Genomic DNA, 922746 nt, shown 5'->3' on the forward strand with positions numbered 1-922746 from the left:
CGAATCTGGAAGCGGGCAATATCGGCTACAAGCTGGCGGAGCGGATCGGCAAGGCCGATGCGATCGGTCCGATCCTGCAGGGCCTGGCCAAGCCGGCCAACGACCTGTCGCGCGGTTGCAGTGCCAACGACGTCGTTAACGTGATCGCGATTACGGTCGTTCAGTCACAGACGTTATAAAAAGCACAGTCACAGACGCTTAATCGCTCTCGAACAGTCAGCCTTCAGCGCAGCAGTTACGGATTTCGAGGGCGCCAACACAGGGACAGCAGATGATCGCAGGATTGGATTGGTCGGTGCTACTGGTATGTCTGCCGGTGGTGTTTGTGGCCGCACTAGTACGGGGCTACTCCGGTTTTGGCTTCTCGGCGTTGACGATTGCCAGTCTGTCGATCGTGATTCCGCCGGTGCAGATCGTGCCGGCCATTCTATTGGTGGAGATCGTCGCCGGTATCGGCATGCTGCCGTCGATCTGGAAAGATATCGATTGGCGCCAGCTACGCTTGATCGGGTTTGGCGCCCTGTTTGCTACCCCGTTGGGGCTGGCGCTTCTAGCAGGATTACCCAGTCAATGGATGCGGATCCTGATCTCGGTGTTGATACTGATCTGTGCGGTGCTGATCTGGCGTGGTTTCGGCATTCGCGGTGGTGATCGTGCCTCGGTGATCGGCTCGGCTGGGGTGGTTTCCGGGGCTTTGAATGGTGCCGCCGGTGTCGGAGGGTTGCCGTTGGTGGTGTTCTTCCTATCCAAGGAAGAAAGTGCGGCGACCGTGCGTGGTACCCTGATCACCTACCTGATCTTGCTGGATATCTACACCTGCCTACTGGCCACGGGAAGTGGCATGATCGATTGGCAGGTGGTGCAATTGGCCGCGCTGTTCCTGATTCCGGTCGGTCTAGGAACCCTGCTGGGCAATCGTCATTTCCTCAAGAGTCCACCGGAGTCGTTCCGTCGCATCGCCCTGGCGATGCTGATGTTGATATCCGGTGGTAGTCTGGGACGCTCGCTGGTTAATCTCTAACCCTCTTCTCCATGCCGTCCAGACCAAAGTCTGGCTGGCAATGTTTGGTGTTTCATGCATCCCTTTTTGCTGTGTGGGATTGGCTCCAACTGCAGTTTCTCGCTGGCCCTAACTTCTGCCAAAACCGCGGGCTTTAATGAGGGTTAATAACAACAACGACTTGGAGATTCGATATGGCCCTGCAGCGCTACGGCTTTATTGTTAAATCGGCTGATCTTGAAGTGATCAAGCACCACGCCTTTATCAAGAGCGAGCAGTTCGAGATGATGGTCGCCGGCGTGAACTCGGTCGAGATGGCGATCATGGCGGTTCAGGAGATGCTGACCCGCGAAGTCCAGCTGGTTGAGCTGTGCGGTGGTTTCAGCGCCGAAGACAGCGCGACCATCAGCGAAGCCATCAACGATCTGATTCCCATTGGTCGTGTGCAGTATTCCGACGAGGAGCGGGCGCGGTTGGCCCAGGCCTTGGCCTAACAGCTTCTTCGCCATCGTATCGTCTGAGCTCGGCGATCTAGATGAAGCCGAGCTGCCAGCACCAACCTAACGGCGGGAGAGTCACCATGTCCAGCACACTCAATATCCTATCTACCAATGCGAAGGAATCCGGCATCAAGCAGACTGCCGGTCAGACCATGCAGTCATTACGATTGCTGGCGCACCTGGGTCCGCGGATCCAGTGCATCACCAATCCGGTAGCGATGGACTTCTCTGCCGACATCCTGTTGGCGGTGGGTGCGCAGACCTCGATGACCATGGGAATGGACGAGATCGCCGAATTCGTCACCAGTGCCGATTGCCTGTCGGTCAATACCGGTACCCTGGACAGCACCCGTCGCGCTGCCATCGATACCGCCGTACAGACCGCGATTGACTTTAATAAGCCATGGGTACTGGACCCTGTCTCAGTGCACGCCTCCTCGACCCGTCGTAGCTATGCTCAGGGGCTGCTGGAGTTCCGCCCTTCGGTGATCCGTGGCAACTATGCCGAGATTCATGCACTGGCCAACGACGAATCGGCCAATGCGCCGCAGAAGCTGGCGCGTCAGACCGGTGCTGTGGTGGTCCAGTCGGGTGAAACGGACCTGATCACCGATGGCCGCCGAACCCTGCTGATGACCAATGGTTCAGTACTGCAGACCCGGGTCGCCGCAATGGGCTGCGCCTCATCGGCGCTGATCGGTGGCTTCCTGGCGGTTAACCCCGATCCCTTTGAGGCAGCCGTTCATGCGTTGCTAACCATCGGCGTCGCCGCGGAAGAGTCGGTCAAACTGGGTACCGGTCCGGGCAGTTTCAAGATGCACCTGCTGGACTGCATCTACAACCTGAACGAAGACCTGCTGGTACAGCGAGGTCGTATCGTTCAGTGCGAAGAGGTTGCTGGCAGCTAGCCGTCACTGCTGTTCAGACCCTTCCATCGACTACAAAAAAGCCCTGATACATCAGGGCTTTTTTATTATTGGCGGGTGGAAAGCTGTTGCAGCTGCCGATCGTGGGGCTTGGCCAGCAACAGCACCGAACAGATCGCTCCCATCAACGCCCCTTTTGTTATTTTGTTGTTGAATGATCGGCGCCTTGTCTAGGGAGTCGTTTCAGGCGACTTGGGCTGCTATGAGGTTGCTGGCTAAGCGGATCGATAGCAGCTCCTGCCATGTTGGGCCATCTTGTATAGCGCAAAGAACCTCTGCCACCCTAGTGATGTTGGGTACGGCAGCTCACAATAATTCATTTAATCACGTATCGAGAGCTTACTTAGTCTGGTCTTTGCCTTTGAGTGGGGCTCTTGTTGACTGGAATGGGGCGCGATAATCGCTCATTATCACTGGCTTAGGATAGCGCTTGGTCAAGATGCTGGGCCAGAGCAGCAGGATAGATCAACCGTCTCGTGTTAATCGGAGTAGAATGGCAGGTGATCTAACAGTTGCTGTAACGTAAGCCTTTTAAGTCGCCTTTGTCTATTAAATTAGTACGACATAAGAGTTAACCCTAGTATTTAAGCTTTTTAAGTTAAAAGGTCACAAATATAGCTATAGCTGGAGATTGATTCTTCTTATAAATAACCCAATACGATATAAAGTTTTTAATTAACTACCATTAATGCAATTTTTTCCTGAAATCATCGTTTGGATTTTTCTCTTTATCGCGATCCTAACCATTGCGATGGAAAGAAAGGTTTGGCTGGTTTTCTTTTTCCTATCGATAGCATCAGCACTCTTGCTTGAAATACTTGAGATAACAGGAGTGATGATAGTTCTTGCTGGTATCTCAATCGCTTACTATGCAACAAAACAAGTGGGATGGCGGTTATATCTTGTTCATTCGCTGCTGATCATCTGGGCGATCTTGCTGGCGACCCATCAGCTCCCCGGCTTTAATAACCTAAATGTCATCGAACAAGCTGTAACTGGAGCTAATAGCGTACCTTTCAGCATGAGTCTCAACATCGATAAACCGATGTTGATTTTTGCTTTTATCCTTCTTTTACCGGGTATGCTTGTAAAACCACCGAGTGGTAACAGGAACATATACGTAGTTCTTTCGGTTGTCAGCTTAATATCACTACCCTTGCTTGGTTGTTTGATGGGGTTGATTAAACCGGAAATAAGCGTGCCATCATGGATTATTCTGTTCGGATTGAATAACCTGCTGATTACCTGTGTGTCCGAGGAGGTTTTTTTTCGGGGCTACTTGCAGACTATATTTAGCCGGTATGGACAGGCTGTAGCCCTTGCGGGAAGCAGTTTGTTGTTTGGTCTTGCGCACTTTGCTGGCGGTATCGAGCTGATTATTCTGGCTACAGTTGCCGGTGCTTGTTATGGACTGATTTATCTAGCCACGGGCCGCTTATACATGGCGGTAGCCGCCCATTTCTCCTTTAATCTTTACCATTTAATTTTCTATACATTCCCTTTCGCAAGCAGCACTTAAGGAATCTGCGAAGAAGACCTTGCGAGCTTCTGGCTTACAGCTTGGTTCGCAATCAAGGCGTCGCTTTGCAGTAATGTCTAGACCTTGCAAAAAGCGACAACACAGAGTGCGGATCAAGCTGTAAGCCCCGTAGGGCAAGGCCTGAGAAAGAGCACTCCGTTGTTGTAACCTTTGCTAAGGGCTACGGCCATTAACTGCAAATTACGCCTAGGATTTGCACTTTTCAGTCGCTTGCAGAAGCCGCAGAGACTTGTTCGCAGGTTCCCTAGCTAGCGTGCCAGACCTTGCAGTTGCCGATCGTGGGGCTTGGCCAGCAACAGCACCGAACTGATCGCTCCCATCAACGCCCAGCCCATATCGGATTGGGTATCCCAGACATAGCCCTGGGTCCCCAGGAATGCTTCGGCATCTTCGCCGGTGGCCAGGGCCACCCACCACTCAATCAGCTCGTAGAAGGCGCTGAAGGCCAGGCAGATCGAGACGATGATAATCCCCATCCAGTAGCGGCCATTGACGACCTGCTTGCGGATCAGAATCTCGCGTGCGAGCAGTGCCGGGACGAAGCCTTGGAAGAAGTGGCCCACCTTGTCGTAGTTATTCCGTTCGGCGCCAAAGAGGCCGTCGAATAACGGCACCTCGGCATAGGTGTAGTGGCCGCCGACCATCAATACCACGCAGTGGGCCAAGATGAAGAAATAAAGAACTGGCGTCAGTCTGAAGCTATTGAAGGTCGCAGCCATCAGAACACCGCCAATCATGGCGGGCAGGACCTCGAGAAACCAGGTGAACTGGTCCTTGGGCTCGATACCGGACCAGATGAGGGTAGCGCTGAAGATCAGTATCCAGAGGGCTTTGATGGTGGTGCTCCTTGAGGTTGTCTAGTCGAGGATGGCTAAGCCGTTGATCACCAAATATAAAACACCGCCACCGAAGGCGGCTATAGAGAACCACTGACAACAGTAAAAAAGGTACCAGTAGATGGTTTTGCTGCCGCTTTCTCCTCGCTGTTCTCTACGTTGGGCGTGATGGGAGTGATGATAGCGTAAGAAGGGAATGGCCAGCGCGGCAGTCAGTCCCAAGGCGAGCAAGGCAATGCCGCAGAGAGTGATCCGTGCCAGTTCCGGGCTGGTGGCCCAGATGGCTTGCAAGAAACCGAGTAGGGCAACGATGCCGCCGCCATTGACGATTAACAGTCCCTTGTAGGCTTCGGTCAACAGCCCGGCTCTCGATAGTGCGTACTCGGTGCCGCTGGGGCGTTGGTCGTTGCTCATTGTGCAGTACTGATCGTGGAGAGTTTGGCCCGTCTGAGATCAGTATAGTGTGGGGATAGAGGAAGCAGCTTTGCTATAACGCAAGCCGCTGCGGTAACACGTGGCGGCTCGGGCGCAGGATATGATGATTTGCCAGGTTTATTGCTGAGCCGCTTGTCTGAACAACTCCTGCCCGAACCCTTTGGCGCTAGAAATCGCACGCGATCCCATGATGGACCAGCTATGGATAATGGCCTCGTGCAGGAACAGCAATTCATCTCGGTGACTTGTCAGACCGGTTGCTCGGACCAGTCCATCGCAGACCTCGAGCTTGTGCCTTTCCAGCATTTGATGCAGTAGTTCGCTGTCGGGGTGGGCGGCAACGGCGCTCTTGAACAGACAGCCCTGGGGGGCATTCTCCAGCATCCAGTTGCCGATACGCTCAAAGGCTTCATCCAGTGCTTGCGTTGGCGTGGTTGGCAGCCCATCGAGCAGGTGAGCAAGGTAGCGTTGATGGCGATGTTCCAACGCGGTGACCACCATTGCCTCCCGCGACGGGCAGTACTTGTAGAGGGTCCTTAAACTAACCTGGGTCGCCTCGCGAAGGCCATCGACGCCGATCTGAGCAAAGCCATGCTGAGCAAAGGCGCGTTCCAAGCCGGCGGCAATTTTCATCTGGGTCTCATTCATCGTTGACAAGGTAGAACGATCACTCTACTTTGGCAAGTAGAACGTTTGCTCTACTTGAGGAATAACTATGAGTGCGATGCCCGCCAACATGCATGCCGTCTACCTGACTGGACACGGTGGCTTTGACAAGCTCAGCTATGTGAGCGATGCGCCGATGCCGCAAGCTGGGACCGGAGAGGTGTTGATCCGTGTGGGGGCTGCCGGTATCAACAACACGGACATCAATACCCGAATCGGTTGGTACTCGAAAACGGGAACCACTCAGCAAGGTAGTGAGCAGGGATTGGATGAAGCCGATGCTGACGACGGTGGTTGGGGTGGGGCGATCCAGTTTCCACGGATTCAGGGGGCGGATGTCTGCGGCCGGATCATTGCCGTGGGTGATGGGGTTTCCAGCGATCGTGTTGGCAAGCGGGTCCTGGTTGAGCCCTGTTTTCGTCAAGGTGAAGCCGATTTCTCCTATTTCGGTTCCGAGCATGATGGCGGCTTTGCCCAATACACCAAGGCACCAGCGCGCTTTTGCCATCGGGTGGAATGCGATTGGTCCGATGCTGAGCTGGCGACTATCCCTTGTTCCTATTCTACGGCCGAGAACCTGCTGACCCGTGCTGGGGTTGGCGACTCAGATACTGTGTTGGTCACCGGTGCATCTGGTGGTGTGGGTTCGGCGGCGGTACAGCTGGCTAAGCGGCGGGGAGTTCGTGTCCTCGCCATTGCGGGCGCCTCAAAGGCCGCCGATGTGCTCGCATTGGGGGCAGATGAAGTGATCCCTCGCGGTACGGACTTACTGGAGGTTTTGGGCGAGAACAGCGTTGATGTGGTCGTAGATCTGGTGGCTGGCGAGCAGTGGCCGATGCTTCTTCAGGTGCTGAAACCGAGAGGGCGATACGCAGTGTCAGGTGCGATCGGCGGGCCGATGGTGCAGTTAGACGTTCGCACGCTCTATCTGAAAGACCTGAGCTTCTTTGGCTGCACCCTGTTGGAAAGCCAAGTCTTCCCCAATCTTATTGGCTATATCGAGCGCGGTGAAATTAGACCAGCCCTGGCAAAAAGTTACCCTCTGCAAGCGATCGTTGATGCGCAGCAAGAGTTTCTGGCCAAGGCACATACTGGCAAGCTGGTTTTAATTCCTGAACCCTGAAATACAGAGCCGGGTTTTAAGTGCCCTGAAAGGGGCGCGCTCTAGTCTGGAAACCTTGCTGAAATTACCTCATGATCAGGCACTCAATGGACGCCGGTGCGCTCCAAACCAGCCGCACTTTTTGGCAGTGATGCCTATCTGATTAGAAATGAAGATGTACAGAATTCGTCAAGCAGAACAACACGATATATCCCGGATGGCAGAGCTTGAAGCGATCTGTTTTCCTGAGGCGGAAGCCGCCTCTTTAGACTCTTTTCAACAACGCTTTTCGGTATTTGCCGAGTGTTTCTTTGTTCTGGAAGTTGAGGGTGTTGTCGTTGGTCATATCAATGGCTGTATCTACGATAAGCCGGAGCTACCCGATGAGCTATATTCGGACACCCGTCTGCATAATCCTGTAGGCGCCTACCAGACCGTGTTTGGGTTGGCGGTTGATCCGCATTATCAACGACGCGGTTATGCCTCGGCATTGATTACACACTTTATCGACTTTAGCCGAGCTAACGGGCGCAAAGGCATGGTGCTGACCTGTAAGGATAAACTGGTCGGCTTCTATCAAAGCCTGGGTTTCATCCATCAAGGTGTTTCCGCTTCGAGTCATGGAGGCTCGAGCTGGAATGACATGCTGCTGACCTTCTGAGGTCTGAGTTTCGATCACCCAAAAAAAACCAGCACCGAGGTGCTGGTTTGGTTATTAGGGCGCTCACAGCGAAAGCGTTGGTTTTACTGTACGCTTTGGCCTCTAAGCTCTTTTAAAGTTTCTTCGGCAAACTTCTCGTACAGCCACCCCATTCGGGCGTCATCTTGCCCACCGCCGATACCGCCAAGCGCATACGAAACAGAGACTTCGAATCGATCCAGTTCCTGACCATTCGGGTTCTTTAAAACCACGTCTCCAGTGATAGAGTCAGATCCGGCCATAAAGCCTAGCATCACCGCAGAAAGGTTTGAGCGGACACGGAAATCTTTGACTTGGAGCTCTAGGCTTGGCATGACACCGTCTGGTTGGCTCAACAACATAGCCCTTGAGTCTAGAGCGCGTTTTACATGAGAAAGAAGCTTGTGTTGATCGAATTTAAGATTTTCTGCGACCTTTTCTTTGGCTTCAGCCGTCAATGAAACGGACACATTTGATACCTTCTCAACCTCTACGGCAGCAGAGGTACCTGCTTGATCATATTGGGCGCGCTTGACGCCCGACGAGCAGCCGTACATGAATGATACGCTAAGGGCTATTAAAAGGATCTTCTTGATCATTGATTTCTCCATAGATGTATAGCTTCAAATTGAATACAACCAGTCGTGATTTGTACCAGTTGAGTCAGGGAAGTTTCTGCAGAGAAAGTGCGATGATCGATTAGATATCCGCGAATTAATGTGCTTCGAATTGTAAATTCGAAGCAACGATATACGGAGAAAAGAGATCCGATTCAGTGGCTGACTTTCCCTGTCATATCAAGCAAATAACAAACATCCTTTAGGCGATGTCGCTGTTTGATAAAGCAAACTATACCCTAACATAAGACTATGTTTCTACGAATAATATGGGGTAAGCAGATCGGAAAATTGCTTTTGATTAGTAGAGAATACAGTTTGGCGATGTTAGCTGAAAAACAAAAAAAACCAGCACCGAGGTGCTGGTAACAAGAGACAGCTTTGCGCTGTTGAGGATCGTGCTCGGTTCAGGCGGAGCGTTGTTGCTCCGGCCGGGATTCTTCACTGGTGCTGTTTAACGTCTGCAGTTGGGTCTGTAGCCGGCGAACCCACCAGTCGGTCTGCGATAGCAGCAGCGACAGATGGGGGGTTTCCGGTTGCTGCTTTGGCAGTGGTTGGCTGGCCAACAGTGGCAGGTTCAGAGCCATTTGATTGCGGCACTGCTGGTGGTATTCACGGTAGTCAAACTGCTCAGTTAACTGCGATTCGGTGACGGCAAAGATCGGCAGTTGTGGGCAGAGGAACAGCAGCAGCTGGCTGGCGAAGACATAGTTCTTCTGGCTACCGAACAGCGCGTCGCAGGCAAGCTCGACCAATTCAACGCTGAGCTCGTGACGGGCTTCGTGTTCCAGGTCATCCAACTCAGACCAGATTGGCGCCAGATGCTCGCGGATAAAGTTGTCCAAGTTGGCAGCGACCTTGTCATTGCCGATCCAGGGGGCGTCCAGCTCCAGGGCGGCCCACAGCATGGCCAGGTAGGTTTTGTCGATCAGGGTGCGACCGCCGTTGAGCCATTGGAAGTGGCTGGCGCGCTCCATATTGCCGTACAGGGATTGCAGCAATCCTGCATCGCTGGTGCGTGGGTCGGTGCCGGAGCCAAAGCCTTGGTGGGGGCGGTTCCAGCGTCGGCGCAGGGTGCGGTTGGCTTGTTCGATCTGACGTAGGGTAGTGCTCATAGAACCTCTCCTGCTGCAGGTGGCTGGGCTAGTAAAGCCGTGGATGAAGTTACTATAAAGACTTCAGTATCAGCAGGTAGAGCCAAGAATAGGGCGCAGTTAGAGCCAAGCATCGGTCGCTTATTCGAACCAATCGCTGGCCTACAGCCGTTGTTGTCGCGATGGGTTCCGGAGCGGAAAAAGAAACCCCGGCGATAGCCGGGGCTTGAGAAGGCAGGTGGTTGATATCAGCCTTTGTTCTGTTTCTTACGTTGCTCTTTCTGGCGCTTCAGCTCCTCTTTCTCCGGGATTGGAACGACCATGGTCGGGATCCGAGAGTGGCGCAGCACGTTCTTGGCCACGGACCCGAGGAAGGTATGCATGATCCCTTTCTCGTGGGCGCCCATGACGATCAGGTCGACATTCAACTCCTTGGAGCGGCGCAGAATGGTTTCGGCCGGGTAGTGTTCGACCACATCGACGGAAGCGACTTGCTCGCGCAGCTCTTTATGGCTGGGGGCCAGAACATCCCAGAAGTAATCCTGGCGATGCTTGAGCAGATCCTTAGCGTGGTCGATCCGGTGGTTGAGGAAGTCGTCCCGGCTGGTGGAGTCCATCACGTAGGTTTTCAGAGTGATGCGGGCGTCGTTGGACAGCTTTTCGACCACGTGCAGGATATGCACTTTAGCGCCGGTTTTTCCGGATAGGTAAGCGGCGTACTTGAACGCGTAGGAGGCGTTCTTGGACAGGTCGGTACAGTAGAGAATCTGTTTGATTTCAGGAAATAGCATCGGCAGTCATCCTTAGCTGACGACCGGGGTTAGCTTAGTGGCAACCCCGGCCGGGATGGTTCGAAAATCATGGTGCGAAAGTGTTGATCTATCCAGCCAGTAACCTGGGCAGGAACAGGGCGATCTCTGGGAAGAAGGCGATGATGAAGACACCAACCACCGAGATGAAGGCGAAGGGCAGCGCCTTGGCGGTGATATCTTCCAACGCCGTATCCGATATCCCCGAGGCAACGAACAGGTTCTCGCCCAGTGGTGGGGTGGCAAAGCCGATCGACAGACAGCAGATCATCACGACACCGAAGTGGATCGGATCGATACCCAGGTTATAGGCCACCGGCAGCAGTACTGGTACCAGGATCATGATCGCGGCCAGGGTCTCCATGAACATACCGACGAACAGCAGGAAGCCGATGATCATGGTCCAGATCAGGTAGACGTTATCGGTCATGCTCAGCATCGAGGCGGCGACAGTGTCCGGAATCTCGTTCTCAACCAGTACCCGGCCGAACACGGTGGCGGTGAACAGGATCAGCAATACCCGCCCGGACAACCAGGTGGTGGTCTCCAGTGAGTGGACCAGGTCCTTCCACTTCAATTCCTTGTGCACAAACCAACCGATCACCAGGGTGTAGAAGATCGCCACGATGGCCGACTCGGTCGGGGTAAAGAAGCCTGAGTAGATACCGCCCAGGATAACCAGCGGTGCCAGTACCGACCAGAAGCCCTTACGGAAAGAATCAATGATGTGATCCAGCGCCCAGCCGTCGGTGGAGCCTTTGTAACCGGCTTTCTTACAGCGAATGTAGTTCAGGATCATCAGGTTGATCGAGATAACCAGCGCAGGGAAGAAACCGGCGATAAACAGGGTGGAGATCGACACGGTCTGGAAGCTGCCGAATTTCTCGATCGCAGCATCGGGAACGGTCAGACCAATTGCAGAGATACCGAAGATAACCATCGGGATCGACGGCGGGATGATAATCCCCAGACCACCGGAGGAGGCGGTTACGGCGGCGGCGTAGCCCCGGTCATAGCCGCGGGCGGCCATTGCCGGAATCATCAGCATACCCACCGCAGCGGTGGTTGCCGGGCCGGAGCCGGAGATGGCACCGAAGAACATACAAGCCAGAACGGTGGCGGCGGACATACCACCGGTAAAGGGGCCGGCAAAGCTCTCGGCCAGGTTAACCAGTCGTTTCGATATGCCGGCGGCTTCCATCAGCGCCCCGGCCAGGATGAAGGCGGGCAGCGCCATCAGCGGGAACGAGCCCACCGAGGTGAAAGCGATCTGGACGAATTTAATTGGGTTCTCATCCAGGTAAATGAATGAGGCGAGGGCGGATACACCCAGTGAAACAGTGATCGGAGCCCCTATCAGCAACAGCAGCAGGAAGGTTCCGAAGAGAATTAGGACAATACTTGATTCAGCCATGGTTCGACTCCTGTTTAGGCCGGCTTATTGTTGTTGTCGGCGTCATCGGAGAATGCATCTCCGGCCATCAGTTTGTCGTTTTCCACAGATTCGGGATCACGGACATCGATGCCCTTGACCAGCTTGTAGTAGTTAACCTGAATGACTCGGATCGTCATCAGGGTGAAGGCGATCGGCAGAATCAAATAGATATATTTCATCGGTACGCCCAGGGTCTGGGATTTCCAGAACAGGTTCATCCGATTGAAGACGAAATCGTAGGCGAGATAAACGAAGTAGCAGTTGAAAGCGATCCAGATCAGGTCGGCCAGGGCTTCAAGGCCGATGGCGGCTTTTTCCGGCATCCATTTGAAGTGGAAGGTTACACGGTTGTGGGCGGAGAGTTTGGCGGCGTAGCTGGCGCCAAAAAATACGAACCAGACAAACATGTATACGGCTAGCTCTTCGGTCCAGGACAGCGAGTGTGAAAAGATTTCTCGCGAAACGATCTGGGCGAACAGCAAGACTACAAACAGTGCCAGGAGAGTCCGGCAGATATAGCTCTCGATATTATCGAGAAACTTAAAGAAAAGGCCGGTTTTGGACATGATCAGGAGCTCCAGTGGGAATGGTCAAAGCGGGTGCTTAGAGTCAAGCGACCGCCGCTAGGGCGGCCGCTTGGTTCTGCTGCTATCAGCGAGGCATCTAATCGCGAGTGCGATTAGTGAATGCGGGTGCTGAGCTTAGACGCCCTCACGACCCAGAGACTTCAGGACGCTGTTGAGCTTGTCCTTGCCGCCGATGCTGTCGATGTACTTCGGCCAAACAGCAGTCTTAGCCTTTTCGATCCACTCTTTCTCACCATTGGCCGGATCGGAGATCTCCATGCCACGGCTAGCCAGTTCTTTCTTGATGTTGGCTTCTTGATCCTTCAGCCAGGCAGCGCTGTGCTGAGTGGCCGCTTCACCGGCTTCAAGAATGGCCTTCTGTACCGCAGGCTTCTGGTCCTGGAAAACAGCTTCAGAAACGATCAGCGGCTCAATGGAGAACAGGTAACGGATGTTGGTGATGTACTTCTGTACCTCATCAAACTTCATTGCGTAGTTGGTGATGTACGGGTTGTCCTGACCATCAACTACACGCTGCTGCAGAGCAGTGAAGGTTTCGGACCAAGCCATCGGAGTCGGGTTGATGCCCCAAGCCTTGTAGGTGTCGATCATGATCTCGTTCTTCGGTACACGAACAACAACACCCTGCAGGTCTTCCAGTGTAGTGATCGGACGCTTGGAGTTAGTCAGTACTCGGAAACCTGAGTAAGCCCAACCGATGATCCGTACACCGGCATCGCGGATAGTGTTTTCAACCAGCTCTTTACCGACCTCACCCTGAGTCAGCGCAACGGCGTCGTCGAGGCTCTGGATCATGTAAGGAAGGGTCAGGATGCCAACACTTGGCGAGAAGGGGGTGACGTTGTTGATAGCGAGGATGGAGAAATCGAGGGTGCCGATGGCGGCGTCGTTGACGGTATCTTGCTCACTGCCCAACTGGCCGTTGAGGAACAGTTTGGCTTTGTGCTTGTTACCGGTGCGTTCTTTCAACTCTGCGGAGAATTTCTTACCCAGTTCGTGCTGGGTTCCTCCAGCGCCGTCTCCCACGGCGACTTTAAAGGTTTTTGCCTGAGCGTTCAGAGCAGTTGCCGAAAACGCCAGCGCCAGGGTGAGGGATAGAACTTTAGTAAGCTTATTCTTATGGTACATAAGTTGCTCCGTTGTGGGTGCTCATTGGCTCTGGGGAGTCATGAGCTAATTTTTTTTATTCTAAGACAGCCAGCACCACTGATTAGTGGGATTTCTGTCAGGACCATCGCTTGGTATTACCCAGAGTGACAGCCTTACGATCAATTGTTATCAACCGTGAGCTTATCTTTATCTTTGGAGGTTGGGTTTTTTAGAACCACATTGCCAACGACCTTGGGGCCAACTCTGGGTACTGGACCCAGTGGTTGGACCAAACCACCTAGGTAATTTAGCAAATGATTGTTTCATCAGCTGATTTTCTTTGTGCAGGCTGCTATTGAGCTTCTGCACAGCGGTAGTTCCCTGAGCCGCGCCAATACTTGGATTGGTGCCAAACATGGCTTTGTTATGCCGCAACTGCAACACGCTAATATATAAGCTCGTCTGTAGTGTAGACCGTTAAAAGATCGAGAATGGCTCCAGTGATCAGGCATCAAGAGCGACTGGATCCGGAGAAAGAAGAAATCGAAATTATTTCAATCTTCTAAGCTGGCAGCCTGGTAGTGGCTCAAAAACATGGCGGTGGTTTGTTCGGCCAGCTCAAGCTGCTGCTCGGGCTTCAGGATCGGTTCTATCTGCAGCAGTTGGGGCCAGAAGCAGCGTCCTTTGACCAGATGGTGCACCTGCTCGCCGGCTGTGGCCGCATCCAGATCAATCAATCGTCCATCCGCACAGGCAGCTTTGATCCAGCGAACCAGCGAGGATTCGTGGGCGGAGAGTTTAGCGATCTCCTGTTTCAGGGCGTCGGGGTGGTAGAAGAAGTGGCCGAAAGCGACCCGGTTTAATTCGATATGCTCGGTGCTACTGATCACCTCGACCTCTGCCACGATGATCGAGCGAAGCTGACCATGCAGCGGGACGTCAGGGTCGTATTCTCCACCTTGTTGATGCTTGGCCTGCTGCCACAGCTTGCCGATCAGGCACATCACCAGGGCTTCCTTGCTTTCGAAGTGGTTGTAGACCGTCCGCTTTGAGACTTCCGCCAGGGTTGCGACCCTATCCATGCTGGTTCCCTGGACGCCTTGCTCAAGAAAAGCCTGCTTGGCGGCGTCCAGAATTGCCTGTCGCTTGATTTCACTGCGTGAACGTTTTGGTTCCACCTGGTTTTCCCCGGTACTGACTGAGTCAGGGCAAATTTACACTAATCGGTTTACTTTTTTAAATCCATAAGTAAACTGCACCGTATAGTTTACTTTATGGTGTCTATATGAAGCCTCGTTGGTTGATCTTATCTGGAGTGGTTCTTATGTCAGCAACCCTGTTCTCTGCCGCCAAGCATCAGTCGCAACAATCCCTGGAAAGCGGCAAGTTTCAAAATAGCGAACAGCCCTATAAATCCGGGCTGAGTGATCTGGTGAAGATCTCCAAGGCCTATTTCACCGCTGAACGCCAGTCGCCGACGCCAACCACGGAGCCGCCGTTACGAACCATCACCGCGCAGGAGCTGGTGTCGGATCGGGAAACCGCGGTGATCTACCGGTTGGGACATTCGTCGATGCTGATCCGTTTGGACGCTGAGTATTTGCTCATCGATCCGGTGTTCAGCGATCGGGCTTCACCGGTACAGTGGATGGGCCCCAAACGTTTCCATCCGGTACCGGTTGAGCTGGAATCGCTACCGAATATCAAAGCCGTGATCATCAGCCACGATCATTATGATCACCTGGACAAGGCCAGCATTCAGGCGTTGGCGGCTCGGGTGGAGCACTTTTTTACGCCGCTGGGAGTAGGGCAGTACCTGCGGGACTGGGGGATCGATTCAAGCCGGATTACCGAACTGGACTGGTGGCAGCAAAGCAGCATCGGCAGTCTGACTTTCACGGCGACCCCGGCGCAGCACTTCTCAGGGCGGGGCCTGATGGATCGTGACAAGACGTTGTGGGCCAGTTGGGTGATCGAGGGCCGCCAAGCCAGGCTGTTCTTCAGCGGCGATTCCGGTTACTTCGGTGGTTTCAAGGAAATTGGTGAACGCCTGGGGCCGTTTGATCTGACGATGATCGAAACCGGGGCCTATAGCGAGCTGTGGAGCAAAATCCATATGCTGCCGGAACAGAGTGTCCAGGCTCATATCGATTTGAAGGGCAAAGCGATGCTGCCGATCCACAACAGTACCTTCGATCTGGCCCTGCACGACTGGCACGAACCGCTGGAACTGGCCTATGAAATATCCCAGAGCCGAGCAGTAAAGCTACTGACCCCGATCATGGGAGAACCGGTATCGATTCTGAATCCTGCCGCGCAAACGGCCTGGTGGCGCGATGAACTCGTCCAGGAGTCTGCGCAATTGGCGATGGAGTAATTTGCGGTTGGGGGTCTCTTAGTTGGATGTCCGTAGTTGGCGAACACCTATACTTGATTCAGAGTTTGGCTTGCCAGCGCTTGGCCAGCCAGGTTTTCGCAGAGGACCTTTTATCGTGACTTCCAGCCGCTCATCCACGTTGACTTTCGCACCGGAGATCAATGCAGCCCGCTGGTTCAATACCGATCAGCCGCTAAGGCTGCAAGATCTTCGTGGCCAGGTGGTGATGCTGCATGCGTTTCAGATGCTCTGTCCCGGCTGCGTGACTTACGGTATTCCTCAGGCCAGCAAGGTGGCAACCCTCTATCGTGATCAACCGCTACAGGTGATCGGACTGCACACGGTGTTTGAGCATCACCAGGTGATGAATGCCGATGCCTTGCAGGTGTTTCTGCGCGAATACCGTATCGGGTTTCCGGTTGCGATCGATCAGCCGGTCGAGATCGGCCCCATTCCAGCCACGATGCAACGCTACCAGCTTCAGGGAACACCCTCGGTGGTGCTGATCGATAAACAGGGGTATCTGCGCTTGCACCATTTCGGCCCGATGGAGGATCTTCAACTCGGCGATCAGTTGGGGCGCTTGTTGGCGGAAGCCTAGAGCGTTACTTTCAGGCCCACTTTCGATAAGACTAACTATCTGATGGAAAAGGAATTGGCGTCCATAACCGCGCTATGAAAAGAGCGCGTTGATTTTTATTTACGGCCAATTTGAGCTGTATCAGTTTCAGCACATATTAATCGCGCTCCTTACGAATCTTTTGCTCAGCTTCTCTCTTAAACTCGTTTGCGCGGATCTATTGCCCGATACCGGCAACATGTAGTGCTGTGCCTGTTAAAGACGATATCCCGCCTGGTTGTATCCGTGCCGAGAAAAGGAAGATGTAGGAGGGGACTCTGATGGCTCATTTAGCCGATAGATTGGAATCGTTGATGCGTTTCAATCGGTTGAGTGTGGGAAAGAAGTTACTGGGATTGTCGCTGATGTTCGTGGTGGTGCTCAGTGCTACGGTGGGCTACACGCTGCTGACGCTCAGTGCTCAGAAAAGCGACGGTTCGGTCATCAATATCGCCGGTCGTCAGCGCATGCTGACCCAGAAATTCACCAAAGAGTTCTTTGTCGCGCTCCAGCAGGCCCAAGTACAGAACATCGCCTTTGATCCGGTCCCGATGCAACGCACGGCCAGCCTGTTTGAGCAGTCACTATCGGCGCTGCGGGATGGCGGAACGACCTATCTGGATCCCGGTATGAATCAGCCGATTGGATTGCCGGGTACCGACACCGAAAAGATCAGTGCGCAGCTCGATGAAGTGGAGCAGCTGTGGCTGCAACTTCAGCAACTGATCACCAATGCGATAGCTTCCCAGCCCGATAGCACTCAACTAGAGAAAATCGATCAGCTCAGTGTCGAGGTACTGACATCGATGAATCGGGCTGTGGTGATGCTGGCTCAGCAGTCCGACCGCAAGGTCCAGATGATGCTCGATACCTTGGTCTGGACCTGGGCGGGTGCCTTGCTGGCCTCCTTGTTAATTGCGTGGCTGTTGGCTCGCAATATCACCTCGCCGCTGTATCAGGTGGTCAGCACCACCCAGCGGATCGGCAGCGGTAACCTCTGCGCAGAAACCATCAGCAACGATCAACGCGATGAGCTGGGATTGTTGATGGATAACGTCGAGCGGATGCGTTCGATGCTTAGCGACGTGATTCATACGGTGCAGCAGAACAGCAAGCAGATGTCCCATTCTTCGATGCAGATCGTCACCATCTCCGATGAGATTTCCGGTATCAGTGAGCAGGAGAAGCAGAGCACCGAACTGGTCTTACGTGCGATTGGTTCGCTGCAGCAGGTCGCCAGCGATGTCAGCTCACATATCGACGAGGCTCATCTGAGTGCTCAACAGACCCGTGAAGTCGCCCTTCAGGGGGTTGGGGTGATGGAGCAGAGTATCGGTGAGCTGAGCAGCGCTGTTGATAGCGTCAATGTGACAGCCAATCAGCTGGGTTCGGTCAAGCTTGCCACCGAGAAGATTCACTCGATCATTGAGGCGATCGATACCCTGGCTGCACAGACCAACCTGTTGGCACTGAATGCGGCGATTGAAGCGGCCCGCGCCGGTGAGCAGGGGCGGGGCTTTGCGGTTGTGGCCGACGAAGTGCGTGGATTGGCGACCCGTACCGCCGATTCCACCACGGAGATCACAACGCTGATCCATGAGTTGACCACCCAGGTTGATAGTTCGGTGGATTCGATGAATCGGGTGACCGACCAGGTGAATCGATCGCAGCAGAAATCGGAGCAAACGCTGGAGACCCTGGCGTCAATGCGGGCCGATGTCGAGCGAAATTCGGAGAACTCCACCCAGATTGCTGAACTGAACCAGCAGCAGGTGGAACAATTGACCTCCTTGCAGCAGGAGCTCAATGACTTGTTTGATGTGCTGGAGGTTAGCTCCGAGAAAGCGGGTTCAACCTCGTTGGTGGCAGGTGATCTGCATCAGGTCTCCGATGAGCTTGATACCTTGCTGGCACGGTTTAAAACCGACCAGGTCAGCGCCCCGGTCCGTCACGCCGATGACAAGCGCCAATCGCCGAGGATCAATAATCAACTCAAGGTCACCCTTTGTCAGTCGGGGTTGTCGGTGGTCGGCTTGACCCAGAATCTGAGCATGACCGGTGCCGAGATCAAATTGCTGCAGCCGCTGAATGAACGCGAGCCACTGCAGCTGAATATCCAGCTGCCAGAGGGACAGACTCAGTCCTTGAAACTGGACGGTCGAATCATCCGTTGCAGCCGGTCCGACGACAGCCATTATCTCTACGGCATCCGTTTCGACTCTCTGGAGGTGCAGCAACAACAGCTGCTCAGGCTGGCGTTCGACTATTTCCGAAAAGCCCACAGTTACGCCTAAGTCCGCAGGGGACTGTTTCGGCGGGCCCCTTTCCCCATTGCTGGCCTTATCTTCATCGCCATCGAACTAGCCAGCGTCTCCTCGCTCGGGCTGGCTTCAGTGGCGCGGTTGCTGTAAGCTGCACCGCCTTCCGTGTCGGCCCGCAGTGCCGACCCTTCCTACCGTTGTATGAGATCACAGCATGACATTTGCTTCCCTCGGCCTGTGCGCCGAGATTCTTGATGCCGTTGCCGAACAGGGCTACGACTCGCCGTCACCGATTCAGGCCGAGGCGATTCCTGCGGTGTTGGCCGGACGTGATCTAATGGCGGCAGCGCAGACCGGTACCGGTAAAACGGCCGGCTTCACGCTGCCGTTGCTGCAGGGTTTGATGGGTGGCCCCCGGGTTAAATCGAACCAGTGCCGGGCATTGGTACTGACCCCGACACGCGAGCTGGCGGCCCAGGTGGCCGACAGTGTCTCGACCTACGGTAAGAACCTGCCGTTGCGCTCCAATGTGGTGTTCGGCGGGGTCAAGATCAATCCGCAGATGCAGCGTCTTCGCGGCGGTAGCGATATCCTGGTGGCGACGCCGGGACGGTTATTGGATCTGCATAGCCAGAACGCGGTGCGGTTCGATCAACTCGAAGTGCTGGTGCTCGACGAAGCCGACCGGATGCTGGACATGGGCTTTATCCATGACATCAAACGGATTCTGAAGCTGCTGCCCAGCCAGCGTCAGAATTTGCTGTTCTCGGCCACGTTCTCGAGCGAGATCCGTTCCCTGGCCAAGGGGTTGATCAACGACCCGGTTGAGGTGTCGGTGACGCCGCGTAACAGTACTGCTGAAACCGTCGAGCAGCAGCTCTATTCGGTCGATAAAAATCGCAAGTCGGCGCTGCTGACCCAACTGATCAAAGATAATGACTGGCAACAGGTGCTGGTCTTTACCCGCACCAAACACGGTGCCAATCGCCTTAGCCGCCACCTGGAAGGCAAGGGGATCAAGGCCGCAGCGATCCACGGCAACAAAAGCCAGGGCGCCCGCACCAAGGCGCTGGCTCAGTTCAAGAGTGGCGAGCTGCGTACCCTGGTCGCTACCGATATTGCCGCCCGCGGGTTGGATATCGATCAGCTGCCGCAGGTGGTGAATTTCGATCTGCCCAACGTGGCCGAAGATTATGTCCACCGTATCGGTCGCACCGGCCGGGCCGGCGCTTCTGGGCATGCGGTATCGCTGGTCTGCGCCGATGAGACCAAGCAACTGGTCGGAATTGAGCGGCTGATCAGCCAGCAGATTCCTCGGGTTGTGGTTGAGGGCTTTGAGGCGACCCATGAATTGCCGGAAACCGATCTGAGCCGCAAGCCGAAGAAGCCCAAGAAGCCCAAGAAGCCCAAGGAAGGTCATCGCGATGGCCAACGCTCGGGTGAAAATGCCCGCGGCCATAAGCCGCCGGGCAATCAACCGCGACGTCGTCGCAGCCGAGCCGGCGGCAACAAAGGGGCCAGTGGCAACAAGGCCGTCAGCGGCAACCGCTAACGCTTTGAACAAGCTCCGTTAGAACCGGCGCGCCTGCAGCAGTTCGCGCAGCGCGCCGGGTAACAGTGACTGCAACCCCTGGCTGATGCGCTGCTCGTGGCGCTGCCAAACAATCCCCAGATAGATGATCAGCAGTCCGATCAGCGACAGCGCGATCGGGAACAACCAGCTGTCTTCGAACAGGTCAAATGCCAGATGGCCCAGGTAAGCGCAGCAGCCAAGTCCGCCGAACACTACGAATACCCGCCGCACCAGTAGCGCTCCCAGACCGATCAGCAGCAGATTGATTCCGAAATACCCCAGTTTGGCCAATTCGCTGTTGGAGTCCTGCATCGTCAGTCCGCCCCAGAAGGTCAGCACCCCGAACAGGTAGAGCCAGAAGGCGTAATCCAGACTGTGGCGGCTACGGATATCGACCCAGAACGCGCCGAATATCACCAGTAGACCGAAGTAGATCGACACCAGCGAGCGCAGCTCAATGTTGTAATTGCCATCGTTGATCATCGCTACCAGGTCCATCGACAGATACCAGAGGGTGACGGCGATCGGCATCAGCAGGAACGGGTAGCGGTAACGCCAGGCGACCATCGCACCGACGGCCAGGGTCGCCAGCTCCATCATTAGCCAGTGCCACTCGATATAGCGGTGGTAGTCGCGATAGTGCTCGTCGTCGGGCCAGAATCCCAGCGCCTGTTGCAGGCCGAACACCGCCAGCGGGGTCAGGCAGACCGCGAAGGTGGCGCAGATTCCCGCCGGGATCGGGTGCTGAAGTCGTTCAAATCGCGATGCCAATCCCAGGCCGCAGGCCAGATAGATCAGGGCGATAGCGAACACACCCCAGCCACCAAAGGACTCCCAGCCCAGATTCATAAACAGGGTCATAGCACCAATCGCCACCAACCCGCCGAGGTAGTAGAGCAGGTGGGTGAAATCGAAGCGGGCGCCGGGGGCGGGATTATCGCGCAGGAACTCGAGCAGCCGTTGGGCCTGCTCCGAATCGAGGATCTGCTGCTCGACTGCAAGGTCGAGTTGCTGGCGGGTCAGTTTCATGGTCGGTACATCGTCTAGGTGTAAGGCCTTTGCAGGCAGCTTAAGCGATCGAACCCTGAATCCGCCACGTTAATAGGACCTTGTGGCTACGGTCTTCATCTTATCGACCCATGACGCTATCGATCTCGGCCGGTGTCAACGGGCGGTATTGGCCTGGGGCTAAGTCAGGGTCGAGCCGGATTGCGCCGATCTGTTCCCGATGCAGGGCCAGGACCGGATTGCGAAAACGGCCGAACATCCGCTTGATCTGGTGGTAACGCCCCTCGGTCAGGGTCAGGCGAACGCAGCGCTCACCCAGCTGCTCCAGCTTGACCGGCTTGGTGGTGATCCCTTCGTAGGCGAAATAGATCCCCTCGGCAAAACTGGCCTGGGTTTGCGGATCGATCGGGTTGGCGGTCTCGACCCGGTAGATCTTCTTTATCGCCTTGTCCGGTTCGGTCAGCACTCGGGTCCAGCTGCCGTCATCGCTGAGCAGCAACAAGCCGGTGCTGGCGCGATCCAGCCGTCCGGCGATATGCAGACCGTCGCGCTCACGCGACTCGATCAGTTCGGTGGCGCAGCGGTGCTGATCGTCCCGGGTGGCGCTGAGGATGCCGGCCGGTTTATTGAGCATGAAGTAGCGCGCTTGGCGTTGCTGCAGTAGTCGACCATCCACGGCGATACGGCTGAACCGATCTACCTCGAGGGTGCCGTCGCGGACCGGCTGATCATCCAGCTCGACCCGACCAGCGGCCAGTAGTTCGTTGGCACGGCGGCGACTGTATTGGGGTTGATTGGCGAGAAAACGATCCAGGCGCATCAGCCGGTTCCGGCAAGTTCGGCAGCAGCGCGCTGGAACAGCTTCGGCAGCTGGGCTTTCTGGGTCTTACCCAGTTGACGCAGCAACGACAGCGGCAGCTGTTGCGATTTGGTGTCGAGTCGTTGTGCCAGATCGTCCAGCAGCCGTACCCAGAGGTGAGCGGTCATTTCTGCATCGGCCAATGCGCGGTGGTAGGTACCGTCGGTGGGGAGCTGTTTCCAGCGCACCAGGGTACCGAGTTTGTGGTTAGGTGCCTCCGGGTAGACCCGGCGAGCGCAGAGCATCGAACAGGCAAACTGGCCTGTTTGCCGATGGCGAACACGGTTGAATTCGGCTTCAAGAAAACGCTGATCGAAGCTGGCGTTGTGGGCCACCAGGTTATCGTCGCCGAGAAACTCGGCGAAAGTACTCATCACCTGCTCCGCCATCGGGGCCTGGGCCAGCATGCTGTTGCTGATACCGGTGTAGGACTCGATAAAGCCGCTAACCCTTCGGCCCGGGTTCATCAGAGATTGAAACCGATCGGTGATCTGGCCGTTGACCAGCCGTACCGCGCCGATCTCGATTGCTCGGTCGTCATTGTCGATCGATAAACCGGTGGTCTCGAAATCCAGAACCACCAGTGTATCGGCACGTCGTTGCCCGTTATCGCTCACCCGTATCTTTCCTGTTGTTATCAGCGTTGAGTGCTGAACGCTAATGTCAGACCGGCACCGATAAAGGTGCCGCCGAAGGCACGGGAGAGTTTCTGCCCGGTGGTTTCGGCCATGCCTCCCAGCAGACGTTTGGCCAGCAGGGCATAACCCAGCAGGCAGAGCAGCGAGAACAGCATAAAGGTCCCCACCAGCAGGCTGAACTGGGGCAGCAGGGCGCTGTGGATATCGATGAACTGCGGAAACAGGGCGGTGGTGAACACTATCGCCTTGGGGTTGGTCAGCGAGACCAGCAGACCCTGGGTGTAGGTGTTGAACCCAGCAGCTGTTTGTCGACCTGACTGATTTGAGGGGCTATCCGTTATTTTTGCCGGCGGTTGCAGTTTGATGCCATGGCGCCATAGCTTGACCCCCATATAGATCAGGTAAGCGGCACCGAGAGTCTTGATCAGCGTAAACGCCAATGACGAGTGCAGCACCAGCGCGCTCAGACCCAGCACCGAGCAGGAGGACATCAAAAACAGGCCACTGACGTTCCCCGCCATCGCATAACAGGCGCGGCCGATACCGCTGCGTAAGCTATGGGTCATGACCAGCAGAATGGCGGGTCCGGGGGTCAGGGTCGCGATCAGCGCAATGCTGCTGAAGGCGAGCCAGCTTTCAAAACTCATGATGGTTCCTGTGTGGCAGGGTTGGTAAAACCCAACGGTAGATCGGCTGGTTGAGCCCTGTCAACGTGACTATGCTTACTTCGCCACGTTTTCGATTCCATCGCCGTCTTCGGGGGCTGAGATCAACATTGAAGGTTGATCCAACAGATCTATCGGCCCTGTTTAGTACCGCGGTGAGAGACCTGAATAGCGACATCACAAGGAAAAGCGTTATGAGCGCGAGTCTATATGAACGTCTGGGTGGCACCGAAGCCATCGCCCGTATTGCCAGCGATATCGTCGATCTACACCGCCAGAATCCGCTGATCTCCACCCGCTTTGGGGCCTCCGATCCCGCCAAGTTGAAAGCCGCCGTGACCGACTTCTTTGTTACCGGATCCGGTGGCCCAGAGTGCTACAAGGGGCGGGATATGAAGAGCGCCCATGCCCATATGAATACCGACCACGCCGAGTTTATGGCGGTACTGGACGATGTGCTTAAAGCGATGCAGCACAATAAAGTCGGTCGGCGGGAGATGGAGGAGGTGTTATTTATCCTATACAGCATGCGTGACGACATCATCCGGACCTAACTGGAAAGATCATGTTTTGTCCCGCCTGCGGAGCACAATGCGACCAGGGAGGGGTTGAATGTAGCGCTTGTAAGACACGCTTACCGGCGAGCTGTATGGCATGCGGGCAAGCGTTGAGTGGTGATGGCGCGCTTTACTGTTGCGGTTGTGGTTCGGTGTTGTCTGGCCAAGCTTCGACAGTACCAACTCAACCCAAGCCTTCGAAAGCTTCCTACGTGGAGCGTCGGCAACTGACGGTGATGTTCTGCGATCTGGTTGGTTCCACGGCATTGTCGCAGGCCAGTGACCCGGAAGACTTTCGCGATCTTATCCATCGATTTCAGCACTGCTGCACCGAGGTTATCGAGCAGTTCGACGGTTATATTGCCCGCTATATGGGGGATGGGATGCTGGTTTACTTCGGCTACCCCCGGGCGGCCGAGCTGGATGCCGAGCGAGCGGTGCGTGCCGGGTTGGAGTTGGTACGCCGGGTGGAGCAGTTACCTCATCCGGACGGTCAGCCGCTGCGAGCCCGTGTCGGCGTCGAAACCGGACTGGTGGTGGCCGGAGACGTCATTGGCCAGGGGGCCGCCGCTGAGCATGAGGTATTGGGCGATACCCCGAACATAGCGGCCCGTCTGCAAGCCGTGGCGAATCCTGGGTGGGTGGTTATTGGCCCAGGGTGTCAGGGGGTTGTCGCCAAGCGCTTTCGGGTTCTTTCATTGGGTCAGCAACAACTCAAAGGAATTCGTGAACCGGTACCGACCTACCGGGTTCTGTCGGTCGCCAGTGCCTCCACCAGCAGTCGGCAAGCACCGTTACTGGGTCGATCCCAGGAGATCGCCAAGATCGAGCAGTATCTGGACCGGCCTTCCAAGGGCGGGCTGCTGATCATCGAAGGAGGTTCCGGGCTGGGTAAGAGCCGGATGTTGGATGATCTGCTTGGGCAGACATCGGGGCAGTACGAGCGAGTCTTGTTGCGATGTTCGCCGTTCTTTAAAGATCGTCCGCTGTACCCGGTGATACGTCACTGGCAAATGCTATTGGAATTGGATCGGGTCGAGCAGCCATCGGAGGTCGACAGCAGGCGTTTTCTGGCAGATTTTTTGCTCCGTCATGGGGTTGAGGATCCAGCGCTTCATCGGCTCATGGGCGAAATGGCATTGGGTGATGCCCAGCAGATTCCGCTTCCTAATGAGCAAGGGGGCGGGCTGTCGCCGGAGCAGCGACGGAGGGCCAAGCTTAGTGCTTTGTTGCGGGTGTTGAAGCAGTGTAGTCGCAAGCGACCATTGCTGATCGCCATAGAAGATGCCCACTGGATCGATTCATCCACCGCCGAATTTCTCAATCAGTTGGCAGCAAGGCTGGAGCGCTGGCCGATCCTGCTCTGTATCACCAGTCGTACGCCGCTGACCTGGCTCGCCGGGCAATATCCCCAGGCATTACGTTTACAGCTGACACCATTGCCGGACAGTGAAGCCATGAGGTTGATTCGGGCGCTGGATCCTCGTGACCAGGTGCCGTATGAGGTTCAACAGCAGATTCTGCAGCGTTGTGAGGGCTCACCCCTGTTCGTGGAAGAGCTGACCCGATCGGTATTGGAGCAGGGTGACGCTGTGAATCAGCAGGTACAGGTACCCCGTACCTTACAGGATTCGCTACGGGCAAGGATCGACCGGCTGGGGCAGCACCGAGATATGGTTCAGTTCGTGGCCGTTCTGGGGCGACGCTTCAGTCAGAAATTGGTGGATAAAAGCTCACCGTTTGAACCCGGGCGGACTCGCGAGGCGATGGCCGCGCTGGTCGACGCCGGTTTACTGCACTGCAGTGGCGAAGGCGGGCGTAAACAGTACCATTTCCACCATATGATGGTGCGTGAAGTCGCCTACGATGCGCTCTTAAAGCGTGATCGGCGGACCCATCACCTTAGGGTCGCCGAAACCCTGTGTCGAGACTTTCCCAAGTTGGTGCAGAGTGCTCCCGAATTGGCGGCGGGGCACTTTGAGTCGGCAGAAAGGTTTACCGAGGCGATCGACTATTGGCATCTGGCGGGACAGCATGCGCGCGATGCCTGGGCCCACCGTGAAGCAGCCAACCATCTGCTGCAGGCGATTCGGTTGCTGGAGGCCGAGCCGACGACCATCGAACTGGCGAAGCGGGAACTGAGTATTCGAATCGAATTGGTGCAGTCGTTGCGGATTCTAGAGCTGGGCGAGCAGGGGCTGGAACAGCTTGCGAAGGCGAGTCAGCTCGCCGAGCGGTTAAATGATTCGGAGGCGTTGGCACAGGTGCATAACCTCTGGGGTAATCTGCTGTTTTCGGCCGGCGAGATCACCGGTTGTCTGAGCCATCATCGTCGTGCCCTTCACTATGCCGATCGGGCCGACTCGGCGGTTAGTCAAATTCAGGCCCACAGTGGCCTGGGGGATGCCAGCTTGCTGGATGGTCAGCTACTGACGGCCGAGCATGCCTACGATCGTTGCTTAACCCTGAGTCGTCAGGCGCAGTTACAGCGTTTTGTTGCCCCGAATCTATCGCTTCGCGGGCATATGCGACTCTATCTGAACCGATTAGATGAGTCGGTTGAAGATATCTCTGAAGCGATAAAACTGGCGGTTGATGCGCAGGATCGGCGTACCGAAATGGTGGGGCGGGGGAGTTGTCTGGCTAAGACGCTGTGTGAAATGGGACAGTACCGGCTTGCAAGGGAGTCGTTGGAACATGCCTTGGAAACCGCCCGTAGTTTGAAGGCGCAGCGATTCGAGGCGCTGTATCTACTGACGCTGGCGAGAGTTTGCCGGTGGTCGGAAGCTAGCCATGGAGGTAACAGATCGACACCGCTGAGCTATGCCGAGCAAGCGATCAAGGTCGCCGAACAGACCCATTTCAATTATGTCGGCGCCATCGCGTTCGGGGCGCTGGCGCTAGTCACTGAGGATCCGTCCCGCTGCCGGAGCGCGCTTGAGCAAGGTGAGCGACTGTTAAGACCGGGGACGCCGAGTCAGAACTATTTCTGGTTCCTACGTGATGCCATCGAGACTTGCCTGCTAAGAGGCTGGTGGGATCAGGCGCAAGACTATGGCAACAAGTTTAAAAAATTTACCCGGCATCAGCCGATCCCCTGGAGTCAGTTCTATATCCAGCTGGCTGACACCCTGTCTACGATCGGGCGGCAGCCAGAACAAAGCCAGGCCATCAGTCAGTTGAATCAGCTACAGCAGCAAGCTAAACAAGCAGGATTGCAAGCAGCGGAGGCTTTGATTCAGCGCTGCCTGCAGGATCGGATGCATCTGGTTGCCGATAAAAGCGCTAGCCTTTAAAACTCTACCGGAGGCTTGGGCTGGCGGTCGATGTTCAGGCTGAACAGGTCCGGACGATTGTAATGCCCGGCTACATCCAGCGGCTTACGTGCCCGTCGGGCGGCCTCGACTTCGATATCGGCATACAGAATTGATTTCTGTTGGTGGAGCGGCCCACTATGAATTCCGCCGAACGGTTTGATGATCACCGCATCACCGGGATTGATCCATTCATCATCGCCGAACAGCGTTTCACGGCTGGGAAAGTCGGCGGGAATATCGCTGCCTTCCATCGCAGTAGCCGTGCTAAGTACCCAGCACCCTCCCTCACGGGCAATATGATTCATCGATGCCAGCCAGACATCGCCGCTGTCCCAGGTTGGGGCGATATAGATATCCAGGTTTTGCGCATAGAGGGCAAACCGCGCCAGCGGCATGTAATTCTCCCAGCAGATCAGACAGCCAATCCGGCCGACGGGGGTGTCTACAACCTGCAAGCCAGACGCATCCCCGGCCCCCCAGACCATCCGCTCCGGGTTGGTCGGCATTAATTTGCGATGCCGGTTCAGGATCTCACCGTCTGATCCGATAACCACCACGCTGTTGTACAGCGTTGAGCCACTGTAGCGTTGATCGCGTTCATTCATACCGATGACCACGAGCTGTTGCTGGCGCGCGGCGGCCTCGCAGATCGGATCCAGATCACCGCCATCGATATCGACCGAGTTGGCTACCAGTCTCTCGTGCAGTTGGTTACCCAGGGCCATATCGCCGCCGGGACGCAGGCGCCATATCCAGGTTGGGTAGCCGGGCAGGTAGGTTTCGGGAAAGACCAGAAGCTGGGCTCCATTTTCTGCCGCCTCATGGATATCCGACACGGCCCGTGCCAGTGATTCAGGCAGATTCAGTAGCGCGGGTGGTTTCTGTGAGATTGCAACCTGAATCGACATGACGAACTTTCCAGAGGTGGGATGGGGGTGTATTCAGCCTAGTTGTGTATAGCGGCTCCGGTATGAAGGGTATTCATAGTGATCGGGAGCGGAACCAAGACAATATTGGTTGAACAGGCTAATGAGTGGGTTGAGCCAGGAAGGAAAGAGCCCTAACGGATGGGTCGGGCTCGTCGAGACCGATGCAGGTCGTAAATGGGAAGGCGATCAGATATTCAGCACCTTGGTTTTGAACTCTTCCACACAGTGGTCGGCGGCCAATTGCAGCTCGCTTTTCAAACGCTTAGCGCTGTTGGCGACCAGTTCGGCATAGCTGGGAGAGTTTTCGTCTTGCTCCGGATTACGGATACAAAACCCCTCGGCGACCAGCTTGCTGTTACGGGTATCGATCAGGCGAAGCTTGGCGCTGTAGATAACGTGGTAAGTGTCCCAAGATGTGGGGAAATAGAGAAAGCTCCAATTGTAGGTTTGAATGTCCAGTACCAGATCTGCGGCCGGGTAGTGTTTGGCGATCTCTTCTGTCTTTTCGCTATCCAGCACTAATTCGGACTGATCGATCGGGGTCAGACTCATCTGTTGTTGCAATGATTCTTTCAGGGACTGGCGGATATACACCGCCGGATCCTCAATTTGGTTTTCTTCTACCAGCTCGTTGCCGGCACTGATGGCAGCGAAGGCACCGATCAGCGCAAAGGCTCCCTTGGTAGACGTCATCGCGGCGAAATCAGGTTTTTCACGATTAGTCGTTGCGAGGGTTTCAGGCGGATTGACGGCAAAGGCGTCTGCCTGAAGAGGGATGTTGTGGGTATTGGCACAGCCTGCGAGGATGAGCGTGGCAATGATAAGGATGAGTTTGTTGAACATCGATAAAATCCTTTTTGTGGTTTTCCCGTTTGGATTAGTCAAAGTCAGGCAGCATGTTCATTCCGAGAACAGCCTGTCAGGTGATGGCAGTAGGAATGGGGTGACCAGATAACTATGTTGTCTGGATTATTATGCCCTAAGATTCTGAAATTACCGGCATTTCTGTTGGGCTTTGGTGCCAGAATTCGTGCGCTCCGACATAATCAGGAGGTCAATCACCTGATCTATCTGATACCGGATCCAGAACTGCCTTTGGGGGGCACCTGACCCGCATGATCGACGGGGCGGTGAGGTTCGGGCCGAATGCGGTGCAGGGGTGGCACGCTGGCTCATCATTTTGGTTCGCCGAGAGTCCCCATTCGGTGCATGTCTGCAATGTCCCCCTTACCTGCCGCGACTTCGGCGATTCCAATCGGCAAAGTTCTCAAGGAAAACGATGTTCTGAGCATCTGCTTTGTGCGGTAAAAACGAAGTCTTTCTGCTGTCAGATCGGCTAAATCTTATGGTTAAAAACCATCTCAAATTTCTAATAGTTCGAAAAAAACGATCCATCACTTCTTTAAATTCGTTTTTTTAGTTTTCCTATTGCACCTATAACTATCCCTACTTCTTCTTGGAATCGTTGGGATGGTGGCTATGGTGCAGGGGATTATCAGCAAGTCGATATCCGGTCAGTGCAGACTTCGATTGAGGCTGTATGGCATTGCACTGGCGATGATCTGGCTGTTATTGACCGGCTTGGATGTTTCCAGTCTGTTGATTGGCATCCCAATGATCGGGCTGGCGCTTTGGTATTGCCGTTATCTCATCACCTCTGAGGGAGCGCCGCTTTCGGTCAGGGGGATGGTCAGACTCGGAATCTACTTTATCCAACAGAGTTTTATCGGTGGTTGGGATCTGGCGCTGAGAAGCTGCGGCAAACAGGTCAGGATCGATCCGGGAATGTTGTGGTTCGCAAGGCCGTTCAATCCCCCTCAGGCTCATCCGTTATTCATCCGTTGTTTGAATCTGCTACCCGGCACCCTGTCGGTGGAAGAGCGGCAGGGGGCGCTTCTGCTGCATGTGATCGATAAAAATGTTGATCACACTACTGAATTGGAACGCCTGGGCCGATTGACCGAGGCGGTCTGGTCTAGCCGCGTGGTGGAGGACAGCGCATGAGCCCGCTACTGATCAATTGGCTGCTGGGGGCATTGCTGCTGCTGGTCGGTGTTATCGCCGTGGCTTTGCTGAGGTTGATGCTGTGCCGCAGCCTTACCGATCAAATTCTCTGTATTCAGCTACTGGGAATCGGGGGTACAGCGATGCTGCTGTTGATGGCCACGTTGTTACAACAGCCGGCGCTGATTGATGTCGCGTTGTTGTTGGTGTTGCTGGCTGCCGTCATGGTGCTGGTTATCACTCGGAGGGAGTGCCGAGATGAATAGCTTGTCCGAACTTTTATCAGTCGCGATTGTGCTGTTGGCGGTGTTGGTTTTCGTTGCCGGCACGGTGGCACTAATTCGACTGCCCGATGTGCTGTCGCGGCTGCATGCCATCAGCAAAATCGACAATCTCGGTTTCGGGTTACTGGTTCTCGGTCTGATATTGATCCAACCCGCCTGGATTGATGGGGTAAAGCTGTTTGGGATCTGGATATTGGTGCTGGTCTCCAGTGCCGCAACCGGGCAACTGATCGCGCGTCATGCCGTCAGGGAGGAACCCCGATGATGATCTGGTCGGTGATCGACATACTTATCTGCGCCCTGGTTGTAGCGTTGGCTATGGCTGCTCTCTACGCCCCGGCGCTAAGACAGCGGGTGATGTTCTTTATCGCGTTTGGATTGGTGGTGGCGATCACTTGGGCGCGTCTTCATGCCCCGGACCTTGCGCTGGCTGAAGCCATTATTGGTGCTGGATTGACCGGAGCTATGCTGCTGATGTCATTAGATCACACCAGCGACATGCCGCGGGAGCCTGCTTCATACGGGCTGAGGATCGGTTCTGCAGCCATGGGGGGCGTGCTGATACTGGGGTTGATGATGATCGTCTCCTCGCTGTACCCCATCCACGATGGCGCCCCGACCCTGGCGGTGAGCCAGCGTCAAGTCGAATCCGGTGTCAGTCATCCGGTGACCGCCGTGTTGTTGAATTTCCGTGCCTGGGACACGCTGCTGGAACTCGCGGTACTGCTGAGTGCGGCGCTGGGAATACTGAATCTGGGACCGGCACGAAGGAGCTGTGGGCATGCCGCATCATTGACCGATGGGTTGGCGCGCGTGTTGGTACCACTGTTGATCCTTAGCGCCGGTTACCTGCTGTGGAAAGGGGCCTTTGCGCCGGGAGGTGCATTCCAGGCCGGAGCGGTGCTGGCATCGGCGGCTGTGGTCATTCATCTGACGGGCTGGGAAAAACTGCCGCGAGTGGGACTGCGATCCCTGCGTCTATTGCTACTGGTCGGACCGACGCTGTTCGTGGCGGTAGGGTTGCTGCCGCTGTTGAACGGGCAGGCTTTTCTGCAGTACCCCGTGGAGTTGGCCGGGTTGCTGATTCTACTGATCGAGTCGGCGGCTATGGTTTCGATCGCCGGCATGCTGACTCTGGTCTATCTCGGCGGTCACCCGCACGCAAACTGGCCAATTGAGTTGGTGAATCCGAAGGAGCCGATGTGATGGGCAGTTCCCCGTTACTTTACGCCGTCACTGGTGCCCTGATTTTCGGGATAGGGCTGCTGGCCTCGTTGCGTGATGAGGCGTTATTGGCACGCATCATCGCAATCAACATCAGTGGGGTCGGGGTGTTTCTGATGCTGGTTTCGTTCGCCTACCGGGGCTTCGAGTTGGCGCCTGATCCGATCCCCCATGCGCTGGTGCTGACCGGTATTGTGGTCGCCGTGGCGGCTTCGGGACTGGCACTGGCCTTGGAAAAGCGCTTGGCGGAGTTACCTAAATCGAAAACACACAAGGAGGACAGCCCGTGAGCACGATACTGATCGTTGTAGTCATCGTGCCGTTGTTGGCTTCGTTGACCTGCCTGATGCTGCCCCGGTTATCGGATCGGCTGTCCCTGGGTACGGGACTGGTTCAACTGATTACCGGGGGGCTGTTGATCCAATCGCTGGCTTCGGGAATCAGTCACTTTCATGAGTTGGGTGGTTGGTCACCGGGCTTGGGAATCGCATTGAGGGCCGATGCGCTGGCCGGGGCGCTGGTGTTGCTATGTGCCATCGTTAGCCTGGCGGCGACCGTTTATGCACGGCGTTATTTCACCTGCGTAGAAACACGCTATCGTTTCTGGCCCCTCTGGTGGCTGCTGAGTACCGCTATTTACGCGCTGCTGCTCTCAGCCGACCTGTTCAATCTGTACGTGACCCTTGAGTTGCTGGGGCTATCTGCTGCGGCACTTTGTACCATTGGCGCTGCCAAGACTGAGGCGCTACGGTCGGCGCTGCGCTATCTGATGTTGGGGTTGGTCGGCTCCTTGCTGTTCCTGGCAGGTGTCAGCATGGTCTATGCCGAATACGGGACCCTGAGTCTGATGGCCCTGGCCGGGCAGATCGCGCAGACGCCGGCAACGCTGGTGGCGTTGCTGTTGTTGAGCAGCGGGCTGTTGGTCAAGTGTGCCTTAGTGCCGCTGCACTTCTGGTTGCCGGCCGCCCATGGCAGCGCTCCGGCCCCGGTTAGCGCGGTATTGTCCGCCTTGGTGGTGAAGGTCGCATTCTACTTGTTGCTGAGGCTGTGGTTTGAGCTCTTCAGCCCGGTGATGACGTCCTTATTTGCCACCCTGATTGGCGGTTTGGGAGCTATCGCGGTGATCTGGGGTTCGTTGCGTGCCTTGACGGCGGCAAGACTGAAGTTGCTGGCTGCCTATTCGACCCTGTCACAAATGGGCTATCTATTTGTTTTTATTCCGGTACTGGCCGCGCTGCCCGATGAAGAGACTCGACAGTTAGGGTTCGGCGCGTTGGTGCTGTTTGCACTGTCTCATGGCATCGCTAAGGCGGCCTTGTTCTTGGGCATCGGGGTGATTCAACTGCAGGTTGGCCACGACCGGATCGATCAGCTGGCCGGATCCGCCCAACGGTTTCCGATCGCTTTTTTCGCGATCGGACTGGCGGGTGTGGCGCTGGTTGGTTTGCCGCCCAGCGGCGCGTTTCTGGCCAAGTGGAGCCTGATCAGCAACAGCTTGTTGACCGGACAGTGGTGGTGGATGGTCGTCACATTGACTGGCACATTACTGGCGGCCGCCTATTTCATTCGGGTGCTTGGGGCCGGGTTTGTCACCCTGGGACCCGAGGCACCGGTGAAGGGCGTCGGTGTCTCATTGCAGGCACCGGCTCTGGTTCTTGCCTGCCTGGCGACCTTCGGCCTGGGCTTGGGAGCCGCCTCATTGTGGGATGTTCTGGCGATGGGATCTGCAGGAGGTCAGTTATGAGTATGGGCGAATTACTTCCCCTGATGATCCTGTGCAGCTCATTGATTCCCGGGCTGATTATTTTTGCGTTGAGCGAAGAACAGCATCGGCTACGTAGTGGCTTGAACATGGTGGGAGCGGTGGCAAAGCTGCTGTTGGTTGCCGGTTTGATTTGGGGGGTGTATCAGGAGCAGGTCTTTGAAGCGCGTTGGACCCTGGCGCCGGGGCTGGACTTTGTGCTGCATGTCGACGCGCTATCGGTGTTGTTTGTCAGCCTTTCTACGCTGCTATGGCTGGTGACCACGGTTTATGCCATCGGTTATCTGGAGGACTCCCCTGACCGTAGCCGCTTCTTTGGCTTCTTCAGCCTCTGCGTGACCGCCACCGTCGGCCTTGCCATGGCCGGTAATCTGTTCACTTTCGTGGTTTTTTATGAAGCCCTGACCCTGGCGACCTATCCGCTGGTCGCCCATAAAGGCACCCCGGAGGCGGTTCGCGGCGCACGGATCTATCTTGGCTATACCCTGGCGGGCGGCTTGCTGCTGTTGATCGGGGCGGTCTGGCTAAGAACCCTGGCCGGTCCGCTGGAGTTTTCCGAGGGTGGCATTCTGGGGGATATCCCCGGACTTGATCCAGACAATCTGCGCTGGATTTTCCTGCTGTTGATGGCTGGCTTGGGCGTTAAAGCGGCGCTGTTTCCCCTGCATGGCTGGCTTCCCCGGGCGATGGTTGCACCGGCACCGGTCAGCGCCTTGCTGCATGCGGTGGCGGTGGTCAAGGCCGGTGCGTTCGGGATCGTCCGCGTCGTCTACGATGTTTACGGAGTGGAGTTTTCCGCCCATCTGGGTGTGCTGGTTCCACTGGGGATGTTGGCCGCGTTTACCATCGTGTACGGCTCGGTGCGTGCGCTATCTCAGGATCATCTGAAGAAGCGTTTGGCCTACTCCACGGTTAGCCAGGTGTCGTATATCGCATTGGGTGCCAGCATTCTGGGGCCGCTGGCGACCATCGGCGGGGTAGTGCATCTGGTCCACCAGGGGATCATGAAAATCACCCTTTTTTTCGCCGCCGGCAATTACGCCGAAACCCTAGGCGTTCATCGTGTCAGTGAAATGGACGGTATCGGTCGGCGAATGCCGGCGACAACTCTGGCCTTTACCGTGGCAGCCCTGGGAATGATCGGATTGCCGCCGGTGGCTGGTTTTATCAGCAAATGGTATCTCGGCTTGGGGGCGCTGGAAGCTTCTCAGGGCATTTGGGTCATTCCGGTGTTGGTAGCCAGCAGCCTGCTCAATGCCGCCTATTTTCTTCCCATTCTCTATCGCGCCTGGTTTATGCCTCAAAGGGATTGGCCGCGTCAGATGCATATCGGGTATCGCGGAGAAACGCTGCCCAGTCTTCAATGGCCGCCGGTCATCACGGCGACGTTGGCCTTGTTGGTTGGGGGCTTAGCCGCAGCACCCTTTAGTCCGCTGGAGTGGGTTGAGTTGATCGCGTTGAGGGAGTATCGACTATGAATGGGCTACTGCTGCTTAGCTGGTTGCTGCCGTTGCTGCTGATTCCAGCGATGTTGTCCCCCACGCAAGGGCGTCGGTTGCTGTTGCTTGCTCCGGTGCCGGCGTTGCTGGCGGTGTTACTGCTGCCTTCCGGCAGTACCCTGTCGCTAACCTGGTTGCTGTTGGGGACGCAGCTGCAGCTCGACCCGGTGCGACAGCTGTTTCTGGCGCTGACCGCGATTCTGTGGCTATTTGCCTACCTGCATACGGTCGGCAATGATCGGGGAGACACCCAGGCCGCCCGGTTGCGGGTTTTCATGCTGCTGTGCATGGCGGGCAATATCGGCCTGATCGTCAGTGCCGATCTGGTCGGCTTCTATGTCGGCTTTACCACCATGGGGCTGGCCAGTTATGGATTGATCGTACACTCGGGCACCGTCAAGGCCGGCTTTGCGGCCAGGGTCTACCTGGTGATGACCTTGCTGGCGGAGTTTGCCTTGCTGGCGGCGTTTATGCTGATCTACCAGCGAACCGGCCAACTGGCCCCCTCCTCTGAACAGTTGGTCGGTAGTGGTGACCTGGAGCTGGGGCTCTTGTTTATCGCCTTTGCCATCAAAGCCGGTCTGCTGGGGTTTCATGTCTGGTTGCCGTTGGCGCACCCGGCCGCACCACCGGCTGCCAGTGCGGTGTTGAGCGGGGCGATGATCAAAACGGCGCTGCTAGGGTGGATTACTTTCATGCCGCTGGGGGAGCAGGCATTACCGGCTTGGGGGGGGTTGTTTATTGGCCTCGGATCGTCGGGGGCCATCGCTGCCATTGCTGTCGGCCTGACCCAGTCCGACCCCAAGGTGATGCTGGCCTATTCGAGCATTAGCAAGATGAATCTGCTGGCGGCCGCTCTCGGGGTGGCCCTGATTAGTCCGCCGATTGCCGAGCCGCTGATCGGCGTTATCGCCGCCTATGCGTTTTTCCATGGATTGAACAAGGGTGCGCTGTTTATCGGTGTCGGGATCCTCAAGCGTTACGCAGCGCCTTGGATACTGGCTCTGGTGGCTGTTCCCGCGGCGATCTTGAGTGGCATCCCCTTTGGTGCCGGGGCGACGGCCAAAACCGCCCTGAGCGAGGTGCTGTTGGTCGAGTCGAGTGAAGCGATCTGGGTACTGACGCTGTTGACCATTCTCGCTGCACTAACGCCGTTACTGATGGTTAGGTTTCTGTGGTGTGCGTCTTCCCAATCTGGACAGGAGGCCGTTGATCTAAGGATTGTTCCCTGGATCGTGCTGATTGTTCTGGCCGCCATCTTGCCGCTGGGTATGTTCCCCGCACTTTCATCGGGTTCTGCACTGTTATGGAGTGCCGCTGTGGTCATCGCCTTGGGGGGGCTCTATTTTGGCCACAAGCTGTTTACCGCCAGAGTTAGCGCCATTCCACCGGGTGACCTGATTGCGCTGTTACCACGAGGGAGCGGGTTCAGGTGGGCGCTAAGCTGGAATCCAGAACATACCGCGATGGCCAACGTGGGGCAGCGCTTGACGCGGTCGGTGGGTCGATCCCGATGGCCGTCCATCAAGGGAGATGCTGTGCTGTCCATCAGCTTTCCGCTGTTATTGCTAGTCTTACTTTCAGCATTGCTAATAAGTCCCTGAGTGCCGGGATGGAGGTTGCTATGAATGGGTTTACCAATATTTTGTACTTTGCCGATGGTGAGCTGAGCATGACGCCGGCGCTGCAGCGTGCAATACGGCTGGCATATCATAACCAGGCAACGCTGACACTGATGGATGTTGCCGATCGATTGAGCCCAAACGGGTCACTCAAGAATCGTCTGAAGCTCGATATCAATGAGATCGTACAGCGGTTTCATCAGCAGTCCTTGAGCGATCTGATCAGCGGGGTGAGTCAATTAAAGCATCCGATTGGGGTTAAGGTGGCTTCGGGTTGGGGCTTTATCGAGGTGATCCGTGAAGTGATGAGAGGGTCTTACGATCTGCTGATCAAATCGGCGCGCTACGGTTGTCATCAAGGATTAAGTAGCAGCGATATGCATCTGCTGCGCAAATGTCCGTGCCCAGTCTGGATCGACCGAGCAGAAGCCGCGACGCCCTATCGAAGGATTTTGGTGGCGGTCGACCCCAACAGTGAACATCAAGATGACTGTGCTGATCGCGCCCTCGAACTGGGTTCGTGGGTAGCGGGTGATGATGGCTCCCGCCTGGTATTGGTCCATGCCTGGGAGCTACCGGGTGAGTCGATGATGAGAAGCGGGCTGCTGGAGTTTGAAAACCACCAGCTTGAATCCTTACTGGCTGAGGCACGCTTAAAGCAGGAGCTGGCTATCCATGGATTGCTGGAACGCCATCAGCTGACCCCGGCGGAGGTGGATGTTCAGCTACGAAAGGGGCCGCCTGCCGAGGTGATTCATGATGTCAGTGAGGAACTGAGCGCCGATCTGGTGGTGATGGGAACCGTCGGTCGAACCGGGATACCGGGATTTATTATTGGCAACACGGCCGAGGATGTCCTTCAAAGCAGCGGTTGCTCGGTACTGGCGGTTAAACCGAGCGGTTTTGTTTCCCCCGTTGAACCTGAATAATCCTTGGCACCCTAAAAGAAATGACAGACTATGATCGTGGGAGAGGCAAACACTCCAGTCGCTATCGAGCAGCAGTCAGTCGTTTTTTCGTACGGGGGCGCATGAATAACTTACGGTTCAACCTGAAGCACTTACGTTACTTCTGGACAGTGGCGGGTTGCGGCACCATCACCGAGGCGGCGGAAATTCTCTGTCTGACACCGCAGACCATTAGTGGCCAGTTGCGTGAACTGGAACAGCAGATCGGCACCCGGCTGTTTCGCAAGGAGGGCCGGAACCTGGTGCTGACCGATACGGGGCAGACGGTCTTCAGCTATGCCGATGAGATGTTTTCGATCGGATTGGAGTTGCAGGACCTGCTGGCCGGCAACCACGGCACGATCGAGAATCTGAAGGTAGGAGTTGCGATGGTGGTTCCCAAGCTGCTGGCTTACCGGGTGTTGGAACCGGTGTTTCAATACAGCCAACCGGTGCAGTTACTTTGCCATGAAGCACCACTGGTCGACCTGCTAGCTGAACTGGCGGTTCACAAACTGGATATGGTGATCGCTGATAGCCCCATCAACCCAACCCTCAATGTTAAGGCCTATAATCACCTGCTGGGTGAGTCCAGCATCAGTTTCTTTGCAACGCCTGAACTGGCCAGCCAGCTAAAAGAGGATTTTCCCAACAGTCTGGATCAATCGCCGATGTTGATGCCCAGCAATGGCAGTAACCTGCGGCGAGAACTGGATCGATGGTTTGATCGGCAGCAGATCCGACCGGTAATGGCGGCCGAGTTTGACGATCGTGCGTTGATGAAGGCCTTCGGAGAGCGTGGAACCGGCGTCTTCAGCTCACCGACGGCGGTTGAGCAGGATGTGTTGGACAAGTACGGTGTTGAGGTAATCGGACGGACAGATGAGGTGATGGAGCGCTTCTACGTCATCTCTGCCGAGCGCAAAATCAAGCACCCCGCGGTAAGCCTGATTACCGAGAATGCTCGAAATGCCCTGTTTGCGTAATACCGGTGGTTCAGGCCCATAGGTTCAATTTGGGCTCTTCCGACAGCACCCGAAGAATATCCCCGCGTGTAACCACACCAACCAGCTTGTCCCGATCGTCGATGACCGGCATGGCATGCTGATTATGATCGACCATCACCCGTGCAATCCGGCGTACCGAAGAGACCGGTTCGGTGGTGATCACCTCGGGGGACATGATGCTGCTGACCCGCTTTGCAGCCAGCTCTTCGACATCCCAGTTTGCATCAAAGATCTGTCTTTCGATGTCGCGCCGCGACAGCATCGAGATGATGCCCACCCCTTTTTGCAACACCGGAAGCTGTTTAATCTCGTAGAGGTGTAGCCAGCGCCAGGCATCCGATAGCCAGTCGTCGGGCGAAACCGTATAAACGTGGGTCGACATAACCTGGTGGGCATGTACCACCGGTTCATTGACGCGCAGTTTCAACGCCCGCTTGTAGAGCTCTTCCGCCTTCAGGTATCGCGGCGTATTGCTGGGCTGCTGAGTAAAGGCAACCACGGTGCCTCGAGGATCGGGCTCATCCCAGAATGACTTATTTCGATTGAGCCGAACCGGTGCCGGCTTCTTGTGCTTGTTGATCAGTTCAAGCGTGCCGCGAAGTTTCAGTCCGTGTTGATCATGAATAGCAAACATTGCACTGTCCTCTGGATGAAAACCTAGTGCAATAGTAGGTTATTGGGTGCGCTGATAAATTTCGCTTTGTGGCGCTAATAGTTCGATTTTTTCGAGCTGTTTGAGATTTGGCTCGGCGTAGCACGGTGGGATAGTTCTGGTGGAACTTTATCGACAGGGGACTAGGAAAATACTGGCCAGGATAGGCGTTGATACGTAAACCCCGGTTAAGGGGAGTTGAGGGCGATCAGAAGATCGCTTCATTTCACCTATGGACAGGCTATGAGGGGCGTAAAATCAGCACGTCCCGCACGATCGATTCACTCATCCGGTGCGCAGCGCTGAAGTCGGTGGCACGGTAGCCCTGGCTTTCAAAGGCCTCGATCATCGCCGCCCGTTTGGGGTTGTTGCTGTTGAACGCCAAGACCAGTGCCGATTGCTGCTTCAGGCAGTGGCGCCAGACCGGTGCGCACTGGCGAATGACGTCCAGCGGATTACGGGTTTTATCGGTGGTAAAGTGCTGAACGCCGTAGGGTAGGTCGCACACCAGCAGGTCGAACTTATCTTTTTTCAGTAGCTGGTCGGCGTCACGGGCATCGCCGCTGATCACTCGCAGGCTGGTTTGTTCGGCACTGAAATCGAGAAACTTACCGGCACTCTTACGTTTCTGGCCGGTTATGGTGCCTTGGCTGAGCTTGTGTTTCTGGCGGTGCAGTTTGGTCCATTTTTTAAGGTTGCGCTGAATATCGTCCAGCGCCTTGGCATCCTGTTCCAAGCCCTTGCTGTTGAGACCGTAACGCATTGCCCACAACAGTGTGGTGGCGCGCCCACACATGGGGTCGAGCAGTTTGATGCCGCTCGGGTTGGTCGGGTCGATGCCAAGCTCGGCCAAGCCCACATTGATCAGCAGCTGGGTCAGGTGTTCGTTGGTCTTGCCCTTGAACTTGCTGCCGAAGACGAAATCCGGATGCAGGTGGAAGTCGGCCTGCTGTGCTAGCGGCTGCAGTCGGTCACCGTCGATCCGGAAAAGCCCCTGCACAAATGACAGACGCAGCAGGACTTGTTGCTCCGATTCCTCGGCTTCGAGTTCAAAGAACTCCAACGGCCCCACATCTCGATACACCAGCTCACGATCCCCAAACAGTTGCTGAAATTCGCTGCGGGCAACGATCAGGTAATCGGCGAAATAGGCAGAGCGGGCTTGAGGGGAGATTAACAGAGCGAGTTTGTTCATAGCGCGGGTCGACTGTCTCGAAAGCAGGGGGTTCGGGCTGGGTCTTGATGATCGCGGCAGTATACGGCTGCCTTCTCGATCAAGAAAGCCCCGTCAACCAACAGCGTTGTGATAGCCACAAAAAAGGGCTGCGCGAGCAGCCCTTTGCGATACACATGCGTTATTGGATCAGTTATCCCAGCCTTCGACACCCGACATGTCAGGCAGCTGGTGAGCAATACCCTTGTGGCAATCGATACAGGTCTTCTCGCCACTGGCCAGCGCCGTTTCATGCTCGTTGAAGGCACGCTTGCCTTGCTCGGAGTAGTCCATGGATTCGAAGTCGTGGCAGTTACGACACTCGCGGGAGTCGTTTGCCTTCATCCGAGCCCACTCGCGGGCTGCCATCTCGAAGCGGTGCGCTTCGAACTTCTCACGGGTATCGATCTTACCGGTGATCTTGCCCCAGACCTCTTTACTGGCCTGAATCTTCCGGATGATCTTATAAACCCACTCACGCGGTACGTGGCAGTCCGGGCAGGTCGCGCGAACCCCTGAACGGTTGGTGTAGTGGATGGTTTCTTTGAGTTCCATGTACACGTTGTCACGCATTTCGTGACAGCTGATGCAGAACTCTTCTTCGTTGGTCTTTTCTAGAGCGGTGTTAAAACCACCCCAGAAGATGACCCCCGCGATGAAACCACCCAGCAGCAACACACCCAGGGCGGCCTTTGCTGGACTGGTTAAGGCGGACCACATTCCGCCCTTTTTATTTTCACTCATTCCAAACCCCTTCTTCAGTCGTTAGAAAATCCTGAGCGTTGGCTTACTTAGCCAGGTCGCTCGTGGACTGATAGGTGTTGTCGATCAACGGCTCAGCGGTAGCCTGTGGCACGTGGCACTGCATGCAGAAGTAGCGACGTGGTGAGATATCCGCCAGAGCGTGACCGCCACGGGTCTCGAAGTGAGTCAGGCTGACCTTGGTCGCACCGGACTCCTTGTAGCGCTCCCAGCTGTGACAGGACAAGCACTTGTTGCTGCGCAGATCGACCCGATAGTTGCGGATCTCGTGCGGGATCACCGGCGGCTGCTGGATATAGTTACGCTCGACCAGAACATCTGAGTCGTTGTTCTTGGCCATATCCGGCGCTTTGTTGGTGCTCTCTAGCTGCTTAGCGCCGCGTAGTGACTCCATGCCACCGGTGTCGGCTAAGGATGCGTTGGACAGTGCCAGACTGCCCAGTGCTAAGGCCGCAGACAGGACCACGGTTGTTTTTTTCATGGTTGTTTCTCCATCTGGTTGGCAAAGCGACTGCCAAATTCAAATACGTTGACGGAACAGATATCGATACAGCGACCACAGTTGGTGCAATCGGGTGATTGAATCACCGGCCCATTGCCCTTGGCTTTCCCCTTCAGAGCGGGCTTGATCACATGGGGTTCCGGGCAGACGGCGTAGCAGTCCATGCAGTCGTAACAGTCGTCACGCTTGCTGGCCTTCACCTTCAACGGGCTGCCAGTGCCGATCAGGCGATAGCAGGCGCCCATCGGGCAGACATGGCCACACCAGCCCCGGGGCAGTACAAACAGATCGAACAGGAACACAGCAACCACCAGCATCCAACCCATCCCCATGCCGAAGATCAGACCGCGGTGCAGCAGAGAGACCGGATTAACCAGTTCCCAGACCACCACGCCGGTGATCGCCGGCAGGATCAGCGTTAGCGCCAGCATCCAGTAACGCAACTTGCGCGAAACTGAAAAGCGACGTCGGATTCCCAACTTACGGGCGCACCAGCCGGCCAGGTCGGTGACCGGATTAACCGGACAGACCCAGCTGCAGAACACCCGACCGCCAACCAGCCAATAGAAGCCGGTGACGATCGCCACGCCGATCAACAGCGTGCTGATCGGAGCATGGCCGCTGGCCAAGGTTTGCAGAAAGACAAACGGATCGCTCAGTGGTATCGCTTGCAGTAGCTCAGAGCTGGTCAGGTTTCCCTTGAGCAGCCAGTAACCCGCTACCGGGCTGACGATAAACAGGGCCAATGCAGCGATCTGGCTGATCCGGCGTAGTACCAGGAAACGGTACGAAGCCAGGTAGCCTTTCACCTTGATGGCGTCTGTTCCAACCTGCAGGGTCATGATTCACCCTCCGGACGGCGGATCGGCATTTTCAGCTGCTCCGGTATCAAAGACTCGCCTTGGTTGGCGGCCTTCTCTTCCCAGCCCAGCCGGTAATGTTGTCCGATTTCGCCTTTGGCCAATGAGCGCGGAACCACCTTGATGGCCGCTTCCTCCAGCACACAGCCCTGCTCGCACTTGCCGCATCCGGTACAGTGGTCCGAATGAACAGTCGGCAGGAAGCGGGCGTGATGGCCGGTGCGGACGTTTCGCTCTCTCTCCAACGTGATCGCCTCTTCCTGAACCGGGCAGACGTCGTAGCAGACGTCGCACCGTAGTCCGAGGAAATTGAGGCAGGTTTCCTGATCGATCAGCACCGCCAATCCCATGCGGGCGTCATCGATATTGTCCAAAGCTTGATCCAGGGCTCCACTGGGGCAGGCTGCCACACAGGGAATATCGTCACACATCTCACAGGGCACCTCGCGGGCGATAAAGTAAGGTGTGCCGTTGGCCACAGGATCGGTGATTTGGGCCAGCTTCAAGGTGTCGAACGGACAATCCCGAACGCAGAGTCCGCAACGCAGACAGGCGGCGAGAAAATCGTCCTCGGGCAGGGCACCCGGCGGCCGCAGCATTTCGGGTGCATGGGAACTGGCGTTGGTGGCGATTAGCCCCAAGCCCACTCCAACAGCCCCAACACCGCATAGGCCGCGCGCAGTGTCGGCAAAGAACTGGCGACGAGCGCGTCCTTCCTTACCTAGCTGCTTTGGGTTTCCCTGACTCATGGTCGTGTCCTATGTCTCTACCTTGTTACCGGCATTCAGTGGTTTTGCCTTTATCAGGCCTTCATTACCTTGACCGCACACTTCTTGAAGTCGGTCTCTTTCGACAACGGATCGGTGGCATCAAGGGTGAGCTTGTTGACCAGGCGACCGGCGTCGAAGAATGGAATGAATACGAGACCTTCTGGCGGGCGGTTACGGCCGCGGGTTTCAACCCGTAGCTTGATTTCACCCCGACGGGAGGCCACGACGGCTTCTTGGCCGCGACGCAGACCGCGCTTCTTGGCGTCTTCCGGGTGCATGTACATCAATGCATCCGGGGCGGCGCGATAAAGCTCAGGTACACGACGGGTCATGGTACCGGTGTGCCAGTGCTCCAGTACTCGACCGGTGGATAGCCACAGGTCGTATTCGTTGTCCGGAGACTCGGCCGGTGGCTCGTACGGAACCGCGAACATGACTGCCTTGCCATCCTTCTTACCGTAGAACTGGAAGTCAGACCCTTTCTTGACGTAAGGATCGTAGCCTTCCTTGAAGCGCCACAGGGTTTCCTTACCGTCAACCACCGGCCAACGCAGACCGCGAGCCTGGTGGTAGGTGTCGAAGTCAGCCAGGTCGTGAGCTTTACCGCGACCGAAGGCGGCGTACTCTTCGAACAGGCCTTTCTGGATGTAGAAGCCGAAGTCGTTGGCTTCCTGGTTGGCGAAGCCTTCCGCCGTTTCAGACAGCGGGTACTTATCAACCTGACCGTTGGCGTACAGGATGTCGTACAGGGTCTTGCCGCGGTATTCCGGCATCTTGGCGAGCAGCTCTTCAGGCCAAACTTCTTCAACCTTGAAGCGCTTGGAGAACTCAACTACCTGCCACAGATCCGACTTGGCTTCACCCGGGGCATCTACCTGCTGGCGCCAGAACTGAGTCCGACGCTCGGCGTTACCGTAGGCACCTTCCTTCTCGACCCACATGGCGGTCGGCAGCACTAGGTCAGCAGCCTGGGCGGTGACGGTCGGGTAGGGGTCGGATACGACGATGAAGTTATCCGGGTTACGGTAGCCCGGGTAGGCTTCTTCGTTGAAGTTAGGACCGGCCTGCATGTTGTTGTTGCACTGGACCCAGTAAGCGTTCAGCTTACCGTCCTTGAGCATCCGGTTCTGCAGAACCGCGTGGTAGCCCGGCTTCGGCGGAATGGTGCCTTCCGGCAGTTTCCACAGCTTCTCGGACAGTGCACGGTGCTTCGGATTCTTAACGACCATGTCGGCCGGCAGACGGTGAGCGAAGGTACCGACTTCACGGGCAGTACCACAGGCAGACGGTTGACCGGTCAGGGAGAACGGACCGTTACCCGGCTGAGAGATCTTACCGGTCAGCAGGTGGACGTTGTACATTAGGTTGTTGGCCCAGACACCACGGGTGTGCTGGTTGAAGCCCATGGTCCAGTAGGACACGACCTTCTTGTTCGGATCGGCGTACAGTTCGGCCAGCTTCAGCAGCTTGTGCTCCGGTACACCGGACATCTTGGAGGCCTTCTCCAGGGTGTACTCGCTGACGAACTCCTTGTACTCCTCGAAGGTCATCGGGGTGGAGCTGCCCTTACCCGGGTTCTTGGCTTTCTGCTCAAGCGGGTGGGTCGGGCGCAGGCCGTAACCGATGTCGGTGGTGCCCTTGCGGATGTTGACGTGCTTGTCCAGGAAGTCCTGGTTGACGCTGCCGCTTTCGATGATGTGGTGGGCGATATAGTTCAGGATCGCCAGGTCGGTCTGCGGGGTGAAGATCATGTCGTTGTCGGCCAGCTCGAAAGAGCGGTGCTTGAAGGTCGACAGAACATGTACCTGCACATCTGGCTTGCTCAGACGGCGGTCGGTCAGACGCGACCACAGGATCGGGTGCATCTCGGCCATGTTGGAACCCCAGAGCACGAACGCATCGGCCATCTCGAGGTCGTCGTAACAGCCCATCGGCTCATCGATACCGAAGGTCCGCATAAAGCCACCTACCGCAGACGCCATACAGTGACGAGCGTTGGGGTCGATGTTGTTGGAGCGGAAGCCGGCCTTGTACAGTTTGGCAGCGGCGTAGCCTTCCCAGACGGTCCATTGACCGGAACCGAACATACCGACAGCGGTCGGCCCTTTCTCTTTCAGTGCCGCCTTGAACTTCTCGGCCATGACGTCGAACGCCTTGTCCCAGGAGACCGGGGTGAACTCACCGAACTTGTCGTACTCACCGTCGGTCATCCGCAGCATCGGCGAGGTCAGACGGTCTTCACCGTACATGATCTTCGACAGGAAGTAGCCCTTGATACAGTTCAAGCCCTTGTTAACCGGCGCATCGGGGTCACCCTGAGTCGCCACCACGCGACCTTTCTGGGTACCGACCAGTACGCTACAACCGGTACCGCAGAAACGGCAGGGGGCTTTATCCCAGCGAATCTCCGCGTCACTCGATTTAGCGAGCAAGTTGGTGGCTGAGGCGGGCACGGCCACCCCAGCAGCTGCTGCAGTTGCAGCCACCGCATTGCTCTTAACGAAATCTCGTCTGCTTAATTTCATTGCATCGTCTCCTGCTTTTGCGTGCTTTCATCTTCGGTGTGGTGGTAGACCAGCGAAGTCGAAAGTACACCTGGCATGTTGTTGATATCTTCGATGGTTTTTAAGGCGAACTTCTCGCCGTCGAGCTCTTCGACGGTGACAACGAGGTTGCCCTCATCACCGACGGCGTGAACTTCAACGCCTTTCATTTCCGTCAGCCGTTCGGCTACCGCCTTTGACTGGTCCGGAGCGGTACGTACCACCACACCGGTGATATCGAACAGCTCTTCGGATTGCTCTGACTGCATTACTGCTCAGCCTCCTTATCGTTGTTGGCTGTCATGGGTTGGGCGTCCTGGACCAGTGGCTGGTGGACATTAATGGCCTTGGTCGGACAGACGGCAACGCAGGCGCCGCAGCCGGTACAGGCGGAAAGATCTAGTTTCGGGGTGGCGATGCCACCCAGTTGCGGTTTCAGCGTGATCGCCTCGGGTTCGCACTGTTCAGCGCAGCTGCGGCAGACCACCTGCTTGTAGGTCACGCAGGATTGGCTGATGTGAGCTTTGACATTCCAGGGATCGCTGTCAGTGGATTGGAAGACCGGCGCTTTACAGACTCGGACACAGTCTTCGCAGAAGGTGCATTCACCGCGGGAAAAGTCGACTTCCGGAAAACCGCCGGAGCCTTTGAAAAGAATTTGTTCGGGACAGGATTGGATACAGTCGCCGCAGCGACTGCAGTCGTTGATGAAAGCAAGCTCTTCCACACTCCAGGGCGGACGCAGAGGGAGGCGCTTTGATCCGGTATCACCCCTCAATAGTTGCCGCCTCGAGGGGTTGAAAGCGGCTTGGGCCATGTTGCTTAAAAATTCCTGACTAAGAGCAATCCTGCTCAGGGTCCAGACCAATAACGCGGGTTACAAAATGATCGGCTTGGTCTGAATGTCAATAAATGCTGCAAAAGCAGCGATCATTTGAGTCAATCTATTCCTCCCACACAGGGCTGTACTTGATGTACATCAAAAAATATAACAACACGTTTTTAAAGGGTTTTAGCTGAAATGAGGTATTTCATCAGGACTGATGAATGAAACATTTTTTTCTTTAAAATCAGTTATTTATCTAATCTCAATACCCGATAAAAACAGTCTGATTTAAAGTTGTGGTAATGAGAACTGATTCGATTCTCGACTAGTTTTTCAACTAGGCGAAGTTACTCCGTTTCAGGCGGCGTAACCATGAAACGGAGTAATGGATGGAGCGTTTGTTGAGGTCATTATTGGTTAGAAGGAAGGGCTGCCTTTCTCAGCTAGCCGGTATTTCGCATACCTGCAGCGATACCGGTCATGGTTACCATCAGCGCCTGCTCTACGACCTGGTTTGATCCCTGCCGATCCCGACGCAGCAGTTCGGCCTGCAGGTAGTGCAGGGGGTCGATATAGGGATTGCGTACCTGGATCGATTGGCGAATAACTTCGTTGTCGGCTAGAAGCTGGTCATTCTGCTTCAGTTGGGGAATCAACTGCTGAGTCTGGCGAAGCTGTTTTCGCAGCCGGCTACCCAGCTCGCGAAGTTCCGGCTCCACCAGACAGTGCTCGTAATAGCGGGCAATGGCTGGCTCGGCCTTGGCCAGCACCATCTCCAGCATCCCGATATAGGCGTTGAAGAAAGGCCACTGGCCGATCAGCTCGCGCAGTTTATCCTGCTGCTGTTGCTCGCAGGCTTCGGTCAGGGCTCGGCCGCTGCCCAGCCAGGCCGGCAGCAGCAGGCGGGTCTGGGTCCAGGCGAAGATCCACGGGATCGCGCGCAGGCTTTCGACGCCTCCATCCTGCTTGCGCTTGGCTGGGCGGCTTCCCAACGGCAGTTTGGCCAGCTCCTGCTCCGGCGTCAGCTGGCGGAAGTAGGGCACAAACTGCGGGTTGTTGCGCACCAGTGAGACATATTCCTGATGAGCCCGTTCGGCCAACTGATCCATCAGCTCGCACCACTCAGGCTTGGGGGTGACCGGCGGCACCAGACTGGCCTCAAGTACTGCGCCGGCGTACAGCTCCAGATTCCGCACCGCCAGATCGGGTATGCCGAATTTGTAACGGATCATCTCCCCTTGTTCGGTCACCCGCAGGCTGCCATCGACCGAACCAGGGGGCTGCGACAGGATCGCGGTGTGGCTCGGGCCGCCACCTCGGCCGACGGTACCGCCGCGACCATGGAACAGGGTCAGATCGACACCGTGGTTGCGACAGGTCTCGGTTAGCCCTTGTTGGGCACGGTACTGGCCCCAGCTGGCGGCCAGCGCGCCGGCGTCCTTGGAGGAGTCGGAGTAGCCGATCATCACTTCCTGATGCCCGGCACAATAATCACGGTACCAGTCGACCTTTAACAGGGTGTCGATGGCGGCAGGAGCACGGTCCAGATCGGCCAGGGTTTCAAACAGTGGTGCGATCGGAATATTGAACTCGATGCCGCTCTCTTTCAGCAGCAATGCCACGGCCAGCACATCCGAAGGTGACGATGCCATCGAGATGACGTAGCTGCCCAGCGACTGGGGGTCCTGGCGGGCGACCACTGCGCAGGTGTCAAGCACTTCCTGGACATTTACGCTGGGGGTCCAGCCCCGTTGCGGCAGCAGCGGCCGCTTACTGTTCAGTTCGCTCAGCAGGTAGGCCTGCTTCTCGGTTTCATCCCAGTCGCTGTAGCGTCCCAGATCGTAGTACTCGGTCAGCTCGTCGAACACCTCGGCATGACGCTCGGCATTCTGGCGGATATCGAGCCGGACCAGACTCAAACCGAAACAGGCGATGCGGCGTAGGGTGTCGCGCAGGCAACCATCGGCGATCAGTTCCATGCCGCATTCGCGCAGTGATCGGTCGCACAACAACAACGGCTCGAGCAGCTGGTTATCCTGTAGCAGGATATCTTCACCGGGCTGCCAGCCCTGATCGAGACAGCTCTTGGCCCAGTCGCGGGTATTAATCAGCTGCTGTCGTACCCGGCGCAGCAGTACGCGGTAGGGCTCATTGCAGTCGCCGACCACCTGGCGTAGCTCATCGCTGGCACGCCCCATCGACAGCTCATGGCGTAGCTTGGAGATATCCCCCAGCAGCAGGTCGGCCGCCATCCAGCGGGCCAGCAGCAGCACCTGTTCGGTGACAGTGGCTGTAACATTGGGGTTGCCGTCCCGGTCGCCACCCATCCAGGAGCAGAATCGGATCGGCGCGGCGTCGTAGGGCAATGTTGTTCCGCTGACCCGCTGCAGTTCACGATCAAAGTGGCGTAGGAAAGTCGGTACCGCCTCCCACAAGGAGTTTTCGATCACCGCAAAGCCCCATTTGGCCTCATCGACGGGGGAGGGGCGTTCGCTGCGAATTTCGTTGGTGTGCCAGGCTTCGGTGATCAGTTGTTGAAGCCGTTCGGTCAGATCGTGAGTGCGGGGGCTCAGCGGATGTTCACGGTCGAGCTTTTCCAGCAGCTCGGCCATGGTTTCGTATTTCTGGATAAAGGTTCGGCGGTTAACTTCGGTAGGGTGGGCGGTTAAGACGAGATCGATACGCAGCGCTGCGGCTTTGTCGGCCAGTTGTTGCGGACTGACCCCCGCCTCGACGATTTCATCGAACACCCGGTCCAACGCCTGCGGATCGGGGCGGGTGACCACCAGTGAATTTCGTCGTCGTATCCGGTGGTACTCTTCGGCCAGATTGGCCAGATTCAGGAACTGGCCGAAGGAGCGGGCCATCGGTACCAGCTCGTGTTCGTCTAGTTGTTGCAGCGCCTGGACCAGCTCGTCGGTATCGGCTTCGCCTCGTCGAGCCGCCTTGGATAATTTACGGATCCGTTCCAGTTTGGCGAGAAAAGCCTCGCCCTGATCGCGGGCGATGGTCTGCCCGAGTAGTTTGCCCATCAAGCGGACATCGTCTCTGAGGGGGGCTTGCAGGTCTTCCATCGGCTTGTCTCCAAACACTGGGGTTGGCTTGTATCGTCGCTGAGGTCAAAGTGAGGGGCAATGGTTCCTTGGTGGTGGTTGGTTGGCCGTTTTACTTTAATTGACGACTATTCTGCTGCCGTAAGATGAGGCTGGAATTGATCCTGATAGCCTTGACGCACCTCGTCACAAATCACGTCAAACAGTGGGTGGAGTGCCGGGTTCATCTGTGAAATCACCTCATCAATGACCATCTTATAGGGTATCCGAGTCCCTAAGTGCTCGACCGGGTCGCCGATCCGTTCGAGTTTTCCGCCTAATCTGCACAAATGTCGAGCAAGGCTTGGATCTGTCAGTATATATAGCGTCTTTACATTGTGTAGCCTCGCCATCTCCAACACGCCCATATAGAGGCCGATGGGGATATAAGGAAAGCGAGGTTGTTTAGCGGTGCCGAAGTCTGCATCTGTGAGAGAAACCGCCTTGAACTGTTCCTGGGGACGGTGGCGATATTGCCGAAGTACGGCCAAGCGCGAAACTTCGCCGACTAAGCCCTGCATCAGTTGTTCTTGGTCAGGTTCGCTCTCTTTAAGTTGCTTGCAAGTGAGCTGAAAAGGCATTGATGCCTGAGGTTCTGACGGGATGGCCAGCACCATTCTGATGCAGCCAATAAATTCATTGTTGGTGACGTTCTGTAATAAGCAGTGATGGGAAACCTGGTCGTAAGGGTCTGTCTCTAGGAAGTTGTTATGGCTGGGTAACCATTCCAACTCTTCGCAGTAGACTTGGTGTCGGATGCTATAAGCCTGGTTCTTCAACTCTGCGGTTGTGGCAGGGACAATGCGACAATATCGTTGAAATTGTTCATGGATCTTGTTGGTGTTAAACAGCATTGTGGTTTTCAGGCCTATGTTGCTGATCCCTGACCACATTGTTGTGGCGGCATTGTGAGAAGATTGAGTCCAGCAGTCTGCGCTATGTTGCTAACATTGCAAGCTTTTTAAACGTCAGTTTGATTATTGTCATGGTTTGATCGTATTTGGCACCAAAGCTTCCTTTCGCTGTTGCTTCAAACGGATCTCGGCAATGGCGGCCTGCATTCTGACATAGCGTTCGGCATTACCGGGATGGGTACTGCCGGTTTCCGACAGGATATGACTGGGACGGCTGTTCGAGAGTCGGCGCCAGAATTCGGCACGCCCTTCCAGGTCATAGCCGGCACGAGCCAGCAGGTAGAGGGCGAGGTAGTCCGCCTCGGATTCGAAGGCCTTGGAGAAATGCACCGAACCACCGAGGCTGAAGGCACCAGGAGAGAGGATGCCTTGGCTGATCAGCAGCAAATCCAGCGCGCCACCGAGCAGGGTATTGCGGGCGGTGGCAGGAATGTGATCAAGCAGGTTATGAGCCAGTTCATGGGCGATCACCAGGGCCAGATCGTCCTCGTTGGTGGCGAAGGCCAGCATGCCGTCGGTAATGGCAACGCTGTAATGGTCGGCGTACGCGTTGATCTGTTCGCTGGGCAGCCGCTTGACCGGGTAGTCGCACAGGGTTTGGGGTTTCAACGGTCGGGTTAATGTTTGGCCATTCCGGTAGAGGGTCACCTCGATCGTCTGATCGGGTTTGAGATCGGCCAATTGCTGACGCAATATCTCGGGCGCCTCCAGCAGCGCGGTCCGCCCCGTGGGTAGCGATTGTTCACCCAGTTTGATCAATTTGTCGCCGGTCTTAATGCCTGCCAGGTCGGCCCCGGATCCCGGAACCACCGCCATTACCTGCAACACCTCCCCCAGTTTGAACTCCCTAATGGCGGCATCACGTTCAGAAGCGGGTTGCTTGGTGTCCGTTTGTTGGGCGTCGGACGGGGCAAAACTATGACTGTTGGCGTATTGAAAGCCCAGTGCCGGCCGGATTTTATCCGGACATAGATCAGTCGATGCCTTCAGTAGCGGCCAACTGACCCGGTTCAGCCGCTGCTGTTGGGCGAGGCGGTAGTGCAGCGCTTTGCCCTGCTGCCGCTCGGCTTCACTGAGGGTGAGGGCCGGAGCTGGTTTTGGCGATTGGTAGGTCGGGGTTGCGCAGCCGCTCGATAGCGTAGCCATCATGACCAGCAGAATCCCTCCTGCGGTTAGCTTCATGATGGTATTCAGCCCAGTTTCTGGGCTAGCTCGTAGCCGTTTTGCACACAGTCGGCGACGGAAATCCCATCACGCCAGTTGGCGCGCAGGTGTAGACCGGAGTAACCGCTGAGCTTGGCTTCAACCGCTTCCAGCCTTTGCAGGTGCCCCATCTGGTATTGCGGAATCGCGGCTGGCCAGCGGCTGACCTCCACCAGGCTGGGCTCTCCGCAAACCCCCAGTAGCGGGCGGATATCATCGAGTACCCGTTGTACGACCCGTTCGTCATCGACGCTATCGATCTCGGGATTGAGACTACCGCCGATAAAACAGGTCAATAGGTGGCTGTTATCCGGTGCCCGATTCGGGAATATGCTGGACGGAAAAAGCACCCCGAGGGTTTCAACCCCGGTACAGCGCGGAATCAGGAAGCCAAAACCGTCCAGCGGGTGGTCGATCTGATCCTTGTTGAAGCCCAGCGATACCGATGCCACATGGGGGTATTCGATCGTTGCCAGTTGATCGTCGAGTCCGCCGGTCAGAGGAGTCAGCAGTTGTTCACAGACCGCAGCCGGCAGGGTCATGATCAACTCGTCCCCCTGCCAACTGCGCTCACCAGCACCGGCCTGCCAGCGACCGTCGTCGAGGCGTTCGATCCGATCCACCGAAACACCGGTGTGTAGCGATTCGCCGAAGGCGTCTGCCAAGCAGTCCGCCAGCTGTTGCATGCCCCGGTCGAACGAAATCATGCTGCCGCTGGGGCCGGCACCGCCGCTGTGCTTGCCGGCCAGGGTCTTGGCGATCATGCCGATAAACATGGAGCGGTACTGCTCCTCCAGCGCGTAGACCTTGGCGGTGGCGGCGCGAACCGACAGACGGTCAGGATCGCCGGCGTAGACCCCGGACACGAACGGATTGATGGCGTAGTCGAGGAACTCGCGACCGAGACGGCGTTGGACAAATTCCGCTACGCTCTCTTCGTGATCGGCACGACCGATAAAGGGTTCCAGCAGCAGACGCCATTTTCCGGCGGCCTTGAATAGCGGGGTGCTGATAAAGGCACCGGGGCCCATCGGCAGCGGGTGGATCTGACCGTCGCGCAGCACAAAACGCTTCTTACTGGTCTTGTTGGCTTCAATTGGATTAATCCCCAGGCTCTGGAACAGCAGATCCAGCGCCGGGCGGTTATTCAGGGTTGAGTTGGGCCCCCGCTCGATCAGGAAACCGTCGCGGTGCAGTGTTCGCAGATTGCCACCGGCCTGATCCCTCGCTTCCAGCAGCGTGACCTGGTGGCCTTGCTGTTTCAGGAACCAGGCGGTGGTCAGGCCAGAGATGCCTGCACCGAGGATCACGAAGGAACGGCTCATGGGGGTTTCCTTAGGCTGTCAAATTTCAGCCCCCACTATAGCCAGCACGCCATTGAATTCAATGATTTCCTTGTGCCTTCTAAGCCGATAAGGATCGCGTCGCCACTGTGGATAGATAGTGTCAGGTTCCCTAAGCCGCTACTGGGGGGCTATAGTTGAGCGATACTTGGATAGGCACGATCAGAGGATATGAGCATCAAAAACGCCCCCACGTTCAGCACTGAGGATATTGAACTGCTCCAGACCGAGCGGGTATACGACGGTTTTTTCAAACTGGATCGAGTGCAGCTTCGACATCGATTGTTTGATGGCGGCTGGTCCGATCCGCTGACGCGAGAGCTGTTCGTTCGCGACGATGCGGTCTGTTTGCTCCCTTATGATCCGGTGCGGGATCAGGTACTGCTGATCGAGCAATTCCGGGTCGGTGCGCTGCAGGATCCGAGCAGTCCTTGGTTGCTGGAGCTGGTGGCCGGGATCGTCGAGCCCGGAGAGACGGTCGAGCAGGTCGCCCTGCGTGAAGCAGAAGAGGAAGCTGGACTGTCGGTGCAGCGGCTAGAGCCGATCTGCTGTTATCATGTCAGCCCCGGAGGAAGTCAGGAGCAGATTCACCTGCTCTGTGGTCAGATCGACAGTCGAGACCAGGGTGGCATTTTCGGGCTGGCCCACGAAGGTGAAGATATCCGGGCGCTGGTGGTCAGTCGTAAGGAGGCTTTTGCGGCGGTCACCGAGGGTCGCATCAACAATGCGGCTACCCTGATCGCGCTGCAGTGGTTGCAAATGAATCATCAACGACTGCAACAGCTGTGGGACTCCGATAAGAGTGGGGAAAGTGAGAACAGCGCAGACAACCAGGAGACAGCGCAATGAGCTTGGCGGTACGCAAGCGATATGTTCCAGACCTTGGCGCACAGATGGCCTGTTGCGAAGGTAACTATCTGAAGCTGATGCGGCTGATGCCGGATCTGGACGACTGCGACCTGCGTGAATTCCATGTTAGTTGGCACCATCACCGGGCCCGGGTGCAGATCCGGGTTGAAGAACGCTTCACCTACACCACCACCTTACGGGTCGAGCAGCGTTACGAAGACAATCAGTGGATTCAGATGCCGGCACTGATGGTGCGGCTCTACCATGATGCGCGTATGGCCGAGGTGATCTGCCGGAAGCAACGGCGCCAGTTGGCCGGACGGTACAGCTACCCTAATGCCCAGATGCACCAGCCGGACGAGAAAGCCCAGCTCAACCGTTATTTGGGCGAATGGCTGAGCCAGTGCTTAGCCCATGGCCATAACAGCGACCGACCGGTCGAAGCCTGATTCTTTCCATGTCTAATCTCCAGATGAGCCCCGAGGTGCGGCTGCATAGCCACAGCGATCAATTGCAGCTGATCCAACTCAGCGACCTGCATTTGCCTCAGCTTCGATCCCAGGGTTATCGTGGTCTTGATGTCGATCGACAGTTCCAGAACGTACTGGCGGATGTTGGCACTCGCTTTCCAAAGGCTGATGCGCTGCTGCTTAGCGGCGATCTGGTTCACCATGGCAGTGAGGACGGCTATCAGCGTCTGCTGGGTTATCTGAAGGATTTAGGGCTGCCCTGGTACTGGATTCCCGGCAACCACGACGATGCTCGAATGATGTCGGTCTTGGTGCCGCAGCAACCGAAAGTGCTTTGCTGGGAGGGTTGGCGGCTGGTGTTGCTCGATAGCACTGCCGAACCGGATGGACGGGGTGCGGGGTCTCTGCCTCCCTCGGAATTGGCGTTTTTATCCCAGCAGCTGGATCTGGCAATGGAACAGCAGCAACGCTTGCTAGTGGTGCTGCATCATAATCCGGTCGAGGTCGACAGCCCCTGGCAGAACCAGATCATGCTTGGAAATGTCGAGGCATTCTGGGCTAGGCTGGCGCCGGCCGATGCCGCTGGATGGCCGATTGCCATGCTGTTTGGCCATATTCATCAAGGGCGTCAATTCGAGCGCGGAATCCACCGCCTCTTCAGCTGCCCGGCCACGTCGGTGGAGTTTGCTGTTGGCACCGAACAGATGGAGCTGGTCGAACGCGGCCCGCAGGCCAAACCGGGCTATCGTTGGTTGCAGCTGCAACGGTTTGATAGCGGCGCAACGTCAAACCAGAGCCTGGAAGCATGGCTTAGATCAGGTATCGTGCGGGTCGATCTTGCCTAAGCGTTTGTCGATAGGGTATTTTCCGGATAGATTAGCGCCGAACTCAGAGCCGTCGACATCAAGACGGTAACGGCTGCTCCCGTCCAGTACCTGACACTTAAGGCCATCATGAATACGCCGCTGTATTTATATATCCACGGCTTCAACAGCTCACCTCAGTCCTATAAAGCGCGTCATCTGGGTAACTGGATGAAGGAGCAGGGGCAAGGGAAACGGCTGCTGGTGCCGGCGCTGCCCTATCAGCCAGCCGATGCGATAGTGCTGCTGGAGGAGTTGCTGGCCGAACAGCGTCGTCATCACCAGCAACCGATCGTGCTGTTGGGAAGCTCGCTGGGGGGCTACTACGCCACCTATCTGGTCGAAACCCAGGGCCGCGAGTCCAATCTCAGTGCGGTTCTGATCAACCCGTCGGTGCGACCCTTTGAATTGCTGGATGTCTGGCTGGGAGAGAATGAAAACATCTATACCCACGAGCGCTACCTGTTGACCCGCGGCCATCTGGATCAGCTGCTGACGCTGAACCGGCAGAGTTTGCACGACCCGTCGCGCTACCTGTTGCTGACCCAGACCGGTGATGAAGTGCTCGATTATCGCGAAGGGGTGGAAAAGTTCGCCCAGTCACGTCAGGTGGTGACCGAAGGGGGTGACCATGGTTTCCAACAATTCGATACCTATTGGCCGACACTGTTTGAGTTTGCCAACGACGACACTTTAAAACAGCAGGCTGAAGCCTATCTCAAGGCCACGACTAGTCCGGCGGACAACGCGACTAATCCGGCGGATAAATAGCAGAGAACAACGCAGTAACGATGAGTAATAACTACAACGCCGATGCCATTGAAGTCCTTAGTGGCCTCGACCCGGTCAAGAAACGACCGGGTATGTATACCGAAACCGACCGCCCCAACCATTTGGCCCAGGAAGTTATCGATAACTCCGTCGATGAGGCGTTGGCCGGTCACGCGACCCAGATTGAAGTCTCGCTGCACCCGGATAACTCGCTGTCGATCAGCGATAACGGTCGCGGTATGCCGGTGGATATCCACCCGGAACACGGTATCAGCGGGGTGGAGCTGATCCTGACCCGACTCCATGCCGGCGGCAAATTCTCCAACGACAATTACCAGTTCTCCGGCGGTCTGCACGGGGTTGGGGTGTCGGTGGTGAATGCGCTGTCGAAACTGCTGGAAGTGCAGATCAAGCGGGATGGGAAACTGTATCGGATCGGCTTTGCCGACGGTGAGAAAGTCTCCGACCTGGAAGTGATCGATACGGTGGGTAAGCGCAACACCGGCACCGAGGTCCGGTTTCTGGCCGATCCGCAGTATTTCGACTCACCCAAGTATTCGGTGGCCAAGCTTCGCCATATGCTTCGGGCCAAGGCGGTACTCTGTCCGGGCCTGAAGGTGGTCTTCAATGACCTGTCCGGCAAGGAGAAGGACAAGCAGAGTTGGTACTACGAAGATGGTCTGACCGACTATCTCAAAGGGGCCAACCAACTGTTCGAAACGCTGCCGCAGGAGCCCTTCGTCGGCTCATTGACCGGTGATATTGAAGCTTGCGAGTGGGCGGTGCAGTGGTTGCCGGAAGGCGGTGATCTGGTGGCCGAGAGTTACGTTAACCTGATTCCGACCGCTCAGGGCGGCACCCATGTGAACGGTTTTCGGACCGGTCTGCTCGAAGCCATTCGTGAGTTCTGCGAGTTCCGTAACCTGCTGCCGCGGGGGGTCAAACTGACCGCCGAAGATATCTGGGACCGCTGCTGCTATGTGTTGTCGGTAAAAATGCAGGACCCGCAGTTCTCCGGTCAGACCAAGGAGCGACTGTCATCCCGGCAGGTTGCGGCCTTTGTCAGCGGCACGGTCAAGGACGCGTTCAGCCTGTGGTTGAACAAGCATACCGATCAGGGTGAATTGTTGGCGGAGCTGGCGATCAATAACGCCCAGAAACGGATGCGTTCGCGTAAGAAGGTGACCCGCAAGCGGGTGACCCAGGGGCCGGCTCTGCCGGGCAAACTGGCCGATTGTTCCGGCGGTGAGGCGCTCAATTCCGAACTGTTCCTGGTTGAAGGGGACTCGGCCGGCGGTTCTGCCAAGCAGGCCCGTGATCGTGAGTTCCAGGCGGTGATGCCGCTGCGCGGTAAGATTCTGAACACTTGGGAGGTCGAGTCGGGCGATATCCTGGCTTCCCAGGAAGTGCATGACATCTCGGTGGCGATCGGGGTGGACCCGGGCTCGGATAACCTGGATGGGCTACGCTACGGTAAGGTCTGTATCCTGGCGGATGCCGATTCCGACGGGCTGCATATCGCGACCCTGCTGTGCGCGTTGTTCGTGCGTCACTTCAAACCGCTGGTGATGGCCGGCCATGTCTATGTGGCGATGCCGCCGCTCTATCGGATCGATGTCGGTAAAGAGGTGTTCTACGCGCTGGACGAGGAGGAGAAGTCCGGTACGTTGGATCGGATTCACGCCGAGAAAAAACGTGGCAAGATCAATGTTCAGCGCTTCAAGGGCTTGGGTGAGATGAACCCGATGCAGCTACGGGAAACGACCATGTCGCGCGATACCCGTCGGCTGGTGCAGTTGAGCATTGAACCGGGTGATGGAACCCACGAAATGATGGATATGTTGCTGGCGAAAAAGCGCGCCGGTGATCGCAAGGAATGGCTACAACAGAAAGGAAATCTGGCACAGGTGTAACCGCCGAAGTTTGCTGCAAGCTCCGGCCGGAGCTTGCAGCGGCCCGGGTCAGGATAGGCCGCGCTAGAGCAATACAAGGAAATCATCAATGCTCGACTACTCAAAATTGCGGTTTCTGATTATTGAAGACCTGGCCCATTTCAGCTCGGCGTTGCGGAGCATGGTGATGTTCTATGGAGTCCCCCATGAACATATCCAGGTTGCCAAGGACGCCGAGCAGGCGTTGCCGCTGATCAAGAAGACCCGGTATGACGTGGTGCTGTCCGATTACAACCTTGGCGAAGGGCGTAACGGTAACGATATCCTCGAAGAGGTCAAACATCACAAGCTGCTCAAGAGTGCCTGTATCTACATCATGCTGACGGCGGAAAATTCGACCGATATGGTGATGGGCGCACTGGAGTATCAGCCCGATGAGTATCTGACCAAACCGTTCACCAAGGAAGTGCTCAACGCCCGGTTGGAACGCCTGATTGCTCGCCGTGACGCACTGTTGCCGATCTACACCCGGATTGACAAAGGCCAGCCACTTGAGGCGATCAAGCTCTGCACCGAGTTGGCCGATCAGCATCCGCGCTATAAGGGCTATCTGCTGAAACTGCGGTCGGAGTTGTTGATGGAACAGCAGGCTTTTGATCAGTGCACCGAGATCTATCGGTCGCTGTTGCAGAACAAGTTTGTGCCCTGGGCCGAACTGGGGTTGGGCAAGTGCTGCTATCATCGCGACGACTACAGTGGCGCCGAGGAGCATTTTCGTAAAATCCTCAACCAGAATGAACGCTATGTGCAGGCCTACGACTGGTTGGCGCGGACCCAACGGGCCCAGGGCGATAACGAAGCGGCCCAGCAGACCCTGGTTAACGGCACCGAGATCTCGCCGCGCAATGTGCGGCGTCAGGCCTTGCTGGGGGAACTGTCGATGGCCAACGGCGATATGGCGGTGGCCGAGAAAGCTTTTAATCAGAGTATCAAAGTGGGCAAAACCTCGGTGTTCCGCGACCCGAACCACTACTTCAATCTGTCCAAGGTGATCGGCGAGCGGATCAAGGAAGCGGACTCGCGTACCGCCAAGCGGATGCGCTCCAAGGTCACCACCCTGATGGACGAGGTCCGTAGCGACTACAAGCGCGACCCGACGGTGACGGTGCAGGCCCATCTGGCCGAGAGCGAATTTCACCTGCGGCTGGGTGAGGCCGAGGTGTCCGACAAGGCGCTGCAGCAGGCCTATGAAGCCTGCATTAAAGAGGGCAGCGACGTCAGCAACGACATTAAGGAACAGTTGATCAGCACGCTGCAGCAGACCGGCAAAGAGGATGTGGCCGACAAGCTGGTGCAGCATATGCAGCGCGAAGAGTCGATCTACAACCATGAGGCGGTGGAGCTTTATGCCCAGGGCGAGATCGGCCGTGCGCTGGTGCTGCTGAAGAAGGCGCGGGCTGAGAAACCGCGCAGCTTTGCGATCAACCTGAATTTTGCCCAGGTGGCGTTGCGGCAGATGAAACAGAACGGGGTCGAGCCGCGCCTGATGGTGCAGGTGGGGCAGTGCTTTAAGCAGATCGCTGTGCTACCGCAGAACGACAAGCGCTATCCGCTCAGTCAGCAGCTCAAGGCGATGTATCACAAGATGGGGGGCAAATAAGCGTGAGTGCGGAAGCGAAGCTGGACTTTGCCGTGCTGCTGGCGTCCAGCGTCCATGATATGAAAAATTCGATTGCGCTGATAATGCATCAGATCAATCAGCTGCCGCCGCAGAGCAGCGATTCCGGGGTTGATGTGGGGCACCTCCAGCTGGAAGCAAACCGGCTGAATAATTCGCTGATCCAGCTGATGATGCTTTATAAGGTCGAGAATCAGCAGTATCAGTCGTTGCCTGATGAGCACTATCTGGATGAGTTTATCGAGGATGTGGTGCTGATGAACCAACCGACCCTCGAGCCCTGGGGCATCGAGATCGAGCAACAGGTGGATCCGGAACTTTGCTGGACCTTCGACAAGAATCTGGTGGTGGGGGTGTTGGGCAATATCGTCACCAATGTGATCCGCTATGCTCGCTCCAAGGTGCTGATTCAGGTTCGCGAGCGTGACGGCAACCTGAGTCTGGTGGTGGAAGACGATGGTCCCGGCTATCCAGAGCAGATGCTCGGAGAGTTGCAGAAGTGCCGGATGGGAGTGGATTTCGGCAGCGGCAGCACCGGCTTCGGACTCTATTTCTCGGTACTGGTAGCTGAACATCATCGCCAGGGGGATCGCTACGGTCAGGTGCGGTTGAGTAATGGCGGCCAACTGGGCGGCGGTTGCTTCGAGTTGATTCTGCCCTAATTTATCGTATTGAATGGTCTGCGCTTGGTTTGCCGAGCGGGGGCCGAGTCTTATCTGCGGTTATTGAAAACCGTACTGTATTTTGTAGTAAGGGTGACTGCCGACTATGTCAGCCAGTGTTGAGATCGACGAAGGCGTTGAACGCCAATCCTTGAAAACCTATACCGAGAAGGCCTACCTCGATTATTCGATGTACGTCATTCTCGACCGGGCCTTGCCCCATATCGGTGACGGCTTGAAGCCGGTACAGCGGCGAATCGTTTATGCGATGTCGGAGCTGGGCCTGAGAGCTGGCGCCAAATTCAAGAAATCGGCCCGTACCGTCGGTGACGTACTGGGTAAGTTCCACCCGCACGGTGACAGCGCCTGTTACGAGGCGATGGTGCTGATGGCGCAGCCGTTCAGCTACCGTTATCCGCTGGTTGACGGTCAGGGAAACTGGGGTTCGCCGGACGATCCCAAGTCGTTTGCGGCGATGCGTTATACCGAGTCTCGTCTGACACCCTACAGCGCGCTGCTGCTGAACGAGCTGGGTCAGGGCACGGTTGACTGGGGGCCGAACTTCGACGGTACCCTGACCGAACCGCTGACACTGCCGGCCCAGGTACCGAATGTGCTGCTTAACGGCAGTACCGGGATCGCGGTCGGTATGGCCACCGACATCCCTCCCCACAACCTGCGTGAGACGATCAACGCCTGTCTGCACCTGCTGGATAATCCGCAGGCCGATCTCGATGAGCTTTGCGAGCACCTGCCCGGCCCGGACTTCCCGACCGAAGCCGAGATCATCTCGCCGCCGCAGGAGTTGCGAAAACTCTACCAGACCGGACGGGGTTCGGTTCGAATGCGAGCGGTGTATCGTAAAGAAGACGGCGAGGTAGTGATCACCGCGCTGCCGCACCAGGTCTCCGGTGCCAAAATACTGGAGCAGATCGCTGCCCAGATGCAGGCCAAGAAGTTGCCGATGGTGACCGACCTGCGGGACGAATCGGATCATGAGAATCCGACCCGCCTGGTGATCGTGCCGCGCTCGAATCGGGTCGATGTCGAGCAGATGATGGCGCACCTGTTCGCTTCCACCGATCTGGAGCGGACCTACCGGGTCAACTTCAACATGATCGGCATCGACGGCCGTCCGCAGGTTAAGAACCTGCGAATGATCCTGGGCGAGTGGCTGCAATATCGAACCGACACCGTCACTCGCAGACTCGAACATCGACTCGAGAAAGTGCTCGATCGACTGCATATTCTCGATGGCCTGTTGGTCGCGTTCCTCAATATCGACGAGGTGATCGAGATCATCCGTACCGAGGACAAGCCCAAACCGGTATTGATGGAGCGTTTCGGTATCACCGATGTTCAGGCCGAAGCGATTCTGGAGCTGAAACTGCGCCACCTGGCCAAGCTCGAAGAGATGAAGATCCGCGGTGAGCAGGATGAACTGAGCAAAGAGCGTCAGAAGTTGGAAAAACTACTGGGCTCCAAGGCCGCGCTGCGCAAATTGATCAAGCAGGAGCTGACGGCGGCGGCTGAACAATACGGCGATGAGCGTCGTTCACCGATCGCCCAGCGCGAAGAGGCCAAAGCGTTCAGCGAGGTCGACCTGCTCGGTTCCGATCCGATGACCGTGGTGCTGTCGAAGCAGGGCTGGGTCCGGGCCGCCAAAGGGTTTGATGTCGACGCCAAGGCGTTGAACTACAAATCCGGTGACGATTACAAACTGTCGGCCAAGGGGCGGATGAACCAATCGGCGGTGTTCCTAGATTCGACCGGACGGGCTTATTCGCTGCCGGTGCATACCCTGCCTTCGGCACGGGGACAGGGCGAGCCGTTGACCGGGCGCTTGTCGATCCCCAGCGAAGCCAATGTGGATGCGCTGCTGGTCGGTGCGCCGGAACAGCGCTATCTGCTCGCCTCGGACAGCGGTTACGGCTTTGTCTGCAGTTACGAAGACCTGCTGGGTAAGAACAAAGCCGGTAAAGCAGTTCTGAGCCTGCCCAAAGGTGCCAAGGTGTTGGCGCCACAATCGGTGACCAACCAGGACGAGCAACTGCTGGCGGCGGTTAGTAATGAGGGTAGGTTGCTGCTGTTCCCGGTCAAGGACCTGCCCCAGCTAAGCAAGGGCAAGGGCAACAAGATCATCAATATCCCGTCGGGTCGGGTCGCCAACCGCGAAGAGTTCGTCGTTGCGCTGCAGGTGCTCGAGCCTGGGGCGTCGTTGCGCATCCATGCCGGCAAGCGTCATCTGACCTTGAAGGCCGCCGATCTGGAGCATTACCGAGGTGAGCGGGGTCGTCGAGGCAACAAGTTGCCGCGCGGCTTCCAGCGGGTCGATGCACTCGATAGCCCGAGTGCTCAAAGTGACGGCGCCGATGAGGAAAGCGGCAACGGTGACAGCTGAGGCTGAGCACCATGCCCAGAGCTTTGCGCCGGTCATCGACGTCGGCGCAAAGTTGTTGATACTCGGCTCGATGCCGGGACAGCGGTCGCTGCAGCAACAGCAGTACTACGCCCATCCGCGTAATGCCTTCTGGCCGATTATGGCTGAGCTGTTGGGCTTTGATGCTGAGTTGCCTTACGCCGAGCGACTAGCGCGGCTACAGCGTCATGGCATCGCGCTCTGGGATGTGCTGGCCGAGTGCCGGCGTCCCGGCAGTCTTGATTCATCAATCGTCGAGCAGAGTATCCGGCCCAACGATTTTGCTGCGTTGTTGGATTTGCATCCGACCATCGAAGCGATCTTCTTCAACGGAGCCAAAGCGGAGCAGGCGTTTAACCGCTATGTGCTCAAAGGGCTCCCCGATCACCTGCAGCAGCTGCCCAGGCAGCGATTACCCTCTACCAGCCCGGCCCACGCGGCCATGAAATTAGCACAGAAGAGTCACTGTTGGCGGCAGCAGCTGGACGCTATCTTGCGGATCGGTTGATCCCGGTGGCGGCTGCTACCGTAACGAAACAGTTGGCAGAGGTTAACCGCTCTGCTTGAGGAAGTGTTCGGCCTGCCGGTCGATCAGGGTTTGGTAGTCACGGTTCAGACTGGCGATCAGCAGGGTATCCTGATCGAATTTGCGGTAGCTGGCACTATCGAGCAGTCGTTGTTGCAGCTCGTCGATCTGGTACAGCTCGGTATGAGTGATCAGATCGTTCTCTTGGATCTGGTCGCTCAACAGCAGTGCATCTTCGGCCATTCGGTCGAAATCTCGAATCGGACCACAGAGCAACACCAGCTTCATATTCAGAGCCGGGGAGAAGTTGTGGATCGCCTGACTGTTGATGCCCCGGTAGAGTGCGTTGAACAGCTGGGCGGCGCATAGGGCGTTGATGCCGTGGCTCTGATCATCGGACAAGGGAGCGAATCTCACACACCAGTTACCCAGAGCATCATCTTCCAGCAGACCTTTGTAGAGCCGGGCGACCTGTTGCAGCGAGTTGTAATAGCGGGTCAGCAGCTGCTCACGCTCGGCGCTGGTCAGAGTATCGCTGCCGCCGACATGGTGGTTGACGTAAAACAGGTAGCCGCGGGGACCGGAGTCCTCATCAGCGGATTGATCGGTTTCAGGAGATTCAGGCTCAGACTCTTCAGGCTCCGCCGTTGGTGTCTGGCACTTATCCTCTGGATGAGGGGCGGGGACTTCGGTTTCAGGGGTATCCAAAGGATCCTGGCCGCCGGGCGAGTCCGTTGCTGGTGGCTGTTGCTGCTGCTCGGCCTGAACCATTGCCGTTTCGGTGAGAGTTTCCTTGGCGGCTGCAGTTTCGTTATCTGGCTTATGAGGAGCAACGACCTCGGGTTCGCAGAAGTGCTGGTTTAACAGCTGCATCATCGGTGCCAGCTCATCATGGCGTTGATGCCCAAGCGCTGGCGGGCGGTGGCCATGGTTGATCTGCACGATGGTGTGGACCAGCGCCTTGGCCGGGCGTCCCAGGTGGTGCCCGAGCCAGACCAGGGCCAGCAGCAGAAAAATCAGGCCAGTGCCCAGTGCCGCCAGTGTCAGCGGTAATAGCTCGCTGATCTGGTAGACGGAGCTATCGGGGTTGAGATGCAGCCGCAAGCTGCCCAGTTGAGTTTGCTCGGCTCGAATCGGCTGGCTCAGGTTCATCTCGCTGGGCTTGCCGACTTGGGACAGATAGTCGCCGTCACCGTTGAGGATTTCTACTCCCTGAATCTGTTCCAGGGTGATCAACTGCTGCAGCACGATCGACAGGCTTAACTCATCACCGGCCAGAATCAGCGGTGCGGCGCTCTGACTGGTTTGTTCGGCCAGTGCCTGTCCCAGCGTCATCAGTTGGTGCCTGCTGAAACTGCGCTGTTCGTGGCTCAGAGCGATACTGAACACGAGCACGCCAGCAAGTAGCGCAGTGCCGATGGCTAACCAGATTTTGCGGCTCAGGCTCAGGTGTTGTAGCAGCGGGGCGAGCAGTGTAGAGGGTGAAAATTTCATGCGCGAAGGCGGCATCCTGGTAACGGGCGGCAAAAGCGTAGCGGGCATCATAACAATTCGTTGCCGGAGGGTGTAGCGCGACCGGCGCCAGTTGTCGTTCGTGCTGGGATTGGGAGGCTTTCGAGCGTGAAATAGCCACCTCGGCTCGCTATAATGGTCCGTTTTCCACCGGCAAGAGAGAAACCATGGACGTCAAACACTATATGGCGCAACTGGGCGCCCAGGCGCGCGAAGCGGCTGGACTGCTGTCGCGTGCCGATACCGGCGCCAAGAACGCCGCGCTGCTGGCGATGGCGCGGGCGATCGACAGCTCACGCGAGGCGCTGATCGAAGCGAATCAGTTGGATCTGGAAAACGGTCGCAACAACGGCCTGGATGCGGCGATGCTGGACCGCCTGGAACTGACGCCAGAGCGGATCGGTACCATGGTCGAAGGCCTGAAGCAGGTGGCGGGACTGCCGGATCCGGTGGGTGGCATCACCGATATGAACTTTATGCCGTCCGGTATCCAGGTCGGCAAGATGCGAGTACCGCTGGGAGTGATCGGTATCATCTACGAATCACGCCCGAACGTCACCGCCGAAGCGGCCAGCCTGTGCCTGAAGTCCGGTAACGCAACGATCTTGCGTGGTGGCTCCGAAGCGATCCACTCCAATCAGGCGGTGGCAGCCTGCATCCGTGCCGGCCTGGTGGAGGCCGGGTTGCCGGAAGCGGCGGTCCAGGTAGTCGAGACCACCGACCGTGCCGCCGTGGGTGAGCTGATCACGATGCCGGAGTTTGTCGATGTGATCGTACCTCGGGGTGGTAAGGGCCTGATCGAGCGGATCAGCAACGACGCCAAGGTCACTGTGATCAAGCATCTGGATGGCATTTGCCACGTCTACATTGATGCCGAAGCCGATCCGAAGAAGGCGCTGGACATCGCCCTTAATGCCAAGACTCACCGTTATGGCACCTGCAACACCATGGAAACGTTGCTGGTGAACTCGGTGGTGGCCGATCTGATGCTGCCGGAGCTGGCCAAGGCGTACGCTGAAAAGGGCGTCGAACTGCGTGGCTGCGAGCGTACCCGTGGAGTCCTGAGCGATGCTGTGGCCGCCACCGAAGAGGATTGGTCGACCGAATACCTGGCGCCGGTACTGGCGATCAAGGTGGTCGATTCGATCGACGAGGCGATCACCCACATCAACCGCTATGGTTCCCACCATACCGATGCGATCGTGACCGAGAACTATACTCTCAGTCGTCGTTTCCTGACCGAGGTGGATTCCAGCTCGGTGATGGTGAATGCGTCGACCCGTTTTGCCGATGGCTTCGAGTATGGCCTGGGTGCCGAGATCGGCATCTCCACCGATAAGATCCATGCTCGAGGCCCGGTTGGGCTGGAAGGGCTGACGTCGCAAAAATACGTGGTGCTCGGTGACGGACATATCCGCCAATAATTCGCCTGAACAGGTATCGCCATCGAGATCGGTGGCGATGCTGGGCGGAACCTTCGATCCGGTCCATCACGGTCATCTACGGATGGCGTTGGAGCTGCGTGACCGGTTGGGCTTTGCCCAGGTTCGGTTGGTTCCCTGTGCCCTGCCGGTGCACCGGGAGTCCCCCGGTTGCAGTGCCGAACAGCGTCTGGCGATGGTGCAGCTGGCCGCGGAAGAAGAGGTCGATTTGCTGATCGACGATCGCGAGCTGCGTTCAAACCGCCCCTCGTACAGCTATGACACCCTTAGTTCACTACGAGCCGAGCTTGGGGATGAGGTCAGTCTGACGATGGTGATCGGCACCGATTCGTTGCGTTCGCTCGATAGCTGGTATCGCTGGCAGGAGCTGCTCGGGCTTTGCCATATTCTGGTGATTGCCCGCCCCGGATGGCACTTGGAGCCAGAACACCCGGTGGCGCGCTGGCTGCTACCCTATCAGGCAGAGTCGGTAGACCAGCTGCATGCAACTCCTTGCGGTTCGGTATTGCTACTGACCCTGGCCGGACTGGAGATCTCCGCCAGCGAGATCCGCCGTCAGATCGGGATCGGCCATTCGCCGCGCTATCTGTTGCCCGATTCGGTCTGGAACCATATTCGTCAACAACAGCTCTACCGGAAGGTGGAGTCAAAACCAAACCCTGAACTGCCGACGGCAGACTCTATCACTGAGAAGTAACCCCAATTTATGCAAACCCAAACCATGACTACCGAACAACTGCTCCAACTGGTCGAAACCGCGCTGGAAGATAACAAGGCGCGCGACCTAGTCCGCCTCGATGTGCGCGGGAAAAGCAGCGTCACCGATTTTATGGTGATCGCCAGTGGTTCATCCAACCGCCACGTCAAAGCTTCGGCCGACAGCGTCGTACAGGCGGCCAAGCAGGCGGGCCTGCAGCCTTTGGGTGTCGAGGGGATGGACAGTGCCGAGTGGGCGCTGGTCGACCTGGGTGATGTGGTCGTGCACGTGATGCAGGTTCACGCCCGTGATTTCTATGACCTGGAGCGTCTCTGGGGACCGGATGCGGTCTCTGATGCTGAGTCGGATGCCGAGCAGGATGCTGCCCGGACCGGCGAACCTCGCCGCAATTAAGCTGCGGAACTTTCACTATGCGGATTCGTCTGATCTGTGTCGGCACCAAGATGCCTGCCTGGGTGGAAGCCGGTTATCAGGAATATGCCAAGCGGATGCCGCCGGAGATGGCGCTGGAGCTGCGTGAGCTGTCATTGGGTCATCGCGGTAAAGGGGCCGACCTGAAGCGAGCGATCACCAGTGAAGGCGATGCGATGCTGGCGGCCATCGGCAAGGGTGACCGGGTGATCGCTCTGGACGTACTGGGCAAACCGATCAGTACCGAGCAACTGGCCGGTCAACTGGCGGACTTTCAGATGGAAGGCGGTAACCTGTCGTTGTTGATCGGCGGCCCGGACGGACTGGATCCCCGTTGCCTGGCACTGGCGGAGCGCAAGTGGTCATTGTCGAAATTGACCCTGCCGCATCCGTTGGTCAGGGTACTGCTGGCCGAGCAACTTTACCGTGGCTGGACCGTGCTTCAGGGACACCCTTATCACAAGTGAGCAACATAACTTTGAACTGCCCGACTATTTTGTGCCCGAGCATCGATGCGTAAACCGGTTGCCCTGAAAGACCACCAGCGTGAGCGTCGAACGTTCCGATTCCGCTCGGTGCTGGCGTTTGCCGTGGTGGTGTTGATGATGTTCGGCCTGGTCAGTCGGCTGATCTATCTGCAGGTGGTTGAGCATGAACGCTACCGCTCGTTGTCGGATCAGAACCGGATTCAGTTGCAACCGGTGCCGCCCAACCGGGGGTTGATCTACGACACCAATGGGGTGCTGCTGGCCGATAACCGTCCCAGCCATAACCTTTCACTGGTCAAAGAGCGGGTCCCCGATCTTGAGGCCACCATCGCCGAACTGTCGACGCTGGTTCAGATCAGCGAACGGGATATTGAAGGTTTTCAGCGCCGACTCAACCAACGCCGTCGCCCCTTTGAAGCGGTACCGCTGCGGTTTCGACTCAGCGATGAGGATATCGCCCGGGTGGCGGTCAATTTCCATCGCCTGCCCGGGGTTCAGATCGATGCAGAGCTGATCCGCTATTACCCCTATGGTCAATCGTTGGTCCATGCCTTGGGTTATGTCGGTCGCATCAACCAGCGTGAACTGGGCGAGGTTGACCAGCAGAATTACTCCGGCACCCACCATATCGGCAAACTTGGGGTTGAGCGTTTTTACGAAGATCAGCTCCATGGCCGGGTCGGGGTGCAGCAGGTTGAGACCAACGCCCGCGGCCAGGTGTTGCAGGTGGTCGAGCGCGATGACCCGACCCCGGGGCGTGATCTGACCCTGTATCTGGATCTCGAACTGCAGCAGACCGCCGAGCAGCTGCTGGGTGATCGGCGAGGTGCCGTGGTGGCACTGGATCCGGAAACCGGCGGCATCCTGGCGTTGGTCAGTACCCCCGGCTATGACCCCAATCCGTTTGTGACCGGTATCAGTGGTCGCGATTATCGTGGGCTGCAACAGCACGAAGATCTGCCGCTGTTCAACCGGGCGTTACGTGGGCGCTACCCGCCGGCATCGACGATCAAGCCGATCATCGGACTGGCGGCGATCGACTCCGGAACCGTGGGTCTGGGCCATAAGGTCTGGGATCCGGGTTGGTATCAGATCACCAAAGAGGGGCGCTTCTATCGCGACTGGAAGCGTCAGGGTCACGGCATGGTGAACCTGCGGGACGCGATCGCCGAATCCTGCGATGTGTTTTTCTACGATATCGGACACCGTATGGGGATCGACCCGATGTCGGACTATCTGGGTCGGTTCGGTTTCGGCAAGATCACCACGTTGGATCTGCCCGAAGCCCATGGCGCCCTGTTGCCGTCGCGGGACTGGAAGAAAGCGGTGCGGGGGCGTTCCTGGTATCCGGGGGATTCGCTCAACCTGAGTATCGGTCAAGGCTTTATGATCTCGACGCCGATGCAGCTGGCCACCGCCACCATGGTAATCGCCAACCGCGGCAAGTGGATCAACCCGCGGATGCTCAAGGCGATGTCCGGTGAGGATGAGCAGGGCAATCCGTTTGTGCTCGACGTACCCGATCGTAAGCTGATGCCGGATATCGAACTCAATCGCGACAGCTATTGGGATTATCTGCGTCGCTCGATGGTCGAGGTGATGCATGGCAAGAAGGGCACCGCAAGGCGCAGTGCCAAGGACAGCCCCTACAGGATCGCCGGCAAAACCGGTACCGCCCAGGTGGTACGGATCAAGCAGGATGAAGAGTACGATGCCGAGAAGCTGGCTGAGCGGCACCGAGACCATGGCCTGTTTGTCGGCTTCGCACCGGCGAATAAACCCGAGATCGTGGTGGCGGTGATCGTCGAGAACGGCGGTGGCGGCAGTAGTGCGGCGGCCCCGGTGGCTCGGGAACTGTTCGATAACTATCTGCTGCGTGAATCGCAGCTCCAGTCTCAGGAACAGTTGGCCGACAACGGAGGGGCGTCCTGATGGGCGGGCAGGATTTTCAGCGCACCATGCCCGGTGCCCAGGTTCATTTCAGTCGCCGCCGTACCTGGTGGTCTTATACCCATCTGGATCCGATTCTGACCCTGCTGCTGCTGATCCTGGCCGGTTACGGCCTGTTCGTGTTCTACAGCGCCTCAGGCCAGAGCGAAGCGGCGGTTCAGCGGCAACTGATCCGCTACGCCGTGGCTTTCGGCGCGATGCTGGTGATCGCCTGTACCTCACCCAGACTGCTGCGGCGCTGGGCACCCTGGATATTCGGGCTCGGAGTACTGATGCTGGTCGGCGTGTTGCTGTTTGGCGTCGGTGCGAAAGGGGCGCAGCGTTGGCTGCAACTGCCGGGGCTGCCACGCTTTCAGCCTTCGGAAATAATGAAGCTGGTGGTGCCGATGACGTTGGCTTGGTATTTCGCCGATCGGCCGTTGCCACCGCGGCTCAAACATACCTTTACGGTGTTGGCGATACTGATGCTGCCAACCCTGCTGATCGCCAAGCAACCGGATCTGGGAACCTCGTTGTTGATCGCTGCCAGCGGTATTTTTGTGCTGCTGTTGTCCGGGGTACTGTGGCGTTATGTGTTCAGTGCGATCGTACTCGCCGGCGCCTGTGTTCCGTTGTTGTGGATGCTGATGCGTGACTACCAGAAACAGCGGGTGCTGACCTTCTTGAATCCGGAAAGCGATCCGCTCGGGGCTGGTTGGAACATTATCCAGTCCAAGACCGCGATCGGCTCCGGAGGCATTCACGGCAAGGGTTGGCTCAACGGTAGTCAATCGCAACTCGACTTCCTGCCCGAGAGTCATACCGACTTTATTATCGCGGTGATGGCCGAAGAGCTTGGGCTGGTTGGGGTACTGCTGTTACTGGCTATCTACCTGTGCATCATCGCCCGGGGACTATGGATTGCCAGCCAAGCCCAGGATACCTTTGGGCGCCTGTTGGCGGGCAGTTTGACACTGACATTTTTTGTCTATGTGTTCGTCAATATCGGTATGGTCAGCGGTATCCTGCCGGTGGTTGGGGTGCCGTTGCCGCTGGTCAGTTACGGGGGAACCTCGATTCTGACCTTGATGGCCGGCTTCGGGATGATCATGTCGATCCACAGTCACCGAACCATGGTGACCCGTTGATGCTGATCACGAATAGGGTAAAGTTGCAGGCAGGTACTGAACCCTTGGCTGCGGTTAAGGACTAAGTCGGATAACGCAGTTTTATATCAGCAACAAAAGCAACAAGAGCAAAATGCCGATGATGGATGCAATTCCGGGGATTACCAAGGCGCGTAAAGCGCTACTGAGCGCATGTTTGATCGGGGTCGGCTTCGGCGCGACGCAACAGGTACTGGCTGCCGCCACCGATTACAAGGACCACCCTAAGGCCAAGGCCTTTATCGAGGAGATGGTCGAGAAAGGACTGGATCGAGACTTTGTTACCGGGCTGATCCATGACGCCAAACACCAGAAGTCGATTATCAAGGCGATCTCCCGACCTGCGGAAAAGCGCCTGACCTGGGGCGAGTACCGGAAGATATTTCTGGGCCAGAGCCGTATCGATCAGGGCGTTGAATTCTGGAATCAGCACCGTGATACCTTGCGTCGTGCCAGCCAGCAGTACGGTGTCCCGGAAGAGATTATCGTCGCGATCATCGGTGTCGAAACCCGCTATGGCCGTCATGCTGGCAGCTATCGGGTCATCGATTCGCTGGCGACACTGGCATTCGACTACCCACCGCGCAGTAAGTTCTTTACCGGCCAACTGGGCGAGCTAATGCTGTTACTACAGGAGCAACCGCTGGATCCGAAGGCGATCAAGGGCTCCTACGCCGGCGCCATGGGGTTCGGACAGTTTATCCCCAGCAGCTACCGTCACTACGCGGTGGATTTCGATGCTGACGGCAGCATCGATCTGCTCAACAATCCGGTTGATGCGATCGGCAGTGTGGCCAACTATTTCAAGCGCCATGGTTGGCGCAGTGGTCAGCCGGTGACCTTAAGCGCCGCGCTGGATAAGCCGATCGAATCCGATAAGCTGAGCAAAAAGCTGAAGCCGATTGAGACACTAGCCCATTGGCGCAACCTGGGATTGACGTTTGATCCGCAGCTGGCCAACGAGCTCAAAGCCACTGCGATGCGATTGCAGGCAGTCGATGGAGAGCAGCATTGGATCGGACTGCATAACTTTTATGTAATCACCCGTTATAACCATTCGCGACTTTATGCGATGGCGGTTTACCAGCTGAGTCAGGAGATTGCCGCGTTGAAGGCGAAACAGCAGCAGGTTGCCAACGGATGATCGGATTGCACCGGGTCGGATTGGCGTTGCTGGTGCTGGCCCTGGTCGGCTGCTCCGGCAGCGGATCGTCACGCTACAGCATCAAGCAGGATCATGGCCCCAGCGGTCATATCGACCTGTCCCATGTGCCCGATGCGGTTCCCCGCGATGAGCCCAAGAGTCGCGGCGGCAACAAATCTCCCTATACCGTATTGGGCAAAAAATACTATGTGATGGACAGCGCACTGGGCTACAAGCAGCGTGGTACGGCGTCCTGGTACGGGAAGAAGTTCCACGGCCATAAGACCTCCAATGGCGAGGTCTACGATATGTACGGGATGAGCGCGGCCCATAAGTCGCTGCCGCTGCCGACCTACGTGCGGGTCACCAACCTGGCCAATGGTCGCCATGTGATTGTCAGAGTCAATGATCGGGGGCCATTCCATGGCGCAAGGTTGATCGATCTATCCTACGCGGCCGCCTATAAGCTGGATATGCTCCGTCAGGGCACGGCACGGGTTGAGATCGAAGCGATCAGCAACGCCAATTATCGACCGGCAACCCAGGCGTTGCACACTGCGCCGGTCAGTAGTGTGTCTCAGCCGGCCGCGGCCAGCCGCTATATCCAGGTGGGAGCCTATTCGAGCTGGAGCGCCGCCCAGAGCGTCAAGACCCGGGTTGAACTGTTGCTACAAGGTCAGAAGGTGGATATCAGTAAGCGCGAAGGGGTGCCGGTGTTGTACCGGGTGCGCCTGGGACCATTGGGAATCGCTGCCAACCCCAGCGGGCTGTTAGGTCAGTTGGCACAGGAGGGGTTCGCCGATGCCCAGGTATTGGACTTGCCCTGATCCATTCGCTAACCTTCATCGGCTTTAGAGCGCCACAATTTTTCAGTTATTGTTTGTTTCCAAAGTAGAGTCATTATGAGAGTTTTTGTCACCATTCCCCGCTTGATCCGTGCCGCCGTTTGCCTGCTGGTGCTGGGATCAGCATCCACTACTGTTTCTGCCGCCGTCCTGATACCCGCGCCACCGTCCTTGGCGGCCAGCGCCTATGTGCTGATGGATGCCAATACCGGCAAGGTGATCATTTCTCAGAACGCCGACCAGCGACTGCCGCCGGCCAGTCTGACCAAGCTGATGACCAGCTATATCGCCGATTATGAGATCGCCCAAGGCAATATCTCCAAACAGGACCGGGTATTGGTCAGTGAGAAAGCCTGGCGTACGCCGGGCTCGCGGATGTTTATCCGTGAAGGGACTCAGGTGCTGGTGGGGGATCTGCTGAAAGGGATCATAATCCAGTCCGGTAACGATGCCAGTGTGGCGATGGCCGAGCATATCGCAGGTAGCGAGGATGCCTTCGCCGACCTGATGAACCAGCATGCCCGTCAGCTGGGGATGAACAACAGCCAGTTCCAGAATGCGACCGGCCTGCCGAAAGAGGGCCACTTTACTACCGCCAATGATCTGGCGTTGCTGGCTCGCTCCATTATTCGCGACTTTCCCGATGATTATCCGATCTACGCCGAGAAGTATTTCACCTACAACAAGATTCGTCAGCCCAACCGGAATAAATTGCTGTGGCGTGACAGCCGGGTCGACGGCCTGAAAACCGGCCATACTGAGGAGGCGGGTTACTGCCTGGTTGCCTCTGCCAAAGACAAAGGCATGCGCCTGATCTCGGTGGTGCTGGGAACCAACTCTGAGGAAGCCCGGGCGCAGGAGAGTCAAAAGCTGTTGTCTTATGGCTTCCGTTATTACGAGTCGGCGGATCTTTATCAGGCCGGTGAAGTTCTTAACGAAGCCAAGGTCTGGGCCGGGACCCGTGATAGCCTCAAGCTGGGTACCGCTGAATCGATCTCGATCACCATTCCGCGCGGCCAGAGCGATGCCCTGGGCGTTACGCTGGATCTGGATAAGGTGATCCAGGCTCCGGTCACCGAGGGGGCCAGTTATGGCACCCTGAACATCACTCTAGGTGACGAGCTGTTACAGCAGGTACCGGTGGTGGCACTGGAATCGGTTGAACCGGCCGGCTTGGTGAAGCGGATCTGGCACAGTATTGTACTGTTCTTCCTGTCGCTGATTGGATAACGCCTCAGTGACATGATCAGGCGCCGAAAGGCGCCTTTTGTGTTTCTGGCATGACTGTATGACCGAAGAAGAAACAACAACTTACGCTTATCTAAACGGGCAGTACACGCCCTTGGAGGAAGCTCGGGTTCCGGCCATGGACCGCGGCTTTCTGCTCGGGGATGCCGTGTATGAAGTGATCCCGTTCTATCATGGTGTCGGATTTCGCTTACCGCAGCATTTGACCCGGCTGCAACGTAGCCTTGATGCGGTGGGTATCGAGCTCGATCCGTCGATCGATCTGGGGGCTGTGTTTGAGCAGCTGGTGGCGCGTAATCCGGGGCGGCATCAGGCGATCTATTTGCAGATCAGCCGGGGCGTTGCTCCACAACGTAAGTTGCGTTATCCGGCCGAGTTACGCCCCACGGTCTTTGCCTACAGCTACCCGATCCAGCTGGCGCTTGAAGGCCCATTAGATCAGGTCCAAGGGATCCGGGCCGTGACCGTGGAAGATCAGCGTTGGCTGCGTTGTGATATTAAAGCCACCGGTCTGTTGGCCAATATCCTGGCGATCCAGGAAGCCGATTCCCATGGCGCCGAGGAGCCGTTGCTTGTCAGCGAAGGCCGGGTCACCGAAGGAACCTCCTGCAATCTGTTTCTGGTTGAGGACGGAGCCATTGTAACCCCGCAGCTCGAACCCCATATTCTGGGAGGGACTACCCGAGGCTTAATTCTGGAACTCGCCCAACAGGCGGGGCTTCCGGTTAAGCAAGAACAGGTTGCGCAGTCCCGTTTGGTCCATGCAGATGAGCTTTGGATCAGCAGTTCGACCCGTGGTGTGCTACCGGTGATACAGGTTAACGGCCAACCCGTCGGCAAAGGTGTACCGGGACCGTTGTGGTTTAAGGTGGCCGCGTTGTACCAGCAGTATGAACAGCAACTACTGGGCTGAGCCTCAGGCGCCCGGTGAGATGAGATGTGTTAATGACCCAGCAAGAACCCCCGAAGATTGAATTTCCCTGTCCCAACTATCCGATCAAGGTGATTGGCCAGGCCGGCGAGGGCTTTGTCGATCTCGTTATTGAGATCATCCAGAAGCATGCGCCGGATCTGGATACCTCTATCATCACGACCCAGCCGAGTCGAAACGGCCGGTTTTTGTCGGTGCGGTTGAAAATCACCGCAACCGGTGCCGATCAGCTGGCCGCCATCCATCAGGACCTGAAAGATACTGGCAAGGTCCAGATGGTGATCTGATGGCCGAAATGGAGCGCACCTTAAAGATCCGCATGCTCGGGCAGCAGCCCTATGAGCCGATGCTGGAGGCTATGCAGTCGTTCACCGCTGAGCGGACCTCTGACAGTGATGACGAGATCTGGTTTTTAGAACACCCACCGGTCTTTACTCAGGGCCAGTCCGGCAAGGCCGAGCACCTGCTGGCCCCGGGCGATATTCCGGTCGTGCAGGTGGATCGGGGTGGACAAGTGACCTACCACGGTCCGGGGCAGCAGGTGATCTACCTGTTGCTGGACCTGAAACGGCTGGGAATGGGGGTGCGGGAACTGGTGACTCTGATCGAGCAGACCGTGGCCGAGGTGCTCGAGTCTTACGCGATCAACGCTTACCCCAAGTCAGATGCCCCCGGAGTCTACGTCAGTGATACGCTACCGGCCGAGTCCAAGATCGCCTCGCTGGGATTGAGGGTACGCCGGGGTTGCACCTTTCATGGTGTTGCGCTGAATGTGGCGATGGACCTGACTCCTTTCGATCGGATCAATCCCTGCGGCTATGCCGGGCTGGCGATGACACAGATCAGCGACCTATGCCGCCAACAAGGGCAGAATCCTCCCTCCTTGGCCGAGGTTGGCCAGCGGCTGCAGCAGGTTCTGGTGCGCCGCTTGGGTTATACTCACACATCCACCACAGAGCAGTTAGGTTAGACCAATACCGATGTCGCAGAACAACTCAGACTCCGCCCCGCAAACAGCAAAAAAGAATCCGGTCAAAGTCGAGCAGGGGGTCAAACTCCGGGGTGCCGACAAGCTGTCGCGGATTCCGGTTAAGGTGGTCCCGACCGAACGGGAAGATATGCTGAAAAAGCCTAGCTGGCTGAAGGTTAAACTGCCGTCATCGAATCAAGTCAACAAGATCAAAAACCGGCTGCGCAAGGGCAAGTTGGCATCGGTGTGTGAAGAAGCCAGCTGTCCGAATCTTGGTGAGTGCTTCAGTCACGGTACTGCGACCTTCATGATCATGGGGGATATCTGTACCCGTCGCTGTCCGTTCTGTGACGTGGCCCACGGTCGTCCCAATGCGTTGAATGATAACGAGCCGGCTGAGCTGGCCGAGGCGATCGCCGATATGCAGCTCAAGTATGTGGTGATTACCTCAGTGGATCGTGATGATCTGCGCGATGGTGGTGCTGCTCACTTTGCCAGCTGTGTAACCGAAACCCGTGCCCGGATTCCCAGCATTGAGGTGGAAATTCTGGTGCCGGATTTCCGGGGCCGGATGGAGATCGCGCTGGATGCATTGGAGCAATCGCCGCCGGACGTTTTCAATCATAACCTCGAAACCGTGCCGCGCCTGTACAAGCAGGTTCGTCCGGGCTCCGATTACCAATGGTCGCTCGACCTGCTGAAAGCCTACAAACAGCGCTGTCCGGATGTCACTACCAAGTCGGGGCTGATGGTTGGGCTAGGCGAGTCGATGGAGGAGATCGAAGCGGTGATGCAGGATCTGCGCGCCCATGATGTCGATATGATCACCATCGGTCAGTACTTGCAGCCGAGCCGTGACCACCTGCCGGTGGATCGCTATGTCCACCCGGACGAGTTTGCCGCATTGGCGGATAAAGCGACCGAACTTGGCTTCAAACACGTCGCCAGCGGTCCATTGGTTCGCTCCTCCTATCACGCAGATCTGCAGGCTCATGGTGGCGTAGTACGCTAATCGGCCTGAATTGCGTTAACAAAATAGCTGCTTCTTGCGGCCATTTTTTGTGGCTTTGTATCTGACCCACAACCGATTAAGGGGTGGTGCTACCCAGTACCCGATCGATTTCCCCGGCTGCCCGTAGTTGTCCAATAGCAGAATTGATCTGTGGAATAAGCAGGTGAGCATCGGTCTTTTTTGAAAAACCGATGTAGAAGGGCTTTTCGTAAAGACTCTGGCTACTGGCCCTAAAGCTGCTACTGACGCCTAGCTGCTTCAGGTACTCCTGACCGACGATTTCATTGGTAGCAACCAGATCGACTCGACCGTGGATGAGCAACCGAAAACAGTCCTCGTCACTGTTCATCTTTTCAACCTTTAAAGGCACGCCCTGGTCGATCTGTTGATCAAAGGTCTCAGCAATGCTGAAGGAATGTTGTACCGCGATGTTGAAGCGGCTTAAGTCCTGATAGTTCTTCCACCGAATGCCGTTCGGATATTTTTCAATGCTGTAGAAAAAGACGGTCCTGGCTGGGAACAGGGGCTCCGAAAAGAGCATGTAGGATTCTCGTTCCGGGGTTTTGAACAACAGCGGAATGCCATCGTAGTGTCCTTTCTTGACTCCATTGAGCGCTTTTCGCCATGGAATCAGTAGGATCTGGGCATCGTGATTCTGCAGCTGTTGGAAGATCAACTCTACCAGCTCAACGGCAATACCTGCCTTCGCCGGGGAGCCATCTGCTTCGTTACCAACAACATAGGGTGGCCAAGGGTCATTGGCCATGGTGATCGTCTCTGTCGCCAAAGATGGCATTGAAAAGCTCAACAGAGCTAGAAAAGCCAAGCTACGTAACATCAGAACTGCCTATCTCATGAGTCTAGGGATAATCATAGTTTGGCCTGAGTGGGCTACGTGGGTTATGCCTCTGTGAGTAATTCAAAGGGTCTCTTGAATATCTTCCCGCTTCGAAAATTTAGAGTCAGAGATACTAGTCTGTCCAGGTCGCCTCGCCAGCGCCTATCGCACCGTTGTCGTCTCTGTCCCAGCTCTTGATACCGGTATTGGCAAGTTCAAGATAACCATCTCCATCTTGGATAGTCCCGGCGATTGGAGTGGCCCGTAAGGTATAACCGTTGTTATCGGCGGTCTGGATGGTCAGATTGTAATGCTTATCGCCGCTGTCGATTGGAGATTGGGACGGATAGATGGTACTCAGAGGTGGGTTGGGGTAGCTGGTACCGCCGGCCTGGGCGTTGTCGTAACTATTGGTGTCGGTACGATGCCTTTCCATTGCGGTGGAGAAGGCCAGTAGCGCGTTCTGCGCATCGGTACGGTTACTGTCGATCAAGTATTGCTGAAAATTGGGATAGGCAATGGCCGCGATGATGGCGAAGATCGCCACCGCGACCATCAGTTCGACCAATGTCATCCCCCGCTGGCGCTGGTCTTGACCGGCGCTGCGAGGATTATGAGCGAGGACGAGAGGGCTCATTCATTCACCTCGATCCAGTAGGTCCGCACCGATTCGACGTCAGTATTGACCTGATCCAAACGCTCCGGACCTACCCAAACGGTGGGCTTGCTCTCGAGCGTGTCGATGACGGTGGGGGTGGCAGGGATCGAACCGATCTGCAGCTGAATCACCCGGTCGGCGGCATTGGTGTTGCCGTCACCATTAATGTCCAGCATCGGGGTCGCATCAAACAGACTGACCAGATAGGCTCGGCTGGTACCCTGAGCCGGATTACAGGAGCCGGAGCTCGGCGCTGTCGGTTCGTAGGTGGTGAATACGATCTGGTTCTGGATTGTCGCGCTACCCGCCAGAACTTTCTCGCCGCTATTAGTCATTCGGATCATCCAGCCGTCTTTGCGGGCGACATCACTGTTCGAAAGTGCGACCGCCGCTTCATTTTTCTGGGCATCGTCACCTTCGCTGATGTAGTTGTTGGTGGTGTCGTACAGATCTGCTTCGGTCAGGGTGGTCCAACTGCTCGGAGGCGCATGGGTGTCGAACAGCTTGATCATATAGAAGCGGTCTTCGATCGCGGTATTGAGCGGGTGTGCCCGGTAGCCCGAACCGATCGCCAGCGACAGGTAGCGATCGCTGCCCTCGACGGCCAGTGCCAAATCCGGAGGGTAGTAGAAACGGCGGTTATCGGCCGATTGGGCAGCAATCGCGCTGCCATTGCTGTCATAGCTGCCGGCCAAATCAGCGATTTTGGTGATGGTGCCGAAAAGATTTAGCTGACTCTCACTAACGGTATTATCCAGATCGATTCTCCAGATCTGACCGCCCATGTCGCCGACATAGAGCTGGTCGGCCATGCCGTCACGGTTCATATCGATCACGTTGATCTTGGATGGGATGCTGTAATCCATATCGGCGTGGGTTTCGTCGTGGGCGCTATGATTACCGGCAGACCAGATCAGCGCGCCGGTGTTGGCATCAACAATATAGATAGCATTACCGACCCCGTCGGCAGTGCGGACCGTGACATTGTCCTGGTTGGTGTCATAGCCACCGCCAAAGATCAGCACGTCGTAAACGGTAGAGCCTAGCTTGATTTTACTCTTAACCGGCTGAGACCAGGTTTGGCCAAGATCGACAAAGTCGCCACTGCCGCCGCTGATCTGCCACTTGAACGTCGGGGCGTTGAGGTTGGTAACGTCCAGAGCGTAGTAGTTGCGCCCCCCTCGGCGCATACCTGCGTACAGGTAGGCGAAGTCGCCGGTATCTTTCAGGTCTCCGTCTTTATTGTGATCTTTAGTCCACAGGGTGATGCCGCCGTCCATACCGTAGGGGCGGGGATCGACACTGAGATTGGTGTAGTAGGTATCGAGATTACCCAGTAGCTCCTGCGGAATAAAGGCAAACTGCTCGATACCGGTGTTGATATCGACCGCGTGAATAAAACCTTCATTGGTACCGAAGAAGATGGTGGATTCGATCGGATTACTCAGGCCTGCGTAGGTAACCAGTTCAGGACGCGAATGCAATGGATCCCCAAGCTCGTAGCGTGGGGCGTCATTCTCATCTAGACCTCGAGTCCACTTGAGCAGATTTGTGCGGTAGGTGGCGTCCTGACTGGCGATGTCGAGCATGCTCAAGGTGATTAAGCTGTTGCTTTCGTGAACCTTGTTTTCGTCGGCGGTCAGCGCCTTAGTAGTGTCGATCAGACTATAGATCTTGCGGGTCGTCGGCAGCTTACTGGCCGCGCCGCCTTTCTCTACCTGATTACCGTCCTCATCCTGCGACCAGAAACTCTGGGAGTCGATCGAGAAGAAACCGGTGGTCGGATCGATCGCCGGTTGCTGTGGGTTCTGGCTATCGTAGAGTGTCGCCGGGTTGCCCTTAAGCTGATACTTCTTCAGGTTACCGAACCATTTGGCGGTCTCCATCGGCTTAAACAGAGCGAAGTAGACGTCGTCACGATGGGCAAAGCGGTTGAACTGGTTGATGGTTACACTCGGTTCCACGAAGGTGGTGTTGGCCGCCTTGACCGTTTTAATAATAGTATCGAATGCGTTGGTCAACTCGGCTGCCGAGTCGGCTTCGTAGAAGCCGCCGCCACCGGTGTTAGCCAGATTGCGCAGCCACTGCTCTGAGAAGTTGAATCCGATGGTATGCGTAGTGATGTGCTGGTCATTGGCCAACGAGTGTTGATCGGAGTTTTTCAGATAGCTGATCAGCTCTGGACCACAGGCCTTAGAACCCGAATCGATACAGCTGCTGTCGCCGGTCAGAGTTCTGACCTTGGCAGCAGAGGTATTGACGCTGGCATAGCCGTCGGTGAGTAAGACGATATGGTTGGATTGGCACGATTCGGTGATCGGACTGGTATACATGGGTGAGCCGGTGATCTCTTCATCGGCACAGACGGTGTTGCCCAGATCGTCTTCATTACAGCCAGTCGGTCGAACCAGGGTGCCGCCGGTGTAGGAGTTCGGGTGGGAAACGCGGGTCTTGGATTGGGCTGAGTCATCCCCGCCACCTCGAACTTTACCGTAATCCACAGCGTCGCCGCGGTAGTAGAGTGCGGCTTCGTAAAGCGCATCGACGATGGGGGTTCCGCTCTTATGCTCCAGGTTGTTGACCTGTTCAATCAGTTTGCTTCGAACCGTATTGCTGCTTACCGGAACCGTGCTTGGATCGGCATAGTAGACCAGTCTCGGTGCAAGGTTACTGCCATCGTAGGATTCGGCGACGCGCTCCCCAGAGCCGCTGATAATAAAGGCCATGCTGTTGCCCGGAACCCAGTCACCCCGCGCTAGAACGGCATTGACTAGCGATGAGATATCGGGGCTGCGGATAATCTCGTGCTCCGTCGACCAAGGATCGGTGATGGTCCAGCCTACGTTGCCGGTCGTGCTGCGGCTGCCGATGTTGTTGGCGGCGGTGGTAAAGGTTGCCGGGTTGGAATCATCTTGAACCTTGATGGTCAAGCTGGTGGCTTCTGTCGGGCCGGTCTCATCGACGGCAAATTCCAAGTAGGCACTCCCTACGGTGCTGCCTTGATTGAGCTGAACATTGTTGAACCGGATGCCGATGGTTTGGGATGAGCCGTCGGTGACCAGTTCAAGGTCGGTGCTGCTGAGATTGACGTTGCCACTGCTGCTCTGCTCAGCATCATCGCTACTGCTGTCGACCCGAACGCCGAACTCTTGGTTCATACAGCCGGTAGGGGCACTGGCAGGATCGTAGGTGATGTTCAGTTGGGCCGCCTGGCTGGGACTGTTTTCGTAGGATTTGGCGGTGCGAAGTCCTGTGCCACTGATGATCAACGACATGCTGTTGCCGCCGCACCAGCCGCTGCGATCGACGATCTCTTGAATAATGCTGGTCAGGTCGGGCGCCTGATATTCGGTGCCGTCACTCCAGGCGCTGAGCGTGCCGGCAGCGTTCCAGCCGACGTTGGCGGTGGTGCGAGGGCGGTTCGTACTATCCAAATCGTTCGCGCTGGTGCTGAACTGGGCGCTGTTGTCTGCACCTTCACCATGGAAGACCAGATTGGTACTGAGGCTATTGGAGGCGCCGGCGGTCAGCGACAAGCTGGCCGAGCTGATGGTTGCGCCTTGGGGGATGTTGATGCTGTTGAAGCGAAGCCCCAGAGTTTGGTTCTCTGTAGTACTGCTACCGAGACTGTAGGTGATCAACAGTTGAGCCGCAGAGCTGCTGTCGCCCTTGTGGGATTCGATGGTTCGGTAGCCTGAGCCGCTGCTGTGCTCGACAATAAATGCCATCGAATTGCCGGAACTCCAGCTGCTGCGGTTGACGATCTCCTGCACGATACCGCTGAGGTTGGGGCTATAAAGATTATTACCTTCGGCCGGGTTGGTGTTGATCGCCCAGCTGCTGTTGGCGCTGGTTTTGGTTCGGCTGGTGACATTGTTTGAGTTGGTGAAGGTGGTCGGTGAATCCGCATCTTCACCCGAAATCAACAAGGTGACGTCATTTGGGTTCTCGTCATCGATCTCAAAGACCAGCCGTGCGTCGGTAATGGTGGCTCCGCTTGGAACGTTTACGCCGGTAAAGCGGAAGCCGACTGGGTTGCCGCTCTCGGAGATATTGATCTTCTGAATATTGGTGCCGACGTTGCCATTACTGGCCTGGACGGCGTTGTCGGTGTCGCTGTTAATGCGATTGTTGATCTGAGTAGTGTTCAGGGTGGTGTAGGTTACATTGAGCTTAGGTGCGATCAGGGCACCGCCGTCGTAGCTTTCCGGCCAGCGGACACCGGTGCCGCTGACGTGTTCGATGATAAAGGCGATTGCATTGTTGTCGGACCAACCACCACGATCCACCAGTTCTTGAATTACTGCGCTCAAGTTGGGGGTCGTCAGGGTGGCGCCGACGGCCGGGTTGTCGGTGATGGCCCAGGTGACGTTGGCGGTGGTTTTGCTACGACTGCTGATATTGTAGGAGCTGCTGGTGAAACCGGGAGGATCATCGTGTGCCTGTGCCGATACCAGCACTGTGACTGGATCGGCGGACACGGCTTGTTGTTCATCGATGGTGAACTCGATGCTGGCACTGGTAATGGTTGCGCCAGAAGGAACGTTAACATCGGCAAACCGAATGCCGACCAGCTGTGGCGTGCTGCCGTTGGCTTTGGTCAGCTCCAGATCTCCACTGGTGAGATACATCATGGTGCCGGTTGAAGAGTTCTCTTCAGCATCATCGGCACTGGTTTGTACTCGGGTGGAAATGGTGGTTGTGGCAGGGATGGTGGTTCGGGTCATCTCCAGAAGCAACGAACTTCGGTCCATCACACCGCTGGTGGACATCTCGACATCGTCGTTGCCGCTGCTGATCCGGGAGCTGGTAGAGCCGTTCAGTGCATCCTGCTGAACCGTGCTGGTCAGCGTGGCATCAATATCGGTGACCGGGTAGAGAATCGGGCCACCGGGGTTGGAGAAACGCATCAGCCCCACGTTGACATCCTGGATATTGTTGAGGATATCGATCAGTGAACTCTTCATTCGATCAAGGCGGGTGGTGCTACCGCCATCGGTACTGGTCATCGATCCCGAGGTGTCGAGAACAAACAGGACGTTGGGCTTGACGGTGACATTGGTGCTACCGCCGAAGTAGATCTCAGTGTCGTCGGCCCAAACCGGTGTGGCTATCAGCCAGCTGCAAAGGAAGCTGCCGAGTACTGTCCGTAGGTTGTGATCGAAGACTTTCATAACATCTCTCCAACCGGGCGTTCCCGGTTATTGGTCATCCGTGGAAGCGACAAAGCTGACGCGGTAGTAGCCCTGCCGGATCAATGTGCTGGCATTCATGTCGGTCATTTCGCCGGTACCATGCACTTCGTACATATAGGTTGAGGCGGTACCTATCGAGTTGCCTGGGGCAATACCCTCACCAACAAACTCGGTCTGAGCAGTGGCAGTAACCCCCGAAGTGCTCATCGATACCGTGACGCTCGAAGACAGGTTGTTACTGTTGTCGATCGCGTCGAACATCATCTGGTCTTCATTGATGGCAAATTCGACCGCACTTTCAGCTGCCTGGAAGGTTCGGTTATAGGTCTGCGCATTGGCCGCCATCTTCTCTTCGAAACTTGAGGTTTTGGTTGAGGTGGCGGCAATCAGGGTCACCACCACGATAACCAGCAGGCAAACCACCAACACCACGCCTTTCTGGCGCTGTCGGTTGGGTCGATGGTTGGGGATCTGACTCATTGCCGGTTCCTCAAAACGATGGTGCTGGTGAAAGCCAACCGCAGCCGTCGGTCCACCGTGTGGGTTGCGATTGCACTGGTTGTGCCTAAGGGTTCGATATCGTTCCCGGGAAGGCGGTATGTGTCGTTGTCCGGATCGGTCAGAATCTCCTCAGATGAGCTGACCAGCAGGCCGATTCGCACTGCATCTACCTCAGCAAAGTCCAGATTTCCGTCGGTGGCGTCGACAAAGCGCAGGTTGCCGTCAGCCAGCCGTTGACCGTAGAGAATCTGCAACTGCTCGATCCCTTCGACCAGCTCCACTTCTCTTCCAGTGACATAACTGCCGGTACCGGTGCCATCATGGAAGGTGCTGTCGAACTGATACAACGAGTAGATCGGGTTACCACGGTTGGTATTGCGACCGGTGTCCTTGGTGTAAAACGCCAGCGCCTCGAAGCTCATCACTTCGGAGTCCTCTCCGTAGGGTTTACTAAGGAAATTGCTAGTATTGTGTGAACTGGAGTGTGTAATGGTGGTTTTGTTGTCGGTATCCTTGGGCAAATTGACGATTCGGAACATATCGGCATTTTCACAGTCGGAGACTACTGCGATGTCGTACTTATTCAGGCCGATGCTGTTATCGTCGATTTTGATTTCTGCGCTCACAGAACTGCAGGAGTTGCCGCCACCGGGGCAGATTACGTTAACTCCGGTAGGGGAAACGTACTGTACATAGATGACGTCGCTCCCTACATGAACGCCGTTGATCGGTGCAAGATAGTTGTCGCGGTTCACTGTATTCCAGCCGCTGTGCTGGGTCTCATAGCCCAAAATGGCTCGGCCTGTGAGATCGCCGGTCGGGGCGTTATTGGCGATGATATTCATATCGACGATCTCAAAGTCGATACAGCCCTGATAGCCAGCCATCCGAATATGGCGGGTCAGGATATCCATTGCCAGGCGACCGTTCTCCTGTACCCGGGCATAAGCATGAGCGATACGGTCGGTGCCGCTGGAACCGACGAAAACTTCGAACACACCCAGCATCAATAGCGAGCTGACCACTAGCGCGATCATCAGCTCGACCAGTGACAAGCCTTTTTGTTGCTTGCGGGTCCGATCATTTTTTGGCTGGAGTCTTTGCATAGCTACCTCGTGGCGTTGAAGTCCAGCGTAAAGGTTTTGGTGCTGTCCGCTTTGTTGCTGTCGGTGCTGACGTTCCAGTCCAGCTCCTGCCAACTGACCGAGACGGAAAAGCTTGAACCGCTGGCGGTTACAACCCCAGCGCCACCGGGTATTAGACTGCGGTAATTACTGCCATCCTGGCCAACCCCGGTGATATCAACAAAGTTCTCTGCCCATTCGCGAAGGTCGATATCTCGAAGTTGTTCGGCTGTGCAGCCGGAATTATTGGTTGCGCAGCTGCTGCTGGATGGCGTTGCCATGCTGCTGGTGCTGATACTGTAGCGGTCGCTGTCACCGGTGGCATAAACCGCGTTGAGGCGGATACGGTCGGCGATATCGTAGGCCAGCAGGCTGGCCTGGGTTCGGTAGTAGGCGCTGCGGTTGGTCTGTAGTCCGGTGATCTGCAGAGCGGTGGCGCCAAGAAGGGTGGTGACCAGCAGTACCAGCGCAATCAGCACCTCCATCATGCTGACGCCGCGCTGTTGGTTGATGCGATTGAATCTCTTCAGACGTTGTAGTGGTGGACGGGTTGATATCAGCATGAGATCTCCCCGGTCGCGCCTTGGTGGTTGTTGAGGGTGTTGTCGCCATCTTCATCGACTGCTAGGCGGGAGACGCCGGAAATATTGACCACGATAGCACGGGCTTCGGAGACTCCCCGATCGTCACAAAGCGTAAAAGTGCCAGCGCTGGAGTCTGTGTCGAGCAAAAAACCGGTGGAGGCAAACTGAAGTCGGCCAAGATTGGTGCCGCCGAAGCCCGAAGCGCGCAGGTTGTTGCCGCCAATCAACGGCTCCTGATAATGAAGCAGTTGATCGTCGCCATCGATCACGGCATTACCGCCGTTGTTGCTGTCGGTAAACAGGATCCAGCCGGCTTCCCAGTTAGTGGTGTTGCAGTTGCTGCCGTTGTCGCTGGCACAAAGGGTAACGATACCGCGGCGATTGGCGGCTTCGCCACGAGCCATATGGATGACACCGATCAGGGTGTTGATCTGGCTGGTTAAGCGGTTGTCCTGAATAAAACTACTAAAGCCGGGTGCGACCAGGCCTGCCAGGATGGCAATCAGAGATACGGTGATCAGCAGCTCTATCAGTGTGAAGCCTTTTTGCACGGTCTTATTCCAGGGTTTGGGCACAGTTGGGGCTATACAAGCTAAAGGGTAGCGGCTAAGTCGTTTTCAAACGTTGATCTGGCGCACTGTCTACCGACTAGGCCGTTGAGATAGATCAATAAAACGTTTGTTTGAAAGCGTTGAGGATAGTGCTGAGGTTAGTCGATCAGGTCGGCTAGGCAGGGCTGGCCACAGAGCTGCAGGCTCAATTCGGCCAGTTGTTGCCAAGGGTCTTGATTACACATTCCCTTGATCGACTGGTCGATGGCCGCGCAAAGCTGGAGCATTCGATTGAGCTGTAGAGGTTGCAGGCGTTTCAGGGCCTGACCAACCAGCGCTTGGCGCTTGCCGAAGATTCGCTGCTTTTTGAACAGCGCATCGTTCAGAGGGCCCGGGTGCTGTTTGAGTTCACTCAGTTTACGAACTTCCCAGCTAAGGCTACCGAGAATTTGGATCGGCTCAACGCCTTCGCCGCGTAGTCCCTGCAGTACCCTGAGGCAGCGACTGCTGTTACCCGCCAATGCTGCATCGACGAGCGCAAAGGTATCGTATCGGGCGTTGTTGGCAACGCCTCCGCCGACCAGCTGTTCGCTAAGGCTGTTGTCGGGGCTGAGTAGTTTGAGCTTCTCGATCTCCTGCACCGCCGCGAGCAGGTTGCCTTCGACGCGATCGGCCAGAAGTTGAGCGGCATCCGGATCGATGGATAGTCCCAGACCACGACAGCGCTGCTGGATCCAGCCTGGCAGTCGATTGGCCTCCACCGGCCAGAATTGCAGGATCGCCCCGGCTTTATCGATCGCTTTGAACCAGCTGCTGCGTTGTGCGCTGGCATCGAGTCGAGGGCAGTAGATCAGGATCAGAGTGTCTTCGGGAGCTGGCGCCAACAACCGGTTGAGGGTTTCGGCACCTTTGGTACCGGGCTTTCCGTTGGGAATATGCAGCTCGATAAGTCGTCGCTCTGCAAACAGCGATAGGCTCTGACTGCTCTCGAGCAGACTGTCCCAGCTGAAACCGGGTTCGGCATGAAACACCTCGCGCTCGCTGAACCCCTGCTGACGGGCGGCGGCGCGAAGTTGATCTCCCGCCTCCTGAACCAGCAGGGGTTCATCACCGGTCAGCAGGTACACCGGTTGCAACGGTTGCTTCAGGTGGCTGCCGAGCTGCTCCGGTTTGAGTTTCATGGTGCGTTATCAGCGGCTCTGCTGTTCGGCCAGGCTCAGATAGCGCCGAACCAGCTGGCCAGCCAGAGTCTGACGCATCTCTTTGCGTAACAGCGCCTCTTCGGCCTCTTTGGCGTTAACGCTGTTTTCGTCGTAGTCGTAGGTACGCTCGGTATAGAGTTCGGTTTCCGGAATCGCCACCTCGCCGTCACTGTCCAGAATCTGGTAGCGAAGCCGGGCGCGCAGTTCGTACTCTTCCACTTTAGCGCGAGTATTGAGCGAGGCTGAACGGCGGTCGAGGCTGTCGGAGATCAGCTCGATCGTGTAGGGCGCTTGCTGGGCCGAGTCGACCAGGCTAACCCCACTACTCTTCAGGGTCCGTTCGACGGTCTGATACATCGCGCTGCGCTCATTACCTTGCAGATGCAGGGTTCTGAGCTCGTCTGGGATCGGAGTCACACCACGCAGCTGGAAGCCGCAGCCGCTGAGCATCCCCAGCAGCGTCAGAGCAAACAGCGTTTTTACGGCGATTTTGAGCATGCTTAGCCTACAACGATGTTGACCAGTTTTCCGGGCACCACGATAACCTTACGGATGGTGGCATCCTGGGTGAAACGCTGAACATTTTCATCGGCCAGCGCGGCATGTTGGACCAGATCCCGGTCGGCATCGGCGGCAACCTGGATCTTGCTACGCAGTTTGCCGTTGACCTGAACTACGATCTCGATGCTGGAGCGAACCAGCGCGCCTTTATCGACCTGTGGCCAGGCGCTGTCCAGCAGCTCCGATTCATGACCCAGTTCGCTCCAGAGCTGGTGGGCAACATGGGGAACGATCGGTGACAGCAACTGAACGGCCGCTTCCAGCGCTTCCTGGACGACTGCTCGACCCTGCGGGCTGACGTCGATAAAGCGACTGACGGTGTTGGACAGTTCCATCACCGCAGCGATGGCGGTGTTGAACGTCTGACGGCGCTCGATATCGTCGGAAACCTTCTGAATAGTCTCGTGGGTCTTGAGCCGCACTTCGCGCTGCTTGTCGTTGAGGCTGTCCAGATCCAGCGATTCTACCGGGCCGCGGCTGACATGATCGAACACCAGCTTCCACAGTCGCTTCAGGTAGCGGTGTGCACCTTCGACGCCGGAGTCGGACCACTCCAGCGACTGCTCGGGCGGTGCCGCGAACATCATGAACAGACGGACGGTGTCGGCGCCGAAGCGATCGATCATTACCTGCGGGTCGATGCCGTTGTTTTTCGACTTCGACATCTTGGTGATGCCGCCGAACTGGACCGGCTGGCCGTCGCTGCTCAGGGTTGCGCTGGTCAGTTGACCTTTGTCGTCCCGTTGCACGCTGACTTCTTGAGGTGAGAACCAGCTCTGGCCACCTTTCTCGTCCTCACGATAGTAGGTCTCGGCCAGTACCATGCCCTGAGTTAGCAGGCGCTCAAACGGTTCGTCGGAATTGACCAGGCCCAGGTCGCGCATCAGTTTATGGAAGAAGCGCGAGTAGAGCAGGTGCAGGATAGCGTGTTCGATACCGCCGATATATTGATCGACCGGCGCCCAGTAGTTGGCCGCATCGTCGAGCATTGCGTTATCGCAGCTGCGTGAGGCGTAGCGGGCGTAATACCAGGACGATTCCATAAAGGTGTCGAAGGTATCGGTCTCACGGGTTGCCGGCTTGCCACACTTCGGACAGCTGGTTTCGTAGAACTCGGGCATCGACTTGATCGGGGAGCCGGAACCGTCGAAATCGACGTCGGTGGGCAGTACCACCGGCAGGTCTTTCTCCGGAACCGGAACCGAGCCGCAGCTGTCGCAGTTGATCACTGGAATCGGGGCGCCCCAGTAACGCTGACGGGAAACACCCCAGTCGCGCAGGCGGAAGTTGACCTGAACTTCGCCGCGACCGGCGGATTTGAGGTGGAAAGCGATCGCCTTGAAGGCATCTTCGGAGGTCAGGCCGTCGAATTCACCGGAGTTGACCAGTTCACCCTTGTCGGTGAAGGCCTCTTTGCTCAGGTCATACTCGACGCTCGGGTCGATCGGCTGGATCACCTGTTTGATCGGCAGGTCGTACTTGGTGGCGAACTCCCAGTCGCGCTGGTCATGGCCCGGTACTGCCATTACGGCGCCGGAGCCGTATTCCATCAGGACGAAGTTGGCCACGAAGACGGGGACGGGTTCGCCGGAGATCGGGTGGATCGCCTTGAAGCCGGTATCCATGCCTTTCTTTTCCATCGTCGCCATGTCGGCTTCGGCGGTCTTCATGTGGCTGCACTCTTCCAGGAAGGCGGCCATCTCGGCATTGTTCTCGGCGGCTTTGAGCGCCAGCGGATGTTGCGGCGCGACACCGACGTAGGTAACGCCCATCAGGGTGTCAGGGCGGGTGGTGAAGACGGTCAGGTCGCCATCGCCCTCAACGTGGAATGACAGCTCAACCCCTTCGGAGCGACCGATCCAATTGCGCTGCATGGTGCGCACCTGCTCGGGCCAGTGTTCCAGCTTGTCAAGGTCGGCCAACAGCTCGTCGGCGTAGTCGGTGATCTTCAGGAACCACTGCGGAATCTCTTTGCGCTCAACCAGTGCGCCGGAGCGCCAGCCGCGACCGTCGATCACCTGCTCGTTGGCCAGCACGGTCTGGTCGACCGGATCCCAGTTGACGATGGCGTTCTTCTTGTAGACCAGGCCCTTTTCCATCAGCTTGGTGAAGAACCACTGCTCCCAGCGGTAATACTCGGGGTGACAGGTCGCCACCTCGCGGCTCCAGTCGTAGCCAAAGCCCAGCGACTTGAGCTGGTCTTTCATGTACTCGATGTTTTCGTAAGTCCACTTTGCCGGTGCGACCTTGTTTTTGATCGCGGCATTTTCGGCCGGCAGACCAAAGGCGTCCCAGCCCATCGGTTGCAACACGTTTTTGCCCTGCATCCGCTGGTAGCGGGTGATCACATCGCCGATGGTGTAGTTGCGCACGTGGCCCATGTGCAGACGTCCGCTGGGGTAGGGGAACATCGACAGGCAGTAGAACTTCTCTTTGTCCGGTTGCTCGGTGACCTCGAAGCTCTTGTTTTGGTCCCAGTGTTGCTGGGCGTTGGCTTCGATCGACTGCGGGTGATACTGTTCTTTCATGTGCCTTAAATAACCGTGGTTTACGACTGTTACGCGCCGCTTGGATCGGGCGTAGAGAAAAGCGGCTAGGATACAATAGATAGGCTGTGGCAGATAGGTTTTTTGCCCGTTGGAGGAGAGGATATGACTGATAAAGATCCGCAAAAGTCCGGGCCGAAGTTGCCCGATAGCGCTCCTGAGGTTTATAACCGCCTGTTGGAGCGGGTGTACTTGTCGATCGGCAAGGTAGAAGAGCGTTCCTGGCCCTATATCAAGGATCAGATTGAGGAAGCTGCACGGATCGAACTGGCCGCTGAAGAGATGACCCGCGAAGAGCTGGACCTGCTGCAGGCCTACCTGCAACGAGACCTTCGTGAGGCAGGTACAGCGTTGCATAAAACCGGCGAAGGGCTCGCCAATTGGCTCAATTTTGATCTACAGGCGTTGGAGTACACCCTGGTGGAGCGCTTGTTTGGTCTGGCTGATCAGACCCGGATCGATCAGACCGAGCTGCAGTTGCGGTTGGATCATGGTCCGGAGGATTACCTGGCCGGCGAGGTAGCGGCGGCTGGGCAGTTACGCTGTCTTGAGTGCGGCGCCCTGGTCAAACTACCGCAGACGACACTGATCGAGCCTTGTCACCAATGCAATAATCGTTTTTTCCACCGAGATAGTGGTGTCTGGGATAAGTAATTGGGTTCGGGGTCGACCTAGGGTTGGCCGTTCAAATCCATAGAACAAAAAAGGCAGCCGAGTAGGCTGCCTTTTTTGTTTGAAGTGCAATTTTTTAACGCACCGGCCGAGCGCTGATCAGAGTTTGGTGTGCAGACCGCACTCACGGTTGGCTAGGGCCTTGGTGGGGTCAAAATACTTGATCACGTTGGGTAGATTGTTCTCTTCCAGATAGCGCTGCATATCGGCCTCTTTCCAATGCAGCAGCGGAGCCACCTTGAGCACGCCGTTGGGGCCGGTACCGAAAATTTCCATATCCTGACGGAAGGCGGTCTGTTCGCTGCGTACGGCAGTAAACCAGACGTCGGGCTGGTGCTCTTTCATGGCCCGGGCAAACGGTTCCAGTTTGAACTGCTCGGTGAACTCGGCGTGGCGTTCGTCATCAACGCTGGGAATGCCACCCAGAGCGGCATCGCAGCGAGCTGCGCTGACCTTGGGAGTGTACACATCGATATTCAGGTTCAGTGCTTCGATCAGCTGTTGAGCGACCTTGTAGGTCTCCCGCGTGTTATAGCCAGAGTCGATCCAAACCACGGGAATATCGGCTTTCACCTGAACTGCCATATGCAGAATCACCGCTTCGAAAGGCCCGAAGTTGGTCGTGGTGATTGGATTCTTGGCCTGTGCAAGCGCTGATTCGATGATCTTTTGAGGCGAGGCATCTCGTAGCTCTTGGTTGGCCTTTGCAATATCTAGCATTATTAATTACCGATGGCTGAACAGAATGGATTCGAAATACTAAGATTCCAAACGGTAAAAATCAATTGCCAGTAGTTGTCGAGTGTGCCTTATATGACTATTGGATAGGTAGTGTTCGAAATCTTTTAAAGTTATTCCGATATGTTATATCTGCCGGCCGGGGCGCTTTCCGGATCCAAAATCAGCTCAAGTCAGACTTTGTCATGGATAAATAGAAAAGTATTGTAGGTGATTAATAATAGTTATTTTATAACTAAATCTATCAAGAGATTAATGTTAGATTTTGCGTTATGGCTGAGATTTAAATCTGACCTTCACGATAAATATAATATCGATTTCGACCCATCTCTTTGGCTTTGTACATCGCCAGATCCGCATAACGAAGCAGCAAGTCACCGTCTTGAGGATAATCGGGATGGAGGCAGATACCGATACTGGCGGACACGGCTACCTGTTGTTGGTTGGGTAGTTTGAAGGGCTGAGTGATGGATGACAAAATCCTTTTAACGATCTGTTCCAGGTCGGAATCAGACTGTAGTTGGGTTAACACCAAAGCAAATTCATCACCGCCCAGGCGTGCAACGGTGTCATGTTCACGGATGCACTCGGTGATTCTATTGGCAACCTCAACCAGCAATAGGTCTCCAGCCCTGTGGCCATATTGATCATTGACCGGTTTGAAATTATCCAGATCCAAAAAACAGATGGCGATCGTATTTTGGTTTCGTTTGCCATTGGCCAAGGCTTGAGCCAGCCTGTCCGACAACAGGGTTCGGTTCGGCAGCCTTGTTAGGGTGTCATAGTAGGCCATCTGCTCCACCTCTTCGTGGTGGCGCAGTAAGGCGGTGATGTCGGTCATTACGCCGATATATTGGCTGACAGTGCCGTCCGGGCCGGTGACCGCTTTAATCGTGGTTCGGCAGGCAAACAGTTGTCCATCCTTGCGGCGGTTCCAGGTTTCCCCTTTCCAAGCCCCTTCTGTTTTCAGCGAATGCCACATCTGTGCGAAAAAATTGTCATCGTGGTAGCCGGATTTCAGAAACCGGGGGTTTGTATTGATAACTTCCTCTCTGGAGTAGCCGGATAAACTGCAGAAAGCGTTATTTGTTTCAATAATAATGCCATTGGTATCGGTTACGATGATTCCTTCGCTGACGTTTTGAAAAACGCTGGCGGCAATTCTTAACTGTTCTTCTGAGTTCTGTTTAGCCGTAACATCTCTGCTTATTCCAAAAATCCCATCGATACCTCCTTGGCTATTTAATACGGGCCATTTACTGGTGCTGACCCAGCCTTTTTCACCTTTTTCGTTAAGGAAGGGTTCAATACGATCCAGTATTGGCTCGGCTTTTTTAAATAGTTCAGGCTCTTCTGATAAATAATTTGTTGCCAGCTCTTCGGGGAAGATATCGCGTTCAGTTTTTCCAATGATTTCCTTCCAATTGTTATGACCGGTTAATTTAGCCAGTCGTTGGCTACAGAATCTGAAACGTCGGTCTTTATCTTTGTAGAAAACAAAATCAGAGGTGTTCTCCAGCAGCGTAATAAAGTCCTGATTCAGGGATTTAAGCTGTTGTTCGGCGGTGTGTCGGTCGGTGATGTCATGGATGATGGAGAAGAGGTAGTCTCGGTTGTCGATTTCGACCTTGCCCGAATGAACTTCGACGTGTCGGAGGCTGCCATCGCTCAGTTGGTGGACAAAAAAGAAGTGATTTCGTTTTTCGGCCATCGCTCGGCGCATCTCAAGGTCCACCTCTTCGGCGGTGTACTGATTGATCTGGCTGATCTTCAGGGCGGTGAGCTGCCGGTGGTCGTAACCGTAGTAGCGACAGGCACAATCATTGGCATCAATGATCGATCCGGTTGATGGATCGATCAGCAACATCGGGACCTTGGAATCGGTGAACAGCACCCGATAGCGGTTACTTAGCCGCTCATCCAACTGCTCAGCGTTCACAGTTGGCTCTTGAATGGGTTTAGTTCGGTTCATCGGTGTGCCCGTTGCTGGTTCTCTGTTAGCTTCTCCAAGCTGGCAGATAGTACAGTCTTATTTGATAACGGGAAACTGGACGCAGAGCAGGCCAGTTCTCCCCGGCAAGAAGCCGGGGAGGGGCGTCGGAAAGTTATGCCGCGCTGACCTCAAAGCGAGTCGTCATCTGCTTCAGCTCGATAGCCCGTTGGGCTACCTGCTGGCTGGCCTCGACGATCGAGTTGGACTCGGTTGAGCTCTGATCCAAAGAGCCTGAAACCTGTTCCATATTTTCGGCGATCTCTTTGACGGTGCTGGCCAACTGCTCGATGGCGACGGCGATCTGCTGGGTCTGATCCGAAGCGGTCTCTACCTGGCCTTCGATCGCGCGGACAGCATCAGCCGCTTCGACACCGTACTGGTTGCCGCGCTCGACGTTCTCCCGGCCGGTCTCGATAGAGGCGATAGCATTCCGAGTGCCGGCCTGTAGCTCGTGGACGATTTCGGTAATCTCGTTCGAGGCACCGACGGTTTTTTCGGCCAGGGTTCGAACCTCATCGGCGACTACGGCAAACCCCCGACCCGCTTCGCCGGCCCGAGCTGCTTCGATGGCGGCATTCAGGGCCAGCAGGTTGGTTTGTTCGGCGACGTTCTTGATTACCTCGATCACCACATCGATCTTTTCTGAGCGGCGCCCCAGCTCGTGCATCTGTTCGACGTTACGGTTGACCACTTCGGCAACATCGCTGAGCGCGTCCAGAGCACGAGAGATAATCTGTCCCCCTTCGCTGGCAGCCTGGTGCGCCATCTTGGCGCCGTCATTAACCTTGACTGTGGTCTGCGCAACCTCGGCTACGGTGGCGTTCATCTGCTCGGTGGCCGCCGCCATTGAGGTGGTTTGCTCTGAGGTGAAGCTGTTGCTGGTTGCGATCGTTTCAACTGCCGACGACAGTGAGCCGGACATGCCGCTGAGTTCGTTGCTGGTGCTGGTGACGTGGCTGACGATGCCATGCAGGTCGTCGGTCATCTGGTTAACGGCATCGGCCAGCTGACCGAACTCATCGTCCGCCTGCTTGTCGACCTTGACAGTCAGGTTGCCCCCGGCGATCTGGTTCAGGGCGTTGATGGTCCGGTTCAGCCCGCGAATGGCGCCGATACCGGTCCAGGCCAGCAGTGTGATCACCAGTATCAAGACCAGCAGGCCGACACCGATCATGGTGGCTTGGGCGCGTTCCACGGTTTGGTTGGACTCGGCTCTGGCGGCGACGATCACCTGATCTTCAAGGTAGTGTTCGGCGTCACCGGAGCGTTGGATGATGTCGCCGACCTGTTGGGTCAATTGTTGTTGCAGAGTCAGTACTTCGCCATAGCGAGCGGTAACCTCGTTGAGGGCGGCTTCATACTGCTTAGCCACCTCGACGTAGTTCTCAAATCCAAATTCGGTCAAATTGGTGATCAGATCGTTCAGTGCTTCGAGCGCCAGCTTGGACTTGGCCGGGTCGGCTTCGATCAGGAAGTCTTTCTCGTATTGGCGGACCTCCTGCATGATTCCCGACAGGCCGGAGAAGCTGGAGACCAGACCGCTGAGCTGTCCGCCCAGGTGATTGAGCTCGCCATGCAGGCCGAGTTCGGCATTCAAACCGAATTCGGTTTTCATCCGGGTCCATTCGCTCAGCGTCTGGATATGCTCGCGCACCAGTCCGGGGATATCGGCGGTGTAGCCCTGAATGCTGCTGTCTGTATTGGCAGTGGCTTGCTCCAACGCCGGCACAAACTCCGACAGGATCAGTTGTTGACCCTGCTGGAAGGCTTCGATTTTGTCAGGGGTTAGCTCGGCCCGCTGTTCCACCAGCGCGTAGAGCTCAATCTGCAGCTCCATCAGGGCATCGGCTGCCCCACCCAGCTCGCTGACATGTTCAGAGGAGTTGAGTACCGACTTGAGTGATAGTAACGCCGTCAAGCACAACGCGATGGTGCCGGCGGCGGTGAGAGCGATCGCCAAGGCGATCTTGCGACGAAAAGTTAAGTTCAGGCCCATTGTCCTTAATCTCCAAACTGCGGGACTAGGTTTATTATTCTTTAGTAGGGGGCTAACACTATCTTGGCGGACCTGATAAAACCAGTGCGAATAAGGGTTATACCTAAGCTTTTTTGATCTCGGTCTAGTTTTTGGCTTAGAGGCTGAGCAGCTGATCTCACCGCAGGGTTGTACAAAACAGGATAAATCTCTGTTTGATGGCGGTGATCTAGAAAGAGTTTTCGATGCCGTCAGGGGGCTTAAACGGCATCCTTGAGCCGCTGCTTTGGCAGCACTCTTCCCAGATGGAGTAGTCCCAATAGCGCCAGGCTAAGGCATAGAACCGGGGTAGATCCCAGCCGGGTGAAGGGGGTTTGGCCGGTCATCGGCCTGGCTTCCAGCGACAGCACATCGACGACGAACTGTGGGCCCTGTGAGAGCAGCTCACCGTCGGGGCCGATCAGTGCCGAGATTCCATTGTTGGTGGCCCGCAGCAGATAACGACCGTTTTCCAGTGCACGCATTCGGGCCATCTGCAGATGCTGGTGGGGCGCCAAGCTGTCACCGAACCAGCTGTCGTTGCTGATGGTTAACAGTAACTCGGCCTGTTCGGCTCCCGATGCGATCAGATCCGGATAGACGATCTCGTAACAGATCGAAGCGGACAGATTGAGCGCCTTGCCACGGTGATGCAGTTGCAATGGCGGCTGCTGCTCAGGACCCAGCGAGAAACTCGACATCGGTAGATCGAAGAAATCGATCAGGCCGCGCAACCATTGCTCCAGCGGGACATACTCGCCAAACGGGACCAGTCGCTGTTTATGGTACAGGCCGTCGGCGCTTCCCAGTGCCATGATGGAGTTGTGATAGGTAGGTTCCGAGCTAGGTTGGGGTGCCGAGCGGTAGGGGATACCGCTGATCAGCCCGGTATCGTGGCGGCTCAGTTGGGAATTGAACGGCGCCAAGCGCTGTTGAGCCTGGTGAAACAGCAGCGGGATGGCGGTTTCCGGCCAGATGATTAGATCTGCTTTGCGAGAGCCTTCTTCCAGTAGAGGTTCGCTCAAGGAGAGGTAGTGGTCGATGATCTGGTCGCGGTAGTCCGGGTGCCATTTCAGCTCCTGTGGAATATTTCCCTGAATCAGTGCCACTCGCAAGGCCGAGGCATCTTTCGGCTGAGTCCAGCTTTGCTGTTGCAGCAGAGCGCCCAATACAAAAGGCAACAGGCTCAGTCCCAGTCGTACCAGGCTATTTCGACCCGGATGGCGGAACAGCAGGTAGAGTGCCGCGGCCAGCAGGGCGCTGAATCCGCTGAGACCGTAGATACCGGTGAGCGGTGCCCAGCCGGCCAGCCAGGTGTCGATGCTGGCATAGCCCAGCAGCAGCCAGGGAAATCCGGTCAGGAACCAGCTACGGAACCACTCGGCCAGTATCCAGAGCGCGGCGAAACCGAGCCAGAGGCTCCAGGGTGCTTGTCTGATCAGACGTCGATAGAGGTAGCCGTGCAGGGCAAAAAACAACGCCATCGCCAGCCCGAACGCGGCGGTTAGAAAGCCGGCCAGCCAGGGTGGAGCATTTCCGAACTGGTTGATGCTGACGTAGACCCAGGAGACGCCAACCCCATAGAATCCCACGCCGTATAGCCAGCCGATCCATGCTGCCCGGCGTGGCTTGGGGCTAGCTTGCAAGCAGGCCAGCAGGATAGTGCAGGAGAGGATGCTGAGCGGCCAGATGTCGAACGGCGCGAAACCGAGCGGTGCCATAGCACCGGCCAACAGCGCAACCAGGCCACCTGCTGGGCCGCTTAGCAGTTGCGCTGGAAACCAGCGAGGGGGGCGGAGCTTATCCAAGCTGGATGAGCCCGTTAGCTTGGGACTTGCAGACGCGACACCTGTAGCAACCGGATTCGACGGTTGTCGGCGTTGAGTACCTTGAAGCGGAATCCTTCAAAGTCTACCTGTTCGTCTCGCTGTGGCAGGTGCCCGAAGCAGTGGGTGACGATGCCGCCGACGGTGTCGAACTCGTCATCATCGAGGTGGGCGTTGAAGTAGTCGTTGAAGTCTTCGATCTCGGTCAGCGCCTTGACGATATAGGCGTTGTCCTCGATCTGCTTGATCGGGGTATCTTCCTCTTCGGCATCGTATTCGTCTTCGATCTCGCCGACGATCTGCTCCAGCACATCCTCGATGGTGATCAGACCGGCGATGCCGCCGTATTCGTCGACGACCACGGCCATATGACTGCGGGTGGCACGGAACTCGCCCAGCAGGGTGTTGAGGCGTTTGCTCTCCGGCACGAAAGTGGCCGGGCGAAGCAGGTCCTGAATATTGATGCTGTCGATGCTTTCGCGCAGCAGGAACGGCAGCAGGTCTTTGGCCAGTAGGATGCCGATCACTTCGTCCGGGGATTCACCGATCACCGGGAAGCGGGAGTGAGAGGCGTCGATCATCTCGGGTAGAAACTGTTGCGGGGTCAGAGTGGAGTCGATGACGACCATCTGGGGGCGCGGGATCATGATGTCGCGAACCTGCATGTCCGAGACGGCCATGGCGCCTTCGATGATGCCAAGCGCTTCGCTGTCCAGGACCTGGCTGTCTTCGGCACTTTTCAGCAGTACCAGCAGATCATCACGGTCGCGGGGTTCATCGGAGAAGGCTTGGGTGATTCTATCCAGCCAGGACTTGCCGCCCTGACCGTTGGTCGATCGATCTTCGCTCATGCAGTTGATGCCTCACTTTGCATCGTCAGTTTGCCTCGTCGAATCCCTCGGGCTTCTGCCCGCGGGGGTCACTGGGGCGCGTAGGGGTCTTCGATTCCCAAGGCGGCCAGTAGTTCGGTTTCCAGCGGCTCCATCTCGGCGGCCTGTTCATCACTGATATGGTCGTAACCGAGCAGGTGCAGAATACCGTGGATCAACATATGTGCCCAGTGGTGCGACAGCGCTTTGTGCTGCTCATCGGCTTCCCGTGCGACCACGGGAGCACAGATCACCAGATCACCGAGCAAGTCTAATTCGATTCCGGGCGGCGCTTCAAAAGGGAAGGATAAGACATTGGTCGGCTTGTCCTTGCCGCGATATTCGCGGTTCAGTTGCTGGCTTTCCGTTTCGTCGACGATACGAATGGTCAGCTCCGCCTGCTCTCGGCGCCCCTTGAGTGCGTGCTCGGCCCATTGCTGGAACTGTTCGTCAGACGGCAATCCGGCCGCATCGCTGGCCAGTTGCAGATCCAATTCGATGCTCAAGATTCGGTCTCGCTCTGGTGCTTGTCGTAGGCACGGACGATCCGCTGCACCAGCGGGTGGCGAACCACATCCTTGGCCTGAAACTGGGTGAAGCCGATGCCGTCGACATTGTCGAGCACCCGCATGGCGTGCTTGAGGCCCGATTCGGTACCGCGGGGCAGGTCGATCTGGGTGATGTCGCCGGTGATCACCGCGCTGGAGCCGAAGCCGATCCGGGTCAGGAACATTTTCATCTGCTCGCGGGTGGTGTTCTGGCTCTCATCCAGGATCACGAAGGCATGGTTGAGGGTGCGGCCACGCATATAAGCCAGCGGCGCGACCTCGATCACGTTGCGCTCGATCAGCCTGGTGACGGTATCGAACCCCAGCATCTCGTAGAGGGCATCGTAGAGCGGGCGCAGGTAAGGGTCGATCTTCTGGGACAGGTCGCCCGGTAGAAAACCGAGCTTTTCGCCCGCCTCGACCGCCGGACGAACCAGCAGGATCCGGCGAACTTCGTCGCGCTCCAGCGCATCGACGGCGCAGGCCACGGCCAGGAAGGTCTTGCCGGTACCGGCCGGGCCGATGCCGAAGTTGATATCCAGCTCGCGGATGCTGCGAACATAACTGTTCTGGTTCTCACCGCGGGGTTTGATCAGCGCCTTGCGGGTCTTGATCTGAACCTGATCGCGGGCTTTGGCGGCGGCCTTGGTTTCCAGGTCGGCCTGCTGTAACGACAGATGCACCAGGTCCGGGGTCAGCTGGATGCCTTTACCGGCTTCGCGGTAGAGGTCGCGCAGTACTTCGGTGACGGCCTGGGTGGTCAGGTGGTCGCCGACCAGTTGAAAGTCGTTGCCGCGGTTGCGGATCTGGATGCCCAGACGCTGCTCGATCAGTTTAAGGTGTTCGTCGAGTTGGCCGCAGAGATTGGCCAGGTCGGAAGGGTTGTCCGGTTCGAGGGTGAAGCGGACGGCGGTGTCGGTAGTCAAGGGGGTTACTGACCTCTGGTTGCTATCGACTGCTGCCCGATAGGGCAGCAGTCGGAAAATAAATCACGAATAGTCGGTTTAAGTATGATCCAAAAGCCGAATCGTGGTTATGAATTCTGATCCAGTTCGCTGCTGATCAGCTCGCCGGCTAGGCTGTTCGGGAACGCCTGCAGGATTCGAACGGTGGCGAAGCGACCGATCAGCTCTGGGTCGTCGCATTGGAAGTTGACCACCCGGTTGTTCTCGGTACGTCCCTGCAGTTTGCCCGGATCACGCTTGGAGAAGCCGCTGACCAGGATACGCTGCTCGGTATCGACCATCGCGGTGGAGATGTCCATCGCCTGGGAGACGATCCGGCGCTGCAGAATCTGCAGGCGCTGCTTTTTGATCTCTTCGTCGGTGTCATCGGGCAGCTCGGCCGCCGGAGTGCCGGGGCGAGGGCTATAGATAAAACTGAACGAATTGTCGAAGCCGATCTCGTGGATCAGGTTCATGGTGGCCTCGAAGTCCGCTTCGGTCTCGCCGGGGAAGCCGATAATAAAGTCGGACGACAGCGAGATATCCGGGCGGGCCTTGCGCAGGCGTCGAATCTTGGACTTGTATTCCAGTGCGGTGTGGCCACGCTTCATCGCCATCAGAATCCGATCCGAGCCGCTCTGAACCGGCAGGTGGACATGGCTGACCAGCTCCGGGATCTCGGCGAAGGCCTGGATCAGGCTGTCGCTGAACTCAACCGGGTGGGAGGTGGTAAAGCGGATCCGGTCGATACCGTCGATGGCGGCGACGTAGCCTATCAGTTCGGCCAGGTCGACCGTCTCGCCGTCACCGCTTTGACCGCGGTAGGCGTTGACGTTCTGGCCCAGCAGGTTGATCTCGCGAACGCCTTGTTCGGCCAGTTGCTCAACTTCCAGCAGGATATCGCCGACCGGTCGGCTGACCTCTTCACCCCGGGTGTAGGGCACCACGCAGAAGGTGCAGTACTTGCTGCAGCCTTCCATCACCGACACATAGGCTTCGACTCCTTCGACGGTGGGAGCGGGCAGGCGGTCGAACTTTTCGATCTCGGGGAAGCTGACATCCACGTGACCGCTTTTACCCTGTTCGGTCAGATCGACCATTTCGGGAACCCGGTGCAGGGTCTGGGGGCCGAACACCATGTCGACGTAAGGGGCGCGCTCGCGGATGGCGGTGCCTTCCTGGCTGGCGACACAGCCGCCGACGCCGATCATCACCTCGGGGCGATCCTGCTTCAGTTTTTTCCAGCGACCCAGCTGATGGAACACCTTCTCCTGCGCCTTTTCGCGAATCGAGCAGGTGTTGAGCAGCAGCACATCGGCTTCATCGGGGTTCTCGGTGAGTTCCATCTCATGGCTCTCGCCCAGCAGGTCGGAGATCCGCGACGAGTCGTACTCGTTCATCTGACAACCGTGGGTCTTGATATACAGCTTTTTGGCCATGAAGGTAGTACCTTTAAACAATGCGCCGGGCGAACTCGAGATTCAGCGCTAAGAGCTGGCCCGGTGGTGAACACAAAACGCGCAATTATACCGTCTCGGCTAGCCGGACCGCCAGCGTTTAACTCCCTTGCATTCGCTGTCGATTGCCCCTATTTTTGCCGCCGATCAAGTTTGCCGGATTGAAGTGATGAAGGAATCCAGTGCCATCTACCGCGTCCTGTTTGTCAACCAGGACGAATTGTTTGAGGTTTATGCCCGTCAGGTCTATCAGGCTGACATGTATGGCTTTATCGAAATTGAAGAATTTGTGTTTGGCAGTCGTTCGCAGATGCTGGTCGATCCCGGTGAAGAGCGGCTCAAAAGCCTGTTTGGTGATGTGCGCCGAAGCTTTATCCCGATGCACGCGATCGTGCGGATCGACGAGGTCGAAAAAGAGGGGGTCAGCAAGGTCAGCGAGGCCAAAGGGCAGGTCACCCCGTTTCCGCTGACACCCGGTCCGCGCAAGGAATAAATTCCTCTCCGAGCCGTGGTTGGCGGTGCTGGCGGCGACATCAGTCTTTATTTTTGGCCATCGATCGTCGAAGATGATGGTTTATCGAAGCTGATGCAGGAGCGCTACATGCCCAGCCTTGCCCGGATGCAGCGGATTGTTCAGGACGTCAATACGGCCGCTTCCCTCGACGAAAAACTGCGGATGATCTCGTCCCAGGTCAAAGAGGTGATGGAGGTCGATGTCTGTAGTATCTATCTGTTCGACACCGACCAATCCGAGCTGGTGTTGATGCATACGCTGGGGCTTGATTCCTCCTGCGTTGGTACCATCCGGATGCCGCTGGGTGACGGCTTGGTGGGGAAGGTCGGCGAGGAGCAGCAGCTGCTCAATATCGAGGATGCCCCCAAGCACCCACAGTTTCACTATTTTCCCCAGGCCCAGGAGGAGGCGTTCCATGCTTTTCTGGGCGCGCCGGTTATTCACTATCGCAAACTGGTCGGCGTGCTGGTGGTTCAACAGAAGGCAACCCGTCGCTTCAACGACGAAGATGAAGCCTTTCTGGTCACCATCGCGGCTCACCTGTCCGGAACCCTCAAAGACGCTATCAACAGCGGTAAGATCGCCGAGCTGATCAAAACCAGCAAGAAAAGCAATAGCTTCGTCAACGGTATTATTGGTGCCACCGGTATTGGCATCGGTCGCCTGGTGGCCGCTGGCAGTACCCTGAGCTTCAAGGATGTCGAGGATGTCTGTGCACTGGATCCGGTTGCCGAATTAGAGCGTTTTGAGCATGCGGTCAAGCTGGTGCACGAAGAGCTGGATAAGGGCCATGAGCAGATGGCTGGTACCCCCGGCGATGTGCAGGCCATTTTCGATGCCTACCGGTTGATCTTGGATTCGCCCGATCTACAGGATGCGATCCGACAGCGAATCAGCGATGGCGCCGATTCGGCGGCGGCGCTGAAGGTGGTGATCGAAGAGCACGCCGCGATCTTCGAGGCGATGGAAGATCCCTATTTCAAAGCCCGTAGTGAGGATATTCGAAGTATTGGTCTGCGGTTATTGAAGTATCTGGTCGAGCCGGAAGTCCAGACCGTCAGCTATGATCGGCCGATTCTGCTGGTCGGTAATGTGGTCGGCGTGTCCGATATCGCCGAGGTGCCCCGCGACAAACTGGTGGGAATCATCTGTCAGCAGGGCTCGGCGTTATCCCATACCGCCATTCTGGCCAGTGCCCTGGGCATACCGGCGGTGATGGGGGTGGGGGAGTTGCCGCTTCGGCGTCTGACCGGTAAGTCCGCCATCGTCGACGGCTATCAGGGGCGGGTGCATTTTCAGCCGTCCTCGGCGCTGCGTGCTGAATTCACCCGCCTGGCTCGACGAGACAATGAATTTGACCGCTCGCTGGAAAAACTGAAGGAGTTGCCGGCTGAAACCCTGGACCAGCATCGGGTAACGCTGATGGTGAACACCGGGCTGCTATCGGATATCTCGCCGGGGTTGGAGAAGGGGGCCGAAGGTGTCGGACTCTACCGCACCGAAATTCCGTTCATCATCCATGAGAGCTTCCCCACCGAAGAGGAGCAGTTTCGCATCTACCGTAAGGTGCTGAAAGAGTTTCACCCTCGACCGGTAACGATGCGGACTCTGGATATCGGTGGTGATAAGCCGCTGCCGTACTTCCCGGTGGAAGAGGACAATCCTTACCTGGGCTGGCGTGGTATCCGTTTTACCCTCGATCATCCGGAAATTTTCCTGGGTCAGATTCGGGCGATGCTGCGGGCCAACGAGGGGCTGGGCAACCTGAAGATGCTGCTGCCGATGGTCAGTTCGGTGGATGAGGTAGATAGCTTCTTTGAGCTGTTGCGTAAGGCGTTCAAGAGTTTGCAGTCCGAAGGGGTGGTGGTCGAGAAGCCACCGGTGGGGATCATGGTCGAAGTGCCTTCAACCCTGTTCCTGCTTGACTACATGGCCTGGCGACTGGATTTCATCTCCATCGGTACCAATGACCTGACCCAGTATCTGTTGGCGGTGGATCGCAATAATCAGAGTGTCGCCAACCTGTTCTCCCGCTTACATCCAAGCGTGGTTCGGGCGTTGAATTATGTCTCCGAACAAGCCTATAAGCATGGTCTGGATGTCAGTCTGTGCGGTGAGCTGGCTGCCGATCCGGCTGCGGTGCTGTTGTTGATGGGGATGGGGGTGAAGTCGTTCAGTATGAACGCCCACAGCCTGCCGCGAATCAAGCATGTGATCCGCTCGGTCAGTCATGAACAGGCAGTCGGGCTGGTGGAAAATGCCCTGCGGATGCAGAGTGAAACCGAAATCCGTCAGATGCTGAACCGGACGTTGGAAAATGCTGGTTTGGAGGCCCATCTGCCGCGTTCTAACCCGGTTAGAACCTGAACCAACCGATAAGTTTTGCTCTGCTCGGTCGGAGTGACAACAAAAAAAAGGCGCATAGATATGCGCCTTTTTTATTACCAGCAAGGATTGCTGATTACTCTTGCAGAGCCTGCTCGGCCGGAACGTAGTCGTAACCCAGCACATCGGCGACGGCCTTGTAGGTCACCATGCCTTTGTGAACGTTTAGACCGTTCAGCAGGTGCTTGTCGCTCAGCAGAGCCTGCTTGGGGTTCTCAGCCAGGGCCAGCGCGTACGGCAGAGTAGCGTTGTTCAGGGCCATGGTAGAGGTACGAGCTACGCCGCCAGGCATGTTGGCTACACAGTAGTGAACCACGTCGTCAACCACGTAGGTCGGCTCCTGGTGAGTGGTAGCCTTGGAGGTTTCGAAGCAACCGCCTTGGTCGATAGCAACGTCAACAACAACGGCGCCTTTCTTCATGCGGCTGATGATGTCGCGAGTCAACAGCTTAGGAGCTGCTGCGCCCGGGATCAGAACCGCACCGATGACCAGGTCTGCTTCCAGCGCGTACTCTTCGATCGCATTGCCGGTGGAGTAAACGCACTTGGCGCGACCTTCGTAGTCGGCATCCAGTTGACGCAGACGGGGCAGGGAGCGGTCAAGGATCGTGACGTCAGCGCCCATACCAACAGCCATCGCGGCTGCGTTGTCACCAACAACACCACCACCGATAACCAGTACTTTAGCCGGAGCAACACCCGGTACGCCGCCCAGCAGGACGCCGCGGCCGCCTTCGGCCTTCTCCAGGTGGTGAGCACCTGCTTGGATAGACATACGGCCGGCAACTTCGGACATCGGTGCCAGCAGCGGCAGGCCGCCACGCTCGTCGGTTACAGTCTCGTAAGCAACGCAGGTTGCGCCGGACTTAACCAGCAGCTCGGTCTGCTTGGGGTCTGGAGCCAGGTGCAGGTATGTGTACAGCAGCTGGCCTTCACGCAGCATTTCGCACTCTTGCGGCTGGGGCTCTTTAACCTTAACGATCATCTCAGCGCGCTCGAATACCTCGGCAGCGGTTTCAATGATCTCGGCACCTGCAGCTACGTACTCCTCGTTGGAGAAATCGATGCCAGCGCCAGCGTTGGTTTCAACAATGACCTGATGGCCACGGTTGATCAGCTCCTGTACAGAAGCCGGAGTCAGGCCAACACGGTATTCGTGGTTTTTTATTTCTTTAGGTACACCGATCAGCATGTTGTTTATCCTCTGATTTGTCTTGCGTTGTTATGTTGCGTGATCAGGAGAAATTCTAGGATAAAAGCCTCGATAGATAGTCTCGAAGTTTTGTTTTTTTCGATAAAAAATACTGTTTTATTGCTATTAAGCCAGTTGTAAAAATTGGTGCGCCGCAGAAATGGCAATAATATGATCTGCATTTAGGATGCTTTTTTGGGGCCACTTTTTGACCCGAAATGGGGCCAGCATGGCTTGTCGATATCCCTTAGAAATAAGGGCGCTAGCGTTTTTATCTGTATATGTATACAGTATCTAGTGTTTGCTATTTCCCAGTTTTAGGTGCGTTTGCGCTATGCAACGAAAAATCATTCATGCCGATTGCGACTGTTTCTTTGCCGCGGTTGAGATGCGTGATGATCCCTCGCTGCGGGATATTCCTTTTGCCATCGGTGGGGATCCTGGTCGGCGAGGAGTGATTTCAACCTGCAACTATCCGGCTCGAGAATTTGGTATCCATTCGGCGATGGCATCGGGATTGGCGGTGAAGCGCTGTCCTCAGCTACGGATCTTGCCGGGCAATATGGATAAATACCGCGAGGCATCGGCGCAGATCGATAAGATCTTTCGTCAATACACCGATCTGGTGGAGCCGTTATCACTCGATGAAGCCTTTCTGGATGTTAGCCACAGTGAACAGTGCCATGGCAGCGCAACTCGCATGGCGGAGCAGATTAGACGACAGGTCGCTCAGGAGGTAGGGATCACCATCTCTGCCGGTGTTGCACCGAATAAGTTTCTCGCCAAGGTAGCCAGTGATTGGCAAAAACCGGACGGGTTGACGGTCATAAGACCCGAACAGGTCGATGATTTTGTTCGTCAGTTGCCGGTGAAGAAGATACCCGGGGTCGGGCCGGTGACCGCCGCTAAGCTTGCCGAAAAAGGGGTCAGTCGGTGTGAAGAGCTGCAACGCTATTCGCTTGAGGAGCTGCAGGAATGGATGGGGCGGATGGGTGAGCGGCTTTATCAACGCTGCCGTGGGATCGACCACCGCGAAGTTCAGCCGGTTCGAGAACGCAAGAGTCTCAGTGTTGAGCATACCTTCGCCACCGACCTACCCGATCTTGATGCCTGCCATGAACCGTTGGTGGAGCTGTTTAAAAAGCTGCAGCTACGGCTTGCGCGTAAAGGTGAAAACAAACCGATTGCCGGGGTGTTGCTGAAGCTGAAGTTCGATGACTTCTCCAGTACCACGGTAGAAACCCGTATCGATAGCTGCGGTTATGATCGGATCCATCTGGCCCTTTATCGTCCTTTGTTAAGCCAGGGATTTGAGCGTGGTCGACGTCCAGTGCGGCTATTGGGTGTCGGTGTTCGCTTTACCGACGATCTCCCGGTTGCTGCCACGCAGCTGGCACTGCCCTTTTAAACCGGATCTAATCTGACCGGGCTGTCGGGGTTTGATGTCTTGCGGTCTTTTGCTACTGCTACCCTGTGTTATGTTTGCTACAACCATCGCCGGTCGGCCGGCAGCAAAGGAGGGCGAGTATGCGTACCGAGAGTTTTCTGTCACTGAATCCGCAGGGCTTCCACCGGGTGGTCTATCACGAGTGGGGAGCGGTCGAAAATCAGCGGGTGTTGGTCTGTGTGCACGGACTGGCCCGTAACAGTCGGGATTTTGATGAGCTGGCACTGGCGCTGTCGAGGGATTTTCGGGTGGTTTGCCCGGATATTGTCGGCCGTGGCCAGAGCGATTGGTTGCCATCCGGCAGCCCCTACGAATTGGGGCAGTACATTAATGATATGGTGGCGTTGCTGGCTCGGCTTAAGGTTGAGCGGGTAGACTGGCTCGGTACCTCCATGGGTGGGCTGATCGGCATGTTGATGGCGGCAATGCCAAACTCACCGATACAGCGGTTGGTGCTCAACGATATCGGCCCTTTTATCAGTCAGGCCTGTCTACAGCGAATCGGAGACTATGTCGGCCTGGATCAGCGCTTTGGCTCGCTGGAAGCGGTTGAGAATTATCTGCGTGACATCTATGCCGATTTCGGCCAGCTTGAGGATCGGCAATGGCAGCATCTGGCTCAGCACAGTGCCCGTCAGTGTGTTGAACAGGGCGCTGAAGAGGGAACCGAGCAGTGGGCATTGCACTACGACCCGGTGATCGGCGACTACAGCCGCCAGGCAGCAGGCGAGGATGTCGACCTCTGGGCCTTGTGGCAGCAGATCCAATGCCGTCAGCTGTTGATCTGGGGCGAGCGCTCCGACGTGCTGGAGCGTCAGACCGTGGAGCGTATGCAGCAGAACCCGGCGCTGAGCCTGTTGAGTTACCCCCAGTTGGGGCATGCTCCATCTTTGATGGAGACTGGCCAGATTCAGTCGGTGATCGATTGGTTCCGCAACCACCCGGCGGAGAGCTGAACCCATCGTTGTAACAATGAAAACCTGTTAACTATCTTCGGAGTGTGAAGTGACCCTGTTGACCCGTTGGCCTGAAGATCAGCTGTTTCGAGACCCTGCGGACCGACGTCGTGCCGTCGAAGCGGTCGAAGCTGAGTTCTCTACCACCCTTAAGAGCCTCAAGGTTGATATTGGCCTGGTTGAGATGCTTGAGCGCATCTACGTTCCATTGGCTGCCTGGCTGATGGAGATCAAGCGGCGTCGACCGGGGCCGCTGGTGATCGGTATCAACGGGGCCCAGGGCTCGGGTAAGTCGACTCTGTTCAACCTGCTGGAGGTCACCCTGTCGTCGGGCTTTGGTCAGCGGGTGGTCGGCTTTTCGCTGGACGATATCTACAAAACCCGGGCCGAGCGTCAGCGTTTGGCTGCGGAGGTTCACCCGCTGCTGGCCACCCGAGGGGTTCCGGGTACCCATGATGTTCGACTGGGGATTGAGCTGATCGAGCAGCTGCGTCTGGCCCACGGCGGCAGCGTGGTAAAAATTCCGGTGTTCGATAAGTCGATCGATGACCGCTGCCCGATGTCGGTATGGCAGGAGTGGCTGGGGGCGGTTGACGTGGTGGTGCTGGACGGCTGGTGCCTTGGTGCGGAAGCCCAGAGTGATGAGGATCTGCGTGAGCCGGTCAACGAGCTTGAAGCGAAGGAGGATCCGAACGCGATCTGGCGGACCTACGTCAATGACCAGTTGAAAGGGCCCTATCAGGAGCTATTCGGAATGCTGGACCTGCTGGTGATGCTAAAGGTTCCAAGTATGGCGCAGGTGTTCGAGTGGCGAACGCTGCAGGAGAAAAAACTGGCCGAACGGATACGGCATCTGCATGAAGCGGGGCAGCCCGATGGTTTACGGATCATGAGTGAAGCTGAAATTCGCCGCTTTATCATGCATTACGAGCGTTTGACCCGGTTGATGTTGGATCAGATGCCGGACCAGGCTGATGTCACTCTGTTTTTGAATGAGAATCACGCCTGCGATCAGATCCGGGTCAACAAGCCGATTCGCTAGCGCCTGTTGCTATCGATCTGGTGAACTAGAACGGTATCGGCATCAACGCGGTGGAAGCAACGCTATGGACCACCGTGTTGATGGTGCGGTTGTTTCGGTCGGCGACCACCTTGGCCATCATGTCCTGGATCAGAATCATCTTGCCAAAAAGCCGCTCAAAACTCAGATTGGCGATCCCGTTTTGGTAGCCATTGCTTAATAGGTACAGCTCGTTATTCGGGTCTCGGAAGTTGTTCAAACGCCAGTTGATGATTTCGAGGTTGCGGGCGCTGTTATACAGCAGCTGATGGTTCAGCTCGTCGAGCAGAAATAGCTCGGTTTTCATGCTGTAGGCGGCGTGCAGCATGCTCTTCATGCCGACCACTAACGCGAAAACCCTATCCCCGCTAAAGTCAGGATCAAAAGCCAGACGCAGGGCTTGATTGCCGACGCGATTGCCCAGTTCGGCGAACCGGTAGTTTGGCTGTTGCTCCGGAGGAGGAAGTTGTAGCTGCCGTAGCCGCGATTCGATCGAATGCTTGGGGTTTTTGCGCAATTCGCGGGGGTTGCGTTTGTACAGTTTGATCAACAGTTGGCGGTTGAGTTGATCGAGCTCTGCAAGATGCAGGTCCACGATCATATCGACATCGCTTTTTGCCAGATTGCGGACATTAAAATCGTTGCAGCCAGACAGGAACAAAGTGATCCCGATAAGCAGCAGTGGCGTCAATAGCCTTTGATATAACATCCTGATATGCATGGCCTGATTGTAGTCAGGCCAGGGCTTGCATGAAAGCCCCGAGTGCCGCCTTTTGGTGGAACTAAAGGCTGAAGCCAGGCTGCTAAGAAGGGGGTAGCCCGGCTTCAGTGGCACTTAACTTTCCAGCATCGTCTGCAGTTCGTCGGCGCCGCCGATATGTTCACCGTTGATAAAGACCTGTGGCACGGTCAGTTGACCGGATACCGCCTTCAGGCCAGCGTGGTTGATGTCACGCCCCAACACGACCTCTTCATAATTCAGGCTCCGTTCTCCCAGCAGCGACTTGGCGCGCAGGCAGTGACCGCAACCAGGACGGGTGAACAGGATGATGCTGTCCGATTCCTGCTGGTCCGGATTGAGGTATTTCATCATGGTATCGGCGTCAGATACTTCGAAGGGGTCGCCGGGAACGTCGCGCTCGATAAACATCTTTTCGATCACGCCGTCGTTGACCAGCATCGAGTAGCGCCAGGAGCGCTTGCCGAAACCGAGGTTGTTCTTGTCCACCAGCATGCCCAGTCCGTCGCTGAATTCACCGTTACCATCCGGGAGAACGTCGATGTTGTCGGCCTTCTGGTCGTCCTTCCAGGCATTCATTACGAAGGTATCGTTGACCGATAGACAGTAGATCGCGTCGACCCCCTGCTCGGCAAACTGACCCGCTAGCTGGTTGTAACGCGGCAGATGGCTGGATGAACAGGTGGGGGTGAAGGCTCCCGGCAGTGCAAATACGATCACCTTTTTGCCGGCAAACAGATCATCGCTGGTGCGGTCGACCCACTGGTCTTCAACGCGGGTGTGAAAGGTAACCTGTGGAACTCGTTGTCCTTCGCTATTCTGTAACATGTTGTGTTTCCTGTATTGGTTGCGGTATGGAGACTAGAATAGTTACCTGGTCTTTTTTAATAAAATTAAATATATATTTCGTTGCGATAGTCTTTGGCTATTGATTGGGTGTGAAGGTTAATTATGAGCAGTATCGATTCGAATCAGGATCTGACCCGGATCAGGCGCGAGTATCTGGCGGAGAGTTTTGATGAACAGGATCTGCAGGAGCAGCCCCATCAGCAGTTTCATCGCTGGTTCGAGCAGCATCGGCAGCTGGACCCGGCCAACGCTACGGCGATGGTGCTGGCGACCGCGTCGGAGCAGGGGCTGCCTTCGGCACGCATTGTGCTGTTAAAGCACTTCGATCAGGGCGGCTATTGCTGGTACACCGATTACCGAAGCTTGAAAGGGCAGCAGTTGGCCGCGAACCCTCAGGCAGAATTATTGTTCTACTGGCCCGAATTGGATCGGCAGGTGCGGATCTCGGGCCAAGTGGAAAAGTTGGAGCGTGCCAGTGCCGAGCAGTACTTTTCTGAGCGTCCTCGGGGAAGTCAGCTCAGTGCGGCCATCTCCCACCAAAGTCATCCGGTCGCTGATCGTCAGCAACTGGAACGGCAGGTGGAATCGCTAGAACGCAAGCTCGATGGTGACGCTGTTTGTTGTCCGCAACAGTGGGGTGGCTATCGGTTGGTACCGCAGCGCTACGAATTCTGGCAGGGTCGGGAGAACAGGCTGCATGACCGGTTGGTCTACAGCCTTGATCAGGATATTGAAGGGCAGGAGCGGGACGCCTGGCGGATTCAACGCCTGGCGCCCTGAGGTCGGAAGGTTCAGCGCGGCGCGGCTTGCAACAGGTCGTTGAGGCCGCCGCCATTGTGCAGGGCGGTGTAGCCGGCTTGGCTGAGCATCTTGTAGGCGATGCCGGAACGATTACCGCTGCGACAGTAAAGCACTATCGGCAGATCTTTGCGGATCTCCATCTGGCTGAAGCGCGCGACAATTTCCGGGTAGGGGATATGGACCGAGCTCTTCAGGTGGGCCTGGGCATACTCCTCGGTAGTTCGAACATCGATGACCAAAGCGCCTTGTTCGATCAGTTGCCAGGCTTTGGCTTCACGGCTGTCAGCAATGGCGCCATTACTCAGTAGGCTAAGGGCAATCAGGGGTAACAGTAGACGCAGTAATGACATTGTCTTTCCTTAGATGGTAGCGATTGGAGGACCAACAGGTTTTCGTCGAATTAGGCAACCAGCAGACGTACAAGTTCCTAGCCGTAGTCTGTAGTCCAGAACGGGCAATACGAACTATCGACGCAGTTGGTAACGGGCTGTTACAACAGCGTCAATACGGTGGGATCTACTGCCCGCAGTCAGCGGCCTTCAAAGGATGCTGTTGGGCTGATAGATCAAGAAGTAAACCAGCCCGGGGTTGGCCGGGCTTGGTGATTCAGAGCGAAGCGACGTCTTCGGCCTGAAGTCCTTTCGGCGTTGTGATCACGCAGTATTCGACCTGCTGACCTTCAGCCAGGCTGCGGTGGCCTTCACCACGAATCTGGCGGTAATGGACGAACACATCCTCGCCACCATCGCGAACAATAAAGCCAAAACCCTTGGCGTCGTTGAACCACTTTACAGTGCCTGTTTCCCTCTGAGACATCATTTACACCTTGCTGTTGTACAGAATAAAGCCACTCGATCATAGTGGGTATTCGCGGGGGTGTGAAGCGATCTGAGGCAAAATATCGACTAACGAATAACATCTAAGCGGTTGTTTTAAAAGAATATGCTGACTTATCTCATCGATTGATATAAGTCTTTTTTCGGAGTGGTGATTAAAGGCTCCTGATCGAACAAAACAAGTTCGCCGGGTCGAATGGAGAGAGCAGACAGATAAAGCCAGTGGCGATCCTGCCCCTGTTAACCGGTGCGGTTACTCAGAAGGAGATTTCAGCTGCAGTTGGAACTGTGCCAGCTGTTCCGGTGAGTTCAGGTTAATAAAGCTATCCGGTTGGTCGCTGAAATCGACAATCGACGGGTTTTGCTGGTGCAACCATTGCCCAAGCTTTCGGCCGCCAGCATTGAGATAGGCCTGCAGGCTGGGCTGCAGCTCACGGTGCAGCAGGCTGAATGCCGGTTGCAGGTAGCGGCCATCGTGGGCGATGGCGGCGCGGCTTTGTTGTTGCTCAATGGCCTGGCCCAGGCGCGATGCTAAATCAGTGGGTAGTGCCGGGCTGTCACAGGGGGCGACCAGTAGCCAGTCGGTGGTGCAATGCTTGAGCCCTTCATTGATCCCCGACAACGGTCCCTGAAACCCTTCCAACTGATCCTGTAAAACCGGGTAGCCGTAATCCTGATATTGGGTTAAAGAGCGATTGGCGCTGATGATGATCTGATCGACCTGAGGGCGGACTCGGGTTAGGACATGCTCAACCAGTCGCTGGTGTTGCAGCGCTACCAGGCCTTTGTCGACGCCACCCATGCGCATACCGCGCCCACCGGCGAGAATCAAAGCGGTCAGTTGCAGTTGCTTGGTCATGGGTTGCCAGCCGGATATAACGAAGTCAGCCAAGTGAGGTGGGGCACTCTAACCAAACCTCGGGGTGGGAGAAATAACCTGAATCAATAGGAGTTCAGATTGCTTCGTCCGGCATCGAATCGTACACCTCGGCAAAGCGATGATGGTGCTCGCGGAATAGGTTCAGTAGTTTCGGATCAAAATGGTTGGGGTCGGTCCGGCCATCCCCCTGGGTAATGATCTTGACTGCCTCGAGGTGGCTGAAAGCCGGCTTGTAGCGCCTTTTGCTGCGCAGTGCATCGTAGACGTCGGCAATCGTCACCAGGCGACCAAAGATCGGTGTTTCCTCCTGGTATAGACCGTCGTTGTAGCCGGTGCCGTCCCAGCGCTCGTGGTGGGTTTTGGCGATGCAGGCGGCGGTATCGATCAGCTCGGTACCGCTGCCGGTCAACATCGAATAGCCGATATCGGTATGCCGCTTCATGATTTCGAATTCTTCGAAGCTCAGCGGTCCTTCCTTGAACAGGATGTTATCGGGAATGCCTATCTTGCCGATGTCATGGAGTACCCCGGCCAGTCTGACCAGATGTTGGGTGTGCAGATCCAAGCCGGCCAGTCGAGCCAGCAGTTCGGCGTTAAGGCCGACCCGGACGCAGTGTTCGGCGGTTTCGACATCACGGTATTGGGCGATAACGGCGAGTCGATCGATCAGTTGTTCGTCGGCTTCGTCCAGGAAACGAGCCTGCTGCAGGTTGGCAACCTCCAGCTTGCGCATCTTGGCTTGTTCCTGATCACTCTGTTGAAGGCGTTCCTGGGCGCTTTGTATCGCCTGTTCCAGATCGGCCCGATCGATCGGCTTGTCGAGAAACTCCCTGGCCCCCATGCGCATGGCCTGAACCGCATCGTGCTTCTCCCCGTCGCCGGTCAGTACGATGAATTCGAACTCTCGCTTGTATTTCTGTAAGGCTCGCTGCATAAACTCGAGGCCGTTACAGTGCGGCATTCGCAGGTCCGACAGCACCAGCCGAATATCGGGATTGGCGTCCAGTACACTGAGTGCGTCCAGTCCGTCGCAGGCCTGTTGAACGTCATAACCCCAGCGGCTGATCATACGGTCCAGCAGATTTCGGATTGAAGGCTCGTCATCGACGATAAGAATGGTTTTATCCATATCGGCAAGAACTAGGTTGATAACAGTGAGTTGAAAGTCAGCGTAACGGTGACCGGTCTGATCCGGATGGTATCAGATGGCTCCGGCAGCGAATACTGAAAAGCATAGATTAATCAGGGTTATATTCGACCATATCACCCGGGAATATGTTGCCATTAGAGTTGGTTGCGCTAGTCTAGGGGCATTTCTGCTGATCAATAACGCCGCTGGAGTTGTACGACAGTGAGTCCGATGAATCGATTATTCCCCGAGCGCATATCTTTCAAGCTAGGGGTTGCTACCTTTGTTGTTGGGGCCTTGCTGGGGGCACTGGCGTTACTGCTGATCACCTATTTTGACCTGCGCTCAGAAACCCATGATGTAGATGAGCAGCTCGATACCATCATGACGGTGTCTTTACCTTCCGCCCGGCGAGCGGTGCATCTATACGATGAAGCCTTGGCCGAAGAGGTGGTGGTCGGCTTACTTAACTATCCATTTGTTTCCGATGTGGCGATCTACGACGAATTTGGCGCTGAGCTGGTGCGCCGACGTCAGGATGTCGACGGTAATCCGCATGTGTTGCAACAGTGGTTGTTCGGCTCCAACGAGCTCAAGGTTAGTCGGGATATTCAATTGCAGCATGTCACCGAAGATATCGCCTTGCAGCCGGGACGATTGGTGCTGCGGGTCGACCAATCGGTCATCTATGCTCCATTCTGGGATCGTACCCTGCGCCACCTGCTGCAGATCACCCTGTTGGCGGTGTTGCTGTCGGTGGTGTTGATGCTGGTTTTCTACCTGATGGTGGCCAAGCCGCTGTCTCAGTTTGCCGCCAGCTTTGCCAAGATAGATCCATCCAACCCTGGAGCCGCCGGTTTGGATATCCCTTCACGGCATCGCAAGGATGAATTGGGCCTGGTGGTTCACACCACCACCGAGCTATTGCAACAGATCGGCGAGCATATAGACGCCCGTGATCGGGCTGCTCAGGAACTGCGCAATAAGGATCTCTACGTGCGCCAGATTCTGAACGACAGTCCGATCGGGATTACCGTGGTAAACCGTCAACACCGTCCGGTGTTTGTTAACCGCCGAGTTGTCGAGATGATGGGGGCAGGGACGGAACAGCAGCTGATCGAATCCGATATCTCCGACAGCTATGTCTACCCTGAAGACGCCTCGAAGGTTCTGGCCTTGGAAGGGCTGGGCAGAGTAACCCGGGAAAGTCTGCAGATGGAACGGCGCCGACTCGACGGCAGCTCCTGGTGGTGCTTGATGGATATCAGCCGGATGGAGTTTGACGGTGAGGATGTGTCGGTCAACTACCACTACGACATCACCGAACGGGTCAAGGCCGAAGAGGAGAACAAACGGCTGGAGCATCGCTTGGAGCAATCGAAGCGCCTGGAGATGGTCGGAACCTTAGCCGGTGGTATCGCCCATGACTTCAACAATATATTGACCCCCATTCTTGGCTACGCCCAGATGGCGATGGATGATCTGAAGGCTACTGATCCGCTCTACGGTGATCTGCAGGAGATCGAAAAGGCAGCTAAACGCGCTAAGAAACTGATCCAGCAAGTGTTGAATTTCAGCCGCAAGCGTTCCGGAACCCATTCGGAGGTGGTGCTTGAAGAGCTGATTATGGACGGTGTCAGTTTGATTCGTGCTTCGATGCCGAAAACCATTGAGCTGGATCTGCAGCTGTTGACCCCGGGACTGAAGGTCTGGGGAGACCCATCCCAGCTCGATCAGGTGCTGATGAACCTGCTGACCAATGCGGTAGACGCCATCGGCGAGACACCGGGGCAGCTGACAGTGGCGTTGGAAGATTATGTCGTCGATCGTGATTTCGCCGCTACCCACCCGCAGATCAAGCCCGGCTTGTTCGCCAAAATTTCGATCACCGATAACGGCTGCGGCATTGATCCGGCCACCCAGGAGCGCATTTTCGACCCCTTCTTTACCACCAAAGAGCCGGGTAAGGGTTCAGGGATCGGATTGGCCACCTGTCATCGTATCACCACGGACCACGAAGGTTTGGTAACGGTCTACAGTGAAGCGGGTCAGGGCTCGACCTTTAGTGTGCTGCTGCCGACCTACGATCCCAGTCAGCGGGGTGAGACGGGGCGTTTAAATACCTCCGAGGCGATTGCGGCCATACAGGCCGAAGCTCAGGGGCGGGGACGAATCGTTTATGTTGACGACGACGACAAGAATGCTCGTTTTGCTGAGCGTCTGCTGTTCCGGCTCGGGTATGATGTCACGGTATATACCTCACCGCGTTTTGCGCTTGAAAAAATCCGCAGCCAGCCCCAATCACTGGATCTTTTGATCAGTGACCGTTCGATGCCTGATCTGTCCGGCTATAAACTGATTGAGCAGGTCCGCCAACTCAGGCCGGAATTGCCGGTGATTCTGGTTTCAGGCTTCGCCGTTGATGATAACGAGCAGCCGCAGGATCTGAACATTTCCGGCTTTATCAGTAAGCCGTTCGAAAAGGATGAAGTGGCCGAAATGCTGGAACGGCTGTTAAATCCGGCCGAAGAGGCTTAGCGGTTGAGCGCTGTCGCTCTGTTGGGTTTGCTGCGGTGCGGTAGAGTTTTCCACTTTCCCCCGAGAGCTTTAGCGGTCGGCTGTTAGGGCCATTATCCCCAGCAGGTTGTGCATAACTATGTGGGTTGTTTTTTGACCACTGTGGCTTGGCTGGGGCTGTGGTCTGTATTAAACCCGAGCTTTATGCTCGGATTAATTGATTTAAAAACAGCAAGATAGATGCCAGGCCGGGATCGTTTGCGCGGACGGCGGCAGTGCCTGTAAGTCCCGGATTGACTGATTTTTGATCTGTGCATAATTCTTGCCAAGCTTGAAACTAATCAAACAATTGGTTGCTGAATCCGCAGGGTGGCAGGGTCTGGCGGGTGATCCGGTCTATGTTAACAGGATGACAGTCGCCCCTATCCGGGCTTGTTCCTAATATCGGATCGGTTTCGCTTGCTGGCGATTTGGTTGAGGTAATAGACGATGTATTGGTTGGGTTTTGTTGGAGACCGGCTGTTGGTCGATGGACAGCGTTCGCCGCTGCTGAGGCAACCTCCGGAGCAGTGGGAGCCGATGATTGAGCTTCAGGTTGGAGAACATCGGGGCCGGTCGGTCCAGCTGTTGTGCTTCGATGCCAAGGAGCTACCGACTGGCTGGGACGATGCCGGGCTACGTTCGCTGATGCTGGAAGCGGAGCCTGAACTGGCACCCATACTGGGACGGGCCGCTCAGCTCAACAGTTGGTATCGGAACCATCGCTTCTGCAGCCGTTGTGGTGAGCCAACCCGGGCAGATCTGGGGGACTTTTCGGCATGCTGCGATCGTTGCGGATACCACCAGTATCCCAGGATTTCGCCCTGTATCATCGTGTTGGTCACCCGCCCGGGAGAGCATGGAGAACCGGAGCAGTGTCTGCTGGCCCATGCCGCGCATTTTCAGACTGAACGTTACAGTACCCTGGCCGGCTTTATCGAAGCTGGGGAAACGGCGGAGCAGGCGGTAGCCCGCGAAGTTATGGAGGAGGTCGGGATCGAGGTGAAGAACATCCGCTACTGGCAGAGTCAATCCTGGCCGTTTCCACACTCGCTGATGCTGGGGTTCTATGCCGAATACGCCGGGGGCGAGATCCAACCCGATGGGGTGGAGATTGTTAAGGCGGCTTGGTTTGATGCCCAGTCAATGCCTGAATTGCCGCCAAAGCTGGCTATCTCAACGACCCTGATTGAAGGCTTTCTGGCCGGTGTGCACCACCAGTTGTGATCCGTTTCAGAGCCTCAGTTGTGGCGTTTAGCGTTTGAACAGTTTGCTCAGTTGGGTGGCCAGCATCACATTACCTTCGGCCCGCAGGCGTCCGCTCATATAGGCACTGGTGCCGCCCAGCTCACCGCTGATGATGTCGACAAAGGTTTCTCCGTCCATCAGCAGGGTGACGTTCGGGTCATCGTGTTCACGCTCTTCCACCTGGCATTGCTGATCCTCGATCGTCAGGCAGTAGTGGGCTTCATCATCGATGACAAACTGAAACACCACCTCCATCCCTTCGGCGGCTTCGGGTTGGAATTTTTTGGGAAGTTTAAACATCACTTCACGGACGGACTGCATAGTAATTCCCGTTAGCGGTAACCAAAACAGCGTCGATGGTAGCAGCTCAACCGAGGTGGGCCAAACCTGGGCTGGTAAGTTGCAATCAGGCGACGATGGGTCAAGGCAAACCGACAGAAAAAGCTGACCGGACAGGGAGTTGTTTTTGTTACAATCGCGCTTTTAAATAATCCGAACGGGCAACTCCCGTCGATTGAGGAATCTGACCGCAGATTCCCGAACCGAGCTATTGGAGAGCATGGTGCTGGAGTTTTTTTACGAATACGGCCTGTTTCTGGCCAAGGCTGCCACGCTGGTAGCCGCTATTTTGGTAGTGATTGGCGCGGCGGCCCAACTGGCGGTGCGCAACAAGCGTGATACCGAGGGGCATATCGAGGTCCATAACCTCAACGAAACCCTGGAAAATATGAGCCATGCCCTGCGTGAGCAGGTGCTGGATAAGGCGCTGTACAAGCAGCAGCTCAAACAGGAGCAGAAGCAGCGTAAAGCGGAGCATAAGCAGAAAACCAAGCAGATTAAGAAGGGCGAAGATATCGAGAAGGAGCACAAGAAGCGCCTGTTCGTGCTCGACTTTGATGGCGATATCAAAGCCTCCGATGTGGAACCGCTACGTGAAGAGATCAGTTCGATCCTGACCCTGGCGACCGAGCGGGATGAAGTCCTGCTCCGTCTTGAAAGCGCCGGCGGTATGGTGCACTCCTACGGCTTGGCCGCCTCCCAGCTGCAGCGGATTCGGGACCGTAAAATACCCTTGGTGGTATCGGTGGACCGGGTGGCGGCAAGCGGCGGTTATATGATGGCTTGTATTGCCGATAAACTGATTGCAGCGCCTTTCGCGATTCTGGGATCGATCGGTGTGGTGGCGCAGATCCCCAATTTCCATCGATTGTTGAAGAAGAACGAAATCGATGTTGAAGTGCTGACCGCCGGTGAATACAAACGCACCCTGACCATGTTCGGGGAGAATACTGAAAAAGGGCGGCAGAAGTTTATCGAGGATCTGGAGGATACCCACGAGTTGTTCAAGGAGTTTGTGGCCGAACACCGTCCCCAGCTTGATATGAATGAGGTCGCCAACGGTGATGTCTGGTTCGGTCGACGGGCGCTGGAAAAGCAGTTGATCGACGAGATCTCCACCAGCGATGAATACCTGATTAGTGCCTGCGATGAGGCAGAGGTATTCCAAGTGCGCTACGTTGAGAAGAAGAGTATCAGCGAGCGGCTAGGAACCGTGGTTAGCGGCTCGCTGGATCGAGTGCTGCTGACCTGGTGGGAGCGACTTCAGCGAAGCCGATATTTTTCGTAAGCTACTGCATCTGACCAACCCCTAGAAACAGGAGTCAAGCTTGGCTAAGTCGACCGTCAAACGCATTCTGGATACCGCCGTGGAGCTTTTTGCCCAGAATGGTTTCGACCAGACCTCGGTTCGAGATATCACCCAGGCGGCCAATGTCAATCTGGCCGCCATCAACTACCACTTCGGCTCTCGAGATGCGTTGATCCAGGCCGTTGCCGAACGCTACTTGACCCCGATGTGCCAGTTGCTGGAGCGGCAGTTGGATGACCATGACAGCCTGGATTCTGAACTCAGCCTGGAAGACCTGCTCGAGCTGCTGATCGCAGCGATGCTCAGTGCGGTTGAGAAAGACCGCCAGGGGGTCAGCCTGTTTATGCGTTTGGTGGGGCAGGCCTATCTCAGCTCCGACAACAATCTGCGCACCTTCCTGCAGCGCCGTTATGGTCCGCTGTTCGGTCGCTTCCTGACGCAGATGAGTCAACGGGTCCCACAGATGAGCCAAAGTGAATTCTATTGGCGCTGCCATTTTATGATCGGCACGGCGGTACTCTCGATGGCTCGCCACGGTATGCTGGCAGAGCAGGAGCGGTTCTTCTTCGGAAGTAACGCATCCGAACCGGAAGTCTTCCATCGTTTGGTCAGCTTTCTGGCTGCCGGACTGCGAGCCGAACCCGATATGGTCACCGAGCAACCGCTGTTGGATCTACCTGAGGCTTTCCCGAAGGAGGCCGGTACCAGCCAACTACCCGAGTCTCAGGCTGGACTGCCCGATCAGACCGAACTGCCCCCGGGGGGGAAAGGGTGAATCCGGGGCGCCCCCGAATCCTAATCTCCATCAGTCAGCAGCGCCTCACGCTGTTACAGGAGCAGCACGCGCTGCAGCACTATCCGATCTCTACGGCGGCCAACGGCACCGGGCAGCAACAGAACAGCGGTTGCACTCCGCTGGGACGGCATCGGATCCGTGCCATGATCGGTGGCGAGTGTCCGCTTAACTCGGTGTTTGTCGGTCGACGCCCGACCGGTGAAATCTATAGCCCAGAATTGGCCAAGCGCTACCCCGAGCGGGATTGGATCCTTAGCCGTATTCTGTGGCTGTGCGGTTGTGAGCCGGGTTTTAACCGTCTCGGATCCGTCGACAGCATGCGACGCTATATCTACATCCACGGCACCCCGGATACGGAACCGATGGGCATACCCCGCTCCCACGGTTGTATTCGGATGCGCAACCAGGATCTGGTGGCTCTGTACGAGCAGCTGACACCGGGTACCGAGGTGCTTATCAAGGCTTAATCTTCGATCGGAATCTTTGTCATGACGCCTTCCTTTCCTCCGCTTCCCGCCGGGCCGCTGATGCTCGACCTAGCCGGTTTCCAACTCTCTGATGATGAAGCCGAGCTGCTACGTCGGCCCGCTGTCGGAGGCGTAATCCTGTTCAGCCGCAACTATCGCGACCCGCAACAGTTGATCTTCCTGACCGACCAGATCCGTCGGATACGTCCGGAGTTGCTGATCGCGGTTGATCACGAAGGGGGCCGGGTGCAGCGCTTTCGTGCCGGCTTTACCCGGATTCCCGCGATGGCCAGTTTGACCCGGCTGTGGCAACGGGACCCGGCTGCCGGATTAGCTCTGGCACGGGACTGCGGCTGGCTGTATGCCTCCGAATTGTTGGCCCATGGCCTGGATATCAGCTTTGCGCCGGTATTGGATATGGATCGGGGGATCAGTGAAGTGATCGGCGATCGCAGTTTCGGAGCCGATGCCGACACGGTGATCGCCCTGGCCGCAGAGCTGATGCAAGGCATGCACGAGGCCGGTATGGCGACCACCGGGAAGCATTTTCCCGGCCATGGCGCCGTTGCCGCCGACTCCCATCTGGAGATGCCGGTGGATGAGCGGTCGTACGATCGGATTGAGGGCGAGGATCTTCTCCCGTTCGCACGCTTCGCCCGCGCTGAGTCCTCGCCGAAGGGCGATCGGGCATTGATGGATGCGGTGATGCCGGCCCATGTGGTTTACTCCAACTGCGATCCGCAGCCGGCGGGCTTCTCCGACTTCTGGCTGCAGCAGGTCCTACGCCGAGATCTGGGTTTCGACGGGATGATCTTCAGCGATGACCTGAGCATGGCCGGGGCCGAAATCGCCGGTGGCTATGCCGAGCGTGCCGATGCCGCGCTGCAGGCCGGTTGCGATATGGTGCTGGTGTGTAATCAGCCCAAGGCAGCGCGTCTGGTGCTGAACTGGTTGGAACAACAGGGCCGGTTGGAGGCGCCCAGAGTGTTGCAGATGAAGGCGCAGGCTCGGCTGACACTGGAACAGCTCCAGGCCGAGCCCCGTTGGCGGGCGTGTTGCGAGCAGTTGCAGAGATTGGAAGAATAATACCCTGGCCGGATTGCTCCGTGGCTGCAAGAAATAGTGTTGCTTGACGGGGCGATGTCGTCTAGACCGCGTGACCCGGTTACGTCAATCCGGTGTAGAAACGCAGATATGGCCATGAGCCGGAAGGTCTACAAGTTGAGTAAGGAGTCGGAATGAAGATGGAACTGCAGACGTTATGGGATCAGCTCGGGCTGCATACCCCGGAGCGTTTCTGGATTATCGAAGTCTTTATTGTTGTTTTTATCACCCTGCTGGCCAGCTTCTTTTTGAGCCGGCTATTCGCCCGTTTGGCGGCCAAGCTGGAGCAGACCCGAAACATCTGGGATGACGTCCTGCTCAACGCGGTCCGGCGTCCGGCGACTTTCATGATCTGGGTCGTCGGGTTGGGATGGGCTGCCCAGATTATCGATGAACGCACCCAGACCAGCCTGCTGGTGATGCTGGAGCCGGCCCAGGATGTGATCGTGATCGCGTTGCTGGCCTGGTTTATGTTGCGGCTGGTTCGCGGCTTTGAAGAGGGCCTGATCGACCCCGAGCGGTCGAAAAAACCGATGGATCAGACCACCGCCCATGCCGTCAGCAAACTGTTGCGGGCTTCGGTGATCATCACCGCGGTATTGGTGGTACTGCAGTCGCTGGGGTATAGCATCTCCGGGGTACTGGCCTTCGGTGGTATCGGCGGTATCGCGGTAGGTTTCGCCGCCAAGGATCTGCTGGCTAACTTTTTTGGTGGCTTGATGATCTATCTGGATCGTCCCTTTGCGGTGGGGGATTGGGTTCGTTCACCAGATCAGGAAATAGAAGGTACGGTGGAGTACATCGGTTGGCGCCAGACCCGTATCCGCACCTTCGATAAACGTCCGCTCTATGTGCCTAACTCCACCTTCGCGAGCATTTCGGTGGAGAACCCGTCCCGGATGACCAACCGGCGTATCTACGAAACCATCGGGATCCGCTACGACGATGCGGCTCAGGTAAAACAGGTGGTTGATGCGGTTCGGCAGATGCTGCGGGAGCATCCGGATATCGATACCAGGCAGACTCTGATCGTCAATCTGAACGCGTTTGCTCCCAGCTCATTGGATTTCTTTATCTATTGCTTTACCAAAACCACCGACTGGGTTCAGTACCACGGGATTAAAGAGGATGTGATGCTGCGAATCATCGAGCTGGTCGAACAGCATCGCGCCGAGATGGCCTACCCGACCCAGACGCTGCATCTGGTCTCGCCCCAGATGGCCGGGTTGAATACTGAGATACCGGCTCCGGTGACGGCTGGAGTTCAGTCGATAAGCGAGCCCGGATAAGCAGCGGATAACGGAGAGGTCGGCTCAGGCACCGACCTCTTCGCGTAGGATTACCTCCGATTCTGCCTGACCGGCGGCTATCCACTCCTGCAGTAACGGGTTGGACAGGTGCAGTTTGATGTACTCGTGGCTGTTGTGTGCCAGCCCCAACTGGTAGCCGTTAAAACGGATGGCCACCGGAGCGAAGAAGGCATCAATGATACCGAAGCGGCCGAACAGCCAAGGGCCTTCCTCGGCATGATGTTCGATGCACTGCTGCCAGATCTGTTCGATCCGGGCGATATCCGCCAAGGCCGCCTGACTGGGTTCTACCCGGCGCTGCTGTGCACGGCAGTTCATCGGTAACTCCGCGCGTAACGCGGCAAAACCGCTGTGCATCTCACACACATAGGCCCGAGCCATCGCTCTCTGGTAGGGCTCATCCGGCCACAGTAACGGGTGGCGCTCGGCCAGGAATTCGCAGATCGCCAGGCTGTCCCAGATACTGCCTAGATCATCCTGAAACACCGGAACCCGGCCGGCTTGGCTGTAGCGTTTCAGTTCGGTATGAAAATCCGGGCTGCCCAGTGACAGGCGCACCTCTTCAAATTCCAGCCCCAGATGGCGCAGCACCAGCCAGGGGCGCAGCGACCAGGAAGAGTAGTTCTTATTGCCGATGATCAGCGTGGGCATAACATCATCCTCGTTCCGCTACGCAGTCTCTGATCAATCCTGCAGCAGCGGATGGTTATCGGGCAGGTTACGGGAGATCCATAGTGCCAGCTTGTGGCGCATATGGGGCAGGTCGACCTGATCCTTGGCCAGCGGTTGGATCAGGTTGTCATGGACCAACAGTTTGTAGATCGCGGTAACTTTCAGGTCAGCGCCGTCGGTGGCTTCGAATTCGCCGGCGCCGCGCTTCTTCAGATAGAGGCCGCCGACCCGGATCGCCTCTTTAAGTAACTCGTTCTCATGCTTGAGTTTTTTCATCTGAAATCTTTATCCCTATGCGATTGGTCGACCCTGAGTATAGAACGGGCCAGGGGCTAGAGTCATGACCACTCGGTAGGGTTTTTCGTAGAGCGATGCGTAGTTATTCGGCCGGCTGGTAGATTCTGACCGGCTGACGCTGGGCCCCCCAATGTCCGGGGCTGGCTTCAAAGCGACCGGCAATGGCTTTGCCGCAGTGACCGCAGCCACCCCGGTCGTTCAGGCCCCAGTGGCCGAGCTGGTACCAATCCCGCTCGATCAGCATCGAACCGCAATCGGGACAGAAGGTGCTGCCGCCCCGGCGATCGTGAACATTGCCGGTGTAAACGTAATGGAGACCGCAGGCCAAGCCGATCTCGCGCGCCCGAGTCAGGGTAGCTGCTGGTGTCGGAGGGGTGGTCATCATTTTAAAATCTGGATGGAAGGCACTGAAATGCAACGGCACGTCCGGCCCAAGCTGGTCGACAATCCAACGGCACTGAGCTTCGATCTCGGCATCACTATCATTCTGATCGGGAATCAACAGCGTAGTGATCTCGAACCAGACGTCGGTCTCCCAGCGCAGGTATTGCAGTGTCTCCAGTACCGGCTGTAACTCGGCACCGCAGAGTTTGCGGTAGAAGCGCTCGCTGAAGCCCTTCAGGTCGATATTGGCTGCGTCCATCGCTTGGTAGAACTCAACCCGGGGGGCGGGGCAGATATAGCCGGCACTGACGGCCACGGTGCGGATGTCACGCTCATGACAGGCAGCGGCCACGTCCAGCGCATATTCCATAAAGATCACCGGATCGTTATAGGTGAATGCGATCGAGCGGCAGCCGTAACGTTGGGCGGTGTCGGCCAGCGTTTCAGGATCGGCCCGGTCCGCCAGAGTATCCATCTGCCGTGATTTGCTCATATCCCAGTTCTGGCAAAACTTGCAGGTCAGGTTGCAGCCGGCGGTGCCGAATGAGAGAACCGGAGTGCCGGGCAGGAAGTGGTTGAGTGGTTTTTTCTCGATTGGATCGATGCAGAAGCCGCTGGAGCGTCCCCAGGTGTAGAGCTTGATCTGCTGCTGTTCACAGCCGCGGACAAAACAGAGGCCGCGCTGACCTTCGCGCAGTTTACAGTAGCGGGGACAGAGGTCGCACTGCACTCGACCGTCTTCAAGTCGGTGCCAGTAGCGGGTCGGATAGCTGTCTGTTTCGGTGGCCATCGCAGTGCTCCATGGGTTCACTGCAAGTATAGGCCGGTTGGATTTGAAGGCCCTCAACCGCCTCTTATCGAGGGATGCCACCCATCAGCATCACGAACCTTTCGAACAGCTCTTTGTTGAAGTGATCGGCCATCTGCGCCTTCATCAACTTCAAGGCCTCGAAGGGCTGCAACGCTTTCTTATAGGAGCGTTCGGCCGTCAATGCATCGTAAACATCGGCGATACAACAGATCTTTCCGTAGATATGAATTTCGCGATCATGCAACTGTTTCGGGTAACCGCTGCCATCGGCGCGCTCGTGATGCTGGAGGATGATAATCCGACTCTCTTCGCTCAATTGACCGGATTTTTCCAGCAGTTTGAAGCCCTTGTAGGGATGGGTGCGCATATGGCGCATCTCGGTGTCGTCCAGTCGGCCGGGTTTGTTGATCACCTCTTGGCGGATATTGACTTTGCCCAGGTCGTGAAGGAAGAAACCGGCACCCAGCTCGTGCATATCGTGGCGATCGGACTGACCGAACAGGGCCTTGGCTACCATGATGCTGGTGACACCGACATTGACCGAGTGGGTGTAGGTGTAAAAATCGTGGTCGGTGATCCGCAGCATGTTGATGGCGGTGGCGTCATCGCTGAGGATCAGGTCGGTTACCGAGCTGATCGCCTGCTTGGACGCTTTCAGGTTTTCAGCGGTGGGCGATTCCAGCAGACGGTTCATCAACTCACGGGAGTGGCTATAGACCGCCTTGGATCGCTGCTCGGGCGGGATCTTTTTGTCATGGAGCGATTCCAGCAACTGCTCGGGTACCAGATTATCCGGGTTCCACTGGGGGAGGTCGTCGCACAATTTAGGATCCAGCACGGCGGCTTCGTTGGCACTTTCGGTGGGGGCGTCTTCCGCGGGTCGCTTGGGTAACTTGCTGCGCTTCAGGTCTACCCGGACGTTTTCAAAGCCGCAATCTTGCAATTTTTTCAGCTGATCCGGGTCTTTGATCTGGAATTGATTTCGCAGAAACGGGTGGTCCAACCAACCGCTGGGTAGTACCACATACATCCCCACTTGCAGATTGCCGGGGGTGATGCTGGTCAAATCACGGGTCTGAGTCATGAGCGTCCTTGCTACTCGGGGCTAAACAGCGACTTCGGCGCGCCGCATTCCGGACAGACCCAGTCGTCGGGAATATCCTCCCAGAGGGTGCCGGGAGGGATGCCTTCCTCTGGGCAGCCCACTGCGGGGTCATAGACGTAGTCGCATATATCGCACTGATATTTCTGTTCCATATTATAGGTGCTGAATCTCTAATTAATTATGACAAGCATCATTTTTGCCGGGGTTGCGACCATGGTGTTACTCGGCGCACATCGACCTACTACATTGTCGAGTTGATATGCTTGAGGTTGGAAGTCGATGTTCCATTATAGTTCTTTATCGCGACCCAAAATCAATCGTTGCGGATGGTTAAGGTTCACATTGCGGCAGCTGCTAGAGCCGTATCTTCGCTGCTGCGATAGGCTACGCTTTAAGCAGCAATCATCAGTGCTCTTTAGTTGTCCAAAGAGTAGACGTCCGGCTTACAGGAGGCTTCACCATGGGCGGCGAACCTTCCGATACTCGATTCCATCAAAACCGGTCCGACCGTACCCGTGCGGCGGCGGTGGCGGGACTGTTTTACCCCGACGAGCCCGACCAGCTGCAACATCAACTGCTCGGTTTTCTGCGCCAGAATCCGGTGCCCGACGACATCCCTGCACGCTCGGGGGGGGAGTTGAAGGCGTTGATAGTGCCCCATGCCGGGTTTGTGTATTCGGGACCGGTGGCGGCTACGGCCTACAACCTGCTGGCTCCCTTGGCTGACAACATTCAACGTATCGTGCTACTTGGGCCGGCTCACCGGGTGCCGCTGCAGGGGGTGGCATTGAGTGGCGCCGATCATTTTGAAACGCCGTTGGGCAAGGTTGAGGTTGACGGGGAGGTGGTGGCGCAACTGGCACGGGTGCCCGGTGTTAGCGTTAACGACGAGGCCCACCGTCTGGAGCACTGCCTGGAGGTACAGCTGCCGTTCCTGCAGCAGCTTCTGGCTCAGTTTCGTATCGTCCCACTTGTGGTTGGACGGACCCCGGCGTCGTTGGTAGCGGATCTACTCGAGCAGTTGTGGGACCTGCCCAACACGCTGGTGCTATTCAGTTCCGACCTGAGTCACTACCTGGATTATCCAGAGGCACAACGGCGCGACCATGCCACCAGTAATCAGATCTGCCAACTCGAAGGCGAGCTCAGCGGCGAGCAGGCATGCGGTTGTCATGGACTCAATGGATTGCTGCAGCTGGGGCGGCGCCGACATCTGCAGATCGACCTGCTGGATCTGCGGAATTCCGGAGATACGGCCGGTGATCGGCAACGGGTGGTGGGTTATGGCGCCTTCGCCGTCCATTGATTGGAGTTCTGAGCTGAGTGAGCGACAGCAGCGTCAGCTGCTGTCGTTAGCGCGCGCCGCTATAAAAGCCCGATGGTCGCCCCCGCAGCGTGTCGGGGGTGACCAGACAGGTACGGCTCGAAATGACACTGAGAGTCTGTTGGAACCGGGCGACCTGACTACTTCTCCCTGGAATCAGCCGGCGGCCTGCTTTGTGACGTTGCACCGGCGCAGTGATCAACAGCTGCGCGGTTGTATCGGAACGCTCGAGGATGATCGAACCTTGGCGGATGCGGTGGTCTATTTTGCCGAGCAGGCGGCCTTCCATGATCCGCGTTTCCCTCCGATGCAGTCCGATGAACTGGCGGAAACGGCTATCGAGATCTCGCTGCTATCGCCTCAGCAACCGCTGCGGGTCGAATCCGAAGCAGACCTGCTGCAACAGCTGCGCCCAGGAGTCGACGGCCTGAAGCTGGAGTCTGAGCTTCACCGGGCCACCTTTCTGCCGCAGGTGTGGCAGCAGTTGCCACAGCCGAATAGCTTCGTTGCCAAATTGAAAGCCAAGGCGGGCTTGGCGCCCGACTACTGGAGTGATACCTTGCGCTGGTCGGTTTATCAGGTTTGGCATTTTAACGACGACAATGAGCCCTGAACTCCGCATATCACCCTTGTTCCCAGTTTGAGTTTTTCCATGCAACAATCATTGGCGGGCGCCTCGACTTCTTCCTCGGCGTCGTCTTCTCGTTCCTCACAAACGGCTGGCTCTCGAGCCTCCGGTAGTGGCCGTCCGGGCCCCGACTATGCCCAGGATCCGAAAGCGCGTTGGTTGGCGCTGATCAGTGTCTGTCTGTCGCTGATGGTGACCTCGCTGACGTTGTCGGCGGCCAGTATTGCGATTCCATCGATCGCCGATCAGTTGCAAGCTAATGCGGTGATGGTGAGCTGGATCCCGACCGCGTTGTTGTGGGGCAGTATCGTGCTGATGCTGCCGGCTGGCCGGGTGGCCGATATCGTTGGCCGCAAGCGGGTTTATCTGGTGGGGGTGACCCTGTTCTCGATCTCCTCGCTGCTGATTTTTGCGGTGGGTAGTATCGAGGCGCTGCTGGGGTTGCGGGTGATGCAGGGGCTGAGCAGTTCGATGGTGTTCGGCAGTGGTTTGGCGGTGGTCGGTTCGGTATTCCCCCCCAAGGCCAGGGGGCAGGCGCTGGGTTTTGCCGCCTCGTCGGTCTATCTGGGGCTCACCGCCGGGCCGTTGATTGGCGGTTGGCTGACCGAGCATTACGGCTGGCGCAGTGTCTTCTGGATGCCGATTCCGCTGACCCTGTTGGCGCTGCTGTTGGTGGCGCTGTTTCTTAAGGGGGAGTGGAAGAGCGAGACGCCCGAACGGCTCGACTGGAGCGGCAGCCTACTGTTTGCCGCCTGGGTCAGCGCAACCTTCCTTGGAATCTCAGGCCTGCCGGAACCGGAGTCGATCGCCTTGGTGGTATTGGGCGGGGGGCTGCTGTGGTGGTTTATCCGACACCAGAACCGGGTCGAGTTTCCGCTGATTCGATTACAGGTATTGCGCCAGAACCGATTGTTGCGACGCTCGATCAAGGCCAGCTTGTTCATGTACGGCGCCAACTTTCCGATCGTATTTCTGCTCAGCCTCTATCTGCAGTATATCCAGGGCATGTCACCCAGCGAGGCGGGGCAGCTGATCTTGATCGAAACCCTGGTGATGATGGTGCTGGCCCCGTTGGCCGGCCGGTTGTCGGATCGTTTTGAGGCACGGCTGATCTCGACCGCCGGGTGCCTGTGCTTCGCGTTCGGATTCGGATTGTTGATCTGGTTGCAGATGGATACCAGCAAGCTGTTTATCATTGTTGCCTTGGCAGTGCTGGGATTGGGATTCGGGCTGTTTTCAACGCCAAACAACAGTGCCGTGATGGGGGCGGTACCCCGGAGCCGGATGGGGATCGCCTCGGCGATGCTGAGCCTGGCACGCACCTTGGGGAATCTGGTCGGCACCGCGTTGGTGATGATGCTGATCTCCTGGTCGATCGGCGAGGCTGCCATCGAACCGGATCAGTATCCGCAGCTGCTCTGGGTGGTGAAAACCTCGTTGGCGTTGTCCGGGCTGGCAGCGCTGGTGGCCTGCTATTACTCCTATACCCGCGGCTCGGTACACCAGCAGCCTCTAGCGTCAGCAACAGCCGCGGTGACGCCGCCGGATGCCGATCGGCGCGAGCAATCCTCCGAGGGTTGAGCTACTGGCTTAGCAGGTGGCTGATCAGGGCCCGGAGTTTACCGGGTTTGATCGGCTTGTTGAGACGTTGCAGGCCTCGCTGCTGCAGCAGTTGGCGTAACTGGACACTGCGGTCGGCGGTGATCATCAGTGCCGCCGGACGTGGTCGTTGCTGGCTATCGCACCAGCGGTAGAGAGCATCCAGAACCGCCAGGCCGGTCAGCTCGTTGTCCAGGTGGTAGTCGGCCAGAATCACCGCCGGCGATTGCTGCTGTAGACATACCAGAGCCTGCTGCTGGTCGGCCGCACAACTGACCCGGCAGCCCCACTGCTCCAACAGGGCGACCATCCCCATCTGAATCGATTCTTCATTTTCGATCACCAACACCGACAACTGCTGCAGATCGGCACCGGAACCGATGGCGGGCGCCAATGTATCTAGCGGCTGTGGTTCGCAGGCCTGTCCAAGCGGTACCTGGACGGAAAAGCAGGAGCCGCGGCCCGGTTGCGATTGCACCCGGATCGGATGGTCCAGAATGCGGGCGATTCGATCCACGATTGCCAGGCCCAAGCCGACGCCCTGTCCGCTGGTGGCGTTGTCGAGCTGGTGGAACTCCTGATAGATCTCATCGAGCCGGTCGGCCGGAATGCCGGGGCCGGTATCGCAAACCAGAAACTCAATCGCATCGTTGGGGGTGTCTTGAGATCGACGCCGGCAGCCAAGCAAAACGGCGCCGCTGTCGGTATAGCGGATCGCATTGCTGAGGAAGTTTCTCAATATCCGGCTCAACAGCCGGGCGTCAGAGTGGATCCAGCTTCGACAGGGCACTAATCGCAGTTGCAGTCCGGCATCACGGGCGACCGGCTCAAATTCGGTGTGCAGTTGCTGCAGCAACTGGTCGGCGCAGAAACTGCTCGGTTCGGCACTGACCGCGTTGGCGTCGAGGCGGGCGATATCGAGCAGGTCCCCGAGTAGCGATTCGGCCCCTTCGAGGGCGATGTGGGCGCGCTCGACCAGTTGTCGGTTGGCTGCATCTTGCTCGCGGTCCTGCAGGGTGGAGACCAGCAGCCGTGCTGCGTTAAGGGGTTGCAGTAGATCGTGGCTGGCGGCGGCGAGGTATTTGTCTTTGGAGCGGTTGGCCGCCTCAGCCTCGGCTTTGGCCTGCTGCAGCTGCCGCTCAATCTGGGTGCGCTCGTCGATCTCCAGGCGCAGGTGCCGGTTCAGTTCGCTCAGTTCGCGGGTGCGATCACTGACCCGCTGCTCCAGCTCCAGATTGAGTCGGCTGAGTTCGGCCTGGGCCCGCTTGCGTTCAGTGATATCCTGCACGAAGGCCTCGATCAACCCTCGCTCCGGGTCCTTGAGCAGCACGTTGGTGGAGATGTGGACCCTGTTGCCGTCGGCGGTCAGCAGCTGGGTTTCAAAACCGACCCGCTGGCCGTGACGGCGAAGTAGTTTGAGCAGGTTGAGGTAGTCTTGCGGCACCGCGAACAGCTGGCTGCCGATATCGCCGATCCGTTCAAATTCATCCACCGAGGCGTAACCGCAGATTCGAGCGATGGCCGGGTTGGCCGCGGTTACCGGGCCGTCGATACGGGCCTGGAAAATACCGTGCAGGGCGTTCTCGAATAACCATTCGTAACGCTCTTTCTCCTGCTCTATCTCGTCGATCTTACCCAGTAGTTCGGGGTAGTAGCTCTTGCGCGCCGAGAAGTCACCCAGGCCGATCAGGTTTTGCAGCAGCGCTTCGTCGCCGTGGCTGGTTTCACCGTCGGCGTCACGTTCGGCAGCGGTATTGGGGCGCTCTAATTCGGTGGGATTGAAGCCGTCCTGGGGCGGAGGGGGGCAGTTAGAGCGCTTCCTCATACACCACCTCGACATCGCGCTTATTGGACTTGCGGGGATTGGTCAGGATGCAGGGATCCTTGATCGCCTTGTGGGACAGCATCGGTATATCGCTGGTGCTGACGCCCGCCTCCTTGAGCCGCTGGGTTAACCCCACATCTGCTTTCAGGGTGCTGACCCGCTGGATCAGCTCGCGTCGGATCCGCGGCGACTGCATGCCCCGGGTATCGATCCCAAGCGTATCGGCCACCACCTTGAACTTGTCTTCGGCCGAGTTGTAATTGAAGTCGATCACGTGCTCGAGCAGGATCGAATTGCACAACCCGTGGGGAAGGTCGAGGTAGCCGCCCAGGCTATGGGACATGGCGTGTACAGCCCCGAGAATCGCATTGGAGAAAGCTAGCCCCGCCTTCATGCTGCCCAGCATTACCTGCTCGCGCAGCACGAGATTGTTGGGATCGGCCACCAGGGCCGGTAGGTTGTCCGATACCAGTTTGATCGCCTCCAGTGCGTGCATATCGGTCAGCGGCCCGCTGGCGGTGGAGACGAAGGCCTCGACCGCGTGGACCAGAGCATCAACACCGGTGCAGGCGGTCAGGAATGGGTCCATTGTGACCGTGGTTTCCGGATCGATCAGCGATACGTCGGGTACCACCGCCTTACTGATAATGGAGATCTTATTGCGGCTCTGCTGATCGGAGATGATGGCGAACTGGGAGACATCGGCAGAGGTGCCGGCGGTGGTCGGTATAAAGATCAATGGCGGGATCGGGTGATGGATCTGATCGACGCCTTCGAAGCTGAGAATATGGCCGCGGTTGGCGCTGACGATACCGATCCCCTTGGCGCAGTCCATCGGGCTACCGCCGCCGATCGCTACGATCACGTTGCAGTTCTCGCTCAGGTAGCGCTCGGCGCCGCGCATCACCTCTTCGCTGCGGGGGTTGGGGCTGACATCGGTGAACAGTCGATAGTCGATATCGAGTTCGCGCAGGCTGGCCTCGACGTCGTCAACCCAGCCGGCCGCCTTGACGCCGGGATCGGAGACGATCAGGACACGGTTGGCACCGAAGGTGCGGGCGAAATTGCCGACGGTTTTGCGGGCTCCAGCGCCGAATATGATCTCCGGCGATACGAATTTACGCAGGTTGGATATGGGACTGCTCATCCGGGCTCTCGTGAATTGTTATCGTTATTCTGAATGTGCTCCGGGCACTATAACAATTCTGACCAGGACTGTTGCGCCGGATTCCCGGCTCTACTACCAATTAGGGTGGGGCGCGGCCGGTTGCTACCGACCGCGTCTCGATGGCGCTAGCGCCGGATGAACTCGATCAGGCGGGGGTCGTTGAATAACCGGGTCAGGGTCTCAGACATAATCTGATTGATGATCTCGGCATTGGTGGCTTCGTTCGGTGCCTTGAAGAACTTATGCACTTTGGTGGATTCGTAACGTGAGGCCTGCTGGCTGTCGTTCTTGTCGGCTACGGCGGCGATCTGCGAGCGCAGAGTGATCTCCAGCGGCAGGCTCTGGTTGTCGGCGACGGTGTAGCTCAGCTCTTCGAGGATCAGATTCAACTTGATCGGCTGTGGGCTGGGTTGATCGACGCGAATCCCCATCTCGGTCAAGGCTGCTTCGGCAGCAGGGCGGAGGCTGTGATTGATGCTCCGTGCCAGGGTGATGTGGTTGGAGCCGCGATAGACGCCGCCGCGGGTGCCCAGGCTTTGGCTGGGGCGTTTATCGGTAACGCTCAAGTGAACCGTGGGCTGGTTATCAACGAGGCTGTTGACGCTGATGACCGGATCCAGGCGGACTTGTTGAGGGCTCTGAGCACAACCGGCCAGGGTTAACACGGCGGCGAGTCCGAGCAGGAGTTTTGTCGCGGGCTTCAGCGTGAGCATAGGCGGGCTTCCATTCGGTGATTAAAAAGTTGGTACTATCTCTCAGGTTACGACTTCAACAGAGTTTAGGGGAGCGGTCAGCAGCTGACCAGCCCATCCCCGTTATTCGAACTGGGCCGGTTTCAGTTGCTGGATAAACTCCGCCAAAGAGTCGGCGATCCGCTCGCTGGTCTTGCGGCCCGGTTGTTCCAGCAATACCGCGCCGGTGCGATTGTCTACCGCCAGCACATACTCCTCTGGTTTGGTGCAGCCGAAGAACAGGCTCAGAGGCTGTTTCAGACGTCGCCGTCCCATCGCATGACCGATCAGGTTGGCTCTGAGTCGTTCCAGGTCCTCTTCGCTCCAGGCGAACAGCAGATCCAGTTCGCCCTGGGCTGATCGGGCCGGCAATGGATCGGACCAGTAACTCAGATAATACGACTTGATCGATGGATGGATAGTTTCCTCCAGCGCCTTCTCCAGGCGCTCGAACATATCGCTGCGCTGTTGTTGGCGTACGGGCCGCCATGGAATCTGCCCCTGGTTGTCGGCCTGCTCCTGATAGCAGGGAGAGGGCCACAGGGGATCAAACTCCACCAGGGGCAATGCTGGCCAGTGTGCAAGGCTGTCGTCGATAAACCTTTGCAGCGCTTGCTCCAAGTTTTGATCGGAGGCTGATACGGGTTGTGACTGTTGTGATATTGGCGTTGTCAAAGAGAAACCTGAACCGTTGATAGAAAACCTCTTTATTATAGAAAGCGCTGTCGAATCGGAAAATCCCCGATTACCGATTTATCGCATCGCGTTAGCGCGCTCGCGATGTTGGTTTTTTGATCAAAAAGTCGTTGATTTGATCGCTTTTTATCCGTTTTCAAATCGTTTTCAAAAAAGCTTAAATTTTTTGGAAATTAGGTTTGACAGCCGGTCCAAAACCCGTAGAATTCGCAGCTCCTGATTCGGGGCGTGTAGCTCAGTTGGGAGAGCGCCACCCTTACAAGGTGGATGTCGGCAGTTCGAGCCTGTCCACGCCCACCACGAATCGGAAGCTTATCGAAGCACAACGGAGCGGTAGTTCAGTTGGTTAGAATACCGGCCTGTCACGCCGGGGGTCGCGGGTTCGAGTCCCGTCCGTTCCGCCACTTCGATTGGCATGGTGCTCCTACCATAGGGAGTACTCCTGACTCGGGAGTCTAAATTTGAGTGGTTGCAGGGCGTGTAGCTCAGTTGGGAGAGCGCCACCCTTACAAGGTGGATGTCGGCAGTTCGAGCCTGTCCACGCCCACCACAACTTCGGTTGTGGCTGCAATCAAAGCTGACGGCTTAGTCGTCGGTGGTTGTTATCGCTGCGGAGCGGTAGTTCAGTTGGTTAGAATACCGGCCTGTCACGCCGGGGGTCGCGGGTTCGAGTCCCGTCCGTTCCGCCACTTTATCAAAGCCTGGCTTTGGTAATACAAGCGATCAGAGATACCACGTTAGTGGGCGTGTAGCTCAGTTGGGAGAGCGCCACCCTTACAAGGTGGATGTCGGCAGTTCGAGCCTGTCCACGCCCACCACTTTATTGACCAAGTCAGTTATGGCTGGAGTCAATTCCGCTGCGGAGCGGTAGTTCAGTTGGTTAGAATACCGGCCTGTCACGCCGGGGGTCGCGGGTTCGAGTCCCGTCCGTTCCGCCATTTCTTCTCTTTCTTGTTCTTTGTTGGTAACTGCTTCCGACTTGCTGGTCGTAGCGGCATATCTGACATCCTGTTTTTCCCTCAGATATCCTGATTTTCATCCTCACAAGAGTCGCAGTATCGACTTGTTCGGCCCTATAATGCCGCATCGGCCTCTATCGATTGTAGGTGGAGCAGTAGAGCCAAAGAGAAAAGTTAACCTGATGGAAAACTTCAGAAATATCGGCCTGGTCGGACGCCAGGGGAGTACCCCGGTGATCCAGTCGTTGGAGCATCTTGTGCCGTTCCTGCAATCGCGGGGACTGAATGTGTTTGTCGACGATCGGATTGCCGATCTGGTCCCTGCCCGGGAGATGCAGCACAGCACCGTCAAAATGATGGGGCAGCATTGTGATCTGGTTATCGTGGTCGGGGGTGACGGCAGTTTGTTGGGGGCCGCCCGCCAGCTGGCCCACTCCGGAGTTCCGGTGCTGGGGATCAACCGCGGTAATCTGGGCTTTCTGACCGACATTGCGCCGGATGAGATCGAACAGAAAGTGGGCGAGGTGCTGGATGGCCATTATCACAGCGAGCAGCGCTTTCTGATCGAAGCGGAGGTGTTCCGTGATGGTGAAAAGATCGGCTTCGGTGAAGCGCTCAACGATATCATCCTGCACCCCAATCAGGCCGCCCGGATGATCCGGTTTGAGCTCTATATCGACGATCAGTTTGTTTACTCGCAGCGCTCGGACGGGCTGATTGTTTCGACCCCGACCGGCTCGACGGCCTATGCGCTGTCCGGTGGTGGTCCGATTATGCACCCCAAGCTGGACGCCTTGGTGCTGGTGCCGATCTTCCCGCACACCTTGAGCAGTCGACCGATCGTGATCGACGGCAATGCGGAGTTGAGGATCGTGGTCGCCGAGCGCAACGATACCCATCCGTTTATCAGCTGCGACGGTCAGCACCAGATTCCCTGCCTGCCCGGCGACGAGATCAGTGTGCGGAAGAAACCCCATCCGCTGCATCTGATCCATCCGCTCTGTTACAACTACTACGAGTCCTGTCGCTCCAAACTGGGTTGGGGCTCTAAGTTGGGTGAATAGCTGGGTGAGTAACGAAGACTGGGACGCGGCAGAAGACGGTGGAATTTAGCGGATACGATCTGATAGGCGACGTACACGGTTGTGCTCGGACGTTGCAACAGCTGCTGCAGCGGTTGGGGTATCAGCGCCGAGGGGGCTGCTACCGCCATCCGCAGCGCCAGGCAATCTTTATCGGTGATATCGTCGACCGAGGTACCGGCGTCAGGGAGGCGTTGGAACTCGTGCGCGAGATGGTAGAGCAGGGCGCGGCCCAGATCGTTCTGGGTAATCATGAGTATAACTGTATCGCTTATAACGAACCGGCTAGACCGGGTTCCCAGCATCAGTATCTGCGTGATCACAGCCCCCGCAACCAGCGGATGTTGCGCGAAACCCTGGAGCAGATGGAACCCTATGCCGACGAGTGGCGCGACCATCTGCGCTGGTTCCGGCAGATCCCGCTGTTCTTGGATTTGGAGGGCTTCAGGGTTGTTCATGCCTGCTGGGACGAGGAGCTGATTCAGCGGCTCAAACAACAGCAAATACAGGATCTCAGTGATGATGATTTCCTGCACCGGACTGTGGAGCGGGGCAGTTTCGGGTGGTTGGTTGCGGATCGTCTACTGCGGGGAACCTACTTGCGGTTGCCCAACGAGGCGGTGATGGAGAGTGCCGAAGGTTTTCGCCGATACGTGTATCGGACCAAATTCTGGAGTCGCAATCCGCAGCGTCATGGGGATGTGGTATTCCAGCCCGACCCGTTGCCCGAGCACTTGGCGCGGTTGCCGTTGACCGAGGGGGAGCGTGAGAAGCTGCTGCACTATGGGTCGGAACTGCCGCCGCTATTTATCGGCCACTACTGGCGCCAGGGGATTCCGGCGCCGATTACCAACAATATCGCCTGCCTGGACTACAGCGCTGTTAAGGCGGGGCGCTTGGTGGCTTATCGTATGGATGCAGAGACCGTCCTGAGTGCGGACAAGTTTGTCTGGGTCGATGTCGACGCCAGAGACCTGGCGGATTAATCGGACGAAGAGTTAATGATACAACTGTTTGAGCTGCCTGCTGATCTTGACCTGGGCCCCTTCGCTGCTTACCTGTGGCGTCAGCGTATCCATCACCGGATTACCCATCTACAGGGGCAGCAGCAACTGTGGCTGGCCGATCCTGCTGATGCCGATTTTGTGATGGAGCAGTTCAACCGCTGGCAGCGGGGCGAGGCGCTTGAGAACTCGTCCGGCGGGGCCTCAAAGCAGGTCGCCTTCCCTTGGTGGCGGCTACCGGTAACGCTGGTGTTGATCGGGTTTAGTCTGGCGCTGACGCTGCTGACCGGGTTTGGCAATCGGCTGGGCTGGCTGCATTGGTTCAGTTTCGTCGACTTCGACTTTCAGGGTGGTTACCTGATATTTCAAAGTTTCCCGACGCTGTTGAGTGGCGGGCAGTGGTGGCGGTTGCTGACGCCGATATTCCTGCACTACAGTTTGCTGCATCTGGTCTTTAATCTGTTGTGGACCTGGGAGTTGGGACGGCGGATTGAATTGACCCGAGGTTCGTCTTCGTTGCTGTGGTTGGTCCTGTTTATTGGTATCAGCTCCAACGCCGCCCAGTTTTTGATGACCGGCCCGCTGTTCGGCGGTTTGTCCGGGGTGATCTTCGGCTTGATGGGTTATACCTGGCTAAGCGATCGGTTGAAGCTGGGGCCGGGGTTCGGCATGCCGCCGGCGTTGATGACCTTCATGATGATCTGGCTGGTGTTGGGTGTCAGCGGCTTGATCGAGAAGATGGGGTTTGGCGCCATCGCCAATACGGCCCATCTGGTCGGTTTGTTGGCTGGTCTGGTATGTGTGTTGCCGGTCTGGTTGCGGCGAAACCGGCCCCAATAGGTCGTCGATAATCTTTCTGTTCGGCTCCGGGCCTGTCTAGGCCGGAGCTTCGATCCTTGTCTGGAGTAATTCATGCTGGCTTTTTTTGAGCGTCTGACCCAGCCGTTCCCCCCCGAGGAACCCGGTCAGCCGCCGCGGGGTATCTATGCCTTCTGTCGCCATTATACCCGGGGGATGGAGCGTTCGTTGCTGTGGATGACGTTGCTGACCTCGATCCTGGCGATCCTTGAGGTGTTGTTGTTCGGCTTTATGGGTCAGTTGGTCGATTGGCTGGGTGAACGCGACCCGCAGACGCTGTTCGAGCAGGAGGGCTTGAAGCTGTTGGGAATGGCGCTGCTGGTGTTGCTGATTATCCCGTTGCTGGTATTTCTGCATTCGGCCATCGTTCACCAGGCGTTGCTGGGCAACTATCCGATGGCGGTACGTTGGTTGGCCCATCGCTACCTGCTCGGTCAGAGCCTGTCGTTCTACCAGGATGATTTTGCCGGGCGCTTGGCCACCAAGGTGATGCAGACGGCACTGTCGGTACGCGAAGCGGTAATGAAGTTGCTTAACGTGATGGTGTATGTTCTGGTCTATTTTCTGACCATGCTGGTACTGCTGGCGCAGGCGGATTATCGGTTGATGCTGCCGATGCTGGCCTGGTTGGTTGGCTATGTCGGGCTGCAGCTGTACTACATCCCGAAGTTGAAACGGGTCGCCACCGAACAGGCGGATGCCCGTTCGACCATGACCGGCCGGGTGGTGGATAGCTACACCAATATCGCCACGGTCAAACTCTTTGCTCATACCCGTCAGGAGGCCGATTATGCGCAGCAGGGGATGGGCGGGTTTATGGAGACTGTCTATCGCCAGATGCGTCTGGCCACCGGCATCAACGTTGGGGTGCAGATCAGCAACTACCTGTTGGCGTTTGTGATCTCGGCGACCTCCATCTGGTTATGGTCGATCGAAGCGGTCACTATCGGGGCGATCGCGATTGCCGTCAGTCTGGCCTTGCGGCTGAACGGCATGTCGCAGTGGATCATGTGGGAAGTCAGTACGCTGTTCGAGCACATCGGTACCGTGGCCGACGGCATGAGCACTCTGGCTCAGCCGCGTGAGGTGCAAGATCGTCCCGGTGCGCCGCCGTTGAAGGTCTGTGCCGGCAAGATCGAATTCGATCAAATCCGTTTTCATTACGGCAAGGGCGAGGGGGTGATCGAGCAGCTTGATTTGAAAATCCGTCCGGGGGAGAAGGTCGGACTGGTCGGACGCTCGGGTGCCGGTAAATCGACGCTGGTGAACCTGCTGCTCAGGTTCTATGACCTCGAAGGCGGAAAAATCCGAATCGACGATCAGGATATCAGCGCGGTTCAGCAGGAAACACTACGCGAACAGATCGGGATGGTGACCCAGGATACGGCGCTGCTGCACCGTTCGGTGAGGGAAAATATTCTCTATGGTCGGCCCGATGCCACCGAAGCGGAGCTGGTCGACGCGGCGACTAAGGCCGAGGCCCATGAGTTTATTCAGCAGCTGGCCGACCCCAAGGGTAATGTCGGCTACGACGCCCAGGTCGGGGAGCGTGGGGTCAAGCTGTCCGGCGGTCAGCGGCAGCGAATCGCCATCGCTCGGGCGCTGCTCAAGGATGCGCCGATTCTGGTGCTGGATGAGGCGACTTCGGCGCTGGACTCCGAGGTTGAGGCGGCGATCCAGCATAGTCTGCAGCAGTTGATGCAGGGTAAGACGGTGATTGCGATCGCGCACCGGCTGTCGACGATCGCCGCGATGGATCGGCTGATCGTGCTGGATCAGGGGAGGATCGTCGAACAGGGGACTCATCGGGAGCTGGTCCAAAATAATGGGATCTATGCTCAACTTTGGTCCCATCAGACCGGCGGTTTTTTGGGTACGGACCCTCAGCAGGACTAAACTCTGCAGATTCACCGTACTTAAGGCCTTTTTAGTAGTGACAAGTGCTTACTTGTAATTTAGCCTAGTGTTTCTTTAAAACGGCTGCAGTGCCGATATTTATGTGCCTGTTCCAGTCGTTTAAAACGGTGGTTTGAAATTCGCCGAGTAGTACCTGATCAGGGCTGCCGACCTTAGCTGTCGGCGTGGTCCAAAGGGAGTCATATCATCGCTAGGGACTTGCAGAGAATGCCTAGACCACACCTGATTTCTCGACCGATGGGTCAGTTGGGTACCTGGTTGTGCTGTCTATTGCTTTGCTGTGTAGCGAGCCTTACTGTCGCTGCGGAGAAACCGGCGGGGCCTTCCATCGCTGTTTACACCAACACCGATGTGCCGCCGGTGAAGCTGTCGAGTGATCTGCTGCGTTCAATCTTCGGTATGCGTTCTACGGTCTGGCCGAACGGTCAGCGAATTCAAGTCTTTGTTCTTCCCGATAAGCATCCTTTGCACCGTCGTTTCAGTAAGTCGGTGTTGGGACTGTTTCCCTATCAGTTGCGGCAGGTCTGGGATCGTGCGGTCTTTTCCGGTACCGGTGAGGCGCCGGTACAGGTGGCCGACGAGCTAGAAATGCTGCAGCGCTTACAGACAACGGCCGGCGCGATCGGTTACTTGCCCCTTGAATCGGATCCAGAGGGGGTGTCACTTGTACAACAGCCATAATACAGATCGAGGACGATTAGCGATGGCAGGTGGTTTGGTAGCGCAACGACTGCGCCGAGGCTGCAACAACTTTACGGTGATGGGCCTGCTTCAGCTGCTGCTGTTGTCGCTCTCGAATACGGCGCAGGCCGAAATTCGCTGGGATGTGGGGGGCTTTCTGTCACAGGGATGGGTAACCAGCGATCATAACTCGTTCTACGGTGATTCCAGTGGTTCGGGCGGTTCGTTCGACTTTCGTGAGCTGGGCGTTAACGGTTTTGTCCAGCTCGACCCGCGCTTGAAAATCAGCGGTCAGTTGTTGTCGCGCCGCGCCGGTGAAATCAGTGACGGTGATCCTCAGGTTGATTACCTATTTGCCGATATCTTTCTAGTACAGCAGATGCAAAGGCAGGCCGGGCTGCGTCTGGGGCGGATTAAGAATGCACTGGGTTTCTTCAACGAGACCCGGGATATGGCCTTCACTCGACCGGGACTGATTCTGCCGCAGTCGATCTACTTCGATCAGGTTCGGGAGTTACAACACTCTTCTGACGGTTTGGCGTTTTACTACCGTCAGGGAAACAGTCTGGGTGATTGGCAGCTGGATCTGCAGTACGGGCGTCTACAAACCGGTGAGAACACCGAAGCGCTGTTCCTTGGGAATGTGATGAACGGAGAGTTCGGAAACAGCATGATGGCGTTGGCCAGATTGCAATTCGAACCCCAGGAGAGTCGTTGGCGGATGGGCTTGACCCGTGCCCACCTCGACTTGCCGTTTAATCCTGCCGCCGGTGACCCGCTTACCAAAGGCAAACTGGATGTCGAGATGACGGTGCTGTCGCTGCAGCACAACCGCGAGCGATTGAGTTTCACTGCCGAGGCGATGCAGGTCGACACCCGCTGGAAGAACCTGGGGATTTTGCCCGACCATAAGACCCTGCAGGCTTATTATTTGCAGATGGACTATCGCTTCACCGACCAATGGCAGGCGATGGTGCGATACGACGATCTGGTGCTGGATAAGGATGATCGCGATGGTAGCACCTTCAATATGATTCATGGCCTGCCAGCCCATCTACAGTTTGCCAAAGACTGGAGCCTGGGGCTGCGCTATCAGCCCAGTCAGAGTTGGGACCTGCGAGCCGAAGTGCACCGGGTTGATGGAACCGCCTGGTTGTCGAAGAAGGATAATCCTGACGGATCAAAGATGCGTCGACGCTGGAATATGCTGTTGGTTCAGGCTGCGTATCGATTTTAGAGGGACTGCCGGTCGTAAGCCCGTTAAGGCGCTGACCCGAGCGCTAACGGGCTTTGCCGTGAGGTTAAAGCCGGCCAATGTAGGGACGTCATGCATAGACGCTTTTTCAGCTTAAAGTGGAAGTTGTTACTGTTGATGACCGGGGTGCTGTTTACCCTGGGGTTGGCGGTATCCGGTATCTCTTATCTACACGAAGAGAATCTGCTTGAGAGCGAGCGTCAAAAACAGCACCGGGAAAATGTCGCGGAGCTCGAGCGACAGATCCGGGCGGTGCAGCAGCAGCTGATCAAGCGGCTCGAGTATCTCACCCTGCTGATCCAGCCCGATGATAAAACCCTGACCCCCAGCCAGCTACAGCAGAAACTGGCTCGACACTACTCCTTTGTCGAGGTGTTGTGGGGCTTGGAGGCGTTGCAGGCCAACAGCGTCAGCCAGGGTGTCATTCTGGCCCGAGGCAACGACACTTCGGTGCTGCAGGATCAGAATCTACAGGCGATTCAGGGCGAACAACCGATGGTTGGTCTGAGCTGTGATGAGGGCTGTCGGGCTCTGGCATCGGTGCCGCTGATGTTGTCCGACGGCGAAACCGGCAGCCTGGGAGTAGCGACCTCGTTGGCCGAGGTGGTGCTGCAATCGCAGCAGCGTACCGGGTGGGACACCGGGGTGCTGATCAAAAATGAGATGGTAGAGCCTGCCACCCTACCAGATTGGCAATTGAATATAGTCGCGATGAGTAATATCTCGCGGGTGCTGCCGCAGCTTCGTGCTTTGACCGAGCAGCAGAACTTCCGTGGTTCCGGTTCCTACCTGCTCCAGCAGGAGGGGCGTAGTATCGAGGTATCATTGACCCCGCTGCAGGGACTCGACGACCGCCAGCAGGCGTACTGGGTCCAGATCGCCGATGTCAGCAGCGGCTACGCGGATATCCAGAAAACCTTCATCATCCAGCTGGGCATCACCCTCGGCTCACTGTTCGCCAGTGGTTTTCTGATCGTCAGCTTGCTGAATGCACCGATGCGAAAACTTGGGCAGGTGGCGGCGACCCTGCCGTCGCTGGCGCTTCGAGACTTCGATCATGTCCGGAATCAATTTGAAAATCAGAAAGGGTTCGGTAAAGAGTCCGATGACGAGTTATCCCTGCTGATCCGCAGCACCGTGCAGCTGGCGGACGAGCTGGAGCGGCTCGATCGCGAGATGCGGATGCGAAATTTGAAGCTCGAGCGCAGCAGTCAGCAGCTGTCACGGCAGAAGGATTTCGCCTCCGGATTGCTGGATAATGCCCAGGCGGTAATCCTGGTGCAGGATACTCAGGGACGATGCAAGAGCCTCAATCGCTTTGGCCGACAACTGCTGGGCCACAGTGAATGGCAGTCGCAGACCCGTGACTTCCATGAGCTGTTTGGTGAGCTTAACAAGGACAGCGTGTCGCAGATGGAAGAGCTGTATACCGGCATGCGGCATCACTTCCGCCATGAGACCCGCTGTTTCGACGTCTACGGCAACCTGCGAACCCTGTCGTGGATACACTCCTCGCTGACCCAGAACGACCGATCCCACAGCATTCTGAGTATTGGGATGGATGTGACCGAACAGGTCAAGGTTCAGCGCCAACTGCGCTGGCTTGCCAATCACGATTCGCTGACCAACCTGCCTAATCGCAGTAGTCTGCAGCAGCAGTTACACCGCCGTATCGAGCAGGCCCGGGATCGGCAGTCCCAGCTGGCGGTTATGTTCTGTGATCTGGATAACTTCAAGCAGATCAACGATACCCTCGGACACCCGGTCGGCGATGAACTGCTTATCCAGGTGGCCGAACGACTTAAGCGGGTAGTCCGGCATCAGGATACGGTGGCACGGATCGGGGGTGACGAATTTGTCATTCTGATCGATGACCACAGCCATGGCGAGGAAGTGCTGAAGACCGCCGACAGCATGCTCGAATGTCTGGAGGCGACCTACAATATCCAGGGCCAGGAGCTCTATATCTCGGCCAGTATCGGAATCGCCTTCTATCCGGAACATGGTGGTGATGCCACCGCGCTGATCAAGAACGCCGATATTGCCATGTACCAGTCCAAATCGGACGGCCGCAAGCAGTATTCAGTTTACAGCCATGCTCAATCGCAGGGGATGGAGGAGCGCCTCAACCTGACCGCCGACCTGCGCCATGGTCTGCAGCGGAACGAGTTTGAACTCTACTACCAGCCGCAGGTGAGCATCGATGAGGCCCGGATCGTTGGGGTCGAAGCTCTGATTCGCTGGCATCACCCGGAGCAGGGGATGGTGCCGCCGGATAAGTTTATCGGTATCGCCGAAGAGACCGGTCAGATCATCGACATGGGGCGCTGGATCATTCGCGAAGCCTGCCAACAGCTGCAGAGCTGGTCCCGTGACGGGATGTCTGATGTGCGGATGTCGATCAACCTGGCCGGGCCGCAGATCATGTCGGACAGCCTGCTGGATGATATTCGACGGGTGCTGGAGGAAACCGGCGTGGATCCGAATTCGTTGGAGTTCGAGATCACCGAGAGCTTTATCATGAGCCAGCCGGAAAACACCATCGCCAGGCTCAATCAGATCAAGTCGTTGGGGATCAAACTGTCGATCGATGACTTTGGTACCGGCTATTCGTCCCTGGGATACCTGAAGCGGCTACCGATCGATAAGCTCAAGATCGACAAGTCGTTCGTGTTCGATATCGGTCGCTGTTCCGATGATGAAGCGATCGCCGTAGCCGTTATCGGTCTGGGACAGAGCCTGAACCTGCAGGTGATTGCTGAAGGGGTGGAAGAGGCGCAGCATGTCGAATTCCTTCGCGACCATGGCTGTGACGAACTCCAGGGCTTCTACTACAGCAAGCCGTTGCCGGCCGATGACTGCGCAGACTTTATCCGCCACTATCGTGTCGAAAAGCAGATCCCGCAGTAAGACGCTGAACGCCTAACCCCGACCGCAGCAACGTTTGAACTTGGTGCCCGAGCCGCAGGGGCAGGCCGCGTTTCGCTCGGGTTTGAAGGACTTTACCTCGAGTTCGCCGTCAAGGTAGTACCAGCGGCCATCCAACTGTTCGAAACGCGAGTTTTCCTCCAGGCGCCCGAATCCCTCCGCGTCGGCGTAGGTAGCGATGAAATGCACCCTGCCGTATCGGTCCGTTGGTTGGCCAGCTTCGGTCGAGAGGATCTGGAGTTGTAGCCAGCGGGTCTGTTGATCGAGCGGCTGGTCGGGGCTCAGGCCATTGCGAAAATCTGGGTGGCTTGTTTCGAACAGATAGGTCGGTTGAGCGGTGGCAAAGGCACTGAATCGGGATCGCATCAACGCCTCGGCGGTTGTCACCGGTCGGTTGCCATCGATGGCCGGACCGCAGCAGTCGCCATAAGCCTGCTGGGAGCCGCAGGGGCAGGGGTTTTGCTGCGGAAACCGCGGTGTGGGTGCTTGAACTTTAGCCATGCCGGCCGATAACCTCTTTAGCTTTGTGTCTGTTGTGATCCCCGCTCGACCAATGAGCAGGGGCGGGGGACAATGGACGCTGTTTTTTCTACAGAGCGCTGCTTAGCATCGCTGTTCAACGCGTTTTTTGTCCAGGCCTGCAGGGGGCCTTCATGGGATTAGGGGTTAATGAGCGGATCCAATTTTAGTTTTTACTGGCACGATTATGAAACCTTCGGCGCCAATCCGATGGTCGATCGACCGGTGCAGTTCGCCGGGATCAGAACCGATGCCGAGCTGAACATCTTGGGCGAACCGTTGATGATCTTCTGCAAACCGGCCGACGATTACCTACCCCATCCTGAGGCCTGCCTGATTACCGGTATTACCCCGCAGCAGGCTATTCGCGAGGGGGTGCCCGAGGCGAAGTTTATCGAGCGTATCCATCAGGAACTGGCGCTGCCCGGCACCTGTGGGGTGGGTTATAACAGCCTGAGATTCGATGACGAGGTGACCCGTTACACCCTTTACCGGAATTTCTTTGACCCCTACGCCCGGGAGTGGCAGAACGGCAACTCCCGCTGGGATGTTATCGATATGCTGCGGCTGGCGCGGGCGCTTCGCCCTGAAGGTATCAATTGGCCCGAATATGAGAATGGTCGTCCCAGCCTGCGATTGGAGGATCTGACCGCGGCCAACGGCCTGGCCCACGAAGCGGCCCACGATGCGCTGTCCGATGTCCACGCCACCATCGCGATCGCTCGACTGGTCAAACAGGCCCAGCCGAAACTGTTCGCCTATGCCCTTAAGCTGCGGGATAAACGGGTGGCGGCTCAGATGCTGGACGTGGCAAGGATGAAGCCGGTCCTGCACGTGTCTTCGAAAATACCGTCAGAGCGCTTCAACACGGCACTGGTGGCTCCCCTGGCGGTGCATCCGGTCAACAAGAATGCGGTGATCGTTTACGATCTGAGTATTGACCCGACCCCGCTGCTGGAGCTGACCGCGGCCCAGATCGCCGAGCGCCTCTACACCCCGAGTTCGGAGCTGGCCGAAGGGGAGGAGCGGATACCGTTGAAACTGGTTCACCTGAATAAATCACCGATGTTGGCACCGGCCAACATGATCAACGCCGAAGAAGCCGAACGTTTGTCGATCTCCGGTGACCGTTGCCGCACCCACCTGGGCATGCTTCGCGGCGCCGATGGGCTGGTGGCCAAAGTACAGCAGGTCTTTGAGCAGTCTTCGCTGGAACCCTTATCGGATCCGGACCAGATGCTCTATAGCGGCGGCTTTTTTGGTGACAGCGACAAGCAGGCGATGACCCAGATACGTAAGGCGGCTCCCGAACTGCTGGGCGAGCTGGAACCGATGTTCCAGGATGGACGACTGGAGGAGATGCTGTTCCGTTACCGGGCCCGTAACTACCCCGATACGCTCAGCGGTGATGAACAGCAGCGCTGGAGCGAATTCTGTCGCCAGCGGCTGCTGCAACCGCTGCCCAAGACCCTGGGGTTCGAACAGTTTTATCAACGCCTCAACGAGCTCGGAAGTGATCCGCAGTTGGCGCCGGAAAAGATGCATATCTTGCAGGAGTTGGCGGCCTATGCCGAATCGATCTATCCGGTTTGACGCTAAAGAGGTTGTCTCAAGTCATGGCGGCGTTGTGTCAGAAAGGCAAAGATAAGTCGATGCGAAAGACTCGATACAAGTCCTACCAACAATGGGTTGCTCAAACGACCCTGATACTGGCGCCGTTGCTGTCGGGTTTCGGCGTCAGCAATGCGGTGGGTGCCGATGAGGTGTTGCCGACTTTGCCGGTGGCTCCGCAGCTGCCACCCACCGAGATCGGGTTGAACTATCTCGAGATTAAAGCCGACCCCTACCCGGAACCGCCGATGGTCGAGGTGGTGCCGGATCGCTTCAGTATGACCTATCGCAACGGCCGCGAGGTGTACAAGGAGATGGCCGAACACAGCTTCGATGACGAGCCGATGGTCGAAGTCGCACCGATGGCCGACCCAGCCCTGGCGCTGCCGGAAGTAGTGGTTGTTGCCAGCCATTCGGAACCACTCTATACCCATATCACCGTCGGCGAGCGGGTTGTCGATGCAGTTCCGACCGGTGAGGATAAGATCTTCCTGCAGATCAGCGCCGTCGAAGTGTCGCCGGAAACGGCCCGCCGTGAAGCGCTACGCCGTTTTCAAAGTCGTCGCTTCTTCAGTAAGCCTGGGGTGAGGGCGATCGAAACCCAGTGATTCGTCGCCCTATGGTGGCCGTTCTGGTGGCCATGCTGAGGATAGAGCGGCGGCAGATTGCCAGACCGCGTTATCCGGCCGCTGGCGGTTGAATGCCGCCACCGGTGGATTGCAGGATCAGCCGCCGGGTTCCCAACTGGTCAAAGGTCTGCAGTAGCTGCTCGGCGGTGACCGCTTCGATCGCCGCAGCCAACTGCTCACGACCGTCAAAACCGTACTTTTCTTGATCCATTTCACGCCAGTAGCGATTGGTCCGCTGTTTGAGCGTCTGTTCCTGCTTCAGAATCTCGTTAATCAAGCCCTGCTTGAAACTGGCCAGCTGCTGCGGATCCAGGTCTTCGATCAAGCTACGAGCCCTTGGCAGGAAACTATCGATATCGGCCAGCAGTATGTCGGGCGTCTGCTGCGGGGATTGAATCACAAAGGCCAGCCCCGGATGCTGCTGGATCGGAACCGGGGTGGTGTAGACCACATAGCCTCGCTGCTTTTCGGTGCGAACCTCGGTATAGAACGGCGCCCGGAGGATACGGGCCAGCAGTCCGAAGCGAGCCCGCAACGGCAGCGATTTTTCGTCCCCCTGTAGATACAGCAGCAACGCTGAATCGTTATGGTCGACCTCCAGTTCCTGCAGCTCGTCACCGTTGGCCAGCAAGCGTGCGTGGGGTTGGGGCACCGTTTCAGGATTGAGCCCGTCAAGCAGGCGCTGTTGTAGCAGTCGGGCCATCTCCAACGCCTGCTCGGCGGCGATATTACCGTGCGCCAGCGCCACAACTTCGCCGCGTGCCAGTAGCTGCTGCTTGAAGGCCAGCAGTTGCTGGGCGTCGATGGTTTCGATCTGCTGCAGTTGCTGTTGGGTCGACCAACGCGGTATCAGCACCCGCAGATAGAGCGCGTCGAAGGCCTGGTTTACCGGATTCTGCTTGAGCCGGTTCTCCAGATCCCGTTGCAGATTCTGCTTTTGGATCGCCAGCCGCTGCGGGTCGATCTGCAGTGTAGCCAGCCGATCGAGCAGCATCTCCAACAACACCTGCTGACGCTCACCGTAGCCGGAGATGCGGGTACTGAAACCACGCACGTGGGGATAGATCTCCGCCCCCAAGCCTGCCTCGTAGGCGGGATACAGTTCCGGGTTGAGGTAGTCGTTGAGCAGCTTGATCAGCAGTGACGTCATCACATGGTGGCGAGGGCTGTCATTGGCTACCGGAGAGCGGAAACTGAAGTAGAAGTTGGCCTTCGGTACCTTGAAGCCGCCGTCCTGCTGGTGCCAGAGCTGGATACCGGGCTGTTTCAGCAGTAACTCCGGTTTGCTCTGGCTGGATCCCGGCAGCAGCGCCAGCTGTTCAGGGATATAGGGATTTGGGTTGGGTAGCCCCAGGGCTTCCTGTGGCGGAGTTTGCTGCAGGCGCTGCAGCAGTGCTGGTGTCAGCGGATTAAAACTGTACTCGGTGCCGAAGTAGGGCTCGGTCAGATCGGTGTCCAGATCCGGTGCTGTCAGGGTCAACAGCAGGTTGTCGGGGCGCAGGTAGCTGAGGTAGGCCCGCAGCAACACCGGGTCGAACTCGGCCCACAGGTAATCGCCGTGCAGCAGTTCGCGGGTCGGGAGCTCGCGCAGTTTGTGGGCCAGTCGCAGCGCTTCCGACATCGGCCGTGACGGCTCGCGGAAGCGGAATCCGATCTCGCTGAGCTGCTGTTGCTCCTGATAGCGCCAATCACTAATGCCCTGTTGGCGGATCCGTTCGATCTGAGCGAACACCAGCTCGGCGATCTCCTGATAGTGTTGCTGGCCATCACGGGTCAGGCCGATATTGATGTCGACGGTGGCATTATCGCGGTAGTTGAACCCCGGCCCAGCACTGAGGCTGTTGGCCCAGCCCCGACGTTTCAGCTCCGCCAGCAGGCTCTCATCGCCTTCGTGTCCCAGTAGGCCGCTCAGGTAGTGCAGCGGTTTACGGTCGTAATAGTCTTTCGCCGGCGGGACTGGGAAGCTCAGGCTGAGCTGGCGCAGCTCCTTCAGGCTCTTGATCTGGAGTTCGGCCGGCAGCACGCCGGGCTTGAACAATGGTACCGGTGCCGCGCGTTGCGGCTGGCGACCGGAGGGAATATCGGCGAAACGTTGTTCGACCATGGCCCGCAGTTGCGTCACCGGTTCGCGACCGTAGACCACCAGCGCCATGTTGCCGGCTCGGTAGTGGCGCTGATAGAAATCGTGCAGATGTTCGGTCAACTTACCCTGATCGTTATCGCGCAAGGTCTCCAGGCTGCCGACGGCGAAGGTGGCCAGCGGATGGTCCGGGTTGATGACCTGCTTCAGGGCGGCGTAGCCGCGGCGGGAATCTTCCTTGAGCTTGGACTGGTACTCCGAGTGCACCGCATGTCGCTCACGGTCGACGTACGCCGGGGTCAGCAGCGGAGCGACGAAGAAGCGGGAGAAACGATCCAGTGCCGGACCCAGCTTGCTCTGCTCGATATCGAAGAAGTAGTTGGTCCGGTCGTGGGCGGTAAAGGCGTTGTGGTTGCCGCCGTGGCGACTGATATAGGCCTGGTAGTCGCCCGCTTCGGGATAACGGTCGGTACCCAGAAACAGCATATGCTCGAGGAAGTGGGCCAGCCCCTGACTGTGCTCCGGGTCATCTCCGCTGCCGACGCCGACTTCCAGGCTGGCGGCAGCCTTGTCGGCCTTGGGATCAGAGATCACCAAGACTTTCAGGCCATTGTCGAGATTGAAGGCCAGATAATCTCGAGGATCGTTGGGGCTTTGGATGATCTGCGCTGCCGGCAGCGTTCGAGATAGCAGCAACATCAGCAGCAGAATCGGTAGCAACAGGGAGCGCGCGAAGCGGGGTGCAGACATAAAACGGATTCCGGTTGTTGTTCGTTGGGGCGAACAGCTGTCTGCTGTCGTCCCGGATAGAAGACTAATGACAGCTTAGACAGAGGAACGCCTCCGGGTTCCCGTTTTTTCAGCGACTTGTTAATCGTTGGCTCAATGTCTGGCGGGCAATTGCTGCGCGGCCAGCTCGATCGCCTGCTCCAGCTCATGCTGTTGAGGGTCCATGGACGCGATGGTCTGCAGGGTGCTATAGCACTGATCCAGCGCCTGCTGCTGGTGCTTGTAGATATCGCCGATAGCGGCATCGATGGCATCGTACAGTTCCTGGATCTGGGCGCTGCGATCGGCGGCAGGATTGACGTTGTTCAACACCTGCAGGCAGGCGCGGGCGATCTGGGCGTATTGTTGGTCGCGGGTTTTGGACATGATGAAAAGGGTGTCTCTACTGGTTCAGAAGTGCGCATGATACTGATCAAGCAACAGACTGCCCAGCTTTTCGAGGGTTCCGTTGGGGCTGAAAAGCCCTCGCTTTGGCACCAATCCCAGCCAATATTCTGTTTCGCTGTTTTATCAATGGCTTAGTCTATGCAACAGGGGTAAGCTCTGGTTTGGATGGATTGGCCGCTTTTTGGGCGACCGGCGGGCCTCCATCGCGCTGTTTGTGTTTACCCATTCCCAGTCGAGCGCTGACTAGCTCGATAGCGGAGTGTCGATCTGAGGGTGCAAAGGGAATGAATCGGGAAAAGGTCATATTCGCTTTTTTTATCGTACTGGCATTGACGCTTAACTTTGGTTTTTTCATCGGTGAGATCGACAACCCGGATCACCACAATGTGTTCGAGTTCTTTGCCGCGCTGGTGGTCAGTCTGATCGCCACGGTGATGAAGTTCGGCGACCGCACCCATATCGGTGCGGTGCTGCTGGCCACCAGTCTGGTGGCCGACCTGCAATTGGTCGTGGCGGCCTTTACCTGGGGGTATGCCGAGCACGTCAGTGGCGTTGGGATGACGCCGTCGGTGATGTCCAGCGTGGTGTCGCTGTCCGCCGGGGCGCTGTTGGCCAACCTGACCTCGGTGATCCTGCTGATGGTCGAGACGATTCTGCTGCGGCGCTGAGTCGGCACGGCGTCTGTTGCCATGAATCATATCTTCTTTACCGTGTTCCGGCGGCTGCGCAAGCCGCTGATCACGCTGATCGTGGTCTACGCGGTCAGTATTCTTGGACTGGTATTGATTCCGGGGGTGGATGACCAGGGTCGCCCCTGGCAGATGAGCTTCTTCCACGCCTTCTACTTCGTCAGCTTTATGGGCTCCACTATCGGCTTTGGTGAGGTCCCCTATGCCTTTACCGACGCCCAGCGAATGTGGACGCTGGTGTGTATCTACGCCACCGTGGTGGCCTGGTTGTACGGTATCGGTAAGGTGCTGGGGCTGTTTCAGGATCAGGCCTTCATCCGCCTGCTGCGCCGGTTCAGCTTTGTCCGTCGGGTCGAGCGGATGCACGAACCCTTCTACCTGGTCTGCGGCTACGGGATTACCGGCCGGCTGGTGGTCAGCCAACTGATCCGGCGGGGGATTGCGGTGGTGGTGGTCGATATCGAGCGAGACCGGATCGACGAGCTGGAGTCCGACCCCTTGCCGCTGAGCGTGCCGGGTCTGTGCGCCGATGCTTCCGACCCGGAAGTACTGCGAGATGCGGGCCTGCAGAGTCGCCACTGTCTGGGGGTGTTGGCACTGACCAACCATGATTCGGCCAATCTGGCGATCGCGATCGCCACCAAGCTGCTGGGCCGGGAGAATACGCTGCCGGTGATCTGTCGCAGCGAAGCCGAAACCACCACCAATAACCTGGCCTCGTTCGGCACCGACCGGATCATCGATCCCTTCGTTACCTACGCCAACTATCTGGGGATGGCGATCCACTCGCCCTACAAGCACCTGATCTACGATTGGTTGACCAACCCCGAGCACCGCTCCCGCAAGAGCGCCTACCAGAAGACCCAGGGACGCTGGGTGATCTGCGGTTATGGCCGGCTGGGGCGGGCGCTGGAGAAGAGCTTCGAGGGGAAGCCGGTGTCGTTGACGATGGTCGACGACAACCCCAAGCCGGCCGGGCTTGAGTTGGACTTTGTCCAGGGTCTGGGCACCGAGGCGGTCACCCTGAAAGAGGCGCGCATCGAGGGCGCGGTGGGGCTGGTGGCCGGGACCGGCAACGATGCCAACAACCTGTCGATCATCATGACCGCACTGGAGTTGAATCCGAAGCTGATGACCGTGGCACGCCAGAACAGTAACAGCAACGCCTCGGTGTTCCATGCCGCCCAGACCGACCTGGTGATGGAGCCGGCCCGGATTATCGCCAACCATATCCTGGCCCTGATCAAGACGCCGCTGTTGCCGGAGTTTGTCGAACAGTTAACGGCCCAGGAGGAGCGTTGGTGCCGCAAACTGTTGAACCAGATGAACGCCCTGGTGGGACAGAATGAACTCGACAGCTGGGATTTCGATATCGATACCGAGGATGCTCCGGCGGTGCTGGAGGATCTACTGCAGGGGCAGTCGATCAGCCTGCGGGATATCTCCCGTGACCCACGCGAGCGCGGCCGTTTGCTAACGGTTATGCCGCTGATGCTCAAGCGGGACAACGAGTACCTGCTGCTGCCGGAGCCCCAGACGCCGCTGATGCCCGGCGATCGGGTGTTGTTCTGCGGTGACAGCCGTGCCTACCGGCAGATGGGCTGGACCCTGGCCAACGGCAATGTGTTGGATCATGTGCTGGGTAAACCGCTGCAGGGCGGCTGGATTGCAAGACAGATTCGCCAATGGCGCGCCGAGCGCAATCAGGCTGCCGGTTCCGACAGCGGTGTCGACCCATCTTGATGGAACGTTATCTACCGCAGCTGTTGCTGGTGCTGACCACGCTGTTCTGGTCCGGCAACTTTGTCGTCGCCCGGCTGATGCACCAGTCGATGCCGCCGTTGTCCCTGTCGTTCTGGCGCTGGATGCTGGCGCTGTTGATCCTGCTGCCCTGGGTATGGCCGAAAATGCGTACGCAGAGGGCCCAATTGATCCAGCACTGGCGCTGGTTGTTATTGCTGGCGGTGCTCGGGGTCGCTAATTTCAACTCCTTTGTTTATATCGGGCTGCAGAGCACGACCGCCACCAACGCCACGTTGCTGCAATCGGTGCTGCCGGCGACCGTCGTGGCGCTGTCGGTGCTGCTGCTCGGGGTCAGAATCCGACCGGTGCAACTGCTCGGTTTGCTGCTGTCGTTGAGCGGGGTGGTTTGTGTTGTGCTGCAGGGGCGGTTCGAGCAGCTGGCGACGTTGCAGTTCAATCAGGGAGATCTGTGGATTCTGGCGGCGATGTTGAGCTGGGCCATCTACACAGTGGCATTGCGATGGCGGCCGGAGACGATCAGTGCGATGGCGCTGCTCGGTTCGACGGTGATGATCGGAGCCGTGGTGATCTTACCGTTCTATCTGTGGGAATTGCTGGTTCAGGGACGAGGATTCGAGCTGGTGCCCGGAAACCTGGCGACGCTGGGTTATGTGGCGCTGTTTCCGTCGGTGCTGGCCTACTTTTTCTGGAATTACGGCGTCGCCCGACTCGGCGCGGCACGCGCCGGGCTCTACATCAACCTGCTGCCAATCTTCGGAATGGGGCTGTCGATCCTGTTTCTGGACGAACAGCCCGAGGGCTTTCACCTGGTCGGGCTGATACTGGTGCTGGGAGGAATCGTGCTGGCCAGTCGTCGAGGTTCAGCATAGCTGACTCAGCATCATTTTATGTCGCTCAAGAGGCGCTGAGGCGTCGTTGAAAGCGATCTCAAAAAGCTCATTTACACAGGGTAAACTGCGCTTTTTCGTCCGCTTTCGCCTAACCCTGAAATGCTGATCCAGGCTATGTATCGATTTATTACTGTTCTTCGCGCTTGAACACCAACTGGTCACCATCGGACTCGCTGGCGCAGAAATAGTAGCCCTGGGAGTCGAACGCTTTGAGTTGCTCGAGTTCGGTCAAGCGGTTCTCGATGATGTAGCGGCTCATCAGGCCGCGCGCTTTCTTGGCGTAGAAGCTGATCACCTTGTACTGGCCGTTCTTGCAATCCTTGAAGACCGGGGTGATGACCCGGCCCTTGAGGCGTTTGGGTTGCACGGATTTGTAGTACTCGTTGGAGGCCAGGTTGATCAGCAGTTCATCGCCTTGGTCGGCCAGCGCTTCATTGACGGCATCGGTAATGATATCGCCCCAGAACTGGTAGAGGTTGGCGCCGCGCTCGTTGGCCAATTTGGTGCCCATCTCGAGCCGATAGGGCTGCATCAGATCCAGCGGTTTCAACAGTCCGTAAAGACCAGACAGCATCCGCAGGTGCTGCTGAGCGAACTGCAGATCCTCCTCGGAGAGCGTCTGGGCGTCCAGCCCGGTATAGACGTCGCCCTTGAACGCCAGCAGCGCCTGTTTGGCGTTGCCGGTATCGAACGGTTGTGACCAGGTCTCGTAGCGGGCCGCGTTGAGACTGGCCAGCTTATCGCTGAGTTTCATCAACGCACCGATCTCCTGCGGAGCCAGCGTCCGTAGTTGGTCGACCAGTACCTGAGCATGGGCCAGCAGGGTCGGCTGGGTATGGCTGTCGGTTGTCGGGGCCGTGTCGAAGTCGAGGGTTTTCGCGGGGGAGATCAGAATCAGCATCGTAGGTTCACGTAGCGCTTTGATAAATCGAAAGGCCGCAGTATAGCGGAAAACTTGCCAAGCATACTGTTGTAAAAAATAGGGTTATGCGCCTTCATCCGGACGATAAGGTGCCAAACTATCGATAACCTTGTCGCTTACCGAAAATCCGGAGATTAGGATGCTGACATTGACGGAGCTAACGTCCGTATTCGGCTGGATGCTGGTCATTAACCTGGCTTTGTTTACCCTCGCAATGGTAGGGATTCTGTGGCTTAAGGGCTGGATTCGTGGTTTCCATGCTCGCCTGTTCCAGCTTTCCGAGTCGCAATTGGAGGCGCAGTACTTCCGCTATCTGGCTAACTACAAGTTGGCGATCCTGGTGTTTAACCTGGTCCCTTATCTGGCGCTGCTGCTGGTTGGTTAAACCGCATCGATTTCAGGTCGGAGCGCCGCGGTAGTAGTGCCACAGCAGCAGCGAGCCGACGCTGCGCCAGGGTGACCAGTGGGCGGTCAGTTCGCGGCACTGCTTCGGGGTCGGCTTGTCGAGCCCTTTCATCCGGCCCAGGGCGATCCGCAGCGCCAGGTCGTCGGCCGGGAAGATATCGACCCGTTGCAACGAGAACATCAGGTAGATTTCGGCACTCCAGCGCCCGAAGCCGCGCAGTTGGGTGATCGCGGCGATCGCGCTTTCATCGTCCATAGTGCCCAAGGATTCGATATCGAGATCCTTGTTGCAGATCGCCGCTGCCAAACCCTGGGCGTACTCGACCTTTCGCGCCGACAGGCCGGCCTGGCGTAACGATTCGGTATCAAACTCCAGCAACTGCTGCGGTGTCAGCGGATCGACCAGGGTCCGCAACCGCCCCATGATGGCCCGGGCCGCTTCGACCGAGATCTGCTGGCTGACGATGGTGTGTAGCAGGGTTTCGAACCCGGCGGGCCGGATGCGCGGCGGCGGATGACCGACCTGCGCCAACGCACGAGCGACATCGGTGTCGGCCTGGCTTAAGCTGGCAAGGGCTTCGGCGATAAAGTTTTCGTTCATGTTCGTTGGACCAAGATACGGCTTGGGTTTGCTGTCGGTGAATACACGGGTTAAGTTGCTGTAATAACTGAACCTATCGCGCCCGGTCCATTCTAACGCTGGAGTTTGATTGTTTGGTACAGGTTAAGTCTATGGGAGCGAATCCCAAAAATCATTCTGAGGACATGACTGACATATCTCCCCTGCCAAAATTGCTGGCCGGACCGATCCTTAGGCGTTTAACTCCCGACCGGATCTGCCTTTGGCTGGTGACCAGCGCACCGGCCGAGCTGGAGCTGGAGCTGCTGCCCCAGGGGCATCCTGCTCAATCCCACCGGCTAATCGACCCCTCGTCGGGACTGCGCCGGCTCAACGCCTCGGCGTCCTTGCACTATCTGTTGGTGGACCTGCCGCTGCAGCAACCGCTGCCGCAGGATTGCTGGATCGATTACCAGCTGTCGTTGCGTTTCATCGACTCGGGTCCGGCAGCCGACTGGCAACCGCTGACCGAGCTGGCCGAAGGCATCTGCTACCCGGGTCGTCAGTTGCCGGGGTTCTACCTGCCGTCGCAGGTCGGGGCTGTGCTGCACGGCTCTTGCCGTAAACCCCATCATCCGGGGGCCGACGGCCTAGTGGAAGCCGACCGGCTGCTTGAGCGCTGTATCGGTGCTCCAGAATCTGATGCTGAACGCTCCGATGCTGAGAGCTCCGACGCCCGCGGTTTACCCGAATGGCCGTCGCTGCTGATGCTGTCCGGCGACCAGATCTACGCCGACGATGTGGCCGGGCCGATGCTGCGGGCGCTGCACCAACTGGCCGAACGGCTGGAGTTGCCGGCAGAGTCGCTACAGGGGTTGGGATTATCGACCATCGACAGCTGCCAGGGGCTCTACCAGCACCACGACAGCTACTATCGCCGCGAGCGGATATTGCCCCAGACCGAACGGGGCCAGGCGTTGCTGGAGCAGCTGTTTCGCGGGGCGCGCAAACCGGTGTTTACCAGCGACAGTGCCCACAATCACCTGATCACGCTGGCGGAATGCTTGCTGATCTACCTGCTGGTCTGGTCGCCGGAGCCCTGGCGGCTGGTCCGCCCCCGAATGCCGGCGGAACTGTCCGACGCTGAACAGCAGCGTTATCGCGCCGAGCAGTTGGCGATCGAGCAGTTTGTGGCTGGACTGGGCGCGGTGCGTCGGCTGTTGGCCCACCTGCCGGTGGCGATGCAGTTTGACGATCACGATATCACCGACGACTGGAACCTTAACCGCGAATGGGAGGAGGCCGCCTACGGCCATCCGTTATCGCGGCGGATGATCGGCAATGGCCTGCTGGCCTACCTGCTTAACCAGGGTTGGGGAAACCGGCCCGAGGCGTTCGAGCAGGGGTTGCTCGAGGCGCTGCAACGGGTGTTGGATCAACCCGGCGGGAAGTCCCATGATGAACTTATCGATGAGCTGCTGCGGTTCGAGGGCTGGGACTACGACTGGCAGACCCAACCGCCGCTGATTGTGCTCGACACCCGTACCCGCCGGTGGCGCTCCGAGTCACGCCCCCACAAACCCTCGGGGCTGATCGACTGGGAGGCGCTGACCGACCTGCAGCGCCGGCTGCGCGGCCATGATGCGGTGCTGTTGGTCTCGCCGGCACCGGTCTTCGGGGTCAAGTTGATCGAGGTGATCCAGCGGATCTTCACCTTCTTCGGCCAACCGCTGCTGGTCGACGCCGAGAACTGGATGGGCCACCCGGGAACCGCCCACGGTATTCTGAACGTGTTCCGGCACCCGAAAACACCGCGGCATTTCGTGGTGCTGTCCGGCGATGTTCACTACTCCTTTGTCTACGATATCCATCTGCGGGGCCGCCGCGAAGGCCCCCATATCTGGCAGATCTGCAGCAGCGGGCTAAGAAACAATTTCCCCGATAAGCTGTTGGCGCTGTTCGATCATCTGAACCGTTGGCTCTACTCGCCCCGGTCACCGCTGAACTGGTTCACCCGCCGACGCCGGATGACCATCACCCCGCGCAAACCGAAGGGAACACCCTCGGGTAGACGATTACTGAACGCCAACGGCATCGGCTTGGTCGAGCTCGATCCGCAGGGGCGACCCTGGCGAATCCGCCAGCTGGTGGCCGACGGTGAGATGGTGGCCTTTGTCCGCAAGGAAGAGGAAGCCCATTGGGACTGATGGGACGGGCTTGAATATCGGCGTCGCGCTGTGGCGGCTTGCCATCATCAACAAAGCGGACCGTCGTGTAGCCCGCTGTCGGCCAATCTGATCTATAAGTAAGGTCTGGCATTCGCTGTATTCATCCGGGCCATTAGCGCCTGCGTATTGGTGTGATTGATGCTCTATCGTTATCGGCTGGCAAGTTGGAACTTGTGATCCGGTTGTGCTCTGAATGGTGCGAATTATCTATGTCTCAGTCCGGCATCAACGCCTTGTTTGTACAACCCAGACCGATGACCTTCATCTTTATCAAGCGAGGAGAATGATCATGGGTAATCCTGTCGGTTGGTTTGAAATTTACGTTGACGATATGGACCGGGCACGGGGCTTTTATCAGGCGGTGCTCAAGGTCGAGCTGGAGAAGCTCGACAACCCTACGGATACACCGATGGAGATGTGGGCGTTTGGATCGGATATGGAAGCCTACGGTGCCAGTGGGGCCTTGGTTAAAATGGACGACTGCAAAGCGGGGGGGAACAGTACGGTGGTGTACTTTTCCTGCCAGGATTGCGCTGAAGAGGCTTCAAGGGTTGAGTCAGCCGGTGGCACACTGTTGTGCGACAAGATGCCGATTGGCGAGTACGGCTTTATCGCCTTGGCGCGGGATAGCGAGGGTAATCAGTTTGGGTTGCACTCCCATAGCTGAAGCCTCATTGCTGCGGAACCGCTGGCATCAAAATCCAGCAAGCCATCCATGCCTACCCCACCTGACGTCTTTATAATCAACACTCATCGGATCCGTAAAGCACTATCAAGGAAGCACGAGGTAAACATGGAAGGAAGTTGTAACTGCGGCAGCATCAGTTTCAGCATCAGCGGTCGTTTGCCGGCGATGTATCAGTGCCACTGTTCGCTGTGCCGGAGGCAGAGCGGCGCCGGCTCCAACGCCGCCACCATCGTGGCGCAGGATGTCTTCCGCTGGAACCGGGGGCAGGAGTCGATCAAGCAGTGGCAAAAGGCGAGTGGTTTCAGCGCCCATTTCTGCTCGAATTGCGGCTCACCGGTGCCGAATCCGTTGGGCGATCGTTACATGTGGATTCCGGTGGGTCTGCTGGACGAAGCCGACAGGGGGGGCACCCGGATTGTGGCGCAGTTATGGCTGGACTCTAAAGCCCACTGGGATCAACCGCCCGAATCGATTAGAAATTATCCGGCGATGCCGGAGGATCTGGCCGAGTTTATCCGCTTCCTCCACCAGCCTCAGGATTGATCGATCCGGATCAGCCGCGCTTGGCCCGCATCAAGCCCCGCTGCGGGTCGAAGGCGATCACCGCCAGAGCGACAAACAACAGCAGGCAGCCGCCGACCACCAGCGCGGCGTCGACGTTGAAGCGCTCGTACAGGGCAAAGCGGATCAGCTCGACACAGTGGCTGAACGGGTTATAGCGGCACAGGGCGTAGAGCAACTCGCTGGCTTCCTGCATCTTCCACAGTGGATACAGGGCCGAGGAGATAAAGAACATCGGGAAGATGACGAAGTTCATCACCCCGGCAAAGTTCTCCAGCTGCTTGATAAAGGTGGAGATAAACAGCCCAAGCGCACCCAACAGCAGTGCGCTGCTCAGGATTGCCGGCAGCAGCCACAGGTAGCCCATCGGCGGCGGTTCGACCCCGAACCACCAGGCCACGGCCAGGAAGGCATAGACCTGGGGTACCGATACCAGCGCGCTGGCCAGCAGCTTGCACAGCAACAGGTAGCTGCGTGGTAACGGGCTCATCAACAGCACCCGCATTCCACCCATTTCGCGGTCGTAGACCATCGACAGCGAGCTCTGCATCGCGTTGAACAGCAGCACCATCGCCACCAGCCCTGGGGCGATGTAGACCTCGTAGGTGATATAGGTCTGGTAGGGCTCGATGATCGAAATCCCCAGTGCCGCCCGAAATCCGGCCGCGAACACCGCCAACCATACCAGGGGCCGGATCAGGGAGCTGAAAAAGCGCGAACGCTGGTGCACAAACCGCAACAGCTCGCGGTACAGGATTCCACGGAACGCCTGCAGGTAAGCGCTGGCGGGGAGCCGCTCCAGCGGGAGAACCTGGGCGCAGTTGCTTGCGGCGGATCGAAGTGGCGAGCTGTTCATGGCTGCAGTCCCTGGGGGCGAACCAGTCCCTGATCCAGCGGAGATTCGCTGGTTAAGGTTTCGAAGGCCTGCAGCAGCGTGCCACAGCGTGTTTCACGGCAGATCTGCTCGGCGTCGGCATTGGCGATCACCCGGCCCCGATGAAGCAGGGTGACCGGGTCCCCGGATTGGATCTCCTCGATCAGGTGGGTGGCCCAGAGCACCCCGACCCCCTGGTCCCGACAGAGCCTACGGATATGGCGGTTAATCTGGGTGCGGGTATGGCTGTCCAGACCGACACTGGCCTCATCCAGCAGTAGTAGTTGCGGTTGGTGCAGCAGCGCGCGGGCGATCTCGACCCGGCGTCGATGGCCGCCGTTGAGTTTGCGCACCTTGTCGCCGCGCCGATTGAGCAGTTCAACCCGGGACAGTTCGGTCTCGATCCGTGCGATGCGGTGTTTGCCGCCCAGGCCGTGGAGGCTGGCGTGGTAGTGCAGGTTGTCTTCCACCGACAGGTCCAGGTCCAGGGTGCTCTGCTGGAACACCATGCCGATGCCTTGCAGCACTCGGGCCGGCGCCTGTTTAAGGCTCAAACCGTTGAGCCGGATATCGCCCTGCTGGATCCGTAGCAGGCGGCTGATCAAACCGAACAGGGTGCTCTTGCCGGCGCCGTTGGGGCCGAGCAGAGCGTGGAACCGACCCGCATGGAGCGAAAAGTCGACGCTTCCTAGCGCATCGGTGGGGGTATCGGGGCCGTAGCGAAAGCTCAGCCCGTCAACCCTTAACAACGGGGGATCGTTGACCATCGCAGACGGGTCGAAGGCGTTCATGGCTTGACCGCGACGCCCCAGGGGTAGCGACCGACCTTGATCGACTTGGTGACTTTCAGGTCGTCCACATCGATCACCGATACATCACCGCTGATGCCGTTGGTGGTCAGCAACAATTGCTGCTTGGAGTCGAACTCCATATGCCAGACCCGGCGCCCGACCAGCAGGTAGTCCAGCACCTCAAAGCTCTGGGCGTCGACCACCGCCACATGGTTGGCCGGGCCGAGGGCGACAAAGGCGTACTTGCCGTCATCGGTCAGTTTGACCCCGACCGGCTGGACCTTGTCCGGGTGTACCCCTTTGATCTCGAAGCGCAGGGTCTTGATGATCTCTTTGCTGTCGACGTCGATTACCGCCACGGTACCGCCGATTTCGGAACTGGCCCAGAAGCGGCTACCGTCCTGGTTAAATTCGACGTGGCGCGGGCGCTGCTCGACTCGAGTGTTGTGGATCAACTCGTGGGTTTCGGTGTCGATCCAGTGAAGCATGCTGGTGGTTTCGGAGGTGTTGATCGCCAGATCGCCACGGGGGCTGACCGCCATCCCTTCAGGCTCTACCCCAACATCGATCTGGGCCAGTACGGTGGCGTCCTGGGCGTCGACCACGGTCACCAGGGCGTCATCCTCGTTGGAGATATAGAGGCGGCGGTTGTCCGGGTGCAGCGAAAACTGCTCAGGGTCCTCCCCCGACGGCAACTCGCCGATGATCTGGTGGGTGGTGGTGTCCATGATCTGCACGGTGTCGTCATCGCTGGCGCAGATATAGAGCTTGGAAAAGTCCTTGCTGAAGGTGATACCGCGCGGGCGTTGGCCCACGTCGATGGTTTCGATCACTTCCAGTGAGTCCAGGTCGATCAGCGACAGGCTGTCATCCTTCTCGTTGGAGACATAGGCGATCGAGGCCTGGGCTGTACCCATCTGGGCCAGGCAGGCGCTCAGCAGCAACGGTGCCAGGGTGCGGGTGGTTATTTTTTTCATGGCGTACCTCGTTCAGGAAGCGTTGAGTGGTTAAACGGGGTTAATGATTGGCGGCGGCCAGCAGGTCACGGCACTGACTCTCCTGGTGATCGAAGCCGAGGGTATCGAGCTCGGTCACCGGATGCAGGAAGCCCTCTTGCGGGGACTGGGATACCAGTGCGCGGGGTTGAACCAGAGCGATCGGTTGGCGTAGCTGGCCGTTCCAGCTGCGATAGCTGAGCTTGCGCCCCTTGAAACCGGCCAGTTGGAACTGCTCGCTGAGTAACTGCCGGCGTACACTCAGAGCATCCGCCGTGCCGCTGCTGGCGACCGCTTCGCCGATGCTGCGGGTGGCAGCCCAGGCGGCGTAGTCGTGGCTGTTCATCCAGCGTCCGGCCAGCTTGTCGAAGCGCTTTTGCAGCTGCGCGGCGCCCCATTGCTCGACCACCCGGTGCCAGGCCACCGGTTTTAGGCCCTGGGTGCCGGCGACCGGTCGCGGCAGCCAGGTGTTGTAGAGCAGGAACTCGCCGAAGTCGCCCAGCTCGTCGGCCACCAGCACAGCGTCGTAGTCTTCACCCTGGGTAAACAGCGGCACTTCGCGCTGGGCGCTACGGCGCAGGTCGGTATCGAAGCTCCACTGCTTCTGCTCGACGATCTTGGCACCGAAGCGCTTGGCTGAACGGCGCAAGGAGTCGGCATAGGCCTTGTCCTCGGGTCGAGCCCCTTCGATCAACATCCAGTCGGTGAGTCGTTTGGCCTTCATCCACTGGGCCAGGGCGTCGGTGAGCATGGCCCGGCTGGGTAACGTATGGAGCAGGTTGGGGAGGCACTGTCCGCGGCGAAGTGCGTTTTCGGCGCTGCCGACGTTGAACAGCAATACCTGATCGGGACTGAACTGCCCCGCCAGCTCCAGCAACGCCTCGGCGTCCATGTTCAGTAGCAACAGCTCAACTCCTTCGTTCTGCCAATCTCGGGCCTGCTCGATCAGTTCGGTCAGTTGCTGGCTACGGGTTTCGAGCAGTTCGAAGTTCTGCCCCAGGAATCGGCCGCCGGCGTTGTTGTCTTTCAGTCCCAGTCGGGCGCCCTGCAGGCCGCTGTCTTCGGGTTCGGGTAGCACGTTCGACAGCAGCGGCGGGCGCTCCTTAATCAGTTCGAGGTAGCCGATGCGTATCTGCAGATCGGCGCTGAAGGCCTGGCTGCTCAAGCCAGCCATCAATAGCAGGCTTAGCCAGAACAGGGCGAAGCGAAGGGCAGCGGGGGTGGAACCACGTAAGGAGTGGGTGACCCTACGATGATGAGCGGTATAACTGTTCATGATGCACCCCGTGTTGTTGTCGTTTTGGGCAGGCTCACCGTTATTGTTGTCGTTTTGGGCAGGCTCACCGTTATTGTTGCGCCCAGACTGGCCACGAGGAATATGTAAAAAGTACCGATAAATTACTTCTCTAGTACTATTTCTGGCGATTGAGCCCAGCCCTAGCATGGATAGTGAAACGACGTTGTATGCCAGCTGGCGTACGTCCATCACTGCCAATAAGAGGGCTTTATCATGCTCCGTTCCGCTTCTACTCCATCATTGCGTTCACTACGTCACGCCTTTGCGAACACTTCCAAAACCCTGGCCATCACCACCCTGGCTGCCGGCCTGACCCTTGGTGCCGTTGAGGCACAAGCCAAGGGCGATCTGACCCGCAAGCCGATCGGGCTACCCGATCTGGTACTCGGCTCCGAGCAGTCCGACTACTCCATGTCGCATAAAACCTACCAGCTGGAAACCGGCAAGGCTTACAAGCTCAACATCGTCTCTTCCGGGCTGAAGGAGTATGCCGTCGAAGCGCCGGAATTCTTCGCGGCGATCTACCTGCGCAAGGTGGAAGCCGGCGGAATGGAGATCAAGGCATCGATGCTGACTCAGTTGGAGTTCGAGGATGAGGGTGAAGCCGAAATCTACTTCGTTCCGATCAAACCGGGCAGCTACCGCTTCTTCGCCGAAGGCCTGGAAAACAAAGGCATGGAAGGCACCTTCGAGGTTAAGTGAACTCGACAAGCTGGCCGGCTTTGACGAAGGGGCGTACTACCAACGAAGGAGCCCTATGGGATGAGCCGGCGAGCACCAAAGGAGTCTGGGGGAGCAGGGGACGCTGTCAGACAATGAGACCAGTGTTCAATAACAAGATCTTGGGTGAGTGAGATGAAAAAGACTGTCTTGGCCGGTGCGGCCGCTCTGCTGATCAGTGGTCAGGTAATGGCTCACGGTGATGTAACTCCGCAAAATGTCGACGTCTCCGGGTTGGAGCAACTCGGTGAAGAGTGGCTGGAGGAGAATCCCTATCGCGGCAACGACCGGGCGATCGAGATTGGCAAGTCAGCCTACGCCCAGAACTGCGCCCGTTGTCACGGCTTGGACGCGATCTCCGGTGGCATCGCGCCGGACCTTCGTGAATTGGAACCGGGGATGGACGGTGACGAATGGTACGCCTACCGGGTCGTCAACGGTGCGGTTCGAAACGGGGTGCCCTACATGCCCAAGATGGCGGAATTTTTGAGTCAGGAAGCGCTCTGGTCGATCAGATCCTGGTTGGAGACACTGTATGAAGAATAAGCTGATTTTAGCGATAGCTTCAGCGCCTTATTCGATTGCAACCCGGCTTATGCCGGGTTTGCTGCTTTCTGTGGCGCTGTTGGTGGGGCTGCAACTGGCGCTGATCAATCCGGCCCAGGCGCGTAGCTACGATGACATCCTGGCGGCAGGGAGGATCAGTGTGGCGGTTTACCGCGACTTTCCCCCCTATGCCTACGAGGTCGACGGCAAAGCGACCGGATTGGATGTGGAGCTGGCCCGGGAGATCGCCGCCGGGCTCGGCGTGGAGCTGGACTTGCACTGGATGATTGCCGACGAGAATCTCGACGATGATCTGCGCAACCATGTCTGGAAAGGCCACTACCTGGCCCGGATCGAAGATGAGCCGATGCTCAGGCGTGAGGTGGCGGATGTGATGCTGCGGGTGCCCTACGATCGCGAGTTCGCCTACAAGGTCGACCCGGACGGCCGGGTGATCAATGATCTGGTGCACTTCTTCGGCCCCTACCAACGCGAGCACTGGGGGCTGGTGTACGACAGTCAACGGATGGAGTCGTTCGAGAACCTGGCGGTGTTCCAGTACGAGCGGGTCGGGGTGGAGATCGACTCGCTGCCGGACTTTTACTTGAGCAGTGCGTTCCGCGGCCGGCTACGCAACAACGTCGAACACTACAGTTCGACCGCGTTGGCGCTGGATGCGATGGCGCAGGGACGGGTCCCGGCGGTGATGGGGATGCGCTCGCAGCTGCAGTGGGGTGTGGGTGGTCTTGCCGGTAGCGAGCGGATCAAGACGGCGGATATTCCGTTTCCGAATCTGACCAAGCGCCACTGGGACGTGGGCATGGCGGTGAAAGATGCCCACCGACAGCTGGCGTACCGGATCGAAGATGTGATCGATCAACTGGTGGCCAACGGCCAGATGAAGGCGCTGTTTGGCCGTTTTGGGGTCGACTACTCGCGCCCGGATCGTTACCGGGTGCAGTAAGGATTGGTTGGCATAAGGCTGCGGCTAGAGGCCGCTCAGGCGCTGACCTGCTGCAGAGGCACGGGCTGCGCCTGCAGCAGCTCCAGGATGCCGTCGGCGGGTCGGGGCGGGCTGAACAGGTAGCCCTGCACCAGATCACAATTATGGTCGCTGAGGAAACGCATCTGGGACTCCAGCTCAACTCCTTCGGCCACCACTTCCAGCCCCATCGCATGGGCCATGGTGATAATCGCCGATAGAATCGCCGGGTTGCTGTCATTTTCGAGCTGATTGATAAAGGAACGGTCGATCTTGAGCAGGTCGATCGGCAGCCGCTTCAGGTAGCTCAGCGACGAGTAGCCGGTACCGAAATCGTCCATCGCGATCTGGATCCCCAGTCGGGACAGTTTGCTGAGATTACGCACGGTCTGTTTTTGACCCTTCATGACCGAGGTTTCGGTCAACTCCAGATAGATATCGGAGGGTTTAAGGCGGTAGCGGTCCAGCGTGTTGATCACCTCGGAGGCGAATTGAGGCCGGGTCAACTGGCGGGTCGATAGGTTGATCCCCATTTTGATCGAGCCATAACCCTGCTGGTGCAGCTGACAGAGTTGCTCGCAAGCCTGGTTCAGCACCTGTTGGCCGATCTCGACGATCAAACCGTTCTGCTCCGCCAGCGGAATGAACTTGTCCGGCGGAATACGGCCGAGTTGCTCGTCGTTCCAGCGGATCAGCGCTTCGAATGAGCGGATCTGGCCGCTGCTGGTTTCCAGGATTGGCTGATAGTGAAGCTCGAAGGCCTGGTTTTCGGTGGCCAGGTGCAGCCGCTGCTCGATGGTCGCCATCTCGCGGCTTCGTTGACCGATGTTGGGGGAGAAGTACTTAAAGCAGTTCTTACCTCGATTTTTGGCTTCGTACATCGCTTGGTCGGCGTGGCTGATCAGCTGTTCGGTGGAGCGTGCGTCTTCGGGCCAGAGTGCGATACCGATGCTGGCACCGATATAGATGGTCTGGTCGTCGAGTTCGAACGGTTGGGTTACCGCGCCGATGATCCGCTCCGCGACGATACCGGCCTGGTGAGCAGCATCCAGTCGCGGCAGCAGCACGGTGAATTCATCGCCACCGAGGCGGGAGAAGTTGGAGTCCGGGTGCTCGTGGTCGATCAACCCGGCCAGATCGGAACTGCGCAGGTTCAGCAACAGTCGTTGGGCGATCATCCGCAGTAGTTTGTCGCCGGCCTGGTGGCCCATGTTGTCGTTGATCGGTTTGAAGTTATCCAGATCGATAAACAGCAGCGCCAGGGTGTGGTTGTCGCGCTCGCTCTGGGCCACGGCCTGGTCAAGATTGCGCTGGAACAGGGCTCGGTTAGGCAGTCCGGTCAATGTGTCGATATAGGCCAGGTTCTGGATTCGCTGCTGCGACTGATACAGCTCCTGACTCATGCGGTTGAAGGCGCTATAGAGTTCGCCGATCTCATCATCGCCGTGGCTGCGCAGCTTCACCTGGTCACTGTTCTGCCCCATGTTGCCCAGGTTATCCAGAGCCAGGTTGAGGGTTTGGATTGGCGACAGGAACTGCCGGTGCAACAGCACCAGCAGTACCGGGATCACCACCACCAGCGTGGCCAACATCATTAGCAGCACAATACCGCCGACTTTGCGTCCGGTACTGTTGATCAGCATCTGCGGCAGTAGGATCTGGAGGTACAGGTTGGGGCCGATCTGGCGGCTGTGGTGGGCCATCAACGCGCCAAACAGGGTGTACTCCTCCCAGTCTGATTGGTTGACGGGTTTGAGGTTGATCGGCATCCAGTCCGGTCGATGCAGCTGTTGGCCGACACCTTCGAGAACGTTACCGCTGCTGTCGGTTAACAGCGCTCGGCCCTGGTCCCAGGGCTTGGGCAGCGCGTGGGTGGCAAACTCATCGATATTGAGGGTGATACTGATAACGGCACGCAGCTCGGGCATGGCGTTGAACCCTTCTTGGCCGATGTCGGCCAGCCAGAGTTGGCGTGATACGTACAGCGCCAGTTCTCCGTTATCCGAATTGACGGCGATATGGTGGCTCAAGGGATCCGGGTTGTCGGCGGCCACGATAAAGGGATCGCTGAGCTGTTCGTACTCGGTATGGTTCGGCAGGTCGCGGTTAACCACGCGCAGCTCTTCGAATCCATCGGGCAGGATCAGGCGAATTTCGTACAATGATGGGTTGGCTTTCTGTAGCGAGACCAGTCGACGCAGCACCGGGCTTTCCATCAGGCCATATCTGACATCGGGATCCTCGGTCAGTAGATAATCCTGGATCAGGTCGTCGTTGGCCAAACTGCTTAATGCCATTTCGGCGATCTTAATCCGGTTGTTGTACTCGGTATCCAGCCCTTTGGCGTAACCGCTGATCTGTTCCTGACTGTAGTTGACGTTGTGGCTCCAGAGTTCCAGGTAGGCCAGGATACCGACCAGTAGCAGCGGCACGATGATCATGGGGATGATGGTTAGGGTGATTTTGGATTGCAGTCTCATGATCGGTCGTTAATGTTCATGGCAGGATCTTGGCGCCGATGGCATTGCGTTGACGCAATGATTCGGCACTGATGGGCTGTAGAAACTCGGAGTTTTCGAGTGGTACCGACGTGGGGAAGATGGTCGGATTGCTGAGGTACTCGGGCGGCAACAGTTTCAGCGCGGCGCGGTTTGGAGAGGCGTAGTGAACATGGTTGGCCTGTTCAGCTGCGATCTCGGGCCGGTTGATAAAGTTGATAAACTGATGGGCCAGCTCGGTATTGGAGGCCTGGGCACCGATGCTGAAGTAATCGACCCACAGGTAGCTGCCCTCGTCCGGTAATGTGTAGATCAGATCGTCGCTGTAGCGTTGCAGCATCAAGGCGTCGCCGTTGTAGACCACGGCGGCATGGATATCGCCGCGAATTATCGCCGAATCAGGCTTCAGGGACAGGTAGCGATAGCTCTTTACCATCGGCACCTGTTCCAGCAGCAGTTGTTCTACCTGGGCCAGCTGTGCAGGATCGGTGCTGTTGATGGAGTAGCCCAGGCTTTTTAAGCCGATGCTGATCAGTTCGCGGCCATCGTGGATCATGTTGATTCGCCCGGCCAGATTGGCCGAGGGTTTGAAGAGTTGGCGCCACTGGGTGATCGGTTGATCAACCAGATCACCCCGGTAGAGGATCCCGACACTGCCCCAGAAGTAGGGTACTCCGTAGCCGACACTGGAGGGGAAGGCTTGCTGCCATTTGGGATCGAGGTGTTTAAGGTTGGGAATCTGTTGTGGATCGTAACGACTGATCCAACCCTTGCGGGCGTAGGCTGCTAGATCGCTATTGGATACCAGGATCAGGTCATAGCCTTTGGATTTTTTCAGCAGGGCCTGGGTCCGGTGCTCGTCGGAATCGAAATGGACCTCCACCACTTCGGCGTTGAACTCTTTTTCGAAGCGGGATATGACCGACGGTGCCAGGTAATCCGGCCAATTGAGAATTACCAATTGGCGAGCAGCAACGTCGGCGGTGCCGAGCTGCAGCGTCAGGCATAGTGTCAGTAACAGAAGCCCGGCTATTATCCGGACTCCCCGCGGGTTACTGCGTGGCATTTGTCTTCCTTATTATTCTGACGGGCCAACCCCCGTGGGAATCTTTAAACAAGCAATTTCTAATGCTTGTTTGTCAATTCCATAGCCCCCGACCGTAGCATAGCCAGCGATCCCTGCACAGTAATAGGGTCTTAGTAATACGTCTGAGTCAGCACCACGAAGGGGGCTTGGCTTTGGGCCGTTACTACTTCCGGAGACGGGGAGTAGTACTAAGTGAGTAGCAAACCTCCCTCCCAAGTTGGATTGTTGGCTGGACCGGCTGGATCAAGAATGACATTCATCATCTTCTGCCTGGGGTTTTCTTTAGAGAGAGTGGGGGAGCGGGTGATCAACAATTATTCGAATAAGAAGATCCTCAAAGGAGAATGCGATGAAAGATCAAGCTTCTGGTCTCCGGGGTTTGGCGTTAACTTCGCTGGTGGCGGCGATGACGCTGGCCGGTGCGGCGCAGGCCAAGGTGACAGACCAAGATATTCTCAAAGACCAGGCAACCGCGCAGGACGTGGTCTCCAACGGCTTGGGTCCGCGCGCCCAGCGCTACAGCCCGCTGGCTCGCGTCAACGGTGATACGGTGCAAGACCTGCGTGCGGTCTGGGCGTTTTCATTCGGCGGCGAAAAGCAGCGGGGTCAGGAATCGCAGCCGATGGTTAAGGACGGTGTCATGTACGTGACCGGCTCCTACTCCCGTGTTTTTGCCATCGACGTCAACACCGGCGACGAGCTGTGGCAGTACGATGCCCGTCTGCCCGAAAACATCATGCCCTGTTGTGACGTAATCAACCGGGGGGTGGCGCTGTACGACGACCTGGTGATCTTCGGCACCCTGGACGCGAAGCTGGTGGCGTTGAACAAAGATACCGGTAAGACCGTGTGGAAGAAGAAGGTCGCCGACTACAAGGCCGGTTACTCCATCTCGGCCGCTCCGATGGTCGTCAAAGGCAAGGTGATCACCGGGGTTTCCGGTGGTGAGTTCGGGATTGTCGGTAAGGTGGAAGCCTACGACGCCAAGACCGGCAAGAAGGTCTGGACCCGTCCGACCGTTGAAGGTCATATGGGTTATCTGAACGGCAAGGAGAACGGTATCACCGGCGGTGAAGCCGGTAAGTCCTGGCCGGGCGATCTGTGGAAATCGGGCGGTGCGGCTACCTGGCTGGGCGGCACCTACGATCCGGATACCGATCTGCTGTTCTTCGGCACCGGTAACCCGGCCCCTTGGAACTCGCACCTGCGCCCGGGTGACAACCTCTATAGCTCGTCGCGACTGGCGATCGATCCGGATACCGGCAAGATCGTCTGGCACTTCCAGACCACACCCCATGACGGTTGGGATTACGACGGCGTTAACGAACTGATCGCGTTCGATTACAAGGATGGTGACAAGACCGTCAAAGCGGCGGCCACCGCCGACCGTAATGGTTTCTTCTACGTCCTGAACCGGACCAACGGTGACTTTATCCGCGGCTTCCCGTTTGTCGATAAGATCAACTGGGCCAAGGGGCTGGACGAGAGCGGCCGTCCAATCCTGTCCGAAGCCAACCGTCCGGGTAATCCGAGCGAATCGACCGACGGTAAAAAGGGCAAGACCGTTGTTGCGGCACCCTCTTTCCTAGGCGGCAAGAACTGGATGCCGATGGCGTACTCGCAGGACACCGGTTACTTCTACGTGCCCTCCAACGAGTGGGAGATGGATATCTGGAACGAGCCGACCGCCTATAAAAAAGGCGCCGCGTACCTGGGGGCCGGTTTCACCATCAAGCCGATCAACGAAGAGTACATCGGTGTACTGCGGGCGATCGATCCGAAAACCGGTAAAGAGGTATGGCGCTACAAGAACAACGCTCCGCTCTGGGGTGGCGTTCTGGCAACCGCCGGCGGGCTGGTGTTCACCGGGAACCCGGAAGGTTATTTGATGGCCTTTGATGCCAAGACCGGTGAGATGAAGTACCGCTTCAATACCGGCTCGGGCATCGTCGGTTCGCCGATCACCTGGGAGCAGGACGGCGAGCAGTATCTGTCGATCGTCTCCGGCTGGGGTGGTGCGGTACCCCTTTGGGGCGGTGAAGTGGCCAAGCGGGTTAAACACCTGAACCAGGGTGGCACCGTCTGGACCTTCAAACTGCCGGCCAAGGACGAGATGGCGGCGCGCTAAGCCGTATCGGACGTCTACGTTCCGACAGGCTACCAAGCCGGGCCCCGTGCCCGGCTTTTTTACAAACGGTGAGAAGACCAGGCTGGTGAGAGGGCCTGTTTGCGGTACGCCTGAATCGAAGCGGAGGGAGTTACCATGGTCTATCGAATCCAGATGTGCGTGCTGTTGGTACTGGGATTACTGATCAGCTATCAGCTGCAGGCCCAAAACCTGCCGCTGGGGGAGCGAACCCTGAGTCTGATCGATAACAAAGGCCGCGCTCACCCGGTGGCGACGCTGCACTTTGAGCGGGCCGATAAAGATCAGGTTCGCTACACACTGGATCTTGATCATCACCGGTTTACCGATCATTTCCTGTCGATGAAGGAGATGAAGTGTGTCCAGGGTGACGAACTCTGGTGTTTTGTGCCTTATCCCTATTCAAACCCTCACTCGATCAGCGCCACCGATCTGCGTTGGCTGGAGCATGACCTGCTGTTTCTGTTCAAGCGCAACGGTGAATTCGGCGCCAATTTCTGGAACGGGATCTATTACAAGCTGGAGCTTCGTAACGGCCTGCTCGAAGGCGAGGCCCGGGCGCTGGATCTGAACCTGCTGGCCTCACCGCCGCAGGACCTGCAGCGGCCGCCGATCGGCGAGTTCGATCTGGAGGAGGCGGATCTGGAGCAGCGTTGGATTCCGCGGATTCGAATCCATCCCTGAGCCCGATCAGGGCGTTCAAAACCCTCAACCGTAGCCTGAACAACTATTTTGTCACGTTCAGCGTTCTGATCAGTCAGTAGATTAAATCTTGAATCGCGATCAGCGTTTGATCGCCAGACTGGGAGCTTATTCTCAGTCTTTATAGGGCCTTAGGGAGGTTCAAAGCGTGATTGGGGCTGGGCAGAACGGCAATATCTCGGTATCTTTCACCACTCCAGACCCCGTGGCTAAGGGGGACAGCAACAGGTCGTTATCAGGATCGCGATTCGACATCATGGAAACCTCCGAACGCCAGCAACAGCTGGCCAAATGCCTGCAACAGTGCGCCCGAGGAGAGCATGCCGGACTAAAGCGGCTGTATAATTTAACTTCGGCGAATCTATTTAGCGTGGCGCTGCGTATATTAAATGACCGGCAGCTGGCAGAGGACTGTCTACAGCAGGTGTTTTTGAATATTTGGCACCATGCGGAGCGCTACGACAGTAGCAAAGCACAGGCGCTGACATGGCTTAACACCATCACCAGAAACCAGGCTCTCGACCTGCTCCGGCGTAATAAACACAGCCGCCTGCACGACGGCGACGAGGCGCTCAACGAACAGGCCGATGAGAGTCCGGACCAGGAACAGCAGGTGACCCTGTGGCAGCAGAGTAAGCAGCTACACCAGTGCCTGGAGCAGATTCCTGAGAATCAGCGCCGCTGCCTGGAGATGGCGTACTTTGAGGGGTTGACCCATCAGAGCCTATCGGAGCGTATCGACACTTCGTTGGGCACCGTAAAAACCTGGATTCGTCGAGGCTTGGCGAGGTTACAGACATGCATGAATTCGATCTGACCGATCCTGACCAGCGTAATGAGGCGGCGGCCGAGTACGTGCTGGGTACGATGGAGCGGGATGAGAAAGCCCGCTTCGAGTCCCTGCTGGCGGTCAGCCGTGACCTGCAGCAGGAAGTGGAGCAGTGGCGCGAACACCTGGATGTGTTTAACCGCAACCTGGAGCCGGTTGAACCGCCGAAGGAACTGTGGAAAGCGATTGAGCAGCAGACCGCACCAAAAAAAACTGGATTCCTAGGCCTTAACTGGGGCTGGGCCGCGGCCTTTTGCCTGATGTTGGCGTTGTCCGGTGGCCTGCTGACGACGCAATGGCAGCAGTTCCAGCAACCGCAGGATCACTATGTTTACCTGATCAAGAACGACCAGCAAAAGCCCGGTTGGATGGTCAACACCTCGATGGAGAGCAACCAGATCGTGGTGCAGAACCTGCGACCGGTGGCGATGCCGGCGGATCAGTTCTACGAGCTTTGGTTGATGCCCGAAGGGGAAGAGCCGATCTCACTCGGCTTCCTGCCCAGCGAGGGCGAGTTGCGGATTCCGGTGAAAGCCGAATGGCGTGACCGGCTGTTGAACTGCGAGCTGGTAGTGACCATGGAGGGACCGGAAGGCGCGCCGAATGGCTACGACATGGGCCCGGTATCGGATAAAGCCAACTGGTTACAGTTCTAAATCAAACCCCAGGATCCAACCGCTGCAGCGCTAGGTCGCTGCGGCCGGTTGGGTAAAGCATCGGCCTCGCCGGGTTTCGGTTGGCCGCCAATGTAGCCACGCCGATGAAAACAGCCCTCTACACCCTGATCGCGCTGCTGGCATTTGCCGGTAATTCGATCTTGTGCCGGTTGGCGCTGGGTGATGAGGCGATCGATGCGGCCAGTTTTACCATCATTCGATTGCTGGCCGGTATCGTCACGCTGTTGGTTATTCTCAAGCTGACCCGCGGCGGCGATCCATCGCCCTCCAAGGGCAGTTGGAAAGCGGCCGGCTACCTGTTTCTCTACGCGATCACCTTCTCCTATGCCTACGTCAGCATCGAGACCGGCGTCGGTGCGCTGATCCTGTTCTGCGCGGTTCAGATCACCATGATTCTGGTGCAGTTGATCAACGGCAAGCGCTTGATCGCGTTGGAGTGGTTGGGGGTGTTGGTGGCCTTTGGCGGGTTGGTCTATCTGCTGCTGCCCGGGGCTCAGGCGCCATCTTTCAGCGGTTTTGTTTTGATGGCGATTGCCGGTGTGGCCTGGGGGGGTTACACCCTGGCGGGCAGGGGGTCGGCCAACCCGTTGGCCGATACCAGCTATAACTTTCTGCGCACGCTGCCGTTGGTTGTGGCGCTGCTGTTGGTCAGCCTGCAGCAGGCCGAGTTGTCTCAACGTGGGATTTTGCTGGCGGTGATGTCCGGTGCGGTAGCGTCGGGGATCGGCTACACCATCTGGTATATGGCGCTGGGCGGGCTAAGCGCCGTACAGGCGGCGGTACTGCAGCTGATCGTGCCGGTGATCGCCGCCATCGGCGGGGTGATCTTCGCCGATGAACCACTGTCGTTGCGGTTGGTACTGTCAGGCTTGCTGATTCTGGGAGGGATTCTGGTGGTTATCCTGGGCCGCTATCACCACGATCAGCAGGCGCTGTCACGTAGCTGACCAGGCTCCGGGCCGCGCTGGTTCCAACCAATCCTTATCCAGCCTGTTTGCCGGGCACCGGCCTGACGAGTTAATCCCGACGCCCCTGGGTATCACCGAGCTACCTCACGCTCTTGCTGTGGCTGTGGCTGTGGCTGTGGCTGTGGCGAGGCCGATGGTCGATGGTCGCTTTGCCGGACCACCGCGGCGGCGCTGAACAGGGTGAAGCTGACGATCAGGGCGAACAGGCTCTGCAACCAGAATGCACTGTCGGCTAACATCAGGCTACTCTCGGCACGGCTGAAACCGGTCAAGTTGGCGATCATGCCGGCCACCGAGGCGCCGAAGGCCGAAGCGAACATGGTGATGCTGGTCATCGAGGATGATGCCAGGTGGTGATCTTCATCGGCGGTGAGTTTGAACACCAGCGTCGCCAGATGGGGCCAGCAGAACCCGATTCCGAAACCCACCAGGATCAACGATCCGCAGATCAATACCAGCGTCGGTGACAGACCACTGCTGCCCAGCGGCACCAAAAACACCAGACCGATCAAACCGGTGACGCTGAAGCAGGGCCCGAGTCGTATGGCCCGATCTGCCCTGCGGCCGTGGTAACGGGCGCTGAGCAGTTCGGCAGCGGTCCAGCCGACCGCGGTGAGTGCCGCCAGATAGCCGGCAATCAGCGGCGTCTGACCGTGCAGGTGCTGCAGGAAGTAGGGCATAAACACGCCGCTGCTGGTACCGAACAGCAACAACGCCATCGTGGCGAAGGTGGCGAACAAACGCGAGCTGGGGATCAGGGCCGCGCGGGGTAGCAACCTTATGCTGGCACGATGCTCGACCCGGATCAGTAGCGCGATCAGGCCGCAGGCCATCAACAATGCCAGCGCGTTGAGGGTCAGGTCGGCAAAGATACTGGCGGTGGCGATGGCCATGATGGCGCCGGACAACAACACCAGCTGCGGCAACGCCAGCCGGTCGGCATCTTCGGTGGTCTGCGTCTGCGGCAGCAGCTTAACCACGGCGATGGCGTAGACGATGATGACCGGCAGCATCACCCCGAAGGCAAAGCGCCAGATGCCCAGCTCGGCAAAGATGCCGCCGATCGCCGGACCAAACAGGGTGGCCACACCCCACATCCCCGAGACCAAGGCAAAGGCCCGTTGCCAGAGCCGCTCCTCAAACACCAGCGCCACGACCCCGTAGCCCAGCGACACCATGATGCCGCCACCGAGCCCTTGAACCGTGCGACCCAGCAGCATCTGACCGATGTTCGGTGATAGAGCCGCGATCAGGCTGCCGGCAAAGAGTAGTGCAGCGGCACTGAGGTAGGCGGTTCGGGCGCCGAATCCATGCAGAAGCTTGGACGACAGCGCGGCGCCGATAATCGAGGCGACCACAAACAGGGTGGTGTTCCAGGCATAGAACTCTCGGCCGCCGATATCGGCCACCACCGTCGGCAGAATCGTGGTCGACAGGTAGATATTGATCGCGTGCAGGGCAACACCACCGGACAGCACCAGGGCCAACGCGGCATTGCGACCGCTGAACAGGTCGTGCCAGCTAGCCTGAGCGTAGTTGTTCTGACTCATGATCGGAGCACCTGTTGTGGCTGGACGATTAACGGCGAAATTGCGGGCGCGAATGACAGCATGAAATACCTCCAGGCAAAAGAGGTTGTCGATCTTACAACTTAAACTTAACTTTAAGTCAAGGTGGGATTTCAAAAATTAGCCGAGCGGAGGAGTAATGAAAAAAAACGAGAAGTTGCTGACCATCGGCGAGGCGGCCGAGCGTGCCGACCTGAACCAGTCGGCGCTGCGATTCTACGAGAAACGGGGATTGATCAGCTCGATCCGAACCGAAGGCAATCAGCGCCGTTATCCGTTGTCGATGTTGCGTCGGATCTCGGTGATTCGGGCGGCGCAGCGGCTAGGTTTGACCCTGGAGGAGATCGAGCAGGCGCTGGCCAGCCTACCCGACAACCGAACCCCGACCAAGCGCGATTGGGAGCGACTGTCGGCACGTTGGGGTGAACAGCTGGATCAGCGCATCCTGCAGATGCAGCGGCTGCGAAACAGCCTGTCCGGCTGTATCGGTTGCGGCTGTCTGTCGTTACAGAGCTGCGAGCTTTTCAATGCCGAAGACCATATCGCGTCCCACGGTAATGGGCCCCGTTATCTGATCGAAGGGACGCCGGAGGAAAAGGGGGGAACTTGATCAGGATGTCGGACTATGCCGTGCTAAAAAACGGAAACACCCAACGGCTGAGTCATTGCGGATGCAAAATAAGTCGTAAATTTACATCTATGTAAGATGCTGAAAAATAACATAAAAAAAATAAATTTAAAAAAAGTCACTTTTTTTTGAGTCTTGCTGAATCCAGCCAAAGATTGCCGGCGTATAGGTTATTGAACGCAGCGTACAAGCGCAGCGAAATCGAAAAAACAACGATTAGAACCTCAAGGTGATCAACATGAAAAAGACTCAAAACAACATCGCAGTAGCTACCGCTGTTTCTGGCATCATCGCACTGGGTGCAACTCTGGCTGCAACTCCGGCTCTGGCTGGCGACAAAGAGAAGTGTTACGGCGTGGCTAAGGCGGGTCAGAACGACTGTGCAACCAAGAGCAGTTCTTGCGCCGGTACCTCCAAGACTGACAACCAAGGCGACGCTTTCCTGGCTCTGCCGAAGGGTCTGTGCGGCAAGCTGGCCGGTGGTAGCCTGAACCCGAAAATGTAAGCTACCCACCCCGCACCCGGGGCGAGCAACCGCCGCCCCCCTCTCTTAATTCGCACCACCCAATAACTTCAGACAACGGCCCTCCCATGAACGGATTACAACCTTACAGTACCGGCGTTGGCCTGCGGGCTCCCCATATCGATCAATGGTTGGAGCGGGTCCGCCAAGGTGACAGCGACGGCATCGACTGGCTGGAAATTCACAGTGAGAATTTCTTCGATCCGGCCAGCCGCGAGTGGGCCTGCCTGGAGCAGATCGCCGACGCCTATGCCCTGAGCTTCCACAGCATCGGCATGTCGCTGGGATCGGTGGACCCGTTGTCCGAGAGCAACCTGGCGCAACTCAAGCGCCTGGTTGACCACTTTAATCCGGCGCTGGTGTCGGATCACCTGAGCTGGAGCTCGGTCAACGGTCGTTACTTCAATGACCTGTTGCCGCTGCCCTACACCGAGGAGGCGTTGAGCCACTTCAGTGAGCGGGTCGATCAGGTGCAGCAACTGTTGGGGCGTCAGATTCTGATCGAGAATCCAACCGCCTACATGGCTTTCGCCGAAAGCACGATTTCAGAGTGGCAGTTTTTGAATCGGCTGGTCGAGAAGACCGGCTGCGGACTGCTGCTCGACCTGAACAACATCTACGTCAATTCGGTCAATCTGGGACTGCAACTGGAGCCCTATCTGGCCGAGATCAACTGGTCCGCGGTGACCGAAATTCATCTGGCCGGGTTCACTCGCAAGCAGCTCGATGACGGTGAGATTCTGATAGACACCCACGGTTCGCGGGTTTCCGATCCGGTCTGGGATCTGTACCGCCGGGTCAGCGCCCACTGCGATGCGGCGGCGCTGATCGAGTGGGATACCGATATTCCCGAGCTGGAAGTGCTGTTGGAGGAGGCGGCCAAAGCCCGCGCCATTCAACCCCAGCAGCTCGAAACGGAAAATGTCGCAAGGGGGGCTGCCTGATGTTGGCCGAACTTCAACAGCAATTTGCCGACCAGTTGCTGGCCGCGCAAAAGCCGGCCGACGCGGCGGCCAACGGGGGCGACAGCAGTCCGCTGGCGATCAGCGGGCCGGCACCGGCCGCCCAGCTGTTCCAGCTCTATCGCAACAACTTCTACGTCAGCCTGCGTGAACGGCTCGAAGCGGTTTTTCCGGTGACCACGGCGTTGGTGGGGGAGGAGTTCTTCGCCCAGATCAGCAATCGCTACGTGCGTGAATTCCCACTGACCCAAGCGCCGCTGGCCGATTACGGTGATCAATACGGCGGCCATATCGCCCAACTGATCGAAACCAACGAAGCCGTAGCCAGCGTGCCCTATCTGGCCGACGTGGCCCGGCTGGAATGGTTGCTGGAACTGGCCGAACAACGGCCGTTGCAGCCCAACGCGTTTCCTTTCGAGCGCCTGTCCGCTTTGTCGCCCGAACAGCAGGCCGGTGTCCGGCTGCGCCTGGCACCGGGTGTCGGCCTGCTGAAAACGGACTATGCCGCGGCGGTGATCCATCAGGGCGTCACCACAGGTGAGCTGGATGGGCTCGACCCCAACCAGAGCGAATACCTGCTGGTGTTACCCGCCGGAACCGCCTGGCCCGAGCCATTGCCACGACCACAGATTCAACCGCTGGATGAGGCCGCGTTTGGATTGCTCGAAGCGATCGAAGCGGGGAAAGAACTGGCATCACTGCCGCTGCAGGATACCGACTGGACTCCGGCGCTGCTGATTCAGCGCGGGCTGATCAGCGATTTTGAAATCGGTGAGTGACCTGCGCCGATAGAGATGAACATCCCGAATTAAGCGTTAAAGCGTTATCAAGACACTGAAGGAGAGACCCATGCGCCAACTTATCGATAAATACGATCAACTGGTCGCCCAAAGCCAAAACCTGCTGACCCCATTGATGCTGCTCGGCGTGCGTTTCTGGGCCGCCGAAGCTTTCTTCCGCGCCGGTCAGGTCAAAATCGCCAACTGGGACAGCACCCTGTTCCTGTTCGAATACGAATATCAGGTGCCACTGCTTCCGTTTGAAACCGCTGCGGTGATGGCCTCCATCGTCGAGCTCTGCCTGCCGCCGCTGCTGGCGCTGGGTCTGTTCAGCCGCCCGGTGGCACTGGTGCTGTTCGGCTTCAACGCGATGGCGGTTATCTCCTACCCGGTGCTCTGGGAGCAGGGTTTCCTAGATCACCAACTCTGGGGGCTGATGCTGCTGATGACCGTGCTGCTTGGCCCGGGTCGCTGGTCGGTGGATCAGTTCCTGCGCAACCGCTGGCTGCCGTCTCCGCAACCACAGCAACAGCAGCAGGCTTAATATGAACGCCTCGGTCCGCAGCAAAAACACAGCGGCCGAGGCATCCTCGGTACCGCCATCGACGGACCAGCTCTGGTACCGGCGCTGGTACGCCGAGGCCGCCGGTGAATTCAAGGCCAATCACGGCCTTTACTGGAGCCACCTCGGCCACCTTAACAACCTGCTGGCGATCCTCAATATCAGCCTGTTCTTTATGACCGGGTTGATCGCCCAGGGTTACTACTTCACCTACATCTCGCTGAGCGCCATCATCCTGGTGGCACTCATCACCCTGCTGCCATTGCCCTGTGCCCGACGACTCGGTTTCTACCTTGGTTGCCTGGCGCTGGAAGGCATCGCCCTCTACCTGCTGGTAGCCAGCGCGATCCACTGGGTCCAGATGGGTGGGCAACTCTGACGTCGCCAAAAATCTTACGATCCTATCCCCGCCGACTTGAGATTCATGCATAGAGCCAATCGTTGGTGTTGCAGCGATTATACTCAGGGTGACTCCTATCCCTTCGGAGGGCCTGATCATGTCTATTGCAACCCGGGTCCGGGCATACCTGAATACCCACAATATCGGTTACGAAACCATCATTCACAACCACAGCCACTGCTCCATGGAAACGGCCCGCGCTGCCGGCATCAAGCCGGAACAGACCGCCAAAGCCGTAATGCTGGAAGATCACCAGGGTCATCATCTTATGGCGGTGCTGCCGGCCAGCCATAAGATCAGCCTTGATCGGCTGGGGCAGCAGTTCCAAGCCGAATGGCATCTGCTCGAAGAGGAGCGCCTGACGCCGATGTTCGACGACTGCGAACCCGGTGCGGTGCCATCGCTGGGCGCGGCCTACAACCTGAACACCATCTACGATGACTCTCTGGCTAACCAGTCGGAGGTCTATCTGGAATCCGGTGACCACAGCACTCTGATCCGACTACGGGCCGAACAGTTCGCCGAACTGATGCGCCGTGGTCAGCACGGCCAGTTCAGCAACAAGGCCTATCACTAACCGAGATGACGGAGCGGCGATCACCGCCGCTTCGCTCGTAAGTTGAATTTTTTGCCTGGAAGGGTAGAAGAAATCTCGCACTGCATTGTGGAGAGAATGAAGTAGAAAAAATCAAGGGGGAAGTTAATAGAAGTAGATCCAATTGATTGGTTTAGTATTAATTTAATTCAAGAAATTCCATTTGATTTCAGAATATGGCGTACTAGGCTAAAACACGTAAGCAAGGAGTAAAGCTTACGCAAATGCCGGACAGTCGTACGCTCGGCGAAGGATTGCAAACAAGAGTGAACGACGATGCAGGCAACCTTTCTATACGCCACCTCGGCGACACCGTCCAAAATTATGATTCTTACTCACTTCCATTTCAGCTTATTGGATAGAAATATTTTTGCAAATATTAAAATAATGTTATCTCAATAGACGGATTAATAAAGATTCTAGAAGAGATGTGGCTATTGTGTGAGACGATGAAAATCCAGGTTTAAGGGCAATGAAACTAATATATATATCAGCTTTTATTCTAATTGTATTTTCTGCAATCGGTTATACATTTATACAAAAAACTACGGTATCGATAGATGATGGAGAGTCTATTCCACGTTTAATAGGTACAAATAAGGATGTTACAAATATAATAGTGGTTCATGGCATTGGGTATCATTGTATTGGATATGCTGATCCTTTAATCGACAGCATTATGGACGAAGTTTCAGATCATGATTGGAGTAATGCAAAATTAAATTATGTGTCGTACTTGAACGATGCAATTAAAATAGCTGGCGATAATAATACTAAAAATGAGAAAGAGAACCTGTACACGGGTAATGATAAAGTATATTTTCCAAGAGATGGTGGTTGTAGAATAGATCAAAGTTCAAAAGAATCCATAAATTTACTATTAGATACTTATAAATCAACACCAGCGCTGATAGAAAAAAAAGAAGTGAAGGAAGTTAGCACAAATATAGATGGCTTATATAAGACAGATACTGAAGTGATAGTAAATGGGCAGGACGATCTGTGCGAGTATATATACAAGAAATCTATTATCAATTCAGGAAAAAAGAATAACGAAATTTGTTACAAACTATCGGTGGATTATGTTAACAAATATGGGAAAAACAATTACACCGTAGGGTTTGTAAGAAAAATATCTAGTGAGCCAGCTGTTTCAAAAAAGGTGAATATATACGAGCTAACATGGAATCCTGCGACGAGGTGGTTAAAGGAGTCTTTTAATTCTTCTGAAGGAATAAGTGAAAAATCGGGAGCGTACATATTAAATCAAGAGCTGAAATCAACAGTTGTTAACACGGCAATAGCTGATGCAATTGCATATTTAAGTGATAGCGGTGTTCTAGTTAATTATGATTTGCTACAGGCATTTTGTTTGGCTTATTTGGGGAGTCACTCTTCATCATTTGAATATAATTTTCATTGTTCTTCTGACTTGCTTAACAGGAAGGTAGCAGATTTTCATCTAAATAACGAAGTCATTCTAATATCACATAGTCTTGGAACAAGAATTGTTTTAGATACCTTGGGTCTATTATCAAAAGATATTTCTGAAGAATCGTCGTTCGGGTTAATATCTCATATTCATAAGAAGTTTGAAATTATTGGGGCTGAAGTGCCAGATGGATATTTGAGTAAAACAGATGCAAATGGAATAGGTTTTTATGAATCGCTAATCGAGAGTATACCTGACTTTATTAATTCCATCGGTACATTGTATGTATTTACGAATCAAATACCTTTATTAGCTGCGAATATATCATCGCCATTTAAAGAAAAAAATCACGAGATAGGTGCAGAATTTTCTAATTTTCTAGAGATGCGTGATAGAAGATTAAGAATTGTTTCATTTCATGACCCCGATGATTTACTTAGTTATGATTTAAAATGTTGGTATAAGAATAATATTTTAAAGGAGCTTGAAACAACAAAGGAATTAATTGAGTTGCAGGCGATAGCCAATGTGGCTGATAATGGTTCAGAGATTGGAGATGAAAGAAAAAAGATTAGAGATGCGATATTCGGTGTCTGCAAAGAAGAAGAGTTAAAAACAAAGACAGATAAAACTCTTTATGGGAGTATTTGGGAGAAATCAGAGGAAAAGCTGGAGCTTATTAATGTGGGAGTTAGGTTGGAATCAGACTGGAATATTCCATGGACATTTAGTGATCCTTATGGAATTCATTCTAACTATTTCACTGATAAAAGCATCCATGATTCATTCATTAAATAGAAGAGCATGAGGAATGTAGAATGAAAATAAGTGAGATTAAGGCTGTTTTTTTTGTTTTTATTATCGCTGGTGCATTAGTACCAAATATTTCTTGGTCACACGATGGTCCTGTAGATAGAGATGGTTGCCATCAAGATAGTAAAGGACGATGGCATTGTCACTAGAATAGTTACAATGAAGCTCGCTATTTATGATCTAGAATTTAGGCTGGCAAAGTATACAGCTGATGCTATTGAATAGCTCTTTAATCTGCCTACAGCTATAAGCCAAATGACACTACCCTATATAGAAACTGCAAAATTTATTCTGGAAGTTGTTAAGGTAATGATTCCAGTATTAACAGGCCTTTTGGCAATTTCTGCCTCTGGAATAGGTAGGGCTTGGGTCCAAAAGAGGTCTATATCAACGATAGATCTAATTTGTGTTTCAATCGTAGCATTGCTCGGTATTTTTTCATTTGTATCATGGGCCACTGCTCTTGCAGGAGCAATGATATATACAACTAATAAAGCATCAAATTTAGTGTTACTTGGTGAAATAACGGCGCTAGAAGCTTTAGATATTGCACGACTTGCAGTTCGGTGGGGGTATACATTTTTAGTTAGTACGGCATTTATCTCAGGTTTTTACTATCTCTTTCTTTTATCGCAACAAAAAATACCAGTCAGTGACAGCTAAAAAGTAGCTGTGTAGCATGTGTGCAAGCTGTGTACTATGTCCACTCTTTTGGTGCTTCAGTGCTCAATTAAGCCGGCGTTTCCATAGTCAAGGATTGTTTAATTAGGGAAAAACAATGACCGAGTTTCGACTATCCAGGGAAGAAACCGACCGCATCGTCGACAAGATCAAAACCTATTTCAACGATGAGCTTGACCAGGATATCGGCGGTTTTGAGGCCGAGTTTCTGATCGAATTCTTCGCCAAGGCGATCGGTGCACACTTTTATAACCAGGGGCTGGCCGATGCCAGAGCGCTGTTTGCCGAGAAGGCGGAAGAGGTGGGGTATCTGGTTGAGGAACTGGAAAAGCCGACGCTGTAGGCAGCATGGTGCCCTACAACAGATGACAAAGTGAACTAATGCCAAAGAGAACTAGGGAAGGGAAAGGCGATGATTAACGGTAGTTGTTTGTGTAGAAAGGTCAGTTACAACATTACGGGGGCGGTGGGTGAGATTGTGCATTGCCACTGCCAGACCTGCCGTAAAGCCCATGGTTCGGCGTTTTCGAGTGTCGCGGCCGTAGCCGATAATGTCTTTAAACTGCATGGGGCAGAGCACCTGAAATCGTTCGAATCCTCACCCGGCAAGCAGCGTTACTTTTGCTCCCGCTGTGGTACCCAGGTGTACGCCAAGCGGGATAACACCGAGCATGTCATTCTTCGTTTGGGATCTCTGGACGATGATCCTCAGGCGCCCGAGCAGAAACATATCTGGGTTTCTGAAAAAGCCAGTTGGTACAAGATCAACAGTGACCTGTCACAGCAGTTGGAGTTTTAATCACTGTACGCTTAAGTTCAGGCGAGTCGCTATTTTGGGGCTTCAAGGCATTAGCCTGCGCTGTATTCCATCGCTGTCTAATCAGGTTTTAGGCAGCTTGTCTGGTGAATCAAGATTGAATGATCTGCCGAAAGGTCAGATTGATCCGCGGCTGGTTCAGTCGGGTGCGTTTGGGCAGGGCATGTTGCCAGTGGTGTTGGGTCGAACCGGCCATCAGCAGCAGGGAACCGTGCTCGAGCAGCAGCTCGTAGCGCTGGGTCGGGTCGTCACGGCGGCGCAGCTGGAACGGGCGTGGCTGGCCCAGGCTCAGCGAGGCGATCACCGGATTGGGACCGAGTTCGGGTTCGTCGTCGGCGTGCCAGCCCATGCTGTCGACGCCGTTGCGGTAGAGATTGGCCAGCACGGCGTTGAAGCGCTGGCCGGTCTGCTGTTCGAGTTGTTGCTTCAACGCCAGTAGTGGATCGGGCCAGCCCTGGGCGTACAGACTCAGGCCGGAATAGCGGTAGTGCAACCCCGGGTCGCCATACCAGGCCTGCAGTCGGGGGATCGGGGTTTCACGACCGAACAGCCGGATACGATCCTGACGCCAGTCCAGCTGCTGTTGCAGCTGGGCGAGGTAATGGTCAGCCTCGACGGCGGACAGAAACTGGGCCTGGTAGTGCAGCTCTGCGTCGGCCAGCCCGGCGGCTGGCAGCGGCTGGGTCAGGATTCGGGAGCGGCTTGCAGCCATGCGCGCAGCGGTTCGGCCAGGGCAGAGGCGATCTCGATCTGATTGGACGGGTGGGGGATGCAGTTGGTGGTGATCACCTCGGCCTGCTCACTCAACTCCCGGTAGGCGTCATCGGCAAAGATGCCGTGCACCCCGATACATATCGGCTGTCCCAGGCCCTGCCCGGCCAGCTTGGACAGGGTGCTGAGCATGGTGCGACCGCTGGAGATGATGTCGTCCAGCAACACCGGTCGGTAGCCCTGCCAGCGCTCGACCTGGGGCAGGGAGACGTCGACATCACGGTCGCCGCGACGGGTCTTCTCCAGCACCACGAAGGGGGCGCCGGAGAGTCGGGAGACTTCGCTGACCCACTGCTCGCTCTCACTGTCCGGGCCGATCAGCAATACCGACTGATCCTGGCTCTTGAGCCATTCTGCGATCAGCGGTGCGGCGGCCACGACCCGGGTGGGGATTTGGTAGACCTGATCCAAGCTGGTGATCCGATGCAGGTGTGGGTCGATGGTTATAAGAAAATCAAAATAGTTGGAGATCAGCTTGGCGAACGGAATCGCATTGACGCACTCCCCGGGTTGGAAGCGTTTGTCCTGGCGCATGTAGCACAGGTACGGGGTGATCAGGGCGATCCGTTTCACGCCGAGATCACGTAGGGTCTCGGCCAGAAACAGCAGCGGCATGATCTTCGGATCGGGATCGAACAGGTTGCACAGGATCAGCGCGGTCTTGTCCTGGCAATCGCTGTCGACGCGCAGGTAGGTTTCCCGGTCCGGGAATTGGCGGCTGTTGAGTTGACCGAGTTCGATGTCGAGCTGCTCGGCCAGTTGGCGTGCTAACGCCGGGTCACTGCCGAGATTGAAAAGGATGGCGTTTCGATTCAAGGGCGGTCTCGTTGTTTGCTGGGTTGTCGCTATGGAATTGGATCGGGTTGGAGCTGAATCAGTTCCGGATGAGCATTAAGGAATTCGACCGCGTAATCAAGTTCTCCTGGGCTTTCAGCGTGCAGGGTCAGCAGGGTCTCTCCCGACTTGACGCTGTCGCCCAGGTGCTTGTAGATCACGATGCCGGCGGCTTTGTCGACCGGAGCGCCGGCCAGCTTGGCGGCCTGGGATAGCAGGCGGTTGTCAATCGCCGCAACCCTGCCGGCGCAGTCGGCCAGCAGGTTGTAGCGGTAGTTGGCCACCGGGGGTTGGCGCAAGCCGCCCTGAGCTTGGCAGATCGCCTGGAAGCACTGCCAGGCATGTCCCTGTTCAAGGGCTTGGCGGGCTTGCTGCTGTCCTTTTCCGGCGGCGGCCGCCTCGCTCATCTCCAACAGTTCGCCGGCCAGCAGGATGGCGCGCTCCTTCAAGTCCTGGGGCGCTTGCGGACTGTTCTCCAGCACGGCCAGGATATCCAGGGCTTCCAGCGCAGGGCCGATACCGCGACCGACCGGCTGGCTGCCGTCGCTGAACAGAACCCGAAGTTGCAGCCCCAGGGCTTGGGCGACGGTCCGTAGTTGCTCGGCCAGGCGCTTGGCCGATTGCTGATCCCGCACCTTGGCGGTGGGGCCGACCGGGATATCGATCAGCACATGGGTGGCACCGGCAGCGATCTTTTTCGACAGCACCGAGGCGATCAGCTGTCCTTCGCTGTCGATATCCAGTGCCCGCTCTACCCGGATCAGCAGGTCGTCGGCCGGACTGAGTTGGACCGAACCGCCCCAGGCCAGGCAGCCACCGTGCTGGCGGACCACCTCCTGCATCTGGCTCAGGCTCAGGCTGACTTCGGTCAGGGTCTCCATGGTATCGGCGGTACCGGCCGGAGAGGTGATCGCCCGGGAAGAGGTCTTGGGCATGGTCAGGCCGAGCGAGGCCAAAATCGAGACTACGATCGGGGTGGTGCGGTTGCCGGGCAGGCCGCCGACGCAATGTTTGTCGACGATGATATCGCGCTGCCAGTTCAGACGGCTGCCGCTGTCCACCATGGCCCGGGTCAGGGCGATAATCTCGTCGGTATCCAGCTTGCGATCGCCGCAAGCGGTGATAAAGGCGGCCAGGTGAACATCGGCGTAGCGGCCGGCCACCACGTCGTTGACGATGGTGCGGATCTGATCCTCGTTGAGTTTGTGTCCGAACACCTTGGCACGCAGGTAGGAGAGGGACTCCAGCGGCTTAGGGTGACTGACCCAGACCTGATCGCCATCGGTCAGCTGCATATGCTGCCAGGCCGAGTCGGAGAAGCCGATCTCATAAGGGGTTAACTGGCTGCCGCGGACAATATGCAGGGTGGCGATAATCGAGTGATCGTCGCTGTTGACCCGCACCCGCGATAGCGCGGAGAACCCCTCGGAGTGACAGACGTAGCTATCCTGATGCAGGTAGATGGTGAGTTCCTGGTGGGTGTCGATATCCAGTTTGCGTGCGGTCAGGGTGAGCAGACGCTGCTGAGAGTTTTTCGTCATTCCAGGTTGAGGTCCCGTCAAAGTTGGTCTTTAGTGAGTATAACAAGCGATCTGCTGCGGCAGTGGGAGGAAACGATGAGCGATTTAACCAAGCAGCATTGCGAGGCTTGCCGAGCCGATGCGCCGCGTGTGAGCGAGCAGGAGGCGCAGCAGCTGTTGTTGCAGATTCCGCAGTGGAACATTATCGAGCGTGATGGGGTGCCCAGGTTGGTGCGCCGTTTCGAGTTCAAGAATTTTGTCGATGCGCTGGCGTTCACCAATGTGGTGGGAGAGCTGGCCGAGAACCAGGGCCATCATCCGGATCTACTGACCCGCTGGGGGAGTGTCGAAGTGCAGTGGTGGACCCATAAAATTAAGGGACTGCACCGTAACGATTTTATCTGCGCGGCCCTGACCGATAGCCTGTAAGTGGGGTTGTATCGGTGTCATTTGTGCCTTTTGGGGGATAACAATAAACGGATAAGTTGCTAGAATGCCGACGGAATTCAGCCGCCATGATCTATTTTATCCGGCGGCAGCGCTTGGAGGTTGAGCAAGAGGTTTATGGAACCGCGTTACCGTTTGGTTATCTCATGCCCGGATCGGGTTGGCATCGTGGCGATGGTCAGTAATTTTCTGTCGAGTCACGGTGGCTCGATTGCCGAGGCCAGCCAGCACTCGGACAGCTCAACCGGCTGGTTCTTCATGCGCTATGAGATCAGTACCCGCAATCTGTCCTATTCGATCGAAGAGCTGCGCGAGTCCTTCGCCCCCATCGCTCAGTCTTTCAATATGACCTGGTCGTTGACCGATTCGGCCAAGCCCAAGCGGGTGGCATTGCTGGCCAGTAAGCAGGCCCACTGTCTGTCGGATCTGTTGTACCGTTATCACAGCAACGAGCTGGATTGCGAAATTCCCTGCGTCATTTCGAATCATGACGATCTGCGCAGCATGGTCGAGTGGCACGATATTCCCTACCACCATGTGCCGGTCGATAAGGACGATAAAGAACCCGCTTTTCGGGCGATGGAACAACTGATCGAGGAGCATCAGATCGATACCATCGTGCTGGCGCGTTATATGCAGATTCTGCCGCCGGCGCTGTGCGAACAGTATGCTTCGCGGGTGATCAATATCCATCACAGCTTCCTACCATCCTTTGTCGGCGCCCGGCCCTATCACCAGGCCCACGAGCGCGGTGTTAAGCTGATCGGTGCCACTTGCCACTATGTGACCGAAGAGCTCGACGCCGGGCCGATCATCGATCAGGATGTGATTCGGATCACCCATAACGACAGTGCCGAGGATATGGTGCGCCAAGGGCGTGATGTAGAGAAAACTGTGCTGGCGCGAGGGCTGCGCTGGCATCTGGAGGACCGGGTTCTGGTCCACGGCAACAAGACGGTCGTCTTTGCCTGAGTTTTGACTCTGAAGGTCAACCAGGAAGGCGATCCCACTCTGCCCCGGCAGAACTAGAAGGAGCAGTTACATGCTAAAAAGTGTCAAGGTTGAAGATTACATGACCACTCAGCTGGTTACCTTTAAACCGGAAACCGAGCTGTTCGATGCGATCAATATCTTCTCCGAGTCCAACATCTCCGGTGCACCGGTAGTGAACGACCGCGGTGAGATGATCGGTATGCTTTCTGAAGTGGACTGCCTGAAGGCGATTTTGCAGCACACTTACCATGAGGAGGAGCACGGCGGCTGTGTCGGCGACTTCATGACGGCTGAAGTTGATACCGTGGCCAGCGATGCCGATATCATCTCGTTGTCGGAGCTGTTTATCGAAGGGCGCCGCCGCCGGATGCCGGTACTGCGCGAAGGTAAACTGGTCGGACAGATCAGCCGCAAGGATATCTTGCGCGCTGTCAGCGACTTCGTTTCCAAGCAGAACTAATCACCATTGAACGCCCGGTGCCGGTGTTTTTAAGCGGCGCCGAACCGGGTGGCTTGTGTTATCATCGACGCTTTGATCAACAGGGTGGCTCAGGCCTGTCAGCGTAGCGTTGCTGTGTGGGGCTAGGGTGCTGTGCCGCCTGGTGGCGTAGTCGATGAGTTCTCTGTTTCCTGAATCTCCCATTCTGTTTTACCCCTCCCTGGGGCAGCGCTTTGGTGCTGAGCCTGCGCTGTTGTTGGCGATCTATCACCAGTACCTGCAGCATCATGGGGCTCCTGATAGCGAGGAGCGCCTGGTGGTCCGTTTGCGTCGGCGCGAATGGTTGCAGCTGGCACCGTTCTGGGATGAGGATCGCCTGGCTCAACTGACCAGCGAGTTGGTCGGGTTCGATGTGTTGGAGGCCCAGTTCCTGGCCAATGGCGCGATTCAGTTAATGTTGCCCTCCACGGGTGATCCGCAGCCCGAGTGCCAATCTGAGACAGGGCATGAGGTTGATCCGGTCGCCTATCCGGCGCCCGTCGAAGAGTCTGAGGTGGCGATCGCACCGCCGAGCGCGACTTCGAATCCGATGCCGCCAGTGGCAGTTGATCCAAGGCCGTCAACGGCGTTGGAGTCCGTGGTCAGCCGCGGGCCGGCGCCCAGCTTCGGTGGTAGTACCGGTTGGGCCAGGCCTAAAGATGACCTGGAGCGATTGTTCGAGCAGCAGGAGCGGCAGAAGCAGCAGTTGAGCGAGATTGCCCATGACTGGCAGCCTGGTGCTGATACCTTGCGACGGTTGGTTAAGAACAATATTTCCGAGGCCTTTGCGCTGGCCTGTGTTGATCAGTTCATCACGTATTATCTGGGTCAGGGAAAACGGAAGACATCCTGGGAGCAGCCCTTTATGAAATGGGTTTCACGGGAGTGGATCAGCGCTCAACAGCAACAATATCGTCAGCAGAGTCGAGATAAACAACAGGGGGCCAGCGGTGAAAGAGATCAAACACGTACTCGACAGGATAAGCGTGAACGAATCACCCGGGCGGCCATGGACATCCACAACACCGACTGGTGATCAGCAGGCCCAAGCCTCGGACCCGATTCCGGTAGAAACCAAACAGCTGGTCAATATGCTGTTTGTGCGGCTGATGACCATCTACGGCCACAAGTTCAAGAGCCTGTTCCAAGACGAGTCCGAGTTGCGAGTCGCCAAGCGTGAATGGGCGCTGAGTCTACGGGGTTATACCGAGCGCGATATCGTCGAGGCGATAGATCGTTGTAAAGAGAGCTTTGTCTGGCCGCCGACTATTGCCGAGTTCCTGCAGCTGTTGAAGCGTGATCTGGCCGAGTATGGTTTACCGGAAGTGCTGCGGGCCTATGTCGAAGCCTGCCGTTTTGCGGATAAGCCTCGGCAGCACGACTGGAGCCACCCAGCTGTCTACTATGCTGGCCGTGCCACCGATTGGTTCCGTTTGCGTACCGAAGACAAGCCGGAGGTATTTCCCGATTTCGAACACCACTACCGCCAGCTCTGCCGTCGGGTGATTGAGGGTGAATCCCTTGAAGTTCCTTTACCGCAGGCGCTGCCTGATCTGACCAGTAACAGCTTGGCGCTCTATGTTCAGCAGTGGGGAGAAAAGCAGGGTATCAGCCAGGAGCAGGCGGCAACGCTGCTCTATTACCTGCAAAAGCCCGAGGGTAGTCCGGTAAGGGAACACTTCCGGCAGCAGGCACAGTCGCGTGCCAAGGGTTGGGGATTAACGCTGAGTTTACCGGCCAAGATCGGTGAGGGTGTATAGCGAACCGATGGATTCGTTGGCGCCAATGCGAGCTCTTCAACAAAAAAAGCCGGGCTAATCCCCGGCTTTTTTGTTTCAGATGGCCTTAGGCCAGCTTGAACTCGAAACGGCGAGTGCCGTACCAGCGTGTCTGTCCCTGATCGTTCTCGATTAATACCGAGTTGCTTCCCATTTTGACGATTGTGTATTCGTAGCTGGAAGTCAGCTGATCTTCAAAACCGTCATTGCAGATGCATTCGATGATCATTACAGGCTCCTTACATCATCGTGTTTATTATTATTGGCCTGCAGTGCAAAAAAGATGAGGCCAAAAGGGCGACTGTGCCCAGTATTCACAAAACGGTAGCGTTGTTGTGCTACGCGGAATGCAGATCTGAATATACGGGTTTTCCCGAAGGGGTAAAGGGGTTTTTTACCCAACCTTGACCTTCATCTAGTTTTTTCGATTTTAAATATTTATACGTCAGATAAGTATTTGATATGCAAGGATAAAGATTGTTGCTATGTGCTTGATTTGAATGCGTTTTAGGGGTTGCTGGTAACCAGCTCTGATTTTTTGGGGGCTTCGTTGCTGGGGAGCGGGCAGGGGTCTGAGAAGAATCGCTCGATGCTGTCCCGCTCCCACATGGTGTCTTTGTATCCCAAATCAATCAGCTCCTGGCAGAAGGGTTGGGCAAACAGCAGATAACTGGCTGCCGTAGCACCGCCGCCTTTGGCCGTCGCACCGACGGCGCGCATAAAGAAGCGTAGTGTTCGAGGCAGATAACGGATTTTGCGGCCGGCAATTTTATCCAGTTCCTTAGTCGGAGAGATGATCAGGCTGTCCACCTTTTTCAGCGGCAGTCCCTGCTCAGCCCGTTTGTCGGGTTCGACCAAATCGATCAGTTCATTGATACGTTCCAGTCGTTCGATATCGCCTTCCAGTGAGTCGATAAAGGCACTGGCAAGCAGGTGGCCCATGATCTGAGCCATCGAGGGAGAATGGCGGGTGCGCCGTCGCCTGATCCAGTGCTGCGGGTTGCGGTTGCCACTGACACCGATGACGAAGACTCGCTCTGCTCCCAGGTGAAGTGCCGGGCTGATGGGGGCCAGTTGACGTAGCGCACCGTCGCCGAAATACTCGCGGTTGATATGAACCGTTGGGAAGATGGTGGGTATCGCTGACGAGGCCATCAGGTGATCGGCTCTGAGTTTGCATGCACAGCCGTTACGGCGATGCCGTTTCCAAGAGTCGATTTGAGTGCTGCCCTGATAGAAACTGACCGACTCGCCGCTGCTGTATCCCATGGCGGTCACGCTGACCGCTTCGAGTTGCCCCTGAGCAATACCGATATCGATCTGATTGAATTGGATCCGATCCTCTATCAACTGACGTAGCGGACGGTTATCCAGCAGCGCTAGTGGTTGGTGACGGCCGACGCCTTCGTTGAACAGTGAGGCTGCTAGGCGGGTTCCACCCCGAATCAAAGACCAAAGATCGGCGCGATAGATTTGAGAGGGGGTAAGGTTTTGCCAGATCTGTTCCAGATCGGAAACAGCCTCACTGAAATTCCCCGTATGGCAAGCCAGAGACAGTGCGTTGATGGCCCCGGCAGAGGTCCCGCAGATGATCGGAAAAGGGTTGGGTGCATCGGCCGGTAGAATCTGCGCCAGTGCTTTGAGGACACCGACCTGATAGGCCGCTCGGGCACCACCGCCTGACAGGATCAGCGCCCGCTTGACCGGCTCGCAGGGTTGCTCGATTTGGGTACCCCTTACTCGCCGAAAGAGTACATCAATCTTCTCTCGCATACTTTCAGTATAGCGATGCTCTGACAAATGTTAGAAAAGCCTGTTCGAACAGCTTGTTGCACAATAATACGGACTTGATGTTCCTAAAAAAATTGAGTTGAATCGGTAAAGTCCGAGGATTCTAGGTCGATACTCAAAAGTATGAATTTTGAACTATGCTTAGATGACTATGTCTGTTGCATAGAACTACGTTAGAGATGCGGTGTTTTTTCTATTGATTCTCTTGATGTTATTGACTCTTATTCAATCTGGGCACAAGATGGAATGGATCAATTTCAAGGCGCTGCATCGACTAAGGACGGTCATAGACATATCAAGTTTGTTTGGCGGGAAGCTGAGCAGAATTAGTTAATCGATCGTAGTTAACATAAGAGCCGTATTTACGATCTGTCCTGTGAGAGTCGAGCGATGGACAAGGACTTAAAATCTCTTTCTGATGTTTGGTTAGAGTTGCAACTGGTCACGATGAGTGCCGATCTATCTCCTGATGACCGTCAGCGGTTAGAGCAGTTGATGGAGCATTTGAAAGAGCACGTCAACCATAATCAGGAGGATCAGCGTAAGATGATTCTGCGCTGGTTTACTTCCCGTTTGGGCAATCGATTGTTCTCCAACCATTATCGTCAGCTGCTATTGGAACTGGCTAACCTGATGTCATCGATCTGGGTAGGCTCGCCCAACTTCAGAAGCAGTGAAGAAGTTTTGAATTGGCTTCAGGAAACCTCGGTACCCAGCAATGTTGCTCACTTGGATGAGCATCGAAAAGAGCAGGCCTAACCATCTCGATTTAAGGCTCGATGCTGGAAGTTAATGACTGAATCCTAAAAAGCCCCGCTTAGGCGAGGCTTTTTGTTATCGGCGCAGCGCAGGCTTTGGGCGCTTAGTTCGGGGGACGGTCATTAGTTCCTGATCTGGGTAACATCCACATATAGGGTCAACATCTGTCCCGGTTTCAGGTATTTGGCCTTGGCTGCCTTGCTGTTCCAACGCTTGATGTCATTTAGGCTGACATTAAACTTTCCGGCAATACGTGCAAAGGAATCCCCGGAGCGAACCCGGTAACCGATTTTCCTAACCACCTTGCGGCTGTCGTTGGAGGCAACGCTTCGGTTGGAGACAGTGCCAGCCGGTTGCCAGATCACCAGCTTCTGGCCGATCCGAAGCGGATCGCCCGGAGCCATCTGATTCCAGGCTGCCAGCTGCCGAACGCCAACCCCATGGGCTCGAGCAATTTTCCAGAAACTATCGCCAGAGCGTACTTTATAGTTGAGTTTGGCTTTGCCCGAGCGTAAAGCAATCCGCTGGTTCTTCTGCTGCTGTCGCTGTCCCTGGCTGTAGGCGTACACTCCGGCCTTGGCGGAGGCTTTGGGGATCAGTAGCATCTGACCAATTCGAATAGTATTGCCGCGCAGCTTATTGCTGGTGCGGATGGTTTCGACCGTGGTGTTATTGCGCTTGGCAATAGCGATCAGGCTGTCTCCGGAGCGGACCTTGTAGCGGGCCCAGCTGACCCGTTTTTCCGGCGGGTAGCTGTCCAGTGCATGACGGAACCCATCGGCTTTTTCGACCGGTACCAACAGTTGGTGAGGGCCTTGCGGATCGGTGGCCCACTGGTTGAAGCCAGGGTTCAGCAGGTAGAGCTCTTCGATGCTGATGTCGGCCAGCTCGGCGGCTTTGGCCAGGTCAATCTGGGAGCCGGTGTCTACGGCGGCAAAGTAGGGCCGGTTAGGTAGCGGCTTCAGGCTGAGGCCGTAGGCTTGTGGATTGTCGAACAGTTTCGCCAGCGCCAGTAGTTTGGGTACGTAGGCACTGGTCTCTTTGGGCAGCTTCAATGACCAGAAGTCGGTCGGTTTATTGCGTTCACGGTTCTTGCGGATCGCCTTGGAGACATTGCCGCCACCGGCATTATAGGCCGCCAGGGCTAGCAGCCAATCGCCATCGAAACGCTTGTTCAGCAGTTCCAGATAATCCAGTGCGGCCTTGGTTGAGGCCTGAATGTCACGTCGTCCGTCGTACCACCAGCTGTGCTTGAGTTTAAAGCGCTTGGCGGTCATCGGGATGAATTGCCAGGGTCCGGCCGCGCGGCCATGGGAGTAGGCAAAGGGGTCGTAAGCGCTCTCTACAATGGGTAACAGCGCCAGCTCAGCGGGCATACCCCGGCTGATGACCTGTTCCAATACATAGTAGTAGTAACGGCTGGCACGATCGGCCATGCGGTCGAGATACTTGGGATGACGGCTGTACCACTTCAGCTGCGATTGGATTCGTGGCTGATCGATGTTGTGGTCGAGGGCGAAGTGCTCCCGGGTGCGCTGCCAGAGATCATCACTAACCGGCTCCGTTTCAACGGATACCGACTCGGTGGTCGGCTGCTGAGCTGCGGGCTCGGCATCATTAAACTGTTGGTAGGCCGGTGTTATAACGGGTACGGCCAGCTGCTGTTCCAGCGTTGGCTTGGTGGAGGCTACGCTCGTTGAGGCTATCGATTTGGCTTCTGGCTCTGCGGTCGGTTGCGATTCTGAACCGAGCTGTGTCAGCGTCTGGCAACCATTCAGTAGCAGGCTTGAGATCAATAAGGCTAAGTATTTTGGCTGTAAATTCACCGTCCACCCCGGAGTCTTGGTTCGGGCGGATCGGGTCAGTTCCCAGCGGCCCCCTGTTTAACGTCTACAAGCAATTTGATGCAGTGCGCAGTTTAGGGAGCCGAGGGTCACCGGGTCAAGAGCGGGGCGGGGTTATCCCGGCCTGATTTGATCTGGATTGGAAAGCCTCAGATGAAATTAAAAATTGTCTTTCCAGCGCCGGATCGTGGCAAGCACCCGGGCTTCGTTGTTGCTGCAGTCAGGCTCACGCTGCTGGGCGGCGGCCATCACGCTGGGTTGATCGTAGCGCATGAACGGGTTGATACGCTTTTCTTCGGCGAGCTTGCCGGGAAGGGTTGGCAGGGACTGATCACGTAATTGTTGGCAACGCTGGATGCAGGATTGAATATCAGGGTTGTTAGGCTCAACCGCAATTGCGAAGTTGAGGTTGCTGAGGGTGTATTCATGGGCGCAGCAGATCTGGGTACTGTCGGGTAGGCCGCGGAAGAACTGCATCGCCTGATGCATCTGCTCGGCACTGCCTTCAAACAGGCGTCCGCAGCCAGCGACAAATAAGGTGTCACCACAGAACAACTGGGCTTGATCCCGCGGCCCCGTAAACGGGGTGTAGTAGGCGATATGATCCAGGGTATGGGCCGGTACACGCTTGACGTTGAGTCGCTGCCCGAGAATTTCAATCCGATCACCGTCGTTGAGAGGCTTGGTGATTGCTTGGAAAGGCGACTCGGCCGGGCCGTAGACGGTGATGTCCGGCTGCGCAGCGGTCAGTTCGGCAACGCCTCCGGTATGATCCGGATGGTGGTGGGTAATCAGAATCGCTGCCAGTTGGAGTTGATTTTGTTTCAACCACTGTTTGACCGGTTCGCTTTGCCCCGGATCGACAGCCACGGCAAGCCCCGGAGCATCTGGGCTTTGGAGCATCCAGATATAGTTGTCCTGAAAAGCAGGCAGCGGGTGCAGTTGAAACATGAATAGACTCCTGACATTTTGGATCGGTATTCTATAATTAGACGCACTTTTTAGCTTGTCCGCTACCCTGCCGAACCACTTTGTCGGTCAGTAGGTGTTGACGGGTAGTACCCATGATCAGCGACAGGTTGTAGTTGATATGTTAGTAAGCACAACCAATCCATCATCTCCCTCACTGGCGAAGTTGCGCCAGCCCATCAAGCAATGGTTTGAAACTGAGCTGGGTCAGCAGTTGCTGGCGACCGAGCAGCAATTGCTCGATCAGGTCACTCCGCGGTTATTTGGCTATCACCTGCTACAGATCAGCGTGCTGGATCTGCCCGATTTGACCCGGGGGTCTCCGGCTGGGCATCGCTTTATGTTGGCCGCCGAGATGGATGGGGAGCTGGCTCCGAATACGCTGGTCGGGGATATGGAGAGCCTCCCGCTTGCCAACGAATGCATTGATGCGGTGGTTCTACATCATGCTCTCGATTTTGCCCAAAGCCCACATGATGCGCTGCGTGAAGCGATCAGAGTGTTGCGTCCCGGTGGCCGGTTGATCATTATCGGCTTCAATCCCCATAGCTTCTGGGGCTTGCACCGGTTGTGGAAACGAAAGTCCAAGCAGGTACCCTGGGTTGGCCATTTTATGGCACGGCGGCGAATGCATGACTGGCTCAAATTATTGGAGATGAAATCTGAACGGGCTGACTCCGGATTCTTTCGTCCGCCCTGGCATAGTTCCCGGTGGATGGACCGGATGCAGTTCTGCGAGCGCTGGGGGCAGCGTTCCCATTCACTGAATGGTGCCTTCTGGATGCTGACGGCTTGCAAGGAGACCGGTGCGGCGGCTACGGTTGGGCAAAGCTGGAAACGGCGCTTTGTCTTCCCGCTGCCCGTGGCGCAGTCGAGTCGAGTTGGTCGAGGTGGCGTAGCCGATAAAGCCGGAACTGCTCGTATCTATCCCTTCCCAAGGCTTTCGAGCTCCGGTACCCCATCGAAAGATCGCTAAGCCAGCACAAATCAGGATAAGTTTTTATTTATTCTCGATATCAATATTATTAATTATATTTTATGATCCTGAGTCGCTATCTTATTCGACCACTATAACAACCGGCAAAGCTTCTAGGCTTGGCTGAACCTAACTCGATCGATGCAGGAGATAACGATGGAAGCGAACAACCTGATTAACGAAGGTCTGACGCTGATGGTATTTGGCATGGGCTTCGTTTTCGTATTCCTGACCCTGTTGGTTTTTGCCACTGGATTTATGTCCAAGATGGTTGGGAAGTATCTTCCTGAACCGGTTCCTGCTGCTCCCAAGGCAGCACCGCAAGCCGCACCCGCTGCGGCAGTGGATAATGCGCAATTGATCGCGGTGATCTCGGCGGCTATCCGTCAACATCGTGAGCGCCACCCTCGCAAGTGATGCGTTTAAATTTACGCTCTTCAGATTGTAAACCTTCGAAAGACTCGGAATTAAAAGGCCTGTGACCATGACCGATACTAAGAAACCACTGGGTATTACCGATGTTGTGCTGCGTGATGCGCACCAATCTCTGTTTGCAACGCGTATGCGTATCGAAGATATGCTGCCGATTGCTGAGAAGCTGGATCAGGTTGGCTATTGGTCCCTGGAAAGCTGGGGTGGTGCAACCTTCGATTCCTGCATCCGCTTTATCGGTGAAGATCCGTGGGAGCGTATCCGCGAACTGAAAAAAGTAATGCCGAACACCAAGCAGCAGATGCTGTTCCGGGCGCAGAACATTCTGGGTTACCGCCACTACGCCGATGACGTTGTGACCAAGTTCGTCGAGCGTGCGCACACCAACGGTGTTGACGTATTCCGTGTGTTCGATGCGATGAACGACGCTCGCAACATGGGCACTGCGCTGCAGGCGGTTAAGAAGGTTGGTGGACATGCTCAGGGCACTATCTCCTACACCAAGAGTCGTGTTCACACCACCGAGATGTGGGTCGACTTTGCCCGTCAGCTTGAAGATATGGGCGCTGACTCCATCGCGATCAAGGATATGTCCGGTATCCTGACGCCATATGATGCCTACGATCTGGTTACTCGACTGAAGTCCCAGACCGACCTGGAAGTGCATCTGCACGCCCACGCGACTTCCGGTCTGTCCGATATGACCATCCTGAAAGCGGCTGAAGCCGGTATCGATCGCGTCGATACTGCTATCTCCTCCATGTCGATGACCTACGGCCACAGCGCCACCGAGTCTATCGTCGCTGCGCTGGCCGGTACCGACCGTGACACTGGTCTGGATCTGGAGAAGATCGAAGAGATTGCGGCTTACTTCCGTGAAGTTCGGAAGAAGTACGCCAAGTTCGAAGGTTCTCTGAAGGGCACCGATTCTCGCATTCTGGTTGCTCAGGTGCCGGGTGGCATGCTGACCAACATGGAAAACCAGCTCAAAGAGCAGGGCGCAGCCGACAAGTTCGACGACGTTCTGGCAGAAATTCCGCGTGTTCGTGAAGATCTGGGTCTGATTCCGCTGGTAACTCCGACCTCTCAGATCGTTGGTACCCAGGCGGTAATCAACGTGCTGACCGGCGAGCGTTACAAGAGCATCTCCAAAGAGACCGCCGGTATCCTCAAGGGTGAGTACGGTGCTGCACCGGCTGAATTCAATAAAGAACTTCAAGCCCGTGTTCTGGACGGTGCCGAGCCGGTCACCTGTCGCCCGGCAGACCTGCTGGAACCTGAACTGGAGAAGCTGACCGAAGAGCTGCGTGAGCTGTCTAAGAAGAACGGCTTCCGCCTCGAGTCCGGTGAACGTGAGATCGACGACGTGCTGACTTACGCACTGTTCCCGCAGATCGGCCTGAAGTTCCTTGAAAATCGTGGCAATGCCGACGCCTTTGAGCCGGCACCGACTCTGGAAGACGCGACTGCGGCTCCGGCTGCTGCTGTTCCGGCGGGCCAGGAAGATGTCTACACCGTCAACGTCAACGGCCAGAGCTATGTCGTTCAGGTTACCGAAGGTGGTGACGTTGCTGCTCTGGCGGCGACTGGCGCCGCACCTGCTGCTGCTCCGGCTGCTGCACCTGCCGCTGCTCCGGCTCCGACCGGTGGCGAGCCGGTTGCCGCGCCGCTGGCCGGTAACATCTGGAAGGTGGAAGTCTCTGCCGGTCAGGTCGTCGAAGAAGGTGATGTGCTGATCATCTTGGAAGCGATGAAGATGGAAACCGAAGTCCGTGCCGCCAAGTCCGGCACTGTCGGTAGCATCTCCGTCAAAGAAGGTGATTCAGTGGCAGTAGGGGACACCCTGCTGACTCTGGCGTAAGGGTAGGCGCGGTCTCATGGAAAAACTGATCCTGCTGTTCACCAGCTCTGGTCTGTTCAATATTCAGATCGGCCAGGCGGTGATGATCATCGTCGGCCTATTGCTTCTGTTCCTGGCCATCAAGAAGAACTTTGAGCCGCTGCTGCTGGTCCCGATCGGGTTTGGCGGCATCATGGCCAACATCCCGGAAGCGGGTCTGGCTTTCTCAGCGGTGGAAAACGCCCTGAACCTGGGTGGTCCTGAGGTGGTCTCATCGATCGCCCAGGCGCTGGGTCTGGACGCGGGCGCCGAGCCTAAGGCGATCAAAGAAGCTTACGCTAATGCCAGCGCAGCTCCTCATCTGTTGGCGGTGCAGACCGCGGCTGATTCGGGCTACAACAACGGCATGCTGTATAACTTCTACACCGTGGCCATTGCCAGTGGCGCTGCGCCGCTGCTGATCTTCATGGGTGTGGGCGCGATGACCGATTTCGGTCCGCTGCTGGCCAATCCGAAGACGCTGTTCCTCGGTGCGGCCGCTCAGTTCGGTATCTTTGCGACCGTATTGGGTGCGGTAGGTCTGACTTCGCTGGGTCTGATGGACTTCAGCATTCAGGACGCAGCCGCAATCGGCATCATCGGTGGTGCCGATGGTCCGACAGCGATCTACGTGGCCAGTTTGCTGGCACCGCATCTGCTGGGTGCGATCGCGGTAGCTGCCTACTCTTACATGGCTCTGGTTCCGATGATTCAGCCGCCTATCATGCGTGCGCTGACCAACCCGGAAGAGCGTAAGCTGCAGATGACTCAGCTGCGTCACGTCAGCAAGACCGAGAAGATCTTCTTCCCGCTGGTTTTGCTGCTGCTGGTTGCGATGCTGCTGCCGGATGCGGCACCGCTACTGGGTATGTTCTGCTTCGGTAACCTGATGCGTGAGTGTGGTGTGGTCGAGCGTCTGAGCGATACCGCCCAGAATGCACTGATCAACATCGTTACCATCTTCCTGGGTCTGTCGGTCGGCTCCAAGCTGAGCGCGGAGAAGTTCCTGGACCTGAACACGCTGGGTATTCTGTTGCTGGGTATGGTTGCCTTCGGTATCGGTACCGCGGCGGGTATTCTGATGGCTAAACTGATGAATAAGCTCAGCAGTACGCCGATCAACCCGCTGATTGGTTCTGCCGGTGTATCGGCTGTACCGATGGCGGCGCGAGTGTCGAACAAGCTGGGTCTGGAAGCGAACCCGCAGAACTTCCTGCTGATGCACGCAATGGGCCCCAACGTGGCTGGTGTTATCGGTTCAGCGGTTGCTGCCGGTGTGATGATCAAGTTTGTCGGCTAGTATCGCCACAAGCGTAAATCTGCGAACAGGGGCCTCTTGGCCCCTGTTTTGTCTTTGATACCGATGACAGTGAGACTGCGATGAAAATGACCCTGCGCCAGCTGTCGCTGTTTGAGTGTGTGGCTCGACACATGAGTTACACCAAGGCGGCAGAGGAGAAGCACCTGACCCAGCCAGCGGTCAGTATCCAGATCAAGCAGCTGGAAGAGCACGTCGGGCTGCCGCTATTCGAATATATCGGCAAGAAACTGTACCTGACCGATGCCGGTCGTGAATTGCAGCAGGCTTGCCATGATGTATTCCAGCGGATGGAAAATCTGGAGATGGCGCTGACCCAGATGAAGGGTGGGATGCACGGTAATCTGCGGATTGCGACGGTAACCAGTGCTAAGTATTTTGCCCCCCACCTGATCGGTGAGTTCAATCGTCACTATCCGGATGTTGATTTGAGTCTGGTGGTCACCAACCGGAACAATGTGGTCCAGCGATTGGCCAATAACGAAGATGATCTGGTGCTGATGGCCCAGGTACCGCGCGATATGAAACTGAAAGTGTATCCGATTCTGGATAACCCGATGTTTCCCGTCGTGGCTCCGGGGCATCCGCTGGCCGGCCAGAAGAGTGTTCCGATCGAGGCGTTGACCCAAGAGCGTTTTCTGACGCGAGAACAGGGCTCCGGCTCACGCAAGGCGATTGAGGATCACTTTAAGGAGCATGGTCTCAAGCTGGAGCAGACCATGGAACTGGGGAGTTCTGAGACGATCAAGCAGGGCGTCATGGCCGGTCTAGGTATCTCGGTGCTGTCGCGCTTCAGTATGGCGCTGGAGCTTGCTACTGGATGCCTGGTTGATGTGGATGTGGATTCCTTCCCGATCGTGCGGACCTGGTGTCTGGTTCATCCTGCCGAGAAGCGACTGTCACCGGCTGCGCAGGCGTTCGTTGACTATTTCCTCAGCAATGAGGGGCAGGTTAAAGAGGCGATCAGTAATCGCTTTATGGGGGCTGAGCTACCCCATAGCTGATTATGGCTTCGGCGGGTTCAGCCGTTGAAGCCTTTATCTTCCAGATGAGGGCCGTTTTCTGCGGCTTCGCGCGCTAGATCATCGACGCGCTCGTTTTCCGGGTGGCCGCTATGGCCCTTGACCCAGCGCCAGTTGACCTCGTGCTTATTGCACTCCTCGTCCAGTCGCTGCCACAGGTCTTTATTCTTGACCGGCTTCTTGTCGGCGGTTTTCCAACCTTTGCGTTTCCAGCCGTGAATCCATTGGGTGATCCCTTGGCGGACGTACTGGCTGTCGGTGGTCAGCGTGACCTGGCAAGGTTCGGTGAGTACGGCCAGCGCTTCGATAGCGGCCAGTAGCTCCATCCGGTTGTTGGTGGTCAGGCGGAAACCTTGACTCAGTTCTTTATTGTGGTCTTTGTAGATCAGCAACGCACCGTAGCCTCCGGGGCCGGGATTGCCCAGGCAGGAGCCATCGGTAAAGGCTTGAATGTGTTTGGTTTCGCTCAACATGGTTCTCCCTTATAGAGCAGCGCATTGTAGCCAGTTGGGCTGTGATAAGATAGCGCCCGAAGTCGCCGATATCGGGCGGCCTTCAATACAGATTTGGAAGATGAGAAACGCGATGCGGCAGATAGTACTGGATACGGAAACCACTGGCATAGAACCACGAGAAGGCCACCGGATTATCGAGATCGGTGGGGTCGAGATGATTGACCGAAAACTAACCGGTAAAACCTATCACCGCTATATCAACCCGCAGCGGGATGTACCCGAAGATGCGATTGCCGTTCACGGTATCACCAACGAGTTTCTCGAAGATAAACCATTTTTTGCCGATGTGATGCATGAGTTCCAGGAGTTTATCCGTGGTGCCGAACTGGTGATCCATAACGCGCCCTTCGATGTCGGCTTTCTGAACCACGAGTTTATGCTGGTGGATCCGCAGGCTCAGCGGGTTGAGGACCTGGCAGGCGTGCTGGATACCCTGGCGATGGCGCGCAAAATGCGTCCTGGCCAGCGCAACACTCTGGATGCGCTCTGTAAGCATTACATGATCGATAACTCCCAGCGGACCCTGCACGGCGCCTTGCTCGACTCCGAGATCCTTGCCGATGTTTATCTGATGATGACCGGTGGCCAGACCAGTCTGATGTTGGGGCATAGCGGAGACAGTGATGGCGTGGCCACCGCCATTCAGCGGGTGGAGGCCGGACGGTATAACCTGATGGTGGCCGGGCTCTCAGATCAGGAGCAGTTAGCCCATGAGCAGATGCTCGACCGGGTAGATAAAAAGAGTGGTGGGTCGATCTGGCGTCAGCTGGAGCAAGAAGGCGTCCACTGACTGGGCGTTTGAATGTGAACGATCAATGAAGAGGGGGCCTGTTGGGCCCCCTCTTCATTGGGTCTGCTTCGCGTAGATCAGCCGTCTTAATTGTCCAGTTCGGCGATCTTTTGCTTAAGCTTTTTATCGAGGGTACGGATCATGTCGATCTTCTCCTCCAGGGTTTCGCTCAGATAGCCGTTAATCGAAGCGATCTTGTGGTGGATCTCCTGCAGTTGATCCAAATCGACTTCGGCAACCGGGGTTGGAGAGGTTGCTGAGGGGGGCGAGGGAGCGGCTGAAGGAGCCATAGGTTGGCTCGGGCTCGGGACTACAGCCGTTCGCATCGGTGCCACCTGGGGACTGAGTTCTTCTGCCAACTCTTCCGCCACGGTATTGACCGCATCAACATTGATCAGGTTGATCTCTTCAAGAAAGCAGAACAGCAGCAGTCGGTCGCAGAAGATATTGATTCGACGGGGGACGCCACCGGTGTGCTTGTGGATGGTGGCAAAGCTGAGGTCCGAGAATTTCGGATTCTGGGCCCAGCCGGCGACCGAAAGGCGCCAGAGGATATATTCCTTCACCTCTGCCGGCGCCAGGGGTTTGAGATGGCACGAAGCGATGATCCGTTGTCGGAACTGTTCCATGCTGGGCTGTTGAATAATCGCCCGCAGCTCCGGTTGCCCGAGCAGGAAACTCTGGAGCAGGGGGCCATCGGTGATCTGAAAATTGGACAGCATCCGAAGCTCTTCGATCGCGCCAGCCGGGAGGTTCTGCGCTTCGTCGACCACCAGTAATACCCGTTTACCGGCCTGATAGGCCGATTGCAGGAAGTCATGGAACTGCTGTAACAGGACCGCTTTGGCTTTGTTTTCCGCCGGTAAGCCGAACGAGCTGCAGATCATCCGCAGCAGGTCATCCGCTTCCAGCTTGGTGGTGACCAGTTGGGCGGCAATCACGTTGTGATTATCGATATTCTTCAGCAGATTACGCATCAGTGTGGTCTTACCGGTACCGACTTCGCCGGTGATCACGATAAAACCTTCTCCCTGGCCAAGGCCGTACTGAAGGTAGGACAGCGCCCGCTTATGGCCGCTGCTGGAGAAGAAAAAATCGGGGTCCGGACTAAGCTGGAAAGGCTTCGTGATTAGTCCGAAATGGGATTCATACATATTAAGTCCCGTCAGAAACTGTGGTTGAAGTTGATACCGCCGCCAAACTCCTTGTACTCGCGGCTGGCATCATCCGAGTTTCGGTTTTGGTAACTTACAACGGTACTCAGCCTGGACTTGCTGCTGAGTCGGTAAGTCCACCCGAGGGTTACCTGGTTTAGATAATCACGCACCTGGCCGCTGGCATTGGTGTCCGGTTCCAGTGATGACCAGGTGTAGCCCAACCGGACATCACTGCGACCGGAAAGCCGCAGCCCTAAATTACTGTTAAACCCAAGGTCTTTCTCTTCACGGCCGCTACCATCTTGAAATTCGCGTTCGGTTACAAAAGCTCCTACTGATAGGGTGGTCTTGCTTTTTCGGTAGGTCATGTCGGCGCTAAGTGAGTTTGAAATAAAGCGCCCTTCAACCAGAGAGGGGACTTGGGCTCCAATACCAAAAACCTGTTCATTAGGTCCGGGTACAGGATTTTCACCGGGAGCGACAAAGCGACAGTCAGAGAGGCTAATAGAGGCACCGCTAGGGCAGACCAGTGAACCAACAGTGGTAATCTGGAGTATCTGACTTCGAACGTCGGTTAATGATTGTTGGTACGATACGCTCCAAGCTGTTGATTTTCTACGGTGACTCAAGGCTATGCTGCGGCTGTTGCCTGTCTGAATTCGACTGCTGTAGTAACCATTTAAACTGGTGCGGGCCGTTGGGGTCCAGGTTAAGCCTGTAGACCAGAAGGATCCTTTCTCTGCATCGTCATTTGTTGGATTAGCTTGCTTATTGTCGACGTACCCGCCACCTAGACGAACGTCCACTTGCGGGCTATAACGATAGCCTAGTTGTCCCTCGACCAACTCTTCCTGAGTTTCACTGTTGCTCCCTTCTGCTTTGGTTGTATTCTGTCTCAGCTCGAGGTTCCAATACAGTTTATTGGGATTGTTCTTTGTATCGACAAAGATATTGTATTTAAACCCTTCGCTATCTTCTGCGCCTTTTTCGAAAACAACCGAATCGTAAGTGCCGGAAATGCCGATATTGGTATATTCGCCAATGCGTTGAGTCCAAGTCGGCGTGATAGCTATTGCCAGAGTGTTGGTAAAGTTATCAGGAGCGATGCCACCGCCTCCGGAGTCGCGATTGTCGATCAACTGTTGGCGGGCTGTTGCACGTGTGTCGAGTGTAAGTCGATTTTCGACTAACTCCATGTTGGCAAAGGCATTAAGATTATGATCGTGACTATCATTTTCTCGGCTGGTGGAGTAACTGCGTAAATTAACTCGGTAATTCACCCCCAGGTCCAGGCCCTTACCGCTTCGACTGATTGCCACGCCAGGGCTGGCGCGGTAGATAAAGGTATCGACCTTGTCAGTGTCATCCAGATTCAGGTTGTCGGTATACTCCAGTCCCAATCCGAGAGTCGGGTTGATGCTCCAGTCTTTCGTCTCTTCCGCTAGCGCTGGCAGTACAACGACAGTAAGACTCAGCAGCGACAGCTTAGCTGCTGCTTGCGTAATAGTAGCCATAGTACTCCCTTCTTCGACTCTTGGACTTATTCAGTACTAGACCGATCGCCATATTGGGATCGAGTAGACTCAGTGCCTGTTGCAGTTGCGCATGGGTAGTGCGCTCTTCTTCAACGACTACGACAGCCTGACCGGTCATTTGAGCCAGGACGTTAGTCTCGCTGGCGCCTAGTAATGGTGACGTATCGAAAATAACTATCCGGTCTGGATAGCGGTCTGACAACTCATCCATAAACCGCTTCATCTTTTCACTGGCAATAAATTCGTTGGAGTGGTGATGACGTCGACCAGCGGTGATCAGCTTCAGGTTGGGGATATTGGTGTTGAACATAATATCCTCAACTTCTGCATTTCCGGTGAGGTAATCCATCAGCCCCAGCTGGCCATCCGGTATGCCAAGGCGCTCGCAGATATGGGGTTTGATGACATCGGCATCTACTAACAGAACTTTTCTGTCTTCTTCCAGTGCCATGCTGATGGCAAGGTTGACCGTGGTGTAAGTTTTACCTTCGCCCGAAAAACTACTAGTAACCAACACTAGGTTCGGTCGGGTCAGGGTTGTTGAGCCTGCACCGAAGGCATTGTTCAGCAGAGGACGCTTGATGTAACGATACTCTTCTTTGATGTGGGTGAAGGTTTCGTTGGGTGTCACCATACCGAGGCTTTCGAGCCGTTCAATGTCGATCTCGACTAATTGGTCGGGCCTGCTGGCAGGCGCCTCCATGGCGTCTTGTCTGTTGGGTTGCTCCTCTTGGCTGCCGTTATTGGATAACAGATCAGCAGGTACCTCAGGCGCAGTCATCGGTTGCAACGGTGGTGGACCGGAACGATGGGTCTTAAGTTTTGGTTTTAGCGGTGCTTCGGCGACGGGCCCATCAAGATCGACCTTCTCTTCTCCGATCAATGGTGCTGTCTGCTGATCCTGCTGGAGTGACTTTTCCCGTTCCAGCTGGCGCTGTTTCTCCAGGGCTTTCTCAATCGTACTCATGTCGCCCCCTAAAACTTGTTGACGAAATTGATCAACAGCTGCTTCGCCTTCAAGTAATAGGCGTTGACGTGGGTCGGCATGTCCGGTAACAGGGACGCGACCTTGCTGTTGAGGTCCGGGAATAGCTGTAACAGCAATATGCCGGCGTAGGAACCGACCAGGGCGATGGTCAGCACGACAAATAACAGGGTTCTTTTACGGTGGTGACGAGCCGCTTCAACATCGCTATAGACCGCCACCGAGCCGAGAACCGGAATTCCGGTCACCGCATTGAGTTGCTTGCTGGAGAAGAAAACCGGTCGAACTTGGCTAATCAGGAAGGCAACCCCTAGTCCTATTGCCAGTCCTGTCGCCAACACCGCTGAAAGCAGTAAGGGGCGATTCGGACCGGTGGGGGTGGTTGGGGTACGGGGGGGGTCGATAATCCGGAACTGGAAGCTGTCGGCGCTGACTTCGGCTTGCTGGGAAAGTCGGGCGGACTCGCGACGATTCAACAGCTCGTTGTACTTCTCCTGGGTGATAGAGTAGCCCCGCTCTAAGGCTTTGAGCTCAGCTTCGATATCAGGAATGCTGTTGATTTTTGATTCGAGTGCTTTCAGCTGTGCGCCATAAGTGTTCCGGCGCACCTGCAGCGAACTGACATTGGACTCCTCGCGGGCCAGTGCCAGCTTCAATTCCTGATAAACCGGGTTTTCATTGAGTCCGCCACCGCGCTGGGCATTGATGGTTTCGAGCTCCTCTCGACGCTCCTCCAGCTCCTTCTCACGCTTTTGTTGAAGGTCGTCAAGGATCCGCTGGGTCTCTTTAATATCCGGATGGATATTGGTGTACTTGAGGCGTAACTCGTCGAGGTTGTTTTCCAGTGTCTCAATTCGTCGATCAAAACTGGAAGTCATATTAAAGGAACCCAGGCTGTCCTGCATGATGCCGAAAGTGGGTTGCTCCCCGGCTAGCTGCTTGGCAAGCGACTTGCGCCGGGTTTGGGCTTCGCGGAGTTCCAAGTCAACACTCGAGATGGTTCCTTTGAGATGTTCAACGCGGGAGTAATAGCCCCCACCGGCGCTCATTAGCTCAAAATTGACTTTTTTGAACTCTTTGAGTTTATTGTCCGCCTCATTGAGTCGGGATTCATACTCCTGGATCTGGCGGTCCAGGAAATTTGTTGCGACATCCGTATCCTCGCGTTTGTCCCCCAGAGTATTCTCCACCAGAGTGGTCAACGTGGCCTGTACGACGCTCTTAGCTTCGTCGGCTGAGCTGCTGTGGTAGCCGATCACATAAATATTATCGCGACCGGCTGTACTCAGCTTCAGCCCTGACTGCAACTCGGTTATGACTAGGTCGAACTCCTCGTCGTTCTGGGTCTTAATATCCAAGTCGGAAAGGCGGGCGATTTTTTCCAGATTAGGGCGCGTAAACAGCGTCTTTACAATCAGTTGTATCTGTTGTGTCGGATTGGTTTGAATCGTGAGCCCCCTTAGCAGGGGAGAAAGCAATGATTGGGTATCGACGTAGACTTTTGCTTGAGACTGAAACTGATCCGGGTATTTCAGCACGAAGGGCCAGCCAACAACGCAGACCATCCACGCGATCAGCACCGCAATCCAGCGGTGCAACCATACGCCATAAACCAGTTGCTTAAGCTGCTCTAGAAGCTCCTGCATAACAGCCTAATCTCTCTTAAAACCAGGATTCTGGGATGATTACGATATCTCCCGGCAACAGGTTGACGTTGGCGCTGATGTCACCGCCTTGGATCAGATCCTTGATACGGATGCCGTACTGTTTTTGTTCACCATCGACGATACGTACCACGCTGGCGCCGTTACCGTCGGCAAATTCGGTCAATCCTCCGACGGAGATCATAACGTCAAGGAGGGTCATATCTTCACGGTAGGCCAGTGCCTGAGGTTCGCTGGCTTCGCCGATAATGCGAACCTGCTCGGAGTAGGGGCCGACAAAGCCACCGACCAATACTGTGACAATCGGTTCTTTGATATAGACACTCAGTTGTTCTTCTATCTTGCGGGCGATCTCGGTCGAGGTCAGACCGCTGACTGGGATATCTTCAACCAGAGGGGTGGTAATCTTACCGTCAGGACGGACGGTTACACCCTGTGATACTTCAGGGTTACGCCAGACAAAAATATTCAGGCTGTCGCCAGGACCGACCCGATAATCGTATTGGTCTGGGTCGGTGGTCAGGGGCTGTTTGGCGATGGAACTTTCAAGGGGAGGATAAGAGTTACTGGAGCATCCGGCCATTACCAGCGCAAGGCCAACGGCGGCGATCCGAGTTGACCACTGCTTGCATATTCCATTCATAGTCAGGTTTCTCCTGCATCTTATTGGCGTCTAGGTTTCCGTACCCGCAAAGAATAGCATCAAATATCTTGAGTGAAACTCTTTGCCCGCCACTATTTAGGCGTATATTAATCAAAGTGCTAACGTGTACCAGCAAAAGTAATTCACTATCGACTAAGGGGCAACTGACAGCCGTGGCTAGTCAACTTACCGATCAGAATTCTCAGTTTCGTCAGGGTAGTGTGCAGGTTCAGATTGCACTGTTGCTGCTGTTAGTCGTAGCAGTCGGGTTGTATTTTTATCTGCAGGGCCAGATTACTCAGATATTGCTGGATATCCAGTTGATGCTCTATAGCGACCCGCAGCAAGCCTTGCGAATCATTAGCCGATTGCTGTTGTGGCTGGTTGTCACCAGCGGTCTGATTTCGCTGGCTGTAGCGTTCTATCTTTGCTTGATGGCGGCCCGGATCGGCCGTTGTGGAGAGTATCCGCCGCCGCAGATGCCGGTGGCCTTTCGAACTCGTATACGTCGGGGTACACCGGCGATGCGAATGAAGCGAAGCTGCCTGCTGTTAGGCGCGCTGTTGTTCTGTCAGCCGTTGGGTGGGGTGTTGTTGTGGTATGGCATTACCGGCGGCGTGATCTAATCGGAAAATTATGCAGTTGGAGAATTAACGGGCGATAGAGGCCATCACCCGTTATCTGTAGCACTATTGCTAGAGTTAGAGTTAGAGCTAGAGCTGTGGCGGATCAGCAGACCCGCATGCCCGGTTGAGCGCCGTCGTGGGGTTCCAGAATCCATAGATCCTCACCCCCGGGGCCTGCTGCCAGCACCATGCCCTCGGACATGCCGAACTTCATCTTGCGAGGTGCCAGATTGGCCACCATAACGGTCAGCTTGCCCTCCAGTTGCTCCGGCGAGTAGGCAGACTTGATCCCAGCGAACACATTTCGCTGCTCGCCGCCCAGATCCAGCGTGAGACGTAACAGCTTGTCGGCCCCCTCAACATGTTCTGCCTTGGCAATGCGGGCAATCCGCAGATCTACCTTGGCAAAGTCCGGGTATTGAATCTGTTCGGCGATCGGCTCATCGGCCAGCGGTCCTTGTGCCACAGGCTGGGCTTGCTGTTCCTGGGCCAGCACCTCTTTGGAGGCTTCGATCATGGCGTCGATCTTGTCCTGTTCGACCCGGGTCATCAGCGGCTTGAACTTGTTGATCTGGTGATCGGTCAGGACTCGATCAAGCGCCGACCAATCCAAGCGGTCATCAAGGAAACGCTCGGCTTCGGCGGTCATCTTCGGCAGTACCGGCTTCAGATAGACCATCAGGATCCGGAATAGGTTGATGCCCACCGAGCAGACCGCCTGAACTTCGGCTTCTTTTCCTGCCTGCTTGGCCAGCACCCAGGGCTCTTTGTGGTGGATATACTCGTTGGCCTGATCAGCCAGCTGCATGATCAGTTTGACCGCCTTGCCGAATTCACGATTTTCGTAGAGGGTGGCGATATCGGCACCGGCATCGATAAATTGTTGGATCAGCTCGGGTTCGCTGCACTGATCGGCCAGTCGGCCATCGAACTTCTTGGTAATGAAACCGGCGCTACGACTGGCGATATTGACCACCTTGCCGATCAGGTCGGAATTGACCCGCAGCAGGAAGTCATCCAGATTCAGATCTAGATCCTCGACCCGGTTGTTCAGTTTGGCGGCAAAGTAATAGCGCAGATACTCCGGATCCAGATGCTCCAGATAAGTGCGGGCCTTGATAAAGGTGCCGCGAGATTTTGACATCTTCTTGCCGTTCACGGTCAGGAAACCGTGGGCGTGCACCGCGGAGGGGGTACGGAAGCCTGAGCAGCTCAGCATCGCCGGCCAGAACAGTGCATGGAAGTTGATAATGTCCTTGCCGATAAAATGGTACAGCTCTGCTCGAGAACCGGATCCCCAGTAGTCATCAAACTCCAGCCCCGGCGTTCGATCGCACAGGTTCTTGAAGCTGGCCATATAGCCGATCGGCGCATCGAGCCAGACGTAGAAGTACTTGCCGGGCTCCCCTGGGATTTCAAAACCAAAGTAGGGTGCGTCGCGGCTGATATCCCACTCCTGCAGACCGGAATCCAGCCATTCGGACAGTTTATTGGCGATCTCATCCTGCAGGGTGCCGCAACGGGTCCACTGCTTCAGCATCTCAGTGAAATCGGGCAGCTTGAAGAAAAAGTGCTCCGACTCTTTGTCGACAGGGGTTGCCCCGGAGATGGCCGAACGAGGGTCGATCAGCTCCGATGGAGAATAGGTCGCGCCACAGGCTTCACAGTTGTCACCGTACTGGTCTTCGGCCTTACATTTTGGACAGGTGCCTTTGATAAAGCGGTCAGCCAGGAACAGCTGTTTTTCAGGATCGTAAGCCTGGGTGATGGTGCGGCTGGCAATATGCCCGGCTTCCTTGCAGCGCTGATAAATCAGCGCAGACAGCTCGCGGTTCTCTTCCGAGTGGGTCGAGTGGTAGTTGTCAAAACCGACAAAGAACTCGGCGAAGTCTGCCTGGTGCTCGGCACTGACCTGGGCGATCAGCTCCTCCGGTGTGATCCCCTGTTGCTCAGCTTTGAGCATAATCGCAGTGCCGTGGGCGTCGTCGGCGCAGACATAGGTACACTGCTCACCGCGGCTTTTCTGGAATCTTACCCAGATGTCGGTCTGGATATACTCAAGTAGATGGCCCAGGTGAATCGAGCCGTTGGCGTAGGGCAGGGCGCTGGTGACGAGAATTTTACGGGGTGAGCTGGACATAGAAAAACGCTGTAATTAAGGACCTGAATTGGACGCGGCAGATGGCACCCACTGCCGCTATAGTGGGCGAATTGTATACTGTTCGTCGGGAGTTACAAATCCGCTCCGGTTAGGGTAGGCTCAGCGCAAGTCTTTGCCGACCAATGGGTGTTTCGAGACTCGAAATGCTAACGAGCAGAGGTGGTTAACGGGATGAATATCGACAAGGAAGTTCAGCAGCGCAGCTGCAATCCCTTGCAGCAGACAGGGAGCCTGTGATGGCCGAAAGACAACCAATCTCAGAAACGCCCAGAAGGCGGGTGTTGTTCGTTGATGACGACACCAATGTTTTGGACGGTTACCGTCGCTTGTTTCGTCAGCAGCGGGATCATTGGGATATGACGTTCTGTGATTCCGGGGCGCAGGCGCTGGAAAAGCTCGAAGCCGAGTCTTTTGATGTACTGGTCACCGACATGCAGATGCCGGGGATGAATGGCGCTGAGCTGATGTCGCATGCGGTCAATGTGGCCCCCGGTGTCGCCCGCATCGTACTGACCGGATATGCCAGTATGAGCTCCTCGGTAGAAGCTACAGACCTGGCCCACCAGCTACTGAATAAGCCTTGTGATATCGATACTCTGAAGGAGGCGATAGAGCACAGCTGCAAGGTTCAGTCGATCATTACCTCGGACCGGGTCAAGCAGGCGATCGGTCGGATAGGTCGATTGCCCTCCCCGCCGACGGTCTACCATGAATTGAGTCGGGCGCTGCGTCAGGAAGATAGTGATGCGGCCACGGTCACGGCGATTATAGAGCAGGACATGGCGATCGCCGCGAAACTCCTGCATCTGGTGAATTCGGCCTTCTTCGGGTTGCGACGTCGCGTTGCCAGTCTGGAGCAGGCGGTCACGCTGTTGGGGCTTAGGCAGATCAGGGATGTGGTGCTGGCAACCCATGTGTTCGGAGCCGATCTGGAAGCGAGCCCGGGTGGTGAACTCAGCCTGGAAAAGGTGCGTGATCATTCGGTGGCGGTCGCCAGACTAGCGCGGGAGATCATGCTTGAAGAGGGCGAGGGACGTGAATTGGCGGACCAGGCCTTTATCGGAGGTCTGCTGCATAGCTTCGGCATTCTGGTGCTGGCCAACACCGGCTTTCAAAAGTACGACAAGGCGATCGATTACTGCCGTCGGAAGGGGCGTACGTTACCGGAAGTGGAGCGGGTGCTGTTCGGGGCAACCCATGCCGAGGCGGGGGCGTATATTTTAGGGCTCTGGAAGATACCGCCGGTTATCGTCGAGGCGGTACTGATGCATCAGACACCGGGACAGCTTGTATCTGCCAAATGGAGCCCGGTTACGGCGGTTCATGTGGCCAATGCGCTGGTTCATGAAATGCGCGATGGCGCTAAACTCTACCCGGTTCAGCCATTGGATAAGACCTATCTGCAGCAACTAGGGCTGCTGGATCGGGTCGAGCGGTGGCGGGAGCTGGCTGGGCTCCAGTTCGAGGAACTTGAGTCACCCTCTTCGTGACCCTAGACCCATGCAGCTGTTAGAATGCGCGTTTTTTGCCGAATTCCTGCTGCATGAACATAGACGCTGTCGCCCCCGAGCAATACCAACAACAGCTGGCGGAAAAAGCCGAGCAGATGAAGAGTCTGTTTGGCCCGTTTTCACCACCTGAGCTGGAAGTCTTTCCATCTCCACCCAGTCATTATCGTCAACGGGCCGAGTTTCGAGTTTGGCACGAAGGCGATGATATCTTTTATGCCATGTTCGAACCCGGTGATAAGCGTCGGCCGATCCGCCTGGATAGCTGTCCGATGGTGTCGGAACGGATCGAGCAGACCATGTTCGAGCTGCTGGAACTCATCAAGCCTCAACCTTGTTTGCGCAAGCGATTATTTCAAATCGATTTCCTTTCGACTCTCAGCGGTGAGCTGCTGGTTACGCTGCTGTATCACCGGCCCTTAGAGCAGGATTGGATTGATGCGGCAACCGAGCTGCAGCAACAGTTGTCGGTCGAAATTATCGGCCGCTCGCGGAAACAGAAGCTGGTATTGGATCACGACTGGGTCGTTGAAAGGCTGCCTTTAGACGGTGTCGCTTTGGAGTACCAGCAGGTAGAAAACAGCTTTACCCAGCCCAATGCGGCGATCAACATTGAGATGCTGAACTGGGCTCGCGATGTCACGCAACAGGCCGGTGGTGATCTGTTGGAGCTGTATTGCGGCAATGGCAACTTCACGTTGGCGTTGAGCGATCGTTTCGACCGGGTTTTGGCTACCGAAATCGCCAAGGTGTCGGTCAATTCGGCGCATTTCAATCTGGAGCGTAATGGCATCGACAATGTCACGATCGCACGGCTTTCCAGCGAAGAGTTCACCCAGGCGATAAACAAGGTAAGGCCGTTCCGGCGTCTGCGTGAGGTTGACCTGGATAGCTACGATTTCTCCACGGTGTTGGTCGATCCTCCCCGGGCAGGGCTGGATGATGGAACCCGCACTCTGGTACAGGGGTATCAAGCCATTCTCTATATCTCCTGTAACCCGGAAACCCTGGTGCGTGATCTGAAGCAGCTGACCCAGACCCATCGAATCGCTAGGCTGGCGCTGTTTGATCAGTTCCCGTACACCCATCATAAAGAGAGCGGCGTATTTCTGGTCAGGCGGTGATCTGAATCAAATTGGCCGTCGTGGCGTAGATGACGTCATCGGGTTGATTCGTTATAGTTGACTTTTTTGGTTGGTTTTTGCCGGGGTATACCCCGGTCTGTGAGGATACAGATGAGTGCAACACTGCAGGCGCAGCTTCAAACCGTATTTTCTGACTATGTTCCGCCCTTCAGCCAGCAGACCCTGAAACAGGCCCGGGCGATCAAATCGCTTGAGGTCGACGGATCGGTCTGCAAGCTGTTGCTGGAGTTGGGGTATCCGGTTAAGTCGATCTGCGATGAGATGGTGCCGCAACTCAGAGATCTGGCGCTGTCGGTCAACGGAATCGAAAAGCTGGAGTTGGAACTCGATAGTAAGGTTGTCGCTCACCGGGCTCAGAATAACCTCAAGAGCCTGGAAAATGTCCGCAACATTATCGCCGTTGCTTCAGGCAAGGGTGGAGTAGGCAAGTCCACTACAACCGTCAACCTGGCCTTGGCGATGGCGGCTGAAGGGGCACGAGTCGGTATTCTGGATGCCGATATCTATGGCCCGAGTCAGGGGCGGATGCTGGGTATCGAGCCGGGAACCAAGCCTCAACCAGCCGATAATGCGATGTATCCGGTGCAGGCTCTGGGGCTACAGGCGATGTCGATGAGCCTGCTGGTTGACGAGGACCAACCGATGGTCTGGCGGGGCCCGATGGTCAGCGGCGCACTGCAGCAGATGTTGACTCAGACGCTCTGGAATGACCTCGACTACCTGTTTGTCGATATGCCCCCGGGAACCGGTGATATCCAACTGACTTTGTCTCAAAAAGCCCCGCTGACCGGTGCGGTTATCGTCACTACGCCGCAGGATATCGCGCTGCTCGATGCCAAGAAGGGAATCGAGATGTTCCGCAAGGTCGATGTTCCGGTACTGGGGATTGTTGAAAACATGAGCCTGCATACCTGTAGTCAGTGTGGCCATAGCGAGCCGATATTCGGCGAGGGCGGCGGTGAGCAGATTGCTGAGAAATATCAGGTTGATCTGCTGGGGCGTCTGCCTTTGAAGCTGTCAATCCGTGAGCAGGCCGATGCCGGACATCCGACCGTCGTCAATGAGCCGGAATCCGCCGAGGCAGGGTTCTATCGTGAGATCGCGCTGAAACTGGCGGCGTCGTTGGCGGCTCGGGCCAAGAATTACGCCAATGTATTCCCGGAGATCGTGGTCCAGAACGACTAACCTCTGGCCTGACACCGACCTGGCTGCCGATGCGGCAGCCCTATAAAACCGCACCGCTTCGGAAAAGTGCGGTTTTTTTGTTGCATTGCAGGTATCATAGCCCGGTTTGTCCGGGTCTTTATCAAATACAGTTGGGATTGAATTAGCATTATGGGTATCAAATCAGACACTTGGATCCGAAAAGCGGCGCTGGAACAGGACATGATTGCGCCCTTTGAACCGGGCCAGGTTCGGAGCCGTGATGGTGAGCGTATCGTATCCTTCGGCACCTCCAGCTATGGTTACGATGTCCGCTGTGCCAACGAGTTCAAGATCTTCACCAACATCAACTCCTCAATGGTGGATCCTAAAGACTTCGATCATCAGAGCTTTGTCGATGTGGTTTCTGACGTCTGTATCATTCCGCCAAACTCCTTTGCGTTGGCGCGTACCGTGGAATACTTCAAGATTCCGCGCGATGTACTGACGATCTGCCTGGGTAAGAGCACCTATGCTCGCTGCGGTATCATCGTCAACGTCACTCCGCTGGAACCGGAGTGGGAAGGTCATGTGACGTTGGAGTTCTCCAATACGACGCCGCTGCCGGCAAAGATCTATGCCAACGAAGGAGTCGCTCAGATGCTGTTCCTGGGGGCTGATGAGGTCTGCGAAACCTCGTATAAGGATCGCAACGGCAAGTATATGGGCCAGACCGGCGTTGTCGTTCCACGCACCTAAGCCGCGATGATTCCGAATTACGAAAAAATCACCGAATTCTGGTGTGAAGTTGTCAGTACCATCGAAGCCTTGCTGCAGGAGACCGATGAGAGTCGTGCACACGGGTTGCTGAATCACTATGAGAAGCAACTGAAACGGATCGACGGCAATCTGACCTTCCATTTTGAGCGGAACGAGTCCAATAACCGAATCGAGATGATTATCGGTTGCGATGGATATGCCCAGTCGATCGCTGCTGTGCTCAGTCTGGTTGATGCCGCACCGTTGATGGATGGTGTGCAGGTGATAGCGTTCAATAATCGTCACGACCCCCTGCCGGAATGTATTCGGGTGGGTGATGACGACTACGCTATCGAGCAGTTCTGGTTCAGTCATCGGCTAGAGGCCGGAGAGTTTCATCTGTCGATCTATCTTGACGAGCTGGACACTATGGACGGTAACCCGGCCGTTGAAGCCGTGATGATCTATCTGGATGCGCTGCTGGGAGAGTTCGATCTGATGACCCGGGTTGCGACGCTGTGTTGGTACGATAAGCCGCAGGATCCGCTCGATTATGGATTGCGGCCACTGAGCGACGTTCGGGATCTATTCGATAGTCTCAGGGATCAGATTCGCCTGATCGGGGTGACATTGCACTGACAAGGCTCGCCAGGATTCAGGTTAGTCAGGTCGACAAAAACGGCGTTGGGTTTACAGCCTCAACGCCGTTTTTGGTTTTAGTTGTTGGACAGAACGCAGACTTTCTCGTCGTCCTGATCCTCATAATAGCTGTTCATGGATTCTACTCCCCCCTCTCCAGCTCAGTCCGTTGAACCCGTTCCAACGCAGGCGCGTTATCGGTTTGGCCTCATTAAACTTCATCGGCGCCACCTACTAGGACTTTAGTAGAGGATTTTTAAAATTGTCAATTTTTGCTGTTGCTGTTTGTTGGCAGCTCGGCCGAGTCAATACGACAGCAGCGTTGATTCAGTCGATTGCTGTTTGATCTGATCCATAATCAGAGCGGGAGTCCCGGTTCCTGCACATCTGAGATGGGGGCGGTTAACGGTAGGGTCAGGATCATGCGGGTACCGCACCCGACCTGGCTATCGAGCTCTATGCTGCCGCCCAACACCTGGTTGGTCAGGTTGTGGACGATGTTGAGTCCGAGTCCGGAGCCACCTTTGCCCAGTTTTGAGGTGAAGAAGGGGTCAAATACTTTGCCGATATCATCCGGAGCAATCCCGCAGCCGTTGTCGCTGACACTAAGTTCGACTTGTGACTCACCCTGTGCTCGGGCAGTAACCTCGATGCGCCCCTGGCTGCGTCCGTCGAAGCCGTGTAACAGTGAGTTGTTGATCAGGTTGGTCAAAATTTGGCCCAGGGGTCCCGGATAGCTGTCGAGCTGTAGGTTGTCCGGGATGTTGCAGTGAAGCTCAAAGGGGGTCTTCTTCAGCGTCGGTGCCAGGGTCACAGCGATCTCATTGACCACCTCATGCAGCTTGAACTGACGTCGTTGGGAGCTGGTCTGGTCGATCGCCACCTGTTTGAAACTGCTGACCAGTTCAGAGGCTTTATGCAGGTTATGTTCAACAATGGTGCAGCCAGCACGGGCATCATCGACAAAGCGCTCCAGGCTCGAGCGTTTTAACGAGCCCTGTTCAAAATCCTGCTCCAGCGAGCGGGTGTGTTCTTCCAGCGTGGTGGCGGCCATCAGCGAGTTGCCGATCGGGGTGTTGAGTTCGTGAGCGATGCCTGCCACCAGCGACCCCAGTGCTGCCAGCTTTTCGGAACGAACCAGCTCGTCTTGAGCCAGCTCCAGACTTCGGAGCGCGCTCTGCAGCTCCTCATTGATTTGAGCCAGTTCGCTGGTGCGCTCCAGAACCCGGGTTTCCAGTGATTGATTGAGCTCGTGAATTTCGCGCTGTGCCTGCAGTTTATGGGTTATATCCTGGTAGGACCGGAGTACCAGGTGCTCACCTCCTACCTGTAGGACCCGGGCCGAGATATTGCAGCTGATGATGCTGCCGTCCTGTTTCATCATCTCGATTTCAAAGTCGTCGACCTGCCCTTGAGCAAGCAGTGTTTCGGCGATCTGTTGGCGTTTGATCGGGTCCGGCCAGATACCCAGATCATCGCTGGTGTGGCCGATGGCGCTGCTGCGGCTGATCCCCAGCAGTCGGCACCAGGCGTCGTTGCAGTTGAGGAACCGGGGGGTATTGGAGAAATAGGAAACCGACATCGCCACTGGGGATGAATCGAAAAACGAGATAAATTTCTGCTCGCTGCTGCGCAGCTTGGCTTCCATCCGCTTGCGTTCACTGACATCGTCGATCGAGCTCATGATCGCGATGACATCGCCCTTGTTGTCCTCAATGGGCTGGTTGTACCACTGGCAGGTAATGATTCGACCGCTGGCGGTAATATTGTTGATCTCGCTGCGATAACCGCCGATGTTGGCGAGCAGGGTTGCCATCACGCCTTCCATCCGGTCTTGTTCCTCCGGCGGTACGATGAACATCATCGGCTTGCCTAGGGCGAGCTCGCGCGGGTAGCCGAAGATCTCCTCGGCAGATTCGTTCCACTCCCGTACATTGCCGTTGAGGTCCCATTCGATGACTGCCACGGGACTCTGCTGGATCAGGGCTCGGTAACGCTGCTCCCGCTCGCGGAGTGTTCGCTCGACTAGGCGTAGCTCCGATAGATCGATATCCATTACCGCAGTGCGCGGTGGCGAATCCTCCAGCCCCGGAATCAGAAACAGGGTCGAGAGTACATTGACCACTGAGCCGTCCTTGCAGGTGATTTCGCATTCCTTGGGACCGATGGTCCCACCGTTTTGATACAGCGCCTGCTGATCGCGAAAGAACGCCAGCTGCTGTTGCTGGCTGTAGCGCAGATGGTTCAGGTCTTTACCGATCACGTCGTCTCGGTCGAACTTGTAGAGCCGTTCAGAAGCGGTGTTCCAGTACAGGACCCTCCCTTTGTCATCAAACCATTGGATTGCGACATTGGGTGTTTGCTCCATGGTGGCTCGCAGGCTGATTTCGCTGTTGCTCAGCTCACGCTCACGCTGTTGAATCGCCGCTGCCATCGCCTGTAGGTGCCGGCTTAAGTCGGTGAATTCGGCAACATGGATTTCAGGCCAGCGCAGTTCATAATTGCCGCTGGCCAGTTGGTGGGCGTTATCAGAGTAGTGCTTGATCCGTCGGCTCAGCCCCCGTGCCAGCAGTACGCCGCTGATCAGGGCTGCCAGCAAGGCCAGTACGCAGGCAGCGATAGCAGCTTCGGTGGCCAGCCAGACAAAGCGATAGGCGTGTTGTTTTGCCTGGGACACCAGCACCAACCAACCGAGCTTGGGGACGACGACCGAGGATCCGATCAGCTGTTGATTCTGGAACCTGAACTCTTCGGTCGAGAGACCGTCCTTCAGACCCTGGGTGACGATGTTGAGGTTTCGCAGGCTCAGTTGCTGACCGGTAAGGTTGGGATCTGGGTGGGAGATCAGCTGCGCATTGCGATCGATGAGCATGGTGCTCAGGTGCGAGTTGTTACTCTGATGGGATGAGATCTCGGATAGTTCGCTAAGCGAAAGTTCGGCTACCAGAGAAAAGTCGGCATCGATCGGGATGGCGATGGCGACAGCCAGATCTCCGGAGGTTGCTGACAGATAGGTGTTTGACCACACACGACTGTGAAGACCGCGTGAGCGTCGATAGAACGCCTTGCGGGATATATCGACACCCAGATAGGTATCCCGTTCGGCTTGGCGCTTTGGGGGTAGGCCGATCTCCAATGTGATGCCGCGGTTGTCGATGATGGAGATCGACTCGTAGATATCGCTGTCGCCGATATGGGCATCCAGCAGCGGCTGCCATGTGCCAGCGCGGCGTGGCAGTCGTCCCTTCAGGTAATTAGCGATCGAGGTGAGTTCGTGTTCGGCACCGCCAAGACGCCCCTCGAGATTGGCAGCCACTGCGTGGGCGATATCCTGGTGCCCCGATTCGACATCGGCCCGAATCTGCGGGATTACCCATAAGTACGATATCAGCGCCAGTGCGATCAACGGAAAGGCGGTAATCAGTGCGATCTGCAAAGACAGCACCTGGCTCATTCGCCACTGAATCATGGGTTACTCTACCACCCGGAATCGACCGTTGATTACCTGGGTGATGTAGGTGCGGTTTGTGGTATCACCGTAATCATCGAAGCGGATAGGTTTCTGCACCCCTTCGAAGGAGCGGATACGCAGCAAGGTTTGCTTCAGGCTTTCACCTTGGCGTTGGCGTCGTATCGCTTCGAATAGAATCTGGGTTGCGTTGTAGCTCACCAGCGCCGGGAATCCCGGCTCCTGCCCAAAGCGGTTCAGAAAGGCATCTCGAAAGTTCAGGTATTTGCTCGCCTTGCTACTTCTATCCAGGTATTGGGATACAAAGATCCCCTCGGTCGCCTGTCCGCCCAACTCGATCAGGCGTTCGGTGCCGGCCCATTCCGATGTCAGGATCTGTACTTGGCTGTCATTTTTACGGATATGTTGGATCAGCAAGGCGGCATCGACCGAGTTGCTGACCAGCCCGATGCCTTGGGCCTGGGTGTCGACTAGTTGCCGTGCCAGTTCCGGGAAGGGGGCGTGGGTGGAGGAGACGAAAGGGATGACCTTGATGATGGTGCCGCCTCCGGCTTTGAAGGCATCGGAGAAGTCATCCACCCAGCTCTGGGTGTAGGCACGGTTGCGGGTGTCCATTATTAACGAGAAGCTGCGGATGCCCTGGTTGAGTTGGTAACGGGCATGGTGTGACGCATTGTGGCGGGTGGCGGCCAGGGTTCGGAAGAACAGGTCGTCGCGTCCTGTCAGGTTATTGGTGGTGACCGTTGTCCCCATCACCAGTGTTCCTGAGGCCGTCGCAATGGGCTCGACCACCATGGCCATGGCGCTGGTCATCGGACCGATAATCGCGGTGACGGGTAACCGGGTCAGTTCACTGGCATGTTTGGCGGCGAGCTTCGGGTTCTGCTGATCATCACGGATCAATAGCTCGATTGGATGACCGTTGATACCGCCGGAAGCATTGACCTGCTCGGTGGCTAAGATAGCTGCATTTCTACCATTAACGCCCAAGTCGGCGACACGACCCGAAGTGCCGCCGATAAAACCGATTTTAATCGGCTCGGGTTCGCCACAGCCTTGCAGTAGCATCAAACTGACTGTGCTGATCGTTAACAGAGCCTGTCGTATCGTTAATCTCATGCTGACGTATTCCGTTGGGTGTTACCCGGCTCTTGATTCATCAACCAGCGCAGCAGTGCATCGGCTTCCATCGGCTTGGCATAGAAGTAGCCTTGAGCTTCATGGCAGCCGAGCTCGGCTAGCCGCTCAGCCTGCTGTTGTTCTTCGACCCCTTCGGCGATCACCTGCAGGTTGAGACTGTGGCTCAGCTCGATCACCATTTCTGCAATGCTGCGCGAATCTTGGGACTCGCACAGCTGATCAACGAAAGCGCGGTCGATCTTCAGGCGATCGATGCTCAAACGTTGCAGGTAGGATAGCGATGAAAAACCGGTGCCGAAGTCATCTATCGCCACCTGCACACCGCGAGATTTGATCTGTTTCAGCATGTCCAGTAGATAGTCAGCTTCGAGCATGGCGACAGATTCGGTGATCTCTAGCTCGATCAACTCCGGGTTGACGCCGCTGTCGAGCAGCGCTCGGTCGAGTGTTTCGAGAAAACCTCCGGAGCGGAACTGAATCACGGATACGTTGACGGCCATTCGTAGCCGGGTAAAACCTGATCGGTGCAACAGGTGAGCCTGTGAGAAGGCAGTGCGCATCACCCACTCGCCGATGGTGGCAATAATGCCGGACCGCTCAGCCAGCGGTATAAAAACATCCGGAGGGATATACCGCCCCTGGTCATCACGCCAGCGTATCAAGGCCTCGCAACCGACCGGCTTGCCATCCGGTAGTGATACCTGAGGCTGGTAATGAAGGTAGAGACGCTGGTGCTCGAAGCTGAGTCTGAGATCCTGAAGCATTTTGACCCGGGACTGAATCTCCAGCCCCATTTGACGGGTGTAGACACCAAGCTGTCCTCGCTGGGTCTGTTTGGCCTGATTTAAAGCCGTGCTGGCCGCCTTTAGCGCGCCTTGGCCGCCGCCATCGACCTCACTGATCTGGGCCAGGCCGAAGGTAGCGGAAAGGGTTTGTTCGTTACCTTCGATGGTGAAATGTTTGCTGAATAGTCGCTGGATTTTTTCTGCAGGCATCTCCGCAGAGGGGCCGAAAATGGCGAAGATATCGCTGGTTATTCGAGCCAGAAACAGAGAGGGGCGGCAGAATTTCTGCAGTCGTTGGCTGACCTGGCGCAGCAATTGATCGCCGTATTGGTGGCCGAGGGCGTGGTTTAGCTCGGAGAAGTGGTCGATATCGACCAGCATCATGGCCAGCGAGCCTGCGCCCTTATCGGCGACAACCCGGTCGACCTGTTCGAGCAGGTGGTGTCTGTTGGGCAACAGCAGCAGTTGGTCATAATAGGCCTGGTGTTTGAGGTTGCCGAATAAAGACAGGTTGTTCAGGCATACCGAAATGTTGCTGCAGAATACCTCCAGCAGGGCTCGAAAATGGCTATCCGGCAGTTTTGTCGTCCGTAAGTAGACGCACATATCTCGACCGGTGCTGCAGGGGAAAAATAGTGTGATCCGCTCTTCAGTGTACTGGCTGCGACGCTGCTCAAAACAGTGGATCATAGAATCACGCATGACGTCTTGGGGTAACTCTTCGATCGACTGGTCGATACTTTGCCGGTATTGGCTGGTGGCCGTGACGACGCGATAGCTAGGGGACGTATCACCGAGTTTGGTTGTGCGAGCGCTGACTACTCCATCGGCCTCACAGCCGAGCAGCGTAGCTAACTGGGCAATCACGCTGTTGGCGAAGTCTTGTAGGCTGTGGGTGGCTATTAACGCCGAGCTACTGCTGACAATCAGGTCAAGGCCTTTGCGATTGGCGTTGATGGTGCGTATCTGAAGATAGGAGCGTAGCGCCGCCGTCAAGGTGGTATAGAGTTTGGTGCGGGTGAGCTCGGCCTTGGTCTTGTAATCATTGATGTCGTAATCACGGATGACATCGATTTCAGGTGCGTATCCGGGCTGGCCGGTTCGTAGAATCAGTCGGACATCTTCCAGTTTCAGCTCTTGACGAATCTGCTGCACCAGTTTTAAGCCGGCATCGTCACGCTCCATCACCACGTCCAGTAAGACCGCGGCTATGTCGGAGTGCTGTTCTAGCAGTTGGCGGGCTTCTGCCGCTGAGTAAGCGTGGAGGAATTCGAGTCGACGGTTGAGAATCGTAACGTTGCCAAGGGCGTAAAGAGTCGAGCTATGAACAGTCTCGTCGTCGTCGGCGATCAGTATTCGCCAGGTAGCAGACTGCTCGGCAGATACTTCAGTGGGGTCTTCTTCCATAAAAACCAGCTCATCGTCAGCGTCGCCTGACCTGGTGATTTCCGTCATAAATTCTGCCTGGATAGTGATAACGGGATCTTCTTGATTCTAGCCAACATATTGAATAATTCGCCAATCACGAGCCCGGATATATTAGTTAACTGTTAACGAATAGAAGGTTGGGGCTCGGCTTTGTGGAATGTAACTGTCCGCAATTCAATGCTGAACCGGCTGTTTACGGTTGTCAGGAGGAGCAACTGACGCAGATCGATTTGGCCCAGTCGGGACTGGGGGCGGCGTATTGTTCAAATCTTGGGTGTTCGTCAAACGGTCGCTGCAGCAGGTGAGTCATACGTTCTAGCTCGGTGTTATCACCTTGTTCAGCCTTTTCGATTGCCTGTTGGGCCAGGTGATTACGTAAGATAAATTTGGGATTGGTGGCGGCCATGTTGTCCGCACGCTCGGCTGCTAGGTTGGGTTGTTCGTAGTGCGATAAGTGTTGCTGGTAATGGGATAACCATCGTTTTACCGCCTCGGGGTCGGCTGTTTGTATCAACCAGTCGTCAAGGTCTGTGGGTGGTTCAGGTTGGTGCAGATAACTCAGGCCGCGGAAGAATCGACTGTAGTCTAGCGGCTGGTCGGTTAATAGATCGAGTAGCGAGCGGATCAGTTGATTATCGGCGTCGACCTTGTCCGTATCGGTGCTATCGCTGAGTCCTAGCTTGGCCCGCATCAAGCTCAGGTAGCTCGATTGCAACTCGGCTTCATATTGCGCTAGGGCGTTCTCAATCTGCGTGCTGTCTAGCAAGGGTGACAACGCTTGGGCTAGACAGAGGCAGTTCCAATAACCGATGCCGGGCTGACGTTGATAGGCATAGCGACCTTCGCCATCGGAGTGATTGCAAATATGCTCCGGGTCGTACTGATCAAGAAAACCGTAAGGTCCGTAGTCGAGAGTGAGCCCGAGAATGGAAAAGTTATCGGTGTTCATGACGCCATGACAGAAGCCTACGGCTTGCCACTGGGCCATCAGCCGGGCGGTACGCTGAACAACCGCTTCGAACCAGGCCGCATAGGGGGCGGCCTCGGTTCGGCACTCGGGAAAGTAGTGATCGATGCAAAAGTCGCTTAAGCGGCGCAAATGATCAAGCATGCCGCGGCTGTAAAAGTGCTCAAAACTGCCAAAGCGCAGATGGCTGGGGGCGGTTCGAATCATAATCGCCGCCTGCTCGGGTTGTTCGCGAAAAACCGGTGTGTCGCTAATCGCGATTGCCAGGGCTCGAGTTGTTGGGATGTCCAAGCCCTCCATCGCCTCACTGGCCAGATACTCGCGGACAACCGAGCGGATAACCGCGCGACCGTCAAAGCCTCGGGAGAAGGGTGTAGGGCCGCTGCCCTTAAGCTGCAGTTCGTGAGAAACGCCGTTGAGGTCGTGGATCTCGCCGACAAACATCGCCCGCCCGTCGCCAAGGGTGGGATTGAATTGGCCGAATTGGTGACCGGAGTAAGCGCTGGCAAAACCTTGGATCGGTTCAGGAAGTGATGGAGTGGCAAGGTGGTCGGCGAAGTTGATCCCGTCGAAGTCTCGCTCTGAGAGCCCGAGTTGTTGGGCCAGTGGTTGGTTTAACTGCAGTAAGCGAGGATTGTTCAACGGCCGCGGTTGAACGCGGGACAGAAACTCTGGCTCCGGCAGTTGTAGATAGCGGCAAGGCTGAAGGCGGTCAGAATGAAACACAGGCAGGCCCGATCATTTTTTGAATAGTTAACCAATTTACTCAAGTATTATCAATGAGGTGGCTGACACGGTGGATCTTTCTTCAATAGGATCTTCCGCTTGAGTGCTGACTCTCTAATATTGGTGGGTTTTGCGGTTGGCTTTGGCTGGTATTGTTCTGGGTGGAATCACAGGAGCTGAAGAAGAGGTCAATGATCAGCCTATCCTGGTTATTGGGTGGAGAAATCAGATGGAAGAGATCATCGCTTACGCCACGACTACCTGCATGCTGCTTGATAAGCATGTCGCTAAAACTAGGTAAAAAAACGCCCTCGTTGACGAGGGCGCAGGCCGGGCAGCTGGAGTGAGCGGGTTCCAGAGAAGGGGAGTTCGAGCCCGGTAAAAAATGGGATTAACGGGGCTGGATCAAGATGGCGTGACTTTTTCCCTGTTTAGCCGCCTGCTCCAGCAGTTTGAGTTCTTCGTTTTGCAGTTGGCCTGGCCAACTGATCACCGCGTGACAGGTGCCAGTGGTCAGCGCTTTACGAGCAAGTTCCAAGGTATTGTTGTCTCCCTTGGGTTGCAGCATCATGATCTTATTGATGTCGATGCCCGCTTCTAAAAGCCAGCCCTTGGGTAGTTTCAACGGCGGAGCGATCCAGGCGAACCAGCGATCATCGCGGCTCAGTTGAGCTAGCAATGGCATCAGGAGTTGAAAGTTATACTCGTCCTCGTCGGGCATGATGATCTGGGTGATCTTACCTGCCATGCCATGATTGAGGTTGTTTGATCCCGGGTGGCTGGTGCCTAAGGATTGCTGTTGGTAGGCAGTGATCGGATAAGCTGTACGCTGTGAGTGCAATGACATCATGGTTAGCTACCTTTTCTGAGTACGCCGACGGCTAAGCCTTCAATCGTCAGTTCCTGACGCTTCAGATCAACCTCGATCGGATCAAAATCTTGATTCTCGGCGATGAGCTGCACCTTTGATCCCTGTTTTTGGAACCGTTTGACGGTAACTTCATCGTCCAGCCGGGCGACAACAATCTGTCCATTTCTGGCTTCTCGGGTCTGATGAACAGCCAGAAGGTCGCCCTCAAGAATCCCTGCATCAATCATGCTCAAGCCCTGAACTCGCAGAAAGTAGTCTGCCTTCGGGGAGAAGAAATCCGCTGGTACGGCGCAGTGCGCATCGATATTTTCCTGCGCCAGCACCGGGTGGCCGGCAGCTACACGGCCGACGATGGGCAGTCCGGCGTCGTTGTCCGCGGAGTCCATATCGGGGATACGAATTCCTCGGGACGTGCCGGGAATCATTTCAATGGCACCTTTTCGTGCCAGTGCCTTGAGATGTTCTTCAGCGGCGTTGGCGGAGCGGAATCCCAGTTCGCGGGCGATGTCAGCCCGCGTTGGCGGATATCCGGTGGTTTCTATATAGTGCCGGATGCAATCGAGTACTTCGGTTTGGCGCTGGGTTAGCTTGATCATGGTTGGTTCCGCTAACTGTTTTTTTGTACAGTATATGTGTTTTTATACAGTTGTCTAGCCAGTGTTGGAAATTAGTTCCCCTATGGCGGCGGCTGACCAATGGGTCTCGAGTGCGTGAGTGACATCCCTGAACATCTGAAAACTGAAATCCAACAGGCCTACAGTGCTTACCTTGAAAGCCGCGGTTTGAAACCTCGCTACGGTCAGAAGCTGATGATTGCCGAGATCGTTAAAGGGTTGCTCGACACGGAGCAGAGTTCTCCGACCTGTGTGGTCGAAGCCGGAACCGGTACCGGCAAAACGGTGGCTTATCTGTTGGCAGTGTTGCCGTTGGCTAAGCACCTGGGTAAGAAACTGGTGCTGTCCACTGCCACGGTGGCGCTTCAGGAGCAGATCGTCCTGAAGGATCTGCCAGAACTGCGAGAGCACAGTGGCTTGTCGTTCGATTATGCGCTGGCCAAAGGGCGTGGGCGCTATCTGTGCCTGAGCAAACTCGACCAGTGGCTCTCTAGCGATGCTCAGAATCCTACCCTGGCTCTCTACGAAGATGAGCTGGCGCTTCGGCTGCCCAGTGAAACGCTAGAGCTTTATCAGGAATTGGCGGACCGCTATATCAAAGGGTATTGGGACGGCGAGCGCGACAGCTGGCCGGAGGAGATCGCCCAGGATGTCTGGAGTGGGGTGACCACCGATCATCGTCAGTGTACTAACCGCCGTTGTTCTAATTTCAGCTCCTGCTGTTTTTACAAGGCAAGAAATGAATTGGATCAAGCCGATTGCATCGTGGCTAACCATGACCTGGTGATGTCGGATCTGTCCCTGGGTGGTGGCGCGATCTTGCCCGACCCTGAGGAGACTCTCTATGTGTTCGACGAAGGTCATCATCTGGCTGATAAGGCACTGAATCATTTCTACTGCCAGTTGCGACTCAATAGTTGGCGAAGTTGGCTCAAGCAGCTGCCCAAGACGCTGAAGCGTATGCTCAAGGAGATGAAGGAGCCGGATAGCTTGATTCGGGGGCAGGCGGGGCTGGAAACGCTGATCAGTGATAGCCTGGAGTTGCTACAACGACTCGATACACCGCTGCAGCAACTGGTTGCACAGTTACCCGAGGATGATCGGCGTGACGATAGTCGTCATTTTCGCTTTCCTCAGGGGCGTGTGCCGAATGACATTCTGGAGCTCGCCCGACAGCTGGAGCCCCGTGCCCGGGATCTGCAACTGCAGTTGGATAGCTTGACCGAAAAGCTCAAAGAGGCGATCTCAGAACCGATCAGTGGTATCGATAAAGAGCTGGCTGAGCGTTGGTATCCTACCATCGGGCGGCTATTCGCCCGTGCTGAAGGTGCCCGGGCCCTTTGGCGCTCATTGATTGCTGAAGATAGCCCAGCTCAACCGCCGGCTGCCCGTTGGTTGAGCTTTCACCAGAGCCCTGAGGGTGACGAGCTGGAGCTGTGCTGCAGCCCTATCCTGGCGGCGCAGACGCTTGATCAGCAACTCTGGCAACGTTGTGGAGCTGCGGTGGTGACCTCGGCGACGTTGACCGCGCTGGGACGGTTCGATCAGCTGCAGCTACGTAGCGGGGTGCCTCAGGAGTCACGTTTTGCCGTGGTTCCCAGTCCCTTCAATCATCAGCAAGCCGCCGCGTTGCGGATTCCCAAACTCAGTGCCTCACCGGCGGACCCCCAGGCCCACGATGAAGCGATCGCCGAAGAGTTGGAGACCTGTCTGGCCGATGATGAGGCTGCGCTGGTGCTGTTCAGCTCCTGGCGCCAGATGTTGCAGGTACGAGATCGACTAGGGGCCGCTCTGGCTGATCGGGTTATAGCCCAAGGTGATCATTCCAAGCAGGCGCTGCTGAAATTGCATAAGCAACGGGTTGATGAGGGGATGGGGTCTGTGCTGTTCGGGTTGAACTCTTTTGCCGAAGGGGTTGATCTTCCCGGAGATTATCTTCGCCATGTGGTGATCGCCAAGATCCCGTTTGCGGTACCCGGTCAGCCGGTGGAAAAGGCTCTGGACGAATGGATCAGGGAGCAGGGCCGAGACCCTTTCATGGAGGTGGCGGTGCCCGATGCCTCGGTAAAACTGATTCAGGCCTGTGGGCGGTTACTGCGTTCTGAAGCAGATAGCGGCAAGATTTCGATTCTTGATAATCGCTTGACCACACGTCGGTATGGGCGGGCGTTGCTCGAAGCTCTGCCGCCTTACCGGCGTGAGCCGGGATAACCTGATTGCTTCTATGTCTAATTCCGATGGGAACGGCCGCGAATATGCTCTAAAATAGCGCGCTTCCAAGGGTTGTGCTCGGCCGCCCTTTTGTTCAGATGATGAGGTGTTGCATTGTTTAAGTGGTTATCAAAGTCTAAGTCTACCGCCGAAGTCCCCTCATCATCGTCGAAAAACGAGTCTGCATCCCGCCAACGCCCCAACCCAAAGGCGTCAAAGGCCGGCCGTACTCAGCCTGCCGACAAAAAAACCAAACCCACAAAACAACGTTCCAAAGCCACCTCGGCCAAGCCGAAATCTAACTGGAATCCGGACCAGTTTGTGGTTGCGCCGCAAGCGGACAAGGTTCGCTTCCATGACTTGGATCTGCCCGACACCGTGATGCATGCAATTGCTGACCTGGGCTTTCAATATTGCACCCCGATTCAAGCCCAGACCCTGGTCCACACTCTGGAAGGCAAGGATCTTATCGGTAAAGCCCAGACCGGTACCGGCAAGACCGCTGCGTTCCTGATCAGTATCATCACCGATCTGATCGATTATCCCATTGGTGGTCGCCGTCCCAACGGCAAGCCTCGCGCGTTGGTGGTCGCTCCGACCCGGGAGCTGGTGATGCAGATCGCCAGCGATGCCGAAGGCTTGATCCAGCATAGCGGCATGAAGGTCGTCACTCTGGTAGGCGGCATGGACTATGAGAAACAACAGCGTCAATTGCGTCAGAATCAGATCGATATCCTGGTGGCGACCCCAGGTCGACTGCTCGACTTTAACCAGAAGGGTGAGGTAGATCTGAGCGGCGTCGAAGTGCTGGTGCTTGATGAAGCCGATCGCATGCTGAGCATGGGCTTCATCCCAGACGTGCGTGCGATTATTCGCAGCACCCCGCACAAGAAAGATCGTCAGACATTGCTGTTCAGTGCCACCTTCTCGGATCAGATCATGCATTTGGCTTCGCTATGGACGCTGGATGCGGTAACCGTTGAGATCGAGTCGGAGCAGTTGACCGCCGATACCGTTGAGCAGATCGTCTACTTGGTCGGTGAGCAGGATAAATTCAATCTGCTCTACAACCTGGTACGTCAGCAGGAGTTGGAGCGGGTGATGGTATTCGCCAACCGGCGTGATCAGACGCGTCGCCTGACCGAGCGCCTGAAACGCAGTGGGGTGGAAACCGCGATGCTATCCGGCGAGGTCAGCCAGGGGCAGCGGGTCAAAACGCTCGAGGCGTTCCGCAGCGGCCGGATCAAAGTGCTGGTAGCCACCGATGTGGCTGGGCGTGGGATCCACGTTGACGGTGTCAGCCACGTGATCAACTACAATCTGCCTGAGGATCCGGAAGATTATGTCCACCGAATAGGTCGTACCGGCCGCGCCGGGGCAGAGGGTATCTCCTACAGTTTCGCCTGCGAAACCGATGCATTTATGTTGCCGGATATCGAGGAGCTGATCGGGCGCCGCTTGCCTTGCCAGCATCCTGAAGAGAAGCTGCTTGAGTCGCCACGATAACGTTCATGGATAGCGAATCGTCGATGTCTAAACCGAGTATTGATGCCAACACCATCAGTGTGCTGGGAGGCGGAAGCTTCGGCACCGCACTGGCCAATATCGCCGCCTTGAACGGATACCGTGTCTACCAATGGATGCGCAATGCCGAACAGGCCGAGCAGATGAACCTCGAGCGGGAGAATAAACGCTACCTGCCCGGTTTTGAGCTTGCTCCTGGGCACAAGGCTGTTACCACACTGGATGCGGTAAGTCGTAGCCAGGTGGTATTTGTCTCCATCCCGAGTCGTAACTTCAGGGAAGTGGTGCAACAGGTCGTTCCATTGCTGCAACCCGGACAGATGCTGATTAGCACTACCAAGGGGATCGAGCCGGGCAGTTTTCGGCTGATGAGCCAGATCCTAGCCGAGGAAGCACCCCATTGTCGTGTTGGTGTTCTCAGTGGCCCCAACCTGGCAAAGGAGATTGGAACTCGGCAGCTTACGGCGACAGTGATTGCCAGCGAGCACACAGGACTGTGCAACCAGATCCAGACCATCCTGCACTGCGACTTCTTCCGGGTCTATGCCGGCTCTGACATGTATGGCGTTGAGCTGGGCGGAGCCCTGAAGAATATCTATGCGATAGCTGCCGGCATGAGTTCAGCGCTGGGAATGGGAGAGAACACCCGCAGCATGCTGATGACCCGTTCATTGGCCGAGATGAGTCGTTTTGCCGTTAGGATGGGAGCAGACCCGCTGACTTTCCTTGGACTGGCGGGAGTTGGCGATCTGATCGTGACCTGCATGTCACCGCTGAGTCGCAATTACCGGGTCGGCTTTGCTTTGGGGCAGGGGCGAAATCTAGATGATGCGGTCGAGGAGCTCGGCGAGGTGGCCGAAGGGGTTAACACGCTCAAATACGTCAAAGCCAAGGCGGATGAGCTGGAGGTCTATATGCCGCTGGTTCAAGGTCTTTATAAAGTGGTGTTCGAGGGTCAGCCGGTTGATCGTGTTATCGGTGGTATGATGATGGCCGCCCAGGGCGACGATGTGGCTTTCGAGCTACTGGATCGTTCCGGCGAGGCTTGAATTCCGATGTCGCTGCAGTTGCTGTTGATGCGTCATGGTGAGGCGGCGTTCAGCTCACCGGATGAGATGCGTGAACTTACCCAGCGAGGTCGCGAACACACGTTGCAGGTGAGCCGTGAATGCCTGGATTCTTTGGCTGGGATTGACCGGGTTTATGTGTCGCCGTATCTGCGTGCGAAACAAACGCTGCAGTTAATCGGTTCTCTAGCTGAGTTGCCTGCTGCCGAAACCTATGCTGGTTTGACTCCCGACAGCGATATCGATGCTCTTATCGAGTGGTTGCAGCCGCAGCAGGGAAAGGTTCTGTTGGTGGCCCACAATCCCTTGCTGAGCAGACTGCTTAGCCAGTTGCTGGGCGATTCAGGACACTACGGATTTGATACCAGTACGATGGCACAATTGACGATGCCGCTTGCCGCTAGCGGTTGTGCCGAGCTGGACTGGATTAAATATCCTCGCTGACACGCCCTTCGTTTAGTCACTTTGAGGTCGCTACTCCACAGGAACGCCGACCGGCAAGTCTTTCTCTTGATCAAGTTTTTGCAGCATTTTTTGTGCCGACAGCATCAGTGTGGTTGTCGGGTAGATGCTGAGGCCGCGACGCATCATTTGATAGCTACGCTGGTACTCCCCTTGATGATGAAGTGCGAACGACAGACCGGAGAACAACGCCGCATCGGGCATCTGGAGCAGGCGCTGCTCGGCCCAACGGATATACTCTTCGATTATCTCGGTGTTATCGGTCTTGATTGCGTAGTTCAGCAGGGTCTGCATCCTAATAAAATCGGCGGTATTGGCGAAGTAGATATTGCGCGAGGGAATGTCGAGTAGCTCGAAGCTTTTCGTTTTGGCGATGTTGAACTGAAAGATCACTCGATTCGCCAGCAGGCTATGGCTGAAAAAAATAGATGCCAGCACCGGCAGACTGATGCCCAGTCCCAGCATACAGGCGCGGGCGTAACGGCTGGGTTGAAAGACTTTGGTGGTGACGCGGTGGGTGGCCACGATTGCGATCAGGCTGACAAACAGCAGCCAATGCAGTTGAGAGATATAGAACGGAAGCTCTACCTGCGTGTGGAGGGTGATTGGCAGTAGCAGGGCTAAATAAGACCCGCCGCGCTGCCAGCCCAATCCGAAGCTGACCTTTAAAAAGGCCAATGCCAGTACCGCAATCCCGCTCAGGGCGACCAGACCGCCTTCAACCCCCCAGTAGAGCAGCTCATTATGGGGATGGCTGAGGCGGGGGGCGAGTATCGCGGCGTCACGGTGCTCGGTAAGGTACTGGGCTTTCTTATCATGCCAGACCGGCTGAAAGCGGCCGATGCCATGACCGAAAACAGGCTTTTCCAGCATCAGCTCAACACTGGAGTCGTACATCATTCGCCGTACATCGTTGCGGGTCGGGTCTTGGGATGTCTGAGAGGCTTTGCTTAGCTTTTCCAGTCCCTGTGTCAGGCCTCCAGTCTTGCTGTCAATCTGGCTCCCGCCCAGAATACCCAATCCCAACATGACCGAAACCAGTAACAAGCTCCTGCCGCGATGACGTAACAGCTGCTGATGGCGGCTCACACAGATCAACAAGATGCCGCCAAAGGCCGCTAAGATGCCGGTACGCGAGCCGCTGGTAACAACGACGAGGCTGCTGAGCAGGATGCACAGTAACACGCTGGTTTTTAAGAACAGGTTTCGATGCCGGAATGACGGTACGGTGGTTAAGAAAATAGCGATCAATAGGCCGGTGGCCAGATAGCTGGCGGCCAGGTTTTGTTGTTGAAATATCCCCCGGGGTATCCCGGGGGACTGGCTCATCCAGCCTGGGGGCGAATCTAATGCTAGTAGGTGGACCAGGCAGTAGATTGCCTGTAGCAAGGCTGACCCCATCAGAATATAGAGTAGGTTGTCACGTTGGCGACGGTTCAATCGAAATTGCGCCAAGCTAAAGAACAGTAGCATCCCACCCCAGATGGACAGGCTGCGGAACATCCAGGATGTGGGTTCGGAAACGGTTCCTATCGCACCAACTAGAGTCGTAACGGTCAAAAAAAACAGGATCGCCGCTGTCATTTTGGGAATGCGGACCAGGCCGCTATAGCCCAGCTTCAACAAGCCCATTGCAATCACAAAGACTGCAGCGATCCACACGGTATTGTTGAACGGTAGGAATAGCCCTTCGCCACCTAGATTGTGTTGGTAATAGAGCGGTGCGAGCAGAAAAAGAATGCTGAAGAGAACAAACAGGGCGCGATTAAACCGCTGTTCTGAAACGGGATCTGCTAAGCTGATCATGGATATCTGCCCTTGTTGTTAAGGCGATGATAATAGCGGACTTTAACGCATTAACCTACCGGTTCTCAGTATAGAGTCCAGTTGTGAACAGTCCGGTGACAACCGGTTTTCTCGGGTTTTTGAGTGGTGCTGATAGCAATGAAAAAAAGTGGTTGCCATAGCCGAATGAATCGGCAACTGGTGTGCTCATTATTGTTTCTGTGCGGTTGCCTCCTTGCTGTTTCGGCAAAGGCGGCTACCGATGTTACCGGTTCAAACGATCTGGGCGAGCTGCAGCGCTACCCTAATTCCTGGATTGTCGACTACAGCCAGGCGACCGTACCCGAGTACCGCCTGGCAACGGGTAAGATGAAAAAGATCAACGGGGTGGTCTCGCCGCAATCAGCGCAGTATTTATCTGGCCACTTAACCCGGGTTACCTACCGTTTGCCTTCGGGCCGTAGTAGCCATGAGGCGTTTAACCACTTTGCTGCTCAGTTTGAAACCTTGGGGGCGCAGGTGTTGTACCGTTGTGAGGGACGAAACTGTGGAGACAGTGATCAATGGGCCAATTACCAGTTCGGTATCCAGCGGCTCTACGGAATTGATCGGGAGCAGTATTACCAGGCGTTGAGCTTTGAAGGGGGACAAGGGCCTCTTTATCTGGCGTTCTATACGGTCAAGCGGGGTAATAAGCGGGTGTATGTCCAGTTAGATCTTGTTGATCCTACGGCATCACAAACATCGCGTCAGCCCCAGACAGAAGTTGCGGATGTATTGCTGGAGCAGTTGCAGCAGCGGCAGCGTGCGTATCTGGTCAGTTCTGAAGATGCCGGCTTTGAGAGGCTGCTCACATTGTTGCAGCAGCGCCAAGATTTACGGTTACAGTTGGTTGGTCATAGTGATCAGGGCTTGAGTGCCATGCAACAGAGGCAGCATTCGATAGAGCTGGCGTTGAGACTGCAACAACGACTTTTGGATTCCGGAGTCGAAGCGGGCCGTGTCGAGGTTTTCGGAGTCGGGGCCCTGGCGCCAGCCTATCTGAATGATATTCCGTCACAGCGTATCGAGCTGTTACTGCTGGATTCCAACTAGTCCTCTGTTACAGGCGGCAGCGGTGTAGGCTCTGCGCAGAGGCTTTCTATATCGATGGTTGAATTGATCGCTGGCCGGGTTTTCCGATATAGATAACGGATTATTTGGTTGCTTGATATCAGGGAAAGACATGCCCCATTTAGTGGTCGACTATGCCGTATCATTGGAGTCACAGCTAGAGATCTCAACATTGCTGCTGTCGCTTGATCAGGCTGCGATTGAATCCGGTCTGTTTGAGTCGGCTGCGGTTAAGACCCGGGCTCAGGGGTTTATGCACTATACCGTGGCGGGTAAGCCGCAGGCTTTCGTTCATGTCTGCGCCAGAATTCTGTCCGGCAGGAGCAGCGAGCAGAAGCTGCTGCTGAGCCAGCAGCTGTTGGGGGTGCTGGCATCCCAGGTGCCGGGGCAGGTCAGTCGTACGGTCGAGGTCGTGGAGAAGGAGCGTAGTTGCTATCTCAAGGGCTGAATTAGAACAACAATGATCCCTGCTTGGCGGTCTATCTATGGATATAGAGCTAGCACCAGCCGAGGGTAATCGAACTGAATCAATGGTCATGACATGTCGGAGGGGGCTTATGTCGGACGCTGTATACGTAAAACCAGTTAATTGGGTTCTATTCTCTTTACTGCTACTTGGTGCTGCGCCTGCCATGGCTGCAGTAGGTCCGATCGATCTGACCGATAGCGGGATCGGCTACATTGCACTGATTGTTTTTTGTATCGCCTATGTGGTGGTGATGCTGGAAGAGAAGCTGCATCTGAGGAAGTCGAAACCGGTGCTGGTGGCGGCCGGGGTGATCTGGGCACTGATCGGTTGGTTTTATATTCAGCAGGGGGTGGAGCATGTGGTCGAGGAGGCCTATAAGCACACCCTGCTGGAGTTCTCCGAGCTGATGCTGTTTCTGCTGGTGGCGATGACCTACATAAACGCGCTGGAGGAGCGGCGTGTGTTTGATGCGCTCCGAAGTTGGATGGTGCGCAAAGGCTTCAATTACCGGACCCTGTTCTGGCTTACTGGCTTCTTGGCGTTCTTTATTTCACCGATCGCAGATAACCTGACCACCGCATTGTTGATGTGTGCCGTGGTGATGAAAGTAGCCGAAGGTGATCGGCGGTTCATTAATCTGAGCTGCATTAATATCGTGGTGGCGGCCAACGCTGGTGGGGCGTTCAGTCCGTTTGGTGATATCACTACGCTGATGGTCTGGCAGGCTGGGTTGGTGGAATTCCAAGAATTCTTCGTGCTCTTTTTCCCGTCGTTGGTCAACTTTGTCGTGCCGGCTGTCGTGATGAGTTTCTTTGTCGAAGACCGAAGCCCAGAGCCCAGCAATGAGGTGGTCGAGCTCAAGCGCGGTGCGCACCGAATTCTAGGTTTGTTCCTGCTTACAATTGCCACGGCGGTTTCTTGTCACCTGTTCTTGCATCTACCGCCGGTACTGGGAATGATGGCGGGGCTGGGTTATCTGCAGTTTTTTGGCTATTTCCTGCGGATGACTCTGGCTGGTTCGCTGGCGAAGAAACGTAAGATGGCCGAAGAGGCTGGCGACAGCGAGCGCTTGAAACGTCTGGGTAGTGTGGTGCCTTTCGATGTGTTCAACCGGGTTGCTCGCGCCGAGTGGGATACACTGTTGTTCTTCTATGGCGTTATCGTTTGTGTCGGCGGTCTGGGCTTTATGGGCTACTTGGCGATGATGTCGGATCTGATGTATACCCAATGGGATGCCAGTAGCGCCAATATCGCCCTCGGTATTATTTCTGCAGTCGTCGATAATATTCCGGTGATGTTTGCGGTGTTGACGATGGAGCCGGCCATGTCGCAAGGGCATTGGCTACTAATCACTTTGACTGCAGGGGTCGGTGGTAGCCTCTTGTCGATCGGCTCTGCTGCCGGTGTGGCCTTGATGGGGCAGGCCCGAGGTTATTACACCTTCTTCGGCCACTTGAAATGGGCTCCCGTCATTATGCTGGGCTACGCCGCCAGTATCTGGGTTCACTTTTGGCTAAATGCCGGCCAATTCGAGGTATTTAAGAACCTCTGACAGATTCATTCAGCCAAAAAAAACGCCGCTATCAGCGGCGTTTTTTTTGGATCAAAGATAGCTGCGATTGCTCAGAGCTTGGGCAGTGCGGTTACCTGATTGCGGCCGTTGCGTTTAGAGGCAAACAAGCCTCTGTCGGCCCGCTCCATCATCTCTTCGATCGTTTCGTCTGGATGTAGCTCCGCGACGCCTACCGAAGCTGACAAAGTCCCGAGAACCTCGCGGCTGCTACGGCGTTTGATGGTGTTGGACTGGAACCGTTTGAGGATGTTGAAAGCCACTGTTTTGGCTTCGTGGGTGTTGGTGTCGGGTAGTATGACCGCAAATTCGTCGCCGCCGTAGCGCGAGATCAGGTCAGATCCGCGGGTCGCATTTTTTAGGATCTTGGCGGCGAAGCAGAGAACCTGGTCACCGACCAGGTGGCCATGCTTGTCATTGAACGGCTTGAAGTTGTCCAGGTCGATCATCAGTACGGACAGATGCGGCTGCTGGGTGCCATCGGCGGTGAGCTTGCGTAGCGCGCTGTCGAGCCCGCGACGGTTTGATACCCCGGTCAGTGGATCGGTAAAGACCTCGGAGCGGACTTGGTCATACTGTTCTTTCAAAAGCGAAACTTCGTCGTTAGTCTGGCGAAGCTCGGTCTCCATCGCGCAGATCGAATCATCCATGCGTTGGGTTTCAATGACCAGGTGCTGGATGACGCCAAGGACGCCATCAAGGTCGGTGGACTCGTCGCTGAGTATTTCTTTTGACTGGACCAGGGTTTGATGGAAATGCTGGGTTTCCGCCTGGGGGCGTTCGGTAAGACTGAGCACCTGTTGCAGGATCTGCTGCAGGCCGGCGCGGAACTCTTCTAATCGTTCGTCGGTGTGACTCCCGAAATGCTCCTGGTACAGCTTATCAAGTTCGACTTCCAGTCTGTCGCCATGGGAGTTGAATTGAGATAAGCGAAAACTCAGGCCCGGGTTTTGTCCGCTGAGATGCTCGTAACCAACGCTGTAATGGGACGGTACTGCTTTGACCTTATTGGATTTGAGCCAATCGAGGGTTTGCTTGGCCAGTTCCTGGCTTTGTTCCAAATCTTTATTGTTGCTCATCAGGGTTCCTGTGGGAGCGGTGATTGATCGGCACTTTGGCGTGCCTGAGCAGTTCAGTAGTGGCTGAATTGCTGAGCCCCGAAATCAATCGAATACAACACTAAGCCTTTTATTCTAAGCCAGTTTTATGAATAAACTGCGAAGAAATAGCCATCATCGCGTCTGCTGACTGAAAGTCAAGCTGGTTCAGCGAACGAGTTAATCCAGATCAGTTATTGGGCTCTCTGATAGCAGATTCTTTGCAATAAGCAGCGCTCGTCAGGAACGGGGGGGTAGCCTACTGCCTGTCGGTTTAAAAGACAGTGGTCGCCCCGGGATTGATGATGCTCAGCACTTCAAAGGCCTCCATATTGGCTTCCATGGCGATCGTTTCAACCTCGGCTGCAGTGAGCTCAATGTTGCCTAACTGTAGCTGATCCAGTTGTTTCAGCTGTTCGCTGAGATCGCTGCTTTTGAGCTCGGGCTCGACGCAATTGGTAATCTTGATCGCCAGGCCCAGTAGCTGGCACTCGGGCAATAAGCGGTCGGATTGCTGTGGGGCGTGTTGAAATTTGACCGGTACCCACAGCACAGAAGGGAGATGCCAGCGTTCCAACAGTGTTGCGCCAATCTCGGCGGCATCGAAGCCAAGCCAGCGGCGTTCGAGCTCGTGCAGGGGCTCGTGACTGTCCTTGGCCTGCTGTAGCAGTTGGGCGTAATCGTTTGACATGGTGGTTAATAAAACAAGACGACCGATATCATGGAGTAGCCCCATGAGAAACTGGGATTCGCCGTTGCCTTTGTGTGTCAAACGATAAAGTTTTTTGGCGATCAGTCCGCAGTACACACTGCGGTGCCAGAAGCTGTCCATGTCGATCAGCTCGGTGGAAACATTGCCAAAAACGCTGGCAGTACTGGAGGCTAACACCAGAGAGCGGATCTCGTCGGTTCCGATCAGATTGGTGGCACGGCTCATCGAATCGATCTGGGCCGGGAAGCCGTAGAAGGCACTGTTGACCAGTTTCAAAAGCTGGGCGGATAGCGCCGGATCATGGCTTATCACGTCGGCAATCTCTTCGATCAATGAGGTGTCGGATTCGATCAATTCATTAATCCGTACCACGACATCGGGCAATGAAAGCAGCTGGTCAATACCGTCAATAATCTCATTGGGAGTCATAGGGGGCCCCATTTGTTGTTATTTGCATGTTGTACCGATTGGATCTGCGTTGAAATTATTGCACAGCTTTTGGTGATGATGGGGCTAAAACGGAGCGACGCTTCTATACCATTAGTCGAAACTGATAAATGCTGTTAGCTGGCTGTTTGCGAGTCGAGGGGTGGAATATCGAAGCAAATCAGCTGCCGATCACCGTTAGGCTCGCAGCGCAGGTACCAGCCTCGTTCTCCCCAGTCCCCCAATACAATACGTTCGGCCGCTTGTTGGTCGATTTTTAATTGGTGCGTCGCGGGCCGATGGGTATGGCCGTGGATCATCAGTCGAACCTTATGAGCCCCAAGTTGTTTTTTCACCTCGCTCGGTGTGACATCCATGATCATCAGGCTTTTGCCGGCTTTGGCTTGTTGGCTTTGTTGTTGGATGCGATTGGCAATTCGCTGCTTGACTCTAAGCGGTACGATGTATTGCAGTGCGAAGATAAACCGGCTGCGGATGATGCGTCGGTACTTTTGGTAGCCGGCATCGTCCAGGCAGAGGCTATCGCCGTGCATCAACAGGGTGGGTTGGCCGTAGAGGTCGATCAGGCTTGGGTCGGTCAGCAGGGTTGCGCCGGCTTTGTCGCAGTAACGCTGCCCGAACAGGAAGTCCCGATTGCCATGCATCAGGTAGATGCGGGTTCCTTGCTGACTAAACCGCTTCAGCTTGTCGGCCACCTCGAGGGTGAAGGGGTCTTCGTATAACCAAAGATGAAAAAAATCACCGAGGATATAGAGTGCGTCAGCCCCTTGAGCGGTGGTGTCGAGAAAATCGAAAAACGCCCGCGTTAGGTGCGGGCGTCGGGGATCCAGATGTAGATCCGAGATGAACAGGGTAGTCACAGTGGTGGGTGGCTCCGGTGTTTAGTCAGATACCTCGGCAGAGGTAATGACTACGTCATCAACCGGTACATCCTGATGGCCGGCACGGCTGGTGGTCTTCACGGCCTTGATCTGGTTGACGATATCCATGCCCTCAACCACTTTGCCGAACACGGCGTAACCCCAGCCCTCGGTGGACTTGGAGCGATGATCGAGGAAGTTGTTGTCATTAACGTTGATAAAGAACTGCGCAGTGGCGCTGTGCGGGTCCATGGTCCGGGCCATGGCCAGAGTGCCGGTCTCGTTGCTCAGGCCGTTGTCAGCTTCATTCTCGATCGGCGCTTCGGTGGGCTTTTGTACCATGCCCGGCTCGAAGCCGCCGCCCTGAATCATGAAGCCATCGATGACGCGGTGAAAAATCGTACCGTCAAAGAAGCCGTTGCGCACATACTCTCGGAAGTTGGCACAGGTCTTCGGTGCCTTATCGTCGTTGAGCTCGATCTTGATTTCACCGAGATTGGTTTGAAGCGTGATCATGACGGTTATCCTTCTCTAATAACATATACCGATAACGCCGATTAGGCGTCGGCCGATTATAGGTGGCCGACGCCCGCTTGGCGAATATCATTGCCTGGCTCTAGCTGCGTGGTTTAACGGAGGCTGGCCTTGTTGATGACGATAGGTTCGGCCGGAACATCCCGGTAGCCCCATTTACTGGTGGTTGAGACCTGCTTGATCTGATTGACCACGCCCATCCCTTCAACGACTTTGCCAAACACGGCGTATCCCCAGCCTTGGTTGGTCTTGGATTGATGATCAAGGAAGACATTGTCATTCACGTTGATAAAGAATTGAGCTGTAGCGCTGTGGGGATCGCCGGTGCGGGCCAGGGCGACGGAGCCGGTCACGTTGCTAAGTCCGTTATCGGCTTCGTTCTCGATCGGTGCTTGGGTGGGCTTGCGCGACATGCTGGGAGTGAAACCACCGCCTTGTATCATAAAGCCGTTGATGACCCGATGAAAAATGACACCGTCGTAATAGCCGCTTTTTACATAGGCGCTAAAATTCGCCACGCTTTTGGGGGCTTTTTCAGGGTTCAATTCGATGACTATATTACCCATGTTGGTTTCAAGCAGGACCTGTTTAGCCTGATCGGGCACGGTGGCAGAAGCAGAAGGTGCCGTCGCCGAAGCTTCATCTTGGGCAGATGAAGCCTGGCTGCTCAGGGCAATCAGGAAGGCAGCAGAGGTTAGGGCTTTAAACAGCTTTTTCACGATAGATTTCCATTAGCAGAACTGAAGCGGCTTTGATGCCATGGGGACCCGTTCGCTGTCAACTGATCGGATCAAGTCCGAGTGTTAACCGCTGTGCTTCTATCAGGGTGATGGCATCAACTCCGCTGTGGAACTCCTTTTAGTAAGCAGCGCCGATTAACAATGGATTAATTACGAAAGGCTGCTTTTTTCCAGGGATCGAGATCGGAATGCCGACGGCCGGGGTTTTGTCGTCGATCGGGGTTGCCCGGTTGGAAGCGGATATGAGCACGTCGATCCGGAATCTTGCGGCGCACCCTGACGCGGCGGTTGGATGGGGCCGGCTTGGTTTCCGTGGATGGAGTCTGTTTGGATTTGGCGAAAAGTTTGAAAAACATCAGGCGTCTCCTTGCCCTTGAATTGAGATAGGTCCTTATAAGTTTCCGAGCGTCACTAGCGGATTCAGTATAGAGCATGCTCAGCAGAAGTCGGCCTGCTAGCCTCTTTTCTGATCGGCAGGGTTAACAAGGCATCTGGAAGAGGCGGTTTTGAAGTTCTGACCCTCCCCAGTATGGCTGCGTAGGGGTATAATCCTTCGCTTTGCCCGTCCATTGTGTGGCGGATGTTGCTCCTTTTTATTGTGGGAATAACCAGACAGCCTTATGAGCTCTCAATCAAACCAGTCGAAAGTCTCCAACTTTATCGCCCAGATCATCGAAGATGATTTGAAAGCCGGTAAGCACACCAAGATTGTTACCCGCTTCCCGCCCGAGCCTAACGGCTACCTGCATATCGGCCACGCCATGTCGATCAGTGTTAACTTCGGATTGGCCGAGCGTTTCGGTGGGGTCTGTAACCTGCGCTTTGACGACACCAATCCGTCCAAAGAAGAGCAGGAATACGTCGATTCGATCCAAGAAGACGTCAAGTGGCTGGGCTTCAGCTGGGATGGTGAAGTGCGTTACGCCTCTGACTACTTCGATCAGTTCTACGCCTGGGCTCAGCACCTGGTGCGTGAAGGCAAGGCGTATGTCTGCGACCTGTCGGCGGAAGAGGCCAGTGAGTACCGTGGTTGGGCCAAGGAGCCGGGCAAGAACAGCCCTTACCGTGACCGTAGTGTCGAAGAAAGCCTCGACCTGCTGGAGCGAATGAAAAACGGCGAGTTCGACGAAGGCGCCAAGGTGCTGCGCGCTAAGATCGATATGGCGTCACCGAACATGTCGATGCGCGACCCGATCATGTACCGGATTCGCAAGCAGTCGCACCACCAGACCGGCGACAAGTGGTGTATCTACCCGAACTACGATTTTGCCCACGGTCAGGAAGACGCGATCGAAGGGATCACCCACTCGATCTGTACCCTGGAGTTCGCCAACAACCGCGAGCTGTACGACTGGTTCCTCGATAATCTGCCGGTGCCGAACCGTCCACACCAGTACGAGTTTGGCCGCCTGAACCTGAATTACACCGTCACCAGTAAGCGCAAGCTTAAGCAGTTGGTTGATGACAAGGTCGTATCTGGTTGGGACGACCCTCGGATGCCGACTATTTCTGGTCTGCGTCGTCGAGGTTTCACCGCCCAGTCGCTGCGTAATTTCTGCTTCGGCCTGCCGGTTTCCAAGTCCGACGGTGTGGTCGATATCGCCCAGCTAGAATTTGCCGTCCGTGATGATCTTAATCACAACGCTCCTCGTGCCATGGCGGTTCTGAATCCTTTAAAGGTGGTGATTACCGATTATCCCGAAGGTGAAGTCGAGTGGTTAAAAGCGCCTGCGCATCCAGAGCAAGACCTGGGCGAAAGAAGTTTGCCGTTTAGCCGTGAGATTTATATCGATCAAGCGGATTTTAAAGAGGAATACAGCAAGAAATTTAAGAAAAAGCTGACGCCAGGAAAGCGTATCCGATTGCGTAATGCTTATGTGATTGAAGCTGATGGTTTTGAAAAAAATGAAGCAGATGAAGTCGTTCAAGTTAATGCGCGTTTAATTCCAAACACTGTGGGTACTGATCCGGAAGATGGAGTGAACCCTAAGGGGGTTGTGCATTGGGTATCCGCTAGTCATGGCAAGCAAGCAACGATTCGCATCTATGATCGCTTATTTAGCCATGAGGCCCCGGATCGTGGTGAAGAAGACTTCCTAAGCCATGTGAATCCAGAGTCATTAAAGATCATTGAAGGTTGCTGGGTTGAGCCTGACTTGGTTTCAGCTGCGCCTGAGCAGTGTTTCCAGTTCGAACGCGAAGGCTACTTTGTGGCCGATCGTTACGACCACAACAGCGAAGCGCCGGTATTCAATAAAACCATCGGATTACGAGACACCTGGGCTAACAAATAAGGCGAGCCACCGAGTCAGCTGAGATAGTAGGGAGCAGCATGAGTTTACAGATTTACAACACGATGACCCGTCAGAAAGAGGTCTTCACGCCAATTGAGCCAGGAAAGATCCGCATGTATGTCTGCGGTATGACGGTTTACGACTACTGTCACCTGGGTCATGCGCGAGTGTTGGTGGCGTTTGATGTGATTACCCGTTATATGCGTGCCAGTGGTTACGATGTGCACTATGTGCGCAACATCACCGATGTCGATGACAAGATTATCAAGCGGGCCAATGAAAACGATGAAAGCTGTGATGCGCTAACCGAGCGTTTTATTGCTGCGATGCATGAAGATGAGGCTCGCCTCGGTGTGCTGTCGCCGACCGAAGAGCCGCGTGCCACCGCTCATATCGACGGGATCGTCGAGCTGGTCGAAACCTTGATTGACAAGGGTTTTGCCTATGTGGCGGACAATGGTGATGTCTATTATCGGGTCACTAAGTTTGCCGATTACGGTAAATTGAACAACCGGAATCTGGAAGAGATGCAGGCTGGGGCTCGGATCGATGTCAATGACGTCAAAGAGCATCCAGGGGATTTTGTACTCTGGAAGTCGGCTAAGCCCGGCGAAGTGAGCTGGGAATCGCCCTGGGGGCCGGGGCGGCCGGGCTGGCATATCGAATGCTCGGCCATGACCAAATGCTGTCTGGGTAGCAGTTTTGATATCCACGGCGGTGGTCCGGACCTGAAATTCCCTCACCATGAGAACGAGATTGCCCAGAGCGAAGCGGCCAATGGCGTCAAGTACGTCAATACCTGGATGCACGCTGGCGCGATCCGGGTCAACAACGAGAAAATGTCCAAGTCGTTGGGCAACTTCTTCACGATCCGGGAGATTCTCGAAACCTATCACCCTGAAGTGGTGCGTTATTTCCTGACAGCGGGACATTACCGCAGTCAGGTCGATTACTCTGAGGCTAGCTTGAAAGAGGCCAAGGGGGCGCTGGATCGCTTCTACCATGCGCTACGAGGCATTGAGCCGGTAGAAGAGGGGCAGTTGGATAACGACTATGATGCGCGCTTTACAGCCGCGATGGATGATGACTTCAATACCGCAGGCGCGCTGTCGGTGTTGTTCGAGTTGACTCGTGAAATCAATCGGGTCAAAGAGGATGCGCAGCAGGCGGGTCGTCTTGTTTCTCAGTTGAAGCGTTTGGCGGGAATTCTGGGCTTGTTGCAGCTGGATGCGGAAGTCTATCTCCAGGGCGGTCAAGATGATGCGGGTGATGGGCCGAGTGCCGAGCAGATCGAGGCGTTGATCGTCGAGCGGGCGGAGGCGAAGAAGGCTCGTAACTTTGCTCGAGCTGATGAGATTCGTGATAGCCTGAAGTCGCAGGGAATCATCCTGGATGACAGTCGCGAAGGTACCAGCTGGCGTCGTGAGAGCTAAACGGCGGCAACAATGATCGAATAAAAAAGGCGCCTTGGGGCGCCTTTTTTAATGGTTTGGGTTCTTTAGAGATCAGGCGTCATGAAGCACATCGGCAGCGTAGAGGGTGCTTTCCATCAGGGTTGCGACCGTCATTGGCCCAACGCCGCCCGGTACCGGGGTGATCCAGCCGGCCCGCTCGGCCGCAGGAGCATACTCGACATCACCCACCAGTTTGCCGTTATCCAGGCGGTTGATGCCTACATCGATAACGATGGCGCCGGGCTTGATCCATTCGCCTTTGACCAGGCCGGGTTTGCCTACGCCGACCACAACAATGTCGGCCTGGGCAACCTTACCAGCCAAGTCTTGGGTGAAGCGGTGGCAGGTGGTGGTGGTGACACCTGCCAGTAGCAGCTCCAAGGTCATCGGGCGTCCGACGATGTTGGATGCGCCGACGATGCAGGCATCTTTGCCGCGAATGGTCTGGCCGGTGGATTCCAGTAGCGTCATCACCCCTTTGGGGGTGCAGGGGCGAAGTACCGGCATGCGCTGAGCCAGACGTCCTAGGTTGTAAGGGTGGAAACCATCCACATCTTTGTCGGGGCGAATGCGCTCCAGGATCTGGTTGGAATCCAGGTGCTCGGGTAGGGGTAGTTGGACTAGGATGCCGTCGATGTGATCGGTTTCGTTAAGCTCATCGACCAGATCCAATAGCTCCTGTTGGCTGGTTTCGGCGGGCAGGTCGTAGGCGGTGGATTGAATACCGACCTCTTCGCAGGCCCGGCGTTTGTGGCTGACATAGACCTGTGAGGCGGGATCGCTGCCGATCAAGATGACGGCGAGTCCTGGTGCGCGCTTGCCGGCTTCCAGGCGGGCTTGTACGCCAGCTTTAACTTTCTGTTTTACGTCGCTGGCGACCTGTTTGCCGTCGATGATCTTTGCGCTCATGAAGCTGCCTTTCTACCCTGTTGCTAAAGCCGGAAACACCGGCGGTAAAAATGAGGCTGCGATTTTCGCATGGAAAACCGCTTAGGCAAAGTAAGGGGTGTTGATTAGCGCCAGTATTTGTTGTGGATCGGGTAGGACCAAAAAACCTAAAAAAGAGGTTGACCTGAGTCTCCGCAGTTGTAGAATACGCACCTCTTTCAACGCGGCCATTCAGTCGCGGATCTGTCGGGGTATAGCGCAGTCTGGTAGCGCGCCTGCTTTGGGAGCAGGATGTCGGGAGTTCGAATCTCTCTACCCCGACCACTTTTCTCTTTGATCTCATTTGCTTGCATCTTTCTGATGTGGTTTTTTTCGATGGCCGAATTTCGCGTTAGGGATATTGCATTTCGTCGCGGTGGCTCTACAATTCGCACCACCTGAGCAGACGCTGGTTGAATGTCTGCTTGGAGATTGAATGCGTTATCTGTGTGCGCCCTTAGCTCAGCTGGATAGAGCAACGGCCTTCTAAGCCGTAGGTCACAGGTTCGAATCCTGTAGGGCGTGCCATTCTGTTTAGTTCGGCTAGGCGGTCTGGTTAAGTGCTCGAATGCGAAACTATTTTTTGAAGAAAAAGAGGGTTGCATTTCACGCTGTGCACGCTAAGATACGCGCCACCTCGACAAGCGGGGTATCTAGAGTGGCTTAGATCACTCATCGCAGAAGCTATTCTGCGGATCGATCGAAAGGTCGAAATTTGCATAATGGTGGGCGTAGCTCAGTTGGTAGAGCCCCGGATTGTGATTCCGGTGGTCGTGGGTTCGAGCCCCATCGCCCACCCCATTATGCAACCTGTCATTGCGGACGTGGTGAAATTGGTAGACACGCCAGATTTAGGTTCTGGTGCCGAGAGGTGTGAGAGTTCGAGTCTCTCCGTCCGCACCATGACAGCTTAAGAGATGGTGGGCGTAGCTCAGTTGGTAGAGCCCCGGATTGTGATTCCGGTGGTCGTGGGTTCGAGCCCCATCGCCCACCCCATCTCTGACACTCTCTTCTTACTCTCTCCATTCTATAGATTCACTATCTTTCGATGCCGGTTAGGTTGTGGCCGAATTGTGTCGGTTACGCTTGACTCCGTAGCAGTGATGGCAGAAAATTTCGCCCCTTTAGTTTTAGCTGTGGCGGCGAATGGTTCGGCCGCGAGTAATTACATTTGTGAGGAAAATCCATGCAAGTTTCTGTTGAGGCGACTTCTTCCCTTGAGCGCCAGATGACGGTAACCGTTCCTGCCGAGCGGATCGAGGATGATGTCAATAGTCGGTTAAAACAGACTGCGCGTACTGCTCGTATCGACGGCTTCCGTCCTGGCAAAGTGCCGATGAAGGTGCTCAAGCGCCGTTACGGTGCTGGTGTTCGCCAAGAAGTGCTGGGTGAAGTGATCCAGCAGTCTTTCTACGAAGCGGTCACCCAGGAAAAACTGAAGCCGGCTGGCGGCCCGAACATCGAGCCGAAGCAGAGCGAAGAAGGTCAGGATTTCCAATACGTGGCGACTTTCGAAGTTTATCCGGAAATCGCCCTGGCTGATTACTCCGCTGCTGAAATCGTCAAGGAAACTTCTGAAGTTGCCGATGCCGACGTTGAAGAGATGGTTGAGACTCTGCGCAAGCAGCACTCCACCTTCAGCGATGTAGAACGCGCGTCCGAAGACGGTGATCAGCTGAATATTGACTTTGAAGGCTTCAAAGATGGTGAAGCGTTCGAGGGTGGCAAGGCTGAAGGGCACGATCTGGTGATCGGTTCAAGCACCATGATCCCGGGTTTCGAAGATGGTCTGGTTGGCAAGTCCGCCGGCGAAGAGCTTGAGCTGGAGCTGACTTTCCCGGAGCAGTATCACTCTGAAGAGCTGGCCGGTCAGGCAGTTGTGTTCAAAGTTAAGGTCAACAAGGTTTCTGCGCCAGAGCTGCCGGAGCTGGATGCCGAATTCTTCAACAAGTTCGGTATTGAAGAGAGCGACCTGGACGGCTTCAAAGGCGAAATTCGCAACAACATGGAGCGCGAAGTCAAGCAGGCGCTGCATGCCAAGCTGAAAAACAAGGTTCTGAACGAACTGGTTAACCTGAATGACATCGACGTGCCTCAGGCGCTGATCGACGGTGAAGTGGATCGTCTGCGTCAGCAGGCGGTACAGCAGTTTGGTGGTGGTGCCAACATCGACGCCAGCGCATTGCCGGCTGAGCTGTTTGCCGATCAGGCCAAGCGTCGTGTTTCCATCGGCCTACTGGTCGGTGAGCTGATTCAAGCCAACGAACTGAAGGCCGATGCTGACCGTGTTCGTTCCACCATCGAAGAGATGGCTCAAACTTACCAGCAGCCGCAGGAAGTGATCGACTACTACTACGGCAACCAAGAGCAGTTGGCTCAGGTTGAGGCGTTGGTTCTGGAAGATCAGGTTGTTGATCTGCTGGCTTCTCAGGCCAAGGTAACCGAAGAAGCGGTTTCTTATCAGGATGCGATCAAGCCGGCTCAGCCGGAAGAGGCTGAAGAAGCTCCTGAGGCGGAAGAAGAGAAGGCGGAAGCCGCTGAATAAGCGCGTTTTCGTTGACCGGGCGCGGCTCGGTTGATATCTATACAAACGGCAGTCGGCGATAACGCCGCCTGCCGTTTTTTATCGCTATGCGACTGGTGTATTTTAGGTCGCTAGCGTGCATCGGACCGGGAGGGTCCGGATGCAATCTCCAATCAAGAAACAGAATAAGGGTTTGCTATGCAGAACGAGATTCCCGGCGCCAGCATTATCACTTCATCCGGTCTGGTGCCGATGGTGGTCGAGCAGACTGCGCGCGGTGAGCGTTCCTACGACATCTATTCGCGGCTGCTGAAAGAGCGGGTTATCTTCCTGGTTGGTCAGGTTGAAGACCATATGGCCAACCTGGTGGTGGCGCAGCTGCTGTTTTTGGAGTCAGAGAACCCGGACAAGGATATCCATCTGTACATTAACTCGCCAGGAGGCTCGGTGACTGCAGGTTTGTCGATCTACGACACCATGCAGTTTATCAAGCCGGATGTCAGCACCATGTGCCTGGGCCAGGCGGCCAGTATGGGAGCGCTGTTGCTGGCCGGTGGTGCCAAGGGTAAGCGTTACTGTCTGCCTCATTCGCGGATGATGATCCACCAGCCGCTGGGTGGCTACCAGGGTCAGGCAACCGATATCGAGATCCACACCCGTGAGATTCTGACGATCCGCGAGAAGCTGAATCGAATTCTGGCTGGCCATACTGGCCAAAGCATCGAGACTATTGCGCAGGATACCGAGCGAGACAATTTCATGGATGCTCAGGCTGCGGTTGATTACGGATTGATCGACCAGATGGTCGAACAGCGTATGAGCGAATGACGCGCTAATATTATTCGATAGCAAGCTTGAAAAACCGGGTGCTTGTCTGCATTAATGAACAGATGAGTACCGTGTTGTAATTGAGGGAGTTGAATGTCCGACGATATCAACGGAAAAGGTGGTGACGGGAAGCTGCTTTACTGCTCTTTCTGCGGCAAGAGCCAGGACGAAGTACGCAAGCTGATTGCCGGCCCATCCGTCTTTATCTGCGACGAGTGCGTTGATCTGTGCAATGACATCATCAGCGAGGAAGTGCAGGAACCTGGTGCGGAAGAAACCAGCGATCAGCTGCCGGCACCCCAGGAGATCAAACTGACCCTGGATGAGTACGTTATTGGTCAGGAGAAGGCCAAGCGTGTGCTCTCGGTGGCGGTTTATAACCACTACAAGCGGTTGCGTTACCAAAGTGGTCAGGACGAGGTTGAGCTGGGTAAGAGTAATATCCTGCTGATCGGTCCGACCGGTAGTGGCAAGACGTTGCTGGCCCAAACGCTGGCTCGGCTGTTGAATGTGCCTTTTACCATCGCTGACGCCACCACGCTGACCGAAGCGGGTTATGTGGGTGAAGATGTAGAAAACATCATTCAAAAGTTGCTGCAAAAGTGCGACTACGATGTCGATAAGGCCCAGATGGGTATTGTTTACATCGATGAGATCGACAAGATTTCGCGTAAGTCGGACAACCCGTCGATCACTCGTGACGTATCCGGTGAGGGGGTGCAGCAGGCGCTGTTGAAGCTGATTGAAGGTACCGTGGCCTCGGTGCCGCCGCAGGGCGGTCGTAAGCATCCGCAGCAGGAGTTCCTGCAGGTCGATACCTCTAATATCCTGTTTATCTGTGGCGGCGCTTTTGCCGGGCTGGAGAAGGTGATTCAGGATCGCTCTGAGAAGAGCAGTATCGGTTTTGCTGCCTCGGTAAGCTCCAAGGATAATGGCAAGAGTGTGGGTGAAACCCTGCTCGATGTAGAAGCTGAAGATCTGGTCAAATATGGTCTGATCCCCGAGTTTGTCGGTCGTCTGCCGATGGTGGCGACGCTGGCGGAACTGGATGAAGAAGCGCTGATGCGGATTCTGACAGAGCCGAAGAATGCGCTGACCCGTCAGTATCAGAAGCTGTTCGAGATGGAAGGTGCTGATGTCGACTTCCGTGAGGATGCGCTCAAGGCCGTAGCTCAAAAAGCGATGGAGCGGAAAACCGGTGCCCGAGGATTGCGCTCTATTCTGGAAGCAGCGTTGCTGGATATCATGTTCAACCTGCCGTCGCTGGAGAATGTCAGTAAAGTCGTGATCGACGAAGGGGTGATCCGAGAGGAATCCGAGCCTTTGATGATCTATGATACTGCTGAGCCTGCTAAGGCGGCACCTGACGAGTAAGTCGTTACCATTCGAAAAAAGGGCCTTGGTGGCCCTTTTTTGTTTGTCCAATCAAGCCGGGGCTTGTAATTGCGTCGTTCGCCCCAATCATCATTAGCGTTACCACGGCCCAATGCCGAGCGTTCCACTCTAGCGGGCAGTCTATCGCCCGTGTGTCATCATTCTAGAGGCGTTTGTTATGGATCTTGATCAGAATTCAGCTACCTCATCATCGCAGCTTCCGTTGCTACCGCTGCGCGATGTGGTTGTTTATCCCCATATGGTTATCCCGTTGTTTGTCGGTCGCGATAAGTCGATCAATGCGCTTGAGCTGGCGATGGAGGGGGACAAGGAGATTCTGCTGGTTGCCCAGAAGAATGCTTCAGTGGACGAGCCGACCGAGGAGGATATTTTCTCCGTCGGTACCGTGGCTAATATTTTGCAGCTGCTGAAACTGCCGGACGGCACCGTCAAAGTGCTGGTAGAGGGGGCCTATCGGGCCAAGATCGATAACGTTATCGATACCGAGCAGCATTGGGTGGCGGATTACACCGAGCTGGAAGTGTCCGAGCTCGATGCCGAAGGCGATGTGTTTGTCCGCACCGTGCTGTCACAGTTCGAGCGTTATGTGCAGCTGAACAAGAAGATACCTTCCGAGGTGTTGTCTTCACTGTCGTCGATCGACAACCCGCTGCGCCTGGGCGATACCATCGCGGCCCATGTCACTGCCAAGCTGGATGAGAAGCAGCATCTGTTGGAGATGACCGACACCCGTGAGCGCCTTGAGCGGCTGATGGCGTTGATGGAGTCTGAGATCGATCTGGTCAATGTCGAGAAGCGGATTCGTGGCCGGGTCAAGAAGCAGATGGAGAAGAGTCAGCGCGAGTACTATCTGAACGAGCAGATGAAGGCGATCCAGAAGGAGCTGGGTGACCTGGATGAAGCGGGGCCGAATGAGATCGAGCAGCTTCGTCAGAAGATTGATGACGTCGGAATGCCGAAAGAAGCGAAGGACAAGGCGATCAACGAGTACAACAAGCTGAAGATGATGTCGCCGATGTCGGCTGAGGCGACCGTGGTACGCTCCTATATCGACTGGATGGTCAGTCTGCCTTGGAAGAAGCGCTCCAAGGTGCGTCATGATCTGACTCGTGCTGAAGAGGTGCTGGAAGCCGATCACTATGGCCTGGATGAGGTCAAGGAGCGGATTCTTGAGTACTTGGCCGTCCAGCAGCGGGTGCGCAAGCTCAAGGGGCCTGTGCTGTGCCTGGTAGGTCCTCCGGGGGTCGGTAAGACTTCTCTGGGGCAGTCGATTGCCCGTGCGACCAACCGTAAATATGTTCGTATGGCGCTCGGTGGGGTGCGGGATGAAGCGGAGATCCGTGGTCATCGACGTACCTATATCGGCTCCATGCCCGGTAAGCTGCTGCAGAAGATCTCCAAGGTTGGGGTGAAAAATCCGCTGTTCCTGCTCGATGAGATCGACAAAATGGGTATGGATCAGCGTGGAGACCCCGCCTCGGCGCTGCTGGAGGTGCTGGATCCGGAGCAGAATCATACCTTTAACGACCATTACCTGGAGGTCGATTATGATCTGTCCGACGTGATGTTCGTCTGTACTTCAAACTCGATGAACATCCCTGGTCCACTGCTGGACCGGATGGAGATCATTCGTATCCCAGGCTACACCGAGGATGAAAAGGTCAAGATCGCCGAGCGCTATTTGATTCCCAAGCAGCTCAAAACCAATGGCTTGAAAGAGGGTGAAGCGAGTCTGTCCGAAGATTCGGTTCGCGACCTGATCCGCTACTACACCCGCGAGGCCGGGGTTCGTGGGCTTGAGCGTGAAATTGCCAAGATTCTGCGTAAGGTGGTCAAGGAGAAGTCGCTGAAGCAGCTGGGTGCCGAGCCCAAAGCGATTGAGCCGGATGATCTTGAGCATTACAGCGGGGTTCGCAAGCACAACTTCGGCGTGGCGGAAGAGAAGGATGTGGTAGGTCGCGTTACCGGGCTGGCCTGGACGCAGGTCGGTGGTGATATTCTGACCATCGAGTCGGCGGTTGTGCCGGGTAAGGGACGTCAGATCCATACCGGCTCCCTAGGTGATGTGATGAAGGAGTCGATTCAAGCGGCGTTGACCGTCGTGCGCAGTCGAGCGGACAGCCTGGGAATCGAGGCCGACTTCCATGAAAAGCAGGATGTCCATATCCATGTTCCTGAGGGGGCTACGCCTAAGGATGGCCCGAGCGCAGGTATCGGAATGTGCACCGCGCTGGTGTCGGCGTTGACCGATATTCCGGTCCGTTCCGATGTAGCGATGACCGGTGAAATTACCCTTCGGGGACAGGTTTTGCCAATCGGTGGGCTGAAGGAAAAACTGCTTGCTGCTCACCGAGGTGGTATTAAAACGGTGTTGATACCCGATGAAAATTTGCGGGATTTGAAAGAAATTCCGGACAACATCAAGCAAGAACTTGAAATTATCCCGGTGAAATGGATTGATGAGGTCCTGGCAATCGCTTTGGCGTATCAACCAAAACCGGCAAAAAGTCAATCGGAAAAAGCGGTCGCGGATAAGAAAAAAACGACTAAATCCGGTCCGGATCAAATCAGCACCCATTAGGCTGTAGCCCGCATCTTTTCTTGGCTGTAGCGCTTGACACTCGTTTTGAGCAGTTGGTATAAAGTGCGTCGAGCTAGTCCTGTTGGGTATGGGTAAAGAAGAAAAAATTATACTTTCTTAGAAGGGGAATATAAGTGAATAAGTCTGAGTTGATTGATGCGATTGCGGCTTCAGCTGATCTGTCAAAAGCGTCTGCCGGTCGTGCTCTGGATGCAGCATTGGACGCTGTAACTGGTGCGCTGAAAGACGGCGACAGCGTTGCTCTGGTTGGTTTCGGTACTTTCTCTGTTAAAGAGCGTGCAGCGCGCACCGGCCGTAACCCGCAAACCGGTAAGCCGATCGAAATCGCAGCAGCCAACGTTCCGACTTTCAAAGCCGGTAAGGCGCTGAAGGACGCGGTTAACTGATTGAGCTGTTGATGAGTCGCAGCCTGGTACCGGTTGCGACTGTTACGGAGCGGTAGTTCAGTTGGTTAGAATACCGGCCTGTCACGCCGGGGGTCGCGGGTTCGAGTCCCGTCCGTTCCGCCAATGAAAAAGGCGCATCAGTTTGGATGCGCTTTTTTTATGAGTTTCAAACCAGGCCGGGAGTCGCTCTCCCGACCGGTTCATGCCAATAATGGTTTTGCCAGATAGAGGGCAACATGCTTCAGAATCTCAGAGAGAGTTCCCAGGGAATCATCGCCAAGATAATCGTTGGTTTTATTATCATCACCTTTGCACTTTGGGGGGTGGACTCTCTGGTCGGCTTGGCGTCAGATCCCGGCGCTCCGATCACCGTCAATGATGTGGATATCACTGAAGGTGAGATCATGAACGGAGTCGAGCTGCAGCGTCGCCAGCTGATTGCCCAGATGGGCTCCAGCATTGACCCGAGCCTGCTGGAAGATAATCTGTTGCGTGCCGGCGTGATCGAGCGTTTGATTGAGCAATCGTTGTTGCTGCAGTCGGCTGATCGTAAAGGCTTGGCTGTGGGTAAGCAGCAGCTGGATCAGATCATCGTCAACACTCCGGACTTTCAAGTTGACGGTCGTTTCGATCAGGACCAGTTCCGCGCCATTTTGCGTAATGCCGGCCTGACGCCGATGATGTACCAGGACCTGCTCAGAAAAGAGATTCTGATGGGGCAGGAGCGCCAGGCGATTGCGATGACTGCCTTTGCGCTGGAGAACGAAGCCCAGGCCGTGGCGGCAATTGATCGTCAGAGCCGGGACACCTATTACCGGATTTTGTCTCAGCAGGAGGCACTGTCCGAAGTGTCGGTCGATGAAACCGAGATCGAGACCTATTACCGCGATAACCAAGCCGGTTTTATGGCGGCTGAGCAGGTATCGCTGGAATATCTAGAGCTGGATCGTGCATCGTTGGAAGCCGATGTCGCACTCGATGAGGCGGCACTGCAGACCCAGTATGATCAACTGCTGGCTAACTACGAAGCCAGTGAAGCCCGTGATGCGGCCCATATCCTGATCACTATCAGCGACGAGCGCACTGCGGAGCAGGCGCGTGAGCTGGCCGAGCAATTGAAGGCTGAGATCGATGCCGGTTCAGACTTTGCCGAGTTGGCAGCTGCCAACTCCGATGATGCCGGTTCTGCAGCCGACGGCGGTGAGTTGGGCTTGGTCGAGCAGGGCGTGATGGTGGGTGCCTTTGAAGATGCCTTGTTCGCGCTTCAGGCGGGCGAAGTCTCCGCACCGGTGGAAACCGAGTTCGGCTACCATCTGATCAAACTCAATGGGATCGAAACAGGCGAAGCGCCCAGCTTTGAAGAGGTCCGTGCTGAGCTTGAAGCCGAGCAACGCGCCAGTAAGTCCGAAGCACGCTTTGTTGAGCTGTCCGAACAGCTGGCGGATATCAGCTTTTCGGCCCCGGATCTGCTTGATCCGGCCGACCAGCTGAGTCTGAATATCAAAACCACCGCGCCGTTCAGTCGTGATGGTGGCAGCGACCCGGTCGCTCAACATCCGCGTGTCCTGCAGCAGGCGTTTTCTGATGAGGTCCTGAACAGTGGCCACAACTCCGAACTGATCGAGCTGGGCAACGATCGTGTCGTGGTGATTCGTGTGAAGGAACACCTGCCGGAGCGAGCTCAGGATCTGTCTGAGGTGAAAGAGCAGATCGCCGCCACCCTGAAGCAGCAAAAAGCCGATGCATTGCTGATGGAGCAGGCTGATCAGCAGTTGGCTGATGCTAAGGGCCTGACCCTTGGGCAGTTGGGTGAAGCCCCGTGGCAGCACATGGACGGAGTAACCCGTTCGGAGGTCGCCTTGGATGCACAATTGATCGACACCCTGTTTAATATGCCTAAGCCTCAGGATGGGCAGCTTAGTTGGGCAACTGCCAAGCTGAGCGACGGGGATGTCGCGGTGATCGGTGTTGCTGGAGTGACTCCTGGAGAAAGCCTCAGCGGTGATGATCTGAATGGCCTGCGAGGATTCCTGAGCAACCGTAAGGGCCAGTCCGACTATGTGGACCTGCTTAGCAGTTTGAAGAGTAGTGCCGAGATTGAGCGGCGCTGAGTCGCGCTGGTAACACCTTGGGAGCCGTAAGGCTCCCTTTTTGATTGTCCTGACAGATGAGCAAAACAACATGAGTGTGATCCTGGGTATCGATCCCGGCTCCCGCATAACCGGCTATGGACTGATCAACGTGATCGGCGCTAAGCAGGAATATGTCGCTAGCGGTTGCATCCGTATCAAGGGGGATCATCTGCCCGACCGGCTGCAGCAGGTGTTTGAAGGGGTAAGCGAATTGATCACCCTATACAGCCCGCAGGAGATGGCGATCGAACAGGTCTTTATGGCCAAGAATGCGGATTCGGCATTAAAGCTTGGGCAGGCCAGGGGAGCGGCAATTGTGGCCGGTGTTAACCAGGGGCTGGAGGTCTCAGAGTACGCTGCCCGGGCGGTTAAACAGGCGGTGGTCGGCAAGGGTTCTGCCGAGAAGGTTCAGGTCCAGCATATGGTCAGCTCGATCCTGAAGTTGCCCGGCTTGCCCCAGGCCGATGCCGCCGATGCCTTGGCGATTGCGCTCTGTCATGCCTATACCCGTCAAGGGCAGGTACGCTATGCCGGAGCGGTGGGCCGTCAACGTATTCGCGCCCTCAAGTCTTAACTGGAGATTCTGAACAATGATTGGACGCCTTCGCGGTACCCTGTTGGAGAAAACCCCGCCCCAGATTCTGGTGGATGTTCAGGGGGTTGGCTACGAAGTAGAAGCACCGATGAGCACTATCTTCGAACTGCCCGAGCTGGGTCAGCCGGTGGAGCTGCATACGCACTTTGTGGTGCGTGAAGATGCGCAACTACTTTACGGCTTTGCCACGAAGCAGGAACGGACACTGTTTCGTACCCTGATCAAGGTTAATGGGGTGGGGCCGAAAATGGGGATTGCGATCCTGTCTGGAATCGGTGCCGATGACTTTGCCCGTTGCGTCAATCATGACGATACCGCCGCGTTGGTCAAAATACCGGGGGTAGGAAAGAAAACCGCCGAGCGCCTGATTGTCGAAATGCGCGATAAGATGAAGGACTGGCTACCGGTGGCTGAGGGCTTTGCTCTGGTTGGCGATACCACTCCGATCCAAAACAATGAGAGTGCCCTGGTCGAGGCGGAAAGTGCCCTGATCGCACTGGGCTACAAGCCGGCTCAGGCCAGCAAAGCCGTCGCTCAAGCCCAAAAACAACTTGGCGATGCCGATGCTGAGGCGCTGATCCGACAGTCGTTGAAGGCCATGCTGTAACCTCAATTTGTCTGTCGGATCGATGACCAGAACAGTAGGGTTTGCGCTCTCAATCCTTTATGATTCGGACTGAAATTTCTCCTGCATCGAGTGATCAATGATTGAAGCTGATCGATTTATCGCCCCCCAACCGCAATCCCGAAATGAAGAGGTTCAGGATCGGGCGATCCGTCCCCGTGCGCTGAGCGACTATGTCGGCCAGCCGCGAGTGCGAGAGCAGATGGAGATCTTTATTCCGGCGGCCCGTAACCGCTCGGAAGCGCTGGATCACACGTTGATTTTCGGTCCGCCCGGCCTAGGTAAGACCACCTTGGCCCATATTATTGCCAATGAGATGGGGGTGGATATCAAGTCTACCTCCGGGCCGGTATTGGAGAAGGCTGGAGATCTGGCCGCGATGCTGACCAATCTGGAACAGGGTGATGTGCTCTTTATCGATGAAATTCATCGGCTCAGCCCGGCGGTGGAGGAGGTTCTCTACCCGGCGATGGAGGACTATCAGCTCGACATCATGATTGGTGAAGGGCCGGCAGCCCGTTCGATCAAGCTCGAATTGCCACCTTTCACGCTGGTCGGGGCAACCACCAGGGCCGGTCTGCTGACATCGCCACTGCGCGATCGATTTGGGATCGTTCAGCGGCTCGAATTTTATAGCGTCGACGATCTGGTCAGTATCGTGACGCGTTCGGCCAAGTTATTGGGGGTCGATATCGACGAGGCCGGCGCCCGTGAGATTGCCCAGCGTTCCCGAGGCACCCCACGAATCGCCAACCGGCTACTGCGTCGGGCGCGTGATTTTGCCGAGGTGAAGGCCGACGGCATGATCAACGGTAAGTCGGCCGATCAGGCGTTGGACATGCTCAATGTCGATAGTCACGGTTTTGATCACATGGACCGGCGTCTGCTGTTGGCGATGATTGAAAAATTCGATGGCGGGCCGGTAGGGGTCGATAGTCTTGCGGCGGCAATCTCTGAAGAACGCGATACCATCGAAGACGTGTTGGAACCCTACCTGATTCAGCAGGGCTATATCATGCGGACTCCTCGCGGTCGGGTGTTAACCCGAATGGCGTACCAGCACTTCGGGATGGAGTCGCTGCACCGGGGGCAGGATGACTGAGTCCAACCGGCATCAGTGCTCTGTCAGGGTTTATATCGAAGACACCGATACCGGTGGGATTGTCTATTACGTCAACTACTTGAAGTTTATGGAGCGGGCTCGTACCGAGCTGTTACGGGAGCTGGGCTTTGAGCAGCGGCAGTTAAAACAGCAGGGTTGGCTATTCGTGGTTCACAGTCTGGATAGTCGTTATCGTCAACCGGCACGACTTGACGATGAACTTCTGATCCAAACCGGTATCCAACGCCAATCAAGAGCCAGTCTGGTGTTCGGGCAACAGCTGTTTCGGCAGGCTGATCGGCAACTTTTATGCGAGGCCCAGGTCAAGGTTGCGATCGTCGACGCCCAGACGATGAAACCGGTACCGATACCTCCGCCCCTGGCAGCAATGCTGGGGCGATACCAACTAGCAACGGACTAAGCCGCTTTGGCTGGCCAATGAGGAGAGCGTTTACGTGGTAGAAAAAATGTCACTGTGGAGCCTGGTCTGGAATGCCAGTCTGGTGGTACAGCTGGTGATGCTGGTGTTGGTGCTGGCTTCGGTGCTGTCCTGGGTGATGATTTTCCAGCGTCGGGCAGTACTGGCAGAGGCTCGGCGTTCAATTCGTGATTTTGAAGAGAAGTTCTGGTCCGGGGTCGATCTGAGTGTGCTGTTCCGGGAGGTGAATAATAATCCCAACCCCAACAGCGCACTGGAGAACATTTTCCGAGCCGGGATCAAGGAGTTTACCCGTCTGCGACAGCAGACCGATGCCGACCCGGATGCGGTGATGGACGGGGTTCAGCGCTCGATGCGAGTGGCTCTGTCCCGCGAAGAGGAAAAGCTGGAAACCCACCTGCCGTTTCTGGCGACGGTCGGATCGACCAGCCCCTATATCGGTCTATTCGGAACCGTTTGGGGCATCATGAACTCGTTTCGCGGCCTGGCCAATGTACATCAAGCCACGCTGGCCAGTGTGGCGCCGGGTATCTCCGAAGCCTTGATCGCCACCGCCATTGGGCTGTTCGCGGCGATTCCGGCGGTAATTGCCTACAACCGATACTCGTCACGGGTCGAGACGCTGATGAACAGTTACGAGACCTTTGCCGAGGAGTTCTCCAGTATTCTGCACCGTCGTGTGCATGCCGGCGGCTGAGGCGGTAGCGATGATTCGACGTCAAAAGCCCAAGCGAAAACTCAACGCCGAGATCAATGTGGTGCCCTACATCGACGTGGTGATGGTACTGCTGGTGGTGTTTATGATCACCGCACCGATGCTGACCCAAGGGGTTGATGTGGAACTGCCCAAGGTCGGTGGCGAGCCGGTGGATAGCCAGGATAAGGAGCCGCTGATCGTAACGGTGACCGCTGAGGGTGAATATTACATCGATGTCGGTGGTGATCCGCTTAAGTCCGTTTCCATGGATGTTGTGGTCGAACGGGTCGGTAAGATCCTGGCCAGCAACCCTGCCAAAATGATTCTGGTTCGCGGCGATAAGAAGGTCTCCTACGAGAAAGTTATGGCGTTGATGGCTGGCCTGCAAGCGGCTGGAGCCCCAGGCGTCGGACTGGTTACCGAATAAACGATGAAAGCCGGTTTGAATTCGCTCTCAAGTTACGTGGTGCCGACTCTGTTGGCACTGCTGCTGCACGTTGGCATCGTCGCGCTGACGGCGAGCACCTGGTTCGAAACCAGTGCGGATACCCAACGTCTGGTTCCTCGTCATATCAAAGCCGAACTGGTTGACCTGCGCAGTCAACAGCAGGCCGAAGAGGCGCGCAAGAAAGCGGAAGCCAAACGCCGGGCCGAGGCCAAGAAAAAAGCCGACGCGAAGAAGCGGGCTGAAGCGAAGAAAAAGGCTGACGCAAAGAAGAAGGCGGAGGATAAGAAAAAAGCCGACGCGAAGAAGCGTGCCGATGCGAAGCGTAAAGCCGAGGCCAAGAAGAAGGCAGAGGCCAAAAAACAGGCCGATGCCAAGCGTAAAGCTGAGGCCAAGCGTAAAGCCGATGAGGCTAAGAAAGCCGAGGCTGACCGGATCGCATTGAAGAAAAAACGCGAAGCAGAAAAAAAAGCGGAACAAAAACGCCAAGCCGAAGCCAAACGCAAAGCTGAACAAAAGCGTCGTGCAGAACAGGCGGAACGACAGCGACAGCTGGAAGAGCAGGCTCGGCGTGAGCAACAGGCTCAAGAGGCTGCCGAGCGTGAAGCCAAGGCCCGGGCCGACGCTGAACGTGCTTTTATTGCCAAAGCAGAGCAGCAGTGGGCGTCGGCACAGGCCGTTATTCGGGATGGCGTCCAATCGCAGTGGCGCAGGCCTCCGTCGGCACGAAACGGCATGGTAGCGTTGGTTCGTATCCATCTGTTGCCGACCGGTGAGGTGGACGACGCCTATGTCACTAAATCCAGTGGCGATGAGGCCTTCGATCGAAGTGTGGTGCAGGCGGTACTGAAGGCCGAGCGGTTCCCGGAGTTGCAGCAGATCGATCCGGTTGTGTTTGATCGATACCTGCGTCGCATAACGCTTGAATTCAGGCCTGAAGATCTACGGCTGTAGTCAATAAGAGGTATTAGCACAGGTGAAACAGTTACTTCGTTATGGTGCCCTGATCGGGCTGCTGCTTGCATCCCTTGCGAGAGCCGAATTGACGATCGAGATCACCCAGGGGGTGGATAAGCCGACCCCGATCGCGGTGGCACCGTTCGGATGGCAGCAACCCCAGGCGATGCCCGAGGATATTGCCTCGATTGTCGAAGCGGATCTACACCGTAGCGGTCTGTTTGAGCCGATGGCGCGGCAGAATATGCTCAGCTTCCCGAGTACCGCCGGCGAGGTTTATTTCCGGGACTGGCGCCAGGGTGGGCAGGAATACTTGCTGATCGGCAACATCGAGCCCCAGGCCGGCGATCGCTATCTGATCTCGTTTGAATTATTCGATGTGCTGAAGGAGCAGCGCCTAATCGGAGAAACCCTGTCCGGCAACCGCCGCCAGCTACGGCGTATGGCCCACACGATAGCCGATAAGGTTTACGAGAAGTTGACCGGAATACCGGGGGCATTCTCGACCCAGATTGTCTATGTCACCGCCCAGCGCTTCAGTAAGGACAACTACCGTTATCAGCTGCAGCTGGCCGATGCCGACGGCGCCAACCCCCGGCAGATTCTCGACTCTCGTGAGCCGATTCTGTCGCCGTCCTGGTCCCGCGACGGCAAGAAACTGGCCTATGTGTCGTTCGAGACCGGTCGTCCGGCCATCTATATCCAGAACCTGGCAACTGGGGCGCGAGAGAAAGTCACCGGCTTCCGTGGCCTCAATGGTGCCCCCTCCTGGTCGCCCGATGGCCGTACCCTGGCATTGACGCTGTCAAAGGATGGTAATCCGGAGATCTATACACTGGATATTGCGACCCGCAAGCTGACCCGGATCACCAAGCACTACGGTATCGATACCGAGCCCACCTGGTCGGCCGATGGCCGCTCGATCATCTTCACTTCCAATCGGGGTGGACAGCCGCAGATCTATCAGAAAGAGCTGGCTACCGGTTGGATCGAGCGTCTGAGCTTCGATGGTGACTACAACGCCAAGGCTCACCTGACCCAGGATGGCCGCCATCTGGTGATGGTCCATCGTGAGCGGGGGGTGTTCAATATCGCGGTGCAGGATCTGAAGACCGGCCGTCTTGATGTTCTCAGCCAAACGTCATTGGATGAATCACCCAGTATTGCCCCCAATGGCAGCATGGTGATCTATGCCACAAAACAGGCCGGCAAAGAGGTCTTGTCGGTGGTGTCGCTCGACGGACAGGTGAAATACAAACTGCCTTCAAAACAAGGCAATGTGCGCGAACCTTCGTGGTCGCCGTACTTGCAGTAGCCTGGAATTGACAGCTTGCAATAGTCGGGTTGAAGCAGTAACTTACCCCAAACCTTCCTGTACAAAGAATTTAGGAGCATACACATGCGCGTTGGAAACTTCACAAAAGCTGTTGCGGTAGCCGCTACTGTTGCCTGGATGGCGGGTTGTAGCACCACGGATACCACCTCCGACAGCGGTGAAATGATGGACAAGGGCAGCCAGCAACAGGACTCTGCCAGCTCCTCTGGTACAGGCTCAGATGGCCAGATGCACAGCGGTCACATGGCCGACAAGATGGGCAAAGACGCCATCGCTGATCTGCAGACCGTGTTCTACTTCGATTTCGACAAGGCTGTAGTTCGCCCGGTGGGTTTTGAAGACCTGAGCGCCCACGCCAAGTACCTGGCCGACAACCCCAATGCCCGAGTGGTTCTGGAAGGCCATGCCGATGAACGCGGTACTCGCGAATACAACATCGCTCTGGGCGAGCGTCGTGCCAAGGCCGTTAGCCGTTTCCTGACCGTTCAAGGTGCTGCCAGCGAACAGATCGAAGTGGTTAGCTACGGCGAAGAGCGTCCGGCTGTTACCGGTAGCAACGAAGCTGCTTGGAGCAAAAACCGCCGCGTTGAACTGAAGTACGGCCGCTAATCACGACTGAACTTTATGATGCGATCCTCTATTGCGCCGGCAGCTTTGCTGCTGGCGTTTGTGCCGATGCTGCCACAGGCCGCCGATGGTGTGCCGGTCGAAGATCGAAATGGCTCCGGGCCCGGTTCTGCGGCCCCGGCCATGGCACAAACCCAGGCTCAGGCTCAAACTCAAACCCCGACCGCCGCCTCACCGACGGCGACTCCCGCCAGCTCCGTCTCAGCCAATGCTCAATTGCTGATGATGCTCGAGCAGTTGCAGGAGGAGGTTCAATTTCTTCGTGGTCAGGTTGAGCAACAGCAGCACCAGCTAAGGCGGATGCAGACCGATCAGCGCGATCGATATCGCGATCTTGATCGTCGCATTACGCGGTTGAATCAGCAGCCTGCTGTGACACCGGGTAGCTCATTACCGCCAGCGCTGCCTTCGACATTGCCGTCAGCCGGCAGTGAACCGAGTTCACTCCCTAAGGCTTCCGACACCGCAACCCCTGCCGGATCCAGTCCTTCGGGTGTTTCTGATGCCCAGGCTTACAAAGAGGCATTTGCCTTGGTGCGCGGTAACAGTTTCGATGCCGCGCTGGGGGCTTTTGAACGCTTCTTGCAGCAATACCCTCAGAGTTCGCTGGTTGCCAACGTGCTTTATTGGACCGGAGAGGTGCATCGTGCCAAGCCACGTCCTGAACCACAGCTGGCCAGTGAGGCGTACCAACAGCTAGTTGAACGTTTCCCACAGCACTCCAAGGCCTCCGATGCGCTCTATAAACTCGGCCTGTCACAGCAGGATCTGGGACGGAACGAGGATGCCAAGGCCAGCATGCAGCAGGTCGTTGAGCGGTTTCCCAACAGCGCCTCGGCCAACCTTGCGCAGGAATTCCTGAAGCAGCAGCGTTAAGCCATAACCTGTTACCTCCTTTCCAGGCCCTGATCCTCTCAGGGCTCTGTTCACAGTCAATTGTTAGCGGACAGACCGATGTCAGAGCAAGCTAAAAAAGCCGTTGTGCTGCTTTCGGGCGGCCTCGATTCCTCCACTGTGTTGGCCATCGCCAAGCAACAGGGTTATCAGTGTTATGCATTGAGTTTTGACTACGGCCAGCGTTCCCTGGCAGAGCTGAATGCCGCCTCGGCAGTAGCTAAACAGCTGGGAGCCGTTGAGCACAAGCTGGTTCGATTCGATATGGGGGAGATTGGCGGGTCGGCGTTAACCGATCACAGTATTTCGGTGCCGGAGCAGATGGAAGAGGGGGTGCCGGTGACCTATGTGCCGGCACGTAATACCGTGTTCCTATCGATGGCGTTGGGACTGGCTGAGGTAGTTGAGGCCGAGGCGATCTTTATCGGCGTTAACGCGGTCGATTATTCCGGCTATCCTGATTGCCGTCCCGCATTTATCGAAGCGTTTCAGGCGATGGCCAATCTGGCAACCAAAGCCGGTGTCGAAGGTCGCCAGATCCGGATCGAGACCCCGCTGATGTCGTTGACTAAGGCTCAGATTATCGACCATGGCATAACGGCCGGGCTGGATTACGGTCTGACGGTCTCCTGCTACCAGGCTGACGAGCAAGGGCGGGCTTGTCGCGTCTGTGACAGCTGCCGTCTACGGGCGCAGGGGTTCGTCGATGCCGGGGTTGAAGATCCGACCCGTTATCAGGACTGATCGAATCCGCTTGCCGGGACTTGTTTTTTAGCATTTGGGCGGTATGATAGCGCCCGCGTTGGGTCGTTAGCTCAGTTGGTAGAGCAGTTGGCTTTTAACCAATTGGTCACAGGTTCGAATCCTGTACGACCCACCAACTTTCTCAAGGCTGTACTGATACAGCCTTTTTTGTGCCGTTCGGCAGCTTCAACGACTTCCCGTTTAGCGTCTAGCGTGACTGGGCAGAAAACCCTAAGGGATTTTGCTCGGGTAATGGGCCGGTCAAGCTCTCCAGAAAAGCAACGATATCGCGGACCTGGCTATCACTGATGGCGACATTGTTTAGGTTGGCAAAACGCAGCTGAGCTTTAGACCAGTGGATGCTTTGCTGGCTTGCGGGGTCGTTGCTGATGCTGCGCTTAAGCTGTGTTGACGCCATCACCCGCACCGCTTCATCCAGAGTATCGACACTGCCGTTGTGGAAGTAGGGCGCAGTTTTGCTGACATTTCTCAGTGAGGGTACCCGCCAGACACCAACTTTCGCATCTTCATCATCCGCAACGGCGCCTCTGTCTTCGATCAGGCGGTATTTACTTTGATATTCGGTGTCGGGATTGGCAGGGAAAAGCCGTAGGCCGTTGTCGTTATCGAACAGGCTGGCGCTGCTGAAGTTGGGGCCGGAGTGGCAAAGCACGCAACCGATTGATTCGAACAGCGCCATGCCGCGAAGTTGTTGCGGCGTCAGGGCTGATTCCTCACCACCGACAAAACGATCGTAGGCTGTGTTTGGGGTGATCAGGGTGCGTTCGTAGCTGGCGATAGCTTTGGCGATATTATCGCTGCTTATTTGCGGTTGCTGCGGGAAGGCGGTACGAAACTGCGCGGCATATTCAGGAGTATCGCGGACACGATTGACTACGGCCTCCAGGCTCGGCATCCCCATCTCCAGCGGGTTGGTCAAGGGTCCCAGTGCTTGTTGCTCCAGCGATTCTGCGCGGCCATCCCAGAACAGACGGCGTTGAAACGCGGCGTTCAATACCGTGGGTGCATTTCTGCTACCGCGCTGTTCATCAATGCCGGTCGAAACCGTTTGGCGATCGGCGCCATAGGCACTGCCGGTGAGCTGATGACAGGATCCGCAAGCAACCGTACCGTCGATCGACAGACGTTTGTCGAAGAACAGCTGGCGCCCCAGGTTGATCTTCGCGACCGTGTTCCTGTTATCGAGCGGCTCGGGGGCAATCTTTGGCAAAGCTTGCCAGCGGTAGCGTTCAGTAGTTGTCGATGCAGCAGGGGCGCGGCTGGGAGGTTTCGGGTGTGGTAGCAGGTAGGGGGAAGCGATCTTAGTGGCTGGAGGTGTAATAAGACCGGGTTTGGGGAGCAGGGCGTCTAACCACAGCAGCGTTATCAGCTTAACGACAATGACAACAGCCGCAATCCCGACCAGCATCCAGGTCAGGGCTGGGTTTAGTTGACCGGGAAGTGGTTGTTTGACCCGACAGCAAAAGCGTCGAACTAAGGGCAGGCTCAGTGGCAAAGTAAATAGTAGCGACATGGTTCGATGGGCTCTGGTTGTAGCTAAAACTGCAGGGCCTGAGTCTCAAGCCCTGCGTGCTATCGGATCAGGGGTCGATCAGTTCAATCGCATCGGCCGTACTGATCACGGAGTTGGCGATCATGCCGTAGTTGGTCAATGCGGCCTGATAAGCCGCTTCTCCGGGAGCACCGACGGCATCCTTGATCATGATGACCTCGAATCCATTCTCCACCAGCTCGCGCATATGGGAGTCAGTACAGAGGTTTGCCGCCATCCCGCCGATCAGTACGGTCTGGATGCCGCGCTTTCTTAGTTGCAGTACCAGGTCGTTGGAGTCTGGGCCGTAAACCTTGTGGGGGCTGCTGATCACAGTTTTACCGTCGTAGATGTACTTCTTGTAGGGCTCGTAGAAGTCGGCGCCGGAGTTTGTGAGGTCGCCGGCGTCGGTAACAGAGGCGCGTTTGAACATACCGATATCGTTGATGGTTTGCTGTAGTGCGCCGCGATACTGCCAGTGGTCATCATGGGGGAAATACCAGTGCGGGCTGACGAAAACGGCTAGGTCTACATCTTTGGCTGCTTGGAAAAGGCTACCGATATTGTCGATGGTGCCCAGTTGCTTAAGGTTGTCTTTCACCAGTTCGTAGGCGGCCCCTCCTTCCCTCAGAAAATCATTTTGGGGGTCGGTGATCAGCAAGGCGGTGCTGGAATGATCAAGTTCCAGCGGTTCCATTTGATCTGCCAGCGTTGCAGTGGACAGAGTGCAGCCCAGGGCCAGGGCGGCCAGTAGCGATAGTGGTTTCATAGTGTTCTCCTGTTATCTGGAGAATCGACTATAAAAAGCGATGCCATGGCTGTATGTGAGTCAGGTCACAGAGGTTTTTACTGTTGATCAGGAGTCGATTTGCGCCAGTTTTACCGGATCTAGTAGTTCGATTTTAAGTCGGGACAGCTTTACCTGACCTTCTTTCTCCAGCTTTTTCAGATGCCTGGAGACCACCTCGCGGGCGGTACCGACTCGGGCGGCAATCTCCTGATGGCTGATCCGAAGCACACCGCTCTGTGGACAGGAGCGGACCAGATAGCTGTTGATACGCTGATCGACGTCATGAACAGCGGCTTCTTCCAAGTTACCCATCAGGCCGAAAATACACTCCGACAGTTCGGCCAACACAAAGTCTCTGACCGTGGCGTCACGGTTGTAAAGCTCGCGGAAGGTTGAGGCTGGAATCGCGCGCACTACCACCTGGTCGGTCTCGACCGAGACCCAGGCTGGGTAAACCGATTGCTTCAACACCGCGTTGATGGAAAGAATGCAGATCTCGCCGGCATCGAGTTGATAGATGGGCTTTTCATTACCGTTGCCATCCATGGTGAAGATTCGCAACTGCCCCGATTCAACCAGATAGGCACCGGCGGTTTTCTGGCCTTTATGGATGATCACTTCGCCTTTACTGAATCGATGCTTGCCTGCGTGTCTGGCAATCTCAGCGATAGCTTCACCGGAGAGCTGCTTCAAAAAATCATGGCTATGTAACATGGTGCTAACCGTCCTTGGTTGTCATTGGGTGATCCGCAGCTGAGGAGAGGCCGGGCTGGGTTGAAGATCAGTCCTGCATAGATGCTATCAGAGCGAAACAGGAAAGCCACCTGGTGCGAGTCTCATCGGTAAGCGGACGTTGCGATGATATGGGTGTGCTTTTCGGCCCGGTCTGCTACGATGGCCGACTTTACTGTTCCGGCAGGGCTCTTGAAGCGGAGATAATGGCTTCTATCCCGATCCGTTGCAGCGAACTGACACCCTGCTCGCCGCTCTCTACCCGGCAAATGGAATCGATCCTGGCTGTGGTATAATCGACGGTGTACCAATACCTATCGCGTTAACTTCCTACAATTATGCTGACAGACCAACAGATAGCTGAGCGTGTTCTGGTTCAGGAACATTTGGCCCATAGTTACAAACATGCTGACCTGAGCGTTGACCAGGTTGTCGATTATAAAAACCGTATTAAGCGGCTGCTTAAAGAACAGGATGCCTGCTTAGTCGCGCACTATTACTGCGATCCACTATTGCAGGAGCTGGCAGAAGAAACCGGTGGTTGCGTTTCGGACTCGCTGGAGATGGCGCGTTTCGGCAATGAGCATCCAGCCAGCACCCTGGTGGTCGCCGGGGTTCGCTTCATGGGAGAAACGGCCAAGATCCTGAACCCCGAGAAGCGCGTGTTGATGCCGACGTTGGAAGCAACCTGTTCACTCGATATCGGTTGTCCGATCGAAGAGTTTTCCGCTTTTTGTGATGCCCACCCTGACCATAAGGTGGTGGTTTACGCCAACACCTCCACCGCCGTGAAGGCGCGTGCGGATTGGGTGGTGACCTCCAGCTGTGCTTTGGAAATTGTTGAACACCTGGTCGATCAGGGCGAGAAGATTATCTGGGCGCCGGATAAGCACCTGGGTGGCTATATTCAGAACCAAACCGGCGCCGAGATGCTGATGTGGGACGGCTCCTGCATCGTTCATGAAGAGTTCAAGGCCAAGGGGCTGAAAGACTTGCTGAATGTTTATCCGGACGCGGCCATTCTGGTGCATCCGGAATCACCGGCATCGATGGTGGAAATGGCCGACTGTGTTGGTTCAACCAGCCAGTTGATCGCCGCAGCGAAGAATATGCCCAACCCGGATTTCATCGTCGCCACCGACCGCGGTATCTTTTACAAGATGAAGCAGGCTGCTCCGGATAAGAACTTTATCGAAGCTCCCACAGCCGGTAGCGGAGCCACCTGTCGCAGCTGTGCCCACTGCCCCTGGATGGCGATGAACGAGCTGGACAATCTGGCTGAGGTGTTAGAGACCGGAGCCCAGGAAGTTCATGTCGATAGCCAGTTACGCGAGCGGGCGCTGGTGCCTTTGCGGCGGATGTTGGATTTCTCCGCCAGTCTGAAGGCAGCCCAGGCCGGCCGCTGATCTGGTATCGATAGAAAAAACCGATGTCTGACGACATCGGTTTTTTTATGCGCGATTAAAACTCCATATCCTTTTTGAGCTGCTCGGCTTCCTTGACCCGTTGTTCGACCCGCAACCGTTCGTGTTCGCTCAGGTCGGGTTGTTTGAGTGCCAGCTCCAGATGCTTGGTGGCTTTCGGTAGTGCCCCCTTGAGCAGGAAGTATTCTGCCCTGGCCAGGTGTACGCCTTTGATGTTGTTGTTCAGACCGTAGGCTTCTGCCAGCTCGTACCAGAGCTGTATATCATTCGGTTCTACCCGGCTTTGGTTCTCCAGCAGGGCGATTACTTCCGCCTGCCGATCCAGCTGATGCAGCGCCTGGGCCAGCTGCATGGTGATCGGGTGGTTCTGCGGATACACATCCAGTAGCTGCTGTAGAGTTTCGACTGCCTGTTCGGCCTGCTGTTGTTCGATCCAGAGTTCGGTCTGCAGCAGTCGCAGGATCAGCTCGTTGGGGTGTTGTTCAAGCAATAAGTCGATCTGCTGCCGGGCTTCCTCGTAGCGCTGACTCCGAAGGGCGCTCAGGGCGATACCGTATCGGACCGATTCGGTCTCCTGGCCGGCGTCCAGGGCGTCCAGGTAGCGTTTATAGGCAGCGTTGTTATCGCCGATCGACATAACCTGTACCCGGGTGCGAATCAACTGGTAGCGCAGGCTGTTGACCCGTCCGCCGCGGGGCAGTTGTGAAGAGCGGTTCAGGGCATCGGCGATTCGGGATTCGGTGACCGGGTGGGTGAGCAGAAACTCGGGCGGTTTGCGACCCAAGTTGGCGATCGAGCGTTGCAGTTGGGAGAACATCCGCGGCATGGATTCGGGTTCGTAACCGGCGTCGACCAGTACCTGCATCCCGACCCGGTCGGCCTCCTGTTCATTGCTGCGGCTGTAGGCCAGTCGGCGTTCCATGGCGGCGGCCTGTCCACCGATGATCGCGGCAGCACCGGCCTGGCCGTTGGTAGTGGCCAGTAGCAGGATGCCCGCCATAGTGGTGGCCAGGCGAGCGGGTAGACTGCGCTTGTCCTCGGCCAGCCCCTGGGCGTAATGACGTTGACTCAGATGCGAGAGCTCATGGGCCAGCACCGAGGCGAATTCGCTTTCGGTGCCGGCATACAGGAACAAGCCCGAGTTTACCCCGATGATGCCGCCGGGCACGGCAAAGGCGTTCAGGTTGTTATTGGCGACCACCACCAGAGTCAGCCGGCGATCCTGAAGCGGGCTGTAGATCGCCAGTTGTTGCAGCAATTCCTGCACGAAGCTGATCGTTATCGGATCGTCCAGCAGGGGGGCCTGAGCGCGTAGCACTCGAACCCAGGCATTGCCCAACCGGCGCTCCTCTTCCAGGGTGACGATGGCTGAGCTGGTATCGCCCAGCAGCGGCAGCTGGTTGGCAAGCAGGCGGTTAAACGGCAGGCTCAGCAGCGCACAGAGTGCCAGTATAGGTAGAGTCTGTTGGCGTGGTCTGACGCTGGACGATAACGGAATGCGGCTCATGGCTGGGCGGAAATGTCCTTTTGAACTTCGTTGCTACGGGGATCTTTTTGTCTTGTGGAGTCTTTACACAAGCTCTGGTGGTGCCAATGTAGGGTATGTCACTTAGGACATATGTTATATAGTCGCTTGGTTTTGCAATAAGTTTCCAGCCGGATTCGGATTCCGGCAACTATACCTTCGGGAGTTGGTCCATGTCAGGTGAAGTCGGTCAACCAGATCAAACAGTTCAGGTGTTGGATGCCAGTGGGCTGAGCTGTCCGTTACCGTTGTTGAAAGCGAAGCAGGCCTTGAATCGTCTTAATAGCGGTGAGCGGTTGCGGGTGATCGCCACCGATGCCGGTTCGGTACGAGATTTTAAGGCATTTACCGACCAATCCGGCGACAAGCTGCTTGAATCGCTGGAACAGGACGGCAGCTTTATCTATCTGATTCAGAAGGCTTGAGGTTGGTTGTGTCGATAAATTATAGGGGAGAGTCCGGATGCTGAAGGTGCTAAACAGCTGGGTTGAGCGTTACTTCAGTGATGAGGAAGCGATCCTGCTGTTTGTGTTTCTGGTTGGGGCTCTGCTGATTATCCTGACCTTCGGCGGCATGCTGGCGCCGGTGTTTGCTGGTCTGATCATCGCCTTTCTGATGCAGGGACTGGTACAGCAGTGTAAGCAGAAGCTATCGATGTCCCACAAACTGGCGGTCACCTTGGTGTTTATCGCCTTTATCAGTGCCTTTATGGCACTGCTGTTGGTGGTGATTCCCCACACCTGGCGTCAATTGGCCAGTCTGCTCAATGAGTTGCCGGGGATGCTGCAGAAAGGTCAGGCGTTGCTGATGCTGTTGCCGGAAAAGTATCCGGACCTTATTTCCGTAAGTCATATTTCCGTACTAACCGAGCAGGTTGGAGCCGAGATCGGCAAGATGGGGCAGGCGGTACTGAGCTCATCGGTCAACTCGATCGCTAACGTGGTGCAGATACTGATCTACCTGGTACTGGTGCCGATTCTGGTGTTCTTCTTCATGAAAGACGGTGGCCTAATTCTGCACTGGCTCACCTCTTTTTTACCCAAGAAGCGTAAGATTCTGGATCAGGTGGGTAGCGAGATGGATATCCAGATCGCGAACTATGTTCGCGGTAAAGTGGTGGAGATCATCGTCGTCGGCGCGGTGAGCTACGTCGCCTTTATCCTCCTGGGACTCAACTATGCGGCGCTGCTGGCGTTGATGGTGGGGTTGTCGGTGGTGATCCCCTATATCGGAGCGGCGGTGGTGACCATTCCCGTAGCGATGATCGCGTTCTTCCAATGGGGCTGGACCAACGAGTTTTTCTACCTGATGCTTGCCTACGGAATTATCCAGGCGCTAGATGGCAACGTGCTGGTACCGCTGCTGTTTTCTGAGGCGGTCAATCTACACCCGGTAGCGATCATCGTGGCGGTGCTGGTCTTTGGTGGTCTCTGGGGGCTTTGGGGAGTGTTCTTTGCGATTCCTTTGGCGACCTTGATCAAGGCGGTGATGAATGCCTGGCCGCAACAGCATGAGCAGCTGCATGGCCAGGTCGCCGATGGTGATGCTGACGACTAGGTCGTCGCTTCGATTTCAGCAGGAACTATGCCGACCCGTCAGGACACCAGCCCGAACCAGAGGGGGCGGGCTGGGTTCTAGTCGTATCGCTAGTCACCTAGAATCTGGGCGCTGTGGTCCTTGGTTTTGACTTTGTTGATGATCTCGGCAATGTTGCCTGCTTCGTCGATGATAAAAGTGGTTCTCACGGTTCCCATGTATTCACGCCCCATAAACTTTTTCAGCTGCCAGGTGTCGTAGAGTTCGTGAACTTTTTTGTCCTCATCGGCAATCAGTGTGAACGGCAGCTCGTTCTTGTTGATGAAGTTCTGGTGGCGCTTGGGTGAATCGGTGCTGACGCCGAGGACTACGTAACCGGCCTCGAGCAGTTGCGAATGATGATCGCGAAGGTTGCAGGCCTGGGCAGTACAGCCTGGAGTGGAATCTTTGGGGTAGAAGTAGAGAACGACTTTTTTACCTTGAAACTGGGAGAGGCTGACCGGCTCCCCATTCTGATCGATGGCATTGAAATCCGGGGCAGGTTGTCCTACGGCAACGGCCATGTCGGGTCTCCTATAACTGAGGACGGATGTCGAGGTCAGGGGCAGAAAAATGTTGCGTTTATTTGTTCCACCGGTGGTTACGCTGACCGGGTTGCTTGGTTAGAATAGCAGGCTTGTTGTCTCCCCTGAACCACATAAATAATAGGTTTTTCAGGGGGCATGAACGATTTTGAGATGGAGGCATTTAATGATTAAGGGCAGTTTGGTTGCTTTGGTTACCCCGATGGATTCCTCAGGTGAGGTGGATTGGGAAGGCCTGGATAAACTGATCGATCTCCATATCAATTCCGGTACCCACGGTATCGTTGCGGTAGGCACAACCGGTGAGTCAGCAACCTTGGATTGTGACGAGCACTGCAAGGTGATCAAGCATGTGGTTGATCGCGTTGCCGGACGTATTGCCGTGATCGCCGGTACTGGTGCTAACGCTACCAAGGAGGCGATCGAGCTGACCCAGGCCGCTAAGGATGCTGGTGCCGATGCTTGTCTGCTGGTTACGCCGTACTACAACAAGCCAACCCAGGAAGGTCTGTACCAGCACTTCAAGGCGATTGCCGAAGCGGTCGATGTTGACCAGATTCTCTACAACGTGCCGGGCCGTACCGCCTGCGATATGCTGCCTGAAACCGTACTGCGGTTGGCAGAGATCTCGAACATTATCGGTATCAAAGAAGCTACCGGTGATCTGGAGCGCGCCAAGCAGCTGGCAGAGAAGTTGCCGGCCGATTTTGCGCTCTATTCCGGTGACGACGCGACGGCGTTGGAACTGATCTTGCTGGGTGGCCATGGCGATATTTCGGTGACCGCTAATGTCGCGCCGGCAGCGATGGCGCAGATGTGCGAGCTGGCTCTGAACGGCGAGGCCGAGCAGGCAAGGGCGATCAACCGACGGATCGATCACCTGCATCGCGATCTGTTTGTTGAAGCGAACCCGATTCCGGTTAAGTGGGCGCTACACGAGATGGCGTTGATTCAAGACGGTATCCGATTGCCGCTAACGCCGCTATCGGAAAAGTACCGCGGCTTTATTCGTGAAAGCCTGAAAGCCGCCGAGTTGGTGTGATCGGTTTATGCATAGCCTCAATCGAGTAGTCTTGGCGGCCTCCTTTGTTGCCTTAAGCGGTTGTGAAACTCTGACCAATAACTTCCTCTATGGGGGTGAAGATGCGGTAATCCGTGATCGTGGTCAGGACTACGAAAAGTCGGAGATCGCGGCACCGCTGGTCGTTCCGTCCCATCTGGATTCGGAGCGGATCCAGAATACGCTGGAGATTCCGGATATAGGTACAGCGGCGGTCGCGACCGATGATGAGTTTGAGATCCCGAGACCTGACTTCTTTATCGCCGAGGCGGGCAACGAGAAAGTTAACCTGGCCCGCGAGGGGCAGCAGCGATTAATCGTGGTTAACGAGCCGATCGGCCAGGTCTGGACCAAAGTGCAGGATTTCTGGGGCTACAATGATCAAGCGATCGCAATCTCCGACCCTCGACAGGGAATGATGGAGACCGCCTGGATCGACAGCGGGGGTGAGGAGCCGGGCTTTTTCTCGCGGATGGTGGCGCGACTGACGTTTAGTGATGTTGAAGAAGGCCCCACCCGTGACAAGCTTCGGGTCTATCTGCGTCCGGATCTAGAGGATCAAAACAAGACTTCGATTCGGTTGGATCATTTGCGCACAAGTACCCGTGAAGCTGAAGAGCCGGCGGATTGGTCCGGCAAGAGTAAGAGTGTCAGCTATCAGTCCGAGGTGATGTACGATCTGCTCCATTACCTTAGCAAGAACACTATCGAGGCTACGGCTAGTGCCGAACGAGCGCGCCGGGCTCAGCAGGGACGGGTTTTTATCGGGCGTGATTCCCGAGGTAAGCCGGTTCTGAAGATGACGGTACCGGTCGACCAGGCCTGGGATATGCTGGAAAGCTCGCTGTTATCGGCCGATGTGGATGTCGGCTCGTTCGACCGCAGTCTGGGTAAGTACTACATCACCTATAGCTCCTCGGCAGCGCTGCTGGACGAGAGCGAAGACGATGTCGGCTTTTTGGACTGGCTGCATGGTAACCGCGAAGATATCAAGATCAGTTCTGAAGTATTGGCTACTGCCCTGGGGGCAGAAGAGGACCCCAACGAAGGGCCTCGCTACAGCTCCAAGCCGGAGGTCGAGCTTGCCGATAACCCGGATCTGGAGCAGCAACGCTTAGCGGCCCAAGATGGCTACAAGATCTGGCTGGGTGATCGGATTATCTACGTATTCGGTAACGGCGACCAGGGCGGTGATGTCGACCCGGAGACCGGTGAGTTGGTATATACCGGTCGCTATCAGGTAGCGATGACGCGCCGAAGCAGTGGGGTTTATGTGTCGCTGCTGACTGATAAGGGGATTCCGGCACCGGTGGGTGTGGCTGAAGAGTTGTTCTGGAAACTACGGGACCAGATGCAACCGAACTGATCCCGTTGGGAATCTGGTCAATAAACGCCCGCGTCTGTCATGGCTGCGGGCTTTTTTTTGAGTGTCTGAAAGTGGAGGGGTGCAGGTGTTGAAGCGAGCGGTATTTTTGGATCAGGGGAGTCTGGATCGAAACGATCTGGATCTGTCCTCGATCGCCTCTCAGGTTGATGAGTTGGTGCTGTTTGATAAAACCGCACCGACCGAGGTTGCCCAACGGCTTGCCGGGGCGCAGGTTGCCATCGTCAATAAGGTGGTGCTGGATGCCGAATTGATCGCAGCGCTGCCGGAGTTAAAGCTGATCTGCATCGCGGCCACCGGGACCAATAATGTCGAGTTGCAGGCGGCGGCGGATCAGGGGATTGTGGTCAGCAACTGTCAGGGGTACGGAACCGCGTCCGTGGTACAGCACACGCTGTGTCTGATGCTGGCATTGGCCACGCGGTTGTCAGACTATTCGGCGGCGGTACAGCGCGGAGACTGGGGCCGGAGCGAACAGTTCTGTCTGCTTGATTACCCGATTATGGAGCTGGCGGGTAAAACCCTGGGGATCGTTGGTTACGGTGAGTTGGGTCAGGGGGTTGCGCGGCTGGCCGAGGCATTGGGTATGCGGGTGTTGATCGCCGCGCGCCCGGGTACGACCCCTACCGATGGCCGGCTGGCGTTGGATGAGCTGTTACCTCAGGTGGACCTGTTGAGTCTGCACTGCCCTTTGACGGCTGAAAGCCGCAACCTGATCGATAGTCGGGCGCTGGCGCTGATGAAGCCCGGAGCGCTGCTGATCAACGCGGCCCGAGGCGGGATCGTCGACGAATCTGCGTTGGCGCAGGTCTTGAAATCTGGCCATCTGGGCGGTGCGGCGATGGACGTGCTCTCGCAGGAGCCGCCTCGCGAAGGCAATGTGTTGCTGGACTCCGACATTCCCAACCTGATCTTAACCCCGCATAGCGCCTGGGGCAGCCGAGAGGCGCGGCAGCGGATAGTGCTTCAGATCGGTGAGAACATAGCGGCTTTTTCGAAGTCGGCGCCGATACGTACCGTCTGAGATATTGACCGTTACTTAATCTGACAAGGGGGCGATATGGCGATCAAAATCTATCTGGCCGGGCCGCTGGGTTTTTCCGAAGTTGGCAGGATGTTCCATTATGAATGCCTGATTCCGGCATTGGAGCAGCTAGGACTGGAGCCGCTTGATCCCTGGCAACTGGGTGATACGGAAGAGCTTCGTTCCGCCTTGGCGCTGTCTGATCTGAATGAGCAGCGAACACAGTTGGCTGAGATTAACCGCAGTATTGGGCGGACCAACGTCGAAGCTATCGATCGTTGCGATTGGATCTTGGCAAATCTGGATGGGGTCGATGTGGATTCCGGTACCGCAGCTGAGATCGGCTACGGATTTGCCACCGGTAAGCTGATCTTTGGCTACCGAGGTGACTTTCGCCTGAGTTGCGATAATCTGGGTGGACAGGTCAATCTGCAGGTCGAGTACTTTATTCGCGCCAGCGGCGGCCTGATTGCATCCGATCTGGAATCGTTGTTACAAGCGTTGCAGAGCGCTGGGCAGTAGAAACGATTGGTCCAGGCGAAAAAAAGCCCGGTAAGTACCGGGCTTTTTTATTATTGATCCTGATCGATCAGAGCTTTGGGCCTGCTTCAACCAGGGCTTTACCCTCGTCGTTGTCGGTGAAGCGTTCGAAGTTATCAACGAACATAGCAGCCAGGTTCTTGGCCTTGTCATCCCAGATGGAGGCATCGCTGTAGGTGTCCTGCGGATTCAGGATACCGCTGTCGGCACCCGGCAGGGCCTGGGGAACGGCAAGGTTGAAGTAGGGCAGGCTAACAAACTCCTGATCTTCGATGGAACCGTCCAGAATCGCGTCGATGATGGCGCGGGTGTCCTTGATCGAGATCCGTTTGCCGGTACCGTTCCAGCCGGTGTTGACCAGGTAGGCCTGGGCGCCGGAGGCGTTCATGCGCTCGGTCAGTACCTTGGCATAAGTGGTCGGGTGCAGGCTTAGGAAGGCGGCGCCAAAACAGGAGCTGAAGGTCGGCGTCGGTTCGGTGATGCCGCGTTCGGTACCAGCCAGCTTTGAGGTGAAGCCGGACAGGAAGTAGTAGCGGGTCTGTTCCGGGGTCAGCTTGGATACCGGCGGCAGCACACCGAAGGCGTCGGCAGTCAGGAAGATCACCTTGGTGGCGTGACCCGCCTTGGAGACCGGCTTGACGATGTTGTCGATATGGTAGATCGGGTAGGAAACCCGGGTGTTCTCGGTCTTGGAGCCGTCATCGTAGTCGATCTTGCCGTCAGCATCGACGGTAACGTTTTCCAGTAGGGCGTCGCGACGGATAGCGTTGTAGATATCCGGCTCGTTTTCTTTGCTCAGGTTGATGGTCTTGGCGTAGCAGCCACCTTCAAAGTTGAACACGCCGTTGTCGTCCCAGCCGTGCTCATCGTCGCCGATCAGTTCGCGCTTTGGATCGGTAGACAGGGTGGTCTTGCCGGTGCCAGACAGGCCGAAGAATACAGCTACATCGCCTTCTTTGCCGACGTTGGCAGAGCAGTGCATGGACGCGATGCCCTTCAGAGGCAGCAGGTAGTTCATCATCGAGAACATACCTTTCTTCATTTCGCCACCGTACCAGGTGCCGCCGATCAGCTGCATCTTTTCGGTCAGGTTGAAGGCGACGAAGTTTTCAGAGTTCAGACCCTGCTCCTGCCAGTTCGGGTTGGTGGTCTTAGCGCCGTTCATGACCACGAAGTCCGGCTCGTAGTCGGCCAGTTCGGCTTCACTCGGACGGATAAACATGTTGGTAACGAAGTGGGCCTGCCAGGCTACTTCGGTGATGAAACGTACGTTCAGTCGAGTGTCTTCGTTGGCGCCACAGTAGGTATCAACAACAAAAAGACGCTTGCCAGATAGTTGCTTGGTAACCAGTTGCTTCAGTTCGCCCCAAACTTCGGTTGTGATCGGCTTGTTGTCGTTCTTGCCTTGATCGGACCACCAGACGGTGTCACGGGTGGTATCGTCTTTAACGATGAACTTGTCCTTGGGAGAGCGGCCGGTAAAGATGCCGGTGTCTACCGCAACGGCGCCAGACTCGGTCACAACGCCCTTTTCAAAACCTGACAAGGAGGCTTTGGTCTCTTCTTCAAACAGCAGTTCGTAGGAGGGGTTGTAAACAATCTCTTGTGCGTCTTCGATACCGTATTTGGCAAGATCAATCGTAGGACGGGCCTCTGACATCAGTTTCTCCCAGGTGTTCATCATCAGGTCTAAGCAGTACGCACAAGCCGCAGGGCACGGCAATGAGCAGTTTATAACGTCAGGTGGATTCTTGTTTGAGACAGGCTCAACTTGTCATTATCAACCACCCGCAACGCAAGCTGTGCATTATAGGGTCTATTGAGAATCAATCAATCGAAATAGACGAATTACGGGCATTTGTTAGCAGAATGTAGGGGCCTAAATCATCGCAGTGCGACAAACGTTTATGGCTAGCATAAAGGTGGCTAAATCGTTGCTTGTCTTATACCTCAATGATGGATGCCATCGGCCCGTTTTGGTGATGCCTGGCCCGGCTTTTTCGGTGGCCGACTGGAGCCGGTTTTGCAGCCGTTTGCTCGAGGCCTGCATGTTATCGGGGCTGTAGCGATTTGCTCACAGTTTCTGTGCATAACTCTGTGGAATAAAGAGGAGTAGAGCGGGCCAGGCCGCTATACTCGGCTAGTTGTTTAAAATTGGTTAAAATTTGCACAGCCCAAAAAAGACCAATCAAAACAGATGGTTAGCAAAGTCAATAGTCTGCTGATAAAAAAACAACTGTGTTTATGACTTTTTTATTTCGCTGTTCAGCGCTGTTTTGGATTTGTGAATAATACAAGCGTTTCTTGATCCTTCGGTGCCTTTTCGAACGTTATCTGACCCGGCTATGTACCGGGTTCTATTCTTCTACTCGGGTCGTCATGGTAAGCTGCCCGGCCTTTTGTGTTAGACCTCCTGAAGTATGCATATCTATTTGGCGCCGATGGAAGGGCTGGTGGACCCGGTGATGCGGGATATTATCAGCCGAATCGGTGGAATCGATCGCTGCGTGACCGAGTTCGTCCGCATCTCGGAGCAGGTGCTGCCGCGCCGGGTTTATTTGCGCCTCTGTCCGGAACTGCTACATCAGGGCGTGACCCGTTCCGGCACGCCGGTTTATGTACAACTTCTGGGGTCCGATCCCCAGCTATTGGCGGGCACTGCAGCTAAGCTGGCCGAGCTTGGGGCGCCGGGGATTGACCTGAACTTCGGCTGCCCGGCTAAAACGGTCAATCGAAACCGTGGCGGGGCTATCCTGCTTAAAGAGCCGGAGTTGGTCGGTTGTATCGTCGAGCGGGTCCGTTCTCAGCTGCCGTCAGAGGTTCCGCTGACGGCCAAGATGCGACTGGGTTATGAGGATACCTCTGTGGCGTTGCGCAATGCGGTGGCCATTGCAGAGGCGGGCGCCGATGAGCTCTGTGTCCATGCCCGAACCAAAGTTGAGGGCTATCGACCGCCGGCGCACTGGCACTGGCTGGCGCGGATACGCGAGGCGGTGGCTATCCCGGTGGTGGCAAATGGCGAGGTTTGGTCGCTGGAAGACTTTGGGCGTTGTATCGAGGTCAGCGGTTGTCAACGACTGATGTTGGGTCGTGGCCTGGTGTCCCGGCCGGATTTGGCGCTGCAGATCCGGCAGCAGCTTGAGGGGCGACCGGTACAGGCGCTGGATTGGGCAGCGCTGGTTCCCTGGGTCGAGGACTATTATCAGCAACTGCACTTGATCGCCCCCCGCTATGCCGATGGACGGCTGAAACAGTGGTTGGGGCTGCTGCGACGTAACTATGCTCAGGCAGGGAAGCTATTGCAGCAGTTAAGGCGTGATAGCGGCGAGCAAGCCATGCGTCAGGGCTTGGCCCAGTCTCAACAGTGGATCGACGACAGCGGCCAAGCTGCTTGAGGCCTAGCCCGGTCCACCGAGGTTGAAGGTCAGCGTTTGATCGCGCTCAGGACCACAAACTTGGGGTTGCTGGCGACCAGCTCGCAATTTCCAAACAGTCGCCTCAGCTGTTGGTGGTAACCCAGATGGCGATTGCCGATGACGCGCAGTTCACCTCCCTGCTTTAGCACCCGACGTGCATCCCGAAACATCTGCCGGGCGATATGATCGCCGACACTTTGCTGTTGGTGAAACGGCGGGTTGTTGAGCACCAGGGCGGCACTGTTGTCCGGTTGCTGCTCCAGGCAGTTATCGGCGATAAATTCGGCTGGGCGCTGATCGCCAAATGTCGCTTCGAAAGTCTGTTTGGCGCTCGCCAGAGCGCGGAAGGATTCATCGGTAAACAGCAGTTGTGCGTCCGGGTTCCGTTCGGCGGCGATCAAACCAACCAGGCCGTTGCCGCAACCCAGATCAATGATCCTACCGGTTTCGACCCCTGAAGGGATATGCTGAAGAAACAGCCGTGTCCCGATATCCAATTTTTCACGGGAGAATACCCCGGCCTGGTTGTAGACCTGGTGGCCACTACCTTCGAGCCGATAGCTGCTGGGGTAGGGCGAGTCGATGATCGGTTTGGTCGGATCCAGCTCGGCGAACAGCAGTCGGGCCTTTTTCTTTGCCAATGAGCAGCGGCTGGGGCCGATCAGGCGCTCGAACAGCTGTACTGTGGAGCGTTGAATATGCTTCGCCATCGCGGCTCCGATGATGCGGCAGTCCGGGGCCAGGTAGGGGCGTATCCGGCAGAGTTGATCCTCCAGCAGGCTCAGGGTCTTGGGCAGTTTGATCAGCAACAACTTCACCGTTGTGGGCGGTGGGTCGAAGGGGGCCAGCAAGTGAACCTGGTCCGGATCGATGCCGTTACCCTTTAGGTTCAGTCCAACGGCCTCTTGGGCTAGAAAGGAATCCCCGCAGCTGTAGGGCCCCAGCTGGTGCAAGCCCAGCGCAAGGGCACCGAAAGCGTCATTGAGAATCAGCGGGGAGGGCAGCGCTAGGCCCTGCTGGCGAAGTTCGTCAAGGTGTTGCAGCAGCAACTCATCGGCGGCGTCCCAAGCCCTTAAGGGCAGCCTGGGCTGATGGGGGTAACGATGCAGGCGATAGGTACCCTCTGGGCGTTTGAATAGCTGGTCAGCACTCATGGAAAACAGGTCAGTTAACGGGTTGGATTCATTGGGGTGAGGGCGGTTGGTCCATCAGATAGATTCAATCGTAGTCGTAACCGTCATGCCACGCTCATGATCCGCAGAGCCGGTAACGCTGTGATCAGAATCAATTGTCGAGCTCGCTTGGAACGCGACTCCTCAAAGGCCGAGTCAATATAGGCTCCCAGTGTCTGGGGGCGGAGAATACCGAGGATCGCGGTTTTGCGCAAAAACAGCTCTGAAGGCGTCGCAAGCCTGCACGCAGACAAGCGATCCTGGCAGTAACTAATACGTTAGTCGAAAGCGCAAAAAAATAAGACTTTTTCCTAGAGCCAGAATCCACCGGATTGGCGATACTCTGTGCAGTGCAACAAGGAAACAGAAGGATCTGGCCACATAAAAGGATGCCGTGGCGAGTTGCCGCAAGGATTTCCAAAAGCCGTTGGTAATGATTACCAACGGCTTTTTTCATATTTAGCCCCCATGGACCGAGCCTGAAACCCGTTGCCGAGGCGGCAGGGAGTCGGTTCTGAGCCCATCATAAAAGTGTCATATCACTGCCACCCCAGCTCTGATCGGGGCTGTGGCACCCTGTCCACAGAAGCTGTGGATAATTCGGTGGACAGTAAGAATAAAAAACCATAAGTGCCACAAAGGATGCCGTCTAGAGACGAATTGATCAAAAAATAACCAGTCCGTCTTGTGTTTAATAGAATCAATTGGTTAGGTGGTTTTTTGATAATTGTCATCCGTTGTTTGGATCGAACCTCGATCTGTAGCAGAGTCTTCTCTGTCGATGTTAATAACCTTTTCCGATGAGCCAGATCGGGTCTGGCATGCCCGCATTTTGTCAAGCAATAAATCAGCTTTTTGAGGTTGTCTGATATTTGGGCCGCTCAACTGGATTGATGGCCTAAATTTGGTCCATCATGGATGCCTCAGAATGGTTTATTGTTCGCCGAACCGCTAGGTATGGGTGATCGCGCAACAAGGCCCAGGCTATGGCCGCTGGTTCAGCGACGAGCAAGGAACCAACCGATTCAATAGAGTAACGAGTCAGATAACCCTTAGGGAGAGAGTGATGTCGAAGAGCTGGTTAGTCATGATTTTGTGCACTGCGTTAGTGTCCACCCCAAGCTTGGCCCAAACACCGCCCAATACGGGACTGTCGGTGCGTGGTGAGGCCGTGGTATCGGCCCCGGCTGATAGAGCCAGCCTGATGCTGGGGGTGCAGAACAGCGCTGAGGATGCCGACAGCGCGGTGAAGGAGAACAACCGCCTGATGCAGCAGTTAAATAAGGCTCTACTGAAGGCAGGCGTGGCTGAGAAGGAGCTGAGCACCGCCAACTTCAGCGTTCAACCCCAGTGGCAGCCGCGACCGCGTAATGCCGGGCAGGACTGGAAGCCGCAAATTGTCGGTTACCAGGCACGGGCACAACTGCAGCTAAAAACCACACAGCTGACTAAGGTGGCCAGCTTTATCCAGGCCGCCATCGAAGCCGGGGCTAACCTGGTCGGTCAGCTGAGCTTTGGTCTGGAGGATAACGAAGCGGTTTACCAGCAGGCGTTGCAGCAGGCTACCGAGCGTGCGCGTCAGCATGCTCTGGTTGCGGCCCAGGCTGCCGGTGTCAACTTGGGCGCGATACAACACATTGAGGTCGAGCCGGGAAATCCGGGGCGCTTCGAGATGGCTCTAGCGGCCAAACCGATGGCGCGGATGTCGTCGGATGCGTCGATGCCGGTAGTGGCTCCTGGAAAAATTGACGTCCGGGCCGGAGTGCAGCTTCAGTTCAAGATCAACCCTTAGGGTTGTATGGCGCAGGACGCCGGTTCCCTTAAGGGGAGTTCAAGCTAGAATAGGCGTCCTTAGTTGCGTTGGAGTTTGCGGTGAGTCTTGACCCCTTAGCGTCGTTTATCGAGACGTTGTGCGCCCGAGCCTTTAGTGTGCGTCATCGTTATCTGGTGGCTGTTCAGGGGCCCGATGGCTGGATAGCTAGCCGGTTGGCGGCGCTATGGTCTCCGCAGGGTAATCTGCAAGGTTGTTGGATCTCACAGACTCCTCCGTCGGAGACGGCCTACGCATCTGATTGGCTACGGACCGATCGAAGCCGGCAGGTGCTGGGGCAGGAGTTCGATCGGGTCTTGATCGATGCTCGATCCGGATTGGAGCCGGATGCACTGGGCGCATTGAGCGGTACGGTACGTGCGGGCGGTTGTCTGCTGTTGCTGTTACCCCCATATGAAGCCGCGGCCGCCACCCCTTTTCAGCGCTGGTTGCAGCACTGCCTCGAGCAACCATCCGGTACCGACCGGGCGGCCTGGTTGCTGACCCCGGAGACGGATCCGACCCAACTGCGGCAACTGCTCAAACAGTTGCCGCTGAATGAGTCCGCAGCGGTTCCTAAACCTGAAGATCCTGACTGCCTGAGCGATGATCAGGCCCTGGCCGTGGCAAAGATCTGTCGGGTGCTGCAGGGGCATCGGCGGCGCCCGCTGGTGATCAGCGCCGACCGCGGGCGTGGCAAGAGTGCTGCGCTGGGCATTGCTGCCGCCCGCCTGATGCAGCAGCAACCCTGCCGAATCCGATTGACGGCGCCATCAAAAGCGGCCGTTGCGTCTCTGTTGGAGCGTTTGTATGCCCTGTTACCCGACGCCGAGATTCAACGGCAGGGAAACCGGGTGGTCTGTGGCGCATCAGAGCTTGAATTTGTCGCCCTGGACCGATTGCTGAGTCCGGCATTCGATCCGCAGCTTGAAGCCCAGGCAGGCGTTGCCGAACTGCTGCTGGTCGATGAAGCCGCGGCGATTCCCGCACCGATGCTGGAACAGTTGCTGCGGCGCCATGCCCGGGTTGTCTTCGCGACCACGACCCACGGTTACGAGGGTACGGGCCGTGGCTTTCTGATCCGCTTTAGCGCCGCACTACAGCAGTTGACCCCGCAATGGCGTCGTTTCGAACTGCAGCAACCGATCCGTTGGAATTGCGCTGATCCGTTGGAGAACTGGGTGTTTTCGGCGCTGATGCTCGATGCGGAACCGGCTCAGTTTCAAGAGTCGGAGTTCAAACCGTCGGATCTAGATGGCGGAGCGCTAAGTTTTCGCTGCTGGGAGTCAGCACAGCTGCTGGCCAACCCCTCGGTACTCAAGCAATTGTTCGGTCTACTGGTGCTGGCCCATTACCGCACCTCGCCGTCGGACCTGCGCGATCTACTCGATGATCCGGCACGCCAGGTCTGGCTGCTCAGCGAGAGTGATCGATCTGGAGTATCAGTACGGGTGCTGGGGGTGGTGCTGGTGGCCACTGAGGGTGGTTTCGATGCATCGTTAAGCCGGCAGATCTGGCTCGGCAAGCGCCGCCTCCACGGCCATCTGCTGCCGCAGGTTCTCTGCGCCCAGGCTGGCTGGTCCCAGGCCGCTGAGTTGAGCTATTGGCGGGTCGTCAGGATCGCGGTGAGCGAACCGCTGCGTCGCTGCGGTTTCGGCCGAGTGATGTTGCAGCGGCTGTTGGTCGAGGCGCGGCAGCAGCCGTCTATCGATGTGCTGGGTACCAGTTTCGGTGCCAGTGTCGAGTTGCTACCGTTCTGGTCCTCGCAGGGATTGCAACCGTTGAGGTTGGGGCTCAAACCCGATGGCCGTAGCGGTTCCGTGTCGCTGCTTTACGCCAGGGGCTGTTCCGACCGTGCCGAGAGCCTGTTACGACAGATCCAGCGTCAGTTCAGTCGCGATCTGCCGTTACGGTTGCAACGTGATGCAGCGATGCTGGAGCCGGAGCTGGTGTGCGCGCTGCTGGCCGACAGTCTGACGGCCGCGCACTACCCCCTCGAACCCCAGGACAGACAGGATATTGAAAGCTTTCTGTTAGGGAATCGTGGGCTGCAGCTGGTGGAGGCCGCACTGCAACGCTGGATGTGGCAGCTGCTGCCGACCAGGCCTGGACCGGCCGATCAATCGTCACCGGTCCTGAACCCGGACCTGGATCTAGAGCTAAGGGCGCTGTTGGTCCGCTATCTGTTACAGCAGTGGCCACTGGAGCGACTGTTGAGTGAATACGGTTTGAGCGGTGAGCGGCAGCTGCAACAGCGGCTCAAACCGCAGCTGCTGCCGCTTTGGAACGGAAGTCGTTCATTGGCTATAACCGACGGCGAGGACTGAATTTCGGTCCAGCCGCTGATCTTCGGCCATACTCAGAGAAATTCTGACCGAGGTCGTTATGGTAGAGATCGAACTGATCGCCCATCGCGGTTACCCGAGCCGTTACCCGGAAAACACGCTACCGGGGTTTGAGCGTTCAATTGCTGTCGGGGCTCGCTACCTTGAAGCGGACCTGCAGTTCAGTGCCCAGGCAACCCCCTACCTGTTCCATGACCGTCAACTTGACCGGCTCTGCGGTCGAGCGGGGCAGATCCATCGGCTCAGTGATTCGCAGCTCAGCCAGTGCCACCCCTCACACCCGGAACGCTTTGGTGAGCGCTACAGTCAGATCGAGCTAATGAGCTTGGAATCGCTGGTTGAGCTGGTACGTCGTCATCCCCAGATCTGCCTTTTTCTGGAGCTCAAGCGGACTCTGACCCAGGTGTTGTCACCCTCGAGGGCGGTAGCGAGGATACTGCCGTTGCTTGAGGATATACGGCCACAGGTGGTGCTGATCAGCTTCTCGATCAAACTGTTGCAGCAGGCGCGGCGGCAGGGGTGGGAAAGGGTCGCGCCGGTGCTGACCCGCTGGTACCAGTTACGGCACCGCGAAGTGATGGCACTGGAGCCGGAGTGGTTGTTTTTGAATCGGCTGCGGGTACCGCTGGGGCTCGGCCCGGATCCGAACCAGGCGGTACCGATCGTGCTCTATGAAAGCTCGGATATCGAGCAGGCTAGGCAGTTGGCTGGCCGTGGTTTTCGCTGGCTTGAAACCGACAGCATCGGAGAGATGCTGGAGGCACAGCGGGGGATGCTATGAGCGGTATCTTGGACCGACGCAGTAATCTGGATCAGAACCAAGGGGTCGACCTGTTGGTCGTTGGTGGCGGCATCCAAGGCTGCGGTATCGCCCAGGCGGCTGCGGCTGCGGGCTACAGCACTTTGTTGATCGAGCAGCGGGACTGGGGTAGCGGTACATCGAGTCGTTCCAGCAAGCTGATACATGGTGGGCTGCGTTATCTGGAGTCGGGGCAGTTTTCGCTGGTTCGGCGTGCCCTGCGCGAGCGTCAGCTGCTGCTGAAGATCGCACCGAAGCTGGTGCGTCCGGTGCCGTTTCTGATTCCGTTGTACCAACATAGCAAACGCTCGGATATGGCGTTGTATTCCGGCTTGCACCTGTATCGCTGGTTCGGTCGTGGATTGGACCACAACGATTTTGATCGCTTTGAGCCGGACCAACCCGAGTTTGAACAGGTGCTGCATGACGGGTTGGAGCAGCAGGGGCTGAGGGCAATTTACCGCTACTGGGATGCCCAGACCGATGATCAGCTGTTGACCCGGGCGGTGGCCTATTCGGCCCAAACCCTGGGAGCCCAATTAAAACGCAACTGCGAGCTGATCCATGCCCAACCCAGCGATTACGGCTGGCGGGTCGATCTGGCCGAGGGCGGTAGAAGCTATCGGATTGAAGCCAGCACCATCATCAATGCCACCGGTCCCTGGGTCGGTCGTGTACAGCAACGGATTCACGGCGCCCCAGAGCCGCTACCGATCAGCCTGGTTCAGGGGGCGCATATTCTGGTCGAGGGAAGTCTGGGCGGGTCGGTTTACTACCTGGAAACCGACGATGGTCGGGGCGTGTTTGCGATGCCTTGGCAGGGCGATACTCTGGTCGGAACCACCGAAACCCACTATAGCGGCGATCCGGCTGAGAGCGCGCCGACGGCCGCGGAACTGGACTATCTACGCGACACGCTCAGACGTTATTTCCCCCAGCTCAGGGTTCAGATCAAACAGCAATTCGCCGGGTTACGGGTGTTGGATAACGGCGATGGCGGTTTCTTTCACCGTGCCCGCGACAGCCGTATCCAGCAACACTGGTTTGAGGGACGGGGGCTGATCTCGATCTATGGCGGCAAGTTGACCACCTATCGGACCACAGCCCTGAAGGTGGTTGAATGTTTGCCAGAACACCTGGGCAGGCGCCCGCCATTGGCCGATACGGCCGAATTGATGCTGGAACCAGCCTGAGCAATGGCCTCAGCCAGCAGGGGGGCTAATTGCCGTTCTGAGCCTTCAGTGCCTGTCTTACCAGCTGTTGCCAGCGTTGATAGCGCTGTTGCAGCGGCGCTGATGCGCAAGGCTGCAGGCGCTGCTGCGCACTGGGTTTCCAACTGTCGGGCCGTCTCGCCAGGATAAATGCCAGTCCCCGGGCGGTCGCCTCGGGCTGCTCGATCAGGTTGACCGGCAATTGAGTCAGATCCGCCAGCCGTTGCGCCAGACCAGGTAGTTGCGACAGACCGCCGCTGAGGTTGATCTGCTCCGGCCTGGCTAACGTAGCGGGGATCGCCTGCAGGTTCTCCCCGATCAGAAACAGGATGCTTTCGATTACGGCGCCGTAGCGGTCGGCATCGTTGTCACAATCGATAAAGCGACTCAGCACTCGGCTGTCCCAGAAGGGGGATCCAAGTCCGCAAACCGCATTTAGAAACAGCCCCGGATTTAGCGGTAGGGGCCGCTGTTGCAGCGTCGCCAGATCAATTTTCGGCTGCTCACGTTGCAGCCATTGCAAAGCGCTGGCGGCACCATTGACGGTGCCTTCCAGCATCCAGTGAGTCTGTTGTCGACTGCTGCTGGCCAGGCTTGTCAGCAGGCGATGCTGATGCGGTGGCAGCTCTTCCAAAGCCAGGCTGATAAAGGCACCGGTGCCGAGATTGAGGTTCAGGTGCTGTGGTTTGGGCCGACCCTGCCCGAACAGAGCGCAACCCTGATCACCGCCGACAAACCGGCCCGGGATGGTCAGCTCACGCCAGCGTAGCAGCCCCCAGTCGTCTTCACAGTGGGCTAGGCTGGGCAGGATCTGCCGGGGGATACCAAACTGCTGCAGCAGCTGATGGTCCCAGTCCAGCGTCTGACGGTTCCAGAGTAGTGTTCGTTGGGCGCAGCTATGGTCGAGCCGCAATGGTCCCAAGGGATTGGACTGAGTCGAGCAGAGGCCGGCGGCCAGGTAAGCCGATAACGGACTGAACAGCAGTTCTGCCCGTTCGGCGGCTGCCCGAAGCCCGGGCTGCTGCAGGCACCAGCGGATTTTAGAGACGCCGTGGTGATCGGATGGAAACAGGCCAGTACGCTGGTTGACCAGTCGGGTCAAAGACGGAGTCCAGACAATTGATCGCTTGGCGCGCAGATCCTGCCAGCTGAGTACCGGGGTCAGGGGTTGGCCGCTGTGGCGTTCCAACCCCAGCAGGTTGGAACGCTGGCAGGCCAGCCCCCATGATCGGACACGCCGACGCTGTGGTTCAGTCAGCGATGACAGCAGGCGATCGACACAGTGCTGCAGGCTGTGGAGCAGTTCGTGCGGTGATTGTTCAACCTGGTCCGGCCCCGGATACTGGGTTTGCACCGGCTGCTGGGCTCGCCCCCGCTCATTGCCGGAATGGTCAAACAGCAGCGCTCGACTGGAACCTCCGCCCTGATCCAGCACCAGATACAGCGGAGCATCCTGCCAATCCGCGTCGGTGGCGGTGTGGTTAGCGTCCGGGCTTGGATGTGGCGAGTCCTGGTTCATAGCCCAAAGCTTAGGCGATAACCGTATCACCGGGCTGTTTCAGCGGCTCAGTACTGGGATTGGACAGGTTGGACGCGTTTGAAGACCGAACAGATACCACTGGGGCGCGCCGCACGAAAGCGGCAGCGCGGGCCCTGATCGGTTCGGTGGTAGTAGCGGCAGTCGCGACAGCTGCGTCGCCCCGAGGACCTTTTCGTCGTGGGTTGTCGGACGGCCATTGAGGCGATTAGAGGGTCAGATTGAGCAGCCGATGGAGTTCGGCACGGTGGCTATCAATCCAATCCTGATCGAGTGCGCCCCAATCGTTGAGTTGGTAATAGCCGTCGTTGTTGCGATGGCCGTCCTGCACGAATACCACCTCCACTCCTAACCCGGGTAGGGCTTTGATGATGTCTTGCAGAGTACGGCGGGGCCAGCCGGTCAAGCGCATCAGCTCCGGTACGCTGGGGCGTTCTTCATAGGCGATCAGGTCGGCGGTGATCAGGCGACGGGCGAAGGTGGGGTTGAAATCGGGGCTAAGGCTCATCGTTTACCCTCGCTATCGGAGTGGTCTGACTCGTCATCGCTGTCGGACTTGTCATCGGCGTACATCGCATCATGGCGTTCCTGATCGGTCATGCCGCGGATATCGAAGCGCTGGTGCAGCCAGCGCAGGTAGTACTTCCAAATCAGTAGGGCCGGCAGCATCCACAGCATAATGGCGATCAGATTAAAGGTGCCGGTGTGGGTTTCGGGGCCCAGGCGGGCAAACCATTCGATCAGCTCAAGCTGGCGTAACAGGTAGAACCAGCCGACCAGTGCGGCAACACCGATGGCCAGACCCAGATGGTAGCCGGTTTTACGGGGGGCTTTGTCGTTCATGGATGGACGTCTTGTATCGAAAACTGCCGCACACCATAGCAGTGCCGGCAATCGAATGCACATGCAGCGTGATCGAACCGGTGACCGTTAAACGCGGGTAGTGGCACCGGTGTCAGCAGTAACGGTGAATCCGCAGGCTGGGCAGGAAGGGCTCGGTTTCGATCAGGCAGTCACTGCGTTGGCGCCGGCTGCGTTCGGTCTTCGGCACCAACGAGGGATCGTTGTGCTCAGGGAACGGCAGGCTGTCATCGTGGGCAAACAGCAGCGGCAGCGATAGGTTCAAGGCCTGTCTCATGGGTGGCTGGGCAAAGCGCAGGTTGGCCCGCATCAACGGTGCCTGGGTCTGCACCTGCGCCAGTCGGGTGTTGGCGTCCAGGGTCGCCAGTTTGTCCAGCTGCAGCTGAATATGGGGTTTATCGATGCCCATGCGGGCCAGTTTTTGCTGGGCCTGCTCGGCGCTGATCCGCTTGATACTGCGGCCGCTGGTGTACCAGTTGAATCCGACCCAGTCGGGCTGGCGAGTACAGGTAGGGATCAGACGGTAGCACTGTTTCAGGTGCAGGCGGGCTAAACCCTTGTGATCCAGCGCCTGGCGCAGACTGTTGGGGCGTTGATTGAGCGGCTCCAGCAACTCGCCGGGTTGCTGTTTGAAACCCTGTAAACAGCGTTGCAAGGCCTGCTTGTGCTGGTTGACGCTTTCGGCCTGCTGCAGCAGCGTCGGATCGGCGGCGACCAGCCCGTGGCAGCTGCGGGTGCGGCGACCGTCGCCATCTCCCTGATGCCACAGGTCACAATAGAGCTCGATCGCTTTACGGCGAGGATCTATCGTTAGCTCACGTTCGGCCTCGGTCAGGGGTACCCAAAGGGGTAGCTCGGAGACCTGCAGCTGCTGAGCTAACTGGCTCAGGGCATCGCAAAGCCGTTCGAACTGCTCCACCAGTTCAGCGTGGGTGTAGCTGGGCTCCGGGCTCATTTGAGTCATGGGGTATCCGGTCGGTTGGCGTTGGGCGGGTTATCGAGCTCCAGTTGCTGGCGCAACTGACGCCGCAACTGGGCCTGGTGAGCGAGAATATGGCGGGCGATCAGATCCCGCTGACTGTCGGGCAGCTCGATAAAACTCAGCCCGATACGATAGCTCTGATCGCTATCGGGGTGTGAATAGACGACTCGGGCCAGGCTCTGGAGAACATAACCGCCGGGTAGCAACAGCAGTCGCAGGGCACAACGGCTGTCCAGCGGCAGTGCTTCGGAGTAGCTCAGGGATAGCCCTCCTTCGCTAAGGGTGATCGGACTCGGCTGCGAGCCGGTATCGGAGCGGCGCCCCAGGTGCAACGCCAATTGCTCAATCTTGCGGTTAATCAATCCCAGTGCGCTGGCAAGGACGCTGTTGGTTTCGCTGAGTTTGAACAGTTGCTGTTGCAGCTGCTGGTCCAGCTGTTGCAGCTCCACCAGCAGCTCAAATTCTTGCGACGGTTGCAGAATCTGATCCAGCGGCAGGGCCTCCTGAGCAGGGGTCAGCGGAACAAATTCGACCCGGGCCCGGTCTTCTATTCTGAAACTGTGGCGACGGTCGGGCTCGTTGGGTAGCGGCATGGTGCAGATTCCATTGCGGTTGCTGGGTGATGGGTTACGATGGCTCTGAATCATTGGTGCATCGATCGCTATTGAAAATATATCAGAAAGCCAAAACTTCGCTGTTCCTTCGACAGCAAAAAAAGCTGTAGATTCAAGTATTCCCGTTCCGGAGGTTGTGGTTTAATTCGAGCCCATGTTCAGACCTGTTCCCCTATTTATCGGCTGGCGCTATACCGGTGCCAAACGCCGTAATCATTTCATCTCGTTTATCTCGCTGGTGTCGACCCTGGGTCTGACGCTGGGGGTGGCGGTGCTGATTCTGGTGCTGTCGGTGATGAACGGCTTTGACCGTGAGCTGCGCCAACGAATCCTCGGCATGGTACCCCATGCCACGCTGTCCGGTTATCGAGATACCATCGATGACTGGCCCGAACTGATCGAACGGGTTCAGCAGCAACCCAAGGTAGAAGGGGCTGCCCCCTATATCGAAGCCCAGGGGATGTTGACCAACCGCGGTCGAGTCCAGGGCGCGCTGGTCTTCGGGGTTGATCCGGCATACGAGCAGCGGGTTTCGATCATCGGCAACCATATGCTGTACGGTGATCTGGAGGCGTTGAAGCCGGGCGAGTTCGGAATCGTGTTGGGCGATATTCTGGCCAGAATCTTGGGGGCAAAACTCGGGGACAAGGTCACCCTGGTGCTGCCGGAAGCCTCGATCTCGGTGGCCGGGGTTTTCCCCAGGCTGAAGCGCTTTACCGTGGTCGGGGTGTTTAAGGTCGGGGCCGAGCTGGACGCCTCGATGGCATATGTGCATCTCAACGATGCCGCCAAGATCAAGCGGATAGCCAACGGGATCGAAGGGGTCCGGCTGAAACTGGATAACCTGTTCGATGCACCCGTCGAAGTTCGGCGGATCGCCCGCACCGAAACGGTTCAATTGCAGACCAGCGACTGGACCCGTACCCATGGGAATCTGTTCCAGGCGATCCAGCTGGAAAAGAAGATGATCGGCCTGTTGCTGTTCATTATCGTCGCGGTGGCGGCATTCAATATCGTCTCAACCCTGATCATGGTGGTTACCGATAAGCGGGCCGATATCGCGATCTTGCGCACCATGGGGGCGTCATCCGGCACCATCATGCGGACCTTCATGGTCCAGGGTGGGGTGATCGGCTGCTTCGGTACCCTGGTCGGTACCGCGCTGGGGGTGGTGTTGGCGTTAACGGTCAGCGATCTGGTGGCCTGGGTCGAGGAGCTGTTCAACTTCCAGATCCTCAGCGCCGAGGTCTATTTCATCAGTTATCTCCCGTCGCAGCTGAAGTGGGAAGACGTGGCGTTGATCTGCGGCAGTTCGCTGCTGATCAGCCTGCTGGCGACCGTCTACCCGGCTTGGCGCGCTGCTCAGACTCATCCGGCGGAGGCGTTGCGTTATGAGTGATCAAGCATCGGTTACGCGTAATTCGAGTGCCGAGGTTGTTCTTAGCGCCCGCTCAATCCGCAAGAGCTACGCCGAAGCGGCCCACGAACTGGTGGTGCTGGATCAACTGGATTTTGAAGTCTGTGCCGGTGAGCGGATCGCCATCGTCGGTAGCTCCGGCTCCGGTAAGAGCACGTTGCTGAATATCCTCAGCGGCCTCGATGATCCCACCGACGGTCGGGTAGAGCTTACCGGTGAAGCCCTGGCCGGTCTGAATGAAAACAAGCGGGCGGCGTTGCGAAACCGCTGCATGGGTTTCGTGTATCAGTTTCACCACCTGTTAGCCGAATTCAGCGCGCTGGAAAACGTGGCGATGCCGCTGCTGTTGTCCAAGCAGCCGTTGAAAGAGATCGAGGCTAAAGCCCGTACCATACTAGAGCGGGTAGGGCTGGGGCAGCGGCTGGAGCATAAACCGGCTCAACTTAGCGGGGGGGAGCGCCAGCGGGTGGCGATCGCCCGGGCATTGGTGACGACACCGGCAATGGTGCTGATGGATGAGCCGACCGGTAACCTGGACCGCCACACCGCCGAAGAGATTCAGGCGCTGATGCTGGAGTTGAACCGGGATCTGGGGATCGCCTTCGTGGTGGTGACCCATGATCTGGAGCTGGCCCAGCGGATGGATCGGGTGCTGAAGCTTGAAGATGGCTGTCTGCGACCGTTCTGAGGGTTACAGGTCGGTGCTGTCTCAAAGCCTGTTGAACAGCATGGACAGGATCAGGTAGGCCGCCAGTAGCATCAGGCTTGTTCCCATCAAACGATTGAGCCAGCGTAGCCGGCTGGCGCTTCCCAGTAGCTGCCCCAGTCGTGCGCCAGTCCAGGCCCAGCTGGCGATTGAAACATAGCAGATGACGAAATAGAGACCGGCAAACTGCAGCAATAGCGCGGTGTCTCCTGCCAGTCGAAAGGCCGATACGCCGGTGACACAGGCGATCCAGGCTTTGGGGTTGAGCCATTGCAGCGCTGCACCCTGAATAAACGAAGGGCTAACCTGCTCCGAGCGGTTCGGGCTGGCGTCGCTGCTGGCGATTTTCCAGCCCAGATAGGCCAGGTAACCCGCTCCCAGATATCCCATCCATACCAGCCCGGCTGCAGCCGTATTCTGCGCTGCCAGTTCGACGCCGGCTCCCAGTAGCCATCCAATCAGCAATAGCAACAGGGTAAAACCGAAGGTGGCGCCACTGACGAAGCCGAAGGCGCCCTTGAAACCGGCGTTAGCGCCTGTGTTCAGACTGATCAGATTGACCGGGCCGGGACTGATCGACATCGACAGTGAAAACAGAGACATGGCGATAATGAGTGACATGGCTTTTGACTCCAGCGGTTTACGGATAAGCGTGGCTCCACTGTAGCCTTAGCTTTATTGATTTATAATCCTGCATAATTTGATTTCACTGTTCTAACAATTGCATCAATATGATCGATGATCTTCGTGCGTTGGCGATCTTCGCCGAGCTGTCGCGGCAGGGGTCGTTTCGAGCGACCGCAGAGCGCTTGGGACTGTCGCCCTCGGTGGTCAGCTACCATCTGTCTCAGCTGGAAAAGCGCCTGGGTACCGCACTGCTGTACCGCTCGACTCGAAAAATTTCCCTGACGGCGGAGGGGCGGCAGCTGCAGCAGCATGCGCTGGCGATGCTAGAGGCCGCGCAGCAGGGCCTGGAGGCGTTGGATACCGACCGTGACAAGGTTGGTGGTGTTCTGCGTATTACCCTGCCGACAGCGCTGGCGAGGGCGCCTGTCAGTGCAGGGTTAGCACGGTTTCATCGACGTTATCCCGGCATCGAGATGCACCTGAGTTATACCGACCAGCGTCAGGACCTGCTGGCCGACGGCATCGACCTGGCGATCCGAGCCGGCTCCTTACCGGACAGCTCGCTGAAGGCAAAACGGATCGGCCAGATCGATCGCAAACTAGTTTGCAGTCCGGCATTGATTGAGGCATTCGGAGCGGTCCAGAAGCCCGAGCTGTTAAGCCACTGGCCCTGGATTCGGTTGGCGATGATGCCGCCACGGCGCACCCTGATCGGGCCGGACGGCAGTCGTCATGAGCTGTCGTTTGACGCCTCCATCGTGGTCGACAGTGTGGAGGCGTTGGCCGAGTTGTGCTGGCAGGGGGCGGGGCTGGCGACCCCATCGACACATCTGATTGAGAGCTCATTGGCCAGCGGTGAATTGATCGAACCCTTACCTCAGTGGCGGATTGAGCCGATCGCACTGCATGCAGTCTGGCCCGCCAATGCCGGGCCTCACAGTAACAGTCGTAGGCTGCTGGAGTTTTTGGCTCAGCAGCCGGAGATCCTCAGCTGCTGATCAGATTGAGCAGGCCGTTACTCGTCGTTAGGCGGCAACTGCTCGCGGGCTTGCTTACGGCGGCGCCAGTTGCGGCCGACCTGCCAGGCCCAGAGCCAGCGAATAATAAAATAGCTGGCGATTGAGAACACCACCCCGCACACCAGCGAACCGAACAGCAGCGGCCACCAAATGTGGGACAGCTGCTCGCTGATCCACTCCATTGTCAGCGTGAACTCCTGATCGTTCACCGGGTGACCCAACAACCAACTGCCGACCAGGTAAGCGAAATAGAAAATCGGCGGGATGGTCAGCGGGTTGGTGATCCAGACCAGCCCCACCGAGATCGGCAGGTTCGAATGGATCAGAATCGCCAATATGGCGGCAACGACCATCTGCATCGGAATCGGTAGAAAGGCGCAGAAGATGCCGACCAGAAAGGCCAGCGATACCGAATTACGGTTCAGGTGCCAAAGATTAGGGTTGTGGAGCGCGCCGCCGAGCTTGCTAAGGTGGGGGTGATCCTTGATGGTTGCCTCATCGGGCATGAATCGCTTGATAATTCGGCGCGGCATGCAGGTCGATCCGGTTCTTTTTAGGGTCGCAGGACGGTTGGAAGTCGCTCAGACTGAAGGCTGAGTGTGACATTCGTATGACCGGCGTTGGAGTGGAATTGACCGAGCTCTGAGAGCTTCGGCTAGAATGGGATTATGCCCCCGACAGGGAATTAAGGGAACAGGCCTTTTGGCTTGTTTCTAATGGAGATCAAGGATGATCGCATTCTTTCTGGGCCAGGCCTCGGTGGCGTTCTGGCCGGTAATGCCTGCTTGGATGCTATGGCCCTGGGGTCCGCTGGGGATAGGCCTTACCGGACTGCTGTGCGGGTATGCATGGACCAGAATCGGACTTCCATCCTCGCGAGCGAAGCTCTCCTACGGTATGGGGCTGTGCGGCCTAATCTGTGGGCTTGGCGCGGCATCCTGGTGGCAACAGCATCAACTACCGTCCCACTGGCAAGGAGTCGACCTCCAGGCTCAGGGGACCGTAATCGGTTTGGTGCAGCATCAGGGCGGCCGTTGCCGCTTCGATTTTCAACTGGCTCGAATCCAGCATCCGGGTGAGCAACGACAGCACGCTATAACCCCTCGTCGGCTGCGGCTCAGTTGGTACAACTGCTCGACCACTCCGACTGCCGGAGAACGCTGGGCGTTGACGGTGCGGTTGAAGCGCCTTCACGGCTACAGCAATCCGGCCGGGTTCGATTACCCGCTTTACCTGATTGGCCGTGGCATCGACGCCACCGGTTATGTGCGCGATGCCGACGCCCGCCGTTTGGGGCAGGCAGCCTGGCTAGGGCGAGTGGATCGGCTGCGCCAGCGGCTGGTCGACCAGATACTGGCCGTACCCCTGCCTGAACCGGCACCGGCACTGCTGTCGGCGCTGTTGCTCGGTGATCGGCGTGGACTCGATGATCCGGCCTGGGCGTTGCTGCGTGAGACCGGCACCGCCCATCTGGTGGTAGTCAGCGGCCTGCATATCGGGATGCTGGCGGCGGTCGGGTTCGGATTCATCACCTTTATTGGGCGCTGGTTTCCCCACTATCCCTATCAATCTCGACGAACCTGGGCGGCCCTGACGGCGATCATACTCAGCGGCGTCTATGCGATGCTGGCTGGGTTTACACTGCCGACTCAACGGGCCTGGGTGATGGTCTGTGCCTGGATGCTGAGTTTGATCTGGCTACGACAGATTGGACCTTGGCACCGATTGCTGTTGGCGGCGGTGGTGGTTCAGCTGTTGGAACCGCTGGCCCTGCGCCAGAGTAGCTTTTGGCTCTCCTTTGGCGCCTGTGCGGTGCTGATCTGGCTCGGTTACGGCCGGCTGCGACCATTGCCCTGGTGGCGACAGGCGCTGCAGGCGCAGTGGGCGGTGTCGATCGGTCTGTTGCCCTGGCTGTTGTTCTATTTTCAGCAGGGCGCATTACAGGCGCCGCTGATCAATCTGGTGGCGGTTCCGTTGGTGATGCTGTTGTTGCCGTTGGCGCTGGCCGGGCTGCTGCTGGCGTGGCTTTGGCCGACAGCACCAGGGTTGCTGCAGCTCTGTGGCTGGTTGCTGGAGCTGGGCTGGTATGGGCTGAGTGAAGCCCGGCAGTGGCTGGCGCCCTGGCCGTTGGCCGGGCCGATCTCGGTGTGGGTGGTGGCGTTGGCGCTGGTTGGCAGCGCACTGCTATTGCAGCCACTCAATCGGATCCGTTGGCTGGGGTTGGTCTGCTGGCTGCCACTGCTGTTCCCCCCAGCGGATCAGCCTGAGCCTGGCGCTCTGAAGATCACCATGATCGATGTGGGACAAGGGCTTTCGATGCTGCTGCAAACCCATCAACACCGGTTGCTGTACGATACCGGCCCGCGCTATCGATCCGGCTTCAGCGCCGCCGAAGCGGCGATCATCCCTTATCTGTATAGCCGCGGAATCCGCCAGTTGGATCGCTTGATCATCAGCCATCAAGACAGCGACCATGCCGGGGGGCAGGCGCTGATCAAGCAGCGCCTGCAGATTGGTCAAACCTGGTCGGGTGAACCACGGGATCCTGGAGAGAGCCCCTGCCGCGCCGGTTCAAGCTGGTATTGGGACGGGGTCGAGTTCGAGGTGCTCTATCCGTTTGTCGAGACGGTGCTGGATCAGCAGGTCTCGAACAATCGCTCTTGCGTACTCAGAGTCTCGACACCGGCGGTACAGATACTCCTGACCGGGGATATCGACCATCAGGTCGAACAGCAGCTGATCGAACGCTACGCCGATCGTCTGCGTTCCAGCGAGTTGTTGATCGCGCATCACGGTAGCGGCAGCTCTACGTCGAGCGCATTTATCCAAGCGGTTAACCCACAGCGAGGGTGGATCAGCAGTGGCTGGCGTAACCGCTTCGGACACCCGCATCCACAGGTGATTGAGCGCCTTTCGGCTGCCGGAGTGGAGCTATTCAATACCGCCGAAGATGGTGCGGTGACGCTGCAGCTGGGGGCTGATGGAGAGGTTCGTCTTGAGCGCAATCGCCAAGCGAACTGGCGTTATTGGGAGTCGAATTGAAGGTCACAGGAGGGAAGTTCCGGCCAGGAGGCTTGTCCTGGCCGGAGTCAGGCTGATCAGTCGATCAAGCCGTACTGGTCACGCAGGATTTCGATGATTTCGGCCTTGGGATTATCCGATAGCTCGATCTTCTCGCCGGTGATCTTTTCGGCGATACCGGTGTAGGTTTTGGAAACCTCCATCAGCACCGATTCGGGTAGGGCGTTGTCGCGGGCCAACGCGCTGCGCTCCTCCATCCGATCTTTGTTCAGCAGGATGTCTGGATCCGGGAAATGGCTCAGCAGCAGCTGACGGAAGCCTTCCTTGGAGTTTTCCACCACGTTGCCGTTGCGGTATTGGGGACCGTCCCAGATCCGGGAGGAGTCGGGGGTGCCCACCTCATCCATGTAGATCAGCTTCTCGTTGCCCTGGGCATCGGTGACGTAGCCGAACTCGAACTTGGTATCGACGAACACCTGATCCAGCTTGGCCAGCTCGTTGCTGATCAGGTTGAAGCCTTCCTTCAGCAGTTTTTCGTACTGGTCGATATCGTCAGCGCTGCGGAAATTGAACGCGGCGAAATTATCGGCGATGTTGGCGCGGGTGATGTTGACGTCATCTTGCTCAGGAACCCCCGGAATACCGGTCAGGATACCCTTGGTGGACGGCGTGATCAGCAGCTCCGGCAGCTTCTGGTCTTTGTTCAGGCCATCGGCGATTTCGATGCCGCAGAATTCACGCTCACCCTTGGCATAGGCACGCCACATCGACCCGGTGATGTATTGGCGGCAGATCGCCTCGATCATCACCGGTTTGGCTTTCTGCACGATCCAGACAAACGGGTGGGGGATATCGAGGATATGGCTGTCGGCCAGACCCTGCTCGCGGAACAGCTTGAACCAGTGGTTGGAGATCGCATTCAGCGCGGCACCTTTGCCGGGAACCCCGTTCATGCCGCCCTCGCCATGCCAGATGCAGTCGAACGCGGAGATGCGGTCGGAAATCACCATAATCGCCAGCGGCGCATCGGAGGTGACGTCGTAACCTTTCTCTTTGATCAGGCGGGCGCTGTCGGCTTCGGTTAGCCAGTAGACGGAACGTACTTTGCCACTGTGAACGGGCTTGTCGGTGCGAATCGGCAGGTCGTTATTAACCGCCAAAACCTTATCAGCAAGACTCATTGAGCTGTCCTGTATCGCGTCGGTGGGATGGGGCTGGTGTGGTGCGCTAACAGGTGCGCTTACCAGAGCGGCGATTCTACCAGAACTGGGCCGACTGGCCAGTGCCGTACGGCAATGATGCTCGGCAGAGCAGGGGTAATAAGGGGTAGGATTGGGTTAATCCGACATCGCTTCACCAAAGCTGAGCATATGGCCGTCGGGGTCTTGCAGGCTGAACTCTCTCATCCCATAGATCGTTTCGATCAGTGCGGTAGGGTGATAGCCAAGGGTTGTCAGGTGTTGGTGTAACGACTCTACATTGTCGGGGTAGAAGTAGAAGATGGTTGGCCAGCAGGTACTTTGTTGTGGGTCGACAGGCTGTTGCAGGCCTAATGGATAGCTGGTCTCCGACAGCATCAGTTCAGTCTCTCCGGAGCGGATGGTCGCCCAACGCCACTCGTCAACCGCCGTCGGATCGCTGACCACCTCGAAGCCAAGCGCGGCTTTATAGAATTCCAGACTCGTTTCGATCTGGCTGATATTCAGCATTGGGATCATGTTGGTCAGTTTCATTGTGAGTGTCTCGCTCGATAGTTAACAATTTAAGGACCGGCTCAGGACTCCTCAGCTTTGAATTCCCTTATCTGTTCAAGCTCTGTGATGAAACTCTCGGCTTCTTGATACAGCAGATGATTCTCGGTTCTTGCTGCTTCGATATAGGGGCTGAGACGTTTATAAAAATTGATAAAGGCGCTACCGGAAAGGTCGCATAACACCTCCGTGTCATAGATCTTGTGCTTAACGCCTACGCCGAATCGCTGAATGTAGCTCAGCAAGGTGACCACCTTGTCACGATGGACGGGTTCGCTGAGGATCCGAGTGAGGATGTCTTTGGAGATCGGCGACGCTTGATTTTTTTCGATCGAAAGCGCCGAACAGATCTCGTTGTTAAGCTGCCTGAAGCTATCCCTGATGGTGTTATAAGCGTTGAGGGTAGATTCTTTCTTCCGTCGGTCGTGATCCGCCATAAAGATAGTTTGAGTCTGTCGAATCCTGATGATGACTAAGGCAAACCCCACCACTAAGCCGGTGAGTTTGATACCTTCAAAAAAGAGTTCTAAGCCACTCATCTGAAGCTCCTGGGTTGGTTTGACGGGGTGCTGGTAAAGTTAAATTCTGAATCAGGGGAGCTGTTTAGGAAGATCGACCCATAGCTCAATCACACCCTGCCTTGGCTTTTTCTTTTTGTAGGCGACGTAAGGCACCACCTTGATTTGTGGCAGGGTCGTTTCCGAGTAGTCCAATTGGCGCAGAATACGGGTGGTGTCGTAGGCCAGTTCGATGGCGGCCTGCTCATCGTCGTCGTGGAAATAACGCACCTCGTGCTTGCGAGCCGCCGCCGCTTCTCGATCTTCGCCAGGGACGATATAGCCCCGTTGTTGTAATGCGCTGGAAAGCTCCTCTGCTTGACCGCGAGGGGCTCCGGCGAATTGAAAGAACACGGTAACGCGGCTGCGATCTTTGTAGAGTTGCTCCACTTTGGCGGTTTTTGAGATCACTTCGGATATGGCGCTGCCGCGAACCTGTTGGGCCATCTCCATCATGGTTTCATCGTTGTTGGGTTCATGATTGGCGATTTGGTTGATCTCGCTAACCTGCTCAGCCAGCTCTTTGAGCTGTTGAGAGAGGACTTCGAAGTTATCTGCTAGGGGTTTCACCTCAGTGGAATAGAGTGCGACGATATTCTTGGCGTCGACGTTGAGCGAATTAACTTTAGCGATGGTTTCGTCGAGTTGCTCAGCCTGGGGTTGAAACTGCTGGATCTGCTCCTCCAGCGTAATAACGATTTCGTTGGCCTGCTTAGCCAGATAGCGGGTTTCGGCAATCAGTTCGATAATTTCGGTGCGCTTTTCCTTGATATCGGCAACGATCGATTCTTCGATCTCTTTTTGTATTTCGGCTTTGATTTCGGATTTGATATCGGAAACGATATCCCAGCCGACAAAACCGAGGATGGCAATCACAGTGGCGCCCATCACCGCGTAGAGTCTAAACAGCGCCGGGCGGACCCGTTCGGCGACATTCTCCGACAGGCGGCGTTCTAATAGTTCGAGTTGGTCGTCATCCATAGAACGTATCCGATTGGTTGCGGTGTAACTTGAGCAAGTGATGGGGGGCAATGGAGAGTAAGGAAGCGGCGTTGAGTGCTGTAGAGGCCGTGACGGGGGCGATTAGTACATGGGGGCCCGGAGCAGAGCTTTGACTCTGACTGAAGCGCTGCTGGGGTAGGTTTAGCTCGTTCATCTCTTCCCGTTAAACCCTTGGATTCAGGAAGATGGATTACAGCTGACAGACCGGTTTTCGTGTCAGATCCATCGAGGCTCCGTGCAATGGAACGCAACACCAGGGAACAGGCACACAACACCGAGGCTGAGTTTATAGTAGACGAGATTGACTGGCTTAACCTGCCGGCAACGCCGGTCTGAACGGCCTGATCGCCAGCTCAGTCGAGGGCTGAGATTGGGACAGCCGGGAGGATTAGAACGGGCAGGGAGCGGTGAACTCCATCCTCTCACCGGAGACGGGATGGCGGATCCCGAGCTGTTCGGCGTGCAGGTTCAGCCGGTCGGCTTTGGCCAGTGCGCTGGGGGTGGCATAAAACCGATCGCCGAGGATGGGGTGACCCAGGGCCTGCATATGGACTCGAAGTTGGTGGGAGCGTCCGGTGATCGGAATCAGCTCAACCCGGCTGCGGTCATCCGCTTGATCGAGTAGCCGGTACTCGGTGAGCGCCGGCTTGCCCTGATCGTGATCGACCATCTGCTTGGGACGATTCGGCCAGTCGCAGCGAAGCGGAAGCTCAACTCGCCCCTGGTGTTGCTTGAGAGTGCCATCGACGACGGCGATGTAACGTTTTCGGGTTTCCCGGTCATGGAACTGTCGACTCAGTTCCCGATGACTGTCGGCATCAAGTGCCAGCACCATTACGCCGGAGGTAGCGCAATCGAGCCGATGAACGATACGTGCGGTGGGGAACTCCGACTGTAGCCGGTGCAGCAGGCAGTCCTGATTTTCCGGCCCGCGCCCGGGAACCGACAGCAGGTCGGCGGGTTTGACGGCGATGACGAGCGAATCGTCTTGATACAGTACTTCTATCACGGCAGGCTTCAGGATTGCTGGTTGTAATGAGGCTGGGTTGAAAACGATGCGCCAGCATGCCCGAACCGGACCGGCCAGGCAAGCGATGCCAGGGAGGCTTCACACTGGGCGTGCTTTGGCTGTTGAACAGGCCAAGGGATACGTTGGGCGATAGTTTGATTTACCCTGATGGATCAAATGGATATAACTGTCTGATCAAAAAACAACCGCGCAAGGCGGTTGCTAGCTGTCTGATCTCTTAGCCGGACGAGTCGCTATGGCATGGTTCCACGGGCTGCACTTCAATAACCTGCGCGGTGACCTGTTTGGCGGGATCACGGCGGCGGTGGTGGCGTTGCCGTTGGCGTTGGCGTTCGGTGTCTCCTCCGGCGCGGGTGCCATTGCTGGGCTTTACGGGGCAATTTTCGTTGGCCTGTTTGCGGCGCTGTTTGGCGGTACCTCTGCCCAGGTGTCGGGCCCGACCGGCCCGATGACGGTGGTGATGGCCACGGTTTACACTCAGTTGATCGCGGCGGATCCCCAGGCCGGTCCGGCTATGGCCTTTACCGTGGTTATGCTCAGTGGGTTGTTTCAGATACTGTTCGGCCTGATGCGGCTGGGGCGCTATGTCACGCTGGTGCCGTTTCCGGTGATCTCCGGGTTTATGACCGGGATCGGGTTGATCATTATCCTGTTGCAGTTGGGGCCGCTATTGGGCTTTGCTGCAGGCGCCGATGTGCTGCTGGCGTTTAAGGCATTGCCGACCCAACTGGCGACCCTCGATCCGGCGTCCTTGAGTCTCGGGGTGATGGCGCTGGTCATTCTGTTCTTCTGGCCATCGACGTTGGCGTTGTGGCTGCCCGCACCGTTGGCGGCATTGATCCTAGGCACCTTGATGGCGCTCTGGGGATTTGCCGATAGCGATCTGGCGGTGATCGGCGCGATACCAACCGGAATGCCCGGCTGGCATCTTCCCAGCTTCAGCGCCGAGCACCTGCAGCTGATGTTGACGTCGGCCTTGATGCTGGCCGCGCTGGGGGCCATCGATTCGCTGCTGACCTCGTTGGTGGCCGATAATATGCTCAAAACCCAACACCGCTCCAACCGTGAGCTGATCGGTCAGGGGCTTGGCAATCTGGTATCCGGACTGTTTGGTGGCCTGCCGGGAGCCGGCGCTACGATGCGTACGGTGGTCAACGTCCGGGCCGGTGGTCGAACGCCGCTGTCGGGGGCGGTACATGCACTGCTGTTGCTGGCCGTGGTCCTGGGTGCCGGGCCGTTGGCCGAGAAGATTCCGTTGGCGGTTCTGGCCGGGATTTTGATCAAGGTCGGGCTGGATATTATCGATTGGAACTTTCTACGCCGGGCCTATCTGGCACCGCCGTTTGTGTTGTTCTTGATGGTGCTGGTGTTGCTGCTGACGGTCTTCGTCGATCTGATCGTAGCGGTTGGGACCGGGGTTTTTCTGGCCAATCTGTATACAGTGAAGCGGTTGTCGGACCTGCAGCTGGGTGAGCTGCGTCTGGTACAGGCCGATGATGCCGGGCTCGATCAGATCGAGCGGCGGATGCTGCAGCACTGCGGTGATCGTTTAGCAATTTACCGGATCAACGGCCCGATCAGTTTCGGAGCGGCGAAAGGTATCCATGCCCGGCTGCGCAGCGACCAAGGGCATGAAGCGCTGGTGCTTGACCTGCACGGCGTCTCCTATATCGATGTCTCGACCGCCCTGACGTTGGAAGAGATCATTCTGGAGATCAAAGCCGGCCAGCGACTGATCTATCTGGTGGGAATGAAGCCGGATGTCGAGCAGGTGTTGAAGCGGATGCGGGTGCTGCAGCACCTACGTACGGACCAGGTTTGCGAGGATCGAGAACAGGCGTTGGGGCGGGCTTGCCGGGTTTTGGCCGTGGATGTGGCGGTGGGCGGCGATCCGGCCTCAGATTCGGATGGTATGGCGATCGCGGCAGCCGAAACCACCGCTGCGCGGTTCAAAGAGAGGCCGCCTAGTTAGCTCAGCCCGCGCTCCACAGGGTTAACTTACGGAACCAGCTGTGGCTGCTCAATTGTTGGTTGAGCTGGTCAGTCAGTTGGTGATGGATTTCGATGTCCCTGACCAGGTGGCCGCCGTCGCCACCATCGATAAACAGGTCGATCTCGATCTGGCCACTCAGATAATGCAGATTGATCCGTGAACGCTGCAACTCCGGGGCGATCTGATTCAGGGTACTATCGACCACCGATTTCACCTCGGAGCGCAAGGGTAGGACAGCACAGAAATTGGGGTCGTCGTCGTCTTCGGTATCGATATGGAAGACCACATGCCCGATCGACGGGAACTTGACCTTCAAACGCTGCACTGCCGAATCACCGATATAGTGGCTCTCGGACGAGCTGATATAGGGCGCCACCTGGATATGCATCTCCAGCAGTGACTTGGAGCCCATCCGGCGGGATTTAAAACTGTGTACCGCGATGACCCCTTCGACCTGCATCACCTCGTCGGTCAGCTCTTTGAGCTCATCGGCGGGCAGGGCGGTATCGACCAACTCGCGCAGGCTGTCAAAGCACAGGTCCCAGCCGATCTTGGCAACAAAGATCGCCACTGCCACCGCAGCCAGTGAATCGAACCAGGGGAAACCCAGCATCGCGCCGCCGACACCGATCAGTACCACCAGCGAGGAGTAGGCATCGGTACGAGAGTGCCAGGCGTTGGCGATCAGCAGGTCGGAACCAAGCTTTTTACCGGCGGCCAGGGTGAAGCGGAACACCCACTCCTTGGCGATCAGCGAGGCAAGAGCCACCACCAGGGCCGGCCAACCGGGAATCCGAGCTTCGGTGTTGGTAAACAGGTTCAGAATACTGTCGTAGGCCATGGCACCCGCCACGGCGACCAGCAAGAAACCCAGCGCAACGGTGCCTAGGGTTTCGAATCGCTCATGCCCATAAGGGTGGTCTTCGTCCGGCTCGGCATGGGAGATATTGACGATGAAGACCACCATAAAATCGGTGACCAGGTCGGACAACGAGTGGATTCCGTCGGCGATCAGCGCGTGGGATGCGAACAGCCAGCCAACCACCACTTTGGCGACCCCGAGGATGCCGTTGATGATGGCCCCCAACCAGGTGATTCGAACCGCATACTTGCGTTTATCGTCCGGCAGATCGAAGTCATCGGCAGAGAAACCGTGTTCATGGCCGTGGTGACCGTGGCCATGGCTATGACTTTGGGAATGACTGTGGGTAGGGTCAGCGCTCATTCGGTTCGAACCGTTGGATCGTTAGTTTTAGCCTAGCAGGCGGAGGTTGTTAGGATTGAAAGTCGGTTAATCGCCTTCGTAAACGCAGCCGCTGGTGCAGGTTTCTTTGATCAGGATTTTGCTCAGCTGTGGCAGCGAAGGCTTCAGCTCTTTCCAGATCCATTTCGCCAGCACTTCGCTGGTGGGATTCTCAAGCCCTTCGATATCGTTCAGGTAGTAGTGATCTAGGCGGTCATAGATCGGTTTGAACGCCGCCTTGATATCGGCAAAGTCGACGATCCAGCCGGTATGGCTATCCACTTCGCCGCTGACGTAGATCCGCACAAAGAAAGAGTGGCCATGCAGGCGCCCGCATTTGTGCCCTTCCGGAACATGGGGCAGCAGGTGGGCCGCTTCGAAGGTGAACTCTTTGTAAATTTCCATACGTATCCAGTAATGTCAGAGGGGATCAGGCAGGCGGCCCAAAGGGGCGCTATTTTAACCAGTTGATCCGGGGGTTGAAACTGCTAAACAAAAACCGCTAAACGAAAACCCTGGCAGGCTTATTGGGCTGTGATCTATCGGCTTTGGTGGATCAGGTTTGCACTGGGATCAACTGATAAGCCGGTGTTTCGTAGGGGTGGCTCTGTTTCAATGCGGCGATAACGGCGCTACGGACCTGTTCGTCCAATACCAACTCGACCTTGTACTCTGGTTCCTGTTCCACCTGACCGACCTGGCCCAAATAGGGGTTTGCGCCGTCCAGGGCGCGGAACTGGCCACGACCTTCGGTCACCCAGCAGCAGCTGTCGTAGTTACCAATCCGGCCCGCGCCGGCGGCGAAAATGGCTTGCTGAGTGGCTTCCAGGTGGCTGGCCGGGACGTAGTATTCGAGCTTCAACATGATCGGGCTCCAACAGCGTTGGTTTGACTCAGGGGATATCGACCAGTTTATGGACCTGCAGGCTCAGTCGCCAGCGCGGATGCTCGTGGCAGTAGCTCAGGCAGGCGTTCAGATTGGCGTTGTTATCTCCACCGTCGAGAGGTTGTAGATAGAAATTGTCGAAATCCAGGCTGGCGAAGTCAGCCGGGTCGACCCCCGACTGGGGATGAACCAGCTTCAGTTCGTGGCCGCGAAGCTGGACCAGTTCGCTGCTGCCCTTGGGGCTGACACAGATCCAGTCCAGCCCGGCCGGTGCCGGTAGGGTGCCGTTGGTTTCCACGGCGACCTCAAAGCCGCGGGCTTGAAATGCCTGAATCAGCGTTTCATCCAACTGCAGTAGCGGCTCGCCGCCGGTACAGATCACATAAGGGGTGCCGCCCTGGGCCTGATTGCTGCGCCGGCGCCACAGGGCTGCCACGGTATCGGCCAGTTGTTCGGCGGTCGGGTACTTTCCGCCCAGCTCGCCATCGGTACCGACGAAATCGGTATCGCAGAAATCACACTGGGCCTTGGCACGATCCTGTTCACGGCCGGACCAGAGATTGCAGCCGCTGAATCGACAGAAGATCGAAGCGCGCCCGGCTTGAGCGCCTTCTCCCTGGAGGCTGTAGAAAATCTCTTTAACGCTGTACATCAGAGTGGTCCGTTAATTCGATGGCTCAATTATAGAGCCGCTGCCGTAGTTGTTTCAGCGCTGCTGGAAACGATGGCCGATTGGTAGGCGTCCTGATTCTCACCGCCCAGCGCATCGAGCAGTTCGGGAAGCAATGTTCCGAGGGTTTCGGTCAGTAGGTAGAAATCGGCGTCGAATCGGGCCGCGGCGTCTTCGGCGCCCATGTCGGCGGCCTGATCGAGCAGCGCATCGGCAAATTTAAGACGACGCAGGATCAGATCTTCACCGAGTATGAAGCTGGTTTGATCACGCCAGCCCAGCGCCAGCTTGACCGCTTGCTTGCCGGCTTTCAGGTGCGGCTCGATCTCGACACCCAGCAGGTCCTGCTGTTTGCAACGCAGTACAGCTCCGTTCTCGCTGGGATCCTTCAGTTCGGCTTCTTCGCCCAGTTCCAGGCCGCCCGGCAGGCTTTCATCTTTGTCCAACCAGCTGGTCATGATGGAGGCCGGTGCATTATTTAACGCGGGGATACTGACCGGCAGCGAACCCAGGGTGTGGCGCAGGTGCGAGCACAGCTCTTCGGCACGCTTGGCGCTGCTGGCGTCGACCACCAGCAGTCCCAGTTTCGGGTCGATATAGGCCAGGGTGCGCTGGTAGCGGCTGAAGGCCTTGGGAAGCAGCGTCATGATGACCTCGTCTTTGAGTTCATCGCGCTCCTTCTTACGAACCTTTCGATCCTGTTCGGTTTCGATCTGCTCGACCTTTTCGCTCAGCTGATCCTTGACCACAGAGGCGGGTAGGATCTTTTCCTCTTTCTGGGCGCAGATCAGCAACGAACCGTTGGCGCTGTGGACCAGCTGCTCACTCAACTTGGCCATCGGTGCTGCCCAGCCGTAGCGGCTCAGTTCCTGGGAGCGACAAGGGCTGAAGGTTTGCTCGGCCAGCTGTTGTTCCAGCGCCTCGGCGCTCAGTTCAAAAGGACGGGTGAAACGATAAAAAACTAGGTTTTTGAACCACATACAGGAACCTGTAAAGAATCTCGAATAAACAGAAGCGAGTGGACCTCGCCGAGGGCGAGCGATCATAGCATGATCGAGTGGAATGCCCCAGTAATGCCAGTTGGCAACCCAAGGCGGCGCAGGTTATCGACGGATAACCTGCGCAGGCATGATCAGTAGGCGATCAGGGTGTGGACCGGAATCCCAGCTTCCTGAATTTTGCTGGATCCATGCAGGAATGGCAGGTCGATGATGGCGGCCGCTTCGGTGATTTCGGCACCCAGTTTGCGCAGCAAGGTGCTGGCGGCCAGCAGGCTGCCACCGGTGGCGATCAGGTCGTCGATCAGCAGCACCTTGTCGCCCTCTTTACAGGCGTCGGTGTGAACTTCAACACAGGCACTGCCGTATTCGAGTTGGTACTCCTCGGTGAGGGTGTCACCGGGAAGCTTGCCTTTCTTGCGGATCAGAATCAGCGGCAGGTTCAGTTTGTAGGACAGGATCGAGCCGAGCAGGAAACCACGGGCATCAAGGGCGGCGATATGGCTGATATCCGCATCGATGTAACGTTGGGAGAACGCGTCGATTACACAATGAAGCGCTTTGGGATCCTGAAACAGCGGTGCAATGTCCCGGAACATGACACCGGGCTCGGGCCAGTCGGGTACGGCACGGATGACTGAACGGATATAGCACTCGTCGTAGGACATGATAGCTCCTGTGTTTCTTACTCTCCGGCTCGGTGGCCGCTTAATCGATAAATTGGCAGCCGCGAATCATAGCAGCTATTGCGGCCATTGCGCAGTCGGGTAGGAAGGATGTTCGCTTAGGGGATCAGCGGCTCGTCGTGACGGGCTTCACCCGAGACAATCCGCAGTTCGTCCAGATCGAGGAGCTCGACCTCTTTGCCTTCAACCTGGATCAGTTGCTGTTTTTGGAAACGGCTGAAGATTCGGCTGACGGTTTCGACCGCAAGCCCCAAGTAGTTGCCGATCTCGTTACGGGACATCGACAGGCGGAAAAGCGAGGCGGAGTAGCCGCGGCGTTTGAACCGGTCGGAAAGCTTCAGCAGGAAGGTAGCGACCCGCTCTTCAGCGGTTTTTTTACTCAGCAGCAGCATCATCTGCTGTTCTTCGCGTAGCTCTTTGCCCATGCATTTGATCAGTTCGGCTTTTAATGAGGGCAGGCGATTGGAGAGTTGTTCGAAGCTGTCGTAGGGAATTTCGCAGACGGTGGTGGTTTCCAGGACTTTGGCGGAGATGGGGTAGTCGTCGGTATCGATGGCGCTCAATCCGATCATCTCGCCGGGAAAGTAGAAACCGGTGATCTGTTCTTCGCCCGCATTGGTGACGGTATAGGTTTTGATAGAGCCGGCGCGTACCGCATAGATAGCAGTGAAGGGTTCGCCCTGATGGAACAAGTGCCCGCCTTTTTTCAGTGGCGGACTCTGTTCGATGATTCGTTCCAGTTGAGCCGCATCCTGGCTTTCCAGCGTGAAGGGCAGGCACAGACTCACAAGACCGCTATTTTGTGACTGTACGTCGCTGAAAGTACGAGACTTATCCTGAGTGCTCGGCTTCACAGCCATAGAGTGAGCTTCCTGCGCTGGATTGTTTTTCAAATGCTTATCCGACGCATTATGGCCCATCTATCGGCGTGGGTGAACCCTCAAACAGCCCGGTTTGCAGAAAAGCTTGCCAGCAGCGAGCAACCTCGCTGCTGGCGGCTGTTTAGATGATGCGAGAGAAGGTACGTCCAGCCTGCAGTTTCGGCATATAAGCGTCGAAAGTCATGCAGATACGGCGGATCAGCAGGCGTCCGGCTGGGGTGACCTCGATGCGGCGACCGTCGATTTCCACCAGGCCGTCGGCGGCAAACTGCTGGATCAGTTCCAGCTCGTCTTTGAAATAACTGTCGAAGTCGATCTCAAATTCGCGCTCGATAACGCTGGGGTCCAGCTCGAAATGGCAGATCAGCTGGGTGATAACCCGACGGCGGATGCTGTCATCACGGGTCAGGATCACGCCTCGCTTGATCGCTTGGGCTTTGTCGGCCACCGCTTTCTGGTACAGCTTCAGGTCGTGCTCGTTCTGGTAATAGACGTCGCCGATCTGGCTGATAGCGGAGACCCCCATGGCAACCAGGTCACAGTCGCTGTGGGTGGTGTAACCCTGGAAGTTACGGTGCAGGTGGCCTTCGCGTTGAGCAACGGCAAGCTCATCGTCGGGCTTGGCGAAGTGGTCCATGCCGATGTACTGGTAACCGGCATCGATCAGCTGATTGATGGTGTTCTCCAGAATCACCAGCTTGTCGCTGGGCGCGGGTAGGTCTTCACCGTTGATATGCATCTGGGAGCGGAATCGGTCCGGCATATGGGCGTAGTTGAACACTGACAGGCGATCCGGGCTCAGTTCGATCATGGTTTCAACGGTTTTGGCGAAGCCGTCGATGGTTTGATGGGGCAGGCCGTAGATCAGGTCGACGTTGACCGACTTGAAACCGAGCTCGCGTGCGCTGGTGATGATCTCCTCGGACATCGAGGTGGGTTGAATCCGATTGACCGCTTCCTGCACCTTGGGGTCGATATCCTGAACCCCCAGGCTGACCCGGTTGAAGCCAAGTTCGCGAATCACCTCCATGCGCTGGGCGTTCGCCTCGCGCGGATCGATCTCGATGGAGTAGTCACCCTGATCGTCGTCGCGTAGGTGGAAGTGCTGACGGGTCTTATCCATCAGTTCGCGCATTTCATCGTCGCTGATAAAGGTCGGAGTGCCGCCGCCCCAGTGCAGCTGATTAACGATGCGGTCGTTGGAATACCAGTTCGATAGCGTGGCCATCTCTTTATAGAGCTCATCCAGATAAGGCGCGGCCCGCTTTTTGTTCCGGGTGATCATCTTGTTACAGGCGCAGTAGTAACAGACATGGGTACAGAACGGGATATGGAAGTACAGCGAAAGCGGTGCGCTGGAGTCAGCGGTGCTTTGGCCGGTCTGTACCAGTTGCTCGGCGCTCAGTTCCGGATCGAACTGGATAGCGGTTGGATAGGAGGTATAGCGTGGGCCGGATAGGTCGTAACGCTTGATCAGCTCCAGGTTCCACTGGATTTGGGAGTTTTTTACCACGTCAGATACACCAACAAAAAAGACTGAAAGATGCCGCAATGACCCAAAATGAGCCTCGGGTTGATGGGGAATTATTAGAACACACTGCGAGTTGGGTTGCAGTAGCTATTGAACAGGGGTTTGAGGTATGTAGACCAAAATTTACATATGTCAAGTTTCTGCATGAAGGGGTGGCTGTGGTGATAGGTAACAATGAGCTCGTTGTTATGGGTAGTGGGAGAAGTGGAAAGGGGCCAGTATTGACGCCGGGTTGATCTCAATCTTTGAGTGAATAGGTCGGGTTTTTGGGACCCGTTTTGATTATGTTGTCAGTGCTAAAAAAGTAGGAATTCCGTACTCTTTTAGTCGGTTTCTGCTGCGTTGCAATGTGTTTTTTTGCAAGCCAGAACTGCGTCGAAAAAATGCCAAGTTGGAACCGATTATGCATTGATAAGAAACGGCTTAATCTCAAGTAGTTGAGCGGTTTTGCGGGGTATTTGAGGCGTTAAAAAAGCCATAGATATGTTTGACAATTGTCACAAAAAACGGTCTTATAAAGCCCGCAAAAATCCTGCGTGTTAGTGGGGTTATTGCACCACAACAAATTTGTCTGACCCAAGAAGGGGGGGTTCATGGACGCCAGAGCAGAGCAGAAGTACAGCCTCGGGGTTGTGCGCTGGTTCGCCGTTATGGCTGTTGTCTACCTGGTGGTAGGCGCATCCGTCGGGGTGTATATCGCCTCGGAACTGGCATGGCCGGTACTTAATTTCGATATTCCACAATTGACCTTTGGGCGCTTGCGTCCGTTACACACCAACGCGGTAATCTTTGCGTTCGGTGGCTGTGCCTTGATGGCAACGGCATTCTACTCGGTCCAGCGCACCTGCGGTGTTCGCCTTTGGAGCGAGAAGTTGGCGTGGTTCACCTTCTGGGGATGGAACCTGATTATCGTTAGCGCAGTTATCACGCTGCCGCTGGGCTTCACTCAAGGCAAGGAATATGCCGAGCTTGAGTGGCCGATCGATGTTGCCATCGCTGTGGTCTGGTTGGCCTACAGCTTCAACTTCATCATGACTATCGCTATCCGTAAGAGCTCGCACATCTATGTGTCGAACTGGTTCTTCCTGGCGATGATGATCATGATCACCTACCTGCACGTCGTAAACAGCCTGTCGATCCCGGTTGGTCTGTTCAAGTCCTACTCCATTTTCTCTGGTGTACAGGATGCGATGATTCAGTGGTGGTGGGGCCATAACGCGGTTGGTTTCTACCTGACTGCTGGCTTCCTGGGCATTATGTACTACTTCGTACCGAAGCAGGCTGGTCGTCCGGTTTACTCTTACCGTCTGTCTGTTATCCACTTCTGGGCGCTGACCTTCGGTTACGTCTGGCTGGGTGCTCACCACCTCCAGTACACCGCACTGCCGGACTGGACTGGTTCTCTGGGTGCCGCGGTATCTCTGGCGATGATCATCCCGTCCTGGGGTGGTGCTATCAACGGTATGATGACCCTGTCCGGTGCTTGGGATAAGCTGCGTACCGACTACACGCTGCGCTTCCTGATCATGTCGCTGGCGTTCTACGCGATGTCGACCTTCGAAGGTCCGGTCATGTCTATCAAGACCGTTAACGCCCTGTCTCACTACACCGACTGGACCGTTGGTCACGTACACTCTGGTGCGTTGGGCTGGGTTGCCATGGTTGGTGCCGGTGCGATCTACCACCTGATCACCCGTTGCTTCCACACTGAAATGTGGTCCGCCAAGCTGATCAACGTTCACTTCTGGCTGTTCACCATCGGTACTGTGGTCTACATCGTTGCGATGTGGGTGTCCGGTATCATGCAGGGTCTGATGTGGCGTGCCTATGACGAATACGGCACCCTGGTTTACACCTTTGCCGAGTCCGTCGAAGCGATGCATCCGTACTACGCGATGCGTGCGATTGGTGGTGCGATCTTCCTGTCCGGTGCAGTCCTCATGCTGATCAACGTAGTGATGACTGTTCGTAAGTCTGCCGCAGAAGGCAAAGTTGACCAGGCGCGTACTGCTGCCTTGGCCAGCGCTTAAGGGAGAAACGGAAAATGGCAGATAATCAAAAGCCGAAGAACCTCCAGGAGAAGATGGAGGTTAATATCTGGGCGCTGGTATTGATGACCGCAATCGCCGTATCGGTGGGTGGTATCGTCGAGATCGTTCCGCTGTTCACCATCGATAAGACGATGGAGCACAAGAGCACCGCACCCGAGATCGTCTGGGATCGTCCCGCAGACGCCACCATGAAGGATTGGAAAGCCGGCGACGGCATCCGTCCTTACACTCCGCTGGAGCTGGCTGGTCGTGACGTTTACCTGCGTGAAGGTTGCTACCTGTGTCACTCACAGATGATCCGTCCGTTCCGTGACGAGAAAGAGCGTTACGGTCACTACTCACTGGCTTCGGAGTCGATGTACGACCACCCGTTCCAGTGGGGTTCCAAGCGTACCGGTCCTGACCTGGCTCGCGTAGGTGGTAAGTACTCCGATGACTGGCAGCGTAAGCACTTGCGTGCACCGCGCTCCGTTGTGCCCGAGTCCGTCATGCCTAACTACCCATGGCTGCAGCATGCCGAAGTTGATGGTGAGCAGATTGCTCGTCACATGAGCGGCCTGCAAACCATCGGCGTTCCTTACACCGATGCCGACATCGCCGAAGCTCCGGCTGCGGTGAAGGGTAAGAGCGAAGAAGATGCGATGGTCGCCTACCTGCAGGTGCTGGGTACGATGGCCAAGCTGGACGATAACAAGGTTTACCGTGAGTAGTCTGAAAGAATATTTCAGTACTGATTGGGCGGCGATGACCGCGACCGATTGGGTCGGAACGATCCTGACCGTGGTCATCTTTGTCCTCATGGTTGTAGCTTACGTCTACGCCTACCGTCCGAAGAACAAGGAGAAACTTGAAGATCGCAAGTTTCAACTTGACGACGGTGAGCGGTTAGATAGCGGAGAGAAAAATGGCGGATGAAAAAAACCCATTTCCCGGTGAAAACAACACTGGGCATATCTGGGACGACAATATTCGGGAGCTGGATAACCCGGTTCCGCGTTGGTGGATGGTAGGCTTCTGGGCCTCAGTCCTCTGGTGGGTGGCTTACGGCATCCTGTACCCGATGATCCCGCTGGGTGAAGACAGCACCAAAGGTGTGCTGGGTTGGACCCAGATCGGCGAGTACAACGACGGCGTGGCAGAAGTTCAGGCGGTTCGTGCCAAGTTTGAAGATCAGATCGCGGGTATGACCCCGGCTGAGATTCTGGCTGACGATGGTTTGAGCGGTTACGCAACGGCTTCGGCCCGCGTTCTGTTCGGTGACAACTGTCAGGCCTGTCACGGTGCTGGTGGTCAGGGCGGTCCGGGCTACCCGGTACTGGCTGATGATAACTGGTTGTATGGTGGCACTATTGAAGCCATCACCCAGACCATCACCAGCGGTCGTCAGGGCATCATGGTTGCCCATGGTGCAACACTGTCGGATCAGGAGATCGATACCCTGGCACAGTACACCGTGGACTTGAGCCAAGGTCAGGCCAACGAGGCTGGCGCCGAGCTGTATCAGACCAAGGGCTGTTTTGCCTGTCACGGTCCTGATGCCAAAGGCCTTCAGATCATGGGTTCAGCTAACCTGACCGATGCCATCTGGCGTTTCAACGAAGACGACAAGCTGGCCAGCGCCAAGTACACCATCAAGCATGGTGTTAACGCTGCCAATGACCCGATGACCCGCGAAGCGGTGATGCCGGCGTTCAGTGCTCGTCTGAGTGACAACGATATCAAGAAACTGGCGGTATACGTCCACAAGCTGGGCGGCGGTCAGTAACGATGTGATCCTCCTGGGGGGTGGCTAGCTGCCCCCCAACATTCACCCACGGATAAGGGGAGAATACTATGGGTGTAGATGCTGTAGTTATTGGATCGGTGTTGTGTGTGGTTGGTGCGACTGCGATCGTGGTTTATTGCTGCGTTAAGGCAGTCAAACTGATCAATGAAACCAAGAGCCAGGAATAGGTTCTAAGGTTCCAGCAACAGTAATAAAAGGGGGCTACGGTTGCCCCCTTTTTTGCTACTCAAGCTTTTACTGTGGGTTTTGCCGGGGGCAAAATTCAGACTAAAAGCTTGTTGTCCAGACAGTAGAGTTATTCGCTGTTTGGGGTTACGAGCTTATATATTAATAATTACTAATATAGAATAGCGGCAGTGAGTGTGAATATCAGGGACGGGGTGTCATTGACGTAGCCAGAGCAGAGCTACGGCACCTTAAGTCAGCAAAGGAGAATTCGGGTGAACGATCTGAACAACCAGATTCCTACCAGTACGGTAGATGATATCTACGCCGAGTCTGGCCATTGGCACGTTAATACTGGTGAGGAGAAGATCCACGCCAAGCGTATGGGTGGTAAGTGGCGCAATTTGAAGTGGTGGTCCAACAGCTTCTGGCTGCTATTTTTCCTGGGGCCCTATCTACGCTGGGATGACCGCCAAGCGGTGCTATTCGACATCCCTAATCGTCAATTTCATATTTTTGGCGCAACCATCCTGCCTCAGGATTTCTGGATGCTGGCGCTGCTGTTGCTGTTCTTTGCCATCCTGCTGGCCGTCGTAACGGCTGTTGCCGGCCGGGTTTGGTGTGGTTTTTTCTGTTTCCAGACTGTCTGGACCGATATCTACACCTGGCTCGAAGAGAAGTTTGAGGGTGGGCCGCAGAAACGTCGTAAATTGGATGCGGCTCCCTGGACCTTCCAGAAGATTAAAGTCAAAACCCAGAAGCATGCGCTTTGGCTGCTTGTTGCTTTCCTGACCGGGGTTAGTTTCGTGGCCTGGTTCCAGGACTCCTTCACCCTGTGGGGTGAGCTGGTTCGTTTCGAAGCGGGGATGGCCTCGACGGTCTTTATCGGGATGTTTATCGCCGGTACCTATGTGTTGGCAGGTTTTCTACGCGAGCAAGCTTGTCTGTGGTTGTGCCCCTATGCGCGTATTCAAGGGGTCATGATCGATAAGAGCACGATTCTGCCGACTTACGATTTTGTTCGCGGTGAGCCTCGTGGCCGGATCAAGAAAAATCAGAAAGAAGAGGATCGCACTACCGGCGACTGTGTCGACTGTAATCAGTGTGTTGCGGTATGTCCGACCGGTGTCGATATCCGTCACGGTCAACAGGAAGGCTGTATTACCTGTGCGCTCTGTATTGACGCCTGCGATGCGGTTATGGAGAAGGTAGGCCGTCCGACCGGCTTGATTCGCTACGAGTCGTTGGAGGGCTTGGAAACTGGCCACAGTGTCCCGTTGCATAAGCGTGGCCGGGTTTGGGTCTACTCGGCAATTCTGACCTTCGCTCTGAGCGGTATCGTCTACGGCCTGAGCACGTTGGGTGCAATCGATCTGAAGGTACTTCATGATCGTCAGCCGCTGTTCGTGATGCAGAGCGATGGCTCTATCCAGAACAAGTACACCCTCAAGGTGCTCAACAAGCTTAGCGATGACGTTAAGATCATGGTGATCGCTGAAGGCCCGGAAGGGCTGAAGATGACGGGCTCTGAGGACGGCTTTAATGCTCGTCACGGCAATGTCACGCCGCGCACCGTGTTTGTACGGGTGCCCCAGTCATCGCTGACGGCTGAATCGATGCCGATCAAGTTCACCATCACGACTTCAAAAGGTACCGAAGTCTTCAGCAGTAGTCGTGAGAGTGTATTTATCGGCCCGGCCCGATAAAATAAACCGGCCCGGCGGCTTGGCCGTCGGGCTTTGTTGTTTTTTTAGAACTAGTGTTACTTATGACTAAGTCTTCTCCCTGGCGCAGCCCTGTGTTCCTCATCTGGAGTGGCCTGCTGCTGATGTTTTTTATCGCCAACGGCGTCTTTATCTATCTGGCTCAAACCAACGATCCGGGACTCGTAGTGGATAATTATTACGAGCGAGGTCAGGATTACGAGAAGAACATGCTTAAGCGCATGGCGCAGGATCCAGGCTGGAATATGCGTATCGAACCGGCCCCGAAGCTGATTCAGAATACCGATGGCGAGGTTCGCTTCTTCCTCAGTGATAAAGAGGGTGAGCTGCTGGTTCCTGACAGCGTAAGGTTGTTCGCCTATCGCCCGACCCATAAAGAGGGTGATTTCGACGTACCGATGGAAGAGCTGCAGAACGGTGTCTACCGCGCTATGGTCGCCTTCCCGCTCCCGGGTATCTGGGATGTGTTGGTGGTGGTCACCAAAGCCGACGCCGAGTACAGCGAAGCGTTGCGCATCAACGTCGCCAAGCCTGAATAACCGTTAAATGACGGAGTCGTCGACCCTGTCCCGCCAGGCCGAATCGTCTGCTGACGCAGTCGAGCCCTGTTATCACTGCCAGTTGCCACTGCCGGCCAACGAAATCGTTGACGGCTTGATCGATGGTCAGCGTCAGCAGTTCTGCTGTCAGGGCTGTCGCTCGGTCGCCGAGACGATCCATGGCGCCGGCTTGGGCGGCTTCTATGATCGTATTCTCGAAGGCGAGCAACTGGCGCCGCCGCCAGAGCTGACCGATGCGTTGGCGATGTACGACCTCGAAGAGGTGCAGCAGGAGTTTGTCGCCACCGGGCAGGACGCATCTGAGGTGCATCTGCTGGTCGAGGGGGTCCATTGTGCCGCCTGCGTCTGGCTGATCGAGAACAGCCTGCGACGTCAGCCGGGCATCGAAGAAGCTCGGGTCAATCTGTCGGGCCGTAAACTCAAGGTGCTTTGGGACCGCAGCCGGCTGCCGCTGTCCCGGATGTTGGAACTGCTGGGAACGCTTGGCTACAAGGCGGTTCCCTATGATCCCAACAGCGCCGAAGACAGTTTCAAGAAACAGAATCGTCACCTGCTGTTCCGGATGGGGTTCGCCGCCTTTGCGATGATGAACCTGATGTGGATCTCGATCGCGCTCTATACCGGCGCGGATCAGGGTGAGTTCCGCGGATTGTTCCACTGGGTCGGATTGGCACTGGCTACTCCGACACTAATCTATTCCGGTTACCCGTTCTTCCGTGGAGCCTGGTTCAGCATACGTAATCTGAGCCCCAATATGGATCTGCCGATCGCCATCGGCGTCACCATCACCTATCTCTATTCGACCTATGTCACCTTCACCGGCTCGGTGGTCGGGGAGGTCTATTTCGACACGGTGGTGAATTTTCTGTTCGTGATCTTGGTTGGTCGCTACCTGGAAGCGATGTCCAAGCGCAAGGCGCTGGCGTCGACCCAGCGTCTGCTTGATCTGCAGCCGAAGGTGGCTACTCGGCTGACCGCCGGTCCCGACGGTGACGAATCCGAGCTGGTGGCGATTCGGGCGATCAAGAAAGGTGATCGGGTGCTGGTCAAACCGGGTGAGCGAATTCCGGTCGACGGGATCGTACTGGAAGGTAGTAGCCAGCTCGATGAAGCCATGCTGACCGGCGAGTCGATCCCGGTGACTAAGGGCGTCGGGGCGCAGGTGAATACCGGCACCTTGAACGGCAGCGGTACGCTGGTGATCCAAGTAACAGGCCTGCTGGGCGAGAGTGCGCTGGGCCAGATTATTCATCTGGTGGAAGATGCCCAGAGCAGCCGGGCACCTATTCAACGTCTAGCTGATCGGGTTGTGCCCTGGTTTGTAATGGTGACGCTGTCGTTGGCGTTAGCCAGCTTCATCTGGTGGTGGGGGGCAGGCATTGAGCAGGCCTTGATGGTGGCGACATCGGTGCTGATCATCACTTGTCCCTGTGCGCTGGGGATGGCCACGCCGATGTCGATTGCGGTGGCCTCGGGGCTTGGCGCGCGCCACGGTATCTTGGTGAAAAACGGCGAGGTGCTGGAGCGACTGTCGGCGATTCGACACTTTGTGTTCGACAAGACCGGAACCCTGACCGAAGGTCGGATGCAGCTCAGCGCGCTGGTGACCTCGAATCAATACTGGCAACCGGATCAGAAGGTTGCCATGGACACGGAGACGGCGGCACTGTTGCGGCAGGTCGCCGAGATAGAGAAGCTTTCTGAGCACCCGATTGCGGCTGCGATCGTAAGCTGCGCTGAGCAGCAGGAGTTGAAGCCAAGGGCGATCTCTGCCGAACAGTTCAGCAGCTTTCCTGGTCAGGGCGTTGTCGGGGTGGTCGATGGCCACCGTTGGCTGATCGGAACACCGGATTGGTTACGCCAGCAGCAGGTCGAGTCGAATGCTCGGCTGGAGCAGGCCGCCACCGAGATGGATCGACGTGGCATCAGCTCGATACGAGTGGCCTGCGATGGCCGGGAGCTGGCGCTGATCGCGTTGGAAGACCGGATCCGTGAAGGTGCCAAGGAACTGATCGATCGGCTTAAGGCCCAGGGGGCCGAAATAACCTTGCTCAGCGGGGATCGCCGCCAGACAGCCGAAGCGGTGGCCGAGCAGCTGGGCGGTATGGAAGTGATCGCCGAAGTATTGCCGCAGGATAAGGATCGAACGATCGCCGAGATCCAGGCCCGTGGGCATGAGGTGGTGATGGTGGGTGACGGCGTCAACGATGCTCCATCACTGGTCCGGGCTGATGTTGGGATCGCGCTGGGCTCGGGTACCGATGTTTCGATCGCCAGTGCCGATATCGTGCTGCTAAGTAATGATCTGGCTCGAGTGGATCAGGCGGCTCAGTTGTCGCAGCGAACCCTACGCACAGTACGACAAAATATTGGCCTGTCGTTAGCCTACAACAGTATCATGGTGCCATTGGCAATGATGGGGCTGGTCACGCCCTTGGTGGCAGCGATTTTTATGCCGATCAGTTCGTTAACGGTGATCGGTAATGCCGCGCGAATTTCGACGCTGTTCCGTCGTAAGAAAGCGTGATTGGCGACGGCAAACAGTTGAGAGTTGGAGGTCTACGATGGAAGTGATTTATGGTTTGATCCCGGGCATGATTGCGATGGGGTTGATCGCGGTTGTCGTATTCTTCTGGGCTGCCAAGAGCGGTCAGTTTGACGATCTGCAGGGCGAAGCGCATCGTATTCTGATGGATGACGATCTGGATGATCTGGAAGAGGTTGATCCAAAGTCCGAGGCTGCGCAAACCCAGCAAAAGGTGGCAGAGGTTGATGTCGACTCCCCGGATGAGGAGTCGAATCAGTCAGAGACGCGTAATGGCTAGAGCGATCAGCTTTCTGGTTGTTGAGCCTGAAGCGGCTGGATCAGCGCGTCGAAGCGCTGCGGGTGGATATACTGGAAAACCTCTTTGCTTTCCGGATTAACGGCAATATCGAGGCCTTTGGCCGGGTATAGCCAGTGCTGTGGACCCTCAGGATCATCGAGCTTCTGTGCCGGTTCACCGAACTGGCGGCTGATCAATTCGGGCTCAAGATCGGCGCTCGGAATGTAGGTGATCAGATCGATGGTTGAAGCCATCGCCTGTTGGATGTCGGTATCGGCCAGTTCGACCTTTTTAGTGCCGCTGCCGAGCTGACTGATTCGCAGACCACGATCGAACATCTGCGCCGCTTTATTCTGGTCAACGGCCAGGGTCATGACAAAGTCGGCCCGGAGGCCACTGAGGGAGGCGCGCTGGAAGTAGGCCTCCACGGCGTATTCGCCGGCAGGAGAGCGGAACAGACTCAAGGTCGGATCCTGTTGCAGCAGTTGGCTGGCCTGACTTAACGGGCTTTGGCCGAGGACCAGCCCGAACACTTCGGTGGCACCGTCGTCACGAAGATTGATCTGCCAGGGCAGCTTTGGATTGACGTCGGCTTGGCGGCCTCCCGGAGTGAGGATGGCCAGGGCGGAGACAACGATAACGACGGCCAGGATAACGAGTGGTATTTTGCGGTCCATAGGGGTTCCGGGTTGAAAATATATGGTGCAGATCCGTTCCGCACATGAAGAATTAATAGGGTTGCGATTGTAGCAATCTGCACGAAATAAAACAGTTAAGTGATTGATGGAGACCGTCGATGCAATTTGAGATCACCGCTGAAGAGATGGCCAAGGCCAAAGTGCCCCATGAGCTTTTTCTGACCAACCTGATCGGTAACCACATCCTGTGGTTTGTCGCTTCACTGGGAATTGTCAATTCCATGTGGCAACCGCTGGCGCTTGTGCCGGTGGTGTCCTGTGTGGTGCTGCTCTTTACCATCATGCGGGCCAAGAAGGAGCGTGATCGGGGCGCCAGCTGGTATGTGATGTGTCATTGGCAGATGGCGGCTCGCCGCTCGATGGTTTTCTTAGGCGTGCTATGTCTGTTGCTGGTTATTTCCGGACTGGGCTGGGTTGGCTATACCTACCTCGGGATGATGAAGGTGGCGGTGCTGGCCATTATTGGCGGTATCGGTTTGCTGCCGACCTTGGTTTCCGTGCTGGTTCTGATCGTGATGGAATCTGATGCGATGCATCAGGCGGCCCAGGGCAAGTTATCCAAAGGCACCTTCGAGCGTTTTCCCAACTCCGACGTGGTGGTGTTGGACGAAAATTAATCCGATCGGTAGGGCTAGGGCTCGATAGCAATCTAGCCCAACAGCAGGGCACGATAGAGTGTCCAGACTCCGAATCCCAGTACCAGCAGGCCGGACAGCTGCTTGACCCGTTTCGATTGCAGAAGATGCGCGGCGGCTCCAGTGAGAACTCCCATCAACAGCAGATTCGGTAGCGTTCCTAAGGCGAATGCCAGCATCAGCAAGGCACCGTTGATCAGGCCACCACTAGCCGTGGCGTTGATTAACATGCTGTAGACCAGTCCACAGGGCAGCCAGCCCCACAGGGTGCCCAGTAGCAGGGCTTGAGAGGGAGTCTTGACGGGGAGTAACCGACGTCCCAGCGGTTCGATTTGCACCCATAATCCCCGCCCCAACTGCTCAACCCGGTTTAGCAGCATCCACCAACCACCCAGATAGAGCCCCAGCAGCATCATAAAGATGCCGGCAAACCCCAGTAGCACCCGCTGGGCGGTTTGTAGTGGCAGCCACTGGACCAACAGGATGCCAAGCCCTCCCATCAACGCACCGGCCAGGGTGTAACTGAAAATTCGGCCCAGGTTATAGCTGAGCTGGAACAGCAGTAGAGTGGCGGCATTTTCCCGCTGTTTAGGTTCCAGTCCGAGGTTCAGGGTGCCGGTGATCCCGCCGCACATCCCCAGGCAGTGGACGCCGCCCAGCAGTCCCACCATAAAGGCGCTTAGATAGGAGAGGGTTTCCATGGTTCTCCGCTGTAAAAAAAAGAGTCCCTTGGGGACTCTAAGTGGTTCTCAACGTAGAACGCTAGGGTATCAGATTTGCTGCGGCAATCCTGAAGAATCCTGCAGTAATTGCTTGTCCAGAATACGAATATGCTTGCCGCGAACGGCAATGGCGCCGGATTGATGCAGCTTGGTGAACAGCCGGCTCAGGGTCTCTTTGCGCAGACCCAGGAAGTTGGCGATATCGTCACGCGACATCGGCAGTTGGAACTGCTCGCTGGCCAGGTTGCGCTCGTTCAGACGCAGCGACAGGTTCATCAGGAAGGCGGACAGTCGCTGTTCGGCATTTTTACGCGCCATCAGCATCGCAAACTGGCGGTGCAGGTCGTAATTTTCCTTATTCAGCATGTCCTGCAGGTTTTGCTGCATCGACGGCACCTGATTCAGGGTGTTGTTGACGCAGTGCATCGGCAGTTGGCAGACATGACTGTCTTCCAGCGCAATAGCGCTGAAAGGGTAGCGTTTCGGGTAGATGGCGCTCTGACCGACGGTTTCGCCGGAAAGTGCAAAGCCAACGACCAGTTCTTGAGCGCTTGGGTCCTGGTTGACCAGCTTGAAGGCGCCAGAAGTAACGGCAAAAATGGCATGGAAGCCGTCGCCTTCATGGAACAGGTACTCGCCGCAACGGATCGGCTGCCGACGCTCGACAAACTCGTCCGCCATGCTCAGTTCGCGACCGCCGATATCGATCGGCTTGCAGAGCGGGAAGAGGCCGCAATCATCACACTCGATGTGTTGAACGCTGTCCGTACGGCTATCAGTAATGATGGTATCGGTCATGTTGCTATCTAAATCCCCAGATCGCCGTGGCTGTAGCTGACGGCAGCTTGCTGTCTCAATCGTTGCGCAAAGGATCGCATTTTGCCGTGATAATGGAATTGAGTTTTATCAAGTAGTGCGTATGGCGGTAAAAAATAGTTGGAATTGCGCTCCCTGGAGCGGCTTCGTGCGTATAATGCCGCCCCATGGATCATCTTGTACTCTATTGTCGCCCGGGGTTCGAACCCGAGTGTGCGGCTGAAATAACTGAACTGGCCAACAGCCTTGGGGTTGCCGGCTACGCCCGTACCGACCGAGGTCAAGGCTATGTGGTCTACCACTGCCTGGTTGAGCAGGGCGCATTGCAACTGGTAACCGAACTGCCTTTTCGGCAGCTTATCTTTGCGCGTCAGTGGTTTGCCGCGCAGCCGCTGATCGAAGGATTACCGGCCCATGATCGCATTGGACCGTTGTTGCAGCAGCTGGATACGTTACCTCAGTGCGGCGAGTTGATGATCGAGACTGCCGATACCAATGAAGCCAAAGAACTGGCCGGTTTCTGTCGTAAGTTCACCGCCCCCTGTGCCGCCGCGATGCGCCGCCATGGGCTGCTCAGTGCCAAGCGTACTCAGCGGTTGCCGCGGCTACATCTGTTCTTTCTTGACTCGTCTCGAGTCTATGCCGGGATCAGCAATCCGGGGAACCATGCGCCGCAGCCGATGGGCATACCGCGATTGAAATTCCCGGCGGCGGCACCGAGTCGCTCAACTCTGAAGCTGGATGAAGCCTTTCTGCATTTTCTAAGCGCGAACGAGCGTGAAACCTTACTCTGTCCGGGGCTGCGGGCGGTCGATCTTGGCGCCGCACCGGGCGGTTGGACCTGGCAACTGGTCAAGCGCCACATCCGAGTCACCGCCGTTGATAATGGACCGATGGCCGAGTCATTGATGGAATCGGGGTTGGTTCAACATGCGATGGAAGACGGCTTTCAGTATGAGCCGCGTAAGCCGGTCGACTGGATGGTTTGCGATATGGCCGATCAGCCCACCAAGGTGGCCAAGCGGATGGCGTTGTGGCTGGAGCGTGGTTGGTGCCGTCGGATTATCTTCAACCTGAAACTGCCGATGAAGAAGCGCTATGCGTCGGTGGTGGAGTGCTGCGAGCTGATCAGCCAGCAGCTGGATCAGGCCGGTGTTGGATTTGCCTTGGATATGAAGCAGTTATATCACGACCGTGAAGAGGTTACCGGCTACTTGCGTGTAGCCTGAGTCCGGTGAGTGTTCTCCGGTCTCAGGCGCTGAGGTATCGCCGGTACCTAGATGTGAGTCATGATGGTGATCTTCTCATCCTCGAGCAGCATCGGTCTTAGTTGTTCCATGATCTCTTTGCGCGCTTCACTGTGATACCAGTTTTCCCAATCCCGCAGATTTCGGTAGTTGGCAAAAATTATCCGATGGTTAGGGTTGCTGGCGTTCTTAAGCGACTCGCCGCTGATAAATCCCGGTGTGCTCATGGCGGTTTGCAGCGTGCTGCTGGCGCGCTGTTGATAGTGATCGGCCAGGTCTTCGGCGATTATCCGCTCGATCATAACCTTGATCATTGAAGGCCTCCTATACTGACGGCTTGCTGATGGGTATTGGGCTGCCCGGCAAGGGACAGATAATCTTCTATATACCTGAAGTATAAAGCTAATTGTCTAATTCGTAGATGGATGTGAAAAAAAACCTGAGGTCTCTTTTTCCCGCCGCCAGCTTTTGCGACAATAGCCCTTCGGAAATTAGGGCGGCAGTATGTCTGAAATAAAAGCTGATCATCAGATGGACGCGGTGGGACTGTATTGTCCCGAGCCGGTGATGATGCTGCATAACAAAGTTCGTGATATCGCCATCGGCGAAGTGCTTGAGGTTGTGGCGACGGATCCGTCGACCCAGCGCGATATTCCCAAATTTTGTGCCTTTCTTGGCCATGAGCTGCTCAGTGAGCGGGCCGAGGCCGATCGTTTCTATTACCTGATTCGTAAGGGCGAGGGTTAACCCGCCAGACGGATCTCTTTTCCAGTTCCCGATTACGCTAGTGCTATGACTGAAACCCAGACTGCTAAACCTGCAAATGCTTCCCGCAATAAAAACCGTGCTGCCAACCAGGCGGCGGTGACTCAGATCTCTGAGCTCTACCCGGAAACCTTCAACCGTGAAGCGGTCAAGCCGCTGAAGATCGGTATTCAGGAAGATCTGCTGGCCGATGCCAAACTCTCCAAGGGCAAGATCAAGCGGGCGCTGGCCTCCTATGTCCGCTCACCGCTCTATTACAAGTCGCTGGTTGAAGGGGCGGATCGGGTTGATCTGACCGGCCAGTCTGCCGGCAAGGTGACCGAGCAGGAAGCAGAGCATGCTAAGGCGATGCTGAAAAAAGCCCGTGAGCAGCGTCAGCAGCGTGCTCAAGAGCAGAAAAAGCAAGCCAAGCAGACTCGTATCAACGACAAGCTGGCGCAGCTGGTTAACAAGCACAGCTAACTGCGACGATTCTGTCCGAGGTAAATAAGCGGCTGCATCGATGATGCGGCCGTTTTTTGTTGTTCAGCTGCCGGGCATCAGGCCGCAGCTGCTCAATACCTGTCTCCAGCTGCGTGTGTGCCGTTGAATGGCTTGCTCGAACTGTTGCCAGAGCCCATTCTCGGCGACCGGATCTAGCATCTGCCGGTGATATCGATCCCAATCGCTAGATGGTCGGGCTTGTTGCGCCAGCTGGTCCATCAGCTCTAACCAGGAGCGACCGTTGCGGTAGGTTCTTGACAGGTAGGGTTGAACACCGCCGCCGTAATAGCGATCAAAGACGTTCCTCAGGTACTCAGCCTGGGTGCTTGAGCGGCCGTTGAGGCAGAGTGGTCGTTGGCGGGTGGCTCGATCCAGGGTCAGCGAGGTTCGATTCAGAATGTCGATCAACAGCTGGATCGAGCTGAACAGTTGGCTGCCGTATTCACCGTTGTACAGGCTTTCATGGCCACTCTCGAGTCGCTCCAATTGCTTGGGAAGTGGGAAAGGGTCGGCCGGCGGGCTCAGTGGCCCAGCCAGCGAAACCATCACTTCCAGCGCGCGCAAACTATCCCCGTAGCCCGGATGCCCTTCGAGTGGAATCGGCGGTCGTGACAGGGACAGGTTACGTTCCATCGCTTCTGAGGCGAACACGCTGTTCCACCATACTGGGATCAGGTTGGTGCTTTTGATCTGGTAAATCTGGCGCAGTTGCTCACTGAATGCAGCATCGGAAATAGATTGCTGTTGATCGCGCCTAAGACAGGGTTGGAGTTTGGCGAAAAACTGTAGCTCGTAATTGAGCTGTATGGAGGGTTTCATCACCTTCCCCAGCGAGCTGTTACGCTCAGCGATCAGCGGTAACAGCCCGCAATGGCGCAGCTCCAGGCTGTCCAGCAGGCCGCTGCGTAGCTCTTGTGTGGCCAGCCGCCGGTCCCGTCGAGAAGGAAGCGGTAACACCTTGGCTTGGGTTTGTGAGCTTCCCGCCTGGGGTTCGACTTCCAGTACATTCGCAACCCGTTGCAGATAATCCTCCAGCATCGCCGGTGGGCTCGATACGCCACAGCCGCTCAGGCTGAGTATGAGGCTGAGTACGAGGCCGAGTGGCACCCAGCAGGATCTGACTTGGAACAATTGCGGCGATGACAAAGCCTTCCCCTTGGTCGCTAGTTACCTCAAGTGTAGGTGCTTTGCCGCTAAGTCCGTCGCAGGCGGGTCGGGCCTGTACTTTTGAGGCGCTGGCAGATTGCCGTATCGGGCACAAAAAAGGGGCTGATAAATCAGCCCCTTGTCGATGGTCTAATAGGATGGTGGGATCAGTCGATCCGAACGGCGACGTAGCGGCCCGGAGCCGGCTCGATCGGCGCGTGGTCTTTGCTGCCCAGTTCCTTAGGTGCTTCGATCTGCTTACCGGCGCGTTTCTTCAGCCAGGCGCTCCAGTGGCTCCACCAGCTACCTTCCTGCTTCTCTGCGCTATCGAGCCACTGATCCGGGGTTCCGCCAAGTTCACCGTTGATCCAGAAGTGACGACGGTTGCGGCTGGCCGGGTTGATAACGCCGGCGATGTGGCCGCTGGCACCCAGAACAAATTCGCAGTTCTTCAGCATCTCGGTGCCCTTGTAGGTGGATTTCCAAGGCGCGATATGATCTTCGATGCAGGATAGGAAGTAAGACGGTGTCTTGATCTTGGCCAGATCGATCGGGGTGTTGCAGATGGTAACGCCACCCGGCTTGGATAGGTTGTTCTCCAGGTACATGTTGCGGATGTAGAAGCTGTAGAAATCCGCCGGCAGGTTGGTCGGATCGCTGTTCCAGTACAGCAGGTCGAACGGTACCGGATTTTGGCCCTTGAGGTAGTTGTTGACCACGTAGGACCAGATCAGGTCGTTGGAGCGCAGCATATTGAAGGCGGTAGCCAGATTCTTACCGTTCAGAACGCCTTCCTGCTCAACTTTCTGCAGCAGTGAGCCGACTTCGTCGTCTCCCAAGAAGACGCCGATGTCGCCCGGTTCTTCAAAGTCGGTCATGGTGGTCAGGAAGGTGGCGGAAGAGACAGTGTTGTCCTTGCGCTCGGTCAGAACCGCCAGGGCGGTGGACAGGATAGTACCGCCGATACACCAACCGGCGGTGTTAACCTTCTTGCTGCCGGTGATCTTCTTGACCACTTCCAGGGCTTCCAGTACACCGGACTCGATGTAGTCGTCCCAGTTCAGGTGGCTCTGCTCGGGGGTGGCGTTGACCCAGGAAACCATAAAGGTGTTGTTACCCTGGTCGACGTTGTACTTGGCAAAAGAGTTACCCGGCTGCAGGTCCATGATATAGAACTTGTTGATGCACGGCGGCACGATCAGCAGCGGACGCTCGGCGACCTTTTCCTGGGTCGGGGTGTACTGGATCAGCTGGAACAGCTCGTTTTCATAGACCACCTGACCTTCGGTGGTGGCGACGTTCTCGCCCAGTACGAAGGCTTCTTCGTCGGTCATGGTGATGCGACCCTTGTCCAGGTCACCCAGCAGGTTTTGCAGACCGCTGATCAGGCTTTGGCCTTTGGTCTCAACGGCTTGCTGCAGCACTTCCGGGTTGGTGGCTGCGAAGTTGCTCGGAGACATGGCGTCGATGTATTGCTGGGTGAAGAACTCCAGCTTCTTTTGGCTCTTGTCGTCCAGGTTGACGTTCTCGACCGCTTTATTAAGCAGCTTGGAGGCGATCAGGTAGGACTCTTTGATGTAGTTGAAGACCGGGTTTTCGCTCCACTCATCGGCTTTAAAGCGGGAGTCCCGGTTGGTTGCGGCGGCATCGCTACCGGTCAGTAGGGTGGACCAGAACTGCAGCGAGCTGCGCTGATATTCATTAATTGCCTCAACCCAGCCCTGGGGGTCGGTGGGGCGGCTAAGCAGTTGTGACCAGGCGCTGTTCAGGTTGTCGAGGTACTGCTCTCCAACTTGGCCGCCGAACATTTCCACCAGCTTGTGGGTTTCGGCGTTCATCGCGGTGAAGAAGTTTGTGGCGTCGGTGTTGCTGCTGCGATCCATACTAATTTACTCTTTCCTGATGGCTGTAGAGATGCGTTGGCCCGGCGCTTGGGCTCCTGCAGGAGTGGTAAACTACCACATCTGGAAAAAACTCGCCCTAGCAGTTAGTGGTATATCGCAAATAATCCCTGCAAGTTTGGAGCTATTCATGCCTCGATTGGTGTTGTACGGAACTTTAGGCTGTCATCTGTGTGAGGTAGCTGAAAGCTTGCTTGCCAGTGAATTGAACCCTCAACAAAATCCAGTAGAAGTTGTTGATATTGCTAATGAAGATCGCCTGGTTGAGCACTACGGTGTACGTATTCCTGTGCTGCAGGATCAGCTCAGTGGTCGTGAACTTGGGTGGCCATTTGACGCGGCTCAGCTACAGCGGTTTGTCGCTTCGTTACAAGCGCAATAATTGTTATATCGCAACGGACTTTGCTAGTGGCTGGGCTGGATATTGAAGAACTCCAGGCTGGTGCGGCGGGTTTGCTGGGCCAGTTGCTCAAAACTGATGCCCATATGCTGGGCGGCTACCCGGCCGATATGGGCCAGATGGCAAGGTTCATTGCGGCGTGACTTAGGCTTGGGGCGAAGATCCCGGGGCAGCAGGTAAGGAGCGTCGGTCTCCAGCATCAACCGGTTGGTTGGTATTTCCTTTAGTAATGGTGGTAGGTGGGCGCCGCGCCGCTCGTCGCATAGCCAGCCGGTAACGCCGATATGCAGGTCAAGATCCAGCAGCCGGTAGAGCTGCTCTTTATCACCGGTGAAACAGTGCAGCAGGGCCTTGTCGAGACTGTCACGATAGTGGCCGACGATCTCGATAAAGCGATCGTGGGCATCACGCTCGTGCATCAGTACCGGCATCTTTAATTCACAAGCTAGCTCAAGCTGTTGTTCGAAGGCCCGGATCTGGTCGGGACGGGGAGAAAAATCACGGTTGAAATCCAGCCCGGTTTCTCCCACGGCCTTGACGCACTCTTGTTGGCTCAGCTGGCGTAGTTGCTCCAGGCTGTCGGCATCAAAGTCGCGACTGTAATGGGGATGCACACCGGCGGTACTGAACAGCATTTGAGGGTGCTGTTGACACAGCTCTACCGCTTGCCGACTCTCGTCCAGAGTTGATCCGGTGACGATGATTTCGGTAACGCCGGCGGCGGCTGAGCGCTCGAGAACCTGATCAAGATCAGCTTGGAAGCTTTTGTCGGTCAGATTGACCGCGATATCGGTAAGTGGGGCGTTGCTGAAGGCCATGATTTTCGGTAGTTTCGGTGCAGGTTCAATATCCCCGGAGGGCCAAAGTTGACTATTCTAACTCAGATAGGCGAGCTGGCCTGTAATAACTACTGATAGGGTGCCCCAAGATGTCAGGGATTTTAGATTCGGTTGACCAGCGTACGCAGCTGGTGGGCCAGAACCGTTTCGAGCTGCTGTTGTTCCGGCTTGGACGTCATCAGCTGTTTGCCATCAACGTCTTCAAGGTCAAAGAAGTACTTAAGCTTCCGCGACTGAATGCGATCCCAAACTCCCATCCGGTCGTGATCGGTGTCGCCAATATGCGTGGGCAGACAGTACCGGTGATCGATCTGAGCGCGGCGATCGGCATGCGCCCAACCGAGATCACCGAAACCGCCCATATGATCGTGACCGAGTACAATGGCACGGTGCAGGGGTTCCTGGTCAGCGATGTCGAGCGAATCCTGAATCTGGATTGGAGTGATGTGATGCCGCCGCCGGTCACCGCTGGACGGGCTCACTACCTGACCGCGATCACCCGATTGGAAGATAATCGCCTGGTCGAGATCGTCGATGTGGAGAAGGTATTGGCGGAAGTCAGCCCCTATACCACCGAGATTACCCCGGGATTGATAGAAGATGAGGTTCTGGCGATCGCCCAGAGCTGCGAAGTGATGGTTGTCGATGACTCGCAGACCGCCCGTGACCAGGTGCACAGCACCCTTAGCAATCTAGGTATCCAGATCTACGAAGCGGTTAATGGAACCGATGCGCTGCAGCAGTTGCGCGCCTTCGCCGAGCATACCGACGGTAGCCTCAGCGATCGTTTCTTGATGGTGATCACCGATGCCGAGATGCCGGAGATGGATGGTTATCGTCTGACTACCGAGATCCGCGCTGATGACCGGCTCAAAGATCTCTATATCGTGTTGCACACCTCTCTATCTGGCTCGTTTAACCATGCCATGGTTGAGAAGGTGGGCTGTAACGACTTCCTGCCCAAGTTCGAATCGGACCGGCTGGCGAAACTGGTTAAGGATCGGATCAAGGTGGTTTATAACCTCTAAACCCGGGTTTGTCTCAGCCATTAAAAAAGGCCAAGCATTGCTTGGCCTTTTTTGTTCGGTGCGATGAGCTTTACTCGGTTTTAAGCTGCGCCAGACGTTTTTTTGATGCCGCTTCGGCAATTTTGGGATCGAGAATTTCCGTGCCGGATTGGCCCAGTATGACCCGACTGGAAAGTTCCAGGGCATAGCCGTTGGAGCCCTGTTCAAATTGGCTGTTTAGCGGCATCCCGGCGTTGCTCATCGTTGTTTCAAGCTCTTCAAGCATCTCTTCCGGAGTGAAGCTATCGGCCAGTTCGATGACCCGGTGCTGACTTTCTTTATGGAGATGCAGCTGCACGATCAGCGCCGAGCCGTGGGCGCTTTTGATCTGATAGTCCGCCTCCTTTTGGGGGTCGATAAAGAAATGGACGATCAAAAAGGCCAGCAATCCGAGAATGACAACCTCGGCCAGGAAGGTGGGGCGAGGGCTTTTGTTGGATCCGATCATGCAGCATGTTTTCCGTCAGTGGCAAGTCAGTTGCTTGAGGGGCCCTCAAGCTTGGTCATGAAGTATAACAACCGGGATTGCGTCAACAGATTGAGCCTTATCAAGCCAGAGGATCAACGGCGCGTTAATCCACTGGCTTGTGCGTGCGGATCTAGCCGCGAATCCGGTACGAGGGAGCGCTGCAGCCTGATGATGCCGACCGGTCAAAGGATCGTTCCTTCCATCCAGAACGGCGATCGCAACGCTATCCGCTTGAGCCTAACGGCTGCTATTCCGATCTTTGGGATCGGGAACGACGGCCATGCGCTCATGGGGGTGTAGCAGCTGTTTAGGCTGGCCGAGAATGTCGCTGTAGATCAGCGAAAAACTCAACACATTCTGCACGTAGTTCCGGGTCTCATCGAATGGAATGGTTTCGATCCAGATATCGGTGGGAAGGTCGTTTCGTTGTGCCAGCCAGCGTTTCACCCGATGGGGGCCAGCGTTATAGGCGGCGGTGGCCAGCACTCGGTGACCTTCGTAACGACGACCCAGCCCGGCCAGGTAGTGACTGCCGAGCTTGATATTAAAGCCGGGTTCGGCCAACTGGCTACGACTGCGGTAACGGATCTTGGCCTTTTTAGCGGTCTCTTTGGCTGTGGCCGGCATCAGCTGCATCAACCCCATGGCTCCGGCATGGGAGCGGGCGTCGGGGGTGAAGGCACTCTCCTGGCGGGCGACCGCCAGAATCCAGGTTGGTGCGATGGCGTGTTTGCTGGCCGCTTGGTGGATCGGATCGCTGTAGGCCACCGGGAAACGCAGCAGAATATCATCCCATTGGCGAGCGGCGATGGCTCCCCGGATCGACTGTTCGTACCATCCCCACTGGCGGGCAAGCTGGGCTGCCTGGTAACGCTGCTCGCGACTCAGTTGGCGGGTACTGGCGTACCACTCCCGTCTGGCATCGCGAAGCTGGTTGTGCAGGTACAGCTCGCGGGCTCGGATCAGTCCGGGCTTACGGGCCAACTGGCCGATATAGTCCGGGTCCTGAGCCAGGGTGCGATTGTTGAGCTGGTAGCCGCCTCCCAGTTTGTCGGCCGCCATAAAGCCGTAGAAACTGCGTTCGAACGTCAGCTCGTTATAGATTGACGCCGCAGTGGCGATCGCTTTATCGCCTCCCTCGGCTTCCAGTGCCCGGGCTTGCCAGTAGCGCCAACGATCGCGTTCGCGTTCCGACTCGGGCAGCTGCTCCAGTAGTTTGGTGACCGCACTCCAGTCCTGGCGCAGGATCAGATTACGAAGCTGCCATTCAAGGATCTGCGGGTCTTGGTGCTGTGGATCGAGACGTTGGCTTAACTCGCCGATGCTGTCGGGATAACGGCGCAGCTGCCGAACCGCGAAGCTACGGTAGAGCTGTTGTTGGACTTCCGGCTCAAGCTGCAGAGCTGCGGCCAGGCGCTCGAGCTGGTCCAACCCCATCAGCGGCTCCAGGCGACCGAGGCGCTTGAGGGTAATCAACAGTAAACGCTGCTGCTCAGCGGATAAGGGCTGATCCGAAACCAGCTGAAAGCGGCTCAGCTGCTTAGGCCTGCGATGCCATGACAGTGCCTGTTCAGCCTGACGCTTCCACTCGGGGTTGTTGAGGCGTTTACGAACATAGCCGGCCAGCTTGGTATTACCCTTCTCCAGAGCCAGCCAGAAACGGTCCCAGGCGTGTTGTTCGGTATATTGATTGCTCTCAAGCCAGACCTTGAACGGCTTGTCGCAGGCTTTGGGTCGTGAGCTGCCGTGGACCCAGATGCTACCGACTTCGCGCAGCATCTTGTCGGTTTGGCCCTGCTGGTGCAGTGCCCACAGATATTGGCACTGCAGGCTGATACCGGCCGATTCGGGGCGGTAGTTGTCGGTTAGCACCTGCCAGCGCTTACGTTTGGCCTGCTCGCTGATCCAGCTCTGGTACAGCCGTCTGGCCAGCGGCGAATCGCTGTAGTTCTTTTCGAACTGTTGTAGCTGTTCGGCGCTAAGTTTATCCAGCTGCTGCCGATGGCGTTGATACAGCAGGTAAGGATAGAGCGGGTAGTCGCTCAGTTTCGGTAATAACCGCTCATAGGTTTTGTAGTCCCGCTGGTTCAGGGCCTTCACTCCCTGCCGGTACTGTTGCCGTTGCTGCTCCAGCTTGGAGCGGTCCTGTTCGATAATAGATGCCTGGCTCTGCAGCGTTAATCCGGGCAGCGGCAGGCTGAGCACCGACAGGCCGAGCAGGTAGACGGCGGGTCGAAAGAAGCGTGAAAGAGGGCGGGCGGAAGTGGTGTGGCGGCGACGGGATACGCGGTCGATTTGCAAAACCTGAGCCTCTTGGTTTCAATGGCCACCCTTCAGAGGGTTTGGCAGTAGAATAGTTCAAACTGCTGAGCTTTCCGAGTGCATTCACTGCCAAAGCGGCAGGCGGATTGCCCCCTTACCTGAATAGAATGGCGTTACTTATATGGCCCTGTTGAGACTGAATCAAGCGTCGCTGGCATTTGGCGATAAACCGTTGTTGGATCACGTGGACTGGGTGGTTCATCCGGGTGAGCGGATCGCGCTGATCGGTCGAAACGGCGAGGGTAAGTCGACCCTGTTGAAGGTCATTACCGGCTCGCTGTCGCTGGATTCCGGCGAGCTTTGGAAGGCGCCTGAGACGGTGATCGGAGTGTTGGAGCAAGAGCTTCCCGCCGCGGATGAGCGTCAGGTGTTTGAGGTGGTGGCCGAAGGGTTGGCCCATGTTCAGCAGCTGCGCAACGAGTACGACGAGCTGGCCGTGCAGGCCCATGACGAGGCCGGATTGCAGCGCTTGGAGCGCCTGCAGCAGCAGCTCGAAGCGGTCGACGGCTGGCATCTGGAACAGAAGGTCGAGCGGGTGTTGCTGCGTCTGGGACTGCCGGGACAGGTACAGATGCAGGAGTTGTCAGGCGGATGGCGGCGTCGGGTGGCGCTGGCCCGTGCGCTGGTGACCGAGCCCGATATCCTGTTGCTGGACGAGCCGACCAACCATCTGGATATCCATACCATCGGCTGGTTGGAGCAGCAGTTGCTCGAGTTTCGCGGCACCCTGATCTTTATCACTCACGATCGTAGCTTCCTGCAGCGCTTGGCGAACCGAATCGTCGAGCTGGATCGGGGCCGGTTATTCCCGTGGGAAGGCGATTACAGCAGTTTCCTCAAATACCGCGATCAGGTGCTGGCCGACGAGGCGCGTCAGAATGCGCTGTTCGATAAAAAGCTGGCTCAGGAGGAGGTCTGGATCCGTCAAGGGATCAAAGCCCGTCGAACCCGCAACGAAGGCCGGGTTCGGGCGTTGAAGGCGATGCGGAATGAGCGCGCCGAGCGACGCGAAAAGCAGGGCAAGGCCAGCTTCAGCGTCGAGCAGGCCCAACGAAGCGGAAAGTTGGTGGTCGATGCCGAAGCGATCCACTACAGCTACGATCGGCAGCGCATTATTAACGATTTCTCGGTACGTATCCTTCGCGGTGACCGGATCGGTCTGATCGGCCCCAACGGTGTGGGCAAGACCACCTTGCTGCGTTTGTTGTTGGGGCAGCTGCAGCCCGACGGCGGCAAATTGGATATCGGCACCAACCTGCAGGTGGCTTACTTCGATCAGCTGCGTGAACAGCTGGATCCGGAAAAAACCGTTCTCGACAATATCGCCGAGGGGCGGGAATTCATCGAGATCAACGGCAAGCGCAAGCATCTGATCGGCTATCTGAGTGAATTTCTGTTCCCGCCGGCCCGTACCCGGGCCAAGGTGAAGTCGCTGTCCGGGGGGGAGCGTAACCGCCTGCTGCTGGCGCGTCTGTTCAGCAAGCCGGCCAATGTGCTGGTTCTCGACGAACCCACCAATGATTTGGATCTTGAAACCCTGGAGCTGCTGGAGGAGATCCTGTCCGATTTCCAAGGTACGGTGCTGCTGGTCAGCCACGACCGGGAGTTTCTCGACAATGTGGTCACCAGTACCCTGGTCTTCAGCGGTGGTGGCAAAATTCGCGAATATATCGGTGGTTATCAGGACTGGTTGCGGCAGGGCGGTGAGCTGATTCAGACCGAACTTCCCCAGGCTGCTCAGCAGAAACTCGAACAAAGTACCGGCCAGGCCGAACAGGATGGCGCGAACACGGCAGCCGAACCGACAAAAACCGAAGCCAAGCCGGCACCGGCCAAGAAGAAACTCAGTTATAAGTTGCAGCGGGAGCTGGATCAGTTGCCGGGTCAGATGGAGCAACTGGAGGCGGAACTTGAGGCCTTGCAGGAAGAGACCGGCGCGGCCGATTTCTACCAGCAGCCCCATGATAAGGTGGCGCAGCGATTGGAAGCGCTGCAAAACTGCGAGCAGGCGCTGGAGCAGGCGATGGAGCGCTGGGTCGAACTGGAATCGATGTAGTAACGCCAACGCGCCGGGACGGCTTGTCGCTGCCGGTCCTGGCGCTTTAGCAACAGGCTTGGAATCCCAATGCCTGTTCTTGATTATCGCTTGCCGTTCCGATGGCCGGAGGCGGGCTCGTTATCAGGCCGATGATTCCTGTACCCGCACTGCCAGCACATCGCACTTGGCGCCATGGAGGACGCCATTGGCGGTCGATCCCAACAGCAGCGACAGGCCATGCCGACCATGACTGCCGACGATGATCAGATCGGCACCGATCTCTTTGGCGACCCGATGGATCTCACTCTCGGTATGTCCGGATACCACGTGCAGTTGTGCGACCGGAACGCCCAGGTTGTCGGCGAAGGTTTCCAGCCGCTGTTGGGCATGCTCGTCGAGCTGTTCCTGGATGGTCGAAAGATCCATCGGTACATCGCCACCGTAAGCGAAGCTTAACGGCTCGATTACGTGGATCATGCTGAGTTGAGTCTCGCCCTGTTGGGCCATCGCCACCGCTTTGTCAGCCACCTGCCCGGATTCTTCGGTCAGATCGATCGCCAGCAGGATATGTTGATAGGCCATGGTTGATCTCCCATTGCTTTTCTCTCCCCTTAGCTTAACCCGGATTTTTGACGAAGGCGCTGAAAATCTTGATGAATTTCCTGATTTTTCTGTTCGAATCAGGACACTTTGAGAGTGGCATGGCAGCCGTTGGGGCTGAGGTTTCAAATTATCCCTTTTACACGGAATATGAGAGCAATCTGCGAACCTTTCCGGCTTAATCCGGGTTAACATAGCCGCTTCCAAATAAGAGGCGCCACCTGGATGAACTGGATTGTTATCACACTGATTTTTTTGGCAATCATCGGCTCAATGATGTGGATGAAGCCGTCACCACGCCAACGCATGCAAGCGGACTTGCGGCAGCAGGCGATGCGGCTGGGCTTTCAGGTTCAGATCAGTCGCCTGACGCTACCACGGGCGTTGGGTGAGGCGTTTGGCGAGGAGCGTAACTGTGTCGCCTATCGGTTGCCACGCTTGGCCAGGGAGCAGGGCAAACCACCCGAGTGGCAGGTGTTCAGGTTGGAATCCCATGCCAATGTCGGACTGCCCGAGGGCTGGAGTTGGGCCAAGGGGGAGGGCTACCAGAGTGATCAGGAGCTGGCTCGTATTGCGGACCTGATCGGTTCGTTGCCGGAGACCGTCTACGGCATCGAGTCGACCCCGGTATCGGTATCGATCTATTGGGACGAGCTGGGCACGCTGGAAACCATCGAGCAGTTGAAGCTGCAGATGGACCAGCTATTGACCCCGTCGAATTAACAGAGAGCAATTATGAGCACAGTTTCCGCCCCGTTGCCGGGGCTTTATCGACACTATAAGGGCAACGAATACCGGGTGATAGGTACCGCAATCCATTCAGAAACCGAAGAGCTGTTGGTGGTCTACCAACCCCAGTACGGTGAGGGTAAGCTTTGGGTCAGACCGCTGGAGATGTTTGTCGGGACGGTCATCAACAACGGAGCCGAGCAGCCCCGCTTCGAGCTGATCGAGGCCGACCAAAACGGAGCCGAACTCTAACCGGCAACTACTCGTTCTTATCCTGCTGACGTGCCTGGGTGCCGAACGGTAATGCTTGCGCAATCAGCTCGTTGACCTGTTCCAGCAACTCGCGGCGCTGTGGATTCTGATGGTGCAGCCGGGAGATAAAACTCTTGGCCTGCTTGAAGTGGGTAGTAGCCACCGCGGGTTTATCGGATTCCAGTAGCCGTTTGCCAATTCCCAGGTGGGTATCGATTTCGATCTGGTAATCAAACCGTTGCAGTTCGCCACTGAGCTCATCACACTGCAGTGAAGACAGGGCGCCGATACTGCGGCGATGGTTGGCAAAGCGGATCGCGAAGCGGATGGCAGCGTGAGCCTGCTTCATCGCCCGTTCATTCTCAAGATTGAGGCTGCCGCTGTCGCCGACGATGGTATCGGACTGGCTGCGCAGTTGCTCCAGCATTCCTGCCTCGGGTTTGATGCGACTGATCTGTTCCAGCAGGCGAACCACTTCCTGATTCAGCAGTTCCCGGGCGGGCTTGGGGCAGTCGATCTGGTTCAAGACCGCCAGTGCTTCCAGTACTTTCTCGGCTTCCAAACGAAGCTGCTTCAGCTTAAGTGCGCGCTGTAAGGCACGCTCTTGACGCCGATACACCAGATAATTTGCCAGCAGAGCCACCAATAAAATGGCGACCAGGACAACAACCAGCAGTGGTGCATTTTCCAACAAAATAACCTTCCGTTATCGACAGCTGAAGAAAGAGCGCTCATGGTACTGAAAATGCCTGAGCAGCACTACGAAAAACCGAGTTATCGGGGCTGAGAAGGTTCGCCTAAGGGGTCTGAATGGCTTGAATTCTTTGGTTCAGAACCAATGGATGCTTGACCGGCGTCGGTGCAAGCCTTATATATGACGCTCCTCAGACCCGGCTAGGGTTGTCGGAACCGGCTCGGCGGCGTTAGCGCCATTGATTTTTCATTACCGCCCCCGGTAACCGACTCAAAAATATAGGTATCAGGCTTTTATTGTTCATGGGTAAGTCGTTAGTAATCGTCGAGTCACCGGCCAAGGCCAAGACAATCAACAAGTATCTGGGCAAGGATTTCGTCGTTAAATCCAGTGTCGGTCATATTCGTGATCTCCCCACCAGTGGAGGGGGACGTTCGACAGTTGACCCGAAAGCCCGGGCCAAGGCGGCAGCCGAAACCCGCAAACTGTCACCCGAGCAGCGAGTTATCCATAAAAAGAAGAAGGCCCGCGAGCAGTTGGTGGGCCGTATGGGCGTCGACCCGGAAAAGGGTTGGAATCCCCGTTACGAAGTCCTGCCCGGCAAAGAGAAGGTGGTCGATGAGCTGAAGCGGCTGGCCAAGAATTCTGATCAGATCTATCTCGCAACCGATTTGGACCGCGAGGGGGAAGCGATCGCCTGGCACCTGCTGGAAGCGATTGGCGGCGATCACGATCGTTACAAGCGGGTGGTGTTCAACGAAATTACCAAGAAAGCGATTACCGAGGCGTTCGAGACTCCCGGTGAGCTGGATATGGACCGGGTTAATGCCCAGCAGGCCCGTCGTTTCCTCGATCGCGTGGTTGGTTACATGGTGTCGCCGCTGCTGTGGGCCAAAGTGGCCAGGGGGCTGTCGGCGGGTCGGGTACAGTCGGTCGCGGTCCGTCTGGTGGTTGAGCGCGAGCAGGAGATTCGCGCCTTCGTGCCGGAGGAGTACTGGGAAGTCGATGCGCTGGTCAACACCGCTGACAAACAGCCGGTTGCCCTAGAGGTCAGTAAGCACCGCGGTGCCAACTTCCGTCCCGGTAATAAGGCGGACACCGATGCCGCGTTGGCGGAACTGACTGCCGGCAGCTACCAGGTCAGCGCTCGCGAAGACAAGCCGACCCAGAGCAAGCCTTCGGCTCCCTATATTACCTCGACCCTGCAGCAAGCCGCCAGTACGCGCCTGGGCTTTGGGGTCAAGAAGACCATGATGCTGGCCCAGCGACTCTATGAAGCCGGTCACATCACCTATATGCGTACCGACTCGACCAACCTGAGTGCCGAAGCGGTACAGAGCTGTCGCGATTTCATTCTTGATCGCTACGGCAAAGATTATCTGCCCGAAGCCCCTCGCTCCTACAGCTCCAAAGAGGGGGCCCAGGAGGCTCACGAAGCGATCCGTCCGTCTGATGTGAATATCAGTGGTTCGACCCTGAAGGACATGGAGCGCGATGCTCAGCGTCTTTATGAGTTGATCTGGCGCCAGTTTGTCGCCTGTCAGATGCCCAATGCACGTTTTATCAGCACCCGGATCAAGGTCAGCTGCGGTGATTACGAACTGCGTACCCGCGGTCGGATCATGCAGTTTGACGGTTTCCTGAAAGCCCAGCCTTCGGCCGGTAAGAAGGATGAGGATGTGATCCTGCCGGATCTGCAGCAAGGCGATCCGCTGACGTTGGAAAAACTCGAGCCGGCCCAGCACTTTACCAAGCCGGCGCCGCGCTTTAGCGAAGCCGCGTTGGTCAAAGAGCTGGAGAAGCGGGGTATCGGCCGTCCGTCGACCTACGCATCGATCATCTCGACGATTCAGGATCGTGGTTACGTCAAACTGGAAAACCGTCGCTTCTACGCCGAGAAGATGGGCGATATCGTTACCGATCGACTGGTCGGCAGTTTCTCCGATCTGATGGACTACGGCTTTACCGCCAAAATGGAGGAGGCGCTGGACGACGTGGCCAATGGCCATGCCGACTGGAAGAACCTGCTCGACGACTTCTACCGGGATTTCAACGGCAAGTTGGAGAAGGCCGAGTCGGACGAAGGCGGAATGGCGCCGAACAGTCCCACCGAGACCGACATCCCGTGCCCGAAGTGCGAACGCCCGATGATGATTCGTACCGCCAGCACCGGCGTTTTTCTGGGCTGTTCCGGCTACAGCCTGCCGCCTAAGGAACGTTGCAAGGGTACCCTGAATCTGGTCCATGGGGACGAGGTGATCAGCGTCGACGCCGACGATGAAGCCGAATCGCGTCAGCTGCTGAAGAAGCACCGCTGCAGCAAGTGCGGCACCGCCATGGACAGCTACCTGATCGACGAAACCCGCAAGTTGCACGTGTGCGGTAACAACCCGGCCTGTTCCGGCTTTGAAGTCGAACAAGGACAGTACAAGATCAAGGGCTACGACGGCCCGGTGATCGAGTGCGATAAGTGCGGCGCCGACATGCAGCTTAAGACCGGCCGGTTCGGTAAATACTTCGGCTGTACTTCCGAGAGCTGCAAGAACACCCGCAAGCTGCTGCGTAATGGTGAAGCCGCTCCGCCCAAGATGGATCCGGTCCCGATGCCGGAGCTGCCCTGCGCCAAGGTCGAGGATCACTACATTCTGCGCGATGGGGCCTCGGGTCTGTTCCTGGCCGCGAGCCAGTTCCCACGTAACCGCGAGACCCGGGCGCCGCTGATCAGCGAGCTGATTCCGCATCAGAAGGCGATTGATCCGAAGTACCACTACCTGATGCAGGCGCCTCAGGCTGATCCGGATGGTGAACCGGCGGTGGTGCGCTACAGTCGCAAGACCAAAGAACAGTATGTGATGTCAGAGGTAAACGGCAAGGCCACCGGCTGGCGTGCCTATTACCGTGACGGGCGCTGGGTCGAAGAAGACAAGCGCAAAAAGAAAAAGTAAGCCAGGACGGCAGGAGTCCACCATGTCCAATATCTACATCGCGCGCACCAATCAGAAGCTACTGTTTGCCAAGGTGCATCTGGACCAACTCAAGCAGTCGGCAGAATCCACCGGCTGGAACAAGCATGCACAGATCGAGTCCTACGAGGAGTCGATTCTGTTCCATCTGGTGTCGGCCTATAGCGCCTACCTGCGCGAGATCGCCGAAGTTTACCGTCTTGACCCGCTGAAGATCTCCACCCGTGACGAGCTGCTGGAGCAACTGGAACAGAACGGTATGGAAGCGCCTGAAGCGAAAGAGCTGACCGAGCTGGCCGGACGTGACAGCTGGCTGTCGCAAACCCTCAAGGCCTACCGCGCCTGTTGGGTGGCGCAGGACCGGGAGCAGGCCAACCAGTCTGACCATGCCAGCCTGTCCGAAATACAGGTGGTTCAGGTCAATCCGGACCATTCAAAGGATGGCGAAGTGATCGAGCAGCTGGAAGGTTGGCTCAACAGCCTACGCGAGCTGATTGACCGCCAGCGCGAAAGCCTGAAGGAGTGGTAACCGCGCCCTGGTAACCCCGACTCTATCCAAGCCCGCCCCGTGCGGGCTTTTTTGTGTCTGTCACACGGCAGGTGTTCTGCCGGTACAAATAGGGTCTGCAGTCCCTGGCTGTCGTCAGGAGCTGCGCTAAGAGTGGGTTTGCACAGAGAAACAAAAAAGCCCCGCAGGTGCGGGGCTTTGTGATTCTGGCGCCGACTCGATGAGCCTGCGTTCAGAGGCTTAGACGAAAGCCATCACCGTCAGCAGGCCGACGACGCTCAGTACGATGGTGTACGGCAGGGCCATGATCACCATCCGCATGTAGGACAGGCGTACCAGCGGGGCAATCGCCGAGGTCAGCAGGAACAGGAAGGCAGCTTGACCGTTCGGAGTCGCAACAGACGGCAGGTTGGTACCGGTGTTGATCGCGATCGCCAGGGCTTCGAAGTGCTCCCGGGTGATGGTGCCCGCAGCGTGGGCAGCGGCGACTTCGTTGATGTAGACGGTGGCAACGAACACGTTATCACTGATCGCAGACAGGATACCGTTGGCAATGAAGAACATCGCCGGCTGTACGCCTATATCCATTGCCAGTACCGACTCGATGATTGGCTGGAACAGATGCTGGTCGTGGATAACCGAGACCACGGCGAAGAATACAACCAGCAGTGCGGTAAAGGGCAGCGCCTCTTCAAACGCTTTGCCGATCTGGTGCTCTTCGGTGATGCCGTTAAAGCTGGTGGCCAGGATGATAACCGCCAGGCCGATAAAGCCCACTTCGGCCAGGTGGAAGGCTAGGCCGATCACCAGTATTGCGGCACAGAAGAACTGGACGTAAAGCTGTGCGCGGTCACGCTTGGTCAGCTTGGCTTCCTGCGCTTCATCGAAGTCTTTCAGGATATTGAACACGTTTTCCGGAATCTGGGCGCCGTAGCCGAACAGCTTTTTCTTTTCAACGACGACCACGGTGAGCAGGCCACAGATCAGTACCGGGATGGAGATCGGTGCCACGTTGACGAAGAAGTCGATGAAGTTCCAGCCCATTTTGGCGCCGATCAACAGGTTTTGTGGCTCACCGACCAGGGTGGCTACACCACCCAGCGCGGTACCGACGGCACCGTGCATCAGCAGGCTGCGCAGGAAGGCGCGGAAATCATCCAGTTCCTGACGGTGATCGGCGTGCAGGTGATCATCCTTGGAGTGGTCATGCTTGTGGCTCTTGTCGTGGTCTTGGCCGTGGGAAGCGACCTTGTGGTAGACCGCATAGAAGCCAACACCGGCACTGATCAGTACCGCAGTAACGGTCAGGGCGTCGAGGAAGGCAGACAGGATCGCCGCCATAAAGGAGAACAGCAGTGACAGTTTGATCTTGTCGCGCACCTTGATCAGGATCTTGGTGAAGACGTAAAGCAGCATCCCTTTCAGGAAGTAGATACCGGCGACCATGAACATCAGCAGCAGGATAACCGGCAGGTTCTGCTCCACTTCATGTAGCAGGGTATGGGGATTGGTCAATCCGATCAGCAGTGCTTCGATCGCTAACAGACCACCGGGTTGCAGCGGGTAGCACTTGAGTGCCATCGCCAGGGTGAAAATGAATTCGAAGATCAGGATCCAGCCGGTCGCAACAGGACCAACGACCAGTAGCAGAATCGGGTTGATAACCAAGAAGGCGAGAATAGCCTGCTTGTACCACATCGGCGAATTTCCAAGGAAATTTCGCACGAAGGCTTGTAAATAAGTGCCTTTCATTCTTGCTTCCTACACCATTGTGAGTGAGAGGGTAGCGACGACCAAACGGCCAACACGAGGGCGCAGACGATGATTCGCATCCGGGATCATCGGTGCGTCAGGCGACGTTCAGAGGTTGCTGCGTTGTTGTCGTAGGCCGACCATTCAGGGTGGGCGCAGGCCGGCATCCAAGTTGCCGAAGCGCCCAATTTGGCGGCGCCACATCATAACAATTTTCGCAACTGCGAAGGAACTTAAAAACCTGATTTAGGTCCAGAAATACGACTAATTCAGGGGTGAATTTTTGCCGTTGCGCTGAGGGTTGTTGCGTTATCACAATCGATGACTAATCTTACCCATAGAGGCCGTTATTGCGGGAGATTCGGATGCAGATAGAGGTGGTGGAAGCTGACATTACCCGACTCGATGTGGATGCGATCGTTAATGCAGCCAACAACAGTTTGCTCGGTGGTGGTGGTGTTGATGGGACGATCCATCGAGCGGCGGGACCTGAACTGTTGACCGAATGTCGAACCCTCGGTGGCTGTCCTACCGGAGAGGCGAAAATCAGCGCCGGTTATCGTCTCCCTGCCAAGTATGTGATCCATACCGTCGGACCGGTTTGGCACGGCGGCCGGCAGAGCGAACCCGAACTGCTGGCGCGTTGTTATCAGAACAGCTTGGCATTGGCGGCTGAGCATGGGATCGGATCGGTGGCATTTCCGGCGATCAGTTGCGGCGTTTACGGCTATCCGCTGGAGCAGGCAGTGAGCATCGCCGTCAAAACTGTCAGGCGTGCCGCACCGGCTTCGTTGGAACGGGTGATTTTTTGTTGCTTCAACGATGAGTTGGCTCAGCTGTACCGTCGGGCGCTGGAGCAAGATTAACCTTGGACGTTGGTTGAGCCTCGGCGGCAATGCTCGATGCAACGTTGCCGATAGGCTTCGCTCTGCATCTCGATCAGGCGGCTGCGGGTACGCTCGAACGGTTCACTCAGTGCGCCGCTTGGATACAGCTGGCCAATAGTCACTTCGGCGGCAGCCAACAATAGTACCGACTGGTCGTATAGCTCATCGATCAGAGCGATAAAGCGCCGGGTCCGGTCATCGTTACTGCCGAGAAAGCGTCGGCGATTGGTCGCACTGGCTGGCATATCCTCGGTACCCTGAACCACCCAGTTAGCGTCGCTGCTGCCTTTCAGATCGGGGATACCGCTGAGCAGGATAATGCCGAACCGCTCGGCCAGAGCCATATAGTCGTTGGCACTGCGTGGTCCTTCACAGAGGGCATCGAAATCGAACCAGGCGGCGTGATCGTTGTATTGCTCGCAACTTACCGATCGGCCTTCAAGCGCAATCGGCTGCCCTTGCACGAGGGCCGGGCCGGCCAGCTGTTCGAATCGCAGCTGAAGTCGTGAACGGTCCGGATTGAGCAGGAACAGATCGGCGTGATTCAGTTGCCGACGGCGATGATCCAGGCCACCATCGAGGTGGATGATCCGGCAGTGCTGTTTCAGCAAGTCGATCGCCGGCACAAAGCGCTGTCGCTGCAGTCCATCGGCATAAAGCTGGTCCGGATGCTGATTGGAGGTGGCCACCAGTACCGTACCCCGTTGAAACAGTTGCGCCATTAAGCGCCCTAGCAGCATCGCATCACCGATATCACTGACAAAAAACTCGTCGAAGCAGAGTATGTCGATATCGGCGCTGATCTGTTCGGCAATTCTGACCAATGGATCCGGTTGGCCGGATAGCGCGGTCAGTTGCTGATGGACCCGGCGCATAAAGTGATGGAAGTGAAGCCGCTGAGATCGGTGGGCCGGCAGTTGTTGGCAGAACAGATCCATCAACAGGGTTTTGCCGCGACCAACCGGGCCATAGAGCCAGATACCCTGCAGCGCGGCGGACTGGGAATGGCGAGATCTGAAGCTGAGCCGCCGAGGAGGCCGCTCGATGCTGTCGATCAGCGCCTGTAACGGCTCAAGGCAGGCAAGTTGAGCCGGGTCAGTATCGAACTGCTGCTGCCGGCTCAAAGCCCGATATCGGGCGTAAAGATCGCCCATGATGGCGCGTAATCAGCTCGGCTTGAAGTCGTCGACACTTTGTACCGTGCGGGTTTCGACATCTTCCTCTTCCGGGATGTCGAAGTCCTCGACCTCCTGCCAGGCTTCTCCCGGTACCCGCTCCCAGACCGACCCCGGCTTGCTCTTGAGCAGTTCTTCCAGTGATGGGTCCATCTTGATCAGCGTCTCAACCGGGTAGGGCTGCATGTTCTTCTTATCCGCCAGCTCTTCCGGCGTTTCGTAGCCGGAATACATCCGCCAGCCGGTGTCACGCAGATCGGCTGGAACGGTTTTGTACATAAAGCGGACCGGGCAGGGCTTCTCACCCACCAGCAGTTTGGAAACCAGTGCCAGAAAAGGCTTGGGAGCATCGGTCAGGATCGAATCGGTCATAGTTGCAAGTTCTGTAAGGTTGAATGTTCTGTACGGTTGAAGTGATTGTCTGTGCGCTAATGATACCGGATGCAGGGTTTCGGGTGCTATGGGTGGAAAGTCGTGGGTGCGGGGCTCTGACAGCGGCCAGGGGGAGGTCGGCAAGCGGTTGCCGCTATCCGGCGGATTCCTGCTGCCTTTGCAGCTGTTATCAGCGCTGGTTGCTGAGCTTTCCTAGAACCGTCGGGGGTTCAACAGCATAGAGCTGTACTGGCGTTAAACTTGCTATGTTTTCAGGGATAAACGAAAACTCGGAGCCGAGCATGTCACTATCCAGTCAGTTGTTACCCGCCGGTGCTGCTCGCACTGGGTTGAGCCAGGAGTCGATCGGTTTGCTGCATCGACGGGGGCTGTCAGAAGAGCAGGTCGATCAGTTTGAAGCCCTGCTGATGTCGGCAACCGAGAAGCTCAGCGCCGATCAGACCGCGAAGCAGGTGTTGGCCGGGCTCTCAGCCGCTGACATGCAACTGCTACAGCGAGCGACCAGTTTGGCCGATCCGATTCATATCGAGTCTTTGAGCGATGAGGGTGCGATCAACCTGTTGGCCCAGCCGGACAAGACCGGCATGGTGGATCTCAATAACGACGGTGTGGTGGAGATCGGCAAAGCCAAGACGCTGGCCTATCCGCCACTGAATGCACCGGTAGGTGTGCACGAGGCTTGGGAGCGCGCTACCGCGAATCTTTCCGAAGCCGATGTGATGATGCTGCAATTCCATATGGCCACCGCCAACGGTATCGAGCTGGGCACCCACCTTCCCAAACCATCAGGATTGAGCCCGGAACAGGAGTGGTCAACCGCGGGTTGGCAGGCACTGTTGGAAAAGATGCGTTCGGCGCTGGATTTCTCGGTGTCGATGGACGGCTGGACAAGGACCAATCGAATTCAACAGGATTTTTACAACCGCTTTGAGCACGAATTGGCGTCAATGAGCCCGCAGGAATCGAATTCGCGACCGGCCTGAACGCTTGCAGGGAGGCGATCGGGCGATCCTACGTCACAGCCTCCGGTTATTTCTTTTCCCATTTGGACCAGGGGTTGAAGGACTGCTCGCTGCTTTGAGGCTTGGTTTTTGGTTTTGGTTTTGAGTCGCTCGCGTTGCCGGAGGGTTTGTTCTTGGCATCCTTGCTGAAGGGGCTGCGGCGCTGTTGTTGCGGCTTTTTACGGCTGTGATAGCCCGAGTTCTGCTTCCAACTGGCGGCCTTGTCACGCTTTTTTTGATTCAGGCGAGCGGCGTCTTCCAGGCTCAACTCGGCCGGCTCGCCTGGTAGCTGGCCATCCGGAATGATCCGTTCTCTCGGCGGGAGCTTGAACTGAGTCGAGCTGGCTTTGGGCAGGTTCTTGAATTGGTAGAGATAGAAAGTTTCCACCTTTTCCCGCGCCCAGTCGGTCTTTTTCAGAAATTTAACGCTGGAGTCGACGCTGGGGTTGGTGCGGAAACAGTTGATATTGAGATAGGCGTAGAGGATCTCAAATCCATAGTGTTCAACGAGTTCGGTGACCAGGGCTTTCAGTCCGAGGCCGTGGAGCGGGTTGTTGCGGTAGTTGATCTCGTCGTTCATGGGATGCCTGTTCAGTGATGGAGTGGTGCTAAAAAAAAACCGGGCCTTGGCCCGGTTTTCTGTGGCTGGATCCGATTAGCCCTGCAGGGCGTTCTTGATCCGGCTGATCGCTTCTTCCAGTACTTTCATGCTGGTAGCGAAGGACAGACGCATCTGGCCGGGAGAGCCGAAGGCCGAGCCCGGTACCAGGGCAACGCCGGCTTCGTTCAACAGGAACTCGGCCAGGGCGATGTCGTCTTCGAACTCCGGACGGGAATCGATCACCTGCTGGAAGCTCGGGAACGCATAGAAGGTGCCGTCGGCCGGGATGCAGTCGACCCCGTCGATTTCGTTCAGCGCATCAACGACGAAGTCGTGGCGCTGCTTGAAGGCAACCAGCATCTCTTTGACGCAATCCTGTGAGCCTTCCAGGGCAGTCTGGGCCGCAACCTGAGAGATCGAGGTCGGGTTGGAGGTGGACTGGGACTGAACCTTCTTCATCGCCTTGATCAGGGTTTCCGGTCCAGCCGCGTAGCCGATCCGCCAGCCGGTCATCGAGTAGGCTTTGGAAACACCGTTCAGCACGATGGTGCGGTCGTACAGTTCCGGGCAGGCCATCAGGATGTTGCAGAACGGCTCGTCGCTCCACAGGATGTGCTCGTACATGTCATCGGTGGCAACCAGAACGTTGGGGTGCTTCTTCAGCACTTCACCCAGCGCTTCCAGCTCGGTACGGGAGTAGGCCACACCGGTGGGGTTGGACGGGCTGTTCAGTACCACTAGCTTGGTCTTCGGCGTGATCGCCATCTCCAGCTGCTCCGGAGTCAGCTTGAAACGCTGCTCCTGGGAGGTACGAACGATAACCGGAACACCGTCGGAAACGGCGACCATATCCGGGTAGGAAACCCAGTAAGGAGCCGGAATAATCACTTCGTCGCCTGGGTTGATCAGCGCCAGAGACAGGTTGAAGAAGCTCTGCTTACCACCGCAGGAAACCAGAATCTGGGTCGGCTGGTACTCCAGGCCGTTGTCATTCTTCAGCTTGTTGATAATGGCATGCTTGAGCGCCGGGGTGCCGTCAACGGCGGTGTACTTGGTGAAGCCTTCGTTGAGGGCTTCAATAGCTGCGTTTTTAATGTGATCCGGGGTGTCGAAATCGGGCTCGCCCGCGCCCAAGCCAATAATGTCTTTACCGGCTGCGCGCAGTTCAGCGGCACGGTTGGTGACCGCCAGCGTGGGTGAAGGCTTGATGTTGTTAACCCGATCGGAAAGTTGCAGGTCCAAGTTGGTGTCCTCTCAAATGAGCTGATCATAAATGTCGGTTTTCTCGACATTGTGCTCCGAAAACTCAACCATTCCGGAGCGCCGAAAAAAAGCCGTATAATTGTACAGATTCACCCCGGCTCAGGAAACCGTATGCCCAGTTTATTTGAGGTCAATTCGCGCTTTGACCCCGCCGGCGATCAGCCGGTCGCCATCGCCCAGCTTTCTGACGGTATCAATGCCGGTCTGGCCGCCCAAACCCTGTTGGGTGTGACCGGCTCCGGCAAGACCTTCACCATCGCCAACCTGGTAGCGCAACAACAGCGGCCGACGATCGTGCTGGCACCGAACAAGACCCTGGCAGCCCAGCTGTACGGTGAGTTTCGCGAGTTCTTTCCCAAGAATGCGGTGGAGTATTTCGTTTCCTACTACGACTACTACCAGCCTGAAGCCTATGTGCCGGCCTCGGACACCTATATCGAGAAGGACTCGTCGGTTAACGAGCATATCGAGCAGATGCGGCTGTCGGCCACCAAGGCGTTGCTGGAACGCCCCGATGCGATCATCGTCGCCACGGTCTCGTCGATCTACGGCCTGGGCGATCCGAAGTCCTACCTGAAGATGATGATGCACCTGGATCGGGGCGATCGGGTTGATCAACGCACGATTCTGCGACGCCTGGCCGAATTGCAGTACACCCGCAACGACGTTGAGCTGCATCGCGCCACCTACCGGGCCCGCGGTGACGTGATCGATATCTTCCCGGCCGAGTCCGAGCGCGATGCGATTCGGGTCGAACTGTTCGACGATGAAATCGAACAGCTCAGTTACTTCGATCCGCTGACCGGCGAGACGCTGCGCAAGGTGCCCCGGGTGACCGTCTATCCCAAGTCACACTATGTCACCCCGCGTGAAGTGCTGCTGGAGGCGGTCGAGAAGATCAAGGTTGAGCTCAAGGAGCGGCTGGAGCGGCTGCGCGAGAACAACAAGCTGCTGGAGGCCCAGCGCCTGGAGCAGCGGACCCAGTTTGATATCGAGATGATTCTGGAGCTGGGATATTGCACCGGGATCGAAAACTACTCCCGCTACCTGTCCGGCCGCGAAGCCGGACAGCCACCGCCCACGTTGTTCGAATACCTACCCGAAGGGGCCTTGCTGGTGATCGATGAATCCCACGTCACCATTCCGCAGCTGGGGGCGATGTACAAGGGCGACCGCTCCCGTAAGGAGACGCTGGTGGAGTACGGCTTCCGGTTGCCGTCGGCGCTGGACAACCGACCGCTACGGTTCGAAGAGTGGGAGCAATTGGCGCCCCAGGCGGTGTATGTCTCGGCCACGCCGGGTAAGTACGAAGGGGAACATGCCGGTCAGGTGGTCGAGCAGGTGGTACGCCCGACCGGCTTGGTGGATCCGGAGATCGAGGTGCGCCCGGCCACCACTCAGGTTGATGACCTGCTCAGTCAGATTAACCAACGCACCGAGCGGGGCGAGCGGATTCTGGTCACCACGCTGACCAAGCGGATGGCCGAAGATCTGACCGAGTATCTCGATGAGCACGGCGTTCGGGTGCGCTACCTGCACTCGGATATCGACACGGTGGAGCGGGTCGAGATTATCCGGGATCTGCGGATCGGCGAGTTTGATGTGCTGATCGGTATCAACCTGTTGCGAGAAGGGCTGGATATGCCCGAGGTGTCGCTGGTGGCGATTCTGGATGCCGACAAAGAGGGCTTTCTGCGCTCGGACCGTTCGCTGATCCAGACCATCGGTCGGGCGGCACGGAATCTGAACGGTAAGGCGATCCTGTACGCCGACCGGGTCACCGGCTCGATGCAACGGGCGATCGATGAGACCGAACGCCGACGGGCCAAGCAGTTGGCCTTCAATGAAGCCAACGGAATCGTCCCCAAGAGCGTCAGCAAGTCGATCGCCGACATCATGGAAGGCGCCCGGGTACCCGGCAAGAAGGCGGCCAAGAGCAGCCGCAAGGTGGCCGAGCCCAAAGCCGATTACAGCACCGATCCGCAGGCGATGTCGCCGAAGGAGCTCAGCCGGGCGATCACCAAGCTGGAAGATCAGATGTACGAGGCTTCCAAGAATCTGGAGTTCGAACAGGCCGCCTACTACCGTGACGAGCTGCAGAAATTGAAACAGCATGCGCTGGTGGGTTGAATCGTTACGACAAAAGGCAGATTGTTAGGGTTTCGCCGCCGCTGCTACCCTAAGAGCCCGCTCTCTAGGTGGTCTCGGTTGGGACCGGATAAACCGGATTCGATCTCCCGCAGTCGGAGTCGAATGGATAAAGCCAGAGCTATTGAAACGCCTGCTGTGGGACCGCAAGGGCCGGGCAGCAGGAAGCAGGGATTCGATGTTTGATGATGCTGATGACTTTTCGTTTATCCACGATCAGATGGCGGATGCCGTCTATCTGATCGACCCGGCCAGTTCGAATATTATCTGGGTCAACCGAGCCGGTCATGAAGATCTGCTGATGCAAAGGCATGAGGTGCTGAATCATTCGGTGCTTAGCCTGCAGAAACACGTGACCGAAAATGGTCAGTGGCAGGCGATCGCCGACGTGATCCGTGCCGAGAAACGCTATACCTTCAATGGCCATCACTGCCGCAAGGATGGTTCTGAATTTCCGGTAGAAGTGAACACCACCGTCTTTGTCCATCAGGACAAAGAACTGTTCCTGTCCGTTGCCCGGGATATCAGCAGCCGACGAGCTTACGAGTCCAAGGACAAGGGGCGTGAAGCGCAGATTCTGACCGCGATCGATGCCAGCAGCGATGGTCTCTGGGATTGGGAGATCGAGGCCGGCGCGGTCTATTTCAGCCCGTCGCTCAAACGCATGCTGGGCTATGGCCCCGACGAGATGCCGCCGGTGGTCGAAACCTGGAAAGATAATATTCACCCCAGCGACCAACAACGGGTGCTGAGGATCATGGGCGAACACCTGAACGGGCAGCGGGAGCGCTACGCGGCGACCTATCGTCTGCGTAACCGTAACGGCCATTATCTTTGGGTCCACGATACCGGCTGTGTCTCCGAATACGATGAGGAACTCAAACCGGTGCGTGCTACCGGAATAGTCACCGATGTGACCCGTCAGAAGTTGCTGGAGCAGCGCCTGCAGGAGCTGGCCGCTTACGATGAGCTGACGGGGTTGCGGAATCGTCGCGAGAGTCGTCGCGTGTTCGATAGCCAGCTGCATCTGGCAGAACGTCACCATCAGCCACTGGGCATGGCCCTGATCGATCTGGACTTTTTCAAATCCGTTAACGATCAACTCGGCCACGTGGGCGGCGACTACGTACTGAAAACGGTGGCCCGGGTGTTGGAAGAGCGGGTCCGTCGGTCGGACTTTCTATTTCGCTGGGGCGGTGAGGAGTTTTTGCTGTTGAGCCCGCAGACCGAGCTGCAGGCGATGATCGAACTCTGTGAACAGCTTCGACATGCGTTGGAAACGTACGAGATGTGCTACGAGCAGCAGTGCCTGTGGTTAACGGCGAGCTTCGGTATCGCGACCTATCCAGACAGCGGGTCCGAGCCGAGCGAATTGATGTTGGCGATGGATACTGAGCTCTACCGGGCCAAATCCCAGGGACGAAATCAGGTCTGCTACCCGGATAAGTGCCGGCACAGCTAAACACCGTCTGCTCCGTTGTGGCCCATCGTTAGGCCGAGCGTTATGAACCCCTCGATCGCGCTGCAAAAAAAGCCCTGCCAGCCGCTCCTCAAGGCTGACAGGGAAGGCCTACGATAGGAATCTATTGCGGCACTCAGGCCGCGCCTTGACCATCCAGCTCATCCACGGCCCGCTGACGCAGCAGGAAGCGTTGCAGCTTGCCGCTGGGCGTTTTCGGCAATTCGGTGACGAACTCGATCTCGCGCGGGAAAGAGTGGGTCGACAGACGGTTACGAACGTACTGCTGCAGCTCTTCCACCAGCGCGTCATTGGGCTCATCCTGTTCCCGGATCACCGCGTAGGCCTTGACGATCGAGCCACGCTTTTCGCAGGGCTTGGCGACCACGGCGCTTTCGATAACCGCCGGATGTTCCAGCAGGGTGCTTTCGACGTCGGCCGGACCGATCCGATAACCGGCGGAGGTGATGATGTCATCGTCACGACCGGTGTAGGAATGGGAACCGTCGGCGTTGCGGATCACCATATCGCCGGTCAGGTAGTAGTTACCGTGGTACGGCTTCTTGTCGGAGAAGCTGTAACCCATAAAGAAGAACTGCGGCGACTGACTGACGTCGACCGCCAGCTGACCGGTCTGTCCCGGTTCGACCTCGTTGAACTCGTCATCCAGTGCTACCAGGCGGTAGCCGGGCATCGGGAAGCCCATGCAGGCGACATGCTCTTCGTGATCCAGGGCGTGGTAGTTACATGCGGTCATGCCGGTTTCGGTCTGACCGTAGTGGTCACGAACCGGGCAGCTGAACACACGATCCATCCAGTTGGCGACTTCCGGGTTCAGTGGTTCGCCGGCGCTGCTGGCGACGCGCAGGTTGATGTTGTAGTCGGCGCGCTGGGCTTCATTGGCCATCAACAGGCGGTAGGCGGTGGGTGCCGCGGCCAGGTTGGTGATCTCGAACTCCTGCATGAAGGCGTAGGTGTTGTCGGCGGTGAAACCATGCTCGTTGAAGTGGGTGGTACAACCCAGCAGCAGCGGGCCGACAACGGCATAGTAGAGACCGTAGGCCCAACCCGGATCGGCCACGTTCCAGTAGTTGTCTTCATCACGCAGGCCGATCGCCAGCTCCATATAGGTCCAGAACGAGACCAGTGCCTTGGCTGGAACCACAACGCCCTTGGATTTGCCGGTGGTGCCGGAGGTGAACATCTGCAGGAACGGCTCGTCCTGACCGATCAGGACCGGTTCGAACTGATCGTCCTGGCTGTCGACGGCCTGCTGCCACAGCAGGTCGGATTCAGAGGCGCAGGCTTCGCTGCTGTCGGCCACCAGCATGGTTTTGGGCAGGTTTTTAACATCGGCCAGCTTGGGCCACTGCTCGGGGTTGGTGATGATCAGCTTGGAGCCGGCACAGTTGAGTCGGTATTCGATCGCACCGGAACCGAAAGCGGTGAACAGCGGCTGATAAACACCACCGGCACGCAAGGTTCCCAGTACCGCGATCAGCAGCTCCGGGGTCCGGGGCAGCAGGCAGGCAACCCGGTCGCCTTTGCCGATACCCTGACTCTTGAGCATGTTGGCGAACTGGGCCGAGCGGCGTTGCAGTTCGGCGAAGCTGAGCTCGCCCTTGCTGCCGTCGATGCGCTGGTAGCGCAGCGCGGCTTTGTCCGGGTTCTGTTGGACGTGGCGATCGCAGCTCTCGACGCAGACGTTGATGCCCGGTGCTTCGCTCAGCTGGCCGCTGAACTGCGACTCGATCATCTGCGGGGTAAATTTGGCGATATAGTCCTGATAAGTTTGCTCAGTCATAACCTTACCTATTGTTTTAATTTTGTAATTCGAGAATGAATCGAGTCGATCAGCTATCCAGCCCCAGCTCGTCGATGGTGATTTCGCGCATCTTGAACTTCTGGATCTTGCCGGTCACGGTCATCGGGAAGGCGTCGGTGAACTTGATGTAACGCGGCACCTTGAAATGGGAGATCTTGTCCTTGCAGTAGTCACGCAGCTCCTGCTCGGTCAGATCCGCCTCGGGTTTGAGAATGATCCAGGCCACCAGCTCTTCACCGAACTTCTTGTCCGGTACGCCGGTAACCTGGGCATCGGAGATCGCCGGGTGGGTGTAGAGGAACTCCTCGATCTCACGGGGATAGATGTTTTCCCCGCCGCGAATAACCATGTCCTTGCTGCGGCCGATGATGCTGATGTAACCCTCGTCGTCCATGGTCGCCAGGTCGCCGGTATGCATCCAGCCGGCACTGTCGATCGCATTCAAGGTCGCTTCCTCGTTGTTCCAGTAACCCAGCATGACGCTGTAGCCACGGGTGCAGAGCTCGCCAATCTCGCCACGGGGGACGATCTTGCCCAGAGAGTCGATGATCTTGGATTCCAGGTGCGGTTGAGTTCGGCCAACGGTGCTGACGCGCTTGTCGATCGGATCCTCGGCGCCGGTTTGGGTGCTGACCGGGCTGGTTTCGGTCATGCCGTAAGCGATCTGCACCTCTTTCATGTGCAGCTGCTCGATCACCTGCTTCATCACCTCCACCGGGCAGGTGGCGCCGGCCATGACGCCGGTACGCAGTGAGTCGAGGTTGTAATCGGCAAATGTCGGGTGCTCCAGCACCGCGATAAACATCGTCGGTACACCATAGAGTGCAGTGGCGCGCTCTTCGGCGACGGCCTTGAGCACTGAATCGGGCTCGAACGCTTCGCTCGGGTAGATCATGGTGGCGCCGTGGCTGACGCACCCCAGGTTACCCATCACCATGCCAAAGCAGTGGTACAGCGGCACCGGAATCACCAGGCGGTCCTGGTCGGTGAAACGCTGGCTCTCGGTAACGAAGAAACCGTTATTGAGGATGTTGTGATGGCTCAGGGTGGCGCCTTTCGGGAAACCGGTGGTGCCGGAGGTGTACTGGATATTGATCGGGTCGTCGAACTGCAGTTCGCTCTGGCGCTCCTGCAATGCATCAACGGAGCTGTTATCAGCCTGATCCAGCATCTGCTGCCAGCTCATGAAGCCGGCGGCCGGGGTGTCGGACAGGGTAATCACGCCGTTCAGGTGCGGCAGCGCCGGGGTGATCAGCTTGCCGGGTGCAGACTGGGCCAGTTCCGGTACCAGCTTGTTCAGCATGGCGGTGTAGTCGGAGCTTTTGAACTGATCGGCGGCGATCAGAAAACGGCATTCGGACTGGTTCAGGGCGTATTCCAGCTCGTGCAGGCGATAGGCCGGGTTGATGTTCACCAGCACGGCGCCGATCTTGGCGGTGGCGAACTGGGTTACACACCATTGGGCGTTGTTGGGTGACCAGATACCGACACGATCACCTTTTTCGACGCCGATCGCCATCAGCGCACGGGCGCAGCGCTCGACCTGTTGCTGCAGTTCACGGTAGCTCCAGCGAATGCCCTGATGCATCGACACCAGGGCGTCGTTGGTGGCGTACTCGCTGGCGATCCGGTCGAACAGATCGCCGATGGTTTCACCGATCAGCGGGGTGCTGCTGGTGGCGCTAGTGTAACTGGCAGCGGCTGCTTTTACAGAGCTAGGGTTAGGAGCAGAAGGGGAAGTAGGCGCGTTCATTCGCAGGACCTCCGAAATATTATGGTTATTTTGTTATTTGGGACTGCCGGGCCTCGGCTCGAGGAGCCGCTGGCAGGTCGCGGTACTGGCTGTGATACTCGGGGTTGGGGACCATTTCGGTGGCGCCGGCCAACCGATTGGTCATGTTGTAAAAACCGGTGAGGGAGGCGATATCCCAGATCTCGGTATCGCTGAAACCGGCATCGCGCAGCGCCTGGCGGTCGGCTTCGGTGGTTTGATCCGGATGACGGGTCAGCCGATCGGCAAAATCGAGCATCGCCCGATGACGGGGGCTCAGGTCGGCGGCGCGGTAGTTCATCACCAGCTGCTCGCCCAGAATCGGGTCTTCGCTGTACTGTCGAACCGCCGCACCATGGGCAGTCAGGCAGTAGTAGCAGTGGTTGGCGGAGGAGACGACCACGGCGATCATCTCCCGTTCCAGCGCACTCAGGCCGGACTCGCCCAACATCAGGCAGTTGTAGAGTTGGGCGAAGGCATCGAACTGCGGCAGGTTATGGCTGTAGGCGGCCAGTACGTTCGGCACCATTCCGAGCTTTTCCTGACATATCCCCAGATAGCGTGCGGTGGTATCGGGCAGCTGTTCCAGGGTTGGAACCGGCAGGTCCAGGGCGGTAGGTTTCGGGTTAATCATACTGACCTCGTTTAGCCGTTTTCTAACGTGGATTAGAAGTTACGCTTGACCAGCTTCTGCAGTTCGCCGACCAGACCGTTACGGAAGGCCAGTACGCAGATCACGAACACCACACCCATGATCACGTGGATGTAGTTGCCCAGCGGTCCCGCGGCCAGGGCGTTCTGCAGGGTAACGATGGTGCCTGCGCCCAGTACCGGCCCCCAGATGGTGCCCATACCGCCCAGCAGGGTCATCAGTACCACCTCACCGGACATGAACCAGTGGACGTCGGTCAGCGAGGCCAGTTGGAACACCAGCGCTTTGGTGGAGCCGGCCAGACCAGCCAGGGTGGCGGAGATCACGAAGCAGAGCAGTTTGTACTGATTGACCTTGTAACCCAGCGAGATGGCACGGGGCTCGTTCTCACGGATCGCCTTCATCACCTGGCCGAACGGGCTGTGGATGGTGCGGTAGATCAGCGCAAAGCCACCGATAAAGACTGCCAGCACGAAGTAGTACATCACCAGGTTGTCGGACAGGTCGATCACACCGAACAGCTTGCCGCGGGGAATCCCCTGGATACCGTCCTCACCGCCGGTGAAGGGGGCCTGCAGGTAGAAGAAGAAGGCCAGCTGGGCCAGCGCCAGGGTGACCATGGCGAAGTAGATCCCTTCACGCTTAACCGCCAGCTTGCCGTAGACAAAACCGATGGCGGCGGAGACCGCGACACCGGCCAGGATGGCGACTTCCGGGGTCAGGCCCTCGACGGACAGCATCAGGTAACCGGTGATGTAGGAGCCGCTTCCCAAGAACACGGCGTGGCCGAAGGAGAGCAGCCCGGAGAAGCCCAGCAGCAGGTTGAATGCACAGGCAAACAGGGCGAAACAGAGGACTTTCATCAGAAAGACCGGGTAGAGGACCAGCGGCGCAACCAACGCCAGTCCCAGCAGAATCAGATTGAGTTTTTTATTGTTCATTTTCGATACCACCAATTGTTCAATATCGTGACGACTGGATAATCAGAGTCGGTTCGGATAATGGCTGGGCGGGCTTTCAACGGGGTTGAGGTTGCTACCCAGCCTGTCTCTCGCAGATTTCGGCCCTGATTGATCAGGCCTCTTTGCCGAACAGTCCGGCCGGCTTGGTCAACAGCACCAGTACCATGACCAGGAAGATCACCGTGTTGGAGGCTTCCGGGTAGAAGTACTTGGTCAGGCCTTCGACCACACCCATGCCCAGACCGGTGGCGATAGCGCCGCCGATGGAGCCCATGCCGCCGATGACCACGATGGCGAACACGACGATCAGGATATTGGAGCCCATCTCCGGGGACACCGAGTAGACCGGGGCGGCCAGGACACCGGCGAAACCAGCCAGCGCAACACCGAAGCCGTAGGTCAGGGTCACGATCAGCGGGACGTTGATACCGAAGGCCTGCATCAGTTGCGGGTTCTCGGTGCCGGCACGCAGGTAGGCGCCCAGCTTGGTTTTTTCAATCAGCAACCAGGTACCCAGGCAGACCGCCAGTGAGACGACGATGATCCAGGCGCGGTAGGTCGGCAGGTACATGAAGGGCAGGCGGAAGCCGCCTTTGAGCTCGTCCGGGATGGCGTAGGGCAGACCGGATGAACCGTACCAGTGGGTGAACAGGCCCTGCAGCACCAGCGCGACACCGAAGGTCAGCAGCAGGCTGTAGAGGTGGTCTTCGTTGGCGATCGGACGAATCAGGAAACGTTCGCACAGGATACCGATGGCGCCGACGGCCAGCGGGACCAGGAACAGTGCCCACCAGTAGCTGATGCCGAGATAGTTGAGGCCCATCCAGGCGCCGAAGGCACCCAGCATGTAGAGCGCGCCCTGGGAAAAGTTGATGACCTTCAGTAGTCCGAAGATTATCGCCAGACCCAAGGCGAGCAGGGCGTAGAAGGAGCCGTTAATCAGCCCGATCAGCAGCTGGCCGAACAGGGCGAACAGGTTGATATCAAACATAAACTCACCTGACCTGATTGCAGAGGCCGATCCTCGGCCGCTGTCTCCGACGGGTTGGGTGCTGGCGCAAACTGTCGAGCTTGCGCAGCGGGTCCCGTCTGTTGTTATTACCAGCCGTTATGCAAACGACTGTGGGAAATTCGGTGGCGGCGCCGGCCGGTTAGACCGACGCCGCGGTACTACTGAGGGTGCTTAGCTCTCCAGAGCGAACTTGCAGCCACCCTCTTCGAGCTTCAGGAAGGCATCTTTGCCCGGGATGATCTGTTCGATGGCGAAGATATCGTTGCCATCGCGACGCTCGTCGGCGTTCTTGATCCGAACCTGCAGCATGTCGTGAACCATGCGGCCGTCCTTACGCAGGTAACCGTTGCGAGAGAAGAAGTCCTCGACCGGCATCTCCTTCATCTTGGCCATAACGGCTTTCGACTCGTCGGTACCGGCAGCTTCGACCGCCTTCAGGTAGTGCATGGTGGAGGAGTAGGCGCCGGCATGCGGCATCGCCGGGATCTTGCCGTCCATACGGGCCATGTAGCGCTTGGACCACTCGCGGGTCTGGTCATCCATATCCCAGTAGAAACCGGTGGTCAGCTTCATGCCGCCGGCAACGGCCGGATCCAGCGCCTGGGCGTTGGGGGTGAATACCAGCAGACCAGCCACATCGACCATGTCGGTGACACCGAACTCGGCGGCGGTCTTCAGCGCGTTAACCATATCGGTACCGGCGTTGGCCAGTGCGATTACGTCAGCACCGGAAGACTGTGCCTGCAGGATGTAGGAAGAGAAATCGGTGGTGCCCAGCGGAGCGCGAACGCCGCCGACCACTTCACCACCGTTGTTGCTGATAACGCCGGTGGCGACTTTTTCCAGCGCGTGACCGAAGGCGTAGTCAGCGGTAACGAAGAACCACTTCTTCTTGCCGCTCTGTACCATCGGCTTCACGGTACCGTTGGCCAGAGAGACCACGTCGTAGGTCCAGTGAGCGTTGAACGGGGAGCAAGCCTTGGTAGTGAAAGCGTGGCTGGCGGAGGCGGCGATCAGGGTGATCTTCTCCTTGGAGCTCATGAACTTGGTCACCGCACCGGTAACCGAGCTGGCGACCGCACCGTTGATAACGTCGACATTCTCTTCTTCGACCCACTTACGGGCGATAACAGAGCCGACGTCCGGCTTGTTCTGGTCGTCCGCGTGAACTACTTCAATTTTCTTACCCAGTACGGTGCCGCCGAAATCTTCGACTGCCATCTTGACCGCTTCAACACTGCCCTGGCCGGAGATGTCGGCGTAGACGCCGCTCATGTCGCCCAGTACACCGATCTTGACCACATCATCGGATACATTGGCGGCCTGGGCGGTGGTGCCGGCGGCAACCATGGCACTGATCAGTAGAGTTTTACGCATTACGTTCATGGATTTCTCCCATCTTCTTGTTGTAGTACGACGTCGTACGATTTTTGTACTGCGGTTGTTTTCAGGTGGATTGTCGCCGTAGGCGGCTTACTGCCTGAGGATTCAACCCTATTCGAGAGCTCAGTCCGGTGGACTCAGACCCCGAGATAGGTGTTAAGCAGTTCGGTTTTGGCTTCCAGTTCGTCAGCCTTGATCTCTTCCACGATATGGCCGTGCTCCATCAGGTAGTGACGGTCGGCGATCGGGGCGGCGAAGCGGAAGTTTTGCTCCACCAGGATGATGGTCAGGCCGCGCTCCTTAAGCTGAAGCAGCACTTCGGCCAGCTTCTGGACGATAACCGGGGCCAGGCCTTCGGTGATTTCGTCGAGCAGCAGGATGTTGGCGCCGGTCCGTAGAATTCGTGCCATCGCCAGCATCTGTTGCTCACCACCGGAGAGGCGGGTGCCCTGGCTCTTTCGACGTTCGGCCAGGTTCGGGAACATGTCGTAGATCTCTTCCACCGACATGCCATCGGAGCGAACTTCCGGCGGCAGCATCAGGTTCTCTTCCACGTTGAGGCTGGCGAAAATGCCGCGCTCTTCCGGGCAGAACCCCATCCCCAGATGGGCGATGCGGTGGCTGGGCATGTTGATGGTCTCTTCACCGTTGACCACGATTGAGCCGGTGCGGCGATCAACCATGTTCATGATCGCCCGCAGAGTGGTGCTGCGGCCGGAGCCATTACGCCCCAGCAGGGTGATCAGCTCGCCCTGATTCAGGGTCAGGTCGATACCGTGAAGGATGTGGGACTCGCCGTAGTAGGCGTGCAGATCGGCGACGCGCAGTTTTTCGCGGCTGGACTGAATATTCATCATGGCGGTCATGCGGAAGCCTCCATCGTGTCGGAATCGGTGTCGGTTTTGTCGACGGCGTGCAGCTTGGTCGGTTGCTCGTCGGCTTCGACTCCCATATAGGCTTCACGGACGCGAGGATCGGCGGAGACTTCGGCGTAGTCGCCTTCGGTCAGCACCGCGCCGCGCTGGAGTACGGTGATACGGTCGGACAGGTCGGCAACCACGTTGAGGTTGTGCTCAACCATCAGAATGGTGCGGTCCTGGCCGACCTTCTTGATCAGCTCGGCTACGACGCCCACGTCCTCGTGACCCATACCCTGGGTCGGCTCATCGAGCAGCAGCAATTCCGGATCCAGTGCCAGGGTGGTGGCGATCTCCAGTGAACGCTTGCGACCGTAGGGCAGGTCGACGGCGCGGGCATTGGCGAACGGGGCCAAACCGACCGACTCGAGCAGTTCGACAGCGCGGTCGTTCAGCTCGTCCAGGCACTTCTCCGAGCGCCAGAAGAAAAGCGAATCGTTGCGCTTGCGCTGCAGCGCGACCCGGACATTCTCCAGCACGGTCAGATGGGCAAACACGGCCGAGATCTGAAACGATCGGACGATCCCCATGCGGGCGATGGCGTCGGAGCTTTTCTTGGTGATGTCCTGGCCGTTGAACAGCAGCTGACCCCGGGTCGGGGTGAGGAACTTGGTGAGTAGATTGAAGACGGTGGTCTTACCGGCGCCGTTCGGGCCGATCAGAGCGTGGATAGTGCCGCGTTCGACCTGAAGGTTGACGTCATCAACCGCGGTGAACCCTTTGAACTCTTTTACGAGATTGCGACTCTCGAGGATGATATCTCGACTCATTGGGCAACCTTCCTGACTTTGTAGGCTGTGCCGCGAGCGCCTTGGCGATGGCGGCGTGATTGTTCTTGTTGTTGCCTTGGCCGGTCCTAGGACATGGCCGTTTGCAGGATCAATTAGAAAGGATGACTATTGCCCAATTAGGTCTGAATTCTATCCAAATGTAACAGCGGGGCTGTTTTGTTAACGCTGGGCTTTTCGACTGCCCATAAACCCGTAGAATGAGAATCAGACCATTCTAATAATAAAAGCTTAGGTTTCACGGCTAAGTCGTTGTTTAGCAACGCTCGGGGCTTGGGTTGGAGTAGGAACGATATGCTTTTGGGCTCCCGCTTGGTGCAGCGTTTTTTTCTGGCGATGGTGTTTATCATCGTGCTGTTCGCGCTGGCGATCTATTTCTATTCGGTGCCGCTGATTAAAGATACCGTCTACGGTATCGAGCAAAATGCCAGCCGGACGGTGCTTAACAACGTCTATCAGTTGGCGGAGAAAATTCACTTCGGGCTGGAGGGTTACCGCCAGCAGGCGTTGGAATCCCGCAAGCAGCAGTTGAAGACCGTGGTGGGGTTTGCCGGTTCCTATGCCGATGACCTGTTTGAGCAAGTCGCTGCCGGTGAGCTAACCGAAGCGCAAGCCCGCCGTCAGCTCTATGAAGGCCTGCGAAGCTATACCTACGGCAACAACGACTATATCTGGATCGCCAGTTACGAAGCCGTGCTGCTGTCCCATCCCGATGTCCGCTTCCACGGCACCGAAGCTGCCCGATTGGAGGGTGCCAGCGGAGAACCGATCATTCCCACCGTTGTCGCCCAGGCTCGGGAGCAGGGCGAAGCCTTTGTGCAGTACCAATGGCAGCGGCTCGATCAACCCGAGCCGTTGGACAAACTCTCCTACGTCAAAGACTTTCCCCAGTGGGGCTTTGTAATCGGATCGGGCCTTTACCTGGACGATATCGAGGCCGAGGTTCAAAAGCGTCTGCAGTTGGCGATGGTCGAACTGCGGCATTCGCTGCAGGAGATCAAGATCGCCAAGACCGGCTACATGTATATCTTCGATGCCGATGCCAACATGCTGATCCATCCCAACGATAACCTGGATGGGATCAACTTTATCGGCCATAAGAACCCGGTCACCGGCGAGTCGATCGCCGAGGAGTTGATCGAAGTGGCCGATACCGGGCGTGAGTGGACCTACCTGTGGGATAAGCCCGACGATGCGGGCAACTATGTCCATCAGAAACAATCATTGGTGCGGTTTCTGGAAGGGTTGGAATGGTATATCGGCTCTTCGGTTTACGAGGATGAACTGCAGCGTAGTTCCGAGGTGCTGACCGAACGGATCATGACGATTACCACGGTGGTCCTGGTGATCTCACTGTTTGTGGCGTTGCTGTTTGTGTCGCAGATATCGGCACCGCTGCGGCGCCTGGCCGACACTGCTAGAAAGGTCAGTGGTGGTGACCTGAGTGCCCAGAGCGGTATCGACAGCGATGATGAACTGGGGGTGCTGGGGCGAACCTTTGATTCGATGGTTAAGCGCCTGAGCGACAATATCCATAATCTCGATTATCAGGTTCAGAGCCGTACCCAGGCGCTGGTCGAAACCGAGCGGCGGCAACGGACCATTCTCGATGAGTTACCGGCCCAACTGGCGCTGGTGGATAGCGATCTTCGCTACCACTTCGTTAACCGCCGTTACGCCGAGATGTTCGAGTGCCCGAAGGAATCCCTGGTCGGTAAGACCATCCAGGAAGTGATGCCGACGGCGATGTACGAGCTGTTTATGCCCTACGTCGAACAGACGCTGGATGGTCGGGAATGTGAATTCGAATACAGCTTCGAGCATCACGGACGTGAGGTGATCACCCGTCGCAAGCTGATACCGGAGTTTGATGAGAACGGCCGGGTGCAGGCTATCCTGACCCTCAGTTTCGATATGACGGCGGCCAAAGAGGCCGAGCGCAAGTTGACCGAAGCGCAACGGATGAGTGCGGTGGGACAGTTGGCCGGTGGGTTGGCGCACGACTTCAACAACCTACTGACGGTGGTGATCGGCAATCTAGTCAGTGCCAACGACCGTTATGCCGAGGTTGATGGCCTTGCTACCTACCTGACACCGGCGATCCGGGCCGGTCGGCGCGGTGCCGATATCACCAACCGGTTGCTGTCGTTCTCGAGAAACCAGCCGCTGAGCCCCTCCTGTATAGATGTTGGGGCATTGATCAACGACTCCCTGGCCCTGCTGCAGGGGTCGTTGCCGAGCAATATTGCCATCGGGTTCGAGGCCGATGAAGGGCCGGAGCTGGTGGCCTTCGTTGACCAGAGCCAGCTGGAAAATGCGCTGTTCAACTTGGCCTTGAATGCCCGTGATGCGATGCCCAAGGGTGGCCAGTTGCGCTTTATGGTGAACAACCTGAAGGTGACGACCGGCGATCTGGGGCGCAACGCCGGTTATGACGAGCCGGTCCTGCCGGGTGAGTATCTGCGGATCTCGGTCACGGATAGTGGTCAGGGTTTCGATCAAGACAGCCTTAACCGGGCTTTCGAACCCTTCTATACCACCAAAAAAGGGACCGGCTCGGGCTTGGGCCTGAGTATGGTGTACGGATTTGTGAAGCAGTCCCGAGGCTATATCCGGATCGATAGCAAGCCGGGTCAAGGGGCCAAGATCAATCTGTTGCTGCCGGCCCGATCGGTGGACCCCGACGCGGAAACTCCGCTACCCGAGAGGCTGGAGGGCAAGAGCGGCGAAGGACGGTTGATCCTGTTGGCCGAGGACAATGCCGATGTGCGCGCAGTGATCGTGGAGCAACTGGTCGATAGTGGTTTCGGCGTGGTCGAGGCCAGCGACGGGGATGAGGCGTTGATGCTGCTGGACAGCCTAGATGAGCTCTACGCTCTGGTGTCCGATATCATGATGCCCGGCGAGATCGACGGTTACGAGCTGGCCGATCGTGTCAGCCTGCGCCGCCCCGAGGCTCGAATTGTGCTGATAACCGGTTATGCTCACGATCAGAGCGAACGGGAAGGGGGGCGGCATTACCGTACCCTGCGCAAACCGTTCCAGGCTAATGAGTTGCGTCGGGCTCTGTTAGGTTAATGAAACCGAAAAACTGCTACCGTAGGTGGCCAAAGCGGCACCAAGTTGGAGGATGACAACCAAGGTGACTAGCCAGAAGTTGATCTATGTGATCGAGGATGAACGGGATATCGCCGAAATGGTGTGCAACGAACTGCACAGTTTCGGTTTCACAACCGAGATCTTCCGTACCGGAGCGCAGGCCAGCCAGGCGATTCGTCGTCGGCCGCCGATGCTTTGCATCGTCGATCTGGGTTTGCCGGATATGGATGGCATGGCGCTGGTTCGTGAACTCTGTGAACAGAAACGGATCGGGGTGATGATTGTGACCGGGCGCGGAAGCCTGCCGGACCGGGTGCTGGGCTTGGAGTTGGGGGCTGATGATTACCTGATCAAACCGTTCGACCCGCGCGAACTGGTAGCCCGGGTCAATAGTCTGATCCGACGGTTGGACCAGATCGGCCAACCCGAAGCCACCGCCACTCCCAAGGTCGCCGAGTTTGGTGACTGGCGCTTTGATCCGGCTACCCTGACCCTGGTTCGTCGCGATGGCCATATCGAGCGCCTCAGCTCGGCCGAGTCGGAGTTGCTGATGGTGCTGTTGAAGGCGCCGCAGCAGATTCTCAATCGGGACCGGTTGATGGGGGATCTGCTAGGTCGGGATTCGATTCCCTACGAGCGCAGTATCGATGTGCGGATGTCCAGAATTCGCAAAAAACTCGAGGATGATCCCAAGCGACCGAAGCTGATCAAAACCGTTTATGGCGTGGGTTATCTATTATCGGTGCCGGTCGACTGGCAAGTGGCTTGATTCGATACGGGCGAATCGGGCAACACAAGGGTAGATCTAGACTCTACAAAGCCGTGCAGCAGAGAGCTGGCGATAAACAGGGTGACTATTTAGTTGCACCCGCAAGGCACTGTCGCTGATAGGAGACAGTGTTCAAAGATCGACTATCACCGAAGAGAAAGGTGACGTCCCTGTCAGTAAGGGTGGGTATAGATTGCGTTGGAAGGCTTCCGTTCCTTAAGCAACGCGGGGAATGTCCAGCTGCTGCTCGCTAGCGCTGGTCAGATCGCAGATGGAAAGCAGGTGAGGAAGGCCTTTGAAACCGGGCTCTTCCGGGACTTCAATCTGCTCCATAATGCGGTAGTCGTAGCCGAGATTGTTGTACAGGCGCTTGTAAAGTCGAGCCTGGGAGCGTCCGGAAACACAGAAACTGTATTGATAACCCTTTACAAGAGCAATCTCTAACATCGTTTTGGCGGTTTCAGCCATCAACTGAGGAGTTCGCTTGCTTGGATGGACGGCCAGACGGGTCCACTGGCAATAGGGGGTATCGGTGCCGCTGATATTCGGAAACAGTTGCTGGATATTCAGCCCTTCATGCTCCAGTGGTAGAGGTACCGGATCCAGGCTGCCGGACAGGCGAGCACCGCCTATACATTGATTGCCTTCCATAATCAGTAAAATCTCGCCTTCCCTGTCATACTGATCTTCAGAACCGTCAAACGAATACAGTCCTAGGTCGTTACGAAAGCAAAACTGCCGGATATTGAAGTACTGCAATCGCTTGGCAGGCTCGGTGGCCAGCTGAAAATGAATCGACATGTTCCGCCTCCTATCTACAATGGGTAATTAGATATAGCGATAATCATGCCAGGTTTGTAATATTCTGATATTTAAGCTTTTATTGCTTTTTTTGTGATGGTTTCGGGACAGAGAAATTCAGAAACGTCTGCTTATTGCGACAGTATTGGTGGGTTCTTCTAAAAGGGTTTTAAAACAGTCGTTTACGATGTCTCTGAATTGCGACAGCGTAGTGGCAGAGAAAGGGATTTCAAGCGTCGGCGGCAGATTGCCGCCCGAAGGCAAGGCCGAATTATTCCTCTCCCTTGAACTGCTCGGCTTTGAGATCATGGCGTTGCAGCAACTTATAGAAGTCGGTGCGGTTACGCTGGGCCAGTCGAGCGGCCTGGGTCACGTTGCCGCTGGTCAGGCGCAGCAGTTTCGACAGATAGTCATGCTCAAACTGACGGCGGGCTTCGCTGTAGGAGGGCAGATAGGCGATCTCGTTAGAGAGGGTCTGTCGCACCCGGTTGGCGCCGATCACACGGCCGGGAGTCAGCGCCATCAATTCCTGGACGGTGTTTTCCAGTTGGCGTACGTTACCCGGCCACCTTGCGCCGATCAGCAGCTCCAGGGCGTTGGGGGAAAACTGCTTCTGTTCGGTGCTGGCTTGTTCGCAGGCCTTGATCAAGAAGTGGTTGGCCAGCAGAGCGATATCCTCCGGGCGCTGATTCAGCGGCGGTATTTCAAGCTTGACCACATTGATCCGGTAGTAGAGGTCCTGACGAAATTCGTGGTCCTCCATCATCTGATCCAGGTCACGGTGGGTGGCGGAAACCAGGCGTACGTTGACCGGATACAGACGGGTGCTGCCGACCGGCCGTACCTGTCGATCCTGCAGTACCCGCAGTAGCTTGGCTTGCAGCGACAACGGCATATCGCCAATCTCATCCAGGAACAGGGTGCCGCCATCGGCGGCCCGGAACAGCCCTTGGTGATCGGCTACCGCGCCAGAAAACGCCCCTTTAACATGACCGAAAAGTTCGGACTCGAGCAGAGGTTCGGGCAGCGCGCTGCAGTTAATTGGGATGAAGGGTTTCTTGGAGCGAGAGCTTGCCTGGTGCAGCGCCTGGGCTAACAGTTCTTTACCGGTGCCGCTCTGACCGTTGATCAGCACGCTGACGTCGGTGCCGGCGATCTGGGCGGTGGTGGTCAGCAGCTGTTCCATAACCCCGCTGCGCGACTTGAGATGTTCACGCCACTGGGTTTCGGCCTGCTGACTCGGCTTCATCGGGCTGACCCCCAAGGCACGGTCGATCAGCAATAGCAGTTCTTTGATGTTAACCGGCTTGGTCAGAAAGCCGAACACCCCCTTCTGGGTGGCGGCGACAGCATCCTGAATCGAGCCCTGGGCGGTGATGATAATGACGGGTAGGCCGGTATGCTGTTGTTGAATCATCTCGAACAGTTCGATACCGTCGATATCGCCCATGCGCAGGTCGCTGACCACCACATCGACCGCAGTTTTTTCAAGCAGTTGCAGTGCCTGATTGCCGTTCTCAGCGGTCTCAACCTGATAACCGCTACCCTGCAACCTGATTTTCAACAGCCGCAGCAGACTCTTGTCGTCATCGACCAGCAGAAGTCGAGGTGCGGTTTTGCTCATGGGGCGTCTTTCCTGGTGGGTAGCTCTTTGGGTGGTTGGCTTGGGCTTGCGACCGGTTGCGAAGCTGTCGCAGCGGGACCGTTGGTCGCGTCCTTGCTACGGCGGATATTGAGTTGCCGCTCCAAATTGGTGAGGGCTTCGATCTTGGCGTTTAGCTGCTCGGTTTCAGCGATCGACTCATCATAGCGGCGAATCACGGTTTCGTAGGCTTCGATCAGGTCGCTCAACTGCTGGTTCAGGCGTTGCTCCCGCTGATCGCGGTTGATCAGGGCCTGGTTGTGGGCCAGCAGCATCGACAGCAACGGCTCGACCTCGTGGCCGCGGTAGTTTTCCAGCAGCTCACGCAACCGGTCCCGGGCCACGACCCATCCACCGCGCTGCTGTAACTGCTGGCGGAACAGCAGCTGTTTGAAACGTTGGGTATCGTTGACCGGCGGCTCGCTGGTACGTATCCCCTCGCTGGCCTGCTCGGGGGTGAGTTTGAGCTGCTGGTCCAGAATCAGCAGCCACTCGGAAGTCAACGCCGCGGGGGTATAGACAATCACCGGGCGAGAATCGGCAGGTGCCAGCGCGTCCTCCAGGCCGAGTTTTGGCAGTGGCTGGCAGCCGCCGATCAGCAGCATCAACGGCACGAGGTAGCGGAGTAACCGGGTCATAGTGTGCTCTCCTCGAGCGGCAGGCTGAGTCGGAAGCAACAGTTCCAGCCGCCATATTCAATGACCGCGAGTTGTCCTCCGAGGGCTTCGACACATTCCCGGGCTACGCTCAGGCCGACCCCCGAGCCTTTGATCGGGCCGCCACGATCGGCGCCACCCTGGAAGAATGGCCTGAATATCTGTTCCCGTTCGGTTGCGGGGATGACAGGGCCGCTATTGGCCACGTCGATGATCAGGTTGTTGTCTACCTTATCGCAATGGATCAGGATCTGCCCCCGTTCGTTGCAGTAGTTAATGGCGTTGGAAAACAGATTGTCCAGTGCACCCTTGAGTTTGATTGGATCGCATCGGTACTGGGGATGATTAACCTCAATGGTGATATCCAATTGACGACGTCTGCTCAGCATCTGATAAGGAATCAGCAGTTCCTGAACGTATGGTTCCAGCTCCAATGGCTCACTTGCCAGTGTGGCCGGCTGCTCCAGCTGACTCATGTCGAGCAGGTTTTCAATCAAGCGCTGCAGCTCCCAGCTGTTCTGTTGAATGATTTCGATAACTTCGCGCTGGTTTGGTTCCAAGGGACCGACCACTTCTTCAGCCATCAGGTCTGCCCCTTCGCGCAGGCTGGCCAACGGTGTCTTCAATTCGTGCGACATATGCCTTAGAAACTGTTGCTTCTGCTCTTCAAGCTGCTCCAGGCGCTGTTTCAACCAATCCAACTGACTACCAAGCTCACGCACTTCCAGGGGGCCGCCGACGGGCCTGACAGAGTCACTCTCCTTGTTACCCAGTGCTCGAATTTTGCGTTTGAGCTGGCGCATCGGTTTGTTGATCCAGTAACTGAACAGCAGTGCCGAGAACAGCGTGAACAGGGCCAATAGCAGGGTTCGATTACGCAGCGTTTGCTCTACGTGCTCCAATCTTTGCACCTGCTGCATCAACAGCAGGTCCATTCGTTCGGTCACTTTGGTCTGTAGCTGGTTGTTGTCTTCGTTCAGTTGATCGAACTGCACCAGGACCTCAAAACTTTGCGGACGCTCGGCGTTCATCAACGGCACGCCAGCTTTGATCAGCGCCAGTTGTTGTTCAATCGAGTCCAGATAACTCAGCAATGTAGGCGCGGCATCGTTTGAGGGTTGATCTTCCGTCAGGGTTGGCTTTTGTTTCAGGCGATCTAGTTCGTCGTCGAGCTGCTTCACAATCTCATCAAACAGGGGCAGCAGGCTACTATCGCCGAGGGTGGCGTATTGGCGTGACAGTCTTTCAAGGTCGACCAGTTGCGCTTGTACCGATTGGCTCAAGCGGGTTGTTTCCAGCAACTCCCGACTCAACTGTTGGCCATGGACGGATTGCTCGCTCAGGGTTTGCAGCGATGTGAAAATAGCCAGGCACAGCGGAGCCAAGGCGAAGGTAAAGCCAAGTAATGCCAGTTGGTATATGGAGCGGGGACGCCAGAGCATAACGAGAGGGCACGAGCCAGATGAACGGATGACGCAAAGGGCCAAGTGTACTTGGCCCGTGCACTCGACTCAAACCGGATCGCGGGGATTTCGTGGCAGAACGGCGCCGAATTAGGGATTTTCGTGATCGTGCCGAGTGCTCGTACAACGACTATGCTTTGCGGTAACCGATTGATCTGCTGACTGTTAACGCGAGGGATCCATGACTGCCGAGCAGTATCAGATTAGCGCGATTGTGCTGCTGACCCTGGGTTTATTTATCTGGGGAAAAATCCGCCATGACCTGGTGGCAGGTATCGCGTTGGGCCTTTGTGTCCTGACCGGGCTGACCCCGGCTGAACAGGCGTTTCTGGGGGCGGGGCATCCGGCGGTGGTAACCGTCGCTGCGGTGCTGATCCTCAGTGAAGGCTTAAAACGCTCCGGGGTGGTGGACGTGATGACTCAGCATCTGCTGGGGTTTACCGAACATCCACTGCTGCATGTGTTTTCGTTGACCGCCATGGTCGCGGTGGCGTCGGCCTTTATGAACAATGTCGGCGCGTTGGCGTTAATGCTGCCGGTAGCGCTGGCCACGGCAAGAAAACAGGGCCGGCCTCCGGCGATGCTGCTGATGCCGTTGGCGTTCGGCAGCATCCTCGGCGGCATGATGACCTCCATCGGTACGCCGCCCAATATCATTATCGCCTCCTACCGCAACGACAGTGTCGGGCAGGCTTTTGGGATGTTCGACTTTACCTGGGTGGGCGGCAGCATTGCACTGTTGGGGGTGTCGTTTGTGGCGTTGATCGGCTGGCGACTGATCCCCAAGGCACGGATGCAGCAGAGTCCGGCGGAGCAGCTGTTCGAAATTGAGAGTTATCTGACCGAGGTGATCATTCCCAAAGATTCGGGCTTGATTGGTCAGGCGATCGAGTCGATCGAGCCGCTCGAACTGGGGGAGATCGAGCTTGTTGGTTTGGCCCAGCGCAGTGGCCGAGCGATGGACCTGCCACCGGGGCATCAGTTGCAAGAGGGGGATATCCTGATTCTGCAGGCCGATCCCAGCCAGACCGAAGCCTTGCTGGAAGCCTATGAGCTGGAGCTGATCACCAGCGCTGACGGTAAGTTCGAGCGCATTACCGGCGGTGATCTGGCCCTGGCTGAGGGCATTATTCAGCGCGGCTCGATGCTGGAGGGGCGCGATGTCAGTTTCTTGCGCCGGATCAGCGGCAGCTCTTTGGCCCTGGTCGGCTTGGCGCGAGAGGGGCAGCGGATCCAACGACGCCTGCGGCGACAGAGCTTTCAGGTCGGCGATATTCTGCTGCTGCAGGGGCGGGCTGCCAGCCTGAACACCCAGTTGTCGGAACTGGGGATGCTGCCGCTGGCGGAGCGCAGTCTGTCGCTCGGCTTTCCGAAACAGGTGGCGTTGGCGTTGCTGGTGTTTGCGGCCGCGATTGGGCTTGGGGTCGCCGGAGTGCTACCGCTGACGGCGGCCTTCTGTTTGGCGATTCTGGTCTATCTGCTGTTCAAGATCCTGACTCCGCAGCAGCTGTATGAACCGGTCGACTGGCCGGTTATCGTACTGCTGATGGCGATGATTCCGGTGGGGCAGGCGTTGGAGAACACCGGCCTGACCGATCTGCTGGCGACGCAACTGCTGGGGCTGACCGCCGATTTTCCGCTCTGGGTGGCGCTGGGACTCATCCTGGTCGTGACGATGTTTCTATCGGATGTGATAAACAACGCCACCACGGCGATCGTGATGGCGCCGATTGCGATGGGGGTGGCGACAGGGTTGGGGATCAATCCGGAGCCGTTGCTGATGGCCGTTGCCGTTGGAGCCTCCTGCGCATTCTTGACCCCAATCGGCCACCAGTCCAATACCCTGGTGATGGGGCCTGGGGGGTATGCGTTCAGTGACTACTGGCGGATGGGGTTACCGCTGGAGATCCTGATCGTGCTGGTGGCGGTACCGATGATTCTTTGGGTCTGGCCGCCCTGATCAGAGGGGTTGGCATGAGGTTGCGGTGCTAGAGCGGAGTATCTGGGCGGTGGGCTGGATTTGACTGGCGATAGTGAAAAGAGGGTTGTTTAATCACTCGGATTATCACGAACACTGATCGCCAGCTGCTTGATCTGATCCAGTTGCTTCTCGTTCATTAGACTGAGTAGTTCGTAGATCTCGGCACGCTTCAGATCCGCGGAACTCCCATTGATACCATTACCGTTGGCACCATTTCCCGGACTGGGTTCGGTACCGAACTGAATCCAGCTGGGGGTAACTTGAAGTAGTTCCGCCAACTTGCCGATACGGTTACCACGGGGGCTGGTCAGGCCCTCTTCCCACTGTTGGACGGCTTGGGGGGTGACGCCCATTGCTCGGGCGAGTTCTGATTGATTCAGCTTTACTTTTGCACGAGCCTCGGCGATACGTCTGCCGGTTCCTTTTGCCATTCCTTTGTACTCCAGCTTGAACTGCATTAGTAATTCTACAAGCAACATTTGCCAAGATTCATTGCAAGAAATACTTCAATTCAATGGTTTAGCAGCTATATCGGTTGAAAATAATTGAACAGACAGCTTAGAAATTTACAAAATGATGTAATTTCAACCGCTTGAGTACGATCGACTAATTTTAGACTTAGACCAAATGATGTGAGCTCGGAGAGCGGCAGAATCGGGTTAGCGGGGGCTTTGAGGCCGGGAAAAGAGGTAAAGGCTGGTTTCGGCGGGAAAGCGAGCCGGAAAAGTTGAGATCAACTGGTACCCGCTGACGCCGCCGGTTTCGGGCGCTGTGGCGCTCAGGCGCATGCCCCCTCGGGCCAGAACGCGGTCGCTGCTGCCGGGCAGAAAACTGTCATTGACGGCGAACTTGGGGAGCTGTTGGCGTAACAGGTTGACCGCGCGGTTACTGCTCAGCAGTGGCGTTGACGGCTCCGATAGAGGCTGCTGTTGTAACTGCGTTATCGCCTGTTGAGCCGGAGGTAGCATTGGGACCAGGGTTATCTGTTGCAAGCTCAGCAGGGCGCTGGCGCAGAACAGCAGCGCCAAGGTGATTTGTCTGGGACGAGGCTTAAGATCGCCCGTCCATAGACAGAGTAACAGCAGACTCAGTACAACCGGGGCGGCGAGGTGGCGCAGGTTGTCGGGGTTCTGGAACGGCAGGGTCCAGGCCAGTGCGGCCAACAGCGTGGCGATCAGCAGACCGCTGGGTTGGCGCCGCTGGCGCCAGCACCAGGGCAGCGCGGCACCTAACAGCAGAGGCCAATACAATGGTAGCCAGGGTGACGGTTGAAACAGGCGGATCCCGGCATCGATCCAGCTGTTTGATCGGTCGTTCAGCGCCGTATTGCCCCAGATCTGAAAGTGCCCCTGAATAAAACGCAGTCCCTCGGCAAAGTAGGCGTTGCCGTCATGCCAGTAGACAAATCCCAGCGCCGCCGCTGCAATACCAAACAGCGGCAGTAGCAGCAATTGGATCGCCCCGCGGCGATAGAACCACAGCCAGAGTAGCGGGCCGATCAACAAAGGCGCGTAACCGGGTCGGATACAAAGTGTCAGGGCCAGTAACAGCCCCGCCAGCCGATCGCGCTGGTGTAACCAACACAGCAGCGTAGTCATCAACGCGAGCAGGCCGGGACCATCGGATAAACCGATGGCGCCAAGCCCCAGCAGCAGGGGTTGCAGGGCGCAGAGCAACCCTCCCACCAGCGCCAGGGAAACGTTGCCTCTGAGGCGATAGACTAGCGCCGCCGCGACCAGCGGTAGCAGCAGTACCGATAGGCGGCTGACCAACAGCAGGGCTTCAACCGGGCTATCACAGAGAGGCTGAACCAGCCGTCCCAGCAGGATCAGCCCCGGGTAGCCGGGAAAATGGGGAGAAAATTCCAGCACGCTGAAGCGCTCGATACCGCGGGCGAAAAACAGGGCATCATCGTGGCCCAGTAGTGCCGGTTGGCTGAACAACCAGACAGTTTCGAGGCCAAGCAGAAGCAACAGTAGCCCGGCCAGGATCCGGGTTACTGTGAAGATGGGGTGCAGCCGCTGAGGCATCGGCGTTAGCCGGTTAATTCTGGTATCGCGCCAGAATTTCGATCAGCCGTGCGTGAGCCTGTTCGAAGAGTTCGGGATTGGCTGGAGTTTTACCGCTGCCGAACAGGCCGGGTTTGCCCAGGGCTTCGAGACAACGGTCCAGCGCCTGGCGGGCATCGAGTTTATCCTGCGGTTTTATCTGTTGACCCAGCAGATCGGGATCGTTCATCAGGGTATCCAGGAACAGACCACTCTTGACCACCTTGACCTTGGCCAGCTGATAGTTGTCCAGCTCGACGGCAGCATCGCTCAGACGCAGGTCGATCAGGCTGATAAAGGCATCGGTGAAGGTGGCTGCAGCCAGCTGCAAATCCTGCTCGCGAATCGCCTGGTCCAGCGGCCATACCAGCGGCGCATTTCGCTCGGATTCCATCCAGGTCAGCTCGTCGCGCAGATCCTCCATCGCCTGTTCGGCAGAATCGGTGGTGCCGTTGCTCAGAGCCTGGCTGATCGCCAGCCAGCCTTCCATCACCGGCTCCCGCCCTTTGGCGGCATAGGAATAGGCCTGGGCGGTATCGACCAACAACGGTTGAATGCACAGCAGAGTCAGGCAGGCGAACAACAGTGGGCGAAAAGAGAGTTTCATTAGTCTTGCTCCTGTCACGGATCAAGCTGGCTAAGATAGGGCCGGCTTATCAGGCGACGCTTTGGGTTTCTATCACGGTCGGTTCGTTGCGAAAATCGAAGATCTCTGCGCGGCGGTCCTGGCCTTCGATCAGGCTGCGGGCGGCCAGTTGGCCCATCTCCATGGCGGTGTCGGTGAAGATGTAGCGGAAGGTCCCCTGGCGACCGGTCATGATCAGGTTGGGGATCTGGTTCAGCGCGCCGACCACCCGCTGACGTTCCTGCTGATAGCCGCAGCGTAGTAGCGGGTAGGCATACCGGGCCCGGGTGCTGGCGTATTCGCCGGTGGCCAGACTCGGATCAACTCCGAGCCGGGAGAGATCGCTCTGAATCCGTGGCAGTAGTTCAGCATCGGAACAGCGCCAGGTGGAGTCATCTTCAAAGCAGGGGATCTCCAGCATCACCGAGCTATAGCCTTCTGGCGACATAAACGGAGAGCGTCGTCTGGGTTCCTGCAACCGGGTCGCCAGGATGTCCGGATCCGACAGATACTGCCAGGTATTGTCGGAGATGTTGTCGGTTGCCATCGGCATATTGAAGAAGCGCAGCGCCCTGAATCCCAACTGGTTGTCGATACCGACGAAGTCGGCCATCACCGGCAGCGGCAGGGTCGAGATCACCTGGTCGCAGTCGATCCGTTGGCCGGCGGCGGTTTCGATCGCTTTGATGCGGCCTGCTTCCCGAACCACTCCACTCACCGGTTGGTTGAGCAGGATATCGACCCCTTGGTCGCGTAGATTGTCGGCCAGGCGTTCAAAGATCCGACCGAAACCGTACTTGGGATAGCGATAGCTGCGGGCGTAGGTGCGCGGGGTGGCATCACGCTTGGGCAGCAATCGTCGCGCCACATCCTTGAGGTCGAGCAGGCTGATCCGCTGGGCGGCCCAGTCCGCCGAGAGCTGCGACGGGGGGATACCCCAGAGCTTTTCGGTGTAGCCCTCGAAGAAGTTGCGGTACAGGGTGGTGCCGAAGCGGCTTTCGATCCAGTCCTCGAAGCTCGCATTCTGGCGGTCGGTAACCGGGGTGGTGAACGGCAGCTTGAACAGCAGATCGCTTGCAGCACCGGCCAGTAGCGAGAAGGGGGCGTTCTTGAGCAGATCGCCAATCGCCAACGGGTAGTCGTAGGTCCGGCCCTGGAAGCGGATCACGCTTTTGCGCAGCGAGTGCAGCAGCTCGTCGCCCATCAGCTGCTCGACAAACTCCAGCAGCTCCGGGTTGCGGGTGATAAAGCGGTGCCCACCGAAGTCGAAACGGAAGGTACCGGCCTGGGCCTCCAGGCTGTGGGTGGCGCACAGACCGCCCACCTTGTCATCCGCCTCGATCACCACCACCGACAGGCCGGCTTTTTGCAGTTCCCAGGCCGCCATCAGTCCGGCGGGGCCGGCACCCAGTACGGCAACAGTCTGGGAGGGAGAGGCGCAGTTCATGGTCGTTCCTTAGGCACTGTCGGCCACTGGTGGATCAGCAAAATCGAGTTGGTCAGTAGCAATTACTAGCCGTCAAAGCGTTCTTCAAGCCGGTTTAGCTCGACGATCGGCGGCTCCGGCAGGTCGGGCACCTTCTGGCGTACCGCATCGGTGACCCACTGCGGGTAGATCCGGTACAGCAGTCGGGTCCTGATGGTCAGCGGGCCTTTGGCATCGGGCAGCTCGAAGCGTTCGGTTCGCGAGCCGTCGGCCGGAATCCGGGTGTCGCTGAGCATCTTCTCGAAGCGCCAGAAATGCAGCTTGACCGGGTTACCCTCGGCATCCCCGAACACCTTCATAAACAGGCGGCTGTCGTCGGGCAGGTTACCTTTGTCATCGGCAACACCGCTGCGGTAGATCTCGTTACCCTCGGCGTCGCTAACCCGGACTTCGAGCCAGAATTGACGGAAGTCGGCCACCCCGGTCGGCAGCGCATGGCCGGCACCGCGGTTATGCACCACGACCTCGAGCACGCCGTCGACCAGCTGCTGTTCGATCTCGGCCGAGGTCCGCAGCAGTTCCAGGCTCATCCGCTCCTGTTCCTTGTTGCGTAGCCCGACCAGGTGATGGTTGGCGCCGGTGAACTGGTGGGTGACCAGATTCTCCTGAATCGCGCCACCATCGGTGGCCAGCCCCGGCTGCTTCTGACCGATCTTGCTGATATCACCGACCAGATGGCAGTCGATACAGCCACGGTGCTTGCTGGGGTCGTCCGGATTATTGAATGAGGATTCGGCCCATTCGCCCCAGGTATCGACGATCAGGGCACCGGAGCCGGGGGCAAATTCGTTATGGCAGCCCTTGCAGTAGCGCTCGTCTTTGTAGAACGGCTGCAGGTACGATTCAGCGTGGACCTCGGGTTTGGCGTTGATCTGCTTGTCGCCGAGCCAGCGGGCCGCCTCGATCGAGCTCTCCTCAAACACGTACTGCTCGCGGTTTTTCAGATCGACGGTGTAGGGCGCGTTGCCGCCCGGATCTTCCATCTCGGTGATGCGGTGGCAGAACAGGCAGCCGGTGCCTTCGTCGAGGTCGGTCTTGCCCTGCTCGTAGGCCAGTTTGATCGAGGTGCCGCCTTTTTCAAACATATGGTTTTCTTCGCCGCGGAACGGCAGGCCGGCGGTCAGGCGTTGGGGTGAGTGGCAAGCCACGCACCAGCGTCGGAAACCTTCTCCTTCGGCGGCAGCGGCGACATCTTCCATCACCCGGTAGTAGGGGTTCGACTCGCCCATCAGGCGGTGGTTGGAGTCGACCCACTGGTCGAACAGGTCGCTGTGGCAGCGGCTGCAGGCGACCGAGCTGGTCCACTCTTTCGGATGCACCAGTTTGCGATTGGGGTTATCAAAATTGACCCGCAACCAGGTCGACAGATAGGGCAGGTTGTGGGGGCGCATGATAAAGCGCTTGAGCTGTTTGGCCATCAGCACCGCCTGCTCGGGCAGGTCGTCGGCTTTGGCGTCGGGATCGATATCGATGGCGCCGTCACGGTCGTCGTGGCCCAGGCCGCCCTGGGTATCGCGGATCAGTCGCATCAGGTCGGATTCGGTGGCGCTGGCGAGCATGGTCTTCAGGTTTGCATGGCCGGATACGGCGTTGTCCTTCTTGTCCTGGAAATGGCCTTCGACCAGGAACCGGTTGGTGAAGTTGAAACCGTCCAGATGACAGCTGCTGCAGCTCATCCAGAAATCGCCGGCGATCGGGGTCTGCGGTGACTCGCTGGTGTTGGCGCTGTGGAACAGCCGGGTGCCGTTGCGCAGGTTGCGATCGTACGGATCCTTGGCCACGGTGCGGAACAGCGGGTGGGTGTCGAGCTTGACCCGGGCGAAGCTGGAGCTGCCACCGGCATCCAGGCTGGTGACATCCTGACTCATGGCGTTCTGCACATAGAGGGTGCGCTCATCGACCAGCAGGCCGCGGGGGTTATCGCCGGGCAGGTGCCGCAGGATCTGGGTGACCTGGGCGCCGCCTTGGGATTGCTTGCCTTTACGGCGCTTGCTGCGCTTCTTGTTCTTCTTGGCCCGTCGCGACAGGTCGACCACCATCAGGTCTTCACTGGCGGCCAGGGTCACGAACAGTTTTTTGCCGTCGGCGGAAAACTCGGCGTCGGCTGGGTTGCTGACGATGCGGGTCCGGTTGGCGTTATCGATAATGTTGATCTGCCGGAACAGCTCTTTACGGTTGTCGATTCTCTCCTGCTCGGCACCCGGGGTCAGGTCGATCACCGACACCGCCGGGAACACGGTGGACTGGAACTGGAACGGGTGGTCGAAGTTCCACAATACATGGGGCAGCCAGGCTTCTGAACCATCCGGGCTGATGGCGATATCATCCAGCAGCCGCGGCAATCCCTGGGAGACGAACTGGTCCGGATCCTGTTTCACCGCCAGATCGATCCGCTTCAGCAACGGCAGCGATTCGGCCTTGAGATCATAGATCGACAGTTGGCCCGTCATCGCATGGGTGACCAGCAGGCGCTGATCGGCGGTGATGGCCAGCCCGCGCGGGGTTTCGGCGGTCTCCAGCTGTTTGACGATTGCACCGTCGTGGTCGATGGCGATCAGCTTGGCTTCTTCGAACTCGGTAACCCAGAACCAGCGGTTGTGGCCGTCGTAGATCACCGCAAACGGGCGCCGACCGGTTGCCACCCGCTGCTGCAGCTCCAACGAGTCCGGATCGAGCAGTAGCACCTGTTTGTCGAGGTAAGAGGTCACGGCCAGCACCGATCCATCATCACTTAGGGCAACCCGACGCAGATCCCGCCCCAGACTGACCTCTTGCTGGAGCTTGGGATCGGCAATAGCGGTACGGGTCAGACTGCCGCCGTCAAAATTGGCGGTAAACAGGAACTGCTTGTCGGCGGATTGGACGATCGATGAACTCGAGATCGGCTTCGCGGTATCGCCGGTTTGAGCCGCCTGACTGGGCAGGGTGGTTACGGATAGCGCGGCCAGGCCCAGGACGACGGCCCGCATGGCATTAGAGAAACGGTCAATCATCGGTGGATCAGTTCGACTTATTGAAAAGGGATTTTGATGAAGTGCTGAATAGGCTGAATAGCGGGCCAAACAGGGAGCGCAGTACCGACCAGCGTAGAGCGTGGACAAACAGCAGCAGGGCGATCGGGATCGCGGTGATCAGGTGGGTGTAATGGTTGACCCAACCGAGCCATTCGCCGCGATTGCCCAGCAGCAACAGATAAACACCGCTGAGGGTGCTGAGCAGTAGCAGGATCTCGATCACCTGGCCGGTTTTACGTAGCTTTTTCTTACGTGGATTGTGGCGCGGATTGCCATTGGCGGTACCGAGCAGGCGACGGTGGCTGAGCCAGAACGGCACCACCGCCAACGGAAACAGAATCAGGCCGGCCAGCACATGGACGAACAGCAGCGTGCGTTCACCGACCCAGGGTAGGCTGAAGATATTCCATAGTGGCAGCCCGGTGGCGAACAGCAGGTATAGGGTGCTTTCGGCCAGCCGGTGATGGTAGGCCAGTTTGAGCCAGTATTGTTTGATCAGCGACTGACCGGACGGGGTGTCCGACAGAGTTGCCTCAACGGCCGTATGGGACATCGAAATACTCGTGGCTGGATTCAATAACTAAGAATGTGAATGGTAATGGTTATCTTTTGTTGCAAATAAGTCCAGCCTTTTTATCCGGAAATTCAACGGACTGGATCTGGATCAAGAATGGAGAGGGAATAAACAAAAACGGCTACCCGGAGGTAGCCGTTTGCGGTTGATTGTTGAGTCGAATCGACGCTTACTTGGCGCTGACCCGAACCTTGGCGGCCATCACCATGGCGGTGTTATTGCTGGTCACCTTGGGAACATTGTCGGCGTCGATATCTTCACCTTCGCCATCGACGTACTGCTCACCGGAGTCGCCCAGCCATTCGGCCAGCTGCATGCCCTGGTCGGTGCTGGAGCCGTTGATCACGCCCTTGAACCAGCTAACGTAGCGCTGGGCCAGGGTTTCCAGTTCCAGTGCAGCGGCGTTTTCACCCTCTTCGTTCTTCAGGTGCAGCATCGCTTCACGCAGACCGGCGGAGATCGCCGCTGCGGTCCAAGGCGTGTGCTCGGTGGCTTGACCCGGCTTCTGTGCCCAGGTGTCGATTGCCTTGTCGAACAGCTGCTCGTCGACGGCCAGGTACAGCTTGCGGGCAGCATCGCGGTATTGGCTGTCTTCGGTCGCCAGGAAGGCGGCGGTCAGGCCACGAACCACGGCGAACTGCGCATCCAGTGACTGGCCTTGGTCGGCCTTGCCACCCAGGGTAGTGCCGTCGATCGCCAGACCGTTATCGCCGATCAGGTTGGCCAGGATAAAGTTGGCCTGAGCGCGGATCATCTCCAGCGCACGCTTACCCTGAGCAGATTTCAGGTCAACATCGCCACCCTCGGCGGAGGCGTAACCGACCGGCAGTGCGTCCTGCGAGCGTTGGAAGATCGACAGGGCAACCAGGCTGTAGGCCGCGTCGTAGGTGGTAACGTGCTGGCTCTGCTTACCGTTGTAGCTGTCCACCAGGGTGCCGACGCTACGGTTGAAGTGCAGCGCATCCAGATTCTTAAACAGCATCCCGGCCAGGTTTGACGCCACCGAGAAGGCATCGTCGGCTTTGACATCGTTGCTGATGTCGGCATCGACGTTGGCCTTGGGTGCGGCTGCGAAAGGCGCGCCGTCAAATACCGCGGCGAAAGCCGGGTTCTGACCGCTGTTGGCTTCACGCTGATCGGAGAAAGCGAAATATTCGCTGACCGGCCACAGCAGCAGCCAGGTGTCGCGCAGGCTGGAGCTGGCATCGGTCACTTTGAGTCCATCGATCGCCTTAACACCGTTGGCCGTGCCTTCGCTGACCGCGACCTGATGGGGGAACCAGACCACACCCTTGGACGGATCGTAGTCCGGGGTGATGGCGGCGCCCAGTTTGTTGCCGTCAAAGCCCAGCTGGTCTTGTAGGATCAGCAGCTTGTCCAGCGACATTTCGGTCAGGATCACGCCGTTCATGCCGTCAACGGCGGAAACGCCCAGCGCGTGAACACCGTCCTGATCTTGGGTGGATGCCGAGGCTTCGACCTCCTCATCGCTGTCGATCACGTGCATGCCGCCGAGGAAGTCCTGGGACCACATCACTTCTTTCAGCAGGATACCGCCGATAGCGGCCGGGTTGATCACCTTCTCGGTCTGGCTGTCGGTCCATGCCAGGCTGGCGTAATCGCGGTAGTAGGCCGGAATCTTAGTGTTCAGGGTACGGGCCTTACCGTTTGAGTCCAGGTGCTCGACCTCATCGCCGTTGACGACGCTGGTATCCACCGGACCGGCAAACTCCGGCAGGGCTGCCTGGTAGGGCAGGGAGATCGGGTACAGGTTCAGCGGAATCTCTTCGGCCGGGTACTTGACCGAGTCAGCCAGCTCCATAAAACGCTGGCCCAGTGCACCCAGATCACCACCGCGCTGCTTGTTCAGCGGGCCGTTGGCCAGGTGGGGGCCGCTCTGGGACTGGTAGTTGAGGGCGTACATCGCCTCTTCGGAATACTCGTAGCTTTCGATACCGGCGCTGTAGTCGAACGCGGTCGGTTGGTTAACCTGATCCGGATCCAGTACGTCCAGGTCCAGGCCCAGGCTTTCAGCCAGCGGTTCGCCGGACAGTTCGAATTCGGTGTAAGCCAGGAAAGAGCCTGCCGGCAGTGCGCGCTTGTCGAGCACCTCAACCTGCGGGCCGGCTTGTGCGGCGGTGGCACTGAGCAGCATGGCTGCGCTAATCGCCAACGAAAGCTTCTGCTTCTTCAACGGTATTCCCCTTCAACAGTAATGATTTATCAGCTTGCGAATGATAAACCGATGCTATTGGTAATGGGAATACCTATCATTAATAATTTTCTTCTTGTCCGGATTATCTCCGTTGATTCTTGATATGGCTCAGTTTTGTCGGCAATCACCAGCTCACATAGAACATCGCCTTGGCAAGAATGACGATGACAAACATCTGGATCAGCAGCTCGCGGTGGCCCAGCTTAAAGCGACCGGAGTCCAGCGTGCCTTTGATCGAACGACGCAGGGTCATGACCAGCTGCACCAGCACTGCTACCACCAGCAGCAGCTTGATGGACAGCAGGGTGCCGAAACTGCTCGATAACGGTGACATCAGCACGGCGCGATGGTGATAGCCCAGCGTTAATCCGCTGAGAACCAGGGCGATCACCACAAAAGGCATGATGCGGCGACCGCGCTTCTGGATTAACAACTCCAGCTGCCCCATGGTTTGGGGTGCAATTTGCGGGCGGATGCCTTCGATAATCAAAACCTCAAAGGCCACGACCCCGATAAACAGGATGGCGCAGATCAGATGAATGGTATGAGCCAGTCCGTAACCCATGTAACTCTCCCTGGATGAACGTGAAAACCTGGAAACTGCGATCAATGCTCGGCCTAATTCCGGTCAAGCTGAATGATCTGAATCAAGCAGGGAGTTGGCGATTGAACGGATTGATATATGACAAAAAAGGGACGTTTTCGTACCCAAAAGGGTTGAATCGAATATACGATTTTGACTCGTCCGAGGGCGTGCAATGCCTTCCTGAAGGGGCGCAGAGCGGCAATCCGGGGTTATCAATCCCGCTATCAAGGCTGAGCGAGCCAAACTTGAGCAACAACAAGTCGAACAGGCGCAGAACGACGCGAGCTAAGGCTACAGGCGTCTCGACTCAAAAGCCCCGGAATGCCGGGGCTTTTTTCTGAAGGGGTAACGGTCAGTGATGGTGATGATGGTGGTGATGGTGCTCACTGTAGAACCAGCCAACCGACAGGCACAGCGCACCAAATGCCAGTAACGCTGATGCAGCCAGGGTCTGGCTGCCCGGAGTGGCGGCGATTAGAAACAGGAAGCCCATCATCAGGCAAAACAGGGCAAAGGCGGTTACCAGGTTCACCTTTTTGCCGTTGCCAAATTCGCTATTCAGCATCTCGGTTCTCCTGTAGTTACAACCTCTTATTATACCGCTCCTGCTGCCATGACTGGCTGAAACCGGTTAATCCAGACCGCCGTCTTGCTTGAACTTAACAGCAACGCCCGGGTCTACTGGAAACTACCGAGGAAGGGGATTTATCAGTCATTTTCCGGAGGATAAGCCAATGGATGTTCAAGCCTTTGAGCGCCAGGCCCGTAGCGGTACGGTCGACGCCGTCAATATTCTTTCACACGAGGGCGATATCTACACCGCCGAAGTAGTCATCCACGGTCGCAGTCATACCCTGGAATCGACCGATCGCCACCAACCGTTGGTGTTTCACAGTTACCGTGAAGCTAAACGCTCCTTTGCTTCCTATTCGGTACCGATCCGGCTCGAAGCCAGCCAGGTCTACGACGAGATGATCAGCCACTGATAGCTGGCCAACTTGCGACTAAAGCACTGAAAATTAGTTTTGACTTCATAACCCGATCGACGCCATGATCGGGTTATGAATATTTTCAACGCCATCTTTTTTGTATCCCGACGACCGCAGGTCAGCAAACGCTGGCACCTGCGAGTGCTCGCGTGTCGGTCGGGATGGCGTGGTTCGATGATGAAGTGATCTGATTTACTGAATTGAACAAAGTATTCCCGGCCGCGGCTTTCACCGCGGCTTTTTTTTGCCTCGGTGTTGGAGCGGCTTTTTTAGTCCTGCGGAAATAACTGCGCAGCAACATGGAGGTCATCATGTCCACCCCTATCGCCTATGCGACCGTGATTGTTATCTGGTCGACCACACCTCTGGCTATCATCTGGAGCAGCGAAACCGTCACCCCAGTGATGGCAGCGATGCTGCGTATGATGCTGGCTGCCGTGGTGGGCCTGGGGTTGCTACGCTGGCTGCGTATCCCGTTGCCTTGGCATGGCCCGGCGCTGAAAAGCTACCTCTACGCCACGCTGGGAGTCTACGGCGCCATGTTCACCACCTACATGGCGGCCAGCCAGCTCAGTTCGGGGCTAATCTCGCTGATCTTCGGCATGTCGCCGATCGTGTCTGGCCTGCTGGCCCAGTTCTGGTTGGGTGAGAAGGCGTTTAGCCCGCTGCGCTGGTTGGCATTGCTGCTGGCGCTGTCTGGCCTTGGCTGGGTACTTAGCGATGGTTTGGTGATTGAAACCTCGGCGTTAGCGGCCGTTGGCCTGATGCTGTTGGCGGTACTGCTGTTTAGCATCAGCGGGGTTCTGGTCAAGGGGGTTAGCGTTCAGATCCACCCGTTGGCGCAGACAGTAGGTGCCTTGTGCTGCTCGATACCGTTCTATGCGCTGAGCTGGTTGCTGATGGATGGCCAGTTGCCTGACCTGAATGGAGGAGGACGCTCGCTGGCGGCGATCATCTACCTGGGACTGTTCGGTTCGCTGGTGGGCTTTGTCGCCTACTACTACATCCTCCAGCAGCTGGCGGCCAGCACGGTGGCGTTGATCACCCTGATCACCCCGGTGCTGGCGATCTCGCTGGGCAGTCTGCTGAATCAGGAGCCGCTGACGTTGCGGTTGATTCAGGGTAGTGGCCTGATCTGCCTGGGATTGGCGCTGTACCAGTGGAGTGGCCGCAGGCTAGGCAGGGAGGTTAGTCAGCCTCAAGCGGCTGATTAGGGGACCAGTGGGCACTGGGCGACGGTCGAACGCCTATTCGGAGACGACCTCGGGTGGTCATCTCCGGGTGGGTGAAGCAAAGCCCTGTTGGCGGTTTAGCCGAGTTCGTTCTGGGTGATCGGGAAGCCCATCTTTTCGACCATGCTGATCCAGGGGTTGCGCCAACCGCCTTTGGCATCGACGGTATCCAGCGCGTACATGGTGATCTTGGCGCCCAGCCAGCGGAATGGCTCCGGCGGGATATAGCCGGGCAGACTGGTGGCGAACTGCATCCGGGTTTCCGGGATATCGTCGCCGTCCAGAATCGCCAGTCCGACGCGGGAGCCGAAGCGGGTCGCGGTGACACCGAAGCCGGAGTAGCCGCCGGCATAGATCATGTCGCCGTCGTAGTAGTGCTGGAAATGAACGGCCATCCGGGTGGTCAGCCCGATCGGACCGCTCCAGGCATGGGAGAAGCGGATGTCGCGCAGGCTGGGGAAGGTTTTGTAGAAGTTCTCCACCAGCGGCAGGAAGTTCTCCGCGCTACGATCGGCCTTGGGGTCGGTATCGTTATTGAAGAAATAGCCCAGCCGGCCACCGAACAGGATCCGGTTGTCGGCGGTCAGGCGCATGTAATTGAGCTGGGTACGGGTATCGTAGATGCCCTGGCGGTTCTTCCAGCCGATCGTCGCCATTTGCTCGTCGGTCAGTGGTTCGGTCACCACGATGCGATCGCGGATTGCCGCGACCCGGGTCTTGATCTTTTTATTGCCGGCGGCAAAGGCGTTGGTCGCCAACAGCACCTTATTGGCATTGATCGTGCCTTCCGGGGTGGTCACCCGAACGCCGGGTTTGAGGTGCTCGCTTGATTGCAGCGGGGTGTACTCGTAGATGCGTACGCCCAGCGACATAGCGGCGCGTTTCAGGCCCCAGGCCAGCTTGGCCGGGTGGACGGTGCCGCTGCGGCTTTTGGACCAGAGGCCGCCGTTGAACAGCGGTGAGTCCATCTGTTCGCGGACCTCGTCTTTATCGAGCAGGTAGGCGTCGTGGCCATAACGTTTGTAGAGTTCGTACTCTTTCTCGATATCGGCCAAGCCCTCTTCGCCGACGGCGACGGTCAGCTCGCCACCCCATTCGATATCGCAATCGATGTCGTAGCGTTCGATGGTGTCGCGAAAGCCGTCCAGGTTCTCCTTACCCAGCTCTTCCAGCGCATCGATATCCTGCGGGAACAGGCGGGCCGCATTCTCTAGTCCGTGCATTACCGAGGTCGACAAAATCGCCGCGGGGCGACCGGAAGCACCGATGGCGATGCACTGGGCCTCGATGATCACCACCTCGCGATCCGGGTTCTGTTCTTTGGCATGAATCGCCGCCCACAAGCCGGTAAAACCCGCACCGACGATCAACAGATCGCAGCTGATACTGTCTTTAAGGGAAGGCTCGGGATCGGGAGCCTGGGCATTGTCGAGCCAGTAAGGGAAGAATTTGGTTTTAAGCAGCGCTTTACGCGCCTGGGCATGCTCGGATGTAGCTTGGTAAGTCATGACGAAAACCCGGTCTGGAAACCATAGTGGTTGTTGTTATCGATGGTGGCTTCATGATGCCGTTCGTTGATAACCGGCGGTATACCCTCAACAGGGGGCGATTACCCTGAAACGGGTAGGTTGGTGACGGGTGAAAATGTGGTGGTGTTGTCGCTTGGCTTAACCATTGATTATTGCGTGTACAGTCGCTGAAACCAGCATCAGTGCTGAGAATTGCGGGTTTTTTGAACGATTAAAAATTGATTAAATTTTTGTGTCATCAGACTGTTGACCGCCCTCCGGGACTCTGTATAATGCCCGCCGTACATGAGGAGCGACACACACCGCACCGGAATGTAATAGGACTATAGCTCAGTTGGTTAGAGCGCTACCTTGACATGGTAGAGGTCGGCAGTTCGAATCTGCCTAGTCCTACCAAATTTAGAAAAGCCCGCATTTACTGCGGGCTTTTTGCATTCTGCGATGTGAGTATTGTTTGGCAGATGAGAACTGCCGAAGGCAGTCGAGCCGAGCGAAGCGAGACCACATCGGAGCCTGCGACGATAGCCCCGAAGGGGAAGGCGCGTAGCGACGTATAATCTGCCTAGTCCTACCAAATTCAGACTGTTTGATCAGTCGCTTAGAAGCCGAGTCTAGCTCGGCTTTTTTGGTTTGTGATTGATCCGGGTAACAAATGGTCAGTTGAAGTGTTTTGATCTCAACTGTTTACAAACACCGTCTAACCCAGGAAACAGCCCTCCCCAAGATAGTCCCATGCGGGATAGGTCTCTCATCACTTCTTTTCTCTCTGTCGATGGGATTGCGAACGCTCTGATGTACTCATCTGATTCACCAGAGTTATTAGCGATGATTCCCTCAATATCGTCTGCGCTACTGAACATGGTTACTGATTGTTGAGGCAATACACGAGTATTGCCGTAGCTCGGAAGCTCTAGTGTTTTGAGAAGCAATGCTGGCGATCGTAGTAGAGCCTGGTTACCGGCCATCTGTGACCACTTGCGTTCGTTGAAAACAAAAATTGTTACTTCTTTTTGTTTATCAAGAGCACTTGCATTTTCATATGCAAAGAAGGCTGCTACAAATGGGCTTCTTGTCCAGTCAAGAAGAGGGGTGGGATAACCGTGGTGTTGGGCTAGATTAAGCAATGCGCCTAAAGATCGATCATTTCTTATATCGTAGATATGGTCTGAGTCGGCATTTAAGAACCGCTCCACTTCAACAATCTCATGATCCAGATAAGCTTCTAAGTCGGCACGGCCTGTTCTATGGAAAGATGTTTGTAGCTTCCAGTGCCGTGCCTGACCTCTGTATACCAACCCTTCCTCAGCTTCGAGCGCTTTAGTTCTGAAGTCGGCCCAGGATATGCTCTCGCGCTTAATGCTAGAGCCGCCCGCTATGCGCCTTTCTAGAGTTGTAGAGCCTCTTTTTTCTTGCGTTGGATATTTGCTTACCCAGCTAACTTCCATTTCTGAGGGGCTTATGAGTTTTGCAGTGAATGTTGTGGTTAGCGGCCACTCAAAACCTGGATAATGGTCATTAATTAGTTTTATATCGGTTTCACTTAGAGGGAGGCCTTGTTGGGTATGGAACGTGGAATGCCCAGTCTCGCCAGTAAACTCGTGCTGGCCTACTTCTTTAGCAGTGAACTTTGACCAGTTCCAAATGTGTTCATCTTTACCGTTTATCTTTAAGGTCTCAAGTAGAGATATCCGTCCTTGATAAACTCCGTTGCGGCAATCAATGCTAGCAACCGTATAATTGCCTTCGGTTGATGTGCCATACCATTGTCCTTGTATGTGCCAGGCCATTACGACTCCTTGTAATCAGAACACAATCAGTGATTCTTGCACTCTTGGCCATGTTTGATCAATGACAACTTTCCTAGGTTGTCATTGGTTCAATGGAGGCTCTGGTAATCTAATTATGTTTTATAACAAGGTGTTATTTTATATACCTCAAGTGAAAATAGTTTGACCAAGGAAGGGAAGCACTGACTGAAAAATTTGGAAAATAGTGAGCTCCCGGCAGATTACATACCCGTAGGCTTTACAGCCAGAAAGTACCTTAATATGTCAGCTTGTTAGTTGAGGTTGTGGACCGCTAGGGCAGGATTTACCAGCTGTCTTGATTTTGGCTTGAGGTATGTCTTTTACTGAGTCGTAGAGGTCGAGGTTCGATTGATACAACATGTCCTCGCTGCTCGCCCCCTGTTGAAAGCACCAGTTCACCTCTGGGTTCCATGTTCCTTAATGCACTGATCCGCAATTACATGGTTTGCCTCCCTCTACAAACAACTAAGCCGAATGAATCGACCTACCTTTCGCAGCTACCTTTCAGCATTGCACTGAGTGCTTAGTGTTCGCGTAGTTTATCTAGCGCAACCGCTTGTAATTATTATTCTTGGTATCTTGGTATCTTGGTGATAGTTGATTCTTGCTCGTAGAGGCCTGACTGTATCAATAACTGCAGCAGTCAGATTCAACACCGCCTGAAATAACAAAAATTACGAATAGCAAGGCAGGCCAAACCCAGATGGGTAGGCTCCGCAGGTACTCAACAATTTTCCAGAATAGGTTCATAGGCTGAGTCTCAATCCCATGATTGCATCTTCAAAGCTGCCGGAAGTGCGCACAAACTTGAGTGGTGCCTTACCACCAGCGTCATAAGCCCACCAACTTCTTGATTCTGTCTGAACTGATCTTTGGATTCCAGAGGGTTATCAGCCCCAAATCGCGCTGTGATGCTGGCGGTAGTCAGGCCCTTCGACTGATGCAGATTGGCTGTTGAACGGCTTAGTTCAGGATCGAGAGGATCTGCTCGGGAGCCTGGAAGAACGGTTCTAACGAAATGACCTGGTGTTGACCGTTAACCGTGCAGACCAGAGTGGGGACGCCGCTGCTGCCAACCCGCTGCATCAGGGCTTCGGCCCGTTGTGCGATTGCCGTGGCCTCGACCGAAAGGCTTTCAGACGCTAGTGCCGCGCGGATCTGTTGCTCGGTCATGCTGCCATCCAGCAAGGGTTGCAGCGCTGCGATAATGGGTTCCGGATCGCTAGCAGAAAGCCCGTCGACATAGCGGGCCTTTTGGAGTCGGTGGGCGAGTGCCATTTCAGTGGCCGCACCCTGTGGGTGGACCAGAACGGCGGCCCGGGCGGTCAGTTCTGAGTTCAGCTCTTCGGTTTTCGAGCGCAGTATTTGCGTGACATAGGTTTGGCTGAATGGCTGGCCGGTCTGTTGAGCAATTCGCTGGTCTGCCCGTTCAGCGAATTGGCCGAAGCCGTTGCTCATTTTTAACTGAGCTCCGCCCTGAAACAGGCGGCGGTGCAGGGCGGTGATGTGGATGTCTGCCTGGACAAGCACGTCGAAAATCGGCGCGGCGCCATAACACCAGCCGCAGTAGGTGTCATAGATCAGGGTGAACTGCTGGTCGGACATTCAGAGGGCCTCGCTCACTCAGAAAACGGTAATCGACAACGAACGGGGGCGCAGCTTGGTGGTTTCGGCAAGCAAAATCAAGTTTGGAGCGACGGCAGGCGGGCGGCTGTAAAGGTTTTGTAGTCGGATCGCCGGCCAGGTTAATTCGATTCGACGCCCAGGGCCCGGAGGTAGACGGCTTGCAGTTGGGAACCCAGGTGCTTGGCCTGCCTTGTTCAACCGAAAACACATGGAATGAAGACTTCTACACCCTGTTTGTATTCCGAGTGGCGCATGCTTAAAGCTATCAAGTCCCTCTGTACTTAACAGGGCCTAAAGGGGCTAACACAGCTCCAGCTGCTCTTGACTGCCCATCTTGGCACTCCAGCGGACTCTGCATTGCTGTAGCGAGAACCCCGACTAGCTCCACCGCGATGAAGGCAACGGCTAGCCGTGAAAAGTCGCCGTGGCGATGCCCACATTTAGCCTCGCTTGAAGGATACGTGTGGGTGCGACTGTACAGCGGACCTCTTCGTGGTGTTGGGCGTGACGCTATTGGATAGAGAGCCGGGCTTGATTCTGAGAGGCGTTTTATAAGCAGGTACAGAGAGACGGTTTTTGGCATGTAGGGGGTAGAGGATGGCAGAGCGGGCAAAGCGATTGATTGGAAGGATCGGTTAAATTGCTGTTTTCGATCGTGACAGCGCAGGGATGGGTCAGCAATTGCCCGCACCCGCTAGGAGGACCATCCATGAATACAGTGCGTCTATTGCTCAAGGCGTTTTTGATCGTCGTTTATCTGCTTGGTTTGTGGCAGTTGGTTGAGCCCAACAGCTTCGGTATCCCGTTCTGGACGCTGTGGGTCGCCGTCGCGCTATGGATCGCCCATCTCGGTGAGTATCTATTCTTGCGCAGGCGTTTTGCGGGCTTGGCCGGGAGCGCTTTGCACCATTTCTGTCAGACGCTGCTGTTCGGATTTCTGCATTGGCTGCCGCTGCTACGCCGCCCGAACTCTAACTAACCGGCAATAAAACCGCGGGATTAATAGCGCATCACAAAGAAGTGCTGCCGCACTGTAAGCCTCGCGAGACGAGGGCGAAACGGTACCGTTCTTGTCAATTTCAACGTGCTACAAGGCGCGGTATTTTGATGCCAGGTTAATCGTTTCTCAGATCTCCTTATTACACTGCAAAAATGTTTTGGCAGGGTGGCGTAGTGCGCCTCCACAAAAAAAACTTTGGAACAGGCAACGGTGCAAGGCGGTGATTCGGATGTCCTCTTGGGCAAGCACATCGAGGATAGGCGCGGCGCCGCTTGGTGGTTTAAACGATTAAATTCAAGCTTGGACCGGCACAATACGGGCGGAGGTTGTGGCTGGCTTGTCGGATCGCCGGCCAGGTTAGTTCGATTCGGTTCCCAGGGCCCGGAGGCAGACGGCTTGCAGCTGGGGGACCAGGTGTTCGGCCTGCGGTGTCGACCGGCTGTCGTGCCAGTTCAAAGGCCCCACCAGGGTTTCGGCGATGATGCCCACCAGGGCGGAGGCGCTGATACCGGCATCCTGAGCGGCGAATTCACCGCGATCGATCCCTTCTTGAATCAAGCTCTGGAATAGGGTGGCGTAGCTGCGCCGGTAGTGGAGCCGTTCGGCCTCCACCAGGGCCCCGACCGGTTCGGCGATCAAGGCATAGGCAAGTCGCTGTCCCCGTAGGGCGCGAGCGGCAAAGTTGCTGATCACCGCGCGCAGCCGTTCGGCCGCCGATCCATCCTGGGTCACGAGGCTGCGTACCTGCTCCACTTCGACTTCGGTCGCGCAGCGAAACAGCTCGGCGCAGAGTTCCCCTTTATTGGTGAAATGCTTGTAGACGGTACCGGTCGCGACCCCCGCACGCTCTGCCGTGGCCGCGATGGTCATGGCATTGAAGCCGCCTTCTGCGACCAGGGCAGTGGCGGCATCGAGCAGTCTTTGTCGCTGGGCGGCCTGCTGGGCCTGTACCTTGGGTGTTTTTCTGTAAGCCATAGACGATTCGCCGATTGAGGACGGCAGTGTAGCGGTCGCGGTGGGGTGTGACAACGATCAGAAGTTAATAAATGAACCTACATTCACTTTATTGACAATGGTGTGAATTAGGGTTCATATTATTGGCGTTGTGTGATGGGCGCAGGCGCCCCCTTCGCCCCTTTGATAGCTGTTTGGAGCTTGCAATGAGTCAATTTGAACCCGATCGTCATGGTGCAAAAACCCACCAGGTGGAGAATCAACCGCCGCCGCTGTTGGACTACAACTCCTACACCATGGACCGGGCCTTATCCGAAGCGGTCGAGAGAGAGGGGGCGGCGGCGCAGATCGACAGCTTGAAAGCCTTTGGGGAGTTGACCGGTTCGGCGAAGGTGATCGAGTGGGGCGAGCAGGCCAACGCGAATCCGCCGCAACTGTTTACCCATGATCGTTACGGCAACCGCATCGATGAGGTGCGCTTCCACCCCAGTTACCACCAGCTGATGGCGATGTCGATCGAACATGGTCTGCATGCCTCTCACTGGCTGGCGCCGGGACCCGGTGCCCAGGTGGCGCGGGCGGCAAGGTTTTATCTGCAGACCCAGGTGGAAGCGTCGCACCTGTGTCCAGTGTGCATGACGTCGGCGGTGATTCCGGCACTGGCTCGGCAGCCGGAGGTGGCCGCCCAGTGGGCGCCCAGGATTCAGTCGCTCGCCTATGATCCCGGCAATCGCCAAAGCACCGATAAATCGGGCCTCACCATCGGCATGGCGATGACCGAAAAGCAGGGTGGCTCCGATGTGCAGGCCAACAGTACCCGGGCTTATCCGTTGGGGGCCGGCGGGCCGGGGCAGGCTTACGAGCTGGTGGGGCATAAGTACTTCGTGTCGGCGCCGATGAGCGATGCCTTTATGGTCTTGGCCCAGGCACCGGGGGGGCTGTCTTGCTTCCTGTTGCCGCGCTGGCGCCCTGACGGTAGCCGTAACCCGATTCAAATTCAGCGCCTGAAGCCCAAGATGGGCAATGTCGCCAACGCCTCCTGTGAAACCGAACTGCGCGGTGCCTGGGCTCAGATGATCGGTGATGAGGGGCGAGGGGTGGCCACCATTCTGCAGATGGTGAGCATGACCCGCTTCGATTGCATGATCGGCTCCAGCGCCGGCATGCGCCAAGCTGTGGTACAAGCGTTGCACCATGCCCATCATCGTCGAGCGTTCGGCAATCGACTGGTGGAGCAGCCGCTGATGCAGAATGTGCTGGCCGATCTGGTGGTCGAACAGGAAGCGGCATTGATGCTGACCATGCGGATCGCCAGGGCATTGGATGCCAGTGCCGATGACAGCTCAGAGAGGGACCTGGTGCGAATCGGTACTGCGCTGGGTAAGTACTGGATCTGCAAACGTACTCCCGGTCATGCCTACGAAGCGATGGAGTGTATCGGGGGCAGCGGGGTGATGGAGGATACCCCGATGCCGCGGTTGTACCGCGAAGCGCCGGTTAATGCTATTTGGGAGGGCAGCGGCAATGTGCAGTGTCTGGACCTGTTGAGGGTGCTGGCTAACAAGCCCCATACCCTGGAAACCTTGCTGCGGGAGATCGACCAGGCGGCCGGCATAGATCCGCAGCTCGATCGGTTTGTTGCCGATCTGACGCTTGAGTTGGGGGATCAGCACGAGCTGGAATACCGCTCTCGCGCGTTGGTGGAGCGGCTGGCGTTGGCGCTGCAGGGTTCGCTACTGGTGCGCTTCGGGGATGCGACGATCAGCGATGCCTTCTGCCGCTCACGCTTGGCTAACGGCAGCTCGGGTTACCTGTACGGTAATCTGCCCCGCGGTATCGACTGCAGCGCGATCATCGCGCGCGCCTGGCCGGGGTTCATTGCAGCCTAGGGCAAATGGCAATCGATAGAAGTGCAGGAAGTCTTTAACAGACTTCCTGCAGTACGTTTCTTAAGAGCTTGGATTGTCTCATGCTGAGGGACTTATTCGCAGTTACCCTTACCGGTCGCTGGTACGTAAGAATTCGCAACCTCTCCGAATCCATCAGGTTTCTCAGAAGCGGCCACTGGCCTTTTGAACACGGGGCATCCCTTGAGGGCACTTAGCAGCTGGTACAAAAAACACACTGAGGTTCAGCAAAGATCGCTGTGTGAATATGGCGAGGGGAAGTGTTGTATAAGAAAGTGAAAGCAACGGGCTTTCGTTCTTTGGGCAACGTCGCTTCCTTACGGGAATGGGATTATGGAAGAGCATGTAATTTAAGGTAGGTTTCGCTCATGGTTTTTTCGAGTTTACTCACAAGTTTCTTCCCATCGGCCACCTTGCTTGAGAGGACCAAGTAGACCTCTTTCTTCTGCAGAAGGTTGCTTTCGATGCCCTGCAGCCCCATTTCAGTGATGATCTGCTTACCTGGTTCTAGGTAATCGAGCACATAATCTACCTGCTTCGATTCCAATAACTTGAATGCGTCCTTGTGGTCCTCGGCGATATGTATCTTGAGAGCGCTGCTGGGCGCCAGCAACTGGCTAAGCAGTCCGCCATAGCCGTATCCACGCAGCAGCGCGACACGCTTACCGCGAAGGTCTTTGAGGCTTGCAACATCTGCAGTCTGCCGTTGGTGGTAGGCCAGTAGGCTCATGGTCATTATGGGTTTTTGGCCATACACGACTCGCCCTTCAACCAACGGATGGCGGATGATCATCAGTACATCGATGTTACCGCTGACAACCTCCTTCAGCGCCTCGGGAACCTCCATGAAATGGGGTTGCCATTGATATCCGATATCGGCCAAGGCCTCGTCGAGGATATCTATCAATATCCCCTCTGGTTTTCCCGATGAGGACTGGCTGTAATAGGGCGGCATATTAAATAGCCCAACCCGAAGCTGGCGTTGTTCTGCGTGGACTGGAGCGATGAGGTTAGGCACCAATAGACAAAACACTATCAGTGGCCGCATTTGGGTGATTATCCTTTTCATGACTTTGCCCCTCCCTTGATGGTTAATTATGGCCTAACTGTGCCAAACTGTTGATGTTTTCTTGAGCTTCCGTTGGTCAGAGTGGTCTTCTTTGACTTGGAACAAGCAGCAGATCATTAGGGCAGACAGACGAGCTAGGGGGAAAGCTGAAGATCGTTAGGTGCCCCATAGTTTATGTACAAATCTCCCTAGCACAGGGGAAAGACAATCGATATATATTCAGGACAACAGGGCTCGCCTGTTGGGCCACACAAGGAGAGTGTATGGATATCATCACACAGCTGGCGCTAAAAAACCGGTTGCTACATTTTCTGTTAATCGGCATCAGCCTCTGCTTTGTCAGCCTGGCGGCATTCTTCTCCTATTCCCAGAGGGAATATTATCATGAGGAGCTTCACCAGGATCTGGCGAAGATCGCCCAATTGACCGAGACCAGTCTGGGCGGAGCGCTGATAGCCCGCGCCGACTGGGTTTCCCAGGACATACTGGAACAACTCTTGGAATACGATTCCTTTCTGGAGATTGCTGTGCTGTTTTACCCTGATGGTTCCATTCAGAGCTCAGTGCTAAAAGAGCACCTTAGCCACCCTGAGCTCCCCCCGTTTAAGGCAGCAAGTGATGAGCATCTCCATCATGCCCATGAGGCTCATTTCCCCATTCGTATCGGCGATAATGAGGAGATCGCTGGCGTATTGTTTCTAAGGGCAAACCTAAGCCAAATTGACGCTGAAATGAAGCGATTCTATGCAACCCAGTTGTTGGCGCTGCTGGTGGTGTTAACCATGACATACGCTTTTGGTCGCAAGTTGCAGACGGTGATCACCACACCTTATAAACAGCAACAACAAATGCTGGAAAAACAGGTGGCGGAACGTACCGCCCAATTGGTAGAGGAGGTCCATGAGCGCAAACAGGCCGAGGAGGAACTGCAGGCCGAAAAGCAGATACATCTGGAGCTGATCGACAAGCTGGAACAAGCCCAGAATCAGCTGCTGCAATCTGAGAAAATGGCCTCGATCGGCCAATTAGCCGCCGGGGTTGCTCATGAGATAAATAACCCGGTGGGCTACATCAGCTCCAATCTCAATACCGTGCACGACTATATCGATGGCCTACTCAGACTGGTCAATGCCTATGAACGAGAAGGTAAGATTTCGAAGTATTTACCGGCTCTGGCCGAAGAGGTTGCTGCAATCAAGGAGGAGATCGATTTTAGTTTCCTAAAGGAGGATTCTACTGCTCTGGTAGACGAGTCAAAGGATGGAATCGAACGGGTTAAAATGATTATCCAGGATTTAAAGGATTTCTCTCGCTCGGATTCCAAGGAGTATCAGCTGTACGACCTGCATCACGGGATTGAGAGCACGCTCAACATCGTCAGCAACGAGATTAAGTACAAGGCGCTTGTGGTCAAGGAGTTTGGCGATCTGCCACAAGTATTTTGCTGCCTGCCACAAATTAATCAGGTGGTACTCAATCTGGTGATCAATGCAGCCCAGGCGATCGAAGACCGAGGTACGATCACCCTGCGTACTGGAGTGGAAGGCGATAAAGCCTGGTTTGAAGTGGAGGACACCGGCAAGGGAATCGCCGATGTAGATCGCAAGTGGATATTCGACCCTTTTTTCACCACCAAACCGGTGGGCGTAGGGACGGGGTTGGGCTTATCGCTGTCCTACGGTATCGTCCGGGATCACGAAGGTGAGATTGAGGTACACAGTGAGCTGGGGGTGGGAACACGATTCAGGGTTTGGTTGCCTCTCAAAAAAAATGCGCAGGATGACCGAACCGCCTGACCTAGGGTAACTACGATTAAGTCCCGTTTTTTGGACCACTCTGCCTATCAAGCCGAAAAGGCGGCCTAGTCGTCCAAACATTGCTCGTTTCTGCCCATCTGCATGCCGGTTTTCCGGCAAGCAGACGGATTTATCCTACGCTCGCAGTATCTGATCCACCCTGGCGATGTTCGCCAACATAAAGAGCATCGCCAGCTTGCTGTCATTCTTCATCAGCCCACGATAGCGGGTTTTGATGAAATCAAACTGACACTTTATGATCCGAAACGGATGTTCAACCTTGGCTCGGATGCTGGCCTTCATGTATTCGATGCTCAGCAAGGTTTTATTGATTTGTGGGTGCTTTCTCGGTTCCTTGACCTTGCTAGGGCCCTCGGCGATATGCCAATCGACCGGCTCATCTTTGAGTTCGTCGCGTTTCTCAACCCCTCGATAGCCATTGTCAGCAAAGACGAACTCTTCTTCACCATGCAATAGATTTGCTGCCTGGTTTAGGTCGTGCTCGTTGGCGGCTGTCGTCGTAAAACTATGCGTAAGGCCAGATCCGGCGTCTACGCCAATATGGGCCTTCATCCCGAAATGCCACTGATTGCCTTTCTTTGTTTGGTGCATTTCAGGATCACGCTTACCCGCTTTGTTGTCGATGGAACTAGGGGCTTCAATGATAGTGGCATCCATCAACGTGCCTTCTTTAATTAACGGATAAGGGCGACGACCATTGCCTGCCTTTGGATAGTGAGGCTCTATCACCGCTATCAAGCGAGACCAGGGAATCAGATTTTCCATGCGACCAAGAAACTTCTCTTTGCGAGCTTGACGAGTTTGTTGGTGAACTCGCTATCAGCGAAGGAGAGTTGTTGGTCCATGAAAAGCCCTCAGTACATCAGAGCTTGGATTGTCTCATGCTGAGGGACTTATTCGCAGTTACCCTAATCAGTCCCGGCAGCCGGGCTTAGGAAGCGGATGCCGGGACTAAGAAGTTACTCTTTAACCAGGTCGCGCGAAATCACCTCTTTCATAATCTCGGAAGTGCCGGCGTAGATCGTTTGAATCCGGGCGTCGACATAGAAGCGTGAAATCGGGTATTCGCTGGTATAGCCGTAGCCGCCGAACAGTTGCAGGCATTGATCGACCACTCGCTTTTGCATCTCGGTGACGCTGAGCTTGAGGGTTGCCGCCTCCACGGTGGTCATCGTCTTGGCTTCGTATTTGGCCATGCAATGATTCAGGTAGGCATTGCTGAGCTCGATATCGGTGTGGATCTCTGCCAGTTGGAAGCGGGTATTCTGGAAGTCGGCGATGCGCTGGCGGAAGGCGCGGCGCTCTTTGACGTAGTCGATGGTCAGCTCCAACGCGCCTTCGGCCGATCCCACCGCCTGGGTAGCACAGCCCAGACGCTCCCGCGGCAGTTCCTGCATCAGGTAGAAGAATCCGTGGTTTTCCTCACCCAGCAGGGCGTCGGCGGGGACGCGTAGGTTGTCGAAGAACAGCTCGGCGGTATCGCTGCTGTGCTGACCGATCTTCTCGATCTGCTTACCGCGAGAGAATCCGGGCAGGCTGGCATCGACCAGGAACAGCGAGATTCCCTTGGCGCCGGCATCGGGGTCGGTCTTGGCGCAGACGATCACCAGGTCGGCGTGGATGCCGTTGGTGATAAAGGTCTTGCTACCGTTGAGGATCCAGTCGTCGCCGTCACGAACCGCGCTGGTCCGAATCGCCGCCAGGTCGCTGCCCGCGCCCGGCTCGGTCATGGCGATGGCGCCGACACAGTCACCGGTCACCATCGGCGGCAGCCACTGCTGTTTCTGGCTGTCCGAACCGATATGCCAGATGTAGGGCGCGACGATGTTGGAGTGGATGTTGTAAGCCGAGGCCAGGCCGCCGAAGCAGAGGCGGGACATCTCTCGGAGTATTAGCTGGCAGACTTCGAAGGATGCGCCGGCGGCGCCATACTGCTCGTCGAGATCGGGGCACAGCATGCCGGCCTGGCCCAGGGTGTGCCAGATCTCGCGGGGCATGATGCCCGCTTTTTCCCAGGCCTCGTAGTGGGGGGCCACCTCCTGTTCCAGTGCGCGAAGGGTCATATCTCGAAATAGTTGCAGTTCTTCGGCATTACCGGTCATAGGTCGAATTCCTTGGCTGAAATGGTGATGGCGGTGGCTGGCAATCAAGCGTGACAATGGCGTTACACAGCTACCGATGATAGCCCCAGTTTGCTCAACCTCTTAGTTTCAGACAATGATCAAAGATGACAGTCTAAATAGACAAAAAGTTACATGCATTGGTCTTTGAGTTCAGTTATTAGGCTGTTTGGCTGAGTTGTTGTTTTATAAGTAAAAGACAAAACCGATCACACCAAGCGCTTGATAGGCTTGCTGCCTTTGTGTAGGGTGATTTGCATTGCAAGAGCTGTCGCTCTGTCATAAAGAGAATGAATCCACAGGTTAAGTAGAGGAGAGCAGAATGGCGAATCAAGGGGTTAATATCCGCGAAGAGGGCGCTGTACGGGTGCTCGAGCTGGATAATCCGGCACGTCGTAATGCCTTGTCATTGGCGATGTACACCGAGCTGAGGCTGCAACTGGAGGCGGCTGAGCGTGAAGCGTCGGTTCGAGCGCTGGTGATCAGCGGCAGTCAGGAGGTGTTCTGCAGCGGCAATGATCTTGATGATTTTATCTCCGGACCGCGGATGAATCAGAACCACCCCACCATCCGTTTTATGGAGGCGTTGCGGGCCTTCAGTAAACCGGTGGTTGCTGCCGTCGAAGGGCCTGCGGTAGGGATTGGGACCACGCTGCTGCTCCACTGTGATCTGGTCTACGCCGGTAAGTCGGCGTTTTTGCAGATGCCGTTCGTGCAGTTGGGAATCTGTCCCGAGTACGGCTCCAGCTACCTGCTGCCTCGGATGATGGGGTATCAGCGGGCGGCGGAGCTGCTGATGCTAGGCGAGCGCATCACCGCTGAGCAGGGACAGGCGATGGGGCTGATCAATCAGGTGGTGGCTGACGCAGAGGCACTGCAGCAGGCCATGAGCGCGGCGCAACGGTTGGCAGCGGCGCCGCCGAGGGCGATGCGTGAATGCAAGCGGCTGCTGGTGGAAGGTCAGCGCGAACGGATTTCGGCTGCGATGGATGATGAACTGAAAGTCTTAGCTGTTGCGCTCGGGTACGGCGAGATGGAAGAAGCGGTTACCGCGTTTAAGGAGAAGCGGGCGCCGGATTTCAGCCGGTTCAGCTAGTCCCCGTAGCAAACGCTTCAAGGGCCCGCTGTTCTGCCGGGCCCTATCACATACTACCGCTGCCTTCGTTGTTCTGATTAGCTATTAGCGAGGGCCCGCTGCAATGCGGGACGACACTTCAGGCGTGCCAGGTACTCCCGGGTTTGGGGGGTATAGTCCTTGCTCGTATCGGTTCCCAATTCCCCTAGTAGCAACGCATAGCCGACTGCAATATCGGCAATAGTGAAGCGATCGTCGCAGAGGAAATCGTGCTGTTCCAGATGGGCATCGAGCTTGCGCAGCCGAGCCAGATACCATTGGCGGTAATCCTCCGCCACCTGGGGTTGCTTCCGCTCATCCGGTTCAAACTGGCCGTAACGCAGCACCAGGGTTTGCGGGAAGGTCAGGGTCGCGTCACTGTGGTAGAGCCAGTTCAGGTAGGCGCCATATTCGGGATGCTCGGGAGGCAGTCCGAAATCGTAACGCTGATATTTTTCCACCAGATAATGGCCGATGGCGCTTGATTCGGTCATCTCGGTGTCACCGTCGCGGAAAAAGGGGACGGTCCCCAGCGGATTGATCTCCAGGTAGTCCTTGTGGAAGACACGGGGCGGAAATTGCAGTGTCTCCAGGCGGTAATCCAGCCCCATCTCCTCCAACGCCCACAGCGGTCGCAGTGAGCGGGAGTCCTTACAGTGCCAAAGCGTGATTGTCATTCATTGCTCCTCGGTAGCGTTGTCTGCCGGTTTCGGGTGGCTGGCGTCAGGGATCGACGAACAGGTCGATCTGCAACTCGACGCAGTCGGGGGCGTGGTTGTAGTGCTCGAAATCCTGGTAGCCCCTGTCTCGGAGCAGATCCTCATCGATAAAGGTTTCGCCGCTGACAGCCCGGCTGTCGCTGGTCAAGATCTCGTAGGCCGCATCGGCCATGATCGCCGGTTTGCGGGAGGCATTGAGCAGATCCTTGTCGATGGCAAATTCCACCGCCGCTGTCGCGATGGTGGTCTTTGGCCACAGCGCGTTGGAGGCGATGCCGTGGTCTCGCAGCTCCTCCGCCAGTCCGAGCGCAATCAGGCTCATGCTGTACTTGGTCAGGGTGTAGGGAATATGGGCCCCCAACCAGTGCTTGCCGAGATTGAGGGGCGGCGACAGGGTGATGATGTGCGGATTGTCAGATCGCTTCAGGTAGGGGATGGCGGCTTGAGAACAGGCCAGGGTCCCCCGGGTATTGATCGAATGGATCAAGTCGAAGCGCTTCAGCGGTGTGTTCTGGCTGTTCTCCAGAAAGATGGCGCTGGCGTTGTTGATCAACGCATCGATACCGCCGAAGGTGTCCGCCGCCAGTTCCATGGCCTGCTGCACCTGCTGCTCGTCGCGGACATCCAGCTTGATGGCCAGCGCCTTACCGCCGGCTGCCTCAACTTCCTTGGCGACGCTGTGAATGGTGCCGGCCAGTTTCGGGTGCGGCTGGCCGGACTTGGCGGCGATCACAATATTGGCGCCATCCCGGGCACAGCGCAGGGCGATCTCGCGACCGATTCCGCGGCTGGCGCCGGTGATAAAGATCGTTCGATTGGACAAACTTGCCATGGGCAGTCTCCTTGCTGATTAGTCCGTCGCCGAGGCTGTTACGCTGGCCAGCAGTTGGCGGATTTTGACCTGGTCGCCGGCTTGGATGCTCAGGCTCTCGACCACGCCATCGACGTCGGCCTTGAGTTGGTGCTCCATCTTCATCGCTTCGAGTATCACCAGGGTTTGGCCCTTGCTGACCTCGTCGCCCAGTTGGACCAGCACGTCGACGATGACGCCATCCATCGATGCGAGCACCCGACCGCTGCCGCTGTCCTTGCTCTCTTTCGGAGCATGGGTGACGTTGCTGAAGGCGGCGTTACCGAACTCGCTGTTCAGGTGCAGGGTATCGGCGTCGAAGTGGTAGGCGATCGTTTCACGGACACCGTTTTCGAGATAGACGCACTCTCGGCTGTCGATCCGGAGCACTTCAAAGCGGTGGCTTTGATCGGCGTGGGTCACCTGATAGCTGGGGTAGCGCCCGTGGCTGTCGACACTCAACTGTAGCTGGTAGATCTCGCCCTCATGCTCCAGACGATAGTGCCAAGGGGCCGGGGCACAGTTGCGCCAGCTCAGCAGGTCGGGATTGTGGGCGCTGTTGCGACCCTGGTGGGTATACATCAGCAGGGCGGCCAGTCCGAGGGTGCGCTCCGATGGCGGTGCGGCCTGGATGCTGGGGTCGGCCTCAAAATGCTGTTCGATAAAGGCGGTGGTGGCCTGACCTTCGGTGAACACCGGATGGCGCAGGATATTGGCCAGAAAACGCTGGTTATTGTTGACCCCCAGCAACAGGGTGTCTTCTACCGCACAGGCCAGGCGTCGGCGGGCTTCTTCACGATTGCTGCCGTAGGCGATGATCTTGGCCAGCAGCGGATCGTAATGGGGGCTGACCGGCTGACCTTCGCGGATACCGTGATCGATCCGTACCCCTTCGCTTTGGGGCAGCTCCCAGCGCAGCACATCGCCGGTCTGGGGCATAAAGTTGTTGCGCGGATCCTCGGCGTAGAGACGAACCTCCATCGCATGGCCCTGGAGCTGAATCTGCTCCTGGGTCAGCGGCAGCGGTTCACCGGCCGCTACCCGGATCTGCCAGGCGACCAGATCCTGTCCGGTGATCAGTTCGGTGACCGGATGCTCCACCTGCAGACGGGTGTTCATCTCCAGAAAGTAAAAGTTACCCTGATGATCGACCAGGAACTCGACCGTGCCAGCGCCCTGGTAGTGACAGGCCTTGGCCGCATTGACGGCGGCTTCGCCCATGCGTCGACGCAGGGCCTCGTCGACAAAGGGGGAGGGCGCTTCTTCGACCACTTTTTGGTGACGGCGCTGAATGGAACAGTCGCGCTCGCCCAGATAGACACAGTTACCCTGCTGGTCGGCGAACACCTGAATCTCGATGTGGCGCGGCTCGATCACCGCCCGCTCCAGAATCATCTCATCGCTACCAAAGGCGCTGGCCGCTTCCGAGCGGGCGGTCTTGATGCTGGCTTCCAACTCTCTCTGTTCGAATACCAGCCGCATGCCTCGGCCACCGCCGCCGGAGCTGGCCTTCACCATCAATGGGAAACCGATCCGTTGAGCCTCTTCTAGCAGACGCTCGAGCCGTTGGTCACTGTCCTGATAGCCGGGAATGCAGGGGACGTCGGCCTCGATCATCGCCACTTTGGATAACCGCTTGCTGCCCATCAGCTCGATGGCGTCGGCTTTGGGGCCGATAAAGGTGATGCCCGCCGCTTCACAGGCGCGGGCAAAGTCGGCGTTTTCAGACAGGAAACCGTAGCCGGGATGGATGGCGTCGGCCTGGCTTCGCTTGGCGGCGTCGAGCAGTTTGTCGGCCTGCAGATAGGATTCGCCGACCGGCGACGGGCCGATATGGACCGCCTGATCGGCGGCCTGAACGTGCAGGGCGTCGGCGTCGGCATCGCTGTAGACGGCCACGGTACGGTAACCCAGTTGTTTGGCCGTGCGGATGACCCTGACCGCAATCTCGCCTCGGTTGGCGATCAAAATCTTATGGATACTGTTCATCAATGGATCCCTAATTTGTTGTTCTGACTTCAGGCCGATTGTGCCCATCGGGCCGCCCGCTTCTCGACGAAGGCTTGGGTACCTTCGACTCCCTCTTCGCCCATCACGGCGGCAGAAAATTGTGCTGCTGCCTGGTCCAGTAGGGCTTCATGCTCGATTTTTCCGACGCTGAGCAGCAGCGCCTTGGTGATTCGGTTGGCTTCCGGGGCGCAGCATCGGATCTGCTGAAGTTGCTGCTCGAGCAGCGCATCCATCTTTTCGGGAGAGTCGCTGACAAAGTGCACCAAGCCGAGCTCCCTGGCTTCGTAACCGTTGAAGCGGGCGCCGGTCAGCACCAGGCGACGCGCCTGGGTCAGCCCGATTCGATCGACCACGAAGGGGGCGATCTGGGCCGGCGGCAGACCGAGGCTGGTTTCCGGCAGGCCGAACTGGGCGTTGATATCGGCGATGGCGATATCGGCGATGCAGGCCAGACCTAAGCCGCCACCCAGGACTGCACCCTCGAGCAGCGTGATGACGACCTGAGGCGCGTTGTTGACCTGGGTGATCATGCGACCGAAGGCGCGGTTCAGCTCGAATAGCGGATCGACCTGGCCCTGCTGGTAGGCTTGACGGGCGCTGGCCATATCCTTGATGTCACCGCCGGCACAGAAGTTACCCTCGCTGCCGCGCAGCACCACGGCGCGGATGTCACGGCGCTCGGCGATGGCATCGAACACGCTCATCACCTCCTGCACCAGCGCCAGGTTCATGGCGTTTCGGGCCTGAGGGCGGTTCAGAGTCAGGTGCAGGACACTGCCTTGCAGCTGTAATTCGATTTCCTGGCAAATTGGTAATTGCATCGGTTAGCCTCCGCTGTTGCTCGGGTGGATCGACAGCTGCTTGGCGATGATTTCGATCATCACTTCATCGGCGCCACCGCCGATCGGAATGACCCGGCAGTCGCGGTAGAAGCGGTTGATGATCGACTCCTCGACATAGCCCATGCCGCCCCAGTACTGCAGACATTGATCCGGGATCGTGCGGCTCAGGCGTCCGACCTTGAGTTTGGCCATCGAAGCCAGTTTGGTGACGTTCTCACCGCTGACGTAGGCTTCGGTGGCACGGTAGATCAGGGCACGCAGGGCTTCGCATTCGGCCTGCATCTCCGCCAGACCGAAATAGATGCTCTGGTTGTGGAGCAGGGGTTGGCCGAAGGCTTGGCGTTCGCGGGTGTAATCGATGGTGGCACTGATACAGGTCTCCAGTTGGCTCAATGCCATCGCCGTGCCGAACAGCCGCTCCTCCTGGAACTGCTGCATCTGATAGATAAAGCCCTTGCCCTCTTCACCGATGCGGTATCGCTGCGGGACGCGCACGTTGTCAAAAAATATCGGCGCCGTATCCGAGGATCGCATTCCCAACTTGGTCAGTTTCCCGGCCACGCTCACGCCGGGGGTGTTGGCCGGTACGATGATCAGGGATTTGTTGGCGTGGCGGGGTTCATCACCGGTATTGGCCAGCACACAGAAGTAATCGGCCTGGGTGGCGTTGGTGATCCACATCTTGCTGCCGTTGATGATGTAATCGTCACCGTCTTTCTTTGCCGTGGTGCTGATATTGGCAACGTCGGAGCCGGCATCGGGTTCGGATACCGCAATGGCGGCCACCATGTCACCGGCCAGGGCCGGGGTCAGGAACTGACGCCGCAGTTCATCACTGCCGAACTGGGCCAGCGCCGGGGTGGCCATGTTGGTCTGGACACCAATCGCCAAAGGGACGCCGCCGCAAAGTGCGGCGCCCAGCGCTTCGGCAAAAACTACCTCGTAGCTGTAATCCAGCGCCATACCGCCGTAGGCCTCGGGTTTGGTGATCCCGAGCAGTCCCAGCTCGCCCAGTTTTTTAAACAGGCGCTGGGCGGGGAATTGGCCCTGTTCTTCCCAGCTGTCGACGTGTGGATTGATTTCGTTTTCGACAAACGCCCGTACGGTGCGTCGTAGCTCGTGATGTTGTTCGCTAAACAGCATGTGGAATTCCTCCTGGTTAGAAGCGGGCAATGCCGAAGGTGTTGGTACGCAACGGGCGTTGGTCGGCTTCGCGGCAGATATCCAGCAGCAGACCAAGCACCTTACGGGTGTCGCGCGGGTCGATCAGACCGTCATCCTCCATTCGTGCGCTACAGGCCAGCACGGTGGTTTGACGGTCCATCGCTTCGGCCGTGCTGAGTTCCAGGGCGTCAAGCTTGTCGGTGTCGACGGCGTTGGTCTTGCGCATCTTGGCCTCGGTCACGATCCGCAACACCATTCCGGCCTGAGCGCCCCCCATCACCGCGGTGCGGCTGTTGGGCCAGGAAAACAGGAATCGCGGGTCGAAGCCGCGCCCGCACATCGCATAGTTGCCGGCGCCGTAGGAGCCACCGATGTTAATGCTCAATTTCGGCACGGTCGCATTCGCTACCGCCTGAATCATTTTCGATCCATGTTTGATAATGCCGTTGCGTTCCGGGTCGGTGCCGACCAGGAAACCGGTGATGTTGTGCAGGAACAGAATCGGGGTGTTGCTCTGTTCGCAGAGCTGGATGAACTGCCCGCCTTTGGCGGCGCCGGGGGCGGTGATCGGGCCGTTATTGGCGATTACCCCGCAGGCGTTGCCTTCGATCTTGATATGGCCGCAAACCAGTTGGTTGTCGTACTCGGGTTTGAAATCCAGAAACTCGGAGCCGTCGGCGATACGGGCGATGATCTCGCGGCAGTCGTAGGGCATCTTCGGGTCTTCCGGTACCACGCCGATCAGCTCGTCGACGGGATAGAGCGGCTCCTTGAAGGCGGGGCGGCTGTGCTGCGGCAGTTGTTCGTTCCAGGGCAGTTGCGCCAGGATTTCGCGGGCTATGCGGATGCCGTCAGCGTCATCTTCGGCCAGGTAGTCGCCGACACCGGACTGGCCGGTATGCATCTCGGCTCCGCCCAGCTCCTCATCGGTGGCAATCTCACCGGTCGCGGCCTTAAGCAGCGGGGGACCGGCCAGGTACATGGTGGCCTGCTGACGGACCATGATGAGGTAATCCGACAGCCCCGGTTGATAAGCGCCACCGGCGGTGGCGCTGCCGTGTACCACGGTGATTTGTGGAATACCGGCGGCGGAAAGGCGTGCCTGATTGGCGAAGGTACGACCGCCCGGGACGAACATCTCGGCGGCGTGGGAGAGGTTGGCACCGCCACTTTGGGCCAGCGCCACCACCGGCAGCCGGTTCTGCAGTGCGATCTCCTGCAGGCGCAGCTTTTTCTGCAGCCCGATCGGCGAGACGGTACCGCCTTTGACCGCGAAATTATCGACGATAACCAGGCAGCGAACCCCGGAAACGTAGCCGATCCCGGCGATGGCGCCGGCACCTGCGCCGGTACCGTCCTTGTCATCGAACATCTTGTAACCGGCCAGGGAGGAGAGCTCAAGGAACGGCGCACCCTGGTCGAGCAACAGGTTAAGGCGCTCACGGGGCATCAGTTGGCCGCGCTTGCTGTAGCGCTCGCGTACCGCTTCGGCAGCTTCGATAACCTGGGTTTCGATCGACCGAAATTCGGCCAGTTGCTGCTGCATCCTATCCCGGTTAGCGGCGAAGCCGGTGGATTGGGGATCAATCTGAGATTGCAGTAATGGCATGGTATCTATCCTTTCTGATCTAACGTGCAGTGCGGACCGGCGGGTTAAAGAAACAGCTCGCGGGCTTCGGCGGGGCTGGCGATGGTGCGACCGGACTCTTCGGCGATCTTGACCAGGGCTTCGATCAGTTGGCCGTTGCCGCTGGTTCGCTCGCCGTTGGGCAGATAGAAGGTGTCCTCAACGCCGGTGCGAAGGTGACCGCCCAGCTCGGCGGTACGGCGGTGGACCGGCCAGATCTCCTGGCGGCCGATCAGGGTGGTCTGCCAGGCGCTGCCGGGCTTGAGGTATTTGAGGATGGTCGGTAACAGCTCGGCGTCGCAGGGCATCCCGGAGGCCACGCCCATCACTAGGTTGTAATCGAGCTTATCGACCATGCCCACATCCTGGAACATGCCCACCGAACGAACGATGCCGAGATCGAAACATTCAAATTCGGGCCGGGTTCCGACCTCGTTCATCACGCCAAGCAGCTCTTCGATTTTTTCAACCGGATTCTGAAACAGCATTGGCTTCCAGGCCCAGCGGCCGTCTGCGCGGGTTTTGAGGTAGTTGAGGCTGCCGGCATTGCAGGCGGCGATCTCCGGCTTGCCGGCGAGGATGCAGTCGATCGGACCTTGCTGATTGCGATCGATGGTGCCGGTGGTGAAGTTGAGAATGACATCGGGGCAGGCATCGCGGATCGCATCGGCCATCTCGAGCGCGATCGCCGGATCCCAGCTCATCAGGTGCCCTTTGCCTTCGCCCTGCTGGCGAAAGTGAATGTGCATGCAGCTGGCGCCGGCATCGTAGGCTTCCTTGGCCGAAACGGCCATCTGCTCGGGGGTGACGGGCACCGGGTGCTGGTTGGGATCGGTCAGTACGCCGGTCAGCGAACAGGTAACGACGGCTTTATCGGACATGGTGGCCTCCGTGAGTTTTGTTGTAGTTGGACGGCTAGTCGTTAGTCGGCAAATAGCCAGGGCTACTGGCCTTGGTGCATTTACTATAACGACAAAACTTGAAAACAAGCAAGCGCTTGGTTAGTTTGTTTTGGCGGATCGAAAATCCTTCGGCTGCAAAATCGGAAAACAACCAGGGAGCTGCTTATGAGCGCATTGAGTTATTTCGGAGAAACCCATCAGCTGATTCGTGCTACGGCGTCGGCCTTCGTTGATCAGCAGGTTCGGCCCAATATCGATGAGTGGGAAGAGCAGGGCAGTTTCCCCCGGGAGCTCTACCGCCAGGCGGGCGAGGCCGGGTTGCTGGGGATCAACTACCCGGAATCGTTGGGCGGTACGGGAGGGGATCTGTTCCAGAAGGTGGTTTGGTTAGAGGAGTTGATGCGTGCCGGATCGGGGGGACTGACCGCCAGCCTCTGCTCCTTGGATATCGGTTTGCCGCCGTTGGTCAAGTACGGCAGTGCCGAACTCAAGGAGCGGGTGGTGCCCCAGGTACTCTGTGGCGAGAAGGTCTATGCCCTTGCCATCACCGAACCCAGCGGCGGCTCTGACGTAGCCAACCTGAAAACCCGGGCGCGGCGAGAAACCATTGACGGCCAAGCGTTTTACCGCGTCAACGGCGGCAAGACGTTTATCACCAGCGCGACTCGGGCCGATTACTTTACCGTGGCGGTCAGGACCGGCGAAGCCGGCTACGGCGGAGTCAGTCTGCTGATGGTCGAGAAGGGCTGTCCGGGGTTCAGTGTCGGTCAACCGCTGAAGAAGATGGGGTGGTGGGCGTCCGATACCGCCGAGCTGTTTTTTGACGACTGCCTGGTGCCGGAACAGAATCTGATCGGCGAGGAAAACAGCGGCTTTCGGATGATCACCGCCAATTTCCAATCCGAGCGCCTGACCCTGGCGGTGATGGCCAACATGACGGCGCAATTGGCTTTGGAGGCTTGCCAGGATTATGTCCGCGAACGCCAGGCCTTCGGTCGTCCTCTGGCAGGGCTGCAGACGATTCGGCACCGGCTTGCGGATATGGCCACCCAGCTGGAGGCCAGTCGCGAATTTACCTACCGCTGCGCGGCGCGGATGGACAATGGTGAGCAGATCGTTAAAGAGATCTCCATGGCCAAGAACTTCGCCACCGATGTCAGCGACAAGCTTACCCACGATGCGGTGCAGATCTTCGGAGGCATGGGGTATATGCGTGAAAGCCTGGTGGCGCGGTTGTATCGCGATAACCGGATCCTGTCGATCGGCGGCGGAACCCGCGAAATCATGAATGAGATCATCAGCAAACAGCTGCTGGGTTGAGCATTTGGCCTGTATGTATCGGCTGGGTACAATGCGGCCTCTTGCTCTGGAAGGTCAGAGTGTAGCCTGGGGGTGGAAGTGTGAGAGTAGGAACCTTATTACGACGTTTGATTGCCGAGGGGCAGGTTACGGACCCGGACAGTCCCAAGGGACGGTTGTTGGGGGCGGCTGCGCGTCTGTTTCGGCAAAAGGGCTACAGCCGTACGACCGTGCGGGATCTGGCCGCCGAAGTCGGCATCCTTTCCGGTAGTATCTTCCACCATTTCGCCAACAAGGATGAGATCCTGTTCGGGGTGATGATCGAAGTCGTGACGGCCATGGAGGAGATGCTGAAGGTGTCGCTGGCCGAGGCGACAACCACCCGCGAAAAGGTTCGTGTGCTGATCGACAACGAGCTGCTGTTTATCCATGGTAAGACCGGCGACGCGGCGGCCGTGCTGATTTACGAATGGCGGGCGCTGTCCGAGGAGCGTCAGCGCCAGGTACTCGAGCGACGCGACAACTACTATCGTCTGTGGAATGAGTGCCTGCAGCAGGCCCACGATGAGGGCCTGATCACGGTTGATCCCGATTGCCTGCGCCAGCTGCTGCACGGCGCCATTGTCTGGACCGTGCATTGGTACGAGGCCGATGGGGAGATGTCGCTGGAGCAGCTCGGTGAGCAGGTCCTCAATATGGCCCTCAAAGGCGAGCCCTGACCCGGCCAAGGTTCTGCTAGAGTTTAGTCACCGTTGATGCTGGGGACTACCAGGATGCGTGGCACTCTATTGGCACTGTTGCTGTGCTGGCCTGCGATGCTGTCGGCCGCCGAATCGATCACCATCGGCGTCACCGATTATCCCCCGTTCTCCAATACCGATGGTGACGGCTTAATGAGCGATATCTACCGGGCCGCGTTTGCCGAGGTCGATATTGCCGTGACGATCGAGGTTGTACCGATTCCACGGGGCCGACTGCTGTTCCTCAATCACAACATCGATGCCCTGTCGGCGGGCAATCTGTTTGTCCGCCCCGATGAGCGTGACCAGTTGCTGTCGGTGCCGGTGATCAAGGCACTGCCCAGCCTGTTCTTCTACATGCCTCACTTTGACGCGCCGGAGAAGATCGTGGAGGTGAAGGATCTGCGCGGCTTTCAGGTCGGTATTATCGTCAACTCGCCGTTACTGCCCGATTATATCGAGCAGGGCTTGAACGTGGTCGAGATACAGACCCCGGAGCAGTTGCTGATGATGGTGAAGAAACAACGAATCGATTTTTTCGAATCGGCGTTGCTGACCGGCTTACACCTGATCCAGCAGCAGTTACCCGAAGAGCGACTCCATTTTGATTACCTGCGCTGGGGTGTGCTGGAGAGTGCGCTGGCATTTCATCATCGGCATCCCCGCGCTGCTCGGCTACATCAACAGTTCCAACAGGGCTTGCAACGGATTCGCCAGAGCGGCGAGCTGTTGGCGATCCTGGAAAACTATTGGGGCAAGGGTAATGTGCCGCAGGCGGTCTTTATCCAGCAGCATCCGGTTCAGGGTACCGAGCAGTTCAAAATGAACAACTACTGGTTGAACGCCCACGGACGCAGCGGTCGGATTCAACAATCCAGGCCCTGACCTCTGCCTCCATAACGCCCTTAGCTAGGGCCTAGTCGCGATCGAGCCGTTTTATCTGGCGTCCAAGACGTTTCAGGGCCGTGCGGCCCTCGGGTAGGCCGACTGCGGCCAGGTGCCAGCAACTGGGTACGTCGGCCCACTCATCGTGCCAGACTTTACCTCCGACCGACTTGATCGCCTCGGCTAACCGCCGCGAGTCGTCGCGCAGCATCTCGCTACCGGAGGCCTGCAGTAGCACGGGCGGCAGCCCATCTAGGGGCTGCAGCAGTGGTGATACCCGGGCGGGACTGATATCCAGATCATCCGGCAAGAACTGCGCAATGCCCCGGTGAAACACATCTGGTGTGTTGCAGCAGTCATGCTCGAGGTTGCTCTGGTGCGACGGGGAGGCTAGCGTCAGGTCATAGATCCCGGACAGGCCCACCATCAGCTCCGGCATCGCCACACCCTCATCCCGTAAACGCTGCAGCAGCAGTAATGCCAGACAGGCGCCGGCCTGATCGCCGCCGATATACAGGCGCTCGATATTGTCGCGCAGGGTTCGATAGACCGCGTCGGCATCGTCCAACGCTGCCGGGTACGGGTGCTCCGGGGCCAGCCGGTAGTCCAGTACGATCACTTCCAGCCCGAGCTCCTTGGCCAATTCGGTGGTCACGCCGCGGTGACTCAGTGACGAGCCCAGGCAGAACATCCCGCCATGGAGGTAGATAAAGCTGGCCCAGGGGGCTTTATCGCGGGGCCGGATCACTTCGCAGGGCACCCCGGCGATCGTTCCGCTGTTGATCTCCAGGGAGTCGCAGGGGGGCGGCATAAAGTCGTTGATGATGGAGTCCAGCTCCTGCCGGGCTTGGTCAAGATCCAGCTCGGCGTTGAACCTCGGCTTGTACTTGTGGCGTAAAAACTTTTTGAGAATGTAGTTCTGCAGGCTCATCGGTATAACTCTGAACGGCGCTCGGTCACGCTGACACTTAGATAACCGCTTTAAAAGGGGCGCACAACCCGTAGGCGATGCTGGCGGCCCCTTGATAACGGAACGGCTGCCAAGTATCCCGGGGTTGGGCGAGGCGGTTGGCGACCGTCGAAAAGACCAGCGCATTGTGGGTCAGACCGGAGTGGCTTCCCGGCACGTGTATATTCTCCGCCTGCTCATGATCCAGAGGGTCCCGGGTCGCCTGCCAGTGCACGGCACCATCGGTACGGGTATAGATGGCGGTGGTGGGGACCGGTGGGGTCCGGTGCCAGTGCTGGATACTGGAGTCGTCGATCAGGTCCGCCATGTTGTGGGCGACGATGCCGTCGAGGATGACCGACAACGCCGGACTGAGCACATTGATATCGCGGCGAAAGGCGATCGGGCTTCCAAGAGTGATGACTGTCCGCACCAGCTCGGGCACCTGATGGGCGACGTAGCGGGCGAACAGCCCCCCGAGGCTCCAGCCCACCAGCGATACACGGGTACCGTATTCCTCTTCCAACGCGCGGACCTTCTCGACGGCGCGCTTTTCCAAACCGGCCATCGGGCCGACATTGCGGCCCAGGTTCCAGCCGTGGACCCGGTAGCCGAGTGACTCTAGAAAGCGTCGCAACAGGTAGGTCTCCTTGTCACTGGCGGTGAAACCGGGAAGTACCAGCACCGGATGGCCATCACCCCTGGGGCAGTCGCTCAGCAGCGGGGCAAGCGCCACTAGGCTGAGAGGCTCGATCAGGGCGCGGGTTTCCATCGCCGAGTGGAGAATCGACGGGGTGTGTTTGCCTTCAATCAGGCGAACCAGGTTAGTCAGCATCGCTACTCTCCAAGTCGGGGTTGTCGTCAACGGCCTGCAACAACTGGTTGAAACTGTGCTGGATGCACTTACGGTAGTGTTCCGGATCGGGCAGCATCTCGCGGCAGGAGGTGAAGGTGAGCACCAGTTTGTCGCCGTGTCGGCTGGCCAGGTGGACCAGGCCCAGACCGTCGGTGATCTCCGGTACCCCGGAGCAATACACCAGCGGTGCGCCCAGCAGGCTGTGTTCGCTGGAGCCGGTATTGAAACCGATCAGGGCGGTGTTATAGAGCGGTGCGCCGGCCGCCTCGGTGCGCTGATGACGATGCAGTTCGCGATTGGCGAAGGACATGTTCTGCAGTGGCGACAGGGTCGACAGGGGCGCTTCACGGAGGGGTTGTTGCGCAGCTGGAGCGCAACGCTCTCGCCGCCAGTGACTGATCGAAGCCAGCCGGGCTAGTGGATCTGCCTGGTCGGTAGCCAGTTGGCTGATGGTGTATGTCGGCTCCGTATGGCCCGTTGATTCCCCGATCTGGCCCTCCAGTGGAGCCAGCGACCAGAGCATTCGGTTTCGCAATTCTCCCTGAGCGCAGAGGTAGTCGCGCATGGCGGAGCCGATCACGGTCAGCAGCAGGTCGTTCTCGGTCACCTGCGGTAGTCGGTTTAGCAGATCGTTGAACGCATCCAACGGTAAAAAGCAGCCTTCCCAGACCCGAAAACTGGAGACGTTGGTGTTGAAGCGCGAGTAGGGTACCCGTCGATGCCCGGTTACCCCTCGGCCAACGAGCCGCACCAGTGGGCGCAGTTCGGACCATTGCCGACCGGCAAACGCACCGGCCTGTCCCAGCGGCTCGGTGAGGGGGCGCAGGGCCAGATCGCAACTGTGCCTGGTGATCCCCAGCAGGGTATCGATCATCGTCAGCGGCGAGGCCGGCTTCGGCGACGATAGCGCGGGGTCGGTCTGGGCCTGGTCCTGCAGATTCCACAGCAGGTCCGGAATCTCCGGCGTCATCAGGCTGTTATGGATTTTGCACACCAGCGCGAAATGACCCGGGGCCAGGCCGGGGACCTGATCAAGGCCCTCGATCACATTGATCTCCCACAGCGGTCGGGTGCTATCCAGGTCGCGCGAGTGAAGTCGTGCGACCTGAATACAGAACTGGCGCCAGTCACCGGGCTTGGGCAGGGCGATATGACGCACATGGTATTCGGCGTTGAAGTTCTCATCCAGGCTCCAGCTCGGCGCACTGAAGGGAGTCAGCGGCGCCCGATAGATCTGTTGAAAACGTGGGTGATATCGGACCTGTTGACGAATGCGAGAAAGAATCTGTTTGAATCGAACCGGGGCTTCTAACGGACCCTGGTCGTACAGCAGTACAAAGGTGTCGACATGCTGATGCTTCAAAGGAGGCGTTAGCGTTTTCCAGATCGATAGGGGTTCCAGTGACTTGAGCAGGGGCAGCCGTAACATCGTAGCGTCTCTTGTTGTTATTCAACTCGGGAGTTCCCTGGCTCGATGAGCCGAGGGAATCCTGTCACTAAGGCAAAGGGTTCGGGGCCTGCCTTAGGGCCTGGGTCGGCGTGGGGGCCGATCATGATTCTTCCTTGAGTCGAGATCTGCCGGTCCGGTTTGAGCGCCTGTTGGGTGAGCTAGCTGGGGCTTGCGCAGTCTGTCCTGCGCGTTTCAAACCGGGAGGCAGTGAACCGCGGGTTAGACAATTACCCCTTGTCGGATAGGGGCGCGCTTGGAGCCGGGCTGTCTGTTGCTGCCGTTGGTTGGGCTTGCGGCGTTGATGGTTTTACCGGTTCCGCGGCTTTTACCTTGGCGGTACGTTTGGGTGCCTCGGTTTTTGGCTTAGCGGTGGTAGCCGCAGCTTTGGCCGCACGCTTGGGCTTGGCCGCCGCTTTCGGCTTTGCTGCCGCGCGGGGCTTGGCCGGCGCTTTGGCCTTGGTCGCCGGCTTCGGTTTGGTCGGGCTTGCAGCCGCCGTCGGTGTGAGGGTGCTGTCGGTGTTACCGCTGTCTTCGGTGCTGTTGGCAGCGGTTTTCACCAGTTTGTTCGGGACCTCGGTCAGTTGTTCGTTGACCTTGGAAACCAATTGAATAGCGGGCTGGCTGACATTATCGACGCCATCCAGCAGTGAGCTCTTAGCGGCCTCGGCAACCGGTTGGGCGGGATTGCCGATCCGTTCAAACAGCTCGTCGATCCGTTCCAGCGATCGGTCACTGAGGTCGTCGAGGGTCTGGGTGGCGCGATCTTCCACTCTACGGCTCTGTTCCATCAGTTGATCAACCAGCACCTGCGCTTCATTGCGGGCGGAACCGAGCGCGTTGACGCCGGATTTAATGACGGCGTATTTGTAGTCGATACCACTGAGGAGGATATCTTTGGCTGTACTCATCGCGGTATCGACAGCTTTGATATCTCTATCCAGTAGCTGTCGCGTGATGTTGGTAAGCTCAGTCGTCTTCAAAGCATCAAAAATCATGGGACTTGTCCTGGTTAAGCCTGGTCGTCGCCAACCGGTAAAGCGGCTGATTGATGCCGGAACCGGCGCCGATCTGCTGGGTTGGGTTGACAGGTGAAGCAGCGCCGGCAGGACCGGCGCGTTAGGCGTGCTTACTTCTTTTCTGCGCGGGCGGCAGTTTCCAGCAGCTTGCTGGGAACGTCGGTTACCTGTTCGCTGACTTTCTTCAGCATCTCGACGGAGGGCTGGCTGATGCTCTCAACGGAGTCGATGACGCTGTCCTTGGCCGCAGTACCGACGGTATCGACCGGGTTGCCGACGCGATCAAACAGCTCTTCGACACGTTCAACAGCCTTGTCGCTGACCTCGTCTACGGTTTCCAGAGCGCGGTCTTCGATCTTACGGCTTTGGTCCAGGACCTCGTTGACCAGACGGCCCGCTTCCTCACGGGAGGAGGCGATGGCGTTGATGCCAGCCTGAATTACGGTGCGGTTGTAGTTGACGCCTTTCTTAACCACGTCTTGGCTGGTGTTCAGCGTGGTGTCGATCAGCTCTTTGTTGGTGTCCAGCAGCTGACGGCCAATGGAGGTCAGTTCGGTCGTTTTGAAGAAGTCCAGAATCATGGGTTTACCCTCGGCTAGTTTTATCAAATTTAAGCGCCCTCAATGGGCTGCAATCTCTAGGTTGAGAGTGATGCTACGGAAAAGATTTTGAGTAAAAAAACTAACCGTAAAAAAATATTCTGCGTGTCTTCGCCCGTAGTCAGGCCACCGGCTCGATGCCCGAAAAAGCCTCCACCGCTTCGGCGTTCAGGTAGGGCAGCAGCAGCGTGGTTAGTTGCAGTACCCCGCCGGTGATCTGCCGGCTCTGCTGTTGCGCACAGCTATCCTCTTGGCCGGACAAGGTTTCGGCGTAGCTGATCCACTGGGTAAAAACCAGATGAACGTTAACGACCAGTTCGTCAACGCGGTGGGGGGGAACCTGCATAACGTCCATGCTGATCAGCTCCTGGCAGAACTGTTCGGCGGCGCTGCGGGTTTCGCCCAACAGGGTTTGAAAGGGTTTTCGCAGCTCTGGGAATTTCAACAGCACGCTGTTGGCATCGCGGAAGATAAAGCGATATTTGTACGACAGTTGGAAACACAGACTAAGGACCAGCCAGATCTCGCCCGGTGTGCCGTTATGCTTGGTGGCTTGCAGGAAGCCGGTGAAATCCTTGGAAAACCAGCGGTACAGCTCGGCGATGATCTCGCGCTTGCTTTTGAAGTAGTAGTACACGTTGCCGGGGCTGATCTCGAGGATATCAGCGATATCATTGGTGCTGACCTGACCGGTTCCTTCGCTGCCGAACGCTTCCAGGGCGGTGATCAGGATGGCGTCGCGGGTCTTGTTAGCCATGGTTCCCTCCGCTAACAGTGGCTCTGATTAAGGTGCCGGCCAACGAACCGCTCAATCCGTTGCAGGGCCAGCTCTGCTTCGGGCAGAAAATGAAACAGCGGGTGCACATGGGGCATCTGGTCCCAAAGGTTGAGATCCACCTCGGCACCTGAGAGGTCGGCCTTTTGGGCTGCAGCCAGTACGCCGCCGAGCAGAATCTCGGTGCTGCCAACGTGATACTGCATCGGCGGTAGGCCGCTGAAGTCACCATGGATCGGCATCGCCAGCGGATCGTTTTTCTGTTCCGGCTTGCTCAGATAAAGGCGGGCGAAGTGGGCGATCGATTCGGGGCAGAACATCGGATCGCTGACAACCTGTCGGGCCAGTAGGTTATCGTCCTGAGGCAGTTGGATCCCGGGAGACAATAGCACCGCACATCGGGGCGGCTCGAGCCCGGCATCACGGATCTGCATCAACAGGCCGAGGCTGAGGTTACCGCCGGCCGAATCACCGGCAATCACAATCTGTCGGCCGGAGTAACCCTGTGCCAGAAGGTACTGGTAGCAGTTCAACACGTCCTGGGGCGCAGCCGGGAAGGGGTGCTCGGGGGCCAGGCGGTAGTCCGGCAGTAGCGCTTGGACTCCCAGCCGTCGGCTTAGGCGTGAGACGAAACCGTTGTAGACCTTGGGTAGATGAACACAAAACCCGCCACCGTGAAGATAGAGCAGCACGCTATCGCCGCGGCAGGTCTCCGGCTTATACCAGCGGCAGGGAACACCATTGGCGTGCTGTTCCTGGACGTCAACCTGGGTTGCCGTGGCACTCGACAGCAGGCTGTCGATCGGGCCCAGGTACTGTCGCAATTGGTGGATATCGTCGATCTGCCCCAGCCGCTGCTTGATCAGTTTGCGTAGCGCGGTATTAAACAGCTGCGCCCGGAAACTGACCCGAGGGTTGGCAAAGCCGTGCTGGACCCGGGCACGGGTGAGTAGTGAGAAACTGTCAGTCATGGAATCGTTCCGGCCCCGTTACGGAAGTGAGTACGTTGGATGACTCGCATTTCGCTCCGGGGCTGTTTTGGGTTAGCTGTTCTGCGTGGTCGCCTTGGCGCTCTTCGAGCTCCGTTTACTGGGGGCGGCCGACGATCCGGTTGTTTCCTTCGGCTTGGTGGTACGGGTTCGACTACTGGCCGCTTTTTTCGTCGTCTTCGCGGCTGATTTGGCCGTCTTACGCGGAGCCGCCGCTCGTTTGGCGCGGGGCTTGGCAGGTTCGGTAGCTGCTTCGATTGGCTCAGCAGATACATCGGCCGGTTCAGTGGCTGCCGCCTGTTCAGGCAGAAGTGCCTGCTTTAGTTCGGCGAAACTGGCCCGCATGCACTCGGCGTAGAATTCCGGATCGGGCATCATTTCCGGGGTCGAGGTCCAGGCGATATTGAACCGTCCGGCGTAGCTGTTGATGGCGTGCAGCAGTCCCAGGTGATCGGAAGTGATGGCGATGCCGGTCATCTGGACCAGTTTGGCACCGGCCAGGTGCAGGGTACTGCTGGGACCGGGGACATTGGTCACAATGGTGTGGCCGGCGTGGTTGAGCAGGGCGCCGGCGTTGGTTTGGAAACTGCCCAGCTTGGTCAGGTAGGTGACATAGGCCGGCGGTAACTGCTTGGCCATGTCCGACAGGTCTTCGGCGCCGATATCATCGGCAATCTTGCGAGCCAGCGTGGCTGCGACCGACACCGCTTTAAAACGTTCGACTGGATCGGCAATCTGAATCGGCAGGTCGGGAAAAAACAGCGCGATCTCATTACCCCCCTGGTCGAATTGTTGCGGTTTTCTAACGTTGATCGGGGCGATGGCGCGCAGAACCTGATCGGTGGCTTCGCCTTTGCTCTGCAGGTAGCTACGCAGAGCGCCGGCGATGGTGGCCAGTACCACATGGTTGATGGTGGCGTTGGGCAGCGCCTTGCTGACGGACTTGAATTCGGCCAGGTCGAAGCTGGCATAATCCCAAACCTTTTTATCGCTAATCGGTTGATTAAAACGGGTCCGCACCACCCCGTCGGGGGAGGTGTTGTCGCGCAGCAGGTGGTCGATCAACTTCATCCCGACTTTGGGGCCCTGCTTGACCAGTGGTTTGACCATTCGGATGGTGCCCAGCAGATTATTGCTCAGAATCCGGGTCAATTTGCCCAACAGCTCCGGTGCCTGGTAACCCTCTTCCTGCTTGATCCCGGAGTGAGCGCGCCGGCTCAGACCTTCGTCGTGAAGCCGTTCGGTCATCTCCATCACGGTATGGCCATCGACAATCACGTGATGAATTTTGAGCGCCATCAGAATGCAATTATCGGGTAACTGCTCGATCCCATTGATGCCGTGGACGATCATGATCTCCCAGGGCGGGCGCTTCAGGTCGAGCTGGTGCTCCTGAAATTTGGCCACCACCTCACAGAGTGTTTTCCAGTCGGCGCCGCTGGGCATCTCGATCTGATGGAGGTGGTTTCGGATATCGAAATAGCTGTCTTCCACCAGGTAGGGGTTATCCAGGTTCAGCAGCGGGCGTTCCAGCCGGCTGCGCAGTATCGGCAGCGTGGCGATGGAACGGTTCAGATGCTGCTCAATCTGTTCCGGTGTGACGACCCCGTCCGCTGCGGTAGAGGGGTCGTAGAAATACATCGGGGTCACGTCCATCTGCGAGTGCTTGGAGTCCAGATGAAGAAAAAGGCTATCGACGCTGTGAAGCTGCCTTAACATGGGGCACATCCTTGCCGGTATCGGCGTAATCATAAAGAGGCTCGGATCCGGCCGAGGCCGGATCGAGTGGAGCTTATGCGCTGCGGCCACCCTTTGCGTGAGGGGGGCGCAAGTTTCGGCTTAGGTTTCCGGCGGCAGGACCAGTAGGTCCGTGGTCAGCCGTTTGGCAACCTGTTCGGCGGTGTTGCCCAACAGCACGCCTTTCAAACCGGAGCGAGCGACAGTGCCCAGCACCACCAGCTTGGCGTCCAACTGTTGCGCCAGCTCGGGGATGACCAGCTCCGCCGGACCCGGTCCAATATGGAGTTGTTGGTCGGGAACTCGGTCGGCATCGATCAGAGATCGGCAGACGCGACGGTAGTCTGCCGCGATGCTGGCATCGGTCGGCTGCGAGCTGGCCACGTCCTGCATGGTTGAGGGGTGGGCACTGAACAGGTGGGTCTGCGACTGACCCACTTCGCCGATCAGCTTGCCGGCCTTGATGATCCTTTCGTTTAGCTGGGCATGTTCCTGATCTCTCGGGTTACCGTCGACGCACAGCAGCATGGCGCTGTTGTTCCACTCGTTATCCGCGTGTACCAGCAACACCGGGTGCTGGGTACTGCGCAGCAGCTTCCAGTCGTCCGGCAGGAATACATGGTCGGCCAGGGTCGGTTTGTGGGCTTCCTTGATCACCAGGCCGAACGGCTGCTCGGCTAGGGTACGGTGGATGGCGCGGAACCAGTTGTTGTCGTCGCTGATCTTGACCGACACTTCGATCCCTTCGGCGGCAGCGGCTTCCAGCTTTCGGTCCAGTATCTCCAGCAGGCCGGGGACCTGGGCGTGCTTATCGCGCACCAGGGCGGTGATGGTTGCACCCAGCCGTCGGCACATGCGGATCGCTTTATCCAGTGCCACCTGCTGGTCTTTTCTCGGGTTGACGAGCACTAAGATGTTTTTGTTAAACCGCATGACGCTGTTCCTCGAACTGGCTGGATTCCTGGTGGTCGGCTGGTTGCGGTGCGCTGCTGCTCACCGGGGCCGGATTACTGGCAGGCTTTTTGATCAGAATGCTGGCCAACGCCGGCAGGAAGACCAGGGCGCCGATCATGTTCCAGACGAACATGAAGGTCAGCAGAATGCCCATATCGGCCTGGAACTTGATCGGTGACAGTACCCAGGTGCCGACGCCGATACCCAGGGTCAGACCGGTGAAGGCGACCGCCTTGCCGGTGGTTTTGAGGGTGTTGAAGTAGGCGGCTTTCAGCGACATCCCTTCGTTGAGATAGGTCTGCAGCTTGCTGTAGATATAGATCCCGTAGTCGACCCCGATGCCGACACCCAGCGCGATCACCGGCAGGGTGGCGACCTTGACGCCGATGCCGAGCTTGGCCATTAACGCCTGGCACAGCAGTGACGTCAGCGCCAGCGGCAGCAGAATACACAGCACAATCCGAACCGAGCGGAAGGTGGCCAGGCACAGCAGGCCGACCACCGCGTAGACCCAGATCAGCATCTCGTACTGGGCTTTCTCGATCACGATATTGGTGGCGGCTTCGATACCGGCGTTACCGGCGGCCAGCTTGAAGGTGATGCTGTCGCTATTGAATTCGGCGGCAAAGGCTTCGACCTCGGCAACCACCGACTCCAGTGTCGCGGCCTTGTGGTCATTGAGGTAGACAAATACCGGCATCAGGCTGCAGTCGGCATTGAAACTGCCGGGAGTCGAGCGGATCGAGGCCTGGTCCAGCAGGGCCTGGTTCCGGTTCAGTCCCATCCACTTGATATTGCCTTCATTGAAGCCGGCCATGGTCTGCTTGGTGTGATTGACCAGAGAACGGGCCGACTGAACTCCGGGTAGCTGCTGCAGGCGCCACTGTAACTGGTCCACCACATCGAGGGTGTGATAGGCGGAACACTTGTCCTTGGGGGTTTGCACCATCACCACAAAAATGTCGGTGCTGGTGGAGTAGTTGGCGCTGATAAAGGCATTGTCGAGGTTATAGCGCGAATCCGGGCGCAGCTCTGGTGCACCGGCATCCAGATCGCCGATTTTCAACCCCTGACTCTGGTGCAGGCCCAGGGCACTCAAGCCCAGCGCGATGACGATCAGCACTAACGCCTGGGGACGCTGGGTAAAGCCGGAGAGAAACCGCCAGACCGGGTGCTTGCCGTGCTCTTCGGCGTACTGCTGTTTACGCACCGAGGCGCCGCTGACTCCGGTGTAGGACATCAACACCGGCAGCAAAATCAGGTTGGTCAGGATGATCACCGCGACACCCATGCTGGCGGCCACCGCCAGATCCTGAATGACCTCGATCTTGATCACCATCAGGGTCGCGAAGCCGACGCCGTCGCTGACCAACGCGATGATGCCGGGGATATAGAGGGTGCGGAAGGCACGACGGGCAGCCAGCTCTTTACCGGCGCCGGTGGCGCTTTCATGGGCGATGGCATTGATGATCTGAACGCCGTGGCTGACCCCGATGGCGAACACCAAAAAGGGCACCAACATGGAGTAGGGATCCAGGCCAAAGCCCAGAGTTTTCAGCAAGCCCAGTTGCCAGATCACCGCGATCACCGAACAGACCAGCGGCACCACCGAGCTGCGCAGGCAACGGGAATAGGCGTACAGCAGGACCAGGGTGATTCCCAGAGCGACGGCAAAGAAGATCGCCACCTGACTGGCACCGTCGATCAGATCGCCCACCACCTTGGCAAAGCCGGTGATATGGATCTTGATCGTCTCGGTCTGGTACTTGTCGCGGATCAGTTGCTCCAACTGGTCGGAAAAGACCTGGTAATCGATCGGTTCGCCGGTTTCTGGGTTCAGTGCCATTAACGGCGCATAGATCACCGCCGATTTGAAGTTGTTGGCCACCAGCGCGCCCACCTGACCGGACTTGAGCACGTTGGCACGGAGTCTCTCCAGCTCCCGGGGCGAGCCGTCATAGCTATCGGCGATAACGGGCCCGCCGGCCAGCCCCTCTTCGGTGACCTCACGCCAGCGTACGGCCGACGCCCAGATCGACTTCAACGCCGAGCGGTTGACGCCGGGTATGTAGAACACCTCGTCATGGACTTGGCGCAGGGTGTCCTGGAACTCTGCCGTGAAGATATCGCCCTCGGTCGCCTCCACAGAGATCCGAATCGCGTTACCCACGCCCTGGAGGTCGTCCTTATGGTCGAGATAATTGGCGATATAGGGGTGGAAGGTGGGGATCATCTTCTCGAAGCTGGCGTCGGGCTTGATCTTGCTGGCCTGGAAGGCGAAGAACAGCGTAGCGAGCAGCATCAGGACGATCACGACCGGACGGTTGCGGAAGAAAAAACGTTCCAGTAACGGCTCAGTGCGGGCCGCCGACCGGGTGGCATTGAATGAAGGTGTTACAGCGTTGTTCATCAGTCAGATCCTCCGACGAGGGGAGCGGATTGGACACCGGTCAGGCCAACGGTGAGCAGTTCCTTGTTATCACCGGCAATGACGCTGCTCAGCGGTAGTCGCTGACGGGTCTGGCGGTTACCAATACGGTTGCCGTCGGCATCCAGGAACACCGACATTCCGGCATCACCGACCAGTACGACGGTACCGTTGTCGAGCATCGTGGCGCCGTACAGACCGGTATCGACGCCGGTATCGAGGGCCGCCCATTGATCACCCCAGTCATTGGATTGGTAGGCGTTACCGCGTAGGCCATAGGCGATCACCCGGCCATCGTCGGAACCGACGACGCCGAAGAAGGAGCCCTCGTAAGGGCTGTCGAGCAGCTCCCAGCTCTGGCCCCAGTCATCGGAGCGGTAGAGGGTGCCGGCTTCGGCGGCCAGATAGAGACGATCGCCGACCTGACGGATCGCGTTCAGATGGAAATTGTCGGGGTTGTCCAGATGGTCGAACCAGGCTTCCCAGCTGTTGCCGCCATCGCGGGTATGCAGGATCAGACCGAAGGCGCCGACAATGAAGCCTTCGTTGCGATCTTTAAACCAGAGATCAAGAAAGGGGCGGCTGGGTCCTTCGGTGACAAAGCTCTCGGCGTCTTCCCACAGAAAGGTCAGACTCTCCAGCTCCAACTCGAGATCGCCTTGCTCCTGCTCGGTAGCGTCGGCGATACGCCGCTCCAGTGCCTCCATGAGCTGTTTGGCACGCTCTAAACCGATCTGATTGGCCTGATTACCATCGAGCAGCTTCTGCCAACTGCGACCGCCGTCCAGGGTTCGCAACACCACACCGTCATGGCCGACGGCCCAGCCGTACTGATCATCGACAAAGTAGCTGGCGGTGAGGGTGACACGAACCGGCACGGGGACTTGCTGCCAGCTCTGCGTCTGATCGCCCGATAGCAGGATATGGCCGCGTTCACCGACCGCGATCAGGTTACTGCCGACCCGGTCCAGATCCATCAGTAGTGAAGTGGAGGCGCGTTCGGAGGCCACGGCGTTTTCGTTCAGAGCGTCCTGGGCCATCACCGGGGTGTGGGCCAGAAGTAACGCCAGCGAGAGAGATGCCGCCTTGAAGCCGGATCGTCCTTGAGTTGGGATTTTCTTAATGTGTTTCATACAGACTGTTCTTCTTGATCTTAGGGTGTCGGTATCGCAGCGGTAACTGCGTAGAAGAGGCCGCCAACAGCTGGCGTTGGTGAGCGGCCCTTTCGTTAGCGAACAGCGTGGATGCGCTAACGAAAGGACGGCGGGGAGGGTGCCGACCGGGGAAGGAGCCGGCCCCTCAAGTCAACTTAGCGGCGACTCATCTTGCGTACCTGGGTCGGCGTGTAGAATTTGTCGTTTTTCACCGCACTGAAATCCAGCGGCTTAATGTCCAGCTCGTTGAAGGCGTAAGCGTCATTCTGCAGATCGGCATGCCAGTAGCCGCGGATGACGGTAGCCGGAACGTCGTAGGCGTTAACCATGCCGGCAAAGCCCGCGCGCCAGAGGTTATCGCGACCGTCATAGATATCGGTGGCCGCAACCGCCCAGCTGTCCTCGTCGAGGAAGAAGGTTCGCTTGCCGTAGACATGTCGGCTGCCATCTTTAAGGGTGGCTTCTACGACCCAGACCCGATGCAGCTCCCAGCGCATGTAATCGGGGTTGGGGAATTTGGGCGTGGCCAGGGTATCGGCAACGGTATCGATCCCTTTCTTGGCTTCAGCCAGCATCTTGTTGTTGTTGTAGGGGATGAACATCTCCTTCTTGCCCACCAGCTTCCAGTCGTAGCGTTCCGGTGAGCCGTTGTACATAAAGGAGTCGTCGTAGGTGGCCTGGCCGGCGAACTGGGCGTTGGGCGTGTCAAACGCAATGGTCGGGGCCCGACGTACGCGGCGCTGGCCCGGAATATACTGCCAGGCCTGACGCGGCTCTTTGGCCTGGTTGACCGGATCGATCGCCAGGATTACCTCGCCCTTGCGGCGTACCGGCAGCGAGTACTGAACCAGCACTTGAAAGATATTGCCGTTGAAGCTGTCCAGCGAACCCTGCTGATCGTAGTAGGGGTAGGTCTCCCACAGTCGGCCTTGGCCGATGGTCTTTTCACCGTTGGAGTAGACCACCAGATTGGCGTAGTTCTTCTCAACGCCGGAGCCCAACCAGCGTAGGTTATGGTTCCAGATCGCTTCCTTGCCGTTTTTCGGAATCGGGAAGGGGTATCCGCCGAAGGCTTTTTCGACACCATTGCCGTCCGCGGTCAGATCGGTGCGGGTGGCGTTGGTCTTGGTGTTGTCGTAGACCCATTGCGGCGCTGCGAAGGTACGGTGGGTCTTATACACTGGCATCTTGAAGTCGGCGTGCTTGGCGAACAGCGCTTTCTGGCCTTCGGTCAGCTTATCGGCATACTGCTGGTAATTGCTGGCATCGATGGTGAACAACGGCTGTTCATCGGCAAAGGGGTCGATACGGGTGCCGCCGGCCTGATAGTCCGACGGCGGGGTGGTCATACCGCCGTTCCATTCGGGGATGCTGCCGTCGGCGTTACCGGCGCGCTCGGCGCCGGTGGGGGTCAATTCGGTGCCCAGTTTGGCGGCATCCTGGGCCGAGATTGCAGCCAGGGTGGTCCCTGCCTGGGTCATCAGCGCTGCGGTGGTGATCGCTAAGAGGGTTTTATGAAATCTCATTGTTATTCTCCTATCAGGCATTGGCCTGATCATTCTCCTCGGAAGGCTTAGAAGCGGTACTTGTAGTACAGCGCGAAGTTGTCGCGGTCTGCGGTCAGGTGACCGATCTGCAGTGACCCCTGGTCATCGATGATGTCCTGCGGTTCATGCATAAAGCGGGTGTAAGAAGCACCGAACGAGTGCCCGCCGGTGTAGGTGAAGTCCGCTTTCAGACCCAGTACCTCAACGCCTTCGGTGAAACCGCCGATCATCGGCGAGATGCCGTCAAAGTCGTTGCGGTAGGTGGCGGTGACTTTCAGGTCCAGACCGTTGGCGATGGTGAAGTAGTCAGCACTGGCGCGGACCACAAAGCCGGACGAGTTCGGCGAGTTGCCATGAAGGGCGGACTTTTTATCTTTCAGGTTGACACCCAGCGCGGTGGCGCGGGCATCGTCTTTCAGGTCCAGGACCCGGAAGTGGCCGATTTCGCCCATGACGACCAGGTTGTCCCAGAGTGCGCTCTCACCAAAGATATGCATCAGAGATAGCTGGGCCTGCACGGTTTCGGCTTCGCTGTAGTAGAACAGGCCGGGGGTGTTGAGTCGTACCGGCTGGCCGTCGCGGTAGTTGAATTCACCACTGACGTTGGTGTCGCCCAGCACGGTACCGAAGCTGGCACCATAGACCTCGATATCCTCGAAGTGGGTTACGTGGACGTTATCGTCGCCCAGGTTCACCCCGGGAGTCGGCACCAGGGTGCTGGGGACCAGATTGACAGTCGGAGCAAAGTCATTGAAACGCAGCGCATAAAAGCCGAACTCGGTATTGTTCAGATCCTCGGCCAGATAGCGCAGGGCGACACCGAACTGGCCCTCGTCGGGCTCTTCGCGATCGACAGTCGAAGTCAGGCCCAGACCGCCAAGTACCGGAACGCTGTCGCCGTCAGCCTCCTGGCCCAAGACTTCCAAGGCGTTGAAATAGGTGCCGGGGGCGTCGAGGCGGGTCTTCTCCCACTCCCACTGGTAGTAGGCGCCGACGGAAAGTACGTCGGTCAGGTCCATCTCGGCGTACACCTGGCCGATCGGTAGGAAGATATCCTTCAGTTCTACCCCGGGAGAGTTGGCCTTGGTGGCGTCCAACGGACCCTGGGCGGAGGAGATGCCGCCGTTGATAAACAGGCTTTCCCCCCAGTTGACTACCTGGCGTCCAACCCGCAGGTTCAGCGAGCGCTCATCCAGATCGAAGGTGTGGTAAACAAAGGCGTCCAGCAGTTCGATATCGTCCTTGTGGATATCGATACCATCGTTCTGATAGGGCTTATCAAAGGATCCCAGGGCCTTTTCTTGGGACAGGCTGTCGTCGTTATAGACGTCGTCATACCAGCCGCGGGCACGTAGGAACACCCCGCCGTCACCGTAGTTGACATCCAGGTCGGTGCTGAAACTTAAGCGGTTCTGGGTCTTATCGTACTTGTCGAAGTTGCGGTTGCCGTCATCGGTCGCCAGGCCGTTTAACGGGGCCTGGGTCAGAATCGCATTGTCGGGTTCTTCCATCCGCCACTGAACGTCGTAGGTCAGGGTGGTGTCCCAGTCGATCGTGACTCCATTTTCAAGCTCGAAAGAGAGCGCCATGGCTTGGGGTGCGGTGGCGGCTCCGAGAGCTAGCGCCAAACAGGACCGGGCCACGCTGTGGCTCAGTTTGTTGCGTTGCCAGTGGCCAGGAGCGCTTCTGGATAGAGGAATTTTCATCGCCGTATTCCTTGTTGTCATTGTTTTTATTGGTTGTTAACGCCGCACGCTGAAAAGCGTCCCCCGGCGTTCGAAGGGGTGATAAGCGAGTTTCAAAGTCAGAGCCGTTGGGAATCCTAGCTTGAGAGGGATTCCGGGCTTTGTTGTCGAATGGAGATTGGACGCTGGGTCTGGGTCATGCTGTGGCTTCCTTCTATTGTTTTGTTATTTGAGGATGCGATGCTGTGTTGTCGTCGACACGGGGACTGCGTTTTGTTCTGTTACCACCGGCTCCTTGGGTGATATCGGTAACTAAACCCTGTGTGTATTTGGGTGGCTGTGTTGTCGGCCGGTCCCTATCCGTGCGAGTAAAATCAGTATGTGGGAATGGTCGGGTTGAAGAGAATGGCCGTGGGTGCCAATGAGTTGTCCGGTTATGCCATTTCGGGGGCCGGTTAAGGGTTTTTTAGACCATTGGTGTACATTCAGGCAGGCCACGATTTCACAGTGATAAAAGTGGTCACAGCAGGGAAAACTCCTTATTGTTGAAGCTATTGCCGGTATCGGCATCAGCTGTTTTGGATGTGGGGGAATAAGAGTGGGCAGACGATGAAGCAGATGGTTACCTCCTCGTCGGGTTGGATCGTAGCGGTTTCACGGGCGTTGACGGCGGCCGGTTGTGATGTCGAGTCAATGTTTGCTGCGGCTGAGCTGGATCTGGCCCAGGCGACGGACCCCAATAGCCGGTTTCCGGTAGAGCAGATGGCCAGGGTGTGGCGGGCTGCCGTGGTGGAAACCGGCGATGAAGCGTTGGGGTTGCGGGTAGCCGACTACGTTAAGCCAACCACCTTTCATGCGTTAGGTTATGCGATGCTGGCCAGCGGTACGCTGCGCGAGGCGTTTAAGCGGTTGGAGAGTTATTTCACCATCGTTTCCGACGCCGGTACTCTGGTATTTGAGGAAGGTGAACCGGAGTGTCGGTTGCTGCTGCAGCGTTCCAGCAATGAGGCGGGACGCCCGGTTGCCTCGGATCAAGCCCTCGATGCGTTTGTGGCTTCGATATTGGGCATCTGTCGAGATCTGCATCAGCCGGATTTTGCACCGCTGCGGGTAGAGCTGGGCCGCGCGCAACCGGCAAAGATCGCGCCTTATGAATCGCTGTTCGATTGCCCGGTTACCTTTGGGATGCCTGCCACCAATCTTTATTTCTCTACTTCGGAACTCGATCAGCCGTTACCGACAGCCAATGCGGAGCTGGCGGTGCAGAGTGATAAGGTGGTTCGGGATTACCTGTCGCGCCTGCAGCTGGAGGATGTGGTTGGTCTGGTGAAAGCCAAGGTGATCGATATGCTGCCCGATAGTGAGCCGTCCCAGGAGCGGGTGGCCGATGCGCTGCATCTGAGTTTGCGCAGTCTGCAACGCAAGCTGAGCCAGGCGGGTACCAGCTATACCCAGGTGTTGGAAGGGGTTCGGCATGAGTTGGCCGAACAGTATCTGCAGCAGTCGCACCTGTCGGTCAGTGAGATCTGCTTTATGCTGGGCTTCGCCAGTCTGAGCTCCTTTTCTCGCGCCTTTAAGCGCTGGACCGGTGTCTCTCCGGCCCATTATCGCGCCGATCGGTTGGGGCTCTCATAACGTACTTTGATTGAAGAACGGGTCGGTTTCGGAGTCGCTCGGGTCGTTCTTTCGCTATGTTGATTCTTCTCTTTTTATTGTTGGTGCCTGTCCGAAACGCTGTCGCAATCGGTTAATCGTTTGGCGTGAGCGGGCATGGGCGGGTCTTTCGTGAGCCCCTAGAATGGATCTACTCCGTCCTGTCGGGCTCAGATCCGGCGGTCAACAATAACAAAGATAAGGACACGGATATGCGCAAGCTTGCCCCTCCTTCAGCTGTTTTTTACCCATTCTCACGCTTTCGTCTCCCGCTCTGGGGGCTGCTTCTATTGCTCTGGGGTAGCGCCGCTCATGCGGCCTCGGAGCGTCCCAATATCCTGGTGATCTGGGGGGACGATGTCGGTTGGTTCAACATCAGTGCCTATAACCGCGGCATGATGGGGTATAAGACGCCGAATATCGACCGGATCGCCAACGAAGGTATGTTGTTCACCGATGCCTACGGGGAGCAGAGCTGCACCGCCGGTCGGTCGGCCTTCATCACCGGGCAGCATCCGGTGCGTACCGGCTTGACCAAGGTGGGTATGCCCGGGTCGAAGATCGGTCTTCGTGCCGAAGATCCGACCCTGGCCGAACTGCTTAAGCCGCTGGGCTATGTCACCGGTCAGTTCGGCAAGAACCATCTCGGGGATCGCGACGAGTTTCTGCCCACCAACCATGGTTTTGACGAGTTTTACGGCAACCTCTACCACCTTAACGCCGAGGAGGAGCCGGAGCACCCGGATTACCCGCAAGACGAAGCTTTCCGCAAGCGTTTCTCTCCCCGTGGGGTGATTCACTCCTACGCCGATGGTCGGGTCGAAGATACCGGTCCGCTGACCAAGAAGCGGATGGAGACTGTCGACGAGGAGTTTCTGGAAGGTGCGCTCGGGTTTATGGATAAAGCGCATCAGGCCGACAAGCCGTTTTTCCTGTGGTTCAACTCCACCCGGATGCATATCTGGACCCGTCTGAGTGAGAAGTGGGAAGGTAAGACCGGCCAGGGCATCTATGCCGATGGGATGGCCGAACACGATGATCAGGTGGGGCAGTTGCTGTCCAAACTGGACCAACTGGGGATTGCCGACAACACGATCGTGTTCTATTCCACCGACAATGGCGCTGAGGTCTTTTCCTGGCCGGACGGCGGTACGATTCCGTTCCGAGGTGAAAAGAACACCACCTGGGAAGGGGGCTTCCGGGTCCCGGCGATGGTTCGCTGGCCGGGCCATGTGGCTGAAGGCAGCGTCTCCAACGAGATCGTGTCCCATCAGGACTGGTTGCCGACGCTGATGGCGGCGGTGGGCGAGCCGGATATCAAGAGCAAGCTCAAAGCGGGCCATAGCGTTGGCGATAAGCAGTTCAAGGTGCACCTGGACGGCTATAACCAGTTGGCCCATATCAAGGGTGAGGCGCCGGGAGCGCGACAGGAGTTCTTCTACTTTACCGACGACGGCAAGCTGTCCGCGCTGCGGATGGGAGACTGGAAGGTGCAGTTCTCGGAGCAGCGCGCCCAGGGTCTGGATGTCTGGCGTGATCCGCTGGTGCCGTTGCGTCTGCCGAAGGTCTTCAATCTGCGTCGGGATCCGTTCGAGCGTGCCGATCTGGAATCCTGCTGCTATGACCGCTGGTTCGCCGATCGCCTGCCTTACCTCTATAAAGCCCAGGCAACTACGGCCCAGTTCCTGAGTACCTTCAAGGCGTTCCCGCCACGCCAGCGACCGGCCAGCTTCTCGATCGATCAGATCGTTGAGCAGTTCATGCAGTACCAGTCGCCCTGACGGCGAATTGGGTCAGCAACGGCTGGAGGTAGCTGAGATGGTTGAGATGACTGAACTTAGTGCACAAGAAGCTCGTGAAGCGCTGACCCGGTTGCGTGGTCAGTTGGCCGATCAGCTGCTGGGGCAGGCCCGGGTCGTCGACCGCTTACTGATCGCTCTGCTGTGCAACGGCAACCTGCTGTTGGAGGGGTTGCCGGGTACCGCCAAGACCCGTTCCGTCCGCGCCTTGGCGCGAATGATGGACGCGCGTCTGGGACGGATCCAGTTTACCCCTGACCTGCTGCCGGCCGATGTGACCGGTACCGAGGTCTACCACCACGAGGCCCGGGGCGAGCAGTTGGTGTTCGAACCGGGACCGATCTTCAACAATCTGGTGCTGGCGGATGAGATCAACCGGGCCCCGGCCAAGGTGCAGTCGGCCTTGTTGGAAGCGATGGAAGAGTGCCAGGTGACGGTAGCCGGCAAAAGTCATCCGCTGCCACCGTTGTTTATGGTGCTGGCAACCCAGAATCCGCTGGAGCAGGAGGGGACCTATCCGTTACCTGAGGCACAGTTGGATCGGTTTGTGATGAAGTTGCGGCTGGACTATCCCGATGAGGCTACCGAACGCGAGGTGATCCGACTGGTGCGTACGGAAGAGCTGCAGCCGCTGGTCGATCTGCCGGTCATCCCGCAGGACGCGGTGTTTGCCGCACGGGAGGCGGTGAGCCGGCTGGAGGTGGCCCCGGCACTGGATGACTATCTGGTGTCGCTGGTGATGGCTACCCGGGATCCTGAGCGTTATTCAGGACCTCTGGCTGACTGGCTGGAGGTGGGGGTCAGTCCCCGTGCCGGGATAGCCCTAGATCGCTGCGCCCGGGCCCATGCCTGGCTGAGGGGCAGTGACTTCGTCGAGCCGGACGATGTCCGGGCGGTGGCGCACGATGTGCTGCGGCATCGATTGTTGCTGACCTACGAGGCGGTTGCCGACGGGGTCGACGCCGACCGGGTGATCGATGAACTGCTGCGCCAAGTGGCCGTAGTCTAGAGCCGGTGTCGCCATGAAACCTGAAGATCGAGCGGTTGACGGGGTCTATTCCGACCTGTCGCAGCTGTTGGCGCTTCGCCGATCGGTTTCGGCGGCAACGTCGGCGGCACGGGTCAAGCAGGGGCGCACTGAAGGCATGCGTCTGTCCCGCCAACGGGGGCGGGGGCTGAGCTTCGAAGAGCTGCGTCACTATCGTCCCGGAGATGATTGCCGCCTGCTGGATTGGAAGGCCACGCGACGAACCGGGCAACCGCTGGTGCGGGTGTTTACCGAGGAACGCGAGCGGCCGGTCTGGCTGCTGGTTGATCAGCGCAGCGGCATGTTTTTTGGCAGCCAACGGCGAATGAAGTCGGTGTTTGCCGCCGAACTGGCTGCACTGATCGGCTGGGAGGCGCACCAGCAGGGGGATCGGGTCGGCTCGGTGATAATCACCAACGACGCAATACGACCCTGGCGACCGCAACGTACCCAGGCGCAGTTGTTGGACTGGCTCAAGCAACTGGTGGCCTGTAACCATCGACTTCGCGCCGGCGCTGCACCGGCGCCGCAGCGCCTGCCTGATGCGCTGGCGGAGGCCAAGGCACTGATTGCCCATGATGCGCGGATCTACCTGCTGTCGGATCTCGATGGCTGGAGCGATGACTGCCTGGCATTGGTTGGCGCCCTGCGCCGTCATAACGAAGTGGCGGTGCTGGCTATTGCCGATCCGCTGGAGCAACAACTGCCACCGGGTTGCTGGCACTTTGCCGATCACCGGGGGGAGTTGAGCGTCGATCTTGGTCGCTCTGGCGTGGCCCAACGCTACCGGGAGAATGCCGAACAGCGTCGGCAGTCGATCCGAACAGGGTTGCGACGACGCCAGGTCGACTATATCGAGCTCGATTGCCAGAGCGATCCTGCCATCCAGTGGCGTCAAGTTCGCGTTCGTTCTGGCGGCGGTGTCTGATCATGGATCTGCCGACCTCCAATACCTGGTTGACCAACCTGCATCCACCAGTCATGCCGCCGGAACCCTCGCTATGGCCCCCGGCCCCCGGTTGGTGGCTGCTGGCGGTGCTGCTATCGGGCTTGGTGCTGATCTGGGCAGTTCGCAGCTGGCGGTTGTGGCGTCGCGATGGCTACCGGCGTGCCGCTTTGAAGGAGCTGGGGCGAATCCGTTTCCAGCTCCGGAGTGATGAGCACCGGACGCAGGCGCTCAGAGCCTTGCCGCAACTCTTGCGTCGCACCGCGTTGGCAGCCAGTCGGCAGTCCGGTGCGGCTGATGCGCCAACCGTGCAACCGCAATCCCTATCCGGATCCGATTGGTGGGGATGGCTGGATCGGCACTGGCCTGAGGGTCGCTTTAGCGCCGGTAGCGGAGAGCGGTTGCACCGTCTCGCCTACGCCTCTGAGGCGGCGCTCGACGAGCTTAGCGAGAGCTTGGTGTCCGAACTCTGTGACCGGGTTGAGGGCTGGATTCGACAGCATCGCCGACCGGAGCTGATGCCATGCTGATCGAGAACCCCTGGGCGTTGCTGCTGGCGCCGTTGCCGTTGCTGGTTCGTTGGCTCTCGCCCCGATTGGTGCTGCCTGAGCTGGCGCTATGGGTGCCGTTTCTGGCACCGCTGGCTGAGGCTGCCGGAGAGCGGCCCGACGTTGACCCGGTAGCCCGGCGAACGCTGTCGCAGCGGTTGATTTTGGTGGCTTTGTGGTTGTTGATCCTGGCGGCTCTCTGCCGCCCTCAGTGGCTGGGCGAGCCGATCCGAGAGCCGCTGCTGATTCGCGACACCCTGGTGGCGGTGGATATCTCGGGCTCCATGGAGACCGCCGATATGCGCGCAGCGTCCGGCGGGCTGGAAACGCGACTGGCTGCGGTGAAACAGCTGCTAACTCAGCTGATCCATGAGCGTCAGGGCGACCGCTTCGGACTGATTCTGTTTGGCAGCGCACCCTATCTGCAGGCTCCTTTTACCCGTGATGCCGTGCTGTTTGAACAGTTGTTGGCCGAAGCCGAGGTGGGGATGGCCGGACCCAAGACGATGCTGGGTGATGCCATCGGCCTGGCGATTAAGCACTTTGAGTACAGCGGTGAGCGTCAGCGGGTGCTGCTGCTGGTGACCGACGGCAATGACAGCGGCAGCCGCATGCCTCCGCTGGAGGCGGCTCGTATCGCCGCTGCTGAGGGGGTGAAGATTCATACCCTGGCGGTGGGTGATCCCGACACGGAAGGCGACAGGGCATTGGATCTTGACGCCCTGGCGGCGATCAGTGCCACCACCGACGCGAAGTTGATCCAGGCAAGCACGGCTGATCAGCTCAACGGGGTCCGCCAGTTGTTGGCGCGATTGCACCCCAGCGGCAAGGCTGAACAGCAGCACCGCCCCCGTCAGGAACTCTATCCCTGGCCGCTGGCGGCGGCCCTGCTGTTGATGTTGATCAGTCAGACCTGGCTGTACCGGATCAATCGGAGGGCTACCCATGGGCATTGAGCTGGCATCGATATCACTCTGTGCCGGCCCGCTCTGTTTGGGGCGTCCCGGTTGGTTGTTGGCGCTGCTGCCCGGATTCTGGTTGCTGTTGCGCTATTGGCGTCAGCAGCGCCGGGCCGATGCCTGGCGCGAGCTGATTTCGGCGCGACTGCTGCCGCATCTGTTACGAACCGACAGCCGTCGTTCAAGGCGCCCGTTGTTATTGGCGCTGGCCAGTTTGCTCAGTGTGGTGCTGGCGTTAGCGGGTCCGCGTTGGATGCCGGCCAGTGATCATACGGAGGCTGAGTTGCCGCCGCTGGTTATTCTGCTCGACCTCAGCGCAGCTATGCAGTCGGGGGACAACCCAAACACCCCGCTGGCACGCGCACGTTTGAAATTGCGAGATCTGCTGCAGTCCCGTGCCGGGGCGGCGACGGCGTTGCTGGTGTTCGCCGGTAGCGCCCATACCGTGGTGCCGCTGACCGAAGATGTCGAGACGCTCGACTGGTATCTGCAGGAGTTGGGGCCGTCGCTGATGCCGCGCCCCGGTTACGACCCTAGTCAGGCATTAACCCTGGTGGAGCAACTTGGGGTGCCGCCTGAAACCGCTCTGTTGCTGGTGAGCGATCAGTTGCAGGCAGATGAGGCCTTGCGGACTCAACTGCAGCGCGCCGGTCGTTCGCTGGTGGTGTTGCGACTCGATGCGATGCAGGCTGTATCCAGAGCGATGCCCTGGTCACGAGTCAAAGAGGTGGCGGCCACCCTGGATAACCGTGATCTGGAACAGGTCCAGGGTTATCTCAATCAGTATCAATGGCGTCATAGCGCGGTCGACCCCTCGGCGTCGGGCTATGACTTGGGCTACCCGTTGGTGTTCCTGGTGGCGCTGGTGATGTTGGGCTGGTTCCGCCCGGGGATGGTGATGCGATGGCGCTGAATCCGAGTCGGACAAGGGCCTGGTTGCGGGCCTGCCGTTGGGGGGTGGCAGTACTCTTGGCGGTCGGATTGCTGTGGGAATCCCACAGCCAGCCGTTGTGGGCCTGGTGGATGAGTCCGGATCAGCGCGCCCAGCAGTTGCTGGAACTTGGCGATGCGGCCGCCGCCGCGCGCCTGTTCAGTACTGCGGAGCGACAAGCCTACGCCTACTACCGAGCCGGCGATTACGCCCAAGCAGCCCGTCTTTGGGCCCAGCAGCCAGGCCCTGTGGGGGCGTTCAACCGCGGCGCTGCTTTGGCCCAGTTGGAGCGTTACGAGCAGGCTGCGGCGCAGTACCGCCTGGCGCTGGCGGCCCGTCCGGATTGGTCCGAGGCCGAGCGAAACCTGGCTCTGGTCAGCTCTTTGGCCCGTCGGTCCAGAGAGATCGAGCGTGAGGATCGCGGAGGCTCCCTGAGCGCCGATGATGTGCAGTTCAATGAGGACCCGGATGACAGTCAGATCCGTGCCCGCGATCAACTGGAGGGTGGGGGAGATCAGGGGCTGAGTACGGAGCAGCGTAAAGCGCTATGGCTGCGGCGCCTCGATGCGAGCCCGGCGCGTTTTTTACGCCTCAAGTTTGCCCGCCAGTTGCAACGCCGGCAGGAGGCAGGTTGATGAAGGCCCGCGGTTGGATCGGTTTAATTCTATTGGCGTTGGTGGCCGTTGATGCCGGGGCGGAAACCCGGCTGGCGATGTTTTTTGATCGTCCGTCGGGCTATCTCGGTGAGCCGCGGCAGCTGGTGATCGAGTTGCGCACCGACCGGTGGTTTCGTCAGGCTGTCAGTCTTCCGCAGCTGTCCATCGCGGGGGCTGTGGTGCTCGATCTGCAGGGATCTTCCCATAGCTATACCGAACGGCAGTCCGGGACCACCTGGGCGGTAATCCGCCGTGAGTTGCTGGTGATCCCCCAGCGTCTCGGCAAGTTGCTGACGCCGTCGCTCAGTCTCGAGGTCTGGGAGGGGCGGGCGCAGAAAGCGCTAGCGTTAGAGGCCCCGTCGATCGGTTTGGAGGTTGAGCCGCTTCCGCAAATGACCGACAGCCGCCTCGCCGTCGGTACCGCACTACGGCTTAGCGAACAGGTATCCCAGACCGAGTCGGAGGTGGCTCAAGGTGACGGCATCAGTCGTCAGATCAAGATCGAATTGGCGGGGAATGTCGGTATGTTTATCGAACCCTTGTCGATGTCGTTACCCGAGGGCGTTCGGCTCTACGCAGACCGGCCGAAAGTGCAGGATCACAGCCAGCGCGGCCAGCTTTTGGGGCAGCGTATCGAGACCTTTACCTACCTGTTTGAGCAACCGGGGGAGGTGGTTCTGCCGCCGATTCGAGTTTGGTGGTGGAACCTGACCAGGCAACGGTTGGAACTGGCGCAGTTGCCGGAGCGCCGGATACAGGTTCGGCCGCTGGCTGAACCGTCGGATGCGGAGGTATCACCAATGGCTTGGTGGTGGCTATTGGTGCCGATGTTGTTGGTTGGCCTAGTCTTGCTGAAGGGATTGAACGCAGAACAGCGCTGTTTTGTCGCGTTGTTGCGGGCTGCTCGATGCGATGACGCGGCGGTACGGGTGCGTGTCCTCTACGTTTGGATGGACCGCCTCCATGGGCGACCGCTGCCGTTGCGAGCAGCGCTGCGCGATGACGCGTCGCTGGCTGAGGAGGCGGGCAGTGTACTGGCTCCGCTGTATCGGCATACCCCGAAGACGGCGGTTTGCCGAACCCTCTCGAGCTGGCGCTGGTGCTGCTGGCGGCGCCGCAAGTTGGCGGCTGCGACCACATCGGCCCCGGGCTTGCCGCCATTAAATGGCCGATCCGATCCGGCACCCGGTGCTGAACCAAGGAGAACATCATGAACCAGCTGCTGCTGATGATGAGTTTGCTGCTGATCACAGCGATGGCTCAAAGTGCCGAGTATGTCGGTGATCAGGCCTGCTCGTCCTGTCATCCACAACAGCTCGAACGCTGGCGCAACTCCCATCACGCCCAGGCGATGGCGCTGCCGACGCCTGAGACCGTGCTGGGCGACTTTGAGAATGCCGAATTTGACTACTTTGGTCAGATCAGCCGTTTCTTCCGTGACGGAGATCGCTACCTGGTGGAAACCGACGGCGCCGATGGCCAGCGGCAACGTTTTGAAGTGGCCTACACCTTCGGGGTCTACCCGTTGCAGCAGTACCTGCTGGCGTTGCCGAACGGGCGCTACCAGGCTTTTAGCATTGCCTGGGACAGTCGAACCCTGGAGGAGGGCGGGCAGCGCTGGTACCACCTGAACCCGGATGAGCCGGTGCGGGCCGGCGATCCGCTGCACTGGACCGGCCCCTATCTGAACTGGAACAGCCGTTGTGCCCACTGTCACTCCACCGCGGTGGAGAAAGGCTATGACCCCGAACACGACCGTTACGATACCCGCTGGGCGCTGATCAATGTCTCCTGCGAGTCCTGCCATGGCCCTGCCTCTACGCACCTGCAATGGGCGCAGCAGCCGGTAGCCGAGCGGGGCGCGGACAGTGGCTTACTACCCTGGCCGAGCCAAACCGGCACCGAACTGGCGCCCTGCGCCGGTTGTCACTCCCGTCGTGGACTGCTGGCCGAAGACCAGGCTGCCGGGCGCGATTTTTACGATCACTACCAATTACGCCTGCCCAAGGCGCCGCTGTATCACCCCGATGGCCAGATCCGCGATGAGGTGTTCGTGTACGGCTCGTTCCTGCAGAGTGAGCTGCATCGTCGCGGGGTTCGCTGTGCCGACTGTCACGACCCCCATAGTCTGCAGTTACGGGATGAGGGCAACCGGCTCTGTAGCCGCTGCCATGACGCGGGACACTTTGACAGCAGCCGCCACCACCATCACCAGGACGGTCCCGGGGCGCAGTGTGTTGACTGTCATATGCCGGCCACCACCTACATGGGGGTGGATGCCCGACGGGACCACAGTTTCCGGGTGCCAAGGCCCACCAAGGCTGATTCGAGCCGAGTGCCCGACCTCTGCCAAGACTGCCATGCCGATCGGCCGGCAGGTTGGTCCAACAAGATACTGACCGGCTGGCAGCAAGGGACGGCCGAAGCATCGCGGAGTGCGCCGCACTACGGTGAGATTTTGAGTGATGGTGACCCTGTGGAACTGCAGCAATTGGCGGTCGATCCTGATCAAGCCGCGATCGTACGTGCCACAGCGTTCAGTTTGCAGGCCGACGATCTTGATGCCGTCGGACTGACGCTGGCCAGTGAGGCGCTGGATGATTCGGAGCCGCTGGTGCGTCAGGGGGCGGTGCAGGTGCTGTCAGGGATACCACTGCCGCAGCGGGTGCGCTTGTTGTTGCCGCTGCTGGATGACCCCTTGCGCAGCATCCGACTACTGGTGTTCGAGGCCTTGTTGGAACTGCCCGAGAACGGCTTGCCGCCGGCGCTAAGAAGCCGACTGCAACGGGTTGAACAGGAGTATGTCGACTCCCTGTGGTTGAACGCGGATACCCCGGAGGGGCGGTTGAAACTGGGTGGATATTACCGTTCTCGTGGTGACGGGGCCCAGGCTGAGACGCACTACCGCAAGGCGCTCGAGATGAATTCGCAACTGCTGACCGGACTGATCAATCTGGCCGACCTCTATCGCCAGCAGGATCGTGACGAGGACGCTCAGCTGTTGCTCAAGCAGGCGATAGCACTGGCACCGCAGGAAGCCGGACCCCATTACGCGCTGGGCTTATTGCGGGTACGGCAGAAGGCGTACCTTGAGGCCGCCGGCCATCTGCAGCGAGCTGCACAGCTGGAACCCCAGCACTGGCGTTACGGCTACACCCAGGCATTGGCGCTGGACGCCGGAGGGCGGACGGCCGACGCCGAGGCGCGATTGGAGCAGTTGTGGGCTCGCTTCCCCCAGGCCTTACCGATCTTGGAAGCGTTGTTGGAATTTGCTCGCCGACAGGGGCATCGGCAGAGGACTCTGGAGTATGCCGAGCAGTTGCTGCAGCGGCAGCCGGACAATCAGGCTTTGCGCCGCTGGGTCGAGTCATTACGGGCGCAGTAATAGAATTCTGATGGTGCGTCGCAACATCCTGAATTCAGGCTAGGTTGGCGCTTAAGGGCTAACAGGTTGGCGTGTGAAGAAAAGCGGCTGCACAGGGGCAGTCATATAGTAGGGCTAAGACGTACCATCGAATTCGGGGCTCAGATCCCGCGACCATAATAACAAGAGGTGCTTCATGTACTGTACGCAGCCTATCAGGCGTTCTGCTCAAATCCAGCCCAATGCGATTGCTACAATCCACGGTGATCGTCAGCGGACCTTTGCTGAGTTGGAAAATCGTATCGCTCGCTTTGCCGACGCCCTGCAGCAAAAAATCGGCGTCAATCCCGGTGACCGGGTGGCGATTCTGGCGCTCAACTCCGATCGTTATTACGAATACCTGTTCGCGGTCCCCTGGGCCGGTGCGGTGGTGGTGCCGCTGAATATCCGCTGGTCAACCGCCGAGAATGTCTACTCACTTGAGGACTCGGGCTCCTCGGTACTGTTGGTTGACGACACGTTCTTGCCGGTCGCTGAGGGGATTCGTGAAACTTCCAATGTCGTCCGCACCTATATCTATATGGGTGACGGTGAAACCCCGGCGGGGATGCTGAACTATGAAACCCTGATAGCCGATGCGCAACCGGCCGAGGATGCTGACCGGGGCTACGACGATCTGCTGGGTATTTTCTATACCGGCGGCACCACCGGTTTCCCCAAGGGGGTGATGATCTCCCACCTTAACTACTACAGCAGCTCGGTTTTCGCGATGGCGGACCTGGATTTTAATCGTCCAGGGGTGCGTTACCTGCATGCCGCGCCGATGTTCCATATGGCGGATCTGGCCATGGGGATGGGCAATACCATCGCCGGCAACACCCACGTCTTTATTCCCGCATTCCAGCCCCAGACGGTCGCTCAAGCGATCGAACAGCAGCGTGTCACCGCGACTCTGTTGGTGCCGACGATGGTGGCGATGATGCTGGAACAGCAGGCGTTCGCGTCGGCTGATATCAGTACATTGGATCAGATCGTCTACGGCGCCTCGCCGATGCCGGAGGGTACGCTACGGCAGGCAATGGATGCGCTGCCGAACGTGGCCTTCTATCAGGGCTACGGCCAGACCGAGATGGCGCCGCTGGTCAGCATCCTGCGTCCTGAATACCACGTATTTGAAGGCCCCAATGCCGGTAAGCTGCGCTCCGCCGGTCAGGTCGGCATGGTGGTCGATGTCAAGATCCTCGATGAGGAGGGTAACCCTCTGCCGGTGGGCGGGGTCGGGGAGGTGGTCTCCCGTGGGCCGAACGCGATGCGGGGCTATTGGAATAAGCCGGAACAGACCGCCAAGGCGCTGGTTGATGGTTGGGTCCACACCGGCGATGCGGGCTATCTGGATGAGGATGGTTTCCTGTTCCTGGTCGACCGGATGAAGGACATGATCGTATCCGGCGGCGAAAACGTGTTCTCCGCCGAAGTCGAGAGCGCCCTGACCCGTCACCCAGCGGTCCATGAGGTCGCCGTTATCGGCATTCCTAGCGAGGAGTGGGGTGAGGCGGTGCATGCCATCGTACGCCTGAAGCCCGGCGAGGAGGTGTCCGAGCAGGAGCTGATCGCCAGCTGCAAGGAGCATATCGCCGGCTACAAATGCCCCCGCTCAATCGAATTCCGTGAGACGCCGTTCCCGGTCACTGGTGCAGGCAAGCTGCGCAAGATGGATCTTCGTGATCCGTACTGGGAAGGGCGCGACCGCGCGATCAACTAGATCAGAACCCTGGGAATGCCGTCCTGAAGTTGCGGGCGGCAGTCCCGATCCATCACTCAGACTGAAAACGGACATCAACGGTCGGCGCTCCGTTGGCGCGCCCGCTGTGGCCGGTACGGTCTACAACGATAATAACTAACCGGAAGATACGACCATGTCAGAGACCAACGCCCCTCGCTTCCCGCTATTGATCAACGGACAACGTTGTGAACCCAGCAATGGGCATTATGCGGATGTTATCAATCCCGCCACCGGCCAGCCCTGCGCTCAGATCGCCCATGCCAATGCCGATGATGTCGACCGCGCGGTTGCGGCCGCCCGTGCCGCGTTTAACGATGACGGTTGGCGTGATATGCATCCACAAGAGCGCTCCAAGGTACTGTACGCGATCGCCAACAAGATCATCGCCAATGCGATGGAACTGGCCGAGTTGGAAGTGACCTGCTCGGGCGGCACCATCAGCCGAGTGACCAGCCTGGACATCCCTGCGGTGGCCGATCTGTTTATGACCCTGGCTGAGGAGGTCAAATCCTATCCGTTCGTGCAGAACCTGCCGCCGCGTCCTCTGCCAGAGCCCTGGCACAGCCAGGTGGTTAAGGAACCGATCGGGGTCTGCGGTCTGATCACCGCCTGGAACTTCCCCATTCTGCTGTTTTGCATGAAGGTGGCTCCGGCGCTGGCCGCCGGTAATACCGTGGTGATCAAGGCCGCCGAGTCTACCCCGACCTCAACCCTGCGACTGGCTGAGCTTATTGCCGAAGTGGTACCCAACGGCGTGATCAACGTGGTTTCCGGTCGTGGCTCGGTGGTGGGCGAGGCGATGAGCCTGCACCCGGATGTCGATAAGATCTCCTTCACCGGTTCCACCTCGATGGGTAAGCACGTGCAGCGGAATGCGGCCGGTACCCTGAAGCGCGTTACCGTCGAGCTGGGCGGTAAAGGGCCTGCGATTGTGATGCCGGATGCCAATCTGGATCTGGTGGCCTACGGCGCCCTGTTCGGGGTTTATCTGAACGCCGGTCAGGCTTGTGAGTCGGGCACCCGACTGCTCGTTCATGACAGCGTCTACGATCAGTTGGTCGAGCGTCTGGTGGCCGTTTCCGGTCAGATCGTGGTGGGTAACCCGATGGACCCGGCCACCAGCATGGGACCGATGACCGACAGTGCCCACGGCGAAAGTGTACTGGGCTATGTGCAGTCGGCGTTGGATGAAGGCGCTCGGGTTGCCTGTGGCGGCAAGCGCCTGGAGGTTGCGGGCTGCGAAGGCGGCTTCTTCGTCGAGCCCACGGTGCTGGTGGATATGACCAACCAGATGAAGGCTGCGCGGGAGGAGATCTTCGGACCGGTGCTCTCGGTGATCCGTTTCAGCGATGCCGACGAGGCGATCGCAATGGCCAACGATAGCGATTACGGCCTCAGCGCCGGTATCTGGACCGAGGATCTGGTCAATGCCCAGCTGATGGCGAGAAAGCTACGCGCCGGTTCGGTATGGATCAACGACTGGCACATGATGCGCACCGATGCGCCGTTCGGCGGCTACAAGCAGAGCGGTTATGGCCGCGAGTTCGGTAAATACAGTATCGACTCCTATGTCGAAACTAAGGCGATCAATACGGCGTTCCAGCGCAATCCACGCCTTAAGCCGCTGTATCCGATTCTGCACAAGTGTTTTGACGCTTGATTTTGGTGATCTTTGAGTAGCGATCCCATTGACCGACTAACTTTTCCTGGATTAAGCGTCATCGTCATCCAGGGGCAGCCTTGAGGCCCGAACTATGTCAACCACAGGTTATTTCAACTTCAACATGCGCACCGTCGTGCACTGTGCACCCGGCGCCATCATCCGTCTACCCGCCCTGTTCGAAGGACTGGGTGCCAAACGTGTCGTACTGCTCAGTGATGCCGGCCTGAAACAGGCCGGTATTGTCGACCAGGTGGCGCGAGTTTTCGAAGCCAACTCCGGTGGCAGCGTCAGCCTGGTCGGGGTCTTTGCCGAGGTGGCGCCGGATGCCGCCTGCAACACCGTAAACGACGCCCTACGTTACTGCCGTGAAAACGCCGCCGACGCCATCCTGGCGTTGGGTGGCGGCAGCGTGCTGGATGCCGCGAAAGGGGTGAAGTACGCCTTGCATCACAATCTCACCGATATCAAAGAGGCGATTCAGGCCGGGATCAAGCTGGAGACCTGGCCCAAGGCGCAGCCGATGGGGATTCCCCATATCGCGGTGCCTACCACTGCAGGTACCGGAGCCGAAGTGACCACCGGTGCGGTTCTGTATAACGAGGAGGCGGGCATCAAGGGCAACCTGGTGGTTCCCTTTATCGAAGCCGATATCGCGGTGCTAGATGCCCAGCTTACCGTTGGCTTACCGCCCCATATCACCGCCCAGACCGGTATGGACGCGATGACCCACGCGCTGGAGAGCCTGGCGATCCCCCATGCCAATCACTTCACCGATGCCCATGCGCTGCTGGCGGCGCAGGTGATCGAGAAAAATCTGGTCAAGGCGGTGGAGAACGGTGCCGACATCGACGCACGTTCCTCGCTGCTGCAGTCCAGTACGATGGCCTGTAACGCGATGGTTAATGCGATGGGACCGATGCCGGTGCACAACTGCTCCCATGCGTTCGGGGCGCTGTACCATATCCCCCACGGCGAGGCCAACGGGGTACTGCTGCCGATCGTCATCGATGAGCTGCGCGACTTCTATCGTCCCAATGCCGCCCGTCTGGCGGTCGGTTTGAATCTCCATGCCGTGGCGGATGCCGACGCCGATGCGCAGCTGGATGCGGTGGTGGAGCGGCTCAACCAGATGTTGGATGAGACCGGTCAGTCCCGGACCTTCAGCCGGTTCGCCATCGACCCGAGCGAGATCGAACGTATCGTGATGGCGATCGCCACCGATCCGGTGGCGGCATTCATGCCGATTAATCCGCAGAAGATTGCGGCGATCACCGCTCGCGCCATCGGCGTATAAGTCGGATTGAGCGATGAGGGGAGGGTTACTCCTCCCCGTTCGGTCCTCGATCTCGATAGTCGGCCGGCGGTAGGCCGGTCCAGCGTTTGAATACGCGGGAAAAGCTGCTGACCTGGGAGAAGCCCAGCATGTAACTGATCTCGCTGATATTGAGGTGGCGCTGTTGGATGTACTGCAACGCCAGATCGTGTCGTAGTTCATCCAGCAGCCGTTTGTAACTGGTGCCCTGATCGCTCAGTTTGCGTTGCAGGGTCCGCAGGCTGATATGCAGTGATTCTGCGATCTGCTCCATCGGGGGTTCGCCCTGGGGCAGCTCCAGCATCAGACGGTAATAGACTTGGGCGACGATGTCGCTGCGATCAAAGCGGGCGATATATTCGGCGCAAACTTGATCATTGGTCCGGGCCAACTCCGGATTGGCGGTCGGCAGGGGCGCATCGATCTCCTGCAAATCCATCACGATGTAAAGTTCCTGTTGGCCAAAGCGTACCGGACAACGAAACAGGCGCTCAAATGGGGTGGTGTCAATCTCTGCGGCGGGACGGGGGAGTCCGACTTCCACCGGGTTCCACTGCTCGGGCATGAGGTGGCGTGCGGTCAGCACAACCAGCGCGGCAAAGGCTTCGTACTCTTCATAATGGAGGATTGGCTGGTAGGCGGGGAGGACTTTCGCTCTCAGGGTAAGGTGTTGATCATCCTCGATTAGCTCCAATGATCCGCAGGTCGTAAATATCTTGAAATAGCGCACCATGCGTTCGAACGCTTCGCGCAGGGTGCTACTGGCCCAGACCGAAAACCCCAGCGCATGCCAGGAGGTCGGACGCATCATCTTGCCGATTGACAGACCAAACGCCGGATCGCCGCTGGCATCGGTGGCCAGCCGAGTCAGGTTCGAGGAGATAGTAACCGGGAGGCGGCCGTTGGGGTCCAAGGATTGTTGCGGATCAATACCGGATGCGATCAAGATCTGATCGCCATCGACTCCGTACTCTTGAAGAGCGCGTTTGATGGCTACTGCCCAACCTGTCGCAGTGGTAGCAATATCGAGCATGGTTTACGCCTAAGTAATTATTTTTGGGAAACAGCTTATCCCAATGGCAACAGCATAGCGGCATAGCCTTGATAAATGAACCCGTTTGGGTTGCTGGCGAGACTAACGATACTGTCTATAAGACGCTCGTACTAAACTGTTTTTGTTGGTTTTTTCGCCATGTCTGGGATGTTTTCTGGCCTGAGCCCAACGCGCTGCCAGGCTGATGGGATGATGCGGATATCTCCCGCCGACCTCGCTATCGATCGAAAAATCCGGCAGGCACTTAAAGAATGTCATTTTTTGTCTGTTTTCTGCATCTCTGCTGTCATTGTTCGGCTCCCCCTGCTGGGCCAGACTTGCTGGTAAGTAGAATCTGAACAAGTGAGGTTGAGTATGGCCAAGGGCCCCCTGGAAGGCGTTAAGGTTGTTGAGATTGCCGGGATAGGTCCGGCCCCCTGTGCCGGTATGATGCTGGCCGATATGGGGGCAGAGGTCGTCCTGGTCGAGCGCAAGGTAGCCAGCGCCAATGCGGCAGGAGTGCTGCCGGATGGCGAGGGGCAGGCGATCTACAATCGGGGTAAGCGTTCTATCGCGGTGGACCTGAAGGCAGCGGCCGGGGTGGCGGTGGTGCTCGATCTGATCGCCGACGCCGACATTCTTATCGAGGGTTTCCGACCCGGCGTGATGGAGCGTCTGGGGTTGGGGCCGCAGGTCGCACTGCAACGTAACCCTAAGCTGGTGTACGGGCGACTCACCGGTTGGGGCCAGACCGGTCCGCTGGCACAGGCGGCTGGCCATGACCCCAACTATATCGCCCTGTCCGGCGCGCTTTGGTACGGCGGCAGTGCGCAGCGGGAACCGACCGCACCGCTGACACTGGTGGGTGATCTGGGGGGCGGCACCATGATGTTGCTCTGGGGCGTGATGTGCGCCCTGCACCAAGCCCGTGCCGGTGGCGAGGGGCAGGTGGTTGATGCGGCGATTACCGACGGCTCGGCCTACCTGTCGTCGTTGTTATGGATGATGTACAACACCGGCCAGATCCGGGATCAGCTCGGGGCGGGTTGGGCCGATGGTGCGGCACCCTGGAACGGGACCTACCGCTGCGCGGATGGCGAATTCATCACCCTCTGTGCGTTGGAGCCGCAGTTTTATCAGGAGTTGTTGCAACGTCTGGAGCTGGACCGGGAACCGCTGTTTGAGAAACAGTGGGATCGCAAGGCCTGGCCCGAAGCGCGGGCAAGGCTGGAGCAGCGGTTGGCGACCCAAACCCGCGATCAGTGGTGCGAACTGCTGGAGGGAACCGATGCCTGCTTTGCCCCGGTATTGAGTTTTGCCGAGGCGCCGCTGCATCCCCATAACGTCGCGCGCCAGACCTTCAGCTCGGTGAACGGTGTAACCCAGCCCAACCCAGCACCCAAACTGGGCTCCCATCAGCCGCAACTGGGAGTGCCTCCCCGTTGTGGTGAGCATTCCAAACAGGTGCTGGAAAACGCCGGTTACGCTGCCGATCAGGTGGCAGCCCTGCTGACCGAAGGTGTGATCTAAGCCTTCTTTCGGTACTCGAATTTGGTGCTCGAATTTAGTGCCCTTGGGCGCAAAGATCGCTTCATGGGAGGCTAAATGCCGGCTGAGGATCTTGCGCTCTAATCGGATGGGCTCTCATTGATCCGAGATCAGTACTTGGACTCCAACCCCTTGCGGAACTGCAACGGCGTAAACCCGGTCCAGCTTTTGAATGCACGGATAAAGGCACTCGGCTCCGAATAGCCGGCTTTCTCGGCAATTGCCTCGATACTGAGTTCGGCATTGCCCAGGTGGTGTATAGCGATATCTCGCCGCAGCTGGGCTTTGATGGTGTGAAAACTGGTGCCTTCGCACTTGAGTCGGCGTCGCAGGGTTTGGGGCGTCAGTTCCAAGGCTGAAGCTATCTCGTCCAGGCTAGGTACGCCGCTGGTGTCCTTGAAAATCTGCTGGGCCAGCAACCGGATCGCTTCGGTGGTTTCACCGCCGGCGTCGACCGGCAGGTACAGGTCCAGCGGCGCCCGTCGAATATAACTCTCCACCGCAGCTTCATTTTGAACCACCGGGTGCTTCAGATAGCCCTCGTCGAAACTCAAGCCGTTGAGGGGCTGGTTGAAAAGCACCGGAGCACCGTAGTAGGTGTACTGGTACTCCTTCAGGTATTCCGGCGGTGGGAAAGCCATCTTGACCTGGTTCAGTACGATCCGATGGTTGCCCAGCCAGCCGATAAAACGGTGAAACACCGATAGCAGAAAATCGACCGCAAAAGGGTCTTGAATCGGTTGGTCGGGGATCGGTTCCAACCACAGCCTGGCCTGTCCTTTTTGCCGCTCGAAACGGTAGTAAAAGCTGTTCTCGAACAGGTTGTAAAAGGCGATGCAGCGCTCCAGCGCCTCTTCGAGCGACGCGGCATTGACCGCACAGAGCGCCATCATCCGGAAGTGACCCAGCCGCAACGGTTTGGCAAGCAACCCGGTGACCTCGTCATTGAGTTTCCCGTTGCAGTAACGCTGCATCGCCACCACCTTTTCAACCGCGATCCGTCCCTCGGGTTGGTGCAACAGCGCCGGATCCAGCTCTTGTTTACGCAGCACCTGGTCTATATCAATACCGGCAGCCTGGGCGCCGAGAAGCTGATGGCGAACCAGTGGGGCCGAGATGGTGAAACTTTTGGTGTCGGTCATCGTGGGCGGTTCTCGAACGAAGGTGCTTTTTTGGTGATTTAGCCGGTGGCTGTTGTTACTTAATGTCTATTTTTAGTGATTATTCCGTCATTGTCCAGGCGCTTCTCGAAGGCCAGAATGGAACGAAACCGATAACCCCGATGAGGGCTTTTGACAGAGGTGAACATGGCTAATCAGGCTTATATCTACGAGGCGGTAAGAACGCCCCGCAGCAAAGGGAAGAAAGACGGTTCGTTGCATGAGGTCAAGCCGGTAACGCTGGCGGCCGGTTTGCTGCGTGAAATCCAGGCGCGTCATGATCTGGATACCAGCTATGTCGATGATGTGCTGTTGGGTTGTGTCACTCCGGTCGGCGAGCAGGGTAGCGATGTGGCCAAGGCTGCCGTGATGATGGCCGATTGGGACGAGAGCGTTGCCGGGGTCCAACTGGACCGCTTTTGTGCCTCCGGGCTGGAAGCGGTCAATACCGCGGCCCAGAAAATTGCATCCGGATGGGATCAGCTGGTGGTGGCCGGTGGGGTCGAGTGTATGTCGCGGGTCACCATGGGGACCAACGGCGGGGCACTGTTTCAGGACCCCGAGTTCATCATGGGCAAGCGTTCGGTGCCCCAGGGTGTCGGCGCCGACCTGATCGCCACCCTGGGCGGCTGGAGCCGTGAAGACGTTGACCGCTACGCGCTGGAATCCCAACGCCGTGCCACCCATGCCCGCGATAACGGCTATTTCGACCGCTCGGTCGTGCCGGTGCGTGATCGCAATGGGCTGGTCATCTTGGAAAAAGACGACTTTATCAAGCCTAACACCACCCTGGAGGGGCTGGGCGGACTGCGTGCGTCCTTTGAGAAGCTCGGTGCCATGGGCGTCGACGAGCTGATTCTGGGTAAATACCCGGAAGTGGAGCGGATCAACCATGTCCATACCCCAGGCAACTCTTCCGGCATCGTCGATGGTTCCAGTGCGGTACTGATCGGTAGCGAAAAAGCCGGTAAGGATCTGGGACTGACCCCGCGCGGTCGCATTGTGGCCGGTGCGGTACTGGCATCCGAACCCTCGATCATGCTGACCGGCCCGGGACCGGCTGCAGAGAAATGTCTCAAAACCGCCGGTCTGCGCAAAGAAGATATCGACCTGTGGGAGATCAACGAAGCCTTCGCTTCGGTCGCGCTGCGCTATATGCAGGACCTGGGCATCGACCACGAGGTAACCAATGTGTGCGGCGGCGCGATCGCGATGGGCCACCCGCTGGGGGCCACCGGCGCGATGTTGGTCAGCACCATGCTGGATGAGCTGGAACGCCGCGGCTTGAAGCGTGCGATGTTATCGCTCTGTGTGGGCGGCGGCATGGGCATCTCCACCATTATCGAGCGGGTGTAACCGGGCAGCAGGATTAGGTGACAAGACAATGAGCGTATTTAACTACCAGAAAGACAATGACGGCATCGTGACTATCACCATGGACATGACCGGACCGGTTAATGCCATGAATGCCGAGTATAGCGATGCGATGGGTGCGACGCTGGAGCGCCTGGAAGCGGAACAGGGGCTGAGCGGGGTTATCTTCGCATCAGCCAAGAAAACCTTCTTTGCCGGCGGCGATCTGAAAGAACTGTTGAAGGTGGAGCCGGGCAGCGAGGCGGAGTATTTCGCCAAGATCGAAACCGAGAAAGGTTGGCTGCGCCGGCTGGAAAAACTGCCGGTACCGGTGGTGGCAGCGATCAATGGGGCGGCGCTGGGCGGCGGATTTGAGATCTGCTTGGGCTGTAACCATCGAATCGCGCTGAATTCTCCGGCGGTTCAGATCGGGCTGCCGGAAGTTACCCTGGGGCTGTTGCCGGGGGCCGGTGGCGTGGTGCGTTTAACCAGCCTGCTGGGGCTGGAGAAGGCGCTGCCGCTGTTGCTGGAAGGTAAAAAACTGAAAGCGAACAAGGCGCTCAGCAGCGGCCTGGTTCACGAGCTGGTTGATAGTGATGAGCAACTGCTGACCCGTGCGCGCAGTTGGATTCTGGAAAACAAAGACAATGAAGAGGCCGCGGTACAGCCTTGGGATCGGAAAGGCTTCAAGATTCCCGGTGGAAATCTGAACTCACCGGCGGTAGCCCAGGCGGCCCAGTTCGCGCCCTACATGCTGATGCAGAAGACCCGGGGGCTGCTGCCGGCACCGGAGCGGATTCTGGAGACCGCGGTTGAGGCGGTCAAACTCGACTTCGACGCAGCCCTGAGGGTTGAGACCCGCAACTTTGTGTCGCTGGTGGTTTCCCCCGAAGCCAAGAACATGATCAGTGCGTTCTTCTTCCAGATGAACCAGGTCAACGGCGGTGCCAATCGGCCGTCGCAGATCGCCCCCACCCAGGTTAACAAAGTGGGCGTTATTGGCGCCGGCATGATGGGACAGGGGATCGCCAATGTGTCGGCCATGGCCGGTATCGAGGTGGTGCTCAAGGACGTTTCCCTGGCGGCCGCTGAGAAAGGCAAGTCTTACACCGAAAAACTGTTGGATAAGGCGATCGCGCGAGGTCGAGCCGATGAGGCCAAGAAAGCGGCGGTTCTGGGACTGATCACGGCGACCGACCAGGATGAGGATCTGGCCGGTTGTGACCTGATCGTCGAGGCGGTATTCGAGAAGGTCGAGCTTAAGCACCAGATTATCCGGGATAGCGAGAGCCAGCTGGCTGCGGGCGGTGTCTGGGGCTCCAACACCTCGACCCTGCCGATCACCCGCCTGGCAGAAGCCTGCGATAAACCGGAAAACTTTATCGGCATCCACTTCTTCTCACCGGTCGACAAGATGCCGCTGGTGGAGCTGATCTGTGGCGAGCAGACCAGCGATGAGACCCTGGCCAAGGCCTTCGATTACGTCCGTCAGATCCGCAAGACCCCAATCGTGGTCAACGATCACCTGGGTTTCTTCACTTCCCGTACCTTTGGCTCGCAGCTGTTCGAAGCCGCGCAGATGGTGGCCGAGGGGCTGCATCCGGTGCGGATCGACAACCTGGGCAAGGCGATCGGCATGCCGGTGGGGCCGCTGACGGTTCACGATGAGGTAAGCCAGCAGCTGACTGTGCAGATCGACGCTACCCAGACCGCGATGGGTAAGCGCCAGACCAATGCGGTCGAGCGCCCGGAAGGGATCGCGCTGCTGAACCAGATGGTTGGCGAACTGGACCGCAAGGGCCGTCATCACGGTGGTGGCTACTTCGAGTACAGCGATAACGGCAAGGCGCTTTGGCAGCCGTTGCTGGAGCGGTTCCATCGTCCGGAGCTGTCGGTCAGCGATCAGGATATCAAGGATCGACTGCTGTTCAGCAGCGTGATCGAGAGCCTTCGCTGCCTGGAAGAGGGCGTACTTCGCTCGGTGGCCGACGGCAATATCGGCTCGATCCTGGGTATCGGCGCGCCGGTCTGGACCGGCGGCTATCTGCAGTTCATCAACACCTATGGTTTGCAGGCGTTTATCGATCGCTGTGACGAACTGGCTTCACTCTATGGTGAGCGCTTCAAGGCACCCGCCATCGTCGGCGAGAAGCTGGAAGCGGGTCAAACCTTCCAGTAACACAACAATAAGAATGAGACAGGATTAACAGCATGATTCCAAGAACCGTTTACGACAGCGATCACGAGCTGTTCCGCGATAGTGTGCGCAAGTTCTTCGAAAGTGAGGCGCTGCCGTTCCACGAGCAGTGGGAGAAAGAAGGTCAGATCGACCGTGAGTTGTGGCGCAAAGCCGGCGAGCTGGGGCTGCTGGCTCCCACCGTGCCGGAGGCTTATGGCGGATTGGAACTGGATTTTCGCTACAACGCCATCGTGGGTGAGGAGTTTTCGCGTCTGGGGCTGATGGGGGTCGGTTTCGGCCTTCATTCGGATATTGCGGTGCCCTATATCGTTAACTTCGGTACCGAGGCGCAGAAACAGAAGTATCTGCCGGGTTGCGTGTCCGGCGACATCGTGACCGCCATCGCGATGACCGAGCCGGGCACCGGCTCCGACCTGCAGGGGGTTAAGACCACCGCGATACTGGATGGCGACGAGTACGTTATCAACGGCTCCAAGACCTTTATTACCAACGGTCAGCATGCGGATCTGGTGGTCGTGGTCTGCAAAACCGACCCCGGCGCCGGTGCCAAGGGCACCAGCCTGATCCTGGTGGAGGCGGGTACTCCCGGCTTCCAGAAGGGCAGCAACCTGGAAAAGGTGGGAATGAAGGCCCAGGACACCTCCGAGCTGTTCTTCCAGGACGTTCGGGTGCCGAAGGAGAACCTGCTCGGGGCCGAAGGCCAGGGCTTTGCTTACCTGATGCGGGAGCTGCCACAGGAGCGTCTGAGTATCGCCGTGTTGGCGGTTTCCCACGCCCGTTCGATCGTCGATCAGACGGTGGAATACGTCAAAGAGCGCAAGGCGTTCGGCAAATCGGTCGCCACCTTCCAAAACACCCAGTTCGAACTGGCGGAGATGGATGCCGAACTAACGGCGATGCGGGTGTTTGTCGACCGCTGTCTGGAACTGCACGTGGACGGCAATCTGGATACGGTAACCGCTTCCAAGGCCAAGCTGTTGGCTACCGAGTTGCAATTCAAGACCATCAATCGCTGCCTACAGCTGCACGGCGGTTACGGTTACATGTGGGAGTATCCGGTGGCCCGTGCCTTCGCCGACTCCCGGGTACAGTGTATCTATGGCGGTACCAGCGAAATCATGAAATTGATTATCGGCCGTGCGCTGTTGACCGAGTAAGGCCAGGGGAGACGAGTTATGGATATCAAAGGAAAAGTCGCCATCGTTACCGGTGGCGCGTCGGGCCTGGGTGAAGCGACGGTGCGCGCTTATGTCGGTAAGGGTGCCCAGGTTGCCCTGTTCGATATGAACGACACCCGCGGTGAGGCGTTGGTGGCGGAGCTTGGCGATGCGGTACGTTACTTCAACGTCAATGTTGCCGACGAAGCTTCGGTTGAAGGTGCAGTTGCAGGTGTTGTCGATGCCTTCGGCGCGGTGCATATCTGCTGTAACTTTGCCGGCATCTCGCAGAGTGCCAAAACCGTCGGCCGTGACGGCCCCTTCCCGTTGGATAGCTTTAAGCGGGTGATCGATGTCAACCTGGTTGGCACCTTCAACGTGTTGCGGCTGGCCGCAGCGCAGATGGCCATGAACGAACCGGTCAATGAAGACGGTGGCCGGGGGGTGATTATCAATACTGCGTCCATCGCCGCCTATGAAGGCCAGATGGGCCAGGCGGCCTACAGCGCGTCCAAAGGAGGGGTGGTGGGCATGACCTTGCCTATCGCCCGGGATCTGGCGTCGCTGGGGGTGCGGGTGAACACCATCGTTCCCGGTCTGATCCACACGCCGATGTTTGATTCCCTTCCCCAGGAAGTGGTCGAATCGCTGTCAGCCAGTGTGCTGAATCCGAAACGCTTGGGACGGGCCGATGAGATCGCCAAGCTGGCGGAGTTTATCGTCGAGAACGACTACCTCAACGGCGAGTGCATCCGTTTGGATGGCGGTATCCGTATGCAACCGCGCTGAGTGAAGCCGGTTTTTATCGCGCCCCGCCGTTTGGTGGGGCGTTTTTGTTTGGGACAGAGGCAGTTGGTCCCCCCTGGCGTTCGCCACATTTTCGTCGGCTATCTGTATGGCCAGGGCGGTTTGGCGGACTCCAGGGTTGTTGAGCAGCCCTATCTCAATCAGCTCATTCAGCGCTTCTGACTGGATCAGGTCCGTCAAACTGGCAGCTTGGGTAGCGCCGGTTTGTTGTTGACGCCAGGCTTCGAGGCTGTTGATAGGCTCAATCGGGCGGTTTGCGAAATCGGTTCTGCCAATTGTTGAGCAGCCCGACAGGGCCAGGGTAATACCGACGAGTCGGAGTGTTGTTGCAAGTCGCTTCATCGTTTCAGTCGCTGCAAAGGCTTTCCAGTCGTTACAGGCGTTGAAGGATAAAGACGAGGGTATTAAAGAGGCGTTAAGGCGTTGCTGATGCTGTGCCGGGAAGTGTTGGAGCCATTAGCGGCGAATATCGAGCAACAATCACGTAGGGCGTAGGGCATGGACACGGATAGCAGATAGCAGCGATGACGGGCGTCGAAACGGGCTCTGCGTCGAAGTCGGCTGCGGATAGTTTTCCGCCAGGGGGAGCGATAGATGCAAAAACGCCAACTGGTAGCTGGCGTTTGACGGGGCTAAAGGCTTAAGACGTAGACCAAGGGCTTAGTGAGAACCCTTGGGCAGCGTTAATCTTGATCGGTACTGGAGGGGCTGTACCTGTTGTAGATTGCCCGGCTTACCGGCACAAAGATAAAGAACATCACCGCGAAACTGATCAGGGGGCTTGCTTCAATGGCCAGAAGTGCTAGGTAGAGCAGGATGCCCAGAGAGCCGAGTCCGATCATGAGAATCAGGCGCAGGGCAGGGTTGGCGTTTTGTTTTGAAGCTGCTAGTTGGGCTAGTTCAGGGTTCGACGTGTTGATCATCTCTGTTATCACCTTGGGCCAGTTTGCTGTCCGGGCGTAGGGTACGGCGGGCCCGTTGTTTTACGAGTGTTCATACTCTAATGGAATAACAGCTCTTATACATAGTCTAAGTTGTCATATACATATTACGTTGCCGATGGGGTAAGCGACGATTAGTTCGTTGCCAGGCAACCTATGAATAAGGTCTAGCGAGCTGCCTTAATCCAAAAAGCGGTAAGGTCCGAGAAGTGCAATGCTTTTGGACAAGGGCCGGGGCGGGGTCGAATGCTGTCAGGGGGAAGAAGGCCGCCGTTTGGCGGCCTTTGAAGTCTTAATCAGTCGTTTTCAGGATTGATCAGCTGTAGTTTCGCAGAGACGGCACGCTGGGCTAGAAGTCGTTAGATCGATCTGGGTGGGTGACCTGGGTAGGGTAATTTTATCGATCTCGTCTGCCTGCCGCCGGGGGAGTCGCATCTTGTCCTTGATTACGACCCAGAAGGATCCCCGGCGGCTGAGGACTGGCTTAGTCGGTAGCGCCGTCAGCACCGAATTAGCTGATCTCGCTGTACTCGGCTTCGCTCAGCTTGCCGTCTTTGTCCATGTCAGACTGTACGAATACTTCGCTCAGACCGGGCACGGTTGCCGCTTCTTCGGCGCTGATAAAGCCGTCGGCGTCGGCGTCAACGGTGGTGAACTCAGGCTTCTCGGCAGCATAGGCGGCCAAGGAAGTGGTGGCAAAAGCGATGGCACATAACGTTTTAATCTTCATAAAGAATTCCTTATCAATGGGTTCTAAGTTTGTAATACACCCGAGCAGAAGTCTGACGGATAGGTATGCCTTATCAAGCATCGTGCCAACGAGTTAATATTCTTATAAATCAAAGTGTTATATTGGATTAATGATTGGGCACAGGACTGTTTCCTGTCGCTGTTTACCGACAGTGCCTAAGTGTAAATGGCTAACCTATTGTTAATTAAGCAAATTGCTCTGTTGCCGATGGCAGACACTAGGATCGGCGACGACAAGGATTGGACTGGATCGGTGGCTAGAACAGCGCCCCCAAAGGGTTGAAAGATCTCGGAGGGTTGTCTTGGAATTGTCACAAAATTGCGACATCAAGATCATCTAGTAGATTAAATCAATTAATGATCATCGTTTGAGCCCGATTCATGCCCGCTATCTAGGGCTGGGAGGAAGCAACGCGAGCCTGGTTATCTAGACACAGGAGTACCCGGCAATTCGGTGAAAACGCTGCCACTGCCACTGCCACTGCTGCAGGTCTTCTTCACTATGATTTCTAACGATTCGGCGGCATAGGTTGCAGGAGCTTCTCGATATAGGCTTTCTTAGGTTGAGTACATCGCTCCAAGCCTATTCGGTGCTCAAGAAAGCATTTTCGATAGGTGGGATTAATATCACGTAATTTAATTAGATCAATTTAGAAAAAATGATTGCAATACCGGTTCTGTGTTGGTTATCGTGTAAGTAACTTACATTTATTGAAGATGGCGAAAGCCTCTGATTGGCACCAAACTCAGGGGGACCTGAGAGGAGATAGAGCATGAATTCCAGTATTGAGTCGGTCACCGCGCGGATTATCGAGCGCAGTCGTGATTCACGTAGTGCCTACTTGGCGCGTATGGAGCAGGCGAGATCTCAGCGTCCTCATCGTTCTGTGCTTTCCTGCGGCAATCTGGCCCATGGCTTCGCTGCCTGTGGTGAGCAGGATAAATCCGAACTTAAACTGATGAACAAGGCCAACATCGCCATCGTTTCAGCTTACAACGATATGCTGTCAGCTCATCAACCATTGGAACAGTTCCCGGCGTTGATCAAGGATGCGGTTCGCGGGATGGGATCAGTGGCGCAGTTTGCTGGTGGGGTACCGGCGATGTGTGATGGTGTGACTCAGGGGCAGGACGGGATGGAGTTGAGCCTGTTCAGCCGCGATACGATCGCGATGTCTACCGCGGTGGCGCTATCGCACAATATGTTCGACGGGGTTCTCTGTCTTGGGGTGTGCGACAAGATCGTTCCCGGTCTGTTATTGGGAGCGTTGAGCTTTGGTCATCTGCCGACGGTGTTTGTCCCAGCCGGCCCCATGACGTCGGGGTTATCGAATCCGGAGAAGGCCCGTATTCGGCAGCTCTATGCCGAAGGCAAGGCCGATCGAGCCGCGCTGCTGGAGTGCGAATCCCAATCCTATCATGGGCCGGGTACCTGTACGTTTTATGGCACCGCCAATAGCAATCAGCTTTTGATGGAGTCGATGGGATTGCATCTTCCCGGCGCTTCCTTTGTTAATCCCAATACCCCGTTGCGCGATGCGCTGACCAAGGCGGCGGCTGAGCAGGTCTGCAGAATTACCGAGCAGGGCGGCGACTACCGGCCACTGGCCCAGGTGATCGACGAGAAGGCAATCGTCAACGGCATTGTGGCGCTGCTGGCCACCGGCGGTTCCACCAACCACACCATGCATCTGGTGGCGATTGCCCGCGCGGCCGGGGTGATGATTAATTGGGACGACTTTTCCGACCTGTCGGCGGCGGTTCCTTCATTAACCAAGATCTATCCCAACGGCACCGCCGATATCAACCATTTCCACGCTGCCGGCGGCATGGCGCTACTGTTCCGTCAGTTGCTGGACCTGGGGCTGTTGCATGAGGATGTGCTGACCGTGACCGGTCGGGGATTGCAGCAATATACCGAGGAGCCGTTCCTGGACGAGGATAAGCTGACCTGGCGCCCCGGCCCCGATACGTCGCTGGACCGGGAGGTGATCGCCGATATTGAGGCGCCCTTCGCTGCGGATGGCGGGGTTAAGTTAATGAGCGGCAACCTCGGTCGCGGGGTGATCAAGACCTCGGCGGTCAAGCCGCAGCATCGGGTGGTGGAAGCACCGGCGGTGATTCTGCATGATCAGAATGAGTTGGAGCCGATGTTCCAGCGGGGTGAGCTGGATCGGGACTGCGTGGTAGTCGTCCGTTTCCAGGGGCCCCGTGCCAACGGGATGCCGGAGCTGCACAAGTTGACCCCGTTTCTCGGGGTGCTGCAGGACCGGGGCTATCAGGTGGCGCTTGTGACCGACGGTCGGATGTCGGGGGCCTCCGGCAAGGTGCCGGCGGCGATCCATGTGACGCCGGAAGCCTGCCAGGGCGGCGCTTTGGCCAGGGTCCGCGAAGGTGATCTGGTCCGGCTCGATTCCCTCACCGGCGAGCTTAGTCTGCTGGTCGAGGCCGATGAGCTGGAAGCTCGCGAACCGGTTCAGGCCGACCTGTCCGCCAATCAATACGGCATGGGGCGGGAGCTGTTTGCCGGAATGCGCCGGCAGGCGACCGGTGCAGAACAGGGGGCTAGTGTGCTGTTTCAGGCGGAAGCCGCGCTGGAGGGAGTCCAGTGATCGATACCCGCTCAAGGTCCTCTCTGGTCGCCGATATCGGCGGCACCAATGCCCGTTTCGCTCTGGTGGAGCCCGGCGGACTGAATCCTACCCGGGTGCTGACGCTGGCGGTCGATGATCACTCGTCGATCGAAGCGGCGATTCGTGCCTATCTGGAGCGAGTCGGTGCCCAGCTGATGCCCCGTCAGGTCTGTCTGGCGATCGCCTGCCCCACCACCCGCGATCGAATTTCCATGACTAACAACGGCTGGTCCTTCTCCCGGATCGAATTACAAAGCGCCTTGGGGCTGGAGCGGCTGGAGATCATCAACGATTACGCCGCCCAGGCCCATGCGATTCCCAATCTGGACACCGACGGGCTGGTGCAGGTGGGTGGGGGTGACGCGTTTGCGGGGCAACCTCTGGCCATGCTCGGTCCCGGCACGGGCTTAGGTGTGGGCGGATTGGTGCTGTCAGAACAGGGCGCGGTAGCGGTCGTAACCGAAGGTGGTCACGTGGACTTCGCCCCCGCCAATGAGCTTGAGGTCGATATTCTTCGATACCTCTGGCGTCATCATGAGCACGTATCGGTGGAGCGCCTGTTATCGGGCATGGGGTTGGTCAACCTTCATCAGGCATTGGCGGAGATACGAGGACAATCCGCCGATGAATTGACCCCGGCCCAGATCAGTTCGAACGCATTGGATTGTGGCGATAGTTTGTGCCTGGAGGTACTGGAGTGCTTCTGCGCCATGCTGGGCAGTGTTGCGGGTAATACCGCCCTGACCCTGGGGGCCCAAGGTGGAGTGTATATAACCGGAGGCATTATCCCGCGCATGCTGGACTTTTTTACCAACAGTCAGTTTAGAGCCCGATTTGAATCGAAGGGACGGTTCAGGGATTACATGGCTGCAATTCCCACCTACGTGGTGACTGCCGAACATCCCGGCCTGATCGGATCGGCAGCCGTGTTGAAGAACAACGGCCTCATGGCAGGCCAAAGCGAGGAGTAGTGATGAGTACCGATGTCGATGTAATTTTGAATACCTCGCCGGTGATGCCGGTTCTGGTTATCGAACGGGTTGAAGACGCAGTTCCCTTGGCCAAAGCGCTGGTCGCGGGCGGTTTGAAAGTATTGGAAGTGACATTGCGAACGGAGGCTGCTCTTGATGCAATTCAGGCGATCTCCGTCGAGGTGGAAGGCGCTATTGTTGGGGCTGGAACCGTGACCAAGCCCGAGCAGTTGCAGGCGGTCGAAGACGCCGGTGGTGTTTTCGCCATCAGCCCCGGGGCAACGCCGGCGTTGCTGAAAGCCGGTATTGAATCCCAGCTTCCCTATCTGCCAGCCATCAGCACCGTGTCGGAGCTGATGGTGGCTATGGAATCGGGATATCGGGCCTTTAAGTTTTTCCCCGCTGAGACCAACGGCGGTGCGCCTGCGTTGAAATCCATTGCTGGTCCTTTTCCTGGGGTTCGCTTTTGTCCTACCGGCGGGATTGGGCCGGACAACTTCCTGGACTATCTGGCACTGCCCAATGTCTGTTGTGTGGGTGGATCCTGGATTGTGCCCGCCGAATTGATCCGCAACCGCGATTGGGAGGGGATTACCGCCCTGGCTGCCGGGGCGGTGGCTTTGGCCCAGGGGGGCGCTGATTGATTGGGGTAGCTCCCGCGATTTTTCATCGGAGGTCTCATCAGGTCGGCATCCGATGAAATCCAAGGTGTTGAGACAGACACCGGCTCCTTGGCCGCCACTTGTGGCGGCCTTTTTTGTGCCGGCGGTTAGTTATCCGGGTCAGCCGGATCCGTAGAAAGGAGGCGCTGAGTTTGCGCCGTATCGATCTATTCGGGGCGGTGGTTGGGGCTGTCTACGCGGGCGGCGCAAACATCTGTCCGGTTCTGCTGCTGATTTCGGCGGCTTCAATAATTCGCATCACCGCCAGTGCTTCTTCCGCCGGTACAGGGTTGGGTGCGCAGCCCATAATCGCTCCTGCCAGCTGGTGGTAGTAATGCTGGTAACCTCCGCAATTGGTGACAATGGTTTCACTACCTTCTTCTGTGTGCAGTGTGCCGTAGGCATCGGCAGTTTCTTGGGCCCAGTCATCCTCGATGGGATTCAGGCCGGCAATTAAGCGGGATTCCTGGGGATCAAGGCCAAACTTGCGGTAGCTGCCGCAGCTACCCTGCAGCTCGAATCGCAGGTTGGGGCCGGCGCAGAAGGGACTGCTTCGCAGCACGGCTTCGAGTTGGGGGTAGTGAAGCTGAACGTGAAAATAGTCGGTCACTTCGCCCCCGGCTCTTAGCGCTGGGCAACGGGCGCTAACGGCTTCGGGCATCCCAAAAAGCTGCAATGCCTGGTCGACGAGATGGGGGCCGAGATCGAACCAGATGCCGGTACCGCTGCCCGGGAGCTCACGCCAACGCTGCCGGACCACGGGGCGAAAACGGTCGAACTGGGTGTTGAAAACTCGGATGTCACCCAGGCGGCCGCTGGCAATCAGGTGTTTGAGAGTGAGGAAGTCGCCGTCCCAGCGGCGATTGTGGAACACCGATAGCAAAATCCCTTGTTGCTTGGCGAGTTCAATCAGCGTCATTCCCTCTTGCGATCGAACCACGAAGGGTTTGTCGACCACCACGTGCTTTCCTCGCTCGAGTGCTCTTTTGGCTAGGGGGAAGTGGGCGTCGTTGGGGGCCGTAATGATGACCAGCTCGGCATCGCAACGGTCGATCATTGCCTCGGCGGCTTGGTAAGCCTTGGCGTCGGGTGCGGCCTCATCCAACCCTTGCGGTTTGCTTGTGCTGACGGCCGTGACCTTGAATTGCTCCAGGGTTTGTAGAAAAGGCAGGTGGAAGGTTTTAGCTGAAAAACCATATCCAACTAAAGCCGTTTTGATGGTTTTCATGGTGCCTCGTTGGAGTTCCTGTTTGGTTCTTTGTAGGGGATTGATTCGAGTCGGGTTGTCAGCGAATGAGTTCCGCCGGGGGGAATCTGCAGTGTGTTATCCAATGCATTGGCCGACTCGACGCACAGCATCCTGGCGTAGCCATCGTCTGTCATATCGGTCATAGCGGCGGATTTAGCTTGCCAAGGGTTCCAGATTACCGTCGTTCGGCTTCTTTGTTTCTGTATTTCAATGCGGCGGCGATTGCCCGGGTCGTCAATGGTCAAGGGCGACTCGTGGTTCAGATAAACTCGGTCGGTCTCGGCGCGTATACGGACCGCCCCCTGCTGATTGACTGGCATGCCGTGACGGAGCTTGTCCTGATAACGGCTGCCCTCAAGGCCAGAAATTTGCGTGTGATGGATATCGTCGATGGCAAAGTAACTGTGCAGCGCTTCGCTGACCTGAATGTCTGTTCTGTTGCTGTTGTGGGTGGTGAGGGTCAGGGTCAGGGCCTGGCTGAGTCGGACGTTCAGCTCCAGCTTGAACCCAAAAGGCCAAAGTGCGCGCGTCGATTCGTTGTCCTCAAGGCCGAGTGTCAGGTTGGTTGAGTGATCATCGGCTTGGGATGCCAGCACCGTCCAGGCGCTGTTGCGGGCGAATCCGTGGGCCGGAAGTGTCGGGTCCGTGGGGTGGTCGCCAAACCAGGGCCAGCAGATCGGGATTCCGCCTCGGATCGCTTTACCGGTCTCGAAGCGACTGTTGTTACTCAACCACAGCACCGGCGGCTGGTTGGCAGGGGTAAATTCGATAACCTGTGCCCCCTGCAGGCAGATTTGCGCTTGGCCCTTTGAATGGTTCAGCTGAATCATGCGTAGTCCAGACCGGTCGGTAGTTGGCTCTACTCGGCCTGGGATAATAAGCGATGGATCCATGGGGAAGGCTCCTGGGTTGATAGCTGGTCTGTTGGGGGAGGTTGTCCCTCTGGCGACCCGAGCTATTCCGGTCTAGGGTTTGATCGACGACCTGGGCTGTCGGCGGTTGATATGCAATCATTGTAATTAAATTACTTCAGCTTGGGTGTTTATGTAAATTGCCCCGGCGTAATTGTTTTGCCTATTATGGATAGAATTTTCTACCCTAATGAACAGGTAAACGGCAAAAATCTTTGTTTTTAAATGATTTGTTCGTATTTGTTGGAAATAATGAAGGGTCTTTGTACCAGTCGCTAAGGGTGTTAAATAACATAATAAAGTTACCTAAAGGCTTTTTTTAGTGCTTTTTGTTGGGTAGTATGTTGCTAAGTTACGAAAAGGCCTGCTTATTAGGAGTCCGACAATGAACGCCATTCTTAAGGATCAACCCTGCGACTTTGTTCTGTTCGGGGCCAAGGGTGATCTGTCCATGCGCAAGCTCTTTCCTGCGCTCTATTACCTCTATCGAGAACAGTTGCTGCACCCGGGGACTCGCTTGGTCGGCGTAGCTCGGGGGGAGGAAAGCCGGGATGAGTTCGTTGAATCCATTAAGGCAACCCTCGTTCGCTTTGTTCCGCAGCAGGATTTTGATAATGCGGTCTGGGAGGGGGTTGCCGAACGGTTGCACTATGTGCAGGTGGATTTCGCCCAGGCCAAGGATTTTCTACGACTGGCCAAGTTCGTCGATCAGAGTGAACGGGTGATGGTGAACTACCTGGCGACACCACCGGCGCTCTACGGAGATATCTGCAAGCACCTGCATGGCGCCAATGCGCTGACCGATACCACCCGGATTATTCTGGAAAAGCCTATCGGCCATGATTTGGAGAGCTCCAAGCTTATCAATGACACCGTGAGCGAGTATTTCAATGAGGATCGCATCTACCGGATCGACCACTACCTCGGTAAGGAAACGGTACAGAATCTGATCGCTCTGCGCTTTGCCAACAACCTGTTCGGCGCCCAGTGGAATCAGAATTTTATCGACCACGTTCAGATCACTGTTTCAGAGACCGTCGGTATCGAAGGGCGTTGGAGCTACTACGACAAGGTGGGGCAGATGCGCGATATGGTGCAGAACCACCTGCTTCAACTGCTTTGCATGGTGGCGATGGACCCGCCGAGCCAGCTGTCGGCCGATGGAATCCGGGACGAGAAGCTAAAGGTGTTGCGAGCGTTGCGTCCCATCACTCAGGAAAATGTGGGTAAGCGGGCGGTACGGGGGCAGTACACCTCGGGGGCGGTCGAGGGACAGGCCTGTCCCGGCTACCATGAAGAGGAGGGTAGCCAGGGAGCGAGCAATACCGAAACCTTTGTTGCTCTGCGAGCCAGTATCGACAACTGGCGCTGGGCGGGTGTGCCGTTCTATCTGCGGACCGGTAAACGGATGCCGACGAAGATGTCTGAAATCGTCATCTTCTACAGGAACCAGCCGCACTATATTTTTGATCCCAAACAGAAGGCGATGGTCAGCAACAAGCTGATTATCCGGCTGCAACCCGATGAAGGGATTCGTTTGCAGGTGGTGACCAAGGAGCAGAGTCTGGACAAGGGTATGGCGCTACAGTCTCGAGCCCTGAATCTGAATTTTTCCGACCAGGAAGACAATCGACGTATACCCGATGCCTACGAGCGGTTGCTACTCGAGGCGATGCGTGGCAACCAGTCGCTGTTCGTCCGTCGTGATGAGGTCGAGGCTTCCTGGAGCTGGTGCGATGCCTTGATTCAAGCCTGGGAAGAGTCTCACGACGAGGTGAAACCCTATTCGGCGGGAACCTGGGGGCCGATCGGTTCCATTGCGCTGATTGAGCGTGATGGACGGTCCTGGCACGAATAGGGGGATCGAATGAGCGAAAATGTATCTACTCAACACACCCCGATTCGGTTTCAAGATCGGGACGCCTTGAATCTTCAGCTCGGTCGAGAGATCGCTGAGCGACTGCGAATTGCCTTGGATCAGCGAGGTCATGCGGCGCTGGTCGTGTCCGGCGGTCGTACACCGATCGGCCTGTTCGAGGCGCTGTCACGGGAGTCGCTGGATTGGTCAAGGGTGGTCATCACGCTGGCCGATGAGCGCTGGGTTGCACCTGATTCAAAGGACAGCAACGAGCGCTTGGTGCGCGAACACCTGCTACAAAACCAGGCCGGATCTGCCCGGTTTATCGGGCTTAAAACGTCGGCGGAGCTGGCCGAAGATGGCGCCGAGGCATGCCGGGCTCGTCTTGGTGAGCTGCCGGATCGGTTGGATGTGGTCATTCTTGGGATGGGAGAAGACGGCCATACCGCATCCTTTTTCCCCGGTGCCGAGGCTCTGTTCGAGGCGCTCGACCCATCGACCGCATCGGCCTGTCTTTCCTTGACGCCGCCCGCTGCGCCCCACGCTCGGATGACGTTGACCCTGGCGCGGCTGTTACGCAGCGAACAGATCTACCTTCACCTGTGCGGCGAATCCAAGCTTCCGGTACTGGGCCAAGCCCTGCAGTCGGGTCCGGTCGAACAGATGCCGGTCCGTGCAGTGCTTAGACAACATCAGGTGCCGTTGGCCATCTACTGGGCGCCCTGAGATAGTTGGCTGTAGATTGGCTAGGCATCGGTAGGGACTGGTGTAAGCTTTTCAAAGGTGGATGGTTAATTTCGGCGGAGAGTTCATGACCTCAGCAGAACAAAGCAAGCAGATCCTGATCGTCGATGACGACCGGGAGATTCGTGAGCTGTTGGAATCTTATCTGCAAAAAAACGGTTATCGGGTGGTGGCGCTGGAGGATGGGACTCGAGTCAGTGAGTACCTGCAGGCCGATCCTTGCATCGATCTGATTGTCCTCGATGTGATGATGCCCGGAGAAGATGGCTTCAGCGTCTGTCGCCGTGTGCGAGCCGAGTCGGAAACGCCAATCATCATGCTGACCGCGTCCGCCGAGGAAACCGATCGAATCGTCGGCCTCGAGATCGGCGCGGATGACTATGTCGCCAAGCCATTCAACCCCCGGGAGCTGTTGGCCCGAATCAAGGCGGTTTTACGCCGTAGCAGCCCAACGTCAGCCGGTCCGGCGAAAGGTCGTTTCCTGTGCTTCGCCAACTGGCGGTTGGATACTGTCAATCGAGATTTGATCGATCCGCAAGGCGTGGTGATGCCGCTGAGTGGCGCGGACTACAGCCTGCTGTTGCTGTTTCTTCAGCATCCCAATCAGGTGCTCAGCCGCGATGATCTGCTCGGTTTGACCCGGGGGCGGGAGGCCAGCCCATACGATCGCAGTATCGATGTGCAGCTCAGCCGCTTGCGCCAGCGACTCGGGGAGGATGCCAAAGATCCCCATATCATCAAGACCGTCCGGGGCGCCGGCTATGTACTGGCCGCCGAGGTGGAGCCCGGCCAATGAGTCTGTTGGGCCGGATGCTGCCTCGGTCGTTTGTCGGTCGTTTGTCGGTCGGATGCTGGCCGTGATGGTGCTGGGCGTATTGCTTGCCCAAGTCGTCAGCAATCTGGTGTGGGTCCAGCAGATCGATAGGGACAAGGAGCAGGTAGCGGCGCGTATGGCTCAGGACTTGGCCGAGAGTGTCTCGTCGACGGTCAATTTCTTCAAGGCGCTGCCGAGCGAATACCGCCATATTGTCTTGTCCCAGTTACGGGATATGGGGGGGACGAGATTCTTCGTGTCGCTGAACAAAGAGCTGATCCAAATCGAGGATATCGAAGACTCAAAGCTCAAAGGCATTGTGGTGGACAATTTTGTCGAGGGGTTACGCAAGCGCTTGGGCAACGAGTTGAACATCATCGTCCGTTTTTCCCGACCTGACACACTTCACGTGTTCAACAACGAAACCCTGTTGCTGGATCTACCGCCGCGATGGTCGCAGCAGAGCCTGATATACGACCCCCTGTCACCGCCGATACTGGTGGCCCAGGTCGATATGGGGGAAGGCGAATGGTTATACCTGGCGGCACTGCTGCCCAAGTCGGATCTGTTGGTCGAGTCCGAATATCTGCCCACCGACCGGTTGTTGTTCCTCGGCCTTTTACTGATCATCCTGTTGTTTTTCGGGGCGATGATTGTGCGCTGGTTGACCCGTCCGCTGGGGCGGCTGGCTCAGGCCGCCGAGATGCTGGGTCGCGACATTGACCGACCGCCGCTCGAGGAGCAGGGGCCGCTTGAAGTGCGAGCCACCGCCGAGGCTTTCAACCGGATGCAGGAGCGGATTCAGCGCTTTATCGCCGACCGCGAACGGCTGTTTTCCGCCATCTCCCACGACCTGAAAACGCCCATCACCCGCCTGCGGTTGAGAGCCGAATTACTGGAGAAGGAGGATAACCGTGACAGCTTCGGGCGAGACCTGGAAGAGCTAGAGCGCATGGTGGCGGGGGCGCTGGAGTGTGCCCGGGGGACCGATATTCACGAGAAGGTTCAGCCGATCGATATCATGGCACTGCTCGAATCGTTACAGGATGACGCCGAAGTGCTCGGTCATCGAGTCGAGATCAGTGGTGAAGTGGGACCCGCTTACTGGGGAAAACCGATCGCCCTCAAGCGCTGCATCAGCAACCTGATCGACAACGCTATCTTCTATGGTCAGCAGGCGGAGGTTAATGTTCATAACAGCCCGCAGAATTTGTTAATTCGTATTCGTGACCGGGGGCCGGGCATCCCGGATTCGCAGATCGATCAGGTGTTTGAACCCTATTACCGACTGGAGGTTTCGCGTAACCGTAATACCGGCGGAACCGGGCTCGGGTTAGGGATCGCCCGCAATATTGTCCATGCCCACGGTGGAGAAATGAGCCTTAGAAATCGTGATGGAGGGGGGCTCGAGGTAGAGCTGCGTCTGCCGAGGCACTGATGCAGTCAGACTTGTCTAACTCTTCACCAGACAAATCCATGAATCCATCTATTGAACCCGTACGCAGCTGAATCCTGTGGCGATCATCAAAACTAAACCAAGGATTTGATCACCAGGCTAGGGTTGGCCAAACAAACCTGCGAGGCATTTCATGTACGATCTCAGTTCTTCAGTCAGCTGGAAAAAGCTTGAGCGACTGGCCGATGAAACCCGCGATGACCGGATCGCCGATTATTTTGCCAAGGACCCGGAGCGTTTTGGCAAGATGAGTCTCCGCTTGGGCGAGCTGTTTCTCGACTATTCGAAAAACAACGTCTCCGAGGCGGTCATGGAGTCCCTGTTACAGCTGGCTGAACACTCGCCGCTACGTCAACGTCGTGCGCAGATGTTTTCCGGCGACATTATCAACGTCACCGAAAAGCGGCCGGTGTTGCACACGGCACTAAGGAGTCGGGGCGGTGAGTCGGTCGTGGTTAACGGACAGGATGTGATGCCCGATATTCAGGCCGGTTTGAAGAAGCTCGAAGCGTTCAGTGACAAGGTTCGTGAAGGGGAGTGGCGGGGCTATACTGGCAAGCGGATTCGAAACGTCGTCAATATCGGCATCGGTGGATCGGACCTGGGGCCGAATATGGTGTGTCGCGCCCTGCTGCATTACAAGCATTCAGAGCTCAGTTTTCATTTCATCTCCAATGTCGATGGCCAGCACATCAAGAAGGTACTGAAAAACCTGGATCCGGAGACGACCCTCTTCATTGTCTCGACCAAAACTTTCTCGACCCAGGAAACCCTCCTTAACGCCAACAGTGCCAAACGCTGGTTCCTCGACAAGTCCGGGGCATCGGACTCAGATCTCGGACAGCACTTTGTGGCAGTCTCCACCAACAAGGCGGCGGCGATGAAGTTTGGCATCAACGAAGACGCCATCTTCGAGTTCTGGGCCTGGGTAGGGGGACGCTATTCATTGTGGTCGAGCATCGGCCTGCCGATCGCCCTTTGTATCGGGTATCAACAGTTTGTCGAGCTGTTGGAAGGGGCTTATGAGATGGACCGCCATTTTATGGAGGCGCCGCTCGAGGCCAATATGCCAGTGATTCTGGCGCTGATCGGAATCTGGTACATCAACTTTCTCGGTGCCGAAACCCAGGCGGTCATTCCCTACGATCAAGCTCTGCACCAGTTGCCTGCGTTTCTGCAGCAGCTGGATATGGAGAGCAACGGCAAATCGGTCGACATCGAGGGCAACCCCGTGGACTACGCCACCGGTCCCATTGTCTGGGGGCAGACAGGCTCCAACGGTCAGCATGCGTTTTTTCAGTTGCTGCACCAGGGAACCCGCTTCGTTCCCATCGATTTTATTGCCTCACTACGGGCCGATGAAGAAACCGAGGAGCATCACTTCGCGTTATTGACCAATATGCTGGCCCAGGCCAACGCCTTTATGAACGGCGATGTCACCGATGGGCGGCAGGACTACGCCAGCTGTCCGGGAAATCGGCCCAGCAACGTGTTGCTACTGGACCAACTGAGTCCGCGAAACCTCGGTGCGCTGATCGCTCTCTATGAACACAAAGTGTTCGTGCAGGGAGCGGTCTGGAACATCAATTCTTTCGATCAATGGGGGGTGCAGTTGGGCAAGCGCCTGGCCACCGAAATCAGTCGTAATATAGAGCGTAAGAGTGCCGAATATGACGCGTCAACCCAGGGCCTAATGGCCATCGTCAAGGACCGCCTTGGCAGTACCGGTGGGCCTGCTTAGAGGTGATAAGTCTACTTGCAGGGAAAGGCGTAAAAGAGAAGGTTGCTGATCGCTGTATAGGGCTGGACCCTTTGGGATTAATGAGTCAGTTGGGAGCCAATAGGGCTTGCTGTAACACCCGGGGAGGTTATGTAACACTTTGTTACACTTCCTTTCCTGACGTAACCCAACGCCGCAGTGCTGCGTGGTTAAATCGACTTACCTCCTCCGGAAAAGGTTGAGGGAAACCTTCAAAACCTGGATAAAAACAAATAAAGGTAAAGGTCGATGAGTATAAAACTCGCAAAGAAATCCGTATTGGGCGTCGCGCTTTCCGGTCTAATCAGCCTGGGAGCTCAGGCGGGAAACGTTGAAGTATTGCACTACTGGACTTCCGGAGGGGAGGCTAAGTCCGCCGCTGTTCTCAAGCAATTGCTGGAGAAAGAAGGACACCAGTGGAAAGATTTTGCCGTTGCCGGCGGTGGCGGTGAGAGTGCCATGACGGTGCTGAAATCCCGCGCCGTTTCCGGCAACCCGCCAAGTGCCGCCCAAATCAAAGGGCTCGACATTAAGGAGTGGGCCGATCTGGGCTTTCTGACCCAGTTGGACGCTGTCGCCGAGAGCGCTGGTTGGGATCAGTTGCTGCCTGGTGTGGTCAGCGACGTGATGAAGTACGATGGCCATTACGTGGCGGTTCCGGTCAACGTGCATCGAGTCAACTGGCTCTGGGCTAATCCGGAGATCTTCCAGTCCGTGGGTGTGGATATTCCCAAGACTTGGGGCGAGTTCATTGAAGTCGCCGACAAGATCAAGGATGCCGGTTATGTCCCTCTGGCTCACGGTGGTCAGGCCTGGCAGGATGCGACTGTCTTCGAGGCCGTCGTGCTGGGTGAGGGCGGTGCCGAGTTCTACCACAAGGCATTCGTCGAACATGATCAGGCGACCCTGACCAGCCCTAAAATGGTCGAGATTCTGGCTACCTTCAAGAAGCTTCGCAACTATATTGACAGCGATTCCGCCGGTCGTGACTGGAACATCGCCACCTCGATGGTGATCAACGGCAAAGCCGCTATGCAGATCATGGGCGATTGGGCCAAGGGTGAATTTACCGCTGCGGGCAAGAAGCCCGGCACCGATTATCTGTGCGTCGCCGCACCGGGGACGTCGAATGCCTTTACCTTCAATATCGACAGCTTCGCCATGTTTGATGTGAAGGGAAGCGGCAGTAAAGAAGCCCAGGCTGATCTTGCCCGGCTGATCATGGAGCCGCAGTTCCAGGAAACCTTCAACCTCAACAAGGGTTCCATCCCTGCACGCCTCGGAATGCCGCGAGCTAACTTCGACAGCTGCGCGCATACCTCTATGGATGATTTCGTCGCCACCTCCAAATCCGGTGGGCTGGTGCCAAGCATGGCACACGGCATGTCGACCACCTCTGCCGTGCAGGGGGCCATCTACGACGTTGTCACCAACTACTTCAACAGCGATTCACTTTCGGCCGAACAAGCCGCTGACAAGCTGGCCCGCGCCATCAAGGCCGCGATCTAACTTCGACCTCTAACTTCAGCTCCTAAGGGAGCATCGACAGGGGACTGCCGACTGGCAGTTCCCCTCTCCAAACTCGCAAAGAGGTTTCTCCCATGAGTATGAGTAACGTAAGCGAAGCTGTTGCCAAGCCCTCTTCTAAGGGAACAGAGGCTGCGGTCAGAGCCACGTCATCCAGTCCGCTGGATTGGTTGCAGCGCTGGCTGCCGAAGATGGTGCTGGGGCCCACCATCATCTCCACCCTGATTTTTATCTATGGTTATGTGATCTGGACCGGGGTGCTTTCCCTGACCAAGTCGCGTTTTCTGCCCAAGTACGACTTTGTCGGTTTTCTTCAATATGAGAAGTTGCTCGATAACGACCGCTGGATGGTGGCGTCCTGGAATATCCTGGTCTTTGGCGGGTTGTTTATCCTGGTCTGCTTGGCGCTCGGGGTGCTGATGGCGATCCTGCTGGATCAGCGTATCCGTGCCGAAGGCGCAATCCGTACCGTTTTTCTCTATCCGATGGCGCTCTCCTTTATCGTTACCGGGACCGCTTGGAAGTGGATTCTGAATCCGGGTCTGGGTCTTGAGAAGCTGATGCAGGACTGGGGCTTCGACAACTTCCAGTTCGATTGGCTGGTCAATCCGGACATGGCGGTCTACACCCTGGTGATTGCGGCGGTCTGGCAGTCTTCGGGCTTCGTGATGGCGCTGTTTCTGGCCGGTCTTCGCGGTGTTGATGGTTCCATCGTTAAGGCAGCGCAGCTTGACGGTGCCAGTATGCCGACGATTTATCGACGCATCATTCTGCCTCACTTGCGGCCGGTTTTTTTCAGCGCCTTTATCATTCTGTCCCACATCGCGATCAAAAGCTTTGACCTGGTGATGGCGTTGACCGGTGGCGGTCCGGGCTATTCAACCGATCTTCCGGCCACCTTTATGTATGTCACCTCATTCAGCCGCGGCCAGATGGGACTGGGCTCTGCCAGCGCGATGATGATGCTCGCCGTGGTGCTGGCCATTCTGATCCCCTATCTCTACTCCGAACTGCGAGGTAAGCACCATGGCTAATCCGTCTCGAATCGATCCCCGATCCGCGCTGATAGGCCGGTTCGTTCTTTACGCGGTGCTGATCGCCGCCGTGCTGTTCTACCTGATGCCGCTGGTGGTGATGCTGCTCACCTCGTTGAAGAGCATGGATGATATCCGTGCCGGCAACCTGATCTCTTGGCCGCAGGAGGTCCTATTTGGCGCCTGGGGCAAGGCGTGGTCCAGTGCCTGTACCGGCGTCAGCTGTGATGGTATCGGCACCTATTTCTGGAACTCGTTCCAGATCACTATCCCGGCGGTGTTGATCTCCACCTTCCTGGGGGCGCTGAACGGGTACGTGCTGACCAAGTGGAAGTTCCGTGGCAGCGATCTGTTCTTCGGGATGATGCTGTTCGGCTGCTTTATTCCGTTCCAAGTGGTCATTCTGCCGATGGCTCAGACCCTGGGGTGGCTGGGCCTGGCCAACACCACTACCGGCCTGGTGTTCGTTCATATTGTTTACGGCATGGCGTTCACGACGCTGTTCTTCCGTAACTTCTATATTGCGGTTCCGACCGAGCTGGTGAGTGCGGCCAAGATCGATGGCGCCGGTTTCTTCACCATCTTCTGGCGGATCATCCTGCCGCTGTCGGGCCCCATCTTTGTGGTGTGCATCATCTGGCAGTTTACCCAGGTGTGGAACGACTTCCTGTTCGGAGTGGTGTTCTCCGGTGGCGACACCCAGCCTATCACCGTGGCCCTCAACAACCTGGTCAACAGCTCCACCGGTGTGAAGGAGTACAACGTTGATATGGCTTCGGCAATGATCGCCGCGCTGCCCACACTGGTGGTGTATGTACTGGCCGGCAAGTACTTCGTAAGAGGGCTGACCGCCGGCGCGGTCAAGGGTTAAACGTTCATCTTAAAGCCAACGCGCTGCATAAAATAACAAAGGCAAGGTATTGATTATGGCTACGTTAGAGATTCAAAGTGTCAAGAAAACCTTCGGTACCGTGGACGTGCTCAAGGGTATCGATCTGAGCATCGAAGCGGGTGAGTTCCTGATTCTGGTGGGTCCCTCTGGGTGCGGTAAGTCCACCCTGATGAACAGCATCGCTGGTCTGGAGGATGTCACCTCGGGTGATATTCATATCGGGGGCACAAATGTGACCGGGCTGGCACCCAAGGACCGTGATATCGCCATGGTGTTTCAATCCTACGCGCTCTATCCCAGTATGAGTGTGCGGCAAAACATCGCCTTCGCCCTGGAGATCCGCAAGGTGCCCAAAGAGGAGCGTAACCGAGAGGTTGAGCGGGTGGCGGAGTTGTTGCAGATCGGTCATCTGCTGGACCGCAAACCCTCACAGCTTTCCGGTGGTCAGCGCCAACGTGTCGCCATGGGACGGGCCCTGGCCCGTCATCCCAAGATCTATCTGTTCGACGAGCCGCTTTCCAACCTTGATGCCAAGTTGCGGGTAGAGATGCGCACGGAGATCAAGAAGCTGCACCAGCGGCTCAAGACCACCATCGTCTACGTTACCCACGACCAGATCGAGGCGATGACCCTGGCCGACAGGATTGCAGTGATGAAGGACGGCGAGGTGCAGCAGTTTGGTACCCCGCAGCAGATTTACGATGATCCCGCCAACATGTTCGTAGCCGGCTTTATGGGCTCCCCGGCGATGAACTTCTTGCGTTGCGAGTTGCAATGCGTCGATGGCGGTTACGCGGTGGGCGTGACCACCTCTGAGGGTTCCAGCTACCGTTTGCCCCTGGTGCACGGTGACAACTCGTTGCAGTCCTGGATCGGAAAAGAGGTGATTCTGGGAATCCGCCCCGAACAGATCACCCATGTCATCCCCCACAAGGATAACCTGGACCACGTGGCGCGCTTCTCGGCCAAGGTCAGTGTGGCCGAACCCACGGGACCCGACACCCTGGTGCTGATCTCTCTCAACGGGCAGGAGGTTGACTGTCGGGTCGATCCCCGGGAGGAAAAACCGGTCGGGTCGGACATGGAGTTCATGGTGGATATGTCCAAAGCGGTGTTGTTCAATCCGGAAACCGAAGGACGCTTGCTGTAGCGCCGAAAACGCATAGATCACAGCGGCGGGTTGGTCGCGAGTGGCTGGCCTGCGCCGGTGGTTTGCATGGCGACTAAGCTCTAACAAAGGGCTCTTTTCAAGAGCCGGGAGCGTAGCCAATGTACCTTTACCGTCGATGGTTGCTGTTGCTTGTGCTGCTGAGTTTGCCTGCTCAAGGGCTTGCAGCACCGTCTCGGGTAGCGCTGTTTCTACCCCATAGTCCGACCGCTTTCTGGCAACAGCTGGTGAGGGTGATGGCGGACGCTGGTGATGATTTCGGTATGGAGCTGGAGGTTCATTACGGAGAGGATGATCACCAGCGCTACGTGAGGCAGATTCAACTTCGTCTGCAGCAACCCAGCAAGCCGGATTTCATGGTCTTCAAACCCTACAAGAAGACCACCCGGGCGATACTGGATCTCGCCGAAGCGGCCCGGGTACCTACGATCACGTTCAACACGCTGCCGTTCGATTCGGAACGCCTGCTGCTGGGTCAGCCCAGGGAGCGTTACCGATACTGGCTAGCGGAGTTCGCGCCCGACGATGAGGAGGGTGGGTACGATCTTGCCAGGTACCTGATTCAGGTTGCCAAGCAGCGACAGCCCAGCGGTGTTGAGCAGCAGATCACCGTGTTGGGAATCAACGGTCCAGTGGCCGAGATGCCGGCCCGGTTGAGGTATGAAGGCTTAAAGAGGGCGGTGGAGGAAGATCCGCTGGTCGAGCTGCTTCAGGTCGTCAATGTCGACTGGCGGCGTAGCGAAGCGCACCGGGTTGTTGGCAAGCTGTTGCGGCGCCATCAGCAGATATCCGTGATCTGGACCGCTGCCGACGTCTTGGCGTTGGGCGGGGCAGACCTGCTTGCCGAAAGGGGGGCTGGTCCGGCGTTTCCGGTTATTGGAGGCTTCGACTGGGTGCCTGAGGTGCGATCCCATATCAGGGCCGGTAGGGTACAGGCGTCGGTCGGTGGTCATTTCTTTGAGGGGGCTTGGGTGATGGTGGTGATCCACGATTATCTGATGAGTGGTGAGCTGGATGATCTCGACGTTCGCTACCTGTCTGGTATGGGGTTGCTTGTCCCGGAAAACATCGACCAGTTTTCGGCTCTGTTCAACGACGAGGATCTTGGGGTGGATTTCCGTCGATTTTCACGGGTTATGAACCCGCTTCTGATGCAATACGATTTCAGTATCTCCACGCTGGTTGAGTCGCCGTGATGCTGGATAGGGTAAGCGTTCTGCTCGATCCAGGTAGTTGGCTTATCTCTCCTTATTCGCATTGAAACCCCTGTGTCTGCTGGGTGAGCGAGGTTTATTCGCTCACAGCCTGGGCGGTTGGTTTCTGGGCGCGTTCATGTCGTGAAAAGTGTTGCAGGAGTTTGATGGTGGATGCGCTTCTTGAACAACCGGGCGATGGGGCTGCGGGTCCGGTTGAAATCGGTATCGAAGGGGACTTTCGTGTCTGTGCCCAGAGTGCGATCCGCCAATCCGGCCAATGGCATTTTCACCGGCGCTTTGAGTTGCATCTGGTTGGGGAGTCAGCGGGATCCCTGATCGTCGGTGATCATCGAGACCAGTACGCTGAGGGGGATCTTGTCTTAATCGGTCCTGGGCTCCCTCACGCTTGGCACCTTCATCCGCAACAGAGCGAAACCGCAGCTCGTCACATTCAGGTGCACTTTTCCGAAACGCTGTTACGTAGCGGCAACCAACTAGCCCCTGATCTGTTAGGACTGGAGGCGTTCATGGAGGGCGCGCGAGCCGGGTTGGCGTTTGGTGGAAAGACGCGACAGCAGGCCGCAGAGATGATGCATCAACTGCTCGACGCGCAAGGTTGCAAACGGCTGGCGATATTCTATCTGTTACTCGATTTGCTGGCTGGATGCTCACAGTCAACCCGACTGGTCTCCGCGGCCTACCCGCGGGTCGCTAGTTCCGGTATCAGTCCTCGGATCAAGTCGGTGATGGATTATCTGTGCCGTCACTACAGCGAGCCCGTGATTCAGGACAGGATTGCCGAGGAATTCGGTATGAGTGCAGGTCACCTTTGTAGGCGATTCAAGAAGGAGACCGGGGTTGGATTTGTCGAGTTCATCAATCACCTGCGTGTCCAAAAATCATGCGAATTGCTGGCAAATTCTGGCCTACCGATAACGCAGATCTGCTTTGAAGTGGGTTTTCGGAACATATCCAACTTCAATCGCCGCTTTGTGGCGCTGAAAAAGATGACCCCCTCAGCATACCGATGTTCTTATCGCGCTGATTCTTCCTCCCGCTGAGTAGCCTGCGTATCCACTTTTTGCGCTTTTGTGTTGGTAAATAAACCACGCTTTGGTGGTGATGTTTTGCATCATAACTATCGTCGACACGCAATCAGTTGGCTTAACTAATTGTAAAAAAGCTACTTGTTTGGGCTGCCACTCCTGGTGTCTGATTGGGTTGGATGTTGAGATAAAGACAATTAGTTTGTTAAAGAACGTAATAAAAGCAAAATAATACAGATATATTGCTGAGAAAGTATTTTTTGTGGGCAATTGGTCCCGTCAAACTTGTTGTGTAGTTACGCGATAGTGGTTGTGTGAACGATTTATCCAGCCGAGCTTAATCGCATGTAATAAAAATAACAGAGTACAGGGGTGCCAGGGATGGGGCTCTGTGTACACAACGAGTTGAGAACGAAGATGAAAAAGTCTGTAAGTCATGCCTTGCCAGCCCTGGTTGCGATGGGGGCAATGTCCGTTTCTGGAAGTGTGTTGGCCGAAGCGGGTCCGTTCACGATTTACGGTACCGTCGAGGTGCGGTCGGTAGACCGGGACGATACTGATCTGGATACCTTTGTTGACGCCGCCCGTTTGGGGGCAAAGCAGAGCATCAAGTTGGATAAATTCGACGATCTGGAAGCTCGCTGGCAGATTGAGTTCGATCTGGCCAACAATGCCGGTCTCGGCACCGATGATCGAGACGTCGGTGACGTTGGGGTCCGTAAGGCGCAGATTAATCTGAAAAACGGCTTTGGAGAGGCGATTTTCGGGCGCCAGAACAACTTGATGGCCGCGGCCAAGAAGATCGATCAATTCAAGAATGACTCGGGTGTCTTCACCCAGGGGCCCGATCGGGTGGGTAACGCCTTGAGTTACGTGACCCCCAGCTTTGGTCCGGTCAACGGATTTGTTCAGGTCATCAGTGATGTCGATGCCGATGATTCTACGCCGGCAGAGGATGCGGATGGTTACACGCTGGGCTTGAGTGTAGTGGGTGATAGCTACGATGTTCAGGCGTCGTACTACGAAGTCGACGAGGACTTTGATTCTGGTGAAGTCGAGCTCACCTCTCTGGGCGGGTCCGTCAGTCTGGGGCTTCTAGGCGTGTTTGCGACTTATCAGAATGAAGAAGTGACAGGCAACGAGTTGATGGGGCTGGGAGCTTCGTACAAGGTCGAGGATGTGACCTTTAAAGCCGGTTATCGGGCATTTGACAACGATGCCAGCCAGGAAGGCAGCGCGGTGCATCTACTGGCTGACTATGACTTGGGAGAGGGCGTCTCGGCCTTTGTTCAATACGTCGAGTACGATTCGGATGCTGAAACCAACTTCGGCCATGGCGATGCGCTGTCGGTCGGGGTGGCCTACAACTTCAGCGCCGGTATCTAACGTCCAGCACTTTGCCTTCCGGGTGTATGTCGGTTAGCCCGACTGCACTTGGAGCTTTCCAACGCGCCGAGTCCATTGCGGTGTTGTTGGTCGTGTCACGGAATGACCGGCGTCGGTCGGGTGTGCGTCCTCCCCCCCCCCCCCCCTTCAGCGGATGCCCGACCGCGTTTTTCTAGCGTCGGCAATCAATCCCTTTGGTTGCCCGTATCCTGCTGATCGATTACCCCTATATCGCAGTAATTATTTGGCCAAATCAGAGTGTGGGCGGTCTTAACTGCTGGCCTGCAATAAGGGTGTTTCGTTGCTTCAAGAGTCTGGGGGTGCACCGATACTCTCGTTCGTCTGCCCATCTTCGCGGTGGCCAGACTGCTACCTCCCTTGTGTTAGTTTCTCAGCCGCGACTTGATCGAATTCGAACGGTAGGGGTGAGGCAAAAAACGTGAAGATTCGTCGTGGTCAAAGGCGAGATCCGATGCCTGAATCTTCAGCGGTTTTCCTTGGATACGCAGTGTTGCTATGCCGATGGGTGGAGGATTTGGTTGGTGATGATGAGTCTTAGCCGCTGGGGCATATGTTTGATAAAGAAGCGCACTACCCCGTGAGTGATTGGGTTGTAGATTAGGAGAAAATCATTCAACACCAGGGGCAGCGGTGTATCGTCTAAGCCCGTCTCGGAAAACAGATAGCTAAGCAGTTAGCCCAGGCTATCGGAATCGTTGTTAAGGGCGACTTTGAAAGTGTTCGAGCTGTGACTCTGCTCGTGCTGATTAAGGTTGGCGAGCAGGTAGTGGGCAAGGGGGGGGTTATTGACTCGGTCACGGGTAAGTCCCTGGGCATACCTTGCTGACAATCCAATCACAAGCCTCCCCTAGGTGCGCAAAGGTTCTGGTCGCCTGCGCTAATTGGTGCTCGGGGGTGTAGCCATTTCTAACGGCCAGGCAGGGCAGGTTTGCAGCCCGGGCGGCTTGAATGCCGGTGCGGGTGTCTTCCACGGCTATGCTGTCCATCGGGGTGAGGTCGAGTCGCTTCAGTGCTGCAAGGTAACAGTCAGGGTTCGGCTTGGCACGATCGATATCATCCCCGGTGATGAGGGTGTCGAACACGTCAGCGAAAGCGTGGGCATCAAGAACGCGATCTATCTCCCTGCGGCCGGAGGCGCTGACTAGTGCCAACGCCAGGCCCTGCTGCTTTAGCCGCACCAGCGTTTGTTGAGCGTAAGGCATCAACGGGGGAGAGGACTCTGACAATCGTGCATGTAGAATCGCGGCACGCTGTTGCTGCAGCTCTTTGGCGGAGAGGTCTAATTGAAATCTGTCGATCAGCAGGCGCGTGCTTTGATGGCTGGGCACGCCCAGCAACAGCTGTTTATAGTCTTGTTCGCTGAATTCGATGGAATGGGTGCTAAGCAGCTGCTGCCAGACGCGGAAGTGTAGCGGCTCGGAATCGACCAGTGTGCCGTCGAAATCAAACAGGACTGCATTGAGCGCCATGGTATTAGTCCGTGCGCTTCATATTGGATAGAGTGCGGCGTATCCGCTCCTTGAGGGTCAGGCCGAGCACCGACAGGGTTAGCACTAGGGTAACAGCATTGGCCAGTAATACCGGCATATCGCTCCGGGCAAAGCCGTAGATGACCCAGAGGCTGACGCCGAAGGTAAAGGTGACATACATTCCCAAGGATATGCCCGAGGTCTCCCGGTTGCGCAAAATATGAATCACCTGAGGGATAAACGAAAGGGTTGTGCATAGTGCGGCTGCCATACCGATATAGTGGATCAGGTCATCCATTGCTGGTGCGTCGCTTTAGGTAGTTTTCATAATTTGGAACGCTTTGGTCGTAGCGGCTATCAATCAGGTTAGAGGAAAACAGGAAGTCTGCGGTTGCCAGGTTGCAGGCGACGGGGATGTTCCAGACGGCTGCGATGCGAAGCAGCGCCTTGACGTCGGGGTCGTGGGGTTGCTGTTCCAATGGATCCCAGAAGAACACCAGTAGTTCGATCTTCCCCTCGGCAATCTTTGCACCCAGCTGCTGATCTCCTCCCATGGGGCCGCTGAGCAGTGCGTTAACCTCCAGTCCCAAGCGGTTTGAGAGTAGGGATCCGGTGGTGCCGGTGGCAAACAGCTGGTGTCGGGACAATGCATCCCGATGACGCTCGGCCCAGTTGAGCAGGCTCTCTTTCCGGTTGTCGTGGGCCACCAGTGCTATCGATTTACTGGCTGCCATGGTGCGGTTCAGCTGTTGCATCGGTTCGAGTCTCGAAAGTTGGGATGTTTAAAAAGCCTGTGCCCTGGAGTGCCCGGGACACAGGAAAGATCGGCGTACTGTTGCTCTTTTCATGGGGTTGTTGGTTACGATGGCTGCCCTTTGATTTCGGAAAGTCCGTTGTAGCGCGCTTTGTCTGCCAGCTCGCCTTCGATCCGCAATAGGCGATTGTACTTGGCGACACGATCGGAACGGCACAAGGAGCCTGTCTTGATCTGGCCGGCCTTTGTGGCCACGGCCAGGTCGGCGATGGTAGTGTCCTCAGTTTCGCCGGAGCGGTGAGATATCACCGCGGTGAAGCCGGCGTCCTGTGCCATCTTGATGGCGTCTAAGGTTTCGGACAGGGAGCCGATCTGGTTGAATTTGATCAGGATCGAGTTACCGATAGTGCGATCGATGCCTTCCTTGAGAATTTTGGTATTGGTGACGAACAGATCATCGCCCACCAGCTGCACCTTGTCGCCGATCTTGCTGGTCAGGCTGGCCCAGCCGTCCCAGTCGTTCTCGTCCATGCCATCCTCGATGGAGACGATGGGGTACCTGGCTGACAGGTCAGCCAGGTAGTCGGCAAAACCTTCGGAGTCGAACTGCTTGTCCTCTCCGGACAGATGGTATTGACCGTTCTTGTAGAACTCGGAGGCGGCACAGTCCAAGGCCAGGGTGACATCCTTACCCAGCACGTAACCGGCGTTTTCAACTGCTTGCTGGATCACAATCAGTGCCTCTTCGTTGGAGGCCAGGTCGGGAGCGAATCCGCCTTCGTCACCCACGGCCGTGTTGAGTCCACGGGCCGAAAGAACCTTCTTCAGGTTGTGAAAGATCTCTGCACCGACCCGCAGCGCTTCGGCAAACGTCGGCGCGGAAACCGGCTGAATCATAAATTCCTGGATGTCGACGTTGTTGTCGGCATGCTCGCCGCCATTGAGGATGTTCATCATTGGCACCGGCATGGTGAAGTCGTCGGCATCGTCTTTGCTGTAGAGAAAGGCGATATGGGCGTAGAGGGGAATGCCCTGTGCGGCAGCAGCGGCTTTGGCAGTCGCCAGCGAGACGGCAAGTATGGCGTTGGCGCCCAAGCTTTGTTTGTTCTCAGTACTGTCCAGATCGATCATGGTCTGGTCGATGGCGCGCTGATTCAGCGCATCTTTGCCGATCAGCGCATCACGGATCGGACCGTTGATTGCCGCAACAGCCTTCAGTACGCCCTTTCCCAGGTAGCGGTGTTTGTCACCGTCACGCAGCTCCAGCGCCTCGCGGGAACCGGTGGATGCGCCGGAGGGGGCGCAGGCGGTTCCGAAGGCGCCGGATGCCAGAGTGACGTCCGCTTCAACGGTGGGGTTGCCTCGGGAGTCAAGGACTTCGCGGGCTTGAATGTCGGTGATCAAACTCATGGGGCTGGTTGTCCTTCGGTCTGGGATGTTAAAAGTCGTATTCGGAGCATTGCCAACGGTGGTTGCTGAATTGCTGTCGGCTGCGCTGGTCGATCTCCTGTTGCTCGGCGACCTCGATACGGATATCGAAATCCCGGGGACGATCGGCATTGCTGTAGTCGTAGCGGTTGTTTTTAGGGGCCTCGGCGGGCTTGTGTTCAGCATTGTTCATGGTGTTTCTCTGTATCGATAGGTTGTTTCCGGGTTAGCGGATGTCCCGTCCGACGCGGACCACCTTCAGGGTATTGGTTCCCCCTAGGCAGTTCACATAGTCGCCCTTGGTGATAATCACCAGGTCGCCGTCCTCGATGACGCCTCGAGTCCTAAGTTCATCAATCGCCCGCTGATTAACCTCTTCGTGGGCGATTTCTTCGCTGTCGAAAGGCACTGTCTTGACCCCTCGGAACAGGGCTACTCGGTTTTGGGTGCGCGGGTGACGCGAAAAGGCATAGATCGGCTGGTCGGAACGGATCCGTGACATCAGCAGCGGGGTGGCGCCGCTTTCGGTCATGCAGATGATCGCTTTCACGCCGGAAAGGTGGTTGGCGGTGTACATGGCAGCCAGGGCGATCGACTCGTCTATATGTCGGAACGACTCGCTTAGTCGGTGTTTGGAGGTGTGTGCCTGGGGGTGCTTTTCGGCGCCAAGAATAACCCGCGCCATCGCCTCAACGGTTTCGATGGGGTAGGCTCCGGCAGCGGTTTCTGCTGACAGCATCACCGCATCGGTGCCGTCCAGCACCGCATTGGCAACATCGAACACCTCGGCCCGGGTGGGCATCGGCTGGGTGATCATGGTCTCCATCATCTGGGTGGCGGTGATCACCACGCGGTTGAGGGAGCGGGCTCGGTCGATGATGTGCTTCTGCACGCCGATCAGTTCGGCATCCCCGATCTCTACCCCCAGATCACCTCGGGCGACCATAACGCCGTCGGAGGCCTCGATAATGGTATCGAGTACCCTATCATCATTAACCGCCTCGGCCCGTTCGATCTTGGCGATCAGGCCGGCTTCGCCGCCGGCCTCACTCAACAGCTGGCGGGCCAGGTGCATGTCTTCGGCATCACGAGGGAAGGAGACGGCCAGGTAGTCGACCCCGATACGGGCGGCGGTCAGGATGTCCCGACGATCCTTGGCGGTCAGCGCCGCAGCAGACAGGCCACCGCCCTGGCGGTTGATCCCTTTGTTATTGGACAGGGGGCCGCCGGTCACTACGTTGCAGATCAGTCGGCTGGCCTCGATTCGTTGGACTTCCAGCACGATTCGGCCATCGTCCAACAGCAGGATGTCGCCGTTCTGACTGTCGGTGACCAGCTCCTTGTACTCGATTCCGACCTGGTTCGCATCACCGGCGTTTCGGTCCAGCTCGGCATCCAGGATGAAGGTCTGCCCCTTGGCGAGGTGGACCTTATCATCCCGAAAGCGAGCGATCCGGATTTTGGGGCCCTGTAGGTCCCCCAGTATGGCGACAAATCGGTTGAGCTTGCGGGCATATTCACGGACTAGATCCGCCCGCTGCTGGTGTTCTTTGGGGCTGCCGTGGGAAAAATTAAGTCGCACCACGTTAACGCCCGTCTGGATCAGTCGTTCGATCGCCTCAGGGGTATCGGTGGCAGGCCCCAGCGTGGCGACGATTTTGGTTCTGCGTTTCATTGGTCGCCCCTTATTGGCCCGAATCGGCCTTCATCAGTGCCAGTGTGTTGTCCAGCATACGATTCGAGAATCCCCACTCGTTGTCGTACCAGGCCATTACCTTGACCAAACGGCCGTTGACCCGAGTCTGGGTGGCGTCAAAGGTGGAGGAGGCCGGGTCCTGGTTGAAGTCGGCCGAAACCAACGGTAGTTCGTTGTACGCGAGGATGCCCTTTAGCCGGCCCAGTGCGGCTTCCTTGAGAATGGCGTTGACCTCGGCCGCTGTGGTGTCACGACTGGCGCTGAAGGTCAGGTCAACCAGGGAGACATTGATGGTGGGGACGCGGACGGCCATGCCGTCCAGGCGGCCGTTGAGCTCGGGAAGTACCAGTCCGACGGCGGCGGCGGCGCCGGTCTTAGTGGGAATCATCGATTGCGTCGCCGAGCGGGCGCGGTATAGATCGCTGTGATACACGTCGTTCAGGTTCTGGTCGTTGGTGTACGCGTGGATGGTGGTCATTAAGCCGTTTTCGATCCCTAGCGCATCGTTCAGCGGCTTGGCCACGGGGGCTAGGCAGTTGGTTGTACAGGAGGCATTGGAGATGATCTGGTGCTCCGACGTTAGAACGTGCTGGTTGATGCCGTAGACGATGGTGGCATCCGCCCCGGCGGCAGGTGCCGAAATGATGACTTTGCGTGCCCCTGCTTCGATGTGCGCGGCTGCCTTATCCCGGCTGGTAAACAGGCCGGTGCATTCATAGACCACATCAATCCCTAGATCGGACCAGGGCAATTTCGAAGGATCGCGCTCGGAGAATGTACGAACTCGGTCGCCGTTGATGATTAGGTCGTTATTGTCGACCTCGACAGTGCCAGCAAAGCGACCGTGGACGGTATCGAATTGGGTTAGGTGAGCATTGATGTTGGCGTCACCGAGATCGTTGATGGCCACGATGGAAATCAGTTCTTTCTTATCGGACTGGTACAGTGCGCGCAGAACATTGCGACCGATGCGCCCGTAACCATTGATTGCGACGCGGATAGACATGAGCTCACCTCTCTAACGATCTTGTTGTAAAATTACGTATATTTATACCCTTTGGCTCAGTGTTTGTCGATGTAAATTTATTAAAATTACGTAATTTAATTGATCTTGAACTTAGCTGTTTGTGTGCAGAAAAGTTCTGATATCGACTAATTTGTTGAAATTGCAGATGATATGTAAGGAGAGGCTTTGGTGCGGGAGGTGTTGGGGTGATTGAGGGAGATTAAAATCTGACCAAGATGTAACCCAATTACTTATTCGTCAGTATCTGTTATATAGTGGGTCAGGATTGCCGGGTAGGGTGCCGTAGCTAGGGGGAGAAGAGTAAGTATGAGCAAGACCAATATGCTGAGTCGAATCAACGAAGAGCTGAATAGTCTGAACCGATCGGAGCGCAAGGTGGCCGAGGTGATTTTGGCGGATCCGCAGGCGGCGACTCGCTCATCCATCGCAGTGCTGGCGAAGGCGGCCGAGGTCAGCGAGCCGACCGTCAATCGCTTCTGCAAACGCTTTGATACCGCCGGCTTCCCCGATTTCAAAGTCACTCTGGCGCAGTCGCTGGCGGCCGGGGTGCCCTACGTCAATCGGCATGTGGAACCCGACGACACGGCGGAAAATTACACCCCGAAAATTATCGATGCCACTATTGCCGCGCTGGTTTACGCCAAGGAAAAACTCAGTCCGACGGTGGTCAATCTGGCGGTCGATCAGTTGATACAGGCCAAGCAGATCGTGTTTTACGGCTTGGGGGCTTCGGGCCCGGTGGCTCAGGATGCTCAGCACAAATTTTTCCGCTTCAATATACCTGTTGCAGCCTACGACGATGTGCTGATGCAGCGGATGGTAGCGGCCTCGTGCAGTACCGGTGATGTGATCGTGATGATCTCCTATACCGGCCGCACCAAGGAGACCGTGGAGATTGCCCGGGTGGCCCGGGCTGCCGGCGTCACGGTTATCGGGATTACTGCTCCCGATTCGCCGCTGGCCGAGCACTGTTCGATCCTGCTGGGGGTGGAAGCGCCGGAGGACACCGACGTCTATATGCCGATGAGCTCTCGCATCGTCCATCTGGCGGTGATCGACGTGCTGGCAACCGGAGTTACGTTACGCCGGGGCCCCGATTTCCATGCCCATCTAAAGAAGATCAAGGATAGCCTGAAGGATACCCGTTTTCTGCCTGAGGCGTAGAGCTCTGCAGGCTCCAGTATAGGCTTACGCTCTCAACTGTTATTCGGTTAATAAGTATCCAGTGGTGGGAGAGGTCGGCATAAAAAAGCCCCCGCAGGTTAATCCTGCGGGGGCTTTAGTTGTTTAGGAGGACAGGGTTGAAATCTGTCCTCAGAGCTTAGGCTTCAACCGTCGGGATAACGGTGGCGGCAGCTTTCTGGTAGCTCTCGATCTCGTTGAAGTTCAGGTAGCGGTAGACATCGTCAGCCATGGTGTTGATGTCCTGCGCGTACTCCATGTACTCCTCGAAGGTCGGGATGCGACCCAGTGCGGCACCTACTGCTGCCAACTCGGCAGAGGACAAGTAGACGTCGGCGCCATCACCCAGACGGTTCGGGAAGTTACGGGTCGAGGTCGACATCACGGTGCTCTTGGCGGCAACGCGAGCCTGGTTACCCATACACAGGGAGCAGCCCGGCATTTCGGTACGCACACCGGCGCGGCCGTAAACGCCGTAGTAGCCTTCTTCGGTCAGTTGGAACTGGTCCATCTTGGTCGGAGGAGCCATCCACATACGGGTCGGCAACTGAGAACCTACCTTCTCCAGAACCTTACCAGCGGCACGGAAGTGGCCGATGTTGGTCATACAGGAACCGATGAAGACTTCGTCTATCTTGGTGCCTTGGACGTCAGCCAGGGTCTTAACGTCGTCAGGATCGTTCGGGCAAGCCAGCAGCGGCTCTTTGATGGTGGCCAGATCGATCTCGATAACAGAGGCGTATTCGGCGTCGGCGTCGGCTTCCATCAGTACCGGGTTGGCCAGCCACTCTTCCATCGCGGCAACACGACGGTTGATGGTGCGCTCGTCACCGTAGCCCTGAGATACCATCCACTTCAGCATCACGATGTTGGAGTTCAGGTACTCGCGGATCGGTGCTTCGTTCAGCTTGATGGAACAAGCTGCAGCGGAACGCTCGGCAGCGGAGTCTGACAGTTCGAACGCCTGCTCAACTTTCAGATCCGGCAGACCTTCGATCTCCAGGATACGACCGGAGAAGACATTCTTCTTGCCTTCTTTGGCAACGGTCAGCTCACCGCTCTGGATAGCGGCGTACGGGATGGCGTTAACCAGGTCGCGCAGGGTGATACCCGGCTGCATTTCGCCCTTGAAGCGAACCAGTACAGATTCGGGCATATCCAGCGGCATTACGCCGGTAGCAGCTGCGAAGGCAACCAAACCGGAACCGGCCGGGAAGGAGATGCCGATCGGGAAGCGGGTGTGGGAGTCACCACCGGTACCGACAGTGTCAGGCAGCAGCATGCGGTTCAACCAGGAGTGGATAACACCGTCGCCCGGACGCAGGGAAACACCGCCGCGGTTCATGATGAAGTCCGGCAGGGTGTGGTGGGTGTTAACGTCAACCGGCTTCGGATAAGCGGCAGTGTGACAGAAGGACTGCATGGTCAGGTCGGCGGAGAAGCCCAGGCAAGCCAGGTCTTTCAGCTCGTCACGGGTCATCGGCCCCGTGGTGTCCTGAGAACCCACGGTGGTCATCTTCGGCTCGCAGTAGGTGCCCGGACGGATACCTTCTACGCCACAGGCCTTACCGACCATCTTCTGTGCCAGGGAGTAGCCCTTGCCAGAATCGGCCGGGTTAACCGGCTGCTTGAACAGGTCGGTCGCTTCCAGGCCCAGAGCTTCACGGGCCTTGGCAGTCAGGCCGCGACCGATGATCAGCGGGATACGGCCGCCGGCTTGGACTTCGTCGAACAGAACTGGAGTCTTCAGGGCGAACTCGGAAACAACTTCGCCGGACGCTGCGTTCTTAACAACGCCTTCGTACGGGTAAACGTCGATGACGTCGCCCATGTTCATCTTGGTGACGTCCATCTCGATCGGCAGAGCACCGGCATCTTCCATGGTGTTGAAGAAGATCGGAGCGATCTTGCCGCCGAAGCAGTAGCCGCCAGCACGCTTGTTCGGGATGTTCGGGATGTCGTCACCCATGAACCAGAGTACGGAGTTGGTGGCAGACTTACGGGATGAACCGGTACCGACAACGTCGCCGACGTAGGCCAGCTGATGGCCTTTTTCCTGTAGTGCTTTGATCTGCTGGACCGGGCCAACTTTGCCGTTGTTATCCGGGTTGATGCCGTCGCGGGCGATTTTCAGCATCGCATTGGCGTGCAGCGGGATGTCAGGACGGGTGAAAGCATCCGGAGCCGGAGACAGGTCGTCGGTGTTGGTCTCACCGGTTACCTTGAAGACGGTCAGGGTGATTTTTTCGGCCAGAGCCGGCTTGGAGGTAAACCACTCGGCGTTGGCCCAAGATTCAACAACCTGCTTGGCGTAAGCATTGCCGGCGTTCATCTTGTCTTTAACGTCATGGAAAGCGTCGAACATCAGCAGGGTGTGGGACAGCGCTTTAGCGGCGGTTGGGGCCAGTGAATCATCGTCGAGGGCGTCAACCAGCGGAGCGATGTTGTAACCGCCCAGCATGGTGCCCAGTAGCTCAACGGCTTCAACGTTGGAGATCAGCGGAGACTGTGCTTCGCCTTTGGCAACGGCGGCCAGGAACCCCGCCTTCACGTAAGCGGCCTGGTCTACACCGGCCGGAACGCGGTTGGTCAGCAGATCGAGGATAAACTCTTCTTCGCCGGCGGGAGGGGTCTTCAACAGCTCAACCAGAGCGGCGGTCTGTTCGGCGTCAAGTGCCTTTGGGGGGACGCCTTCTTGAGCACGTTTTTCTACATGTTTGCGGTAAGCTTCAAGCACGATATGACCCTCGTTATAAGACAGAACCTCTGGACAGGCTAGACCCTGAACGAGTCCTGTTATGATCATCAATTACTGATTTTGCGACGCTATATTCTATCGGAAAATGGGTTTTCTGTTAAGTATTGTCGACAATGCCAGGGCTTAGGCTTTACGAGCGGATAGGGTCTAACTTGCTGTTTTTATACTACTATTTTTCAAATCCATGGTGGTGATAGGGTTCGGTTATGTAGGTAAAAAAACAACCGAAGGGCTGCAATCGTCATCGAGATTCAGGCCTCTATCGTGTCTTAAACGGCAATTTTTGTAGTCGAATAACATACCGCCGAGCCTGTTGAGAGGCGGTTTACCTAACTTTGCACAGGATTAACCCGACTTTACATTGGACTGTTTCATACTGGCGACCACACCATAGCTAAGGAACCTGCGAACAAGTCCCTGCGGCTTCTACAAGCGCCTGAAGCGCACAGTTTCGTCATTGCGATCTTTGCTAAGGACTAAGGCCATTAGCTGCCGCTTACGCCTGGAACTTGTGCACTTCAGGCCTTGCCCTGTTTTTGATTAAGGAGGGATTTCAGCTTGATACGCACTCTGCGTTGCAGCTTTTCGCAAGGTCTAGACTTGCTTCAAAACTGCGCCTGGATTGCGAACCAAGCTGGAAGCTAGCAAGGGCTTGTTCGTAGCTTCCCTAACCCGGAGAAGGGAGATGAAACTTCAAACCAGGGAGTGGTCGACTCCACTTATTATCGGTAGTTCACTCATTGTTTCAGTGACCGGCATAATGCTCTTTTTCCACTTGGCGGAAGGGTTGATCATGGCTGCCCATGAATGGATCGGGATCGCTTTTGTCGCGATTGTCGGGTTGCATGTTCTAAATCACTGGAGGCCCTTTAAGGGTTATTTCTACCGTAAGCGAGCGCTGAACCTAATACTCGGTACGTTTGTCATTGCGGCTGCGTTTGTCTTTTCTGCCGACAGTGGTCCTCATCCACTTGAGCGGGTTGCCAGACAGATCGAGCAAAGCTCTGTCAGCGCGGTCGCTACCCTCCAGCAACGACCTGTGGGCGAGCTTCGGGTTGCCCTCGAATCGGAAGGTCTGATACTCAATGGCAATGAGCAGACTTTGGCGCAGCTTGCCCAGGACAATGGTGTCCATCTGTTTCGACTGATTGAGCTACTGTTTGAGCAACAAGCCAGCGGCTCTTAATCGCTGATTGATCCTGGCGCTCAGCTGTTTGTCTGGCGCCATTACTCAGAGTCTGTGAACAGGGATTTTGTGGGCCCCGAGGTGACGTTTGAAGGGGGCTTGCTAAGCCAAGTACCGACTTCGGCGGCGGGCATCGGTCTGGCATAGTAAAAACCCTGCAGATTACGACAGCTGTTATTGACCAGAAACTCGGCCTGCTGTTGAGTTTCGACCCCTTCGGCGACCAGTGAGAGGTTGAGGTTCTGGGCCATCGCAACGATGGTTTTGACCAGGGTGGCGTCTTCGAGGTCCTCCGGCAGATCGCTGACGAAGGAGCGGTCGATCTTCAGGGCATCAACCGGGAAGCGCTTCAGGTAGCTCAGTGATGAGTATCCGGTACCGAAGTCGTCGACCGATAATTTGACCCCGAGCGCTTTCAAACTGGAAAGCCAGACCAGCGCCTCTTCGGTATCGCGTATCAGCAGGCTCTCGGTGATTTCAAGGGTCAGGGATTCTGGCTTTATTCCTGCCTGGTCGATCACCTGTTGCAGATCAGCCGCCTCCAGCCCCAGCTCTCGCTGTCGGCTGGATAGGTTGACGGCCAGCTTCAGGTTGCTGAAGCCGGCGTCCTGCCAAACCTTCAGTTGCCGACATGCGTTTGACAGCACCCAGCGGCCGATTTCGCCGATCTGGCCACTGTCTTCCGCAATGGGGATGAAGGTGGCGGGGGATACCTGGCCGCGTTTGGGGTGATTCCAGCGTAGTAGAGCCTCGACGCTGATCGTTTGGTTGAGGCTGGGGTTGACGACCGGTTGGTAGTAAATTTCCAGCTCCCCGTTCTTGATCGCGTGGCGTAGCTCCAGTTCCAGCTGTCGGCGATCCAGCGTCTTCTGTTGCATTGACAGGGTAAAGAACTGGTAGGTACTGCGGCCACGTTCCTTGGCCTGGTACATGGCCATATCGGCATTCTGCAGCAGGGTGTCTGCGTTGGCGGCATCATCGGGATAGATCGTGATGCCGATGCTGGCACCGATGGAGATCTCACGCCCGTTAAGTGAAAAGCCCCGAGTGATCTGATCGATGATGTAGGTTGCAACCTGGGCCACAGAATCCGTTTCGGCGATGTCCTGCAACAGGATGACAAACTCATCACCACCGAATCGAGCAATGGTATCCGACTCCCGCAGGCAGGCTTTGATGCGGGCCGCTACCAGCTGCAGCAGCTCGTCGCCAACGGCGTGACCAAAGGTGTCGTTAACCACCTTGAAATGATCCAGGTCGAGAAACAGAATCCCCAGCATCCACTGCTCGCGTTTGGCCGAGGCGATCGCCTGTTTGAGACGATCGGATAGCAGGGTACGGTTAGGTAGGCCGGTCAATGCATCGTAGTTGGCCTGGTAACGGATCTGCTCTTCGTTCTCTTTATGCTGGGTGATATCGGTAAAGACGGCGACGTACTCTTCGATATCGCCGTTTGCGCCCTTGATCGCAGAGATGGAAAGCCATTCCGGGAACAGGGTTCCATCTTTGCGTTTATTCCAGATCTCGCCGCTCCAGTGACCCTGTTGTCGGACCGAATTCCAAAGTTGCTCATAAAAGGCCGGTTCATGGCGACCGGACTTCAATAGCTGCGGTGATTTTCCAAGAACATCATCGAGTCCATAGCCAGTGATTCTGGTAAAGGCGGGATTGACCGTTTTAATCCGATTTTCGGCATCGGTGACCATGATTCCTTCAGCGGTGGTATCGAAAACCGCCGCATTCATGCGCAATTGATCTTCGGCCAGCTTTTGCGCGGTGATGTCTTCTTTTACCGCGATGAAGCTGGTGATCTTGCCGTGCTCGTCGCGCAGTGGCGAGATCGATGCAGACTCCCAGTAGGTGGATCCATCTTTGTGTCGATTGTGGAACATTCCTCGCCATTCGCGACCGGCCTTCAACCGGGTCCACATCGTCTCATAGTCCTGTCGGCTTAAATTACCGCTTTTCAGGAAGCTGGAGTTTTGACCGATAGCTTCGGCGGCACTGTAGCCCGAGACCCGTTCAAACCAGGGATTGACGTACTCGATCACGCCTTGGGTGTCGGTAATCACCACGGAGGCCGGGCTTTGTTTCAGAACCCGGCTGAGTTTCCGCGAATCGGCCTCGGCCCGTTTCGAGGCGGAGATGTCACTTCTGACGCAGACCATGCCACCTTCGCTAGTCGGTTTGTTACTGGCCAGGTACCAGGTGTTGTTATCGATCTGTTCGACATACTGGCCTTGCGGGCGCGGATCGGTGAATAGACTCCCTTCCAAGCTGTAATACTCGGTCCGTTCTGCGACCGCGGCTTGGAGTTCGTCCAGAGTTAACGAATCGATCGGATACTCTTTCAGCCAGGGATAGAAGGCCTCAAAACGGCGGTTATAAAGTACCGGTCGATGATCGGCATCAAACAGGGCAAAGGCTTCGGAGAGGTTGTCGACCGCATCGTGCAGTCGGTTCCAGGCCCGTTTCGACTCCAAGTGAGCGTTATGTAAGCTTCGAATCAATAACCATAAGCCGATGATCAGTGCGCATACCGACAGCGACAGCAGCACGATAAGTTGGCGTTTGATTGCGGTTTCGGTGACCCGTTGCTTTTCCAGCTGTTCGTGAAGCGCACTGAAATAAGTCTGGCTGGGGACTTCAAGGTAGCTCTTTTTCAAAGAATCCAGTTTTGCCAAACCGTGCAGGTTTGAATCGATGTGGAACAGAAGCTGCTCCACCAGATCGCGGCTTTGCGTTGAACTCAACGACCACTGTTTGATCTGCTCGAGGGAACCGAGGATATCGTTAAAGTGGGAATCGGCAGAAGAGAGTTGATAGCTGTAAAGCTGGTTGATAAACTCAACAATTTGGTTGTAGTGGGCAGGCTCCTGCTGGTTGAAAGTCTGGGCCAGAGTCGGGAGATAATGAATACCGTTTCGGACCAAGGCGGCTTGAAATTTGATTTTCTCCAGCAGATCCAGTTTGGTTTTCATCGTCTGCCAGAACAGTCGATTCTGCTCGGATAGCTGCTCATGATCGCGATCGGCAGTCGCATTAAACCTTGTTCTGATCTGATTCAGCTCGTTACTGGTTTTCACCAGAGGGTCATATTGAACCATCAGGAATGAGGCGATCCGCAACATATCTCGATCAAACCGAGCATCCAAGGTCTTCAGCTGCAGCATGAGTCGCGACAGTTCGGCATAGTCGTCGGAATCGTCATCCCAAAACAGCCCAAGCAACATAATAAAGGTCATGCTTAGACCAAGCAGCAACAGCCCCCGGCGTTGTCCGATGGATTGGAATAATAGTTTCATGGCGTTAATTTGCTGTGCTCTCCAATCAGGGTGCGCAGGAAGGCGATGATGTCCTGAATATGAGCCTCCGGGATTTCGCGTCCGAGCTGATATAGCCCCATGATGCGAACGGCTTCTTCTAAGGTGGTGGCCGACCCGTCATGAAAATAGGGTGGGTTGATTGCAGCCAGACGCAGGCTGGGGACCTTGAAATAGTGCCTGTCTTCTTCTTGGCCGGTGACATTGAAACGGCCCAGGTCTGCCCGGGTCAGCTTGGAGTTTCTGCTTTCGAAATAATCACCCATTGCTCCCATATATGCGTACATATTGCCGCCGACATTGGCTCCTTGATGGCAGCTTATACAGCCGTAGTTTTGAAACAGCCGATACCCTTGCAGCTCTTGTTCGGTAAGAGAGTTCTCTCCCTGTAGCCAACGATCGAAACGAGAATTGATTGTCACCAGTGAGCGCTCGAAGGTCGCGATCGCTGTAGCGATGTTGTCGCTGCTGATGCCGTCATCGAATAACTCGTTGAATGCTGCGACCATGCTTGGGTCTCGGCTGAGCTTGGCGCGAACCTCAGACCAGGACGAGTTCATCTCCACAGGGTTGTGAATCGGGCCCGCAGCCTGCTCCTCGAGGGTGACCGCCCGTCCATCCCAGAATTGGGCCAGGTTGTAACTGCAGTTGAACACGGTGGGGGTCTTGATCTCCCCCATCGCACCATCGACACCACTAGATCTCGGCTTGTCGTCCGTACCCCCTTGGGAGAGCTGATGACAGCTGGCGCAGCTCACAGAGTTGTCCTTGGATAGGCGAGGGTCGTGAAATAGCTGGTCGCCCAGCGCCACTAATTTGGGATCGATAGTTAAATCAGCGACGAGGGGTTTAATGGGTTCACTTTTGGTTTCACTCGCAGTGGCAAGCGGTAATAGCGAGATGAATAATGTCAGTAAAAACAGTGACTTTTTAAATGCTACTGCTAACAGCATATATATTGCCTTAACAAACCATAACCCGATAAAAGATATTTGGTTTGTGGTATCCCATTATTTAAATACTGGAGAAAATTACTCGGTAATGTTTTGGCCGTTTGTTTGCAATGGTTGAAGACCTGTTGCGGCATCAAGTCCTGCTTCCTTGGTATGGGTTTTATCAAGTAAACGGTGATTTTGAGTGGGTGCTTGTAGAATTACAAGAGTATAAGAAATAAAAACCTTACAAACTAAGAGGAATAGATTTTCAGGAGGTTTTGTGCATATGGATGGGTAGCTACGTCGATAATAAGCTGGGTAGCTTTTCTTTCCAGAGGACTAATTAGTGCTGCAATTCAGCATATTCAAGACTATAGAGAATCTCGTCGCGTTCAATTTGATCGATTTTAGAGGCGTATTGCTCAGCCTGTTTTAACTTAGTTATTGCGATATCTAGATTATTGATAAGTGAAGACTTTTCTTTGAATCTTTCAGAAAGAAGCAGGTAAAGTGGCGCCGTCTTGAAGACCTTGGGGTGCATGGCTACCTTGGGCTCCAAATTCAATTCGATCATGCTCCGAATCGCCGCTACCTTTGAGTGCAGAAACAGATCACTACGTCCGGTGGCAAGCATCTTAATTACCTGGTGCATGTCGTTGACGGTGTGGTAAGCGACTTGGTTGGCATCGTAGATCGCCTCGCAGGTTTTATCCCCCAGCAACAGTGAGTAATGGCCATCTGGATGCAGCAGCGGGCTATCTGTTGCTAACAGTTGATCTGCTCTGGGGGAGCGCTTCGAAACAAAAGCCCTGACCTGCATCGAGTAGATTTCCGAACTGTTGGCGGTGGTATATCGCTGCCTGTCTAGGTTGGGAACGGCAAGCAGCGCATCGTAGACCCCTTCCTTAACCAGCTTTTGAGATCTTTTCCATGGGTGGAAGGCGTGGTTCACTCTGTAACCCAGTTGATCACCAAGTAGAAAGTTTGCGATCTCAATCAGGATGCCGGCAGGTTGTCCATTGCTGCGCTGATAGGAGAAAGGTGGCCAGTTCTCGGCGTAGGCAAGATTGATCGTGCGAGCTTCGTCATCTGCGGGCGCGGCCATACTGCTGGTTGAGTAGATGGCTATCAGCAGACCTAATAGGACCGAACGAAGGAGGGTGGAATGACAAACCATGTTAAAGCCACACAAGCAAACTCATGCAGTAACAATAGCTGATTTCTTATCGGGTGAAGGCGTGTTACTCGACGTAGTGGTTTTCATGTTAAGGGTGATGCGAGCCGCACTGAAAAGGTTTGGGTATAATTGCGCCCCAAAGATAACCCGGGTACGAGGAAAAGATGGACGTACTACAAGAAATTCAACAGTTTCTACCCTGTCCAACCCCGCAGGGCTGGATCGATGCGGCACTGGAAAATCGCGATATTCTGCTGATCGATCATGCCCATTGTGAGAAGAAAGCGGCGTCGACGGCGATGAATCTGATGTTCCGTTACGTCGATAACATCGATCTGTTGAATAAGATGTCTCGCCTAGCTCGTGAGGAACTAATCCATTTTGAGCAGGTGTTGGGTTTGATGCGTGAACGTGGGGTCATCTATGACCATATGACACCGGCCCGATATGCGCAGGGACTGCGTCGCCATATTCGTAACCATGAGCCAGCCAAACTGGTCGATACCCTGATCATCGGTGCCATCATCGAGGCGCGTTCCTGCGAGCGTTTTGCCGCCATCGAACCCTACCTGGAAGAGTCCGACCCGGCGCTGGCTAAGTATTACCATTCACTACTGAAGGCAGAAGGGCGGCATTATCAGGATTATCTGAAACTGGCACAGGATGCAGCGGCAGAGGATATCACTGAGCGGGTTGAGTTTTTCCTGGCTGCCGAGCGTGAGTTGATCGAATCGGATGACGATGAGTTCCGGTTTCACAGCGGGGTGCCGAAACAGTCATCCTGTTAGGCAAACTTCGTAGCGGACTGCACTCAACTCAATGCCGAAGTTCAGTACAATCTGATGGGACTTTACGACAACCAATAACAACAGAAACAGGGATAGATCATGTCAAAGGAATCAATCGCTTTTGCTCTAGGCGGCCTGGGGGGCTTCAATGCCCATGGAATCGGTTTTCTGCAGGCTTCGTTGGATCAGGGGATCGAACCCGAACTGATCAGTTGCACCTCCGGTCAGATCTACTGGACCTGGCGCTACCTGCTGCAGAAAAACCATGAGCCAGATCCGTTGACCGGCGCTTCGGTCAATATGGAGCAGGAGCTGCGGTTGGAGGTCGACAAGACCAACCGTTTCCCCAAACCCCTGAGTTGGCTCGATGGGCCGGTGATGGCGATGAGTGGCGATCCGGGGATCTTCTCACCGGCAGTTAAGCAGTATTGGCAGAACTGGCTCAGCCCCTATATCAACAGCGCGGCCGATTTCGACAGCTTCTGGAAGCAGTGGGGCGAGGAGTTGATGAACCGGATGTTTCCGGCCCAGGTGTTCGTACCCGAGCGTAGTCCGGAATCGATGCTGGCGATCGGTCAGCGCCTAGCCTCTGAGTCGGAGATCGGTATCCTGTTCAACGCCTTTGATGCGCCAGCCGGTGAAGAGGTGCTGTTTATCAATCCGCGCGCTCAGCAGGTGCTGGATCAGCAGCGCCCCGGCCGCTATGTTGACGGCGCTCTGCTGGGCGATACCCGTATTCGGGTGTTGGATCCGAACAATCCCGAGCAGCTGCGTGAGGCGGTGGATGCGGCGCTATGGCTCTATCTCTACGGCTTCAAAGACCGGGACGGCAATGAGCGGACCCTGATCGACGGGGCCTACCATCGTCAGTTTATTGTCCGTGAACTGGCGCCGGCGGCACAGCGAATCTTCTCGGTTCGTCCCCAGAGCGTCGAATGGAAGGAGGCGATGCCAACCAACAGCTTCCAGGTCAGCAACCTGGTGACCCAGCTGTGGTTCAACGCCTCCTACTCCGGGGAGGTCGCCCATATAGATCTGATCAACCGATTGTTACGTAAGGAACACCTGCCGAAGGAACATTACCGGCATGTGGAGTTGACACCGGTGGAGTATGAGACCCGGATCCATTTCTACGAGTACTTCGTCGAGCGTTGGTCGGTGTATCAGGATGCTTATGACAACAGTCGCGCCTGTTTTGACGACTTGGACCTGTAAAACGGCTCCAGTGTTAGTTTAAATGTCCTTCACGGCCGGGGTTTCGATAGCGAGCCTGCGGCCGTGACAGAGCATTCTTTATGTTTGATCGTTCTCCCGCTGATTCAGCTCTTCTATAAAGGTCTCCAGAATCAGGTTGCTGTGATTACCGCGACGGTGGATGGCGGCGAAACGGGTCTGGAAACTGAACTGCTCCGGTAATAGCTCCCGCATTCGTCCCTCATGAACCCAGCGTTCAGCATAGTGGGTCGGTAAAAAGGCCACGTACTGGCCGGAGAGGATCAGAAAGGCGGCGCCTTCCCGGTCGCTGGTGCTGGCGACCGGATTGAGCTGTTGCAGCAGCGAGCGCTGTCGATCGGGCATCGCCGAAACCGGCACCACGGTATCCAATTGTTGAAGTGATTCGGCATCCAGTTCGGGTTGCTGTTGTTCAAACAGTGGGTGACTGTGGCCGCAATACAGTCGCGACTCTTCATCGTACAGGTCGATATAGTCCAGACCTGCCAGCCGACGGGAGTCCGGAATAACGCCGATATGCAACCGGCCATCCAGCACATTTTTTTCGATCTCAGCCGGTGGCATCATTCGGATATTGATCCGGATATCGGTCCCGCGCTGCTTCAATGCCGCCAGTGAGTTTGTGACTCGCATATGGTTGTACATGGTCACCAGGTTGTCGGTGATGCCGATGTTCAGCTCACCCTTGAGGTTGGCATTGATACTGTTTATCTGGGTTCGAAAGTTTTCAAGCGACGCAAACAACTGCAGGATCGCCTGATACACCTCGCTACCCTGGTCGGTCAATGAAAACCCGGCGCGCCCTCGCTGGCACAGTTTCATGCCCAGGCGCTTCTCCAGGTCGGAGACGGCGATGCTGATCGCCGAAACACTGATATTGAGTTCTACTTCGGCGGCTGAAAACCCACCACTTTCTACCACGCTGCGAAAGATTCGTAGAAGTCGAATATCGATATCGCTGATCTGGCCGCTGAGGCTTGGAGAGGCTTTCATTGTCAGGACTCAATTACTTAAGTATTTGGTTAAGTGTAATTGAAAAACCTTAAATAGAACAAAAGAAGCGTCGAGCTATAGTGAGCCCATAACAAGCTGGCATGCGACCGGCAGGATAAACATCACAGGAGAGATCTATGGCAGCGCAAGATTCACGTGCAGGTTTGACCCAAGCGCAGCTCGACGCCCACTGGATGCCTTTTACTGGCAACCGAGAGTTCAAGCAGGATCCGCGGATTATCGTTTCTGCCGAAGGCAACTACTACACCGATGCCGATGGCCGTAAAATCTTCGATGGTTTGTCTGGCCTTTGGACTTGTGGTGCCGGCCATAGCCGCCCGGAAATCGTTGAAGCGGTTAGTGCTCAGATCAAGCAGCTCGACTACGCGCCGGCGTTTCAATTCGGCCACCCGAAGTCGTTCCAGCTGGCTGAGAAAGTCACCCAGTTTATGCCGGAAGGGATCAACCGGGTGTTCTTTACCGGTTCCGGCTCTGAGTCTGCCGAGACATCCCTGAAAATTGCCCGCGCCTACTGGCGCAAGATGGGTCAACCGACCAAGACCAAGCTGATTGGTCGTGAATTGGGTTACCACGGCGTTAACTGGGGCGGCATCTCCGTCGGCGGTATTGGCGGCAACCGGGCTCTCTACGGCCAGGGGGTCGACGCCGACCATCTGCGCCACACGCTGTTGCCGCAGAACCAGTTTGTCAAAGGCCAGCCGGAGCAGGGCGCCGAACTTGCCGATGAGCTGCTGAATCTGATCGCTCTGCACGATGCCTCCAACATCGCTGCGGTTATCGTCGAGCCTTTGGCCGGTTCCGCGGGTGTGATTCCGCCGCCAAAAGGCTACCTGCAGCGTCTGCGTAAGATCTGTGATGATCACAATATTCTGCTGATCTTCGACGAGGTCATCACCGGCTTCGGCCGCATGGGTGCCAAGACCGGTGCCGAAGCCTTTGGTGTGACGCCGGATATCCTCAACATGGCCAAGCAGCTGACCAACGGTACGGTACCGATGGGCGCCGTGGCGGTGAAGCAGGAGATCTACGACTGCTTTATGGAGCAGGGCGGACCGGAATATGCGCTTGAACTACCCCATGGCTACACCTATTCGGCCCACCCGGTATCCTGTGCCGCCGGTCTGGCGTCGCTGGAGCTGCTGGAGCGCGACAACCTGATCGATTGCGTCGCCGAGCTGAGCCCGTATTTTGCCGATGCGGTTCACAGCCTCAAAGGTAGTGAGCTGATCGCCGATATCCGTAGCTATGGCTTTGCCGCCGGTCTGACGATTGCTCCGGCACCGGGTGAGCCGATGCTGCGTCCGTACCAGATCGCGATGAAGATGTGGCAGAAAGGCTTCTACGTCCGCTACGGTGGCGCCACTATTCAGCTGGGCCTTCCGTTCACCACTGAAAAACATGAGATCGATTTGTTGATCAACGCCCTGGGCGAAAGCATCAACGAAATCGCCTGATTCGTTAAAACCCACACCACTAATTCTGATAGCTGCGGCGGGCTGATAGCCTGCCGCCATCTCTCTTGTCGAGGTAAAAAACATGACCCTGATTGGACACCTGATCAACGGTGAGCTGAGCAACGAAGCCGAGCGCACCCAAGACGTATTCAACCCCTCCACCGGCGAAGTCAGCAAGCAGGTTGCTATCGCTTCCCAAGCGACCGTTGAAGAAGCGATCGCTGCTGCTGAAGCGGCTTACCCGGCCTGGCGTGCAACCCCGCCGTCCAAGCGTGCCCGGGTGATGTTCAAGTTCCTGCAACTGCTGCAGGACAACAGCGAAGAGATCTGCCGCCTGATCGGTGAAGAGCACGGCAAGATCGCCCACGACGCGGCCGGTGAGCTGCAGCGTGGTATCGAAAATGTGGAATACGCCTGCTACGCACCAGAGCTGCTGAAGGGTGAGCACAGCAAGGACGTTGGCCCGGCGATCGATTCCTGGAGCGAGTTCCAGCCGCTGGGTGTGGTTGCCGGCATCACGCCGTTCAATTTCCCGGCGATGGTACCGCTGTGGATGTACCCGATGGCGATCGTTTGCGGTAACACCTTCGTACTGAAGCCGTCCGAGCGTGATCCGAGCTCAACCCTGTTTATCGCCCAGCTGCTGGAGCAGGCCGGTCTGCCGAAGGGGGTTATCAACGTCGTTAACGGTGACAAGACTGCTGTTGATACGCTGCTGACCGATGAGCGGGTCAAGGCTGTAAGCTTTGTTGGTTCTACTCCGATCGCCGAATACATCTACGCCACCGCCAACGCCAACGGTAAGCGCTGTCAGGCCCTGGGTGGTGCTAAGAACCACGCCATCATCATGCCGGATGCCGACCTGGATAACGCCGTTAACGCCCTGACCGGCGCTGCATTCGGCTCCTCCGGTGAGCGCTGCATGGCGCTGTCGGTTGCGGTTTGTGTCGGTAAGCCGATGCAGGACGCTTTCGTGGCCAAGATGAAGGCCGCGATGGAGCCGATTCAGGTGGGTCCGTGCACCGATAACAGCAAGGACTTCGGTCCGGTAATTACCAAAGAACACCAGCAGAAGGTGATCGGCTACATCAACAGTGCCGAAGCGGACGGTGCCACCATCGAAGTGGACGGTCGTGAAGCCCAGGTTGAAGGCCATGCCGAAGGTTTCTACGTCGGTGCGACCCTGATCAACGGCGTTACCGCCGAGATGGAGTCCTACCAGAAAGAGATCTTTGGTCCGGTTCTACAGGTGATGTGCGTCGAGACCATGGAAGAGGCGATGCAGCTGATCAACGATCATGAGTACGGCAACGGTACCTGCATCTTTACCCGTGACGGTGAAGCGGCGCGCTACTTCAGCGACAACATCCTGGTCGGTATGGTCGGTATCAATGTGCCGCTGCCGGTACCGGTTTCTTACCACAGCTTTGGTGGTTGGAAGCGTTCACTGTTCGGTGACCTGCATGCCTACGGCCCGGACGCGGTGCGTTTCTACACCAAGCGTAAGACCATCACTCAGCGCTGGCCCTCTGCCGGTGTCCGTGAAGGTGTTCAGTTCGCGTTCCCCAGCTGATCTGGCGGAATAACTGATTGTCGATGGCGGCCGGGTCCGCTGCCATCAACAGCAAAGGGGCATTGTGCCCCTTTTTTATTGCCTGTCGCTTCCATCGCGGCCTCGTTGCAGTGTTGAAGAGTGGCCATTCGTATAGTGAGGGGAGATTGGGTTGGCGAAGCCCAGGTCACAAGCTAGAGTTGCAGTATCAACAGGGAGCTCTAGGAGTCTCGAATGATCGAGTTGGGACCTGCCTTGCATACGGGGTATACGGAGATTGATAACCAGCACCAGCGGTTGTTTGATCTGTTTAATCAATTGAAGACACCAGCCTCAGAACGAGCTGAACTTCTACCAACCAGCCAGGTGCTACAGCAGATCAGTGAGTACATCGATGCTCACTTCAGTTTTGAAGAGCAGTGGATGCGCGAGGTGGGGTATCCAGATTATGACGCTCATCAACGCGAACATGCCGCCTTCGTCGAGCAAAACCTACAGTTTTTGCGGGAGTATCATTTTGGCGGTTCGCTGACCGAAGAGGATATTGCCCGCTATCTGGAGCGTTGGCTGGTTCAGCATATCAGTGGTACGGATATGAAAGTCGTCCAATATTTGCAGAGCAGCGATTAACTCAAGCGTTTGATGGCAATCGCCCCTAGTTGAGTCCGGCAATCAATAATTGTCGAACCGATCCGAGATAGTGAAGAACCTCCGCCTCATGACCCTTGACGGGTTGCTCTTTCCTTTCCGACAGCAGGTGGCTGCCTAGGCTGCAGACCGTATCGAACTGCTTTTCTACGTCGGGCTGTCGATCAAAATGATTGGCTTTCAGCTCCATCATGAGCTGTTGTAATTCGGTAATCTGCTCAAAGAGTTCGGACGGCTCGAAAGAAGATGAGAAGAACAGACTGACGGTTTCGTTATGCCGTTCAACGGCCTGCTGATAGGCCTTGGATATCAATTCTGAACCAGGGGTGATCATGTACGCGTAACTCAGCTGTTCCAGTCGTCCCTCGTTCTGTCGACTCTCCGATTCCAGTTGAAAGCGTCTGCGGGCATCGTTGAGGGTTTGCTTGAGGATGCCTCCATCCCATGGCTTGGTCAGAAAGTGGGACACGACGCCGGTATTGATCGCCTCGATCACTGATCCGGAATCCGTGTAACCGCTCAGCATAATACGGATAACGCGTGGGTAGAGCTTATGCACGCGTGCAAGAAATTCGGTTCCCCGGATATCGGGCATACGCTGATCGGATACCACCACCGAAATGGGAAATTTAGCCAGCATCTCGAAAGCGTCGTCAGCACTCTGGGACAGGTAATATGGGTAGGGTTCGCGATGAAGCTCCCGTTTCAAGGCGCGTAAAATATTGGCCTCATCATCGAGGAAAAGGACGCCGTGTTCGGCCGGTTGGAGCGGCTCCGGCTGGGGGCTGTTGATTTGATCGAGCCGCTCCATGAACTGAGGATTGGGGATCGGTTTGGAAAACAGGTAACCCTGGAGCAGATCGCAGCCTTTGGTACTCAGGTAGGCGGCTTCAGAGGTCTGCTCAACTCCTTCGGCGACAACCTCCAGATCCAGATTTTTACCCAGCGACAGGATAGTGTTAACGATCACGGCTCCGGCGGGGTTGCTGGCGACGTTGCGAACCAGACTGCGGTCTATTTTGATCTCATGAACCGGAAAATCACGCAGGTAACTCATGGAGGAATAGCCGGTACCGAAGTCATCGATCGACACCCGCAGGCCGGCATCAATCATCTGCTGAAGTACCGATAGGGCGAACTCCGGCTGATCGATCAGCACGCTCTCCGTGAGTTCCACTACGACCAGTTCAGGGTTGAGTTGATGCCGTGCTAAGGCATTGTTGATCGTCGGAAGCAGCTGGCCGTCGAACAGCTGGATGGCAGACATGTTGAAGGCAATGGCGATCGGTCCTGATCGCTGCTGCCAGCAAGAAGCATCTGCGATGGCTTGGTTGATGACCCAGCGGCCGATGTTGATGATGGCGCGGTTGCTTTCCGCCAGTGGGATGAACTCTTCAGGCGAAACCCATCCGTACTCGGGATGTTTCCAACGCAGCAGTGCTTCGGCGGCAGCCACCATATGGGTGCGGGCATCCACTTTGGGTTGGTACCAAAGCTGCAGCTGGCCCGCTTTCAAGGCGTGCTGAATGTCTTGCTCCAGGCGGGCTTGGCGTTGAAACTTGGTCTCTTCATCGATCGAAAAGTAGGCTCCGGCCGGGTCTTGGTGTTTTTTGGCGCTTCTTAAGGCCAAAGCGCCACGACCGAACAGTTTGGTAACGCTGGTGCCATCTTCGGGAAAACGCACAATACCAATATGAAGATTAAAAGGGATAATGGATGAGTCGTAACTGGCACCATCTCGACTGTGTAAATGGATAGCGCTTACCGTTGATTCAACCTGCTGTTCCAGCTCGTTAGGTTCGCAATCGAGGATTATGGCGAATGTGTCGCCGTTGTACCGATAGATCTGATCGAGGGAGACGCGGCCCCGCTCGAGGCATCGAGCGGCATCTTGCAAAATCTTGTCACCGACATCCAATCCAAGTGATTGATTAATCCGGCTGAGTGAGCCGATATCGGCAAAGATAATCGCGCCACCGGTTCCGTTGTCCAGGCGCTGTTGCAAGTCGTCACGCATCCTTTGCACGTTGAACAGCCCGGTTAGCTGGTCGTGTTCGGCGTGATACTGGGCCTGCACCGCCAGGCGGTGTTCACGGGTCGTCGGGCGTTTGATGGAGACATAGGCGTAGGCTTTTCCCGAGCTGGCTTTTAGCGGAATAATGGTCAGCTCTTCCCAGAAAATTTCGCCGCTCTTGCTTTTGTTGGCCAGCTCACCGTGCCAGATCTTTCCCGCCGAAATGGTTTGCCAGAGTTGCTGATACAGCTCGGGTGGATTCAAATTCGATTTCAGAACCGCGTGACTGTGGCCCAGCAGTTCCTCCGGTGGGTAGCCTGAGGATGCCGAAAATGCGGGATTAATGCGGTGAATCACTCCCTTGGCATCGGTTAACGCCAGTGGCATCGGGATGGTGTCGAATACCTTCTCTTGTTGATCGATGATTCTGACGGTGTCGAATAGATCCAGGGTTTGGTGGATGGCCGCGGACACTACCTGCCCGACTTTTCGCAGAGTTTGTTTGTCGATGCCTTTGGTGCTGAGCAGTAGATATAAGCGGCTTACTCTGGCTTGAGTCCCCCGTTGTGTTGGCCGTAGATCGAGCAGATGCAGATAGGTTTGCTGGAGCAGTAGAGGGCTGAGTTCTGCGGGGTATGCAGCTTCCGAATCCGCGTTATTGCGCAATTTACCCAGTAGCTCTGACAGTGATCGATTGCCGATGCTTAGTTGCTCGTCAAGGTCACCAACTACTTGAGCCCCATGATCAGACTCCAGGAACAACCAGGCCCGGCATTCGTTAGGCTCAGTAATGGCCTGATAGAGTTGGTTGGCAAGCCGGTTCAGCGTGTCCTGTCGGCTCAATTTGAGCAGCAGCGCTTGCTGGGACATCTGATAGTACTGCTGTATCAGCTCCAGCGCCTTGAGCAACAGAGTGTCGTCGGGTTGGTGGCCTGGGCCCTGGGTGATATCAGCCATGTCTATTCCTTTAGCTATAGTCGTCCGGATCGATCAGGATACTTCCATCGCTATCCCAGTTAACCCGAGTGATCCCCTGACACTCTTTTTCCAGCCGCTGCAGTTCTGACAGCTGCTGGCCCATCACCTCCTGCTGAGTCTTCAGCTTTGCCAACAGCTGGTTTCGCTCGTGTTCAAGCTGGAAGTGTTCATAGGCCTTACGGATCGAAAGACAGAGTTCGTCGTCCTGCCAAGGCTTGGTGATAAAACGGTAGATCTCTGCTTTGTTGATGGCGGCGATCAGGCCGCGGGTGTCGGCATGACCGCTCAACAGGATTCGAACAGATTCCGGCTGTAGCAAGCGATACTCGCTCAAGAAGGCGATACCGTCCATTTCCGGCATTTTCAAATCCGAGATCACCACATCGGCTTTAATCCGGCCGGCTTGCTCCAACGCTTCGATTGGCGAGCAGAATCCCTCGGGCATCCACCCCTGCTGCAGGAACAGTCGCTTCAACGAGGAGACGACCAGGCGGTCATCGTCAACGATGAGGATGTTCATTTGGCCAACTCCTCATAGACATAGACCTCGAAAGGGACATCGTCAGAGTGTTCGATGGCCCTGAGTTTCTCGATCAGTGTCGTATTCAATACCCGGCGTTTGGTCAGCAAAAGCATATCAGCGCTGTTGTACAGATCTCTGGATAGACGCATCCCGGGGGTGAGCTTATCGGTGCTGAGTTTACGCTCGTGGGGTTGGAGCACTTCGGTCTTTTGTTGGCGTACATCTTCCTTAAGCAGATTGATCAATTCCGGGTCATAGAGTGCGCCGCTTTCACTGACCATTAACTCCAGTGCTTGGAGGGGGGAGAGCCGTTCACGGTGCAATCTGCCATAGAGGTAGCCGAAGTAGTCGTTGGCGATACCGATAATTCGGGCACCCAGCGGGATGCTCTCTCCGGACAGGCCATCGGGAAAGCCGCTGCCGTTCCATTTCTCTTCATGACAACGGACCAACTTACCAACGTCATGAAGGGCCTCTACTGCCATCAGGGCGTGTTGCCCCATCAGAGGATGGCGGCGATATTGACCGCGGCTTTTTCTGTCTAGATTGTAGACCGGGCGGTCGACAATACTGTCGGGGAGTACCAATTTACCGATCTCATGCAGCAAGGCCGCCATGTAGACCTCTTTGATATCGTGCTCGTCTAGCCCCTTGGCCTTGGCCAGACGCTTAGACATATCGGCGACCTGCTTGGTATAGCGGCCGTCTAACGATTCGCGCATACCGATCAGGTTGGAAAAAACCCGGATAATGTTCAGGTAACTATCGTTCAGCTGAGTAAATGACAACTCCAGCATCTCTGCAGTTTGCTTCAGCTCAGCGGTACGAGCCTCTACGCGTTTTTCAAGCTCCTGATTCATGCCCTTGAGCATCTTGTTCTGAGACTCGGTCAACTTGGTCAGATTCTGTTTGTCGATCATCAGTTGCCGGATTTTCAACGACTCATTGACCGTTAAAATCAGCTCGTTGTCATCCCAGGGCTTGGATGTGTAACGGGAGATCTTACCTTTGTTGATTGCCGAGATGGTTTGTTCCAGATCCGCCTGGCCGGTTAGCAGCAAGCGTGGAATGTCGGGATATTTATCCTCCACTCTTTCAAAGAACTCGGCGCCGTCCATACCGGGCATTCGCATATCGGAAATGATCAAGTCGATGCTTTGCTCTTCGAGAATATCCAGGCCCTGATAACCACTTTCCGCTAAAAAAATCTGGAAACCCAAGGGGCGAAACAGTCGCCGCAGTGAACTGAGCACATTGGGTTCGTCATCAACAAACAGCAACCGATATCTTTTCTGCATCTTGGCATCCTCGGTGCTATGCGGGTTGGCTTCAAGCTGTTGACTCATTGTCCTTTACTCCTTTACCCGTGGGCTCTGACCCAGTCTGTTGGTGAGTGCTTGGCTCAGTCGGTTTATTTGCCGGTGGAACGAGGGGGAGCCAGAGCCGGAAACAGGTGCCTTCTCCCTGGGTGCTCTTGAAGGATAAATCTCCGCCATGGGATTGTACGATGTTATAGCTCACCGACAGCCCAAGGCCGGTCCCTTTACCGACATCCTTGGTTGTAAAAAACGGATCGAACACCCGAGACTGTATATGCTCAGGAATGCCGGAACCGTTGTCATGGACCTCCAGCCAGACGCCGTCGTCGTTATGTCCGGTTGTGATGCTGATCTGTCCAAAGTCCTCGATCGCTTGCGCGGCATTGAGCAGCAAATTGATGATGACCTGATTAATTTGCGATGCGTTGCAGATGATATGCGGGATATCCTGATAGTTCTTAACTAACTCTGCTTTGTATTTCAGCTCGTTCCAGACCACGTTCAGGGTAGAGTCCAGACAGTCGTGCAGGCTAACTTCTTCCCAATCGCCCTGGTCTGCGCGAGAAAAGCTTTTTAGATCAAGCACAATCTTTTTAACCCGCTCCAGGCCTTCGATAGATTCGTCGATCAACTCCTGAACGTCTTCGATCACGAAGTCAAAATCGAGCTGTTCTTTGGTTTCAGCAATATCCTTGGCAACAGAGTCAGATAGCTCGGGAATGATGGCTTCATATTTATTGATCAACTGAATGATATTGTCGACGTACTTTTGCAGGCTACCCAAGTTGGAATTAACAAACCCTACAGGGTTGTTGATTTCATGGGCGACGCCTGCGGCTAACTGACCAATAGAGGCCAGTTTTTCGGCTTGAATCAGTTGGGTTTGGGCTTCTTCGAGTTTTTGTATAAGGCTTTCAAGTTCGACTTTCTGCTTGGTCAACTCTTTATTGCTATCGTGCAGATCCCGGGTCCGCTTCAGCACCTGTTCTTCCAGATTGTGGTAGGACGCTTGTAACTGTTTCTCCATCTGTAAACGTGAGCTGATGTCGGTAGAAACCGAGCCGATACCGGTCACTTTGTTATTGGCGTCTTTGATCGGAAACTTGACGGTTTGAAGGTAGACAGTGTCGCCATTTTCCAGCTCGATGGTTTCGTCGTAGTTAACCGGAATCCCTTTGAAAATCACGATTTCGTCGTTTTGTTGCAGTTGGAACTGCTGATCCGCGCTCAGCATGTCGCTCATAAAGTGGCGGTAAATACTGCGGTCAACATCGTAGAGTCGTTCAAACCCCTTGTTGCAAAGGGTTATTTCGCCGGCCAGAGAGCGCACGACAATGGTGAGATCTGAATTGTCGATAATCTGGTGGGTTAATTCTTCCTGACGCTGCAATGAGAAGCGGGCATTCAGGTGATTGATGACCGAAGCGAAGATATCCAAAAACGTCAGGGTGAAATGCGTCTGTTGATCGTCGAGTTGCCAGCTTTGGCTGAACTCTATGTAAAAACAGGCGCCGGACATATTGTCCAGATAGATCGGAAAAGCATACGAATCGGTGCCTGAATCGGTGACTTTATGCACGAGCTGATTGGTGGCGATACAGTCACAGATTTGACTCTCTAGCTGCTCAAAAATGATCTCTTGGACGTCAAAACCCGATGCCGTGATTCGCGCGTTATGAAACAGGTCTGGGTCGTCGGTGAGGGTAATAAACAGTTGGACACAACTGGCTTGAGAAACCCAAGGGGCGGTGTTGATCAACTCGAGCGATTCATGAACGAACGACTCCAGATTCTGGGAATCATAGGAGCATTGGATTAACTGGTTCAGTAACCGCTGGCCGTACATGGCCACAGAAACGGTCTGTCTAAACTGGGTGAATTCATCATCGGTATGGTCTTGTTCCTGACTGATGCGAGCGCCGGAAATGGAGGCGCTAACCACTTGATTTCCCAGTTGGTTGAGTCGACTGATGACAAGCCGGGTGAGGATTAGGCTGCTGAGAAAGGCGACGCCAAGCAGTGATACCAGTGCCAGCATGGCCCAGCGGTCGACCTGTTGACCTACGGCCGCCGTTATCAGCGGATCCTCGACAACCAAAACCTGCCAGCCAGATTCCAGATGACAGCCTGTCAGTAGGATCTCTCTGCCCCAGCGGGGTTCGTAAAGCTGGTTAGTGACTAACCGGGTAGTGCCGCTGAGGTTGCACTCGGGATAGGCGCTGCCTTGCAGATCGAATACAGAATTGGTCGCCTTTGGATGGGCCGTCGAAGCCACTACGCTCAAATCTGAAGCTAAGACGAGGTAGTCGCGCTGACTGTCGGCAAAGAGTGATTTTACTTGCGATTGGAACGCACGTGGGTCGATGGAAGAGACGAGCACACCTTGCGGCAACCCGGAGGTTTCCGTGATCGGTACCGCCAGCCACATCATATATTCGCCACTGTTTTTATCGATGGTCAATTGAAAAGCAAAGGGCTTGTGTTGATGAAATATCGCCTTGAAGTAAGGCTGGTTAGAATAGTTGCGGCCGGGTTGTCCGTCGCTACGGGCAATACTCACCCCTTGGCGGTTCAGCACCATAGACAGATTGCTGGTGGGGATAAACTTCGCCAGGTGTTGAATGGCCTCTTTGAGTTGTTCCGTGTTCATCGAATGAACAATTTCGGTAGCGGCACTGTACTCAAGAAATGAGCGGCTGGTGCTCAACCAATGGTTGGAGAATTGAGCCAGCCGTTTTAAATCCGCCTGGATCGAACTTTCGAGCTGCTCCCCTGCGCGCTCCAAGGCATAGTGACGTGCGCTCAGCCAGCCAATCAACACTAAACTGATCACCACCACCAGCACAGCGCTCAGCACTTGCTTGAATAATCCGACCCTAACCATGGCTGCCCAGAGAGTTGTGTTCACAAGACATGGCTATAACCATAGCCGCTATGGGACTATTTATATACTGAAAAGCAAAGGGTTTTTTACCAAAACCTGACTAAGATTGGGTTTAGGGCTAATAGTTTAAGGAACAGAGTGGACAGAGAGGGAGTCGTATGGATCAGCGGGCTCTGACACGTAACCTTTGGATCGTACTGTCCGGTGTTCTGGCCGGCTTCTTGATCGTCACAGTGTTCTCTCTGGTTGGGCTAGAGTTGGCTTTGAAACAGGAGAAACAGCAGCAGACCCAGCAACTGGTAGAGACTGCCTACACGCTGATGCAGCACTACCATGAGCAGCATCACGAAGGGGCGTTGACGGAAACCGAGGCCAAAACCCGAGTCGTCGAGGCGCTTCAATCTATGCGCTATGACGGTGGTAACTATTACTGGATTCATGATCTTCAGTCGCGAATGGTAATGCACCCCTTCAGTCAGGAGCTGTTGGGCGTCAATCTGGATGAGGTGCAGGACACGAACGGCAAATACCTGTTCAGAGAGATGCATCGGCTGTTGACCGAACAAGGGTCGGGAGTTGTCAGCTATGTCTGGCCCAAGCCGGGAAGCGCAGAGTCGGCGGAAAAAGTTTCTTTCGTGAAGCTGTTTGAGCCCTGGGACTGGGTGATCGGCTCCGGAGTCTATCTCGACGATATCCACGAAACCTTTCTTCACAGTGCCATATTCCTTGTTGCCATCTCATCCAGTGTCGTGATGATGGTGTTTACAGCCGGATTCTTGTTTCGGCGTGAGACCCTGTTTCAACGACGGATCTTGGCGGTGTCACAGCGCAGCAATCAGCGTCTTGAGGAACAGGTGGCCGAACGAACCGGTGAACTGAGTAAGGCTTACGAGAAGATCAAGCAAAGTCGGGAAAAGGCGCTCGACGATAAACATCGAGCCGAATACAGCGAGGCGCTGTTCCGAGGTATGGCCGCAGCAGCCCAAGACGCGATGATTCTGATCGATGGACAAGGGAAGGTGCGCTATTGGAACCCGGCAGCAACGCGTATCTTCGGCTACACCGAACGGGAAGTGCAGGGCAAAGAGCTCCATGGGTTGATTACCTCCGACAAGGACCGTCAACAATTTCAGCGTGCCTTTCCACACTTTCAAAACACCGGGCAGGGTAGTGTTGTCGGGTTGGTGATCGAGGTTGTCGGGTTGACTAAATCCGGTGAGTCGATACCGGTGGAGTTGTCGATTAACAGCGTCAACCTCGACCAGCAATGGCAAGCGATAGGGATCGTCAGGGATATCAGTGAGCGAAAGCAAACCGAACTGGAGCTGCTCCAGAAGAGTCGAGACCAGGCTGCCCTGATCAGCGAGTTAGAGATGGCTCAGGATCAACTGGTTCAATCGGAAAAGATGGCCGCGATCGGGCAGTTGGCTGCAGGGGTTGCCCATGAGATCAACAATCCGATGGGGTTTATCGGCAGCAACTTGAACACGCTGGAGAATTATTTCGATGATCTGGTTCAGCTGTATCAGCAGACTAAATCAGCCGTTGGCCAAGCCCAGCCTAGCGATGAGTTACGGTTAAAAATCAGCACATTTGAACAGCAGTACGAGCTGGATTTTCTCACCCAGGATCTGACCGATCTGTTTAACGAGACGCAGGAAGGTATTCTCCGAATTAGACGGATAGTGACTGGCCTGAAAGGTCTGTCCAGATCCAGTCCTGCGGCGATGGAGGCGGTAGATATCAACGCCGAGATCGATACCACCCTCAACATCGTCTGGAACGAGCTGAAATACCATTGCCAGATTGAAAAACAGTACTCCCCATTACCCAAGGTGGAATGTATTAATACGGAGATCGGCCAGGTCGTTATGAATCTGTTGATGAATGCCTCCCACGCCATCGAAGAGAAGGGGGTGATCACGATCCGAACCCTGCACGAAGCTGACTGCATCCGAATCGAAGTTTCCGATACCGGCAAGGGGATAGCGCCGGAACATCTCGGCAAGATATTTGACCCGTTCTTTACCACCAAACCGGTTGGAAAAGGTACAGGACTTGGGCTTTCGGTTTCTTACGGGATCATCGAAAAGCACAAAGGAAAACTGGGCGTTCAATCGAAGCTCGGTGAGGGAAGCACATTTACGATCAAACTGCCGATAAACCAGCCGGTGGTGCAACCGATGAAAGTCTGAATCAGCGCTGCCAGCCTATCGCAGAAACTCGGTAGAGATAACAAAAAAGGGGCCTCGGCCCCTTTTTCAATGATCAATCGATCAGGACTTGCTCACGCGCCGATGACGCCGCCGTCTTCACGGGTGATCATTACCACGGTCGAGCGAGGCTTGCTGTCGCCGCCACCCGGGAAGTGGGATGGCTTGCCTTTCTCGCCCGGATGCTGGATGCCAACGAACATGGTCTTGTAGTCCGGTGAGAAGGTCAGGCCGGTGACTTCACTGGCAATAGGGCCGACCAGGAAACGGTGGATCTCACCGGTCTGCGGATCGCCGCACAGCATCTGGTTGTTGCCCATACCGGCAAAGTCGTCCTTGTTGGAGTACTTGCCGTCGGTCATGATCCACAGGCGGCCGCCTTGGTCAAAGCCCAGGCCGTCTGGGCTGTTGAACATGTTCTCGCGGGTGATGTTGCTGGTACCGGCCTGCAGGCCGCCGGCATGAACGGCAGGGTTGCCGGCGATGACGTACAGGTCCCAGTCGAACTCAGCAGCGGTGTGATCGCCGTTGGATGGAGTCCAGCGAACGATCTGACCGTACTTGTTGCCAGCGCGCGGGTTCGGACCACCAACAGGTTGGTTATCTTTATTGCCGCGGTTTTTGTTGTTGGTCAGGGTGCAGCAGGCGCTGGACTTATTCGGATGAACCGCAACCCACTCCGGGCGGTCCATGGTGGTTCCGCCGACCTGGGTTGCGGCCAGGCGGGTGTGGATCAGCACTTCGGCCTGACTGTTGAAGCCGTTCTCCGGGGTCAGACCGTTCTTACCGAAGCTCAGCTCAATCCACTTACCTTTCCCCTTCAGCTCACCGGCATCGGCGTGGAACTTAGCCACGTAGAGGGTGCCTTCTTCGAGCAGATTGCGATTGGCGGCTTTGTTATTCGGGTTGTACTTGCCCTTGGAGACGAACTTGTAGAGGTGCTCACCGCGTTCGTCGTCACCCAGATAGACCACGGCGTGACCGCTGTTGTCGATCATCAGGGCGGCGTTCTCATGCTTGAAACGACCCAGGGCGGTACGCTTGAGCGGCTTGGATTCCGGATCCATCGGATCGATCTCGACCACCCAGCCGTGACGGTTCGGCTCGTTCGGATTCTTGGCCAGATCGAAGCGTGAGTCGAATTTGCTCCACTGGTAGCGTTTATCGGCGGGCTTGACGCCGTAACGCTGCTGGGCGGCCGGGACCTCGTAGCTGTCATCGGCGGTGCCGAAGTAGCCGTGGAAGTTCTCTTCGCAGGTCAGGTAGGTGCCCCAAGGGGTTTCACCATTGGCGCAGTTATTGAAAGTACCCAATACCTCGGTGCCTGTAGGGTCAGCTTCGGTCTGCAGCAGCGCATCACCAGCAGCCGGTCCGGTCAGCTGCATCGGCGTGTTGGCGGTGATACGACGGTTAAGCTTACCGCTGCGGTCGACCTGCCAACCGTCGGCCGTCTTGGTGATTTCAAAGACCGAAACACCGTGGGCGTTTTGCGCTTTCTTCACATCGTCCGCGGTCATCTTCTCGCCTTTGTGGGCGAACAGTAGGTCGTTGTTGGTGTACTCGTTGTTGACGGCCAGTACGGCACGGTCATCGCTGAGCGGGAACAGGCTCATGCCGTCGGTGTTATCGCCGAACTGGAGCGCCTGATCGGCAGCCGGTGCCTTCCCTGAGGGGTCAAACTCGGGCGCATTGGTAAAGATCGGGTCACCCCAGGAGATCAGGTTGGTGACCTTGTAACCTTCAGGAACGACGACCTTGTCGGCGGTGCTGGCTGGAATCGGCTTAAAACCGATCAACTGGCTGTGGACGGTGGTCCCCATGGCGGCCTTAACCGATTGAGCGATCGGAGTCAGACCGATGAACGCACCAACACTCAGCGCGCCCATGCCGCCCAGGAAACCGCGACGGCTGACAGCCTTGTCGGTCATTCGAGTAAACTCCGAGTCCTGTTCCTTGTTCAGGTTGCTGCAGAGGTCATATGAATTTTCGTAGCTCATGTTGAACGTCTCATTTATCTCTATCGGTTTAAGGTCCGAGCCGTTATCGATTTAGGCTATTTGACTCGGTTGCGCTGCAAGACGTTAGATTTTGAGTGTGACATCGAGATGACAGCTTGGCGTCTGTTTGAAGAACAGTTAATAACGAAATGGCTGTTCTCTCAAATAGATAGTTTAAAGCGAATGATGTGACAATTTGGTGGTCTGAACAGTATTAGCTCGATTGAATTAAGCTGAAGTCAGTATGTCGAGAAAAATCCGGTTAGCAGAGACGGCGGCAAGTATGGATAAGACACCCTTAGCACCACGCGTTGGTAAATCGATGCTGATTTTATTTTGGCTTGGTTTGCTGGCGCTGTTGACCCTGGGGTTCGATAGCTGGCAGCAACATCTGTTCAATCCCAATGCCAGTCCTCAAAGCGCCAGAGTGGGCAATGTGGTCGAGGTGGCGTTGAAAGGCAATCGTCAGGGACACTATCTGGTCAGCGGAGCCATCAATGGCCGTCCGGTAACCTTTTTGATCGATACTGGAGCCACATACGTAGCGATACCCGATGAACTTCAGCAAGAGCTTGGCCTGACTCCGGGACGAGCCCAGAGAGTGGTGACCGCGAACGGTACAGCCACGGCCTATGAGACCAAGCTCAATAGCGTATCGATCGGGGATATCAAGGTGCAGGAAGTTCGCGCCGCGTTGGTGCCGAATATGCCCGGACGCCAGGTGCTGCTGGGGATGAGCGTGTTGAAAGAGATCGAGTTCGTGCACCGGGCAGACACGCTGACCCTGAGGCAGTATCAGTAAACGCTGACGGGAAGAACGGTGATAGCAATGCCGGTAGCGGAGTCCGATCCACCCAGGCGGCTTAGGTCCGGGTGGATTCGTATGATGAGCGTGTGGCTTATCAGTTGATCAGCGATAGGAACTCGCTGCGGGTTGCCTGGTTGCTGCGGAACAGGCCGGTCATCATCGAGGTTTTCATTACCCCGTTCTGCTTTTCGACACCGCGCATCATCATGCACATGTGCTTGGCTTCGATGACCACGCCGACACCGGCAGCGCCGGTCACTTCCATGATACTGTCAGCGATCTGCTTGGTCATGTTTTCCTGAATCTGCAACCGACGCGCATACATATCGACGATACGGGCGATCTTGGATAGACCGATCACCTTGCCGGACGGAATATAGGCGACGTGGGCCTTGCCGATAAACGGCAACAGGTGGTGCTCGCACAGCGAGTACAGCTCGATATCTTTGACCAGCACCATCTCGGAGTTGTCGGATTCGAACAGGGCGCCGTTTACGACTTCATCGAGGGTCTGTTGATAGCCACGGGTCAGGTATTTGAAGGCCTTGGCGGCACGTTCGGGGGTGTCCTGCAGACCGTCACGCTGGAGGTCTTCACCACAGGCTTCGATGATGTTGGCAAATGCGTCTTTCATGGAAAAATCGACCGACAAAAAAGGGCGTAACTTACGCGTTTAGTAGGATTAGGTAAAGCTTTTTGAGCGGGTTGGTAACAGTTTAGTCCCTGTTCCGTTTAAGCAACACATAGAGTGCTCCGGTGCCGCCGTCCTGGGGCTGGGCCGAAACGAAGGCCAGTACCTGGGGCAGTTGGCGCAGCCAGTCATTGACGTAGGACTTGATGATCGGCGGGGTGCCCTCATCGGTCAGGGCTTTGCCGTGGACGACGATGACACAGCGTAGCTCTTTGCGCTGAGCGTCCCTCAGGAAATGGCTTAGTTCATCGCGGGCCTGGTCGATGCTGTAGCCGTGTAGATCCAGTCCCTGCTGCCAGGGGATGTGACCTTTGCGCAGCTTCTTCATCAGGTTCAGCTGTACCCCGTCGCGGGCGTAGATCAGCTCCTGTTCCGAATCGACCAATTGCTTGATCTCGTCGCTGAGGCCATCGACCAGCTGGGCCTGTTGTTGCTGGGCCGCTTGACGACGGTACTCGGTGCTTTGGTTCTGCTGAGAGGTCCCCTTGGGTTTCAGGTCCGCCCGATCATTTTTATGCCTGACCAGCCCCTTCATCTCGCCCCCCATCAGGGACATGAAATCATCATCATGTTGGCTGTCGTTGTCGTTGTGATCGGACATGGTCGGTTGTGCGTGTGTTTGAAAGGGTTAACTCAGAATGGCTTTATCAATCGCCGGGGCGACTCTATTTTATCGCCGGGCAGATTGAAAGTGCATTGTTGTTTGAGTGTCATTTTGAGTCGGTTTATCCATCAGCTTGCTTCAATAGCGACGACCTGTTGTTCGATGGTGCCGAATAGCGACATCCCGTTTTGATCGGTCATCTCGATCCGAACCCGGTCGCCGTCGCCTAGAAAAGGCGTGCTCGGTTGTCCCTGTTCGATCGCCTCGTACATCCGTAGCTCCGCCAGGCAGCAGTAACCGACCCCGCCGTTGACAATGCTCGACCCCCAGAGTCCTTGCTGTTTGTTAGACACGGTCCCGGAGCCGAGCAGGGTGCCGGCGCCCAGTGCCCGGGTTTTGCAGCAGTGGGCCAACAACTGTGCGAAATTGAAATTCATGTCGACACCGGCATCGGGATAACCGAACGGCTGGTCGTTGAGCCAGACCCTTAGCGGCAGATTCAATTTTGCACTTTGCCAGTGCGGAGCCAGTTCATCCGGCGTCAGCACCACAGGCGCGAAGGCACTGGCGGGTTTGGACTGATAGAAACCGAACCCCTTGGCCAATTCATTAGGGATCAGGTTGCGCAACGACACATCGTTGACCAACGTCAGTAGCGCAATGGCGGATTCGCACTGGTCGGGGGTTGAGCCCTGATCCAGATCGGTGGTGATCACCACTACTTCGGCTTCAAAATCGATCCCCCAGCGAGGGTCGCCGATTATCGGTGCCGTTGGCCCGAGCATAATGTCCGAGCCGCCTTGATAGATCAGTGGATCCTGCTCGAAGGAGGGCGGCATCTCGGCACCACGGGCTTTGCGAACCAAGGCGACATGGTTGAGGTAGGCTGAACCATCGGCCCAGTGGTAGGCCCTGGGCAACGGGGCGCCGCAACGTTTTGGATCAAACGTTTCACCGGCCGTTGGATCTTGCTCGAATTCGGTGAAGCGGCGTTGTAGCTCGGGTTCCATATGCTGCCAGTTATCCAATGCCGCCTGCAGGGTCGGGGCGATCTCCGGCACCGGCTGTGCACGGGTTAGATCTCGGCTGACAATCACCAGTTGGCCATCCCTACCCAGGCTATTTCCGTTGGCATCCTTAATCAGCGTGGCGAGTTTCATGGGGCCCCCCGGGCTGCTGGCAGCCGTTGAATCTATCCGGTTGCTGTAGAAACCGGAACGATTTGGTGGATTGTCTAAAATAACTGTAGTCGAACCTCTAAAATGTTCGAAATATTGGCCAGGCGATCAATCATGAAACTCTATTCGTATTGGCGATCCTCGGCGGCCTACCGGGTGCGGATCGCCCTGAATTTGAAGCAACTCGACTATCAACTGCTGCCGGTTCACCTGCTGAACAACGGTGGGGAGCAGTTCAGCGAGCACTACCATCGGCTTAATCCGCAGCATCGACTACCGGCGCTACAGCTTCACGATGGGCGGGTGCTGACCCAGTCGATGGCGATTATCGAGTACCTGGATGAGAGCTATTCGAAGCCGCCGTTACTCCCAGAATCTGCCGAAGGGCGTGCCTGGGTGCGATCGCTGGCGCAACTGATCGGCTGCGATATCCATCCGTTGAATAATCTTCGGGTGCTTCGTTACCTGAGCGATTGGGGAGAGCACGACAGTGACCAGAATGCACACTGGTACCGACACTGGTTGCAGTTGGGACTGAGTGAGTTTGACGCCATGCTGACGCAGGCGCCGCAGGATTGGTGTTCGAAGGGACGGTTCTGTGTGGGGGATTCGGTCAGCATGGCCGACCTGTTGTTGATTCCCCAGCTCTATAACGCCCATCGCTATGAGCTGGACTTATCGTCGTTGCCTCGGTTGCTGGAGATAGAGCAGCACTGTATGTCGTTGGAGGCTTTCCACCAAGCGGCACCAGAGCAGCAACCCGATGCCGTCTGACGGTGTCGGGTAGCCGAACTGCCTGGACGGCTTGCGCTCTAACCCTACAGAGGGCTCGCTTGCGAGAGGTAATGGCGACAGCACTGCGTTAGTGCCGTGCAAGTGTTACAGAGCCGATTAACGGGCAAGACGGGAGGACTTCGTTTTGATCGAACTGAAACAGATCCACCATGTGGCGTATCGCTGCAACGATGCCAAAGAGACGGTGGAGTTCTACCAGCGGACCCTGGGGATGGAATTTCTGGTGGCCATCGCCGAGGACCGGGTTCCTTCAACCAAAGAGCCGGACCCCTACATGCACGTCTTTCTGGATGCCGGGCAGGGCAATATTCTGGCGTTTTTTGAACTGCCGACTCAGCCCTCCATGGGACGTGATCCGAACACCCCGGTCTGGTGCCAGCATATCGCCTTTGAAGTGAGCAATGAGACCGAGTTGCTGGCGGCCAAAACCGAGTTGGAGCAGCAAGGACTGGAGGTGCTGGGGCCGGTTGAGCACGGCATTATCCGCTCGATCTATTTCTTCGATCCCAATGGTCATCGATTGGAGCTGACCTGCCGCACCGGCACCCAAGAACAGCTGGATGAACTCAAACGGGTCGCGCCCTTGATGCTCGAGGAGTGGTCGCAGACTAAGAAGGCGCCTCGACACGCCCAGTGGCTGCATCAGCAGGAGTTCGAGTAAAGCGATCTATTAACGAAACGCGGGTTTTAAATTGATAACCGGGGTTGGAACACAGGAGAGCACAACATGATTGAACTTTGGGAAAACCCGATGGGTACCGACGGGTTCGAATTTGTCGAGTACAGCTCCGCCGATCCACAGCAACTGGCCCGACTGTTCGAGCAGCTGGGCTTCACCGCTATCGCTCAGCATCGCAGCAAAGCTGTGACGCTCTATCGGCAGGGGGATATCAATTTTATTCTGAACGCAGAGCACCAAGGTCAACCCGCTCGCTTCAGCCTGCGTCACGGCCCTAGTGCCAATGCGATCGCATTCCGAGTCAAGGATGCGGCCAAGGCGATCGAGCAACTGACCCAGCAGGGGCTGCGGACGGTTGAATCCGGTGCCGGACCGATGGAGCTCTGTATTCCCGCCATTGAGGGGATCGGAGGGTCGTTGATCTATTTGGTGGACCGTTACGGCGACCGAGGTGATATCTATGATATCGATTTTGTCCCGATCGACGGGGTCGATCAGCATCCGGTCGGCGCCGGACTGACGTTGATTGACCACCTGACCCATAACGTCGAGCGCGGCCATATGGACCAATGGGCCAGCTTCTACCAACAGTATTTTAATTTCCGTCAGATCCGTTATTTCGACATCAAAGGGAAACTGACCGGACTGCATTCACGCGCGATGACCAGTCCGTGCGGCAAGATCCGGATTCCGATCAATGAATCGAGCGACGATCAGAGTCAGATCGCCGAGTATCTGCGTCAACACAACGGTGAGGGGATTCAGCATATCGCCCTGGCCAGTGACGATATCTACGCCAGCGTCGAGCAGCTGCGCGCCCGTGGGGTCAGTTTTATGGACACGCCGGATACCTATTTTGCGGCTATTGATAGCCGTCTGCCGGGACATGGTGAAGACCTGGAGCGGCTGCGACGCAATCGGATACTGATCGACGGCGAAGCTTTGGATAAGATCGATGAGGATCTATTGCTGCAGATCTTCACCGATACGGTGATCGGTCCGATCTTCTTCGAGATTATCCAGCGCAAGGGCAATCAGGGATTTGGCGAGGGCAATTTCCAGGCGTTGTTTGATTCGATCGAGCTGGATCAGCTGCGTCGGGGCGTGATCGCTGAGAAGTGATCCGAGGAGCCATGCCTCGATCAGTGCCTTGATCAGCTGGCCTTGACCGGCTCAAATAACGGTGCCAACAAACCTCGCTGTTGCGCTTTGGCAACATCGTCGAGCAGATTGCGTCTGGCGAGCTGCCAGAGCGTGTCCAGATTGTTGATGACGAAGTAGATCGGCTGCAGGATATCGATACGATAAGGGGTCCGCAGTACGGTCTGCAGATCAAAATCCTGATGAATAGGTCGAGCCTCGGGATCGGGTTTCGGTTGCTCCAGGCAGTAGAGTGTCTCGGCATGGGATGACAGGATGCCGCCACCGTAAATACGAATGCCATCGTCGGTACGGATTAAACCAAACTCCACCGTCAGCCAATATAATCGGGCCAGAAAGGCACGTTGCTGCGGGTTAGCCTTGGCGCCGAGCCGGCCGTAGGTCTGGGTGAATTCGGCAAAGCGGGGGTGGGTCAACATCGGGCAGTGACCGAAAATTTCGTGGTAGATATCCGGCTCCTGCAGGTAATCGATCTCGTCGGCACGGCGGATAAAGGTGGCCACTGGAAAACGCTGATTGGCCAGCAGTTCGAAGAACTTATCGAATGAAATAAGCGCCGGCACCGGGCTGACTTGCCAGCCACTGCAGCGCTCCAGCACCCGGTTGATTTCGGGTAACTGGGGAATGCGGTCGACCGGTAGCTGCAGCCGCTCGAGGCCGTCGAGGTATTCGGGACAGGCGCGACCGGGCAGGATCGGCAGTTGTCGCTCCATCAGCCGTTGCCAGGTCTGGTTCTCTTCATCCGGATACTCGATCAGGCCGTGCCGATCCGGTTGCCGAGCCCGGTAAGTCGAAGCTGATTTCATAACAGGCTCCTACTGACAGGGGATATCTTAAGTTTAGACCCTGGGGGCAGAGACAGTTCAGTCAACGGCTGCGTCACTAACGACCTTCGCATGGCGATTTGGCATCGGATTCATTAAGATAGTGCCCCTTTGAATCGCGGCCGATCAGCGGCCATGATGGGTAGCAGCGGTAACCGTCTATGAGTGCCATCGATCCGGCCATCCAGGAATTGCATAGCCTGCGGGATTTTATTCGACTCGGTGTCAGCCGTTTTCGGCGCGCCGGGCTGTTCTACGGTCATGGGACCGATAATGCCTGGGACGAAGCGGTGCAGTTGGTGTTGTTCGCCGCCGGTCTACCTTGGGACGTCAGCCCCGAAGCGCTGGATGCCCGACTGCTCAATAGCGAAAAGCAGCAGCTGTTGGATCTGTTCCAGCGCCGTATCAAAGAACGGATTCCCGCCCCCTATCTGATCGGCGAAGCCTGGTTCTGCGATATGCCGTTCCATGTCGATGAGCGGGTGCTGATACCACGCTCACCGATCGCACAGCTGATCAAGCAGGGTTTTGCTCCCTGGCTTGATGGGGTGGAGGTGGAGCGAGTGCTGGACCTGTGCACCGGCAGTGGCTGTATTGGTCTGGCTTGTTCGCAGTTGTTCGAAAAGGCGCAGGTGGATCTGCTGGATCTGTCGGACGATGCGCTAGCGGTGTGTTGCAGCAACATTGAGCGTCATGGCCTGCAGTCCCGTGCCCGGGCGTTGCAATCGGACCTGTTTGATTCTCTGGAGCCCCGGCAGCAGTATCAGCTGATTGTCAGTAACCCACCCTATGTGGACCAGCAGGATTTCGACTCGATGCCGGCCGAGTACCAGCATGAGCCCGAACTGGGGCTGGTTTCCGGGGCCGATGGGTTGGATATCTGTTACCGGATTCTGGCCCAGGCTGGTGATTATCTGAGCGACGACGGCCTGTTGGTGGTTGAGGTGGGCAACTCGGAAGTGGCGTTGTGCCAGCAGTTGCCCGATGCACCGTTTATCTGGGCCGAACTACCCGAAGGCGGTAACGGGATTTTCATGATCACCGCCTACGACTTGCGGCAGCTGGCCGCTACCCTGAAGCCTGAAACAGGCCGTTAAACCTATAATCGAATTTTGTTTTTGACCGCTGTTGCAGCGGCAATCGGAGTAGAAGATGTCTGGAAACAGTATCGGTAAACTTTTCACCGTCACCACGTTCGGCGAGAGCCATGGCTTGGCCCTGGGCTGCATCGTCGATGGTTGTCCTCCAGGGATCGAATTGACCGAGGCAGACCTGCAGGCCGATCTGGATCGCCGCAAGCCCGGCACTTCGCGCCATACGACCCAGCGCCGCGAAGCCGACGAAGTGAAGATCCTGTCGGGTGTATTCGAAGGCAAGACCACCGGTACGCCGATTGGGTTGTTGATCGAGAATACCGATCAGCGCTCCAAGGATTACTCCAATATCAAAGATACCTTCCGACCGGCCCATGCCGATTATGTCTACCAGCAGAAGTACGGTATTCGGGATTACCGTGGCGGTGGCCGTTCATCCGCCCGCGAGACCGCGATGCGGGTAGCCGCCGGGGCGATCGCCAAGAAAGCGCTAGCGGGTTTGGGTGTAGAGATTCGAGGCTTCCTGTCCCAGCTTGGGCCGATCAAGGTGGAATCCCACGACTGGGATCAGGTACATCAAAATCCATTCTTCTGTCCCGACGCCGCCAAGGTGAAGGAGATGGAAGACTACATGGATGCACTGCGCAAAGAGGGCAACTCGATCGGCGCCAAGATCTCGGTGGTCGCCTCCGGCGTACCGGTGGGTTTGGGTGAACCAATCTTCGACCGACTCGATGCCGAGCTGGCTCACTCGCTGATGAGCATCAACGCCGTTAAGGGGGTTGAGATCGGTGATGGCTTTGCCGTGGTCGAGCAGAAGGGCACCGAGCATCGTGACGAGATGACGCCGGAAGGCTTTCTGTCGAACCATGCCGGCGGCGTACTCGGTGGTATCTCCAGCGGCCAGGATATCGTCGCCCACCTGGCGCTGAAACCGACCTCAAGCCTGCGCCTGCCGGGTCGTAGCATCGACAGCAACGGTGAGCCGATCGAAGTGGTGACCCAGGGTCGTCACGACCCCTGTGTCGGTATCCGTGCCACCCCGATCGCCGAGGCGATGATGGCGATCACGCTGCTGGATCACCTGTTGCGTCACCGGGGCCAGAATGCGGATGTAAACGCCGACGTGCCGGTCATTCCTGCCCAGGCCTGATTCCCGGAGGTCGTATGTCGCTGCCGCGTGCGGATTACTGGCGCCTGTCGACCTTCTACCTGTTCTACTTCGCCATGCTCGGCGCGATCGTGCCGTTCTGGGGCCTGTTTCTCCAATCCGAAGGCTTTGATGAGGTCGCCATTGGTACGCTGATGGCGGTGCTGATGGGTACCCGCATTATCGCTCCCAATCTTTGGGGCTGGCTGGCCGATCGAACCGGACAGCGACTGCGCATCATCCGTTTCGGAGCCTTGATGACGCTGGGGGTTTTCAGCGCCGCTTTCTGGGCTGAGGGTTTCTGGCAGTGGTTTTGGTTGATCTTCGCCTTCAGTTTTTTCTGGAATGCGGTATTGCCGCAGTTTGAGGTTATTACCCTTCACGCGCTCGGAGCTCAGCGTCACAGTTACAGTCGTATCCGGCTATGGGGGTCGATCGGTTTTATCCTGACGGTGGTCGGGCTGGGCTGGGTTTTCGACCGGGTCGCGATCGATGCGTTGATCCCGATTTTGTGGGGCCTGATGTTGCTGGTTTGGTTGTCGGCGCTCTGGGTCAGACCGGTCGAACCATCGCAGCAGGACAATGCTGGTAGTCACGGCTTCTGGCAGATCTTGCGCCGATCGGAAGTGCTTAGTTTCTTTATCGTCTGCCTGCTGATTCAGCTTAGTCACGGCCCCTACTACAGCTTCTATTCGATCTATATGAGCGCTCAGGGGTATGACAAGACCCAGATCGGTTTGCTGTGGGCGTTGGGTGTGGTGGCGGAGGTGTTGCTGTTTGTGGTGATGCCGCAGCTGCTGCGCTGGACCGGGCTGGCGTTGATGATGCAGCTGGGCATGCTGACCTGCGCATTGCGCTGGTTGTTGATTGCGCTGTTTCCGGATCAGCTGTGGGTTCTGCTGCTGGCGCAATGTCTTCATGCGGTCACTTTTGGTTGCCTGCATGCCACCGGCATAGCGATGGTGCAGCGCTTTTTCCCTTCCCGAATTCAGGGGCAAGGGCAGGCGCTTTACAGCAGCTTCGGCTTTGGTGTCGGCGGGGCAATCGGAGCATTCGGCAGCGGTCTGGTTTGGAATCAGTACGGTGGTGAGGTGATGTTCGTGTTTGCTGCGGGCGCGGCATTGTTGGGTTGGTTTGTGGCCTGGCGCTGGATTCGATTCCCGGCTGAAACCTCGCTTTGATTGAGGTGCTGTTGAGCGGCACTAAGGTGCTTTTTTCAGTGCTTTGATTCTAAAGAGATAAATTCTTTTTCCCTGCTATTCTTAAAGTAGGTTATCAAGATTTTTGCACTGTATTGGTCAGACCTTAATCTTGGTATAAGATTACAGCAGGTGCACAAAAAAGCCCTAAAGGAGCCTATTTATGAAATTCAGAATCGATCTGGATATAACTCCCGAAGAGCTTCGGCGTGTGCTGGGTTGGCCTGATGTTCAGGAACTGCAGCAGGAGATGCTGACCAAGGTTAGGGAAAATATCGAGTCTGAAGGCTTTGACCCGACGTCCATGATGAAGCTCTATACCGGCGGTTCGATAGAACCGATGCAGCGGATACTGATGCAATTAATGAGTGGCTACAGCCCCTTTGATGGTAAAACCGACAACACAACCGAGAACAAAAAAGACAAAAGCTGAGTCCGCTAGGTCCGGCTGGTTAACTGAGGAAATGTAAGCTTGAGAATACTGCGAAAATACACCAACCGCCGTCTCTACGACACTTCCCGTAGTTGTTACATCACCCTTGACGATGTTCGCGAGCTGGTACTTGAGAACGTCCCCTTCCAGGTCCAGGATTCTAAAACCGGTAAGGACCTGACCCGAAATATTCTGTTGCAGATTATCAGTGAGCAGGAAGGCGAAGGCTCCGGTATGCTGACCAATCAGGTCCTGCAGCAATTGATCCGTTTCTATGGCGACAGCATGGCTGGCATGATGGGCCAGTATCTGGAACAGAGCATCAGCGTGTTCCTGGCGCAACAGGATCGGATTCGTGCCCAGATGGAGTCGATGATCGACGCCACCAACCCGTTGAAGATGATGAACACCATCGCCGGCAGCAATATGGCGATGTGGAACATGTTTACCCCCGGCTCAGAAGAGGAAGCCAAGGCTGCTCAGGCCGGGGAGCAAAATACCTCCGCTAAAGGCGATGACAAAGAGGACAAGTCCGGTAGTTGAGGCGGACCCTGAACCCTGTTGAAAAGCCCTTGTGATGATCGTCGCAAGGGCTTTTTTGTGCGCATCGGATACGGAGGTGGGAGGCTTAACTGCTCGGATCAGCCTTGCTGCTTCATCCAGGTGCTAAGCAGGTCCGGTAGTTGTTGCTGCGCGTGTCTTCCAACAAACACACCGATATGACCGCCGCTCAGCTCGTGCTCTTGATACTGTTGGCTGCCGGTCAGTGACGCCAGCGCACGGGAGGCAGCCGGCGGTACCAGGTGATCACGGGCGGCGAAGATGTTGAGAAGCGGTCCCTGGTAGTTTTTCAGCTCCACCACTTCATCGCCAATCAGAAGGTCGCCATTGACGAAGCGGTTGTGATGGTAAAACTTGTCGACGAATTCGCAGCAGGCCGTGCCGGCCAGATCGGGGCTGTCATTGATCCAGCGCTCCATCCGTAGAAAGTTCTTTGCCGCCTCAGGGTTAGCCAGCTGGGCGGGCATGCTCAACTCTTTTAGCAGCCCCAGGCGCATCGGCATCAGCGCTTTGTAGATCTGGGTCAGCATTCCGCCATCGATATTGCCATTGGCCTGGCGGGCCAATCTGAGATCAACCCGATTGGCCAGATAGCCGAGCAGATTATCGTCGGTGTGAAAGTCCACCGGGGTGACCAGGGTTGTCAAGCTGTGCACCTGTTCCGGGTTGATGGCGCTGTAGCAGAGGCTGAAGGCGCCACCTTGGCAGACACCTAGCAGGTTGGGTCGATCAACACCGGCATGCAGGTTGACCTGTTCGACACAGTTGTCGATATAGCCGTTGATGTAATCGTCCAGATCCAGATAGGCGTCGGTGCTGACCGGATAACCCCAGTCGATCAGATAGACCGGTTGACCCCGGCTGGTCAGGGCCCGGATCAGGGAGCGATCCGGCTGCAGGTCAAGGATATAGGGGCGGTTGACCAGTGCGTAGACGATCAGCAGTGGGCGGCGCTTGCTTTGAACCGGGTTGCCGGACTTGTCGAGGGCCGGGTAGTGGAGCAGTCGCAGTCGGTCTTCGGTGTAGATGCACTGATGTTCGGTCTGACCCACCGCGACCGCATCGAGATGCTGCAGGGTCTGCATGCCCTCGACCAGATTGCTGGCGCGTTGTTGCAGCTCGTCGAGCAGCTGTTCTGGGTTCAGCTTGATCCGGCTCATTGGTCGGCATCACCGTTGGCGGCATCAAGTTGAGTTTGTAGCTGTGTCAGCAGGTGTTGCTGCTCAAAGAGTTGCTGCTCGATCTTGCGTTGGCGACGCTCGGCCTTCTTGTGGGCTTTGCGGAGCTGATGATGCTGTTGCAGTAGCTGATCGTAATCCTGTTGTGGAACCAGTCCGAAGGTGCGGTATTCGTGTTGCCAGTATTCACGGATAAGGCACTGCATCTGCAGCGTGGCGTTGGTCAGCTCGCCATAGATGCTCTGGTAGTCCTGATGCTCAAGCTTTTCCTTGTAGCTAACTTCGTAGCAGTCGACCCAGATCTGATGCAGTGCCGATAAGCTTTCGGGTGGCTCGACGGCGTTCTTGAGCTGTTCGATCATCCGGTCGGTGGTCTGCTGGTTGATCAGGTGGTGCTGTTCGATATACAGCCGCAGCGCGTCCTGGAAACGGGTCAGTCCCTGCAGCAGCTGTGCGGCCTGTTGTTGCTGTCGTTCGGCGTTGCGGTTGAGCCTGTCGTGCAGAAACGGAAAGCTGCTGAACTGTTGCGGCGACAGCCCCATCTGCTGCAGCAGCTGTTGAAGCGGTGCGGGCAGTTGGGTTTGTTGGTAAAAAGCGCCGTCGGCTTGAGTCTGCAGATGGGCGCTGAGCGCCTTGACCATCTGCTCCAGATTATCCGGTTGGTTGCTCTGCTGGAGCGATTGCAGCAGCCGTTCACCGTAGTCACTGAAACCCTTGGCTTGGCGGATCATCGCTTCGGTCAGCTCGGCGCTCTGGCCATTGAGTTGGCGGCCCTGCTCGAACAGCGTCTGCCAGTCAGCGGCCGGTTGCGGCTCATCACCCAGCAAACTGCGCCAATGAGCTTGCTGCTGCTCCAGCCATTGGTTGAGTTGGTCCAGGTTGCTCGGGTTCACTGATGGCTCCGACGACGGGTGCTGGTTAATTCTTCAATGTTACCGGGCAAGCCGGTGATATCAAAACCTTAATTAACTGCTGCGATGATTCTGACTATGTTGATTGAGGGTTTTGATAAAGGCTTCGGCGGCATTGGAAAGGGTCCGATCGCGGTGATAAATCAGGCCGAGCGGCCGCCGGATCTGGTCGTCGGTCAATGCCAGACGATGCAGCTGAGGATCAAGCAGGGTCTCGGGCAGCAGGCTCCAACCCAGACCGATACTGACCATCATTCGGATGGTGTCGAGGTTGTTGGTGGAGATCCCCAGTTGTAGCTGGAGTTGCTGTTCGGCAAAACGCTGTTCGACCAGCGCGCGAGTGAAGGTGTTGTGGCTGGGCAGAATCGCGCGGTGGTTTGTTAGGTCCTGCAAGGATATCGCTGCCATTGACGCTAACGGATGGTCGGCAGCGCAACAATAGCAGAGCTCGTCTTCCCAGTTGGTGGAGGCGCAGATTTTCGGATCCGGGTCGGGGGCCAGGGTGATGACGGCTAGCTCGACCTCGCCGCTCAGGACCGCATCGTAAGCGACCTCGGATTCTAGGAAGCGAAGGTCCAGTTCGACTTCGGCGTGGCGTCGGTGGAACGAGCGTAATACCGGCGGCAGTCGGTGCAGGCTGATGTGGTGGCTAGTGGCTAGCGAGAGCTTGCCATCAATCCGTCCGTCACGGTTCGACAACAGTCGGCGAGTATCTTCCAGCTCCAATAAAATGGAACGTGCACGGGGCAGCAACAGGCGGCCGGGTTCGGTCAGGCTGACTTTTCGACCGATGCGATCGAACAGGCGGCAGCCGAGTTGCTGCTCCAGGTTGGCGATCCGTTTACTGATCGCCGGCTGGGTCAAAAATAGCCGTTCAGCCGCAACCGAAAAGGACTCATCTTCGGCCACGCTGACAAAGGCTTTGAGGCTGTGGGCGTCCATTTGAGTAGCATTCCTTTCTGGAATGAATTGAATAGAAAAAATGAATTTGTGTTATTTATAAGCGGCTTTTACCATGGCTGCAAATAAACGCGCGTTGTAGGGTTTTTTAACCGCCAGATGCGCGATGAATAAGACCGAATCAGTCGGCCGAGATGACTTCGGGATGACTGTGAGATGAGAATAGGAGGCCCACCATGGCGGGTAAGACGCTTTATGACAAACTCTGGGATGATCATTTGGTTCGTCAGCAGGAAGACGGTAGTGCGCTGATCTATATCGATCGCCAGCTGCTGCACGAGGTGACTTCACCTCAGGCATTCGAAGGTCTGCGTCTGGCCGGGCGTCAGCCCTGGCGTCTGGATGCCAACCTGGCGACGCCGGATCACAACGTTCCGACCACCGTGGCCGAGCGTAAGATCGGTGTCGACGGTATCGAGGATCCAGTCTCCAAGATTCAGGTCACTACGTTGGACAGCAACTGCGACGAGTTCGGCATCACCGAGTTCAAGATGCAGGATATCCGTCAGGGGATCGTCCACGTGGTCGGCCCGGAGCAGGGAGCAACCTTGCCGGGTATGACCGTGGTCTGTGGTGATTCCCATACTGCGACCCATGGTGCCTTCGGGGCCCTGGCCCACGGTATCGGCACCTCCGAGGTTGAGCACGTACTGGCCACCCAGTGCCTGATCGCCAAAAAGATGAAGAACATGCTGGTTCGGGTCGATGGTCAGCTTGGTAAAGGTGTGACCGCTAAAGACGTCGTGCTGGCGATCATCGGCAAGATCGGTACCGCCGGCGGCACCGGTTGTGCGATCGAGTTCGGCGGCGAAGCGATTCAGAGCCTGTCGATGGAAGGCCGGATGACCGTCTGTAACATGGCGATCGAAGCCGGTGCCCGTGTCGGCCTGGTGGCGGTCGATCAGAACACTATCGATTATGTTGAAGGCCGTCCGTTCGCCCCCAAGGGCGCGGATTGGGATAAGGCGGTTGAGGCCTGGAAGCAGCTGCACAGTGATGCCGATGCGCAGTTCGACGAAGTCGTCGTGCTTAATGGCGCCGAAATCGAACCTCAGGTGACCTGGGGAACCTCGCCGGAGATGGTGGTTGGCGTTGCGGCCCAGGTGCCGGACCCGGCCCAAGAGTCCGATCCGGTCAAGCAGCAGGGTATCGAGCGTGCGCTGGAATATATGGGGCTGAACGCTAATCAGGCGATCACCGATATCCAGCTGGACCGGGTCTTTATCGGTTCATGCACCAACTCGCGGATCGAAGATCTGCGCGAGGCGGCCGAAGTGGTCAAAGGCCGCAAGGTGGCTGCCAGCCTGAAGCAGGCGCTGGTGGTACCGGGTTCTGGTCTGGTCAAGCAGCAGGCCGAACAGGAAGGCCTGGATAAGATCTTTGTCGAGGCGGGGCTGGAGTGGCGTGAGCCCGGATGTTCCATGTGTCTGGCGATGAATGCCGACAAGCTGGGCCAGGGGGAACACTGTGCTTCCACCTCGAACCGTAATTTTGAAGGCCGCCAGGGCTTTGGCGGTCGTACCCATCTGGTCAGCCCGGCGATGGCCGCGGCGGCAGCAGTGGCCGGGCACTTCGTTGATGTGCGCGAGATGCTGGACTAATCGGAAGCTGGGGGGAGAAAACTAACATGCAGAAATTTACACAACATCAGGGCATTGCTGCCCCGCTCGATCGGGCCAATATCGATACCGATATGATTATCCCGAAGCAGTTCCTGAAATCGATCAAGCGTTCCGGCTTTGGGCCGAACCTGTTTGATGAGCTGCGCTATCTGGACGAAGGCAAGCCCGACCAGGATTGCAGCGGTCGTCCGTTGAACCCGGACTTTGTCCTGAACCAGGCGCGCTATCAGGGCTGTTCGATCTTGTTGGCCCGTGAAAACTTCGGTTGTGGTTCCAGCCGCGAGCACGCCCCTTGGGCGCTGGATGATTTCGGGATTCGCGCGGTGATCGCGCCGAGCTTTGCCGACATCTTCTTTAACAACTGCTTCAAGAACGGCTTGTTGCCGATCGTGCTGCCGGAAGAGCAGGTCGATGCGCTGTTCAAAGAAGTGGAAGCCAACGAGGGTGCGACCCTGCAGATCGATCTGGAGCGTCAGGTGGTGATCCGTGCAAATGGTGAGGAGCTGGCGTTTGAAATTGATGAGTTCCGCAAGCACTGTCTGCTCAATGGTCTGGACGATATCGGTTTGACCCTGCAGCATGCGGATTCGATTCGTGACTATGAAGCCAAGCGCAAGCAGCAAGCGCCTTGGTTGTTTGGTTGATCAATAGATTGATTGGTTAATTCAGCCGTTGTTGCGTACTAAGGAGAACAACGAATGACAAAGAAGATTTTGATCCTGCCCGGTGATGGCATCGGGCCGGAGATCGTCAGCGAAGCGGTTGCTGTGCTGGAAGAGATCAAGGATAAGCTGGGGCTGGCGTTCGAGCTGGACGAAGCGCTGCTCGGCGGTTCTGCAATCGATGCGACCGGTGTGCCGCTGCCCGATGAAACCTTGGAAAAGGCCAAATCCAGCGATGCGATCCTGCTGGGCGCGGTCGGTGGTCCGAAGTGGGACGAGCTGGATACCGCGATCCGTCCGGAGAAAGGGCTGTTGGGAATTCGTTCGCAGCTGGATCTGTTCGGCAATCTGCGCCCGGCAATCCTGTACCCGCAGTTGGCCGATGCCTCATCACTGAAGCCGGAGATCGTTGCCGGTCTGGATATTCTGATCGTGCGCGAGCTGACCGGTGGCATCTACTTCGGGCAACCCCGTGGCGTACGTACGCTGGAGAACGGTGAGCGCGAAGGCTACAACACCTACGTCTACAGCGAATCCGAGATCCGTCGTATCGCCAAGGTCGCATTTGAGTCGGCCCAGAAGCGTGGTAAAAAAGTCTGCTCGGTCGACAAGGCCAACGTGCTGGAAGTCACCGTGCTCTGGCGCGAGATTCTCGATGAGGTGGCCAAAGACTATCCGGATGTCGAATTGAGCCACATGTATGTCGATAATGCCGCAATGCAGCTGGTTCGGGCGCCGAAACAGTTCGATGTGATGGTTACCGGCAACATGTTCGGTGATATCCTATCGGATGCGGCGGCGATGCTGACCGGTTCCATCGGTATGCTGCCGTCGGCGTCGCTGAATGAAAGTGGTCAGGGCATGTATGAGCCTTGTCACGGTTCTGCGCCGGATATTGCCGGTCAGGGTATCGCCAATCCGTTGGCCACGATCCTGTCGGCGGCGATGATGCTGCGTTATTCACTGGCTGAAGTGGAAGCGGCAGATTTGATTGAAAAGGCGGTCAGTAACGTCCTTGATCAGGGACTGCGTACTGCCGATATTTATTCCGATGGAATGCAGAAGGTTTCAACCCGTGAAATGGGTGAGGCCGTGGTTGCCGCTTTGCGGGCCCTGTAATCACCATCATTGACGCCTATATCTGACGAGTAGGCGTCGGGAATTATCTGCGTTGGCAGATACAGATCGGGTGCTCGGCTGGAGTGCCCGAATTTTTGTTAGTTTGCGTTCTTGATTGGGCGCATGAAGAGAGATGAAACACCATGATGCGTGTAGGTTTTGTTGGCTGGCGGGGTATGGTTGGTTCCGTACTGATGCAGCGTATGCAAGAGGAGCGGGATTTCGATCTGATCGATCCTGTGTTCTTTACCACTTCCCAGGTAGGCCAGAACGGCCCGACCATTGGCAAAGAGATTCCGACGCTTAAAGACGCTACCGACATTACCGAGCTGGCAGCCATGGACGTCATCATCTCCTGTCAGGGCGGTGACTACACCAAGGCTGTCTATCCGGGTCTGCGTGAATCCGGCTGGAAGGGCCACTGGATCGATGCGGCTTCTTCGCTGCGGATGGTCGACGAGAGTGTGATCGTGCTGGATCCGGTTAACGGACAACAGATCCGCGACAAGCTGGCCAACGGCGGCAACCTATGGGTTGGCGGCAACTGCACCGTCAGCTTGATGCTGATGGGTCTGGGTGGTCTGTTTGAGGCTGGCCTGGTCGAGTGGTTGTCTTCGATGACCTATCAGGCGGCATCCGGCGGCGGCGCCAAGCACATGCGTGAGCTAGTCAATCAGATGGGGCAGATCAACGCAGCCGTGGCTGACAAGTTGGCTGATCCGGCCAGTGCGATCCTGGATATTGATCGCGATGTGGCGGCGATGATCCGTAGCGACGAGCTGAGCACCGATAACTTTGGCGTTCCGTTGGCCGGTAGTCTGATCCCGTGGATCGATACCCAGCTGGAAAACGGCCAGAGCCGTGAAGAGTGGAAAGGCCAGGCTGAAACCAACAAGATCCTTGGTGTCGACAAACTGATTCCGGTCGACGGTACCTGTGTCCGTATCGGTTCCATGCGTTGTCACTCGCAAGCTTTCACCATCAAGCTGACCAAGGATGTGCCAGTCGACGAGATTGAGCAGATGCTGGCCGAGCATAACGATTGGGTCAAGGTCGTCCCGAATGATCGCGATCAGACCATGCGCGATCTGACTCCGGCGGCTATTACCGGCACCATGACTGTGCCTGTAGGTCGTCTGCGGAAGCTGAATATGGGCCCAGAGTACCTTAATGCCTTCTCAGTAGGTGATCAGCTGTTATGGGGTGCGGCGGAACCGCTGCGCCGTATGCTGCGCATCATTCTCGAGGGCTAAGTCTCTCGGTATTGCAAACGGCCGCTTTATAACAGCGGCCGTTTTTTTATGCATTTTATTTGCGTCTTGGATGATATTTGACCAAAGGTTTGATCTTGGTTGCCGATAGGGTGTTGTAATACGGCGACTTTGATTGATTCAAAAGGGTGTTTGACTAATACTCTTAAACCAATCAGCTTGATCATTGGATTAGCCGGGGTAGTAATGCTGGCGGCGCCTGAAGTTTAGTTGTTTTGTTCGGCCGGATATCTCGGAGTTAGGGGAAGGATAATTATGTTGCGTAAATGCGCGATCAGTCTTGCGGTAATCGGCGCACTGAGTGCGACCCAGGCAAACGCTTTGGGACTCGGTGAGGTCAAGGTCAGTTCGGCGCTGAATCAGCCCCTCAAAGCTGAGATTGATCTGCTCCAGTTGCGTGGTCTCAATGCCTCACAAATTATTACTGGCTTGGCAGATGCCGATGACTTCTTTCTTGCCGGTGTTAAACCCTCAGCGGTTCTATCCGATCTTAACTTTAAGCTCGATATCAAGGGCGGCCAGGGCCGAATTATCCTGACCTCCAACGAGCCGATTCGCGAACCCTTTCTGAATTTCCTGATTGAAGTGAACTGGCCCAGTGGCCGGTTGGTGCGTGAATATACCGTGTTGCTGGATCCGCCGGTTTTTACAGCTGGGGACCTGGCTCCCCGTAATCAGCCAGTTGCACCGGTATCCCAGCCCAAGCCGATGGCCAAGGCCGTTCAGCAAGGGCAGGCAGTCAAGCCTGCGTCCACAGCTCCGGCCGCGGCGATGACCGCTGGGCCTGGAACCTATTACGTCAAGACCGACGATACCCTGTGGCAGATCGCCCTTCGTACCCGGCCTGACAGAAGTATCTCGCCGCAACAGATGATGATGGCGATTCAACGCGCCAACCCTGATGCCTTCTACAACAACAACATCAACCGGCTGAAGTCCGGTGTGGTGCTTGAAATTCCAGGGAAGCAAGAGATTCTTGGAGTCGGCCATAGCGAGTCGATGAAAGAGGTTAAGCGCCAGAACACCAACTGGAAAGGGGAGCCTGCCAGTGCGGCTGAGCCCGAGGCGGAAAAGCTTGACGCCGCTAAGCAGGAGATGGCTTCCGGTGGCAAGTCCAATGAAGAGGATGCTCAGCTTCGAATTGTCAGTAAGCCGGTAGAGGAAAGCTCGGAACCGAAGGAAGCGATGGAGGAGCCGGTGGCTACCGCCAGCTCCGAAACCGAAACGGATCCGGAGCAGAGCGCAGATCAGAATCTGGCTGAAGAGCTGGCGGCGAAAAATGAAGAGCTGGAAGAACAGCTGGTTGTCACTCTTGAGGGGCTAGAGAAGGTCGAGCGTGACAATACCGAGATGTTTGATCGGCTCGACAATTTGACCCAGCAGATGGAGTTGATGCAGCGCGAGATCGAGCTGAAAAATCAGCAGCTGGCTGAACTGCAGCGTAATTTGGCCCAAAAGCAGGCCCAGCAGGCGCCCGTTGCACCTGCACCAGCGCCCAGCGCCGGATCCGATCTGCCGCTGCCGCTGAGTTGGATCGCCGGTATCGGTGCCGGTGTCTTGGCGCTGCTGGGTGGTTTGCTGGTCTTTATGCGCAAGCGGCGCGAAGACCAGGACGTTGAAGAGGCGCTCGTCGTCCTTAACGAACAGGAAGCAATGCAGCAGTTGGCCGAAGAGCAAGCTGCTGGTGCAGAAACTTCGGTTGAGGCTGCCGTTGAAGCTGCTGCGTCGGATGCCGTCGATCAGGTATCGTTGGACGACAGCGAGCTTGATCAACTGGAAACGACAGAAGATCCGAACGATCCCTTCAATATGGCCGCTGGCGATGGCCTGGCGGATGATTTGGATACGGTCTCCACCGAAGAGCTAGATAACGTGCTTGGTGACGACCTGGATCTGGATATGGATCTGAAGCTCGACGAGCCGATCGAAGAAGATCCAGAGATGGCCGCTTTCTCCAATTCGCTGCTGGACGATGACGAATACGACCTGTCCACCGGCATGGATGAAGATGAACCGTCGGTTGGCGACTCTTCCGAGACTGAGTCTGCACCGGAGAGCATTGACGATATCGATACTGACCTGGATGCCCTGTTGGGTGAGGGTGATGAGGGTATCGATTTCGGTGAGCTGGATATGGATCAAGAGCCGGTCGGCGCCGATGACGAGTTGGCATCACTGGCTGAGCCGGAAGAGTTTGACGTCGAGCTGCCGGAGTCTGCTGTCGAAGCGACCGATACACTGGCCCCGCTGGAGTCTTCCAGCGAGCTGGATGATCTTTTGGGTGACGATGATGCGGAGCTGCCCACCTTTGACTCCGATGATCTGGACGAGCTTGAGGTCAAGCCGGTAAACGACCAGGTTGATCTGGTCGGCGACGAAGAGGATGAGATCCTCGACGATGACACCCTTGATGCGCTGTTGGGGCAGGCTGACACCGGTGATGATGCCGATGAGCCTGGGGCGCCAAAGCTTGAGGCTGAAGCTACCCAGCTGGATGATGAGCTGGACTTTGACTCGATCGGTGAACTGGATGAAGTTGAGCTTGGCGGAACTTCCGTGGAAACCGATCCAGAAGAAGTTCAGCTGGAGACGCTGCAGGTGGACGATCTGCCGGATCAGCAGATGGAGATTGACGAGCAGCTCGGCGAAGAGGCGTCTGAGTTTGAGTTCGAAAACGACTCGACCGTCGAATCTGCATTGGAGCTGGCCGATACCGATCCGGATGCTGATGATCTGGACTTGGATTTTGAAGATCAGACTGATGATGGCTTGAGCCTCGATGTTGATGAACCGGCCAAAGTTCCGGCTGATCTTGGAGAGCCTGAGACCGAGGTGGCGCTTTCCACGCTGACACTGGAGGACGACCTGGATGAGGCCGGCGAAGCCGAATTGGAGGCGGAGCTTGAGCAGATGCTGGAGTCTGAAGACAATGCGGTTGCGTTGCAGGAGACCGAGCTGGACAGCGAATCGACTGAAATCAACTACCTCGATGAGGCCGATGAGGTCGGTACCAAGCTTGACCTGGCTCGCGCCTATATCGATATGGACGATACTGATGGCGCTCGCGATATCCTTCAGGAAGTGGTGAGCGAAGGTAGCGCCGAGCAGGCTGCCGAAGCGCAGAAATTGTTGGAGAATCTAAGCACCTGATGAGTAAGTTGCTTGACCCAGAGGCGGCCGTTGAGCCGCCTCTTTTTCGTTATGCCCTCTGTGTTGAGTACGATGGCAGTGGTTATCACGGCTGGCAAAGTCAGCCCGGTGATGTCAAAAGCGTTCAAGGCTGTGTCGAGAAAGGTCTGTCGAAGGTCGCCAATGAGCCGGTCAAGGTCATCTGTGCAGGACGTACCGATGCCGGTGTTCACGGTTGCTATCAGATCATTCATTTTGACACCCATGCGGTACGTGATGAGCGGGCCTGGGTATTGGGTACCAATACCAACATGCCTTACGACATCAATATTCGTTGGGCTAAGCAGGTTTCCGACAGCTTTCATGCGCGCTTCTCCGCCCTGGAGCGACGCTACCGTTATGTCATCTACAATGCGCCGGTGATGCCGGCGCTGCTTAATCGTCAGCTGAGCTGGACCCACAAGCCTCTGGATGTAGAGAGGATGCAGCGGGCTGGGGATTTTCTAATCGGCGAGCATGATTTCAACGCCTACCGGGCGGTTGGTTGCCAGGCCCACAGTCCAGTGCGAGAGGTTCGACAGCTGGATGTATCTCGCCATGGGCAGTTGATTGTCATCGATGTACGGGCTAATGCTTTTCTGCATCATATGATTCGTAATATTGCCGGGGTGTTGATGAAGATCGGTTCGGGTGAGGCTGAGCCGGAGTGGGCAAGAGAGGTGCTTGAGAGCCGGGATCGACGCCAGGGTGGAGTGACCGCACCGCCTTTTGGTCTCTATTTTGTTGATGCTAAGTACCCGGAAGAGCATCAATTGCCAGCGTCGGAGCTGGGGCCGTTGTTTTTGCCCCAATTGGGGGCGGTATAAGTCCAAAGCGTGGGCTGGCGCGGTTCCCTTAGTAACAGCCCATCTGATACTATTTCCGCTTTGTTGTTGGGAAGGATCATCGTGAGAACCCGGATCAAAATTTGCGGTCTTACAGAGGCCGACAATGCTCTGCGGGTTGCTGCGCTTGGGGCCGATACCATCGGTCTGGTGTTTTATCCTCCCAGTCCCCGTGCAGTGAGTATCGAGCAGGCCCAGCAGATATGTCGGGCACTGCCGCCATTTGTCACGGTGACGGCGCTGTTTGTCGATGAGACACCCGAGCGTGTTAACCAGATAATCCAGCAGGTACCGATTGATCTGTTGCAGTTCCATGGTGACGAATCACCGTCGTACTGCCGGCAATTCAACAAACCCTATATCAAAGCGGTAAGGGTTCGACCGGGGCTTGATCTGCTCGAGTTGGCGAACCAATACCTCAGTAGCCAAGGGCTGCTGCTCGATGCCTATAAGCCGGGCGTGCCCGGTGGTACGGGGGAAAGCTTTGATTGGCAGTTGATCACACCGGGGTTACCACTGCCGGTGATACTGGCCGGTGGATTAGATCCGAATAATGTGGCCGATGCGGTAAGCCGTGTCAGTCCCTATGCCGTCGATGTCAGCGGTGGGGTGGAAGCCTCGAAGGGCATTAAAGATATTGAATTAGTTGAACGTTTTATTGAAGAGGTGGCTCGTGCCGACAGAAGTTGATACCCAGGCATTGCTGGCTATGCCCGATGCGCTGGGACATTTTGGTCCTTACGGTGGCCGGTTTGCATCCGAAACCCTGGTCAGCGCCCTTGAAGATTTGACCGAACTGTACGAAAAACTCTGGCAAAGCCCCGAATTCCAGCAGGCCTTCGATAAGGACCTGGCGCACTACGTAGGTCGACCGTCGCCGCTTTATCATGCCGAGCGACTCAGCCGCGAGCTGGGTGGTGCGCAGATCTATCTGAAGCGTGAAGACCTGAACCATACCGGTGCCCACAAGGTGAACAACACCATCGGTCAGGCGCTGCTGGCCAAGTACATGGGTAAGCCGCGGGTTATTGCCGAGACAGGTGCCGGTCAGCATGGCGTGGCATCCGCCACAGTGGCGGCTCGGTTGGGGCTTGAGTGCGTGGTTTACATGGGCTCGGAAGACGTCCGCCGTCAGGCATTGAACGTTTATCGGATGAAGCTGCTTGGTGCCAAGGTGGTGGCGGTTGAGTCCGGTACCAAGACCTTGAAGGATGCGATGAACGAGGCAATGCGCGACTGGGTTACCAACGTCGACAATACCTTCTACATCATCGGAACCGCCGCAGGGCCGCATCCGTACCCGAAACTGGTTCGTGATTTCCAGTGCGTAATCGGTCGTGAAGCTCGTGCCCAGTGTCTGGAGCAAGCCGGCAAACTACCCGATGCGCTGATTGCCTGCGTTGGTGGTGGTTCCAATGCCATCGGGCTGTTCCATCCGTTTATTCCCGACACCGAAGTGAAAATGATCGGCGTTGAGGCCGGTGGTTACGGTGTCGAAACCGGTCAGCATGCGGCGCCTCTGTGTGCCGGTCGTCCCGGTGTGTTGCATGGCAACCGTACCTACCTGATGGAAGATGAGGCCGGACAGATCGCCGGAACCCATTCGGTTTCCGCCGGCCTGGATTATCCGGGGGTTGGTCCAGAGCACTCCTGGCTGAAAGACTGTGGCCGGGCGGAGTATGTGGCGATTAATGACGACGAAGCGCTGGACGCCTTCCGCACCCTGACCAAGGTTGAGGGGATCATGCCGGCGTTGGAGTCCAGTCACGCGATTGCCCAGGCGATCAAGCTGGCCCCGACCATGTCGACCGACCAAGTACTGCTGGTTAATCTTTCGGGTCGCGGGGATAAAGATATCCATACCGTGGCTGAAATTGACGGCATCGAAGTATAAGCGCAACGCATTCAGATTGAGGTTCCAATGAGTCGTATTCAACAGTGTCTGCAAAGTCTGAAGCAGCAGGGACGTAAAGCGCTGATCCCCTACGTGACCGCCGGTGATCCTGAACCGGGTGTCACGGTTGGGTTGATGCACGCGATGGTCGAAGCCGGTGCCGATATTATCGAACTGGGTATTCCGTTTTCCGATCCGATGGCCGATGGGCCGGTGATCCAGCTGGCTTGCGAGCGGGCGCTGGTTCACGGCACTCGGTTGGTCGATGTGCTGGAGATGGTCAAAACCTTCCGTCAGCAGGACAACCAGACTCCGGTTGTTTTGATGGGTTACCTGAACCCGATCGAAGCGATCGGCTACGATAACTTCCTGGCCCAGGCCAGTGAGGCCGGCGTCGATGGTGTTCTGACGGTTGATCTACCGCCGGAGGAAGCCGATAGCTTCTGTGAGGGGCTCAAGGCCAAAGGGATGGATGCCATCTTCCTGATCGCTCCGACCACCACGGATGAGCGGATCAAACGAATCTGTGCCGCCGGCAGTGGTTATGTCTACTACGTGTCGGTCAAGGGCGTTACCGGCTCCAGTGCGTTGGATGTCGACGCCGTCGCCAGCAATGTCGACAGGATCCGTCAATACACATCGCTGCCGGTGGGCGTAGGTTTCGGTATCCGCGATGCCGAGTCGGCCGCCGCCGTGGCTAAAGTGGCCGATGGTGCGATCGTCGGTAGTGTACTGGTGAACAAAATTGCCGAGCTGCAGCAGCAGTCCGATCAGATTCCGGCAGCTGTCGCCGAAATTCTGGCGTCTATGCGCAGTGCGATGGACCAATAAGCGGGTTACCGCTTCGGTCGGGTTGATTACCAACCCTATTTACAACGAATTATCTTTGATACGAACTGCAGCGGTTCATTGTTGATTAGCGATGTTCCGTCGAAAAGAGTGAAGCCGAGATGAGCAACTGGCTAGAGAAAATCGTTCCGTCCCTTGGGCGTTCCCAATCGCGCAAGAAAAGTGATATTCCGGAAGGGCTGTGGAAGAAGTGTCCCAAATGTACCGCCGTCCTGTACCGTCCCGAATTGGATAAAAACCTCAACGTCTGCCCCAAGTGTGATCACCATATGCGCCTTGGTGCTCGCCAGCGTCTGGAGTGGTTTCTTGATGAAGAGGGGCGTATCGAGATCGGCACCGATGTTGAGCCGGTAGATCGCCTCAAGTTTAAGGACTCCAAGAAGTACAAGGATCGCCTGAGCTCTGCCCAGAAGCAGACCGGTGAGAAAGATGCGCTGATCGCCATGAAGGGCCAGCTCAACGGCCAGGATGTGGTTGCTGTCGCGTTCGAATTCTCCTTCCTGGGCGGCTCGATGGGGGCCGTGGTAGGCGAGCGTTTTGTACGGGCGGTGAATGTCAGTCTTGAGCAGCGTATCCCGCTGGTCTGCTTCGCCGCCAGTGGTGGTGCCCGGATGCAGGAGGCACTGTTCTCTTTGATGCAGATGGCCAAGACGTCGGCGGCACTGGAGAAACTCAAGGCCGAGGGTATTCCGTATATCTCGGTACTGACCGATCCGGTATTCGGTGGTGTTTCCGCGTCACTGGCGATGCTGGGTGACCTCAACGTTGCTGAACCGAACGCGCTGATCGGCTTCGCCGGTCCTCGAGTCATCGAGCAAACCGTGCGTGAAAAACTGCCGGAAGGTTTCCAGCGCAGTGAGTTTCTGCTGGAGCACGGTGCGGTTGATATGATTATCAGGCGTAGCGAAATGCGCGCCAAGCTCGGGTCGATCCTGGCCAAGCTGACCCATCAGCCGGCCGTTGAACCGGCAGAGCCGGTTGAGCCTGAGGCCAGTGCTGAAGTGACTGAACCTGAGGCGGACTGATCCCCTCGATGTCAACAAACAGTCAATCCCGGACGCTCGACCAGTGGTTGAGCGTCATTGAAGCGGCTCACCCCGCTGAGATCGAACTGGGCCTTGAGCGCGTTCGCGCTGTTGCCGAAAAGCTGGCGCTTATCGACGGCTGGAATTGCCCGATCGTTACCCTTGCCGGTACCAACGGCAAGGGATCTACCCAGGCCTTTATGCGTAGCATCTGCACCGAGCAGGGCTACCAAGTGGGTTGTTACAGCTCGCCACACTTCCTACGCTACAACGAACGGGTCACCCTCAATGGTGAGCCGGCCGATGATCAGTCCCTGTGCCAAGCCTTTGACGCGATCGATCAAGCCCGAGAATCGTTGGGCTTGAGCCTGAGCTATTTCGAAGTTGGCACGCTGGCTGCGCTCTGGCTGTTTCGTCAATGGCAGCCGGATCTGATTCTGCTCGAAGTTGGCCTGGGCGGGCGGCTCGATGCGGTAAATATCATCGACCCTGATGTCGCGGTGATCACGACTGTGGCGTTGGATCATCAAGATTGGCTGGGTAACGATCGAGAAACGGTCGGTTTTGAGAAAGCCGGTATTCTGCGCCCGGGAATTCCGATGGTCTACGGTGAGGTTTCGATGCCGGACTCGGTTCGTCAGCGAGCCACCGAGCTGGGCTGCACCATCCATCATTGGGGTGAGCAGTTTGGTCCGCGCGATGGTGTCGAAAACTGGAGCTGGTACGGTCTGAACGTAACGGGTGAGCAGCAGGAATATCCTTGTCTTCCCAGCGTTCGTCTACCGTTCGAAAATGCGTCGACCGCGCTTCAGGCATTGGCTTTGCTGCCGTTGAGTTTTTCTCCGTTTGCCATCGTACAGGGACTCAAACAGGCCAGCCTGACCGGGCGACGGCAGCAGTTGGTGGTCGATGGCCGAGAGCTGCTGCTGGATGTGGCTCATAACCCTCACGCAGCGCATTATTTAGCCTCAACCTTACCGCCCATCGATGGTCAAAGTTTTTGTGTGCTGGGAATGTTGGCCGACAAGGATTGTTCGGAAACGATCTCAGAGCTGCTGCCGCTGGTGGATCATTGGCTGTTGGCCGGATTATCGGGGCCGCGTGGTCTTAGCGCCGATGCTTTACAGGAGGCGCTGCCCGAAAAGGCTCGTGCCGATGCGCTTCGGTTTGATACGCCCTGGCAGGCCTGTCAGGCGGCACTCAGGCAGAGCAACCGTGGTGATCGCATTTTGGTGCTGGGCTCGTTTCATACCGTGGCTGATATCTTGGCCCAGTTGCAACCTTAGAAGGAGGGCAAGATGGAGCGTCCAGTGAAAGAACGCCTGCTCGGAGGTCTTCTGCTACTGGCCATTGCGGTCATTTTTCTGCCGATGATTTTTGATGGCGCCGGGCTGAAACATGGCCGGTTGCAGTCGGTGGTCCCCGATGCGCCAGCGCCGATAGAGATCGTCCACTATCAGCCGACCAATCAGCCCAATCCTGATACTTCTGAGTTAGCCCCGCCGCAACCCGCTCCGGTGGAGAAACTACCGGAGCCTCCGAAACCGATAGAGCCGCCTGAGGCTCCGAAAGACCAAGTTGCCGCGACGCCGGATAAAGGCGCTACCAGCGCGGCGGCTAAACCTGTGAAGCCGGTCAGCACCGTCACCAAAGAGAAACCGGTGTTGGACCAGCAGGGTGTGCCGGTAGGCTGGACCCTGCAACTGGCCAGTTTTAAAGAGCGTCCCAATGCGGTTTCGCTGCAGCAGAAGCTGATCCAGCGTGGCTATAAGGCGTATATCCGTCAGAAGGGTCCCTTGAGCAAGGTCTTCGTCGGTCCCGACAACCAGAAGAGCCGGATCGAACAGCTCAAGTTGAAGTTAAAGCAGGAAGTCAAACTAGACGGGTTGGTGCTGCGCTACCGCCCTTAGGGTTTCAGGTCAACGCCGCTTTCGAGTGGTTGGGTGTGGTTGGTGGCTCTGCTAGAATGCGCCCCTTTGTTAAGAAACCGTTGATTTAGTCTCAGCGGGATTCTGGGATTTGGCGAAGTTCATCCCCCAGGCTCTGTTTGAGAGCTGACGAGTTACTGCGTTCCCTAGACCGAGTGAACTGCGAGGAAGCAAATGAATTGGGCCGATCTGGTCATTATCGCGCTGATTACGGTTTCTGCATTGCTGAGCCTGAAACGGGGGTTTGTAAAGGAAGCCCTGTCGTTGCTTACCTGGGTGGCGGCATTTGTGATTGCGCGCTTGTTTACCGACCAGCTCAGCGTATTGTTGGTCGACTATATCCAGACCCCATCGGCAAGGATTGCGGCCGCTTTTGCACTGCTGTTTATCGGCGTGCTCTTTACCGGCGCGCTGATCAACAACCTGATTGGCATGATGATCAAAGCGACCGGGTTGAGCAGTACCGACCGGGTACTGGGAATGGCATTCGGTCTGGCCCGCGGCTGTATTGTGATCGTCGTTGTGGTGGCCCTGTTGGCGATGACGCCGGCTAAACAGGATAGGTGGTGGGCAGAATCAACCCTGATTCCCCACTTCCAGATGATGGAAGACTGGACCCGTCAGGTGGCTTCCGAAGCCTCGAGCCTGATCATGAATCTGGGGCGCGAATAGGCATATAATTAGCCTGTTCCGAATCAGAACGAAGGGCCTTCGTCGGTAAACTGCCACGAAGGCCGGTTATTTTTGCAGTAGATGAGGTGCTCTGCATGTGCGGCATTGTCGGTATCGTTGCTAAAGATCATGTTAATCAGACGTTGTTTGACGCCCTGACCGTGTTACAACATCGTGGCCAGGATGCCGCTGGTATGGTCACCTGTGAAGGAAGCCGTTTTCACTTGAGAAAGGATAACGGCCTGGTCAATTCGGTGTTCCGGCACCGTCATATGCGCAATCTGGTTGGTAATATGGGGATTGCCCATGTGCGTTACCCCACCGCCGGAAGCGCCAGTGCGGCTGAAGCTCAGCCGTTCTATGTGAACTCGCCTTACGGCATTGCGCTGGCCCATAACGGTAACCTGACCAACTCCTCGGAACTGGCGGAAGATATCTTCCGGACCGATCTCCGCCACATCAACACCAATTCCGATTCTGAGGTGCTGCTCAATACCTTCGCGCATGAGCTGCAACGCCTGGGCAAACTGGTCCCAAGCCCGGACGATATCTTCTCGGCGGTTTCCCATGTCCATAGCCGCTGTCGCGGTGGTTATGCGGTCGTGGCGATGATCACCGGTTACGGTATCGTTGCTTTCCGTGATCCGTTGGGTATTCGCCCGGTGGTCTACGGTAAGCGTGAAACCGAGCAGGGCACCGAGTACATGGTGGCTTCCGAGAGCGTTGCGCTTATCTCCTGCGGTTACAAACTGGTTCGTGATCTGGAGCCGGGTGAGGCGATCTATCTCACCCAGGACGGTGAAGTCCATACCCGCCAGTGTGCTGAAAACACCAAGCTGAGCCCCTGTCTGTTCGAGTTTGTTTACCTGGCTCGTCCCGATTCGATCATCGACGGGATCTCGGTTTATAAAGCGCGCATGCGTCAAGGTGAGCTGCTGGCCGAGAAGGCTCTTCGAGAACGCCCCGACCATGATATCGATGTTGTGATTCCGATTCCGGAAACCAGCCGGGTGGCGGCGTTGGAGATGGCGCGTCGTCTTGGCGTTGACTTCCGCGAAGGCTTTATCAAGAACCGTTATATCGGCCGAACCTTCATCATGCCGGGCCAGAAGCAGCGTGAGAAAACCGTACGTCAGAAACTGACCCCGATCGAGCTCGAGTTCCGCGGCAAGAATGTGCTGCTGGTGGATGATTCCATCGTCCGTGGTACCACATCGCGCCAGATCGTCGATATGGCCCGTGAAATGGGGGCCAAGAAGGTCTACTTCGCGTCGGCCGCACCGGCCGTTCGTTATCCGAATGTTTACGGTATCGATATGCCTTCGGCCAAAGAGCTGATCGCCCACGACCGTACTGACGAGGAGGTTGGTGAGCTGATCGGTGCCGATTGGATGCTCTATCAGGACCTGTCGGACCTGATCGAATCGACCCAGTGGGGCAATTCTCCGGTCAAAGAGTTCGACTGTTCGGTCTTCGACGGCAACTATGTCACCGGCGATATCAACAAGAGTTACCTGGATCGACTGGATGCGGCCCGAAATGATGACGCCAAGAGTGGCAATGTTCAGGCCAACAGCAACGATGCCAACAATTTGCTGGAGAAGATGTAATCGCCTGTTGATGCGATGCCGTTTTCCCAAGCACTGAGTGAGTTATAGCATGAGCAGTAAACCGAAGGCGCCAAGCTCCAGACTGGATTCCGATCTGACCGATGCCGAACTGGCCACGTTGGCGATTCGTGCCGGCCACCAGCGGACCCCGGAAGGGGAGCACAGTGAGCCGATCTTCCCGACCTCCAGTTTTGTGTTCCATAGTGCGGCCCAGGCCGCAGCACGGTTTGGTGGTGACGAGGACGGCAACATCTATTCACGCTTCACCAACCCGACCGTACGCCTGTTTGAACAGCGGATCGCGGCGATGGAGGAGGGCGAGCGAGCGGTTGCCACCTCGTCGGGCATGGCAGCTATTCTTAGTCTGGGCATGGGGCTGCTGAGCCAGGGCGACCATATTGTCTGCTCCTACAGCGTGTTCGGCTCCACGGTGTCGCTGTTCACCAAGTACTTCTCCAAAGCTGGCATCCGTACCACCTTTGTCGATCCAAGCGATTTGGACGCCTGGCGTGGAGCGCTGGAGCCCGACACCAAACTGCTGTTTCTAGAGACGCCTTCCAATCCATTGGCGGAGATCGCCGATATCCGTGCGATCTCCGAGATCGCCCATCAGCATGGCGCGCTGCTGGCGGTTGATAACTGCTTCTGCACCCCGGCGCTGCAAAAGCCGCTGTTGCTGGGTGCCGATATCGTGATCCATTCGGCGACCAAGTTCCTCGATGGTCAAGGTCGCTGTATCGGTGGTGTGGTCATCGGTCCCGATGCGTTGATGGAAGAGGTGTTCGGTTTTGTCCGCACCGGTGGAACCTGTCTGAGCCCGTTCAATGCCTGGGTCTTTATCAAGGGCCTTGAAACCCTGGAGCTACGTCTGAAGGCGCAGAGCGCCCAGGCAATGGAGCTGGCCCAGTGGCTGCAGCAGCAGCCTCAGATCGAACGGGTTCACTACAGCGGTCTGGATACCCATCCGCAGCACCAGTTGGCAGCTCAGCAACAGTCGGCCTTTGGTGCGGTGTTGGCCTTTGAGGTTAAAGGTGGACAAGAGCAGGCCTGGTCCGTCATTGATGGCACCCGGATGATCTCGATTACCGGCAATCTGGGGGACACCAAGACCACTATCACCCATCCGGCCACCACCACCCATGGCCGCCTGAGTGACGATGAGCGGGCCCAGGCTGGCATCAAGGACAACCTGATCCGGGTTTCGGTCGGGTTGGAAGCCCTGGACGATATCCGCTCCGATCTGCAGCGGGGCTTGGCAGCGCTCTAATCCGTAAGCCAGCTTTCAACAGGCGTGGAACGTTGCCGGCGGTAATTCAGTAGCGGTTGGCCGATGCTTGGTTCGTTACCAAGATTGGGGTAAGGTTTGGTGAAATGTACATCAAATCATAGGTATGCCGATGCAGAATTCAGCGACTCTGAGCGAAGTATTCGAAGGTCTTACGGCACTGTCCAACGGCGCGTTTCCCAAGCAGTGCGGGAGCTGTGGTAAAAGCTATGCCGATCTGGAGCAGTTGGTAGCCGAAACCAGCACCAGTGAGGATGGCAGCGGCCTGAAGCAGGTGGGTAGCTTCTCACCCCAGGTCGAGGTGGAGCGAATCTGTAGCTGTGGTCAGCTGTTGACAGAAACCTTCGGAGATCGGCGCTCAAGTGGCGAGGTTGGTGCCCAGCGGCGAGCACTGTTTGATCGTCTGCTGAGTTTGCTGATCGAAGGGGGGATGCCGACGACGATGGCCAAGAAAGAGCTGATCAAGGTGATGAAGGGGCAGCCCAGTGAGTTGCTCAACCGCGATCAGTTGGCGCGTTTCTTTTCTTAAAGACTCGGGCATTTCCTAGTTAATAAAGCACGCTTCGGCGTGCTTTTTTGTTTATAGCTTGCCGATCAATAAAGTAAATTAGAACAGACTGAAACAATCCCACTCTTGTTGCGTCTATCGCCGACTCATTTGCACTAATGGTCGTAATAACGGCATTGGTGCATCACTTCAGCTGCAATCAAGACCCTAGCAATTCAGGACATCAAGGATGCATGTACAAGACAAACCCTTAAATCGTTATCCGATCTGGCTGAAACCGTTCTTTTGGAGCCAGCAGCGACGCTATGGTGAGGTGCTGAAACCCGGCCTGCTATGGGCGAGAGTCCCGAAGTTGTTCGCGGCTGTTGCGGCGCTCTACGGTGTGCTGGATCGGAAAAGCTCACCGCTCAGTCCGGCGCTACGGTCGTTGATTACCGTGCGGGTTTCGCAGATCAATCACTGCGCCTTCTGTGTCGATATCAATGCCGCTACCTTGATCAAACGGGCCGGCACCGAAGCGAAGGCCCAGGCCCTGTCAGATTGGCAGAACAGCGATCTGTTTGATGAGTTGGAGCGGGCCGTATTGGCCTATACCGATGCGATGACCTACAGCGACCAGCAGGTAGACGGTGAATTGGTCGGGCGGCTGAGAGTCTATTTTGACGAGGATCAGTTGGTTGAATTAACCGGTTTAATCGCGTTTCAGAATCTATCCAGTAAGTTCAACAGTGCATTGGATGTGGCTCCGCAAGGATTTTGCTCGGTGCCGGTTGATTACGAGGTTTCGGTGCCGTCGGAGCACAAATCCTGATCTCAACCGACCTCCTAACGAATCTTGTTGGCGGTGCCCGTGCGTCCTGTGTAGAACCTTGTTGATCTGGTCGGCGTAACAAAGCTGGTTTCGGTGCATCAATGGCTGAAGTTACAACCGGAGGACACCGTGAAACGACTCTTTCTGATATCTGCAACACTGGCGGGGCTGCTGTTTTTAGGCCAGATTCGGCCTGCGTTGGCGGAAGAGCCCGACTGGCATCTTTACCAACAGCTGTTGGATCAACATTTAAGCCACCAGAGCGAGCAAGGGATCGATCTGACCTGGCTCGACTACCCGGCGGTTAAAGCAGATCCTCGCTTTGCTCAGTTAGTCCAGCAGTTGGCCGAGTTCGATCCGGAGCGGCTGGAAGGCCGCCAAGAACAACTGGCGTTCTACATCAATGCTTACAATATTCTCGCCATCAACGTTGTGGTGCAGAACTGGCCGTTGCAAAGCATCAAAGACGCCAGCCCCTGGTACAAGTCGGTATGGAAGATCGACGCAGGTCAGTTGGGTGGAGAGAGAGTCAGCCTGGATCATGTTGAGCATCAGGTATTGCGACCATTGGGTGAGCCCAGGATCCATTTCGCTATTGTTTGCGCCTCCCTGAGCTGTCCGGACCTGCGATCCGAACCCTACAGTGCCGAACGGTTGGAGCACCAGCTCGACGATCAACTGCAGCAGTTTTTGGCCAACCCGACCAAAGGCCTGGTCAGAAACGAACAGGGACTCAAAGTATCGAAGATCTTTGACTGGTTTGAAGAGGATTTCGGCGGCGAAGCGGCATTGACGGCTTGGTTGGCCGAGCGGTTGGAGGCAGAGGAGCAGCCGATCAACGGCTATCTGGAATACAACTGGTCGCTGAACGGCACGACCGAACCCTGATCTCGGTGGCGGAGGATTGAGCCTCTGCCAATCAAAGACAGGCGGTGCTAACTGGACGGGGCTTACTCTGGATTGTTACAGTTCGTTCACCATTAACTGCGTGAATTCAAATGGATGAGCGATAACAACAGTCCCAAGCCCTACCAGCTGCTTGAAGCCGAGTTGCTGCCGAAGCTTCGACAAGGTGACAAGCAGAGTCTAAATCGTCTGGTCGAAGCCTATTACGGTCCGATGCGGGCGTTGGCCCGATCTATTGTGGGTGACTCGATCGCCGACGAAGTGGTCCAGGAGGCCTGGTTTTCGGTCTACAAGGCATTACCGAAATTTGAAGGCCGCTCCAGCCTGAAGACCTGGATCCTGCGGATCACCGCCAACGAGGCTAAAACCCGACTGCGGCGTGAGTCTCGGCAGGTATCGCTCGAAGCGATCAGCGGCGGTGAAACCGATCTGCTGCCAGGGCGCTTCCAGGATGATGGGCATTGGGCCGTACCGCCCAGTTCCTGGCACGACGAGAGTCCCGATGCGCTGCTGACCAATCAGGAGATGGGTGACTGTATCGAGTGGACCTTGGGAAGGCTGCCCGAGAACCAACAGGCTGTCTTTAAGCTAAAAGAGCTCGAAGATCACAGCTTCGATGAGATCTGTAATATTCTCGAAATCAGTGCATCTAATGCACGAGTTTTACTACACCGGGCGCGAGTTAGCCTGTACGGTAAAATTGAACACTTCCAGGAGAGCGGCGAATGCTGAAGTGCAAGGACATTGTCGATCAGGCCAGTGACTACCGTGAACGCGAAATGTCTTTCGGTCAGCGCCTACAGTATCGAATGCACCTGCTGCTCTGTCATCACTGCCGCACCTTTTCTCGACAGTTCAACGCCAGCGTCGCGATGCTAAAGCGTCTGCGCAAGCGCGAAGATCATCAAGAGCAGATCGAAGAGACCAAGCGCAAATTGGAAAATTTGTAGCGCCTCTGTTTTTGTTATAAAACAGCACAACTCTTAATTGCCGTTACTAGCAATCGTTAATCAATTTCTGTGTCAGTACCGACACGGCCGCCAGTTGTTCTCCGGTCTTTACCGGGGCATCTGCGAGCGGACTGTCCGCTCAAGCTTAGCTGTACCCGTTCCAGGCGTGATAAAGGATTCGTGATGAAAGAGATCATGACAGGGTTGTATCAGGATCATCAACATATCGGCAGATTGTTGACCATATTGCAGAACAAGCTGGCGACGTTGGAGCTTGGCTCAAGGCCCAATTTTCAGCTGATGTCCGACGTGCTTGACTACCTTGAAGACTATGGCGATGGCTATCACCACCCTCGAGAAGATCTGCTGTTCGGTTATATCCGCCACCATCATCATGAGTGTGAGTCTCTGGTCAATCAGGCGGATAATGAGCATCAGGAGTTGGCGCGTTTAACCCGAGCGCTGCGGGAGTCGGTGGATCAGGTGCTGCTGGATGCGCCTTTTTCGTTACAGGATTTCTGCAAGCGCCTGGCCCGTTATATAGATACCCAGCGGCGCCATCTGAGTTTCGAAGAGCAGCGACTGTTTCCTTTGATTGAGCAATATATGACGATGGATAACTGGCAGGATTTCAGCGAAAAAGCACCTTATCGGCATGATCCGCTGGAGGCGGAAAACCGCAGTCAGAACTATCAGCAACTGGCCAATGCGCTGATCGAAGACCTCGCTGATGGTTGAGCAGTTCCCCGAGGGTTCCGATCAACGCCGCTCGTTCCGTTACCCGGTGGCTTTGCAGGCGCTGGTCATCAATGAGCAGCAGGATCAGAGCCCGGCCTTGGTGACCAATATCTCCCGAGACGGCTTGAGGCTGGAGGGAGACCGGCTGTTGGTCGAGCAGGTATTTCCCAATTATCGACAGCATCGGGGCCTGAGGCAGCAGCAGCTAGAGCTGCATATGGCACTGAATGAAGGCCAGGCGCTCAGCACCGACAATGCTATCAGGCTGGTCTGCACCAGTGTGTACGTTCTGCGTTTGACGAAGAAGCGCTACCAGATCGGTGTCTGTTTTCGCCATATCGACGAGGATTACCGGTCCAAATTGGAGCAGTTGATTGCCCAGCTGGAGGCGGTCCATACCCTGGAAGAAATTCGGCAGAGTCGACACCCGTCGTCGGAAAATAGCTAAACAGCGCCGGTAATTAACGGCTGAACAGACGGGGTGAGTGGGCAAAGGCAGTTGGCACCGTCACGGCCTGTCAGCTGGGTAATGAAGCCACCTGACTATCGCCGGGCTCGGCCGCTTGCGCGGGGCTTTGGGGCATCAGTTCTTGTTGCTCAGGCTCGGGTCGTATCGGGCAGTAGCAGACCTGGTCACGCCCCTGGGCTTTGGATTGGTACACCCCTTTGTCCGCCGAGGCGACCAACAGCTCGGCCAGATCATTCAAATTCTGAGGGTCCAAGTCATGTTCGGAGCAGGTGGAGGCGCCGATCGACAGGGTGATCCCGAACTGTTTCCCATTATCCGCGACAAAGGCCTGAGCGCTGATGGCCCGGCGGATATTTTCAGCTATCTGCATCGCCTGGGCAGCTTCACACCCCGGTAGCAGCACGGCAAACTCTTCGCCACCGTAGCGGGCAATGAAGTCGGTCTTTCGCAGCTGATCCTTGATGGTTTGGGCACTGCCGCGCAGCACTCTGTCACCGGTAGGGTGACCATAGCCATCATTGATTTTTTTGAAGAAATCCAGGTCGATAAACAGGCAGCTCAGCGGGTGCCGGCTTCGACAGGCCCGTGACATCTCCCGGGCAAGTTCATGGTTGAACGAGCGTCGGTTATGCACCTTGGTCAGCATGTCGATCATGCTTAGCCGCCGCAAGGTTTCCTGGCTGATACAGTTTTCGATACAGACCGCTATGACCGAGGCGAGATGGTTGATGTAATCGGTGGCTACATTGGGGTTATAGCGACTGGGGTCGACACTGCCCAGATGCAGACTGCCGATAATGACATTCTGGCGGACCAACGGCAGCAGGGCTGCACTACCGATTCGACTTCCAGGCCCGAAGCTGGCTTCGGTTAATTGATCACTGTGGCAACCGAGACGCGGCAAAACCGGTTCGTCATAGAGTTCCCGCAACTCGCGGTAGTCTTCGGTAAAGGCCAAACAGTTGTCGCCACGGGGCGGGTTGTAGTCGGGGATCAGATCGCGGGCGGCGTGTTCGGGGTCGAACAGCAGCAGCCGGACATCGTCGAGACGGAAATACTCGCGCAGTGTGATCAACAGCATGTCGAGCAGATCCGCGAGCGAATTACACGACAGCAGACGAAGCTCAATTTCTTGAAACGTATGCAGAATATCGCGGTTACGCTCGGCTTTGCTGATCATGACATGCAAAGTGCGTTTGAGGCTGCGATTTTCGGTTTCGAGTGGATTCATGGCCGACTTCGTCAAACGTTCAGTTGGACCATAACACTCTGATATCTATCTGCCTAGCCGGGAGATAGATATCCGAATTACGACGCTGATACAGATCATCTTATGATCAAACAGTCGTATGAAACGAGGTTGTTAAATTCAACCTTGTTGGCTTGCCAGTACCCGTTCAACCGTATCAACGATCGCCTGGGTTTGGGGATCCACTTCGATGTTGACCATTTCGCCCTGCTGGCGAACTCCCAGGTTGGTACGTGCCAGTGTTTCTGGAATCAGATTGACGCAGAAGCGATTCTGGTCAACTTCACCGATCGTCAAGCTGATGCCATCAATTCCGATATAGCCTTTGGTGAACAGGTACTTGCTCAAGTGGGCCGGTAGTTCGAACCAAACCTGGCGGTTATTGGGGCTGTCGATAATCTGGCTGATGACGGCGGTGCAGATGATGTGGCCCGACATCGAGTGACCGCCGATCTCATCCCCGAAGCGGGCCGCGCGCTCTACATTGACCCGGTCGCCGACGGAGACTGATCCCAGGTTGGTGAGATTCAGCGTGGCCTGCATCAGATCGAAACTGACCTGTTCGCCATCAATCCGTGTGACCGTCAGGCAGCAGCCGTTATGGGCTACCGAGGCGCCTATACTGAGGCCGTCACGCATGACTGAGTCCAGCACCAGCGTGTGAGTTTGAAAGTCCTGTCGCTTGTCGATAGCGACGACTTCGGCGGTGCCGTGGACGATTCCGGTGAACACGTTGTTCGCTCCTTATCTAATCGATTGCTATGCTGAGATGCAGCGGCTTATTGTATCGAAACCATCGCCGCAAGCCAGATACGGTAACAAAATCATGAATGTGTTAATCACAGGCGCGTCTGGGTTTATCGGCTCGGCCCTGATTCGTCATCTGTTGGACACCGACCGCACGGTGATCGGTTTGAGTCGTAAACCCGAACCGCTGGCGCGACGGTTTGGTAACCGCATCAAAACCGTTGATGACCTGGCCAAGATCGATGCCGATACGTCGATCGATGCGATCGTCAACTTGGCGGGAGAACCGATTCTGGACCGGCGCTGGAGCGAAAAGCGCAAGCAGGTGCTGTATAACAGCCGGTTGGACACCACCGCAGCGGTGATCAAGTTGATTCAGCGACTCAATACAAAACCCACCGTGTTGGTCAGCGGCTCGGCGATCGGTTATTACGGGTCACAGCCGGATGATCGGATGTTGGATGAGAACAGCGAAGGCCGAAACGGGTTTACTCATAAGCTCTGTGCCGACTGGGAGAGCCGGGCGTTGGAGGTACAGCGTCTGGGAGTGCGCGTCTGTTTGCTGCGTACCGGGGTGGTGTTAGGCCATGGCGGGGCGCTGAAACGGATGCTGCCGCCGTTCAAGATGGCGCTTGGTGGGCCGATCGGCAGTGGCCGGCAGTGGTTTTCATGGATACAGCTCGACGACATGGTGTCGTTGATCGATTTTCTGCTCCAGCACCAGGTGCTCAGCGGCGCTTTTAATGCCACTGCGCCGGAACCGGTGACCAATGCCGAGTTCAGCAAGCAGCTGGGAAGGGTGCTGGGACGGCCGGCTATCTTACCGATGCCGGCTTTCGTGATGCGCTTGGCCCTGGGGGAGGGCGCCGAATTGCTGTGTGAGGGCCAGCGGGTGGTACCGGTGCGCTTACAGCAGGCCGGCTTTGAGTTCCGCTATCCGAAGCTGGACAAGGCGCTGGCCGCCAGTTTATAGCTTGGGGATGCGGGTTTAATCAGTCGTCGATGGTGAAGTGAATCGACCCTGGCCGTCTAGGCTGAGTATCCGTCGGTTGCGATGCCTTGGGCTCGGGCGCTGAAGGTTCTGCCGTGGGATACGATGGTCTTGAGCTCGACAGCCGTCGACGTAAGCGCTCCAGTCGCTGCAGCAGCAGCTCACCGTCCCAATACTCATGGGGGTTGGCCGCATGATATTCGAGGTTTCGTAACAGATAACCCAAGGTTGGGTCCTTGGCCTGCTGTTCCAGCTCCAGCAGGGTGCGAATCGGTTGCGCAGGCCACTGCTTCTCGGCCCAGTCGAACAGCTGTTGATGGGTCAGTTCCGGATCATTGGCCCGGCAGGCCTGGGCCAGTTGTTCAAACGGGTCTTCGGCTCTGAGCGGTGATCGTGGTTCTGTCTGAGCTGCAGTCGCGACTGAGGATCGGTGCTGCTCCGGCGGCGTGGCAGGGGCAGTGCTAGCCTGCTCTAACGAGGCCATTTTTATTTCCAGTTGTTTGCGTTTTTGCCAGCTCAACGTCCAGCCCAAAGCACAGATCAGGGCGATCGCCGCCCAGGCCCAGGCTTGCCAGAGAGAAGGCTGGGCCTGCTCGTCGGTAGCGGATGGGGCGGGGCTGTCGGGAATCACGTCCGAGCTCGGCGTTGCAGTTTGATTGGATTGTTGACTCGGTGGGGCGGCCATAAACGGCTGGACTTCTATTGTTCTGCCCGGTACTTCAGCCAGTTCCATCGCCTCACGCACGCTGTCCCACCAGGGCAGTTGTGCGCTGGGTAGCTGGAACTGGCCCGCTCGGGTCAGCAGCAGCTTGTAGTCGATGATTTTGCGACTGACCAGCACGCCGTTGATCAGACGCTGCTCAAGTTGGGGTGGTTGCGGATAAAGGGTGATTCCATCGATCTCGGCCAGTTGTGGATTCGGTAGCCAAGCCGCCGGGATTCCGTGTCCGACCAGTTCCAGGGTTCGCACCAGGGTATCACCAGCCCGAAGATAGGCTTGTTGTTGTGGCCAGTGTTGTTGCAGTTGGACTTCGGAGGCCACCAATGTGGGAGTTTGGGCCAGATCCTCGGGCCAGGGATGGATTCGGAAGGCTACCGGTTGCGAGCGTACTTCCAATACCTGTCCATCGGTCCGATTGGCCTTAAGGGTCAGCTCTTCCAGCAGATAGTCCCCCGGCTGATCACCCTGCAGTAGATAGTGCTGTTCGATCACCTGATAGCGTCGATTATCCAGCTGCTCGCTGTAAGCACGTTGACCTCCAAGCGGGGCAATCTTAATCCCATCGAGGCTTGGCTGGGTCATCTCGGCATGTTGCAACGGTAGGTTGTAGTAGAGTTGCAACCGTAATTTCAGCGGTTGGCCGGGATAGACTTCGGACTGCTCCAGTTCGCTGATCAGGCGTATCCGCTCTGACAGTCGTTGTGGCTTGGGTGTTACCTGCAGCAACAGCGGTTGGGTCTGTTCACCCTTAACTGAAATTGGCGGAATCTGCAGATCACCAGCCTGACGAGGTTGCAGTTGCAGTTTCCAGCGCGAGATATAGTGGGTTCGGCCATTATGCCGTTCGGTCAGATAGCTGGAGCGGCTAGAAAGCAGGTCGAACTGTTGCCGCAGTGCGGTCAGATCAGGACTACCGGGTACCGAGCGCAGCTGGACCACCTCAAGCTGCAACTCAAAGGGCTGGCCCTCGATGACTTCTTGGGTCGGGGGGTGCCAACTTACCTGCGCCTGAGCTGGGCTGATCCCCAGTAGCACCAGGGGAAGCAGTAGGACCGATACCAGCGGCAGTTGGATAAGTTGAGCCAAGCGTAGCTTCACAAAGGTGCTCTGACAGCAGATAAATGGATGGTGGCGGTAGTTTAAAACAGTTTAACAACCTTACCGCAGCCCGTAACTTAATGGTTGAGGTTAGGTTTTGTCGCGACCGATAGCGCTCAGGATCCCGCGAAGCATATTCAACTCCATCGTCTCCGGGCGGGTACGATTGAACAACCGTCGAAGCTTGGTCATCGTCTTGCCTGGGTGTTGTGGAATCAGAAAACCGACCTGCTCCAGGGTTTGCTCCAAGTGCTGATAGAAGTTTTCCATCTGCTGCTGGGTTGGGTACTCGAGCGTCTCTGGTTCATTCTCATTGCTAAGCTGAGTCTTCCAGATTTCGTAACAGATCACCTGAATCGCAGAGCTGACATTGAGTACCGGGCTATCGGGATTAGATGGGATGGCGACGTGGAAGTGGCACTGCATCAGTTCATCGTTATGCAGCCCCATCCGCTCACGGCCGAACACGATCGCCACCGGCCCCTGCGCCGACTCGGCAACGGCTTTGGTCGCACATTGTTCGGCATCAAGCATTGGCCAGGGGAAACTGCGGCTACGGGCGCTGGCGCCGATCACCAGCGGGCAGTCGGCAATGGCTTCGCTCAGGCTGCTGACGATCCGGGCGTTGTCGAGCAGGTCGGTGGCCGAGGCAGCACGGGAGCTGGCTTCCGGATCTGGGAACAGCCGGGGTTCGACCAGCACCAGCTCGGATAAGCCCATGTTTTTCATCGCCCGGGCGGCAGCGCCGATGTTTCCCGGGTGGAAGGTGTTGATCATGACGATTCGAATATTGCTGAGCATGGAGCGGCTTTATCTGTGGCAATGGCAGGGAGGCCGATTATACGGGGCTATCCATTGGCTTAACAGCTGACCTTTGAGCCCTGACGGCGCTACAATAGCGTCCTTTTCCAGTGAGCACAGTTAAGAGGTCGATCGATTCATATGGATCAGCGTTTTGGCGGTACCCGCCGCTTATATGGAACCGATGGTGTTGAGGCGCTGGCGAAGGCGCATGTCTGCGTTATCGGTATCGGTGGTGTCGGTTCCTGGGTTGTCGAAGCCCTGGCTCGCAGTGCCGTCGGTGAGCTGACCTTGATCGATCTGGATGATCTCTGCGTGACCAACACCAATCGCCAGATTCATGCCCTTAGCCAAACCATCGGCCAATCCAAAGTGGCGGTGATGGCCGAGCGGGTGGAGCAGATCAATCCGGACTGCCGCTGCCATCAGGTCGAAGAGTTTATCGATGAGCAGAACGCCTGGGAGCTGCTGGACCAGCGCTTCGACTATGTTATCGATGCGATCGACGATGTGCGTGCCAAAGCGGCGATCATCGCCTGTTGTCGGCGCCGTAAAATTCCAGTGATCACCATAGGTGGGGCCGGTGGCCAGGTCGATCCGACCCGTATCGATGTGGCGGATCTTAGCCGTACCGAGCAGGATCCGCTGGCGGCCAAGGTACGTTCGCACCTGCGACGGTTCTACAATTTCAGCACCAATCCGAAGCGCCGCTTCGATGTGCCCTGCGTCTATTCATCCGAGCAGCTTCGTTATCCGCAGCCCGATGGTTCGGTCTGTGGCCAGAAGCGCACCACCGAGGAGGGAGAGGGGATGCGGCTGGACTGCAACACTGGTTTTGGTGCCAGCACCTGTGTCACTGCAACCTTCGGTTTTGTGGCCGTTGCCCGGGTGATCGATAAGCTGATCGAGCGGGCCACCCGGCAGGCGGCTGCGTCGAGCTGAGCCTTAGTGGGTCCTCTCGGCACTTATAGCCGTCGCTGCCACTGTCCATCCTCTTGGAGGCAGAATAGGTAGCTGCCGTTTGAGGATTTGCCATGGCTGTCGAAGATGGTGATGGCGGTCTGACGACAGCGCTCACCGCCATTCATCTTTGAGGTCGAGGGAACGACGACGCCGGAGTGCTTGCTGTTATGGTTGGTCCAGGAGCTGGGTTGGCCATTGTTATTCTCATTAAGCGCCCGTTGGACCGTGCGCTGAAGTAGCTGCCAGTCATTCTCGTCAAAGCTACCGGCCGGGGTGTAGCTGATGTCCCAACGCTCGACGTTACGACAGTAATCAAACTGGTAGCGCTCGTCTTTACCCATCGGTTGGGTCAAACGGATCCGGACCGCGCGGCATTGCTGCTGGTTACTCTGATAGGTGATCAGCGGCTGGATCCGAACCTTCAGGTCGCTATAGGCCGACTGCCAGTGCCTGATCTCAAAATCCTGGGCCTGTTCCAGGGTAGTCTGCATCTCGGCTATGAGAGAGTCGGCATCCTGAGGATCAAGATCCTTCAGGACGGAGTTGGACAAAAACAGCAGATTGCTGGCCTGGGCAACCGTGGCGGTGGCGGTTAAGGCCACGAGGCTGAACATCAGCGCGTAGTGTTTCATTTTAGACATGGCATGACCTGTTTGTGATCCATACGAACGGGTATTACGCGACTATGGAGCCGATCGAGCGCAGATAGTTCCCAGTAAGCCTAGACGGATGGATCTCAGTCTGCTGTTTGAGTTATCGATACCGTGCAGCGATTGCTACGATCTCATCGATGATGGCCTGTAGACCATTGCTTCGCGATGGGCTCAGATGCTTCTCTAACTGAAGCTGGGCAATGCTTTGCTGTAGCGTCTGCGGGTTGATTTCGGTGGTCGGGCATTGTTCAAGCTTCTCCATTAGAAGCATTCCTAAGCCTTTGATAATTCTTGCGTCGCTATCGATGTTGAAATGGAGTGTACCTGTCTTGGTATCGTAGTGGTGCTGCAGCCATACCCGGCTGCTGCAACCGTGAAGCAGGTTTTGAGGCTGCCGCAGTTCTGGGTCTTCGGCGCGTTGCTGGGCCGCTTTCATCAGCAACGCATAGCGTGCTTTCCAATGGGATTTGGATAGCAGTGCGTCCAGTAGCGGCTGGGTATCCGGAAGGGGGCTGGCTGCCGTCGGGCGTTGTGGCGATGTGGAGTCACAATCATCGGATGAGGTTTCGGGGGCCAGCAGGTTGAGCAGGCTCTGCACCAGGCGGTCGATATCCTGCTTGGTGGTGTAAAGTCCGAACGAGGCTCGGGCGCTGCCGTCGAGCCCCAGCCGCTGGTGCAGCGGCATGGCACAATGGTGGCCGGTTCTGATGGCAATATCCTGCTGATCGAGCAGGGCGCCCAGATCGAAGTTGTGCAGTCCTTCGATTACGAAGGGTATCAGCCCGATCCGTTGGCCAGGGTTGCAGAGGATTTGCAGCCCCGGCACGAGTTTCAACTGCTGTTCGGCGTAGTTCAGCAACTGCTGTTCGTGACGCAGGCGTTGGCGGCGGTCGAAGCTTTCCAGGTAGTCGATCGCCGTAGCCAGCCCGATGGCACCGGCGATATTGGGGGTGCCGGCTTCAAAGCGGAAGGGCGGTGGCTGAAAACTGCTGGCCTCGAAACTCACTCGCTCGATCATCTCGCCGCCGCCTTGCCAAGGTGGCATCACACTCAGCAATGCCTGCTTGCCGTAGAGCACGCCGATACCGGTGGGGCCGTAGAGCTTATGGCCGGAGAACAGGTAGAAGTCGCAATCCAGCGCCTGCACGTCGATGGGGAAATGGCTGACCGCCTGAGCTCCGTCGATCAACACCTTGGCGCCGACTCGATGGGCCTGTTCGATCATGGTTTCGATCGGATTGACGGATCCCAGGGCGTTGGATACCTGGGTCAGGGCCAACAAGCGGGTACGCGGGTTGAGTAGCGCCTCGAAGGCTTCCAGATCCAGGTCGCCGTCATCCCGGATGGGAATGACCCGCAGTTTCGCACCGCTGCGCTGGGCCAGCAGCTGCCAGGGTACGATGTTGGCGTGATGCTCCAGTTCGCTGATCAGGATCTCGTCACCTGCAGCGATCGCCAGCTGACCGAAGCTGTGGGCCACCAGGTTGATCCCTTCGGTGGTGCCGCGGGTCCAGATGATTTCGCTGCTATGGGCGGCATTGATAAAGCGTTGAACCCTCTCGCGAGCCTGCTCGAACGCTTCGGTGGCCTGTCGGCTGAGGCGGTGGGCGGCGCGATGGACGTTGGCGTTATCCTGCTGGTAGTAACGGCTCAGAGCATCGATCACCGCCTGTGGCTTCTGGGTGGTGGCGGCACTGTCGAGATAGCAGAGATCGGAGTCGGTCAGTAGAGGGAAATCGGCCCGAATCCGGGCCGAATCGATTACACGAGAGTTGGACATCGTTCTTGTCGGTCGGGGTTAGGCGTTATCTTCCGACATCGACTGCATCACTTCCTGAGCCCAGCTCAGGCTGTGACGGTAGGCCCCTTCATAGACCGCATCGTTGATATCGAAGTCGGAGAGGCGATCCCATTCGCCACGTTCGTAAGCGAAGGCGGCCTTGAGTACCTCGCCCTGGGTGCCTTTGCGCTTGCCGATTGCGGCCTTGAGCTCTTCGTTCAGGGGGATCTGCTTGAGCACTTCGTCCATGCGCATATCCATCAGCGCGTCGATCTCGCTCATGATACCGACCAGGAAGAAGTTGCTGGTGTCCGGGTAACCCTTGGACTCGGCCAGCAGCTCGCACATCCGCGCTCTGACCAGCAGTCCGCGCGACAGTTCGGTCGGCTTGTCCTTGTTGCTGCTCATCGCGATCAGGGTGGCCCATTTCTTCACCTGATCCAGCCCCAGCATCACGATCGCCTGATTGAGCGAATCGATCTTGCGGGTCAGTGCGTAAGCGGCGGAGTTGACGATGCGCAACAGTTTGAATGTCAGCACCGAGTCTTTAATGATCAGGTGTTCGAGCTTATCGGCGGTGGTGTTGGGGTTTTGTACCTCCTGTACCACCTGCATCAGGGCCAGCGAGTTGGCCGTTACGCTCTTTTTGCCCTTGACCACCTGGGGTTTGCTCAGGAAGTGGCCCTGGAACAATTTGAAACCCATGTCGACGCATTCGTAGAGGTGGTCGAGCTTGTCGATCCGTTTGGCCAGCAGGGTAACCTTGTAGGGCTCCAGTGCTTCGAGTTGCTGTTTAACTTCGTCCTCATCCAACTGGGAAACATCGATCTTGACGATATTGACCAGTTTGAGCAGCAGCGCGTACTTGGGGTCGAAGATAAAATCGTCGATCGAAACCTTGAAGCCGTCTTTGCGTAACTTCTGCACCGCCAGCAACAGCGGCTTGTCGATCTCAATGTCGCCGGGGAGCTCGGCCACCACCTGCTTGCACAGTAGTGTGGGCAGGGTTTGGTTCAGCAGCATCTCACGGGTCAGCTTGATAAAGGCGGGTACCCGTTTCGTGGCCCCTTCGTCGCTGATGCTGGTGAAGTTCAGCAGCATCTGGCTGGACGCCTGGTCGCCCTCGAGAAAATCACCGTCGCTGTCGTTATCGCTGCGGTAAAGCAGCTCGTAAGCGATAACTTTGAGTTGACGGTCAAAGATCGGCTGGCGCGCCATCAGCGTCTGGCTATTCGAGGAAGTCTGGTCCATTCAGTAAGTCCAAGCGGATGTTTTCAGGGCATTCTAGCCCAATGCAAGGTGATAGCCTATCGGCTTCAAAGGCTGAATCAAGCTTACGTTGATCCGGAACAAGGATCGGACAGGTGCTATCGCGCTGGGCTATAATGCGCGGCCAGAATTTGAGCACGGACAGAGTGGTTTAATAATGTCGATTCAGTGGTTTCCCGGTCACATGCATAAGGCGCGAAAAGAGATCGCCAAAGTGATCGATCAGATCGATGTGGTGATCGAGGTTCTTGATGCCCGTCTGCCCCAATCGAGCGAAAACCCGCTGGTGGAACAGCTTCGAGGTCGCAAGCCGGTTATCAAGGTGCTCAACAAGAGCGATCTGGCCGATGCTGGACGAACCCGCAAATGGGTCAAATACCTGAGCGAAGATACCGTCCAGGCGATGCCGTTGCGGATGGGACAGAAGCAGGAACTGCAACAGCTGGTGGAACGCTGTAAGGCAGCGGCCCCGGCGCGAGTCGCGGCCGATCGTCCGGTTCGGGTGATGATCATGGGGATTCCCAACGTGGGCAAATCGACCCTGATCAATGCGTTGATGGGTCGTAAGTTGGCCAAGGTCGGCAATGAGCCGGCCGTGACCAAGACCCAGCAGCGATTTGTCGCCCATAACGGTCTGGCGATATTCGATACGCCGGGTATCCTGTGGCCTAAGATCGAAGATGAAGATTCATCCTATCGCCTGGCGGCCAGTGGTGCGATTCGCGACACCGTGGTGGAGTATGAGGATATTGCCCTCTACAGCCTGGACTTTCTACGCCGTGATTATCCGCAGCTGCTAAAAGAGCGATTCAAACTCACCGAGTTGCCTGCCAGCGCCGATGAACTGCTGGATATGGTCGGGCGTAAACGCGGCTGCCTGAAGAGCGGTGGCGTAGTCGATCGTACCAAGGCCGGCGAGATTCTGATCGGTGATCTGCGCTCAGGATTAATCGGCCGGCTCAGTTTTGAAACCGTTGGTGAGTGGGTGGAGAAGAAACGCCTGGCCGAGCTGGAGCGGCAGCGTTTGCTGGAGCAAGAGCAGCTTGAGCAGCAGGATTCATCGCACCAGTCACCGCGTAACGACCCGCCACGGGGGTGATCCCGTCGTGCCCGGTCCTCAGTCAGTCAATCGGAGATATCTATGACTCGCCAGAAAAAATCCCGTCGTGAGGCGGGTCGCATTCCTGTTCCTGAGAGCGCTGAACAGGATCAGCGTCAGCGCCGGGTGGCGCAGAACAAACTCAAGGCGCGCCAGCGTAGCCAGTTTGACCAGCTTCAGGATGAGCAGCGGAGCAAGCGCGGCAAGGGTGCGGATGGCCAGCCGGTTAAGCGTAAGACAAGACTCAAGCAAGACCCTGCGGCGGTCGCGCAGCGTTCACAGGAGTTGATGGATCAAACCGAGCCCGGCGATCGCTCCGACTCTGACCAGAGCTAGTCCAGCGGTCGAGTTTTCCTGCCTGAGGTTGCGATTAGCGTGCTTGCGGATCGCAGCCTCTGACTTCCCCTCTACGGTCCCTCGTTTACCCTCTTAAGCTTCGCAACAATTTAAAAAATATCACTTTTCTACAGCAGCTTAGCCATGCTCTGCGGCACTCTCGACTATTCTATTAGGGTTGAAATCTGGCGAAGGGGATTGTCATGGCGCAGGGTGTTGCTGATCGTTATCAGAGTACGCTAAATCGATTGCAGGAACAGCTGACGGCCCGACTTCCGGCCGAGCAGGCCGAGGCGATCGGACATTTTGCCTCGCTGCTGTACCGCTCTGTATCGGCCCGTGAAATCGAGGGTATTCCGGTCGATCAGCTCTACGGTTCGATTCTCGAAGGCTGGTATTTTCTGCAGCAGCGGCAAACCGGCCAGACCAAGGTCAAGGTGTTCAACCCGGATAACGAAGCCAACGGCTGGGCTTCAAACCACACCATCATCCTGATCCTGTTGGATGATATGCCGTTCCAGATCGATTCATTGCGGATGGAGGTCAATCGTCGCGGATTGACGCTGCACAATATCCAGAACGTGATTCTTACCGTCGAGCGTGACAACGGTGAGCTGCTCAGCCTGTCGAATTTTGATCAGCAGTCGCCGGACAATGAATCCTACGTGTATCTGGAGATCGACCGTTATGCCAAGCCCGCCGAGCAGCGCGAGTTGAAGCAGTCCTTGATCGAGGTGCTGGGGGATGTTGAGGCGGTTACCGAAGATTTCGACGCGATGATGGCGCAATCCAATGCCTTGCTGGAACGGTTGGATAAGGCTGAGCTGCCGCCCGAGTTGCTCCAAGAGCAGCAGGCTTTTCTGCGCTGGACCATGGACAACCACTTCACCTTTCTCGGCTATGAGCAGTTTAAATTGGTCAAGCATAAGAGTGGTCCGGTGCTGCGTTCGCAATCTTCGAGTCGATTGGGTCTATGTCGCATGCCCTGGGCCGAGACCGAGGCCCGGTTGCTCAGTGAGGTATCGGTCCGGCCGGGTCAGGCGACCGATCTGGACGAGCTGATCGGCTTTGCCAAATCGAGTACTCCGGTGAGGGTACATCGACCGGTTTATGCCAACTACATTCTGCTGCGTGAATTCGATGATCAGGGGATGGTCAGCGTCGAGCATCGCTTTCTTGGGCTCTACACCTCACCGGTTTATACCGAAAGTCCGCGCACGATTCCGGTGGTACGGACCAAGGTGGAACAGGTGCTGGAGCGGGCTGAGCTCTATCCAGGTAGCCACGACTGGAAGGAGTTGCGCCAGATCTTGGAAACCTATCCGCGCGATGACCTGTTCCAGATCGATGCTGAAGCCCTGTTCGAGAGCGTCTTGGATATCCTGCATATCCATGAGCGGCGTCAGATCCGGCTGTTTGTTCGTCGGGCCGCCTATGGGCGTTATTACTCTTGTCTGGTGTTTGTACCGCGCGATCTCTATAACACCGACCTGCGTCAGCGGGTTCAGCGGATTCTGTGTGAAGCCTTCGAGTGCGAGCAGGTGGAGTTCAACACCCTGTTATCCGAATCGTTGCTGGCGCGAACCCAGTTTATCCTCCATATGGGCGAGCGGGATACCGGCGCCGAAGTGGATCTAAAATCGCTCGAGCAGCGGGTGATTCAGGCCGCGCGCAGTTGGGCGGAGGAGTTGTTGCAAGCCCTGGCCGATACCTACGGTGATGCGCAGGGCGCAGTGATCCACGGCCAGTTCAAACAGGCTTTTCCGGCCTCCTATCGGGATGACTTTTCCCCCCGGGCGGCGGTGGCCGACATCGACCGGGTGTTGCAACTGACTCCCGATCATCCTCTGGGGATGAGTTTTTACCGGCCGTTGGGTGGGCAGGGCGAGCGATTTAACTTCAAGCTCTACCATTACGGCAAGCCGATCCCATTATCGGACGTGATTCCGGTAATGGAACACCTGGGGCTGATCGTGCAGGACGAGCACCCCTACGCGATCCAGCTCAATGGCAACAAAGTCTGGCTGCACGATTTCGGATTGACGCACAGTGCTGGGACCCCGATCGAAATAGAGTCGGTACGCGATATCTTTCTCGAGGCATTCGACCATATCTGGGCCGGAGATTGCGCCAGTGACAGTTTTAATCGACTGGTGCTTGGAGCCTCGATGGATTGGCGCGAAGTGAGTGTCCTGCGCGCCTATGCCGCTTACATGAAGCAGATCGGGATTACCCTGAGCCAGCATGCGATCGCCGGGAGTCTGATGGCCTATCCACAGATCAGTCGCCTGCTGATCGAGATCTTTAATCAGCGCTTTAATCCAGCGCAGTTGCAAGGGCTAGAACCCCATCAGATCGTTGCCGATCGGATACACCTGTTGGAATCCTTTAGCAGTGCTTTGGATCAGGTGCCGGGCTTGACCGAAGATCGCGTCCTGCGGCTCTACAACGACCTGATCAGTGCCACGGTGCGGACCAACTTCTTTCAACTGGATGCCGACGCAAAACCGAAAACCACCCTGGTGCTGAAGCTCAAGCCCAGAGCGCTGCCGGAGGTGCCACAACCGGCGCCGATGTTCGAACTCTTCGTCCATAGCGCCCGCTTCGAAGGTGTGCATCTGCGGGCGGGGAAAATAGCCCGGGGCGGGTTGCGCTGGTCGGACCGCAGCGAGGATTACCGGACCGAAGTATTGGGGCTGGTCAAAGCCCAGCAGGTCAAAAATGCGGTGATCGTCCCGGTGGGGGCCAAGGGCGGATTTGTCTGTCATCGGCTGAAGGACGGCATGAGCCCGCAGCAACGATTTGAAGAGGGGCGTAGTTGTTACCAGGGCTTTATCCGAGGGTTGCTGGATGTGACCGACAATGCCATAGCCGGCACCGTCGAACATCCGGATCAGGTGCGCTGCTACGACGAGCCGGATCCCTATCTGGTGGTAGCGGCCGACAAGGGAACGGCGACGTTTTCCGATACCGCTAATGAGATCGCCCAGCAGTATGATTTCTGGCTTGGCGATGCGTTCGCCTCCGGCGGTAGCCAGGGTTATGACCACAAGGCCATGGGAATCACGGCGCGTGGCGGTTGGGTCGCGGTGCAGCGTCATTTCCGCGAGCTGAACATCAGCATGAAAGAACCGTTCACCGTGGTGGGTATCGGGGCGATGGCCGGCGACGTATTTGGCAACGGCATGCTGTGCTCCAACCAGATTCAGCTGGTAGCCGCCTTTAGCCAGTTCTACATCTTCATCGACCCGAATCCCGATCCTGAAGCCTCCTATGCAGAACGCCGACGCCTGTTTGAGGCGGTTGCCGACTGGGATCAATACGACCGTGACCTGATCTCGGAGGGCGGTGGGGTTTTTCATCGGTCGGCCAAGATGATTGCCATCTCTCCGGCGATGAAGCGCCGTTTCGGTATCGAGGCCGACCGGCTCAGCGCCAATGAATTCCTCTGCGCGTTGCTGGCGGCACCGGTGGATCTGCTCTGGAACGGTGCGATCGGCACCTATGTTAAGAGCAGTCTCGAGCGACATGCCGATGTTGGCGACAAAGCCAACGACAATGTTCGAATCGATGCCGGACAGCTGCGAGCGCGGGTGGTGGGCGAGGGCGGCAACCTGGGGATGACGGCGGCTTCGCGGATCGAATACTCGCTGCAAGGCGGTTCCTGTAACGGCGATTTCATCGACAATTCGGCCGGCGTCAACTGTTCCGACTATGAGGTCAACATCAAGATTTTCCTGGATGAACAGGTTCGAGCCGGTGAGATGACCGCCAAGCAACGTAACCAGCTCTTGGTGAAGATGACCGATCCGGTGGCTGAGCGGGTTCTGCGGGATAATTTTCAGCAGGTTGAGGCGATTACCATGGCTCAAGCCCAGGCCCATGAACGGCTGGGAGAATATCGCCGCTATATCCAGGCGTTGGAGCGAGAAGGGTTGCTTGACCGTGAGTTGGAGAGTATCCCCGATGAGGATGAGTTGGATCGGCGTCGACAGCTGGGGCAGGGTTTGACCCGGCCGGAGCTGGCGGTACTGATCTCGGTCACCAAGGGATGGTTGAAGCAGCAGCTGTTGGATTCTGAATTACCGGATGACCCCTACGTGCAGAAGGTGATGCTCGATGCCTTCCCAGACCAGATGGTCAAGCGTTTTGCCGATCAGTTGCAGCAGCACCCGTTGCGACGGGAACTGATCTCAACCCGGATCGCTAATGCGTTGGTCAATCATATGGGGTGCAGTTTCGTGCACCGGATGCGCAGTACCACGGCGGCCAGCGTCGAAGAGATAGTCCGGGCCTATATTCTGGCGCGGGACATCTATGATCTGACCGGTTTGTGGCAGCAGATCGATGCGCTGGAAGCGATTGAAGTGCGGCGTGAAGTACAGCTTCGGATGCTGCTGGAGCTGCAACGGATGATACGTCGAGCTGCTAGATGGCTGCTGCGAAATCGGCATCCCTTGCTGTTGGATCAGGGTGATCTGGACCAGTTGCAGCCACTATTGCAGCAGTTGGCGGAAAATATGGGTGATTGGCTGCTGGGAAGCCCGGCCCAGGCCTGGAAAGATCGATTCTATTTCTATTCCCAGGCCGGTGTGCCCGAGCCATTAGCGCGTCAGATAGCCGGTACCACGATGCTGTATGCGGCGTTAGGAATGAATGAAATCTCCGATGAGCGGGTTGGCTTGAAGCAGGTGGCTGCGGTGTACTGTCTGTTGGGCGAGCGTCTGGATCTGTTCTGGTTATCGCGCACCATCGACTCCCTTAGCGTCATCAACCATTGGCAGGCCAGTGCGCGTGAAACCTTGCGCGACGATCTGGAACTGCAGACCCGGCGCCTGGGGCTGGCGTTGATTCCCTACCTGTTGGATCAGCCGGATGCCGATGCCGGTTTTGAAGCCTGGGTCGGACAGCATGAGTTGATGGTCACCCAGTGGCTGAGTATGCTGGCGGAGTTGAAAAACAGCGACCGGCAGGACTATGCGATCTATACCGTGGCGATCAAACGCTTGTCGGAGATTGCCGCCGCCTGAGGAGGTGCAGAGATTGCCGTCTTGAGCCGGGCTGTCAATCGGTTGAGCGGGGAATGATTGGGTGGCTGGTTCGTCATCATTGCAGAGTGTCGACGTCGATCTTTTGATCAGTGCCGATGAGTATCTGAAGTACTACCGGGGTGAAAGCCAGGTGGTCAGCTGTCGCGCCCGCGACGGCCGACGGCTGCGTTTTCCGGTCGGGATCCTGCAGCCCTTCCTTAAACATAACGGTATCTGCGGCAGCTTCCGGATCCGCTTCGACGCCCAGGGTAAATTCGTCGATATTCTGCCGCTATAGCATCGCTCCCCCGTGCATATATTGGCCTATTCCGTATAATGCCGGGCAGTTTCCAAGGAGCCCGCTATGTCCTACGCCACCCTGCAGTCGTTGCTATTCCGTTTTGAGCCTGAAACCGCCCACTGTCTGTCGATGTCGGCTATCGACATGGCCGAGTTGACCGGGCTAAGCCAGCTTATCTACCGCCAGGTTAACGCGCCGGTCGAAGTGATGGGGATCCAGTTTCCCAATGCGGTTGGTTTGGCTGCGGGATTGGATAAAAATGCCGAGCATATCGATGGTCTGGCAGCCCTGGGCTTCGGTTTTATTGAGGTCGGCACGGTAACCCCGCGACCGCAGCCGGGAAACCCGAAGCCTAGGTTGTTTCGGATTCCTGAGCATCAGGCGATCATCAACCGGATGGGGTTCAACAATCAGGGGGTGGACTACCTGATCGACCAAGTAGACAGCAGTCGCTTCGACGGCATCCTGGGTATCAATATCGGTAAGAATTTCGATACCCCGGTGGAGCGTGCGACCGACGATTACCTGCTTTGCTTGCGTAAGGTCTACAGTCGCGCCAGTTACATTACCGTCAACGTCTCTTCACCCAATACGCCTGGGCTTCGCTCGCTGCAGTTCGGTGAATCCCTCAACCAGTTGCTCGAAGCGCTTAAGAATGAACAGGCCCGGTTGGCCGATTATTATGGCCGCTATGTTCCGATCGCGGTAAAGATCGCACCGGACATGGATCAGGAAGAGATCGAGATGGTGGCCAAGGCGTTGATCCGATATCGCCTGGATGGGGTGATCGCGACTAACACCACCCTGGATCGCAAAGCCGTTCAGAGTTCTCCCATCGCAGAAGAGGCCGGCGGTCTTAGTGGGGCTCCGGTACGACGCCGTTCAACCCAGGTGATCTCGTCGTTGTCCAAAGCACTGGACGGAGCTCTGCCGATTATCGGTGTTGGTGGCATCTGTGACGGGCGTGATGCTGCGGAGAAGATCCGTGCCGGAGCGTCGTTGGTGCAGCTCTACAGTGGCTTTATTTATCGGGGGCCGGCGTTGATCAATGAGGCAGCCAAAGCTGCGGCCAAGGCCTAATCGGCCTGCATCCTTGATTCGCTATCCATAACAAAGGGCCCGCAAATGCGGGCCCTTTTTTCCTTGTCTTAATGGTTAACGTCGTCAGGGTAGGTTGGGTGTGCAGTGTAGGTTGGAGATGCCCTGATATCCGTCCCAGAAGTCTGATCGACCTTGGCGCCAACCACTGATCCAGTGCTGACGGCTTTCGCCGGCTGTGGCGGGGCATATGTCTTTTGATTTACCTGATACGCCGGCACGATAACCGCGTACATAAGCTCTGGATGTTAAATCCCGTTTTTGTCTCTTCATTCAATAGCCTCGTTAGTTCTTGTTGGAGGGTGGCAACAAAGGCTGCACCCTTCTGACTCGGTCTATCCATGCGTTGAGATCTGTCAGCGTCGAGACTCCTGCCCGGCGCAGACTGCATGATCGGCCTAGGCCGACTCTTCGTTTGTATCGGATTCCGACAGGGTTGTCGATATGCTTTGCAGCAGCGAGTTATCTACTGCCGATAGAATTTGGTCTTACCAGTATAAATATTTGTCATCAAAACAATGGTCTAGTGACTTAATGTGGTCACAAATCTGAAACTTGAAAAAATTTAATGCCAGAACTGACCTCGGGTGTCATGGCCGCGCAGCAACGATGCAAAGAGCTGCGGCAAAACCGACTCCGGTGGTATCATGCGCGTTTTATTGCCCTGCCTGCGTCTGTTGGAGCTCTCTTGTCTGAACTTAATTCCACTTTCCGTTTTTTTGCCACCTGCCCGAAAGGGTTGGAAACCCTGTTGGCCGATGAGTTAGCCGAGCTGGGTGGGCTGGACGTCAAAACCACCGTTGCCGGGGTGTTCTTTCAGGGCGATCTAGCGGTCGGCTATCGGGTCTGTCTGTGGTCTCGGCTGGCAAACCGGATTTTGTTGCCGCTGGCCGAGTTTTCGGTTGAATCGGCCGAGCAGCTGTACGAAGGGGTACAGCAGATCGATTGGCTAGAACACCTGCGCTCCGATGGCACGCTGCTGGTCAACTTCAGCGGTACCAGTCGGGCGATAAAGAATACCCATTTTGGTTCGCTAAAAGTCAAAGACGCCATTGTTGATCAATTTCGATCTCGGACGGGGCAGCGCCCGGCGATCAGCAAAGAGAAGCCGGATCTTCGTATCAATGTGCACCTGAGCAAAGGGCATGCTCATCTGAGTCTGGATCTTTCTGGGGATAGTCTGCATCGGCGTGGCTATCGGGCCCGGGGTGGGGCGGCCCCGTTGAAGGAGAATTTGGCCTGTGCGCTGCTGATCCGTAGTGGCTGGCCGCAGAGTGCTGCCGAGCAGCAGCCGCTGGTCGATCCGATGTGCGGCTCTGGAACCTTGTTGATCGAGGCGGCGTTGATGGCCGCCAATATCGCGCCGGGGTTGATGCGGCAACATTTCGGATTTGAACGCTGGCTCAAGCACGACGCTGCGAGCTGGATGAGTTTGTTACGTGATGCTCGCAAGATTCGACTGGCTGCCGCAGAGCGAGATGATTTTCCTGAGATCCATGGCTACGATGCCAATCCCAAGGCGGTTTCGATCGCCAAACAAAATGCCGAACGAGCCGGTGTTGATCGCTGGATTCGGATCAGCCAGCGAGAGTTGTCCCAGCTGAAGGCGCTGACACACAAAAAGTTCGATACCGGTTTATTGCTGACCAATCCTCCCTACGGCGAGAGGCTAAGCGAGGTGCCGGTTATCGGCTATCTCTACCGACATCTTGGAGAAGCGTTGAAGCAGCATTTTCAGGGTTGGCGTGCGGCGGTTTTCACCGGCAACCCGGAGTTGGGCAAATCGATCGCGATTCATTCCCACAAGCAGTACAAACTGTTTAACGGATCGATACCCAGTCAGCTGCTGTTGTTCGATATCGCGGACAAGAATTTTGTTGCCGATCGAGATCGGCCGCCACGCGTCCCGGTTCAGTCGGCCGATAGCAAGGGCGATGATATGTTCGCCAATCGGCTGCGTAAGAATCTTAAGCAGCTCGACAAGTGGGCCCGTAAGCAGCAGCTGCAATGCTATCGGATCTACGATGCCGATATGCCTGAGTATGCCGTTGCGATCGATCGATATGGAGACTGGTTGCATGTGCAGGAATATGCACCGCCATCCAAGGTTGATCCGGAGAAGGCTGAACGACGTCTAGCCCATGTGATGGCGGCCCTACCCGGTGTCACCGGTGTCGGTGCCGAGCAGATCGCGCTCAAGCAACGCAAGCGTCAAAGCGGCAAAGAGCAGTATCAGCGCCTGGAGCAACAGGGGCAGTATCTGGAAGTCACCGAAGGGCCTGCCCGGGTGTTGGTCAATCTGCGTGATTATCTTGATACCGGTTTGTTCCTTGATCATCGGCCGATCCGGCAATGGATCCGTGAGAATAGTCGAGACAAGCGCTTCCTGAATCTGTTCAGTTACACCGCAGTGGCCAGCTTACAGGCCGCGATGGGAGGGGCGGCGTCGACGACCAGTGTCGATATGTCCAACACCTATCTGGAATGGGCGCGTAAAAACTATGCGCTTAATGGTTTGAGCGAGAAATTGAATCAGACTATCCAGGCGGATTGTCTGCAGTGGCTGCGCGATGCCGGCCAGAGCGGAGAAAAATACGACCTAATTTTTATGGATCCGCCCAGCTTCTCCAATTCCAAGCGAATGCGGGATATCTTGGACGTTCAGCGTGATCATGTGATGCTGATCGAGCAGGCGATGGCATTGTTAGATGAAGAAGGGGTGCTGATCTTCTCCAATAATCTGCGCAAATTCAAAATGGATCAGCAAGCCCTGGCCGACTTTAAAGTGACGGATATCACCAGCCAGACTATCGATCAGGACTTCAAGCGTAATCCGCGGATCCATAACTGCTGGCGTATCACCAAGTCTTGACCCAGAAGCGGAGGATCAAGAGGTCGTCGGTCTGAATTATTTATACCGTTATCTTCGGTTGTTTTATGATTTTGTGACACACCTACGGCTAGCATTGCCGGCTAGTGTTAGCCGGTTGCGGCTGATGCCGTTCAGTCACGAAGGAATAGCGGGATGCTCGGTTAGATAAATTGGCTGCTCTAGCAGTTTCGGAGTGAATCTCTCTACAATTCTGTGGCTGTATTGAATGAGTCTGTCTAGTCGGTGGGCTCGGTTACCGACTCGTTAGAAAGAGGCTGCCTGCACCGCAATGGCCAATCAATGTCCTGTTTGTCAAAGCTCGGTTGCCAGCTGGTTGCTCAGCAAAGAGCGCTTTGAATGTCAGTCTTGCGGGCTGGCATTGACTTCGAATAGCACCAAAGTGCTCAAACAGAGCTTTATTCTCGGCTTTGTACTCTGGCTGCTCTTTATCTTAGCGGTGCAGCAGTACAGTGGTTCCTTGGGCTATGCGTTGGCCGTTTCTATAGAGGGCGGCGGTATTCTCTGCGGTTTGCTGGCAACGGCCTATTATCAATTGAAGGTAGGGGTGGCGGAGCACGTCGATAAATAGTCCGAGTGTCGCTGGGCTGGTTTCTAGTGAATGTCTCAGTCTCTGCCCATCACATGTTTGATCTCCGGTAGCAATCTCACTACGGAGTCTCGCCCCTCGTTAATCGCCTCATCGGCGCGATAAAACTCCAGCAAGCCAATATGTCCCAGTTTCGGGGACAGCAGAATATCCGGGGGATCGCCGGCCATGCGGCTGCGGGTGATGCGATCTTGGGTGATATTGATGGATCCAGCAATGGAGTCGAACAGGCTCGGGGGTTCGTTGTCATCCTTGGTTGGGGTGAATACAGAGGCGGTGTATTCGCTGACCAGATCGGAGATTCTGTCCACTACGCCGTTGCTGGTTTTCGGTACTGTTTCAGATTGGGCTTGCGGTTCACGGGGGCGTTTACCGACAATGTCGCCGTTGAGGTTGACCGCGATAACGATATCGGCACCCAGTGCGCGGCAAACCGACACCGGGACCGGATTGACCAGTCCACCGTCGACCAGCCAGCGGTCCTGGTGCTTGATCGCTGGGAACAGGCCGGGCAGGGCGATCGAGGCCCAGACCGCTTCGAGTACGGAGCCCCGGGTCATCCAGATTTCTCGACCGCTGTGAAGCTCGGTGGCCACCGAGGCGTACTGTTTGTCGAGTTTTTCTATCCGGGCCTGGTCGGTGGCCACATACTGTTCGAGAAAGTCGTGTAGTCGTTCAGTGTTGACGAAGCCGTTGAAGGAGCGATTGATCTCGAAGAATCTGGCGGTCTGTAGTTTGGAAAGCGAAGTGACCCAGTCTTCAAGCTTGCGTAGGTTGCCGGTGACATAGGCGGCGCCAACCAGCGACCCGATGGACGTACCGCAGACGATGTCGGGTTCGATGCCGTAGTCACTGAGGGTGTTGATTACGCCGATATGGGACCAGCCGCGCGATGCGCCGCCACCCAGTGCCAGACCTATTTTCATGGGGCGCCCTTGCAGGTTGGGGGGTGACTAGATCTTAGCTTGAGTGAAGCGTTATTGGGAATGGCCTTAGGCCGCGGCCACAAAAAAGGCCGCATATTGCAGCCTTTGGGGGTATCTATTTATACCGTTATCTTCAGCTGATCGTTAACGTTAATCATTAATTGTTAAGTTTCCATCCTCAGTGATCAGGAATGTCAGTGCGAGTGGCTGTCCGATGAACTATGGTGACGGTACTTGTTCGTTGTCGGATAGTAATTCTCACGATGATGTCTAGCAGTTCAAAAGATCTGGTTATTTCCGCAGTAGTGGCGCTTAGTACGCTAATGCTGGCGGCCTATATGGATGCCAACGAAAAATTTATTGAATGGGCAGAACAGTACGAAGAGTTTGAAGTGGATGAGTTGCCGGTCGCGGCAGCTGCCGTCGCTATCTGTTTAGCCTGGTTTGCTTGGCGTCGTTGGCGTGAACTCAACGAGGCGCAGTCGGCGCTCAAACTGCGGTTGCAACAAATTGAAGCGCTTTCCATAGCTGAACAGCGAGGGAAGGAATCGGCGATAGAAAAGTCACAACAGCTCAGTCTGGTGGGTGAGATGACCGAGGCGTTGTTGATTTCAAGTACTAGGGACGAGGCTTTGCGGGTATTTAATAGTTATGCCTGCCAATTGAGTCAATCCAATGCCGGTGCGGTGATATTGAGGACAGAGCAAGGATGCGATCCTATTGTCACTCAGTGGGGTGATCTGAGTGGTCGATTTGGGTTGTTGGATTTTACTAGCTGTTGGAGTCATCGCTCTAACAAGGTCTACGATACCGAGATGGGTTTTTGTGAGCGTTCCTGCGGTTGTAAGGCGCCACGGCAGCTTTGCATGCCTGTCACCAATGGGGCTGACTGCCATGGTGTGATTTCCGTCGAGCTGGTTGGCCTGCGTGAGGATGAGGCGGCGGCAGTTACCCAGGCGTTAATGCCTGCCGCCGGGGTGCTGGCTATAACCCTGTCTAATTTAAATTTGCGCGAAAACCTCTTTCATCAATCAATCAGGGATCCGTTGACGGGGTTGTTGAACCGGCGAGGCTGGCAGGAAAAGGTCAAATTCGTTAACGCAGATAAACGATTTGAATCACCGTTTTCGATTATTACGGTCGACATTGATGACTTTAAGCAAATTAATGATCAATTGGGACACGAGTCAGGCGACCGTGCGCTGAGAATATTGTCGGAAACAATAGGCGAAAATACCCGCAGTGTTGATCTCGTTTGCCGGCTTGGCGGAGATGAGGTGTTGATGTTGCTTCCTGAAATGGATAGCCAGCAGTCGATAGATAAAGTGGCACTAATTGCTAGGATATTTAAGAGAAAGTGTCAGCAGCAATTTAACTGCAACACTTTGGCATTCTCGCTTTCATCGGGTATAGCCAGCTATCCGGAAGACGGGGCCGATGTCCACGAGCTGGTAGCCCAGTCAGATAACTATCTATATAGCGCTAAATATCAAGGGAAAGACTGTATTGCCTCGGGGTTAACCAAGGAGTGACAAGTTGATACGGCGGTTTTTTTCTTAGACAAGCAGGCCCTGATGAAACCAATCTGAGCTGTCTCTAGCTGCGCTGTTCTTATAGCGACAATCGAAGTTCGGAAGGAGCAGTGGCTTTATCTAGGCGAGCTGCTATGCATTATTAAATGGGCACAAAAAAGGCCGCATATTGCGGCCTTTTTGGATGGGCTGTTGCTTAACCCGGGTAGTCGCGCTTGGCCGGACCGGTGTACAGCTGACGCGGACGACCGATACGGTTCGGGCTGGAGTGGAACTCGTTCCAGTGAGAGATCCAGCCGATGGTGCGGGACAGGGCGAAAATAACGGTAAACATGTTGGTCGGAATACCGATCGCCTTGAGGATGATGCCGGAGTAGAAGTCGACATTCGGGTACAGCTTGCGCTCGACGAAGTACTCGTCTTCCAGGGCGATGCGCTCCAGCTCTTTGGCGATCTTCAGCAGCGGGTCGTTCTCCAGGCCCAGCTCCTTCAGAACCTCGTCGCAGGAAACTTTCATTACCTTGGCGCGCGGGTCGAAGTTGCGGTAGACGCGGTGACCGAAGCCCATCAGGCGGAACGGATCGTTCGGATCCTTGGCCTTGGCGATGAATTCCGGAATGTTCTCGGCATCGCCGATCTCTTCCAGCATGGTCAGTACCGCTTCGTTGGCGCCACCGTGTGCCGGTCCCCAAAGGGCCGCGATACCGGAAGCGATACAAGCGAACGGGTTGGCACCGGAAGAGCCGGCCAGGCGTACGGTAGAAGTAGAGGCGTTCTGCTCGTGGTCGGCGTGCAGGATAAAGATCTTATCCATCGCTTTGGCCAGAACCGGGTTCGGAACGTACTCTTCACAGGGGTTGCCGAACATCATGTAAAGGAAGTTTTCGGCATAGTTCAGGTCGTTACGCGGGTACATGAACGGCATGCCGATCGAGTACTTGTAACACATGGCCGCGATGGTCGGGATCTTGGCGATCAGGCGGAACGCGCAGACTTCACGGTGGTGGGCATCGTTGATGTCCAGTGAATCGTGGTAGAACGCAGACAGGGCGCCAACAACACCACACATGATCGCCATCGGGTGGCCGTCACGACGGAAGCCGTTGAAGAAGTGGCTCAGCTGCTCATGAACCATGGTGTGGTTCTTGATGGTGCTAACAAACTTAGCTTTTTGCTCTGCGTTGGGCAGTTCGCCATTAAGGAGTAGGTAGCAGACTTCCATGTAGTCTGACTTTTCAGCCAGTTGTTCGATCGGGTAACCACCGTGGAGCAGAATGCCTTTGCCGCCGTCGATGAAGGTGATACCGGAGTCACAGGCTGCGGTGGATACGAAGCCAGGATCGTAAGTGAAAAGGCCTTTCGAGGTCAGCGCGCGTACGTCTACTACATCGGGACCTTCGGTACCGTGCAGGACCGGCAGTTCAAAGGTTTCTTCTAGACCGTCGACCTTCAAATAGGCTTTCTTGTCAGTCATGGCGGCTCCTATCATTCTTAAGTTTTATTGGACGCCAACGATGCAAATTCAATAACTTAACTCAAACTCGCGTGCTGGCAGGTCATCTTTAGAGTGCCCCACTATAGGCAGATTGCGCCTAAAGTCAATTGATCCAAAGGTTCTATTGTCGCAATGCAGCACGAATCTGCGATGGCAAAAGTCAATTTAGGGAAAAACACAATTTGAGCCTTGTTGTGCGTTAAATAATCAATCCGTTCTATATCTTTGGTCTAGTCCGTTTGAATTGTCTTGATAGGGCGAGATAGGTATACTTTCGCGTCGAAGTTGGGGAGAGAAAAGGGTTTTTTCCTTTTTTAATTTTCTGACCTCACCTCCTGGCACGTCCTTCTAATCGCCCCGTCAGAGGGCTAACGTGAGTGTGAATTAGAGCCGTGAATAAAACGAGACCTGTAAATCTAGATTTACGTACTATTAAGCAACCCCTTCCTGCAATCTCCTCGATTTTGCACCGCATCACCGGCGTCATCCTCTTTGTAGGTGTCGCTTTCATGCTGTATGTGTTTGATCTTTCCCTGGAGTCACAGCAGGGGTTTGACGCCGTTACCGACATGCTAAGCAATAGCTTCTTCGCGAAGTTTATCGCCTGGGGTCTGGTATCCGCGCTGCTTTACCACTTCTTTGCCGGTATCAAGCATCTGATTATGGATTGCGGTTACTGTGAAGAGCTGGAGAGCGGCACGATGATTGCCAAAGCTACCCTGGCTGCCGGTGTTGTTTCAGTCCTGCTGGCGGGAGTATGGATATGGTAACTTCTATTACAAGTTTTGGCCGTAGTGGCCTGTATGACTGGATGATTCAGCGTGCCACAGCGGTTGTGCTGCTGGTATACACCGTATTCATCCTGACCTACTTGTTATTCAACCCCGACCTGACTTTTGAACAGTGGAGTGCGCTGTTCAATAGCACCTGGGTTCGCGTCTTTACCCTGATGACCATGTTGTCCATCGGTGCCCACGCCTGGATCGGCTTGTGGAGTGTATCGACCGACTACATCAAACCAACCGGTCCCCGCTTCCTGTTCCAAGTGATCTGTGGAGCAGCGATGTTCACCTATCTGGTGTGGGGTATTCAGGTATTGTGGGGATTATAAGCAATGTCTAAAGTTCGTACGCTTAGTTTCGATGCGATCGTGGTTGGTGGTGGTGGCGCCGGTATGCGTGCCGCGCTGCAGCTGACCCAGTCTGGCCTGAAAACGGCCTGTGTCACTAAAGTATTCCCGACCCGTTCGCACACGGTCTCTGCCCAGGGTGGTATCACCTGTGCGATCGCCAGTGCTGACCCCAATGATGATTGGCGTTGGCATATGTATGACACCGTTAAGGGCTCCGACTATATCGGTGACCAGGACGCCATCGAGTACATGTGCTCGGTCGGTCCTCAGGCGGTGTTTGAGCTGGATCATATGGGTCTGCCGTTCTCCCGTACCGAGTCTGGTCGTATCTATCAGCGCCCGTTCGGTGGCCAGTCGAAGAACTTCGGCGAAGGCGGCCAGGCGGCTCGTACCTGTGCTGCTGCCGACCGTACCGGTCACGCGCTGCTGCACACCCTTTACCAGGCCAACCTGAAGGGCGGTACTACTTTCTTTAACGAGTGGTATGCCACCGACCTGGTAAAGAATGATGACGGCGTTATCGTGGGTGTCATTGCAATCTGCATGGAAACCGGCGAAACCGTTTATATCAAAGCACTGGCAACCGTCCTGGCGACAGGTGGTTCCGGTCGAATCTACCAGTCCACCACTAACGCGCTGATCAACACCGGTGACGGTGTGGGTATGGCGCTGCGCGCCGGCTTCCCGGTGCAGGACATCGAAATGTGGCAGTTCCACCCGACCGGTATCGCCGGCGCGGGTGTGTTGGTCACCGAAGGTTGTCGTGGTGAGGGTGGTTACCTGATCAATAAGGACGGCGAGCGCTTTATGGAGCGTTACGCGCCGAACGCCAAAGACCTTGCTGGTCGTGACGTTGTGGCCCGTTCGATGGTTCTGGAAATTCTGGATGGTCGTGGTTGTGGCGAAGACGCCGATCACGTATTCCTGAAGCTGGATCACCTCGGTGAAGAAGTACTGCACAGCCGCCTGCCGGGTATCTGTGAACTGTCCAAGACCTTTGCTCATGTTGATCCGGTCAAAGCTCCGATCCCGGTTGTTCCGACCTGTCACTACATGATGGGTGGTGTTCCGACCAATATCGGTGGCCAGGCGCTGACTCAAGACGCCGATGGCAACGATGTTGAGATTCCGGGGCTGTTCGCCTGTGGTGAGGTTGCCTGTGTATCGGTTCACGGTGCCAACCGCCTGGGTGGTAACTCGTTGCTTGACCTGGTTGTGTTCGGTCGTGCGGCCGGTCTGCATATCCAGAAGCTGATGAGCGACGGCTATACCGCCAAGGATGCTAATGAAGACAACATCGCTGCGGCGATGACGCGTCTGGATCGTCTCAATGCGACCACTTCTGGTGAGAGCGTTGCTGAGGTTCGTGGCGAGCTTCAGAAGACCATGCAGCTCTACTTCGGTGTATTCCGTGACGGTGAGAGCATGCAGAAGGGTCTGGAGATGCTCAAAGACATCCGTAAGCGGGTTGAGAACACCCATCTGGAAGACAAGTCTGCTGCTTACAATACCGCCCGTATTGAAGCGCTGGAACTTGAGAACCTGATGGAAGTTGCCGAAGCTACTGCGATCGCCGCCGAAGAGCGTAAAGAGAGCCGTGGTGCCCACGCCCGTAACGACTTCACCGAGCGTGATGACGAGAACTGGCTGAAACACTCCATGTACTTCCCGGGTGAGAAGCGGGTTGGTAAGCGTGATGTTAACTTCGCGCCAAAGACCGTCGAAGCTTTCCCGCCCAAGAAGCGTACTTACTAAGAGGGTGTCATCATGTTAGTTAGTGTTTATCGTTACAATCCTGAGACCGACGATGCGCCTTACATGCAGGATATCCATATCGATATCCCAGGTGGTAAGGACATCATGGTGCTGGATCTGCTCCAGCTGCTGAAGGATAAGGATCCGAGTCTGGCTTATCGTCGCTCCTGCCGTGAAGGTGTTTGTGGCTCCGACGGTATGAACATGAACGGTAAGAATGGTCTGGCCTGTATCACTCCTCTGTCTGCAGTGGTTGCTGAGGACAAACTGGTTCTGCGTCCGCTACCGGGTCTGCCGGTCATTCGTGACCTGGTTGTCGACATGGCTCAGTTCTACAAGCAGTACGAGAAGATCAAGCCTTACCTGATCAACGATACGCCGGCGCCGGCGATCGAGCGTCTGCAGTCACCGGAAGAGCGTGAGAAGCTCGACGGGCTGTACGAGTGCATTCTGTGTGCCTGCTGCTCGACCTCCTGTCCGTCGTTCTGGTGGAATCCGGACAAGTTCATCGGTCCGTCAGGTCTGTTGCAAGCCTATCGCTTCCTGGCCGATAGCCGTGATACGGCGACCCGGGAGCGCTTGGCTGACCTTGATGATCCGTTCAGCGTGTTCCGCTGCCACGGCATCATGAACTGCGTCAGCGTTTGCCCGAAGGGACTCAATCCCACCAAGGCAATCGGCAAAATTCGGAACATGCTGCTACAGCAGGCAACTTGATCCGAATAGACCTAAAAATGGTGCGGTTATCCGCGCCATTTTTTTTGCCTGATAATAAGAATCTACGGGCTTTGAAGCGATTTTCGAAGTAAGTAAAAAGCACTATTTCTAGTCGTAAATAAGTACTGTAGACTTTGCGCGTTTGCTGGTGGTGAAGGGGGTTCTATCTAGCCATCCAGCAACATAAAAAATGTCATAGAAACATTGCTACAGGGGATGTTGTTCCCCGCGGTCGACCGGTGGTTGGCCACAGGGTGAAGAACGTTGCCGTTCGGCAAGCGCCTCACTACAGGGTTGTCAAGAATGCATGAAGGCATAATGGAGTTGATGTGGAGCACTTCACATCTCTCAGGTGGGAATCTGACCTACGTAGAAGAACTCTACGAGGAATACCTCAGGGACCCCAACGCGGTACCACAACAATGGCGGGAAGAGTTTGATAAGCTCCCCCGCGTCCAGCCAACCGTCACCCAAGACGTACCTCACTCCACAGTGCGCGAGCACTTCCTCTACCTCTCCAAAAACCAACGCGCCACCGCTCAGGCTCTTCCAGTCTCCAGCGTCAGCTCAGAGCACGAGAAGAAGCAGGTCCGTGTATTGCGTATGATCAACGCTTTCCGGGTCCGTGGACACCAGATCGCCGAGATCGATCCATTGGGGTTGATGGAGCGTGAGGACGTCCCGGATCTGGAACTTCAGTTCCATGAGCTGTCAGCGGCTGACCACGACACGACCTTCCAACTGGGGTCGCTGTTTTTTGGTCCTGAAGAAGCACCGCTGAAACAGATTCTTGATGATCTGCACCAGACCTACTGCACCAGCGTCGGTGCGGAGTTCATGCATATCGTTGATACCCAGGAGAAGCGTTGGGTCCAGCAGCGTCTGGAAACGGTTCGCTGCCATCCTGAATTCGAGCCGGAATACCGCAAACACATTCTTGAGCGCCTGACAGCCGCCGAAGGGTTGGAAAAATACCTCGGCTCTCGCTTTGCCGGTGCCAAGCGATTTGGTCTGGAAGGTGGCGAAGCGCTGATCCCCTGTATGGATGAGCTGATTCAGCGTTCCGGTAAGGCCGGTGCCAAAGAAGTGGTTATTGGCATGGCCCACCGTGGCCGTCTGAATGTATTGGTCAACACCTTCGGTAAGAATCCGCAGGAACTGTTCGAAGAATTCGAGGGTAAGCGGACCCTGGAAACCTCTGGTGACGTTAAGTACCACCAGGGCTTCTCTTCCAACGTGGCGACCCCCGGCGGCGAAGTGCATATCGCCCTGGCGTTCAACCCGTCCCACCTGGAGATCGCATCGCCGGTGGTTGAAGGTTCGGTACGTGCCCGACAGGATCGCCGTGATGATCCGGAAGGCAATCTGGTTCTGCCGATCACCATCCACGGTGACCAGGCCTTCGCCGGTCAGGGTGTGGTGATGGAAACCCTGCAGATGTCGCAGACCCGTGCCTACAAGACTGGCGGTACGGTTCATATCGTCATCAACAACCAGGTTGGCTTTACCACCAACAAGCGTGAAGACTCGCGTTCCACCGAGTACTGCACCGACGTGGCCAAGATGGTTCAAGCGCCGATCTTCCACGTTAATGGCGATGATCCTGAAGCGGTCGCTTTCGTGACTCAGGTGGCATTGGACTACCGTAACGAGTTCAAGAAAGACGTCGTTATCGATCTGGTTTGTTACCGCCGTCGTGGCCATAACGAGGCCGACGAGCCGTCCGGTACCCAGCCGCTCATGTACCAGACCATCAAGACCCAGAAGACCACCCGTGCTCTGTACGCCGACAAGTTGATCGCCGAAGGTGTTATCGACCAGGCTGAGAGCAAGGCGATGGAGTCCGACTACCGCCAGTCGCTGGAAGATGGTCGTCACGTGGCCAAGTCCCTGGTAACCGAGCCCAACGAAGAGCTGTTCGTTGACTGGCGTCCCTACCTGGGTCACGAGTGGACCCACTCCTACGACACCCGGGTCGATCCGCAGCTGGTCAAAGAGTTGGCTGCCAAACTCGACCATGTACCTGAAGGCTTCACCATCCAGCGTCAGGTTCAGAAGATCCTCGAAGATCGCAAGCGTATGGGTTCCGGTGCGATGCCGATCAACTGGGGCTTCGCCGAAACCATGGCCTATGCGACCCTGCTGGCCGAAGGCCACCCGGTGCGTATCACCGGTCAGGACGTTGGTCGTGGTACCTTCTCCCACCGCCATGCGGTGCTGCACAGCCAGAAAGACGGTGAAGTCTACGTGCCGCTGCAGAACCTGGATGATGATCAGCCTCGCATGACCATCCACGACTCCTTCCTGTCGGAAGAAGCGGTGTTGGCGTTTGAATATGGCTATGCCACCACCACGCCGAATGCGTTGGTTATCTGGGAAGCTCAGTTTGGTGACTTCGCCAACGGTGCCCAGGTGGTTATCGACCAGTTCATCACTTCCGGTGAGCACAAGTGGGCCCGTCTGTGCGGTCTGACGATGTTGCTGCCGCACGGCTACGAAGGGCAGGGACCGGAGCACAGCTCGGCCCGTCTGGAACGCTACCTGCAGCTTTGTGCCGAGCACAACGTACAGGTCTGTGTGCCGACCACCCCGGCTCAGGTGTTCCACATGCTGCGTCGTCAGGTGATTCGCCCGCTGCGTAAACCGCTGATCGTTATGTCGCCGAAATCACTGCTCCGTCACAAGCAGGCGATCTCGACCCTGGAAGAGCTGACCGACGGATCCTTCCAGACCGTGATTCCGGAAGTCAACGACATCGCGGCCGACAAGGTTAAGCGACTGGTGCTCTGTAGCGGTAAGGTCTACTACGACCTTTACAACAAGCGTGAAGAGCAGGGTACCGACGATGTAGCAGTCGTACGGATCGAACAGCTCTATCCGTTCCCGGAAGAGCATATGATCGAAGCCCTCAAAGCCTACAAGAACGTTGAAAGCGTTGTCTGGTGTCAGGAAGAGCCGCTGAACCAGGGTGCCTGGTATTGCTCGCAGCACCACATGCGCCATGTTCTGGCACAGCTCTGGCCGACACTGAACCTGGAAGTTTCCGCGCGCCCAGCCTCGGCTGCACCGGCATCCGGTTATATGTCCCAGCATGCCGAAGAGCAAGAAACTCTGGTTAACGAAGCGATCAATGGCCCGCAGGCGTAAGCCGCCTGCCCGCCACTACTAAATAAAGGAAGTGACATGTCTATCGAAATCAAAGCCCCTACTTTTCCTGAGTCTGTTGCAGATGGTACTGTTGCAACTTGGCACAAGCAGCCCGGTGAAGCCGTATCCCGGGACGAGCTGATTGTCGATATCGAAACCGATAAGGTAGTTCTTGAAGTCGTTGCCCCGGCAGACGGTAGCATCGCTGAGATCATCAAGGGTGAAGGCGATACCGTACTGAGCGACGAGGTCATCGCGATCTTCGCTGCTGGCGACGTTGCCGCTGCAGCACCGGCTGCTGCCGAAGCCGCACCGGCTGAAGCTGCTGCCGAAGGCGATGCTGACGCCGCCGCCGGTCCGGCAGCCCGCAAACTGCTGGACGAAAACAACCTGGATGCCTCTAAGGTACCGGGCACCGGTAAAGGTGGTCGAGTCACCAAAGAGGATGTTCTGAACTACCTGAAGAACAAGCCGGCCGCTGCGCCTGCTGCCGCTGCTCCGGCTGCTGCCGCGCCTGCAGTTGAGGTTCCGGCTGCGGGTGAGCGGGTTGAAAAGCGCGTGCCGATGACCCGTCTGCGTGCCACCATCGCCAAGCGTCTGGTAGAAGCACAGCAGAATGCGGCAATGTTGACCACCTACAACGAAGTCAACATGAAGCCGGTGATGGAACTGCGCAAGCAGTATAAGGACCTGTTCGAGAAGACCCATAACGGTACTCGACTGGGCTTTATGTCGTTCTTCGTCAAGGCGGCGACCGAAGCGCTGAAACGTTTCCCGGCAGTTAACGCCTCCATTGACGGCAACGATATCGTTTACCACGGTTACCAGGATATCGGTGTTGCGGTTTCTACCGACCGCGGCCTGATGGTGCCGGTACTGCGTGATACCGACGGCATGAACCTGGCCGGTGTCGAGTCTGCAATTGCTGATTTTGGTAAGCGAGGCCGCGAGGGCAAGCTGGGTATCGATGATATGCAGGGCGGTACCTTCACCATCACTAACGGTGGTGTGTTCGGCTCGCTGATGTCGACGCCGATCCTGAACCCGCCGCAAACGGCGATTCTCGGCATGCACAAGATCCAGGAGCGCCCGATGGCGGTCAACGGTGAAGTGGTTGTGCTGCCGATGATGTATCTGGCCCTGTCGTACGATCACCGCATGATCGACGGCAAAGATGCAGTACAGTTCCTTGTTACCATCAAGGATCTGCTTGAAGATCCGGCACGTATGCTGCTGGACGTATAACTAGAAATACACGCTCCCGCGCAGCGGTGTGCCTACCAGCCCCGCTGCCTCCAAGAGACAACCCAAAAGGTTAACTGATAGGAAAATCGGACATGTCACAAAAGTTTGATGTTGTAGTGATTGGTGCCGGCCCTGGTGGCTATGTAGCAGCGATCCGTGCCGCGCAGCTGGGTCTTAAGACCGCCTGTGTCGAGAAGTGGGTCGATGATAAAGGCACTGCGGTACTGGGTGGTACCTGTCTGAACGTGGGCTGTATCCCGTCCAAAGCGCTGTTGGACAGCACCCACAAGTACCACATGGCTCACGAAGAGTTCAAAGTCCACGGCATCAGCACCGGCAAGGTAGACATTGACGTTGCCGCCATGGTGGGTCGTAAGGACAAGATTGTTAAGAACCTGACCATGGGCGTGGCCGGTCTGTTCAAGGCCAACGGTGTAACTCTGCTGCAGGGTACCGGTAAGGTACTGGGCGGCAAGAAAGTAGAAGTCACCAAGCATGACGCCAGCACCGAAGTGGTTGATGCCGAAAACATCATCATCGCTGCGGGTTCCGTACCGGTTAATATTCCGCCGGCTCCGCTGACCGATGACCTGATTCTGGACAACGAAGGAGCCCTGAACATCACCGAAACTCCCAAGCGTCTGGGTGTGATCGGCGCCGGTGTTATCGGCCTGGAAATGGGTTCTGTATGGAACCGTCTGGGTACCGAAGTCACCGTGCTTGAAGCGATGGAAGACTTCCTGCCGTTCTGCGATAAGGACCTGGCCAAAGAAGCTCAGAAGACCTTCAAGAAGCAGGGCCTGGATATCCGCCTGAATGCGCGTGTTACCGGCACCGAAGTCAAAGGCAAAGAAGTTGTGGTCAAGTTCACCGATGCCAAAGGTGAGCAGGAGATCGTGGTCGACAAGCTGATCGTTGCGGTTGGTCGTCGTCCGTACACCGAAGGCCTGCTGGGCGCCGATAGCGGCGTTGAGCTGGACGAGCGTGGTTTCATCTCCGTAGACGGCCAGTGCCGTACTTCCGTCCCGGGCGTGTTTGCCATCGGTGATGTGGTGCGTGGCCCGATGCTGGCGCACAAGGCCTCTGAAGAAGGCATCATGGTGGCCGACATCATCCACGGCCATAAGGCCCAGATGAACTACGACTGCATCCCGGGCATCATCTACACCCATCCTGAACTGGCCTGGGTCGGCAAGACCGAGCAGCAGCTCAAAGCCGAAGGCGTCAAGGTTAAGGTTGGTAAGTTCCCGTTCGCGGCCTCCGGTCGTGCGATGGCCTCTCAGGACACTGACGGTTTCGTTAAGCTGATCGCTGACGAAGAGACCGATCGGATCCTGGGCTGCCATATTGTCGGTGGTCAAGCCGGCGAACTGATCGCGCAAGCGGTTATCGCCATGGAATTCGGCTCCAGCGCCGAGGACCTGCAGCTGACCGTATTTGCCCACCCGACAGTCTCTGAAGCGATTCATGAGGCGGCCCTGGCGTGTGACAATCACGCTATCCACGTGGCAAATCGCAAAAAGCGTAAATAATAAAAACAGCCCCCCGGCGGACTCCGGTCTGCCGGACCATGGACCGCTCTGGCCAGTTGGCAGGGCGGTGAATTAGCGCAGCCCGAGTTCAAATCGGGGGGCGCCTATGAGAACGTAAATAACGGATCGAGACATGAATCTTCACGAGTATCAGGGAAAACAACTGTTTGCCCAGTACGGTCTGCCGGTATCCCAGGGTGAGGCCGTTGAGACCCCTAAGGATGCCGCCGAGGCTTGTAAGCGTATTGGCGGTGACAAGTGGGTCGTAAAAGCCCAGGTCCACGCTGGTGGCCGTGGTAAAGCGGGTGGCGTTAAGCTGGTTGACAGCCCCGACGAAGCCAAAGCTTTTGCTGAAAAGTGGCTGGGTGAAAACCTGGTAACCTATCAAACAGACGCCAATGGTCAGCCGGTTTCCAAAATTCTGGTTGAAACCTGCACCGACATCGCTCAGGAGCTGTACCTGGGTGCCGTTGTTGACCGTTCTTCCCGCCGCATCGTCTTCATGGCTTCCACCGAAGGTGGTGTTGAGATCGAGAAGGTTGCTGAAGAGACTCCGGAAAAGATCCTGAAGGCCACCATCGATCCGCTGGCCGGCCCGCAGCCGTACCAGGGCCGTGACCTGGCATTCAAGCTGGGTCTGGAAGGGGTTCAGATCAAGCAGTTCGTTCAGATCTTCATGGGTCTGGCGACCATGTTCGCTGAGAAGGACCTGGCGCTGCTGGAGATCAACCCGCTGGTTATCACCGACGCTGGCAACCTGCACTGTCTGGACGCCAAAGTCGTTATCGATTCCAACGCGGTTTACCGTCACAAGGATCTGCAAGAGATGCACGATCCGTCACAGGACGATGAGCGCGAAGCCAATGCTGCCAAGTGGGAGCTGAACTACGTTGCGCTGGACGGCACCATCGGTTGCATGGTTAACGGCGCAGGCCTGGCCATGGGCACCATGGACATCGTTGCTCTGCACGGTGGCTTCCCGGCCAACTTCCTCGACGTAGGTGGTGGTGCAACCAAAGAGCGTGTTGCCGAAGCCTTCAAGATCATCCTGTCTGACGACAAGGTAAAAGCGGTTCTGGTTAACATCTTCGGTGGTATCGTCCGTTGTGACCTGATCGCGGAAGGTATTATCGCTGCGGTTAAAGAAGTAGGCGTTGAAGTGCCTGTAGTTGTTCGCCTGGAAGGTAACAACGCCGAGCTGGGTTCTCAGGTTCTGTCTGAGTCCGGTCTGGACATCATCGCCGCTACCAGCCTGACTGACGCGGCTCAGCAAGCGGTTAAAGCAGCGGAGGGTAAATAAGTGAGCGTTCTAATCAACAAAGACACCAAGGTAATCTGTCAAGGTTTCACTGGTGGTCAGGGCACTTTCCACTCCGAGCAGGCGATTGCCTACGGCACCAACATGGTTGGTGGTGTAACGCCGGGTAAAGGCGGTCAGACTCACCTGGGTCTGCCGGTTTTCAACACCGTTGCTGAAGCGGTTGAAGCTACCGGTGCTGATGCTTCCGTCATCTACGTACCGGCTGCGTTCTGTAAGGATTCCATCCTGGAAGCAGCTAACGGCGGCATCAAACTGATCGTTGCGATCACCGAAGGTATCCCGACGCTGGATATGCTCGAGTGTAAAGTTAAGTGCGACGAGCTGGGTGTTACCCTGATCGGCCCGAACTGTCCGGGTGTGATCACTCCGGGTGAATGTAAGATCGGCATCATGCCGGGTCACATCCACCTGCCTGGCAAGGTTGGTATCGTATCCCGTTCCGGTACCCTGACTTACGAAGCGGTTAAGCAGACCACTGACGCCGGCTTCGGTCAGTCTACCTGTGTTGGTATCGGTGGTGACCCGATCCCGGGTTCCAACTTCATCGACGTACTGGAACTGTTCGAAAACGATCCGGCTACCGAAGCGATCGTGATGATCGGTGAGATCGGTGGTACCGCCGAAGAAGAAGCAGCTGCCTACATCAAGGCTAACGTTTCCAAGCCGGTTGTTTCCTACATCGCAGGTGTTACCGCTCCTGCTGGTAAGCGCATGGGTCATGCCGGTGCGATCATCTCCGGTGGTAAAGGTACTGCAGACGAGAAGTTTGCTGCCCTGGAAGACGCCGGTGTTAAGACCGTACGTTCACTGGCTCAGATCGGTGACGCACTGAAGGAAGTGACCGGCTGGTAAGCCAGGCTTCTGAATGGATGATTAACCTTCGCGGTTAACGAAAAAGGGCCCTCATTGAGGGCCCTTTTTTTATGGACAGAATTTCAAGTTCTACAGCGAGTGAGGATCCGGTTTAACGGACTTCACTGAGCGGATCTAGCCTTGATTCTGCTCTGTCTGACTGTGAAGATCACGGAAACTCTTGCTGGTGCTGTCTCCGCCGCCTAGTGCTTTGTAGAGCTGGATCACCGCTTCAACCTCGCCACGCTCGGATTCCAGCAGGGCCTGCTCGGCGGAGAACAGGTTCTGCTGAGAGTCCAATACCTCGGTGTAGCTGTCCAGACCGGCCCGGTAGCGGGCTTCGGCCAGTTTCAGCCGGTCTTGCTGTGCCGTCACCAGACGGGTGTTGGCATCGATCTCGGCGCGCCGAGCGATGCGGGCCTGGGCGTTAGTGTAGACCTCGGAAAAAGCGGTTTGGATCGCTTTTTCGTATTCGGCTACCGAGCGTTGCTGACGGGCTTTCGCCACATCGAGGTTGGCCTGATTGCTGTTGCCGAACAGTGGCAGGGCGATCGAAGGTGTGAAGGTCCAGGTGCTGGAGCCGGAGCCGAACAGGTCGCTCAGGTCACTACTGGCCAAACCGGTACTGCCCACCAGGCTGACCCGCGGAAAGAACGCCGCCCTTGCTGCGCCGATGTTGGCATTAGCCGCCCGCAGTGCTTCCTCGGAGCGGATGATATCCGGCCGGCTGAGTAGAATGCTGGAGTCCAGATTGTCTGGGATTTGAAGTTTGAAATCGGGCTTGTGGCCGTTTTTCTGATTCGCCAACAACTGGTCGATCGGGGTGCCGACCAGCAGCTCCAGTGCGGCCTTGAAGTTCGACAGGGTGCGCTGGTTCTGGGCTCTCTGGGCCTCGACGGTGACCAGGGCTACCTGGGCTTGGGCAATATCCAGCGCCGAAGAGATGCCGACGGTTTCGCGCAGCTGGATCAACTCCATCGACTTCTTGCGACTCTCCAGCGTTTCGTCGGCAAGACGAAGATTTTCCGTCGCCGCCAGCCAGTTGTAGTAGGCATTGGCCGTTTCGGAGATGATGCTCAGCTGGCTCGAGCGCTGAGCTTCCAGGGTGCCGAAGTAGCTTGCCAACGCAGCATCGTTGAGATTGCGGATCCGGCCCCAGAAGTCGACCTCGTAAGAGACCAGTCCGACGTTGGCGCTGTAGCTGCGGCTGATATTGTCATCGCCGCTCAGGTTGGTCGAGTTCCGGGTGGTGGTCCCGGCACCGTTGATGCCGATATCGGGCAGATATTCGCGCTGCTGAATCTGGTATAGCCCTTGTGCCTCAGCTACGTTGGCGGCTGCGATCCGCAGGTCTCGATTATTTTCCAACGCCAGTTCGATCAGTTGTTTGGCGGTCGGGCTAGGAAAAAACTCACGCCAGGCAGCCAGTTCGAGTTGTGGCTGCGCCGCTGTCTCGGCAACACCGGCAATGGTGTTGGCGACCGGGGGCTCCGGGTACTCGAACTGTGGTGCCAGATTGGTACAGGCGGTCAGGCTGCCTGCGATCAGCAGCGATAGGCTGACTTTAGTGAACGGGTGCATTATTGGTCCTCCATCGCGGCGGCTTGTTGGGCTTCAAGTTCCGCTCTGGTGGGCTTGGCCGGGAACAGTTTACGGACTAACAGATAGAACACCGGCACGAACAGCACCGCCAGCACGGTGGCCGATAGCATGCCTCCCAGTACGCCGGTTCCGATGGCGCGACGACTGGCGGAGCCCGCTCCGGTGGAAATGGCCAACGGGATAACCCCAAGCACGAAGGCAAAAGAGGTCATCAGTATCGGCCGGAAGCGCAGCTTGCAGGCTTCGACAACCGCGTCGTAGGCACTCTTGCCGTGGTGTTGTAGATCGCGGGAAAACTCGACGATCACGATGGCGTTTTTGGTCGACAGACCGATGATAGTGATGATGCCTACGGTAAAGTAAACATCGTTGGTCAATCCGCGCATGCTGACCGCCAGGACGCAGCCCAGCACACCTAGCGGCACCACCAGCATGACCGATAGCGGCACCGCCCAGCTCTCATACAATGCAACCAATACCAGGAATACCACGATGATCGACAGGGCAAACACATAGACGGTCTGACCGCCAGAGATTTTCTCCTCCAACGATTGTCCGGACCACTCGAAACCAAAGCCTTTCGGAAGCTCTGCGGCGAACGCCTCCATCATCGCGATGGCGTCACCACTACTGGCTCCTGGGGCTGGGGCTCCGCTTAGCGGTATCGACGGTACGCCGTTGTAGCGGTTCAGTTTGGCTGGGCCCTGAATCCACTCGGCGCTGGCGATCTCTTTGAGGTCGACCAGGCCGCCCTGGGTGTTGCGAACCTGCAGGCTCATGATCGCTTCGAGGGAAGAGCGGGCGTCCTGATCCGCCTGGACCCAGACTTGGTGAACCTTGCCATTCTCGACGTAATCGTTGACGTAGGCTGAACCCATGGCGATCTGCAAGGTGGAGTTGAGGGAGGCGATATCCACATCCAACGAGCGGGCCTTGATCCGATCGACGTCGATCCGAATCTGCGGCGCCGGGGGCAGGGTGTTTGGACGTAGGCCGGTGATGGTGGCAGGACCATCGCCCTGGGCCGCCATGCCCATGATCTGGAACGCCGCCTGCATCAGAGCATCGGGATCGTTATTGCCGGAGCGATCCTGCAGTCGGAAATCGAAACCGTTGTCGTTGCCCAGGCCGGGGATCGGCGGCATATTGAATGCGAACACGATGCCGTCGCCGATAAAGCGCTGATAGGCCGGGCCCGCATCGGCGACGATCTGATCGGCATCCCGTTGACCCTTCTTGGTTCGTTCGTCCCAGGGGTGCAGGTTGGCGAAGCTGATGTAGGTGTTCTGGCCGGAGCCCAGGAAGCCGAAGCCGAGTACCGTGATCACGTCTTTGATCTCGGGCTGGCTCTTGAGCCAGGCATCGGTTTTGTCAGCCAGCTCCTTGGAGCGTTCCTGGGTGGCCCCAGAAGGGAGCAGGGCGCCGGTAACTACGAAACCCTGGTCTTCCGAAGGAACGAAGCCTTTCGGCAGGCTGTTGAACTTCTGGTAATCAAAGGCGCCGATGCCGGCGAAGATCAGCATGGTGACCACCACACCGACCCCGGTCAGCATCAATTTGACGACGGCCATATAGCCATCGGTAAGCCGGGCAAAGCCGCGGTTAAACCATTGTCCCGGTGCAGAAAGGGCCAGGGCCAGCTTGCCCGGGTTGGGGTTCTTGGCTTTCAGTAAGCCCTGAGCCATCGCCGGGCTGAGGGAGAGCGCCAGGAACGACGAGATACAGACCGAGATAATGATGGTCAGCGAGAACTGTTTGTAGATCTGTCCGACCGAGCCACTGATAAAGGCCATCGGCACGAATACTGCGACCAGCACCGCGGTGGTTCCGATAATGGCTCCACTGATCTGTTGCATCGACTTCTTGGTCGCCTGGTAGGGCCCCAGGCCCTCATCCTCCATCAGGCGCTGGATGTTCTCGACCACCAGGATGGCATCATCCACCACGATACCAATCGCCAACACCATACCGAACATGGTCAGCATGTTGATCGAGAAACCAAACAGGTACATGCCGATCGCCGTACCGATCAACGAAATTGGAACCACGATCAACGGGATTAGGGTGGTGCGCCAGTTCTGCAGGAATACAAACATGACGATCGTCACCAGGATGATCGCGATGATCAGGGTCTCTTTCACCTCGGCGATGGAGATATCGACGAACAGTGAGGTGTCATAGGGCGACATCCAGCGAATATCTTCGGGGAAGAATTGCTGTAACTCGTCCATCTTCTCCTTGATCAGCTGGGCCGTCACCAACGCATTGCCGGTGTTGGACAGTTTGGTCGCGAAGGCCGCCGCGGGCTGGCCGTTGAGCAGCACATTGGTGGCGTAACTCTGGGCGCCCCGTTCAACACGAGCGATATCGCGCAATCGAACCACCGCACCCTCTGAGGAGGAGCGCAGGATAATCTGACCGAATTCTTCAACCGTCGAGAGGCGTGACGGCACCAATACGGTGGCGTTGATCTGCTGGTTGGAAGGTGAGGGCAGCGCCCCCAGCTCACCTGTGGCCAGTTGCGCGTTCTGGCTCTGGATCGCGGAGACAATTTCGTCCGGGGTAATACTGAACGAGGTCATCTGCTTCGGATCGATCCAGATCCGCATCGCGTACTTGGAACCGAACAGGTCGGCCGAGCCGACGCCGGGCAGGCGACGAATTTCGCTGATCACGTTGGCATCGATATAGTCGCCAAGATCGGTGGCGTTGTAGGTGCCGTTGGGCGAGTGCAGCGCGATGATCATCAGGAAGTCGGGTCGGGTCTTATCGATATTGACCCCTTGCTGATTGACCGAGGAAGGCAGTCTGGCTTCGACCCGCTTGAGTCGGTTCTGCACATCGACCGCCGCGATATTGGTATCGGTGCCGGTCTCGAAGGTCAGGGTGATGGTTGCGGTTCCGGCACGGCTGGATTCCGAGGCGATGTACTTCAGGCCTTCGATACCGTTCATCTCATCTTCGATGACGCTGGTAACGGTATCTTCGATAGTTTTGGCCGAGGCGCCCGGATAGGTCGCGGTGACGGTGACCTGGGGCGGGGCGATGCTCGGGTAGGCGGCAACCGGTAGCTGGGTAAACGAAAGTCCCCCGGCGATCAGGAGCAGAATGGCAATAACCCAGGCGAACTTGGGCCTGTCGATAAAAAACTGCGGCATGAGATTCTCCCTGTGGCCCGTTATTGCTGCTTGGCGGTCATGCCCGCATCCTGCATCTCTGCTGAGGTCATACCGACAAACTGGGCACCTGCCATGGTCTTGAGAATGGAGGTGTCGCTGACGACCACCCGGTCACCGTGATTCAGGCCGGAGCGAACAAACCAATACTCACCGGTCATCGGCCCCAGCTCGATCTTCACAGGGACCAGTTTGCTGTCCTTGACCATATAAACTTCCGGTCCCTTGGGCGTAATATTGACGGCTTTCTGCGGGACTTTGATCACGTTATTGGTGGTGGCAACGGGAACCTTGACCCGCACGAACATACCCGGCAGCAGGACGAAGTCGGGGTTGTCGACCACTGCACGCAATGAGATGGCACCGGTCGCCTCATCCACTTCCATCGAGGAGAACTCAAGCTGGCCCTTTTCCGGGTAGATGGTGCCGTCCCCCAGATTGATCTCGATATTCTTGTCGTCAGGACCGGAGATCAGTCCGGCATTCATCGCTTGGCGGATCCGGATCACATCGGCGCTGGTTCGGGTGAAGTCGATATAGACCTTGTCGATCTGTTCGATATTGGCCAGTTGGGTCGATTCGGCGCTGGTCAACGCACCCTCTGTCACTAGGGCTTTGTCGATCCGGCCGGAAATGGGCGCGGTGACGGTGGCGTAATCCAGATTGATCTTGGCGATCTCCAGGTTGGCTTTGGCCTGTTCGACCTGCGCCTTGGACTGCTGGCTCTGGGCTGCGTTGGTATCGTACTCCTGACGGCTGACCGCCCCCATCGACAGCAGCTGCTTGTAGCGTTTCAGGGTTTGCTGGGACAGGTTGTACGCTGCGACAGCGTTGGCGACATCGGCTTTGCGGGCACGATGGGTGGCTTTCAGGGTCCGGTCTTCGATTTTGAACAGGACTTCGCCGGCATCGACATGGGTTCCTTCATCGAAAACCCGCTTTTCGATAATTCCGGTTACCCGGGCCCGAACCTGTGCCAGACGATAGGCGGAGACGCGGCCGGGGAGATCTTGAGTGACGACTTCAGAATCTGCTTGAACCGCCTCAACCGTTACCGGGATTGGGCCCTGAGGAGAGCTTTGAGCCTCTGATGCACTATCCTCAGCCACTGCCAAGGATGGACTGAACTGCTGAACTGACACCATTCCGGCGATAATGAGCATAGAAAAGAGAGCTGTTTTCTTCATGCTAATCCTTGATTGCGTAGTCATTCCATAGGCATTTTTACAACCCTGACGGCTGTGAAAACGTGCCCCGGTCTAGGCGGTCATTTGTAGATAAAGGTTTAAGTATAAGGGTATTTTTTTACTGTCGCGTGACCTGGCCGGGAGATTTTTCCCGGCCGGCAGTTTTTTACCAGCTTGCAGGTTAACGAGGGGTTAAACCGGCTTGGGCGCGGACAGGAAAAGGTTGCGGTATACTGCGCCAAATTTTCAGGCATCTTCCATGACCGATAAAACCGATACTCACCACTGCGTCCCTCTTCCCACATCTGACCAGCCGATTGCAGCCTCCGGCAGCGCGTTGAGCTCACTGCATGATTCGTTGGGATTGGCATTGGATCGACGCCGTCCTCTTGTCGCACAGTTAGACGCGGAGCAGACTGATTGCTACCGGCTCTATCACGGTACCGTCGAGGGCGAGGCCGGTGTGACCGTTGATCGGTATGGACCGCAGTTGATCATCCAGAGCTTTCACCGTGATCTGGGCGACGACGAAGTGACGTTGATTGTCGAGCAGATTGAAGACCGTCTGGGTATGGCGTTGCAGCCGTTCTACCATGCCCGCCAACACAGTCAGGCCAACCCGACTGCGGCTAAGCACTCGCTGTTTTCCGGCGCCGAAGGCGATGCCGAGGCGGTTTGTCGGGAGCTGGGGGTTAGCTTTCGTACCCGAGGCGTGCATCGAGGGATCGATCCCTTACTGTTCTTGGATATGCGGGCAGGGCGGCGTTATATCCAACAGCATGCACAAGGACTGAGTGTCCTGAATCTGTTTTCCTATACCTGTGGTGTTGGCGTTGTTGCCGCAAGTGCCGGGGCCCGTCGTGTGGTAAATATCGATTTTGCTCGCTCAGCGCTGGACGTGGGCCGGGAAAACGCCGAGTTGAATGATTTGACCGACGAGCAGATTGAATTTGTTCAATCGGACTTTTTCCCCGCCGCGCGTCAGTTGGCGGGCTTGCCGGTCAAATACCGTCGCCAGGGGCGCGGTGGGCGTCGCCAGCCGGCGCGTAACTATCCGCGTCTGGATGCCTGTCAGTTCGATCTGGTATTTCTTGATCCGCCGCGTTGGGCCAAAAGCCCGTTCGGTACGGTGGACCTGATCCGCGATTACCCCAGCCTGTTCAAGCCGAGCCTGCTGGCAACCAAACCCGGAGGGCGGCTGGTCTGTTGCAACAACGTGGCCCAGGTCGATGCCCAGGATTGGTTGGATCAGTTGCAGCGTAGCGCCGCCAAGGTCGATCGACCGATCCGCGAGGTTGAGTGGCTTCAACCTGAAGCGGACTTTCCCAGCTTTGACGGCAAGCATCCGTTGAAGATGGTGGTGTTGCACGTCTAAGCCTATCGTTGCCGATCGAAGCGTTCCTGGTCTGGATCCGATTCTCGGCAGCATCTCGGTTAGGTCGAGCTGGAAAGGATCTTCGGTTGAGCGAGGTTGTGCAAAACAACGCTTGAAATGTCATTCGCCGTCCCCATTTAAACAGCAGCAAGAGGGTTCCAGCCCTATTTGAGACTGGAGCCGGGTTTATCTGTTGAAACTGGAACTGGGTATGACCACCGAAACGCAAAAAGAAACGCTGGGCTTTCAGACCGAAGTCAAACAACTACTGCACTTGATGATTCACTCGCTCTACTCCAATAAGGAGATTTTCCTGCGTGAGCTGATCTCTAACGCCTCCGATGCTGCCGATAAGTTGCGCTTTGAAGCGCTGTCCGATGGTGGCCTGTATGAAAACGACAGCGAACTGAAGATCCGAATCGAGTTCGACAACGAAGCCCGCCAGATCCGTATTATCGATAACGGTATCGGCATGAATCGTCAGGATGTGGTGGATCACCTGGGTACTATCGCCAAGTCCGGTACCGCCGATTTTCTGTCACACCTGACCGGTGACCAGAAGAAAGATTCGCACCTGATCGGTCAATTCGGGGTTGGTTTCTACTCCGCCTTTATCGTTGCCGAGCGGGTTGAAGTGCTGACCCGTAAAGCCGGTGACGAAGCCGCCAACGGCGTACACTGGGAATCCCGTGGCGAGGGTGAGTTCAATGTCGGGACCATCGAAAAGGCCGATCGCGGAACCACCATCGTGCTGCACCTGAAAGAGGATGAAGCCGAATTCGCCGATGGTTTCCGTCTGCGCTCACTGGTACGCAAGTATTCCGACCATATCTCGATCCCGGTTGAGATGGTGAAGGAGCCGACGCCGGAATTCGACGATGAGGGGAATCCCAAGCCGGTTGCCGAGGATGCGCCTGTTGAGTGGGAGAGTGTTAACGCTGCCACCGCGCTCTGGACCCGTGGCCGTACCGAGGTCACCGAGGAGGAGTACCAGGAGTTCTACAAGCACGTCTCCCACGACTTCGAGAACCCGCTAAGCTGGAGCCACAACAAGGTTGAGGGCAAGCTCGACTACACCAGTCTGCTGTACGTGCCTAGTCGTGCCCCGTTTGACATGTGGAACCGTGACGGCGTCCGTGGCCTGAAACTCTACATCCAGCGCGTCTTTATCATGGACGATGCCGAGCAGTTCCTGCCGCTGTACCTGCGCTTTATCAAGGGTGTGGTTGACTCCAACGACCTGTCGCTGAACGTCTCCCGTGAGATCCTGCAGAAAGACCCGGCTATCGACTCGATGCGCAGCGCGCTGACCAAGCGGGTGCTGGACATGCTGACCAAGCTGGCCAAGAAAGAGGGTGACGATTACGCCAAGTTCTGGAGCGAGTTCGGCCAGGTCCTGAAGGAAGGTCCGGCGGAAGATTTTGCCAACCGCGACAAGATCGCCAGACTGCTACGTTTTGCCACCAGCCATACCGACAAGGAAGCGCAGGATCAGTCGCTGGATCAGTACATCGAGCGTCTGCAGGAAGGTCAGGATTCGATCTACTACATCGTTGCCGACTCACACGCCGCCGCCAAGAACAGCCCCCATCTGGAGATCTTCCGCAAGAAGGGCATCGAGGTGCTGCTGCTGTCCGATCGCGTCGACGAGTGGCTGATGAGCAACCTGCACGAGTACGAAGGCAAGTCGTTCAAGGATATCACCAAGGGTGATCTGGACCTGGGCAAAGTTGAAGACGAAGCCGAGAAGCAGCAGCAGGAAGAGACCGCCAAAGAGTTCGGCTCTCTGGTGGAGCGGGTTAAGGAGCTGCTCAAGGAGCAGGTCAACGAGGTTCGCATCACCCACCGTCTGGTCGATTCTCCCGCCTGTCTGGTAGTCGGTGAACACGAGATGGGGGCGCAGATGCGCAAGATCATGGAGGCTGCTGGCCAGCAGGTTCCGGATTCCAAGCCGACTCTGGAGCTGAACCCGACCCATCCGCTGGTCGCATCACTCAACGATGAATCCGACGAAGATCAGTTCGGTGAGCTGGCGCAGATCCTGTTCGATCAGGCCTGCCTATCCAGCGGCGAACAGCTGGCTGATCCGGCCGATTTCGTTCAGCGGCTCAACAAGCTGTTGCTCAAACTCAGCCGTTGAGCTGATCTTTATCAAGAACCGAAACAGGGCGCTTAGGCGCCCTGTTTTATTATGGGGACGGCAGCGATAGAATAGCGTTTTGCACCGCAGCATTTCTGGAGTTCCTGGTGAGCACTCAATACCTTAAGCGTTTCTTTAAACCCCAGTCAGTGGCCCTGTTTGGGGTTACCCCGGAACCTGACAGCATGGGGCGGGTGGTCCTGAAAAATCTGGTTGAAGGGGGCTACTCCCATCCGATCTATCGGGTCGGCGAACATCCAGAGCACTTTGACGGCGTTAAGAGCGTTGCGTCGCTGGATGATCTGGAGCAGATGCCGGATCTGGCCGTACTCTGTTCCGATGCCGATAAAATCCCGGCTCAGATCGAAGAGCTGGGTAAACGTAAGGTCAAAGCCGCGCTGGTATTGGGTACCCGTCTGAGCCAGACCAAATACGCCGACCGTTTCGCCTTCAATCGCGCTCTGCGCGATGCGGCCCACCCCTACGGGATCCGGATTTTGGGCCCGGAAGGGATGGGGCTGCTGGTGCCGGCGATGAAATTGAACGCCAGTTACGCCCACCAGAATATCCGCAAGGGCAACGTGGCCTATGTGGGGCAGTCTGGAATTCTGGGTACCGCGATGATCGACTGGGCCAACGGCCAGGGGATCGGTTTTTCCAACTTCCTGACCCTCGGTGGTGGTATCGACGTCGATCTGGCCAGTGTGATCGATTACCTGGCTACCGATCCCTACACCAGTTCGCTGCTGATCCAGGTGGACAGTATCACCAATGCGCCCCATTTCATCTCTGCCCTACGGGCTGCAGCGCGAAATAAGCTGGTGCTGGTGCTCAAGAGTAACCTATCGCTGCTGGCCTATGCCGATCGCAAGAAATTGCTGCCGCCGGGTGTTGATACCTTCGACGAAGTCTACGATTCGATCCTGACCAGCTGTGGTGCGGTACGGGTCGACAGTAGCGATGAGCTGTTCGATGCGCTGGAGACACTGACCACCATCAAACCACTGTACGGTGAGCGCCTGGCGCTGATCTCCAACGGTATGGGCCCGAGCGCGATGGCGGTGGAGCGGTTGGTCGATAAGGGCGGAGTGAAGTTGGCGCAGTTGCAGCCGGAAACCGTCGCCGCGCTGGCCGAGCTGACTGGCAACGAAACGACCTCCCAGAACCCGGTCGATCTGAATGCCGACGCCAGTCCCGAGGTCTATCAGAAAGCGGTGGAAATTCTGAGCAAGGCCAAAGGGGTGGACGCATTGCTGGTACTGCATGCACCGACCCAGATGGCGCCCAGTGCGGCCACCGCCGAGGCGGTGATCAAAGCCGCCAAGCGTACCCGTCGCAACGTGCTGACCAGTTGGATGGGACGACAGAGCGCGATCGAGGCGCGCAACCTGTTCAATGACGCCAAAATCCCCACCTATATCACCCCGGAAAAAGCCGCTGACGCCTTCATGCATATGGTGAAGCACCGGCGCAACCAGACCATGCTGAAGGAGACCCCGACCCCGGTCAGCCTGCAGCTGGAAGAGGCCAAGCTCAGCAAGGCCAAGCAGATGGTCGAGCAGGCGATGGAGAACGGTCGTGATTACCTGCGCCATGAAGAGGTTACCGACGTACTGGAACTGTACGGTTTCGAGTGCGCCAGTTCGTTCTATGCCGACAGTGTGGAGGAGGCGATCAAGATCGCCCGCAAGCTGGAAACGCCAATTGCGATCAAGACGCTGCATAAGGATAACTGCTACCCGTTCTGCTACGACGATGAAAACGCGCAGCGTTGGCGCGATCTGGCGTTGGATCTGACCAACCCAGCTGAGCTGGAGCACCATGTTGGGGAGCTGTCGCGCCGGATCGACGAGCGTTTCGGTGAGCAGGAATACCGTGGATTTACGATTCAGCGGATGAAGCGCGGCTTCCAGTCGCTGCAGGTCTGCACCGGGATTACCCGAGACCCGGTGTTCGGGCCGATGGTTTTCTTCGGCATCGGGGGTTATAGCCACGATGTGCGAGCCGATCGTCAGCTGATGATGCCGCCGCTAAATAAGAGTCTGGCCAAGGCCATGATTCGCCGTTCCCGTTTCTACCCGATCCTGAAACAGAACAGCAGTAACTTCGAGCAGCATCTGGACAGTCTCTGTCAGGTGTTGGTGCGCTTATCGGAGATGGTGATCGACCTACCGCATCTGCGAACCCTGGAGATCCACCCGCTGCTGGTCAACAGAAATGGATTGCTGGTGGTGGATGCCAGTATCGGCTTGGGGCAGCCGGTCAAGACCGCCATTACTCCCTATCCGGAGCAGCTGGAGAGCCGGATTCAGCTCCGCTCGGGCCGAGAGGTCCTGGTACGACCGATTCGTGGCGAGGACGAACCCCGACACCTGGAGTTTTTCCAACGTTTGAGCCCGGAGTCGATTCGGTTGCGTTACTTCTACAGTCGTGGCGAGCCCAACCATGATGAGCTGGCCAACTGGACCCAGATCGATTATGACCGTGAGATGGCGTTTATCGCGACGGCGCCGCGGCTGGACGGCAAGCCCGGCAACGAAACCCTGGGCGTGGTCAGGACCACCACCGATGCCGATAATGTGTCGGCTGAATTCGCGGTGGTTCTGCTCGACGAGCTACAGGGGGAGGGACTCGGAAAACTGCTGATGCAGAAGATGATCGATTATTGCCGCGAGCAAGGCACCCTGGAGATCATGGGGACCACCATGACCAGTAACCTCGGAATGCAAAAGCTGGCTAAGAAGCTCGGTTTTGAAAACAGCTATAACGCCGAGGAAGAGGCCATCGAGATGAAGATGATGCTGAATGAGCCGACCGAGGAGTGGCAACGCACAAGATTGGCTCATTGATTTGACGGCTGCTGGGTCGTTGAATCGCGCGAAGCCCGGGGCAATCTCGGGCTTCGATAATAATTATCCCGACTAATAGGTCGGTTTTTAATTGCATTTGGCACTAATAATTTTTTATTAAGTGAATTCTCTATTTCTGCCTTAACTTGCTGATAAATTGAAATAATTATTTCAATTCTCAGGCGGTTTTTTGGATGGTCTTTGTCAGACGCCACAAACCAGACCTAAGGTCTTGATGCCTACCACGATTTCCGTTTTTTGGTTTCAAAATTAGAAGCCTGCGTGTCAGCGGCTATACTTCCGTCTATCCGAGTCAACTGCTCGGGTATAACGACATTAGGCGCCTTATCCGAACTCGGGAGGCAGATCCATGCGACCAGCAATCGCTTTGGTTCTGTTGGTTGCGGGCGGCTTCACGGAACGAACCGCTGCCGACTGGCAGTTGAACCTTAAGCCAGGCATCACCGAAATCAGCCGATCGGTATTCGATCTTCATATGCTGATTTTCTATATCTGCGTAGCGATCGCAGTGGTGGTGTTCGGGGTAATGCTGTGGTCGATCATCCACCACCGTAAATCCCGCGGCGCCCAGGCTCATAATTTTCATGAAAGCACCTGGGTCGAAATTCTCTGGACCCTGATCCCCTTCGTCATTTTGGTTGCCATGGCGCTGCCGGCCAGTCAGACGTTGATGGCGATGTACGACAAACGCGAGGGAGATCTGACGGTACAGATTACCGGTTACCAATGGAAGTGGCGTTACCAGTATGTCGGCGAACAGGTGGACTTCTTCAGCAACCTGGCCACATCGACTGCCCAGATCAATAACGAGCAGCCCAAGGGGAAGAACTACCTGCTGGAGGTCGATCGTCCTCTGGTCTTGCCGGTTAATCGCAAGATCCGCTTCCTGCTGACCTCCAACGATGTGATCCACTCCTGGTGGGTACCGGCCCTGGCAGTTAAGAAGGATGCGATCCCCGGTTTTATCAACGAGGTCTGGGCGATCCCGGAGCAAACCGGTACCTATCGCGGCCAGTGTGCCGAGTTGTGCGGTAGGGATCATGGCTTTATGCCGGTGGTGATCGAGGTGGTGCCGCAAGCGGAGTTCGACCAGTGGTTGGCCGATAGCCGCAGTGCCGCCGAGCAGCGTGCGGGTGCCGCCGAGCGCGACTGGAGTCTTGACGAGTTGATGGCGCACGGCGAAACGGTTTATCAGAGCCAGTGCGCCGCCTGCCACCAGGCCGGCGGTGAGGGAGTTGCCGGCGTTTTTCCTGCTCTTAAGGGCAGTCGCCTGATCGCCGAAGACCCCGACGCCCATATCGATATCGTCCTCAACGGCCGTAGCGGCACTGCGATGCAAGCCTTTGGCCAGCAGCTGGATGCGGTCGACCTGGCGGCGGTGATCACCTACGAACGCAACGCCTGGGGTAATCGCGGTGAAGCCGTGACGCCGAAACAGATTCTGGCTCTGCAAGGTGGCGACAGCTCGGCAGGGGCTGCGGCCTCGTCTGGCGCCGACTCGGCAGCAGTAACTCCATCGGCAATGATGCCGGCCGATAGCGCCATCGAAGCAGAAGCTGAAACGGCTGTCGCAGCCTCGCAGGAGGCTGATTCCATGGTTGGCGCTGTTGATGGTCAAGCGCTGTACCTGCAGCACTGTGGTGCCTGTCACCAACCCAGCGGACTTGGGGTCAATGGCGTATTCCCGGCGCTCAAAGGCAGCGCTCTGGTGACCGGTCCGGACGAGTCTCATATCGATATCGTAATCCACGGCAAACCGGGCACGGCGATGGTGGCTTTCGGCACGCAGCTAAGCGCCGAGCAGCTGGCGGCCATAATCAGTTACGAGCGCAGCGCCTGGGATAACGGTGCCGCTGCGGTGACAGCGGACCAGGTTCGGGCGCGTCTGTCGCCATAGGAGAGAGGGTGATGAGCTCAACGCAAGCCATGACGTCCCACCATGCCACGCCGCCCTCGGGGTTGATGCGCTGGCTGTTGACCACCAATCACAAGGATATCGGTACCCTATATCTGATCTTCTCGCTGACGATGTTTTTCGCCGGCGGCACCATGGCGCTGGTGATTCGCGCCGAGCTGTTTCAACCGGGGCTGCAGTTTGTCCAGCCGGAGTTCTTCAACCAGATGACCACCATGCACGGCCTGATCATGGTGTTCGGTGCGGTCATGCCGGCCTTTGTCGGGCTGGCCAACTGGATGGTGCCGATGATGATCGGCGCACCGGATATGGCCCTGCCGCGGATGAATAACTGGAGTTTCTGGATCCTGCCTTTTGCCTTCAGCCTGATGTTTATGACCCTGTTTATGGAGGGCGGGGCGCCCAACTTCGGCTGGACCTTCTACGCGCCCCTATCGACGACCTACGCGCCCCCGAGCGTGACCTACTTTATCTTTGCGGTCCATATGATGGGGATCAGCTCGATCATGGGGGCGATCAATATTATCGCCACCATTCTTAATCTTCGTGCCCCGGGTATGAGGATGATGGATATGCCACTGTTTGTCTGGACCTGGCTGATCACCGCGTTTCTGCTGATCGCGGCGATGCCGGTTCTGGCCGGGGTGGTTACGATGATGCTGATGGATATCCATTTCGGCACCAGCTTCTTCGATGCAGCTGGTGGGGGGGATCCGGTGCTGTTCCAGCATGTGTTCTGGTTCTTCGGCCACCCCGAGGTCTACATCATGATCCTGCCGGCGTTTGGGATCGTGTCGCAGATCATTCCGACCTTTGCCCGCAAACGTCTGTTCGGTTACACCTCGATGGTCTGGGCGACCTCGTCGATCGCGCTGCTCTCCTTTATCGTCTGGGCCCACCATATGTTCACCGTCGGTCTGCCGTTGGTGGGCGAACTGTTCTTTATGTTCTCAACCATGCTGATCGCGGTGCCGACCGGGGTTAAGGTGTTCAATTGGGTGGCGACCATGTTCCGTGGTTCGATGACCTTCGAGACACCGATGCTGTTCTCGCTGGCGTTCGTGGTGCTCTTCACCATCGGCGGTTTCTCCGGCTTGATGCTGGCGATCGCGCCGGCTGACTTCCAATACCACGACACCTATTTCGTGGTGGCCCATTTCCACTACGTACTGGTTCCGGGGGCCGTGTTCTCGATTATGGCGGCGGTCTACTACTGGCTGCCTAAATGGACAGGGCGTTATTACGACGAGACGATGGGCAAATGGCATTTCTGGCTGTCGTTTATCGGCGTCAACCTGACCTTTTTCCCGATGCACTTTATCGGTTTGGCGGGCATGCCGCGGCGGATTCCCGATTACGCGTTGCAGTTTGCCGACTTCAATATGGTCGCCTCGGTCGGGGCCTTTATGTTTGGGCTGTCGCAGCTGCTGTTTATCTACAACATCGTCCAGTGCGTGCGAGAGGGCGACCCAGCTGACAAGCGGGTTTGGGAGGGCTCCCAGGGATTGGAGTGGAGTCTGCCGTCGCCGGCGCCTTACCACAGTTTCAGTGAACCGCCGGATACCAAGGTGGCACTGCTGTTAACCAAGGGGGGACGCTGATGGCAACGCCCCAATCACCCCGGCCACCGGATCGACGCGATCCTGCCCGACTGGCCCGCCGGCTGCTGTTAGTGGCGGTGCTGATGTTCGGTTTCGGTTTTGCACTGGCGCCGCTCTATGACGTGTTCTGCGAGCTGACCGGAATCAACGGCAAAGTGACCCGAACCGGTGAGCCGGCCCAACCCTTTGCGATCGACCGAACCCGGCTGGTGCGGGTACAGCTGATCGCCGTCAATAACGAAGGGATGCCCTGGCAGTTTCAGCCCGAGCAGCCCGAACTTTCGGTGTATCCCGGCGAGCAGGCGATGACCAGCTATCTGGCGATGAACCCGACCACCCGAGAGATGGTAGCGCGAGCCGTACCCAGCGTGGCGCCGGCTGAAGCGGCCGGTTATCTGCAGAAAGTGAACTGCTTCTGTTTTGAATCTCAGTCGCTGGGGCCGAATATGCGTCAGACCATGCCGCTGGTACTGATGATCGATCCGGATCTGCCCGAGCATATCCGCACCATTACGCTCTCCTACACGCTATTTGATGCCACTGCCGGCAGCGATGCGCGACTGAGCCAGCGTCGGCTCGAGTCGGAACCAGCGGCGGGGGCGAGGAGTACCCTATGAGCAGCCCGACCACTACCTACTATGTTCCGGAAAGCAGCCGTTGGCCGATCATCGCGTCGATCGCACTGTTTCTGATGGCGCTCGGTGCGGCCGGTACCATCAACGCGCTGGAGAGCGACGGGCAGGGTGTCAGTCACTGGCTGCTGATCGCAGGTGCGCTGTTGATGATCTGGGTGGTGTTTCGCTGGTTTGCTGGGGTGATCCGCGAGAGTCAGCTTGGACTTTACAGCGACCAGATAGATCGTTCATTTCGCTGGGGTATGAGCTGGTTTATTTTCTCTGAGGTGATGTTCTTTGCCGCGTTTTTTGGAGCGCTCTTTTATGTTCGCAACTTCGCCGTGCCCTGGCTCGGCGGTGAGGGAGATAAGGCGATAGCCAACCAGCTGTGGCAGGGCTTCAGTGCTCAATGGCCGTTGATGCAGACCCCGGACATGGAACGCTTCCCAGGGCCTCAAGAGGTGATCAGCCCTTGGGGGATTCCGCTGCTCAATACGGTGCTGCTGTTGAGTTCCAGTGTGACTCTGACGATCGCCCACAAAAGTCTCAAATTGGGTGACCGGGACCGGGTACAAACCTGGCTCGGGGTCACCATCCTTCTGGGTCTGTGCTTCCTGGGCTTCCAGATCGAAGAGTATATCGTCGCCTACACCGAGCTGGGCCTGACCTTGCAGGCGGGAATCTACGGAGCCACCTTTTTTATCTTAACCGGTTTCCATGGGGCCCACGTGACCCTGGGAACGGTGATGCTGATCATTATTTTTATTCGGGTCCTGAAAGGGCATTTTAGTGCCGACAACCACTTCGGTTTTGAAGCGGTAAGTTGGTATTGGCACTTTGTCGACGTGGTTTGGGTGGGGCTGTTCCTGTTCGTCTACATCCTCTAATGGGGATGTAGGCCGTGGGGCTGCAGCTGGCCGGTATAAAAACCGATCAGTAACAGCACCACCAGCAGCAGGCTTAAAGCAACCCGTAGTCCGAGACTGTTGACGGTGCGATGGCTGTCGGCACGATCGAAAATAAGAAAATAGAGCGCTGCCATCAGGCTGGCAACGATAGCGGCAAAAACCAACAGCAACAGCAGTTTGAACATGGCAATTACTCCCTGGCGCCAAGGGGTGAGGCTGAGTCCGGACCAGACTTGGTTATTCCCCGAAGCCGTATCCCGCCAGTAGGAAAACAGCGATGAGTCAGAGTAAAGATAGACCCACCCCGCGAACTCGACGTGTCTGTATCCTGTTGGGTGCGCTGTTGTTGCCGATTCTGTTGGGGCTGGGATTCTGGCAGCTCGAACGTGCCGAGCAAAAACAGCAGCTGTTGGAACGCTTGCAACATAGTGCCGCTGCGCCCCAATTACCCTCAACGGCAGTGACCCTGCCGTACCCGGTGAAGATCCGGGCGCGGCTGGATCGGCGATTCCCGTTGCTGCTCGACAACCGCACCCGTGACGGCCGGGTCGGTTATGAACTGCTGCTGCCGTTCGAAGAAGTGAGTACCGGTCTATATGGTGTGGTCAACCTGGGCTGGGTCGCGGCTTCCTTCGATCGACAGCAGCTCCCCGATACGACGGCTTTGGTTCGTGATCTTGCCGATCAGGACCATACGCTGGCGGGGCTGCTGGTCGCCACCGATAGCGGTTTGATGTTGTCTGCCGACCGATGGTCGGCAGATTGGCCGAAGCGGATTCAGCAGGTCGACCTGAACAGGCTGCAGGAGCTGTGGCAACGTCCCGTTTATTCGGCGGTGCTGAGGCTGCAACAGCCGTTGATCGATGCTGATACCAACTGGTCGGTCAGTGTGATGCCGGCCTACAAACATCAGGGATATGCGTTGCAGTGGTTTGCATTGGCGTTGCTGTTGGCCGGCTATCTGTTCTGGTGGGGTTGGCGTCGATCACCCCATGCGGATCGGGAGTCTGAACAGCCACATGTGCAGGGAGGGCCGAATGCACAATCTTGATGACCACGGGACTATGCCGCTGACATCTACCCCGGGCTCTTATCGGCCTTTGTGGGCGTTGCTTACGGTCGCGTTATTACCATTGCTGTTTGCGATGGTCAGTTACTTCGGCGCTATTGCAGTCCCCGAGCAGCGGGTAAACCAGGGGATGCTGGTGGACCCTCAGCAACCGCCGTTCGAGCTCCGGTTAAGAGATGGACAGGTTTTTGAAGCGCAGGGGCGCTGGCAGTTGTTGCTGTTTGTCACCGCCTGTGATGGCGCCTGTCGTCAGTGGCAGCACCAACTGACGCAGCTGCATACCTTGCTGGGGCGTGATCGTGACCGGGTTGGCTATCAACTGGTGATGCCATCGGCTGCGGCCCAGCTATCGGCATCCGACACAGCACCGGCATCCGAGATAAACACTGAGCACACGGCTATACCGTTGTTCAGTCCGCAGGCTACTCCCGAGATTCAGGGGTTATGGCTGGTGGATCCATTGGGTAACCGGGTGTTGCGATACCGCCTGGATCAACCGGCTAAAGCGGTACTGAAAGATCTCAAACGGTTACTGAAAGTGTCACGAATAGGCTAATCCCGTCGATAGCGCGGGGTTGAAGGGGTGAACATGTTGGCAGCATTGAAAACTGTTTCAACGAATGGATCCGTAGAGGGCTAGGATGCATCCCACTATCAGTCAAACTTCAGACCATTCAGCCTCTGAGACTGAGCATTATACGGCGCGTTCCGAAGCCGGTGCCGGTTCAGACCTGGGGCCTTGGCCGTTGAGACTGGCCCGTCTAGCGCTGCTGCTGGCGATCCTGGTGGTGCTGTTGGGCGGTTGGACCCGGCTCAATGATGCCGGTCTCTCCTGTCCGGATTGGCCCGGCTGTTACGGCGAACTGATCTTACCCGGTAGTGCTCAAGGGCAAGCCTTGGCGCAACTGCGTTATCCGTTAATCCCGATTGACAGCGCCCGGGCTTGGCTGGAGATGAGCCATCGATACCTGGCTGCGGGGTTGGGCTTGAATATTTTGCTGTTGGCGGTGGTGGCGGCTCGTCAGTCGGCACACGTGAGGCGGCGAGATGGTGGACGTTATCCCCGTCGGCTCAGTTATCTGCTACTGGGGCTGGTGATTGTGCAGGGGCTGTTCGGGATGTGGACCGTTACGCTCAAGCTACTGCCCCAGGTGGTGACGCTGCACCTGGTTGGCGGACTGCTGACGGTTTCGTTGCTGGTGTTATTGAACCAATCGTTGCTACGGATCCAACTGCAGTCGCGTTCTGACTCCTCTTATCGGCGGACAGCAGCTTCGGATGCAGGTCCGACAGCTGTTGGCTCATCGGTCAAGCGCTGGAGCGGGATCGCCGTATTGATGCTGTTGATTCAGGTAGCCTTAGGAGGATGGACCAGCAGTAACTACGCCGGTTGGGCTTGCCCACACTGGTTTAGCTGCCAGCAGGTCGATGCCGCTGGCCAGACTGTGGCGTTGGATTACCAAGCCGCGTTTATTTTGCCAAGCGCCGATCAGCAAAGTTTTCTCGGCGGGCGAAAATCCCCCCAGGCCCGGGCGGCGATTCAGATGACCCATCGGGGAATGGCGCTGCTGTTAGTGCTTTACTTGGGAGTGCTGATGTTGCGGTTTTGGCGGCATGAGCGGTTAAGAGCAGCTAGCGTCTTGGTCGTTGGAGTGGCGTTGCTACAGGCCTTGCTGGGCGGCTTGAATGTGATCTACGGGCTGCCGCTGTGGTTGGCCTTTGGGCATCATCTGGGCGCCTTGTTGCTATTGCTGTCGTTGTTGAGGCTCTACCGCTTGAGTGGCCTTAGTGCCAGGGAGAGAAATTATGGCTGATCCGAGAACGATAGGGAGCTCGTCGTCCCTGATGGAGCTGTCTGAGACGGCGGGTTGGCGCGACTATTTGGAGTTGACCAAACCCCGTGTAGTGGCGGTGATGTTGTTGACGGCTATTGTCGGCATGTTTTTGGCCGCGCCCGGACTGCCACCACTGTCGGCGCTGCTGTACGGCACCTTGGGGATCGCTCTGGCTGCCGGTTCCGCGGCGGCGGTTAACCAGGTGGCGGATCGGCATATCGACGCGCAGATGGCCCGCACCCATCGGCGGCCGTTACCTCAGGGCAAGGTGACAGCAGTCCAGGGATTGCTGTTTGCTGCCATTCTCGGCATCAGTGGTATCGGGATGCTGGTGATACTGGTTAATCCATTAACCGGCTGGCTGACACTGGCCTCGCTGATAGGTTACGCGCTGGTCTATACGATGCTGCTGAAGCGGGCCACGCCGCAGAATATCGTGATCGGCGGTATCGCCGGTGCCTCACCGCCACTGTTGGGCTGGGTGGCCGTAACCGGCACGCTACAGCCGGACGGGTTGCTGCTGGTATTGATAATTTTTGCCTGGACGCCACCGCATTTCTGGTCGCTCTGTATCCATAAGCGTGACGATTATGCCCGTGCCGGGGTGCCGATGTTGCCGGTTACCCACGGGGTTGATTACACCGCATTGCAGATTCTGCTTTATAGCCTGCTGATGATCGCGACCACGATGCTGCCGCTGATGACCGGCATGTGCGGGCTCTGGTATCTGGTGGGTGTCAGCGTACTGAACATGAGATTTCTTCAATGGGCCTGGCGGGTTTATCAAGATCCATTGGGAACAGCTCCGATGGCAATGTTCTATTATTCCATTACGTACATCATGGCGCTTTTTGTGGTGCTACTGGCCGACCACTATTTGGCGCCGTCGTTCGGGCTGTGGCCAGTACCAGACTTCTGGGCTCTATAGGAACTGGAGCCGCGGTAACAACAGGGGTCGCAACCATTCACGCGGGCAAGGCTGTCCCGGTGTGAGGTATTAACCACTGACGATCAGGCCTGTTGGCCCAATGATCGGGAGGATAGTTTATGTTCCTAAGTCATATGATGGGGGTTCTACACCACCCCAAAGAGGAGTGGGGCTTGATAAGGGAGGAGCATTACAGCGCGCTGAAGTGCTACAGCTCCCATATGATTTATCTGGCCGCCATTCCACCCTTGGCTGCGTTTATTGGTACGACTCAGATCGGCTGGAGTATTACCGGCGCTGAAGCGGTTAAGCTGACCGTTGCTAGCGCGCTGCCGATAGCGATCGCGTTTTACTTTGCCCTTTTAGTCGGTGCTGGCGTTATGGCGTGGTTTATCCATTGGATGGAGAAGACCTATGGTTCCGAATCCAGTTTTGATGACTGCATGGTGTTGACCACCTTTACCGCGACGCCGATGTTCTTAGCCGGCTTGGCGGCGTTGATACCGATTCTGTGGCTGGATGTGTTGATCGGAATGGGGGCCGTGGCCTACACCATTCATCTGCTCTATACCGGGGTGCCGGAGATTATGAAGATCCCGAAGGATCGCGGCTTCTTCTTCTCATCCTCGATATTGACGGTTGGCCTGGTGGTACTGGTCGGTATGCTTGCCGTAACAGCGGCGCTCTGGAGTACAGCGCTGACACCCTGGGTGGCCGGTTAGATTGGATTGGTTCCGAACGACCATATAAAAAGCCCGCGTTCAGCGGGCTTTTTACTGTCAGGTAGAGTCGCTAGCCGCAGCCGGCGGCTACATCTCCGGGCAGAACAGCGAATGTAGCGTATGGATGATGGCCGTCGCCGCTTCGCCGGAAAGGGAGTAGTAGATGGTTTGGGATTCGCGTCGGGTTTTGACCAGGCCGTCACGGCGTAGCACCGCCAGGTGCTGTGACAGAGCCGACTGGCTCAAGTCCAGAAACTGATTCAATTCGGTTACCGACAGCTCTTTGCCATCGAGAAGACAAAGAATCATCAGGCGACTTTCGTTGGCCAGCGCCTTCAATAACTTGGTTGCTTCAGCGGCATTGGCGTGAAGTTCTTCAATGGAAGGGGCGGTAGCTTGTTGCTGCTCGGCAGTGGCTGGGTTCACGGGCTATCCTAAATCTTTATGGGGCCATATATCTTGTAAATCTACTCCAAAGCGTATCGATTCTCAATTGACCTAGGGCAAGTTCCTTGTAATTTTAAAGGTCTTTCTTGTAAGTTGTTGAAAGGTTGAGCTTACCTTGAGTTTGACGATCGGCAACCCGATGGAATCGATCTAGACTTGAACTGAGCCTGAGCAACAACGCTAGACTCAAGGCTAGGGCACCTTCGAGCTGCACTGAAAGCCAGAGCTTCTCTGGGATTCAGTCGTCGGTGTTCACGGACCGCCAGAACAAGGAATAGGCTATGCGAGCGATTGAGAAAATTCTGCTGTTGTTGGATCAACAGCCCCCCGCTTCAGAACTGTTGGATAAAGTTGTTCATATGGCCCGCAAATTTGGCGCTCGGGTTGAGTTGTTTGAGTGCTGCTACTCCCGTCCGTTGGTCTCGAGCCATCTATTCAGCAGTGATGAGGGGATTGAAAAAGCGAAGCATGGTTATCTGAGGGGAGAGGAGCGCCGACTGCAACTGGTCGCCGATCAACTGGTGGAACGAGGAGTGGATGCCACTACCGATGTCTGCTGGGAGATGGATATCGAGCAGGGGGTGTTGACCAAGGTGGAGCGATACCAGCCCGACCTGGTGGTCAAGAACTGTCGCTTTCACCACCGTCTGGCGGAATACCTGTTCGGTAGCCTGGATTGGCAGCTGATTCGCCATTGCCCGGCTCCGCTGATGCTGATTCGGCCCCAGCCCTGGAAGTCTACGCCGGTCGTGCTGGCCGCATTAGATCCGCTACAGGACAAACACCATCCGGTGAAGCTGGATGATGCGGTGTTGCAGTCGGCAGAGTCTTTCGTAGAGCATATTGGCGGCATTTTACATATGTTCCACGCCTACCATACGCTGCCGACCTCGGTGATCTTTGACGAGACGCTGATGCTTAATTATGAGGAGTTGCGCAGCCGGTTAGCCGATGAGCACCGTCAGGCGATTACCGAACTGTTAAATGGTCATGGTTTGGCCAAGGCTGAGCCGGTACTGCACCTGGCCCAAGGTGAGGTGCATAAAGAGCTGCCCAAGTACGCCGAACAGGTCGATGCCGATCTGGTGGTGCTGGGGGGGATAGATCGTAATGCGGCCGACCGATTGTTCTCGGGTAGTACCACCGAGAGTGTGGTTGATCACCTGCAGGCGGACCTGCTGGTGATCCGGGCGCCGCTGTTTGAAGAGCGGCGCCACGGCTGAGCGGGATCAGCAGTCGAAGCTGGCCCACACCGGGGCGTGGTCTGATGGCTTCTCCATGCCGCGAATGGCGTAATCGATACCGGTCTGCTGCAAGTTGGCCATCAGAGGCTGGGTCGCCAGAATCAGGTCGATCCGCAGACCGCGTTTCGGGTCACGCTCGAATCCGCGACTGCGATAGTCAAACCAGCTGAACAATTCATTGCTGTCGGGGTTTTGCTCTCGGTAGCTGTCCTGCAGGCCCCAATCCATCAACCGGTTCAGCCATTCGCGCTCTTCCGGTTGGAAGCTGGTTTTGCCGGTGCGCAACCAGCGCTTGCGGTTGTCCTCGCCGATTCCGATATCGAGGTCGGTGGAGGAGATGTTCATATCGCCGATTACCACCAACGGTTGTTGTGGGTCGCACTCGGTTTCCAGGTACTGCTGCAGATCGGCATAAAAACGTCTCTTGGCCGGGTACTTGGTCTCGTGGGCAATATTTTCCCCCTGGGGAAAGTAGCCGTTGATCACACGGATCGTCTGGCCTCCGGGGGTGGCAAAATCGCCGATAATCATGCGTCGTTGCGCATCTTCCTCATCACCGGCAAAGCCTTTCTGCAGGGCCAGCGGTGCTTCACGGGAGATTAGGCAAACACCGTAGTGGCCTTTTTGACCGTGATAGTTGACCTGGTACCCCAGTGCTTCGATCGCCGCCGCCGGAAACTCATCGTCATGGACCTTGGTTTCCTGGATACCGATCACGTCGGGCTGTTGGGTTTTGATCAACTCCTCGAGTTGATGCAGGCGGGCACGTATGCCGTTGGTGTTGAAAGAGATAATCTTCATGGTTGATTCCGATGCAGGGTGCTTGGCGATAGCCTGGATAGGGGCGAAATATAGCGAAACATCGCGGTAGCGACCAGTTGGATTTGAACAGAGTTGTAACTGTTTGGCTGCGTCTGCATCTGTAATCACTGTCGTTTCAAACTCATCGCATCGTTGGCAGGCAGCAAAGCTTTGTTGGCGTAGCTTGATAGCGAAAATCTATTGAATCGATGCATCTTTGTTGCTGGAGCCGCGTCTCAGTAATCGTTAGAGTAGTGGCAGTTTTTAAGGGAGCACTAATATGTCCAACTTTGATTTTGATCTGTTTGTTATCGGTGCCGGTTCCGGTGGTGTCCGGGCCGCACGGATGGCTGCGGCCAAGGGGGTGCGGGTCGCCGTTGCCGAAGATCGTTACATGGGTGGTACCTGTGTCAATGTCGGGTGCGTGCCGAAAAAGCTCTATGTCTATGCCTCCCAATATTCCGAACAGATTGAAGAGTCGCGGGGGTTCGGTTGGGATGCCGCCGTACCGGCTTTTGATTGGAATCGTCTGCGTGATAATAAGAAAGCGGAGATCTCGCGTCTGAACGGTATCTATAACAACCTGCTGGATAACTCCGGTGCTGAAGTGCTCAATGGACGCGCTACTGTCGTGGGACCCAACCAGGTCGAGGTCAACGGCAATACCTACAGTGCCGAGCGTATTCTGGTGGCGACCGGTGGTTGGCCGACAGTACCCGCCATTGAAGGCGCCGAGCATGCGCTGACGTCGAATGAGATCTTCGATATGGAGCAGTTCCCCCAACGGATTCTGATCGTGGGTGGTGGCTATATCGCGGTGGAATTCGCCGGAATTTTTAACGGCCTTGGGGCCAAGACAACCCAGCTGTATCGCGGTGAGCTATTCCTGCGCGGCTTCGATAACCAGGTCCGCAGTTTTGTGGCGGAAGAGATGCGCAAAAAGGGTGTTGATCTGAGGTTTAACCTTAATGTCGAGTCAATTCAAAAGCTTGAAGATGGAACCTTAAGTGCAACCTTGACTGATGGTTCAACCATTGAGACCGATGCGGTGCTCTATGCTACCGGCCGTAAGCCGAATGTTAATGGACTGGGGCTGGAGTCGGTCGGCGTTTCGCAGGCCAAGGATGGATCGATCGAGGTCGATCAGAATTTCCGCAGTTCGGTCGAGTCGATCTACGCCATCGGGGATGTGATCAACCGGGTTCAGTTGACCCCGGTGGCACTGGCCGAGGGTATGCAACTGGTGGAGCATCTTTATGGTGAGCAGCAGCGCCAAGTCAGTTACGAGCTGATTCCGACGGCGGTCTTCAGCCAGCCCAATATCGGTACTGTCGGACCCAGCGAAGAGCAGGCGGTGGCGCAGTACCCGAACCTGGATGTCTATCAGTCCGAATTCCGGGCGATGAAGCACACGCTCAGTGGCCTGCAGGAGCGCACCCTGATGAAGCTGCTGGTTGATGCGGATACGGATCGCGTAGTTGGCGCCCATATGGTGGGACCGGATGCTGGTGAAATCACCCAAGGTCTGGGCATCGCGCTGAAAGCGGGTGCCACCAAAGCGGTTTTCGATTCCACCATCGGAATCCACCCGACCGCGGCTGAGGAGTTCGTGACCATGCGCGATACTGCCCGTCGTTATCGTGGAGGCCAGCTTCAGTCCTGATAGCGCTGCAGTACTTCGGCGACGGAGGCTTGGTAACTGAGACCGAACAGATTCAAGTGGTTGAGCAGGTGGTAGAGGTTGTATAACGGCTGCCGCTCCTGCCAACCCGACTGTAGTGGATTGGTTTCCAGATAAGCAGAGTAAAAAGTCGGATAAAAACCGCCGAACAGGCGCGTCATCGCAAGATCTGCTTCGGCCCAGCCGTAATAGGCGGCAGGGTCGATCAGAAATGGCTGGCTGCGTTCGTCGCTATGGCGGGCTCGTTTTCCAAACAACACATTGCCGGACCAGAGATCACCATGGATCAGAACCGCCGACTGCGGAGGGATCCAGTCTTCGAGCCGCTGGCAAATTCGCTCCAACCGTTTCAGCATCCCTCGATCCAATAGGCCAGCCTGGTAGGCGCGCTTTCCTTGGGGGAGCAGGCGTTGCTCGGCAAAGAAGCGGAAGCCATTCTGATCCTGCCGGTTGGTTTGTTCACTCAGACCGCAATAGGTGTGGTGAGAAAAACCGAAGCTAGGCATCGGCTGTCGGTGAAGCTCGGCTAACTGATGTCCCAGCTGTTGCCAATGCTGCTCGGTGGGCTGGCAGGTTTCGATCAACTCCAATACCAGCAAGCAGGGACCCACGGCACACACCGTTGGCGTCTGAATGATCCCCGCGCCGCTTAGCGCCTTAAGCCCTGCGGCTTCTGCGGTAAAAAAGTTGGAGGGTGGGTTGTGCAGGTGCTTGATGAAAAAGCGCTGGTGATGCTCATTTACCGCTGAAAAACTGCTGCCGATACAGCCGCCGGATAGGGGGGAGAGTTGCCAGCGCTCACCCAGACCAGTTTGCTGTAACAGGTTTTGCAGCACTGCGGTCATGGGGGCGATGGCTTCCTGCGTTTTGTTTCCTGAGATTGATCCGGTTGGTCAAAGCGCTAGTGGCGCTTGAGCTCATGATCTCGATAGTGGCTATCGGTCCAGCATTTGGGCAGGGTTTCGCCGGAGGGGAAGGTGAGTGCATCCTTTCGGATATATTCCGGATCCATCAGATCTTCTCCCTGTTGATACTGTACCTGTGTCTGCATCTCGAACGGATTGATCAGTTCGGTCATGTTCAACACTTGAACCAGATGACCGGTGGTTCGTTCTTTCAGAAACATTGTTATTACCTCCTGATAAGGGCGTCAGGATCAGGGTGTGGATTCTGGCTTATAGCGGGTGGTTTCTTATGTGACGCTTCAGGGTGAGTTTCAACTCACGTTCGTGGCGCAAGTCATGGTGGCGCTGGGCAAGGCGAATATCGTCGATCAGAATCTTACGCATCCGACGGGTACCGTCGCGTCGGTGGTTGAGGTTATCGCCGTAGGCCAGGGCGATAAAACGATCCAGGTGTTCGTGTTCTCCGATAGCATCAACCTCACCTTGTTCGAGTTCCGACCAATCGAGGCAGTCTTTGTAAGTCAGCATGTGGGGGCTCCAAGCGCGTTTATTAATACAGTCGTTTATAGAAAATAGTGTAAAAACGGCTGACAGCAAGCTGCACTGCACAAGAATTGCACAACCAAAAAAGGCGCCATGGGGCGCCTTTTCGTTACATCAGCTCAGACTCTTGGGCGGGTGGTGCAGGTAGAGGTTCAGTAACTGTTTGACTTGTGGCAGATCATCATCGTCAACCATCTCGCAATAGCCGTCCGCGATTGACTGGAAGCGTTGTTGAAATTGCTCTTGGGTTAGGTGCTGGCTCCGGGCTTGCCAGTGTAGGTGGCTGACATCTAGCTTGAGTCGACTGGACAGATGTTCCAGGTTCATAGCGCTACCTCCTTAATCATTGTCATTATCGGTGGCTGATGATCGTGCAGGGGGCGAGTCGATCATCCGGTAGCACTTGTCATTGTATGATTTTTGATCAGCCGGGTCGAGTAGAAAGCGTCGCTAAGGTTGGGGCAGAAGAGTGCCGAAGTCGCCGCCACCGACGACTTCGATAGACGTTGTATCGGTCCTATTCGGGCGCAGGGTTGGCGGCCTGAATGGCTGTCAACGCGATGGTGTAGACGATATCGTCAACCAGGGCGCCGCGAGACAGGTCATTAACCGGCTTGCGCATCCCCTGCAGCATTGGGCCGATGCTGATCACATCCGCGCTTCGTTGTACCGCTTTGTAGGTGGTGTTGCCGGTATTCAGGTCCGGGAACACGAACACGGTCGCACGACCAGCCACTTCGCTGTCGGGGGCCTTGCTGCGGGCAACGCTCTCCATGATAGCGGCGTCATATTGCATCGGTCCGTCGATCAGCAGGTCCGGACGCTTGGCCTGGGCGATTTCGGTGGCACGCCGAACCTTCTCGACGTCGGCACCTTGGCCTGAAGAACCGGTGCTGTAACTGATCATCGCTACCCGTGGCGGAATGCCGAAGGCCTTGGCCGAATCGGCACTCTGGATCGCGATATCGGCCAGCTCTTCGGCGTTAGGATCCGGATTGATGGCGCAGTCACCGTATACCAGCACCTGTTCCGGCAGGCACATAAAGAAGACCGACGATACCAGGTTGGACTGGGGGGCGGTTTTGATCAGCTGCAGCGGCGGACGGATGGTATTGGCGGTGGTGTGAACCGCACCGCTGACCAGACCGTCGACATGGTCACGTTCGAGCATCATGGTGCCAAGCACTACATTATCCTTGAGCTGATCCAGGGCGGTCTCGACGGTCAGGCCCCGGTGGGCGCGTAGCTCCATCATACGATCGACGTAGTGGCTGCGAATCAGCTCCGGATTGTAGATCTCAACCCCATCACCGAGTTGGATGCCGTGGCCTTCGGCGATGCGACGAATCTCCTGCGGGTCTCCCAGCAGGGTGCAGCGGGCGATGCCACGGTCGGCACAGATGGCCGCAGCCTTGATGGTGCGAGGCTCGTCACCCTCAGGCAACACGATATGCTTGTCGGCACGTCGGGCGCGTTTGATCAGTTGATAGCGGAACGCCGGCGGCGACAGGCGACGCTCGGCCTGACCGGCCGTCAGGCTCTGCAGCCAGCTGCTGTCGACGAAGGAGGCGGCGATGCCTTGGATCTTTTCGATCCGTAGCAGGTCGTCCGCCGGGACTTCACTGTTAAAGCTCGGTAGCGCCTGGGCGATCTGCCAGATATCGGATTCGACGCTCAGCAGCGGCAGACCGGTGGCGAGGGCGTTGCGGCATAGCCGCAAGACTGACTTATGGGGTTGAACCCCGCCGGTCAACACCAGCGCAGACAGGTCAACGCCGTCCAGCGCGGCCAAGCAGACCGCCATGACGATATCGTCCCGGTCTCCGGGGGCGAATACCAGTGTCCCGGGGGTCAGTTCGTCAACCAGGTTTTCTACCCGCTGGGCGCACAGGGTGATCTTATGGACGCGGCGTACATCACTCTGACCGGTGCTCAACACCTCGGCATTCAGAAACTGGCAGATATCCGACACCCGTGGCGACATCATCCGTTCACGCCAGGGGATACCGGCGATCAGACGGAAACTGTCGTTGAACAGGGTGGCGTCTTCGGTGATCTGATCCACCGTCAGGCTGGAGCGCAGTTCGCCCTTGGGTGTGGCATCAAGGCAGAGGTTACCGTCGGCGTCGATCGGTGCACCAAGCATATTGAGAATACAGCCGATCACCTTGGGGTTGCGGATGCCGCCGTAGGCGCGGGCGGTGATATCGATATGATCCTGCAGGGTCTCGATGTTATCGCTGCCGGGGGTTGAGACGATGATCACTTCAGCATCGAGCGCCTTGGCGATCTCTTTGTTGATGCGGCTGGCATAAGGCTGGGTTCGGGTTGGCACCATCCCCTCGACGATCACGATCTCTTCGTCACCGGCGCGGCTCGATTCGTAGCGCTTGACCAGCTCTTCCAGGCCCTCGTGGCCACGGTCGTCGCGCATCATCCGCTCAACTTCATTGATCGCCATCGGTTCGGCAATCTCGTGACCGCAGGCGGTCGACAAAATCTTGACCGATCGATCCTGACCGTCACGGTCGAGCTGCTGACTGATGGGTTTGAAGAAGTGGACTTTGAGGCCCTGGCGTTCCAGAGCGTGAAACAGGCCAAGAACGGCGGTGGTCAGGCCGGTACCTTGTCCGGTTGGTACCAGCATTAACGTGTGCGTCACAACAGATCCTTAAATGTCATACCCCGATGGTAGTAAGCTTGCAGCAACATTCAGGCCATTCAACGGGGTGGTTGCTGCAACGCGACATTCTAAGGCGGTTTGGGTGAAATTAATATTTCAGTTGTTCAATTTATTGGCAACGCTGTTAATTTTATCGTCCATAGTCTGCTTTCGATCAATTCGAGTGCCCATTCGCATCGAGGTATTGATGCGTGGCGCACCCATCTGGTGCAGCTCATCGTGGCAACGCTTGACCGCAGCCATGACCTCATCCCAGTCGCCTTCAACGTTGGTGCCGTAGGCATGCATACGGTGTTCTAAGCCGGCTTCCTCGAAAACCTGCTGGCAGCGGGCAACGTAGCTGGAGACTGAGACGCCAACACCCAGCGGCACAACACAAAGATCGATCATTACCTGCATAGTTTGTTTCTCCAAGTGGATTTGATCAGCCCAGCAGTGTCTGCTTGGCCTGGTTAATTTTGGCGGCCAGGTAATTGCTGCCTCCGCGGTCCGGGTGCAGCTTCTGCATCATCCGTTTATGGGCCTGGACGATTTGTTCTTCGGTCGCTCCCGGCTCTAGACCGAGGATTTGGTAGGCTTCGTCGGCACTCATGCTGGAATTGGCCGTTGTGCCTTGCTGCTGTTGGTCGTTGCTGGAGGCAGACTCCGAGGTATTGTCCCACAACTCGGGTCGATGACGTTCGATATAGGCATCGAGCAGTTTCAGTGCCTGGGGATCATGGCCGGCGCACTGACGGTAAAGTTGCAACAGCTCGCTGTCGCTGAGTTGGTCGAGCATGCGACCGGCAAAGCGCCCTTGAAGGATGCGGCCGTTAATGGCGCCGCTGTCGTGGTCAAGCTGCATCTCGAGCCAGTCGGTATGGGCTTGGGACTGCTGCCCAGACTGGGCCTGACCCGCCCGCTGGCGGCGTTGCTGCCTGAGTTTGGGTAGCCAGCGCAGCAGTGGGATCAGTAGCGGCAGCAACCGTCGGGCGAAGGGCAGCATCGAGCTGATTAGGGCAAATAACCAGTGTAGGCGACCGGTCAGGGCCATCCACAAGGCAAGCAGGGCTAGTACAATCAGTAACAGCTGCAGCAGGAAGCGTTTACCGCGCTGCGGTGCTCGGGCCAGAAACCAACGAACTCCACTGACTAGTAAAAATAACGACAGAATCAGGATCAGCAGGGTCAACGACGGGGGTGCTCCAGTTGGTGGCGAAGTTGGGTTAGGGCGGAACTGGGGGACAGCTGCTTCAGTGCTTGTTGTCCCGCAGTGGCATAGACCGCCACCGCGTTGAGAAGTTTACTCAGTTGTTCCGGACTGTTGGGGTCAAAACGGCAGTGGGCGCCGCCGCTAAGTCTGGCCATCTGGGCAAAACCATTGCTGGCGGTGGTGTTGTGGCCCTCCTGGAACAGAAACAGGGGCAGCTGGCGCAGGCCGCATTCACCGGCGCGCTGGCACAGCTCATCGATCGATTCCTCGATACAGTCACCGATAAACACTAATGCCTGGACCGGTTGTTGTCGGTGCTGCTCGAGAGCGTGGTCGAGCAGGCGCCCGATCTGGGTATGGCCTCCCAGGCAAGTCACCGCCGACATCGCTTTCACCAACCTGTCGGCCCCCTGATGCCAGGGGCTGGAACGTAGCTCATCATAACCGCGATAGAAGCAGAGTTTAATCTGCAGCTGACCAAGGCCGCGGGTTTGGGTAAACATATCGGCTTGGAGTTGGCAGGCGGTATCCCAGGTGGGCTGACGGCTGGCGGTCGCATCGAGGGCGAAAATCAGCCGCCCGCCACCGGTGTGTGAGGGTGACGGGTGCTTTTCGACCTGTTTTAGGAAGTCGGTGACCTGCTGTTCGGCGCGGGCAACCGGTGGCTTGCGATCATTCATGGGTCGGCCCATCGCTATCAAAATGCTTGATAGTCATAGTATAGGGCCGTTCGGGAGCTGAAAAGTCAGCTCCCCGGTCGCAGGCGATCAGAGGTTGTGGGTGACGCCGTGGAGGCGCTCTTCCAGGGTGCCTTTGAGCAGCTTGAACAGACGGATAGACGCATCGATCTCGTCCTTGCGGTTGGTCAGGCTTTCGATGTTCAGACCCAGCGGGATATCCAAGTCCTGGCAGGCATCGAGGATCCGCTCCAGATTGCGTTGGCAGGTACGGATCGACTGCATCAACGGGTTGTCGGCCTCAAGGATCTCACTGGCGACCTCGGCGGGGACCGAAATACCGAGCCAGCTCATGAACTCCAGGGTTTTGGCACTGCCGCAGGGGGTAAAGGTCAGCACGATGCGCTTCGGTGAGCTGCCCTGAGACTGGCAGAGCTCACCGTATTGGCGCAGTAGGGCGATGGTGGCATCGGCATCGTAGACGGCTTGCGAGACAAAAAACTCGCAACCGTTGTCGACCTTGCCGGACAGGCGCTGGTGCTCATCACCTTTGACCGCATGGCGTTCGGCAATGGTGACGCCGCCCAGGCTGAACGGGTAGTCATGCTCGGTCATCGCCTGGTAAGCCTCTGGGAGAGACAGCTTGATATCGGCATCGGCAGAAGGGCTGCCTACCAGTACCAGATTGCGAACGCCGTATTGGTTCCAGGCGTCATCGAGCCACTGCTCAAAACTGGCGCGGTCGCGCTGCGAGACGCTTTTATAGGTGATGATCGGGCGTTGGCTCTTGGTTGCCAACAGGGCCGAATATTCACGCGGATCCCGAGTGCCGATAAAGGGGAAGGGGCGCGGCTTGTCGATCCGGGCGCTTTCATCCTGAATGTCATAGACGATAAGACCGTCGTAGTCGACACCGGCCAGGCGCTCCAGCAGCTTGTCGGAGATCTCGTTCATCTGCATATCGTCGGTGCTCCCTTTGGGAGGAGTGGTACCAAACAGATATAAGCCCTGTTTAGGGTTGCCGAATTCAGAGTGGCTGGCGAGTGTCATAAAGCGATCCTAAGATGTTGCCTGACCGGACGGGATGTATGCCGGTAAACGAGTCAATGTTATGGCTTCGAATTATAAGCGCTAAGTTGTTATAACGTCATTGGTTATAAGTGGAAAGATTCTCAACCCAACTTGAACCGAATTAATGATGCGTGCTGAATTTCACGCAAGACGCGTTATTCTGGTCCAAGCCTTAACCGATAAGCTGTAGCGAAACTATTTTTTGTATCCGCTGTAACCTAGGCTAAGTTATTGCGTCTATTCAGCTATTAATGGCTTGGCACCGCGTTGCCAATTGAGTGCTAGGTCAACAAATTACTGACAATGCCCCGATTTCGTTCTGACAGATGAGGTTAGCTTGAGTTTGCTACACCCCGGTAGTTCATCAGACACAGTCACCCCAACGCTGGTGCTGATCTTTAAACGCCCCAAACCCGGTCAGGGTAAGCAGCGGTTGGCTGCTGATATTGGACTGGATTCCGCCTGCCAACTGGCGGAACATTTTCTCAGCTGCGCACTGGCAGACCTGCGCGATTGGCCCGGCCCGGTGGTGTTGTCACCCGCGATGGACGAGGACTGCGAATGGGCCGGGCAGTTGCTGCCGGAGGCCGAGGTCGTGGTTCAATCCGACGGTAATCTGGGGCACCGTATTCTGGCGCTGGACCACGACCTTCGTAACCGCGGCCACCGGTCGTTGATCTATATTGGCAGCGATGCGCCGATGTTGAAGCCCATTCATTTTCAGACGGTCGCCGAAGCACTGCATCAGCAGTCGGTGGTGGTCTGTCCTGCCACTGATGGTGGTGTCACTATCATGGCCAGTCGCAGTCCTTGGCCGGAGACGCTGGAACAATTGCCCTGGAGTACCGATCAATTGGGCCAGGCGCTGCTTGATAGTTGCCAGCAGGCAGGATTGAGCACAGGCAGTGTGTTGAGCAGTTACGACATCGACCAACAGCCCGATCTGATACGGCTGCGACAGGATCTTCGTGATGATTCTCGTGCAGAGCGGCGGCAGCTGTTGGCGTTAATCGAGCAACTTCAAACCCATGAAATCAACGCCGTGAAGAGCGACAACGAAAAACAGAATAACCCGGTTTTGACCTGAGCAAGCCATCGCCAAGTCGAAATCCGGAAACTGAGATGGAATACACCGTGAACGATCTGACTATCAATTCGAATAACCTGATACCGACCCGTACCGAAGATTGGTTTTTTACACCGGAAGGGGACCCGCGCGGTTATATCGAACCCCATACCTTGAAGGAACTCTGGTTTCATACCGGCACCGCCTGCAATCTGGCCTGTCCGTTCTGCCTTGAAGGCTCCGGCCCCGGTGATCGCCGGCTGGAGCTGGTCAAACTGGCCGATGTTCAACCCTTTATTGAAGAAGCCCTGGCGTTGGGAGTGGAGCAGTTCTCCTTCACCGGTGGCGAGCCTTTCCTGGCCAAGGAGATTGTTAAGATCCTGGAGTACGCCACCCAGCACCGATCCTGCCTGGTCCTGACCAACGGCACCGAGCCGCTTCGAAAGCGCATGCACCAGCTGGAAAACCTGCGCCAGGCTGCCCATCCGGTGAAATTTCGTATCAGTCTGGATTATCCCAATGCCGAGCAACACGATGCCGACCGTGGTGAAGGGAGCTTTGAACAGGCGCTCGATAGTCTGGTCGATCTGCACCAGCTGGGCTTTGCGGTGTCGGTGGCCCGACACATGGACAAGGGCGAAGACAGCGCCGCCGTGGAGCAACAGTTTCGTGAGCTGTTTGCCGAGCGAGGCTTGCCGGAAGATCTGAACATCGTCGCTTTCCCCGATTTTGCCGTGCCGGGTAGCCACCCGCTGGTTCCGCAGGTGACCGAGCACTGTATGACCACCTATCAGGATGAGGGCAGTCGTCGACAGTTTATGTGCGCCTTCAGCAAGATGGTGATTAAGCAGCAGGGACGGATGCGGGTCTACGCCTGTACCCTGGTTGATGACGATGCAGAGTATGACCTGGGTAGCACGCTGGCGGAGGCGATGGAGCATCGAATCAGCATGCGTCATCATCGCTGTTACAGTTGCTTTGCCTTCGGTTCTTCTTGTAGTGAAGGCTGATTAATTAAATACTTAGCAGCACAATTTCAGCCAAATAATCAGGAGTATTCGTGTTAGCAATTATTGGCGGTACCGGTATTTATCAACTCGACGGACTCGAGGTGATCGAGGAACATCAGATCGAGACGCCCTACGGCGCACCCTCTGCACCGGTGATTCGCGGCAAGCTTGCCGGCCAGTCGATCTGTTTTCTGGCTCGCCACGGACAAGGGCATCAACTGCTGCCGTCCGAGGTCAATTACCGCGCCAATATCTGGGCGTTGAAGTCGGTTGGCGTTACCCGGATTCTGGCGGTTTCGGCGGTGGGAAGTTTGCGTGAAGAGATCGCTCCGGGACAGCTGACGGTACCCTCACAGTACTTTGATTTCGTCAAAGGTAACCGCGAGCGGAGCTTTTTCGGTGAGGGGTTGGCCGCCCATGTTTCGACCGCGGAACCGACCTGCGGCGATCTGACCGCACGCTTGAGCCAGGCCGCAGAGTCTCTGGACCAGCAGCTGCACACCGGCAAAACCTACGGCTGCGTCGATGGTCCACGTTTAGGTACCCGTGCCGAGAGTCATTTCCTACGCGGCGCTGCCGGTTGTGATCTGGTGGGGATGACCAACGTGCCGGAAGTGTTCCTGGCCCGTGAAGCTCAGCTTTGCTACTGCACCCTCTGTATCGCGACCGATTATGACTGCTGGTTGGACGATCCAGCCCAGCATGTCAGTGTCGAGCAGGTGATCAGCCGCTACGGAGCCAGCCTGGAGCGGGCCAAGGCGCTGGTGCATCAGTTGATCGCTCAGGGTGATCTGAGCAATGAAGATTGCGGTTGCCGCCATTCGCTCGATTGCGCGGTGCTGACACCCGAGGAGCACCTCAGCAACAACAAACGCGAACTGCTGGAGCTGCTCAAGCGTTGAGCGCAACCGAACCTTCTACAGCCCTACCAGCGCTGAGTATCGTCGTTCCTGTTGGCCCGGCGGAGACCTCATTGGCGCCGCTGCTGGCCGAATTGCTGCTACTGCCGCCCGATTGCGAGATTCTGCTGGTCGACTGCCCCGGGTCCAGAGAGCTGGTTCAAAACTGTCACCCGCCAGACTCGCTGCTGCAGCGTCACCAGTTGCGACGGCTGGAGGCCGAGCAGGGCCGGGCGCATCAAATGAATCTCGGCGCTAAGGCGGCTCGGGGGGAGTTTCTCTGGTTCCTCCACGCCGATTCACGGCTGAGTCCCTGGCTGATTCAGCAGCTGTTCGAAGGCCTTCGCGCCGCCCCCGACGGGTTACACTTTTTCCGCCTCCAGTTTGATAACGATGGCCAGGGGCCGATGGAGATCAATAGCCTCGGCGCCCATCTCCGTTCGGCCTGGCTTGGGGTCCCCTTCGGCGATCAGGGCTTCTGTCTGAGGCGGGAGCTGTTCGACAGCCTGGGCGGCTATGACGAAACTGCGCCCTATGGCGAAGATCACTTGCTGCTATGGGCTGCCCGCCGGCGCAGAATCTCGCTGTGCTATCACCCTGCGGTGTTGGGGACCAGTGCCAGAAAGTACCGCCAGGCCGGCTGGGGACGTCTGACTCTACGCTATCAGATCTACTGGATTAAACAGGCGCTGCCGCAATACTGGCGTTGCCTTCGCGGCCGCTGATTTCTAGACCATGGGAACCTTTCCGGCGGCGTTCATGCCCGTCGGTCGTACCGCTTTTCACCCTACGGCGACACCTTGGTCGATCCCCGACATCGGCTGTTCAAATTCCCGTTATTTTTTTGAACCCGATCTCCTGGGCTCGTGACCTACCTGGCAAGACAGCAAGAACGCGCACCGCGCCAGGAGTCAATCATGATCAGCACCAGCCTCTACGAATTGGCCCATCGTCTGCGTAGCCAGGGCCAGGCCAACCAAGCCCTCATCATCGATCGTTCAGATTTTGAATCGCTGCAACAAGAGTTGAGCAACATGCACTGTCTGCGTGCTCTGCGAGCACTGCGCCAGGAACACCCGAGTTACGGCGGCATGGCACTGGTCATCCAAGAGGGACTGGCCATCTAAACAGCGGGCTTCAACCGGTTGCCGGGTTATCCCTGGCGACCGGTTGAGCGCTAAGACCAGAGGGGGAAAGCTCTCAGAGGATCGGAAATTTGGCATCAAGATCATGCAACAACCACAGACACAAGACAGAGATAGCCGGATTCGGCATTGGCAAAAGCCGGTCCGGCTTCCTAAGCTGAAACTAGCCTCGGATCGCAACGACCCAAGCCATCGGGTCGGCCCTTCATCCCGGCTATGGTGCGATCGGGCTAAGGCAGCTGAAACGCTGGTGAGTTGTACCGGTGCATTATCCGGATCTATCAGCCCAAACGTACCCGTCTCGCCGTTTGTCGCAGCGCTAAGCCGTTGCCTGAACGCCGTCCGCTGACGGAGGTGTCTGTTGATGGACAGTGCCAATGAACGTACCGCCGAAGAGGTTGCATGGATTCATCGTATCGGCCAGGGAGACAAGGCGGCCTTGCAATTGCTCTATCAGCGCTACGCTTCACGCATCTTTCGGTTCGTCATCCGAATGATCAAAGATGAAGCCAAGGCCGAGGAACTGGTCAACGATGTGATGATGGAGATCTGGAAAAGTGCGGCCAGCTTCGAAGGGCGTTCATCACCCTCAACCTGGATTTTAGGTATCGCACGGTTCCGCACCCTGAATGCGGTTCGGGGTAAGAAGTTGGATACCGTTGAGCTGAGTCAGGCGCCGGAAGCGGTGGATGAGGGCGAAGACGCCAGCACGGGCAAAAGCCAAGAGCAACTTCGGGCATTGATGCGACAGAGTATCGCGCGATTATCGGACGAACACCGGGAGGTGGTGGAGCTGACTTTCTTCCACGACTGTTCCTACAAAGAGATCGCTGAAATTCTGCAATGCCCTGAAAACACAGTGAAAACCCGGATGTATCATGCCAAGGCAAAGTTGAAACCCTGGTTGAAAAATATGGGGTTGGCCGAGGCTGAATTGGGAGGAGTGACATGACTGAACAAAGAATGGACGAGTTGCTGGCCTGGTATGCCAACGGCACCCTGGATGAAGCCGAGCGGCAAGAGGTGGAGGCCTGGCTGGAGAACAATCCGGATGCCCAGTTACAGCTGGCCGAGTACGAATTTATGCAACAGAGCGTCGCCGAGCTGGGTGACGATGAGCCGGTGTTTAATACCGAAGCCGGGCTCGACAACTTGATGACGCGGATCGAGACCGAGGAGGCCGCCAACGAAGCGGTAGGTCAACAAAGTACTTCGACCATGCTAGAACGGTTGCAGAACTGGCTTGATGAGACCTTGAACTGGAATCGCACCCCAGCCTTTGCACGGGTGGCGATGGTGTCCCAGTTTGGTCTGGTACTGGCACTGGGAGTGGTGTTGCTGCTGCCCTCGGAAACCAACGAAGGCTATGAGGTGCTGAGCGGCACCACCCCTGCGGTAATTGCTGCCGGCCCAACAGCCACCATCGGGTTTAATGTCGATACCCGGCTGGTAGAGTTGCAGCAACTGCTGCGCGAACAGCAGGTCGTCATCGTCGGAGGTCCGAGCGCCATCGGCACCTATCAGATTGAACTACCCAAAGACGATCTGGTTGAGGCTCGCCTGGCCGCGTTAAAAGCCCATCCGGCGGTGATCTACCTGCAGAGGAATGAACCGTGAACGGGTTATCGAGTGCGCTGCTGCTGACGCTTTTGCTGTCGATCAGCGGCCACAGCTCGGCGCAACAACCTTTGCAACTGAGTGGCTCCGGGGGCGGGGCAGGCGACGGAGCTTTGCCGCTGAATGATCCGTTGCTCAGTACTCGGGGAAGTTGGAATCAGCGTTACGCCGATCAGTGGAATCTGATTCAGATCGGGCTGGTCAGTCCCCTGGGTATCCCGGTCGCCGCCTTTCCGCAACAACTGCAGTCGGTCACGGTGGCATTGATCGACAGCGGTGTCGATTACCGCCATCCCGACCTGCCGTTACAACAGCTATGGCGCAATCCGGACGAGCAGGATAACGGCCGTGACGACGACGGCAACGGCCTGATCGATGACCTGATCGGCTGGAACTTTGTCGGTCGTAACAATACGCCCTGGGACGATCATGGGCACGGTACCCATATCGCCGGAATTATCGCCGCCGGTCGCAATAACAATGTCGGTATCACCGGTATCGCGCCCAATGCCCGACTGATGGTGCTCAAGGTGGTCGATGCCGGAGGACACGCCAACGGTAGCCACATCGCCGGGGCCGTGCGTTATGCGGTCGACAAGGGGGCCAGGCTGATCCACCTGAGCCTAGGAGGACAGCAGCCCACCGTGGCAGAAATGGACGCCCTTAACTATGCCCTGGAACGCGATGTCCTGGTGATCACCGCGGCCGGAAACCAGGCCAGTGCCGATGCGAGCCGGGGCTACGATCAACTACCGTCGGTACTGGTGGTCGGGGCGGCGACCCCCGAAGGACAACGGGCCCGGTTCAGCGACTGGGGGCCGGCTCTGGATCTGCTGGCGCCGGGCGTGAATGTGCTGTCACTGCGTGCCAAGGGCAGCGACTTTCTGCGTCGCAACGGCGCGCCGGGCTACCAGCCAGCCAGTGCTGTGGTTTCGCAACAGTACTATCGGGCGACCGGTACCTCCTTTGCTGCTCCCCATGTAACAGCCGTCGCGGCGCTATTGCTGGGTCGGGATCCGCAACTGAGCTCGGCTCAACTACAACGGATCCTGTTGCACTCGGCGCGGGATCTAGGGCCGACGGGGACCGACCAGAATCATGGCTATGGCATGCTGGATGCTGCGGCCGCGCTGAGGGCCTCTCCCGAGTACTTTGTCGAAGCCCATCTGCTTAGGGCAGAACTGGATGCGGCAAATCAGTTGCTGCTGGTCGGTACTGCCGACGCCGACCGGTTCCTGCGGGCGCAGATCGATTACGCCCTGGGTGAGCCGCCGCAGCAGTGGAAACCGCTGTTGCCGATTGCCCAGCCGTTGCGTGATCAGCCCTTAATCAGCCTCGATCCCACCACGCTACCCGAGGGTGAATTGATGACCTTGCGTTTGGTCACCGAACACCAGGACGGCAGTCGCCGTGAGAGTCGGTTGCAGCTGCAGCTGCCGGGAGAAGCGCAATGAAGCAGAACCAGATCAAACCAACATCAGGATCCGCAGCGCTGGCGCCTGTGCTCCCCGCAAGGCGCTGGCTGGGATGGCTGGGTTGGAGTGCGTTGTTCCTGGCAGGAGCCGCCTGGGGCTGGGATCAACCGCAGTCGGTCCAATCCCATCAGCAGCCGATGCGCAGCCTGTCGCTGCCGGCGGATTGGGGAGCCGAGGTCTGGGCCAAGCAACGGGGGATAGAGGGGCTGCAATTGCAGCGCGGCGCTGACGGACGCCAGCATCTGAGTTTTCGTGCCGACGATCAGCAGTGGCAACGGTTGCAGGCCCAATGCGATTCAGATAACCCACTGGCGCCTCAGTGCGGCAACGATAGTTGTCAGCGAGTCCAGAACATTAATCTCACCGGCCAGTTGCCCGAAGGTGGGCAGGGCTGGTTGACGCCCAAGGCGCCGGATCTGAGTTCCATCCTGGCAGGCAACGCTGACAGCTGTCCGGCCAATCAACAGGCATTGCCCTGGGATGGAGAACTCCCCCAAGGTGCGGATCCGGCCTGTTGGACGCTGCAGTTGACGCTTCCATGCCAAACGGATGAGACCCCGGCCGAATACCTGAAGCCTTACTGGCGGCCCAACCAGCTGGTGATATTGCTTCCGGGAGCCGATGAACAGCTTGGGTCGCTCAATGAACTTGCCGCCGGGCAGGGCCTTCAGGTGCTGGAGGTGACCGAACTGAAAAGCACCGGGCAACGGCTGGTTCGGCTGCTGCGACCCGCCGATAGCTCGGCCACGCTGGACCAGTTGGCCGAGCAGTTGAATGCAGAACCGGACGTGATGGAGGTGCAGAAGGATCTGGCTTACTTCACGCTGGACAACCCGGCAACGGAATCATCCGCTGAAAGCGGCATGGTTGATGAGGCCGCTTTGAAAGCAGTGGTTAAGCCCGATCCGTTGGAACCGTTCAATTATGGTCCGGGTATGACCCTGGCTGCCCAGTTGGCCCCGCGCTATACCGGTGCGCAGGTGCAGCTGGCGCTGATCGATACCGGTGTTGACCAGACCCATCCGGAACTGCAGCAGGCCGTAACGGTCCAGATCGATTTCAGCGGACGGGGGTACTCGGCGGATGCCCACGGTACCGGCGTGGCGGCGATCATCGCGGCAGCGCGAGGCAATGGCGTCGGAGCATCCGGAGTGGCACCCGGCGTAGAAATCCTCAGCTTCAAGGCCTGTCATCCGCGTCAGCCGGGAGCCACTGAGGCACAGTGTTGGAGCAGCAGCCTGGTCAAGGCGTTGGATGAAGCGATCAGCCGTAATGTTCCACTGATCAACATGAGCCTGGGTGGCCCGCCCTCGGTGCTGCTGGAACGGTTGATTAAAACAGCGACAGCGCGTGGGATTTTGGTGCTGGCCGCGGCCGGCAACGGTGGACCCAATGCGCGACCGGTGTACCCGGCAGCTTGGCCGGAAAGCCTGGCAGTCACCGCGGTCGATGCCGAGCGCAGGCTCTATAGCCAAGCCAATCGGGGAGACTATATCCGTATTGCCGCCCCGGGTGTCGACGTGATCACGGCCGCCCCCGGTAACGGCCAGCCGATGCTCTCGGGCACCTCGATGGCAACGGCCCATGTCAGTGGAATCGCCGCCTTGCTGCTGCAGGTTAATCCGCAGGTGCAGGGGGCGGAGCTGGCGCAGATGCTGGAACTGCACAGTCGTGACCTGGGCGCCGAGGGCGTCGATAGCGAGTTCGGTGCCGGACTGGTGGATGCCTGTGACAGTGCCGCCGAGTTGGCCAGCAAGGAGGTTGCCGACTTGGGCAGCCTCTGTGGGGGTGGGTTATGAATGCTGAGCGCATCATTGTCGGCGTGATCGCCGCTGCCTTGGGAGCCACCCTGGTTGGCTGTAAACCGGCGCAGGTCAAAACCGAATCCACGTCGCCGCAGCCCAACCAGAACGAGACAAGTTCGGCTACCAGTCAGAGACAAACGCCAGCTGTGACAGGGGTAGCTAACCCTGACCAACCGTCGATAGCCAAACCGAGACAAGCCGGGTCGCAAGGGCGGACTGCCACGGCTGGAGCTGCGGATCAGACAGGTTACGATAACGCCAAACAAGACTTCCACTACGGCCCCGGCCAAGCCTGGCCGACGCTGGTTATACCGGTCGAACTCAGGCCGGGACCGCTGGCCCAGCTCTCAGCCCCTGAACCGGTTATCCCAGTCCCGCTGACCGACAGACCTAGCGCTGATAAAGCCACCCCCGAAGCGATTACTGAGGCTGACCCACAACCCGTGTTGGCGCAGCAGCAACCGGTTACAGGGCCGTGCGCCAGCCAGTTGAGCGCGGCTTCGTTGGATCTGGGGCCCAAGGAGAACTGGCTCAGCAGTAAACTGAAGACCACGGCGATGGGCGCGCTGAGCAAGATGTTGTTTGGCGGCTCCGGCGGTGACGATGTGGGTGGTTCCGACCGTCCATCGACGGTCAGCGATCCGATTCCCAAGTCGGCTCGCCAAGCCTTCCATGATGAACTCAGTGATATCGAGATGAGTATCTCGGGCCGACTGAAGGACGACAGCCTGTTGCTGAGCACCGATATCGGTTCCTCGCCGGACAAGTCGACCTTCCATGCCGTCTACCTCGAGAGCAAGGACTGCCAACGGACCTTCCCGGATCGCTACCTCAACTACCGCATGTGGGTTGAGTGGTCGCTGTCGGTCAGTTGGACCAAAACCGAACGACGTTACAAAAACGACAAGCTGGTATCGGAAAAAAGCAGCTCCGGCGGCTTCTTCAAGAGCGGCGAGTACGATCTGGCCAAGGGTAGCATCAACCTGAACGATGCCGAGCAATATCAACGGGGACTGCTTGACGATCTGCCGGCGCCAATCTGGCAACAGATGGGGTTCTCGTCACCGAGCTCAGGTGTACGCGGCTTGGGTAGTCAGTTCAAGCAGGTGGATACGGCCAACCTATTCAACGGCGATTCGGTTGCCGTGGTCCATGTGACCAGGGTAGTGGATGGTCGCTATGTCACCCGTGCCTTACCGTTCAAGATGGAGCGGGGAAGTGGAGAACTATTAAAGTTCAGCCGTTTGTGATGATCGGCTGTTTATCGCTCGGGCAATATCTTTCTTCTAGCTTGCTCTCAGGACATGCCTCGACTCGATTACGGGTGTGAATCCAAGTCTGGCTTTGTTCTTGGTAGTGTCACCCAGTCGTCATAGCCGATGGCTAGTATGCAGGGATGACGACTGATAAACCTTACGCACTAACGAACCGAACTATCATTGGCGTAGCCTGCGCTTATACCTTGTTGGTTATCTCCATCGTGCTGATACATTACATCATCGGTTGAAACCGAATAACCATGGTCCTCTGGCAATCAGAGGTCAGTGGAGTTTGGTTTTCTGGATCGGTAGATTCTGCTGTGGTCCTCTTATTTGAAGATGATGACCATGGGTTGCGAACGCTTATTCATCTGTCACGCAATAAATCTACTCTCTAAATCGTAGGCGCTAACCGGCGGATAGGGTTATCTGCTCGGATTGAATCTCTGGGTTTGCTTAACAACTTGTTATTGTTGCCTGTTTTTACTGGTCTTTGAGTTTGCAAACTTTTTTAAATTTCTTTGAACCGCTCCTCACCCGACTGTGACCTACCGGCTGGAACAACAAAAAATGTCACAAAGACATGAGGATTGAATGATGAAAGCCATTAACAAAACTGCTATCGCAACCGTTGCTACTCTGTTCGCACTGACCGCAGGCGTTACGCAAGCCGGTCCCTATGGTTACGGCTATAAGGTTGGTCAAGTTGATTACACCAACAGCTTTAACACCCATAACAAGGCCAAGATCAACGTTGACAACAGTAAGCGTTTCAACCGCAATTTCATGCTCGATTATCGCGTTGATAATAGCTCTCGAACCAAGGTCGATACCGATTACCGTATCAACCTCAACAAAGAGATCCGTAAGGACAAGATCAATGCCAACCAGAACCTGAATCAGTACCGCAACTACTACAGCGGCGTGAATCAGGGGGCCAGCAACATTGGTAGCGCGACCGGTCACAGCATGAAGCAGAAGCAAGGTGGTACCAGCGTCGGTAGTCTGGTCGACCAGACCAAACGTACCCAGCATAAGGGTCACAGCTTCCTGTCTCCGTCGATCCATACCAACAGCGGCGACCAGGCAACCGGTAACATGACCCATAGTCAGATCGGTGGTATCCAGTCCGGCATGCAACTGGGTGATGTTGCCAACCTGCAGAACAACAGCCAGACCCAGAATGGCCGTTCAGGTGTCGGCAGCAGCGATTCCGTCAGCAATACCGCATCCAAATAAACTCGCCTAATCAGCCAGACCAAGGCCCCCGTTATCGGGGGCTTTCTGGTTTATAGGCGCTAGCAGGTGGAGCCTTTATTCAGAGGGGGGGCCAGGCCCATCGGGTGTAAACCTGCCGTCGTGGGGGGAATTCAAACTCGCGCACCCGCTGATTTAATTGTTCCAAAAAAATCCAAATTTCTTTGAACCTGATTCGTGCCTGGGTGTGACCTACCGTAGGAATCCACCAAGCCCACCAAGCAACCGCCTTTCGAAGCTTAGCGCGATTCAACCCACGATCTAGCGTGACAACCCATACGAGGAAATGACCATGAAAAACATCAATAAGAAAGCCCTTGCCGCCATCGCTACCTTTGCCGTTCTGAGTGCCGGTGCTGTCCAGGCCGGACCTTATGGCTACGGCTACCCGAAAGTGAAGATCGGTTACGACAACAGCTTCAACAGGACCAACCAGATCGACACCACCATCGACAACAGCTCACGTGTCGATACCCGCAGCAAACTGAAGTACGACCTGAATAACAGCGTGCGTAATCGTCTGAACCACAGCTATCAGCTGAACAAGAATTTCAACTACCGCGCGGATCAGCTCAATGCGGGTCAGAACCTGAACCAGAAGCGCAATTACTTCAGTAATGTTGGCCAGAATGCCGCCAACAAAGGTAGTGCCAGCGGTCACAGCATGGCGCAGCAGCAGGGCGGCACCAGTGTTGGTTCGCTGGTGAGCACCAGCAGCAGCGCGAAGCACCATGGTCATAGCATCGCTTCGCCGACCGTCAGTCGCCAATTCGGCAACGTCAATACCGGCAATATACTGGGTAGTCAGATCGGGGCGGTGCAGACCGGCATGCAGGGCGGCAGCGTAACCAACCTGCAGGGTAATGATCAGGATCAGACTGCGACCTCCTTCGTGAGCTCTGACGACAAGGTGAGCAACAGCGCAGCCAAATAAACCGGGCTCAACATATTCCTGGATTTGTCAGTTCACCGTCGCAATCTGGTATGAGCCGGATGATTGAAGCCCCCGCACCCCGGGGGCTTTTTGATGGCGTTCAGGCGATCTCTTTGAACCTGTTTGGAGCGTCTTGTTACCCACCTTTAGAGCAACGGCTGTGTGATCACTGCATTCGCAGGGGTGATGCCGCCGGGTTTCTTTAACCCTTACGAGGAGTTGCATCATGAAGGATTACATTTTTCCTCTGAGTCTAGGCCTGACGGCGTTACTGGCATTGCCGATCGCCCAGGCCGATACAGGGGCCAACCGTGATACTACGTCGATCAACGTCGATAACAGCGTCACTACGGAGCAGCAGCGACGACTGGCGCTGACACGGCAATATCTGATGGACCAGCAGTACCGCAGTAGCGATCAGGTGCTGAGCGAACAGCGCGGCTACGGCAGTGGTGTCGGTCAGGGCGCGGCCAACAGCGGTCAGGCGCAGGGTCATCAGTTAGACCAGCAGCAGGGCGGCGTCAGCGTTGGCAGCCTGGTTTCTGAATCCGGTACCGCCCACCAAGGCGGCGGAGCTGCTGGCGGGCTCAACTGGCAGTATGCTCCGCAGAGCAACACCCTGATGTTGGGGGGTGACAACAACGCGGTGATCCAGCTTTCCAACATCAACGCCAACGGCGGCAATATCCATATCGGCGATGTGAACAAGGGCAACCTGCACAACAGCCAGATCGGTAGCAATCAATACGGCAGCCAGGGAGGCGATACGGTCAACTCACAGAACAACAGCCAGCAGCAGCGTGCTGATAGTCAGACCTCAAGCCGCGATCAGGTCAGTAACTAGGAGGTGCGATCATGAATATCCATGTATTTAGCCTGTTGGCGTTGCTGTCAGGCGCGGCAATGGCCGAGACCGTGCCTCCTGCCGCGGATCAACCTCCACCGGTCGATCCGGTTATTGAACGTTTGCAGTCGCTGCAAAGTATGCGGATGCGTTTGGAACAGGATTGGGCCAACTACCTGCAATCGGCACGATCCAACACCGGAGCTCAACCGATCCAGCCGGGTAGCGCGCCGGATGTTCGGCAGATGCGCCAGGAGGTCAATCAGAACCTGGCACGGATGGAGGAAAGATTCCGCTGTTTGGATGTAGATCTGAAAGGCAATAACGGCAACGTGGTGTTGGTCTGCGGTGACAATAACGGTGGAATTTCAACCAATAACCAGCAGGCCCTCGGGGCCGATCTGAATGTCGGTGGAGGTGGCCAATGAAAATCTTATTGATCCCGATCTTACTGGGTGTCGGGCTGTTCAGCAGCTGGTTGATGGCAACCGAACAGTACCCGATCAACCATCACAACTGCGGAACGGGTGTCAGCCTGGTGATCACCGGTGAAGATCGCTTCGATCCGATGGTGCAACAGCTACTGCTGAAGCAGCAGATGAGTGGTCATCGATTGGTCGATAAGCCGCGTTTTCTGGTTATCCCCTACGATGGCGAGGCGGAGCTGACCGAAGTGCAGATCCGATATCTGGAGATGCTGCTGAGCAAGGCGGCTAAATCGACGCGCTGAACCGCCAAGCAAAAAGTCCCTGACACAAACCAGCAAACCGTCAACGGCTCTTCTCAGTAGCCGTTTGGCGGTTTTTTTATGAACCCCATGATCAGCAGACGTTACCCACAGGCTACAAAACAACAAGCGCGGAGATAACGTCATGAAACTCAATCGCCTGATCGCCATCCCTATGATCGCCATGAGCCTGGTCGGCTGTAAACAGGCCGCCGTCAAGTCCAGCGTTACGCCGGAGCAGCGGGCCGAAGTCAGCTGTACTGGTCCGAAAATGCGCGTTGCCGTCATGCCTGTCGGCGCCACCGGAAAGCTGGGCTCGTTTGAAGGCTACGACGTTGGAGAAGCACTATCTTCGCAGCTGACGACGGCATTAGAGCAGACCGACTGTTTTGTCGTCATCGAACGTACGGCGCTGTCGCATATCCTGCGCGAGCAGGAGTTGGGCTTGGCCGGTGTTTCCAACCCGGAAACCGCCCCGCGAGCCGGACGTATCGCCGGCGCCCAGGTTCTGGTGAAGGCCGATATCACAGAGTTCGAACCGCAGAAGAAGGGCGGTGGCTTGAGTCTGGGATTCGGCTCGTCGTCGCTGCCGTTGGGTATCCGTCTGGGTGGTAGCGGCGGCACTAGCCATGTAGCGCTTGATCTGCGACTGCTGGATGCGACCACCGGTGAAGTGCTGTTTGCCAAACGGGTCGAAGCCAACAGTAAATCACGGGGATTGGCGCTGGGACTGGACTTTAAACAGTTCACCATCGGTGGCGATCAGTTCTACAAGACACCGATGGGCCAAGCGACCCGGGTGGCCCTTAATGATGCGGTGTTTTACGTGATCGAAGGTACCCGTCAGGTACCCTGGCAGGGCCAGGTGGTCAGCACCCGCGGTCAACATATCTTTATCAACGCTGGTCTGGATACCGGTATCAAGGTGGGGGATGTAATGCAGGTTTCGGCCGTGGCCGAGGAGCTGGTCGACCCGGAAAGTGGGGTGACTCTGGGTAAGATCGAAAACGCAGTGGGCCAGATCAAAGTCACTGCCGTTCAGGACAAATTCGCCATCGCGTCAGCGATCGGTAGCTTCAGGACCCAGCGTGGTGATGTGGTGAGATACTAAACGATATGCTCAAAACACCGGCCCGGAGAGATCCCGGCCGGTGTTGTTGTTTTGTTGATCGGAGGAGCATCAGTTGTCAGCTGGCGCCGGTTCAGCTGAGAACTGGTCTTAACAGCGCCAGTCCCAGGTGAGCGCCGATAAACCACTACACTTTCGGAATAGAGGCGCAGGTTGCCAGCCAGGAGGGCTTATCGGGTTTGAGCAATCCGGTGGATGGCACAGGTTAGGAGCTAACAACGGCAACGAGCGATGCGCATTGATGAGGATGGTTGCCATACCGAACGTCATTTCCAAACTCGCCGAAAACCTGTCGATCTCCGATTCACCATGGCAGTTCAAGCTATTGGCCATGCTGGTGATCTTTTTCTTTTCTGGTGGTCTGATGTTGGATTACTGGGCCTCTACTGTGACCGTTGCTGAGCTGTCCGGTACGCTGGATAGCCGCGATCTGGACCAGATGATTATCGATTTCACCAAGCAAAAACATGCCGCCCTGACAGGCTCCGCCAGCCTGCTCTACGACTTTGCCAAGATCGCGCTGGGTGCGCTGATCGCGAGCGTGACCCAGGGACTCAAACCCCAGACAACAGCGGCCGACTCTGGCACCGGGGCCGGCGCGTAGGAACGTTGTGATCAAGGCGAAGGGGGCTTCGCTGGTGTGGCGCTTTGGTGTCGATTTTCAGCGGTTTGATGCTTCAGGTCAGAGTCTGGCCTTGAAAAGCTGTTATTGAATCAGGAACGTTCTAAGATGACCTCCTAATGGGTTGATGTTGAAGATTTTTGTGCAACTCAATAGCAACCTCGCCAACGAGATGACAGGAAGTTGAGATTATGGAAAAACTCAGCAGTCGTACCTCTGCCCTTCGTTATTTTTTGATCCTGTTTCTACCCACGGCTGTGGTTATCTGTGGCCTGTTGTATCTCAGTCACCAGTACGAGCAGGACATCTATGTCGATAACGCCTCAACGACGCAGCACATATTGGTGCGCTCGCTTGCCCAACAGCTGGGGAATGAGATCCATAGCTCGGTCGTGCCGGAGTTGCTGCGATTGTCCGAAGACCCCAGGTTACAGGCGTTGCTGGAAAAGCCCTCAGCAGCGAATCTGGATGCCCTGGCTACGGTGATGCTGGGGCTGGCCAGGAACCACCATATCTACGACCAGATTCGTTTTATCGATCAGCAGGGCCACGAGCTGGTGCGGATCAATGGCTACGGCGCCAATGCGCAACGGGTTATGGCAGATCAACTCCAGAATAAGGCGGGACGCTACTATTTCGAGGATACTTTACGTCTTGGCGCCAAAGAGGTTTATGTCTCCCAGCTTGACCTGAACGTCGAGGGGGGCGAGGTGGAGCGACCTTTCAAGCCGATGATCCGAATCGGTACCCCGATAATTGACGCTGTCGGCAACAAGCGCGGTATCTTGCTATTCAACTACCGGGCCCAGGAGATCCTCAGCATTATCGACAGCCATGGGCAAAACGATGGTGTCTTGATGCTGATAAACAGGGACGGTTATTGGCTCAAAGGGCTGGACCCCGACCATGAGTGGGGATTTATGCTGCCGGAGCGCCAGGGTTTCAACTTTGCACAACGTTTCCCGTCAATCTGGCCGTCAGTGCAGAGTAACCCCAGCTTTCAGGTACTGCTACGCGACGGGATGGTGTCGGGGATCGAGGTAGCCCCCTTTCCATACAATACAGCTGTCGATCGCTACTCGACCCCACGCTGGATATTGGCCTCTTGGTTGCCGACCCGCAGTCTGATGCAGGCATCAAACAAAAATCTACCCTTCCGGATCATGATCGGCACGGTGTTTTTGATTTTGGCGGCGGCGGCTTCGATTGCACTGGGTCGGGGGATCTCCAAGCGAAATAAGAACCACGCCCAATTGCGCAAAGCAAATCAAAGCCAGTCCGAATTGATCGATCAATTAAAACAGGCCCAGGCACAACTGGTGCAATCGGAAAAGATGGCCGGTATCGGCCAACTGGCGGCCGGTGTTGCCCATGAGATCAATAATCCGGTGGGCTTTGTTGCCAGCAATCTGAACACGTTCGAGCGTTATGTTGAGCAGCTGTTGGCGGCTTTGGACTGCCACGAGCGCCTGCTCGCCGATGCCCAGGGACTGGACGACCTCAGGACCCAGGCCGGCGAGGTTGCAGAACAGCAGGATCTGGAATTTCTCCGTGAGGATATCGGCTGTGTGATCGCCGAAACCCAGGATGGCATTCGACGGATTAAGCGGATCGTCGCCGATCTGAAAGGCTTTGCCCGAGAAAGTGAAGAGGAGTGGGGGGTTGCCGACCTGCAGCAGGAGATCGAGCGCACGCTCAATCTGGTCAACAACGAACTCAAATATCACTGTACCGTACACAAACACTTCGCGGCTTTACCGCAGATCGAATGTATCTCTGCGGAGCTGAATCAGGTACTGGTGAACTTGTTGGTCAATGCCGCCCAGGCAATTAAGGATATGGGCAACATTACCCTGCGCACCGGTAGGCAGGGCGATAAGGTATGGTTGGAAGTAGAAGACGATGGCAGCGGCATCGAACCGGCAGATCTGGACCGGGTGTTCGAACCCTTCTTTACCACCAAACCGGTCGGAAAGGGGACGGGGCTTGGGTTGTCGATCTCCTACGGCATCATCAAGAAGCACAACGGCAGCATTGTTGTTCGCAGTCGTATGGGCGTAGGAACCTGCTTCCGGATTATGCTGCCGATCGCTCAGCGGGTCGATAAAGCGAACACGGAGCCGGCGGTGGTTGAATAAGCCTGCCAGGGACCAGCATGGGACGCAGCTGCTGCAACGGTACCAGCGACGAATGCAGTTGAAGCAACAGTGGGTACGGAAGGGTTTGCTGGGTTAGGACCCATCGCCAGCCTGGATAGCTGGCGATGGGGTTGTAGTTGGTCGGTTACGGTCAGTCTGGAGATGGCAGCCGGCCTAGTGGCCTCGACGCCAGCGGTGGAAACGTGCCAGATAGCCCATCAGTTTTTCCGGTACATGGTTTCGCTTCCACTGCCCGGCGGCATACTTGTTGGCCTCGCTTAGGGTCGGGTAGATATGGATGGTGCCGAGAATCTTGTTCAAACCCAGCCCATGACGCATTGCCAGGGTGAATTCGCTCAGCAACTCGCCCGAGTGCGGGCCGGCGATGGTGACGCCGAGGATCTTGTCCTTGCCCGGCACCGTCAGCACCTTGACCATACCTGAAGCCGTTTCATCGGCAATGGCGCGATCCAGCTCTTCTAGATCAAATTCGGTCACTTCATAGTCGATGCCGGCGGCCTTGGCCTCCAGCTCGTTGTAACCCACCCGGGCGATCTCCGGCTCGGTGAAGGTGGCAGCGGGGATGATCGAGTAGTCGACCTTGAAGCGTTTGATTCCGCCCAGCAGTGCGTTGACGACCGCGTACCAGGCTTGGTGGGCGGCGCTGTGGGTGAACTGGTAGGGGCTGCAGACATCACCGCAGGCAAATACATTGGGGAAGCGGGTTTGCAGGAATTCGTTAACTTCGATTCTGCCGTCCGCAGTCAGCGCCAGATCCAGTGTTTCGGCACCGAAACCTTCAACGTTGGCTTTGCGGCCGGTGGCGACCAGCAGCTGATCGAAGGCGACCTCAACCGATTCTCCCTCGTGTTCACACAACAGCATTTTTTGGCCGTCACGTTCGACGAACTCGATCATCTTGTGGTTCAGGCGAAGATCCACGCCTTCGGCGACCAGACGGTGTTGGACCCGGGCGGCAATCTCAGGATCTTCCTTGGGAAGGACCCGAGGACCACGAAGGACCTGGATCACCTGCGAACCAAGACGGGCGAAGGCCTGGGTCAGTTCACAGCCGATCGGACCACCGCCGAGGATCAGCAGGCGCTTGGGTTGCTCGCGCAGGTTCCATACGGTGTCGGAGGTCAGCGGTTCCATCGCTTCGATATTCTTGATTGGCGGTATCGCCGGGCGGGCACCGGTGGCGATGACGATATTGCGGGTGGTGATCTGTTCGCCGTTTACCTCGACTCGGTAAGGCGACAGGATTTTAGCTGCGCCTTGAATACAGTCGACTCCCAGGCCGGTGTAGCGCTCGACCGAGTCGTGGGGTTCGACCGTTTTGATTACCCGTTGAACCCGCTCCATCACATCGGAGAATTCGTATTCGACACTGGCACTTTTCAGCCCCAGCGACTCCACTTCCCTAGTCTCCTGGATAAAGCGGGCGCTGCGAATCAATGCCTTCGAGGGTACACAGCCGGTATTGAGGCAGTCACCGCCCATCTTGTGCTTTTCGATCAGACTGACCTTAGCTTTGGCTGCCGCAGCGATATAGGCGCTGACCAGACCGGCAGAACCTGCGCCGATCACCACCATATTGGTGTCAAACTTGGTCGGCTTTTCGATCCCTTGATAGACCTTACGGCGCTGGATAACGGCGATGATCTGTTTGGCGATCAGTGGGAAGATGCCGAGCAGGCAGAAGGAGATGATCAGCGCCGGGGACAGGATCCCGGACAGGCTGTCGATCTGGCCCAGTTGAGTACCGGCGTTAACGTAGACCATGGTCCCCAGCAGCATCCCAAGCTGGCTGACCCAGTAGAAGGTCAGGGTGCGCAGGTGGGTCAGTCCCATCACCAGATTGATGACGAAGAATGGGAACAACGGTACCAGACGAAGGGTGAACAGGTAGAAGGCACCATCGCGCTCAATCCCGGCGTTGATCGATTCCAACTGCTTACCGAAGCGTTGTTCCAGCACGCTGCGGAACAGAAAACGTGAGCAGAGGAATGCCAGGGTCGCGCCGATACTGCTGGCAAAGGACACCAGTACCAGCCCCCAACCAAAACCGAATAGGGCACCGGCCGCCAGAGTCATGACGGCCGCTCCCGGTAGCGACAGCGCGGTCACCAGCACATAGATCAGGAAGAAACCACCGCCGGTCAACAACGGGTTCTGCTCGAACGAGCGCATAAAATCGCTTTGGTGCTGTTTGAAATACTCCAGACTTAAAAGCTGGTGCAGATCGAACACAAAGAACAGTGCGATTAAAACAACTACGGCGCTTAGCAGCAGCGCTTTCTTCAAATTCATACTTTCTCTTCTCAACTGGCGATCGAATGAATGAATACAGCAGACGAGCGACTGCCGAAGTCGTTACAACCTTGGCATCAAAATATTGAAAAATCAGCTTTTTAAGGCAACTTATCGATATGACGGCACAGAACGGTTAGTTCAGATGCTGTCGATAGAGGGCAAACGCCTGGTGCAGTGTCCAGCCCAGCCAGACGAAATCGGCGATCAGCAGCAGTGCTGCAAGCGGGGTTAATAGCGGCAGCCACAGTGCGATCAGTAAGCCGCAAAGCGCGGTGCAGTGAAGCCACCACTGACGCTTGGAACGGGCGGTGGAGATCAGCTGCTTCATGTTGGGTAGGGTCAACAGCTTCTCAGGCTGGGTCAGGCATTGGCGTTGCAGGTGCAGATAGAGCAGGAAAGGCACTATCTTCTGCAGCATCCCGAAAATGACCGCCAGCAAACCGCCGAAGCCGAATAGAATCGCACTCAGCTCGGCCAGTGGTAACCGGTTCGGTAGCTCCGGCCAGCCCAGGGTCGCCAGATTGACCACCATCGACAGCGCGATGCAGCCTAGTGCCAGTTGCCAGAATCGCACCGTGTAGTCGAGTAACTTGCGGCGGCGTTGCCGCAAGTGCCGGGAGGCCAGCGCGCAGTAACCCAACACCAGCAGTTTGCTCAGTGCCATTAACGCGATAGCCGCGCTTCCATCGAGCACAGTGCCCAACAACAGGCTGAGCATCAGCGCGCCGGGTAGCCATCGCTGTACCCTGGCGGGGAAGTCCGGCGCCACATGGAACATCGGTATGACCTGAAAACTGACTCCCACCACCAGCAACAGGCCCCAACCCTGGATGCCCCAGAGCGCATGCTGGTCGGTGTTCAGGATGGGGGCCAGGGGGGCGGTTTGCGGGCTGCTGCGCCACCAGAGCAGAATCACACCGGCAATCAGCGTTATCAGTAAACAGAACGCCGCCAGCCGAATCGAAACCAGGGTGTGACCGGCGGGTCGGATCTTGATCAAAGCCTGGATCAAACGTGAAATAAACAATCCGAAGCCGATCACGAATGCGGCCAATGTCAGACTAAATAGAATCGGACCGGGAAACAGGAAGGTTAACGATAGCAAGACGGTACCGAGGCTGATGCAGCCGCGTACCAGCAGCGCCTGTGTTCGGCTCAACGGGATCGGTTGCGAACTGACCACCGGCATCACCTGGCACAGCGCGCCAAGCATGATCTGGGCGGCGAAACCGAGGGTCAGTAGGTGCACCAGTGCGAGTGCCGCCGGATCCCATCGAGCTGTCAGGGCCTGGGGCTGGAACAGCAATACCAGACCGGCCAGTACGCCGAATAGCGGCGCGGTGGCAAAGAAGCCGTAGGGGATGCTCAGGGGCGGGATGTTATCGAAATTCAGCCCGTCGGTTCTCATTCTATCCTTAGACTCACTCGCAAGGGCCGGCAGCGCTGACCAAGCGGGCCAGCGCATCCGGGTCGGCGCTGTCTCCTGGCCAGATTTGGATCAGCACTTGCTGAAGCTGCTGCTCGTAGCGGTGGTGGTATCCGCTCAGTGCCAGCATTTCGAACAGCGGGTAGGGGATGCGCCGGTGGGTTACCTGTAGCCGATGTCCGGCTGGAAGTTGGCACAGCGCTTTGAAAACTTCCAGCAGGGGTTCTGGTGGTTCCAGTTCACTAACGTCCAGCTCGATAGCGTCGAGCCGGTCGGGATCTAGCATTGCTGCATCTCATTGAGGGTGTTGTCAGGATCGGGCAGAGCTCGCATCGACATCGGATAGAGGATCTGCTCCTCCTTCATGTTGTGCTGCTGCATCAGGATCATCAGGGTTTCACTGGCGCCGAGCAGGGTGTCGGCGTCTTTGGCCCCCAGGGCCTGACCAACCTGGGCGAACAGTTGACGCATCTGGTCGTGTTCCATCCGCATGACGGACGTGGGGCCGGCGGTGCTGCCGGTCGCTTGTTCAAAAGCGGGGAACAGGACCTGCTCCTCCATCGAAAAATGATGCTCAATCGCCTGCTGGAATTCACTCCAGCCCTGTTGCGCTTCGTCCCACTTGCCCTGGCTGACTGCTTCTTCTGCCTGGTTGAAAAACTCGTCGCAACGACGATGATCGGAGGTCATAAATTCGCTGATGGATGTCATGTGTAGCTGTCCCACAAAAATAAAAAGATGTCGCTGAAGGCGATTATGGACGCTACGTTTTTAGTTCGGCATTGATCTACGTCAGTTGCGTCGACCAGCGTATGGGTGTGCGTGTCGGACAGGGGGGAAGACGAGAAATATCACCGCTTAGCAGGCCGCCTAATAATTGAGCGAACTGTTGCTGGTTGAGCTTGACCAGCTCGGTGTTGTCGCCATCCTCCAGGTAGACGCGGGGGACCTGAAACAGACGTTGATCAACCACCATGTCCAGGTTGAAGGGTTGGCCGAGGCCAGGGACGCCGCAAGGGGCGACATCCTGAAAGATCTCTTTGAGTTGCGCAGGAGCAACTTCACGGAAACTCTCATCGGTGAGACGCTTCAACTTATCGAAGTCGAGCAGATGGGACGCCGGTAGCAGCACCATCAACAGCTGGCCCGGGAAATTAGTCGCTTCGACGATGCTCGAGCGGGCCAGTTCGGCCAGCGGTATCGACGCAGCCTGCGCCGCTTCGGCGGCCACCGCGGTCGGCTTGTGCTTGAGGATATGATAATCAACGTGCTGATTGCTGAGGAATTCACTCATCGGTATCGGCATCGCCATGATCTTAGCCTCCAGTTTTGGCCGGTTACGAATGTACCGGTCTACACCGCTGTTTATATAGTCCAACTGGCGTCATCGAAACTTGAGAACTATTCAACTGACCGTGGTTAATAACCGGTTCGGACCGAGGTCAAAGCTAACAGCGACTAGACTCAGACAGCTGCTAACGGAGGTGCCGTGATGATTGAAGGACTGGAACAACTACTGGCAAAGGGATGCGACAGCGCCGAATTGAGATTCGGACTGGGCAGTGCTTATCTGAAACAGAACCAGTTACCGCAGGCGATCGAACACCTGAAATGTTGCGTAGAGCAAAAGCCGGATTACTCCGCCGGCTGGAAGCAGCTGGGCAAGGCCTACCTCAAAGCCGAACTGCCTGAACTGGCGCAGGCGAGTTATCAGCAAGGCATAGCGGTGGCTGAAGCCAAGGGTGATGTCCAGGCAGTGAAAGAGATGCAGGTCTTTTTGAAGCGGATTCAGCGAGCTGCAAATTAGCGCCGGACCAGTTCGGTTAGCCGCGCCCATGACGGGGCGCTATAATCGTCCCCCTTTATAATTCTGCCCTTTAGGTCTTTGGGAGCTGGCTGCATGAATGGACCCGCAACAACCTCCGAATACGATATCGTCATTGTCGGCGCCGGAATGGTCGGTGCCGCGCTGGCTGCCGCGCTGGCCCCCACCGGCTTGAAGCTACTGTTGCTCGAGGCCAACCGCCCGGAACCCTTCGACAGCAACCAGCCGCACGACTTGCGGGTTTCGGCCATCAGTCCGGCGTCTGAGAACTTTATCCGTCATATCGGAGCCTGGCAGGGGGTCGAACAGCGTCGACTATGCCCGTACAAACGCATGCGGGTGTGGGAAACCTCCGGTCAAGGTGATACCCGTTTCGACTGTGCCGATATCGATCAGCCGGTGTTGGGTCATATTGTCGAGAATCGTATTCTGCAGTTGGCGCTTTGGGATCGGCTCGAGCGCAGCGATAACGTCGAACTACGCTGTCCGATCCGTGTTCAGCAGCTGCAATACCAGGACGGCCAAGGGCCAACAGAACTGTATTGTGACGATGGTAGCCGCATCAGTTGTCGGTTGCTGGTGGCGGCTGACGGCGGCTTCTCCTGGGTCCGGCAGCAGGCCGGGATCGGGGTGCATAACTGGTCCTATCCGCAACAGGCACTGGTGGCCTACGTCAAGACTCGTTACCCGCAGCAGGATATTACCTGGCAACGCTTTGTATCCAGCGGCCCACAGGCGTTTCTACCGCTCAGTGGTCCGTACGGGTCGGTGGTCTGGTACAACCGTCCTGAAGAGGTAACGCGGCTGCAAGCGCTCAACGAAGGACAGTTTTTGGAAGAGCTGGAAGCTGCCTTTCCATCCGAATTGGGCGATATCGAACAGTTGCTGGGGCGGGCCAGCTTCCCGCTGCGAAGCCAGTACGCATTGGATTATGTAAAACCGGGCTTGGCCTTGGTGGGCGATGCGGCCCATATGATCCACCCGTTGGCCGGGCAGGGGGTCAACATCGGCCTGTTGGACGCCGCCGAACTGGCACAGCAGGTCGGTGATGCCCTGCAGGCTGGGCAAGATTGGGCCTCGCTGCCAGTGTTGAAGCAGTATCAGCAAGCCCGCAAGCAGCATAACCTGATGATGATGGGCGGGATGGATCTGATCTGTCGCGTGTTCAGCAATGACAAGGCGCCGCTGAAGCTTCTGCGCAACATCGGTTTGGGCATGGCACAGCGACTGACTCCGGCGCGTAACCAGGCGATGAAGTTTGCGATGGGGCTGGATGGTAAGTTTCCTCGAGCCACGCAGCCCGACAACGGGGCGCGTTAACCATCGGGCGGTGGTCCGACGAAACAGTCTACTGCGGTCCGTGCTAGCTGCTTTGCGGCAGCACCGATCCGATTGAAAACGAAAAAGGGCGAACTCTTCAGTTCGCCCTTTTTGATTGCAGCTGTCCTAAGTGGACAGCGTCGGCTTGTCAGCGATTACTTGGCACGGGCCGGTGCGGCACGAACACCGCTGGCGGCTGCCGGCTTGGCCTTGGCGGCCGGCTTGGCTGCGGACTTCGGCTCAGCCTTGGACTCGGCTTTGGCAGCTTCGGCCTTGGCCGGAGCCTTTTTAGCGGCGGGCTTTTTAGCAGCCGGAGCGGCTTTCTTGGAAGCAGGCTTGGCCGCGGCACGCTTGACCGGCTTCTTGGCGGTAGCGTTCTGGGCCGCTTTTTCGTTCACGGTGGCGATAGCGTCGGCGACGGTCGGCTTGGGAGCCGCCTTTTTAGCGGCCGGCTTGGCAGCAGCCTTCGGAGCGGCTTTTTTCGGAGCAGTAGTTTCAGCTTTTACCGCCGGCTTGGCTGCGGACTTCTTGGCAGCAGGAGCGGCTTTTTTGGCCGGTGCTGCAGCTTTCTTCGGCGCAGCCTTCTTGGCCGCCGGTTTGGCTACGGGGGCAGCAACCGGGGCAGCGGCCGGAGTCAGATTCTCGGTGACCGCTTTAAAACGCTCGCCAACCTCTTTCAGACTGGCTTCAACATTGCAGAGCTCGTTGATGCGCTCCATGTTATCGCTGTAGCTGCTGCTCAGCACATCCTCAACACCGTCACGCAGTTCGTTCAGGGTTGCCAGGTTCTGGCTGGCAATACCGTTGAACTGGTCTTCGAACGACTTGGCTGCCTCGAACGAGAGTTCGGTAACACGCTGCGCGCTCTGGGTGGAGGTCAGCGACTGTACCTGCTTGATGCTGGTGCTGATGCACTCTTTCAGATAATCAGCCTGAGCGGTTGCGATCTGCTCTACGGCCTTGCGGTTGAGTTCGGCCAGTTCTACCAGCGGCTGGAGACTGGACTTGACGTTTTCCATGGTTGATTCGTACATGTACGTGCTCCATCATCAAGCAATTAATTTAAAAGCTGTTTTATTTGCATCGTCCCGATCGTTTCAACCTCAAACAATGGGACCAACTTGCGCTGATTTAGCGACTTGCTGCAATGCAGCAAAGATGCTGGTGACTATAAATTGAGCAGTGCAGCGTTGTCAATGATTTATGCGGCACTGCAGCAAAGGAATTCTACGCCTGTTCGATGACATTGCAGGTTGGGTTTGATGACGCCATTCCGTATTTCTGCTCGAGGAGCTATCTACGTTGGAAACTGTATTAATTACCGGCTGTTCCTCCGGTATCGGTCTGCGCAGTGCCGAGCGTCTGCGCGACGCGGGTTATCGGGTATTGGCCAGTGCCCGTCAGAGCGCCGATGTCGAGCGTTTGCAGCAGCTCGGTTTTGAGGCTCATCCGCTTGATCTGGATTGTTCGGACTCCATTGCGCAGGCCGTGGCTTGGGTGGTCGAGCGCTGTGACGGCCAGCTGGATGCCGTGTTCCATAACGGGGCTTACGGCCAACCCGGCGCGCTGGAAGACCTTAGTCGTGAGGCGCTACGGCAACAGTTCGAGACCAACCTGTTCGGCTGGCACGAGCTGACTTGTGCGGTGATCCCTTTGATGCGAGCCCGGGGACGAGGGCGAATAGTGCTGAACTCTTCGGTGCTGGGCTTAGTCTGTATGCCTTACCGTGGTGCTTATAACGCCTCCAAATTTGCCCTCGAGGCGATGGCCGATACGTTGCGGATGGAGCTCAACGGCAGCGGCATCGAGATCGTGCTGATCGAGCCTGGTCCGATCGACAGTCGGTTTCGGGAAAATGCCCGTCGGGCGTTCCTGCGCTATATCGATCCTCAGCGCAGCCATCATGCTCAAGCCTATGCCGAGATGGATGCCCGTTTGACCAAACCCGGCTTGAGCGGCCGCTTTACTCTACCGGCCGATGCCGTAGCGGATAAACTGCTGGCGGCGTTGCAGGCAAGGCGCCCGAAAACACGTTACTATGTCACTACACCTACCTACTTGTTCGCTTTCCTGAAGCGCGTGCTGCCCACGACCCTACTGGATCGCATCCTAAGCCGGGGTTGAGCAAGCCCTGGATACAAGATTTGACGACAAGACCTGGACACAGATAAGGACAACGATGAGCCAAGCCAGCGTTAACGCCTCCGAGGCCCTGACTCCCCATAACAGTTTCGAATTTGAGCGTAGCCAGACGATCGCATCCCTGGGTATCGATGTGGCCGAATATCGCCACCGGGTCACCGGTGCCAAGCACTACCATATCGCCTCGGACAACACCGAGAATGTATTTCTGGTTGCACTTCGAACCATTCCGGAAGACTCCTCCGGCGTCGCCCATATACTGGAACATACCAGCCTGTGCGGCAGTGAAAAGTACCCGGTGCGCGATCCGTTCTTTATGATGACGCGCCGTTCGCTCAACACCTTTATGAACGCCTTTACCAGCTCCGACTGGACCGCCTATCCGTTTGCCAGTCAGAACAGCAAGGACTTCTTCAACCTGCTGGATGTGTATCTGGATGCGGTGTTCTTCACCCGGCTGGATGAGCTCGACTTTGCCCAGGAAGGCCATCGGATCGAGTTCGAGGAGGAGGGCAATCCCGACTCGGCGCTGGTCTACAAAGGGGTGGTCTTCAACGAGATGAAGGGGGCGATGAGCTCGCCGGTCAGCCTGTTGTGGCAGACCCTGACTAAGCACCTGTTCCCGACCACGACCTACCACCACAACAGCGGTGGTGATCCGGAAGCGATTCCGAGCCTGAGTTATGACGAGCTCAAAGCTTTCTATCGCAGCCATTACCACCCCAGCAACGCGATCTTCATGAGCTTCGGCGATCTGCCTGCAGCTGAATTGCAGCAGCGATTCGAAGAGCAGGCACTGGCGCGTTTCCAGGCCCAGCCGCTCAATATCGGCGTGCCGGACGAGCAGCGCTACTATGCCCCGGTCCGGGTCGAAGAGGCTTATGCATTGGAGGATGAAGATAGCAGCGCCAAAACCCATGTGGTGTTGGGTTGGCTGCTGGGTAACAGCACCGACCTGGAGCAGCTGCTTGAAGCGCACCTGTTGTCACGGGTGCTGCTGGATAACAGCGCCTCGCCGTTGCGTTTTGCGCTGGAATCCACCGAATTGGGTAATGCACCCTCGCCGCTGTGCGGACTGGAAGACTCAAACCGTGAAATGAGCTTTATGTGCGGCTTGGAAGGCACCGAGCCGCAGCAGGCCGACGCGATCGAAGCGATGGTGCTTGGAGTGCTGCAGCAGGTGGCGGAGCAGGGCGTTGAACAATCCCAGCTGGAAGCGGCGCTGCATCAGTTGGAACTGAGCCAGCGTGAGATCGGCGGTGACGGTTATCCCTACGGCCTGCAGCTGATGCTGGGAGGCTTGGGCGCTGCGATCCACCGCGGCGATCCGGTGGCCGCAATCAATCTCGATCCGGTGCTGGAATCGCTGCATGAGAAAATCAAGCAGCCTAACTATGTTCAACAGCTGGTTCAGCGCTTGTTGCTGGATAACCAGCACCGGGTGCGACTGACCCTGCGTCCCGATAACGGCTTGGCGAAGCGTCGGGATCAGGGTGAGGCCGATAAGTTGGCGGCGATCAAGTCGTCGCTGAGTGACGAACAGAAACAGTGGCTGCTGGATCGTGCGGCGGCCTTGAAAGAGCGTCAAAACCAGCAGGATGATGAAACAGTCCTGCCGCGAGTCGGTCTTGAGGATGTGCCCGAGCAGATCCGAATTCCCGAGGGTGAGCAGAACACACTGAGCTGTGGTGAGCGGGTCTTCTACGGTCGTGGTACTAACGGTCTGGTTTATCAGCAGCTGCTGGTCGAACTGCCACAGTTGACCGACGAGCAGCAGCAATTGCTGCCGTATTACACCAGTTGTATGACCGAGCTGGGTTGTGGCGAGCTGAACTACCAGCAGGCACAGGCCTGGCAGGCCCAAGTCAGTGGCGGTATCAGTGCCTACACCAGCGTCCGGGGAGCCATCGATGACGAACAGCAGGTGAAGGGCTATCTGACCCTGTCCGGTAAGGCCCTGTTGGATAATGTCGATGCGCTGGCCGAGTTGATGGCCACTACCTTCAATGGGCTGCGGTTTGACGAACACGCTAAAATTCGTGAACTGATGGCGCAGAAACTGGCCCGTAAACAGCAAAGCATCACCGGCAGCGGTCATGCGCTGGCGATGATGGCGGCCAGCAGCGGGTACAGTCCGGCGGCTCGCCTGGCTGAGCGCCAGCAGGGGCTGGAGAGTATTAGCCATCTGAAACAGCTCGATGCGAAACTCAATGAAACCGACCAGTTGGTGGCATTTGCCAATCAGCTGGCCGAGCTGCATTCGCTGCTGCTGAAGGCGCCACGCCACTTCCTGGTGGTGGCCGAGCCAAGCAAGAGCGACGCCTGTGACGAAGCCCTGCTGCAACATTGGCAGGCAGCCGATAGCGCGGGTTTTGCAAGCTTCAGCCTGCCGACTACCCGCCGCAAGGTTCGGCAGGCCTGGGGCACCAATACCCAGGTTAACTTCTGTGCTCGCTCCTACGCCACCGTAGCGGTGGAGCATGAGGATGCGGCGGCGCTGACGGTGCTGGGCGACTTCCTGCGTAACGGCTTCCTGCACCGTGCGATCCGGGAGCAGGGTGGAGCCTATGGTTCCGGAGCAAGTCAGGATTCAGCCAACGCCTGTTTCCGTTTCTTCTCCTACCGTGATCCGCGCCTCGCCGAGACACTGCAGGATTTCGAAGCTTCTATCGACTGGTTGACCCAGACCGAGCATGCGGACAGCCGTCTGGAAGAGGCGATTCTCGGGGTTGTCAGCAATATCGATAAACCCGGTTCACCCGCCGGCGAAGCCAAGCAGGCCTACCACAGCACGCTGTTTGGACGCACGCCGGCCCAGCGTCAAGCGTTCCGAGCCCGGATCTTGAAAGTCACTATCGAGGACTTGAAGCGGGTGGCGGCCAGCTATCTTAGCGGTCAGCCCTGCAGTGAGGCCGTAGTGACCGAGCCGCAACAGGCGCAGCAGTTGGCCGATCAGGGCTTCGAACTCTGTAAAATCTGATCCTTCAGCACAGCCCGGAAGCAGGTGACGCGGCAGCTAGCTTAATCGCTGCACGGATCCTGCTCCGGACTGAGAGGATCTTGCTCTCGCTTGGCATGCTTTTGCAGGTACATCTGCTTATCGGCCTCGGCCAGCAGCATCTGGGCGTTGTTGTGGCGGGTGGAGTCCAGCTGGACCACGCCGTAACTGAAGCTGAGGCTGTAAGCCTTGCAAAGATCCTGCTCGATCTTGTGAAGTTTTTGCTTCAGCCGCTGCATCAACTCCAGCGATTCCTTGTCCGAGCTCTGAGGCAGTACCAGCAGGAATTCATCACCGCCGAGCCTTGCGGCGATATCCGCTTCGCGCACCGATTCAGCCACGATCTTGCTGAATGTCTTGATCAACCAATCCCCTTCGGCGTGGCCGTAACGGTCATTGGCCTGTTTCAAACCGTCAAGATCCAGGTAGCAGATCGTCAGCGGGCTGTGGTATCGCTGGGCGTTGGCGAAGGCCTTCTCCAACATCAGTAGCCCGGTACGGCGATTGATCAGCTGGGTCATCGCATCGATGGTGGCATGATGTTCAATAATTTTCTGCGCTCGTTTGATGTCGGTGACATCGGTAAAGCCGATGATATAGACATCGCGACCGCGAATATCCGCTTGTCGAACCGACGCCAGCATCTCCAGGGTCTGGCCGAGGGGGTTGTCGAGCACGATCTCGACCTCTTCGATCTGCTCGTCGAGCCGTAGTCGCTCTAGAAATGTCTGATTGGCCTGATGGGCCTGGGGTAGAAAGGCGTCGAGCTTGTGCCGGCCCGGTCTTTTGGGGTCCAGCCCCAAATGCTTGAGCATGCGCTGGTTGCCTACCACGATGCTCAGGTCTCGAGCATCGACCAGCAGCATCCCGGTTGGCGTGGCGGAAAACAGTTTCTCCAGATCGCGGTAGCGCTTTTTCAGGCTGTTCAGGGTCTGCTCAACTCGTCTGGCGGCCGGTGAGAAGATATAAAACACCTCGATTACCAAGACAAGCAGCGTGGCGACAAACAGGAAGACCTCAAACAGCTGAATGCGTTTGACCTTGTTGGCCGCTTCTTCAGCATAGAGGAACACAATTTCGTTCATCGATTTTAGAAATTTGGCCTCGTTAATCTGAATATTCAGCAGTGCAGCGATGGATTCAGCGTGGCTGATATCGGGTTCAAGGAGCAGATTGACATCGACCAGAATGGCCTCGTAAGCGGGTTGAATCGAATCGAACAGCGCCTGAATCTGTTCACTGTTGTGGCCGGGCAGGCCAAGGCTTTCGTCGCCATATTGCAGCCCCTGCTGGGTTTTTACCCAAAGCCTGGCAGCCTCTCTGAGTTCAAGGCGATGACTTTCCTTGGTTTTACTACCCGTTGCCTGTACAAGATTGACGCTGCTTTTGGCGATCTTCTGGCTCAGCATCCGCTGACGTCCGGCCAGATTGATAAGATCAGAATCGCTCTCCTGGGCTGCAATCAGCAGCTGGAGGCTGAGCTGTGAGACGGTAATCAGCAACGCAATCATCGAAAGGGCGAAAATATAGCGCTTGCGTAGCTGTTTGGGGGTAATGAACCTCGAACTGCGAATCATCGAAAAGGGTTCCTGGCGAGGTGACAACTGGTAATCATTATAGGAGATGGTCTTCCCACCAGCTAAACCCTAATGGTGATGGCCATCAACCTCCTTAACCTGTATCAATTATCAGTAATTGATAATAAAACAATGAGTTAAGTGGGAGGGCGCCGTTATTGGCTTTATTCCTTGTGGCTGACTATGGTGACAGAGGCGCAGGGCTGGCCTCGTATAGCGTAGCGATCAATAAGTAATGGAGAAGCATCATGGTGGATACTGTTAAAGCCGTCGGAAGCTGTCTTTGTGGTGCGGTCGGCGTGGAGGCCCAGCAGGCGGAAACTTCGATCAGCGGCTGTCATTGCAGCATGTGTCGTAACTGGAGTGGCGGTCCGTTATTAGCACTGGAATGTGGCACCGAGGTTGCCTTTGCCGGAGACGAGCATATCGCTACCTTCGCTTCCTCTGAATGGGCCGAGCGCGGGTTTTGCCGTGAGTGTGGGACCCACCTGTTCTACCGCCTCAAAGAATCAGGGCAGTATTTTTTACCGGTGGGACTGTTGGATACGCAGGCTGAATTCCAGTTGCGGTCGCAGATCTTCGTCGATGAAAAACCTCACTATTACAACTTTGCCGAAGTAACCAAGATGATGACCGGTGCCGAAGTGATTGCGCTCTATGCGCCGGACGGTTCCGACTCCGATTAGGGAGTCGATCCCGAATTAAGCAGAGCCTGAGCCCAGTCCGGCAATGGCTGTTGCGGATAGCGTTGGCGCCACTGTTTCAGCTGCGCCAGTGCGCCGGCTTGATCACCCTGTTGCAGCAGCTGTTGGATCCGTAACAGCCAGGCCTCCGGCGCTAGGGATTCAGCGGCGTCCGACAGCTCTGGCTCGGCTTGAAGCGCCGATGTGGAGCCCGGAGCGATCGCTTTTCGCTCCGCCATCGGTGCCGCAGGGGCCAGGGTGTCGGCCTGCCGTTTGAAGGTCTGCTGTCGCTGTCTGCTCTGCTGCTCGATCAGCTCTGCGTGTGGTTTTACCTGCTGCATCAGCGGGGCGGCGGTCGGACTTGTGTCTTGCCGCTGTTCAGCTCGTATCGGATCGGCCATGGTTGCCGGGGCCTGCATCGATTCGGCTGGATCGGCTGCCGTGCCTAGTTCAGCGGCCGCGTCAAACTCCGTGCGGGTCTGAGGCTCGGACTTCGCTCGAGGCTGCGATAGAGAACCGCTTTGCACTTCAACGGGGGCCTGTAGTGCCGGCGACGGCGCTTCAAGCTGTGGCTGTGGCTGCGTCAGCTGCTGCTGGTTGTCGAAGTAGAGTGTGGTGGACAGCACCACCACGGCGGCGCCGGCCAGGGGCACGGTAACCGAGCTCCGCCAGCGGCGGCGAGGGGCCGTCTTCGGCGTCGGTGTCGGCTGTTTGGGTCCCCTGGGATCGGAGGTCTGCGCAGATTGTAAGTGAGGCGCGCTGCCCAGCTCCCGTCTGGCGGCGGCCAGGATAGCGTTGTCGGTGGCCGGATCAATAGCCGAGTCGATAGCGCTAGCTTGCTCCGGGTCACCGTCCGCTGACTCGGTGTGGGTTCGGGCATAGAGTGACGACAGCGCGTCCAGATCATCATCCAGATCGTTGTCGTGAGAGGGTGGCTGTTGCTTGCTCATAACGCCTCCAACCCGGCTCTGAGTTTCTTTACTGCATAGCGCAACCGGCTTTTGATGGTGTCAAAACTGTCACCGGTTACCGCTGCGATCTCGCTGACGCTCAACCCCGCTTCCTCCTTCAGCAGAAAGGCTTCCCGCTGTGCTGTCGGCAGCGTTGCGATCAGCTGCAGCAGTCGATTCAGCTGTTGGTCGCGGCAGGCTTGGCGGGACGGTTCCAACTGTTCCGACTCTACCAGGCCATCGGTATCGAGCGTATCCGGGTCGGTTTGTTGATACGACGCCGGTAGGGTGCGGGACTGCTTGCGGTAGTGATCGACCAGCACGCTCCGGACCAGGGTCCACAGATAGGTGCGGAACAGGGCCTGCGGCTGATAACGCAGACGCGCACCGATCAGTCGCAGGAAGGCCTCCTGTAACAGTTCCTCGGCAACCTGGTCGCCGGCCTGACGACGATAGAAGCGCACTACAGCCGCTTTGTGGCGGCCGTAGAGGGCTTCGAAGGCCGCGTAATCGCCATCGCGATAGGCCTGCATTAGGGTTTCATCCGTGGTCTGGTTATCCATGGAAGCAGAGACTACCTCAAATCGGCACGCAGTGGTTGATCCAGATCGCTGGCCAGTCCCAGCAGGCGGACGAACTCGCCCCGGTAGCCGTAATGATCCTCCCCCAGAGCCTGACGGGCCAGTTGCTGACTTTGCTGGAAACTCCAATCTCGCATCGATTCGACCCCGCGAGCGTACTGGGCTGCACTCGCTACGGCGGCACTCCAACGCAGATTATCGCTCTCGGTACCGACCGCTTTAAGTCGATCGCGATAGATCGGCTGGCTGATCAGGGTGCTGCGGGACTGTCCGGGTAGCTTATAACGCAGCTTTAGATAAGCCAGCTCGTTGGCATGTTGGTCGGATTCTGTGCCGTATCCGTCGCCAGGTTGGTTCAGGGCCTGAGGCTGGCGGTAGCGCCGTTCCGGGCTGAGCTTATCGGCACTGTCGTGGGTGATGAGCTCGTAGAGCGCGGTGACCCGGTGTCCGGCACCAATATCACCGGCGTCCTTACGGTCGTCGTTGAATTCGTGATGCTCCAGATGGCGGGTTTCATAACCGAGCAAACGGTACTCGGACACCACTGCCGGGTTGAACTCGATCTGCGCTTTGACATCCTTGGCGATCGTCATCAGGGTGCCGCTCATGCCATCGACCAGATGCTTCTTGGCCTCAATGGCCGAGTCGATATAGGCGGCGGTACCGTTACCCGTCTCGGCTAGGGTGTTCATCAACTCATCGCGGATATTGCCCCGCCCCAGGGTCATCACCGACAGGGACACGCCGGATTCTCGCTCTTTCTCGATCAACCGCTTCAGCTCGTCGGTGCTGCGGGTGCCGACATTGAAATCGCCGTCGGATACCAGGATTACCCGTGAGATGGCGCCGTCGGTGTGATGTTGTTTGGCGGTGTTGTAGGCCAGTCGGATACCGGCACCACCGGCGGTCGATCCACCGGCACGCAACCGATCCAGGGCCGCAATGATTTTGGTTTTGTCAGCCCCGTCGGTAGGCTCCAGTACTAATCCGGCAGCACCGGCATAAACGGTGATCGCGACCCGATCCTGAGGACGTAACTGGCGGGTCAGCATCTTCAGCGCGTTGACCGCCAGCGGCAGCTTGTTGGGAGCATGCATAGAGCCGGACACATCGATCAGGTAGGTCAGGTTCAAGGGAGGTAGATCGGCCTTGTCGACCTCGTAGCCCTGCAAACCGATCGACAGCAACATCCGGTCTTGATCCCAGGGTGCGCGGGCTAGCTCGGTGGTAACACTGAAGGGCTGTTGTTTGGTTTCAGGGCGTGGATAGTCATAGTCGAAGTAGTTCAGCCACTCTTCGGTGCGAACCGACTCGGGCCGGGGCAGTACTCCGCTGTTCAGGCTCTGGCGCGCCAGCGAGTAACTGGCGGTATCTACATCGACGCCGAAGGTGCTGAGCGGATCGACCGCGGTGCTCTTGATCGGGTTGTCGCGGAATTCGGCATAACGCTCAGAATCGGCTTCGATCGGGTAGGGTGCGATAATCGGTAGCGGCGCCGGGGACGAATGCAGCGCATCGGCTGTGGCAATCTTACCCATCGTTGCCCGTGGCATAGCTTGAGGCAACGACTGCGCCAGCGCTGGTTGTGGGCCGGCCTGCAGCGACTCGGCTTCAAGCCGGGGCTGGGCAATAGCTTGCTGGTTGTACGATTGCTCCCGAAGTTCGCGCTTTCGTTCCAGCCGAGGTTGAGGCTGAGCGATCACGGGGAGGGCGGGTTGTACTTCGGCCGCCTTGTCAGCAGTCTGATGGCTGCCGGACGGTTGCGCAGCTTGCGCTTGGCGTTGGGGCTGGTCCGGCTCAACTGATACCGCAGTTTGATCTTGCCGGTCTCCGGCGCAACCGCTGAGCAATACCAGACTGATAGTCAGGGCTAGCGGGGTTAGCTTGAAGTCGTGGTTTGAGGTCTCGGTTAGGCTATTCGCTTGATGATGAAAACTGTACATAGGAGCATCTCCTCGGTGGGTTTGCTCTTATAAACGTCGACTTAGGGGAAAAGGGTTTAACCGATCTTAATTTTTTCGTTAGCTGTTAACGGTGGTTAGAATATTAGGGCCAACAATAGCTGCTATAAGCCAAAGCGGGCTGCGGTTCAGATGGTTGTGATGTAGAAACGAGTGTTTGGGAGATTTTAGATGGTGCTGTTTTTCCCGGTCCAGCAAGAGCTTGATTGCATTAGTGATAGTGGCCGTATTCTCGGGAAGATAAAGTTTGATCTTGCTAAAGGTGAGTACCTGTTTTGTCCAGATAATGAATCAGTGGTGTTATCAGACAAAGAGCAATCCAGCATTGCCGAGAAGTTGGTTAGTCTGGAATTAGGTAAGTCTTCAATTCCTATGCAAGATGATGATTGACTCAGGGATAGCGAAATATCCCTGATGAAAGCAGTTCGTTAGCTTGTAGAGGCCGCAATCGAGGGCCTAACCCTTAGGGGCTTCAACGAACTGGCTCCTAGTAAGAAACTGCGCCAATCCAATCCCCGCCACCAGCGCGGGAAATCTGACGGTTACTTCAGTCCACGCAACGACCCGAACAGGAGTTCGAATCGGTGCGCGGGTCTTCCTTTAGCGTTAGTGCTTAGCTGTCGTCCGGCTCGTAACCCAGGTTCGACGCCAGCCAGCGCTCCATCTCTTTCTGCTCCATGCCCTTACGCTTGGCGTAATCTTCCACCTGGTCCTCGGCAATTTTGGCAACCGCGAAGTAGCGGCTGTCCGGGTGGCTGAAGTACCAGCCGCTGACGGCCGCGGTGGGCGTCATCGCGAAGTGTTCGGTCAGGCTGATGCCGGTGTTGGCTTCGGCGTCGAGCAGCTCCCACATCAGCGCTTTCTCGGTGTGATCGGGGCAAGCGGGATAGCCGGCAGCCGGTCGAATACCGGGATAGCTTTCTTGGATCAGTTCATCGTTGCTGAAGCTCTCGTCGCTGTTGTAGCCCCAGAACTCTTTCCGAACGCGCTCATGCATCCGTTCCGCGAAGGCTTCGGCCAGGCGATCGGCCAACACTTTCACCATGATGGCGTTGTAATCGTCGTGCTCGGCTTCGTATTCGGCGACCAGCTCATCGACACCAATACCCGCCGTTACTGCAAAGGCGCCGATATAGTCGGCCTTGCCGCTGTTTTCGGGGGCGACAAAGTCACTCAGGCAGTTGTTGAAGCGGCCCTGCGGTTGCTGAGTCTGCTGACGTAGGTGATGCAGCGTGGTGAGTCGTTCATTCCGATTTTCATCGGTGAAGAGGGCGATATCATCGTCGTTGACCTGATTGGCCGGGAATAGCCCAATCACGGCTCGGGCTTTGATCAGCTTGCCGTCGATCAGCTTTTTCATCATCGCCTGGGCATCGGCAAACAGTTTGCGTGCTTCTTCCCCCAGCTTTTCATCATCGAGGACCTGCGGATAGCGCTTTTTCAGCTCCCAGGCGTGGAAGAAGAAGGTCCAGTCGATGTAATCCAGCAGTTCGTTGAGGTCATAGTCGTCAAATACCTGAACTCCGAGCTGTTTGGGGACGGGAGGCTGATAGTTGTCCCAGTCCAGTTGCAGCTTGTTGGCGCGGGCCTTGTCCAGGTTGACCCGGCGGGCGTCCTTGGATTTGGCGTAATGGCGCTCGCGAGCCTCGGCGTACTCCTGGCGAATCTCGGCGACGTAGCCTTCACGCTGGGTTTCGCTCAGCAGCGCACTGGCGACACCGACACTTCGGGAGGCGTTGTGGACGTAGACCGTGGGCGAGCTGTAGGCCGGCTCGATCTTGACCGCGGTGTGCATTTTGGAGGTGGTGGCGCCACCGATCATCAGCGGAATCTGGTGGCCCTGACGTTCCAGCTCCTTGGCTACATGGACCATCTCGTCCAGGGACGGGGTGATCAGACCGGACAGACCGATCAGGTCGGCGTTCTCTTTGATGGCGGTCTGGATGATCTTCTCGGCCGGGACCATCACGCCCAGGTCGACAATCTCGAAGTTATTACACTGCAGTACCACACCGACGATATTCTTGCCGATATCATGGACGTCGCCCTTGACGGTGGCCATGATCACCTTGCCGTTGGAGCTGGCAGCGGATCCGGCCTTCTCCTCTTCGATATAGGGCATCAGGTAGGCGACCGCTTTTTTCATCACACGGGCCGACTTCACCACCTGGGGCAGGAACATCTTGCCGGCGCCGAACAGGTCGCCGACCACGCTCATACCGTCCATCAATGGTCCTTCGATCACCTGCAGCGGCCGTTCGTGGGCCTGGCGGGCTTCTTCGGTATCCTCGTCGATAAACTCGGTGATGCCTTTGACCAGCGCGTGCTCGAGCCGCTTGTTGACCGGCCAGCTGCGCCATTCCTGTACCGCTTTGGTGTCTTCCTGTCCGCCGACGGCATTGTAATCGCCGGCGATATCCAGCAGCGCTTCGGTGGCGTCTTTATCCCCCTCGACGGCGCGGTTAAGGATCACATCTTCGACCCGCTCGCGCAGCTCGGTGGGGATATCCTCGTAGATCGCCAACTGACCGGCGTTGACGATGCCCATATCCATGCCGGCCTTGATGGCGTGATACAGGAACACCGCATGGATCGCTTCACGGACCGGGTTGTTACCACGGAACGAGAACGACACGTTGGAGACACCGCCGGAGACCATCGCGTGGGGCAGGGTCTGCTTGATGGTACGGGTCGCCTCGATAAAGTCGACCGCATAGTTGTTGTGCTCGTCGATACCGGTGGCGACCGCAAAGATATTGGGGTCGAAGATGATATCTTCGGCCGGGAAGCCGACTTTGTTGACCAGAACCTCGTAAGAGCGTTGGCAGATCTCAACCTTGCGATCCAGGGTGTCGGCTTGACCGGTCTCGTCGAACGCCATCACCACCACGGCGAAGCCGTAGCGCTTGATCAGCTTGGCCTGCTCGATAAATTTCTCTTCACCTTCCTTGAGGCTAATCGAGTTGACGATACCCTTGCCCTGGATGCACTTCAGGCCGGCCTCGAGGATCTCCCACTTAGAGGAGTCGACCATCACCGGTACCTTGGCGATCTCCGGTTCGCCGGCGATTAGGTTGAGGAAGCGAACCATCGCCGCCTCGGAATCGAGCATCCCTTCGTCCATGTTGATGTCGATCACCTGGGCGCCGTTTTCAACCTGTTCGCGGCAGATATCCAGCGCGGTCTCGTAGTCCTGCTCTTTGATCAGACGCTTGAACTTGGCCGAGCCGGTGACGTTGGCGCGCTCGCCGACGTTGACGAACAGGGTGTCGGCGCCGATGTTGAACGGCTCTAGGCCGGACAGCCGACACTGGACGTCGATCTGCGGCAGCGGACGGGGCGGGTATTGACGAACGGCGTCACCGATCGCCTTGATATGCTCAGGCGTGGTGCCACAGCATCCACCGACGATGTTCAGCAGGCCGCTGCTGGCCCATTCACCGATCTCTTCGGCCATCTGCTCCGGTGTTTCGTCGTAACCACCGAAAGCATTCGGCAGGCCAGCGTTGGGGTGGGCCGAGACAAAACCGTTGGAGATACGGGAAAGCTCTTGAAGATAGGGGCGTAACTCATTGGGTCCCAAGGCACAATTCAAACCGACAGATAGCGGCTGGGCGTGGCGAATCGAGTTCCAGAACGCCTCGGTGGTTTGGCCGGAAAGGGTACGACCGGAAGCATCGGTGATAGTACCGGAGATCATTACCGGCAGGCGCTTATCGCCAATCAGTCCGTTGTCGTCAAAGTACTTTTCGATCGCGTAGATCGCCGCCTTGGCGTTGAGGGTATCGAAGATGGTTTCGATCAGCAGCAGGTCCGAGCCGCCTTTGACCAGACCGTCGATCGCTTCCAGATAGGCCTCGACCAGTTCGTCGAAGCGCACGTTGCGGGCGGCCGGGTCGTTAACGTCCGGGGAGATGGACGCGGTGCGGTTGGTCGGGCCGAGGACTCCGGCTACATAGCGGGGCTGATCCGGTGTCAACGCGCTGTACTTATCCGCTGCGGCGCGGGCCAGCTTGGCCGCTTCCAGATTGATCTCGTGGGTCAGCGACTCCATGTCGTAGTCGGCCATCGCGATCGAGGTGGCGTTGAAGGTGTTGGTTTCGAGGATATCGGCGCCAGCTTCCAGGTAGGCTTCGTGGACCTCTTGAATAATGGTCGGCGCCGTCAGTACCAGCAGGTCGTTGTTACCCTTGACGTCGCAGTGCCAGTCGGCGAACCGCTGCCCCCGGTAGTCGGCTTCTTCCAACTTGTATTGTTGGATCATGGTGCCCATACCGCCGTCGAGAACCAGAATACGTTGCTGGAGGCTTTGCTGGAGTGAGTTGAGGATTTCGGTCACTTCTTGATCCTTTTATTCATTAGCGTTTGGTACGGGCGTAGCGGTGCCGGAGCCTAAAAACCGTGCATTGTACTTGGAATAATCGGCTAAGAGGCTGAATTTGCTTCAATTGGTGATGAAAAAAATGAGGTTTGCCATTTTTCGGTGGGCTTTTGTTGCGTTGCATTAAAAGTTTGGCTTTGAAATACTCGCGGGCCGGTTAAAAAATGGCCGACGAGTCGGCAGCGATAGGTGGTAGGAGGTTTTTATGGCGTCACAGGGTCACAGCAGCGATAAAAGTGTGCGGACCAGCCTGGATAACCTGTTGCGGATCTTCACCGTGCCCGAGGCGCCAGAGTCGACCCTAGGGCGGCTCGATCAATCGATTTCACAGAATATGGCCGGCTTTCTGCAGCAGCATATCGTGGCCGAAGAGATCGATCTGGCCGAGATCGAACAGGATTTCACCGACACCGAAATCCCCGAGTCGGCCCTGCTGGTGTCCGAGCAGACCGACTTTCTGCTCGATAAGGTGGTCGCCCAGTCGGTGCATACGTCGTCGCCGAGCTTTATCGGTCATATGACCTCGGCGCTGCCGTATTTCATGATTCCGTTGTCCAAGATCATGATTGCGCTGAACCAAAATCTGGTAAAAACCGAGACCTCCAAGGCCTTTACTCCGCTGGAGCGTCAGGTGCTGGGAATGCTCCACCGGCTGGTTTACAGCAATGATGAAGCCTTCTATCAGCGTTGGCTACACGATGCCCATCAGCATCTGGGCGCGTTTTGCTCCGGCGGCACCATTGCCAACATCACCGCGCTCTGGGCCGCGCGCAATCGTGCCTTCGGCCCGGATGGCGAGTTTCGCGGCATCGCCGAAGAGGGCGTCTACGCCGCATTCAAGCACTATGGCTGTGAAGGTGGGGCGGTGCTGGTTTCCGAGCGCGGTCATTATTCATTAAGCAAGGCGGCCGATGTGTTGGGATTGGGGCGCGCCGGTTTGGTGGCGGTCGAGACCGATGACCTGAACCGGATTCGTCCCGAAGCGCTGCGGGCCAAGATCGCCGAATTAACAGAGCAGGGGATTCATCCGTTTGGCTTGGTGGGCATTGCCGGCACCACCGAAACCGGTCATATCGATCCGCTCGACACCCTGGCTGATATCGCCGAAGAGCACCAGCTGCATTTCCATGTCGATGGTGCCTGGGGCGGGCCGACCCTATTCTCCGAAAAGTATCGTGGTCGCCTGGCCGGTATCGAGCGGGCCGACTCGGTGACGATCGATGCCCATAAGCAGCTCTATGTGCCGATGGGGGTGGGGCTGGTGTTGTTCAAAGATCCCGCCGCGCTCAACAGCATCGAGCACCACGCCCAGTACATCATCCGTCAGGGCTCGAAGGATCTGGGTAGCAATACGCTGGAAGGCTCGCGCCCGGGGATGGCGATGCTGGTCCACTCGGCGTTGAAGATCATCGGTCGGCGCGGTTATCAGCTGCTGATCGATCAGGGGATCGAAAAAGCCGCGGCGTTTGCCCGGATGATCGACGCTCACCCGGAATTCGAGCTGATCACCGAGCCGGAGCTGAATATTTTGACCTACCGCTGGTGCCCACCGGTCGCCCAAACGCTGCTGGAGGGTGCCGATTCTGCCCAAGCAGCTGAACAAAGAACCGAACTTAACGAGCTGCTCAACCGATCAACCCGCTATCTGCAGAAGACTCAACGTGAACACGGGCGGGCGTTTGTGTCCCGCACCCGGCTGACACCGAAACGCTATGACGGCCAGCCGATCGTGGTGTTCCGGGTGGTGCTGGCGAACCCGTTGACCACCGAAGAGGTGCTGCGTGAGATCCTGATCGAGCAGGTCGAGATCGCCAAGGATGCGGCGCTGATGCCGGTTCGTCAGCAGATCGAGCAACTTTGTCTGCGCTGATCTTGATAGCCTTGTATTTGTGTAGCTGATCCAGCTCAGTTTTATCGGTTGAATGCCCGACGAAAGTCTTATCCTGCCGTTGATAATCCTTTACAATTCGGCGCAATTTATCTGCGCCAAGCGTTTCTGTCTTGGCGCTGCAGCCACAGGTAGGGGAGTCAGATGGCGGTCCACGAGATCAAACATCCGCTGGTACAGCATAAAATCGGCCTGATGCGTAAGCATGGGGTCAGCACCAAACATTTCCGCGAACTCTGCAGCGAGATCGGCAACCTGCTGACCTACGAGGCCACGCGTGAACTGGAAACTGAACTGGTTGAGATCACCAGCTGGACCGGCGACCCGCTGATGGTCGAGAACATTAAGGGTAAGAAGATCACCGTGGTACCGATTCTGCGTGCCGGTCTGGGGATGCTCGACGGCGTGCTGCAGTTGGTACCGAGCGCCAAGGTCAGCGTGGTTGGCCTGTACCGCGACGAAGAGACGCTGGAAGCCGTCCCTTACTTCGAGAAACTGGTCAGCGATATCGATGAGCGTACCGCACTGATCATCGATCCGATGCTGGCTACCGGCGGCACTCTGATCGCCACCATCGATATGCTGAAGAAAGCCGGCTGTCAGTCGATCAAAGGCCTGTTCCTGGTCGCCTCCCCGGAAGGGATCGCCAAGCTGGAAGAAGCCCATCCGGATATCGATATCTATACCGCCTCGGTTGATGAGCGCCTGAACGAGCAGGGCTACATCCTGCCGGGTCTGGGCGATGCTGGCGACAAGATCTTCGGTACCAAGTAAGCCCTACCACTCTAACCCTGAATCGGAGCGGTCAGCTGCCGCTCCGGCCTTTAAGCTGTAGCTGGAGCCCTCTATGTCTACCTCTCTTCATCCGAGCGTTCTAGGCGCTCAGATGCTGTTCGTCGCCTTCGGCGCGTTGGTGCTGGTGCCGATCCTGACCGGTCTGGATCCGAACGTGGCGCTGTTTACCGCCGGTTTGGGTACGCTGGTTTTCCAGATCGTGACCAAGCGCTCGGTGCCGATCTTCCTGGCTTCCTCGTTCGCCTTTATCCCGGCCATCATGCACGGTGTGGCGACCTGGGGCATTGCCGGCACCATGTCCGGTCTGATCGCTGCCGGTGTGTTCTACATGATCCTGAGCGCCATCGTGGCGGTACGCGGCAGTGGCTTCCTGCACCGTTTGCTGCCGCCGGTGGTTGTGGGTCCGGTCATCACCGTGATCGGCCTGAGCCTGGCGCCGGTTGGCGTTAACATGGCGCTGGGTAAAACCGGCGACGGTGCGGTTCAACTGGTCGATGGCGATGTCGCGCTGATGCTGTCGATGCTGACACTGTTGGTCACCGTGCTGGTGTCGGTGTTGGCCAAAGGGATGCTGCGTCTGGTGCCGATTCTGGCTGGTCTGATCGTGGGCTACCTGCTGTCCATCGCTTTCGGCATCGTTAACTTCGACGCGGTAGGTCAGGCAGCCTGGTTCGCGGTACCGAACTTTGTGGCACCGGAATTCAGCCTGGAAGCGATCCTGTTTATTCTGCCGATCGCCATTGCGCCGGCGGTTGAGCATATCGGCGACATGGTGGCGATCAGTAACGTAGCCGGTAAAGACTATCTGGAGAAGCCGGGTCTGAAACGCACCCTGCTGGGCGATGGTCTGGCAACCAGTGCTGCCGGTATGCTGGGCGGTCCGCCCAACACCACTTACTCCGAAGTGACCGGCGCCGTGGCCCTGACCAAGGCCTTTAACCCGGTAATCATGACCTGGGCGGCGGTGTTCGCGATTCTGTTGTCGTTCTCCGGCAAGACCGGTGCGCTGCTTGGCACCATCCCGGTTCCGGTGATGGGCGGCATTATGACACTGCTGTTCGGCGCCATCGCGGCGATCGGTCTGAATACGCTGGTGAAAGAGGGCAAGGACCTGTCCGAGCCGCGCAACCTGGTGATCGTGTCGCTGACCCTGGTATTCGGTATCGGCGGGATGCAGATTGGCCTGGGCGAGTTCACGCTGAAGGGAATTGCGCTGTCTGCAATTCTGGCCATCGTATTGAACCTGGTGCTACCGCAGCCGCGTCACGACCACTAAGCTTTGCTAGCGCTCCTTTCTCGGAGCGCTGATAACGGCGATCGTTAATCCCATCGGGAGCGATCGCCGTTTTCTTTCTGCTGTCTTCCTTTCCAATCTCTGCCGATCCGTCAGAACTGAGCCGACTCCTGTTCGGTGGTGCCTGTGCCGGTAGAAGCCTCTGTGACATATGCGACCTAAGTTGTGGGTCCGGTCTGTTTAGATCGTCTATAACTAGTAGCTGACCTTGTCAGATAGGGGTCATTAGTACCATCTGAAGTCTGTAATTGTTGTAGCGCAACTACAGCATTCATCTGTGGAATTCAGATGGTCTATTTTCGCTATTGGTATCGTGAATGTGTCGAGGTGGGCAGGTCTTTATAACTCGCTGTTTTATATTGGTTATTACTGCTCGTCTCGTATGAATTCTTTATCTTTAATTGCTTGTAGTTTGGTGCAGATAGTCTATTGGTCGAAATGACCAACGCTTTTTGACATTTATGCCTATGTGCGACTACCAAAGTGCAATACAATACCGGCGCGATATTACAAGGCCAGCTGTTGCGAGAGCGGCTCTACGTTGCCCGCGACGGTTGTATGGCTACAAGCCGGAAACTACGGGGGTACTATGACAACGAATAATCAAACTATTTACTACACGCTGACCGATGAGGCTCCTTCGCTGGCGACTTGCTCGCTGCTGCCGATCGTTCGCACCTTTACTGCTGCTGCAGGCATCAATGTCAAGATCACCGACATTTCCCTGGCGGGCCGTATCCTGGCCAACTTCCCCGATTTCCTGACCGAAGAACAGCAGGTTAAAGACGGTCTGGCATTCCTGGGCGAGCTGACTCAAGACCCCAATGCCAATATCATCAAGCTGCCGAACATCTCTGCATCTGTTCCTCAGCTGACCGCCTGTATCGCCGAGCTGCAAGGCCAGGGCTACAAGCTGCCTGATTTCCCACAGGACCCTCAAAACGACGAAGAGAAAGCGATCAACGAGCGCTACTCCAAGATCCTGGGTTCTGCCGTAAACCCGGTTCTGCGTGAAGGTAACTCTGACCGTCGTGCGCCTAAGGCCGTTAAGAACTTTGCCCGTAAGTTCCCCCACTCCATGGGCAAGTGGAGCATGGCCTCCCGCACCCACGCCGATTACATGCGTGGCGGCGACTTCTACTCCAAAGAGCAGTCTTTCACCATGCCGACCGAAGGTGACGTACGAATCGAGTTCGTTGACGCCGATGGCAAGGTCACTCTGAAGAAAAAGCTTCATCTTGAAGCCGGCGAGATCATGGACAGCATGTGCATGAGCGTCAAAGCACTGCGTGAGTTCCTGGAAGCTACCATGAACGACGCCAAAGAAGACGGCGTACTCTGGTCTCTGCACGTTAAAGCCACCATGATGAAGGTCTCGCACCCGATCGTGTTCGGTCATGCGGTAACCGTTTACTACAAAGAAGTGTTCGAGAAGTGGGGCGAGCTGTTCGACAAGCTGGGCGTTAACCCGAAGAACGGCCTGATCGACGTCTACGACAAAGTAGAGACTCTGCCGCGCTCCAAGCGTGAAGAGATCCACCGCGACATCCTGGCCACCTACGAGCACCGTCCGCACATGGCGATGGTTGACTCCTACAAAGGCATCACCAACCTGCACGTCCCGAGCGATGTGATCGTCGATGCGTCCATGCCGGCAATGATCCGTAATGGCGGTAAGATGTGGGGTGGTGACGGTAAGCCGGCCGACTGTAAGGCGGTTATGCCGGAATCCACTTACGCCAAGATCTACCAGGAGATGATCAACTTCTGTAAGACCAATGGCGCCTTCGATCCGACCACCATGGGTACCGTCCCGAACGTGGGTCTGATGGCGAAGAAAGCCGAAGAGTACGGTTCACACGACAAGACCTACGAGCTGGAAGAAGCTGGCACCATGCGGGTGGTAGACAGCAAGGGCAACGTCCTGATGTCTCACGACGTCGAAGAGGGTGACATCTGGCGTGCCTGTCAAACCAAGGATGAGCCGGTACGTGACTGGGTCAAGCTGGCCGTTACCCGTGCCCGTCAGTCTGATACCCCGGCGATCTTCTGGCTGGACCGTAACCGTCCGCACGATATCGAACTGATCAAGAAGGTTAACTGCTACCTGCAGGAGCACGATCTTGAAGGTCTGGACATCCGTATCAACACCTATGAAGAGGCGATCCGTCGCTCCATGGAGCGTATGCTGCGCGGTCGTGACACCATCTCCGTCACCGGTAACGTGCTGCGTGACTACCTGACCGACCTGTTCCCGATCATGGAGCTGGGTACTTCGGCCAAGATGCTGTCCATCGTACCGATGCTCAAGGGCGGCGGTATGTACGAGACCGGTGCCGGCGGTTCTGCACCGAAGCACGTACAGCAGGTTATCGAAGAGAACCACCTGCGTTGGGACTCGCTGGGTGAATTCCTGGCACTGGCCGTGTCTCTGGAAGACATGGGTATCAAGCAGGACAACAAGCGCGCTGCGGTACTGGCCAATTGCCTGGACGCTGCGACCGAGAAACTGCTGGACAACAACAAGTCACCGTCCCGTAAGGTCGGCGAGCTGGACAACCGTGGTAGCCACTTCTACCTGGGTATGTACTGGGCTCAGGAAGTTGCGGCTCAGACCGAAGATCCGGAACTGGCAGCAGACCTGGCTGACTTCGCCAAGGCGTTGACCGAAAACGAAGAAAAGATTATCGGTGAGCTGAGCGATGATCAGGGTCACCCGGTTAAAGAGGTTGAGTTCGGTTACTACCATGCCAAGCGTGACGTCATCAAAGACATCATGCGTCCGAGTAAGACACTGAACGCTATCCTGGCCGACGCTAACAGCTAAGTCCGGACTCTGTTCCATCAAAGCCCAGGTCGGTAACGGCCTGGGCTTTTTTATGCCTTTCGTAAATTGCCGGCCAAAAAAAAGCCGCTCTAAGAGCGGCTAAAGGTTACTATCCGGGCAACTGATAGAACGGTGATTTGGGTAGCGGCTCAGCGCTTTCGTTGAGCCACTTTTTCGCTTAACAGGCAGAGCATCTCCCACATCAGCGTCGCACCGACCAGGGCGGTGTTGCCGCTGGGGTCAAACGGCGGAGAAACCTCTACCAGGTCGGCACCAACCAGATTCAATCCGCGCAAGCCGCGAATGATGCTTTGGGCTTCTATGGTGGTGAGGCCGCCGATTTCCGGGGTGCCGGTTCCGGGGGCGTAGACCGGGTCGAGGCAGTCGATATCAAAACTGATATAGCTGGCTTGATCGCCGACTACTGCGCGGGCCGTCTCGATCACCTTGTCGACTCCCATCTCGTTAAACTCCTCGATTCGGATGACCCGAATGCCTTGCTCAAGACCCCAGTTGTCGTCGTTCTCGCTGTAGAGACCGCCGCGAATACCGATCTGGACCACCCGCTTGGGGTCGAGCACGCCTTCCTCGATAGCGCGTCGGAACGGGGTGCCGTGGGTATACTTGCAGCCACCGAAATAGCGATCCCAGGTGTCGGTGTGGGCGTCGAAGTGGACCATCCCCATGGGACCGTGCTTGTCGGCCAGCGCGCGAAGGATGGGGAGGCTGACCAGATGGTCGCCGCCGGCTGCCAGTGGCACGATGTTGCGTTGGGTTAGCTTGGTAACGAACGCTTCGATCAGATCCAGTGTCTGCTCAATTTGTAATGGGTTGACCGGTGCGTCGCCCAGATCGGCGCAGTTGGCCAGTTCGAACGGGCTTAGCTTCAGCACCGGGTGAACCTTGCGCATCATGGCTGACGCGTCTCGTACCTGGCGCGGACCGTGGCGTGCGCCGGCACGATTGGTGGTGCCACCGTCCCAGGGAATCCCATACAGGCCGATCTCTGTTCCGTCACACGCGTCCGGTGCGTAGTGGGGCAGCCGCATAAAGGTTGCGATGCCGGCATATCGTGGAATCGTTTCAGACGGCAGGGGGTTGAAGCTGAGAGGGCTCTGTTCGTTGTTCTCCCATTGGCTCATATGTCATCACCTTATCGTTGTTTTGAGAGCGAATGAGGTGACTATAGGAGTCTAAAAATGTTTCTTAAATGCAGGCTTTGTAAGGCTCAGATGTCAATTATGGAAACATTAGCGCTCAGGTTGACCGCACAGCGCTTCCAAGAACGCGGTTCTTAACAGGTTGGGCTGGGCATCCTTTCGGGTAATGACTTTGAACGGGACTTGATAGTTAAGGCTGTCCGGCAGGACAGGGCGGATCTGACCGCTGCTGGCCCATTGCGCGGCATAATGCTCGGGCAGGAAGCCGATATATTGACCGCTGAGAATCAGCGTCGCGATCCCTTCGACCTGATATGAGGTTGCCGAACCTTTAAGCTCGGGGAAATGTTCTTTCAGCAGAATCACATGGGCGTATCCCGGAACGATGAAGTCGTACTCGGTCAGCAGCTTCATGTTGATTTGCGAATCGGGCATTGAAAATAGTGGGTGATTGGCGCCGCAGTAGAGTTTTGACGTCTCCTGGTGCAGATCCTGATAGTTAAGGCCGGGCAGTTGATGGTGATAGGGTGCGACGCCGAGATTGGCCCTGCCTTCGATCACGGCCCGCTCGACCTCGTTGGGGGCCGCCACCTGTAGGTTGATGGTCACCTCGGGTTCGCGCTGATGAAATTCCCCCAATACTTTCACGATCACTGAATTGGTATCGGTAATCATATTATCGGTCAGGCTCAGCACCAGCTCGCCAACCAGCCGGCTGTGGGCTTGATTGACGTTCGAGCGGAACTTCTCCAGATCGATCAACAGCTCCTGGGTGGCGTCGTACACCAGGCGACCATGTTCGGTCAGCTGAAACCCCGAGCGTCCGCGCTGGCATAACCGCATGCCCAGGCGGGTTTCGAGGTCTGCCATCTGTCGGCTGATGGCCGATCGACCGATGTTCAATTCGACTTCCGCCGCCGAAAAGCCGCCGCACTCAACGACGGTTTTGAACACGCGTAATAGCTTCAGGTCGGGATCGGCGAGTTGTCCGGTTAGCGGTTGGCGTTTCATTGGGCACACCTGCTTTGTTGTTGTTTTTGTGAATGAGTGGTTTGGGCAGATTAGCATCAAAGTTTCCAGATAAAGAAACTTTGAATAGAAAAAACTGCATTTAACGAAACATAAAACCCATTTAACAATGAGAACTGCCCGGCTGAGGGGGTTCTCAGTTCAGAGGCTGCTCAACAAAAACAATTAGGAGCTACTTATGAATATCGACGTCATCATCGTATTGGCGTACATGGCGCTGATGATCCTGTGCGGATTCATCAGCATGAAACGCGCTAGTGGAAGTACTTCGGAATATCTGGTGGCAGGGCGCAGCTTGCCGTTCTGGGTGTTTTTCCCCTGCATGGCCGCCGTGATCCTGGGGGGAGGCTCGACCTTCGGGTCCGCCTCCAAAGCTTATCAGGCGGGGCTTTCGGGAGCCTGGCCGACGCTGATGTTTGGGCTGGGAATCGTGGCGATCGGCCTGTTCCTTGCTCGAAAGATCACTCGGTTGAAGGTCTACACCCTTAGCGAGATGCTGGAGCGCCGCTATGCCCACGGTACCCGCTACGTTAGTGCCGTGATCAGCGCGTTTTACACCGTGATGATCGCCGTGGTGCAGATCGTTGCATTGGGTACGGTGCTGAAGGCCTTGCTGGGTTGGGACCTAAATACCGCGATCGTTATCGGAGGTCTGATCACGATGGTTTATACCATGCTGGGTGGGATGATCGCGATTACAGTCACGGATGTGATTCAGTTCGTGTTGATGACGATCGGCATCCTGATTCTGATGCCCGCAGGTATCGAGAAGGTCGGTGGCTGGAACGAGTTAGTGGCGCAGGTGCCGCCCGAGTTTTTCACCATGACCAACATCAGCGGTGATCGGATGCTGGCGTACGTTCTACTGCTGTTTCTGGGGATCATGATCGGTCAGGAGATCTGGCAGCGGATGTTTACCGCTAAAAGCGAGGAGGTGGCCCAAAAAGGAGCCCTGGCAGCAGGGGCATTCTCGATCTTCTGGGGCCTGTCGATGGGGCTGTGCGGAATCCTTGCCTACGTGCTGGTGCCGGGGTTGGCTAATAGCTCCGAGGCGCTACCTCAGCTGGTTCTCGAGGTGCTCCCCGTTGGACTGAGCGGGCTAGTGCTCGCAGCATTGATTTCGGCATTGATGTCGACCGTGGATTCCACCGTGCTCGGAGCCGCCACGTTGATCTCCAATGACATCCTGCGGCCTGTTTTCAAACTCGATGATAAGCAGGAGATGCAGGTTTCCCGCTATGCAACCGGTGTCATCAGCCTGGTGGTGATCGCGCTGGGTGTTTGGGTCGGTGATGTATGGACCGCTCTGGACAGCGCCTATGCCTATCTCTCCGGCTGTATCTTTGTCCCCGTCATGGCGGCGTTCTTCTGGAAGCGGGCGAACTGGCAGGGTGCCATGTCATCGATCATCATCAGTGCCCTGGTGGTGAGCGTGACGATCTACTTTACTGGCGTATCGGCACTCGAGCCCATCATGTATGGCATGCTGTCAGGCGTAGTCAGCCTGGTGCTGGTGAGTTTGCTGACCGGTAGCTCCGTGGAGGATGAAAGCGGGCTGTCGCTTAACGATGCTGGCTGAATAAGTCGGATATAAAGGTGATGCAATATTCGCCTGAGGGGGCATCCTTTCAGGCGATTTGTTTTATGCGTTTATATCCTTTCTTATGCGTTGTCCCTAGTCTGTGATGATAGCTAGTGATAGGTATCTCAAGTTGTTAATAGCAGATGAAGATAAGCTGATCAGTAAGCCGGGTAATCATCAGATAAGTAGCGCTATTTTTTCGGCTGAGTCAATCTTGCACTCATCAAAGACATTATGCTTCTTAGATACTGGGCGCGATGCAACAGCTTAGTCTGAAGCTTTTCTACTAAAGACTGGGTCGGAAGCGACCTAGGCCTGTTTGTGTCTCATTTAAAGGCGATTGTTTGCTGAGCTGATGTATCGGTGAAATTAGGGTAGAGCTCTTCTTATCAGGGAGTATGGGAGGGTATCGCTCAATGTTTGTGGCTCTATGGTGGGGTTGTCAGGTAAGTTAATAACCTTAAAATTAATGAAGGATCTATAGATTACAAGGAGATAGTTATGGCGTTACCACCTCCTAATAGTGGTGCTTATTGGAAGGAGTACGAAATTAATACGCCTACGTATCGTTTGAGCCCTTTGGAAAAACCGGATATGTCTCCTTATTTGGTTCACCTGACGGGCAAAAATGAAATCTTAGGTATTCTTTCTGAAAAGGATGGTTGTTCAGGTCTTATTAAATCTTGTGTTCCCAAGGATTCGAAGAGTGATTGGTATAAAGAAAAGGTTGTTTGTTTTACCGAATCACCACTTTTTGCAATAGATGCTTTTCGATATCTAAGATTTGCAAGATGGCAATCTGACCATAGATTTGGAATTGGATTTTCTAAGGATAGACTTGTTTCCAGTGGTGTTAGGCCTGTTCTATATATGGACAATTCAAGGGTTGCTCAGCTTAAAAAGCTTCTCGATATGTTGCCACAGAATCCTCAGCATGGAGTCAAACTTAATTCCAAAAAGTTGCTAGGGATGATAATGCCTTTGATGAATGTGATGATGGAAAATCATCCGAAGCAAGGTTTTATGTGGGAAAGAGAGTGGAGGTGTTGCGACAGGGATGGCTTTGAGTTTTCTTATGATGATATTGAAATAATCTGCTGTCCGAAAGAAGAGCAAGAAGCAATTGCTAAGGTTTTAGGCGATAAAGCTAACGATATTTTTTTTGTTCAGTCATGGGATCAGTACGATGAGGTGACAGAGTTTCTTGCAAGTCGAAAAGCGGGTTGGGAAGACAAAGTTAAAATAAAAGATGAAAAACTGGACCGACTGTCTACTTTAAAAATCCAACTGTCTCAAGAATTAAATAAGGCATCTGCATATAGATCTTATATTGAGAAGCTTCAAGGAGAGCTTGATGCATTATCTGAATATCAAGAATCTCTTTCTTCCCAAATTGGTAAGATAGAGACCGAAATACGTAGCCAAAAAGCTAGGATAGTTATAGAGGATAGTTGTGTAGGATGTGGTGTTGGGTTTGATGAAGAGACAGGTAAACACCTCTGGAATGATGATGACCAGTATAAAGATTATCTTTGCGGCTACTGTCACTATCAAGCTGTGATAAGGCCTATGGAAGAAGATTAGTTAAAAAAAGCGACGGATTAGAAATCCATCGTCTTAGTGGCTAACCCCTGAATGCAGAATCCGCTTGGCTGCTTTACCGACCCGGGAGCGGTAGAACAACAGCTGCCAGCGGCGGCCACCAACCTGGCGCCATAGGATGGCAGCGCGAATGCCGGCCAGCAGCAGGGCGCGGATCTTGTCGGCGTTGTCGTTGTTCTTCAGGTTGCGGGGTTCGCCGGTGACCTGAATCCGAAAGCTGAAGGTGCTGATGGTTTCTTGGTAAAGCTGGGCGATATTGCTGATCACCGGCCCGCGGGCGTAATTCAGCTCCTGCGGATCCTGAACGACCGCTTCGCTGCCGGAACTGTTGCCATCACCGGCGCTGTCCTGGGAATCGTAATACATCGCCTGGTGGCCGATCTGGTCCAGGCGCTGGCCGATCTGGTCGAGCATTTGCGGCTGCTTCTGCAGGCGACTCTCGAGATGGAGCATGCCCATGGCGTAACGGGTGATGTCGCGGTTTACGCTGGCGCGGTTGTCGGCCAGATCCTGAGCCAGTTTCAGGCCTGCCTGCAGGTTGAAGGGCAGGTCACGAACACCGCCATAGACGTCTTCGGTGGCCTGTGGTGAGGTGACGAAGATGCTGTTGATGCTGGCTTCGAAGCTGTTTTGCGGAATCATGCCCCGCTTGGCGATCTGGTCGACCAGGCTGGCAGCTTGGAATACACCGGCTAGGGCAATGGCTTGTTCGTTATGGCTTCGAGACATAAGTGCGCTTCTGTATCAGGTTACTGGCTAACGGATCTATTTTGCATCGGGTGAATTTCGATCAGCCGGATTAATCGGCGGTTGTTTCGATCACACCGCCGCCGAGGCAAATATCCTCTGCGTAGAATACCACCGACTGCCCGGGTGTCACGGCGCGCTGGGGCTGATCGAAACGAACGTCGTAGCCGCCTTGCTCGTTTCTGAAGATTTCGCAGGCTTGATCGTCCTGACGATAGCGGGTCTTGGCGGTACAGCGGAACGGGAGTTCCGGTCCTTGCCCATCAACCCAGTCGATCTGGCTGGCGCTCAGAGAACCGCTGAACAGCAGCGGGTGTTGGCCGCCCTGTACCGCGACCAGGACATTGCGCTCCAGGTCTTTACCGGCAACAAACCAGGGATCGTCAGAAAAACCACTCAGGCCACCGATCCCCAAACCTTGGCGTTGGCCGATGGTGTGGTACATCAGCCCTTGATGGCGTCCGATTTCGACCCCTTTGTCGGTTTCGATCACACCGGGTTGGGCCGGCAGGTATTGCTGCAGGAAGTCACGGAATCGACGTTCGCCGATAAAGCAGATACCGGTACTGTCCTTCTTATTGTGAGTCACCAGGTCGTGCTGTTCGGCAAGCTTACGTACCTCGGGCTTCTCCAGCTCGCCCACCGGGAACAGGGTTTGGGCGATCTCGGCCTCACCCACGGCGTGGAGGAAGTAGCTCTGATCTTTGTTGCCGTCCAAGCCGCGCAACAGCTGGCAGCGGCCGTCTTCGGTATCGCGACGACGGACATAGTGACCGGTGGCGATATAGTCGGCACCCAGGTGCTTGGCGTAGTCGAGGAAGGCTTTGAACTTGATCTCTTTGTTGCAGAGGATGTCCGGATTCGGGGTACGGCCCGCCTTGTATTCGCTCAGAAAATGCTCGAACACGTTGTCCCAGTATTCGGCGGCAAAGTTGGCGGTGTGCAGCTTGATGCCGAGTTTGTCGGAGACGGCCTGAGCATCGGCCAGATCATCCATCGCGGTGCAGTATTCGGTGCCGTCATCTTCGTCCCAGTTCTTCATGAACAGCCCTTCGACCTGGTAGCCCTGCTGCAGCAGCAGAAGGGCAGAGACCGAGGAGTCAACACCGCCGGACATGCCGACGATCACTTTGGCGTCAGAGGCGGGCTTGTGGCTGGACTGATTGGGTGAAGATGCAACAGCGGCAGTCATGTAACGGGATACCTGAGTGGGCAAAACGGGTATTGTACCGAGCCCCCAGCCTGGGTGGTAGGGGCTGTCGTTTAAGCGAGGACTAGGATGGCTTTGACGAACGACAGAGGAGTGAGACCGTTGTGGGCGAATCGTTAGTCGAGTTCGACCAGTAGCTCTAGCGGATAACGGGTTCCTGCCAGATAGTCTTCAATGCCCTGAAGGACCATCGGGCTGCGCAGGCGATGGGCCTGCTCGCGGATCTCTTCCAGCGTCAGCCAGTGGGTATCGAGGATGCAGGGGTCGAGTTCCAGTTCCGGACGATGCCGGGTCGGCTTGGCGGCAAAGCAGAACCGATGGTAGCAAGTCTGGTTATGGGCGGAGGTGAAGGTATAGAAACCCAGCAGCGCGTCGATCTCGACTTCCCAGCCGGTTTCTTCGAGCGCTTCACGTCGTGCTCCGTCAACAATACGCTCGCCCTGTTCCAGGTGGCCGGCGGGTTGGTTCAGTACGGTTTGACCGTTGGAGCGCTCTTCGACCAGCAAGAAACGTCCCGCATCTTCAATGACACAAGCAACCGTGGCATGGGGCGTCCAGCGCATCATAATCAATCCTCAAGGTAACACACGGATCCGTCCATTCGATCCGTTGAAAAGACAGGTACAGAGCAATCGCGGGCGCTACGTTAACCTCTTCATGCCCAGGGGTCAAAGTTAGATAAGAATCATTACGCTTGGTGTTGGTTGGCTATTTGAGCGCCGTCACTCAACAGTGACCCACAGAGTTGTTAGAATGCGGTTTTACAAGCGCTTGTCAGGTTTGTGACCTGCGACCATTACCTGTAGTGAAGGAAGTTAGCCTTGACCCGTTCCAGCCCGGTAGATCCCAAAACCCATATTCAGGTCCAGACCCAGAGCTTTGACGTCGGGACGGAGTTTGACCGGCTTCGGGATGAAAACGGATCGGTAGGGGCGGTGGTGTTCTTTACCGGTTTGGTTCGCGATCTGGCGGATGATCCGCTGCAGGAGATGGTGCTTGAGCATTATCCGGGTATGACCGAACGCTGTCTGGCCGATATCGTCGAGCAGGCGAGGCAGCGCTGGCCGTTGCTGCATGTCAGCCTGATCCATCGGGTCGGAGCGCTCAAACCCAACGATCTGATCGTCTACGTCGGCGTCAGCAGCGCCCACCGCGAAGCGGCTTTTGCGGCCTGCGAATTCATCATGGACTACCTTAAGAAAGACGCGCCTTTCTGGAAAAAGGAGCGTAGCGAGTCGCGGGAGCACTGGGTCGAACAAAAAGACAGTGATCTGCAGGCCGCTAAGCGCTGGGACAAGCCCGATTGATCTTTCAGGGGCGGCCCCGGCACTGTGAATGCCGGAAGCTCGCTCCACCAATCATCGCGTAAACAGACGTTCTTCCTCCCCCTGCTGTGCACGGGGAAGGCTTATACCGTATTAACAAGAGGAAACTTTGATGGCGCAGGCAGTATTTGTGCCCGGACAACGTTGGATCAGCCACGGCGAGTCGGAGCTGGGCCTGGGACTGGTAACCGAAACCACGGGACGGCAGGTCGAGCTGTTTTTTCCAGCGGCCGAAGCCCATCGCACCTATGCCACCCAGGATGCGCCCCTGAGCCGCTATCAGCTGGAGCCGGGGGCGACCCTGACCTGCAATGCCGGTATCCAGCACCAGGTGGTATCGGTTGAGCACTATGATGGGCTGCTGCGTTACCAGGTCGGTAGTAATGGTTCCGACGATAACCCCGAGTGGATCGATGAGCTTGAGCTAGATCCTTTTGTCGAGTTGAACCGGCCGCAGGATCGATTCTTCGCCGCCCAGATCGACAGTCCCAAAGCGTTTGAGTTGCGCCGTCAGGCGCGAAAACTACAGCACCGGCTCCACAGTAGCGAAAGCTACGGCTTGCTTGGCCCGCGGGTGCAGCTGCTTCCCCACCAGTTCTATATCGCCTCCCAGGTTGCTCGCCGGCACTCCCCTCGGGTACTGCTGGCCGATGAGGTAGGGCTGGGTAAGACCATCGAAGCCGGTCTGATCATCCATCAGCAGATCATCAGCGGTCGTTCCGAGCGGGTGATGGTGGTGGTGCCGGATTCGCTGGTGCACCAGTGGCTGGTTGAGATGCTGCGGCGTTTCAACCTGTTCTTCCGGATCATGAACCGGGAGCAGTACCAGGCGCTGACCGAGGTCGATACCGGATCCGGTTTGGATGTTGACGATCTGCCGCTAGAGATCGAAGAGCCGGGCAACCCGTTCGAGAGCGCCCAGCTGTTTATCTGTCCGCAGTCGTTACTGACCGATCTGCCCGGCTACTTCGATGCGGCGCTGGCGTGCAGCTGGGACCTGCTGGTGGTCGATGAAGCCCACCATCTGCAGTGGAGTGAACAGCAGGTCAGCCCTGAGTATCAGTGCATCGAGCAGCTGGCGGCCAAATCGTCCGGTTTGTTGCTGCTAACCGCGACCCCGGAACAGCTGGGTCTTGAGGGGCATTTTGCCCGCTTGCGCTTGATCGACCGGAGTCGCTATTTCGACCTGAATCAATTCCGTGAGCAGGAGAGCCAATACCAGCCGCTGCGCGAGCTGATCGAACAACTGCTCGAGTGCGATGACCTGTTGACCCAGATCCGCGACGAGGCCTGTAAAGACCGGCTGTTGGGACTGTTGGATCCGGCCAAGTATCAATCGCTGCTGCAACAGTTAGAGCAGGGTACAGAGGTTGAGGCCTGTCGTACCGAACTGGTCGATCTGCTGCTGGATCAACACGGCACTGGTCGGGTGCTGTTCCGAAATACCCGCGATCAGGTACAGGGATTCCCGGGCCGGGCCCTACAACCCCATCTGCTGGACTCGCCCTTTACCGAGCAGCAGTCGGCTGAAACGGAGCTGGCTCAACAGTTACGACCGGAGCTGATGCTGGGCGAGGATTGGTGTCAGCTCGACCCGCGGGTCGAATGGCTCAAAGGCTGGCTGGAGCAGCACAAAGAGGAGAAGGTGCTGCTGATCTGTGCCGAGCGCGAGACAGCTCAACAACTGGAAGACTATCTGCGTCTGCGGGTCGGTATCCGTAGCGCGGTATTCCACGAGCAGCTCAGCCTGGTCAATCGTGACCGCGCCGCCGCCTATTTCGCCGAGCCGGAAGAAGGCGCCCAGCTGCTGGTCTGCTCTGAGATCGGCAGCGAAGGCCGAAACTTCCAGTTCGCCAGCCATCTGATCATGTTCGATCTGCCGCTGAACCCGGATCTGGTCGAACAGCGGATCGGCCGGCTGGACCGTATCGGTCAGCGCAGTCAGGTGCAGATCCATCTTCCGCTCTATCGTCACAGCCCGGCTCACCACCTGATGCGCTGGTTGCACGAAGGCCTGGATGCATTCCTGAGTCCTTGCCCGTTCGGACAGCTGTTGCTGGAGCAGCAGCAAGCCACGCTGGAAGACTGTCTGCTGGAGCAGAACGAGCAGGACTTCGATGACTTTATCGAACAAACCCGTGCCCAGGCGGATCAGTTGCGCCAGCAACAGCAGCAGGGACGGGATCGGTTGTTGGAACTGAACTCCTGTCGCCCCCAGCAGGCACAGCAGGTGATCGATCAGCTGCAGCAGGACGCCGACGAGCAGGCACTGAGAAAACTGTTGGAACGCAGCTTCGATTACTTCGGGGTCGAGCTGCAGCCGGACACCACCCACAGTGTGTTGGTGCGTCCTGGCGATCATATGCGCTGCGGCAACTTCCCGGGCTTGCCGGAGCAGGGGCTGCATGGCACCTTCGATCGGCAGCAGGCGCTTGAGCGCGAAGATATGGCCTACCTGAGCTGGGAGCACCCAGTGGCTCGGGGTGCGCTGGAACTGGTTTGTGAGAGCGATACCGGCAATACCGCCATTGCGACGCTAAAACTGCCCGGCATCAAAGCCGGCAGCCTGTTGCTCGAATGTCTGTTTGTGCTGGATTGTCAGGCGCCCCGCTCACTGCAGTTGGCCCGCTACCTGCCCAGTGGAGGTTACCGGGTTCTGCTGACCGCCGAAGGGCGTGAGTGCGCCAACCTGCTGTCCGAAGAGCAGCTGGCGAAACTGGCGAAAAAGCTTCCCAAGCAAGCGGCCAAGAATATGGTCAAGCCGCTGCGCGAGCCGCTGACCGCGCTGCTCAAACAGGCCGAGAGTCTGGCAGAGGCGCAGCTGCCGGGAATGATCGAGCAGGCCCAGCAGCAGATGCTGGCGCTACAGCAACCACGTCTGGAACGGCTGCAGATGCTGGCAAAAGTCAATCCGGCGATTAGAGACGAAGAGATCGCGATGCAGCAACAGCAGATCGATCAGCTGCAGCAGGCGCTGGAGCGCAGCATGCTCAAACTCGACGGTATTCAGGTGCTGATCACCACCTGATTAGCACCAAACGAGAAATCGTATCCGGAGGCTAGCTTGGCTTTCGGGTACGGCTTCGCGTCGGCTTTTGGTTGCGGCCAGCGGTTTGGCGACTTCGTTGTTGCCGTTGCTGACCGGCTGATCTGCCTCCGCCAGCACGATGCTGGCCGTTACGTCTGGCTGTGGGCTGGGACTGACGTGGCAGATGGATCTGGGATTCGCGCCACTGGCCCGGCTGGAGCTGCTTCAGCTGCCATGGGCCGATGGCAACGCGGATCAACCGCAGGGTGGGGTGGCCGACCGTAGCGGTCATCCGTCTGACCTGGCGGTTACGCCCTTCACGAATTTTCAGCTCGATCCAGCAAGTGACGTCATTGTTGCGTTGGCGAATCGGCGGATTTCGTGGCCAGGGCTCGGTCGGCTCGATACGGCGACATCGTGCCGGCCGGGTCAGGCCGTCTTTCAACTCAACCCCCTTGATCAGCTTCTCGATCGCTTCATCGCTGATCTCACCTTCCAACTGGGCCCAGTAGGTCTTCTCAAGCTTAAACTTCGGATCGGTGATCTGCTGTTGTGCGCGGCCATCGTCGGTTAATACCAGCAAACCCTCGGAGTCATAGTCCAGCCGTCCGGCGGCATAAAGGCCGGGCTGGTCGATATAGTCGGCCAGGGTGCCGCGGCCATTGGGGTCAGTAAATTGTGACAGAACCTGAAAGGGTTTATTCAGTAAAACAATACGGGACATGGGGAGGATCAAAAGGGTTTGGTTGGCTGGCATCCACTGTAGCGCCGCCGGTAACGGCTCGCAAGCCGGTCGTTTGAGCGATGTTTTCACGATTGTCGACAATCACGGCCGGGTATTTTTTCTTTCTGGTTGCTGCCTGAATTTCGCTGCAGTAGCCGTATTGCGCGGGTTTTGGCGTTTGCCGCAACGGCTTTTCGCCTTTTGTCGTAGTTAAATTTGTCCTCTGAACGGTTAAGGTATTTGCCGTCAGAGGGTTTAACTGTCAACAATATCGAGAAAGCAGCGGGATTTGCCGTACTTCTTTGCTGCCATTCCTAATAACGTAAAAAGTAAAGGACCGATACCATGGCCTATTTGGATGAGTATCAGAAATCGATTACCGATCCCGCCACATTCTGGAAAGAGAAGGCAGAAGCACTGGAGTGGTTTAAGTTTCCGCAACAGATCCTGTCAAAAGACGAGAACGGCATTGATCGTTGGTTTGCCGACGGTGAGATGAACACCTGCCATATGGCGCTGGATTACCATATCGCCGCCGGTCGTGGTGATCAGGTAGCGATCTATTATGATTCTCCGGTTACCGATACCAAGAAGGCCTACACCTATACTGAACTGCGCGATCAGGTTGCGCTGTTTGCCGGGGTGCTGAAAGCCCAGGGCGTCAGCAAGGGTGATCGTGTGGTCGTTTACATGCCGATGGTTCCGGAAGCGGCGATTGCGATGCTGGCCTGTTCCCGTCTGGGTGCGATCCACTCGGTGGTATTCGGTGGTTTTGCACCGAACGAACTGGCCGTGCGGATCGACGATGCCGAGCCGAAGGTAATCGTTTCCTCTTCCTGCGGTATCGAAATTCAGAAAGTTATTCCTTACAAGCCGCTGCTTGATGAGGCGATCAACCTGTCTGCCCACAAGCCTGAGAAGTGCATCGTCTTCCAGCGCCCGCAAGCCGAAGCCAGCATGGTTGAAGGTCGTGACCTGGATTGGAACGAAGCGATGGCTTCTGCCACACCGGCTGACTGTGTCCCGGTTAACGGTACCGATCCGCTATACGTGCTCTATACCTCCGGTACCACCGGTAAGCCGAAAGGGGTTGTACGTGACAACGGCGGCCATGCCACCGCGCTGAAATACTCGATGAAAGCGATCTACGACATGGATCCGGGCGATGTGTTCTGGGCTGCCTCCGACGTCGGCTGGGTGGTTGGCCACTCCTATATCGTTTACGGCCCGCTGCTGGCCGGTCTGTCCAGCGTCTTCTATGAAGGTAAGCCGGTACGGACTCCGGATGCCGGTGCTTTCTGGCGTGTTGCCGAAGAGTACGGCGTTAAGGGACTGTTCTCCGCCCCGACCGCGTTCCGTGCGATCAAGAAAGAAGATCCGAATTCAGAGCAGCTGAAGCCCTACGATCTGTCCAAGTTGAAGTACATCTTTATGGCCGGTGAGCGTCTTGATCCGCCGACCTACCACTGGGTTAAAGACCTGCTGGGTCTGCCGGTGGTCGACCACTGGTGGCAGACCGAAACCGGTTGGGCAATCTGTGCCAACCTGATGGGTATCGAGCCCCGTGAAGCCAAGCCGGGTTCAGCTACGCTGCCGGTACCGGGCTTCAACGTTCAGATCCTGGATAACGAAGGGAATGAAGTGGGCCCGAACGAGCAGGGCAACGTAGCGATCAAACTGCCGCTGCCGCCGAGCTGTCTGCCGACCGTCTGGGGTGACTTCGAGCGTTTCCGTACCGGTTACCTGAACGAATATGCCGGCTACTATGTCTCCGGTGACGGCGGCTACAAGGATGACGACGGTTTCGTCTTCATCATGGGTCGTACCGATGACGTCATCAACGTTGCCGGTCACCGTCTGTCGACCGGTGAGATGGAAGAGATCGTTGCCAGCCACCCGGCCGTTGCCGAATGTGCGGTAATCGGTGTCAACGATCCGCTCAAGGGTCAGATGCCGCTGGGCATGGTGCTGTTGAAGGACGGTGCCGAAGTCGACGAAGCTGAGCTTGAGAGCGAGCTGGTCGGCATGGTGCGTAAAGAGATCGGTGCGGTTGCCTGCTTTAAGAAGGCGATTGTGGTCCAGCGTCTGCCGAAGACCCGTTCCGGTAAGATCCTGCGTAAGCTGCTGCGTCAGATCGCCGATGGTCAGGAATACACCATTCCTTCCACTATCGATGATCCTGCCAGCCTGCCGGAGATCTCCGACATCATGGACAGCCACGGTCTGGTTAGCCGCTAAGGCGCACCGGGAACCGAATAAGCGGGCTTTTTAGCCCGCTTTTTTTTTGTCCTAGACCTGTTACTCTGACCACTGCGAACTCAGAGGAAGGGATCCGTAGTGCAGCAGACGGTGCTCATCGTGGATGATGAAGTCAATATCATCCAGTCGTTCCAACGCTTGTTCCGCAAAGCGCCATTTCGAATACTTACCGCCAACGGGGGCCAGCAGGCGCTGGAGGTCCTGGCCCATGAGCAGGTTGACGTGGTCGTATCGGATCAGCGGATGCCGGGGATGACCGGTGCCGAACTCTTTGCCGTGGTCCAGCAAAAGTATCCCAACACCACTCGGCTGTTGCTGTCGGGCTATACCGACTTCGATGCGCTCACCTACGCCATCAACAACGGCTCGATCAGCAAATTCATCAGTAAGCCCTGGAACCGCGACGAGTTGCGCCAGAGCCTGGATGAGGCCTTTGCCCATACCGAAGAGCTGAACGTCCAGAGTGACTACGACAGCGTGTTTCAACATTCATCCCAGGGCATGGCATTGCTGGACCCGCAGTACCGGGTGCTGGCGGTTAACCAGGCACAACTGGCGTTGACCGGTCACCGGGAAGAGGAGGTGGTTGGCAAGCTGTTGTTTGATCTGATTCCCGAACTCAACCGCGCGCAGATCGAACAGGAGGTCGCGGCCCATCAGCACTGGCGCAGTGAACTTTGGTTGCTGAGACGGGATAAGAGCATCGGTCTATTCTCCCTCACCATTCAACTCAATCCTGCCAATCAGCGCCTCAGCGTAACCTGTGCCGATATCACCGAGATGCGCCGCAATGAACTCAGTAGTCGCCATGATCTGTTGACCGGGCTGCTGAACCGACAAAGCTTCGAGCGCGAAGTAGCCGAGTTTCTGACCCAAAAATCTCAGGACCAGATGCTGGCGGTGCTGTCGTTGGATCTGATCAATTTCCGCCAGGTCAATGAAAGCTATGGCCATGATTATGGTGATGAGCTGCTGTGCCAAGTGGCCTCTTCCTTGCGGGCGATGCTGGGATCCGATCTATCGATACAGCGGATCGCCCGTATCGGCGGGGATGAGTTCGCATTGCTGTGCCAGGCCGACTATAGCGCCGCGTTCTTGCAGTTATGCGAGTCCATTTTGAGTTGGTTTCAAGCGCCGATTCAGGTTCACGACAATGAGCTCTTTATGCATTTCAAGCTCGGCGTTGCGATTGCATACGGCGAAGTTAAGGCGGCTGATCTGATCAAACAGGCGGCGACCGCCGGTGCCAGAAGTGACCGGGCTCACCGATATCGGGTCTACGACGACGAGATGCTCGAGGGCGTTAAGGAGCGAATGGACCTGCATAATGATCTGCATCGAGTCATAAAAAACAATGAGCTAGCGCTGCTTTATCAACCAAAAATTGAGATATCAACGGGTCGAATCGTCAGCGCCGAGGCGCTGGTTCGCTGGAACCATCCCACCAAAGGATTGATCTCGCCGGATCGCTTTGTGTTCCTGGCCGAGGAGACCGGATTGATTCTGGATATCGGCGACTGGTGTATCAGCGAGGCCTGTCGTCAGCTGGCCGATTGGCAGCAGCAAGATGTCGGGCCGGTCAGAATCGCGGTCAATCTGTCACCGCGCCAGTTTACCGACCGGTCGCTACCCCATCGTCTGCAGGCCCTGATCAACCATCATCAGCTTCAGGGGTCGGTTCTGGAGTTGGAGGTAACCGAGAGTACACTGCTTGATGACACCGACAGGGCCATCAAGATGATGCAGCAGATCTGCTCGATGGATGTTCATTTCGCCATGGATGACTTCGGCACCGGCTATGCGTCGTTCGACTACCTGAAACGCTATCCGTTCTCGACCCTGAAGATCGACCGCAGCTTTATCATGCATATGTGCTCCAGCGAGCGTGAAGGCTCCATCGTCCAGTCGATGATCGAGATGGGCCACCAGCTCGGGCTGGTGGTGGTCGCTGAAGGGGTAGAGGAGCAGGAGCAGGCCGACAGCCTTAAGGCGATGGGCTGCGATTTCATTCAAGGCTTTCTCTATAGCCGACCGGTGTCAGCCCAAGAGCTGCAGAAGCTGTTGGTCGAGCAACCCTTCAGTATCGAGCGCTGAGTTACTCGGCTTTGCGCCACTGCACCTTGGCGGTAAACATATAGCCGGCGCCGTAGATGGTTTTGATCAGCTCCGGATTTTGCGGGTCGGTTTCGATCTTCTTGCGCAGCCGTGAAATACGGACATCGATACTGCGATCGTAGGGCTCCAGATAATCCCCCAACAACTGATCACGGCTGATGATCCGTCCGCTGCTGTTGAACAACACCTGCAACATCTTCGCTTCGGTGGCGCTGAGATTTTCAATTCGACCGTCACTATGGCGCAGGGTCAGGTTGCTGCTATGGAAGGTCCAGTCGCCGAACTGAGCCAGCTGCTGTTCGGTATCGCGCTCGGTGACACTAACCCGGCGTAGAATGCTCTTGGCCCGGGCGATCAACTCGCGTGGTTCAAACGGCTTGGCAAGGTAATCATCGGCCCCCAGCTCCAGTCCTAACACCTTGTCGGGCAGGCTGGCCCGGCCAGAGATGATAATGATGCCCATCTCGTCATCGTCGTGTAGCTGGCGAACCAGATTCATGCCATCCATATCCGGCAAGCCCAGATCGATCACGCAAAGGTTGGGGCGGTCGCGCAGCAGCGATCGCTCCGCTTCTTTACCGGTGGTAAAGAGCCGGGCCCGGTAGCCGAAATCGACCAGGGTTTCGGTGATCAAACGGCCCAGATCAGGTTCGTCTTCGATTACGTAGATCAATGCTTCAGTGCTCAAAGTCGGTCACTCCCTTAATGGCTGCGCAGGCGTTGCTGGGCTTGTACCAGCGCCTGCTGCAGGCAGGTCTTGTCAAAGGGTTTTAGCAGCAGCGGGCGGTCTTCGAGCTGCGGGTCGTCCAATGCCTCACTATAGCCGGTCATCAGCACCTGAAATGCCTGAGGTTGCACCTGGCTGGCCTGGAGCGCGACATCGATGCCCTGGGCCGTGCCCGGTAGCATCAGATCGGTGACCAGGCCGCTGAGGTCATCGATGCTGTCCAGTAGGGTCAAGGCTTCATCACCGTTAGCCGCTTCGATTACCACCATTCCCAGCTCGATCAACTGGTCCCGAATCAGGCAGCGTAGGTCCTGATTATCTTCCACCAGCAGGACCAGCCCCTGGCTCGGCGCACTGTCGGTTTGATCGTCGCTCTGGCTAGAGGCGGGGAGTGCCAACGGCTGGGCATCAGCATTAACCGCTGGAAGCAGGATTTCGACTTCGGCACCTTCGCTGTGATTGGCCAAGCGGATATAGCCAAGGGATTGTTTCACAAAGCCGTACACCATACTCAGACCCAACCCGGAACCGGCGCCGGTCTGTTTGGTGGTGAAAAACGGCTCAAAGCCACGGATCAGTGCTTCGTCGGCGAAGCCGCTGCCCTGATCGATGACCCGAAAACTGACGTAGCTGCCGGCCGCCGGGGTTTCATCAAAGTTCAGTTCGGCTGCGGTCGAGGGGTCCAGCGTTCGGCTGGCCACCCGCAGCAGCAGCTTGCCGCCGTCGGTCATCGCGTAGCGGGAGTTCAGAATCAGGTTGACCAGGGCGTCCTCAAACCTGCCTGGATCCACATCCACCGCCGGGGTATTGGCGGCCAGCGAGATCTCCAGTTCGATACTGTCCGGTAGCGAGGGGCTGAGCAGCAGCTGCAGCTCGGCCAACAGCTGTTTACAGGGCAGACGCTGCGGCGCCAGGGGTTGGCGACGGGCAAAGGCCAGCAGCCGGCGGGTAATATCGGCCCCGCGGCGGGTGGCTCTAACGGCAGGGGCCAGGTGGCGGTCGGCCAGTTCGGGTTGGTCGAGTTTCTCCTGCAGTTCCAGCAGGTTGCCCAGGATGATCGTCAACAGGTTGTTGAAGTCGTGGGCGATCCCGCCGGACATCTGACCGACCGCGTGCATTCGGTTGGCTTCGGCCAGGCGGGCTTCGGTCTGTTTCTCTTTGGTGATGTCGATCGACAGGTTCAGGATGCCGCTGACATCGCCGCGGATGTCGTAAAAGGGCAGCAGTACCCGGCGAGTGATCAACGGCTCGCCGTTGCGTTCAGCGCGATGCTCGTAATTACGGCTGTGACCCGCCAGCGCCTGCTCGATATGGGGGCGAACCTCTTCGTACATGTCGGTGCCAAGCACGGTTTCGACCCGCTCGCCGACGACTTTCTGTTTTTCCAGACCGAACATCTGCGCGTAGCCTCGGTTGGCAAAGACAAACCGTTGCTTGGTGTCGATGTAGGCCACCTGGGCTGGCAGTGCATCCAGGATCATCCGTTGGCGCCGTTCCAGGATCTCCAGCTCATCACGGGTGGCTTGCAGGTCATCGAAGGCGCGCATCAACTCCTGATTGGAATTCTGCAACTGAGCGGTTCGCTTCTGAACCCGCTCGTCGAGGGTTTGAATATTGCCGGACAGCTGATCGACCATCGAGTCGAAGGTTTCGGCTAGCAGCCCCAGCTCATCGCTACGACGGATACCGCTTTTGGCGTTCAACTGCCCGCGACTGACCCTGGCCGCCGTACGGGATAGGCGTCGGATCGGCTCGGTGATCCAGTCGGCGAACACCAGCGCCATCAAAGACGCCAGGATCAGCGCCAGCGCTGCGATCACCATGATGCGCGTACTTAATAGCTCGGCGCTGGAACGCAGATCATCGACATACACCGACGAGCTGATATACCAGTCAAAGCCGGGGATATGGCGCACCAGCGAGAGTTTGTCATAGATATAGTTGCCCGGGTCTTCGGGGCTGTCCCAGCGGTAGATCGCTTCGTTGCCGCTGTCGGACACGGCGATCAAGTCTTCCACCATGGGGCGACCGCTGACCGGATTGTTCATCGCGGCGAAGTTTTGGCCATCGATATTGGGGTTGGGGTGGATCAGCATGTTGGCCTGGGGGTCAAACACGAACAGGTAGCCGTTATTGGCGATGGTGATCTGTTCGAAGGCCCGTCGCAGGTCTTCCAGCGCTTTCTCCTTCTGGTTCTTGATCTGCTGCTCGATCTCGTCCAGGTAGACACCTGAGCCGATCACGATCCCCCATTGGGGGAAATGGCGAACATAGCTGTATTTTTCCAGTTCCTTGTTCTGTCCCAGTTTGGGCCAGCGGTAGGGATAGAAGCCTTCACCCTCGTTGATCGCCAGCTCGACCAGGTTGGGGACGATCAAGCGACCATCGCTATCGCGCAACTGTGCCGCATCGCGACCGTCGAAATTATCGGCGGGGTGAGACAGCAGCCGGTAATCGTAATCGGCCACCCACAGGTAGGTATCGGCGTCGGCGCGGAAGTCGCGCAGTTGCTGGAAGATCAGCGGCCACAGCTCAGCTTCGGTATAGCCCTGCCGTCCCATGACCACTCGCAGGCTGGCGATAAAATCGGCCGTGAGGCTGACCACGGATTCAAGCCGTTGCTTCTGGGATTCGAGAGCCTGCTGACGATAACCCTCGGCATCCAGATGCATCCGGGTCGCCAGCTCGTAGATATTGTTGAGTGCGATGCGGCTGGCATTGTGTTCGATCTCGACCACTTTCTCTTCGATCAGCGGCACCGAATACCAGTAAAAAGAGACGAACAGCGTGGCGATCATGGCCAGCATCATCGCAAAGAAACGGGTGGTGATTGCCGAGAGGCGAAGCGGTAGTCGCATGGTCTTTCCGGTGGGGTGATCAGGGCTCGAACTTACTATCATCGGGATCGACCCGACTTAGAGCCAGCGATTTTGATCAACTGGGTCGCGACTTTAGCACAAAGAAAGCGCGGAAAACGACGGATGTTACATTTGGTTAGATTTGGGCAATAGTCCGGTTACTCTGGAGCGATAATTTGTGGGTTATTCGAGGTATCGGCCTGATTGTCAGTAAGGATGATAGGGGGCGGTACCGTTTTGCTGGCACGCCAGAAAAGGAGCACCAACCGTGGTTAATAACAACAGCAGCGCCTACGAGCGCGACCTTGATAAGCAAGCCGCTAATTTTTCCTCGCTGTCGCCGCTGAGCTTTCTAGAGCGCGCGGCCGCGGTTTATCCGAACCGGGCGGCGATGGTTCATGGTCCCGTTCGTCGTAACTGGGCCGAGACTTACCAGCGTTGCCAGCAGATGGCTAGCGCACTGTCCAAGCAGGGGATCGGCAAAGGCGATACCGTTTCGATCATTGCCCCCAATATCCCCGAGCATTTCGAGCTGCACTTTGCCGTGCCGATGTGCGGTGCCGTATTGAACGCCATCAATATTCGTCTCGACGCCGAAAGTTTCTCTTTCATTCTGAAGCACGCCGAAACCAAGGTGCTGTTCGTCGATAAAGAGTTTGGTGAAGTGGTGAATGAAGCCCTGGCCAAGCTGGATGAAAAACCCCTGGTGATTGGCATCGATGATCCGACCTGGACCAGCGGCGAATTACTGGGCGAGCTGGATTACGAAGCTTTCCTGGACAAGGGTGATGCCCAGTACGACTGGCAACTGCCGGGCGACGAGTGGGATGCGATCACGTTGAACTACACCTCGGGCACCACTGGCGACCCCAAAGGGGTGGTTTACCACCACCGTGGTGCCTACCTGAACGCGATTAGTAATGCGGTTTCCTGGGGCATGGGCCAGCATCCGGTCTATCTGTGGACGCTGCCGATGTTCCACTGCAACGGCTGGTGTTTCCCCTGGACCGTCGCAGCGATGGCCGGGGTCAATGTCTGCCTGCGTCAGGTTCGCCCCGATGCGATCTATGAGCTGATTAAGGCTGAGAAAGTCGGTTACTTCTGTGGTGCGCCGATCGTTCTGAACATGCTCAACAACGCCCCCGACAGCATGAAGGACGGCATAGAGCATCAGGTCAAGGTGATGACCGCCGGTGCTGCGCCGCCCGCCGCCGTGATCGAAGGGATGGAGTCCATGGGCTTCGAGGTCACCCATGTTTACGGTCTGACCGAAACCTACGGCCCGTCGGTTGTCTGTGCCTGGCACGACGAGTGGAATGATCAGCCGCTGGAAGAGAAGGCCAAGCTCAAAGCCCGCCAGGGTGTGCGTGCACCGATGCTCGACGGTCTGATGGTTGCCGACCCGACCACGTTGCAGCCGGTCGCCCGCGACGGCAAGACCCTGGGTGAGATCTTCATGCGCGGTAACCTGGTGATGAAGGGCTACCTGAAGAACCCGGCCACCACGGCTAAGTCGTTTGACGGCGGTTGGTTCCACTCCGGTGACCTGGCGGTTTGGCACGAGGATGGTTACATCGAGATCAAGGATCGCTCCAAGGACATCATTATCTCCGGCGGTGAGAACATCTCCAGTATCGAAGTGGAAGACGTGCTCTACCGTCACCCGATGATCGCCGAAGCCGCCGTGGTAGCCATGGCCGATGATAAGTGGGGCGAGACGCCTTGCGCCTTCGTCACCCTGAAGGACGGCGAAGATTGCACCGAGCAGGACATCATCGACTTCTGCCGCGAGCATCTAGCACGCTTCAAGGCACCGTCTCGAGTGGTGTTCGGTGGTCTGCCGAAAACCTCCACCGGCAAGATCCGTAAGTTCGAACTGCGCGACCGGGCCAACGAAGACTGATCGTTGTCATCCGTTCCCACCGGCTGCCGCTACAGGCGGTAGCCGGATTTTCCCATTTTCTACCGATAACGATGCCGGTGATGGTCAATCACTGCCGGCTCGGGAGTTGTTATGTCTGATTACTTCCACCCATACCGCGACGCCGAGTTTATTCTCGAGCAACTGGTCAACTTCGATGAACTGAGCCAGCAACTGAACCTCGATGGGGTCAACCAGGAACTGGCCAGCGCCGTGATCAGCGAAGCCGGCCGTTTTGCCTCCGAAGTGTTGGCGCCGCTCAATAGCGTCGGTGACCAGCAGGGTGCAATGCTGAATGAACAGGGCGTTCAACAAACCCCAGGCTTTGCCGAAGCCTACCAGCAGTTTGCCGAGGCCGGCTGGACCTCGTTGACCGCCGAAGAGGAGTTCGGTGGTCAGCAGCTGCCCCAGGTTCTGGGTACCGCAGTCAACGAGATCTGGCACTCGGCCAACATGGCCTTCGCGCTCTGCCCGATGCTGAGCCAGGGCGCCATCGAAGCGCTTTGTGCCCATGGCAGTGAAAAACTGCAACAGCAGTATCTTGAGCAGCTGATCAGTGGCCGCTGGACCGGCACCATGAACCTGACCGAACCCAATGCCGGTTCGGATCTGGCGGCGGTCAGCACCAAAGCCGTTGCTGAAGGCGATCACTACCGCATCAGCGGTCAGAAGATCTTTATCACCTGGGGTGACCATCAGATGACCGACAATATCGTTCATCTGGTGCTGGCCCGCCTGCCGGATGCGCCGGCGGGGGTGAAGGGAATTTCGCTGTTTGTGGTGCCCAAGTTCCTGCTGGATGAGAACGGTGAACCGGCCGAGATGAACGATGTTCGCTGTGTCTCGCTGGAACATAAACTGGGCATCCACGGCAGCCCCACCTGCGTGCTGAGCTTCGGCGACGAGGGTGGTGCGATCGGTTACCTGGTCGGTGAGCCAAACCGTGGTCTGATGTACATGTTCACGATGATGAACAGCGCCCGTCAGTCTGTCGGTCTGCAAGGTCTGTCGATCTCCGAGCGCGCCTACCAGCAGGGTCTGACCTATGCCCGTGAGCGCACCCAGGGTCGCCGTGCCGATGGTAGTGCCAAGCCGATCATCGAGTACCCGGACGTGCGCCGCATGCTGTTGACCCTCAAGACCGGCAGCGAAGCGATGCGTGCGCTGGCATTGGTCGCATCGGCCGAGCTGGATCGTGCCCAGATCGCTGGCGATGCCGAGCAGGCCAAGACTCATCAGTTGCGGGCGGAGCTGATGACACCGATCGTCAAAGGCTGGATGACCGAGTTTGCCCAGGAACTGACCAGCCTGAATGTTCAGATCCATGGTGGCATGGGCTTTATCGAAGAAACCGGTGCCGCTCAGCACTTCCGAGACGCACGGATTCTGCCGATCTACGAAGGGACTACCGGTATCCAGGCCCTGGATCTGATCGGCCGTAAGCTGCAGATGGACCAGGGCGAGAGCTACCGTTCACTGCTGGCGGAATTGACCCAGACCGCACGTCAGTTGGAAACCGGCTCCGATCCGCGTCTGGCCAAGATCGGTCGCAAACTGCTCAAGGCGATCGATGCAGCCAGTTCGGCGCTGCGCAAGATCCTGGAAGAGGGCAACGACCGGGCCGAACTGAACGCCGGTATCTGCGTCCACTTCCTGATGCTCAGCGGCTTTCTGGTTGGCGGTGGTCTGCTGGGTCAGGCGGCGGTGGCCGCCGCTCAGCTACAGCGCCAGGCCGAGGAGTCCGGCCAAGCACTGGATCCGCTGTGGGACAGCAAGATCTCGAGCGCCGAGTTCTTCGCAGTCCAGCTACTTCCGCGAGTCGGTTACCTGGCGGAAATCTGTGCCTCAGAATCGCTGTCAGCGATGGCCGGTGAAGATTGCTTTGAACAGTAATCACTGCGGCTAGATCCGATCGACAAGGGCAGCTTAAACGCTGCCCTTTTTTTGTCTGTCAAAATTGCTACCACTATCGTCACCGCTCGGCTGACGCAATCGCCTATCTCTTGTCGCGTTCAAACAGACGCTTCTAATCAGCATCCTTTAGTCTGCGGCCATCCATTGTTGTCATGAGTGGATTGTCGCGATGAGTAAATCGTCGTGATGGGTAGATTGTTGTCGATGTGACGGAGGTGAAAAAATAATGAAAACAACCCTAGTTATCAGCCTGATCGGCGAAGATCGTCCTGGTTTGGTGGAACTGCTTTCTCAACGGGTTTTGGAACTTCGCGGACATTGGCTCGCCAGTCAGTTCTGCCGTTTGCAGGGCCAATTTGCCGGCACCCTGCAGGTCAGGGTCGCCAAGGAACATAGCATGGCGCTGAAGCAGGGGCTGCAACAACTGCAAAGCCAGGGCTTGCAGGTGATGGTGGCCGACGCAAAACCGACGCGCCAGGTTCCAAACTACGGTTTACAGCTGAGGTTTGTCGGGCCGGATCGATGCGGCGTCATTGCGGAGATCAGCGAAGCGCTGCGCTCGTTGGGCGTATCGATCAATAGCCTCGACAGCCATTGCGAACCGGCGCCGATGAGTAACGAGTCGATCTTCCACGCCTGCTTCGACACCCTCGTGCCGGTATCGGTCAGTTGTGATCAGTTATCCCATGCCTTGGCAGAATTGGCGCCAGAGCTTCTACTGGATCTAGAATCAGTGGAAGCGGATGTCAGTTGAGCACAGATCAGACGGAGTCAGGATGATGGATAACTACGATTTTCGGGTCAGGTTAGTTGAGGAAGATCAGCCCTGTGATTATCGGGTTCGGTTAGCCGGTGATGACCAGCCCTACGATAACCTCGTATTGCTGGTATCCGGAGGGGAACGGGAAGACTATCGAGTCAGCGTGGTGGAGGACGACAGCCCCCATGATCTGGTCCTCAAGGTCGTTCGCTGGTAAACCATCGGCAACGCGTCCTTGGAATCATCCGCTGGCCGATTTCTGTTGCCTGGCCTGACTGGGCGACAGACCGAAGTAATCCTTGTAGCAATGGCTGAAGTGGGTTGAGCTGACGAACCCGCTGGCCAAGGCGATATTGGCAATCGAATCGCTTCCCTGTAACAGCAGGCGGCGGGCATGGGTGATTCGAAGCTCGAGGTAGTAGCGCGAAGGGCTGCTGCTGAGATGGCTCTGAAACAGCCGCTCAACCTGACGACGGGATACCCCGGCTAATGATGCCAATTCATCGATGCTCAGCGGCTCCTCGATATTAGATCCCATCAGCTGCAGCAGGTCTTTGAGGGGCTCGGGAAAGCTGGCTTCTTCATCACTTTGCACCGGCTGTTGATCACGGTTTTCCGCCACCTGGTCGCTGCTGAGGATTTCGCGGATCGCACGAACCGTGTCCCGACCTTGGCTGCGTTCGATCAGGGCCAGCATCATATCCAACGCGCTACTCGGCCCCGCACTGGTGGCGCGGCCCTCGGTGATGACACAGACCTGATCCGACAATCGCACCTTCGGGAAGTGTTCGCGCATAAACGCATGGTTATCCGGATGCAGGGCGCATTCCTGCTCGTCAAGCAAGCCGGCTTGGGCCAGCGGCACGGCACCGTTCCAAAGCGCCCCCAGCACCGTGCCGGATCTCGCCACGGTCTTGAGTTTCTGGCTCAGAACCGAATTTTCCCGCAACGAACAGCGGAACCCGCCGCAGACGATCAGCATCTGAAGCGCCTGATCTCCGTCTACCGGCAACTGGTCGATACGGCCGTTGGTTGAGATATTGATACCCAGGTCGCTTTTCACCGTTAGCGAACCCATCCCGTAGGTGCTGAACTCAAATAACGGCGTCGCGCGGACCAGATTAGCGGTTACCAAGGCATCGACGGCGGCGGTAAAGGCCATTAGCGAGAAGTGTTCTTGCAGCACAAAACCCACCCGGATCACCGACACGGATGTCTGATCTGCGGGTAAGAAGGCGCTGTTGGTATTGCGCATACTGTCGCTGAAATGGCGTTTGTCTTTTTGATCCTGCATCGCTCCGGCCCTCAACTGCTACAGCGGATATTACCCCTGAATTATATCGCAGAACAGAGAAGGGCAATTAAACGTAAATAGTTGTTCGAAGATGTAAACGGTTAATTACATAAGTATCTATAAGTTGTAATTGTCTATTTACAAAATCTTGACGTAAATAGCTTGGTAATGGTTTTTGAGTTGTAAAAACAGCGTTATAGAGCGGCTTGTTATTTCTTGTTTACATCTCAAAACAACTCACTTTATTTGAAATAAATTCGCTGTTTTTCGTGGGGTGGCACATTGCGTCAGTGAGGGTTATAAAAATTAAGCGCCGACGATGGAAAGGGGACGGAGAATAAGAAAACGAGTTCATCCGCCCGCTTTTAATTAAGCAACTCCTTCGCGATGCAAAATAAAAATAACCATCTACAGAATGATGTGGAGCATACCATGAAGAAACTGTTTAACCGCTTCAACCTCAAAGCCATTACCGCAGGAACGTTGATGATTGGCGCTACGCTGGCAACCTCAGCCCAGGCCGCCACTACGTTGCGGATTGCCACTACCCATGCCCCTGACCAGTATGCTTCCGAAGTGATGCGCCAGATTAAGAAAGATCTGGAGGGCGCCGGTGTCGATCTCAAAGTCAAACTTCATATGGCCAGTCAGCTGGGATCCGGTGAACAGCTGATGGGCGAGGCGGTTCGCGGCAGCATCGATATTGTTCACGCCTTCGTCTACAGCCACAAAGATCCGGTGCTGGAGATCAATTCACTGCCGTACCTGGTCTCCAGTTACGATGAGATGGAAAAGGTATTCAGCCCGGGCTCCAACTTCTACAACCTGTTCGATCAGCGCATGGACCGCCTGGGTTTGAAACTGTTGGGCGTAACTGGTGAAGGCTTTATCGGTGTGATGTCATCGTCCAAGCCGGACAATTACCAATCCACCGACGCCAAGGGCCAGAATGTTCGCGTCTGGAGCGCCCAGGCGGCCAAGCTGGCAACCCATGACCTGGGTTATACCACCACCACCATCGACTGGGGTGATGCCTTCCCGGCGATTCAGCAAGGGGTGGTTGACGGCATGATTGGTGCGACGCCTGAGGCGACCTACACCACCTTCAAAGAAGCCATCAGTCACTACGTACCTTACAACGCCTTCGTCGAGAATACCGCTTACTACGCCAGCAAAAAGACCTGGGAAAGAAAGTTGAACGACGAGCAGCGTAAGGTTGTCGCCGACGTGTTCGCCAAAGCGGCCGCCACCTTTGTCGATTGGAGTCGGGAGAACGATCTGGCCAACCTGAAGAAGCTGGAAGCCTTTGGTGTTGAGATTCTGCCGCTGAGCGATGCTGAGCGCAGTGCGATCGCCCAGAAGATCCGTACCCAAACCTGGCCGAAGCTGGAAGAGCGCCTGGGTAAAGAGGTGCTGGATCAGGTTGTCGCGGATATCTGATAGCCACGAATCCTAGCGCTTCGTTTGGGCCATCCGTGTTTCAACGTGATGGCCCGTCTTCCTGACTGATCCTGATTCGAACAACGATCTGTTTAATCGACAGGGGATCAGACTCTTGCCTGCACAATAATGAATACAAGGGTGGGGTATGCATTTAAATATACCGAAACCGATCGGCGGGCTGGTAAATATTCTTCTACGGGCCAAAGAATATTTTCTGGCTGCAGCCAGCCTGGTGATGGCTGCAGTTTTCTTCTGCGTCGTAATTTTACGTTACCTATTTGATGCGGATCTATTTGCCTACGAAGAGTGGGTGCTGATGATCGCCTTTTGGGTTTACTTTCTGGGCGGCGCAATGGGTAGCTATGAGAATACCCACGTCAAAGCCGACTTCCTTTTATCGTTAATCGATAACCTCAGAACCAAATGGATCGTGATTAATATCACGCTGTTTGTTGAAGTACTGATTGGTTGCGTACTGACCTACTGGGGTTGGTTGATGCTGATGGAGGAGGTCAATTACTACCCGGATTGGCAAACCACCACCGGTCTGGGATTGCCTTTTGCGATCCCCAAATTGGGCATCTTTCTCGGCTTTGTGTTGATGACCTTCTACACCGCGCTGCACCTGTATAGCGGTTTACGCGATGGCCCGACCGAAGAATGGGAGGCCGATGAGGCACCGCCCCATCTGTAGCCCGGTCCGTCACCGTTGATAGGGCGGTTGCTAATCCGCTGCTCGATCCCGTTATCCCAAGCTTTTCAACGCCTGAATGCCGTACAGCTTTCCTATTTTGGCGAGCTGCGTGTCGGGCTTTGCAAAACGGAAAATTATTATGCTTATTTTGCTGACACTTCTGGTGATCTGCCTGGCGCTGGTGGCCGGTATTCCGGTGCCGTTCGCCTTCGGCCTGGCATTGATCTATATGTCGTTGACCGGCGACCACGATCCGGCCGGTTTTCTCACTTCTGGCCACTGGCGCATGAACGTGCTGGTGCTGCTGGCCATCCCGCTGTTTATCATGGCGGGCACCATCATGGAGCGCGGCAAGATTGCGCAGCCGCTGGTGGAACTGGCCGAACTGTTTGTGGGCCGCTTTAAAGGCGGTATGGCTTATACCTCGGTGGGTGCCAGTGCGGTATTCGGCTCCATCGCCGGTAGCGCCACCGCAACCCTGACCTGTATCGGCAGCATCATGATGCCGCAGCTTCGCAAGGCCAATTACCCCGAAGGGCTGTCGGCCGCGCTGATCACCAACGCGGCGCCGTTGGGACTGCTGATCCCGCCCAGTGCGATCCAGATCATCTATGCCTGGGTAACCCGCCAATCGGTACTGAAGTGTTTTCTGGCCACCATCGTGCCGGGAATGATCCTGGTGGTGCTGCTGTGTATCGTCAACTACGTGATGCTGCGCAAACACAAGGATATCAAGGTGATGCCCCGCTCGGATGACATGGTGGGCGACGTGGTGAAAAAGTCCCGCTTCGCGCTGCCGGCGCTGCTGATGCCGTTTATGATTCTTGGCGGCATCTACGGCGGTATCATGACGCCGACCGAAGCGGCGGGTATCGCGGTGATCTATGCCATTCCAGTCGGGTTCTTTATCTATAAGGGCCTTAATGTCAGCAACTTCAAAGAAGCCCTGGTGCAATCGGCCACCACCACCGGTGTGGTGATGGTGATGTTCTTTATGGTGATGATCGTCAGCCGACTGTTTATCTTCGAAGACATCCCTGAATTGGCTAAAGAGCTGATCTTCTCGGTGTCCGACAACCCGATCATCGTGCTGATCATGATTAACGTGGTGATGATCCTGGTGGGGATGCTGATGGACGATGTCAGCGGCGTGCTGCTGGCGTCACCGCTGCTGTTCCCGATCGTGTTGGAGTTGGGGGTTGACCCGATTCAGTTTGCTGCCATTGTCGGCGTCAACCTGGGGATGGGTAATATCACCCCACCGACCGCGCCGCTGTTGTATCTAGGCTCACGTGTAACTCAGGTGCCGGTCAAGGCGATGCTGTACCCAACGCTGATGATGATCCTGTTCGCATGGATCCCGACCCTACTGATCACCACCTATGTGCCGGAAGTATCACTGTTCCTGCCGAACTGGTTGATGGGATAACCCTAGCTGACGGAACTTCCCATAGTCTGGCAACCGCCCGCTCCTTCATTTTGGAGGAGTAGGGCGGCGTCGCTTTTCTTATGCTTAAAGCCAATATCTGCAATAACCCAAAACAATCTGTTGAACAAGGATCTATGAGAGGCTGGTTTCGCCCAAAAGCGGACATTGGGGCAACGCTTGTTAGGAGTCTCCTATCAACACTCTTCTGTCGCTGACGATCCATCTGCTAGGGATCTTCTGAATAAACCTATTTTCCAGTAAGCGGACGTTGGTCCAATTGAAGCCGATGGAACGAACTACGTGACGATTCTCGTGGTCTGTCCCTTATCGCCCGAACCTCAGACCGTGTATACTCCGCGCCTTCTTGCTTTTTCGCCCACAGGGCGTACCGCGTTAACTCCTCCATTCCGGATTCTGACTGTGCTGACCACCGCAAATCTCGCCATCCAATTTGGCGCCAAACCCCTCTTTGAAAATGTTTCCGTCAAGTTCGGCGATGGCAACCGCTACGGCCTAATCGGCGCCAACGGTTGCGGCAAATCCACCCTGATGAAGATTCTCGGCGGCGATCTGGAACCCAGTGTCGGTAACGTCTCCAAGGGACCGCACGAACGGATCGGCAAACTGAAGCAGGACCAGTTCGCCTACGAGAAATACAGCGTGGTAGACACCGTGATCATGGGCCACGAGGAGCTGTGGGCAATCAAAGCGGAACGCGACGCCATCTACGCCAAGGCGGAGATGAGCGAGGCCGACGGTATCCGCGCCGGCGAACTGGAGGCGGAATTTGCTGAGCTCGACGGCTACACCGCCGAGTCCCGTGCGGGTGAACTGCTGCTGGGGGTGGGGATTCCGCTGGAGCAGCACTTCGGCCCGATGAGCGAAGTGGCGCCCGGCTGGAAACTGCGGGTGCTGCTGGCGCAGGTGCTGTTCTCGGAACCTGACATCATGCTGCTGGACGAGCCCACCAACAACCTCGACATCCACACCATCCACTGGCTGGAAGGGGTGCTCAACGCCCGCACCTGCACCATGATCATCATCTCCCACGACCGTCACTTCCTGAACAGCGTCTGCACCCACATGGCGGATCTGGATTACGGCGAATTGCAACTGTTCCCGGGCTCCTACGATGAATACATGACCGCAGCGACCCAGGCCCGTGAACGGCTGCTAGCCGATAACGCCAAGAAGAAGGCTCAGATCGCCGAACTGCGCACCTTTGTCAGCCGCTTCTCTGCCAACGCTTCCAAGTCGAAGCAAGCTACCTCGCGCGCCAAGCAGATCGACAAGATACAGCTCGAGGAGGTTAAACCCTCCAGCCGCCAGAACCCCTTTATCCGCTTCGAGCAAGATAAAAAGCTGCACCGACTGGCGCTGGAAGTGGAAGGACTCGGCAAGTCCTATGATGAAGCCCTGTTCAGCGGCCTCGACCTGATGGTCGAAGTCGGTGAACGCATCGCTATCATCGGGCCCAACGGAATCGGCAAAACCACCCTGCTGCGCTGCCTAGCCGGTGATCTCACCCCCAGTGCCGGTAGCATCAAGTGGTCGGAAAACGTCGCCATGGGCTACTACGCCCAGGATCACGCCGCCGACTTCGAGATAGACAAGACCCTGCTCGACTGGATGGGGCAATGGGGCAAAGAGGGGGACGACGAACAGGTGATCCGCGGTACCCTCGGCCGGCTGCTGTTTTCGCAAAAGGAGATCGATAAGTCGGTCACGGTGATCTCCGGTGGGGAACAGGGGCGGATGCTGTTCGGCAAGATGATGCTGCAACGCCCCAACGTGCTGGTGCTGGACGAACCTACCAACCACCTGGATATGGAATCGATCGAGTCACTCAATCTGGCACTGGAAAACTACTCCGGCACGCTGCTGTTTGTCAGCCACGATCGTGAGTTTGTTTCCTCACTGGCGACCCGCATCATCGAGCTGACCCCCACCGGCATCAACGACTTCCACGGCAGCTACGACGACTACCTGAAGAGTCAGGGCGTGGAGGGATGAGTCGTACCGCCCTGTTCGCCGATGTGCAGAATCTCCTGCGTTTAGATTACGAGAAAATTCTACTTTTGAGCACCGCTGTTTTCGGGGGGATTACCGTTCGTCGCAACCAACATACCGGCAATGGTTTACTTGTTGGCCTTTTGCTTGATCTCTTTCGTTGTATGCCTAGTTGGTGTCGGAATCTGGGCTGCTATTGAGCTGTACTGTCGCGAGCATTTTTTTAAGTCAATAATCAAGGCTTGAGCGTCCGGTTTGGGGCGGCAACTGCCTTCTAGTTATCGAGGGTTTCAGGTGGCACTGACCAACACAAAGCAGCCGCTGGCGACTCAGCGATAACGATAGTGTAAGGGGCCGAGCGTTAGCGAGGTCCCAGCGACCGAAGGGAGCAACTTAACACCCTTGTTATGAGCCACCTTTTTCAACCTCAAATTGATCTGGAAATACAGCGAGCCCGTGACCCATTACTTCATCACCTGACCGCCACTCTTTTTCTACAAGAACTGAATTATCAGTATTTATATGGACAACGGAGAAAACTTCACCAATAAAGGACTTTAACTCTTCCACTTCATCTTCTGGTAGAGGTGCCAATATTCTTTCATCGACTTTTAGGACTCGAATATCATCGCCTAGACGCACTTCATTTCCGTGTTTGTCCGTGGAGAACTCTTTGCTCTTTCCATAAGGACTTTCAGTATGTTCGATCATTTCCATTTCAATCCTTTTTAGAAACTTCTAAAGCTCATAACAGCTTTATTCTTGTGCGCGCTCGTTTTGCCATATCGATGTCCTGAATACAGGTTGGCAAGTAGCTGAATAGAAAGGAAGATTAGAAAACACCTGTCATCTTCCTCCTATGAAAACGAGCATGCGCATATATCTTGATGGGGTGGCACAGTATCTCGGTGCCTGCTTTCCCTAAGGCACTGATCATGCAGGATTTGATGGAAACTTGCCAGGGCAAGCCGTGCAGCCCGTTTTGGCAAAACGTGCGTCTTTTTCTCAGCCCTTTAGATATGCTGTATTCATGACCAGTAGTCGTTAATCTTCCGCATGCTCTGTGATATCGCTTTTGGACACGCAGTTGTCATAACCAAGCAGACCGCATGTCCACTTTCAGGCTCAGACTGATTGTCCAGGGGGAGGAAACTTAAAGTGGCAGCTTTGGGGCGATAGCTGCCTGCTAGCCTGCCTGAAGCTGATTCTCACTTTGACCCAATTGATGGCGCTCCATAGTTCGAATGTTCGGTTCGGCTTAGTTAACAACGACAACTGCTTATCGCCATCCTCATTGAACCCCTTAAAGCCTCAACCAACTCAATATCTGGCTGCCCGTTCACTGGTAATTCCCCGTCTTCGGCCTCGACTTCAAGCTGTCTGAGTAATCGACTGGCGCGAATAAACCCCAGGGTGTCGCAAGCACCAGCGAGCTTGTGGGCCAGTTCGGCGCAGTCGACCGGGTCTTGGTCTTCCAGGCCTTTGAGCAGGGCTGGCCATAGCTCTTGGTACACCTCGCAGAAGCTTTCCATTAGGGCAGCCAGCTTTTTGTCACCCAGCAGTTTGCGGTGAATGTCCAACACCGAATGATCGACCAATGGTGTGGTTTCGATGACGGTGCTGGTGGGTGTTGTTGTGGTTGCCGACGTGGTCGTAGTCGCAAAGGGAACTTGACCCGATTGATCAATAAAGTCGAGCAGTTGTTGTTCTTTGACCGGTTTGGCAATCACATGATGGATACCGACCTCGGGGTAGCGGTGGACATCGTCAGGGCGTACGTTGGCAGTCAGTGCCGCGATGGGCGTGTGCTGATTCACCGAGTTAGGATCGGCGGTAATTTTGCGGCTGACCTCAAGACCGCTGATCCCGGGCAGGTGCATATCCATCAAGATCAGATCAAACCGCTGCTGCATGGCGATGTCGACGGCGTCGGGGCCGTTTTCTACCACCGTGACCCGGTGACCGTAATGATCCAGTAAGCCCAGCACTACCTGTTGATTGATCCGCATATCTTCCACCAGCAGGATCTCTTTGCGGCTGGCGGGTTGGGGTGGTGGTGCTATCTGTTGAGGAGCGGGTTCAATGCGCAAAGGCAGCTCCAGCCAGAAACAGCTGCCTTCACCCAGATCGCTGTCCAGCCCAATACGGCCGTTCAATGCGGCGGCCAGCTCTTTGCAGATCGTTAATCCCAGGCCACTGCCGCCGAAACGTCGGGTGATACTGTCATCAGCTTGGGTGAAGCGATCGAAGATCAGTGACTGCAGCGAAGGATCGATTCCGATACCGGTATCTTGCACCGTCAGTCTCAGCCATTGGCTGTTGTCGTCGCCACTTAGCTGAGCTGCAGCTAGGCTAACCGATCCCGAGTCGGTGAATTTGATCGCATTGGATAACAGATTGGTCAGTATCTGCCGCAGCGCGCCAGCGGCGCCCAAACAATCATCGTTGATGCCAGGATCAATCTGCAGGTTTAGCGCCAACTGCTTCTGTTCTGCTCCAGGTCCCATCAAGGTGATCAGACTATTGAGCAGCGTTGATAGAGTGAAATGGGTTTCTTCGGCGACATAGGCACCTTCGACCAGTTGGCCGTATTGCAGCACATGATCGAAGGTTTCCAGCAGCGCATCGCAAGCTTCGTGAAGCACTTTGACCTGGTCGTTCTGATCGCTGCCGAGGTCGTTCTTTTCCAGCAGCTGGATCATCCCCAGCATGCCGTTCATTGGGGTGCGGATCTCATGGCTCATCGTCGACAGAAACTGTGACTTGGCGTTGTTGGCTTGTTCGGCGGCCTCTTTGGCTTGTTGCAGGCTCCGGGTGCGCCGTTCCACCATCGTCTGCAACTTGTCGCGGTTATAGCGCAGTGCCTGTTGCTCTTCGTCCCGTTGCTGACGGTCATGGCGGATCGCTTGGCGCATTTCGTTCAGGGCCGATGCCAGTTGATCCAGCTCATCCGGCTGTTGAGGGGCGATACGATCTAGCTGCAGCGGGTGATCGAGTCTGCCGGCTCCGATCTGGTGACTGTAATCGGCCATCGCTTCCAAGTGTCGGGTGATCAAACGATAGAAGATCACCACGATCACCAGCACGATCAGCATTACCAATAGGGTCTGGCTCAGCAGGGTATTGAGGCCGTTTTTCCACACTCGCTGATCGATGGCCTGGATATCGAAGAACACTTCCAACTGTCCTAACGGATAGCGCTCACCTGAGGCCGACAGATGCACCAGATCAAAGGCTTTGCGCTCAAGCTGGTGCGAAGGGAGGTTCGACTCATTGGTTGTAGGCGTGAAAGCACCGAGACGATCCTGGTAACTGAGTTGGAGGTGTCCTACATCGGGCAGACTCCTAATCCCTTTGAGTTGCAGCTCAACCTGGGCCCTATCCAGATCCCATAAACTCTTTGCCAGGGTCTCCAGATAGCTGGACTGGATCAGTTCGGCCTGATGTTCAAGGGAGCGTAGTTCACGACGATAATCCAGATTCAGTTGCAGCGCGGTTGCACAGAGCGTGAATAGGATTCCGGTGGCGAGTACGTAACCGAGGATTCGATAGCCCAGAGGGTGTTTCTGGGCATAGCCAGTCAGGTTTTGAAGACGCATCGATAGGCGATCAGACATGGGCAGGCTCATTGATCGGGAGCCAGGTAGCGTTGGCTCTGTTTCTGAATCAGGCGGGTGAGGGTACCGTCTTGACGCATCCGGGTCAGATGCCGGTCGATCTCGGGCAGGTGGTGGGCCAGGCCACTGTGGTGGCCGATGGCGAGGTAGTAGTACTCGGTGCTGATCACAGGGTCGAGCGGCACGATCTGGTTAAAGCCCAGTTTTTGGCTTTGCAGCTCGCCGCTCAGGCGCCCCAGCGGCATAAAGTCGATCCGACCCAAGGCCAGCTTGCCGAAATTTTGCAGCCCGCTTGATACGTACTCGATTCGGGTGTGGTCGCGCAGATAACGATCGAACTTGTCGCCGAAACTATCGCCCAGAAGTAAACCGACGGTTTTACCCTCGAGGTCTTCTAACCGATCAAAGCTAAACGGGTGTTGGCGGTTGATAAACAGGCTGATCGGATCACTGATCACCGGCTGTCTGCTGAAATGCAGGTAGCGTTCGCGTTCGGCTATCCGATAGGCGGCCACCACGATATCGACCTGACCCTGTTCGACCTGGCGCAGACAGCGCTTCCAGTTGCTCTCGGCCTGGAGTTCGACCTCGTAGCCCAAGGCATTGAACAGTAGCTGGCTGACCTTGGGGGCAACCCCCAGCAACTGCCCTTGCTGTACCCAGGAAACCGGCGGATAGAACGGGTGGCCGCAGGCTTTGATCACCGGTGTCTGGGCGTTGACTGTTCCAGAGGCCTGCAGCAACAGAACGATCAGGCTGCACTGTAGCCACCGAGCGAGGCGGGCGTTCATGTGAGTTCCGTCGGTCTCGGCGTGAACAGGTAGCCGGTACCGTGAACGGTCAGGATTAGTTTCGGGTTGCTGGGGTCATCGTTGAGCTTGCGCCTGAGCCGCCCGATCAGCACATCCACGGTGCGATCGCTGGGAACCCATTCCCGGTCGCGAATCTGCTCCATGATCTGTTCCCGATTCATCACCTGGCCGGCATGATTGATTAGGCAGTTCAGTAGCTGAAACTCACCGTCAGTCAGCTGGGTCGGATGTTGATGCTCATCGATCAGTTGGCGCCGGTCGATGTTCAACTTCCAGCGGTCAAACTGCTTGAAGTTATGCATCAATGCATCGGTGGGCTTGGCATCGGTACAGTGGCGGACCCGGCGTACCAGGTTTTTGGTCCGGGCCAGGATCTCGCGAGGATTAAATGGCTTGGTGATGTACTCATCGGCACCGCACTCCAGTCCGATCAGTCGATCTACCTCATCCTGGCGTCCGGTAACCAGGATGATCCCGACCTCGCTGTTGACTCTCAGCTCACGGGTCAATGTCAGACCGTCTTTACCCGGCAGGCGAATATCGAGCAGCAGTACATCGATCATCTCGCTGCGTAGAATGCCTTCGGCCTGTTCGGCGGTTTCGGCGCTGAATACCCGGTAGCCTTCCTCCTCGAAGTAGCTGTTCAGGCATTGGCGTGTCATTTTCTCATCGTCGACGACAAGAATACTGGCTTCAGTTTCCATCATTGCTGGCCCTTGTTCAGCCGACGTCTTGCGGCTTTGTTATGGTTATGGTTAGGGGAGCGGTGGTTGTTTGACGGTTCCTTATCGGTTGGCGATCAGGTCGCCCGATCCGTTTACATATGATTTACAAATTTTCACAAGCCTGAGTCGCTGTATGCGACAGCCTTGTCGCAAATACGCAGCTGTTGTCGCTATCTGCAAGCACTGTCGTAAATCCGCAGCATCGAGTCGTTGTCAGACAGTTTCGCTCGCCTTGCCCTCCCTAAGATGATTTCCAACCCTTACGGCCAGTCGCCTCATCGGCGCCGAATGCCACGGGTATCGAGACAACGGGGCCGGAGGCCCCCAACGGGAGAATAAAAAGAATGTTCAGCAAGAGTGACAACATCGAAAGCTTCGACCCCGCGCTGTGGGCCGCGATTGAGCAGGAAGAGGTACGTCAGGAGGCCCACATCGAACTGATCGCCTCGGAGAACTACACCAGTACCCGTGTGATGCAGGCCCAGGGGACGCTGCTGACCAACAAGTACGCCGAAGGCTACCCCGAGAAGCGTTACTACGGCGGTTGCGAGCATGTCGATGTGGTTGAGCAACTGGCGATCGATCGTGCCAAAGAGCTGTTCGGTGCCGACTACGCCAACGTGCAGCCGCACTCCGGTTCCCAGGCCAATGCCGCCGTCTATATGGCGCTGGTCAATCCCGGCGATACCGTACTGGGCATGAGTCTGGCCCATGGTGGCCACCTGACCCACGGTTCCCACGTCAACTTCTCCGGCAAGATCTACAACGCGGTTCAGTACGGTCTCAACGAGGCGACCGGTGAAATCGACTATGACCAAGTCGAAGCCCTGGCCCGTGAACATCAGCCGAAGATGATCGTCGCCGGATTCTCCGCCTATTCGCAGATCGTCGACTGGGCCCGTTTCCGCCAGATCGCCGACGAGGTGGGCGCCTATCTGTTTGTCGACATGGCCCACGTTGCCGGGCTGGTCGCCGCTGGTCTCTATCCGAACCCGCTGCCCTACGCCGATGTCGTCACCACCACCACCCACAAGACCCTTCGCGGCCCCCGTGGTGGCCTGATTCTGGCTCAGGACAACGGTCACTCTGATCTCAATGATCTGGTTAAGAAACTCAACTCAGCCGTTTTCCCGGGAGGCCAGGGCGGGCCGTTGATGCACGTGATCGCGGCCAAGGCGGTGGCTTTCAAAGAAGCGCTGTCGCCTGAATTCAAAACCTACCAGCAACAGGTGGTGCGCAATGCCCAGGCGATGGCCGAGGTGTTTATCGAGCGCGGCTACGACGTCGTCTCCGGCGGCACCGAAAACCATCTATTCCTGCTCAGTCTGATCAAGCAGGGGCTGACGGGTAAGGATGCCGATGCTGCGCTGGGTAGTGCCTGTATCACCGTTAACAAAAATGCGGTGCCGAACGACCCCCAGTCGCCGTTTGTGACCTCAGGGCTGCGTATTGGCTCACCGGTGATCACCACTCGGGGCATGAAAGAGGCGCAGTGCCGCGAACTCAGTGGCTGGATCGCCGACATCCTCGATGCCATGCAGAGCGGTAGCGCCGACGAGGCTATTGCCGAGGTGAAGCAGAAAGTGACCAGCCTCTGTGCCGATTATCCGGTCTATCGCTGAGGCGCTCTGGTTAACGCCACACCCTGACAGAACAACAAGAAACAACCCGCCCGGGACACCGGGCGGTACAGGAGACTCTGCCATGGCGATCAGTCTGTTCGACATGCTGAAGATCGGTATCGGTCCGTCCAGTTCTCATACCGTGGGGCCGATGAAGGCCGCCCATCTCTTTGCCACCGCGCTTGAGCAGAATGGCTTGATAACCCAGGTCGCACGGGTTCAATCGCAGCTGTACGGCTCTCTGGGAGCAACCGGTAAGGGCCACGGCTCCGGGCCGGCGGTATTACTGGGTTTGGAAGGGCACCTGCCCGAAACCGTCGACCCCGCCATCGTTCAACCCCGCAGCCGGGTGATCAGCGGTACTGCTCAGCTAAAACTGGCCGGGAGTCATCCGATCAGCTACCAGGAAGATCAGGACCTGATCTATCACCGACTCGAATCGTTGCCGTTTCACGCCAACGGCATGAGCTTTACCGCGTTCGATGCCCAGGGGACGGTGATCAGTCATAAGGTCTACTACTCGGTTGGCGGCGGTTTTGTGGTCGATGAGGATGCGGTCGGGACCGATCGGATCGTCGAAGACCAAACCGAACTGCCGTACCCGTTCAGCACCGGCGAACAGCTGTTGCAGATCTGTCGCGAGACCGGTCTTTCCATCGCCGAAGTGATGCTGAAAAACGAGCAGGTCTGGCGCAGCGAAGAGCAGGTGCGCGAAGGCATCCTTGAGATCTGGAAGGTGATGCAGGAGTGCGTCCATAACGGCACCCATAACGAGGGCACCTTGCCGGGCGGACTCAAGGTCAAGCGTCGGGCGGCGGCCCTGTATCAGAGCCTCAACAATCGTACCCGGATGGACCTGATCACGCCGTCGATGGGCGCCATGGACTGGGTCAATCTCTATGCCCTGGCGGTCAACGAAGAGAATGCGGCCGGTGGTCGAATGGTCACGGCGCCGACCAATGGTGCGGCGGGGATCATCCCGGCGGTGCTGCACTACTACATCAATTTCTGCCCCAACTCCAACGAGGAGGGGGTGATCCGCTTCCTGCTGACTGCCGCTGCGATCGGCATTCTGTTCAAGGAAAACGCTTCGATCTCGGGCGCCGAAGTCGGCTGTCAGGGCGAGGTGGGTTCGGCCTGTGCCATGGCGGCTGCGGGCCTTGCGGAGGTGACCGGTGGCTCGCCGGAGCAGGTGGAGAATGCCGCCGAAATCGGTATGGAGCACAACCTGGGTCTGACCTGCGACCCCATCGGCGGGCTGGTGCAGGTGCCCTGCATCGAGCGCAACGCCATGGCGGCGCTGAAGGCGATCAATGCCGCGACCCTGGCGCTACGGGGTGATGGCGAGCACTTCGTGTCGCTGGACAAGGTGATCCACACCATGCGCGAAACCGGTCAGGACATGCTGGAGAAATACAAAGAAACGTCTCGGGGCGGGCTGGCGGTCAACGTGATCGAGTGTTGATCGACCGACCGAAACCAATACCTGCACTTTGAAAGGCAGGGATGAATCATGAGGACTAACACAATGCAGAAATATTCGGGTTTCGGGCTGCTCAAACACGCCCTGAGTTACCACGAAAACTGGCAGCGGGCCTGGCGCAATCCCAAGCCCAAGAAAAAGTACGACGTGGTGATTGTCGGCGGTGGCGGCCACGGGCTGGCGACGGCCTATTACCTGGCCAAGGAGCACAAGATCACCAATATCGCGGTGATCGAGAAGGGGTACCTGGGCGGTGGCAACACGGCACGAAATACCACCATCGTTCGCTCCAACTACCTCTGGGACGAGGCCGCGCACCTGTACGAGCATGCGATGAAGCTCTGGGAAGGATTATCACAGGACCTGAACTACAACGTGATGTTCTCCCAACGGGGCGTATTGAACCTGGGCCACACGCTGCAGGATATGCGTGATATCGAGCGTCGGGTCAATGCCAACCGCCTTAACGGTATCGATGGCGAAGTGCTGGATGCCAAGCAGGTCTCCGAGATCGTGCCGATCATGGATTGCAGCGACAACACCCGTTATCCGGTCATGGGTGCGTCCTGGCAGCCCCGTGCCGGTGTGGCCCGTCATGATGCGGTGGCCTGGGGCTTTGCCCGCGCGGCGGATCAGCTCGGGGTCGATCTGATCCAGCAGTGCGAAGTGATCGACATCCTGACCGAAGATGGCGCTGCCATCGGGGTCGAAACCAAGCAGCACGGCACCATTCATGCCGATCGGATCGGCTGCGTGGTGGCCGGTAACTCCAGCGTGCTGGCCAAGATGGCCGGTTTCAAGCTGCCGCTCGAGTCCCATCCGCTGCAGGCGTTGGTTTCCGAGCCGATCAAGCCGATTCTGGATACCGTGGTGATGTCTAACCATGTCCACGGTTATGTGTCCCAGTCGGACAAGGGCGACCTAGTGATCGGTGCCGGTATCGACGGCTATACCGGTTATGGTCAGCGCGGTTCCTACCCGACCATCGAACACACCATCCAGGCGATCGTTGAGCTGTTCCCGATCTTCAGCCGGGTGCGGATGAACCGCCAGTGGGGCGGTATCGTCGATACCTGTCCGGATGCCTGTCCGATCATCTCCGACACCCCGGTTGAGAACCTGTTCTTCAACTGCGGTTGGGGTACCGGTGGTTTCAAGGCCACCCCGGGATCAGGCAACGTGTTTGCCGCCACCTTGGCCAAGGGCGAGGCCCACGAGCTGGCCAAACCGTTCTCCATGTTCCGTTTCCACGACGGCTCCCTTATCGACGAACACGGCGCGGCCGGCGTCGCCCACTGACCGGAGGAGGATTCCCATGTTTTTGATCTATTGCCCCCACTGCGAAGAACATCGCGAAGAGGAGGAGTTCCACGCCAAAGGTCAGGCCCATATCGCTCGGCCGTTGGACCCGGACAACTGTACCGATGAGGAGTGGGCCCAGTTTCTCTATTTCCGCGATAACCCTCGCGGCCTGCACCACGAGCTCTGGGTTCATGCCAGCGGCTGTCGCAAGTTTTTCAATATCACCCGCGACACCCAGAGTTACGAGATCAAAGAGACCTACAAGGTCGGCGAGCAGCCCGGCGTAACTGCGGCCAAGAGTGCCTGAGGAGAACAGCATGACATCTTCCAACCATGTCCAGCCAAATCGTCTCCAGAACGGCGGCCGCATCGATCGCAGCCAGCCGGTGACATTTGAATACAACAACAAAACCTATCCCGGTTTTGTCGGTGATACCCTGGCATCAGCGATGCTGGCCAACGGTATCGACGTAGTCGGTCGTAGTTTTAAGTACAGCCGGCCGCGCGGCATCATTGCCGCCGGTGCCGACGAGCCGAATGCGGTGCTGCAATTGGGTGCCACCGAAGCGACCCAGGTACCCAATGTCCGTGCGACCCAACAGGAGCTGTTCCATGGCCTGGTGGCCAAATCTACCAATGGTTGGCCCAGCACCGATAACGATCTGATGAGTTACGTCGGCAAGGTTGGCGGTCGGATGATGCCGCCCGGGTTCTACTACAAGACCTTTATGTATCCGCAGTCGCTATGGGACACCTACGAGGGCTTTATCCGTAAGGCGGCCGGTCTGGGTCGCTCACCGGTCGAGAACGACCCGGATATCTACGATCAGATCAATCATCACTGCGATGTCATGGTCGTGGGTGCTGGGCCTGCCGGTTTGTCGGCGGCGTTGGCCGCGGCACGAACCGGTGCACGGGTGATCCTGGCCGATGAACAGGCCGAGTTCGGTGGCATGCTGTTGCACAGTGACGAGCTGATCGATGGCCAGCCGGCGCAGCAGTGGGTCAGCCGAGTGGTGGGTGAACTGGTGGGGTTGGAGAATGTGACCCTACTGCCGCGCTCAACCGTGAATGGTTACCACGATCACAACTTCCTGACCATCCACGAGCGTCGCACCGATCACCTGGGTGATCTTGCACCCAAGGGGCAGGTTCGTCAGCGGATGCACCGAGTCCGTGCGGCCTGGGTCGTGCTGGCCAGTGGGGCGATCGAGCGTCCACTGGTCTACGCCAATAACGATGTTCCTGGCTGCATGCTGGCGTCAGCGGTCTCCACCTATATCAAACGTTACGCGGTGGTGCCCGGCAATCAGCTGGTGCTGATGACCACCAACGATCAGGGCTACCAGGCGGCACTGGATTGGCATGATGCCGGTCGCAAGGTAGTGGCCATCGTCGACACCCGGGCTGAACCGACCGGTGCCTGCGTGCTGGAAGCGCAGCGTCGCGGTATCGAACTAATCAAAGGCTCGGCCGTCATCGAAGCCAAGGGCAGCAAGCGGGTCAATGGCGTTAGCGTCGCCGCGATCAATGCCAGCGGCGAGCGGGTCACAGGCAACATCCGCAGCTTGTTCTGCGACACCCTGGCCAGTGCCGGCGGTTGGAGTCCGGCGGTACACCTGTCTTGTCATACCGGCAGTCGCCCGGAGTGGCGCGAGGATGTGCAGGCGTTCGTTCCGGGCAAAACCGTGCAGAAGCAGCTCACCGCCGGAGCGATCAACGGCAGTTATCGCCTCAGTGCCTGTTTGGAAGAGGGCGTTCGTCAGGGTGTATTGGCGGCCGCCAATGCGGGCTTTGGCCAACAGTCCGATGATATCGTCGAGATTCCCAGCGTTGACGGTGAAGTTGAACAGACCGCTCCGATGGCGCTGTTCCACGTTCCCCACACCAAGCCGACCAGCCGGGCACCGAAGCAGTTCGTCGATTATCAGACCGACGTGACCGCGGCGGGGATCGAACTGGCGACCCGGGAAGGATTCGAGTCGATCGAGCACGTGAAGCGTTACACCGCGATGGGCTTTGGTACCGACCAAGGCAAACTGGGCAACATCAATGGCATGGCGATCGCGGCTAAATCGATGAACAAGTCGATCCCGGAGACTGGTACCACCATCTTCCGTCCCAACTATACGCCGATCACCTTCGGTGCCATTGCCGGGCGCAACTGTGGCGAACTGTTCGATCCGAAGCGCTACAGCGCCATGCACCGTTGGCACGTCGAGAACGGGGCCAAGTTCGAGGATGTCGGGCAGTGGAAGCGGCCCTGGTACTTCCCCAAGCCGGGTGAGTCGATGCAGGACGCACTGAATCGCGAATGTCTGGCGACCCGTGAGAGCGTCGGTATTTTGGATGCCTCGACCCTGGGCAAGATCGATATCCAGGGTAAGGATGCCCGCGAGTTCCTGGGTCGGGTGTACACCAATGCCTGGGCCAAACTGGGGGTCGGCAAATGTCGCTACGGCCTGATGTGTGGCGAAGACGGCATGGTTTTCGATGACGGGGTCACCGCCTGTCTGGCAGAAAACCACTTCGTCATGACCACCACCACCGGTGGCGCCGCCCGGGTACTGGAGTGGTTGGAACTCTACCACCAGACCGAGTGGCCGGAGCTGGAGGTGTACTTCAACACCGTCACCGATCAGTGGTCGACGCTGACGATCTCCGGTCCGAACAGTCGCAAACTACTGTCGGAACTGACCGATGATATCGATCTGTCCGGCGACAACTTCAAGTTTATGGATTGGCGCGAAGGTACCGTGGCCGGCGTTCCGGCGCGGGTATTCCGGATCTCCTTTACCGGTGAACTGTCGTTTGAAGTCAACGTGCAGTCCAACTACGGCATGCAGGTGTGGGAGAAGGTGTTTGAAGCGGGTAAGAAGTACAACCTGACCCCGTACGGCACCGAAACCATGCATATCCTGCGCGCCGAGAAGGGCTTTATCATCGCTGGTCAGGATACCGATGGCTCGGTGACGCCGATGGATCTGGGCATGGGCTGGTGTGTCGCCAACAACAAGCCGTTCAGCTATATCGGCAAGCGCGGTATGGCCCGCGAGGATTGCGTCAAACCCAACCGTAAGCAGTTGGTGGGACTGAAAACCAAGGATCCGCAGAAGGTGATTCCTGAAGGTTCCCAAGCGGTCGCCGATCCCAATCAGCCGATTCCGATGACCATGCTCGGTCATGTGACCTCGAGCTATTACAGCGCTTGCCTGGGACACAGCATCGCGATGGGGTTTGTCCGTGGTGGTCTCGACAAGATGGGTGAGAGTGTTTACTACCCGCAAGCCGATGGCAGTGTGATTGAAGCCGAGATCTGCAGTCCGATCTTCCTGGATCCGAAAGGAGAGCGTCAAAATGTCTAATTTGAATATCAACCCGCAGGATTCGGCAGTAACCGACCTTGATACCGCCTTCAAACCGGACTGTGCCCAGATGCGGCAGACACCGGTTCAAGCCGAGGCGGGCCAAGCGCCACGCGCGGAAAGCCCGCTCTATCACGCCGATTTGGCATCGATGGCGGCCAAGGGGCCGCTCGAAGGCGGGGTCCAGTTGCAGGAATTGTCTTTACTGGGACATCTGGTTATCCGGGGTTCACTGGATAATCCGGCCTTTGTCGATGGGTTTGCGCAGGTGATGGGTTTTGCGCTGCCCGGCAAACTGGCCAGTGTCGAACAGGGCGATGCCTCGGTGCGTTGGATTGCCCCGGATGAATGGCTGTTGGTGGTCCCCGGGAACGAGGCTTTTGAACTGGAAGGCCGTCTGCGCGAGCTGATGGCAGGCCATTTCTCGATCGTAAACGTTTCGGGTGGCCAGACTATACTGCAGCTGTCTGGGCCGGATGCGGTCAAGGTGCTGAAAAAGAGCACCGGTTACGACCTGCATGATCGCAACTTCCCGGTCGGCAAGGTGGTAACCACCACCTTTGCCAAAACCCAGGCGGTGATTCGTCGGCTTGATGCCCAGCAGTGGGAATTGGTAATCCGTCGCAGCTTTGCCGACTACGTCTGGTTGTGGCTGCAGGATGCCAGTGCCGAGTACGGTCTGATCGTACGCGGCTAACCCGCATCGACACCTTGCTGTGTGGCGGGGCTTAGGATTGCCGACCGTCGCACAGCTTCCCCCCAATGCCGTATTGCGGAGTGAGAGAATGAGTAGAAAAAATAAGCCCTGGATTCTGAATGCGGATTGTCCCAGCCAACTGGGCACGGTGGACGTGGTTACCCGTTTTCTGGCGGAAAGCCGTAACTATGTCGGTGAGATCCACTCCTTCGACGATAAGGAGGTCAACCATTTCAGCATGCGAGTGGAGTTCCATCCGCTGGATGAAGACTTCGATGCCGAACAGTTCAATCAGCAGTTTGCCGAACGGGCAGCCGCGTTTGACATGCAATGGCAGCTGACAGCGCCGGACCATAAGTCCCGGGTCGCGATCATGGTGTCTAAGTACGATCACTGTCTCCATGACTTGCTTTATCACTATCGGACCGGGGAGCTGGCGATCGAAATTCCGGTGATCATCTCCAATCACCCGGATCTGGAAGATCTGGCGAAATGGCATGGGATTCCTTATCACCATCTGCCGATCACTGCGGAAACCAAACCTGAGCAGGAGAAGCAGGTCTGGGAACTGGTGCAGCAATACGATTGTGAATTGGTGGTGCTGGCGCGTTACATGCAAGTTCTGTCCGATGATCTTTGCGAAAAGCTCAGTGGTCGAGCGATCAATATCCACCACTCGCTGCTGCCAGGCTTTAAAGGGGCCAAACCCTATCATCAGGCTTGGGAGAAGGGCGTCAAACTGGTGGGCGCCACGGCCCATTACGTTAACAGCGACCTGGATGAAGGCCCAATCATTGCGCAGGGTGTTCAAGCGGTGGACCATAGCCATTATCCGGAAGATCTGGTGGCCAAGGGGCAGCATATCGAGTCCCTGACGCTGACCCGTGCGGTTCGTTACCACATCGAGAAGCGGGTTTTCCTGCACGGCCAGCGCACCGTGGTTTTCCCCGACTAGGTACCACCATCGGACGGAGTCGCGGGCCGATCGCTGACTCCGCTCTCACTCACTTACATCTCCAACCCTCTTGCTCCCCCTGAAACAGCCGGCCTCACCCGGTTGATGGGGAGCTTTTTTCTGAACTCCCCCGTTCTTGTAAAAGGTATTTGTCATGGCTGGAACTTGCTTGAGCAGGCCGGTCTTGGAACAGCCCGCCAGACTACAGCAGCAACAGGCAGCAGGTTCGATTGACCTGGGCGCTCGGATTGCCCGCTTACGTGGCCAGCAGGGGTTGTCACTTCAGCAATTAGCGATCCGGACTGGGATCGGTCAACAGACACTCAGAAAGATCGAGCAGGGGAGACAATCGCCGAGGATTGCGTTGCTACAGCAGATATTGGCGGCAGTTGGCTCAGATTTCGATCGCTTACTGGCGATGGAAGATCCGCATGATCGCCGAAGTCGACGCTCGATTACCCGAGTGCAGCAGCGGCGAGCCCTGGGTCAGAATCAGCAACTGTTGAATGCCGATCTGTTGAGCAAAAAAATGCTACCCATCTATAACCGGCTTTCTGACGTGTCACGGCCGGGTGGCGTCTTTGAGAAGTATCCCGGGGAGGTTTTTGTGATGGTGTTACGGGGACAGCTTAGGTTACGACTGCCCGATTACCAGACTCTTTCTCTGAACAGAGGAGATAGCGTGTACTTTGATGGGAATCAGGGTTACCGGATCGATAACCCCGATAGTGTGGTCGCTGAGTGGCTGACGCTGATTGCCGCTGACTAGTCAGTCTGACTTTGACTGAACCGGCCGGGGAGCATAGGCAAAGACATCCGATTGGATCTGGCTGGAAGCGATCCCTTGCGACTCAAGGTAGTCCGATGTTTGGTAAACCCGGCTGGGGGAGCCGCAGAGGTAGAACTGGGCCTGTTTACAATCTTGGATGAAAGTAGCCAAACCATGCTCCCAGCTGTCGCCCTGTTGCCAGTTTAACGGCCGGTACTGCAGGTTCTGATAACGACTCAGCCAGGACCGGACCAGCACCTTCAGGTAGCGTTGCGCTGGCGTGTCGGTTCCCCAGAGCAGGTATACCGGGGCCTTACCGTAGCTTCCTCCCGCATGCTGCTGATCTTGATGGAAAAAGTGCTGAAGTAGTGCTTTGACCTGAGCAAAACCACTACCGGCGGCCAAGAACACCTGCGGGGTTAGTGGTGAGCTGGGATTGGCGCGCAGTGCGACATCCCCCTGGGCCGGCTTAACCCCTATCGTATGCTGGCTCTGCAGCTGATCGATGATTGCCGTCGTGGTTGAACTGCTCCAATTGCGCTCGATATGCAGCTCGATGGTGCGACCCTGCGGATCAAAGTTGGCGATGGAGTAGGGGCGGGATTGGCCATCGGCGAGTACCAGCTCGATATACTGACCGGCGTGAAAGGATGGGTAGTCGGCAGGTAAGGATAGAAATACCTGCACACAGTGTTCGTCCAGGTTAGACGCGGACTGAACGCCGCAACGATAAAGATCTTCAGAAAAGGCTGGATGCTCGGTGATCTCCAGTGCCATAGCGCTATTCATCCTATGATCCCCCGGTTTGTGAGCCTATTGAGAGCAAACTGCCTGCAATAGGCCGTCGATTGTTATTGGAACTGACAGGGTATGCCGATCCCAATCGCTCAGGCTGTCTGCGCGCAACAACAAGATGTCTGATCACGACAGGCTGGTCAGGGTAAATCGCCGGTTAAACCTCAAAGAATGATGGAAGCTCCCAATATTTAGAGTGATAAGCCCGAAAACTTACAGACTTTGGGTTGCTGGTCGTTATCATCGATAATCAGGGTTTTGCTACCAACCGCTTTAGCTTCAGACGCTTCTGCTTCTTCAACACCGGTTAGCATGACAAGTAACACCACAGAAGCTAACAGCAGGTGAGGTAGTGGGATAGCCATAGCGAATTCCTTTCGAATGCAAATATTAACAGGAAGCATTCTCATTCAATGTTGATGCAAAGTAAATAGCTATGTTTGGTTTCGTGGATATTCCTAGGTATAGAGATCGGTTAATGTCCGATGCAGAACGATGACGGCAGGGTCGTTAGAAGCCAAATAGTGAGAATTTATTAAGGCTTACAATTGCGTACGTTTAGGCAATCTTTGGGTAACAGCTTGCTGCGATACTGGTAACCGATCCGATAAGTCACTTCCGGGATGTGACAGACCCATGCCCGCAAGGGAGGAAGTGCTGGATCATGCTCTTGTAAATGGCTTTCTATCAGGCCTTGGTTGAGAGTACGGCAAATGTAACCGCTGCATACCATTCTTCGTTATTTGCATCGCGGTTTTTTGGCCCCTTTCGAGGGGCCTTTTTTCGTTGTGTTTACACGGCGACTGAGGGGCTTCTGCTATGAACAATCCAACACCCAATCCTCTGGTGGAGCGCGTTCTCAACGCGCTGGTCGCGGATGGCCGAGACCTGCAGCAACTAAAGCCCGAGCAGTTGGTGGCGTTGGATCAGTTTCATCTGCGCGGCAAAATTGCCACCGAGGAGCTGGCGACACTGCTTTCTGCCAAGCCCGGAGAGCGGCTGCTGGATCTGGGAGCCGGGGTAGGTGGCGCAGCCCGCTACCTGCAACAACACCAAAATTGTCAGGTGGTGGGGTTGGAGCTGGATCCAGATTATGTCGAACTGGCTCGAGAGCTGGCACGCCTGACCGGGTTCGAAGACAGGATTGAGTTTACTCAAGGAAGTGCGCTAGATATTCCTTTTGAATCAAGTTCTTTTGATCATGTCTGGTTGCAACACTTGAATATGTATCTGGCCGATAAGGCGGCATTCTTCGGTGGGATTGCGCGGGTGTTGAAACCCGGTGGTTCGTTGGTGATGCAGGAGGTCGTCCAAGGGCTAGGCGGAGATGTGCTGTTGCCGGTACCCTGGGCCAGAACGGAGTCGGACAATCACCTGGTTGACCAACAGACGTTTGTACAGCTGTTGGCGCAGGCGGGCTTTGAGGTGGTGGAGCTCGAAGATAGATCTGCGGCCGTATGCCAATGGTTGGAGCAACAGCTAGAGCTGCAGAAACAATCAAGGGAAGCGGGCAAGGCGCCCAAGCAGGCCAATTTGAGCCAGCTGCTGGGTAGTCAGTTTGGCGCCATGATGGCCAACCAACGCCGCAACTTTCTGGAGCAACGCACGGCGTTGTTGCAGATTCGTGCCCTTCGCCGCGCTTGAGCGGACAGTCACTAAAGAGAACGTAACAACCCCAAAAATCGAATGTTACATTTCGTAAGGTTTAGGTAAACAATAGGTTTCATTTGTCGCGTCTACTGGTCACCCCACAATTCTAAGACCTTGATGAGACCGACTATGCCTTTGATGAGCCGTAAACATGGCGAGGAGCAACCCTACTGGGGCTTCGGACCGTTCAAAATCCGCCTTCCCTTTATTCACCACCGCCTAGAGACCCCTGAGATGGTTCAGGGCCTGATCATGTTCGTGGTCGGCCTGGCGATGATTCCGCTGCTGGAAACCTATCTGGGTATGCCGTACGAAGCAGCCTTGGCCTTTACCTTTGTCGCTGGTGTTTGTTACTGCCTGCCGGCAATTCTGGGCGTACCTCTGGTGCCCGGCTGGATCACCCCGGCAATTCCGGTGGTGCTGCTGTACCTGAAAGGCTTTGAGCCGGGTCCTGAAGCGATCAAGGCGATGTTCGCGCTGCAGATCGAAGTGACCTTGATCTTCCTGTTCCTCGGCGTTACCCGACTGGGCTCCAAGCTGGTCGATGCGATCCCCAACTCGCTGAAATCAGGCATTATTATCGGTGCCGGTATCGCTGCAATGATGGGTGAGCTAAAGGTCGGTGGTCGTGTTGACGCGACGCCGGTTTCGCTGATTATCGGCAGCATCGTATGCGCCTACATCCTGTTCTCACTGTCGTTCAAGAACGTTATGAACGAGAGCAAACTGGCCAAGCAGATCGCCAACTACGGTATGGTGCCGGGCATGATCATTGCGATGGTCGTTGGCTGGACTGTGGGTGAGTACCCGGTACCCGATATCCAGTGGGGCATCACCCAGCCGGACTTCGATCTGATGTGGGAATACCTGGTATTCAGCCTGGGCTTCCCCGGTTGGGACGTGTTTATGCTGGCCATTCCGACCGCATTGATCGCCTATGTTATCGCGTTCGGTGACATCATCGTCGGCTTCACCCTGGTTAAGCGGGTCGACTATCTGCGCGATGACGAGAAGATCGAAGAGAACGTTGACCGTGTTCACCTGGTTACCGCTCTGCGTAACGCCATCCACGCGTTCTTCGCTCCCTGGCCTGGTCTGTCCGGTCCGCTGTTTACTGCCGCTCATGCATCTATCGCCGAGCGTTACGCCATGGGCCGCAAGGCAATGGATTCCTTCTACAGCGGTGCCGGTACCTTCTGGCTGACTGGTCTGTTTGCACTGTTCATGCTGCCGCTGGTTACCATGTTTAAACCGGTACTGCCGATCGCACTGTCGCTGACACTGATCCTGACTGCCTACATCTGCATCATGGTAGGTATGGAGCAGCTGAAGAACTCTACCGAGCGCGGTGTCGCCGGTATCGTGGCTGTGACCCTGGCAATGCCGGATCCGAAATCAACGGTCTACGCGATCGTAATCGGTGTGGTGCTTTACCTGCTGATCGAGCGTCCGAAGTTGATGGGCAAACACGATCCGGCCGACGAAATCGTCTTCGCCGATCCGGAGAAAGCGGACTCTTAATACCCGCGAAAGTTTTGGGTCCTGCTCAACACTCCTTGTAAGGAAGCCTCCTAGTGGACCCTTTTGGGCCGTGCATGATGAGAATCTGCACGGCCTTTTTTGTGCGCTATTGCAGCGCTGGGTCTGACTTTAACCGCTGTGCCAGCAGATCGATAAAGGCCCGGACTTTGGCCGGCGGGTTGCGGTCATCGCGATGCACGATATGGATCGGCAGCGGTGCCGGCGTGTAGGAGGTCAGTACGGGTTGCAGTGCACCTGCAGCCAGTTCGGCACCAACCTGATAAGAGATCGCCCGAGTAATTCCCAGCCCCTGGGTGGCGGCGCTGATGGCCGCATCATTGGTGGTGGTTGTAAGGCGGGGCGTGATACGTATATGTCGTTCATCGCCGCGATGACCCAGGCGCCAATGGCTGGAAAAGTTACCCGCTCGTGAGGCGATCAGGCAATGTTGGCTCAGCTCTTCGGGTGAGCCAGGGTTGCCATGTTGATCCAGATAGTCCGGTGCTGCCACCAGCAGCATTCTGACCTGACCGACTTTGATGGCGCGCATGCTGGAGTCGGGTATTTCACCAATTCGTATCCCTACGTCCAGTCCTTCTTCCAGCAGGCTGACGACTCGGTCCAGAAACAGGGTGTCGACCTGCATCTGCGGATAGCGGCGCAGGTAGTCAACCACCCCCGGCAGAACGAACATTCGACCGAACATCACCGGCGCGGTAATCGCCAGACGACCGCGCGGAGAGGCATCCAGACCGGCCGCGGCTTCGTCCGCAGCGCTGACCTCATCCAAGATCCGCCGTGCATCATGCAGGTAGCGGAAGCCGGCTTCCGTCACCCGCAGGTGCCGGGTGGTCCGCTTGATCAGCTTCACCCCCAGCTCGTCTTCCAGCGATGCCACCGCGCGGGTTACAGCAGGAGCGGACATGCCCAGGCGGCGTGCGGCGGCAGCAAAGCCGGCGTCGTCGGCAACGGCGACAAAAACCCGCATTTGATGAAATCGATCCATAGGATTGTTCCGCTAGGTGAAATTATAAAGTGCGTTATTTGATTATTCTCTATCAAACAAGAAATAGCGATAGTGAGTCCTGAGGGTATTAGATCGCTAATACCGCGAAATTCAGGAGCAAGAGCATGAATGCATTAACTCAGGGTGCCCACCATGTGGGGCTGACTGTTGCCGACCTTGAACAGAGTGCGGCGTTCTTTACCGAGCTGCTCGGCTGGAACGAGATGGCCCGGAATGAAAACTACCCGGCGATTTTCGTCAGTGACGGTTCGGTGATGATCACGTTGTGGGCGCTCAAGGAGGAGCCATCGGTCGCCTTCGACCGCAGATCTAATATCGGTCTGCACCACCTGGCCATTCGAGTCGCCGATGATAGCGCGCTGGATGTGATTCACCAGAAGCTGGTTGCCAACGATATTCAGGTTGAGTTTGCTCCCGAGCCACTAAACGGTGGGCCGGTGCGCCACATGATGTGTTACGACCCCAGCGGCATCCGGATCGAATTTATCTGGCCTGGGGCATAACCCCCAGAGTCGAGCCGATTGACTGAATACTGGAGCCTTCATCATGGGACACAGATTTGCCGATATCGCCTTTACCCCGGGGATAAGAGAGATCCAGCGACAGCAGGGAAGTCGTGATAGTTACGCGAGAATGGACCAGGGGGAAGATTACAACCACCGGATAGGGCCCGCCGAAGCCGAATTTATTGCTGCCCGCGATAGCTTCTATATGGCCAGCGTGAGTGAAACAGGCTGGCCCTATCTGCAACACCGCGGCGGCAAGACCGGGTTCGTCAAAGTGCTGGGGCCGGACACCCTCGGATTCGCCGATTATTCCGGTAACCGCCAGTACATCAGCACCGGCAACCTCCAGCACGATGACCGTGTGGCGCTGTTCTTTATGGACTATCCCAACCAGCGTCGTTTGAAGTTGCTCGGAAGAGTACAGCTGGTTGGTCTGGATCAGTCCGAGACTATGTCTCGGCTTGAGGATGAGGACTACCAGGCCCAGATAGAGCGGGGTATGTTGATTCGGGTAGAGGCGTTTGACTGGAATTGTCCCCAGCATATTACTCCACGCTACAGCGAGGCTGAGTTGGAGGTGCTGATGGCTCCACTGCAGCAGCAGCTGGATGAACTCCGACAATCACAACCGATATCAGCGAGGGTTGCTGATACCGACTCCGTCACGCAAGAGGTGGTCGGAGAAGGCGATCTTGAGCTGGTGATCAGCGGTGTGCGTCAGTTGACCCCCAGGGTGCGGGCTTACGAGCTGCGTGCCACCGACGGAGCTTCGCTGCCGGAAGTCGAGGCGGGGGCGCATCTGCCGGTACCCGTGCCACTGAGCGATGACAGCTGGGAGCTGCGTTACTACTCCATCGCTTCCAATCCCAAGCGTCGCGATATCTATGAGATCGCTGTGCTGCATGAGCCGGATGGCAAAGGCGGCTCGGATGCTATCCATCGGCGTTATCGACTCGGCTTGCGATTGCGGGTTGGTTTGCCGGGAAACCATTTCCGACTGCATACGGATACTCGTCCCGCGGTTTTGATCGCCGGCGGTATCGGTATTACGCCGATCAAGGCGATGGCCCAGGCGTTACAGAGCAGGGGGGCTGAGTTCCAGCTGCATTATGCCGGTCGTAGCCGGGTCGAGATGGCCTACGCGGATCGCCTGCAGCGCTCACTCGGGGAACGGCTTTATCTCTACCCCGCCGATGAGTCGCTGCGCCTCGATCTGAACCGATTGCTGCGCCAAGCCCCGGATGAGGCGCTGTTCTATTGCTGCGGTCCCAATCGGTTGCTCGATGCCTTGCTGGCAGAGGCCAAGAGTCTCGGGATTTCGACGGACCGAGTCCGTGTCGAGCGCTTTGCTGCCGGGCAGGGGGCAGCGGATCAGCCGGTGCTGTTGGAATTGGCGAAATCAGGTCGCCAGCTGGAGGTGGCTGCCGATCAAACCCTGCTGGATGCATTGCTGGAGGCCGAGGTCGATATTCCCCATAGCTGCCGGACAGGTCAGTGTCGTAGCTGTGCCGTCAAGGTTCTGGCGGGCGAGGCGGATCATCGCGATCAGGCGCTTACGCAGAGCGAACAGCAGCGGTTGATCTGCCCTTGTGTATCTCGCGCTAAAACTCCATCACTGATGTTGGATCTTTAAATCAACATAAAGATAATCAGTTTAACTACAATAGTTTAAATTTCTTATCTCAAGCTAATTATTAGATGAAGTTAACTCGGTCTAGCTGCGATCGCTCTCTCGATACCGGTTCTGCACCGTTGAAATAGAGCGAGAGTCGGGCGGTATGCTTATCGTCGCCTTTCTTGCTGACAGGTCTGCTGATCTAACATTAATACAGAATACGTATTGTGTATTAATGCCTCTTTGGACAAGATCAAAGCCAGTCGATCAGCTCTTTAGCCGCTATTAGAATCCAAGCCGATGGGCGGCTTTGATCTCTTCGGTCAGCGACTCGGGTACCTGGGCTTTGGCGGCATAGGTGGCCCAGTCTGCAACCACATCCTGGACCTGCTCGATGATCTGCAGTGCTTGCTTGCGAAAACTCTCGGCGGGTGCCAGCAGGTCGTGCCGATCAAAGTGGTCACGCTTGCCGTTCAGAGTCAGTTGATGGCTATTGACCCAGGGCGAGCCGGGCTTGTAGCTATAAGCGACATCGAAGGCGGGTGCCAACTGCCAGGCGCCTCCTGGCTTCAGCACAAAGCCGAAGTTCTTGGTATGGTCGTCATGGTTTCTGGCGACGATATTGAATACCATGCGCCGGTATTGCTGCAGCGCTTCGTTCCGTTTCAAGCGTAATGCGCGCATCACTCCAAACAGCTGTTCGTAGCTATAGTGACCGGGTTGCTTATAGTCGGCATGGTCCATGGCACACAGCGACTGGTAGTGGATCTTCTGATTGCCGACACGGTCAAAGCGCTTAGTCAGAAAATGTGCCCGTTCACCCTCTTCAAGCAACTCGCACGGCATCATCTCTATACCGCAGTCCCTGGCCATCAGATAGTAGGCGTACTCCATGCGACCGTAGCCTTGCGGATCTCCAAAAGTCTCTTGCGAACGAGAGTGCTCCACCACGCCGTCGAATTTGAGCAGGTAGTGCTCAAACCCCGGCGGCAGATCGACCTGGCCGCTGCGGACTTCGGTACGATCCTGATTGATGCCGATAACGGCCTTGGCCCGTGCGCCGCCGGCAGAGGTACCAACCTGCAGAATCGACTGCATCGCTTGATCGCTGCGCTGCTGGCTGTCGGACAGCTGCTCACTCAGCCCTCGTCGCTGGTCGACCACCGCTTGAGCCATGCGTGTCAAGCTGGTCAGATCGATCTCGGTGCTTTGATCGAGTCGGGCGGTTTCGGGTTCGTACTCCAATGCCCCCATGCCGCGCTTGCCGGTATAGAGCAAGCGTTCCAAGGCACTAAACGAGGCGGGGTCGCGCCCCTGGCGAGCCAGCCAGGCATTGATTACGGCATTACCGAAGTCGTCGGGCAGGGTGTCGGCGAAGGCACCAGGCATCCCTTTGTAGGTCGCTTCCGACAACTGTGGAAATTGATACAGGGTTGGCGCCAGCGGCAAACGTAGCGGGCTGATTTCGATACCCTTGGCAATCCAGGACGGAGTGTATTCAAAGATGCAGCAGCCGCGCTGCTCGTCGAAGTACATGGCGCCGACGGTATCGCCCCAAAGCTGGATTCTTGTGATCACCATTACCAATCGAGCTCTTCGTTAGAGGGGCTGCCGGCCCCTGGGTTCGTCTGGTCCGGCTCGGTCGATATTTTGGAACGTACCCGCTGCGGACGGTGCGAGCCCTGTTCCAGCATTTTTAGCGGACTGACCGGGCGGTCGGGAATCAGGCTGTGCAGTTGCTCGAGAATTCCCAGGGTGCGCATAATCCCAATCATGACGCTGAATTTGCCACGACCTTTCAGTGCCAAGCGTAAAGTCGACTCGGATATGCCAAGCTCATGGGCCAGGTCTTTTTGGCTGATTATCTGGCCGTCTTTGCGATACTGGTCCAATCTTTGACCCAGTAGTTCTGCAATTGCCTGATCGCTCATTGCATACCAGTTGCTGCTCATAATAAGCGCCTATATTTCAACTCATATCGTTAATTATTGCACTTATACGATGAAATATCATCGCTTGCTTGGTCGCACTATTCTGTCGATCATGCCAGGCAGAGGGGCAAACACTCGATCCCGGCGACAAACGAAGGCTCTGACTGGAACTGTTTGTGCACGCCAAGGTCTTGTAAAAAGAGAAATTATTAATGGATTATCAGCAGCCGGACGCCCGAACTGTCAATGAGTAAAAAAAACCAAGCGGCCAACAAAGAGGCGGACCGCACCGCGTCTAACTCCCTCGGGGAGCAGGCAGGGCAGTTCTTTGAACACACCCGGCAAAACCTTAAGCGCGCCTTCCAGAATCGCCACTGCATCGGTATTACCGGCTTGAGTCGCAGTGGTAAATCGACCTTGATCTGTAGCCTGATCAACCAGCTGCGACAGTTCCAAACAGCCAGCCTCGGCGGCTTCTCTCCGGTTGTCGGCAAGCGGCTGTTGTCGGTGCAGGTTCATCCGCTGGAAGACACGGGGCTGGCCGAATTTCCTTATGCCGATGCGATCGATGCACTCTCCTCTGATCCTCCACAATGGCCATCACCTACGACCGATATCAGCGGCTGTCTGCTGGAATTGAAGCTACAGCAGGATAGCTCCATCAAGCAGCTGCTGGGTGCCGAAGCGCGCTCCGTGTTTCTGGAGCTGCGGGATTACCCGGGGGAGTGGTTACTGGATCTGCCGATGATGCAGATCGACTATGTCGGCTGGTGTGCTCAGTCATCACGACTGTTTACAAACTCACCACGACTGGAGCTGATGGGCGATCTGCTGGATGAATTGCAGCAGATCGATCCGCTCAGCCCTTACGACGAAGCCAGCTGCCAGCGTTTAAGACAGGCCTATGTGGCCTTTTTGAAGCGCTGCAAAGGCGGAGAGCACAGCCTCAGCCTGGTGCAGCCGGGTCGTTTCCTGCTGCCGGGCCGATTTAGAAATGATCCGATATTGGACTTTGTGCCGCTGCTGGGTTGTTCCACGCTTTCGGAGGAGCTACTCAAATCAGCACCGCAAGACAGTTACTTCAAGGTCTTCGAACAACGCTACCGCGATTACGTCACCCAGATCGTGCAGCCCTTTTACCAGCAGCAATTCCGCCCGATTACCCGTCAGGTGGTGCTGATCGACCTGGTCAATGCGCTCAATGGTGGAAGCGCTTATATCGATGATATGCGCCAGGCTATCGCGCAGATCAGCGAGAGTTTTCACTATGGACGCAACAATCCGCTTCGCAAGCTGTTCTCGCCGCAGGTTGAGGAGCTGGCGTTTGTGGCCACCAAGATGGACCAGGTGGTGGCCGGCAATCACGAGGCGGTGCGACAGCTGTTGGGGCAGCTGGTCAGCGACGCCTACAGCCAGGCTGCACACCGAGGCGCAGTACCGAGGATCGAGGCGATTGCGGCGATACGGGCGTCGAGGGAGGTGGTCGAGCAGGGGCGGGCTGCTTTGAGCGGTTACGATCTGGCCGGTAACCCGGTGGGGTATGTGCACCCGACGATTCCTGATCGGTTGGGCGACGAGGCGGGTTTTACGCCATTTCGGGATTGGAAGATCCCGGCATTCCAGCCCCCGGTGCACGGAGATTTTCATCATCAAGCGATTCCACATATTCGGCTAGACAGCCTGCTGGAGTTAGTGACACGGGGTTGCCGCTATGAGTAATGACAACAAACAGGATGCCGGCTTTAGCTTTGTCCCGTCCCAGGATCAACAGCTAAAAGGGGCGCAATCGCCCCAGGCCGAGGCAGTAGAGCCCAGCACTTTTGTGCCGAGCCGAGAACAGGCTCTGGAAGCGCCGCCGGAATCGATCAGTGCCGACAGCGAGAGTCCGGATGGGTCCGGCTCAGTTGGCGGTCGCGATGCTCTGCAGCTCAAATCCAAGCCAATCAGAGGGCTCAGAGCCTTAGGTTACCTGCTGGGGGTCTATGTCGTCGGCTTGCTGGTGCAAACGAGCTATCAGCAATATCTGACGCTGGCTGAGGAGAGTCGCATCCTGGCGGGTGGTTTTCTTGGCCTGCTTGGCGCGCTGATCGTGGCGGCCGGCTGGGTGCTGTTCCAGTGGCTGTTTTCCGATGACCGCTACGCCCGGGTGCAGGCGCTGCAGACCAAAGCCCAGCACTACCGAACCGTCCGCTCGCATCAGAAGAGCGATGCTTTTCTGCGCCAGCTAAAAGCCTTCTATCAGGATAAACCGCAGATGACGGCGCTTGAGCGTGCGCTGTCGGCCTTGCCGGATTACGCCGACGATTCCGAACGGATCGAGCTGCTTGAGCGACAGTTCGTCAATCCGATGGACGCCGATGCCAAGGCGCTGGTGACGCGCTACTCGATGCAGACAGGCGTCGCGGTAGCGCTGAGCCCCTGGGCTTCGATTGATATGCTGCTAACCCTTTGGCGCAACCTGCACATGCTGGAAGAGATCAGTAAAATCTACGGTTTGCGCCCAACTCTTCGAAACAGGATCAATATATTAGGAGTGGTGATGAGCAATATGGCGCTGGCCGGCGTGTCCCAGACGCTGGCCGATTCATCCCAGGGAATCCTGGAAGATGCCGCCCAAAACAGCAGCGCCCTGTTGCTGGCCAAGACCGGTGCCAACCTTGGTCAGGGGATCGGGGTCGCGCTGGTAACCGGACGGATCGGGGTGCTGGGAATGCAGGCTTGCCGACCAATTCCTTTCACCGATGGCAAGGTGCCGGGCGTCGGCCAATTCGGTCGACAGGCGTTAAGCTCAATCCTCGATGCGCGAAAATCCAGCAAAACCGGCTGACCGTCGGCTAACTGACCAGCCGAAAAATAAAAAAGGGAGCCGCAGCTCCCTTGGTAACCAACCCGCAGGCGGGTATAGGGTTTGTCGAAACGGCTAGCCGATCAGCGCCTTGGTTTCGAAGAATTCGTGAACACCGAATTCACCCAGTTCGCGACCATTGCCCGACTGCTTATAGCCACCGAACGGTGCCTGATTGTTCCAATCGCCGTTATTGATATAAACCTGTCCTGCACGGATCTGGCGGGCCAGGGCACGAGCATGCCCTCTGTCCGAAGACCACACCCGGGCCGACAGCCCGTAAGGCGTGTCGTTGGCGATACGGATTGCATCGGCTTCGCCGTCATAGGGGATCATGCTCAGCACCGGGCCGAAGATCTCTTCGCGCGCAATCGTCATGTCGTTACTGACATCGGCGAAGATCGTAGGACGGGCATAATAGCCCTGCAACAGCCCCTCGGGCGGCTCCAGCCCACCGGTGACCAGGCGGGCTCCTTCTTCGAGGCCGATGCCGATATAGCGCTGAACCACCTCCAGCTGCGCTTTAGAAGCCAGCGGGCCGATAAAGGTATCCTCCGCGTTCGGATCGCCGAGCTTCAGGGACTCGGCATGCTGTTTGGCGATGGCGATGGCGTCTTCATAGCGGCTGGCAGGCACCAGCATCCGGGTCAGGGCGGTGCAGGTCTGACCGGAGTTGACCATCACATCTTCGACGCCGAACTGGACGGCCGCTTCCAGGTCAGCATCCTCTGCGATCAGTAGCGGCGACTTGCCACCCAGTTCCTGGCAGACCCGCTTGACTGTAGGAGCGGCCAGTTGGGCAATCCTCACTCCGGCCCGGGTCGAGCCGGTAAAGGAGACCATATCCACCTCTGGGTGGGTACAGAGCGGCTCACCAACACTCGGGCCGTCACCATTGACGAGATTGAAGACACCGGCCGGAAGCCCGGCGGCATGGACTGCTTCGGCCAGCAGAAACCCATGCAACGGGGTGTTCTCACTGGGCTTTAGCACCATGGTGCAACCGGCTGCCAGGGCCGGGGCCATCTTGCCGATCAGCTGATGCAACGGATAGTTCCAAGGGTTGATAAAGGCACAGACACCGACCGGCTCACGCACCGCGGTGCAATTGCCGATGCTGACCTCCTGCTCCAGCAGCGAGGCATGCTCGGCATGCTGCGCTAGGGCGTCAATCGGGTCATCCACCTGGACCTCTTGACTGAACCAGAGTGGTGCCCCCATCTCGGCAGTAATCAGCTCGGCCATCTGTTCGCGCCGGCGGGTCAGTTCGGCCACCAGCTTGCGAATATAGCCAGCGCGCTCATGGGCCGAGCTGGACGACCAGCTACCGAAGGCTCGACGCGCGGCCTGGATGGCACGATCCACATCAGCTGCGGAGGCCAGCGGGGCGCGACCGGCGATCGACTCGTCGGCAGGGTTAATCACATCCAGCATGCCGCCTTCGGCCGGGACGAACTGCCCGTCGATATAGAGTTTGTCGAAGATCTTCATCAGCGTGCTCCGTTATCCGTCCAGCAGCCCTTCGGCGCGCAGATCCGCCATGGTCGCTTCGATGCTCTCTCGCAGGGTGGATACGATGAAGTCCACATCTTTGCGGGTCATGGTCAGCGCCGGTGACATCACATTAAGGTGCACGATGGCACGGGTGATTAGGCCGCGCGCGTCGGCATGGTTGGACACCCGCTTGCCGATATCCAGCGCTTCCGGAAACAGCGCTTTGGTCTCTTTATCGGCGACGTACTCGACGCACTGCATGAAATTGATGCCCCGCACCTGACCGACGATGGGCAGGTCTTCGAGGGTTTTGAGCTGCTGCTCGAAGTAGGGACCAATCTCCTTCACATTCCCCAGTAGCTGTTCGCGCTCCATGATTTCGATGTTTTTCAGCGCTGCGGCACAAGCCACCGGGTGGCCGGAGTAGGTGAAGCCGTGGGCAAAACAACGATCGGAGCCTTCGGCATCGAGCACGGCAAAGATCTCATCGGAGAACAGCGTGGCACCCAGGGGCTGGTACCCGGAGGTCAAGCCTTTAGCGCTGATAATGATATCGGGCTGGATATCGAAGCGTTCTTTGGATGCGAACCAGTGGCCCAGGCGACCGAACGCGGTGACCACCTCGTCGGAAACATAGAGGATATCGTTGTCCTTACAGATCTGGTGCATCCGCTTCAGGTAGCCTTCGGGCGCCACGATGACTCCGCCAGCACCCATCACCGGCTCGGCAAAGAAGGCGGCGACTTTATCCGCTCCGCCCAGCTCTGCGATCTTGTCTTCAAACTCCTGTACCAGGTGATCGACGAACTGCTGCTCATCCATGCCTGCCGGCGCACGATAGAAGTTGGGGTAGCTCAGGTGGTGGATCGTATCCTTGATAAAGTCGAATTCGGGTGGATGATCACCCGGCTTACCGCCGATCGACATCGCCGCGTAGGTGCTGCCGTGGTAGGCATTGATCCGCGAGATGATGTGCTTCTTGTCGTGCTTGCCACGGCAGTTCTGATAGTAGTGGATCAACCGGAATGCGGTATCCACGGAAGTAGAGCCGCCGCAGCTGAAGAACACATGATTGATCGAACCCGGCGCCAGCTCCGCTAATTTAGCCGCCAGCTCAGCCGCAGGCGCATTGGTCATGTCGACAAAAGGGTTGGCGTAGGATAGCTGCAGCGCCTGCTGCGCAATCGCCTCGGCCATCTCGACCCGACCCAGACCGATGTTGTTGCACCAGAGCCCACCCACTGCATCAAAGTAACGCTTACCGTCGGCATCGACGATGTGATTGCCCGAGCCTTCAACGATCGGCAGAGCACCTTCCTCGCGGAATACATCGAAAACCTGCCAGGGGTGCAGGAAATGCGCTTTGTCCTGCTGGCGGATTTTGTCGTAGTCGTACTGTTTAACCGTGGGCTTGTTGATTGCATTCATGTTTCGGTTCCTTAACCACTGAGGGTCGGGTTCTCTTATTGGATCGTAGGCGGCTTCTGCTCAGGCTTAGCCGAACGGAAGCCGCGACGAAGAACGGTACTCCACAGGTTAGGCGCGCCGGCCTGTATCGGATATACCCTGTTTAGGGAACCTCCCCCCTGCACAGGGTATAGGCCGCTGGCCCCGCTCCACGGCAGACTCCAATAAAGCCCTCAGCCGGTTTCCGGCCTGCGGCTATCTCCAATGACAACAACAGTAAAAAGGATGACCAGATGAGCGGTTCCACCGATCCTTACGCCAAGGCGAACGAAGAGTACGTTCCCATCTATGCCACCCACACCGATACCTTTATGGGTTTTGAGGCCAGTCGAGATATCGAGGGTAGCGATGCCCAGGTTGTTGTATCCGGCGTTCCGTTTGATCTGGCCTGCAGTGGTCGTTCAGGATCCAGACTGGGGCCAAAAGGGATTCGTGCTGCTTCGTCCAATCTGGTTTGGGAAGCAGTACGCTGGCCTTGGGATTTTGCTCTGGAAGATCATCTGAAAGTGATCGACTGTGGTGATATCCATTTCCAGTACGGTGAGCCCGAGAGCTTTGTCACCAATGCGGAAGCCCATGCCTGCCGGGTGCTGGAAGCGGGTAAACAGATGCTCAGCTTTGGTGGCGATCACTTTATCAGCCTGCCGTTGCTGCGTGCCCATGCCAAGAAGTACGGCCCGCTGGCACTGATCCACTTCGATGCCCACACCGATACCTATTCCGGCGGTTCCAAATACGACCATGGCACGGTGTTCTACCACGCCATGAAAGAGGGCCTGATCGACATCGAACATTCGATCCAGATCGGCATTCGCACCTCCTTTGACACCGAAACCCACCCGCTTGAAGTGCTCGATGCCGCCTGGGTCAACGAACAGGGCGCCGCGGCCGTACTGGAGCGAATCCTTGATCGAGTGGGAGATCGCAAGGCTTACCTGAGCTTTGATATCGACGGCCTCGACCCCAGTTGCGCGCCGGGTACCGGTACACCGGTAACCGCGGGTATTACCACCGATTGCGCACTGAAAGTAATCCGCGGACTCAAGGGCATGGATCTGGTCGGAATGGATCTGGTTGAGGTAGCTCCATCCTACGACCACGCCGAGATCACCTCGCTGGCGGCCGCCACGCTGGCATTGGAATTTCTCTATCTGCTGGCCGATCGCAACCGAAAAGGAGTCTGACCGCGCGGCTTGAATCCCTATAACACCTGAAGTACAACAATAATTAAGGTAACTCCCTATGAGCTCCCCAAGTAGTCATAAGAAAACCCTGACGGCGTTTGACGTGACCCTGTACACCGTCTCCGCCGTACTCCTGGTCGACCAGATCGCGATGGCTGCCGCCGTCGGTCCCGCTGCCATCTTCTGGTGGCTGGTCATTATCGTGCTGTTTTTGATCCCCAACACCCTGGTAACGGCCGAGCTGGGTACCGCCTACCCGGAACAGGGCGGTATCTACGCCTGGGTTCGCGATGCCTTCAACACCCGCTGGGCAGCCCGGATCACTTGGCAGTATTGGATCAATATTGCCCTGTGGATGCCGGCGGTCTACATCATGTTCGCCGGCATCTTCGCGGCACTATTTGCTCCCGAGATGAGCCTCTGGGCCCAGATCGGCCTTGGTATCGCCCTTTGCTGGCTGACAACCTGGGCCAACTGCATCAATCTTGAATACAGCAAATGGATACCTAACGTCGGTACGCTGACCAAGTTTGCCGTGATTCTGACCTTGGGTGGTGCCGGTATTCTTTACGGGCTGGAAAACGGCTTTGCCAACGACCTGGGCTTTGGGGCGGCGATGGACGACCTATCTGCCGGTCTGCTGTACCTCCCGGTGGTCGTTTACGGTTGCCTGGGCATCGAACTGATCAGCGCCGAGAGCGACGAGATCATCAATCCGAAGCGCAATATCCCCCGGGCCATGCTGGGTGCGGGCCTGGTGGCTGCAGCGTTCTACATCTTCGGCACCGTCGGTGTGCTGGCGGCCGTTCCTGCCGAGAATGTCGACATGGTCGATATCCTGGCCGTCACTCTCAAAGAGCTGTTTGGGGGTAGTGCAATGGGCGATACCTTTGCGCTGCTGATCGGTGCGATGGCGCTCTACACCCTGTTCTCCACCATGGTGACCTGGACCCTGGGCGGTAACCGCGCAGCTGTTGAGGCCGCCGATGCTAAAGAGATGCCAGCATTGTTCGGTTGGGTCCACCCTGAGCACAAGGCGCCGATTGGATCGGCCGTGCTGACCGGTGTTATCAGCTCCTCAATCCTGGTCCTCTACGGTCTGATGGCCAACAGTGCCGAAGAGCTGTTCTGGACCCTGTTCTCGTTCAGCGCGATCATCTTCCTGCTGCCTTACTTGGCCATGCACATGGCATTCCTGAAGCTGCGTCTGACCGATGCTGACCATCCGCGTCCGTTCCGGGTGCCCGGTGGTACCCTAGGCGCCTTTGCAATCTCGCTGCTGTGCCTGACGATTCTGGCGATGGCGATTCTGCTGTTTGTCTGGGTGCCGGGTGAACCGTTGGATCTGATGTTTATTGCCCAGGTCGGGGGTGGTGTATTGATCACCCTGGCGATTGGTGAATACCTGGTGCGCTGGGGCGAAGCGCAGAAGAAGCAGCAAGGTGTCGGTACGCTGGAAGCAGGCTCTGCCTGACCGGTAACAAAAAGCCAACCTGATGACAAAGCCCGGTGTGTCTAACACGCCGGGCTTTTTTGTCTCTACCATCACTGGTTTAGTCGGTGTGGTGACGTACCTGTTAGTGCTTTGGTAATTGAAACCGGCGTTTCAGTTACCGTTAAGAAACACTGTCTTAGGCTGATCTTGTCATCTAGAGAGGTCAGTTTATGTCGCCGTTGATTCCGCCGATTTTACAAAGGCTGCCGGCCTTTATTGTGGCGATATTGATCCTGGTTTTTTTGTTGCTTAGCAGCGGTTGTATCGCCTCGAATCCGTTGCGAATCCCCGATGAAGAGTGGTCTCAGCTTAGCCGTGAACAGCAGCTGCAGGCCTACCAAGACCAGGCTGAGCTCGACAAGGTTCGGATCCAGGCTCGTGCTGAGGAAAAGCAAGCGGCGCGGGAAGCCGAGGCCAGAATCAAAGAACAGCAGCTGATGCTAAGGCGTCATGCCCGTTATGGCGATCTGGTGCAATGTGTGCTGGAACCAGTACAGGTCAACTATTCCAGCAAATGGAAAACAGCGGCGCCTGTGGCTTTTGATCTGGTGCGAGGCGAGACTCGAGAGCTTTCGCTACGGGACGAGAAGGGGCGATATCGTCGGACTGGCTGGGTTTCTTTCGATGAGGCGGGGCAGGAGGTTGCGCTTTGTCGTCAGTCATCGGGCTATTCCAGCAACGGCTGTGATCGGCTTCTGGGCACCACCAAGGAGTTTCACCGCGGGATTCAAGGGAGTATCGACATCGAACGCTTTGTTCGAGCAAACCTACGCTGTGATCTAAAGCCGACCCATTGAATCCTGTGCTTAGGTCCCTGCACCTTAAGCACGGCTCCTTGAATCCAAGGCCAGAGTTTCGCACCATTAGCCCCGCCGAAAAGCCGGCTGCACGAAACCTCGTTCGGCTTGGTTACTCGTGCTGTTTGTTTCAAAGGAAGCGGTAACGACCATGAAGATCATTATCAGCCGAAAAGGTTTTGACCTCAGCTCCGGCGGCTGCCCGAGCCCGATTCTACCGGACGGCCGGATGATTTCGCTGCCGATTCCCGACAGCTGTTCTGGCATCCGCTATCGGGATCTCAATCAGTACGGTATCAACTTCGGCGATCTGGTTGATCAACTAGGCGGTAGCAAGGCCTCTTCGGGCAGCCAGGCGCACCTGGATCCAGATCTCTCGGATGAAGTGCTCGATCGTCAACCGGGTTGGCGACCCGTGTTCGGGCAGATGAAGCAAGCCCAGGGGCATCTACGCAAGCAAGGGGTAACAGAGGGCGACCTGTTTCTCTTCTTCGGACTCTATCAGGCTATTAAAAAAACGGCGGATGGTTGGGCTTTTGACCGCAGCCAGCCCAAGCAGCACGTGCTTTGGGGCTGGATGCAGGTGGGGCAGGTGGTGCCGGTCACCGAGGATACCGCGACTCAGCTTCCATGGGCCGCCTACCATCCCCATATCGTGTCGCCGGATGTCACCAACAACACGCTTTATCTGGCTGCAAACCACTTGTCACTGAGCGGCGCAGACGTTGAGTTTGCCGGTGCTGGCGTCTTTCCGAAATATGACTCTGGGCTGGTACTCACAGAGACAGGATCAGGGGCGGCCAAGCCGCGGGTCAGTCGTTGGCGACTACCTGGCTGGTTCTGCCCCTATGACAGCGATTTCGGCGATGATTCGATGGCGGTCAGACCGCCGATCACCTACCTGGGTGCCGCCAAACGTTGGCAGCCGGACGGCGAGACAGTATTGCTGGATACCTCGGGTCGCTGGCAGGAGGCGGTGCTGGACACCGCCCACTACCCCGAAGCCGAGCGCTGGGCCCTGGAGCTAATTGCTAGCAACGCCGGAGCAAATACTTAGCGCTTCTTCGTGCTATCCGCATGCGCCGGCACGGGCGCCAGCCACCTTCAACAACACATTTCTATCTGTTTTGGATGATCTGCTCCAACTTCTGGACGATCTGATCCCAATCATCCCGGTTGAATCCCTAAATTGATCACCAGGCGGCACGACATGTTCGCAGCCCGCCCTGGAAACCATCAATAACGAATAGAGATTTGACCATGAAACTGAAACAGACCTTTAAAGCACTGACTGCCGTAGCGGCACTGACCGGCGCCAGCCTGACGTTCGCGGCTGATATCGACATGAACGCGGATGCGAATGATCTGGCCATCCAGGGCTACGACACCGTGGCTTACTTCACCGAGGGTAAACCGACCCAGGGTGATGCCAAATTCACTGCCACCTACAAAAACGCGATCTACCAGTTCAGCAGTGCGGCTAATCGCGACCTGTTCCGTGAAAACCCGGAGAAGTATGCACCTCAGTACGGTGGTTACTGCGCCATGGGTGTTGCCCTTGAGAAAAAACTGGATACCGACCCGACCGCTTGGCACATCGCCGATAACAAGTTGTATCTCAATCTGAATCACGCGGTGCAGAAGAAGTGGCTGACCGATGTACCGGGTTACATCGATACCGCTGAAGCGAACTGGCCGGAGATTCGTACCACCGCGGCGGCGGAACTCAACGCCGAATAACTCCTGAAACAAAACGGTAAGCGATAGCGAGGTGGCGTGATGAAACGACTCACACCTGATGATGACTTTGAGTCAATTGCCAAAGAAAAAGATTGGGCGTTGGTCTACTTCAGCGCCACCTGGTGCGGCCCGTGCCAAACCATGGGGCCAATAGTCGAGCGCTTGGCCGCCGATTTTGAACAGTCGTTGACCACCGTCAAAGCGGATGTCGATGAGGTACCGGAGCTAGCAGGCCGATACGGGCTGCGCGGAGTTCCTACCTTGTTGCTGCTGAAGCAGGGACGGGTGGTCGATGGCCAGGTTGGCGCCATGCCAGCAACGATGCTGGCCAACTGGATTAATGAAAAGAGGAATCAAGAACATGAATAAGCAACTGGTAGCGAGTGCAGCCCTGGCTGCCGTGATGGCCGCAGGCGTAGTGGCGCCCGCTCAGGCCGCTGGGAAAGAAAAGTGTTACGGCATCGCCGAAGCCGGTCAAAACGACTGTGGCAATCTCGCGGGAACCCATTCCTGCGCAGGGCAATCGACCGTCGACAACGATCCGGGCGAGTGGAAGCTGGTAGCCAAGGGCACCTGTCATGATCTCGGTGGCTTATTGAAAGCTGAAGCCAAAGATAAATACAAACAAAACAAGGGCTAAACAGCCAAAGTTCATCTGGCTTGATATGCCGATTCTTGAAGGGGCCGCCTCATTGATCAACCGTTGAGGGCGGGCCCCGGATTGGTGTAACTGGCAATCAATAAAAGAGGTATCTGACGATGAGAAGCATGATCGGCCAGCTTGCCAGTTTCTACTGGCAATCCACCCAGCAACTGAATTATTTGCAACCGATAGCGTTGTTGGCGGCTCGGCTGTACGTCGCCAAGGTGTTCTTTGCTGCCGGACTGACCAAGCTGCAGGATTGGGACACTACGTTGTTTTTGTTCGAAGAGGAGTACAGTGTTCCGCTACTGCCTTTCGAGTGGGCTGCCGTATTGGGGACCGCCGGTGAAATTCTACTCCCGTTTCTGATCGTAGTAGGCCTGGGAGCGCGCTTTGGAGCCTTGGGTCTGAGTATCGTCAATGTTGTTGCGGTGCTCAGCTTGGAAGAGATTGCCCCGGCGGCAATGGGTCTGCATGTGATTTGGGGCTTGCTGCTGGCACAAGTTGTTGTCTGGGGAGCGGGTGCTTTGTCTGCCGATGCTTGGTTGAAAAGCAACCTCAAGGTCAACGAGAAAGCAGGGCAGAGTGCCTATTCATAGCAATGTTGGCATTACTGGGAGGCATTGGAAATAGGAGACGAGCCAGCATCAGCTGGCTCTTTTTGTTGCGATCCAAGTTACACTCAGCCTCACACTGCTTTGACGTGCTAGCTAATCCCTCTGACCTTATCGAGCCACTCTTTCGGCGACAGGCCGGTTTTCTTTCTGAAGACACGGGCTAGGGCAGAGCCATTCTCGTAGCCAACTTCGTGGGCTACCAGACCGACAGGCTTGTTCTTCTTCAGCAAACCCTGCGCCAGGGCCACTCGCCACTCAGTGATGTAATCGCCAGGGGGCTGTCCGATGACTTCGCGAAACAGCTCGGCGAATTTGGAGCGGGACATGGAGGCTTCAGCGGCCATGGCATCCAGCGTCCAGTGGGATTGGGGATCTTGATGCATCGCTGTCAGCGCTTTTGAGAGCTGTGGATGAGCTAGGCCAGCCATGAGCCCATGGGTTACCGTCCCTTCGTCCAGGACGTGCCGAAGCAGCTGAATCAGAAAGATATCGGATAAGCGATCGATCATCGGGTCGCGGCCGCATCGGTTTTCAAACGCCTCATCAAACAGCCATTGCGCCGCCTGGCCCATCAGACCCGTGTCATCCAGATCGAAGTAGAGAAACTTGGGAAGTGCATCGACAAGCGGGTTGCTCAAGCCGTCGCCGTAATGGATGTTGGCGCACACCAGTTCGGCCTTATCCGACTCGTTGGCGATGATCCGATGCTGGAACATTTTCGGAATAAAAATCACCGATGGGCGTTCTAGTACCATTTTGTGGCCTTCGTCATTGATAAAGGCCAGCGTACCGGACTTGAGCAGGTGCAGGCTGCCGCCATCGTCCTGGTTGCCACCGAATGCCTGTATACCGCATAGTTTGCCGCTGAAGAACACCTGGGCATTAATCGAAAAGCGGTTGAGTATGTCCGAGAGTCTATCCATGAAAATCACGCCTATTTGGACGATCTGATTCAAGGTCTGGATGATCGGATCCCCGCCAGACCTCTGTGCATTTTACATTGAGAACAACATAGCAGCTGGGACAGCCACTCGGTTTGAGGTTCAACTATTAATCCGGCGGGTTAATAGATTGATGCAGGGATGCATCAACATTGGCCGTAGTCCAATGCGAGCCCAATCAAAACAAGACGTTTCGCACAACGGCGCCGGTGTTTGATGGGCGACGGTCAAATACGGGGAAGCCTACTTGGCCACCAGATTAAGAGTAACGGCAACATTTCATTCACTTAGTTCCAATGATTGAAGCCAAACGTGAGTCGCCGTAAGGAGAGAAAATGCAGCAGCAATTGTTTGACAGGCAGGGCGTCGCCATTGGTGTGGGCCTTAGGCACCCGCACTATCAGGACATCTTAGCCGCCCCAGCACCCATCGATTTTGTTGAGGTTCATTCGGAGAACTTTTTTGGCCAGGGCAGTGCGGCACGATCACTGTTGCTTGAGGTGTCGCAGCAGTACCCGGTTAGCCTTCATTCGACGGCCATGGGCCTGGGGTCTGAACACGAGATTCCCGAACCCTATCTGGATTCGCTAGGGCAGCTGGTTGAGCAGATCTCTCCTGTACTGCTGTCTGATCACGCCGCCTTTGCCTGGAGCCAATGGCGTGATAGTCCGATTCATGCTGGCGATCTGTTGCCACTGGCTTACAACGACAACAACCTAGAGATCATTTCCCGAAATATCGATCGTTGCCAGCAACGACTGGGGCGGCGCTTATTGGTGGAAAATGTCTCGGCCTATATCACGCCGAAGAACTCCAGCATGAGCGAAACCGAGTTTCTTGCAGCGATCACCCACAAAACCGATTGCGGGTTGTTGGTGGATCTAAACAACATCGTTGTAAATGCCCGTAATCTGGCTGTTGAAGATGTCGATAGCTATGCAAAGTCCTGGTTGGATGAGATCCCTGCGGACAAGGTCGGTGAAATTCACTTGGCCGGTTATAGCGCAGCCCCCAGCGGAGAAATTGTCATCGACGACCATGCCCAGCCGGTGTCTGAAGAGGTCTGGTTGCTGTACGCCTACGCACTGAAACAGTTTGGCTCTGTCCCAACCTTAATCGAATGGGATAACCAGCTGCCCGACTGGCAAGTACTGATCGCAGAGGCACAAAAAGCCCGCGCATTGGCGAACGAGGTATTACTTCATGATGACTGATCAACAGCGTTTGATTGCAGCGATTTTTGGTGATGAAGGCTCCGACCAGTTCGACCCCAAAGGGCTGGCGGTGTATCAGCGCAATTTGAGGGCGACGGCCAGGCGCGCATTGAAGATCAGCTTTCCGACAGTGGTGCAGTTAATCGGCGATGAGCTTTTCCAGCAGGCCTCCGATCGATTACTAGTAGTTTCACCACCGATCGAAGGGGATTGGGGGCTGTGGGGCAGAGGGTTTGCCGATCTGCTGGATCAGCTGCCGGAATTGGAGTCCTATCCCTATGTGGGCGATTGCGCTCGGTTGGATTTTACCGTTCATATGGCCAGCCGCGAACCGCGTTCTAATGTCGATTTTGATTCCTTGCAACTGCTCGGTAGTAAGCCGATCGAGCAGCTGAGGTTGCAACTCAGTGAGTCGGTAAAGTTGCTGGAATCGGATTATCCCATCGTAGACATCTGGGTGGCTCATCAGGAAGAGACCCCTGATCCGCAGGAATGGTTTGATGCAGCCAAGGAGAAAATGCAGCGCGGGCAGGGACAGTGTGGATTGATCTACCGGGCACAGCATCGTCCTGAAGTGCGACAGCTCGGCGCGACAGAGCAACGCTGGTTCGGCGCGTTACGTGAAGGCCGCACGCTGTCGGAAGCATTGGAATTGACGCTGCAATCTGACTTTGATTTTGAAGAGTGGCTACCGATAGCTGTGAGCCAACAGCTGATAGCGGGCATCCATAGCTCACAACAGTAGTGAGCCAAAACCATCTACACCCGAGCAAATTACGGATCAACAGGTGAAAACGGAGCCTCTCCACAAAGGGAAGGAGCAGGCTTCAATCGGGTGATCCAACACAAAAAAGCGAGTCCTTAGCGCAAGCGGCACATCTCTAATAATTTACCATTTAACATAATCTATATTATGCGAAGCTTTATATAGGTAGACTTCGCCTCAGATCGGGGCGCCTCGCTTGTCGGTGCGGCCTGCAGTGCTGTTGAAATTGCCGTGGCTTACAAAGGCGTTACTTAGAGCACGCAATTGCCACACTCGCCTTACAGTACTCGCACCGAGTTGTCGCGCCTTTGCTCTTGTCGGCGCAACCAAGACAGGCACCCCTAGTCAGCAACCCGACGTTTATAAAATGTCTCGGGATTCACTAGTGTTTTCTTGATGCAGCAAAACGCATGGATACATGGAGGGATTCAGATGACTGATATACATCGATCGCCTTCTTGGCGTCGTGCGTAAATTTGCAGTGGCGCCGTACGTGAAATCTGAGAACTTTTTCAGGGCAAACCCTCCGAGATTTCGGTGTAGCCATCCCTGTTTCTGTTAGGCGTGTTAGCGCTCTAGTGTTTCTTAGCCATTGCTGGTCCCTGTATTGTGGCAACAAAGCTTAAATATAGAGCGCTGTTTTAGTGAGCAATGTCTGCCGGATGGCGTATCTTACAATTTCACAACCTCGATATACTCGGACACATAGAGAGCGTCCACATAATATCTAGCAGCAGCTCAATCCTTGCTGAAGGTATAGGGCAAGAAAGTATTTCACCTGGCTATGCCTTATTTATCAGTAAGAAGACTGCATTATATCTAGTGCTTTCTAGACTTTATTGGGCCTATTGAATTACCAGTAGTAGACACTACTGGTAACCAAGAGGCTCGGATCTTATACTCGGCCAATATCATCTACTGCTGGCTAAGGCTCTCTACTGTGACGCATAAATCCTTCCCTGGTATGCCGCTTTTCGATTCGGCTAAGTTCTTCAACCAGATTCCCCGAAACGCAGTATTTGCCGATCAATGCCCCGCTGTTGAAACCTTTGTTCTGGGTCTGGATATTCAAGGCGCGCTTGATGACTATCGCTACACCAAGGACTTCCTCACCAGCTATAGCAAGAAAAGCCAGGATACCTACGACAAGTTCCGAGGCGATGCCGAACGCCTGCTACTGTGGTCTTGGCTGATTAAAAGAAAGTCCATCGTCGAGCTACGCAGACGTGACCTTGAGGAGTATACCGACTTTGTCGCCAAGCCCGACCCTAGTTGGCAGGCCGATAACACAGAAAGACGCTTCCTTGCGGTTAACGGTTTGCGCGAACCCAATCAACGCTGGCGCCCTTTCCGTGTCACCGGAGCCGGCAAAGGCCGCTTGAACACTAAATCCTGGCAGGGCTTGTTTTCCAACCTCAGTGTCTTCTTTAACTACCTGATGGCTGAAGATTATGCACCGGGCAACCATATCCCTATCGTAAAGAAAAACTGCCCCTATCTGCGGCAGGAAACCGGGATCAACACGGCAAAGCGCCTGTCTGAGCTGCAGTGGGAATATCTGCTAAACACCGCTATCGCCATGGCTGATGCAGATCCTCAGCACGAGAGAACCCTGTTCGTAATAGCTACCTTAAAGTCTCTAAAGCTGCGCATATCGGAACTAGCCGAGCGCCCAAACTGGCTACCAGTCATGTCCCATTATCACCGCGACCATGAAGGCAACTGGTGGTACCGCACCTACGGTAAAGGTTCTAAAGAAAGAGATGTATCCATCTCCAACGAATACCTGCAGTTTCTAAAACGCTACCGGGAGAACAGGGGTTTACCCCCCCTTCCCTCTAAAGACTCATCAGAACCGGTAATCGAATCCAGGCTCCGCAACCGGGGTATTGGTAGCCGCCAGCTACGCAATATCGTCGAATACGCCTTCACCGAAAGCTGTGAGTCGCTATTAAATGATGGCTTTGAGGTCGAGGCCTCAGAACTCAGAGCAGCTACAACACACTGGTTGAGACATACCGGCGCGTCGATGGAAGTTGCAGCTGGCCGTGAGCTTGCTCACGTACAGGCCGACTTGGGCCACGGGAGCATCAGAACTACCGATGAGCTTTATGTGGATTCGGATAACATGGAGCGGGCATCGAGCGCTAAGAGCCAAGAGGTATAGTTTCTCTCTAGGCCGCATCACTGCTAAATCTGGCAAGAAAGACCTTATATGACATTGAAACAATAGTTTACGGGCTCTTTTGCGGGCGCAGCCTTAAATGCCTGGCCGGTTCAACAGAGAACTGCGGTAAACCTTCATCCCTCCCCCAACAACTAAACTGTAGGTAAGCCGTTTAACTAGAACGGGCTCTGCTGCAGTGAATAAAACCGGCGAAACAAGCTTGGTGCGAACCTGAGATCAGCTATGGTCGATAGCCGCTTTAGAACCGAAACCGACAGCATGGGTGAGGTGCAGGTGCCGACCCACGCACTCTATGGTGCCCAAACGCAACGGGCGGTCGATAATTTTCCGCTCAGTGGTATCTGTATGTCGCGGGCGTTTATTCGGGCGTTGGGGCTGGTCAAGGCCGCCTGTGCTTTGGCAAACGCGGAGCTGGGCTTACTAGAGCCAAAGTTGGCGGAGGCGATTGCCGAGGCGGCAGTGAATGTCAGTCGGGGAACGTACGACAACCACTTCCCGGTCGATGTATTCCAGACCGGTTCGGGCACCAGCAGCAATATGAACGCCAACGAAGTAATTGCTGCATTGGCAACAGAGCTGGTTCATCATCCGGTGCACCCCAATGATCAGGTCAACATGAGCCAGAGCTCAAATGACGTGATCCCAACCTGTATCCATCTTAGTGCTGCGCTGCTGTTGCACGATCGGCTGCTTCCGGCGCTGGATCACCTGGCCCGGGTAATCGAAAACCGGGCGATTGAACTGGATGGAGTAACCAAAACCGGCCGTACCCATCTGATGGATGCGATGCCTGTCACCTTCGACCAGGAGCTAAGCGGCTGGTTAACCCAGATCAGACAAAGCCAACATCGCTTGGAGTCGGTACAACCGCGACTACACCGGCTGGCCATAGGCGGCACGGCGGTGGGGACCGGCGTCAACGCACCGGATGGATTTGCCCAGCGAGTCTGTACCGAGTTGTCACAACAAACCGGCTTGGCGCTGCAACCGGCGGGCAATCATTTCGAGGCCCTTAGCTGTCAGGATACGGCGGTCGAGCTGAGCGGCCAACTGAAGACGTTGGCGGTGGCTTTAATCAAGATCTGCAATGACCTGCGTTGGGCCAACAGCGGACCTTTGGCGGGGCTGGCTGATCTGAGGCTGCCAGCGTTACAGCCAGGTAGCAGCATCATGCCGGGAAAGGTCAACCCGGTGATTCCCGAAGCCGTTGCAATGGCCTGTACCCAGGTGATCGGCAACGACAGCTGCATCACCATGGCAGGTCAGTCAGGTAACTTTCAGCTCAATGTGATGCTGCCGTTAGTGGCGCATAACCTGATACAGAGCCTGGAGCTGCTGACTAACAGTGCGGTGCTGTTGGCTAATAAGGCGATCAAGGGATTTGTGGTCAACAGCGAACAGATCGACCAGGCGCTGGCAAGCAATCCAATTCTGGTGACCGCTCTCAATCGAGTGATAGGTTACGAGCAGGGAGCAGCCATCGCCAAACAGGCCTACGCCGAGAAGCGACCACTGCTGGAAGTAGCTCTGGAGGTGACCGGGATGGATGAAGCGGAGCTTAAACGTCTACTCGACCCGCAACGACTAACTGGCAAGAAGACCGACTCTTAACGTCAATATGAGAGCAAAAATGCCCGAGCTGAGTACTAGGTATATACTAAGGTTGTTGTTTCACATGAGAGGTGAGCCATGAAACACGTCACCTATGAAGATATGCAAGAGCGCGCCGCATCAAAGCACGTAATTGCTGAAGAGCTTAATATAGTGGTTGCCAACACGCGGGCGTTAGCGCAGGAGGCAGATCACAAGCTTGAACGGCTGCAAGAACAGCTGCGCATCCTGGAAGAAAAGCTCAGCTAACCCTCCTCCTCTGCTGAACTCAAGCCGTAACCTGAAGGTTTCGACTAGCATCGCTTTGGCCTAGAACGGTTGTCCGCTCAAGCCAGAGCTCTCCACACTCGTCTGAAATACCTAGCTGCTGGGTTAGCAGATCTTTCACCATCACTTTTATGTCCAGCCTGGCCTGCTCATCACTGGCGAAGTTGCAGTTCCAACCCTAATCTAACAAGGCAACTCCATTTTTCTTGCTGAATTATCAAGGTATTGTCGATGAGCAAGAGGCTGCCCCTTCGTCTGACCCTAACGCTAATACTGGCTGCGATCTGGCTACTTGGCATTTCCCCAGTACGTGCAGCCGAGCAGATCAAACCGGCCTTGCTGAAGGTGCCGCTGGCTTTCCCATCGGCCCTACCGGCGGTGAAAAGCTCGATTATCTGGATGGCAGATCAGGCGGCATTGATCAGCAACGGATCGCTCAAAATCAATACTTACGAGCCGGGCCAATTGGTGGCACCCTTTGAAATACTCGACGCGGTATCGACGGGTAAGGTCAACGCGGGGTTTTCAATCGCCGGCTATTGGGCCGGCAAGATCCCCGCCGCTAACATTTTCTCCTCCGTGCCATTTGGCCCCGAGAGCGGCGAGTTTTTGGCTTGGCTTTACTACGGGAACGGCCTCAAGTTGTATCAGCAGATGTACGACCAGGCGGGGTATTCGGTAAAGGTGATCCCCTGTGCGCTGCTGGCACCAGAGAGTGGTGGTTGGTTCAAACAGCCAATCAACGGGCCCGAAGATATTAAAGGTCTAAACCTGCGATTCTTTGGGCTCGGCGGTAAGGTGTTCAGCAAACTCGGGGCCTCGGTCTCATTGATCCCCGGATCAGAGCTCTTTGTCGCATTGGAACGAGGGGCCATCGATGCCACAGAGTTTTCTCAACCTTCCATTGATCAGATGCTGGGCTTCCACAAGATCGCCAAATACAACTACTTTCCCGGCTGGCATCAACAGGCAAGCGTGATCGAGCTATTGATTAACAAACAACGCTGGAATTCGTTACATACCAGCCAGCAAGCGACGCTCGACATGCTGTGCAAAGCTGCAATCACCAACACCCTGGCTCAAGGAGAGGCAATCCAATATCAAGCTATGCAGAAGAATACTCAGGAACGCGGGGTGACCAACCTATACTGGAGCCCAGAGATGCTGGCGTTGTTTGAATCAACCTGGAGTGAAGTGGTTGAAGAGGAATCAAAAGATCCCTTCTTCAATAAGGTTTGGTTGGATCTCACAGCGTTTCGGAACAATTATCGAGTATGGCAGCGCCATGCATTTCTGCCGCGATCAACTGCCCAGCAACCCTAATTGGTTAGCCAGACCAAGCTGTCTAAACCGCATTGACTAACAGGGATAAAGATCCAATTCCACAATGCTGCTCGTCGCCTCATCCAAATCGATCTCACAATGTTCTCGCCGAGCCATCCTGTCCTGCTTATACAAACAAAACAAAAATATATCGTCATTATATAAAGCAGTTTGGTTTCTTTAGATTAAGCAGCAATCTATCGTTAAAGGCAGAGAAATGACGTTTAGCCCTACGTCTGATTCGTGCCAAATTGGTATACGTGCATCATCGACAGAAGGAATTAGGCACAGTTTATTCTGCGCTCAAGGCACGTTCAGGCAGCAAAAAAGATTCCACAAGCCGATCGTATTCGCCACTTCTGATCAAGCGGTCAAATGCCAGTCGCCAGCGTGATACTTCTTCAGGAAGGGTTGCTTTAGAAAACGCTAGATGCCCCTCTGAGCGACCGAGTAATACCTGTGTGTTAATGATCTGTTCTTTACTTAAACCGGCTTCATCTAAGCTTTCTTGTAAACCCAGATCCGAAACCGTCACCAATTTCACCCTGCCGGCTTTCAGCATTTTAAAGCAGCCTGCATAACTATGATTTTCTACAAAATGGATAAATCCATTTCGCTGTAGCAGCGAACGGTGAACGTTTCCGGATACGACACAGATCGCCCCTGCTCTGCGGGCCTGTTCAAGACTATCAATCCGAATTGGAGATGAGCGATGGCGGTAAAAAAATATCTGATCTTGCTGAAGCGGACCAACCCAATGGTATTTATGTTCCCGGTGGGGTTGGCGACTGACATTGAACAATGCGTGGTTGGGCTTTTGGTCAAGAAGTTTAAAAGCCCGTGTTATCGGCACCTCTCGAATTGTATTCGGATGGCCGACGATCGCCATCATTGCCCTTACCAGTTCAATGTTGAAGGCGCGTTTACCACCGTGGGGTAGTCCACGTATCTGACCATATTCGTCCAGAACATGTTTTCCCTCGATATCGTGCGTTAAGAACTGAATCTCAGCGGCTCGTACTAAACCTGGGGACAGGGCCAGCACAACACATAAGATTCTTACGATCAGTATGAACATCGCAAGACACCCCCGATTTTTGCAGGGTTGATAAACCTATCGACTCCCCTACAAAGTTTAGAACCTAAGGTGCCTTGCGAGCTAACGTGGTGTGTTATCAGTCAGATTCTTTCGATCAATAGAGCAATTCCCTGCCCCACACCGATACACATCGTACAGAGCGCGTATCGACCTTGGGTTCGTTGGAGCTGGTAGGTTGCCGTTGTGACCAACCGGGCACCGCTGGCACCCAATGGATGCCCCAACGCGATTGCGCCACCATTGGGATTGACCCGCGGGTCATCATCCTTTACTCCCAGATCCCGTGTCACGGCTAATGCTTGGGCGGCAAAGGCTTCGTTCAGCTCGATCACATCCACGTCATCCAAACTTAGCCCGGTTTGTTTTAACAGTTTGCGCACCGCAGGAGCAGGACCGAAGCCCATGATCCTCGGGGCAACGCCGGCGGTCGCCATCCCGATGACTTTGGCTTTCGGGGTCAAACCATGCTCCTTTACCGCCGCTGCCGAAGCCAGTAACAAGGCGCAAGACCCATCATTAACCCCTGAAGCGTTACCGGCAGTGACCGAGCCGCCTTCGCGGAATGGTGCCTTGAGTTTTGCCAGTCCCTCCAGCGTGGTGCTGGCACGAGGGTGCTCGTCTTCGGTAATGCAAACCGGGCCGCCCTTACGCTGTGGAATCGATACGGGCACGATCTCTTCGGCCAGAATGCCCTCTGCCTGGGCGATTGAGGTCTTTTGCTGGCTTCGCAGGGCAAATTGATCCTGGTCCTGGCGTGAAATCGAGAATTGCTCGGCCACGTTCTCGGCTGTCTCCGGCATCGAATCGACTCCGTAGTCCGCCTTCATCTTCGGATTGATAAAGCGCCAGCCGATAGTGGTATCTTCCAGTCCGTTGGGGTTACGGCTGAAGGCTGTTTCGGCCTTACCCATCACAAAAGGCGCCCGTGACATCGACTCAACTCCACCGGCAATGACCAGCTGGGCCTCTCCTGCCTTGATCGCCCTCGCCGCCGTGCCGACGGCATCCAGCCCGGAGCCGCAAAGACGATTCAGGGTGACGCCGGGCACCGTCTCCGGCAGACCTGCCAGCAGCGCCGACATCCGGGCAACGTTGCGGTTATCTTCACCGGCCTGATTGGCACAACCGTAGAAAATCTCGTCGAGCTGCTGCCAGTCGATGTCCGGGTTTCGCTCCATCAGCGCCTTGATTGGTAACGCGCCGAGGTCATCGGCACGCACGCTTGATAGCCCGCCACCATAGCGGCCGAAGGGTGTTCGGATCGCATCGCAGATATAGACTTCGTTCATCCGCCCTGCTCCTACACGATGCCGTTATCGCGCAATACCGCGATGTCAGAATCAGCCAATCCCAGGTTTGCCAGAATCTCGTCGGTATGTTCCCCCTTGGACGGCGGCCCAGCACGCAGGTCATCCAGGCCCGCCGAGAACTTGACCGGATAACGGACCTGAAAGCTCTCCTCTTTGCCGTCACTGGAGGTCAGTGACTGCATCAGGCCTCGAGCTTGGATATGGGGATCGTCGAACAGTCGCATATCACGCCATACCGGTGCCCAGGGCAGATCGGTCTGTTCCAGCAGTTGATTCCACTGCTCGAAACTACGGGAGCGGAATAGCTCGCTCAGCAGACCGTGGACTTCGCTTTTGTGTTGATTACGTCCGCCCTTAGTGGCGAAGCGTTGATCAGCCAGCGCAGGGAGTTCAGACGAGAACTGCTCAACCAGTTGGCCCCAGAACTTGTTCTCAAACAGGCCGATCGCGATATGCTCGCCATCCGAGGTCTCAAAGATGTCATTGTCGGGCATTACAAAGGGCATACGATCCGGATCACCTTCACAAACCTCGTGGGCAACGCGAACCAGCGGTGCGGTCCAGGCCAAGATTGCATCTGTGATCGCAGCATCTATGTATTGCCCTTCACCGCGTTCTTTGGCGCTAGCCATCGCCACCGAGAGCGACAGTGCGGCATACATCGCGCCGGCGTAATCGCTCAGACGGATCTTGGGGCGGGCAATCTTGTCGTTGACCTGGGATGGCACCCCGAAATAACCCGACAGCGCCAGGAAATCGATATCGTGGCCGGCGCGATTGGCATAGGGGCCGGTCTGGCCGAAACCGCTCAACGAGCAGTAGACCAGTCGTGGATTGATCGCTTTGACCTCCTCATAGGAGAACCCCAATCGATCCATGACCCCGGGACGGAAGCTTTCCACCAGCGCATCGGCGTTGGCCAGTAGCTGGCGCAGCAGCGCCTTGCCTTGATCGGTTTTCAGATTCAAGGTCAGCGATTTTTTATTCCGGTTCAGACGCGCGAACATGTCCTTGCCCAGCACCCGTCCGGTATCGCCCTCCTTCGGTTCCTCGATCTTGACCACCTCGGCACCCAGGTCGGCCAACAGTTGGGTTGTCATCGGCCCGGGCAGCAGCCGGGACAGGTCGATGATGCGCATGCCGTTCAAAAAGGACCATTGATTCATCGGTAATCTCCCCCGTTAAGCGTCTTGGGCTTGGCGCCAGGCTTTGTTGATGCCCTTGGCGATGGTGTTGCGTTGAATTTCACTGGAGCCGGTCAATACCCGGAACATCCGTAAACGACGAAACGCCCACTCCACCGGATCATTTTTGGTCAGTCCCACGGCACCGTGAATCTGTACGGCTTTATCGGCGATCTGGAATGCGTTTTCGCCGACAAACACCTTGCACATCGAGGCTTCGTTACGGATATCTTCGCCACTGTCTGCTTTGGCCGCTGCGGCGGTGATCATGCTGCGGCAGGCAAACAGCGCGGTTTGCATGTCCGCCAGCTGATGCTGAATGGCCTGAAAACGGGAGATCGGACCGCCGAACTGCTCGCGACGATTGGCGTAATCGACCGAGCGATCGAAGACGAATTGGGCGTGGCCCAGCATCGTCGGACATTGCAGCAGTCGGTTGATGTTGATCCGGTTCATCCCCAGCTTGAATCCGTTACCCAGGCCGCCAAGAATGTTGCGTGCTGGGACGCGAACATTTTCCAGCAGGATGTCGTTGTCGATATGCTGACCCGACATCGGCAGGTAATCGCCGCTGATCTGGTAGCCGTCGGAATCAGCATCCACCAGGAAGGCAGTGACGCCGTCAGTGCCGGCTTCAGGATCGGTTACCGCCATGACAATGGCGTAGTCGGCGGTGCGTGAGGCGGTGATAAATCGCTTATGGCCATTGAGGATATAGTCGTCACCGTCACGAACCGCGCGGGTTTGAATCCGGGTCGCATCGGAGCCGGCCTGGGGTTCGGTCAGTGCGAAGCAGCCGGCCCGTTCGCCACGGGCGGTCGGCAGAAAGAACTCTTCAAGCTGGCCTTCGCTGGCTTGGTTGAGGATATAGCCGATCCGCATCGGGCCACCGTTCTCTCCCAGAACACAGCCGTACAGCGCTGCATTGGAGCGCGTTGCGTCCTCTTTCAGGATGCACAGCTGCGAGATCGATAATCCCTGGCCGCCAAACTCGACCGCCAGATTACAACCGTAAATCCCTAGCTCGTGGGAGCGCTGCCAGATCGACTGCAGCAGTTCCCGTGAGAAGCAGGTCTCATGATTGAGACCCTGTTCCTGCTCCAGCGGAATCAGCTCATTCTGAATAAAGTCATTCATTTTACGGCGCAGTTCTTGGAAGGCTTCAGCGCCCATGCCGGTATTGATGGGGGTATTCATCGCGTTTACTCCTGCTGCCGTTAAACTTTGCGTTCGCTGTTTTGCCAATAACGATCCCGAACTTCGCGGCGCTGAATTTTGCCGTTGCCGTTTTTGGGCAGTTCGGATTCGAACTCCACCGAGTTGGGCTTCTTGAAGCGTCCAAGCAGCTCGGCGCAGTGATTGATCAGGGATTCAGCGCTGGTTTTGGCACCGGGCTTGAGCACAACGACGGCTTTCACCGACTCGCCCATGTCGGGATCTGGCGCGCCGACCACGCAGGCTTCGAACACATCCGGATGTTGGTAGAGGGCATTCTCGACTTCGTTGGGATAAACGTTGAACCCGCCGGCGACGATCATGTCTTTCTTGCGATCGATGATGAACAGGTAGCCCTGCTCGTCGGCGTAGGCGATGTCGCCGGTGTGGTAGTAACCATCCTTGAGCACTTCTTCGGTCAGATCAGGTGCATTCCAGTACCCCTTCATCACATCCGGGCCACGAATTACCATCTCACCGGCTTCTCCAACCGGCAGTTCAACGCCCGCGTCGTCGACAATTTTGACCTCGGTCGCGAACAGAGGTCGGCCACAGGATGACAGGCGCTCCGGGTGGCCGTTTAGGGCGCTGGCGTGATCCGCTTCGGTCAGTACGCAGACAGAAGAGCAGGTTTCACCGGCACCGTAGCCCTGATTCAAAATCGGGCCAAAGAACTCGATCGCCTCTTTCAAGCGTGCCGGTGAAATTGGCGCGGCACCGTAACGGATCATCTTCAACGAGCTAATGTCGTAGCGATCTCTGTTGGGCGAACTAAGAATACGATTGATCATCGTCGGCACCAGGTAGGTCTGGGTTGCCTGCTCACGCTCGACAGTGGCCAGGAAATCGTCGGCATCAAACCGTGACATCAACAGATTGCAGTGTCCCTGGGACAGCAGCGGCATAATCGACATGCCGGAGGCGTGGGTGATCGGCCCGACATGGATACAAATTTCCTGACTATCGGCATGCAGCTGGCCGCGATAGATCAGCTTTTGCAGCACCGAGTGGCGATTTCCCACCGTCTGCATCGCGGCTTTTAGCACCCCGGAAGAACCCGAGGTGTAGTGCAGTACCGCGAGATCTTCGGGTTCCATCTCTTCCGCCACGGTCTCACTGGAGGCGGCGGTAAGTGTCTGCTCGTAGCTGTCCTTCGGATCAACCAGATCACTGTCGCCCATCACCAGAATGCGACGTACGCTGTCGCTGCTGTCCAGCGCCAGCTTAGCTGCGTCGAGGTGTTCGGGATCAACGATCAGTACCTGGGCCTGCGCATCGTTGCAAACATGAACCGCCTCGGTATCGGACAGCCGGGCGTTGATCGGGGCTCGAACAAAACCACCCTTATAGAGGGCCACTTCCACCTCGATGATCTCGGCACGGTTCCATGCCAAAACACCTACTCGGTCACCGGGAAAAAGTTCCAGGCTCTGCAGGGCATTGGCTAGCTGGTTGCTGCGCTGGTCCAGCTCACGATAGGTCAAAGATTTACGTTCATCTTTAACCGCGAGTTGATCGCCCCAGAATCGTGCGCTACGTGTAATCAGGCTCCCCAAATTCATTAATTTAACCTCCGATGCCTATCCGGTCTTATTTGAGAAAGCATCGTAAAGGTGGAGTGAACAACCCGATTCCGATGCCGAATTCAGGTTTCACCCTAACGGAGCGTTATGTATATGAAAAATATTTAATAGATAGATCAGCTATCCTTTTTTCTTATATCTGGTTTCGAATCTAGCCGAGTCAATCAGTTAACTGTTGTTAGCTGTTATCAATACTTTTTTCCGATAATAAGTTCACCTTTTAAGTATTTCTTATAGCCACTACAGCTCTGCTAACCTGCTGCCAGCTTAGGTGTAACAACGGTAATTGAACCCAAAAACCAACTCAGGAGAGGCATCAATGGCGGTAGTGGAAATAGAAATTCGAGCTAACGTTGCGGTTATTCAGGTTGATAATCCGCCGGTCAATGCAATCTCCAGCCAGATTCGTAGCGGACTGGTTGAAGCCATCGAACAGATTGAAGATAACAATGCGGTGGATCGAGCGATTTTGATCTGCCGAGGTAGAACCTTTATGGCCGGTGCGGATGTACGCGAGTTCAGCCAGCAACCACAACCACCCCACTTGCCCGAAGTCACCGCAGCGATTGAGGCCAGCCACAAGCCGGTGACTGCAGTTATTCACGGCCAATCACTAGGAGGCGGACTGGAGATTGCTCTGGCTTGCCACTATCGCATTGCATTGGCTGGTAGCAGGTTAGGCCTGCCAGAGGTCAAATTAGGTCTGCTTCCAGGTGCCGGTGGAACCCAACGACTGCCGCGCCTACTGGGTGCAGAAGCCGCCCTAAGCATGATCGTCAGCGGAGACCCTGTCAGTGCCGAAAAAGCACTCGAATCCGGCCTGATCGACGGCTTATGCCAACTCAGCACAGAAAACCCGCTCGCCGACTTGTTTGAGTATGCGCTCGATTTTGCCCAGCACCTAGATCTGTCCGAAACCAGTCACCGACGCCTGTCTTTGCGTTCAGCCACCGCCCCGAATGCAGGGCTTTATGATCAGTGGCGTGAACGCTACACCAAACGGCAACGGGGCGTCGACGCACCCCAAGCCTGTATTGATGCGATCGAAGCTGCCACCAGCCTTCCCTTTGATCAGGGTATCGCTAGAGAGCGTGAACTGTTCCTGTCACTGCGAGGCTCGGATCAATCACAGGCACTACAGCATCTGTTCTTTGCCGAGCGGCGTGCTTTACGAAATACCGGTGTGGGTACGGCCCAGGCCCGGCCTATCAACTGTGTTGCGATAATCGGGGCCGGCACCATGGGCACGGGTATTGCGATGAGCTTCGCCAATGCCGGTATCCCTGTCACGCTGCTGGAAATTGATCCGCAGGCGTTGGCTCGGGGAATGGACCGGATCGCCAGCCAGTATGCTGCCACCGTCAAGCGCGGCAAATGCAGCCAGGACGAAGCCGAGCAGCGTCGCGAACTCATCCAGGGTACGACCGACTACGCCCAACTGGCCCGGATCGACCTGGTGATCGAGGCCGTGTTCGAAAAGCTCGAGGTCAAACAGCAGGTGTTCGAGCAGCTGGATCGGCACTGCAAGCCCGATGCGATTCTGGCTACCAACACCTCTTACCTGGACATCAACCAGATCGCCGCCGTAACGTCACGACCGCAACAGGTTTTGGGCCTGCACTTCTTCAGCCCGGCTAACATCATGAAACTGGTCGAAGTGATCAAAGCAGACCGGACCAGCGACGTTGCCATGTCCAGTGTGCTGCAACAGCTTAAACGGCTGGGCAAGGTGTCGGTGACCGCCGGCGTTTGCCACGGTTTTATCGGCAATCGGATGTACCAGAGTTACCAGCGTGAAGTGGGGCTGTTGATGCTCGAAGGCGCCAAACCCAGCCAGATCGATAACGCCCTGTATCAATTCGGCATGGCCATGGGGCCGTTAGCGGTGGCCGATCTGTCAGGTCTGGATATCGGCTATCTAATGCGTCGCTCACTGGATGAATCGAAATACGAACAACGGGCTTTTCTGATTCATGATCGACTGGTCGAGTCAGATCGCAAAGGGCGCAAGAGTGGCGCTGGGTTCTACCGTTATGATGCCTCCTCAACCGCCAATCAGGATGATCCTGAGGTATTGGAACTGATCAAGACGATCGCCACTGAGCAAGGGGTTGAGCAACGCTCAATCGATACGGAAGAGATCGTTCAGCGTTGCATGCTGGCGCTTATCAACGAAGCAGGCCATATTCTGGACGAAGGTATTGCCGCCAGTGCTGCCGATATCGATCTGGTCTACTGCCACGGCTACGGGTTTCCCAAGCATCGAGGCGGACCGATGCAACTGGCGAGCTGTTGGGGATTAGCGCAGGTAGAAAAGCAGATCGACGAGCTGGCCCGAACCCAGGGTCCGCGTTGGTGGAACGCCTCGAAGTCGCTGCGGGATGCGGCTCAGAAAAACAGCTGGTAAACAGTGGCATTGGAGACGCTGATCATTCCGGATCAGCGTCGTTCTGCTGCGGTTCGATCCACTCGCCTCGGATGATTCCCTGTTGATAGAGTGAATAGATTGAATCGTGCAGCATGGACTTGACCACATTACAGGCGGCATTCAACGGAAAGCCCTTGGGCCAGGCCAGGTAGATCAAGCGCTCAAGGTCGGGTTTGACGATCTTTCGGGTTGAGACCTCTCCATCCAGCCACATATGATGCTGGGATGACCAGGGTAATACGGCTGCCGCCACGCCATCACGAACATAGCTGCGCAGCAGTCGTCCCGATTCCGCCTCGACCTTGATATTGAGCGGAAGCTTTTTCTCGGCCGCGGTCTTTTCTACCAGCGCACGAACTGCGTGTTTCTTGTGGCTGGCAACCAGTGGTTTACGACTCAGCTCGCGGAAACCGATCTGCAGGCTGTCATCCTGCTGCTCTCCCTCTTTAAGTCGCTCAACCAGATACAACGGCTCGCGGTACAGCACGATACCGTTGATGTTGTTGGACGGTGTTTCACTGGCAAGCACCCCCAGATCGGCACGCCCGCTTTCGATCAAAGTGTGTCCTTTCAGGCTTCGTGCTTCGATAATCCGCAGCTGGATATCGGGGTACTCTTTGTCGACCGATTTGATCAATTTAGGCGCCACATGGGGGGCTAGCATCGGTGGCAGCACCAGTGCCACCTCGCCTTTGGGGGTATTGGCTTCAAACAGCACATCATCCTTGGCTTGTTTGAGCTGGGCGGCGATCTTCTTGGCGTGCATGTAGAGCACATCACCGGCGGCGGTTGGTGTGACACCGCGCGGACTGCGTATCAGTAGCGGCGTATTCAGCTCGCCTTCGAGGTTGACGATATGCTGGCTCAGTGCCGGTTGGGCAATGCGCAACTTGCGAGAGGCTTTGAGAAAACTTCCTTCCTCGACGATACCGATAAAATAATTGAGCTGACGAATATTCATCCCGGCACTCCACCAACTGGCCATGTTTAGCTAGACAAAAACGTTATAGTTAAGCCTACGGAATCAGTCAATGTTTAATTAAGCAAGGTATTGGGTTTGCCTGAATTTACGTCAGCATACGCAGATCATCCCATTTCATGCCCGGTTTATTTTTTGAGATCGGTGATCAGCTCGAGGTTTTCTTGTTCCATTGAGGTCAAGCGAGCGGAGGCTTCCTGTGGACCGGCATAGAAAACACTCATCCCTTGGCGATGAAGTGCCTTGGTGTAGTCCGGGGATAGCACCGCCTGATTCAAAGCCTCGACCAGTTGATTAACAATTGGGGCTGCCGTGCGCCCCGGCGCTAACACCACGATCGGTGAGCTCAGATCGGCAAATTCCAGTCCGGTTTCTTGCAACGAAGGTACCGCGGTCTGCACCCGATCGCGCCCGGTTGCCAACAACGCCACTGGTTTTATCAGGCTCTCAAACTTAAAGGCCTGCTGAATTCCAATCACCGCAAAGCCCACCTGTTCACTAATCAGTGCAGAGCGAGCAGGAGCGCCGCCGCTAAAGGGAACATCACGCGCTTGTAAATCGTTCTTATACAGAAATGCCCGGCCTGCCGTGTGATGCACGCCTCCCCGCCCCGGGTGGGACCAGCGCAGCTTGCCCGGATTTTGCTTAAGCATGGCAACCAGTGATCCAACATCGTTGATTGCGCTGTCAGCCGGCACCATCAATGCCGGAGTCAGGCGGCCAACCTGCCCCAACAGTTGGAAGTCACTCAGGTTAACCGGCAGTGGTTTGAGCATGGATGAGAGCAGCAACGAGCCAGCAGAGGCCACTAGGAGAGTATGCCCATCGGCAGGCGACTTGGCCGCGGCAACAGCACCGACGATGCCGCTTCCCCCTGGTCGGTTGACCACCACGACAGGCACATTGAGAACCTTTCGAAGTTCCACGGCCAGTGCCCTGGCATACAGATCGGTGCCACCACCGGTTTTATACGGAACGATCAGATTGATGGGACGCTGCGGAAAGGCGCTCGCCTGGGATATTGGCCCCAAGGAAATAGACAAGCAAAGAACCAACAGTAGGTGGAGTATCGACTTAGGAATTAACGTTCGCATCAAACCGCCTGTTTTTGTTGTTATTTCCAAGTACAAACATAGGCAAAAGCACAGACAAGGGGTCTGTGCTCACCTAGTAACCTTTTAGTTCACGCCACGTACCTTTTTCACCGACCGTTCAACGATATGTTGTGCCGAGCCGACGTAGTTCTCCGGTTGCAACAGACTTTCGATCGATGCCTGATCCAAGTGCTGCTTAATCGCAGGCGTCTTGTCGATAACCATCGCTAAGGTATCGCCAGGTGCGGATCCTTTGATCGCCTTTTTGACGATCTTATACGCTTCACCTCTACCGATCTTAGCCGCCAGCGCATTCATGACGGCTTCCGACATCGCAAACCGATTGGCCGTATCGAAATTACGCTTCATGTTATCCGGCTTCACGATCAGTTTGTCGAATAAACGTTGAGCGCGTTCGATCGAGGCTGATGTAACCATAAAGGACTCGGGGATGACCGACCACTCGAGGATCCAGGGTGAACCCTGGCGGGTATCGCTATGGCTCATCATGTCCAGCGCCGCCGAGTTGTACATTTTGCCCATTCGAGAGAATCCGCCCATGAATTCCGAAGCCCGCGGATTGCGTTTCTGGGGCATGGTGCTGCTTGCGCCGCCCTCACCTTCCTTCAACTCGTCGATCTGGGTTCGGCTAAGGTTATTGACGTCGATCGCTACCCGTCCCAGGGTGGCATCGATCAATGCCAGCGTTTGAACCATCTCGGCAAATACATCTCGGCTCGGGTTCCAGGGTGCTATCGGCAATTGCAGCCCCAGGCGGTCTGCGACGGATTCCTGAAGCTGGATACCCTTGTCACCATAAGGAGCCAGAGTGCCCACGGTGCTACCGATCTGCGCCTGTAACCTTGAGCTTGCTTCGTCAAGCCGTTCGAGGTGGCGATACAGCTCCATCATGTAGGTGCTCAGGTGAAGACCAAAGGTAGTGGGCACCGCATCCTGTCCATTGGAGCGTGCCAGCATGACGGTTGCCTTATGCTGATCGGCTTTATCAGCTAGCTGTTGCATCAAACTGATCAATTCCTGACGAATCAGTGCTGTTCCCTCCTTGATTTGCAACACCGTCGCAGTATCCATGATGTCCTGGGTGGTGCTACCAAAATGCAGGTATTCGGATACGGCTTTGCCGCCTTTTTTACGCAACTGTCCCAGCAGCGGGTTAACGCCCCGGCCCACTTTATTGGTTTTGGCTCTGAGTTTGTCGAAGTCGATATTCTCTAACTTCGCTACTTCAGCAATGGCTTGAGCGGAACTGGCGGGGATCATGCCCAGTTCGGCCTGAGACTTAGCCAGAGCAACTTCAACGTCTAACCACTTCTGCACCATTGCCCGATCGGAGAACACCGTCCGCATTGCGGGTGTGCCAAACAGATCACGGTAGACGGATGATTCAAACACGCTGACGGCCTCTGTCTGTGTTGCCCAGGCCGGACTCGAAACTCCGGCCGAAATGCTTAATGAACAAGCGGTTACCATCATGATTTTTTTGATCATTGTTATTCCTCGACAGATTCATCCCGCGCGACGTTCTCTACCCTTGAATGAGCTCAGGATATGGAGTTTTTGGCAGGAGTTTTGGATATCAAAAAAGCGATTAGTGAGAACTGGATCAAGAATTGGTTAACCGGCTCAGGGTTCTTTGCTCGCTTAACACGCCGGTCAGCATCATGGCCAACCCCAATCCGCTTAAAAACCAATGGATTCGCGTAAATGGTTCGGAGTTATTGGCCAGGAAAAACAGCAGGTCGAGAATGACAACTACCAGCCCGATACAAACTAACTGGCTGCCGGTCACAGAGGCTTGTTGGCGCTGACGGCTAACAACCATAGATGCTGATAGGACAAGCTTTGGTAAACCCAAGGTAACCATGATCAACTCCTGCTATTAGGATCTGTTTGTTGTTGTATTGATCCAGCCTCATCGTCGTGAAGCGGTTGCCATTGAAGCTATCAAAGCCCAATAAATAAAAATAATGAAATGAAAGCAGCTATAGTTAACAAATACTGATTATAAGGCTTGCTGTTTAATGAATATCAAAGGGTTAAGAGCTTTCTATTTGGTCGTAACTAAGGGGTCACTGGCCTCCGCAGGTGAGGCGCTTTGTCTTAGCCAACCCGCTGTCAGCCGACTCATTTCCGTTTTGGAAGCTGAATTGAAACTCAATCTGTTCCATCGAAGCCGCCGTAGTCTGCAGTTAACCCACGAGGGAAAGCTGTTCTTTCAAGAAGCGCAGCGGATTCTGGAGGGGTTCGATGAGATCCCGCAGATCGTCAACGACATCAAGCAGCAGAGTTTCCGTAAGCTTCGCATCGTTGCGATGCCAAGACTTTCGCCGGGGTTGGCGGCACCGGTTATCGCCCGGTACACCAGCAAATTCCCAAATGTACAGCTGTCGGTTGATACCCTTAGCCGACGGGATATGGAAAAGTGGCTCTCCACCAAGCGCTATGACGTGGCGTTGGTCACACTCCCCATCAAACACGACGCAATCCGCACGGAGCCGTTGTACAACATCCGCGCGGAGGTGCTACTTCCGAGCGATCACAGGCTCGCACAGAAATCGGAGATCCGTGCTGAAGACTTGCAAGGGGAACGGATGATCAGTCTTTTCCCTGGACTATTATTGCGCCAACAGCTCGACGATATTTTCCACGCTGCCGGTATCAAGATGAGTTACGCCATCGAAGCGGCCGCCTCGCCGGTGGCGTGCCAGCTGGTCAGAAATGGAGCCGGCATCACGGTTATCGATCGGCTCTCGGTGCAGGGCATGGATATGAACGGCCTATGCTTGAGACCGCTCATTCCCGCACGTTCGATGCCGTTTGGACTGCTTTACCTACAGGGTAACGAGGTAAGTCCGTTGGCACAGGACTTTATCAAGGAACTCAAAACCTACCTGTTAGAGCTGCAGGATCAATGGGGGGAAACCTTGGAGCTGTTACCGTCCAGCACATGAGCGGCCATCTCGGCACCTATTTTTTTGCGCATCTCCATCAAACGGATAGCTGACTGGTGCAGATGCTTATCCTCTTCCGTTTCCGGCACCCACTCGGGCACTTTGGAGGGGCGCCCTGCATCATCGACCGCGACCATAATGACAATGCAGTGGGTGGTGAGATGGCGTTCCGGGTGTTTGGGATCGCCTGCCCTGACATCGATACCGATATGCATCGATGTGCGCCCGGTAAAAATGACTTTGGCGCTGACTTCAACCAGGTTGCCGACATGAATCGGCTGAACAAAACGGATTCCACCGGCATAGGCGGTAATACAGTACTTTCCGCACCAGCCTGCAGCGCAGCCATAGGCCGCCAGGTCGATCCACTTCATCACCGCACCGCCATGCACCTTACCGCCGAAGTTCTGATCGGCCGGTTCGGCCAGGAAACGTAAGGTCAGTTGTCGTTGAGATCCAGACATCGTTACTCCAACAAGTTGTTAAATCACCTCCCAAAGAGGTTTTCTGATCGTTTAGACACTTTGCTCAATGGTCAGGGTCCGGTTAGTCGGGTCTAAGCGCACCAGGCTCCCTTGAGCCACCTTCTTGGTAATGTCGAACTCGAAGGCTTGTAATAACGGAATTCCGGCAAAAACCGCAGCTTGAATCATCACTGGCCCAGCATGGTTAAATACCAGTGCCGCCGGAGCTGTTCCGAGACGGACCATCTCATTTAACAGCCAGGACGACGCCACGCCCCCCTTGGCGCGATCAACGACCAGAATTTTTCCGGCTACGCTGACACCTGGTTCGGCTATCCCTGGGCGAAGAAACTCACCGCTACGGATATCCAGGTCATAACGTGCTGAGAAAGCCGAACTCAGTACCAAGGCCTGGCCTTCTACCACATCACCGAGCCCCGGCTTGGTGCTGATGAAGGTCTGATTGCGTTGACTACTCTGCTTCTCCATTACAGGACCCTCCCGGCGACTGCAGAATTTACACAGTTCTCCAGATCCGCCGATGCCGCACGATAACCGGCGCCATTGAGGATATTGGAGAGTTTCAATGAGGGAGCCAGCGCGACATGCCAGCCATTTTGACGCCGAATCGGCTCCGAGCCGGACTGGAAATAATCGATGCCATCCAGCAACTGACAACCCGATTGCCTCAGTCGCTTGTCCACGCCCATCACCCGTGCCGCTTCCAAGGTGCCGTGATCGACAAAGGCCAACATCGTGACCGATGAGGAGATTGTCTTACCGTGCAGCAGATGCTCCAGATACAACAGCTCTTCCCAGCTCATCTGGGGGGCGCCGATAACGACCAGATCCAGCGCTTCATCCCGAATGCTTTCGGTACTCAGTAGTTGTTCGACGGCCGAAGATTCGAGTAACTGGACCGGCAGTGTTTGGTGGTCATGGCGCTCCGCTTCCGGTGTCACACCCTCGATATGGAACATACCCACCGCGCCATGGCCTGCCATAGAGGCACCCAAATGGCTCAACGCCAGGGCGCCCGGATGTTGACTGACGCCGCGGATCAGCGGGATCTGTTCGCCGCTGTCGAGCTGTTGGCCGATTAACGCACCCAGTGCGCCCCACTCGGCCAGACTCTTCGGCGTCCAACGTATTTCGAAGACTCGTTGGGGCCGGCGATTGAGCTCCAGATGCAGACCCCAGCGCGGCACAAAGCCGGCAATCGCTGCGGCCAGGCCTGCAGGCCCTGCCTCAAAATTGGTTCGTGCCCCCAGTGCTGAGTTGGCGTAGATCGCCGAGGGAGTCGAGCCCATTGCGATCGACTCACCGAAACAAGGTGCAGGGACCGAGTGGTTGTTAACATGGGAGTAATCCATATTGCAGCCCAAGCGTCGAATCGCCGCCATCCGTCGCTGATCGAGGGCCATAAACCACGCCGGCAGTCCCAACTTGAGCAGCTCCGATGAAGTCTGTCGGCTTTCCAGGAAAAGGCTGGCTCGTGGACGACGTTGTTTCGGTTCGGTTTCGGCCAACTGTTCGAGAAAATTGATCCCGGCCTCGCCCATCGCATCGGTATCGGCCATCAGGAACGCATAGCGGATCGGAGTCAGCTGGTCGGCCCCCAGGGCTTGTCCGGTTTCAACCAGAAACCGCATCGCCCAGGCCCGGCATTCACCCTGCTGACCCTCTAGCATCTGCTGCTGTAGGTCGGTTAATTTCATATATCTCTCCTGCGATCGCTGAGTAAGAAGTCGGCTCAGGCGTTATCGAATCCGTAAAGGCTGCTGGGGTTATCCACCAGAACTTGATGCTGCAGCGTCTTCTCCGGTAGCCAGTCCTGTAGCATGTTGAGTAACGCCGCTTCAGTCGGCATCGGCACTGGGATCTGGGGATGGGGCCAGTCAGAACCCCACACCAATCGCTGCGGATTGCAGTCCACCAGGGCCTTGGCCACGGGCATCACGTCTTGATAGGGCGCTGTCTGCTCGGCTGTTAAGCGGTAGGCGCCAGACAGCTTGGCCCAGCCCTTACCCTCTCCGATCAGTCGCAACATCTGCACAAAGCCGGGATCGTTGACCCCTTTGGCAACCGGCATATGCCCCATATGATCAAACACCAGATCGACAGGCAGCTTTTCGAGCGTTGAATAGAGATCGGCAAAGTTGGAGACATCGATGAGCAGCTGCAGGTGCCAACCAAATTCAGCAACGCTTTCTGCAATCGTTTGCAGCTGCTCCCGCTGGCCGCCGCCGGCAAACAACAGATTGATCCGCGCTCCACGGGCACCCTGCCGGTGTAGGGATTCGAGTTGCTCGAAGGATGTGCTGTCATCGACGGTTACCACTGCCCTGAGCTTATCCGGAGCAGCCCGAACCGCTTGCAGGGTGACGCTGTTATCCGTGCCGTAAACACTGGGTTGCACAATGACACCCCGTGACATGCCCTGACTGGACAACATCGCACGGTAATCCTCCAACGAGGCTAATGCAGGGGTATAGCTTCGCGGTTCAACCAGCAAGGATTCGCCGCTACGGGTGTAAACGTGGGCATGGCAATCACAGGCCCTGTCCGGCACCGACAGATCGGACGCTCGCAAGTCTGGGTTTGGCGCCGCACAGACTGCCACCGAGTGCAGGGGTTGGGATTGGCTGTTCGATTTCAAAGCGCACCTCTATCAATAGGCTCCTCAACAGGCCGAATCTGTCTCGATCCGGACATCGTTGGAGTCACATTAACAAGGCAGCCAAGCAAGCAGGAAATACTATATAAATAGAGCCTATATATGGTTTTTATATATCGCTTATTGCAAAACTAGTGGGATACGCAGCTTCTACTCTGAATTCTTCATCGATCAACAGCTATAGCTAAACGTGATAATAGGTATCGCATTATCATATTCACATTAGTCTAAAACACTGTGCTAACGTGTAACGCTTGGTTCCATCTCGCCCCATTGCATCCCGTCAGGCAGATCAGATATCAACGAACTGCCGCATCGAAGCAATAACTGACAGTCACTAATTAGATAGCTAGCTCATTGAGTTACAGCTGGAACTTAATGAATAATCTTCTTCTTGAATACAGCCAGCAGCTGCCACTGTTTATCATCGTCAGTTTTATCGGCTCACTGATTTCGACTCTGATCGGTTTTGGCGGCGGTATCATTCTGGTGGTACTGCTATCGGGAACCATCCCGACCAAAGAGCTGATCGCCGTCGTCGGATTGGTACAACTCGCCTCATTACTGTCACGTTGTTATCTGACCCGCCAGCAGATCAATCTGCGTTTATGGCGCCATTTTATGCTGGGAGCTGTGCCGGGGATCCTGATCGCGGCGCTGCTGTTCAACCATATCAGCAATGCCACCCTGTCGCTGATACTCGGTGCCTTCCTGATCTTTTCTGCCTGGAAGCCCCAGGGACTCCCCGTTGATCGGATCCCTGCAGGTGTGCCCTTGTTAGGCGGCATGATGTCCTTTGTTTCGTTCTTTGTGGGTGCGCCCGGTCCCTCCATTGCCAGTATGCTGCAACGCTTAAAGCTGGCCAGACAACCGCTATTGGCAACCTTGGCGGCTTGCCTATTGGGACAAACGTTATTTAGAACCCTGACTTTCTATTCCGTAGGCGTCCCGCTTCAGCAATGGCTGCCAATCTGTGCGCTGATGATTATTGCTGGAGTTGTGGGGTCATTGGTTGGTTACCGTCTCTCGAATCGGATCAGCGACCGCCCGCTGCTGATAGCCGTCAGGCTTGCCATGGCTGGAGCTGGCCTCAATCTGCTTATCAATGCTTAACTGGAGATAATGGACGCAGAGCAAGATATAGGAAATCCATATACACGGAATACTTATATAGTATTTCATGTGATCACTGGGGTTTTGATATTGTGATTTCAGAGCGTCAGTCAGCCCCTGTGCGACTCGCCTCGATCGATAATAATAGTAAAGAGGATATAACCATGCGCTTGCGCCCCTTGTTTAAGAAAGCCGCCATCTGCGCCGCCGCTGCCCTTGCTAGCTCCATGACGCTGGCTGCGGATTTTCCAGACCGTCCTATCAACTTGGTCGTTGGCTACAAAGCCGGCGGTGGTGTTGATACCTATGCCCGAGCCCTCTCTAAAGTTGCGTCCAAACATCTGGATGGCGAGCCGATCGTGGTCGTCAATAAGCCGGGTGGCGGCGGCCTGATCGGCGGTCGCTTCGTGGCAGACCAACCGCCTACCGGCTACTCCTTGTATCTCTCTTCGGCAGGCTCGATGGTGCTGCGAAATCTGGCCAAGCGTCAGGTGGTCAGCAGCCAGGACTTTCGCATGGTTGCAACCGTTGGTGAACTGACCGCCGGTGTGTTCGTCCCCGCCTCCTCTCCCATCAAGACCCTGCCGGAACTGCTTGAAAAACTGAAACAGAGTGACAAGAAATTGCGTTGGGGGCATACCAGTCGAGGCAATGTTTGGCACATCGCCGGTGTTGGCTTGCTGGAGAAGAATCAGCTCCGAGCTAAAGATATCCCCTTTAAAGGCGGTGCTGGCGTTCGCTCGGCATTGATCAGTGGTCAGATCGACTTCGGTATCATCGGTGCCCATCTAGGTCGAGGCTTTGAGCAAGATATTCGCCTACTGGCCGTGTTGTCAGAAAAGCGCCATCCAGCGGTTCCTGAAACTGTAACGGCCAAAGAGCTGGGTGTTGCCTTTACCGAAGTGACCTCGCCGATCGTGCTCATGGCTCCCAAACGCGTCAACGACGCCACTGCCCAGCAGCTGTCTGAAAAGTTTGTCGCGATGGCTAACGACACCGAGTACCTCAAGGTGATGGAAGCCGCCGGTCTGCCTACTGCCAAATTGGATGCTCAAGCCAGCTCTGACTTGATTCAGAACGCCAAGGTTGAATGGAAGAGCCTGGTAGGGGCAGGAAAATGAGCTCCCTAGGCTCAGCCCGTCCTGATGCCAAGACGCGCCGTACGGCGCGTCACGACCTGATCGCCGGGCTTGTACTGATCGCACTGTCACTGTTTCTGTTCAGCGCCTCGTTCGATATTCCGATGGAGAGCGACGACGATGGAATCGGCCCCCGCTTCTTCCCGCAGAGTATCTGCATGCTGCTGGCCGCCTTGGGGCTGGTGATGGCGCTGCAGGGGGCGCGCAAGAAAAGCGCACCGGGCGACAACAGTATCTTCTACGGTGAAGTGTTTGTCGCCAAAGTCTTGCCGCTGGCGGTACTGAGCTTTGTTTACCTGTGGCTTTTCGTCCAGTTCGGCTATCTGCTCTCGACCCTGGTCGCGCTCTACGCCGCCTTTCTTCTGTTTGGGGTCCGGGGCAAAGGGTTGGTACTGATGCCGCCGCTGATGACTGTGCTGTTCTACTACCTGTTTTTCGGTCTGATGGGCGTGTTCGAGCCGCCCGCAGAAATTTTTAACCTGACGGATCTATTCAACGGTTGATCCCGAACCGTACGAATCTTCCTCCCATTGTTTTAGGTGCAGGTTATGGAATTACTGAACGGATTTATTACGATTTTCTCTTCCGCGACAACGATGCTATTCGTTGTCTGCGGTGCGGTGCTGGGGGTTATTGTCGGCGCGGTGCCTGGCCTGACGGCCTCGGCGGCCATCGCCATGCTGGTCCCCATTACCTACTACATCGATCCCCTGTCGGCCCTGGCCTTCCTGTATGTGATCGGTAAAGCGGGACGCTTTGGCGGATCGATCTCTGCAATCCTGTTTAACACCCCGGGCACAACCGCCGCTGCCGCGACGATACTCGACGGCTACCCGATGACTCAGAAGGGTCAGGCCGGTAAGGCGTTGAAAACGGCGTCGCTGGCCTCAGCTATCGGTGATCTAACCGGTGAAATTCTGCTGATCTGCGGCGCACTGACGATCGCCCAGTTCACCCGTCAACTGGGACCGCCGGAATACTTCGCTATCTACGTCTGTGCGTTTCTGATTATCGGCAGTGTGATTTCCAACTCGGTCATCAAAGGAATTGCATCGACACTGTTCGGCGCCATGCTGGCGATGGTCGGTATCGATCCGATCACCTCTGAACCCCGCTTTGACTTCGGCATGATCGAGCTCTACAACGGTTTCTCATTGATCCCGCTGCTGATCGGCCTGTTCGTTATCTCCGAAGTGTTCACCCAGGCCGCCCATGATCGCTCCAAAGATGAACACCACGAAACCGTCAAAGCCAACAACCCCTCGGATAATCAGCTGTCGATGGCCGAAGCCAAGCGTTGCCTGCCGCATATCGGCAAGGGGGCCGGCATCGGTTCGGTGGTCGGACTGTTGCCCGGGGTCGGCTCTGCGGTTGCCTGTTTCGTGGCCTATGGTGAAGGACGTCGCAAAGCCAAGAACGGCGATAAATGGGGTACCGGTGTGGTCGAAGGTATTGCCGCTCCTGAGGCTGCCAACAACGCGGTATCCGGCCCCAGCATGATCCCGTTGCTGGCGTTGGGTGTGCCCGGTAGCACCATCGCGGCGATGCTGATGGGGGTCTTTATGATCCACGGTATCCAGGTGGGTCCGCAGATCTTCGAAACCTCGGGCGATATCGTCTATGGCCTATTTGCCGCTGGCCTGATCGGCATCGTGCTGTACTTCATCATCGGCTGGTTCGGTAGCGCCTATATCGGCCGTGCTATCGAGAAAGTACCGGCGATCTACATCTACCCGTCGATTCTGACGGTGGCGTTCATCTCCGCCTACACTGCCCGTTCCAGCCTGTTTGATGTGGGTGTGGCCTGTGTCTTCGGCATCATCGGTTACTTTATGCGGACCCTGAACTTCAGTACCGCCGCCACCGTTATCGCCTTCGTGCTGGCGCCGGGCGCTGAACAGGCACTGCGTCAGTCGCTGCTGCTGTCCGATGACGGTTTCCTGATCTTTGTTGATCGACCGGTGGCATTGATCTTCTTCGCCATTCCGGTGGTAGCCATCGGCCTGCGTCTCTACGCCCGTATGCGGCGTGAAAACAGCAACGCCGAGTTGCTCGATACCGCCTGACCTCGGGTCAGGCGCTGACGCCGCGCCACTTCCCTAGCCAAATCAACTTTAGCCAAATCAACTTTTCTGCCCACCCCGGTGGGCCAGAGCGGGCTGTGTCGCCCGTTTGAAATGAGGATCAACTCATGAGCGCTAAAAATATCATCGTGATCATGTCTGATGAACACGCCAACAAAGTGCTTGGCTGTCACGGCCACCCGCTGGTCAAAACACCTAACCTGGACAAGTTGGCCGCTGACGGTTGCCGCTTCAGCAATGCTTACACCAACTCCCCCATCTGCCTGCCTGGCCGCGCGGCCTTTGCCACCGGTCGCTACGTCAACGAGACCGGCTACTGGGATAACGCCCACCCCTACGACGGCAAGGTCGATAGCTGGGGGCACGTGTTGCGCGACCAGGGAATTCGATCTGTCTCGGTCGGCAAGCTGCACTACAAAAATGCCACCGATTACACCGGCTTCGATCAACAGATTCTGCCGATGCACGTGGTCGGCGAACAGGGTGACGTGCTCGGCTCGGTACGCGACGATCTGCCGCGGCGGATGAAGTGTCGTTCCATGTCCGACAGCATCGGCCCCGGTGAAAGCAGCTACACCCAATACGATCGCGATATCACCGAACTAGCCTGCAACTGGATCAAGGAGGAAGCCGGCGAAGAGCGTTTTGCCCTGTACGTCGGCCTGGTCGCCCCCCACTTCCCGTTGATCGCACCACAGCAGTTCTACGATCTCTATAAAGACGTCGACATCCCGATGCCCAAAGCATACGCAGCGTCTGAGCGCCCTACTCATCCGTGGCTACAGCAATGGAAGGAGTGCTGGATTCACGACGAGTTTTTCGACGATGACAAAGTGCGTACCGCACTTCGCAGCTATCTGGGTCTGTGCTCGTTCCTGGATGACAACATCGGCAAGATTCTCAAGGCACTGGAACAAGCCGGTCTGGCCGAAGATACTCAGGTGATCTACACCTCAGATCACGGTGACAACATGGGTGCCCGTGGGCTCTGGGGCAAGTCGACCTTCTTCGAAGAGGCTGCCGCGATCCCGATGATCATGACCGGCCCGGACATCGAGGCTGGGACAGTCTGTGAAACCCCGGTATCGCTGGTCGACTGCGCCGCCACCATCACTCAGCAGATGGTCGGCACGACCCCTGAAGATTGGCCTGGTCGTTCCCTCAATCAGATCGCTAACGAAGCGAATGATCCGGGGCGAAGTGTATTCAGCGAATACCACGCCGCCGGTGCAATAAGTGGTGGCTTTATGTTGCGCAAAGGCCGCTACAAGTACATCTACTATGTCGGATACGAGCCGCAGCTGTTTGATCTGGAAACCGATCCAGAAGAACTCAATGATATAGCGGGCCAGCCCGAGATGACTTCGCTGCTGCAATCCTTTGAGGCTGAGCTGCGTAGCATTTGTGATCCCGAAGAGGTCGATGGCCGTGCCAAAGCGGACCAGAAACGTCTCGTGGACAAGAACGGAGGCCGCGAAGCCGTTGTTGCCAAGGGTGGATTCGGTGCAACGCCGGCGCCGGGCCAGCACGCGGAGTTCGCCGGCAGCAGCAATTAAAACTTTCCTCGGCTGATGCGCTGTCATCGGCTCCCATTGGAGGCATGCGCCTCATTGGGGCGGGTTCGCTCGCCCCTTTTTTCTCTGCTGGCAATGACGATTCCGATACTGAAGGTGTCTTATGCAACAGATCCCTATCCAGCAGCACCGAGCCTCACGCCCATTCCACATGATGATCAAACCGGTGGGATCGGCCTGCAACCTCGATTGCGGTTACTGTTACTACCAGGATAAAGACGCGTTACTCCAGCAACCCGGCGCCAAAGTCATGTCACCGGAGCGTCTGCAACGCTTTACTGAGCAATACCTGGCAGCACAACCGGACGGTACCCCTGAAGTCAATTTTGGCTGGCAAGGTGGTGAACCGACCCTGGCCGGACTCGACTTTTACCGCAACGCGGTCAAATGGCAGCAGCACTACAATACCCGCCATCTCTCGATCAGTAATGCGATCCAAACCAACGGTTCGTTACTCGATGATGAGTGGTGCCATTTCTTTGCCGAGCATAATTTCCTGGTCGGACTGAGCATCGATGGCCCATCCGAGTTGCACGACCGGCAACGTCCGGTTAAATCGGGCGGCAGCAGCTTTTCCCAGGTCAGACGGGCGGCGCAGCTATTACAACAACACCAGGTCGAATTCAATGTCCTGTGCGTCGTCACCAATGTCTCACTGGTTGATCCCATTGCCGTATACAACAGTATCAAACAGCTGGGCGGTCGCTATATCCAGTTTATTCCGCTGGTCGTACCTTCGCCGTCGTCTATCTCAGTAGACGAACTCTACAACTTCGATCAGGACGCCGAGTGCTCCGTTGACGCCCAGGGATACGGCAGATTTTTAAGCACGATTTTCGATCACTGGCTCGAACAGGATCTGGGGCGAGTTTTCGTCCAGCAATTTGACGAGCTGATCGGTGCGCTGCTAGGCCAGCCCAGCGCCAGTTGTATCCATGCACCCGCATGCGGTCGTTCGCTGGTGATTGAGAACAACCTGTCGGTGTTTAGCTGTGATCACCTGGTCTATCCCCCGTATCAACTCAATGGCCTCGAACAGCAGTCACTGGCGGAGCTGGTCGATGGTGACCAGCAACAGCGCTTCGAGCGGCTCAAAATCGAGCAACTACCGCCAAACTGCAACAGCTGTCGTTTCAAGCCCCTGTGTAATGGCGGTTGCCCGATTCATCAAAGCGGCGAAGGTACTGCGCGACGCAATTATCTATGTCGCGGCTATCAAGATTTTTTTGGCCACGCACTGCCCTACTGTCAGGCCATTGTTCGATGCATGCAGCAACGCCTGCCGTTACAGCACTACCGAAACTTTCTCGACACATCAGCCTGATTCGTTAGGCAATAGGTACGACCATGATCCCAAGACTCGCCGACGCCAACCCCGTACAGTCCCGTTACCTCAAGTTTATCGAGACCCTCAAGCAGCAAGGGTTTGCCGGTGACCTGAACCCGGATTACGCCAACCGGGTGGTCTTGGCGACCGATAACAGCATCTACCAGTTACTGCCCCAGGGTGTGCTCTACCCGCGCAGCAGCGACGATCTGGTGTTAATCACCCGGCTGGCCAATCAGCCCGAGTTCGACGATATCGTCCTCAGCCCCCGGGGTGGTGGTACCGGTACCAACGGCCAGTCGCTGACCGACGGGCTGATCGTCGATCTGTCCAAGTACATGAACCAGATCCTGGAGATCAACGCCGACGAGCGCTGGGTTCGGGTCCAGACCGGGGTGGTCAAGGATCAGCTTAACGCCGCACTGAAGCCGTTCGGGCTGTTCTTCGCGCCGGAGCTGTCGACCAGCAACCGCGCCACCATCGGCGGCATGATCAACACCGACGCCAGCGGCCAGGGTTCGTGCCTGTACGGCAAGACCCGCGATCATGTGCTGGCGCTGGAGACGGTACTGCTGGACGGCCAGCGCTGGCGCTCGGCCCCGGTCGATCAAGCCGAGCTGGAACAGATCCAGCAGCGCGATGACCGGATCGGTGAGCTGCATCGGTTGGCGGACGGCATTCAGCGTGACAACGCCGCGTTGATCGAGCAGCGCTTCCCCAAGCTGAACCGCTGTCTGACCGGTTACGACCTGGCCCACCTACGCACGCCCGACGGACAGTTCGACCTCAACTCGGTCCTGTGCGGTAGCGAAGGCACCCTCGGCTTTATCACCGAAGCCAAGCTCAATGTGCTGCCGATTCCCAAGTGCGCGGCGCTGATCAACCTCAAGTACGATAGCTTCAACGACGCCCTGCGCGATGCCCAGGACCTGATGCAGGCCCAGCCGACCTCGATCGAGACGATCGATTCCAAGGTCCTGAATCTGGCCATGGGCGATATCGTCTGGGATACCGTACGGGACTACTTCCCGGCCACCGAGGGGCGTACGATCCAGGGGATCAACCTGGTCGAGTACACCGCCGATGACCCGGCCCAACTCGAAGCCAACGTCAAACAGCTGACCGACCAGCTCGATGCCGAAGCCGGTCACGCCGGCAAGAGCTTTGGCTACACCGTGGTCTACGGCCAAACCGAGATCAACAAGATCTGGGCAATGCGCAAGAAGGCGGTTGGGCTGCTGGGTAACGCCAAGGGCAGCGCCCGCCCAATTCCGTTCGTCGAAGACACCGCCGTACCGCCGGAGAACCTGGCCGACTTTATCCTCGAGTTCCGCGCCCTGCTGGATGGTCTGGGACTGGAGTACGGCATGTTCGGCCATGTCGATGCCGGGGTACTGCATGTGCGTCCGGCCATCGACATGAAGGACAAGGTTCAGGAAGCGCTGATCCGCCAGGTCACCGATCAGGTGGTCGAACTGACCACCAAGTACCACGGACTGCTGTGGGGTGAGCACGGCAAAGGGGTGCGTTCGGAGTACGCCCCGGAGCTGTTCGGCCCGGAGCTGTACCGTTGTCTGCAGCAGCTCAAAGTCGCCTTTGATCCGCGCAACCAGCTCAATCCCGGCAAGATCTGCACCCCGCTCGATAGCGGCGCCGAACTGTACCGGGTCGACGAAGTTCCGACCCGGGGCCAGCAGGATCGGCAGATTCCGGTGGCGGTGCGTGAGCAGTACGACAGCGCGATGAACTGCAACGGCAACGGCGCCTGCTACAACTACGACCCCAACGATGCCATGTGCCCGTCGTGGAAAGGCACCCGCCAGCGGATCCACTCGCCCAAGGGACGCGCCTCGCTGGTGCGCGAATGGCTACGACTGCTCAGCAATCACGGCAGCAACGCCCTGACCGAGAAACGCAAGTTGCAGCTGGCGCTGCCGCTGCGCGACCTGCCCGCCAAGATTCATAACAGCTGGAAGAAGCGTCGGGGCGAGTACGACTACTCCCACGAAGTTTATGACGCCATGCAGGGCTGTTTGGCCTGTAAATCCTGCGTGTCGCAGTGCCCGATCAAGGTCAACGTGCCGGAGTTCCGTTCCGAGTTTTTGGCGCTGTACCACGGACGTTATCTGCGTCCGGCCAAGGATTACATGGTCGGCACGCTGGAGTACCTGATCCCCTGGTTGGCGAAGTGGCCTGCGCCCTACAACTGGGCCATGACCAACCCGACGATGGCCAAGTTGATGCGCAAGCACCTGGGCATGGTCGACAGTCCCAGTATCTGCACCCACTCGCTCAAGCAAGGCCTGGAAGCGCGGGATATCCCCTGGGCCAGTGCCGATACGCTGCGCCACCTGTCCGAGTCACGTCGAGCCAACTCGGTGATTCTGGTGCAGGACGCCTTTACCAGCTATTTCGAAACCCAGCTGGTACTCGACTGCGCCGAGCTGCTCAAACGACTCGGTTTTGAGGTCTTTGTTGCGCCGTTCAGCCCCAACGGCAAACCGCTGCACGTGCACGGCTTCCTGAATCAGTTCGAGCGCACCGCCCGCGCCAGCGCCGAGCGGTTACAGAGACTGGCCGAGTTCGACGTACCGCTGATCGGGATCGACCCGTCGATGACGTTGAGCTACCGCCAGGAATACGCCAAGGCGCTACCGGATATGGCGTTGCCGCAGGTTCAGCTGATTCAGGAGTGGTTGGCTGGCAAGACCGAGCAGCTAAAGCCGATCGCCAGCGCCGGAAAACGGTTCCAGCTGATGGCCCACTGCACCGAGCGCACCAATGCCCCCAGCTCGGTGGCCCAGTGGCAGCAGATCTTCAAGGCGCTGGGGCTGGAGCTAAGCCACCAGAACCTGGGCTGCTGCGGCATGGCCGGCACCTACGGCCACGAAGCGGACAACCTGGAAACCTCGCAAGCGATCTACAGCCAGAGCTGGGGACCGGTGGTGGAACAGTACAGTCCGGTGGATGCGAACGATGAGCCGGAACTGACCTTGATCGCCACCGGCTACTCCTGCCGTAGCCAGGTTAAGCGGATGGATCAACAGCAGATAGCGCATCCGATGCAGGCGTTGCTGGAAGCTATTCAATAACGGCTGAATCTTTATATGCGAAGATAACTAAGAACCGCTAACGGTGTTCAGGGGCTTCAGACGGATGAAATTGATGAGCGTTGATTTGGCTAATCAATAACTCTGAAAACACCGCATTAATCTGGAGTCTCGCGTCGCTCACGCCATTCCGCGGGCGAGTCTCCACTCCAGCGTTTAAATGCACGGGAGAAGTTGCCGACATGGGCGAAGCCCAGACGGTAGCTTACCTCAGCGATCGGCATATGGGATTGCTCCATATACTGCATCGCCAGATCCTTACGCACGTCGTCCACGAGCTGTTTGTAGCTGGTCCCCTGCTCTCTAAGCTTGCGCTGCAACGTTCGCACACTGACATTGAGCCTCTCTGCCATTGTGTCCATCTGGGGCTCGCCTTCGCTGAGGTCTTCCAAAAGACGATAGTAAACCTGGCTCTGGACGTCGGAGCGATCGAAGCGAGAGATGTACTCTAGACAGATCTGATCGTTCTTTTGGGCTAATTCCGGATTGGCGGTCGGCAACCTTTGAGCCGCGGTTTCCAAGTCGATCTCCATCCAGACCCGGTCCTGATCCAACAAAATCGGGCACTTGAACATCCGCTCGAAACTACTCATATCATCAAGCGCCTCGCGCCTTGGTAACCCGACCCTCAGTGGCTGAAAGTGATGGGGATAGAGATGACGGCAAGTCAACATCACTGTCGACAGGAACGCCTCGTATTGATAATTGGTCAGCACTGGCTGATAGGCAGGATAACTACGTCCCCAAAATTTAAGTCGATCCGGCTCAAAATCCAGCCCGGTATAAGCACTGTTAGTAAAGATCTTGGTGAATCGATTTACCCGTTCCAATGCCTGGGTTAAGTCCTGGCTGGCCCACAGTGAAAAACCTAGCGCATGCCAGGAAGTCGGCCGCATCATTCGACCTACCGTCAAACCAAAACATGGGTCTTCAGACACTTCGGCGCCCAGTTGAAACAAGCGGGTTGTTTTCACCACTTCAAATCGGGCATTGGGGTCCCAGGCGGCGTCTAGATCGATATCAGCCACGCGGCATACCGGCTCCGGGTCTATGCCGTAACTTTCCAAAGCGCGCGCAATGGCAAGCACCCATCCGCCAAGCGTGGTTGCTACCGTTGCCATACGCACACCTCTGTTCAGTTACTTGTGGTTAGTCTCAGGTTATAGGTTTTTCCCCTAGAGTCTAATCCCGATACGCCAACTTCATATCATCAATGGGACCTGGGATTGCGGCACCTCAAGCCGTTTTGCATGCTAGATGAAACCTGGCGATGACAATCATCGATCCGTTGCACCTGGGCCTGCATTCTCCGCTGTATTCCCCAGAACAAACTCTAATAACAATGACCTAGAGGCCACACGCCATGAACACCAAAATTCTGCCCTCCAGTGACGAGGCCTACGCGTACCCACTGCTGATTAAGCGCCTGCTAACCTCCGCACAGCGGTTCGAAAATGAAAACACCATTGTTTACCGAGGTGAACAGCGCTTCAGCTATCGGGAATTCAACGACCGGGTCTGCCGCCTAGCCAATACCCTGAGCGATATGGGAATTGGCCCCGGTGACACCGTCGCGGTGCTGGACTGGGACAGTCACCGCTATCTGGAATGTTTCTTCGCCGTGCCGATGATTGGCGCTGTACTGCATACAGTAAATATCCGCCTGTCTCCGGAACAGCTGCTGTACACCATGAACCATGCCGAAGATGATCTGGTACTGGTTCACGAAGATTTTCTGTCGCTGGTCGAAACGATTCAGGGGCAGCTCACCACCGTAAAAAACTACCTGCTGCTAAGCGACCACGACACTAAACCGACATCCACCCTGCCACATTCCGGCGAGTACGAGGAGCGGTTATCACAAGCCGCGACCGAGTTTGATTTCCCAGATTTTGATGAAAACTCCGTCGCTACCACGTTCTACACGACAGGCACCACCGGTAACCCCAAGGGAGTCTATTTCAGCCACCGTCAGCTCGTACTCCATACGCTCAACATGATCGGCGCTCTAGCCAATGCTGACCTCAAGCCCTTGATGGGCAGCGATTGCGTCTACATGCCGATAACGCCGATGTTCCACGTTCACGCTTGGGGCATGCCCTATGTCGCCACCATGCTGGGGTTGCAGCAGGTCTATCCAGGTCGCTACGTGCCTGACGAACTGGTACGGTTAATCCGCGAAGAAGGCGTGACTTTCTCCCACTGCGTGCCCACCATTTTCCAGATGCTGTTGAATAGCGACGAAGCCAACAAGACCGATTTCTCCAACTGGAAGGCGCTGATTGGCGGCAGTCCTTTGACTACCGGACTAGCCAACAAAGCCGCCGAGCTTGGGATCCAGACTTATACCGGTTACGGCATGTCGGAAACCTGTCCGCTACTGAGTGTGACCCGTATCGACCGCCGTATCAGCCAGCAATCGGAACAACAACAGATCAGCTACCGCGTCAAAGCCGGCGTACCGACCAACCTGGTCGATATGCAGATCTGGGACCCCACGGGCAAACCGCTGCCACAGGACGGCACGGCGTCCGGCGAAGTGGTAGTCCGCGCTCCCTGGCTGACCCAGAGCTACCTCCACGAACCGGGCAAAGGTGACGAGCTCTGGTCCGGCGGTTGGCTCCACACAGGCGATGTCGCCACCATTTCCGACGATGGATATGTCGAGATTCGAGACCGGATCAAAGACGTCATCAAAACCGGCGGCGAATGGATCTCATCCTTAGAGCTGGAGAGCCTCATCAGTCGCCATCCGCAAGTCGCTAGCGTGGCCGTCGTTGGTGTGCCGGATCAACGCTGGGGCGAGCGCCCGCATGCGCTGATTGTCAGCCAAAACGGCGATCTTGAAGCGGACATGATCAGGCTGCACCTGGAGCAGTTTGTCGAGAGCGGCCAGATCAACAAATGGGCCATTCCGGAAACCATCGACCTAGTTAATGACATTCCCAAAACTAGTGTCGGCAAGATCGACAAGAAACGGATCCGTGCCCAGCTTGTTTAACCATCGTGCCCGCTTCGGCGGGCACTTAGATCCTTCTTCGTAGCGAGAAACCCGTTCGCCGAGACGAGCCGCCAATTTAAGCGCCGATGGGAAAAGCTCTCGATGGTGTGGTAATAAAGAGCCGGTCACCCGGCACGAGAAAAGGCTACGCCAGATAATGCGATGTCACCGTATCGATCGTACTGAGCAGTTGCGGCCTCATTGTTTGAGCCACCTCGGTTTCAGAACGGGTGTGAACCCAGCCAAAGTAGGTAGTCCAACGAGCAACGATAAAACTGGGAAGCATGGCCAGGTGATCTTCCGGCAGCGCCCTTTCCTGTCGATAACCGCGGATCATGGCGTTTGAGGCCTCATCAAAGGCAGGTGTCCCGATCAGTGTTATCAACGGAGTGGCCAGATCAAAAAGATGCCAACCGTAACCGGCATCATCAAAATCGATCAGCCGGATGCCTTCTCGGTTGACTAAGATATTTTCTGGCAAGAAGTCGGCATGAATCAGGCTGTAGCGGTCACTGCCGGTGCCGAATTCACTTAACTCTTGACGCAATTTGTCACGACACTGGAGCAACAGTTGTCGCTGTTCCGGGCTCGCACCTTCGATATCCCAGAAGCGGCCCCAAAACGGTTCTTCGCCAGTCAGTCCATCGAGGTCCCAAGCGTGGCGCACAAAATTTTCCGGTACTTTCCAGCTACAGGCCTGATTATGTGTCCGAGCGGCCATCTGCCCGATCTGGCAATAGTGGTCGGCAAGGGCGATAGAATTGATCGCCGATTCGTCACCCAACTTGACCTCGCCCAGCGGCGTACCCTCGAACCACTCCTGAATATCGACTTGAAACGGTTGGTCCGATCCTTCGCTATGGATTAACTGGAGTAGTGACTGATCAACCGACTTGATTATTCTGGGCGTTTCAATTCCTGCTGCCCGTAAGGCATCCATCCACAGCAATTCGGAATTCAGTTCTTCGTTAGAGTGGTAGCCGAGCCTATGCACGCGAACGGCGTATTCCGCACCATCGTTATCGATCGCTTTGAATACTGCGTTTTCTCGGTGTTTGATTAACGTCAGTTTGGCATCACTAAGACCCCACAGTGGCATAGCGTGCCGTGCTGCAGTCTTCATAATCTGTAATTGCTGATTCAGTGGTAGGTTAAAGAAAGCGGTCATCGGTTTTACCTATTGTCTTTATTGTCAGATAGCTCGCTAAGCACTTCATCAAGGGCAACAATCACGCGATCGATATCGGGCTTCTCGACCACCAGCGGAGGCCTAAACTTCAAACAGTTACCGAACGCGCCCGTCAGTCCTATCAGAACCCCCTTTTGCTTCATCGCATCGGGAATTTTGGCGGCAAGCTCGCTGGCCGGTTCACGCGTAGCTCGGTCTTTGACCAGGTCAATACCAAGAAACAACCCCTTCCCCTGTACGTTGCCAATAATCGGGTGTTTATCCGCCAATTCGACGAGTTGCGTTTGCAGGTAGGCGCCGACCGCTTGAACGTGCTCGGTCATGTTCTGTTCTTTGGCAAACTGCAGAACCGCTTTACCGGCTGCGGACGCCACGGGATTGCCGCCAAACGTATTGAAATACATATCCTGGCTGGCCCACTTGTCGGCGATTTGACGGGTAGTGAATACCGCCGCTACCGGGAATCCGGCGCCTAATGGTTTCCCGGTAAAGACAATATCCGGAACGAAGTCGTACTGTTCAAAGCCCCAGAAAGTTCCGGTACGGCAAACGCCCGCTTGTACTTCGTCGGCGATCATCAAGCCCCCCGCTGAGTGAACCTTGTCGCTTAGCTTCTGGAAGTAATCCTGAGGGGCATCCAGAGCACCGTTGGAGTCAAAGATGCTGTCACAGACAAAAGCGGCTAAACCTTGATCTCGGCGCTGAAGCTTGTCGATGGCTGACTCAGCCAGATCGGCATACTGCTGCCCAAGCAACTGGTCGTTATCGCCATCGAGGCGGAAGCTGCCTCGGTAGGTATTCGGTGGTTCAATCGCTTCGATGTGCGGCGTATCTCCGCGCAACGTTTCCGGGTAAGCCGTCGACATCTCCGTCACCAGCTTGGAGTTGCCGTGGTAGCTATTCTCCATCACGATCAGCCCATTGCTGCCCGTGACGGAGCGGGCAATCCGTACTGCCAGCTCGCATGCTTCCGTCCCGGTGCAAACGAACAGACAGACTTCTAACGCATCCGGCAGCGTACTGGCCGCCTCTTCGGCAAATTCGATGACCTTCTCATTCAGGTAACGGGTATGGGTAGTCAGAATACCGGCCTGCTCCCGAATCGCCTCGACTACCTTAGGGTTTGCATGCCCCATCGACTGAACATTGTTATAAAAGTCCAGGTACTCGTTGCCCTGAGCATCGTAGAGGTAGACGCCCTCGCCTCTGACCAGATGAACCGGGTCGTGGTAAAACAGGAAACTACCGGCAAAGTGCTTGCCACGACGTTCAATCAGTTCGGTTTCTTTGGCCTCATGGCCTCCGTTGGCGTGGATATGCGCCATCCTCGGATTATTTGAAAGCGTGCTGTTGTCCTTCATAGAACTCCCCTACCGGTTATTGTGTTGTTCGGGCACAGTCGTAACTCTGGGCACTCGTTAGTTTTATCGCTGCATCAGCAGAGCCGTCGTAACCTGCTTGCTTTCCTCCTCCGTCAGATGGGCGATAAAGTGATCCACTTCGCTATCGATGACCTGTGGCAGCGGCAGGAAGGGACTCTGGTTTATCATCTGCATTTGGGGTTGCTGAACCGCTTCGGCTGTTATTCAGCAGCGACAAGCGGCATCCAATGCAGGCTGTTCAACTGAATCTCCACGGCATCGAAATAGGCCTTTTCCATCACCGCAACTTCCTGACATGTGGCGTTAACCTTGCCACTGGTCAGAAGTAATAAGACCCCGTACCAATTCGCCCAGCTGGCAAAGACGATCTGCCTCTTGCCCAAACCCTGAGGCAACTGCAACGCCCCTTCCGATATCGCGTCTTCGATAAGCCCGAGCATGAACGCTTCGAGCTGTCGTTCTATACGTTCATGCTGATGGAGCCAGGCTCGGGAGGCTTTACCTTTAACCAACGGACATTTGCAGGACTGGTAGGCTTGAAACAGGATCGGATTGTTCTGAGCCAGCTCGAAGAGCTCCGTGGCTAGCGCGACGAATCTCGTTCGACTACTACCGGACTTGTGGATTTGCAGCTGTGAGTGGGTAAGTAGCTGACGAATCAGTCGACCACCCAAACCCAGCATCAGATCCTCTGCGCAGCTGAAATGGCTGTACACCAATCCCTTAGAGTAAGGAACTCGCTCAACAACCCGGTCCATAGAAAAGCGCGCAAGCGTTGTCTCTTCCAGTGCCAGCCTTGCTGCATCGAGGATCTGTTGTTCTCGTAGCTGAAGTTCAGCAGCGTCCAGTCTTTTCGGGCACATAGGGTCAATCCCTGTTACCCACCACTTAAAAAGCGCAGCATCCGTTGTTTGAACCAGCTGTTGTACGGCGGCAGCAGCATCTTCATGCTATTCAGACGCCCCTTGGATAGCACCGATTTCGCTTTTGACAAGGTGAGAAATCCCTCATGCCCGTGATAGTGCCCCATACCTGAAGGACCGATACCGCCGAACGGAATATCATCGACCCCAACATGGAGCAGCACCTCGTTGATGCAGGCGCCACCGGAATGGGTCTGCGTCATCACCTTTTCCTGGGTGGCCCGATTGTTGCCAAAGTAATAAAGAGCCAACGGGCGGGGACGCTGGGTGACAAAGTCGATGGCTTCGTCGACATCGTCAACGGGGATAATCGGCAAGATCGGCCCGAAGATCTCCTCATGCATCACGGACATCTCTTCGGACACATTCAATACCAAATGCGGGATCATCCGGCGCGAGCCTTCGGTGGACGTGATATCAAACGGTGTCCATACGATCGCCCCTTTCTGACGGGCATCTTCAATATGATCCATCAAGCGGCGGTGCTGTGCTTCCGAAACGATGGCGGTATATTCGCGGTTCTTTCCGGCATCGGGATACATCTTTCTAAATGCCGCTAGATATGCCTCCACAAACTGAGTCAGCATCGTTTTGTGTACAAGCACATAGTCTGGCGCGACACAGATCTGGCCAGCATTGGCCGACTTGCCAAAGCAGATCCGTTCTGCCGCTTCGGCGATGGGGAAACCCTTGTCGACGATGACAGGTGACTTGCCACCCAGTTCAAGCGTGACCGGGGTCAGATTCTTAGCCGCTGCCGCCATCACATGCTTACCTACTGTGGTAGAGCCGGTAAACAGCAGGTGGTCAAAGGGCAATTGACTAAATTGTGCCGCCACATCAGCCCCACCGGTTACCACGGTCACCAGGTCCTCGGGGAAAGCCTCGGCAATTATCTGTTTGAGTAGCTCTGAGGTCGCCGGCGTAAATTCCGACATTTTGATCATCGCGCGGTTGCCTGCCGTTAAGGCTGTGATCAAGGGACCGCAGGACAGCTGGATCGGGAAGTTCCAAGGTGTGACGATTCCCACCACGCCGAGCGGCTGGTAAACCACTTGCGCCGAAGCCGGTTGGAACGTTAGCGGAACCTGTCGCTTACTCGACTTCATCCACTTTTTAAGTTGACGACGGTTATAGCTGATCGCCTCCAGCGTCGGCATCAGGTCAAGCAACATGGAATCGTTGTGTGAACGTCCGCCAAAATCCTGGTCCAACGCCGCCAGCAAGGCGTCACGATTTTTCACCAGGGCTGATTTGAGGGTTTTAAGCCGCCACTGACGCTCCTTAAGCGATGGATAGCTATCGGCTTTAAAAGCGGCTTTCTGACGCTCCAGAAGAGCGCCAAGCGAGGCACCCCCTTGATGGTTGGTTTTCATGCCTACTGCCGACGGGTCGATCTGTGACGCTGCGTTAGTCATATTAATACCAATAAGTTCGGTCGTTCGGCGCCCTGCTCGGGTCGAACCGGGCGCAAACCTGATCGGAGATCCTGCTTAGTTGGTTAACCAGGCTATGCCTGTTGTTACAGATTTACCGACGTGTCGTAATCGACAGTAGTTGCCAGCCAACCGCCCCAGCGCTTTTCCCAGTAACGGTTGTGTAAAGCGGTGGTAATCTCTCCCGGACCATCGGTGTCGCCGAGAACGACGCCATCGACGCTGTTGATTGGCATGATTCCGCCAGCTGTCGAGGTAATGAACGCCTCATCGGCTTCCAGCAACTGTGAGGTAATGACCGGCTCAACATGGATGGGAATACCCGCTTCCCGAGCCAGTTCCAACGTGGTCTTTCGAGTAATGCCTTCCAGACAGCCGCTATCGGGGGTGTAGAGCTCACCATCTTTGATCAGGAAAATGTTTGCGCCTGGCGCTTCGGCCAGGTTGCCATCAGCGTCGGTTAGGACCGACCAGTCTTTCTGACCCATGACTGCCTCGATCATCGATAATTTCATATCCATCCAATGCAGATTCTTGGCGGTCGGATCAACCGAACTCGGTGGGATGCGGATGTAATTTTTACTGATCATCACATCCAGCCCCCGAGTACGCTGCTCATCGTTGGCGATGTACAGATAGGGAATGACGAAGGCATAGAATGCCGGTTGGTATGACTCAAGGTCGGCGCGATCGGCGGGCATCATTCCGCGGGTAACACACCACCAGACGTAAGCTTCCTGGGTGCCCGCCAGCTTGACCAGGTTTGTCAGAATGTCTGCGGTTTGTTCACGCGAATATGGGTTGATGAGCAAAAATTTTTCGCAGGATTTCTCAAAGCGCTCCAGATGGTCTTCGAGTCGGAAAAACTGGCCCTTGGAAACACTGACCACATCATAGGCGGCATCGGCATGCATAAAGCCCATGTCAACAATTGGAACTCCCGCCTCGTGCAAACCGCAGTAACTGCCGTTCATAAAGGCACTACCCATGGCGAAACGTTCATCATGCGCTTTACGGGCATGGGCGGGTTCGTTAAGCATGATCTGCTCAGCTTTTATTATTGTCATGGTTAATCCTCAATATGGAGCTACAAATACAAAATCACGGTAGCATCGGGGCCTTTTAAATAATTGACCCTAGCGATCTAATAATTGATTCTTTCGGCCATATTGAACGCTGACAAATTTTGATTTGATCAAAGTAATGAATACTTGGGCGACAGAATTACTGGTGCTGGTTTGATGTTGATTAAGAAAGCTGTCGAGTGTGCTTAAACGGCATTATTCAATATCACCGATTAGTCTTTAATCCTCGAGATTTAATAAATCGATCTCGCCCCCGCTCGCCTATTTTTTCAAGCAATGGCAGTAATCTGGGAACAACCCAGGGAATTACACCCAGCAAACGGGCGCTGATACTGTCGCTATATGGAATATAGGTTTCCAACTTTCCCGTCTTCAACGCCTTCATAAACGCCTCGCCGACATCGCTGACTTTCTTTGGCTCGTTTAAGAAATTAAGCGCGCTCCCCCCATGGGTGGCCTCATGGCGCAACATGTTCGTATCTATAGCTCCCGGGTAGATACCGGACACCTTGATACCATCACCAATGACTTCCTGCTGTAGTGCACTGAGGAAGCCCCGCAACGCGAATTTAGTGGCGGAGTAGACACTACTGCCCTTCAGGGCGAGTACTCCGCCGACTGAGGAGGTAGCAAGGATATGTCCCTGCTGGCGTTGAACCATGCCAGGTAGGCAGGCATGAATCAGCTGCAAGCCAGCCCGCAGATTGATTTCAATCTCTCTATCAATGGCATCATCATCTCGCTCGATGAAGGAACCGATTTCAACAACGCCGGCATTGATGAAAACAATGTCCAATCCCTCATAGTCCGATTTAAGCTTGACGCACAGGCGTTGCACTTGGCCACGGTCATTGAGGTCTGCGACTTCGATGGTGGGTTGTTGATTAAGCTCAGCCGCCAAAGCACGTAACTTGTCCGAGTTGGATCCACTGATAATCAGCTCGATGCCGATACTATCCAGTCGCTTGGCTACGTCAGCACCGATGCCACTGCCGGCGCCGGTGATAAATGCTCGTTTGGGAGCCGACAACGGTTTCATCACGGTTTTTCCTAGCTTCGTTAGGGAGGTATTAAGGCAGGTGCAAGGTCGGACCGATTCCGCGACTACCCGATAGCCGCTGACAAACTGGTAGTGAACAAATGCGTGTGTGAAAAAGGAGGCCGACCGATAAAGCTTCCAGCCTCGACTGGCAGCCGGCCCCAAGTGGCAACGAGGATCGTCATTTGGTTTGAATAGCCGCATCAATGACCTTCCACTCTGGAAAGGATACGGCCGGTGCCGGTTCAAACCATCCCGGCGGTCAACCTGATAGATACGTGAAGCGGCCTATCCCTTTGCCGCTGAGTCTTGGAAGCTAGTTCGCGGCAAAATGGCCATCATTGTGTAGCTTGCCGACACCCTCTGGGTCGATACAGAAGAAGGCCGGCACCCCATCCTCATGGGCATAGGCGGGAAGGTTCGAGTTGCTGGTGCAAACCTGTCCGTCTTTGGTGAACTCGAAGTCACGGAACCAGACGACGCGGCTAGGCATCGGGTAGCTGATGAAGCGTTTCTCCGACGGGATATAGCGTAGTACGCGATCCGAATTGTTGGCGGCGATCCAAACATCACCGGTGTGCTCATGGACGTTCAGCGCGTAGGGGACCTCGTACTCGTTCTCGGACATGACCGGCAACGCGATATTTTCATAGGTCTTGGTCTTGGTATCGAACGCCATCAACATGCCTTCGTCGAATGACGGAATCCACAGAATGCCGTCTTTACCGAAGCGCAATCGACGCGGGCCTTTAAATGGCGTGTCGTACTCGGTCACTTCCAGCGTATCCGGATCGATATGACCGATCTTATTGGCCAACAGTTTGCCGTACCAGATACCGCCATCGACCGGATTGATATCTATACCGTAAGGCCAGTTGTAGATATCACGGCCTTGGTTCAGCCACTTGTGGTGACTCAGGAACAGAGCGGAATTTGCCTCTGGAAATAATTCACCGATTTTGAAAGTTAAGCCGGCAAACACATCGGTCGCCCAGCGAAGCGCACCATTGGATGGCAGGTCCACTTCGGTAAACTCACCCGTGGTGGTGTCCATCTTCAATACCATGTTGGACGCCAACACCGTAAACCAGACGTTGTTATCTTTGTCTGCTCGGATGGTGTGTGGATACAAGCCCTTTCGCCACAAGAAGCCCTCTGGAATATCATGCACTATCCATTCGGCGGTTTCCGGATTGAATTCGCCGATGGTGCCGGAAAGAGCGTTAGTGACGTACATCCGTCCATCTTCGATCTGTGCTGCGCTATGGGGGCCGTGGTAACCACTGAAAATGCCGATCGGCAGTTGGAATCCACTGAATCGACCGCCTCGATCCTTCCCTTCCCCGCCCGGAATTTTGTGGGGCGTAATCTCGTCGGTTTCCCGATCCAGCTCCCAGACGATATCGGTTCCTTCGTCCAGGCCGTAAAGGTTACCGTTCTGTCCCACTACCGCGTCGTGAACAAAGGAAAGTGGGCCCGCTACATGCCACTCGTGGACCGTTGCTTGAGCCAGTTCTGGTGAGTAGTCCTGGGTCTGCTTGACCTTGATCGGTGATCCGTCAAAGCCTTCGTGCAGCGCCTTGACCACCTGGTTATGCTCTTCGTAGGTCAGCAGGGCAAAATACCCCTCCATCCTCCTGACCGTATCACTCCAGGCCTCTTCCGTGCGCGGGTTGCGCGTCAGCATGTTGCCCTGTTGGTGGCAATAGTTACACTGGGTAATAAAGGCACTGCGCCCCTCGCCGTCAAACTCCAATTTGGCCACGTGTGCCGATGCTGGCAGTGAGTCAGAGATCTCTTTCTCGTCGGTTAGCTTCTCCAACAACAGATGCTGTTTCAAAACCGTCGTATCGGTGAGCTCTAAGTCGAGATTAGTATCCCGGTAATAGGGGCTGCGTCCGCGTAACGTTACCTTACCGGTGAAGTCGGTTTCGAGCTGATACCGGCCTTGGGCATCGGTGTAGGTGCTGAGTTTCTGGTTCTTGGCCTCATTCCACAGGGTCACGATAGCCCCTGCCAAGGCTGTTTGCTCGGTGGTGACCACCCTACCCGACAGCGTTGCTGAATGGCTTTGCTGGGCAACCAATAAACCGGCTGCAATTGCCAAGATTTTATAACTGGATTTTAACAACATGAGCTGCTTACCTTTTTATCTTTTCTTTAAGCATCAAAAACCTTTAACCCTTTATGAGGTTAAATAAAAGAAAGCATGCCCAATAGAAATAATGATTAAACTGATGATGATATTGATGACAATAAAGCGGCCAGCCGCCAGTGGATATCGAATATAGGGAACCTTCAATAATTTTATATTTTTCATCAATCAACTCTCCGACTTATTATTAGGTAACTCGAATAGCTAGCTTTATAGCTAGCAATGGAAGAATGAGGCTGGCGGCTGCAGTCGCTGGGCCGCCAGCCCAGAAAGCTGAAAAGAGATTAGCCGTCGCCGAACTGGGCTTTCAGTGCCTTGAAAGCACCGTCCAAACGATCCAGCGCATCGACAATATCCTTGTCGTGTTCTGCACAGATAAACATGTTGTGGACGGGGTGGAGATAGACACCGTTTTTGACCGCCTCATTGCAGAAGAAACCGCCTTTGAGGTATTCCGGATCATCTTCAAACAGGAACAGCGGCATCTGCACCGGGCCGGATTGATCGAGCTTGAATCCGTAACCGTTGGCCAAGTCTGCCAAACCCGCCCGGAACTGGTTACCGGCCGTTTCCATTCGCTCGATCGCGTTTTCTTCTTCAATCGCCTCCATGGTGGCCAAGGACGCAGCGAAAGCTGCAGACGAGAACCAGTATGAGCCGGTAAAGAAGCATTCAGCGGCACCGCTGCGGAAACGATCATTGCCGGTGACTGCCGATAGCGCGTAACCATTACCCAGGGTTTTGCCCATCGCACAGAGATCGGGGAGAACCCCCAGGGTTTGCCAGGTACTCCCCAGGGAGAAACGCCAGGAGCAGCGCACATCATCCAGAATCAAGGCGGCCCCTTTGTCATTACAGAGCTGACGAGCCTTTTGAGCGAACTCCTGTGTGACCAGCTGCTGAGGAACGAAGACTTCGTGCAGATTGGGCGTGACGATGATAGCGGCCAGGTCATCACCAGCCTTGGCAACGGCCTGCTCCAGGCTGTCGCAGTCGTTGTATTTGAAGGTAATAATGTCGGCACGGGCGTTATCGGTGATGCCGACTTTGGACCAGCTCGACCAGGGATCGGTGCCGTGATAGGTCCCTTCGGCCATTAGAATCGTGTTGCGACCGGTCTGAGCTCGCGCCACCATCAGACAGATATTGGTTGCGTCAGAGCCGTTCTTACACAGCAGGCTCCAATTGGCATGATCACCCTTCTCTACCAGCTTTTCGGCCAGTTCAAGCATCAATGGTGAAGGACCGGTGGTGCAGTCTCCCTGCTCTAGCTGGCGGCGAACCGCCGCTTCAACTTTGGGGTGTTTGTATCCTAGGATGTTGGGACCGTAGGCGCACAGGAAATCGATATATTCGTAGCCATCGACGCCCCAGATTCGACCACCTTCTGCCTTGGCTATAAATTGGGGGTAATTATCCGGCAGCGGCGTGGTACTCATGTGGCCATACATCCCGGCTGGAAATACCTTCTGCGCCCGCTCACGCAATGCCAAATCTTTATCCAAGCGATAGCTCATCGTCGATACCTCGTAGGGTGTTTATTGTTTTTACCTACTAATCACTCTACCGATTCAGCACCAGCCACTCTTGACCTTCACTGTCCGATAATTGACACTTTCAGACACAATAAAAATCACGGATGCTGTGTATGCCGGATAACAATCTGCAAGCGACAAAGAGTGGAATCCCTGTTAATTGGCTATTTAAATCATTGATGGATAAAGGAATCGATCTACAGGAGATTCGTGAATCGCTGCAACTGAATGAAGCCGAAATCAACCCGTCGACAAGAATTCTTCCGACGTTAACCTATAACCGGATCTTTGAATGGGCAGCAGCACGTACTCAAGATCCAGACCTGGGCATCCATATCGCCGAGAAGGTCGAACCCAATCAGTTCGGGATGCTGGGATATTTGGCCAGTAACGCCCCGACGGTTGGGGATCTGTGTGATATCGTCGAACGCTACCAACGGGTTTTCACGCCTGACTTCAGCCACACCTTTACGTCGACCGAGGGGGTATGCCAATGCCTCTACGAAGAGGCATTGTTGGCCAATATTGACAGCCGCCAAGACACCGATTTCAGCTTTGGCATTCTGATCACTACGATACGCTTGGCCGCCGGAGAATCCTGGTGTCCCCTTCGATGCGACTTCACCTACCCGAAACCGGAGAAACTCGATAATTTGCAACGGCTGTTCGGCTCCGATCTTCACTTCGAACAACCCGCCAACAAGATCTATTTTTCGGATGAGGTACTGTCGCTGACGATGCCTTCAGGTGATGCCAATCTGTTGGCCATTTTGATGCAACAGGCCAACCAATTACTTGATCAGCTAAGCAGCAAGGATCTGATTCGCCACGTTAAATTTCTGATCACCACCGGCATTGGTGATGACTCCTCAAGCGCCGAAAATATCGCCAAACATCTGAATATGTCAGTGCGGACGCTGAATCGGCAGCTAAAGGAAAGGAACATTAATTTCCGTGAGTTACGCAACGGAGTGGTGATCAATGTGGCAAAGGATGCCCTGATCAACACCGATTCCAGTATTACCGATATCGCCTTGATGCTCGGCTATTCCGAAACCAGTGCTTTCGATCGTTTCTTTAAACGACTGACCGGACAAACCCCTTTGCAATACAGAAAATCAGCGCTGTAGTCCGACGACTGATCCACTCACTGACTTCGCAAGTCTGAGTCAATCCCATCGCCGTTGGTGAATCGTGAGAATCCGGCAATTAAATGCCCGGGTTCTTTCGGCATGATCCTCGTGCTTAACCTGGCCAGGATCAGACTTTGAAACTAGATACCGCGGCTGCCAGGCGACCGCTCTGTTGCTGCATCTGCTGGCAGGCCTGTTCTGTTTCCTTGGCCCCTTCCGCGGTCTGATTACCCAGCGTACTGATGGCGGCTATTTTCTGATCGACCTCGCCGGCTACAGCGGTCTGCTGTTCAGCGGCACTCGCAATCTGCAGGCTGCCCTCAAGAATGAGCCCCATCGCGGCAGTAACCTCGTCCAAGGCCAACTTCAGTTCGGCGGACTGGTTAACGGTCTGGGACACGCTACGCTGGCTGGTCTGCATCGCTGCAACGGCATCATTGATGCCGGCCTGAAGTCGGGAGATGATCTCCTCGATATCCTGGGTCGAATCCTGGGTTCTTTGGGCCAGGGTTCTCACCTCATCGGCCACCACCGCAAAACCTCGCCCCTGCTCGCCGGCACGGGCAGCTTCTATGGCTGCGTTCAGCGCCAACAGATTGGTCTGTTCCGCAATGGTCTTAATCACGTCGAGCACGCGACTAATGTTGTCACTATCACCGGCCAGCCTGTCTATGACGTGGGTTGAATCACCGATATCCTGGGAGAGCTGATTGATCTCCGCAAGGGTGTGCTGAACGATCTCTTGACCACGATTCACCTGTTTATTGACCAGGCCTGCCTGATCCGACCCCTGTTGGGCGCCACGTGCTACCTCTTGGACACTGGCGACCATTTGACCCATCGCCGTCGCTACCTCTTCGGTACCACTGCGTTGAAGCTCCACCGACTGGGAACTTTGCCCGGCGATCACGGCCACCGCCCCGGCCTGATCGGTAACCAGCTCAGTGGTGGTACCAACTTCGCCAATCAGGTCATGAATTCGTTCTATCATCAGGTTAAATTCGCGCCCCAACTGGCCCAGTTCATCACGGCTATCGAGGACAACCTTGGTGGTCAGATCGCCACGGGAAACCAGCCGTGCAGAAGCAAGAATGGTATGAATACTCTGGCGTACTTGAACAATGAAGCCCGCCATTAGATAACTGGAGACCAGCAACACCAGCAGCACGCCTGCCAGTAAAATCCCGAACTCAGCCTGTTGCTGCTGTTCTCGCTCAACCAGCTTGTCGTTGACTCGGTCCAAACTGGCCTCGATAAGCGCAAATGCCGACTGATTGATCCCCGACACAGCATCAAAGAACGTTTCCCACTCGCCCTCGATAGACTCGGCCAGCAACACTTCATCTTCCAGCAGCAAGCCACTACGCTCAAATTGCTGGTGCAGTTCCCGGGTCTGCTGCTGTAGGAATTCCGACTCCCCGTCAAGCAAAGGTCTCGTGGCTGCCTGAATCCGCTGTTTGTCTTTGTCCAGGGTGTCGATCAAACGGTCGAGTATCATTTCCAGCGTTGAGTTCATTGCTCCCTGTCGGATCGTATAGGTACCAAAGCTGCGCAGTTGCCCCTGGCCCGCCAGCAAGGGTTCCATCTCGTCGAGGACCAGTTTCATCAGGGTATGGTTAGCAGGATCACGGTCTCGCGATAAACCAGCATCGTCACTGACCTGCCTGACCAGATTCCAGCTCTCGCGTACCAGCTTGTCGCTCCACTGGAAGCGTGACCGTTGGTCACTTATCGATGCACTTAACTTACGATTTAATAAGCTAAACAACTGCGAGCGTATCTGCCCGGATTTTGCTTCCAGCTCAAACTGGTCCATGGTCTTTACCGCTAACGTAAACTGTTTGACGGCATTACTAAAACGATCGGATGAGACCTCATCGACGGCTGAGGTATCCCGATTAAGCGCGACCTGCAAGTCGCGATAATCTATCGCGCTTTGCGTCACCAACAGGGCCTGGCGCAGCTGCTGCAATCCTTCAATTTCCTGCGCTGTTCGGCGTTGTTCCGTCAGGGTCCGATCCAGGTGCAGGTAGGTCAAGACCAACAGCGGGAGCAGGTAGATCACACTGACCAGCAGGAACTTACTCAGGTACGAACGGCGGTTCATTAACCCGATCACGGGTAACAAAAGATAATTCCACATCAGTAAGGCCTTTCTATTGGTTATTGTTTTTGTAGGGTTGATCGGTCTTTAAACCTGGTGGGGGCGTGATACAGGTGTTACCGGCTGGCCATCTGAACTCTGCAACCAGCCGGTATGGTTTTAACAAGGGTTATTGCGGCGAAGGCGCATAATCAACAACCCTCCTCCGTCAGTTCACGCAGGCAGCGCCATGCTGCGGATTTTCTTTTTGTCGACTTTGCCGACGCTGGTGGTGGGAAGTTGATCGACAACGTCGACCTGCTCAGGAATCCACCATTTGTTGATGCGTCCGGAATTGACATGCTGCATCAGGTGCTCTCGGATCAGCTCTTTGCTGAACGCGGTACCGGGGGTTGCCAGCACCACGGTGGCGACCGGGCGCTCACCCCACTCGTCGTCGGGCACACCGATAACAGCCACATCGGCGATATAGGGCGATTCACAGATCAAGGTTTCCAGCTCCAAAGAACTGACCCACTCACCGCCGGTCTTGATCACATCCTTGATGCGGTCTTTGATCTCCAGGAACCCATCCGGGCTGATCACACCGATGTCGCCGGTGTGCAGCCAGCCCCCCAGCCAGAGCTCCTCGCTTTTCTCCGGTTCCTTGAAGTACCCCTGGGTTAACCAGGGCGCGCGCACGACAATCTCTCCCATGCTCTCTCCATCGTGAGGAAGAAACTGACCGTCGCTTGCCTGGATTCTGAGATCTACCATGCCGGCAGGCGTCCCTGCCATGGTGCGATAGCGGACCTGTTCGGCTCCTTCCATGTTGAGAATCTCAGCGTTCAGCATTGATAGACTCATGATCGGACAGGTTTCAGACATGCCGTAGCCGGTGAAGATGTTAATCCCCTCGCTCATTGCCTGCAGCGCCAGGGTTGGCGTCAATGCACTCCCCCCGATACAGACTTTCCAGCCATCGAAGCGCACCCCTTGGGCCTTGGCTGCGGCCAGGACCATCTGCAGAATGGTCGGTACACAGTGGGATATCGTGACCCTATTGGCGCGAATCAGCTCCAGGATTTTTTGCGGCTCATACCGGCCCGGATAGACCTGTTTGACGCCCAGCATCGTGGCAACGTAGGGAATGCCCCAGGCATGAACATGAAACATCGGTGTCAACGGCATATAGACCGAATCCACATTGATCACCGCCTCACCCGACGCGCTGGCCAGGGTGCCCACGGCCTGCAAGGTATGCAGCACCAACTGACGATGTGAGAAATAGACCCCTTTGGGGTTTCCGGTGGTACCGGTGGTATAGAACGTGGTCGCTATCGAATTTTCATCAAAATCCGGAAACTCGTAGCCGTCATGCATTGAGCCCATCAATTGTTCATATTCGCCGCTAATCGGCAGTGAGGTATCGACCGGGCCGTTCTCCGCCAACAGCACGTAACTCTCAACGGTCTTCAACAGCGACTGGGTGGTTTCAACCAAGGGCAGGAAATCTTCATGAACCATGACCAGCTTGTCCTCGGCATGGTTCATCGTGTAGGCAATCTGCTCGGGAGACAGACGGACATTGACGTGGTGCAGCACCGCACCGATCATGGGAACGGCGAAATAAGCTTCCAGATAGCGATGGCTATCCCAGTCCATCACGGCAACCGTATCACCAGCTTTAACCCCCAGGCCGGTCAGCAGGTTCGCCAGTTTGCACACCCGCTTTTGGAACCCTTGATAGTCGTACTGGTCTTGGCCGCGGTAATTGATTCTGTGCTGCTGTAAATGGCGCTGACTCGACATCAAGATGTTTTTAATCAGCAAAGGGTAGGCATACGCCGATGAGGCGGGTGGAATCTGTTTCGTTTGCATAATTCATCCTTACTCGTCCGTTCGATCAGCCCAGGGCGTCTCTACCCCAAGCGATTCATAGAGATTGCTTGCTAGAGTCGAAAACTCGTTGATTTCTGTTTGTGCAGCAGGGGGATGATGACTCCCCCGCTCCATCGACAGGTTCTTTAGCCGGCCAAGGTTTTGGTATGCCCGGTTGCAGGGGGTTCTGTTGCCGCGATCTGTGCGTCCGCCAACACGGGTTTATCGCCATCCTGATCAGCGCTACTGGGAGCGCCTGCGGTCTGACTGGCTTGTCGCAGTAACAGGCCAGCCAATGCGGGTAGCAGCGTCAACGCACCGATCATGTTCAGCAGGAACATAAAGGTCAGCAGCACGCCCATATCCGCTTGGAACTTGATGGGTGAGAAGATCCAGGTAGCCACACCCACTGCCAGCGTCATGCCGGTAAAGGAAACCGCCTTGCCTGTGGTTTTCAGAGTTTCCAGATAAGCGATTCGCATCGAATGGCCCAGCTTCAGGTAGGAATCCAAGCGGCTGTAGATGTAGATACCGTAATCCACCCCGATACCGACGCCTAACGCGATCACCGGCAGGGTCGCCACTTTGATGCCGATACCGAGCTGCGCCATCAGCGCTTGGCACAGCAGTGATGTCAGTGCCAGCGGCACCAGGATGCAGATCACCGCGCGGAAGGAGCGGAACATCAGCAAACACATCAGCGCAACCACCGAGTAGACGTAGATAAGAATCTGATTCTGCGCCTTCTCGATCACTTCGTTGGTTGCCGCCTCATAGGCGGCGTTGCCATCTCCCAGTCGGAACCAGACGTCCGCGTCGTCGTGCTCCGCGGCGAATTGGTGCACGGTGTCAGTCACTGCCAGCAGGGTTGACTGTTTATGATCAGCCAGCTCGATATGTAAGCGCTGTTGATTGCACTGCCCACCATCATCGGTAGTGACAATGCCGATCTTACTCATCGCCCGCGTCAATACGCGTTCATCACGGGGCAGAGCCATCAGGCGCAAGTTGCCTTCGTTGCCTAGATAACGGTTAATCTTGGCCGTCACAGCAGGCGAGCTGACCGATTGAACGCCCGGGGTGTTTTGCAGCGCCCAACCCAGACGATCAACCAGATCGACCACTTTGTAAGATTCGCAGGCCTCGTCAGGCGTACCAGCGAAAATTGTTATCAAATCCGTACTGACCGAAAAGTTGTCGGTGATGAAGTTGTTATCCAGGTTATAACGGGAATCCGCTCGCAGCTCTGGCGCCCCCTTGTCCAGGTCCCCGATCTTCAAATCCTGGCTTAGATAGACGCCGCCCGCGATCAGCAGGGCCACCACCACCAAGGTGCGGCGTGCGATGTTCGGATCGGCAAATAGGGCCAGTCCTTCCCACAGCGACGAACGCTCCTCCAGCTTGTATTGGGCATGGTCAATACAGCCTTGGGTCACACCGACATAGGACATCACGATCGGAAGCAACAGCAGGTTGGAGATAATGACCAGGGCCACGCCGACACTGGCCACCATGGCCAGATCCTTAATGGCACCGATATCGATAACGAACAGCGTCGCGAAGCCGATACCGTCGCTCAGCAAGGCTAACAGGCCGGCGCGATGCAACAGATGGAAGGTGACCTTCGCGGCGGCAATTCGTGAGCGCCCCTTAGCCGCCTCATGGGCAACCCCGTTGATCACCTGCACGCCATGACTCACGGCGATAGCAAACACCAGGAACGGCACCAGCACGGAAAACACACCCAAGCCGTAGCCCAGCAGGTTGAGAATACCCAGCTGCCAGACCACTGCGACCAGCGAGCAGCCCAGCGGCACCAGTGTCGACTTAAGACAACGGGAGTATTTAAACAGCAGTACCAGGGTGATCAGTGCAGCGGCTAAGAAGAACAGCGCAATCTGCTCGAAACCATCTACCAGATCCGCAACTTTCTTCACGTCTCCGATAATATGGATCTGCAGGTCATCACTTTGGTATTTGCTCCGCACCCGTTCCAATTCATCGGCAAAAGCATTGTAATCCAGCGCCTGTCGCGTTCGTGGGTTTGCCGGCAGCACTTGAAAATCGATAATTGAGGCCGTGAAGTCGTTTGATACGTAACTGCCGACGATGCCTGCCCGGAGCGTGTTAACGCGGATCTGAGCTCTCGACTCGGGCGTGTCGGCGAACTGGCTGTTATCGATTACCGGGCCGCTCGAATAGCCCTCGGGTGTAATCGCAAACCACAGCATGCTTGGTGACCAAAGAGATTTGAGCCCTGCGGTATCAACCCCATCAAGCAGCGAGATCTCATCGCTGATCTGTTGCAGGGTGTTGAGATACTGGTAATCGAAAACCGAACCTGTTTTGCTGGCTACCGCGACACGGATAAAGCTGCCCCCGGTCGAGCGATCTTCGCGCATAAACTCTCTACCGGTTAGTACGTATTCATGGGTGGCGGGTATCAACCGTTCAAGCCGGGTATCCGGTTCAACAAAAGCCGCCCGATAACCCAGAAACAGGGTGATAAACACGCTCAGTAACAGGATCAACCCGCGGTAGTGGAATATCGCCTGGGTTAACCGGGAAAACTCGTAGTGGTAAAGCCGCGTCATAGGGACCTCTAAGGCAGGAATTCTTGAATTGACAGGGATTGCACACCGCCCAATCCCACCAGCGTGGCCCGGTTATTCTCGGTAAGGGAGACGGCACTCAACGGCAAACCGTTCTCAATGAGATGCTGCTTGACCTGGGTAAGCTCCGAGTTAAGCAGCAAAATCAGCCCATCGGCACCGACAATTAACGCCGAACCGTCAGCCAGCCAGGTCGCCCCCGCCAAGCCTGTTTCGGTGCCAGTGTTTACGCGTTTCCACTGCTCGCCCCCATCGACGGAGGTATAGAGCACCCCTCCCACACCAAACAGCACCACGCGATCAAGACCGTCTTCGCCCGGGCGTGCCAATATGCCGTGGAACGAACCACCATGATCGGTCTGAATCGGTGCAAAGCTTTCGCCGCCATCGACGGAACGGAACAGCAGCCCCATCTCTGAAGCGATATACCAATGCCCCTCTTGTCCTGCGGCTATCGCGAACAGGTGCCACTCGTCGAGATTGTCGATATGCGCTTCCCAGGACAGCCAATTCTGTCCACCATCCCGGCTGTGAAGTAACTTGTTAAAGACCCCGATGGCAAAGCCTTCACTTTGACTGTTGAAATGGATATCCAACAAAGGCCCTTTCTGGTCAGCATCTCTTCCGTCACTGACGAGCGACCAGCTAAGCCCTCCGTCGCGGGTTTGCAGCAATACCTGGTCCTCACCGACCGCCCAGCCGGTGTTTTCATCCGAAAAAGCGATGGCATTGAGATGAGATCGGGTTGGGACTTCTGCCTGCCTCCAGCTCAGCCCCTGATCATCAGAAAAAAGAATATGACCGCGTTCGCCGACAGCGATAAGACGGCCGGATCGGTTCACAATATCTAGCAGCAAGGATTGGGAAGCAGCCGCAGAGAACTGGGCAGGTAGATCGATGGGATCACGGTAGGTCCTGGCTTCGGCGGTACCGAGCAAAACCAATACGCCGAGAGCGACCCATAACATTCCTTGTAAGCCAGAAAATTGGGTTAATAGATCCACGGGTTTGTACATGGGAATACCTGAAAACTGAATCACGAGAGAGGTTGCTAAGGGGTGAGAGGCTGCTGTACCGGAAGGGGGACGGACAGCAGCCCAAGCGGGGTTATCGACCGCGGCGACGAAGGCCGGCCGGTGAGAAGTAGGCATCGCCCGGAGCCTTACCGTTAAACTCAAACCCTTTGCCGCCGGCAACCAGGTTCATCACGTAATAACCGTTCTTCTTCAGGTCCGCACTTGCGAAGAAACCGACGCCGGTCAAGGGGATTTCAGAGGCCACCACCGGATAGTTGAACCCGACCCGCCATAGGTTTCCGTTGCCATCGTAGCGATCGGAAGCGATGACATTCCAGGTATCCTCATCAAGATACTTCACCCGCTTTTGATAGAGGTGACGCTGCCCCTCTTTTACAGTTGCCTCAACGACCCAGACCCGATGCAGTTCATACCGAATCAACTCTGCATTGATGTAGTCGTTGTGAGTAACATCTTCCAAACGGTTGTTCGGCGAGTTAAGGCGATTGTTGTTGTAAGGAATGTAGATCTCTTTCTTGCCGATCAATTTCCAGTCATAACGTTCGGGCGATCCCAGATACAGGAATAGATCGTCATAGACATTCAGCGCCCGATCCGGGGTATCAAAAGCCAGGTTCGGCGCACGGCGGACACGACGCTCACCAGGATCATAAGTCCAGGCTTTACGCGGATTTCTCGCCAGGTCGGTATGGTCAAGTACCAGGTACCCCTCGCCTGAATCCCGTGACGGCTTATGCACCGTCACCACCCCTTTTTGCAGGATCCCGTCAGCACGATCTGCTTCGCTGACGCTTAGGTCGTAATAGGGATTGACGGCCTGAATGCTAGAGAACCAATCCTGGCGGTCACCGCTATTGAATACCTGGTTTTCATTGATCTCCGCTTTGTAGGACATCCCTTGATAGCGAGCCAAATGATTCCAGATCACCTCAAGGCCGTTTTGCGGTATAGGAAATGGAATACCTGCCCAAGCACCGGTCAGGGTGCGTCCTTCGTTAGAAAGCTGTGCCGTTAGCGCATTATTGGCGGTTTCCCGATACACCGCTTCAGGGAAGGCCGCGGTACGACGACTGGGGTAAACGTTCATTTTGAACGTCTCGGGATAAGCCTGCAGCAGCGCCTTGGTGCCTTCAGTCAGCTTGTCAGCGTAATCAGCCATGTTGGCGGCGGTGATGGTAAACAGCACCTCATCATCCGCATGGGGGTTGGGTCGATCGTTATTAGCGTTGGGCCAACCGGGCAGCGCGTCTGTGATTCCACCGTCCCAACTTGGAATGGTACCGTCGGCATTTCCTGCGCGTTCAGCCCCCATCGGGGTCAGTTGAGTTTGCAACCGCCCTGCTTCCTCGGCGGATACGGCGGCCAATACACTACCTGAACCCGTCATCACCACAGAGAGAGCCAGGCTCAACATTGTTTTCTTATTCATGGTCATACCTCTTCGTTTGAGCAACGAACTCAGAACTTGTAATTGACGGAGAAATTGATCGAGTCGAGATCCTCATAGTCCGACTCTTCATGATCGACGTAGATGTAACCCAGCGAGGCTTCCCACTCCGAGCCAATATCCGCTGTCAACGTGGTCGCAACCTGCGTCCGACCCTCGGCAAAGTTGCCGTAGAAATGCGAGATACCGTTGATATCGTGTTGTACGAAAACGCTAAGCGTCAGATCGGTCGCCGGACGAACCGCCTGCCAGGTACCTTCCCACTGCACCGCCACGCCATAGGCGGTCGAATCGGCGGTCTTGGTGGTTGCTAGGTTGTGGTTGTTTTTATCGCGAGAGACCGAGTTATGAGGGGTCAGATTGCTGGTATCACCACCGATATGATCCACACCGAACTGGGCGATCACCTGCTGCGAATCGATACCGGCAAAGCCGCCGCGTCCGAGCCAGATGGCGTTAACCGACGCACTGAGGGTGTCGTGCTCTTCGATCGACTGGCTGCCGGCCGCCGCCCCGAAAGCGCCAACCCCGGCATTCAGGTTCATCAATGGACGGTCAGGACGGAAGGCAATCTCACCCGCTACCGCAATTCCCGCGAGGGTGGTGGCGAAGCTGGCACCCAACATATCCAGGTCTTCGGGCCAGATATGCCGCGCGCAAAGCGCCGATGTGAAGGAGCAAACCGCGCCACCCGATGCCCCAAACGCCGTAGCATCGAAGGTGGACTCGGCAAAAGCGAAGGTTTCATGGTAGCGGCTGTAATAGAGACCGACCTCGGTGTCGCCCAGGACAGTTCTTCCGGAGACACCCCACTGGCCACTGTCACTGGCCTCATCATCGCCGTCGCGATAAGACACATCGCCAGGCAAGCCCAACGCAGCGCCGGAACCTTGAATCTTTTCGGAACCGCCACGGTAAAGCGGGTCAACACCGTAAAAGGTGCCCTGAGGCGGCATCTCGGCGCGGTTCCATTCGGTTTGGATATAGGCCTCGATCGAGCTCTCGTCGCCCACCCCCAGTTGTGCATAGAACGCGTTATTGCCGATGTAGGCATGCTTGAGTTCAGAACCCGGCGTAGTCAGCTTGTTGACATTAAGCGGCACCTGAACACCGATACCATCCAGGAAAAACAGGCCTTCACCCCAGTTGATGACCTGCTTGCCGACCCGGACTTCCAGCGGGTTATCAGCCAACTCAAAAGAGCCGTAAACATAAGCGTCGAGCAGATCCAGCGTATTACCAGCGTGATCCTCAGCCGCATCGCTCCAATCGTTACTGCCACCACCGACACCACCAAACGTGGTTGTCGATAACGGATCGATCGAATCACCGCTCATTATTTCGGTGTCATGTTGGTAAACAGCTGATGCATTCAGGCCATAATTTCTCCAGTCCAATCCCAGCTCGAAGGCGGCACTGAACACTTGAGAAATTCGATCGCCTTTGTCGGGAACCCGGAGTTCAGAAAGATCGTTTTGGCCCAACCCGACAATATCTGGATCTCGGTCTTGAGCACGGAAGGATGTTGCATACCCCAAAGTGACATCGAGCTGCCCTGACCAGTCGCTTTCAGGATCAAAATTGAGATCGATAGCCTGCGCTTGACCGGAAGTCAGCAGAGAAACCGAGGCACTGGCTACGGCAACAGCCAGTGGATGACGCACACAGCGTGGAGGCAAAAACATATTTTATCCTCTTGTTCTTATTTTGGCCTTTACTCACTCTACCCAGCCCCAGTTACTGGGGCTTGACCATTACCGTCCGTTAATTGACATTTTCAGCCACAGGCGTGCGACGATGGAGGCGCTCAATGCTTCCAATGAAGAGCTGAGTAACAGCTCAGGAATAGTCAGTGATTCGATTGCTAAACGCGTCAATAGAAGAAAAACGGGGAATAAGAAGGTCAAAAAGACAACAGCGAACGCAGAGGGAATTGCAGTCGTTTCGTGGTGAGAGGTTAGACCCAAACACTACAATTAAGTACAGAGATACTCGAATTGGGTTGGTTGACCTATGCGTGGGTCACGGCGGTTCGGGGCAAGGCAAGGTGGTAGCAAGTGAACCAAGCGAACAAGAAAATCACGGTCTTATACGACGGCGCCTGTCCCAGTTGCGTTAAAGACCGGGATAACTACGAAAAAATGGCAGCCGAAAGCCCCGGGAAAGTCCTCTGGCTCGACATCACGAACCGGGAGGATGAGCTTCGGCGGATGGGCGTCGACCCACAGAAGGCGTTGACCGAACTACATATCATCTCGGATGACGGCCAAGTGCTTTCCGAACTGGATGCCTACATCGTGCTGATGAGACGGGTTGTCTGGTTGAAGCCGCTGGCCTGGTTGATCGGCTTGCCGGTGATCCGCCCTCTGCTGGCTCGCTGCTACCACCAGATGGTCACCCGGCGATTGAAGAAAAGTGGTCGGTTGCCCGAATAACCACCCCCTGTGCTGTTTCGATCGCATAACTATCGATCAGGTTGATAGCCTCATCCGCTCAATGGCGATTACCAGCCACATTGAGAGTACGAACGGGATGGTCAGCAATGGAATCAAGGCCAGTTGCAATCCGCCCAGCGCTAACGCCGTCGTTGCACCTATGCCAAGCCAGGGTTGCCAGCTTCTGACGTGGTGCCCGGAAACGACACCTAGGGCCACGGCAATCAGTGCACTGTTATAGCCACCAAGGCCGATAGCTAGTGCCAGTTGGTCTGTCCCAACCAGATAACCGGCCAGAGCGCCGATCAGGCTTCCACTAAATGCCCAGCCAACCGCCCGCCAGCCGCTGCCCAACCACAGCCCGGCAAACATACAGAGTGCCGACAGCAAACTACCCTGAAACCCCATCTGCCCGACTCCCGTCATAGCGCCGGAGAGAACAGCGGCATCCGGCCAGTGCAGTTGCAGGCCGCCATCTGGTTGGTCCAAGGTGGTCATCTGCCACCAGATCAGCAGCATCAACACAATATAGGGGGCCGTCAGGAGCTGCAGGTTTCGTTGCATCCCCCAGTTAAAGCACCAGGCGCTGATCCCGCCGCCGACAAACACCAGCCCCCAAAGCAGCGCCGAAGGCTGCATCAGCAGAGCCGCAGCCAACCCCAGCAGGGTTCCGTTGAACCCGGCCAGCCCCTGATTGAACTCTCTTGCCGACATTGTCCAGCGGCCCATCAAGGTAGCGCCGGTCCCGCCAAATAGCGCTGCCATCAGCATCAACGGCGAATTGATCAGGATGCCCAGCATCACCAGTGCCCCAGCCCCGGTATGGGGCATGAACAACAGCTGGCCAAATCCACGCAACAATGCCACCAAGCAGGCCACCAACCAGGCTCTCATCAATACCACTCTTTCTTATGTTAGGACTCCAAACAGCTCGTACAGTAGTGTTTCTACGCCCCGCCGAAAAGCGCCAGTTGGAAGAATTATCAAGACCAATCGAGGTAGCCGTTCCCTCGCTGTTTATCCGGGACATAAAGGGAGACGGGAGATGGTTGCTCGACAGCAGCGGTAAATCAACCGTGCAGTGACCATCCGCGAAAACTGATCACGGAGCAATCAATTAACACCTTCTTAATACCGCCTAGTGCAATCTAGTCAGCACAAGAAATCACATCAATATCTTAGAGGTGGGATCATGAATAACGACACGCTTTCAAGACTCTCAAAAACGACCATACGCTTGCACTGGGTGATTGCTTTCTTGATGATCATGCTGCTGGCAAGCGGGATCTATATGGCCAGCACTGAAACCTTTGCCTTGTACTCCTGGCACAAATCCTTCGGCATCCTGGTCTTCGGCATCGCGGTCATCCGGATCGCATGGCGCATCAAACAGGGCTGGCCTAAACATGTGGGCGATTACTCCCTAATCGAACGTGCTTTATCGAAAGCGACCCATTGGATTTTGATTTTGGGTACCGTGGCTATGCCCATTAGCGGTATTGTCATGAACGCGATGGGCGGCTACGGCGTTGAAGCCTTTGGGGTGGAACTGTTCCCAACCAACACCGGCCCTGAAGGTCCGTTCGATTTTGTTGCAATCAATGAGCCGGTGGCGGATTTCGCGCACGCTGTGCATAGCCTGGCCGGCGATGTTCTGGTGATCGCTGTCGCGCTACATATCCTGGGTGCTTTAAAGCATCACCTGCTGGATCGCGATGCCACTATCCGTCGAATGCTGGGCAGCAGCACACAGGGCTGATCGACCTCAGCCGATCAGGCTTTTCTAACATCAAGCTGTCCGTCGCCGCTCAACTTGAATTGGACAGATGAGCGGCGACAATCGAGCTAAACTAGTCTTCATCGTCTTGGAGCAGTTCGTTGATCAGCTCGATTCGGTGCTGGTTGTCTGCCCCGTCCCGCATGGCGATAACCAGCTCCTTTTGCAGCAGGGTTTTGACCAATTCGATCTCACCGATACCATCACGCTCGGACAGGTAGATCATCGCGTTGGGGTCGGTGATGGCAAAATCCTGTCGCCCTGCCACCAGCATCTTCAACAGCGAGATCTCGTTGGGCGCATAGACGATGTTATGTTCCGATCCGCGGGTAAATTGCATGATCTCTTCCGGGTAAACATAGGAGCTGACCATCCCGACCTTGTAACCTGTGAACAGCTCCTCAAGCAGCCGAAACTCAAGCCCTTTATCCGCCCTTTTCAATACCCCTATCCACGACCAGTCGATGGTCGGCGAGGCAACGAAGCCATCGAGAACCTCTTCCGGCCAAGCCGGAAAATACCCCACATACTCCTCACTCCTGGCGACCCGTTTGGCCCTCTCCCAGGGGTAAAAATCGACCAAAAGCGTAATATTGCGTTGTTTGAGCAGGGTTCGTAGTTTTTGAATGGCGTTACCCTGGGTTGTCATGCTGGCGCTGGAATAGGGTTCCCAGTTCAGCGAAGCAATTTTCCAGATCTCCTCGCTCAGGCTTGGCTGAGAAACGTGCAGTCCGATCACCAGGACCGAGGTGAGAAGCCAGAGTTTCACGATCTGCTCCAACTGAATACAAACTGGGTTGCCATCCGGCAGCGAGTGAATAAACAATAGCAGAGTTATTTAGTCGGACATTGGCGCAAGTACGGGCTTATCGTTTGAGTGCTGGATCACGAAAATCCACCGAGCAAAGCATGAAAAAACCTATCCGCTTAGCCTCGGTCAAGCCATAGTGGACGATGGCCTGTTAGACTGTTGCCATGCAACCTGGGGTTCCAAGCGGAGGATATGATTTGACCCAGCCAGACCAGACCCGAACCTGTTCCAACTGCCAATGCGAGTACCCGCTGTCCCGACAGTCCTGCCCCTCCTGCGGCCTGCCTGCAGATGAAGGCCCCAGTGATTTTCGCAAGAACTTCTCCAAATACTTTATCGTCCTGGTCATTATCTGTGCCCTGGCGATTGTTATCGCACCTCGTTGATAAGCGCTGTTCGAATGACAGCGCCGGCCGCCTAAGCCGGACTACGCTAAAACAGTCATAGCCACCAAACGACTGTTTAAATTTTGCCGTAACCTGCAGAATTTCCAGCCCGATTTTGATCAACAATATCTCGGGCTGAAGTTGCAGGGCCTATACACCTCCACTATTCTCACTTTGAAGTTGATCAGCAGTTCCTGCTCACTTGTGTTGTTGAAGCTGTAAAGCGGATTGGTCAGACCAAGAACAATAAAAAGTGAAGGGATATGCTGGATATCGCTCTGAAGTTTGTCGTCGACGAGCTCAACGCCTACCTCAAAGCCCGCACCGGGGTGACCGATGATGTGGTGACATTGGGACAGGTTATCGACGATAACGGCAAGTATGCCTTCGCCAAGGAAAGCCTGGTTCTGACGCTGGTTAATCTGGAGCAGGAAACGGCTTCCCGGCAGCAGTTGCCGGACAGCCAGTATCGCGACGGCAAGTCGATCAAGCTTCCTCCTCAGTTACACCTCAATCTCTATCTGATGTTTGTCGCCCGTTTTTCGGTTTACGACCAGGCGCTCAAATACCTGTCCCACACGCTGAATTTCTTTCAGGCCAACGCCGCTTTCAGCGCCGATCGGCACCCTGCCCTCGACCCAGCGGTCGAGCGCCTGAGCCTGGATCTACAATCGCCAAGCTACGATCAACTCAACCAGATCTGGGCTTATCTGGGCGGTAAACATCTGCCCTCGGTGCTCTATAAGATGCGGGTGATCAGTTTGCAGGATATGAGTAGCGAGATCGGCCCGCCTGTCCTCACCGTTAACAGCGATCTTCATTCGCTCTAAGGTCAGGGGGATCAGATGAGTTTTGACAAACTGTTAGACCTCAACCTGACCCACGATTACTACCAGGGTCCTTGCCCGGATCTACAGATCGAACCCAGCGCCGACACCCTGCAGCTGTTGAAGGCCGCTTCGATCAAGACATACACCAAGCCAGGCGGCCTGTCATTGTATTACCCGCAAGACGATCAAGGGCTGCCGAAACACAGCCTGGCCGGCCAGCGACTGCTGCTGTCGGTTACCACGGTCAATCCGGCCTTCTCAGCCCTGACCGAGCTGCCTTTGGCGGACGACCGCCTGCCGCTGTACCGCAACCATATCGATCCGTTGTCGCTGGCGCCTGCTCAATCCACTCATCGGGTGCCGGGACGCTTTGCCTATCCCGTGCAGCTGAACGAACGGCCGCTCACCCTGGCATTGAACGATGACCAGGGGAATTTGATCGAGCAACACAGCATCAGCACTGCGCAGCAGACGACCCATAGCCTGTTGCTGCAACAATACGGTGCCGGCTTCTACCGAATCACCGAAACCAGCACTTCCGGATCCCACGAAATGCGGCTCATCTATCTGCCCCGGATACCGCACAACCTGATCGCACTGGTTGAACTGATCATTCAGCCGGCGTTCTACGGCAATCCACCGACGTTCAACATCCATTACAGCGCCAGAAACGACACCCTCAACTATTACGTCGTCGCGCAAAACTATTCCGATACCGAGTTCGACCACCTGCAGCTGGCCGATGCCGGATTTGCCGAGCAGTCCCGAGCTGAAATCAACTTTACCCGTGTCGAATCGAGCAACTTCACCCAGGCCCATACTGATGCAGCCCTGCTGCACGACGGTGGTTCCAAGGTGGTGTTATTTCACTCTCAAACCGTCGTCAGCCGACGCCAGCATGGCCCTAAAAAGTTACAGCTGCGCTTGGGTGGCGAGGTTTTGATTGCCAGTTTGCCGACCCCCGGCCGTAACAGCATCACGGCGGACTTTTTCATCAACGTTGCCAAAGCGTAGGAGAGTCAATCCATGCCAGCCTATAAAACCCCAGGCGTCTATGTAGAGGAAATATCGGTCTTCCCCCCGTCGGTGGCGGAGGTGGAAACCGCGATTCCCGCCTTTGTCGGTTATACCGAAAAAGCCGCCAGAAGCACCGCCAATGACCTGATCCTCAAACCGACCCGGATCTCTTCGATGACCGAGTTTGAACAGTACTACGGTGACTGTGCCTTTGATGAGATCAGCCTGAGCATCGCCGCCAGCGGAGACGGCTTTGTCACCAGCAGCTTCACCCCGCCCGATCCCAGCTACCTGCTCTGGTATGCGATGAAGATGTTCTTCGATAACGGCGGCGGCAAGTGCTATGTGGTCTCGGTGGGGCTGTACCAGAGCCCTGCGGTGATCGATAACAGCGGCGATGACAGCGACGATGTCACCGTCAACGCCGGTCTGCTCGATGGTATCAACGCGGTGCAGAACGAGGACGAGCCGACCCTGCTGGTGGTGCCCGAAGCGGTCAAGCTCAACGCGGCCGAATACCAGGCCCTGGTGCAGGCGATGCTGGCTCAGTGCAATACCCTGCAGGATCGATTCGCCATCTTCGATATCCACCAGGGCGGCACCAAGCTGGATCCAGCCGGTCTGACCACCAACCGTGGTTATTTTGGCAGCAACCACCTCAAGTACGGCGCCAGCTACTACCCCTTTATCAAAACCAGCATGGCCCACAAGGCCAAGGCTGACCTAACCAACGTCAAGGTCACCGTCGGTGCCGACCCGGAAACCACCCTGAATACACTGGAAACCAGCCAGACCGCCGCCTTCAACTTTGCCAAGAATAAGATCAAGGAAGCCTACGTCGCCCTGCCCCCATCCTCCTCGGTGGCCGGGGTCTACGCCACCACCGATCGCAACCGAGGGGTCTGGAAATCGCCGGCCAACATCAGCCTGGCCAATGTGATCGAGCCGGCGGTCAAGATCGACACTCCCTATCAAGATGGCCTCAATGTCGATGCCGGCACCGGCAAATCGATCAATGCGATCCGTGCCTTTATGGGCAAAGGCACCCTGGTCTGGGGCGCAAGAACGCTGGCCGGCAACGACAACGAGTGGCGCTATGTGGCGGTGCGACGTTTCTTCAACACGGTGGAGGAATCGGTGAAGAAGTCCACCGATTGGGCCGTGTTTGAGCCCAACGACGCCAACACCTGGGTCAAGGTACGCGGCATGATCGAATCCTACCTCAATCAAAAATGGCGCGAGGGCGCGCTGGCCGGGGCCAAACCCGAGGATGCCTACTTCGTTCGCTGCGGCCTAGGCGTAACCATGAACGCCCAGGACATTCTTGAGGGGCGGATGAATGTCGAGATCGGCATGGCGGTGGTCCGACCGGCCGAATTTATCGTGCTGAAGTTCTCCCACAAGTTGCAGAACTCCTGATCCCTAACCTCTGAAAGGAGCCAAACAGATGGCCGAACTATATCCCTTGCCCGTGTTTCATTTTGTGGTTCAGTGGGGCGGCACCCGTGTCGGATTTTCGGAAGTATCGGGGCTGACCCAGGAAGTGCAACCGATCGAATACCGCGATGGTGCCCTGCCGGAGTACTCCACCATCAAGATGCCGGGGCTGAAAAAGTACAGCAACGTCACCCTCAAACGCGGCATCATCGCCGGCGACAACGAGTTCTTCAATTGGCTCAACACCGTCAAGCTCAACACCGTGGAACGCCGTGACCTGGTGATCTCGCTGCTCAACGAGGAGCACGAACCGGTGATGAACTGGAAAATCCACAACGCCTTCCCGGTCAAGGTCGAGGGCCCCAGCCTGAAAGCCTCCGGTAATGAGGTGGCGATCGAATCGGTCGAGCTGGCCCACGAGGGGCTGGAACTGCAGAACGACTAAGCGGGGCTGGAATCAGCATGACGGTTTATTACCCGCCGGTGGGATTTCATTTCAAGGTCGAAGTGGCCGGTTTCGCCGGCGACAGCCTCGACTCGCGCTTTTCCGATGTGTCCGGGTTGAGCGAAGAACTCTCCACCGAAGAGATCGCCGAGGGTGGCCAGAACCGGTTTATCCAGAAATACCCGGTACGGGCCAAGCACAGCGAGCTGACCTTGAAGCGCGGGCTACTGAAGCAGTCCGATCTGATCAAATGGGTCAAGGAGTGCATCGAGGACTTCAGCATCACCCCAAGGGATATGGTGATCAAGCTGCTCAACGAGGAGCACGAGCCGCTAATGAGCTGGCATCTGGTCAACGCCTACCCGATCAAGTGGTCGGTGTCAGACTTTTCCGCCAGCAGCAACAGTCTGGTGGTGGAGTCGCTCCAGTTTTACTACCAGTACTTCAGTGTGAACAGGGACTGATATGCCGATTCTGATTGATGAAGTGGTGATCTCCGTGCAGGTCGACAACCGCGCCAGCGGGGGTTCAAGCAGCCAGCCCAGCGACAGCGAGACCAAGAAGCAGATCGTCGAAGAGTGCGTCGAGCAGGTGCTGGAAATCCTTAAACAGCAGCAAGAGCCCTGACCATGGCCGGAGAACTGGAAAAACTGAAAATCCAGGCCTATACCGAGCCGGACTACTCCGGTGCGGTGCTGTCGGAATTCCACGCCTACGTGAACCCCAGCGAACTCACCCTGGCCTACGAGATGGAGTACGACAGTGCCCAGGGCAGCGGCACCACCGGCAGCCGAATGGAGTTCAAGCAGATCAAGCCCGGCGACCTGAGCCTGAGCTTCTTTATCGACGGCACCGGCGCCAACGGCAAACTGGTAGATGTGCAGCAGCAGGTGGAGGCTTTCCAGAGCACCACCGGCTATAACGGCGACATCCATCGCCCCAACTACCTGATCGTCGCCTGGGGCAGCCTGCAGGTCCGACGCTGCATTCTCAAGTCCGCCTCCATCGCCTACAAGCTGTTCAAACCCAGCGGCGAGCCGTTAAGGGCGGTGATCAGCGCCACCTTTACCGACAACTCCGATGACGAGACCCGGGTGGCGATCGCCCAGGATCAATCACCGGACCTGACCCACAGTCGTATTTTCAAAGACGGCGATACCCTGCCCGGCCTCTGCCAACAGATCTACGGCCAGGCCGGTTACTACCCGCAGGTCGCCCGGATCAATCAGTTGAGCAGTTTTCGCGATATCAAGCCCGGTACCCGGCTGATCTTCCCGCCGGTTAAAACCTGACAATGGATTCATAACAATGAACATGGAGCCAACGTGACCAACCTGCGCCGCACCCTGCCCGTCAGCCTGTTACATCGGGAGTTCAGCATCAAGGTGAACGGTGAACTGGTGCCCCGCAGCCACCACCTGCTGAGCGCGTCGATTGCGGCACCGGCCAACAAGATCGCCTCGGCCCGATTGGTGTACCAGGACGGCGCCGCCGCCACCGGTGAATTTCCGCTGCTCGACGGCAACCGCTTTGAAACCGGCAGCACGGTAGAGATTCTGGCCGGTCCCGCCGGTGCCCAGGAGTTGTTGTTCAGCGGTCTGGTAGTGGCGCAGAAGATCCGCCTGCGCGAGAGTGCTTCGCCGCAATTGCAGATCAGCTGCAAGCATGCAGCGATCAAGAGCACCCTGACCCGCAACGGCCGTTACTTTGAAGAGCAGAGCGACAGCGACGTCATCCAGACCCTACTAAGCGAATACGGCTTCGAGTTCGATGTGCAATTCACCACGGTGACCCATAAACAGCTGGTGCAATACGACTGTAGCGATTGGGAGTTTTGCCGGCAGCGGGCCAAAGCCAACGGCCAACTGCTGCTGACCCGGGGCGAACGCTTGTCGATCCAGGCCCCCGATCCGTCCGGCGATCCGGTCTGTAATCTGGAGTTCGGTGCCACCCTGCTGTCGGCCGATCTGGAAACCGACGCCCGGCACCAGCGCAGCGACCACAGTGCGCTGTTCTGGAACAGTGCCGAGCAGACTTTAGAACGCTTTCAAGGTCAAAATCAGGGCCAAAGCCAGGCCGAAGCCACCCCCGGCAACAGCGATCCGGCCCGCCTGGCCGACAGCCTCGGCGCGCCGGTCAGTCTACTCAGACAAGCGACCGAACTTGGCGAGGAGTCGCAGCAGTGGGCTGACGCTCAACGCCAATTTGCCGAGCACAGTCGGGTTCAGGGCACCCTCAAATCCCAGGGAATCGGCAGCGTCCAGCCGGGCGATAGGGTAACCCTGTCTGGTCTAGGTGCTGCCTTCAACGGCAATGCGCTGGTCACCGGTGTGCGCCATGAGCTGGATCTGGCCTCGGGCTGGCGTAGCTATTTCCAGGTCGGCGGGCTAGACCAGCTAAATAGTCCGACTACATCACAACAAGGACGATCGACGCCGCTGCCGCCGATGTCCGGGCTGCAGTTCGGGTTGGTGGTCAGCAACGAGGACCCGGAAGGCGAATTCCGGGTCAAGGTGCGACTCCCGCTGCTGGACAACGAGTCCGACGGTATCTGGGCCCGGGTGGCCAGCATCGATGCCGGCGATGACCGCGGCCTGATGATCCGCCCGGAACTGGACGATGAGGTGATCGTCGGTTTCGTGCAGGACGACCCGCGCAAAGCCGTGATCCTCGGCATGCTCCATAGCAGCGCCCACCCGGCTCCGGAGCCACCGTCCGACGACAACCCCATCAAGTTGCTCAAAAGCCGTAGCGGACTCCAGATCCGTCTCGATGATGAGAGCAGCGAGCTGACTCTGGAAACCCCCAACGGCAACCAACTGCTGCTGACCGATACCGACAGCGGTCTGGTGTTGGAAGATGAGAACAGCAACAAGCTGGTGCTCAACGGCGACGGCATCGCGCTACAGAGTGCCGGCGATATCAGCCTCAGCGCCGCCGGAGATATCAAGCTCGAGGCGTCCGCTAACCTGGAGCTGTCCGCCAACGCCAACCTGAAAGCGGACGGATCGGCAGGCATCGACATCAATAGTTCGGCGATCACCACGGTCAAGGGATCGCTGGTAAAGATTAACTGACGAGACATCACTAACTAGAAGGAGCAAACCCATGGCAGGCGCAGCACGACTCGGCGATACCACCAACCACGGCGGCACCCTGATCGGTCCCGGCAACGCCACCGTCCTGATCGGCGGTATGCCGGCGGCGGTGCTCGGTGATACCCATATCTGCAGCCTGCCCCCAAATGTCCATCAGCCCACCGTCAGCCCCTTTATTCTCGGTAGCAGTACAGTGTTGATCGGCAACGTACCAGCCATCCGAGCCGGTGACAGCTGTCTGTGCGGCGCCTCGGTCATCATCGGCGACCCCACAGTCATTATCGGTTAGGGCTGGAGTCAAGAGTGGAATCAGAGGCAGAAACAGGAGCCATAGCATGAGTGATCAAACCTTCTGGGGCAGAGGCTGGGGTTTCCCACCGACCTTCTCTGCCGACAGCGGTCAGGTGTTGATGGCCGAAGGCGAACGGGAGATCGAAGACAGCCTCAGGATCCTGCTGGGCACCACTCAGGGGGAGCGTTTTATGGCTCCCGGCTACGGCCTTAATCTGCAGGATCAGCTATTTGACTCCCTCAATACCACCGCCAAAAACCTGCTGATCGATCGGATTAAACGCACCCTGCTGGTCTACGAGCCCCGGATCAATGTACTGGCGATAAACCTCGAAGACAGCGCCATTAACGAAGGCAAGCTATTGATCCAGCTTGACTATGAGATTCGCGCCAGCAATTCGCGCTTCAATCTGGTCTACCCCTATTACCTGCATGACGGCACCGAAGTCAGCCCCTATCTATCCGACTCTAAACTCGACGGATGACCAGCATAACGGACGCATAGACCATGGCCGACCCGAACCCGATCCATCCCATCACCCAGCTGAACCTGCCCGAGCAGGGACTGAGTCAGGATCAGCGGCTACCGAAGGGGTTGAACGCCGACTACGTTTCGATCGACGAGCGTAGTATCGAAGATCAGTTCGCGTTCCTGAAAGCGCTGGCCCAGCAGCTCAAGTTCTATCCCAACGATGATCAGGCCGCCGACGGCGACTGGTCGGCCTTTTTCCCGTTTGAACCGGGTCAGGCGCTACCCTGGCTGCAACAGCACCAGGGCCGGGTACCACCCCAGCTGGCGCTGCTAAAGGTATTTCTGGACGCTTACCAGCAGGGGCCGCAGGCCAAACTTAATCAGCTGAAACAGCGCTACCTACACCACTACTACCGCGATGTGCTCAGATTCTCCCCCAAAGCCCCGGTCGCGGAGCGGGCCCATCTGGTGGTGGAACTGAAGAAACCGATCCCCAAACTGCTGATCGGCCCCGATGATCGACTGACGGCCGGCAAGCGTGAGGACAAGTCCGAAATCCTGGTCGCGCCGATCGATGAAAACCTGATCAACCAGAGCCGAATCGTCGAAAAGCGTTCGCTGTTTCGCTCCGCCGACGAGCCGGGAACGATCAAGGTCGCCTTGGTGGCCGACTCTCGCGACGGCCTGGGCGAGGCGTTTGAGTCGGGGCAGCAAAAATGGTCCGGTTTCGGCCACGAAGCGCTGCCCGCCGGCACCATCGGCTTTGCGCTATCGTCGAGTCTACTCCAGCTCAGTGAGGCCGAACGTCGGATTGAGGTGCTACTGACCTTGGGGTCCAAGCTGACCGACACCTGGGTCGAGCTGGCCGAACTGTTCAAAATCCACTTCAGCACCAGCGACGGCTGGAGCACCGAGTACCGCGCCGATGCAAGCCTTAACGGCAACGCGCTCAGTCTCAGCCTGACCGTCCCGGCCGAAGAAGCTGCGATCGTCGGTTACCAGCCACAATTACACGGCTACCAGCTCGATACCGCTGAACCGGTGATGCAGCTGCTGCTCAACAACCAGGTCCGCCATCCACTGGTGGCGCACCTGCTCGAGGCCAAACTCACCACCGCCAAGCTGACGGTCAATGTTAGCGGCGCCCGTCAGCTGCTGATTCACTCCGATATCGGCCGAGTCAGCTCGGACAACGACTTCCTGCCCTTCGGCCCGCTGCCGAAGGTGGGTAGCCCCCTGTCGATCGGCAGTGACGAGATCTTTAGCAAGCGGCTGCGGCAGGTTTCGGTCAATCTGAGCTGGAAGAGTCCACCGATGCGCTTTGCGGACCACTACTCGGGCTATTCCAGCTATGTCGGCATGCCGGCGGGACTCGACAATAGCTATTTCACCGTCGATGCCAGCTATCGGGACGGTGACGGCCGTTACTTCAACGTTACCGGGCAGTCGCTGTTCCACAGCACCAATGCAGGCGTTACCCGCACCCTCGGCGTGTCCGAGACATCCATCGCCGCACCACACCAGCCCGACATCAAGGGCTACGCCCAGGCGCTGGGGCAGTACCGCAGCAGTTGGGCCCAGAAACAGTTCGGAAACTTCCGGCGGATCAACCCGATTTACCAGCGCTTCGTCAAGCCAATCCGGAAGGAGTTTACTCAAACCCTGGTGGCCGGTTCGTCGGTTCGGAAAGACCAGGGGCTGCAACTGACCTTGCAGCAGGACTTTTTCCATCAGAGTTACCGCAACGCCTACGTGAAGAATGTACTGGCGCTCAATGCCGACCCGAATCTGGCGATGATCGCCGAGCCCTACACCCCGCAGATCGGCGACCTGAGCCTGAACTACGAGGCTTACACCCAGACGGTCTCGTTCGCCGACAGTTCATCCGAGGCCTTCGCCAATACCGAGATCCGGTTCTTCCATCTGGACTGTTTCGGCCAGCGCCGCGAGCATGCGCTGCAACGCCAGCAACTCGATTTCGTAACCGACAAGTCGGTCAGTCTGCTGCCGGAGCATCCCGAGCAAGGTGCGCTATTGCTGGGACTGGAGCAACTGCAGGCCGGCGACAGCGTTCAGTTGTTGTTCCAGGTGGTCGACGGCAGCGCCGATCCGCGGCTGACGCCGCAGCCGATTCGCTGGTCGGTGCTGTGCGACAACTATTGGAAACCGCTGTCGCAGCAGGAGCTGATTTTCGACCGCAGCAACGGCCTGCTGACCAGCGGCCTCGTCAAGCTGCTGATCCCCAACCAGGCCACCACCGAAAACAGCCTGATGCCAAGCGGATTGCTGTGGCTCAAACTGGCGATCGACCAGCAACCGGGCTCGGTGTGCCAGCTGCGCGATGTGCTGAGCAACGCTATCGAGGTGGCAGCCCTGCCCCGGACGGCCTCAGACAGCAGAAACAGGAGCGACAACAGCGAAAGCGATGAGGCTGGCGTAGGCTACGACCCACTGCCGGCCGGCTCGATCAGCAAGTTCAGCAACGCCCGAACCGAGATCAAATCGTTGCAGCAACCCTTTGCGGGGTTCGGCGGCCGGGATCGCGAAACCGACAATGACTATGCCGCCCGGGTCTCGGAGCGCTTGAGGCACAAGGATCGCGCCCTGAGCATCCATGATTACGAGACCTTGGTGCTGCAGCGCTTCCCCCGGCTCTATCGGGTCAAGGCGATCCCCCACTGCCGCCCTAAAACCGATTCCGCCAACTGGCAGGCACCTGGCCACAGCACCATCCTGCTGGTGCCCTACGTTAACAGCGACAATGCCGTCGATCCGTTACAGCCGCTGGCCGACAGTCAGACCCTCGATCAGGTCCAGGATTTCCTCGATGCCCGCAAGCCGATGCAGGCGCAGGTCCACGTGATCAATCCGAGTTATCTGCAGCTGCGAGTCAATCTGCTGGTACGGTTCAAGACCGGGTTCGAATTCAACCACTACCGTGAGCAGCTTCAGCTGGCGATCCGCGAGCAGCTGTCGCCCTGGCTCAGCGATGTCCCCAGTGGCAACGACAGCGGCGAGCATAGCGGGCCGGAGTTCGGCGGCCGCGTCTACAAGTCGGTATTGATGGACTTTATCGAGGAGCTGCCCTACGTGGAATTCATCAGCCAAGTCCAGTTGCAGGCCAGCAGCGACGGAACCGAATTCGGTAGTGATGCGCATCAACAGCAACCGCAACATCCGCTGCAGGTACTGACCTCGGCGCCTGAGCACCTGATCGAGGAGGCAGCCTATGACTGACCTTCATATCGATCCCAAGACCCCAATAGACCCCAGCCTGGACGTGCAGCAGCTCTACGACCAGGGCATCAGCCAACTGATCGAACTCAGCAGCGAGATCTGGAGCGACTACAATCGCCACGATCCAGGCATCACCCTGCTGGAGGTGATCAGCTATCTGCTGACCGAATTGAGCTACCGGATGGACTGGCCGATCACCGATATTCTGGTCGATGGTCTGGCCGATACCGACGCAGCTCAGAAACGGACCCTGATGAGTCAACACTTTCCCGGCGCCGACCGGGTCTTGCCGGCCGCCCCGCTGACCGAAACCGACTACCGCAAACTGCTGATCGATCTTCCCAACGTCCAGAACGCCTGGGTCGACCCGCTGCCGCTGAGCCTCTATCTGGACTGCCGAACCGGCCGCACCAGCCTCAAAGCCGTGACCGGCAGCGGGATCAAGCAACTGCAGGTGGCCGGCGGCTATCAGGTCCGGCTGGAGCTGGCGGCCGGATTAAACGCCGCCGCCAAAGCCGAGTCGATCGCACGGGTCGAACAGCTACTCAACAGCCGCCGCAACCTGTGCGAATGGTTTACACCACCGAAACCGATTGCCAAGCAGAACTTCATCCTCTGCGGCGAGTTCGAAATCGCCCCCAAGGCGGACCCGCAACAGGTGTTCGTCGAGGTGATGCTGGCGGTACACAACTACCTGCAAGCCCCGATCCAACAGCAATCCGCGCAGAATTCGCTGGACTCCACCAATAACAAGGCCAACGCCGAAACCGACTGGGCCGACGTGCTGTTTAACGGCCCGCTGCTCCGCCATGGCCCTATCGGCGAGAACGAAATCGAACAGGCGGCCTTGAAAACCGAGATCCGGTTATCGGACCTGATCAACCTGATTATGGATATCGAGTCGGTGGTGGCGGTGCGCGAACTGGTGATCAATCCCGAAAACCTCAAGCAGCCGCTGGACAATCCCTGGATCGTTCCGGTTGCCGACGGCAAGAAGGCGGTGCTCAAGCCCCAGGGCGGCAACCTGGCATTTTACAAGCGCCAGCTGGCGGTGTTCTGCGATAAAACTGCGGCCTTGGCCCTGCTTAATAACCGGATCAAACAGCAGCAGCAACAGCCGGTCGACTATTCGGTGGATTATCCGATCGCACCCCAGCCGGGCCAAAGCCGGGAGATAGAACGCTACCAGACGGTCCAGACCGAACTGCCGGCGATCTACGGCCTCGGTCAGGCCGGTCTGCCGGGAAATGCAAGTCCGCAGCGAAAGGCCCAGGTACTGCAGTTGCGCGGCTATCTGGCCTTTATCGACCAGCTGGCGGCCAACTTCCTGTCCCAGGCCCATCAACTACGCGAACTGCTGTCGCTGGATGACCAACAGCAGGCCAGCTATTTCGGCCAGTTGCCGACCAGCATCACCGACTGGCGCAAGCTTTACGGCGAAGCCCCCGAGGCCGAAGCCAACCTACAGCAGTTGATCAGCGACCCTGTGGTCGATCTTGAACGCCGCAACCGACTACTGGATTTTATGGTGGCCCGCTTCGGCGAAGACCTAACCGAACTGACCGACGTGATGCTCAACGCCTTCGGCCTGTCGCCGCTGGCTACGCTTCGCTACAAGGGACAGTTCCACCAGCAGGTCGCCGAACTCAGCCGCGATCGAGGAATGGCCCATGATGTGAGCCTGAAGCGCGACTACTGGAACAGCGACAACGTCTCTGGACTGGAAAAGCGCCTCTGCCGCTTGCTGGGCATCGCCGACCATCGCCGTCGCAACCTGGGCGATGTAGCCTTCGACATCTATGCCGAACTGGACAGCACCCCCGGTGACGAATTCCGTTTCCGGATCCGCAACCGTGACGATGCCAGCATCCTGCTCAGCAGCAGCACCCGCTACGCCAGCAAGAAGGCCGCCCGAGCCGAGATGCGATTGGCGATCCTGTTCGGGATGCTGCCGTCCCACTATGTGATGCAGCGAACCAAGAACGGCCGTTTCTACTTCAACCTGGTCGATGACAGCGGCGAAATCATCGCCCGCCGGATCGAATATTTCGACACCGAACAGCAGGCCCGGGATGCGATCGAACAGGTGGTCGACAATCTGAGCGTCAACTACAGCAGCGAGGGGCTGTACCTGATCGAGCACAGCCTGCTGCTGCCCCAAAGCGATGAAGACCCGCAGCTACCGGTCTGTGTCAATGACGGCTGCGACGACTGTATCGACCCCTACAGTTACCAGATCCAACTCATCCTGCCGGCCTACGGCGCCCGCTTTGCCAACCAGGAGTTCCGTCGCTACTGCGAATCGGTGATCCGAGCCGAGGTGCCGGCCCATATCATGCCCAGGGTCTGCTGGATCGACCAACAGCAGATGGCGCTGTTGGAGAAAGCCTACCGCGACTGGCTGGGGGTGTTGCACGGTGCCAGCAGCGTCGATCCGCAACTGAAAAAGCAACGCCTTATCGATGCCTTGGGCAGCATCAACAACGTTTACCCGGTGGAGCAGCTCCACGACTGCAAGTCTGACCAGAGCGGTTTCGTGATCGGCAGAACCGCGCTGGGGACCTTCAAGGAGTCACTATGACCAGCTTACATAACAGCCTTGCAAAGATCTCACAGCAGTACACGGTCTTTGTAAAAGATCAGGTTCTGACTGAGCAGCAGCTCAACAGCATCAGCGACTATCTGGACGATCAGGTCCGCCTCAGCCGCACAGCTCTGACCGGAGTCGGGATTATCCTGGGGCTGAAAGTCAGCCGGACCGACACGGCGCTGCAGCTGTCCAAGGGGCTGGGGATCACCGCCGACGGCGACCTGCTGGTCAACTACCAGCCGCAGCGTTTCGACCGCTTTAAGGAATACCCGCTGCAGGCGCCGAAGTATCCCCCCTTTGGTACCGAGGATGGGCGGATTCCGCTGATGCAGCTGATTCCCGAGGGTGAAGCCGATACTGACACTGACATCGATGCTGAGGCCAAGCCGATTGACGAGCTGGACAGCTCCGGGCTGGTATTTGTGCTGCTGGCCGAAGCCTATATCGAAGACAAGGATATCTGCACCGGTACCAACTGCGACAACGGCAGCCGCACCTACACCAGTCGCCCACGGCTGCTGGCCACCCATGCCGAATTCGCCCAACAGTTACTGGGTTCCACCCCGACGCGACAGTCGCTGGAACTGACGCTGGAAAAGCTGCAGCGCCGCTACCCCGAAGCGGTGACCCTGTCCCCGGGAATCAACACCCAGAGCGAGTGGTTCAAACAGCTTCGCAGCGCCTGCGACAGCGCCTTTACGCAGCTGCATGGGGACCTGACCAGTTTCGGTCAGCTGATCCAACCCTTGCTGCAAGCCCATATTGAGTCCGACAGCGAAGGCAGTTCCAGCAGCGGTTGGGCCACTCGACTGGCCGCGATCCACAACCGCTCCCGTACCGAGACCAGCCGACTACTGTATTACTACGAATTCCTCGGCGACCTGGCCCAGGGCTGGAACGAACTGCTCGACAGTCTGGCCGAACTGCAGCCCCACTATCTGATGACTGCCTCCGATGCCGCCAAACACCTGCTACTGGGGGGGGTGGCGGGTACCGCACCGCGCCAGGGTTTCTACCCCTCTCCCGCCCGCGCCGATAACAGCTTGACACGGGTGAGGTTTCAGCTGGACAAACTGAACGCATTGCTGATCCAGTTCGGCTGGAGTCATATCAGTGCGCTCAAGATCACCCCGTCCAGCAGTGTCGATCCCAGCGTACCCGGCTACTACCAGGCGGCGCTGTTCGACCATTGGAGTTTTGATGTCAGCCGCCGGGGCCGAAGCCGCTACCTACTTGGTTATCAGGCCGACAACAATCAGCCGTTGGGCGGCGCCGAAAGTCCGCTGCTAAGGCGCCAGAGCGAGTTCGACTACTACCGGATCGAAGGCGTGATCGGAAAATCCTTCAGCAGCACCGAGTCGACCCTGCGTAAGCTGATCCGCCAGCATCATCTGCCCTTCAGTGTGACCGGCACGCTGGTGGAGGGTGATTTTCGCCAGGTCATAAAACCCCACTTCCGGCCTCGCTGGGGACTGCGTGATTTCCAGTACCTGCTAAAACAGGACCTGACCTACCAGCTGCAGGATGTGTCCCAGTTCAGTAGTCAGTTCAAGAATGCGGTGATTAGGGAGGCCGACGACAACCGTATCCGCGACGGCGATATCGCCGATATCAAACTCCAGGTCAGCACCCGCGACGCCGATATCAATCGAGGTGCCCTGAGCGCTATCAGCCTACTGCAAAAACCGGCCCTGTCCGCGGATGAACAGCAGAGCTTCAACGCTGAGATTGGTCAGGTAATCAAGACCGCCGGGCTGTTCAAAAACGATGTCGCCAAGGTTTCCAACACCCACTTCCCCACCTCCTTCGATCAGCTGATCGTCAACCGTAGCCCAATCTGGGTCGACTGGATCGATCGGATCAACAAGGAGCAGGACAAGAAGGACACCGAAGACCACCTGCTGCCCAACTTCATCAACCGGCACCCTGGCCTGGAAGTCGCCGCCGGTGTCCCTCGCGGCGGCACCTTTGTACTGCTCTACAACAGCGGCGGCACCATCGTCGGCAGTGCGATGCTGTCCCACTATATCGAACCGGCGCTCGAAGAGACTGCACGTCCGACCCTGCCCCGACTCGATCCGCCGTTCCAGGCGATCCCGATTCCGGGGATCAAGGTGATGCCGTCGTTGGACTTCGAGATCGAGCGAAAAATAACCAATTTCGGTGACAACCTGAACAAGCGGATCGACGAGAAGATTCAGTTCCAGTCGGTCTACAGCGATGTTTTCAAAAACTCATTGGGCATTGTGCGGGATCTGTATGCTGCCGATAGCGGCACCAAGCTAACGACGACCAAGGACAGACTGATCGGCGATCAACTTGCTGATGCACTTGCAAATCAACTGGTTGCGCTAGAAACCCAGATTCAAACTTATGATCTGAAAATCCAGCAAACCGACAGTGTGGAAGAGCGAGAAAGGCTACAAACCAAGAAATCACAGGCGCAGGAACAGATGGCCAGCAGCATGGTGGAGCTGGCCGACTACACCGCCAAGGAGCCAACCCTGGCCACCAGCAGCGGTAGCCAACTGGCCGTTGAAAAAATCGTGACCGGCAGCACTGCGCTATCCGGCAATCAGGCCGCCATAGAGCTGGTTAAAACCGGTATCGAAGGTATCCAGGACACGAGCCTGCGCAACAATCTGAACACCCGTTTGGGAGGACGTCTCGGTGGATTCTAGACAGTCGGGCACTGTCCCTGGGCGGGATCCCCGACCACCGCCGCACCGTATCCGGCGTCTTCGGCTGGAGGCGCGTTTGCAGTCGCAATCACTGGCACGGGGATGCGGCCCAACCGAACCGGCCTTGCGGTTACGGACGCTGTTGCAACAAAGCAGCAATGCCATCGGCGACTGTCTGGATCTAATGTTTGACGAGTTCCTGAGCAAGACGGCATCCCCACCCGATCAATGGTTCCATCTAAGCAAGCTTGAGCTGGATTTACGCCTGACCTCCGAACAGTTAACCGATCAACAACAGCTGTTGGAGACCCTGCGACAACAGTTGCCATCACTGCTGGATCAACAGCTCAGCAACAGCCTGGCGCAGGCGATCCAGCCGGGCTGGGACTCAGAAACTGGCTCTGAGTGGCTACTCCCGAACGACCAAACCTTCAATGAAGCGCAACTGCTGAACAAGTATCAGCGCAGCTTCGAGTCCCTGCTCGGTTACCTGCTCCAAGGTCGTTTACCCTGGTATCAATCGGAGGAAGACCAGTCGGACTGCGACTGGCAAAGCCTGCTGTCGGACAACGATAGTCTCGATTCTCTGTTGGAACGGTTAGTGGATTTCGATGCCTGGGCACGTCTACTAGCGCAACTCCAACTCGGCCAGCACCCATCTGCCTGGCTGAAGACCCGCGCTGTGGCAGGCCACAGCGCGCCGACGATCGAATTACTGCGATCGCTACAACGACTGACCGACAAGCGGGAACTGTTCAGCTCGCAGCAGGGTGCCCTAATCATGACTGCTGTTGCAGTACCGGATAACCTGCCCGGCCCCCGGAATAGCTTGACGCCGTTGGCGGTCGGGATAGTTGAACAGATACAGCAGCAATTGGGGATGACCCCGTCCCAACGGCAGCTTCTGAAGGCAAAACTTGAGCGCTATGGGTTGTTGTCAGCGCCGTCTGACAAACGGGCTGACAACCAACCAACGTCCCTTGATCGCTCCCCGAAAACCTCACCAAAACAGTCCCATCACCCGCCGGATCAACCCGGCGAGGCGAACAGTTTCCGGATTGACCTGGCCGGTCTGATTCTACTCTCCCCCTACCTACCCAGGCTGTTCGAGCGAATAAACTGGCTGGATCAGGATCACCAGCTTCAACCGCAACAGGTCTCAACCGCCGCCAAGGCGCTGATCTATCTGGCCAGCGGCGAGCAGAGTTTGCCGGACCATCAACTGGCCTGGATCAAGGTATTGCTGGGGCTCGATCCCGAGGGTCTGCTGCAGCTTGACGATCATCCGCTGGAGCCGGACCTGATTGACGAACTGGAGCTGCTGCTTCGTTCGCTGTTGAGCCATTGGCGGGCTTTGAAAAACACCTCAACGGATGGTTTGCGTCAGGCCTTCCTTGGGCGTCAAGGGCTGCTCCAACCGCAGGACCGCCACTGGCAGCTGACCATCGAGCGCCAGGGTCACGATGTGCTGATCGATCAACTCCCTTTCTCAATAGAAACGGTGAAACTCCTATGGATGCCGCAACCGATACGCGTGAGCTGGTGAACCGGGCCGAACTTAACGCCAAAGCGCTGGAGCAAGAGCTGCACTGGCTGGCCCAGGTGCTCGAGGCCCGGCTCGAAGCCTATTTCTACAGCGACGGCGAGCCGATGCATTTCCGTTTCGACAAACTACCGCCGCCGTCTCTGCCGTCCGATTCCAACCTGGCCCGCCTGATCGAACGCCACCAGCTGGAACCTGCCCAGCGGCTGATTCTGGCGCTGGTGATCACCCCCTATGTCCGCCCGCAGATGCTCGATGTACTGTTTGCCCGCAACAAATTCACCGAACGCGGCTATACCGAGTTCGGTGGTTTGCAGTCCCAGGGTCACGGCGGGTTTCTACCCAGCATCGAAACCGCGCTGTTCCTGCTGGCTGGCGATGCGCTGGAGGAGCGTTTCAAGGTCAACCCTTTCCTGGAATCCGGCTCCGAGCTGTACCACCGGGGTCTGATCCAGTCCCATTCCCTCGGCCCGCTGGAGCCCTGGACCAGCGCCGCGCTGACCATGCCCAAGGATATCCAGGATCACCTGACCACCGGTAATCCGTTCAAACCAGCTTTCAACGCCGACTTCCCGGCCCGCAAGATCAGCACCAAACGGCGCTGGGAGCAGCTGATCCTGCCGCAAGCCATTCTGTCCCAACTGCAGGAGATCGCCGACTGGGTCAAATACAGCGATGTCCTGATGAACGACTGGCAGATGGAGGATCGGCTGACACCCGGCTACACCGCCCTGTTCCACGGCCCGCCAGGTACCGGCAAAACCCTGTCGGCCTGCCTGTTGGGTCAATTTTGCCGTCGCGAGCTGTATAAGATCGATCTGAGCCTTATGGTGTCGAAATATATCGGTGAGACCGAGAAAAATCTGGCCAGGATCTTCGATACTGCCGAGCACAAGGAGTGGATTCTGTTCTTCGACGAGGCCGACGCGCTGTTCGGCAAGCGGACCCAGGTCGACGACTCCCGCGACCGTTACGCCAACCAGGAGGTCAGTTATCTGCTGCAGCGGATCGAGGATTTCCACGGTGTCGTAATCCTGGCTTCCAATCTCAAGGCCAATATCGACGATGCCTTTATCCGCCGTTTTCAGACCATTATTCCGTTCCCGATGCCGGCCGCCTCCGAACGGCTGCGAATCTGGCAGCAAGCCTTCTCCAGCAAGGTCGAGTTTGATCCCGAGGTCGATCTGGGGTTGATCGCCGAACACTACGAGGTCTCCGGTGGCACCATCATGAACGTGGTGCGTCACTGCAGCCTGCGGGCGATCAGCCGTCAAAGCACCCGGATCAGCCAAGACGACATCGAGCAGGGACTGAAACGCGAGTTCGCCAAGCAAGGCAGGCGGATCTGATGCAGCCTAGCAAGCTCCCCCGCTCCGCCACCCGGGTTCGTTCGGATCAATCCGCCACCCTGCTGCGCGCCGCCGCGGTTAAAGACGGCGATAAGGTTCAGCCCGGTCTGGTCCGAGCCACGCTGAAACCGAGCCGAGTATCATCGCCAAACGACCCGGCAGAGATAGAGGCGGACCGCAACGCCGACAACGTCATGCGGATGAAGCTGCCCGACAGCCGGATCGCTGCCGTCCTTCAGGGGGCCGGACAGGTTTTCCGCTACCGCTCTCCAAGCGACAGCCTGATGCGCCAGAACGATGGCGAACAGGAAGAAGAACTGCAGCGCCAGACCGATTCCGAACAAGAAGAGGAACTCCAGCGTCAAGCCGATGGTGAGCAGGAAGAGGAACTGCAACGGCAGGCCGATCCCGAACAGGAAGAGAGCCTTCAGCGGCGAGTCTATAACGAGCAGCAAAACAGTCTGCAGCGCCAAGCTGAGGAGGAAGAGGAGGAATCCCTGCAGCGCAGCCCAACAATAGAAGCTCAAACCGCCGATGCTAGAGTCGCCGCCAAGGCCGAAGGCGGCGTCAATCTATCCGCCAATCTACAGGCCGAGATCAACAGTGCCACCGGTGCCGGAGAGCCGCTGCCGTTGTCGGTACGCCGCTTTATGGAACCACGTTTCAATGCCGACTTCAGCGCGATCCGCATCCACCGCGACAGCCAGTCGGCCCGGCTGAACAAGCGCTTGAGCGCCAAGGCTTTTGCCTACCGTAATCATGTATTTTTCGGCGACAACCAGTTTCGACCTGAAAGCGACGACGGCAAGCGCCTGATCGCCCACGAGCTGACCCACAGCATCCAACAGGGGGCCGCCCCTCGCCAATCCCGCGCGGCACAGACAGCCACGACTGCGAAAGCGTCCATATCCGGTGGCCGTTCTCAGTCATCGCTTCAGTCCACGCAACCGACATCACAATCGCCCTTACAGGCATCACAAACACTGCAGCGCACGGTTGAGGTCACACAGCGCAGCCAGCCCCGAGTACAGCGGTTGGGGATCGGCGATGCACTGGATTACTTCGCCGACAAAGCCCACCACATTCCAGGTTTCCGGATGTTTACCCTGCTGCTGGGTGTCAATCCCATCAATCGGAGCCGGGTCGAGCGCAGTGCCGCCAATCTGCTGCGGGCGTTGGTCGAGTTTCTGCCCGGCGGGCATCTGATCACCCAGGCTCTGGATAATCACGGAGTCTTCACCCGGGTTGCCGGTTGGGTCAATGATCGACTGGCAAGCCTGTCCATCACCGGCGGCGCTATCCGCAATGCAGTGATGAACTTCCTGAACTCGCTCGGCTGGCGCGATATTTTCGATCTGGGCGGAGTATGGCGGCGGGCCAAGCGAATCTTTACCGAACCGATCGGCCGCATTATCCGCTTCGTGCGGGGCTTGATGAGCGGCATCCTGCGCTTTATCAAGCAAGCGATCCTGCTGCCGTTGGCGCAGTTGGCATCCCGAACCCGTGGCTGGGATCTACTCTGCGCGGTACTGGGGCGCAACCCAATCACCGGCGAGCCGGTCGAGCGCAACGCCGAGAACCTGATCGGCGGCTTTATGCGGCTAATCGGTCAGCAGGAGGTGTGGGAGAACATCAAGCGGGCCAACGCCATCCCCCGGGCCTGGGCCTGGTTTCAGGGCGCCCTCACCGGTCTACTGGGTTTCGTTGGCCGCATTCCGCAACTGGTGATCAACGCGTTGAATACGCTGGGTGTGGCCGAGTTGCTCAATCTCCCTGGTATTTTCGTTCGGGTTGCGCGTAGCTTTGCTGGATTCGTACTGCGTTTTATCCGCTGGGCCGGACAACAGGTGATGGGGTTGCTGCGGATTATCTTCGAGGTGGTCGCCCCCGGGTTGATGCCGTTTCTTCGTCGCGCCCGCGGGGCGTTCGGCACGATCATCCGCGATCCGGTGGGCTTTATCCGCAATCTGGTCCGTGCCGGTATTCTTGGCTTCCGCCAGTTTTCGGAAAACTTTCTTGGTCACCTGCGGTCATCACTACTCAACTGGCTGACCGGCACCCTGGCTGGAGCCGGCGTCTATATCCCTCAATCCTTCAGTCTGCGGGAGCTGATCAAGTTCGTCCTCAGCGTACTGGGGCTGACCTGGCAGAATATCCGTCGTAAATTGGTCAGGGCTGTCGGTGAAACTGCCGTAGCGGCGATGGAGCGCGGCTTCACCCTGGTCAAAACCCTGATCACCGAAGGACCGGCAGCGCTTTGGCAGAAGATCAGGGAGAGTCTGGCCAATCTGCGCCAGCTGGTATTGGAACAGATCATGAATTTCGTCGCGGTACGGGTCGTCCAGGCGGCGATAATTCGACTGGTGTCGATGCTGAACCCGGTCGGCGCCTTTGTGCAGGCGATCCTGGCGATCTACAACACCATCATGTTCTTTGTCGAACGGCTTCGTACCCTGGTCCAGGTGGCCCGCTCGGTGATCAACTCGATTGTCGCCATCGCCGCGGGCCGTATCCGCCCGGCGGCAGCCCGGGTCGAGCGTGCCATGGCCGGGGCTCTGACCCTTGTGATCAGCTTCCTGGCACGATTGATGGGGCTGGGCAATGTCTCCCGAGTAATCGGCACTATCATCGAAAGGTTCCGCCAGCCGATCGACCGCGCCCTCAACCGCGCCGTCGGCTGGATTGTGACCCAGGCTCGGCGGCTGGGGCGTTTTGTGGCCCAGGCCGGGGTGCCCCGGGACCCACAGCAGCGCCTGCGCCGGGGGCTGGGTGCCGCCAAACGAGTGGTGGCCCGTCTGCCCCGTAACGAGCTTGGTGAGGCCCTTATCCGACGCGCGCTGGCACTGATAAAAACCCGCTACGGTTTTGAAGTGCTCGAGCCGCGGGTGCGTAACAACCGTTGGTGGGTTTACGGACGAATCAATCCGGAGGCTGAGGCAGACACTGGTATGGCCACCAGCGATGCCAGCCCCGAACAGGCCGCCGCGGCACTGCCGGATCAGATCGACATCCTCGACAACAGTAATACAGTGCAGATCCAAAATTACTCCCGCAGCCGGCGCAGCGGCGCCGTGATGCAGAGTCTCTACAGCGGACGCCATATCACCCTCAACCAGGCTCGCTTTATCCAGAACGGCAACCAGACGACACAATCTCTGGGTAGTGGGCAGCAGGTCAATTACAGCATCGCCGCCGCCAACGGCGACTATGCCCCACCACCCCGGATAACCGCTATCGTCGACAGCAGTAACCCCGAAGAGGCAGCCAGCTACAATGGGCACCGCCATGCGTTTGAGCGGGTCAAACGGCGCTGGTGGCGAGGTTTAGACAGCGGCGATGCTAAGATTCAACGCCTGATCGACCGAGGCTGGGTATTACCGGGCGATAAGCGAGGACTACAGGGAGGCACCACCAAGTGGCGCTACATCCACGGTCTGTTCAACGATGAGGAAAAGCGGCGTTACGGTGATCGCCCCAAACGTAAAGCCGAGATGCTGCACGCCTTCGATACCCAGCCCAACAGTTATCGGGTCAGCGAGTTCTACCGTCAGTGGGACCGACGGATTGGCGAGCAGACCGAGATCCACCACCTGCTGCCACTGGACTTTGGCGGCACCAACAACCAGACCTTTATTCCGCTATCGCGTGACAAACACACCAAGAATGCCGATAGCATTCACCTGGCTTTCTGGAATCCGCTGAAACGCTGGTTGGTCGGCCTGAGGGGGCAAGGCGGTTCAAGCTAAGCCGGTCCAGACTCAAGCCATCCAACCAAGATATGAAGAATACAGAATGTGTATTTTGTATTTACGGATCGACAATTCCGTGCCGGATCCCCAAGTGGATAATGTCGGCGGTTTTGTCGAGCCCCAATTTGTTCAGAATATTGGCTCGATGGGCATGAACTGTCTTGGGGCTGATATACATGGATTCTGAGATCTGGCTGGCACTCTGACCCGAAGCCAGCAACGTGAAAATCTGCAGCTCCCGCTTGGTGAGCGAATTGAGCTGGGTGTCATTGTTGGAGGCAAGCTGCTTCTTGATATCGTCAGCGACGTACTCATCGCCGGCAGCCACCGACTGAACGGCAGCGATCAGCTCTTCCGGGGCGCAACGCTTGGTCAGATAACCCTTGGCGCCGGCATCCATCACTCTAGACGGATAAGGCTCGCACTCCTGTACGGTCAGCACCAAAATCTTGGCATCGGCGTTGAGAGATCGGATTCGTTGTATCGCTTCAAGCCCACCGGTACCGGGCGGCATCGACAGGTCCATGATGATCAGATCCGGATCGTGCTGCTGGTAACTGTCGATCGCCTGCTCCCCGGTGGAAGCCTCACAAACAACCGAGATATCCGGACTGCTGTCCAACAAGCGGCGAAACCCCGCCCTGACTATCTCATGATCATCAACCAGCATTACTCGAATCACACGCCCCGCCTCAGTCCGGTAAACAAATACATAGAACCTTGATATTGCAGCATAACAATTGGTCTGACCGGCCATTCTACAGTATTTTCTGCCGTTGGGTTGTTGTTAACTGGTCGGCCAACTTTTTTTCGTCTATATGATTACATTAGTCATTTCAGACCGACACAACCACCCTGTTGGAGATGTTTGCATGGTTGCCCACGTGATGATCCATCTGAAGCCTGAAGATTTACCCGCCGAGGGCTTAAGGGTGAAATACCGTTGCGGCGAACTATTCGAAAAAAAGATCGAATGGGGTGATATTTCCGAGGGGCTACTGGTCGCCCAGTCAGCCACCAACGATCAAAACGAAAATGGGGTCAACGTCGAGGGCAGTGATCTACCCGGCTATGCCGGCTTTGAATCGCGGACCGGCAACTACTGGCGTTACCAGCATGAATCCGATCCGGACGTATTCCGCGAACACTGCATGCAAGTGGTCGAGATTCAGGAGCCCTTTTCACCCAGATCATCCTGGGAGGCTTGGGTGCCACTGGTCGACACCCTCAGCAAGGAACGTATGCGATTGACGCTGAAAAACGAGGTCACCGGCGCCGAATTAAGCTACAAAGTCCTCAATCGCGGCTTTGGCTATCAGATTAAAGACCTGACCGGCGGACGCCGGGTGCAGAAAATACTGAAACACGATTACATTCTAAATCAACTGCTTGGAACCAGTTTCAAGAAACTTGATTACCACCATGTCAAAATAGAAACCACATCGAACGGCGACGACGAGGTCGGAGGCAGCCTCTCCATTACGTTTGAGAAGCAGCATTACCAGCTGCAGTACCGCTTCACCGAACAGGTATTTTCCCTGACACTATTCGACACTGCCGCGGATGAAAATAAACTGTTGAAGAGGGTGGAACTACCCCATAGCGACGTCATTGAAGACACGCGCACATTTCTTGGCTGAGACCCAGCAGAGACATCAATACGAAGGTTCGTCGTCAGCCTCATAGCCGCGATAAACATCGAAGGCCTCGACCTCCAGCGCTTCGGCAGAGCTGATCGCTGCCGTACCATAGCCCAGCGCCTCAGGAACCGCGACCAGACCATCGCTGAACCCGACCAACAGCAACTGCAGCTCCTTACACTTCCTCAAGGCCTGTTCAAGATCGCGCACCGCGCTGATCTGCTGATGATTCAAACCCTGTTCGACAACCGCCTCAGCCGGGGCTGCGGCCTCTGCTTCAGGCGACGCTTGAGGCGATACTGCCACAGGCTCGGGTTGCACCGGCGCGGTGGCATCAGGATTCTCGGGGGCCGGCTCCGATTCGTTCTGAACCGGTGCGGCCGAGCCTTCGACAGATACCGATTCCTGAGAAGCGACGGCCTCAGGCGTGGCGGCCGACTTACGATGGGCACTGACCTGTTTGACGGTAAAGCCGTGCTGATCCAGCAGATAGATACTGAGGTCGCTCTTCTGCAATTTCACCAGACAGATCTTCAGCAGTGAAAAATGCCGCTCACTGCTGCAGTAGATATGACTGCCCTCTTCGGCATTCTCAACCGTTTTGAGAATGTCAGAGACTTTGGCTTGTAGTGGTATTTCTAGATTCATTGGCCGATTCAGCGAACACAGAGCAGCGCCTATCCTATCCCAAATCGGCAGAAAGGCCCTAATATAATCAAGCTATTGGCAAGCTATCGGGAGTGCTGATCCGCATATTTTCGATCCAGCTGCTCCACCAACTTCTTGAGCTGGTTGTTTTCCTGCTGCAACAGCTGCTGCCGACCATCCGCATGGGCCTGACTTTGTCGAAGGGTCTCGTTTACCGCTTCCAGCTTACCGATCATGGCCTGTTGAACCTGACTTTCTTGCTTAAGCTCTCGACTCAGTTGCTCAGCCTCGAGCACGCGCCGCTCCAGCTGGTGAATCTCTTTATCACGTTCGCGCAACTGCTGTTGCAACTGCCCACTACCGGCGACTTCGTCCGCAAGTTTCTCCAGCGTCTGTGATAACTGATCCTGCAGAAGCTGGCGCTGATCGGACTGCTGCTGCTTTAGTGCCTTGAGCGCTCGTTGCTGCCGATCCTGCTCAAGCTCGAAATCCTTACGGGCGCTATCAACCGCCTGCTGCCACCACTGACTCATCGACTCGGCCAGCGGTTCCGGCAGATCCGGATATTGCCGCCCCTGCTGCAGACGCTGCCCCAGCATCTGCCACCAATCATTCAGCGCCTTGTTGATGGTCGACAGACTGCCCTTGCCCAGCCGATCACGAACACCCTGCTGAGTCGGCCTAACACCCTCGGCAAGCAACGCATCGGCAGCTTCAAAAACAAGGCTGTAAGTATCGCTTTTCATTGATTGGGTCCACCGCTAAGATCGCCCCACTATACCCCAGCGTACGCGAGGGCCAAAACACGGGAGATCGAGTGACCAATGGAGACCTTACAGACACCGGATAACACCGCCTTACGTTTTGTTTCGCTGGGCGATGAGCTGGAACGTTATCCGACCCTGGTGTTTCTGCACGGCTGGACCGCCAACGTGCGCGAATGGCTCCCGTTTGCCACCCCCTTGTCCGAAGACTTCCACACCCTGTGCTGGGACGCACGCGGCCACGGCGGCCATCAGTACGACGGACAGATCAAGATGGATATCGGCACCATGGCCGATGACCTCGACCTGCTGCTCGAGAAACACAGTGGCGATAAGGCGATACTGGTCGGCCACTCGATGGGGGCACTGACAGGCTGGGAATATATCCGTCGTCACGGCACCGACAAGCTGGCCGGATTTTGCATCATCGATCAGTCACCCAAGCTGGTCACCGACGAAACCTGGGGGCTTGGGATCTACGGCGATTTCGATCGGCAATACAATCAGGGATTTCTTCAGCGCTTGGATGAGGATTTTGCCGAAGCCGTACTGGAGTTGGTCGCTAACGGCTTAAACCTACGCAGTCGCGAGAATTACCTTGCCAACAGCCATGGCTTTCAGCAGATGCGCGACTATCTTCAGCAACTCCCTGGACCAATGCTGACCGAATGCTGGCGCAGCCTGTCGTCCCAGGATTACCGGGGACTGCTACCGAAGATCGATATTCCCTGCCTGCAGATCTACGGCGACAGCAGCCAATTTTACAGCCAAGAGCTGGCCCAATGGGTCTGTCAACAGCTGCCGGAAAGCCGGCTACTGACTTACGAAAAAGCCGACCACTCCCCCCACCTGTGGCACAAAGAGCGCTTTATCTACGATCTGAAGCAGTTCTGTCTGGGTCTAGCCAAATAAACGCACGAGCACTAGTCGGGCTGAAAGATATCACCACGCCAGACCGCTCGTAGCGTTCTAATCAGCAGCATCAGAATCACCCCCGACGTCACAATCAGCAACAGCGTTGCCAGATTATGCATGAAAGCGGACGGCTGCAGTTCCAGCATCAACAACGAGGCCACGGTTGAGGCTGCCAGCGGGAAAGAATAAGCCCACCAGGACATGAAAAAGCCGATCTTGGTGAACTTAGGCAGCTGCGACAGTAGCAGCAGCAACAGGAACAGCGCGGCATAAAACAGGATCCTGGCGAAGTTATCCAGCCCGCCATTAAGCTTGATATAAGAGATAAACCCCACCGCCGGTGGCGCAATCAGGATGAACAGCGTCGGCAACAGCTTTTGCGGCAGCGGGTCGTGGAAAAATAGCCGGTTGAAAATCAGCGTCTTCAGAATAATCCAGTACACCAATCCGATCGAAAAGAAGAACCAGCTCACCTCCAGCTGCCCATGCCCCACCCCGGCGATCGGCACCAAAATATTACCCACCACCGGAATAAACCAAGCCGGCGTGCTGTGGGCGACCTCGAATCTCGGGTGATGCAGCCACTGCCCCAGCACATAAAGGGTAAAGCACAGATGCAGCACACAACCCAGCATCCACAGTATTTTTGACAGCGACATCGACACGGCCATGGTGGCCACGCTCATCAGAATCAAGCTGATACTGAAGGCCGGAAAGAAGCTCATCTTGATCGGATGATGAAACTCATCCATTACCGCCTGCCTGTGCCGCACCAGCTTATATCCGTAGGTCGCGGCAATCAGCACAAACACTAATACACTGAACCACAACAGCAATTGGGAGATCAGCAATGGCGCATCGACAATACGAGCGGCTTGTTGCCACGCCAGAGTCAGGCCAGTCAGCCCCATTACCATGGCAAAGAACGCTGCCGGAAAATGCTCTAAGCGCGCATAAGTCGCCCCGACGGATAGATTTTGCATAGTCACCCCAGATACCCCCCAAACGACACCGATAACGTACCACTCGCCTAATTAGCTACAGCTAATATATAGAGCTTGAGTTACAAAATGAAGCTGAGATGCCAGCCGCGTAAATGTTACAGATTATTGATGAACGGGAGTCGCGCTGCTAGAAAACGATAGCTCTGTGTCGACCAATAGCAACAAAGCAGGCAATAGAGATTCAGGAGAACAATGGATGCTGTTAGCGATGAGCGGCGAAGGAGGCTATTGGTGCCCGGAGCCGGACTTGAACCGGCATGGTCTAAGACCGACGGATTTTAAATCCGTTGCGTATACCAATTTCGCCACCCGGGCGCTTGTAGAAGCTAGCGCGCTAACCCTTGAGATAATGGAGGCTCGGGTCGGAATCGAACCGGCGTACACGGAGTTGCAGTCCGCTGCATAACCACTCTGCCACCGAGCCTTTAGCACAAGGAGCGCTAATTGGAGCGGGAAACCGGGTTCGAACCGGCGACCTCAACCTTGGCAAGGTTGCGCTCTACCAACTGAGCTATTCCCGCTAAACACTTGAGCCAGCGCTCAAGGTGGTGCGTATTATAGAGGTCGCTTCAGGCATGTCAACACGCTTTGTGACGATCTTTTACGACTTTGATGAATTTCTAAAAAGTGGTCGAAATTCAGACAGATATGACGCTCACAAAACAACCAGAACGACAACAACTTAGGCCCTTCGGCCTACTCCGACGCTGATACCAGAAAGCCTGACTGCTTAGATATCCTGGACCAGGTCGTCCCAGGACGCGCGCAGGTAGATCCACATCGACCACAGGGTGAGCACAGCGGCACCATAGAGCGCACCCAGGCCAACATAGGCCAGTTCGGTATGCGGCTCAGCCAGCAGCAGCACAAAGATTGACAGCATCTGCAGCGCGGTCTTGATCTTGCCGATCATCGATACCGCAACGCTGGCGCGTTTACCCAACTCCGCCATCCACTCCCGCAGTGCCGAGATTACGATCTCGCGTCCGACGATAATCGCAGCCGGCAGCGTGACGTAGATATCCGCGTAGGTTTCAACCAGCATGATTAAAGCAACAGCCACCATCAGCTTGTCGGCGACCGGATCCAAAAAAGCACCGAAGGCGGTGGACTGATTCAGCTTTCGGGCCAGGTAACCGTCGAACCAATCGGTAATCGCCGCCAGGGCAAAGATCGACGCCGCAGCCAAATAACTCCACTTGTACGGCAGGTAATAGACAATCACGAGACAAGGAATCAGCAGGATACGTAGCGAGGTGAGGATATTCGGGATGTTCATTGGAGCCTGGATCACCTCGGCGGCCGATTGTTGTGGGCTTACTATTGCTGATGTAGGTGGCTATAGATCTCTTCAGCCATCGAGCGGCTAATGGTAGAGACTTTTGCAATTTCTTCAACACTGGCACGCTCGATTTCCTGCAACCCGCCAAAGTGCTTTAGTAGTGCTTGACGTCGCTTGGGGCCGATACCCGGCAACTCTTCCAGGATCGAGCGTCCACGGGCCTTACCCCGCCTTGCCCGATGCCCGGTAATGGCAAATCGGTGAGCCTCATCACGGATATGCTGCAGCAGATGCAGCGCCCCGCTGCCGGAATCGAGCGAACGCTCGCGCTCGCCCCGCTGGGTAATCAGGGTTTCAAATCCGGCTTTACGGGTGACCCCCTTGGCGATGCCGATCACTTCGATCTCGGTAATCTGCAGCTCCTCCAGCACCGCCAGCGCCTGATTGACCTGCCCCTTACCGCCGTCGATCACCAGCAACTCGGGCAGCAAGGCGCCGCTACTTTTGAGTTTTTGGTAGCGCCGGGTCAGTGCCTCGTGCATGGCACGGTAGTCATCACCCTCGGCGGTGGTCTGAATATTAAAGCGTCGATAATCACTCTTGCGGGGCCCCTGCTGATCAAAGACCACACAGGATGCGACTGTCGCCTCACCGAAGGTATGACTGATATCGAAACACTCCATCCGCGCCGGCGGTGACTCCAGCTCCAGTAGCTCCTGCAACTCGATCAGACGCTTGTAGATATCCTGACGGCTGGAGATATAGCTGTCCAGCTGCTGCTCTGCGTTGACCCGAGCCAGATCCAACCAGCCTTTACGCTGACCGCGGACACTGTGACTCAGACAGATTTTATTGTCGGCCTTGGTCGACAGCGCCGTCTCCAGTACATCCTGATCGCTCAGCGAATGGCTCAGGATCAGCAGCGGCGGCACGGCACGCTCATCCGTGCCCAGATAGTATTGACCGATAAAGCTGGTGAGAAGCTCTTCCGGCTCGGTTTCCAACCGCAGTTTCGGGTAGTGACTCTTGCTGCCGACCACGCGACCGCCCTTCACAAACAGCTGATGAATGCTGGCATAGCCCGCTTTGATACAGCAGGCCAGCACGTCTGCATCGCCACCCTCACCGCTGATCCGCTGCTGCTCCTGCACCTGCTGCAGGCTGATGATCTGATCCCGGAGCATGGCGGCCCGCTCGAACTCCAGTGCGCTGGCCGCCTGCTCCATCTGTTCGGCCAGTTCCTTATTCACGGTGCGGTTCTTGCCTTCCAGGAACATCATCGCATGGCGGATATCCTCGGCGTAGCGTTCAGGGCTGATCTGCTCGACACAAGGCGCGCTGCAGCGATTGATCTGATGCTGCAGACAGGGCCGTGAACGGTTTTTGAAAAACGATTCCTCGCACTGTCGGATTCGGAAGATCTTCTGCAGTAGATTGAGACTTTCACGCACCGCCCCACCGCTGGGGAAAGGGCCGAAGTAACGCCCCTGCTTGCGTTTGCGCCCGCGCTGGAACTGGATCGCCGGGTATTGATGGGCATTGGAGATGAAGATATAGGGGTAGGATTTATCGTCACGCAGCAGAATATTGTAGGGCGGGCGCTGCTTCTTGATCAGGTTCTGTTCCAGCAACAGCGCTTCGGTTTCGCTGCCGGTGACGGTCAGTTCGATCGATGCGATGCGCTGGACCAGCGCCTGGGTCTTAACCGCCAGCCCACTGGTTCGGAAATAGCTCGACAACCGCTTTTTCAGATTCTTGGCCTTACCGACATACAAGATCGCACCGTCGGCGTCATACATCTGGTAGACCCCGGGTCGCTGGGTGGTATGACTGAGAAATTGGCGGCTATCGAAGGTAGGGACTGTGGGGTTCATGACATCGATCAGTTAACGGTGTTATCAACTTGCACGCTGCCGAGCCGACAGCTTAAGCTCCTGCATTGACGAATTGGGCCTTATGCAGATGTATTCGCCCGGCTGACCTACTATTAGCGGAGATGCCTGTGTCGGCCCTTGATCCGGCAACGCCACTCCGGATAAGTCAGCGACGGGCCGCGAGCGATTGAACATCTTATCACAAGCGTCCATCATTACTTTCTGCTTAACAGTCGTACCTAAGTAAAAGCATAGAATTTCAGGTGGTTACCGATGGCAATGATCAGTACGGACGAGCTTGCGATCCTGGTTGTGGAACCCTCACATTTTCAGCAAAAGATTATTCTGTCCGAGCTGAAGGAGCTGGGCTGCCGACAGCTGGATACCGCAGAAACGATCCAGCAGGCACTGGAGTTTATGGGGCGCTACACCCCGGACCTGGTTATCAGCGCCATGTACCTTCCTGACGGCAGCGGTATCGAACTGGTCAGCCAGATGCGCACCGATCCGGCTCTGGAAGGCATTCCCTACATGCTGATATCCAGCGAGCAGCGAATGGACGTCCTCGACCCTATCCGCCAGGCAGGTTCCGTCGCCATCCTGCCAAAGCCCTTTCAAGTCAGCGATTTAAATAAGGCACTTCAGGCAACGCTTGAATTTGTCGACCCCACCGAACTGGAGCTTGAAGACTACGAAGCCGATCAGCTGAGCATCCTGGTCGTCGACGATAGTGAATTCTCACTCAAACATATCAGCCGGGCGCTGGAGAATATCGGCATCGGCAACGTGGTTCGCGCCCACAACGGCCAGGAGGCGATTGATCAACTGGACCAGCACTCCTTTGACCTGATCTTCACCGACTTCAACATGCCGGAAATGGACGGCGAGCAGCTGACTCAGTATGTTCGCAACGAATCCAACCAGCCCTACGTTCCGATACTGCTGGTCACTTCCGAACAGAACGAAACCCGCCTGACCGGCGTGCGCCAATCCGGCGTCAATGCGGTGTGCAACAAGCCTTTTGATACCCGGCAGGTGAAGGCGATGATCAAAAACCTGCTGACCGACGCCTGATAGGCCGCAGCATGCACGCCTCGGGTTATCAGGGGCCATCGCTGTTTGGCGCCACACCGCGTCAACGACACACCCCGATAGCCCGACTCAACCATCCCGGCGTACGGGACCTGGCCTGGACACTGATCTCGCCGGCGCTTTTTCAACCCGGCACCACTCCATCACCACTCAATCCCAGTGCGGCAGCGCTGGATGCCTGGTTATGGCGCCTGCAGCAACAGCCTGCCCCGCTGGAACTGGCTCTAGCACAACAACGAAGCCATCGGCTGGGGGTCTATTTCGAAACCCTGATCGACTTCTTTCTGCGTCATTTTCTAGCCCTGGAAGAGTGCCATTACGGGCTGCCGGTCAGGGCCGCGGGGCATACCTATGGAGAGTACGATTTTCTGCTCCGTCCCCGCGGTGAATCCGCACTACTGCATCTGGAGCTGAGCCTGAAGTTTTATCTGGGCATCGATGATCGACACGGGCAGCGGCACTGGCTGGGACTCAACCGCAACGACGTACTGCAGCACAAATACAACAAGCTGGTCGACCAGCAGCTCAATCTGAGCCAGCACCCGGTGGCCCGCAACCAGCTCAAAGCACTAGGGAGCCAGGTCGGACCAAAGGTCGGGCTGATCAAGGGGCGGCTGTTTTATCCGCTGTCGGAATTTGCGCCTGAAGACGGCCACAAGCAGCAACTCAAGTCGCCGAGTGGGATCAACCGACAACACCTTCGAGGCTGGTGGCAGCCGATTTCTGCTTGGCAAGAGCTGACGCACACCGAGACCGGAACCCGACTGGTACCGCTGCAGCGCCGCCAGTGGATGGCCGTACTCCATCAGGACGAAGCGCAACAGCTGGCGTCGCAGACCGATATCGAAGGGTTTAGAAATCAGCTCCAGCTGGCCCAACAGCCGCTGATGTGTGCCCGCCTTCAGTTGGGAAAACAGGGCTGGAGGGAACGGGATCGGGGCGTACTGGTGCCCGATCCCTGGCTAGCCTCAGTGTTTGAGACGTTTGATCAGACTTGAGGTATCCCAGCGGCCGCCGCCCAGTTCCTGAACATCGGCGTAAAATTGATCCACCAGCGCAGTAACCGGTAGTTGCGCCCCATTACTGCGGGACTCGTCCAGCACAATGCCTAAATCCTTGCGCATCCAATCCACCGCAAAGCCGAAATCGAACTCGTCGTCGATCATGGTCCGATAACGGTTTTCCATCTGCCAGGACTGTGCCGCCCCTTTGGAGATCACATCGACCACAGCTGCCGCATCGAGACCGGCACGCTTGGCAAAATGGATCCCTTCGGCCAAACCCTGCACCAACCCGGCGATACAGATCTGGTTGACCATTTTGGTCAACTGGCCTGAGCCCGACTCACCCATCAGGCGACAAGCACGGGCAAAGCTGTCGATGGCCTTCTCGGCCCGGGCGTAAACATCGGAATCGCCACCGACCATCACCGTCAACACGCCGTTCTCGGCACCGGCCTGGCCACCGGAAACCGGCGCATCCAAAAAGCCCAGGCCTTTGTCATTGGCAACCTGATACAGCTCGCGAGCCACCTGGGCTGAAGCCGTGGTGTGATCAACAAAGATAGAACCACTGGACATGGCCTCAAAAGCACCCTGCTCGCCGATACAGATCTGGCGCAGATCGTCATCGTTGCCAACACAGGCGAACACCAGTTCGGCATCCTTAACCGCCTCTGCCGGTGTAGCGCCAAGCGTTCCACCATGCTGCTTCACCCAGGCTTCGGCCTTGGTCGCTGTGCGGTTATAGACACAGACTTCGTAGCCGGCGCTGGCTAGGTGCCCCGCCATCGGGTAACCCATAACCCCTAAGCCCAAAAAGGCGACTTTCTGTTTTGCCATAGTGATTCTCTTTGTTTTAGTTCGCCGGCTTAACCGACTGTTGTTATTGGTTCGGCCCTGCCGATGATCAAGCCATCACAGCGGCAGCAGCAGCGGTGGCTGCACCGGACTCCAGCTTGACGCCTTCGGCAATCAGCGCACTCTCCAGCGCCCCAAGGCACAGCAATACGTTGCGTGAATTGCAGCCATGGCCCATCAGGCCGATCCGCCAGACTTTGCCGGCCAACGCACCCAAGCCGGCGCCGATCTCCAGGCTGTACTGACTCAGCAACCGGCTGCGAACCCGAGCTTCATCGACACCGTCGGGAATAGTCACCGTGTTGAGCTGTGGCAAACGGTAGGCCTCATCCACCAACAGCGACAGCCCCATCGCTTCCAGGCCCGCCTTCAGCGCCTGATGGTAATGATCATGGCGCGCCCAGGCTTGCTCCAAGCCTTCCTGCTTGAGCATCAGCAGGCTCTCATGCAGGGCATAGAGTGCATTAACCGGCGCGGTATGGTGATAAGCGCGCTTGGTGCCCTCTCCCCAGTACCCCATCACCAGGTTTTTATCCAGGAACCAGCTCGGCACCGTGCTTTGGCGATCGCGAACCTGGGCGACTGCCCTCTCGCTGAAACTAACCGGTGAAATTCCCGGAGGGGCTGACAGGCACTTCTGGGTACCGGAATAGACCGCATCGATACCCCAGCCATCCAGATCAACCTCGATACCGCCCAGGCTAGTGACTGCATCCATGATGGTCAGCGCACCGTTATCCCGGGCCAACTTGGCCAACGCCGCCGCATCGGAACGAACGCCGGTCGAGGTTTCCGCATGCACAAACGCCAGCGCTTTAACGCCGTTATTGGCTTTGAAGGCAGACTCGACCTTATTCAGATCAACCGGCTGCCCCCACTCATCTTCAACCAGGATCACCTCGCCACCGAAACGACGCACGTTCTCGGCCATACGACCGCCGAACACGCCGTTCTGGCACACGATCACCTTGTCACCCGGCTCGACCAGGTTGACAAAGCAGGCCTCCATACCGGCTGAGCCCGGGGCGGAAACTGGCATGGTCAGTTCGTTCTGGGTGTTGAAGGCATACTGCAGTAGCTGCTTGATCTCATCCATCATCCGGATAAATTCCGGATCCAGGTGACCGATGGTCGGACGAGCCAGCGCAGCCAGAACTCGAGGACTGACATCGGACGGACCAGGGCCCATCAGGGTGCGCTCGGGCGGGTGGAAGGAGCTGATCATAATTTATCTCTTGCTGAATTAGTGTTGCTGGTGAAGTTCGCCCAACTCACGGGCCATTTCAATAACCATATGGGCGGAATGTACCCCAGCCTGCTCCAGGAACTGATCGAACGAGATGCCTGACTCTTTCCCGGCGATATCCGACAACGCCCGGATAATGATAAAAGGCACCTCGAAGCGATAGCAGGTCTGGGCGATGGCCCCGGCCTCCATCTCCACGGCCAGCATCTGCGGGAATTTCTGCCGTGCCTCATCGACTTTGGCAGGATCGGCCATAAAGGCATCTCCGGTGGCGATCAGTCCGTGGGCGATCTGTACATTATGGACGGTTTCGAGGCTGTTCTGAGCAATATCCACCAGCACCGGGTCCGGACTCCAGGCCGGCGGCATGTTCGGTACCTGGCCGTGCTCGTAGCCGAAGATGGTCAGATCGAAATCATGCTGACGGACCTCGGACGAGATCACCACATCACCGATCTCAAGATCGGCAGCAAAGCCTCCGGCCGAGCCGGTATTGATGATGCAATCCGGAGCGTAACGCTCGAGCATGATGGTGGTGCCGATCGCCGCATTAACCTTGCCGATGCCGGATTTAAGCAGCACCACCTGCTGACCCGCCAGCACGCCGCGATGGAATTCGTAACCGGCCAGGGTCAGATCCTGACGCTCTTCGAGCTGATCACGAAGAAAGGTAACTTCTTCCTCCATCGCGCCGATCACGCCGATCAACAGGGGCTTGCTATCGTCCAGTCGCGGACGGATGCTGGCAGCAGATTCATTCTTCTGGTAAGGGTCTCGCATAGTCGTGTCTCTAGGGGCTATTGCCAATATCAGACGACCGCTCCTCGGAAGGTTCGGCCAGGAATTGTTCAGGTGGGTCGATATCGCTGACACCGTGTCGATCCAGTCGGGACCAGCTCAACGCATCGAACAGGGGCTGCAATTCAGCAGGTACCCGGGCGTCCAGCTGCAACCAGCGCCCCGTTTCAAAGGGGTGTTCAAAGCACAGCTGAGTGGCAAACAGTAGCAGTCGGCGATTATCGAATTGATCACGAAACAGTTGATTATGTTTGCCGTCACCATAACGGGTATCGCCAATAATGTGGTGGGCACTCTGTTTCATATGGCGACGTAGTTGATGCTTGCGACCGGTATGCGGTTTGAGCTCGACCCACGAGTATCGACTGCTGCTGTAGCGCCCGAGCGGGATAGGCAGCTCAACGCGATCGACGGTGCGGAATTCGGTCAGCGCCGACTGGGGCGGACGGACCTGATCACTACCACCCTTCTCTATCGCTTCGCGCTTATCGCTCAACGGTGAGTCGATTCGACCTGCATCGTCCAGATACCCACGCACAACGGCATGGTAGGTTTTGCTGATCCGACGATCGCGGAACTGCTGCTGTAGTCGAGAAGCCGCGTCGGAGTGAAGCCCGAACACCAACAATCCGGAAGTCGGTTTGTCGAGCCGGTGGGCCGGATAAACCCGCTGACCAAGCTGATCCCTGAGCAACTGCAACGCGAAACGGCGCTCGCGACGATCGATCGGACTCCGATGCACCAGCAACCCGGAGGGTTTATCGATCACGACAATGTCATCATCGAGGTACAGAATATCGAGTTGCTCGTTCAAGAGTACGTCACCAATGGCAGAAAGCGGCTATGGTAGCCCTCCACTTGAGTCGCGAAAAGGGTTGGACTCGACTTATCGGTAAAAAGCCCGGTTTGGACTGGCAAGGTAACGACAAGCTTGCTATAAATTCGCAACTAATTGCGCCAGCTGTGGTCCATTTACCTAAGCCCGCTTGGTGCTGATAACAATTTTTAAATGCGTTAAGGAACCCTTATGAACATGACCGACACCACGGTTGCTCGCTCGGAACAGTCGATCCTGGCGACTAACAAACTTATCCGCAACACCTATCTGTTGCTGGCCATGACACTGGTGTTCAGCGCAGTAATGGCTGCGGTTTCCATGATCGTTAACCCGCCCAGCATCGTTTCGATGGTCTGCTTAATCGGTTCGATCGTTATCACCTGGTTTGTCCTGCCCAAAGTACAGAACAGTGCAGCGGCACTACCGGTAACCTTCCTGTTCACCGGTATGCTCGGCTTTGCCCTGGGTCCGATTCTGAATGCTTACCTTGGCCTGCCCAATGGTGGCGAGCTGATCATGACCGCGATGGGCATCACCGCGATCACCTTCCTGGGGCTGTCCGGCTACGTGCTGACCACCCGCAAGGACTTCAGCTTTATGGGCGGCTTCCTGGCTGCCGGTATGATGGTCGTTATTCTCAGCATCATCGCCATGCTGGTACTGCCGATGTTCGGCGTTGATGTCAGCGCGATGAACCTGGCCCTGTCTGCGGTTATCGTGCTGCTGATGTGCGGCATCATCCTGTACGACACCAGCAACATCGTGAACGGCGTCTACACCAACTATGTGATGGCGGCTGCAGGTCTGTACCTTGCGATCTTCAACCTGTTCATCAACTTGCTGCAACTGCTAGGCATCATGGGTGGCGACGACTAATTCATCTCCTCCCCGGTCCAGGCCCCCGCGATCTCTGATCCCGGGGGCTTTTTTATAGCTGTCGTTCCATCACACCCACAGAACCCGCTACGCCAATGCAGATGATCGGAGTGGAAAGGGCTATTCTGCGGTATAAAGGTTTTCTTTTGCGCTGAAATGGGTACAGTCGTGTCACCGTTTGATGCAAGGTCCCGATTATGAAATTCGCCATCGTTGTTAATGGCTCACCCAGTTCGAGCCAGGCAGCCGCCACCGCACTTCGTTTTACCGAGGCGGCGCTTCACCAGGGTGTCGACGTATTGCGGGTGTTTTTCTACGGCGAGTCGGTACTGACAGCCAACCGTCTGACCCACCCTCCCCAGGATGAGACCAACCTGACTCAACGCTGGCAGCAACTCGCCTCAGACCATGATGTTGAGCTGATCGTCTGTATCGCCGCCGCGGTTCGACGGGGGGTGATGGACGAGCGCGAAGCCAAGCGCTACGAGCATACAGCCGATAACCTGGCCGATGGGTTTGAACTGTCCGGCCTGGGTCAACTGGTCGATGCCAGCATCGGTGCGGACCGCGTCATTACTTTTGGAGGTCGCGCATGAGCCAAATTGCCGATCTGTTACTGGTGCTACGCCACGGCCCCTACGGTGGATTAAATGCACGTGAGGGGCTCGACGCCGCGTTAACGGCAGCAGCCTTCGAAGTCCCGCTTAGTCTGCTGTTTCTCAATGACGGCATCTATCTACTCCAATCCGACCAACAGCCCGGTCAACTACCAGCCAAAGATTTGAGCAAAACTGTCCCGGCGCTAGCGATGTACGATATCGAGCGCCTTTATGTCCGTTCCCGGGACCTAGAACAGCGCGGGATGAAGCCGGAGCAGCTGGTAGTTGAGGTTGAGGTACTGGATGACGAACAAGCCGCCAACCTGTTCCATCAGCATCGTCACATCCTCAGTTTTTAAGGTAGGCCCATGGTTTTACATACCGTCAATAGTTCACCGACTCAGTCCCGCTGCCTGGAAGACTGCCTGCAACTGATTCGCCCACCCGCCGTACTACTGCTGATCGAAGACGGTGTCTACGGCGCAACAACCGCGCACCAAGCGCTGCTGGACCAGCTCCCCGATGAGATCAGCTGCACCGTTCTGCAACCTGATGTGGACGCTCGCGGCTTGCGCCCACTGCTGAGTGAGCGTTTCGATCTGGTCGACGACAACGGTTTCGTTGAGCTAACTATGAAGTGCGATCGGGTTCAGAGCTGGTACTGAGGTGATTGAATGATGCCGCAGATCTTAATCAACGAACAACCGATCGAACTGGACGCCGAAGGCTTTCTCCGCCAGCTCGACGACTGGTCACCCGAAGTGGCCGAACAACTGGCCCAAAACGAAGGGCTAGAACTTACCCAAGAGCACTGGGAAATCATTGAGTTACTGCGTGCTTTTTATCAAGAGTTTGAGCTTTCACCGGCGATGCGAATTCTGGTCAAACAGGTTAAAAACCAGCTCGGTACGGAAAAAGGAAACAGCATGCACCTGATGCGACTATTCCCGGGCAGCCCGGCCAAGGTCGCCAGCAAAATTGCCGGCCTCCCCAAGCCTACCAACTGTCTCTAAACCCATAGCCATAGCCATAGGCCTAGCCCGACAACCCGATAACCTCAGCCGATGTGATAACCGACGCGATGCCATCTCCCAAGACGATTAAAACCCCATCAACCCGTATCGCCTTCATCGGGATCGGTTTAATGGGCCTGCCCATGGCCACAAATTTGCTCCAGGCTGGCTATCCGGTCCTGGTCTGGAACCGGACTGCTGCCAAGACCTTGCCACTTCAGGAGCTGGGCGCACAGGTTTGCGACAGCGTCGAGCACGCGATCAGCGACGCCGACATCGTTATCACCATGCTCGAAACCGGACCGGTGGTTGATCAGCTGCTATACCAGACCAAGGCGTTCCAGCAGGCTAATGCGGGTACGCTGTTCGTCGATATGAGTTCGATCGCACCAGAACTGGCTCGCCAGCACGCAGAACAGCTGCAACAGTGCCAGTTACACTACCTGGATGCACCGGTCTCGGGCGGCACGGTGGGCGCCGAACAAGCCAGCTTATCGATCATGGCCGGAGGCAGCGCTGCCGACTTTGAGCGGGCCAAGCCGATTTTTGAAGTACTGGGCACTCCTCACCATGTGGGTCCCTGCGGCACCGGCCAACTGGCCAAACTCGCCAATCAGGCGATTGTCGGGATCACCATTGGCGCTGTGTCCGAAGCCTTGCTGCTTGCCGAAGCTGGTGGTGCCGATCCCGCAGCCGTCAAAGCGGCACTGAGTGGCGGATTTGCTGCCAGTCGAATTCTCGAACTTCATGGCCAGCGCATGATCGATCGCGATTTCAAGCCCGGCGCCCGGGCACGGGTGCAACTCAAAGATATGCGCACCATCGTTACCGAAGCACGGCAGCAGGGGTTACAGCTGCCCCTGTCGGAACAAACCCTGACCGAATACCAGGCGATGATCGATGAGGGGCTAGAAGAACTCGACCATAGCGGCTTGTTCCAGCACCTGCTGAATCAACATCCCAAGCTGGCCTGACTCGACCGCCAGCTCCGGTTTATCTGACGCCCCGAGAGAAAGCCTTCGATGCCAAAATTCTGCGCCAACCTGAGCTTACTGTTTACCGAGCACCCTCTGGAACAACGCTTTCAAGCGGCAGCCGATGCCGGATTCGATGCCGTGGAGATCCAGTTCCCCTACTCGCTCAGCGCCGCTGAACTACAACAGCAGCTGCATTCGGCTAAGCAGCAACTGGTATTGATCAACCTGCCGGCTGGGGATTGGCAGGCAGGAGAACGCGGTATCGCCTGCCTGCCGGAGCGGGATCAGGAGTTCAGAGACGGTGTGGAGCAGGCGCTGGCATATGCTATTGCGACAGGCTGCCGTCAGATCAACTGCCTGGCCGGCATTCGCCCCGCTACGTTGAGCGCTGACGCAGCCCTTGAAATCATGGCCGAGCGTTGTCGCTACGCCGCCATCAAGCTTGACCATCAGGGTATTCAGTTGAACATTGAAGCGATCAACAGCTTCGATATTCCCGGTTTCCTGATCAACAATTCCTCTCTAGCGTTAGAATTGATCGAACGTATTGGGCAGGACAATGTCCGCCTGCAGTACGATCTGTACCATATGCACCGGATGGAAGGACCAGTATTAGAGCGACTGGCCCAACTACTGCCTAAGATCGGTCATATTCAGCTGGCGGACCACCCAGGCCGTCACGAACCCGGCACCGGTGAGATTGACTACCCCGCGCTGTTGGCCGAACTTGACCGTTTGGGGTATACGGGCCGGGTGGCGCTGGAATACAATCCCAAACAATCCACCTTGGCCGGTCTAGACTGGCTAGCCCCCTACCGAAATGACTAGGGCCCGGTGGTTCAACATTCTTTGCCGAACAGATTCCATGGAGTATCGATATGGCCGGTGAAAGCGTACTGGTAGATCAGGACAGCAGTAACGATCCACAAATGCAATGGGCAACCTTCCTATTGGCGGAGGAGCTATATGGCATCGACGTCATGCAGGTCAAAGAAGTGCTGCGATTGACCGAGATCGCCCCGGTTCCCGGATCAGCCCACTACATTGTCGGCATCATCAACCTGCGCGGTAACGTCATCACCGTCATCGATACCCGCACCCTGTTTGGTCTGGGCCAGTGCGACCCGACCGACGACAGCCGTATCGTGGTTATCGAGCTGGAAGACCAGGTAGTAGGAATGCTGGTGGATTCGGTCGCCGAAGTGATCTACCTACGCCAGTCGCAGATCGAACGCGCGCCCAACGTCGGCACCGACGAAAGCACCAAATTCATTCAGGGTGTCAGCTACCACAACGATGAGCTGATCATCCTGCTCGATCTGAACCGAATGATCGAAGACGACGAGCCCAGCTACTAGCTCGCCAACCACGTCCGATAGCGCACCTTGAACCCCGCAGGGAAAGGGTGCGCCCATTCCGTCTTGCTGCTGTCGGCTTAGCGCCCGATATGCACCGCAATAGAGCGTCGATGACCGCCGTGGCGGTGCTCCCAGCAAAACACGCCCTGCCAGGTACCTAACATCAACCGGCCATTGCTGATCGGAATCGATAGGCTGGTAGCCGTCAGTGCCGCCTTGATATGAGCCGGCATATCGTCATCGCCTTCCAGGGTATGGGTATAGAGCGGGTCTCGCTCGGGCACCAGACGGTTAATCCAGTGCTCCAGATCATGACGGGCACTGGGGTCGGCATTTTCCTGAATCGTCAGGCTGGCGCTAGTATGCTGAATCAACAGGCTGCAAAGCCCCTCCTCAACGCCGCTACGGCTAACCAAGCCCTGTAGTTGATCGGTAAATTCGTACAAGCCCTGCCCGCGGGTTTGAAGCTGAAGCTGCTCGACCATACCCTGTTAACCCTCTGCGCCGTCGGTCATCAAGGAATAAAACTGCCCGTGACTGTAAACACCGATATGGTTCTTGCCATCGATATCAGCCTCTTGCGCCAGCTCCGCCAGCTGGTAGTAGACCGGTCGCGACAGCAGCGCATTGAGCTCGTCCCGCACCCTAACATAGGGTGTTAACTCCTCTCCCTGCGCGTCCTGTTCTACCCAGAGCGGGTGTTGTCCATCGACTTCGAAGCGCTCTCCCAAGTTGGTTTCAAAGACCAATCGCTGCCCGTCACCGTCGCCCTGAAGCTCCATCTGGGTGATAACGAACGGAGCATCCTCGACTCGCAGGCGCCATTTCTCCACCGGCGTAACCAAGAAGTACTCTTTTCCTTCGCAACGTAGGATCGAGGCAAACAGTTTCACCAGGGCTTCTCGCTCGAAGCGGCCGCCCTCATGGAACCATTCACCGCGGCGGTTGATAAAGATATCGATATCACCGCTCAACTCGGGGTGCCAATCATTGACCGGGGGAAGACTGTCGGAGTTAAGATCCACCTGCCGACTGATCGCCTCACTATCAAAACTGCCCTGTTTCAAATCAAAATCTCCCATCGCTGTTTGCACCGAACCCTTTACAACCCCCGGGCCCACTCCGGCCGCAACGGCACCCGGCCCGGTTGATGAATCGCCTGGTTAATCTGGTCCAGCATCTTGGCCTTATCTCGCCCAAGAATGCCTTTGAGCACCAGATAATTGGAGGCATGATCACTGCGAAAAACCGTTTTATTCAGCTCCAACTCGCCGATCAGTTGTTTCATCTCGTAAAACAACTCGATTTGACTCAAGGGCTCATAGTCGCCACCGAAGGCTTCTCGAAAGCGATCTTCGCCGGTTGGGAAGCTGACCACCAGCGTCGACAGGTATTCGGGCTGGGTCGCATTGGCCAGACGGGCCGAATTCAGCGCATGCTGCTGGCTATAGAGCCGCCCACCCAGGCCATTCAAGATCATCACCGAACGGCGTATACCCGCCTCGGCGAGCCGATTAAGCGCAACCTTGGTGGTCTCAAAGGTTTCGCCTTTGTCGACCTTGGCCAGCACGGTATCGTCACCGGATTCGGCGCCGACATACAGCATATCAAGTCCTTCTCGCTGCAGGGCAGCCAGTTCGGCATCGGTCTTGTTGTTGAGATTTCTCGGTAAGCAGTAGGCCGTTACCCGCTGCAGCTCACTGAAGCTGCGGCGAAGCTGTTGCAGAATTGCCAACAATCGCCGCCCGGACAGCACCATCGCATCGCCATCGGCGAGGAAGATCCGCCGTGTCTGCGGATAACTTCGGCCCAGTTGTTCGATCTCGGCCATCAACTCAGGCTCCGGCTTGGGCCGGAATTTCTTCTGAGGCGCGGTGTACATTTCGCAGAACGAACACTGGTTGTAGCTGCAGCCGTTGGTTACCTGGATAATCAGCGAGCGGGCTTCACTGGGTGGTCGAAACAACGGTTCGATATAGTTCGGGTACACGGCGCCTCCCGAGATAAGGGTTGTGATTGTGTGCGGTTAAGCCTGCTGGAACAGCTGGTTGAAATTAGCGCCTGTCTGCTCCACGACCTGATCAAAGTGTAGCCCTTTGATATCGGCGACACACTGGGCCACCTCCTTAACAAAGCACGGCTCGTTGGGGCGGCCACGGTGCGGAACCGGGGTCAAATAGGGCGCATCGGTCTCGACCAGGAGCTTGTCCAATGGTACCTGACGTACCACCTCACGCAGATCCGCAGCATTACGGAAGGTGATGATACCGGAGAAGGAGATGTACATACCCATCTCCAGCGCCTGCTGAGCCATCTCCAGTGACTCGGTGAAACAGTGCATCACACCGCCGACCGGTCCTAAGCCTCGCTCGAGAATCCGCAGAGTATCCTGTTGCGCTGCCCGGGTATGGACGATAACCGGCTTATCGCATGCTTTAGCCACTTCAAGGTGGAGCTCAAAACTGCGCTGCTGTGATTCTGCGGTTTCACCGCGATAGTGGTAATCCAGTCCGGTTTCACCAATGGCAACAACCTTGGGTGTCTTAGCTGCTTTAATGAGGGTGTCGCCATCGATCTGGTCAATCTCGTCGCTGAGCGGGTGAACCCCAACCGATGCCAGCACCTGCGGGTACGGTTTGATCAGATCCATCATCGATTGCCAGCGGGCCATATCCGTACCGACACAGATAAGACCTGTTACACCCTGCTCGGCTGCCTGCTGCATCACCGGCTCAAGTGCACCGTCATAAGCTTTCAGATCCAAACGATCCAGATGGCAATGGGAGTCGATCAACATGGGAGGAATTTCCAACACTGATGCATCGCAAGATATGCAATGCAAAGAAATAGATAAACGGAGTCTAGCCGTAGATGACTGTATTCAATTCGCCGAGCGCTGAATCACATCGTGTGGGTCAAACGGCCCGATCCGAGAGCACCGGCCAGATAGGTTTCAATCTTACCCAACAGGGTATTGTCATCGGCACTGAGCTGAATACCGATACCCGCCTGCTTACCACCCTGGGCACCCCTTGGTGTGACCCAGATAACCTTACCGCTGACCGGCAATTTGTCCGGTTCTTCCATCAGGTCGAGCAGCATGAAGACCTCTTCGCCCAGCTGGTAGTCACGAGGCGTAGGCACAAACAGACCACCATTTTTGATGAACGGCATATAACTGCGGTACAGGTCTTCTTTAGACTTGATGGTCAGGGATAGAATCCCATGGCTAGCGCGTGGACTTGCGGACATCGATCACTCTCGTGTGTCTGACCGCCTTAACGGCGATTAGTCAGGTTACCCCAACGGATCAACAGATCTTCCAACAGCAGCCGTTCGTTGGGATTGTTACGGCTCATTAGATTTACACGATATTGCTGTATTCTATCAGCGAATTCAAACATCTGTTGCTCATTGACTCGGCGACTCAGGCCAATGATCAGTTTTTGAGCGGTCAGCGTATTGATCCCATCCGCATCATCGGTCAGCCGATACCTTAGGGTATCCTGCACCAACGCCAGCCACCAATCCAATACCGCTGCCAGTGACAGCTTGGCCAGTTTTTCACTGCCCTGAGTCGGCCCAAGCTGCTGGGTAGCGATCAGTTTCAGTGTCTGGTACAGCGTTTTACGCTGTTCATCCTGCCCTTCCAATGCCTGGGCAAGCGCGGCCATCGGGGCGCCACCAGCCAGGCGCAGTTGCTCCAGCGGCTCACCATCGAATCCCGCTTGCTGACGCAGCCAGTCACAGGCGGCATCAGTATCCGGCACGGGCAATGAGAGACTTTGACAACGACTGCGGATGGTCGCCATCACCCGTCCGGGGCGATGACTATAGAGGGCAAACAGGGTTTGGTCGCCCGGCTCTTCCAACACCTTTAGCAGCGCGTTAGCTGCATTGACGTTCATCTCTTCGGCGGGTCCCAACACGACCACCCGATAGCCACCTTGCTGGGCAGATCGGGTGATGGTCTCCACCAGCGCCCGGATCTGATCGACCTTGATCGGTTTACCCACATCGTCGGGGGCGATACGGACAAGATCGGGATGGGTGCCCTGATCGCTCAACAGGCAGCTTTTACAATGACCACAGGCCTGACCATTTTCGGGTTGCTGACAAAGCAGATACTGGCCAAGGGCGATGGCCAACTGCTCTTTTCCCATGCCAGCGGCAGCGCAGATCAGCAATGCGTGGGGCAAACGATTTTGCTGGTGTTGATCCAGCAATCTTGCCCAGAGCGATTGTTGCCAAGGCAGCGGTGACAACAGCTGACTCTCAGCTGCGGAGTTCGTGACAGCGTCAACCACGGAAGAACTCCGCCATCACGTCAGTAATCTGTTGCTGCACCTGATCCAGAGACAGGCCAGCATCGATAACACGGAAACGTCCCGGCTCGGCCTCAGCGCGACGCAGGTAGGCGGCGCGGACCTTTTCGAAGAAGCTCTGCTGCTCCTGCTCGAACCGATCCAGCTCACCCCTTCCGCGGGCACGCGCCATACCGACTTCAACCGGCACGTCCAGCAGCAGGGTCAGGTCAGGACGAAGTTCACCCTGGACCAACTGCTCGAGTGTTTCAATCCGCTGCCAATCCAAACCACGACCGCCACCCTGGTAGGCAAAGGTGGCGTCGGTAAAGCGATCGCAAAGCACCCACTGCCCTCGAGCCAAGGCCGGCAGAATAGTTTGGGATAGATGCTGAGCCCTGGCCGCAAACATTAGCAACAGTTCACAGTCGCTACTAACCGGCTCTTCCCGCTCAGCCAGCAGTAGCGCCCGCAGCTCTTCAGCCAGTGGCGTACCACCGGGCTCACGGGTTTCGATATAGTCGATACCCTGCTGTTCGAGCAGATTACGCAGATGCTCCAGATTGGTACTCTTACCAACGCCTTCACCGCCTTCGAGGGTGATAAATTTTCCTTCCATAGGTATCTGCTCAGCCGTTGCCACTGTTCGACGACGAAGGCGGTGGCGATGAGCGATAGTCGCTGCGCCGGCCCCGTCGTTGATATTTGTACACTGCTTTATTGTGCTCAGCCAGGGTTGCCGAGAACTGGTGGGTCCCATCCCCCTTGGCCACGAAATACAGACTCTTACCGTCAGCCGGATGCAAAACCGCGTTAATTGCTTCACGGCCGGGGTTTGCTATCGGGGTAGGAGGCAGCCCTTTAATGACGTAGGTGTTATAGGGGGTTTTGCGCTTGAGATCGGCTCGGGTGATATTGCCCTGGTAGCGCTCGCCCATGCCGTAAATCACGGTCGGATCGGTCTGCAGGCGCATCCCCTTTATCAATCGACGGCTGAAGACGCCGGCGATTTCAGGACGCTCGAACGCGGCCCCGGTCTCTTTCTCGACAATCGAGGCCAGAATCAAGGCTTCGTAAGGGGTTTTGATCGGCAACTTGTCCTGCTTGGCCGCCCACTCCTGCTCCAGAATTTGCTGCATGCGCTGATAGGCTCTTTTCAGCAACTCAAGATCACTGGTGCCGCGGGTAAACTGGTAGGTATCCGGATAGATCCAGCCTTCGGCACTGCCCTCGATCTGCAACTGTTTCGCCAACTGTAGCGGATCGTCGAAATCGAGGGTTTTCTTAATTTGCGGATGCGCCTGCAGCCTGGCAATAAAGTCGCTGACCCGCTGCCCCTCTACCAGCGTTACCTGGTAGCTTCGAACTTTACCCTGGACCAACAACTGCAACAGGCCATCGTGTGTCAGCCCCGGCTCAAGCAGGTACTCCCCGGCCTTGATTCGGTGGGCCAGCTTTTGTTGGCGGGCATGGAGTTTGAAGAGCAAAGGCTCGTCGATCACCTGCTGCTGGCTAAGCTTGTCGAGCAGAGCGTTAAAGGATGTACCGGGTTCGACCAGCAGGCTGGTCGATTGAGTTATCTTCAGTGGCTGCTGAGCCAGACTGGTAACTTTGTGACTGCCGACATAGGCGGCTATTGCGACAACCAGTGCAATCAATGCCACCCCAATAGAAACCATCTTCAGGATTCGCAACGACGGGCCTCCTCAAGCCATTGGCTGGCCAGGTCGGTCAATGGATGCAATGGGTAGCGCTGATCAGCAATGCTTTTGACCGGTAAAACACCAAAGCCGGTATTAGTCATAAACAGCCCATCCGCCTCGGCCAACTGTTCATATCGGATACGAGTTTCGTGGAGTTCAACACCAGCACCCTCGGCGGCATCCATAATGACCGAGCGAACGATGCCGGCGACACCGCAACGATCCAGTTTTGGAGTAAATAGCACACCATTTCGGATCATAAATAGATTGCTCATGGTGCCTTCGACGACATAGCCATCCAGGTCGCAGACGATACCTTCCGGAAACTGGTCATGCCACTCACTGCGAGCCAAGACCTGCTCCAGCCGATTCATGTGTTTGATCCCCGCCAGCTGGGGGCAGAGCCCAAGCCGAGTCTGGCATCGGAACAGCTCTGCACCGTTTTCAAACCAGTGGCCAGGATAAACAGGAGCGGGAAAGCGCTGCACTACTCGGGTCGGGCCTTGGTCGACCTGGCCCCGATAGCCACGACCGCCCTCGCCCCGGCTAACCTGAATCTTCAGCAAACCTTCGGACTGGCCGCGACACATCTGATCTACATCGGCCCGAAGCTGCTCCAACAAACCCGCTTCGAGAATGGACAACCGCTGCAGCCCCTGCTGCATACGCTGCAGATGACGTTCAAATAGGAGTGGTCGGCCGCCGGAAAATCTCAGTGTTTCAAACAGACCATCGCCGTAACTGAAGCCACGGTCCGTAACACCGACAACCGCACTGGGCCGGCCATTGATCAAACACTCAGACATAGCGGTGACCCGCAATGATCGGAAGGCCCCTGTCGGGGCCTATGTACGCAATCACGACAACCGTTTGAAGACCAAGGTGCCGTTGGTGCCACCAAAGCCGAAGGAGTTGGACATCGCCACATCGATCTCAGTTTGCTGGGCGGTGTGCGCCACATAGTTGAGATCGCAACCTTCAGAGGGGTTGTCGAGATTGATGGTCGGCGGCGCAACCTGATCACGAATGGCCAGCACACTGAAGATCGCTTCCACGGAGCCGGCCGCACCTAACAGGTGGCCGATCATCGACTTGGTCGAGCTCATGCGAACCTTGTCTGCCGCCGCTCCCAATACCTGCTTGGCGGCATTGGATTCAGCGATATCCCCTGCCGGCGTCGAGGTACCGTGGGCATTGATATAGTCGACCTGATCCGGGTTCAGACCACTGTCATTGATCGCATTGCGCATCGACGCCGCTGCGCCACTGCCGTCTTCCGGCGGAGCGGTCATATGATAGGCATCGCCACTCATGCCAAAACCGGCCAGTTCGGCGTAAATTTCAGCACCTCGGGCCTTGGCGTGCTCGTACTCTTCAAGCACTAGGATGCCGGCACCGTCACTGAGCACAAAGCCATCACGATCCTGGTCCCATGGACGACTGGCCGCCTGCGGCTCGTCGTTGCGGGTCGACAGCGCCCGTGCGGCTGAGAAGCCACCCAATCCCAGCGGCGTGGTGGCCATTTCCGCACCACCGGCCAACATTACATCGGCATCGCCATACGCAATCATTCGCGCGGCAGAACCGATGTTATGGGTCCCTGTGGTACAGGCGGTAACAATGGCGATATTGGGGCCTTTGAAACCGTATTTAATCGATAGATTCCCGGCGATCATATTGATGATGCTGCCCGGAACAAAGAAAGGCGAAATCTTGCGTGGTCCGCTTTTCTCCAACAAGGTGTGGTTCTTTTCGATCATCGGCAAGCCGCCGATGCCGGAACCGATCGCTAGACCGATACGGCCTGCGTTTGCTTCGTTGACTTCAAGACCTGAATCTTCGATCGCCTGGATCCCAGCAGCCATGCCGTATTGGATGAACAGATCCATCTTACGGGCATCTTTCGGGTTCATGTACGCAGACGCATCAAAGTCTTTAACGGAACCACCAAAACGGGTGTTGTAACTGGAAACATCAAAGTGCTCAATCGGACCGATGCCGCTTTTGCCATTGACGATATTATCCCAGGTCTCTTTGACGCTGTTGCCTACCGGGGTCAGCATCCCCAGGCCGGTGACGACAACTCTTCTCCGAGACATCTCCATCTCCACTATTATTTTTCTTTGTAGCAAATAAAAAGCCGCTCTATGCGAACCATAGCAGCGGCTTCAGGGAACGCTTGTTAAGCTATTACTGGTTAGCTTCGACGTACTCGATAGCCAGCTTAACAGTCGTGATCTTTTCGGCTTCTTCGTCAGGAATTTCGGTTTCGAATTCCTCTTCCAGAGCCATAACAAGCTCAACGGTGTCGAGAGAGTCAGCGCCCAGATCTTCAACAAAAGAGGCTTCGCTAGTTACTTCTTCTTCCTTTACGCCCAGTTGCTCAGCAACAATCTTTTTTACGCGCTCTTCAATAGTACTCATAATGTTTCCTACTTGTTATGAACAATTTATCCGGCAATGTTATAAAAAAATTCTGATATTTCAACACTGCCGGCGAAATAGGTCACCTTCCGCCTTGTGGCTGGATGAAGGGTGACATTATCAACAAATTCGGCAAAAAAACAATTCCCAACCCGGATAAATACCTTACTCCGGATCAGCTCATATACATGCCGCCATTTACATGGATGGTATCACCGGTCACATAGCCGCCTGCTTCGCTAGCCAGGAAGCCGACAACCGCCGCTACATCTTCCGGATTACCCAGTCGATTCAGCGGAATTTGGCTCTTCAGCATCTCTTTGTGCTCGTCAGCCAGCGCATCGGTCATATCGGTGGCGATAAAGCCCGGCGCAACCGAGTTGACAGTGATATTACGGGAAGCCACTTCACGCGCCAGCGCCCGACTGAAGCCCTCGATACCCGCCTTGGCAGCGGCGTAGTTGCTCTGCCCTGCGTTACCCATCGAGGCAACCACCGAGCTGACGTTGATGATCCGGCCCCAACGGGCCTTGGACATCCCACGCAGACAACCCTTGGCAACCCGGTAGATCGAGGTCAGGTTGGTGTTCAGCACACTGTCCCACTCGTCAGCCTTCATCCGCATCAGGATGTTGTCACGGGTGATACCGGCATTGTTGACCAAAATAGTAACCGCGCCGAACTGCTCCTGAACTGCAGCCAACACCTGGTCGACAGACTCTTGAGAAGCGACATCCAGCACCAGGCCGGTGCCTTTGACGCCCTGCTCAGCCAGATAAGCACTGATCGACTCAGCCCCCTTCTCGCTAGTGGCGGTACCCACAACAATCGCACCTTGGCGTCCCAGTTCGGTAGCAATCGCTTTACCGATGCCACGGGTTGCACCAGTAACCAGGGCAACCTTTGCTTCAATACTCATTTCTAACTCCGCTTTTCGGACTCGCTGCTCGGATTAGGCGCCCAGCGCCTTTTCCAAACCTGCAGGATCATTGATGGCAGCAACACTGAGGCTGCGCTGAATTCGCTTGTTCAGACCGGACAGAACCTTGCCGGGGCCACACTCGAGCAGAGTCTCGGCGCCTTCTGCGGCCATCGCCTGAACACTATCGGTCCAAAGTACCGGGCTGTGGAGCTGAGCCACCAGATTCTGTTTAATCTGCTCAACACTGCCCGCCACCCTAGCATCGACGTTCTGCACCACCGGAATCTGTGGGCTCTGGAGTTCGATATTGTCCAGCTCAACCGCCAGCTGTTCTGCAGCCGGCTTCATCAGCGCACAGTGGGAAGGCACGCTAACCGGTAGTTCTACCGCGCGCTTGGCACCCGCAGCCTTGCAGGCTTCGACAGCACGAGCGACTGCGCTTGCTTGACCCGCAATGACCACCTGCCCCGGCGAGTTGTAGTTAACCGCAGAAACCACTTCGCCTTGCGCAGCATCCTGACAGGCCTGTTCGATTGCCGCATTCTCAAGACCCAGCACAGCTGCCATGGCGCCTTCACCGGCCGGAACCGCAGCCTGCATCAGCTGACCACGCTTTTCGACCAACTTGACGCCCTGGGCCAGAGTCATTACACCAGCGCATACCAGTGCGGTGTATTCGCCCAGGCTGTGGCCAGCCAACTGAGCCGGCTGCTCGCCGCCACTTTGCTGCCAAACGCGCCAAAGCGCCACACCGGCAGTCAGCAGAGCCGGCTGAGTTTTATCGGTACTGTTCAGATCGGCCTCCGGCCCATCCTGAGTCAGCTGCCACAGATCGTAGCCGAGAGCTTCGGAAGCTTCAGCGAAGGTCTGCTCCACTACCGGATTCTGAGCGGCCAGCTCGGCCAGCATGCCCAGATGCTGTGAGCCCTGCCCTGGAAAGACAAAAGCTAAGGTTTGATTCATGTTGTCCTCTGTGTGTCTTAGAACTGACGGCTGTCTCGCCGTTTAATCAAGCGCCCATAGTACCCGAATCGAGCCATGAAAAAACGTCTGAACGCAGGGTAAATCGATACAATTGAACGAAAATCAGAGCATTCGACTGAGCTTTTCGTTAATCAGCCCGGGCACATCGCGAATCACTTCTGCGCGAGCCTGAGCAATCGCATGACCAAAGCACTCCTGATTGGCCGAGCCATGACTTTTCACCACGATCCCCTGAAGCCCCAGCAACGATGCACCGTTGCGACGGGAGGGGTCCAGCTGCCGCTTGAGCCGCTCCAGCAAAGGACGCGCCAACAATCCGACCAAGCGCTGATACCAGCCGGTATTGAATGACTGCAACAACTCACGGGTAATAAACCGAGCCAACCCCTCGCTGCTTTTTAACGCCACATTGCCGACAAAGCCATCGCAGACCACCACATCGGCTTTACCGCTGTAGATATCATTACCTTCGATATAGCCGATATAGTTCAACGATGAGTGCTCGCGGATCAGCCGGGACGCCAGCTTGACCTGTTCACTACCCTTGATCTCCTCCTCACCCACATTAAGTAACGCGACCCTAGGTTGCCCGTGCTGATCCACCGCTTCGGACAACGCCGACCCCATCAGCGCGAACTGAAATAGATGCTCCGCGCTGCAGTCCACATTGGCACCTAAGTCCAACATATAGCAGTGGCCGGTTTGAGTCGGTATCGCGGTAGCGATCGCCGGACGATCAATGCCTGGATGCATATGCAGCAGATAGTGCCCCATCGCCATCAGCGCGCCGGTATTGCCGGCACTGATACAGGCATCAGCCTGGCCTTCAGCCACCAACTGGACGGCACGGTACATCGACGAATCTTTGCGTTTACGCAGGGCAAATGAGGGTTTATCGGTCATCTCGACGACACTATCGGTCGCGACAACGCGAATGCGGGCTGGCTTGGGTGCAGGTAGAAGAGGTTCGATCCGGGACGGATCACCGATCAATAGCAGTTCGGTATCGGGGTTCTGTTCAGCAAAGCTGGAAACAGCAGGAACAGCAACGCGGGGACCCAGGTCCCCGCTCATCACATCGACTGCAAGGGTGCAGCGAGTGACCAATGCTTATTCGGCGTCTTTAGCAACAACCTGACGACCACGGTAGAAACCATCGTCGGTTACGTGGTGACGACGATGAACTTCACCGGTGGTGCTGTCTTGAGACAGGGTCGCAGAAGTCAGGGCATCATGTGAACGACGCTGACCACGACGTGAACGGGTAACTTTACTCTTTTGAACAGCCATGCTGAGCAGCTCCTACTAGTGTTTTTTGGCCTTTAATTGGGCCAGTACGTTAAACGGGTTCGCCTCGTCGTTGCCTTCAGACGGTTCCGGCGCTTGGCCGTACTCCGTCTTGACGACGCAGTCCTGATGCTGAGGGATCAGTGGCAGGGTCAGAATCAGCTCTTCTTCAATCAGCTGATGCAGATCCTGCTTGGGCCCGTCGACGACATAGGGATCGTAGTAACGAGGAAGCTGCTTGGCGGCTTCATCATCGGCGACGATGCCCATGTTCATCTCGGCTTCAAGCTCTAGCGTCACCGGCTCCAAACAACGTTGGCAAGTCATCTTGACGCTTGCTACCGCGGTGCCCTTCACGAAACGGATGCGTTCTTCATCCATTCCGAAGGTCAGATCAACGGTAACTTCGCCTTCGCTATCGACCAGATAGCTCCCCAAACGAGACAGTTTTTCCAGCTTCACGGTGCCTTCAATAAGGCGGCCCTGCTCGGCTGCTCGGCGTGTATCGATTGAGGTCGGTAATGGGGCCTTCGACATAAGCGCGCCATAATAGGGATACGGGGACGCGGTGTAAAGAGAGATGGACTAAAAAAGGGTATTATTGGCGCCCCTCAAACCACCCTCTTCGCAGGAACAGTATAAATGACCCAGCTGGTACTCGCCTCCACCTCTATCTTTCGCCAACAGCTATTGGAAAAACTACAGCTTCCTTTTGTCTGTGAAGCCCCAGACGTGGACGAAACACCGCTAGAAAACGAGTCGGCCGAAGCCTTGGTTTGCCGCCTGGCTCAAGCTAAAGCCGCCGCCGTCGCCCGCCACCATCAACAAGCGCTGGTTATCGGCTCGGACCAAGTCGCGGTACTTGATGGACAAATCATCGGCAAACCCCTGAATCACCAGAACGCCATCCAACAGCTCAAAAACAGCAGCGGTCGAAGCATCACCTTCCTGACCGGACTCTGCCTGCACAATAGCGCCACCGGCGAGCAACAGACCGTTTGCGAACCGTTCCGAGTCCATTTCCGGACACTCGACGATGCCCAGATCGAACGCTACCTGCAAGCCGAGCAGCCTTACCAATGCGCAGGCAGCTTCAAGTCAGAGGGGCTGGGTATAAGCCTGTTCGAAAAACTGGAGGGGGATGATCCAAACAGCCTGATCGGACTGCCGTTAATCCGACTGATCAAGCTGCTGCAACGCCAGGGTGTTGACGTCCCCTGACGCTGCGCATAACCACCGACTACTGCAGCGGCGGGGTTTTCAGACCAAGCTCGGTCGACAGAGTCCGGGCGACACTGACACCAAAACGGTCGGCCAGCTTCTCCCAGGGCGTCATGGACGGTGTAAAATCAACGATATTATCAACGCCCACCACCTCTCGGGCGACATAACCGGTTGAACCCAACCCATCGATCAAGCCAAGCTCCAACGATTGTTCACCGGTCCAGATCAGACCACTAAAGAGCTTGGCGTCATCCTTGAGACGATCCCCCCGCCCTTTTTTCACCTGATCGATAAACTGCTGATGAGTGGTGTCCAACACCCCTTCCCAGAACTGCCTCTCGGTGGCCTTCAGCGGCGCAAATGGATCCAGGAATGCCTTGTGCTCACCGGCGGTCATCACTCGACGCTCAACCCCCAGCTTCTCCAACACCTCGACAAAGCCGAAGCTCGACGAGATCACCCCGATCGAGCCGACCAGACTGGCCTTATCGGCGTAGATCTCATCAGCCGCAGCGGCAATATAGTAAGCACCGGACGCACCGATATCGCTGATCACAGCATAAACCTTGGTAGTTGGATAAAGCTGCCGCAAGCGCTTGATCTCATCGTAAACATACCCGGACTGCACCGGACTACCACCAGGACTGTTGATTCGCAGGATCACCGCCTCGGTGTTCTCATCCTTGAAAGCAGCCCGTAAGCCATGAACGATCGTGTCGGCACTGGCTTCCGAGTCTGCGGAAATAGCCCCCTGGATATCGACAAGCGCCGTATGGGGCTCACTACTGATCGCCTTGTCGCTGAAGTTGTCGCCAACGACGAGGTACATCGCGACAAACAGGTATCCGAAGGTCAGTAGTTTGAAAAAGATTCCCCAGCGCCTTGAGCGCCGCTGCTCGACCGACAGGCTGCTGACCATTTTTTCAATTAGACGCCACTCTTTACTGTCGGCGGACACTACGGGTTGTCGTTGAGCCTGCGGATCGACCGATGGCTTTCCCTGCCGTTGTTCTGAGGTTTCCGGGCCACTGCCCCAAAGATTGTCACTCACTGTTTTTTCCTTACAACAATTACCTAATCACTTGACTGGCTAACGCAGGACGTTAATCAAGCCGTTATCCTGATAGACCCTCAAGCCAGCTTTCTAGTTCGCTGAAATGATCAATCACCAGCTTTGGCCGGAATGCCTGCAGCCGTTCGGGGTGGTGGGCACCGTAGGAAACCCCCACCGAAGCCACACCAGCATTGGCGGCCATCTCCAGATCGTACTCGGTGTCTCCGACCATCAATGCGCGGTGTCGATCCACCCCACTCTCCTGCAACAACTCTTCAAGCATCAGCGGATGGGGTTTTGAACGGGTTTCATCGGCGCAACGGCTGTGATCAAACAGGCTGCCCAGACCCGTCTCCTCAAACACACGATCCAGCCCCATCCGACTCTTACCCGTGGCGACCGCCAGGCAGTATTGCTGTTCACGCAACCGCTGCAACCCGTCCACCACCCCCGGGAACAGCTCGGTCGGGGTGTCGTCCTGATCGAGGTAATAATGCTTGTAGCGCTCGCGCATCTGCTGCTCCTGCTCACTATCGAGACCACCGAACAACAGCTCAAAAACCTCCGGCAAACCCAGACCGATAATATTTCGCACCGCTTCCGGCCCGGGAACCGGCAGATTACAGTCCGCTGAGGCCTGCTGCATGCAATTGATAATCCGGTCGGCTGAATCGATCAAGGTGCCGTCCCAGTCGAAGATGATCAGTTTCAAAACCACATCCTTAAAGTAGATCCGGTACGCACGGTAAAAGCCTTACCGAACAACCAAGACCAAAGTTGACAAAAATCACATACCGCACCGTTTGGACATCGGTACCGCTTAGGCTACCCTTGCGTAACAGAATTTTAACCCTCTTACTGACAACGATTCAGGAATAAGCCATGACGGATCTACACGGTTACTACATCGAAGACCTTAGCGAAGGGATGTCAGCCTCAATTGAACGGACGGTTACCGAAGCCGACGTTAACACTTTCGCCGAAGTGACTGGCGATGACAACCCGGTCCACGTTAACGCTGAGTATGCCGCCACGACCATGTTCAAGCAGCGCATCGCTCACGGCATGCTCAGCGCGGGTTATATCTCCGCAGTACTGGGCACCAAAATGCCGGGACCGGGCGCCATCTATGTTGACCAGCAGCTTAAATTCAAGGCACCGGTCATGATCGGCGATACCGTCACCACCACCGCAACGATCTTGGAAATTAACGCTCGTCGCCGTCGCGTGATCCTGAAAACCGTCTGCAGCGTGGCTGACAAGGTTGTGGCCGAAGGCCAGGCCACACTGATGGTGGACTCCAAAGGCTGAGCATCTAATTTGGGTTTAGGGAGCAAACTATGCTGATATCACCGCAACAATCCTTACTGCTGGTAATCGACATCCAGGACAAGCTGGTACCGGCGGTCGTCGAGCCCCAGCAACTGATCGAAAAAACCCGTTGGCTTCTGGAGGTCGCACAGATCCTAGAGGTTCCGGTACTGGCATCCGAGCAATACCCTCAAGGATTGGGCCATACGGTGGCTGAGCTCAATGAGCTGATCCCCTCCGATCGCGTTGTCGACAAACTGCACTTCTCCTGCGCCGCCGAACCGGCCTGCCTGGATCGCATCGCCGCCGAACAGCGTAAGCAGATTGTCATCTGCGGCATGGAAGCCCATGTCTGCGTTTTCCAATCGGCGGTTGGTCTGCATCAGGCCGGCTACGACGTGTTTGTGATTGGTGATCTGATCTCCTCACGCAGCGCATCCGATCACCAACTGGCACTGGAAAGAATGCGCCAGCTGGGCATCCAGGTTGTCAGCCGCGAGATGGTGGCATTTGAGTGGATGCAAAAGTCGGGAACCGACAGCTTCCGCACCATCAGCAAGAACTACTTACGCTGAGCCCTATACCCCACAAAACAAAGCCGGGCTTAGCCCGGCTTTTTTATTAGAAACGGCTGCTCAAGAATCTGCCACCAACTGCAGGTGATGTAAGAAGTCTTTCGGATCCGGCACTCCCACCAACATCGCTTCATCCAATCGCTGCCCCGCCTTGGTATAGAAAACCAGCGCCGGCGGCCCGACAATCTGATACTCCTTGTACAATGCCTTAGCCGCATCATCATGAGCTGTCAGATCAATTTTGATCGTGACAAAGCGATTAAGCTTATCGACCACCTCGGCGTCAGCAAAGGTGTAAACCTCAAGCTCCTTGCAGGACACGCACCAGTCGGCATAGAAATCCAGCATCACCGGCACCTGTTGACGACGCGCCTCCGCCAGCAACGGCTGCAACTGCTGCCGGGTTGTGATCTCGGTAAAGCGCACCTCCGGAATTGCCGCCGCACTGCCACCGGCGATCCCCTGCAGCGGCCGCAACAGCGTCCCTTGTCCGGTACCGATCGCCACCATCAGCATGGCGCCGTAGATCAGCAGGATCACCCCCAGCGATTTACCCAACCGCAATACCGCGCCGGCGTTCTGCTCCAGGCGGTCCAGCGTGCGCAGAAACACGGCCGAGCCAATTAACACAACCGCCAGCAGCCCCATGGTCACCTGAGGCGCCACGATACGATCCAGCATCCAGATCGCCATCAACAGCAACCCGACGCCAAAGAAACGCTTCACGGACTCCATCCAGCCGCCCGCTCTCGGCATTAGCTTACCGGCCGAGCAACCCAGCAAGATCAGCGGAGTTCCCATACCAATGCTCATCGTAAACAGAGCCAGGCCACCCAGTACCGGATCACCGGTCTGGCCAATATAGACCAGCGCACCGGCCAACGGTGCCGCAACGCACGGGCCGACGATCAGCGCCGACAACAACCCCATCACCGCAACGCCGGCCATCTGCCCGCCCTGCTGGCTCCGACTGATGTTATCCAACCGACTCTGCAACGATTGCGGCAACTGAAGCTCATAGAAGCCGAACATCGCCAGTGATAAAACCACGAACAGGCCGCTGAACAGCCCAATAATCCAGGGATTTTGGAAGCTGGCTTGAAGATTGGCGCCGAACAGCCCTGCCAACACACCTACCAGGGTGTAGGTCAGACTCATCGACAGCACATAAACCAGCGATAGACGCAGCGCCTTACCGGAAGTGATGGCATTTCCGTGACCGGCAATAATACCGGCCAGAATCGGGATCATTGGAAAAACACAGGGAGTCAGCGACAACGCCAAGCCGGCTCCGAAAAACAACGCCAGGGTCAACCAAAGATTACCGCCGGCCAATCGCTCCACATATTGACGCGGATCGGTAAGTGACAACCCTTCGTCGGTTGTCGCGAACGCAGATGTCGCGGTAGCAGCTTCCTTCTCGGCCAGTCCGGCCTCGGCCGCAGGTGAACCAACCAGGCCTGCCGCCAGCGGTGTAACCTTGGTTGGAATGCCACTCAAATTGAGGGTTTTGGTAACCGGCGGATAGCAGATCCCCCCTTCCCAACAGCCTTGGTACTCGATTTCGACCGGGCCACTGAACTCCCCATTGAGAGTCGAGCGGAGCTGTACGCTGACTTCAGCACCCTGATAGTAAACCTGAACCTCACCGAACAGTGGGTCCTGCTTGGTTTTTGAGTCCGGATATTGGATCTCAACGACCTCAATGCCCTCAACCGGCTTTACCCGGATCTTGTCGCGGTACAGGTAGTAGTCATCTTCGATCTGCCAGAACAGGCGCTGGACGCCATTTGCATCGGGCTGGCTACTGAAACGGTAGGCCTCTTCGACATCCAACGGGCCGTCGTTATTGCCTATTAACTTATCGAAGACCGATGCCTGAGCAGCTGCCGGAAGCATAAAGCTCGACAACACAGCAAGCAGCAACACGGCAAGGGTAGGAAGCGCCGCTAAGCGCCAGTGGGGGAAAAAACTAACCGGATTCAACAGCACGGCTCCCAGTCGGTAAGATTTCGATTTGGAACTGCCTGATAAGACGGCGCCATCACCGAAAAGTTACAGCAATCATCGATGGTAAGGTCAGCTTGCTAAGACCAACCTTGGACCAAAAAGTTCAGCACTTTTAACCGCTTCCAACTCGCTAATGAGCCAAGGAACGGATCTCCCCGCCCGAACGGATCGACTATGAACAGAATTAGAACCAGTCGTCCTTACGGCGACGGCGCTTGGGCAAGTGAGGCACAATCAAACCGATCAGGATGCCGCCGAGCGCCAGCGCACCACCACGGAGGAACCAGCCCATCAAGTTGGTTTCATCCATCGCCTCGAGCTCACGTTGCAGACGATCAACTTCGTTCTGCAACTGGGCGGTGTCGGCAGTAGATCGGGCCTGCTTTTCATTGGAGCTGTTCAGATCCGTCTCAAGCGCAGCGATCGTCTCTTTCTGCTCTTCAATAATCTGACTCGAACGGGCCAGCGCCTTTTCCAGTGCCGGCAGACGCACGGTGATGCTGTCACCGTTGTCGATATACTTGCTCTGCACCCAGCCCTCGGTGCCTGACGCTAGTCGGACGTGGCTGTAGCCGGTTGCCTTGTTCTGCTCCAGCACATCCAGCATGGTGCCGCTGGGCACGTTGGCTTTGATTCGATACTGATTACTTGGCCCCCGGTGCATAAACACCGTCACTTTATCGCTGATATGAGCACCCGCGGCCAGTGAGGGAGCAGACAGACCCAACGATGAAAGCAAAACCAAGACCAGCAACCCAAAGCGCATAACAACCCCCTAACAAACCTGAATAAAGAAATACTGCTCACAAGATAAAGCTGGCGATTATAGCAGCCAGCCACACACCGGTTAAACCGCAATCCGTACGCACCATCGCGATCGATAACTCCTGTAGCGGTCGATCCTGTGTGACCCAAGGACGCAGACCAAGTTCCATACCTCCCACCCCCTCAAACACAGGCGTTGCTGTTATCATCGACGCTTTGATCCACCTGAAGACATCGACCATGACCCCTCTGTTCCCGATCCAAGATCTGGTTCCGGCACTGACTGCCCAACAATGCGTCCTGACACCCAATCGCCGGCTGAGCCGCCACCTGCATCACAGTTACGCCGAGCATCAGCGATCGCAAGGGCTTCGCAGCTGGCATAGCCCACGGATCCATTCGTTGGAGGGGTGGATTCAACAACAGTGGCAGCAACTTCAGGATCAGGGCAGCCCCCTTGCCCGAGTATTGGTACTCGACGCCCGCCAGGAGCTGCACCTGTGGCAACAGGTTCTGGAACAGGACGACCAGGGTCAGCAGTGGCTACAACCCACAGGCGCTGCCCGCCAGGCACAGCAGGCGATCAAGACCCTGCAGCTGTGGTGTCAAACCCTCGATTCCGAACTATTACAAGGGTTGATCCCGGACGATTTTCCACTGCAGCGCTGGCATCAGCAATTTCGCCAACGTCTGGACGACCTCGGCGCCATCACCTTTATCGATGCGGTCGAGCGCTTGATCCAGGCCTACCAAAGCGCCGAGCTGCGAGCCGAGCCTGCCACCTGGCTGGTCCAGTTCCAAGAGCTGACCCCGCTACACCAACAACTGCTGCAACAAGCCTTCGAGCAACAGCATCACCATCAGCAACCCGTTGATGAAGCCCACTGCCAACGCATCGCCTGCGACGACCATCAGACCGAGATCGCTCTGGCAGCACAATGGACCCGGCAAATACTCCAAACTCAGCCCGGCGCACTGATCGGCATTGTCGATCCGCAGCTAGCCAACTTTCGCGACCAGTACGAGCGCCAGTTGCGTCACGTGCTGGAGCCGGTGCGATTGTTCAGCAATGAGGAGCAACAGGCACCGTTATTCAACATCTCTATCGGCACTCCGCTCAGCGATGCGGCCATTATCGATAACGGACTGCTGTTATTAGAGTTCATTAGTCGACCGCTAGAGCTCGATGAGATCTGCACCCTGCTCTATAGCCCGTTTATGCCCGGCACCGATACTGAGATCGAGCTGCGGGTAGCGCTGGAACTGCAACTTCGTCGCCTGGGCCATGCCCAATACAGCCTGCCGTCACTGCTTCAACAGCTCAGTCTGGTCGAGCAGCGACAGGCCGAGGCAGCCGACTCAGAGCCAGAGGGCTCCGATAGCGGCTCCAGCGAACTGACCAAATTATTGCAGCAGCTGGGCCGACTCACCCGCCAACCCTATCGCAGCCTTAACGACTGGGGACGCTGGACGATCCAACAGCTGCGCCAACTCGGCTGGCCCGGTTCGCGTCGTCCCAGCAGTATCGAGTACCAGCAGATCAGCCAATGGTACGAGCTGCTGGCGGGATTCGGTCGCTTTGACCCACTACTCGAACCGATGTCGCTTCGACAGGGACTCAGGCTGTTACGCAGCGAGACACAACAGCTGAGCTTCCAACCACAGGTCGGCGATTCGGCAGTTCAGGTACTCGGGCCGCTGGAAGCCGCCGGCCTTCGCTTTACCCACCTTTGGATCTGCGGCCTCAGCGATGAGCGCTGGCCGGAAAGCCCCAGCCCCAACCCGCTACTTCCCAGCGCCTATCAGCAGGCGCTGGGCATGCCCCATGCCAGCGCCGAGCGCGAGCTGGAGTTTTGCCGCCAACTGACCCAACTGTTTGCCCATAGTGCCAATCAGGTTGTCCTCAGCCATCCGGAAAAAGAGGGCGATCAACTGCTACGCCCCAGCGGCCTGATTCGTGACTACCCAATAGTCAGCATCGATCAACTGCCGATCAGCCAAAGCCGCCCATTTGAACCCCAGCAGCAACTGGCCGATCTAGCCAGCCTGCAGCAAACGGCGAGACTAGAGCAGATCGACACCCAATGGGCCCCCGCGGTAGACACCCAGGAAGCTGAAGGTCTTGGCGGCGGCAGCGCCCTGCTGGCGAACCAGTCGCTCTGCCCCTTCAGCGCCTTCGCCATTCACCGCCTGGGCGCTCAACCACTGGATCAACCCCAACTGGGCCTTAACGCCGCCCAGCGAGGCAATATTGTCCACGAGGTGATGGAGCAACTCTGGCGTCACTTCAAAGACCAGCAAGCCCTGGCGCAGTGTCCGCCCGAGCAGCTCGAGACCTGGTTGCACGATGCCATCCAGCAGGCACTTCGACTGCCTCGACTGCAGGCCCGCCGCTGGATGGGCGATCACTACTGGCGGCTGGAACAGCTGCGACTCGAGGGGTTGATCAAACGCTGGTTGTCAGCCGAGCTGGAGCGCCCGGCATTCAGCATCGAGGCGCTGGAGAAACCGCTCCAGGCGGAAATTCGGGGTCTGCGACTCAAACTTCGGATCGACCGGATCGACCGCCTGACCGATGGCAGCCTGCTGCTGATCGATTACAAGACCGGGCGACCGGGCGTCACCGACTGGTTCAACGACCGGCCGAGACAGCCCCAGCTGCCGCTCTACCAGTACGCCACCCGCCATTCCGTCTCGGCACTGGCGTTTGGTCAGATCCACCCCAAGAAGGTCGGCTTCGTGGGGCTGCACGATGCGCAGACGGATTCACCGGCCGAAGGCATTGGAATCCTGGCGAAACTTCGCAACCCTCCGGCCGCCGACTGGCAGCAACTGACCGAGCAGTGGCGCAACACACTGGAACAGCTCGCCAGTGACTTTTTGGCCGGCAATGCGCAGGTCGATCCGCTAGATTCCAACGCCTACCGCTACTCGAAGCTCGAACCCTTGAACCGCTATTACGAACAAGCCGAACAACAGGCCTCAGCCGCACCAAACGCGCAGATGCCGACGCTGAAACCACAACAGGAGTGCGCATCATGAAGCAGCCGCTCGATAGCGCCAATCGCCAGCGGGCCCTCGATCCCGGCCAGTCATTCTGCGTTCGCGCCCCGGCCGGCTCGGGTAAAACCGAGCTGCTGACCCAGCGGGTACTGGTGTTACTGGCACGGGTGCAACGCCCCGAAGAGATCCTCTGTATCACCTTTACCCGTAAAGCGGCGGCGGAGATGCGCGACCGGATTCTGAAATCCCTGCGCAAAGCGGAACAGACCGAGCCGCCCCAGGCACCCCATGAACGCCATACCTGGGAGCTGGCCAGAGCTGCGCTGGCCAACGATCAACAGCAGCAGTGGCATCTGCTGCAAAATCCGGCACGGCTGCAGATATTGACCATCGACGCGCTGTGCGCCGGTTTGACACGCCGCCTGCCGCTACAAGCCGGCTTCGGCCTGCAACCGGACATCTGTCCCGATGCACAAACACTCTACCAGCAGGCCGTCGAAAGGCTGCTGATGCACCTTGAGGAAGACGACCCGGTCGCCGAGCCTCTCGGTCGACTGTTATTGCATCTGGACAACAACCTCGACCGGATCGAACCGTTACTGGTGTCGATGCTTGGCAAGCGCGAGCAGTGGCTGCCACTGATCGGTAGCGGCGAACAGCTGCGCCAGGCCCGCCAACTGCTCGAATCGGCCCTGGGCCAGCTTCGTCAGGACGAACTACAAGCATTACGCCAGCAACTGACCCTGTTTGAGTCAGACCTGGCCGGATTGCTGGATTACGCTGCCGGCAACCTGACCGATGATTCGCCGCTGGCTTGTTGCCAGGGGATCACCGAACTGCCGGGAACCGCCAACGAGGACCTTCCCCAGTGGCAGGCGTTAACCGAACTGCTGCTGACCGCTCAGGGCCAGTGGCGCAAACAGGTGACCGTAAAAAACGGTTTCCCGGCGGGCTCGACCAAGGATGAAAAAGCCCTTGCCAAAGCGCGCAAACAGGCATTGATGGAGATGATCGGCCAGCTGTCTGAACTCCCCGGGCTGCTGGAGCGCCTGCAACGGCTGCTGCTGTTGCCGGTCTCAAACTACGCCGATACCCAGTGGCACATCCTCGATGCCCTGACCCAGGTATTACCCCGCCTGGTGGCCGAACTCTGGCTCTGTTTCAGCGAACAGAATCAGGTCGACTACAGCGAGTTGACCCGCGGCGCCCTGACCGCCTTGGGCGATGAACACCAGCCCACCGACCTGATGCTGCTGCTGGATTACCGACTCAGTCACATCCTGGTGGATGAGTTTCAGGATACTGCCGCACCTCAGATCGCGCTGCTGCAGAAACTGACCCACGGCTGGCAGAGTGGCGACGGTCGCACCCTGTTTATCGTCGGCGACGGCATGCAGTCCTGTTACGGCTTCCGCAACGCCAATGTCGGCCTGTTCCTGAATGCCCGCCGCGAAGGGATAGGGTCGGTATCGCTGCAAAGCGCCGATTTGAGCGTCAACTTCCGCTCCCAACAGCAGCTAGTTGGCTGGGTTAACCAGGTCTTTCGCGGCGCTTTCCCGGCCGAGGATGACATCTGCCGCGGCGCGGTCAGTTATTCCGATTCCGACAGCTTCAATCCGCCACTGGATGGCGAGGCGGTCAAACTCCACGGCCTGGTGGATTATCCCAACAACGACAGTGCCGCCACAGCCGAAGCCGACCTGATCGTCGATCTGATCCGCAACACCCGCGCTGAGAGCCCCCAAGACAGCATCGCCGTACTGGTGCGCAACCGCTCCCACCTGCGCGCCATTCTGCCGGCGCTGCAGCGAGCCGGTTTCAACTGGCTGGCCACCGACCTTGATCCGTTGGCCACTCGGATGTGGGTTCAGGACCTGCTGTCGCTGGCCCGCGCTCTATCCAGCCCTGCCGATCGAATCGCTTGGCTAGCATTACTGCGGGCACCCTGGTGCGGCCTCGACAATGCCGACCTTCTGGCCTTGGCAGGGCTGGAACATCGGCGCACCCCCATCCTGACCCGGCTTGAGCAACTACTGGGTCAGCAGGACACGATCCAGGTTGAGAGCCGCCGCCTCTCCAGCGACGGTCTGTCGCGGCTGCAGCGTTTCTACGCGGTATTTGGCAACGGCTGGCAACAGCGCCAACGCCGCAGCCTGCGCGACAGTATAGAGCTGTGCTGGCTGCGCCTGGGCGGTGCTGCGGGCTTGGACAGCGCCCAACGCCGCGACATCGATCGGGCGCTGGATCTGATAGGCCAGCATGAGCGGGCCGGCAGGATCGCGGATTGGAGCCAGCTGGAACGGGATCTGGGCAAGCTATACGCACAACCCGCCAGCGATGCCGATCCGCGACTGCAGATCATGACGATCCACAAGTCCAAGGGGTTGGAATTTGACCATGTCATTCTAGCCGGATTGCATCGAACCCCACGTGCCGATGATAAAGCCCTGCTGCAGTGGCACGAGCGGCTCAACGCCAACGGTGAGCTGGAGCTGTTGATGGCACCGCTGGCGGCCGACAGCGACGATGAAGACCCGATCTACCGCTACCTCAGTAGCGAAGCCTCGGCCCGCGACCGGATGGAATCGGTACGCCTGCTTTACGTCGGCGCAACCCGAGCCATCAAGCGGCTGCATCTGAGCAGCTGTTTCACTACCGACAGCAAAGGCACTCTCAAGAGCCCCGCCAAGAACTCTCTGCTGGCCGGGATCTGGCCGCAGGTCAAAGACCTGTTTGAGTGCTATCCGGCGCCGGATAATTTGAAAACCCACGCCCCGGATCGCAGCCTGCACCAGCTAAAACGTCTAAACCTGGATTGGCAGGTGCCACTGCCGGCTGACGAGAACCTGCTACCCGCACCTTCACGCCGCGAACTCGATGAAGGAGACAACCTGCCGGAGGCGGATTGGTTGCAAGCCCCTCGATTGGCGGGAACCCTGGTACACCAGGTCTTCAAGCAACTGGCCGAAGCCCCGCTTCCCAGCCTGGAAACACTGTCGACCCAACGGCAGCAGTGGCGGATCCAGCTACAACAACTGGGGCTGGGTAGCGACGAACTGGAGCAGGCACTGGTTCGAGTGGAACGCCTGTTGGGCCAGGCCCTGGAAGACCCTACCGGTCGCTGGCTGCTGGATCATCGCCACCCCGATAGTGCCAGCGAACTGCCGCTGAGCCACTACAACGGCTTCAAAACCCAGCAGTTTGTCGTGGACCGGACCTTTATCGGCGAACAGGGCGAGCGCTGGATTATCGATTACAAGACCGCCGCGTGCCCGGCAGAGCTCGACTTTAGCCAGTTTATCCAGCAAGAATCAGAGCGTTATCGGCAACAGCTGCAGAATTACGCCAACTGCTTCCGAGCCATGGAGAAGCGGCCGATTCGTGCCGCACTCTATTTCCCGGAAAGCTGCCATCTGGCCGAAATCAAATTGCTGACCTGACCCGGTCAGGTTTAGCGGTCATCGACGGTAAAAGCTCAGCGCCGATGACCATAACCCCTTGACCGATGGTGCAATGCAGCTAGATATGTTACAACCTGCCAACACAGTGACTGTGATCCAGAAATAAAGCCGCGGCTGCCATCACGCCCTCCTCGTTACATGCGTGATGGAACAGACCCCGGCAACAGAGTTAGGAAAGAGCAATGACCGATGTCCGCGTTGATGACCTAAACGTCAACTCACAATCCATCCTGATCACCCCCGAGCAGCTGAAGAAAAAGGTGCCTCTGACCGAAGCCGCCTGCCGCTCCGTACTCGAAGGGCGTGATGTGATCCGTAATATTCTCGACGGGAAAGACCACCGCATGTTTGTGGTTGTCGGCCCCTGCTCGATCCACGATCCTGAAGCCGCGCTGGACTATGGCCGCAAGCTGAAGAAGCTGGCCGATGAACTCAAAGACACCCTGTACATCGTCATGCGGGTCTACTTTGAGAAACCCCGCACCACCGTCGGCTGGAAAGGCCTGATCAACGACCCTCACATGAACGACTCGTTCGAAATCGAGGAAGGTCTGCAAATTGGCCGTCAACTGCTGATCGATCTTGCCGATATGGGCCTGCCGCTGTCCACCGAGGCACTCGACCCGATCTCACCGCAGTACATGCAGGATCTGATCTGCTGGTCAGCCATCGGCGCCCGTACCACCGAATCCCAGACTCACCGCGAGATGGCTTCCGGTCTGTCCAGTGCGGTCGGTTTCAAGAACGGCACCGACGGCGGCCTCACCGTAGCGATCAACGCATTGCAGTCGGTGTCCCACTCCCACAGCTTCCTGGGTATCAACGGCGACGGCCAGGTCTCGGTGATCAATACCGGTGGCAACCAGTATGGCCACGTAGTCCTGCGCGGCGGCAATAACATCACCAACTATGACTCGGTCAGCGTCAAGCAATGCGAGGCAGCGCTTGAGAAGGCAGGTGTCAGTACCAACATCATGGTTGATTGCAGCCACGCCAATTCCAACAAAGATCCGGCACTGCAGCCGCTGGTCATGGAGAACGTGGCCAACCAGATCCTGGAAGGCAACCAGACCATTGTCGGCCTGATGATCGAGAGCAACCTGGAATGGGGCAACCAGTCGATTCCGAAAGACCTCAACGAACTCAAGTACGGCGTCTCGGTTACCGATGCCTGTATCGATTGGGATACGACCGAAAAATCGCTGAAAGAGATGGCCACCAAACTGCACGAAGCCCTGCCGGCCCGCCGCAGCTAAGCCGCTAAGGAAAACCAAAAAAGGCTCCCTCGGGAGCCTTTTTTATACTGTAGCCAGCACCATAATCGGCGCCATCTACAGGTTACTGATAGTAAGCGTTGTCGGTTACCGAATGGTCGGTCACATCTTTGACGCCGACCAGACCACGAACCTTCTCTACCAGCGTGGCTTCAACACCATCCTTGAGGGTCATATCGACCGCGCTACAACCCTGACAACCACCGCCGAACTTAAGCACCGCGATCTCACCCTGCTCTTCGCTGATCACCTCCACCAGCGACACCTGGCCGCCGTGGGACGCCAGCCCCGGATTGATGTCATTGAACAGTACGTAGTTGATTTGATCTTCGATCGGGCTGTCTTCGCTGACCTTGGGCACCTTGGCATTGGGTGCTTTGATGGTCAACTGCCCTCCCATGCGGTCGGACGCGTAATCGACCACGGACTCTTCCAGATAGGGGATACTGTGGGGTTCCAGATAGACCTTGAAAGGTTCAAGTTCCATCACCTCATCCTCTTCCTGCACCTCTTCCGGCCGGCAATAGGCCAGACAGGTTTCGGCGTAGGGAGTACCGGGCTGGGTCACGAAGATTCGTACACCGATTCCCTCAACACTTTGTTTTTCCAGCAGTTCAGAGAGGTAATCCTGAGCGCTTTCTGTGATGGTGATGTCGTATGTCTGCATCGATAAAACTACCTATAACAATCTTGGTTCCATTCTATGCGATCGTCTGCCAATAATGAACCTTACTTTTTTGGTCAGATATTAGACAGCTTCTAAACTGTTGCACCCTGCCGTTAAACCCAAGCTCCCCCATTAGCCCCATTTACCCCACCCAGCGCAGCCGGATCTGATAGAATGGCGCCCTTTTAGCCCAACGCCACAAGGTCTTGATTCTGAACTTCCTTAACCCCCGCTACCGACAGATTCTGACACTGGGCCTGCCGATTATCGGCGGTATGCTGTCGCAAAGCCTGCTGAATCTGGTCGACACTGCTTTGGTCGGCGCCCTGGGCGGCGCTGCGTTAGCCGGTGTCGGCGTCGGAGGCTACGCCAGCTTCCTGGTCATGGCGCTGGTGATGGGGCTGTCATCGGGGGTACAGGCGATGGTGGCGCGGCGCCACGGCCAGGGCCGACTTGCCGTAAAAGCGGAACCACTCAACGGCGGCCTGCTGATCGCCCTGCTTTTCTGCCTGCCGTTGATGCTGATCTGCCTATCCCAATCCGATCGCATTATTGCCTTGATCAGTAACGACCAAGAGCTGATGCAGGTTGCCGTACCCTACCTGGACTACCGGCTCCTTGGGGCCTGGGCCGTCGGTTTTAACCTGTCGTTCCGGGGCTACTGGAACGGCATCAATCAGTCGCTGGCTTACCTGCGGGTGCTGGTGGCGGTGCATCTTTTCAACGTGGTAATCAGCTACGGCCTGATCTACGGGGCCTTCGGCTTGCCGGAACTTGGCGCAGCCGGAGCCGGACTCGGCACCACACTCTCGCTGTATTTGGGCAGTCTGGTCTATATCCTGATGACCTGGCGCCAGGCCAGAAGCCGCGGATTCCTGACCCGATTACCCGATCGGCAAACATTGACCAGCCTTCTGCGGCTATCCATTCCCAACTCTCTGCAGCAACTGGTGTTCGCCGGCAGCGTCGCGGTGTTGTTCGGCATCATCGCCACACTGGGCACTCAGGAGCTGGCTATTGCCCATGTGCTGACCCATCTGTCGCTGCTGTTGATTCTACCTGCGGTCGGTTTCGGCATGGCGGCCACGACCCTGGTCAGCCATGACCTGGGCAAAGACGACCAGGATTCCGCCACCCAGTGGGGCTGGGATACGGTCAAGGTAGCCGCTGTTACCGTCTTGCTACTCAGCCTGCCGCTATGGTTTTTACCGGCGCAGATTCTGGGGCTGTTCCTGTCCGAGCAGCCACTAATCGACCAGGCACTGATACCGCTACGTATCACCTGCGTCGCCATCTGTATCGACGTGATGGCCATTGTGTTTACCCAGGCGATGCTTGGGGCCGGCGCCAACCGCACGGTGATGCTGGTAACACTGGTGGGCCAGTGGGGCTTTTTCCTGCCACTGACCTGGCTGGTCGGCCCTGTTTTAGGCGGAGGGTTGACCGCGATCTGGCTGGTACAGCTGCTTCATCGAGGGCTATCCTCAGTCATACTGAGTTTTATATGGTCGCGCCGACGCTGGAGCCAGATCCGCTTATAATCTTGGTCTTGTTTACTAACCATTTGATAACAAGGCATTGTTGCCATAAACGGGGCATTCTTCATAATACCGTTACAGGCCGCTGCTAAAGCCGTCAGAGGCCGTTACTGGAGTTTTTGGTTTGGAACACTCGCTGGTTTTCTCTTTCTTCCTGATTTTCACCGGGGCCGCCGTCATCGCTTCTCTGGCCCTGTTTACCCGCCAGCCGCTGCTGGTGGCCTATATCGTACTGGGCGCCCTGTTCGGCCCCTACGGTATGGAGATGGTCACGGACACCAGCCTGCTGTCGGATATCGCCGAAATCGGGATTATCTTCCTGCTGTTCCTACTCGGGCTGGACATGCAACCCAGCCACCTGCTGCACATGCTCAAGAAAGCCACCCTGGTGGCGCTGCTCAGCTCGGCGGTCTTTGCCGCCATCGGCTACGGTACGGGCAAAGCCTTTGGTTATACCGAGACCGAGTGCCTGATCATCGGTCTTTCACTGATGTTCTCGAGTACCATTATCGGCATCAAGCTGCTACCGACGACGGTTCTGCACCACAAACACACCGGTGAACTGGTTGTCGGCCTGCTGCTGCTGCAGGACGTGATCGCCATCATCGTACTGCTGGCTCTCTACAGCACCAGTTCCGGCGATGTCAGCCCAACCACCTACCTGAAGACCCTGTTGGCATTCCCGCTGCTGATCGGCTCGGCATTCCTGTTCGTCAAATACATTCTGTTGAACCTGATCCAGCGCTTTGACCGCTTCCATGAATATATCTTCCTGGTGGCTATCGGCTGGTGCCTGGGTGTGGCCGAAGGCGCTGCCGCCATGGGATTATCGGCTGAGATTGGTGCCTTTGTTGCCGGGGTCAGCCTGGCGACCAGTCCAATCTCGCAATATATCGCCGAGAGCCTGAAGCCCCTGCGTGACTTCTTCCTGATCCTGTTCTTCTTCTCGATCGGTGCCAGCTTCAATCTCGGTTTGCTGGACGACGTGATCGTGCCGGCCTTGATCCTGGCTGTTCTGGTGCTGGCCTTTAAGCCACTGGTCTTCAAGGTACTGCTGCAACGGATCAGTGAAAGTTCGCAGATGGGCTGGGAAGTGGGCTTTCGTCTGGGCCAGACCAGCGAGTTCTCACTGCTGATCGCCTACCTCGCCACCAGCACGCTACTGATCGGCGAAGAGGCTTCACACCTGATCCAGGCAACCGCTATTCTGACCTTCCTGGTCTCGTCCTATATCGTAGTGTTTAACTTCCCGTCACCGATTGCAGTGTCGGATCGGTTGCGGCGTGACTAAGCGCTTCTTAGAGGTGCGATCAGGTAACAGCGGTCCGCGATAACAACCACTGTTGAGTTTGCAATGGGATGACGAAAGACGACTGGGGTTTGCAGTACTGCCGCTCACTTAGCCCGGTGAGTCAGTAGATGCATCGGGAAAGATACGCTGACGCTTCAGCTCGGAAATCCGCTTGGCTTCGGCCAGCTGCTCCTTGGTCAGCATGGCGGCAACAGCCTCACGGGCACTGATCGATTGCTGATCCCCCGCCTGAACCGCCGTATTCCACCAGCTGTAGGCCTCGACGAAGTTCTTCTCGACCCCCTCACCTTTAAAATGCATCAGCCCCAGCGTGATAATGGAGTCGACGTTACCCTGCTCGGCCGCCTTGCTGTGCCACTTCAGGGCTTCTTTATAGCGCCTTGGCACGCCGAGACCACGGTAGTACATGATTCCCAGATTGTGCTGCGCCGGAGCCAGGCCTCGCTCGGACGCATGCCTTAGCCAGAGCACCGCCTGAGACATATCCTTAGCGACGCCCTTGCCGTCCTTATAGAGCATTCCGAGACGGAACTGACCCAAGGGGTCACCTTCTTGTGCTGCCTTGTGGTACATAGACGCCGCCATCATGTAATTCTTAGCGATCCCCAGCCCCTGCTCGTACAGGGTACCGAGCATCGACTGAGCTCGCGGCAAACGCTGATTAGCAGCTTTACGGAACCAGTAGGCGGCTTTGACCGGGTCTTTCTCCAACCCCTGCCCGGATAGAAAGACAAGCCCAAGATCGTACTGGGCGCTGGCATTACCTTGGATAGCCAGTGAGCGCCACAGCTTCAATGCCGTAGCATGATCTCCGCGCTCAAAGGCATCGAGGCCTTCATAGAAGTCCGCCTTGACCGGCATAGCCAGTACAAACAACAAAGGCAGGGCTGCCAGTTTTCTCATTCCACGTCTCATTCAAGGCCTGGAGCCAAGGGTACAACCGGTTGTTATTGAACCGTTTTCAATAACACCGTAATTATTGTAGGTCAGAAGAGACTACCACGGAGTTCCAACAGAATGAACCAGGCCGAAGGTCGAGCGCCAAAATAGGAAAAAGTCCTAGGAAATCCGTCGGTTTCAGACGCCCGGCCGGAGGACCCAGCCGGGCAAAGGGAAGTCATCAGAGCTCGGTAGCACCACCCATATAGGGCTGCAGCGCTTCGGGAATAGCGACGGAACCGTCGGCACGCTGGTAATTCTCCAGCACCGCCACCAGGGTGCGCCCTACCGCCAGGCCTGAACCGTTCAGGGTGTGCAGCAGCTCCGGCTTGCCGGTTTCCGGATTACGCCAGCGCGCCTGCATGCGGCGGGCCTGGAAATCACCCATGTTGCTGCACGATGAGATCTCACGATATTTCTGCTGACCCGGCAGCCAGACTTCCAGATCGTAAGTCTTGGTGGCGGAAAAGCCCAGATCACCACCGCAGAGCACGACCACACGGTAGGGAAGATTCAGCTTTTGCAGAATCGCCTCGGCATGACCGGTCAGCTCTTCCAGCGCCTCGAACGATTTGGAGGGCTCAACCAGCTGGACCATCTCGACCTTTTCGAACTGGTGCTGACGGATCATGCCACGGGTATCACGACCATAGCTGCCCGCTTCGCTGCGGAAGCAGGGAGTGTGACTGGTGAATCGCTTGGGCAGCTCGGACCCTTCCAGAATGCTATCGCGGGCAATATTGGTGACCGGCACTTCGGCCGTCGGGATCAGGTAGAAGTCGTTATCGCCAGGAACCTTGAACAGATCCTCTTCAAACTTAGGCAACTGGCCGGTACCTCGCAGACTGTCCGCATTGACCAGGTAGGGTACGTAGACCTCTTCGTAGCCATGTTCCTGAGTCTGGACATCCAGCATAAACTGGGTCAGTGCCCGGTGCAGCTTGGCCATCCGACCGCTCATCACGGCAAAGCGTGAACCGGTGATTTTTGCCGCAGTTTCAAAATCCAGACCGCCCTGTTTGGCACCCAGATCAACATGATCCAGCGGCTCGAAGTCGAATTGGGTCGGCTCACCCCAGACGCGGACTTCAACGTTGTCGTCTTCACTGTCGCCAGCCGGCACCGAGGCATCCGGGATGTTCGGTACCCCCATCAGCAGCGCATCCAGATTTTCCTGGACCTGTTTGTACTCGGCAGCAATGGACTCAAGCTGCTGTTTGATCCGCTCGCCTTCCGCTTTCAGCGGTGCGATATCCTCACCGGCTTTGGCCGCTTTACCGATCTTAGCCGCCTGAGCTTTACGCTCGGATTGCAGTTGCTCGGTGGAGGATTGCAGCGATTTACGCGCACTTTCCAGCTCGTTGAATCGAGCCGTATCAAACTGATAACCCTTGGTGGTGAGTTTTTCGACGACCGTTTCGAGGTCGTTTCGCAGAAGCTTGGGATCGAGCATCGGTCAGGATGGCCTTTTTTCTCAAATGGTTAAAACTGAATTACATCAAAACAACAGTCGCGTCAGCCACATTCCGGCCGCCAGTGCGGCGATGCAGCAGAAAACGCTCAATAATATATAAATCGCTGCGGACATGATATGGCCCTGCTCCATCAACGTCAGGGTTTCCAGCGAAAAGGTCGAAAAAGTGGTGAATGCTCCTAGGAAACCGACCATCAACAGCTGTCGGGAAGGCGGTGGCAGTTGGGCTTTCTCTAGAATCAACACAAAGCAGACGCCCATCAGCAAGGATCCCAGCACATTAACGGTCAGAGTCCCCAATGGCAGCGGATGATCGATATTGTTGACCACGTAACCGCTGACCCAGTAACGCCCCAGCGCTCCGCAGGCCCCACCCATGGCAACCATCAACAACTGCAGCATATCCACCCTCTTCCGTATTATGCGATTCCATTACCCAACCAAGCCATCATGACGCCTGCAGGGTCGCCACGGCGCTAGTCCCGTTCGTCCTTGTAGCGACGACGCTGGCTGGCTTGATCCAGTTGACGCAGATGATCCAGCTTGTCGGCTATTTTCTGCTCCAAACCCCGAGATTCCGGCTCATAGTAGCGACGCTGATGGATCGGCTCCGGCAGGTAGACCTCACCGGCGGCGTAAGCATTGGGTTCATCATGGGCGTATCGGTATTCGGCACCATAGCCCAGGTCTTTCATCAGCGAGGTCGGTGCATTGCGTAGATGCTCCGGCACTTCGTAGGACGGGTCCGCCTTTACATCCGCCATCGCCTGATTAAACGCCCGATACAGCGCGTTGGACTTGGGTGCGCAGGCACAATATACCGCAGCCTGAGCAATAGCCCGCTCACCCTCTGCCGGCCCCAGCCTGGTGAATGCATCCCAGGCATTCAGCGCAACCTGCATCGCCCGCGGATCGGCATTACCGATATCTTCCGAGGCGATCGCCAGCAGTCGACGCGCCACATAAAGCGGGTCACAGCCACCATCAAGCATCCGCGCATACCAATAGAGAGCACCATCGGGCGACGAGCCACGCACCGACTTATGGAAAGCCGAGATCTGATCGTAAAACAGATCACCCTGCTTATCGTAGCGACGCCCCGAGGCCTGCAACACCTCTTCCATTACCGCCTCATCGACTACCTTGACGCCGTCTCGATCGATTGCTAGATCGGCAGCGATCTCCAGCAGGTTCAGCACCCGACGGCCGTCACCATCGGCGGCCTGCGCCAATCGCTCAATCATTTGCGGTGCGATCTGCAGACCACTATCGCCCAGCCCCCGAGGGTCGCACAGCGCCTGTTCCGCCATCTCCACCAGCACCGACGGCTCCAACGAGCGCAACAGGTAGACCCGGGCCCGTGACAGCAGAGCGCTATTGAGTTCAAACGAGGGGTTTTCGGTGGTCGCACCGATAAAGATGACCGTGCCATCTTCGACGTAGGGCAGGAAAGCATCCTGCTGACTCTTATTGAAACGGTGGACCTCGTCGACGAACAGGATCGTCTTGCGCCCCGACTGCGCCCGCTGCAACTTCGCCTGTTCGATCGCCAGCCGGATCTCTTTGACACCGGATAGGACCGCCGAAATCGATTCAAAATGCGCCTCGGTGAGCTCGGCAATCAACTTGGCCAGAGTGGTCTTACCTACCCCGGGCGGCCCCCAAAGGATCATCGAATGGGGCGTGCCCTGCTCGATGGCGCTGCGTAGCGCTTTATCGGGCCCAAGAATATGGGACTGGCCGAAATAATCATCTAGCTGACGCGGACGCATCCGCGCCGCGAGGGGCTGATAACCTTCGGATTGCTGCTCTTCGAACAGATCGGCGGTCATGGGCGCGAAGTGTCCTTATTGCTCGATCAGGTCAACCCCATCGGGGACCTGAAATTCAAACTGTTGCGACTCCAGAGTCGGATTGAGCGTCAAATCATAGAAGTGCACGCTGGTCTGCTGCCCCAGATTATCCTCGAGCTGCATCTCTATCGGCACCCCGCTGACAAACTGCATCCGCAACACCGTAAAGAGCGCATCCTCACTGTTGGGCAGCAGTCGGAAGGTTCCGCTGTCACCCTCCACCGGACCTTGAATCTGAAACGAGTCCTGCAGCGTCGCCAGATCTCCGCTCAGCAGCAGTGCAGGCGTATTGCTCAACTGCTGATCCACCGCCTGGCGAGTCACCTGTTCCAGATCCTCATCGTACATCCACAGGGTCTGACCATCGGATACCAGTAGCTGCGGGAAAGGCTCGTCGGTGCGCCAGCGGAACTTGCCCGGTCGCGCCAGCACCATCTCACCCTGGCTTTGCTGCAAACGGGTTCCGCCCCCATCCAGCACCAACTGCTCAAACCGAGCAGATAAGCTATCGATCTTGCCCAACAACCGATGCAGATTCTGCCCTGCATCTGCTGCCTGCAACCAGCCCGCATTCAAACTCAATAGAACCGTCAAAAAAAGCCGAATCATTCCATTCATCAATTCATCTCTACCGGAGGGGGAGCCAACACTTCTCGGCTGCCGTTATGGGCCGCCTCACTGACAACCCCGGCCGCTTCCATCGCCTCGATCATACGAGCGGCACGGTTGTAGCCGATCTTCAATTTACGCTGCACCGCCGAGATCGAGGCACGGCGGCTCTTGGTCACATGGGCCACCGCCTCGTCGTACAACGGATCCTGCTCGTCCTCAAACAACGAACCGGTGGTACCGGAACCGCCGGTGGTGTCCATATCGACCGACTCCATGAGGATCTCTTCGACAAAATCGGCTGGCCCCCACTTCTTCCAAGCCTCTACGGTACGATGCACCTCGTCGTCACTGACGAAAGCGCCATGGACACGGATCGGCATGCTGCTACCTGCCGGCAGATAGAGCATATCGCCGTTGCCCAGCAGGTGTTCGGCACCGCCCTGATCCAAGATAGTGCGGGAGTCGATCTTCGAGGAGACCTGGAACGCAATCCGAGTCGGCACGTTGGCCTTGATCAGGCCGGTAATCACATCCACCGACGGACGCTGCGTCGCCAGGATCAGGTGAATCCCTGCCGCCCGGGCTTTCTGGGCGATCCGTGCGATCAGTTCCTCCACCTTCTTACCGACGATCATCATCATGTCGGCGAACTCGTCAATCACCACAACGATATAGGGCAACGTCTGTAACGCCGGTGCCGGGGCGCTCTCGTCGAAGCCCTCCTCGACCGGATTCCACAGCGGATCGGTCAGCGGCGTACCGGCCGCCTCGGCAGCGCGAATCTTATCGTTGAAGCCGGCAAGATTTCGCACCCCCATCTTGGCCATCAGCTTGTATCGACGCTCCATCTCGGCCACACACCAGCGCAGCCCCGTGGCAGCCTCTTTCATATCAGTTATGACCGGCGTCAGCAGATGGGGGATACCGTCGTAGATCGACAACTCCAGCATCTTAGGGTCGACCATCATCAAGCGCACTTCGTCCGGCGTTGCCTTGAACAACAGGCTTAGCAGCATCGCATTAACGCCCACCGACTTACCCGAACCGGTGGTACCGGCCACTAACAGGTGGGGCATTTTGGCCAGATTGACCACCACCGGATTTCCGGCAATATCGTTACCCAACCCGAGACTCAGCTTGGATCCGGCGCTGCTGTATACATTGGCGCCCAGCACTTCACGTAGCCGCACCATTTCTCGGTTTTCGTTAGGTATCTCGATACCGATCACCGACTTACCGGCAATTACCTCGACCACTCGCACGCTCATCACCGCCATCGAGCGGGCCAGATCTTTAGCCAGGTTGGTTACCTTGCTGACCTTGGTTCCTGGTGCCAGCTGGATCTCAAACCGCGTGATAACCGGGCCCGGATTCACCTCCGTCACTTCAGCAACAACGCCGAAGTCCTTCAGCTTCACTTCCAATAGCCGCGACATCGTCTCCAGCTGTTCGGGGGTATAGCCCTGAGCACTTTTGGTTTCCGGCGGGTCTAGCAGATCGACCTTCGGCATCTGTTTGAGCTGCTGCTGTTTGCGCGCTGGTGCGATGGTTTTGCCAGCCTCGGTATCAGATTCATCGATCGCCTCGACGGTTTCCGATAGCGGCACTATCTTCAGCGACTTGTGGTCCTGAGCGGGTGCTGCCACGGTCGACGACGCTGTCGAGCGCTTATCAGCCGGGCGTTGAACACCTGCCTCCAAAGCAGCCATAACCGCCTGCTCATCGGGTTCATTGCGCCCCGCATCTACCGGATCGATCGAGAATGGCGGCAGATCGTCAACCTCGACCCCGTGATGGGTGCCGGTTTTAACGTTTTTGCGACCGCCTTCGAATGCTGGTGCTTGCTCTGCCGGCTGCTCTGACTCTTCTCGAGCACGATCAACGGCATGTTGGAGCGTTCCCGTTCCGGCGCTGGCCAACCCCAGCAGACGCTGCCAACCACCCAGCAGATAACTACCCAACTGCTCAGTCAGCCGCAGCCATGAAAGGTCGGTGAACAAGGTAACGCCCAGCAGCAGTACGCCGAGTAGAATCAGCGTTCCCCCTAGGACGCCCAGGCTTAACAGAGCCGCTTCGGCCAGCTCGAGACCGACAAGCCCTCCAGCCTCAAACGGCAAGTTCAACCAGCGGTTATCGAAATGGATCGCAGCCAAGGCTGAGCCGGAACCGATCAGCAACACGGCGCCGACAGCTCGCAGCAGCATGTAAGGTAGTGCCGTCAGCCAACGTTCCTGCGGGCGGCGTAGAAACCGCCAGGCCCGATAGACCAGCATCAACGGCAGTACCGGCGCCATATATCCGAACATGGAATAGAAGAAGTCAGCCAGCCAAGCGCCACTGCTACCGGCGGCATTTTGCACCGAACCGGTGTAGCCCAGATGCGACCAACCCGGATCGCGAGCATCGAAACTGAACAGTGCCAACAGCAGAAAACTGCACAGCACAAGAAATAGAATCAGGCCACCTTCCTTGGTGATCCGAGAGATAAACTCGCTGAATGCCTGACGATCGGTCATACCGCTACCGTGTTCCTAGTGTTACAAACCGGCCAAAATACCACATTTTTCAGACGACTTGAGCCTCCAGATCGACAGCAAAGTAATAAGCTCAACGAAAAATCTTCTAACCCTCACAGGCAACTGGCGGTTCCAAATTTAAAAACAGATGGATTAAGATTAGGTCCCATTGATGAACCGCCCCTTAAAAGAGATTTTTGTATGAGCGAAACCAGACACTCTCGCCTGATCATTTTGGGCTCAGGCCCGGCCGGTTACACCGCCGCCGTCTATGCAGCCCGCGCTAACCTGAAGCCGCTGCTGATCACCGGTATGCAGGCAGGCGGACAGCTGACCACCACCACCGACGTGGACAACTGGCCGGGTGATCATGAAGGCGTTCAGGGGCCTGAGCTGATGCAACGCATGCAACAGCACGCCGAGCGATTCGAAACCGAAATCCAGTTCGACCATATCCATACCGTAAAGCTGACCGAGCGTCCCTTTACGCTGACCGGCGACAGCGGCACCTATACCTGTGACGCCCTGATCATCGCGACCGGCGCGTCCGCCATGTACCTGGGGCTCGATTCTGAAGAAGCCTTCCAAGGCAAAGGCGTCAGCGCTTGCGCAACCTGCGATGGGTTCTTCTACCGCAATCAGAAGGTGGTCGTGGTCGGCGGCGGCAACACCGCTGTCGAAGAAGCGATGTACCTGTCCAATATCGCCTCCGAGGTCACCCTGATCCACCGTCGCGACAGCCTGCGGGCCGAGAAGATCCTGCAGGACCATCTGATGGAGAAGGTTGAAAAAGGCAACATCAAGGTGGAGTGGAATCACACCGTCGATGAGATCGTCGGTGACGACATGGGCGTTACCGGCGTACGCATCAAGGACGTCAACACCGGCGACACCAAAGTTGTCGAAGCGATGGGCTGCTTTATCGCCATCGGTCACAAGCCCAATACTGATATCTTTGCCGGCCAGCTCGAGATGAACAACGGCTACCTGCAGATCCAGAGCGGCTTGAGCGGCAACGCCACCCAGACCAGCATACCCGGCGTATACGCCGCCGGCGATGTCGCCGATCAGGTTTACCGCCAGGCGGTAACCTCGGCCGGTTTCGGCTGCATGGCGGCACTGGATGCAGAGCGCTTCCTCGACAACCTCGATAAGTAAGTCGATCTAGCAGTTGCAAAGGGAGGCCAGGCCTCCCTTCTCTTTTTTCTCACGCCTCAGCCCTTTCATGTCTCAGATTCCCTGGCTTGATGATGAACTCTGGTTTCCGCCGCTGGATCAGGCGCTGGCCGATCCGGATGGGCTGCTGGCAGCCGGCGGTGATCTCAGCCCTCAACGCTTACTACTCGCTTACCGCCACGGAATCTTCCCCTGGTTCGATGATCAGCAACCCATACTCTGGTGGAGCCCCGATCCTCGATGCGTGTTGTACCCGGACCAGCTCTACCTCTCCCGCAGCCTAAAAAAACTGCGGCGCCAGCAACGGTTTGAAGTCAGCTTCGACCGCGCCTTCGATCAGGTCATCGCCGCCTGCGCAGCGCCCAGAATGGACGACCCAGGCACCTGGATCACGACGGAGATGGAACAGGCCTATGCAGAGCTCCACCATCTTGGCATCGCCCACTCGGTTGAGGTCTGGCAACAGGGGGAGCTGGTAGGCGGTCTCTATGGAGTCGCCATCGGGCGAGTATTCTTCGGTGAGTCGATGTTCAGCCGCGTCAGCAACGCATCCAAGGTCGGGTTTGCCACCCTGGTCGAACAGCTGAGCGTTTGGGGCTATGCTTTAATAGATTGCCAGGTTGAAACCGAGCACCTGATGTCGCTGGGCGCCTGCCTAATCCCCCGCTCAGAGTTTGCCAGGCAATTGGAACAACATTGCGCCGCCGAGAACCACTGGCGCAACAATTGATCGTTTTCCACGAGACCAACGCAAACCGCCGTGACCACCTCAACCCGAAAAAAACCGCCGACCGACCTGCACAGTCTGCAGTTCTATGCCACTCCCGAGCACGGCTGCAGCTACCTCGACAATCGCTTGGCACGCACCGTGTTTGTCGACCCCAAGGCACGAATCGACCTGTCGGCCTACAGCACCCTGTCGGACCTCGGCTTCCGACGTAGCGGCGAACATATCTATCGCCCCGACTGCAGCACCTGCTCGGCCTGTATTTCGGTTCGGATACCGGTAGATCTTTTCCGCTTGAGCAAAAGCCAACGCCGGATTCTTAATCGAAACAAAGACTTGTCGATCAGTTTTGTCTATCCCGAAGAAACGGACGAATATTACCACCTCTACGAGCGCTACATCGAAGCGCGCCATGATGACGGTGATATGTACCCACCCAGCCGCGAGCAGTTCCGGGCCTTTTTGATACAGGGTCAGCAGGACAGCCGCTTTATGGAGTTCCGACTGGATGGCCAGCTACTCGCCATCTGCGTGGTCGACCAACTACTGCAAGGACTTTCGGCGATCTACACATTTTTTGACCCCGACTACGCTGATCGAAGCCTGGGAAAACTGGCGATTTTGTCGCTGATCGGCCGCGCCCGCGAGCAACAACTCCCCTACCTTTATCTGGGATACTGGGTACGAGGCTGTCGAAAAATGGACTACAAAATCGCCTATCGCCCCATCGAGCTCCTTATTGACGGCCACTGGGCTCAGCTAGCCCGCAGCTCATTGGCTTAAACGCCTGAGAAAACTGCCTGCAAAGCGACCAAAGTCGACCGAAAACTTTTGATTCAAGCTGGGAAATACGGCAGAATACCGCGCCTTAGTGCACCAGGGAGCCGATCAACCGCTCCTCCAGCTATCCGAGAAAGGTACCAGAGGTAAGCCCTGTAATGGCCAAAGAAGAAAGTATTGAAATGGAAGGCACCATTATCGACACCCTACCGAACACAATGTTCCGTGTAGAGCTCGAAAATGGTCATGTTGTTACTGCCCATATCTCCGGCAAGATGCGTAAGCACTACATCCGCATCCTGACGGGCGATAAGGTTAAAGTAGAACTGACGCCTTACGATCTGTCTAAAGGGCGCATCGTTTACCGCGCCCGTTAAGCGTTAGACAGTTGACGGGGCGGTAGACTTTGCCGCCTCGTAGCTGAAGCTCAGTTTTTCCGCTTCAACAGACACACGCACCTCTCCCCCTTCGGTCAACTCACCGAACAGCACCTGCTCAGCCAACGGCTTCTTGATCTCTTCCTGTATCAGTCGCGCCATCGGGCGAGCACCCATCTTCTCGTCGTAGCCCTGCTCGGCCAACCAGCCTCGCGCCGCCTCATCGACGATCAGGTGAACCTTCTTATCATCCAACTGCGCCTGCAACTGGATCAGGAATTTGTCGACCACGCCTTTAATCACTTCGGAATCCAGCGAACCGAACTGCACGATCGCATCCAGACGGTTACGGAACTCGGGTGTGAACAACTTGCGGATCGCCTCCATGGCGTCGGTGCTGTGGTCCTGATGAGTGAAGCCCATCGAACGACGACTGACCGCCTCAGCACCCGCGTTGGTGGTCATCACCAAAATCACGTTGCGGAAGTCGGCCTTACGGCCGTTGTTGTCGGTCAAGGTACCGTTATCCATCACCTGCAGTAGCAGGTTAAAGACATCCGGATGCGCCTTCTCAATCTCATCGAGCAGCAATACACAGTGCGGGGTCTTGGTAACCGCCTCGGTCAGCAGACCACCCTGGTCGTAGCCAACATAACCCGGAGGCGCACCGATCAGGCGCGACACGGTATGCCGCTCCATATATTCGGACATATCAAAGCGGACCAGCTCGATGCCGAGAATCTTGGCCAACTGAGAAGTCACCTCGGTCTTGCCGACTCCGGTAGGCCCGGCGAACAGGAAGGAACCGACTGGCTTCTGCTGCTCTTTCAGACCGGCCCGCGACAGCTTGATCGCCGCCGATAGCGTCTCGATCGCGCCGTCCTGACCGAACACCACCATCTTGAGATTATCTTCGAGCTTGGACAGCGCTTCCTTATCCGAAGCCGACACACTCTTGGGCGGAATCCGAGCAATTTTGGCCACGATCGCCTCTATCTCGGCCACATCGATCAGCGACTTACGCTCATCTTCACTCTTGAGTTGCTGGTAAGCCCCCGCCTCATCGACCACATCGATCGCCTTGTCAGGCATATGCTTGTCGTTGATATAGCGATCGGCCAACTCCGAGGCGGCGCGCAACGCTTCGTTGGTGTAACTGAGCCGGTGATGCTCTTCGAAGCGGGACTGCAGCCCCTGCAGAATCTGGAAGGTTTCGTCGACTGAAGGCTCCAGCACATCGATCTTCTGGAACCGACGAGCCAGGGCGCGATCTTTTTCGAAGATGCCACGGAACTCCTGGAAGGTGGTCGAACCGATACAGCGCAACTCACCGGAGCTGAGCAGCGGCTTCAACAGATTGGAGGCATCCATAGCACCGCCAGACGCCGCACCGGCACCGATAATGGTATGAATCTCATCGATAAACAGGATGCTACCGGGCTTGTTGCTGACCTCGGCCAGCAGCCCTTTCAAGCGCTTCTCAAAATCGCCCCGGTATTTAGTACCAGCCAGCAGCGCTCCCATATCCAGCGAATAGACCACACTGGTGGCGATCACCTCGGGAACCTCATCCTCGACGATCATTTTCGCCAACCCCTCGGCGATAGCGGTCTTACCGACGCCAGCCTCACCCACTAGCAGTGGGTTATTTTTGCGGCGCCGGGACAGGATCTGGATAACGCGCTCCACCTCCTGCTGCCGACCCACCAGCGGGTCGATCTTACCATTGGCGGCCTGCTGGTTGAGGTTGACGGCAAACTGGCTGAGCGGGCTACTCTCCCCTTTACCCTCAGCTTCCTCGACACCCTGCTCAGCCTCTTCGAGCTGATGGTCGCTATCAAGAACCTTGGGAATACCATGGGAGATGAAATTGATCACATCGATCCGCTCCACCCCCTGTTGATTCAGGCTATAGACAGCCTGGCTCTCTTGTTCACTGAAGATGGCAACCAGCACATTTGCCCCGGTCACTTCAGACTTGCCGGACGACTGCACATGGAACACTGCACGCTGAAGCACCCGCTGAAAGCCAAGCGTGGGTTGGGTTTCACGCTCATCGTCTTCAACCGGTATCAACGGTGTGGTGGATTCAACAAAGGCGCTCAAGCTACTGCGCAGCTTATCGATATCAACACTGCACGCTTGCAGCACCTCTAATGCGGAGTGGTTGCGCAACAGCGCCAGCAGCAGGTGCTCCACCGTCATAAATTCATGACGTTTATCACGAGCCTCTTGGAAGGCCAGACTCAACGTCAGTTCTAGCTCTTTATTCAGCACGCTCTTGACCTCTGATCATGCCTTGTCGACTTCACACAACAAGGGATGTTGATTCTCTCTTGCGAATTGGTTTACCTGCGCGGCTTTCGTCTCCGCAACATCTCGAGTATAGACTCCGCAAACCGCCTTGCCCTGCGTATGGACCGCCAGCATCACCTGGGTGGCCTTCTCCTGATCCATGCTAAAGAAGATCTTCAACACATCAACCACGAAGTCCATCGGGGTATAGTCATCGTTCAGCAAAATTACCTTATACATTGAGGGCGGCTTCAGCGCTGGTTTGGCGGACTGAGTGGCAACTCCGCCTTCCTGCTCGAACTCGTCCTGGCTACAGACCACCGGCACCGCGCCGTGATCGTCAAAAATCTCAAACATCTTGGCAACCTGAAATGGGTATCTGATCAATATGATACCTAAAACAGTCTCGACAAAGCAGCGCAGTTGCAGCAAAGAACCTATTTGGAACACAAGCCCCCAGAAATGGCGGGATTGCGCTAGAATTAAAACAGACGTTTTAGGCCTTTTTCCTATTTTTTTTTGCTAATAAATGCTCTACCTTGATTGTGTGTCTATCCTTTTTTGAGTGAACGCCAGGGCATTCCAAAAAGGTTGGTCAGTATTTCGAAAAGCCGAGTCAGTAGTTCGAAAAAGATTATTCACTGTTCTTGTTGTACAAGGGAGGAAGTCTATGTACTCAGGGAAAGTAAAATGGTTCAACAACGCCAAAGGCTATGGATTCATCCTTTCGGACTCATGCGAGGAAGACCTGTTTGCGCATTACAGCGCAATCCAGATGGATGGTTACAAGACACTGAAGGCCGGACAACCGGTCTGTTTTGAAACCACACCGGGGCCCAAAGGCACCCACGCCATCAACATCCGTCCGGATGAAGACGACGAGCCTGCGCCGAGAATCGACTCCTGATACAGGAAGTTCCCGGTAGCCACACTAGCCTTGCTCTGCAAGGCTTTTTTTTGCCTGCAAATCCAAGCAACCAGCCATAACACCCAACCATCGTTTACTGCCCAAGCTTGTCCGGAGCATCAGTTCCATAGCTTTCTTTAGCTGCGCGACTGCCTTTGCGCAGGACCATCATGTATAATTCACAACCCATTTTTTTCATCAATGCAAGAGAGTGTCTCAATGGAGCTTTCAGCCCTTACCGCCCTTTCACCGGTTGATGGCCGCTACGGCAGCAAAACCGCCGCCCTGCGTCCTTTTGTCAGCGAATTCGGCCTTATTCGCTTCCGCGTTGAGGTTGAGATCCGCTGGCTACAACAGCTGGCAAATCACCCTCAAATTGTTGAGGTTCCGCCATTCTCAGACGCAGCCAATGCTGTACTCGACGGCATCGTTGCAAACTTCAACGAAACCGACGCGTTACGGGTCAAAGAGATTGAAGCAACCACCAACCACGATGTGAAAGCGGTTGAGTACTTCATCAAGGAAAGCTTTAAGGGCAACAGTGAACTCGAAGCGGTCAGCGAGTTCGTCCACTTTGCCTGCACCTCTGAAGACATCAACAACCAGTCCCATGCATTGATGCTACGAGCCGCCCGCGACGAAGTAGTCGTACCCCAGATGCAGCAAGTGATTGATGCCATTGCCAAGCTGGCGGTTGACTTTGCCGATCAGCCGATGCTGTCTCGCACTCACGGCCAAACCGCCTCTCCCAGCACCCTGGGCAAAGAGATGGCTAACGTGGTTGCTCGCCTGCGTCGTCAGTTAGAGCAGATCAAAGCGGTTGAGCTGCTGGGCAAGATCAACGGCGCCGTGGGTAACTACAACGCGCACCTTTCCGCTTACCCCGAAGTTGACTGGCAGGCCAATGCCGAGCAGTTTGTTACCAGCCTGGGTCTGACCTGGAACCCTTACACCACCCAGATCGAGCCCCACGACTACATCGCCGAACTGTTCGACGCCGTCGCCCGCTTCAACACCATCCTGATCGACTTTGACCGTGATGTGTGGGGTTACATCTCCCTGGGTTACTTCAAGCAGCGCACCATCGCCGGCGAAGTTGGCTCCTCCACCATGCCCCATAAGGTCAACCCGATCGACTTCGAGAACTCCGAAGGCAACCTCGGTATCGCCAATGCCATCATGGCTCACCTGGCGAGCAAGCTACCGATCTCTCGCTGGCAGCGTGACCTGACCGACTCCACTGTGCTTCGCAACCTTGGTGTTGGTTTCGGCCAGAGCCTGATCGCTTACCAGGCCACCCTGAAAGGGATCAGCAAGCTGCAAGTTAACGCCGAGCGTCTGGATGAAGATCTGGAGAACAGCTGGGAAGTCCTGGCGGAACCGATTCAGACCATTATGCGCCGTTACGGCATCGACGAGCCCTATGAGAAGCTCAAGGCACTGACCCGCGGCCAGACCATCACCAAAGAGATCCTGGCTGACTTCGTCGAACCGCTTGAGCTCCCGGAAGAAGCCAAGCAGGCAATTCGTGATCTGACGCCGCAAAACTACATCGGCAATGCAGTCGACCAAGCTAAAGCTATCTAATATTGATATATGCTAATTGCTTGATTTAAAACGGGGCTTAGGCCCCGTTTTTTGTTTCCTCGTGCTCCTACCGCTTGCCATGCTCTAGCCAAGGCGATAAGGTGTGCGCACTTTACCTCAGGTGCTCTGGTTGCTGATATTTGCAACCGAGTGAAACGGGAAGTGGGTGCGACGGCCCAGCGTCAACGAATCAGATCGTAGACTGCCTTGGCTGAACTACTCCCACACTGCCCCCGCAACGGTAATTGATCTAAACGGCGACAACGTAACCACTGCTGGTCATCCCGGCGGGAAGGATGTCGCCCAGGCGCGAAGAGCGTCGGGTCATAAGTCCGGAGACCGGCCTGCTGGTAACTTCCATGAATCGGCTCACTCGGGTGGAGAAGCCAGGAATAACACACCGATCAGGGCCCAAGCCTCTGACCGGTCGCCCTGCCCTGTGAGCCATAAAGCGAGAGCTTGAATGGCCCCGATCCATACGCTTTTATCCAACGACGCCGCGCGCCAGATTAACGCCCGCGCCCTGCTGCTCGACATCCAACCATGCTAGCTCACGGTGGGCGCCTGAAGCGCGCGGCGAAGCAGTTCGGTATCGAGGAATCCCAATGGATAGACCTCTCCACCGGCATCAACCCCCAAGGCTGGCAGGTACCTTCGCTACCGACGGCGTGCTGGCAGCGCCTGCCCGAGCAGGAAGACGGCCTCGAAACAGCGGCGGCAACCTACTATGGCTGCGACTCCCTGCTGCCGGTAGCCGGCAGCCAAGCAGCGATCCAGTCGCTCCCCTATCTACGTCCACACTGCCGGGTCGGCTTTCCGCTTATCGGCTACGAGGAGCATCGCTACAACTGGCAACAAGCCGGCCATCAGCTAACCCCTTTAGCCACCGACCAGATTAGTCAGTTGATCGATCGGCTCGATGTATTGGTATTGATCAATCCCAACAATCCCACCGGGGAACGTTTTTCCACCCAGCAATTGCTGAAATGGCATGCGACGCTGGCCCGTCGGGGAGGCTGGCTTATCGTCGACGAGGCCTTTATCGACCCCCAACCCGAGAACAGCCTGCTCGATCATTGCCCTCAGCCGGGTCTGATCGTGCTTCGATCGGTCGGTAAATTTTTCGGCCTGGCCGGCATCCGGGCCGGATTCGTCTTTGCTGACCAGTCACTGCTGAAGCCGCTGGCCGAGAAGCTTGGCCCCTGGCCTCTTAGCGGCCCGACCCGGGAAGCCTGCCGCCAAGCCTTTCTGGACGAGAGTTGGCAACAGAAGACCCGTCAGCACCTCAGCCAACAGAGCCAGCGGTTACAACGGTTACTGGGTCAGTATTTCGACGCCAGAAACCTGCGAGGAACCGAGCTATTCCAGACCCTCAGCAGCCCCCATGCAACCGTGCTGTTTCAACACTTTGCCACGCGAGGCATCCTGCTGCGGTTGTTCGAGACAGAACAACTGGTCCGCTTTGGGCTGCCGAACCATCCTGGTGACTGGCAACGACTCGACCTAGCCCTGGCAGAGCTTCCAGCGACCTTGCAGAGCACGACAACCGATACCAGTGTAAACGGCGCCATCACTACCCTTTGATGGCGCCCAACAAACCCCTAAACCCCATAACCGAGATAAGTGATCCAGCCATGCAGTCTATTCAAATCTCCGAATCCGAACGCGATGCTTTCTACAAGGTGCTTCACAACCGCCGCGATGTACGCCGTGAGTTCAAGCCGGATCCGATCCCCCAGGATGTATTGATGCGCGTGCTGGAAGCCGCACATCACGCCCCCAGCGTAGGATTCATGCAGCCCTGGGACTTTATTCTGGTGGAGGACCTGGCCGTCAGAGAAAAGATCAAGGTCGGCTTTGAGGTAGCCCATGCCGAAGCGGCGCAGATGTTCGACGCCGAACGTCGGGAGACCTACCGGGGACTCAAGCTGGAAGGCATTCTGGAGTCACCACTGGGGATCTGCATCACCTGTGATCGCCAACGCACCGGCCCCACCGTCATCGGTCGGACCGCCAATCCCGAGATGGATCTCTACAGCGCAGTCTGCGCCGTGCAGAACCTGTGGCTAGCCGCAAGAGCGGAAAACCTTGGAGTCGGCTGGGTCAGCATCATTCATCACGATACCGTACGCCAAGCCCTGGGCATTCCCGACGAGATCATGCCGATCGCCTATCTGTGCATCGGCTACGTCAGCGATTTTCACGAAAAGCCGGAGCTGGAAAAAGCAGGCTGGCTGCCACGCGCCGATCTGCAGTCACTGATTCACCACGACCAGTGGTAACCAAAGTTGCACGAGCTGCAGAATCTAGACAGATGTCAGATCCTGCATGGACTGCTAAACTGGTCGCTCCAGGATTTAGTGTGAGCCCAGCCGATGCCATTACCTCCCTCGCAACCCCGCAAGCATCTTCATACCCGCCACGTTGAATGCCATGGCTTTGAGCGGGAAGATGGGTTGTTCGATATCGAAGGCCGGATGACCGATATCAAAACCTATGACATCGACAATCAGGATCGCGGCGGACAAATTAAGGCCGGCGAGCCGATCCACAACATGAGCATTCGGCTGACAATGGACCTGGATTTCAACATCCATGGTGTCGAAGCGGTGATCGACGACTCCCCCTTCAACATCTGTCCGTCAATCGCCTCCCGGCTCAAGATGCTGGAAGGCAAGCAGATCAAGCCCGGTTGGAATCGGATGCTGAAGGAGCTGTTCGCCGGAAGCCAGGGCTGCACCCACCTGACCGAACTGCTCGGCCCGATCGCCACCACGGCTTTTCAAGCCACCGGCACCGCCAGACGAAAACGCGAAGGCAACAGCTCCAGACCGGCAGCGGCGGGACGATTGATCAACAGCTGCCATGCGCTGTCACAGAGCAGCGAGGTGGTACAACGCTTCTGGCCGGACTCTTACCAGCCCGAAACCGGTGATAGCGAGCGCTAAGCCGCTATCACCAAGCTGTTTTCCCCAAGCCACTGTCCGACATCAATCCAGCGCTGCTACCACCGGGAAGAGATTCTGGATGATTAGCTGTGCTGCCGCCGATAATCCGCAAACCAATCGATGACCTGCTGTTGGTTACCGCGGAACAGTACCCGCTCTTGCTTTTTGGATAGCTGATAGTCGTACATCGGGTCGTAGTATTGGCTCAACATCGCTTCGATCCATTGATCATGCAGCGAGATATCCTGATGCTGCCGATGCTGATCCAAGGCCTGCTGCATCAAGGCCCGAATCTGTTCGTGACGCTCCAACCCCAACCGTTTGCGAACCCGATGTAAGCTTTGCAACATGTAATCCGCATAGGATTGAAAGCCTGCCTGCTCGCCGTAATGGCTGACGTACTCAGCGCAAAGATCCTCGACATAATCGGCACGAACCTGCTCGATCCGCAACGCCATCGGCTCTTCCAGCACGACGATCGGTGCCTGCCCCATCGCTTCGTGCAGGCTCAGCGGCAGCGAGAGTCGTCCGATCAAACGACTCTCATCCTCCAGCATCCAGGGCCCCTGGTCCTGCTGTAGCTTTTTCAGCATTGCCACGCCCAAGGCGTTCTCAAAATCGATCTGCGTAGGCTGCGGCTTGACCCGGCGACCGAAACTGGAGCCGCGGTGATTGGCCAAACCCTCCAGATCGATGCAGGCCTCAATCCGATCCAGCACCCGGGTCTTACCGGTGCCGGTCCGACCACTGAGTATCAGCCAGGGATGTTCAGCCGCCTGCTGATCAATCAGATCGATCAGATAGCGACGGACCGCCTTATAGCCGCCCTTGATCAGCGGGTAATCGACCCCGACATCCCGCATCCACTGGCGAGAGGTGTTCGAACGCAAACCGCCGCGAAAGCAATAGATATAACCCTCGGGATGGCGTTGGGCAAAATCGGTCCAAGCCTTGACCCGTTGCTGCTTCAGCTCACCACTGACCAACTGATGGCCTAACTCGATCGCTTTTTGCTGCCCCTGCTGCTTGTAGCAGGTGCCGACCTTTTCACGCTCCTCATCGGACATCAGTGGCAGGTTGATACTGTTGGGCAACCCACCCTTGGCGTACTCGATCGGCGCCCGGGTATCGATCAACGGACTATCCGCCAATAAGATCGCCGCGTAGTCGTCCGTATCTGGCCGCTGAGTCATGGGCGTTCCACCAGCGAAACCAGCGGTTGCGACGACTGCTGCTCCAGCAATTGACCGATGGGCTCGGCGCTGAAGCCGTTGTCACGCAACAGCTGCTGGACCAAAGCCTCATCGGCCTCATCGACCGCCACCAGCAGTCCGCCACTGGTCTGCGGATCACACAGAATGGCCTTCTGCTGCTCACTCAGCGGTGCAACCTTGTGACCGTAGCTGGCAAAATTTCGTCCGGTTCCTCCCGGGACACAGCCCTGCTCGAGATAATCGGCAACCTTCGGCAACAGCGGAATCCGATCCAGTTCGAGCTCAGCACGCAAGCCACTGCCCTCGCACATTTCAAGCAGATGCCCCAGCAAAGCGAAGCCGGTCACATCGGTCATCGCACTGACACCTTCGATCTTGGCCAGATCCGCACCGATCCGGTTCAGCCGGCACATGGAGTCCCGCGCGATAGGCGCATCTTCATCCGCCAATTTTCCCTGCTTCTGTGCCGTCGACAGGATGCCAACCCCTAGCGGCTTGGTCAGATACAGACGACTTCCCGCCTTGGCGGTATCGTTTCGCTTGATCTTGTCTTGGTCGACCAAGCCGGTAACCGCCAATCCGAAGATCGGTTCTGGCGCGTCGATGCTATGTCCGCCTGCCAACAAAATGCCCGCTTCAGCACAGGCCTGGCGACCGCCGTCGACCACCTTGGCCGCGATCTCCGGCCCCAGCAGATTGATGGGCCAGCCCAGAATCGCGATGGCCATCGCGGGCGTGCCTCCCATGGCGTAGATATCCGAGATCGCATTGGTTGCGGCAATCCGACCAAAATCAAACGGATCGTCCACGATCGGCATAAAGAAGTCGGTGGTACTGATAACCGCCTGACCGTTATCCAGCGCATAAACGGCCGCATCATCCTTGGAGCTATTCCCTACCAACAGACGTTCATCATCTGGGAGCTGCAACTGGGTAGCCAGAATGGTTTCCAGCACATTCGGCGCGATCTTGCAGCCACAGCCGGCACCATGGCTGTAGGCAGTTAAACGGACAGGCTCAGTCATAGAAAATCTCTTGGGGCTCGATCAGCAAGGCTGATGGGATAAGGATGAAACTCAGGCAGCACGTTATAGCGAAAATGGCTGCAAAAGTCGAAAACCCTTGCCGTTGCGGCGATCACAGCGCTAGATTAACGACACCTTTAAGCAACGGGGACATCGGACTTGTTCGGTCACGTCCCCAAGGCGCCACCATGAAGATGGACTTAACCAATGAGCGGCTCCAACCTATCGAACCCTGGCCTGCTGCTGGACCCGAAAGAGCCCCACAGTCTCGCCCTGTTGCAACTGCTCGACAGTAGTTGTGAAGGTTCGTTGCTGGTCGATAAAGATTGTCGGATTCGTTGGATCAGCAATAAATATCGCCAATTACTGGAGCTTGCCGACGATTTCGATCCCTACGGCCTTGAAGCCGAGGCCCTGATCCCCAACAGTCTGATGCGCCAGGTGATCGATACCGGCCAACCGCAGCTACTGGATCTGATGCGCTTTCGCCAACATTGGCTGGTGGTTACCCGGCTGCCGTTACGGGATCAGGACGGCAACATCAGCGGTGCGCTGGGGCTGGTCTTCTTCGATAAGCTGGCCCAGCTCCGGCCGGTCGTCGACAAGTACAGTCGCCTGCAACTCCCCAACGTACAAAGCGACAACCCACCAAGCCAGACCCGTTACAGCTTTGCCGACCTGATCGGCTCCAGCCCGGCGATGCTGGCGCTGCGGCAGCAGGCTCTGCGAGTCGCCCCGCTGGACAGTACCGTCTTGCTGCTGGGTGAGACTGGAACCGGGAAGGAACTGGTCGCCCAGGCGATCCATCACGCATCCGCCAGGGCCGAAGCTCCCTTTGTCAGCATCAACACCGCCGCCCTGCCCGAATCCCTGATTGAAGCGGAACTGTTTGGCGCTGAAGCCGGGGCCTATACCGGCGCCGACCCCAAAGGACGAATCGGCAAGTTTGAACAGGCCCAATCTGGGACTCTGTTTCTCGACGAGATCGGCGAGATGAGCACCATGGCCCAGAGCAAACTGCTACGGGCGCTACAGGAAAGGCAGATCGAGCGGCTCGGCGGCAATCGTGTCATCGATGTCGATGTTCGCGTGATCGCCGCCACCAGCCGGAATCTGGAGCAACTGGTAGCCGAGGGAACCTTTCGCCCTGACCTCTACTACCGACTCAATGTACTGCCTCTGGAACTCCCCCCGCTACGCGAGCGCCCCGAAGATATACCGGCGCTGTTACAAGCTATCGGTCAGCACCTGGCCGAACAGCTTGGCGTTGCCGAATTGCAGCCTCACAACTGGCTACACCGAGCCCTAGCCGCCTACCACTGGCCTGGCAATATCCGCGAGCTACGCAATGTTATCGAGCGGCTATTGCTGTTTGCAGAGCAAGGCGAGGTGTCACCCAGACTGCTCAGCAACTTCTTACCCGGCAGTAGCCAGACCCTGTTGAAAAGCAACGATTCCGCCTCCGCTAACACCGACACCCCCCCCCTGGAGCAACAGATGGCGCGAGCCGAACGCGAGGCGATCCGACATGCGCTTCGGCACTGTGATAACAATCGCTCTCAAGCCGCCCGAGAGTTGGGAATCTCACGGGCCAGCCTCTACGAGAAGATGCGCAAGCATCAGCTTTAAATCGCCATTGCGCTGCCCAACTGTCTGACATTTCAGACAGCCGCTCTACAAAAAACTGTCCAGAATGTCAGACACACAATTGGATTCAACCTTAAATAATACATGTAGGCTATTGTTTTATTGTGCTTGAAGATTATTGGCACGGTTCTGGTATTAGTTGATCTGTAACCTGCAGCTCAACAATTCCAACAAAAGGATCTGACGATGATCGCCACATGCAAAACCAACGACAGTTTCGAAGACATTCTTACCCAAGGTAAAACCTACCGTGTTCGCGAGCTACGCAACGCCTCACTAATGATCGTCGACGATACCGGCGATCTGCGCTGGTTTGGCCTATCTCGCTTTAAGCTGGGCATTGCCAAGCTCGACAACCTGCGCACCCCGGAAACCTGCCAAATCAGTGCCTGAGATCCGATAGCCCACCAACACAGCAACCTCTAGCCCACCGGGTGTGAAGGTTGCTAGTGTTACTAATATTGTTACCAGAATAATAAACGTCGCCAGTTGCCGCTCGGCCACCACAGGGCAACAATGACCAAGCCGCCGATGCAGGCCATTCCACCTCCGCTGAGCGACCCGACACAGGAATTTCCCCATGAGCCCCGACCAGCATTCCTCGACCGCAACAACACCATCAAAATTTGTCAGTGCCGACGAAGCCGTCGCACTGATTCCGGACAACGCCACCTTGGCAACCGCCGGTTTTGTCGGTGTCGGCTTCGCCGAGTTGCTCGCCACGGCATTGGAGCAGCGCTTCGTCGCTCAGGGACACCCCAAAGACCTGACTCTGGTATACGCTGCCGGCCAAGGAGACGGCCAAAGTCGCGGACTCAGCCATCTGGCCCATGAAGGCATGGTCAAACGGGTAATCGGCGGTCACTGGGGGCTCGTGCCCGGCCTGGGAAAATTGGCACTCGACAACAAGATTGAAGCCTACAACCTGCCTCAAGGGGTAATCTGCCAGCTGTTTCGCGATATTGCCGCCGGCCGACCCGGCTGCCTGACCCACGTCGGTCTCAACACCTTTGTCGATCCTCGCCATGACGGCGGCCGCCTCAATAGCTGCACCCAAGAGGAACTGGTCAAACTGACCGAGATCGATGGCCGCGAGTACCTCCTGTACAAGGGTTTTCCGATCACAGCAGCGCTGCTGCGCGGCACCACTGCCGACCCTCAGGGCAACATCACCATGGAGCGCGAGGCATTGCCACTCGAGAGCCTGGCCATTGCCCAGGCGGTCAAAAACAACGGCGGTGTCGTCATCGTTCAGGTCGAACGACAGCAGCAAGGGGAGCCACTGCACCCCAGCATGGTTCGTATTCCAGGCATCCTGGTCGACAAAGTGGTCTTGGCCGATCCCGATCATCACTGGCAAACCTTCGCCGAGCCCTACAATCCCAGCTACACCGGCGAGCAGCGGGATAATATCGAGCTACCCAAACTGGATCTGGACCTGCGCAAACTGATCGGCCGTCGTGCCTTGCAAGAACTCAAGGCCGGCTCGGTAATCAATCTGGGGATCGGCATGCCGGAAACCCTGGCACCGGTAGCCGAAGAAGAGGGCCAACTGGACAGCGTAACCATGACGATTGAACCGGGCGGTATCGGCGGCCTACCCGCCGGCGGTTTGAGCTTTGGCGCGGTGATCAATCCGGACTCGGTCATCGATCAACCCGCGCAGTTCGATTTCTACGATGGCGGCGGCTTGGACCAGGCATTCCTTGGAATGGCCCAGGTTAACGCCAACGGTGACGTCAATGTCAGCCGTTTTGGCAGCCGCATCGCCGGCGCCGGAGGCTTTATCAACATCAGCCAGAATGCACGGGAAGTCTATTTCATGGGCACATTCTGCAGCGGCGACCCCAAGCTGGGTATAGACGCCGATGGCCTTAAAGCACCGCAGTCATCCCCATCGCTGGTAAAGAAATTTGTCAGTGATATCGACCACCTGACCTTCAACGGCCGTTATGCCGCTCAACGCGGCCAAAAGGTGCTCTACATCACCGAACGCTGCGTGTTTCAACTAACCGAAAAGGGCATCGAGCTGATCGAAATTGCCCCAGGGCTTGAGCTGGAGCGGGATATTCTGTCGCTCATGGAGTTCAGCCCCCTGATCGCGACCAACCTGAAACAGAGCGACAGGAAGCTCTACAACCCGGCTAAGATGAGTTCTGCAAACGACTAATTGCCTGAACAGATCCGATTCCGCCCTTCCGCTTTAGCCCGATACAAGGCCTGATCGGCCAAGCGCAATCGTTCATCGAGATCACCAGCATCGGTCGACAGGCCGATGCTGCAGCTCACCGAAAGCGGTTGTTGCTGGTAGCGCCAGGTGTGTTCGTTGATTCGCAACTGAAATTGCTCAAGTAGCTGGATTGCCTGTTGAGCATCACTACCGGGCAATACCAGCGCAAACTCCTCTCCTCCCATTCGACCGCACAATTGGGTTGGAAAATGCTGCTCGAGTAACTGCGCAAAAGCCACCAGCACCTGGTCCCCGGCTTCATGGCCGTAGTTATCATTGATCTGCTTAAAGTGATCCAGATCCAACTGCGCCACGCACACCGACTGCTGCTCGGCATCCGCTTGCTTCAAGAGTTTGCTGCCCTGTTCGAAGAAATGGCGACGGTTCGATAGGCCGGTCAATGCATCTGTCGAAGCGGCCCGATTCAGCTGTTGGATCATCTCCATCAGCTCCAGGTTCTGCATGATGCGGCAGTGAAACTCTTCGTGGGAAAATGGTTTCTGGAGAAAGTCGTTGGCGCCGCTCTTGATGAACTTCGCCGACAAGGCGCCATCGTCTTCAACCGATGACACCCCGATAATCACCAGCTGCTCAGGGGAGTACTGCTGACGAATACGGGTCGTCAGCTCAAACCCGTCCATGCGCTCCATATTGAAGTCGGTGATCAGCAGCTTGATATCCGGCTGCTGTTGCAGCAATTCCAGCGCCTGGGCTCCATTGGCTGCTTCCATCGGATCGATGTTGTACTGCCGCAGCAATGAGACCATCAGGCCCCGGCTGACCCTCGAGTCATCAACGACCAGGGTTTTGATGCCCGGATTATAGACCAAGCGGCGGATCAACTTGATTACGTATTCGTAGGCGTAGCGTCCTTCCTTGTTGAGGTAATCAACTACCCCTTTTTCCAGCAAGGTGCGGCGCGTCTCTGGATCGACTAGGCCCGATAACACAATCACCGGCAGCCCCTTATCCATAACGACATCAACCGCCTCGCCATTGGGGGCGTCGGGTAGATTCAGATCGACAACTGCCGCGACAAGATCCGGGTCATAACCCTCATTCAGGTACTGCCGGGTTTGTTCCAGTGAAGCCTTAACAACGGGATTAAATCCCAGTTTCTGGCGCACCAAATAACTAAGCACGCGCCCCATCGTCAGGCTGTCTTCTACGATCAGCACCTTGCTAACACTTGCCATAACTGGATTCCTACCCGACAAAAACATGGCCCTTGGTTATCAAGGGCCATTAATCGACTGCTTAGGTTTTAGTCCTTGACCTCTAACGGCTCGGCGGAAACCAGCACGCCATTATTATCAGCATAGAGGTATTCGCCGGGGCGGAAGGTCACGCCACCGAAGCAAAGTTCGACATTAAGGTCTCCCAGCCCCCGCTTTTCGGTCTTCATCGGGTGAGTTCCCAGCGCCGCTACGCCCAGATCGGTTTCGCCGATGGCGTCCACATCGCGAATACAACCGTAGATCACGATACCTTCCCAGCCGTTATCGGCGGCTTTTTCAGCCAACATATCACCGAGCATGGCACGACGCATCGAGCCACCGCCATCAACCACCAGCACTTTGCCCTGCCCGGGTTGAGCCACCTGTTCACGTACCAACGAGTTATCTTCGTAGGCTTTGATGGTAACCATCTCACCACCGAAAACTTCACGTCCTCCAAAATTGCCGAACATCGGTTCGACTACCTTGACCAGCTCCGGGTATTGATCACAAAGATCGGGTAAAAGATCCATAAATGCTCCTTAAACTTGCTGATAGATAGGCAGTTTCAAAAAAGATCGGGGCTACCTTAGACCCAAATCAAGCTGTCGTCTCTTAGTCTTTATCATTTCATGCGCTTAGGGCCGATTTTACCTATGATACCGGGATGGTAGCGAAAGGTGTGCTGCATAGATGCGCTTGACCCAAATATTAGTTCTTGTCTCAGCCGTAATACTGCTGGACCTCATTCTGGAAAACCTGTTCGCGACCCGTCACTTGAACGAGCAGCGTGTCGAGGTTGTCGAAAAACTCAGCCTGGTCCGAGCCCGACTGGAAGGCACCCTATACTCTAATCTCCATCTGCTGAACGGCATGTCGGCGGCAATCTCCACCAACCCGGAGTTCAGCGAACAGCAGTTCAACAGTCTGGCCGACAAACTGCTTTTAAACCGGAATGCATTGCGAAATATCGCCGCCGCCCCGGATTTGGTAATCCGCTATGTTTACCCGTTAGAAGGTAACCAGGCAGCTTTGGGGTTGGACTATAACAAGGTGGCAGACCAGCGGGATGCTGCCCTGAAGGCCCGTGATTTGAATACCATGGTGATCGCCGGCCCGGTACAGCTGGTACAGGGCGGCATAGGCCTGATCGTCCGCTTACCGGTTTTCTACCGCGATAATCAGAATCACCCCAAGTTCTGGGGCATCGTCTCTTCGGTAATCCATACCGAGAAACTCTATCAACAGGCGGGCTTACTCGATAGACAACCGGATATTGAACTGGCTATCCGTGGGCGGGACAGCCTCGGCCCCCACGGTGATATTTTCTTTGGCGACCCGCAGGTTTTTGAAACGTCCGATGTGCGACAACAGGTGATATTGCCCTACGGCTCCTGGCAGATGGTGGCACAGCCTCAGGGAGGCTGGGTCAAGCAATCACCGTATCGCTGGTTTATCCGCGGCGGCTCTGTCCTACTGACTTTATTGGCATTGGCGACTTTGGGGATACGCAACCGACAGCGCAAACGAGAACGATTCAGTCAGGCCACCTTCTTTGCCGCTTTTGAGGACTCGCCGTTAGGGATGGCGATCTCCGATCCCAAAAACGGCGATATCAGCCACATTAACCAGTCGCTACGCAAGATGTCCTCGTTACCAGCCACTGTGCTCGACGCCAAGGGCCAGTATCAGCACTTGCCGGAGTCGGTTGAAAGGCTGCTAAAAAGCGAGAATTATGAGGATGGCCAGGAGATCACCCTCAGTAATTACCACGGCGAAGAACGTAGCTGGCGCTGTTTTCACTCCAACCTGCAGACCCCGGACGGCCCCCGTCTCCTGTCGCTGTTTCAGGACATCACCGAACATCGCCAACTGCTAGAGCAGCTACAGCTGTCACAACTGGTTATCGACCACACCAGCGACGCGGTAATTATCACCGACGCCAATACCCGCATCATCCAGGTCAATGAAGCCTTCAGCCGTATCAGCGGTTACGATCGCGACGAAATGATCGGCCTAACCCCGGCCAAGTACAGCTCCGGCTACCATGACAAAGCTTTCTACCAAGCGATGTGGCAGCGGATTAACCAGACCGGCGCCTGGAACGGCGAGCTATGGAACCGAAAAGCCAGTGGTGAAGTCTACCCGGCCTGGATCACCATCAACCGAATCGGCGACCCCAACGACCCCCATCACCGCTATATCGGCGTTTTCTCGGATATCAGCAACATCAAGCAGACCGAAAAAGAGCTGGAGCGGATGGCTTACTACGATCCGCTTACCGGGTTACCGAACCGGACTCTGTTCCAAGAGCGCCTGAAGCATGAAATTCTGTCGACCCGACGCCATCAGGGCCGATTAGCGTTGTTGTTCCTCGATCTGGACCGCTTCAAACACGTGAATGACTCCTTCGGCCACAGCGTCGGCGACGAGCTGCTGAAAGTCGTTGCCGGCCGCCTGTCCAGCGAAGTCCGCGAGAACGACACCGTGACCCGCCTCGGTGGTGATGAGTTTACCGTTATCGTCTCCGAGCTGAGCGATATCGATAGCGCCACCGCTCTGGTGGAGCGGATGCTGAAACGGATTCAGGAACCGATCGAGCTGGTTGGCCAGCAGCTGCATGTCGGCGCCAGCATCGGCATTGCCCTCTACCCCGACGACGGTGAAGATGCCGAAACCCTGCTGCGCCATGCCGATATGGCGATGTACCAGGCCAAAGAGCAGGGCCGCAACTCATTCCATTACTTCACCCAGAAGCTGCAGGACCGCGCCTCTTCACGTCTGATGCTGGAAAATCAGCTCCGTGAAGCGATCGAGAAGCAGCAGTTTGCGCTCTATTACCAGCCAAAACTGGAGCTGCACAGTCGCCGCGTGCTGGGAATGGAAGCACTGATTCGCTGGCACCACCCCACCCAGGGCCTGATCTCTCCGGCCGATTTTATTCCGGTGGCAGAGGAAACCGGGCTGATTGTTCCCCTGGGGCAATGGGTACTAGAAGAAGCCTGCCGCCAGACTCAGGAGTGGCACCAGCAGGGCTTTACCCATCTGCGGGTTTCGGTAAACCTGTCGGCGCGACAGTTTGCCAAAGCTGACCTGGTGGAGGATGTACGCAAAACCCTGGAACGGACCAAACTATCTACCGATGCGCTTGAGCTCGAGATAACCGAAAGTATGGTGGTCGACGCCAGCAGCAGTGCCAATGAGAAACTGGTTCAGCTGCGCCAGCTGGGGGTAGAAATCAGTATCGACGACTTCGGTACCGGTTACTCCAACCTGCAGTACCTGAAACGCTTCCCGCTGACCAGCCTGAAGATCGACCGCGGCTTTGTCCGTGACCTGATGGTCGACCGTGAAGATGCCGCCATAATCAAAGCGATCATCTTGATGGCCCGCGGCCTGGGCCTGAATGTAATCGCAGAAGGGGTAGAGACCCAGGAGCAGCTCGACTTCCTGCTGGAGCACCGCTGCCCGATGGGACAGGGCTTCCTGTTCAGCCCGCCGCTACCCGCGGATAAATTCATCGAGTGGATCGACAGCACCGAACTCGATTTCGACACGCTCTAAGCTTGAAACTGTCTGGCTGGACGACGGTCGATAGAATAGTCCGTATCGTCGTAACGCGATCGTTGATCCTACAATCCATCATGCAAGGAGCCGCAGATGTACTCAGCCTCATCCGTTTCGAGACACCCTGCTCGACTCAGTCATTACCTCGTCAGCAAACGATCACTGGCGTTGCTAGCCCTGCTGTTACTGCTGTGCCTACCCTGGGTTTCCGCCCAGGCTGGACAGCCGTTTTTATGGCAGCTGGAACATAATGGCCGCAGCCATTACCTGTTCGGCACCATCCATAGCGGCCACCCGGAGCTCAACCAGCTGCCTGCTTCGGTAGAGAAAGCGTTCAACCAAGCCGATCGTTTCTATGGTGAGCTGACTCTCGATCCCCCTACCCTGCAAACCACCCAACAGCTTTTGCAGCTGCCGCCCGGCCGCAGCCTCAGCAGCTCACTACCGCCGAAACTGCGTCAGCGCAGCAACCAGGAGTTGGCCAGGATCAATCCGAATCTCAATCTGGCGCTGTTTGACCGCTTGAAGCTGTGGGCTTTTACCGTGGCCCTGACCCTGATCGAAGACCAGCTCAACTACGGCCAACAGCCGGCGATGGACCAACGCCTCTACCAACGGGCTCTGCAGGCCGGTAAAAAGACCGGGGCGCTGGAAACCCCGCAGCAACAGGTCGGTGTCTTCGAGCAGCTCAGTTTCGCCGAGCAGATCGCCATGTTGGAAGCGACCCTGGATTCTCTGGCGCAACAGACAAAAGAAAATTCCTGGATGCAGCAGACCTACGCCGCCTACCGCAGCGGGGACCCCGATCAACTGAACAGCCTGTTCGAAACCCAGTGGCAGCTGGACGATAAAATTCTGCAAAAGCTGGAGCGGGGACTGATCGACAATCGCAATCGATTAATGGCGCAGCGGGTTGAACAGGAGCTGCGCGCCCATCCTCAGCAGTCACTGTTTATCGCTATCGGCGCGGCTCACTTCGGCAGTGAAAACGGCGTCCAGGCACTGCTGCAGCGCAGTGGTTATTCTGTCAGTCGCGTAATCGACTGAGCAGTGGCTCGAACCCCTCCAGCAGCAGGTCGGTCAGCTCCGGCCATCGCTGCTGCCGATCGACGGCAAAGTGGACGGTTGCGACACCCGCGGCCCGGCCCGCCTCGAGGTCATAGAGGAAGTCCCCCACCATCACCGCTTCTGAAGGCCGGCATTGCCAGCCATCGAGCAGACGGTGGATACCGTCCGGAGATGGCTTGGGGGTCGCACATCCACTGGCGATGATGGCCGCAGGCTCGAAACACCCCAGCAACCCCAATCGCTGCAGCACGATATCGACGCAATCACGCCGGTTGCGGGTCAAAATAGCCAGCTCACACCCCCGCTCAATCAGCCTGCGCACCAGTTCGCAAGCGAGCGGCATCGGTTCGGACCGCCGAGCCACATCCAGTTCGATGCGATCCAGAATCGTATTCAATTCGCTTCGAAGCGGCTCCGGTTGCTGCTCGATATGCTCCAGAATGCCTGCGCCATTGGGAATCCCGAGCTCTGCCCGCATCGCGGTAAAGTCATGTAGCGGCAGGGTCAGCGTGCCATCGAGATCAAAGATCCAATAGCGCTTCTGCAACAGCTGATCGGGAGTCACCCTAGCGAATCCTTAACAAATGAGACGAATGAAGTTGTTGGCGAGCGGATCAGCTCTTTTCCAGACGATCCAGCCACTCTTCCACCTCTGGGTTGAGGTACAGCTGCTCCAGCAGCTCGGCGGCCCAGGGCACTTGATCGGCCAGTTGACGACACATCCACACCGACAGCACCTGTATCGCCGGCACTTCGTGCCAGACCGTCTTTGAAAGAAAATGCCAGTAATCCGGATCACGGCGTTTGGGGTATTCAAGCTGTTCGATACAACGCTCGCAAAGGAATGCGCAGTGATCGTAATCCGGCTCCTGAGGCACCGGAGGAACCTCATGAATACTAAGCTTAACGCCGCTGTTTTCACACAGCTCACAGCACGAGCCCGCCCGGCGGGTCAGGTCCTTACCGAACCGGTTCAACCCCTGATGACGCAATTGGTGCTCATGAAGCCCTTTGGCCACAGCATTCTCCTTGGTGCTTATCCGTCTTTACAACAGATGCTTGCCGTCAAAACGCTGAATAGCTAGCGTTTCAAGATCCAGCTCTTCGATACAACCCAGATTAACCCTGAGACTGCCCGGAGTCCTCAGGGTCTCATGGAAGGTATAGATTCCACAGTGACGACAAAAGTAGTGTTTGGCAACTCGCGAGCCGAATTGATAGAGCCCGAGACTGTCGGGGTTAGCCTCGATTTTAAGCTGTTCGCGGCTCAGCAGGTAAGGCAACATCAGCGCACCTTTGCGGGCACAAAGGGAACAGTTGCAGCGCAAACCCTGCTCGATGGGATCACCGGTAAAGCTGAAGCTTACCGCACCGCAATGGCAACGGCCCTGGTACTGTTGCACCTTTACCTCCCCCATCAGCACTCCCTGTTGACAGTGTAGATGATCAGCGCAACTGGGTAGAGGCAGAAAGCTCCTGAGGATTTTTGATCGTCATGCCCAAATCCTTGAGGATGCCGTTCTCAATGCTGTAGATCCAACCGTGAACACTGAGCTCCTGACCCGAACGCCAGGCATGCTTGACGATGGTACTGTGACAGACATTGCCCACTTGCTCGATCACGTTTAGTTCACAGAGCAGATTCAACCGTTCACGCTCATCTTCGCAGGATTCAAACTTTTCGCGATGGTAGCGATGTACGTCCTTGATATGGCGCAGCCAGTTGTCGATCAGACCGTTCTCCTTGCCTTCCAGTGCGGCCTGGATACCACCACAACCGTAGTGGCCACAAACGATAATGTGCTTCACCTTAAGCACCTGCACGGCATACTGAATAACCGACAAGCAGTTCAGGTCGGTATGCACCACCACGTTGGCGATATTACGATGAACGAAGACCTCACCGGGGGCCAATTTCAGCAACTGATTGGCCGGTACACGACTGTCTGAGCAGCCGATCCACAGGATCTCGGGGCTTTGTTGTTCGGAAAGGCGCTTGAAGTATTCGGGGTCCTGCTGCTTGATCGAATCTGCCCACTGGCGGTTACGTTCAAACAACTCTTTATCAATGCTCATCGGGCTCCACTACCTGGTCGGCTCAATTAACGGGGCTATTGTAATACGACAGTTGTTATACGACAGCGATGCGCCTGAATCAATCAATTCCAACCGATTTGCTCAGGTAATCTGATAGCGCCCCGGCTTGTGATTCAGTGTGATCACCATATTCAACGCGACGGCCCCCAGAATCGAGAACGCCAGCAGTTGCCAACTGACGATAAAGAAGGAACAGAGCAGGATCAAACAGTCGACGGCCAGCTGAAATTTACCGGCGCGAATACCGTGCTTGGCCTGCAGAAACAGCGCCAGAATACCCAGGCCACCCAGGCTGGAACGATGCCGAAATAGAATCAGCATCCCCATACCCATCAGGAAGCCACCGATCACCGCCGCAACCAGCGGCTCCAACCTAGTGACCTCGATAAACAACCCGGCGTAATCCACCATCAGCGACACCGTTGCCACCGAGATAAAGGTATTCAGACAAAAACGCCAACCCATCTGGCGGTACGCCAAGTAATAGAACGGTAAGTTGATTAGAAAGAAGATCTGCCCGAAGCTCAACGGACTCAAGTGGGTCAACAGCAAAGCAATACCCGCCGTACCGCCGGTCAACAGCCCCAGCTGATTGAACAGGAACACCCCCAAGGCGACAAAGGAGGTACCGGAGATCAATGCGAAGAGATCTTCGAAGTGGCTGTGCCCGACAGACGAGTCGGTCTGAGGGGAGGAAGTGGCGGTTTGTGACATAAACGGACCTCAAAATCGATCCGTTGATTATATTGAACGCATGTTAATTATCAAGCAAGCAGCGCGAGTATCGCTACCGATCGTCACCTGTTTGGCACAGAAGCCCCACAATAGACGCAAAAAAAAGGCCCCGGATTCTTTCGAATTCGGGGCCAATCAATTACCCGTCAGGCCTTGATAGGGAGGCCTGACAGTTAATGCACCCAGGCAGCATAGAACCTGCCCGGATGACTCGGGGGCACCACCATGAGGTGGCATCTCAAAACGGCCGATCCAATACCAAGATCAACCGCATTGAATCAACGTAATCCGTTAGAAGCTATCGCCGGGCACCCGAACCCAGCCTTCCATCAGTACTCTAGCGCTGCGGCTCATCACCACCTTGTTGACGGTCCAATCTCCACCGTTTTCGCTAGCCTCGGCGCCTACTTTCAACGTGCCTGAAGGGTGGCCGAAGGTGACTGCCTCTCGCTCACCGCCGCCGGCGGCCAGATTGACCAGCGTGCCCGGGATAGTGGCTGCGGTGCCGATCGCTACGGCAGCGGTACCCATCATCGCGTGGTGCAGCTTACCCATCGACAACGCTCGAACATTCAGATCGATCGCATCGGCGCTGATCTCTTTACCGCTGGACGATACGTAGCTCTTCGGTGCGGCGCAGAACGCCACTTTCGGGGTGTGCTGACGACCGGCTGCTTCAGACACATCGCTGATCAGGCCCATCTTCACGGCGCCATGGGCACGAATGGTCTCAAACCGTTCCAGAGCTTCAGGATCGCCGTTAATCGCTTCCTGCAACTCGGTGCCGGTGTAATCAATATCTTCGGCGTTGAGGAACACGGTCGGGATACCGGCGTTGATCATGGTGGCCTTGAAGGTACCGATCCCCGGCACTTCCAGATCGTCGACCAGGTTGCCGGTCGGGAACATCGCGTCGGTGGCATCGACCGGGCTGATAAATTCAACCTGTACTTCCGCTGCCGGGAAGGTCACCCCGTCAAGCTCGAAGTCGCCGGTTTCCTGCACTTCACCATTGGTCATCGGCACATTGGCGATAATGGTCTTGTTGATATTGGCCTGCCAGATCCGGACCACAGCAATCCCGTTCTCCGGAATCCGATCGGCGTCGACCAGTCCGCTACTGATGGCAAAGGCACCGACCGCAGCGGTCAGGTTGCCGCAGTTGCCGCTCCAGTCGACGAACGGCTTGTCGATGGAGACCTGACCAAACAGGTAGTCAACATCGTGATCCGGCTCGTTGCTCTTGGACAGAATCACGGTCTTGCTGGTGCTGGAGGTCGCCCCGCCCATGCCGTCGGTCTGCTTACCATAGGGATCCGGGCTACCGATAACACGCAGCAACAGGTTATCCCGAGCCTCACCCGGCACCTGCGCAGACTCGGGCAGATCGGTCAGGTTGAAGAATACGCCTTTGCTGGTACCACCACGGATATAGGTGGCGGGAACTTTAATCTGAGGAGCATGGGCCATGGGTCTGTATCCTTTTGTAAGTCGGGTTTGAGACTGGGCGTTATAGCGATTTAGCCGGAATGCTCAGGTACACGAGGCACCAACTGCAGCCAAACGGCTATAACGAGTCACTTGTTTGATGTTGAAAAATTCAATCCTGCGGGGCCGAAGCCCCAGCAGGATTGATTGCGGCGCTTAAGCGTTGGCAGCCAGGAAATCCTGAGCGAAACGCTGAAGAACACCACCGGCGGCGTGGACAACCACTTCTTCGGCTGTATCCAGACGACAGGTCACTGGGATCTGTACCTTTTCGCCGTTCTTGCGGGTCATGACCACGGTCATGTCGCAACGTGGGCTGATGTCGCCCTCAACGTCGAAGGTTTCGGTACCGTCGATGCCGTAAGTCTTACGGGTTTCGCCATCTTTGAACTGCAGTGGCAGAACGCCCATACCAACCAGGTTGGTACGGTGGATACGCTCGAAGCCTTCAGCAACGATGGTTTCAACGCCTGCCAGACGAACACCTTTGGCAGCCCAGTCACGGGAAGAACCCTGACCGTAGTCAGCACCGGCGATCAAGATCAGCGGCTGCTTACGCTCCATGTAGGTCTCGATAGCTTCCCACATGCGGCTCTCTTTGCCTTCCGGCTCGATCCGCGCCAGGGAACCCTGCTTCACTTCACCGTTGTCGTCGAGACACATCTCGTTGAGCAGTTTCGGGTTAGCGAAGGTGGCACGCTGTGCCGTCAGGTGGTCACCACGGTGAGTTGCGTAGGAGTTGTAATCCTCAGGCTTCAGACCCATCTTGCCGCAGTACTCGCCAGCGGCCGAGTCCGGCAGGATGGCGTTGGACGGAGACAGGTGGTCGGTGGTGATGTTGTCACCCAGAACCGCCAGCGGACGCATGCCCTTCATGGTGCGCTCACCTGCCAGCGCGCCTTCCCAGTAGGGAGGACGACGGATGTAGGTGGTTTGCGGACGCCAGTCGTACAGCGGGCTTGGCGCCTTCTCGATCTCACCCAGGTCAAACATCGGGATGTAGATCTGGTTGAACTGCTCCGGCTTAACGCTCTTCTCGACCAGTGCATCGATCTCTTCGTCAGACGGCCAGATGTCTTTCAGAGTGATCGGATTGCCATCTTTGTCGACACCCAGCACATCCTTTTCGATGTCGAAACGCATGGTTCCGGCGATGGCGTAGGCAACAACCAGCGGCGGCGAGGCCAGGAACGCCTGCTTGGCGTACGGATGAATACGGCCATCGAAGTTACGGTTACCGGACAGGACCGCGGTGGCGTACAGATCACGATCGATGATCTCCTGCTGAATCGCAGGATCCAGCGCACCGGACATACCGTTACAGGTCGTACAGGCGTAAGCCACGATACCGAAGCCCAGTTTCTCCAGCTCAGGCAGCAGACCGGCTTCTTCCAGGTACAGTTTGGCAACCTTGGAACCCGGCGCGAACGACGACTTAACCCAAGGCTTACGAACCAGACCCAGCTCGTTGGCTTTCTTAGCCACCAGGCCAGCAGCAACAACGTTGCGCGGGTTGGAGGTGTTGGTACAGGAGGTGATCGCAGCGATGATGACTGCACCATCGGGCATCAGGCCTTCGGCCTCTTCGGCCTTGGCCGCAGCCAGCAGTTCATCGGACGCAATGCCGCGCTCATTCAGTGATGAGGTCGGCAGACGGCGGTGCGGGTTGGACGGACCAGCCATGTTGCGGACAACGCTGGACAGATCAAACTCCAGTACACGCTCGTACTTGGCATCGACCATGTCGTCGGCCCACAGGCCGGTCAGCTTGGCGTATTGTTCAACCAGAGCAACCTGCTCGGGCTCACGACCGGTCAGCTTCAGGTAGTCGATGGTCTGCTCGTCGATATAGAACATACCGGCAGAAGCGCCGTATTCCGGTGTCATATTGGACAGCGTGGCGCGGTCACCGATCGACAGGGATGCAGCACCCGGGCCGAAGAACTCGAGGTAGGCGGAAACGACTTTCTCATTCCGCAGGAACTCGGTCATCGCCAGGGCGATATCGGTGGCGGTGATGCCCGGCTGACGCTCGCCGACGATCTTAACGCCAACGATATCGGGCAGACGCATCATCGACGGACGGCCCAGCATCACGGTCTCGGCTTCCAGACCACCGACACCGATCGCGATAACGCCCAGGGCGTCAACGTGCGGAGTGTGGGAGTCGGTACCCACACAGGTATCCGGGTAAGCAACGCCGTCACGGGCCTGGATCACCGGAGACATCTTCTCCAGGTTGATCTGGTGCATGATGCCGTTACCGGCAGGGATTACGTCTACATTGTCGAACGCAGTCTTACACCACTCGATAAAGTGGAAGCGGTCTTCGTTACGACGGTCTTCGATCTCACGGTTCTTTTCGAACGCGTCCGGGTCGAAACCCGGTGCTTCAACGGCCAGCGAGTGGTCAACGATCAGCTGGGTCGGAACAACCGGGTTAACCTTGGACGGGTCACCGCCCTGATCGGCGATCGCGTCACGCAGACCAGCCAGGTCAACCAGTGCGGTCTGACCCAGGATGTCGTGACAGACAACACGTGCGGGGTACCAGGGGAAGTCCAGATCGCGCTTGCAGTCGATCAGCTGCTTGAGCGAGTCGGTCAACGCCTCGGGCTCACAGCGACGCACCAGCTGTTCAGCCAGTACTTTGGAGGTGTAATTCAGCTTGGCATAGGCTCCTGACTGAATCGCTTCGACCGCCTCACGGGTATCGTAGTAATCCAGATCGGTACCGGCCAGCGGCTTACGGTATTGAGTATTCATAGCGAAACCCATCTTGTGTGTTCGGCTTGTGTGTTCAGGACGGCGGAGCAGAAGGTCACCCCTGCTCCGCCTGGCAGCGCTTAGTCGCGTGCTTCGATCGGCTCAACCGGACGGTTTTCCGGACCGGTGTAGTCGGCACTCGGACGGATGATGCGGTTATCGGCGCGCTGCTCAAAGACGTGCGCAGCCCAACCGGTCAAACGAGAGCAGACAAAGATCGGGGTGAACAGCTTGGTCGGGATACCCATGAAGTGGTAGGCCGAAGCGTGGAAGAAGTCAGCGTTACAGAACAGCTTCTTCTCGCGCCACATAACCTCTTCACAACGAACGGAGACCGGGTACAGCACTTCGTCACCAACGTCGGCAGCCAGCTTCTCGGACCAACCCTTGATCACGGCATTACGCGGATCGGATTCGCGGTAGATCGCGTGGCCGAAGCCCATGATCTTTTCCTTGCGCTCCAGCATGCCCATCATTTCGCGCTCGGCTTCGTCGGCGCTGGTCCAGTTCTCGATCATCTCCATCGCCGCTTCGTTGGCACCACCGTGCAGCGGGCCACGCAGGGAACCGATCGCACCGGTGATACAGCTGTGGATGTCGGACAGAGTCGAGGCACAGACACGGGCGGTGAAGGTAGAGGCGTTAAACTCGTGCTCGGCGTACAGGATCAGCGACACGTTCATCACTTTGGCGTGCAGCTCGTTGGGCTTTTCGCCCTTGAGCAGGTGCAGGAAGTGACCGCCGATGGAATCGTCGTCGGTTTCAGTCTCGATCCGAACACCGTCGTGGCTGAAGCGGTACCAGTAGTTGATGATCGACGGGAACGCTGCCAGCATGCGATCAACTTGGTCCTGCTGCTCGGAGAAGTCCTGCTCGGTTTCCAGGTTGCCCAGCATGGAACAGCCGGTACGCATCACGTCCATCGGGTGGGCGGAGGCCGGAATCTGCTCAAGAACAGTCTTCAAGGCATCGGGCAGACCGCGCAGGGTCTTGAGCTTAGCCACGTAAGCATCCAGCTCTGCCTGGTTCGGCAGTTTGCCCTTCAACAGAAGATAAGCTACTTCTTCAAAGCTGGCTTTATCGGCCAGTTCAACCATGTCGTATCCACGGTAGGTCAGGCCAGCACCACTTTTACCAACAGTACAAAGGGCAGTGGAACCTGCAGACTGGCCACGCAGACCTGCGCCACCCAGTTTTTTATCAACCATGTGAAACTCCTATCTCTTTTTTAGCTTTTGCGAATCAGATTGGGGCTCCGGCAAAGCCGGAGCCAACTGAATATTGTTATTATTTGTTCTTACCTTCTGCGAACAGGGCGTCCAGCTTCTGCTCGAAGTCGTGGTAGTTAAGGAAATCGTACAGTTCCATCCGGGTCTGCATCAGATCGACCACGTCCTTCTGATCACCCTTGGAGAGAATGTTTTCGTACACCGCCAGCGCAGCCTTGTTGGCAGCACGGAAAGCACTCAGCGGGTACAGCACCATTTCACAACCGGCAGCGGCCAGCTCTTCTTTGTTGAACAGCGGCGTGGCGCCAAACTCGGTGATGTTGGCCAGCAGCGGCGCGTCGATGGCGGAGCTGAACGCCTTGTAGTCATCCAGGGTATGGACGGCTTCGGCGAAGATGCCATCGGCACCGGCTTCGATACAGGCTTGAGCGCGCTCAACCGCCGCGTTCAGGCCTTCCATCTGGAATGCATCGGTACGGGCAATGATAAAGAAGTCGTCATCGGTACGGCCGTCGGCAGCCGCCTTAACCCGGTCAACCATCTCTTCCAGCGAAACGATCTCTTTATTCGGGCGGTGACCACAACGCTTCTGCGCAACCTGGTCTTCCATATGGATTGCACCGGCGCCAGCCTTGATCATCTCTTTCACGGTACGGGAAATATTGAACGCTCCACCCCAACCGGTATCGATATCTACCAGCAGCGGGGTTTCAACGGCACTGGAGATACGACGTACGTCTTCCAGCACATCATTCATGGTGGTCATGCCCAGATCAGGCAGACCGTAGGAGTGGTTAGCTACACCACCACCGGACAGGTAGATCGCCTGGTGTCCTACCCGCTCAGCCATCAACGCGTGGTAGGCGTTGGTGGTACCCACGATTTGCAGCGGATTATTCTCAGCCAGTGCTTTGCGGAAACGTCCGCCTGCGGTCAGTTGTTGTGCCATGAGTTACCCTCGGTCTAAGGAATTAGTGGTCGCTTTCTAACTTCGTTTTGAGTTTCTGCTCGATATTCTTTCGAGCGGCGCTGATATGACGTCGCATCAGCATTTCAGCCAATTCACCGTCCCGGTGCGAAATCGCATCGACAATGTGGCGGTGCTCGGCCAACGCCCTCACCGGGCGCGAACTGGAGAGGCTGAACTGATACCGGTACATCCGCACCAGATGGTAAAGCTCTCCGCCAAGTAATTCGATTAACTTGTTGTTTTTACTTCCCTGAACAATTCGGTAATGGAAATCCAGATCACCCTCTTTCTGGAAGTAGGAACGCCCTTCGGTCTGCTCCAGACTATCCTCGTGCTCGTCGAGTAACGCCCGCAGACTCTCGATCTCGTCGTCGGTCATGTTCTGCGCCGCCAGGCGGCAGGCCATGCCCTCCATCGCTTCACGAACGTGGTAGATCTCGATCAGCTCCTGCGACGACAGCTCGACCACCCGGGCCCCCACGTGAGGTATGCGAACGACCAGCCGTAAACCTTCTAAGCGGCGGATCGCCTCACGCAATGGCCCACGACTAATACCGTAGGTTCGGGCCAGTTCCGGCTCACTGATCTTGTGACCAGGCGGGATATCCCCCTTGATGATCGCGGTAACGATTTCACCGCAAACTCGATCCGCCAGGGTGCGGCTCTCAGGGGTTGCTTGTCGCAGAGTAGTTATCTGATTCATTGTAATTATAGATTGTCGACAATTTCTAAGTGTTAACGAAGATACGCCGCGATAATCGCAACGTCAACCAAGATTGTCGACAAAACTGTCGACACAAGACAAAAGTCTAGGGGTAATCCCGCAGATGCGAAAACAGTCCAATCCGATAGATCGGCGAACGCTAGGCCTAAAGATTGCGGCTATAGAAACAGAACCGCTGAAAGGAAGGATGGCTTCGCTGCCAACACAGACGGCAGCAATAAGTAGAACAAAGAACCAAATGGCGGATCGATCCTCTGATCAACCCGCATCAGAGCAACCCGGTTTAGTGGTCGGACTGGTAGCGCTCCAGCTCCTGCTCGAACAACGCAGCAAGCTGGCGGGGCTTCTGATAAGGAAGGCTGTGGTCACAGCCTCTGACGGAATGGTAATGCCAACGCTCAAACTGGTGCTCGAGCTGCTGATTGTACTGATGCATCGGTTCGGCCGTTCGCCCACCGACGAAACTGCTGATATCACCCTGAGACCTTAACAGCTCGGCGCGATCGCTTCGTTGGCCGAACTCGGTCACCGCATCCAGTGCATTAGCAAACCCCCGCGGCCGACGACCCAGTCGCTCCAGACTGATGGCGTCACCCCGCGGGCTGGCGATGCGCCGCGGCGAAACCAGATTAAGAAACGCCATGATACTGGCCGCAGGATCCTCACTACACCTCAACTCCGAGGCGACTTCACTGTAGAGCCGACGGCGCTGCAACGCGTCTTGCGGGTCGCTTCGGTCAACCAAGGCCGATTCGACTAGGTATTGCTTGTGCACCCGATGGGGCATCTGTTGCTTAAGTAGCAAGCTGACCAATCCCCCGAACGAATACCCCCCCAGATCAAACGCCCACCATTCCACCTGGTCCAGCAACTGGATCAGATCGCCGCAGACCTGCTCGATGGTAAAGGGCGCCTCGGCGTCATTGGGATCACGGGTTTGGCCCATGCCACGAAGATCCGGCACCAGCACTTCGGACCAGCTGTGCAGGTGAGCCACTACCGGCTCCCAGGTCTCTTCGCCAGCCACTCCAGCCCCATGCAGCAACAACAGTCGCCGCCCCTGCTCTTTATAGCGATTGCGATACAATCGATAGCCGAGATGCTGACTGGAAAGTTCGAGGTAGTCGACGGTACAGGAAAAATGGGGTTTCATTGCAATACTCACTGACAATCGAACGCGATTGTAGAGCAAGCGGACGATAGATCCCACTGGAGCTTGGCGCCCACGGGGCGTACAATCGCCGCTCTTTATCCCGGGTCGGCTAAGCGCCCTATATTCGCGCCGCCGCTGGTTATCAACCAGACTCGGTCATCGGATCACCATAACTTGCGGAAGCGCTGTATTGTCTTCAATCGCCCAATTGGCCCTGCCTTACTGCCCTGACAGTACCGAGCTGTTTGAGCGGATTCGCCACCTGCCCTATCCCGCCCTGCTCGACAGCGGCGGTTACGGCGGGAGTTTTGGTCGTTACGATATTCTCTGCGCCCAGCCCACCCATCTGTTACAGGCTGCCGACGGCAATACCCAGCTGATGCAAGTCAGCCCGAAGGGCGAGCTGCAGCAACGCTCGACAGCAGGCAACCCGTTCGATGCGCTACAGCAACTTCTGCTTGAACAGGGTTTTGATGGCGAAGCCACCGGTGAGCTACCGTTTTGCGGTGGAGCCCTGGGGTTTTTCGGCTACGACCTGGGCCGCTACGTCGAGCAGATCCCGACTCAAGCCTGCGCCGACATCCAGCTGCCGGACCTGCAGATCGGCCTCTACCCCTGGGCCATTGTGGTCGATCACCAACAGCAAAGCTGCCAACTAGTTAGCCACCAGCTCACAACGGACGAACTCACCCAGCTTTCGAAAAGCCTGACTAAGCAACTGAAGAAAGCCCTATCGCCCTTCCGGCTCAGCCAGGCTTTTGATTCCAATCTGAGCGCCAAGGACTATCGCCAGCGCTTCGAACAGATACAGCACTACATCCACAGCGGCGATTGCTATCAGGTCAACCTGGCACAGCGCTTCAGCAGCACCTATCAAGGGGATTGCTGGCAGGCCTATCAAACCTTACGCCAGACCACCGGCACCCCGTTTTCCGCCTATCTGGAGTTCCCCGAAGGGGCCATCTTGAGCCTGTCACCGGAGCGTTTCCTGCAGGTTAACGACGGACAGGTCGAGACACGCCCCATCAAGGGGACGCGCCCAAGGCACCACGACCCGCTGATCGATCGCCAATACAAGCAGCAGCTGATAGACAGCCCCAAGGATCGGGCCGAAAACTTGATGATCGTCGATCTGCTACGCAACGACCTGGGACGCAGCTGCAAAACCGGCTCAGTCCGGGTACCGGAGCTGTTCAAGATCGAAAGCTACGCCAATGTCCATCATCTGGTCACGGCGATTACGGCTGAACTGGAACAGCCCATCGACGTGATCGAACTGTTTCGCGGCAGCTTCCCCGGCGGCTCAATCACCGGCGCCCCAAAGATCAGATCGATGGAGATCATCGAAGAACTCGAGCCCCATCGCCGCTCAGCCTACTGCGGCTCCATCGGCTATATCGGCCTCAATGGCCAGGCGGACAGCAGCATCTGCATTCGAACCCTGGTGGCCGACCGGGACTCAACCCAAACCGATAGCGGAAAGCTGCATTGCTGGGCCGGCGGCGGCATCGTCGCCGATTCCGATTGCGAGGCCGAATACCAAGAGACTTTCGACAAGGTCAACAACCTGCTCAAGGGGCTACAAGAGCGCTATCTACCGACCGCCTAGGCCCAGCCCAAAAATCGACGCAAAAAAAACGCCGCTATGCGGCGTTTTTTTATTTCGCTTTCGAGCAGCCTAGGCCTGCTCGATACCGACGATAAACCAGTCGGCCCCGTCTTCGGACAGATCACGGGTCAGATGCCAGACCTCTCGGAACTCGGTAGTCTGAGCACCAGCACCTTCGCGCATCCAACCACTGAACAGCACGCTGATCTGAGCCTGCTGGTCCTTCTCACGGTAACCGATCAGTTCGGCCAGCACCGATACCAGGTCATTATCGAGCACCACATCGCCAAGTTTGGCGCGCTCAGCTTCCAACGCCCGGTACAACTCAGAAGAGCAGTAGCTTTCGATGGTCGGCAGGTCGTTCTGGCTCCAGGCTTGCTGCAATTGACCAAAGTGCCCTTTAGCTCCATCCAGGAAAGCCCGCTCGTTAAACCAACTCGGCAGCTCGACGGTTTCAGCTTCAGCGCCCTGACCACCCCAGTTAAAGCCGGATTGGAACCCCTGGGCATTAGTACGAGCCTGCGGCTCTGCATGGGGCGCCGGTTCCGTATCCACCCGTGGATGGCCAGCATAGCTCGGCTGAGCCGATTTACGAGCAAACAACTTGAAAAGCACGAAGGCGATCACGGCGATGATCAGCACATCCATGATCTGAATACCGTCAAAGGCGCCGCCAAAGAACAGCGCGGCTAGCAGACCACCAGCCAGCAGACCACCGAGCATACCGCCCATGCCCGACTTAGGCTTAGTTGCCGAGGTAGTGGTACCGGACTGCTTCGGTGCAGCTGTCGGGGCCGGATCCGACTTCGGCGTGGTTTTTTTCGGGGTAAAGAAGGACTTGCCGAAGCTGCCACCGCCACCAAGGCGTTTGGCTTCAGCGGCATCCGGTGCCAGCGTTAGGCCAAGCATCAGGACGCAACAAAAGGCGGTTAGTGTCTTAAACATGTCTTTCCTCATGGTTAGGGGTGAATCTATTGGATTACAAAAGTCGCACAGAGTTCGAATTTGCCGCTTTCGCGCAAAATAAAGCCACTACCAAGAACAACAATGGCCGAGAACGGCAATGGCTTTGCTGACCACGGTGACGATTAAAGCGTCAGATCACGATTACTGGCGGCAATAAAGGCTTTTTTCAAGTCTTCGTAGTTGTGCACCGCCGGGAACTGCGGGAACTCATCGATCACATTCTGCGGCGCATGGAACAGGATCCCAGCATCGGCCTGGGCCAGCATGGTGGTGTCATTGTAGGAATCACCAGCGGCAATCACCCGGTAGTAGAGCCCCTGGAAGGCCAACACCGACTGACGCTTAGGGTTCGCCTGGCGCAGTTTGTAATCGACGATGCGACCGCTTTCATCCGCGATCAGACGGTGGCAGAACAGCGTCGGGAAGCCCAGCTGGCGCATCAGCGGCTGGGAGAATTCGTAGAAGGTATCGGACAGAATCACCACCTGGAAACGTTCGCGCAGCCAGTCGACGAACTCCACCGCGCCATCGAGCGGCTTCAGCTTGGCGATCGTGGCCTGGATCTGCGGCAAGGTCAGGCCGTGCTGATCGAGGATACGCAGACGCTGCTGCATCAGCTCGTCATAGTCGGGAATATCGCGGGTCGTCGCCTTGAGCTCTTCAATACCGGTCTCGTTGGCGAACTCGATCCAGATCTCCGGGACCAACACCCCTTCCAGGTCTAAACATGCGATTTCCACGTCGCTCTCCTCGCTTAATGGATGATGACTTGAACCGCCCTGACGACGGCTAACCGGGCCGGACTCTAACCTGCTTTGATGCCGCAGGCAATGCCACCTCCGATGCACGGATGGGCCAGCAAATCGCAAACCATGAGATCCCGGCACAGGACAACTTTCCACCACAAGCGCGAGGCGCGGTACTGATCAGCGAATGAGGCGAGGAAAACGTGATGGACAATCAACCCAGATGCTTACCCATCCTCAGCACTGCTTAGTGATCGGGCAGCTCGATCCCTTCGAACAACTTATCCCGCTCCGCCCGATTACTGCACTCGGCCGCCTGATCGATCAGCTCCCGGGTCAGGTGCGGGGCAAAGCCTTGGATAAAGTCGTACATATAGCCACGCAGGAAGGTACCGCGACGGAAACCGATCTTGGTGGAGCTGGCCTCAAACAGATGGCTGGCATCGATCGCCACCAGATCGCGATCCAGCTCCGGTTCGAACGCCATGGTTGCGATAATACCCACGCCCAGATTCAGGCGCACATAGGTCTTGATCACGTCAGAGTCGACCGCGGTAAACACCACCTTCGGATCCAGCCCCTGGCGATTGAAGGCATCATCGAGCTTGGAGCGACCGGTAAAGCCAAACACATAAGTCACTATCGGGTGCTTGGCCAGCTCTTCCAGGGTTAACTTGGACACCTGCGCCAACGGATGGTCCTTGGGAACGACCACCGAGCGGTTCCAGCGGAAACAGGGCATCATCACCAGATTGCTGAAATGCGACATCGCCTCGGTGGCAATCGCAAAGTCGACGGTGCCATCGGCTGCCATCTCTGCGATCTGCATCGGGGTGCCCTGATGCATATGCAGCGACACTTCCGGGTACTTATCGATAAAACCAGCGATTACTTCCGGCAGCGCGTATCGTGCCTGGGTATGGGTAGTCGCGACCGCCAGACTGCCCTTACGCTCGTCACTGTATTCTTGAGCGATCTGCTTGATCGTTTCGGCTTTACGCAGAATATCGCCGGCGATATCCAGAATTGACTGCCCCGCCTCCGTGACCCTTGTCAGGTGCTTACCGCTACGGGCAAAGACCTCAACCCCCAGCTCGTCCTCAAGCAGCCGAATCTGTTTGCTGATGCCGGGCTGGGAGGTATAGAGGCTCTGCGCTGTGGCCGACACATTCAGATCATGCTTGGCCACTTCACAGATATAACGCAACTGCTGCAATTTCATGCTGAAAGCCCCTTTTAGAAACTGATGGAATTAAAAGCTATTGCTCTAAGAATAATCCATACCGTTTAAGAGGCAAGCCCTAAGAACAAAAAGGAATAAAGAGGGATGAAACGCAGCTTAACGTAATCGGGCCAAAGCCTGCTGCAATGGCGCTTCGAGCGGCGCCTTGACGATAATCCGCTCACCCGTCCCCGGCAGCCGGACCCGCAACTCAGCAGCGTGCAGGAACAATCGCTTCACCCCCTGTTCGCGCATCTCCCGATTGGCCTGTTCATCGCCATACTTGGGATCACCGATAATCGGATGGCCAGCATACTGGGTATGCACCCGGATCTGGTGGGTACGACCGGTAATCGGTTTGGCCTCTACCAGCGAACAATGCTCAAACTGCTGCAGCACCCGAAACTGGGTTAAGGAAGCCTTACCGTCAGCATCGACCCTCACCACGCGCTCTCCGGACTTCAACTCATTCTTCTTCAGCGGTGCTTCAACCTTAACCCGGCGCTTAGACCAGCGCCCAACCACCAATGCATGGTAGATTTTATCAACCCGATTCTGGCGCAGGTCTTCGTGCAGCGCCTTGAGCGCACTCCTCTTTTTGGCCACCATCACCGCACCGGAGGTATCGCGATCAAGCCGATGCACCAATTCCAGAAATTTGGCCTGCGGACGCATCACACGCAGCGCCTCGATCAATCCCAGATTGATCCCGCTACCACCATGGACCGCCAACCCCGATGGTTTATTAACCACCAGCAACTGATCGTTCTCAAACAAGATGGCGTCTTCAAGCCGGCTCGACAGTCCCTCGCTGACCTTGGGCGGCGCCTTCTCCTCGGGCAACCGCAACGGAGGTATCCTGACTTTGTCACCAGCCTGCAAACGATATGGCGCCTTCACCCGTCCTTTATTAACGCGCACTTCCCCCTTGCGCAGAATGCGATAGATCAGCGTCTTAGGTGCGCCTTTCAGACGGGTCATCAAAAAGTTATCGATCCGCTGTCCGGCCTGATGTTCGTCAATATCTACCCACTGAACACCGGTCGAGGGCTGTTTCGCCTCTGTAGTCATAGTCTTAGGAAGGGCCTTCAATTGCTGGGGAAAGGAATAGCTGCTATATTGTCGCGTCGCTCAGAGAAGCTAGTGCCTCCGAGCAATTTGCGGATCGCATTGTAACTGATTCCTGCCCAATCGGCAGATGAAAATCCAGGCATCCGCAACGGCCGAGACAACGGCCATTTTATTGACAGACACCAGGGGTAGCAGCGCTCGAATCGTCAGGCTGCTACTGAAAACAAGTCGCGCGCCCTGAACTCAACGCTTCGCGATTTGGATTGATTTATGCCTTGTGTTAGGTGGAGATGTCAGTAACCCATGGATCTATGCGCCATCCATCATGATCTGCGCATATCAATAACGGTCAGCCGCTTCGAAAGCCGCGCTTAAGACCCATCCGAGATTGGTTACTGTTTCCTGCACCGAGAGGTTTACCACAGACAGAAACGAGCGCGACATCTCGCGCCAGGCTACGATGCCCAGAGGCATTGACACAGCACTTCTGTGCGCCTGTGAAACTGACTGCACACATAAACATATCGATTCGAATACAGTAAAAAAAACCTGTTGATTCAAGGCGGTGCGATTACTCACTAAAGAGTTGAATAAGCACCCATGAAAAGAATGCTAATCAACGCAACTCAGCCTGAGGAGTTGCGTGTAGCGCTGGTCGATGGCCAACGCCTGTACGATCTGGATATCGAATCCGGCGCCCGCGAGCAGAAAAAAGCCAACATCTATGTTGGCCGTATCACTCGAGTCGAGCCCAGCCTCGAAGCGGCCTTCGTCGACTTCGGCGCAGACCGCCACGGTTTCCTGCCGCTTAAAGAGATCTCTCGCGAATACTTCAAAGACAGCAACACCAAAGGCCGTGTCAGCATCAAGGATGTGATCACCGAAGGCCAGGAAGTGATTGTCCAGGTCGACAAGGAAGAGCGCGGTAACAAGGGCGCCGCCCTGACCACCTTTATCTCACTGGCCGGTCGCTATCTGGTGCTGATGCCCAACAACCCACGGGCCGGTGGTATCTCCCGTCGCATCGAGGGTGAGGAGCGCAACCAGCTGCGCGAAGCGCTGAATCAGGTCAACGTCCCCGACTCCATGGGCGTTATTGTTCGCACCGCCGGTATCGGTCGCTCCGCTGAAGAGCTGCAATGGGACCTGGACTATCTGAACCAGCTATGGAGCTCGATCACCGAAGCCTCCACCCAGAAGAAAGCCCCCTTCCTGATTTATCAGGAGAGCAACGTCATCATCCGCGCCATCCGCGACTACCTGCGCTCGGATATCGGCGAAGTGCTGATCGACAACCCCTCTATCCATCAGGAGGCCCTGGAGTTCATCAAGCACGTCATGCCCAGCTACGAGAGCAAGATCAAGCTCTATAGCGAAGAGACGCCGATGTTTAACCGCTTTCAGATCGAAACTCAGATCGAGAGCGCGTTCCAGCGCGAAGTCCGCCTGCCTTCCGGCGGCTCCATCGTAATCGATCCGACCGAAGCCCTGGTCTCCATCGACATCAACTCTGCCCGCGCTACCAAGGGCGGCGATATAGAAGAGACCGCGCTGCAAACCAACCTGGAAGCGGCCGATGAGATCGCCCGCCAGCTGCGTCTGCGCGATATCGGCGGCCTGATCGTGATTGACTTTATCGATATGACCCCGGTGCGCAACCAGCGCGAGGTCGAGAACCGGATGAAGGACGCCCTCAAGGTCGATCGCGCCCGTGTCCAGGTTGGCCGCATCTCCCGCTTCGGCCTGCTCGAAATGAGCCGTCAACGCCTGCGCCCGTCCCTGGGCGAGACCAGCGGTATCGTCTGCCCGCGCTGTAACGGCCAGGGCACCATCCGCGATATTGGCTCGCTGGCACTGTCGATCATGCGTCTGATGGAGGAAGAAGCCTCCAAGGACCGCACTGCCCAGATCCAGGCCAACGTACCGGTCAACGTCGCCACCTACCTGCTGAACGAGAAGCGCAACAATCTTCGCGCGATCGAAAAGCGCCATGCGGTCGATATCTTCGTGATCCCGAATCCCAGCATGGACACCCCGCAGTACGAAGTCACCCGGATCCGTGACGACAACACTACCTCCGATGTCAGCTACGACATGGCGATCGACGAGGTTCAAGAAGAGGAAACCCTGACCACCGCTGCACCGATTCGCCGGCCAGAAGCGGCGGTCAAAGGCATCACCCCGGCCAAGCCGGCGCCGATCGCTTCCGCCCCCAACGCGGTAGCCGATAAACCCGAGCCCGAAGCCAGCGGCGGCCTGAGCAAGCGCCTGTTCTCTGCCATCTCCGCCCTGTTCGGCGCCTCTTCTGAAGAACCCAAGACCGAAGAGAAGCCCAAAGCACGTCAGGCCGACAACAGCAGTGAATCGCGCGAAGGCCAGAACCGTCGCCGTCGTCGCAACGACAACCGTCGCCGTCGCGGCCGCAACAAAGACCGCTCCGACGAGCAGAATCGTAAAGATGAACAGGCCGAAGGCGGCAAGAGTGACAAGGGCGAAAAAGGCGACAGCGAAGAAGCCAAGCCGTCCCGTCGTCGTCGCAACCGCAAGTCCGAGGAGAGCACAGGCGAGCAACGCCGTGGCCGCAAGCCCGAGGAGAGCGGTAGCGAGAAGCGCCGCGGACGCAAGCGTGACGAGCAGAAGCCGCAAGTCGATTCCAGCGTAGAGCATCAGGCCAGCGATGAGCAGACCGGCAACGAAGACGCTCCGCGTCGTCGTGACCGCAACTCCAAGCGCCGTAGCGAGCGCGCCGGCCGTCGCAGCGGTGAGCGCAGCAAGCGTGAGGATCTGCTGGAAAAACTGGAAGCCGAACAGCAGGCAAAGGCCGATGCCGAAGCCGCCGCAGCGGCCGAAGCTGCCAAGCAACTCGTCGATGACGCCGAATCGGAACAGGAGCAACCTGCTACCGAACAGGCTTCAACCGATGATAGCGCTAAAGACGAGACCAAACGAGAGCGCCCACGCCGTTCTCGCCGCTCACGCAGCAAAGCCAAGGCTGACACCGAAGTGACAACCGCCGACACCGAATCACCGGTGAACAGCAAAGCGGAGCAACCAGCGCAAGTCACTGAGGCTAACGCCGAGACCGAGTCTGCCAAAACCGCCGCACCGGAGGCCGAGCAGGTAACTGCGCCTGCGGAAGCTCCCGAGGCGGAAAGCTCGGACACTGAGACCGCCAGCAGCGAAGCAGCGCCTGAGGCCAAACCGGCCGCAGAGTCCGCGCCGCAAACAGCTGAAGAAGCCCCGGCCGCCCAAGTGCAGCAGACAGAGGCCGAGGCCGAGGACAAACCCAAGGCACGTCGTCGCGGCCGCGTCGCCAACGACCCGCGCGAAAAGCGCCGTCGTCAAAAGGCAGAAGCCGAAGCGCGCGCCCGCGCCGAGACTGAAGCCGTAACGGTCGAGCAGAGCGAGCCAGCCGACAGCGCAGCAGAACCAGCTGTCGAAGCTGCCGCTGAAGTTGCAGCAGCCGTTAGCACCCCGGCTCAACAGCCGGAATCCGAACCGACAGCGCAGGCCGAGCCGGAGGTCGCTTCCGAGCCGAAGACCGACAAGAGCCTGGTTGAACGCGCTGTTGAGGCGGCTGAAGCCACAGAGGCTAGCAACGTAGCTGCTGACTCCCAGAGTGGCACCGAAACCGAGGAAAAGCCGGATTCGGAGGCGGAAACCGCCACCACCGCGAAAGACCAGGCTTAAGCCTGGTCGATCCCTCCTACCGGCAATAGCCGATAAAAAAGGCCGAGATTGAAATCAATCTCGGCCTTTTTCGTTTTTGCTTCGGTCTAACCTGGCGCACCGACCAGCTACTCAGATAATTCGAGGCTCTATCTCCAGCGCCACCCCGTAGCGCTCGCTCACGTCCTGTCGAATATCATCCGCCAACTGCAACAACTCCGCAGCGCCGCCGCCCCCGAAGTGGACCAATACCAACGCCTGCTGGCTGTGCACGCCGACAT

805 protein-coding genes, 17 tRNA genes, 1 other RNA gene, 6 pseudogenes and 1 riboswitch (1 of these 830 only partly in view) are annotated in these 922746 nt (G+C 56.7%); of the genes and pseudogenes, 450 read left to right on the forward strand and 379 right to left on the reverse strand.

Going from position 1 to position 922746, the window contains the following annotated elements; all coding sequences use genetic code 11:
• Nucleotides 1-5: 5 nt before the first annotated feature.
• From DV711_RS00005 to DV711_RS00025, 5 genes are all read left to right on the forward strand, one after another.
• On the forward strand, nt 6-179 hold the full coding sequence (locus tag DV711_RS00005) for a phosphate acyltransferase (RefSeq protein ID WP_341537586.1): 174 nt from the start codon (nt 6-8) through the stop codon (nt 177-179).
• Nucleotides 180-271: 92 nt separating this feature from the next.
• On the forward strand, nt 272-1021 hold the full coding sequence (locus tag DV711_RS00010; RefSeq protein WP_114693610.1) for a sulfite exporter TauE/SafE family protein: 750 nt from the start codon (nt 272-274) through the stop codon (nt 1019-1021).
• Nucleotides 1022-1194: 173 nt separating this feature from the next.
• Nucleotides 1195-1494, forward strand: coding sequence for a DUF6506 family protein (locus tag DV711_RS00015; protein WP_114693611.1), 300 nt, complete (start codon nt 1195-1197; stop codon nt 1492-1494).
• Nucleotides 1495-1580: 86 nt separating this feature from the next.
• The gene (gene thiM, locus DV711_RS00020; protein WP_165839947.1) at nt 1581-2408 is read left to right on the forward strand and encodes a hydroxyethylthiazole kinase; all 828 of its coding nucleotides are present in this window, start codon (nt 1581-1583) and stop codon (nt 2406-2408) included.
• A gap of 706 nt (nt 2409-3114) precedes the next feature.
• Nucleotides 3115-3945, forward strand: coding sequence for a CPBP family intramembrane glutamic endopeptidase (locus DV711_RS00025; protein WP_114693613.1), 831 nt, complete (start codon nt 3115-3117; stop codon nt 3943-3945).
• 269 nt (nt 3946-4214) lie between these two features.
• On the opposite strand, the gene DV711_RS00030 is transcribed toward DV711_RS00025, so the two are convergent.
• The 3 genes from DV711_RS00030 to DV711_RS00040 all read right to left on the reverse strand — a co-directional run bounded on the left by DV711_RS00030 (nt 4215) and on the right by DV711_RS00040 (nt 5870).
• Nucleotides 4215-4802: a DUF2238 domain-containing protein gene (locus DV711_RS00030; RefSeq protein ID WP_114693614.1), complete on the reverse strand. Its 588-nt coding sequence runs from the start codon at nt 4800-4802 to the stop codon at nt 4215-4217.
• A gap of 21 nt (nt 4803-4823) precedes the next feature.
• Complete coding sequence (locus DV711_RS00035) at nt 4824-5159, reverse strand: hypothetical protein (protein WP_165839948.1); 336 nt, start codon at nt 5157-5159, stop codon at nt 4824-4826.
• 195 nt (nt 5160-5354) lie between these two features.
• Complete coding sequence (locus tag DV711_RS00040) at nt 5355-5870, reverse strand: TetR/AcrR family transcriptional regulator (protein WP_207802507.1); 516 nt, start codon at nt 5868-5870, stop codon at nt 5355-5357.
• Between the two features lie 82 nt (nt 5871-5952).
• On the opposite strand from DV711_RS00040, the gene DV711_RS00045 reads away from it, so the two are divergent.
• Together DV711_RS00045 and DV711_RS00050 are read left to right on the forward strand one after the other, a co-directional pair.
• Entirely contained in the window at nt 5953-7026 is a 1074-nt protein-coding gene (locus DV711_RS00045; RefSeq protein ID WP_114693617.1) for an alcohol dehydrogenase family protein, read from the forward strand.
• A 154-nt stretch (nt 7027-7180) separates the two neighbouring features.
• Nucleotides 7181-7666, forward strand: coding sequence for a GNAT family N-acetyltransferase (locus DV711_RS00050; protein ID WP_114693618.1), 486 nt, complete (start codon nt 7181-7183; stop codon nt 7664-7666).
• Between the two features lie 83 nt (nt 7667-7749).
• Here the strand turns inward: DV711_RS00050 and DV711_RS00055 are convergent, their stop codons facing one another.
• From DV711_RS00055 to DV711_RS00085, 7 genes are all read right to left on the reverse strand, one after another.
• The gene (locus DV711_RS00055) at nt 7750-8283 is read right to left on the reverse strand and encodes a DUF4410 domain-containing protein (RefSeq protein WP_114693619.1); all 534 of its coding nucleotides are present in this window, start codon (nt 8281-8283) and stop codon (nt 7750-7752) included.
• A 425-nt stretch (nt 8284-8708) separates the two neighbouring features.
• On the reverse strand, nt 8709-9416 hold the full coding sequence (locus DV711_RS00060; protein WP_114693620.1) for a hypothetical protein: 708 nt from the start codon (nt 9414-9416) through the stop codon (nt 8709-8711).
• 227 nt (nt 9417-9643) lie between these two features.
• Entirely contained in the window at nt 9644-10186 is a 543-nt protein-coding gene (locus DV711_RS00065; protein WP_114693621.1) for a universal stress protein, read from the reverse strand.
• An 88-nt stretch (nt 10187-10274) separates the two neighbouring features.
• The gene (locus tag DV711_RS00070) at nt 10275-11618 is read right to left on the reverse strand and encodes a TRAP transporter large permease (protein ID WP_114693622.1); all 1344 of its coding nucleotides are present in this window, start codon (nt 11616-11618) and stop codon (nt 10275-10277) included.
• A gap of 14 nt (nt 11619-11632) precedes the next feature.
• Nucleotides 11633-12205: a TRAP transporter small permease gene (locus DV711_RS00075; protein WP_114693623.1), complete on the reverse strand. Its 573-nt coding sequence runs from the start codon at nt 12203-12205 to the stop codon at nt 11633-11635.
• A gap of 135 nt (nt 12206-12340) precedes the next feature.
• Nucleotides 12341-13354 carry a TRAP transporter substrate-binding protein gene (locus DV711_RS00080; protein WP_114693624.1) on the reverse strand — a complete coding sequence of 338 codons (1014 nt, stop codon included), beginning with the start codon at nt 13352-13354 and terminating at the stop codon, nt 12341-12343.
• 515 nt (nt 13355-13869) lie between these two features.
• Nucleotides 13870-14493, reverse strand: coding sequence for a TetR/AcrR family transcriptional regulator (locus DV711_RS00085; protein WP_114693625.1), 624 nt, complete (start codon nt 14491-14493; stop codon nt 13870-13872).
• A 146-nt stretch (nt 14494-14639) separates the two neighbouring features.
• On the opposite strand from DV711_RS00085, the gene DV711_RS00090 reads away from it, so the two are divergent.
• The 4 genes from DV711_RS00090 (at nt 14640) to DV711_RS00105 (ending at nt 20124) form a co-directional block, all read left to right on the forward strand.
• Nucleotides 14640-15692: an MBL fold metallo-hydrolase gene (locus DV711_RS00090; RefSeq protein WP_114693626.1), complete on the forward strand. Its 1053-nt coding sequence runs from the start codon at nt 14640-14642 to the stop codon at nt 15690-15692.
• 115 nt (nt 15693-15807) lie between these two features.
• Nucleotides 15808-16293 carry a redoxin domain-containing protein gene (locus DV711_RS00095; protein ID WP_114693627.1) on the forward strand — a complete coding sequence of 162 codons (486 nt, stop codon included), beginning with the start codon at nt 15808-15810 and terminating at the stop codon, nt 16291-16293.
• Between the two features lie 299 nt (nt 16294-16592).
• On the forward strand, nt 16593-18605 hold the full coding sequence (locus tag DV711_RS00100) for a methyl-accepting chemotaxis protein (protein ID WP_114693628.1): 2013 nt from the start codon (nt 16593-16595) through the stop codon (nt 18603-18605).
• A gap of 181 nt (nt 18606-18786) precedes the next feature.
• Nucleotides 18787-20124: a DEAD/DEAH box helicase gene (locus tag DV711_RS00105; RefSeq protein ID WP_114693629.1), complete on the forward strand. Its 1338-nt coding sequence runs from the start codon at nt 18787-18789 to the stop codon at nt 20122-20124.
• Between the two features lie 18 nt (nt 20125-20142).
• Here DV711_RS00105 and DV711_RS00110 read toward each other — a convergent pair whose 3' ends face one another.
• The 4 genes from DV711_RS00110 to DV711_RS00125 all read right to left on the reverse strand — a co-directional run bounded on the left by DV711_RS00110 (nt 20143) and on the right by DV711_RS00125 (nt 23297).
• A complete protein-coding gene (locus DV711_RS00110; protein ID WP_114693630.1) occupies nt 20143-21174 on the reverse strand; it encodes a DUF2157 domain-containing protein in 1032 nt (343 codons plus the stop codon).
• 100 nt (nt 21175-21274) lie between these two features.
• Nucleotides 21275-21973, reverse strand: a complete 699-nt coding sequence (locus DV711_RS00115; protein WP_114693631.1) for a pseudouridine synthase — start codon at nt 21971-21973, stop codon at nt 21275-21277.
• Entirely contained in the window at nt 21973-22629 is a 657-nt protein-coding gene (locus DV711_RS00120) for a 3'-5' exonuclease (RefSeq protein ID WP_114693632.1), read from the reverse strand. Before DV711_RS00120 ends, DV711_RS00115 begins: the two co-directional genes overlap by 1 nt.
• A 20-nt stretch (nt 22630-22649) precedes the next feature.
• The gene (locus DV711_RS00125) at nt 22650-23297 is read right to left on the reverse strand and encodes a LysE family translocator (RefSeq protein ID WP_114693633.1); all 648 of its coding nucleotides are present in this window, start codon (nt 23295-23297) and stop codon (nt 22650-22652) included.
• A 212-nt stretch (nt 23298-23509) separates the two neighbouring features.
• On the opposite strand from DV711_RS00125, the gene DV711_RS00130 reads away from it, so the two are divergent.
• Both DV711_RS00130 and DV711_RS00135 read left to right on the forward strand, forming a co-directional pair.
• The gene (locus DV711_RS00130) at nt 23510-23869 is read left to right on the forward strand and encodes a group I truncated hemoglobin (protein WP_114693634.1); all 360 of its coding nucleotides are present in this window, start codon (nt 23510-23512) and stop codon (nt 23867-23869) included.
• A gap of 95 nt (nt 23870-23964) precedes the next feature.
• Nucleotides 23965-27168, forward strand: a complete 3204-nt coding sequence (locus DV711_RS00135) for an ATP-binding protein (protein ID WP_165839949.1) — start codon at nt 23965-23967, stop codon at nt 27166-27168.
• On the opposite strand, the gene DV711_RS00140 is transcribed toward DV711_RS00135, so the two are convergent.
• Together DV711_RS00140 and DV711_RS00145 are read right to left on the reverse strand one after the other, a co-directional pair.
• Nucleotides 27165-28097 (reverse strand): carbon-nitrogen hydrolase family protein, encoded by a 933-nt coding sequence (locus DV711_RS00140; protein ID WP_114693636.1) that lies wholly within the window; start codon nt 28095-28097, stop codon nt 27165-27167. The two genes, DV711_RS00135 and DV711_RS00140, sit on opposite strands and share 4 nt — an antisense overlap.
• 207 nt (nt 28098-28304) lie before the next feature.
• Complete coding sequence (locus tag DV711_RS00145) at nt 28305-28961, reverse strand: hypothetical protein (RefSeq protein WP_114693637.1); 657 nt, start codon at nt 28959-28961, stop codon at nt 28305-28307.
• Between the two features lie 195 nt (nt 28962-29156).
• Between DV711_RS00145 and DV711_RS19820 the strand changes: the two are divergent.
• The 11 genes and pseudogenes from DV711_RS19820 to nhaR all read left to right on the forward strand — a co-directional run.
• A pseudogene (locus DV711_RS19820) lies at nt 29157-29426 on the forward strand (hypothetical protein); the annotation flags it as partial.
• Between the two features lie 162 nt (nt 29427-29588).
• A complete protein-coding gene (locus tag DV711_RS00155; protein ID WP_114693638.1) occupies nt 29589-30122 on the forward strand; it encodes a Na+/H+ antiporter subunit E in 534 nt (177 codons plus the stop codon).
• Nucleotides 30119-30388 (forward strand): monovalent cation/H+ antiporter complex subunit F, encoded by a 270-nt coding sequence (locus tag DV711_RS00160; RefSeq protein ID WP_114693639.1) that lies wholly within the window; start codon nt 30119-30121, stop codon nt 30386-30388. The genes DV711_RS00155 and DV711_RS00160 overlap by 4 nt, the downstream gene beginning before the upstream one ends.
• Nucleotides 30381-30671, forward strand: a complete 291-nt coding sequence (locus tag DV711_RS00165; RefSeq protein ID WP_114693640.1) for a cation:proton antiporter — start codon at nt 30381-30383, stop codon at nt 30669-30671. Before DV711_RS00160 ends, DV711_RS00165 begins: the two co-directional genes overlap by 8 nt.
• The gene (locus DV711_RS00170; RefSeq protein WP_114693641.1) at nt 30668-31612 is read left to right on the forward strand and encodes a hydrogenase subunit MbhD domain-containing protein; all 945 of its coding nucleotides are present in this window, start codon (nt 30668-30670) and stop codon (nt 31610-31612) included. Before DV711_RS00165 ends, DV711_RS00170 begins: the two co-directional genes overlap by 4 nt.
• On the forward strand, nt 31612-31920 hold the full coding sequence (locus tag DV711_RS00175) for an NADH-quinone oxidoreductase subunit K (RefSeq protein WP_114693642.1): 309 nt from the start codon (nt 31612-31614) through the stop codon (nt 31918-31920). The genes DV711_RS00170 and DV711_RS00175 overlap by 1 nt, the downstream gene beginning before the upstream one ends.
• Nucleotides 31917-33374, forward strand: coding sequence for a complex I subunit 5 family protein (locus tag DV711_RS00180; RefSeq protein WP_114693643.1), 1458 nt, complete (start codon nt 31917-31919; stop codon nt 33372-33374). The genes DV711_RS00175 and DV711_RS00180 overlap by 4 nt, the downstream gene beginning before the upstream one ends.
• On the forward strand, nt 33371-34870 hold the full coding sequence (locus DV711_RS00185) for a complex I subunit 5 family protein (RefSeq protein WP_114693644.1): 1500 nt from the start codon (nt 33371-33373) through the stop codon (nt 34868-34870). The genes DV711_RS00180 and DV711_RS00185 overlap by 4 nt, the downstream gene beginning before the upstream one ends.
• Nucleotides 34867-36495: a proton-conducting transporter transmembrane domain-containing protein gene (locus DV711_RS00190; protein ID WP_114693645.1), complete on the forward strand. Its 1629-nt coding sequence runs from the start codon at nt 34867-34869 to the stop codon at nt 36493-36495. The genes DV711_RS00185 and DV711_RS00190 overlap by 4 nt, the downstream gene beginning before the upstream one ends.
• A 20-nt stretch (nt 36496-36515) precedes the next feature.
• Nucleotides 36516-37442 (forward strand): universal stress protein, encoded by a 927-nt coding sequence (locus tag DV711_RS00195; protein WP_165839950.1) that lies wholly within the window; start codon nt 36516-36518, stop codon nt 37440-37442.
• A gap of 101 nt (nt 37443-37543) precedes the next feature.
• The gene (gene nhaR / locus DV711_RS00200) at nt 37544-38446 is read left to right on the forward strand and encodes a transcriptional activator NhaR (RefSeq protein ID WP_114693647.1); all 903 of its coding nucleotides are present in this window, start codon (nt 37544-37546) and stop codon (nt 38444-38446) included.
• Nucleotides 38447-38456: 10 nt separating this feature from the next.
• On the opposite strand, the gene DV711_RS00205 is transcribed toward nhaR, so the two are convergent.
• From DV711_RS00205 to hemG, 13 genes are all read right to left on the reverse strand, one after another.
• On the reverse strand, nt 38457-39101 hold the full coding sequence (locus DV711_RS00205) for a CBS domain-containing protein (protein WP_114693648.1): 645 nt from the start codon (nt 39099-39101) through the stop codon (nt 38457-38459).
• Between the two features lie 259 nt (nt 39102-39360).
• The gene (locus DV711_RS00210; RefSeq protein ID WP_114693649.1) at nt 39361-40314 is read right to left on the reverse strand and encodes a TRM11 family SAM-dependent methyltransferase; all 954 of its coding nucleotides are present in this window, start codon (nt 40312-40314) and stop codon (nt 39361-39363) included.
• A gap of 168 nt (nt 40315-40482) precedes the next feature.
• Nucleotides 40483-41076 (reverse strand): cytochrome c3 family protein, encoded by a 594-nt coding sequence (locus tag DV711_RS00215; RefSeq protein ID WP_114693650.1) that lies wholly within the window; start codon nt 41074-41076, stop codon nt 40483-40485.
• Between the two features lie 43 nt (nt 41077-41119).
• Nucleotides 41120-41575 (reverse strand): nitrate reductase cytochrome c-type subunit, encoded by a 456-nt coding sequence (locus DV711_RS00220; RefSeq protein WP_114693651.1) that lies wholly within the window; start codon nt 41573-41575, stop codon nt 41120-41122.
• Entirely contained in the window at nt 41572-42438 is an 867-nt protein-coding gene (napH, locus tag DV711_RS00225; RefSeq protein WP_114693652.1) for a quinol dehydrogenase ferredoxin subunit NapH, read from the reverse strand. The genes DV711_RS00220 and napH overlap by 4 nt, the downstream gene beginning before the upstream one ends.
• Entirely contained in the window at nt 42435-43205 is a 771-nt protein-coding gene (napG, locus tag DV711_RS00230; RefSeq protein WP_114693653.1) for a ferredoxin-type protein NapG, read from the reverse strand. Before napG ends, napH begins: the two co-directional genes overlap by 4 nt.
• Before the next feature lie 53 nt (nt 43206-43258).
• Nucleotides 43259-45751, reverse strand: a complete 2493-nt coding sequence (gene napA, locus DV711_RS00235; RefSeq protein ID WP_114693654.1) for a nitrate reductase catalytic subunit NapA — start codon at nt 45749-45751, stop codon at nt 43259-43261.
• On the reverse strand, nt 45748-46038 hold the full coding sequence (locus tag DV711_RS00240) for a chaperone NapD (protein ID WP_114693655.1): 291 nt from the start codon (nt 46036-46038) through the stop codon (nt 45748-45750). Before DV711_RS00240 ends, napA begins: the two co-directional genes overlap by 4 nt.
• On the reverse strand, nt 46038-46586 hold the full coding sequence (gene napF, locus DV711_RS00245; protein ID WP_114693656.1) for a ferredoxin-type protein NapF: 549 nt from the start codon (nt 46584-46586) through the stop codon (nt 46038-46040). Before napF ends, DV711_RS00240 begins: the two co-directional genes overlap by 1 nt.
• A gap of 452 nt (nt 46587-47038) precedes the next feature.
• The gene (gene ppc, locus DV711_RS00250) at nt 47039-49669 is read right to left on the reverse strand and encodes a phosphoenolpyruvate carboxylase (protein ID WP_114693657.1); all 2631 of its coding nucleotides are present in this window, start codon (nt 49667-49669) and stop codon (nt 47039-47041) included.
• A gap of 107 nt (nt 49670-49776) precedes the next feature.
• On the reverse strand, nt 49777-50541 hold the full coding sequence (locus tag DV711_RS00255; RefSeq protein ID WP_165839951.1) for a PEP-CTERM/exosortase system-associated acyltransferase: 765 nt from the start codon (nt 50539-50541) through the stop codon (nt 49777-49779).
• A gap of 129 nt (nt 50542-50670) precedes the next feature.
• Complete coding sequence (locus tag DV711_RS00260) at nt 50671-51783, reverse strand: M48 family metalloprotease (protein WP_114693659.1); 1113 nt, start codon at nt 51781-51783, stop codon at nt 50671-50673.
• 8 nt (nt 51784-51791) lie between these two features.
• A complete protein-coding gene (gene hemG / locus DV711_RS00265; protein ID WP_114693660.1) occupies nt 51792-53129 on the reverse strand; it encodes a protoporphyrinogen oxidase in 1338 nt (445 codons plus the stop codon).
• Between the two features lie 189 nt (nt 53130-53318).
• Between hemG and nudF the strand changes: the two genes are divergently transcribed.
• The 9 genes from nudF to DV711_RS00310 all read left to right on the forward strand — a co-directional run bounded on the left by nudF (nt 53319) and on the right by DV711_RS00310 (nt 63259).
• Entirely contained in the window at nt 53319-53996 is a 678-nt protein-coding gene (gene nudF / locus DV711_RS00270) for an ADP-ribose diphosphatase (RefSeq protein WP_114693661.1), read from the forward strand.
• On the forward strand, nt 53993-54445 hold the full coding sequence (locus tag DV711_RS00275) for a DUF1249 domain-containing protein (RefSeq protein ID WP_114693662.1): 453 nt from the start codon (nt 53993-53995) through the stop codon (nt 54443-54445). The genes nudF and DV711_RS00275 overlap by 4 nt, the downstream gene beginning before the upstream one ends.
• An 8-nt stretch (nt 54446-54453) precedes the next feature.
• Nucleotides 54454-55311, forward strand: coding sequence for a metallophosphoesterase (locus DV711_RS00280; protein ID WP_114693663.1), 858 nt, complete (start codon nt 54454-54456; stop codon nt 55309-55311).
• A 108-nt stretch (nt 55312-55419) separates the two neighbouring features.
• A complete protein-coding gene (locus DV711_RS00285) occupies nt 55420-56100 on the forward strand; it encodes a YqiA/YcfP family alpha/beta fold hydrolase (protein ID WP_114693664.1) in 681 nt (226 codons plus the stop codon).
• Nucleotides 56101-56120: 20 nt separating this feature from the next.
• Complete coding sequence (parE, locus tag DV711_RS00290; protein WP_114693665.1) at nt 56121-58013, forward strand: DNA topoisomerase IV subunit B; 1893 nt, start codon at nt 56121-56123, stop codon at nt 58011-58013.
• Between the two features lie 88 nt (nt 58014-58101).
• Entirely contained in the window at nt 58102-59652 is a 1551-nt protein-coding gene (locus DV711_RS00295; protein WP_114693666.1) for a response regulator, read from the forward strand.
• A 2-nt stretch (nt 59653-59654) separates the two neighbouring features.
• Nucleotides 59655-60332: a sensor histidine kinase gene (locus DV711_RS00300; protein WP_114693667.1), complete on the forward strand. Its 678-nt coding sequence runs from the start codon at nt 59655-59657 to the stop codon at nt 60330-60332.
• A gap of 106 nt (nt 60333-60438) precedes the next feature.
• Nucleotides 60439-62733, forward strand: coding sequence for a DNA topoisomerase IV subunit A (gene parC / locus DV711_RS00305; protein ID WP_114693668.1), 2295 nt, complete (start codon nt 60439-60441; stop codon nt 62731-62733).
• On the forward strand, nt 62723-63259 hold the full coding sequence (locus DV711_RS00310) for a DNA-deoxyinosine glycosylase (protein WP_243633697.1): 537 nt from the start codon (nt 62723-62725) through the stop codon (nt 63257-63259). The genes parC and DV711_RS00310 overlap by 11 nt, the downstream gene beginning before the upstream one ends.
• 42 nt (nt 63260-63301) lie before the next feature.
• Here DV711_RS00310 and DV711_RS00315 read toward each other — a convergent pair whose 3' ends face one another.
• Nucleotides 63302-64771: a hypothetical protein gene (locus DV711_RS00315; RefSeq protein ID WP_114693670.1), complete on the reverse strand. Its 1470-nt coding sequence runs from the start codon at nt 64769-64771 to the stop codon at nt 63302-63304.
• A gap of 185 nt (nt 64772-64956) precedes the next feature.
• Between DV711_RS00315 and DV711_RS00320 the strand changes: the two genes are divergently transcribed.
• The 13 genes from DV711_RS00320 (at nt 64957) to lipA (ending at nt 77093) form a co-directional block, all read left to right on the forward strand.
• Complete coding sequence (locus tag DV711_RS00320; protein WP_114693671.1) at nt 64957-66213, forward strand: glutamate-5-semialdehyde dehydrogenase; 1257 nt, start codon at nt 64957-64959, stop codon at nt 66211-66213.
• Nucleotides 66191-66928: a nicotinate-nucleotide adenylyltransferase gene (gene nadD / locus DV711_RS00325; protein WP_207802509.1), complete on the forward strand. Its 738-nt coding sequence runs from the start codon at nt 66191-66193 to the stop codon at nt 66926-66928. The genes DV711_RS00320 and nadD overlap by 23 nt, the downstream gene beginning before the upstream one ends.
• A 9-nt stretch (nt 66929-66937) precedes the next feature.
• On the forward strand, nt 66938-67342 hold the full coding sequence (gene rsfS / locus DV711_RS00330; RefSeq protein WP_481318816.1) for a ribosome silencing factor: 405 nt from the start codon (nt 66938-66940) through the stop codon (nt 67340-67342).
• 17 nt (nt 67343-67359) lie between these two features.
• On the forward strand, nt 67360-67827 hold the full coding sequence (gene rlmH, locus DV711_RS00335; RefSeq protein ID WP_114693673.1) for a 23S rRNA (pseudouridine(1915)-N(3))-methyltransferase RlmH: 468 nt from the start codon (nt 67360-67362) through the stop codon (nt 67825-67827).
• Between the two features lie 45 nt (nt 67828-67872).
• Entirely contained in the window at nt 67873-69780 is a 1908-nt protein-coding gene (mrdA, locus tag DV711_RS00340) for a penicillin-binding protein 2 (RefSeq protein WP_114693674.1), read from the forward strand.
• Nucleotides 69780-70925, forward strand: coding sequence for a rod shape-determining protein RodA (rodA, locus tag DV711_RS00345; RefSeq protein ID WP_114693675.1), 1146 nt, complete (start codon nt 69780-69782; stop codon nt 70923-70925). The genes mrdA and rodA overlap by 1 nt, the downstream gene beginning before the upstream one ends.
• 118 nt (nt 70926-71043) lie before the next feature.
• On the forward strand, nt 71044-72087 hold the full coding sequence (mltB, locus tag DV711_RS00350) for a lytic murein transglycosylase B (RefSeq protein ID WP_243633698.1): 1044 nt from the start codon (nt 71044-71046) through the stop codon (nt 72085-72087).
• On the forward strand, nt 72084-72914 hold the full coding sequence (locus DV711_RS19650; protein WP_114693676.1) for a septal ring lytic transglycosylase RlpA family protein: 831 nt from the start codon (nt 72084-72086) through the stop codon (nt 72912-72914). Before mltB ends, DV711_RS19650 begins: the two co-directional genes overlap by 4 nt.
• 75 nt (nt 72915-72989) lie before the next feature.
• Complete coding sequence (locus tag DV711_RS00360; RefSeq protein ID WP_114693677.1) at nt 72990-74162, forward strand: D-alanyl-D-alanine carboxypeptidase family protein; 1173 nt, start codon at nt 72990-72992, stop codon at nt 74160-74162.
• A gap of 58 nt (nt 74163-74220) precedes the next feature.
• Nucleotides 74221-75093, forward strand: coding sequence for an aminotransferase class IV (locus DV711_RS00365; RefSeq protein WP_114693678.1), 873 nt, complete (start codon nt 74221-74223; stop codon nt 75091-75093).
• A gap of 32 nt (nt 75094-75125) precedes the next feature.
• Nucleotides 75126-75398, forward strand: a complete 273-nt coding sequence (locus DV711_RS00370; protein ID WP_114693679.1) for a YbeD family protein — start codon at nt 75126-75128, stop codon at nt 75396-75398.
• A gap of 8 nt (nt 75399-75406) precedes the next feature.
• Complete coding sequence (gene lipB / locus DV711_RS00375; protein WP_114694868.1) at nt 75407-76081, forward strand: lipoyl(octanoyl) transferase LipB; 675 nt, start codon at nt 75407-75409, stop codon at nt 76079-76081.
• Between the two features lie 10 nt (nt 76082-76091).
• The gene (lipA, locus tag DV711_RS00380; RefSeq protein ID WP_114693680.1) at nt 76092-77093 is read left to right on the forward strand and encodes a lipoyl synthase; all 1002 of its coding nucleotides are present in this window, start codon (nt 76092-76094) and stop codon (nt 77091-77093) included.
• Nucleotides 77094-77169: 76 nt separating this feature from the next.
• On the opposite strand, the gene DV711_RS00385 is transcribed toward lipA, so the two are convergent.
• The 10 genes from DV711_RS00385 to leuS form a co-directional block, all read right to left on the reverse strand.
• A complete protein-coding gene (locus tag DV711_RS00385) occupies nt 77170-77931 on the reverse strand; it encodes a substrate-binding periplasmic protein (RefSeq protein ID WP_114693681.1) in 762 nt (253 codons plus the stop codon).
• A gap of 133 nt (nt 77932-78064) precedes the next feature.
• Nucleotides 78065-78568, reverse strand: coding sequence for a type IV pilin protein (locus tag DV711_RS19655; protein ID WP_114693682.1), 504 nt, complete (start codon nt 78566-78568; stop codon nt 78065-78067).
• Nucleotides 78565-83763, reverse strand: coding sequence for a PilC/PilY family type IV pilus protein (locus DV711_RS00395; protein WP_114693683.1), 5199 nt, complete (start codon nt 83761-83763; stop codon nt 78565-78567). Before DV711_RS00395 ends, DV711_RS19655 begins: the two co-directional genes overlap by 4 nt.
• A gap of 27 nt (nt 83764-83790) precedes the next feature.
• Entirely contained in the window at nt 83791-84264 is a 474-nt protein-coding gene (locus DV711_RS00400; RefSeq protein ID WP_114693684.1) for a pilus assembly PilX N-terminal domain-containing protein, read from the reverse strand.
• The gene (locus DV711_RS00405) at nt 84261-85391 is read right to left on the reverse strand and encodes a PilW family protein (protein ID WP_114693685.1); all 1131 of its coding nucleotides are present in this window, start codon (nt 85389-85391) and stop codon (nt 84261-84263) included. The genes DV711_RS00400 and DV711_RS00405 overlap by 4 nt, the downstream gene beginning before the upstream one ends.
• 2 nt (nt 85392-85393) lie before the next feature.
• Nucleotides 85394-85972, reverse strand: coding sequence for a type IV pilus modification protein PilV (gene pilV, locus DV711_RS00410; RefSeq protein ID WP_114693686.1), 579 nt, complete (start codon nt 85970-85972; stop codon nt 85394-85396).
• On the reverse strand, nt 85966-86544 hold the full coding sequence (locus DV711_RS00415) for a GspH/FimT family pseudopilin (RefSeq protein ID WP_133297374.1): 579 nt from the start codon (nt 86542-86544) through the stop codon (nt 85966-85968). The genes pilV and DV711_RS00415 overlap by 7 nt, the downstream gene beginning before the upstream one ends.
• Nucleotides 86545-86702: 158 nt before the next feature.
• The gene (gene holA / locus DV711_RS00420) at nt 86703-87725 is read right to left on the reverse strand and encodes a DNA polymerase III subunit delta (RefSeq protein WP_114693688.1); all 1023 of its coding nucleotides are present in this window, start codon (nt 87723-87725) and stop codon (nt 86703-86705) included.
• A gap of 9 nt (nt 87726-87734) precedes the next feature.
• On the reverse strand, nt 87735-88244 hold the full coding sequence (locus DV711_RS00425) for an LPS-assembly lipoprotein LptE (protein WP_114693689.1): 510 nt from the start codon (nt 88242-88244) through the stop codon (nt 87735-87737).
• Nucleotides 88245-88246: 2 nt separating this feature from the next.
• The gene (gene leuS / locus DV711_RS00430; RefSeq protein ID WP_114693690.1) at nt 88247-90835 is read right to left on the reverse strand and encodes a leucine--tRNA ligase; all 2589 of its coding nucleotides are present in this window, start codon (nt 90833-90835) and stop codon (nt 88247-88249) included.
• 123 nt (nt 90836-90958) lie between these two features.
• Between leuS and DV711_RS00435 the strand changes: the two genes are divergently transcribed.
• On the forward strand, nt 90959-91507 hold the full coding sequence (locus tag DV711_RS00435; protein ID WP_114693691.1) for a zinc ribbon-containing protein: 549 nt from the start codon (nt 90959-90961) through the stop codon (nt 91505-91507).
• Nucleotides 91508-91624: 117 nt separating this feature from the next.
• Here DV711_RS00435 and DV711_RS00440 read toward each other — a convergent pair whose 3' ends face one another.
• The 8 genes from DV711_RS00440 to miaB form a co-directional block, all read right to left on the reverse strand.
• Complete coding sequence (locus tag DV711_RS00440) at nt 91625-92245, reverse strand: phosphoadenosine phosphosulfate reductase domain-containing protein (protein ID WP_114693692.1); 621 nt, start codon at nt 92243-92245, stop codon at nt 91625-91627.
• A gap of 301 nt (nt 92246-92546) precedes the next feature.
• Nucleotides 92547-94202: a sensor domain-containing protein gene (locus DV711_RS00445; protein WP_165839952.1), complete on the reverse strand. Its 1656-nt coding sequence runs from the start codon at nt 94200-94202 to the stop codon at nt 92547-92549.
• Between the two features lie 166 nt (nt 94203-94368).
• Nucleotides 94369-96252, reverse strand: coding sequence for a methyl-accepting chemotaxis protein (locus DV711_RS00450; protein WP_114693694.1), 1884 nt, complete (start codon nt 96250-96252; stop codon nt 94369-94371).
• A 239-nt stretch (nt 96253-96491) separates the two neighbouring features.
• Nucleotides 96492-97991: an apolipoprotein N-acyltransferase gene (lnt, locus tag DV711_RS00455; RefSeq protein WP_114694869.1), complete on the reverse strand. Its 1500-nt coding sequence runs from the start codon at nt 97989-97991 to the stop codon at nt 96492-96494.
• 101 nt (nt 97992-98092) lie between these two features.
• Nucleotides 98093-98947: an HlyC/CorC family transporter gene (locus DV711_RS00460; protein WP_114693695.1), complete on the reverse strand. Its 855-nt coding sequence runs from the start codon at nt 98945-98947 to the stop codon at nt 98093-98095.
• 68 nt (nt 98948-99015) lie between these two features.
• The gene (gene ybeY, locus DV711_RS00465; RefSeq protein ID WP_114693696.1) at nt 99016-99471 is read right to left on the reverse strand and encodes an rRNA maturation RNase YbeY; all 456 of its coding nucleotides are present in this window, start codon (nt 99469-99471) and stop codon (nt 99016-99018) included.
• Complete coding sequence (locus DV711_RS00470) at nt 99468-100439, reverse strand: PhoH family protein (protein WP_114693697.1); 972 nt, start codon at nt 100437-100439, stop codon at nt 99468-99470. The genes ybeY and DV711_RS00470 overlap by 4 nt, the downstream gene beginning before the upstream one ends.
• Nucleotides 100440-100546: 107 nt before the next feature.
• Nucleotides 100547-101896: a tRNA (N6-isopentenyl adenosine(37)-C2)-methylthiotransferase MiaB gene (gene miaB, locus DV711_RS00475; protein WP_114693698.1), complete on the reverse strand. Its 1350-nt coding sequence runs from the start codon at nt 101894-101896 to the stop codon at nt 100547-100549.
• Nucleotides 101897-102083: 187 nt separating this feature from the next.
• On the opposite strand from miaB, the gene DV711_RS00480 reads away from it, so the two are divergent.
• Together DV711_RS00480 and ptsP are read left to right on the forward strand one after the other, a co-directional pair.
• The gene (locus tag DV711_RS00480) at nt 102084-102407 is read left to right on the forward strand and encodes a DUF1820 family protein (protein WP_114693699.1); all 324 of its coding nucleotides are present in this window, start codon (nt 102084-102086) and stop codon (nt 102405-102407) included.
• Nucleotides 102408-102515: 108 nt separating this feature from the next.
• Nucleotides 102516-104795: a phosphoenolpyruvate--protein phosphotransferase gene (ptsP, locus tag DV711_RS00485; RefSeq protein WP_165839953.1), complete on the forward strand. Its 2280-nt coding sequence runs from the start codon at nt 102516-102518 to the stop codon at nt 104793-104795.
• Between the two features lie 94 nt (nt 104796-104889).
• Here the strand turns inward: ptsP and ald are convergent, their stop codons facing one another.
• On the reverse strand, nt 104890-106005 hold the full coding sequence (ald, locus tag DV711_RS00490) for an alanine dehydrogenase (RefSeq protein ID WP_114693701.1): 1116 nt from the start codon (nt 106003-106005) through the stop codon (nt 104890-104892).
• Nucleotides 106006-106339: 334 nt separating this feature from the next.
• Between ald and dinB the strand changes: the two genes are divergently transcribed.
• From dinB to DV711_RS00505, 3 genes are all read left to right on the forward strand, one after another.
• Nucleotides 106340-107413: a DNA polymerase IV gene (dinB, locus tag DV711_RS00495; RefSeq protein WP_114693702.1), complete on the forward strand. Its 1074-nt coding sequence runs from the start codon at nt 106340-106342 to the stop codon at nt 107411-107413.
• Between the two features lie 119 nt (nt 107414-107532).
• The gene (locus tag DV711_RS00500; protein ID WP_114693703.1) at nt 107533-108408 is read left to right on the forward strand and encodes an alpha/beta fold hydrolase; all 876 of its coding nucleotides are present in this window, start codon (nt 107533-107535) and stop codon (nt 108406-108408) included.
• Nucleotides 108409-108457: 49 nt separating this feature from the next.
• Nucleotides 108458-109450: a hypothetical protein gene (locus DV711_RS00505; protein ID WP_114693704.1), complete on the forward strand. Its 993-nt coding sequence runs from the start codon at nt 108458-108460 to the stop codon at nt 109448-109450.
• Between the two features lie 25 nt (nt 109451-109475).
• On the opposite strand, the gene DV711_RS00510 is transcribed toward DV711_RS00505, so the two are convergent.
• Together DV711_RS00510 and DV711_RS00515 are read right to left on the reverse strand one after the other, a co-directional pair.
• Nucleotides 109476-110069, reverse strand: a complete 594-nt coding sequence (locus tag DV711_RS00510; protein WP_243633751.1) for a hypothetical protein — start codon at nt 110067-110069, stop codon at nt 109476-109478.
• A 234-nt stretch (nt 110070-110303) separates the two neighbouring features.
• Complete coding sequence (locus DV711_RS00515) at nt 110304-111035, reverse strand: glutathione peroxidase (protein ID WP_114693706.1); 732 nt, start codon at nt 111033-111035, stop codon at nt 110304-110306.
• Nucleotides 111036-111158: 123 nt separating this feature from the next.
• On the opposite strand from DV711_RS00515, the gene pdxH reads away from it, so the two are divergent.
• Nucleotides 111159-111836, forward strand: coding sequence for a pyridoxamine 5'-phosphate oxidase (pdxH, locus tag DV711_RS00520; RefSeq protein WP_114693707.1), 678 nt, complete (start codon nt 111159-111161; stop codon nt 111834-111836).
• Nucleotides 111837-111847: 11 nt separating this feature from the next.
• Here pdxH and DV711_RS00525 read toward each other — a convergent pair whose 3' ends face one another.
• From DV711_RS00525 to DV711_RS00540, 4 genes and pseudogenes are all read right to left on the reverse strand, one after another.
• Nucleotides 111848-112207, reverse strand: coding sequence for a rhodanese-like domain-containing protein (locus tag DV711_RS00525; protein WP_165839954.1), 360 nt, complete (start codon nt 112205-112207; stop codon nt 111848-111850).
• Between the two features lie 256 nt (nt 112208-112463).
• Nucleotides 112464-112664 (reverse strand): annotated as a pseudogene (locus tag DV711_RS00530) (cold-shock protein); the annotation flags it as partial.
• A 282-nt stretch (nt 112665-112946) separates the two neighbouring features.
• On the reverse strand, nt 112947-113552 hold the full coding sequence (gene mobA / locus DV711_RS00535; protein ID WP_114693708.1) for a molybdenum cofactor guanylyltransferase MobA: 606 nt from the start codon (nt 113550-113552) through the stop codon (nt 112947-112949).
• A gap of 94 nt (nt 113553-113646) precedes the next feature.
• Complete coding sequence (locus tag DV711_RS00540; protein ID WP_114693709.1) at nt 113647-114702, reverse strand: HD domain-containing phosphohydrolase; 1056 nt, start codon at nt 114700-114702, stop codon at nt 113647-113649.
• 231 nt (nt 114703-114933) lie between these two features.
• Between DV711_RS00540 and DV711_RS00545 the strand changes: the two genes are divergently transcribed.
• Nucleotides 114934-117240, forward strand: a complete 2307-nt coding sequence (locus tag DV711_RS00545) for a hybrid sensor histidine kinase/response regulator (protein WP_114693710.1) — start codon at nt 114934-114936, stop codon at nt 117238-117240.
• 468 nt (nt 117241-117708) lie between these two features.
• A complete protein-coding gene (gene nudC / locus DV711_RS00550) occupies nt 117709-118485 on the forward strand; it encodes an NAD(+) diphosphatase (protein WP_114693711.1) in 777 nt (258 codons plus the stop codon).
• Nucleotides 118486-118512: 27 nt separating this feature from the next.
• On the opposite strand, the gene DV711_RS00555 is transcribed toward nudC, so the two are convergent.
• Nucleotides 118513-118827, reverse strand: a complete 315-nt coding sequence (locus DV711_RS00555) for an SCP2 sterol-binding domain-containing protein (protein ID WP_114693712.1) — start codon at nt 118825-118827, stop codon at nt 118513-118515.
• A gap of 241 nt (nt 118828-119068) precedes the next feature.
• Here DV711_RS00555 and sohB point away from each other — a divergent pair, with 241 nt between their 5' ends.
• The 5 genes from sohB (at nt 119069) to DV711_RS00580 (ending at nt 123810) form a co-directional block, all read left to right on the forward strand.
• Nucleotides 119069-120133, forward strand: a complete 1065-nt coding sequence (gene sohB, locus DV711_RS00560; RefSeq protein ID WP_243633699.1) for a protease SohB — start codon at nt 119069-119071, stop codon at nt 120131-120133.
• 40 nt (nt 120134-120173) lie between these two features.
• Nucleotides 120174-120929: a TetR/AcrR family transcriptional regulator gene (locus DV711_RS00565; protein ID WP_114693714.1), complete on the forward strand. Its 756-nt coding sequence runs from the start codon at nt 120174-120176 to the stop codon at nt 120927-120929.
• Nucleotides 120926-121417 (forward strand): L,D-transpeptidase, encoded by a 492-nt coding sequence (locus DV711_RS00570; protein WP_114693715.1) that lies wholly within the window; start codon nt 120926-120928, stop codon nt 121415-121417. Before DV711_RS00565 ends, DV711_RS00570 begins: the two co-directional genes overlap by 4 nt.
• Nucleotides 121418-121438: 21 nt before the next feature.
• Nucleotides 121439-122503, forward strand: a complete 1065-nt coding sequence (nagZ, locus tag DV711_RS00575) for a beta-N-acetylhexosaminidase (RefSeq protein WP_243633700.1) — start codon at nt 121439-121441, stop codon at nt 122501-122503.
• Nucleotides 122504-122655: 152 nt separating this feature from the next.
• Entirely contained in the window at nt 122656-123810 is a 1155-nt protein-coding gene (locus DV711_RS00580; RefSeq protein WP_114693716.1) for a mechanosensitive ion channel family protein, read from the forward strand.
• A 24-nt stretch (nt 123811-123834) separates the two neighbouring features.
• On the opposite strand, the gene DV711_RS00585 is transcribed toward DV711_RS00580, so the two are convergent.
• The 5 genes from DV711_RS00585 to DV711_RS00605 all read right to left on the reverse strand — a co-directional run bounded on the left by DV711_RS00585 (nt 123835) and on the right by DV711_RS00605 (nt 127252).
• Complete coding sequence (locus tag DV711_RS00585; RefSeq protein ID WP_114693717.1) at nt 123835-124482, reverse strand: glutathione S-transferase family protein; 648 nt, start codon at nt 124480-124482, stop codon at nt 123835-123837.
• Nucleotides 124483-124515: 33 nt separating this feature from the next.
• A complete protein-coding gene (locus DV711_RS00590; protein ID WP_114693718.1) occupies nt 124516-124779 on the reverse strand; it encodes a DUF5062 family protein in 264 nt (87 codons plus the stop codon).
• Between the two features lie 103 nt (nt 124780-124882).
• Entirely contained in the window at nt 124883-125974 is a 1092-nt protein-coding gene (amrS, locus tag DV711_RS00595; RefSeq protein ID WP_114693719.1) for an AmmeMemoRadiSam system radical SAM enzyme, read from the reverse strand.
• Between the two features lie 64 nt (nt 125975-126038).
• Entirely contained in the window at nt 126039-127079 is a 1041-nt protein-coding gene (locus DV711_RS00600; protein WP_114693720.1) for a cyclic di-GMP phosphodiesterase, read from the reverse strand.
• Nucleotides 127080-127090: 11 nt separating this feature from the next.
• Complete coding sequence (locus DV711_RS00605) at nt 127091-127252, reverse strand: rubredoxin (RefSeq protein ID WP_114693721.1); 162 nt, start codon at nt 127250-127252, stop codon at nt 127091-127093.
• A gap of 308 nt (nt 127253-127560) precedes the next feature.
• On the opposite strand from DV711_RS00605, the gene amrB reads away from it, so the two are divergent.
• From amrB to DV711_RS00620, 3 genes are read left to right on the forward strand one after another with little or no spacing between them, the layout of a single operon-like run.
• The gene (gene amrB / locus DV711_RS00610; RefSeq protein ID WP_114693722.1) at nt 127561-128406 is read left to right on the forward strand and encodes an AmmeMemoRadiSam system protein B; all 846 of its coding nucleotides are present in this window, start codon (nt 127561-127563) and stop codon (nt 128404-128406) included.
• Nucleotides 128384-129037 carry an AmmeMemoRadiSam system protein A gene (amrA, locus tag DV711_RS00615; RefSeq protein WP_114693723.1) on the forward strand — a complete coding sequence of 218 codons (654 nt, stop codon included), beginning with the start codon at nt 128384-128386 and terminating at the stop codon, nt 129035-129037. The genes amrB and amrA overlap by 23 nt, the downstream gene beginning before the upstream one ends.
• A gap of 39 nt (nt 129038-129076) precedes the next feature.
• Nucleotides 129077-130633, forward strand: coding sequence for an MFS transporter (locus DV711_RS00620; protein ID WP_114693724.1), 1557 nt, complete (start codon nt 129077-129079; stop codon nt 130631-130633).
• 1 nt (nt 130634) lies between these two features.
• On the opposite strand, the gene DV711_RS00625 is transcribed toward DV711_RS00620, so the two are convergent.
• The 4 genes from DV711_RS00625 to syd all read right to left on the reverse strand — a co-directional run bounded on the left by DV711_RS00625 (nt 130635) and on the right by syd (nt 135050).
• The gene (locus tag DV711_RS00625; protein ID WP_114693725.1) at nt 130635-132476 is read right to left on the reverse strand and encodes a PAS domain-containing hybrid sensor histidine kinase/response regulator; all 1842 of its coding nucleotides are present in this window, start codon (nt 132474-132476) and stop codon (nt 130635-130637) included.
• The gene (gene ercA, locus DV711_RS00630; protein ID WP_114693726.1) at nt 132460-133623 is read right to left on the reverse strand and encodes an alcohol dehydrogenase-like regulatory protein ErcA; all 1164 of its coding nucleotides are present in this window, start codon (nt 133621-133623) and stop codon (nt 132460-132462) included. The genes DV711_RS00625 and ercA overlap by 17 nt, the downstream gene beginning before the upstream one ends.
• 146 nt (nt 133624-133769) lie before the next feature.
• The gene (locus DV711_RS00635) at nt 133770-134357 is read right to left on the reverse strand and encodes a YajG family lipoprotein (RefSeq protein ID WP_114693727.1); all 588 of its coding nucleotides are present in this window, start codon (nt 134355-134357) and stop codon (nt 133770-133772) included.
• Between the two features lie 102 nt (nt 134358-134459).
• Entirely contained in the window at nt 134460-135050 is a 591-nt protein-coding gene (gene syd / locus DV711_RS00640) for a SecY-interacting protein (RefSeq protein ID WP_341537580.1), read from the reverse strand.
• Nucleotides 135051-135295: 245 nt separating this feature from the next.
• Between syd and DV711_RS00645 the strand changes: the two genes are divergently transcribed.
• The 13 genes from DV711_RS00645 to DV711_RS00705 all read left to right on the forward strand — a co-directional run bounded on the left by DV711_RS00645 (nt 135296) and on the right by DV711_RS00705 (nt 145737).
• Nucleotides 135296-135371: transfer RNA gene (locus DV711_RS00645), tRNA-Val, on the forward strand.
• A 27-nt stretch (nt 135372-135398) separates the two neighbouring features.
• Nucleotides 135399-135475, forward strand: a tRNA-Asp gene (locus DV711_RS00650).
• A gap of 70 nt (nt 135476-135545) precedes the next feature.
• Nucleotides 135546-135621: transfer RNA gene (locus tag DV711_RS00655), tRNA-Val, on the forward strand.
• A 62-nt stretch (nt 135622-135683) separates the two neighbouring features.
• Nucleotides 135684-135760 (forward strand) — tRNA-Asp (locus DV711_RS00660).
• A 53-nt stretch (nt 135761-135813) separates the two neighbouring features.
• Nucleotides 135814-135889, forward strand: a tRNA-Val gene (locus DV711_RS00665).
• Between the two features lie 43 nt (nt 135890-135932).
• Nucleotides 135933-136009: transfer RNA gene (locus DV711_RS00670), tRNA-Asp, on the forward strand.
• A 203-nt stretch (nt 136010-136212) separates the two neighbouring features.
• A complete protein-coding gene (locus tag DV711_RS00675) occupies nt 136213-137094 on the forward strand; it encodes an NAD(+) kinase (protein WP_114693729.1) in 882 nt (293 codons plus the stop codon).
• Nucleotides 137095-137132: 38 nt separating this feature from the next.
• Nucleotides 137133-138098 (forward strand): metallophosphoesterase, encoded by a 966-nt coding sequence (locus tag DV711_RS00680; protein WP_114693730.1) that lies wholly within the window; start codon nt 137133-137135, stop codon nt 138096-138098.
• A 15-nt stretch (nt 138099-138113) separates the two neighbouring features.
• The gene (locus DV711_RS00685; RefSeq protein WP_114693731.1) at nt 138114-138956 is read left to right on the forward strand and encodes a rhomboid family intramembrane serine protease; all 843 of its coding nucleotides are present in this window, start codon (nt 138114-138116) and stop codon (nt 138954-138956) included.
• Between the two features lie 72 nt (nt 138957-139028).
• Nucleotides 139029-140870, forward strand: a complete 1842-nt coding sequence (locus DV711_RS00690; protein WP_114693732.1) for an ABC transporter ATP-binding protein — start codon at nt 139029-139031, stop codon at nt 140868-140870.
• Between the two features lie 228 nt (nt 140871-141098).
• The gene (locus DV711_RS00695) at nt 141099-141572 is read left to right on the forward strand and encodes a hypothetical protein (protein ID WP_114693733.1); all 474 of its coding nucleotides are present in this window, start codon (nt 141099-141101) and stop codon (nt 141570-141572) included.
• 22 nt (nt 141573-141594) lie between these two features.
• Nucleotides 141595-142809, forward strand: coding sequence for a TonB-dependent receptor (locus DV711_RS00700; protein WP_114693734.1), 1215 nt, complete (start codon nt 141595-141597; stop codon nt 142807-142809).
• A gap of 90 nt (nt 142810-142899) precedes the next feature.
• A complete protein-coding gene (locus DV711_RS00705) occupies nt 142900-145737 on the forward strand; it encodes a bifunctional diguanylate cyclase/phosphodiesterase (protein ID WP_114693735.1) in 2838 nt (945 codons plus the stop codon).
• A gap of 12 nt (nt 145738-145749) precedes the next feature.
• On the opposite strand, the gene DV711_RS00710 is transcribed toward DV711_RS00705, so the two are convergent.
• Complete coding sequence (locus DV711_RS00710; protein WP_114693736.1) at nt 145750-146256, reverse strand: YchJ family protein; 507 nt, start codon at nt 146254-146256, stop codon at nt 145750-145752.
• Nucleotides 146257-146424: 168 nt separating this feature from the next.
• Between DV711_RS00710 and sbcB the strand changes: the two genes are divergently transcribed.
• Nucleotides 146425-147867: an exodeoxyribonuclease I gene (gene sbcB, locus DV711_RS00715; protein WP_114693737.1), complete on the forward strand. Its 1443-nt coding sequence runs from the start codon at nt 146425-146427 to the stop codon at nt 147865-147867.
• A 59-nt stretch (nt 147868-147926) separates the two neighbouring features.
• Nucleotides 147927-148493 (forward strand): hypothetical protein, encoded by a 567-nt coding sequence (locus DV711_RS00720; protein WP_133297376.1) that lies wholly within the window; start codon nt 147927-147929, stop codon nt 148491-148493.
• Nucleotides 148494-148563: 70 nt separating this feature from the next.
• On the opposite strand, the gene DV711_RS00725 is transcribed toward DV711_RS00720, so the two are convergent.
• Complete coding sequence (locus DV711_RS00725) at nt 148564-151344, reverse strand: insulinase family protein (protein ID WP_114693739.1); 2781 nt, start codon at nt 151342-151344, stop codon at nt 148564-148566.
• A 132-nt stretch (nt 151345-151476) separates the two neighbouring features.
• Nucleotides 151477-151749: a hypothetical protein gene (locus tag DV711_RS00730; protein WP_114693740.1), complete on the reverse strand. Its 273-nt coding sequence runs from the start codon at nt 151747-151749 to the stop codon at nt 151477-151479.
• A 305-nt stretch (nt 151750-152054) separates the two neighbouring features.
• Between DV711_RS00730 and DV711_RS00735 the strand changes: the two genes are divergently transcribed.
• From DV711_RS00735 to DV711_RS00745, 3 genes are read left to right on the forward strand one after another with little or no spacing between them, the layout of a single operon-like run.
• Nucleotides 152055-152438 carry a DUF6394 family protein gene (locus tag DV711_RS00735; RefSeq protein WP_114693741.1) on the forward strand — a complete coding sequence of 128 codons (384 nt, stop codon included), beginning with the start codon at nt 152055-152057 and terminating at the stop codon, nt 152436-152438.
• Between the two features lie 21 nt (nt 152439-152459).
• A complete protein-coding gene (locus DV711_RS00740) occupies nt 152460-154202 on the forward strand; it encodes a potassium channel family protein (RefSeq protein WP_114693742.1) in 1743 nt (580 codons plus the stop codon).
• Complete coding sequence (locus tag DV711_RS00745; protein ID WP_114693743.1) at nt 154202-155092, forward strand: DMT family transporter; 891 nt, start codon at nt 154202-154204, stop codon at nt 155090-155092. Before DV711_RS00740 ends, DV711_RS00745 begins: the two co-directional genes overlap by 1 nt.
• Nucleotides 155093-155240: 148 nt before the next feature.
• Here DV711_RS00745 and yaaA read toward each other — a convergent pair whose 3' ends face one another.
• Nucleotides 155241-156014 carry a peroxide stress protein YaaA gene (gene yaaA / locus DV711_RS00750; RefSeq protein WP_114693744.1) on the reverse strand — a complete coding sequence of 258 codons (774 nt, stop codon included), beginning with the start codon at nt 156012-156014 and terminating at the stop codon, nt 155241-155243.
• A gap of 160 nt (nt 156015-156174) precedes the next feature.
• Between yaaA and DV711_RS00755 the strand changes: the two genes are divergently transcribed.
• Complete coding sequence (locus DV711_RS00755; protein WP_114693745.1) at nt 156175-156420, forward strand: DUF6868 family protein; 246 nt, start codon at nt 156175-156177, stop codon at nt 156418-156420.
• 12 nt (nt 156421-156432) lie between these two features.
• On the opposite strand, the gene DV711_RS00760 is transcribed toward DV711_RS00755, so the two are convergent.
• On the reverse strand, nt 156433-157041 hold the full coding sequence (locus tag DV711_RS00760; protein ID WP_114693746.1) for a DNA-3-methyladenine glycosylase family protein: 609 nt from the start codon (nt 157039-157041) through the stop codon (nt 156433-156435).
• Nucleotides 157042-157289: 248 nt separating this feature from the next.
• On the opposite strand from DV711_RS00760, the gene DV711_RS00765 reads away from it, so the two are divergent.
• The 3 genes from DV711_RS00765 to DV711_RS00775 all read left to right on the forward strand — a co-directional run bounded on the left by DV711_RS00765 (nt 157290) and on the right by DV711_RS00775 (nt 160458).
• Entirely contained in the window at nt 157290-159206 is a 1917-nt protein-coding gene (locus DV711_RS00765) for an alkaline phosphatase D family protein (protein WP_341537581.1), read from the forward strand.
• Nucleotides 159207-159516: 310 nt separating this feature from the next.
• Nucleotides 159517-159894: a VOC family protein gene (locus DV711_RS00770; protein ID WP_114693748.1), complete on the forward strand. Its 378-nt coding sequence runs from the start codon at nt 159517-159519 to the stop codon at nt 159892-159894.
• A gap of 126 nt (nt 159895-160020) precedes the next feature.
• Complete coding sequence (locus DV711_RS00775) at nt 160021-160458, forward strand: GFA family protein (RefSeq protein ID WP_114693749.1); 438 nt, start codon at nt 160021-160023, stop codon at nt 160456-160458.
• 10 nt (nt 160459-160468) lie between these two features.
• Here the strand turns inward: DV711_RS00775 and DV711_RS00780 are convergent, their stop codons facing one another.
• The 4 genes from DV711_RS00780 to DV711_RS00795 are packed head-to-tail and all read right to left on the reverse strand — an operon-like array spanning nt 160469 to nt 164412.
• Nucleotides 160469-161332: an ABC transporter permease gene (locus DV711_RS00780; RefSeq protein WP_114693750.1), complete on the reverse strand. Its 864-nt coding sequence runs from the start codon at nt 161330-161332 to the stop codon at nt 160469-160471.
• Complete coding sequence (locus DV711_RS00785; RefSeq protein WP_243633701.1) at nt 161329-162141, reverse strand: ATP-binding cassette domain-containing protein; 813 nt, start codon at nt 162139-162141, stop codon at nt 161329-161331. Before DV711_RS00785 ends, DV711_RS00780 begins: the two co-directional genes overlap by 4 nt.
• Entirely contained in the window at nt 162138-163118 is a 981-nt protein-coding gene (locus DV711_RS00790) for a YVTN family beta-propeller repeat protein (RefSeq protein WP_114693752.1), read from the reverse strand. Before DV711_RS00790 ends, DV711_RS00785 begins: the two co-directional genes overlap by 4 nt.
• A gap of 40 nt (nt 163119-163158) precedes the next feature.
• Entirely contained in the window at nt 163159-164412 is a 1254-nt protein-coding gene (locus tag DV711_RS00795) for an ABC transporter substrate-binding protein (protein WP_114693753.1), read from the reverse strand.
• A 234-nt stretch (nt 164413-164646) separates the two neighbouring features.
• On the opposite strand from DV711_RS00795, the gene DV711_RS00800 reads away from it, so the two are divergent.
• The 3 genes from DV711_RS00800 to DV711_RS00810 all read left to right on the forward strand — a co-directional run bounded on the left by DV711_RS00800 (nt 164647) and on the right by DV711_RS00810 (nt 166663).
• The gene (locus tag DV711_RS00800) at nt 164647-165135 is read left to right on the forward strand and encodes a cupredoxin domain-containing protein (RefSeq protein WP_243633702.1); all 489 of its coding nucleotides are present in this window, start codon (nt 164647-164649) and stop codon (nt 165133-165135) included.
• Between the two features lie 153 nt (nt 165136-165288).
• Complete coding sequence (pedF, locus tag DV711_RS00805; RefSeq protein ID WP_114693754.1) at nt 165289-165699, forward strand: cytochrome c-550 PedF; 411 nt, start codon at nt 165289-165291, stop codon at nt 165697-165699.
• A complete protein-coding gene (locus tag DV711_RS00810; protein WP_243633703.1) occupies nt 165689-166663 on the forward strand; it encodes a substrate-binding periplasmic protein in 975 nt (324 codons plus the stop codon). Before pedF ends, DV711_RS00810 begins: the two co-directional genes overlap by 11 nt.
• A 35-nt stretch (nt 166664-166698) precedes the next feature.
• Here the strand turns inward: DV711_RS00810 and DV711_RS00815 are convergent, their stop codons facing one another.
• Together DV711_RS00815 and DV711_RS00820 are read right to left on the reverse strand one after the other, a co-directional pair.
• Complete coding sequence (locus DV711_RS00815; protein WP_114693756.1) at nt 166699-169161, reverse strand: bifunctional diguanylate cyclase/phosphodiesterase; 2463 nt, start codon at nt 169159-169161, stop codon at nt 166699-166701.
• A 16-nt stretch (nt 169162-169177) separates the two neighbouring features.
• Nucleotides 169178-170245 carry a polyamine ABC transporter substrate-binding protein gene (locus DV711_RS00820; RefSeq protein ID WP_114693757.1) on the reverse strand — a complete coding sequence of 356 codons (1068 nt, stop codon included), beginning with the start codon at nt 170243-170245 and terminating at the stop codon, nt 169178-169180.
• 370 nt (nt 170246-170615) lie between these two features.
• Between DV711_RS00820 and DV711_RS00825 the strand changes: the two genes are divergently transcribed.
• The 5 genes from DV711_RS00825 (at nt 170616) to DV711_RS00845 (ending at nt 175567) form a co-directional block, all read left to right on the forward strand.
• On the forward strand, nt 170616-172394 hold the full coding sequence (locus DV711_RS00825; RefSeq protein WP_114693758.1) for a PQQ-dependent methanol/ethanol family dehydrogenase: 1779 nt from the start codon (nt 170616-170618) through the stop codon (nt 172392-172394).
• A gap of 135 nt (nt 172395-172529) precedes the next feature.
• Nucleotides 172530-173096 carry a hypothetical protein gene (locus tag DV711_RS00830; protein WP_114693759.1) on the forward strand — a complete coding sequence of 189 codons (567 nt, stop codon included), beginning with the start codon at nt 172530-172532 and terminating at the stop codon, nt 173094-173096.
• 274 nt (nt 173097-173370) lie between these two features.
• Nucleotides 173371-173931: a sigma-70 family RNA polymerase sigma factor gene (locus DV711_RS00835; protein WP_114693760.1), complete on the forward strand. Its 561-nt coding sequence runs from the start codon at nt 173371-173373 to the stop codon at nt 173929-173931.
• Entirely contained in the window at nt 173913-174599 is a 687-nt protein-coding gene (locus tag DV711_RS00840; protein WP_114693761.1) for an anti-sigma factor, read from the forward strand. Before DV711_RS00835 ends, DV711_RS00840 begins: the two co-directional genes overlap by 19 nt.
• A 104-nt stretch (nt 174600-174703) precedes the next feature.
• The gene (locus DV711_RS00845) at nt 174704-175567 is read left to right on the forward strand and encodes a DMT family transporter (protein WP_114693762.1); all 864 of its coding nucleotides are present in this window, start codon (nt 174704-174706) and stop codon (nt 175565-175567) included.
• A 92-nt stretch (nt 175568-175659) separates the two neighbouring features.
• Here DV711_RS00845 and DV711_RS00850 read toward each other — a convergent pair whose 3' ends face one another.
• Nucleotides 175660-177138 carry an MFS transporter gene (locus DV711_RS00850; RefSeq protein WP_114693763.1) on the reverse strand — a complete coding sequence of 493 codons (1479 nt, stop codon included), beginning with the start codon at nt 177136-177138 and terminating at the stop codon, nt 175660-175662.
• A gap of 157 nt (nt 177139-177295) precedes the next feature.
• Here DV711_RS00850 and soxR point away from each other — a divergent pair, with 157 nt between their 5' ends.
• The 11 genes from soxR (at nt 177296) to DV711_RS00900 (ending at nt 185330) form a co-directional block, all read left to right on the forward strand.
• Nucleotides 177296-177766: a redox-sensitive transcriptional activator SoxR gene (gene soxR, locus DV711_RS00855; RefSeq protein WP_114693764.1), complete on the forward strand. Its 471-nt coding sequence runs from the start codon at nt 177296-177298 to the stop codon at nt 177764-177766.
• Nucleotides 177767-178022: 256 nt separating this feature from the next.
• Complete coding sequence (locus tag DV711_RS00860) at nt 178023-178289, forward strand: BufA1 family periplasmic bufferin-type metallophore (protein WP_114694874.1); 267 nt, start codon at nt 178023-178025, stop codon at nt 178287-178289.
• An 86-nt stretch (nt 178290-178375) separates the two neighbouring features.
• Nucleotides 178376-179251, forward strand: a complete 876-nt coding sequence (gene bufB / locus DV711_RS00865) for an MNIO family bufferin maturase (RefSeq protein WP_114693765.1) — start codon at nt 178376-178378, stop codon at nt 179249-179251.
• Nucleotides 179251-180048 carry an HvfC/BufC N-terminal domain-containing protein gene (locus DV711_RS00870; protein ID WP_114693766.1) on the forward strand — a complete coding sequence of 266 codons (798 nt, stop codon included), beginning with the start codon at nt 179251-179253 and terminating at the stop codon, nt 180046-180048. Before bufB (DV711_RS00865) ends, DV711_RS00870 begins: the two co-directional genes overlap by 1 nt.
• A 70-nt stretch (nt 180049-180118) precedes the next feature.
• Entirely contained in the window at nt 180119-180592 is a 474-nt protein-coding gene (locus DV711_RS00875) for a DoxX family protein (RefSeq protein WP_114693767.1), read from the forward strand.
• A 1-nt stretch (nt 180593) separates the two neighbouring features.
• Complete coding sequence (locus DV711_RS00880; protein WP_114693768.1) at nt 180594-180989, forward strand: hypothetical protein; 396 nt, start codon at nt 180594-180596, stop codon at nt 180987-180989.
• 118 nt (nt 180990-181107) lie between these two features.
• A complete protein-coding gene (locus DV711_RS00885; RefSeq protein ID WP_114693769.1) occupies nt 181108-181587 on the forward strand; it encodes an aminoacyl-tRNA deacylase in 480 nt (159 codons plus the stop codon).
• A 490-nt stretch (nt 181588-182077) separates the two neighbouring features.
• Nucleotides 182078-183835 carry a hypothetical protein gene (locus DV711_RS00890; protein WP_114693770.1) on the forward strand — a complete coding sequence of 586 codons (1758 nt, stop codon included), beginning with the start codon at nt 182078-182080 and terminating at the stop codon, nt 183833-183835.
• A gap of 270 nt (nt 183836-184105) precedes the next feature.
• Nucleotides 184106-184513 (forward strand): hypothetical protein, encoded by a 408-nt coding sequence (locus DV711_RS19270; RefSeq protein ID WP_133297377.1) that lies wholly within the window; start codon nt 184106-184108, stop codon nt 184511-184513.
• A 115-nt stretch (nt 184514-184628) separates the two neighbouring features.
• On the forward strand, nt 184629-184874 hold the full coding sequence (locus tag DV711_RS00895) for a DUF2164 domain-containing protein (RefSeq protein ID WP_114693771.1): 246 nt from the start codon (nt 184629-184631) through the stop codon (nt 184872-184874).
• A 69-nt stretch (nt 184875-184943) separates the two neighbouring features.
• Nucleotides 184944-185330, forward strand: a complete 387-nt coding sequence (locus DV711_RS00900) for a GFA family protein (protein WP_114693772.1) — start codon at nt 184944-184946, stop codon at nt 185328-185330.
• A gap of 109 nt (nt 185331-185439) precedes the next feature.
• Here the strand turns inward: DV711_RS00900 and DV711_RS00905 are convergent, their stop codons facing one another.
• From DV711_RS00905 to DV711_RS00915, 3 genes are read right to left on the reverse strand one after another with little or no spacing between them, the layout of a single operon-like run.
• Nucleotides 185440-186060 (reverse strand): alpha-ketoglutarate-dependent dioxygenase AlkB family protein, encoded by a 621-nt coding sequence (locus tag DV711_RS00905; RefSeq protein ID WP_114693773.1) that lies wholly within the window; start codon nt 186058-186060, stop codon nt 185440-185442.
• Nucleotides 186033-186935, reverse strand: coding sequence for a ribose-phosphate pyrophosphokinase (locus tag DV711_RS00910; protein ID WP_243633704.1), 903 nt, complete (start codon nt 186933-186935; stop codon nt 186033-186035). Before DV711_RS00910 ends, DV711_RS00905 begins: the two co-directional genes overlap by 28 nt.
• 29 nt (nt 186936-186964) lie before the next feature.
• Nucleotides 186965-188494, reverse strand: coding sequence for a thymidine phosphorylase family protein (locus DV711_RS00915; protein WP_114693774.1), 1530 nt, complete (start codon nt 188492-188494; stop codon nt 186965-186967).
• Nucleotides 188495-188569: 75 nt separating this feature from the next.
• Between DV711_RS00915 and DV711_RS00920 the strand changes: the two genes are divergently transcribed.
• The 5 genes from DV711_RS00920 to DV711_RS00940 all read left to right on the forward strand — a co-directional run bounded on the left by DV711_RS00920 (nt 188570) and on the right by DV711_RS00940 (nt 192151).
• Nucleotides 188570-188902, forward strand: coding sequence for a 4a-hydroxytetrahydrobiopterin dehydratase (locus DV711_RS00920; protein WP_114693775.1), 333 nt, complete (start codon nt 188570-188572; stop codon nt 188900-188902).
• A 135-nt stretch (nt 188903-189037) separates the two neighbouring features.
• Nucleotides 189038-189892, forward strand: a complete 855-nt coding sequence (gene purU / locus DV711_RS00925) for a formyltetrahydrofolate deformylase (protein ID WP_114693776.1) — start codon at nt 189038-189040, stop codon at nt 189890-189892.
• A gap of 70 nt (nt 189893-189962) precedes the next feature.
• A complete protein-coding gene (locus DV711_RS00930) occupies nt 189963-190373 on the forward strand; it encodes a CBS domain-containing protein (protein ID WP_114693777.1) in 411 nt (136 codons plus the stop codon).
• A gap of 154 nt (nt 190374-190527) precedes the next feature.
• A complete protein-coding gene (locus DV711_RS00935) occupies nt 190528-191427 on the forward strand; it encodes a DnaT-like ssDNA-binding domain-containing protein (RefSeq protein ID WP_114693778.1) in 900 nt (299 codons plus the stop codon).
• A complete protein-coding gene (locus DV711_RS00940) occupies nt 191378-192151 on the forward strand; it encodes a replication protein P (RefSeq protein ID WP_243633705.1) in 774 nt (257 codons plus the stop codon). Before DV711_RS00935 ends, DV711_RS00940 begins: the two co-directional genes overlap by 50 nt.
• Before the next feature lie 85 nt (nt 192152-192236).
• On the opposite strand, the gene DV711_RS19425 is transcribed toward DV711_RS00940, so the two are convergent.
• Both DV711_RS19425 and DV711_RS00945 read right to left on the reverse strand, forming a co-directional pair.
• Entirely contained in the window at nt 192237-192398 is a 162-nt protein-coding gene (locus DV711_RS19425; protein WP_165839957.1) for a hypothetical protein, read from the reverse strand.
• A gap of 278 nt (nt 192399-192676) precedes the next feature.
• Nucleotides 192677-193942 carry a patatin-like phospholipase family protein gene (locus DV711_RS00945; protein WP_114693780.1) on the reverse strand — a complete coding sequence of 422 codons (1266 nt, stop codon included), beginning with the start codon at nt 193940-193942 and terminating at the stop codon, nt 192677-192679.
• A gap of 408 nt (nt 193943-194350) precedes the next feature.
• Here DV711_RS00945 and DV711_RS00950 point away from each other — a divergent pair, with 408 nt between their 5' ends.
• Nucleotides 194351-194719, forward strand: a complete 369-nt coding sequence (locus DV711_RS00950; RefSeq protein WP_133297378.1) for a hypothetical protein — start codon at nt 194351-194353, stop codon at nt 194717-194719.
• A 122-nt stretch (nt 194720-194841) separates the two neighbouring features.
• Here the strand turns inward: DV711_RS00950 and DV711_RS00955 are convergent, their stop codons facing one another.
• Both DV711_RS00955 and gloB read right to left on the reverse strand, forming a co-directional pair.
• On the reverse strand, nt 194842-196545 hold the full coding sequence (locus DV711_RS00955; protein ID WP_243633706.1) for a LysM peptidoglycan-binding domain-containing protein: 1704 nt from the start codon (nt 196543-196545) through the stop codon (nt 194842-194844).
• Nucleotides 196546-196722: 177 nt separating this feature from the next.
• Nucleotides 196723-197514 carry a hydroxyacylglutathione hydrolase gene (gene gloB / locus DV711_RS00960; protein WP_114693783.1) on the reverse strand — a complete coding sequence of 264 codons (792 nt, stop codon included), beginning with the start codon at nt 197512-197514 and terminating at the stop codon, nt 196723-196725.
• A 139-nt stretch (nt 197515-197653) separates the two neighbouring features.
• Here gloB and DV711_RS00965 point away from each other — a divergent pair, with 139 nt between their 5' ends.
• The 5 genes from DV711_RS00965 (at nt 197654) to DV711_RS00985 (ending at nt 203141) form a co-directional block, all read left to right on the forward strand.
• Nucleotides 197654-198508, forward strand: a complete 855-nt coding sequence (locus DV711_RS00965; RefSeq protein ID WP_114693784.1) for a class I SAM-dependent methyltransferase — start codon at nt 197654-197656, stop codon at nt 198506-198508.
• A 156-nt stretch (nt 198509-198664) separates the two neighbouring features.
• Nucleotides 198665-198925 (forward strand): OadG family protein, encoded by a 261-nt coding sequence (locus tag DV711_RS00970; RefSeq protein WP_114693785.1) that lies wholly within the window; start codon nt 198665-198667, stop codon nt 198923-198925.
• 67 nt (nt 198926-198992) lie between these two features.
• Nucleotides 198993-200801: a sodium-extruding oxaloacetate decarboxylase subunit alpha gene (gene oadA / locus DV711_RS00975; protein WP_114693786.1), complete on the forward strand. Its 1809-nt coding sequence runs from the start codon at nt 198993-198995 to the stop codon at nt 200799-200801.
• Between the two features lie 16 nt (nt 200802-200817).
• The gene (locus DV711_RS00980) at nt 200818-202119 is read left to right on the forward strand and encodes a sodium ion-translocating decarboxylase subunit beta (RefSeq protein WP_114693787.1); all 1302 of its coding nucleotides are present in this window, start codon (nt 200818-200820) and stop codon (nt 202117-202119) included.
• Between the two features lie 80 nt (nt 202120-202199).
• Nucleotides 202200-203141, forward strand: coding sequence for a LysR family transcriptional regulator (locus DV711_RS00985; RefSeq protein ID WP_114693788.1), 942 nt, complete (start codon nt 202200-202202; stop codon nt 203139-203141).
• A gap of 17 nt (nt 203142-203158) precedes the next feature.
• Here DV711_RS00985 and rnhA read toward each other — a convergent pair whose 3' ends face one another.
• Nucleotides 203159-203629: a ribonuclease HI gene (gene rnhA / locus DV711_RS00990; protein WP_243633707.1), complete on the reverse strand. Its 471-nt coding sequence runs from the start codon at nt 203627-203629 to the stop codon at nt 203159-203161.
• Nucleotides 203630-203744: 115 nt separating this feature from the next.
• Here rnhA and dnaQ point away from each other — a divergent pair, with 115 nt between their 5' ends.
• Nucleotides 203745-204464: a DNA polymerase III subunit epsilon gene (dnaQ, locus tag DV711_RS00995; protein WP_114693790.1), complete on the forward strand. Its 720-nt coding sequence runs from the start codon at nt 203745-203747 to the stop codon at nt 204462-204464.
• A gap of 86 nt (nt 204465-204550) precedes the next feature.
• Here dnaQ and DV711_RS01000 read toward each other — a convergent pair whose 3' ends face one another.
• From DV711_RS01000 to DV711_RS01020, 5 genes are read right to left on the reverse strand one after another with little or no spacing between them, the layout of a single operon-like run.
• Nucleotides 204551-205618, reverse strand: a complete 1068-nt coding sequence (locus DV711_RS01000) for an XrtA/PEP-CTERM system-associated ATPase (protein ID WP_114693791.1) — start codon at nt 205616-205618, stop codon at nt 204551-204553.
• A gap of 11 nt (nt 205619-205629) precedes the next feature.
• Nucleotides 205630-207135: a TIGR03016 family PEP-CTERM system-associated outer membrane protein gene (locus DV711_RS01005; RefSeq protein WP_114693792.1), complete on the reverse strand. Its 1506-nt coding sequence runs from the start codon at nt 207133-207135 to the stop codon at nt 205630-205632.
• Nucleotides 207107-208123 carry an XrtA-associated tyrosine autokinase gene (locus tag DV711_RS01010; RefSeq protein ID WP_114693793.1) on the reverse strand — a complete coding sequence of 339 codons (1017 nt, stop codon included), beginning with the start codon at nt 208121-208123 and terminating at the stop codon, nt 207107-207109. Before DV711_RS01010 ends, DV711_RS01005 begins: the two co-directional genes overlap by 29 nt.
• 8 nt (nt 208124-208131) lie before the next feature.
• The gene (locus tag DV711_RS01015; RefSeq protein WP_114693794.1) at nt 208132-209787 is read right to left on the reverse strand and encodes an XrtA system polysaccharide chain length determinant; all 1656 of its coding nucleotides are present in this window, start codon (nt 209785-209787) and stop codon (nt 208132-208134) included.
• A gap of 16 nt (nt 209788-209803) precedes the next feature.
• Nucleotides 209804-210448 (reverse strand): XrtA/PEP-CTERM system exopolysaccharide export protein, encoded by a 645-nt coding sequence (locus tag DV711_RS01020; RefSeq protein ID WP_114693795.1) that lies wholly within the window; start codon nt 210446-210448, stop codon nt 209804-209806.
• Between the two features lie 173 nt (nt 210449-210621).
• Here DV711_RS01020 and DV711_RS01025 point away from each other — a divergent pair, with 173 nt between their 5' ends.
• On the forward strand, nt 210622-211074 hold the full coding sequence (locus tag DV711_RS01025) for a hypothetical protein (protein ID WP_114693796.1): 453 nt from the start codon (nt 210622-210624) through the stop codon (nt 211072-211074).
• A 103-nt stretch (nt 211075-211177) separates the two neighbouring features.
• Here the strand turns inward: DV711_RS01025 and metG are convergent, their stop codons facing one another.
• Nucleotides 211178-213214, reverse strand: a complete 2037-nt coding sequence (metG, locus tag DV711_RS01030) for a methionine--tRNA ligase (RefSeq protein WP_114693797.1) — start codon at nt 213212-213214, stop codon at nt 211178-211180.
• Between the two features lie 257 nt (nt 213215-213471).
• Between metG and DV711_RS01035 the strand changes: the two genes are divergently transcribed.
• The 5 genes from DV711_RS01035 to DV711_RS01055 all read left to right on the forward strand — a co-directional run bounded on the left by DV711_RS01035 (nt 213472) and on the right by DV711_RS01055 (nt 218429).
• On the forward strand, nt 213472-214725 hold the full coding sequence (locus DV711_RS01035) for a response regulator (RefSeq protein ID WP_114693798.1): 1254 nt from the start codon (nt 213472-213474) through the stop codon (nt 214723-214725).
• A 53-nt stretch (nt 214726-214778) separates the two neighbouring features.
• Nucleotides 214779-215867 (forward strand): tRNA (uridine(54)-C5)-methyltransferase TrmA, encoded by a 1089-nt coding sequence (gene trmA / locus DV711_RS01040; protein ID WP_114693799.1) that lies wholly within the window; start codon nt 214779-214781, stop codon nt 215865-215867.
• Nucleotides 215868-215978: 111 nt separating this feature from the next.
• Nucleotides 215979-217073, forward strand: coding sequence for an iron-sulfur cluster carrier protein ApbC (gene apbC, locus DV711_RS01045; protein WP_114693800.1), 1095 nt, complete (start codon nt 215979-215981; stop codon nt 217071-217073).
• 150 nt (nt 217074-217223) lie between these two features.
• Nucleotides 217224-217790, forward strand: a complete 567-nt coding sequence (gene dcd, locus DV711_RS01050) for a dCTP deaminase (protein ID WP_114693801.1) — start codon at nt 217224-217226, stop codon at nt 217788-217790.
• 6 nt (nt 217791-217796) lie between these two features.
• Complete coding sequence (locus DV711_RS01055) at nt 217797-218429, forward strand: hypothetical protein (RefSeq protein ID WP_114693802.1); 633 nt, start codon at nt 217797-217799, stop codon at nt 218427-218429.
• A 358-nt stretch (nt 218430-218787) separates the two neighbouring features.
• Here the strand turns inward: DV711_RS01055 and DV711_RS01060 are convergent, their stop codons facing one another.
• The 6 genes from DV711_RS01060 to lexA form a co-directional block, all read right to left on the reverse strand.
• Nucleotides 218788-221898: a PAS domain S-box protein gene (locus tag DV711_RS01060; protein ID WP_114693803.1), complete on the reverse strand. Its 3111-nt coding sequence runs from the start codon at nt 221896-221898 to the stop codon at nt 218788-218790.
• A 3-nt stretch (nt 221899-221901) separates the two neighbouring features.
• Nucleotides 221902-223017, reverse strand: a complete 1116-nt coding sequence (locus tag DV711_RS01065) for an ABC transporter substrate-binding protein (protein ID WP_114693804.1) — start codon at nt 223015-223017, stop codon at nt 221902-221904.
• Entirely contained in the window at nt 223014-225278 is a 2265-nt protein-coding gene (locus DV711_RS01070) for a bifunctional diguanylate cyclase/phosphodiesterase (RefSeq protein ID WP_114693805.1), read from the reverse strand. Before DV711_RS01070 ends, DV711_RS01065 begins: the two co-directional genes overlap by 4 nt.
• Before the next feature lie 175 nt (nt 225279-225453).
• The gene (locus tag DV711_RS01075) at nt 225454-226944 is read right to left on the reverse strand and encodes a protein adenylyltransferase SelO (RefSeq protein WP_114693806.1); all 1491 of its coding nucleotides are present in this window, start codon (nt 226942-226944) and stop codon (nt 225454-225456) included.
• A 391-nt stretch (nt 226945-227335) separates the two neighbouring features.
• A complete protein-coding gene (locus tag DV711_RS01080) occupies nt 227336-227794 on the reverse strand; it encodes a cell division inhibitor SulA (protein ID WP_114693807.1) in 459 nt (152 codons plus the stop codon).
• A 2-nt stretch (nt 227795-227796) separates the two neighbouring features.
• Entirely contained in the window at nt 227797-228411 is a 615-nt protein-coding gene (lexA, locus tag DV711_RS01085; protein WP_114693808.1) for a transcriptional repressor LexA, read from the reverse strand.
• Between the two features lie 114 nt (nt 228412-228525).
• On the opposite strand from lexA, the gene dinG reads away from it, so the two are divergent.
• The 4 genes from dinG to sixA all read left to right on the forward strand — a co-directional run bounded on the left by dinG (nt 228526) and on the right by sixA (nt 233675).
• Nucleotides 228526-230640, forward strand: a complete 2115-nt coding sequence (gene dinG, locus DV711_RS01095; RefSeq protein ID WP_243633708.1) for an ATP-dependent DNA helicase DinG — start codon at nt 228526-228528, stop codon at nt 230638-230640.
• Nucleotides 230641-230961: 321 nt separating this feature from the next.
• On the forward strand, nt 230962-232146 hold the full coding sequence (rhlB, locus tag DV711_RS01100) for an ATP-dependent RNA helicase RhlB (protein WP_279386503.1): 1185 nt from the start codon (nt 230962-230964) through the stop codon (nt 232144-232146).
• 5 nt (nt 232147-232151) lie between these two features.
• Complete coding sequence (locus DV711_RS01105) at nt 232152-233213, forward strand: NAD(P)H-dependent glycerol-3-phosphate dehydrogenase (protein ID WP_243633709.1); 1062 nt, start codon at nt 232152-232154, stop codon at nt 233211-233213.
• A 6-nt stretch (nt 233214-233219) separates the two neighbouring features.
• Nucleotides 233220-233675, forward strand: a complete 456-nt coding sequence (gene sixA / locus DV711_RS01110; protein WP_114693811.1) for a phosphohistidine phosphatase SixA — start codon at nt 233220-233222, stop codon at nt 233673-233675.
• 30 nt (nt 233676-233705) lie between these two features.
• Here sixA and DV711_RS01115 read toward each other — a convergent pair whose 3' ends face one another.
• Nucleotides 233706-235499: a PglL family O-oligosaccharyltransferase gene (locus DV711_RS01115; RefSeq protein WP_114693812.1), complete on the reverse strand. Its 1794-nt coding sequence runs from the start codon at nt 235497-235499 to the stop codon at nt 233706-233708.
• A 138-nt stretch (nt 235500-235637) separates the two neighbouring features.
• On the opposite strand from DV711_RS01115, the gene DV711_RS01120 reads away from it, so the two are divergent.
• From DV711_RS01120 to nhaD, 3 genes are all read left to right on the forward strand, one after another.
• Entirely contained in the window at nt 235638-236573 is a 936-nt protein-coding gene (locus DV711_RS01120) for a DUF4892 domain-containing protein (protein ID WP_114693813.1), read from the forward strand.
• 130 nt (nt 236574-236703) lie between these two features.
• Nucleotides 236704-237039, forward strand: coding sequence for a 5-carboxymethyl-2-hydroxymuconate Delta-isomerase (locus DV711_RS01125; protein WP_114693814.1), 336 nt, complete (start codon nt 236704-236706; stop codon nt 237037-237039).
• A gap of 184 nt (nt 237040-237223) precedes the next feature.
• Nucleotides 237224-238612, forward strand: coding sequence for a sodium:proton antiporter NhaD (nhaD, locus tag DV711_RS01130; protein WP_424398980.1), 1389 nt, complete (start codon nt 237224-237226; stop codon nt 238610-238612).
• Between the two features lie 71 nt (nt 238613-238683).
• Here nhaD and DV711_RS01135 read toward each other — a convergent pair whose 3' ends face one another.
• The 6 genes from DV711_RS01135 to DV711_RS01160 form a co-directional block, all read right to left on the reverse strand.
• Nucleotides 238684-239709, reverse strand: coding sequence for a GGDEF domain-containing protein (locus DV711_RS01135; RefSeq protein WP_114693816.1), 1026 nt, complete (start codon nt 239707-239709; stop codon nt 238684-238686).
• Between the two features lie 292 nt (nt 239710-240001).
• Nucleotides 240002-240868 (reverse strand): HDOD domain-containing protein, encoded by an 867-nt coding sequence (locus tag DV711_RS01140; RefSeq protein WP_165839958.1) that lies wholly within the window; start codon nt 240866-240868, stop codon nt 240002-240004.
• Between the two features lie 134 nt (nt 240869-241002).
• Nucleotides 241003-241746: a UDP-2,3-diacylglucosamine diphosphatase gene (gene lpxH / locus DV711_RS01145; RefSeq protein ID WP_114693818.1), complete on the reverse strand. Its 744-nt coding sequence runs from the start codon at nt 241744-241746 to the stop codon at nt 241003-241005.
• 21 nt (nt 241747-241767) lie between these two features.
• The gene (locus DV711_RS01150) at nt 241768-242262 is read right to left on the reverse strand and encodes a peptidylprolyl isomerase (RefSeq protein ID WP_114693819.1); all 495 of its coding nucleotides are present in this window, start codon (nt 242260-242262) and stop codon (nt 241768-241770) included.
• A gap of 113 nt (nt 242263-242375) precedes the next feature.
• Entirely contained in the window at nt 242376-242885 is a 510-nt protein-coding gene (locus tag DV711_RS01155) for a peptidylprolyl isomerase (protein WP_279386512.1), read from the reverse strand.
• 281 nt (nt 242886-243166) lie between these two features.
• Entirely contained in the window at nt 243167-243376 is a 210-nt protein-coding gene (locus DV711_RS01160) for a hypothetical protein (protein WP_114693820.1), read from the reverse strand.
• 264 nt (nt 243377-243640) lie between these two features.
• On the opposite strand from DV711_RS01160, the gene DV711_RS01165 reads away from it, so the two are divergent.
• Nucleotides 243641-245314 (forward strand): glutamine--tRNA ligase/YqeY domain fusion protein, encoded by a 1674-nt coding sequence (locus DV711_RS01165; RefSeq protein ID WP_114693821.1) that lies wholly within the window; start codon nt 243641-243643, stop codon nt 245312-245314.
• 38 nt (nt 245315-245352) lie between these two features.
• A complete protein-coding gene (gene cysS / locus DV711_RS01170) occupies nt 245353-246747 on the forward strand; it encodes a cysteine--tRNA ligase (RefSeq protein WP_114693822.1) in 1395 nt (464 codons plus the stop codon).
• A 72-nt stretch (nt 246748-246819) separates the two neighbouring features.
• Here the strand turns inward: cysS and folD are convergent, their stop codons facing one another.
• Nucleotides 246820-247677, reverse strand: a complete 858-nt coding sequence (gene folD, locus DV711_RS01175; RefSeq protein WP_114693823.1) for a bifunctional methylenetetrahydrofolate dehydrogenase/methenyltetrahydrofolate cyclohydrolase FolD — start codon at nt 247675-247677, stop codon at nt 246820-246822.
• Nucleotides 247678-247903: 226 nt separating this feature from the next.
• Between folD and DV711_RS01180 the strand changes: the two genes are divergently transcribed.
• The 24 genes and pseudogenes from DV711_RS01180 (at nt 247904) to DV711_RS01295 (ending at nt 266159) form a co-directional block, all read left to right on the forward strand.
• Nucleotides 247904-247980 (forward strand) — tRNA-Pro (locus DV711_RS01180).
• Between the two features lie 166 nt (nt 247981-248146).
• Nucleotides 248147-248223: transfer RNA gene (locus tag DV711_RS01185), tRNA-Arg, on the forward strand.
• A gap of 197 nt (nt 248224-248420) precedes the next feature.
• Nucleotides 248421-248496, forward strand: a tRNA-His gene (locus tag DV711_RS01190).
• Nucleotides 248497-248513: 17 nt separating this feature from the next.
• A tRNA-Leu gene (locus DV711_RS01195) sits at nt 248514-248598 on the forward strand.
• Between the two features lie 17 nt (nt 248599-248615).
• Nucleotides 248616-248691 (forward strand) — tRNA-His (locus DV711_RS01200).
• A 190-nt stretch (nt 248692-248881) separates the two neighbouring features.
• Nucleotides 248882-250240, forward strand: a complete 1359-nt coding sequence (gene tig / locus DV711_RS01205) for a trigger factor (RefSeq protein ID WP_114693824.1) — start codon at nt 248882-248884, stop codon at nt 250238-250240.
• Nucleotides 250241-250417: 177 nt separating this feature from the next.
• Nucleotides 250418-251047, forward strand: coding sequence for an ATP-dependent Clp endopeptidase proteolytic subunit ClpP (gene clpP, locus DV711_RS01210; RefSeq protein WP_114693825.1), 630 nt, complete (start codon nt 250418-250420; stop codon nt 251045-251047).
• 93 nt (nt 251048-251140) lie between these two features.
• Nucleotides 251141-252421, forward strand: a complete 1281-nt coding sequence (gene clpX / locus DV711_RS01215; protein ID WP_114693826.1) for an ATP-dependent Clp protease ATP-binding subunit ClpX — start codon at nt 251141-251143, stop codon at nt 252419-252421.
• 178 nt (nt 252422-252599) lie between these two features.
• On the forward strand, nt 252600-255023 hold the full coding sequence (gene lon, locus DV711_RS01220) for an endopeptidase La (protein WP_114693827.1): 2424 nt from the start codon (nt 252600-252602) through the stop codon (nt 255021-255023).
• A 134-nt stretch (nt 255024-255157) separates the two neighbouring features.
• On the forward strand, nt 255158-255430 hold the full coding sequence (locus DV711_RS01225) for an HU family DNA-binding protein (protein ID WP_114693828.1): 273 nt from the start codon (nt 255158-255160) through the stop codon (nt 255428-255430).
• Nucleotides 255431-255476: 46 nt separating this feature from the next.
• Nucleotides 255477-255553: transfer RNA gene (locus DV711_RS01230), tRNA-Asp, on the forward strand.
• Nucleotides 255554-255666: 113 nt separating this feature from the next.
• A complete protein-coding gene (locus DV711_RS01235; RefSeq protein ID WP_114693829.1) occupies nt 255667-257541 on the forward strand; it encodes a SurA N-terminal domain-containing protein in 1875 nt (624 codons plus the stop codon).
• A 70-nt stretch (nt 257542-257611) separates the two neighbouring features.
• Nucleotides 257612-258136, forward strand: a complete 525-nt coding sequence (gene ruvC, locus DV711_RS01240; RefSeq protein WP_114693830.1) for a crossover junction endodeoxyribonuclease RuvC — start codon at nt 257612-257614, stop codon at nt 258134-258136.
• A gap of 16 nt (nt 258137-258152) precedes the next feature.
• The gene (gene ruvA / locus DV711_RS01245; protein ID WP_114693831.1) at nt 258153-258764 is read left to right on the forward strand and encodes a Holliday junction branch migration protein RuvA; all 612 of its coding nucleotides are present in this window, start codon (nt 258153-258155) and stop codon (nt 258762-258764) included.
• Nucleotides 258765-258861: 97 nt separating this feature from the next.
• Nucleotides 258862-259884, forward strand: coding sequence for a Holliday junction branch migration DNA helicase RuvB (gene ruvB, locus DV711_RS01250; protein ID WP_114693832.1), 1023 nt, complete (start codon nt 258862-258864; stop codon nt 259882-259884).
• Nucleotides 259877-260305 carry a tol-pal system-associated acyl-CoA thioesterase gene (ybgC, locus tag DV711_RS01255; protein ID WP_114693833.1) on the forward strand — a complete coding sequence of 143 codons (429 nt, stop codon included), beginning with the start codon at nt 259877-259879 and terminating at the stop codon, nt 260303-260305. Before ruvB ends, ybgC begins: the two co-directional genes overlap by 8 nt.
• 46 nt (nt 260306-260351) lie before the next feature.
• Nucleotides 260352-261020, forward strand: a complete 669-nt coding sequence (tolQ, locus tag DV711_RS01260) for a protein TolQ (protein ID WP_114693834.1) — start codon at nt 260352-260354, stop codon at nt 261018-261020.
• Nucleotides 261021-261030: 10 nt separating this feature from the next.
• A complete protein-coding gene (gene tolR, locus DV711_RS01265; protein ID WP_114694879.1) occupies nt 261031-261447 on the forward strand; it encodes a protein TolR in 417 nt (138 codons plus the stop codon).
• A gap of 15 nt (nt 261448-261462) precedes the next feature.
• Complete coding sequence (locus DV711_RS01270) at nt 261463-262419, forward strand: energy transducer TonB (protein ID WP_165839959.1); 957 nt, start codon at nt 261463-261465, stop codon at nt 262417-262419.
• A 22-nt stretch (nt 262420-262441) separates the two neighbouring features.
• Nucleotides 262442-263737, forward strand: coding sequence for a Tol-Pal system beta propeller repeat protein TolB (gene tolB, locus DV711_RS01275; RefSeq protein WP_114693836.1), 1296 nt, complete (start codon nt 262442-262444; stop codon nt 263735-263737).
• A gap of 84 nt (nt 263738-263821) precedes the next feature.
• On the forward strand, nt 263822-264367 hold the full coding sequence (gene pal, locus DV711_RS01280; RefSeq protein ID WP_114693837.1) for a peptidoglycan-associated lipoprotein Pal: 546 nt from the start codon (nt 263822-263824) through the stop codon (nt 264365-264367).
• Nucleotides 264368-264382: 15 nt separating this feature from the next.
• Nucleotides 264383-265261 carry a tol-pal system protein YbgF gene (gene ybgF, locus DV711_RS01285; protein ID WP_114693838.1) on the forward strand — a complete coding sequence of 293 codons (879 nt, stop codon included), beginning with the start codon at nt 264383-264385 and terminating at the stop codon, nt 265259-265261.
• A 57-nt stretch (nt 265262-265318) separates the two neighbouring features.
• Nucleotides 265319-266023, forward strand: a pseudogene (queC, locus tag DV711_RS01290) (7-cyano-7-deazaguanine synthase QueC); the annotation flags it as partial.
• 60 nt (nt 266024-266083) lie between these two features.
• Nucleotides 266084-266159, forward strand: a tRNA-Lys gene (locus DV711_RS01295).
• 72 nt (nt 266160-266231) lie between these two features.
• Here DV711_RS01295 and DV711_RS01300 read toward each other — a convergent pair.
• The 3 genes from DV711_RS01300 to DV711_RS01310 all read right to left on the reverse strand — a co-directional run bounded on the left by DV711_RS01300 (nt 266232) and on the right by DV711_RS01310 (nt 269079).
• Entirely contained in the window at nt 266232-267254 is a 1023-nt protein-coding gene (locus tag DV711_RS01300; protein ID WP_165839960.1) for a cytochrome-c peroxidase, read from the reverse strand.
• 370 nt (nt 267255-267624) lie between these two features.
• The gene (locus DV711_RS01305; RefSeq protein ID WP_207802511.1) at nt 267625-268344 is read right to left on the reverse strand and encodes a cysteine hydrolase family protein; all 720 of its coding nucleotides are present in this window, start codon (nt 268342-268344) and stop codon (nt 267625-267627) included.
• 87 nt (nt 268345-268431) lie between these two features.
• Entirely contained in the window at nt 268432-269079 is a 648-nt protein-coding gene (locus DV711_RS01310) for a Crp/Fnr family transcriptional regulator (RefSeq protein WP_114693841.1), read from the reverse strand.
• 356 nt (nt 269080-269435) lie between these two features.
• Between DV711_RS01310 and nadA the strand changes: the two genes are divergently transcribed.
• Nucleotides 269436-270503: a quinolinate synthase NadA gene (gene nadA / locus DV711_RS01315; protein WP_114693842.1), complete on the forward strand. Its 1068-nt coding sequence runs from the start codon at nt 269436-269438 to the stop codon at nt 270501-270503.
• Between the two features lie 55 nt (nt 270504-270558).
• On the opposite strand, the gene DV711_RS01320 is transcribed toward nadA, so the two are convergent.
• Nucleotides 270559-272028 carry a M48 family metalloprotease gene (locus DV711_RS01320; RefSeq protein WP_114693843.1) on the reverse strand — a complete coding sequence of 490 codons (1470 nt, stop codon included), beginning with the start codon at nt 272026-272028 and terminating at the stop codon, nt 270559-270561.
• A 191-nt stretch (nt 272029-272219) separates the two neighbouring features.
• Between DV711_RS01320 and DV711_RS01325 the strand changes: the two genes are divergently transcribed.
• Complete coding sequence (locus tag DV711_RS01325) at nt 272220-272471, forward strand: sulfurtransferase TusA family protein (protein WP_114693844.1); 252 nt, start codon at nt 272220-272222, stop codon at nt 272469-272471.
• 37 nt (nt 272472-272508) lie between these two features.
• Nucleotides 272509-273603: an AI-2E family transporter gene (locus DV711_RS01330; protein WP_114693845.1), complete on the forward strand. Its 1095-nt coding sequence runs from the start codon at nt 272509-272511 to the stop codon at nt 273601-273603.
• A gap of 89 nt (nt 273604-273692) precedes the next feature.
• Here DV711_RS01330 and bcp read toward each other — a convergent pair whose 3' ends face one another.
• Entirely contained in the window at nt 273693-274145 is a 453-nt protein-coding gene (bcp, locus tag DV711_RS01335) for a thioredoxin-dependent thiol peroxidase (RefSeq protein WP_114693846.1), read from the reverse strand.
• Nucleotides 274146-274332: 187 nt separating this feature from the next.
• Between bcp and dapA the strand changes: the two genes are divergently transcribed.
• The 4 genes from dapA to DV711_RS01355 all read left to right on the forward strand — a co-directional run bounded on the left by dapA (nt 274333) and on the right by DV711_RS01355 (nt 278156).
• Complete coding sequence (dapA, locus tag DV711_RS01340) at nt 274333-275208, forward strand: 4-hydroxy-tetrahydrodipicolinate synthase (protein ID WP_114693847.1); 876 nt, start codon at nt 274333-274335, stop codon at nt 275206-275208.
• Between the two features lie 7 nt (nt 275209-275215).
• Nucleotides 275216-276592 carry an outer membrane protein assembly factor BamC gene (bamC, locus tag DV711_RS01345; RefSeq protein ID WP_114693848.1) on the forward strand — a complete coding sequence of 459 codons (1377 nt, stop codon included), beginning with the start codon at nt 275216-275218 and terminating at the stop codon, nt 276590-276592.
• Nucleotides 276593-276653: 61 nt separating this feature from the next.
• On the forward strand, nt 276654-277634 hold the full coding sequence (locus DV711_RS01350) for a 2-hydroxyacid dehydrogenase (RefSeq protein ID WP_243633710.1): 981 nt from the start codon (nt 276654-276656) through the stop codon (nt 277632-277634).
• Between the two features lie 36 nt (nt 277635-277670).
• Entirely contained in the window at nt 277671-278156 is a 486-nt protein-coding gene (locus tag DV711_RS01355; RefSeq protein WP_114693849.1) for a nucleoside 2-deoxyribosyltransferase, read from the forward strand.
• A 67-nt stretch (nt 278157-278223) separates the two neighbouring features.
• Here DV711_RS01355 and pckA read toward each other — a convergent pair whose 3' ends face one another.
• Nucleotides 278224-279834 (reverse strand): phosphoenolpyruvate carboxykinase (ATP), encoded by a 1611-nt coding sequence (gene pckA / locus DV711_RS01360; RefSeq protein WP_114694882.1) that lies wholly within the window; start codon nt 279832-279834, stop codon nt 278224-278226.
• A gap of 760 nt (nt 279835-280594) precedes the next feature.
• Here pckA and DV711_RS01365 point away from each other — a divergent pair.
• Nucleotides 280595-281569, forward strand: a complete 975-nt coding sequence (locus DV711_RS01365) for a tRNA dihydrouridine synthase (protein WP_114693850.1) — start codon at nt 280595-280597, stop codon at nt 281567-281569.
• Between the two features lie 29 nt (nt 281570-281598).
• Here the strand turns inward: DV711_RS01365 and DV711_RS01370 are convergent, their stop codons facing one another.
• Nucleotides 281599-282744 (reverse strand): methyltransferase, encoded by a 1146-nt coding sequence (locus DV711_RS01370; RefSeq protein WP_114693851.1) that lies wholly within the window; start codon nt 282742-282744, stop codon nt 281599-281601.
• Nucleotides 282745-283849: 1105 nt separating this feature from the next.
• Between DV711_RS01370 and DV711_RS01375 the strand changes: the two genes are divergently transcribed.
• The 4 genes from DV711_RS01375 to DV711_RS01390 all read left to right on the forward strand — a co-directional run bounded on the left by DV711_RS01375 (nt 283850) and on the right by DV711_RS01390 (nt 288909).
• Nucleotides 283850-284554, forward strand: coding sequence for an SIMPL domain-containing protein (locus tag DV711_RS01375; protein WP_165839961.1), 705 nt, complete (start codon nt 283850-283852; stop codon nt 284552-284554).
• An 80-nt stretch (nt 284555-284634) separates the two neighbouring features.
• Nucleotides 284635-286899, forward strand: a complete 2265-nt coding sequence (locus DV711_RS01380) for a tRNA(Met) cytidine acetyltransferase TmcA (protein WP_165839962.1) — start codon at nt 284635-284637, stop codon at nt 286897-286899.
• 58 nt (nt 286900-286957) lie between these two features.
• Nucleotides 286958-287698 (forward strand): glycerophosphodiester phosphodiesterase family protein, encoded by a 741-nt coding sequence (locus tag DV711_RS01385; protein ID WP_114693854.1) that lies wholly within the window; start codon nt 286958-286960, stop codon nt 287696-287698.
• Entirely contained in the window at nt 287695-288909 is a 1215-nt protein-coding gene (locus DV711_RS01390) for a glycerol-3-phosphate dehydrogenase/oxidase (RefSeq protein ID WP_114693855.1), read from the forward strand. The genes DV711_RS01385 and DV711_RS01390 overlap by 4 nt, the downstream gene beginning before the upstream one ends.
• 25 nt (nt 288910-288934) lie before the next feature.
• Here DV711_RS01390 and DV711_RS01395 read toward each other — a convergent pair whose 3' ends face one another.
• The 5 genes from DV711_RS01395 to DV711_RS01415 form a co-directional block, all read right to left on the reverse strand.
• Nucleotides 288935-290446 (reverse strand): FGGY family carbohydrate kinase, encoded by a 1512-nt coding sequence (locus DV711_RS01395; RefSeq protein WP_114693856.1) that lies wholly within the window; start codon nt 290444-290446, stop codon nt 288935-288937.
• 226 nt (nt 290447-290672) lie between these two features.
• The gene (locus DV711_RS01400; RefSeq protein ID WP_114693857.1) at nt 290673-290972 is read right to left on the reverse strand and encodes a helix-turn-helix domain-containing protein; all 300 of its coding nucleotides are present in this window, start codon (nt 290970-290972) and stop codon (nt 290673-290675) included.
• Complete coding sequence (locus DV711_RS01405) at nt 290969-291307, reverse strand: hypothetical protein (protein ID WP_114693858.1); 339 nt, start codon at nt 291305-291307, stop codon at nt 290969-290971. The genes DV711_RS01400 and DV711_RS01405 overlap by 4 nt, the downstream gene beginning before the upstream one ends.
• Before the next feature lie 112 nt (nt 291308-291419).
• Complete coding sequence (locus tag DV711_RS01410) at nt 291420-292289, reverse strand: DNA replication terminus site-binding protein (protein ID WP_114693859.1); 870 nt, start codon at nt 292287-292289, stop codon at nt 291420-291422.
• Nucleotides 292286-292954 (reverse strand): PilZ domain-containing protein, encoded by a 669-nt coding sequence (locus DV711_RS01415; protein WP_114693860.1) that lies wholly within the window; start codon nt 292952-292954, stop codon nt 292286-292288. Before DV711_RS01415 ends, DV711_RS01410 begins: the two co-directional genes overlap by 4 nt.
• 121 nt (nt 292955-293075) lie before the next feature.
• Between DV711_RS01415 and DV711_RS01420 the strand changes: the two genes are divergently transcribed.
• Both DV711_RS01420 and lolD read left to right on the forward strand, forming a co-directional pair.
• The gene (locus DV711_RS01420) at nt 293076-294320 is read left to right on the forward strand and encodes a lipoprotein-releasing ABC transporter permease subunit (RefSeq protein WP_114693861.1); all 1245 of its coding nucleotides are present in this window, start codon (nt 293076-293078) and stop codon (nt 294318-294320) included.
• Nucleotides 294313-295026, forward strand: coding sequence for a lipoprotein-releasing ABC transporter ATP-binding protein LolD (gene lolD / locus DV711_RS01425; RefSeq protein WP_114693862.1), 714 nt, complete (start codon nt 294313-294315; stop codon nt 295024-295026). Before DV711_RS01420 ends, lolD begins: the two co-directional genes overlap by 8 nt.
• A 21-nt stretch (nt 295027-295047) precedes the next feature.
• Here the strand turns inward: lolD and DV711_RS01430 are convergent, their stop codons facing one another.
• The gene (locus tag DV711_RS01430; protein ID WP_114693863.1) at nt 295048-295665 is read right to left on the reverse strand and encodes a LysE family translocator; all 618 of its coding nucleotides are present in this window, start codon (nt 295663-295665) and stop codon (nt 295048-295050) included.
• A gap of 110 nt (nt 295666-295775) precedes the next feature.
• Between DV711_RS01430 and DV711_RS01435 the strand changes: the two genes are divergently transcribed.
• Entirely contained in the window at nt 295776-296669 is an 894-nt protein-coding gene (locus DV711_RS01435; RefSeq protein ID WP_114693864.1) for a LysR family transcriptional regulator, read from the forward strand.
• 17 nt (nt 296670-296686) lie between these two features.
• On the opposite strand, the gene DV711_RS01440 is transcribed toward DV711_RS01435, so the two are convergent.
• A complete protein-coding gene (locus DV711_RS01440; RefSeq protein ID WP_114693865.1) occupies nt 296687-297223 on the reverse strand; it encodes a DUF2062 domain-containing protein in 537 nt (178 codons plus the stop codon).
• A 196-nt stretch (nt 297224-297419) separates the two neighbouring features.
• On the opposite strand from DV711_RS01440, the gene DV711_RS01445 reads away from it, so the two are divergent.
• Nucleotides 297420-299732: a DNA internalization-related competence protein ComEC/Rec2 gene (locus DV711_RS01445; protein WP_114693866.1), complete on the forward strand. Its 2313-nt coding sequence runs from the start codon at nt 297420-297422 to the stop codon at nt 299730-299732.
• A 56-nt stretch (nt 299733-299788) separates the two neighbouring features.
• Here DV711_RS01445 and DV711_RS01450 read toward each other — a convergent pair whose 3' ends face one another.
• From DV711_RS01450 to DV711_RS01470, 5 genes are all read right to left on the reverse strand, one after another.
• Nucleotides 299789-300892, reverse strand: coding sequence for a phosphoribosylaminoimidazolesuccinocarboxamide synthase (locus tag DV711_RS01450; protein ID WP_114693867.1), 1104 nt, complete (start codon nt 300890-300892; stop codon nt 299789-299791).
• Between the two features lie 156 nt (nt 300893-301048).
• Complete coding sequence (locus tag DV711_RS01455; protein WP_114693868.1) at nt 301049-301444, reverse strand: VOC family protein; 396 nt, start codon at nt 301442-301444, stop codon at nt 301049-301051.
• 41 nt (nt 301445-301485) lie between these two features.
• Entirely contained in the window at nt 301486-302001 is a 516-nt protein-coding gene (locus DV711_RS01460; protein ID WP_114693869.1) for a DUF4760 domain-containing protein, read from the reverse strand.
• A gap of 51 nt (nt 302002-302052) precedes the next feature.
• Nucleotides 302053-303000 carry a hypothetical protein gene (locus DV711_RS01465; protein WP_114693870.1) on the reverse strand — a complete coding sequence of 316 codons (948 nt, stop codon included), beginning with the start codon at nt 302998-303000 and terminating at the stop codon, nt 302053-302055.
• Between the two features lie 409 nt (nt 303001-303409).
• The gene (locus tag DV711_RS01470; protein ID WP_114693871.1) at nt 303410-304030 is read right to left on the reverse strand and encodes an RluA family pseudouridine synthase; all 621 of its coding nucleotides are present in this window, start codon (nt 304028-304030) and stop codon (nt 303410-303412) included.
• A 256-nt stretch (nt 304031-304286) separates the two neighbouring features.
• Here DV711_RS01470 and DV711_RS01475 point away from each other — a divergent pair, with 256 nt between their 5' ends.
• Nucleotides 304287-306023, forward strand: coding sequence for a SulP family inorganic anion transporter (locus DV711_RS01475; RefSeq protein WP_114693872.1), 1737 nt, complete (start codon nt 304287-304289; stop codon nt 306021-306023).
• Between the two features lies 1 nt (nt 306024).
• Here DV711_RS01475 and DV711_RS01480 read toward each other — a convergent pair whose 3' ends face one another.
• The 8 genes from DV711_RS01480 to hemN form a co-directional block, all read right to left on the reverse strand.
• Complete coding sequence (locus DV711_RS01480) at nt 306025-307269, reverse strand: cation diffusion facilitator family transporter (RefSeq protein ID WP_114693873.1); 1245 nt, start codon at nt 307267-307269, stop codon at nt 306025-306027.
• A 66-nt stretch (nt 307270-307335) separates the two neighbouring features.
• Nucleotides 307336-307692 (reverse strand): 6-carboxytetrahydropterin synthase QueD, encoded by a 357-nt coding sequence (gene queD / locus DV711_RS01485; RefSeq protein WP_114693874.1) that lies wholly within the window; start codon nt 307690-307692, stop codon nt 307336-307338.
• Nucleotides 307693-307843: 151 nt separating this feature from the next.
• Nucleotides 307844-308152 carry a YqfO family protein gene (locus DV711_RS01490; protein ID WP_114693875.1) on the reverse strand — a complete coding sequence of 103 codons (309 nt, stop codon included), beginning with the start codon at nt 308150-308152 and terminating at the stop codon, nt 307844-307846.
• A gap of 28 nt (nt 308153-308180) precedes the next feature.
• Nucleotides 308181-308825 (reverse strand): 7-carboxy-7-deazaguanine synthase, encoded by a 645-nt coding sequence (queE, locus tag DV711_RS01495; protein WP_114693876.1) that lies wholly within the window; start codon nt 308823-308825, stop codon nt 308181-308183.
• A 29-nt stretch (nt 308826-308854) separates the two neighbouring features.
• Nucleotides 308855-309823 (reverse strand): recombination-associated protein RdgC, encoded by a 969-nt coding sequence (rdgC, locus tag DV711_RS01500; protein WP_114693877.1) that lies wholly within the window; start codon nt 309821-309823, stop codon nt 308855-308857.
• A 152-nt stretch (nt 309824-309975) separates the two neighbouring features.
• Nucleotides 309976-310509, reverse strand: a complete 534-nt coding sequence (locus DV711_RS01505) for an adenine phosphoribosyltransferase (RefSeq protein ID WP_114693878.1) — start codon at nt 310507-310509, stop codon at nt 309976-309978.
• A 116-nt stretch (nt 310510-310625) separates the two neighbouring features.
• Nucleotides 310626-311387, reverse strand: a complete 762-nt coding sequence (fnr, locus tag DV711_RS01510) for a fumarate/nitrate reduction transcriptional regulator Fnr (RefSeq protein WP_114693879.1) — start codon at nt 311385-311387, stop codon at nt 310626-310628.
• A 142-nt stretch (nt 311388-311529) separates the two neighbouring features.
• Nucleotides 311530-312921: an oxygen-independent coproporphyrinogen III oxidase gene (gene hemN / locus DV711_RS01515; protein WP_114693880.1), complete on the reverse strand. Its 1392-nt coding sequence runs from the start codon at nt 312919-312921 to the stop codon at nt 311530-311532.
• A 611-nt stretch (nt 312922-313532) separates the two neighbouring features.
• Between hemN and ccoN the strand changes: the two genes are divergently transcribed.
• The 8 genes from ccoN to ccoS all read left to right on the forward strand — a co-directional run bounded on the left by ccoN (nt 313533) and on the right by ccoS (nt 322050).
• A complete protein-coding gene (gene ccoN / locus DV711_RS01520; RefSeq protein ID WP_114693881.1) occupies nt 313533-314969 on the forward strand; it encodes a cytochrome-c oxidase, cbb3-type subunit I in 1437 nt (478 codons plus the stop codon).
• 14 nt (nt 314970-314983) lie between these two features.
• Nucleotides 314984-315700, forward strand: a complete 717-nt coding sequence (gene ccoO, locus DV711_RS01525) for a cytochrome-c oxidase, cbb3-type subunit II (RefSeq protein WP_114693882.1) — start codon at nt 314984-314986, stop codon at nt 315698-315700.
• The gene (locus tag DV711_RS01530) at nt 315693-315905 is read left to right on the forward strand and encodes a cbb3-type cytochrome c oxidase subunit 3 (protein WP_114693883.1); all 213 of its coding nucleotides are present in this window, start codon (nt 315693-315695) and stop codon (nt 315903-315905) included. The genes ccoO and DV711_RS01530 overlap by 8 nt, the downstream gene beginning before the upstream one ends.
• A complete protein-coding gene (gene ccoP, locus DV711_RS01535) occupies nt 315895-316755 on the forward strand; it encodes a cytochrome-c oxidase, cbb3-type subunit III (RefSeq protein WP_114693884.1) in 861 nt (286 codons plus the stop codon). Before DV711_RS01530 ends, ccoP begins: the two co-directional genes overlap by 11 nt.
• Nucleotides 316756-317216: 461 nt before the next feature.
• A complete protein-coding gene (gene ccoG / locus DV711_RS01540) occupies nt 317217-318647 on the forward strand; it encodes a cytochrome c oxidase accessory protein CcoG (RefSeq protein ID WP_207802512.1) in 1431 nt (476 codons plus the stop codon).
• A 62-nt stretch (nt 318648-318709) separates the two neighbouring features.
• Nucleotides 318710-319204 carry a FixH family protein gene (locus DV711_RS01545; RefSeq protein WP_114693885.1) on the forward strand — a complete coding sequence of 165 codons (495 nt, stop codon included), beginning with the start codon at nt 318710-318712 and terminating at the stop codon, nt 319202-319204.
• A 7-nt stretch (nt 319205-319211) separates the two neighbouring features.
• Nucleotides 319212-321752, forward strand: a complete 2541-nt coding sequence (locus DV711_RS01550; RefSeq protein ID WP_114693886.1) for a heavy metal translocating P-type ATPase — start codon at nt 319212-319214, stop codon at nt 321750-321752.
• A 37-nt stretch (nt 321753-321789) separates the two neighbouring features.
• A complete protein-coding gene (ccoS, locus tag DV711_RS01555; protein WP_114693887.1) occupies nt 321790-322050 on the forward strand; it encodes a cbb3-type cytochrome oxidase assembly protein CcoS in 261 nt (86 codons plus the stop codon).
• Nucleotides 322051-322055: 5 nt separating this feature from the next.
• Here ccoS and DV711_RS01560 read toward each other — a convergent pair whose 3' ends face one another.
• On the reverse strand, nt 322056-322727 hold the full coding sequence (locus tag DV711_RS01560) for a hypothetical protein (protein WP_114693888.1): 672 nt from the start codon (nt 322725-322727) through the stop codon (nt 322056-322058).
• 119 nt (nt 322728-322846) lie between these two features.
• Here DV711_RS01560 and DV711_RS01565 point away from each other — a divergent pair, with 119 nt between their 5' ends.
• Nucleotides 322847-323365 (forward strand): hypothetical protein, encoded by a 519-nt coding sequence (locus DV711_RS01565; RefSeq protein ID WP_114693889.1) that lies wholly within the window; start codon nt 322847-322849, stop codon nt 323363-323365.
• A gap of 32 nt (nt 323366-323397) precedes the next feature.
• Here the strand turns inward: DV711_RS01565 and DV711_RS01570 are convergent, their stop codons facing one another.
• A complete protein-coding gene (locus DV711_RS01570) occupies nt 323398-324084 on the reverse strand; it encodes a sulfite exporter TauE/SafE family protein (protein ID WP_114693890.1) in 687 nt (228 codons plus the stop codon).
• Nucleotides 324085-324153: 69 nt separating this feature from the next.
• Complete coding sequence (locus tag DV711_RS01575) at nt 324154-324903, reverse strand: helix-turn-helix domain-containing protein (RefSeq protein WP_114693891.1); 750 nt, start codon at nt 324901-324903, stop codon at nt 324154-324156.
• Between the two features lie 185 nt (nt 324904-325088).
• Here DV711_RS01575 and rlmM point away from each other — a divergent pair, with 185 nt between their 5' ends.
• Nucleotides 325089-326150, forward strand: a complete 1062-nt coding sequence (gene rlmM / locus DV711_RS01580) for a 23S rRNA (cytidine(2498)-2'-O)-methyltransferase RlmM (RefSeq protein WP_114693892.1) — start codon at nt 325089-325091, stop codon at nt 326148-326150.
• A 47-nt stretch (nt 326151-326197) separates the two neighbouring features.
• On the opposite strand, the gene DV711_RS01585 is transcribed toward rlmM, so the two are convergent.
• Nucleotides 326198-326482: an antibiotic biosynthesis monooxygenase family protein gene (locus DV711_RS01585; protein WP_114693893.1), complete on the reverse strand. Its 285-nt coding sequence runs from the start codon at nt 326480-326482 to the stop codon at nt 326198-326200.
• A gap of 190 nt (nt 326483-326672) precedes the next feature.
• On the opposite strand from DV711_RS01585, the gene tusA reads away from it, so the two are divergent.
• Nucleotides 326673-326915, forward strand: coding sequence for a sulfurtransferase TusA (gene tusA, locus DV711_RS01590; RefSeq protein ID WP_114693894.1), 243 nt, complete (start codon nt 326673-326675; stop codon nt 326913-326915).
• A gap of 45 nt (nt 326916-326960) precedes the next feature.
• A complete protein-coding gene (locus tag DV711_RS01595) occupies nt 326961-327395 on the forward strand; it encodes a ProQ/FINO family protein (RefSeq protein WP_114693895.1) in 435 nt (144 codons plus the stop codon).
• A gap of 63 nt (nt 327396-327458) precedes the next feature.
• Here DV711_RS01595 and DV711_RS01600 read toward each other — a convergent pair whose 3' ends face one another.
• Nucleotides 327459-328523, reverse strand: a complete 1065-nt coding sequence (locus DV711_RS01600) for a DUF3080 family protein (RefSeq protein ID WP_133297379.1) — start codon at nt 328521-328523, stop codon at nt 327459-327461.
• A gap of 206 nt (nt 328524-328729) precedes the next feature.
• Nucleotides 328730-330445, reverse strand: a complete 1716-nt coding sequence (locus DV711_RS01605) for a PHA/PHB synthase family protein (protein WP_114693897.1) — start codon at nt 330443-330445, stop codon at nt 328730-328732.
• 148 nt (nt 330446-330593) lie between these two features.
• Here DV711_RS01605 and DV711_RS01610 point away from each other — a divergent pair, with 148 nt between their 5' ends.
• Nucleotides 330594-330845 carry a glutaredoxin family protein gene (locus DV711_RS01610; protein ID WP_114693898.1) on the forward strand — a complete coding sequence of 84 codons (252 nt, stop codon included), beginning with the start codon at nt 330594-330596 and terminating at the stop codon, nt 330843-330845.
• A gap of 23 nt (nt 330846-330868) precedes the next feature.
• Here DV711_RS01610 and DV711_RS01615 read toward each other — a convergent pair whose 3' ends face one another.
• Nucleotides 330869-331681: a TatD family hydrolase gene (locus DV711_RS01615; protein WP_114693899.1), complete on the reverse strand. Its 813-nt coding sequence runs from the start codon at nt 331679-331681 to the stop codon at nt 330869-330871.
• A 110-nt stretch (nt 331682-331791) separates the two neighbouring features.
• Here DV711_RS01615 and DV711_RS01620 point away from each other — a divergent pair, with 110 nt between their 5' ends.
• The gene (locus tag DV711_RS01620) at nt 331792-332730 is read left to right on the forward strand and encodes a chemotaxis protein CheV (protein WP_114693900.1); all 939 of its coding nucleotides are present in this window, start codon (nt 331792-331794) and stop codon (nt 332728-332730) included.
• Between the two features lie 70 nt (nt 332731-332800).
• Here the strand turns inward: DV711_RS01620 and DV711_RS01625 are convergent, their stop codons facing one another.
• Both DV711_RS01625 and DV711_RS01630 read right to left on the reverse strand, forming a co-directional pair.
• A complete protein-coding gene (locus DV711_RS01625) occupies nt 332801-333217 on the reverse strand; it encodes a hypothetical protein (RefSeq protein ID WP_114693901.1) in 417 nt (138 codons plus the stop codon).
• Between the two features lie 258 nt (nt 333218-333475).
• Nucleotides 333476-335539 carry a transglycosylase SLT domain-containing protein gene (locus DV711_RS01630; protein WP_114693902.1) on the reverse strand — a complete coding sequence of 688 codons (2064 nt, stop codon included), beginning with the start codon at nt 335537-335539 and terminating at the stop codon, nt 333476-333478.
• A gap of 142 nt (nt 335540-335681) precedes the next feature.
• Here DV711_RS01630 and DV711_RS01635 point away from each other — a divergent pair, with 142 nt between their 5' ends.
• Nucleotides 335682-337616, forward strand: a complete 1935-nt coding sequence (locus tag DV711_RS01635) for an ATP-binding cassette domain-containing protein (RefSeq protein ID WP_114693903.1) — start codon at nt 335682-335684, stop codon at nt 337614-337616.
• A 123-nt stretch (nt 337617-337739) separates the two neighbouring features.
• On the opposite strand, the gene DV711_RS01640 is transcribed toward DV711_RS01635, so the two are convergent.
• On the reverse strand, nt 337740-338180 hold the full coding sequence (locus DV711_RS01640) for a universal stress protein (RefSeq protein WP_114693904.1): 441 nt from the start codon (nt 338178-338180) through the stop codon (nt 337740-337742).
• Nucleotides 338181-338423: 243 nt separating this feature from the next.
• Between DV711_RS01640 and DV711_RS01645 the strand changes: the two genes are divergently transcribed.
• Both DV711_RS01645 and DV711_RS01650 read left to right on the forward strand, forming a co-directional pair.
• On the forward strand, nt 338424-338921 hold the full coding sequence (locus DV711_RS01645; RefSeq protein ID WP_114693905.1) for a hypothetical protein: 498 nt from the start codon (nt 338424-338426) through the stop codon (nt 338919-338921).
• Nucleotides 338922-338933: 12 nt separating this feature from the next.
• Nucleotides 338934-339179: a DUF1653 domain-containing protein gene (locus tag DV711_RS01650; RefSeq protein ID WP_114693906.1), complete on the forward strand. Its 246-nt coding sequence runs from the start codon at nt 338934-338936 to the stop codon at nt 339177-339179.
• 7 nt (nt 339180-339186) lie between these two features.
• On the opposite strand, the gene DV711_RS01655 is transcribed toward DV711_RS01650, so the two are convergent.
• Nucleotides 339187-339870 (reverse strand): hypothetical protein, encoded by a 684-nt coding sequence (locus tag DV711_RS01655; protein WP_133297380.1) that lies wholly within the window; start codon nt 339868-339870, stop codon nt 339187-339189.
• A 305-nt stretch (nt 339871-340175) separates the two neighbouring features.
• Here DV711_RS01655 and topA point away from each other — a divergent pair, with 305 nt between their 5' ends.
• Complete coding sequence (gene topA / locus DV711_RS01660; RefSeq protein WP_114693908.1) at nt 340176-342818, forward strand: type I DNA topoisomerase; 2643 nt, start codon at nt 340176-340178, stop codon at nt 342816-342818.
• 22 nt (nt 342819-342840) lie between these two features.
• Complete coding sequence (locus DV711_RS01665; RefSeq protein WP_114693909.1) at nt 342841-343365, forward strand: DUF6586 family protein; 525 nt, start codon at nt 342841-342843, stop codon at nt 343363-343365.
• 219 nt (nt 343366-343584) lie between these two features.
• On the opposite strand, the gene nhaB is transcribed toward DV711_RS01665, so the two are convergent.
• A complete protein-coding gene (nhaB, locus tag DV711_RS01670; protein ID WP_114693910.1) occupies nt 343585-345096 on the reverse strand; it encodes a sodium/proton antiporter NhaB in 1512 nt (503 codons plus the stop codon).
• Nucleotides 345097-345461: 365 nt separating this feature from the next.
• On the opposite strand from nhaB, the gene DV711_RS01675 reads away from it, so the two are divergent.
• Nucleotides 345462-345962, forward strand: a complete 501-nt coding sequence (locus DV711_RS01675) for an O-acetyl-ADP-ribose deacetylase (RefSeq protein ID WP_114693911.1) — start codon at nt 345462-345464, stop codon at nt 345960-345962.
• On the opposite strand, the gene zapE is transcribed toward DV711_RS01675, so the two are convergent.
• The gene (gene zapE / locus DV711_RS01680) at nt 345959-347137 is read right to left on the reverse strand and encodes a cell division protein ZapE (protein WP_114693912.1); all 1179 of its coding nucleotides are present in this window, start codon (nt 347135-347137) and stop codon (nt 345959-345961) included. The two genes, DV711_RS01675 and zapE, sit on opposite strands and share 4 nt — an antisense overlap.
• Before the next feature lie 12 nt (nt 347138-347149).
• Complete coding sequence (locus DV711_RS01685; RefSeq protein ID WP_114693913.1) at nt 347150-347530, reverse strand: immunity protein Imm33 domain-containing protein; 381 nt, start codon at nt 347528-347530, stop codon at nt 347150-347152.
• A 302-nt stretch (nt 347531-347832) separates the two neighbouring features.
• On the opposite strand from DV711_RS01685, the gene DV711_RS01690 reads away from it, so the two are divergent.
• On the forward strand, nt 347833-348534 hold the full coding sequence (locus DV711_RS01690) for a hypothetical protein (RefSeq protein ID WP_114693914.1): 702 nt from the start codon (nt 347833-347835) through the stop codon (nt 348532-348534).
• Between the two features lie 46 nt (nt 348535-348580).
• Here the strand turns inward: DV711_RS01690 and DV711_RS01695 are convergent, their stop codons facing one another.
• Together DV711_RS01695 and DV711_RS01700 are read right to left on the reverse strand one after the other, a co-directional pair.
• Entirely contained in the window at nt 348581-349132 is a 552-nt protein-coding gene (locus DV711_RS01695) for a VF530 family protein (protein ID WP_114693915.1), read from the reverse strand.
• 75 nt (nt 349133-349207) lie between these two features.
• Entirely contained in the window at nt 349208-350395 is a 1188-nt protein-coding gene (locus tag DV711_RS01700) for a pyridoxal phosphate-dependent aminotransferase (protein WP_114693916.1), read from the reverse strand.
• Between the two features lie 132 nt (nt 350396-350527).
• On the opposite strand from DV711_RS01700, the gene uvrB reads away from it, so the two are divergent.
• Entirely contained in the window at nt 350528-352546 is a 2019-nt protein-coding gene (uvrB, locus tag DV711_RS01705) for an excinuclease ABC subunit UvrB (protein ID WP_114693917.1), read from the forward strand.
• A gap of 196 nt (nt 352547-352742) precedes the next feature.
• Nucleotides 352743-354026, forward strand: a complete 1284-nt coding sequence (locus tag DV711_RS01710; protein WP_114693918.1) for a sensor domain-containing diguanylate cyclase — start codon at nt 352743-352745, stop codon at nt 354024-354026.
• Between the two features lie 133 nt (nt 354027-354159).
• Here the strand turns inward: DV711_RS01710 and DV711_RS01715 are convergent, their stop codons facing one another.
• From DV711_RS01715 to DV711_RS01750, 8 genes are all read right to left on the reverse strand, one after another.
• On the reverse strand, nt 354160-355827 hold the full coding sequence (locus DV711_RS01715; protein WP_114693919.1) for an AMP-binding protein: 1668 nt from the start codon (nt 355825-355827) through the stop codon (nt 354160-354162).
• 49 nt (nt 355828-355876) lie between these two features.
• On the reverse strand, nt 355877-357601 hold the full coding sequence (locus DV711_RS01720) for an AMP-binding protein (protein WP_114693920.1): 1725 nt from the start codon (nt 357599-357601) through the stop codon (nt 355877-355879).
• A 25-nt stretch (nt 357602-357626) separates the two neighbouring features.
• Nucleotides 357627-358253 carry a peroxidase-related enzyme gene (locus tag DV711_RS01725; protein ID WP_114693921.1) on the reverse strand — a complete coding sequence of 209 codons (627 nt, stop codon included), beginning with the start codon at nt 358251-358253 and terminating at the stop codon, nt 357627-357629.
• Nucleotides 358254-358285: 32 nt separating this feature from the next.
• The gene (locus DV711_RS01730) at nt 358286-359212 is read right to left on the reverse strand and encodes a branched-chain amino acid ABC transporter permease (RefSeq protein WP_114693922.1); all 927 of its coding nucleotides are present in this window, start codon (nt 359210-359212) and stop codon (nt 358286-358288) included.
• Between the two features lie 133 nt (nt 359213-359345).
• The gene (locus tag DV711_RS01735; RefSeq protein WP_114693923.1) at nt 359346-360224 is read right to left on the reverse strand and encodes a branched-chain amino acid ABC transporter permease; all 879 of its coding nucleotides are present in this window, start codon (nt 360222-360224) and stop codon (nt 359346-359348) included.
• A gap of 192 nt (nt 360225-360416) precedes the next feature.
• Nucleotides 360417-361631 (reverse strand): ABC transporter substrate-binding protein, encoded by a 1215-nt coding sequence (locus DV711_RS01740; RefSeq protein ID WP_114693924.1) that lies wholly within the window; start codon nt 361629-361631, stop codon nt 360417-360419.
• A gap of 134 nt (nt 361632-361765) precedes the next feature.
• On the reverse strand, nt 361766-362494 hold the full coding sequence (locus tag DV711_RS01745) for an ABC transporter ATP-binding protein (RefSeq protein WP_114693925.1): 729 nt from the start codon (nt 362492-362494) through the stop codon (nt 361766-361768).
• Entirely contained in the window at nt 362491-363315 is an 825-nt protein-coding gene (locus DV711_RS01750; RefSeq protein ID WP_114693926.1) for an ABC transporter ATP-binding protein, read from the reverse strand. The genes DV711_RS01745 and DV711_RS01750 overlap by 4 nt, the downstream gene beginning before the upstream one ends.
• Before the next feature lie 312 nt (nt 363316-363627).
• On the opposite strand from DV711_RS01750, the gene DV711_RS01755 reads away from it, so the two are divergent.
• Nucleotides 363628-366411 carry a cache domain-containing protein gene (locus DV711_RS01755; protein WP_114693927.1) on the forward strand — a complete coding sequence of 928 codons (2784 nt, stop codon included), beginning with the start codon at nt 363628-363630 and terminating at the stop codon, nt 366409-366411.
• Between the two features lie 64 nt (nt 366412-366475).
• The gene (locus DV711_RS01760) at nt 366476-367201 is read left to right on the forward strand and encodes a response regulator transcription factor (RefSeq protein WP_243633711.1); all 726 of its coding nucleotides are present in this window, start codon (nt 366476-366478) and stop codon (nt 367199-367201) included.
• A gap of 216 nt (nt 367202-367417) precedes the next feature.
• Here DV711_RS01760 and DV711_RS01765 read toward each other — a convergent pair whose 3' ends face one another.
• The 4 genes from DV711_RS01765 to DV711_RS01780 all read right to left on the reverse strand — a co-directional run bounded on the left by DV711_RS01765 (nt 367418) and on the right by DV711_RS01780 (nt 371742).
• Nucleotides 367418-368002 carry a hypothetical protein gene (locus DV711_RS01765; protein WP_114693929.1) on the reverse strand — a complete coding sequence of 195 codons (585 nt, stop codon included), beginning with the start codon at nt 368000-368002 and terminating at the stop codon, nt 367418-367420.
• 271 nt (nt 368003-368273) lie between these two features.
• A complete protein-coding gene (locus DV711_RS01770; RefSeq protein WP_114693930.1) occupies nt 368274-369626 on the reverse strand; it encodes a sigma 54-interacting transcriptional regulator in 1353 nt (450 codons plus the stop codon).
• Entirely contained in the window at nt 369623-370282 is a 660-nt protein-coding gene (locus DV711_RS01775) for a hypothetical protein (protein ID WP_114693931.1), read from the reverse strand. Before DV711_RS01775 ends, DV711_RS01770 begins: the two co-directional genes overlap by 4 nt.
• Nucleotides 370279-371742 carry a sensor histidine kinase gene (locus tag DV711_RS01780; RefSeq protein ID WP_114693932.1) on the reverse strand — a complete coding sequence of 488 codons (1464 nt, stop codon included), beginning with the start codon at nt 371740-371742 and terminating at the stop codon, nt 370279-370281. Before DV711_RS01780 ends, DV711_RS01775 begins: the two co-directional genes overlap by 4 nt.
• A gap of 202 nt (nt 371743-371944) precedes the next feature.
• Here DV711_RS01780 and DV711_RS01785 point away from each other — a divergent pair, with 202 nt between their 5' ends.
• Nucleotides 371945-373723: an SLC13 family permease gene (locus tag DV711_RS01785; protein WP_114693933.1), complete on the forward strand. Its 1779-nt coding sequence runs from the start codon at nt 371945-371947 to the stop codon at nt 373721-373723.
• A gap of 89 nt (nt 373724-373812) precedes the next feature.
• Here the strand turns inward: DV711_RS01785 and DV711_RS01790 are convergent, their stop codons facing one another.
• From DV711_RS01790 to DV711_RS01835, 9 genes are all read right to left on the reverse strand, one after another.
• Nucleotides 373813-374175 (reverse strand): helix-turn-helix domain-containing protein, encoded by a 363-nt coding sequence (locus DV711_RS01790; protein WP_114694884.1) that lies wholly within the window; start codon nt 374173-374175, stop codon nt 373813-373815.
• 228 nt (nt 374176-374403) lie between these two features.
• Nucleotides 374404-375774 carry a hypothetical protein gene (locus DV711_RS01795; protein ID WP_114693934.1) on the reverse strand — a complete coding sequence of 457 codons (1371 nt, stop codon included), beginning with the start codon at nt 375772-375774 and terminating at the stop codon, nt 374404-374406.
• A gap of 13 nt (nt 375775-375787) precedes the next feature.
• Complete coding sequence (locus DV711_RS01800) at nt 375788-376399, reverse strand: hypothetical protein (protein WP_114693935.1); 612 nt, start codon at nt 376397-376399, stop codon at nt 375788-375790.
• Between the two features lie 49 nt (nt 376400-376448).
• Nucleotides 376449-377864 (reverse strand): FAD-dependent oxidoreductase, encoded by a 1416-nt coding sequence (locus DV711_RS01805; protein WP_114693936.1) that lies wholly within the window; start codon nt 377862-377864, stop codon nt 376449-376451.
• Between the two features lie 65 nt (nt 377865-377929).
• Nucleotides 377930-380896, reverse strand: coding sequence for a YncE family protein (locus DV711_RS01810; RefSeq protein WP_114693937.1), 2967 nt, complete (start codon nt 380894-380896; stop codon nt 377930-377932).
• Nucleotides 380897-380903: 7 nt separating this feature from the next.
• A complete protein-coding gene (locus tag DV711_RS01815) occupies nt 380904-381470 on the reverse strand; it encodes a hypothetical protein (RefSeq protein WP_207802513.1) in 567 nt (188 codons plus the stop codon).
• Nucleotides 381471-381660: 190 nt separating this feature from the next.
• On the reverse strand, nt 381661-383685 hold the full coding sequence (locus DV711_RS01820; RefSeq protein ID WP_114693938.1) for a hypothetical protein: 2025 nt from the start codon (nt 383683-383685) through the stop codon (nt 381661-381663).
• Nucleotides 383686-383830: 145 nt separating this feature from the next.
• Complete coding sequence (locus DV711_RS01825; RefSeq protein WP_114693939.1) at nt 383831-384271, reverse strand: CopD family copper resistance protein; 441 nt, start codon at nt 384269-384271, stop codon at nt 383831-383833.
• A 373-nt stretch (nt 384272-384644) separates the two neighbouring features.
• Complete coding sequence (locus tag DV711_RS01835; RefSeq protein ID WP_114693941.1) at nt 384645-384857, reverse strand: hypothetical protein; 213 nt, start codon at nt 384855-384857, stop codon at nt 384645-384647.
• A 169-nt stretch (nt 384858-385026) separates the two neighbouring features.
• Between DV711_RS01835 and DV711_RS01840 the strand changes: the two genes are divergently transcribed.
• A complete protein-coding gene (locus DV711_RS01840) occupies nt 385027-385278 on the forward strand; it encodes a DUF6482 family protein (RefSeq protein WP_114693942.1) in 252 nt (83 codons plus the stop codon).
• Between the two features lie 121 nt (nt 385279-385399).
• Here DV711_RS01840 and DV711_RS19275 read toward each other — a convergent pair whose 3' ends face one another.
• Entirely contained in the window at nt 385400-385594 is a 195-nt protein-coding gene (locus DV711_RS19275; protein ID WP_133297381.1) for a hypothetical protein, read from the reverse strand.
• Here DV711_RS19275 and DV711_RS01845 point away from each other — a divergent pair.
• On the forward strand, nt 385593-386495 hold the full coding sequence (locus DV711_RS01845; protein WP_114694885.1) for a DMT family transporter: 903 nt from the start codon (nt 385593-385595) through the stop codon (nt 386493-386495). The genes DV711_RS19275 and DV711_RS01845 overlap by 2 nt on opposite strands.
• A 95-nt stretch (nt 386496-386590) precedes the next feature.
• On the opposite strand, the gene DV711_RS01850 is transcribed toward DV711_RS01845, so the two are convergent.
• Nucleotides 386591-388021: an NAD(P)/FAD-dependent oxidoreductase gene (locus DV711_RS01850; protein WP_114693943.1), complete on the reverse strand. Its 1431-nt coding sequence runs from the start codon at nt 388019-388021 to the stop codon at nt 386591-386593.
• A 340-nt stretch (nt 388022-388361) separates the two neighbouring features.
• Here DV711_RS01850 and DV711_RS01855 point away from each other — a divergent pair.
• Nucleotides 388362-388438, forward strand: a tRNA-Val gene (locus tag DV711_RS01855).
• Nucleotides 388439-388482: 44 nt separating this feature from the next.
• Nucleotides 388483-388616, forward strand: a non-coding RNA gene (locus DV711_RS01860) — RtT sRNA.
• Nucleotides 388617-388698: 82 nt separating this feature from the next.
• On the opposite strand, the gene DV711_RS01865 is transcribed toward DV711_RS01860, so the two are convergent.
• Together DV711_RS01865 and DV711_RS01870 are read right to left on the reverse strand one after the other, a co-directional pair.
• Complete coding sequence (locus DV711_RS01865; protein WP_114693944.1) at nt 388699-389829, reverse strand: FRG domain-containing protein; 1131 nt, start codon at nt 389827-389829, stop codon at nt 388699-388701.
• 984 nt (nt 389830-390813) lie between these two features.
• The gene (locus DV711_RS01870; RefSeq protein ID WP_114693945.1) at nt 390814-391455 is read right to left on the reverse strand and encodes a DsbA family protein; all 642 of its coding nucleotides are present in this window, start codon (nt 391453-391455) and stop codon (nt 390814-390816) included.
• A 730-nt stretch (nt 391456-392185) separates the two neighbouring features.
• Here DV711_RS01870 and DV711_RS01875 point away from each other — a divergent pair.
• Complete coding sequence (locus tag DV711_RS01875; RefSeq protein ID WP_114693946.1) at nt 392186-392455, forward strand: hypothetical protein; 270 nt, start codon at nt 392186-392188, stop codon at nt 392453-392455.
• Nucleotides 392456-392833: 378 nt separating this feature from the next.
• Here DV711_RS01875 and DV711_RS01880 read toward each other — a convergent pair whose 3' ends face one another.
• Nucleotides 392834-393451, reverse strand: a complete 618-nt coding sequence (locus DV711_RS01880) for a TetR/AcrR family transcriptional regulator (protein WP_114693947.1) — start codon at nt 393449-393451, stop codon at nt 392834-392836.
• A gap of 185 nt (nt 393452-393636) precedes the next feature.
• On the opposite strand from DV711_RS01880, the gene DV711_RS01885 reads away from it, so the two are divergent.
• On the forward strand, nt 393637-395319 hold the full coding sequence (locus DV711_RS01885) for an acyl-CoA dehydrogenase family protein (protein ID WP_114693948.1): 1683 nt from the start codon (nt 393637-393639) through the stop codon (nt 395317-395319).
• Nucleotides 395320-395668: 349 nt separating this feature from the next.
• Here DV711_RS01885 and DV711_RS01890 read toward each other — a convergent pair whose 3' ends face one another.
• Complete coding sequence (locus DV711_RS01890) at nt 395669-396406, reverse strand: substrate-binding periplasmic protein (RefSeq protein ID WP_114693949.1); 738 nt, start codon at nt 396404-396406, stop codon at nt 395669-395671.
• Between the two features lie 263 nt (nt 396407-396669).
• Here DV711_RS01890 and DV711_RS01895 point away from each other — a divergent pair, with 263 nt between their 5' ends.
• The gene (locus DV711_RS01895; RefSeq protein WP_114693950.1) at nt 396670-398202 is read left to right on the forward strand and encodes an ATP-binding protein; all 1533 of its coding nucleotides are present in this window, start codon (nt 396670-396672) and stop codon (nt 398200-398202) included.
• Between the two features lie 135 nt (nt 398203-398337).
• Here DV711_RS01895 and DV711_RS01900 read toward each other — a convergent pair.
• Both DV711_RS01900 and DV711_RS01905 read right to left on the reverse strand, forming a co-directional pair.
• Nucleotides 398338-399068, reverse strand: a pseudogene (locus tag DV711_RS01900) (IS5 family transposase).
• A 114-nt stretch (nt 399069-399182) separates the two neighbouring features.
• Nucleotides 399183-400325, reverse strand: a complete 1143-nt coding sequence (locus DV711_RS01905; RefSeq protein WP_114693952.1) for an acyl-CoA dehydrogenase family protein — start codon at nt 400323-400325, stop codon at nt 399183-399185.
• A gap of 340 nt (nt 400326-400665) precedes the next feature.
• Here DV711_RS01905 and DV711_RS01910 point away from each other — a divergent pair, with 340 nt between their 5' ends.
• The gene (locus DV711_RS01910) at nt 400666-401439 is read left to right on the forward strand and encodes an enoyl-CoA hydratase (protein ID WP_114693953.1); all 774 of its coding nucleotides are present in this window, start codon (nt 400666-400668) and stop codon (nt 401437-401439) included.
• Nucleotides 401440-401516: 77 nt separating this feature from the next.
• On the opposite strand, the gene DV711_RS01915 is transcribed toward DV711_RS01910, so the two are convergent.
• Genes DV711_RS01915 through DV711_RS01945 form a run of 7 tightly spaced genes read right to left on the reverse strand, consistent with a single transcriptional unit; the run spans nt 401517 to nt 409550 of the window.
• Nucleotides 401517-402134: a glutathione S-transferase family protein gene (locus tag DV711_RS01915; protein WP_114693954.1), complete on the reverse strand. Its 618-nt coding sequence runs from the start codon at nt 402132-402134 to the stop codon at nt 401517-401519.
• Nucleotides 402135-402180: 46 nt separating this feature from the next.
• Nucleotides 402181-403008 carry an SDR family oxidoreductase gene (locus DV711_RS01920; protein ID WP_114693955.1) on the reverse strand — a complete coding sequence of 276 codons (828 nt, stop codon included), beginning with the start codon at nt 403006-403008 and terminating at the stop codon, nt 402181-402183.
• 18 nt (nt 403009-403026) lie between these two features.
• Nucleotides 403027-405015, reverse strand: a complete 1989-nt coding sequence (locus DV711_RS01925) for an acetyl/propionyl/methylcrotonyl-CoA carboxylase subunit alpha (RefSeq protein WP_114693956.1) — start codon at nt 405013-405015, stop codon at nt 403027-403029.
• 29 nt (nt 405016-405044) lie between these two features.
• Entirely contained in the window at nt 405045-405857 is an 813-nt protein-coding gene (locus DV711_RS01930; RefSeq protein ID WP_114693957.1) for an enoyl-CoA hydratase/isomerase family protein, read from the reverse strand.
• A 3-nt stretch (nt 405858-405860) separates the two neighbouring features.
• Entirely contained in the window at nt 405861-407021 is a 1161-nt protein-coding gene (locus tag DV711_RS01935; RefSeq protein WP_114693958.1) for an acyl-CoA dehydrogenase family protein, read from the reverse strand.
• A gap of 16 nt (nt 407022-407037) precedes the next feature.
• Entirely contained in the window at nt 407038-408651 is a 1614-nt protein-coding gene (locus tag DV711_RS01940; RefSeq protein WP_114693959.1) for an acyl-CoA carboxylase subunit beta, read from the reverse strand.
• A gap of 44 nt (nt 408652-408695) precedes the next feature.
• A complete protein-coding gene (locus tag DV711_RS01945; RefSeq protein ID WP_114693960.1) occupies nt 408696-409550 on the reverse strand; it encodes a beta-keto acid cleavage family enzyme in 855 nt (284 codons plus the stop codon).
• Between the two features lie 186 nt (nt 409551-409736).
• Here DV711_RS01945 and DV711_RS01950 point away from each other — a divergent pair, with 186 nt between their 5' ends.
• The 3 genes from DV711_RS01950 (at nt 409737) to DV711_RS01960 (ending at nt 412495) form a co-directional block, all read left to right on the forward strand.
• Nucleotides 409737-410891, forward strand: a complete 1155-nt coding sequence (locus DV711_RS01950) for an acyl-CoA dehydrogenase family protein (RefSeq protein WP_114693961.1) — start codon at nt 409737-409739, stop codon at nt 410889-410891.
• Between the two features lie 80 nt (nt 410892-410971).
• Complete coding sequence (locus tag DV711_RS01955) at nt 410972-411589, forward strand: TetR/AcrR family transcriptional regulator (RefSeq protein ID WP_114693962.1); 618 nt, start codon at nt 410972-410974, stop codon at nt 411587-411589.
• 54 nt (nt 411590-411643) lie between these two features.
• Nucleotides 411644-412495 carry a substrate-binding periplasmic protein gene (locus DV711_RS01960; RefSeq protein ID WP_165839963.1) on the forward strand — a complete coding sequence of 284 codons (852 nt, stop codon included), beginning with the start codon at nt 411644-411646 and terminating at the stop codon, nt 412493-412495.
• A gap of 31 nt (nt 412496-412526) precedes the next feature.
• On the opposite strand, the gene DV711_RS01965 is transcribed toward DV711_RS01960, so the two are convergent.
• From DV711_RS01965 to DV711_RS02020, 13 genes are all read right to left on the reverse strand, one after another.
• Complete coding sequence (locus tag DV711_RS01965; RefSeq protein ID WP_165839964.1) at nt 412527-413426, reverse strand: alpha/beta hydrolase fold domain-containing protein; 900 nt, start codon at nt 413424-413426, stop codon at nt 412527-412529.
• Nucleotides 413427-413463: 37 nt separating this feature from the next.
• Complete coding sequence (locus DV711_RS19430; protein WP_165839965.1) at nt 413464-414279, reverse strand: esterase/lipase family protein; 816 nt, start codon at nt 414277-414279, stop codon at nt 413464-413466.
• Nucleotides 414269-415729 (reverse strand): wax ester/triacylglycerol synthase domain-containing protein, encoded by a 1461-nt coding sequence (locus DV711_RS01970; protein WP_114693965.1) that lies wholly within the window; start codon nt 415727-415729, stop codon nt 414269-414271. Before DV711_RS01970 ends, DV711_RS19430 begins: the two co-directional genes overlap by 11 nt.
• 248 nt (nt 415730-415977) lie before the next feature.
• Nucleotides 415978-416745 carry a hypothetical protein gene (locus tag DV711_RS01975; RefSeq protein WP_114693966.1) on the reverse strand — a complete coding sequence of 256 codons (768 nt, stop codon included), beginning with the start codon at nt 416743-416745 and terminating at the stop codon, nt 415978-415980.
• Nucleotides 416746-416876: 131 nt separating this feature from the next.
• Nucleotides 416877-417347 (reverse strand): phasin family protein, encoded by a 471-nt coding sequence (locus tag DV711_RS01980; protein ID WP_114693967.1) that lies wholly within the window; start codon nt 417345-417347, stop codon nt 416877-416879.
• A gap of 139 nt (nt 417348-417486) precedes the next feature.
• Nucleotides 417487-418122, reverse strand: coding sequence for a TetR/AcrR family transcriptional regulator (locus DV711_RS01985; RefSeq protein WP_114693968.1), 636 nt, complete (start codon nt 418120-418122; stop codon nt 417487-417489).
• Nucleotides 418123-418133: 11 nt separating this feature from the next.
• Nucleotides 418134-419111 carry an alpha/beta hydrolase gene (locus DV711_RS01990; RefSeq protein WP_114693969.1) on the reverse strand — a complete coding sequence of 326 codons (978 nt, stop codon included), beginning with the start codon at nt 419109-419111 and terminating at the stop codon, nt 418134-418136.
• A 72-nt stretch (nt 419112-419183) separates the two neighbouring features.
• Entirely contained in the window at nt 419184-420848 is a 1665-nt protein-coding gene (locus DV711_RS01995) for a wax ester/triacylglycerol synthase family O-acyltransferase (protein WP_165839966.1), read from the reverse strand.
• A 120-nt stretch (nt 420849-420968) separates the two neighbouring features.
• Nucleotides 420969-421799: a universal stress protein gene (locus tag DV711_RS02000; protein WP_114693971.1), complete on the reverse strand. Its 831-nt coding sequence runs from the start codon at nt 421797-421799 to the stop codon at nt 420969-420971.
• Complete coding sequence (locus tag DV711_RS02005; RefSeq protein WP_114693972.1) at nt 421789-424230, reverse strand: efflux RND transporter permease subunit; 2442 nt, start codon at nt 424228-424230, stop codon at nt 421789-421791. The genes DV711_RS02000 and DV711_RS02005 overlap by 11 nt, the downstream gene beginning before the upstream one ends.
• Nucleotides 424230-425381 carry a WD40/YVTN/BNR-like repeat-containing protein gene (locus DV711_RS02010; protein ID WP_114693973.1) on the reverse strand — a complete coding sequence of 384 codons (1152 nt, stop codon included), beginning with the start codon at nt 425379-425381 and terminating at the stop codon, nt 424230-424232. Before DV711_RS02010 ends, DV711_RS02005 begins: the two co-directional genes overlap by 1 nt.
• A gap of 176 nt (nt 425382-425557) precedes the next feature.
• Nucleotides 425558-426928: a DUF1329 domain-containing protein gene (locus DV711_RS02015; protein ID WP_114693974.1), complete on the reverse strand. Its 1371-nt coding sequence runs from the start codon at nt 426926-426928 to the stop codon at nt 425558-425560.
• Between the two features lie 47 nt (nt 426929-426975).
• Complete coding sequence (locus tag DV711_RS02020) at nt 426976-428655, reverse strand: DUF1302 domain-containing protein (protein ID WP_114693975.1); 1680 nt, start codon at nt 428653-428655, stop codon at nt 426976-426978.
• 588 nt (nt 428656-429243) lie between these two features.
• On the opposite strand from DV711_RS02020, the gene DV711_RS02025 reads away from it, so the two are divergent.
• From DV711_RS02025 to DV711_RS02085, 13 genes are all read left to right on the forward strand, one after another.
• Complete coding sequence (locus DV711_RS02025; protein ID WP_165839967.1) at nt 429244-430269, forward strand: AraC family transcriptional regulator; 1026 nt, start codon at nt 429244-429246, stop codon at nt 430267-430269.
• 230 nt (nt 430270-430499) lie between these two features.
• Nucleotides 430500-432068 carry an arylsulfatase gene (locus tag DV711_RS02030; RefSeq protein ID WP_114694886.1) on the forward strand — a complete coding sequence of 523 codons (1569 nt, stop codon included), beginning with the start codon at nt 430500-430502 and terminating at the stop codon, nt 432066-432068.
• Between the two features lie 37 nt (nt 432069-432105).
• Nucleotides 432106-433095 (forward strand): AAA family ATPase, encoded by a 990-nt coding sequence (locus DV711_RS02035; protein WP_481318817.1) that lies wholly within the window; start codon nt 432106-432108, stop codon nt 433093-433095.
• A 13-nt stretch (nt 433096-433108) separates the two neighbouring features.
• The gene (locus tag DV711_RS02040) at nt 433109-434041 is read left to right on the forward strand and encodes a DUF58 domain-containing protein (protein WP_114693977.1); all 933 of its coding nucleotides are present in this window, start codon (nt 433109-433111) and stop codon (nt 434039-434041) included.
• A gap of 2 nt (nt 434042-434043) precedes the next feature.
• Entirely contained in the window at nt 434044-434589 is a 546-nt protein-coding gene (locus tag DV711_RS02045; RefSeq protein ID WP_114693978.1) for a DUF4381 domain-containing protein, read from the forward strand.
• Nucleotides 434583-435563 carry a VWA domain-containing protein gene (locus tag DV711_RS02050; protein ID WP_114693979.1) on the forward strand — a complete coding sequence of 327 codons (981 nt, stop codon included), beginning with the start codon at nt 434583-434585 and terminating at the stop codon, nt 435561-435563. Before DV711_RS02045 ends, DV711_RS02050 begins: the two co-directional genes overlap by 7 nt.
• Nucleotides 435553-436479: a vWA domain-containing protein gene (locus DV711_RS02055; protein ID WP_114693980.1), complete on the forward strand. Its 927-nt coding sequence runs from the start codon at nt 435553-435555 to the stop codon at nt 436477-436479. Before DV711_RS02050 ends, DV711_RS02055 begins: the two co-directional genes overlap by 11 nt.
• The gene (locus DV711_RS02060; RefSeq protein WP_133297382.1) at nt 436470-437132 is read left to right on the forward strand and encodes a hypothetical protein; all 663 of its coding nucleotides are present in this window, start codon (nt 436470-436472) and stop codon (nt 437130-437132) included. Before DV711_RS02055 ends, DV711_RS02060 begins: the two co-directional genes overlap by 10 nt.
• Nucleotides 437132-438367 carry a BatD family protein gene (locus DV711_RS02065; protein WP_165839968.1) on the forward strand — a complete coding sequence of 412 codons (1236 nt, stop codon included), beginning with the start codon at nt 437132-437134 and terminating at the stop codon, nt 438365-438367. Before DV711_RS02060 ends, DV711_RS02065 begins: the two co-directional genes overlap by 1 nt.
• Entirely contained in the window at nt 438364-440538 is a 2175-nt protein-coding gene (locus DV711_RS02070; protein WP_114693983.1) for a multiheme c-type cytochrome, read from the forward strand. The genes DV711_RS02065 and DV711_RS02070 overlap by 4 nt, the downstream gene beginning before the upstream one ends.
• A gap of 175 nt (nt 440539-440713) precedes the next feature.
• Nucleotides 440714-442279: a long-chain-fatty-acid--CoA ligase gene (locus DV711_RS02075; protein ID WP_114693984.1), complete on the forward strand. Its 1566-nt coding sequence runs from the start codon at nt 440714-440716 to the stop codon at nt 442277-442279.
• Nucleotides 442280-442433: 154 nt separating this feature from the next.
• The gene (locus DV711_RS02080; RefSeq protein WP_114693985.1) at nt 442434-443960 is read left to right on the forward strand and encodes an aldehyde dehydrogenase family protein; all 1527 of its coding nucleotides are present in this window, start codon (nt 442434-442436) and stop codon (nt 443958-443960) included.
• Between the two features lie 94 nt (nt 443961-444054).
• The gene (locus tag DV711_RS02085; RefSeq protein WP_114693986.1) at nt 444055-445257 is read left to right on the forward strand and encodes an iron-containing alcohol dehydrogenase; all 1203 of its coding nucleotides are present in this window, start codon (nt 444055-444057) and stop codon (nt 445255-445257) included.
• A gap of 25 nt (nt 445258-445282) precedes the next feature.
• Here DV711_RS02085 and DV711_RS02090 read toward each other — a convergent pair whose 3' ends face one another.
• Entirely contained in the window at nt 445283-446308 is a 1026-nt protein-coding gene (locus DV711_RS02090) for an AraC family transcriptional regulator (RefSeq protein ID WP_114693987.1), read from the reverse strand.
• Between the two features lie 375 nt (nt 446309-446683).
• On the opposite strand from DV711_RS02090, the gene DV711_RS02095 reads away from it, so the two are divergent.
• Nucleotides 446684-447838, forward strand: coding sequence for a CaiB/BaiF CoA transferase family protein (locus DV711_RS02095; RefSeq protein WP_114693988.1), 1155 nt, complete (start codon nt 446684-446686; stop codon nt 447836-447838).
• A 128-nt stretch (nt 447839-447966) separates the two neighbouring features.
• Here DV711_RS02095 and DV711_RS02100 read toward each other — a convergent pair whose 3' ends face one another.
• Complete coding sequence (locus DV711_RS02100) at nt 447967-448998, reverse strand: AraC family transcriptional regulator (protein WP_114693989.1); 1032 nt, start codon at nt 448996-448998, stop codon at nt 447967-447969.
• A gap of 165 nt (nt 448999-449163) precedes the next feature.
• Here DV711_RS02100 and DV711_RS02105 point away from each other — a divergent pair, with 165 nt between their 5' ends.
• The 4 genes from DV711_RS02105 to DV711_RS02120 are packed head-to-tail and all read left to right on the forward strand — an operon-like array spanning nt 449164 to nt 454515.
• The gene (locus DV711_RS02105) at nt 449164-450372 is read left to right on the forward strand and encodes an acetyl-CoA C-acetyltransferase (protein ID WP_114693990.1); all 1209 of its coding nucleotides are present in this window, start codon (nt 449164-449166) and stop codon (nt 450370-450372) included.
• Between the two features lie 28 nt (nt 450373-450400).
• Nucleotides 450401-452548: a 3-hydroxyacyl-CoA dehydrogenase NAD-binding domain-containing protein gene (locus DV711_RS02110; RefSeq protein ID WP_114693991.1), complete on the forward strand. Its 2148-nt coding sequence runs from the start codon at nt 450401-450403 to the stop codon at nt 452546-452548.
• A 32-nt stretch (nt 452549-452580) separates the two neighbouring features.
• Nucleotides 452581-453726 carry an acyl-CoA dehydrogenase family protein gene (locus DV711_RS02115; RefSeq protein ID WP_114693992.1) on the forward strand — a complete coding sequence of 382 codons (1146 nt, stop codon included), beginning with the start codon at nt 452581-452583 and terminating at the stop codon, nt 453724-453726.
• A gap of 18 nt (nt 453727-453744) precedes the next feature.
• Nucleotides 453745-454515 (forward strand): 3-hydroxyacyl-CoA dehydrogenase, encoded by a 771-nt coding sequence (locus DV711_RS02120; protein WP_114693993.1) that lies wholly within the window; start codon nt 453745-453747, stop codon nt 454513-454515.
• 701 nt (nt 454516-455216) lie between these two features.
• On the opposite strand, the gene DV711_RS02130 is transcribed toward DV711_RS02120, so the two are convergent.
• Both DV711_RS02130 and DV711_RS02135 read right to left on the reverse strand, forming a co-directional pair.
• Nucleotides 455217-455456: a hypothetical protein gene (locus DV711_RS02130; protein ID WP_114693995.1), complete on the reverse strand. Its 240-nt coding sequence runs from the start codon at nt 455454-455456 to the stop codon at nt 455217-455219.
• Between the two features lie 529 nt (nt 455457-455985).
• Entirely contained in the window at nt 455986-456204 is a 219-nt protein-coding gene (locus DV711_RS02135; RefSeq protein ID WP_114693996.1) for an EF-hand domain-containing protein, read from the reverse strand.
• Between the two features lie 793 nt (nt 456205-456997).
• On the opposite strand from DV711_RS02135, the gene edd reads away from it, so the two are divergent.
• Genes edd through DV711_RS02150 form a run of 3 tightly spaced genes read left to right on the forward strand, consistent with a single transcriptional unit; the run spans nt 456998 to nt 460472 of the window.
• A complete protein-coding gene (edd, locus tag DV711_RS02140) occupies nt 456998-458836 on the forward strand; it encodes a phosphogluconate dehydratase (protein WP_114693997.1) in 1839 nt (612 codons plus the stop codon).
• On the forward strand, nt 458833-459828 hold the full coding sequence (locus DV711_RS02145) for a glucokinase (protein ID WP_114693998.1): 996 nt from the start codon (nt 458833-458835) through the stop codon (nt 459826-459828). Before edd ends, DV711_RS02145 begins: the two co-directional genes overlap by 4 nt.
• 2 nt (nt 459829-459830) lie before the next feature.
• Nucleotides 459831-460472 (forward strand): bifunctional 4-hydroxy-2-oxoglutarate aldolase/2-dehydro-3-deoxy-phosphogluconate aldolase, encoded by a 642-nt coding sequence (locus DV711_RS02150; RefSeq protein ID WP_114693999.1) that lies wholly within the window; start codon nt 459831-459833, stop codon nt 460470-460472.
• A 211-nt stretch (nt 460473-460683) separates the two neighbouring features.
• Here DV711_RS02150 and DV711_RS02155 read toward each other — a convergent pair whose 3' ends face one another.
• Nucleotides 460684-461718 (reverse strand): oxidoreductase, encoded by a 1035-nt coding sequence (locus DV711_RS02155; protein ID WP_114694000.1) that lies wholly within the window; start codon nt 461716-461718, stop codon nt 460684-460686.
• Nucleotides 461715-462569, reverse strand: coding sequence for a D-hexose-6-phosphate mutarotase (locus DV711_RS02160; RefSeq protein WP_165839969.1), 855 nt, complete (start codon nt 462567-462569; stop codon nt 461715-461717). The genes DV711_RS02155 and DV711_RS02160 overlap by 4 nt, the downstream gene beginning before the upstream one ends.
• Before the next feature lie 466 nt (nt 462570-463035).
• Here DV711_RS02160 and zwf point away from each other — a divergent pair, with 466 nt between their 5' ends.
• The 12 genes from zwf to DV711_RS02220 all read left to right on the forward strand — a co-directional run bounded on the left by zwf (nt 463036) and on the right by DV711_RS02220 (nt 477530).
• Nucleotides 463036-464508 (forward strand): glucose-6-phosphate dehydrogenase, encoded by a 1473-nt coding sequence (zwf, locus tag DV711_RS02165; protein ID WP_114694002.1) that lies wholly within the window; start codon nt 463036-463038, stop codon nt 464506-464508.
• 9 nt (nt 464509-464517) lie between these two features.
• Nucleotides 464518-465234 (forward strand): 6-phosphogluconolactonase, encoded by a 717-nt coding sequence (gene pgl, locus DV711_RS02170; protein ID WP_114694003.1) that lies wholly within the window; start codon nt 464518-464520, stop codon nt 465232-465234.
• Nucleotides 465235-465319: 85 nt separating this feature from the next.
• On the forward strand, nt 465320-466048 hold the full coding sequence (locus DV711_RS02175) for a response regulator (protein WP_114694888.1): 729 nt from the start codon (nt 465320-465322) through the stop codon (nt 466046-466048).
• Nucleotides 466014-467504 carry an ATP-binding protein gene (locus DV711_RS02180; RefSeq protein WP_114694004.1) on the forward strand — a complete coding sequence of 497 codons (1491 nt, stop codon included), beginning with the start codon at nt 466014-466016 and terminating at the stop codon, nt 467502-467504. Before DV711_RS02175 ends, DV711_RS02180 begins: the two co-directional genes overlap by 35 nt.
• A 151-nt stretch (nt 467505-467655) precedes the next feature.
• Nucleotides 467656-469263 carry a glucose-6-phosphate isomerase gene (pgi, locus tag DV711_RS02185; RefSeq protein ID WP_114694005.1) on the forward strand — a complete coding sequence of 536 codons (1608 nt, stop codon included), beginning with the start codon at nt 467656-467658 and terminating at the stop codon, nt 469261-469263.
• Nucleotides 469264-469530: 267 nt separating this feature from the next.
• A complete protein-coding gene (locus DV711_RS02190; protein ID WP_207802514.1) occupies nt 469531-470790 on the forward strand; it encodes an ABC transporter substrate-binding protein in 1260 nt (419 codons plus the stop codon).
• Nucleotides 470791-470882: 92 nt separating this feature from the next.
• Complete coding sequence (locus DV711_RS02195; protein WP_243633712.1) at nt 470883-471842, forward strand: carbohydrate ABC transporter permease; 960 nt, start codon at nt 470883-470885, stop codon at nt 471840-471842.
• Nucleotides 471835-472713: a carbohydrate ABC transporter permease gene (locus tag DV711_RS02200; protein WP_114694006.1), complete on the forward strand. Its 879-nt coding sequence runs from the start codon at nt 471835-471837 to the stop codon at nt 472711-472713. Before DV711_RS02195 ends, DV711_RS02200 begins: the two co-directional genes overlap by 8 nt.
• Before the next feature lie 55 nt (nt 472714-472768).
• Nucleotides 472769-473884 (forward strand): ABC transporter ATP-binding protein, encoded by a 1116-nt coding sequence (locus tag DV711_RS02205; protein ID WP_114694007.1) that lies wholly within the window; start codon nt 472769-472771, stop codon nt 473882-473884.
• Nucleotides 473885-474003: 119 nt separating this feature from the next.
• On the forward strand, nt 474004-475098 hold the full coding sequence (locus tag DV711_RS02210) for an ABC transporter substrate-binding protein (RefSeq protein WP_114694008.1): 1095 nt from the start codon (nt 474004-474006) through the stop codon (nt 475096-475098).
• Nucleotides 475099-475265: 167 nt separating this feature from the next.
• The gene (locus DV711_RS02215) at nt 475266-476159 is read left to right on the forward strand and encodes a helix-turn-helix transcriptional regulator (RefSeq protein WP_165839970.1); all 894 of its coding nucleotides are present in this window, start codon (nt 475266-475268) and stop codon (nt 476157-476159) included.
• 402 nt (nt 476160-476561) lie between these two features.
• Nucleotides 476562-477530: a porin gene (locus DV711_RS02220; protein ID WP_165839971.1), complete on the forward strand. Its 969-nt coding sequence runs from the start codon at nt 476562-476564 to the stop codon at nt 477528-477530.
• Between the two features lie 815 nt (nt 477531-478345).
• On the opposite strand, the gene DV711_RS02225 is transcribed toward DV711_RS02220, so the two are convergent.
• The 7 genes from DV711_RS02225 to gap all read right to left on the reverse strand — a co-directional run bounded on the left by DV711_RS02225 (nt 478346) and on the right by gap (nt 483904).
• Nucleotides 478346-479020: an HAD family hydrolase gene (locus tag DV711_RS02225; RefSeq protein WP_114694011.1), complete on the reverse strand. Its 675-nt coding sequence runs from the start codon at nt 479018-479020 to the stop codon at nt 478346-478348.
• Between the two features lie 4 nt (nt 479021-479024).
• Nucleotides 479025-479318 carry a SemiSWEET family sugar transporter gene (locus DV711_RS02230; protein WP_114694012.1) on the reverse strand — a complete coding sequence of 98 codons (294 nt, stop codon included), beginning with the start codon at nt 479316-479318 and terminating at the stop codon, nt 479025-479027.
• Complete coding sequence (locus tag DV711_RS02235) at nt 479311-479775, reverse strand: methylglyoxal synthase (RefSeq protein ID WP_114694013.1); 465 nt, start codon at nt 479773-479775, stop codon at nt 479311-479313. Before DV711_RS02235 ends, DV711_RS02230 begins: the two co-directional genes overlap by 8 nt.
• Before the next feature lie 104 nt (nt 479776-479879).
• A complete protein-coding gene (gene eno / locus DV711_RS02240; protein ID WP_114694014.1) occupies nt 479880-481184 on the reverse strand; it encodes a phosphopyruvate hydratase in 1305 nt (434 codons plus the stop codon).
• A gap of 28 nt (nt 481185-481212) precedes the next feature.
• Nucleotides 481213-481395 (reverse strand): hypothetical protein, encoded by a 183-nt coding sequence (locus tag DV711_RS02245; RefSeq protein WP_114694015.1) that lies wholly within the window; start codon nt 481393-481395, stop codon nt 481213-481215.
• Nucleotides 481396-481428: 33 nt separating this feature from the next.
• On the reverse strand, nt 481429-482877 hold the full coding sequence (pyk, locus tag DV711_RS02250) for a pyruvate kinase (RefSeq protein WP_114694016.1): 1449 nt from the start codon (nt 482875-482877) through the stop codon (nt 481429-481431).
• A 10-nt stretch (nt 482878-482887) separates the two neighbouring features.
• Nucleotides 482888-483904 (reverse strand): type I glyceraldehyde-3-phosphate dehydrogenase, encoded by a 1017-nt coding sequence (gap, locus tag DV711_RS02255; RefSeq protein WP_114694017.1) that lies wholly within the window; start codon nt 483902-483904, stop codon nt 482888-482890.
• A 327-nt stretch (nt 483905-484231) separates the two neighbouring features.
• Between gap and DV711_RS02260 the strand changes: the two genes are divergently transcribed.
• A complete protein-coding gene (locus DV711_RS02260) occupies nt 484232-485089 on the forward strand; it encodes a MurR/RpiR family transcriptional regulator (protein WP_114694018.1) in 858 nt (285 codons plus the stop codon).
• 157 nt (nt 485090-485246) lie between these two features.
• Here DV711_RS02260 and acnB read toward each other — a convergent pair whose 3' ends face one another.
• Complete coding sequence (gene acnB, locus DV711_RS02265; protein ID WP_114694891.1) at nt 485247-487844, reverse strand: bifunctional aconitate hydratase 2/2-methylisocitrate dehydratase; 2598 nt, start codon at nt 487842-487844, stop codon at nt 485247-485249.
• A 706-nt stretch (nt 487845-488550) separates the two neighbouring features.
• Here acnB and DV711_RS02270 point away from each other — a divergent pair.
• Complete coding sequence (locus DV711_RS02270; RefSeq protein ID WP_114694019.1) at nt 488551-489051, forward strand: DUF4405 domain-containing protein; 501 nt, start codon at nt 488551-488553, stop codon at nt 489049-489051.
• A gap of 41 nt (nt 489052-489092) precedes the next feature.
• Here the strand turns inward: DV711_RS02270 and DV711_RS02275 are convergent, their stop codons facing one another.
• The 3 genes from DV711_RS02275 to DV711_RS02285 form a co-directional block, all read right to left on the reverse strand.
• A complete protein-coding gene (locus DV711_RS02275; RefSeq protein WP_114694020.1) occupies nt 489093-492356 on the reverse strand; it encodes an EAL domain-containing protein in 3264 nt (1087 codons plus the stop codon).
• Nucleotides 492353-493327, reverse strand: a complete 975-nt coding sequence (locus DV711_RS02280) for a cytochrome-c peroxidase (protein ID WP_114694021.1) — start codon at nt 493325-493327, stop codon at nt 492353-492355. Before DV711_RS02280 ends, DV711_RS02275 begins: the two co-directional genes overlap by 4 nt.
• A 325-nt stretch (nt 493328-493652) precedes the next feature.
• Nucleotides 493653-494414, reverse strand: coding sequence for a substrate-binding periplasmic protein (locus tag DV711_RS02285; protein WP_207802515.1), 762 nt, complete (start codon nt 494412-494414; stop codon nt 493653-493655).
• A gap of 236 nt (nt 494415-494650) precedes the next feature.
• Here DV711_RS02285 and DV711_RS02290 point away from each other — a divergent pair, with 236 nt between their 5' ends.
• A complete protein-coding gene (locus tag DV711_RS02290) occupies nt 494651-495274 on the forward strand; it encodes a MiaE family protein (RefSeq protein WP_114694023.1) in 624 nt (207 codons plus the stop codon).
• 99 nt (nt 495275-495373) lie between these two features.
• Complete coding sequence (locus DV711_RS02295) at nt 495374-496489, forward strand: hypothetical protein (RefSeq protein ID WP_114694024.1); 1116 nt, start codon at nt 495374-495376, stop codon at nt 496487-496489.
• A 78-nt stretch (nt 496490-496567) separates the two neighbouring features.
• On the opposite strand, the gene DV711_RS02300 is transcribed toward DV711_RS02295, so the two are convergent.
• The gene (locus tag DV711_RS02300; protein ID WP_114694025.1) at nt 496568-497500 is read right to left on the reverse strand and encodes a LysR family transcriptional regulator; all 933 of its coding nucleotides are present in this window, start codon (nt 497498-497500) and stop codon (nt 496568-496570) included.
• 137 nt (nt 497501-497637) lie between these two features.
• Between DV711_RS02300 and aptA the strand changes: the two genes are divergently transcribed.
• From aptA to DV711_RS02315, 3 genes are all read left to right on the forward strand, one after another.
• The gene (aptA, locus tag DV711_RS02305; RefSeq protein WP_114694026.1) at nt 497638-498975 is read left to right on the forward strand and encodes an omega-aminotransferase AptA; all 1338 of its coding nucleotides are present in this window, start codon (nt 497638-497640) and stop codon (nt 498973-498975) included.
• An 82-nt stretch (nt 498976-499057) separates the two neighbouring features.
• Nucleotides 499058-500548, forward strand: coding sequence for a CoA-acylating methylmalonate-semialdehyde dehydrogenase (locus DV711_RS02310; protein ID WP_114694027.1), 1491 nt, complete (start codon nt 499058-499060; stop codon nt 500546-500548).
• Between the two features lie 213 nt (nt 500549-500761).
• Nucleotides 500762-501157 carry a bacteriohemerythrin gene (locus tag DV711_RS02315; RefSeq protein ID WP_114694028.1) on the forward strand — a complete coding sequence of 132 codons (396 nt, stop codon included), beginning with the start codon at nt 500762-500764 and terminating at the stop codon, nt 501155-501157.
• Between the two features lie 25 nt (nt 501158-501182).
• Here the strand turns inward: DV711_RS02315 and DV711_RS02320 are convergent, their stop codons facing one another.
• Genes DV711_RS02320 through DV711_RS02335 form a run of 4 tightly spaced genes read right to left on the reverse strand, consistent with a single transcriptional unit; the run spans nt 501183 to nt 508866 of the window.
• Nucleotides 501183-504146 (reverse strand): EAL domain-containing protein, encoded by a 2964-nt coding sequence (locus tag DV711_RS02320; RefSeq protein WP_114694029.1) that lies wholly within the window; start codon nt 504144-504146, stop codon nt 501183-501185.
• A 10-nt stretch (nt 504147-504156) separates the two neighbouring features.
• A complete protein-coding gene (locus DV711_RS02325; RefSeq protein WP_114694030.1) occupies nt 504157-504687 on the reverse strand; it encodes a response regulator in 531 nt (176 codons plus the stop codon).
• Nucleotides 504684-506036: a response regulator c-di-GMP phosphodiesterase, NosR family gene (gene nosR / locus DV711_RS02330; RefSeq protein ID WP_114694031.1), complete on the reverse strand. Its 1353-nt coding sequence runs from the start codon at nt 506034-506036 to the stop codon at nt 504684-504686. Before nosR ends, DV711_RS02325 begins: the two co-directional genes overlap by 4 nt.
• Nucleotides 506020-508866, reverse strand: a complete 2847-nt coding sequence (locus DV711_RS02335) for an ATP-binding protein (RefSeq protein ID WP_165839972.1) — start codon at nt 508864-508866, stop codon at nt 506020-506022. Before DV711_RS02335 ends, nosR begins: the two co-directional genes overlap by 17 nt.
• A 185-nt stretch (nt 508867-509051) precedes the next feature.
• On the opposite strand from DV711_RS02335, the gene DV711_RS02340 reads away from it, so the two are divergent.
• Complete coding sequence (locus DV711_RS02340) at nt 509052-511088, forward strand: cache domain-containing protein (RefSeq protein WP_114694033.1); 2037 nt, start codon at nt 509052-509054, stop codon at nt 511086-511088.
• A 92-nt stretch (nt 511089-511180) separates the two neighbouring features.
• Here DV711_RS02340 and DV711_RS02345 read toward each other — a convergent pair whose 3' ends face one another.
• Entirely contained in the window at nt 511181-513103 is a 1923-nt protein-coding gene (locus DV711_RS02345) for a PhoX family protein (protein WP_114694034.1), read from the reverse strand.
• A gap of 322 nt (nt 513104-513425) precedes the next feature.
• Here DV711_RS02345 and DV711_RS02350 point away from each other — a divergent pair, with 322 nt between their 5' ends.
• Nucleotides 513426-513905 carry a retropepsin-like aspartic protease family protein gene (locus DV711_RS02350; RefSeq protein WP_114694035.1) on the forward strand — a complete coding sequence of 160 codons (480 nt, stop codon included), beginning with the start codon at nt 513426-513428 and terminating at the stop codon, nt 513903-513905.
• Nucleotides 513906-514005: 100 nt separating this feature from the next.
• Here the strand turns inward: DV711_RS02350 and folE are convergent, their stop codons facing one another.
• The 3 genes from folE to DV711_RS02365 form a co-directional block, all read right to left on the reverse strand.
• A complete protein-coding gene (folE, locus tag DV711_RS02355) occupies nt 514006-514545 on the reverse strand; it encodes a GTP cyclohydrolase I FolE (RefSeq protein ID WP_114694036.1) in 540 nt (179 codons plus the stop codon).
• Nucleotides 514546-514627: 82 nt separating this feature from the next.
• Entirely contained in the window at nt 514628-515203 is a 576-nt protein-coding gene (locus tag DV711_RS02360; protein ID WP_114694037.1) for a Smr/MutS family protein, read from the reverse strand.
• 131 nt (nt 515204-515334) lie between these two features.
• Complete coding sequence (locus DV711_RS02365; protein WP_114694038.1) at nt 515335-516366, reverse strand: fumarylacetoacetate hydrolase family protein; 1032 nt, start codon at nt 516364-516366, stop codon at nt 515335-515337.
• 132 nt (nt 516367-516498) lie between these two features.
• On the opposite strand from DV711_RS02365, the gene maiA reads away from it, so the two are divergent.
• The 3 genes from maiA to hppD all read left to right on the forward strand — a co-directional run bounded on the left by maiA (nt 516499) and on the right by hppD (nt 518980).
• Entirely contained in the window at nt 516499-517158 is a 660-nt protein-coding gene (gene maiA, locus DV711_RS02370; protein WP_114694039.1) for a maleylacetoacetate isomerase, read from the forward strand.
• A gap of 145 nt (nt 517159-517303) precedes the next feature.
• On the forward strand, nt 517304-517840 hold the full coding sequence (locus DV711_RS02375; protein WP_114694040.1) for a VOC family protein: 537 nt from the start codon (nt 517304-517306) through the stop codon (nt 517838-517840).
• A gap of 66 nt (nt 517841-517906) precedes the next feature.
• Nucleotides 517907-518980, forward strand: a complete 1074-nt coding sequence (hppD, locus tag DV711_RS02380; RefSeq protein ID WP_114694041.1) for a 4-hydroxyphenylpyruvate dioxygenase — start codon at nt 517907-517909, stop codon at nt 518978-518980.
• Between the two features lie 32 nt (nt 518981-519012).
• On the opposite strand, the gene phhA is transcribed toward hppD, so the two are convergent.
• Nucleotides 519013-519825, reverse strand: coding sequence for a phenylalanine 4-monooxygenase (gene phhA / locus DV711_RS02385; RefSeq protein WP_114694042.1), 813 nt, complete (start codon nt 519823-519825; stop codon nt 519013-519015).
• 179 nt (nt 519826-520004) lie between these two features.
• On the opposite strand from phhA, the gene prmB reads away from it, so the two are divergent.
• The 5 genes from prmB (at nt 520005) to phaR (ending at nt 524262) form a co-directional block, all read left to right on the forward strand.
• A complete protein-coding gene (prmB, locus tag DV711_RS02390; RefSeq protein ID WP_114694043.1) occupies nt 520005-520940 on the forward strand; it encodes a 50S ribosomal protein L3 N(5)-glutamine methyltransferase in 936 nt (311 codons plus the stop codon).
• A 55-nt stretch (nt 520941-520995) separates the two neighbouring features.
• Nucleotides 520996-522090, forward strand: coding sequence for a chorismate synthase (aroC, locus tag DV711_RS02395; RefSeq protein ID WP_114694044.1), 1095 nt, complete (start codon nt 520996-520998; stop codon nt 522088-522090).
• A 14-nt stretch (nt 522091-522104) separates the two neighbouring features.
• Nucleotides 522105-523268, forward strand: coding sequence for an MFS transporter (locus DV711_RS02400; RefSeq protein WP_114694045.1), 1164 nt, complete (start codon nt 522105-522107; stop codon nt 523266-523268).
• A gap of 181 nt (nt 523269-523449) precedes the next feature.
• On the forward strand, nt 523450-523719 hold the full coding sequence (locus DV711_RS02405) for a hypothetical protein (protein WP_114694046.1): 270 nt from the start codon (nt 523450-523452) through the stop codon (nt 523717-523719).
• Between the two features lie 39 nt (nt 523720-523758).
• Nucleotides 523759-524262, forward strand: coding sequence for a polyhydroxyalkanoate synthesis repressor PhaR (phaR, locus tag DV711_RS02410; RefSeq protein WP_114694047.1), 504 nt, complete (start codon nt 523759-523761; stop codon nt 524260-524262).
• A gap of 98 nt (nt 524263-524360) precedes the next feature.
• Here phaR and phaC read toward each other — a convergent pair whose 3' ends face one another.
• The 3 genes from phaC to DV711_RS02425 form a co-directional block, all read right to left on the reverse strand.
• Entirely contained in the window at nt 524361-525440 is a 1080-nt protein-coding gene (phaC, locus tag DV711_RS02415; protein ID WP_114694048.1) for a class III poly(R)-hydroxyalkanoic acid synthase subunit PhaC, read from the reverse strand.
• The gene (locus tag DV711_RS02420; RefSeq protein ID WP_114694049.1) at nt 525437-526351 is read right to left on the reverse strand and encodes a poly(R)-hydroxyalkanoic acid synthase subunit PhaE; all 915 of its coding nucleotides are present in this window, start codon (nt 526349-526351) and stop codon (nt 525437-525439) included. Before DV711_RS02420 ends, phaC begins: the two co-directional genes overlap by 4 nt.
• 72 nt (nt 526352-526423) lie before the next feature.
• Nucleotides 526424-527311 carry a LysR family transcriptional regulator gene (locus DV711_RS02425; RefSeq protein WP_114694050.1) on the reverse strand — a complete coding sequence of 296 codons (888 nt, stop codon included), beginning with the start codon at nt 527309-527311 and terminating at the stop codon, nt 526424-526426.
• A 194-nt stretch (nt 527312-527505) separates the two neighbouring features.
• On the opposite strand from DV711_RS02425, the gene leuC reads away from it, so the two are divergent.
• The 22 genes from leuC (at nt 527506) to DV711_RS02535 (ending at nt 549640) form a co-directional block, all read left to right on the forward strand.
• Entirely contained in the window at nt 527506-528930 is a 1425-nt protein-coding gene (leuC, locus tag DV711_RS02430; protein WP_114694051.1) for a 3-isopropylmalate dehydratase large subunit, read from the forward strand.
• Nucleotides 528931-528956: 26 nt separating this feature from the next.
• Nucleotides 528957-529595 (forward strand): 3-isopropylmalate dehydratase small subunit, encoded by a 639-nt coding sequence (gene leuD / locus DV711_RS02435; RefSeq protein ID WP_114694052.1) that lies wholly within the window; start codon nt 528957-528959, stop codon nt 529593-529595.
• A gap of 54 nt (nt 529596-529649) precedes the next feature.
• Nucleotides 529650-530732, forward strand: coding sequence for a 3-isopropylmalate dehydrogenase (leuB, locus tag DV711_RS02440; protein WP_114694053.1), 1083 nt, complete (start codon nt 529650-529652; stop codon nt 530730-530732).
• A gap of 143 nt (nt 530733-530875) precedes the next feature.
• Complete coding sequence (gene asd, locus DV711_RS02445; protein ID WP_114694054.1) at nt 530876-531985, forward strand: aspartate-semialdehyde dehydrogenase; 1110 nt, start codon at nt 530876-530878, stop codon at nt 531983-531985.
• 273 nt (nt 531986-532258) lie between these two features.
• Nucleotides 532259-535153 (forward strand): FimV/HubP family polar landmark protein, encoded by a 2895-nt coding sequence (locus tag DV711_RS02450; RefSeq protein WP_114694055.1) that lies wholly within the window; start codon nt 532259-532261, stop codon nt 535151-535153.
• Entirely contained in the window at nt 535153-535998 is an 846-nt protein-coding gene (gene truA, locus DV711_RS02455) for a tRNA pseudouridine(38-40) synthase TruA (RefSeq protein WP_114694056.1), read from the forward strand. Before DV711_RS02450 ends, truA begins: the two co-directional genes overlap by 1 nt.
• A gap of 81 nt (nt 535999-536079) precedes the next feature.
• Nucleotides 536080-536706 (forward strand): phosphoribosylanthranilate isomerase, encoded by a 627-nt coding sequence (locus tag DV711_RS02460; RefSeq protein ID WP_341537582.1) that lies wholly within the window; start codon nt 536080-536082, stop codon nt 536704-536706.
• Nucleotides 536707-536725: 19 nt separating this feature from the next.
• Entirely contained in the window at nt 536726-537910 is a 1185-nt protein-coding gene (gene trpB / locus DV711_RS02465) for a tryptophan synthase subunit beta (RefSeq protein WP_114694893.1), read from the forward strand.
• A 27-nt stretch (nt 537911-537937) separates the two neighbouring features.
• The gene (trpA, locus tag DV711_RS02470) at nt 537938-538741 is read left to right on the forward strand and encodes a tryptophan synthase subunit alpha (protein WP_114694057.1); all 804 of its coding nucleotides are present in this window, start codon (nt 537938-537940) and stop codon (nt 538739-538741) included.
• Between the two features lie 119 nt (nt 538742-538860).
• A complete protein-coding gene (gene accD, locus DV711_RS02475; RefSeq protein WP_114694058.1) occupies nt 538861-539784 on the forward strand; it encodes an acetyl-CoA carboxylase, carboxyltransferase subunit beta in 924 nt (307 codons plus the stop codon).
• Between the two features lie 8 nt (nt 539785-539792).
• Nucleotides 539793-541070: a bifunctional tetrahydrofolate synthase/dihydrofolate synthase gene (folC, locus tag DV711_RS02480; RefSeq protein ID WP_114694059.1), complete on the forward strand. Its 1278-nt coding sequence runs from the start codon at nt 539793-539795 to the stop codon at nt 541068-541070.
• A 12-nt stretch (nt 541071-541082) separates the two neighbouring features.
• Nucleotides 541083-541694 carry an SPOR domain-containing protein gene (locus DV711_RS02485; protein ID WP_114694060.1) on the forward strand — a complete coding sequence of 204 codons (612 nt, stop codon included), beginning with the start codon at nt 541083-541085 and terminating at the stop codon, nt 541692-541694.
• Nucleotides 541695-541886: 192 nt separating this feature from the next.
• Nucleotides 541887-542384 (forward strand): CvpA family protein, encoded by a 498-nt coding sequence (locus DV711_RS02490; protein ID WP_114694061.1) that lies wholly within the window; start codon nt 541887-541889, stop codon nt 542382-542384.
• A 95-nt stretch (nt 542385-542479) separates the two neighbouring features.
• A complete protein-coding gene (gene purF, locus DV711_RS02495; RefSeq protein WP_114694062.1) occupies nt 542480-543994 on the forward strand; it encodes an amidophosphoribosyltransferase in 1515 nt (504 codons plus the stop codon).
• A gap of 49 nt (nt 543995-544043) precedes the next feature.
• Nucleotides 544044-545261: an O-succinylhomoserine sulfhydrylase gene (locus tag DV711_RS02500; protein ID WP_114694063.1), complete on the forward strand. Its 1218-nt coding sequence runs from the start codon at nt 544044-544046 to the stop codon at nt 545259-545261.
• Nucleotides 545262-545391: 130 nt separating this feature from the next.
• Nucleotides 545392-545808: an oxidoreductase gene (locus DV711_RS02505; RefSeq protein ID WP_133297384.1), complete on the forward strand. Its 417-nt coding sequence runs from the start codon at nt 545392-545394 to the stop codon at nt 545806-545808.
• Between the two features lie 208 nt (nt 545809-546016).
• Complete coding sequence (locus tag DV711_RS02510) at nt 546017-546598, forward strand: carboxymuconolactone decarboxylase family protein (protein ID WP_114694065.1); 582 nt, start codon at nt 546017-546019, stop codon at nt 546596-546598.
• A gap of 129 nt (nt 546599-546727) precedes the next feature.
• Nucleotides 546728-547486 (forward strand): DUF547 domain-containing protein, encoded by a 759-nt coding sequence (locus DV711_RS02515; protein ID WP_165839973.1) that lies wholly within the window; start codon nt 546728-546730, stop codon nt 547484-547486.
• A 114-nt stretch (nt 547487-547600) separates the two neighbouring features.
• Nucleotides 547601-548236, forward strand: a complete 636-nt coding sequence (locus tag DV711_RS02520) for an RNA polymerase sigma factor (RefSeq protein WP_114694067.1) — start codon at nt 547601-547603, stop codon at nt 548234-548236.
• Nucleotides 548230-548454, forward strand: a complete 225-nt coding sequence (locus tag DV711_RS02525; protein ID WP_114694068.1) for a zf-HC2 domain-containing protein — start codon at nt 548230-548232, stop codon at nt 548452-548454. The genes DV711_RS02520 and DV711_RS02525 overlap by 7 nt, the downstream gene beginning before the upstream one ends.
• A gap of 183 nt (nt 548455-548637) precedes the next feature.
• The gene (locus DV711_RS02530; protein ID WP_114694069.1) at nt 548638-549192 is read left to right on the forward strand and encodes a hemerythrin domain-containing protein; all 555 of its coding nucleotides are present in this window, start codon (nt 548638-548640) and stop codon (nt 549190-549192) included.
• The gene (locus DV711_RS02535; RefSeq protein WP_114694070.1) at nt 549185-549640 is read left to right on the forward strand and encodes a PilZ domain-containing protein; all 456 of its coding nucleotides are present in this window, start codon (nt 549185-549187) and stop codon (nt 549638-549640) included. The genes DV711_RS02530 and DV711_RS02535 overlap by 8 nt, the downstream gene beginning before the upstream one ends.
• 70 nt (nt 549641-549710) lie before the next feature.
• Here DV711_RS02535 and DV711_RS02540 read toward each other — a convergent pair whose 3' ends face one another.
• Nucleotides 549711-550907, reverse strand: a complete 1197-nt coding sequence (locus DV711_RS02540; RefSeq protein WP_279386504.1) for a DUF484 family protein — start codon at nt 550905-550907, stop codon at nt 549711-549713.
• A gap of 123 nt (nt 550908-551030) precedes the next feature.
• Nucleotides 551031-551642 (reverse strand): riboflavin synthase subunit alpha, encoded by a 612-nt coding sequence (locus DV711_RS02545; protein ID WP_114694072.1) that lies wholly within the window; start codon nt 551640-551642, stop codon nt 551031-551033.
• A 94-nt stretch (nt 551643-551736) separates the two neighbouring features.
• Here DV711_RS02545 and DV711_RS02550 point away from each other — a divergent pair, with 94 nt between their 5' ends.
• The gene (locus DV711_RS02550; RefSeq protein WP_114694073.1) at nt 551737-552630 is read left to right on the forward strand and encodes a TIGR01777 family oxidoreductase; all 894 of its coding nucleotides are present in this window, start codon (nt 551737-551739) and stop codon (nt 552628-552630) included.
• A 19-nt stretch (nt 552631-552649) separates the two neighbouring features.
• On the opposite strand, the gene DV711_RS02555 is transcribed toward DV711_RS02550, so the two are convergent.
• Both DV711_RS02555 and trmJ read right to left on the reverse strand, forming a co-directional pair.
• On the reverse strand, nt 552650-554455 hold the full coding sequence (locus DV711_RS02555) for a BatD family protein (protein ID WP_165839974.1): 1806 nt from the start codon (nt 554453-554455) through the stop codon (nt 552650-552652).
• A 102-nt stretch (nt 554456-554557) separates the two neighbouring features.
• Entirely contained in the window at nt 554558-555268 is a 711-nt protein-coding gene (gene trmJ, locus DV711_RS02560; RefSeq protein ID WP_114694075.1) for a tRNA (cytosine(32)/uridine(32)-2'-O)-methyltransferase TrmJ, read from the reverse strand.
• A gap of 141 nt (nt 555269-555409) precedes the next feature.
• On the opposite strand from trmJ, the gene tcdA reads away from it, so the two are divergent.
• On the forward strand, nt 555410-556210 hold the full coding sequence (gene tcdA, locus DV711_RS02565; RefSeq protein WP_114694076.1) for a tRNA cyclic N6-threonylcarbamoyladenosine(37) synthase TcdA: 801 nt from the start codon (nt 555410-555412) through the stop codon (nt 556208-556210).
• A 23-nt stretch (nt 556211-556233) separates the two neighbouring features.
• Here tcdA and DV711_RS02570 read toward each other — a convergent pair whose 3' ends face one another.
• The 3 genes from DV711_RS02570 to DV711_RS02580 form a co-directional block, all read right to left on the reverse strand.
• Complete coding sequence (locus DV711_RS02570; protein ID WP_133297385.1) at nt 556234-556872, reverse strand: hypothetical protein; 639 nt, start codon at nt 556870-556872, stop codon at nt 556234-556236.
• Between the two features lie 112 nt (nt 556873-556984).
• Complete coding sequence (locus tag DV711_RS02575) at nt 556985-558664, reverse strand: SufS family cysteine desulfurase (protein WP_114694078.1); 1680 nt, start codon at nt 558662-558664, stop codon at nt 556985-556987.
• 18 nt (nt 558665-558682) lie between these two features.
• The gene (locus DV711_RS02580; protein ID WP_114694079.1) at nt 558683-559915 is read right to left on the reverse strand and encodes an EAL and HDOD domain-containing protein; all 1233 of its coding nucleotides are present in this window, start codon (nt 559913-559915) and stop codon (nt 558683-558685) included.
• Nucleotides 559916-560090: 175 nt separating this feature from the next.
• Here DV711_RS02580 and ylqF point away from each other — a divergent pair, with 175 nt between their 5' ends.
• From ylqF to DV711_RS02605, 5 genes are all read left to right on the forward strand, one after another.
• Nucleotides 560091-561032: a ribosome biogenesis GTPase YlqF gene (gene ylqF / locus DV711_RS02585; RefSeq protein ID WP_114694080.1), complete on the forward strand. Its 942-nt coding sequence runs from the start codon at nt 560091-560093 to the stop codon at nt 561030-561032.
• A gap of 42 nt (nt 561033-561074) precedes the next feature.
• Entirely contained in the window at nt 561075-561368 is a 294-nt protein-coding gene (locus tag DV711_RS02590) for a hypothetical protein (RefSeq protein WP_114694081.1), read from the forward strand.
• 203 nt (nt 561369-561571) lie between these two features.
• On the forward strand, nt 561572-566398 hold the full coding sequence (locus DV711_RS02595; protein WP_114694082.1) for an NAD-glutamate dehydrogenase: 4827 nt from the start codon (nt 561572-561574) through the stop codon (nt 566396-566398).
• Nucleotides 566399-566459: 61 nt separating this feature from the next.
• Nucleotides 566460-566696: a DUF2835 domain-containing protein gene (locus tag DV711_RS02600; RefSeq protein WP_243633714.1), complete on the forward strand. Its 237-nt coding sequence runs from the start codon at nt 566460-566462 to the stop codon at nt 566694-566696.
• A 66-nt stretch (nt 566697-566762) separates the two neighbouring features.
• Nucleotides 566763-567779: a quinone-dependent dihydroorotate dehydrogenase gene (locus tag DV711_RS02605; RefSeq protein ID WP_114694084.1), complete on the forward strand. Its 1017-nt coding sequence runs from the start codon at nt 566763-566765 to the stop codon at nt 567777-567779.
• An 84-nt stretch (nt 567780-567863) separates the two neighbouring features.
• Here DV711_RS02605 and rmf read toward each other — a convergent pair whose 3' ends face one another.
• Nucleotides 567864-568070: a ribosome modulation factor gene (gene rmf / locus DV711_RS02610; RefSeq protein WP_114694085.1), complete on the reverse strand. Its 207-nt coding sequence runs from the start codon at nt 568068-568070 to the stop codon at nt 567864-567866.
• Nucleotides 568071-568485: 415 nt separating this feature from the next.
• On the opposite strand from rmf, the gene rlmKL reads away from it, so the two are divergent.
• Together rlmKL and DV711_RS02620 are read left to right on the forward strand one after the other, a co-directional pair.
• Nucleotides 568486-570669 carry a bifunctional 23S rRNA (guanine(2069)-N(7))-methyltransferase RlmK/23S rRNA (guanine(2445)-N(2))-methyltransferase RlmL gene (gene rlmKL / locus DV711_RS02615; RefSeq protein WP_243633715.1) on the forward strand — a complete coding sequence of 728 codons (2184 nt, stop codon included), beginning with the start codon at nt 568486-568488 and terminating at the stop codon, nt 570667-570669.
• 289 nt (nt 570670-570958) lie between these two features.
• The gene (locus DV711_RS02620; RefSeq protein ID WP_114694086.1) at nt 570959-571258 is read left to right on the forward strand and encodes a hypothetical protein; all 300 of its coding nucleotides are present in this window, start codon (nt 570959-570961) and stop codon (nt 571256-571258) included.
• 35 nt (nt 571259-571293) lie between these two features.
• Here the strand turns inward: DV711_RS02620 and DV711_RS02625 are convergent, their stop codons facing one another.
• A complete protein-coding gene (locus DV711_RS02625; RefSeq protein WP_114694087.1) occupies nt 571294-572202 on the reverse strand; it encodes a patatin-like phospholipase family protein in 909 nt (302 codons plus the stop codon).
• Between the two features lie 263 nt (nt 572203-572465).
• Here DV711_RS02625 and DV711_RS02630 point away from each other — a divergent pair, with 263 nt between their 5' ends.
• Nucleotides 572466-573734, forward strand: a complete 1269-nt coding sequence (locus tag DV711_RS02630; protein WP_165839975.1) for a GGDEF domain-containing protein — start codon at nt 572466-572468, stop codon at nt 573732-573734.
• Nucleotides 573735-573930: 196 nt separating this feature from the next.
• Here the strand turns inward: DV711_RS02630 and gltA are convergent, their stop codons facing one another.
• A complete protein-coding gene (gene gltA, locus DV711_RS02635) occupies nt 573931-575208 on the reverse strand; it encodes a citrate synthase (RefSeq protein ID WP_114694089.1) in 1278 nt (425 codons plus the stop codon).
• A 413-nt stretch (nt 575209-575621) separates the two neighbouring features.
• On the opposite strand from gltA, the gene sdhC reads away from it, so the two are divergent.
• The 9 genes from sdhC (at nt 575622) to sucD (ending at nt 586930) form a co-directional block, all read left to right on the forward strand.
• Entirely contained in the window at nt 575622-575999 is a 378-nt protein-coding gene (gene sdhC / locus DV711_RS02640) for a succinate dehydrogenase, cytochrome b556 subunit (RefSeq protein WP_114694090.1), read from the forward strand.
• Entirely contained in the window at nt 575993-576340 is a 348-nt protein-coding gene (gene sdhD / locus DV711_RS02645; protein ID WP_114694091.1) for a succinate dehydrogenase, hydrophobic membrane anchor protein, read from the forward strand. The genes sdhC and sdhD overlap by 7 nt, the downstream gene beginning before the upstream one ends.
• A gap of 3 nt (nt 576341-576343) precedes the next feature.
• Nucleotides 576344-578116, forward strand: coding sequence for a succinate dehydrogenase flavoprotein subunit (gene sdhA / locus DV711_RS02650; RefSeq protein WP_114694092.1), 1773 nt, complete (start codon nt 576344-576346; stop codon nt 578114-578116).
• A gap of 12 nt (nt 578117-578128) precedes the next feature.
• Entirely contained in the window at nt 578129-578833 is a 705-nt protein-coding gene (locus tag DV711_RS02655; RefSeq protein ID WP_114694093.1) for a succinate dehydrogenase iron-sulfur subunit, read from the forward strand.
• A gap of 303 nt (nt 578834-579136) precedes the next feature.
• Nucleotides 579137-581980 (forward strand): 2-oxoglutarate dehydrogenase E1 component, encoded by a 2844-nt coding sequence (locus DV711_RS02660; RefSeq protein ID WP_114694094.1) that lies wholly within the window; start codon nt 579137-579139, stop codon nt 581978-581980.
• A gap of 36 nt (nt 581981-582016) precedes the next feature.
• Entirely contained in the window at nt 582017-583225 is a 1209-nt protein-coding gene (gene odhB, locus DV711_RS02665; RefSeq protein WP_114694095.1) for a 2-oxoglutarate dehydrogenase complex dihydrolipoyllysine-residue succinyltransferase, read from the forward strand.
• 92 nt (nt 583226-583317) lie between these two features.
• A complete protein-coding gene (lpdA, locus tag DV711_RS02670; RefSeq protein WP_114694096.1) occupies nt 583318-584757 on the forward strand; it encodes a dihydrolipoyl dehydrogenase in 1440 nt (479 codons plus the stop codon).
• A gap of 133 nt (nt 584758-584890) precedes the next feature.
• Nucleotides 584891-586057, forward strand: coding sequence for an ADP-forming succinate--CoA ligase subunit beta (sucC, locus tag DV711_RS02675; protein WP_114694097.1), 1167 nt, complete (start codon nt 584891-584893; stop codon nt 586055-586057).
• On the forward strand, nt 586058-586930 hold the full coding sequence (gene sucD, locus DV711_RS02680; RefSeq protein ID WP_114694098.1) for a succinate--CoA ligase subunit alpha: 873 nt from the start codon (nt 586058-586060) through the stop codon (nt 586928-586930). It begins immediately after the preceding gene.
• Between the two features lie 135 nt (nt 586931-587065).
• Here sucD and DV711_RS02685 read toward each other — a convergent pair whose 3' ends face one another.
• From DV711_RS02685 to DV711_RS02695, 3 genes are read right to left on the reverse strand one after another with little or no spacing between them, the layout of a single operon-like run.
• Nucleotides 587066-588511 (reverse strand): efflux transporter outer membrane subunit, encoded by a 1446-nt coding sequence (locus tag DV711_RS02685; RefSeq protein ID WP_114694099.1) that lies wholly within the window; start codon nt 588509-588511, stop codon nt 587066-587068.
• On the reverse strand, nt 588511-591690 hold the full coding sequence (locus DV711_RS02690) for a multidrug efflux RND transporter permease subunit (protein ID WP_114694100.1): 3180 nt from the start codon (nt 591688-591690) through the stop codon (nt 588511-588513). Before DV711_RS02690 ends, DV711_RS02685 begins: the two co-directional genes overlap by 1 nt.
• 20 nt (nt 591691-591710) lie before the next feature.
• On the reverse strand, nt 591711-592895 hold the full coding sequence (locus DV711_RS02695) for an efflux RND transporter periplasmic adaptor subunit (RefSeq protein ID WP_114694101.1): 1185 nt from the start codon (nt 592893-592895) through the stop codon (nt 591711-591713).
• Nucleotides 592896-593154: 259 nt separating this feature from the next.
• Between DV711_RS02695 and DV711_RS02700 the strand changes: the two genes are divergently transcribed.
• The 7 genes from DV711_RS02700 (at nt 593155) to DV711_RS02730 (ending at nt 604297) form a co-directional block, all read left to right on the forward strand.
• Nucleotides 593155-594270: a class I SAM-dependent rRNA methyltransferase gene (locus tag DV711_RS02700; protein WP_207802516.1), complete on the forward strand. Its 1116-nt coding sequence runs from the start codon at nt 593155-593157 to the stop codon at nt 594268-594270.
• 211 nt (nt 594271-594481) lie between these two features.
• On the forward strand, nt 594482-596410 hold the full coding sequence (gene htpG, locus DV711_RS02705; RefSeq protein WP_114694896.1) for a molecular chaperone HtpG: 1929 nt from the start codon (nt 594482-594484) through the stop codon (nt 596408-596410).
• Nucleotides 596411-596517: 107 nt separating this feature from the next.
• Nucleotides 596518-599259, forward strand: a complete 2742-nt coding sequence (locus DV711_RS02710; protein ID WP_114694102.1) for a bifunctional acetate--CoA ligase family protein/GNAT family N-acetyltransferase — start codon at nt 596518-596520, stop codon at nt 599257-599259.
• Nucleotides 599260-599629: 370 nt separating this feature from the next.
• Nucleotides 599630-601177, forward strand: a complete 1548-nt coding sequence (gene coxB / locus DV711_RS02715; RefSeq protein WP_114694103.1) for a cytochrome c oxidase subunit II — start codon at nt 599630-599632, stop codon at nt 601175-601177.
• An 11-nt stretch (nt 601178-601188) separates the two neighbouring features.
• Nucleotides 601189-602796 (forward strand): cytochrome c oxidase subunit I, encoded by a 1608-nt coding sequence (ctaD, locus tag DV711_RS02720; protein WP_114694104.1) that lies wholly within the window; start codon nt 601189-601191, stop codon nt 602794-602796.
• Nucleotides 602796-603413 (forward strand): cytochrome c oxidase assembly protein, encoded by a 618-nt coding sequence (locus DV711_RS02725; RefSeq protein WP_114694105.1) that lies wholly within the window; start codon nt 602796-602798, stop codon nt 603411-603413. The genes ctaD and DV711_RS02725 overlap by 1 nt, the downstream gene beginning before the upstream one ends.
• A complete protein-coding gene (locus tag DV711_RS02730; protein ID WP_114694106.1) occupies nt 603410-604297 on the forward strand; it encodes a cytochrome c oxidase subunit 3 in 888 nt (295 codons plus the stop codon). Before DV711_RS02725 ends, DV711_RS02730 begins: the two co-directional genes overlap by 4 nt.
• On the opposite strand, the gene DV711_RS02735 is transcribed toward DV711_RS02730, so the two are convergent.
• The gene (locus DV711_RS02735; protein WP_114694107.1) at nt 604294-604503 is read right to left on the reverse strand and encodes a DUF2909 domain-containing protein; all 210 of its coding nucleotides are present in this window, start codon (nt 604501-604503) and stop codon (nt 604294-604296) included. The two genes, DV711_RS02730 and DV711_RS02735, sit on opposite strands and share 4 nt — an antisense overlap.
• A gap of 92 nt (nt 604504-604595) precedes the next feature.
• Here DV711_RS02735 and DV711_RS02740 point away from each other — a divergent pair, with 92 nt between their 5' ends.
• The 5 genes from DV711_RS02740 to DV711_RS02760 all read left to right on the forward strand — a co-directional run bounded on the left by DV711_RS02740 (nt 604596) and on the right by DV711_RS02760 (nt 608872).
• Nucleotides 604596-605369 (forward strand): SURF1 family protein, encoded by a 774-nt coding sequence (locus DV711_RS02740; protein WP_114694108.1) that lies wholly within the window; start codon nt 604596-604598, stop codon nt 605367-605369.
• Nucleotides 605356-605943: a hypothetical protein gene (locus DV711_RS02745; RefSeq protein WP_133297386.1), complete on the forward strand. Its 588-nt coding sequence runs from the start codon at nt 605356-605358 to the stop codon at nt 605941-605943. Before DV711_RS02740 ends, DV711_RS02745 begins: the two co-directional genes overlap by 14 nt.
• Nucleotides 605944-606028: 85 nt before the next feature.
• The gene (locus DV711_RS02750) at nt 606029-607201 is read left to right on the forward strand and encodes a COX15/CtaA family protein (RefSeq protein WP_114694110.1); all 1173 of its coding nucleotides are present in this window, start codon (nt 606029-606031) and stop codon (nt 607199-607201) included.
• Nucleotides 607194-608150: a heme o synthase gene (cyoE, locus tag DV711_RS02755; protein WP_165839976.1), complete on the forward strand. Its 957-nt coding sequence runs from the start codon at nt 607194-607196 to the stop codon at nt 608148-608150. The genes DV711_RS02750 and cyoE overlap by 8 nt, the downstream gene beginning before the upstream one ends.
• 119 nt (nt 608151-608269) lie before the next feature.
• Nucleotides 608270-608872 carry a Yip1 family protein gene (locus tag DV711_RS02760; RefSeq protein ID WP_114694112.1) on the forward strand — a complete coding sequence of 201 codons (603 nt, stop codon included), beginning with the start codon at nt 608270-608272 and terminating at the stop codon, nt 608870-608872.
• An 87-nt stretch (nt 608873-608959) separates the two neighbouring features.
• Here the strand turns inward: DV711_RS02760 and DV711_RS02765 are convergent, their stop codons facing one another.
• Nucleotides 608960-609253, reverse strand: coding sequence for an ArsR/SmtB family transcription factor (locus DV711_RS02765; protein ID WP_207802556.1), 294 nt, complete (start codon nt 609251-609253; stop codon nt 608960-608962).
• A 347-nt stretch (nt 609254-609600) separates the two neighbouring features.
• Here DV711_RS02765 and DV711_RS02770 point away from each other — a divergent pair, with 347 nt between their 5' ends.
• Complete coding sequence (locus tag DV711_RS02770) at nt 609601-610542, forward strand: universal stress protein (RefSeq protein WP_114694113.1); 942 nt, start codon at nt 609601-609603, stop codon at nt 610540-610542.
• Nucleotides 610543-610548: 6 nt separating this feature from the next.
• On the opposite strand, the gene xthA is transcribed toward DV711_RS02770, so the two are convergent.
• Entirely contained in the window at nt 610549-611364 is an 816-nt protein-coding gene (gene xthA / locus DV711_RS02775) for an exodeoxyribonuclease III (RefSeq protein WP_114694114.1), read from the reverse strand.
• A gap of 280 nt (nt 611365-611644) precedes the next feature.
• On the opposite strand from xthA, the gene gorA reads away from it, so the two are divergent.
• Nucleotides 611645-613027: a glutathione-disulfide reductase gene (gene gorA, locus DV711_RS02780; RefSeq protein WP_114694115.1), complete on the forward strand. Its 1383-nt coding sequence runs from the start codon at nt 611645-611647 to the stop codon at nt 613025-613027.
• Here the strand turns inward: gorA and DV711_RS02785 are convergent.
• The 9 genes from DV711_RS02785 to DV711_RS02825 form a co-directional block, all read right to left on the reverse strand.
• Complete coding sequence (locus DV711_RS02785; protein ID WP_114694116.1) at nt 613018-613890, reverse strand: fructosamine kinase family protein; 873 nt, start codon at nt 613888-613890, stop codon at nt 613018-613020. The genes gorA and DV711_RS02785 overlap by 10 nt on opposite strands.
• Before the next feature lie 56 nt (nt 613891-613946).
• Nucleotides 613947-614171, reverse strand: coding sequence for an acetyltransferase (locus DV711_RS02790; protein WP_114694117.1), 225 nt, complete (start codon nt 614169-614171; stop codon nt 613947-613949).
• A 49-nt stretch (nt 614172-614220) separates the two neighbouring features.
• The gene (locus DV711_RS02795) at nt 614221-614478 is read right to left on the reverse strand and encodes a hypothetical protein (RefSeq protein WP_114694118.1); all 258 of its coding nucleotides are present in this window, start codon (nt 614476-614478) and stop codon (nt 614221-614223) included.
• Nucleotides 614479-614607: 129 nt separating this feature from the next.
• Nucleotides 614608-614820, reverse strand: coding sequence for a hypothetical protein (locus DV711_RS02800; protein ID WP_114694119.1), 213 nt, complete (start codon nt 614818-614820; stop codon nt 614608-614610).
• Nucleotides 614821-615010: 190 nt separating this feature from the next.
• Nucleotides 615011-617155: a phosphate acetyltransferase gene (pta, locus tag DV711_RS02805; protein WP_114694120.1), complete on the reverse strand. Its 2145-nt coding sequence runs from the start codon at nt 617153-617155 to the stop codon at nt 615011-615013.
• 117 nt (nt 617156-617272) lie between these two features.
• A complete protein-coding gene (locus DV711_RS02810) occupies nt 617273-617575 on the reverse strand; it encodes an MTH1187 family thiamine-binding protein (RefSeq protein WP_114694121.1) in 303 nt (100 codons plus the stop codon).
• 25 nt (nt 617576-617600) lie between these two features.
• Nucleotides 617601-618347: a DnaJ domain-containing protein gene (locus tag DV711_RS02815; RefSeq protein WP_114694122.1), complete on the reverse strand. Its 747-nt coding sequence runs from the start codon at nt 618345-618347 to the stop codon at nt 617601-617603.
• Nucleotides 618344-619048 (reverse strand): VWA domain-containing protein, encoded by a 705-nt coding sequence (locus DV711_RS02820; RefSeq protein ID WP_114694123.1) that lies wholly within the window; start codon nt 619046-619048, stop codon nt 618344-618346. Before DV711_RS02820 ends, DV711_RS02815 begins: the two co-directional genes overlap by 4 nt.
• Nucleotides 619049-619135: 87 nt before the next feature.
• Nucleotides 619136-620095 carry a methylenetetrahydrofolate reductase gene (locus DV711_RS02825; RefSeq protein ID WP_114694124.1) on the reverse strand — a complete coding sequence of 320 codons (960 nt, stop codon included), beginning with the start codon at nt 620093-620095 and terminating at the stop codon, nt 619136-619138.
• Nucleotides 620096-620453: 358 nt separating this feature from the next.
• Here DV711_RS02825 and DV711_RS02830 point away from each other — a divergent pair, with 358 nt between their 5' ends.
• From DV711_RS02830 to DV711_RS02915, 18 genes are all read left to right on the forward strand, one after another.
• On the forward strand, nt 620454-621203 hold the full coding sequence (locus DV711_RS02830) for a TIGR04282 family arsenosugar biosynthesis glycosyltransferase (protein ID WP_133297387.1): 750 nt from the start codon (nt 620454-620456) through the stop codon (nt 621201-621203).
• A gap of 35 nt (nt 621204-621238) precedes the next feature.
• Complete coding sequence (locus DV711_RS02835; protein WP_114694126.1) at nt 621239-622192, forward strand: radical SAM protein; 954 nt, start codon at nt 621239-621241, stop codon at nt 622190-622192.
• Nucleotides 622193-622242: 50 nt separating this feature from the next.
• Nucleotides 622243-623094: an S-methyl-5'-thioadenosine phosphorylase gene (mtnP, locus tag DV711_RS02840; protein ID WP_114694127.1), complete on the forward strand. Its 852-nt coding sequence runs from the start codon at nt 622243-622245 to the stop codon at nt 623092-623094.
• Complete coding sequence (locus tag DV711_RS02845; RefSeq protein WP_165839978.1) at nt 623091-623816, forward strand: glycosyltransferase; 726 nt, start codon at nt 623091-623093, stop codon at nt 623814-623816. The genes mtnP and DV711_RS02845 overlap by 4 nt, the downstream gene beginning before the upstream one ends.
• Nucleotides 623817-624008: 192 nt before the next feature.
• The gene (locus tag DV711_RS02850) at nt 624009-624218 is read left to right on the forward strand and encodes a hypothetical protein (protein ID WP_114694129.1); all 210 of its coding nucleotides are present in this window, start codon (nt 624009-624011) and stop codon (nt 624216-624218) included.
• Between the two features lie 382 nt (nt 624219-624600).
• Nucleotides 624601-625188: a sigma-70 family RNA polymerase sigma factor gene (locus DV711_RS02855; RefSeq protein WP_114694130.1), complete on the forward strand. Its 588-nt coding sequence runs from the start codon at nt 624601-624603 to the stop codon at nt 625186-625188.
• On the forward strand, nt 625185-625853 hold the full coding sequence (locus tag DV711_RS02860) for an anti-sigma factor family protein (protein ID WP_133297388.1): 669 nt from the start codon (nt 625185-625187) through the stop codon (nt 625851-625853). Before DV711_RS02855 ends, DV711_RS02860 begins: the two co-directional genes overlap by 4 nt.
• Nucleotides 625850-627307: a S8 family peptidase gene (locus DV711_RS02865; protein ID WP_114694132.1), complete on the forward strand. Its 1458-nt coding sequence runs from the start codon at nt 625850-625852 to the stop codon at nt 627305-627307. Before DV711_RS02860 ends, DV711_RS02865 begins: the two co-directional genes overlap by 4 nt.
• Entirely contained in the window at nt 627304-629127 is a 1824-nt protein-coding gene (locus DV711_RS02870) for a S8 family peptidase (RefSeq protein WP_114694133.1), read from the forward strand. Before DV711_RS02865 ends, DV711_RS02870 begins: the two co-directional genes overlap by 4 nt.
• A complete protein-coding gene (locus DV711_RS02875) occupies nt 629124-630383 on the forward strand; it encodes a hypothetical protein (RefSeq protein WP_114694134.1) in 1260 nt (419 codons plus the stop codon). Before DV711_RS02870 ends, DV711_RS02875 begins: the two co-directional genes overlap by 4 nt.
• Before the next feature lie 606 nt (nt 630384-630989).
• A complete protein-coding gene (locus DV711_RS02880; protein ID WP_133297389.1) occupies nt 630990-631631 on the forward strand; it encodes a hypothetical protein in 642 nt (213 codons plus the stop codon).
• Nucleotides 631632-631941: 310 nt separating this feature from the next.
• Entirely contained in the window at nt 631942-632583 is a 642-nt protein-coding gene (locus DV711_RS02885) for a hypothetical protein (RefSeq protein WP_114694136.1), read from the forward strand.
• A 226-nt stretch (nt 632584-632809) separates the two neighbouring features.
• Nucleotides 632810-633427, forward strand: a complete 618-nt coding sequence (locus DV711_RS02890) for a hypothetical protein (protein WP_114694137.1) — start codon at nt 632810-632812, stop codon at nt 633425-633427.
• A gap of 11 nt (nt 633428-633438) precedes the next feature.
• Nucleotides 633439-633855: a hypothetical protein gene (locus DV711_RS02895; RefSeq protein WP_114694138.1), complete on the forward strand. Its 417-nt coding sequence runs from the start codon at nt 633439-633441 to the stop codon at nt 633853-633855.
• Nucleotides 633852-634157, forward strand: a complete 306-nt coding sequence (locus DV711_RS02900; RefSeq protein WP_114694139.1) for a hypothetical protein — start codon at nt 633852-633854, stop codon at nt 634155-634157. The genes DV711_RS02895 and DV711_RS02900 overlap by 4 nt, the downstream gene beginning before the upstream one ends.
• Before the next feature lie 142 nt (nt 634158-634299).
• Nucleotides 634300-635265, forward strand: a complete 966-nt coding sequence (locus DV711_RS02905) for a CsgG/HfaB family protein (RefSeq protein WP_114694140.1) — start codon at nt 634300-634302, stop codon at nt 635263-635265.
• A gap of 265 nt (nt 635266-635530) precedes the next feature.
• Nucleotides 635531-635887, forward strand: a complete 357-nt coding sequence (locus tag DV711_RS02910) for a hypothetical protein (protein ID WP_114694141.1) — start codon at nt 635531-635533, stop codon at nt 635885-635887.
• A gap of 209 nt (nt 635888-636096) precedes the next feature.
• Complete coding sequence (locus DV711_RS02915; RefSeq protein ID WP_114694142.1) at nt 636097-638043, forward strand: ATP-binding protein; 1947 nt, start codon at nt 636097-636099, stop codon at nt 638041-638043.
• Nucleotides 638044-638217: 174 nt separating this feature from the next.
• Here the strand turns inward: DV711_RS02915 and DV711_RS02920 are convergent, their stop codons facing one another.
• From DV711_RS02920 to DV711_RS02940, 5 genes are all read right to left on the reverse strand, one after another.
• Complete coding sequence (locus tag DV711_RS02920) at nt 638218-640356, reverse strand: FAD-dependent oxidoreductase (protein WP_114694143.1); 2139 nt, start codon at nt 640354-640356, stop codon at nt 638218-638220.
• Between the two features lie 136 nt (nt 640357-640492).
• On the reverse strand, nt 640493-641767 hold the full coding sequence (locus DV711_RS02925) for a hypothetical protein (protein WP_114694144.1): 1275 nt from the start codon (nt 641765-641767) through the stop codon (nt 640493-640495).
• A gap of 13 nt (nt 641768-641780) precedes the next feature.
• A complete protein-coding gene (locus DV711_RS02930; protein ID WP_114694145.1) occupies nt 641781-642071 on the reverse strand; it encodes a DUF2249 domain-containing protein in 291 nt (96 codons plus the stop codon).
• Complete coding sequence (locus tag DV711_RS02935) at nt 642065-642496, reverse strand: hemerythrin domain-containing protein (protein ID WP_114694146.1); 432 nt, start codon at nt 642494-642496, stop codon at nt 642065-642067. The genes DV711_RS02930 and DV711_RS02935 overlap by 7 nt, the downstream gene beginning before the upstream one ends.
• A 76-nt stretch (nt 642497-642572) precedes the next feature.
• Nucleotides 642573-643097 (reverse strand): aminoacyl-tRNA deacylase, encoded by a 525-nt coding sequence (locus DV711_RS02940; RefSeq protein ID WP_114694147.1) that lies wholly within the window; start codon nt 643095-643097, stop codon nt 642573-642575.
• Between the two features lie 180 nt (nt 643098-643277).
• Here DV711_RS02940 and DV711_RS02945 point away from each other — a divergent pair, with 180 nt between their 5' ends.
• Both DV711_RS02945 and DV711_RS02950 read left to right on the forward strand, forming a co-directional pair.
• On the forward strand, nt 643278-643592 hold the full coding sequence (locus tag DV711_RS02945) for a hypothetical protein (protein WP_114694148.1): 315 nt from the start codon (nt 643278-643280) through the stop codon (nt 643590-643592).
• 93 nt (nt 643593-643685) lie between these two features.
• Nucleotides 643686-644930: a UbiH/UbiF/VisC/COQ6 family ubiquinone biosynthesis hydroxylase gene (locus DV711_RS02950; RefSeq protein ID WP_114694149.1), complete on the forward strand. Its 1245-nt coding sequence runs from the start codon at nt 643686-643688 to the stop codon at nt 644928-644930.
• 155 nt (nt 644931-645085) lie between these two features.
• Here DV711_RS02950 and DV711_RS02955 read toward each other — a convergent pair whose 3' ends face one another.
• On the reverse strand, nt 645086-645964 hold the full coding sequence (locus tag DV711_RS02955) for a phasin family protein (RefSeq protein WP_114694150.1): 879 nt from the start codon (nt 645962-645964) through the stop codon (nt 645086-645088).
• A 268-nt stretch (nt 645965-646232) separates the two neighbouring features.
• Here DV711_RS02955 and DV711_RS02960 point away from each other — a divergent pair, with 268 nt between their 5' ends.
• Entirely contained in the window at nt 646233-647054 is an 822-nt protein-coding gene (locus DV711_RS02960; protein WP_207802517.1) for an SDR family NAD(P)-dependent oxidoreductase, read from the forward strand.
• Between the two features lie 55 nt (nt 647055-647109).
• Complete coding sequence (locus DV711_RS02965) at nt 647110-650052, forward strand: insulinase family protein (RefSeq protein ID WP_114694152.1); 2943 nt, start codon at nt 647110-647112, stop codon at nt 650050-650052.
• Nucleotides 650053-650093: 41 nt separating this feature from the next.
• Here DV711_RS02965 and DV711_RS02970 read toward each other — a convergent pair whose 3' ends face one another.
• The gene (locus DV711_RS02970; protein WP_114694153.1) at nt 650094-651647 is read right to left on the reverse strand and encodes a diguanylate cyclase; all 1554 of its coding nucleotides are present in this window, start codon (nt 651645-651647) and stop codon (nt 650094-650096) included.
• A 248-nt stretch (nt 651648-651895) separates the two neighbouring features.
• On the opposite strand from DV711_RS02970, the gene DV711_RS02975 reads away from it, so the two are divergent.
• Nucleotides 651896-652333 (forward strand): GFA family protein, encoded by a 438-nt coding sequence (locus DV711_RS02975; protein ID WP_114694154.1) that lies wholly within the window; start codon nt 651896-651898, stop codon nt 652331-652333.
• On the opposite strand, the gene DV711_RS02980 is transcribed toward DV711_RS02975, so the two are convergent.
• From DV711_RS02980 to DV711_RS02990, 3 genes are read right to left on the reverse strand one after another with little or no spacing between them, the layout of a single operon-like run.
• On the reverse strand, nt 652330-653280 hold the full coding sequence (locus DV711_RS02980; RefSeq protein WP_114694155.1) for a hypothetical protein: 951 nt from the start codon (nt 653278-653280) through the stop codon (nt 652330-652332). The two genes, DV711_RS02975 and DV711_RS02980, sit on opposite strands and share 4 nt — an antisense overlap.
• A complete protein-coding gene (locus DV711_RS02985) occupies nt 653277-653843 on the reverse strand; it encodes a sigma-70 family RNA polymerase sigma factor (RefSeq protein WP_114694156.1) in 567 nt (188 codons plus the stop codon). The genes DV711_RS02980 and DV711_RS02985 overlap by 4 nt, the downstream gene beginning before the upstream one ends.
• 11 nt (nt 653844-653854) lie before the next feature.
• A complete protein-coding gene (locus tag DV711_RS02990; protein WP_114694157.1) occupies nt 653855-655804 on the reverse strand; it encodes a vWA domain-containing protein in 1950 nt (649 codons plus the stop codon).
• A gap of 189 nt (nt 655805-655993) precedes the next feature.
• On the opposite strand from DV711_RS02990, the gene DV711_RS02995 reads away from it, so the two are divergent.
• Nucleotides 655994-656212, forward strand: coding sequence for a hypothetical protein (locus DV711_RS02995; protein ID WP_114694158.1), 219 nt, complete (start codon nt 655994-655996; stop codon nt 656210-656212).
• Between the two features lie 223 nt (nt 656213-656435).
• Here the strand turns inward: DV711_RS02995 and metH are convergent, their stop codons facing one another.
• Nucleotides 656436-660161 (reverse strand): methionine synthase, encoded by a 3726-nt coding sequence (metH, locus tag DV711_RS03000; protein ID WP_114694159.1) that lies wholly within the window; start codon nt 660159-660161, stop codon nt 656436-656438.
• Nucleotides 660162-660408: 247 nt separating this feature from the next.
• On the opposite strand from metH, the gene panP reads away from it, so the two are divergent.
• From panP to DV711_RS03020, 4 genes are all read left to right on the forward strand, one after another.
• Nucleotides 660409-662073, forward strand: a complete 1665-nt coding sequence (gene panP, locus DV711_RS03005) for a pyridoxal-dependent aspartate 1-decarboxylase PanP (RefSeq protein WP_114694160.1) — start codon at nt 660409-660411, stop codon at nt 662071-662073.
• Nucleotides 662074-662235: 162 nt separating this feature from the next.
• On the forward strand, nt 662236-662865 hold the full coding sequence (gene upp / locus DV711_RS03010; protein ID WP_114694161.1) for a uracil phosphoribosyltransferase: 630 nt from the start codon (nt 662236-662238) through the stop codon (nt 662863-662865).
• A gap of 73 nt (nt 662866-662938) precedes the next feature.
• Entirely contained in the window at nt 662939-664162 is a 1224-nt protein-coding gene (locus tag DV711_RS03015; RefSeq protein WP_114694162.1) for a uracil-xanthine permease family protein, read from the forward strand.
• 607 nt (nt 664163-664769) lie between these two features.
• Nucleotides 664770-667007, forward strand: a complete 2238-nt coding sequence (locus DV711_RS03020) for an NADP-dependent isocitrate dehydrogenase (protein WP_114694163.1) — start codon at nt 664770-664772, stop codon at nt 667005-667007.
• Nucleotides 667008-667156: 149 nt separating this feature from the next.
• On the opposite strand, the gene speB (DV711_RS03025) is transcribed toward DV711_RS03020, so the two are convergent.
• Both speB (DV711_RS03025) and DV711_RS03030 read right to left on the reverse strand, forming a co-directional pair.
• Entirely contained in the window at nt 667157-668149 is a 993-nt protein-coding gene (speB, locus tag DV711_RS03025; RefSeq protein ID WP_114694164.1) for an agmatinase, read from the reverse strand.
• Between the two features lie 108 nt (nt 668150-668257).
• Nucleotides 668258-669178 carry a LysR family transcriptional regulator gene (locus tag DV711_RS03030; RefSeq protein WP_114694165.1) on the reverse strand — a complete coding sequence of 307 codons (921 nt, stop codon included), beginning with the start codon at nt 669176-669178 and terminating at the stop codon, nt 668258-668260.
• Nucleotides 669179-669374: 196 nt separating this feature from the next.
• Between DV711_RS03030 and DV711_RS03035 the strand changes: the two genes are divergently transcribed.
• Together DV711_RS03035 and DV711_RS03040 are read left to right on the forward strand one after the other, a co-directional pair.
• The gene (locus DV711_RS03035; RefSeq protein WP_114694166.1) at nt 669375-670775 is read left to right on the forward strand and encodes a sodium:solute symporter family transporter; all 1401 of its coding nucleotides are present in this window, start codon (nt 669375-669377) and stop codon (nt 670773-670775) included.
• A gap of 504 nt (nt 670776-671279) precedes the next feature.
• Nucleotides 671280-672362, forward strand: a complete 1083-nt coding sequence (locus DV711_RS03040; protein ID WP_114694167.1) for an abortive infection system antitoxin AbiGi family protein — start codon at nt 671280-671282, stop codon at nt 672360-672362.
• A 33-nt stretch (nt 672363-672395) separates the two neighbouring features.
• On the opposite strand, the gene DV711_RS03045 is transcribed toward DV711_RS03040, so the two are convergent.
• From DV711_RS03045 to DV711_RS03055, 3 genes are all read right to left on the reverse strand, one after another.
• Nucleotides 672396-673109: a lysogenization protein HflD gene (locus DV711_RS03045; RefSeq protein ID WP_114694168.1), complete on the reverse strand. Its 714-nt coding sequence runs from the start codon at nt 673107-673109 to the stop codon at nt 672396-672398.
• 70 nt (nt 673110-673179) lie between these two features.
• Nucleotides 673180-674319, reverse strand: a complete 1140-nt coding sequence (gene mnmA / locus DV711_RS03050; protein ID WP_114694169.1) for a tRNA 2-thiouridine(34) synthase MnmA — start codon at nt 674317-674319, stop codon at nt 673180-673182.
• Between the two features lie 134 nt (nt 674320-674453).
• Nucleotides 674454-674900 (reverse strand): NUDIX hydrolase, encoded by a 447-nt coding sequence (locus tag DV711_RS03055; RefSeq protein WP_114694898.1) that lies wholly within the window; start codon nt 674898-674900, stop codon nt 674454-674456.
• A gap of 258 nt (nt 674901-675158) precedes the next feature.
• On the opposite strand from DV711_RS03055, the gene moaE reads away from it, so the two are divergent.
• Complete coding sequence (gene moaE, locus DV711_RS03060) at nt 675159-675644, forward strand: molybdopterin synthase catalytic subunit MoaE (RefSeq protein ID WP_243633716.1); 486 nt, start codon at nt 675159-675161, stop codon at nt 675642-675644.
• Nucleotides 675645-675774: 130 nt separating this feature from the next.
• Nucleotides 675775-678690 (forward strand): RNA polymerase-associated protein RapA, encoded by a 2916-nt coding sequence (gene rapA, locus DV711_RS03065; protein ID WP_114694170.1) that lies wholly within the window; start codon nt 675775-675777, stop codon nt 678688-678690.
• A 31-nt stretch (nt 678691-678721) separates the two neighbouring features.
• Here the strand turns inward: rapA and DV711_RS03070 are convergent, their stop codons facing one another.
• On the reverse strand, nt 678722-679414 hold the full coding sequence (locus tag DV711_RS03070) for a pseudouridine synthase (protein ID WP_114694171.1): 693 nt from the start codon (nt 679412-679414) through the stop codon (nt 678722-678724).
• 345 nt (nt 679415-679759) lie between these two features.
• On the opposite strand from DV711_RS03070, the gene DV711_RS03075 reads away from it, so the two are divergent.
• Both DV711_RS03075 and DV711_RS03080 read left to right on the forward strand, forming a co-directional pair.
• Nucleotides 679760-681652: a propionyl-CoA synthetase gene (locus DV711_RS03075; protein WP_114694172.1), complete on the forward strand. Its 1893-nt coding sequence runs from the start codon at nt 679760-679762 to the stop codon at nt 681650-681652.
• 120 nt (nt 681653-681772) lie between these two features.
• On the forward strand, nt 681773-683767 hold the full coding sequence (locus DV711_RS03080; RefSeq protein ID WP_133297390.1) for an EAL domain-containing response regulator: 1995 nt from the start codon (nt 681773-681775) through the stop codon (nt 683765-683767).
• A gap of 1 nt (nt 683768) precedes the next feature.
• Here DV711_RS03080 and DV711_RS03085 read toward each other — a convergent pair whose 3' ends face one another.
• A complete protein-coding gene (locus DV711_RS03085) occupies nt 683769-684476 on the reverse strand; it encodes a response regulator transcription factor (protein ID WP_114694174.1) in 708 nt (235 codons plus the stop codon).
• Nucleotides 684477-684490: 14 nt separating this feature from the next.
• The gene (locus DV711_RS03090; RefSeq protein ID WP_114694175.1) at nt 684491-687373 is read right to left on the reverse strand and encodes a cache domain-containing protein; all 2883 of its coding nucleotides are present in this window, start codon (nt 687371-687373) and stop codon (nt 684491-684493) included.
• A 268-nt stretch (nt 687374-687641) separates the two neighbouring features.
• Between DV711_RS03090 and DV711_RS03095 the strand changes: the two genes are divergently transcribed.
• The 4 genes from DV711_RS03095 (at nt 687642) to DV711_RS03110 (ending at nt 692185) form a co-directional block, all read left to right on the forward strand.
• Entirely contained in the window at nt 687642-689276 is a 1635-nt protein-coding gene (locus tag DV711_RS03095; RefSeq protein WP_114694176.1) for an acyl-CoA synthetase, read from the forward strand.
• Nucleotides 689277-689387: 111 nt separating this feature from the next.
• Nucleotides 689388-691187, forward strand: a complete 1800-nt coding sequence (locus DV711_RS03100) for an acyl-CoA dehydrogenase family protein (RefSeq protein ID WP_114694177.1) — start codon at nt 689388-689390, stop codon at nt 691185-691187.
• A gap of 247 nt (nt 691188-691434) precedes the next feature.
• On the forward strand, nt 691435-691962 hold the full coding sequence (locus DV711_RS03105; protein ID WP_114694178.1) for a glycine cleavage system transcriptional repressor: 528 nt from the start codon (nt 691435-691437) through the stop codon (nt 691960-691962).
• A 25-nt stretch (nt 691963-691987) separates the two neighbouring features.
• Nucleotides 691988-692185, forward strand: coding sequence for a hypothetical protein (locus tag DV711_RS03110; RefSeq protein ID WP_133297391.1), 198 nt, complete (start codon nt 691988-691990; stop codon nt 692183-692185).
• A gap of 24 nt (nt 692186-692209) precedes the next feature.
• On the opposite strand, the gene DV711_RS03115 is transcribed toward DV711_RS03110, so the two are convergent.
• The gene (locus DV711_RS03115; RefSeq protein ID WP_114694180.1) at nt 692210-693262 is read right to left on the reverse strand and encodes a GlxA family transcriptional regulator; all 1053 of its coding nucleotides are present in this window, start codon (nt 693260-693262) and stop codon (nt 692210-692212) included.
• 432 nt (nt 693263-693694) lie between these two features.
• Here DV711_RS03115 and dctP point away from each other — a divergent pair, with 432 nt between their 5' ends.
• The 4 genes from dctP (at nt 693695) to DV711_RS03135 (ending at nt 698841) form a co-directional block, all read left to right on the forward strand.
• Nucleotides 693695-694702: a TRAP transporter substrate-binding protein DctP gene (gene dctP / locus DV711_RS03120; protein ID WP_165839980.1), complete on the forward strand. Its 1008-nt coding sequence runs from the start codon at nt 693695-693697 to the stop codon at nt 694700-694702.
• 148 nt (nt 694703-694850) lie between these two features.
• Nucleotides 694851-695399 (forward strand): TRAP transporter small permease, encoded by a 549-nt coding sequence (locus DV711_RS03125; RefSeq protein WP_114694182.1) that lies wholly within the window; start codon nt 694851-694853, stop codon nt 695397-695399.
• Between the two features lie 139 nt (nt 695400-695538).
• The gene (locus tag DV711_RS03130; RefSeq protein ID WP_114694183.1) at nt 695539-696828 is read left to right on the forward strand and encodes a TRAP transporter large permease; all 1290 of its coding nucleotides are present in this window, start codon (nt 695539-695541) and stop codon (nt 696826-696828) included.
• Between the two features lie 420 nt (nt 696829-697248).
• Nucleotides 697249-698841, forward strand: a complete 1593-nt coding sequence (locus DV711_RS03135; RefSeq protein WP_114694184.1) for an ABC-F family ATPase — start codon at nt 697249-697251, stop codon at nt 698839-698841.
• Between the two features lie 402 nt (nt 698842-699243).
• On the opposite strand, the gene DV711_RS03140 is transcribed toward DV711_RS03135, so the two are convergent.
• From DV711_RS03140 to DV711_RS03155, 4 genes are all read right to left on the reverse strand, one after another.
• Nucleotides 699244-699555 (reverse strand): hypothetical protein, encoded by a 312-nt coding sequence (locus DV711_RS03140; RefSeq protein WP_114694185.1) that lies wholly within the window; start codon nt 699553-699555, stop codon nt 699244-699246.
• 545 nt (nt 699556-700100) lie between these two features.
• A complete protein-coding gene (locus tag DV711_RS03145) occupies nt 700101-702455 on the reverse strand; it encodes an ATP-binding protein (RefSeq protein ID WP_165839981.1) in 2355 nt (784 codons plus the stop codon).
• A gap of 8 nt (nt 702456-702463) precedes the next feature.
• The gene (locus DV711_RS03150) at nt 702464-703246 is read right to left on the reverse strand and encodes a substrate-binding periplasmic protein (RefSeq protein ID WP_114694187.1); all 783 of its coding nucleotides are present in this window, start codon (nt 703244-703246) and stop codon (nt 702464-702466) included.
• Complete coding sequence (locus tag DV711_RS03155; protein WP_207802518.1) at nt 703243-703974, reverse strand: response regulator; 732 nt, start codon at nt 703972-703974, stop codon at nt 703243-703245. The genes DV711_RS03150 and DV711_RS03155 overlap by 4 nt, the downstream gene beginning before the upstream one ends.
• Nucleotides 703975-704336: 362 nt before the next feature.
• Between DV711_RS03155 and glyA the strand changes: the two genes are divergently transcribed.
• From glyA to DV711_RS03195, 8 genes are all read left to right on the forward strand, one after another.
• Nucleotides 704337-705614 carry a serine hydroxymethyltransferase gene (gene glyA / locus DV711_RS03160; protein WP_114694188.1) on the forward strand — a complete coding sequence of 426 codons (1278 nt, stop codon included), beginning with the start codon at nt 704337-704339 and terminating at the stop codon, nt 705612-705614.
• Between the two features lie 82 nt (nt 705615-705696).
• Nucleotides 705697-707079: an L-serine ammonia-lyase gene (locus DV711_RS03165; protein ID WP_114694189.1), complete on the forward strand. Its 1383-nt coding sequence runs from the start codon at nt 705697-705699 to the stop codon at nt 707077-707079.
• A 63-nt stretch (nt 707080-707142) separates the two neighbouring features.
• Entirely contained in the window at nt 707143-708396 is a 1254-nt protein-coding gene (locus DV711_RS03170) for a sarcosine oxidase subunit beta family protein (protein WP_114694190.1), read from the forward strand.
• 16 nt (nt 708397-708412) lie between these two features.
• Nucleotides 708413-708706 (forward strand): sarcosine oxidase subunit delta family protein, encoded by a 294-nt coding sequence (locus tag DV711_RS03175; protein ID WP_114694191.1) that lies wholly within the window; start codon nt 708413-708415, stop codon nt 708704-708706.
• A 10-nt stretch (nt 708707-708716) separates the two neighbouring features.
• A complete protein-coding gene (locus DV711_RS03180) occupies nt 708717-711764 on the forward strand; it encodes a sarcosine oxidase subunit alpha (RefSeq protein WP_114694192.1) in 3048 nt (1015 codons plus the stop codon).
• The gene (locus DV711_RS03185) at nt 711757-712461 is read left to right on the forward strand and encodes a sarcosine oxidase subunit gamma (protein ID WP_243633717.1); all 705 of its coding nucleotides are present in this window, start codon (nt 711757-711759) and stop codon (nt 712459-712461) included. Before DV711_RS03180 ends, DV711_RS03185 begins: the two co-directional genes overlap by 8 nt.
• An 88-nt stretch (nt 712462-712549) precedes the next feature.
• Nucleotides 712550-713416: a formyltetrahydrofolate deformylase gene (gene purU, locus DV711_RS03190; RefSeq protein ID WP_114694193.1), complete on the forward strand. Its 867-nt coding sequence runs from the start codon at nt 712550-712552 to the stop codon at nt 713414-713416.
• 169 nt (nt 713417-713585) lie between these two features.
• On the forward strand, nt 713586-714185 hold the full coding sequence (locus tag DV711_RS03195; RefSeq protein WP_165839982.1) for a helix-turn-helix domain-containing protein: 600 nt from the start codon (nt 713586-713588) through the stop codon (nt 714183-714185).
• Here DV711_RS03195 and DV711_RS03200 read toward each other — a convergent pair whose 3' ends face one another.
• The 3 genes from DV711_RS03200 to DV711_RS19755 form a co-directional block, all read right to left on the reverse strand.
• Entirely contained in the window at nt 714186-714974 is a 789-nt protein-coding gene (locus DV711_RS03200) for a ferredoxin reductase domain-containing protein (RefSeq protein WP_114694195.1), read from the reverse strand.
• A gap of 197 nt (nt 714975-715171) precedes the next feature.
• On the reverse strand, nt 715172-715345 hold the full coding sequence (locus DV711_RS19440; RefSeq protein WP_165839983.1) for a hypothetical protein: 174 nt from the start codon (nt 715343-715345) through the stop codon (nt 715172-715174).
• Between the two features lie 193 nt (nt 715346-715538).
• Nucleotides 715539-715589, reverse strand: a complete 51-nt coding sequence (locus DV711_RS19755) for a hypothetical protein (protein ID WP_424398984.1) — start codon at nt 715587-715589, stop codon at nt 715539-715541.
• 210 nt (nt 715590-715799) lie between these two features.
• On the opposite strand from DV711_RS19755, the gene DV711_RS03205 reads away from it, so the two are divergent.
• On the forward strand, nt 715800-716624 hold the full coding sequence (locus tag DV711_RS03205) for a class I SAM-dependent methyltransferase (RefSeq protein WP_114694196.1): 825 nt from the start codon (nt 715800-715802) through the stop codon (nt 716622-716624).
• 135 nt (nt 716625-716759) lie between these two features.
• Nucleotides 716760-718151 carry a solute carrier family 23 protein gene (locus DV711_RS03210; RefSeq protein WP_114694197.1) on the forward strand — a complete coding sequence of 464 codons (1392 nt, stop codon included), beginning with the start codon at nt 716760-716762 and terminating at the stop codon, nt 718149-718151.
• Nucleotides 718152-718257: 106 nt separating this feature from the next.
• On the opposite strand, the gene DV711_RS03215 is transcribed toward DV711_RS03210, so the two are convergent.
• The gene (locus DV711_RS03215) at nt 718258-719157 is read right to left on the reverse strand and encodes a LysR family transcriptional regulator (RefSeq protein ID WP_207802519.1); all 900 of its coding nucleotides are present in this window, start codon (nt 719155-719157) and stop codon (nt 718258-718260) included.
• A 125-nt stretch (nt 719158-719282) separates the two neighbouring features.
• Here DV711_RS03215 and DV711_RS03220 point away from each other — a divergent pair, with 125 nt between their 5' ends.
• Complete coding sequence (locus DV711_RS03220) at nt 719283-719681, forward strand: VOC family protein (protein ID WP_114694198.1); 399 nt, start codon at nt 719283-719285, stop codon at nt 719679-719681.
• A 43-nt stretch (nt 719682-719724) separates the two neighbouring features.
• Nucleotides 719725-721317 (forward strand): 2Fe-2S iron-sulfur cluster-binding protein, encoded by a 1593-nt coding sequence (locus tag DV711_RS03225; RefSeq protein WP_114694199.1) that lies wholly within the window; start codon nt 719725-719727, stop codon nt 721315-721317.
• A 267-nt stretch (nt 721318-721584) separates the two neighbouring features.
• On the opposite strand, the gene DV711_RS03230 is transcribed toward DV711_RS03225, so the two are convergent.
• Entirely contained in the window at nt 721585-722880 is a 1296-nt protein-coding gene (locus tag DV711_RS03230; protein ID WP_114694200.1) for a type II toxin-antitoxin system HipA family toxin, read from the reverse strand.
• Nucleotides 722880-723251: a helix-turn-helix domain-containing protein gene (locus DV711_RS03235; protein WP_114694201.1), complete on the reverse strand. Its 372-nt coding sequence runs from the start codon at nt 723249-723251 to the stop codon at nt 722880-722882. The genes DV711_RS03230 and DV711_RS03235 overlap by 1 nt, the downstream gene beginning before the upstream one ends.
• Before the next feature lie 225 nt (nt 723252-723476).
• Here DV711_RS03235 and DV711_RS03240 point away from each other — a divergent pair, with 225 nt between their 5' ends.
• Nucleotides 723477-724949: a YcjX family protein gene (locus DV711_RS03240; RefSeq protein ID WP_114694202.1), complete on the forward strand. Its 1473-nt coding sequence runs from the start codon at nt 723477-723479 to the stop codon at nt 724947-724949.
• Nucleotides 724942-726057, forward strand: coding sequence for a TIGR01620 family protein (locus DV711_RS03245; RefSeq protein WP_114694203.1), 1116 nt, complete (start codon nt 724942-724944; stop codon nt 726055-726057). Before DV711_RS03240 ends, DV711_RS03245 begins: the two co-directional genes overlap by 8 nt.
• A 93-nt stretch (nt 726058-726150) precedes the next feature.
• On the opposite strand, the gene DV711_RS03250 is transcribed toward DV711_RS03245, so the two are convergent.
• Entirely contained in the window at nt 726151-727566 is a 1416-nt protein-coding gene (locus tag DV711_RS03250; protein WP_114694204.1) for an aldehyde dehydrogenase family protein, read from the reverse strand.
• 12 nt (nt 727567-727578) lie between these two features.
• Complete coding sequence (locus tag DV711_RS03255) at nt 727579-728997, reverse strand: aminotransferase (RefSeq protein ID WP_114694205.1); 1419 nt, start codon at nt 728995-728997, stop codon at nt 727579-727581.
• A 272-nt stretch (nt 728998-729269) separates the two neighbouring features.
• Here DV711_RS03255 and speB (DV711_RS03260) point away from each other — a divergent pair, with 272 nt between their 5' ends.
• The 8 genes from speB (DV711_RS03260) (at nt 729270) to DV711_RS03295 (ending at nt 735494) form a co-directional block, all read left to right on the forward strand.
• Nucleotides 729270-730220 carry an agmatinase gene (speB, locus tag DV711_RS03260; RefSeq protein WP_114694206.1) on the forward strand — a complete coding sequence of 317 codons (951 nt, stop codon included), beginning with the start codon at nt 729270-729272 and terminating at the stop codon, nt 730218-730220.
• Nucleotides 730221-730278: 58 nt separating this feature from the next.
• Nucleotides 730279-731694 carry an APC family permease gene (locus DV711_RS03265; RefSeq protein ID WP_114694207.1) on the forward strand — a complete coding sequence of 472 codons (1416 nt, stop codon included), beginning with the start codon at nt 730279-730281 and terminating at the stop codon, nt 731692-731694.
• Between the two features lie 191 nt (nt 731695-731885).
• Nucleotides 731886-732512, forward strand: a complete 627-nt coding sequence (locus DV711_RS03270; RefSeq protein WP_114694208.1) for a hypothetical protein — start codon at nt 731886-731888, stop codon at nt 732510-732512.
• Nucleotides 732513-732663: 151 nt separating this feature from the next.
• Nucleotides 732664-733569: an Nmad3 family putative nucleotide modification protein gene (locus DV711_RS03275; RefSeq protein ID WP_114694209.1), complete on the forward strand. Its 906-nt coding sequence runs from the start codon at nt 732664-732666 to the stop codon at nt 733567-733569.
• Nucleotides 733570-733772: 203 nt separating this feature from the next.
• Entirely contained in the window at nt 733773-734252 is a 480-nt protein-coding gene (locus tag DV711_RS03280; protein WP_114694210.1) for a YHS domain-containing (seleno)protein, read from the forward strand.
• A gap of 39 nt (nt 734253-734291) precedes the next feature.
• Nucleotides 734292-734621, forward strand: coding sequence for a thioredoxin family protein (locus DV711_RS03285; protein WP_114694211.1), 330 nt, complete (start codon nt 734292-734294; stop codon nt 734619-734621).
• Nucleotides 734614-734892, forward strand: a complete 279-nt coding sequence (locus tag DV711_RS03290) for a BufA1 family periplasmic bufferin-type metallophore (protein ID WP_114694212.1) — start codon at nt 734614-734616, stop codon at nt 734890-734892. Before DV711_RS03285 ends, DV711_RS03290 begins: the two co-directional genes overlap by 8 nt.
• A 119-nt stretch (nt 734893-735011) precedes the next feature.
• Nucleotides 735012-735494 carry a DoxX family protein gene (locus tag DV711_RS03295; RefSeq protein ID WP_114694213.1) on the forward strand — a complete coding sequence of 161 codons (483 nt, stop codon included), beginning with the start codon at nt 735012-735014 and terminating at the stop codon, nt 735492-735494.
• A gap of 107 nt (nt 735495-735601) precedes the next feature.
• On the opposite strand, the gene DV711_RS03300 is transcribed toward DV711_RS03295, so the two are convergent.
• Nucleotides 735602-736435: a helix-turn-helix transcriptional regulator gene (locus DV711_RS03300; protein ID WP_114694214.1), complete on the reverse strand. Its 834-nt coding sequence runs from the start codon at nt 736433-736435 to the stop codon at nt 735602-735604.
• 353 nt (nt 736436-736788) lie between these two features.
• Here DV711_RS03300 and bufB (DV711_RS03305) point away from each other — a divergent pair, with 353 nt between their 5' ends.
• The 6 genes from bufB (DV711_RS03305) to DV711_RS03325 all read left to right on the forward strand — a co-directional run bounded on the left by bufB (DV711_RS03305) (nt 736789) and on the right by DV711_RS03325 (nt 743822).
• The gene (gene bufB, locus DV711_RS03305; RefSeq protein ID WP_114694215.1) at nt 736789-737667 is read left to right on the forward strand and encodes an MNIO family bufferin maturase; all 879 of its coding nucleotides are present in this window, start codon (nt 736789-736791) and stop codon (nt 737665-737667) included.
• On the forward strand, nt 737657-738412 hold the full coding sequence (locus tag DV711_RS03310) for an HvfC/BufC N-terminal domain-containing protein (RefSeq protein ID WP_114694216.1): 756 nt from the start codon (nt 737657-737659) through the stop codon (nt 738410-738412). The genes bufB (DV711_RS03305) and DV711_RS03310 overlap by 11 nt, the downstream gene beginning before the upstream one ends.
• Before the next feature lie 961 nt (nt 738413-739373).
• Entirely contained in the window at nt 739374-740600 is a 1227-nt protein-coding gene (locus tag DV711_RS03315; protein WP_133297392.1) for a tyrosine-type recombinase/integrase, read from the forward strand.
• A gap of 243 nt (nt 740601-740843) precedes the next feature.
• Nucleotides 740844-742232, forward strand: a complete 1389-nt coding sequence (locus DV711_RS03320; protein ID WP_114694218.1) for a class II fumarate hydratase — start codon at nt 740844-740846, stop codon at nt 742230-742232.
• Nucleotides 742233-742310: 78 nt separating this feature from the next.
• Nucleotides 742311-742481 carry a hypothetical protein gene (locus tag DV711_RS19445; RefSeq protein WP_165839984.1) on the forward strand — a complete coding sequence of 57 codons (171 nt, stop codon included), beginning with the start codon at nt 742311-742313 and terminating at the stop codon, nt 742479-742481.
• Between the two features lie 249 nt (nt 742482-742730).
• On the forward strand, nt 742731-743822 hold the full coding sequence (locus tag DV711_RS03325) for a TRAP transporter substrate-binding protein (protein WP_114694219.1): 1092 nt from the start codon (nt 742731-742733) through the stop codon (nt 743820-743822).
• A 292-nt stretch (nt 743823-744114) separates the two neighbouring features.
• Here the strand turns inward: DV711_RS03325 and DV711_RS03330 are convergent, their stop codons facing one another.
• From DV711_RS03330 to DV711_RS03350, 5 genes are all read right to left on the reverse strand, one after another.
• Nucleotides 744115-744900 carry a substrate-binding periplasmic protein gene (locus DV711_RS03330; RefSeq protein WP_114694220.1) on the reverse strand — a complete coding sequence of 262 codons (786 nt, stop codon included), beginning with the start codon at nt 744898-744900 and terminating at the stop codon, nt 744115-744117.
• A 101-nt stretch (nt 744901-745001) separates the two neighbouring features.
• Complete coding sequence (gene pcaF, locus DV711_RS03335; protein ID WP_114694221.1) at nt 745002-746210, reverse strand: 3-oxoadipyl-CoA thiolase; 1209 nt, start codon at nt 746208-746210, stop codon at nt 745002-745004.
• An 11-nt stretch (nt 746211-746221) separates the two neighbouring features.
• A complete protein-coding gene (locus DV711_RS03340; protein WP_207802520.1) occupies nt 746222-747397 on the reverse strand; it encodes a CaiB/BaiF CoA transferase family protein in 1176 nt (391 codons plus the stop codon).
• Between the two features lie 15 nt (nt 747398-747412).
• Nucleotides 747413-748612: an acyl-CoA dehydrogenase family protein gene (locus tag DV711_RS03345; RefSeq protein ID WP_207802521.1), complete on the reverse strand. Its 1200-nt coding sequence runs from the start codon at nt 748610-748612 to the stop codon at nt 747413-747415.
• A 20-nt stretch (nt 748613-748632) separates the two neighbouring features.
• The gene (locus DV711_RS03350) at nt 748633-750192 is read right to left on the reverse strand and encodes a class I adenylate-forming enzyme family protein (RefSeq protein ID WP_114694222.1); all 1560 of its coding nucleotides are present in this window, start codon (nt 750190-750192) and stop codon (nt 748633-748635) included.
• Nucleotides 750193-750532: 340 nt separating this feature from the next.
• On the opposite strand from DV711_RS03350, the gene DV711_RS03355 reads away from it, so the two are divergent.
• Entirely contained in the window at nt 750533-752620 is a 2088-nt protein-coding gene (locus DV711_RS03355) for a 3-hydroxyacyl-CoA dehydrogenase NAD-binding domain-containing protein (protein WP_114694223.1), read from the forward strand.
• 22 nt (nt 752621-752642) lie between these two features.
• Here the strand turns inward: DV711_RS03355 and DV711_RS03360 are convergent, their stop codons facing one another.
• The 4 genes from DV711_RS03360 to DV711_RS03375 all read right to left on the reverse strand — a co-directional run bounded on the left by DV711_RS03360 (nt 752643) and on the right by DV711_RS03375 (nt 756599).
• On the reverse strand, nt 752643-753602 hold the full coding sequence (locus DV711_RS03360; protein WP_165839985.1) for a LysR family transcriptional regulator: 960 nt from the start codon (nt 753600-753602) through the stop codon (nt 752643-752645).
• Between the two features lie 146 nt (nt 753603-753748).
• Nucleotides 753749-754714, reverse strand: coding sequence for a tripartite tricarboxylate transporter substrate binding protein (locus DV711_RS03365; protein WP_114694225.1), 966 nt, complete (start codon nt 754712-754714; stop codon nt 753749-753751).
• 84 nt (nt 754715-754798) lie between these two features.
• Complete coding sequence (locus DV711_RS03370; RefSeq protein ID WP_165839986.1) at nt 754799-756127, reverse strand: class-II fumarase/aspartase family protein; 1329 nt, start codon at nt 756125-756127, stop codon at nt 754799-754801.
• Nucleotides 756128-756338: 211 nt separating this feature from the next.
• Complete coding sequence (locus tag DV711_RS03375; protein WP_114694227.1) at nt 756339-756599, reverse strand: hypothetical protein; 261 nt, start codon at nt 756597-756599, stop codon at nt 756339-756341.
• 157 nt (nt 756600-756756) lie between these two features.
• Between DV711_RS03375 and DV711_RS03380 the strand changes: the two genes are divergently transcribed.
• Nucleotides 756757-757686, forward strand: coding sequence for a LysR family transcriptional regulator (locus DV711_RS03380; RefSeq protein ID WP_114694228.1), 930 nt, complete (start codon nt 756757-756759; stop codon nt 757684-757686).
• Here the strand turns inward: DV711_RS03380 and DV711_RS03385 are convergent.
• From DV711_RS03385 to DV711_RS03400, 4 genes are read right to left on the reverse strand one after another with little or no spacing between them, the layout of a single operon-like run.
• Entirely contained in the window at nt 757644-758150 is a 507-nt protein-coding gene (locus DV711_RS03385; RefSeq protein ID WP_114694229.1) for an acyl-CoA thioesterase, read from the reverse strand. The two genes, DV711_RS03380 and DV711_RS03385, sit on opposite strands and share 43 nt — an antisense overlap.
• Nucleotides 758151-758201: 51 nt before the next feature.
• Nucleotides 758202-758639 (reverse strand): aconitase X swivel domain-containing protein, encoded by a 438-nt coding sequence (locus DV711_RS03390; RefSeq protein ID WP_114694230.1) that lies wholly within the window; start codon nt 758637-758639, stop codon nt 758202-758204.
• On the reverse strand, nt 758639-759868 hold the full coding sequence (locus DV711_RS03395) for an aconitase X (protein ID WP_114694231.1): 1230 nt from the start codon (nt 759866-759868) through the stop codon (nt 758639-758641). Before DV711_RS03395 ends, DV711_RS03390 begins: the two co-directional genes overlap by 1 nt.
• Before the next feature lie 35 nt (nt 759869-759903).
• Nucleotides 759904-760809 (reverse strand): amidohydrolase family protein, encoded by a 906-nt coding sequence (locus tag DV711_RS03400; RefSeq protein WP_114694232.1) that lies wholly within the window; start codon nt 760807-760809, stop codon nt 759904-759906.
• Between the two features lie 396 nt (nt 760810-761205).
• Here DV711_RS03400 and DV711_RS03405 point away from each other — a divergent pair, with 396 nt between their 5' ends.
• The 7 genes from DV711_RS03405 (at nt 761206) to ydiJ (ending at nt 771156) form a co-directional block, all read left to right on the forward strand.
• The gene (locus tag DV711_RS03405) at nt 761206-761940 is read left to right on the forward strand and encodes a sulfite exporter TauE/SafE family protein (protein WP_114694233.1); all 735 of its coding nucleotides are present in this window, start codon (nt 761206-761208) and stop codon (nt 761938-761940) included.
• 164 nt (nt 761941-762104) lie between these two features.
• On the forward strand, nt 762105-763061 hold the full coding sequence (locus DV711_RS03410; protein ID WP_114694234.1) for a tripartite tricarboxylate transporter substrate binding protein: 957 nt from the start codon (nt 762105-762107) through the stop codon (nt 763059-763061).
• A complete protein-coding gene (locus tag DV711_RS03415) occupies nt 763058-763582 on the forward strand; it encodes a tripartite tricarboxylate transporter TctB family protein (protein WP_165839987.1) in 525 nt (174 codons plus the stop codon). Before DV711_RS03410 ends, DV711_RS03415 begins: the two co-directional genes overlap by 4 nt.
• Nucleotides 763583-763627: 45 nt before the next feature.
• The gene (locus DV711_RS03420; protein WP_114694236.1) at nt 763628-765145 is read left to right on the forward strand and encodes a tripartite tricarboxylate transporter permease; all 1518 of its coding nucleotides are present in this window, start codon (nt 763628-763630) and stop codon (nt 765143-765145) included.
• Nucleotides 765146-765270: 125 nt separating this feature from the next.
• Complete coding sequence (locus DV711_RS03425) at nt 765271-766719, forward strand: sulfatase family protein (protein ID WP_114694237.1); 1449 nt, start codon at nt 765271-765273, stop codon at nt 766717-766719.
• Nucleotides 766720-766840: 121 nt separating this feature from the next.
• A complete protein-coding gene (locus DV711_RS03430; RefSeq protein WP_114694238.1) occupies nt 766841-768061 on the forward strand; it encodes an anaerobic sulfatase maturase in 1221 nt (406 codons plus the stop codon).
• 23 nt (nt 768062-768084) lie between these two features.
• Nucleotides 768085-771156: a D-2-hydroxyglutarate dehydrogenase YdiJ gene (gene ydiJ / locus DV711_RS03435; RefSeq protein ID WP_114694239.1), complete on the forward strand. Its 3072-nt coding sequence runs from the start codon at nt 768085-768087 to the stop codon at nt 771154-771156.
• 116 nt (nt 771157-771272) lie between these two features.
• Here ydiJ and DV711_RS03440 read toward each other — a convergent pair whose 3' ends face one another.
• Nucleotides 771273-772295, reverse strand: coding sequence for an AraC family transcriptional regulator (locus DV711_RS03440; RefSeq protein ID WP_114694240.1), 1023 nt, complete (start codon nt 772293-772295; stop codon nt 771273-771275).
• A gap of 242 nt (nt 772296-772537) precedes the next feature.
• Here DV711_RS03440 and DV711_RS03445 point away from each other — a divergent pair, with 242 nt between their 5' ends.
• Nucleotides 772538-774175, forward strand: a complete 1638-nt coding sequence (locus tag DV711_RS03445) for a fatty acid--CoA ligase (RefSeq protein WP_114694241.1) — start codon at nt 772538-772540, stop codon at nt 774173-774175.
• Between the two features lie 145 nt (nt 774176-774320).
• Here the strand turns inward: DV711_RS03445 and DV711_RS03450 are convergent, their stop codons facing one another.
• From DV711_RS03450 to DV711_RS03485, 9 genes are all read right to left on the reverse strand, one after another.
• The gene (locus DV711_RS03450) at nt 774321-775343 is read right to left on the reverse strand and encodes a phosphotransferase enzyme family protein (protein ID WP_114694242.1); all 1023 of its coding nucleotides are present in this window, start codon (nt 775341-775343) and stop codon (nt 774321-774323) included.
• A gap of 5 nt (nt 775344-775348) precedes the next feature.
• Nucleotides 775349-776725, reverse strand: a complete 1377-nt coding sequence (locus tag DV711_RS03455; RefSeq protein WP_114694243.1) for an aspartate aminotransferase family protein — start codon at nt 776723-776725, stop codon at nt 775349-775351.
• Nucleotides 776726-776788: 63 nt separating this feature from the next.
• The gene (locus DV711_RS19660) at nt 776789-776920 is read right to left on the reverse strand and encodes a hypothetical protein (protein WP_279386505.1); all 132 of its coding nucleotides are present in this window, start codon (nt 776918-776920) and stop codon (nt 776789-776791) included.
• Between the two features lie 26 nt (nt 776921-776946).
• The gene (locus tag DV711_RS03460; protein ID WP_114694244.1) at nt 776947-777609 is read right to left on the reverse strand and encodes a TetR/AcrR family transcriptional regulator; all 663 of its coding nucleotides are present in this window, start codon (nt 777607-777609) and stop codon (nt 776947-776949) included.
• A 14-nt stretch (nt 777610-777623) separates the two neighbouring features.
• Nucleotides 777624-779045 carry a coniferyl aldehyde dehydrogenase gene (locus tag DV711_RS03465; protein ID WP_114694245.1) on the reverse strand — a complete coding sequence of 474 codons (1422 nt, stop codon included), beginning with the start codon at nt 779043-779045 and terminating at the stop codon, nt 777624-777626.
• Between the two features lie 146 nt (nt 779046-779191).
• Nucleotides 779192-780172, reverse strand: coding sequence for an aminotransferase class IV (locus tag DV711_RS03470; protein WP_114694246.1), 981 nt, complete (start codon nt 780170-780172; stop codon nt 779192-779194).
• A gap of 223 nt (nt 780173-780395) precedes the next feature.
• Nucleotides 780396-781229: an SDR family NAD(P)-dependent oxidoreductase gene (locus DV711_RS03475; RefSeq protein WP_165839988.1), complete on the reverse strand. Its 834-nt coding sequence runs from the start codon at nt 781227-781229 to the stop codon at nt 780396-780398.
• A gap of 316 nt (nt 781230-781545) precedes the next feature.
• The gene (locus tag DV711_RS03480; RefSeq protein WP_114694248.1) at nt 781546-783363 is read right to left on the reverse strand and encodes a carboxypeptidase regulatory-like domain-containing protein; all 1818 of its coding nucleotides are present in this window, start codon (nt 783361-783363) and stop codon (nt 781546-781548) included.
• A 305-nt stretch (nt 783364-783668) separates the two neighbouring features.
• Nucleotides 783669-784901 carry an aminotransferase class III-fold pyridoxal phosphate-dependent enzyme gene (locus DV711_RS03485; protein ID WP_114694249.1) on the reverse strand — a complete coding sequence of 411 codons (1233 nt, stop codon included), beginning with the start codon at nt 784899-784901 and terminating at the stop codon, nt 783669-783671.
• A 197-nt stretch (nt 784902-785098) separates the two neighbouring features.
• Here DV711_RS03485 and DV711_RS03490 point away from each other — a divergent pair, with 197 nt between their 5' ends.
• Complete coding sequence (locus DV711_RS03490; protein ID WP_165839989.1) at nt 785099-786049, forward strand: AraC family transcriptional regulator; 951 nt, start codon at nt 785099-785101, stop codon at nt 786047-786049.
• Between the two features lie 130 nt (nt 786050-786179).
• Here DV711_RS03490 and DV711_RS03495 read toward each other — a convergent pair whose 3' ends face one another.
• From DV711_RS03495 to DV711_RS03520, 6 genes are all read right to left on the reverse strand, one after another.
• Nucleotides 786180-788159 (reverse strand): methyl-accepting chemotaxis protein, encoded by a 1980-nt coding sequence (locus DV711_RS03495; protein WP_165839990.1) that lies wholly within the window; start codon nt 788157-788159, stop codon nt 786180-786182.
• A gap of 210 nt (nt 788160-788369) precedes the next feature.
• Nucleotides 788370-790016, reverse strand: coding sequence for a fatty acid--CoA ligase (locus DV711_RS03500; protein ID WP_207802522.1), 1647 nt, complete (start codon nt 790014-790016; stop codon nt 788370-788372).
• A gap of 146 nt (nt 790017-790162) precedes the next feature.
• Nucleotides 790163-792610, reverse strand: coding sequence for an efflux RND transporter permease subunit (locus tag DV711_RS03505; RefSeq protein ID WP_114694253.1), 2448 nt, complete (start codon nt 792608-792610; stop codon nt 790163-790165).
• An 8-nt stretch (nt 792611-792618) separates the two neighbouring features.
• A complete protein-coding gene (locus DV711_RS03510; protein ID WP_165839991.1) occupies nt 792619-793644 on the reverse strand; it encodes a WD40/YVTN/BNR-like repeat-containing protein in 1026 nt (341 codons plus the stop codon).
• Between the two features lie 91 nt (nt 793645-793735).
• Nucleotides 793736-795094 carry a DUF1329 domain-containing protein gene (locus tag DV711_RS03515; protein ID WP_165839992.1) on the reverse strand — a complete coding sequence of 453 codons (1359 nt, stop codon included), beginning with the start codon at nt 795092-795094 and terminating at the stop codon, nt 793736-793738.
• 29 nt (nt 795095-795123) lie between these two features.
• Entirely contained in the window at nt 795124-796797 is a 1674-nt protein-coding gene (locus DV711_RS03520) for a DUF1302 domain-containing protein (RefSeq protein WP_114694256.1), read from the reverse strand.
• 372 nt (nt 796798-797169) lie between these two features.
• Between DV711_RS03520 and DV711_RS03525 the strand changes: the two genes are divergently transcribed.
• Complete coding sequence (locus DV711_RS03525) at nt 797170-797547, forward strand: thiol-disulfide oxidoreductase DCC family protein (RefSeq protein ID WP_114694257.1); 378 nt, start codon at nt 797170-797172, stop codon at nt 797545-797547.
• 36 nt (nt 797548-797583) lie between these two features.
• On the opposite strand, the gene DV711_RS03530 is transcribed toward DV711_RS03525, so the two are convergent.
• Nucleotides 797584-798441 (reverse strand): urea transporter, encoded by an 858-nt coding sequence (locus DV711_RS03530; protein ID WP_114694258.1) that lies wholly within the window; start codon nt 798439-798441, stop codon nt 797584-797586.
• Nucleotides 798442-798739: 298 nt separating this feature from the next.
• On the opposite strand from DV711_RS03530, the gene DV711_RS03535 reads away from it, so the two are divergent.
• Nucleotides 798740-799306, forward strand: a complete 567-nt coding sequence (locus DV711_RS03535; RefSeq protein ID WP_114694259.1) for a cytochrome b — start codon at nt 798740-798742, stop codon at nt 799304-799306.
• Nucleotides 799307-799397: 91 nt separating this feature from the next.
• Here DV711_RS03535 and DV711_RS03540 read toward each other — a convergent pair whose 3' ends face one another.
• Nucleotides 799398-800093, reverse strand: coding sequence for a type 2 periplasmic-binding domain-containing protein (locus DV711_RS03540; protein WP_133297393.1), 696 nt, complete (start codon nt 800091-800093; stop codon nt 799398-799400).
• A 239-nt stretch (nt 800094-800332) separates the two neighbouring features.
• Between DV711_RS03540 and DV711_RS03545 the strand changes: the two genes are divergently transcribed.
• The 17 genes from DV711_RS03545 (at nt 800333) to DV711_RS03620 (ending at nt 823257) form a co-directional block, all read left to right on the forward strand.
• Complete coding sequence (locus DV711_RS03545) at nt 800333-800521, forward strand: hypothetical protein (RefSeq protein ID WP_114694261.1); 189 nt, start codon at nt 800333-800335, stop codon at nt 800519-800521.
• A 263-nt stretch (nt 800522-800784) separates the two neighbouring features.
• Complete coding sequence (locus DV711_RS03550) at nt 800785-801351, forward strand: Pvc16 family protein (RefSeq protein ID WP_114694262.1); 567 nt, start codon at nt 800785-800787, stop codon at nt 801349-801351.
• A 15-nt stretch (nt 801352-801366) separates the two neighbouring features.
• Nucleotides 801367-802365 (forward strand): hypothetical protein, encoded by a 999-nt coding sequence (locus DV711_RS03555; RefSeq protein WP_114694263.1) that lies wholly within the window; start codon nt 801367-801369, stop codon nt 802363-802365.
• Between the two features lie 12 nt (nt 802366-802377).
• Entirely contained in the window at nt 802378-803787 is a 1410-nt protein-coding gene (locus tag DV711_RS03560) for a phage tail sheath family protein (protein ID WP_114694264.1), read from the forward strand.
• A 28-nt stretch (nt 803788-803815) separates the two neighbouring features.
• Complete coding sequence (locus DV711_RS03565) at nt 803816-804250, forward strand: phage tail protein (RefSeq protein ID WP_114694265.1); 435 nt, start codon at nt 803816-803818, stop codon at nt 804248-804250.
• A 17-nt stretch (nt 804251-804267) separates the two neighbouring features.
• Complete coding sequence (locus DV711_RS03570) at nt 804268-804714, forward strand: phage tail protein (protein WP_114694266.1); 447 nt, start codon at nt 804268-804270, stop codon at nt 804712-804714.
• Nucleotide 804715: 1 nt separating this feature from the next.
• Complete coding sequence (locus DV711_RS19450; protein ID WP_165839993.1) at nt 804716-804877, forward strand: DUF5908 family protein; 162 nt, start codon at nt 804716-804718, stop codon at nt 804875-804877.
• Nucleotides 804878-804879: 2 nt separating this feature from the next.
• Nucleotides 804880-805542 carry a CIS tube protein gene (locus DV711_RS03575; RefSeq protein WP_114694267.1) on the forward strand — a complete coding sequence of 221 codons (663 nt, stop codon included), beginning with the start codon at nt 804880-804882 and terminating at the stop codon, nt 805540-805542.
• Between the two features lie 33 nt (nt 805543-805575).
• Nucleotides 805576-807327, forward strand: a complete 1752-nt coding sequence (gene vgrG / locus DV711_RS03580; RefSeq protein ID WP_165839994.1) for a type VI secretion system tip protein VgrG — start codon at nt 805576-805578, stop codon at nt 807325-807327.
• Nucleotides 807328-807358: 31 nt separating this feature from the next.
• Nucleotides 807359-807637 carry a PAAR domain-containing protein gene (locus DV711_RS03585; RefSeq protein ID WP_114694269.1) on the forward strand — a complete coding sequence of 93 codons (279 nt, stop codon included), beginning with the start codon at nt 807359-807361 and terminating at the stop codon, nt 807635-807637.
• Between the two features lie 46 nt (nt 807638-807683).
• Complete coding sequence (locus DV711_RS03590; RefSeq protein ID WP_114694270.1) at nt 807684-808124, forward strand: GPW/gp25 family protein; 441 nt, start codon at nt 807684-807686, stop codon at nt 808122-808124.
• Nucleotides 808125-808147: 23 nt separating this feature from the next.
• On the forward strand, nt 808148-811348 hold the full coding sequence (locus DV711_RS03595) for a baseplate J/gp47 family protein (RefSeq protein ID WP_114694271.1): 3201 nt from the start codon (nt 808148-808150) through the stop codon (nt 811346-811348).
• On the forward strand, nt 811341-813929 hold the full coding sequence (locus DV711_RS03600) for a YegP family protein (RefSeq protein WP_114694272.1): 2589 nt from the start codon (nt 811341-811343) through the stop codon (nt 813927-813929). Before DV711_RS03595 ends, DV711_RS03600 begins: the two co-directional genes overlap by 8 nt.
• On the forward strand, nt 813926-816619 hold the full coding sequence (locus DV711_RS03605) for a hypothetical protein (protein WP_114694273.1): 2694 nt from the start codon (nt 813926-813928) through the stop codon (nt 816617-816619). Before DV711_RS03600 ends, DV711_RS03605 begins: the two co-directional genes overlap by 4 nt.
• 76 nt (nt 816620-816695) lie before the next feature.
• Complete coding sequence (locus DV711_RS03610) at nt 816696-818165, forward strand: contractile injection system tape measure protein (protein ID WP_114694274.1); 1470 nt, start codon at nt 816696-816698, stop codon at nt 818163-818165.
• The gene (locus DV711_RS03615; RefSeq protein WP_114694275.1) at nt 818132-819511 is read left to right on the forward strand and encodes an ATP-binding protein; all 1380 of its coding nucleotides are present in this window, start codon (nt 818132-818134) and stop codon (nt 819509-819511) included. The genes DV711_RS03610 and DV711_RS03615 overlap by 34 nt, the downstream gene beginning before the upstream one ends.
• On the forward strand, nt 819511-823257 hold the full coding sequence (locus DV711_RS03620) for an eCIS core domain-containing protein (protein WP_114694276.1): 3747 nt from the start codon (nt 819511-819513) through the stop codon (nt 823255-823257). Before DV711_RS03615 ends, DV711_RS03620 begins: the two co-directional genes overlap by 1 nt.
• Nucleotides 823258-823318: 61 nt before the next feature.
• Here the strand turns inward: DV711_RS03620 and DV711_RS03625 are convergent, their stop codons facing one another.
• Entirely contained in the window at nt 823319-823942 is a 624-nt protein-coding gene (locus tag DV711_RS03625; RefSeq protein WP_243633719.1) for a response regulator, read from the reverse strand.
• Nucleotides 823943-824144: 202 nt separating this feature from the next.
• Here DV711_RS03625 and DV711_RS03630 point away from each other — a divergent pair, with 202 nt between their 5' ends.
• Nucleotides 824145-824900, forward strand: coding sequence for a hypothetical protein (locus tag DV711_RS03630; protein ID WP_133297394.1), 756 nt, complete (start codon nt 824145-824147; stop codon nt 824898-824900).
• A gap of 15 nt (nt 824901-824915) precedes the next feature.
• Here the strand turns inward: DV711_RS03630 and DV711_RS03635 are convergent, their stop codons facing one another.
• On the reverse strand, nt 824916-825548 hold the full coding sequence (locus tag DV711_RS03635) for a hypothetical protein (protein ID WP_114694279.1): 633 nt from the start codon (nt 825546-825548) through the stop codon (nt 824916-824918).
• Between the two features lie 83 nt (nt 825549-825631).
• The gene (locus DV711_RS03640) at nt 825632-826294 is read right to left on the reverse strand and encodes a DNA-binding protein (protein ID WP_114694280.1); all 663 of its coding nucleotides are present in this window, start codon (nt 826292-826294) and stop codon (nt 825632-825634) included.
• A gap of 78 nt (nt 826295-826372) precedes the next feature.
• On the opposite strand from DV711_RS03640, the gene DV711_RS03645 reads away from it, so the two are divergent.
• Nucleotides 826373-827224 (forward strand): alpha/beta fold hydrolase, encoded by an 852-nt coding sequence (locus DV711_RS03645; protein WP_114694281.1) that lies wholly within the window; start codon nt 826373-826375, stop codon nt 827222-827224.
• Between the two features lie 11 nt (nt 827225-827235).
• On the opposite strand, the gene DV711_RS03650 is transcribed toward DV711_RS03645, so the two are convergent.
• From DV711_RS03650 to uvrC, 6 genes are all read right to left on the reverse strand, one after another.
• Complete coding sequence (locus tag DV711_RS03650; RefSeq protein ID WP_114694282.1) at nt 827236-828210, reverse strand: SLAC1 anion channel family protein; 975 nt, start codon at nt 828208-828210, stop codon at nt 827236-827238.
• A gap of 250 nt (nt 828211-828460) precedes the next feature.
• Nucleotides 828461-828546, reverse strand: a tRNA-Leu gene (locus DV711_RS03655).
• A gap of 35 nt (nt 828547-828581) precedes the next feature.
• A tRNA-Cys gene (locus tag DV711_RS03660) sits at nt 828582-828655 on the reverse strand.
• A gap of 21 nt (nt 828656-828676) precedes the next feature.
• Nucleotides 828677-828752 (reverse strand) — tRNA-Gly (locus tag DV711_RS03665).
• Between the two features lie 209 nt (nt 828753-828961).
• Nucleotides 828962-829510: a CDP-diacylglycerol--glycerol-3-phosphate 3-phosphatidyltransferase gene (gene pgsA / locus DV711_RS03670; RefSeq protein WP_114694283.1), complete on the reverse strand. Its 549-nt coding sequence runs from the start codon at nt 829508-829510 to the stop codon at nt 828962-828964.
• 41 nt (nt 829511-829551) lie between these two features.
• The gene (uvrC, locus tag DV711_RS03675) at nt 829552-831387 is read right to left on the reverse strand and encodes an excinuclease ABC subunit UvrC (RefSeq protein ID WP_114694284.1); all 1836 of its coding nucleotides are present in this window, start codon (nt 831385-831387) and stop codon (nt 829552-829554) included.
• A gap of 273 nt (nt 831388-831660) precedes the next feature.
• Between uvrC and DV711_RS03680 the strand changes: the two genes are divergently transcribed.
• Together DV711_RS03680 and DV711_RS03685 are read left to right on the forward strand one after the other, a co-directional pair.
• Nucleotides 831661-832461: a response regulator gene (locus DV711_RS03680; protein ID WP_114694285.1), complete on the forward strand. Its 801-nt coding sequence runs from the start codon at nt 831661-831663 to the stop codon at nt 832459-832461.
• 11 nt (nt 832462-832472) lie between these two features.
• On the forward strand, nt 832473-833477 hold the full coding sequence (locus tag DV711_RS03685; protein ID WP_114694286.1) for a DUF1853 family protein: 1005 nt from the start codon (nt 832473-832475) through the stop codon (nt 833475-833477).
• On the opposite strand, the gene DV711_RS03690 is transcribed toward DV711_RS03685, so the two are convergent.
• From DV711_RS03690 to DV711_RS03705, 4 genes are all read right to left on the reverse strand, one after another.
• Nucleotides 833448-834320, reverse strand: coding sequence for an NAD(P)-dependent oxidoreductase (locus DV711_RS03690; RefSeq protein ID WP_114694287.1), 873 nt, complete (start codon nt 834318-834320; stop codon nt 833448-833450). The genes DV711_RS03685 and DV711_RS03690 overlap by 30 nt on opposite strands.
• A 67-nt stretch (nt 834321-834387) precedes the next feature.
• Nucleotides 834388-835563, reverse strand: coding sequence for a pyridoxal-phosphate-dependent aminotransferase family protein (locus tag DV711_RS03695; RefSeq protein ID WP_207802523.1), 1176 nt, complete (start codon nt 835561-835563; stop codon nt 834388-834390).
• An 18-nt stretch (nt 835564-835581) separates the two neighbouring features.
• Nucleotides 835582-836364 carry a 5'-methylthioadenosine/S-adenosylhomocysteine nucleosidase gene (gene mtnN / locus DV711_RS03700; protein ID WP_207802524.1) on the reverse strand — a complete coding sequence of 261 codons (783 nt, stop codon included), beginning with the start codon at nt 836362-836364 and terminating at the stop codon, nt 835582-835584.
• A gap of 10 nt (nt 836365-836374) precedes the next feature.
• Nucleotides 836375-837196 carry a pseudouridine synthase gene (locus tag DV711_RS03705; protein WP_114694289.1) on the reverse strand — a complete coding sequence of 274 codons (822 nt, stop codon included), beginning with the start codon at nt 837194-837196 and terminating at the stop codon, nt 836375-836377.
• A 213-nt stretch (nt 837197-837409) separates the two neighbouring features.
• Between DV711_RS03705 and DV711_RS03710 the strand changes: the two genes are divergently transcribed.
• The 8 genes from DV711_RS03710 (at nt 837410) to DV711_RS03745 (ending at nt 842043) form a co-directional block, all read left to right on the forward strand.
• Nucleotides 837410-838096, forward strand: coding sequence for a Bax inhibitor-1 family protein (locus DV711_RS03710; protein WP_114694290.1), 687 nt, complete (start codon nt 837410-837412; stop codon nt 838094-838096).
• A gap of 197 nt (nt 838097-838293) precedes the next feature.
• Nucleotides 838294-838692: a sulfurtransferase complex subunit TusD gene (tusD, locus tag DV711_RS03715; protein WP_114694291.1), complete on the forward strand. Its 399-nt coding sequence runs from the start codon at nt 838294-838296 to the stop codon at nt 838690-838692.
• Nucleotides 838689-839054, forward strand: coding sequence for a sulfurtransferase complex subunit TusC (gene tusC / locus DV711_RS03720; protein WP_114694292.1), 366 nt, complete (start codon nt 838689-838691; stop codon nt 839052-839054). Before tusD ends, tusC begins: the two co-directional genes overlap by 4 nt.
• A 9-nt stretch (nt 839055-839063) precedes the next feature.
• Nucleotides 839064-839360, forward strand: coding sequence for a sulfurtransferase complex subunit TusB (gene tusB / locus DV711_RS03725; RefSeq protein ID WP_114694293.1), 297 nt, complete (start codon nt 839064-839066; stop codon nt 839358-839360).
• A 12-nt stretch (nt 839361-839372) separates the two neighbouring features.
• Nucleotides 839373-839708 carry a TusE/DsrC/DsvC family sulfur relay protein gene (locus DV711_RS03730; protein ID WP_114694906.1) on the forward strand — a complete coding sequence of 112 codons (336 nt, stop codon included), beginning with the start codon at nt 839373-839375 and terminating at the stop codon, nt 839706-839708.
• 68 nt (nt 839709-839776) lie between these two features.
• On the forward strand, nt 839777-840682 hold the full coding sequence (locus DV711_RS03735; RefSeq protein WP_114694294.1) for an NAD(P)-dependent oxidoreductase: 906 nt from the start codon (nt 839777-839779) through the stop codon (nt 840680-840682).
• A 48-nt stretch (nt 840683-840730) separates the two neighbouring features.
• A complete protein-coding gene (hyi, locus tag DV711_RS03740) occupies nt 840731-841513 on the forward strand; it encodes a hydroxypyruvate isomerase (RefSeq protein ID WP_114694295.1) in 783 nt (260 codons plus the stop codon).
• Nucleotides 841514-841563: 50 nt separating this feature from the next.
• Complete coding sequence (locus tag DV711_RS03745) at nt 841564-842043, forward strand: chemotaxis protein CheW (protein WP_114694296.1); 480 nt, start codon at nt 841564-841566, stop codon at nt 842041-842043.
• A 77-nt stretch (nt 842044-842120) separates the two neighbouring features.
• Here the strand turns inward: DV711_RS03745 and DV711_RS03750 are convergent, their stop codons facing one another.
• The 16 genes from DV711_RS03750 to DV711_RS03825 form a co-directional block, all read right to left on the reverse strand.
• Nucleotides 842121-842528 (reverse strand): secondary thiamine-phosphate synthase enzyme YjbQ, encoded by a 408-nt coding sequence (locus DV711_RS03750; RefSeq protein WP_114694297.1) that lies wholly within the window; start codon nt 842526-842528, stop codon nt 842121-842123.
• Nucleotides 842529-842534: 6 nt separating this feature from the next.
• Nucleotides 842535-843125, reverse strand: coding sequence for a DUF1285 domain-containing protein (locus tag DV711_RS03755; protein WP_114694298.1), 591 nt, complete (start codon nt 843123-843125; stop codon nt 842535-842537).
• A 20-nt stretch (nt 843126-843145) separates the two neighbouring features.
• Entirely contained in the window at nt 843146-844033 is an 888-nt protein-coding gene (locus DV711_RS03760; RefSeq protein WP_114694299.1) for a radical SAM protein, read from the reverse strand.
• A 36-nt stretch (nt 844034-844069) separates the two neighbouring features.
• Nucleotides 844070-844840, reverse strand: a complete 771-nt coding sequence (locus DV711_RS03765; protein WP_114694300.1) for a TatD family hydrolase — start codon at nt 844838-844840, stop codon at nt 844070-844072.
• Between the two features lie 104 nt (nt 844841-844944).
• Nucleotides 844945-845295 (reverse strand): PilZ domain-containing protein, encoded by a 351-nt coding sequence (locus DV711_RS03770; protein ID WP_114694301.1) that lies wholly within the window; start codon nt 845293-845295, stop codon nt 844945-844947.
• 26 nt (nt 845296-845321) lie between these two features.
• Nucleotides 845322-846350: a DNA polymerase III subunit delta' gene (locus DV711_RS03775; protein ID WP_114694302.1), complete on the reverse strand. Its 1029-nt coding sequence runs from the start codon at nt 846348-846350 to the stop codon at nt 845322-845324.
• Complete coding sequence (gene tmk, locus DV711_RS03780) at nt 846343-846966, reverse strand: dTMP kinase (RefSeq protein WP_114694303.1); 624 nt, start codon at nt 846964-846966, stop codon at nt 846343-846345. The genes DV711_RS03775 and tmk overlap by 8 nt, the downstream gene beginning before the upstream one ends.
• Nucleotides 846967-846976: 10 nt before the next feature.
• A complete protein-coding gene (gene mltG, locus DV711_RS03785) occupies nt 846977-848041 on the reverse strand; it encodes an endolytic transglycosylase MltG (protein ID WP_207802525.1) in 1065 nt (354 codons plus the stop codon).
• On the reverse strand, nt 848029-848856 hold the full coding sequence (gene pabC / locus DV711_RS03790) for an aminodeoxychorismate lyase (RefSeq protein ID WP_114694304.1): 828 nt from the start codon (nt 848854-848856) through the stop codon (nt 848029-848031). The genes mltG and pabC overlap by 13 nt, the downstream gene beginning before the upstream one ends.
• A gap of 51 nt (nt 848857-848907) precedes the next feature.
• Nucleotides 848908-850149 (reverse strand): beta-ketoacyl-ACP synthase II, encoded by a 1242-nt coding sequence (fabF, locus tag DV711_RS03795; RefSeq protein WP_114694305.1) that lies wholly within the window; start codon nt 850147-850149, stop codon nt 848908-848910.
• Between the two features lie 91 nt (nt 850150-850240).
• Nucleotides 850241-850474, reverse strand: a complete 234-nt coding sequence (gene acpP / locus DV711_RS03800; RefSeq protein WP_114694306.1) for an acyl carrier protein — start codon at nt 850472-850474, stop codon at nt 850241-850243.
• Between the two features lie 175 nt (nt 850475-850649).
• Entirely contained in the window at nt 850650-851393 is a 744-nt protein-coding gene (gene fabG / locus DV711_RS03805; protein ID WP_114694307.1) for a 3-oxoacyl-ACP reductase FabG, read from the reverse strand.
• 33 nt (nt 851394-851426) lie between these two features.
• On the reverse strand, nt 851427-852359 hold the full coding sequence (fabD, locus tag DV711_RS03810) for an ACP S-malonyltransferase (protein WP_114694308.1): 933 nt from the start codon (nt 852357-852359) through the stop codon (nt 851427-851429).
• Between the two features lie 123 nt (nt 852360-852482).
• Entirely contained in the window at nt 852483-853487 is a 1005-nt protein-coding gene (gene plsX, locus DV711_RS03815) for a phosphate acyltransferase PlsX (RefSeq protein WP_279386506.1), read from the reverse strand.
• A gap of 3 nt (nt 853488-853490) precedes the next feature.
• Nucleotides 853491-853670 carry a 50S ribosomal protein L32 gene (rpmF, locus tag DV711_RS03820; RefSeq protein ID WP_114694310.1) on the reverse strand — a complete coding sequence of 60 codons (180 nt, stop codon included), beginning with the start codon at nt 853668-853670 and terminating at the stop codon, nt 853491-853493.
• Nucleotides 853671-853685: 15 nt separating this feature from the next.
• Entirely contained in the window at nt 853686-854204 is a 519-nt protein-coding gene (locus DV711_RS03825) for a YceD family protein (protein ID WP_114694311.1), read from the reverse strand.
• Between the two features lie 105 nt (nt 854205-854309).
• On the opposite strand from DV711_RS03825, the gene DV711_RS03830 reads away from it, so the two are divergent.
• Entirely contained in the window at nt 854310-854888 is a 579-nt protein-coding gene (locus DV711_RS03830; RefSeq protein WP_114694312.1) for a Maf family protein, read from the forward strand.
• A gap of 19 nt (nt 854889-854907) precedes the next feature.
• On the opposite strand, the gene sppA is transcribed toward DV711_RS03830, so the two are convergent.
• Both sppA and DV711_RS03840 read right to left on the reverse strand, forming a co-directional pair.
• Nucleotides 854908-855942: a signal peptide peptidase SppA gene (gene sppA / locus DV711_RS03835; protein ID WP_424398981.1), complete on the reverse strand. Its 1035-nt coding sequence runs from the start codon at nt 855940-855942 to the stop codon at nt 854908-854910.
• Nucleotides 855943-856006: 64 nt separating this feature from the next.
• Nucleotides 856007-856663, reverse strand: coding sequence for an HAD-IA family hydrolase (locus DV711_RS03840; protein ID WP_114694314.1), 657 nt, complete (start codon nt 856661-856663; stop codon nt 856007-856009).
• Between the two features lie 164 nt (nt 856664-856827).
• On the opposite strand from DV711_RS03840, the gene DV711_RS03845 reads away from it, so the two are divergent.
• A complete protein-coding gene (locus DV711_RS03845; protein WP_114694315.1) occupies nt 856828-857256 on the forward strand; it encodes a MaoC family dehydratase in 429 nt (142 codons plus the stop codon).
• A gap of 29 nt (nt 857257-857285) precedes the next feature.
• Nucleotides 857286-857831, forward strand: coding sequence for a hydrolase (locus tag DV711_RS03850; RefSeq protein ID WP_114694316.1), 546 nt, complete (start codon nt 857286-857288; stop codon nt 857829-857831).
• A gap of 60 nt (nt 857832-857891) precedes the next feature.
• Here the strand turns inward: DV711_RS03850 and dsbD are convergent, their stop codons facing one another.
• A complete protein-coding gene (gene dsbD / locus DV711_RS03855; RefSeq protein WP_424398982.1) occupies nt 857892-859823 on the reverse strand; it encodes a protein-disulfide reductase DsbD in 1932 nt (643 codons plus the stop codon).
• Between the two features lie 202 nt (nt 859824-860025).
• Nucleotides 860026-860607: a TIGR04211 family SH3 domain-containing protein gene (locus tag DV711_RS03860; RefSeq protein ID WP_114694318.1), complete on the reverse strand. Its 582-nt coding sequence runs from the start codon at nt 860605-860607 to the stop codon at nt 860026-860028.
• Between the two features lie 239 nt (nt 860608-860846).
• Between DV711_RS03860 and DV711_RS03870 the strand changes: the two genes are divergently transcribed.
• From DV711_RS03870 to DV711_RS03880, 3 genes are all read left to right on the forward strand, one after another.
• The gene (locus DV711_RS03870; protein ID WP_114694320.1) at nt 860847-863648 is read left to right on the forward strand and encodes a PD-(D/E)XK nuclease family protein; all 2802 of its coding nucleotides are present in this window, start codon (nt 860847-860849) and stop codon (nt 863646-863648) included.
• Entirely contained in the window at nt 863645-867049 is a 3405-nt protein-coding gene (locus DV711_RS03875; RefSeq protein ID WP_114694321.1) for a UvrD-helicase domain-containing protein, read from the forward strand. Before DV711_RS03870 ends, DV711_RS03875 begins: the two co-directional genes overlap by 4 nt.
• Nucleotides 867050-867252: 203 nt before the next feature.
• Nucleotides 867253-868326: a 3-deoxy-7-phosphoheptulonate synthase gene (locus tag DV711_RS03880; RefSeq protein ID WP_114694322.1), complete on the forward strand. Its 1074-nt coding sequence runs from the start codon at nt 867253-867255 to the stop codon at nt 868324-868326.
• An 82-nt stretch (nt 868327-868408) separates the two neighbouring features.
• Here the strand turns inward: DV711_RS03880 and nfuA are convergent, their stop codons facing one another.
• A complete protein-coding gene (gene nfuA / locus DV711_RS03885) occupies nt 868409-869011 on the reverse strand; it encodes a Fe-S biogenesis protein NfuA (RefSeq protein ID WP_114694323.1) in 603 nt (200 codons plus the stop codon).
• 206 nt (nt 869012-869217) lie between these two features.
• Here nfuA and DV711_RS03890 point away from each other — a divergent pair, with 206 nt between their 5' ends.
• Both DV711_RS03890 and DV711_RS03895 read left to right on the forward strand, forming a co-directional pair.
• A complete protein-coding gene (locus DV711_RS03890; RefSeq protein WP_243633722.1) occupies nt 869218-870552 on the forward strand; it encodes an MATE family efflux transporter in 1335 nt (444 codons plus the stop codon).
• Nucleotides 870553-870673: 121 nt separating this feature from the next.
• Nucleotides 870674-871840, forward strand: a complete 1167-nt coding sequence (locus tag DV711_RS03895) for a cation:proton antiporter domain-containing protein (protein WP_114694324.1) — start codon at nt 870674-870676, stop codon at nt 871838-871840.
• 108 nt (nt 871841-871948) lie between these two features.
• Here the strand turns inward: DV711_RS03895 and DV711_RS03900 are convergent, their stop codons facing one another.
• From DV711_RS03900 to DV711_RS19765, 7 genes and pseudogenes are all read right to left on the reverse strand, one after another.
• Nucleotides 871949-872764 (reverse strand): tetratricopeptide repeat protein, encoded by an 816-nt coding sequence (locus DV711_RS03900; RefSeq protein ID WP_165839995.1) that lies wholly within the window; start codon nt 872762-872764, stop codon nt 871949-871951.
• Nucleotides 872765-872981: 217 nt separating this feature from the next.
• Nucleotides 872982-874253, reverse strand: a complete 1272-nt coding sequence (gene serS / locus DV711_RS03905) for a serine--tRNA ligase (protein ID WP_114694326.1) — start codon at nt 874251-874253, stop codon at nt 872982-872984.
• Between the two features lie 45 nt (nt 874254-874298).
• Nucleotides 874299-874676 (reverse strand): fluoride efflux transporter CrcB, encoded by a 378-nt coding sequence (crcB, locus tag DV711_RS03910; protein ID WP_114694327.1) that lies wholly within the window; start codon nt 874674-874676, stop codon nt 874299-874301.
• Nucleotides 874677-874750: 74 nt separating this feature from the next.
• The gene (locus DV711_RS03915; RefSeq protein ID WP_114694328.1) at nt 874751-876106 is read right to left on the reverse strand and encodes a replication-associated recombination protein A; all 1356 of its coding nucleotides are present in this window, start codon (nt 876104-876106) and stop codon (nt 874751-874753) included.
• A 15-nt stretch (nt 876107-876121) separates the two neighbouring features.
• Nucleotides 876122-876745 carry an outer membrane lipoprotein periplasmic chaperone LolA gene (lolA, locus tag DV711_RS03920; protein ID WP_114694329.1) on the reverse strand — a complete coding sequence of 208 codons (624 nt, stop codon included), beginning with the start codon at nt 876743-876745 and terminating at the stop codon, nt 876122-876124.
• Nucleotides 876745-878250 (reverse strand): annotated as a pseudogene (locus tag DV711_RS19760) (DNA translocase FtsK); the annotation flags it as partial. The gene lolA and the pseudogene DV711_RS19760, both read right to left, overlap by 1 nt.
• A 456-nt stretch (nt 878251-878706) precedes the next feature.
• A pseudogene (locus DV711_RS19765) lies at nt 878707-879255 on the reverse strand (DNA translocase FtsK 4TM domain-containing protein); the annotation flags it as partial.
• Nucleotides 879256-879456: 201 nt separating this feature from the next.
• On the opposite strand from DV711_RS19765, the gene trxB reads away from it, so the two are divergent.
• The 4 genes from trxB to infA all read left to right on the forward strand — a co-directional run bounded on the left by trxB (nt 879457) and on the right by infA (nt 882315).
• Nucleotides 879457-880413, forward strand: coding sequence for a thioredoxin-disulfide reductase (gene trxB, locus DV711_RS03930; protein WP_114694331.1), 957 nt, complete (start codon nt 879457-879459; stop codon nt 880411-880413).
• A 67-nt stretch (nt 880414-880480) separates the two neighbouring features.
• Nucleotides 880481-881161, forward strand: a complete 681-nt coding sequence (aat, locus tag DV711_RS03935; protein ID WP_114694332.1) for a leucyl/phenylalanyl-tRNA--protein transferase — start codon at nt 880481-880483, stop codon at nt 881159-881161.
• Between the two features lie 30 nt (nt 881162-881191).
• Nucleotides 881192-881941 carry an arginyltransferase gene (locus tag DV711_RS03940; RefSeq protein WP_114694333.1) on the forward strand — a complete coding sequence of 250 codons (750 nt, stop codon included), beginning with the start codon at nt 881192-881194 and terminating at the stop codon, nt 881939-881941.
• A gap of 155 nt (nt 881942-882096) precedes the next feature.
• Nucleotides 882097-882315, forward strand: coding sequence for a translation initiation factor IF-1 (infA, locus tag DV711_RS03945; protein ID WP_114694334.1), 219 nt, complete (start codon nt 882097-882099; stop codon nt 882313-882315).
• Between the two features lie 3 nt (nt 882316-882318).
• Here infA and clpA read toward each other — a convergent pair whose 3' ends face one another.
• Nucleotides 882319-884592: an ATP-dependent Clp protease ATP-binding subunit ClpA gene (clpA, locus tag DV711_RS03950; protein WP_114694335.1), complete on the reverse strand. Its 2274-nt coding sequence runs from the start codon at nt 884590-884592 to the stop codon at nt 882319-882321.
• Between the two features lie 15 nt (nt 884593-884607).
• The gene (gene clpS, locus DV711_RS03955) at nt 884608-884967 is read right to left on the reverse strand and encodes an ATP-dependent Clp protease adapter ClpS (protein ID WP_114694909.1); all 360 of its coding nucleotides are present in this window, start codon (nt 884965-884967) and stop codon (nt 884608-884610) included.
• Nucleotides 884968-885280: 313 nt separating this feature from the next.
• Here clpS and cspD point away from each other — a divergent pair, with 313 nt between their 5' ends.
• The 5 genes from cspD (at nt 885281) to DV711_RS03980 (ending at nt 890052) form a co-directional block, all read left to right on the forward strand.
• The gene (cspD, locus tag DV711_RS03960; protein ID WP_114694336.1) at nt 885281-885517 is read left to right on the forward strand and encodes a cold shock domain-containing protein CspD; all 237 of its coding nucleotides are present in this window, start codon (nt 885281-885283) and stop codon (nt 885515-885517) included.
• A 219-nt stretch (nt 885518-885736) separates the two neighbouring features.
• Complete coding sequence (purB, locus tag DV711_RS03965; protein ID WP_114694337.1) at nt 885737-887104, forward strand: adenylosuccinate lyase; 1368 nt, start codon at nt 885737-885739, stop codon at nt 887102-887104.
• 102 nt (nt 887105-887206) lie between these two features.
• A riboswitch (cobalamin riboswitch) is annotated at nt 887207-887466 on the forward strand.
• Between the two features lie 181 nt (nt 887467-887647).
• A complete protein-coding gene (gene cobD, locus DV711_RS03970; RefSeq protein ID WP_114694338.1) occupies nt 887648-888688 on the forward strand; it encodes a threonine-phosphate decarboxylase CobD in 1041 nt (346 codons plus the stop codon).
• A 50-nt stretch (nt 888689-888738) separates the two neighbouring features.
• The gene (bluB, locus tag DV711_RS03975; protein WP_114694339.1) at nt 888739-889386 is read left to right on the forward strand and encodes a 5,6-dimethylbenzimidazole synthase; all 648 of its coding nucleotides are present in this window, start codon (nt 888739-888741) and stop codon (nt 889384-889386) included.
• Nucleotides 889387-889479: 93 nt separating this feature from the next.
• Nucleotides 889480-890052: a DUF2889 domain-containing protein gene (locus tag DV711_RS03980; protein ID WP_114694340.1), complete on the forward strand. Its 573-nt coding sequence runs from the start codon at nt 889480-889482 to the stop codon at nt 890050-890052.
• Between the two features lie 83 nt (nt 890053-890135).
• Here the strand turns inward: DV711_RS03980 and mnmH are convergent, their stop codons facing one another.
• Nucleotides 890136-891245 carry a tRNA 2-selenouridine(34) synthase MnmH gene (gene mnmH / locus DV711_RS03985; protein ID WP_114694341.1) on the reverse strand — a complete coding sequence of 370 codons (1110 nt, stop codon included), beginning with the start codon at nt 891243-891245 and terminating at the stop codon, nt 890136-890138.
• A complete protein-coding gene (selD, locus tag DV711_RS03990) occupies nt 891242-892291 on the reverse strand; it encodes a selenide, water dikinase SelD (protein ID WP_114694342.1) in 1050 nt (349 codons plus the stop codon). The genes mnmH and selD overlap by 4 nt, the downstream gene beginning before the upstream one ends.
• A gap of 207 nt (nt 892292-892498) precedes the next feature.
• Here selD and DV711_RS03995 point away from each other — a divergent pair, with 207 nt between their 5' ends.
• From DV711_RS03995 to DV711_RS04005, 3 genes are all read left to right on the forward strand, one after another.
• A complete protein-coding gene (locus DV711_RS03995; protein WP_114694343.1) occupies nt 892499-893920 on the forward strand; it encodes a sigma-54 interaction domain-containing protein in 1422 nt (473 codons plus the stop codon).
• Between the two features lie 204 nt (nt 893921-894124).
• Nucleotides 894125-894331: a hypothetical protein gene (locus DV711_RS04000; RefSeq protein WP_114694344.1), complete on the forward strand. Its 207-nt coding sequence runs from the start codon at nt 894125-894127 to the stop codon at nt 894329-894331.
• A 187-nt stretch (nt 894332-894518) separates the two neighbouring features.
• Entirely contained in the window at nt 894519-896108 is a 1590-nt protein-coding gene (locus tag DV711_RS04005) for an acyl CoA:acetate/3-ketoacid CoA transferase (protein WP_114694345.1), read from the forward strand.
• Here the strand turns inward: DV711_RS04005 and DV711_RS04010 are convergent.
• Together DV711_RS04010 and rraA are read right to left on the reverse strand one after the other, a co-directional pair.
• Nucleotides 896105-897364, reverse strand: a complete 1260-nt coding sequence (locus DV711_RS04010) for a diguanylate cyclase (protein ID WP_165839996.1) — start codon at nt 897362-897364, stop codon at nt 896105-896107. The two genes, DV711_RS04005 and DV711_RS04010, sit on opposite strands and share 4 nt — an antisense overlap.
• 68 nt (nt 897365-897432) lie before the next feature.
• Nucleotides 897433-897918 (reverse strand): ribonuclease E activity regulator RraA, encoded by a 486-nt coding sequence (gene rraA, locus DV711_RS04015; protein ID WP_114694347.1) that lies wholly within the window; start codon nt 897916-897918, stop codon nt 897433-897435.
• Nucleotides 897919-898078: 160 nt separating this feature from the next.
• Between rraA and DV711_RS04020 the strand changes: the two genes are divergently transcribed.
• On the forward strand, nt 898079-900949 hold the full coding sequence (locus DV711_RS04020; protein ID WP_114694348.1) for an EAL domain-containing protein: 2871 nt from the start codon (nt 898079-898081) through the stop codon (nt 900947-900949).
• 96 nt (nt 900950-901045) lie between these two features.
• The gene (locus tag DV711_RS04025) at nt 901046-901999 is read left to right on the forward strand and encodes a TraB/GumN family protein (RefSeq protein WP_114694349.1); all 954 of its coding nucleotides are present in this window, start codon (nt 901046-901048) and stop codon (nt 901997-901999) included.
• On the opposite strand, the gene DV711_RS04030 is transcribed toward DV711_RS04025, so the two are convergent.
• The 11 genes from DV711_RS04030 to DV711_RS04080 all read right to left on the reverse strand — a co-directional run bounded on the left by DV711_RS04030 (nt 901980) and on the right by DV711_RS04080 (nt 913182).
• Nucleotides 901980-902585, reverse strand: coding sequence for an HAD family hydrolase (locus DV711_RS04030; protein WP_114694350.1), 606 nt, complete (start codon nt 902583-902585; stop codon nt 901980-901982). The genes DV711_RS04025 and DV711_RS04030 overlap by 20 nt on opposite strands.
• 49 nt (nt 902586-902634) lie before the next feature.
• Nucleotides 902635-903039, reverse strand: a complete 405-nt coding sequence (locus DV711_RS04035) for a phnA protein (protein WP_114694351.1) — start codon at nt 903037-903039, stop codon at nt 902635-902637.
• Nucleotides 903040-903066: 27 nt separating this feature from the next.
• Complete coding sequence (locus DV711_RS04040; protein WP_114694352.1) at nt 903067-903438, reverse strand: GFA family protein; 372 nt, start codon at nt 903436-903438, stop codon at nt 903067-903069.
• Between the two features lie 28 nt (nt 903439-903466).
• Complete coding sequence (gene can / locus DV711_RS04045; protein WP_114694353.1) at nt 903467-904096, reverse strand: carbonate dehydratase; 630 nt, start codon at nt 904094-904096, stop codon at nt 903467-903469.
• Nucleotides 904097-904198: 102 nt separating this feature from the next.
• Nucleotides 904199-904831 (reverse strand): YitT family protein, encoded by a 633-nt coding sequence (locus tag DV711_RS04050; RefSeq protein ID WP_114694354.1) that lies wholly within the window; start codon nt 904829-904831, stop codon nt 904199-904201.
• Between the two features lie 312 nt (nt 904832-905143).
• Nucleotides 905144-906322: a 2-methylaconitate cis-trans isomerase PrpF gene (gene prpF, locus DV711_RS04055; RefSeq protein WP_114694355.1), complete on the reverse strand. Its 1179-nt coding sequence runs from the start codon at nt 906320-906322 to the stop codon at nt 905144-905146.
• Nucleotides 906323-906496: 174 nt separating this feature from the next.
• A complete protein-coding gene (gene acnD, locus DV711_RS04060) occupies nt 906497-909106 on the reverse strand; it encodes a Fe/S-dependent 2-methylisocitrate dehydratase AcnD (protein WP_114694910.1) in 2610 nt (869 codons plus the stop codon).
• An 80-nt stretch (nt 909107-909186) separates the two neighbouring features.
• Nucleotides 909187-910314 (reverse strand): bifunctional 2-methylcitrate synthase/citrate synthase, encoded by a 1128-nt coding sequence (gene prpC, locus DV711_RS04065; protein ID WP_114694356.1) that lies wholly within the window; start codon nt 910312-910314, stop codon nt 909187-909189.
• 79 nt (nt 910315-910393) lie between these two features.
• Nucleotides 910394-911284: a methylisocitrate lyase gene (prpB, locus tag DV711_RS04070; protein ID WP_114694357.1), complete on the reverse strand. Its 891-nt coding sequence runs from the start codon at nt 911282-911284 to the stop codon at nt 910394-910396.
• 22 nt (nt 911285-911306) lie between these two features.
• Nucleotides 911307-912008, reverse strand: coding sequence for a GntR family transcriptional regulator (locus tag DV711_RS04075; protein WP_114694358.1), 702 nt, complete (start codon nt 912006-912008; stop codon nt 911307-911309).
• Nucleotides 912009-912312: 304 nt separating this feature from the next.
• A complete protein-coding gene (locus tag DV711_RS04080) occupies nt 912313-913182 on the reverse strand; it encodes an alpha/beta fold hydrolase (RefSeq protein WP_114694359.1) in 870 nt (289 codons plus the stop codon).
• Between the two features lie 190 nt (nt 913183-913372).
• On the opposite strand from DV711_RS04080, the gene pabB reads away from it, so the two are divergent.
• Complete coding sequence (gene pabB, locus DV711_RS04085) at nt 913373-914791, forward strand: aminodeoxychorismate synthase component I (protein WP_207802526.1); 1419 nt, start codon at nt 913373-913375, stop codon at nt 914789-914791.
• Between the two features lie 69 nt (nt 914792-914860).
• Here the strand turns inward: pabB and DV711_RS04090 are convergent, their stop codons facing one another.
• From DV711_RS04090 to rluC, 4 genes are all read right to left on the reverse strand, one after another.
• On the reverse strand, nt 914861-915736 hold the full coding sequence (locus tag DV711_RS04090; protein WP_114694360.1) for a Tim44 domain-containing protein: 876 nt from the start codon (nt 915734-915736) through the stop codon (nt 914861-914863).
• A gap of 143 nt (nt 915737-915879) precedes the next feature.
• A complete protein-coding gene (thrH, locus tag DV711_RS04095) occupies nt 915880-916497 on the reverse strand; it encodes a bifunctional phosphoserine phosphatase/homoserine phosphotransferase ThrH (RefSeq protein WP_114694361.1) in 618 nt (205 codons plus the stop codon).
• A 253-nt stretch (nt 916498-916750) separates the two neighbouring features.
• Nucleotides 916751-917725 carry an HTH-type transcriptional regulator CysB gene (cysB, locus tag DV711_RS04100; RefSeq protein WP_114694362.1) on the reverse strand — a complete coding sequence of 325 codons (975 nt, stop codon included), beginning with the start codon at nt 917723-917725 and terminating at the stop codon, nt 916751-916753.
• A gap of 117 nt (nt 917726-917842) precedes the next feature.
• Nucleotides 917843-918796 carry a 23S rRNA pseudouridine(955/2504/2580) synthase RluC gene (gene rluC / locus DV711_RS04105; RefSeq protein WP_114694363.1) on the reverse strand — a complete coding sequence of 318 codons (954 nt, stop codon included), beginning with the start codon at nt 918794-918796 and terminating at the stop codon, nt 917843-917845.
• Between the two features lie 600 nt (nt 918797-919396).
• Here rluC and rne point away from each other — a divergent pair.
• Entirely contained in the window at nt 919397-922486 is a 3090-nt protein-coding gene (rne, locus tag DV711_RS04110; RefSeq protein WP_114694364.1) for a ribonuclease E, read from the forward strand.
• Between the two features lie 111 nt (nt 922487-922597).
• On the opposite strand, the gene murB is transcribed toward rne, so the two are convergent.
• Nucleotides 922598-922746, reverse strand: partial view of a UDP-N-acetylmuramate dehydrogenase gene (gene murB, locus DV711_RS04115; protein WP_243633723.1) — the 3' portion only. It continues 859 nt past the right edge of the window; 149 of the gene's 1008 nt are visible here — the last part of the coding sequence; the start codon falls outside the window, past its right edge — the gene reads right to left on this strand; it ends in the stop codon at nt 922598-922600.

Origin of the sequence: Motiliproteus coralliicola (assembly GCF_003345655.1) — a bacterium.
In the GTDB taxonomy this organism is placed as follows: Bacteria; Pseudomonadota; Gammaproteobacteria; order Pseudomonadales; family Balneatricaceae; genus Motiliproteus; species Motiliproteus coralliicola.

What these genes read in the sequence shown, in the direction of transcription:
- DV711_RS00010 (WP_114693610.1), top strand. Translation starts at nt 272, where the DNA reads ATGATCGCAGGATTGGATTGGTCGGTGCTACTGGTATGTCTGCCGGTG.
- DV711_RS00015 (WP_114693611.1), top strand. Translation starts at nt 1,195, where the DNA reads ATGGCCCTGCAGCGCTACGGCTTTATTGTTAAATCGGCTGATCTTGAA.
- thiM (WP_165839947.1), top strand. Translation starts at nt 1,581, where the DNA reads ATGTCCAGCACACTCAATATCCTATCTACCAATGCGAAGGAATCCGGC.
- DV711_RS00025 (WP_114693613.1), top strand. Translation starts at nt 3,115, where the DNA reads ATGCAATTTTTTCCTGAAATCATCGTTTGGATTTTTCTCTTTATCGCG.
- DV711_RS00040 (WP_207802507.1), bottom strand. Translation starts at nt 5,870, where the DNA reads ATGAAAATTGCCGCCGGCTTGGAACGCGCCTTTGCTCAGCATGGCTTT.
- DV711_RS00045 (WP_114693617.1), top strand. Translation starts at nt 5,953, where the DNA reads ATGAGTGCGATGCCCGCCAACATGCATGCCGTCTACCTGACTGGACAC.
- DV711_RS00050 (WP_114693618.1), top strand. Translation starts at nt 7,181, where the DNA reads ATGTACAGAATTCGTCAAGCAGAACAACACGATATATCCCGGATGGCA.
- DV711_RS00055 (WP_114693619.1), bottom strand. Translation starts at nt 8,283, where the DNA reads ATGATCAAGAAGATCCTTTTAATAGCCCTTAGCGTATCATTCATGTAC.
- DV711_RS00060 (WP_114693620.1), bottom strand. Translation starts at nt 9,416, where the DNA reads ATGAGCACTACCCTACGTCAGATCGAACAAGCCAACCGCACCCTGCGC.
- DV711_RS00065 (WP_114693621.1), bottom strand. Translation starts at nt 10,186, where the DNA reads ATGCTATTTCCTGAAATCAAACAGATTCTCTACTGTACCGACCTGTCC.
- DV711_RS00070 (WP_114693622.1), bottom strand. Translation starts at nt 11,618, where the DNA reads ATGGCTGAATCAAGTATTGTCCTAATTCTCTTCGGAACCTTCCTGCTG.
- DV711_RS00075 (WP_114693623.1), bottom strand. Translation starts at nt 12,205, where the DNA reads ATGTCCAAAACCGGCCTTTTCTTTAAGTTTCTCGATAATATCGAGAGC.
- DV711_RS00080 (WP_114693624.1), bottom strand. Translation starts at nt 13,354, where the DNA reads ATGTACCATAAGAATAAGCTTACTAAAGTTCTATCCCTCACCCTGGCG.
- DV711_RS00090 (WP_114693626.1), top strand. Translation starts at nt 14,640, where the DNA reads ATGTCAGCAACCCTGTTCTCTGCCGCCAAGCATCAGTCGCAACAATCC.
- DV711_RS00100 (WP_114693628.1), top strand. Translation starts at nt 16,593, where the DNA reads ATGGCTCATTTAGCCGATAGATTGGAATCGTTGATGCGTTTCAATCGG.
- DV711_RS00105 (WP_114693629.1), top strand. Translation starts at nt 18,787, where the DNA reads ATGACATTTGCTTCCCTCGGCCTGTGCGCCGAGATTCTTGATGCCGTT.
- DV711_RS00110 (WP_114693630.1), bottom strand. Translation starts at nt 21,174, where the DNA reads ATGAAACTGACCCGCCAGCAACTCGACCTTGCAGTCGAGCAGCAGATC.
- DV711_RS00115 (WP_114693631.1), bottom strand. Translation starts at nt 21,973, where the DNA reads ATGCGCCTGGATCGTTTTCTCGCCAATCAACCCCAATACAGTCGCCGC.
- DV711_RS00125 (WP_114693633.1), bottom strand. Translation starts at nt 23,297, where the DNA reads ATGAGTTTTGAAAGCTGGCTCGCCTTCAGCAGCATTGCGCTGATCGCG.
- DV711_RS00130 (WP_114693634.1), top strand. Translation starts at nt 23,510, where the DNA reads ATGAGCGCGAGTCTATATGAACGTCTGGGTGGCACCGAAGCCATCGCC.
- DV711_RS00135 (WP_165839949.1), top strand. Translation starts at nt 23,965, where the DNA reads ATGGCATGCGGGCAAGCGTTGAGTGGTGATGGCGCGCTTTACTGTTGC.
- DV711_RS00140 (WP_114693636.1), bottom strand. Translation starts at nt 28,097, where the DNA reads ATGTCGATTCAGGTTGCAATCTCACAGAAACCACCCGCGCTACTGAAT.
- DV711_RS00145 (WP_114693637.1), bottom strand. Translation starts at nt 28,961, where the DNA reads ATGTTCAACAAACTCATCCTTATCATTGCCACGCTCATCCTCGCAGGC.
- DV711_RS00155 (WP_114693638.1), top strand. Translation starts at nt 29,589, where the DNA reads ATGGTGGCTATGGTGCAGGGGATTATCAGCAAGTCGATATCCGGTCAG.
- DV711_RS00160 (WP_114693639.1), top strand. Translation starts at nt 30,119, where the DNA reads ATGAGCCCGCTACTGATCAATTGGCTGCTGGGGGCATTGCTGCTGCTG.
- DV711_RS00165 (WP_114693640.1), top strand. Translation starts at nt 30,381, where the DNA reads ATGAATAGCTTGTCCGAACTTTTATCAGTCGCGATTGTGCTGTTGGCG.
- DV711_RS00170 (WP_114693641.1), top strand. Translation starts at nt 30,668, where the DNA reads ATGATGATCTGGTCGGTGATCGACATACTTATCTGCGCCCTGGTTGTA.
- DV711_RS00175 (WP_114693642.1), top strand. Translation starts at nt 31,612, where the DNA reads ATGGGCAGTTCCCCGTTACTTTACGCCGTCACTGGTGCCCTGATTTTC.
- DV711_RS00185 (WP_114693644.1), top strand. Translation starts at nt 33,371, where the DNA reads ATGAGTATGGGCGAATTACTTCCCCTGATGATCCTGTGCAGCTCATTG.
- DV711_RS00190 (WP_114693645.1), top strand. Translation starts at nt 34,867, where the DNA reads ATGAATGGGCTACTGCTGCTTAGCTGGTTGCTGCCGTTGCTGCTGATT.
- DV711_RS00195 (WP_165839950.1), top strand. Translation starts at nt 36,516, where the DNA reads ATGAATGGGTTTACCAATATTTTGTACTTTGCCGATGGTGAGCTGAGC.
- nhaR (WP_114693647.1), top strand. Translation starts at nt 37,544, where the DNA reads ATGAATAACTTACGGTTCAACCTGAAGCACTTACGTTACTTCTGGACA.
- DV711_RS00205 (WP_114693648.1), bottom strand. Translation starts at nt 39,101, where the DNA reads ATGTTTGCTATTCATGATCAACACGGACTGAAACTTCGCGGCACGCTT.
- DV711_RS00210 (WP_114693649.1), bottom strand. Translation starts at nt 40,314, where the DNA reads ATGAACAAACTCGCTCTGTTAATCTCCCCTCAAGCCCGCTCTGCCTAT.
- DV711_RS00215 (WP_114693650.1), bottom strand. Translation starts at nt 41,076, where the DNA reads ATGAGTGAAAATAAAAAGGGCGGAATGTGGTCCGCCTTAACCAGTCCA.
- DV711_RS00220 (WP_114693651.1), bottom strand. Translation starts at nt 41,575, where the DNA reads ATGAAAAAAACAACCGTGGTCCTGTCTGCGGCCTTAGCACTGGGCAGT.
- napH (WP_114693652.1), bottom strand. Translation starts at nt 42,438, where the DNA reads ATGACCCTGCAGGTTGGAACAGACGCCATCAAGGTGAAAGGCTACCTG.
- napG (WP_114693653.1), bottom strand. Translation starts at nt 43,205, where the DNA reads ATGAGTCAGGGAAACCCAAAGCAGCTAGGTAAGGAAGGACGCGCTCGT.
- napA (WP_114693654.1), bottom strand. Translation starts at nt 45,751, where the DNA reads ATGAAATTAAGCAGACGAGATTTCGTTAAGAGCAATGCGGTGGCTGCA.
- DV711_RS00240 (WP_114693655.1), bottom strand. Translation starts at nt 46,038, where the DNA reads ATGCAGTCAGAGCAATCCGAAGAGCTGTTCGATATCACCGGTGTGGTG.
- napF (WP_114693656.1), bottom strand. Translation starts at nt 46,586, where the DNA reads ATGGCCCAAGCCGCTTTCAACCCCTCGAGGCGGCAACTATTGAGGGGT.
- ppc (WP_114693657.1), bottom strand. Translation starts at nt 49,669, where the DNA reads ATGGAAGACCTGCAAGCCCCCCTCAGAGACGATGTCCGCTTGATGGGC.
- DV711_RS00255 (WP_165839951.1), bottom strand. Translation starts at nt 50,541, where the DNA reads ATGCTGTTTAACACCAACAAGATCCATGAACAATTTCAACGATATTGT.
- DV711_RS00260 (WP_114693659.1), bottom strand. Translation starts at nt 51,783, where the DNA reads ATGAAGCTAACCGCAGGAGGGATTCTGCTGGTCATGATGGCTACGCTA.
- hemG (WP_114693660.1), bottom strand. Translation starts at nt 53,129, where the DNA reads ATGAGCCGTTCCTTCGTGATCCTCGGTGCAGGCATCTCTGGCCTGACC.
- nudF (WP_114693661.1), top strand. Translation starts at nt 53,319, where the DNA reads ATGAGCATCAAAAACGCCCCCACGTTCAGCACTGAGGATATTGAACTG.
- DV711_RS00275 (WP_114693662.1), top strand. Translation starts at nt 53,993, where the DNA reads ATGAGCTTGGCGGTACGCAAGCGATATGTTCCAGACCTTGGCGCACAG.
- DV711_RS00280 (WP_114693663.1), top strand. Translation starts at nt 54,454, where the DNA reads ATGTCTAATCTCCAGATGAGCCCCGAGGTGCGGCTGCATAGCCACAGC.
- DV711_RS00285 (WP_114693664.1), top strand. Translation starts at nt 55,420, where the DNA reads ATGAATACGCCGCTGTATTTATATATCCACGGCTTCAACAGCTCACCT.
- parE (WP_114693665.1), top strand. Translation starts at nt 56,121, where the DNA reads ATGAGTAATAACTACAACGCCGATGCCATTGAAGTCCTTAGTGGCCTC.
- DV711_RS00295 (WP_114693666.1), top strand. Translation starts at nt 58,102, where the DNA reads ATGCTCGACTACTCAAAATTGCGGTTTCTGATTATTGAAGACCTGGCC.
- parC (WP_114693668.1), top strand. Translation starts at nt 60,439, where the DNA reads ATGTCAGCCAGTGTTGAGATCGACGAAGGCGTTGAACGCCAATCCTTG.
- DV711_RS00315 (WP_114693670.1), bottom strand. Translation starts at nt 64,771, where the DNA reads ATGAAATTTTCACCCTCTACACTGCTCGCCCCGCTGCTACAACACCTG.
- DV711_RS00320 (WP_114693671.1), top strand. Translation starts at nt 64,957, where the DNA reads ATGGACGTCAAACACTATATGGCGCAACTGGGCGCCCAGGCGCGCGAA.
- rsfS (WP_481318816.1), top strand. Translation starts at nt 66,938, where the DNA reads ATGCAAACCCAAACCATGACTACCGAACAACTGCTCCAACTGGTCGAA.
- rlmH (WP_114693673.1), top strand. Translation starts at nt 67,360, where the DNA reads ATGCGGATTCGTCTGATCTGTGTCGGCACCAAGATGCCTGCCTGGGTG.
- mrdA (WP_114693674.1), top strand. Translation starts at nt 67,873, where the DNA reads ATGCGTAAACCGGTTGCCCTGAAAGACCACCAGCGTGAGCGTCGAACG.
- rodA (WP_114693675.1), top strand. Translation starts at nt 69,780, where the DNA reads ATGGGCGGGCAGGATTTTCAGCGCACCATGCCCGGTGCCCAGGTTCAT.
- mltB (WP_243633698.1), top strand. Translation starts at nt 71,044, where the DNA reads ATGATGGATGCAATTCCGGGGATTACCAAGGCGCGTAAAGCGCTACTG.
- DV711_RS19650 (WP_114693676.1), top strand. Translation starts at nt 72,084, where the DNA reads ATGATCGGATTGCACCGGGTCGGATTGGCGTTGCTGGTGCTGGCCCTG.
- DV711_RS00360 (WP_114693677.1), top strand. Translation starts at nt 72,990, where the DNA reads ATGAGAGTTTTTGTCACCATTCCCCGCTTGATCCGTGCCGCCGTTTGC.
- DV711_RS00365 (WP_114693678.1), top strand. Translation starts at nt 74,221, where the DNA reads ATGACCGAAGAAGAAACAACAACTTACGCTTATCTAAACGGGCAGTAC.
- DV711_RS00370 (WP_114693679.1), top strand. Translation starts at nt 75,126, where the DNA reads ATGACCCAGCAAGAACCCCCGAAGATTGAATTTCCCTGTCCCAACTAT.
- lipB (WP_114694868.1), top strand. Translation starts at nt 75,407, where the DNA reads ATGGAGCGCACCTTAAAGATCCGCATGCTCGGGCAGCAGCCCTATGAG.
- lipA (WP_114693680.1), top strand. Translation starts at nt 76,092, where the DNA reads ATGTCGCAGAACAACTCAGACTCCGCCCCGCAAACAGCAAAAAAGAAT.
- DV711_RS00385 (WP_114693681.1), bottom strand. Translation starts at nt 77,931, where the DNA reads ATGTTACGTAGCTTGGCTTTTCTAGCTCTGTTGAGCTTTTCAATGCCA.
- DV711_RS19655 (WP_114693682.1), bottom strand. Translation starts at nt 78,568, where the DNA reads ATGAGCCCTCTCGTCCTCGCTCATAATCCTCGCAGCGCCGGTCAAGAC.
- DV711_RS00395 (WP_114693683.1), bottom strand. Translation starts at nt 83,763, where the DNA reads ATGAAAGTCTTCGATCACAACCTACGGACAGTACTCGGCAGCTTCCTT.
- DV711_RS00400 (WP_114693684.1), bottom strand. Translation starts at nt 84,264, where the DNA reads ATGAGTCAGATCCCCAACCATCGACCCAACCGACAGCGCCAGAAAGGC.
- DV711_RS00405 (WP_114693685.1), bottom strand. Translation starts at nt 85,391, where the DNA reads ATGCAAAGACTCCAGCCAAAAAATGATCGGACCCGCAAGCAACAAAAA.
- pilV (WP_114693686.1), bottom strand. Translation starts at nt 85,972, where the DNA reads ATGCTGATATCAACCCGTCCACCACTACAACGTCTGAAGAGATTCAAT.
- holA (WP_114693688.1), bottom strand. Translation starts at nt 87,725, where the DNA reads ATGAAACTCAAACCGGAGCAGCTCGGCAGCCACCTGAAGCAACCGTTG.
- DV711_RS00425 (WP_114693689.1), bottom strand. Translation starts at nt 88,244, where the DNA reads ATGCTCAAAATCGCCGTAAAAACGCTGTTTGCTCTGACGCTGCTGGGG.
- leuS (WP_114693690.1), bottom strand. Translation starts at nt 90,835, where the DNA reads ATGAAAGAACAGTATCACCCGCAGTCGATCGAAGCCAACGCCCAGCAA.
- DV711_RS00435 (WP_114693691.1), top strand. Translation starts at nt 90,959, where the DNA reads ATGACTGATAAAGATCCGCAAAAGTCCGGGCCGAAGTTGCCCGATAGC.
- DV711_RS00440 (WP_114693692.1), bottom strand. Translation starts at nt 92,245, where the DNA reads ATGCTAGATATTGCAAAGGCCAACCAAGAGCTACGAGATGCCTCGCCT.
- DV711_RS00450 (WP_114693694.1), bottom strand. Translation starts at nt 96,252, where the DNA reads ATGGGCCTGAACTTAACTTTTCGTCGCAAGATCGCCTTGGCGATCGCT.
- lnt (WP_114694869.1), bottom strand. Translation starts at nt 97,991, where the DNA reads ATGGCACCGCTCGGTTTCGCGCCGTTCGACATCTGGCCGCTCAGCATC.
- DV711_RS00460 (WP_114693695.1), bottom strand. Translation starts at nt 98,947, where the DNA reads ATGAGCGAAGATCGATCGACCAACGGTCAGGGCGGCAAGTCCTGGCTG.
- miaB (WP_114693698.1), bottom strand. Translation starts at nt 101,896, where the DNA reads ATGGCCAAAAAGCTGTATATCAAGACCCACGGTTGTCAGATGAACGAG.
- DV711_RS00480 (WP_114693699.1), top strand. Translation starts at nt 102,084, where the DNA reads ATGAAGGAATCCAGTGCCATCTACCGCGTCCTGTTTGTCAACCAGGAC.
- ptsP (WP_165839953.1), top strand. Translation starts at nt 102,516, where the DNA reads ATGCCCAGCCTTGCCCGGATGCAGCGGATTGTTCAGGACGTCAATACG.
- ald (WP_114693701.1), bottom strand. Translation starts at nt 106,005, where the DNA reads ATGCTGATCGGTGTACCTAAAGAAATAAAAAACCACGAATACCGTGTT.
- dinB (WP_114693702.1), top strand. Translation starts at nt 106,340, where the DNA reads ATGCAACGAAAAATCATTCATGCCGATTGCGACTGTTTCTTTGCCGCG.
- DV711_RS00500 (WP_114693703.1), top strand. Translation starts at nt 107,533, where the DNA reads ATGCGTACCGAGAGTTTTCTGTCACTGAATCCGCAGGGCTTCCACCGG.
- DV711_RS00510 (WP_243633751.1), bottom strand. Translation starts at nt 110,069, where the DNA reads ATGATCGTGGACCTGCATCTTGCAGAGCTCGATCAACTCAACCGCCAA.
- DV711_RS00515 (WP_114693706.1), bottom strand. Translation starts at nt 111,035, where the DNA reads ATGTTACAGAATAGCGAAGGACAACGAGTTCCACAGGTTACCTTTCAC.
- pdxH (WP_114693707.1), top strand. Translation starts at nt 111,159, where the DNA reads ATGAGCAGTATCGATTCGAATCAGGATCTGACCCGGATCAGGCGCGAG.
- DV711_RS00525 (WP_165839954.1), bottom strand. Translation starts at nt 112,207, where the DNA reads ATGTCATTACTGCGTCTACTGTTACCCCTGATTGCCCTTAGCCTACTG.
- mobA (WP_114693708.1), bottom strand. Translation starts at nt 113,552, where the DNA reads ATGACCAAGCAACTGCAACTGACCGCTTTGATTCTCGCCGGTGGGCGC.
- DV711_RS00540 (WP_114693709.1), bottom strand. Translation starts at nt 114,702, where the DNA reads ATGGATAAAACCATTCTTATCGTCGATGACGAGCCTTCAATCCGAAAT.
- DV711_RS00545 (WP_114693710.1), top strand. Translation starts at nt 114,934, where the DNA reads ATGAATCGATTATTCCCCGAGCGCATATCTTTCAAGCTAGGGGTTGCT.
- nudC (WP_114693711.1), top strand. Translation starts at nt 117,709, where the DNA reads ATGTATTGGTTGGGTTTTGTTGGAGACCGGCTGTTGGTCGATGGACAG.
- DV711_RS00555 (WP_114693712.1), bottom strand. Translation starts at nt 118,827, where the DNA reads ATGCAGTCCGTCCGTGAAGTGATGTTTAAACTTCCCAAAAAATTCCAA.
- nagZ (WP_243633700.1), top strand. Translation starts at nt 121,439, where the DNA reads ATGACGCCTTCCTTTCCTCCGCTTCCCGCCGGGCCGCTGATGCTCGAC.
- DV711_RS00580 (WP_114693716.1), top strand. Translation starts at nt 122,656, where the DNA reads ATGAAGATGGAACTGCAGACGTTATGGGATCAGCTCGGGCTGCATACC.
- DV711_RS00585 (WP_114693717.1), bottom strand. Translation starts at nt 124,482, where the DNA reads ATGCCCACGCTGATCATCGGCAATAAGAACTACTCTTCCTGGTCGCTG.
- DV711_RS00590 (WP_114693718.1), bottom strand. Translation starts at nt 124,779, where the DNA reads ATGAAAAAACTCAAGCATGAGAACGAGTTACTTAAAGAGGCGATCCGG.
- amrS (WP_114693719.1), bottom strand. Translation starts at nt 125,974, where the DNA reads ATGGCCACCGAAACAGACAGCTATCCGACCCGCTACTGGCACCGACTT.
- DV711_RS00600 (WP_114693720.1), bottom strand. Translation starts at nt 127,079, where the DNA reads ATGACTCAGACCCGTGATTTGACCAGCATCACCCCCGGCAATCTGCAA.
- DV711_RS00605 (WP_114693721.1), bottom strand. Translation starts at nt 127,252, where the DNA reads ATGGAACAGAAATATCAGTGCGATATATGCGACTACGTCTATGACCCC.
- amrB (WP_114693722.1), top strand. Translation starts at nt 127,561, where the DNA reads ATGGGCGGCGAACCTTCCGATACTCGATTCCATCAAAACCGGTCCGAC.
- amrA (WP_114693723.1), top strand. Translation starts at nt 128,384, where the DNA reads ATGGCGCCTTCGCCGTCCATTGATTGGAGTTCTGAGCTGAGTGAGCGA.
- DV711_RS00620 (WP_114693724.1), top strand. Translation starts at nt 129,077, where the DNA reads ATGCAACAATCATTGGCGGGCGCCTCGACTTCTTCCTCGGCGTCGTCT.
- DV711_RS00625 (WP_114693725.1), bottom strand. Translation starts at nt 132,476, where the DNA reads ATGAGGAAGCGCTCTAACTGCCCCCCTCCGCCCCAGGACGGCTTCAAT.
- ercA (WP_114693726.1), bottom strand. Translation starts at nt 133,623, where the DNA reads ATGAGCAGTCCCATATCCAACCTGCGTAAATTCGTATCGCCGGAGATC.
- DV711_RS00635 (WP_114693727.1), bottom strand. Translation starts at nt 134,357, where the DNA reads ATGCTCACGCTGAAGCCCGCGACAAAACTCCTGCTCGGACTCGCCGCC.
- DV711_RS00675 (WP_114693729.1), top strand. Translation starts at nt 136,213, where the DNA reads ATGGAAAACTTCAGAAATATCGGCCTGGTCGGACGCCAGGGGAGTACC.
- DV711_RS00685 (WP_114693731.1), top strand. Translation starts at nt 138,114, where the DNA reads ATGATACAACTGTTTGAGCTGCCTGCTGATCTTGACCTGGGCCCCTTC.
- DV711_RS00690 (WP_114693732.1), top strand. Translation starts at nt 139,029, where the DNA reads ATGCTGGCTTTTTTTGAGCGTCTGACCCAGCCGTTCCCCCCCGAGGAA.
- DV711_RS00695 (WP_114693733.1), top strand. Translation starts at nt 141,099, where the DNA reads ATGCCTAGACCACACCTGATTTCTCGACCGATGGGTCAGTTGGGTACC.
- DV711_RS00700 (WP_114693734.1), top strand. Translation starts at nt 141,595, where the DNA reads ATGGCAGGTGGTTTGGTAGCGCAACGACTGCGCCGAGGCTGCAACAAC.
- DV711_RS00705 (WP_114693735.1), top strand. Translation starts at nt 142,900, where the DNA reads ATGCATAGACGCTTTTTCAGCTTAAAGTGGAAGTTGTTACTGTTGATG.
- DV711_RS00710 (WP_114693736.1), bottom strand. Translation starts at nt 146,256, where the DNA reads ATGGCTAAAGTTCAAGCACCCACACCGCGGTTTCCGCAGCAAAACCCC.
- sbcB (WP_114693737.1), top strand. Translation starts at nt 146,425, where the DNA reads ATGAGCGGATCCAATTTTAGTTTTTACTGGCACGATTATGAAACCTTC.
- DV711_RS00720 (WP_133297376.1), top strand. Translation starts at nt 147,927, where the DNA reads ATGCGAAAGACTCGATACAAGTCCTACCAACAATGGGTTGCTCAAACG.
- DV711_RS00725 (WP_114693739.1), bottom strand. Translation starts at nt 151,344, where the DNA reads ATGTCTGCACCCCGCTTCGCGCGCTCCCTGTTGCTACCGATTCTGCTG.
- DV711_RS00730 (WP_114693740.1), bottom strand. Translation starts at nt 151,749, where the DNA reads ATGTCCAAAACCCGCGACCAACAATACGCCCAGATCGCCCGCGCCTGC.
- DV711_RS00735 (WP_114693741.1), top strand. Translation starts at nt 152,055, where the DNA reads ATGAATCGGGAAAAGGTCATATTCGCTTTTTTTATCGTACTGGCATTG.
- DV711_RS00740 (WP_114693742.1), top strand. Translation starts at nt 152,460, where the DNA reads ATGAATCATATCTTCTTTACCGTGTTCCGGCGGCTGCGCAAGCCGCTG.
- DV711_RS00745 (WP_114693743.1), top strand. Translation starts at nt 154,202, where the DNA reads ATGGAACGTTATCTACCGCAGCTGTTGCTGGTGCTGACCACGCTGTTC.
- yaaA (WP_114693744.1), bottom strand. Translation starts at nt 156,014, where the DNA reads ATGCTGATTCTGATCTCCCCCGCGAAAACCCTCGACTTCGACACGGCC.
- DV711_RS00755 (WP_114693745.1), top strand. Translation starts at nt 156,175, where the DNA reads ATGCTGACATTGACGGAGCTAACGTCCGTATTCGGCTGGATGCTGGTC.
- DV711_RS00760 (WP_114693746.1), bottom strand. Translation starts at nt 157,041, where the DNA reads ATGAACGAAAACTTTATCGCCGAAGCCCTTGCCAGCTTAAGCCAGGCC.
- DV711_RS00770 (WP_114693748.1), top strand. Translation starts at nt 159,517, where the DNA reads ATGGGTAATCCTGTCGGTTGGTTTGAAATTTACGTTGACGATATGGAC.
- DV711_RS00775 (WP_114693749.1), top strand. Translation starts at nt 160,021, where the DNA reads ATGGAAGGAAGTTGTAACTGCGGCAGCATCAGTTTCAGCATCAGCGGT.
- DV711_RS00780 (WP_114693750.1), bottom strand. Translation starts at nt 161,332, where the DNA reads ATGAACAGCTCGCCACTTCGATCCGCCGCAAGCAACTGCGCCCAGGTT.
- DV711_RS00785 (WP_243633701.1), bottom strand. Translation starts at nt 162,141, where the DNA reads ATGAACGCCTTCGACCCGTCTGCGATGGTCAACGATCCCCCGTTGTTA.
- DV711_RS00790 (WP_114693752.1), bottom strand. Translation starts at nt 163,118, where the DNA reads ATGAAAAAAATAACCACCCGCACCCTGGCACCGTTGCTGCTGAGCGCC.
- DV711_RS00795 (WP_114693753.1), bottom strand. Translation starts at nt 164,412, where the DNA reads ATGAACAGTTATACCGCTCATCATCGTAGGGTCACCCACTCCTTACGT.
- DV711_RS00800 (WP_243633702.1), top strand. Translation starts at nt 164,647, where the DNA reads ATGCTCCGTTCCGCTTCTACTCCATCATTGCGTTCACTACGTCACGCC.
- pedF (WP_114693754.1), top strand. Translation starts at nt 165,289, where the DNA reads ATGAAAAAGACTGTCTTGGCCGGTGCGGCCGCTCTGCTGATCAGTGGT.
- DV711_RS00810 (WP_243633703.1), top strand. Translation starts at nt 165,689, where the DNA reads ATGAAGAATAAGCTGATTTTAGCGATAGCTTCAGCGCCTTATTCGATT.
- DV711_RS00815 (WP_114693756.1), bottom strand. Translation starts at nt 169,161, where the DNA reads ATGAGACTGCAATCCAAAATCACCCTAACCATCATCCCCATGATCATC.
- DV711_RS00820 (WP_114693757.1), bottom strand. Translation starts at nt 170,245, where the DNA reads ATGCCACGCAGTAACCCGCGGGGAGTCCGGATAATAGCCGGGCTTCTG.
- DV711_RS00825 (WP_114693758.1), top strand. Translation starts at nt 170,616, where the DNA reads ATGAAAGATCAAGCTTCTGGTCTCCGGGGTTTGGCGTTAACTTCGCTG.
- DV711_RS00830 (WP_114693759.1), top strand. Translation starts at nt 172,530, where the DNA reads ATGGTCTATCGAATCCAGATGTGCGTGCTGTTGGTACTGGGATTACTG.
- DV711_RS00835 (WP_114693760.1), top strand. Translation starts at nt 173,371, where the DNA reads ATGGAAACCTCCGAACGCCAGCAACAGCTGGCCAAATGCCTGCAACAG.
- DV711_RS00840 (WP_114693761.1), top strand. Translation starts at nt 173,913, where the DNA reads ATGCATGAATTCGATCTGACCGATCCTGACCAGCGTAATGAGGCGGCG.
- DV711_RS00845 (WP_114693762.1), top strand. Translation starts at nt 174,704, where the DNA reads ATGAAAACAGCCCTCTACACCCTGATCGCGCTGCTGGCATTTGCCGGT.
- DV711_RS00850 (WP_114693763.1), bottom strand. Translation starts at nt 177,138, where the DNA reads ATGAGTCAGAACAACTACGCTCAGGCTAGCTGGCACGACCTGTTCAGC.
- soxR (WP_114693764.1), top strand. Translation starts at nt 177,296, where the DNA reads ATGAAAAAAAACGAGAAGTTGCTGACCATCGGCGAGGCGGCCGAGCGT.
- DV711_RS00860 (WP_114694874.1), top strand. Translation starts at nt 178,023, where the DNA reads ATGAAAAAGACTCAAAACAACATCGCAGTAGCTACCGCTGTTTCTGGC.
- bufB (WP_114693765.1), top strand. Translation starts at nt 178,376, where the DNA reads ATGAACGGATTACAACCTTACAGTACCGGCGTTGGCCTGCGGGCTCCC.
- DV711_RS00870 (WP_114693766.1), top strand. Translation starts at nt 179,251, where the DNA reads ATGTTGGCCGAACTTCAACAGCAATTTGCCGACCAGTTGCTGGCCGCG.
- DV711_RS00875 (WP_114693767.1), top strand. Translation starts at nt 180,119, where the DNA reads ATGCGCCAACTTATCGATAAATACGATCAACTGGTCGCCCAAAGCCAA.
- DV711_RS00880 (WP_114693768.1), top strand. Translation starts at nt 180,594, where the DNA reads ATGAACGCCTCGGTCCGCAGCAAAAACACAGCGGCCGAGGCATCCTCG.
- DV711_RS00885 (WP_114693769.1), top strand. Translation starts at nt 181,108, where the DNA reads ATGTCTATTGCAACCCGGGTCCGGGCATACCTGAATACCCACAATATC.
- DV711_RS00890 (WP_114693770.1), top strand. Translation starts at nt 182,078, where the DNA reads ATGAAACTAATATATATATCAGCTTTTATTCTAATTGTATTTTCTGCA.
- DV711_RS19270 (WP_133297377.1), top strand. Translation starts at nt 184,106, where the DNA reads ATGACACTACCCTATATAGAAACTGCAAAATTTATTCTGGAAGTTGTT.
- DV711_RS00895 (WP_114693771.1), top strand. Translation starts at nt 184,629, where the DNA reads ATGACCGAGTTTCGACTATCCAGGGAAGAAACCGACCGCATCGTCGAC.
- DV711_RS00900 (WP_114693772.1), top strand. Translation starts at nt 184,944, where the DNA reads ATGATTAACGGTAGTTGTTTGTGTAGAAAGGTCAGTTACAACATTACG.
- DV711_RS00905 (WP_114693773.1), bottom strand. Translation starts at nt 186,060, where the DNA reads ATGGCTGCAAGCCGCTCCCGAATCCTGACCCAGCCGCTGCCAGCCGCC.
- DV711_RS00915 (WP_114693774.1), bottom strand. Translation starts at nt 188,494, where the DNA reads ATGACGAAAAACTCTCAGCAGCGTCTGCTCACCCTGACCGCACGCAAA.
- DV711_RS00920 (WP_114693775.1), top strand. Translation starts at nt 188,570, where the DNA reads ATGAGCGATTTAACCAAGCAGCATTGCGAGGCTTGCCGAGCCGATGCG.
- purU (WP_114693776.1), top strand. Translation starts at nt 189,038, where the DNA reads ATGGAACCGCGTTACCGTTTGGTTATCTCATGCCCGGATCGGGTTGGC.
- DV711_RS00930 (WP_114693777.1), top strand. Translation starts at nt 189,963, where the DNA reads ATGCTAAAAAGTGTCAAGGTTGAAGATTACATGACCACTCAGCTGGTT.
- DV711_RS00935 (WP_114693778.1), top strand. Translation starts at nt 190,528, where the DNA reads ATGAGTTCTCTGTTTCCTGAATCTCCCATTCTGTTTTACCCCTCCCTG.
- DV711_RS19425 (WP_165839957.1), bottom strand. Translation starts at nt 192,398, where the DNA reads ATGATCATCGAATGCATCTGCAATGACGGTTTTGAAGATCAGCTGACT.
- DV711_RS00945 (WP_114693780.1), bottom strand. Translation starts at nt 193,942, where the DNA reads ATGCGAGAGAAGATTGATGTACTCTTTCGGCGAGTAAGGGGTACCCAA.
- DV711_RS00950 (WP_133297378.1), top strand. Translation starts at nt 194,351, where the DNA reads ATGGACAAGGACTTAAAATCTCTTTCTGATGTTTGGTTAGAGTTGCAA.
- gloB (WP_114693783.1), bottom strand. Translation starts at nt 197,514, where the DNA reads ATGTTTCAACTGCACCCGCTGCCTGCTTTTCAGGACAACTATATCTGG.
- DV711_RS00965 (WP_114693784.1), top strand. Translation starts at nt 197,654, where the DNA reads ATGTTAGTAAGCACAACCAATCCATCATCTCCCTCACTGGCGAAGTTG.
- DV711_RS00970 (WP_114693785.1), top strand. Translation starts at nt 198,665, where the DNA reads ATGGAAGCGAACAACCTGATTAACGAAGGTCTGACGCTGATGGTATTT.
- oadA (WP_114693786.1), top strand. Translation starts at nt 198,993, where the DNA reads ATGACCGATACTAAGAAACCACTGGGTATTACCGATGTTGTGCTGCGT.
- DV711_RS00980 (WP_114693787.1), top strand. Translation starts at nt 200,818, where the DNA reads ATGGAAAAACTGATCCTGCTGTTCACCAGCTCTGGTCTGTTCAATATT.
- DV711_RS00985 (WP_114693788.1), top strand. Translation starts at nt 202,200, where the DNA reads ATGAAAATGACCCTGCGCCAGCTGTCGCTGTTTGAGTGTGTGGCTCGA.
- dnaQ (WP_114693790.1), top strand. Translation starts at nt 203,745, where the DNA reads ATGCGGCAGATAGTACTGGATACGGAAACCACTGGCATAGAACCACGA.
- DV711_RS01000 (WP_114693791.1), bottom strand. Translation starts at nt 205,618, where the DNA reads ATGTATGAATCCCATTTCGGACTAATCACGAAGCCTTTCCAGCTTAGT.
- DV711_RS01005 (WP_114693792.1), bottom strand. Translation starts at nt 207,135, where the DNA reads ATGGCTACTATTACGCAAGCAGCAGCTAAGCTGTCGCTGCTGAGTCTT.
- DV711_RS01010 (WP_114693793.1), bottom strand. Translation starts at nt 208,123, where the DNA reads ATGAGTACGATTGAGAAAGCCCTGGAGAAACAGCGCCAGCTGGAACGG.
- DV711_RS01015 (WP_114693794.1), bottom strand. Translation starts at nt 209,787, where the DNA reads ATGCAGGAGCTTCTAGAGCAGCTTAAGCAACTGGTTTATGGCGTATGG.
- DV711_RS01020 (WP_114693795.1), bottom strand. Translation starts at nt 210,448, where the DNA reads ATGAATGGAATATGCAAGCAGTGGTCAACTCGGATCGCCGCCGTTGGC.
- metG (WP_114693797.1), bottom strand. Translation starts at nt 213,214, where the DNA reads ATGTCCAGCTCACCCCGTAAAATTCTCGTCACCAGCGCCCTGCCCTAC.
- DV711_RS01035 (WP_114693798.1), top strand. Translation starts at nt 213,472, where the DNA reads ATGGCCGAAAGACAACCAATCTCAGAAACGCCCAGAAGGCGGGTGTTG.
- trmA (WP_114693799.1), top strand. Translation starts at nt 214,779, where the DNA reads ATGAACATAGACGCTGTCGCCCCCGAGCAATACCAACAACAGCTGGCG.
- apbC (WP_114693800.1), top strand. Translation starts at nt 215,979, where the DNA reads ATGAGTGCAACACTGCAGGCGCAGCTTCAAACCGTATTTTCTGACTAT.
- dcd (WP_114693801.1), top strand. Translation starts at nt 217,224, where the DNA reads ATGGGTATCAAATCAGACACTTGGATCCGAAAAGCGGCGCTGGAACAG.
- DV711_RS01055 (WP_114693802.1), top strand. Translation starts at nt 217,797, where the DNA reads ATGATTCCGAATTACGAAAAAATCACCGAATTCTGGTGTGAAGTTGTC.
- DV711_RS01060 (WP_114693803.1), bottom strand. Translation starts at nt 221,898, where the DNA reads ATGATTCAGTGGCGAATGAGCCAGGTGCTGTCTTTGCAGATCGCACTG.
- DV711_RS01065 (WP_114693804.1), bottom strand. Translation starts at nt 223,017, where the DNA reads ATGAGATTAACGATACGACAGGCTCTGTTAACGATCAGCACAGTCAGT.
- DV711_RS01070 (WP_114693805.1), bottom strand. Translation starts at nt 225,278, where the DNA reads ATGACGGAAATCACCAGGTCAGGCGACGCTGACGATGAGCTGGTTTTT.
- DV711_RS01080 (WP_114693807.1), bottom strand. Translation starts at nt 227,794, where the DNA reads ATGATGTCATTGCACTCACAGCGTACAGCTTATCCGATCACTGCCTAC.
- lexA (WP_114693808.1), bottom strand. Translation starts at nt 228,411, where the DNA reads ATGATCAAGCTAACCCAGCGCCAAACCGAAGTACTCGATTGCATCCGG.
- DV711_RS01105 (WP_243633709.1), top strand. Translation starts at nt 232,152, where the DNA reads ATGGATAGCGAATCGTCGATGTCTAAACCGAGTATTGATGCCAACACC.
- sixA (WP_114693811.1), top strand. Translation starts at nt 233,220, where the DNA reads ATGTCGCTGCAGTTGCTGTTGATGCGTCATGGTGAGGCGGCGTTCAGC.
- DV711_RS01115 (WP_114693812.1), bottom strand. Translation starts at nt 235,499, where the DNA reads ATGATCAGCTTAGCAGATCCCGTTTCAGAACAGCGGTTTAATCGCGCC.
- DV711_RS01120 (WP_114693813.1), top strand. Translation starts at nt 235,638, where the DNA reads ATGAAAAAAAGTGGTTGCCATAGCCGAATGAATCGGCAACTGGTGTGC.
- DV711_RS01125 (WP_114693814.1), top strand. Translation starts at nt 236,704, where the DNA reads ATGCCCCATTTAGTGGTCGACTATGCCGTATCATTGGAGTCACAGCTA.
- nhaD (WP_424398980.1), top strand. Translation starts at nt 237,224, where the DNA reads ATGGCTGCAGTAGGTCCGATCGATCTGACCGATAGCGGGATCGGCTAC.
- DV711_RS01135 (WP_114693816.1), bottom strand. Translation starts at nt 239,709, where the DNA reads ATGAGCAACAATAAAGATTTGGAACAAAGCCAGGAACTGGCCAAGCAA.
- DV711_RS01140 (WP_165839958.1), bottom strand. Translation starts at nt 240,868, where the DNA reads ATGACTCCCAATGAGATTATTGACGGTATTGACCAGCTGCTTTCATTG.
- DV711_RS01150 (WP_114693819.1), bottom strand. Translation starts at nt 242,262, where the DNA reads ATGATCACGCTTCAAACCAATCTCGGTGAAATCAAGATCGAGCTCAAC.
- DV711_RS01160 (WP_114693820.1), bottom strand. Translation starts at nt 243,376, where the DNA reads ATGTTTTTCAAACTTTTCGCCAAATCCAAACAGACTCCATCCACGGAA.
- DV711_RS01165 (WP_114693821.1), top strand. Translation starts at nt 243,641, where the DNA reads ATGAGCTCTCAATCAAACCAGTCGAAAGTCTCCAACTTTATCGCCCAG.
- cysS (WP_114693822.1), top strand. Translation starts at nt 245,353, where the DNA reads ATGAGTTTACAGATTTACAACACGATGACCCGTCAGAAAGAGGTCTTC.
- folD (WP_114693823.1), bottom strand. Translation starts at nt 247,677, where the DNA reads ATGAGCGCAAAGATCATCGACGGCAAACAGGTCGCCAGCGACGTAAAA.
- tig (WP_114693824.1), top strand. Translation starts at nt 248,882, where the DNA reads ATGCAAGTTTCTGTTGAGGCGACTTCTTCCCTTGAGCGCCAGATGACG.
- clpP (WP_114693825.1), top strand. Translation starts at nt 250,418, where the DNA reads ATGCAGAACGAGATTCCCGGCGCCAGCATTATCACTTCATCCGGTCTG.
- clpX (WP_114693826.1), top strand. Translation starts at nt 251,141, where the DNA reads ATGTCCGACGATATCAACGGAAAAGGTGGTGACGGGAAGCTGCTTTAC.
- lon (WP_114693827.1), top strand. Translation starts at nt 252,600, where the DNA reads ATGGATCTTGATCAGAATTCAGCTACCTCATCATCGCAGCTTCCGTTG.
- DV711_RS01235 (WP_114693829.1), top strand. Translation starts at nt 255,667, where the DNA reads ATGCTTCAGAATCTCAGAGAGAGTTCCCAGGGAATCATCGCCAAGATA.
- ruvC (WP_114693830.1), top strand. Translation starts at nt 257,612, where the DNA reads ATGAGTGTGATCCTGGGTATCGATCCCGGCTCCCGCATAACCGGCTAT.
- ruvA (WP_114693831.1), top strand. Translation starts at nt 258,153, where the DNA reads ATGATTGGACGCCTTCGCGGTACCCTGTTGGAGAAAACCCCGCCCCAG.
- ruvB (WP_114693832.1), top strand. Translation starts at nt 258,862, where the DNA reads ATGATTGAAGCTGATCGATTTATCGCCCCCCAACCGCAATCCCGAAAT.
- ybgC (WP_114693833.1), top strand. Translation starts at nt 259,877, where the DNA reads ATGACTGAGTCCAACCGGCATCAGTGCTCTGTCAGGGTTTATATCGAA.
- tolQ (WP_114693834.1), top strand. Translation starts at nt 260,352, where the DNA reads ATGTCACTGTGGAGCCTGGTCTGGAATGCCAGTCTGGTGGTACAGCTG.
- tolR (WP_114694879.1), top strand. Translation starts at nt 261,031, where the DNA reads ATGATTCGACGTCAAAAGCCCAAGCGAAAACTCAACGCCGAGATCAAT.
- pal (WP_114693837.1), top strand. Translation starts at nt 263,822, where the DNA reads ATGCGCGTTGGAAACTTCACAAAAGCTGTTGCGGTAGCCGCTACTGTT.
- ybgF (WP_114693838.1), top strand. Translation starts at nt 264,383, where the DNA reads ATGATGCGATCCTCTATTGCGCCGGCAGCTTTGCTGCTGGCGTTTGTG.
- DV711_RS01305 (WP_207802511.1), bottom strand. Translation starts at nt 268,344, where the DNA reads ATGAAACCACTATCGCTACTGGCCGCCCTGGCCCTGGGCTGCACTCTG.
- DV711_RS01310 (WP_114693841.1), bottom strand. Translation starts at nt 269,079, where the DNA reads ATGTTACATAGCCATGATTTTTTGAAGCAGCTCTCCGGTGAAGCTATC.
- nadA (WP_114693842.1), top strand. Translation starts at nt 269,436, where the DNA reads ATGCTGACAGACCAACAGATAGCTGAGCGTGTTCTGGTTCAGGAACAT.
- DV711_RS01320 (WP_114693843.1), bottom strand. Translation starts at nt 272,028, where the DNA reads ATGAGCCGCATTCCGTTATCGTCCAGCGTCAGACCACGCCAACAGACT.
- DV711_RS01325 (WP_114693844.1), top strand. Translation starts at nt 272,220, where the DNA reads ATGTCAGGTGAAGTCGGTCAACCAGATCAAACAGTTCAGGTGTTGGAT.
- DV711_RS01330 (WP_114693845.1), top strand. Translation starts at nt 272,509, where the DNA reads ATGCTGAAGGTGCTAAACAGCTGGGTTGAGCGTTACTTCAGTGATGAG.
- bcp (WP_114693846.1), bottom strand. Translation starts at nt 274,145, where the DNA reads ATGGCCGTTGCCGTAGGACAACCTGCCCCGGATTTCAATGCCATCGAT.
- dapA (WP_114693847.1), top strand. Translation starts at nt 274,333, where the DNA reads ATGATTAAGGGCAGTTTGGTTGCTTTGGTTACCCCGATGGATTCCTCA.
- bamC (WP_114693848.1), top strand. Translation starts at nt 275,216, where the DNA reads ATGCATAGCCTCAATCGAGTAGTCTTGGCGGCCTCCTTTGTTGCCTTA.
- DV711_RS01355 (WP_114693849.1), top strand. Translation starts at nt 277,671, where the DNA reads ATGGCGATCAAAATCTATCTGGCCGGGCCGCTGGGTTTTTCCGAAGTT.
- pckA (WP_114694882.1), bottom strand. Translation starts at nt 279,834, where the DNA reads ATGTCAGAGGCCCGTCCTACGATTGATCTTGCCAAATACGGTATCGAA.
- DV711_RS01365 (WP_114693850.1), top strand. Translation starts at nt 280,595, where the DNA reads ATGCATATCTATTTGGCGCCGATGGAAGGGCTGGTGGACCCGGTGATG.
- DV711_RS01370 (WP_114693851.1), bottom strand. Translation starts at nt 282,744, where the DNA reads ATGAGTGCTGACCAGCTATTCAAACGCCCAGAGGGTACCTATCGCCTG.
- DV711_RS01375 (WP_165839961.1), top strand. Translation starts at nt 283,850, where the DNA reads ATGATTTTGTGCACTGCGTTAGTGTCCACCCCAAGCTTGGCCCAAACA.
- DV711_RS01385 (WP_114693854.1), top strand. Translation starts at nt 286,958, where the DNA reads ATGGTAGAGATCGAACTGATCGCCCATCGCGGTTACCCGAGCCGTTAC.
- DV711_RS01390 (WP_114693855.1), top strand. Translation starts at nt 287,695, where the DNA reads ATGAGCGGTATCTTGGACCGACGCAGTAATCTGGATCAGAACCAAGGG.
- DV711_RS01395 (WP_114693856.1), bottom strand. Translation starts at nt 290,446, where the DNA reads ATGAACCAGGACTCGCCACATCCAAGCCCGGACGCTAACCACACCGCC.
- DV711_RS01400 (WP_114693857.1), bottom strand. Translation starts at nt 290,972, where the DNA reads ATGAGCCTTAGCCCCGATTTCAACCCCACCTTCGCCCGTCGCCTGATC.
- DV711_RS01405 (WP_114693858.1), bottom strand. Translation starts at nt 291,307, where the DNA reads ATGAACGACAAAGCCCCCCGTAAAACCGGCTACCATCTGGGTCTGGCC.
- DV711_RS01410 (WP_114693859.1), bottom strand. Translation starts at nt 292,289, where the DNA reads ATGACTCAAATGAGCCCGGAGCCCAGCTACACCCACGCTGAACTGGTG.
- DV711_RS01415 (WP_114693860.1), bottom strand. Translation starts at nt 292,954, where the DNA reads ATGATTCAGAGCCATCGTAACCCATCACCCAGCAACCGCAATGGAATC.
- DV711_RS01420 (WP_114693861.1), top strand. Translation starts at nt 293,076, where the DNA reads ATGTTCAGACCTGTTCCCCTATTTATCGGCTGGCGCTATACCGGTGCC.
- lolD (WP_114693862.1), top strand. Translation starts at nt 294,313, where the DNA reads ATGAGTGATCAAGCATCGGTTACGCGTAATTCGAGTGCCGAGGTTGTT.
- DV711_RS01430 (WP_114693863.1), bottom strand. Translation starts at nt 295,665, where the DNA reads ATGTCACTCATTATCGCCATGTCTCTGTTTTCACTGTCGATGTCGATC.
- DV711_RS01435 (WP_114693864.1), top strand. Translation starts at nt 295,776, where the DNA reads ATGATCGATGATCTTCGTGCGTTGGCGATCTTCGCCGAGCTGTCGCGG.
- DV711_RS01440 (WP_114693865.1), bottom strand. Translation starts at nt 297,223, where the DNA reads ATGCCGCGCCGAATTATCAAGCGATTCATGCCCGATGAGGCAACCATC.
- DV711_RS01445 (WP_114693866.1), top strand. Translation starts at nt 297,420, where the DNA reads ATGATCGCATTCTTTCTGGGCCAGGCCTCGGTGGCGTTCTGGCCGGTA.
- DV711_RS01450 (WP_114693867.1), bottom strand. Translation starts at nt 300,892, where the DNA reads ATGAGTCTTGCTGATAAGGTTTTGGCGGTTAATAACGACCTGCCGATT.
- DV711_RS01455 (WP_114693868.1), bottom strand. Translation starts at nt 301,444, where the DNA reads ATGAAACTGACCAACATGATCCCAATGCTGAATATCAGCCAGATCGAA.
- DV711_RS01460 (WP_114693869.1), bottom strand. Translation starts at nt 302,001, where the DNA reads ATGAGTGGCTTAGAACTCTTTTTTGAAGGTATCAAACTCACCGGCTTA.
- DV711_RS01465 (WP_114693870.1), bottom strand. Translation starts at nt 303,000, where the DNA reads ATGGATGACGACCAACTCGAACTATTAGAACGCCGCCTGTCGGAGAAT.
- DV711_RS01475 (WP_114693872.1), top strand. Translation starts at nt 304,287, where the DNA reads ATGGCATGGTTCCACGGGCTGCACTTCAATAACCTGCGCGGTGACCTG.
- DV711_RS01480 (WP_114693873.1), bottom strand. Translation starts at nt 307,269, where the DNA reads ATGAGCGCTGACCCTACCCACAGTCATTCCCAAAGTCATAGCCATGGC.
- queD (WP_114693874.1), bottom strand. Translation starts at nt 307,692, where the DNA reads ATGGAAATTTACAAAGAGTTCACCTTCGAAGCGGCCCACCTGCTGCCC.
- DV711_RS01490 (WP_114693875.1), bottom strand. Translation starts at nt 308,152, where the DNA reads ATGTTGAAGCTCGAATACTACGTCCCGGCCAGCCACCTGGAAGCCACT.
- queE (WP_114693876.1), bottom strand. Translation starts at nt 308,825, where the DNA reads ATGTACAGCGTTAAAGAGATTTTCTACAGCCTCCAGGGAGAAGGCGCT.
- rdgC (WP_114693877.1), bottom strand. Translation starts at nt 309,823, where the DNA reads ATGTGGTTCAAAAACCTAGTTTTTTATCGTTTCACCCGTCCTTTTGAA.
- DV711_RS01505 (WP_114693878.1), bottom strand. Translation starts at nt 310,509, where the DNA reads ATGTCCTACGACGAGTGCTATATCCGTTCAGTCATCCGTGCCGTACCC.
- fnr (WP_114693879.1), bottom strand. Translation starts at nt 311,387, where the DNA reads ATGGCTGTGAAGCCGAGCACTCAGGATAAGTCTCGTACTTTCAGCGAC.
- ccoN (WP_114693881.1), top strand. Translation starts at nt 313,533, where the DNA reads ATGGACGCCAGAGCAGAGCAGAAGTACAGCCTCGGGGTTGTGCGCTGG.
- ccoO (WP_114693882.1), top strand. Translation starts at nt 314,984, where the DNA reads ATGGCAGATAATCAAAAGCCGAAGAACCTCCAGGAGAAGATGGAGGTT.
- ccoP (WP_114693884.1), top strand. Translation starts at nt 315,895, where the DNA reads ATGGCGGATGAAAAAAACCCATTTCCCGGTGAAAACAACACTGGGCAT.
- DV711_RS01545 (WP_114693885.1), top strand. Translation starts at nt 318,710, where the DNA reads ATGACTAAGTCTTCTCCCTGGCGCAGCCCTGTGTTCCTCATCTGGAGT.
- DV711_RS01550 (WP_114693886.1), top strand. Translation starts at nt 319,212, where the DNA reads ATGACGGAGTCGTCGACCCTGTCCCGCCAGGCCGAATCGTCTGCTGAC.
- ccoS (WP_114693887.1), top strand. Translation starts at nt 321,790, where the DNA reads ATGGAAGTGATTTATGGTTTGATCCCGGGCATGATTGCGATGGGGTTG.
- DV711_RS01560 (WP_114693888.1), bottom strand. Translation starts at nt 322,727, where the DNA reads ATGGACCGCAAAATACCACTCGTTATCCTGGCCGTCGTTATCGTTGTC.
- DV711_RS01565 (WP_114693889.1), top strand. Translation starts at nt 322,847, where the DNA reads ATGCAATTTGAGATCACCGCTGAAGAGATGGCCAAGGCCAAAGTGCCC.
- DV711_RS01570 (WP_114693890.1), bottom strand. Translation starts at nt 324,084, where the DNA reads ATGGAAACCCTCTCCTATCTAAGCGCCTTTATGGTGGGACTGCTGGGC.
- DV711_RS01575 (WP_114693891.1), bottom strand. Translation starts at nt 324,903, where the DNA reads ATGACCGATACCATCATTACTGATAGCCGTACGGACAGCGTTCAACAC.
- rlmM (WP_114693892.1), top strand. Translation starts at nt 325,089, where the DNA reads ATGGATCATCTTGTACTCTATTGTCGCCCGGGGTTCGAACCCGAGTGT.
- DV711_RS01585 (WP_114693893.1), bottom strand. Translation starts at nt 326,482, where the DNA reads ATGATCAAGGTTATGATCGAGCGGATAATCGCCGAAGACCTGGCCGAT.
- tusA (WP_114693894.1), top strand. Translation starts at nt 326,673, where the DNA reads ATGTCTGAAATAAAAGCTGATCATCAGATGGACGCGGTGGGACTGTAT.
- DV711_RS01595 (WP_114693895.1), top strand. Translation starts at nt 326,961, where the DNA reads ATGACTGAAACCCAGACTGCTAAACCTGCAAATGCTTCCCGCAATAAA.
- DV711_RS01605 (WP_114693897.1), bottom strand. Translation starts at nt 330,445, where the DNA reads ATGGATCGCAGCAGCAACACCGACGCCACAAACTTCTTCACCGCGATG.
- DV711_RS01610 (WP_114693898.1), top strand. Translation starts at nt 330,594, where the DNA reads ATGCCTCGATTGGTGTTGTACGGAACTTTAGGCTGTCATCTGTGTGAG.
- DV711_RS01615 (WP_114693899.1), bottom strand. Translation starts at nt 331,681, where the DNA reads ATGGCCTTCAGCAACGCCCCACTTACCGATATCGCGGTCAATCTGACC.
- DV711_RS01620 (WP_114693900.1), top strand. Translation starts at nt 331,792, where the DNA reads ATGTCAGGGATTTTAGATTCGGTTGACCAGCGTACGCAGCTGGTGGGC.
- DV711_RS01625 (WP_114693901.1), bottom strand. Translation starts at nt 333,217, where the DNA reads ATGATCGGATCCAACAAAAGCCCTCGCCCCACCTTCCTGGCCGAGGTT.
- DV711_RS01635 (WP_114693903.1), top strand. Translation starts at nt 335,682, where the DNA reads ATGGCCCTGTTGAGACTGAATCAAGCGTCGCTGGCATTTGGCGATAAA.
- DV711_RS01640 (WP_114693904.1), bottom strand. Translation starts at nt 338,180, where the DNA reads ATGGCCTATCAACATATCCTGCTGGCGATCGATCTGACCGAAGAATCC.
- DV711_RS01645 (WP_114693905.1), top strand. Translation starts at nt 338,424, where the DNA reads ATGAACTGGATTGTTATCACACTGATTTTTTTGGCAATCATCGGCTCA.
- DV711_RS01650 (WP_114693906.1), top strand. Translation starts at nt 338,934, where the DNA reads ATGAGCACAGTTTCCGCCCCGTTGCCGGGGCTTTATCGACACTATAAG.
- topA (WP_114693908.1), top strand. Translation starts at nt 340,176, where the DNA reads ATGGGTAAGTCGTTAGTAATCGTCGAGTCACCGGCCAAGGCCAAGACA.
- DV711_RS01665 (WP_114693909.1), top strand. Translation starts at nt 342,841, where the DNA reads ATGTCCAATATCTACATCGCGCGCACCAATCAGAAGCTACTGTTTGCC.
- nhaB (WP_114693910.1), bottom strand. Translation starts at nt 345,096, where the DNA reads ATGAAAGGCACTTATTTACAAGCCTTCGTGCGAAATTTCCTTGGAAAT.
- DV711_RS01675 (WP_114693911.1), top strand. Translation starts at nt 345,462, where the DNA reads ATGCAGATAGAGGTGGTGGAAGCTGACATTACCCGACTCGATGTGGAT.
- zapE (WP_114693912.1), bottom strand. Translation starts at nt 347,137, where the DNA reads ATGGGCGATCTTTACGCCCGATATCGGGCTTTGAGCCGGCAGCAGCAG.
- DV711_RS01685 (WP_114693913.1), bottom strand. Translation starts at nt 347,530, where the DNA reads ATGACCGATTCGATCCTGACCGATGCTCCCAAGCCTTTTCTGGCACTG.
- DV711_RS01690 (WP_114693914.1), top strand. Translation starts at nt 347,833, where the DNA reads ATGTCACTATCCAGTCAGTTGTTACCCGCCGGTGCTGCTCGCACTGGG.
- DV711_RS01695 (WP_114693915.1), bottom strand. Translation starts at nt 349,132, where the DNA reads ATGAACGACGAGATCAACTACCGCAACAACCCGCTCCACGGCCTCGGA.
- uvrB (WP_114693917.1), top strand. Translation starts at nt 350,528, where the DNA reads ATGCCCAGTTTATTTGAGGTCAATTCGCGCTTTGACCCCGCCGGCGAT.
- DV711_RS01710 (WP_114693918.1), top strand. Translation starts at nt 352,743, where the DNA reads ATGTTTGATGATGCTGATGACTTTTCGTTTATCCACGATCAGATGGCG.
- DV711_RS01715 (WP_114693919.1), bottom strand. Translation starts at nt 355,827, where the DNA reads ATGACTGAGCAAACTTATCAGGACTATATCGCCAAATTTACCCCGCAG.
- DV711_RS01720 (WP_114693920.1), bottom strand. Translation starts at nt 357,601, where the DNA reads ATGAACGCGCCTACTTCCCCTTCTGCTCCTAACCCTAGCTCTGTAAAA.
- DV711_RS01725 (WP_114693921.1), bottom strand. Translation starts at nt 358,253, where the DNA reads ATGATTAACCCGAAACCTACCGCCCTGGACCTGCCGGTTCCAACCCTG.
- DV711_RS01730 (WP_114693922.1), bottom strand. Translation starts at nt 359,212, where the DNA reads ATGAACAATAAAAAACTCAATCTGATTCTGCTGGGACTGGCGTTGGTT.
- DV711_RS01735 (WP_114693923.1), bottom strand. Translation starts at nt 360,224, where the DNA reads ATGTTTGATATCAACCTGTTCGCCCTGTTCGGCCAGCTGCTGATCGGG.
- DV711_RS01740 (WP_114693924.1), bottom strand. Translation starts at nt 361,631, where the DNA reads ATGAACGTAATGCGTAAAACTCTACTGATCAGTGCCATGGTTGCCGCC.
- DV711_RS01745 (WP_114693925.1), bottom strand. Translation starts at nt 362,494, where the DNA reads ATGACCGCCATGATGAATATTCAGTCCAGCCGCGAAAAACTGCGCGTC.
- DV711_RS01750 (WP_114693926.1), bottom strand. Translation starts at nt 363,315, where the DNA reads ATGAGTCGAGATATCATCCTCGAGAGTCGCAATCTCGTAAAAGAGTTC.
- DV711_RS01755 (WP_114693927.1), top strand. Translation starts at nt 363,628, where the DNA reads ATGCTTTTGGGCTCCCGCTTGGTGCAGCGTTTTTTTCTGGCGATGGTG.
- DV711_RS01765 (WP_114693929.1), bottom strand. Translation starts at nt 368,002, where the DNA reads ATGTCGATTCATTTTCAGCTGGCCACCGAGCCTGCCAAGCGATTGCAG.
- DV711_RS01770 (WP_114693930.1), bottom strand. Translation starts at nt 369,626, where the DNA reads ATGAGCAAAACCGCACCTCGACTTCTGCTGGTCGATGACGACAAGAGT.
- DV711_RS01775 (WP_114693931.1), bottom strand. Translation starts at nt 370,282, where the DNA reads ATGACCCGGTTACTCCGCTACCTCGTGCCGTTGATGCTGCTGATCGGC.
- DV711_RS01780 (WP_114693932.1), bottom strand. Translation starts at nt 371,742, where the DNA reads ATGCTCTGGCGTCCCCGCTCCATATACCAACTGGCATTACTTGGCTTT.
- DV711_RS01785 (WP_114693933.1), top strand. Translation starts at nt 371,945, where the DNA reads ATGACTGCCGAGCAGTATCAGATTAGCGCGATTGTGCTGCTGACCCTG.
- DV711_RS01790 (WP_114694884.1), bottom strand. Translation starts at nt 374,175, where the DNA reads ATGGCAAAAGGAACCGGCAGACGTATCGCCGAGGCTCGTGCAAAAGTA.
- DV711_RS01795 (WP_114693934.1), bottom strand. Translation starts at nt 375,774, where the DNA reads ATGCCTCAGCGGCTGCACCCCATCTTCACAGTAACCCGGATCCTGGCC.
- DV711_RS01800 (WP_114693935.1), bottom strand. Translation starts at nt 376,399, where the DNA reads ATGAAACTCTCTTTTCGCCCACTGTTGTTCGCCTGCCTGACTCTGCTG.
- DV711_RS01805 (WP_114693936.1), bottom strand. Translation starts at nt 377,864, where the DNA reads ATGAACTGCGCCTCTCCCTCCCAGACTGTTGCCGTACTGGGTGCCGGC.
- DV711_RS01810 (WP_114693937.1), bottom strand. Translation starts at nt 380,896, where the DNA reads ATGATTGACCGTTTCTCTAATGCCATGCGGGCCGTCGTCCTGGGCCTG.
- DV711_RS01815 (WP_207802513.1), bottom strand. Translation starts at nt 381,470, where the DNA reads ATGTCCCATACGGCCGTTGAGGCAACTCTGTCGGACACCCCGTCCGGT.
- DV711_RS01825 (WP_114693939.1), bottom strand. Translation starts at nt 384,271, where the DNA reads ATGGGTTACGGACTGGCTCATACCATTCATCTGATCTGCGCCATCCTG.
- DV711_RS01835 (WP_114693941.1), bottom strand. Translation starts at nt 384,857, where the DNA reads ATGCTGAATAGCGAATTTGGCAACGGCAAAAAGGTGAACCTGGTAACC.
- DV711_RS01840 (WP_114693942.1), top strand. Translation starts at nt 385,027, where the DNA reads ATGGATGTTCAAGCCTTTGAGCGCCAGGCCCGTAGCGGTACGGTCGAC.
- DV711_RS01845 (WP_114694885.1), top strand. Translation starts at nt 385,593, where the DNA reads ATGTCCACCCCTATCGCCTATGCGACCGTGATTGTTATCTGGTCGACC.
- DV711_RS19275 (WP_133297381.1), bottom strand. Translation starts at nt 385,594, where the DNA reads ATGATGACCTCCATGTTGCTGCGCAGTTATTTCCGCAGGACTAAAAAA.
- DV711_RS01850 (WP_114693943.1), bottom strand. Translation starts at nt 388,021, where the DNA reads ATGACTTACCAAGCTACATCCGAGCATGCCCAGGCGCGTAAAGCGCTG.
- DV711_RS01865 (WP_114693944.1), bottom strand. Translation starts at nt 389,829, where the DNA reads ATGGCCTGGCACATACAAGGACAATGGTATGGCACATCAACCGAAGGC.
- DV711_RS01870 (WP_114693945.1), bottom strand. Translation starts at nt 391,455, where the DNA reads ATGTCCGACCAGCAGTTCACCCTGATCTATGACACCTACTGCGGCTGG.
- DV711_RS01875 (WP_114693946.1), top strand. Translation starts at nt 392,186, where the DNA reads ATGAATACAGTGCGTCTATTGCTCAAGGCGTTTTTGATCGTCGTTTAT.
- DV711_RS01880 (WP_114693947.1), bottom strand. Translation starts at nt 393,451, where the DNA reads ATGGCTTACAGAAAAACACCCAAGGTACAGGCCCAGCAGGCCGCCCAG.
- DV711_RS01885 (WP_114693948.1), top strand. Translation starts at nt 393,637, where the DNA reads ATGAGTCAATTTGAACCCGATCGTCATGGTGCAAAAACCCACCAGGTG.
- DV711_RS01890 (WP_114693949.1), bottom strand. Translation starts at nt 396,406, where the DNA reads ATGAAAAGGATAATCACCCAAATGCGGCCACTGATAGTGTTTTGTCTA.
- DV711_RS01895 (WP_114693950.1), top strand. Translation starts at nt 396,670, where the DNA reads ATGGATATCATCACACAGCTGGCGCTAAAAAACCGGTTGCTACATTTT.
- DV711_RS01905 (WP_114693952.1), bottom strand. Translation starts at nt 400,325, where the DNA reads ATGACCGGTAATGCCGAAGAACTGCAACTATTTCGAGATATGACCCTT.
- DV711_RS01910 (WP_114693953.1), top strand. Translation starts at nt 400,666, where the DNA reads ATGGCGAATCAAGGGGTTAATATCCGCGAAGAGGGCGCTGTACGGGTG.
- DV711_RS01915 (WP_114693954.1), bottom strand. Translation starts at nt 402,134, where the DNA reads ATGACAATCACGCTTTGGCACTGTAAGGACTCCCGCTCACTGCGACCG.
- DV711_RS01920 (WP_114693955.1), bottom strand. Translation starts at nt 403,008, where the DNA reads ATGGCAAGTTTGTCCAATCGAACGATCTTTATCACCGGCGCCAGCCGC.
- DV711_RS01925 (WP_114693956.1), bottom strand. Translation starts at nt 405,015, where the DNA reads ATGAACAGTATCCATAAGATTTTGATCGCCAACCGAGGCGAGATTGCG.
- DV711_RS01930 (WP_114693957.1), bottom strand. Translation starts at nt 405,857, where the DNA reads ATGCAATTACCAATTTGCCAGGAAATCGAATTACAGCTGCAAGGCAGT.
- DV711_RS01935 (WP_114693958.1), bottom strand. Translation starts at nt 407,021, where the DNA reads ATGCTGTTTAGCGAACAACATCACGAGCTACGACGCACCGTACGGGCG.
- DV711_RS01940 (WP_114693959.1), bottom strand. Translation starts at nt 408,651, where the DNA reads ATGCCATTACTGCAATCTCAGATTGATCCCCAATCCACCGGCTTCGCC.
- DV711_RS01945 (WP_114693960.1), bottom strand. Translation starts at nt 409,550, where the DNA reads ATGTCCGATAAAGCCGTCGTTACCTGTTCGCTGACCGGCGTACTGACC.
- DV711_RS01950 (WP_114693961.1), top strand. Translation starts at nt 409,737, where the DNA reads ATGAGCGCATTGAGTTATTTCGGAGAAACCCATCAGCTGATTCGTGCT.
- DV711_RS01960 (WP_165839963.1), top strand. Translation starts at nt 411,644, where the DNA reads ATGCGTGGCACTCTATTGGCACTGTTGCTGTGCTGGCCTGCGATGCTG.
- DV711_RS01965 (WP_165839964.1), bottom strand. Translation starts at nt 413,426, where the DNA reads ATGAGCCTGCAGAACTACATTCTCAAAAAGTTTTTACGCCACAAGTAC.
- DV711_RS19430 (WP_165839965.1), bottom strand. Translation starts at nt 414,279, where the DNA reads ATGCTGACTAACCTGGTTCGCCTGATTGAAGGCAAACACACCCCGTCG.
- DV711_RS01970 (WP_114693965.1), bottom strand. Translation starts at nt 415,729, where the DNA reads ATGTTACGGCTGCCCCTGCTCAAGTCACTGGAACCCCTATCGATCTGG.
- DV711_RS01975 (WP_114693966.1), bottom strand. Translation starts at nt 416,745, where the DNA reads ATGATTTTTGATGCTTTGAAGACGACTGAGCTTACCAACATCACGCGA.
- DV711_RS01980 (WP_114693967.1), bottom strand. Translation starts at nt 417,347, where the DNA reads ATGATTCTGGACTTCTTCAAAACGACCGAACTGACCTCCATTGGCCGT.
- DV711_RS01985 (WP_114693968.1), bottom strand. Translation starts at nt 418,122, where the DNA reads ATGGCTAACAAGACCCGCGACGCCATCCTGATCACCGCCCTGGAAGCG.
- DV711_RS01990 (WP_114693969.1), bottom strand. Translation starts at nt 419,111, where the DNA reads ATGACTGACAGTTTCTCACTACTCACCCGTGCCCGGGTCCAGCACGGC.
- DV711_RS01995 (WP_165839966.1), bottom strand. Translation starts at nt 420,848, where the DNA reads ATGTTAAGGCAGCTTCACAGCGTCGATAGCCTTTTTCTTCATCTGGAC.
- DV711_RS02000 (WP_114693971.1), bottom strand. Translation starts at nt 421,799, where the DNA reads ATGCGGTTTAACAAAAACATCTTAGTGCTCGTCAACCCGAGAAAAGAC.
- DV711_RS02005 (WP_114693972.1), bottom strand. Translation starts at nt 424,230, where the DNA reads ATGAACAACGCTGTAACACCTTCATTCAATGCCACCCGGTCGGCGGCC.
- DV711_RS02010 (WP_114693973.1), bottom strand. Translation starts at nt 425,381, where the DNA reads ATGAAACACATTAAGAAAATCCCAACTCAAGGACGATCCGGCTTCAAG.
- DV711_RS02015 (WP_114693974.1), bottom strand. Translation starts at nt 426,928, where the DNA reads ATGAGATTTCATAAAACCCTCTTAGCGATCACCACCGCAGCGCTGATG.
- DV711_RS02020 (WP_114693975.1), bottom strand. Translation starts at nt 428,655, where the DNA reads ATGAAAATTCCTCTATCCAGAAGCGCTCCTGGCCACTGGCAACGCAAC.
- DV711_RS02025 (WP_165839967.1), top strand. Translation starts at nt 429,244, where the DNA reads ATGAAGCAGATGGTTACCTCCTCGTCGGGTTGGATCGTAGCGGTTTCA.
- DV711_RS02030 (WP_114694886.1), top strand. Translation starts at nt 430,500, where the DNA reads ATGCGCAAGCTTGCCCCTCCTTCAGCTGTTTTTTACCCATTCTCACGC.
- DV711_RS02035 (WP_481318817.1), top strand. Translation starts at nt 432,106, where the DNA reads ATGGTTGAGATGACTGAACTTAGTGCACAAGAAGCTCGTGAAGCGCTG.
- DV711_RS02040 (WP_114693977.1), top strand. Translation starts at nt 433,109, where the DNA reads ATGAAACCTGAAGATCGAGCGGTTGACGGGGTCTATTCCGACCTGTCG.
- DV711_RS02045 (WP_114693978.1), top strand. Translation starts at nt 434,044, where the DNA reads ATGGATCTGCCGACCTCCAATACCTGGTTGACCAACCTGCATCCACCA.
- DV711_RS02050 (WP_114693979.1), top strand. Translation starts at nt 434,583, where the DNA reads ATGCTGATCGAGAACCCCTGGGCGTTGCTGCTGGCGCCGTTGCCGTTG.
- DV711_RS02055 (WP_114693980.1), top strand. Translation starts at nt 435,553, where the DNA reads ATGGGCATTGAGCTGGCATCGATATCACTCTGTGCCGGCCCGCTCTGT.
- DV711_RS02060 (WP_133297382.1), top strand. Translation starts at nt 436,470, where the DNA reads ATGGCGCTGAATCCGAGTCGGACAAGGGCCTGGTTGCGGGCCTGCCGT.
- DV711_RS02065 (WP_165839968.1), top strand. Translation starts at nt 437,132, where the DNA reads ATGAAGGCCCGCGGTTGGATCGGTTTAATTCTATTGGCGTTGGTGGCC.
- DV711_RS02070 (WP_114693983.1), top strand. Translation starts at nt 438,364, where the DNA reads ATGAACCAGCTGCTGCTGATGATGAGTTTGCTGCTGATCACAGCGATG.
- DV711_RS02075 (WP_114693984.1), top strand. Translation starts at nt 440,714, where the DNA reads ATGTACTGTACGCAGCCTATCAGGCGTTCTGCTCAAATCCAGCCCAAT.
- DV711_RS02080 (WP_114693985.1), top strand. Translation starts at nt 442,434, where the DNA reads ATGTCAGAGACCAACGCCCCTCGCTTCCCGCTATTGATCAACGGACAA.
- DV711_RS02085 (WP_114693986.1), top strand. Translation starts at nt 444,055, where the DNA reads ATGTCAACCACAGGTTATTTCAACTTCAACATGCGCACCGTCGTGCAC.
- DV711_RS02090 (WP_114693987.1), bottom strand. Translation starts at nt 446,308, where the DNA reads ATGCTCGATATTGCTACCACTGCGACAGGTTGGGCAGTAGCCATCAAA.
- DV711_RS02095 (WP_114693988.1), top strand. Translation starts at nt 446,684, where the DNA reads ATGGCCAAGGGCCCCCTGGAAGGCGTTAAGGTTGTTGAGATTGCCGGG.
- DV711_RS02100 (WP_114693989.1), bottom strand. Translation starts at nt 448,998, where the DNA reads ATGACCGACACCAAAAGTTTCACCATCTCGGCCCCACTGGTTCGCCAT.
- DV711_RS02105 (WP_114693990.1), top strand. Translation starts at nt 449,164, where the DNA reads ATGGCTAATCAGGCTTATATCTACGAGGCGGTAAGAACGCCCCGCAGC.
- DV711_RS02110 (WP_114693991.1), top strand. Translation starts at nt 450,401, where the DNA reads ATGAGCGTATTTAACTACCAGAAAGACAATGACGGCATCGTGACTATC.
- DV711_RS02115 (WP_114693992.1), top strand. Translation starts at nt 452,581, where the DNA reads ATGATTCCAAGAACCGTTTACGACAGCGATCACGAGCTGTTCCGCGAT.
- DV711_RS02120 (WP_114693993.1), top strand. Translation starts at nt 453,745, where the DNA reads ATGGATATCAAAGGAAAAGTCGCCATCGTTACCGGTGGCGCGTCGGGC.
- DV711_RS02130 (WP_114693995.1), bottom strand. Translation starts at nt 455,456, where the DNA reads ATGATCAACACGTCGAACCCTGAACTAGCCCAACTAGCAGCTTCAAAA.
- DV711_RS02135 (WP_114693996.1), bottom strand. Translation starts at nt 456,204, where the DNA reads ATGAAGATTAAAACGTTATGTGCCATCGCTTTTGCCACCACTTCCTTG.
- edd (WP_114693997.1), top strand. Translation starts at nt 456,998, where the DNA reads ATGAATTCCAGTATTGAGTCGGTCACCGCGCGGATTATCGAGCGCAGT.
- DV711_RS02150 (WP_114693999.1), top strand. Translation starts at nt 459,831, where the DNA reads ATGAGTACCGATGTCGATGTAATTTTGAATACCTCGCCGGTGATGCCG.
- DV711_RS02155 (WP_114694000.1), bottom strand. Translation starts at nt 461,718, where the DNA reads ATGAAAACCATCAAAACGGCTTTAGTTGGATATGGTTTTTCAGCTAAA.
- DV711_RS02160 (WP_165839969.1), bottom strand. Translation starts at nt 462,569, where the DNA reads ATGATTCAGCTGAACCATTCAAAGGGCCAAGCGCAAATCTGCCTGCAG.
- zwf (WP_114694002.1), top strand. Translation starts at nt 463,036, where the DNA reads ATGAACGCCATTCTTAAGGATCAACCCTGCGACTTTGTTCTGTTCGGG.
- pgl (WP_114694003.1), top strand. Translation starts at nt 464,518, where the DNA reads ATGAGCGAAAATGTATCTACTCAACACACCCCGATTCGGTTTCAAGAT.
- DV711_RS02175 (WP_114694888.1), top strand. Translation starts at nt 465,320, where the DNA reads ATGACCTCAGCAGAACAAAGCAAGCAGATCCTGATCGTCGATGACGAC.
- DV711_RS02180 (WP_114694004.1), top strand. Translation starts at nt 466,014, where the DNA reads ATGTACTGGCCGCCGAGGTGGAGCCCGGCCAATGAGTCTGTTGGGCCG.
- pgi (WP_114694005.1), top strand. Translation starts at nt 467,656, where the DNA reads ATGTACGATCTCAGTTCTTCAGTCAGCTGGAAAAAGCTTGAGCGACTG.
- DV711_RS02190 (WP_207802514.1), top strand. Translation starts at nt 469,531, where the DNA reads ATGAGTATAAAACTCGCAAAGAAATCCGTATTGGGCGTCGCGCTTTCC.
- DV711_RS02195 (WP_243633712.1), top strand. Translation starts at nt 470,883, where the DNA reads ATGAGTATGAGTAACGTAAGCGAAGCTGTTGCCAAGCCCTCTTCTAAG.
- DV711_RS02200 (WP_114694006.1), top strand. Translation starts at nt 471,835, where the DNA reads ATGGCTAATCCGTCTCGAATCGATCCCCGATCCGCGCTGATAGGCCGG.
- DV711_RS02205 (WP_114694007.1), top strand. Translation starts at nt 472,769, where the DNA reads ATGGCTACGTTAGAGATTCAAAGTGTCAAGAAAACCTTCGGTACCGTG.
- DV711_RS02210 (WP_114694008.1), top strand. Translation starts at nt 474,004, where the DNA reads ATGTACCTTTACCGTCGATGGTTGCTGTTGCTTGTGCTGCTGAGTTTG.
- DV711_RS02220 (WP_165839971.1), top strand. Translation starts at nt 476,562, where the DNA reads ATGAAAAAGTCTGTAAGTCATGCCTTGCCAGCCCTGGTTGCGATGGGG.
- DV711_RS02225 (WP_114694011.1), bottom strand. Translation starts at nt 479,020, where the DNA reads ATGGCGCTCAATGCAGTCCTGTTTGATTTCGACGGCACACTGGTCGAT.
- DV711_RS02230 (WP_114694012.1), bottom strand. Translation starts at nt 479,318, where the DNA reads ATGGATGACCTGATCCACTATATCGGTATGGCAGCCGCACTATGCACA.
- DV711_RS02235 (WP_114694013.1), bottom strand. Translation starts at nt 479,775, where the DNA reads ATGCAACAGCTGAACCGCACCATGGCAGCCAGTAAATCGATAGCACTG.
- eno (WP_114694014.1), bottom strand. Translation starts at nt 481,184, where the DNA reads ATGAGTTTGATCACCGACATTCAAGCCCGCGAAGTCCTTGACTCCCGA.
- DV711_RS02245 (WP_114694015.1), bottom strand. Translation starts at nt 481,395, where the DNA reads ATGAACAATGCTGAACACAAGCCCGCCGAGGCCCCTAAAAACAACCGC.
- pyk (WP_114694016.1), bottom strand. Translation starts at nt 482,877, where the DNA reads ATGAAACGCAGAACCAAAATCGTCGCCACGCTGGGGCCTGCCACCGAT.
- gap (WP_114694017.1), bottom strand. Translation starts at nt 483,904, where the DNA reads ATGTCTATCCGCGTCGCAATCAATGGTTACGGGCGCATCGGTCGCAAT.
- DV711_RS02260 (WP_114694018.1), top strand. Translation starts at nt 484,232, where the DNA reads ATGAGCAAGACCAATATGCTGAGTCGAATCAACGAAGAGCTGAATAGT.
- DV711_RS02270 (WP_114694019.1), top strand. Translation starts at nt 488,551, where the DNA reads ATGAAACTTCAAACCAGGGAGTGGTCGACTCCACTTATTATCGGTAGT.
- DV711_RS02275 (WP_114694020.1), bottom strand. Translation starts at nt 492,356, where the DNA reads ATGAAACTATTATTCCAATCCATCGGACAACGCCGGGGGCTGTTGCTG.
- DV711_RS02280 (WP_114694021.1), bottom strand. Translation starts at nt 493,327, where the DNA reads ATGCTGTTAGCAGTAGCATTTAAAAAGTCACTGTTTTTACTGACATTA.
- DV711_RS02285 (WP_207802515.1), bottom strand. Translation starts at nt 494,414, where the DNA reads ATGGCCGCGCCCGCAGATGACGAAGCTCGCACGATCAATCTTGCCTAC.
- DV711_RS02290 (WP_114694023.1), top strand. Translation starts at nt 494,651, where the DNA reads ATGGACGTACTACAAGAAATTCAACAGTTTCTACCCTGTCCAACCCCG.
- DV711_RS02295 (WP_114694024.1), top strand. Translation starts at nt 495,374, where the DNA reads ATGTCAAAGGAATCAATCGCTTTTGCTCTAGGCGGCCTGGGGGGCTTC.
- DV711_RS02300 (WP_114694025.1), bottom strand. Translation starts at nt 497,500, where the DNA reads ATGAAAGCCTCTCCAAGCCTCAGCGGCCAGATCAGCGATATCGATATT.
- aptA (WP_114694026.1), top strand. Translation starts at nt 497,638, where the DNA reads ATGGCAGCGCAAGATTCACGTGCAGGTTTGACCCAAGCGCAGCTCGAC.
- DV711_RS02310 (WP_114694027.1), top strand. Translation starts at nt 499,058, where the DNA reads ATGACCCTGATTGGACACCTGATCAACGGTGAGCTGAGCAACGAAGCC.
- DV711_RS02315 (WP_114694028.1), top strand. Translation starts at nt 500,762, where the DNA reads ATGATCGAGTTGGGACCTGCCTTGCATACGGGGTATACGGAGATTGAT.
- DV711_RS02320 (WP_114694029.1), bottom strand. Translation starts at nt 504,146, where the DNA reads ATGGCTGATATCACCCAGGGCCCAGGCCACCAACCCGACGACACTCTG.
- DV711_RS02325 (WP_114694030.1), bottom strand. Translation starts at nt 504,687, where the DNA reads ATGAACATCCTCATCGTTGACGATGACCGCCTGGTCGTCTCCTCGTTG.
- nosR (WP_114694031.1), bottom strand. Translation starts at nt 506,036, where the DNA reads ATGAGTCAACAGCTTGAAGCCAACCCGCATAGCACCGAGGATGCCAAG.
- DV711_RS02340 (WP_114694033.1), top strand. Translation starts at nt 509,052, where the DNA reads ATGGATCAGCGGGCTCTGACACGTAACCTTTGGATCGTACTGTCCGGT.
- DV711_RS02345 (WP_114694034.1), bottom strand. Translation starts at nt 513,103, where the DNA reads ATGAGCTACGAAAATTCATATGACCTCTGCAGCAACCTGAACAAGGAA.
- DV711_RS02350 (WP_114694035.1), top strand. Translation starts at nt 513,426, where the DNA reads ATGCTGATTTTATTTTGGCTTGGTTTGCTGGCGCTGTTGACCCTGGGG.
- folE (WP_114694036.1), bottom strand. Translation starts at nt 514,545, where the DNA reads ATGAAAGACGCATTTGCCAACATCATCGAAGCCTGTGGTGAAGACCTC.
- DV711_RS02360 (WP_114694037.1), bottom strand. Translation starts at nt 515,203, where the DNA reads ATGTCCGATCACAACGACAACGACAGCCAACATGATGATGATTTCATG.
- DV711_RS02365 (WP_114694038.1), bottom strand. Translation starts at nt 516,366, where the DNA reads ATGAAACTCGCCACGCTGATTAAGGATGCCAACGGAAATAGCCTGGGT.
- maiA (WP_114694039.1), top strand. Translation starts at nt 516,499, where the DNA reads ATGAAACTCTATTCGTATTGGCGATCCTCGGCGGCCTACCGGGTGCGG.
- hppD (WP_114694041.1), top strand. Translation starts at nt 517,907, where the DNA reads ATGATTGAACTTTGGGAAAACCCGATGGGTACCGACGGGTTCGAATTT.
- phhA (WP_114694042.1), bottom strand. Translation starts at nt 519,825, where the DNA reads ATGAAATCAGCTTCGACTTACCGGGCTCGGCAACCGGATCGGCACGGC.
- prmB (WP_114694043.1), top strand. Translation starts at nt 520,005, where the DNA reads ATGAGTGCCATCGATCCGGCCATCCAGGAATTGCATAGCCTGCGGGAT.
- aroC (WP_114694044.1), top strand. Translation starts at nt 520,996, where the DNA reads ATGTCTGGAAACAGTATCGGTAAACTTTTCACCGTCACCACGTTCGGC.
- DV711_RS02400 (WP_114694045.1), top strand. Translation starts at nt 522,105, where the DNA reads ATGTCGCTGCCGCGTGCGGATTACTGGCGCCTGTCGACCTTCTACCTG.
- DV711_RS02405 (WP_114694046.1), top strand. Translation starts at nt 523,450, where the DNA reads ATGAAATTCAGAATCGATCTGGATATAACTCCCGAAGAGCTTCGGCGT.
- phaC (WP_114694048.1), bottom strand. Translation starts at nt 525,440, where the DNA reads ATGAGCCGGATCAAGCTGAACCCAGAACAGCTGCTCGACGAGCTGCAA.
- DV711_RS02425 (WP_114694050.1), bottom strand. Translation starts at nt 527,311, where the DNA reads ATGGACGCCCACAGCCTCAAAGCCTTTGTCAGCGTGGCCGAAGATGAG.
- leuC (WP_114694051.1), top strand. Translation starts at nt 527,506, where the DNA reads ATGGCGGGTAAGACGCTTTATGACAAACTCTGGGATGATCATTTGGTT.
- leuD (WP_114694052.1), top strand. Translation starts at nt 528,957, where the DNA reads ATGCAGAAATTTACACAACATCAGGGCATTGCTGCCCCGCTCGATCGG.
- leuB (WP_114694053.1), top strand. Translation starts at nt 529,650, where the DNA reads ATGACAAAGAAGATTTTGATCCTGCCCGGTGATGGCATCGGGCCGGAG.
- asd (WP_114694054.1), top strand. Translation starts at nt 530,876, where the DNA reads ATGATGCGTGTAGGTTTTGTTGGCTGGCGGGGTATGGTTGGTTCCGTA.
- DV711_RS02450 (WP_114694055.1), top strand. Translation starts at nt 532,259, where the DNA reads ATGTTGCGTAAATGCGCGATCAGTCTTGCGGTAATCGGCGCACTGAGT.
- truA (WP_114694056.1), top strand. Translation starts at nt 535,153, where the DNA reads ATGAGTAAGTTGCTTGACCCAGAGGCGGCCGTTGAGCCGCCTCTTTTT.
- trpB (WP_114694893.1), top strand. Translation starts at nt 536,726, where the DNA reads ATGCCCGATGCGCTGGGACATTTTGGTCCTTACGGTGGCCGGTTTGCA.
- trpA (WP_114694057.1), top strand. Translation starts at nt 537,938, where the DNA reads ATGAGTCGTATTCAACAGTGTCTGCAAAGTCTGAAGCAGCAGGGACGT.
- accD (WP_114694058.1), top strand. Translation starts at nt 538,861, where the DNA reads ATGAGCAACTGGCTAGAGAAAATCGTTCCGTCCCTTGGGCGTTCCCAA.
- folC (WP_114694059.1), top strand. Translation starts at nt 539,793, where the DNA reads ATGTCAACAAACAGTCAATCCCGGACGCTCGACCAGTGGTTGAGCGTC.
- DV711_RS02485 (WP_114694060.1), top strand. Translation starts at nt 541,083, where the DNA reads ATGGAGCGTCCAGTGAAAGAACGCCTGCTCGGAGGTCTTCTGCTACTG.
- DV711_RS02490 (WP_114694061.1), top strand. Translation starts at nt 541,887, where the DNA reads ATGAATTGGGCCGATCTGGTCATTATCGCGCTGATTACGGTTTCTGCA.
- purF (WP_114694062.1), top strand. Translation starts at nt 542,480, where the DNA reads ATGTGCGGCATTGTCGGTATCGTTGCTAAAGATCATGTTAATCAGACG.
- DV711_RS02500 (WP_114694063.1), top strand. Translation starts at nt 544,044, where the DNA reads ATGAGCAGTAAACCGAAGGCGCCAAGCTCCAGACTGGATTCCGATCTG.
- DV711_RS02505 (WP_133297384.1), top strand. Translation starts at nt 545,392, where the DNA reads ATGCAGAATTCAGCGACTCTGAGCGAAGTATTCGAAGGTCTTACGGCA.
- DV711_RS02510 (WP_114694065.1), top strand. Translation starts at nt 546,017, where the DNA reads ATGCATGTACAAGACAAACCCTTAAATCGTTATCCGATCTGGCTGAAA.
- DV711_RS02520 (WP_114694067.1), top strand. Translation starts at nt 547,601, where the DNA reads ATGAGCGATAACAACAGTCCCAAGCCCTACCAGCTGCTTGAAGCCGAG.
- DV711_RS02525 (WP_114694068.1), top strand. Translation starts at nt 548,230, where the DNA reads ATGCTGAAGTGCAAGGACATTGTCGATCAGGCCAGTGACTACCGTGAA.
- DV711_RS02530 (WP_114694069.1), top strand. Translation starts at nt 548,638, where the DNA reads ATGAAAGAGATCATGACAGGGTTGTATCAGGATCATCAACATATCGGC.
- DV711_RS02535 (WP_114694070.1), top strand. Translation starts at nt 549,185, where the DNA reads ATGGTTGAGCAGTTCCCCGAGGGTTCCGATCAACGCCGCTCGTTCCGT.
- DV711_RS02550 (WP_114694073.1), top strand. Translation starts at nt 551,737, where the DNA reads ATGAATGTGTTAATCACAGGCGCGTCTGGGTTTATCGGCTCGGCCCTG.
- trmJ (WP_114694075.1), bottom strand. Translation starts at nt 555,268, where the DNA reads ATGCTCAGCAATATTCGAATCGTCATGATCAACACCTTCCACCCGGGA.
- tcdA (WP_114694076.1), top strand. Translation starts at nt 555,410, where the DNA reads ATGGATCAGCGTTTTGGCGGTACCCGCCGCTTATATGGAACCGATGGT.
- DV711_RS02570 (WP_133297385.1), bottom strand. Translation starts at nt 556,872, where the DNA reads ATGTCTAAAATGAAACACTACGCGCTGATGTTCAGCCTCGTGGCCTTA.
- DV711_RS02575 (WP_114694078.1), bottom strand. Translation starts at nt 558,664, where the DNA reads ATGTCCAACTCTCGTGTAATCGATTCGGCCCGGATTCGGGCCGATTTC.
- DV711_RS02580 (WP_114694079.1), bottom strand. Translation starts at nt 559,915, where the DNA reads ATGGACCAGACTTCCTCGAATAGCCAGACGCTGATGGCGCGCCAGCCG.
- ylqF (WP_114694080.1), top strand. Translation starts at nt 560,091, where the DNA reads ATGTCGATTCAGTGGTTTCCCGGTCACATGCATAAGGCGCGAAAAGAG.
- DV711_RS02590 (WP_114694081.1), top strand. Translation starts at nt 561,075, where the DNA reads ATGACTCGCCAGAAAAAATCCCGTCGTGAGGCGGGTCGCATTCCTGTT.
- DV711_RS02595 (WP_114694082.1), top strand. Translation starts at nt 561,572, where the DNA reads ATGGCGCAGGGTGTTGCTGATCGTTATCAGAGTACGCTAAATCGATTG.
- DV711_RS02605 (WP_114694084.1), top strand. Translation starts at nt 566,763, where the DNA reads ATGTCCTACGCCACCCTGCAGTCGTTGCTATTCCGTTTTGAGCCTGAA.
- rmf (WP_114694085.1), bottom strand. Translation starts at nt 568,070, where the DNA reads ATGAAGAGACAAAAACGGGATTTAACATCCAGAGCTTATGTACGCGGT.
- DV711_RS02620 (WP_114694086.1), top strand. Translation starts at nt 570,959, where the DNA reads ATGGCCAATCAATGTCCTGTTTGTCAAAGCTCGGTTGCCAGCTGGTTG.
- DV711_RS02625 (WP_114694087.1), bottom strand. Translation starts at nt 572,202, where the DNA reads ATGAAAATAGGTCTGGCACTGGGTGGCGGCGCATCGCGCGGCTGGTCC.
- DV711_RS02630 (WP_165839975.1), top strand. Translation starts at nt 572,466, where the DNA reads ATGATGTCTAGCAGTTCAAAAGATCTGGTTATTTCCGCAGTAGTGGCG.
- gltA (WP_114694089.1), bottom strand. Translation starts at nt 575,208, where the DNA reads ATGACTGACAAGAAAGCCTATTTGAAGGTCGACGGTCTAGAAGAAACC.
- sdhD (WP_114694091.1), top strand. Translation starts at nt 575,993, where the DNA reads ATGGTAACTTCTATTACAAGTTTTGGCCGTAGTGGCCTGTATGACTGG.
- sdhA (WP_114694092.1), top strand. Translation starts at nt 576,344, where the DNA reads ATGTCTAAAGTTCGTACGCTTAGTTTCGATGCGATCGTGGTTGGTGGT.
- DV711_RS02655 (WP_114694093.1), top strand. Translation starts at nt 578,129, where the DNA reads ATGTTAGTTAGTGTTTATCGTTACAATCCTGAGACCGACGATGCGCCT.
- DV711_RS02660 (WP_114694094.1), top strand. Translation starts at nt 579,137, where the DNA reads ATGCATGAAGGCATAATGGAGTTGATGTGGAGCACTTCACATCTCTCA.
- odhB (WP_114694095.1), top strand. Translation starts at nt 582,017, where the DNA reads ATGTCTATCGAAATCAAAGCCCCTACTTTTCCTGAGTCTGTTGCAGAT.
- lpdA (WP_114694096.1), top strand. Translation starts at nt 583,318, where the DNA reads ATGTCACAAAAGTTTGATGTTGTAGTGATTGGTGCCGGCCCTGGTGGC.
- sucC (WP_114694097.1), top strand. Translation starts at nt 584,891, where the DNA reads ATGAATCTTCACGAGTATCAGGGAAAACAACTGTTTGCCCAGTACGGT.
- DV711_RS02685 (WP_114694099.1), bottom strand. Translation starts at nt 588,511, where the DNA reads ATGCACCCGTTCACTAAAGTCAGCCTATCGCTGCTGATCGCAGGCAGC.
- DV711_RS02690 (WP_114694100.1), bottom strand. Translation starts at nt 591,690, where the DNA reads ATGCCGCAGTTTTTTATCGACAGGCCCAAGTTCGCCTGGGTTATTGCC.
- DV711_RS02695 (WP_114694101.1), bottom strand. Translation starts at nt 592,895, where the DNA reads ATGAAGAAAACAGCTCTCTTTTCTATGCTCATTATCGCCGGAATGGTG.
- DV711_RS02700 (WP_207802516.1), top strand. Translation starts at nt 593,155, where the DNA reads ATGACCGATAAAACCGATACTCACCACTGCGTCCCTCTTCCCACATCT.
- htpG (WP_114694896.1), top strand. Translation starts at nt 594,482, where the DNA reads ATGACCACCGAAACGCAAAAAGAAACGCTGGGCTTTCAGACCGAAGTC.
- coxB (WP_114694103.1), top strand. Translation starts at nt 599,630, where the DNA reads ATGCGACCAGCAATCGCTTTGGTTCTGTTGGTTGCGGGCGGCTTCACG.
- ctaD (WP_114694104.1), top strand. Translation starts at nt 601,189, where the DNA reads ATGAGCTCAACGCAAGCCATGACGTCCCACCATGCCACGCCGCCCTCG.
- DV711_RS02725 (WP_114694105.1), top strand. Translation starts at nt 602,796, where the DNA reads ATGGCAACGCCCCAATCACCCCGGCCACCGGATCGACGCGATCCTGCC.
- DV711_RS02730 (WP_114694106.1), top strand. Translation starts at nt 603,410, where the DNA reads ATGAGCAGCCCGACCACTACCTACTATGTTCCGGAAAGCAGCCGTTGG.
- DV711_RS02735 (WP_114694107.1), bottom strand. Translation starts at nt 604,503, where the DNA reads ATGTTCAAACTGCTGTTGCTGTTGGTTTTTGCCGCTATCGTTGCCAGC.
- DV711_RS02740 (WP_114694108.1), top strand. Translation starts at nt 604,596, where the DNA reads ATGAGTCAGAGTAAAGATAGACCCACCCCGCGAACTCGACGTGTCTGT.
- DV711_RS02745 (WP_133297386.1), top strand. Translation starts at nt 605,356, where the DNA reads ATGCACAATCTTGATGACCACGGGACTATGCCGCTGACATCTACCCCG.
- DV711_RS02750 (WP_114694110.1), top strand. Translation starts at nt 606,029, where the DNA reads ATGCATCCCACTATCAGTCAAACTTCAGACCATTCAGCCTCTGAGACT.
- cyoE (WP_165839976.1), top strand. Translation starts at nt 607,194, where the DNA reads ATGGCTGATCCGAGAACGATAGGGAGCTCGTCGTCCCTGATGGAGCTG.
- DV711_RS02760 (WP_114694112.1), top strand. Translation starts at nt 608,270, where the DNA reads ATGTTCCTAAGTCATATGATGGGGGTTCTACACCACCCCAAAGAGGAG.
- DV711_RS02770 (WP_114694113.1), top strand. Translation starts at nt 609,601, where the DNA reads ATGCGAGCGATTGAGAAAATTCTGCTGTTGTTGGATCAACAGCCCCCC.
- xthA (WP_114694114.1), bottom strand. Translation starts at nt 611,364, where the DNA reads ATGAAGATTATCTCTTTCAACACCAACGGCATACGTGCCCGCCTGCAT.
- gorA (WP_114694115.1), top strand. Translation starts at nt 611,645, where the DNA reads ATGTCCAACTTTGATTTTGATCTGTTTGTTATCGGTGCCGGTTCCGGT.
- DV711_RS02785 (WP_114694116.1), bottom strand. Translation starts at nt 613,890, where the DNA reads ATGACCGCAGTGCTGCAAAACCTGTTACAGCAAACTGGTCTGGGTGAG.
- DV711_RS02790 (WP_114694117.1), bottom strand. Translation starts at nt 614,171, where the DNA reads ATGTTTCTGAAAGAACGAACCACCGGTCATCTGGTTCAAGTGTTGAAC.
- DV711_RS02795 (WP_114694118.1), bottom strand. Translation starts at nt 614,478, where the DNA reads ATGCTGACTTACAAAGACTGCCTCGATTGGTCGGAACTCGAACAAGGT.
- DV711_RS02800 (WP_114694119.1), bottom strand. Translation starts at nt 614,820, where the DNA reads ATGAACCTGGAACATCTGTCCAGTCGACTCAAGCTAGATGTCAGCCAC.
- DV711_RS02810 (WP_114694121.1), bottom strand. Translation starts at nt 617,575, where the DNA reads ATGCAGGTAATGATCGATCTTTGTGTTGTGCCGCTGGGTGTTGGCGTC.
- DV711_RS02820 (WP_114694123.1), bottom strand. Translation starts at nt 619,048, where the DNA reads ATGAATGATCGCAAGCCACCGGTTGCCCGCGCCGAACAGCAGGTCACC.
- DV711_RS02825 (WP_114694124.1), bottom strand. Translation starts at nt 620,095, where the DNA reads ATGACACTCGCCAGCCACTCTGAATTCGGCAACCCTAAACAGGGCTTA.
- DV711_RS02835 (WP_114694126.1), top strand. Translation starts at nt 621,239, where the DNA reads ATGGAATACACCGTGAACGATCTGACTATCAATTCGAATAACCTGATA.
- DV711_RS02850 (WP_114694129.1), top strand. Translation starts at nt 624,009, where the DNA reads ATGATCAGCACCAGCCTCTACGAATTGGCCCATCGTCTGCGTAGCCAG.
- DV711_RS02855 (WP_114694130.1), top strand. Translation starts at nt 624,601, where the DNA reads ATGGACAGTGCCAATGAACGTACCGCCGAAGAGGTTGCATGGATTCAT.
- DV711_RS02860 (WP_133297388.1), top strand. Translation starts at nt 625,185, where the DNA reads ATGACTGAACAAAGAATGGACGAGTTGCTGGCCTGGTATGCCAACGGC.
- DV711_RS02870 (WP_114694133.1), top strand. Translation starts at nt 627,304, where the DNA reads ATGAAGCAGAACCAGATCAAACCAACATCAGGATCCGCAGCGCTGGCG.
- DV711_RS02875 (WP_114694134.1), top strand. Translation starts at nt 629,124, where the DNA reads ATGAATGCTGAGCGCATCATTGTCGGCGTGATCGCCGCTGCCTTGGGA.
- DV711_RS02880 (WP_133297389.1), top strand. Translation starts at nt 630,990, where the DNA reads ATGAAAGCCATTAACAAAACTGCTATCGCAACCGTTGCTACTCTGTTC.
- DV711_RS02885 (WP_114694136.1), top strand. Translation starts at nt 631,942, where the DNA reads ATGAAAAACATCAATAAGAAAGCCCTTGCCGCCATCGCTACCTTTGCC.
- DV711_RS02890 (WP_114694137.1), top strand. Translation starts at nt 632,810, where the DNA reads ATGAAGGATTACATTTTTCCTCTGAGTCTAGGCCTGACGGCGTTACTG.
- DV711_RS02895 (WP_114694138.1), top strand. Translation starts at nt 633,439, where the DNA reads ATGAATATCCATGTATTTAGCCTGTTGGCGTTGCTGTCAGGCGCGGCA.
- DV711_RS02900 (WP_114694139.1), top strand. Translation starts at nt 633,852, where the DNA reads ATGAAAATCTTATTGATCCCGATCTTACTGGGTGTCGGGCTGTTCAGC.
- DV711_RS02905 (WP_114694140.1), top strand. Translation starts at nt 634,300, where the DNA reads ATGAAACTCAATCGCCTGATCGCCATCCCTATGATCGCCATGAGCCTG.
- DV711_RS02910 (WP_114694141.1), top strand. Translation starts at nt 635,531, where the DNA reads ATGGTTGCCATACCGAACGTCATTTCCAAACTCGCCGAAAACCTGTCG.
- DV711_RS02915 (WP_114694142.1), top strand. Translation starts at nt 636,097, where the DNA reads ATGGAAAAACTCAGCAGTCGTACCTCTGCCCTTCGTTATTTTTTGATC.
- DV711_RS02920 (WP_114694143.1), bottom strand. Translation starts at nt 640,356, where the DNA reads ATGAATTTGAAGAAAGCGCTGCTGCTAAGCGCCGTAGTTGTTTTAATC.
- DV711_RS02925 (WP_114694144.1), bottom strand. Translation starts at nt 641,767, where the DNA reads ATGAGAACCGACGGGCTGAATTTCGATAACATCCCGCCCCTGAGCATC.
- DV711_RS02930 (WP_114694145.1), bottom strand. Translation starts at nt 642,071, where the DNA reads ATGCTAGATCCCGACCGGCTCGACGCTATCGAGCTGGACGTTAGTGAA.
- DV711_RS02935 (WP_114694146.1), bottom strand. Translation starts at nt 642,496, where the DNA reads ATGACATCCATCAGCGAATTTATGACCTCCGATCATCGTCGTTGCGAC.
- DV711_RS02940 (WP_114694147.1), bottom strand. Translation starts at nt 643,097, where the DNA reads ATGGCGATGCCGATACCGATGAGTGAATTCCTCAGCAATCAGCACGTT.
- DV711_RS02945 (WP_114694148.1), top strand. Translation starts at nt 643,278, where the DNA reads ATGATTGAAGGACTGGAACAACTACTGGCAAAGGGATGCGACAGCGCC.
- DV711_RS02950 (WP_114694149.1), top strand. Translation starts at nt 643,686, where the DNA reads ATGAATGGACCCGCAACAACCTCCGAATACGATATCGTCATTGTCGGC.
- DV711_RS02955 (WP_114694150.1), bottom strand. Translation starts at nt 645,964, where the DNA reads ATGTACGAATCAACCATGGAAAACGTCAAGTCCAGTCTCCAGCCGCTG.
- DV711_RS02965 (WP_114694152.1), top strand. Translation starts at nt 647,110, where the DNA reads ATGAGCCAAGCCAGCGTTAACGCCTCCGAGGCCCTGACTCCCCATAAC.
- DV711_RS02970 (WP_114694153.1), bottom strand. Translation starts at nt 651,647, where the DNA reads ATGATTCGCAGTTCGAGGTTCATTACCCCCAAACAGCTACGCAAGCGC.
- DV711_RS02975 (WP_114694154.1), top strand. Translation starts at nt 651,896, where the DNA reads ATGGTGGATACTGTTAAAGCCGTCGGAAGCTGTCTTTGTGGTGCGGTC.
- DV711_RS02980 (WP_114694155.1), bottom strand. Translation starts at nt 653,280, where the DNA reads ATGAGCAAGCAACAGCCACCCTCTCACGACAACGATCTGGATGATGAT.
- DV711_RS02985 (WP_114694156.1), bottom strand. Translation starts at nt 653,843, where the DNA reads ATGGATAACCAGACCACGGATGAAACCCTAATGCAGGCCTATCGCGAT.
- DV711_RS02990 (WP_114694157.1), bottom strand. Translation starts at nt 655,804, where the DNA reads ATGTACAGTTTTCATCATCAAGCGAATAGCCTAACCGAGACCTCAAAC.
- DV711_RS02995 (WP_114694158.1), top strand. Translation starts at nt 655,994, where the DNA reads ATGGTGCTGTTTTTCCCGGTCCAGCAAGAGCTTGATTGCATTAGTGAT.
- panP (WP_114694160.1), top strand. Translation starts at nt 660,409, where the DNA reads ATGGCGTCACAGGGTCACAGCAGCGATAAAAGTGTGCGGACCAGCCTG.
- upp (WP_114694161.1), top strand. Translation starts at nt 662,236, where the DNA reads ATGGCGGTCCACGAGATCAAACATCCGCTGGTACAGCATAAAATCGGC.
- DV711_RS03015 (WP_114694162.1), top strand. Translation starts at nt 662,939, where the DNA reads ATGTCTACCTCTCTTCATCCGAGCGTTCTAGGCGCTCAGATGCTGTTC.
- DV711_RS03020 (WP_114694163.1), top strand. Translation starts at nt 664,770, where the DNA reads ATGACAACGAATAATCAAACTATTTACTACACGCTGACCGATGAGGCT.
- speB (WP_114694164.1), bottom strand. Translation starts at nt 668,149, where the DNA reads ATGAGCCAATGGGAGAACAACGAACAGAGCCCTCTCAGCTTCAACCCC.
- DV711_RS03030 (WP_114694165.1), bottom strand. Translation starts at nt 669,178, where the DNA reads ATGAAACGCCAACCGCTAACCGGACAACTCGCCGATCCCGACCTGAAG.
- DV711_RS03035 (WP_114694166.1), top strand. Translation starts at nt 669,375, where the DNA reads ATGAATATCGACGTCATCATCGTATTGGCGTACATGGCGCTGATGATC.
- DV711_RS03040 (WP_114694167.1), top strand. Translation starts at nt 671,280, where the DNA reads ATGGCGTTACCACCTCCTAATAGTGGTGCTTATTGGAAGGAGTACGAA.
- DV711_RS03045 (WP_114694168.1), bottom strand. Translation starts at nt 673,109, where the DNA reads ATGTCTCGAAGCCATAACGAACAAGCCATTGCCCTAGCCGGTGTATTC.
- mnmA (WP_114694169.1), bottom strand. Translation starts at nt 674,319, where the DNA reads ATGACTGCCGCTGTTGCATCTTCACCCAATCAGTCCAGCCACAAGCCC.
- DV711_RS03055 (WP_114694898.1), bottom strand. Translation starts at nt 674,900, where the DNA reads ATGCGCTGGACGCCCCATGCCACGGTTGCTTGTGTCATTGAAGATGCG.
- rapA (WP_114694170.1), top strand. Translation starts at nt 675,775, where the DNA reads ATGGCGCAGGCAGTATTTGTGCCCGGACAACGTTGGATCAGCCACGGC.
- DV711_RS03070 (WP_114694171.1), bottom strand. Translation starts at nt 679,414, where the DNA reads ATGTCCCGTATTGTTTTACTGAATAAACCCTTTCAGGTTCTGTCACAA.
- DV711_RS03075 (WP_114694172.1), top strand. Translation starts at nt 679,760, where the DNA reads ATGGCCTATTTGGATGAGTATCAGAAATCGATTACCGATCCCGCCACA.
- DV711_RS03090 (WP_114694175.1), bottom strand. Translation starts at nt 687,373, where the DNA reads ATGCGACTACCGCTTCGCCTCTCGGCAATCACCACCCGTTTCTTTGCG.
- DV711_RS03100 (WP_114694177.1), top strand. Translation starts at nt 689,388, where the DNA reads ATGTCTGATTACTTCCACCCATACCGCGACGCCGAGTTTATTCTCGAG.
- DV711_RS03105 (WP_114694178.1), top strand. Translation starts at nt 691,435, where the DNA reads ATGAAAACAACCCTAGTTATCAGCCTGATCGGCGAAGATCGTCCTGGT.
- DV711_RS03110 (WP_133297391.1), top strand. Translation starts at nt 691,988, where the DNA reads ATGGATAACTACGATTTTCGGGTCAGGTTAGTTGAGGAAGATCAGCCC.
- DV711_RS03115 (WP_114694180.1), bottom strand. Translation starts at nt 693,262, where the DNA reads ATGCAGGATCAAAAAGACAAACGCCATTTCAGCGACAGTATGCGCAAT.
- dctP (WP_165839980.1), top strand. Translation starts at nt 693,695, where the DNA reads ATGAAGAAACTGTTTAACCGCTTCAACCTCAAAGCCATTACCGCAGGA.
- DV711_RS03125 (WP_114694182.1), top strand. Translation starts at nt 694,851, where the DNA reads ATGCATTTAAATATACCGAAACCGATCGGCGGGCTGGTAAATATTCTT.
- DV711_RS03130 (WP_114694183.1), top strand. Translation starts at nt 695,539, where the DNA reads ATGCTTATTTTGCTGACACTTCTGGTGATCTGCCTGGCGCTGGTGGCC.
- DV711_RS03140 (WP_114694185.1), bottom strand. Translation starts at nt 699,555, where the DNA reads ATGGAAATGATCGAACATACTGAAAGTCCTTATGGAAAGAGCAAAGAG.
- DV711_RS03145 (WP_165839981.1), bottom strand. Translation starts at nt 702,455, where the DNA reads ATGTCTGATCGCCTATCGATGCGTCTTCAAAACCTGACTGGCTATGCC.
- DV711_RS03150 (WP_114694187.1), bottom strand. Translation starts at nt 703,246, where the DNA reads ATGAACGCCCGCCTCGCTCGGTGGCTACAGTGCAGCCTGATCGTTCTG.
- DV711_RS03155 (WP_207802518.1), bottom strand. Translation starts at nt 703,974, where the DNA reads ATGATGGAAACTGAAGCCAGTATTCTTGTCGTCGACGATGAGAAAATG.
- glyA (WP_114694188.1), top strand. Translation starts at nt 704,337, where the DNA reads ATGTTCAGCAAGAGTGACAACATCGAAAGCTTCGACCCCGCGCTGTGG.
- DV711_RS03165 (WP_114694189.1), top strand. Translation starts at nt 705,697, where the DNA reads ATGGCGATCAGTCTGTTCGACATGCTGAAGATCGGTATCGGTCCGTCC.
- DV711_RS03170 (WP_114694190.1), top strand. Translation starts at nt 707,143, where the DNA reads ATGCAGAAATATTCGGGTTTCGGGCTGCTCAAACACGCCCTGAGTTAC.
- DV711_RS03175 (WP_114694191.1), top strand. Translation starts at nt 708,413, where the DNA reads ATGTTTTTGATCTATTGCCCCCACTGCGAAGAACATCGCGAAGAGGAG.
- DV711_RS03180 (WP_114694192.1), top strand. Translation starts at nt 708,717, where the DNA reads ATGACATCTTCCAACCATGTCCAGCCAAATCGTCTCCAGAACGGCGGC.
- DV711_RS03185 (WP_243633717.1), top strand. Translation starts at nt 711,757, where the DNA reads ATGTCTAATTTGAATATCAACCCGCAGGATTCGGCAGTAACCGACCTT.
- purU (WP_114694193.1), top strand. Translation starts at nt 712,550, where the DNA reads ATGAGTAGAAAAAATAAGCCCTGGATTCTGAATGCGGATTGTCCCAGC.
- DV711_RS03200 (WP_114694195.1), bottom strand. Translation starts at nt 714,974, where the DNA reads ATGAATAGCGCTATGGCACTGGAGATCACCGAGCATCCAGCCTTTTCT.
- DV711_RS19440 (WP_165839983.1), bottom strand. Translation starts at nt 715,345, where the DNA reads ATGGCTATCCCACTACCTCACCTGCTGTTAGCTTCTGTGGTGTTACTT.
- DV711_RS03205 (WP_114694196.1), top strand. Translation starts at nt 715,800, where the DNA reads ATGAACAATCCAACACCCAATCCTCTGGTGGAGCGCGTTCTCAACGCG.
- DV711_RS03210 (WP_114694197.1), top strand. Translation starts at nt 716,760, where the DNA reads ATGCCTTTGATGAGCCGTAAACATGGCGAGGAGCAACCCTACTGGGGC.
- DV711_RS03215 (WP_207802519.1), bottom strand. Translation starts at nt 719,157, where the DNA reads ATGGATCGATTTCATCAAATGCGGGTTTTTGTCGCCGTTGCCGACGAC.
- DV711_RS03220 (WP_114694198.1), top strand. Translation starts at nt 719,283, where the DNA reads ATGAATGCATTAACTCAGGGTGCCCACCATGTGGGGCTGACTGTTGCC.
- DV711_RS03225 (WP_114694199.1), top strand. Translation starts at nt 719,725, where the DNA reads ATGGGACACAGATTTGCCGATATCGCCTTTACCCCGGGGATAAGAGAG.
- DV711_RS03230 (WP_114694200.1), bottom strand. Translation starts at nt 722,880, where the DNA reads ATGGTGATCACAAGAATCCAGCTTTGGGGCGATACCGTCGGCGCCATG.
- DV711_RS03235 (WP_114694201.1), bottom strand. Translation starts at nt 723,251, where the DNA reads ATGAGCAGCAACTGGTATGCAATGAGCGATCAGGCAATTGCAGAACTA.
- DV711_RS03240 (WP_114694202.1), top strand. Translation starts at nt 723,477, where the DNA reads ATGAGTAAAAAAAACCAAGCGGCCAACAAAGAGGCGGACCGCACCGCG.
- DV711_RS03245 (WP_114694203.1), top strand. Translation starts at nt 724,942, where the DNA reads ATGAGTAATGACAACAAACAGGATGCCGGCTTTAGCTTTGTCCCGTCC.
- DV711_RS03250 (WP_114694204.1), bottom strand. Translation starts at nt 727,566, where the DNA reads ATGAAGATCTTCGACAAACTCTATATCGACGGGCAGTTCGTCCCGGCC.
- DV711_RS03255 (WP_114694205.1), bottom strand. Translation starts at nt 728,997, where the DNA reads ATGAATGCAATCAACAAGCCCACGGTTAAACAGTACGACTACGACAAA.
- speB (WP_114694206.1), top strand. Translation starts at nt 729,270, where the DNA reads ATGAGCGGTTCCACCGATCCTTACGCCAAGGCGAACGAAGAGTACGTT.
- DV711_RS03265 (WP_114694207.1), top strand. Translation starts at nt 730,279, where the DNA reads ATGAGCTCCCCAAGTAGTCATAAGAAAACCCTGACGGCGTTTGACGTG.
- DV711_RS03270 (WP_114694208.1), top strand. Translation starts at nt 731,886, where the DNA reads ATGTCGCCGTTGATTCCGCCGATTTTACAAAGGCTGCCGGCCTTTATT.
- DV711_RS03275 (WP_114694209.1), top strand. Translation starts at nt 732,664, where the DNA reads ATGAAGATCATTATCAGCCGAAAAGGTTTTGACCTCAGCTCCGGCGGC.
- DV711_RS03280 (WP_114694210.1), top strand. Translation starts at nt 733,773, where the DNA reads ATGAAACTGAAACAGACCTTTAAAGCACTGACTGCCGTAGCGGCACTG.
- DV711_RS03285 (WP_114694211.1), top strand. Translation starts at nt 734,292, where the DNA reads ATGAAACGACTCACACCTGATGATGACTTTGAGTCAATTGCCAAAGAA.
- DV711_RS03290 (WP_114694212.1), top strand. Translation starts at nt 734,614, where the DNA reads ATGAATAAGCAACTGGTAGCGAGTGCAGCCCTGGCTGCCGTGATGGCC.
- DV711_RS03295 (WP_114694213.1), top strand. Translation starts at nt 735,012, where the DNA reads ATGAGAAGCATGATCGGCCAGCTTGCCAGTTTCTACTGGCAATCCACC.
- DV711_RS03300 (WP_114694214.1), bottom strand. Translation starts at nt 736,435, where the DNA reads ATGGATAGACTCTCGGACATACTCAACCGCTTTTCGATTAATGCCCAG.
- bufB (WP_114694215.1), top strand. Translation starts at nt 736,789, where the DNA reads ATGCAGCAGCAATTGTTTGACAGGCAGGGCGTCGCCATTGGTGTGGGC.
- DV711_RS03310 (WP_114694216.1), top strand. Translation starts at nt 737,657, where the DNA reads ATGATGACTGATCAACAGCGTTTGATTGCAGCGATTTTTGGTGATGAA.
- DV711_RS03320 (WP_114694218.1), top strand. Translation starts at nt 740,844, where the DNA reads ATGGTCGATAGCCGCTTTAGAACCGAAACCGACAGCATGGGTGAGGTG.
- DV711_RS19445 (WP_165839984.1), top strand. Translation starts at nt 742,311, where the DNA reads ATGAAACACGTCACCTATGAAGATATGCAAGAGCGCGCCGCATCAAAG.
- DV711_RS03325 (WP_114694219.1), top strand. Translation starts at nt 742,731, where the DNA reads ATGAGCAAGAGGCTGCCCCTTCGTCTGACCCTAACGCTAATACTGGCT.
- DV711_RS03330 (WP_114694220.1), bottom strand. Translation starts at nt 744,900, where the DNA reads ATGTTCATACTGATCGTAAGAATCTTATGTGTTGTGCTGGCCCTGTCC.
- pcaF (WP_114694221.1), bottom strand. Translation starts at nt 746,210, where the DNA reads ATGAACGAAGTCTATATCTGCGATGCGATCCGAACACCCTTCGGCCGC.
- DV711_RS03340 (WP_207802520.1), bottom strand. Translation starts at nt 747,397, where the DNA reads ATGAATCAATGGTCCTTTTTGAACGGCATGCGCATCATCGACCTGTCC.
- DV711_RS03345 (WP_207802521.1), bottom strand. Translation starts at nt 748,612, where the DNA reads ATGAATACCCCCATCAATACCGGCATGGGCGCTGAAGCCTTCCAAGAA.
- DV711_RS03350 (WP_114694222.1), bottom strand. Translation starts at nt 750,192, where the DNA reads ATGAATTTGGGGAGCCTGATTACACGTAGCGCACGATTCTGGGGCGAT.
- DV711_RS03355 (WP_114694223.1), top strand. Translation starts at nt 750,533, where the DNA reads ATGGCGGTAGTGGAAATAGAAATTCGAGCTAACGTTGCGGTTATTCAG.
- DV711_RS03360 (WP_165839985.1), bottom strand. Translation starts at nt 753,602, where the DNA reads ATGAATATTCGTCAGCTCAATTATTTTATCGGTATCGTCGAGGAAGGA.
- DV711_RS03365 (WP_114694225.1), bottom strand. Translation starts at nt 754,714, where the DNA reads ATGCGAACGTTAATTCCTAAGTCGATACTCCACCTACTGTTGGTTCTT.
- DV711_RS03375 (WP_114694227.1), bottom strand. Translation starts at nt 756,599, where the DNA reads ATGGTTACCTTGGGTTTACCAAAGCTTGTCCTATCAGCATCTATGGTT.
- DV711_RS03380 (WP_114694228.1), top strand. Translation starts at nt 756,757, where the DNA reads ATGAATATCAAAGGGTTAAGAGCTTTCTATTTGGTCGTAACTAAGGGG.
- DV711_RS03385 (WP_114694229.1), bottom strand. Translation starts at nt 758,150, where the DNA reads ATGTCTGGATCTCAACGACAACTGACCTTACGTTTCCTGGCCGAACCG.
- DV711_RS03390 (WP_114694230.1), bottom strand. Translation starts at nt 758,639, where the DNA reads ATGGAGAAGCAGAGTAGTCAACGCAATCAGACCTTCATCAGCACCAAG.
- DV711_RS03395 (WP_114694231.1), bottom strand. Translation starts at nt 759,868, where the DNA reads ATGAAATTAACCGACCTACAGCAGCAGATGCTAGAGGGTCAGCAGGGT.
- DV711_RS03405 (WP_114694233.1), top strand. Translation starts at nt 761,206, where the DNA reads ATGAATAATCTTCTTCTTGAATACAGCCAGCAGCTGCCACTGTTTATC.
- DV711_RS03410 (WP_114694234.1), top strand. Translation starts at nt 762,105, where the DNA reads ATGCGCTTGCGCCCCTTGTTTAAGAAAGCCGCCATCTGCGCCGCCGCT.
- DV711_RS03415 (WP_165839987.1), top strand. Translation starts at nt 763,058, where the DNA reads ATGAGCTCCCTAGGCTCAGCCCGTCCTGATGCCAAGACGCGCCGTACG.
- DV711_RS03420 (WP_114694236.1), top strand. Translation starts at nt 763,628, where the DNA reads ATGGAATTACTGAACGGATTTATTACGATTTTCTCTTCCGCGACAACG.
- DV711_RS03425 (WP_114694237.1), top strand. Translation starts at nt 765,271, where the DNA reads ATGAGCGCTAAAAATATCATCGTGATCATGTCTGATGAACACGCCAAC.
- DV711_RS03430 (WP_114694238.1), top strand. Translation starts at nt 766,841, where the DNA reads ATGCAACAGATCCCTATCCAGCAGCACCGAGCCTCACGCCCATTCCAC.
- ydiJ (WP_114694239.1), top strand. Translation starts at nt 768,085, where the DNA reads ATGATCCCAAGACTCGCCGACGCCAACCCCGTACAGTCCCGTTACCTC.
- DV711_RS03440 (WP_114694240.1), bottom strand. Translation starts at nt 772,295, where the DNA reads ATGGCAACGGTAGCAACCACGCTTGGCGGATGGGTGCTTGCCATTGCG.
- DV711_RS03445 (WP_114694241.1), top strand. Translation starts at nt 772,538, where the DNA reads ATGAACACCAAAATTCTGCCCTCCAGTGACGAGGCCTACGCGTACCCA.
- DV711_RS03450 (WP_114694242.1), bottom strand. Translation starts at nt 775,343, where the DNA reads ATGACCGCTTTCTTTAACCTACCACTGAATCAGCAATTACAGATTATG.
- DV711_RS03455 (WP_114694243.1), bottom strand. Translation starts at nt 776,725, where the DNA reads ATGAAGGACAACAGCACGCTTTCAAATAATCCGAGGATGGCGCATATC.
- DV711_RS19660 (WP_279386505.1), bottom strand. Translation starts at nt 776,920, where the DNA reads ATGCAGATGATAAACCAGAGTCCCTTCCTGCCGCTGCCACAGGTCATC.
- DV711_RS03460 (WP_114694244.1), bottom strand. Translation starts at nt 777,609, where the DNA reads ATGTGCCCGAAAAGACTGGACGCTGCTGAACTTCAGCTACGAGAACAA.
- DV711_RS03465 (WP_114694245.1), bottom strand. Translation starts at nt 779,045, where the DNA reads ATGAAAACCAACCATCAAGGGGGTGCCTCGCTTGGCGCTCTTCTGGAG.
- DV711_RS03470 (WP_114694246.1), bottom strand. Translation starts at nt 780,172, where the DNA reads ATGACAATAATAAAAGCTGAGCAGATCATGCTTAACGAACCCGCCCAT.
- DV711_RS03475 (WP_165839988.1), bottom strand. Translation starts at nt 781,229, where the DNA reads ATGAAACCGTTGTCGGCTCCCAAACGAGCATTTATCACCGGCGCCGGC.
- DV711_RS03480 (WP_114694248.1), bottom strand. Translation starts at nt 783,363, where the DNA reads ATGTTGTTAAAATCCAGTTATAAAATCTTGGCAATTGCAGCCGGTTTA.
- DV711_RS03485 (WP_114694249.1), bottom strand. Translation starts at nt 784,901, where the DNA reads ATGAGCTATCGCTTGGATAAAGATTTGGCATTGCGTGAGCGGGCGCAG.
- DV711_RS03490 (WP_165839989.1), top strand. Translation starts at nt 785,099, where the DNA reads ATGGATAAAGGAATCGATCTACAGGAGATTCGTGAATCGCTGCAACTG.
- DV711_RS03495 (WP_165839990.1), bottom strand. Translation starts at nt 788,159, where the DNA reads ATGAACCGCCGTTCGTACCTGAGTAAGTTCCTGCTGGTCAGTGTGATC.
- DV711_RS03500 (WP_207802522.1), bottom strand. Translation starts at nt 790,016, where the DNA reads ATGCAAACGAAACAGATTCCACCCGCCTCATCGGCGTATGCCTACCCT.
- DV711_RS03505 (WP_114694253.1), bottom strand. Translation starts at nt 792,610, where the DNA reads ATGACGCGGCTTTACCACTACGAGTTTTCCCGGTTAACCCAGGCGATA.
- DV711_RS03510 (WP_165839991.1), bottom strand. Translation starts at nt 793,644, where the DNA reads ATGTACAAACCCGTGGATCTATTAACCCAATTTTCTGGCTTACAAGGA.
- DV711_RS03515 (WP_165839992.1), bottom strand. Translation starts at nt 795,094, where the DNA reads ATGAATAAGAAAACAATGTTGAGCCTGGCTCTCTCTGTGGTGATGACG.
- DV711_RS03520 (WP_114694256.1), bottom strand. Translation starts at nt 796,797, where the DNA reads ATGTTTTTGCCTCCACGCTGTGTGCGTCATCCACTGGCTGTTGCCGTA.
- DV711_RS03530 (WP_114694258.1), bottom strand. Translation starts at nt 798,441, where the DNA reads ATGAGAGCCTGGTTGGTGGCCTGCTTGGTGGCATTGTTGCGTGGATTT.
- DV711_RS03535 (WP_114694259.1), top strand. Translation starts at nt 798,740, where the DNA reads ATGAATAACGACACGCTTTCAAGACTCTCAAAAACGACCATACGCTTG.
- DV711_RS03550 (WP_114694262.1), top strand. Translation starts at nt 800,785, where the DNA reads ATGCTGGATATCGCTCTGAAGTTTGTCGTCGACGAGCTCAACGCCTAC.
- DV711_RS03555 (WP_114694263.1), top strand. Translation starts at nt 801,367, where the DNA reads ATGAGTTTTGACAAACTGTTAGACCTCAACCTGACCCACGATTACTAC.
- DV711_RS03560 (WP_114694264.1), top strand. Translation starts at nt 802,378, where the DNA reads ATGCCAGCCTATAAAACCCCAGGCGTCTATGTAGAGGAAATATCGGTC.
- DV711_RS03565 (WP_114694265.1), top strand. Translation starts at nt 803,816, where the DNA reads ATGGCCGAACTATATCCCTTGCCCGTGTTTCATTTTGTGGTTCAGTGG.
- DV711_RS03570 (WP_114694266.1), top strand. Translation starts at nt 804,268, where the DNA reads ATGACGGTTTATTACCCGCCGGTGGGATTTCATTTCAAGGTCGAAGTG.
- DV711_RS19450 (WP_165839993.1), top strand. Translation starts at nt 804,716, where the DNA reads ATGCCGATTCTGATTGATGAAGTGGTGATCTCCGTGCAGGTCGACAAC.
- DV711_RS03575 (WP_114694267.1), top strand. Translation starts at nt 804,880, where the DNA reads ATGGCCGGAGAACTGGAAAAACTGAAAATCCAGGCCTATACCGAGCCG.
- DV711_RS03585 (WP_114694269.1), top strand. Translation starts at nt 807,359, where the DNA reads ATGGCAGGCGCAGCACGACTCGGCGATACCACCAACCACGGCGGCACC.
- DV711_RS03590 (WP_114694270.1), top strand. Translation starts at nt 807,684, where the DNA reads ATGAGTGATCAAACCTTCTGGGGCAGAGGCTGGGGTTTCCCACCGACC.
- DV711_RS03595 (WP_114694271.1), top strand. Translation starts at nt 808,148, where the DNA reads ATGGCCGACCCGAACCCGATCCATCCCATCACCCAGCTGAACCTGCCC.
- DV711_RS03600 (WP_114694272.1), top strand. Translation starts at nt 811,341, where the DNA reads ATGACTGACCTTCATATCGATCCCAAGACCCCAATAGACCCCAGCCTG.
- DV711_RS03605 (WP_114694273.1), top strand. Translation starts at nt 813,926, where the DNA reads ATGACCAGCTTACATAACAGCCTTGCAAAGATCTCACAGCAGTACACG.
- DV711_RS03615 (WP_114694275.1), top strand. Translation starts at nt 818,132, where the DNA reads ATGGATGCCGCAACCGATACGCGTGAGCTGGTGAACCGGGCCGAACTT.
- DV711_RS03620 (WP_114694276.1), top strand. Translation starts at nt 819,511, where the DNA reads ATGCAGCCTAGCAAGCTCCCCCGCTCCGCCACCCGGGTTCGTTCGGAT.
- DV711_RS03635 (WP_114694279.1), bottom strand. Translation starts at nt 825,548, where the DNA reads ATGAATCTAGAAATACCACTACAAGCCAAAGTCTCTGACATTCTCAAA.
- DV711_RS03640 (WP_114694280.1), bottom strand. Translation starts at nt 826,294, where the DNA reads ATGAAAAGCGATACTTACAGCCTTGTTTTTGAAGCTGCCGATGCGTTG.
- DV711_RS03645 (WP_114694281.1), top strand. Translation starts at nt 826,373, where the DNA reads ATGGAGACCTTACAGACACCGGATAACACCGCCTTACGTTTTGTTTCG.
- DV711_RS03650 (WP_114694282.1), bottom strand. Translation starts at nt 828,210, where the DNA reads ATGCAAAATCTATCCGTCGGGGCGACTTATGCGCGCTTAGAGCATTTT.
- pgsA (WP_114694283.1), bottom strand. Translation starts at nt 829,510, where the DNA reads ATGAACATCCCGAATATCCTCACCTCGCTACGTATCCTGCTGATTCCT.
- uvrC (WP_114694284.1), bottom strand. Translation starts at nt 831,387, where the DNA reads ATGAACCCCACAGTCCCTACCTTCGATAGCCGCCAATTTCTCAGTCAT.
- DV711_RS03680 (WP_114694285.1), top strand. Translation starts at nt 831,661, where the DNA reads ATGGCAATGATCAGTACGGACGAGCTTGCGATCCTGGTTGTGGAACCC.
- DV711_RS03685 (WP_114694286.1), top strand. Translation starts at nt 832,473, where the DNA reads ATGCACGCCTCGGGTTATCAGGGGCCATCGCTGTTTGGCGCCACACCG.
- DV711_RS03690 (WP_114694287.1), bottom strand. Translation starts at nt 834,320, where the DNA reads ATGGCAAAACAGAAAGTCGCCTTTTTGGGCTTAGGGGTTATGGGTTAC.
- DV711_RS03695 (WP_207802523.1), bottom strand. Translation starts at nt 835,563, where the DNA reads ATGATCAGCTCCTTCCACCCGCCCGAGCGCACCCTGATGGGCCCTGGT.
- mtnN (WP_207802524.1), bottom strand. Translation starts at nt 836,364, where the DNA reads ATGCGAGACCCTTACCAGAAGAATGAATCTGCTGCCAGCATCCGTCCG.
- DV711_RS03710 (WP_114694290.1), top strand. Translation starts at nt 837,410, where the DNA reads ATGAACATGACCGACACCACGGTTGCTCGCTCGGAACAGTCGATCCTG.
- tusD (WP_114694291.1), top strand. Translation starts at nt 838,294, where the DNA reads ATGAAATTCGCCATCGTTGTTAATGGCTCACCCAGTTCGAGCCAGGCA.
- tusC (WP_114694292.1), top strand. Translation starts at nt 838,689, where the DNA reads ATGAGCCAAATTGCCGATCTGTTACTGGTGCTACGCCACGGCCCCTAC.
- tusB (WP_114694293.1), top strand. Translation starts at nt 839,064, where the DNA reads ATGGTTTTACATACCGTCAATAGTTCACCGACTCAGTCCCGCTGCCTG.
- DV711_RS03730 (WP_114694906.1), top strand. Translation starts at nt 839,373, where the DNA reads ATGCCGCAGATCTTAATCAACGAACAACCGATCGAACTGGACGCCGAA.
- DV711_RS03735 (WP_114694294.1), top strand. Translation starts at nt 839,777, where the DNA reads ATGCCATCTCCCAAGACGATTAAAACCCCATCAACCCGTATCGCCTTC.
- hyi (WP_114694295.1), top strand. Translation starts at nt 840,731, where the DNA reads ATGCCAAAATTCTGCGCCAACCTGAGCTTACTGTTTACCGAGCACCCT.
- DV711_RS03745 (WP_114694296.1), top strand. Translation starts at nt 841,564, where the DNA reads ATGGCCGGTGAAAGCGTACTGGTAGATCAGGACAGCAGTAACGATCCA.
- DV711_RS03750 (WP_114694297.1), bottom strand. Translation starts at nt 842,528, where the DNA reads ATGGTCGAGCAGCTTCAGCTTCAAACCCGCGGGCAGGGCTTGTACGAA.
- DV711_RS03755 (WP_114694298.1), bottom strand. Translation starts at nt 843,125, where the DNA reads ATGGGAGATTTTGATTTGAAACAGGGCAGTTTTGATAGTGAGGCGATC.
- DV711_RS03765 (WP_114694300.1), bottom strand. Translation starts at nt 844,840, where the DNA reads ATGTTGATCGACTCCCATTGCCATCTGGATCGTTTGGATCTGAAAGCT.
- DV711_RS03770 (WP_114694301.1), bottom strand. Translation starts at nt 845,295, where the DNA reads ATGTCCGCAAGTCCACGCGCTAGCCATGGGATTCTATCCCTGACCATC.
- tmk (WP_114694303.1), bottom strand. Translation starts at nt 846,966, where the DNA reads ATGGAAGGAAAATTTATCACCCTCGAAGGCGGTGAAGGCGTTGGTAAG.
- pabC (WP_114694304.1), bottom strand. Translation starts at nt 848,856, where the DNA reads ATGTCTGAGTGTTTGATCAATGGCCGGCCCAGTGCGGTTGTCGGTGTT.
- fabF (WP_114694305.1), bottom strand. Translation starts at nt 850,149, where the DNA reads ATGTCTCGGAGAAGAGTTGTCGTCACCGGCCTGGGGATGCTGACCCCG.
- acpP (WP_114694306.1), bottom strand. Translation starts at nt 850,474, where the DNA reads ATGAGTACTATTGAAGAGCGCGTAAAAAAGATTGTTGCTGAGCAACTG.
- fabG (WP_114694307.1), bottom strand. Translation starts at nt 851,393, where the DNA reads ATGAGTATTGAAGCAAAGGTTGCCCTGGTTACTGGTGCAACCCGTGGC.
- fabD (WP_114694308.1), bottom strand. Translation starts at nt 852,359, where the DNA reads ATGAATCAAACCTTAGCTTTTGTCTTTCCAGGGCAGGGCTCACAGCAT.
- rpmF (WP_114694310.1), bottom strand. Translation starts at nt 853,670, where the DNA reads ATGGCTGTTCAAAAGAGTAAAGTTACCCGTTCACGTCGTGGTCAGCGT.
- DV711_RS03825 (WP_114694311.1), bottom strand. Translation starts at nt 854,204, where the DNA reads ATGTCGAAGGCCCCATTACCGACCTCAATCGATACACGCCGAGCAGCC.
- DV711_RS03830 (WP_114694312.1), top strand. Translation starts at nt 854,310, where the DNA reads ATGACCCAGCTGGTACTCGCCTCCACCTCTATCTTTCGCCAACAGCTA.
- DV711_RS03845 (WP_114694315.1), top strand. Translation starts at nt 856,828, where the DNA reads ATGACGGATCTACACGGTTACTACATCGAAGACCTTAGCGAAGGGATG.
- DV711_RS03850 (WP_114694316.1), top strand. Translation starts at nt 857,286, where the DNA reads ATGCTGATATCACCGCAACAATCCTTACTGCTGGTAATCGACATCCAG.
- DV711_RS03860 (WP_114694318.1), bottom strand. Translation starts at nt 860,607, where the DNA reads ATGCGCTTTGGGTTGCTGGTCTTGGTTTTGCTTTCATCGTTGGGTCTG.
- DV711_RS03870 (WP_114694320.1), top strand. Translation starts at nt 860,847, where the DNA reads ATGACCCCTCTGTTCCCGATCCAAGATCTGGTTCCGGCACTGACTGCC.
- DV711_RS03875 (WP_114694321.1), top strand. Translation starts at nt 863,645, where the DNA reads ATGAAGCAGCCGCTCGATAGCGCCAATCGCCAGCGGGCCCTCGATCCC.
- DV711_RS03880 (WP_114694322.1), top strand. Translation starts at nt 867,253, where the DNA reads ATGACCGATGTCCGCGTTGATGACCTAAACGTCAACTCACAATCCATC.
- nfuA (WP_114694323.1), bottom strand. Translation starts at nt 869,011, where the DNA reads ATGCAGACATACGACATCACCATCACAGAAAGCGCTCAGGATTACCTC.
- DV711_RS03900 (WP_165839995.1), bottom strand. Translation starts at nt 872,764, where the DNA reads ATGAGAAAACTGGCAGCCCTGCCTTTGTTGTTTGTACTGGCTATGCCG.
- serS (WP_114694326.1), bottom strand. Translation starts at nt 874,253, where the DNA reads ATGCTCGATCCCAAGCTTCTGCGAAACGACCTCGAAACGGTCGTCGAA.
- crcB (WP_114694327.1), bottom strand. Translation starts at nt 874,676, where the DNA reads ATGCTGCAGTTGTTGATGGTTGCCATGGGTGGGGCCTGCGGAGCGCTG.
- DV711_RS03915 (WP_114694328.1), bottom strand. Translation starts at nt 876,106, where the DNA reads ATGACCGCCGATCTGTTCGAAGAGCAGCAATCCGAAGGTTATCAGCCC.
- lolA (WP_114694329.1), bottom strand. Translation starts at nt 876,745, where the DNA reads ATGAATGGAATGATTCGGCTTTTTTTGACGGTTCTATTGAGTTTGAAT.
- trxB (WP_114694331.1), top strand. Translation starts at nt 879,457, where the DNA reads ATGAGCGAAACCAGACACTCTCGCCTGATCATTTTGGGCTCAGGCCCG.
- aat (WP_114694332.1), top strand. Translation starts at nt 880,481, where the DNA reads ATGTCTCAGATTCCCTGGCTTGATGATGAACTCTGGTTTCCGCCGCTG.
- infA (WP_114694334.1), top strand. Translation starts at nt 882,097, where the DNA reads ATGGCCAAAGAAGAAAGTATTGAAATGGAAGGCACCATTATCGACACC.
- clpS (WP_114694909.1), bottom strand. Translation starts at nt 884,967, where the DNA reads ATGTTTGAGATTTTTGACGATCACGGCGCGGTGCCGGTGGTCTGTAGC.
- cspD (WP_114694336.1), top strand. Translation starts at nt 885,281, where the DNA reads ATGTACTCAGGGAAAGTAAAATGGTTCAACAACGCCAAAGGCTATGGA.
- purB (WP_114694337.1), top strand. Translation starts at nt 885,737, where the DNA reads ATGGAGCTTTCAGCCCTTACCGCCCTTTCACCGGTTGATGGCCGCTAC.
- cobD (WP_114694338.1), top strand. Translation starts at nt 887,648, where the DNA reads ATGCTAGCTCACGGTGGGCGCCTGAAGCGCGCGGCGAAGCAGTTCGGT.
- bluB (WP_114694339.1), top strand. Translation starts at nt 888,739, where the DNA reads ATGCAGTCTATTCAAATCTCCGAATCCGAACGCGATGCTTTCTACAAG.
- DV711_RS03980 (WP_114694340.1), top strand. Translation starts at nt 889,480, where the DNA reads ATGCCATTACCTCCCTCGCAACCCCGCAAGCATCTTCATACCCGCCAC.
- mnmH (WP_114694341.1), bottom strand. Translation starts at nt 891,245, where the DNA reads ATGACTCAGCGGCCAGATACGGACGACTACGCGGCGATCTTATTGGCG.
- selD (WP_114694342.1), bottom strand. Translation starts at nt 892,291, where the DNA reads ATGACTGAGCCTGTCCGTTTAACTGCCTACAGCCATGGTGCCGGCTGT.
- DV711_RS03995 (WP_114694343.1), top strand. Translation starts at nt 892,499, where the DNA reads ATGAGCGGCTCCAACCTATCGAACCCTGGCCTGCTGCTGGACCCGAAA.
- DV711_RS04000 (WP_114694344.1), top strand. Translation starts at nt 894,125, where the DNA reads ATGATCGCCACATGCAAAACCAACGACAGTTTCGAAGACATTCTTACC.
- DV711_RS04005 (WP_114694345.1), top strand. Translation starts at nt 894,519, where the DNA reads ATGAGCCCCGACCAGCATTCCTCGACCGCAACAACACCATCAAAATTT.
- DV711_RS04010 (WP_165839996.1), bottom strand. Translation starts at nt 897,364, where the DNA reads ATGGCAAGTGTTAGCAAGGTGCTGATCGTAGAAGACAGCCTGACGATG.
- rraA (WP_114694347.1), bottom strand. Translation starts at nt 897,918, where the DNA reads ATGGATCTTTTACCCGATCTTTGTGATCAATACCCGGAGCTGGTCAAG.
- DV711_RS04020 (WP_114694348.1), top strand. Translation starts at nt 898,079, where the DNA reads ATGCGCTTGACCCAAATATTAGTTCTTGTCTCAGCCGTAATACTGCTG.
- DV711_RS04025 (WP_114694349.1), top strand. Translation starts at nt 901,046, where the DNA reads ATGTACTCAGCCTCATCCGTTTCGAGACACCCTGCTCGACTCAGTCAT.
- DV711_RS04040 (WP_114694352.1), bottom strand. Translation starts at nt 903,438, where the DNA reads ATGGGGGAGGTAAAGGTGCAACAGTACCAGGGCCGTTGCCATTGCGGT.
- can (WP_114694353.1), bottom strand. Translation starts at nt 904,096, where the DNA reads ATGAGCATTGATAAAGAGTTGTTTGAACGTAACCGCCAGTGGGCAGAT.
- DV711_RS04050 (WP_114694354.1), bottom strand. Translation starts at nt 904,831, where the DNA reads ATGTCACAAACCGCCACTTCCTCCCCTCAGACCGACTCGTCTGTCGGG.
- prpF (WP_114694355.1), bottom strand. Translation starts at nt 906,322, where the DNA reads ATGGCCCATGCTCCTCAGATTAAAGTTCCCGCCACCTATATCCGTGGT.
- acnD (WP_114694910.1), bottom strand. Translation starts at nt 909,106, where the DNA reads ATGAATACTCAATACCGTAAGCCGCTGGCCGGTACCGATCTGGATTAC.
- prpC (WP_114694356.1), bottom strand. Translation starts at nt 910,314, where the DNA reads ATGGTTGATAAAAAACTGGGTGGCGCAGGTCTGCGTGGCCAGTCTGCA.
- prpB (WP_114694357.1), bottom strand. Translation starts at nt 911,284, where the DNA reads ATGGCACAACAACTGACCGCAGGCGGACGTTTCCGCAAAGCACTGGCT.
- DV711_RS04075 (WP_114694358.1), bottom strand. Translation starts at nt 912,008, where the DNA reads ATGAATCAGATAACTACTCTGCGACAAGCAACCCCTGAGAGCCGCACC.
- DV711_RS04080 (WP_114694359.1), bottom strand. Translation starts at nt 913,182, where the DNA reads ATGAAACCCCATTTTTCCTGTACCGTCGACTACCTCGAACTTTCCAGT.
- DV711_RS04090 (WP_114694360.1), bottom strand. Translation starts at nt 915,736, where the DNA reads ATGTTTAAGACACTAACCGCCTTTTGTTGCGTCCTGATGCTTGGCCTA.
- cysB (WP_114694362.1), bottom strand. Translation starts at nt 917,725, where the DNA reads ATGAAATTGCAGCAGTTGCGTTATATCTGTGAAGTGGCCAAGCATGAT.
- rluC (WP_114694363.1), bottom strand. Translation starts at nt 918,796, where the DNA reads ATGACTACAGAGGCGAAACAGCCCTCGACCGGTGTTCAGTGGGTAGAT.
- rne (WP_114694364.1), top strand. Translation starts at nt 919,397, where the DNA reads ATGAAAAGAATGCTAATCAACGCAACTCAGCCTGAGGAGTTGCGTGTA.